The sequence below is a fragment of the Pseudomonas sp. JV414 genome (assembly GCF_032424305.1).
GTDB classification, from domain to species: domain Bacteria; phylum Pseudomonadota; class Gammaproteobacteria; order Pseudomonadales; family Pseudomonadaceae; genus Aquipseudomonas; species Aquipseudomonas lini.
Genome location: NZ_VYKC01000022.1, coordinates 114531 through 1037276, shown reverse-complemented (window position 1 = coordinate 1037276; position 922746 = coordinate 114531). Strand labels below are relative to the sequence as shown.

Genomic DNA, 922746 nt, shown 5'->3' with positions numbered 1-922746 from the left:
ATGCGAAACGACGCCCCGCCCCACGGCGAATCCGTCACTTCCACTTGCCCGCCATGGGATTGCGACACCCGTCGCACCAGCGCCAGCCCCAGGCCAAACCCACCGGTGCGGCGGTCGCGGCTGGCATCCAGGCGCGAGAATGGCTCGAAGATTTTCTCCCGCCCGTCCAGCGGCACGCCCGGCCCGTCGTCGTTGACCCGCACTTCGTAATGATCACCGGTGCGCACCAACGACACTTCCACCCGCTCATCGGCGTAGCGAATGGCATTGCGCAGTAAATTGATCACCGCGCGGGCCATGAAGCGCGGTTCGATGCGAACTTCGTCGACCTGACATTCAACAATCAACAACTGCACCCCGGCAGCCTCAGCCTCCAGCGCCACGCTGCCAACCACGCTGTCGAGCCAGTTGCTGGCCTGAATATTTTCCCGCGTGATCACCGTGGCGCCGCGCTCAAGGCTGGCGTACGTCAGCAGCTCGGAAACCATCTCTTCCAGCTCGCCGAGGTCGGCGTACATGTCGGCAATCAGTTCGAAATTCTGGGTCGCATCGGGTTGTTGCTTGAGCTGATCAAGTTCAAACGACAACCGCGCAATCGGCGTGCGCAGTTCATGGGACACCGCGTTGGTCAGCTCGCGCTGATTGGCGATCAGACCTTCGATGCGTGCCGCCATCAGGTTGAAGTGTTCGGCCAGATCGCGAATGTTCGAACGCTTGGACAACTGGATGCGCGACGACAGGTCGTTATCGCCGAATCGCTCGGCGGCCAGGCGCAGTTTTTCCAGATCGCGCCAGTGCGGGCGCACCCAGAATAACAACACGAAACCGATCATCACCGCGATCATCAGATAGGCCGCGGCAATGTAGAACGACATCAGGCTCGGCTCGGCCGGCAGTTTGATGCTGAGCAGCTGCGAGCCGTCGTCAATGCGCGAGATGAATTGCGTGTACGCGTCGCGAAACACCAGCAGGCCCTGGGCCAACTCGGCTTTTTCCTGATCGGTCAGGGACAGTTGATCGGTCTCGACCAGGGTCAGGCCCAAGCCGTAATGGGGGCGCACGGCTTCCAGTTGGCGCTCCCGGGCCGAACTGTCCAGGCCGCGCAACTGCTCGACCAGCGACCAGGCCTGGCCACGCCCCGCCTCTCGGTTGTAGCTCTGCATCTGACCGTCGAGAAGCGCATCGAACGTGCGCTCGACGGTTTGCAGGCCCAGTACCAGGCCAACCGTCATCACCAGAAACAGCCCCAAAAATAACCGCAGCATTTACAGCTCCCACGCAAACGGATTGAACAGGTAACCCTTGCCCCAGATGGTCTTGATGCACACCGGCTCGCGCGGATTGTCCTTGAGCTTGCCGCGCAATTTGCTGATGTAGACGTCGACGCTGCGGTTGAGGCCGTCGAAGGCGATACCGCGCATGCGGTTGAGGATGTCGTCGCGGGACAGAGTCTTGCCGGCGGCGCTGGCCAGCAACCACAGCAGTTCGAATTCCATGGTGGTGAGGTCAATGCCCTCACCCGCCAATCGTACTTCGCGGCAGCTGCGGTCGATGCTCAGATGGCCAAATTCCAGCGAGCTGCACACGCTGCTGTCTGGCACCTGACGGCGTTGCAAGGCGCGCAAACGGGCCAGCAGCACCGGTGGTTTGATCGGTTTGATCACGTAGTCGTCGGCACCGGATTCCAGGCCGAGGATGTGATCGAGGTCGTCTTCCTTGGCGGTGAGGATGACGATCGGCGTGTCGGATACGCTGCGGATTTCGCGACACACGTGCAGGCCGCTCTGGCCCGGCAGCATCAGGTCGAGCACCACGATTTTCGGTTTGAAGTCGAGGAAAGCGGCCAACGCGAGATCACCGCGGTGCACCTGTCGGACCTCGAAACCGTGTTGGGACAGGAAATGCGCGATCAGCCCGGCAAGCTTTTCGTCGTCTTCCACCAGCAGTACTTTGCCAAAACCCAGGTTATCCATAACGACCCGTTTGCCAACCCTTGAGTGAAGTGGCCGGCATTATGGCGCCAATCAAGGGCGGGACGGTTATCGCAGGCAGTAAAAACCGGCCACGGGGGCCGGTTTTTGGCGATGTTTCATTCTTTTAAGAGTTTTTAACATTTCAGACGCAAAAGATCGCAACGTGCGGGCGAAAGCGTCCTTGAGATCGCCTTCGCGGGCAAGCCTCGCTCCTACAAGGTTATGCAGCGGCTGGGACACCACTGTGAAAGCGAAACTCCACATCCGGCGACTCGATCAACGCCTGCTCGGCGTCACGAACCTTGTCGATCACCTGAGCAATGTCCTTGGCGTCACCGTACTGATAGGCCAGTTTCAGGTAACCCTGAAAGTGCCGGGCCTCGCTTTTCAGCAGTCCGAAGTAGAACTTGCCCAGTTCTTCATCCAGATGCGGCACCAACGCCTCGAAACGCTCGCAGCTGCGGGCTTCGATGAAGGCGCCAACCACCAGCGTATCCACCAGCTTCACCGGCTCGTGGCTGCGCACCACTTTGCGCAGTCCCGAGGCATAACGTCCGGCAGACAACTGACGCAGCTCGATCTTGCGCTTCTTCATCAGGCGCATGACCTGTTCGTGGTGCACCAGCTCTTCCCGGGCCAGACGCGACATCAGGTTGATCAGATCGACGTGGGAGTGGTATTTGGCAATCAGGCTCAGTGCCGTGCTGGCCGCCTTGAATTCGCAGTTTTTGTGGTCGATCAGCAAGGTTTCCTGATCGGCCAGCGCGGCCTGGACCCAGCCATCAGGCGTGCGGCAGCCGAGGAACTCGTGAATTTCGGGAAGGATCATGGGGCTCACGGATAAAAGGTACAGAACGAAGGGCGCCGATTATACCGGCCTGCCGACAGACCACCAGACGCCAACCGTTGATATGCATCAAGTCGCCGAATGCCGACCAGCAACTATAGTTGTCCAACGCAGTGTTTTTTACCTTCCAGGGAGATTCCGATCATGCAAGCCATTCGCAGCATTCTGGTGGTCATCGAACCCGAACATTCGGAGAGCCTGGCGCTCAAACGGGCCAAACTGATCGCTGGCGTGACCCAGGCCCATTTGCACCTGCTGGTCTGCGATAAAAAGCATGACCACGCCGGCATGCTGGGCGTGCTCAAGGCAGCGCTGTTGGAGGATGGTTACAGCGTCACCACCGAACAGGCCTGGAACGAAAGCCTGCAAGAAACCATCGTCGATGTGCAGCAAGCCGAAGGCTGCGGGCTGGTGATCAAGCAGCACTTCCCCGACAGTGCGTTGAAAAAGGCCCTGCTGACCCCGGCGGACTGGAAACTACTGCGCTCCTGCCCTACTCCAGTGTTACTGGTGAAAACCTCGAAACCCTGGACCGGCGGCGTGATCCTGGCGGCCATCGATGTCGGCAATATCGACGGCGAACACCGCACCTTGCATGCCAGCATCATCGATCATGGCTACGACATCGCCAGTCTGGCCAAGGCCCATTTACACGTGATCAGCGCTCACCCGTCGCCGATGCTGTCGGCGGCCGACCCGACGTTTCAACTAAAAGAAACCATCGAGGCCAGTTACCGCGAGCAGTGCAAGGCGTTCCAGGCCGAATTCGACATTGATGATGACCACTTGCATATCGAGGAAGGTCCGGCGGATGTGTTGATTCCGTACATGGCCCATAAATTGGGGGCATCGGTGACGGTGATCGGCACCGTGGCGCGGACCGGATTGTCCGGGGCGTTGATCGGTAATACGGCGGAAGTGGTGCTGGATGCGCTGGAAAGCGATGTGTTGGTGCTCAAGCCGGATACGGTCATGGATCATCTGGAGGAGATCGTGACCCAGCATTGAGATTTTCGGCGTCAGATAAATAGCCTTCGCGAGCAAGCCCGCTCCCACATGGGATCTCCATTGGTCATGAAATTTGTGAACGACACAGATCCAATGTGGGAGCGGGCTTGCTCGCGAAGCTTTTAAGATTTAACCGCCAAAGGCATCCTTGAGAAACCCCGGCGCAATGTAGCGCTGGTAATGCGCCTCAGACAGCAGGAAAAATTCCCGATCAATGGCATCGCGCAGTTCCGGCAGGTTCCAGTCGCGAAACTCCGGCAGCAGCACCATCCCGTAGGCTTCCAGATTGTTGATGACCCGCGCACCACGGGCGATCAGCTGGTATGCCCAGCAATACTCCGACTGATGCGGCACAAAACGGATCTTGCGCTGCTCCAGCTGCAGACGCAGCAACGCAGGATCGAAAATCTCTACCTTGCTGGCCATCACCTGCGACAACAGTTGCTCAAGACGCAGCCACACCGCGCGTTTTTCTTCCTCGTTGTAACCGTTCCAGTGAATCACTTCATGGTGGAAACGCTTGCAGCCACGGCACACCAAATCACCGTAAACAGTGGAGCAGAGGCCGACGCAAGGGGTCTTGATGGTCTGATTGGGCATAGGTAGGCAAAACACGGGAAAGCAGAACAGGTCGGCATGTTAGCCCTTTGTCTAAGAATCATCACCCCTCAAAGTTCAGGGGCTAACTTACGTTTATTTTTTTTTTGCCGTAGAATCAGCCAGCCTTTTAAGGCGCCAATGTCCGTTAGAAGCTGTTTTCAAAGCGTCACGAGCACAGTCGTTCCTTCAGAGCGGTGTTGGCGAAGGGTTTTTCAGCGGTGAAAAACCTGACGCCAACCCTCATCAGCTCCCCGTTCTGCAGGCGTAAAACTTTGAAAGCAGCTTCTGTAAGGAATTGCCGGTAATTCTGGCTAAGCGGCCCACAACGCCACGCAGCGCATGAGTACGGCCATTTCGGGATGAGCGTCCCGGACACCCATTTGGGACCACTGATGAGGGTAATAACTGTGCTTGAAGCCTACCGCAAACATATCGAAGAGCGTGCAGCACTGGGTATCGTTCCCCAGCCGCTTAACGCCGAACAAACTGCAGGCCTGGTCGAGCTGCTGAAGAATCCCCCGGCTGGCGAAGAAGCCTTCCTCGTTGACCTGATCACCAATCGCGTTCCGCCAGGCGTGGACGAAGCTGCCTATGTAAAGGCCGGTTTCCTCTCTGCCCTCGCCAAAGGCGAAGCCAAATCCCCTCTGATCGACAAGAAACGCGCTGTTGAACTGCTCGGCACCATGCAGGGCGGCTACAACATCGTGACGCTGGTCAATCTGCTGGACGACGCCGAACTGGCACCAGTAGCCGCCGAAGAACTCAAGCACACCCTGCTGATGTTCGACGCCTTCCACGACGTCGCTGAACGCGCCAAGAACGGCAACGTTCACGCTAAAGGCGTGCTGCAATCCTGGGCCGACGGCGAGTGGTTCAAGAACCGTCCTGTGCTGGCCGACAAGATCAGCCTGCGCGTGTTCAAGGTGACTGGCGAAACCAACACCGACGACCTGTCCCCTGCTCCTGATGCCTGGTCCCGCCCGGACATCCCGCTGCACGCCCTGGCCATGCTGAAAATGGCTCGCGACGGCATCGTGCCGGACGTGCAAGGCTCCATCGGTCCGATGAAGCAGATCGAAGAAATGCGCAACAGCGGCTTCCCGATCGCCTACGTCGGTGACGTGGTCGGTACCGGTTCGTCGCGTAAATCGGCGACCAACTCGGTGCTGTGGTTCTTCGGCGACGACGTTCCTTTCGTGCCGAACAAGCGCGCTGGCGGCTTCTGCTTCGGCAGCAAGATCGCTCCAATCTTCTACAACACCATGGAAGATGCCGGCGCTCTGCCAATCGAATTTGATGTGACCAACATCAACATGGGCGACGTGATCGACCTGTACCCGCACGCTGGCAAAGTCTGCAAGCACGGTACCGACGAAGTCATCACCACCTTCGAAATGAAGACCCCTGTGCTGTTGGACGAAGTCCGTGCCGGCGGTCGTATTCCGCTGATCATCGGCCGTGGCCTGACCGACAAGGCTCGCGCCGAACTGGGTCTGCCAGCGTTCGACCTGTTCAAGAAACCGGATGCCCCGATCGAAAGCACCAAGGGTTTCACCCTGGCGCAGAAAATGGTCGGCAAGGCATGCGGCGTAGCCGGTGTGCGTCCAGGCACCTACTGCGAACCGAAGATGACCACCGTGGGTTCTCAGGACACCACCGGTCCAATGACCCGTGACGAACTGAAAGACCTGGCGTGCCTGGGCTTCTCCGCTGATCTGGTGATGCAGTCGTTCTGCCACACCGCGGCTTATCCAAAGCCGATCGACGTGACCACCCACCACACCCTGCCTGACTTCATCATGACCCGCGGCGGCGTTTCCCTGCGTCCGGGCGACGGCATCATCCACAGCTGGCTGAACCGCATGCTGCTGCCGGACACCGTCGGTACCGGTGGTGACTCACACACCCGTTTCCCGATGGGCATTTCGTTCCCGGCCGGTTCCGGTCTGGTCGCATTCGCCGCTGCCACTGGCGTGATGCCGCTGGACATGCCGGAATCGATCCTGGTGCGCTTCAAAGGCAAAATGCAACCGGGCGTCACTCTGCGTGACCTGGTTCACGCCATTCCTTACTTCGCGATTCAGGCTGGCCTGCTGACCGTCGAGAAGAAAGGCAAGAAGAACGCCTTCTCCGGCCGCATCCTGGAAATCGAAGGCCTGGACAACCTGAGCATCGAACAGGCTTTCGAGCTGTCCGACGCCTCGGCCGAACGTTCGGCTGCCGGTTGCACCATCAAGCTGTCGAAAGAGTCGATCACCGAATACCTGAGCTCCAACATCACCCTGCTGCGCTGGATGATCGGTGAAGGCTACGGTGATGTGCGTACCCTGGAACGTCGTGCTCAAGCGATGGAAGCCTGGATCGCCAACCCTGAGTTGATGGTTGCCGATGCTGACGCCGAATACGCTGAAATCATCGAAATCGACCTGGCCGACATCAAAGAGCCTGTGCTCTGCGCGCCAAACGATCCGGACGACGCCCGTCTGCTGTCCAGCGTTGCTGGCGAGAAGATCGACGAAGTGTTCATCGGTTCGTGCATGACCAACATCGGTCACTTCCGCGCTGCCGGCAAGTTGCTGGAACAGGTCAAAGGTCAGCTGCCAACCCGTCTGTGGCTGTCGCCGCCGACCAAAATGGACGCTCACCAGCTGACCGAAGAAGGCTACTACGGCATCTACGGCAAGGCCGGCGCACGCATGGAAATGCCAGGCTGCTCGCTGTGCATGGGTAACCAGGCACGTGTAGAGCCGAACTCGACTGTTGTGTCGACATCGACCCGTAACTTCCCGAACCGTCTGGGTGACGGCGCGAACGTCTACCTGGCTTCGGCCGAGCTGGCGTCCGTTGCGTCCATCCTGGGTCGCCTGCCGACCGTCGAGGAGTACATGGAATACGCTGGCAAGATCGACAGCATGGCGGCCGATGTTTACCGCTACCTGTCCTTCGACCAGATCGCCGAGTTCCGTGAAGCTGCTGCGAACGCCAACATCCCGGTCGTTCAAGCCTAACGTTACAACGCAATAAAAAACGCCGCCCATCGAGAGATGAGCGGCGTTTTTTTTGCCTTCAGGAAGACCGCGTTATCGTTCATCGCGGGCAAGCCACGCTCCCACAGGATCTACACAAACCCTGTGGGAGCGGGCTTGCCCGCGAAGCGGACTAACAGCCCCCACAGAAACATCAGTTGGACAACGAATAGATCAACGCCGAAATCGCCACCAGGCCCACCGCCGTCACGAAGACGTTAGAGGCTTGACCACGAAAGCGCGCCATCGCCGGAACCTTGCGGATCGCGTACATCGGCATCAGGAACAGGATCGCCGCGATGATCGGGCCACCGAGGGTTTCGATCATGCCGAGAATGCTCGGGTTCAGCGTGGCAACGATCCAGCAGACCACCAGCATGAACGCCGCAGTCATGCGGTCCAGCGTCTTCGGTGCCGGGCGTTTGCCGCTCTTGACAATCAGGCCCTTCAAGCCTTCGCTGGCGCCGATGTAGTGGCCCAGGAACGACTTGGAAATGGCCACGAAAGCAATCAACGGCGCCGCGAAGGCGATGGTCGGGTTGCTGAAGTGGTTGGCCAGGTACGACAAGATCGACAGGTTCTGCGCCTTGGCTTCCGCCAGTTGTGCCGGCGACAGGGTCAGCACGCAGCTGAAGACGAAGAACAGCACCATCACCACCATCAAGATGTGGGCGCGGGACAGGATCTGCGAGCTGCGCTCTTCGGCATGCGTGCCGTAGCGACGCTTCTGATCCACCGCGAACGCCGAGATGATCGGCGAATGGTTGAACGAGAACACCATCACCGGAATCGCCAGCCACAGGGTGTGCAGCAGCGCCGACGACTCCGGCAATGTGGTTGCGGTGCTGAGGATGCCGCCATTCCAGTGCGGAACCAGGAACACCGCCAGGAACAGCAGCGCGACGATAAACGGATACACCATCAGGCTCATGGCCTTGACGATCGCCTGCTCACCGCAACGCACCACGGCCAGCAGGCCGAGAATCAATACGAACGACAGCACGGCGCGCGGTGGCGGCATGATGTGCAGTTGATGTTCGAGGAAACTGCCCACCGTGTTGGTCAGGGCCACGCTGTAGATCAGCAGGATCGGGAAGATCGCGAAGAAGTACAACAAAGTGATCAACGCGCCGGCCTTGATGCCGAAATGTTCTTCCACCACCTCAGTGATGTCGGCGCCTTCGCGGCCGGACAACACAAAACGGGTCAGGCCACGGTGGGCGTAAAACGTCATGGGGAATGCCAGCACTGCCAGGATCAGCAGCGGCCAGAAACCGCCCAGCCCCGCGTTGATCGGCAAAAACAGGGTACCGGCCCCGATTGCCGTGCCAAACAGGCCCAGCATCCAGGTGGTGTCATGGCGATTCCAGCTTTCTAGGCTCGCTGGTGTTGCCGCTACATAGCGTTCGTCGACGCTATTGGCCTGATCATTCATCGGGTCGGATCTCCGCTTTCCGGTCACTTGCCACCCGGTCAGGACGAGTCGGAAAACCCGACAGGCAGCGCCCTGGCCGAAACAGGGGCGCGATTGTCCGGGATTAATCAACAGAAGCAAAGGCTTAGCTGAGGAATGGTTATGCGGATCAGATGCAGCTGGTGCCTGCGTTCTCCTGTAGGAGCGAGGCTTGCCCGCGAACCAGTCGCCTCGGTCCATCAGGAATACCGCGTTATCGTTCTTCGCGGGCAAGCCTCGCTCCTACGGGATCGTGGACAAACTCCCACCATCTGCCTCGCACTGATCTAGTGTTGTCATTAGAAGGATCGCAGGCTTCGCCAGCTCCGACACCGGGAGCCAAAAACCCTGGCCATTGCCAAACCGCTCTGGAATCAGCAATCTGAAGCGACGTTCGAGCCCCCGACATTCCGCTGCCCCACAGGAGCCCAGCATGACCGCAACTGTTCTGGTACTGGTTGAAACCATCAATGAATACCTGCCGATCCTCGAACGCCAGGGGTTTCATCTGATTCTGGCCCCGACCCCGGCCGAACGCGCCGCTGCCATTGCCCGACAGGGCGGTCAGATCGATGCGGTGCTGACGCGCGGTCCATTGGGCCTGCACGCCAATGAAATTGCCGCCCTGCCCAATCTCAAAATCATCTGCGTGATCGGCGCCGGCTACGAGCACGTCGACCTGCAAGCCGCCGCCGACCACGGTATCACCGTCACCAACGGGGCCGGCGTCAATGCCTCTTCCGTCGCCGACCACGCCATGGCGTTGCTGCTGGCGCTGGTGCGCGATATTCCTCGGGCCGATGCTGCCGTGCGTCGGGGCGAGTGGCCGAAAATCATGCGCCCTTCCCTGGCGGGCAAACGCCTGGGCATCCTCGGCCTGGGTGCCGTCGGCATCGCTATCGCCAAACGTGCGGCCAACGGCTTCGACATGAGCGTGAGTTACCACAATCGTCAGCATCGCAGCGACGTGCCCTATAGCTTCTGCTCGACACCGACCGAACTGGCGCGCCACTCGGATTTCCTGATCGTTGCCGCACCCGGCGGGCTCGGCACCCAGCACTTGATCAACAGGCAGGTACTCGACGCCTTGGGCCCCCAAGGCTTCATCGTCAACATCGCACGGGCCAGTGTGATCGTCACGGCAGACTTGATCAGCGCGCTGGAACAGCGACGGATCGCCGGTGCCGCGCTGGATGTCTTCGATAACGAACCCCAGGTGCCGGACGCCTTCAAGGGACTGGCCAACGTGATTCTGACCCCGCATGTCGCCGGCTTGTCCCCGGAGGCCACCCAAGGCACCGTGGAACTGGTCGGCAAAAACCTGACGGCGTTTTTTTCCGGTCAACCGGTCCTGACCCCGATTGCTTTACCGCCGCCAACGGCAGCCACCCTGCACAATCACTAAAGGACGCCCAACAGCGTCCACAGTCGCCGGGATTCGGCATCGGCGCTGATTAGCTCCCCAAGCAGCTCGCTCAGAGGCTTGTTGCCCCACTCCACGCCCCGTTTGATCAAATAGGGAACCGGGCTGTGGGGTTCGGTGCGTGCCAGGTACTCGGCGATCAACAGCAATTGCCGGTACGCCTCCTCACGATTCGCCGGCTCACTGAACGTCTGGGGCGTCGGGGTGATGTCCGGCACGGCGGCCGGGCTCGATTCCGCTACCGCAGGCGTTTCGACAGGCGCCGGGGTTGGTTTTCGTGGATGCATGGCGATGAACTCCTGAACCAGCGTCAACAACGCTTCGATCACATCCTGCAGCGCTTTGAACCCTGGGGCCTGATTGCCGAGATAAGCGTCGCTCCATACCTCCAGGCGTTGCAGGTGCTGCTGGCTGAGCAGCAGCGTGCCCTGGCTGCGCAACCAGAATGACAACGGGGTGGCGCGAATCTGTTCGGTGAGTTTCTTCTGTTCGTTGCGCGCGTTCTCGGCCGAGGTCTTGGCCGTTTTACTGTCGCTGGCCTGTACCTGTTGCATCTGTAACCGACGCCAGGCATCCAGACAGAAACTATCGAATTCATTGTTGCGCGGCTCGAACAGCGGCACTCGGGTCAGCAGCACTTCAGCGTAGCGTCGAGCCAGCCATTCGAGCGGTATCACCCGCCATGACTGATCGCCGTCCTCAGCCTGGGGGTGCAGGTGCTCGGGATAGCGCTCGCATAACCCGGCCACCAGCGCCAGGCTGCCCGGCAACCCTTCGAGTCCGTCCTGATGCAGCCAGGCCTCACCCAGCCAGGCGCTGAGCATCAAATCCTTGCTGCGTTCGAGCAGCAGGCTGGTGGTCAGTTTTTCCAGTTCCGGCCATTGGGCGCGCTTGATCGACGACTGCCACACCCCCGTGGGCAAACTGGTGTCGTCCTCACGGCGCAGTTCGCGCAACCGGTCGAACTCAGGCTCATAACGCAGGTCCTGGCCACAGGGGGCCTCCACGCTGATCGGTTCGAGCAGTTGGGTAATCAGTTCCGGCAACGGCGTTGAAGGTTGATTCACAGGCCCTCCTTTTGGGATTCGATGTCATGGGTTTCAATGCCCGCGGTCGATCTCGTCACCATGAACGGTGAGCGTGGGGCCCGAGTTGGCAAGGGCTGAATGGACAGCGGCAATTTCGAGCCCTGGGTCATCAACGACAAGCGCACAAACATCAGGGTTTGCTCGGCGGTGGTGGTGCTGGCCTGCGTCGTCACGGGCAGGCGCAAGGTCAACGGAAAGTCCGTGTAGTCCATGTTCGGCTGGCGCTGCACCGACACGTGCGAGCGCATCAAGCGCAATAACGACCACGGACCGCTGTACTCCCAGCCGGCTTCCAGATCTCGCACCACCAGGCTCGGCTGTAACGGATCGTTGGCCGGACGCTGGTAGCCATTTCGAGCCCAACGCAAGGTCAGACGGACCGGTTGACCGACCATCCAGCGCAGGTTCGGCTGGGCCTCACCGGGGTAGCTGAGCTGTTGATTGCCGGCATTCAAGCCCCAGGCAATCACCTGATCGGCGCCGCGCTCTTCCTCTCGATCGGTACGCCAGCGCACGTCCATCTCCAGCCCCAACACACCGCTCTTGTCGCGTACAAACATCGGGCCCAGCCAGGTGCTGGCTTGCTTCAGACGATTGAGAAAGTCTTCGGCGGCCAGGCGTTCCGGGGTCTGGCTCAGCAGTAGTCCGGCCTGTGCCACCGGCAAACGCTTGTCGATCAGTTCCAGCAGATGCTGGACTCGAGCTGGATCGGCGTCGGCGGCTTGAAGGCCATTGGCAAACGGAAAGCGCTCCGCCAGGTACTGATTGAAATAATTGGCCAGGTCGTTCCACGCTGCCGCGGCCTGTTGCTGTTGCAGGAACTGGCAGCGTTGCATGGCGGTTTGTTGCAGATCCACCGCCCGCAACGCCAGTGTTCCGCGCCCGCCGGACAGGTTGGCGGTTTGCAGAATCTGGCCACAGGACGTGGCGTCCATTTCGATGAAGTCGCGGCTCACCAACTGCTCTATCTGCGCCGGCGAACTGGCGGGGTTCTGCTCCTTGTACTTGAGCAGTTCGTCGTTGAGCGCATTGAACTGCGTCACGCGTTCATAATCCAGCGCCGAGAGGTTCTGTTGCTGGACTTTCAGCCATTCCAGCGCCGATGTGCGGCGCTCGGTGATGCCGAGCATGGTGTTGAATTGCTGCTTGAGGCTCAGTTTCAAATCCTGCACGTCGTTGGCGCCATACAGGTGCAGGCCGAGGTTCTTCGAGCCGTCCCACTGGCTGATTTCGGTACGCCCGCTGAACAGCGGCTGGGCGACGATTTCGTCGAGGCCGCTGACGATTTCGGCCAAGGCGCGGCGGTTCAAGGCAGTTTGCAAACGCGTGGCCAGATCACTGCGACGCACCTCGATAAAGGCTTTCTGCAAGGCAATCGCCTGGGAGGCCTGCACATTGAAAACGCCGCTATGGACCTGAGCATTGTGCTCACGCAGGCTCGACAACATGGCCTTGACCACTGCGCCTTCGGCCGCTTGCAGCAAGGCACCGCGATACACCGGAGGAATGCGTGGCAACTCTTCGGCGGCGTAACTTTTGTAGCTGGCGAAATAGTTCAGCGCACTGTCGAGGTCGTCGCCATCAACGCCCTGCCCTTGCCCATTCGGGGCTTCGGAGCGATCCGCGTGTAAGGCGATGGCCACAAAGTCACGTTTGAACAACGCCTGTACCGCGTTGTTGAGCTGCACCACATGTTCCTGCAAGACCAATTGCCCGCTGCCTTGCTGAATCAATAAATTGTCCCGGGAGCCGGCCTGGACGATCCATTGATCACGAAAGCTCTGCTGCAGCTTGGCCGCCTGCATTTCCAACTGTTGTTCCAGTTGCGGTCCGAGCAAGGCGCTTTTACGCACGTTGTCCAGCAACTCGCGATAGCCAGGCACCAGGTCCTGCCCTTTGCCACGCCCCCACGCCGAATTGGTCAAGCCGATCACGGTTTGCAGATCATCGACCAGCGCTCGCAAATCTTCGAGCTCGGTGAGGGAGTTGCCACTGCCGGCTTCCAGCCGTTCCAGATGCAGCTTGAGATAACCGGCCTGGCGCACGAAATTGTCGGCCAGGAAATACTGGTCCAGCCAGCGCTCCATGAGGCCGAGGAAATTTTCCTCGATCACCGGGCGCTCGACGGTCAGATCCAGCGGTCGCAAGTCGCTGCCATCAGCATCGAACAACGCCCGGTTGTAAAAACCGGCGCGGTGCAACGTGCCAACGTTGAGGTTCAGCGACAACGCGTTGTTACTCAGCAACACCAGATCTTCGAGGGGAGCCTTGGGGTTGTTCAGCGCCTGATTGAACCACTGGTTCTGCTGTTCCAGATTCACCGCGCGCTCCACCAGATCCTTGGCCTTGACGTAGTTTTGCCATTGGGCTGGATCTTCGCTTTCGACGTTGCCCCGGCGTTCGGTGTTGCGAATGGTCTTGAGTTGCGCCAGTTCCGCGCTCAACAGATCACGCAACGGCAGCATCAAATGGCTGTGGGCAGTCAGGCGCAACTCGCTTGCCAGCTGCGCATCCAGCGAAGAGAACCAGGAAGTCGGAAATACCACTGAGGTGAAGCTCCAGCCCGGCGCCTTTTCCAGCACTCGCCAGAAGCTCTGGACGTTGCGCCGGGTCGACTCCAGCCGATGAGATTCATCGGTGACCGCCGCGTAGTTTTTCTGCGCCCCTTGCAGCAGCCGCGAGAGTTCATGGGCCTCCTTGACCGAATCCTGCCAGACCCACAGCATGCCCGCGCCCCAGACCACCGCGACCACCAGCGCCACCGCTCCGGTCACGCGCTGCCAGCGCTGACGCAGGCGTAACAGACGCGGCACCACCTGGGCCAGGCCGCGCTCGGCGACCACCCGCCGCTGCCACAATTGCCGGGCGAAGGCACTCTGCTGCAACCCGGTGTCGTAGGCCGAAAATCCGTCGGCGCTGTCTTCCGAGGGCTGATTGGCAGTGAAATAAATGCCGCGAAAGCGCGGCGCCTCGCCTTGCGCATTGCCCTGGAAAACCGGCTCCAGCAAGGATTGCAGATGGCGTCGCATGGCGTCGAAGCGTTCCGGCAAGCCATACAATTCACTGCTCAACTGCCCGGACAAGGCGCCGATTTCGATGATCGATTCCGCCAAGGCCCGAGTAACCTGATCCAGCGCTTGATCGCTCCATTGCGCCTGCCAGACCGCATCGGTCCCGTGGGGCGATGACCAACCCAGCGTGCGTTCACGGGCCTCGACCGGCAGCGCAGTGATCAATTCCTGAAAGCCCGGCAACTCTTCCATGCCGGTAATGACCACGTACACCGGCAGGCTCAGCCCGAACCGTTGCAACAGATCGATGAAGCGTCGGCGCGCAGCCAACCCGAGGGTCGTGGCTTGCTCGACGTTGCCCAGCCGGCTGACCGGCACCGTCCAGACCACCCCGTCCAGCGGACGTTGACTGCGCAAGCGCAGGATCAATCCCAGCAAGCGCCACCAACCGCCGCGTTGCAGGTGCATGCCTTCATCCGGCAAAAACAGCGCCTGAGGCACCACCAGCACCGCACCTTCAGGGTCCGACCACCAGCGACCGAACCAGGCCGGTTTGTCGGTGGGCTGCAAACGCCACTGAGTACACAACTGCGTGCCCTGGGTTTCGTTGCCGAGCATCAGCAGCCATGGAATCTGGTATCGGTCCTGGGCGCCCTGCTCCTGCTCCATGTGCCGCACCGCCAGGTAAAAACTGCGAATCGCCGCACCGCTTTGCGTGCGCAACCACCAGACCGCCACCCCGACAATCGCCAGCACCAACAGCACAGCGATGATGAGGCCGATAATCCCCAGCGTGCTCATGAGTCTTGCTCCGAGGCGGTCACGGAATCGGTCATCTGCAAGACCGGTTCGAGCTCCAGACGAATGTCACGCCAGAACAACTGCCCCAGCCCGGTCAGCAGCAGGACCATGGCGAGAATCCCCAGGCCCAGGCGAAAACCGTCCGGCAACGAAAGACGCACCGGCAATTGCATCGGCGGCACCGCCGAAGGTAGTTCGAGTCGGGCACTGACGTCGGCATAATCCGCCTCGTGCTGCCAGGCAAAGGTGAACAGCGCCAGGCGCCATTTTTCATGCTGGGTCTGATTCTGTTCGCCGCGCAGGCGTCCCTGAAACCCCAGCACCAGACACTGCAAATAGACATTGGCCAGATCGCGAGTGGTGGGGATTTGCTCGTCCAGCAATTCCTTGATCGCCAGCGGTATCCGCTCACCGGCCTGACGGCTGGCGTACAGCCGCGATTCCAAAGGTTTTTCCTGCCAGGCCGATTGGCCGGGCCACGGCGTAAACAGCAAGGTTTCATCGACCAGCGCGACAAAGGCATAGACCAGCGCTTTGACTTGCTCGGTGGCGGCGTCACCGACTTTGGCGAATGCGGTTCGCCACAGTCGTTGGGAGATTTGCGTGGACAGTTCGACCACCGCATCCACCAGCGCTTCGTCTTCGCTGTCCTTGGGCAACTGGTTCCAGTCCTGGGACCATTGCTGCCAGGCCTGACGAAAAGCACTGCTCAGCGGCGCTTCGTGGAGGCCTCGTGTACCTGTCCCGACATTGCCCTCAGACATATGACGTTCCTTCCTTGATCAAGCACTTTCACTCGCCTGGGCCACAAACAACACCACTTGCCATGGACTGCTGGCCAGCCTGGAAGCCGGTGCGGCAATCAGCAACGGCAACTGCCCGTCGAACCATTGGCCTTCGGCCGTCACCACAAACAACCGCGTATCGTCGCCAACGCTGTAGGCCACTTGTTCATTGCGACTCATGGCCTGATGGGACAAACCGCTCATGCGCTGGCGACTGAGCAGTGCGATGTGCGGCTGCGACGCAATGATCGCCCCGCGCAACCATTCGCTAGCGGCCTGCTCGCTGGCACCGTTGGGCATGCGCAAACCGATGACCAGCCGTTGGCTCGGCTGGTCATCGGGCAATTGAATCGAGAAGGTCTGTTCACTGCGTTCGAACGCCAGGCTGCGGTAACCGGCGCGGATCAGTTCCAGGGTCTTTTCAAGCCAGTCGAGCACCGCTTCATAGCCGCGCTGCAATTCAAGAAAATCCAAAGGAGCGAACGCCGGAACACCGGCCAATGGATCGAGCGCCGACCAGGCGCCGGCCAATCCGAGCAGCAATCCATACAGCGCCTGAGGTGTCGCCACCCGACTGTTCAGCAGGCCTTCGACTTCCGGCAGCCGCGCCCAGAGCGCCGTCAACTGACGGCGAATTTCCATCGCGTCGTCTTGATTGCCGGCCTGCTGCGCCTGGCGCAAACGACCGGCGAGGAACATGCATTTCTCCCGCGCGCGGGTACACAATCCCGCCACGCGCCGACCCACTACCGACTCGGGCAACAGGCACGGCGTCGGCGGTGTGTAAGGCAATTGAAGAAAGCCGCCACCCTCCTTGCGAATTCTCAGCAGCGGCAGGCAGACGGAATCCGCCTTGTTCAACTGCGTACACAAACGTGGGTTCGGACGCCAGACCGTGATCGATTCGGGGTACTCGCCGCTCGTGAGGTCCGGCAACGCATCGCCGACCACCGATTGCAATCGGCCCTTGAGCGGCAGCAACTGCCCGGCGCGCCACAGCGGACTGATCGCCAGGTAAACGGTGACGGTGGCGTTGTCCGTGGCATCGATCGCTTCACTGACGTCGAGCTCCAGCATCGGCCCGACACCGGCCTGCAGATTGACCGGCAAACCGTCCGGCAAGGTCGCCTGTAGATTGATCAGTCGTACCAGCCCGGCGCTCAATGCCGAGGGCTCGAACTCGACGCGAGTCACGCCCCAGAACCACGGATTACAGGCCTGGGCGAAATGCGCCACCAGCGCCTCGGCCCGCAGCCCTTGCAACTGAAAATGCTGGGGCAATAACTGCATGCCCTCATGCCAGCAAACCGCGTCAGGTAGCAGACTCATACGATTCCCTTCGACCTCTGGTGGCGCCTAACTCTGTCAGTTAAGCGAGTGAACCGCTTTTGTAGGAGCCAGGCTTGCCGGCGAAGGCGCTCTCAAGGACCCCTTCGCCGGCAAGCCTGGCTCCTACAGGTGTTCAGTTCGGGTGATCGCTGACCAGCGTCATCTCGCGACTGTCGAACTTGAGCCAGGCGTTGCTCTGATCGTCCAGCCGTAACCGGTGTGCTCCGGGAGTGTTATAGCTGGCGAAGACTAAAAGTCCAGCCGCCCGCTGGCCCCCCAGCGGGAAGGGTTGTTTGTCGATGAATTGACCGGGCACCAGCTCCAGTCCCCAGACCGTCATCAACTGTCGGTAGTCGCGCTGGAACTGCTCGCGTTCGGCGAACCATTGCCGGGCGGTGATGCCCGACAACTGCTTGAGCAGATCCGCGTCGTTCACCGCAATGAAGTCCACCGCGATCGGGGTGTCATCGTTGGCGCGAGGCGCGACGTCCAACGTCAGGTTATCGAGGTCGACACGAGGCCCGAACAACGAACACCCGGCGAGTGACAGGATTAGAACCAAAGAAAATAAACGTGCGTACAAAATGAATTTTCCTTTTCTCGACACGGTCCAAAATTGCTTTTTGTTTGCTTTTTTATAGACCTGTTCTAGCGTCTTGGGTAGTTCGGTCGGCACGACGAATGTGGAAGGTTCGTCAAAGGAATGACAGGTCCTCTGCCCTCCCTTTCTAACCTACGGTCCAGTAAGGGAATGCGATGAAACGGGCCTCCCGATGCATTGCGCCCGCCTCATGCATCGGAGTCAGCCACCATGGCAGAAAGTACTCAGCACAAGCTCGACAGGGTTCGCCCGCCCCGAGTGCAAATCACCTACGACGTCGAAATCGGCAATGCAATCGAGAAGAAAGAATTGCCGTTGGTCGTCGGCATTCTTGCCGACCTCTCCGGCAAACCTCTCGAGCCACTCCCGAAATTGAATGAACGGCGTTTCACCGAAATCGACCGCGACAACTTCAACGAAGTGCTCGCCTCGATCGGCCCGCGCGCCACCTTGCAGGTCACCAACACCCTCAGCGGCGACGACAGCAAACTCAACATCGAGCTCAACTTCAAACACATCGATGACTTCGACCCGGTCAAGGTGGTCGAGCAGGTCACTCCGCTGCGGCGCCTGTTCGAAGCCCGTCAGCGTCTGCGCGATCTGCTGACCAAGCTCGACGGCAACGATGATCTGGACAAGCTGTTGCGCGACGTCATCGCCAACACCGAGGGCCTGCAAGAGATCAAGTCGGCCCGCCCGGAAACCGCCGCCGCCCCCGCAGGCGATGCAGAAGTACCGGCCGAACCGCAGGCCTGATCGTCCATCCACTTAGGGAGAATTCGCCATGCCCGCCTCATCCGCCGCCCAGAGCCAAGCCAGCGACAGCACAGCCCAGACCTTGTCCCTGCTCGATGAAATAATCGCCAAAGGCCGCATGGCCCATGACGACAGCCAGCAAGATTACGCCCGCGACATGCTCGCGGAATTTGCTACCCAGGTACTTGACGAAGGCATGGCCATCGACAAGGACACCGTGGCGATGATCAACGACCGCATCAGTCAGATAGACGAACTGATCAGCGCTCAACTCAACGAAGTGTTGCACCACCCAGACCTGCAGAAACTCGAAGCCTCCTGGCGCGGCCTGCACATGCTGGTGCAGAACACCGAAACCAGCACCCGGTTGAAACTGCGTTTGCTCAATGTGACCCAGAAAGAGCTGCAGAACGATCTGGAAAAAGCTGTCGAGTTCGACCAGAGCGCGCTGTTCAAGAAGATCTACGAAGAGGAATACGGCACCTTCGGCGGCCACCCGTTCAGCCTGCTAGTGGGTGACTACACCTTCGGCCGGCACCCGCAGGACATCGGCCTGCTGGAGAAACTCTCGAACGTCGCCGCGGCTGCTCACGCGCCGTTCATTGCTGCCGCCAGCCCTCGGCTGTTCGACATGAACAGCTTCACCGAACTGGCGGTGCCACGTGACCTGTCGAAAGTCTTCGAAAGCCAGGAGCTGATCAAGTGGCGCTCGTTCCGCGAAAGCGAAGACTCGCGTTATGTGTCGCTGGTGCTGCCGCACTTCCTGCTGCGTCTGCCCTATGGTCCTGACACGTCGCCGGTGGAAGGCATCAACTACGTCGAAGACGTCAATGGCAGCGACCACGGAAAATACCTGTGGGGCAATGCCGCGTGGGCCTTGTCGCAACGAATCACCGAAGCCTTCGCCAAGTACGGCTGGTGCGCGGCGATTCGCGGTGCCGAAGGTGGTGGCGCGGTAGAAGGCCTGCCGGCCCATACCTTCCGTACTACCTCTGGTGATCTGTCGCTCAAATGCCCGACCGAAGTGGCGATCACCGACCGGCGTGAGAAAGAGCTCAACGACCTCGGTTTCATCGCCCTGTGCCACAAGAAAAACAGCGACGTGGCGGTGTTCTTCGGTGGCCAGACCACCAACAAATCCAAGCTCTACAACACCAATGAAGCGAACGCCAACGCGCGGATTTCGGCGATGTTGCCGTACGTGCTCGCAGCCTCGCGTTTTGCGCACTATCTGAAGGTAATCATGCGCGACAAGGTCGGCAGCTTCATGACCCGCGACAACGTGCAGACCTACCTCAACAACTGGATCGCCGACTACGTGCTGATCAACGACAACGCGCCGCAAGAGATCAAGGCGCAGTACCCGTTGCGTGAAGCCCGGGTGGACGTGACCGAGGTCGCCGGCAAACCGGGTGCCTACAAGGCCACGGTGTTCCTGCGGCCGCACTTCCAGCTCGAAGAGCTGACCGCGTCGATCCGCCTGGTCGCAACCCTGCCACCACCGGTAGCTGCCTGACCTGCCTCCCGCCGGCCAACCCGGCGGGATTCCCCCTGCTTATCTAGCACGATTACTTTCAGGAGTTTCATGCGATGGATGCAATCATTCTCGACCTCGGCGGCGACATCAAAGGCGATAGCCTGCTCGAGGGTTACAAGGACAAGATCGAAGTCATGTCCTACAGCCACAACGTGGCCATGCAGGTGACCAACGACGTCAGCAACTCGGAGCGGACCTCCGGCAAGCCGCACATCGGCGAGTTCACCCTGACCAAATTCGTCGACAGTTCGACGCCATCCCTCAACGAATATTGCTGCGCCGGCAAACCGATCCCCGAAGCCAAGATCACCATCGGTCGCAACGCCGCCGAAGGCAGCGGTCAGCTGATGCCATTCATCATCTACACCCTGACCAATGTCGTGCTGTCCAACGTCAGCGTCAGTGGCGGTACCGGTGGCAAACCGGTGGAAACCCTGTCGCTGAACTTCACCAAAATCAAATGGGAACTCACCGCACAGAAAGACGACGGCACCAAGGAAGGCACGGCCGCCTCGACCTGGGACATGGCCGCCAACAAACTCATCAAAGCCAAGTAAGCGGACGCGTCGGCCATGACAGGTACCGGCATGCTCCCACCGTTGTTCGAGCGCCTCGCCGCAAGCGAGGTCGACACCGTGCAGGTGTTCGATCGCCAGGGGCTGCTCGACTCGGTGCACACGGAGTTGCTGCGCCTATTCAACACCCGACGCGGCCAACGTCCACTGACCTCCCCACCGAGCATTCTCGACTACGGCATCGCTGACTGGACCGCCTTGCAACAGCAGCGCAGCGATGACCGTCGTCAGTTGACGCGGGAAGTCCGCGAGGCCATTACCCATTTCGAACCGCGCCTGCAACTGGGCGAGGTTCAGGTCAATCCGGTCCCCGGCCATCCGCAGCAATTGAGCATTCGGCTACTGGGCGAGTTGCGCAGCGGCCAGCAGCACTGGCCCGTGGCATTTGTCATCGAGAAGGCCAGCGATGGCCTTGAGGTGCGTCATGAGCGACTCGATTGACCCGCAACTGCTCGATTACTACCAGCGCGAACTGACCTGGCTGCGACACGCCGGGAGCATTTTTGCCGAGCGTTATCCCAAGGTTGCCAGGCGTCTGGAATTGTCCCCCGGTGAATGCCCCGACCCGCATGTCGAACGACTGCTCGAAGGTTTCGCCTTGCTCGCGGCACGCCTGCAACGGCGGCTCGACGACGACTACGCCGAATTCAGCGACGCCTTGCTCGAACAGCTTTACCCATTGGCGATGCGACCGTTACCGTCCTGTGCGATCGTGCAGTTCGAGCCGGACCCGAGCAAAGGCAACCTCGCCGGCGGATACCCGTTGCCCAGAGACACGCCGCTGTTCGTCACCACCAGCAAAGGCGAAAGCATCCACTTTCGCACCAGCGCCGCGGTTCGCTTGTGGCCGGTGGAAATCAATGAAGCGCTGCTACTGGGCAGCGACGAAGCCCAGGCGCTGACCGGCGTTGCGCAAGCGCGCTCGGCCCTGCGCCTGAGCCTGCGTTGCCTCGGTGAAAGCCAGTGGTCGGAGTTGGCGATCAAACAGTTGCGCATGCACCTGGCCGCCTCTCCGGTGATCAACGCCTGCCTGTATGACCTGCTCGGCGCCCACGCCGTGAAGGTGCTGGCCGGCCCCGTCGGCAGCGTGCCGAAAGTGCTGGCGGGGCTGCCAGATATCGTCGGTTTCGCCAGCGACGAAGTGCTGTTGCCGGACGAGGACGGCGTGCACCCGGGCATGCGCCTGCTCGCCGAGTATTTCGCCTTTCCGGACAAATTCAATTTCTTCGATATCCCGCTGGCTGGTGCCACCAGCGATAGCCAGACGCTGTACCTGTACATCGTCTTCGACCGCGCCCCGGCCAACCGTCTGCACCTTCAGGCCAGCGATTTCGCCTTGGGCTGTGCACCGGCGATCAATCTGTTTCCACGCACTTCGGAGCCCCTGCGCCCGGACGGCACCCGCAGCGAGTACCGCCTGGTCGCCGACAGCCACCGGGAAAACAGCGTCGAGATCCACAGCATCCGCGCGATGCGTGCCAGTTCCAGTCAGGGTGTGTTGCGCGTTCCTGCTTATTACGGCAGCCAACACATCGGCGGTGAAAAGCAATGCTACTGGCACGCGCGACGGGTCAGCGGCATGACCCCGAATCGTCTGGGCACTGACCTGATGGTGAGCTTGGTGGACACCCGACTCGATCCATTGTCCGAGGCCAGCGAATACAGCCTCACCGCCGAATTGCTGTGTACCAACCGACACTTGGCCCAGAGCCTGCCGGCCGGAACGCCACTGGGTTTCGAACGACCGGGACCAGTGGCTTGGGCCCGCCTGCGCAACCCACCCAGCCCGCAAAGCCTGCCGCGACTGGATGGCGAATCCCGTTGGCGGCTGGTGTCGCAACTGACCCTCAATCATTTGTCGCTGGTCGAGGGGCCGCAGGCGCTGGATGCCCTCAAGGAAATCCTCCAGTTACACAACCTGCGCGACGAGGCCAGCGCCCTGCGGCAAATCGAAGGCTTGCTCGGCCTTGGTTGTGAGCGGGTGATCGCCCATGTCGGCGAAGATGCGTGGCGTGGCTGGCGCAATGGGCTGGAAGTTCAGTTGCAACTCGATCCGCAGCATTTCGTCGGCAGCAGCGCCGTGTTGTTTTCAGCGGTGCTGGCGCAGTTCTTTTCCCTCTATGCCACGGCCAATCGCTTTGTGCGCACGGTCCTGGTCCAGTCAGACAAGGAGGTCAAGGCATGGCAACCCCAAGCCGGCATGCCGCTGTCCCTCTGAGCCTGAGTCAGAAGCTGCGGCGCGACCCGCAGGCGTTCGAATTATTGCAGGCGTTGCTGCTGCTGGAACGCGAACACCCGCAAGCCGAATCCCTGGGCAGCGGCACCGCGCCTCAAGCGGAAGCCCTGCGTCTGCGCGGGCCGTTGACGCCGCTTTTTTCCGCCAGCGAAATCGAAAGCCTGACCCAGGAAGCGGGCCAGCAACCGACACTCAGTACCCCGGTGTTTGGCCTCGGCGGGCCCGACGGCCCCCTGCCCTACGCCTATCAGGAATGGCTGCAGCAACGGGCCCGCGCCAAGGATCATGCACCGGCCGAGTTCCTCGATCTGTTCCAGCATCGCTTGCTCAGCCTGTTGTACAAAGTGATGCGCAAACACCGGATTGCCGTCGGCTTCACGGCCCCCGGCGCGTCCCCGGTGCAGGCGCAACTGCGGGCGCTGACCGGGTTGTTGCCCAAAGCCTTGCAGGAACGTCAGGCCGTTCCCGACTCCGCCGTACTGGCGTGCAGCGCGCTGTTTGCCGACGGGCGTCGCTCCCTCGCCGGCTTCGCCGCGATCGTGCGCGAGCACTTCGAACTGCCGGTCGCGCTCAGCGCCTATGAAGGTGCCTGGCGGGAAATCCCACCCGCCAGTCGCAGCCGCCTGCAACCGGGTGGGCGCAATCTGCAACTGGGCCGCAGCGCCGTGGCCGGCACCCGGGTCTGGGATGAACACGCAGGCTATCGCCTGACCCTCGGCCCGCTCAGCTCGGCGCAGGCGGCGCGATTTCTGCCGGACGGTGAATCCCATCCAGCACTGGCCAGCCTCAGCGCGCTGTATTTCGGCCCCGATCTGGATTGCACGCTGGTGCTGTTGGTACGCGGTGCCAGTCCGATAAAACTCGGTCGCCAAACACCGCCCTTGCTCAGTTGGAACGGCGGCCTGCAACGCCAGACCAGCCTCGCCGTGCAACAGATCGAAACCCGCCTTCGTCAGCTGGAGATCACCTGAACATGGAACTGGCCAGCCTGATCGGACGCCTCAACCCGGACAACCGCCGCGCCCTCGAACGGGCCGCGCAACGCTGCCTGCAACGGGGTCATCATTACGTCGAAATCGAGCACCTGCTGCTTGAGCTGCTGGACATCGAGGGCGGTGATTTCGCCTACCTGCTGCCGCGCTTTGGCCTGGAACGCGATGCCCTCACGGCGGAAATCAACAAGGCCCTGGAACTGTTCAAATCCGGCAGCACCCGCACCCCGGCGCTCTCGGCGCAAACCATCGGCCTGCTCGAAGACGCGGTGGTTCAGGCCAGTGTGCTCGGTCTCGACAGCATCCGTTCCGGCTTGCTGCTGCTGGCCTTGCTCGATCGCGATGAACGCCGCAGCCTGCTGCTCAACAGCGCCTCGTCGCTGTTGAAAATTCCCCGGGAAGCATTGCGCAGCAATCTGCTGGAGTGGACCGAAAACTCACGCGAACACGTCGGCGGCACACGACCTGTTAATGCCGGCAAACCGCAGCCGAAACAGGATACGGTGCTCGATCAGTTCACCCAAGACCTGACCGCCGACGCCCATGCCGGGCGCATCGACCCCATCGTCGGCCGCGACGGCGAGATTCGTCAGTGCATCGACATCCTGCTCAGGCGTCGACAGAACAACCCGATCCTGGTCGGCGCGCCGGGCGTGGGCAAGACAGCAGTGGTCGAAGGCCTGGCCCTGCGCATTGCCGCCGGCGATGTACCGCCGTCGCTGCAGGAAGTCAGCCTGCGGGTACTCGACCTCGGGTTGTTGCAGGCCGGTGCCGGGGTTAAAGGCGAGTTCGAGCAGCGGCTCAAAGGTGTGATCGACGCGGTACGCAGCGCCGACAAACCGATCATTCTATTCATCGACGAAGCCCACACCCTGATTGGCGCTGGCGGCGCGGAAGGCGGCAGCGACGCGGCCAACCTGCTCAAACCGGCGCTGGCCCGTGGCGAGTTGCGCACCCTCGCCGCCACCACGTGGCTTGAGTACAAAAAATACTTTGAGAAAGACCCGGCACTGGCGAGGCGTTTTCAACTGGTGCAAGTCGAGGAACCGGACGAAACCACTGCCGTGGAAATGCTCCGTGGCGTGGCCGCGAAACTGGAACAGCATCATGGTGTGCAGGTGCTGGACGCGGCGATCCACGAAGCAGTGAAGCTATCCCACCGCTACATCTCCGGGCGTCAGTTGCCGGACAAAGCTATCAGCGTGCTCGACACCGCTTGTGCCCGGGTCGCCCTCGGCCAGCACGACGTGCCGCCACCGCTGGAAAGCCTGCGTCATCGCCAACAAAGCCTCAAAGACGAAGTCGAACGCCTGCGTCGCGAACAAGCCACCGGGCTCGATCACCGTGAACGCATCACCCTGCTGGAAACCGAATCCGTCGGTAACGTGCAAGCCATTCGCGACCTGGAAATCCGCTGGAACGAAGAACGGATTGCCGTGCGCGAACTGCTGGAAACCCGCCGCGAGCTACTCACCTTGAGCGAGCGCGCCGACAACGACAAACCGGACGAAGCCACCGACAGCCGCATCGATCATCTAGCCGCCGAACTGGTACGACTCGAGGCCGGTCTGGACGCCATTCGCCAGGACGATCCGCTGGTGCCGGAACAGGTCGACGCCAAAACCGTGGCCGCCGTGATCGCCGGCTGGACCGGCATCCCGGTGGGCAAAATGCTCGCCGACGAAGCCCACGCCGTGCGCACCCTCGGCCAGCGCATGGGCCAGCGGGTCATGGGCCAAAGCACCGCGCTGAACACCATCGCCCAACGCCTGCAAGCCTACCGCGCCGGCCTCACCGACCCGCAAAAACCGGTCGGCGTATTCCTGCTGGTCGGCCCCACCGGCGTGGGCAAAACCGAGACTGCCTACGCCCTGGCCGACGCGCTCTACGGCGGCGAACGCAACCTGATCAGCATCAACCTCTCGGAATACCAGGAAGCCCACACCGTCAGCCAACTCAAAGGCGCCCCGCCCGGCTACGTCGGCTACGGCAGCGGTGGCGTGCTCACCGAAGCGGTGCGGCGCAAACCCTATTCGGTGGTGTTGCTGGATGAAATCGAAAAGGCCCACCCGGATGTGCTCGAAGCCTTTTACAACGTCTTCGACAAAGGCGTCATGGAAGACGGCACCGGGTTGGTGGTGGATTTCAAAAACACTGTGATGTTGGCCACCAGCAACGTCGGGGCTGAGTTGCTGCTCGACACACCGACCGCGCACCTGGGCACTGATGCGGTCAATGAAGCGCTGCATAAAGTGCTACTGAAAGCGTTTCGGCCAGCGTTTCTGGCGCGTATGACGGTGGTGGCGTATCGGCCGCTGGATGAGGTGACGCTGGAAGGGATTGTGTTGGCGAAGCTGGAGAAATTGCGCGGACGGTATAAGGCCGCGACCGGGAAGCAGTTTGAGTTCGATGCAGGGATTGTGCAGGCGGTGTTGGCCAAGTGCAGTGCTGCCGGGGCACGGGATGTTGAGAATGTGTTGATGACGCAGGTGACGGGGAAGTTGGCGGAGTGGGTGTTGGAATGAACTATTTCAGCAGTGACTGAAAAAGAGTTCAGGTGCGAATAAACGCTTGAACACTGTTTGAAGCAGGTAAAGGACTATGTCGGAAATAGATTTCTCTCCTAAGTTTGTAAAGGCCGTCAATCGCATGATTAGCCACAACTCACCAGGTGAGGTGGGATTACTGATGCGTTGGGATAATGATGACAGTATGCTTTGGACAATATGGTCAGAGCGCTTTTCGGACGGGCCGGGGATAGCCGGATACAACCGACGGCAAGTACAGCGATTGGAAATAAAAAAAGGCAATCTCGTTGCCTGCAAACCTACCGTGCTTGGCGGGCATGCAGAAGAAATCATGATTCGGAGTTGGGATGGTTACCGAAAAGAAGTAAACAAAACAGACGACCCCAGAATTGTGGATATTTTCCTTACACACAGTCCGTGCCTGGACTCTTCGAACATATTTTCCGATGAATTCGGAACATGGCCGAAAGGCTGCGCACCGAAACTCAGCAAGTTCATAAATGGCATCGGGAAAAACATCGAATGGCGAATCGCATTCTGGGACTACTACGGTTCGTTTTCTTCCCGCTCGAACGCCATCGCCGCGGTGGAGATAATAGGAAAAATCAGTAACGCCACCATCTACAAAATATTCAAGTAGCTAACCTACACCTAGCCATCTCAGCAGGATATTGGCATGACGGAAACACATAAAGTTGGTCGTTACTCAGGCGGCAATGTGGCAATGACAGGGGCAAACCCCATGTACGCCACCTGGCTAGCCGCTAACCAGGCTACTAATGGCGGCACCATTCCCGACTTGGCCAGTATTTGCCATGAATCCTCTTCAACTCGCCGCGCCTTGGCCGGTTCGGGGGCGTCCCATGGAACCTGTTTCGCGCTGATCGAACATTTCGATTCCGCACGTGGCTTACTAATGTACAAATTCGGCGACAGCGCACTGAAACTGGATCTCCTCGGAACCTACACCACCACAACCAAGAAAGTAGTCACGACCCTACGCGGACATGCGGAAATCAGTGCACTGGCTCAAGCGATCAACAGCGTTACACTTCCGGACGGCGATTACAGCAACTTCATCACCCGTATTTATATCGAACTAAGTCCCTGTCATCTTTGTGGACCGCAACTCGATCCCTATATCGGAAATTCGGTATTGATGTACAGCTACACCTATGGAAATGACACCGAGATGGGCGGCTGGGTCAGTGACAATCAAGCTTCCATACATGAGAAGGGCGGCAAGTTCAAGTGATAGCACAGAGGGAGCGAATTTATTGATAAAACCAATGCTCGCTTATTAGCCTGAGCAACGCTTTGCGCGCTCGCAACAAATAGGGATCGACCATGAAATACAGAGCCACCATTGAAGAAGCACTGAAAGCCTGGCACGCCATCCGCTTTCATTGGCTCAAGAGCGCTGAAAGCAAGGCCGCCGCCAACATTCTTCGTCAGCTTATCGATAGCAGTCCTTATGACAACGTACTCAAACAAGCCGTTGAATGGTTCACTGACCAGTGCAACGAGGCCTTCACCTATCAGAATGTTACCTATAGCCGACTCAAGACCACATCGGCACTCTATGTGCAACTCAACACCCACTTGAAATCCGCCGAGGGACCGGATCTGGCGCCAGTTGCCAGCAGTTCCTCTTCGAGCGTCCCGACAGCGATAAGGATGGGCAGCAGCGTTGCGCCTGTGTCCAGGCCTTCTTCCAGTGGTCTTGGCCTCGCCCCTGCTTCCGCCGCTGGCCTGAGTCTTTCTTCTTCCAGTGGTGTGCGGCCTGTTGAGTTGCAAATAAGAAAGTATGAAAAACTCTGGGCGAAGATCACGGTAACGGATATTCCCACCAAGAAACATGGCGTTTACAACTACACAAAAGATGACCCGATCACAACGCAACAAAAAGGCTCTGCTTCGGGCGTGGTAGAAATTACGCTGAGAATCGCAGGCAAACCGCTTGAGGCACCAGAGTTCTGGGTCCTGTTAGGAGGCATGGTCCTGGAGTCAACATTTGGAAGATGCTTCAGCTGTGCCGCCGCGGCTGTTCACACGTTGGTCCATGATGAATATTTCGACCGATGCGAAGTGGTCATTATGGGTACTAAAAAATATGATCATTACTTTGTTTGCGTCGCTAATACCCTAGGTGAAATCAAATCCGGCGAGGGCATTGCCATCGATATCTGGCAAGCAAATTTGTCTAAAAAACCCGATGCTTATGCCCACTCTCCAGCCAATACTTTCAGGTATTGGCCCAAAGCGGAAATCATCTGCGTTATTCCTCAAAGTAGACGCACAGAATTTCGCGAGCTAGTAAAAACCCGAAATAACATCGAACACCCGAAATAGCCATGTCTTAACCATCACCTGAGGTTGCTCGATGCCACGCACCACCGACAGCAACACCAGCCTTTCGCTGACTGCCTTATCGTTGGCGGCGCTGTATCCTGAGTCCATTTCCGGCGAGGACACCCTCAACAGCCTCGGCAAGCAGACCTTGATTGGCCTCAACGACGGCACCTCATTATCCCTGACCACCGCCATCGCCACCCACCTCACCACCACCCTGCACAACGACGCTCAAACTCGTGCTTTCGACGCCCTCGTCGCCGAAATCCAGCAACTTCCCGCCGACGCCACCGCCGAACGCTATCAAGTGGTTCTCAGGCCATGGCTCTGGTGGCTGACCCTGGCCAGTAACAACCGCGTATTCCAGAATCTCAGTACCTCAGACATCGTCACCACCATTTTCAAGGCCCACGCCTTCACCGACTTCAAACTCTCACTCAGCGGCAGCTACACTCCCCGCGAATACTGCGTGCAGTACGGCGAAACCGATTTCGCCTTCGTCTCGCGACTGCTGGAAGAAGAAGGCATTTTCTGGTTTTTCACTCACGAGGACGGCAAACACACGTTGGTGCTGGGAGACAGCAACGACGCGTTCGTGCCGATCCCCAATGGACCCAAGGTGAATTATCTCGGCCAGCAATTGGGCGAACGCGAACTTCACGGTATTCGCTCTGGACAAGTCTGCGTGCAAGCGGTGGCCGGGGTGTATCGGGCGACGGATTACGAGTTCACCACCCCGACCACTTCGCTCTACAGCCAGGCCGAAGCAGTCGCCGGGCCGCGGTCGATGTACGAGCACCCGGGCAGCTACAACGCCAAGGCCCGGGGCGATGCGTTGACCAAGCAGCGCGTTGACGGTTTGCGCAGTCAGGAGAAGCGCTTCGTCGGTGAGAGCGACTGTCGCTGGCTGGTGCCCGGGCACTGGTTCACTCTCGCAGGGCACGATGATTCGACGTTGAATATCGATTGGGTAGTGACGGCGGTGACTCACGAAGCCAGTCATGACAGTTATCGCAATCGCTTCGAAGCCATCCCCAAGGCCACACCTTTTCGCCCGGCAAGAACCACACCAAAGCCGCGAATGCACACCCAGACCGCCATCGTCGTCGGCAAGTCGGGCGAAGAAATCTGGACCGACGAATACGGCCGGATCAAGTTGCAGTTCCCGTGGGATCGCGATGGCAAGAACGACGAAGCCAGTTCCTGCTGGGTGCGGGTCGTGTTGCCCTGGAGCGGCAAGGGTTTCGGCATGCAGTTCGTGCCGCGTATCGGCCAGGAAGTGATCGTGACGTTCATCGATGGCGATCCGGATCGACCGCTCGTGACGGGTTGCGTCTACAACGGCGACAACGCCCTGCCTTATGCGCTGCCGGCGAATCAGACTCAGTCCGGGATCAAGACCCAATCGTCCAAGGGCGGCGGCGGTTTCAACGAATTGCGCTTCGAGGACAAGAAGGACGCCGAAGAGGTGTTTCTGCAGGCACAGAAGGATTTCAAGATCAATGTGCTCAACGACACCACTGCCACGGTCGGTCATGACGAAACCCTCACCGTACAGAACGCCCGCACTCGCACAGTGAAAGAAGGCGACGAGACCGTGACCCTGGAGAAAGGCAAACGCAGCGTGACCATCCAGACTGGCAGTGACAATCTCGATGTGAAGGACAGTCGCACGGTGACGGTGGGCGCGGACCAGACCCACAGCACCGGTGGCAACTACACGCACAAGGTCACGGGGGATTACATCCTGACGGTGGACGGCAACCTGACCATCAAGGTGACCGGTACCCTGACCCTGCAAAGCGGCGGCAGTTTCACGATCAAGAGTGGCGCTGATCTGGCAGCCGAGGCCAGCACCTCGATCAGCCAGAAGGCCGGTACGTCCCTGAGCAATCAGGCCGGTACCTCGTTGGAGAACAAGGCCGGCACGACAATGACCAACGATGCCGGGATCAGCCTGACCAACAAGGCCGCCGCTTCACAGACCGTGGATGGCGGCGGCATGCTGACCATCAAGGGTGGTCTGGTGCAGGTCAACTGACAAGGGGAACCCATGGCCATCACGCCGCTGGACTTGCAGCAGAACGATAAACAGCTCAAAGGTCGCTTGCTCGATGGCCAGCTTGACGGTGCGTTGCACATCAAGGATGACGGGCGCGCGCAGGCTGATTTGCACTACAGCCAGGGCGAGCTGCAAGGCACTACCCTGCTCTATCACCCTAACGGCAAGGTCTCGGCGCAGCTGCCGTTTGTTCATGACAAGCTGCAAGGGATCGCCAGTTTCTATGCGCCGCAAGGCTGGCTACAGCGCAAGGCGACTTACCGCCGAGGGCTGCTGCATGGCGAGGCGTTCAATTACTTTCCCGATGGGCAACTGGCGGAGGCCGAGTTCTACCGCGATGGCGTGCGCGAGGGCCGGTATCAGCGCTTTCATCCCAACGGCAAACCCGCCGTCGAGGCTCGATATCTCAATGGTCAGTTGCTGGAGCCGGAACAGGGTTTTGCTGCCGATGGTCGACCGCTGGATACCGAGGGCAAGCCGATTTCGAGGGTGCGCTGGTGGTTCAGGCGCTGGAGTGATCCCGAGCAGGCCTGAGATTGCTTTGTTCCCTGCGTCGGCATCGTGCCGAAAAAAACCGCGACGGATGCGATCCCCTGTAGGAGCTGCCGCAGGCTGCGATCTTTTGATTTTGTTTTTTAAGATCAAGATCAAAAGATCGCAGCCTGCGGCAGCTCCTACGGGGGTTGCGTACACCGCAAATCACGGGTGTACATGGACGGAGAGGATGTTCCGATCAGCCGTCAGGGAATCAGCATCTGCATTTGTCCAGGCATCACAATCTTGATCACTCCGGCCCAGTTGCACATAAGGGTGCTGTTGGCGTCGATGGCCGGCATACCGCCCAGCAGCAGGGTCGGCGCGCCGCCGGGAATCCACGGGGTGGCGGTGGCCGGGATGCATGGCATCGGCGTGAGCACGCCAAGCGCGGCGGCGGTGGCGGCCGCGACCATCGGGTTGGCCATGCTCATGCACGTGCCGAACGGCATGACGTTCACTAGCGGAATGTGGTCCATGATGTTCGCCGCCGGCATGCCCCCGGTCATTGTACGGTTCACCGGCAGCACGTTGAGTACCGCTGGCGCGGCACCGAAACTGCATTGCAGGGTCGCGGTGGCGCAAACTTGCGGACAGCCCATGTCGAATCTCCTTCCTGGGAGCGGCGCTCCCCTGAAACCATAGTCCGCCGAGCCTGTTCGTGCACATCAGGAACGCTGATTATCCGGCAACACGCTAACCTATAAGACCGTGCCGCGCTTGTGGCCACCCCGGCGCACCATTAGATTAGCCAATGATGTCTGGCCTCCAAAATAAGCAGAAGGGATAAGCATGGCGCTTACTGACCAGTCCACCCGTATCCGCTCCGGCGAAGAACTCGATGCCAGCCTGATCGATCCGTACCTCAAGGCGCACATTCCGGGCCTGAGCGGCTTACCGAAAATCAGCCAGTTTCCGGGCGGTGCGTCGAACCTGACATACCTGCTGGAATACCCCGAACAGGAATTCGTCCTGCGTCGACCACCGTTCGGCCACAAGGCCAAGTCTGCCCATGACATGGGCCGCGAATTTCGTATCCTCAATCAGCTGCGGGACGGCTTTCCCTATTGCCCCAAAGCCTATGTGCACTGCACCGACGAGTCAGTGATCGGCGCCGAGTTCTATGTGATGGAACGGGTCAAGGGGATCATCCTGCGCGCCGAGCTGCCGCCGGAACTGGGCCTTGATTCAGCGAAGACCGAAACCCTGTGCAAAAGCTTCATCGACAAGTTCGTGGAACTGCACCGGGTCGACTACAAGGCCTACGGCCTGGGCGACCTCGGCAAACCAGAAGGTTATGTTGCACGGCAAATCAAAGGCTGGAGCGAGCGCTACGAAAAAGCCCTGACCCCGGATGCGCCGAAGTGGGAAGCGGTGAACGCCTGGCTCAACGACAAGATGCCGGCCGATCACCCGACGTCAAGCATCGTCCATAACGATTACCGCTTCGACAACGTGATCCTCGACCCCGAGAATCCGATGCAGATCATCGGCGTGCTCGATTGGGAACTGACCACCCTCGGCGACCCGCTGATGGACTTGGGCAACACCCTAGCCTACTGGATCGAAGCCGACGACCCGGCGCCGGTGCAACTGATGCGCCGCCAGCCAAGCCACGCTCCCGGCATGCTGACCCGCCGTGAATTCGTCGATTACTACGCCGAGCGCGCCGGCATCCAGATCGACAACTTCGACTTCTACTACACCTACGGCCTGTTCCGTCTGGCCGGCATCGTGCAGCAGATCTACTACCGATTCTTCCATGGTCAGACCCAGGACAAACGCTTCGCGCAGTTCATTCACATGAACAAACTGCTGGAGCAGATGAGCCTGCAAGTCATCCAGAAATCCACCCTCTGATCGCGGCCCCCATAACTAGGAAAAATCATGTCCAAGACTCAGTTGTTCGACCTCGACGGCAAGATCGCTTTCGTCTCCGGCGCCAGCCGTGGCATCGGTGAAGCCATCGCCAAACTGCTGGCGCAGCAAGGTGCCCACGTCATCGTTTCGAGCCGCAAACTTGATGGCTGCCAGCACGTCGCCGACGCGATCATCGCCGCTGGCGGCAAGGCCACCGCCGTCGCCTGCCACATCGGTGAGATGGAGCAGATCACCCAAGTCTTCGCCGGCATCCGCGAACAGTTCGGGCGCCTGGACATTCTGGTCAATAACGCGGCGACCAACCCGCAGTTCTGCAACGTACTGGATACCGACCTCAGCGCCTTCCAGAAAACCGTCGACGTGAACATTCGCGGCTATTTCTTCATGTCGGTGGAAGCCGGCAAGCTGATGCGCGAACACGGTGGCGGCAGCATCATCAACGTCGCCTCGATCAATGGTATTTCGCCGGGGATTTTCCAGGGCATCTACTCGGTGACCAAGGCAGCGGTGATCAACATGACCAAAGTCTTCGCCAAGGAATGTGCGCAGTTTGGGATCCGCTGCAACGCCCTGCTGCCGGGCCTGACCGACACCAAGTTTGCTTCGGCGCTGGTGAAAAACGACGCTATCCTGAAAACCGCGCTGCAGCAGATTCCGCTCAAGCGTGTGGCGGATCCGAGCGAAATGGCCGGTGCGGTGTTGTATCTGGCGAGTGATGCGTCGAGCTACACGACTGGGGTTTCGTTGAATGTGGATGGTGGTTTTCTGTCCTGATTCGATTCACCAGAGACACAAAAGGCAGCCTCAGGGCTGCCTTTGGTAACGACACTATTCACTCCGCACAAACTCAACCGGCTTCCCGGTCAAATCCAGAACTCTGAAATAGCCCTTGATGCTCTTTACGTTACGGATCGCCAGCTGAACATGAGTTTCATGCATAAAGTCCGTACCTGGATAAAGTCGTTCGCCCTCCCAGAATGGTGAACGAACAGAATCATATGCAGGTGCGTCCGTAAATTCCCGGAAGGTATGCAAGGCATCAATGACTTGGCAATCCAAACGACGTAGGTACGGATTATTCGTCTTAAGAAGTTGACCGCCCTCTTCTTTTGAGGCGGCTTCAAGCCAGAGGTAGGTCTGACGGATTTCACGCAATGCACTCTCCGTTGTGAAATCCAGGCAACGACCCAAGTCAATCACGGCCCCAATCACAAATGGATTTTTGATAGAGCTCCGCTTTTGTGCATTAGTCGCAAAGCTCAGCGCGCGCTGTGGGTTGTTTTCCCAAAAATAGGCGCCACGACCCAGCCAATCATAGTCATTAGTGCTATCGAGGAGCGTTGCTTCGCCAGCCAGTACACGCTCGCCAATTTCTCGCTCGCCCCCATGGAAACCAAGAACAAACGAAGGAGAAATGCAATACATCAGCGAGCCTTGCCTTCCCCATTCACACGTTTGAAAAACTCCCGAACCTTGTTGGGATCCTTGAGCATTTCAGTGGCATATTCATCGATACGCACCGAAGCACAAGTGGCGGCTGATATCTTGGTGCCGTTAGAACCGACCATTACCCAGCCAGTCTCAGTCGATGTTTTGTTTCCTTCGCTATGCATACTGAGCATCACTCCTGATCCACTTTTTGCAACCGCTGCTGCGATAAGTCCGTATGTCTTCTCGGAATTTACAGTACTGGCACGACCACTAACGATTTTGCCGTTCGTTAGCCGGACGATGCCGCCGTGCTGGAATCCCGCAAAATCGCGCACAGCCTTAGCTTCGTGACGATCACCATCAACGAAAACATAGGTCGTTTTTTCGAAATCCTTCGACATAGCCACCTCTATTTGAGCTTTGTTGCATTGCTCAAATTTGATTAGTTAGTGGCCAATATAGTCTGCGGTGTACATCCCGTCATCAAAGCCCGCGATTTTTCGTTGATCTGCGCACATGGAAACGATAGAGACAGGGAGCAAGACGCGCAAGCCAGCGGATTCCGGCGTGGTTGTAGGTAATGTCGTAAGGCGTTGTAGCCATTCCCGCTGCTTCCTGACATCGCACCAAAAGAGAATATTTATTCCATACGATTGCAATTAGCGAATATATATTCCATAAGTAGCCCTCCTGAAAATAAAATCCAAAGGACCCCGGCTATGCGCGAACTCGGTATCGGACTCATCGGCACAGGTTTCATGGGCCGCGCCCATGCCTTGGCCTTTCGCAACGTCAGCGCCGTTTTTGAATTGCCGCTGAAGCTCAAACTCGCCGCCCTAGCCGACGCCGACCCGCAGCGCGCCCGACATTGCGCCGATGCCTGGGGTTTCGAAACAGCCCACAGTGACTGGCAACAGTTGATCAATGACCCCAAGGTCAACCTGATCGCCATCACCACCCCCAACCATTTGCACTACCCCATGGCCATGGCCGCCCTCGCCGCCGGTAAACCGGTGTACTGCGAAAAACCCCTGGCGGTGGATCTGGAACAGGCCAACGCCATGCGTATGGCGGCCAAAGCAGCAGGCGTGGTGACGCGGGTGGGTTACAACTATCAGCACAACCCGATCATCGGCCTGGCCCGTGAACTGATCGAAAATGGTGAGTTGGGGCACATCATCAGTTTCCAGGGTGAATTCAGCGAAGACTTCATGGCCGACTCCGCATCACCCTGGTCATGGCGTTGCGACGCCAATCATGCCGGCGGTGCGTTGGCGGATCTGGGCAGCCATCTGCTGGCCATGGCCCGTTATCTGCTGGGCGATATCGAGTCGGTGTGCGCCGACACCCAGACCGTCCACCGGCAGCGCCCCGCTACCGCTGGCAGTCAGGAGCAACGCACGATCGCGGTGGACGATCAGGTGCATGCACTGCTGCGCTTCGCCAACGGCGCCCGGGGAACGTTCAGCAGCAGTTGGCTCAAGCACGGTTACAAAAATCACCTGAGTTTTGAAATCAGCGGCACTCGCGGCACCCTGGCGTTCGATCAGGAGCGTTTAAATGAACTGCGGATATATCGTGCAGGGCAAGGCGGTTTCCAGCGCCTGCTGGCGGGGCCGGACTTGCCGGGTTATGCCGCTTTCAGCCCGGCACCGGGGCACCAGTTGGGTTACAACGAACTCAAGACGCTAGAAGTGCATGACCTGGTGATGGCACTGACCGGGATCAGTCAGGGGGGAACGGACTTCGAACAGGCGTGGGAAGTCGAACGGCTCGCGACCGCGATTCGCCTGGCGGCCAGGGAATCACGTTGGGTCGGGATCGAGGAAGTCTGAGCCGACCACACCCGCCAGTGGCACAGAGGGCCACTGGCGGTATACCGAAACGCCATTACGTTGCAGCCTTGTCAGGCCTACTGAGTCACGCAACGGGTCAGGGTCGTGGTCCGGGTCACCTGCCCTTCCGCCCTCATATCCCCCAGCACATCGGTATTTTCGGAGGTCTGACAGGTACGAACCGGCGGCGGTGGCGGCTCAGCAGGGGGCGGAGGCGGCGGACTGGCGCAACCACCGAGAATCGCTGCACAGAGTGCGAACGACAGTGGCGAAAAAACGCGCTTCCCAAGAGTGTTCATAGGCTGACCCGCGATAAGTGATCGACACCTATGTGTGACAACAAAACATCCGCACAAAATCCATGGACCGGTTGCGTACAGCGAAAATCACGGTGATGACCCATTGCTGGCAAGCCAGCGCCTACAAAGCATTGGACCGATTCAGACCAATGCTCTCAAGCTCATACCGCAACTCTTCAATCAACGCCGCCATTGCCTCTGGCGTCCTGAGCATCGCCACGCTCAACCCACTGACCACCAGATCCACCTGCCCCGTCGCCGGGTGATAAAGCTTCACCGTCAACGAATTATCCCCCGTGAGCGCACACTCACAGGCCAACGGCGAAAAACTCCGTTCCAGTTGCATACGCAATTGCGTCAGATGAATCATCCCGATTCACCTTGGCGACGACGCAAAATCGACCCCATGCTTGATCTGTTCGCACCCATGTGACTGTTCCTTCTAGCTGCATCGAAGTGGACGCGATACCGACCCGAAGCCACGTATCGCACCCTGACAGCCTAGAAAAACCAGCACCCGGGCAACACATCAAATTGCACCATCTCAACTAGTGCATTTGCATCTTAACGTTGCCCCTTGGGCCGCCTCTCGCTGGAGAACAGACCCCGCTCGCGAGCCCATACAATCGCCTCACTGCGGCTGTGCACGTCGAGCTTGGAATACACCGTCGAGACATGATTGCGCACCGTATTAGGCGCCAGTTTCAGGCGCGCGGCGATGTCCTTGTCGGCGAGGCCTTCACAAATCAGGCCAAGCACATCGCGCTCCCGGGCGGTCAGGTCGGTGAATGACACACTGGGCAATTGCGGCGAATTGACGTTCTTCACGTTGGCGAGTTTTTCGATCAGCGTGCGGCTAAACCAGGAAGCGTCTTTCATCACCTCTTCAATCGCCGACACCAGTTCCAGCTCGGTGCGTTTGCGCTCCGTGATGTCCATCAACACCAGCAGATAACAAGCGCCGTCCTGAATGTTCACAGTGTCCGCCGAGACGGCGCAATCGATCAGCCCGGCATCCTTCCTGCGCACCCGGACATCGATGCGATCCACGCGCCCGGTTTTCTCCAAGGCCGCAAACAGCTGCATGCGAGCGCCCGCGTCATCGATGAAACCCAGTTGCGCCACCGTCTTGCCGAGCACCTCTTCCGAACTGGGGCGCGCGAGAGTATCGAGAAAGGCTTCGTTGACGTCCATTACCACTTGATCGTCGGCGCTGCACACCAGGATCGGCACCGGGGTGAGGCGAAAGGCTTTGGCGAACCGTTCCTCGCTATGGCGCAGGGCGATTTCGGCCTTGTGCCGCAGCTCCATGTCGACGAAGGAAAACAGCATGCAATCTTCGTCGTTGAGCTCAAGCGGTTGCCCGGCAACGATCACCTGTTTGCTGCCACCGTCGGGCAATTGCAGTTCGGCCTGCATCTGCGGAATGGTTGCGCCGTCACGTAAACGCTGCTTGGCCAGGTCCTTGTTTTCCGCGTGCTCCAGCACATCCAGCTCATAGGTCGAAACGCCGATTACCTGATCACGGGCATAGCCGGTCATTTCCAGGAAGCCCTGATTGACTTTGATGTAGCGCAAATCACTGAGACGACAGATCACCGCCGGGGCCGGGTTGGCATTGAAGGTCTTTTCGAAACGCTGCTCGGCGCTGGCCCATTCGGTGACGTCGCTCATGATCAGCACCAACGACTCCGGCTCACCCGCGTGGTCGGCCAACACCATGCTACGCACGCTGTGAACCCAGGTGCGCTCGTCGTTTTCGACTGGCGTCAATTCAACCAGCACATCACTGAACATCTCGCCACGGGCAACGCGGCTGATTGGATAATTATCCGTCGCTACCGGATGATTGTTGCGATAGCGCAAGGCAAACCGCTTCGCATATTCCTTGGCATTGGCCCCCAGCTCACCGATCCGGTTGACACCGTGCATGGTCAGCGCGGCGTCATTGGCCCAGAGGATCGTCTGGTCGAGCTCCAGCAGAATCACCCCATCGGACAGCCCGGCGATGATCTGCTGCAACTGGCGGCGATTGGTTTCGGTGGTCAGGACGTCCTGGCTCATTGGATCTCCACGGTTGCGGCGGCGCCGTTACGCGCTGCCCTGTGAAGATTACGACCGCAGGGGTTTGCGATAGTGCGTACATCCACGCGATCACGGGTGTACTTGGTCGGTGTAGGAGCTGCCGAAGGCTGCGATCTTTTGATCTTCAGTGGTCCCCAAGAGATCAAGATCAAAGATCGCAGGCTTCGCCAGCTCCTACGGGGGTAGCGTACATCCGTGTGGTCTCCGGTGTACGCCGTCTTCGGGTGCATTCGACATATCCCGAAAACGCTTTCATCCACGCCGCTCGTACTAACGACTAACGTTCATCTGACAACCCACATCAAGGAGGCAAAGGAATGCCTGTCGCTGCAAATGGATGTCGCCTGCGCAAGACTCGATTTTCCGAAGCGGGTCGTATTTATCTGTTGACCGTCGTCGCTCATCAACGAGAGCCGGTGTTCGCAGATTGGCGGATGGGACGGCTTCTGGTCGACCAACTGCGCAGTGCTGATCAAATCTCGACGGTCAACTCCATGGCTTGGGTAGTGATGCCTGATCACCTGCACTGGTTGTTGGAATTGAAACACGGCACGTTGGCCGAGCTGATGTGCCGCATCAAATCCAGGAGCAGCCGTTCGATTAATCTTGTGCGTCGCAGCCAAGGCCGATTATGGCAACGAGGATATTACGATCGGGCTTTGCGGCGCGATGAAGACATCAAGGACGCAGCGCGTTACATCGTCATGAATCCGTTGCGTGCGGGATTGGTGAAACGGGTGGGTGATTATCCGTTGTGGGATGCTATTTGGATTTGAACAATCAAGATCAAAAGATCGCAGGCTTCGCCAGCTCCTACAGGGATTGCGTGCATCCGCATGATCACAGGTGTACTCGGTCAATGTAGGAGCTGCCGAAGGCTGCGATCTTTTCGCCTGACAAATCGGAAGATCAAAAGATCGCAGGCTTCGCCAGCTCCTACGGGGGTAGCGTGTATCTGCCTGATCGCGGGTGTACTCGGTCAATGTAGGAGCTGCCGAAGGCTGCGATCTTTTCGCCTGACAAATCGGAAGATCAAAAGATCGCAGGCTTCGCCAGCTCCTACGGGGGTAGCGTGCATCCGCATGATCACAGGTGTACTCGGTCAATGTAGGAGCTGCCGAAGGCTGCGATCTTTTCGGGTCGATGCATTACCGCACGTCCAACCCCGTCTCCAACCCCGCCAACTTGTCCGGATTACGCATGATGAAAATCCGGTTCACCCGCCCTGCCTTGTCAAAGTCGAAGGTCATCGATGCGGTGATGACGCCATCGGCCTTGATGATCACGCCTTGAGCGCCGTTGATTTGCGTGGGTAACCATTCGTACGTCTGCCAGTAGGCATGAAGCGACTGACCGATGAAATCCAGCACGCTGTTGATGCCGAACAGGGTTTCGCGGATGGCCGAGGCCTTGCCGCCGCCGTCGGCGCAGAGCTCGACGTCTTCGGCCAGCAGCGCAGTCAGGGACGCGGTTGAGCCGCTGGCGATGGCGCTGTGGAACGCGTTCAGCAACTGGTCCTGACGCGTGGGTTCCGGCTGATAGCGGATTTGCCCGCTACCCAGGCCGGCCTTGGCCCGGGATACCAATTTGCGGCAAGCCGCTTCCTGGACTCCGATCGCCTCGGCCACTTGCGCGTAATCCATGTCGAAGATTTCGTAGAGCAGGTACGCGGCGCGTTCCTTGGGGGGCAGCCGTTCCAGCAAGAGCAGGAACGCGGTGGACAATGACGAGGCCAGTTCATGCATGTGTTCGGGTGAATGCTGATGGGTGGTGTGAATCGGCTCCGGCAGCCAGGTGCCGATATAGTCGACCCGTGACGTGTGCGCCGAACGCAACAGGTCGATGCAGTGCCGGGTGCAGGCCGTGGTGAGCCAGGCGGCTGGCGTGGTGATGGAGGCCCGGTCGGCCTCCAGCCATTTGATGAACAGCTCTTGCACCACATCCTCGGCTTCGGTGCGCGAGCTGAGAATGCGATACGCCAGACCGAGCAAAAAGGGCCGGCGCTGTTCGAACACAGCGGCGGCGTTTTCAGCGGAGTTCATCGATCAGTGCCTCGACACCTGCAAACGGTTCCACAGGTTGATCATGCCGATCTCGGCCGTCAAGGCACCGATCTGAGCATCGTTGAAATGCTCGCGCAAGTCGCCGCGCAGGCTGGCGTAATCGGTCTTTTCGTCGAGGATGGTCAGGGCTTCGGTCCAGGCCAGGGCGGCGCGTTCCGAGGCACTGAAATCGCTGACATGGCGCCAGACGATCAGACGGTCCAGGCGCTCGTTGGTTTCATTGGCTTCGCGCGCCTCGCGGGTGTGCATCTTCACGCAGAAACCGCATTGGTTGATCTGCGAGGCACGCAGGTGCAGCAGGTGTTTGAGGGTCGGGTCCAGGTCATGACTGTCGAGGGTGACATGGACTTGGGTCAAACTCTCGAAAACCTGAGGGATGGATTGCAGCAGGTTGACCGGTTGGGTGTTGGACGACATCGTGTTGCTCCGCTAGTTGAGGGGTTCAACAGGATGACGATTGAGGATTCCGGTTTGTGACGTGGGGACGTTTTTAATAGGTAAAAAGCGAAAGATCGCAGCCTTCGGCGGCGCCCACAGGCGCGTAGGAGCTGCCGAAGGCTGCGATCTTTTGATCTTCAGGCAGCAAGTTCTCCGCTGGCAATCGCAGCCGAAGCCGCCAGCATCGCCCGCAACAACACCGCACACCCTGCGGCCAGGTCATCCGGCGCGGCGTTTTCGATTTCGTTGTGGCTGATGCCGCCTTCGCAGGGCACGAAGATCATCCCGGCCGGGCCGAGTTCGGCGAGGAAGATCGCGTCGTGCCCTGCCCCGCTGACGATGTCCATGTGCGACAAACCCAACCCTTGGGCGGCGCCGCGTACCGCTTCGACGCAGCCCTTGTCGAAGTACAGCGGCGGGAAGTCGGCGGTGGGGGTCAGTTCGAAGGTCAGGCCGTGTTCCTCGCAGGTGGTTTCGATGACTTCGCGAACTTCGGCGATCATCGAGTCCAGACGAGCCGGCTCCAGATGACGGAAATCCAGGGTCATGCGCACTTCGCCGGGAATCACGTTGCGCGAGCCGGGGTAGGCTTGCAAACAACCCACGGTGCCACAGGCATGGGGTTGATGGCCGAGGGCGGCGCGATTGACCGCGCCGACGATTACCGAAGCGCCGACCAGAGCATCCTTGCGCAGGTGCATCGGTGTCGGGCCGGCGTGGGCTTCGACGCCACGCAGTTTCAGGTCGAACCATTTCTGCCCGAGGGCGCCCATCACCACGCCGATGGTTTTGCGCTCGTCCTCAAGAATCGGGCCCTGCTCGATGTGGGCTTCGAAATAGGCGCCAACGGCGTGGCCACTGACTTTGCGTGGCCCGGCATAGCCTATGGCATTCAGGGCTTCGCCGACGGTCACGCCTTCAGCATCGACTTTGGCCAGGGTTTCTTCGAGGGTGAATTTTTCCGCGAACACGCCGGAGCCCATCATACAGGGGGCAAAGCGTGAGCCTTCTTCGTTGGTCCAGACCACCACTTCCAGCGGGGCTTCGGTTTCCACGCCCAGGTCATTGAGGGTGCGCAAGACTTCGACCCCGGCCAGCACGCCGAAGCAGCCGTCGAACTTGCCGCCGGTGGGCTGGGTATCGATGTGGCTGCCGGTCATCACCGGGGGCAGGTTCGGGTTGCGCCCCGGACGGCGAGCGAAGATGTTGCCGACAGCGTCGATGCTGACGGTGCAGCCGGCTTCCTCGCACCAGTTCACGAAAATGTCCCGGGCCTGGCGGTCGAGGTCGGTCAGGGCCAGCCGGCAGACGCCGCCCTTGACCGTGGCACCGAGTTTGGCCAGGTCCATGAGCGACTGCCACAGACGGTCGCGGTTGATGTGCTGATGGGTGGACTGCAGAACGTCTATGGCAGCGTTCATGGTGATCTCCTCAGGCAGTTTTCATAGGTTTCTTCAGGCGAATTTTTTGGTGTCTTTGAGGCCGTCTTCGCGAGCAAGCCCGCTCCCACACTGGATCTTCAGTGTTCACAAATCCCATGTGGGAGCGGGCTTGCTCGCGAAGGGGCCATCCCTCACACCGCCGACTTCACGGCAGTAGGACTCGGCCGCATCACACTCATCCCGTAATAAATCAGCCCACCAAGGACCGAGCCGGTGAACCAGCCGTAGCTGTAGAACCAGCTGAAAGCATCGCTGCCCAGCGACAGCAGTGTCAGTGCCACCGGCACGCCAAACGCGATAAAACCGAACCAATTCCACGCCGGGTAAACGTCATCGCGGTAGAGACCGGCCAAATCCAGTTGCTGTTTCTTGATCAGGAAATAGTCCACCACCATGATCCCGGCGATCGGACCCAACAGGCTCGAATAGCCCAGCAACCAGTTGGAATACACCGTCTCCAGGCTTAAATCCGAGACGATCAGCCCCAGCTTCTTCAACAATTCATGAGCCATTAGCGCCAACCCGACCAGCCCCGTGAGGATCACCGCTTTGGTGCGGTTGATGATCTTGGGCGCGACGTTCTGGAAGTCGTTGGTCGGCGAAACAATGTTGGCCGCGGTGTTGGTCGACAATGTGGCGATGATGATCAGTGCCATGGCCAGGGCGACCCAGACAGGGCTCTGGATATGACCAATCAACGTGACCGGATCGGAAACAGTGACGCCCACCAGTTTTACCGAAGCGGCCGTCATCACCACACCAAGGGAGGCGAACAGGAACATGGTCAGGGGCAAGCCGATAATCTGCCCGACGATCTGATCCTTCTGGCTTTTCGCGTAGCGGCTGAAGTCCGGAATGTTCAGCGATAACGTCGCCCAGAACCCGACCATGGCGGTCAGTCCGGCGGCAAAGTAACTGACCACACTGGCCCCTTCCGGACGCTTGGCCGGGATCGCCATCAATTCGCTCATCGATACGTTCGGCATCGCCCACACCAGCAGCCCCACGCCCACCAGCACCAACAACGGTGCCGAGAGGGTTTCCAGCCATTTGATCGAGTCCGCGCCGCGAATCACCACCCACAGGTTCAAGGCCCAGAACACCATGAAGCCGATCACTTCACCGGTGCCGCCGAGGGCTTTCCAGTCATCGAACACCGACCCGAGAAACAGGTGAATCGCCAACCCGCCGAACATGGTCTGGATGCCGAACCAGCCACACGCCACCAGGGCACGGATCAGGCACGGAATGTTCGAACCGAGGATGCCAAAGGATGAGCGCAGTAACACCGGAAATGGAATGCCGTACTTGGTGCCGGGAAAGGCGTTCAGGGTCAGCGGGATCAGTACGATGATGTTGGCGAACAGAATCGCCAGCAGCGCTTCGCCGACGCTCAGGCCGAAATAAGCGGTGAGCACGCCGCCGAGGGTGTAGGTCGGTACGCAGATCGCCATGCCGACCCACAGCGCGGTGATGTGCCATTTGTTCCAGGTTCGTTCGTGCACCTTGGTCGGTGCCATGTCGTGGTTGTAACGGGGGCTGTCGAGGACGTCGCTGCCGGCTTCTAGCTCAAACAAGCCGTCGCGCTCGGTCACTTGCGATCTGATCTGTTGCATGGCCGCTCCACTGTTCTTTTGATTATTTTTGCTCATCGGGGGCTGGCGCGAGTGCGCGAGCCGGACGATGGCCGGAGAAACTGACAACTTTTACGGACCGGCCAAGGTGTCAGCGGCGGCATCAATAAACGTGCCGGGTGCCCCGCTTACGCATCGGGCAGTGCCATAAAATTTCGCTAACCAACTGATGTTAATCAGCTTTATTTATCCAACTATTGAATCCGCGGTGAGTTGCCATGCCACTCAGGCCGAATGTCAGGCAAGTTGTCCGAACAGTCAGGACTCAATCTGGTGCGTCGATCTTTTTTGAAAGATTGCGCATCAACCATAGACCATCCACAAGCGGCTGATTTCACATAGAAAATCTCGTCTATTTTTGGAACCTGTCAAGTGCGTCAAAATGGTGAGAGGCCTCACCATTTTGGTGATTTTCATTTTTAATCGTTATTTATCAATCAGTTAAATCAGTAATAAGCTTATAAAAAATATTCTTGCTCAATCGACAAACTGCAGCTAGCGTCTATTCTTGACAGCGCTGACAGGAATACACCGATTGGCGTCTGCTTCATATAAAAACATCTAGAACCGGCATCAGTCGGTCAATGCCTGCGAGGAACTCGGAATGTCTCTGTTGATCCGTGGCGCCACCGTTATTACCCATGATGAAAGTTATCGCGCCGACGTCTATTGCGCCGAGGGCGTGATCAAAGCCATCGGTGAAAACCTCGATGTTCCCGCCGACGCCGAAGTGCTCGACGGCAGCGGCCAATACCTGATGCCCGGCGGCATCGATCCCCACACTCACATGCAACTGCCCTTTATGGGCACGGTGGCCAGCGAAGACTTCTTCAGCGGCACCGCAGCGGGGCTTGCCGGCGGCACCACCTCGATCATCGACTTCGTGATTCCCAACCCCCAGCAATCGTTGATGGAGGCATTTCATCAATGGCGCGGCTGGGCCGAGAAGTCGGCGTCGGACTACGGTTTCCACGTCGCCATCACTTGGTGGAGCGAGCAGGTCCGCGAAGAAATGGCCGAGCTGGTCAGCCATCACGGCGTCAACAGCTTCAAGCATTTCATGGCCTACAAGAACGCGATCATGGCCGCCGACGATACGCTGGTGGCAAGTTTCGAACGTTGCCTGGAATTGGGCGCAGTGCCAACCGTGCATGCGGAAAACGGCGAGCTGGTCTATCACCTGCAACGCAAGTTAATGGCCCAGGGCATGACCGGGCCGGAAGCGCACCCGCTGTCGCGGCCATCGCAGGTGGAAGGTGAAGCCGCGAGCCGGGCGATCCGTATTGCCGAAACCCTCGGCACGCCGCTGTACCTGGTCCACGTCTCGACCAAGGAAGCCCTCGACGAAATCACCTATGCCCGCAGCAAGGGCCAACAGGTCTACGGCGAAGTGCTGGCCGGGCATCTGCTGCTGGACGACAGCGTTTACCAACACCCGGACTGGCAAACCGCCGCCGGTTACGTGATGAGCCCGCCCTTCCGTCCTCGCGGCCATCAGGAAGCCCTTTGGCACGGCCTGCAATCAGGCAACCTGCACACCACCGCCACCGACCACTGCTGCTTCTGCGCCGAACAAAAAGCTGCCGGTCGTGACGACTTCAGCAAGATCCCCAACGGCACCGCCGGTATCGAAGACCGCATGGCAGTGCTTTGGGATGAAGGGGTGAACACCGGACGCTTGTCGATGCAGCACTTCGTTGCCCTCACCTCCACCAACACCGCGAAGATCTTCAACCTCTATCCGCGCAAGGGTGCGATTCGTGTGGGTGCCGATGCGGATCTGGTGCTGTGGGACCCGGAAGGCACGCGGACGATTTCAGCCAAGACCCATCACCAGCAAATCGACTTCAACATCTTTGAAGGCAAGACCGTGCGCGGCGTGCCGAGCCATACCGTCAGCCAGGGCCGAGTAGTGTGGGCCGATGGTGATTTGCGGGCCGAGCGTGGTGCCGGTCGGTATGTCGAACGGCCGGCGTATCCGGCGGTGTTTGATTTGCTGAGCAAGCGGGCTGAGCTGCATAGGCCGGTTGCTGTGAAACGCTGAAATCGAGGCCTTCGGCCTTCGCGAGCAAGCCCGCTCCCACAAGGGAACGCATTCCAAATGTGGGAGCGGGCTTGCTCGCGAAGGCGGCAGTCCTGACAACACAAAAACCAATGCCCACCAGAGGCAATACCTCAAATAACCGTGAGGCCAACACCGTGATCAAGACCCTGAACCACCTCCCGCATCCCCATGAGGACGCGGCCGCCCTCGCCGGCCATTTCACCGATCTGGCGCCACCACTCAACGATCGTCAGGCGCATCTGGAAGCCTCGCGCTGCCTGTATTGCTACGACGCGCCGTGCGTGAATGCCTGTCCGAGCGACATCGATATTCCGTCGTTCATCCGCAATATCCATCAGGAAAACGTTCAGGGAGCGGCACAGAAAATCCTTTCGGCGAACATCCTCGGCGGCAGTTGCGCCCGGGTCTGCCCGACGGAGATTCTTTGCCAGCAAGCCTGCGTGCGCAACAACGCCCAGGAATGCGCGCCGGTGCTGATCGGCCTGTTGCAACGCTACGCCGTGGACAACGCACACTTCAGCGAACACCCGTTCCAACGCGCCGCCGCAACCGGCAAGCGCATCGCCGTGGTGGGTGCCGGCCCGGCCGGTTTGTCCTGCGCGCACCGTAGCGCCATGCACGGCCATGACGTGGTGATTTTCGAGGCGCGGGAAAAGGCTGGCGGCCTCAACGAATACGGGATCGCCAAGTACAAACTGGTGGACGATTACGCGCAGAAGGAGCTTGAATTCCTGATGGGGATTGGCGGGATCGAGATTCGCCACGGGCAGAAGCTCGGCGACAACCTGACCCTCAGCGAACTGCATCAGCAATTCGACGCGGTGTTCCTCGGTCTCGGCCTGGCCGCCAGCAAACAGTTGGGACTGGCCCACGAGGATGCCCCCGGCCTGCTCGCCGCCACCGACTACATCCGCGAACTGCGCCAGGCCGATGACCTGACGCAACTACCACTGGCCGAGCACTGCATTGTGCTCGGTGCCGGCAACACCGCCATCGACATGGCCGTGCAAATGGCCCGCCTCGGTGCCCGCGACGTGAATCTGGTGTACCGCCGCGGCGTCGAGGACATGGGCGCCACCGGTCACGAACAGGACATCGCCAAGGCCAATCAGGTGCGGCTACTGACCTGGGCGCAACCGTTAGAGGTGCTGCTCGACGATAAGGGCAACGTGCGTGGCATGCGCTTCGCCCGCACCCGGTTGGAGGAAGGTCGCCTGCAAACCACTGGCGAAACCTTTGAATTGGCCGCCGACGCGATCTTCAAAGCCATTGGCCAGGCCTTCGACAACAGCGCCCTCGCCGATCCGCTGGCCCGTGAACTCAAGCGTCAGGGCGACCGCATCCTCGTCGACGAACAGCTGCGTACCAGCATCCCTGGAGTGTATGCCGGCGGCGACTGCACCAGCCTCGATCAGGACCTCACCGTGCAAGCCGTGCAGCACGGCAAGCTGGCCGCCGAGGCGATCAACGCTCAACTCATGCTCAACGTGGAGGCTGCGTAAATGGCCGATCTCTCGATTGTCTTCGCCGGCATCAAAGCCCCCAATCCGTTCTGGCTGGCTTCCGCGCCACCGACCGACAAAGCCTACAACGTAGTTCGCGCATTCGAGGCTGGCTGGGGCGGCGTGGTCTGGAAAACCCTGGGTGAGGACCCGGCGGCGGTCAACGTATCGTCGCGTTACTCGGCGCACTTCGGGGCTAATCGGGAGGTGCTTGGTTTTAACAACATCGAGCTGATCACCGACCGTTCACTGGAAATTAACCTGCGGGAAATCACCCAGGTCAAAAAGGACTGGCCGGACCGCGCGCTGATCGTGTCGCTGATGGTGCCTTGCGTCGAAGAGTCGTGGAAAAACATCCTGCCGCTGGTGGAAGCCACCGGGGCCGATGGCATTGAACTGAATTTCGGCTGCCCCCACGGCATGCCGGAACGAGGCATGGGCGCGGCGGTCGGCCAGGTGCCGGAATACGTCGAACAGGTCACTCGCTGGTGCAAGACGTTCTGCTCGCTGCCGGTGATCGTCAAGCTCACGCCGAACATCACCGACATCCGCGTCGCCGCCCGTGCCGCTTACCGGGGCGGGGCTGATGCGGTGTCGCTGATCAACACCATCAACTCGATCACCAGCGTCAATCTGGAGCGCATGGTCGCCAATCCCGCCGTCGGCAGCCAAAGCACCCATGGTGGTTATTGCGGTTCGGCGGTGAAGCCGATTGCGCTGAACATGGTCGCCGAAATCGCCCGCGATCCGCAGACCCAAGGCTTGCCGATCTGTGGCATTGGCGGCATCGGCAGCTGGCGCGATGCGGCGGAATTCATTGCCTTGGGCAGCGGCTCGGTGCAGGTGTGCACGGCGGCGATGCTGCATGGTTTCCGGATTGTCGAGGAGATGAAGGACGGTTTGTCACGCTGGATGGACAGTCAGGGCTACGCCAGTGTCTCGGAGTTTTCCGGACGTGCGGTGGGCAATACCACGGACTGGAAGTACCTGGACATCAACTATCAGGTGATTGCGAAGATTGATCAGGAGGCGTGCATCGGTTGCGGTCGTTGTCACATCGCTTGCGAAGATACCTCGCACCAGGCGATTGCGAGCCTCAAGCAGGCGGACGGGACGCATAAATATGAAGTGATCGATGATGAGTGCGTGGGGTGCAATCTGTGTCAGATCACGTGTCCGGTGCAGGATTGCATCGAGATGGTGCCGATGGAGACGGGCAAGCCGTTTCTGGATTGGAACCATGATCCTAGGAATCCGTACCATGTTGCCCTTTAAGCCCTGCGGCGTCTGAACGGACGCCATCGCGGGCAAGCCCGCTCCCACAGTGATCTATGTCGTACGCAAATTCCGTGTACACCGAGAACCCTGTGGGAGCGGGCTTGCCCGCGATGAGGCCAGCCGCAACAACGAAGACCTCAAGGCTCCAACCCAATCCCACGCAATATCACACTGGTCACCGTCTGCACCGCCCGCTCGAACTGCATGTCCGACAGTGGCTGGTGATCGTTAAGAATATTCACCTGGTGATCAAAGTCGGCGTAGTGCTGGGTCGAGGCCCAGATCATGTACAACAGGCTGGAAGGCTCCACCGGCAGGATGCGTTTGTCCTCCACCCACTGGCGAATTTTCGCTTCTTTCATCTTGGCCCAGTCGTACAGGCTCGCATCCAGTTTCTCACCCAGTGTCGGCGCACCGTGGATGATTTCGTTGGCCCAGACTTTCGAACCGTACGGCCGGCTGCGGGAATGGTTCATCTTGGCGCGAATGTAGCTGCTGAGCACCACTCGCGGGTCGTCGAACATCTCGAAGCACAGGGCGTCCTGCTTCCAGACTTCCAGCAAACCCAGCAGCACCGCGCTGTACAGTTCACTTTTGGTGCTGAAGTAGTAATGCAGGTTGGAACGCGGCAGTTGTACTTCGGCGGCGATGTCGGCCATGGCGGTGCTGCCGAAACCTTTTTCGGCGAAGACTTTTTCGGCCCCCAGCAGAATTTTTTCGACGTTACTGCGACGAATCTCGATCTTGTGATTGCCCATGAGGGCTCCCTGACAACAGCGTTGGTCAAGACTAGCATCCGCTCTGGATCGGGGCGACAAGGTAAAATACCGCCAACAATTTTCGCCCGAACACAAACCCCCTGTAGGAGCGAGGCTTGCCCGCGAAAGCGGTCTGTCATTCAACATTGATGTCGGCTGACAGTCCCTCTTCGCGGGCAAGCCTCGCTCCTACAGGGGATGAGGTGCTCGACAAGTCATCGTATAACTTGTGATTGACATTCCTGCAAAGCCTCGCAAATAATCGCCGCCAATGTTGTACGACGACGTATAACAAAAATAACAATAACAAAAACCAGGGAGCGTTACTGTGAGCAGACTCGCCCGCAATTCCTTCGCCAGCACCCCTCGCCCCACCTTCGTCCGTCGCCATAACCTCATCCTGATCGGTTGCAGCAGTCTGGCTTTCGCCCTGCCCATGACCAGCCAGGCCGAAGGTTTCGTCGATGACGCCAAGGCCACGCTGAACCTGCGTAACGCCTACATCAATCGCAACTTCACCAACCCGAACAACGCCCAGGGCAAGGCTGAAGAGTGGACGCAAAACTTCATCCTCGACGCTAAATCCGGCTTCACCCAAGGCCCCGTCGGTTTCGGCGTGGATGTGCTTGGTATGTACTCGCAGAAGCTCGACGGCGGTAAGGGCACGGGCGGCACGCAGTTGCTGCCGATCCATGATGACGGTCGCCCCGCGGACAATTTCGGTCGTCTGGGTGTGGCGCTGAAAGCCAAAGTGTCGAAAACCGAATTGAAGGTCGGGGAATGGATGCCGGTGCTGCCGATCCTGCGCTCCGATGATGGTCGCTCGCTGCCGCAAACCTTCCGCGGCGGCCAGGTCACCTCCACCGAACTCAGCGGCCTGACGCTCTACGGCGGGCAGTTCCGCGGCAACAGCCCGCGCAATGACGCGAGCATGGAAGACATGTCGATGAACGGCAGAGGCGCGTTCACCTCCGACCGCTTCAACTTCGGCGGCGGCGAGTATGCGTTCAATGAAAAGCGCACGCAGGTCGGCGTCTGGTACGCGGAACTCAGCGACATTTATCAGCAGCAGTATTTCAACCTGAGCCACAGCCAGCCCATGGGTGACTGGACCCTGGGTGCCAACCTCGGCTACTTCATCGGCAAGGAAGACGGCAGCGCGCTGGCCGGCGACCTCGACAACAAAACCGCGTTCGCCTTGCTCTCAGCGAAATACGGCGGCAACACCTTCTATGTCGGCCTGCAAAAACTCACAGGCGACAGCGCCTGGATGCGCGTCAACGGCACCAGCGGCGGCACGCTGGCCAACGACAGCTATAACGCCAGCTATGACAACGCCAAGGAACGCTCCTGGCAGGTGCGCCACGACTACAACTTCGTCGCCCTCGGCATCCCCGGCCTGACCCTGATGAACCGCTACATCAGCGGCGATAATGTGCACACCGGAGCGATCACCGACGGCAAGGAATGGGGCCGCGAATCGGAACTGGCCTACACCGTGCAAAGCGGCGCGCTGAAGAGCCTCAACGTCAAATGGCGCAACGCGACCATCCGCCGCGATTTCAGCACCAATGAATTTGATGAGAACAGGATCTTTATCAGCTACCCGATTTCGTTGTTGTAAGGCAGGGCCCCTTTGCAGGTTGGCATAAATCCCATGTGGGAGCGGGCTTGCTCGCGAAGACGGCGGCACAGTCATTATTGATATCGCCTGGCACACCGCCTTCGCGAGCAAGCCCGCTCCCACAGGTTCAGCGCACTCACGGGGGATGAACATGACCCTCCGTCAATTTCAACCAAAGTCGCGTTGACAAGCACCAGAAAGCCTAACAATACTTCGACCAAGTCATACGACAACCTACAACAAACCCAATAACTACAATTTTCTGTTCAGGGATTTACATGACGACCACATCCCCATTCAATCGCCTGCTCCTGACCGGCGCCGCCGGTGGCCTCGGTAAAGTCCTGCGCGAACGCCTGCGACCTTACGCCAACGTACTCCGTCTGTCGGACATCGCCGACATGGCACCGCCCATTGATGATCGCGAAGAAGTCGTGCCGTGCGACCTCGCCGATAAACAAGCGGTGCACCAACTGGTCGACGGCGTGGACGCGATCCTGCACTTCGGCGGCGTGTCGATTGAGCGTCCGTTCGAAGAGATCCTCGGCGCCAACATCTGCGGCGTGTTCCATATCTACGAAGCGGCCCGTCGCCATGGCGTGAAACGGGTGATTTTCGCCAGTTCCAACCACGTCATCGGCTTCTACAAGCAGGACGCAACCCTCGACGCCCACTCCCCTCGCCGCCCGGACGGTTACTACGGTTTGTCCAAGTCCTATGGCGAAGACATGGCCAGTTTTTACTTCGATCGCTATGGCATCGAGACCGTCAGCATCCGCATCGGCTCCTCGTTCCCGGAACCACAAAACCGTCGAATGATGAGCACCTGGCTGAGCTTCGACGACATGACCCGACTGCTCGAACGCGCGTTGTACACCCCGAATGTCGGCCACACCGTGGTGTACGGCATGTCCGACAACAAAAGCATCTGGTGGGACAACCGTTTCGCGACAAACCTGGGTTATGCGCCACAGGACACCTCCGAAGTGTTCCGCGAAAAAGTCGAAGCCCAACCAATGCCCGCCGAGGATGATCCGGCCCGGGTTTATCAGGGCGGTGCCTTTGTCGCGGCCGGGCCGTTCGGCGACTGAGCCCTCGCCAATCTCCACATAACAAAGCCAAGGGAATGCGCTGCCATGCAAGTCGAATTGATTGTCGATGCCCGCAATGCGGTCGGTGAAAGCCCGGTGTGGGTCCCCGAGGAAAACGCCCTGTACTGGGTCGATATCCCGACCGGTGGATTACAGCGCTGGAATGCCGACAGCGGGCACGTTCACGCCTGGAAAGCCCCACAAATGCTCGCCTGCATCGCCCGCCACAGCGCGGGTGGCTGGGTCGCTGGCATGGAAAGCGGGTTCTTTCACCTGCACCCGCACAACGATGGCAGCCTCGACAGCGAACTGCTGGCCCACGTCGATCACGCCCGCCCCGACATGCGCCTGAACGATGGCCGCTGTGATCGTCAGGGCCGCTTCTGGGCCGGCAGCATGGTGCTGAACATGGGCGCCAACGCCGCCAACGGCACGCTCTATCGCTACAGCGCCGGACAACGCGGGCCGCTCGACGCCCGGCTCAGCGGTTTCATCGTGCCCAACGGCCTGGGCTTCAGCCCGGACGGCAAGACGATGTACCTCTCGGACTCGCACCCGAACGTGCGTCAGATCTGGGCCTTCGATTACGACATCGACGGCGGCATACCGTCCAACCGCCGGCTGTTCGTCGACATGCATCACTTCCTTGGCCGCCCCGATGGCGCGGCGGTGGATGCCGAAGGTTGCTACTGGGTCTGCGCCAACGACGCCGGGCTGATTCACCGTTTCACTCCCAATGGCCGACTGGATCGTTCGCTCCCCGTGCCGGTGAAGAAACCGACCATGTGCGCCTTCGGTGGCAGCCAGTTCGACACGCTGTTTGTGACCTCGATCCGCCCCGCTGACGACCATGACGAACAGTCGCTGGCCGGCGGTGTGTTCGCCCTCAACCCCGGCGTCAAAGGCTTGCCGGAACCGGTGTTCAACGAATTGCTTTAACCCCTCTGCTGCATCGCTGTGCCTTGAATAAAAAAACAACAAGACTGGAGACACAACCCATGGACTTCAAACGCACCTTGCTCGCCGCCGCACTTCCCATCACCGCAGCACTCACCTTCACCCTCAGCAGCGCCGCCCAGGCGCTGGAAATCAAATTCGCCGACATTCACCCCGCCGGTTACCCGACCGTGGTCGCCGAGGAACAACTGGGCAAAACCCTGGTGGCTGACAGCAACGGCAAATTGACGTTCAAGATGTTCGCCGGCGGTGTGCTCGGTTCGGAAAAAGAAGTCATCGAACAGGCCCAGGTCGGCGCTATTCAGATGGCCCGGGTCAGCCTCGGCATCGTCGGGCCAGTGGTGCCGGACGTGAACGTGTTCAACATGCCGTTCGTGTTCCGCGACCAGGCGCACATGCGCAAAGTCATCGACGGTGAGGTCGGCGATGAGATCCTCGACAAGATCACCCACTCCGAATTCAACCTGGTCGCCCTGGCCTGGATGGACGGCGGCACGCGCAATATCTACACCAAGAAACCGGTACGCAGCCTCGCCGACCTCAAAGGCATGAAGATCCGCGTGCAAGGCAACCCGATGTTCATCGACACCATCAACGCCATGGGCGGCAACGGCATTGCCATGGACACTGGCGAGATCTTCAGTGCGTTGCAGACCGGGGTGATCGACGGCGCGGAAAACAACCCGCCAACCCTGCTCGAACACAACCACTACCAGAACGCCAAGTTCTACAGCCTGACCGGGCACCTGATCCTGCCCGAGCCGATCGTGATGTCGAAAATCACTTGGGAAAAACTCAGCCCCGACCAGCAAGTGCTGGTGAAAAAAGCCGCCAAAGCCGCACAGGCCCAGGAGCGCACGCTGTGGGATGCGAAGTCGGCCAGCAGTGAAGAAAAGCTCAAGGCTGCCGGCGTCGAGTTCATCACCGTCGACAAAAAACCTTTCTATGAAGCCACGGCTTCGGTCCGGGAAAAATACGGCGCGCCTTACGCCGACCTGATCAAGCGCATCGAAGCCGTTCAGTAACCCTCCCTGCATTCATGAAAGGCCCGGCACCGTTGACGAGTGGATCGTCAGCGGCGCCCGGTTACGGTGAAACCCGATGAAGAATCTGCTGCTGCGCATCAACGACAGGATTTACATGACCTGCATCTGGGTCGCCGGCCTGTCGGTCCTGACTATTTCCCTGATCATTCCCTGGGGCGTCTTCGCCCGATACGTCCTCGGCACCGGTTCAAGCTGGCCGGAGCCCACCGCGATTTTGCTGATGATGGTCTTCACCTTCATCGGCGCCGCCGCCAGTTATCGCGCCGGTGCGCACATGGCCGTGGCCATGCTCACCGACCGCATGCCCCCCGAACTGCGCAAGACCATGAGCATCGTTTCGCAGCTGCTGATGGCGACCATTTGCCTGTTCATGGCCATCTGGGGCACCAAGCTCTGTATGTCCACCTGGAACCAGTTCATGAGCGCCCTGCCCACCCTGCGTGTGGGCATCACTTACATGCCGATCCCTGTGGGCGGTGTGCTGACGCTGATTTTCGTGCTGGAAAAACTCTTGCTCGGTGACCAGAGCAACCGTCGGGTCGTGCGTTTCGATCTGGTTGAAGAAAGCGAAGGGGCGGCATGAATGGACGCATTGATCCTGTTGGGCAGTTTTATCGCGTTGATCCTGATCGGCATGCCGGTCGCCTACGCCCTGGGGCTTTCTGCCCTGATCGGTGCGTGGTGGATCGACATCCCGTTCCAGGCGCTGATGATTCAGGTCGCGGGCGGCGTGAACAAATTCTCGTTGCTGGCGATTCCGTTCTTCGTACTCGCTGGCGCGATCATGGCCGAGGGGGGCATGTCCCGGCGCCTGGTGGCTTTTGCCGGGGTGCTGGTGGGGTTCGTGCGCGGCGGGTTGTCGCTGGTGAACATCATGGCCTCGACTTTCTTCGGCGCGATTTCCGGCTCTTCGGTGGCGGACACGGCGTCGGTCGGTTCGGTGTTGATTCCGGAAATGGAGCGTCGCGGCTACCCGCGGGATTTCTCCACCGCAGTCACGGTCAGCGGTTCGGTGCAAGCCCTGCTGACGCCACCCAGCCATAACTCCGTGCTCTATTCGCTGGCCGCTGGCGGTACCGTTTCGATCGCTTCGCTGTTCATGGCCGGCGTGGTGCCGGGCCTGCTGATGAGCGCGTGCCTGATGGTGCTGTGCCTGATCTTCGCCAGAAAGCGCAACTACCCCAAGGGCGAAGTCATCCCCATGCGGCAAGCGCTGAAAATCTGCGGTGAAGCGATGTGGGGCCTGATGGCGATGGTCATCATTCTCGGCGGCATTCTCTCGGGCATCTTCACTGCCACGGAATCGGCGGCGATCGCGGTGCTGTGGTCGTTCTTCGTCACCATGTTCATCTACCGCGACTACAAGTGGCGTGAGCTGCCCAAGTTGATGCACCGCACGGTGCGCACCATCTCGATCGTGATGATCCTGATCGGCTTCGCCGCCAGCTTCGGCTACATCATGACGCTGATGCAGATCCCGGCCAAAATCACCACGATGTTCCTGACCCTGTCAGACAACCGTTACGTGATCCTGATGTGCATCAACGTGATGCTGCTGTTGCTCGGCACGGTGATGGACATGGCGCCGCTGATCCTGATCCTCACGCCGATTCTGATGCCGGTGATTCTGGGCATTGGGGTGGACCCGGTGCAGTTCGGCATGATCATGCTGGTGAACCTGGGGATCGGCTTGATCACACCGCCGGTGGGCGCGGTGCTGTTTGTCGGCTCCGCGGTGGGCAAGGTCAGCATCGAAAGCACCGTGAAAGCGCTGCTGCCGTTCTATGGCGTGCTGTTTCTGGTGCTGATGGCTGTGACTTACATTCCGGCACTGTCGCTGTGGTTGCCGCATTTGGTGTTGTGACCTCAAAAGATCGCAGCCTTCGGCAGCTCCTACAGGATTTGTGTTCGTCCGATATTTCACGGGTGTGCGCGATTCCAATGTAGGAGCTGCCGCAGGCTGCGATCTTTTCAACCATTCAACGCAGGGCGAAAATCATGACCCTCAACACCCTCGAACTCGAAGACGAACTCACCCGCCTCACCCTCGCCCCGGAACTCGGGGCGAGCATCGTCAACTGGACGGTACGCAGCACCGGCCAACCGCTGTTGCGCCACAGCGACCAACACACCTTGAACACCGGCCTGCCCGGCAAACTCGCCTGCTATCCCTTGGCGCCGTGGTCGAACCGCATCTCGGAGGGTGGTTTCGATTGCCCGGTTGGCTGGCTCGCGCTGGCGCCCAACAGTCTCACCGACCCGCTGCCGATTCATGGCAGTGCCTGGCAACAGCCGTGGCAGATCGTCTCGCACACCCGCGATGAAATCGTCCTGCAACTCGACAGCTCCACGCCCTTCGCTTATCGCGCAAGGCAACGTTTCCGTCTGAGCGAGGGCAAGCTGAGCATCGATTTGCAGGTCACCCATCTGGCCGAACACGCCGCCTGGCATGGGGTCGGTTTACACCCTTATTTCCCGCGCACTGCAGGCACTCGGTTGCAGGCGCAGGCGCGACAGGTCTGGTTGTGCGACAGCACAAAACTGCCAACACAACTCACTTCGATACCCAAGGATTGGGACTTCAGCCAGCCCCGGGCATTACCCGAAACGCTGGTGGACAACGGCTTTTGCGAATGGGATGGCCACTGCCTGATCCAGCAACCCGAGCTGGGTTATGAACTGGAATGCCAAGCCACCGGCAGCGACTACTACCTGCTCTACTGCCCCGTAGGCCTGGAATTTTTCTGCATCGAACCGGTGAGCCACCCGGTCAATGCCCATCACTTGCCGGGTCGGCCAGGCTTGCGTTTGCTGGAGCAAGGTCAATCCGCCGAGCTCGGTTTCAGTCTGCGCTATCGCTACGCCAACAGCTGAGTCAGCACCGCGCGCAACTTGCCGGGCTTCACGGGCTTGTTCAGCAGCGGCGCGTCGAGGCGCTGCAATGAGCGACGACACTGGTCGGTGCGGTCGGCGGTGATGATCACCGCCGGAATCGCCCGGCTGAAATGCTCGCGCAAATGCCGAACCACCTCACAACCCACCACCCCGTGATCCAAGTGATAGTCCGCCAGAATCAGTTCCGGCGCCTGTCCCTGCAAAGCCACCAGCGCGGTGGCCTCGTCGGTGGCGGTGACCACCTCACAACCCCACTGCCCGAGCAGCGCGCTCATGCTTTCAAGAATGCTGACTTCGTTGTCCAGCACCAACAGACGCCGGCCCGGCAATGGATTGCCGGTACTCGGTTGCGGCGCGACCTGACTGATCGGCAGTGGAATCTCATGGGAAATCGGTACTTCGATGCTGAACATCGAACCGCACCCCGGCTGCGAATGAACCTGAATCCTGTAGTCGAGGATCTTGGCGATGCGTTCGACAATCGCCAGTCCCAGGCCCACGCCCTTGCGATCGGCGGCGCGCCCGACGTCCAGTTGGTTGAATTCAAGGAAGATCGAGTCAAGACGATCCGTAGGAATCCCGCGCCCGGTGTCCCAGACTTCGATACGCAGCGCATCGCCCCGGCGTCTTGCCCCCAGCAGAATGCAGCCCTCGTCGGTGTAGCGGCAGGCATTGCTGAGGAAGTTGCGCAGGATTCGGGTCATCAGGCGCAAGTCGGTGTGAATGGCGTAATCACCCATGTGCACCCGCAGGTTCAACCCGGCTGCCGCAGCCACTGATTGAAACTCCGAGACCAGTGGCGCGAACAATTCGTCAAGGCGATACAGGGCGATATCCGGCTTCACCGCGGCCTGATCGAGCCGGGAAATATCCAGCAGATCGGTGAGCAAGTCTTCGGCCCCCTCCAGCGCCTGATGCGTGCGCTCCACCAGCACCTGCTCGACGTCGGGCAGTTTGCGTTCGCGCAAGGTCGAGATCAGCAAACGCGCGGCGTTGAGCGGTTGCAGCAAGTCGTGACTGGCGGCGGCAAGGTATTTGTCCTTGCTGCGATTGGCGGCTTCGGCAGCATCACGGGCATCGCGCAAGGCTTCTGCGATCTGTTTGCGCTGGGTGATCTGCTGTTGCAGATTGCGGTTGGCGTCCAGTAACTCGTTGGTGCGCGTGGTGACCCGCTGCTCCAGTTCGTCATTGAGTTGTTGCAGGCGCTGCTGAGCGAGTTTTCGTTCGGTGATATCGGCGACAAAGCCCTCCACCAAACCTGCCTGATCCGGTTTGAGCAGCAGGTTCATCAACACGTCGAGGACGCTGCCGTCCTTGCGCCGCAGCTGAGTTTCATAGCCCAGCAGGCTGCGCTCGCGCTGGAGGATTTCACCGATGCTTTCCAGCTCTTGCGCCCCGCCGACGAACAACGTGCCCGCCAGGTCCGTCAGGGAAAACAGCACCTCCTGCGGGCTTTGATAACCGAGCATCCGCGCCAGCGCCGGGTTGGCGGCGCGCATGCCTTCCAGCAGGCTGGCTTGGAAGATCCCGTGTACCGCGTTTTCGAACAGCCATTTGTAGCGGTTGCGTTCGGTTTCCAGTTCATCCAGGCGCGCGGCCAGTTCCGGGTAATGACTCTTGCGCGCCGAGTGGTTGCCTAAGCCGAGTAACCCGGCCAGCGCCCGTTGTTGCTCGTCAGAGGGCTTCGCCATAGACGACCTCGACGTCGCGCTGACTGGATTCGCGCGGGTTGGTAAGGATGCACGGGTCGTGCATGGCGTGTTGCGACAGGAACGGAATGTCCGCCGTACTCACCCCGTGCAGCCCCAGGGTTTCGTGGAAGCCGATGGCGTGTTTGAGGGCGATCAGGTGTTCGACCAGCCGCCCGCAAATCTGCCGGTGATTAAGACCACGGCAATCAATACCGAACGTCTCGGCAATCACCTTGAAGCGCTCCGGCGCCGAGCTGTAGTTGAACGCCACCACGTGTTCCACTAGCACCGCATTACAGAGGCCATGGGGCAGATCGAGGAAGCCGCCGAGGCTGTGGGACATGGCATGCACCGCGCCAAGGATCGCGTTGGAGAACGCCAGCCCGGCCTGCATGCTGCCGAGCATGATTTTTTCCCGCAGGGCGATGTCGCTGGGGTTGGCGATCATTTGCACCAGATTGCCGTTGATCAGCCGCATCGCTTCCAACGCATGGGGGTCGGTGAGCGGCCCGTGACCGGTGGAGACAAAGGCTTCGATGGCATGCACCAACGCGTCGATGCCGGTACAGGCCGACAGGAACGGGTCCATGCTCAGGGTGGTTTCCGGGTCGATCAGCGACACGTCCGGCACTGCGGCCTTGCTGACGATGGAGAATTTCATGCGTTCTTGCTGATTGGAGATGATCACGAACTGCGACACGTCGGCCGACGTGCCGGCGGTGGTCGGGATCAGGATCAGCGGCGGGCTGGGCATGCGCAACATGTCCACACCCTCGAATTCGAGGATGTTGCGCCCGTGGGCGACGACAATGCCGATGCCCTTGCCACAATCCATCGGGCTGCCGCCGCCGATCGCCACGATCACATCGCAGTGATTCTCCCGGTACAGCTCGGCGCCGAGCATGACCTCTTCGATCCGCGGGTTGGGCGAAACGTCGCTATATAGAAAGTAATCGATGCCCTGGGCTTGCAGGCTGACCTCGACATCGGCGACCCAACCGGCGGCAATCACACCGGGGTCGCTGACCACCAGCACCTTGCGGGCGCCGAAGGTCTTGGCGTAATTACCGACGTTGTGCCGACAGCCGGCACCGAAGATGATTTCAGGCGAAACGAATTTACGCAGCTGGCTGAGATTCTGGCTCATTGGAAAGCCTGTTTTTATTGTTTTGGAAGGTAAAGTCCACACTAAAGCATCCGGCTGCGAATGCAATCAGACCAATGGATAGCGAGCCGCCCGGGGGTGCACTCCGATTCTGTATTCACTGAAAATCCCTGTGGGAGCGGGCTTGCCCGCGATAGCTGTTTTACAGTCAACATCAATGTTGAATGTGCTGGCCTCGTCGCGGGCAAGCCCGCCCCCACAAGGGATTTGTGTTCACAACTCATCCGCGATAAATCAGCCGCGAAGCCTTTTCATTGCGCAAGGTCAGGTGCTCCATGCCCTGCCCCGGCGCATCGGCTTCGTCCCGGGCCTTGAGAATAACGTCATGGTGCGGCGACTTGCTGCATACCGGGTCGGTGTTGGCGGCATCGCCGGTGAGCATGAACGTCTGGCAGCGGCAGCCGCCGAGGTCCTGGTGCTTTTCATCGCAGGAACGGCACGGCTCTTTCATCCAGTCATCGCCGCGAAAACGGTTGAAACCGAAGGAGTCATTCCAGATGTGTTCGATGCTGTGCTCACGCACGTTGGGAAACTGCACCGGCAACTGGCGAGCGCTATGACAAGGCAACGCCGTGCCGTCCGGGGTGATGTCGAGAAACAGGTTGGCCCAGCCATTCATGCAGGTCTTGGGGCGTTCTTCGTAGTAATCCGGGGTGACGAAAATCAGCTTGCACGGATGGCCCTCGGCCTCAAGCCTCTGGCGATATTCATTGGTAATGCGCTCAGCGCGCTGCAACTGTTCGCGGGTCGGCAACAGGCCGACGCGGTTGAGTTCGGCCCAACCGTAGAACTGGCACGTCGCCAACTCGACGAAATCCGCCTCCAGCTCCAGGCACAGTTCGATGATCTGCGCGATCTGGTCGATGTTGTGCCGATGGGTGACGAAGTTCAGCACCATCGGGTAGCCCTGGGCTTTCACCGCCCGGGCCATGGCCAGTTTCTGGGCGAAGGCCTTGCGCGAGCCGGCGAGCAGATTGTTCACCTGTTCATCGGCGGCCTGAAAACTGATCTGGATATGATCCAGCCCGGCGATCTTGAAGTCGCGGACCTTCTGTTCGGTCAGACCAATCCCTGAGGTGATCAGGTTGGTGTAGTAACCCATGTCCCGCGCGGCCTTGATCAACTCGGCCAGGTCCTGGCGCACCAACGGCTCGCCACCGGAAAAACCCAGTTGCGCAGCGCCCATCTCCCGCGCCTCGCGGAACACCCGAATCCATTCTTCTGTGCTCAACTCCTCACCCTGTTGAGCGAAATCCAGCGGGTTGGAGCAATACGGGCATTGCAACGGGCAGCGATAGGTCAGCTCTGCCAGCAACCACAGCGGTGGGCCGGGTTGCTGTTCGATCAGGCTCACAGGGTGATCCCCCGGTGCCAGACACGCTCGGTGGTGACGGTGTGATACGGCGGGCGGTCCAGCTCGTAGGCCATGCTCATCGCGTCGAGCATGCTCCACAGCACATCGAGCTTGAACTGCAGAATCTCCAGCATGCGTTGCTGGCCTTCGACCGTGACGTAGTGCGCCAGGGTGATGCGCAAACCATGCTCGACATCGCGCCGCGCCTGGCTCAGACGCGTACGGAAATAGTCATAACCGGCCGGATCGATCCATGGGTAATGGGTGGGCCACGCATCGAGTCGAGACTGGTGGATTTGTGGCGCGAACAGTTCGGTCAGGGAACTGCTGGCCGCTTCTTGCCAGCGAGCGCGACGGGCGAAATTGACGTAGGCATCCACGGCAAAACGTACGCCCGGCAGCACCAACTCTTGCGAAAGGATTTGTTCGCGCTCCAGCCCCACGGCTTCGCCCAATCGTAGCCACGCTTCGATGCCGCCTTCACTGCCGGGGACGCCGTCATGGTCGAGGATCCGCTGCAGCCATTCCCGGCGCACGTCGCGATCCGGGCAATTGGCGAGGATGGCGGCATCCTTGAGCGGGATGTTCACCTGGTAATAGAAGCGATTGGCGACCCAGCCCTGGATCTGCTCGCGGGAGGCGCGCCCGGCGTACATGGCTTGGTGGAGTGGGTGGTGGATGTGGTAATAGGCGCCCTTGGCGCGCAGGGCTGCTTCGAATTCGGTGGGGGTCATGGGGGTGTCAGTCATTGCGGTTCTCCGGATTTCGCGGTGTTTGGTCTGACGCCTTCGCGGGCAAGCCCGCTCCCACAGTTGATCGGTGTGAACATAGATTTTGTGTACACCAACAATCCAATGTGGGAGCGGCGGTGCGGCGATCCGACTTGCCCGCGAAGAGGCCATCCGCTACAGCTCAATACTCATGCCGTCATAAGCCACTTCAATCCCGCGCCGCCCCAGCAATGCGCGCTCCGCCGAGTCTTCATCAAGGATCGGGTTGGTGTTGTTGATGTGGATCAGCACCTTGCGCTGGCGATTGAAGCCCTCCAGCACATCGAGCATGCCGCCGGGGCCACTTTGTGGCAGGTGGCCCATTTCGCTGCCCAGGTTCTGGCCGACTTCGCACACGCGCATTTCATCGTCGCGCCACAGCGTGCCGTCCAGCAGCAGGCAGTCGGCGCGCAGCATCCAGCTCACTACCTCGGCGTCGACTTGCCCCAGCCCCGGCGCATAGAAAACCGATGCACCGCTGCGCAGGTCTTCGATGAACAGGCCAATGGTGTCGCCCGGTTGCGGGTTGCCACGGTTGGGTGAATACGGCGGTGCATTGCTGACCAACGGAATCGCGCGAAATTGCAGGTGTGGGCAGGCAGCGATGTGGAATGGCTCACGATCCAGTTCGATGGGTTGCCACTGCAAACCACCGTTCCAGTGTTTGAGCATGGTGAACAAGGGAAAGCCGCTGCTCAGGTCTTCGTGAACCCGCTCGGTGCACCAGACCGAATGCGGGCAGCCTTCGCGCAGGCTCAACAGCCCGGTGCAATGGTCGATCTGACTGTCCAGCAGGACGACACCGGCAATCGCCGTGTCACGCAAGCGTCGGGCCGGTTGCATCGCCGGGAAGCTTTCGAGCTGCGCGCGAATATCCGGTGAAGCATTGCAAAGCACCCACTCCACACCGTCGTCGCTCAGGGCAATGGACGACTGCGTGCGGCGTTGTGCACGCAGGTTGCCGTTGCGCATAGCGGCGCATTGACGGCAGTTGCAGTTCCATTGCGGAAAACCGCCGCCAGCGGCGGAACCGAGAACGCGGATGTGCATGGAATGCCTCCAGAAGGCAGGCCCGGCCAACGCGACGGCTGACCGGGCGATCAATCAACGGTTGGCGAAATACATCGTCACTTCGAAGCCAATGCGCAGATCGGTAAACGCGGGTTTATTCCACATGGGTCAATCCTCTTCTTGTGCCGGACGATTCCGGTAAGACCATTAATGCACGGGGGATGAGATGACCGAATGCTACTTTCGAAGGAGGTTGTGGGGTGCGTTGGTAGGGGGGGGTGGCGCAGATCTTCAAATACACACAAGACCAATGTGGGAGCGGGCTTGCTCGCGAAAGCGGACTATCAGTCAACATATTTGTTGAATATCAAGCCGCCTTCGCGAGCAAGCCCTCTCCCACATTTTGTGGTTGTGGTGTTCTTGCGGGTTAGAAGAACCCCAACGGATTGATGTCGTAGCTCACCAGCAGGTTTTTGGTTTGCTGGTAATGGTCGAGCATCATCTTGTGGTTCTCACGGCCGACACCGGACTTCTTGTAGCCACCAAACGCGGCGTGGGCCGGGTACAGGTGGTAGCAGTTGGTCCAGACGCGCCCGGCCTTGATCGCCCGGCCCATGCGGTAGGCGCGGTTGATGTCGCGGGTCCAGAGGCCGGCGCCGAGGCCGAACTCGCTGTCGTTGGCAATCGCCAAGGCTTCTGCTTCGTCCTTGAAGGTGGTGATACCCACCACTGGGCCGAAGATTTCTTCCTGGAACACACGCATTTTGTTGTGGCCTTTGAGCAGGGTCGGCTGGATGTAATAGCCGCTCGACAAATCGCCTTCAAGGCGCTCGGCCGCGCCGCCGGTGAGCAGTTCGGCGCCCTCCTCCTGAGCGATTTTCAGGTACGAGAGGATCTTGTCGTATTGCTGCTCGGACGCTTGGGCACCGACCATGGTTTCGGTGTCCAGCGGGTTGCCGCGCTTGATCTTGACGATCTTCTTCATCACCACTTTCATGAAGTCGTCATAGATCGACTCCTGCACCAGCGCCCGGGACGGACAAGTGCAGACTTCGCCCTGGTTGAAGAACGCCAGCACCAGGCCTTCGGCGGCTTTCTCGATGAACTGCGGCTCGGCGTTCATGATGTCTTCGAAGAAAATGTTCGGCGACTTGCCGCCCAGCTCGACGGTGCTTGGAATGATGTTCTCGGCGGCGCAATGCATGATGTGCGCGCCGACCGGGGTGGAACCGGTGAAGGCGATTTTGGCGATACGCTTGCTGGTGGCCAGCGCCTCACCGGCTTCGCGACCGAAACCCTGGACGATGTTCAGCACGCCGGCCGGCAGCAAGTCGGCGATCAGCTCGGCGAACACCATGATCGACAGCGGCGTTTGTTCGGCGGGTTTGAGCACGATGCAGTTGCCGGCAGCCAGGGCCGGGGCGAGTTTCCAGGCGGCCATCAGCAGCGGGAAGTTCCACGGGATGATCTGCCCGACTACGCCCAATGGTTCGTGGAAATGATAGGCGGTGGTCAGTTCGTTGATCTCGGCGGCGCCGCCTTCCTGAGCGCGGATGCAACCCGCAAAATAACGGAAGTGGTCGGCAGCCAAAGGCACGTCGGCGTTGAGGGTTTCGCGCACGGCTTTGCCGTTGTCCCAGGTTTCGGTGACGGCGAGGATTTCCAGGTTCTGTTCGATGCGGTCGGCGATTTTCAGCAGCACCAGCGAGCGATCCTGCGCCGAGGTTTTGCCCCAGGCATCGGCGGCGGCATGGGCGGCATCGAGGGCTTTTTCGATGTCGGCGGCGCTGGAGCGCGGGAACTCGGCGATCACTTCACCGGTAACCGGTGAGGTGTTGGTGAAGTACTCGCCGTTGATTGGGGCAACGAACTCGCCGCCGATGAAATTGCCGTAGCGCGGTTTGAAGGAAACGACGGCGCCGGGTGTTCCGGGTTGTGCGTAGATCATGGTGGGCCTCTGTCTGGGTCGATGCCTGTCGAGCCAACAGGCGATGAACCGATAGTAGAGAGCCCCGCCTGCCAGACGAATGCGCCGTTGGCAGGGGGATTCTCGTTATTTGGTAGTAGGTTTGCCCATACGGAACAGGTGATCCTTGTGGCGAGGGGGCTTGCCCCCGTTCGGCTGCGCAGCAGTCGTAAATCCGACCAACGCAGTGAGACAGGAGAAATATCGGGGCCGCTTCGCGACCCAACGGGGGCAAGCCCCCTCGCCACAAAAGCCCGCTCCCACAGGGTTATGCGGTGGAATCAGGTTGATCAGTGTTTGGCAACGAGATCTTTAGGCAGCTTGAACGTCCAGAGCATGCCGCCCTGGTTGAAGTCCTTGACGCGCTTGGCCACTTCGCCGCCCCACAGCGGTACGGCGCCACCCCAGCCGGAGAGCACCGAGACGTACTGTTCGCCGTCCATTTCCCAGGTGATGGGCGAGCCGAGCACGCCGGAACCGGTCTGGAATTCCCAGACTTTCTCGCCAGTCTTGGCATTGAATGCTTGCAGGAAACCTTCCGGCGTACCGGTGAACACCAGGTTGCCCTTGGTGGTCAGCACCCCGCCCCACAGTGGTGCGAAGTTCTTGTGGCGCCAGACTTCCTTGCCGGTTTTCGGGTCGATGGCGCGCAGCACGCCGATGTAGTCTTCATTCAACGGTTTGATGGTGAAACCGGCGCCGAGGAACGCCGCGCCTTTCTTGTAGGCGATGCCTTCGTTCCAGATGTCCATGCCCCACTCGTTGGACGGCACATAGAACAGGCCGGTATCGCGGTTGTAGGCCATCGGCATCCAGTTTTTCGCCCCGAGGAACGCTGGCGCGACGAACACCGAACTGCCTTTGGCTTCGGAGCCCGGCGCACCTGGACGGCTGGCTTCGTTGTAGATCGGCCGACCGCTTTTATCCAGGCCGCTGGCCCAGGTGATTTTGTCCACGAACGGGAAGCCGCGAATGAATTTGCCGTTGGTGCGATCCAGCACGTAGAAGAAACCGTTACGGTCCGCCGTGGCTGCGGCTTTGATTTCTTTGCCGCCTTCGTTGTAGTTGAATGACACCAGTTCGTTTACGCCGTCATAGTCCCAACCGTCGTGGGGCGTGCTCTGGAAGTGCCATTTGATCGTGCCGTCATCCGGGTTCAGCGCCAGGCGCGAGGACGAGTAGAGGTTGTCGCCAGGGCGCAGGTGCGAATTCCACGGCGCCGGGTTACCGGTGCCGAACAGCAGCAGGTTGGTTTCCGGGTCGTAGTAGCCGCCCAGCCAAGGCGCGGCACCGCCGGTTTTCCACAGATCGCCCGGCCAGGTCTTGCCCGCTTCGCCGCCGGAGATGCCGTTTTCTACTGCCTTGCCGTCCTTGTAGACATAACCCATGTGGCCTTCAACGGTTGGTCGGCTCCACAGCAGGCTGCCGTTTTTCGGGTCGTAGGCTTCGATCTTGCCCACCACCCCGAACTCGCCACCGGCCACGCCGGTGATCAACTTGCCGTTGATGACCAACGGCGCGGCGCTGATGGAATAGCCTTCCTTGTGGTCGGCAACTTTCTTGCTCCAGACGACTTTGCCGGTGTCCTTGTTCAGCGCCACAAGCTTGGCGTCGAGGGTGCCGAAAATCACCAGATCGCCATACAGCGCGACACCACGGTTGATCACGTCGCAGCACGGGCGGATGTCATCGGGCAGGCGCGCGTCGTATTGCCAGAGCTTCCTGCCGGTGCGCGCATCCACCGCGAACACCCGCGAGTAGGAGCCGGTCATGTACATCACGCCGTCCTTGATCATCGGCTGCGCTTGCTGACCGCGCTGCTTTTCCCCGCCGAACGAAAAGGCCCAGACCGGGCGCAGATCCTTCACGTTGTCGACATTGAGGGTGTCCAGCGGGCTGTAGCGCTGACCCTGGACGCCCAGACCATTGGTGACGACCTGCTCCGGGTTCTTCGGGTCCTGGAGGATGTCTTGATCGGAGACTGCGGCCAATGCCTGGCCAGACAACAGCATGGCACTGAGCAGCATGCTCAAAACGAAAGGTTGGCGACGTGCGGGTTGGGTCATGACGGCTGCCTCTGCGGTTTTTGTTATACCCGGGAAATTTTCCCGGTCTGGTGCAGATTCTTGGGCGCCGCCGCCCTTGCAACAATTGCCCGCAGTGCGGAGATTGCTAGTTCCTTAGTACCGGGTCGGAGGAGATGGACACCTGTTTTGTGATCGACACCGGTCCCTGTGGGAGCGGGCTTGCTCGCGAAGGCAGTGTGTCAGGCAACATCAATACTGAATGTGAATGCCCCTTCGCGAGCAAGCCCGCTCCCACAGGGGATCTTCGGTGTACACAACATCTGCGTTCACACCGCTCAAATGTGGGAGCGGGCTTGCTCGCGAAGGCGGTGTGTCAGGCAATATCAGTGCTGGCCGGAATCCACCCGCCTCATCTGCCCCCGTTCATAACGCGGGTACAAATGACTGACGCTGCGGATCAGTTCATAACGGCTCAGGCTGATCCCGGCAAAACGTTCGGGAATGGGGCTGCGGATCATCTCGGCCATGTCGCTGCCATGGGCCGCGCCATCGCGCATCAGCTGGTCCAGCCAAGTGAGGTAATCGCGCATCTGCTCGAACGGTTTTGTGTCCGTGGCCACCGGCCCATGACCAGGGACGATCAGCGTCCATGGCAAACCCTGCAGGGTCGCGATGTCCGCCAGCCACACCGGCAGCCCCGGGCTGTTGGGCGTGGTCAGGGCGCGTTGACAAAACACCAGGTCCCCGGCAAACAACACGCCGGTTTTCTGGTCGAGAATAGCCAGATCCGCGCCGGTGTGCCCACCCAGACTCAGTAGGCGCAAATCGTGATTCCCAAAACTTTTCACGCCTGGCATCAGCGTCTGCGTCGGCAACACCACCTCGGTGCCGCGCATCCAGTCGCCCACCAGCCGATACATGTTCTCGGCCATGGCATCACCCTGTTGATGCAACAACTCGGTGGTACCGGCCAAAGCGCCGATCGGCACGTCGGTGAAAGCCTGGTTACCCAACACATGGTCGGGATGGTGATGGGTCAGCAACACCTGAATCACCGGTTTATCTGTGGTCGCCGCAATCGCTTTGCGCAGGGCTTCGCCATAGCGTTTCGACGGCCCGGTGTCGATTACTACCACGCCCTGTTCGGTGACGATGAACGCGGTGTTGACGATGTTGCCGCCGTTGCTCTTGGAGAAATTGTTGGTGCTGCCTTCCAGCAACCAGGTGTCTTCGGCGATCTGCCGGGGCTTGAGTGCGTAATCGGGATCGGCCAGGGCCGGCAGGCTCAGACTGATGAACAACAGCAGCATCCAGCGCATCACTCGCTCCTTGGGTCAGGGAATGGCCGCATCGAATTGATTGCCGCTGTTGTCGCGCAACACCAGGCGCGTCTGCCCTGCTCCTTCGATATCGAAGGCCAAATTGGGGTTTTCGCTGACCGCCGGGAACAACTCCAGTCGCGCCAGCAGTTGATCGTTTTGATCACGCAGCTCGGCGTGATTGATGAAGAATTCCGGGATGCCGCTGACCATGCCGTTGTCCATCGGATGCGCCACCTGCAAACGCACGCGGCTGAATTCACCACGGGGATAACGGCCACCTAGCACCTCGCCAATGTGTTCTTCCCAACCTGGCTGAGTGCGCACCACACTCGGCGCCGTGCAACCCCCGCCCGCCGCATCGATCAGGGTCGAGCCGACATGCCACAGCCCATCGCGGGTCAGCACCGCCGCACGTAATGGCGTGGCCTGTTCAACGCGGATACGGATCGACAGCCATGGCAGCACACCGGTCAAGGGTTCAAAATCGACGATTTTCGGCAACGGATTGAGTTCGGCCCAGGCGAGGATTCGCACCACTTCACCCTTGAACGCCCGGGCGTCGATTTCCAGCGGCACTTGCCGGGCATCCTCGGCAAACGGCGGCGCGAGCAACTTGACCCGCTCGTCGAACACGAACGGTGCATCGCCCAGCATCTGCTTGTGATAGAACCCCCACATCACCGACGGCACCGGGTCTTTACCCGGCTCGACGTCCACCGCATACGCGGCCAGGGGCAACCAGCAGGCCAACAGACAACTCGCTCGCCAGTTCACTATTGATACATCTCGGGTACGTCATACCGCAGGCCGTAATGGGCATAAATGGCTTTCACCGAGCCCTCGCGAATCAAGGTCTCCAACGCCTCTTCCACGGCGTAAGCCAGTTGCCGGTTGCTTTCATGCACCGCCATGCCGATCTCCCAGAGCTGCTTGCCCATGTTCGGGTAGGCGTTTTCCGCCAGGGCCACTTGCGGGTCGGCGGCCTGGTGGACTTGCCAGTCGATCTCGCCGCGCATGGCCATCACCGCGTCGACTTCACCGGCCTTCATTGCGGCAAACGCCTGGGGTACGCCCGGGTAATGGTGGGTCTTGGCGGCGAGCATGCCGTTGAACACCGAGGTCAGGTAAAACGACGGCACGCTGTCGACTTCGACGCCGATCGGGTGTTGCTGGAACACTGCGACGCTGGCCACCGAGTCCAGCCGACGACGGTCGTAAGCGACTTGCCATTGTTCGGTCTGGTACGGCCCGAACATCACCACATGGCCGTTTTCCAGCTCACCCAGTTCATTGCGTTTCTGTGAGTAATCGCGATCGTACGGCACGCGCATCATCAGGTCGGCCAGTTGCTGATTGTGCAGCTGACTGGCCCGCCAGATGTAATCGCGCAGGTCGTCGTCGAGCTTTTCCCCGGCGGGTGCCCAAATCAGTTTCAGGCGTACTCCCATGGCCTTGGCCAAGGCCTGGGCGAGTTCGACATCGACCCCGCGAGCCTCGCCAGCGTCTTCAAAGCTGTAGGGCGCGAAGTCCTTGTACACCGCGACTTTCAGCTCGGCGGCGGCGATCATTTCGTCATAGGTACGGACCTGCGCCTGCGCTGTCTGGCAACACAGCCACACAGCGCCGATCAACACCGCGAGCAAACGCATGGGTCACTCCTCGACGTGCACGCTGTCCAGGTAGGTGCGCACCGCCCACAAGGCTTCCTGGCTCAGGTAGTCGGCCATTTTCGGCATGTACACCCGGCCGTCACGCACGGCGCCATGGCGCACACGTTCGACGAACCATTCATCACCGGCCTCGCCGACGTCGAGCATGCGCAAGTCGGGGGCGATGCCGCCGGACTTGGCTTCCAGGCCATGACAGGCCGCGCAGTTCTGGTTGTAGGCCGAAGAGCCGATTTGCACGGCTTTTTCACGTTCCGGAGAGGAACGGTATGGGTTCGCCGCCGCCCAACCATCGGCATCGACCTGCACACCGGCATCCTTGATCGGGGTCAGTCCCTGGGTTTCGACGGCTTGGGGTACCACGTTGCCATGGGCCCAGACGGAACCTGCGTTGATGAAACCGGCCAGCAGTCCGGCAACGAGCAAGGCGTTGCGTTTTGTTGTCATTGTTCTGCCCTCAAGATTGCACGCAAAACCTCTTTGAAGAGGCTATGGCACCCATCTTAGGAACGGCTTTGCGCCAACCCCATGCTGCTTTGGTGGCCGCGGCCTACTCCCTTGGTAGTAGGGCTTGTGGCGCAGGCCCGACCAATACGGGTCGGGCGCCGTGAAGCTTGTCGACGCCGATCAGGGTCAGGATCAGCAAAAACGGCAGGAGCAGTGCTTTGAGAATTCGCATGGTCAATCTCCCCCCTTGAGTGATGGCCGTTGTAACCCATGCTAAAACCGCGCCGTCCGGGGTGAGTTACGACCTTGGTACTGGCCCATCGGTACTTTCTGCATATTTCCCCGCCCGCCCAGGGTTCCTATGCTGACGCTACCTGTGATGGAGTGCCTTTATGCGCCAGCTCGCCCCTTATGCCTTGATCTACTTGCTGGCGATTGCCTGCGCCGCCGGGGTGGCGACCCAGGTTCAGGCGGCGGACGCGCCGTTGCAGGTGCAGATCGGCTACCTCGGTTATCGCCCCGATCCTGGGCCATTGCTGTCGAATGTTATTCCCGAACCGACCGATGCCGGCCTGCGCGGCGCCGAACTGGCGATCACCGACAGCAACAGTACCGGGCGCTTTCTCAATCACAGCTACAGCCTGGTCAGCGCCAGCGTCGACAATCCGGATGCGCTGATTGAAGCGGCCAAAACCCAACATGAACAGGGCCTGCGCCTGTTTGTGGTGAATGCACCGGTGGAAACCCTGCGCCGACTCAGCGCCGTGCTACCCGACAGCCTGCTGTTCAATGCCGGCAGCCCCGATGACAGCCTGCGCAGCACCGATTGCTTGCCGAACGTGCTGCACAGCCTGCCAAGCCGCGCGATGCTGGCCGATGCGTTGGCGCAATTTCTGGTGCTGCGCAAATGGCAACGGGCGCTGCTGATCGTCGGCCCGACCGCGGACGATCAAGCCTATGCCGCTGCCCTGCGTCGGGCGGCCAAACGCTTCGGCTTGCAACTGGTGGCAGAAAAAGCCTGGAGTTTCGATAACGACCAGCGCCGCAGCGCCCAGGCCGACATGCCGCTGTTCACCCAGACCGCCGAGTACGACGTGGTGCTGGTGGCCGATGAACGCGGCGACTTCGGCGAGTACGTGCCCTACCAGACCTGGTATCCACGGCCGGTCGCCGGCACCCAGGGCCTGACGCCGGTGGGTTGGCACAAGACCGTGGAAACCTACGGCGCCGCGCAATTGCAGAAACGCTTCGAAGCCCTGGCCGGGCGCTGGATGAACGACCGGGATTTCGCCGCGTGGATGGCCGTACGCAGCATCGCCAGTGCGGTGGGCAAACTGCGCCAGGCCGATGCCATGGCGATTCGTACGCTTGCAATCGGCGATCAATTGCCGCTGGACGGCTTCAAGGGTCGCAAGCTCAGTTATCGGCCGTGGAACGGTCAGTTGCGCCAGCCGATCCCCATCGTGCAACCCCGAGCGCTGGTCAGCACCTCGCCGCAAGACGGCTTCCTGCACCCCGTCAACGAAATGGACAGCCTGGGTTACGACAAAGCCGAGGTCAGCTGCCGCTTTCTCTGATCCCTTTTTTCACGACAACGACAACAACAATAAGGAATCTGCCATGCGCCGCACCCTGCTTTCCTGCGCCCTGCTGCTCGCCGCCGGGCACGCCGCTGCCAGCACCGCCTGGATCTCCAACGAAAAGGACAACAGCCTGAGCCTGATCGATATGCAGACCCTGAAAGTCACCGAGACCCTGCCCGTCGGCCAGCGCCCGCGTGGCCTGTTGCTGTCCCACGACAACAAGCTGCTGTACATCTGCGCCAGCGATTCGGATCGGGTCCAGGTGATGGACGTCGCCACGCGCAAGATCATCAAGGAACTGCCCTCGGGCAAAGACCCTGAGCAATTCGCCCTGCACCCTAATAATCGCTGGTTGTACGTCTCCAACGAGGACGATGCGCTAGTGACGGTGATCGACACCGAAACTTCCAAAGTGCTTGGGCAGATCAGCGTCGGCGTCGAGCCCGAAGGCATGGCCGTCAGCCCCGACGGCAAGTGGGCGGTGAACACCAGTGAAACCACCAACATGCTGCACTGGATCGATACCAGCACCCAGACCCTGGCCGACAACACCCTGGTCGATCAGCGGCCGCGTTTCGTCGAATTCAATCCCGATGGCTCGCAGCTCTGGGCCTCGGCGGAAATCGGCGGCACGGTGACGATTCTCGACGTCGCCAGCCGCAAGACCCTCAAGACCCTGACCTTCCAGATCAAAGGCGTGCACCCGGACAAAGTCCAGCCGGTGGGGATCAAACTCAGCGCCGACGGCAAGTACGGTTTCGTCGCGCTCGGCCCGGCCAATCATGTGGCGGTGATCGACGCCAAGACCTTCAGGATTGTTGATTACCTGCTGGTGGGCCGGCGCGTCTGGCAGATGTCGTTCACCCCGGATCAACGGCAATTACTGGCCACTAATGGCGTCAGTGGCGATGTGTCGGTAATCGATGTCGACAGCCTCAAGGTCACTAAATCGGTGAAGGTCGGGCGCTATCCGTGGGGCGTGGTGGTAACGCCATGAACGCCCTTGAAGTCAGCGACCTGAGTTTCGCTTACGGCCAGCGGGAGGCCTTGCGTCAGGTGAGTTTCAGCCTGGCACCGGGACGTTTTGCGGCGCTGCTGGGACCGAACGGCGCGGGCAAGTCGACGCTGATCGCCCTGCTCACCCGCCTTTATGATGTGCAGCGCGGTGATATTCGGGTCGGTGGCTGTTCGTTGCGCAACGCGGCACGCCCGGCGTTGAAGCAGTTGGGTGTGGTGTTTCAGCAAAGCACTTTGGATCTGGACCTTAGCGTCGAGCAAAACCTGCGTTATCACGCCGCGCTGCATGGCTTGTCTCGGCGCCAGACTGGCCTTCGGGTCGACGCCGAACTGACGCGCCAGGCGCTGACCGAACGCCGTCGCGAACGGGTGCGTGAACTCAATGGAGGCCATCGTCGGCGGGTGGAAATCGCCCGTGCGTTGTTGCATGAGCCAAGCCTGCTGCTGCTTGACGAGGCCAGTGTCGGCCTTGATCCGGCCAGTCGCCTGGCGCTCAACCAACACATCCGCAGCCTGTGTCGCGAGCACACCATCAGCGTGCTCTGGACCACTCATTTGCTGGATGAAGTACAGCCCAGCGACGACTTGCTGATCCTGCATCAAGGCCGTTTGGTGGCCAGCGGACAGGCGGACGCGCTAAGCCTGGAACACGGCGGCGACCTCGGCTCGGCCTTCGCTCGCCTGACCACCTCGGTCTCTTCAGGAGCAGTCGTCCAATGAACGCTTACTGGCAATGTTTCAGCGGTATCGTACTGCGCGAATGGCTGCGCTTTGTGTTGCAGCGCACGCGGTTTCTTAGCGCATTGGTGCGACCATTGCTGTGGCTGCTGGTGTTCGCTGCCGGTTTTCGCGCGGCACTCGGCATCGCCATCATCGAGCCCTACGACACCTACATTCCCTATGAGGTGTACATCATCCCGGGCCTTGCCTGCATGATCCTGTTGTTCAACGGCATGCAAGGTTCGCTGTCGATGGTCTACGACCGGGAGATGGGCAGCATGCGCGTGCTGCTGACCAGCCCCCTGCCCCGGACCTTCCTGCTGTGCAGCAAACTGCTGGCGACGTCGCTGATTTCTCTGTTGCAGGTGTATGCCTTTTTGGCGATTGCCTGGCTGTACGGCGTGCAACCGCCGGCCATGGGTTTGTTGCTGGCGTTGCCGGCGTTGCTGCTGGTCGCGTTGATGCTCAGCGCGCTGGGCCTGTTGTTGTCCAACGCCATCCGCCAACTGGAGAACTTTGCCGGGGTGATGAACTTCGTGATTTTCCCGCTGTTTTTCCTGTCGTCAGCGCTGTATCCCCTGTGGAAAATGCGCGAGTCCAGCGAGTGGTTGTATTGGCTGTGCGCCTTGAACCCGTTCACCCATGCGGTGGAACTGGTGCGGTTTGCGCTGTATGAACGTTTCAACCCGGTCGCGCTGGTGGTGTGTGTGGGGCTGACGCTGGTATTCGCCCTGCTGGCGGTACTCACCTTCAACCCGCAGCATGCGGCCCTGCGCAAAACCAACTGACAACACATTCCCCCTGTGGGAGCGGGCTTGCTCGCGAAGAGGCCAGTACATTCAACAACTTTGTCGACTGACACACCGCTTTCGCGAGCAAGCCCGCTCCCACATTGGATCTTCATTGAGCACAGCATTGGCGTACGACGCAGGTCCCATAAAACAGCACAAATTACTACTTTAGTACTGGTTTACCTGTCTATCGTCGCATTCACAACGCACCGCTACTGGCATGTAATGGGTTCATAACTATAAGGACTGAACCCCCATGCCGCGTGCACGACGTGTTCTGCTGTGCCCTTCTCTCGCCGCGCTGTTGCTGAGCCTGTTGCTGGGCGCCGCGCAGGCTGAAACGGCGCTGTTCTCCGCCGAAGGTTATCGCATCGGTCTATACCGCAGCCCGACCCCGACTCAGCTCCAGGGGGCGAGTATCATCGACACGCCCGCCCTGCAAAACCTGCTCAAGCACACACCGCAGCCGCTGCTGATCGATGTCTACCGCCGGCAATGGCTGCAAGGCCGTTTCATCGAAGACGAGGCCCACGAAAACCTGCCCGGCAGCCATTGGCTGGCCAATACCGGTGACGGCGACCTGCCGCCCCCGTGGCAGGATTATTTCGCGCGCCACCTGCAGCAATTGACGGCGGGCGACCTGACGCGACCGTTGGTCTTTTACTGCCGCTCCGATTGCTGGTTGAGCTGGAACGCGGTAAAACGCGCCGCTTCCATGGGCTATAAGACACTGTATTGGTACCGCGACGGACTGGATGCGTGGCAAGCGGCAAATCTGCCCCTGACGCCGGCACGGCCCGAGCCCTTTCCCTGACTTGAGCGCTTGCGAGTTGTTGCCACACCCTGATCAAAAAAATAATGAGGTGAAAGGCCATGTACAAAATTCTGATTGCCGACGATCACCCGCTGTTTCGCGAAGCCATTCATAACGTCATCAGCGACGGTTTCCCCGGCAGTGAGGTCATGGAGACCGCCGACCTCGACAGCGCCCTGGCCCTGACCCAGGAACACGACGACCTGGACCTGATCCTGCTCGACCTGAACATGCCCGGCATGCACGGCCTCAATGGCCTGATCAACCTGCGCAACGAGGCGCCGACCATTCCGGTGGTGATCGTCTCGGCCGAACAGGACAAACAAATCGTGCTGCAAGCCATCACCTATGGCGCGGTGGGGTTCATCACCAAGTCATCGCCACGGGTGCAGATGACCGAGGCCATCCAGCAGATTCTCAATGGCAACGTCTACCTGCCGCCGGACATCATCCGCACGCAGAAAAGCGGCACTCATCGCCGGATGAATGACACCCCGAGCTTCCCACCCGAATTGCTCCAGGCGCTGACCCGCAAGCAGTTGCTGGTGCTTGAGCGCATGACCAAGGGCGAGTCGAACAAACAGATCGCCTACACCCTGGAAATCGCCGAAACCACGGTCAAGGCTCACGTCTCGGCGATATTGCGCAAACTCAATGTGCACAATCGGGTGCAGGCGATTTTGAGTGCCGGGGATATTGATTTCGGGTCGTATTTGCGGCGCTGATTCTGGGGGGGCAACAGTTAGACCGAATCGCCCCCATCGCGGGCAAGCCCGCTCCCACAGGTTTGTGGAGATCCTGTGGGAGCGGGCTTGCCCGCGATGGCGTCAGTGAACACACCAGAAAACTCAAGGCCGACCAAGCAAATGACTCATCGCCGTCTTGAGCTTCATCGGCCGCACCGGTTTGTGCATCAGGGTGTGGCCCAGTTCGCGGATCTGCTGTTTGAGTTCGTTGCTGTAGTTGGCGGTGATCATCATCGCCGGGATCGCTGAAGCGCGACGGGCGTTGATGCGGGCCACGGCGTCGACCCCATTCTTCTCATCATCCAGGTGATAGTCGGCGATCAGCAGATCGGCCTCGTCGTGATAATTATCCACTTGCCGCGCCAGGTCCTCCTCCGACAGCGCCGTGACCACCCGGCAGCCCCACCCCTCGAGCAAGGTGCGCATCCCCGCGCAAATGGCCGCGTCGTTGTCCAGCACCCACACCCGTGCACCGCGCAGGCGTTCGAGCATCGGTTCGCTCATCAGCAGGTTCGGCAATGCCTTGGGCGCCGTGGCACTCAAAGGCACTTCGACGGAAAACATCGAGCCTTTGCCCGGCCATGAACGCACGTGAATCCGATGGCCGAGAATGCGGGCGATTTTCTCGACGATCGCCAGGCCCAGCCCCAAGCCGCGATCCTGATCGGGACGCTGTACGTCACCGCGTTTGAACTCCTGAAAAATCTCCTCCAGACGGTTTTCAGCAATGCCCATGCCGCTGTCCCAGACTTCGATGGTCAGCCGCTGATGATGACGCCGGCAGCCGAGCACCACACGCCCGCTGTAGGTGTAGCGAATGGCATTGCTCAGCAGATTACGCAGGATCCGCGCGAGCAACTGGATGTCGCTGCGCACCAGCGCCGAACACGGGATGAAATGCAGCTCAAGCCCTTCACTGCGGGCCACTTGGGTGTATTCGGCGGCGAGGTTTTCCAGCAATTCGCTCAGGGCAAATGGCGCAATGTCGGCCTTGATCACCCCGGCATCGAGTTTGGAAATGTCCACCAGGGTGCCCAGCAGGTTCTCCACGTCTTCCAGAGAATTGCTGACGTTGCGCACCAGGATTTCGTTGGCCACCGGCTCCCGGCGTTCCAGCAAGGCGCTGGTAAACAGCCGCGCGGCATTCAGCGGTTGCAGCAGGTCGTGACTGACCGCCGCGAGAAATTTGGTCTTCGACAGGTTGGCCTGCTCGGCCTCGAGCTTGGCCTCGCGCAAGCGTGACTCCACCCGGCGGCGCTCGTCGATTTCGCGCAGCAATTGGTCATTGAGGGTGGTCAGTTCGGTGGTGCGTTCACGCACCCGCAATTCAAGGTTCTGATAGGCCTGATGCAGCGCCTCGGCGGTGCGGCGGCGCTCGGTGATGTCGCGGATCAACACGAAAATCCCCACCACTTCCCCGGTGGCCAAGCGATTGGGCACGTAGGAGCGCAGCATGTAGCGCTCCTGATTATTGATGTTGGTTTCGGCAAACTCGAACGTCACGCTCTCGCCGGCAAGGGCCCGGGCCACGTAGGCTTCCAGGCGTTGATAATGCTGTTCACTGTGAACTTCGCGCAGGCTCTGCCCGAGCATCACGCCCCGGGGCCAGCAGTACCATTCTTCGTAGACTTTGTTGGTGAATTCATAGACCAGATCGGCATTCAGGTAGGCGATCAGCGCCGGCACATGGTCCGTGATCAGACGAATCCAGCGCTCACTCTCGCTGAGCGCTTCGGCGTGCTGGTAGCGTTCGGTGATATCGGTGAAGGTGTTGACGAAACCGCCGGTGGGCAACGGATGGGTGCGGATTTCCAGCACCCGGCCATCGTAGAGGCGCTGCTCGCATTCTTGCACGTGCCGCCCGTTCGGGTCGCGACTGGCCGGGGTCAGCAGGTTCAGTTCGCTGTCGGCAATCACTTCGGCGAATGGCCGATGGGCCGCCACCGGGGCCAGGCCGCTGAGCTCCAGGAAACGCCGGTTCCACAGTTCCAGAATGCCCTCGGCGTTGACCATCGCCACCCCTTGGGACAGGTTGTCGACCGCCCGTTGCAACAAGTGCGACTTCTGCGCCACGGCCTGCTCGCGGCGCAGGGTTTCGCTGAGTTTGACGTCGGTAATATCAGTGAACAGGATCACCCGCCCACCTTCCTGAGTCGGCCGTTCGCTGACTTGCAGCCAGCGCCCGTTGTGCAGGCGATAGAGCAGGTTTTCGTCGGCATGCCCGCGGGGTTCTTCACTGAACAGTCCGGTCGAGGTCATCAACCGTTTGACCTCGCGCAGGCGCATGCCGGCGGTAATCCGCACTCGACTGTTACCCCAAAACGCCTTGAAGCGGCTGTTGAACAGCACGATCCGCTGCTCGGCATCGAACAATACAAAAGCGTCGGAAATGCTTTCGATGGCGTCGATCAGGTGTTGATGGGCAGTTTCGGCCCGCAGTCGTGCCTCGCTGAGCAAATGATTGCCGGCCTTGAGTTCGGCCATGGCCTGGTTCAGGGCGTCGGTGCGCTCACGCACCTGCTCGGCCAGCACCACCGAATGCTGGAACGCCGCATACGGATCGTTGCCCCGGGTGATGCCGGATTCGATGCGCTCGATCAGCGCGCCATTGATGCGCTGCAGTTTGTGGTTTTCGTGGCGCAGGCTGGCGATCTGCGCCTGAAGGTCAGCGCTGTCCAGGGGAGCGGCCTCGGGCAATGGCAACCCCGGTGAAGGTCTGGTTGATGTGCATGCCATTGAACTGTTCTCCGTAGGTGTTGAAACCCATCACCCGCTGGTCCCGCAGAAACGCGCCGATCTGCTCGAGATTGCCGCCGTCTTCCAGCTCCAGACGCCTGAGAAAACAGTCGCAGCCGATGGTCAGCAACAGGTCCCCGAGACGCTCCTGCAAACCGTCGAACAGGTTTTGCAGATTCGGCAGCATGGGGCCCGGGGTCATGACGGTGAGGACGATGCCGTTTTCCACCGCACAGTAGAAACTCAGGCTCATGTCCGGATGAACCTGCTGGATCGCCCGCACGTAATACTGGTCGTTGATCCGCACCGCCAACGGGTGCGCGGCAAAGATCCGATAATCGAGGTCAGCCACCGCCACGCCGATGTGCCGGGCGTACTCCTCGGCGGCTGGTTCGGCGTTGAGCTCGAATACCCGGCGCGAGGCGCTGTCGGCAGCGGTGACCACCAGTTTCTCGGCCCTGGGCAGGATGTGGTGGGTGGTGAAAACTTCGAAGTCCAGCCAGGTATTGACCAGCACCACCACCGCCGCGCCGCTGTGGAACTCGCCGCCGAAGTACACGTGGGTGTGGGTCAGGTAGTTGTCGTCGCCGGCCGAACCGCCGAAATGCGGAATGTCGCCCAACGCCGCACTCAAAGCCGCGAGCACCATTTCTTCACGACTGGACAGGCCATCGAGCAGGGTCAGGGCAAAGCTGTTGCCCTTGATCGGCGCCAGGGTGTTGCTGCGACAGCCACTGACCAGTCGCTCGACCATTTGCTGGGCATCGATCAGGCTGAAATGTTCCATTTCGTCGATCAGTTCGGTGGAGATGGAAAAGTGCCGATGATCGAAGCCCACAGCCGTCACGCAGCTGCGGCCATAACCTTGGGGGGTGATTTCTCCGGCACTGGTGCAGCCCACCAGGCGAATGCCGCCGAAGCTCTGTTGCAACGCCTGCCCCAGCGCCTGCAAGTCGTACTCGGCGGAACAGAAGAACAGCACGAAGCCCAAATGCGGGTGCAAGAGTTGTCGCGCCAGATCCTGAGCCGCTTGCTGGGCATCGGTGGCCTGGGACATGGCACTGACCACACCGTCATTCTGAACCTGCTGCATCCTCGCCCCTCGCCGGTGCGCCTGTATGAGGCACGAGTGTACGAAGCCTGCGGGCGGCGGCGAATGCTACTTGGGTAGTGGGTGGGTGGTTCGATGGGATGAGAGCCGGACGGCATCCTCAAACCACCGAATGTCCCTGTAGGAGCGAGGCTTGCCCGCGAAGAGGCCGTCACATTCAACATTAATGTCGACTGACACACCGCTTTCGCGGGCAAGCCTCGCTCCTACAGGGGATCTGCGTTACCAGGTCAACACCGCCCCCACCGCAAACGTATCGGTGTCTTCATTCTGGGCGCTGGTGTCGTGGCCGTTGATTTCGAACTGGTTGTACTCGGCCACCAGCTTCAGGTTGTCGTTGACGTCATGGAACAGCGCAATGCCGCGGGTCTCGTAATCGGCGCCGCTGCCGACCACGCCGTTACCGTCATCCTCGGTCTTGCCGTAAGACAGGGCCAGGCGGTTCTTGCCGAGTTTGTAGGAGCCCTGCAACAGGTAACCGTCGCTGTCGACATTGCGCAGGGTCGGTTCGCCGGCGTTGTTGGTGAAGAACGGATTGATGCCCTTGGCCTGGAAACCGGAGCCGGTCAGCGACAGCCCGCCCATCTTCGCCTGCACGCCGTAGCCGACGCCTTTGGAGGTGACGGACTCGACGCTGGAGTCGGTGTTGTCCGAAGTCTGGTAGCTGCCGTTGAGCCAGCTGTAAATCTTCGCCCCGCCGACGTCGAACTGATAGGTGATCTCGCTCTCGGTGCGCGGGTTCTCCTGATACGCCTTGCCCGTCGCGCTGCTGTCGTTGGTGTCGACCGGGTCCATGATCCCGACCGCCACCCGCAAACCGTCCATCACCGGGGTGCGATAGGTAATCTGTGACGTCGGGAACGGGTATGGGTAGCCGCTGCCGATGTTGCCGAACGACACCCCGCCGCCGTCCACCAGGCCCAACGTATCGCTGACCTGACCATAACCGGCGAGCAATTCGTCGAGCAGGATGTTGGAGCGGGCAAACAGGCCGAAGTCCTTGCCGATCAACACCTCACCCCACTCTGGATTGGCCACCGTGCCGTAGAACTGCCGCACGTCGATGGCGGTGTCGGTGCCGTTGGTTTCGCTGTCGTTGATGGTCACCCAGAACGAGGCGCGGGCGCCGAGCTTGAGGTCATCGACCTGCTTGCCCATGTTGAAGCCCAGGTAGTTGGGCAGAAACCCCATCTTCACCCGTGCCTGGCGCCGGTCGTACTGCTCGCCGGCCCGGTCCACGTCACTGTTCACATAGAAGGCGTTGATGTAGCCATCCGTGGAGAACGTGGTCTGGTCCTTGTCGTACAGCATGATCTCGGCCTCGGCCATCGAGCTCAGGCCAAGGGAGGACAGGCTGGCGATGAAGGCCGGCAAGAAACGATGCTTGAAATTCTTATTGTTGTGCATGACGCGCTCCGCAACGGGGGACTTGATGTCGGAGGCGATTATCGAAAGTGGACCGGCGGCGTCATACGCTGCCTTGGGGGCGGTTGTCAGGTGCTTTGGGGTGGCCGGTGTAGCGCGGCAAATTCGGTGTAAGACCGCCCGCCGGACAGGCCCGGAACTTAGGGTGTAAGCCTGTGGACCGGACTGGCGCCCACAGGAACCGGTATCCGCTAGACGAGCGCTCTAAACAGCATGTAAACGGCGATCACCCCGCAGACGCTGGCGAAGCCGATCTGCAGCCCTCGGGCCGGCACCCGCGCGCAGAGTTTTCGGCCAAGGATCATCCCGACGATGCTGGCGACAATGAACGACACGCCCAAACCATCGATCCGCACCCCGGCATGAAACGCGCCGATCACGCCAATCACCGAGATCAGGCTGATCACCATCAACGACGTGGCGACGATCCCGCGCATCTGCACATCGGTCAGTTGCTTGAACGCCGGCACAATCAGAAAACCGCCACCGACCCCGAGCAGCCCCGAGACCACACCGGTCACCGCGCCGAGTGCCGCCAGGGTCGCGGTGCATTTGGCGGTCCAGGAAAAACGCCCGGTCTGCTGATCGAGCATGCAGTTCTTCTGGCCCCAGTTGGCATGCCCGTGATCGCTCGGACCATCGTCGTGCTTTTCCCGGCGCAACATCCGCCAGGCCACCATGACCATCAGCAGACTGAACAGGACCATCAGGATCTTTTCCGGCAACTGATGGGCGAAATAGATACCTACCGGCGAAAACACCGCGCCGAGCAGTGCAATCAACAACGCCGCGCGATAGCGCACCAGGCCATGGCGCAAACCGTCAATTGCACCGATCGCCGCCGCACTGCCCACCGCGAACAAGGCGACGGGCGCCGCTTGGGTCATGGTCAAACCCAGCCCCAGCACCAGGGCCGGCACCGCAAGAATACCGCCACCGGCACCGGTCAAACCGAGCACCAGGCCCATGACCACACCGAAAAAACTGGCCAGCAACATAGGGTTCTCTCAGTCAACCTTGGACAGATGGGTCAGCCATTCACGGCCCTTGAGCAGGCCATTCCAGTAGAACCACGGCAGCAAGGTCGCCTTGAGAAACCAGGCCGAACGGCGCGGCACCGTCGGGTCGAGGGGAAAGGTCGGCAGCAACTTACCGGCGTAACCGAACTCGGCGAGAATCACCTTGCCCTTCTCCACCGTCAGCGGGCAGGAACCGTAGCCGTCGTACTTGAGTGGCAACGGTAGTTGCTTGCGCAGGGCCAGCAGGTTTTGCGCCACCACCACGATTTGCTTGCGCGCGGCGGCGGCAGTTTTCGCGTTGCTGGTGGAGCAGACATCGCCCAAGGCAAAGACGTCTGTATAGCGCACGTGTTGCAGGCTCTGTGGGTTCACTTCGCACCAGCCAGCGGCATCGGCCAACGGGCTGTGGCGGATGAAATCCGGCGAGACCTGAGGCGGCACGACGTGCAGCAGGTCGAAGGTTTTTTCTTCTATGGTTACGACACCTGCAGCGTCCTTGATCTCGAACCATGCGGTTTTCGACGGTCCGTCAACCTTGACCAGATTGGAATTGAAGGCCAGCCGGGCGTTGTACTTTTCGATGTACTTCATGAGCGGCGGCACGAATGTCGCCACGCCGAACAACGCAGCGCCGGCCAGATTGAACTCGACGTCGAATTTGTTCAGAACGCCGGTTTTGCGCCAGTGATCGCAGGACAAGTACAAGGCTTTCTGCGGTGCACCGGCGCATTTGATCGGCATCGCTGGCTGGGTGAAGATCGCTTTGCCGCCGCGCAATCCCCGGACCAGTTCCCAGGTGTAGGCCGCGTGCCGATAGCTGTAATTGGAGGTCACGCCGTTCTGGCCGAGGGTGTCCTGCAAGCCTTCGATTTTCTCCCAGGCCAGGCGCAAACCGGGGCAGACAACGAGGTTCTGGTAACTGACGGTGCGACCATCGTCGAGGGTCAGCTGTTTGCTGTCGGGGGCGATGTCAGTCACGGACGCCTGCAACCAGGTGGCCTGACGCGGCATCACCGAGGACATCGGGCGCGCGGTGTTTTTCACCGCGTAAGCACCACCGCCCACCAGCGTCCACGCCGGTTGGTAGTAATGCTGGCTGTCGGGTTCGATGACGGTGATGTTTAAACCCGGATCGCGTTTCAGCAGGCTGGCAACCAGGCCAATGCCGGCGGTCCCGCCGCCTATTACCACGATGTCGGCACTGATGGATGGGCCCCAGTGTTGATCGTTCATCATTCATTCCTTGTTATTGCACGCAGGGCGCCGGGTTCATTAAGTCACGGAACCTGTGGGAGCGGGCTTGCTCGCGAAAGCGGTGTGTCAGGCGACATCATTATTGACTGTGCCGCCGTCTTCGCGAGCAAGTCGAATCGTCGCACCGCCGCTCCCACATGGATTGCGCTTAACTGACCGGCATCAGGTTCAGCCCCAGCTTTTCAGCACCGCTCCGCAATACAGGCCGGACAGCGTCTTCATCACCTGAATCACTTCGTGACTGGCTAAACCATAGAATATGTACTTGCCTTCACGACGGGTGACGACCAATCCCTCGTCGCGCAGGATGCCCAGCTGTTGGGACAGTGTGGGCTGGCGCACGCCGGTCATTTTTTCCAGTTCGCCGACGTTGCGCTCGCCCTGAGTCAATTGACAGAGGATCAGCAAGCGGTCCTCGTTGGCCAAAGCCTTGAGCAGCGCGCAAGCTTTTGAGGCCGAGGCCCGGAGCTGGGCGACTTCACATTCGGTCAGACTGGATTGCATTTGCAGGATGCCTTCGACGTCACTTAAGCTGCGGACATTATGTTTAAACATAAAGTGTTGCAACCGGTTATTGCCCTCCCGCCCCTTTCCACAGGTTCGTACTCATGTCTGCGTTGATTGAAGCCTTCCTCGACCCCGCCTCGTCGACCTACAGCTACGTGATATACGAACACGATGGCGGGCACTGCGCGATTGTCGACCCGGTGCTGGATTACGACCCCGCCGCCGGGCGCACCGCGACCGTCCAGGCAGACAAAATCATCGCCTTCGTGCGCGAACATCAGTTGCAGGTGCAATGGCTGCTGGAAACCCACGCCCATGCCGATCACCTGTCGGCCGCGCCTTATCTGCGTCGGGAACTGGGCGGCAAGATTGCGATTGGTCAGTCGATCAGCAAGGTTCAGGGGGTATTCAAGACGCTGTTCAATCTCGAACCGGGATTTAGCGTCGATGGTTCACAGTTCGATCACCTGTTCGCGCCGGACGAGTCATTCCGGATCGGTAACCTCAAGGCCACGGCCCTGCATGTGCCCGGGCATACCCCGGCGGACATGGCGTATTTGATCGACGGCGATGTGATTCTGGTGGGCGATACGTTGTTTATGCCGGACGTCGGCACCGCGCGTTGCGATTTCCCCGGCGGCAACGCCAATCAGATGTTTGCCTCGATCCAGAAACTGTTGGCCTTCCCCGCCAGCGTGCGGCTTTACGTCTGCCACGATTACCCGCCCACCGGCCGCGCCCCGCAATGCCAGAGCACGGTTGGCGAGCAACGCAAAAGCAATATTCATATTCACGACGGCATTGATGAGGCCGCTTTCGTCGCCATGCGCACCCAGCGCGATGCCGGGTTGGGTATGCCGACGCTGTTGTTGCCGGCGATTCAAGTGAACGTGCGGGCGGGGAATTTGCCGCCGGCGGAAGAGAATGGCGTCACCTATTTAAAGATCCCCCTGAATCAACTCTGAGCTTCGATCGTTCCCACGCTCCGCGTGGGAACGCCGCCAGGGACGCTCCGCGTTCCGCTTGCGGATGTGACGCGGAGCGTCACGGGATGCATTCCCACGCGGAGCGTGGGAACGATCATCAAACGGGGTTTCTTCAATTGGCCAACGTCAACCCATTCGCCGGCAACGGCAGCGCCGTCTTATACCTCACCTGTTTGAGCGCAAAGCTGGAACGGATGTTCGCCACCCCCGGCACTTTGGTCAGAAAATCCATCATGAAGCGCTCCAGCGACTGAATGGTCGGCACCAGCACGCGGATCAGATAGTCAGGGTCGCCGGCCATCAAATAGCACTCCATCACTTCCGGGCGATCCGAGATCGCCTCTTCGAAATGCTGCAACGCCTCCTCCACCTGTTTCTCCAGGCTGACGTGAATGAACACATTCACATGCAGCCCCAACAGGTCGGCATCCAGCAGGGTCACTTGCTCACGAATCAGCCCTAATTCCTCCATCGCCTTGACCCGGTTGAAGCACGGCGTCGGCGACAGGTTCACCGAGCGCGCGAGGTCGGCGTTGGTGATGCGCGCGTTCTCCTGAAGGCTGTTGAGAATGCCGATATCGGTACGGTCCAGTTTGCGCATGAGACAAAACCACCTGCTTTTTATGTTTATGCAGATTTTTTATCCTCAAATGACCTCAAGCGCAACGAAACAGAGAGAAATATTCTTCTTGGGCCGGCCTATGATTGTTGTAGGACAAGAATTCTTTTACCGAAGAATGACTGCCAGCTCACTACAAGAAATTCACAAGATCGAGCGTAGAAGCCATGAACCAAGCGTACGAACCGCTGCGCCTGCACGTTCCCGAACCTTCGGGCCGCCCCGGCTGCAAAACCGACTTCTCCTACCTGCATCTGACTGACGCAGGCTTGGTGCGCAAACCCCCAATCGACGTTGAACCGGCCGACACGGCTGATCTGGCCAAAGGCCTGATTCGCGTGCTCGACGACCAGGGCAATGCCCTCGGTCCATGGGCCGAAGGCGTGCCCGTCGAGATCCTGCGTAAAGGCATGCGCGCCATGCTCAAGACGCGGATTTTCGACAACCGCATGGTGGTCGCCCAGCGTCAGAAAAAAATGTCGTTCTACATGCAAAGCCTTGGCGAAGAAGCCATCGGCAGCGCCCAGGCCCTGGCCTTGAACATCGACGACATGTGCTTCCCCACCTACCGTCAACAAAGCATCCTGATGGCCCGCGAAGTGCCGCTGGTGGACCTGATCTGCCAACTGCTGTCCAACGAGCGCGATCCGCTCAAAGGCCGTCAGCTGCCGATCATGTACTCGGTCAAGGACGCCGGTTTCTTCACCATTTCCGGCAACCTCGCCACTCAATTCGTTCAGGGCGTGGGCTGGGGCATGGCCTCGGCGATCAAGGGCGACACCAAAATCGCCTCGGCCTGGATCGGCGACGGCGCCACCGCTGAATCGGACTTCCACACCGCCCTCACCTTCGCCCACGTCTACCGTGCGCCGGTGATCCTCAACGTGGTCAACAACCAGTGGGCGATCTCGACGTTCCAGGCGATTGCCGGTGGTGAAGCCACCACCTTCGCCGGTCGTGGTGTCGGTTGCGGCATCGCCTCCCTGCGGGTCGATGGCAACGATTTTGTCGCGGTCTACGCCGCCTCTGCCTGGGCCGCCGAACGCGCGCGCCGTAATCTCGGCCCGACCATGATCGAATGGGTCACCTACCGTGCCGGCCCACACTCGACGTCCGATGACCCTTCCAAATACCGTCCTGCCGACGACTGGAGCCACTTCCCGTTGGGCGACCCGATTGCCCGCCTGAAGCAGCACCTGATCAAAATCGGTCAGTGGTCCGAAGAGGAACACGTCGCCGTCAGCGCCGAACTGGAAGCCGAAGTGATCGCCGCGCAGAAAGAAGCCGAGCAATACGGCACCCTCGCCGGCGGCCAGATTCCGAGCGCCGCGACCATGTTCGAAGACGTCTACAAAGAGATGCCGGAGCACTTGAAGCGCCAGCGTCAAGAGTTGGGGATCTGACATGAACGATCACAACAATAAAATCGAGTTGGAAACCGCCATGACCACGACCACCATGACCATGATCCAGGCCCTGCGCTCGGCCATGGATGTGATGCTTGAGCGTGACGACAACGTCGTGGTGTTCGGCCAGGACGTCGGCTACTTCGGCGGCGTGTTCCGTTGCACCGAAGGCCTGCAGAACAAGTACGGCACCTCCCGCGTATTCGACGCACCGATCTCCGAAAGCGGCATCGTCGGCGTCGCTGTGGGCATGGGCGCTTACGGTTTGCGGCCGGTGGCCGAGATCCAGTTCGCCGATTATGTTTACCCGGCGTCGGACCAGATCATTTCCGAAGCCGCCCGCCTGCGTTATCGCTCGGCCGGCGAGTTCACCGCACCGATGACCCTGCGCATGCCATGCGGCGGCGGCATCTACGGTGGCCAGACCCACAGCCAGAGCATCGAGGCGATGTTCACCCAGGTTTGCGGTTTACGCACGGTCATGCCGTCCAACCCTTACGACGCCAAAGGCCTGCTGATCGCCTCCATCGAAAACGATGACCCGGTGATCTTCCTCGAGCCAAAGCGCCTGTACAACGGCCCGTTCGATGGTCACCACGACCGTCCGGTAACCCCGTGGTCGAAACACCCTGCCGCGCAAGTGCCAGACGGTTACTACACCGTGCCGCTCGATGTCGCCGCCATCGCTCGTCCGGGCAAAGACGTGACCATCCTGACCTACGGCACCACGGTTTATGTGTCGCAAGTCGCGGCCGAAGAAACCGGAATCGACGCCGAAGTCATCGACCTGCGCAGCCTGTGGCCGCTGGACCTGGACACCATCGTCAAGTCGGTGAAGAAAACCGGCCGTTGCGTGATCGTTCACGAAGCGACCCGCACCTGCGGTTTCGGCGCCGAACTGGTCGCCCTGGTGCAAGAGCACTGCTTCCACTACCTGGAAGCGCCGATCGAGCGCGTCACCGGTTGGGACACCCCCTACCCGCACGCGCAAGAGTGGGCGTATTTCCCTGGTCCGTCCCGTGTGGGCGCGGCTTTGCATCGGGTTATGGAGGTCTGAATGGGCACGCACGTTATTAAAATGCCGGACATTGGCGAAGGCATTGCAGAAGTTGAATTGTCGGTGTGGCACGTCAAGGTCGGCGACATGGTCGTCGAAGATCAGGTGCTGGCCGATGTCATGACCGACAAGGCGATGGTCGATATTCCATCCCCGGTGCATGGCAAGGTGATTGCGCTGGGCGGACAGCCTGGCGAAGTCATGGCGGTTGGCAGTGTGCTGATCAGCATTGAAGTTGAAGGCGCGGGCAACGTTAAAGAGTCGGCTCAGCCAGTAGCGGTTAAAGAAGCACCCGTTGCAGCGCCGAAAGTTGCAGCCGTTGTTGAAAGCAAACCGGTTGCGGCACCTCGTCCGGCCGCTGCGTGCCAAGGCCCGATGGTTGCTCGTGAAGCCGATGAACGTCCGCTGGCCTCCCCGGCTGTGCGCAAACATGCGCTGGACCTCGGCATTCAATTGCGTCTGGTGCGTGGCAGCGGCCCTGCCGGTCGGGTGCTGCATGAAGACCTCGAAGCGTATCTGGCTCAGGGTCAGTCGAACGCATCGACCGCCACCGCCGCTTACGCCCAGCGCAACGACGAAGAGCAAATCCCGGTGATCGGCATGCGCCGCAAGATCGCCCAGCGCATGCAGGACGCCACCCAGCGTGCTGCTCACTTCAGTTATGTCGAAGAGATCGACGTCACTGCCGTGGAAGAACTGCGCGCTCATTTGAACGAAAAACACGGCGCGACCCGCGGCAAGCTGACCTTGCTGCCGTTCCTGGTCCGCGCGCTGGTCGTGGCTCTGCGCGACTTCCCGCAGATCAACGCCCGTTACGATGACGAAGCGCAAGTCATCACCCGCCTCGGGGCGGTGCATGTGGGCGTCGCCACCCAAGCCGACATCGGTTTGATGGTGCCGGTTGTGCGTCATGCCGAAACCCGCAGCCTGTGGGACAGCGCCACGGAGATCTCCCGTTTGGCGACTGCTGCGCGCACTGGCAAGGCCAGCCGTGACGAGCTGTCCGGCTCGACCATCACCCTGACCAGCCTCGGCGCCTTGGGCGGCATCGTCAGCACCCCGGTGTTGAACCTGCCGGAAGTGGCGATCGTCGGCGTGAACAAAATCGTCGAACGGCCGATGGTCATCAAAGGCCAGATCGTGATCCGCAAGATGATGAACCTCTCCAGCTCCTTCGATCACCGTGTGGTCGATGGCATGGACGCGGCGCAATTCATCCAGGCCATCCGTGGCTTGCTCGAACAACCCGCAACCTTGTTTGTGGACTGATTATTAGTGGAGCAGGCATGCAAACTCTGAACACCACGCTGCTGATTATCGGCGGCGGTCCTGGCGGTTATGTAACGGCGATCCGTGCCGGCCAACTGGGCATCTCGACCATTCTGGTGGAAGGCGAATCGTTGGGCGGCACCTGCCTGAACATCGGCTGCATTCCGTCGAAGGCGTTGATTCACGTCGCCGAACAGTTCCATCAGACGCAACACCACAGCCAACACTCGGCGCTGGGCATCAGCGTGTCGGCGCCCACCCTGGACATCGGCAAGAGTGTCGAGTGGAAGGACGGTATCGTTGATCGCCTGACCACCGGCGTCTCGGCGCTGTTGAAGAAACACAAGGTCCAGGTCATTCAAGGCTGGGCCAAAGTGATTGACGGCAAAACCGTCGAAGTCGGCGACACGCGCATTCAATGCGAGCACCTGGTGCTGGCCACCGGTTCGAAAAGCGTGAACCTGCCGATGCTGCCGATTGGCGGGCCGATCATCTCCTCCACCGAAGCGCTGGCGCCGAAAAGCGTGCCTGAACGGCTGGTCGTGGTCGGTGGCGGTTACATCGGTCTGGAGCTGGGGATTGCCTATCGCAAGCTCGGCGCCGAGGTCAGTGTGGTCGAGGCGCAGGATCGCATCCTGCCGGCCTACGACGCCGAACTGACCCACCCGGTGCATGAGGCACTCAAGCAACTCGGCGTGAAGCTTTACTTGAAGCACAGCGTCGAAGGCTTTGATTCACAAGGCAATACGCTGCAAGTTCGTGACCCGAATGGCGACACCTTGAACCTGGAAACCGATGAGGTACTGGTGGCCGTCGGTCGCAAACCCAACACTCAAGGCTGGAACCTCGAAGCCTTGAACCTGGACATGAACGGTTCGGCGATCAAGATCGACAACCGTTGCCAGACCAGCATGCGCAACGTCTACGCCATCGGCGACTTGAGCGGCGAACCGATGCTCGCTCACCGGGCCATGGCTCAAGGCGAGATGGTTGCCGAGCTGATCAGCGGTAAACACCGCGAATTCAACCCGACCGCCATCGCCGCCGTGTGCTTCACCGACCCGGAACTGGTGGTGGTCGGCAAGACCCCGGACGAGGCCAAGGCTGCGGGGCTGGACTGCATCGTTTCCAGCTTCCCGTTCGCCGCCAATGGCCGGGCGATGACGCTGGAGTCGAAAAGCGGTTTCGTGCGCGTTGTAGCGCGGCGTGACAATCATGTGATTGTGGGTTGGCAGGCGGTGGGTGTGGGCGTGTCGGAGTTGTCGACGGCGTTCGGGCAAAGCCTGGAAATGGGCGCTCGTCTGGAAGACATCGCCGGCACCATCCACGCGCATCCGACGCTCGGTGAGGCGGTACAGGAAGCGGCGTTGCGTGCCCTTGGTCACGCGCTGCATCTGTAACCCAGGGAGATTGATGGCGTAGGTGATGGCCTCTTCGCGAGCAAGCCCGCTCCCACATTGGAATTTGTGGTGTTTGTAGGTGCTGTGGCAACCACAGATCGAATGTGGGAGCGGGCTTGCTCGCGAATTCTCGAGGTCGACATCATTTATATGCCAATCACCCGATAGTCCGGGCTGCGAAATGGGCCCGGAATGAAGTATTGTTGTCCCCATCCAGAAAAATGTCAGAAGCCTTGAACCGTTTCGGCGGTTGTTAAGTGATAGAGGGTGTCATGGGTAACGAAAGCATCAATTGGGACAAGCTGGGTTTTGACTACATCAAGACAGACAAGCGCTATCTGTCGCACTGGCGTAATGGCGAGTGGGACAAAGGCACCCTGACCGAAGACAACGTGCTGCACATCAGCGAAGGCTCCACTGCCCTTCACTATGGCCAGCAGTGCTTCGAAGGCCTGAAGGCCTACCGTTGCAAGGACGGTTCGATCAACCTGTTCCGCCCGGACCAGAACGCCGCACGCATGCAACGCAGCTGCGGTCGCCTGCTGATGCCGCAGGTGTCCACCGAGCAGTTCGTCGAAGCGTGCAAGGAAGTGGTCCGCGCCAACGAGCGTTTCATTCCGCCTTACGGCACTGGCGGCGCGCTGTACCTGCGCCCGTTCGTGATCGGCGTGGGTGACAACATCGGCGTGCGTACCGCGCCCGAGTTCATCTTCTCGATCTTCTGCATCCCGGTCGGCGCCTACTTCAAAGGCGGTTTGACCCCGCACAACTTCCTGATCTCCAGCTACGACCGCGCTGCCCCACAAGGCACCGGTGCGGCCAAGGTCGGTGGTAACTACGCCGCCAGCCTGATGCCGGGCTCCCAGGCCAAGAAGGCGCATTTCGCAGACTGCATCTACCTGGATCCGCTGACCCACACCAAAATCGAAGAAGTCGGCTCGGCCAACTTCTTCGGGATCACCCACGACAACAAGTTCGTCACCCCGAATTCCCCTTCGGTGTTGCCGGGTATCACTCGTCTGTCGTTGATCGAGCTGGCCAAAACCCGTCTGGGCCTGGAAGTGGTCGAAGGTGACGTGTTCATCGACAAGCTGTCCGATTTCAAGGAAGCCGGTGCCTGCGGTACCGCTGCGGTGATCACGCCGATCGGCGGCATCAGCTACAACGACAAACTGCACGTGTTCCACAGCGAAACCGAAGTCGGCCCGGTCACCCAGAAGCTCTACAAAGAGCTGACCGGTGTACAGACCGGCGACGTCGAAGCTCCAGCCGGCTGGATCGTCAAGGTTTGATCTGACGGGGCCTGACCCCAAGCGGCACATAACCCATCCATCGCTTTGGCGTTGGGTGGGTTTTTTATTGCGTTAATTGCAGCTGCTGGAACCTTGCAGTTCTCGTATGCGTTTAAGCATGGTCTCTGGGCAATGTTTTTTCAGGGCTTCCACGTCAATCGGCTTTGAGGGTGAAGCTAAAAATCGAGAAATAGCCTCCTTGTCAAACTCTTCAAAAATATAGAAGCGACTAGGATCATAAAAATACAAATCCTTGACGGCCTTGTTAGTAGTAATTAGTTTTTTGTCAAAAAATGCAGCTTCCAAGGTTCGAAGAGTCAGGCCGGATTGCCCTGGCTGGTTGATCTCTATTAGCACGTCAGCATCAATGACTTGCTGGAGGTTTTCCTCATACGACAATACTGAATCAGTATGATATTTCGTTAGAGGAATGGATGACTCATCCTTCACGATTTGAAATTTAATATTACAACCCAAGCTTTCAAGATCATTAGCCATATTTTCTATCAGGTGAGCGCGACCTTTATCCCTGCCAAGAAAAAAACAAGTGATACGACGGGTAGGCTCCAGCCTTTTTGTATTCAGCTTGCTTGCTGCTTCTGCACTGAAAGGAAAGAACTGCTCGAGGTAGTCGATACCAAATAAACGGCATTGCTCCGGGTCGAAACTGTAGATTCTGTCGAAAATCTTTCTCATTTCATCTACAAAGGGCGCATCAACCAGATCTCTGATCAGAAGGACCTTGACACCTCTGAAGGTGCTAATAACACTAGGGTTCAATCCGCGTTTAACTTGCCCCTCATTACAAACCAATATGTCTTTAGCACTTATAGATTTCCCCGCATTGACCAACTCCCCAAGCCAGGACGTAGAAATATTTAGCGGGATTCTCTTTTGAAGTGTTCTTATAGTACGGTTGATTCTTTTGGCGTAAGCCGGGATGTGGAGTTTATGAACATCATGCTTTTCAGCAAGACCATCGATCATAATTTGCTCGTACCGAGCTTTCCAGCCTAAAAAAAACACTCTCATATCATATTTCCCAGGTGTTAAATTGCTGGTCATCTAACGAAGTCAGGATGTTTAAAAAATCAAACACGTAATGACCTACATAGAAAACCACAACCAAAAATAATCGCACCCAGAACAAAATAGTTAATTCCCGTTCGTTTTCACGAACGCGAAAATAGCATCATTCTACTGGCCGTCGCTATAAGAAAGCTGATCCCTGAGCTCCTGAAATTGGCTCACCGAGCCTGCATGGCACATGGCCACGCAGCAAGGAGTTTGACACAGCACCCTCCAATTGTTGAAGTCAGCCTTGCGAATTTGACAGTATATTCTGACACTGCACGCCAGTATTTCCCAAACCTTCAGCCTTCAAGGTAAGCGTTGGGGGCAAATAGTTGCATCGGATCAAATCAGCGTCCCGCTCGATTCGTCACTAAACTTGCCGCGTGCAACAGCCTCAACAGGTGCCTCAAAAGCATGAACAGACTCTGGCGAAAGTATCTGGCCTTACTCGACACCGACTTCACCACGCAAGTGTTCGACAACATCAAAAACCTGCTGGTGTGCGCCCTGCTGTTCGCGGCGGGCACCAACGTACTGGATCGCGAGCATCACCTGTTCATGGGGTTACTTGCTTCGAATCTGGCGGGTTGGGGGCTGATTCTGGTGTCAGCGGTGCTGATGTTGCTGAGTGTCAGTGACGGCCTGCGCCGGCTGTCCAAGTTGCCGTATCACACGGCGTTTCAGATTATTTTGTTTCTGATTTACCTGGTTTTGGCAGTGCGCGTGGTGGAGATTGTCTGGGTTTTCAGGGCGTAGCAGTCACAGCACGAGGTGTTTGCCAAAGTAGCTCATCCTGAGCAATGCGGGCAAACAACCACTCCACAAACACCCGTGTTTGCACCGTCGCGTCCGGCGCAACCCCGTAGTAATAACGCGGCAATGGCACGCGCAACTCGGACAATGGGCAGATCAGCTGCCCACTCAAAAGATGAGTGCCCAGCAAAGAGGTCGGGCACAAGGCAATGCCCTGCCCCTCCACGGCGGCCTGAAGCACCAGGTGCATGTGATCGAACTGCCGGGTGACCTGAGTGGCTGACAAACTTTGACCAAAGTGCATGGCCCAATGGTGCCAGTCTTCGCGACGTGCCTTGGCGGTCAGTAGCGCGTGGTTGCTCAGCGAAGTGAGGTCTTCAAGTGGCAAGCGTTCGATCAGCGATGGCGCCGCGACCAGCAAGAGTTCGTCTTCGAACAGCGCTCGCGCCTCAATCGCCGGCGCCCAGTCGTCACGACCACGACGAATGACGATATCGAACCCGTCGCGAGCCTGATCGGGTGCCTGGGTTTGCGTGATCACCTGCGGCTTGATGTCCGGGTGCAGCGCGATGAAATCCCCCAGCCTGGGCGTCAGCCAAAGCACGGCAAAGGACGGACGTACATTGATCTTCACGGTAGGCAGCGCGGCATGTTGCTTGAGCGCAGCGGCAGCGTCGGCGATCTGCGCCAGCCCGGCGCTGACCTGCTCATAAAAACGCTGGCCGGCCGGCGTCAGCACCGATTGGCGGATGCGCCGCTCGAACAGCAGCACGCCCAGGTATTCCTCAAGCAATTTGATGTGCCGGCTGACGGCACTGTGGCTGACATGCAGCTCTTCGGCCGCCAGCCTGAAGCTCTGATGACGAGCAGCAACGGCGAAGGCGCGAACAGCATTAAGAGGCGGTAGTTGATTTTTCATGCGTCTAATTTAGTCACCTATGCGCTTTAATTAAAGCGTTTGTCACGCCCCCGTCGTCACGCCAATCTGCCAGCACGCAGCCAGCGGCACTTGACGGAGCAAGACATGAACAACTACGGACTCTTTATACTTTTCGCCACCCTGACCATTTTGAGCCCGGGGCCTGGCGTGGTCCTGACCCTGTCCAACGCGGTGCGTCACGGCTGGACGGGAGCGGTGCCGGGCATTCTGGGGATTGCGTCGGGGGCGTTCGTCGTCGCCGCCATCAGCGCCACCAGTGTGGGCCTGATACTCAGCACCTCCGCGAACGCCTTTACCGCGCTGAAATACGCCGGGGCCGCCTATTTGTTGTACCTGGGCTACAAAAGCTGGCGCTCGGATCGTTTCAGTACGCTGCTTGAAACGCGCCCTTCAAGCCCTGGTTATCGCTTCCTCGAAGCGGCTTCGCTGCAGCTGTTGAACCCCAAGGCAGTGTTTTTCTTTCTGGCGGTGTTCCCGCAATTCATCGACACCTCGGCGCACTTCTACGCCCAGTTCTTCAAACTGGTCGCCTCCTATGCCGTACTGGTGATTCTGGTGCATGGCAGCTATGCCTTGCTCGCCAATGCCGCCAAAGGCTGGTTGTCGAGCCCGAAGGGTTCCTGGGTGGCGGCGAAAGTCTCGGGCGTGACCTTCGCCGGCTTTGGCGTGCTCATGGCCTCGGCCAGTCGCTAAGCCACAGGCCTTGCGATCGCGCGGCGCCTGTTCTCGGTGGACGCGGGTTGTGCTGTCGTCACCTGAACCGGCAGCTCAACGGCGAACCGGCTACTGAGTTCCCTGCGCCCCACCGCCGTCAACGCCAATGCCCGGCTGTCCAGGTCCTGCGTCACCCATTTGCGTTTGATCGCCGTTTGCAGCAACGCCGCGCCCAAGGCACCGCCCAGGTGCGGCCGTCGCATGCTCCAGTCCAGGCACGGGCAGGCGAAGCGGCGGCGTAAGGTGCCGAGGTCTTTGACATCAATCCCCAATGCTGCGAACAACGCTTCGCCGCTGTCGCTCAGTTGATAAGCCTGCTCATCGGTTTCCAGCAACCACCCCGCTTCGATCATCCGGTCATGCAGCAACACCGCCAACGTACCGGCCATGTGGTCGTAGCAGGTGCGGGCGAATTGCAGGCGGTCGGGGGTGCGCGGGTTGAACGTCGGCGCCGCGTTCTGGCCGATCACCATCAGCGCTTCCAGGGCCTGGGCCACGCGCTTGTCCGCGAGGCTGTAATAGCGGTGGCGGCCTTGAACGTGCAAACGCACCAGCGCCAGTTCCTTGAGCTTGGCCAGGTGAGCACTGGCGGTGGAGGCGCTGACTTCGGCAATCGCCGCCAGTTCGGTGCTGGTGCGGGCGTGGCCGTCCATCAACGAACAGAGAATTTTCGTCCGGGCAGGTTCCGCGATTGCGGCAGCTACTTGAGAGACGCCGATGTCGTGTTGTTCTGCGTTCATATTTCGCTCCCGGACGAATCGTCGTCTTTTCGAGTTGGAGATAGTAGCAACACTTTCCAACCACCGATAAGGCTGCGACCCATGGACCCGATCATCGCTGCGACTCATGCCGATCCATACCCCTACTACGCACAACTGCGCGCCGAGGGCGGACTGGTTTTTCATCAAGGACTGAAACTGTGGATGGCCAGTAGCGCCCGAGCCGTTGCCGCCGTGCTGGCGCATCCGGATTGCCATGTCCGGCCGTCCCATGAGCCGGTGCCCAAAGCGATTGCTCAAGGCTCGGCCGGCAAGGTGTTTGGTCAGCTGATGCGGATGAACGAGGGCGAACGGCAGCGTTGCCCGAGGGCGGCGATTGAGCCGGGGCTGGCGTTGATTGACGTGAACGAGGTCAATGCGTTGGTCGGCGCCCGGTTGATTACCCCGGGCGCCGATGGGTTGTACGCGGCGATGTTTCGCGGGCCGGTCTGCGTGGTGGCGGCATTGCTGGGGTTTTCCCCGGCTCAGGGCCGGGCCATCAGCGAACTGACCGCCGACTTCGTCGCCTGTTTGTCTCCTCTCAGCGATCAAGCGCAACTGAACGCCGCACATGCCGCGGCGGAACAGCTGAAGGGTTATGTCATCGAGCATCTGGACGACCCGAGCAACCGAAGCGCCCTGCTCGCCGGTATCCGGCAGCGTTTCGCGGCGACATCGACCGATTCTGAAATCTTGATCGCCAACCTGATTGGATTGTTCTCCCAGACCCATGAAGCCACTGCCGGGCTGATCGGTAATGCGCTATTGGCGTTGATCCGAAACCCACAGTTGGATTCGACTCATGTTGATGACCTGATCGCTGAAGTCCAACGCTTCGACCCGTCGGTACAAAACACCCGCCGCTTCATCGCCGCACCGTGTGAAATCGACGGCGTGAGCCTGAACCCCGGCGACGTTATCCTGGTGCTGCTGGCCTCGGCCAATCGCGATCCGCAGCTTAATGATGATCCCGATACGTTTTTGCTCGATCGCCCGAACCGTCGCAGCTTCACTTTCGGCGGCGGCCGTCATCAATGCCCGGGGCAGGTTCTGGCCCTTCATATCGCCAGTGCCACGCTGACTGAGATCCTGGCGATGAAACCTGCCTTGGACTGTTTGACCTGGCACTACAGCCCTTCCCTGAACGGGCGCATTCCGCTCTTTGCCTAGGGCACACCTCAAGCGTGGCGATGTTCGACCGTCAGATGGGACAACTCATGAACCGGTGCCAGACGCTCGCGAATGGCATCGGCACTGACACCCGCCGCGGCCACGACGCTGACAATCGCTGCCCGCGCTTGGGGGCCGACCTGCCAGACGTGAAGGTCATTGATGCGAACATCGTCCGTTGATTCGAGCAGCTCACGAATTTCGGCGGCGACGTGTTCGTCGGTGGTATCCAGCAACACCGCGGCGCTGTCGCGCATCAAGCCATAAGCCCATCTCGCGATCACGATGGCGCCGACGATCCCCATCACCGGGTCCAGCCAGACCCAGCCCAGGTAGCGCCCGGCCAACAATGCCACGATAGCCAGCACCGAGGTCAACGCATCGGCCAGTACATGCAAATATGCCGAACGCAGGTTGTTGTCGTGATGATGAGCGTGGGCATGACTGTGATCGTGATGATCATGGCCGTGATGCCCGTGGTTGCCCGCCAGTAGAAACGCACTGACGATGTTCACCCCCAGCCCCACCACCGCAATCACCGTCGCTTCGGTGAAGGCCACGGTGGTCGGTTGAAACAGCCGCACGATGGATTCGCCAGCGATGCCGATCGACACCAGGCCCAGCACTATGGCTGAAGCAAAACCCGCCAGGTCCCCGACTTTGCCGGTACCGAAACTGAAGCGTGAATTGTTGGCATGCCGCCGGGCAAAACCATAGGCCGCCGCAGCAATGCCCAAGGCCCCGGCGTGGGTCGCCATATGAAAACCGTCCGCCAGCAGGGCCATGGAACCGGTGATGTAACCGGCGGCAATTTCGCCAATCATCATAACGAAGGTCAGCGCCACCACCCACAACGTGCGGCGGGCATTGGCATCGTGGGCAGCGCCCAGAAACAGGTGGTCGTGGGTAAAACGCGAAGCTTGAGGTTGTAGTGTCATGAGTCTGACCTCTATTTCGAATAACGGCGGATGGCTTGCAGCAAGTCTTCAACGCCTTCGGCGCGTGCTTCATCGCTGAGTCCGGGACGCGCCACATGTTCACGGGCGTGGGCGTCGATGAACTGGTCCATCAGACCATTGACCGCACCGCGGATCGCCGCGACCAGGTGTAGGGTTTTGGCGCATTCGGCGTCAGACTCCAGTGCCCGTTCTACCGCCTGAACCTGTCCGGCAATGCGCCGGACACGGTTGAGCAAGTCTTCTTTGTGTTCGTGGATGTGTGACATACGTATACCCCCTACCCCTATATAGTGCATGGTTACCGATATAGCCGGGGTTAGCAAGTCAGGTTGACCCGCGTCATCGTTCTTCGCGAGCAAGCCCGCTCCCACACTTGATCATCGATGTTCACAAAATTTGTGACCGGCACAATCCCCTGTGGGAGCGGGCTTGCTCGCGAAGGCGGCATGACAAACGATGCATCATTTGCGGCATGCGCAACAGGCTACATCGCCTTGCGTCATTGCCTACAACTACGCCAGAATCCGCCGGCTTGTGCGCCTTGGGGCCCGTCGGTAACTTGAATCCCGTCACTGATCGTCAGTGATCGGGTTTAGTCGCTCGGTAGTTCTCAAAGCAGCACGCACTCCGTTCAGTCAGGTATTCACATGCCTGCGCTCAATGGCAGCTGTGCGCAGGGCACCTTCGGGTGCGCCGGTAAAGCTTTGGTACCCGGTCGACTAACCTGCCTACAGCTGCCACCCCCTTCGTTTAGTCGCGAGGAGGTTGCAGCATCAATTAAGGTACCTAAGCGATGTTCAAACACACTCCAAATCCCCCTGATTCAGAAGCCGAATCGGTTTCACCCAAGACCCCACGCAAACCCAGCACAATGTTCGTCGTCGCCCCCGACATGGATACCGAAAGCTTGCTGGCCAATGCCTGCGAATCACTGGCATCAGCCAGTGTCATGGTCAGTGACTTTGCAAACCTCCTGGAAGGCCCGAATCGGAACACAATGCTGGGGATTCAGCAGGTCATCATGCTGGGCGAACTGGCCGTGAACCGGGCGCTGGACAATATCGATCCGCGGGAATAGCCAATCTAGCCTTCAGCAAAAAAATGGTGTTGGAATGGGCATTTGTGGCAAGGGGGCTTGCCCCCTTTCGGCTGCGCAGCAGTCGAAAAAAATCGGCATGCGGTCAGTCTGAGAACCGCGATGATTGGATTTGGGGTCGCTGCGCAACCCAACGGGGGCAAGCCCCCTCGCCACGGATAACCAAAACCCCGCCATCTCTGCGTACATAGATGGCGGGTTTTTCCGTTTCAGTTCAGCACATAGCGACAAGCGCCATTTGTAACAACGGCCAGAGTTTCAGACCAGTCCTACATCTATCAAATGCCCTTTGATATAGCGTCCGCATCGTTTTCAAAAGATGAAACAAGGACGCTCATGGCTCGCAAAACAGACATACCTCGGGTTCAAAACCCACCATCGGGCGACGGGCACCACATCACCAGCCGCTACATGACCGCCACCGAACTGACAGAGCGCGACGCCAGACAAAAATCCTATGACGACATATTGGCCCGACAGCAGGCATATGAAGATCGTTTTGTCAGGCAGCCTCAACAGCTGGGTCAATCCAGCTCCGTGGGTTGCGTGTTCGCCAAAAGCTGCAACCTCCCCGAAGGCGTAATCAACCACGGCAGCCCAGCCGGGTTCGTCCCTGTCGAGAAACTGACCGACTACGGAAAATTCTCCCTGCTGGGTGGCCGCGAAAGGGATGCGGCGGGAAACATCCCACTCAAAAAAATCAGTGGCAGCGCGTTACCTGCTGCACTGGGAACGCTTCTTCTGGGCGGGGTTGGTGCTGCTGGTACTGGGACGGGTGCTGCTGGCGCAGGCATAGTGACGGCTGGTATTGCAGCTGGAGCCTTGGCCGGAATGGTTGCATTGCTGTGGCCGTCGAGCTTGGGCGACAGCGCCCTGTACACAGAAGAACAGCTCAAATCGCTCAAGGAAGGCCGTACACGGGTTCGACTGCATGTCGAGCAACAAGCTGATGGCACCTTGAAGGGTTATGGGTACAACACCCAGAAGCGCCGTGACTGGGAAATAATTCCTGTAGTCCGGTTCAAGAGTCAGGGTTCTCAGCAGGTGGCTGACTTTGGTAATGGGATAACCCTGATATGGACGCCAGCGGTTGACCCATCCAGCACCTCAGGGACTCCTCCGCTAGAGGCCGCCCCACAAGCACCTCAGATCTGGATTTATCCGCCCACCGAACAGGCAGATAACATCATCGTCAACCCGATCTACCCGCCTGAGTACAAGGATTTCATTCTTGTATTTCCGGCTGATTCCGGTGTGCAGCCGCTGTATGTTGTGGTTTCAAGATCTGCTGGCGGCGGTGATATAAAGTACCACCGGCCGCCGTTGACATTGTCTGCATTTCCAGATGCCCTTCCTGTTAAATCAAAAAGCAGTGTTCAAGGCGGGGGGAGTAAGCGCAGCCGATGGAAAGACCGAAAGGGGCGAATATATGAATGGGACAGTAAGACAGGCGCAATAGAGAAGTATGACAGTCAAGGTAAGCATCTTGGCGAGTTCAACCACGAAACAGGTGAACAGATAGATCCCGCCAAACCAGGCAGAACCACCCCGAAATAAATTAAGAGGCTATTTATGTTTTTATGGATTAGTGGTTTTTTAAAAGGTGATGACGAAGATGATTCCTTAAAATACGACCTCACAGTTCGACCTGAGTTTGAAGTCGCGGTAATGGGTGTTCTTGGGTGGAAAAATCTTGATGAAAGCGCGGATGGAGAATGGTTACTAACCGGCGAGCAAATCCAACAAATCGCCATAGCTCTCAATGAGCAGTTACCGACTGAACTGGACCTCTTCATAGGGGTGCGGGAGTAGGTGCAACTGAGATGGGAGTTAAAAAGTGAGCTTTCTCTACCAAGATCCATCAATGAGCCAGGAGGAAGCGACGAGGCTTCTAGCATGCGGCCAGTCTGGAAAACCGCAATGGCTGGATTTGGGTCGCTGAGCAACCCAACGGGGGCAAGCCCCCTCGCCACAGCAAGCTCCCTCGCCACAGATAGCAAAAAACCCGCTGTCTCCTCACAGAGACAGCGGGTTTCGTCATTTCAGCCCACACGCCAATCAATCATCCCGCGTCAGCACTTCCAGCAATTCGATCTCGAAAATCAAATTCGAATTCGGCGTGATCGCGCCCATCGTCCGCTCGCCATAAGCCAGATGCGCCGGCACCAGCAGCTTGCGTTTGCCACCAACCTGCATGCCCATGATTCCCTGATCCCAGCCCTTGATCACCCGCCCCGTGCCAATCACGCACTGAAAAGGTTTACCCCGACTGTAGGAAGAATCGAATTCAGTGCCGTCTTCCAGCCACCCGCGATATTGGGTAGTGATCAGCGCGCCTTTGACAGCGGCTTTGCCGTCGCCCACTTCAAGGTCGATGACCTGCAACTCATCATTCATCACATTCACTCTTTTGCGCGCTTGCCCGAACAGGGCTTCATGGGCGTCGTTTTCCCAGAAATACGGGCGATTGGCAACTTATTCAGTTAGACCCCGCTCGGCGCCCTTACCAGAGGGCAATATCGTAGGTGAAATAGATCCGGTTGCTGTCACGTCCGCGCGCGAAGTCCGCACGGTAGACGTAGTTGCGCAGCTTCACGCCAACGCCCTTGAACGTGCCACTCTGGACCACATAGGCCAGCTCCGTGTCGCGTTCGGACTCTTTGATGTTGGTATCAGAGTTGCCATCGTTGCCTTTGAGATAACGGGTCATGAACGTCAGCCCGGGCACGCCCAACGGCGCAAAGTCGTAAGCGTAACTGAGCATCCAGGTCTTCTCGTCCTCCTCGATGAACTTGCCGATGCCTGCGTTGCTGAACGAGTACACCGTCGCACCGCTGATGTACGGCAGCCCGGCGTCACCGCTGAGTTGTTGGTAACCGCCACCCAAGGTGTGCCCCGCCACCGCGTAGGACAACTGGCCGCTGAGCATGTCGTTATCGATTTTCGAGGCGTAGGCACGGCCCGCATCCTTGCTGTTGAAATAGCGCAGGTCACCGGTCAACACCCCGGGACCCAACGGCAGATCGTGCTGGATGCCGGCAAAATTCTGCCGATAGAAGTTTTCCAGCTCGCCGTAGAAGTAATTCAGACGCGTGTGCTTGCCGAGTTTGTAGTCACCACCGGCGTAGGTGAAATCGCCACCTTTGTCGCCTGAATAACCGTCAGGAACGATCGACACGCTGTCGGTGGAATCGCGCAGTTTGAATCGGTCCAGATGGCCGCCGGTCAGGGTCAGGTTCTCGATGTCGGTACTGGTGACTTGCCCCCCCTCGTAGGTTTGCGGCAGCAAGCGCGCATCGTTGTAGATCAGTACCGGATTTTTGGGCAGCAAAGTGCCGTACTTGAGGGTGGTCTTGGCCAGTTTGACCTTGGCCGCCGCCCCGGCACTGGCAAACTCATCGGCGGCACGGCCGTCATCGTGCACCGGCAGCAGACCGGTGCCACTGCGGCCACGCCCGGAATCGAGTTTGACACCCAGCAGGCCCAATGCGTCGACCCCGAAACCGATAGTGCCGGGGGTGAACCCCGACTGGAAATCCAGCAGGAAACCCTGGGCCCACTCGGTGCGCTCACTTTTGGCGGTTCTGGCTGAACGCGCACTCAAGCCATGCTCATCGCGAAAGTTTTCGTTGATATAGACGTTACGCAGTTGCAACTTCAACTTGCTGTCGTCGATGAAATCACTCGCACCGGCAGTGGCCATCGGCAACACACCCAGAAGAGGAAGAAGAGCCCCGCGAGTCAGAAAGTGGGTCATGTCGAACTACTCATATTATTGTTTTATGGATGCACGTGACCGCGCGTCCGTCATCGGGCGCGTGGAGTTCTATCAAGGCGAGTCGGGGGTGAATCAGGCGAACAGCGTCAAGGCCCCGGTCAGCAGGGCTAAAGCTGTGACCACCAGGGAAGTGAGCACCGCCCATTTGAAGGTGGCGCGCTGGAAGTCGCCAAGGTCGCGATCGACCATCCCCACCAGCAACAGGGTCGAGGCCACCAGCGGGCTCATCAAGTGCACCGGCTGGCCAAGAATCGACGCCCGGGCGATTTCCACCGGATCGATCCCGTAGGCCGCCGCCGCGTTGGCGAGGATCGGTACCACACCGAAGTAATAGGCATCGTTGGACAGTACGAAGGTCAACGGCATGCTGGTGATCGCCACCACCAGCGGGAACAGGTGCCCCCAGGACGGTGGAATCCAGTCCACCAGAGTTTGCGCCAGGGCGTCGACCATTTTGGTTCCGGAGAAAATCCCGGCGAAGATACCCGCCGCAAACACCAGCAGGACTACCGTCATGGCGTTGCCGGAGTGCGCGAGGATGCGCTCTTTTTGAATGTTCAGTTGCGGGTAGTTGATCATCAGCGCCAGCACGAAGCCAATCAGAAACAGGATTGCCGAGTGCATGAGTCCCATCACCAGCGCGACCATCACCGCCGTCACCAGCAACAGGTTGACGTAGGCCAGTTTCGGGCGTTTGTGCGGCGTGTCCTCAAGAATCGCCTTGATATAGCAATCACTCCCGCCGCTTTGCAGCTGGACGTTGCCAATGCGTTTACGCTCGGCGCGGCCCAGCAGGAACGCAGTGAATACCACCCACGCAGCGCCGCCGATCATGGTCGGCAACAACGGCACAAAGTACGCCCCGGCATCCAGCCCCAACGCGGCAATCGCCCGGGTCGCCGGGCCGCCCCAAGGGGTCATGCCGCTCATGATGCTCAACGACAGCATGGAAACGGTCGCCAAAATCATCGGGTTCATCCCAATGCGCTTGTACAACGGCAACATTGCCGCGCAGGTGATCATGTAAGTGGTAGTGCCGTCACCGTCCAGGGCGACAGTCAACGACAGCAGCGCGGTGCCGACCGCGATTTTCATCGGGTCGCCGTTGACCCGTTTGAGAATCTTGCGGATCAGTGGATCGAACAACCCCGAGTCGATCATCAAACCGAAAAACAGAATCGCGAACAGCAGCAGTGCCGCCGACGGTGCGACCATCTTCAGGCCGTCGAGCATCATTTTTCCGGTGGTCCCACCAAAGCCACCGATCACCGCAAAGACAATCGGAACAACGGTCAACGCAACGATGGGTGACAGACGCTTGGTCATGATCAGGAACGTGAACACAACCACCATGGCCAAGCCGAGTAAGGCGAGCATAGGGCAACTCTCTTGTTGTTATGGAATGCGTGGCCGACGCGCAGGCGAACGACCCCGAACTTTCTGATGCAAAACTGCGGTGACTACGCGGGAAAACTACCCGGCGAACCGTTGGGAAACCGGGGCATACACAAAGCCGGAAAACAGCCTTCGAGCGGTACGAACAACAGAGGCGCGGATAGTCTTACCGTTCTTACCGGTGTAGGACAATACGACATCGATGCCGCCGCTCGGATGCTCGATTCGCACCTGTTGCAGACGCGGCCCGCCGGTATTGCCGAGCATCTGCGCGACCACACTGCCTTCGCTGACACACGCCGTGGCAATACCGATGGAACCGGTGATGGCCAACGCACGGTGGCAGTTGTGTGGCATGAAATAGCGAACCTGCAACGTGCCACCGGCCACCGCCTTGGATACCAGCACAGGCTTGGGGATGACTTTGTCGCTGACGTCGCCCAGGCCCATGGCCATACCGGCCTGCAGCCGCAGGGCTTCGAGGCGCTGCAGAAAGTCTTTGTCGGCGTCCAGCTCGGTTGGCGTTTCGTCGCCACGTTTGCCCAGGTGACGCGCCTCGATGATCATCATCGGCATGGCCATGTCGATGCAGGTCACTGGAATGTCATCGAACCAGTCCTGGACGCTGCCTGTTGGAAACAGCTTGCCGGTCTTGCTGCCAGCGGCGTCGAGGAATGTCAGTTGAACCGGTGCCGCGCTGCCAGGCACGCCATCGATGGCGGTGTCGCCTTCATAGCTGACCTTACCGTCTGGCGTCTGTACGTCAGAGGTGACGAAGGTGCCGGTGTTGAGGTTGCGAATCCGCACGCGGGTCAGCTCGCCGGCCGCCTTGACCAGGCCTTGCTCGATGGCAAACGGTCCGACCGCGCAAAGCATATTGCCGCAATTGGGGGCGGTATCCACCCGACGCTGGGACACCATGACCTGGACGAACAAGTAATCAACATCGGCATCGGGATGTAACGAAGGGCTGACGATGGCGACCTTGCTGGTTTGCGGGCTGCCACCGCCGATGCCGTCGATCTCCAGTTCATGACCGGAGCCCATCACCGAGAGCAACAGCTCATCGCGTTCTTGAATCGATACCGGCAGATCCCAAGCAAGAAATACCGGCCCCTTTGAGGTACCACCGCGCATCAGCACACAAGGAATTCGTTGCATGACTACTAACTCTTGTTAATCAATCGAGGTAATTGATGTCTTGGAAACAAGAGTGACAGGGAAATAATTGTGTTTCCAATGCAAAGATCAGAGCAATTATTGCGTTTCACAAAAGAAAGTTTTACCGTGATTCAGCGCCCTCCTCGACGAGATAGAACATGGAATATGAACTTCAGGACATCCGATCTTTCGTGAAAATCGCCGAACTGGGGAGTTTTCATGAGGCTGCCGATGCCCTGCATCTGTCACAACCGGCGTTGAGTCGGCGGATAAAAAAACTTGAGGAGGGTTTGGGGACCATGTTGCTCGACCGAACCACGCGCAAGGTCAGCCTGACCAGTGTCGGCCGCGACTTCCTGCCCAAGGCTCGCCGATTGCTGGATGACTTCGACGATTCGATCCTGAACATCCGGGAGTTGGCCGAACGGCAAATCGGTCAGGTGACCCTTGCCTGCATTCCAACCGCTGCGTTTTACTTCCTGCCGTCGGTGATTCGTCTTTATAACGAACGCTACCCGAAAATCCGCATCCGTTTGCTCGACCTCAGCGCCAATGAAGGGCTCGAAGCGGTGTTGCGGGGGGAAGCCGATTTCGGCATCAACATGATGAGCGGCCAGCACCCGGACATCGAATTCGTTTCACTGGTCAACGAGCCCTTTGTCCTTGCCTGCCGCCGTGACCATGAACTGGCCGGGCGGACGTCTGTGACCTGGTCAGAATTGAGCGATTACCGGTTGATCGGGGTCGGGCGCCTGAGCGGCAACCGCATGATCCTGGACCACGCCTTGTCGGGCCTGAGTTGGCGTCCGCAGTGGTTCTATGAGGTGCAGCATTTGTCCACCTCGCTGGGCATGGTCGAAGCCGGTCTGGGAGTTTCCGCGATGCCGAGCCTCGCCATGCCAACGGCGGATCACCCGACGCTGGTGAGCATTCCGCTCACCGATCCTGTAGTGAACCGGACACTCGGCCTGGTGTACCGTCGGGGCGCATCGTTATCGCCGGCGGCGGAGAAGTTCGTTTCGATCCTGCTAGAACAATGGCCCCACTAAACCGTAAATTCTCAGCAACCTCCTTGCTGACTGAAAGGACGCCAGCCTTTATCCTGACGCCCCGCTGAAAATCGGGCGAGCGCCGCTCTCGCCTGCCACACCCTGGAGTTTCGCCATGCCCCACGAAGGCAACCTGTTGCAAGCCGCTGTCGTCTTTTTATTCGCGGCGGTGCTCACCGTCCCCTTGGCCAAGCGCCTGCAACTGGGGGCTGTATTGGGTTATCTGTTTGCCGGGGTGATCATCGGGCCGTCGGTGTTGGGCTTGATCGGTAATCCGCAAAGCGTCAGCCACATATCCGAGCTCGGGGTGGTGTTGTTGCTGTTCATCATCGGCCTTGAGCTGTCGCCGCGACGTTTGTGGGTGATGCGCAAATCGGTGTTTGGCGTTGGCCTGGCGCAAGTGCTGTTGACCGGTTCGGTGATTGGTGTGCTGGCGTTGTTCGTGTTCGGCCAATCCCTGAATAGCGCCATCGTGTTGGGCCTGGGCCTGGCGTTGTCGTCCACTGCATTTGGTTTGCAAAGCCTGGCCGAGCGCAAAGAACTGACCAGCCCTCACGGACGGTTGGCGTTCGCGATTTTGCTGTTCCAGGACATCGCCGCGATCCCGCTGATCGCGATGGTGCCGCTGCTGGCCGGCGGCGACCACACCAGCAGTGCCGCCGAAGATCTGAACCATGGCTTGCGGGTGCTAGGCAGTATTGCGGTGGTGGTGATTGGCGGGCGGTATTTGCTGCGACCGGTGTTTCGCGTGGTGGCCAAGACTGGCTTGCCGGAGGTGTCCACCGCCACCGCATTGCTGGTGGTGATCGGTACAGCGTGGCTGATGGACCTGGTTGGCGTGTCCATGGCACTCGGTGCATTCCTCGCTGGTTTGCTGCTGGCGGATTCCGAATATCGCCACGAACTGGAAGCGCAGATCGAGCCGTTCAAGGGGCTACTGCTGGGGCTGTTTTTCATCAGCGTCGGCATGGGCGCCAATTTGAGTTTGCTGCTCAGTGCGCCAATTGCGGTGCTGGGGCTGACCGTGCTGCTGATCGCCATCAAGCTGCCGTTGCTGTTTGTGGTCGGCCGACTGGCCGGGGGCCTGGGCAAGGTCAATGCGATTCGCTTGGGCATCGTGCTGGCGGCCGGTGGTGAGTTTGCCTTTGTGGTGTTCAAGATCGGCCGGGATCAGGGCTTGTTCGAGCCGCGTCTGTACGACTTGCTGGTGCTGACCATCACCCTGTCGATGGCGCTGACACCGCTGTTGTTGCTGGCCTGCGCACGACTGGTCAAACCCAAGGTTCAACCGGTGGAGGTGCCGGAGAAATTTCGTGAAATCGATACCGACACACCACGCGTGGTGATTGCCGGCATGGGCCGTATGGGGCAGATCGTAGCGCGGATTCTGCGGGCGCAGAACATCAAGTTCGTCGCCCTCGACACGTCGGTGGAAACCATCGAACTGTCGCGCAGCTTCGGCGGCGTTCCGGTGTTCTACGGCGACCCGATGCGCCCGGAAATCCTCAGCGCCGCCAAGGTCGAGCAAGCGGAGTTTTTCGTGATTGCCACCGATGATCCGGAGACCAATATCAAGACGGCCGAGGTGGTACACAAGCTCTATCCGCACATCAAAATCATCGCCCGCGCCCGAAACCGTCAGCATGTGCACCGGTTGGTGGACGTCGGGGCTCAGGCGGTGCGGGAAACCTATTACTCCAGCCTGGAAATGACCCGGCGGACCTTAGTCGGACTGGGTCTGACGCAGGCCCAGGCGGATGCGCGGATCAAGCGCTTTACCCATCACGATGAACAGGTGCTGGAGGCCCAGCATGCGGTGTATGACGATGCGGCCAAGGTGATGCAGACCGCACAGGAATCGCGGGCGGAATTGGCAAAATTGTTTGAGTCGGATCAGTTGGAAGAGGAAGCGGGTAAGATTTGAGGCGGTTGTGAGGGCCTCTTCGCGAGCAAGCCCGCTCCCACATTGACCGAGCCAGCCACAAGCTTTGCGGCCAACATAGATCCAATGTGGGAGCGGGCTTGCTCGCGAAGAACGATAACGCGGTAAACGGAATTTCCAAGGAACTCACCATGGCTGACCAGACCTCCCCCGCCCTGAAGGAAATCTTCAACGCCGAACGCCTCGCGCACATCGCCACCGAGATGACGGCGGTCTACCCCGGCTTCGATGCCAAGGCCTTCCTGAAACTGACCAAAACCGGCCTGGCGGATTTGTCAGTCATGCAACGCATGGCACGCGTCAGCGAATGCCTGCACGCGGTGTTGCTGCTCGGTTATGAAGAATCCCTCGACATTTTGCGCGCCCTCGCCCCGCGCCTGAACAGCGCCTTCGTCAGCATGTTTTTGCCGCACTACGTCGCGAAATATGGCGCTCACACGTTCGATCTGTCGATGGACGCGCTCAAATATTTCACGACCTTCGGCTCATCAGAATTCGCCATCCGGCATTTTTTGCGCAGCGATATCGAACGCTCGTTGGCGCTGATGCACGATTGGTCGCTGGATGAAAACGAACACGTCCGGCGCCTGGCCAGCGAAGGCAGCCGACCGCGCCTGCCCTGGTCGTTCCGCCTGGAACCGGTCCAGGCCAACCCGACACTGGCGGCTGCGATCCTCGACAACCTCAAGGCCGACGACAGCCTCTACGTGCGCAAATCCGTGGCCAACCACCTCAATGACATCACCAAGGATCATCCCGAGTGGGTGCTGGCGCTGATCGAGGGCTGGTCGCTGGAAAACAAGCACACAGCGTGGATCGCCAGACACGCCCTGCGCAGTTTGATCAAACAGGGTAACCAGCGGGCGCTGGCAATTATTGGCGCGGGGGGCAAGCCCGAGGTTGAAATCATTGATGTGAAGATCGAACCAGCGGTGATTCGTCTGGGGGAGAAAATCACCCTGTCCTTCACGGTGAAATCCACGGTCCCGGAGAGTCAGCGACTGGTGATTGACTATGCGATTGATTACGTCAAAGCCAATGGCAGCACATCGGCGAAGGTGTTCAAGCTCAAGGCGACGACGCTGCCCGGCAAAGCCACCGAATCCATTGCACGTAGCCAGCACATCAAAGAACTCACCACCCGAAAGCATTACCTGGGCTTGCACGCCGTGCACGTTCTGGTCAACGGCGAACGGCTGGCCAGCACGGCATTCGAAATCCTCGCCTGAGCGCCACAGCCTTCGCTTGAAATACGGTCCCTGTAGGAGCGAGGCTTGCCCGCGAAGGCGTTAGGTCTGGCATACCGCGTTATCGTTCTTCGCGGGCAAGCCTCGCTCCTACAATGGGAATGCAGCCCACACCTACTCAGGCGTATTAATGTGATCCAGAACCCGGTTCGCGGTGATCTCCGCCATCATGATGCTGTTTGAAATGCCCAGCAGCGCGTGCCGCGACTCACCTTCCAGATGATCCACCAACTGATGGACCATCACATCAACCGAGGCCAGCGTCTCGACCAAAAAAACCGCCAGGGTTTCGGTAGTCGCCTCTGGGTCCACGGCAAATAGCTTGCTGGGTTTACGCGCGGTGGCTTTGATGTCGGCATTCGACGGGAAGTGGAAGTCGAGGGCGCGTTTGGCGGCCTCATTGAGTTCTTTTGAATCGGGTTCATACGGGGATATCGGATCGGTGTCCGGCGGATTTGGCGTAGGTTTGATCATGAAGAAACTCCTGATTGTTCATTAGGAGCTACCCGCATCACTTGCAGATGATGGGTGGCAGCTATGTGCGGGTCTGCAAGACCGGGAAACCAGGAACCCGGCAGATCCGAAGATCTCCCGCACAAAGCCGCCATTTCGCGGACATAAACGAGCGTCCTTTGGCAGGGCTATGCGACTGGTATTCCGGCGGGCTTGCAGACCCGATCACTGATGAGCAGTGACAGGAATCAAGTTACCGAGCGACCCCTAGACGCACAAGCCGGCGGATTCTGTCTTACGTGTAGGGGGTGGCGCAAGGCGTTGTAGCCCTTAGGTGGTAACTGCAAGCTTCATTTAAACGATCGCGATTTTTCTTGTTTAAATGGGCTGTAGGCTAGGTTGGTCAACTCGCCAAATAATACGCAACCAAAGCATTGGCATGGCCATGTCCCATACCGTGTTCAGCCTTCAGCCAGGCCACCATTTCCATATGTTTCTTACCGCTCACTGTTCCAAGCAGATCCAGCCAGTGGCTGATGGGCTGGCCATATTTTTTCTCGATTGACGGGAAGTACGACGCCGGGCCTTTCACTTTTGTGTCGTCGGTCATGCGGCAAGCTCCTTTGTTCGCGGCGGAGTATCGGTGGACGCTCCTTGTCTTCATCCCACGAATTGAAGGCCAGGACGGCTGCGCTGTCCAGCGGGAACCATTTTGGAAATGAATCCGACACTCTCCCAAGATCAAAAGATCGCAGCCTTCGGCAGCTCCTACACCTATCCCTGTAGGAGCTGCCGAAGGCTGCGATCTTTTGATCTTTGTTATCCCAGCAACAACCCCTGCTCACGCTCACACAACTCCACCACGTAATCCCACAACACCCGCAGCCGCACGGACTTGTGCAGCTCGCGCCGCGTACTGATCCAGTAACTGCGCTGGATGCTTTCATCCGGCAGCAACGGCACCAAGTCCGGATCGGCGCTGGCCATGTAGCACGGCAGCACAGCAATCCCCAGGCCCGAGCGCGCGGCCTGTTGCTGGGCGATGACGCTGGTGCTGCGGAAGACCACCTGAGGGTTGCGGCAGAAGCTGTTGAGGAACATCAGTTCCTGGCTGAACAGCAAGTCGTCTACGTAGCCGATCCACGCATGACGGCCGAGGTCTTCGCGGCTGCGCAGCGGTGGCGAGCGGTCCAGATAAGCCTGGCTGGCGTAGAGCGCCAATCGGTAATCGGTGAGTTTGCGGGTGACCAGCATGTCGGCGGCCGGGCGTTCGAGGTGGATGCTGATCTCGGCTTCACGGTTGAGGATGCTGACGAAGCGCGGCACCGCCACCAGTTCCACTTCCAGTCCTGGATAGCGTTCGAACAGCCCGTTCATGCGGCTGGCGAGGAACATGATGCCCAGCCCTTCCGTCACCCCGACGCGGATCTTGCCCAGCGGCGCGGATGACTGGGTGATTTCTTCCTGAGCCAGCAGCGCGACGTTTTCCATGGCTTCGGCGTGTTTGAGCAGCGCTTCGCCGGCCGGGGTCAATTCGTAGCCTTGGGCATGCTGGACGAACAGCGCGGTGCCGAGGCTTTTTTCGATGGCTTCGATGTGCCGGGCCACGGTGGCGTGAGTGGTGTTCAAACGGCGAGCGGCGGTGAGCAAGCGGCCGCTGCGCTGCAATTCGAGAAAAAACCGCAGGTCATTCCAGTCGAACATGAACCCTCCTTGCCGTTATGCCGTGTGAATGACGCTGTTTGAAAACGCACAGCAGCTGCGTAAAAACTAACATTCTTTTAACGAAAGCTAACAACTAGGATGACCGACAACAAGAACAACAATACGAGGTCAGGGATGCAGACTTCCCTTGATGAATACGACTACATCGTGGTCGGTGCCGGGCCGGCCGGTTGTTTGCTGGCCAATCGACTGTCGGCCAACCCGCAACACCGGGTGTTGCTGCTCGAAGCCGGCGGCCGCGATAACTACCCGTGGATTCACATCCCGGTGGGTTACCTGTTCTGCATCGGCAATCCGCGCACCGACTGGTGCTTCAAGACCGAAACGCAACCGGGCCTGCAAGGCCGCGCCCTGAGCTATCCGCGCGGCAAGGTGCTCGGCGGCTGTTCCTCGATCAACGGCATGATCTACATGCGCGGCCAGGCTGGCGATTACGACGGTTGGGCGGCCGAGGGCAATACCGGTTGGGGCTGGCAAGACGTGCTGCCCCTGTTCAAACAAAGCGAAAACCATTTTGCCGGCGACTCGGAGTTTCATGGCGCTGCCGGCGAATGGCGGATCGAACGGCAGCGGCTGTCATGGCCGATCCTCGACGCCTTCCGCACGGCGGCCGAGCAAAGCGGCATCGCCAGCATCGATGACTTCAATCAGGGCGACAACGAAGGCTGCGGCTATTTCCAGGTCAACCAGAAAGCCGGGATCCGCTGGAACGCGGCCAAGGCGTTTCTCAAACCAATCCGCCACCGTGCCAATCTGACGGTGCTGACCGACGTCGAAGTCGACCGCGTGCTGCTGGAAAACGGCCGTGCCTCAGCGGTCAGCGCACGTTGTCAAGACCAGGCGAAAACCTTCAAGGCGCGTAAGGAAATCGTCCTGTGTGCCGGCTCCGTCGGCTCACCGGGCATTCTCCAGCGCTCCGGCATCGGCCCTCGCCCGCTCCTGCAAAAGCTGGGCATCGGCGTTGCCCATGAACTGCCTGGCGTGGGCGGCAACCTGCAGGACCATCTGCAACTGCGGCTGATCTACAAACTGGAAAACGCCCGCACCCTGAACCAGATTGCCGGCACGCTGTGGGGCAAGATGGGCATGGGCCTGCGTTATCTGTATGACCGCAGCGGCCCGCTGTCCATGGCGCCGAGCCAACTCGGCGCCTTCGCTCGTTCGGGACCGGAACAAACCTCGGCGAACCTCGAATACCACGTGCAACCGTTGTCGCTGGAGCGTTTCGGCGAGCCGCTGCACGCCTTCCCCGCGTTCACTGCATCGGTCTGCGATCTGCGCCCGCAAAGCCGTGGCCGGATAGACATTCGCTCCGCCGATCCGCGGGAAGCGCCGCTGATTCAGCCCAACTACCTGAGCCATCCCGAAGACTTGCGAGTGGCAGCCGATGCCATCCGACTCACCCGCCGCATCGTCTCCGCGCCCGCCTTGCAAGCGTTCAAACCGGTCGAGTACCTGCCCGGCGACAGCTTGCAGAGTGAAGAGCAATTGCACGAAGCCGCCGCCCGGATCGGCACGACGATTTTCCACCCGGTGGGCACCTGCCGGATGGGCAATGATGCGGACGCGGTGGTCGACGCCGAGTTGCGTGTCCACGGCATTCCCGGCCTGCGCATCGCCGACGCCTCGATCATGCCGCGCATCACCTCGGGCAATACCTGTTCGCCGACGTTGATGATCGCTGAGAAAGCTGCGCAATTGATCCTCAGCCCTGACACAAGGAGCGTGCCCCCCGAAAAACAACAGACCACACCGGTCTGAAGCAACACGCAATCAATGTAGGAGCTGGCGAAGCCTGCGATCTTTTGGCGTCCTTGCAGGCGCTGGAAGATCAAGATCAAAAGATCGCAGCCTTCGGCAGCTCCTACAGGGAAGGAGTACACCCGATACATCGACAGTAGCGGCACCTGCCCACAAGGTTGGCGCCGACAGTGGAACAACAAAAACAATCACTGTGAGGGATACCGATATGTCAGAACATGTTCAGCCCCTGGAAGCCGTCCGCAGCGCCGGCACCAGTCAGGAAACCCAAAAAGTCATCTTCGCCTCGTCCCTCGGGACGGTGTTCGAGTGGTACGACTTTTTCCTCTACGGCGCCCTCGCGGCGGTCATCAGCAAACAGTTTTTCGCCGGGGTCAACGACACCACGGCGTTCATCTTCGCGCTGATGGCCTTCGCCGCCGGCTTCATCGTGCGGCCGTTCGGTGCGTTGGTGTTCGGCCGCTTGGGGGACATGATCGGGCGCAAATACACGTTCCTCGCCACTATTGTCCTCATGGGCGTGGCGACCTTCTGCGTCGGCTTGCTGCCGACTTACGCCAGTATCGGCATCGCCGCGCCGATCATCCTTGTGGTGCTGCGCATGCTCCAGGGTCTGGCGCTGGGCGGTGAGTACGGCGGCGCTGCCACTTACGTCGCCGAACACGCACCGATGGGCAAACGCGGTTTCCACACCAGCTGGATTCAGTCCACCGCCACCCTCGGTTTGCTGCTGTCGCTGCTGGTGGTGCTCGGCTGCCGCTACTTCACCGGTGACCAGTTCGAAGTCTGGGGCTGGCGCATTCCGTTTCTGTTTTCAATCGTGCTGCTGGGCATCTCGACCTGGATTCGCTTGAGCCTGCATGAGTCGCCTGCGTTCGTGAAAATGAAAGAAGAAGGCAAACTCTGCAAGTCGCCGCTGCGCGACTCCTTCGGCAAATGGGACAACCTAAAAGTGGTGCTGATTGCGCTGTTCAGCATCAACGCCGGGCAAGCGGTGACCTTCTACGCGGCGCAGTTCTATGTGCTGTTCTTCCTCACCCAGTTCCTGAAAATGGACCCGGCCCTGGCCAACAGTCTGCTGATCGTCAGCGTGATCATCGGCGCACCGTTCTTCATCTTTTTTGGCTGGCTGTCGGACAAGGTCGGGCGCAAACCAGTGCTGATGATTGGCCTGTTGCTGGCCACCGCACTGTACTTCCCGATCTTCAAGACCCTGGCCCACTACGCTAACCCGGCCATCGACCAAGCCAGCCGCCAGGCACCGATCACCGTGCTGGCAGACCCGGCCACCTGCACCTTCCAGTTCGACCCGGTCGGCAAGGCTAAATTTGATAGCCCTTGCGACAAGGTCAAAACCTTCCTGGTCAAACAAGGCCTGCCCTACAACAGCGAAGCGGCTCCGGCCGGCAGCGGCGTGCAGGTCAGCATCGGCGAGGTGAAAATCGATGGTTACGACGAAGCGGCCCTGCGCGGTGCAGTGACGCTGGCCGGGTATCCGTCACAAGCCGACACCCAACAGATCAACAAACCGATGATCGTGGCGCTGATCGTCGCGCTGATCATCATCTCCGCCATGTGCTACGGCCCGCTGGCGGCGCTGATGGTCGAACTGTTCCCGACCCGTATCCGCTACACGTCCATGTCCCTGCCCTACCACATTGGTAACGGTTGGTTCGGTGGTTTTCTGCCGACGGTGTCGTTTGCCCTGGTGGTGTACACCGGGGATATTTTCTACGGGCTGTGGTACCCGGTGGTGATTACCGGGGTGAGCCTGGTGGTGGGGATGATCTGTTTGCGTGAGACCAAGAATGTGGATCTGGACAAGAACTGACGGCACGAACCTCTAGCCCAGGCTTACCTGTGGGAGCGGGCTTGCTCGCGAAAAGGGAGTGTCAGTCAACATTAATGTTGCCTGGCACACCGCCTTCGCGAGCAAGCCCGCTCCCACATGGATTGCGTTCAGGCAACAAGCCTTCTGGCCACAATGCTTTCTGCACCTCAGGTATCAAGTACCTCAAACGTCACTTCTTCAGGATAAAACGCCACATACCCGCCAATCTGCGCGACTGACACCTTCGGGTGCTCATAACTCCATACCGCATTGGCACCTTCATGCCCGGGGATTTGCAGGCTGAAATAGCTGGCATCGCCCTTGTACGGGCAATAGCTGGTGTGGTCGGTGCGGGCGAAATATTGTTCGGCGATGTCCTCGCGGGGGATGTAGTACACCGGAGGATAATTGGCCTCATGCATGACCAGCGCCCGAGTGGATGACGCCACTTGAATGCCATGGAACTTCACCACCACGCAGCCGGGTTGAGGGCTGATGGCAATGGGATTACCGGGTCCGGGGGCTTTCATAGAACAGGATCCTCTGTCGCTGCTGCGCTGTATCCGCGCTCCGACAGGTATACCTCATGTTTCGGCATCGCGACTGCTTCACAGCCGAACGGAGCTTGCCAGGGCTACAGTGAGGTCCCAAAACAGCATGCCCCAACCTGCTGTCATCAACCGCAACAGCTTAAGCTGTACATCCATACAGATAAAGATTGCTCCATCGCTCATCAAACGCCATTCTGTCAGCCTCTGAACACTGATCGATGATGGTGGTTATGCAGCTGTACCTCTGTGAAAAACCTTCCCAGGCCAAAGACATCGCGGCCGTGCTCGGCGCCAAGCGCCGAGGCGACGGCTGCTGGCTGGGAACGGGTGTCACGGTGACCTGGTGCATCGGCCATCTGCTGGAAACCGCACCGCCTGATGCCTATGACGCGCGTTACAAGCGTTGGGTGCTGGCGGATCTGCCGATCATTCCCGAAAAATGGAAGATGACCGTCAAACCGCGCACGGCCAGCCAGTACAAGGCGGTCAAACGCTTGCTCGGCGAGGCCAGTGAACTGGTGATTGCCACCGACGCCGACCGTGAGGGCGAGATGATCGCCCAAGAACTGGTGGAGCATTGCCGTTATCGCGGGCCGATCCGGCGGCTGTGGCTGTCGGCGCTGGACGATGCATCGATCCGCAAGGCCCTGGCGGCGCTCAAGCCCGGTGCCGAGACGTTCAGCCTTTATCATTCGGCGTTGGGGCGCTCCCGGGCCGACTGGTTGATCGGGATGAACATGAGTCGGCTGTTCACCCTGCTGGGGCGTCAGTCCGGCTATCAGGGTGTATTGCCGGTCGGTCGGGTGCAGACGCCGACCTTGCGCCTGGTGGTGGATCGCGACCGCAGCATTGCCGATTTCGTCCCGGTGGCTTACTGGGCCATCGATGTGCAACTGCTGCATGACGGCACCGCGTTCACCGCCCAGTGGCGTGCGGCCTCCGACGCTTGCGACGATCAGGACCGCTGCCTGAATCAGGGGCTGGCTCAGAAAGCCGCTACGGCCATTAACGGTGCGGCGAGCGCTCGGGTGATCAAACTGCGCACCGAGCGCATGCGCGAAGTCGCGCCTTTGCCGTTCGATCTGGGCACGCTGCAGGAAGTCTGCTCGAAGAAGCTCGGGCTCGGCGCTCAGGAAACCCTCGATATCGCCCAGGCGCTGTACGAAACCCACAAAGTCATTACCTACCCGCGTAGCGATTGCGGTTACCTGCCGCTGAGTCAGCACAGCGAAGCCCCAAGTATTCTTGCTGCGCTGAAGCAGGCCGATCCGGCATTGAACGCCTTGCACGATCACCTGGAGCCCCAGCGCCGCTCACGGGCCTGGAACGATGCCAAGGTCAGCGCTCACCACGGCATCATTCCCACTGCTGCGGCGAAAAACCTCGACCGACTGGTAGGCAAACAACGGGCGGTCTACACCCTGATTCGTGCGCGTTACCTGGCGCAGTTTCTGCCCAACCATGAGTACGACCGGACCCAGGCCGACTTCGACTGTGCCGGTGAAGCCTTGCGCGCCGTGGGCAAGCAGATTGTCGAGCCCGGCTGGAAACGCGCCTTGCCCGAGGCTCTCGCGCCAGCCAAGGGCCGCGAAGCACCGGCGCCGCAAACACTCCCGGCATTGGCCGAAGGGCGTGACTGCGCGGTGGCCGACGTGAAGCTCAAGGACCTCTGGACACAGCCGCCCAAGCCGTTTACCGAAGGCGATCTGATCAAGGCGATGAAGAACGTCGCCAAACTGGTGGAAGATCCACTGCTCAAGCAGAAGCTCAAGGACACCACCGGCATCGGCACCGAAGCCACCCGCGCCTCGATCATCCAGGGCCTGCTGGACCGCGGCTACCTGATCAAGAACGGCAAGGCCCTGGCCGCGACGCCGGCAGCGTTCAGCCTGATCGACGCCGTGCCGCGCGCCATTGCGGATCCCGGCACCACGGCAATCTGGGAACAGGCCCTGGACATGGTGCAGAGCGGTGAAATGAGCCTGGAAGAATTCGTCACCAAACAGGCTGCGTGGATGAGCAAGCAGGTGGCACGTTGCGCCGGCCTGAACCTGACCATCAGCGGGCCGGCAAGCCCGGCCGGGGGTGGTGCCACACCGTGGAAAAACAAACGCAAACCCGCCAAACGCAAACCCTCGACCGGCACCAAGCGCACGGCGAAACCGGTAAGCAAGGCTTGAGAGCACTTGCAACGAATCGAAATGGTCTAGTGTTCTTCAACGTCAGGTGCAGAACCTGTGGGAGCGTGGCTTGCCCGCGAAGAACGATGACGCGTAATACCTGAAAACCGCGGTGCATTCTTCGCGGGCAAGCCACGCTCCCACAGGTTCTGCGTCTTGACTTACCGGCATTAGGGTAAGCCCGCTCTCACATGGATCGCGCATCAGGCAACAGCCCTGCTTTCTGAAAGGTACAACCATGACGACAATCAGAAGCCAGCCCTCAATAGAACTGCACGCCGCTCAGCGCGACGAACTGGAAACCATCGAAAACCTGATGCAGTTCTACGTGTATGACTTCAGCGAATGGCTGCCGCTGAAACTCGGGGAGCATGGCCTCTTCAACATCCAGCCCAAGCTGGATTACTGGCGCAACCCGGCAACCAGGCCGTTTCTGATCAAGGTCGACGACGAGCTTGCCGGTTTCGTGACCGTGGATAACGAAACCCATATCGTCGGCGCGGAGCACAACATCGGCTACTTTTTTGTTAGTCGACGCTTTCGTGGCCAAGGTGTCGCGAAGTTTGTCGCCTCTGCCCTCTTGAGTCGGTTCCCCGGTCAATGGCAGATTTTCCACATCGATGCCAACCAGCCTGCGCGGCTGTTCTGGGCCAAGGTGATGCCTGATCTCACGGGTGGCGAATTCACCCTGCATCACCTGCCGATCGACGGTTATCCATGCACCGTTTACCGCTTTAAAAGATCGCAGCCCTCGGCAACTCCTACCCCGCCCCCGTAGGAGCGAGGCTTGCCCGCGAAAAACGATGACGCGGTCCAGCAGTTTGTCCGCGTGATGGCCTTCGCGGGCAAGCCTCGCTCCTACGAAAAGCTGCGATCTTGACGATGCCACAGCCAGCCACGCCTGACTTTCTAATTCCAAAACCACTTTGTCCGACAATATGTAGTGAACAAAAATAATCACTACAAAACCGTTGACGCCTCCGATTTGCCCTTGCATGATGCAGACATCTCCCCGATCGGGAGTACAGGCAACACGTTTGAGCAAGCTCGTCTGACCGCCGAGCTGTTTTCCCCGGATACACGCTGCCCACAAGGCAGATTGAAGAAACTGACCTGGCCTGAACGTCCAGTACAAAGGACGAGAAGCGCTGGCGATCAATCCTCATGAAGCTTGTGGCCGACCCTGAAAATGTCGGCAGTGGCCTCCAGGTTTTCGCTGCTTCTCTTCGTTGTGACGCTATTGCGTAGCAGTTATTCAACACGACTACATGCAGCAGACGCGGGCCCCCGTCATATTGACGGCCGACCGCTGACGTCCTGGTTTCGGTGCCAGGGATCAACTAACCGATGGGCTACTTGTATTAGCGAATCAACTTTGAAAGATCACCAAATGGTCAAGGGGCTTACAATGAATCTGAACAATCAACCTACTATCGATGAACTGGCTCGCTTGTTCGCTGCGCAAAAAGACAGCCAGGACAGCCATATTCTGTGGATCAGCAAATCGGGCCAGGTTCATATCGACTGCCTGTCGCCCCATGCCCACGAAGAAGCGTTCGACCAGAACAACCAGAACCTGCTCGCCCGACTGAAAATGTACCGTCGCGGCCAGGGTTATGTCGGCAAGAAAGCCGCGGCCGACAAGGACTTCATCGGTAATGTGCTGCAAACGCTGAAACAGGCGTGGGCATCGATGCAGAACCAGAACGAAGTTCGGGTGATTGATCGGTTGTATTGATATCCCCCCTCAGTAATGAAAGAAGGCCCCGCTCGGAATATCGAGCGGGGCCTTTTCGTTTGTCTCGTGCGCACCAAACAAAGCTATGGTTAACCGTATGCCCTGCTGGATCTCTGGAGGCTTGCGATGAACAAAATCCTGATATTCATAGTGTTGGCGATGGCGAATGTTGCCCATGCGAACACCCTCCCTGGCATTCCCTCATTCGATGTGGACTGCCCCGGTAAAGTTGTCGTCCATGCGGATCAGGACGGCCCGGTATTGATCAATAGTAAAGAAGCGGTAACCAAAGCCATCAACGATCGTCGCTTCGAAGCCAGGGGTTCGGGCATTACGATTACGATCATCCTCGCCGATGACGATTCGGTGACCGTGTCCTCCACCGGCAAGGCTCCCAATGGGCTGTGTCAATCAGTGGATGACTGACTTCGCCGACTCGACCGCAGTCGCGTCCAATACCAGCTCCATAAAGGCCTCCGACGCCGCACTGTGATAGTTATTTTTGCGCCGAAGCAGCGCGGCCCCTCGGTTGGGCGCCTCCCCCAGCAGCGGAATTTTGCGCAATGCCCGTTCCGCAGTGGCGATGGGTTCCGGAAGGATGGTGGCCATCGGCGCGTGGCGAATGACCTCCAGCAGCGTACTCACCGAGTTCACCTCGATCGCCACTTTGGGCGTGATGTTCTGTTGCCGAAAATACCCGTCGATGGAGGATCGGGTGATGAAGTCCGGCGTCAGCAACGCGAAATCCAGTTGCGCCACCTCCTTTGGCGATAGCGGGTTCTGGCGCTCGTACAACGGATGACTACGCCCGACCATCACGCCCAAGGTCTCGACAAATGCCGGCACGCACTCGATGTCGGGGCTCCTCACCGGGGTAAAGGCAATGGCAATGTCCAGCGAGTCATCGAGCAACCCGGCCTCGATGTGATCCATCGATAACTCGAAAATCTGCAGATGGATGTTCGGAAACTTCGTCACGTAGTCGCGCACCAATGGCCCCACCAGATACGCCATGAACGTTGGCGTCATGGCCAATCGCAAAGTGCCGCGAGACAAGTCCTTCACGTCATGCAGCGCGCGTTTCCCTGCTTCAAGTTCCACCAGTACCCGACGGGCACTTTCGATATAGGCCAGTCCCGCATCGGTCGGTTTGACTGTGCGCGAGGTGCGGTCGAACAAGCTCACGCCCAACGTTTCCTCCAGTTGCCGGATCTGCTGGGACAGCGTCGGCTGGGAGACATGCAACGCCTCGGCGGCGCGGGTGAAACCGCCGTGGTCGGCGACTGCCAGCAAGTAGCGCAAATGTCGGAGCAGCATGGGGCACACCATCTATAGGCAGGACTTATGCGACGCATTGTATATCGATCTTGGACGCTATGGATCAATCAACCGAAGATGGCTCCACTTTCCAGCCACAACCGATAGGAGTCACACCATGCAACAGTCCCACGCTTACCAGGACCCAAGTCTGGCCCTGACCACTTCGATCCTCGATGCCAAGGCGCGCAAGAATCTGTCCTGGCAGGATTTGACCGACGGCACCGGCCTGGGCCTGGCCTATGTCACCGCCGCCCTGCTCGGCCAGCATCCGTTGCCGGAAGCCGCCGCCAAGGTGATTGGCGAGAAACTCGAACTGGACGCCGAGGCCGTGGCTCGCCTGCAGATCATTCCGCTGCGCGGCAGCCTTTCGGGTGTCCCTACCGACCCGACCATCTACCGCTTCTACGAAATGATCCAGATCTACGGCACCACGCTTAAAGCCCTGGTTCACGAGCAATTCGGCGACGGCATCATCAGCGCGATCAACTTCAAGCTGGACATGAAGAAAGTTGAAGACCCGGAAGGCGGTTCTCGCGCAGTGATTACTCTGGACGGCAAGTTCCTGCCATTGCGTCCTTTCTAAAACAACCCAGTCAATTAAGACGCGGAACCTGTGGGAGCGTGGCTTGCCCGCGAAGAATGCGCCGCGGTTTTTCAGGTATTACGCGTCATCGTTCTTCGCGGGCAAGCCACGCTCCTACAGGTTATGCAGGCATTCCCCCCTCATTCATTGCAAGGAAATCAGCCATGAAAGCGCTCATCGAAGGTTTATTGAAGTTCCAGAACGAAGCCTTCATCCAACGTACCGACCTGTTCAAACACCTGGCCACCACCCAGCATCCCGGCACCTTGTTCATCACCTGTTCAGACAGCCGCGTAGTGCCGGAATTGCTGACCCAGCAAGAGCCCGGCGAACTGTTTGTGGTGCGCAATGCCGGCAATATCGTGCCCTCCTACAGTCCGCATCCCGGCGGTGTGTCGGCCACGGTCGAATATGCAGTCGCGGTATTGGGCGTGACGGACATCGTGATCTGCGGGCATTCGGACTGCGGCGCCATGACCGCCATCGCCCAGTGCAAATGCATGGATCACCTGCCCGCCGTCAGTGGCTGGTTGCAGCACGCCGAGTCGGCCAAGGTAATCAATGACTCCCGCCCTCACGCCAGCGACGCCGCCAAGGTGAGTTCGATGGTCCGGGAAAATGTCATCGCCCAACTGGCGAATATCCAGACTCACCCGAGCGTGCGCCTGGCCCAGGAAAAAGGCCTGCTGAATCTGCATGGTTGGGTTTATGACATCGAGACCGGCTCAGTCGATGCTCTGGATGCCAGCCGTCGCAACTTCGTGTCGCTGGCCGAGCACCCGGACACCTGTGCGGTGTATGGTCAAGTGGTCGAAGCCGCCTGAAAGCTTCACCCGCTCGAGCTGCGTCGGGCTTGGCGCAGCGTTACAACGTGGACACACGCACTACTTCCCAACCGGGAATGTGACACTCACAAGATCGCCCCTGTCATTTATCGTCAATCTTTGTAGACGATTTTGACCGACGCTCAGAGGACTCTTCGGCATTGGGCGCATCTGGAAAACTGCCCGGCGTGAACACATGAGTGAGCAACTCGCTGGCATCGATGTCGACGACACCCTGAACCGAACGGGCCAGAGCAACAGCCTGCTCACACTGCCTGTGAGTGTTGACGCGGCCGCTCAATGCCACCCTGCCCGCATGGGTTTTGACATGGACATGCAGGCCAAGGGTTGAGTCGGCCAATGCCAGGGCCGACTTCACTCTGGTGGTAATCCACGCGTCGTGAACGACCGTTTCCAGATCATGAGAGTAATGTTGAAAGGAATGAAGTTTCATGGCGCAAACCTCCCTCACGTAATCAGATGCGCCGCCCGCCCCACCGCAGACACGGACACACATTAAGTATAGTGCGTGCCGTTGCCTGCGGGCGGGGGGCTGTCCCTGATGCCGATAAGGTATAAGAACGACGAATATCCTGTGGGAGCGGGCTTGCTCGCGAAGACGGCGGCACAGTCAACATTGATGTCGCCTGACACACCGCTTTCGCGAGCAAGCCCGCTCCCACAGGTTTGCGTGGCTGTTCTGGAGCGCCGCCTCAGCGTTTGACCGACAGATCCGTCTGGGTCATGCGGCTACGGATGGTAAACACGCCATCCCCCGAGAGAATCGCGCTGCGCGCAAACAGGCGCCCACTCTCCCAGTTCGAAAGCCCCAGTTCCGGCTTGTTCAGCGCGTACTGCCCGTCGACCCAGCGGGTAATCCCGTTGCCGACAAAAGGTGCGTTGACCGCGTTGTAGAAACGCTCCTGCGCCGGGGCATCTTCACTGATCAGCGACACGGTGAATTGCGGGCTGTAGCGGTTGAACAAGGCGATGGCCTGGTCCAGGTCGTCAACGATCTTCAAGCTGACTTCCGGGGTCTCTTCCCATTCCCACTCGCGACCCAGTTGATCCTCGGGCAGCGGTTCGGCCAACGCTTCGGTCTGATAGCCTCCGGCGCGGTACACCTCGACGCTCGCGGTCTGCCAATCGGTTGGCAAATGCTGCTCGCTACCTTCGACGATATGTAACTTGCAGCCCTGGCCCCGAGCGGTGCCGGCCTGTTGCAGTGCGTCGAGAAACAACGGCACCAGTTCGGCGGCGCGGTCGCGGTGGATCAGGCAAACGTTGAGGGTGTTGCAGACTTTGCGGTCCAGCGAGTTGCGCACCACGGCGGCAAAGCGCCGGGCATCGGCGTCCTTGTCGGCGATCAGCCACGCGCCACCGGTGCCGTGCAAGCTGACCGCGGTACCGGCCTGTTGCGCGATGCTGCCCAACTGGCTGACCGCACGTCCCGACCCACGGGCCACAGCCAGCGACAAGCGCCGGTCGGCGAACATCGCCCAACCGGCGGCGTGATTGACGCTTTCCACCAGCGAAACTGCTCCGGTCGGCAATCCGGCGTCAGCCAATGCTGGATTCAATGCATGGGTGACAATGGCCTGGGCGGTGCCCAATGCATCGCTGCCAATGCGCAACACCGCGGTGTTACCGGTGCGCAAGACACCGGCGGCATCGGCGAAAACATTCGGCCGGCCTTCGAACACGAACGCGACGATGCCCAGCGGCGACACTACTTGCTCGACTTTCCAGCCATCATGCTCGACGCAGCTCACGACCTTGCCGCGCGTAGCCGGTGCATCGCGCCAAGCCCTGAGGCCGGCGATCATGTCGCGGCGCATGCGCTCATCGGCGAGCAACCGCGTGGTGGAACGCCCGCGCGCCTTGGCCCGCTCGATGTCGGCCAGGTTGGCAGCCGCAATCAAGGCCCAGCATTCAGGCGTTTCCAGGCGTTGGGCAAAGTGATCGAAGAACTCGCTGATGGCGTGATCCGAGACGCTGGACATCGCGGTGAACGCCGCTTCGGCGCGCTCGATGGCGACTGCCGCCGCTTGCTGGTCCGCTACCGGGATCAGCAGCAATTCGCCGCTGACCTGCTCCACCAGCAGATGGTCGCCGGGCTGAAAGCGCGCCGCCAGTTCGGAGCTGACGACAGTGACACGATTACCAGCAAAAGGGATCGGCGTGCCAGCGACTAGACGTTCGAGCGCAAGAGACATGAAACGGTTTCACCATGCAGGGGGGCGGTCGGAAAATGTATAGGAAAATCCGTGGAGCGTCATTCACCGGGGCGCGGTGGCGGTTACTTTTTCATAAGTCGAAATACATCCTGCTCCAGGCGATTGCCCCCCTGTTTGCGCCACCCGGCGTTCGCGTCATAGACCACCAGCAGCAACGGTTCCTCTACGCCCGCAGTGCTGACAAAGGTCATTCCTTCGGCATGATCGCGGCCTTTATCCTCTCCTTGCCCGTAAGGAACCTCCAGGACCGGCGTCAATTGTTCCCTGAAGATAAAACTTTCGTCTGTGGGCCTGGCGCCGTCGTGCCATCGAAATAAGCTGACAGGCCCATCGAGGTTCATCGTCGGCCCGGCCAGGATCAACATGTCGTCACCATCGATGCATAAGTCCCTGACGCCGAGTCCATCCAGCTGGAGAAAATGCTTACGATATTTGCGCCCCTTGGGCCCGATCTTTTTCAGTATCAGTGTGTGAGCGGCCTTGGGATGGTCCTCGGGTTCAATCTCCAGAACAATCGTCCAGCCCCGCAACACAGGCCCTCGCAACCCGATAAAAACACGTTTGCCGTTGATCTCAAGACCTTCGGTATCGAACCCGTTGTCCTTGCCGGGAATGTGCAGGAATGCCCCTACATGCTCGTCGTCCTTGAGCTCATCGAGCAATTCGTTACCCAGTTGATTACCGGCCAATTGGGCGGCGACTCGATCATCGCTGGCGGTGCTCTTCACCAAAGTGAACGTCCCGTTTTCTTCGACCACCGGAATCCGGGCCAGGAGAAAACGATTGCCATCGCTGCTGACAGTTGCCAGACGCTCGGCGTTTTTCTTCAGGGATTTGGTGCTATCAGGTTTTTTCCGTTTCAGGCTGTGAGACCCCACAATCCAGAGATACCCCGTGTCGCGGTCGTAGCTCATGCCTTCCAGGTCTGCTTCAACGAATTCTTCGCCAATCGTCGGGATGACCGGCAGCGTCAACAGGGACGCCAACGGGAATTGTTGGTGCTGATCAAACAGAAACTCGCCCGCACCGACGCGCTCACGCAAGGTGAAGCGCTCCAGGCTCAAGGATTCATCATTGGCGACCCACAGGGTGTCGCCTATCTGGACCACGGCAGACAACCCTTTGCGCATATGAGTGTCCGGGTCATTGAAGACTAGAAGCGCGGAACCGAAATTCACCATGAAGTCACCCGCCCCGTCACCCGTTCGGGTGAGTCAAAGAATGCCTGCTTCACGGTAGCGGTCATCGAGCGCTAGTCAAGAAATGCCATCAGAACACCGACCAGCCGATCCGCTGACTCAACAATTCCAGCGCGGCCATGCCAGCGAGGGAGTTGCCGGCAGTGTTCAATTCCGGGGACCACACGCACACCGTGAATTGCCCCGGCACCACCGCGACGATGCCCCCGCCCACGCCGCTCTTGCCCGGCAAACCGACGCGATAGGCAAAGTTGCCGGCTTCGTCGTACAACCCGCTGGTGGCCATGATCGAGTTGACTTGTTGGGTCTGACGGGCGCTGAGGATCTGGGCGCCGCTGTGTTTGCAGAAACCGTCGTTGGCCAGAAAGCAGAACGTGCGGGCCAGATCCACGCAACTCATGCGCAACGCGCAGTGGCTGAAGTAGCTGCGCAGCACGGCTTCGACGTCGTTATGAAAGTTGCCGAACGACTGCATCAGATAAGCCATGGCTGCGTTGCGCGCGCGGTGCTGGTATTCCGACTCGGCGACTTTGCCATCCACCATGACATTCGGGTTGCCGGACAAACGCCGGACAAAATCGCGCATCGATAACGCCGGCGCGGCAAAACGTGACTGGTTGATGTCGCAGATCACCAGCGCACCGGCGTTGATGAAAGGATTGCGCGGGCGCCCGCGCTCGAACTCCAGCTGCACCAGCGAGTTGAACGGCTGGCCGGACGGCTCGTGACCCAGGCGCTCCCAAATCGCTTCGCCGGAATGGTCGATGGCCTGCACCAGGCTGAATACCTTGGAGATACTCTGCACCGAGAACGGCGTGTCGGCGTCTCCCGCGCAAAACAACTCGCCGTCATTGCCATACACGGCAATGCCCAACTGATTGGACGGCACGGTGCCGAGGGCGGGAATGTAGTCAGCCACTTTGCCCTGACCGATCAACGGTCGGACTGCGTCAAGGATCTCGTTCAACAGCGCTTGCATGCCGGGTTCCGAAGTCTCGCCCCATGGGATTGCGGGGACACTGTCGCTAGACGCTGCTGGTCGGTGCTGAATCACAGTTTTGTATGGGAATGTATCTGTCGCGGCCCGGGATACATGAACTTGCACCGGGCGACCTTTCGGACATACCGCCCACACACCGGGTTGAAAAACTCCTGCTGTCCGCTGACCACCGGCAAAACCGGGTCGGCCCTTGCTCAGGAGTGTTGCCATGCTGACCCAAGTTCCCCGTTACCACGGCTGGTCGCTGTTTGGCCTGCTGTCCCTGCTGGTGTTGTTGATGACCGGCCTGATTCTGTTGCTGAACCCGGATCTGGTGGAAGCCACGCGCAGCGCCATTCGCGCCACTGCACGCACTTCGTTTGCACTGTTTCTCGCTGCGTTCACTGCGTCCGCTTTGGCTGTGCTGGTGCCCTCGCCATTCACCCGATCGCTGGTGCGCGAGCGACGCTTCATCGGTCTTGCCTTTGCATTTTCCCACCTGGTACACGCCATCCTGATCTACAGCTATGGCCAACTGAACCCTGAGTTCTGGCCCGGCCGCACTACGGTCGGCAATATCCCGGGCTCGGTTGGTTACCTGTTCATTCTGTTGATGGCGCTGACCTCGTTCAAAACCACGGCGCGGTTGATCGGCCCCAAAGCCTGGAAAGCCCTGCACGTCAGCGGCATGTGGGTGCTCGCGGCGGTGTTTACCTATTCCAACTTCAAGCGCATCCCCATGAGCGCCTGGTACGTCCTGCCGTTCGGCCTGATGTTTTCGGCAATCGTCATTCGGCTGCTGGGCAAGATTGCGTTGAAGTACAAACGGTCGGTCAGGAATGCGCTGTTGACTGAATGAAATCTCAACAACACCAACAATCCCCTGTGGGAGCGGGCTTGCTCGCGAAAGCGGTGTGTCAGGCGACATCAATGTTGAATGTGCCGCCGTCTTCGCGAGCAAGCCCGCTCCCACAATGAATCCCCGGAGCTCAAGCCCATGAACACCTCTCTCTTATCAGCCATCAAAGGCCTGCACCTGAACCTCGACCGTGTCGGTAGCTGGATCGCGCCCCTGACCTTGCGGGTGTTTCTGGCCTGGGAGTTTTTCGAATCAGGCCTGGAAAAATGGAACGGTCAGAACTGGTTCGCTGACATCCAGAACAGCTTCCCATTCCCCTTCAACCACGTGCCGGCCACGCTGAACTGGGAACTGGCGATGTGGGCCGAATTGATCTGTGCCCTCGCCCTGCTGGTGGGCCTGGGGACGCGGGTCTCGGCGATTATCCTGATCGTGGTCACGATCGTTGCGACCGCTGCCGTTCACTGGCCGGCCGATTGGTCTACATTGAGTGAACTTGCCCAGGGTTATGCCATCAGCAATAAAGGCCACGGCAACTTCAAACTGCCGCTGATCTACCTCGCAGCCCTCATGCCGTTATTGCTCTCGGGGGCCGGCAAACTCAGCATGGACGCGTTGTTGGCTCGACTCTTCTGGCGGCGCAGTCACCGCTGATACGCCAGCGTCTCGATAACCCACCCAACTTATGTAAAGGAGCCATCATGAGCGTAACCACCCAATGGATCGAGATCACCAGCGCCGACGGCACATTCGGCGCTTACCTGGCCATCCCCCACACCCGTAAAGGTCCGGGGATTGTGCTGATTCAGGAAATCTTCGGCGTCAACGAACACATCCGCTCGGTCGCCGAGCAGTACGCAGCCGACGGCTACCTGGTCATAACGCCGGATCTGTTCTGGCGTAACGGCCACCGTATCGAACTGGGCTACGACGAAGCTGGCTGGAAACGCGCCGTCGAATTGATGAATGCCACCGACACCACCAAGGCCCAGGCCGACATCAAACTGGCCATCGACGCCCTGAAGGCTCATCCGGGGCTGGACGGCAGAATCGCTTCCATCGGTTTCTGCTTCGGCGGCATGCTGTCGTACAACACCGCGGCCAACGGTTTCGTCGACGTGGCGATCGCCTACTACGGCGGCGGCATTCAGAACCAACTGGATCGGGCCGGTGAACTCAAGGTGCCGATGCTGATGCATTTCGGCGAACAGGACAGCCACATCCCCATCGACGCCGTGAAGCAAATCGCCGAGCGTTTCGAGTTCAACGACGACGTCGATATCGAGGTGTATCCGGGGGCCGAACATGGCTTCAACTGCTCACACCGTGACAGCTACAACCAGCGGGCGGCGGTGGAGGCGCACGGCAATACGTTGCTCTTTTTGAGTCAGAATCTTTAAGGCCTGATCGCCGGGGTTGGCGACATAAACAATCGGTGAGCATTCAATCCCGGAAACCCGCATGGACAACCTCTCAAAACCCAGACCGGCTTCAGTGCGTATCCCCTCCACGGTCTGGGCCTTGGGTTTTGTCAGCTTGTTCATGGACCTGTCTTCAGAACTGGTGCACAGCCTGTTGCCAATATTTCTGGTCACGACCCTGGGCGCGAGCGCGTTGACCGTCGGGGTGATCGAGGGCATCGCCGAAGCGACCGCGATGCTGACCAAAATCTTCTCCGGCGCCATCAGCGACTTTATCGGCCGGCGCAAAGGCCTGCTGTTGATGGGCTACGGTCTGGCCGCCTTGTCAAAACCGCTCTTTCCTCTCGCGCAATCGGTGGAGGTGGTGTTCACCGCGCGTTTTCTGGATCGCATCGGCAAAGGTATTCGTGGCGCGCCGCGAGATGCATTGGTCGCCGATGTCGCACCCGCCGAAATCCGTGGTGCTTGTTTTGGCATGCGCCAGTCGATGGACACCGTGGGCGCCATTCTGGGTCCGATCCTGGCTATCGTGCTGATGCTCTGGCTCGGGCAGATCCATCTGGTGTTGTGGTTTGCGGTGATCCCGGCGGTGATATCGGTGGCGCTGATTGTCGGCGGGGTAAAAGAACCGACCGCTGCCGCTGGCGAACGCACCTTTCGCTCACCTATCCACTGGAAGGTCCTGCGGGATTTTTCCCGTGGTTACTGGTGGGTGGTGATCGTCGGCGGGCTCTTCACGCTGGCCCGCTTCAGTGAAGCCTTTCTGGTGTTGAAGGCGCAACAAACAGGCCTGACAGCAACCTGGGTGCCGATGGTGATGGTGGTCATGTCGTTGCTTTATGCAGTGTCTGCCTACCCGGCCGGCTGGTTGTCCGACCGGATCAGCCGCACCAAAGTGCTGTGTGTCGGCATAGTCCTGCTGATCCTGGCGGACCTGTTATTGGCGCAAGCGGATTCGATCATGACCATGCTGGCGGGCGTAGCCCTGTGGGGCCTGCACATGGGTTTCAGCCAAGGGATTCTCGCAGCGCTGATCGCCGACACCGCGCCCGAACATCTCAGGGGCACGGCATTCGGCCTGTTCAATCTGATCAGCGGCGTGTGCCTGTTGATCGCCAGTGTGCTCGCCGGCGCGCTGTGGGAGACCTCGGGCTCGGCCAGCACCTTCATCGTCGGGGCGCTGCTGGCGGCTGCGGCGCTGCTGTTGCTTCTGCTGCGCAAGCCCTAAATTCCGGTCAGTTAAGCCGCGACGCACGCTTTATAGCAGACCCGCTCAGCTGCCCTCGCTACCGTGTGCTTCTTCAAAGAAGTAATCCTTCCAGCTGGCAGCCTTGTTTTTCAGCACACCGAGCTCCTGGAGTTTCTCGGCGTAGATGAAGGTGCGCTGGGGCACGACGGTGAAGTCGATTTCAGGGTCGGCGACGATTTTCTCAACCAGTGGCAGCGCCAGCTTCGATTGTTCCACCCGGAGATAGGTCTGGGCGGCTGCGGGCTTATCGGCCTTGATTATTTTCTCGGCCTCGGCGAGTGCCGCGTAAAACGCCTTGTAGGTTTTCGGGTTTTCGTCGTGGAATTTCTCGGTGGTGTACAGCACGTTAAACGTGGCCTGGCCACCCAATACGTCGTAGGAACTCAGCACCTTGTGCACGTTGGGACTCTGCAGTTCCTGGTACTGGAACGGCGGACTGGAGAAATGTGAGTTGATCTCCGAACCGCCGGCAATCAGCGCCGACGTTGCATCCGGGTGAGCGAGGCTGATCGAGATGTCGTCAAACTTCTTGAAGTTTTGTGCGCCAAACTGTTTCGCCGTTTCGATTTGTAAAGTGCGTGACTGGAAACCTACCCCTGCCGCCGGCACCGCGATGCGGTCCTTTTCGGTGAAATCCTTGAGGCTTTTTACGTTCGGGTTATTGGTCAGCAGGTAATTGGGCATCGACCCCAGCGAGGCGATGGCCTTGACGTTTTGTTTGCCCTTGGTCCGGTCCCAGATCGTCAGCATTGGCGGCACGCCTGCCGACACTACATCCAGCGCACCGGCCAAGAGAGTCTCGTTCATCGCCGTGGCACCCGAGATGCTGCTCCAGTCGACCTTGATGTCGAGGCCCTGCTCCTTGCCATGTTTCTCGATGAGCTGCTGATCGCGCACCACATCCAGGATCAGGTAACCGATACCAAATTGCTGGGCAATGCTGATTTTGCCTTCGGCCTGAGCGCCGGGGCTGAGTAATGCACTCACCGCCGCCACGGAGGCTGCCAACAGCGTCAATGCGGAGCGCTTGAAAGGAATCGCCATGAAAACCTCAACGTTATGGAAAGTGAGCACAATGCCGGCAAGTCAAGACGTAGAACCTGTGGGAGCGTGGCTTGCCCGCGAAGAACGATGACGCGTAATACCTGAAAAACCGCGGTGCATTCTTCGCGGGCAAGCCACGCTCCCACAGGATTCTCGTCGCTCAAATTTCAGTTTCAGAGCTTGGCGATCGACACCTCGGTGGATTTGACGAAGGCAATCACCTCGCTCCCCACTTTCAATTCAAGGTCGCGCACCGAACGGGTGGTAATCACCGAGGTGACGATTCCGGAAGCCGTTTGCACGTCGATTTCGGACACCACTTCGCCCTCTACTATTTCCTTGATGACACCCTTGAACTGATTTCGGACGTTGATCGCTTTGATGGTCATGATGAGGCTTCCTGTCTGGTGTCGGGCGCATCCGCATGGATGTGCAGGCCCTCAAAGTGCATCACCCGAACCAGCAACAAAAGGAATATATAATTATCTACTTATTCCTTAATAGAATATTAATTAAATAACCAAAACGAATTAACAAATACAAAATAAGTATTTATCGTTATAAAAATATCCACGTACTCTCAGCTCATCCCGTCATTCATCACCACAGTGAAGTGCCCCATGAATCCGACTGACAACCTCATCGACTTCGCCAGCTACCGCAAACGCAAACAGGCTCAGCAACGGGCACGGGCCATGTGGGAGATGTATGCACGTAACGCCGGCTTACAGGCTTATCAATGGGGCCAGGCCGCCCACTCGACCGAGACCCGTCACGCATGAACGCGCAGCAACCCTCGCGATTTCTGGCGAGCGCAGCGAGCGCAGACGAACCCGTGACGGACTTGAATAATCTGGAGCCACTGGAAGAAGAGCCGATCTGCGAGCGGGTCGCACAGAACCTGCAACGGCTGCGGGGCAAGCGTCACTTGTCCCTCGATGCGCTGGCCCGGCAATGCGGTGTGAGCCGGGCGATGCTGGCGCAGATCGAGTCCGGACGCAGCGTGCCGTCCATCAAAGTGCTGTGCAAAATTGCCAAAGGCCTGAAGGTCTCGGTGGCCGCCTTTCTTGAGCATCGGGCCTTCGAAGGTGTGGCCGTGCTGTCGGCACGTGAGAGCAAACGACTGGTCAGCGCCAGCGGAGCCTTCGTCAGCCGCGCCCTGTTCCCGTTTGATGTGGCACGCCAATCGGAATTTTACGAACTGCGCCTGAGCCCTTTGGGCGAAGATCACAGCGAGGGGCATGGCCCCGGTGTTCAGGAGAACCTGGTGGTGTCGCAGGGCGTGCTGGAAATCAGCGTCAACGATGAACGTTACCTGCTGTCTACCGGCGACTCGATCCTGTTCTACGCCGACCAGCCCCACCGCTACCGCAACCCCGCCGACAGTGAGGCAGTGGCGTATCTGGTGGTGACCTATCCGGAACGCCTGGATTAAACACCTGAAAGAGCAATGAACATCCAATGTGGGAGCGGGCTTGCTCGCGAAGAGGGAGTGTCAGTCGACATTAATGTTGCCTGGCACACCGCCTTCGCGAGCAAGCCCGCTCCCACAGTTTTATTACCGCTACCGACGAATACCGCGCTCAACCCAAATCCCTGTGGGAGCGGGCTTGCCCGCGATGAGGCCAGCACATTCAACATTGATATTGGCTGACACTCCGCCTTCGCGGGCAAGCCTCGCTCCTACGGGGGGATGTGGTGTCTGCCGGAATGAAAAAGCCCCCGTAACCGTAAGGTTGCGGGGGCTTTTTTTGTGTTGTCAGGGATCAGCAGGTGCAGCACATCAGCGGCATGCCATTGCAGCTCATCATCATCGGCATGCTGCAATCGTTCATCATTTTCATCATCAAGTCGCAGCAGCTTTTCATCATGTCCATGTTCATGCCGGCCATCGGCATGATTTTGCACATCATGCCGTCGGCCATCATGGTGCATTCCATCACGCACTTCATCGACGGCATCGGCATGCCCATCATCGGCATTGGCATCATCATGTTCATCATCGGCATGGCCATGCTCGCCTGGGACATGCACATCATGCTCATGTTGCCGCAGTGCATCATCATCGGCATGCCGCAGTTCATCATCATCTGCATCATTTCGGCGCTGTTCTTGAACATGGCCATGTCCATGCCTGCGGCCGGCATCATTTTGCACATCATGCCGTCGTCCACCATTTCGCAGCTCATGGTCGCCATCATCATCGGCATGCCCATCATTGGCATCATCGGCATGTTGGCGTTCATCATCGGCATTGGCATCTGCATGGCGTTCATCATGGTGTAACTCCCTAAGCGATTCGATAGTTGGACGAAGCTGATGGAGGCGGATTCTAAGGACTGGCGAAGGGACGACAAGATGATGGCCGAGCAGCAGGATTTGATGTAGAAACCGATTTAGTGGCGCGGTCGGGACGTCGCCGTCTGTTATAGCGGCGACAGCGTCTTCATCACAGACAGAATCAAAACGAAGACGTGGTTTTAGAAGTTACGGATATTCGACCCAGCGCTATATAAAGAACCGAAAGAAATAATCGATCTAAACAGTGCCGAATTTTTTATCCGGTAGCTCTGGAATCAATCAGTTAGCCGTATAGAACCATTTACGTCGACGTATTGAGCGCCACCGCCGCACGAATCAGCGTCTTCAACGCGTCTTCATCAATCCTGTCGCCCTCATGCAAATCAATCGCACGTCGGGTGTTGCCGTCGAGGCTGGCGTTGAACAGACCGGAAGGGTCCTCCAGCGAGGCCCCCTTGGCGAAGGTCATCTTCACGGCATTCTTGTACGTCTCGCCGGTGCAGATGATGCCGGCGTGCGACCACACTGGAACCCCTCTCCACTTCAACTCCTCGACCACGTCTGGGTCGGCCTGCTTGATCAGCGTTCGAACCCGAGCGAGCGTCTCACCCCGCCAGTCACTCAGCGCCTGGATTTTTGCCTCTATCAGTTCAGAGGCAGAACCTCCCTCCTCGTCTGCCTTTGCGTCGATCTTCTTCATGATGGTTGTCACTCCTCAGGGCGGTCATCAAGTTGCGTCGCTGGATAAAATCCAGCGACATAAACCATAGCAGGCACCCGCGATGATCAATGCAATCGAAACTGTGCTTTAGATCCATGGGCGCTTTTATACACGCTGGGCCATAAGCAATCCTTCGGCTTACAGTTACTGCTGAGCATTCACGGCTTTGCTCGAACGAAAAACCAGGCAGCTCGCCGCCACTAGCACCCATGCCGCAACACCGCCATACAGCATCACCCAGCCAAACCCATGGGCCAAAGCTGCGTTGGCGACATCGAGCGGAATCGTAGAGCCCTGGCCAGTCTGTGCCAGCACGGCGTTGTTGCCGGCTGAAATATTCTCCGCCAGCAACCTCAGTTGAACATCATCGGAGGAGCCAGATAACTGCTCGCGCAGGGAAGACAGGATGCCTTCCACCAAGATGAATCCCATCAGCGCGATATTGATTGCAAGGCTGATCATACGAGCGCTGATATCGATGCCCGATGCCATGCCTGCACGCTCACTGGGCACCGATCCGGTGGTGGTATTGGTGACAGGCGTATTGGTCAACCCCAGTCCAATCCCGGCGATCAGGCAGCCAGGAAGCATCGTCAGCCAGCTGGCATGCGTAACACTGCTGCCCCATTTCATCAGCAGGAACCCCAGACCTATGGTGAACAAGCCTGCGGGAATCACAGCCTCAGGTCGATAGCGCAGCGCCAGCCGTTCGCCCAATGGAGGGATAACCAGCGTCGGCAGTGTATAGGCCAGCAGTGCCAAACCGGTGCCGACACTGGCATAGCCCAGGCCATTTTGAAAGTACAGAGGCAGATAGATCATGAAGGGCCAGAAGCTGAAGTTCATGCCTGCCGACCCTAGCAAGGCACCCGAGAAGCGGCGGATGCGAAATACAGAGAAGTCGAACATGGGATCGACATAGCGTCGCTGCGCGACGACAAAGACGATGAAACTGACCATTGCCACAACCAGGCTGGCGATGGCCGAACCACTGGAGAAACCCACCCCCGCTCCCTGAGTGATGAACCAGGAAAGACCCAACACTGCCAGCGACAGCGAAATAATACCCAACACATCCAGCCTGCGACGCTGCGGGTCGCGTGACTCATCGACACCGGCGATCACCAGCACCAGCGCGAGCACTGCAATTGGCGCATGCACCAGAAACACCCATTCCCAACTCGACAACGCCACGATAACTGCGCCGATAATCGGACCGAACCCCAGACCGATGCCGAACACGATCCCCCAGGCACTGAACGCTTTGCCGCGCGCAGCTCCCGACTGGAATCGGTGAGACAACACTGCCACCTGACAAATCAGCATGGCACCACCGGACATACCTTGCAGGAATCGGTTTGCAATCAACACGCTGGCACTTTGCGCCCATCCACAGCCCAGAGAGGTAATGCCGAAAAGTACCAGGCTAATGACAAACACTCGCTTGCGCCCATACCGATCCGCCAGTGTGCCGGTGGCCATCAGTACCGTGGTGCAGGCGATGGTGTAGGCATTCATGATCCACTGCATATCGTTGAAATCGCTGTGCAGAACCGATTCAAGCGTGGGCAGGATTGCCGGCACGCTCGAGATTTCCAGGCCGAACATCAGCGAGGCCAAGCAAACGGCGGCTATTGTGAAAACATCTTTTTGCGAAGAAGAGAACGGCATCGTGATCTTCCAGATCAAGTTGATGGGCACTGGCAAGGCCGCCCCAAGGGGAGTTGGTGCGATCGCCTGACCAGCGTCACCAGACATAACTCCAAGTGACCGGCCGCATTCTGGAAGTAATTAAAAAATGACAGAAATGATTAAATTTCGTAAGTTTTATTAATATTCATCATGAGTGGACTAAATGGACTTCGACCCAGCTCTGTTACGTGCTTTTGTCGCGATCAAGGAGACCGATAGTTTCACTCGTGCCGCAGAACGGCTGCACTTAAGCCAGTCAGCGATCAGTCATCAGATCCGGCGCCTGGAAGAACAGGCCGGCACCACCCTACTGGTGCGTACCACCCGACGTTTGACGCTGACAGAAGATGGCGAAGATTTTCTGCGTCATGCCGAACATGTCCTCAGAGCGCAAGACGCCCTCTCCCGGCGTTTCGAAACGTCATCGGTATCCGGGACCGTGCGCTTCGGTGTGCCAGAAAACTTTATCGGCGACGGCTTGCCGCCGTTACTGACTCGGTTCGCCAGACAATTTCCCGCAGTACGTCTGGATGTAACCGTTGGCACCTACCTCGATCTGCGCGCGCAGGTCGATGCCGATGGGCTCGATCTGGCCGTGGTCATGACATTGCCGGGCAGTCAGGCCGGCGGTACCGTGCTGCGCGAAACCCGGTTTGTCTGGGCTGCGGCGCAGAGTTTCGACTTTACCGGCGAGGCCCCTTTACCGCTGGCGTTTGCACCAGCGCCCTGCATGCACCGGCAAGTGGCCGTAGAGGCATTAGCGAGTTCCACCGTGGATTGGCGGGTCGCCTTTACCTCTCCAAGTCAACAAGGACTGCGGGCGGCGGTATTGGCAGGGCTTGCCGTCACCGCGCTACCGTTGGGAGATCTAGAGCCCGGCATGGTGGTGATTGACGGGCAATATGGCCTGCCACCGCTGCTGGATGCTGATTTCAGACTGATATGGAGCATCACAGGAAAGACGCCTGCGGCCAATACATTTGGGCAACTGCTGGTGGAGATGTCTGAGTCGTCATCGATCTAGAACAAGCTGACTGCCATTGGCATTCCAGGGTAAGCGTCCTGTTGATTGCGAATGGCTGTTTGGGTTGTGGACGTTGGACACGGGATGGGCCCGCGCTCTTCGTTAGTAATTGGCTAAACGGCACGCGAGGCGGGTTGAAGTCATTAGCTCTCAATCACCCAATCACGCTCGCATACACCGACCGGTCAACATTCCCGCCGGACAGAATCACAGCCACCTTTTTACCCAGCATCATTTCACGCTCCTGAATCAGCGCTGCCAGCGCAGCCGCACCTGCCCCTTCAGCAAGGTTGTGGGTATCGGTGTAATACACGCGCATGGCCTCGGCAATCTCGCCCTCGCTGACAGAGACGATTCGCGCCGAAGCGGCCCCGTAAATGGCGAACGCATCGGGAACTGGCTTACGCACGGCCAAGCCATCCGCAAAGGTATTTGCCGAGGCGGTCTCGCAGATTGCCCCAGCTTCAAACGATAACTTCGCCGCCGCAGCCTCTTTGGAAACCACGCCCACCACTTGGGTCTTCATGCCGAGCGCATCGCGGGCGGCGATCACCCCGCAGATCCCCGATCCACAGCCAATCGGCACGTAGACGGTATCCAGATCCGGCGCAGCGATGAACAGCTCCAGCGCATACGTGGCCACACCTTTGACCAACTCGGTGTGGAACGGCGGCACCAGGTAGAGGTCATGCACCTGCGCCAGACGTGCGGCCTCTTCACGGGCCTCGTCGAAATCGCGACCACACTCAACCACTTCGCCGCCAAAGCCGCGCATGGCATTGTTCTTCTCTAGCGAATTACCTTCCGGCACGACAATCAAAGCCCTCAAACCCAGCGTGCTGGCCGCCAGCGCCAGGCTCTGACCATGGTTGCCGCGCGTAGCGGAGACAATGCCCTTCACGCCCGGATGTTCGCGCCGCAGCCAGTGCAAGAAGGTAATGCCACCCCGCACTTTGAAAGCGCCTGTAGGTGTGTGGTTTTCGTGTTTGACCCAGACAGTGCAACCTAACCGCTCAGCCAGCAATGGCCAAGGGTATTGGGCGGTGGCAGGCATGACTTGGTATACGTGGCGGGCAGCTTGTTCGAGATCGTCGCGAGTCAGTTTGTGCATGAGTTGTCTTCCTGAGGCTTTTCCCAGTCTAGGCATGGGCACGTCAAGCCGGCTTTCAAAAAACTGACCTGACTTTTACGCCCCCTCTTCACTACTATGGTGTTCATGAGCCTTCGAAACCGCCTGCAGCCCTCGCTCGTACCTGAACCGATTCGTCGTGTCGAGGCAGGGCCGTGGGCGATCGAATTGCTACCCGGCGCCGCCTACGCGACCCGATATGTTGCGACCCAGGCAGCGATCGGCTTTGCCTTCGACAGCCAACGAGGCTTGCACGCCATTGGCAGCGACCGAGTGCGCCCCTTCGATGCCATGCCCAATGGACTGGCGTTCGTCCCCGCTGGCTGTGATGTGTTGTCCGAGTCACCCTCGGGCGGTGAATACCTGCGGATCATGCGCACCGACGGTATTTCATTGCTGGGTGACCGGGCATTCAACAATCGCATTGATCAGCCAGCCGTTAACCTCGCCCTGCGAATGCGCCGCGCGCTGTTGCAGAACTCCGTGGAGGACGACTGTGAAGCCTGGGCACTCGCATTGGCTGAACGGGCGGAGGGCATCGACGCGTCGCCGGCGCCGCCCCAAGGCTCTATAACCGGCAGCCGGATGCGCCTGCTCGATGAATTCATAGATGCTGGCCTCGACGGCCCACTGGGTATACAGGCAATGGCGGGGTTGCTTGACTTGTCCGAAGGTTATTTCATGCGCGCATTCAAGAACGCGACGGGCAAGAGCCCCCATAGCTATCTAATCGACCGACGCCTGGCCAAAGCCCGAGCATCGATGCGCGATTCGACCGCCAGCCTGTCGGAGATCGCACTCACCTGCGGCTTTAACTCCCAAGCGCACATGACAACCGCTTTCAAGCAACGCCTTGGAGTCAGTCCAGCGCAATTGCGAAGGCGTTCGACGTAAGGGATTGCGTCTCGCTGCGCGTCGGCGTTCATCGCCAAGAAGGTAAGTCCCGCAATTGCCTCGCACACTGCAAGAACTCGCTTGTACTCATCCGGCCCATACCACACCCAAAGCGTAGTGGAAAATTCCACCAATTTCTGGATAATGGCCATATGCCGCCACTCTGCACAGCCCACTGATAAGGACATCACGTTCGATGAAGTTGCCGTCCCCTGCTCTGATCCTCGCTTGCGCTCTGCTCCTGCCCACCGTCGCCCAAGCCAGCGATGCCGCGTTGACCGAAACGCTCAAGGCTTTTACCCGCTGCGATGCCAGTTTCTTCGCCAGCCTGAACACCCACCGCGATGCCTGGGGGGCGTTTGCGCCGCTTAAGCAGGAAAAAGATGCGGCGTGGATAACCGTCAAAAACCGCGGCAACAGCCCGGAAAATTCGGTGCCTCTGCGCGGTACGCCGATCGTTGCCGGTATGAAACTGTTGTCCTATGTCGACGAGAGCAGCGACCTCGGCCAACTGGGTCACTACTATTTCTGGGGCTTCATTGTTGAAGGCGGCATAGACGAAGTGGCTAAGCGCCTCGCGCCGCTGATGGAGCAACCCGGGCAACTGCAGAATGTAGGCTCGTCCTATGTGCGCAGTGAACTCAAGATCGGTGACCAATGGCGAGTCATCCGGCCGCAGCCAGGCACGGCGCCGGGTAGCAAACGTGCGGAACGCATCTTGATCGTCGAGGCGGAAGGCAAACAGGGCACTCAGTCGCGGGTCAGTTGTTCCGTGCAAGGCGCCGTTGACGGTGCGATGCTCGCCCAACTGCGCCCGGACATCGCGCCGGCTGATTATCCTCAGCCACAACCAGAGACGAGCTTTGCTGATATCGCCGTACCGCAAGACGTGCTCAAGCGCCTCGACTCGCCTCTGCTCAAACCGAAATTCAAAACGTTGAGCTACACCTACGCCACCAGGACCGGCAATGCCATCAAGGATCGTCCGGTAACGGTTGAGTACACCGCAGACGGCGGTTTGCTGAAGAAGAATGAGATCTACAGCAAAGCCTTCCACGTCGAGCGTCTCACCCAGGCGGGCCTGATTCAGTTGAAGTCGAAAATGAACGGCGTAGGCGATGGACGCGTGTTGCTCACCCGCGAACTTGAGGTTAAGGCCCCGACGAGCTGGGGCCCCGGCCAGACGTTGAGCGCTCGCCTGGTCATGGAAGAAGTACCTGCCCGGCCAACCGACAAACCCATGAAGCTGTCGACGACTTGCACCGTGGGTCAGCGCTTCCCTGCCCGGCAAGTATTCGCCTCGCTGACCGGTGATGCCATCGCGCTTGAGTGCGAACAGGGCACCAGTAAAACCTCCAATGCCTTTATCGAGGACTTGGGGGTTTCCCTGACGCTGGAGTCGACGTGGGACAAATCGAATAGCGTGTACACGTTCACTGCAGTGGATGTTGTGCGTTAAGCAGTCATCGAGACTGAGGCCAAGACACGCTTCTAGATGCAGCGACTACATGGGTGGCCGCCAGCACCAAGAGTGCGGTATCGAGCGCTTCCGAATCAAATGTATGGCAGCGCTGTGCGGCTATTTTGCAGATGCGCGTCGTCCCGGGTTTAGCCGGGTGGGCAATCACGTCTGAACGGTCTGCCAAACCCGAACACGACAAATGCCGTTAACTTTTTTGGATGATAATAGGTTCTATTAATGAGAAAGATCTTCCTGCCGTTTGTCATCGCACTGTTGTGCCTGCACGGTTGTGCGGAAATGCCCGCGTACTCCAACATCGACCCCGTCACGGTGGGTGACGAGTCGCGTTATACCGTGGTCGAAACCGATACTTATGCGGGCAGGGTCCAGCGTCACTATGCCGATCTCCAGCCGGACTTGAACATCATAAAGATCAACGACAAAAAAGTCGGCAACATCCCGTTCTCCACGTACTACTACAAGAACGACTCCCCGCAGCGAGCGGTGCTGAAGCCGGGCACCTACACCATCCAACTGGAATACCGTCTACCCCGTCACTTCCTGTTCGTGGACCTGAAGTTCGACGGCAAACCCGGCCAGAAAATAATGGCACGCTCAAGGTACGTGGGCCTCAATCGGCTGGAAGTATGGCTGGAGGATGCAGCCACCGGTAAGGTAGTGAGCACCCGGGCGTACTAACACAACGTTAAATCAGCCCCCATCATTTGACCGTGCCCGGCAGTCATCCCAAACCTCACGCATCACATCCTTAAGCATCAGCGCCTCGGCCCAACGATCGGTGATATCGCGTCCGTCGGCACCCGTAATGGCATAAGGCGGTGGGCCGAGTTCACAAGTGAATGACAAGCTGTCAGGTGTGTTCGGCCGGGCCAGCCAATCCTCGATCCCATAGCGCCACCAGCCCAGGAAACGTTCTAGCCAGGGTCGATGCTGGGCAAAGCTCAGGGGCACCTGGACCTGTTCGCCGTTAGCGACACGACCATGAAAACCCCAACTGTGGCGCAGGATGGTGTGGATCTGTTCGTCGTCCTCGGCAGTGGCCAACTCTGGCAGTTCGCGACCCACGACATAGTGGGACAAGTCGGCCAACAGTTTGAGATCGGGCATTTCAGCGAGAATGTCGAGGGTGAACAACAGGTCATTGGTGAGGCGATAACGGTGGGTTTCCAGCAGAACAGGAAAGTCCACCTGCTCGGCCAGACGCTGCCAGCCTTCGATCAGTTCGATAGCTTGCTTCAGCGTGCGCGGCCGCACGTCTGCTTGCAGCGTGAGGTGGTGGCAGCCGTAGCGGGACGCGACATCGATCGCTGCCGCCAGATCATCCACGGTGCGGGGAAACACCTGCCCTTCGATTCGCAGGCCCTGCGCCTTGGCGGCGGCATGCAGGCGAGCGGCATGTGGCGCGACCCAGAAATGGTCGGTGATCCCGTCGAAGCCGGCGGCGGCGATTTTCTCCACTTGCGCTTCCAGGGGAAGGTCGCATTGGCCGCGGTGATCTTGCATGGCCCACTGGGACTGAAAGACCAGGAATTCACGCATGTCAGTTCCTCAGCAGTTGTTTGAGCGGTACATCGGCGTCGGCCAGAGCGTCAACCGAGAGAGGGTTATGGTGAGCGATCAGCCGTTCGCAAAGCTTGATGTCCTTGGCGATGCTATTCCCCTGCCCCCAGCCGCAAGCGCCTTGCAAACGTTGCTCGGAATCAAGGTAGAACAGCAGGAAACCGCCACCGGGGGTTGGCCGGCTCGCGGTGGGTTGTGTGTTTGCGATCACGCCCACGGTCTGCAATCCCCAGTCGTATTGATCGGACCAAAAACCGGGAATGACCTCGAAGGGCAGCTCGCCGCCCAACAGATTCAGAGCGGCGTGACGGCCCTGAGTCTCGGCGTTGCGCCAGGTTTCCTGACGCTGGAAAACGCCTTGCGGGTGCAGCCGAAACTCACAGACATCGCCCGCGGCAAAGATGTCTGGCGCACTGGTGCGCAGTTGGGCATCGACGCGGATGCCCTGGCCGACCTCGAGTCCTGCGGCCGCGGCCAGTTCAGTGTTGGGTTGCATGCCGATGCCCACCACCACCAAGTCGCAGGGCAACAACTCGCCGTTGACCAGTTGCACGGACTCAACATGAGTAGCGCCCTGCACCGCCTCAATGGCCACATTCAGCCGGACATCCACGCCCTGACTTCGATGCAGTTCCAGCAGGACACTGGACAGTTGCTCCGGCAACACCCGACCCGCCAAGCGCGGACCAGCCTCGAGCAAAGTCACGGTACAACCCAAGGCACGGGCGGTGGCGGCGACTTCGAGCCCGATAAAGCCGCCGCCGATGATCACCACCCGGGCCTCAGGCTGCAACGACGCGCGCAGTGCCAGGGCTTCGTCATGAGTACGCAAATAAAGCACATTGAGCAAATGCTCGGGCACCGAGGCGAGTCTGCGCGACCGCCCTCCCGTCGCCAATAACAGCCGGGCGTAATGTAGCCAGCTGCCGTCGGCCAACTCCAGACGATGCTGCTGCGGATCCAGGCATTTCACCGGGTTGCCGGCCAGGTGTTCGATGTCCAGATCGGCTAGCTGAGCGGTGTCGCACAGGCTGTAACCCGCCAGATCGACCGTGCCCTGCAACAGCCCCTTGGACAGCGGCGGACGTTCATAGGGCGGGTGGGACTCGTCGCCTATCAGAATCAGGCGACCGCTATAACCTTCGCCGCGCAAGGTCAGGGCTGCGCGGCCACCCGCATGCCCGGCGCCGACGATAACCAGTGGAGCATTGGCAGGATTCATGGCAAAGACTCCGCGCAGTTAAACCGTGATGGCGAGCAGCACACGCCCCGCCTCGACCCGGACTTCATAGGTCTTGAGGTTGACGCACACCGGGGCGCCAAGGGCTTTGCCGGAGCGGTAATCGAAACGCCCGTTGTGTTTGGGGCACTCGATGACATGCTCCATCACCAGGCCATCGGCCAAGTGGATGGACTCATGGGTGCACAGGCCCGCGGTGGCGAAAAACTCGCTGTCGGCGGAGCGGTAGACGGCATAGGTGTGCTGGCCATGGTCGAAACGAATGACATCTTCATCGTCGATATCGTCCACGGCACATACATCGATCCATTGATCGGTCATGGCGTTTTCTCTTGTAGTGGTACAGGCAGGAAGGTGTCATGTGGGAGCGGGCTTGCTCGCGAAAGCGGTGTATCAGGCGACATCGATGTTGACTGTGACGCCGTCTTCGCGAGCAAGCCCGCTCCCACAGGGGTTGTGCCTATTGGATGTCAGGCCGGCGTTACTTCAGGTTCTGCCTGGACGTTGGCGGCCGGCGCTGCGCGTTGTGGCAAAGGACGAGAGACGAAATAAGTCGGGTCTTTGCGCTGCTTCCAGATGGTCGGGAGGATCTCCTTGAAGGCCTCGAACAGACTGGTGTAAGGCGGCGGGCAGTCGTTGCGAATTTCCTCGTGAAGCTGCGCCAGCGCGTGAAAAGGCACCATTGGATACATGTGGTGCTCAAGGTGATAGTTCATGTTGAGGTACATGAAGCGCAGCACCGGGCCCATATAAATCGTGCGGCAGTTGCTGCGGTGATCGAGTACATCCTCAGCCAGGCCAACATGCTGCGACAGGCCGAACAGGTAGGACAGCCAACCGCCATAGAGCGTCGGCAGACCAATAAACATCAGCGGCAACCAGCTCTGCAGATAAAGCGCAGTGCCCACGGTAAGCGCATAAATCGTTAGCCAGACGCGTGCGTCCCTCACAACCTTAGGCCACTCGGACTCAGGGATGAACGTCTGTTCTTCTTCACCCATCCGCCCTACCGCATGCTTGCAGACTGACCCCATCGTCTTCAACGCGTAAGGCATTCTGAACAGGCTCAGCACCATATTTATCAGGCTTGGCGGACGCGGTTCGACGATCTCCGGATCGCGGCCGACGATGACGGTGTCGGTGTGGTGCCGTGCGTGGCTCCAGCGCCATACTTGGGGTTCGAACATGAACATGAAGCTCGACAGCTGATAGACCGCATCATTCATCCAGCGGGTTTTGAACGCTGTACCGTGACCCGCTTCGTGCCAACGGGCATTGGACGCCGTGCCGTAGAGCATCCCGTAGACGAAGAAGAACGGAACGCAGGCCCAGGAGCCCCAGAACCAGTAACCGCCGAAGCCGGTGACGACCATCGCCGACAGCCAGATCGCGGTATCAAGCAAGGCCGGGCCATCGCGGCGCTGCATCAGTTCCTTCATGCGTCTACGAGAAATGGGGGATTGGTACCAGCTTGCCGATACCAAGCCTTTTTGCGCCGCTCGGGCCGCTTCGGGACCGGTCAATCGATAATCCCGAGGCACGGGTTTACCGGTGTTTTCAAAGGCTGCGTTTTGTTCAGGCATTTTATTGTTCTCCGCAAGCTTGATTGTTTCAGGCACTTTTCGACGCGGGATCACATCGCTGGAGAAAATATAGAGAGCGCAGAAATCACCCTCAAGCCCTTGAATACATTCCCTATCAAGCTATCATCCAGGCCCATTGAAGCTTGATAGTTTTCTATCAAAGCGTTTGCAGGACCTGCCATGAACAACACCAAACGCCCCACCATCGCCACGGTCGCCGAGCACGCTGGCTTGAGTGTCGCTACGGTTGACCGGGTGCTCAACGCCAGGGCTCCGGTCAACCCGGACACCGCCGAGCAGGTATTCCAGGCCGCCGAAGCGGTCGGTTATTTCGCCGCCAGGCTGATCGGTCAGCGGATCCGCGAACGTCGTCCCACCTATCGTTTCGGCATCCTCTTGCTCGGCACCGCCCAGGCGTTTTATGGCAACGTTGCCGCCGCCATCACCGAGGCGGCGCAGCGTCAGGCTGGCGCCAACCTGAGCATTCAATTCGAGTACGTTTTCGATCGCACGCCCAGCTCGATCATTGCCCAGATCGAGCAACTGGCGGTGCAGTGCGATGGTCTGGCGGTGGTCAGTTTCGCGCATCCGCTGATCAATGCCGCCATCGCGCAGATCAGAGAGGCCGGCGTGCCGGTGATCGCAATGCTGTCGGACATTCATGAGGCGGCGGATGAGCCTTACGTCGGCCAGGATAATCACGAGGTCGGACGTACCATGGGTTGGCTGATGGCTCACACCTGTGGCGCCCGTAAAGGCAGTGTCGGGGTGTTGCTCGGTGGTCACCGTTTTCTTGGCCATCAGGCGCGGGTCGAGGGGCTGCGCAGCTACCTGGCGGAGCGCGCTCCGGGGTTGCGCCTGCTGGAAGCGGTGATCAATCTGGACAATTGCGACATCACCGAAGAGGCGACGCTGGACCTGCTGGCGCGGCATGACGACTTGCGCGGTTTGTGCGTGGTCGGCGGTGGCGGCGACGGGGTCATCAATGCCCTGTCGCAACTGCCGAAGCAGCCGTCGCTGTGCTGCATTCTGCAGGAGTCGACCGAGCTGTCGCGACAAGCGCTGGATCAGGGATTGATCAGCTTGGTGATCGACTCCCAGCCACGATTATTGGCAACCGCGCTGGTCGATTTGCTGGTCGAGCTGCAGACCACGCCGGACTTCGATCCGATACGGCATCGAATCCATATTCCGTTGCAGATCATCACCTCAGAAAACGCCCGAGCGTGATCGCCCTCAGAGGTTGGGTTCCGAACGAAAAGCATCGGCACTCAGCCCGAACCGATTCATCTTGTTGTACAACCCACCACGAGAAACATTCAGCTGCCTCGCGGCCAGGCGGATGTTGCCGCGGGTATCCCTGAGGGCCGCGATGATCGCATTCATTTCATGGGTGCCAAGGTCCAGGGCAGCTCGGGGTTCGGGCACACTTCCCGGCGTCGACTGACGTAGCCTTTGCTTGATTTCATGCGGTAGATCAGCTGGCTGGATCAGTTCGGTCATCGCCAGATTGGTCGCGCGTTCGATGGTGTTTTCCAACTCACGAACATTACCCGGCCAGCTGTAGGCCGAAAGAATATCCAGCGCCTCTGGCGAGATGCCCTGCACCGATTTTCGCAGCGACCGGGTGCAACGATTGAGAAAATGTCGCGCCAGCAATGGAACATCTTCCCGACGCATCCGCAGCGGCGGAACCGTCAGGTTCAGCACGTTGAGCCGGTAGTAAAGATCCTCACGGAAGGCGCCATCGGCAACCGCCTGGCTCAGGTTGCGGTGGGTGGCAGCGATGATGCGTACATCCACTTGCTGCGATTTTTTCGCGCCCACGCGAGTCACCTCACCTTCTTGCAGAACGCGCAGCAGGCTGACCTGGGCATCAAAAGACATGTCACCGATTTCGTCGAGGAAGATCGTTCCGCCATCGGCCAATTCGAACTTCCCGGCAGAGCCTCCACGGGCCGACCCGGTGAAGGCGCCCTCGACATGACCAAACAGTTCGCTCTGCACCAGATCTCGCGGAATGGCCCCGCAATTGACCGCCACAAAAGGACCGCTGCAACGGTCGCTGGCGTTATGGATTGCCTGGGCAAACAGCTCCTTGCCGGTACCGCTTTCACCCAGGATCAGCGTGGTCGAATCACTGCGACTGGCAATCCGCCCCAGGTGCAACGCGTCCTGTATGGCTCGCGAACTGCCTTGAATGGTCTCGAAGGTGTAGCTGGCTTGAGTGCCGATAATCCGCCGGGTAATTTCCCGGATGCGCCTGTTCTCGCGCAACGAAACAATGCGCCCACCCTGCTCCAGGGGGCACACCGACACCAGACACGCCAAGAGGCTGCGATCATGCAACTCAAACGTGCAATCCAGATCTCTTATCCCTTCTAACTGCTGCCCTTCCCCGCCGCGCAGCAGAATCTCATCGGTCAGTTCGCTCTGGCCCAGACGCTGGAACGGGCTGCCCAACAGGTCCCGGCCGACGCGGAACAATTGCCGGGCATAGCGGTTGAGCGCCTTGATGCAGCCCCGCTCATCCAGCACCACAAGACCCTCGTTGAGCACTTCGAGAACGGTTTGCTGTTCTTCCAGCAGGATCTGCAGCGCCATCTGCCGCGAGACCGCTTCGGCCGCTGCCTGGACGGTGCCCAGCGTATGGAAATGAAACCACCCCGGCTCGGCGGTCAAGGTCAGCATGGCCAGCGTCCTGCCCTGCGCATCCCTGATCGGCGCGGCAGCACAATGCATGCGCCGCCGACGCAGGCCGATCCCGAAGTTTTCCTCGGCCAGCACATACACCAAGCGATCTTCGGCAATCGCCAGCCCGGTGCAGTTGGTGCCCTGCACTGACTCCAGCAGCCGACTGCCCACAGGCGTGAGGTCCAGGCCACAGAAATACAGGGTCGTGCCTGCGGCATCGGTCAGATTGATATGGCCCCTGGGGTTGTAAGCCAGCAATCCCTTCATGACCTCCGCCGCCGCGGCGATCAAGGCGCGATTGGCCGCCAGCGTTGCGGCCAGAACGGCCGGGGCGACGAACCGGTATTCGCCATCCTCAGGATCGAGGCCGGTACTGACGCTGCGCAGCCAGGAATCCCAAATAACCTGCCGGACCCCGACAGGTCGATCGATGCGCCCTTTCAGGCAAGACAGCCATGCCTGGTCGAGCTCGGCGATCGGTCCTTCGTTCAACGATGCAGGCCCGAGCGCGGTGATGTAATCGAGGTCTTGCGCGCTGAAGGCTGTTAGCTGTGGGCTCATCATCATCGATCCGCTTATATGTTCACGTTTTAGACATGTCAGTGTAGACATGTCATGCGAATGAACACATTTTTCAATGATTATTAATTAACCCATTAAATATCAATGACTTAAATATTGGCACAGCCCTTGCTCCTTTGATTAACGCCAGCGAGAACATTCCTGCTGCGAGTCATTGAACAACAATAAAAGGGAGTCATTTCATGAGTACGTCCAAGATCATCCGCCTGGGTCTCATCGGTGCTGGCCGCATGGGCAGCTTTCACGGCCTGACTGCCGCCAGACACATTCCTGACGCCTGCCTGGCCGCCATCGCCGACCCTACACCCGGTCAAGCCGCGCGCCTGGCCGCAGAGTTGGGTGTACAACGGGTCTATACCGATCCACAGCAACTGCTCGATGACCCGGAAATCGACGCTGTCTTGATCGCCGCCCCCGCCCGCAGCCATGCCGAACTGGTGATCAGTGCAGCCCGCGCCGGCAAAGGCGTGTTTTGTGAAAAACCCATGGCCATCACCCTCGACGAGGCCGACCGCGCCATCGCCGCAGCCGCCGATGCGCGCGTGCCGCTACAGGTCGGCTTCAACCGCCGCTTTGCCAAAAGCTTCCGAACCGCCCATTTGGACGTGGTCGCCGGCCGTATCGGTACGCCGCAACTGCTGCGCTCGCTGACCCGCGACCCGGCGCTGAACAACCCGGTTGCCTCGCCGCAGTGGGTGATTTTCCTCGAAACCCTGATCCATGATTTCGATACCCTGCGCTACCTCAATCCCGGTGCCGAAGCGGTCGAAGTTTTTGTCATGGCCGATGCCCTGATTGCACCGGACTACAAGGCCAAGGGCTTCCTCGACACCGCCGTGGTCACGATCCGTTTCGACAACGGCGCCATCGCGACGGCCGAGGCCAATTTCCAGGCCGTTTATGGCTACGATGTTCGAGGGGAAGTGTTCGGCAGCGCTGGCATGCTGACCATGGGCAGCCTCAATGATTCTGACCTGGTGCGCTATCTGGCCAATGGCATCCAGGCCGACACCCAGCGCCTGGACACCGACCTGCTGCGTGATGCCTATGTGGCCGAACTCAATCACTTTGTCGACTGCCTGCGCACCGGCGAAAAACCACTCGCCAGCGGCGAAGATGCCCGTGCTGCACTGGCCATTGCCCGCGCGTGTATCGAGTCCTTCCAGCAGGGCAAACCTGTGCGCGTGCAAGGAGCCCATTCATGAGTTTCACACCGTTCAAACTGGCGATCAGTGCCGAGATGGTCTTCCTCGATCTGCCATTCACAGAGCGCGTCAAGCGCATTCACGCGCTGGGTTTCAGCGCTGAAATTTGGGACTGGACCAAGAAAGACATTGCGGCCCTTGTCGCCACGGGCGCTGACTTCACCTCCATGACCGGCTACATCTCGGGCAACCTGACCGATCCCGAAGACATCCAGCACCTGCTCGACAGCGCACGAGAATCGCTGGCCGTCGCCGCACAACTGAATTGCCCGAGCCTCAACCTGCATGGCACCGGTTTGGGCGACAAAGGCTTGCCGGTCAAACCCGTGGCCCACACCACCGGACGCATGTGGTTGAGCGCCTGCAAGACCCTGGAAAAAATCGCTCGCCTGGGCGAAGACGCAGGCCGGGTATTCTTGCTGGAAAACCTCAATACCGAGGTGGACCACCCCGGCACTCCCTTCGCTCGCGCCGACGATACCCTGGCGCTGATCGAGGCCGTGGGCAGCCCTCATCTGAAGATGAACCTGGACCTTTACCATGCCCAGATCGGTGAAGGAAACCTGATCGAACTGATCCAGCGCGCCGGCAGCGCCATCGGGGAAATCCAGGTCGCCGATGTTCCCGGCCGCATGGAACCCGGCACCGGTGAAATCCATTATCCGGCCATTGCCAAAGCCTTGTTCCGCATGGGATACACCGGCGTCGTCGGGCTCGAGGGCTGGGCCAGCGGCGACAGCGAGGCGGCCCTTGAACGCTTTCGGCGAGCCTTCACGCTGGATTGAGGACGCTGGCGCTCTCGGCGGGTTTGATTCAGAGAGCGCCAGAACCTCTCACGTTTGATCTTGATGAATTTCAACTCATAACAAAAAAGGAAAAACCATCATGCGTCGCTGCACACTTTTTTTTGCCACGCTGTTATTCCTCTTCAGCCAATGGGCCGCTGCCGACTATCGCATCGGCGTCAGCATTGCCAGGGTTGACGACAACTTCATGACCTATGTGCGCAGCGGCCTGGAAGATGCCGCCAGGAAGGAGAACGTCCAGATCCAGTTCGAGGATGCCCAGGGCGATGTGGTTCGCCAGCTCAATCAGATTCAGGGCTTTCTCGGCCAGAAGGTGGATGCGGTCATCGTCCTGCCCGTGGACACTGCCGCCACCGCCAACATGACGCGCGCCGCCGTCGAAGCAAAAATACCGCTGGTCTACGTCAACCGCCATCCAGACGAACGCGTCCTGCCCAAAGGCGTGGTGACGGTGGCGTCCAACGACGTTGAGGCCGGGCAACTGCAAATGCGCTACCTGGCTGACAAGATGGCGGGCAAAGGCAACATCGCGATCATCATGGGCGACCTCGCGCAAAACTCCACGCATGACCGTACCGAAGGCGTCAAACAGGTGCTCAAGGACTATCCCGGGATCAAGATCGTCGAACAACAAAGTGCCGAGTGGCAGCGCAACAAAGGGATGGACCTGACCAGCAACTGGCTGCTGGCCGGCACCGGTTTCGATGCCATCGTGGCCAACAACGACGAGATGGCCATCGGTGCCGCCATGGCCCTGCAGCAAGCCGGCAAAGCCAAGGGCGAGATTGCAATTGTCGGCATCGATGGCCTGCCTGACGGCTTGGCGGCCATCAAGCGCGGGATGCTCGTAGCCTCCGTGTTTCAAGACCCCAAAGCGCAAGCGACCAGCGCGCTGCAAGCGGCCATCAAAATGATCAAAGGAGAGCCGGTCGAGACGGATGTCTGGGTGCCCTTTCAGCTGATCACGCCGGAGCAGGTAGCGGTGTTTGAGCAGCATTATAAATAGCGTCAAACAACAGCGTGGTTAGTCGAGCTTGTTCATTGAGTCATGTCGCGACACAGACGTTCAAGCAGTTGATGGCTGCCCTTGGTGACTGTGAGCCCACCGCTGTGCCAAGTATGAATATGGAGCGCTCACCGTTATCCTTTGACTAGATCAGGTCAGGTTCTCCAGTAGCTCCAGGGCCTGGTCGAAATCGAAGCGTTCTGCATGCTGGACGACCCGACGCAGCTGCTCGGCCACCCGAGGGTCTGACGCCAGCCCCTGCAATTCGTGCAGGGCAGTGAGCACCTCGGTGTCACTCTCGGCCAGCAGGTCCCTGACTTGGGCCAACCGCGTCTGTAACTCAGCGCCGGAATGTGGCGCAGGCACCGGCTCGGTGGCTGACTCCGACTCGGCTAGCCCCGCCAGCCCTTCCAGCACCGGATCCAGGCAGCGCTCGACCGCCACCAGGCGATCAGCCAAGACCTCTTCCGTCGCACCGGTCAGGCAAGCCTGCTCCAGGGCGGTGGCAGCATTCGCGACGACCTTGGCACCGATGTTGCCCGCAGTTCCGCGCAGGGTATGGGCCAGGCGTGTCGCCGCCGAAGGATCTCCATCACCACGGGCGACCAGGAACTCGGCTCGGAAAGCACTCTGGCTGGAGCGGAACTTGCGCAGTAAGCGCAGGTAGAGCTCGACCTTGCCCATGCAAGTGGCCAGGCCAGCCGCCAGATCAATACCGGGAAGGTCAGAGGGCAGGCCCACGGGGGCAACCGTGGCGAGCGGCGAGACTTCGGTCACATGGACGGTACGACCGGGTCTGGGATGTATCCATTTGGCCAGGGTGACGAACATACCCTCGACATTTAGCGGTTTGGAGATGTGGTCGTTCATGCCGCAGGCCAGGGCCCGCTCGCGATCCCCCGCCATGGCGTCGGCAGTCATGGCGATCACCGGCAGTTCAGCCCAACGCGGCTGCTCGCGAATTCTGCGGGTGGCGGTATAGCCGTCCATCACCGGCATCTGGCAGTCCATCAACACACCGTCGATATCTGCGTCGCGCTCCAGCTGGTCGAGCGCCTCTTCGCCGTGGGTGGCTATGCGCAGCTCGATGCCGGCGCTCTCCAGCAGCTCGCAGGCCAGCTCGCGGTTCAGCTCATTATCTTCCACGAGCAGCAGGCGCGCTCCGCCCAGGCTAGTCATGGCGCTGACGCTCTGTCCAGATCGCTCGCTGGCCCGGGTGTCGGCCTGGGGGATCTTTCCGAGCACCGTGCCAATAGCCTCCAGCAGAGTGGACGGAGTCACCGGCTTGGTCAGCACCACCGGCAGCTGGACGCCGTGCCGGCTGGCCTCCTCCCGCACCTCCTCGCGACCGAAAGCGGTGACCATGATCACCGACGGCGTTTGCGCCAGATTGACGGCGTGCATCTGCCGCACCGTCTCCACGCCGTCCATGCCGGGCATGCGCCAGTCCATCAGCACCAGGTCATAGGGCAGCGCCTTGCGTTCGGCCTCCACTAGCATGCCCAGCGCGGCGCGACCACTCTGCGCCACGTCCACCTCCACACCAAAACTGCGAGCCATGCTGGAGAGAATCTCGCGCGCGCTGGCGTTGTCGTCGACCACCAGCACACGGATGCCCAACAGCTCGTCGGCGGTAAACATACGCCGCGGCTGGGCGTCACGCTGCACACCGAGGCTCACCTCGAAATGGAAGGTGGAACTGCGGCCGAGTTCACTCTCCACCCAGATGCGTCCGCCCATCAGCTCGACCAGGTGCTTGGAGATGGCCAGGCCCAAGCCAGTGCCACCATACTTGCGAGTGGTGGAGCTGTCGGCCTGACTGAAGGGTTGAAAGAGCCGCCTGCACTGCTCGGCGCTCATGCCGATGCCGCTGTCGCGCACCTGGAAATGCAACAGCGCCTGCTCCTCGCCACCGCCCAGTTGCTCCACGCCGACCACTATCTCGCCCTGCTCGGTGAACTTCGCCGCATTGTTGCCGAGGTTGATCAGCACCTGACCCAGGCGCAGCGGATCGCCGATCAACGCGGTCGGTAGCTTGGCTGGGGTGCTGAACAGCAGCTCCAGGCCTTTGTCCTCGGCCTTCAGGCCAATCATGCTGACGAAGCCGTCGAGTACGTCCTCCAGGTGGAAAGGAATGTATTCGAGGTGCATCTTGCCGGCCTCGATCTTGGAGAAGTCGAGGATGTCGTTGATGATCCCCAGCAGATTTTCCGCCGAGCGGTGCACCTTCTCGATGTAGTTGCGCTGCCGGTGGTCCAGTGCGGTCCGTAAGGCCAGGTGGCTCATTCCGATGATGGCGTTCATCGGCGTGCGGATCTCGTGGCTCATGTTGGCCAGGAAATCGCTCTTGGCCCGAGTCGCCTCCTCGGCAATCTCCCGCGCGAGCTGCACCTCGGCCTCGGCGGCTTTGCGATCGGTGATATCGAAGTACCAGTTGGCGCAGATGATCCGTTCGCCCAGCTCCAGCGTCACCGCCGAAACAAGCACCTCGAAGCGCTCACCCTCGGTACGCTGCAAGGTCGCCTCGAAGTTCAGCACTTCGCCTTCCGCCGCCGCCGCGACGAAGCATCGGTGTGCCTGCTGATCGACCCAGAAACGCCCCGAATCCACCCCATCGAGTTGAGCGAGACGGGTGCCGAACAGGCTTTCGAACTGCGGGTTACAGTAGGTCGGGCTGCCGTCGACATCCCTGATCAGCATGGCCACCGGGCTGCTGTCGAGTACCGCGCGCAGCTGCGCCTCGCTGACCTTGAGCGCCGCCTGCAACTGGCGACGTTCACTGACATCGCGCACCGAAGCGCACACGCATATCCCGCGCCCCTCCAGACTCGGCAGGCGCGACAGGCCGATCTCTACCGAGAACATGCTGCCGTCTTTGCGCACACCCTGCAGGTCGTCCAGATTGGCGCCCATCTGTCGAGTGTTGCCATGGGCCATGAAGCCGTTGCGCAGCTCTACATGACGCCCCCGACTCGCCACTGGAACCAAACGCTCGATGGCCTCGCCGACCAGTTCGCCGGCGGTATAGCCGAACAACTGGTCCAACTGCCGGTTGGTCCGCAGGATGTGCCCGTCAGCGTCTATCACCAGCATGCCGTCCGGTGCCGCCTCGATGATCCCACGGTACCAGGTCTCGGTAGAGCGCAGTGCGCATTGCTGGGCTTCGAGCTCCTGCGCCTGTCGCTCCAGCAACTGTGCCTGCCCCGCCATTTCATCGGCCTGACGACGGGTTTCCGCTAGTAGGGCCTGGACCGCCTGACTGCGCTCCAGGATGGCCATGGCCGCAGCCAAGCGAGGAGTGGCTTCCTGTAACAGCAGCGACTCGCGCTCCCCCAACGGCTGCAAACTGGCAAGCTCGAGCACGCCCAGCAGCCGCTCGCCACGCAGAATAGGCTGCAACAGCAGACAAGTGGCCGCAACCTCGCCGAGCTGCGAGCGCAGATGCCAGAACCGTTCCGGCAGTTCCTGCAGCTGGCGCGCATGACGATCGACGGCGCACTGCCCCAACAGGCCATCGCCGAACATGACCTGCTCCTCCGGTGGTCGCTCGGAATCGGTGGCATAGCTGCCCATCAGCAGCAGTCTGGTGGAGCCCTCCTGTACGCTATAAAGAACCCCTTGGCAGATGCCGAGCTGGTTCGCCATGTGATGCAGAAACACCCGCGCCAGTTCGGTGGGTGTCTCCGCCTGCTGCAGATCGACTTGCAACTGGGCTGTCTGTGCCTTGATCCAGCGCTGGCGCTCCAACTGCTGGGACTCGATCTGCAGTTTGGCAATCGCCCGCGCCAGGTCACCGGTCTCGTTGTGCAGGTCGGTATGCGGAATCGGTTGGTCGAGTCTTCCTGCGGCCAGTTGGTCCACGGCGACTCGCACCCGGTTGAGCGGGTTGCGGATCGATTGGCTGACCAGCCAGGACAGCAGCAGCGTCAGCGACAATCCACCGAGGAGCAGGATGTATGTGAGCGTGGTGCTGCGATCGGCAAAGTCGGCAATCTCCTTGGCTGTGTCGCGAATCGAGCCCTCCTTGATCTGGGCGACTGCGTACAACAGAGCATCTGCCTGCTGATCGAGGCGCTGGAACTCGCTGCTGTTGAGCAGCAGCAACGCCTGGCCCTGGCGGCCCTGGTCGATCAGTTGAAAGGCTCGCTCGCTATCGCTCTGCAGTTGTTGCAAAAGCACGTCGAACTCGGCGAGGCGCTCCAGATTCTCCTGGAGCCTGAGGGTTGGTTTGGCTTGGGCGAGAGCCTGCTGCAGACGGTGCTGAGTGTCACGCAGTTGCTGCAGTGATTCGATACGGATGTCGGCGCTGTTCGTACCCACGGCACGTTGCAGCGCCTGCACCAGATGTGGCAGCTGCACCCGCGCCTCGTGCAGGTGCTCCATGCCAACCAACTCCTGGAGATAGAGATTCTGCATGTCCTGCTTCAGTGATTGCTGGGTGCGCAAGCTCTGCACGCCGAGTACCAGCACCAGCACCAGTAAAGCGGCAAAGCCGAGGATCAGCTTGTGGCGAAGTGCAAGACGCTCAAGCAGGGTACGCAATCTGACCATGGCATATCCCCAGTGACCACAATGAAGAAGTTAGCGAAGACCGCCTGCAGCACTTTGCTCAAGGGTCTTGGGCGATACGCTCCAAGGCAGCCAATTGCCTGGCCATGTCCTGATCGCTGTCGGCGAAGCGTTCGGCAATGGCCTGGAACTGTCCGACATTGGCCAGGAAGGCATCGCAGACGTCCGGATCGAAGTGCGAGCCTCGCCCCTGGCGGATGATCTCGACGGCCTCCTCGTGGGGCATGCCCTGCTTGTACACCCGTCGACTGATCAGCGCGTCGTAGACATCCGCCACCGCCATCAGCCGGGCGCTGATGGGAATGTCGTCAGCGGCCAGCCCCTGCGGATACCCGCTGCCGTCCCATTTTTCCTGGTGGCTGTAGGCGATCTCCTTGGCCAGGCAGAGGAAGTCCACTCGAATGCCCAGTTGATCCTCGGCATGCTGGATGGCATCACGCCCTAGCGTGGTGTGGGTCTTCATGATCTCGAACTCCTCCTCGGTAAAGCGTCCCGGCTTGAGGAGGATGTGGTCAGGAATGCCGATCTTGCCGATGTCATGCAACGGTGCCGACTTGAACAACAGGCGAATCGTCTCGTCGTTGAGAAAGTGCCTGAAACGAGGATGGTCACGCAGCTGTTCGGCCAGCACCTTCACGTAATGCTGAGTGCGCCGGATATGGTTGCCAGTCTCGTTGTCGCGCGTTTCCGCCAGTGAGGCCATGGCCTGGATGGTTACGTCCTGGATGGCCATCACCTCGCGGGTACGGCGCTCCACCTCCTGTTCCAGGTAGTCGTTCTGATCGCGCAGGAAGTCCGCCGCGGCTTTGATCTTGAGCTGAGTATCCACCCGTGCCAGAACCAACGGCGGGCTGATCGGCTTGGTGATGTAGTCGACGGCGCCCAATTCCAGGCCATGGATCTCGTCCTCGATCGCCGCCAGGGCGGTGAGGAAGATGATTGGAATATCGCAGGTGCGCGGATCATGCTTGAGCAGGCTCGCCACCTCGTGACCGGACAGCCCCGGCATCATGACATCAAGCAGGATCAGGTCTGGTAGCGAGTCGCCCTGCAGCACTCGCAGGGCCTTCTCACCACTGTTGGCGGCTTTGATCCGGTAGCGATCCTTGAGCAGGTCAGTCATCAGCATCAAATTATCAGGCGTGTCGTCGACCACCAGGATGGTGGCCCGGTGGTAGTGACTCTGTTCGGCACTCATGGCGAGCGGCTCCCTTGCCAGATGTTGGCATCCCTAGGGTGACGTTTTCTCTGTCACCACATTGCAGGAGAGCTTAGCTGTACTTCTCTGGGGCTGCCGCACCGGTCTCAGCTGCCTCTACGACTTGAAGCGCCCCACCAGCCCGTTCAGTTTGGTGAGACCGAGCGCCGTGCATGCGACCTACTCCTCAAAGCGACCCGTGGCGTCACGATCGCGCTCGTATCGTCGCGTGAGCGGAAACGGCGGCAACCAGGATTCGCGGCGGATGATCCAGCTTTCGTAGGTTGGCTTCAGTTGGTCAGGGGCATCCAGGGATCCCAGGTTCACTTCGATTTCGTCGCCGGTGCGGGCGAAAACGGACGAGCCGCAGCGGGGACAGAAAAACCGCCCGGCGTAGTCGCGTGTTTCGCCATCGATCGTCACCGCATCCTGAGGGAACACCGCGGAGGCATGAAAAAGGGCCCCATGATGCTTGCGGCAGTCAAGACAATGACAAAGGCCGACCCGGTATGGGAGTCCCGACGCCTCAATTCGAACGTTGCCGCACAGGCAACCACCGGTGAATCGGTCCATGCTGCACCTCCTCTAAAATCAAGCGGCACGAAGGCGCCATTGCGCGACGCTTGAGCATTTCGTTGATGACGCCCGTTTTGTTTACGGTTGCCTGCTGCGGCTTTTGGTTGTTTGACCGAGTTCCTCAGTAAAACAGTGGTCTTCCCCATTACTTGCGACATTCCACAGAACTAACAGTATCTGTTCTCTGCCATCGCAGTTTCTGACGACGAACCCGGCTGATACACAGAGGTCAAAGCAGGTGATGACGTCGCCAATGATCAAAGGCCTCTGGCCTGCTTCACTCAAGGGCGAAGCCAGGAGTTCACACACTTTAGGGTGCGCGGGATAATTTCAGCAGGCTCGGATTTCTGCCGAGGGCAGGTGCTGGCTGCTGCTCACATCCAATGCTCCCGTATCGGAGTACTAAAATGACTCAGTCAATGCGGTTCTTCCTATCGATCGTCCTTGCGACAGCTTCACTGGCATCGGCGAGCTTCTTGAACACTGCTGGTGCGGCAACCGCCGAGGATCTGGATGTCGACTCTCGGCAAGCGTTGCAAACGCTCTACAAGTCCACGCCATTTGCTGAAAGCATTTCGCACAACGCCAAAGCGATTCTTGTCTTCCCGAAAATCATCAAGGCGGGCCTTGTGTTTGGCGGCAGCTATGGCGAAGGCGTGTTGTTGGAGGGCAAGAAAGTAGAGAATTATTACAACTCCGTAACCGGGTCCTGGGGGCTGCAGGCAGGTGCCCAGTCGTATGGCTATGCGGTTTTCCTGATGACCGACAAAGCCGTGGACTACATACGTAAATCCAAGGGTTGGGAAATCGGCGTAGGCCCCACCGTTGTAATGGTTGATGAAGGAGTGGCAAAGAATCTGTCCAGCACGACAGTGAAGGACGATGCCTACGCGTTCATTTTCGACCAGCAGGGGTTAATGGCCGGGATCAGCATCGAAGGAACCAAGATTTCCTTGATCAAGCGCTAAGACTTGTCGTTTGGCGCATGGATGCGCCCTCTTGCCAACCAGGTACCGGGCAGATACTGTCAGCTCTATGAATCAGCCACGCATTGCCTCGACCACCACTACCACGACCGCCCGAGGCGGGTCGTGAGAGGTGTCGTGAGCCAATAACGCACGAACTTCAAAAGGCCCGCCAGTGATGGATAGGGCCTTTTCTTTTGCCCTTGTGTCGCTGGTCCAAACGCAAGGAAAAGCACGATGTATGCACTGTTGATTCTCGATATGCAGGTTGGATTGTTTCATGGCCCGGATAAACCCTGGGCTGGCGAAGCGCTGTTAAACACTTTGAATAACCTGCTGAGCAAAGCCCGGAAAGCAGGCGCGCCAGTTTTTCTTGCTCGCCACGTAGGTCCGCCGGGCTCGCCTATCGAACCTGGAAGCCCGTTCACGCAACTGGTGCAGGAACTCCTGCTACAAGGCGACGAAGTGGTCTTCGAAAAAAGCCGCCCCAACGCTTTCGCCATGACTGACCTGGCCGATCGGCTAAAAGCTTGTGGATCTCAAGGCGTGGTTATTGCTGGAATGAAGACCCAGTATTGTGTCGACAGCACCTGCCGCGCCGCACGAGATCTTGGGTTCGATGCAGTGCTGATCGCCGATGGTCATACCTGCACCGACACCCCTGCGTTGAAAGCCGAAAATATCGTCGCTCATCACAATGCAACCCTGGCGGGCCCATTCTGTCGTGTCGTTCACGCTGAGAACTGGCACTTCTAACCGGCATTGATAGATCGGCTCAAGACTGGGTCGATCTGTCCTTCTGTCGGCGTCGTTTCCGGGTGAGCCGCGTGTCAGGCCCGACCGTGCGTCACGTGTATCACAGTGTGTCTGGTTAGCAACTTGATACACATTCGATAACGCCACTTTCGACCGCAGCGCCAAGGCTCTGGAAAACCCGTTTTCTAATTTTTGCACTCCGCCAACACCACTTCGCAGGTATCCGGCGTGCCACCGGATCGGCCGGCATAGCGTATGCAGTTAGCCAGGGATTTTGCGCGAGCCATGTTCAAGGTGGAGCCCCAAGCCAGGCCACCCTCGCCAGCAGTGGGTAGCGCTTTTGCATAGCAGTTTGAGCCTATGTTTGAGGCCGAATAGCGAGCCGTGGCAGCTTTGCCTGAACATCCACTCAGCACCAGGTTGATGGCTAGCAGGGAGAGTAGGACCCATGACGAGCATTGGCACGCTGTTGTTCCGGTCATCCCGTTTCCCCTGTAGCAAGAGGCGTGAGGCATGTTTGTGCTCGCGTACTACTCAGATTAGACGGTGCTGCGCCTGCCCTTGGCTCCGTTTAGCGGACTGATTCGGGCTGGCCGGATGCCCGTTAGTTTTCGGCCATTAGCGGGCCCCCGGGAACGTCCGCTTCGTGTTGCAACCGAACTCAAGAGAACCAGCATTGATTTCATTCAATGCGTGCAGTCAGGGAATAAATCAGATTGGTCGCTGGGCTGGCGCATGTACTCACCCATGCGCCTGCGTGATGGTGGGAATGTCAGGTAGATAGGTCACTTCTTCCTTGGGTCATCCGCGGGATTGAGAAAATTGATACCCCACGGGCCGGTCCCATGGATCTGCACGACAGTTTCTTCTTGGGTGAATACATACATCGGCATACCAACAGGCATGATCGTGATGCCGCCCGGCGTGTAGGCCCTGGCTTTGGCGGGGTCAAATTTGTCGCCGACTCCCAAGTGAAAAGTGCCGGAAATTACGGTGACACGTTCCACTACCGGGTGAGTGTGGACACCTATTTTAGAGTTTGCAGGTAGCTTGAGCCGAAAGGTAAACGGATCTGCAGTTTTCAGGTCGCCTTCAATGACTACGATTTGGGCGCCAGGCGCGACCGATGGCGCATCAGACCATTTGAGATCGGAGGGTAGAACTGATATGTGGCCCGCCATCGGTTGCTCAGCGCCCGACACAGGTAACGTCATGAATGCAGCGAGTGTGAACGCGCTTGACGCCACAAAGACTCTTAATTTGTACATTTTCTGCTCCTTTCGAACGGAACAAATGTTGCTAAGGGCGATCACCATTTATTAAAGCTACCCTGGGGCCATAAGCAAGGTGGCCTGTTGTTAAAGCCGCTGCCGTTAGGGACGTCGGCGTACGCATCCGGTCATCTACGTGCGCGCCCTCCTCAAGGTACGCAAGTTGCCAAAATTGTCCGGTTACCTACGCTACTAGAACGCACGCATCAGTCCCCATTTTGGAGAACCAAGATGATCAGCAAAAACACGATTTGTCTCTGGTACGACGGCACCGCGCTGGACGCTGCGAAGTTCTATGCCGAGACGTTTCCGGACAGCACTGTGGGCGCTGTCCTTCGCGCGCCTGGCGACTATCCGGCGGGCAAACAGGGCGATGTCTTGACGGTCGAGTTCACGGTGATGGGCATCCCTTGTCTCGGGCTGAACGGGGGTTCGGCGTTCAAGCACAACGAGGCTTTCTCGTTCCAGGTTGCGACCGACGACCAAGCCGAAACGGACCGCTTGTGGAACGCGATTGTCGGAAATGGCGGCCAGGAAAGTGCCTGCGGCTGGTGCAAGGACAAGTGGGGACTGTCGTGGCAGATCACACCACGCGTTCTGACAGCTGCGATAACCGATCCTGATCGAGCGGCGGCCAAGCGCGCGTTCGACGCCATGATGGGGATGAGAAAGATCGACATCGCGGCGATCGAAGCGGCTCTGAAGCGTTAACCAGCGCTGAGACCCGTCGAATGTGGCCAGTGCTGAAGCCAGGCGCTGGACTAGAAAACTCATGAGCGGCCGTTTTTGCCGGGAACGGATGACTAGTCAGTTGCTTTCATTCGCGGCTTCAAAGGACGAAGTGCCTGGAGGACTAATCCAAATCCTGTTTCGCTCGACATTTGGGGTAGGCGCTGCAGCCCCAGAATCGCTCGCCTGCTCTATCGCCTGTCTTACGGATACGAATTTCGAAAGCGCTTCCACAACGCGGGCAACTGCGTTTCGCGAAAGGGTCGTTTCGCTGTTTCAGGCGTTGTACATGCTCGTAGTGGGTAGTGAACGTACTGTCCCTCTTCCCGCTCTCCAGCGCCTTCACCATTACACTCACCTGCGCGTCGTTAAATACAGGCTGCTGAAAGGACTTGATATAGCGGATGCAGCTGACGCCTTGGGTGACATTGTCCGGCATGACGGTCTTGAAGCTGCTGCCGCCGACGAAGGCGATTACAGAATGGATGTGCTCGGGCGGAACGCTGAGCAGCGCTTCTAGTGCCTTCAAGTGTTTGTAATTCTGCCGCAGCGGGTTCTGGAACCTGAAGCGATGCCGGAAGATCTGCTGTGTCCACTGGGCCTGGCGCTCACCTCCAAAGATCCAGCCGCCCATGTTTTTGGTCTCCAGCACGAAAATGCCAAAAGGCGACAAAAACACATGATCGATCTGGGTAGTGCCATCGGGCGTATCCAGTGTGACGTTGTGCAACCGGCGGTAGACCTGGCCATCCAGCCCATAGTGGGCAAATGCCCGCACCAGCAACTCACCGAACCAGCCCTTGAACCAGGGCGTCTTGATGATGATGGCCAGGACCAACAATGGCAGCAGCCACATCAGCATGTCGAACAGCGGCTGGAGCATCACAAAAATATTCATCGCTTCCTTTGCGTGGCGAACGTGTGTCAGTAAGCCGGATGTGGCTACGCCTTCACCCTTTTGTTCCTTCCTAGCGTAGGCGAGGTAACGGGCGTCTGCTTTCGGCCCTGGCTGTGTAAAAACGCTTTAAAGCAGGTTTGACAGGCAAAACCGGAACGAAAATCGCACTTCTACACAATTTTGCGTCTGCTGAATTAACCAAGCGCTGTCAGATTTTTGGAAATAATCGCATTGGCCAACCCAAAACGTGCCTTGAGCAAACGCGGCTAGGCGCGTTCACGCCGCTATAGTCGACTCTATTGACGACCGTACTTCCAGGAGCCTTTTCCCAGTGTCTGACATGCCGACCCACTTCGCTTACACAAAACGCTTCAACGCCGTACTCGCCTACATTGATGCCCATCTCGAAGGTGATCTGTCGGTGAAGACGTTGAGCCATGTGGCGAACTTTTCGGCGTTTCACTTCCATCGACAATTCACCGCGTTCGTAGGAGTGCCTGTCTCACGTTATGTGCAACTGATGCGGCTACGACGCGCGGCACATCGCCTGGCCGCCCTCGCTGATCACTCGGTACTGAACGCCGCACTCGGTGCCGGCTTTGAAAGTCCCGAGGCATTTTGCAGGGCGTTCAGGCGGGCGTTCGGTATGACGCCGAGTGCATTCAGGAAGGAACCGAACTGGCAGGTCTGGAATGCGGTATTCGCAATCCCTCATTTTTCCAGGACTATCATCATGCAAGTACGAATTGTGGAATTCCCTGAAGTCAGGGTAGCAACGCTTGAGCACTGCGGGCCCGCCGGGCTCGTCAATGAGAGCGTGCGCAAGTTCATCGAGTGGCGTATGCAGAGCGGACAGTCGCCGGTGGGATCGAGTCGCACCTTTGGCATTCCCTATGGCAACCCCGATACGACACCTCCACACGCATTGCGCTTCGCCATTTGCGGCGAGATTCACGAGGCCGTGGCGCCGAATGAGTTCGGCGTGCACGAGATCGTCATTCCTGGCGGTCGCTGCGTCGTGGTGCGACACGCAGGGTCACCGGATCACATCGGCGAATCGATCTATCCGATTTACCGCGATTGGCTTCCTGCCAGTGGAGAGGAACTTCGTGACCAGCCACTGTTCTTTCATTACCTGAGCGTCTATCCCGAAACACCGCAGGATCAATGGCAAACTGATGTGTATGTTCCGCTGCGATAGTGGAGCAAGCAGCTTTTGACCCTGAGCGGACACTCATGCATGTCGTCCAACGACGAAATGAAAGCGCGTCAGCACGCTTTGTGCGACATCCATCTATCCCCTCTACGACTGAATCTACGATTGAATAGATAAAGATGCGGTCATTTGCGCGTGACACACCGCCAGTATTTCATCGGCCAGCGCCGAGTCGTCAGGACAGGCGCGCGATAACATGATCGCGCCGACCGCTCGCGCCAGCAGGTCGATCATTTTCACCCTCGCCTCACCCGGCGCCGCATCCGGTCCGGTCGGGTATTTTTCGCCGAGCGTTTGCAACGTGCGCTCGATGCCTTCAGCGAATGCCGACTTCAAATCGCCCGACTGACGCGCCGCGTCACCGCACAACGCCGCCATGGTGCAACCCGTGGCGCGCCCGTCGCGATGATCCCTGGACACATACACATCGATGAAATCCTTCACGCTCAATGCTTCGGCGCTGGCCAGTGACTGCGCAAGACTATTGGCCGAGGCTTCGGCCATCAGGTCAGCCTTCGAACCGAAATGTTTGTAGAAACCGCCATGGGTGAAACCGGCGGCGGCCATCAGGTCGGCCACGCCGACACCGTCAAAACCGCGCTCGCGAAACACGACTGAGGCCGTTTCGACGATGTGCTCCCGATTTGCCTGGGCCTGGGCCTTGGACACTCGCATGTTCGATACCTCGCTACCGCTGAAATTCATCGGTTGATGATACATAGATGTTGAACATAATCAAAACCGTTGACAGTTTAGATTTCGATCATCATCCTAATCGCAAGCAATATGACCTTTTACCAACGGGCACGGAACAAACACCCATGAGCGACCTGAATCTGTTTACCCCTTACACGTTTGGCGCCCTGACGCTGTCGAACCGCGTGGTTCTCGCCCCACTGACGCGCAATCGCGCCGGCAAAGGCTTTGTGCCGAGTGAGTTTGCTGCTGCCTATTACAGCCAGCGAGCCAGCGCGGGCTTGCTGATTTCCGAAGCCTCGCAGATCTCGCAGCAGGGACAGGGCTATCAGGATACCCCGGGCATTTACACGCAGCCGCAGATAGAGGGATGGCGCAAGGTGACCGATGCCGTGCACGCCAAGGGCGGGAGAATTTTCCTGCAGCTGTGGCATGTGGGCCGTGTTTCCCACGTCGATCTGCAACAGCAAGGCGCGGCGCCGGTAGCCCCTTCCGCGCTTCGTCCCGCGACCAAGGTGTTCGTCAACAATCGCTTCGACGACGTTTCCGAGCCGCGAGCGCTGGAGACTGACGAACTGCCGGGCATCGTCAACGATTTCCGCCAAGCGGCGGCAAACGCCATTGCGGCAGGCTTCGACGGCGTGGAAATCCACGGTGCAAACGGCTATTTGCTGGATCAGTTCATCAAAGACGGCGCCAACCTGCGTACTGATGCCTACGGCGGCTCGATCGCAAACCGTGCGCGCCTGCTGCTGGAAGTGACGGCCGCGGTGGCCGCCGAGATTGGTGCTGATCGCACGGGCATTCGCCTTTCGCCTGTCTCGCCGGCCAATGGTGTATCGAGCAGTGATCCACAGGCTCAGTTCGATTACATCGTCGACCAACTCAATGCTCTGGACATCGTTTATCTACACGTCGTCGAAGGCGCGACCGGTGGACCTCGCGACGTGGCGCCCTTTGATTTCGACGCCTTGCGCCAGCGCTTCAAGAACACCTACATCGCCAACAACGGCTATGACCTGGACCTGGCCACGGCACGCCTTGCGCATGACAAGGCCGACCTGATCGCCTTTGGCCGCCCTTTTATTGGCAACCCTGATCTGGTGGAGCGGCTCAAGACCGGTGCGCCACTGTCCGCCTTCGACCCCTCCACACTCTACGGCGGCGGTGCGGCGGGATACATCGACTACCCGACGCTTGCCGAATCAAGCGTTGCCGCGAACCAGGCGCTGGCTGATCGAGCCTGATTTTGATCGCGCATCCATCCCCATTATGTTCCCGAAAAAAGAGCTGACATCATGACTACTCGCCCTACCGTTCTCATCACTGGCGCTTCCACTGGCATCGGCGCGGTTTACGCCGAGCGTTTCGCCCAACGCGGGCATGATCTGGTGTTGGTCGCCCGCGACCACTCGCGCCTGGAAACGCTCGCCGCAAAGTTGCGCGGCGAACACAACGTCACCATTGAAGTGCTTCAGGCCGACCTGACTCAACTCAGCGACCTGCACACTGTCGAAGCGCGCCTGCGGGATGACGCGCGCATCGGCATCCTCCTCAACAATGCCGGCGCCGCACAGTCCGGCAACTTTATCGAGCAAAGCACTGACAGCGTTGCGCAACTGGTGGCCCTCAACACCACCGCGCTGGTGCGGCTCGCCAGCGCCATCGCACCACGCCTGGCCAAAGCAGGTGAAGGCGCGATCATCAACATCGGTTCGGTGGTGGGTCTGGCGCCTGAGTTCGGCATGTCGGTCTATGGGGCGACCAAGGCGTTTGTGCTGTTCCTTTCCCAAGGCCTGAGCCTGGAACTTTCGCCTCAGGGTGTTTATGTGCAAGCCGTACTGCCCGCCGCCACCCGCACGGAAATTTGGGATCGCGCCGGTATCGACATCAACACCTTGAGCGACATCATGGAAGTGGGTGACCTGGTTGATGCCGCACTGGTTGGTTTCGACCGTCGCGAACCGGTGACCATTCCTCCGCTGCATGAAGGCGAGCGCTGGGATGCCTTGCAAACCGCGCGTCAGGGTCTTTTGTCGCAGATCAGGCAGTCCGCCGTGGCGCAACGCTATTTGACTCAAGTCTGAACCCTGTCGAGCAGCTCGGCCTCGCCCCGCAATCGGACGGAGTAAACATGACCCTTATGGCTACAAGCAATCACCCGGGTTCGCAGTCGTCATTTATCAACGCGGCGAACCAGTCGGTTCTGATTGGCGGGATACCCTTCGCCTATCGTGACCTGGGACCCAGGACGGAGGTCCCGCTGGTCATGTTCAACCATTGGGGGGCAGTGTTGGATAACTTTGACCCCAGGATCATCGACGGTCTGGCAAAAACCCGGCGTGTCATCACGACTGATTACCGCGGTATTGGTGGCTCGGGCGGCGCCGCGCCATTGACCGTCGGTGAGATGGCTGACGATGCAATCGGCCTGATCCGTGCGCTGGGTTTTGACAAGGTTGACCTGCTCGGCTTTTCACTCGGCGGCTTCGTCGCTCAAGACATCGCCCTGAAAGCACCCGAACGCGTGCGCAGATTGATCCTCACCGGAACCGGACCGGCCGGCGGCACAGGCATCGACAACGTCGGCTCGGTGACCTGGCCGTTAATGATCAAGGGTCTGCTGACGCTACGAGATCCCAAGTTCTACCTGTTCTTTACCACCACGGCCAACGGACAACGCGCTGCGTCCGAGTATTTGCAACGATTGAAAGAGCGCAGGCAAGACCGGGACAAAGGCCCGACACCCCGCGCGTTTTTACGGCAATTGAAAGCCATTACTGCGTGGGGCAAGCAGGCGCCGCAAGAACTCGGTCGCCTGCGTATGCCGACGCTGATAGCCAACGGGGACAACGACATCATGGTGCCCACTGTCAACTCGCGTGAGCTGGCGAAGCGAATCCCCAACGCGCAACTGATCATTTACCAGGACGCCGGGCACGGCAGCATTTTCCAGCACCCTACCGATTTCGTAGCCAAGGCTTTGGCGTTCCTCGACGCCTGACAGCCTGAACGTCTAATCGCATCAACGTTGCCAGGGCCCCGCCCCATTCTCCTTCCACTGACAAGAGCAGCTGCAACATGAAGGCATTTTTTATCGACCGCTACGGCAAGCAGAACGGAATGATTGGCGAAGTGCCCGACCCTGCGGTCGGTGTGCATGACGTTCTGATCCAGGTGCATGCAACGAGCGTGAACCCGTTGGACTCGAAGATCAAAACGGGGGAGTTCAAACTGATCCTGCCCTATACATTTCCATTGATATTGGGCAATGACCTGGCCGGAGTGGTCGTTCGCACGGGTTCGGCGGTGAAGCGATTCAAGCCAGGAGATGAAGTCTATGCACGTCCTCCCGAGGCACGGATCGGGACGTTTGCTGAACTGATCGCCGTGAGCGAAAACGCGCTCGCGTTGAAACCCTCGAATCTCGAAATGGCCGAAGCGGCTTCCATCCCCTTGGCCGCCTTGACAGCCTGGCAGGCGCTGGTTGAGACCGCCCAGGTGAAAAAAGGCCAGAAGGTGTTGATTCATGCCGGATCCGGCGGTGTCGGCACGCTTGCCATCCAGCTCGCCAAACACCTCGGCGCCTTCGTTGCGACCACCACCAGTACGGCGAATGTCGAATGGGTGAAAGCGCTCGGGGCGGATGTGGTCATCGATTACAGACAGCAGGATTTTGCAAACGAGTTGCGCGATTTCGACGTGGTATTGAACAGCCTCGGCACCGATGTACTGGAGAAATCGGTCAAGGTTCTCAAGCCTGGCGGACAGCTCATTTCCCTCTCCGGACCACCGACAGCAGAATTTGCCCAAGAGCAAGGCTTGTCCTGGATGCTACGGCAAGTCATGCGCTTGCTGAGCAGCGGTATTCGTAGAAAAGCCCGCAAGCATGGGGTGAGCTATGCATTTTTGTTTATGCGTGCCGACGGGGTACAACTGCAAAAAATCACCTCGCTTATCGAAGCTGGCGTCATCAAACCGGTCATCGATCGTTCCTTCCCTTTTGAATCGACTGCAGAGGCGTTGCGGTACGTCGAGCAGGGCAGATCAAAAGGCAAAGTCACCATAACAATCAAGTAAGCGCACTACAAAAAATGACCGTAGATAACGTGCATGCCGCCAAGTATCACATTCCAGCGCCTGAACCAGAGGAGCCGCCACCGCACAACCGGCACACGCAGGAGCAGTTGCAACCGGAAGTCGCACCTGTAGAAAAGCCGATGATAATTTGGCGTAGCTTGATGCTTGAGCAGTAACGAGAAATGGTTCCTTCAATTGAAACAATGCTTACTTCGCCACAAGCTCGTAGCGAATGGCAAGTTTGCATCGAAAGCGGATGTAGGCCGAACGTCCGCTAATGGCCGAGGCTGTGTAAAAACGTTTCCGAGCGCGACAGGTACTCAAAACCGGACTGGAAATCGCGCTTCTGCGCGAAATCCACATCTGCTGACGTGCCGATAAATTTCGGATTTAACGTAGACGTGCGTACTTCAATTTTGACGAAGCGTTTTTACACACTCTGGACCAGAAGCGGCCCTTCACTTTAAAGTCTGAAGCGCATGAAAGAAGCCTTTCTTTAACTGGCCTCCACAAATGTGAGAAAGCCACCTTGCGGCCCAGCCGCAAGGTGTGCTCTTGCTGTTTAGTGGCAGTGGTAGTCGTTCGTTTTATGGTTGCGATGGCAACCTTTTGAATCAGTACCGCCACTGTGCGCGAAGACAGCAACGGACGTAATCGAAAGTAAAGCGGCGATCAAAATGGCGGACAGTTTCATCAGGGCTTGCTCCATGCTCATGTTTTTTTATCCGTGAGATATCTCACGCTTCCCAGCGTATGGCTAATTGCCTTCATTGGGCAAGCGACTTCCTAACTGTCTTCCCAACATTAGATGAACACTTCTTGAGCTACCACTGGCTCTGGTTTAGGAGGGCCCCACATCCCCCTAGGGGGGATATAAAATCCCCTACAAACGGGAAACTCGTCGCTTTCATGCGGCGGTGGCGAAAAAGGCACAACCCCCGAGAGTGCCGAGCACGGCCATTCGCACGAGTAACACTCCGAAATAAACAAGGCTGCGATTGCGGCCTTGTTTATTTCTACGTGACGACACTGTCCTCTGAGCCAGCGATTGAGCGACTCAAAATGAATGTCGGCTTTGGGGTCGATTGCGGCCCTTCGCTGCCGGCAGAAATCGGCCACAAGTTGAGGTTCCATGGGGGCAAAGAGGGGACGACATCTTGCTCTCATCCGCAAATAGCGCAGTAGACAACAAAAAATTCAGTTCTGTAGTTCGGTCGCCCCACCCATCAGCCTTTAGCTGATCATCCAAAACCTGCACAATTGCCGGCTTTTTTCGCGACAGGAAGGCCCCATGCAACGGATTGTTATTCTGGGCAATGCCGGTAGCGGCAAATCTACCCTCGCCCGCGCCCTCGGCAAGCGCCTTGGCCTGCCCGTGGTGCACTTGGACACACTGTTCTGGGAGCCCGGCTGGGTCGAACCTGACGCTGAGCAGTTTCGCGCACGGGTCAGCGAAGCGATCGCACCGGCTGCCTGGATTTGTGAAGGCAACTATGCTCGGCGTACATTCGATCTTCGCCTACCCCGTGCCGACCTGATCATCTGGCTTGATACCCCGCGGCTCACTTGTTTCACCCGGGTGATAATGCGCAGCGTAATGAATCGTCCTCGGTCTGACCTTGCAGCAGGCTGTACAGAAAAGCTCGACCGGGCTTTCCTGACCTTCCTGAACTTCGTGTTGAATTTCGATCGCAGCTACCGCCCAGGCATCGAGGCGGTGCGCCTGGCTATAGGCCCGCAAATTCCTACGGTGTACTTGCGGCGTAGCCGGCAGATTGGAGCATTTCTCGATAGCTTGCCCGCAACGCCTGAAACCTGTCTTGAATAGATGAACGGCGGCAAGCGCCACCCAAGGTTATGCTGAGACGAACCATGTAGTTACCTCCGGCTGATCAGGGCGGCACTCCACATTTCAAAATTTCAGGGAAAGTCAAATGCGTGAGCGAAAGGCCGCACGATTACTAGTTATAAGCCCCTCTCGGGATGTCCTTCTTTTCAAATTTATCCATAAAGATGGGGCTTTAGCCGGTAGAAATTATTGGGCCACCCCTGGCGGTGGTCTTGAAGGCGGAGAAACATTCCACGCCGCTGCAATACGTGAACTACGTGAGGAGACCGGTATTCAGGTCAACACAGTTGTAGGGCCTGTGGCAGATCGGAGGTTTTCAATGCTCCTGCCCAACGGCGAAACAGTGTTCGCTGTTGAGCAGTACTTCGTTGTGCATGCGCAAAGCCAGACCCTTTCTAGCTCCGAATGGACCTTACACGAGACTCAGGTCATGGCAGATCATCACTGGTGGTCCGCTCACGAGCTGAGATTTACTGGAGAAACGGTATGGCCAGAGGCATTAGTTGAAATGCTCGTGGATGCAGGTGTCTTCGAACCGGCTGCGTAACCGTCACCGCGAATCCATATGCGTTTTTACACACACTGGACCAGAAGCAGACGCTCCGAGTAACCGCGCCGCTGGAGACCATCAAGTCGGGGATAATCGGCTCAGGTGCTGATCTTTAGCCATCAGGTAACCACCCTTCGACAACGCGGTTTTCACATACAGCAACGCTCGATGAAAGACCGGATGACAATGTGCAAATGGCAAATCATCGAGGGGAGCCCAAAAAAAACTAAAGGCGTGACCATGGTCGTCGAACGTGTAGTGAGTCCATTGTTCTGGCAAGGGTATTTGCGCTTCACAAAGTTGAAACGACCAAACCTGATCCAGATGCCCTGCAATCCAATAGCCCATATCGCAGACGGCCGTGGCGGCGTCGATACCGGACTCTTCTCTCAACTCACGTAGCGCGGTCTGGGCTGGTGTTTCACCGGCCTCGATCGTACCTTTGACCAGTTGCACGCCTGCGAGTGGATGACGGAATAACAGGATGCGTGGGACAGACGTATTCGAAAGAATAACGGGGCAGGCTTTGTTGGGTGACATAGCGATTTCCTTATCAACACTGAAGTAGATGATACAGCCTTGGCCCGATCTCACGACTGGTCTTAGAATGTCCGTTATGGGTTGTGGGTTCAACCGGTCGACTTCGTCTACGCTGGCTGTTTAAATTGGCTGCCTCCTCGTCTGAAGGTGCTCCCCTATATGAATGCCCCCTTCTCGGGCAGCTGCCTTTGCGGCGCCGTCAAATACCAAATCTCTTCACGACCTAAAGCACTTTCTCACTGCCATTGCAGCCAATGCCGCAAAAGCCATGGGGCCGCATTCGCCAGCTATGGCAGTGTGTTGCGCAGCAATCTGCAGCTTATTCACGGTGCCGATTGCATTAAGTCGTTCCAGTCTTCTGAGTCAGTCCTGCGTCAGTTTTGCGACCAGTGCGGTTCGTCGCTGTTCTGGTCAAAAAGCCAAGGTGAATATTCTGGCTGGATCTCGATCGCCTTGGGCACCTTGGATACAACATTCACCTCTGATAAACAAAAGCACGTTCAGGTCCCATCCAAGGCCTCGTGGTATGAAATCACGGATCATTGGCCGCAACACCAGTGACAGCAGTGGGTCGATTTCTGCCTGTCACGAAGGGCTGAAAACGGCCAGACAACTGGAAGCTGCCGGAACGTTGATGGAGAAGCTGAGCGCCTATAGAGAGTTAAGTGATTAGTACAAAATGAGCCACGACGAAAGGCCGCTATGGATCGATTTCTGCCTATCACCACTGTCAGCTTTGAGTTGTGATTCACCCGGTGGACGCAACAGGTTGGCTAAATCGTTCAGCAGGCTGGCCCCTCGCGTTAGGTCTAGCCGAGTGATACACAACAGGTCTGGTCGTTAACGCTTCCGTTGCAAAGCTACCTACGGGGGAGATGCTTGCCTTACCAAGACCATTCAAGGAATGTCATTTCAGTAGCGAAACCAGGCGCGGCTCAATCGATAACGTAAGCACCTCAAGTAGAGCCAGCGTCACCGGTAGTTTGAAGCGCCGCCAGCCAGCGCTGCCCGGGTTGAGGTATAGCCGTTCGCCGCGCCATTCCATGCGTGGCTTATGCGAATGGCCGGTGATCACCAGCCTTATGTCTGCATCAAGCACGGCAGGGACATCGGCAATGTCATGTCGAAACATAGTCGGTCGGCGATATTTTCTCAGCCTGGGCCAAAAGCGACCTCCCAAAGCCAAGAGTTACATTCAGTCTCCTCGCCCCCTATTGATCGCGTTCTGTCATCGGCTAGTTATATTGGCGCCAAAAAAAAGAAGTCGCGCGATTACAGCTGAGGAGTTGGACGTGCAATATAGGCCTATGATTTATATGAACTTTTAAAAAAAGTCGGAATGGGTAACGCAGAATTATCTAGAGACCTCTATTATTTCTTTATCGCCGAATTCGGTCTAATCACTGTTATGCGTCAGCGACAAAGCAAGCAAACCCTTAATCAATAATTATAGGAGAGTAACATGTCGATGAAAAAAAGAACGGCCTTACTCGTGCTGGCTTTTAGCTTTTTCGTAATGACGAGTTGTGCCGACATAAAAAATTACTCAGAAATCTCAAGCGAAAGAAACAAGAGCATTGTTCCTGACATTGACTATTATGACTTTGCATACAATGTAGATACTATTGTGCTTCCTGCAGAAATAAAAACCAAAGGAAATGTAGGTATAGACAATACATTTTCAGGCGAATTGCAAGTTTCGAACTGGGGAAGCGCCATCAAGAATGCGACCCAGAAAGAAATCCATGACAGCGATCGCTTTATCGAATTTGGAAATTACAGTGGCCGCATTGAAATAAGCACAGAAGTATCTTCAGTGTCGATAAGCAACGCTTGGAGTGGAACTCGATCGAAGTGCAATGTTGTTTACACCTATAAAGATTTAGTGGCAGGAAAAATACTCTCCATGCATGAGAGCGCCATTGAAATAATGGCACTGTCCCCTACCATACCAAAATCCAGTAATAGTTCTTTTTACAGCTTTGATCAACTCACCTATGCTATTGCTCGCGAGGCGATTGTTGGCCTCATTCGATTGCCGGCCATTGCTAATATTCAGCTAACACAGAGACAAGTGAAGTTTTATAATTCAAATATTAGAAAAAGACCCAACCAACTTATTAGCTACGTTCCGATTGACAATCTTATTCACAAGAATAAAAAAGAACTAAACTCTGCTTTTTCAACGACTAAGAAAATGCAAAAAAACAGTAATAAATCGGGAAAGAAAAATAAATCCAAAGTTAGAGTAGACACCGTCTCTGCTCCCGCCACCCCTCCCCTGAAGTCTAACACGGCCAGTGATACACCCATCGCAAACACCGTTAATTCTAGTGAAAACTCTGTCAGTCAGAACTCAAGCCAGGCTGCGACTGAAACTAAAAAAGACGATAGAAATTCAAGAGAAATTGCTAGTTCAACGGAGCATTTGAAGGATGGCACCGTTAAAAACTACGAGCCCAGTTATGACGGCAGTGGACCTATAGCCACCCAAGGACCCTATCAACCTCAAAACAAGGTATCAGCAGAGCAAGAAAGAGCAATGGACGAACGGTTAAAAGCGGAAAAGGCAAAATTACAGGGATCGACTGACAATACCGCTTCACGTACCGGGTATACAGCCGCGCCAGGACTCTATCAAATTCAAAATAAGGTATCAGAGCAAGAAAGAGCAATGGACGAATGGTTAAAAGCCGAAAATGCAAAGTTACAGGGAGCGACTGGCAATGCCGCGTCACGTACCGGATATACAGGCGCGCCAGGACTCTATCAACCTAAAAACAAGGTAGAGGCAGAGCAAGAAGGAGCAATGGATGAATGAAGGTCTCCGATATCCATAGAAGAACTGAATCCGCATGCCTTACCAAGACCATCCAAGGAATGTCATTCCAGTAGCGAAACCAGGCGCGGCTCAATCGAGCACGTAAGCACCTCAAGTAGAGCCAGCGTCACCGGTAGTTTGAAGCGCCGCCGGCCAGCGCTGCCCGGGTTGAGGTATAGCCGTTCGCCGCGCCATTCCATGCGTGGCTTATGCGAATGGCCGGTGATCACCAGCCTTATGTCTGCATCAAGCACGGCAGGGACATCGGCAATGTCATGAACCAGTAAGGTCTGCCATCCATTCAGGTCGAAACATAGTCGGTCGGCGATATTTTCTGCCCAAGGGGCGTCCAGATCATTGTTCCCGCGTACTACGTGCAGCGGGGCAATGGACGCCAGTTGATCAAGGATTTCGAGCTTGCCGATGTCGCCGGCGTGAATGATCCGTTCACAACCCTCCAGGGCAGCAAGGGCTTCGGCGCGCAGTAAGCCATGGGTATCGGAGATCACGCCAACTTTCATGCAAAGCTCCAGACCGGGCTCAAGTATGGGAACTCAGGTTATTTTTGTGGGCTGCAGTGTTGAGTACGGCCAGATCACTCTGGCCCGCCCTTCTTATTTTTGGCCACCCGACAAGGGTGGGGTTCGAGGCGGAATCAATCGCTTCGTCTCCGTCGACTCAAACGCCGAAGCCAAGCGAAGCAGCGTCGAATCGTCATAGGCACGACCGGCGAAGGTCAACCCGACGGGCATGCCGATGTCCGGCATGACGCCCATCGGCACCGTGACCGTAGGGACACCCAAGTGGCGGATGGCGAGATTGCCGTTGGCGACCCAGACACCGTTACTCCACGCGATGTCCGCAGACTTCGGATCGACATCGGCATTCGCCGGCCCGACGTCGGCCACCGTCGGGAAGATCACCGCGTCGAGCCCCAACCGATCCATCCAGTCCTCAAGATCGAGTCGGCGCGTCTGCTCAAGGCCGCGTAGTCCGTCCGGCACTGTGGTGATCTGATCCCAAGGGGTGATGCCGCGCTCGGCCATCCGCACGTACTCGTCCATGCCCGCGGCAAGGTCGTCCTCACGGTTGGGCAGCGTTCCTGGGTCGTGCGGAAAAATCAGCGGCCCATTCACGTCGACCAGGCGATTGAGTGTTGGATCGCCATTGGCCTGCAGAAAATCGTCGAGCGCCCAAGCCGTCAGGTCCCACAACTCATGGTGAAGGAACTCTTTGGAAACCAGGCCGCGGTTGAACACCGTCGGTGCACCAGGACGATCGCCCTCGCAATTGGAGACCAGCGGGAAATCGACTTCGATCACTTCGGCACCAAAGGCTTCAAGTGCTTTGCGAGCCTCCTCCCAAAGGCCGATCACGGAGGCACGGGTGTTGATTCGCTGGCCTGTCGGACCGCCGATGCCAGGCGCGTCACTCGTGCCCGCCTCGGGATCCGCGTTGATGTACATACGAGGAACGCCGAAGCGCTTTCCGGCGAGGGCATCGGTATTCGCGGCAAGCGACCGATACGAAGCGGGACGCACCGAGGCGACACTCGGAATGGGCACCCAAGGTTGCATCCGCCACAGATCGCCCCGTGTGTCGGGATCATCCGCCACCACCACGTCGAGCACTTCGAGCAGGTCTGCCATTGTCCTGGCAAACGGCACGACTACGTCCATGGTCGGCGTCAACGGCCAGTTCCCGCGCACCGAGATCACCCCGCGCGAAGGCGTGTAGGCACACAAACCATTGTTCGAGGCAGGCCCCCGGCCGCTCGACCAGGTTTCTTCGGCGAGGCCGAATGCCGCGAAACTGGCGGCGGTTGCGGTACCGGCGCCATTCGATGAGCCCGATGCGAAGGGCGCGGTGAGATAGTCAGCGTTGTACGGGCTTTCGGCACGGCCATAGACCCCACGCTGCATACCGCCGTTGGCCATGGGCGGCATGTTGGTTTTGCCCAGGCAAATCGCGCCAGCGGCACGAAGCCGTTCGATGGTGAACGCATCGCGATAAGCAATCAGGTTGGCGAAGGCGGGACTTCCAGAGGCTGCGGTGAGCCCCTTCACCAGATAACTGTCCTTGGCCGTATAGGGAATGCCATCGAGCGGACCCAGCGTCTCGCCCTTGGCCCGACGGGCATCGGACGCCTGCGCTTCCTTGAGCGCATCGGGGTTGCGAACCACCACCGCGTTGAGCGCGGTGGGCGTGTCGGGGCCGTCGTAGGCATCGATCCTGGCGAGATAGGCCTGGACCAATTCAACCGCCGTCGTCTGGCCCGACTCAAGCGCAGCACGCAGTTGGGCTATGGAAACCTCGGTGACCTCAATCATGCTATTACCGCCGGCGGCTGATGGGTGACTTGATGTTGGGCTCAAAGACATCACTTATCTCAAAATGGTTTTTAATAGCGGTTGCTCGTTGACTGCATAGAGTAGAGAAAGAGCCCACTCCATGAACACCCCTGGAAGACTAGGCATCCTCAAGCCGTTCACGCAGAAACTCGATAAACCGCTGGGTTTTAGCCGGCAACAGCCGTGTCTCGGTGAGGGCGTAAACCGAAACGGGTGAAGCCTGCCACTGCGGCAAGACTCTGCGCAGTGTGCCATCGGCGACGTCTTGCGCAACGATACCCTCCCCCAATAATGCAATCCCCACATCCAGCGTCGCCAGTCGTCGAATCATTCCCACGCTGTTGAGTTCGAATCGACCGCCAACCTCAACCTCCACCTCCGCTTCACTGCCGGAGAGTATCCAGCGGTCGGCGCGCGTGCCGCGCATACGCAGGCATTCGTGGTTGGTCAGGTCCGAGGGATGAATCGGATCACCGTGCAGTTCAAGATAACGGGGTGAGGCATACAGGCAGCGGCGCAAACTGGCGAGCTTGCGGGCAATCAGGTTCGAACTCGCGGGCTCGCCCATGCGAATGACCACATCAACCGGCTCACTCACCAGATCGACCTGACGTGGGGTCAGATCCAACTCGAAGCTGATACCGGGATACAGCTGGGCAAACTCCGCAATCAGTGGTGCCAGGTAGATATTGGCGAAATCCACCGGGAGTGAAGCCCGCAGTACACCGCTGGGCCGGGCCAGCATTTCGCCGAGCTGCTCGTGCGCGAGCCGGGCTTCGTCGACGATGCGTTTGCAGCGATCGAAGTACAACTGCCCCGCCTCGGTCAGCTCGATTTTTCGCGTGGTGCGATGCAAAAGCCTTAGCCCGATTTCCTTCTCGAGGCCACTTATCCGGCGCGACAGCGTCGAATTCGGCATCCCCATCGCCTCCGCCGCCCGACGGAAACTGCGCGCCTTCACGACTTCGACGAACAACGCCATGTCGTTGAGAAACTCCAATGTCATTGCTCCATCAGTGGATCAGTCAATTCAGTTTTACCCGGTTTATCCCGGATTCGGATTGATCAATGATAGCCACATCGTTTACTGAGGAGTACCGCAATGCATTCGCTTTTTTCTCAAGTCCAGATCGGTCGCCATACATTGTCCAACCGCATGGTCATGGCACCGATGACCCGTTCGCGCTCCGATGATTTCGGGGTGCCAAGCGAGCTGGTGCCGACCTACTACGCGCAGCGCGCCGGTGCCGGGTTGATCATCTCTGAAGGGGTGTTCCCTGCGGCTCTGGGCAAGGGTTATGTGCGCACTCCCGGTATCGAAACCGCCGAGCAAGTGACCGCCTGGAAGCAAGTGACCGAAGCCGTACATGCTCGCGGTGGGCGGATCTTCATGCAGCTGATGCACTGCGGACGCATATCGCACCCTTCGCTGTTGCCTGACGGCGCCCTGCCACAGGCCCCCTCCGCGATCAAACCCGCCGGTCAGACCTGGACAGCCACAGGCCTTCAGGACTTTGTCACCCCACAGGCGCTGAGCGTGGTCGAGATTGCCGCGGTCATCGAAGGCTACCGTCAGGCCGCACGCCTGGCCATCGAGGCCGGTTTCGACGGTGTCGAGCTGCATGCCGCTTCGGGGTATCTGCCTGAACAGTTTCTCTCGACGGGCAGCAATCAGCGCACGGATGAGTACGGTGGATCGGCTGAAAACCGTGCTCGCTTTGTACTGGAGGTGTTGAACGCCATGGCGACGGAAATTGGCAGCGATCGCGTTGGCATCAAGCTCTCCCCTGAAATGAACTTCAACGACATCGTCGATGCCAATCCGCAAGAAACCTACACGTATCTGGTCGAGCAATTGCGTGGGCTGAATCTCGCCTATTTGCACGTTGCCCTCTTCGGCGCCAGCGTCGACTACCACGCCTTGTTGCGTCCCCTGTTCGATGGCAGCTACCTGATCGGTGGCGGGCTCGACCAAAACGCCGCCCAATCCCTGCTCGCTAAGGGCCAGGCCGACGCGGTGGTGTTTGGCAACGCATTCCTCGCCAACCCAGACCTGCCCGAGCGTTTTCGCACAGGCGCCGAGCTTAATGTGCCGGACAAAGACACGTTCTACGCACCGGGCGCTCAGGGGTATATCGATTACCCGGCCATGAGCCCGGCTCAAAGCGCCTGAGTGGCGCTGCAAGGCTAAAAATCTGGTGCAAAACCTGTGGGAGCGGGCTTGCCCGCGATAGCGGTGTATCAGGCAACATTGATGTCGACTGACACTCCCTCTTCGCGGGCAAGCCCGCTCCCACAGGGATGTGCGTTTGACTGACTGTTGCCGTCTACATCTCAACCTGCGTGCCCAGCTCTATCACACGATTGAGCGGCAACTTGAAGTATTTGAGGTTGCTGTTGGCGTTCTTCAGCAAAAACGCGAACAGGCTTTCGCGCCAACGAGCCATGCCGATTCGTTTGGTCGGGATGACAGTCTCCCGGCTGAGGAAATACGTGGTGCGCATTGGGCTGAAATCCAACTCTTTCAAATGGCAAAGGCTCAACGCCAGAGGTACGTCAGGCTCCTCTATAAAACCAAAGTGCAGACTCACTCGAAAGAACCCTTCACCATAAGCCTCGACCTCGAACCGCCGATCCGCAGCCACACGCGGGCTGTCTTCAGACACCACAGTGAGCAACACCACCTGCTCGTGCAGAACCTGGTTGTGCAACAGGTTATGCAAGAGGGCATGCGGAACCGCATCAGCCCTGGCCGTCAGAAATACCGCGGTACCCTGCACACGATGGGGTGGCTGCGAGCCGATGCTGCTGATGAACAACGGCAGAGGCAGCGAGGTTTCGTCCAGTCGCTCGACAATGATCTTTCGGCCCCGTTTCCAGGTGGTCATCAAAATGAACAGGGCAATACCGGCGATCACCGGGAACGCACCGCCCTGGAAGATCTTCGGAGCGTTGGCGGCGAAGTACAGGCTGTCCACTACGAGAAAACCCAATAACATCGGAATCGCCAACCAACGAGGCGTTTTCCACAGCAGCAATACAACGGCCGAGGACAGTATGGTGGTAATCAGCATGGTTCCCGTCACCGCCACACCATAAGCCGCCGCCAGTGCACTGGACGATTCAAAGCCGATGACCAGCAACACGACGCCGACCATCAGCGCCCAGTTCACCATGCCGATGTAAATCTGCCCCTGCTCCTGACTGGAGGTGTGCTGGATAAACATACGAGGCACGTAACCCAGCTGAATGGCCTGGCGAGTCAGTGAGAACGCACCAGAAATCACGGCTTGGGAGGCGATGATGGTGGCCAGTGTCGAGAGCGCGACCATCGGCAGCAGCGCCCAGTCAGGTGCCAATAGATAGAACGGATTACGTACCGCTTCAGGGTTCCCGAGAATCAGCGCGCCCTGGCCAAAGTAGTTGAGTACCAGGCCGGGGAGCACCAGGATGAACCAGGCACGAGCAATGGGTTTGCGACCAAAATGGCCCATATCGGCATACAGTGCTTCAGCGCCGGTCAATGCCAACACGACGGCGCCCAGGATGGCGACGCCGATGCCCGGATGAACCACGAAAAACTGCACCGCCCACGCAGGATTCAGCGCTTGCAGAACTTCCGGCCGTTGCAAGATGCCGTAAATGCCGAGTGCGCCCAACACCACAAACCACAGCACCATGACCGGGCCGAACAGAATCCCGATACGCGCCGTGCCATGTTTCTGGATCAGGAACAGTGCCACCAGGACGACAACGGACAACGGCACCACCCAATGCTCGATGTCATCGAACGCAAGTTGTAGCCCTTCAACCGCGGAGAGCACCGAGATGGCCGGGGTGATCATGCTGTCGCCGTAAAAAAGCGCCGCGCCAAACAAGCCAAGCAATACCAGGACCCTGCTCATTTTGGGAAAGGGCGCGGCGGCCCGACGCGCCAGCGCCGTCAAGGCCATGACCCCACCCTCACCCTGGTTGTCGGCGCGCAGGATAAACAACACGTACTTGATCGAGACGACCCAGATCAGTGACCAGAAGATCAACGACAGAACGCCCAGTACACCGTCGTGATTGGCCTGGACTCCGTAGTGACCGGCGAACACTTCTTTGAGGGTGTAAAGCGGGCTGGTGCCGATATCCCCATAAACCACGCCTACCGCGGCGACGAGCAAACCCACGCCTGATGTTTTGGAGTGGGACTCTTCATGGGCAGGGATCGCTGTTTCGCTCACGGGTAGCTTCTCGATAAGGAGGAAGGATTGCAATGTCAGTCAGTTAAGCAAAATCCATGTGGGAGCGGGCTTGCTCGCGAAAGCGGTGTGTCAGGCGACATCAATGTTGACTGTGCCACCGTCTTCGCGAGCAAGCCCGCTCCCACAGGTTTCGCACCTTAACTGACTGGCATCAGGAAGAATTGCAGGCATATCGATGATCAAAAAACGCGGCAAGTATCGTTGCGGGGAAGAACATCCACCGTAAAAAAACCGTAAAATTCTACCGGCAGCGCCCTCCTCCAATGCTCATCGAGCGATTCGTACCTACTGCGCCTTCCCGCCACCAGGCTTATAGAAAAGAAACTTCCGGGTCTCGGCCGTCCTGGTGTATTTCTTTGCCCAGGCGGGCTTTACCGTTCTGTCGTGGAAATACAAAGCACCATGAGTGCGGTCCTTGAGTTGCTTGTTGAGCGCCTTGCGCGCGATTTCCTTGGAGAGGGCATATTCGTCGTCTTCCTTTACCTGATCCGCACGTCCGTCGCACCACCACGAAAACTGGCAGGAGCCCGTTTCAGAACCTTGCTTGACCACGGCGCACACCGTATCGGGAAACCCACCATGGCCGAGCCGGTTCATGACCACGCTGGCGACGGCTTCCATGTTGGCAGGTGCCACACCTTTGGCTTCCCAATAGATGCTGCGTGCAAGGCAGGTGATTGCATCGTCCAGAGGGGCTGCGCCTGCCGGATCGACCGCCTGCGCTTCGGACGGGGTGATGACCGCGGACTTGGGCACCGGAAGTTCGCCGTCCTTCTCGGCGGCTTTCTCCTCCAGGACGTGCGCCTTGTCTTCGGCCACTTCCTGTTTTTTCTCTTGGTCAGCGGCCAATACCTGACCGCACAGAAGGATGATTGCGAAGCAGGTGAGTACCCATTTTAATCGCATGAACGATCCTTCCGATGACACTGGCTTGAGCAATGAAACCGCGATGTTGTAGCGCTGACTTGCTGTGATTGTAGTCGTCGCAAGTCATTCCAGCCGCCTGACAATAATCTGCATATCGAGGCGAAAGGCATTGCATTCACAGGGGTGAAATCGCGCATCATGGACGCAGTCCGTTCAAGGGAGATTTTCATGCGCAGCCTGTCATCCGTTTTGCATCTTGCCGTGTTGTCATTCGGGCTGGTGTTCAGCGTCGCCGCCTCGGCAGCCGATGAAACGCAGCTGGTTGAGTCGATCAACGTTTACCGTAGTCAGGCGCAGCGCTGCGGCGGCCAGGCGTCTTCGGAATTGCCGCCGCTGGCGAGCGATCCGCGCCTGGTCCTGTCCGCCAACAGCATCGGCGACTTGCAGCAGGCACTGGCCCGCGCGGCTTATCCGATGGTCAATGTGCAGGCGATCAGTTTGTCCGGCCCGCGTGATGCGCCGGCCGCCATGAAGGCGATTCAAGAGAGCTTCTGCCAAGTGGTGCTGGACCCGCAATTCGTCGACATCGGCGTCAGCCGCGATGGCCGTGAATGGCGCATCGTGCTGGCGCGTCCGCTATTGACCGGGCGTCTGGGCGACTGGCAGGCGGAGGGACAGAAACTGCTCGAAGCGATGAACAGCGCCCGCGCTCAGACGCGCCAGTGCGGCACCCAAGCCTTTGCCGCCACGACGCCGCTGGCCTGGAACGCCACACTGGGTTCCGCGGCCGAGACCCACAGCCGGGCCATGGCCAACAATAATTATTTCGATCACAAGGACCGCGACGGGCGCACGCCGGGCGATCGGGCTGAACTGGCGGGTTACGCCGGTCAGCAGGTCGGAGAGAACATCTCCGCCGGACAGGACACCGCACGCAAGGTGGTCGATGGCTGGCTGGCAAGCCCGGGCCATTGCGCCAACCTGATGAACCCGCAATTTCGCGAGCTGGGGGCGGCCTATGCGGTGGACCCGAAGAGCGATGCGGGCATTTACTGGACGGCGATGTTTGGTGCGCCGTGAAGGCTTGACTCGACAGTTGAAAAAGGAATCGTGATTTGAATAAAGCCCCCTCTTCGACCGTCGAGCAGGACCTGTCGAAGCCTGCGGCCATCAGCCTGCGGGAAGCGTTTCTGTTCTGGCTGAAGCTCGGCTTCATCAGTTTCGGCGGGCCGGCCGGACAGATCTCGATCATGCACCAAGAGTTGGTGGAGCGCCGACGCTGGATCTCGGAACGGCGTTTTCTGCACGCCCTCAACTACTGCATGTTGCTGCCTGGGCCGGAGGCTCAGCAGCTGGCGACCTACATCGGCTGGCTGATGCACCGGACGTGGGGCGGCGTGATTGCCGGCGCGCTGTTTGTGCTGCCTTCGCTGTTCATCCTGATCGTGTTGTCCTGGGTGTACATCGCTTTTGGCGAAGTGCCGGTGGTGGCCGGGATTTTTTATGGGATCAAGCCTGCCGTGACCGCGATTGTGGTGCAGGCAGCCCACCGAATCGGCTCGCGAGCGTTGAAGAACAACTGGCTGTGGGGAATCGCCGCAGCGTCATTCACAGCGATCTTCGCGTTCAATGTGCCCTTCCCGTTGATTGTGTTGGGCGCTGCGATCATCGGTTATGTCGGCGGACGTCTGGCGCCTGAAAGGTTCCGCACCGGGGGCCACAGTGCGACGAAAAAATCCTTCGGCCCGGCCTTGATCGACGACGACACCCCGCCTCCCGAACACGCCCGTTTCAGAAGTTTTAAATTGCTGCGTTTATTGCTGGTGGGCGCGGCGTTGTGGGTGTTGCCTATGGGGATTCTCACCGCCCTGTTCGGCTGGGAAGGCACCCTGACCCAGATGGCCTGGTTCTTTACCAAAGCAGCGTTGCTGACATTCGGCGGCGCGTATGCCGTGCTGCCTTATGTGTATCAGGGCGCTGTCGGCCACTATGGCTGGCTGACACCCACGCAGATGATCGATGGCCTGGCGCTCGGCGAAACGACTCCCGGGCCGCTGATCATGGTGGTGGCTTTCGTTGGTTTTGTCGGCGCCTATGTTCAGCAGGTGTTCGGCCCCGAACACATGTTCCTGGCCGGCGCCCTCGCCGCTACGCTGGTGACCTGGTTCACCTTCCTGCCTTCGTTCCTGTTCATTCTCGCCGGCGGCCCGTTGGTGGAATCGACGCACAACGAACTCAGGCTCACCGCGCCGCTGACCGCGATAACTGCGGCGGTGGTCGGCGTGATCCTTAATCTGGCGTGTTTCTTCGGCTACCACGTGCTGTGGCCCAACGGCTTCGGCGGTCAACTCGACTGGCCATCAGCGCTGATCGCCATTGCCGCGGCCATTGCCTTGTTCCGCTTCAAGCGGGGTGTGATCGAAGTACTGATGGGGTGCGGGCTGATCGGGCTGGCGGTGCATCTGCTGCGCTAGCCCATCAAAAGGGATTAATGACTTTGCCGTTGCCGCTGTAGTTCAGTCTTCAGCCAGAGGCTGGCGGGTTGTACGCCTGCCGGACAGCGCACTTCATAGGCACGGCCACTCATACTGCTTTGGGTGGCCGCCAGCTCGATGAAGTCTTCGGCGCTGTTTACCTTGTTCCGGTCTTCGAGGTACGTCAGCTTCTTCTGCAGATGTACCCGGGCCTCAGGGCCAGGGTATTCGCTTCCATTACGCACAAACCGGCACTCACTGTGCTCGACAAAGTCCAGCAAGCTGTTTATTTCCTGAGTGGCTTGAGGTGGGGTTTGCGCCAGTGCATCGAGCGTTATGGCGGTCAGGCCGATACCCGCCGCGATCAGCCATTGACTGAGGGGTCGAGCGAAACGTCCAGTCAGAATTTCCATGGTGACACCTCGCATGACTAACGGCAGATCAGAGCGGCAGTGCCCTGCGCTCTGAAGGCTGAGGGGCAAATATCAATCGTCGTCCCGGTCGTCGCGGTCTCGATCGCGGTAACGACGGCGGTCATCACGACGGTCGTAATCGCGGTCATACCCTCGACCATCACGTTGGTCATAGCCTCGGTCATGGTCGCGACGGTATTCACGACGGTGATCCCGATCGTACCTGTCGTCATCTTCCCAGTGAGGAAAGCAGCCTCCCAACAGGAGGGTACTTGCAATGGCCAGGGTCATTATCGCGGTGCGCTTCATTTGAACATCCTAAAAGCAAAGGTCAGAGCTGCGGGGATGAGTTGACGCTATCCACGAATTCATTCGAAGTGCGTGCAAACCGCAGATACGACCTTCCAGATGCTTAATGATTCCGCGACGCACTCCTTAACTGGCAAAGCCTGCTACGGATTTCAATGACGGCGTTAGCCTTACAGCGTTCTTTGGCTGTTACCGATGGTCTTGGCTTTTTCGATGGCCCAGTCCAGCGCGGCTTCCATGTCCAGCAGATGCGGCGACGGGTGGTTGTCCTCAACGATGGTCGAGCCGTCCGGCCAGTAAACTCCGATGAACATCCCCAGCGAACCGTCTCTCAATATCTCGGCCTTAACCTTGATCGTGCATCCGTTCGATAGCGTTTCCGAGTGGATCATATGGCGCTCAGTCATGACTGCATTCCTCCCGTCGTAGCTATCAGCGTAACTCATACACCGCTGACGGCGATGACGCTCAAGCGTCTATCTGCACCACCTCGATCCCCAGTTTTTGATAATCCTCGACATTGCCCGAGGCCACGTGACGTTCGGTGATCAGGGTATGCACACGGTTGCAAGGCGCAACAACGAAGGGCTCCACCGCCCCCAGTTTGTCCGCGGTGGTGACGGCGATCACGTGGGAAGCGCTGGAGAGCATCGCCTGCTTCACCGGCACCTCATCGAAATGCAGCGAGCTGATGCCGACTTCCGGATGAATGGCGCAGACCCCGGTGAACACCAGGTCGGCTTTGATGCCCTCGATCAGCCGCAGGGTTTCATGTCCGCTGGAAGACATAGTCACGGGGTTGAGCTGACCACCGGCGACGATCACCGTGATGCCTTTGTATTCGGCGAGGGTGATCGCGATCATCGGCGACGCGGTGATGGCCGTAATGGAGATGTCAGCAGGCAGCGAACGCGCGATCTGCAGCGTGGTGCTGCCGGAATCGAAAATCACGATCTGGCCGTTTTTGACCCGGCGTGCGGCGAGTTGGGCCAGTCGGGTTTTCACTTCATCGGTTTCGCCGACCCGGGTGAAGTAATCCTTGCCCGTGTCCTTGGGCCGCGGCAGCGCCCCGCCATGTACCCGCTGCACCAGCCCGGCGCTGGCCAGCTCCGACAGATCCCGGCGAATGGTGTCTTCAGACACGGCGAAATGCTGGCTCAGTTCGGAGGCCATGACCTTGCCGTCGCGTTCGAGAATCAAGAGGATTTTCTGACGGCGCAGCTGCGGGAGTTCGGCGGTGGAATGCTCGGCTTGCATGGTTATGCCTGTTTTTGCGTGTTTATGCGAGATTAGCCAAACAGCTGAATGAACACAACCGGCATGGCAGCGCAGAATCTGTGGGAGCGGGCTTGCTCGCGAAGGCGGTGTGTCAGACGACATCAATGCTGGATGTGCAACCGCCATCGCGGGCAAGCCCGCTCCCACAGGATTGTGGTCAATTGATGCCCCTCACAAGGCACTCACAATGAACTCACGCAACCATTGATGCGCAGGATCGCGATGAACACGCTCGGGCCAGAGCATCGACATCTCGTAACCCGGAACTTCAAGCGGTGGCTCGACCACCTCCAGCGTATGCATATCGCCAACCAGCCGCGACGGCAGCATCGCCACCATGTCTGTGCTCTCCACCACCGACCGCACAAACAGGAAATGCGGGACTGAAAGCACCACTCGGCGCGTCATGCCCACCGCCGAAAGCACCTGGTCGGTGGCACCCTGAAACGCCCCACCATCCCGTGACACGATCACGTGGTCGAGCTCGCAGAACTGCTCAAGTGTCGGTCGCTTTTTCAACTGCGGATGGCCGGCACGACCCACCAAAACATACTGCTCGGTAAACAACGCGCGACGCCGCAAGCCGAGGGGAGCGCCCTCGCTGGTATGAAATGCCAGATCGATTGCCCCCTGCTCCGCTTGTCTGGCTATCTGTGACGGAACCAGGTCAAACACCGCCAGGCGCGTATCAGGGGCTGACGAACGCAGCCCGGCTAACGCAGGCAAAACGATAGTCGTCTCACCATAGTCGGACGCCATGACATTCCACGTCTGCCGTGCCTCGGCCGGGTTGAAAGGGCTGGCGGGCGACACGGCGCGTTCCAGAGCTTCCAGTGCCTGGCGCAACGGCTCGCGCAACTCATCGGCCCTGGCCGTGGGCCGCATGCCTCGTGGCCCTGGCAATAACAACGGATCACCGAAAATGTCCCTCAATTTGGCGAGATGAACACTCACCGACGGTTGAGACAAATTCAGGCGTTGCGCCGCACGGGTCACGTTGTGTTCCGAGAGCAAGACATCAAGGGTCAGCAACAGGTTGATGTCCAGGCGTCGCAGATTATTCATGGTAATACCTGGCATATTGGTTATTCATTTCCAATATACCGGGCAAAGCCCGACTCTGCAGCCTCCTGACACTGGAGACTCAGCCATGAAAGTTCTGCTCGTTTATGCCCATCCCGAACCCAAATCATTGAATGGTTCGCTCAAAGACTTTGCCGTCAAACGCCTGGAGGCTGCCGGCCATCAGGTGCGGGTATCCGATCTATACGCGATGGACTGGAAAGCTTCGCTGGATGCCGATGACAGTCCCGGCCGGCCAGCCGACTCACGGTTCAATCCTTCGCTGGACTCCAAGCGTGCGTTTGAAGAAGGCCGGCAAAGCCAGGACATCGCCCTCGAACAGGAAAAACTGCTCTGGGCCGATGCCGTCATTCTGCAGTTTCCGCTGTGGTGGTTCTCGATGCCGGCGATCCTCAAAGGCTGGGTGGAACGCGTCTATGCCTATGGTTTTGCCTATGGCGTGGGGGAACACTCCGATGCGCGCTGGGGCAATCGTTATGGAGAAGGCACGCTTGCGGAAAAACGGGCGATGCTGATCGTCACCGCGGGCGGATGGGAGTCGCATTACAGTCCGCGGGGCATCAATGGGCCCATCGATGATGTGTTATTCCCGATTCAGCATGGCGTACTGTTTTACCCCGGCTTCGACGTGCTGCCACCGTTCGTGATCTATCGGACCAGCCGCATGGATGAGGATAGATTTTCAACGACCTGTGATGCGCTTGGCCAACGGCTTGATGACCTCTGGAAAACCGCGCCGATTCCTTTCCGACCGCAAAATGCCGGGGCGTACGACATCCCGCAACTCACGTTGCGCGCCGAGATTGCTTCGGATCAGTCTGGATTTGCGGCTCACGTCAGATGGTCGGAACGCGATGCCCCATCCGAGGCGTCAAAGTCGTACGCCAATCCGTAGGAGCTGCCGCAGGCTGCGATCTTTTGATCTTTAGCGATTCAACTGACGCCGAACGTCAAAAGATCGCAGGCTTCGCCAGCTCCTACACCGCCCGTGTACATCCGTGACTCTGTGGCGTACCCACGAAAAAGCCCGCACAAGGCGGGCTTATGGAATCGATGTAGGTGGCCAGTGCTGGTCTCTGGCTTACAAGGTTTATCGGGCCTCTCACAGAACAGTAATTGTTGCTATGGGCTGTTCTGCCTCACACGGCATAAGGGCTGGATCTCAGCGCGGAGATCTTTCTAACCGTGTACCCTTGGGAGCGCGCCCCACGCTTCCTCGCTATCCCTTTGCGCATCAGTCTGCGTCTTCACCTACAACCTCAGAATAGCAAATCGATCGCAGTCCGGGTCGGGCTTTTTAGACCGATTCTTTTCTAAGAGGATGACCGCAGAATGGAAAAATACTAACGCGACCAGGTGACGAGCTAACTCACGGACAGGCTGCCAGTGAGGTTCTGCTGCATGTAAGCCCGGAAACGACGCTGAAACAGCATGGTGTGTTCATGCGCGACCTGCTCGGACTCATCGGGATAACGCCGCCAGCCTTGTGACGGCACGCTGAATCAGGTCCAGTGCGGAGATGTAATCAGGGAATTCTTCGATCTCGAACGGTGTCACCAACGTGGTGCTATTGGGCATAATCGAGACCAGCCCTTCGCTGATTAGTCGCGCAATTTGCATTGAACAAATCCGGTGACTGGAACATTACCTCTGCACCGTTAATTCAGTAAGCATCAGGTTCAGCAAGTCTGTGCCGGGCCAACTCTGCGAAAGCAAACCATGTTACCTACGATGTAAGTTGACACCACTTCCAACATTACAACTGTTCTGCGGAAAAATTACTACACTGTGCGAATATCCGAAAAAACCAAGACCACGGAGTATTATGTTTTAGCAGGTTGTAGTTATGCATGCAGAGTGGCATATTTGCCATATTTCGCGGGTGATTGCTCACAAAATAAAAATAGGATATTATGTAACTTATATTTTCCGTTTGGTTTTCGATCTAACTAATGAATGTAAAGGGTCCAGTCGGTGGATATAGAATTTGTTAATCACGCCTCATTGCTCCTGGAAGAGAAAGGTAGTTTTTTTCTTACTGATCCCTGGTACATTTCACCTGCGTTTGGCGGCTGGATTCAAAACCCCTCACCCAAGACAAAAGTAATTGAAAAATTACTCGCTCTTCCAGCAAGCAAGCTTAATGTCATTATTTCGCATGGTCACGACGACCACCTGGATGAGTTCTTTATTCAGAAGCATTTGGCTGACGCCACGTTCTTCGTTCCGAAATTCAAGACAAATGGATTGGCCAAGCGCATTGAGCGTCTCACAGGTCGTTATCCAGTTGAACTGACGGATGAGGCTTACTTCGTCGAAGGGGTGGAGTTGAGATGCTTCATCAATCCGGAATTTACAGAATATGATTCGATTGTCACGATCATTTCTGAAACGGACGCTGTTATTCATGCCAATGATAATTGGCACGAATATCCGACGGCCCTGACTGAAGCACTCAATCAGTGCTTAAGCGCGGTCCCTGTTGAAAATCGTTACTTCTTTATCCAGTTTGGCATCGCCGATAGCTTTCCGGTTAATTACCCATCCTTTGACAATCAAAGCACGAACGAGATGATTGAATCTCGTTTCAAGTCTTATCAAGATGCAACCACTGCAAACCTTAAGCATCTAGGACTTGATAAAGGATATTACTACGCGAATCAATCGCTGTATCAATACCCTACCTCTTGGGATAAAGCATCGCTCTATGAGCTTGCGCAAGACTTTTTGTGCAGAAACCCGGGCCCGTTTATTCAGTGCGCCTCAGGGATCGACATAAAAACAAGCCAGTTTCACGATACGCCAAGTGATGAGCTCTTTGATTTTCTGCTTAGGAGACTTGAGACCTTTATAAACAATAAAATAGACAGCCCCACGCTAGTCAAGTTGATGACTTCTTCAAATGAGTATGAAACAGGTACCGTTGGCTATGAAGCTTCGCGACAGGTATGGTCAAGGATATTGAATGCCGAGCTGACACTAGAAGCCATTATCATCGGAGGCATGGGGCTCATACACAGGCCAGATCAGAATATATCCAACATTCACAGCAAGGTCTCTAAGCTGGCCTATCTGATTCAAAGCAAAATAATTTCGAGCGGCCTTAACTTTTTAATGGAAAGCAAATGAGAACTCAAGACGGTCAGCTGTTTTTCACCCCTCCCAATCAGGCAGATGCATACAAAGAGTTGCGGGATATTCACGGCCAGATTCATACCATCGCAGGTGAATATTGGAATTGGCCTTCGGTCGCTACACTGACAAGACCGACACTGGCGCGAATATTAAATCTTAATTTTCTATACGATGAAATGCTCCCCGTCGCAGGATCGATCTGCGAGTTTGGCGTTCATTATGGCAGCAGTTTGGCAACGCTACTGAATCTTAGAGCGATCAAGGAACCCTACAACTACTCCAGGCATATTTTTGGGTTTGATACCTTTAGCGGGTTCGCCGCGGTTGACGAAAAAGATGGCGCGCTAGTAAAGTCGGGGGACTTTCATATCGACGACGGGTATGAAAATCTATTAGACCGGCTTCTTCAGGCTCAAGAATCGCTAAGCCCTAATAATCACTTGAAGAAATACTCCCTTATCAAGGGAGATGCTTCAGTGACCTCGAAAAAATGGCTTGAAGAGAATCCTCACTCACTCATATCGATGGCCATTTTTGATATGGATGTTTACAAGCCGACCAAGGATGTTCTGGAAGCGATCAAACCAAGATTGTCTAAAGGTTCGATTATAGTATTTGATGAATTAAATTGCCCTCACTTCCCTGGCGAAACACAAGCCTTGCTTGAGGTGTTTGATATGAACAGCATTGAAGTCAAGAGGTCGCCTTTCCTGCCTTATACTTCATATTTTCGTTTGTAATCCACAACGATGTACCGTATGAATTCTAAAATAGACTTCTAGTTGGTGAAATACCCTCCTACACGTTTATAACGGTTAGCCTCGGTGCCGATGAAGCAGATGCCCTTCACCGACACCGAGTCTGCCGACAAACATAAAGCAGTCCCGCAGCGAGCAAACAGATTCTCAAGTGGCAAACAGCGCACGGATTGACGAGCTCCTCACCCACTCGCTACGAACGCAACACCCCCATCGCCCGCCGATACTTCTCAACGCGCTCCAGATCCTCCCAGGACGGCTGGGCAATCCGCGACAAGTCGCTGTTCTCTTCCAGATCCGCCAGTTTCACCACCCGCCCGATCGGGTTCTGCGCGGCGCGCTCGACAAACTCCTCGTAGGACTCGTCCGGCACCTTGGTCACCGACGCAATTGCCATCAGCACCGTTTCGCTGAAGCCTTCGTTACGCAGATCGTCGAAGCTGATGCCACAGTCCTCGACCACGTCATGCAGCACCGCGACGATGCGCTCTTCCAGCGTGTTCACCCGCAGCATGACTTTCAGCGGATGCAGGATGTAAGGCGCACCGCCCTTATCCACCTGCCCTTCATGCGCCGCCGCGGCGATGGCAATGGCGCGTTCCAGTGTCTGACTCATGGGATTCTCCTCGGGTTAAACGCCGTAACGGCCGGTGAAATGAATGTTGCGCTTGAACCAACCTGCAATCGCTTTCCACCGCCCCACAGGCTTGGCGCCCTCGGCGTGGCGTTCGAGAATCATCGACGCCAGCGTCGCCTGATCGACGCCCGGATGGCCATCCATCAGTTCAGCGACCCAGCCACAACCGGACTTCTGCAAATGCAGACGCCACTCACCCGGCCAAGCCTCAAGCTCCGACACCGCCAACCACACCGCCCCACCCTGCTCGCAATGACCGCCACCGATGGACTGCTCGAAACAAAACGGCGTGTCAGGCCGGGAAAGGTCGATGTGGAAGAGGTAAACGTCCCGGGTTTTGTGCTGCGGCGTGGGGGCGTTGTTGCGACTGCCGATTTCGATCATGGGTGCGTTCCATCCTTGGTTTTCCGTTGGCTGTCAGTCTACGACGGTGGCGGCGCTGAACGGAAGCAAGCGTCCTCTCCACCGAAACCCGCGCCTGATCGTTCGATGAACGCGCGGCCAGGATTTTGAAGTCTGAGAATCTCGTAGGAAATAACCTATTGTGGCGAGGGGGCTTGCCCCCGTTGGGCTGCGAAGCAGCCCCAAACCCTGCTAGCCCGTTTCCTCAGACACATCGCAACGCCCGGTTTTGCGGCGGCTGCGCCAACGAACGGGGGCAAGCCCCCTCGCCACAGTGACCGCGTGTGGTCCTACAGCCCGGTTGCGGCTATCAAAATCGCTGCCTAGAGTGGGTCTGTCGCTGAGCGCAGTTAGCGATAGGGTTTCGCAGCCCCAAGAACAGATGGCCTTCACCGTCGAATGAAAACTCTGGCAAAATTCGCCCGCGTTTCATTTCATGGCGGTTGTGCGTGGGAGACTTTCGAGTCTGCCGGGTTTAGGTCATCTCTCGGTCTGCGAACCCGCGTACAGCTGCCACCCAATTGTTTCGCAGCGAAAAGGTGGCACCTCTATTTACTTTCTTAGAGAACTACCAATGACCATGAATACCCCGCTCCGCCACTACACCCCCATGTCCCACTTCGCCACCGACCACCCCGTCCTCCTCATCGACGCCGACGCCCCATTGCGCGAACTCCACAACTGCCTCAGCGAACGCCTCAGCGCCGTCCTCAAATACCTCAACCTCATGGCCTGCACCAGCCTGCCGGACTACGCCGAGCACGACATCAACACCGTCACCAATATTGCTAGGATCATGGTCCAGGATGTGAGTGATGTGTTTCGGGTGATTGAGCAGCGTGGGTTTGATACGCCTAAGGGGTAATCCTTTTTTAACCACAGCCGTGCTCATTACTCAACATTCTATCTAGCGGCTTTATTTTTTATCGCGACTTCATCTAAATGATTGTTATTTATGACAGTTGATTTGCGAGCGAAAATCATTAAGTATCTGTTGGGCAGCAACTCTTCATGCTGCACATGGATTCGATAGCTCAGGAGAGCATGAAATGGCAAATCTTAATGGATCATATGACGGCGGCCCAAAGAATGAATACCGCCTGAACGTTATAGAAAACAGCGAACCAGCGGGTACCTTTAGTGGAAAATTCCATAACGCTTTAACTAACAATTGGGAAAGCATAACCGGGTATTTTAATTTCTTTACTGACCGTAACGAGACAGTACTCACCTTCTCAACCTCAGGATTTAATTGGAAATGGGAGGCTGACTATGTGAACGGCTCTCGTTCCTTTAACGAATGGGTCGCCAGGCGCACCTCAGATACGAACACTAACGATATTGCAACAATGAAATTTTATAAAGAAACCTGAGCACACGCCAACTCGGACACTTGCCGAAGCCAAAATAACAATGATTAAATTACACGCACACAAACAATTACTCAAACAAACCAAATAGGCTAATTAGAATTAAGCGTCTCAAGCAGATACATTCTGCTTCTCCACAAAAAAACCGCCATTTTTATTTGGGGCGGTTTTTTTGTGGATACAGCATATATAAAAAATCGCCGGATGGGGATTTCTCGCAAGGCCCTGTCTCCAGGGCCCGCAAGACAACACCAATCAGTAAACCTGCACCCGCCACAACTCCCGCGACGAAGAACCCGCCGACATCGGCAGCCTTCCATGCAACGTCCGATAGTTATCAATCAGCACCAAATCCCCCTCACTCCATTGATGGGCAATCATGCACTCCGGGTCATAAACCAGCGCGTTGACCTGTTCCAACAACGCCTGCTGAGCCTCCTCATCATGATCCTGCACAGCCTGACTCAGGGTCTGCAGTGTCGAATCAGTGCCCTCTTGATAACGCAGGATGAGTTCGCCGCTGCGGGGGTGATGATCCACCAGGCTGTACATGCGCGGCGAGCCGCCGAAGTAGGTCATTTTGGTGTAGTAAGTGATGTTCACGTCCTGCCATTGTCGGGCGACTTGCTGCCCGACTTTACGCAGTACGTTTCGGCTATCGACGACGGTGGTCTGGCCCTCGCCCGGCTGCGGCGCGGTCTTGCAATACAGCATGAATTTGCTGGCGCAGAATTTCGGATTGCGCTGAACCTGTGCGTCGCTGTCGGGCAGCATGTTCAGGTCCCAGTGCAAAGGGGTTTTCTCCAGCGAGTGCACCACGCCTTGGGGTTTGTCCGCGGGTTTGACCACGTGCACGGCGCCGAAGGCCCATTCGTACAGCGTGCCGAAGCGTTCGCAGCTGCGAGCAAAACTGTCCTGGTCGTCGAAGCGACAGTCCTTGAGGCAGACGAAACCGAAGGTTTCCACCAGTGCCTCCAGCAGGCCCGTGGACAGTCGTTCGAAACCCAGCCCCAACGGGTCCCGCACCACCAGGCCAAACAGCGGAAGTTTTTGCAGTTCGTATTCGAAGCCTTTGGCCTGCGGGTTTTCTGTTTGGTGGTAGAGCCACGGCCGCCCTTCATAAGTGACCAGCACATGGTGGTCAAGGTCGACCTGGGCGCGGGTGCGAAGGATTTGGCTACCATCGAGGTTGCACACCGGCACGGCATGCCAAGGGCTGTAAACACGGGTCAACCCCTCGGCCAAGCCGAAGGTGAATTTGGGTCCGGCATTGCTGTACTGGTGAACCGACAATCGAATGTCATCACCGAAGAAACGATCCACTGCCGCATTCAATGCCTGCCCGCGATACATCATTTGGTAGGCTTTGAAGTTGATTTGCTGCAGGTACTCGTCCTCGCTCTGCCCGTCTTCACGGCACAGACGCAGGTCGTTGTAGAGGTGACTGCAGAGGTGGTCATGGGCCTGGCTGAGGGAGTCATCTTCGCGGCTCTGCTCGATCAGATCCCCAAGGTTTTTCCAGGGCAGACGGGCCTGCTTGACCAGGCTGGCGCGAACCGAATCGGCACTTTGGGCCTGTGGGAACAGGTCTTCCATACTGACCCATTGAATCGTATGGGTGGTGCACAGTTCACGCAACGCCCGGTTGTAGGTCTCACGAACGTCGTCGGCGACTCCAACAATGTCATTGAACGTCGTGCCGTCACTGAGGATCGACACCACACAACCCGGTGCGTGCAGCGCGGCGATGGCCTGGCCGAGCTGGTCGAGGCGCTCGATGGCGATGACCTCGCCGTAGTCCGGCAGCACGCCGAGTGTCTGGTCAATGGCGTTTGGTGACTTGCAGGGAAAACCTGGCAGTACCAGACGCACCGGCAGGCTCTGATCGAAGCAATGCCCCAGGCGTAGCGCGAGATGCGCTCTGCCTTGTGTGTCGAAACAATCATCGGTGCCTTTGAGCAGATAACCCGCGAGCAAATCGCTGACGGCAGCGATCCATGCGTCTCTATGTTCCATAGAACAACTTCCTTGAGAGTGTGTGTATCAATAGGATTTAACGGTGTCGCCATGCTCGGTGAATGCATGCGCTGTAGCGCAGACTTGCTGCAGAATGCGCAGCAATCCGGCCGGCTGTTCGCAGCAAAAGTTCGGGGCCTGGGCCTGCAATGCAGGGGGTAGGCCATATCCCCAGGTGACCGCCGCCGAGTACATGCCTGCAACACGGGCGGTCTTCAGATCGATCTCGGTGTCACCGACGAACAAACAGCGTTGCGGATCAACCGACAATCGCCGGGCGGCTTCCCATGCCACATCCGGCTGAGGCTTGAGCGCCCTGCCCGCGCGATGCCCCAGAATCGTCCCGAAGGTATTCTGTGGAAGCAGCGCATCGGCTACTTGCCGGGCCATTTCCTCAGTCTTGTTGGTCACGATTGCCAGCGGCACGTGCAACTGGCGACAGCCTTCGAGCAAGGCAAGCACACCGCTGAATGGCCGGGAAAATTGAACAAGGTTGTTTTGATACAGCGCCACATAGCGCTGGTGCAGCGCGACCGCATCTGCAATGCCAAACCGCGTGGCAATCTGCTCGATCATCGCCGCGACCCCGCCGCCGATATAACCCCGCACTGTTTGCGCTGTCTGCGCCGGGCAACCGTGTTCGAGCAACACCTGGTTCAGGCACCAAGTGATGTCAGGCAAGGTGTCGACCAAGGTCCCATCCAAATCGAAGAGTACGGCTTCGACCCGCAACCGAGACGCCCTCATTGAGCACTGGCGTAGTGACAAGGACGCCCCTTGCGGAACACCAAGCGGTGGTAGCGCTCATCGACATTGCTGCGTTTTTCGAGGGTAACCACACCCCGCCGCTTGATGGCCACCGAATGCCAGGGCGTACGCCACAGGTCACTGGTTGGCACCAGTCGAATACCGATCTTCGTCGACACCGCCAGTTGCGGGTGAATCGACAGCCGCAGGCAATGCGGGTAGCGCGCCTGTAACAGAGCACTCCAGGCTTCACTGCGCTGGATCACCCGCTGCGAGGCTGGTTTGGCGACTTTCTTCACCGCATTAAGGCTCATGCCGGCGAATACTTTGAGTCCCGAGTAATCCTCGGAAAGGAAGCGATGGATGCCGCAGTACATCAACATCATGTGCGGATCATCCTTGAAGCGCTGCTGCAACAAGACCAATGACTGACCGTGCTCGATCATCATCTCCTCACGCATGGCGTCCAGACAATCAAGCGGAGGATAGGCATCCCTGAGATCGAAATGGGCGAACGTGCCGGGATAGTGCTGTTCGGCATAGTCCTGAATAGCGTCGGTGTAGGCTTTGACGTCCGCATCGGGAACATGCACCAGGTCAGAGAACACATAGCCATCGGAACAGATATGAATCAGCGCCCCCGGTGCGTAGATCTCCTGGATCTCCTTGCACAGGCGGTGTAACTCGTCGATTGCATGATGTTCAGCAAGATCGGGTAAATGGCTGAGGGTTTTCTTGCGACTCGGCGACTTGCCGGGAAAGGCTGGCAAGACCATTTCGATCTGGCGACCGCTCTCGATCGCCTGCACTACTTTCGCCAGATGGGGTTGCAGCACCTGCAACGAAAGTTCGTGATCCTGCCCCGGGGCAAGGCTACGACGTCGAAACAGGCATTCGAGGATTTGCCGGGCAATGTTCATGTGCGCGATGTTCTGATGCTCGTGCACCAGCTGACCGCACACCTGTTGAGCAACGGTGTTTGAACCCTGCATAGACAATCCCTTGTGTGGTGAATAACGGCCATTTTTTGGCCGTCAGCAGATATTCCTTACCTGAGGGCGGCTAAATTCCTACAAGTCGTTAGGGCTGTCAATCGTGGCAATCAGGAATATTGCGGTCTGCACGAGCTCCTCCGGGTCTGCCGTCGGTGAAGCTATCAATCCTGTCTAACGCTTTCACCATCGGTACACAAGCCAGCTGCAGCCCGGAGGGCGAATGGTAAATAGAAGGTTCGTCACCAACGAAACCGCAGCGCCGGTAAAAGTCAGCGGCGTTCAACGTGGCGTCCAGATTGACCTCCTTCAGCCCCAGATCTCGTGCCAGGCATTCAAGGTGGTCCAGGATTTTCAAGCCAAAGCCTCGTTGCATAAAGCTCGGGAGCACAAAGATCGCGCCGATTTCGCTCCTATCTAGGTCAAGCATTCCTGTCGCCACCGGCTCACCCTGAATACAGCCCAGATAAAAGTGCTTATCCATCAGGTCGCTATACCCGTCCTTGGCTGCTCCTGCCGTCCAGGCCAGCATTTGCTCCGTGGTATAGGCACCGATGCATTGATGCCGTATCGCTTGAAGGCGAATGTCGAACGCAGTTTGGGCATCGCTGTGCGTGGCGCGTCTAATCTCGAACATTTCGTTCTCCGTTAGCCATCGGTAGACGGAGAACTAAAAAGCCCCGTCCATTTCTGGCGAGGCCTTGGGTTTTTACGTCAAATCCTATGAACGCATGACCTCATGGCCCGCCAGCGGCGGTCATGGAGGAGCACATCATGTTCATGCGGCGTGTGTAGGTCATGGGTCGATAGTGTTTGGGATGATTCGGGTTGTCAATCGTGGAGCGGAAGGACCAGGAGAAGTCCCCTCAAGTCACTCCTTTGCTGCTTCAGATATCAATCCAGCAATGCGACTTTCTTCAGAAGCTCATAAAGTCCATCTGGAACCAAAGGTGACCCATTAGTGAAGCTTGCGACGCCATGCCATTTCGCTATGAAGGCCGTGCCGTCACTCTCACACGCCTTCAACTGCGGCAATTCGTAGACGTTCGCATCCACAAATTTTGCATCGTACACCTGAACAATTTCATGCCCTGGAGTGCCGGCATAAGTGAAGATGCTCTCAAGCGTACCGAGTAAGCGAACATCAGAGATGGGTAACCCGAGTTCCTCTTGTACCTCTCGCACAACTGCCTGGACACTGGTTTCGCCGAATTCGATGCCTCCACCGAGCGGGCGGAAAAACGTCTGTTTTTTTATTGAGTCGTAAGCTTCGTTGACCAGAATTTTTCCGTTGTGATGGAAGACGCAGAGTGCGAGGGGGCGGATGCGTTGTGTGGTCATGAGGTGAAGTCCATTTACTTTGAAAAAGCCCGTAGCAGCTACCGATGGCTGCTACAGGTTTGATGTTCGCTATCGGTATCAGAAGTTAGCCGGGGTGTTGGCGCTGATGATTTCAGCCTCATCCGCCCCAATATTGCGAAATCGATGCGGCAACGTCGTCGGAAAGTAATACCCATCCCCGGCATTCAGCACACTAATCTGACCATCCACCGTCAACTCAACCGTCCCCCGAGTCACCAGCCCACACTCCTCCCCCTCAGCATGCACGATGGGCTCTTCACCAGAGCTGGCCCCAGGCGCGTATTGCTCGCGCAAAAGTCGCATCTGCCGGCTCGGCACCGAAGCCCCGATCAGCAATAACCGCAGCCCATGACGCCCGAGGTCCGGCTGTTCATTGGCACGGAACACGTATTGATGCTCACGCGGCGGCTGGTCGAAGGTGAAGAAGTCCGCCAAAGACATGGGGATGCCTTCGAGCAGTTTTTTCAGGGAGCTGACGGAGGGACTGACGCGATTCTGTTCGATCAGGGAGATGGTGGCATTGGTGACGCCGCTACGCCGGGCCAGCTCGCGCTGGGACAGTTTGTAGCTTTCGCGTACTAATTTGAGTCGTGAGCCCGTGTCCATGACAGCCTTATGCGAAGAATACTTAAGGGGTAATGGGGGTGGGTGGCGGGCGACTGGTGGCCGCGGATTTCGCCGTTTCCCGTCCCGGAACCGTGGAAGGCGGGTATTAAATCACGTTTGTTGGTGTTGCTCAGCAGGTTCGATAAACGGCTATGCAAAAAGCTGCCGGCCTCTGATGCCAGTCAGTTTTTGAGCGGGAACTGTGGCGAGGGGGCTTGCCCCCGTTGGGTCGCGAAGCGGCCCCAAAACCTGCAACCGTGGTGCATCAGGTACACCGAATGTGCTGGTTTTACGACTGCTTCGCAGCCGAACGGGGGCAAGCCCCCTCGCCACGAAAGCCCGCGCCCGCAGAGATTGGGTCTGGGTTAGATACCGAACCGGTCGCGCAGTGCGTAATACGCGGCGCCCATGGCGGTGAGTGGGGCCTGGAAGGTGCGGCCGCCGAGCATGGGCATGTGTGGCAGGGAGGCGAAGGCGTCGAAGCGTTCGGCGTCGCCGCGGATCATTTCCGAGATGAGTTTGCCGGCCAGGTGCGAGCAGGTGACGCCGTGGCCGCTGTAGCCTTGCATGTAGTAGGCGTTTTTTTCGATGCGACCGAATTGCGGCATGCGCGACATGGTCAGCAGGAAGTTGCCGGTCCAGCGGTAGTCGATTTTTACGTCTTTCAATTGCGGGAAGGTCTTGAGGATTTTTGGTTTGATCAGTTGTTCGATGTCGTCCGGTTCGCGGGCGCCGTAGACCACGCCGCCGCCGTACAGCAGGCGGTTGTCGGCGGTGAGGCGGTAGTAGTCGAGCAGGTAGTTGCAGTCTTCAACGCAGTAATTGTTGGTGATCAGGCTGCGGGCGACTTTCTCGGACAGCGGCTCGGTGACGACGATTTGCGAGCCGCAGGGCATGCTTTTGCGCGTGACGCGGTTGTCGAGGTCTTGCGGCAGGTAGGCGTTGCCGGCGATCAGCAGGTACTTGGCCCGAACCACGCCTTTGGTGGTGCGCACGGTGATCGGCTCGCCGTAGGTGATTTCCACAGCGGCGGATTGCTCGTAGATTTTGCCGCCCAGGCTGATGATCGCAGCGGCTTCACCGAGGGCCAGGTTCAGCGGATGAACGTGGCCACCCTGCATATCGAGCAGGCCGCCGACGTAGTTGTCGCAACCGACTTCGCGCTTGATGTCAGCCGCGTCGAGCATTCTCAGGTTTTTGTTGCCGTAGCGCTCCCAACTGCTCTTCTGCTCGGCCAGGCCGTTGAGTTGCTTTTTGTTCAGCGCAGCGAAGATGCCGCCGGGGCGGTAGTCGCATTTGATGTCGTACTCTTTGATGCGCGAACGGATGATGTCGGCGCCTTCGAAGATCATGCTGCCGAGCACTTCGGCGGTTTTGTCGCCGTAGCGTTCTTCGATCACATCGACGTCGCGGCTGTAGGAATTGACCAGTTGGCCACCGTTGCGACCGCTGGCGCCGAAACCGACTTTGGCGGCTTCCAGTACGGTGACGCTGTAGCCCGCTTCGCTGAGGAACAGCGCCGAGGACAAGCCGGTGTAGCCGGCGCCGATGATGCAGACGTCGCAGTCCACCGCTTGTTCCAGCACCGGGAAGTCACCGGTGAAATTACGGGTGGCGGCGTAGTAGCTGTTTACATGGGTTTGTTTCATACGTTTCTCCGAGGGCCGCCAACATGTGCCGGCGACCGCCGCTGTAAAAGTGTTAGAGCTTGATCCAGGTCGCTTTGAGTTCGGTGTATTTGTCGAACGCGTGCAGCGATTTGTCCCGACCGTTACCCGACTGCTTGAACCCACCGAACGGCGCGGTCATGTCGCCGCCGTCGTACTGGTTGACCCAGACGCTGCCGGCGCGCAAACCGCGAGCGAAGGTGTGGGCCTTGCTGAGGTTGCTGGTCCACACGCCGGCCGCCAGACCGAAGATGCTGTCGTTGGCGATCTGCAGGGCTTCTTCAGCGGTGTCGAAGGTGATCAGCGACAGCACCGGGCCGAAGATTTCTTCCCTGGCGATGGTCATGGCGTTGGTCACGCCATCGAAAATCGCCGGTTCCACGTATAGGCCACCGGTGTCTGCGAGGGTACGATTGCCGCCAGCGATCAGTTGCGCGCCCTGGTCTTTGCCGATCTGGATGTAGCGCAGCACGTTCTCCAGTTGGCGCTGATCGACGACGGCGCCAACGGTGGTTTCCGGATCCAGGGCGTGGCCCGGTTTCCAGGCTTGCAGCGCTTCCAGCAGCAGTGGAATGAATGGCTCGCGAATCGAGCGCTCCACCAGCAGGCGTGAGCCAGCGGTGCAGACTTCGCCCTGATTGAAGGCAATCGCGCTGACCGCGGCCTGAGCTGCTGCGCGCAAGTCTGGTGCATCAGCGAACACCACGTTCGGGCTCTTGCCGCCCGCCTCCAGCCAGACGCGTTTCATGTTGCTTTGCCCGGCGTAGATCAGCAGTTGCTTGGCAATCGCGGTGGAGCCGGTGAAGGCCAGCACGTCGACGTCCATGTGCAACGCCAGCGCCTTGCCGACGGTGTGACCGAAGCCAGGCAGGACGTTGAACACGCCTTTGGGGATGCCGGCGTCGAGGGCCAATTGCGCGATGCGAATGGCCGTCAGTGGTGACTTTTCCGAAGGCTTGAGGATGAACGAGTTGCCTGCCGCCAAGGCCGGAGCGAATTTCCAGCTGGCCATGATCAGCGGGAAATTCCACGGCACGATGGCAGCGACCACGCCTGTCGGTTCACGGGTGATGAGGCCGAGTTGGTCGTGCGGTGTGGCGGCGACTTCGTCGTAGATTTTGTCGATGGCCTCGGCGCTCCAACGAATCGCGTTGGCGGTCGCCGGGATGTCGATGCTCATGGAGTCGCTGATCGGTTTGCCCATGTCCAGGGTTTCGAGCAGCGCCAGTTCTTCCTGGTTTTGCAGAATCAGATCAGCGAAACGAATCAGGATGCGCTTGCGCTCGGCCGGGGGCAGTTTGGCCCAGATGCCGGATTCGAATGTGCGGCGTGCAACCTGTACGGCGGCATTGGCGTCGGCTTCGTCGGTGCTGGCGATGTTCGCCAGGAATCGGCCGTCGACGGGGCTGATGCATTCGAAGGTATCGCCGCTGAGTGCCGCGCGGTATTGGCCATCGATGAATGCGCGGCCTTCTAGTGTGAGGGACTGGAAGCGTTGCTCCCAGTCGCTGCGAGTGTTTGTCATGGTTGTGACTCTACGCAGAGGAATAGTTGATCGTTGGATTGATGCCAACCAGTTAAGTATCAGAACACCGCAATCCACTGTGGGAGCGGGCTTGCTCGCGAAGAGGCCATCACATTCAACATTGATGGCGACTGACCCACCGCTTTCGCGAGCAAGCCCGCTCCCACATTTGATTGGCGGCGCATGCAGAGAATGCATACACCGCTAGGCCAATCAAACCGTATGCAAGTACCAGTTGTACTCAAGGTCGGAGATGGAGTTTTCGAACTCGGCCAGCTCGCTTTCCTTGCACGCCACGAACACGTCGATGTACAGCGGGTCGATGTAGCGCGCCATGACTTCGCTGTCGTCCAGCTCGCGCAGTGCATCGCGCAGGTTGTTCGGCAGGCTTTGCTCGTTCTGCTCGTAGCTGTTGCCTTCGACCGGGGCGCCCGGTTCGATTTCGTTGGTCAAGCCGTGGTGAATACCGGCCAGCACCGACGCCATCAGCAGGTACGGGTTGGCGTCGGCGCCGGCTACACGATGTTCGATGCGCACGGCATCTGCCGAACCGGTTGGCACACGTACCGCAACGGTGCGGTTGTCGATGCCCCAGCTTGGCGAGTTCGGCACGTAGAACTGCGCGCCGAAGCGGCGGTACGAGTTAACGTTCGGACAGAGGAACGCCATCTGCGCCGGCAGGGTCTCGAGCACACCGCCGATCGCGTGACGCAGTGCGGCGTTCTGCTCGGGATCCTCGCTGGCAAAGATGTTGTTGCCTTCTTTGTCGAGAATCGAAATGTGCACGTGCAAACCATTGCCCGCCTGGCCCGGATACGGCTTGGCCATGAAGGTGGTGTCCATCTCGTGGTCGTAGGCGATGTTCTTCACCAGACGCTTGAGCAACACCGCGTAGTCGCAGGCCTTTATAGGGTCGGAGACGTGATGCAGATTCACTTCGAATTGCGCCGGGGCGCTCTCCTTGACGATGGCGTCGGCAGGGATGCCCTGCTCTTTCGCGCCTTCGAGGATGTCTTGCAGGCAGTCGACGTATTCGTCCAGGTCGTCGATCAGGTACACCTGAGTCGAGTGCGGACGTTTGCCGGACACCGGCGAGCGTGGCGATTGCGGACGACCGTTCACGTTGTCCTGGTCGATCAGATAGAACTCGAGTTCGAACGCTGCGCAAATGGTCAGGCCCATGTCATCGAACTTGCTCACCACCTGACGCAACACTTCACGCGGGTCAGCGAAAAACGGCTGGCCTTCGAGTTCGTGCATGGTCATTAACAGCTGCGCGGTCGGGCGCTTCTGCCAGGGTTCGATGCTGAGCGTATTGGGGATGGGGAAGCAGATGCGATCCGAGTCGCCGATGTCCAGACCCAGGCCAGTGCTTTCCACCGTGGAGCCGTTGATGTCCAGGGCAAACAGTGACGCCGGGAGGTTAATGCCTTTTTCGTAAACCTTATGAAGACTGGTGCGTTCGATGCGCTTGCCGCGCACCACACCGTTCATATCCGCAATCAGAAGGTCGACGTACAAAACCTCAGGATATTTCTTAAGGAATGCGTTTGCTTCGTTGAGTTGAACGGCACGCAGAGGGACCGACATGATGCACCTATTAGCTGTTAATTATTATGTTCACTTCACGTTCACGAGCCCAGTCAACCCGAACGGCAAAGTGAAGTCAATAGCGAACACCCGGCCTCTCACCCTTTATTTTCTGGGCTTTTTTGGGCACAAGAGTGCCAAACAAGTCTTGCACACCGCGTAAATCCTGAAGATCGGACGCCCGGCGTTTAGAATTTTTACATGAGAGTTGTTAATTAAAATCAACAAGGCTAAGCTCCGGAAAAGCTCGTTCAAGTGTGAAACTTCGAGGTGATAAAAATGGCATTCAAGCCATTGATCGGCGTTACTGCGTGCGTCAAACAGATTGGCCTGCACCCCTACCACGTCAGCGGCGACAAGTATTTGCGTGCTGTCAGCGTCGCGGCTTTGGGGTTGCCAGTGGTCATTCCTTCCTTAGGCGATCTGACCGAAATCGATGACCTGCTCGCGCAGCTCGACGGTCTGTTGCTGACCGGCTCGCCATCAAATGTGGAACCCTTCCACTATCAAGGCCCGGCCAGTGCCCCCGGTACGGATCACGATCCGCAACGGGACGCCACCACCCTGCCCTTATTGCGCGCAGCCATTGCCGCCGGTGTTCCGGTGCTCGGCATCTGCCGGGGCTTTCAGGAAATGAACGTGGCGTTCGGCGGCAGCCTGCATCAGAAGGTGCATGAGCTGCCCGGCTATCTCGATCACCGCGAAGCGGATCACCCGGACCTGGCTGTGCAATACGCGCCTGCTCATCTTGTAAATGTGCAACCGGGCGGTGTGTTCGAAGCGCTGGATTTGCCGCAGGTGTTCCAGGTGAATTCGATTCACAGCCAGGGCATCGACCGACTCGCTCCCGGCCTGCGCACCGAGGCAATCGCGCCGGATGGTTTGATCGAGGCGATTTCCGTCGAGCACAGCAAGGCCTTCGCTGTCGGCGTGCAATGGCACCCGGAATGGCAGGTGCTTTCGAATCCTCCCTACTTGAGTATTTTCCAGGCGTTTGGCGAAGCGTGCCGGCAACGGGCGGCGCTGCATAATTCGCGCTGACGTCAAAAAGCATTCAACGATTTAACTGCCCCCGTGAGTCTGGCGGGCGTGCCTTTGCGCGCCGGTCGCTCACGTAATAGATGAACCGCAATAACAACAAGTACGACCAGGCAGCCAGGACGGCGGTGCCGAATAAGCCCTCCGGTACGGGTAAGCGCAAATCCCTGTAGGAGCGAGGCTTGCCCGCGAAGGCGGTGTGTCAGGCAACGATGATGTCGACTGATACACCGTCTTCGCGGGCAAGCCTCGCTCCTACAGGGGTCGCGTTGGCACCGTACGGCTTGGGCTTGCAATCAACTACTAAGTCAGGCCGCGTTGGCCCGACGACTGAAACCTGTTGGGAGTTTCATATGGCAAACGCCTCCAGCATCTACAGGAAGGCTCTTGAAGGTCACCAGGCACCGAAAAAGGTGTTGGTGAAAGTCGACCGCGTCACCAAGAAATTCGACGAAACCACCGCCGTGGACGATGTGTCCCTGGAGATCCATCAAGGGGAAATCTTCGCCCTGCTCGGCGGTTCCGGCTCGGGCAAATCGACGCTGCTGCGCATGCTCGCCGGCTTCGAGCGCCCGACCGAAGGGCGGATTCTGCTCGACGGTGTCGACATCACCGACATGCCGCCGTACGAACGGCCGATCAACATGATGTTCCAGTCCTACGCGCTGTTCCCGCACATGACGGTGGCGCAGAACATCGCCTTCGGCCTCAAGCAGGACCGTTTGCCCGCCAGCGAAATCGACGCCCGTGTCGAAGAAATGCTGCGGCTGGTGCACATGACCCAGTACGCCAAACGCAAACCCCATCAGTTGTCCGGCGGCCAGCGTCAGCGTGTCGCCCTCGCCCGTTCTTTGGCCAAGCGGCCGAAGTTGTTGCTGCTCGACGAACCGATGGGCGCACTGGATAAAAAGCTGCGCTCGCAGATGCAACTGGAGTTGGTGCAAATCATCGAGCGGGTCGGCGTGACCTGCGTGATGGTGACCCACGATCAGGAAGAAGCCATGACCATGGCCGAGCGCATCGCGATCATGCACTTGGGCTGGATCGCCCAGATCGGCAGCCCGGTCGACATCTATGAAGCGCCGGTCAGCCGCATGGTCTGTGAGTTCATCGGCAACGTGAACGCTTTCGATGGCACCGTGGTCGAGGATCTGGAAGGTCACGCGATCATTCACAGCCCGGATCTACAACAGAAGATCTACGTCGGTCACGGCGTAAGTACCTCGGTGCAGGACAAGTCGATCACCTACGCCATCCGCCCGGAAAAAATGCTGGTCAGCACCCTCAAGCCCGAGACTCGCTACAACTGGTCCGAGGGCAAGGTGCATGACATCGCCTACCTCGGCGGCCACTCTGTGTTTTACGTGGAATTGCCTGGCGGCAAGATCGTCCAGTCGTTCATGGCCAACGCCGAACGCCGTGGCGCGCGCCCGACCTGGGACGATCAGGTCTACGTATGGTGGGAAGACGACAGCGGCGTGGTACTGCGCTCATGAGAACCTTCAATCAGCAGTTCCTGCGCCTGGTGCCCAGTGGGCGCAAACTGGTCATCGGCATTCCGTTCCTGTGGTTGTGCCTGTTTTTCCTGTTGCCGTTCTTCCTGGTGATGAAGATCAGCTTCTCGGAAGCGGCGCTGGCCATTCCTCCCTACTCCGAGATTTACACCTTCGCCGAACAGAAATTTCAGCTGCTGCTGAACATCGGCAACTACTCGCTGCTGACCGAAGATGAGTTGTACGTCTCGGCCTACTTTGGTTCATTGAAGGTCGCGTTTTTAAGCACGCTGATGTGCCTGGTGATCGGTTTCCCGATGGCCTATGCGATCACCAAGGCCAACAAGGAAACGCAGAACGTTTTGCTGCTGTTGATCATGATGCCGACCTGGACCGCGATCCTGATCCGCGTCTATGCGTGGATGGGCATTCTCAGCAACAACGGTTTGCTCAATGCATTCCTGATGTGGACCGGGCTCACGTCGCAGCCGATCGAGATCCTCAATACCAACACCGCGGTCTATATCGGGGTGGTTTACGCGTACCTGCCGTTCATGGTGTTGCCGCTGTACGCCAACCTGGTCAAGCACGATCAGAGCTTGCTGGAAGCCGCGTCGGACCTGGGCTCGAGCAACTTCAACAACTTCTGGAAAATCACTGTGCCGCTGGCCAAAAACGGGATCATCGCCGGTTGCATGCTGGTGTTCATTCCGGTGGTGGGTGAGTTCGTGATTCCGGAACTGTTGGGCGGCCCGGAAACCCTGATGATCGGTAAAGTGCTCTGGCAAGAGTTCTTCAACAACCGCGACTGGCCGGTGGCATCCGCCTTGGCAGTGGTGATGCTGGCGATCCTGATTGTGCCGATTCTGCTGTTCAACCGCAGCCAGGCCAAAGAGATGGAGGGACGGGGATGAAACGCTTCGGATTTTCAAAGTTCATGCTGATTTTCGGCCTGTCGTTTATCTACCTGCCGATGCTGATTCTGGTGATCTACTCGTTCAACGCCTCGAAACTGGTGACGGTGTGGGGCGGTTGGTCGGTGAAGTGGTACGTCGGCCTGCTCGACAACTCGCAACTGATGGGCTCGGTGGTGCGCTCCCTGGAAATCGCCTGCTACACAGCGATTGCCGCCGTGGCGTTGGGCACCCTCGCCGCTTTCGTGCTCACCCGTGTGACGCGCTTCAAGGGTCGCACGCTGTTTGGTGGTCTGGTGACGGCGCCGTTGGTGATGCCGGAAGTGATCACTGGTCTGTCGCTGTTGCTGCTGTTCGTGGCCATGGCGCAGTTGATTGGCTGGCCGCAGGAACGTGGTTTGGTGACGATCTGGATTGCGCACACCACGTTCTGCGCAGCGTATGTGGCGGTTGTTGTTTCAGCGCGTTTGCGTGAGCTGGACCTGTCGATTGAAGAAGCGGCCATGGACTTGGGTGCGCGTCCGTTCAAGGTGTTCTTTTTGATCACCATCCCGATGATCGCGCCTTCGCTGGCGGCGGGCGGCATGATGTCGTTTGCCCTGTCGCTGGATGATCTGGTGTTGGCGAGTTTCGTCTCTGGCCCAGGCTCGACGACCTTGCCGATGGAAGTGTTCTCGGCGGTGCGTCTGGGTGTGAAGCCTGAGATCAATGCCGTGGCGAGTCTGATTCTGTTGGCGGTGTCGCTGGTGACTTTCCTCGTCTGGTACTTCAGCCGCAAGGCCGAAGCCACGCGCAAACGGGCGATCCAGGAAGCGATGGACCAGACTGCTAGCGAGTCTTGGCAGCAACCGAAAAACCAGCGAGTTGAAGCAACGGCCTAGACGAAGAACCTGTAGGAGCGAGGCTTGCCCGCGAAGAACGATGACGCGTAATACCTGAAAAACCGCGGTGCATTCTTCGCGGGCAAGCCTCGCTCCTACAATTGGTTTTGTGTTCTACAAAAAGAAAATGGAGTTGTACCGATGAAAATGTTTGGCAGGACTCTGCTGACACTGTCCTTATTGGGCGCGATGGCTACCGGTGCCCAGGCCAATGACAAGGTATTGCGCGTCTACAACTGGTCGGATTACATCGCCCCGGACACGGTCAAGAAGTTCGAAGACGAGACCGGCATCCGCGTGACCTACGATGTGTTCGACAGTAACGAAACCCTTGAGGCACGCTTGCTGGCCGGTAAATCCGGCTACGACATCGTGGTGCCGTCCAACAGTTTCCTGGCCAAGCAGATCAAGGCTGGCGTCTATCAGCCGCTGGATAAATCGAAGCTGCCGAACTGGAAAAACCTCAACCCGGTACTGCTGAAAAACGCCTCTGCCAGCGATCCTGACAACGGCCATGCGTTCCCGTATATGTGGGGTTCGATCGGTATCGGTTACAACCCGGCCAAGGTCAAGGAAGTGCTGGGCACTGATGCGCCGGTGAACTCCTGGGACCTATTGTTCAAACCGGAAAACGCCGCGAAGCTCAAAGCCTGTGGCATCAGCTTTCTTGATTCGCCGACGGAGATGCTCCCGGCCGCCCTGCACTATCTGGGCTACCCGGTGAACTCCCAGGACAAGGCGCAGATCGCCGAAGCCGAAGCGCTGTTCATGAAAATTCGGCCGTCGGTGGCTTACTTCCATTCGTCGAAGTACATCTCCGACCTGGCCAACGGCAACATCTGCGTCGCCGTCGGTTACTCCGGCGACGTGCTGCAAGCCAAGGCCCGTGCCAAGGAAGCCGGCGACAAAGTGAAGATCGAATACAGCATCCCGAAAGAAGGCGCCGGCAGCTTTTACGACATGGTCGCCATCCCACGGGACGCGGCCAACGTCGACAACGCCTACCTGTTCATGAACTTCCTGATGCGCCCGGACATCATTGCCGAAGTCACCAACAGCGTCGGCTACAGCAACGCCAACGCAGCGGCCACGCCACTGGTGGATGAAGCGATTCGCGACGACCCGGGTTCGTATCCGCCGCTAGCGGTGATGGCGACGCTGTATGCGATTCCAGATATGCCGATCGGTATTCAGCGGGTGATGACCCGGGGCTGGACGCGGGTGAAGCTCGGTAAGTGATGCAAATCGAACACAAAATATCTGACTACCACGGAGCAAAATGTGGGAGCGGGCTTGCTCGCGAAGGGACCATCACATTCAACATCATTAGTGACTGACCCACCGCTTTCGCGAGCAAGCCCGCTCCCACAGGAGTCCGTGGTGGAGCGCAGATGATCGTTCCCACGCGCAGCAAAGGAATGCCTCCACGGACGCTCCGCGTTCGGCTCTGGAAGGGACGCGGAGCGTCCCGGGCTGCATTCCCACGCAGAGCGTGGGAACGATCAGTGGCAAGGTTTCAACCATTTTCCGTTCACGCAGCGCCTTACCACCGCTGCACTCCTCTCAGAAGAACGGCTTCACCTGGCTTCCTCGGTTAAGGTGAATTTCAGGCGCTCTCGGGCGCCTTTTTTTATGAAGAAACCAACGGCCATTCGGCCAGCGCCCGATACCGGCCTTTATGGGATTCGAACAAGGTGAAGCGGTCAGCACGCAGGAAAAACTCTGGCGGCGTAGCGGATTCAGGGACTGGCGCGCGGTAGTCGCGCATCAGAGTCAAATGCGGGCGAAATTCCCGACGGGTGTCTTCAAAGCCAAACGGCAACATGGCCTGTTCCAGCGCATACACCAACCGCAGCAACTGCGGTTCTGCCTGCTCGGGCGCCAGCAACAAAACCCCGGAACGACGCCAGACTTCCAGACGATCAAGCACAACCACCAACGGCACGCCAGGCATCCGGACATTGGCAGCGGCCTCGCAGACGCCCGCTATCTGCGCCATCCCCACCGTGCCGAGAAACAGCAGCGTCAGATGAAAGTTTTCCGCCGGCACCGGGCGCCCGATGTTGAGCCCCAGCGCGTTGCGCCATTGGGCGATGGCCCGGCGTTGTTCGGGGGCGCAGTTCAGGGCGAAGAACAGCCGCTTGAACGGCTCACGGGATTCATCGCTCATGTCTGCCACCTCAAGGCTTCGGGGACCCTTTGATTTTACAAAGGGATACCACGCCAGCAAGTGCATTTCTGGCACCTGCCGACATGCGCGTTATAGTTGAAGCAACCGAATCGACGGGAGGACGCCATGCGTCAGATCATCAGCAAAGAGCCATGGTGGGCCGTGCCACCGAAACCCGGCCAGGATGAGTCCGAGCTGGAATGGGGCCGGCTGGTTCACTACAACGAAGGCGAGCCGCGCTTCGAGTTCATCAAGGAGCGACCCTCGGATAGCGAGATTCGTAACCGCAAGAGTTGCAGGACCGCCCCGAAGCCGGAGTGATCCTGCGGCTCCCGTCAGGCTTTCACAATCATATCGAAACCGCCAAAAATCATGCGTTGACCGTCAAACGGCATTGGATTGACGTCGGGTTGCATCCGCGGATCGCTCATGAGTTTCGCCATCCCGGCGTCACGAGTGGCCTTGTCGGGCCAGACGATCCAGGAAAACACCACAGTTTCGTCTTCCTTGAGTTTTACCGCCATGGGAAACGAGGTCACTTTGCCATCGGGCACGTCGTCCCCCCAGCATTCGGCGAGACTTAGTGCCCCGCTTTCCTTGAAGATTTCGGCAGCGGATAGCGCATGTTGCTTGAATTTTTCGCGGTTGGCGGTGGGTACTGCAGCGACGAAGCCATCGACATAAGCCATGATCGTTCTCCTCGGGTTATGGGGTGATCCGCTGGGTAGTCGAATCAGCGTGGCTCCAATCGACAGTTCCCGCGCTCTGATCGACCGACGGCTCGACTCGCTGTTCAACTGACTGCTCGACTGGCTGCTCGATGGTGGCGGCCAGGCTGCCTTCGATCTGCCTCGCCATGTACAGCGTTCCGGCCATGACGCCGGTGGCGGGGTTATTCACCAGCTTCACCCATGCCTTGTCGAACGAATTGCCCAGACTACTGCGAATCAGTGCCTCGCTATCAGGCCGGTCGTTGGCCTGAATAATCGCGCGCACCCCCGCCACCCCCACGGAAATCAACGCCCCGGCCGCCTTCCCCGCCACGGCCGCCACCGCACTGGCCGCCCCTCGGGGGGCCATTTCGGCTTGTATTCGCTTGCTGGCACGCTTGGCCACCGGCGCCATGCCGGCGTCCGTCGAAGCAATGCCCTTCTCGCCGCCCGCCTTGTGGATCGTGTCGATCAGCGCCAGGTAGGCCGGCAATTTGCTCAGTTCGGCATGCACCACCTGATACAGCGAAGCGTCACGGGCGGACGGCGGGCCCAGGGAAATAGCGGGGATTTTCTGGATGCGACCGTTGAGCTGCGCCATGGGCACGCCATGACGTTTGGAAATAACTTCGAGCTGCTGACCCATCAGTTGCACATAAAACTCTGTCGCCTGGCCGAGGATCGCGTCGGGATCGATCTCCACCGCCACCGGTTCCAGCACCCGCCGGTGATATTGCTCCAGCAGGTAGGCCGCCAGACGTTTGGCCGTCGCATCCTGCTCGTCTCCGGCATTGATGGCGTACCAGCTGACTTTCATCGACAGCCATTCCTGGGTCCAGTAGCTGCTGAACCACGGAATGAAGACTTCTTCGGTTTGCTGATAAACCCGCGTGCGCCAGTGCTCCATGGACCCGCGGGCGTAGACCCTGGCCTGTTCGGTGGCCTGTTGCGAAGCGGCGACAATCTCCCGGTCTACCTGCTGCCAAGTGCTCTGGGACACCACCACCGGCACCACGACTACCGGGGCAGGCGTAGGCGTGGCGCATCCCGCCAAGATCACCAACACAGCGACGATCAGCGAACGCAGGTTCAAGATCGCGGTGTCCTACAGACTTCGTCGAACGGAGTGTCCGACGCTAAAGAACGTGCTGATTTGAGTATAGGTCGGGGGCGGGCTCCGTCCGTCAGTTGAATGGGTGGCGCCCTCAAGGACGCCTTCGCGAGCAAGCCCGCTCCCACACTTGATCACCGCCGGACACAAGATTCCCATACGCAGGAGATCCAATGTGGGAGCGGGCTTGCTCGCGAATAGGCCCTCAAGACCACCGAAGATCACTACCATCATTCACATCAATATTCACCATCGCCACGAACGCTTTCCGCAAAAAAACCGTCAGGTGCAGGATTAACCTCATCCCCATTTTCAACCCCGCACCGGAGGGGCAAACCATGTTGATCCATCTCCTGACCTGCCTGGCCCTGACGGCCGTCACCCTGACCCTGTTTTCCCGCTTGGTGCTGGACATCGGTCAAACCGAGGAGCCGAAGTCATGATTTATGCCATCAGCCTTGCCGTGAGCTTTTCGGTGTTCGGCAGCAACTACTATTCGCAAAAAGTCGTGTCTCGCAAAGCAGTCGCCCTGGTGTTCGACGAGCACTTCGAGGCCTTGCTGATGCCGGCAGCGGCCAACCACTTCAGTAACGAAGTGGTCGGGCTCAACGATCAGTTCCGCTTTTTGAATGACGTGCTGGTTGAGCATCTGCTGGAGACCGAAATGACTCAGCATCCTTCGGCACAAGCGTTCACCTTCTGACACGCTCGCGCCCCTCTTGCTAACTGGTACTCAGGATCCGCACCGGGCCTTGGCGATTGATAACTTCGATCATGACGTTTTCTCCCGAGCGCCGGAGCATCAAATCCACACATTCAGCCCCCACTGCCAAACGCCGCAAGGCGATGGTGTCCAGAAACGCCGGGAGCACCGGTTCGTCGAACAGGATGTTGAGTTTCCTCGGCCGGAAGCTCAGCCCCAGGCACGACTGAATCATCGACAACGGCGCAGCGGCGGCCCAGGCCTGGGGCATGCAGGCGACTGGATAGAACGTCGGCCCTTGGGTGCGTTGCCGGGCAAAGCCGCAAAACAGTTCGGGCAAGCGCCGCAGATCGATGTAGGTCGACGCGGCGAACAGGCCTTCGAAAATCCGCGCCGCGTCCCGACGGTAACCGTAGCGGGCGAAACCAGCGGCGATCAGCGCATTGTCGTGGGGCCAGACGGAGCCGTTGTGATAGCTCATCGGGTTATAGCGAGCCTGGGAAGACGCCACGGTGCGCACGCCCCAGCCGGAAAAGGATGAGCGGTCCATCAGCGCGCTGACGACCGATGCCGCGCGCTCCGGGTAAGCGATGCCGGCGAACAGGGCATGGCCGGCATTGGAGGTACGGATTCGACAGGGTTTCTTGTTGCCGTCCAAGGCCAATACATAAGTGCCCAGCTCTTCGTCGAAGAAGCGTGAATCGAATTCTTCACGCAAGCGTTGAGCCTTGTATTTAAGGCGTTGAGCCCGGTCCGGATCACCCAGCCGACGGGCAATTTTGGCGGCACCGGTCCAGGCGCCGTATACATAGGCCTGAACTTCGACAATCGCAATCGGGCCCACGGCCAGTTGCCCATCGGCATGGAAAACCGAATCGTGGCTGTCCTTCCAGCCCTGGTTAATCAGCCCCTCGGCGGACTGCCGGCCATACTCGACAAAACCATCGCCATCGCGGTCGCCGTACTCCTCGATCCAGGTCAGCGCCGCTTCGATATTGGGCCAGAGCTGCCGCAGTGTGCCCAAGTCATTGGTGCGTTCCAGGTACGCGGCGGCCAGCATGACGAACAACGGTGTGGAATCGATACTGCCGTAGTAGCGTCGGAACGGCACCTCGCCCAATTCGGCCATTTCTCCCAGTCTTATTTCGTGCAGGATTTTACCGGGCTCGGAATCGGCGTGGGCGTCAACGATGGTTGCCTGGTTGGCGGCCAGATGCCCGAGCACGCCTTTGGCGATACCGGGATCGAACCACAGCATCTCCCATGCAGTGATCAGCGCATCTCGTCCGAAAACGGTGCTGAACCATGGAATGCCAGCGTAGGGATATAGCCCCTCGCGGGTTTTGGTCATGAGCATGTAGAGGTCGGAAACGCTGCGGCTGACCGCCTCGTTGAACACATCGTGGGAGCTCACCACAGAGGCCGCCCGCGAAGAGAACGTGCGTAACTCGCGTCGGGAATCGCGCAATGAAATGAAGAACCCGTGGCGCACCGTAAACGGTGGGTTCTGCACACCGCAGTTGATGTCCATGAACAACGACTGGCTTTCCCCAGGCGCCAGCTGAACCTCGAACAACGCCGAATCGCAGGTCAGGCTGGCCGGCACCGGGGCAAAACGCAGGCGGGTCATGCGCCGTTTGTGGTCCAGACCGGTGTAGGAAAGCACCACCTCTTCATCGGTGATCTCTGCCCGGTGCCCTTCGCCGCGTTGCGGACGCCGGGCGCCGCGAACTTCGAACAGGTCTTTGAAGTCGGCCGCGAACTGAATTCTCAATTGCAGATGCTGGGGCGAATCGTCGAAATTGCGCAGGGTCAGCCGTTCATAACAGGAGCCATTCCACAAGAATCGTGAGCGGCGCAGATGGATCAAATCGTGGTGCAGGATTTTTTCACCATGAGCGTCGAACAGATCCGGGTTGGTCAGGTCGCACGTGAGCATCGCGTTATCGTCACGCAGCGTCGAACTGAGCAACAGCGGCCGCGCGCCGTTAAGCGTCAGGTAGAGCCCGGAAAGGTGTCGGGTGTCGGTATGGAAAATCCCTTGCGGGCTGTCGTCCGCAAACAGCACGTCGCCATTGGGATCGAACACCGCGAAGGTGTCGTTGTTTTTCAGGTTGCGCAAGCGCAGCTCTTGCAGCGACGCGGTGGCTGGAATATCGAAGGGCGTGGAGGGATGGCCATAGGTGTTGCCCGCCGTCAGATGGCGATATAACTCCAGATAGTGATTGGTCATGCGCTCGACCGTGAACCGTTCGTCGAACCTGGCCCGCACCCTGCGCCGATCCAGCTCTGCCAACCGCTGCACCGCCGCTACCGCCCCTGCGACGCCATCGACGATGTAACCGGACACGCCCTCGTCGATCACTTCCGGCACCGAGCCCTGACCAAACGCAATCACCGGCGTGCCGCAGGCCATGGCTTCGATCATGACCAGGCCGAACGGCTCGGGCCAGTCGATAGGAAAGATCATGGCGCGGGCATTGCCCAGCAAGTCTGCCTTTTGCGATTCATCGATCTCGCCGAGAAATTCGACATTCGGATGGGTCGCGATCATCGGTGCGATGACTTCTTCCCAATACACCTGATCAGCCTTGTCGACCTTGGCCGCGATCTTCAATGACAGCCCGGCCTTCGAGGCAATCTCGATGGCGCGGTCCGGGCGTTTTTCGGGAGAGATGCGCCCCAGAAACACCAGATAGTCGCCGCTCGGTTCCGGGTTGAAAGTCAGCAGATCGCTCGGAATGCCGTGATAGACATTACCCACCCAATTGACGTCGCCCTTCACCGGGGTGCGTTGCGCCTTGGACACCGAAACCAGCGGCACCTCGGGAAAGTGAGGGTAAAAGGATTGGTAGTCGGCAATGTCCAGACGCCCGTGAAGCGTGGTCACGCTGCGCCCGGCCAAATGTCGAATCAACGGAAAATGAAAGATATCGACATGAAAATGCATCACGTCGAATTGATCCGCCTGCCGCAGGACTTGATCGAGCATCAAAATGTGATGAGGCGCCCCGTCCTTGATCCGTGGATCGAACCGCAGAGCCTGGTGCGCGCCTGACTCCAGGCGGGCCGAGGTTTGCGAATCACCGCTGGCGAAGAGCGTGACATCGTGTCCCTGTCGCACCAGCTCTTCGGTCAGGTAAGACACAATCCGCTCAGTGCCACCGTACAAACGGGGCGGACAACGTTCGGTAAGCGGCGCGATCTGAGCGATCCTCATGGAGAGGCCCTCCGTCATGGGGTCGAAGGATAAAGGCCTCCTGCGCCTCGGCGTTTCTGTTCGCTGAGGTCTGGCGGTCTTATCCTCGATTGACGGTGCGCCTGTGACAACAGTTCCATCCGGTTATACGCCCCGGAGCTCACCGGTCACCGCTCTCCAGACTTCTGAGTAACTGGCCCAAACCATCGGCGAAACAGATCGGCTCGGCGCACCGAAAACGTTCAAGCAAACGCTGGTTATCGGCCCGGGAATGGCGGATATCCCCGGAACGCGGGGCAGCGTAATTCAACGCCAGAGGCCGGCCCAGCAGAGTGCTCAACGTGGCCGCCAGCTCGTTGATGCTGGTTGAGCGGTTGAAACCGACGTTGACCGGTTCGCCGCTCGGCGCCGACTCTTTCACTGCCTGTACCAGGACCTTTACAAGATCCTCCACATAAACAAAATCCCGGGTCTGTTCACCGTCCCCGTACACCGTGACGGGCAGGTGTTTCTGGGCTCTTTCGCTGAAGATACTGATGACCCCGGAGTAAGGCGATGATGGGTCTTGGCGCGGTCCGTAAATGTTGAAGAAGCGCAGAATCACTGGCTCCAGACCATGCTGGCGGCGGTAAAAATCGAAGAAATGCTCACTGGCCAGTTTGTCTGCGGCATAGGGCGTCAACGGGGCTTTGGGCGTGTCTTCGGTGATGGCCGTGCCCTCGCCGTTGTTGCCATAAATGGCGGCGCTGGAAGCGAACACCACCCGTCTCAGGCCGGCCTGGCGCATGGCTTCGCAGATGTTCAGCGTGCCGATGAAGTTGCTTTGATGGGTGGCGACCGGATCTTCGACCGACGCCTGAACCGAGGCGACCGCGGCCAGATGCACCACCGCGCTGCAATCTTTCAGGGCGCGCTCCACTGTCGGCGCGTCCGCGACATCCCCGACTATCAGGCTCAAATGCGCCCTATCCACCGGCAGATTCGCCAGTTTGCCGGTTGAAAGATCATCCAGCACCCGCACGCCATAGCCGTTTTCAAGCAAGGCTTCGACCAGGTGCGAACCGATGAAGCCCGCGCCACCCGTCACAAGAATTCGATCAGCAGACATGGCAAATTCACTCTGGAGTAGTGGTTGTAGGTCGATCCATCGCGACGAACTCCTCGACTCTTTCCATGAGCGCCCGGCCGGCACTGAACATCTCTTGCCAGTCCGTGGGGAAGCGAACATTCAACGGCAGTTGATCGATTCGCCAGCGCGACGGCAGAGGGTCATCGAACCGGGCGGCGACCTGCAAGCCCATTTCACTGGCGGCAAACGGCCCGCGCAGCACCGTCGGCGTGCGCCCGGCGCTGTCCACCGCCTGTACGACGTGAGCCGCCAGCCATTGGCCGTCCGGCATGCGTACGCGCAGCGGCTGACCGATAGCGGCGTAACTAATATTGAGCGGTTCCAGATAAATCCACAGCAACGGGTCCTCCAACCGTTCCAGGCGCATCAACAACGTCCCGGCGCCGACGTTTTCGCCCGGAGTCACCAGCACTTCCGCTATGCGACCGCTCTGTCCCGCCTTGATCGACAACGCGGCGAGACGCGTCTTTAACCACTGCTGCTCGGCGTTCTGCTGAATGATCTCGCGCTCAAGCCCTTGCGGGGGTTGTCGCGCCAGTTGCTCGCGGCGCTCGAAGGCCAACAGATCCGCCCGAAACCCGTCGAGTTCCGACTGCGCCATCAGCACTTCGCCGCGAGCGGCCGCGCCGCGGTCAGCCAGATACTCCAATTCTTTGATCTTTTCTTCTGCCCTGCCGATTCGGGTCTTGAGCAACTGACGCTCGCGGCCGCCCAATTGGGCAGTGCCTTTGCCGGTGCCCGTCGCCTTGGTCGGCATGGCAGCCAGTTGCGCCAGCCGGGCCCGCCATTCCGGGTTGTCCAGACTGACCAGCATTTGATCGGCCTGGACTTGCTCACCGGCCTTTGCAAACAACTGATCGACCCGACCGGCATCGCGCGCGCGCACCTCGTAAATCGGCAGGCGCAATTGGGCCGGTGCGTCGATCATCAGCATGCTGTACGCCAGCTTTCCTCCCAGCCAGATCAAGGGGCTGGCGACCAGCAACAGAATCAAATACCAGCGCGCACGAAAGGCCATGCGCTTGCTCGGTGCGTACAGCACGCTCAAGCCCTGTTCCTGGGTGGGGTTCAATTCTTTGCGACTATCGAAACGAATTTTCATGACGGCTCACCGTTTGGGGAAGTCTCGCCAGGCCTGCCAGTCGATACCGGCAACCCCCCGCGGTTGCAATTGTTCGCGCCAGGCGCTGGCCTGATGTTTCAACTGTTCAGTCGATGCGCCAGCCCAACTTTCCGTGGCGGGCAATTCGGGTTCTGTGCTTTGGGCCAAACGAAACTGCAGCGCCGGCCAGCGCTTGGCGATCTGCTCCGTCATGCGTGCGCTGTTTTTCGGGTTGCGGGTGTAAATCATCAGGCTGACCTGACGCACACCGGCGTCGGGAAGCGCACATGGCACACAGGTTTGCCCAGGCTTCGGTTCAGCGAACCAGCGATGATGGCTGGATATTTCCACGGGCCATGGGCTCTCGTTTGACGCCATGCGCAGGGTATCGAGCCAGTTTTTCAGGCGCTGATCGGGGACGGGCATGCCCAGTTGTTCGACCTCGAGGTCCAGATGCAAGCTGCTGAATGCAAGCCCCTTTAACTTCTTCAATAAATCGCTGAGCTGGTGACGGTCCGTCGGCTCGATCCAGCTCGAATCGCCGAGCAACAGACTCACTTGTAGATCCTCGCGGGCCGCGTCCTGAAGCAGTTGCTCCAGCCGTTGGCGGGTGGTGGCCAGATCATTGACCTGTGCGCCTTTGAGGCCGAGGTAAATCTTGTTCATCCCGGCCTTGCGCAACGCCTGAAGCTCCGCCTCGCGCCGATCAGGATCAAGCAATGCTTCGCTGTCCCAGACATAACTGGCCTGGGACCATTGGCCCGCGCCTGTCCCCGGCCCCGACTTCGGCGCCGCCGTGGACGCCAACAAGAAACGCGGCTGCACGAATTCAGTTGATGCAAAGGCAGGCGCGGCCAGGGGCAGCGACAGCGTCAAGGCTAAAAGTACCGATCGCATATCAAAACCTCGTGGCTCGTTTAAGAACCCACCACGGCGCCATCGAGGTTTCTTCATGGCCACGACGAAACACTTCGTTGAGCATGGCCACTGCGCTCCAGCACCGAATGAGTAGCATGAACAGAGGGAAGACAGGCACCAACAAACCCAGGGTCACGTCCTGTCGAGGTCGGTCGGACACCATCGACAACATGGCGCCGAACAGCAGCAGGGTGATCAACAGGTACAGCAGGTAGATCAGCGCAAACAGAAACAACAGCGTCTTGCCCGGCAGAATGAACAGCGCCAGCAAGGTGTAGATGAAGATGATGAACGGCAGCACCAACTGAAAAAAGAAGCCACTGACCAGGATCATCAGGAAGGTTGGCCAACCCAGTAAATCCGGGTTGATGTTGTGGTTATGCTTTCTGACATACAGAAAAAACAGGTCGCCGTCCCAGCGCAGACGCTGCATCAGAAACTGCCTGAGCGTCGCGGGTGCATCGGTGTGCCCGATCGCTTCCGGCTCGAAGGGAATCCTCAAGTCATGCCGTTTGAAGTAACTTTTGATCCGCAGCGTCAGGTCCAGGTCCTCCGCGGTATGGGTGTTCCAGCCCCCGATTTTCACCAGGAAACTGCGGCGGAAAGCGCCGAAGGCACCCGAAACGTTATTCACCAGGTTCCATTCGGCCAGGCCGATTTTCGACATGTGAATCGACAACACGTATTCCAGCGCCTGCATCGCTGTGACCCAGGAGCCCCAGACATTGCGCACCCGCAGGCTGCCAGCGACCGCAGGCACCGAGGGGTCTTCGAAATTGCGCACGATGGCGCTGACCATGTTGTTGTCGAAGGACGTATCACCATCGAGCGCCATGACGATGTCGCCGCTGGCATGGGACAAACCGGCGTTCAATGACGACACCCGTCCGCCCCTCTGCCATTTGGCGATCGGGCGCAAATGGCGCCGGGGATACAACAGCGGGTCCACGTAAAAGCTGCGAACGGCGCTGAGCGTCGGTTGATTGATCGTGGCGCCGTCCACCACCGGAATCATCTCGATATGGCCGGGGTACGTCTGCTCGCACAGGCTCAACAGCGTGGCCTGGACATCCATCCCTTCGCTGTAGCAGGTGATGATGCAAGAGACCTTGGGCCGATAGAGACTGGTCTTGGGCACGCTGCTGCGCCGGCGGGCAAACCAGCGCAATACGCCGAGTAGCACCATGATCGTCAGCGGCAGCTCAAACACCAGAAACAACGGAAAGAGCATGTAGAACAATCGGCTCAAACCGTCCGTCCCCATGATCGCACTGAGCATGCTATAGAGTTGCTCCATCAGCGGGCTCATGGCTCAGATCAACTCACTGGCAAGACGGGCCAGCAGCAGCTCACCGTCTTCTTTCTCGAGCAAATCCCCGGGGGCCGTGAAACTGACGACGCGCAGGGAAATGTCACTGACCTCCGGCGCGGAAAACAATTCGGCGACCCGGCTCAAGCGCTGGGCGACGAACTCCAGCCCTTTGCCATCCGTGTGCGGCAGCATGATCCAGAAGAACTCTTCGGTGCTTCGCGAGCAGCGATCGGTTTCCCTGACGGATTCCTTCAGCCGATCCGTCAGGCTATCGATGAAGGCATGCCCGCGGTGCTCGCCAAGACGCGCCAGCGTACCGGTCAGATTGACGAAGCGCAGGCCGATCAATGAGAACGCCGGCTGCTTGTAACGACGCACCACCTGAAGCTGCCAGGTCAAAAGCTCGAAGAAATCCTTGCCGCCCAACAAATTGAGGCGACCGAAATGGTCGATCGATCGATCGTTGAAATCCTGACGACAACGAAACCGCCCCGCTTCCGTCAGATGAAAGTCTCGAACTTCGCGTATCCGCAACTTGTCGGGCGCGTGTGACAAGCCGCAATCCAGGCAGCGCGCCTGCACATCGGCGTCGACAAAAAACGCCTGGCATGAGCGGCAGCGGTAGTTTTCCAAAGGGCGATCATAGTCACTGCCGATGTGCCGCAAACGGTTCAGACAGTTGGGGCAGAGCAACACACCATCCTTGAGAAACGACTCCTGATGACCCACGTGACCACAGGTGAAACAGTGCAATGAAGGTTGCCGTGAAATGTCCATCGCCTGGCATTCGGCGCACACATCAATGTAATTGAGGCGCCCCGAGCCACAGTCCGAACACAGACGTACCCGATCGACCAGCACGCCCTCTTCCAGCCAGTCGTGCTGCACCATCAAACTGAGCCAGACAAACGGGTTGACCTGCTCGGCATCCGCCAGTGCTTCGAGCAGCGGATAGCGATAATGCTGGGGGACTTCGGGGTCGCGCAGGGCATAGACATGGGCGTCGGCACGCAACCACAGCCACGACAGCACCCGACTTTCAAACCGCTCGGGCGCAGAACCCTGCCGGAACAGGTTGAAGCGTTCTCGCCAGATCTCCCAGAGCATTTTAATTTCGCTTGTTTCGGCGGGGCATGCGCCATCGCCCAACGCTTCACACCAGCTGTCCTGGTCTCGACAGCAATAGACGAGCTGGTAGCGATACGCCGGAGTCGAGCGCAATTTGCGCAGCACTCGCCCGGCATAAGCCGCTGGCATATCAAGCAATAGAACATCGAATATGGGTGCAGCCAACAAACTGCTTAGATCCGAAAAGTGTTCAATCTCTGGAATATTAGAACTGGAAACCTTATGACCGAAAACTGCAATACGAGGATTTGGAGTCGACATGATGCACTCCCCCTGAGAAGCAACCAAGTGTGATCCAACACAAGACTACCAACACTAGCACTCCGTCAGAAAAATGCCCGACTAATTGCAGAGTTATTTTTTGACACTACCATCGCCAAAATATCGCCACCAAACATCATGAGCCCGCTATTATTAATAACATTAAATATTAAGCCAACAACCAAAATAAAACCCTTGCAATTCAATACATTATTATTGTAGCAAGCTAAACAACAAGGTGATTTGTATGAATATACAGCACCATTCAATCTTGCCTTAATGCGTCATGTTTCCAGATAAAAACACCTGCCAATTTGCAGGCACCCTGCAATGACAGTGATACTATCCAGGATCAAATAAGTTCAATGCTATTCGTCGGCAAAACAACTACTTCGAGCCTACTCCAAGTGTTACATCAACTTTACATTAGCGGCTTATCGACATCATTCAATTAAAACACTCTATAAATTTTATGAATTCTTTTCGAGGGCATTTAATTGAGCGTTTCGATGAAACAACCAGCGTCGGCACCAGACAACCCATAACGTGAAGAACGCACCGGCCACTGCCAGCGCCATATCGGCCTGAGAGTCCCATGGGTCATTTTGTGCAGCGACAAAAGCCTTCGCCGTGTCTTTCCCCAGGAACTGCCCACCTATCCATTCCACGATTTCATAGACAGCCGAGGTCGACAGCACGATATTCAGCGCGACAAACCCGACCCAGAAACCCCGTAACGGCATGATTCGCACCAGCACTTCCCGAATCGGATACACCATCAAGAGTCCATACGTCAGATGGACCAGACGATCGTAATGATTGCGTTCAAACCCAAAGGTTTTGTTGAGGCTGACCCCGGTCAAGGCTGAGCACCAGCGGTCGTAGGGCACCAGCGCGTAGGTGTAGTGCGAACCCAGTTCATGGATACACAGAAAAACGAATACCAGACTGATGGAAACGGCAGACAGACGGTACCGTCGGGAGACGCCCACCAAGACCATCACCAGCAGCAGGGCCAGCAGATTTTCCAGGACCCAATCCACTCGGCTATGGGGGGAAATTCCCAGCGCTGCGACGATAAGAAGAAATGCAATCAACAGCGCCAGGTCGTATCGCGGATGTTTCTTGGGCGTCAGGACCGGCAGCGGTCTGCTGTGAGTACTCAGGTCTTTTGCGCCTATCGACTTGCTCATTGGGCGCCTTCTTCTCAAGTCTTTTAAATTCGAGACGCGGCCGTTTCGCAAGTTCGTTTTTTCTGGGCGGGTATTGCGGCCAGATACCCGCCCCCAACGCTTATTAAGGCCGACGCACCGCCCTCACCTTCCCGCTGTTGCCGCCGCCACAGAAAAACCGGTCGTGGCCATCGAACTCAAGTCCCGAGACCCCGACGCCAGCCGGCATCTGGACGCTTTCCAACACCTCGCCCGTTGCCGGATCGACTCGCCGCAACTCGCTCTCTTCCCCTTCCCAGGTGCCGTGCCACAGATCGCCCTCGACCCAGGTCACCCCGGTGACGAAGCGGTTGGATTCGAGGGTGCGCAGCACTGCCCCGGTCTGGGGATCGACCTGATGAATCTTGCGCTCGCGATATTCACCGACCCAGAGCGTCCCTTCGGCCCACGCAAGCCCCGAGTCGCCACCGCCGCCGGGCGCGGGGATGGTGGAGAGCACGCGGCCGGTCTGCGGGTCGATTTTCTGGATGCGATCCTCTGCGATCTGAAACAGGTGCTGGCCATCGAAGGCTGTACCGGCATGGGCGGCGACATCGATCGAGCGCAGCGTCTTGCCGCTTGCAGGGTCGAGGGCGTTGAGTTTGTCGCCGGAGGCAAACCAGACCTGCTGGCCGTCATGGGTGACGCCGTGCACGCTGTCGACGCCTGGAAAAGGCCCATATTCGCGGATGATTTCGGCTGTTGAATGTTTCATGTCTTGCTCCTCTTTCACTGGGTGGGTGAAGTGGATGCTAGTCATTGGGCAGCAACCCTGTGAGTAACAATACCGTCGCGAATCCCGGAACCTGCGGGGTCATCCAGCGACGGGCGCGGCCGTGACCGAATGACTGCACTTTGCCGGCAGCCGCCAGCGTGTCGAGGGCTCGTTGCACGGTGCGCTGACTGGCGCCAAGCGCCAGCGACAGGGCCGAACTCGACCACGATTCGCCGTCAGCGAGGAAGGCGAGCAGTGTCGCATGCTGCTCTTCGACAGGCCGCGCCAGCACCACGACGTCACGCGCATCGTGCGGCACCAGCGCAAACCCTCGCGGGGTCGCGACGACATCGGCGATCAGGTGCAGCGCCGCGCGCAGCCGCCCGAGTTCGACGCGCAACCGCGCGCGATGGGAGTCATCCGCGACTTTCATGCGAAAGGCTCGCGCAATCAGTGTTTCCCTCGGCACGTCGGCGGGCCACGCTTCGCCCAGCGCCCGGGCGAGCGCGAACAGCACCGGCCGCCGGGCGAGTGAAACCGACGAGCCTGAATCGCGCACGACATACCGGCACGCGTCGACGACGAGCGTGGGGGATACCAATAACGCTTCAATTTCATCGAGCAGCAGCGGCCGTTCCTGGCCACCGACAATCAGTCGCGCCGCCGGCGTGTCGAGGATGCAGGCGGCGCTTTCGACCTCTGCCGTCAACGCGGGGATAGCGGCGTGTTGTGCGGCACGCTCGGCCCGTTCGAGTGCGGCGCGCGCCGCTTTTGTTTGCAGGCGGCGCATCGCGATGCCCGCCACGACCAGCTCGTAGGCCGCCCTCGATGCGGGTGGTAACGGCGTTGGATCGAGTTCGGCGAGACGGTGTTCGGCCTCGTCGAGGTGCCCGATCAACAGTAAGCGGCGGATTTCGAGGTACCGCGCATGGGCGGCGTTGACCCAATCGCCGTGCGCCTGAAGCGTTGTCCGCGCGGCGTCGAGTGCCTTGGTTGGCCAGTTCAGGTCCCGCGAGGCGAGCGCGATCTCGGCCTCGGCGACAACACACCGCGCCCGGGCCAACGCCTCTTTCGGCCCAAAAGCTCGTGTGGCGCTGCGCACCAGCGCCTTCGCGCGCACAAGATCGCCCAACTGCGCCATCGCGATGCCGCGAAGCGCGAGCGCAGGTGCATCGTCGCGCAAGGCGATGCGGTTCAGCGCACCAAGGGGATCACCCGCCGCGAGCGCACGGGCCGCCGCCGTGATCAGCGAATCCATCTGAAGCGCGCCACCTGTCACCCCCACCGTCCGATGCCCGCTGATCAGTCTATCTCACGACCGCCCGGCCGCACGCCGATCCGCTAGGGGGAGGAGCTTGTGTTCGGCCTGTAGGAGCTGTCGAGCCTGCGAGGCTGCGATCGGCTGCGCAGCAGTCGTAAAACCAGAACTCGCGGTGAGTCAGACATACCGCGTCAGCCGGATTCACGACTGCTTCGCAGCCGATCGCAGGCTCGACAGCTCCTACAGGTCGACGTAGCTTCGAAATGACGCTCAAGCCCTTCGCGTGGAGCAATGTTCCACAATGAGCTGAGTGAGCGCTGCCACAATCGCCCGATCCGCTTCAGCAGAGGTAAACAGCCGAAACTGCGCATCCGGCAAATCCGGCAACCCTTGTTCCGCCCCCAGAGCCGCCAGTCCCTGCCCCAATTGACTGACCGTCATGGGCGCCACCGCGAAACCAGCCAGCGCCGCCGCCCGCAACCCGGCGGTGCTGGTGCATGACATCGCCGTACGTTGGGCGATCCCTGCCTGAGCCAGCCGCCTCAGCGCTATCTCACGATAAGGACAGGGCTCAGGGAACAGCGCCAGCGGCAACGGTGTCGGTAACTGGGTGACGGGTTGCGCCGACCAGGCCCACACCAACGGTTCTTGCCACAGTAGCAACCCCGCTTCGCTGGTTTCGCATAGGGAACCGATGACCAGCTCAAGATCGCCTTGCTTCATCAGGTTCAGCAACGTGCCAGGAATGCCCACCTGCACGTCGATTTCCATGCCTGGGTACTGCGCCGCGAAATCCTGAAAAGCCCGCAGTAACCGCGGTTCGACAAAATCCTCCGACACCCCGATCCGCACCCGCCCGTGAAACGGCGTGCGCGTCAGTTGCGCCCAGGCATCACGGTTCAGCGCGAGAATCGTCCGCGCATAAGCGATCAGGCGCTCGCCATCGGGCGTCAATTGCTGGGAACGGGTCGTACGTTTCAACAGCGGTTTACCGACCTGTTCTTCCAGTCGTCGCAAGTGACCGCTGACCGCAGATTGGGTCAGGTGCAGCTTTTCGGCTGCGCGACTGAAACCCTCTTCATCGACGACGGTGACGAATGTTTTTAACAGCAGAACATCAAACATAGTTCTATTCGTGATTAATGAATTATTTATTCACGATTTATATTCCAAATAAAACTATGTTGCAATGATCCAACTTCCCCGCTCGAGACACGCCATGACCACCCTTCTGCATATCGAATGCTCCCCGCGCAAACAGCGCTCGGCCTCCCTTGAAGTCGCCCGCAGCTTCATTGCGCGCTATCAGGAAAACACCCCGGACACCGAAATCCTCACCCTCGATCTTTGGAACAGGGTGTTGCCGGAATTCGACGAGCTGGCAATGGACGCCAAATACGCCGGGCTCAATGGCACGCCCTTGACCCCGGCGCAGCAAGACGCCTGGAACACCTTGAAAGATCTGGCCGCGTTCCTGCACCGCGCAGACGTCCTGGTGATATCCGTACCGCTGTGGAATTTCAGCATTCCGTACAAACTCAAACACTTCATCGACCTGGTGTCGCAGAAAGACATTCTGTTCAGCTCCGACCCGGAACGCGGTCTGGAAGGCATGCTGCACAACAAAACCGCCGTGGTGATGTACGCCCGCGGCCTGGATTTTTCGGCGCAGTCGATCACGCCAGCGGAGCGCTTCGACTTTCAGAAGCCCTACGTGGAAGCCTGGCTGCAATTTATCGGTGTGAGCGATGTGCACTCGGTGATTGTCGAGAAAACCATTCTGGGGGAAGACGTTGACCTGAGTGCGCGCAAGGCCGCGACTCAGCAGGCCATGAGGCTGGCAGATAGTCTCGTGCTGTAAACTGACCTACCCCCCTCAAACAAGAGATCCCCCATGGCAAACCACGACATCACCTTTCTCCCCGACCCAGACCCGGAATCCATCTCCTCCGACGTCGCCGGTTTCGGTGGCCTGTTGGTCTCCACTCAAATCCCCACCCGCGCCGACGGCAGTCTGGAGCTGGGTGGCATCGCCGAGCAGAGTGAATGCACCCTGCAAGCGCTCAAGGTGGCGTTGGAGCTTGCCGGCAGTTCGATGGACCGGGTGCTGCATCTGACCATCTACCTGACGGACATGGCCGACCGCGCCGCTTTCAACGAAGTCTACAAGCGCTTCTTCGCCAAGCCCTGGCCGGTTCGCGCCGCCGTTGGCGTGGCCTCATTGGCGGTCGAAGGTATGCGCGTGGAAGTCACCGCGATGGCGGCCAAGGGCTGAGTCTGCGGACTTGTCCGGTGGCGCTGCTCCAGTAAGCGGCTACCACCGGAACATTCCCGACGGCAGATTTCGCGCCGTTGGGAGATCTTCGCCGGGACTCAAAAAGCGGCTATTTGACCAGTCGTTTTTCCTTGGAAGGCCTGTAGCCGAAGTACGAGCTATAGCACTTGCTGAAATGACTGGGCGACACAAAGCCACAGGCAACCAACACGTCTACCTGTGACAGCTCTGTGTGCTGAAGCAGTCGACGCGCTTCGGTGATGCGCAGCTCCATGTAATATCGCTGCGGCGTTGTCCCGAGTTGCTCCTTGAACAAGCGTTCGAGTTGTCGCCGGGAACGGCCGGCGTAGACCGCCAGTTGCTCCAGTTCCAGAGGTTCTTCGAGGTTGGCGTCCATCAGCTTGACCACCTCTCGCAACGGCGCGCTCACACAGATATTTTCAGCCGGCTTGATACGCCGGTAGCGAGACTCCTCGAAAGCAAGAATGTCCTCGATACCCTCGACCAGAGCTTTATCGTGCAGTTCCTTGATCCAGTCCAACGCCATATGAAATGCGCCAGAAGGACTGGACGCGGTGAGCCGGTCTCGATCGATCACATAGGGCTCACTGGTGACATGCGTCGCCTTGGAGATTTCCGCGAGTGCGGGACGATGTTCGGGGTGAATGGCGCAACGGTATCCATCGAGCAAGCCTGCGCCGCCCAGGAACCATGCACCGTTCCACAACCCGGCCAGAATGACACCTTGGTCTGCCGCCGCTCGCAACAGGCTGATGAACTCATCAGTCGCCTTCAGTTCTGTCCTGTAGCCGCCGCAAATAACCAGCAGGTCCAAGTGGTGAATGGCTGAAGAATCGATGCGCGCATCCGGCCGAATGACCAGGCCCAGGTCGCTGATGACCTCCCCTTCGTTCAAGCCGAACGTTCGGGAAGAAAACAACCCGGGGCGCAGAAGATTCGCGGTGACAATCGTGTCCAGCGCTTGCGTGAACGCGGGCAGCGAGAAATGCTCGAGCAGCAAAAAGCCTGTCCGAGTCATTCGAGCAGGCTCACCAGGGTTTTCATTCAGATAGCGGAGGTTTTTCCCCTTCATGCCTCCGCTGAATTGACGTCGTTCGATCAATGTTCGACCCACTCGGTTACGTTAACCAACCTGTCATTTGGTGCGTTTATAAAGCGTCATGCTACCTGCAGAAGCTGAAAAAGCCCTAGCGCCATTATGCGACCGATCAGGCTAGTTGAAAGCCTTGACGAAGCGGGTCTTTATCATCGAACTCCCTCCATACCGCTGAATCCAATATGTAGGCCAATGGAGGTGAGCGAAATGAACAATGATGACCGTGTTAATGACGACGAATCAGAAACGACCTCGAACGTCCCGCCTACCGATACGTCTGGCAAACCCGTCGATGTGGTCGAAGGAGAACTTGAGGACAGCGACAGTGACGCCGAAAGCTTAGATGAAGCGCGAAACCAGGAGCAGGAGGCTGAAGAGCTCCGTCGAAAAATAGCGGAGATAGAACGCAAGGTGGCGGATGGTAATTAGCAAAATACCGGAGGGGCCTGGCCCAAGGGAGCGAGAAATCATGATGCAGATGCTGGCCGAGGATGATCCCACAAACGGCGTGGCGCGCTCCGACAAATTGCCTTGGGTCCAGGCTGTGTAAAAACGACTAAAGGTAAGTCAACGGTTGGTGACTGGTCACACAGTGGATACCGCCACCCCCAACTCTTTGGCCAAAGCCTGATCGAGGTTGTGTTGCAAGTCCCAGGTGCAGGGCATCTGGGTGGTGGCAATCGTTAACAAGGTCATGGCATCAATCCTCCAATGACCAGGCGGGTTGTTGCTGGGTGATGCAATGCACCCCGCCGCCGCCATGGGCCAGATGATTGATTCGAACCGGGACTACCTCGCGTCCGGGGAACGCCTGCCCCAGTACTTCAGCCGCCACGTTGTCGGCATCGATGCCGTAGGCCGGCATGATGATGGCGCCGTTGGCGATGTAGAAATTGGTGTACGAGGCGCAGAACACTTCAGCTTCGGTGTCCACTGCATCGCTCGCTTCATACAACTCGATCAGCTCGAATTTTCGGCCCTGGGCATCGGTGGCCAGTTCCAGCGCGCGACGGTTCTCTCTTACAACCTCGGCATACACCGAATGCTTGTCGTGGGTGGCATCCACCAGCAACACGCCAGGGCGCGCGAAGGCGCATACGCCATCGACATGGCCGTCAGTCATGTCGCCGGTGACGTAGTCCGGATCGCCCGGCAGCCAGATGGTTTTTTTCACACCCAGCAGGCGGGTGAAGATGTCTTCCATCGCGGTGGAGGCAGGTATAGATGTAGGCCAGCAAGATCAGGGGCTGAACTTCTCCGACCCCGGCCTGTTGCTGGACGCCGCTTGTGCAGGGCGCCCTGAGGGATCGGACGATTAGTCGCACAGATGGCATAATCGCAAACTGTTTATAACAGGGGCGAATCAATGACCACTGAGCGTTATGACCAACTCGCGATCTTCTCGGCCGTGGCGCAGGAGCGCAGCTTCACTCGCGCCGCTGCCAAACTCGGCATGTCACAACCTGCCTTGAGCCGGGCGATGCGTCAGTTGGAGGATCGCCTGGGCGTCAGGTTACTGTCTCGCACCACTCGCAGCGTATCTGCGACGCAAGCAGGTGAGCATTTGCTCAGGGTCATCGCCCCGAGATTTGAAGAGATCGATAACGAACTGGCATTGCTCAGCGAATTTCGCGACAAGCCAGCAGGTAAATTGCGCGTCACGGCTGGTGAGCACTGCGCAATCACGATCCTGCAACCCGTTCTCTCCAGGCTGCTGCCTGACAATCCCGATCTCAATATCGAAATCATCGTCGACTACGGTTTTACCGATATCGTGGCGCAGGGATTCGACGCCGGTGTACGACTGGGTCAGCAAGTGGCCAAGGACATGATCGCCATGCGTATCGGCTCTGACATGCGCATGGCGGTGGTTGGATCCCCGGCGTATTTCGCCCGATATCCGAAGCCGGTCATCCCCAGTGACCTCATGGCGCACAACTGCATCACCCTGCGCATGCCGACTTACGGCGGCCTCTACCTCTGGGAGTTCGAGAAAGACGGGCAAGAACTGAAAGTCCGGGTCGAAGGCCAACTGGTGTTCAACAACATCGCCATGCGCCTGGAGTCCGCCCTTCAAGGGTTGGGATTGGCCTATATGCCGGAGGACCTGGTGCAGGAACAGGTGGCGCAAGGTCGGTTGATTCGCGTGCTCGAAGATTGGTGCGAACCGTTCTCTGGCTACCACCTCTACTATCCGAGCCGGCGCCAGAGTTCACCGGCCTTCACGTTGCTGCGCGAAGCCTTGCGCTATTTGGGTTGATTGGCCTGGACGGTGTCTAACGCTTCGCTGGCACGCTTGGCCGCAGCGGCATCCCCTTGGTCGGCCAGCAACTGGATCAGTTGACGCAACTGCGAAGCGGTCAAACCGACCCGCACGCTGGCAGCCATGTGCGAGCGCAGTTGTGACTCCACGCCGGGGGTGACAGCCAGCGCCGCAACTGTCGCCAGCTCACGACTTTGCCAGTCCAGGTTGTCACGCTCGAAGATGTCGCCGAACAGATGCGTCTGCAAGTACTGATTGATGACAGGGACGAAGTCGAACAACGGACCCTGGACGGGAGCACCGGCAATGCGCGTCTGATTGGCCTTGCCCACCGCCAGCAGTTCGTCGCCGGTGGGAACGATGCGACCGGGCTCGCGCCCCGGATTGTCCTGAATACCGCGTTGCTTGCGTGCCTCCACCACTTTCATCAGCTCGCCGAGCGCGTTGAGACTGCGTGGAAAACCGCTGTAGGCGTAGAGCTGAACCAGAATTTCCTTCGCCTCGCTGACGGTCAGGCCCGCATCCAGTCCCCGGTTCAAGGCAGCATTGAGCCCGGGCATATTGCTCGTGGCCATGGCGGCTGCAATCAACGGGATGGCCTGCTGCTTGGCGGACAGCGTTTGCGAAACCGCTGGTGCGTCGGGTTTGGCGGGTGGCGTCACCGTTCCCTGGGCGCTGTATTGCTCTTCGGTCACTTTCTCCAGCCACTGCACACTCTTGCCATCCACTGCGCCGGTCACGGCCAGGTGGATCATGGCGCTCGCCGGAGCGGCACCATGCCAATGCTTGACACCTGGCGGACAGACGATCACGTCTCCCGGGCGGATTTCCTGTACAGGCTTGCCCCACTCCTGCGTCAGGCCCACACCGGAAACCACCACTAATCGCTGTCCTGCGGGATGGGTATGCCAGGCCGACCGCGCACCCGGTTCGAAGCTGACGTAAGCGCCGGAGGCATTGATCTTGTCAGTGGCGGGAAACAAAGGATCGACGCGTACCCGCCCGGTGAAATAATCCGCCGGCCCCGCCACCGAAGCCTGGCTGCCCGCCCGGCTGATCTGCTGCGCGGTCCGGGACTCACTGGCATTTTCTGCACCCGCGGCGCCGGCAAAAGGAGCAGCGGCGCACACCGCGATGCCTATCAGGGTGTTTTTCATGATGACGGATTCCTTCAAGTCAGAGCGTTCTGGCGTAAAACGCGGTCAACTGATCCATGGCGATGTCCACATAAGCAGGCACCCAATAGGTGTCGATATGGGTCGCGCCATCGATGGTGAACAGTTTTTTGTCCTGGGTACCGGTGGCCTTGGCAAAGGCTTGCTGCGACATGTACAGGCTGTCGGCCTTGCTGCCCGCAATCATCAGCAACGGCTTGTCGATCAGTTCGATCTGATCCGTGGCATCGAAGCTCATCAGGTCCAGCAGGCTGCTCTGGGTGTAGCGGAATGTCGAGTTGGGGTGGGCGTGGGTCTTGCCGTAATACTCAAAACCCTGTCGATACAGATCAAACGGCAGTTTGGCGATCTGTTCATCCGTAAGCCTGGCATCTCCAATGTAGCGAATTTCCCCACCTGCCGCTTCCTGGGCACGGGCAGCCGATGCCTGCTGCAAGCGGTCCTGGATCGTGGCCACTTGCGAATCCTGATAGCCGTTGCGGCGAACCAGACCTGAGTTGAACATGCTCAACGTCGCAATCGACTGGAAGCGTTTGTCGGTTTGTGCCGCCGCCAGTGAATAACCGCCACCGCCGCAGATGCCGAGCAAACCCAGACGTGTGTTGTCGGCGCCTGGATAGCGAGCGATGAAGTCCGCCATGCCATGGATGTCCTCAATGCGGTGAGCCGGCTTGTCGACGTTGCGCGGCTCACCGCCACTGGCCCCTTGATACGCCGCATCCGCCGTGATCGTGATGTAGCCCTGATCCGCCAAACGCTGGGCATACAGACCCGCGACCTGCTCCTTCACCCCACCATTGGGGTGTGCCACGACGACGGCCGGGTATTTCTTCGCGGCGTCATAGTTTGCCGGGGTGTAAACGTTGGCGGAAATGTCCAGGCCGTTGAGTTTGTAGCTCACCGGGTGGATGTTGACCTTGCCCGGCTCGTTCTTCGTCAGCGCGCCACCGTAGGTCAATGTGAATGGGTTCTGCTTGTAGTCCGCAGCCTCGGCTTCGGCGCCCGACATTCCGATCATGGCGGCCATGAAAGTGGCCTTCAACGTGGTTCGCATCCTATGAATACTCCTGACAATTCAAGCATGTGAGTGGCGTGGCTGATATTGCCGCGCACTGACTCAATCCAGATTTTTTTCAGCGAGAAACTTCGAAACCAGATCCGCGATCTCGACGTTGTTCATGTCCGAAAAAGGGAAATGGCTATTGCCCTTGATCCCGATCTCCGGCAAGTGAACGAGCCTGACGTCACCACCGTGACGGTTCACGGTATCGCGCCACAGGCGCGCCATCTCAAGCCGCGCGCGCCAACTGTCCTGGGCAGGTAACCGGACCGGTTGGCCGGGGATGTTGTCGCCGTAGAAAATAACGATGGGGATGCGGGTCAGCGCTTTGAACTGTTCCTTCGATACGGCTTGGCCCGAGAGCGTGTCGAATGCACTGGGAATCGGCGCGGGCACCTCCCCCTCTGGAAACACGAAACTGCTGCCCGGTTCGAACGCCACGATGGCTCGCACATTGCGGCTCTTGATCGCCGTCAGCCAACCGGGGCCGCCGCCCTGGGAATGGGTGAACAAAATGGCCGGCCCCGTCTTTTCCAGCAGAGCGGAAACGCCGTTGGATACGACTTCAATGTCGTAAGGCCCGGTGTTGGGCGTTATCGAGCGGAAGAACTGCTCCTGCGCCGTATGACCACGTGGAAACTGACTGCCCTCGAAGGTCTCCGGCCACAGGCCAATGCGGAATTGGTTGAACCACAGTTGCTCATCCGGCACAGGCTTGATCGTCGTTTCAACGAGGCTGCGTCCCGCGTCGCCACGGCGCGGCTGATCAATCAAGTACGTAGAGAATCCGCGACGCAGGAAAATGTTCTGGAACCCTTCGCGGCCGTCGGCCGTTGTCTCCCAGGACTTCGCGGATTGCCCCGCGCCATGCAGCATGAGAATCGGGAGCGGACGAGGATCGACCGGAACCTGATAGAACGCATACACGTGATCGCCGTGATAGGTCTGGCCATCGGGCATCATCGGTTTGTAGGGATCAAAGACACCCGGCTGAGTGATCAGCCCACCGCCGGCAATCAGACTTCCCTGATCCCTTATGACCAGAGGCGGGCGATCAGTGCCATTGACGACCGTAGCGGCGCACAAAGCGAAACAAAGAGTGCCAGCTTTCACAGCAGCGGGCACACATTGGCGGATGAAGCACTGAGTCATGGCTTGCTCTCGATTTGATATCGCAGAGAAGCAAATTACCTTTCAACCATTAATCGATAAACCGTGCCAATCACATAGCACTGATACCAAAATCACATAAATTTGGCATACCGGAGAAAATCTCCGGACAGGACTCGCTCATCCTGTAGCCCTGCCATACTGTTCAGCCTGGCGCACGCGCCTGCCTCCAAGTACTTCTCGGGACCGCGCTCCGCGGCCTCTTAATCAAACGTTTGAGGCTGCACATCCACATGAATCGCCTACTTCTTTCTACTTCTCTTCTTGCCGCATTCACTGCAGTAATACATATCTTCGTCGGTACGCCGGAAATTGAAGGACCATTGCTTCAATCTACGCTACCGCAAGAGGTGAGCCTTCTTCTCTATGCGTGCTGGCATCTAGTCTCTGTGACATTAACGCTGTCTGCCGTAGCCTTCTTTATCTCAGCCCGCACAATTGATACATCCTCCCATTACATGACAAAACTGCTTTCCTGTATGTGGCTTTGTTTTGGCTTGGTATTTATCGCAGTGGCGTTGCTGTACTCCGATTTTTCAATGCTTATCAAGTTACCTCAATGGACGTTACTGTTACCCGTCGGTGCTCTTGGTCTCTGGGGTTCCTCTAGCAAAGGGTTCAAATCGCTTCGCTCACCCACCACGGTCAGTTAGACATTGATGGTGCATTTGAGAGATTGCAGTGGCCATCATTCCACAGGTAGCATTGAGAACGATTCACACTAACATCTGGAAAACCGACCGGTGCACTCTCTCCCGACCAGCAAGCTGGGCTTCTTTTTCAGCGACCACCATCGTTGGCTGCTGCACCATATTCAGCAGCGTCTACGCAATCACGCGGATGCCGAGGACACCGTCGGCGATACGTTCTACCAGATGCTGGTGGCCCGCGTTGATCCCGACAGCATCGAACAACCCCGTGCGTACCTTTCAACGATCGCTCGACGGCTGATTTACGATCGTCATCGCCGGCGCAAGTTGGAGTCAGCTTACCTGGAACGCCTGTCCACGCTTCCCGAAGCGCTAGCGCCCTCCCCCGAAGAACAGTTGCAGTTGATCCAGGCGTTAGTCGCGATCGACCGGGCGCTCGACGGTTTGCCTGTTGTGGTCAAGGCTACCTTTCTCTATAGCCAACTGGATGGTCTGAGTTATGTGGCTATTTCGCACAAGCTGGGGCTGTCGGAACGCACGGTCAGCCGCTACATGAAACAGGCGTTGCGGCAGTGCTACCTGAGCGAATTATCGCCATGAGCAAGCTGCGCCTGGATCCTGTCAGCGAGCAGGCCATTGACTGGATGGTGAGGCTGCGCGCCGGTACGCCCGATGCCACCCTGCAAGAGCGTTTCAACGCGTGGCTGGCGATGGATCCTGCGCACGCTCAGGCCTGGGCAACATTGCAGGAGCGTCTCGCGGGTTCCTTCCAAACGGTTCGCGACCTGGATCGACGGGTGCCCGGTCAAGCCGGCGAAGCCCGCCAACTGTTGCTGCAGCCCCATGGTTCGCGACGCGACGCACTCCGGGTGATCGCCGGCTTGGGTTTGCTCGGTGGCGGTTTGTGGCTGGGTGCTCGCAGCCCACTGGGCGACTCGATACTGGCCGATCTGCACACCGGGCGCGGCCAGCGTCAGGACTTCAAGCTGGTTGACGGCAGTCGCCTGAGCCTGAACGCCGACAGTACGGTGGACCTGTACTTCGATGACAAGCAAAGGCTGGTGATTCTGCGCCACGGCGAACTGGTGATTCAGGTGGCCGCCGATCCCCAACGTCCGCTGCGCGTGCGTACTGCACAGGGTGAAATACGTGCACTGGGCACGCGTTTCCTGGTTGCCAAGGAGCAGGACGCCAGTCGAGTGGTGGTGCTGCAACATTCGGTCGAAGCTCGGCTGTTCGACGGCACAACGCTGAATCTGCAAGAAGGTCAGTCAGCCTTGTTGTATGACCGGCAGATAATCCCCGTTACCGGCGACCAGCGCCATCGCTCCGACTGGCTCAGCGGGCGGCTGAACGTGCTGGACGATCCACTGCATCAGGTCGTCAACGCTCTACGTCCTTACAGTCGAGGCTTTGTAAGGGTCGCACCCGAGGTTCGCAACTTGCGCGTCCAAGGTGTTTTCCCGCTCAACGACCCCGATCGGGCCTTCACCGCCCTGGCCGAAACCCTGCCAATACGCGTGGATCGCTACAGCCCCTGGGTGACGCTGATTCGTGCCAGATAATTTTTTTTGAAAATCACTCTCATTCGTGTCCGGTTTTCATTTCTCATCCCACCTATCTCCTGACACTTCCATACGATCAGGAGAATGCTGTGCTCAACCCGTGGTCCCACACCCTTTCCGTCGCCGTTGCCCTGGCAACCCTGACCAGCCCCACTCTGGCCCAGACGCAAAGCCTGACCTTCAATCTGCCGGCCGGCCCACTGGCCAGCACACTGAATGCCATCGCCAGCCAAAGCGGGCAAATCATTTCACTGGAGCCTTCGCTGGTGCAGGGCAAACAGGCGCCGGCGGTGATCGGCCAGATGCTTGCTGAACAGGCGATGCACATGGCACTGACGGGCAGCGACCTGCAGTTGCGGGTGACCGAGCAAGGCAACTTCAGCGTCGAGCCGGTCACCGACAGCAACGCAACGCTGCAACTGGATGTGACCAGTATCGTCGAGCACAGCGCCGATGCCACCACCGAAGGCTCGGGCTCCTATGCCGCGCGGTCGGTGACTATCGGCAAGGGTACGCACACGCTCAAGGAAATTCCGCAGTCGGTCACGGTGATGACCCGCAAACAAATGGATGACCAGGGCCTGACCGACCTCAAAGACGCAGCCAACCAGACCACCGGGCTGGTGGGCGTTCAGGGCGTGGGTAAAGGCATGATCCTGACTTCGCGCGGTTTCCAGATCGATGACTGGCAGTACGACGGCGTACCCATCCCACGCAACACCTACACGTTGGGCAACTGGGCCACGCAGGACCTGATTTTCTTCGATCGCATGGAAGTGCTGCGCGGCGCATCCGGATTGCTTCAGGGCACAGGCAGCCCTGGTGGTGCGATCAACCTGGTGCGCAAACGCGGCCAGAACGCACCGACCGTGACCCTCACCGGCAAGGCCGGCTCCTGGGATCACTACGGCCTGCAACTGGACGCGGGCGGGCCGCTGAACCAGACCGGCACCGTGCGTGGGCGCTTCGTTGCCGACGAGGACCAGAGCGGTTCATTCATCGACTATGAATGGAGCAAGACCCACTCCCTGTATGGCGCTCTGGACATTGATCTGCGCGACGACACCACCCTGGGCCTGGCCGTCAGCCGCTCCGACGCCGAATCGCGCCCGATGCTGCGTGGTCTGCCGCGCTACGCTAACGGCGACCCTGTCGACGTGTCACGTTCAACCTACTCCGGCGCTCGCTGGAACCATTCGGACATCGACGTCACCACCGTCTATGCCGATCTGGAGCATCGTTTCAACGATGACTGGGCCTTCAAGGTCGGCGCAGTGCGCATGAGTGAAGAGAACAAATCCACCCACCAGCGGGTGCAAACCTCCGGGGCCGGCCTCAACGCCGACGGCAGTGGCATGCAATACGCCGATTGGGTCACGGACTTCGACTCCACCAAGATCGGTCTGGACATGAACCTGACCGGGCACTTTGAAGCCTTGTCCATGCAGCAAGAAATCACGCTGGGCGGCAATTACGCCAAGATGACCACGGATGACCGTTACGCGCGAACCTTCAATAACACCAGCGACAGCATTTTCGAGATCGACCACGACCGCCCCGAAATCAGCTACGAAGGTTTGCTCAATACCGTTGGCGGCCGTTCGACCACCAGCAAGTACGACATCCGTCAAAAAGGCCTGTACGGCAGCTGGCGAATCAAGCCATTCGAGCCGTTGACCCTGGTGCTCGGCTCTCGGGTCAGCTGGTATGACTACAGCTACACGTCTGCGAACCAGGCGGCTTTTACCAATCTCTCTATCGCCAATGCTCCAAGCACCATGCACGAAACCGGGGAAGTCACGCCCTACGCCGGCATCGTCTACGACCTGAGCCGCGAATGGGCGGTCTATGCCAGCTACACCGACGTATTCGAACCACAGACCGCACGCACCGCGAGCGGCTCGGTGCTCAAACCGGTGATCGGCACCAACTACGAAGTCGGCCTCAAGGGCGAGCTGATGGATGGCCGGGTCAATACCTCCCTGGCTATGTTCCGCTACGACCAGGAAAACCGTGCGGTCACCGACGTCGCCTCGGGTTTCGCCTGCGACGGTTGGTATTGCTCGACGGCCGCGGGGAAAGTTCGCAGCCAGGGGATCGAGGCAGAAATCAGCGGTGAAGTGCTCAGCGGTTTGCAATTGTTCGCCGGGTACACCTACAACACCACTAAATACCTTGAAGATCCGGTCGACGAAGGCAAAGTCTTCAGCCAATGGACGCCAAAACACATGCTGCGGGTCTGGAGCGACTACCAGTTCAGTGGCGACTGGAACCGGGTCAGCACCGGTCTGGGCTTCACCACCCAAAGTCACACCCTGGGTTATGAACGCACTTACCAGGTGCCAGGTTACACCGTGTGGAACGCCCGCCTCGGGTACCAACTCACCCCCGAGATCGGTCTGGCACTCAACGCCAATAACCTGTTTGACAAGTCCTACTACATGGCGGGATACAACCAACTGAATGGCAACAACAACTTTGGTGAGCCGCGAAACGTCATGTTCAGCGTGAAATACACCCCCTCGTTCTAGCAACGAAGATGTGGCACTGACACTATGGAGCTTCGGGTTGATTGTCACCCTTCGCGATTGCAATTGAGCCAAAAGCGGTCAATATCGCCACTGCCAGTCAGTTAAAGCGCGAACCTGTGGGAGCGGGCTTGCTCGCGAAAGCGGTGTATCAGACGACATCAATGTTGACTGTGCCGCCGTCTTCGCGAGCAAGCCCGCTCCCACATGGATTGCGCTTAACTAACCGGCATTGGTCAATATCGCTCCATTTCGTCTACCCTCTCAAAGCGCCATGCACCAATCAGTTTGTGCTTGGCGCCTCGACATTCTTTCGTTAATACACCGGAGATTTTCCATGCTCAAGCGTACCCTGGCATTGGCCGTCGGCTTGACCCTGTCAATTTGCACCTTGTTGGCCCAGGCCGCCGATACCCTGAAAGTCAGCGCGATTCCCGATGAAGCCCCTACCGAACTGCTGCGCAAGTTCAAGCCGCTTGGCGCCTATCTGGAACAACAGTTGGGCATGAAAGTCGAGTTTGTGCCGGTGAGTGACTATCCAGCCGTGGTCGAAGCGCTGGCCACCGACCGCATCGACCTGGCCTGGCTGGGCGGCTTCACGTTCGTGCAGGCACGCCTGAAAACCGGCAATGCCATTCCGCTGGTACAGCGTGAACAGGACGCTCAATTCACCAGCAAATTCATCACCGCCGACCCTGCCGTCAAGTCCCTCGCCGATCTCAAGGGCAAGACCTTTGCATTCGGCTCGGTGTCCTCCACGTCGGGCAGTCTTATGCCGCGCTACTTTATGCTCAAGGACGGCATCAAGCCGGAAACCTACTTCAGTCGCGTCGGCTACTCCGGCGCCCATGACGCCACCGTCGCCTGGGTCCAGGCCGGTAAGGTAGACGCCGGCGTACTGAACGCCAGCGTGTGGGAAAAACTGGTCGCTGCCGGCAAGGTCGACACCACCAAAGTCAAAGTGTTTGCGACCACCCCGGCCTACTTCGACTACAACTGGACGGTGCGCGGGACCCTCGACCCAGCGTTGGCGGCCAAGATAAAGGCAGCCTTCCTGGCTCTCGATCCGGCGAAGCCTGCGGACAAGGAGATTCTGGATCTGCAAGCCGCCAGCCGTTTCATCGAAACCAAGCCTGAAAACTACAAGGGCATCGAGGAAGCAGCACTCGCCGCCGAACTGCTCAAATGACATTGCGTCTGACCCAGGTCAGCCTTACCCACGCCAACGGCGTCCAGGCGCTGCGTGGCGTGGACCTGCATATCGGTGCCAGCGAACAGGTCGCCATCATCGGCCCGTCCGGCGCGGGCAAGTCGAGCCTGCTCAACTTGCTGGCCACCGCCCTGCGTCCGGGCAACGGCGAGCTGCAGGTGCTCGGCGAGCGAGCCTGGCAGCTTTCTGCCCGTCAGCGTCAGCGTCTGCGCGCGCGCATCGGCCTGATCCATCAGTCGCCTCCCCTGCCACCGCGCCAGCGCGTGGTCACCGCGGTTCTGGCCGGAAAGCTGGGTCAGTGGGGTTTGGGCAAGAGCCTGTTGAACCTGGTGCATCCACTGGATATTCCGGGCGCACGCGCGGCATTGGCCAGGCTGGACCTGAGTGACAAGTTGTTCGCGCAATGCCAGCAACTGTCCGGTGGACAGTTGCAGCGCGTGGGCATTGCCCGCGTGTTGTACCAAGCGCCCGAGGTGTTGCTGGCCGATGAGCCGGTATCGGCCATGGATCCCGTGTTGGCTCAGCACACGCTTTCGGTGCTCTGTCGCCATGCCCGGCAGCACAACGTCACCCTGGTCGCCAGCCTGCATGCGGTGGAGCTGGCCCTGGCGCACTTTTCGCGCATCATCGGCTTGCGTGATGGACAGATCCTGTTCGACCTTCAGGCCAGCGAAGTCGACCGAGAGTTGCTCGACAAGCTCTACGCCAACGAACAACTGCTATCCCCACCGATTGCTCCGGCGCCCTTGAGTGTGCAGATTCCCCGATGCTGAGCCGTGATACCCGAGATCCCGCCACCCGCCCCCGCCTGCTGCTCACCTTGCTGGCCCTTGCCTTGCTGTGGCCGGGCATCCACTTTAGCGAGTTGGACCTCAGCGTATTGGTGGCGAGTGACAGTCAGAGCGAGATGGGCCGGTTTGTGTCCGCCTTCTGGCCACCGGCCCATGGCGAAGATTTCATTGAGCTGTTGCTGCAAGCCACCCTGCAGACCCTGGCCATCGCCACGGCGGGCATGGCCCTGGCGTTGCTGTTGGCAGTCCCCGCCAGCCTCTTGGCCAGTCGTGCTCTGTCGCTGTCTGCTGCTTCCCGTGCCGGCCACCCGAGTTATTGGGGCCAACTGCTGCGTTGGCCCATACGCGGTTTACTGATTTTCCTGCGCAGCGTGCCGGAAATCGTCTGGGCCCTGCTGTTCGTGCGCGCTGTCGGCCTCGGCCCGACGGCCGGGGTGCTGGCGATTGCCATTACCTACAGCGGCATGTTGGGCAAGGTCTATGCGGAAATTTTCGAGTCGGTCGACCAGCGCCCGGCCCACGCACTACTGCAATCGGGCAGCGGTCGGCTCGCAGCCTTTTTCTACGGGATCCTGCCCAATGTCGCTGCGGAACTGCTCTCGTACACGGTGTACCGCTGGGAATGCGCCATCCGCGCCTCGGTGGTGATGGGCTTTGTCGGTGCCGGCGGTCTGGGCCAGCAAATGGATCTATCGTTGCGCATGTTCGCCGGTGGTGAAGTGGCCAGTTTGTTACTGACGTTCCTCGTGCTGGTGCTGCTCGCCGATCAACTCAGCCGCCTGTTGCGCTGGAGGCTGGCATGAATCGCCTGATCAACCTGGCACTGCTGCTCTGCATCGGCGCAGCGGTGGTCGCCTCGTTCATCTACCTGGGCATCGACCTCAGTGAGCTGGGCGGCACCGGCAACCTGAAGCAGATGGGCGCTTATGCGCAGCGTTTTCTCAGCCCGGACCTGAGCCCAGGCCATATGCAAGCCATCGGCCACGGTGCTCTGGAAACCATTGCCATGTCTGCCCTGGGCACCCTGCTCGCGGCGGTATTCGGTCTGCTATTGGCATTGCCTGCGGCCGGGCGCTTCGGCTGGCCATTGCAGAGCGCGTCGCGCCTGGTGCTCAACGCCTTGCGCGCGGTTCCGGAACTGGTGTGGGCCGCGCTGATGGTCCTTGCCGCCGGTCTCGGCCCCAATGCCGGTACCCTGGCATTGGCCCTGCACACCACCGGCGTACTCGGCCGGCTGTTCGCCGAAGCGCTGGAAAACACCCCACCGGAACCCGCCGAAGCCATCCGCCTGCAAGGCGGCAACGCCGTATGGGCTTTCTGTTACGGCACACTGCCCAACCTGTTGCCACAGCTACTGGCCTACGTCCTGTACCGCTGGGAAAACAATATCCGCATGGCCAGTGTGCTCGGCTTCGTCGGCGCCGGTGGTTTGGGGCAAATGCTCTACGTCAGCCTCAGCCTGTTCCAGGAAGCTCAAGCCAGCACGGTTATTCTGGCCATGCTGTTACTGGTATTGGCCGTCGATACATTGAGCAGCTGGAGCCGTCAACGCTGGGTCAAAGCTTGACTGCTTTCGGTGCCGGGCAATCGTTCAGTGGGTCTTAGAAGCTATGCAAACCCGAGGAACGACAGGATAACCACGACGATCACAACGACCCCGACGATGTAGATGATGTTGTTCATGAAGGCCACCTCTCAACCAGGACAGGACTGCGACACGAGAGTGCTACAAATACAAGGTACTGCACCTTTGCGCGCAATTCCATTCGGAACACTCATGGGGTCTGCTCTCGCCGAAAACCTTGGTTTGACGCTGGGGTAAAGGGGGACGGATTCGTTTTCCCTGAACGTCCGCCTGGGGGGGATTCCGGCCAGTTGTGACAGGCAGAAATCGGTCAGAAGCGTTACTCAACGTCATAAACAGGGGAATCGATCTGTCAGCTTTCACTACGTAATTCCTCTGCAAGCCACTCAACCAGCGCGCGCACCTCAATCCGGTCTTCCCCACCCTGCCGTCTGAAAACTGATATCGCATCAGGTAAAGGGACACTTTCTGCGCAAGGTCTCACCAGCGCACCATTTTCAATAAGCCTCCCGGCGGTTCGGCGCCACCCCATTGCAATTCCATGCCCTTCAACGGCGGCCTGAAGCATCAAGGGGTAACTATCAAACAAAGAGCCCTTAGGACAACCCTCCAATGTCTGCCCAAATGCCTGCAGCCAGCTATCCCATTCCATCAAGTGCGGTGGCGTGGCGCGATGGTGTAAAAGCGTGTGGAGGCGAAGATCGTTAATCCCGAGTGACTGTCGGGCAGTCAGGTAATGAGGACTGCACACTGGAAACACTTCATCAGCGGCGGTAAACGCCAGAACATGCAAGCCGCTGGCGCGTCCGGTGCTTTGTAAGGCCACGTCAAAATGGTCATTGAATTCAGTCAACGGTCTGGTGGATGTCGCGACCTGGATCTCGATTTCCGGGTGTTTCTGGTGGAACGTCGAAAGGCGCGGCATCAACCAATAGAACGCTTCGCACAACTGACACAGTAAAACGACACGGTTTTTGCGAGGTGATTCACGAAGGGTGACGGCTCTGTCGCTGATACTTTGCAATGCGGTGCTCACCACGCGCCCTAGCTCACGCCCCTCCTGCGTCAGGAAGACTGCTCGGTTGCGGCGGCAAAAAAGCTTCAATCCAAGATTATCTTCAAGCCCACGAATCTGGCGGCTAATCGCCGCTTGCGTGATGTGCAATTCATCGGCGGCCTTTGAAAAGCTTTCCAGTCGAGCAGCCGCTTCGAAGGGCAGCAAACTGGCAAGCGGTGGCAATGACTTCCCAAGCGTATTCATAATCAGACGTTATGCATCCAAGACCGAGAACTCGTTTGTAGCATACCCCTGGCGCTGTGCAACATGAGCTGAATACCTCGCGGATATGCCTGATGACCATTGCTCACTCAAACATCATCGCCGGAGTGACCCTTGCCGTGGTCGCGACCCTGAGCTGGGCTCTGAATTTCGTGGCGCCCTACGTCACCGGCGCCTACAGCATCTATGACTTGATGGTTACCCGGTTTCTGATCGCTGGTGCGCTGGGTGTGGGTGTCGTGGTGCTCTGTCGCGCACAGTTACGGTTTCTGCGTCGCAATCAGCAGCTTCTCGCCGCAAGTCTGGGAGTTATCGGATACCTCGGATACAGCACCTGTATTGCCGCAGGTGTCATTTTTGGCGGGCCAGTGCTGACTCCAGCGTTTATTGGCATGGTGCCGGTCTTGCTGGCGCTGCTAAGCAACGCCACGAAAAAAACGCTTCCATGGCGCAGACTGACGATACCGCTGACGTTTTTGACAGGTGGGCTTTTGCTGTCGAGCATCAGCAGTATCAATCAACCTATAGTAGGCAACGGGTCGTGGCTGATGGGGTTGTTTTTTTCAATCAGCGCCGTTGTCTTGTGGCTCGTATTCAGCTTGCTGAATCAGAGTGCCCTAGGGAAACTCCCGGCCAATGCGACGGGTATCTGGACAGGTCTCATGATGGCGGGCGCCGGAATGGGCACAGTGTGCGTGTTACCGGTTGTGCAGGCGCTCGACCTTCTCAAGCTGCCAACCCTTGGTTTCAGTGTTTCCCTGGCAGGACATCTGTACGTCTGGGGCCTCGTTATTGCGGTGATGTCGTCACTCGTCGGTGCCTGGGCTTGGAACGCAGCATCCCGTCGCCTTCCGATGGTGCTTTCTGGACAACTGATCTCCCTTGAATCGCTATTCGCTACATTACTCGGCTTGTTGTTTCATAGCCGGTTGCCAACACCTTTAGAAGCGTCAGGTCTTGCTGCTGTTCTAGTAGGTGTGATTATGGCTGTTCGTATCATCCTGACTTCAATCGATAACCCATCCTGCACGACAAGAAAAATCAACTCCGTTTACTCCTAACAGTCGCTATCCGGTACTGGAAGCGGTCTGAAGAAGATAACCATATTGGATTTAGCTGACCGTTTTGGATCGATTTCGGTCGGTCGCGACAGACAGATATCGGCCAAATACGGACGATCGTGTTCAGCCGTTTATCTTAGTTGTCTGCGAGGCGGTACAGTGCTTGGGCATGAGATGTCGTCAACCCGGCACGTTGCAGATTTCGGCGACTTTGGGAGCTGGCCAGCGCGGTCGCGGCGATCAAGTGGCAGCCATGCTTCTTCGCTTGCTCAATTCGATGAGATATCAGTGCTCCATGGTAGCCAAGGCCCCGGGCATCCTTTCGGGTGGCAGCCGTTCCAAGGTAAGCAATCCCATTACTGGCCAAATACATTGAGGCTCCTGCCACGACTTTCCCATCAGCTTTCAGGACGCAGATTTTCAGACGTCCGCTCGACGTCTGCTCTGCGAAGGATGCTTGATTCAGCAATCGGTACTCTGGTTTGGTATGAAAACCGCCCGCATGCACATCTGCAAACTGAGCAAGAGTTTTTGACGTGACTTCCTCGATTTCGAATGAGTGGCGACTCAAGACCACCTTCTCGATGGCACACGCGAATTGCAAGTGAGTCCAGCCCCTCAAACGCTCGAGCTGCGCTTCGCCCACAAGTGAGTACTGCCCCAACGCGGAAGGTTTCCCGATAAGGGGAGTTACGGCCGAATGTTCCGCTGAATCTTTGAGCAACTTCAACACTGCCTGGGGATCACGGGCGCTGTCGCCGTAGATGCGGTTGAACATTGGACTAGGTGATGCGCTCACCTGAAAACAGGGAAAGTCTCCGTTGGAAAAAACACGTGCGCCATAAGGATTTCCGCTTACCTCTGCCAAGTTCTGAACACGCGAACGCAAATACTCGCTTTCTGCGGCCTCAATCTGATGTGCCAGTTCAACATCCATGTAAGTCGTCCTTTTTTAAAGACTTCCAAGGGAAGCCAAGCGCATCGAACAATACGCTTGCGTCCAAGTACGTACCAGTAGGTGGCTCTGCTTCACTCAGGTCAGCTGATTAACAAAACGCCGACATATTTTACGTAGCAACGCAGACTACAAAACGGTGCATGCGTTTTCACACAGCCTGGGCCGATAGCATTCGATCATGTAGTGCAACTAACGATCGTAGTTTGGGGCCTGCCGGAGAAGATGTCCGGACCAGACTCGCTCATCCTGCAGCCCTGCCATACTGTTCAACATGACCCGTGCAACCTTCCGCTTCTACGAGGAGCTCAACGATTTCCTGCCGGCCGAACGGCGGCGGCAGTCCTTCACCTGCGAGTGCGCACGAGGGGCGACGGTCAAGCACATGATCGAGGCGCTCGGGATACCGCACACCGAGGTCGAGCTGGTGCTGCTCAACGGCGAGTCGGTGGGCTTCGAGCGGGTGATCTTCGACGGTGACCGGCTGGCGGTGTATCCCAAGTTCGAAGCGCTGGACATCAGCCCGCTGCTCAAGATTCGTGCGCAACCATTACGGCTGCTGCGCTTCGTCGCTGATGCGCACCTTGGCGGGCTGGCCAATCTGCTGCGCATGAGCGGCTTCGACACCCTCTACGACAATGGCTTCGAGGATAGCGAGATCGCCGAGATCGCTGCGCACCAAGGACGCATCGTGCTAACCCGCGACCGCGAACTGCTCAAGCGGCGGATCATCAGCCACGGCTGTTATGTGCATGCCCTGAAACCGTCGCTGCAGCTGCGCGAGTTGTACGAGCGCCTCGACCTGGCGCGTAGCGCGCGGCCATTCAGCCTGTGCCTTCATTGCAACCTGCCGCTGCACGAAATCAGCCCGGAACTGGCCCGGTCGCAGGTGCCGCCACGCGTCGGCACCCTCTATTCGCACTTCCTGCGCTGCGACGCCTGCCAACGAGTTTACTGGGAGGGTTCGCACTGGCGCAGCATGTGTGCATTGCTGGCACCTCTGCTGGATCGATAGCCGAACGCATCGGGCCGGCTGCGTTGCCAGGGATAACTGGCTTTGTATCAGGTAGATAATGGCGCCATCGGGGCAAAAAACAGTCTGATGCTTAATCTCAGGGCAATCACCAGGCAGAGATAGATCTGTTTTCTCAGGTTTGAAAGCGGTTGCTGCTGATATCGGGAACTCAACAACCTAGCCACTGCCCCCGATTCACGCTTACCATACTCCCAACTCGTATTACCGCGGCTGCTGAACCCGGTACTCACGAGGAAATGACCATGGAAAGAACCCGCGCCTGGAGACGCACACAGGCCCGTAAACGCGGCAATGACAAAGCGGTTCGTCCGCTGAAATTCAAGCCGGAAAAGAACTGGAAGCTGATGTACACCCGTGCCGACAAGCTTGTCAGGGCACGCCAACTCGGCATGAGCTATCCCATCCACACCACCCGCCAACTGTTGGATCAAGAGTGACAAACCTCCTGTTCGTCTGCAGTCGTAACCAATGGCGTAGTCCCACGGCGGAAGCGATCTGGCACCGCCGCCCCGGCTTCAATGCCCGCTCGGCGGGCACAAGCCCGAACGCACGCAGGCCCATCGGCCCAGCGGATATTCGCTGGGCCGATGTCATCTTTGTCATGGAACGCAAACACCTGAATCGCCTGCAGGCCGAGTATGCCCGTCTGCTTGAACACAAACGGATTCACTCTCTGGATATTCCTGACGACTTTCGCTACATGGATCCTGAGCTGATGGACATGCTCGAAGACGCCGTGAAGCCCTATCTCACGACCTAGGCTTCGTGCGCAAACCTCTGCCATCATTCAAGAACTTACACGCCGAGTAGAAAACATGAATCGTCGTAAAAAAATAAAGCAGTTATTAAAGGCTCACGCTAAAAAGGCCAGTGCCAAACTGGCACCGCCCAGTAAGTCTAAATACATTAGTAAAGCTGACCGATTGAAACTGGCTGCCGAACCCACTCTAGACTCAATCATTCCCCCTGAGAGCTGATCCAAGCATCTTAAACACCAGCGGAATTGATCATCCCCTCCTCCATGAAAACCACCCGGTCTGCCACACGCCGTGCAAAGCCCATCTCATGGGTGACAAGCTCCCTACTCCGCGCGCGCATGCTCCAACAGCACTTCCAGTGGGTGGCGCAGTTGCCTGTTGGCACGACGCTTTACCTGACTGCGGCAGGAGTAACCGGTTGCCAGTGCTTCACCCGCCTTGTCCAGCTTGCCGGCCCATGACTGCTCGAAAATGATCCGCGAGGTGTCCTGGTTGCGCGCTTCATGGCCGTAAGTACCGGACATGCCACAACAGCCAGTCGCCTCCGTCACCAACTTGAGTCCAATTCGGGCAAACACGGCTTCCCATTGCGAAGTACTGGCCGGCACATTGGTTTTCTCGGTGCAGTGCGCCAACAAACGGAATGTCTGAGTTGCGGGATGCGGGTTTTCAGGCAACACATCGAAAAGCCACTCCTGGGGGAGCAAGACCTTCGGGCAATCATTGAGCCCCGGCACTTTCTGATATTCCTGACGGTAGACCAGCGTCATCGCTGGATCCAGGCCCACCAGCGGTACTTCGCAGTCGGCCAGAGCCTTGAGTTGACTGGCGTTACGGATCGCCGCTTTGGCGAATGCGCCGAGGAAGCCCTGTACATGCAAAGGCTTGCCGTTGGCACTATAGGGCGCCAGAAACACGCGATAGCCCAACTGATGCGCCAACTGGATAAAGCTCGCCAGCAACGGGGTTTCGAAGTAACGGGTGAACGCGTCCTGCACCAACACCACGCTGCGCTGACGTTGCGCGACGGTGAGCTCGCGAAGGGCTGGCACGCTGGCGACAACGACCTTGCAGCGGGTCAACGTGGCCTGCAAGTCGTAACGGTTGATCAGCGGGCTGTCGAGCATGCCGACGTGTCGCTCAAGCAAGCGGCTCATCCATTTCGAGCCCATTACCGCGTTGTACAGGCCCGGCGCATAGGCCATGTAAGGAATGGTGAACTCCAGCGAGCCGATCAGGTAATCGCGAAGCGGACGTTGATAGCGACCGTGATAGAGCTCCAGAAAACGCGATCGAAATTCCGGAACATTGACCTTGACCGGGCATTGTCCGGCACAGGATTTACAGGCCAGACAGCCCGCCATCGCGTCGTAGACTTCGTGGGAGAAATCCGCCTCGCCGCGCGATCGCGCCAGGTTATTGCGCACCCTCGTTGGCAACCCGCTCAACCACGACAATTTGCCCCGCGCCGCTTCCAATACATCAATATTGGCCGCGCCTTGCAGACGCAACCACTCGCGAATCAATGACGCCCTGCCCTTCGGCGAATGCTGGCGTTCACGGGTGGCTTTCCACGACGGGCACATCGCATCGTCGGGGTCGTAGTTGTAGCAAGCGCCGTTACCGTTGCAGTGCACGGCGGTGCCGAAACTTTGCCAGACGCGCTCGTCGATTTGCCGATCCAGCTCACCGCGCATCGTCACTTCGTTAACCTTGAGCAAGCCTTGGGCGGCATCCGGCGGAGTGCAGATCTTGCCGGGGTTGAGCTGATTGTGTGGGTCGAACGCGCCCTTGAGCGATTGCAGCGCCGGGTACAGCTCGCCAAAAAACTCAGGAACATATTCCGAACGCAAACCCTTGCCGTGCTCCCCCCACAGCAAACCACCATAACGCCGGGTCAGCTCGGCCACGGCATCGGAAATCGGCTTGACCAGCGCGGCTTGTGCCGGGTCTTTCATGTCCAGCGCCGGGCGCACATGCAACACACCCGCGTCGACGTGACCGAACATGCCATAGGCCAGGCCATGGCTGTCGAGCAAGGCGCGGAACTCAGCAATGTAGTCGGCCAGTTTCTCTGGCGGCACGGCGGTATCTTCCACAAACGGTTGCGGACGAATCTCGCCTTCAACGTTGCCCAGTAGCCCGACCGAACGTTTGCGCATGGCGTATACGCGGGTCACTGCTTCGGCACCTTCGGCCAAGGTATGGCCCAGCCGCTCGATCGTCGTGTCGGCCTGCAGATGCGCCACGAATAACGCCACGCGAGCGTTCACTTGCGTCAGGTCTTCGCCACTGAACTCCACCAGATTGATACCCAGCGTCGCGCGCTCGGCGTCCGTCGGGAAATATTCGGCGACGCTGTGCCAGACAATGTCTTTCATCGCCAGCATCAACACTTTGGAGTCCACGGTTTCGATGGACAGCGGCTTGTGCGCCAACAACGCGTTGGCATCGCGCAGCGCATCCATGAAGCTGCCGTAGCGTACGTTCACCAACACCGAATACTTGGGAATCGGCAGCACGTTGAGCTTGGCTTCGACGATGTAGCCCAACGATCCTTCCGCACCGCACAGCACGCTACTGAGGTTGAAGCGTCCGTGCTCGTCACGCAGGTGCGCCAAGTCGTAACCCGTCAGGCAGCGATTGAGCTTGGGGAACACCGACTCGATCAGGTCGGCCTGGGTTTCCTGAATGTGCCGCGCAGTGCGGTACACCTCGCCGATCCGGCCGGGCTGCGTACACACCGCCTCCAGCTCCGCATCGGACAGAGGCTGGCTGTGCAGACGCTCACCACCGAGCAGTACGCTGTGCAGTTCCAGCACATGATCACGGGTCTTGCCATAGGTGCAGCTGCCCTGGCCGCTGGCGTCCGTGTTAATCATGCCGCCAACGGTGGCGCGGTTGGAGGTCGACAGCTCCGGCGCGAAGAAAAGCCCATGAGGCTTGAGCGCGGCATTCAGCTGGTCCTTGACCACGCCCGCCTGCACCCGCACCCAACGCTCGACGACGTTGATTTCGAGGACAGCGTTCATGTGCCGCGACAGGTCGACCACGATGCCATCGGTCAATGACTGGCCGTTGGTTCCGGTGCCACCGCCCCGTGGGGTCAGCTTGATCTGGCGAAAGCGGGGTTCGGCCATCAATGTCGCGATGCGCACGATGTCGTCCGCGTCGAGGGGGAACACCGCCGCTTGTGGCAGACGCTGGTAGATCGAGTTGTCGGTCGCCAGCACGGTCCGAGTGGCATAGTCGGCGCTGAGCTGACCGCGGAAACCGCTGGCGTGCAGGGCTTGCAGAAATTCCGGGTACTGGGCCGCGGGTTCAACGGTCGTCAACTGGGCGATCATCGCAGGATGGTCTCTTGTAGGTCTAATCACGGAAAAATCAAAATACTTGTCGCCTGAGCATTAATAGGTCAGCCTCAGGTCGTCGGCTGCGCCAATGATCCTGCAGGTTATGGTGCCGGACAAACGGATAATCCTGCCGCTATCGATGACTTTTACGAATGAATTACCGCCACCTCACCCCCTCGATGTCGTTGCTGTTGGCCTTTGAAGCCGCCGCCCGACATGAAAGCTACACCCGCGCCGCGATGGAACTCTCGCTGACCCAAAGTGCAGTCAGCCGCCAAGTCCAGGCGCTGGAGCAACAACTGGGCCTGACGCTGTTTCGCCGTGAAGGTCGGCAGGTGCAGTTGACCGATGTCGGTCGTCTTTATCAGCGGGAAATGAGCGAAGCACTCGGACGCATCCGCAGCGCCACGTTGCAGGCCATGGCTTATCAATCAGGCAGCGGCACGTTGCGCCTGGCCACATTGCCGACCTTCGGCTCGAAGTGGTTATTGCCGCGCCTTCATGACTTTTACAAAAGCCATCCTGGCATGCTGGTGCACATTAATTCGCGGATCGACGCCATCGACTTCGAAACCAGCGGCATTGATGCCGCGATCGTCGTTGGCAATGCTGATTTACCGGGCCTGATCAGCCATCGCCTGCACGCAGAAGAAATGATGGTCGTCATTTCGCCGCAGGCGGCCCAGGCCCATGACGCCTGGACACCGGAGCGCATTGGTGGACAGATACTGCTCAATGTCGCGAACAATCCCAACGTCTGGGGCGAGTGGTTCAGCCATCACCGCTTGCCCCACCGAATGATGCGCCTGGGGCCGAGTTTCGAACTCACCTCACACTTGATCCAGGCCGTCAGAGCTGGCATCGGAATAGGTCTGGTGCCGCGTATTCTGGTGGCCGACGAATTGGCCAGCTCAGAGCTGATCAGCCTGGACCTGCCCTTCGCCAGTCAGCGCAGTTACTACCTGACCTACCCGCCGCGCAACGAAATGCTGCCGTCACTCATGGCGTTCCGTACCTGGCTGCTGGAACAGATATGAACGCCCGGCAGAATGATTACCGCCCGAGGAAGGCGTAGCCGAGGCCAGCAAGCCCAGGATGCAGACGTCGCGCTCAACGGTACAACAACCCCATGGGCAAACCCGATCATAGCGCTCTATGATTGAACCCCATGACGACCTCTCTTCCGATCCGCCAACCCTGCCCGCCCGGAGCCTGCATCTGCGAGCGTGAGCCGTTGCTGGAAACCCCCGGCGCGGATTTGCGCATCCTGAGCCTGACCCGGTCGGAGGAAAAGCGCCTGGTCGAGCGCCTGGAAAATCTCCAGAGCCTGAGCGACCTGGAGCGTCTGCAACGCCGGATGTACGAGCAGTTGGGTCTGCGCGTGGAGATCGTCCCGGGCTTCAATGAAGTGCGCACCATGCGCGGCATCAATATCACCCTCGGCGAGCTGCCGGGTCTGTGTCGCAAAACCCGTCAGTCGATTCCGGCGGCGATTCGCCGCGGGTTGGAGAAGCGCCCGGAGATTGCCTACGAGCTGCTCAATGCCAACGACTTGTTGCGTGATGCCTGATGGTTTGCACCGTTATCCCGATATGTTCATTTCAAATGCCTGAAAGAGGATCAGCGGTCGTACGCAAAACGCGGGCCGCTGCTATGCCTTCTCATGGGAGAAAGGGTTCAGGCCAGCCAGGATGGAGCTGGAAACACGCGTGACCGTGGCCCCGGCGCCAGCCAGGTGCGCGAAGATAAAGGTGCCAATCCGTAGCAGGAGGTGGCAGATGTTATTCATGGTCAGTTGGTCCATCAGTCCGCAGCATCGTAACAGCGCAATCGAACGTTTTCTCAAGACCGGTGGCGCGCCACCCGCAGGCGTCAATATGCTGGGGCGCTGGCATGCCGTCGGTGGCTCGAGTGGTTTTGGCATTGCAGAAGCCGATGATCCGGTGTCGATTCAGAAGTGGGTGCTGGAATGGAGCGACCTCATGAGCATGGAAGTCCACGCCGCATTGACCGATGAACAGGCGGCACCGCTGCTGGCTGCCGCGCTCGGCAAGCAATAGTCGTCGAGTGCCCCAATGTCAGTCAGTTAAGAGAATGAACCGCTTTTCGTAGGAGCCAGGCTTGCCGGCGAAGGCGCTCTTAAGTGCGCCTTCGCCGGCAAGCCTGGCTCCTACAGGTCCGATTTACCCGCCACTTTCCTGCTTGATTCACTACTTTTTCATCCCGACCCGCCGCCGCATTTCGGCAGTAATCGTCTGTCGGGTTTTCTTCAGGTCGGCCCAGGGTTCGTCACCGATTTCGGCCAGACGCTCATGCACGTTGTGCACGTTCCATTGATTGCCGCCCTTGAGCTCGGCAACCTCCTCCCGAAAGATCGGCACCGACACCGGCAGCCCTTCGCGGGTGCGCACGGCGTAGGCGCAAATAGTGGTGGCGCCCAGACCGTTGCGCAGGTAGTCGATGAAGATACGCCCTACACGGTTTTTCGGTCCGGACACCGCAGAAAAGCGATCCGGCAGTAATTTGGCCATGTGGCTGACGATCGCGTGGCTGAAGTCCTTGACCTCATCCCAACCCTGTTTGCGGGTCAGCGGTACCACCAGGTGAATTCCCTTGCCGCCGCTGGTTTTGAGAAACGCCTTGAGTCCCAGTTCATCCAGCACAGTGAGGGTTAGCTGGGTGGCTTCGATCATGCTTTTCCAAGGCAGCGCCGGATCCGGGTCGAGATCGAGGACAAAGCGATCAGGTTTATCAAGATCGACTGAAGTGGCATTCCAGGTGTGCAGTTCCACCGTGCTCATCTGCACCGCGCCGATCAGCGCTTTGGCGTTGTTGATGATCATCACCGGTTGGCCCGTCAGTGCCTTGTCCAGGGTAACAATCCCCGGAATGGCCAGGCGCTCGGCGTTCTTCTGAAAGAACAATTCGCCGGCGATGCCGTCCGGCGCACGCACCAGCGCCACCGGCCGGTCCTTGAGTTGCGGCAAAATCCATTCGGCGACGCTGGCGTAGTACTCCGCGAGTTGCATCTTGGTGGTGCCGCTGCTGGCGTCGATCACCCGGTCCGGGTGCGTGATGCGCACCTTGCCGCTGGCCAGGCCGATTTGCGACGGCGCGACAGTCGACTGGGTGGTTTTTGGCTCGGCGGCGTCAGGTTTCTCGGCGGCGGGCTTCTTCTTCGCTGTGGATTTTGCGGCGGCGGTTTTCGAGGCTGAAGTGTTCACGGTTTTCGGCAACTCCTCGGTGATTTCTTTGGCAGGCTTGTCATCGCGCAAACCATGGAACACGGCGTGACGCACCGAGCCGTCCTTGGTCATTTCGGCGAAGGCCACTTCTGCCAGCAGTGTGGGTTTGAGCCAATGCACACCCTTGGCTTCAAAACCGCTCGGCGGATTGACCACCGACGGCTTTTTCGTCTGCAACGGTTTCAATTGTTCGTAAATGCGCTTGAGCGTCGCCTCGTTGAACCCGGTCCCAACCTTGCCGGCATAGCGCAATTCACCGCTGTCGCGGTCGTGCAACCCCAGCAACAACGCGCCAAAAGCACTGCGTGCGCCTTTGGGGTCGGTGAAGCCGACCACGACGAATTCCTGCCGGTGCTTGCACTTGAGTTTGATCCAGTCACTGGTGCGCCGAGACACATAAGGTGACCCCAGGCGCTTGCCGATCAGCCCTTCCATCTTCATTTCGCAGGCGCTGTTGAGCAACGCCTCCGGAGATTCACCAAAGGCGTCGGAGAATCGCAACAACGGGTTGTCGTTGGGCTTGAGCACGGTCGCCAGCGCCGCCCTGCGCTCCTCGACAGGCACTTCGCGCAGGTCCACGCCGTTGAGGTAGGGCAAGTCGAACAGGTAGTAAACGATGCTGCCACTTCGGCCGGAATCGAACGCGTTTTGCAGCGCCTGAAAATCCGGAACGCCCTGCTCGTTGACCACCACCATTTCGCCGTCGAGCCAGGCCGATTCCAGGCCCAGCGCTGCCAATGCCTCGGCTTGCCCAGGCAATTTGTGGGTCCAGTCGTGACCATTGCGGGTGAAGAGTTTGACCTCATCGTGGTCGAGGCGCGCCATGACCCGGTAGCCGTCGAACTTGATCTCATAGCTCCAATCGCCGTTCGGTGCGGATTCGACCAGCGTTGCCAGTTCGGGTTTGAGCAACTCCGGCAGCTTGGCTTTGCGCGCCCCCGTCAGTTGTGTCGACTTTTCCTTACGCGCCTTGGCCGGGGCTTTTTTGATCGGATTGGGCTTTTCCGCGCCGTGTTTTTTTTCCACGATGGTGCGGTCGCTGAGCACGCTGTCCGGCTCAGCGGCGACCACATCGTATTCGCTGTCGGGTCTGGCTGCGCTGTCCTGATGCTTGATCAGAAACCACTGCTCCTGCTTGCCCGGCATGTGCGTGCGCACGAGGTTCCACAGGCCGCCAAGCTTCTCTCCTTTCAGCTCGAATTTCAGCCGGCCCTTGGTGTACGCCTTGGCCGGATCGTCCTGGGGAATCCACACCCCACGGTCCCAGACGATCACATCGCCGGCGCCGTAGTGCCCTTCGGGAATGGTGCCCTCGAACGTGGCGTAATCCAGCGGATGGTCTTCGACGTGGATGGCCAGGCGCTTGACCTTGGGGTCCAGCGACGGGCCTTTGGGCACGGCCCAACTTTTCAGCGCGCCATCGAGTTCCAGGCGAAAGTCATAGTGCAGATGCGAGGCGTCATGCTTCTGAATGCAGAATTGCAATGCATGATCCTTCGCCGTTTTTTTGCCCGAACGTTTGGCGGCGGCAGGTTCCGAGGTCGCCGAGAAATCGCGCATTCGGTTGTAATCGTCCAGGTTCTTGTTCATGGCTCACCTACCGCTCGTTGCGGGGCCGGGCTGGCGCAAGGTTGCTCGCCGGTTTCCATCAGCAGTTGATCGACAGCTAGCGCCAACGCCTCGTGCATCGAGCGTCCATCGCGTAATGCCTGCTCCACCGCGTACCGTTGCCGATCCGCGCTGGTGCCTTCGATCAGCATGCGCCGGGCCTGTTTGAAGACGTCTTGCGCGCCCAGTTGCTGCGCGGTCTCGGCAAACGTCACTTGCGCCAGGGCCAGCCATTGCTCGACCGAGATCGTCGGTTCGTGGTCCTTGCAAATGAAGGTGCCGTGAATGCCGTAACGCTTGGCGCGCCAGCGATTTTCCTTGAGGATCCAGTAAGCCGTCCGGTTGAAGTTCGCCCCGGGCAGCGGCTGCGCGATAGCGTCAGCAACCATCAAGCGAAACAGTGAAGCGATGCACAGCGCGTCGTCCAGCCGTGGGCAGGCGTCGGTGATGCGCAGCTCCAGCGTGGGAAACCGCGCGGCCGGGCGCACGCTCCACCAACAGTCGCTGGGCTGCCGGATCGAGCCGGTCCGGGTCATCAGCGCGACATAGTCATCGAACGCATCCTGATCCTCGAAAAACTCCGGAATGCCCATGCGCGGCCACTCGTCGCAGGCGACTTGGCGATAGCTCATGAAACCGCTGTCCGCCCCCTCCCAAAACGGCGACGAGGTGCTCAGCGCCAACAACAGCGGCATCCACGGCAAGACTTCGTTCATGACCCGAATACGATCCAGATGACCGGGCACTTCGACGTGCACGTGCAGCCCGGACAACAGGCTGCGCCGGGCGACTCGCTGGTAGTCGTCGAACAGCTGATGGAAATGCGCCTGGTCGGTCGGTTGCTGAATTCGCCAATCCGCCAAGGGGTGACTGCCGGCGCTGAGCAGACCCAGGCCGAACGGCTCCAGCGCACGCCTCAGGGCACTGCGGGTGGTGGCCAGGTAATCGGCGGCCTCCGGTAAGCTGCTGAACACCGGTGAGGCGACTTCAATCTGCCCCTGGAACATCTCATAGGCGAACGACTGGCCCAGCGCCGCCCTGCACGCCTCGATCGCTTGGGCCGAGGGCTGCCCCGGCATGCGCCGGGTGACGAGGTCGGTGAGGAAGTATTCTTCTTCAATGCCGAAGTTCAGGCGCCTGCTCATCAACGTTTTCCCCAATGCCTGGGCCGAGACGCGTCACGGTCAGCGCGACGACGGCGATCCGTTCCACCCGTTGATAACCGGGTGACGACAACTCTTCACCGAACACATCGGGATCGAGTTCGCGATACGTCCAGCCGAACCCCGGGGCCTCCAGATGCGGAGCAAGGGCCTCCAGCAATGGGTCGCGGCCATCGACCATCGCCGCGCCGGTGTACAGCAGCAACGAGCCGCCGGGTGCCAGCCGACCGAGTGCCTGTTCGACAATCCGCAGTGACAGCTCCGCGCCCAACGCGCCACCGCCATGTCGGTAGGCACGCTCGGCCGGGTCGGCCATGTAAGGTGGATTGGCGACGATCAGGTCGAAATATCCGTCGACATCCTGCAGCAAATCGCTCGCCTCGACGCTGACGTTAGCCACTTCGGCGAGCGCTGCGTTGATGGCCGTCATGCGCAGCGCCGCCGGATTGATATCCAGCGCCAACACCTCGGCTTCGCGACGGGCGCGGGCAATCAAAATGGCACCGACACCGGCACCGCAGCCGATGTCCACGGCGCGCCTGATTGGGGCGAAGTTCTGCTGCAGATGGGCGTGAATCAGTTGGGCGAACCGATACGTGTCGGGACCGAAGAACACCGAATCGGCGGCCTCCGTCGGAAAGGCCGAATGCACGAACAGCAAGTCGTCGAGGCTGGACCAACGCACCCGACTTTTCAGCCGTCCGTTGCACTCCTCCAGCACCTGCGCCTGTTGCAACTGGCGTTGTTCATCCGCCGACAACAGCCCTGGCTCAAACGGCCGCGACCAGCCAAAAACATCGCGCAAGGTCTCGGCCCGCCGGGCTTCGGCGCGGGTATTGACGCGTTGATGGGTCAGCGGCGTCGGCGTGATGAATCGGTAACCGTCAGCCTGCAAGCGCCGTCCCAGTTGCACCAGCGCCAGGTCGGCGGCAGACAGTTGTTCTTCCTGACTCATAAACCGCTCCCGTTGATAAAAAGGCGTTTTAGAGAAGGCTGGATTTGAGCTCGATAAACCGGCGTGTCGCCAACAGACCGGCAGGATGGGCATGCCGATGGGGCGAGAGCCACGGCATCAACACCGGCATCTGCTCGTGCCCGCTCAGACCGTTCAGCGCGGTTTGCAGGTGCTGGATATCCGGATCGGTGTCCGGCACCGGCGTCTGCGCCGTAACGCTGCTGCCGCGCCTTACCGCTGCGACTGGACGCCCCGACTTCCAGTCGCCAGCAATCCAGTCATGCAGCAACTGTTTTTCGTAAGGGCTGAATACGCCGAACATTGCCGCGCCAGCGCCGTCGATCAATTGCCAGAAATGACTGGCCTTCGGGTTTTGGTGGCGCTTGATCCAGCCCTTGTTTTCCAGGGCCGTCAGTAATCCTGGCAACTGCTCAGGTGAAGACAGCCATTGATTGACGGTCTTGCCTTCAAAACGGCTGTAATCGGAATGCATGTGCTGGCCGAACGGGCGTTTGCGTTCAAGCATGCTCAGTACTTCGCTGTCGAGGTCGAACGACTCGATGATTGCCCGGCTGCCCAGCCCTAGGTCATTGAGCTGATAACCCAGCGCCACCCGCCGCAAAAAATCATCGCGGTCGCCTTCCACCGGGAGCAATTGCAGCACCGATTGCACCGCCTTGTGGGCATGCCCGGTGCTGGCATTGTCGATGGTCACGTGGAGCGTGAAGTAAAGCGGATCGATGCCCAGTTCGCTGAGTTCATAAGCACTGATCAACAAGTGCAGCGGCAGCTGTTCATAGCCGAGGTTGTAGCCGATCACTTCCGGCAAATACTCGTCGGCGCAATAGCCTAGCGCCAGTTGAATCGCGCCTTGCAGGTAGCGCTCATCGGCAAGCGCGGCAGTGTCTTGCAGGCCATGTTCGGCCAGCAGCTTGCGGTAGATCACCACATGATTCTGCGCCGGATTGCCCTCTCCCAACTCTTCCAGATAGGTGCACAACAGACCATCGAAACGCGGGTCGCGCCAGTGCCGCAACAGGCCATAAAGCCAGGCGCCATCCACCAGTTTGGTCGGGGTAACCGCCTGCAGGAAAAACAGCGCATGCGCCTTATTGCTGAAGAACTGTCGCGCCCCACCCGCCTTGCGTTGCTTAAGGTAGTCGGCGTATTGCCGGGCCACGTCGACGCTGTGCTGTTCGACCCAGTTTTGCAACGTCGAGAGATCCCGTGGCATCTGTTCAGGCAGGTGCGCCGCTTGCTGCAATTGCTCTTGCAGAAAGCATCCGGCTAGCGCGTGTTTTTGCGCGTCATTGTTATCGCTCAGCAACAACTGTTCATAGAGCGACTTGACGCCGCCAGCGACAGTTATCGCGTGTTCGTGGGCAGGCCGGGATTCAAGTCGTGACAGGGCAGTCATGGAATAATTATCTCGCTCTGCGGCCAGTGGCAGGACGCTGGATCAGCACGTCTCTATCAGCAGAGCGGCGGTGCCTGAAAAAAATTCCATTTGCGTTGAAATTGGCCGGACAGACGGGCCAGCGCCGGGGCACTTGCTCGCGGCGCAGTGAATATACTCAGCGCAGGGGGATTTATGCCTCGGAGAGCAAATCATGCGAACGGTTCACGTCATCGAAGCCGGGAAAACGCCCGCGCCGGTCAAAGTTGTTGGAGAGACAATCACTATTCTTGCCGGCGACGATCTGACCAAACCCTTTGAAATGCACATCCAGGAAGGTGTGCAGGGTGGCGGGCCACCGCTGCACTTTCACCCTTGGGACGAGGCGTTTTATGTCATCGACGGGCAGATCGAAGTGACCGTCGCGGGTCAATCCACCATCGTCTCGACCGGGGGTTACGTACACATCCCCGCTGGGTCGATCCATGCTTACAAGAACATCAGCCCCACCGCGAAAATCATTGGCGTGGTTTCCGATCCGCGTGGCGGTCAGTTTTTTGCGGCGTTGGATCAGCTCAAAGTGCCTGAAGACCTGCCTCGGATACTGGAGATATCTGAAGGCTTCGGCGTTACGTTTCTGCTACCGAAATCACCGGCCGCATCCCCTCTTGATTAACGGATGTACATAATTTCCGTAGGAGCTGCCGCAGGCTGCGATCTTTTGATCTTTGGCATTCTCAAAACCGCTGAAAATCAACAGATCGCAGGCTTCGCCAGCTCCTACGCCGACCGCATGCACCCCTGAGGTACGCCATCTCCGTAGGAACCAGGGAACGCTCAGGCAGCGCCGCCCTTGGCCTGCTGCTCCAGATGTACCTGCAACTCGGGCTCGATCTTCAACGCCGCAGCCAATTCATCCAGATAGTTGCGTTCGGCGTCCTGTTGATCGTCCACCAACATCACGCTGGCCAGGTACATTTCGGCGGCCATGCCCGGGTCTTGGGCGGACTGCGCCACATCGGCGGCATCCAGCGGCCGGGCGACTTCGTCATCGAGCCATTGCTGCAGTTGCGGATCGTCGGTGTGGCGGCCGATTTCGGTGCTGATCATGTGTTTCTCGGCATCATCGATGCGGCCATCGGCCTTGGCGGCGGCGATCAAGGCACGAAGGATAGCGTGGCTGTGGTCTTCGATTTCCGGGCCTGACAACAGGTCCACGGTGCGCGGCGCCTGCTGTGGTGCCGAAGCCTGGCTGCGTTGCCAGGCCTGATACGCCTGGAACGCCATCATCCCCAAAGAAGCCAATGCCGCGTAGTTGGTGCCACCTGAGCGCGTTTGCGTCGAACCGCCCATGGGTGATCCGCCGCCCAGCAAACCACCGAGCAAACCACCCAAGCCTCCGCCGCCCGCACCGACACCCGCGCCACGCCCTAACAGACCACCAAGCAACCCGCCAAGATCGCCCAAACCTCCTTGAGCTGACGCCGCATCGCCCCTTTGTTGCGACTGCGAGCCTTGGCTAGCCCGCAGTAATTGCTCAAGCAAATCGCTGGTGTTCATGACGACGTCCTCATCAATGGGCAGAAACTCAGTCAGGCAACGATAGTCCTCGCCAGACATTCCGCCAACTCCGTCTGGCTGACGTCATGGGTGTTGCCCCTGCCCTTCACACTCCTGACAGAAACTGACACCGCCTCCTTTTATGCTGCGCCCACCTTGAATGGAGCAGCCCCTATGATCACTCCCCGTTATATTTTGCTTTTCGTGGAAAACCCCGCCGTCAGTGCACGGTTCTATGAGTTTCTGCTGGAGCGCAAGCCCGTGGAAGAGTCGCCGACCTTCGCGCTATTTGTCCTGGAGGGCGGCTACAAACTGGGGCTCTGGTCACGGCATACCGCCGAACCAACAGCGCAAGCGACGGGCGGCGGGACCGAGCTGGCGTTCCCGGTGGAATCCGCCGAGCAGGTCGATGCGCTGTTTGCCGATTGGAGCGCGCTCGGGCTGACCATGGTGCAAGCGCCGACAGAGCTGGACTTCGGTCGTACCTTCGTCGCGCTTGACCCGGATAACCATCGGCTGCGCGTGTTCCACCCCTCGCTGAGCTGACGCCCGTCCCGGCATCGGTCGGGCGCAGGCGTACAGCACTTTAATTCTTGCCCCGGATATTTCCGGGGTATTTTTTTGTGCGGCGGCTAAGATTCATAGGTGGTGAACCTTATTCCCGAAAATCCGGTCGATACCTGCAACCCGACCCGGTTTGCCGACGCCCTCAACAGAGGGTGATAACTGGCTTGCTTCACTTTCTGGAGAACGCCCCCGTGATATCCACTGTACACATTGCCAGGCTCAAAGCATGGGGCGCCCATGGTTTTACCGCCACTGGCGTGGTCACTGCCTTCCTCGCGACCCTCGCCTTGTTGGAAAACCAACCCACCAATTGCCTGCTGTGGCTGGGCGTGGCGCTGATCGTCGACGGTCTGGACGGCGCGCTGGCACGCAAGGTCAATGTGCAATCGGTGCTGCCAAGTTTCGACGGTTCGATCCTCGACCTGGTGATCGACTACCTGACCTACGTGTTTATCCCGGCACTGTTCATCTACCGTTACATCCCGTTGCCGGACTACACCCTGCTGCTGACCGTGTCGCTGATTCTGGTGTCGTCGCTGTTTTGCTTCTGCAACGTCAACATGAAGAGCAAAGACAACTACTTCCAGGGCTTTCCCGCCGCATGGAACGTGGTCGCGTTGTGCCTGTACATCATCGACCCATCGCCATGGATTACCTTTCTCACCGTCATCGGCCTGGCGCTGTTGACCGTGACCCGAATGAAGTTCCTGCACCCGTTCCGTGTGCGCCAGTTCATGCCGATCAACATTGCCGTGACGGCCATCTGGCTGCTGTGCAGCTTGTCGCTGGTGGTCAACCACCCGGTTATCAACCCGCTGGTGATGGGCTTGTGGCTGCTGATGTCGGCGTATTTCCTGGGGATCTGCTTCTGGCGCACGGCGCTGGAGTGGTTCGACAGCTCGCGGCTCAAATAGGCACTGCGATCATGCCCATCCACATCGTCCAGCTCGGCTCACCCCGCACCGCGAATGAAGGACTGCGCCTGGGCACGGTACGCCGCCCGCCTCGGGGTGTGCCGAAAGCCGAATTTGCCAGTCGGGATTTTTACGACCTGTGGCAACCGCTGCTGTCCCCCAGCCCCGAGTTGGTCGCTGAAGCCAAAGCGGCTGAAGACGCCAAAGCCTGGGGAGCCTTCAAGCGCAAATTCAAGGCCGAGATGAACGAACCCACGCCCAGCCAGATGCTCGACCTGCTGGCCGCCCTCTCCCATCAAACGTCGCTGGCTTTGGGGTGTTATTGCGAGGAAGAGGCGCACTGCCACCGTTCCGTATTACGGGAATTGCTGGAGGCACGGGGCGCGAAGGTTGTTTAGATAAAGAAAACACCACAAATCCCCTGTAGGAGCGAGCGGTGCGGCGATCCGACTTGCCCGCGAAGAAGCCAACCCATTCAGCATCATGATGACTGACACACCGCCATCGCGAGCAAGCTCGCTCCCACAGTAGAACTCCGGCGCGACGCCCATCGCATGAACACCGCTGATCCCTTGTGGGGGCGAGCCTGCTCGCGGTTGCCATCAGTGATTCACAGGCGTGGTTGTGCTCGGCTTGCGGGTTTGGTTGCTTCTTTGGGGATGGATGGATTGGGGTAATGATCAAGCCCCCGGTCAGCTACCAACCTCAACCAAAAGCCTTGTCAGCCACACAATTTCGGACGATTCTGATTAGCCATCACGGAAGACATGCTTAGGCATATCAGGAGAATGACCATGCCAGTGCGATTCAGGAAATCCATCAAGCTTGCTCCAGGAATCCGCATGAATCTGAGTGGCTCAGGAGTGGGATGGACACTTGGCCCACGGGGTTCCTCCATTGGAATCAGTAAGAGAGGTACACGCTTAAACAGTAGTTTCATGGGGTTTTCTTCCAGTCAAAAACTCACTGGCCCCAAAAAGTCGTCCAGACCTGCAATCGATTCCAAGTCCCAAACGCTGATCTCCCTGACGTGCGAAGTGGACGACGAGGGAAATTTGTCTTTTCGTGATGCCAATGGTGATGAGCTCCCTGAACACGTCATTGACGCTGCGAAAAAGCAAAATCGGGAAGTCATCCTTTCCTTCATTCAACGCAAATGCGATGACATCAATAACGGCATTGAACTGCTCAGTAACATTCACCTCGACACCCCTAATTGTCTTTCCCGTCCAACCTTTACCCCTATGGCTTTCGACGAACCAGAGCCAACACAGCGAAGCCCTAAAAAACCATCACTGTGGGATCGACTGTTCAAAAAGCGGATGCAGCGGATTACGGACCAGAATGCCCATCTTCATGCCGCTTATCAGGTCGAGTTATATGATTGGCAGCAGCGCAAGGATCTCTTTTATCAACAGGCAGAAATCCATAAGCACATCATTGAGAAAGGAATCTATAACAACACGGCAGACATGGAAGTATGGCTGGAGGACGTTCTACAAGGCATTACCTGGCCTCGTGAAACCTTGGCTTCATTCGAGATTACTGAGTCAGGTGATAGCGTTTTGTTTGATGTGGATTTTCCGGAACTGGAGCACATGCCGGGAAACACAGCTACTGTGCCGGTCAGAGGCCTGAAGCTTGCCGTTAAACCGATGTCCCCAACAGCAATTCAGAAGCTCTACATGGCACACATCCACGGTGTGGCATTCAGAATCATCGGTGAGACCTTCGCCGCCCTGCCTTTGGCTAACACAGTAGTTCTGTCGGGCTACTCGCAACGACCGAATAAAGCCACAGGACGGGTGGGTGATGAATACCTATTGTCGGTGCGCGTAACAAGGAACGAATGGATGAAAATTGCTTTCGATCAATTGGCTCATATTGATGTAGTAGCGTCACTTGAACAATTTGAGCTACGCCGTCAGATGTCCAAGACCGGGATTTTCAAGCCCATTGAGCCTTTTAGTAACTGACACTTCACCCAGAATCCCGGTGCCTGACAATGGGTGCCAAAGACACAAGGAATGAGGTCTTCAAGTGAACACTCAGATTCGAACCGCAACCCCCGAGGATGCGCCAGCCATAAGCCGGGTTATCGTTCAGTCGCTGCGCCGCTCCAATGCCCAGGATTACCCAGCCGAAGTGATTACTCAGGTAGAGAAAAGCTTTTCAACCGAGGCCATTCTCTCCTTACTCACTCAACGCCAGGTCTTTGTCGCAACCATCGATCAATGTGTAATCGCCACCGCCAGCCTTGATCGCGACGTTGTGCGCAGCGTCTTCGTCGAGCCACAGCATCAAGGCAATGGTATTGGCGGGCAATTGATGGCAATGATTCGAACCGTCGCCATCAATAACAAAATCGAGATGTTACGTGTCCCATCCTCGATTACCGCAGAAGGTTTTTACTTCAAGTTGGGCTTTCGAAAAGTTCGCGATGAACTCCATGGTACCGAGCGCACGATTGTCATGGAGCAGGCCATTAATTACTCGTAAGGGCTGTATCTGCTTGAGGTGTGTCAGACCAGACCTTTATCGACTGGAAGGCCGTCATCGCGAGCAGGCTCGCTCCCACAATAAAACGTCGGCGTAACACCCATCGCATCAACACCACAAATCCCTGTAGGAGCGAGGCTTGCCCGCGAAGAGGACAGCCCATTCAGCATCCATATCGACTGCCCCACCGCTATCGCGGGCAAGCCCGTCCCACATTAGAACTCCGGCGTACCCCCATCGCATGAACACCGCCGATTCCGTTACTTGCATTGGAGCATTGCACTGCCTTGTACGGCCCGTTCGAGCGGCCAAGCCCCCCAGAGACGGATCATGGTCAATAATCAAGGGATTGAGATGTATTAAACGACCACCGTCTGCTCGTTTACCCACGGGAGGTTTGTCATGTCTGGTCAAGCACGTTTCATGCTGGTCGCCTCGCCCCTGATGGAACACAGCCCCGCCTTCGACCGGGCCGCTGCACTGGCCAAGGCTGAGGATGCGGCCTTGCACATCGTGGCTTTCGATTATCTGGAAGGCCTGGCGACCGCCGGCTTGGTCAATGAAAAGGCTCTGGAGCAGATGCGTCTGGGGTACGTCGAGCGCCACCGCCAGTGGCTTGAGGAACAGGCCCGCCCCCTGCGCAAGATCGGTGTGCATGTCACCACTGAGGTGGCCTGGGTCGAACGCCCGCTGGAAGAAATCCTGACCCACCTCAAAGAGCAGCCGATGGATGTGCTGATCAAGGCGCTGGAACATCAATCGCGGCTGTCGCGGCTGGTATTTACCCCTCTCGACGTGCATTTACTGCGCGAATGCCCGGTGCCGCTGCACTTCGTCAGCCATGCCATTCATGCGTTGCCTCGCAAGATCGTTGCGGCGGTCGACCCCTTCCATAGCGATGATCAATACAAAAGCTTCAACGACCGGATTCTGCACGAAGCGTCAAAACTGGCGAGCGCCTGTAATGCCGAGCTCGACGTGGTGTACGCCTATGACCTTTCGTCTATCAGCTCGGACGAATTCAGCTTCGAAAACGGTTCGGCGTTTTTCGCTTCGGACAAACCCAAGACCCTGTTCAACTTCCAGGAGGATGCCTTCAACGAATTGGCCGCGCGCAATGGCATCGCCCCGGAGCAACGGCACATGCTCATGGGCAGCCCGACCAAGGTGCTGACTCGCTACGCCGATACCAATAATGTCGACGTGATTGTCATGGGCCGAGTCGGCCATCGCGGCATGGGCCGGTTGATCGGCAGCACGGTGGAACATCTGCTGTACAAAATGCCGTGCAGTGTGTGGGTGGTGTACACCGAGCGACTGGATGAGTGATTGCGCCGCACGCGGTCCCCTGTAGGAGCAGCCGAAGGCTGCGATCTTTTGATCTTCAAGACCAAAATCAAAAGATCGCAGCCTTCGGCAGCTCCTACAGGGACCGCGTCAGAGGCTCAACGCCGTGTAATCACTACCTCCAGGTATTCACTGGGCACCACCAGCGACCGTTCCCCCGCCCTGTTCAGGCGATTCAGCAGTTCGGTCAGGTCGTTTTCCAGGGCCGCACCCTCTTCGGGTGGCAGGGTCGCAAAGGCTTTGTGAACCGGGCCGTACCAGGTACGGAAGGTGTCGATCCAGTGCGCGGCCGAGCGATAGCGGAAGTTGAACAGCCGCCGTGTCACTTGGAGCTGGAAGTCGCGCTGGTCGAAGTGCGAGTTTAACCAGGCTTCGGTGCCCCAGTTCGAAGGTGGTTGCGCTCCCGGCGGTGGCGGCATGTGGCGGCCCAGGGTCTTGAACACCTGGCCGATGTAGCCTTCAGGCGTCCAGTTGGCAAGGCCGATCCGCCCGCCAGGACGGCACACCCGCGCCAGTTCCGCTGCAGCCTTGGGCTGATCGGGCGTAAACATCACGCCAAAGGTTGAAAGCACGGCATCGAAACTGGCGTCCTCGAACGGCAAGTCCTCGGCATCGGCCACCTGAAAGGTCACGTCCAGGTGTTCCGCCCGTGCGCGGTCTTCGCCGCGTTCAAGCAGCTTGGCCACGTAGTCGGTGGACGTGACCTTGCAGCCCCGGCGCGCGGCAGCGAGCGTTGCGTTACCGTTGCCGGCGGCGACGTCCAGCACCTGCTCATCACAGAGCAAATCGCAGGCTTCGGCCAGTTGTTCGCCGACGATCTGTAAGGTGGTGCCGATCACGGCGTAGTCGCCGCTGGCCCACGAGGCCATCTGACGGTTTTTCAGGGCAGTGAGGTCAATGGGGGTACTCATGGAGTCTGCTCCGTTGCGGGTTGGAACACGTCCCGGCTCACTCCGCCGTGGTGGGATCGATGATGTTCATGACCCGGGAAACGCTGTTGATGGGAAATTCACCTTTTTGGGCGTGCTCCCTGATCAGTCCCTCGTTCGGCGCGATGTACACGCAGTAAATCTTGTCGCCAGTGATGTAACTCTCCAGCCACTGCACCTCTGGCCCCATCTCACGTAACACATCGCAGGATTTTTGCGAGATCGCTTTGAGCTCCTGTTGCGGCAGTCCGCCGGCACCCGGAAGCTCGCGTTCAATAATGTATTTAGGCATGGCAACTTCCTTTTCTTGGTGGTGATGAGGGGAGTCGACAGTGACCCCGTCCACAAACTATCGCTCCCGGATACGTCGGCGTCCTGCCGATCGTCCGGAGAATTCACGAAATATGGCATTCTCCGATGCATGGTCAGCTATCTGTAACGCGGCATTAACAGATCGCCTTGCTTCGCCGAAACGGGTTACGCGGCAGGCGCTTTGGCCTCTTCCAGCAGTTGCCGAATCATCTGTTCCTGAGTCTCGTACCGTCCCTCGCCAAAGTGGATGTAACGCACCTGCCCCTTGGTATCGATCAGGTAGTGAGCGGGCCAGTACTGGTTGTCGAAGGCGCGCCAGATCGCATAGTTGTTGTCGATCGCCACCGGGTAGGTGATGCCGAGTTTTTTCACCTGATCGCGGACGTTGTCGATGATGCGTTCGTAACCGTATTCAGGGGTGTGCACGCCGATCACCACCAGGCCGTCCTTCTCATATTTCTTCGCCCAGTCTTTCACGTAGGGCAAGGTGTGCTGGCAGTTGATGCAGTCGTAGGTCCAGAAGTCCACCAGCACCACTTTACCGCGCAGGGAATCATTGCTCAGCGCTGGCGAGTTGAGCCATTCGACCGCGCCGGAAAGTGACGGCATCGGGCCTTTGGCCGTGTCCATGGTCGAGTCGGCCTTGACCTTGCTGATGAAGTAATCGACCACTTTCGGAACGGTTTCAAGCACCCGCTGTTCAACCGTGGTGATGCCTTCGGACGAGGTGCTGGCGAGCAACGTGTTGTCGGCGCCAGTGGAGATGACCGCTGCTGCGACCAACACCGCAGCCCCCGTGCCGCGGCGCAGCCAACCGGTGAGCGGAATCGACGGTTTCAAGCGATTGACCAGGCCGCGACCGGCGAAGATCAAAGTGCCCAGGGACAACGCGCTGCCCAGGCCGTACGCCACCAGCAGCAGACTGGTGTGAGCGTTGGCGCCTTGCAGCATTGCGCCGGTGAGGATCACCCCGAGGATCGGCCCGGCACACGGCGCCCAGAGCAGACCCGTGGCGACGCCGATCATGAGCGAACCAAACGGACCGGAGACTTTGCGAGTGTTGGGATCGATGCGATTGCCCAGCAGCACGAACGGGCGCGCCAGCCAGCCACCGATGCGGGCGGAGATCAGCGACAGGGCGAACAGCACCATCACGATCAGCGCCACATGGCGGCCGGTGTTGCTGGCTTGCACCACCCAATCGCTGCTGACCACGGCCAGGCTGGAGATCAGGGCGAAGGTCAGGGCCATCCCGCCAAGTGTGAGCAGGATCGAAGAACGCGTGCGTTTAACACCGGCAAACAGAAACGGCACGACCGGGAGGATGCAGGGGCTGAGGACGGTCAAAATGCCGCCCAGGAATGCGATGAGAAACATGGGGATCACCTCGAGAATGTGAAGGGCGAAATCACCGCAGTGCCCATGTGGGAGCGGGCTTGCTCGCGAAGGCGGAGTGTCAGTCGACATCAATGTTGAATGTACTGGCCTCTTCGCGAGCAAGCCCGCTCCCACACTGGAACGGCGGGAATTGACAGAACTGTGCCAGGCTTCAGGCCTCCAGTTGCTGGCCCTGTGGCGTCCGGCTGTAGCCATCCTCTGCAACCAGTTGCCCTTGCGGCGTGCGGCTTGAACCATCCTCAGTCAGCAGCGGAGTCAGTTGGAAGCAGGTGCTATTGCCAAAGGTATTTTGTTCAACCGCAGCGTTGGCATGGGCGGCGACGCCCGCTACGGAGAAAACGATGGCGGTCAAAAATCGGGTGACGTTGTTCATGATGTTCTTCCTGTTTCAAAGGGGATGGGCAATGGGTAGTCGGACTCAGTTGCCTTCGTTGCAGCCGTCAGCGAATTTGCTGTAATCCAGAACCTGGGTTTTGCCTTGGGAATCCAGGTAGGTCATCCGGGCATTCACAATCCCGCAGGTAGGGCTGGCGTCCTGTTTCATCGACAGCACTTTCTGGATGTCCAGATGTGTGCCGTAGGTGTAGGTTTGAGGGGTGACATCGGCTTCGGCGCGGGCCGACAAGGTGCAGATGTTCAGGGCGGCAAACAGGCAGGCGGCGTAGACGGCTTTGGTGTTCATGGTGATTTCCTCAGGGCTTCAATAGGTCAATCGTTGATTGAGCGAGGCGGTTTGGGTTTGCCTCGATGGAACCTATTTGAAACCCGCGAGGTATCTCGTCTATGTCCAAAACAGGCGCGGGTAAATCGCTGTGTATCCGCGCAGGCTGGAGATACACAGCGATACAAAACACCCGAAATCAGCCATTTTTACGTCCCCGTGTATCTTTCGGCACGCCAGATACACTGCAATACAATCGGCGGCAGGCGAGCGGACCGAGGCTCGATAGACTGCGCTATATCCCCCACTTAGAGGCTTGGCTCATGGAACACGTCGATCACATTCTCATCGTGGACGATGACCGCGAGATCCGGGAACTGGTAGGCAACTACCTGAAGAAGAACGGCCTGCGCACCACCGTGGTGGCGGATGGACGGCAGATGCGCTCGTTTCTGGAGTCCACGCCGGTGGACCTGATCGTGCTCGACATCATGATGCCGGGCGACGATGGCCTGGTGCTCTGCCGCGAGTTGCGCGCGGGCAAACACAAGGCCACGCCGGTGCTGATGCTCACTGCTCGCAATGATGAAACCGACCGCATCATCGGCCTGGAGATGGGTGCCGACGATTACCTGGTCAAACCGTTCGCCGCCCGTGAACTGCTCGCCCGCATCAACGCCGTGCTACGACGCACGCGGATGCTGCCGCCGAACCTGGTGATCACCGAAAGCGGTCGCCTGCTGGCGTTCGGTCGCTGGCGCCTGGACACCTCGGCCAGACATCTGCTGGATGAGGACGGCACCATGGTCGCCCTCAGCGGCGCGGAATATCGCCTGCTGCGGGTGTTCCTCGATCATCCTCAGCGGGTACTCAATCGCGACCAATTGCTCAACCTGACTCAAGGCCGTGATGCCGATCTGTTCGACCGCTCCATCGATTTGCTGGTGAGCCGCTTGCGTCAGCGCCTGCTCGACGATGCCCGGGAACCGGCCTACATCAAAACCGTGCGCAGTGAAGGCTATGTGTTTTCCCTGCCGGTGGAAGTGCTCGGTGCGCCGTCATGAATCTTGCGCTGCACTGGCCTCGCACACTGGCCTCGCGGCTGTCGCTGATTTTCCTGATCGGCCTGATCCTTGCCCAGGCGCTGTCCTTTGGCGCTCAGTATTATGAACGTTACGAAAGTGCGAAAAACACCATGCTGGGCAATCTGGAAACCGACGTCTCGACCTCCCTCGCCATCCTCGACCGTTTGCCCGCCGACGAGCGCGCGAACTGGCTGCAGCGTCTGGAGCGTGCCAACTATGGCTATCTGTTGAATGAAGGCTCGCCGGGCACGCCGATGGCAGCCAGCGATGTGCCTATTGCAGTGACCTCGATTCAGGACGCCATCGGCCATGATTACCCGCTGACCTTTACCGACATCCCCGGCCCGAAAAAACACTTCCAGGCCCACCTGAAATTGAAGGACGGCAGCCCTGTCACTATCGACGTGCGACCTTCGATGGTGCCCTTGTCGCCGTGGTTGCCGGCGGTATTGCTAGGGCAATTGGCGCTGATGATTGCCTGCACCTGGCTGGCCGTGAGGATCGCCATCCGCCCGCTCACTCGCCTCGCCCAAGCGGTGGAAACCCTCGACCCCAACACCCACGCCATACACCTGGACGAAAAAGGCCCGACTGAAGTCGCCTACGCAGCCCGGGCCTTTAATGCGATGCAGGCGCGCATTGCGGCTTATCTCAAGGAACGCATGCAACTGTTGGCGGCGATTTCCCACGACCTGCAAACCCCGATCACCCGCATGAAACTGCGTGCCGAATTCATGGATGACTCCAGCGAAAAAGACAAACTGTGGAACGACCTCGGCGAGATGGAACACTTGGTGCGCGAAGGCGTGGCCTATGCCCGCAGCATTCATGGTGCCACCGAGGACAGTCGCCGCACCGATCTGGATTCATTCCTCGACAGCCTGGTGTTCGACTATCAGGACATGGGCAAAGACGTGCAACTCGACGGCAAAAGCGCAGCCGTGATCAACACCCGACCGCATGCCTTGCGACGGGTACTGGTTAACCTGATAGACAACGCGCTGAAATTCGCCGGCGCGGCAGAGTTGTGGGTGGAAACGAAGGCTGATGGCAGCTTGTCGGTGAAGGTAATGGACCGTGGGCCGGGGATTGCCGAAGAGGAATTGGCGCAGGTAATGGAGCCGTTCTACCGCGTGGAGAATTCACGTAATCGCAGTACGGGAGGGACCGGTTTGGGGTTGGCGATTGCGCAGCAATTGGCGTTGGCGATTGGCGGATCGCTGACTTTGAGCAATCGCCAAGGTGGTGGATTGTGTGCGGAGCTCAGGTTGCCGACAACCCAATAAACACCACCAATCCCTGTGGGAGCGGGCTTGCCCGCGATGAGGCCTGCACATCCAACATTGATGTTGACTGACACTCCGCCATCGCGGGTAAGCCCGCTCCCACAGGGATATTCGGTGTTTTGTAGATTCGCGCTCGGTCAGGTAGCTATGCCCACCACCCCTTCCCCGTGCATCTGCCGCAATAACGCCAACCCACTGTCGATAAACTCCGTGGACCCAACCATCCCCGCCTCCACTGCCAGCCCTTCCAGCTGCGCTCGGCCATCAAGCCGAGGAAATTCCCCGATCCGCTGCAACAACCGCCACGCCAACGGACTCAGTTCGGAGAAGCGCACACTCCAGTCCTCGGCCCGACGAACCAACAGCAACGTCGGCTGAGCCGGCGGCGAGTCCGGCCGGTAATCCGGCCCCACTAATTGCACCGGCCAGCCATACGCCAATGGCCAGGCCAGCGGCGAAACCTGCAACGGTCGATCCAGCAGCAACCCGGCATCGCTGGCCGGCAATGGCTCGGCTTCGGATTGTTGCAGTGCCATTTCGACCCACTCGTAATGCGCCAGCTCAACCATGAATGGCGGCCACGTTCCATCGCTCAACGCCAACGGCTCAGAGGCGAGAAACTCGACAAACTCTTGGGCGATCTCGCCGAATTTCGGCGTTTGAGCGCGGTAGTCCCGGAGGAAAATCCGCACCAATGCGAGCCAATGATCATCGCCGAGAATCTTCACCAGCACCGGAAAAGTCCCGCTGAGCAACGACGACAGATTCGAAAACACCAGGTCGCGATAAACCTGCGCCCGTGCCACGTCCATCCCGGCGGGCGGCGCGTTGTGGTCGGGGTCGCGCAGGTAGCGAGTCAATGTGTTTTGCTGTTGATACAAGCTCGGCTTATCCATGGTGGTCACCTTGCAACTGGCGAATGGTCTGCAATTCACTCACCAATTCAGAGAACACAGGAAAGTTGAAATCCCGTTCCAGCAGCGTCGATTGCACACCAAACCGTGCATACGCCTCGGCCAGCAACGACCAGACCACCGGTTTGACCGAAGCGCCATGGGTGTCGATCTTCAGCGTGTCGGATTCATCAAAGTGCCCCGCCACATGCATGGCAACCACCCTCCCCGCGTCGATGCCCACCAGAAACGTCTGCGGATCGAAGCCGTGATTGATCGAGTTGACGTAGACATTGTTGACGTCCAGCAACAGGTCGCAATCAGCTTCGCGCAGCACTGCGTTGGTGAACGTCAGTTCGTCCATGTCCTGCCGGGGCGCGGCGTAGTAGGAGACGTTTTCCACCGCCAGGCGTCGACCGAGAATGTCCTGTGCCTGGCGAATTCGGGCGGCAACGTGATGCACCGCTTCTTCGGTAAACGGCAACGGCAGCAGATCGTAAAGATGCCCGTCATCGCTGCAATAGCTCAGGTGTTCGCTGTACAGCGGCACTTTGTAGTGATCGAGGAAGACCCGCACTTCCTGCAGGAACCCGACGTCCAGCGGCGCCGGCCCGCCCAAAGACAAAGACAAGCCGTGACAGGACAACGGATAGCGCTCGGCCAAAGCGCGAAACGCCACGCCGTGAGCGCCGCCGATACCGATCCAGTTTTCCGGCGCGACTTCCAGGAAGTCGAAAGCACCCACCGGGGCCGCTTGAAGGTCCTTCATTAAACCGCGGCGCAAGCCTAGCCCGACGCTCGTCTTCGCTGATGTGAGGGGAGTCTGCATGGTGTCGATCTCATCCTGGGATCCGGTCTCCAGCGTCTGAAAACTCAGTGCCGGCCGGCAAGCTCAGTCAAGCGCCGTGGTGTGTCGGGTCTGTGTTCACAAACGCCGCTCTTCTCAGGCCACTGTATCGGACAGGCAGTCAGATACAGTGGGATACACGAACTAGACTTGTTGATTACCCCCGTAGGGGAGCCAGGACGCGGTTATCGTCCTGTTCATTCCCACGATCACCGCCCAAAGGTGCATGCCTCGACAAACAATGCCTCTGGACCGTGATCCTGCTGAAGGAGCACACATGATGGACGAGGCCAAACTCAATGATTTCATGGGCAAACTGGTAAACGACATGGGCGGCGCGGCGATGCTCGCCAACGTCATCCTCGGCGAAGAACTCGGCCTCTACCGGGCGATGGCCGACAGTCAGCCAGTCACCCCCGAAGCCCTCGCCGAAAAGACCGGCTGCAATACCCGCCTGCTGCGTGAATGGCTCAGCGCCCATGCCGCCTCCGGTTACATGGAACACCGCGACGGCCAGTTCCGCCTGCCCGAAGAGCAAGCCCTGGCGCTGGGAATCGAAGATTCACCGGTCTATGTAGCCGGCGGTATCGGGGTGGTCGCGTCGTTTTTCCATGACAAGGACAAACTGGTCAATGCCATGCGCGGTAACGGCGCCCTGCCCTGGGGCGATCACCATCCGTGCATGTTCAGCGGTACGGAACGGTTCTTCCGCCCAGGGTACAAGGCGCACCTGGTCAGCGAATGGCTGCCAGCCCTCGACGGGGTGGTCGCCAAACTGGAAACCGGCGCCAAGGTAGCGGACATCGGCTGTGGCCACGGCGCCTCGACCGTGATCATGGCCCAGGCGTTTCCGAATTCACGGTTCGTCGGTTTCGATTACCACGCGCCTTCGGTCACCGTCGCCACCCAGCGCGCAGAAGAAGGTGGTGTGGAAGGCCGGGCACGGTTCTTCCAGGGCACCGCCAAAAGCTATCCGGGCGACGACTATGACTTGGTCTGCTACTTCGACTGCCTGCACGATATGGGTGACCCGGTCGGTGCCGCAAAGCATGCCTATGAATCGCTCAAACCCGACGGCTCGGTGCTGCTGGTAGAGCCCTTCGCCAACGATACGCTCGATGCCAACACCACTCCGGTCGGACGACTGTTCTATGCCGCCTCGACCTTTATCTGCACGCCCAACTCGCTGTCCCAGGAAGTCGGCCTCGGGCTCGGCGCACAGGCGGGTGAGGCACGGTTGCGCAAGGTCTTCACCGAAGCGGGCTTCACCCAGTTCCGGCGGGCCACGGAAACGCCGTTCAACCTGATACTGGAGGCGCGTAAATAAACACCGCTGACTGCTAATTGTAGGAGCTGCCGAAGGCTGCGATCTTTTGATCTTCAGCGATTTCAATATCGCCAAATCAAGATCAAAAGATCGCAGCCTTCGGCAGCTCCTACGGGACCGTGTTGGATTTCAGAGGGAAAGTTGTTGGCCGAGATTTTCGGCCTTGAGAATATCGAACAACGCCTGCGCCGCCGCCGACAGTTCATGCCCCGTCGTCAGCACCCCGATCGCCCGTTCCACCACCGGGTCGCGCAGGGTAATGCAACGCGCGCCCAACTCGCGCATCTGCCCGGCGCACAACGCCGGCACCGCGCTTACGCCCAATCCGCTGGCCACCATCCGCCCGACTGTCGCCAATTGATGGCTTTCAAATTCCACCGGCAATTTCATGCCGCGCGTCTGTAAATGTTCTTCGAGCATCACCCGCACCGTCGACGGTCGCTGCAAGGTAATGAACGGTTCCTTGAGCAAGGTCTGCCAATCAATGTCGTCCAGCTCCGCCAGCGGTGAATCGAGGGGCACCACCGCCACAAACCGGTCGATGTACAACGGGGTAAATTCCAGCGATGAACTCTGGGTCGGTTCGAACGCCACGCCCAATTCCACCTGACGGTCGCGAACCATTTCCAGCACCTGCTCGTTGATCACGTCGTTCACCGTGACGTTGACCTTGGGGTAGCGGGCACGAAAGGTCTTGAGGATCGGCGGCAGCAAGTTGCCGGCAAACGACGGCATCGCCGCCAGGGTCACGCGGCCGCGCTGGAGGGTGAAGCGTTGGCGCAATTCATCCTCTGCGTTGTCCCAGTCCGCGATCAACCGACGAGCCAGTGGCAGCAGCGATTCACCTTCGGCGGTCAGTGCAACATTGCGGGTATTGCGCGTGAACAAGCGCCCGCCCAAGCCCTCCTCCAGCGCCTTGATGGTCAGGCTCAACGCCGACTGGGACAGGTGCAGCCGCTCGCACGCCACGGCAAAACTCAAACTCTGGGCCACGGCCAGGAATGCGCGGATCTGTTTGACGGTCATGACCGGTGTCTCCCACGTAATTTCAATGTCTGCGCGCGTTCGGCGAACCACCGCCGCTCAATGTAGGAGCTGCCGAAGGCTGCGATCTTTTGATCTTGATCTTTTGCGATCTAGGTCGTCGAGAATCAAAATCAAAAGATCGCAGCCTTCGGCAGCTCCTACGCATTAGTGAGTTTTATCTATCAATCAACCTTAAAAATCAACTTAACAAATAAATCCTCCAGCGAGACACTCCCTCCCCATCCGGCTAGCCAGCCGCCCACAAAGAATAAAAGAGGTGCATATGGCAGGGTTCGACAAGCGCGTGTATTCCTATGAGGAAGCGATGGCAGGTCTTGAAGACGGCATGACCGTGATCTCCGGCGGCTTCGGCCTGTGCGGGATTCCGGAAAACCTTATCGCCGAGATCCAGCACCGCGGCACGCGTGATCTCACCGTGGTCTCCAACAACTGCGGTGTCGACGGTTTTGGCCTCGGTGTGCTGCTGGTAGACCGGCAGATCCGCAAGGTGGTGGCCTCCTACGTCGGCGAAAACGCGCTGTTCGAGAAGCAACTGCTGAGCGGCGAAATCGAAGTCGTCCTGACCCCTCAAGGCACCCTCGCCGAAAAAATGCGTGCTGGCGGTGCCGGCATCCCGGCGTTTTTCACCGCCACTGGCGTCGGCACTCCGGTGGCCGACGGCAAGGAAGTCCGCGAATTCAAGGGCCGCCAGTACCTGATGGAAGAATCCATCACCGGTGACTTCGCCATCGTCAAAGGCTGGAAAGCCGACCACTTCGGTAACGTGGTCTATCGCCACACCGCCCAGAATTTCAACCCGCTGGCCGCCACTGCCGGCAAGATCACCGTGGTCGAAGTCGAAGAAATCGTCGAACCCGGCGAGCTGGACCCGTCGCAGATCCATACCCCTGGCATCTACGTCGACCGGGTCATTTGCGGCACGTTCGAGAAGCGCATCGAACAGCGCACCGTGCGTAAGTGATCCCCTGCCCCCGGACCGAATGAAGGAATAACAACAATGGCACTTTCCCGCGAACAAATGGCTCAGCGCGTCGCCCGCGAAATGCAGGACGGCTACTACGTGAACCTCGGCATCGGCATTCCGACCCTGGTCGCCAACTACATCCCGGAAGGCATGGAAGTCATGCTGCAATCGGAAAACGGCCTGCTCGGCATGGGCGCTTTTCCGACCGACGCCGAAGTCGACGCCGACATGATCAACGCCGGCAAGCAAACCGTGACCGCGCGTATTGGCGCCTCGATTTTCTCGTCCGCCGAATCGTTCGCGATGATTCGCGGCGGCCACATCGACCTGACCGTGCTGGGCGCGTTTGAAGTGGACGTCGAAGGCAACATCGCCTCCTGGATGATCCCTGGCAAACTGGTCAAGGGCATGGGCGGCGCGATGGACCTGGTGGCCGGTGCGGACAACATCATTGTCACCATGACCCACGCCTCCAAGGACGGCGAGTCGAAACTGCTGTCGCGTTGCAGCCTGCCGCTGACCGGTGCCGGTTGCATCAAACGTGTGCTGACCGACCTGGCCTACCTGGAAATCCAGGACGGCGCGTTCATTCTCAAGGAGCGCGCGCCGGGCGTCAGCGTCGAAGAAATCGTCGCCAAGACCGCTGGTAAACTGATCGTGCCTGACCACGTCCCGGAAATGCAGTTCGCTGCCCAGTGAGGAATTCTTCCATGCAAGAAGTTGTGATTGTTGCCGCCACTCGTACTGCCATCGGCAGCTTCCAGGGGGCGCTGGCCAATGTGTCCGCGGTTGACCTCGGTGCTGCGGTGATCCGCCAACTGCTGGCGCAGACCGGGCTGGACCCGGCGCAGGTCGATGAAGTGATCATGGGCCAGGTGCTGACCGCTGGCGCCGGACAAAACCCGGCGCGTCAGGCCGCAATCAAGGCCGGCCTGCCCTTCGCCGTGCCGGCCATGACCCTGAACAAGGTCTGCGGCTCGGGCCTGAAAGCGCTGCATCTGGCGGCTCAGGCGATTCGCTGTGGCGATGCCGAAGTGATCATCGCCGGCGGCCAGGAAAACATGAGCCTGGCCAATTACGTCATGCCCGGTGCCCGCACGGGCTTGCGCATGGGTCACGCACAGATCGTCGACACGATGATCAGCGACGGTTTGTGGGATGCGTTCAACGATTACCACATGGGCATCACCGCTGAGAATCTGGCCGAGAAATACAGCCTGACCCGTGAGCAACAGGACGCCTTCGCGGCCGCCTCGCAGCAGAAAGCCGTGGCCGCCATCGAAGCCGGGCGGTTTGCCGACGAGATCACGCCAATCCTGATCCCGCAGCGCAAGGGCGATCCGCTGTCCTTCGCCACCGATGAACAGCCTCGCGCCGGCACCACCGCCGACTCCCTGGGCAAACTGAAAGCGGCTTTCAAGAAAGACGGTTCGGTGACTGCTGGCAACGCTTCTTCGCTGAACGACGGCGCCGCTGCGGTGATTCTGATGAGTGCGCAGAAAGCCAAGGCGCTGGGGCTGCCAGTGCTGGCGAAAATCGCCGCATATGCCAACGCAGGCGTCGACCCGGCGATCATGGGCATCGGCCCGGTGTCGGCCACTCGTCGTTGCCTGGACAAGGCCGGTTGGTCCATCGATCAACTGGACCTGATCGAAGCCAACGAAGCCTTCGCCGCGCAATCTCTGGCCGTAGCCAAGGATCTTGAATGGGACTTGAACAAGGTCAACGTCAACGGCGGCGCCATTGCCTTGGGCCATCCGATCGGTGCCTCGGGTTGCCGGGTGCTAGTGACCTTGCTGCATGAAATGATCAAGCGTGATGCAAAAAAAGGTCTGGCCACCCTGTGCATCGGTGGCGGTCAGGGCGTGGCACTGGCTATCGAACGAGTGTAAGCCTTAGCCCCCTTTGACGAAGGGGCGACTCCCGAAGATCAAAAGATCGCAGCCTTCGGCAGCTCCTACAGGAGCACGCATCCCCATGTAGGAGCTGCCGAAGGCTGCGATCTTTTGATTTTGAACAATCCATCGTCCGCAATGCTAACGTGGCCGGCTCACACCGAATGGAGACGCGTGCGTGCTGATGCTCAAACTGCTGGTGATTCCGGGATTTCTGTTGCTGATTTCCCTGGCCGGTAAACGCTGGGGTCCTAGCGTGGCCGGTTGGCTGTCCGGGTTGCCGGTGGTGGTCGGGCCGATTCTGTTTTTTCTCGCCATCGAGCAAGGCGTGATGTTCGCCGCTCAGGCGGCGACGGCAGCGTTATCGGCAATGTTCGCGATGATTGCCTTTTGCGTGACCTACGCCCAGGTTGCACAACGTTTGAGCTGGCCGTGGGCGCTGACGATTTCGCTGCTGGTCTGGGCCCTGGTGGCAATTGTGCTTTCCCTGATTCCGCCGTCGCTGGTGTTCTCGGTGATCGCGGCCGCCATCGCATTGCTGGCCGCGCCGTACCTGTTTCCCGCGGTGCAGCCCATCGTTTCTGGCCCGGCACCGAAGTCCGACAAGCTGCTGCTGCGCATGATGGCCGGCGCCCTGCTCACATTGGCTGTGACGCTGCTGGCCGGCACCGTCGGCGAACGCTGGAGCGGGCTGCTCGCGGTATTCCCGGTGTTGGGCAGTGTGATGGCAGTGTTTTCCCAGCAGACTCGCGGGCCGGCTTTTACTGCTGCCTTGCTCAGGGCGACGGCGACCGGGATGTATTCGTTTGCGGCGTTTTGTCTGGTGCTGGCGTTGGCGCTGCCAAGATGGGGATGGCTGGGGTTTGTCTTGGGCATAGGCGTGTCGTTGGCGATGCTGGTGATCACTAAACGGCTGGCATTGCGTCCAAGGTGAGAACGTAGCAGGCTGCGGCAGCTGCTACCGATCGCGATCCATGGGATGATCGCCATCAAAGCGCGGATCATCCCCAGGAGAGTTTGAATGTCATTGTTGAGTAAAAAAGCCGTTGTTCTGCTGCTGACGGCGGCTACCAGCCTGGGTGCCTTGAATGCGCAGGCGGCCAAGGCCACTGCCAGCGACAAAGCGCCAGCCCAGAAGGTCTCGATGCTCGGCGGCAAGTTCACCTTCACCCTGCCCAAGGGTTTCATCGCCAACCCGCTGCCAGCCGGCGACGCGGCCACCGGCACTGCCGGGGCGACGGGCACGATGTACACCAACCAGACCACCAAAACCGTCGTTATCGCGGCCGAAAACACCATCCCCGGCGGCGCCAACGTCAAGGACAACGACGGTGAGTTCCTTGACGCCACCGTGTCCGCGTTCGCCACTGAGCAACGCAACGCCTTGCCGGTTTTCAACAAAACCAGCGAAAAAAGCCTGACTCAGAAAGGCACGGGCCTGGGCCTTCGGCAGATCGACAGCACCGCCACCCAGGGCGGTGGTATGACGCTGGACAGCACGTTGATGGCCGCTTCCGGCACGCGCATGGCCATCGTTCAGATCATCTCCCGTCCCAACGACAAAACCGGCCACGAAACGCTGGTGAAACAAATCGTCAGCGGCAAATAAACCCGACCGATTCAGGGATTGAGGCGCTGCAACCAGGCACTCAAATTCTGCATCTCGGGGGCGCTGATGCTGTGACCGACACCCGGATAGGCATGAAACTCGGGCTTGAGTGACAGGCGCTGCAACAGGCTGTCGGCCTCAGTACCGTCGTTGTAGGGCAGGAGTGTGTCGGCGGTGCCATGACCGATGAAAATCGCCAGCTGCTGGCGTTTTTCATCCGGTTTGAGCTCGGACCTGAGCACCGGCAGGATGCGCCCGCTCAACGCCGCAATCCCGCCTACCGCCTCGGGATGACGCAACGCGACCTCGTAGGACATCATCGCGCCCTGGCTGAAACCCACCAGGAATACCTTGTCCGCTTCGGTGTGATATTTCTTCGCCGCTTGTGCGACAAAATCCCTCAGCACCTGGCCGCTGGCCTTCAAGTCGTCCGTCTCACCGTCATAGGCGCCCTCACCCTTTTGGCGAAACCACTGGTAACTGCCCTCCTCCAACGTCATCGGCGCCCGCACCGACAGGTAGTTGTACTGCGGCGGCAATTCATCCTTGATGTCGAACAGATCCTGCTCATTACTGCCGTAACCGTGCAGGAAAATCACCAAAGGTTGGTTGCGGGATTCAGCGTCGGCCTGCTCCAGGTACTTGAGCGGCAGATCAGTGTGCAGTGGGGTTTGAGCGTGGACGGCGGCGGACGCCAGGAGCGTGAGCAGAGCGAGTAACTTCAACATAAACCTTCCTTCACAGAGCGCAGGATTCGGGGCAAAGCCTAACATCTCTTTCCGCCGACGCACTGTCTCCCGCCGATACACCGTCCCACCGTAGGAGCTGCCGCAGGCTGCGATCTTTTGATCCTGCTTTTAAAACAAGATCAAAAGATCGCAGCCTGCGGCAGCTCCTACGAGAAATGTGTTTCTCAGGGTAATAAAAAAAGTGGCCACCGCGTCAACAGTGGCCACTTTTTTCTACAGCCTATTAATGGCCGTAAACGTCAAAAGCGAAGTACTTGTCCTGCACTTGCTTGTACTTGCCGTTGGCGCGGATTTCAGTGATGGCGGTGTTGAATTTGTCCGCCAGCGCTTTATCACCCTTGCGTACAGCGATGCCGGCACCGCCGCCGAAATACTTGGCGTCTTCATAGGTCGGGCCTACGAAGGCGAAGCCTTTGCCGGCGTCGGTTTTCAGGAAACCGTCGTCCAGGTTGACCGAGTCGGCCAGCATCGCGTCGAGGCGACCGGCGACCATGTCCAGGTTGGCTTCCTGCTGGGAACCGTAACGCACCAGGTTGATGCCGGCCGGCACCAGCACTTCAGTGGCGAAGCGGTCGTGGGTGCTGGCGCGCAGCACACCGACTTTCTTGCCTTTGAGCTCGGTCAGCGGGTCCTTGACGTCGGTGCCTTCCTTCATCACGAAGCGCGCCGGGGTGTGGTAGTACTTGATGGTGAAATCGACGTTCTTCTTGCGATCATCGGTGATGGTCATGGACGACAGGATCGCGTCGATTTTCTTGACCTTCAGGGCCGGGATCAGGCCATCGAACTCTTGCTCGACCCAGGTGCACTTCACCTTCATCTGCTCACACAGCGCATCACCGATGTCCACGTCAAAACCGGTGAGTTTGCCGTCCGGGGTTTTCATCGAAAATGGCGGGTAACCGGCTTCGATACCGAGGCGAATCGGCTTGGCGTCATCGGCCACAGCCGTCAGGGACAACATCGACAGTGCCAGGGCACCGAACATCACTCGCTTCTTCATTTATAACTCCTGTGTGCGGAGGCTTTTATTGGCAGCTTTCGATTGGCAACTTTCGGTTAGTGAAGACCGAAGTGGCCGGCAGTCTAGAGTGGCTTCAGGAGGGCCAATTATGTTTAAGCGACAAATATTTATAGAAAAACAGCCGAGGGATTCAAGGCACTTGAAGCGTGCGCCACGGTGGTGCAAGGGCTGTAGGACAATCCTTTGTTTCAGACAAAACCTACAAGGTTTCGGGCGTGATCCGATTGAACAGTCGCACTGGCGATGAACAATTTTTTGCGGCACATTGACCCCGCCAACCCATTCCCGGAAGAGAAGCGTGATGCCCATGTTGAATCTGATCCAGCATCATCCTGCCGAAGGTCCTGGCGCCATTGCCGAATGGGCCCGGGCCCGTGGCATTACGCTGAATGTGTTTCGCGCCGACCTCGGCCAGTTACCGCCGGTGAGTGCGGCACCCGCGATCCTGTTGGGCGGGCCTTATGAGTCCAATGCCGGGCCGACATGGCTGGAAGCGGAGCGTCAATGGCTGGCGGGCAGTCTGAATCAGGACGCGCCGGTGTTTGCGATTTGTCTGGGCGCGCAATTGCTGGCGCTGAGCCTGGGAGGGAATGTGCGGCGCATGGCTCGCCCCGAAACTGGCTGGACCACCGTGACCTTTGCGGATGGCCAGACGCTGAAGGTGCTGGAATGGCACGAAGACGCGATCGATCTACCGACAGAGGCGCAATTGCTGGCCAGCAGTGACGTGTGTGAGCAGCAGATGTACCGCGTCGGGGCGACGCGGGTGGGGTTGCAGTTCCATCCGGAGTGGAATGCTGAATCGGTGGCAATGCTCAATGAGCACTTTGCCGAGGAATCGCCGTTGCCTCGGGGGTCAGAGGACAGCGCTGCCTATGCAACCGTGTTTGGCTGGTTGCAGGAGACGCTCGACCAATGGTGGGCGGCGCGGACGGCAGTTTGAATCAAGATCAAAAGATCGCAGCCTTCGCCAGCTCCTACAGGGGAGGTACAGCCGTAATTTCACCGGTGTACACGGTCAATGTAGGAGCTGGCGAAGCCTGCGATCTTTTCGGCTATATCAACATTCGCAGCCGATCACGGTACTGACCGGCTGTTGCACCGCAACACTCAATTCAAACCCCTCATCCAGCCACCCGGTCACCCCGCCGATCATCTCCTTGACCGGGTAACCCAGCGCCGCCAGTTTCACCGCGGCCTTGTTGGCGCCGTTGCAGTGGGGCCCTGCGCAATAAACCACAAACAACGTGGCCTTCGAATAAGCCGCCAGGCCATCAGCCGTGATCAGTCGACCCGGGATGTTGATCGCGCCCGGCACATGTCCGCGTTCGAACGCCAACGGTCCGCGCACGTCCACCAGGACAAAATCCACTTCGCCGGCCTGTTGGCTGCCATGGACGTCGGAACAATCGGTCTCGAAGGTCAGACGGTTACTGAAATGCATCAGGGCAATGGCTGACGGGGCGGCGGGAATTTCGCGAACCAGGCTGGGCATGGGTTGTACTCCAACGTCTCGGTGGGTGTGGGAAGACTTTATCTGCCCCGCGCTTGCCGCTACAGTGGCGCACAAGACACTCACCGGGAATTTTCCGCCAAATGCAGCCCACCCCTGGATTGGTCGCGATTCTGGCCTACGACGGCCTCTGCACCTTCGAATTCGGCATCGCCGTGGAGATCTTCGGCCTGGCGCGACCGGAGTTCGATTTCCCTTGGTATGCGCATCGTATCGTCGCTGTCGACCAAGGGCCGATGCGTGCCATGGGTGGCATTCAGGTGCTGGCCGACGGCGGGATGGAACTGCTTGAAGAGGCCCGGACCATCATCATCCCCGGCTGGCGCGACCGCAGCGCGGCGGTGCCTGAACCTTTACTCGCCGCCCTGCGCCAGGCCCATGCCCGGGGCGCGCGATTGCTGTCGATCTGTTCCGGGGTATTCGTACTGGCGGCCACCGGTTTGCTCGACGGTCACGGTGCCACGACGCATTGGCGCTACACCGCTGAACTGGCCGAGCGTTTTCCGGACATTCAGGTGGACCCGGACGTGCTCTATGTCGATTCGGGCCAATTGATCACCTCGGCCGGCAGTGCCGCCGGCATCGATGCCTGCCTGCACCTGGTCGCGCGGGATTTCGGCACTCAGGTGGCCAACTCGGTGGCGCGGCGGTTGGTGATGTCGCCGCAACGCACCGGCGGCCAGGCGCAGTTCATTCCGTCACCGGTCAGCCCGACGTCGCGCAGCGATCTGTCGCGGGTCATGCAATGGGCGCGGGAACGTCTGCACGAACCGCTGGAGGTTCGTGACCTTGCCAGCGAGGCGGCCATGAGTGAGCGCACCTTCCTGCGGCGGTTCACTGAAGCCAGCGGCCTGCCGCCCAAGGCATGGTTGCAACATGAGCGCTTGGCCCGGGCTCGCGAATTGTTGGAGAGCACTCGCCAGAACACCGAGCAGATTGCCCAGCACTGTGGTTATCGATCGGTGGAGAGTTTTCGGGTGGCGTTTCGCAGTGTGGTCGGTGTGCCGCCGTCGGTGTATCGGGAGCGGTTTGGGCGCGAGGTAAAGGTGGTTTTTTGAGTGTGTTTGAGGGCCTCATCGCGGGCAAGCCCGCTCCCACAGGGATTGTGTTGTTCACAGATAGTGTGTTCAACACACAAATCCTGTGGGAGCGGGCTTGCCCGCGATGGCGCCACCCCAAACACCCATTATCTCAAGACTTGCGCAACAGATAAGTATCCATAATCCACCCATGCTCCAGCCGCGCCGCCTTGCGCACTCGCTCAATCTCATCCGCGACATCCTTGAGCTTGCCGCTAATCAAAATTTCATCCGGCGTCCCCAAATAAGCCCCCCAGTAAATCTCCGTCTCCTGATCGGCCACGTGATGGTAGGCATCTTGCGCATCCAGCATCACCACCAGGCTGTCGGCGTCACTCACCTGCCCCGCCGCCAACCGCCGTCCGGTGGTGATTTCAATCGAGCGACCGATGCGATTCAACGGCACCTTATGTTGCGCCGCCAATGCCTGCACGCTGGTGATCCCGGGAATCACCTCGAACTCGAACACACACCGGCCTGACGCCAGAATCGCCTGCAGAATCCGAATGGTGCTGTCGTACAACGCCGGGTCGCCCCACACCAGAAAACCGCCACACTGGTCGTCAGTCATTTCCTCGTTGATCAGCCGTTCGAAGGTCTGCTGCTTGGCGCGGTTCAGGTCTTCGACGCTGGCCTTGTAGTCCACATCCCCGCGTTCCCGCTCCGGGCTGTGGGCTTCGACGAAGCGGTAGTCGTGATCGGTGATGTAGCGCTCACAGAGCTCGCGGCGCAGGTCGATCAGCTTGTCTTTGCTCTGGCCCTTGTCCATGAGGAAAAACACATCGACGCAATTCAGCGCCTTCACCGCCTGCATGGTGATGTAGTCGGGGTTGCCGGCACCGACACCGATGACCAGAAGTTTTTTCATCAATGTGCTCCCTCGGGGTCCGTGCCCATCAAGCGTAGCCGCCAGCGACCGTTGAACCGCAACTCGATGGCCGACAACGGTTCGACATCGATCTGGTTGAACGCCGCGCCCTGCAGCACCTGCATCAGTGCTGCGCGAATGACAAACGGATGGGTGATGGCAACGATATGCCCCGGCGTCGCCTCAAGGGTGCTCAACCACGCAGCCACCCGCTCACCGAGTTGTGCCACCGACTCTCCACCGTGAGGCGCCGAGGTCGGGTCATTGAGCCAGGCCTGGAGCGTTTCGGGTTCGGCTGTTTGCAGGTCGTCAATCGACGTGCCTTTCCAGCGTCCGAAATCGCAATCTGCCAGTGCCGCGACAATCTCCACGTCGTGGCCAAACAGCTCAGCGGTTTGGCGGGTCCGCAGTTCCGGGCCACAGAGCAAACGGGGTGTGCCCTTGAACTGACGGCAACGCGAACCCTGCGCCGATTGCCAATCCATTTCCAACGGCTCATTCGTAGGAAAACACGCCAATTTTTGTGCGACGGTTCGAGCGTGGCACATCAGGGTCAAGCGGGTCGCCTGCACGGAAGATCACTCTGTCGATGGGGTGGATGACGGCACGATGCCGAGAACAATCGGCCCATTGTGCCGCAAGAAGCCCGATCCAGGGCGCTTCGTTTCAAGCAGTCGATCGGGTTGGCGGCCCCATTTTATCCCTGAAAAGTAGCGATCTCTGACACCACTATCGGCGATGTCCTACAAAGCCAGTCGACATACGCGTAGCCCCCGGCGCACGGGGTTTTCGCCCCATTTTTGGACTTTTAAAATCCTCGGAAAAATTCACTAGACATGTAGCACACGTTACATAAATACTATTTTAGCAATTTATGAAACGAAACCGACACACCCATCCAGCAGGAGCCCGGATGCCCTCTCTCAGAGACCTGATCACCGATCCCGGCGTGGAACTCACACCGTCGGAACGCAAAGTCATACGTGCCTTGCTGGATCAATACCCGCGTAACGGGTTGGGCCCGATGTCGCGTCTGGCCGAACATGCCGGTGTCAGCGATCCGACCATCGTGCGGCTGGTAAAGAAGCTTGGTTTCAGCGGTTATGCCGACTTTCAGGAAGCCTTGCTGAGCGACATGGATGACCGCTTGCGCTCCCCCAGTACCCTGCTGCAACCCCGCGCCCATCTCAAAAAAGATGATCCCTGGGGCCACTATCTGGCGAACAGCCATCGGGCATTGGTCGACACCCAGGCGCTGACCCAACCCGAAGATGTACGAATTTTGGTGGAATGGCTGCTCGACACCCGCCATCAGGTCCATTGCTTTGGCGGCCGCTTCAGCAGTTTCCTCGCCAACTATTTGCTCAACCACCTACGCCTGTTGCGGCCCGGTTGTTTTGCCCTGGAAGACAACGCGCAATTGCCCGACCGCTTGTTCGACGTGCAGCGTCAGGACGTGGTGCTGGTGTTCGACTATCGCCGCTACCAGTCCCAGGCCTTGCGGGTCGCCAATGCCGCAAAGAGCCGACATGCGCGGGTCGTGCTGTTCACCGATATCTACGCCTCACCGCTGCGAGAAATGGCCGACCTGATCATCAGTGCACCGGTGGAATCGGCGTCGGCTTTCGACTCGATGGTTCCGGCGCTGGCCCAGGTTGAAGCACTGGTTGCCTGCCTGTCCCTGCGCAGTCCCGATCTGGCCGATCGCCTGGAAGGCATCGATGCCCTGCGGACCGACTTCGACACCCACTTGCTGGAGGAAAAATAAGGATGTTCACGCTCCCCCACCACTCGCCCCGGGACTTGCCATTTGCCGCCGACCACACCGCGCTGTTGCTGGTGGACATGCAACGTGCCTGGCTTGAGCCGCAGTTCGATCCGCACCTCAACGGGCCGGATGCCGAATACTTTCTGACCCGCGCCCACATGCAAGTGGTGCCCAATCAACGCCGGTTGCTCAGTGCCTTTCGTAATGCACGACAAAACGTGCTGCACACGCTCATCGAAAGCCTCACCGCCGATGGTCGCGATCGTTCGCTGGATCACAAACTCTCGGACATGCACCTGCCCAAGGGCAGCTCGCAAGCTCGAATCATCGATGACCTGACACCGATCGAAAACGAAATCGTGCTGCCCAAGACCTCTTCCGGGGTCTTCAACTCCACCAACATCGACTACGTGCTGCGCAACCTTGAAACCCGACACCTGATCATCGCCGGCATCGTCACCGACCAATGCGTCGACATGGCCGTGCGCGACGCCGCCGACCGCGGTTACCTGGTGACGCTGGTCGAAGATGCCTGCGCCACCTACACCGAACAACGGCATCACGCCTGCCTGAACGCCATCAAGGGCTACTGCTGGATCACCGATACCCAAACCGTGCTCCGCCGGTTACAGGAGATGCAGCCATGAGCGCACGCCTGTCGCCACTGCCGATGACCACGATCGTCACCACCGACCTGATTGGCGTGACGCGCGGCCGTTCCTTTCCCACCGACGAACTCGATGCCTATCACGTGGTGGGCTGCGGCTGGGTGCCGGCCAACAGCGCCCTGACTCCGCAAGACATCATCGCCTCCAGCAATCCATGGGGTGCTTATGGAGACTTGCGGCTGATCCCGGATTTGAGCAGTCGCGTGACCGTCAACAACGGCCCGGACGCCAATGCCCCGGCGCTGGACTTCATTCACGGCGACATTCGCGAAACCGATGGCCGCCCATGGGGCGCCTGCCCGCGCACGCTGTTGCGCAACGAAGTGGAGCGTTATCGCGACGAACTGGGACTGCAGATCAACGCCGCGTTCGAACATGAATTCAACCTCGGCAGCGGCGCGGTTGAGCGTCTGGCGTTCTCTCTTGAGGCGCAGCGCCAGGGCGCCGAGTTCGGCGGCTGGTTGCTCAGCGCACTGCGTGCCGGCGGTGTGGAACCAGAGATGTTCCTGCCGGAATACGGCAAGCACCAATACGAAATCACCTGCCGCCCGGCCCTTGGCGTCGCCGCCGCCGACCGTGCGGTGAACGTGCGCGAGATCACCCGTGAGATCGCCCGGCAAATGGGCCTGGACCTGAGTTTCGCGCCCAAGACCTCCGGGCAGGCGGTGTGCAATGGCGTGCATCTGCACGTGAGTCTGCAGGATCTGGCCGGCCACCCGGTGATGTATGACGCCGGCACCACCAACGGCCTGTCGACCCTCGGCCAGCATTGGGCCGCCGGCGTTCTGCACTATTTGCCGGCGCTCTGCGCCTTTACCGCGCCGACGCCGGTTTCCTACGAGCGTTTGCAGCCCCATCACTGGAGCGCTTCCTACGCCTGCCTCGGCCAACGCAACCGCGAAGCGGCGCTGCGGATTTGCCCGACTGTAAGCCTGGGCGGCAAAGCCCTGGCGGCGCAGTACAACCTGGAATTTCGCGCCATGGACGCCACCGCCTCGCCGCATCTGGCCATGGCTGCGTTGCTGATCGCCGGGCGCCTGGGCATCGAACAGCGCCTGACCCTGAACGCGATCACCGATGAAGTGCCCGATGCCCTGAGCGAAGAACAACGCCAGGCCCGCGGCATCGTCGCCCTGCCCGCGTCCCTGTCCCAGGCCCTGGAATGCCTGCGCAATAGTGAGGCGCTGATCGAAGCCCTGCCGAGCGCTTTGCTGGACACCTGGTTCGCCCTTAAAACCGAGGAACTGAGGCTGACGGAACAGCTCTCGCCCGCCGATCTTTGTGAGCACTATGCGCGCCTGTACTGAGTCCGCCGAACTGGGGTTCTACACCGAGCCTGCGTACACCCTGAGCCGGGAAGCCTCCGGGCACCCGCTGATTCTGGTGTGTGAACACGCCAGTCGTTTCATCCCGGCCAAGCTAAATGACCTGGGCTTGAGCCATGAAGCCGCCCGCGAACACATCGCCTGGGACATCGGCGCCCTGGCGCTGGCCGAGGGTTTGTCCGAAGCACTGGGCGCGACCCTGTTGGCGGCCAACTATTCACGGCTGTTGATCGACCTCAATCGCCCACGCCATGCGCCGGACAGCATTCCATTGCAGAGCGAGATTTATCAGGTGCCGGGCAATCGGGATCTGGACGAGGCCACCCGCGAATACCGCCGGCACTGCCTGTTCAAGCCGTTTCATACACGCCTGCAAACCTTGATCGACGCCCGCGTGGCGCAAGGTCGACCAGTTCGCGTGGTGGGGATTCACAGTTTTACGCCGATCTATTACGGCCAGCCACGCGCGCTGGAAGCCGGCGTGTTGTACGGACAGGCCGGGGAATACGCGCAGCGAGTGATCGACGGGTTGAGTCGGCATCCCTTGAAAGTCGCGGGTAATCAGCCGTACAAAGTCGATCCGCTGGGTGACATGACCGTGCCGGTTCACGGCGATGCACGAGGGCTTGAGTCGGTATTGATCGAGGTACGCAACGATCTGCTGCGCACGCCCGAAGACATCGGTCGCTGGACCGACTATCTGGCGCCACTGCTGTAGAGCAATAGCTTCAAACTCGCAGCCTGCAGCTGCTTTCATATCAAGGAGAAGGGCTTCATGGAAATAGAAGAATTCGGCTACAAGCAGGAGTTGAAACGTAGCCTGTCGCTGACGGACCTGGTGGTGTACGGGATGATCTTCATGATCCCCATCGCCCCGTTCGGCGTTTATGGTTACGTCAACGCCGAAGCCCCGGGGATGGTGCCGCTGGCCTACATCATCGGCATGGTGGCGATGCTGTTCACCGCCCTCAGTTACGGCAGCATGGCCCGGGCCTTTCCGATTGCGGGCTCCGTGTATTCCTACGCTCAACGCGGCCTCAACCCGCATGTCGGGTTTATCGCCGGTTGGCTGATGCTGCTCGATTATTTGCTGATTCCGCCGCTGCTCTACGTCTACGCGGCGATGGCGCTGAATCATTTGTACCCGGACATCCCGAAAGTCGGCTTCATCCTGGCCTTTCTGGTCAGCGCCACCTTCGTCAACCTGCGGGGCATTACCTTCACCGCGCGGATGAACATCGTCTTTCTACTGGCGCAGCTGGTGGTGCTGGGGATCTTCCTGTTCTATGCCTGGAATGCCCTGCACAACGGCGGCGGTAACGGTCAACTGACCTTGGCGCCGCTGTACAACCCCGAGACATTCAACTTCGCCCTGCTGATGCAAGCGGTGTCGATTGCGGTGCTGTCGTTTCTCGGTTTCGATGCGATTTCCACCCTCGCCGAAGAGATCAAGGGCGACCCGGGCCGCAGTGTCGGCAAGGCTGCGCTGATCACATTGCTGGTGATGGGCGTGATCTTCGTCGTGCAGACCTGGATTGCCACGGATCTGGCCGCCGGCCTGGGCTTCAAGTCCGCCGACACTGCGTTCTATGAAATCGCCGAAATCGCCGCCGGCAGCTGGCTGGCAACCTTGACCGCCGTGGCCACCGCCCTGGCCTGGGGCGTCGCGGTTGCGATCACCTCGCAAGCGGCGGTTTCACGCCTGCTGTTCGGGATGGCCCGGGACGGCAAACTGCCGAAAGTGCTGGCCAAGGTGCACCCGAAACACAACACACCGTATGTGAGTATCTATCTGGTGGCGGCGCTGTCGCTGGTGATCTGCTACCTGTTTATCAACTCGGTGGACACCCTCACCTCCCTGGTGAACTTCGGCGCCCTGAGCGGCTTTATGTTGCTGCACCTGACCGTAATCAACTATTACTGGCGTCGGCAGAAGTCCGGCCAGGTGGTCCGTCACCTGATCTGCCCGGTGATCGGCTTCATCATCGTCGCGGCCATCATGTACAACATGGGCGTCGATGCACAGAAACTCGGCCTGATCTGGATTGCCCTGGGGCTGGTCTATCTATTCTTCCTCAACAAACTGGGTGCCAGCACGGTCCTACCCGACCCAAGCAATGGCTGACAAGAAAAAGAGCAGCGTCTGACATGAATTCAGGCGACAGCCGATTTAACGCGTGGAAACCGACAGTGATAGTCAGGTTCGGTGCAAATCGCCGAACCCTTTGATACAGGAGTACATCCATGCTGGTCTTACGCCCGGTGGAGTTAACCGACCTGCCCCAGTTGCAGCAACTGGCGCGCGAGAGTCTGGTGGGGGTCACGTCCTTGCCGGACGACACCGAACGCCTGCGCGAGAAGATTCTCGACTCCTGCGCTTCGTTCGAGAAAGACGTCCAGGGTCCTGGCCCGGAGAACTACTTCTTCGTGCTGGAAAATCTTACGACCCGCCGTCTGGCAGGCTGCTCGGAAATTCTCGCCACTGCCGGGTTCAGTGAACCGTTCTACAGTTTGCGCAACCGTCATTTCACTAGCGCTTCACGGGAGTTGAACATCGAGCACGGGGTGCCGGCGTTGTCGTTGTGCCACGACCTCAGTGGTCATACGTTGCTGCGCGGTTTCCATATCGACGCAGCTCTGGAGCGCACGCGGTTTTCCGAATTGCTGTCCCGGGCGCGGCTGCTGTTCATCGCCGCACACGAGGCGCGCTTTGCCGAAGCGGTGATCACCGAAATCGTTGGCTACAGCGACGAACAGGGCCAGTCACCGTTCTGGGATGCGCTGGGCAAGCATTTCTTCGACCTGCCGTACGTCGAGGCCGAGCGGCTTTGCGGTCTGCAGAGCCGGACATTTCTCGCCGAACTGATGCCGCAATACCCGATCTACGTGCCGATGCTGCCCCCGGCGGCACAGGCATGTATCGGCCGGATTCATCCCGACGGTCAGGAGGCCTTCGACATTCTTGAACGCGAAGGCTTCGAGACCAACAGCTACATCGACCTGTTCGACGGTGGCCCGACGTTGTATGCACGCACCTCGAACATTCGCTCCATCGCCCAGAGCCAGACCGGCACGGTGCACCCTGGCTCGGCCATCGATGCGCGCGGCAGCTACCTGGTGAGCAACGATTCGTTGAAGGACTACCGCGCCATTGTCGCCGAACTGGACTATCGCGCCGGGCAACCCGTGGCCTTGAGCGCCGAGATGTGCGCGGCCCTGAATGTGACCGACGCCGGTGCGATCCGGTTGATCGCCCTGTGAGCCGCCACCGGCCCCGTGCCCAACGACAGCGCCCGAACAAGCGCGAAGAAGGAGTTGCATCATGATTGTCCGCCCGGTTCAAGTCACCGACCTGCCCGCCCTGCTGGATCTGGTGCAACGGGCCGGCCCCGGGTTCACCACCCTGCCGGCCAGTGAGGAACGCCTGACCCACCGAGTGCGCTGGTCTCAGCGCACCTTTGCCGAACAGGTCGAGCGTGCGGACGCCGATTACCTGTTCGTGCTCGAAGACGACGATCAACAAGTGGTCGGCGTCAGTGCCCTGGCGGGAGCCGTCGGCCTGCGGGAGCCCTGGTACAACTACCGGGTCGGACTGACGGTCAGCTCGTCGCCGGACCTGGGTATTCAGCGCCAGATCCCTACGTTGTTCCTGAACAACGAAATGACCGGCCAATCGGAAATCTGTTCGCTGTTTCTGCGACACGATCAACGTCACGGCAATAATGGTCGACTGCTGTCGCTGGGTCGTCTGCTGTTCGTTGCCGAATTCCCCCACCTGTTCGGCGACAAGCTCATTGCCGAATTGCGCGGCAGTGCCGACGAACAAGGCTGCTCACCGTTCTGGGACAGCCTGGGCCGGCACTTCTTCAAGATGGATTTCAGCCATGCCGATCACTTGTCGGGGCTGGGCAGCAAAGCGTTCATCGCCGAACTGATGCCGCGCCAGCCGCTCTACACCTGCCTGCTCACCGAACAGGCCCAAGCGGTGATCGGCAAGCCGCACCCGAACACTGAGCCTGCCCTGAAGATTCTCACTGCCGAAGGGTTTACTCATAAGGGTTACATCGACATCTTCGACGCCGGCCCGGTGATCGAAGCCCCGGTGTCGAAAATCCGCACAGTGCGCGACAGCCAGTCGCTGGTGTTGGCCATCGGCACACCCGACGACCAGGCGCCAGTGTGGCTGATCCACAACCGCCGCCTGGAAAACTGCCGCATCACCACTGCCCAGGCGCGAATGGTCGGTAATAGCCTGATCGTCGACCGGCTCACCGCCAAACGCCTGCAACTGCAACCCGGCAACTCGGTCCGCGCCGTGCCGCTGCGTAACCAACAGCGGCAGGCGGTGGCGGCGTGATCGGAAATGATCGCAGCCTGCGGCAGCTCCTACATCATTCTTTACCCGCTCGCATCGATCGTTGAACATCCTGTAGGAGCTGCCGCAGGCTGCGATCTTTTGATCTTGCATCCCTAGGCCGGCAAATTCGTCATCATTCTTTACCCTTCCCCGTGATAGCCTTTTGTTCCTTCGGCGTTGACACTTTTGCTCAAGCCCTTCCATTCCTTTGTATTGGTGGAACTCATATGTCCAGGCTGTCACATCAAGATTTGCGCCGTAATTTCCGCCAACTGTTCGCTTCCAACGCCTGCTATCACACCGCATCGGTCTTCGACCCCATGTCGGCACGTATCGCCGCTGACCTGGGTTTTGAAGTGGGGATCCTCGGTGGTTCGGTTGCGTCGTTGCAGGTGCTGGGTGCCCCGGACTTTGCGTTGATCACCCTGAGCGAGTTCGCCGAGCAAGCTACCCGCATCGGCCGCGTGGCCCAATTGCCGGTGATCGCCGACGCCGACCACGGCTATGGCAACGCGCTCAACGTCATGCGCACCATCGTCGAACTCGAACGCGCCGGCATCGCCGCCCTGACCATTGAAGACACCTTGCTGCCCGCGCAATTCGGCCGCAAATCCACTGACCTGATCGGGGTCGCGGAAGGCGTCGGCAAGATCCGCGCGGCTCTGGAAGCCCGGGTCGACTCGGAAATGGCGATCATTGCGCGGACCAATGCCGGGATCCTGCCAGTTCAGGAAATCATCAGCCGCACCCAGCAATACCAACAGGCCGGGGCGGACGGAATTTGCATGGTGGGCGTGCGGGACTTCGACCACCTCGAACAAATCGCCGAGCACCTGAGCGTGCCGCTGATGCTGGTCACCTACGGCAACCCACTGCTGCGCGACGACAAACGCCTCGCCGAACTGGGCGTGCGCGTCACCATCGACGGCCATGGTGCGTACTTTGCCGCGATCAAGGCGACTTACGACAGCCTGCGCGAACAACGACAGATCTTTACTCAGGCGTCGGACCTGAGCGCCACTGAACTGACTCATACCTATACGCAGCCTGAGGATTACATTCGTTGGGCGGAGGAATACATGAGCGTCAAGGAGTGAGGGTTCGGCTGAAATGATGGTGTGGCATCTTCCCCTGATGCCGGTAAGTTAAGGCGCAGAACCTGTGGGAGCGTGGCTTGCCCGCGAAGAACGATGACGCGTAATACCTGAAAAACCGCGGCGCATTCTTCGCGGGCAAGCCACGCTCCCACAGGATTTTCGTCGCTCAAATTTCTTAGCTTACCTGCACCTGCATGGGAGGGTGATCCAGCCGATTACTTCTTGGTCAACTCCATAATCATCCGCGACAACAGATAAATCCTCGGTGCCACGCTCTCGACCTCGGCGTATTCCTCGGGCGTATGGATATTCCCGCCGACAATCCCGAACCCGTCCAGCGTCGGTGTACCCACCCCGGCCGAGAGGCTGGCATCCGCCGCCCCGCCGCTGCCTTCTTCCGTCAACTTGCGGCCAATTTCGCCGTAAATCCCTTGGGCTATGGCCATCAAGCGATCCGACTCCGCCGTTTGCGGCATCGGCGGCAAGCCGCGTTTAAGGGTGGTAGTCACTTCAGTCTCGGAAATCAGTTTGTCTTTCGAGACCCGCGCCAGATCCTTTTCGATCCGGTCGAACTCTTCCGGCACCGCTGCCCGCACGTCAGCCTTGGCGGTGGCCTGATCCGGAATCACGTTGGTGCGGTCGCCAGCGTTAAGCACGGTGAAGTTGATGGTGGTTTTCTTTTCTGCATCGCCCAGTTTGCCGAGTTGCAGAATCTGGTGCGCGGCTTCCATGGCCGCGTTACGCCCCAGTTCCGGCGCGACGCCAGCGTGAGATGCCTTGCCTTTGACCTCGACCAAGGCGGTGGCGCTGCCTTTGCGCCATACCACCAGGCCATCGGCCGGGCGACCCGGTTCGAGGTTGAGGGTCACGTCGTGGGCCTTGGCGGTTTTCTTGATCAGGTCGGTGGCGACGTCCGAGCCGGTTTCTTCGCTGGCGTCGAGCAGGAAGGTGATTTGCGCATAGTCCTTGAAATCGAGGTTTTTCAGGACTTTCAGCGCATAGATCCCGGCGACGATGCCGCCCTTGTCGTCCATCACGCCCGGCCCGTAAGCGCGACCTTCCTTGATCTGGAACGGGCGCGCGGCGGCCGAGCCTTCCTTGAACACGGTGTCCATGTGCGCCATCAGCAGGATTTTCGCCGTACCAGTACCTTTGATAGTGGCCAGCACATGGTTGCTCTTGTCCGGGGTGTTGGGCACGAGTTCGATGGTGGCGCCGAGTTTCTTCAACTCTTCAATGGCGATGTCACTCACCTGGGTCAGGCCCGGTTCATAGCCGGAGCCGGAGTCGATATTCACCAAGCGTTCCAGCAGTTTCAGGGCTTCACCCTTGTACTGTTCGGCATCGGCGAGGACTTGTTTATGGGGTTCGGCGAAGGCTGAGGGGGTGAAGGCGCCGAGGGCGAGGGTCAGGCCGAGGCTGGTGGCCAGGAGGGAGCGAGAGCGTTTGAACGTCATGAATCGATCCTTGTTTCGTGTCGGGGTCGAAAATACCCTACCTGACTACGACACAAGGCTCTACACCGGATGCGACACATACAAACCTGAATGACCACGAATCCCCTGTGGGAGCGGGCTTATGTGGCGAGGGGGCTTGCCCCCGTTGGGGAGCGAAGCGCCCCTAAAACCAGTCACCGCAATCTTGAATTAGACAGCGGTGACTGGTTTTACGACTGCTTCGCAGTCGAACGGGGGCAAGCCCCCTCGCCACATAAGCCCGCTCCCACAGGGATTCGTGGTGATTGGGTTACACCGAATCGAGCAACGCTTTATGCGGCTTACCATCGCCGTGGCAAATGACGCGGTTGCGGCCGGTGGTCTTGGCTTCGTAGAGCGCCTGGTCGGCGTCGTTGAGCCACAGGGTCGCGTCGTCGTGGGCCGGGTTGAAGGCTGCCAGGCCGATGCTCAAACTGACTTTCAACGCCGGGTTCTGCTCGTAACCCAACGTGGCGAAACGATCACGCAGCGCATCCATCGCCACGGCCGCGCGGTCCAGCGGCAGGTCTGGCAGCAGCACGCAGAATTCGTCGCCGCCATAGCGCCCGGCGACATCCGCGGCACGCAGGTTCTGCTTGAGCATTTTGCTCAGCCGACGCAGAACGATGTCCCCAGCGACATGGCCGTAGGTATCGTTGATGGTTTTGAAATGGTCGATGTCGATCAGCGCAATGGCCCCGCCCTGCTGCTGGCGTTGGCAACGCTGAAACTCGATTTCCAGTTGATCTTTCCAGGCACCGTGATTCAGCAGGCCGGTCAGGCTGTCGGTGCGGCTGAGCGCCAACAGTTCACGCTTGTGTCGGCCAAGGGTATGGGCCTGACGAAAGCAGATCCAGCCCAGCGCCATCGGATAAATCGACAGTAAAGGCAAACAGGCGTACAGCTGCATCGGACTGGTTTGCGGGACAAAAGCCGGCATGAACACCAGCAGCCCGAGGCCAATCCCGAGCAGTTGCGCGACGGCGCCCTTCAACAGAAAACGCAAACCGCCGATGGCTACGTTGTTCATCGCCATCATCGACAGGGTCGCCGCGCTGGGCAGCGGATTGAACTGCATGGCGGCCACCCAGAAACCGCCGAGAAACGCGTCCACCAGGATGTTGCGGTGTTCGGCACGAAAAGGAATTTCCGCCCGACGCGCCCACTGATAGGCCACATGCGGCCAGAGCAGCCCGTTGAGCAGCATCACCCCCCAGACCCAAGGCGCCGGGTTGAGTGGGTACATCCCTGCGCCGACACACAACAACCCAAGGGCCAGACCCAAGGTTCGCGACGCATACAGCCTCCTGGCCAGTGAAAGTCCCTTTCCTCCTTTTTTTTCCATAGAGGCCTCTAGCGGAGCCTGACAACACACGGGTTGAAAGTGTGTTAGGAAGTCTATCAGGGCAGCGGCAAATAGCCATCACCGGTTGGCGGTCTGAATAGCATGACCTCCCCATGAGCTGAATGCCCACTGTTTGGTCTATACATGAAGGGAAGGATCGATAAACAACCTGCCCTGATCACTGCAAAGGAATAGCCTGATGCTTTTGTTGGTTGTCACTATCGCCGTCTTCGTGGCCTGGAGCTGGTTGAGCTACCCGGCCATCGGTTACTGGCTCTATGACTTGAACATGGCGCTGGAGGCCCGGCTGTACCGGTTGCACAAGATCGTCGTGCCAATCCCTGAAATGACCGTTTCGACCTGGCAAGGCGGGCCTTACGAAGCCTCCAGCAGCGTGCTGATGCTGCACGGCTTCAGCGCCGACAAGAACATCTGGCTGCGCTTCGCCCGACATTTTGTCGACGACTACCGGGTGATTATTCCTGACCTCGCCGGCCATGGCGAAACCGGCTTCAAGGCCGGCGGTGGCTATGACATTCCGGTCCAGGCCAAACGATTGATCCAGTTGCTCGATATCTGTGGGGTCGAAAAGGTGCATGTGATCGGCAACTCCATGGGCGGCTACATCGCGGCGTGGCTGGCGGTCACTTACCCGGAGCGCATTATCTCGCTGGCGCTGCTCGACCCGGCCGGCGTCACCGCCCCGGAGCTCAGCGACATGGAGCGACACCTGGCCCGCGGCCACAACCCGTTCTTGATTCATTCCCGGGAGGAATTCCAGTATTTCTACGCCATGACCATGGCCTCACCGCCATGGGTGCCGGGGATCGTGCTGGACGCCGTCGCCCAACGCTATGAACAGCAGCGCGACGAGTTGGAAGAAATCTTCAGGGACTTTCACGCCAGCCCGCCGATGGAGCCGAAACTGCCCGACATCAAATGCCCGGCGCTGCTCCTGTGGGGGCGCAAGGACCGCTTGATCGACGTCAGCAGCGTACCGGTCTGGAGCAAGGGCATCGCCGATCTGCAGGTGGAAATCTGGGACGGTGTCGGCCATATGCCGATGGTTGAACAACCGACCAATACGGCGCAGTTGTACCGGGAGTTTTTGGAAAGGAAAAACTGATGAGATCCCCTGTGGTAAAGGGGTCTCCCCCCTGTAGGAGCTGCCGCAGGCTGCGATCTTTTGACTTTGCTTTATAAAGGCAAGATCAAAAGATCGCAGCCTGCGGCAGCTCCTACAGGGGGATTTCGCGCTGGGTGGTGAACGATGAACATTCTTTACGACGAACGCATCGACGGTGTTCTGCCCAATGTCGACAAGGCTGCGTTACTCAAGGCCTTGCAGCAGGAGGTGCCGGACCTGGACATCCTCTGGCGCGAAGAAGAACTCAAACCCTACGAATGCGACGGTCTGTCGGCCTATCGCACCACGCCGATGCTGGTCGCCCTGCCCCGGCAGCTGGAGCAAGTGCAGGCGCTGCTCAGGCTCTGTCATGCCCGTAACGTGCCGGTGGTGGCGCGCGGGGCCGGCACCGGGTTATCCGGCGGTGCACTGCCGTTGGACAAAGGCGTGCTGCTGGTGATGGTGCGGTTCAACAACATTCTGCAGATCGACCCCGCCGCCCGTACCGCACGGGTTCAGCCGGGTGTACGTAACCTGGCGATTTCCCAGGCAGCGGCGCCCTTCGGCCTGTATTACGCGCCGGACCCGTCCTCGCAAATCGCCTGCTCCATCGGCGGCAACGTCGCGGAAAACGCTGGTGGCGTACATTGCCTCAAGTACGGCCTGACCGTGCACAACCTGCTGAAACTCGAAGTATTGACCCTTGAAGGCGAACACCTGACCCTCGGCGCCGATTCGCTGGACGCGCCGGGCTTCGACTTGTTGGCGTTGTTCACCGGGTCCGAAGGCTTGCTGGGGATCATCACTGAAGTCACGGTCAAACTGCTGCCCAAACCCCAAGTCGCCAAAGTCCTGCTGGCGAGCTTCGACTCAGTGGAAAAGGCCGGTCGCGCGGTGGCCGAGATCATCGCCGCAGGGATCATTCCCGGTGGCCTGGAGATGATGGACAACCTGGCAATCCGTGCCGCCGAGGATTTCATCCATGCCGGTTACCCGGTGGACGCCGAAGCGATTCTGCTGTGCGAACTGGACGGTGTCGAAGCTGATGTCCACGACGACTGCGAACGAGTCCGCGAGGTGTTGCAAACGGCCGGCGCCAGCGAGGTGCGCCAGGCCCGGGACGAAGCCGAACGCGTGCGGTTCTGGGCCGGGCGCAAGAACGCCTTCCCGGCAATTGGCCGCCTCTCGCCGGATTACTACTGCATGGACGGCACCATCCCCCGCCGCGAATTGCCTGGTGTGCTCAAGGGCATCGCCAGCCTGGCGCACGAGTACGGCTTGCGCGTGGCCAACGTTTTCCATGCCGGCGACGGCAATATGCACCCGCTGATCCTGTTCGACGCCAACCAGCCCGGTGAACTGGAACGGGCCGAAGCCCTCGGCGGCAAGATCCTCGAACTGTGCGTGAAAGTCGGCGGCAGCATCACCGGCGAGCACGGCGTCGGCCGCGAGAAAATCAATCAGATGTGTGCGCAGTTCAACAGTGACGAATTAACCCTGTTTCATGCAGTGAAAGCCGCGTTCGACCCAAAGGGCCTGCTCAATCCCGGCAAGAACATCCCCACCCTGCACCGCTGCGCGGAATTCGGTGCGATGCACATCCACGCCGGGCAACTGCCGTTCCCTGAGCTGGAGCGCTTCTGATGCCGGATTTCGATGCCAGTGAAGCCCTGCTGGAGCAGGTCAAGCAGGCGCGGGAAAACGCCACGCCGCTGCGCATTCAGGGCGGTAACACCAAGGCGTTTCTTGGCCGTGAAGTGGCCGGAGAAATACTCGACACCCGCGCCCATCGCGGCATCGTCAGCTACGACCCGACGGAACTGGTGATCAGCGTTCGCGCCGGCACGCCGCTGAGCGAACTGTTTGCCGCACTGGACGCAGCGGGGCAAATGCTGCCCTGCGAGCCACCGTCGTTCGGCGAAGGCGCCACTGTTGGCGGGATGATCGCCGCGGGGCTGTCCGGGCCGCGGCGTCCGTGGTCCGGTTCGGTACGGGATTTTGTCCTCGGTACCCGGGTGATCAGCGGCCTCGGCACCCATCTGCGCTTCGGCGGTGAAGTGATGAAAAACGTCGCCGGCTACGACCTCTCGCGCCTGATGGTGGGCAGTTATGGCTGCCTCGGGGTGCTGACCGAAGTCTCGCTCAAAGTGCTGCCCAAACCCCGGCAATGCTTGAGCATCAGCCTGGACATCGACTGCGCCCGCGCCTTGGCCAATCTGGCGCAATGGGGCCAGCAACCACTGCCCATCAGCGCCGCCAGCCACGACGGTCAGCGTTTGTATCTGCGACTGGAAGGCGGCGAAGGTTCGGTGACGGCCGCCCATCAACGGCTCGGCGGCGAACCGTTGGATTCCGGTTATTGGGCCGACCTGAACGAACAACGACTAGACTTTTTTAATGAGGGCTTGGCGCTGTGGCGCTTGTCATTGCCCAACAACCTCGGGCCTCTGGACTTGCCCGGCGAGCAACTGATCGACTGGGGCGGCGCGCAACGCTGGTTGAAATCCGCGGCTGACAACATTCAGTCGCGGACCCTTGAACTCGGCGGCCACGCCACCTGTTTCAGCCATGGCGTCAGCGAAACGCCCTTCCAGCCGCTGGCCCCGGCACTGCTGCGCTATCACCGGCAACTCAAGGCGCAACTGGACCCGCAAGGGCTGTTCAACCCTGGGCGGATGTACGCGGACCTTTAGCATGCAAACCAACCTGAGCGAACAGTCCAAACTACTGCCCCGCGCCGAAGAAGCGGACAAGATTCTGCGTACCTGCGTGCATTGCGGGTTCTGCAACGCGACGTGCCCAACCTATCAACTGCTGGGCGACGAACTGGACGGGCCGCGCGGGCGCATCTACCTGATCAAGCAAGTGCTCGAAGGCGCCCCCGCCACGGCCAAAGCCCAGTTGCACCTGGATCGCTGCCTGACCTGCCGCAACTGCGAAACCACCTGCCCGTCCGGGGTGGATTATCACAACTTGCTGGACATTGGCCGCGCCGTGATCGATAAAGCGGTGCCGCGCCCGGCCAGTCAGCGACTGTTGCGCCAAGGGTTGCGGGCATTGGCGCCGAATCCGAATCTGTTCAGGACTTTGCTGCAAATCGGCGCCACATTCCGGCCGTTGCTGCCAGGGGGCGTTGCGGCGAAGTTGCCCCACGACCTCCCCGCCACGGGCGAGCGCCCTGTCCCTCGGCATGCTCGCCGGGTGCTGATGCTCGAAGGCTGCGTGCAACCTGGTCTGTCGCCGAACACCAATGCCGCGACCGCGCGGGTGCTGGATCGGCTGGGGATCAGCGTGATCCCGGCGTCAGACGCTGGCTGTTGCGGCGCGTTGGACTATCACCTCGACGCCCAAGCCATGGGCCTGGACCGCGCCCGACGCAACATCGACGCTTGGTGGCCGCACCTGGAAAACGGCGCCGAAGCCATCGTGCAAACCGCCAGCGGCTGCGGCGCCTTCATCAAGGATTACGGGCATCTGCTGGAGCGCGACCCGGTCTATGCGGCCAAAGCCCAGCGGGTCAGCGAATTGGCGCTGGACCTGGTGCAAGTGCTGGCCGATGAACCTTTGGAACGGGTTTGCGCAGCCACCGACCAGCGGATCGCCTTCCATTGCCCCTGCACCTTGCAGCACGCCCAAAAACTCGGCGGCGCGGTAGAAGCCGTGCTGACGCGGTTGGGCTTCAATCTCACGGCGGTACCCGACAGTCATTTGTGTTGTGGCTCGGCCGGTACCTACTCGATCACCCAACCGGAACTGGCGCGGCAACTGCGCGACAACAAACTCAACGCCCTGGAAAGCGGCCACCCCGAGATCATCGCCACCGCCAACATCGGCTGTCAGAGCCACCTCAACAGCGCCGGACGAACGCCAGTCAGGCACTGGATCGAATTGGTGGACCACGTGCTGCGCTGACTGAGCACTCCTGCGTTGCAAGAACAGTCCTTGGCAGAATGAAGTTCGTCAGAAACTTCGTTTGTCGGCGCCGCCGAAGGCTGCGATCTTTTCCGGCATCCGTTACGTCACTGCGCCAGGAACTTTTCATGAGCCATCCGAACTTCGTCAGCCCTGACCTGATCCGCCAACGCTTCTCCAAAGCGATGTCCGACATGTACCGCGAAGAAGTGCCGCTGTACGGCGCGCTGATGGAACTGGTGGAACAGACCAACCGCCACGTGCTGAACAGCGATCCGCAAATCGCCCGACAGCTGCACAGCACCGGCGAAATCCAGCGGCTGGACCTGGAACGCCATGGCGCGATCCGCGTCGGCACCGCCGCTGAACTGGCGACCCTCGCCCGCCTGTTTGCGGTGATGGGCATGCAGCCGGTGGGCTATTACGACCTGACCCCGGCCGGCGTGCCGGTGCATTCCACCGCGTTCCGTGCCGTGCATGAGGCGGCATTGCAGGTCAGCCCGTTCCGGGTGTTCACCTCGCTGCTGCGCCTGGAACTGATCGAAGACGCCGAATTGCGGGCCTTTGCCCAGTCGGTGCTGGACACGCGCTCGATCTTCACCCCGGCGGCATTGGCCCTCATTGAGCGCGCTGAAACCCAGGGTGGCCTGACTGAATACGAGACGCAGGACTTTGTCGCACAAGCCCTGGAAACCTTCCGCTGGCACCACAGCGCCACCGTCACCGCCGCGCAATATCAACAACTCAGCGCCCAGCATCGACTGATCGCCGACGTGGTTGCGTTCAAAGGCCCGCACATCAACCACCTGACACCACGCACCCTGGACATCGACATTGTGCAGGCGCAAATGCCCGCCCATGGCATCACCCCCAAAGCGGTGATCGAAGGCCCGCCCCGCCGCCAATGCCCGATCCTGCTGCGCCAAACCAGCTTCAAGGCGCTGGACGAGCCGATTGCTTTTACCGATCAGGCCGAAACCCGTGGCAGCCATAGCGCCCGTTTCGGTGAAATCGAGCAACGCGGCGCGGCGCTCAGCCCCAAAGGCCGGGCGCTTTACGACCGCTTGCTCAACGCCGCACGGGATGAACTGAAGGATTTCCCCAACGAAGCCAATGCCGCACGCTACAACGCGCTAATGACGCAGCACTTTGGCGAATTCCCTGACACCGTCGAGGAAATGCGCCAACAGGAACTGGCGTATTTTCGCTACTTCGTGACGGAAAAAGGCCTGGCGGCAGATGGGCTGAAAGGCGCGTCGCTGGAGGATTTGCTCAAAGGCGGCTATGTGCGGGTTGAACCGCTGGTGTACGAAGACTTTTTGCCAGTCAGCGCGGCTGGGATTTTTCAGTCGAATTTGGGGGATGCGGCGCAAACCCACTATGGCGTGCACTCGAACCAACAGGCGTTCGAAAAGGCCTTGGGAAGGTCGACGATTGATGAACTGGGGTTGTATGCCGAGACGCAGCGGCGGTCGATCGAGGAGTGTATTGCAGCACTGGGTTTGAACGTTTCCGAATAGACGTGATGGCCGCAAAAAAGATCGCAGGCTCCGCCAGCTCCTACGGGGGCTGGGTACACCCGTTGCATCGCGGTTGCACAAAGGGATTGGGGCACCCGTTGCATCGCGGTTGCACACGCTCGAGGTAGGAGCTGCCGCAGGCTGCGATCTTTTGATCTTATTCCAGCTTCGCCAACAAAGCCTTGGCGACCGCTTCCGACGAGGCCGGGTTCTGACCGGTCAGCAACAGACCATCCGCGATCACGTAACTCGCCCAGTCATCCGCCTTGGAGTAAAGGCCACCATTGGCCTTGAGCATGTCCTCCACCAAAAACGGCACAACATCCGTCAACTGCACAGCAGCTTCCTCGGAATTGGTGAAGCCTGTCACCCGCTTGCCTTTGACCAACGGCTGGCCGTCCGCATCCTTGACGTGGCGCAACACCCCCGGCGCATGACAGACAGCCGCAACCGGTTTGCCCGCGTTGTAGAGCGCCTCGATCAGCGCAATTGAAAAGGTGTCTTCAGCCAGATCCCACAACGGGCCATGCCCGCCTGGATAGAAAACAGCGTCATAGTCCTCGGCCCTCACGGTGTTCAGCACCCCGGTAGATGCCAATGCGGACTGGGCAGCGGAATCCTTGTGAAAGCGATCGGTGGCCGCGGTTTGCGCGTCGGGCTCATCGCTCTTGGGGTCCAGCGGTGGCTGGCCGCCCTTGGGTGAGACCAGGGTCAGCTGCGCGCCAGCGTCCTTGAAGGTGTAATACGGTGCGGCGAATTCTTCGAGCCAGAAGCCGGTTTTCTTACCGGTGTCACCCAATTGATCGTGGGACGTTAAAACCATCAGGATTTTCATGTCGTTCTCCAGTCGATGTCAGGGTTATTCAGTGATCTCGGCGCTGGGTTTGACCATCGGACAGCGCTGTTCGTTGCGCCCATTGTCGGGGGTGACGGCTCATGGCCTTGATGCGCAAGAAGTTGCGCAACTGTGTTGGGGAAAAGTCCCCCAGCGACGCTGGACGCCAGGTTTATCAAGCCCTCCAGCCAAGTGCGCAAGAAGTTGCGCACCACTGCGCAACTTCTTGCGCACTTTTTCAGCTGATCTTTGCCAAAAACCTCTCCGGCGTTTGAAAAATTACCTCAACCATCTGATTTATATAGCGTTAATCATTTCTGGCACGGTCCTTGATAACAGTCAGGCACCCACCGGGCGATACCGCCTCCCGGGCACCCTAACTTTTAGCAAGGAGCACATCCATGGCTACACCAGCGTACATGTCCGTTACTGGCGAGAAACAAGGCCTGATCACTGCCGGCGCGTTCACCGCCGACTCGGTTGGCAACACCTACCAGGAAGGTCACGAAGACCAGGTCATGGTTCAGGCTTTCAGCCATGACGTGATCATCCCGCGTGACCCACAGTCCGGCCAACCGACCGGTCAGCGTGTACACAAGCCAGTCGTGATCACCAAGGTCTACGACAAGTCCTCGCCACTGCTGCAAGCGGCGCTGACCTCCGGCGAGCGCATGAGCGAAATCGTTATCCAGTGGTACCGCACTTCGGCTCAAGGCACCCAAGAGCATTACTACACCACCAAACTGGAAGACGCGATCATCGTCGCCATCAACAACAAAATGCACAACTGCCAGGATCCGTCGAACTCGCACTTCACGCACCTGGAAGAAGTGCAATTCACCTACCGCAAAATCACCTGGACCCACGAAGTATCCGGTACTTCGGGTTCCGATGACTGGCGTGTTCCAGTCGCTTAATCGCGGCTGACGGTTCCAAACATCGGCCAGCTCTGCTGGTCGATGTCATTTGCGTCTTCCAAGAATTTTCGCGTCCGCAAGCGCCCGTTTGGGTGTCGGCGTGCGCCGCAGCACTGCACGAGGAACAAGGGATGTTCGCGCCGGCCAATCAGACTCACTTTGCCCTGACTGTCGAAGGTCTGGAAAACGATCTCCAGGTCCTTGGCCTGCAAGGTCGGGAAGCCATCAGCCAGCCTTTTGTATTTGAGGTGGAGCTGGTCAGTGAACAGCCGTCCCTGGACCTCGAGACCCTGCTGCACAAACCGGCCTTTTTGCAGCTCTCGCCGGATGGCAGCGGCATCCATGGCCAGATCTACCGCGCCGCCCAAGGCGATTCCGGCAAACGCCTGACCCGCTACGCCGTGACCCTGCGCCCGCAGCTGTCCTACCTGGCGCACCGCATCAACCAACGCATCTTCCAGAACCTCAGCGTGCCGAAAATCGTTGGCATGGTCCTCGAAGAGCACGGCATCCAGAGCAATGCCTACGAATTCAAAGTCGGGACGATTTATCCCGAGCGCATTTACTGCGTTCAGTACGATGAATCGGACCTGCAGTTCATCCAGCGCCTGTGCGAGGAAGAAGGTATCCACTACCACTTCCAGCACAGCGCCACGGCCCACAAGCTGGTGTTCGGCGATGACCAGACGGTGTTCCCGAAACTCGCCCCCGTGGCCTACCAGCAAGACTCCGGCATGGTCGCCAACGACCCGGCGATCAAGCGCTTCGACCTGCGCCTGGAAACCCGCACCAGCCGCACCACCCGCCGCGACTACGACTTCGAAAAACCGCGCCTGACGCTGGAAAGCGAAAACCGTGGCGACGCCCTGCCCGACCTCGAAGACTACGACTACCCCGGCCGCTTCATCGACCGCGAACGCGGCAAGCACTTGGCCAAACGCGCCCTAGAGCGTCACCGTAGCGACTTCCAGCTCGCCGAAGGCAAAAGCGATCAACCGTTGCTGGTCAGCGGCCACTTCCTGGCGCTGACCCAACACCCGAAAGCCAAATGGAACGACCTGTGGCTGCTCACCGAAATCCTCCACGAAGGCAAACAGCCGCAAGTGCTGGAAGAGTCGGTCACCAGCAACACGACCCAGCTCAAGGACGATTTCCACCAGGGCTACCGCAACCGCTTCCAGGCCACTCCCTGGGACGTGCCCAACCGCCCGCCGCTCAACCACCCCAAACCTCGGATCCTCGGCAGCCAGAGCGCCGTGGTCACCGGGCCCAAAGGTGAAGAAATCCACTGCGACCAGTACGGCCGCGTCAAAGTGCAATTCCACTGGGACCGCGAAGGCCAGGCCGACGACAAGACCAGCTGCTGGCTGCGCGTCTCCTCCGCCTGGGCCGGCGCCCATTACGGCGGCATCGCCATCCCACGGATCGGCATGGAAGTGCTGGTCAGCTTCCTCGAAGGCGACCCCGACCAACCGCTGATCAGCGGCTGCCTGTACCACAAGGAAAACGTCGTCCCGTACGCCCTGCCGGCGAACAAAACCCGCAGCACCTTCAAAACCCTGAGCTCTCCGGGTGGCGGCGGTTACAACGAACTGCGCATCGAAGACAAAAAAGGCCAGGAACAGATCTTCCTGCACGCCCAGCGCGACTGGGACGAAAACGTCGAACACGACCAGAAAATCCGCGTCGGCAACGAACGCCACGACACCGTCGAGAAAAACAGCTACAGCGAATTCAAGGCCGAAGAACACCACACTGTCTACGCCGACCGGAAAGTCGAAACCCGCGCCAACGACCACCTGACCGTGGGCGTCAACCAGCACATCAAGATCGGCACCGGCCAGTTCATCGAAGCCGGCCAGGAAATCCACCTGAGCAGCGGCATGAAAGTCGTGCTCGAAGCCGGCAGCGAACTGACCCTCAAGGGCGGCGGCAGCTTCATCAAGATCGACGCCAGCGGTGTGACGCTGAGCGGGCCGGTGATCAACATGAACTCCGGGGGGAGTCCGGGCAGCGGCACCGGGGCGGCACCGTTGATGCCGGGGGCGTTGAAACAGGCGGATGCGGACAAGGCGGGGGCGGTTCTGACGCCGGCGCAAGTCAACACCCTCAAACGCAACGCGCCATTCTGTGAAGAGTGCGAAAAATGCAAGGCAGGTGCTTGTGCGATCTGATCCTTCGACTCCGCAAGCGTGGTTGGCTGAACGACCGTTGCAGACGGGTGAGCGGTTGTACTTGATCGTCAGCGCGGCCAGCGATGCCGAGCCGCTCAAGGCCTTCTACCAGCAAGAGATGGCGCCGGAATTGATCCCAATCTGGAATGGCACGCCCTATGCCGATTGGCAGCCCGTCATGCCCTACCTCGCCGAACTGAAACCCAATGCCGGTTTTCTGCAATGGATCGCCGACACTGATGCTCAGGACTGGGGTTGGCTGGCAGTATCCACCAGCACGCCGGACATGGTGTTCGAACACCTTCGTAGCCTGACTCAAGTGCGCATGCCCGACGGGGCTGAAGTGTTTTTCCGGTTCTGGGACGGGCGGCATATCTACCCGATTCTTGAGGGATTGGGTGCCGGCGCGGGTGAGGTTTTGCCGGTGTTTGATCGGTACCTGATTAACGGGAAGAGCTTGGAAGTGGGGCCGAGGGCCGTGCCTCCAGCGAAGGCGTGGCCATGGTGGGAGGTGCCGCAGAAGTTGCTCGACACACTGGCGGAAAAAGACCACACCACCGTCGTCGACAACCTGATGCAATGGCTGGGAGAGGACTGCCCGGAACTGTTCTTCGCCTTCCCCGAAAGTAACTTGCGCCATAAGGTCGAGCGCTTCGTCCGCCAACAACCCAATACAGAAGATTTGGCAGAGCGTCTTGCTGCTCAGCTGACAAAGGAAGTCACGTCATGAATACCCCGATTGGTACCTTGGTCCTGCGCGTACTGGACGCCAAAACCCCTGACGTGAACCTGATTCTCAAAGACTTCAAAAATTGCCTGAGCGATTACAAGGAGTGGGCGGACGGTTTTCTGACTGGTTGGGCACTGGATGTCGACCAGACCTTCAAAGTCGGAAATGAAGTCAGCGTGACCAAACGCAAGACCAAAACCGGCAAGGTCGAGACTTACGCGACCTGCCCTCTGGCGGGCGACTTCACGCTGATCCACATGTTCGAGTCCGCGCGATTCGTGCCGATCGGCAACACGCCCGTGAAACTGGAACCGGTCACCAAAGGTACTTTCTACGACGACGTCACCGGCCCCGTTATTGAAACAACGATCGGCCCGAGCGGCATCAAGGTGATCGATGGCTGCAAGAAAGGCCAGATGTACCGCATCACCTTTTTCCCGAACGTATCCCAAAGCAATGTCAAAGCGCTCTACGACTCCTACCAGGGTGTGATCGGCAATCTAAATGGCTGGTTGCAAAGTGAATGGTCGAGCAAGTTCCAGCCACAGTGGGCCAGCTACTCGGCTGCTGACCGCGCGGGTCGGTCTGTCATTCTGTTGAAACGAGCGATGGATGGTCTGGAGAAGGCGTTACTCAGGCTGTGGGATGACATCAAAAGCCTGTTCGAACTGCTTGCACATCCAAAGGAAAACCTCGAAAAGCTCCGCAAGTACCTGTCGGATCTCGAGATCGACAAGCTCTATGCTGCGTCCAAGGAATCCATTGCGTCGGGTCTGTTGATCCTCAGTGACGAACCATTGATGTTCATTTACGTCTCGGCGATCGTGGCGTGGGTCGGCATGCTGCCACCGCAAGTCATCGTCGACGTGGTGACGGCCATTGCGTCGGAATTCCTGATCAACGTGGTGCTGGGTATTTGCCTTACTGGCGGTGCCGGAATCGCGGTGCGGGTGGGGACCAAAACCCTGTCCACGGTCAAATCCGGTACGGCGCTCAAGTACCTTGAAGAGCTGGCCGCGAAACTGATGTCCTTGAGCGGCAAGCACAGCCTGCCAGCACACGCAGAGGTTTCCAAGCCACTGATTGCCAGTGCCAAGAGCGTGCCGATGAAACCGGCCAAAACAGCGGCGATCAAAATCGACGAGGCTGCCGCCAACGGTTCTAAAAGTCAGGTGCCGAAAACCACGGATACGCCGAAGCAGGAAGTGAAAGACGCTTCTTCGTTTCCACGTGGAAAGAAAGAAAAACAGACCACCCTCGCCCCCAAGGAAAAGGTCGACGATGCTTCCACTCAGTCGAAAACGCCTGACGACAAAAGCGCCGCCTGCGCCAAGAAAACCTGCACCAATGGTTGCCCGGTATCGATGGTCACTGGCGAAGAGCTGCTGACCCTGACCGACGGCGAACTCGGCGGTCTGCTACCTTTCAGCTGGACGCGCCTCTATCGCACCAGCGCCGCAGAAATCGATTGCGGTCTCGGCTACGGCTGGAGTCACGCCCTCGCGCAACGTGTCGACATCAACGGCGACGAAGTCATCTGGACCGACCACGAAAACCGCGTCACCACGTTCCCGCTGCCCAGTGTGCAGCGCCCCGCGATCACCAACAGCCTGTCGGAAGCGGCAATCTTCATCGGAGACGATCCGTCCGAACTGATCCTCACCCAAGCTGGCGAACGCAAGCAGTTCTACCACTTCCGCTACAACAGCAAAGGCGCGACGCTGATCGCCATCAGCGACAATTACGACAACCGCCTGCACATCACCCGCGACATTCACGGACGAATCAAACGTGTCGATAACGGTGCCGGTCGCGCCCTCCTCTTGAGGTACGACCGCAAACACATCGTCGCCATCGACTATCAGCAGTTCAGCCCGGCGGACAACCTGGAAGATGCCTGGAGCACTGTTCAGAACCTGGTCACCTACGGCTACGATGCCCAGCACCGCCTGATCGAAGCCAAAAACGCCGCCGGTGAAGCCGAGCATTACGCCTACAACGAACAAAACGTCATCCTCGAACGCAAACTGGCCGGTGGCGCCAGTTTCTACTGGGAATGGGAAAAAGAAGGCAAGTCGGCACGCTGCACCCATCACTGGGCAAGCTTCTCGCAGATGGACGCCCACTACGCCTGGGATGACAAGGGCAGCGTCACGGTTACCAACGCTGATGGCAGCGAAGAGGTCTACACCCATGACGATCAGGCTCGACTGGTCGCCAAAGTCGATCCGGACGGTGCCGAACACCTGAAGGCCTATGACGACAAGGGTCGCCTGATCGCCGAAAAAGATCCACTCGGCGCGGTCACCGAATACCAGTACAACGAAGCCGGCCGAATGGTCGCGGTGATTCCGCCGGAAGATGCTCCCACCACTTACGAGTACTACCGTGGTTTTGTCCGTGTGGTGAACCGTGGCCCGGCAAAGTGGACATACTGGCGTAACGATCAAGGCGACATCACCGAACAAGTCGACCCGGACGGCAACTCGACCCACTACAGCTACAACCGCCAGGGCCGTCTGCTGGAAATCCGTCATCCCGACGGCAGCCGCCATCAACTGGGCTGGAACAACCTTGGCCAACTGCTCGAGGAACAGCTACCGGACGGTGGCCAACGCAAATATCGCTACGACGCCTTGGGACGGCAGATCACCCGTCAGGACGAAAGCGGCGCGATCACCCACTACCAATGGGACACTGCCAACCGCCTCGCGCAAATCACCCTGCCCGGCGGCGCTACGCGTGCCTTCACCTACAACGCCTACGGTAAAGTCACTGCCGAACGCGATGAACTGGGCCGCGTCACCCGCTACGAATACGCCGATAACCTGCACTTGGTCAGTCGTCGCATCAACCCGGACGGCAGCCAACTGCGTTATCGCTACGACAACTCGCGGTTGCTGCTCAGCGAGATCGAAAACGAACGTGGCGAACACTACCACCTCGATTACTACCCGAACGGCCTGATCCAGCAGGAAACCGGCTTCGACGGTCGCCGGACTGCCTACGAATACGACCTCAACGGCCAACTGCTGAAGAAAACCGAATTCGGTGACGACGGTAGCGAGTTGGTGACCGAGTACCAACGTGATGCGGCTGGCCGGCTGCTGGTGAAAACCCTGGCTGATGGCGAAGAAATTCACTACAGCTACGACGCCCTCGGCCGCCTCGTAGACGTCGACGACGGCCATTGGCCCCTCGCCTACGAATATGACCTGCAAGACCGCCTGATCACCGAACACCAGGGTTGGGGCACCTTGCGTTACGAGTACGACAACCTCGGCCAACTCAGCCACTGCCGCCTCCCCGACGGCAGCAAACTCGACTACCGCCACCAACCCGGCGGCCGTCTGAGCAGCATCGACCTCAATGGCTCGCGTCTGACCACGCACCAGTTCAACGCCGGTCGCGAACAGCAGCGCCAGCAAGGCATGCTGCTCAGCCAATATCAGTACGACGAACAAGGCCGACTGCAAGCCCACACCGTCAGCCAGCAGGACCGCAACCTGTTCCGTCGCCACTACGCCTACGATGCCAACGGCAACCTTGCCGGCATCGACGACAGCCGCAAAGGCAACCGCGGCTATCACTACGATCCGCTCGATCGCCTGATCAACGTCCGTGGCACTACCCCGGAAAGCTTCGCCCACGACCCGGCGGGCAACCTCCTCGGCCAAGGCGACCAACCGACCGCGAACCTGGCCAACGTCAAAGGTAATCGCCTGCTGATGCAGGGCGACCGCCACTATGACTACGACGCCCACGGCAACCTGATCCGCGAACGTCGCGGCACCGGGCAGAAACTCGTCACCGAGTTCCGCTACGACTGCCAACACCGCCTGATCGGCGTCAGCCTGCCCGGCGGCAGCATCGCAAGCTACAAGTACGACGCCTTCGGCCGCCGCATCGCCAAAACCGTCGATGGCCACACCACTGAATTCCTGTGGCAAGGCGAACGCCTGATCGCCGAAAGCGCGGACAACCGCTATCGCAGCTATATCTATGAACCCGGCAGCTTCCGCCCGCTAGCCATGCTCGATGGCGAAGGCCCAATCAAAGCCGAACCGTTCTACTACCAACTCGACCACCTCGGCACGCCGCAAGAACTCACTGACTACAGCGGCGAGATTATGTGGTCAGCCAAGTACCGCGCCTACGGCAACCTCGCAACCCTCGACGTTGCAGAAATCGACAACCCACTGCGCTTCCAGGGTCAGTATTTCGATGCGGAAACGGGCTTACATTACAACCGGCATCGCTACTACAATCCGAGCACTGGGCGCTATCTGACACCGGACCCGATCAAGCTTGCGGGTGGGTTGAACAACTACCAGTACGTGCCTAACCCTACGGGGTGGGTGGATCCGTTGGGGTTGAGCTGCGTTCCGAGTAACTGCCCAGATGAAAGACGAGCTGAGCTGAATCAAAAATACGGCCGGACAGGGGATATCAATAACGATATCAATGCCCGCGGAAGAAAAGAGACCGCTACGGAATTTTACCGAACACAAGGCTTTGAAGAGACAAGCATTCCAGGGCATTTAAACGGCATAGATTTTAATCAACCGGTAAATGTAGAAACGTTAAACCGAGGAAAAACCGTATATCAATTCCAATCACCGGGTGCTCCACAAGGCAACTACTACTCTCTGAACCCTGCTACAACCCCATCAGAGCTAGGCATTGGTCCACTCGGAGATAATCGCGCAGCAGGCACGGTAGAACTAAAACTGCAAGGTATTTATCGAACAACCGAAAAAACACCCGTATTGAAATCGACAGCCAAACCGATAGATGATACCTGGTCTGTAAAAGGTGTAACGCAGCCGTCGTCAGGGGGTGGTACTCAAGTCTTTAGCAGCGCTAAAGGAAACTTCGAAAAAATCCCGTAACTTTAATAACATCTAGGAGTCCATAAATGAAACAATCCGATCTATATGACATGGCAAGTCGTTGTGGCTTTACGGTAACAGTATTTTCGGATCACCCCGATTTTTTTTCATCTTGGTCTTTAAGCATCAAAAAAAACGAACAAAAATACATGATCGAACATGACGGCAGAGACAGCTGGCTAATATTTTACAAAGAAAATGAACCCAATAAGTTCAAAGAAATAGATAAAAAAATCTCACACACAATGAACGACAATGCAAAACTGACGCAGTGTGAGTCTTGGCTTTTAAGTGTTTGACAAAAAAAGTTAGCCACGAGACAAAAAGAGACAGATTTATTTTCTATGCACCCAAAATAAATTTGCCCCCTTTTGCTAATGGAGGTGCGGCAAAGTATTCACTTGGGACAGACATCGAAGCACTCGAACGGCATGCATTTAAAAATGGCCAAGAGGTCAACAATGGAAAGCCTTGGAAAGTTATTGATATTGGCAAGACTATTGGCGCCAACGATGGTGAAGAAACACGCTTCATGAGGGTTGAACTAAGCGCAAACACTATCCACGGCCACCCTATTTCCGAAGAAGCATTCAAAAAGCTCACGAAGGCGAAGAAAAACTGAATGCATACTAAAAAAATCATTGAGCTTGACGGAATAATCACACTTGATAACATATCCCATCTCAATCAGCTTATTGATACTTCGATGATCATCGATGATTTAAAGGAGGACCTATTTCAAGCCGTCTTCCCTCATGATCAACTTATCGACATAGGCTGGTACCCTGAGTTCTGTGAAAATGGTACATTCAGAATTTCTTTAATTAAAGCCTATGACTGGGAATATCCAGCTTTCAGCGAAAAAGCAAAAAGCTGGTCAGAATTAAACAAGGCAATTTCCAATGCTTTAAATAAACTAGAAAAATGACTACCCGAGAAAACAAGTGGACAGGCTTATTTTCTGTGTGCCCGCGAAAATAAATTCGACTTTTTTGGTTCATCACAATAAAAATGTTAGATACAAACAAAAAAATCATTATACCCGGAGAATCTGCACTCGAAGCACTATCAGAGATAGAGTTTATATTAATATCTCTACATAAAATGGGTAGCTATTATAGCGACAAACCTATTACAGACTACCAACGCGCGACAACTGAGTTTATAGACAACGAAAAAGTCACACAAAAACTCGCCAAGGTACGACGAATACTAAGCGACAGTTTTGATAACACGCTCGGTGAAGACGACATGGATGACATAGAAAGACACATGGAAAATATTAAATTCTGGAAGCCTTTAAAATAAAAGGCGACAGATTTATTATCTACGCATAATGAAAATAAATCTATCCCCTTTTATTTTTCAAATCATCAAATAACGACTGGCGAGTGCTCAGTGATGAGCTGAATCTGGGGTCGGAGGCCGATACAGCCGTTTATCTCGTCCGTATAAAACCCGGAGACGTCGATTCAATACGAAGTGCCGAACGGGAAAGAAAATGGTGCCGATCCAAAAGAGTGGGTTCCCGGCGGAGCAACGAAAAGCGGCACCAAAGAGGCGGCCCTAATAGGCTCTGAGAAAATACAATATAACAAAGTGTCGATGAATTATTAAGTCAATTTGAAGACTGGGAAAAACCTCAATGAAAACCAAATTTCAAATCGCACTAGAAAACAATGAGCCCTCGAAGTTTTTTAAAGGTCAAGGACAATATTCTTCCCGAGACCCTGATTGGGGAGATCACCTCTATATCAACAACTGGCAAGGTCTCTGCGGATATCTAAAATCTAAAGAAAGCCCAAACAAAATACTACTTGACGTATTCAGCAAGTATTTAACATCGCTGCAGAGTTGCTACCAAGATGCAGACTCCTTGCTGTTAAATATAAGCTGTTACTATCTAATGCGAAATGATACATCGTTCATGTCCGAAGACAGCTTTGACTTAATAGCGAACCTTAGCGAAAGAAACAAAAAAACAATCAACGAACTGTTCAAACTTCTACGTAGAGAGTACGCCAACCAAAATGCTGGCAAGCCTGTAATTAGGCTTGACCAATTTCTGTCTGAAATAAAGACAAATGGTTGCAATTTTGATCTAGAAAAACTGTAGCTAAATCAAGGAAAATGGCGAAGAAAAACTACAAAAAAGGGACAGGTTATTTTCTACGCACTCATAAAAACAAATCTATCTCCTTTGGCTCGCCACTACCAATGCACTGGGTGTATCTACCATGACAGAAGTTCTAGTTAAATGAATACAGTCCAAGCCTATGTGACAAAATCCGATAGCGACTTTGTCAGGGTAAAGATTCTTGATGCAAAAATAAAAGAAAGCCTAATAGACATCGGCTTCACAAACGACATTGATCTTAACGAATACAAAATCATCACACCAAACGATGAAATATTAGCTGGAGTATTTAAACAACTCAGGGATCTTGAAGTCTATTTTTCCGATGGAAGAGAGTGGTGCCCTGCCGAGGTATTTGAGTACCTAAGAGACAAGGGGCTTTTAACCGGAAAATTTACAATGATCAGTTGGACGAGCCCTGACAAGTATTTTATTAGCCCCAACAAATGACAGGGACAAAATGGGACGGACAACATGGGACAGATCTATTTTCCCAGACAAAGACAAAGGAGACAGATTAATTTTCTAAGCTCTAATGAAAATAAATCTGCCCCATTCTGCCTCCATTTGCGCCAAACCTTCAGGATAAAACATGAACAAACATCGAATCACTCTTTCAAACGGCTGGATCGCCGAATTCGAAAACCAAGGTGAGTTTCGAATGTCCGCCGAAGGCTGGAATCTGATTTTGAAAGGACCAAATCAGAAAAGCATCCAATACTTCAAAGACAAGATCGTCGTAGTGAACGATGACGATGGTACTCAGGCAAGATCATGTATTCGCCTTTCAAGCGACGGTGTTTACGGCTATTTGAGTACTGGACTGGATCATGGTTGGGTGATTGATTTTGCGCGGAGCATGATCGCGCCACATCGGGTAAGTATCTTTCACCGTCACGACGGTTACGATGAAAGCATCTCAATGTACGAACAGCCCGCTTTCAAACGTACGCGTGAATATATAAGCGTGACAGGCAAACATATTTATCTGACCTTCCCATTTACGAAGGATGAGGACTTCCCCAAGGTTTGGGAGGAATACCTGCTGATACGTAGACGTCAACTGGATGAACTTTACTTCAGGAACTGATTTGCCTGCATGACTCTGAAAAATCAAAAAAACCTCAATGCAAACCAAATTTCAGATCGCATTAAAAATTACATCTATATTAACTGACAAGCATTGTCGCTTTGCCCCCGCTGTGATGGACTTTTCCCAAAACCGCAAAACCCCAAAAAACTGGCTATTCGGTCAGTAATTCCTAACCATCCTCACCTGAAAACAGAGAAAACAAAACAATGGTTTTCAACCAACCTTCAAACTATACTTCCGCGCGCAGTATGGAGGCTGTGATTTATGTTCAAATTCAGACGGAAAACATGGGCTTTACTCTTGGTCTACATCGTGGGTGTCAGTGGCTATATCTACTACCTCTACGTCGAGACTCAAGGAAATCTCACTGAAAACATTAATAACAAGCTGCTGCATGCAGCGCTGGGCACTTCAGCCATCCTCGGCGACCGTTACCATGACAATCTGACCGACAAACAGTCCAAATCGGAAGCGCAAGACTGGGATGCCATTCAGCGGCTCTCCAGGTTCAACGAGTCCATGGGAACCGCCTTTGTCTACAGCGTGGTCAAACGCGCGGGGAAGGCTTATCTGGTCAGCTCCAGCGCATCGAAAAAAGAAATTCAAGAGAAGAATTTCGTACGATTCTTCGATCCCTATCCAGATGCCAGTCAGGCTCTGCTCGACAGTTTTGAACGTACCGAACCCACATGGATCGACTACTCGGATCACTGGGGAGACTTTCGCGCCGTCTTCGTCCCAATGAAATCGCAGGACGGTACGATTTATGTCGCGGGCGCGGAGATGACGTTGGCGGACTACCACCGCCAACTTAATCAGGACTCCCTGAACCATATCATCCTGGCCATTCTGGTATTTCTCGCCTTCATCCTTTTACGCATGCGTGCTCATCTTCAGCAACTGCAAGTAAACGAACAGGTATTGAATCGAGCAAAAAATGCCGCCGAGGACGCTGATCGTTCAAAAACCAGATTTTTGGCCACCATGAGTCATGAAATCCGCACGCCCATGTACGGTGTTATCGGCGCGACCGAGTTGCTGGCGAGGTCGGCCCTGAACGCCGAGCAAAGCAGTCTGCTAAGAACGATTAATACAAGTGGACGAGCCCTGCTGTCTCTTATCGACAACATTCTCGACCTTGCAAAAATCGAAGCAGGCAAGCTTGAATTGAAGCCTCGTGTCTTCGAAATAAGAGCGCTGGTTTCATCCAGTATTGAAATGATCCGGCAAAACATTCAGGACAAGCCAATAGTACTTGAGGCCCAGGTATCACCAGACGTACCTCCCTTGGTCAAAACCGATACCAATTGCCTTCGCCAGATATTGATCAACTTGCTGGGCAATGCGGTTAAATTCACCGAAGCCGGAAAAATATCGCTCATGGTCACGACTAGCGGTTACGGCACTCGAGCCCGACTCGAATTCTCCATACGCGATACCGGCATAGGTATTCCCATGGAACGGCAAAACAGCCTGTTCAAGCCCTTTACTCAGTTTAAAGGACTGGCCAGTCAACGCTTTACCGGGAGTGGGCTCGGTCTTTCCATCTGCAAAAATCTGGTCGAGGCGCAGCAGGGGACTTTATCCTTTACCAGTCAGGCCGGGGTCGGATCGACGTTCTCCTTCTCACTCCCCATGGAGCTTTTTTCAGTCTCGGAACTACCCATCCGGGACGACCATGCATGGGTTGGTTTCGACTCATCTTTTGCCGAGGATTACCCGCTCGATATCCTGCTGGTAGAAAACCATCCCGTGAGTCAGAAAGTTGCCATGGCGATGTTACAAGAGCTGGGTTATGCACCCGACCTTGCGTCAGATGGCTTGGAGGCGGTCAATCAGTGCATGACTTCGACTCCAGATATCATTTTTATGGATATCAACATGCCTGTCATGGATGGGCTGGAGGCCATCCGTAAAATCCGCGAACTACCAATGGGCGATATTTGCTACATCGTTGCTTTCACCGCGAGTGCTTTTTCGAGCGAGATAGAGCGTTTCAGGGCCGCCGGTGCCAATGATATTTTGACCAAACCGGCAAATTTTCAAGCCTTGAGCCGAGTGCTTCAGCGTGCAGTCAACTACCGGCAGCAGCTCCAGGCCAGCACTCCGGTAATGGATACAATTTCGGGTTGAAATGGACTCAGGCTACAAACGCCATTACAACTCCCTGGTGGGGTGTCCAACGCCCCCTTTAACCCAGCCAATAAAAATGGGCGACTCCAAGGTCGCCCATTTTTTATATCCAAAACTTTTAAACACCGCCTCCCAAAGAAGGTGTTCGCCCAGTGTAATGGCCTGGCAATCCATGCACCGGTAAAGAGCCCTGACACCGGGCGAACGGGAAGGATTTTAATAGAATTTGGCCGATATGTCCTAGGTATAAACATGAAATTTATGCACGTAATATTTCGTAAGTCTTTGCTAAAAAAACGGATACAAACTTCCAAAACTCACCAGTTCGACCATTAAAACTGATTGTTCTTATACAACTATCCGCACAAGAACAATCAATCCGTACAAGTAATGATCAGCTTGGGTGCTGAGTGGTCACTTTCAGCACGTCGGTATAGGTCACCACAACGCTCTGCCCTACTTTCAGATCTTTCAATTTCGCCTGGACTTCAGGCTTTTCGACGTTGACGGTTTTGGATTGGCCGGCCGGGTTCTGGAAGGTCACCTGGTTTTTCTTCAGGTCGATGTGGGTGATTTTCAGCTGCACCTGCACCTGACGGTAGGCTTCGCCGCCGGGGTTGGGGTTGTCTTTGGTGGCGCGGATTTCGCCGGTGCGTTCGATGGAACCTGGCAGGCCTTTGTCAATGTCGGTATCGAGGTAGGCCGCGACCGAGCGGACGACTTCGATGTTGACCTGATCCCCGACTTTCAGTTTGCCGAGGTTTTTGGCCTTGTCGCTGAGTTGTACATGGACCTGCCGACCTTCGGCGCCTTCAAGGACGACCTGGTGGTTGGCGGCGTCGACCGCCAGGACTTTGGTGACGACCTGATCGGCCTCCACGGCGGCGGCCAGTGGGATGTCGGCGGCGACGGCGCTGAGGCTGGCGGTGGACAGGAGGGTGGCGAGGGTGATGGCTTTGGTCAGTGCGTTGAGCTTCATAAGCGGTACGTTCCCTGTGATGGATGGCAGCAGACGGCTCTTAATCCAGGTTCGGGGCCGTCCGTGCCGATGAGCATAGACGCTGATCAGGGAGTGTCCGCAGTTTCTTGCGCGGTGGATTCGCCGAGCTCCTCAGGCTTCGGGATCGTCGACTTCGTGGGCGACGTTCACGGCGGGCGAGTCTTTGTGGGATTGATCGGCCTTGGTTTTGAGGATCTGCCATTGATCAAGGTCGATGGCGCCCTGCCCCAGCAGATCGTCGGCGATGCGCAACAATTCGCTGTAATGCACGTCGGGAGATTGCTGCCAATAGGCCTTGTCGTCGAACAGCCGCTGCCAAGTGGCAAGGGTGGGCGGTTTGAGGTCGTCGCTCATGGCGGGTTCCTGCCGATATTATTACGGTAGAGAGATGGAGGTCTCTCGGAGTTCCTGTGGGTTCGGCGCATTAAGAGCAGGATCAAAAGATCGCAGCCTTCGGCAGCTCCTACACCGACCGAGTACACCTGCGACATTGCGGCGTACGCATAACCGTAGGAGCTGCCGAAGGCTGCGATCTTTTGATCTTAATACCCGGTCATCTCCAGATACCCCTGCCCGCCATGGCTGCCGCTGAGTTGCACCGGCCCTTCCCAATAAGGAATGCGCAAGTCCATCCAGGCTTTGGGGTTGAGGGCGCCGATGGTGATATCGAGGTGCTTGCCGGGAATCTTGATCGACCAGCTCACGGGCATTGCTCGCCCAGCCACGTTGGCGGTGTCTTGGGGTGTGAGGCTGATGTCGTCAGCCTGTAATAACTGCGTCTGCCCATGGGCATCGATCCAGGTGCCGGTGAGGTATGGCGCGCCGTCCTTTTGCCGCATGCGATAGAGCATGACTTGGTCGCCGCTGTCCAGGTGCAGGGCGAACCAGTCCCAACCGGTCTGGTTGGCGGTCAGGGGTTGGCTGCTCCATTCGCGGTCAAGCCAGGCCGGGCCGCTGACGGTGTAGGTTTTGCCGTCGATTTCCAACGTGCCGCTGGCTTGGAAAAACGGCTGGCTGTAGTAGTACGACGCCTGGCCTTGTTCGGATTTCTGGCTGAAGCCTTTGTCGCCCTGAAGTACCAGCGGCCGTGTGGAAGTCAGTCGCAATTGGTAGTTGAAGGCCTTGTCGCGGGCGCTGAGTTGCAGGTCCGCCAGAGGATCTTCATCGGTGGCCTGACTGCTGAAATGCCAATCGTCGATCCATGCCTTGAACGGCGCCAGGCTCACGCCGGCCTGGCCGACGCCGCCTCGGGCGTAGCGTTCGGCGGCATGGTGCACCGTGGCGGAAGTCACGGCCGCATGGCCCAGCCAGATGGTTTGATTGCTCCAGCCAGATTGTTCGGGAGTCGCTTTCAAGGCGCTGCGGAACAGCGTCCATTGCGCGCCGAATTCCTGGCCCTGATCGTCCTTGAGGTTGGCGGTGACGTACCACCATTCGATGCGAAAGCCATCGTGTGGGCCGTGGTCTAGCGGAAAATTGAAGACTCGCCCGGGCACCACCGGGATAAATGCCTCGGCCTGATGGCCGAGGCCGGCGAAACCTTTTTCCGGCTCAGGCGAGTTGTCGCATCCGCTCAGCAGCGCCAGCAGCAACACGCCGACCTTAATCTTCATGAGCAAAGGTCCTCAGCAAATCCGCCGGTTGCGTGCGATACAGCGAGTACAACGGCCACGCCGACGCGAGCAATGTCGCAAGCAACGCCAGGCCCATCAACTGCAACAGTTGCAGCGGAAACACCCGTAACGGCAAGCGCCAGCCGAAGGCCTGAACGTTGATCACCGTGTCCAGGCACCACGCCAACGCGATGCCCAAGGGCAGCGCCAGCACCAGCGTCAGTACCGCCAGCAACCAGGTTTGCCCGAGGTTCAGCAGCATCAATTGGCGACGGGTTACGCCCAAAGCCCACAGGGGCGCAAGTTGCCCGAGGCGGCTCTGGCTTTGGGTCAGCAGGCTGATGAACAGCGCCACGCCCGCGACGCAAAGCGTCAGGCTGTTGAGCGCGGCGGTGGCGGCGAAGGTGCGTTCGAACACTTGCGTGGACCAGCCTTTAAGCCGGGCCTGATCGACGATGCGGCCTTCGTCCAGGGTGAAGCGGGCTTGCAGCGTGGTCAGGAACCCAGGGATCGATGCCGGTTCGATGCGCAGATTGAAACGGTTGGGCGTCAACTGCGGCCAGCCGCGCAGCAGGTGATTGATGTTGACCAGCAGGTGGCCCTTGGGATTGCCGTAGTCGGCGTAGATTCCGACGATCCGTGGCGACCATGGGCCATTCGGCGTCGGGATTGTCAGGTGATCACCGAGCCGTACCTTCAACCGCCGGGCCAGTTGCTCGCTGAGCATCAGCGCATCGTCCTTGGCCAGTCGCTCCCAAGGGTTGTCGCCCAAGGCTTCCAGCAGCGGCCAGTGCTGACGATAAGTCGGGTGATCGATCACGCCAAAGACCTCCGCCGGCCAGCCCTGCAACTGGATCGACACTTGCCAGTTCGGTAGCACCGCGGTGACTTGAGGTTGTTGTTTGAGCCAGGTGTGCAGCTCTCGAGCCTGGGCGGGATTTTGCGGATTAAGGTACAGCTCGGCGGTCAGCCGTTGTTCGAGCCAGTTGCTGAACGTCTGGCGGAAACCGGCGGTCATGCTGCCGGCGCCGATGTTTGCCGCCAGCGCCAACAGCAGCGCCATCAAGGCCAGGCTCAGGGCCGGCAGTTGCTGACGGCAGTCGGCGAGAAACCATTGGCCGAGCACCGAACGACTGCGCCCAAGCACCCAGTCGAGCACCCTATTCAACACCACCGGCAAGGCCAGTGCGGCGCCGATCAACAACGCGCCCATCAACACGAAGCCACTGCTCAGGCTGTCGCCGAAGCTTAAGGCCAATAACGCGATCACCGCAGCCATCGAGGCGACCCAACCCTGGCGTCGCAACCAGCGCGCGTGGGCCTGATGCCAGGCTTGCGGATTGGCCAGCGCCAGCAACGGCAACCGCGCCGCCCGCAGCAAACTGTTGGCGCCGGCCAGCAAGGCGCCGAACAGGCTCAGGCCGATACCGCTGAACCACCACAGCACACTGAGGTTCAACTGCCCCGGCACTTCGGCGCCGTACAAGCCGCGCAGGCTGGCGGCGACGTCCGGTAACAGCACGCCGGCCAGCAGGTAGCCGCTGACGACGCCGGCGATACCACCGATCAGCGCCAGAGCACCCAGCTCGACGGCAAGGCAGGTAATCAACATGCGCGCACTGACTCCACAGGCGCGCAGGGTTCTGAGCAAGCTTCGGCGTTGCTCCAGCGCCAGGCCGATCGCCGCGTGAACGATGAACAGGCCGACCACGAACGACAAAAAGCCCAAGGCATCGAGGTTCAGGTGGAAGCTCTCGGTCAGTCGCGCGAGATTGTTTTCTTCGCCGCTGCTTTTGAGCTGGAGTTGGCTCTTGAACTCATCCGGCAGGGTCGCGGTGAAATCCTTGGGCAGCAGCAGGCGCGACAATTGATCCGGCATTTGCAGAATCTGCTGGGCGAAGCCGATGTCCACCAGCAACACACCGGGCGCCATGTCGGTCTGGGCTCGTAGCGGCGGCAAGGTGATGCCGCTCTGGGCCACCGGGGTTTGACCTTCGTGCAAGCCCAACGCCTGCAAGGTCTGCGGCGAGATCCAGGTGCTGCCCGGCGCGGTGAAAAACTCGACAACCTGCTCAATCGCCAACGACCGCCCGGCCACTGCGGAGCCGCTGGGCAATGACACCGGCTCAATGCCCATCAACTGTAAGCTCTGGTCTTCATGACCCTTGAGCGTCACTCGGCCTCGCAACACGGGTGAAACCGGCCAACCCGCACGACGCAGGTCAACAAACAGTTGCTGAGCGAACACCCCACCGCTTGGCGCACGCAGGCTGGCTTGTGGTTCACCGCCGATCAACTGACTGGCCCGGGCGTAGCTTTCTCGCGCCTGGCTGTTCAGCGCTTGCACGCCGGTCAGCAGGCTGGTGGCGAGCCAGAGCCCGGTCAGCACACTGAAAAATTGCACCGGGTGCTGCCGCCAATGACTGAGCAGCGCCCGCAGCGTCTCGCGAAAAACCCGCACCTCAGCGCTCGTCCGCGCCAGCCAGACGGCCACCGTGCAGTACCACTTTGTCCGCCAACCGCGCGGCGACCCGTGGGCTGTGAGTGACCATCAACAAAGTCGTCGGGCTATCGTCGAGCAGTTCCAGCAACAACTTCAACACCTCATCGCTGGTGGCTTCATCGAGGCTGCCGGTGGGCTCGTCGGCCAACAGCAGTTTCGGTTGCGATGCCAGGGCGCGACCCAACGCAACCCGTTGCTGTTGCCCGCCGGACAGTTGCTCCGGATAGCGCCGCAGTAAATCTCCCAACCCCAGACGTTGCACCAGATGCGCCTGCCAACGCGGATCGTGGCGCCCGGCCAGACGCGCCTGAAACGCCAGATTGTCTTCAACGCGCAAACTGCCAATCAGGTTGAACTGCTGGAACACCAGACCGATTTCGGTCCGCCGCCAGTTCGCCAATTGGCTTTCGTTCATCTGCTCCAGCCGATGTTCACCGCTACGGATGCTGCCGCGATCGACCTTGTCCAGCCCGGCGATCAGGTGCAGCAAGGTGCTCTTGCCACTGCCCGACTCCCCCATCAGCGCCAGGCTGCTACCGGGCTTCAACGTGAGGTCGACGCCTTGCAGCACGGGCAACGGGCCTTGGGGGGTGGCGTAGCTTTTGAAGACGCCCTGGACGTGAAGCATGAAGGGGAAACTCTTTTGATGAGTGGGGGCAAGGGTAGAGAGTACACCCGATAATCTTTGGTTGAACGGTCTAATGCCATCGCGGGCAAGCCCGCTCCCACAGTGTCTGTGTCGTACACAAAACCTGTGAACATCACCGAAACTGTGGGAACGAGGCTTGCCCGCGATGAGGCCATATCAGCCCATCAAAATCTCACTGCCCCACCGCCACACTCGGCACCACCTGCCCCGGCGTCACAATGCTGTTCAGGTCAATATGCTTCCACTCAGGCTTGGCCCCCAACCGCGCATTGAAGCGATAGTTAAAGGTGAAATCGTCCCCCGTCGGCACACTTAACGGTTTGCCATACACCGCCTCGATCCCCGCCAGGTCATAACCCATCACCTGCAGCAACGTCGGGAAGATGTTGTAGTGACTGGAGCGATCCTTGTTGGCCGGCAACTGCGACAGCCAGTCCAAGGTCTTCAAACCGCTGCCCGAAATTACCACCAGGGGCACCAAGCCTTCTTCCTCCACCGGATCACCACCGCAGTGAGTATTGAGCCCCGGGTTACCGCGCTCGTGCAGATCCTGCCCGTGATCCGAGGTGTAGATCAGCAGCGCATGACTCAAATCCGCCTGAGCGAAAACCCGTGCAAAGAACTCGCCGACATTCCACAACACAGTATTTTTGTAGGCATTGCGGTACAGCAACCAATCATCTGGCTGACCGTTGAAACCATCGCGTGTGCCCGTGTCCACCACTTCGACAAACTGCCCACGGGGCAATGTCGGGCGGTAAGCCATGAACGCGTCCGGGTATTTGTCGTGCACCGGAAAGTGCGCACCGACCTTGTTGATCACTACCAGCTGCGGCTCACCATCGTTGAGCAGTTCAATCAGCTTGGCCGCCGCGGCCATGTCGCGGTCGCGCACGCTGGTCCGATCGAACTGCACGAACTCGTCGATGTCCTTTTTCTCGGCAGCGTTCATCAGGTTCTGCAAGTTGCCACCGGTGCGTTGGGAGTCGATGTAGACAGTGCGCAACCCGGCCTTTTTTGCGTACTGCCAGATCGACGGCAGCGTGCTGTTGATCCGCATGTAGTCGGCGCGGGTGCCACCGTAGCGCAAGGTGACATTGGTGTCGGCGCTGCAATTGGCGATGGATGCCGCGTAGCCGTAATTGAAAATGTCCACGCCTGGGCGCGGTTCCTTGAGGTTGCTGTGCACACCGAACGGCGTGTTGATGTCCAGATAGTTGCCGGAAATGCTCTCGTCGATGATCAGCACGATGTCGTGCCCCACCGGCTGATCGATGCGCGTCAGGCTCACCGGCTCTCGCGGGCCGACGGTGTTGTGCAGCGCTTCATAAGTGAACAGATTCAAATAGGCCAGCGGCGTGTACATGATCGGCAAGCCACGGGCTCCCTCACCGGCCCGCACGAACAGTACTACGCTGAGCATCAGCACCCCGAGCACGGGCGCCGCCACCAACAGTGCACCCGGTAACGGCGCCCGTCGACGCGGTTTCAGCCCGATACCGAACAGCAGCAACAAACCACTGGCTGTCCCGCTGACGATTGCATCGCGGTACTGGTACGCCGCTTCTTGAATGAACCCACCGGAATACACCAGCGACACAAAACTGCTGTAGGTCATGTAACCGGCAGTCACTTGCGTATAGACGTCGAAGAACACCGCCGAGCCAAACATCGCCAACGCGAACAGATGACGGATCAGCGCCTGGCGGATGTACGCGGTCATGAACAGCGCCACCGTCAGTACGACGAACATTGCGCCATACAGCAACACCGGGTAACCGATGCCCAGAGCAGTGAGGCGATCAAGGTAGTCGTCGTAGTTTTTGAGTAAATACAGAACCAGCAACAGTTCCTTGAGGTATCGGATCATGGTGATTACAGCGTCTCCGTGGCCAAGGGATGATTGGCCATTTTCTGACACTAGCACCGAGCCTTCGAAGCGCAAGAAATGCCGGTTTTTTTCCTAAAGCGTCAAAAAAACGTTGCCTCAAATCTGACACACCCACCGGGCCGTAACCCTTGTATTACAGGGCTTACGACCGTTTATCGCATTCTTCGAATCCTCATAAACCCCTCAAAACCGCGGCAAATCCAGCAGCGGCAAGGACTTGATGGCAAATAGCCCGTGAAATCGGGGTTTTCCCGGTCGAGCTATCCGTCATTTTGCTGACTCGCTTTCCCATGGCTGGGCTATACCCCTTTTGACAGTCTCATTTCAGTTACATCCACCGTTTTACGAGGCACGCCAATATGGACGTGAGCGTATTTGGTACGGGTTACGTCGGTCTGATACAAGCTGCAGCATTGGCCGATGTCGGACATCGCGTGCTGTGCGTCGATATCGACCCCAACAAGATCAAGCAACTGCAACAAGCCGTGCCCCCGATCAGCGAACCGGGACTGTCCAGCACACTGGAAGACAACATCAAGGCCGGTCGCCTGCTCTTCTCCACTCAAGCCAGTGACGCGGTCGAACACGCCGAGCTGATTTTCATCGCGGTGGGTACACCCGCCGATGAAGACGGTTCCGCCGACCTCAGCCATGTGCTGAATGTCGCTCGGCAGATCGCCAGTTTCATGGAGTCCGATCGCACCCTGATCATCAAGTCCACCGTGCCGGTGGGCACCGCGGACCAGGTGGCGAGCGCCGCCAATGAAGAACTGCAACGCCGTGGCAAAGAGGCGTTGAACGTGCGGGTGGTGTCCAACCCGGAGTTTCTCAAGGAAGGCAGCGCCCTGGCCGATTGCATGCGCCCGGACCGGATCATCGTCGGCACCAATGACGATGAGGCGCGCAACCAATTGAGCGAACTCTATGCACCGTTCTGCCGCAACCGCGAAAAGCTCATGTTCATGGACAACCGCAGCGCCGAGCTGACCAAGTACGCGGCCAACGCAATGCTCGCCACCCGTATCAGTTTCATGAACGAACTGGCCAACCTCACCGAGTTGCTGGGGGCCGACATCGAAGCGGTGCGCAAAGGCATCGGCTCGGACCCTCGCATCGGCTACCACTTCATCTACCCCGGCTGCGGCTTCGGTGGTTCGTGCTTTCCCAAAGACCTGCGTGCCCTGCTGCACACCGCCGAACACAACGGCATGCCATTGCGTCTGCTGCGCAGCGTCACCGAAGTGAACGACAGCCAGCGGCACATTCTGTTCAGCAAACTGCAGGCGCTATTTCCCGAGGGACTGGTTGGCAAATCCATCGCGATTTGGGGCCTGGCCTTCAAGCCCAATACCGATGACATGCGCGAAGCCCCCAGCCGTTATCTGATGGAGGCGCTGTGGGCCGAAGGCGCGAGCGTGCAGGCTTACGATCCGGAAGCCATGTCCGAATGCCGGCGCATTTACGGCTACCGCGATGATCTGCACCTGTGCGCCACCCGCGACGACACCCTGGAAGATGCCGACGCGCTGGTGATTTGTACCGAGTGGAAGAATTTCCGTGTGGTCGATTTCGACCTGCTGGCGAGCAAATTGCGCGCGCGGGTGATCGTCGACGGGCGCAACCTCTATAACCCGGAACACGTGGCGGCGGCCGGTTTGCACTACAGCGGCATCGGGCTTCGGCACATCGCTCCCGAGGCGCCACAGCCATGAAACTACTCGTCACCGGAGCGGCCGGTTTCATTGGCGCCCATTGCGTGTTGCGGCTGTTGCGCGACGGGCATGAGGTATGCGGCCTGGATAATTTCAACGACTTCTACGACCCGCAACTCAAACACGACCGCGTGGATTGGGTGCGCAAGCAAGTCGGCGATTTCCAGCTCGCGAAAGTCGATGTGGCCGACGCCACGGCCCTCGACGCGCTGTTCGTTCGTGAGCAACCGGAGGTGGTGATTCATCTCGCGGCCCAGGCCGGGGTGCGTTACTCCCTGGAAAATCCCCGGGCCTACGTCGACAGCAATCTGAGCGGGTTCCTGAACATCCTCGAAAGCTGCCGCCACCACCCGGTCAAGCACTTGATCTATGCCTCGTCCAGTTCGGTGTACGGCGCCAACCAGCACACGCCTTACTCGGTCAAGGACTGCGTCGACCATCCGTTGTCGCTGTACGCCGCGACCAAAAAAGCCAATGAGCTGATGGCCCACAGCTACAGCCATCTGTTCGGCATTCCCTGCACCGGTTTACGTTTTTTCACGGTGTACGGGCCTTGGGGCCGGCCAGACATGTCGCCGATCCAGTTCGCCCGGGCGATTGCCGAAGGTCAGCCGCTGAAGCTGTTCAACTACGGCCAGCACCAGCGTGATTTCACCTACATCGACGACATCATCGAGAGCATCGCCCGTCTGATCGAGCGCCCCCCCCAAGCAGCACCGGACTGGAACCGTGAACAACCGGACCCGGCCAGCAGCATGGCGCCGTGGCGCATTTACAACATTGGCGGACAACAGCCGGTGGAGCTCAAGGACTACCTGGCGCTGCTGGAAAAACACCTCGGACAAAAAGCCCTCGTCGAGTTGCTGCCCCTGCAACCGGGCGATGTGCTCAACACCTGCGCCGATGCCAGTGATCTGGCCCAGGCCACCGGTTTCCAGCCACGGATCGAGCTGGATGAAGGACTCGGACGATTCATCGCCTGGTTCCGTGACTACTACCCACTGCGCAACGCCCACTCGCCTCTCGCGAAAGGGCTTCAGCGGAGGACTCTATGACTGGACATGAAAAAGGCGTGTTGCTCAATCACATGCAGCGTGACAAACGCCTGGACCCCGAACACCGAATGCGCCTGGACACGGCGATCCACATGCAGGGGCGCGGCTGGATGACCGGTCGCGATGGCGGTCGGCCCTGGACCCTGTCGCGAACCAACCGGGTGGTTGCATGCCTCGGCGCGCTGGTGATTCTGCTGCTGATCTCCCCTGTGCTGCTGGGCCTGGCGCTGGTAATCAAGTTCAGCAGCCCGGGGCCAGTGATGTTCGTGCAGAAGCGCACCGGCTACCGCGGCCGCCTGTTCGGCATGTACAAGTTCCGCACCATGGTGGCCAACGCCGAGGAACTCAAGGAGTCCCTGCGCCACCTGAACAAGCACGGTGCCGACGCCATCGATTTCAAGATCGATGACGACCCGCGGATTACCCCCATCGGTAGCTTCCTGCGGCGCAGCAGCCTCGATGAGTTGCCCAACCTGATCAATGTAGTCAGCGGCGATATGCGTTTAGTCGGTCCGCGACCGACCTCGTTCAACGCCTATCGCTACAAAGACAGCCACCTTGCACGTCTGAGCATCTACCCCGGCATGACCGGCCTGTGGCAGATATCCGGGCGCAGCAATATCGACTTCGACCAGCGCGTTGAGTTGGACCTCAGCTATATCGCCGAGCAGAGCCTGTTGCTTGATCTGAAGATCCTGTTGAAAACCCCCTTCAAAGTATTCAGCGGCCACGGAGCGAGTTAAATGGACGGTTCATCGAACAAAAGCCTGACCATCGCCAGCCCGAGCGAGTCCAACCTGACCTCGACCGTGCTCGACCTGGATCTGCGGATCCTCTTTCTGACCGCCGCCAATGCAGGCGCCGGCACCACCACCAGTGCCCTGGCGCTGGCCAGCCAACTGGCGTCGATGAGCAGCGGCCAAGTGCTGCTGGTGGACGCCAGCCACTCGGAGAGCAACCTCACGCAACAACTGGGGCTGACCAAAGAGCGAGGCTTTCGCGACCTGCTGTTCAACGCCTCCCCGCCGCTGTTGCAGGACTGCCTGGTGAACGTCTCCAGCCTGCCCTTCCACATCCTGCCGAACGGGCGGCATATCCGCGGCGCCGAGCACCTGACGACTGAACAGCTGGCCCCGTTGCTCAATCAACTGGGCGATCGCTATCGCTTCGTGGTGATCGACGGCGACGCGGTGTATTCGGCCGCCGACACCTTGGTCATCAGCACCTTGGTGGACGGCGTGATCATGGTGGTGCGCGCCGAAGACACGCGCTGGGAAGTGGCCCAGGCCGCGGTCCAGCGCCTGACTCAGGCTGGCGCAAAGCTGGTGGGCAGCGTCTTCAACCGGCGCAAGTACTACATGCCCAAATGGCTCTACAAAAACCTGTAAGCAACCGCAGAAAAGGATGACGCCATGAACGCCAAAATGCTTCTCCTGCTGTTGCTGCCGCTTGCAGGTTGCTCCAGCACCGAAACCCAGCATATGCCGGTGCAGATTCTCACGGCCGAGCCTGCCAATGCCCAGGCCACCGACATGCCCAGGGTCGAACAGACCTTGCGGCCCAAGGACGTGCTGGATGTGATTTATCACATCAGCACCAGTAGCTCGGGGGCTTACCGCATTCAGGCCGGTGACCAGGTCGCCCTGAACTTCACCGCGGCCAGCCAGCTCAACGGCACTCAACTGGTGCTGCCCGACGGCACCATCGAACTGCCGGGGGCCAATACCGCGGTGAAAATCGCCGGGCTGACGGCTGTCGAAGCGCGACAGGAGATCCAGCGCGCTTATGAGCGCAAATCCCTGTTTCAGCCCAATCGCAATCAGGTGACTGTGCTAGTCACCAGCCCGCTGAGCAACGAGCAAAATCTCAAAACCACCCTGAGCCAACCCGGTGCGGGCATGACCCGGGAGATCACCGTGGGCAACGACGGCTATGCGAGTTTCCCGGAAATCGGCTCCGTACCGCTGCAAGGCATGACGGTCAACCAACTGGAAACTTTCCTCAATCAACGTTATGCGCAATTGCCGGGACGGATGAAGGTCAACGTCATGCTCAAGTCCACGTCGGGTAATGAAATCTATGTGCTGGGTGAAGTCGCGCAACCGGGCTCCTACCCGATTCGCCGGCCGGTTTCGGTGCTCGAAGCGTTGACCCTGGCCCGTGGCACCAACGTCAAGGCGCGGCTCGATTCGGTGGTGATCATGCGCCGCACCGGCAACCATGTGCAGGCCGTGCACTACGACGTTGAAAAAGCCTTGTCCGGTGACGCCTCGCAGATTGCTTACCTGCAACCGGACGACATGCTCTACGTGCCCAAGACCAAACTGGCCAGCGCCGGTGAGCTCGCGCGGCAACTGGCGGACGTGGTGTTGTTCCAGGGGGTGGGCTTCGGATTCGCCTACCGCGTCGACAACAAAGACAGCGACAACTAACGCTCAGGTGACCGACCATGAACCCAAAGGAAAACTACCTGCATGAGTTCTTCAGGATTTTCTTCGCCAACAAAAAGTTGGTGAAGCGGGTCTTCCTGATCTTTGCAGTGATCGCCCTGATCTTGCCGCTGATGCTCAAACAGAGCTTCGATATCACCGCGCAGGTGATCGTGCAATCCAAAAAACTCTCCCAGGGAGACGCCACCACGTCCCTGACCCAAGGTGATGCCTCTTTCATTCCACCCTCACTGGCGGACATGGAAACCGAGAGCAATATCCTGCGCTCACCGGCCCTGATCCGTCAGACCATCAGCGACCTTATGGCCAAAGGCGAGTATGCGCCCAACACCGGGGTCCTCAGTAAACTGGTGACCGAACCGATCAAACGCTTTGTGACCACCCCCTTGCGTGAATACGTGGTCAATCCGGTGCGCGATGCGTTCGGGCTTGAGACCGATCCAGTGCGCAATACCGACCTGGATGTCTTCACCCAGCAGGCCACCGAAAACCTGAAAATCGAGACCTTGCCGGGCTCCAACGTAATCTCCATTGTCTACAGCTTTGGCGATCCGGCCCAAGGCACCCGGTTTGTCGCGGCGCTGCTGCAAAACTACCTGGTCAACCGTCAGGAACTGCAATCGATCGAACTGCCGCAGAGCTTCTACGAAACCAAGAAGAAGCAATATCAGGTGCGTCTCGATGGCCTGGAAGGCAATCGACTGACGTTGCTCGAAGGGGTGGGTTCTTCCGATCCGAAGGAAGAAATCACCTTCCGCCTCAACGCCATCAACACCGAGGAGCAGGCCCTGAACCTGTATCAGGATCGCCTGTTGCAAAGCCAACGCTGGCTCGACTACCTGAAAACTGCCCTGACGGCCGCCACCAATACGTCCCGGCTCAGCGAGTACACCTTCCCCTACACCTTCACCACCACGGTGGACAACATTGCCTTCGAAGACCGGGAGATCAGACAGCTCGGTGAACAACTGACGACTCAGGTCAGCCGCTACATGAACGACCTGGCGATCTTCAAGCCGGGCAGTGAACCGATGCTGTTGACCCGCGAGCAAATTTCCCGCACCCGCCAGCAGTTCCTGAAAATCGTCAGCAACCGGATTCAGGAGCGGACCAACGACCTGGCGGTTGTCACCTCGGTGATCAACCAGAAAACCGCGCGCATCGCCGAGTTCAAGGACCGCATCCATCAGTTGCAAGTGGCTCAAAGCAAACTGGCGCAAATGGACACCGAGATCAATGCCCTGCACGCAGCGTTCTCCACCTATGCCCAGCGCTTTGCCGAAAGCAGCTCCGCCAGTTTGCTGAACAACGATATGTCCAACGCCCGGGTACTCAGCCCGCCGTACGAGCCGACCGATGCGGCGTTTCCCAAACCGATCCTGATCATTCCGTTCGGGATGCTGACCGGTCTGCTGCTGGCGATTGCCTTCGTCTACGTGCGTGAGTTCTTCGATCACCGCTTCAAACACCCAGCGCAAATCACCCATGAACTGGGCTTGCCGGTGCTGTTGGTGATCAACGAGCAAGACGTCATGCCGAACAACCCGCACAAAAACTGGACCGTTGATAGCTTCGTGCATTGGGTGCGCCATTGAACGGGCCGCTCAGCGCCAGCGCTCTGCCGATCATGCATTTGATCAGCAGCGGCGGCTTCTATGGGGCTGAGCGGATGCTGCTGGACCATTGCCTGGCGACGCCGGGGCAGCACCAAGTGCTGTTTCTCGATGCGCCGCCAGCGCTGATCGCGCGATTTCGCGAGGCTGGGGTCGACTGCCGCAGCTTCACGGGTTTGAGGCAATTGCTGCGTCATTTACGTCAGCGGCGGGCTGAACAACCGCTGATCAACACGCACAATTTCAAGGGTCTGTTATTTGGCTGGCTGGGCGCGACGCTGCTGGACTTGCCGTTGGTGATTACCCAGCACGGCTTCACCCCGCGCAGTCGCAAGCAACGCATTTATGGCTGGCTGAGTTTGCAATTATGTCGCACAGCGTCGGTGCATCGCGTGGTTTGCGTGGCCGAAAGCATCGCCGTGCTGCACCGCAAGGCCTGTATCCGGACGGAGAAACTGCAAGTGATTCCCAATGGTCTGCCAAAGGCCAGCGGCCTGCTCCCTCACAATGCCACACACCCGCGCTGGCTGGCGGGTTACGTCGGTCGGCTGAGTAACGAAAAAGGCCCGGACCTGTTTCTCGATGCCCTGATTCCGCTCTGTCAGCAATACCCGCAACTGGACGCCGTGATGCTCGGCGACGGCCCGGAACAGCAAACCATGCTGGCGCGGATCGCCGCTGCGGGCTTGCACGAACGCATCACCCTGCCGGGCTACCAGACCGACATGAACCGGTGGTGGCAGCAACTCGACGCGCTGGTGATCAGTTCGCGCACCGAGGGCACGCCGATGATTTTGCTGGAAGCGATGCAGGCCGGGGTGCCAGTGGTGGCGTTCAGCGTCGGCGGGATTCCCGATGTGCTGGAGGACCGGCACAACGGCCTGCTGGCGACACCCACCGACAGCGCCGCCCTCGCACGGCAGATCGATACGCTGCTGAATGAACCGGCACTGGCTCGCGAATTGATCGACAACGCAAGACGTACGCAATTGGACCGTTACGACCTGAAGGCTTTGGCCGAACGCTGGTCGCAGCTTTATATCCGTACTGCACGGGAGGCACGCGCGTGATCTTTCCGCTCTCGATCGTCAGTTTGCTCGCCCTGGTCTGCCTCGGTTTGCTGGCCAGTCCTTATCCGTATCTGGCGCCGGGCGCGGTGCTCGGGCTGGTGGCTGTCGCGGTGCTGTACCGAAAACCCGCCTGGGGTTTGTTGGGCATCGCGGCGCTGGTCCCGTTCGAAGGTTTCTTCAAGGGCAGCGCACTGTCGGGCACCAAGTTCATCGGGGCGTCACTGGCACTGATCCTGATGTTGCAACTGGCCATCCACCAGATTCCGTCCGAGCGCCTGCGCAGCAACATCTGGCGCTACCTGATCGGGTTCATGGCGTTGTACCTGTTGAGCATGATCATTACCGACAACCTGGACATGTCCCAGAGCCATCTGCGGGAACTGTCTGTCGGCCTGATTCTGTTTGTGATTACCTTGCTGATCGGCCGTGAGCTGAACCTCGATCTGTTCGCCCGGCTGGTGACCCTCAGCGTCAGCGCGACCTGCGCGCTGGCCATGCTCTCCGCCAAGTATCAGGACCAAGGCCGCGCCTCCGGGCTGCTGGAAGACCCGAACTCGTTTGCCCTGCTGATCGCCTTCGCCGTGCCATTGGCTCTGCTGCTGGTGATCCGCGGCCCGAACCTGCTACACCGATTGTTCTGGGGCGCCTGCTGCATTTTGCTGCTGGGCGGCATGACCAAAACCGATTCCCGTTCCGGGCTGGTGGTGCTGTTCCTCAGTTTGATGATCGGCGCCTGGCACTACCGCGCTCAGTTGCCACGCATCCGTCCGCGCCATCTGGGCTTTGCCATGCTTGGCCTGGTGCTCGTGATTCCGCTGGCCATTTACTCGATGCCGGCCGGTTATATCGCGCGCATCCAGTCCTTGAGCATCTTGAAGGCCGGTGCCAAGAGCCAGGACGAATCCCTTGGCCGCCGCGCGTCATACCTTGTGGTCGGCAGCCAGGTCATTCGTGAACATCCGTTACTCGGTTCCGGCCCCGGCACCTTCCCGCTGCAGTACGCCACTACCGGTTATGCCAAGGCGTTTTCCGCCAACCGCAAGCCGGGCGACCTGTATCGCCGCGCTCACAACACCTACCTGGAAATTTTCAGCGAAGTGGGGATTCCCGCCGGGCTGTTGTTCGTCAGCATGCTGGGTGCCGGGATGTACAACCTGGTCCGCGCCCGACACGCCTGGTTACTGCGACGCAACTGGGAACAGGCCGACCTGATCACGCACCTGGGCATGAGCTATCTGTCGCTGTTGCTGTTCTTGATGTTCCTCAGCGCACCGAATCACAAATACCTGTGGATCATTCTCGCCCTGACTTGCGTGTTGCGCCTCAAGGCTGAAGAACGTCCGCCGACGGAGGCCAGGGCATGAGCCGCATCAGCCTCGTCATCCCGATGTACAACGAAGCCCGACATATCGGTCGTACGTTGCTCGCTGCGCAACGCGCCGCCAATGCCGCGGGGCTGGAATGCGAGTTGATCGTGGCCGACAACGGTTCCAAGGATCAAGGGCCGCACATTGCGCGGCAAATGGGCGCGCAGGTGCTGGTTCTGCCGGGCCTGCTGATCGGCGCGCTGCGCAATCGCGGCGCCGCCGTTGCCACAGGCGAATGGCTGGCCTTCATCGATGCCGACATCGAAATGCCCGAGGACTGGCTCACGCTGTTGTTGAGCATCCAGCCCGCCGTTCAGGTCGACGTCCTGGGACTGGACCTGCACACCCCGGCCGAAGCCCCGTGGTATGCCAATGCCTGGCAACGCCGCACGTTGCGCCCGAACGATGAAACGGTGAAAACAGTGCGATGGCTGCCCAGTTCCAACCTGTTGATGCGTCGTCCATGGTTCGACAAGGTCGGCGGCTTCAACGAAAACCTGCGCACCGGCGAAGACAAAGATTTCACCATGCGCCTTTCCCACTCTGGCGCACGCCTGCTGTCCGTCAACCAGAGCGTTGCCCTGCATTGGGGTTACGAGAGCAGTTGGCGCGAATGGATGGGCAAGGAGTTCTGGCGTCAGGGAAGTCACCTGCAATTACTGCGCAGCCACGGCATGAATCTGCGTTTACTGCGTTTCCCGATGCTGTCGATCATCGCCTGGGTGCTGGATTTCATGGCGCTATCCGCCCTGCTCAACGGTTCCCCTTCACTGGCGCTATTCATGCTGTTCATCACCAGCCTGCCAGCGCTCGCCCAGAGCCTGCGCCAGAGCCTGATACACCACGACCCTCGCCTGATGCTGCAACTCTGGGGCCTGCATTGGGTGCGTCTGCACCTGGCCGGTGCCGCGCTCATTCTGAGCCTGTGTCATTGGAATGCCAGGAGGCCGGCCCGTGGCTGAATTCATTTTCTGGTTGTGCCTGCTCTTGCCGGTGTATGCCTGGCTCGGCTACCCGCTGCTGCTGTCGCTGATCGCGCCGTTGTTCCGTGCGCGGCGTCATGCGCCAGCCCCCCCCATGAATGTCAGCATCATCATCGCCGCGCACAACGAGGCCCGGCATATCGAAGAGAAGTTGCGCACCCTGCTCGCCCAGGATTATCAGGCGCGTTCGCTACAGATCATTCTGGCCAGCGACGGCTCCACCGACGACACCGTGACCTGCGCCCACAAGGTCATCGACCCGCGCATCAGCGTGCTCGACCTGCCCCGTCAGGGCAAGGCAGCCACCTTGAATGCCGGCGTCGCCCTGAGCACGGGCGAGATTCTGGTGTTCACCGATGCCGACAACCAATGGTCGACCGACACCCTCGGCCAGTTGCTCGCGCCCCTGGCCGATCCAGAGGTCGGGGCCTGCGCCGGGCACATGCTGATCCCGGTGCCGGGCAAGGGCCTGAGCCTGGGCGACAGCCTTTATCGGCATTACGAAGGCTGGTTGCGCAAGGTGGAAAATCGCACCGGCTGCATGGTCTCCGCCGACGGTGCCCTGCTCGCCCTGCGCCGCGAGTTGTTCCAGCACGTGCCGGCGGAGGTCAACGATGACTTCTTTATCAGCACCTGCGCGCCGGTGGCGTTCAAACGCATCGTTTATGTGCCCCAAGCACAAGTGAGCGACCAGGGTGTCGACGAGATCGCCAAGCAATGGCGTCGTCGCCAGCGCGTCACCGTCGGCGGCCTGCAAAGCCTGGCCCAGCGTCGGGAGCTGCTGAACCCTTGGAGGTATGGCCTGTATGCGATTGCACTGATCAGCCACAAGCTGATTCGACGCCTGGCACCGATCCTGTTGCTGCCGTTGCTGCTGAGCAATTTCTGGCTGTGGAATGTACATGGCTTCTATCGCCTGAGCCTGATCGCGCAACTGCTCGGTTACGCGATGGCCATCGTCGGCCTGTTGGATGTGCAACACCGTTTGCCCAAACCTTTTCGCCTCGCCGCGTTTGTTCTGGTGACCCTTGCCGGGATGAGTATCGGTCTGTGGCAGTTCTTGCGCGGCCAGCGGTACGCGCAATGGAACCCCGAGCAAAATCGTTGAAAGGACCGCGCCATGGCGATCAAACAATTATTAAAACGCACCAGTGGCTGGCTTTATCTCAACTCGCCCGTAGGCCGTCACCAATTGCACGGCGCCGGAGTGATCCTGATGCTGCACCGGGTGCTGGCCAATGACCGCGCCGCCGACCTGCCCCATCGCAATGAATTGTGCGTCGGGCCGAAGGCCTTTGCACACTTGCTGGCCTGGCTGAAAAAACACTTCGATTGCGTGCCGCTGATGGAGATCTTGCAACCCGGCTCCGTCAGATCCGAACGGCCAAAAGTCGCGCTGACCTTCGACGACGGCTGGCGCGACAACGCGCTGAATGCCTTCCCCTTGCTAAAGAAGTATCAGGTGCCGGCGAGCATTTTTCTCTCCACCGATTTCATTGGCAGCCGGCAACGCTTCTGGTGGGAAAGCCTGGGAGAAACCCTGTGGCACAGCCACGGCGAAAAAGCCCGGGCGCATTTGATTGAATGCCTGCAACAGCTTGGGCGACCGTTGCCGGTGCTGCTTGATGATCTGGATGTGCAGCGCCGCAGCCTGGCGCTTTTGCATTTTCTGCAAAGCCTGAAATCCTTGGCCCCGGGCGAACTGAACCGGCTCACTGATCAATGCCCGGAGGAGTCGTTGCCCCAGGCTCTGGACTGGCATCAAGTACGCGCGCTGGAAGCCAGCGGGTTGATCCGCTTCGGCCCCCACGGCGCCAGCCACGCGATCTTCATCGGCCTTGACGATCAACGTCTGGACGAGGAAATCAGTCGCAGCCGCAACGCCCTGCACAACGGTTGCAACCGACCGCTGCCGGTCTACTGCTACCCCAATGGCGACCATGATGCGCGGATCCGCGAACACGTCGCCGATCATGATTTCCCGTTTGCCCTGGGTACCGCTCCCGGAATCTACCGTGGCATCAGCGATCCATTGGCCTTGCCGCGTATCGGCATCAGCCAGCGTACGGCGCGCAATCCGGAGTTGCTGTCCTGGCGCATCTACCGCGGAGCCCGGCCATGAGTCGCAATCGCTATCTCAAACACCTGGCCCTGAGCATGGGCACCAAACTGGCGATGATCGCCCTGCGGCTGCTGCGCAACGTATTGCTGGCGCGGATTTTGGGGCCTAGCGAGCGCGGTCTGTTTGCCTTGCTCAGTACCCTGCCCGATTTGATCAGCGCCGCCACCAGCGGCGGGCTGAATTCGGCGGTGGGGTATCAGGCGGCCAAGCAACGGCCCATGGGATTGTTGCTGAGCCAGGTGTTGGTGTTCGGCTGCCTGCTGGCGGGTTTGCTGACGTTGCTGGTGGTGGCGCTGGTGCGCGAGTTCGGTGGTGAGCTCGACATCACCACGCAACTGGGATTGCTCGCCTGGCTGTTATTGCTGGCGGTGCCGCTGACCGTGCTCAAGAGCGGTCTGCTGACCTTGCACAATGCGTCGGGCGGTGTGGTGGCATTCAATGCCTTGCGGCTGCTGGAATCCCTGGCACCACTGCTGCTGTTTCTGGCTTTGTTCTGGATGTGGAAAGACGCTGCGCTAGAAGCCGCGCTGATCAGTTGGCTGGCCGGCATCAGCCTTGTGGTGCTGGCCGGTTGGTACTGGCTCAAACGCGCTCAGCCCTTGGCGTTGCAATGGGACCGCGCCAGTCAGAATGAACTGCTGCGCTACAGCGCTCGCAGCCATCCGGACCTGCTGTTCCAGCAAGTGATTCTGCGCTCCGATTTCCTGTTCATCGGCGCCCTGCTCGGCAGCACCGCATTGGGTCATTACGCCATGGCCAGCGCCGCCGCCGAGTTGCTGCTGATCGTCCCGGAAGCGGTGACCACGCCGCTGATGAAACGCCTGCTGCAACAGGATGAAGGCATGGATCGCCTGACGCCGTTGGCCCTGCGCCTGACCGCCACGGTGATGCTCGGCGCGTGCCTGACCATGGCGGTGATCGGTGAATGGCTGATCGTCACGCTGTTTGGCGTTGCCTATCAGCCGGCTTACCCGGCGTTACTGGCGCTGCTGCCGGGGCTGTTCGGTCTTTGCTATGCGAGCATCCTGCGCCTGGACTTGCTGGGCAAAAATCGCCCCGGCACGATTTCACTATTGATGGGCCTCGGCGCGTTGCTGAACCTGGCCCTGAACCTGTTGCTGATCCCGATCTACGGCATCGTCGGCGCCGCAACGGCATCGTCCATCGCCTACCTGGCGGTAACCCTCGCGTTGCTGGTGATGTATTGCCGGTTGAGTGGCGTACCGGTCTGGCAAACCCTGATCATCCTGCCCAGCGATGTGGCTCCGATGCTGCAGATGCTGCAAAGGAAATCGGCATGAAACGCCTCATGCTGCTGTTGAGCCTGGGCCTCGGTTTGAGCGCCCAGGCGGCGCCCATGCGCTGGGCTGATATTCGCGACGGCAGCCTGTACCTGCAAACGGATCGCCCCGACACGCTGACTATTCGCTGGGTTCCGGCGTGGCAGGCCGATGCCAACGAAGAACGCCTGTACCTGCTCGACGGCAACGGCAACCTGAAGGGCGAGCGCCTGATCGCTGCCAGTGAAACCCGAGGCAAGCAGAGCTGGCCACTGGCGCCGAGTGCCGCCAGTTATCGACTGGAAATTCCGGGCTACAGTTTCCGCCGCTACACGATCGAACATGACGAGAGCACCGTGGCGTTGTTCGCCCCGGCCAAGGTGCATTTCAGTGCCGAAACCCGCGGTGGCGATGAGCTGTTTTTCAAGGTCGCGCCGGGGGAACACGCCGTACTGGGCGGTAAGTTTCACGGTGGGATCAACGCCCTGCAGGCCCAGCGCGTGAGCGACAACAAACAGCTGTCCCTGGCACTGAAACCTCATCGCGCCTATTGGCAGTTCGATCAGTTGGCATTGCCCGTCACTCAGGACGAACAGGTCTGGCGCCTGCGCCTGCAAGGCAGCGGCAAGGTCGCATTCTGGCTCGATGGCACGGCGAACTTGTTTGCCCAGAAACCGCAGCAACTCAAACCGCTGCGCGAGGACGATGGCCAGACCCGCCTGACCCTGCACAAAGAGATGCTCGGCCCCACCCCGAACCTGGGCATTTATTTGCCTTACGTGCTGCCCCCTCAATCCAGTTTCGCAGCGCTCGACGCCCTCAAGCCTCAGGCGGGCACCTATTACAGTTTCGTTGACGTCACCGCGCAAAATCCGCACCACGAAGATGCGTTCCGCCAGCTCTATCAGAACCGCTTCGGCATCACCCAAGACCTCACGCTATTGGCCGGCAGCAAGCGTCAGGCGGATTTGCGCGCCGACACTCAAAGCAACGCCGGTCTCGATGCCTGGCTCGCCGCCACTCGCGCCCTCGGCGGCACCGGTACGCATTACATCGCGTTCGCCGACGAGCCGAACCTCAACTATCCGAGCTATGCCGACTACCAGGCGATCTTCAACAGCATGGCTCGGCAAGTGCGCAGCGATCCGGCCAATGCCAAGGCGGGTGTGCGCATCGCCATGCCCGCCACTTCGCGCTTCATCAACGGCCCGTTCGCCGACAACGCCGTCGACAAGCGCGGTATCGATTGGGCACGGCGTCTGCTGGCCGAATCCGGTGAGCAGATCGACGCCCTCGCCTGGCACGAATGGATGATTCGCGACCTGCTGGCGACGCGGGTCTACCGCGACAGCGTGCGCCGTGCCGCCGACCTGGTGGGCCTCGATGCCAAGGGCCGGCCACGCAAGGCCTTGCTGCTGGATCAGACCAACCTGTCCAGCGGCTCGAGCCTGAGCCCCTATGATCAGGAAACCCATTTTGCCTCGATGTGGTGGACCTCGGTGGTCATCAACTCGGCGCAGGACGGGTTGCTGGACATGCTCAACTGGTTTCAGGCCGCCGACGAACCGACCTACCCCAAAGGCATGGTGCGGGTGCTGGGCGGCGATCGTTTCGAACTCAAGCCGGTGGGCCTGGCCCAGCAATTCATCCAGCAGCACTGGCTGAAAAACGTCATGCGCCTGGACAACGACGCCTTCGAAGTCGATGTGCTGGCCATGGCCACCGAACGTCAGCGAAGTTTACTGGGGGTCAACAAGGGGGTGCGCTTGCAGCGTATCGATCTGGCCGGGGCGACGTGCCCGCTGGCCAAGGGCGCGCTGGTGTACTTCGGTGCCGACAGCCGCAGCCGTAGCGCTCAATTCAACTGTCACGACGGTCGCGTCAGCTTCGACCTGCCGGGCGAAACCCTGTTCGCCTTGAGCTGGAGCGCCTCATGACTTCCGCTCGATTCGAATGGCGCACGACGTTGTGCGCCCCGGACTTTCCGGCAGCTGCCTATGAGGGGTTGCGCAGGCGCGTGACGGACCATACGCCGTTCAACACCCTCGCCTGGCTGTGCGCATCCGAACAGGCACTGACCGCCGGGGAACGCTTGCACGTTCTGCTTGGCTGGCAAGGTGATGAGTTGGCCTTGTGCCTGCCGCTGGTAGCGTCCGTGGAGCGCTTTGGACAGCTGCCATTTCGGGTCTTGCATCACCTCGGTTATCCCCTCGCCGATCGCCTGGCCCTACTCACCTGCCTCGATACCGACAGCATGCGCAAGGCGCTGGTGATCATCCGCCGCCACTTGCCCCATGCGATGCTGCAACTCAACGAATTGTCCGAACCCATCGGCGAAGAAAGCGCGCTGACCGCATGGATGGCCCACAGCTCGACCGGCGAGCGCCGCCTCAGTTGCCGGGTGCCGGTGCATTTGATCAGCGAGACCGACCGCCAGGAAGTGTCCGGCGACCCACGCTACAAACTGCGTAGGGCGCGTAAACGCATCTTGGCTTATGGCGCCCAGGTCCGACGCATAACCCCTGACGCAGCCACCATCGGGCCTTTATTGCAGGCCCTCAGCGAAGTCGAAGCGCAGAGCTGGAAAGGCGTCGAAGGCGTAGGGATCTTCACCAGCAGCCGTAGACAATGGACCAACCTGGCCTTCACCGCCCTCGCCGAACAGGGGCTGCTGCGGGTGGTGGTGCTGGAACTGGACGGGCGCTGCATCAGCTACCGGCTCGGCTTGCTGGAACAGGGCCGGCTGTTCGACTACAACCTGGCGTTCCTGCCCAAATACGCCGATCTGGGCAGCGGTCGTGTGCTGCTTGAAGAGTGGATTCGCTGGGGCCTGGACGACAACTGGCACTGGATCGACGCTTCGCGGGTCAGCCTGGAAAACTCCAGCCATCAACTTCAGGAACGCATGACCGGGCAACTGGAACACTGGCGCTGGAGCTTCTACTCCTGGCGTCCCAGCGGCCTCGCCTTGGGGCTGACCATGCGGCTCTGGCACCAGCTCAAGCCCTGGTTGAAAAAGTGGCAGGCCTGGCGTGCGGCGGCGCAGGTTGTTCCTGCTTCCACTCCTACACCCGCGCCCACCAAAAAAACCATGGAGGATGAACATGCCTCGCCAAGTCATAGTCAACGCTGACGATTTCGGCCTCAGCCTGAGCGAAAACGCGGTGATTCTCGGTGCCTTCCAGGCCGGGGTTATCAGCTCCGCCACCGCCATGGCCAACATGCCGGCCTTCGAGGAGGCCTGCGTCCTGGCCCGGCAGCCGTTGCTCCAGGGGAGAGTCGGGTTGCACTTCAACCTCACCTATGGCCGGCCGTTGAGCCCGTCGATTCTCACGCGTTCGACATTCTGCGACAGCCAGGGCGTGTTCAATCTCAACCTGCCCCGCCACAGTCTCTGGCTCAACCGCCATGATCGCGACGCGGTGCTGGAGGAACTCCAAGCCCAATGGCAACGCTGCCTGGATAACGGCCTTCTCCCAAGCCACATCGATTCCCATCAGCACGTGCACAACATCTGGCCCATCGGCGAAATCGTCGCGCGTTTCGCCGCCCACCAAGGGGTGCCCGTGCGACTGGCGCGCCATTTGGGAAAGAACCTGAGTGTGCCCAAGCGGGTATTCAAGACGCTGTTCAATCATCGATTGAACCGCTTGGCCGGCGCGACCGCCCAGTACGTATGCACCCCGGTAGACCTGCGCAACGTGGCGATGCCGATCGACGGCCTGTTGGAAATAGTTGTCCACCCGACCCATATCGGGGCCGATTTTGGCGATATCTATTTAAACCCCGAAGAGTCTCTGGCTCGCATGCTGGAGCTGCGTCTTCCGGGCATTCCGAGAGTGTCCTATGCCGTTGTGCCAAAGGCGTTCAAAGAGGGACCGCAGTACTCGACTGATCTACACACGGTGCAACCTTGATTTATCGCCATTGAAAACATTACCCACCCAACCCTGGCTTCAGCCTCGGAGGACTTCATGAGCGCCATCGACAAGCTTCACGAACGCATCAAACAAAAGGGCCTGCTCCACACGCTCCAGACGCTCTGGAAGCGCTATGTGTTCTTCCACCGAGAGCTGTTGTGGTTGGGGCGCGATCTGGTTACCCCGGTGGCACCGCACAATCTGCGACCCTACACAGGCTTGCGCCTGGTCATCATCACCCCGGAAAACGCCACGGCTTTCACCAAGTATTACGGTAACCGCGTCAAGGCCATGGCCGAAATCGCCGCCGAGGGTCATACCGGGCACATGTACGTGGACGAGGAAGGTGATGCCATCGGATTTATCTGGGGCAGCGCCAGGGACTACTTTGACCGGCACTATTACGGCTGCTGGTTCCGGGTCAATCCCGGTGAATTTTTCGAGTTCGGCGGTGAAATGATCCCTCAATACTTTGGCACCAGTCTGTCGGTGGACGCCCAGTTCAATCTCTGGAATGCGATGCGGGCCAAAGGGTGCAACAAGATCGTGGATGTTTGCGATACCCGCAACATCCAGGCCATGAAAATGCACATCCGCATGGACTACCAGGAACAGGGGCGCATCACCCACGTCTACGACCTGTTCGGCCGCTTTCGCTTCTTCCGCGAAACCTATTACAGCGGTTCGCGGCTGACTGAGTTGCGCAAACCTGCGCAGCCGACGACGACTGCGGCGCAGGCGTGATTTTGGCTGGTGGGAGCGATGGTTGTTGCTTGACTGCGGACCGTGTCGCCGCCATCGCGGGCAAGCCCGCTCCCACAGGTATCTGCTTTGACCAAAGGATTTGTGAACGACAGCGATCACTGTGGGAGCGGGCTTGCCCGCGATAGCGTCAGTCAGTGCAACTCATTTTTCAGATCCGAAACTCAGCGCTTCACCGCCACCAACGTGTAACACAACGGCAACTGCGCCTTTTGCTGCTGATACCGATCGTAGAGTTCTTCGCGGTTGGAATGCGGGTATTCCTTGAAGTGGCTGATCTGCAACCCCGCCTCAACGGCACCGGTGAAGATGGCGCCCAGGGTGTGGACGAACCAGTAAGACGCTGAGGCCGGCTGTTCGACTTTGCCTTCGTAGACGATCGGCTGGCTCTGGACGAAAGGTTCGCTGCGAAAATACGAGCTGTCCGGGCGATAGGGATCCGCTGATTCGGGGTCGAACATTTCCAGGAACGGGTGGGTTTCGTACACCACAAGCGCACCGCCGGGCTTGAGGGTTTGCGCGGCATGGCGCAAGAATTCGGAGATGTCCGGCATCCAGTTCAATACACCGATGGTGATCAGTGCCACGTCGAAGCGCTGGTGCAGTTCAGTCGGCAGGTGATGGATGTCAGCCTCGATGAATTCGGGCTCATGGGGCGAACGAGATGCCAGTTCCCGGGCCTGATCGAGAAAGGCCTGCGACTGGTCGACGCCCACGACACGACGGGCACCCAGCGCAAACAGCGAAAGACTTTCGCGTCCATTGTTGCAGCCCAGTTGCACCACATCCTTGCCATCGACGCCGACCTGTTGAAGCAACCCGCTGAGGGTGTCATCCAGGCAGGAAAAATCGCCTTGGCTCACAGCACTCAAACAGGCCTGCCACTCAGGGGTGTCTTTGTGGTGTGGGGCGGAGTCATTCCACGCATCGCGATTGCTGGCGATGGCTTTTTCTTTTGTCGGCATTTCCATTGCACGCTCCAGAATTCGGGCCTTTGATTAGCCGGCACGAGTCTAGATCAGCATCAGGAAAAACCACATCAGGGGTTTGTTGTGATCTTGTAATCACCGGTGGTGCGAACCCTCTTCGCGTTGATTCAACCGCTCACGCAAGAACTCGATCAACGCCTGCACCGGTCGCGAACTCTGGCGATGTTGCGGGTAGACGGCCGACAAGGTCAGCGGCCCGGGGCGCCAATCATCCAGCACCGGCACGAGTCGGCCGTCCTCCAGGGCCGAACCGACGATGAAGGTCGGCAGGTACGTGATTCCCATGCCGGCGATGGCCGCATCCTTGAGCAACTCACCATTGTTGACCCGCATCCGCCCAGTGACGTTAACGCTCAGCGGCTTGCCCCGTCCCTCGAAACGCCATTGCACCTGACGACCGTGGCCGTAAGGAAGGCAATCGTGGGTATGCACATCCTCGGGTTTAAGGGGCATGCCGCGCTCGGCCAGATACGCCGGACTGGCGCAGTACACCCGCTCGATGGAGGCGAGGCGTCGGGCGATCAGTGTCGAGTCTTCCAGCACGCCGATGCGCAATGCCAGATCGTAGCTCTCGCCGAGCAAGTCCACTGGCCGATCGCTCAGGTCGACTTCCACGGTGACCTCGCGATAACGCTGCAAAAATACCGGCAGCAGACTGCCCAGATGTGCGACCGCAAATGACAGCGGCGCGCTCAAGCGAATGGTGCCACGAGGCTCGGTGGTCTGGCCGGCGATGCCCTGCTCCACTTGCTCGACTTCGCTGAGCAGGCGCAGGGCCGATTCGTAATAACTCTGCCCCAGTGGCGTGACGTCCAACCGCCGGGTCGAACGGTTGAGCAGGCGCACGCCGAGGCGCTCTTCCAGTTGCATCAGGCGGCGGCTGACGAACTGCTTGGACAACCCTAATTGATCGGCCGCCGCAGTGAAGCTGCCAGAGTCCATGACCTGGCAAAAAATACGCATATCCTCGAACGGGTTCATTGTCGCGCTCTGGTGGACAGTAAAACGCTTTATAACTGCTTTTTGCGTTTCCGGCGCCCCAAATTCTAAAGATCAAAAGATCGCAGGCTTCGCCAGCTCCTACGGGGGAATTGTGTACCGCCCGGTCGATGGCGGTGCATACCATCATGTAGGAGCTGGCGAAGCCTGCGATCTTTTAAAGCTGCCGACCGAAACCGGCAGCCGTACCCCTTACTTCGCTGTGAACGTCGTGTAGCTGTTGATCAGGTTGCGGTAGTTCGGAATGCGCTGCGATAGCAGGTTGGCCAGGCCTTCCATGTCGTTGCGCCAGTCGCCCTGCAACTCGCACGCCACCGAGAACCAGTTCATCAGTTGTGCACCGGCCGCCGCCATGCGCGCCCAGGAAGCTTGTTGCACGGTGGTGTTGAAGGTGCCGGAAGCGTCGGTCACCACGAACACCTCAAAACCTTCAGCCAGCGCCGACAGGGTCGGGAATGCCACACACACGTCAGTCACTACACCGGCAATGATCAGTTGCTTGCGGCCAGTGGCCTTCACGGCTTTGACGAAGTCTTCATTGTCCCAGGCGTTGATCTGGCCCGGGCGCGCAATAAACGGAGCGTGCGGGAACTGCTCCTTGAGTTCCGGCACGATCGGGCCGTTCGGACCGCTGTCGAAACTGGTGGTGAGGATGGTTGGCAGGTCGAAGAACTTGGCGATGTCGCCCAAGGCCAACACGTTGTTCTTGAATTCGTTGGGCGAGAAATCCTGCACCAACGAGATCAGGCCGGTCTGGTGATCGACCAGCAGCACAACGGCGTCGTCTTTGTTCAGTCGTTTGTAAGGAACGTTGCTCATGTGAAACTCCTCGGATGGTGATGAGGTGAAGCGTCGACCACGATGGCCGACGTCTTGTTGCAAAACTCAGAACGCGAAGCAGGAACAGCCGAAGGCGCCCCAGAAACCGGCGAAGTCACTCACCGGCACGTTCGACATACGGGCCTTCTCATGGCTGTGGGTATGCACGGCGCACGGGCCGCTGCACTGGTGAACTTGCGCCTGCATCGGCGCGTTCGGCCGCCAGTGCCCCGGAACCTTCGCCACCGGTGACCAGTCCGGCAGCACCGGCACGCTGGGAGGCCCCAGTTTTTCGAAGTCGCCGGCGGCGTACACCACCTTGCCGCCGACTACGGTCAACACCGACTCGATCCACTTGATGGCCTCTTCCTCGACACTGAAAAAGTCCGCGCTCAATGCCGCCACGTCAGCCAGTTGACCGACCTTGATCTGGCCTTTCTTGCCCTGTTCGGACGAAAACCAGGCACTGCCATGGGTGAACAGTTCCAGCGCGGTCTGGCGCGTCAAGCCTTCCTCGTATAGCGCCAGGCCACCCACCGTGCGCCCGCTGACCATCCAGTACAGCGAGGTCCACGGGTTATAGCTGGACACCCGCGTGGCGTCAGTGCCGGCGCCAACCGGTACACCTTCTGCCAACATGCGCTTAATCGGCGGCGTGGCTTCGGCGGCCTTGGCGCCGTAACGCTCGACGAAGTACTCGCCCTGGAACGCCATGCGATCCTGAATCGCGATACCACCGCCCAGCGCCCTCACCCGCTCGATGTTCTGCGGGGTGATGGTTTCGGCGTGGTCGAAGAACCATGGCAAACCATTGAAGGGAATGTCGCGGTTGACCTTCTCGAATACGTCGAGCATGCGGCTGATGGATTCGTTGTAGGTCGCATGCAAACGGAATGGCCAGCGCTGCTCGACGAGGTGGCGGACTACCGGTTCCAGTTCGTCTTCCATGGTTTGCGGCAAGTCCGGACGCGGTTCGAGGAAGTCTTCGAAATCCGCCGCCGAGAACACCAGCATTTCCCCGGCGCCGTTGTGCCGCAGGAAGTCGTCGCCCTGATGCAGCTTGACGCTGCCGGTCCAGTTCTTGAAATCGGTGAGTTCTTCCTTGGGCTTCTGGGTGAACAGGTTGTAGGCGATGCGGATGGTCAGTTGCTGGTCCTTGGCCAACTGCTCGATCACCGCGTAGTCGTCCGGGTAATTCTGGAAACCACCGCCGGCATCGATGGCACTGGTCAGGCCGAGGCGGTTGAGTTCGCGCATGAACTGGCGGGTCGAGTTGACTTGATATTCCAGCGGCAACTTCGGCCCTTTGGCCAGGGTCGAGTACAGAATCATCGCGTTCGGCCGCGCCACCAGCATGCCGGTCGGCTCACCGTTGGCATCGCGCACAATCTCACCGCCCGGCGGGTTCGGTGTGTTGCGGGTGTAACCGGCGACGCGCAATGCGGCGCGGTTGAGCAAGGCGCGGTCGTACAAATGCAGCACGAACACCGGCGTATCGGGGGCGGCCTGGTTGAGTTCTTCCAGGGTCGGCATGCGTTTTTCGGCAAACTGAAATTCGTTCCAGCCACCTACCACCCGAACCCACTGCGGCGTCGGCGTGCGGTCGGCCTGATCCTTGAGCATGCGCAAGGCATCAGCCAGGGACGGCACACCTTCCCAGCGCAATTCGAGGTTGTAGTTCAAACCACCGCGGATCAGGTGCAGGTGCGAGTCGTTGAGGCCGGGGATGACGCAACGGCCCTTGAGGTCGATGACTTGGGTGCCCGAACCGCGCAGGGCCATGGCTTCGGCATCGGTGCCGACCGCGACGAAACGGCCGTCGCTGATCGCCACGGCACTGGCGAGGGGTTTTTCCCGGTCAACGGTATGAAACTGGCCATTGAACAGAATCAGATCGGCGTTCATCGCGTTTCCTTAAGGCTGTGTGGAATGGGACCGGCCGGCTTCCAGCCACGGCGCGAACAGGCGCGTGGCCAGCGGCATAAAGACGTACACCACCGACAGCACAATGGTCAGGGTGATCAGGAAAGTGGCGACCACGTAGTTGGACAGGAAGGCATTGAGCTGCAACAGCGGCCCCCAGAGCAGCGGCACCAGCAAGGTGTGCGGCAGGATCACCAACAACGTCACCACGGCCTGCTTCCAGCGCGGCGGTGGCAAACCAGCCTCAGCCAGCGGTGAGAACCAGAATTCATTGACCGGGTTGACCTCGGTCTGGTCGCCGTCGGCCAGCATCGGCGCGGCTTCGTCGACCAGTGCCTGGCGTTGCGGCGAGTCGAGCCAGCGCTGCATTGCCTCGGTCGAGCAAAAACGCAGCACGCAGGTGAACATGTGAAGGCCACCGTTCTTGCCGCGAATCACATCCACGCCCAAATGCCCGTCGCTCTGCCCCGCGACACTGACGATGTTGCGCAGCCAGGCCTCATAAGGGACTTCAAAACCGGCCTTGATCCGGTGCTTGACGATCAGGGTCACGACTTCTTCGAATCGATTGGAATCAGGCATAACGGAAGGCTCCGGCGAAACGGATATTGAGCGCCAGCCGACCGGGCCCGGCGATGAAGATGCTGGTGAAAAGGATCAACAGCAGCCAGCCAAACTGCCCTTCGGCCACACTCCATTGCGGATGCACAATCAACAGCGCCACCAGCAGCACAAACAGAATAGGCAAGCACGCCAGCCGCGCCAGCACACCGGCGACAATCAGCAACGGGCACAGTACTTCGGCGAAAATCGCCAAGCTCAGGGTGAGGTGGGCACCAAGGTGGAAAGGATCTTCGATCAGTTGCAGCTGCGCACTGAAGTCCAGCAGCTTGGGCAAGCCGTGAACCCACAGCAGAAACAGACCGCCACTGACCCGCAAAAACAGCAGCCCGACATCCCGCGCCTGTTCATCCCGTTGCGAAGCGTTCATGGCTCACCCTTGTTCAATCACTGGCCTGAATAGTGCCGCCAAGGGGTGGGGAAAAATTGAATGTACGTGCTCTCTTTGCGAGTGCATTGAACGCCCAAACGACACAAAACCCTGTGGGAGCGGGCTTGCTCGCGAAAGCGGTGGGTCAGGCAACATCAATGTTTACTGTGCCGCCGTCTTCGCGAGCAAGCCCGCTCCCACAGGGTTTTGTGCGTGTTCACTACTGCTCAGGCACAAAAAACGGCCCGAAGGCCGTTTCGTATTGAATCCGGTCAGACGGCCGGGGCTGCCTTCAATTCCAGACTATCCAGCGCCCGACTCACAGCCAGTTCACCCAGCATGATGAGCTGCGCGACGCCCAGTATCGTATTGCGCTGCGGCCCCTCCAGAAACCCGGCACAGTCACTGGCGATCACCTTGGCCGAGGCAAAGGATTCGCTGGCATTGGCCAGTAGCTCTTCGATGTCGATGCCTGGGGCAACGGTATAAATCGTGCTCGGTTTGCGCGCAGTCTTGGAGGCGGACGGTTTGAGGTAGTGATCGAGAGCACGCTCAGCGGCTTCGTTGAGTTTTTTGGGATCGAGGGGATCGTAGGGGGATGTTGGATCGGTTTGCGGCGGGTTCGGTGTTGGTTTGAACATAGTGAAACTCCTGTAGGAAATGGAGCCACCGTGACCTGTCGCTAAACAAGTAAGGGTGGCGGCTGCACGCAGGTTAGCGAACCGGTCACAGGCACCCGGTAGACCCGAGGGTCTCCCACATACAGCCGCCATAACGTTATTGCAGGTGTATGAAAACCTGCAACAAAGCTTGGAACGCTGATGCACCTGGAATGATCCGGGTCGCTAAACCCGATCGCTGATTCGTCAGCGACCGACAAACGATAGAGCCCGCCCCCAAAGCGCACAAGCCGGCGGATTCTGGCGCAGTCGTAGGCAACGGCGCAAGGATCTGTAGCTTTCAGGAAGTAACGCTAAACACCATTAAACACAGCCCTCGAATCAACACACATTCCCCTGTGGGAGCGGGCTTGCTCGCGAAGGTGGTGGACCAGTCGACATCACCGTTGAATGACACACCGCCTTCGCGAGCAAGCCCGCTCCCACAGTTGGACTGTGTGGGTATACAAGATTGGTCGGCTGTCAGGCCATCAGGATCAAAAGATCGCAGCCTGCGGCAGCTCCTACGGGGCCGGTATTTTCAGGGGTTCAGACATGAACTGACTGATCCGCGACCTTAACCAGCGCTCCGCAGGATCGTTGTCATGCACCCCGCTCCAGGCCATCGACAATTGCGCAGCATCGATGGGAAACGGTGGATCTTCGGCGCGCAAGGCGCATCCCTCAACCAACGCGCAGGCCGCGTAATCGGGGACAGTGGCGATCATCTCGGTGCCGGCGAGCAACGCGCGTAACCCACTGAATTGCGGCACCCCAAGTACAACGCGTCGCGTGCGCCCGACCTTGGCCAAATCCACATCGATGTTGCCGCTCAGGTCACCGGAAAACGACACCATCGCATGGGGCCTCGCACAGTAATCATCCAGGGTCAGCGGTTCTGGCCGGTTGTCGCCGCGCAGTACTTTGCAGGGGATGTCGCGCAGCTTCTTGCGTTTGGCGTTGGCCGGCAGGTCGGTGGTGTAGCTGACGCCCACCGAAATTTCCCCGGAGGCCAGCAATGCCGGCATCAGCAGGTAATTGGCGCGGCGCACGACCACCACGATCCCCGGCGCCTCTTCTTGCAGTTGCCGGAGCAACGGAGGAAACAGACCAAACTCGGCATCGTCCGACAGCCCGATGCGAAACACGTCGCAGCTGGTGGTTGGATCGAACTCCTTGGCACGGCTGACCGCCCCCGAGATGGTGTCCATCGCCGGTTGCAGCTCCTTGAGAATCGCCAACGCCCGTGCCGTCGGCTCCATCCCGCGACCGTTGCGCAGCAACAACGAATCGTCGAACAAATCACGCAACCGCCCCAGTGCGGCGCTCACCGCGGGTTGGCCCATGAAGAGTTTTTCGGCGACACGGGTCAGGTTCTTTTCGAACATCAGGGCTTCGAAAATCACCAGCAAGTTCATGTCGACGCGGCGCAGATCGTTACGGTTCATGGGCAGGGTTCCTTTGGTGTTCAGCCAGGCGCGAGTCTGTCGGACTTTACTCGATCATCGGCACTTTCGCCGCTCGTTTGTAAGGCCCGTACTCGATGGGTACCCACTGGAAATGCTTGTCCACTGCGGTGATATGGCCGACACCCGGAAACGGCAAATGCGCCGCCGTGACCCAGATCTTGCTGGCCGCCGCATCGCTGAAAACTTTGGCGCGACTCTTGATCGCTTGTTGGCTGTCGACGTCGAAACGAATCGATACCTCGGGATGCTCGAACTGCACCGCCAGGTTATGCACCAGATCGCCCATGAACAGAATACTCTGGCCTTGGGAGTTGAACCGATACGTGGTACTGCCCGGTGTGTGCCCCGCCTCCAGCTCGGCATCGACAACGCCCGGCACTGGCGACTGCCCGGCAGCAAAGGTCTTGAAACGGCCGGCCGCGATATACGGCGCGGTGGAGTCCTGAGCGATCTTGAAAAATCCCTTGGCACCGGCCGGCGCCTTGACCATCGCCTGAGGGTCAAGCCAGTAATCGGCTTCGGCCTTGGCCGCATAGACCGTTGCATTGGCGAACACCGGTTTTTGCTGCCCGTCCACCAACCCGCACACATGATCCAGATGCAAGTGCGTGAGCAGGATGGTATCGACCTGTTCTGGCTGATAACCGGCGGCTTTGATGTTCGCCGACAGCTGACCCGCCGTGGCACCGATGCACTGCCCCGCCCCGGTATCCACCAGGATCAATTGTTTGCCGGTGTTCACCAGAAACGCATTGAAGGCGGTTTGCACCCCCGGTGTTTCAATCGAACGACGAGCCAGTAACGCGCGGATCTGGTTTTGAGTCAGACCGTCGAGCAGTTTGGGCGACAGGTCGTTGTAGCCATCAAACAACGCCGTCACCTCGTAGTCGCCCACCGCGAGCCGGTAATAACCGGGTACCTGAGTGTTCACTTGCGCCGGTGCCTGGGCCAGGCAGGTGCTGGACATCAGCGCCAATGCCAAGCCAAGTCCGCCAAGCATGCAAACGTGGGAATGCTTCATGAGATCACCCTTGATCGAGCCAGAAAAAGCGGCCCTGCCCAGGCCGCTACACGTCGTCAATCTTGCACGGCCCGGCGTTGGCGCGATTGCAGCGATGTGCTCAGTTGAGGCTTTTTCACGCTTGGCCTGACCGCGGAATTAACAACGTTTAACTCGCAAGCCAAAGCTCCCGCGACAAAGAATGAAGCCCTCTGCGCAGACCTTTTTTTTTCGAGGGAACGTGCTGACTTACCGTGCAGCGCACCCGCGCGCGCCCTCCGACACGGACATTGGCCATGGCTCACTTTCAGCAAAACGCGATCAGCGCGTCCTCCACTGAAACGCAAAAAAAAACCACTGGCAGGCTCAGCCCCTGGCGTGAAAATCTGGCCAAGCAGTTGATCCTCGATCACCTCGGTGAAACCCTGGAAGTGACTGAACTGGCACGGGCGTGCGCCCTGTCACGCAGTCATTTTTCCCGTGCGTTCAAGTGCAGCACCGGCCTCTCGCCGCAAGACTGGATTCGCCGGCAACGCATCGCCCGGGCCAAGCAGTTGATCCAGAACACCGACCTGACCCTGACGCAAATCAGCCTGGAATGCGGCTTCTGCGATCAGGCACATTTTTCCCATATTTTCACCCGCAGCGAAGGCGTTTCACCGTTTGCCTGGCGCTGTCGGGCCGTGCGTTCCCTTCCCTCTCTCACAATCAAAAGATCGCAGTCTTCGCCAGCGCCTACAGGGATTCACATAACCGTGTAGGCGCTGGCGCAGCCGGCGATCTTTTGATCTTGATCAGCCCTTGATGAACGCCAGCAGATCTTCGTTGAGTTGATCCTTGTGGGTGTCGGTCAGGCCGTGGGGTGCTCCCGGGTAGACCTTCAATGTAGAACCCTTGACCAGTTTCGCCGCGGCGATGCCGGCGGCTTCGATCGGCACGACCTGGTCGTCGTCGCCATGCACCACCAGGGTCGGCACGTCGAACTTCTTCAGGTCTTCGGTAAAGTCGGTTTCGGAGAACGCCTTGATGCAGTCATACGCGTTCTTGTGGCCGGACATCATGCCCTGCAGCCAGAACCAGTCGATCATGCCTTGGGACGGCTTGGCACCTGGGCGATTGAAGCCAAAGAACGGACCGCTGGCCAGATCCTTGTACAGCTGCGAACGGTCGACCAGGGACGCCTGACGAATACCATCGAACACTTCCAGCGGCAAGCCGCCGGGGTTGGCCTCGGTCTTGAGCATCAACGGCGGCACCGAGGAAATCAGCCCGGCCTTGGCCACCCGACCGGTGCCGTGGCGACCGATGTAGCGCGCCACTTCGCCACCGCCGGTGGAGAAGCCGAACAGCACGGCGTTTTGCAGATCCAGATGCTCGATCAGTTGCGCCAGGTCATCGGCGTAAGTGTCCATTTCATTGCCGAACCATGGCTGGCTCGAACGACCGTGACCACGGCGATCATGGGCAATGACCCGGTAGCCTTTGGAAGCCAGGAAGAACATCTGCGACTCCCAGCTGTCGGCGTTCAATGGCCAACCGTGGCTGAAGACGATCGGCTGACCGGTGCCCCAGTCCTTGTAGTAAATCTCGGTACCGTCTCGAGTGGTAAAGGTACTCATGGTGATGTCTCCTCATGCATGGATTTTGCGGCGGTTAATAAGAGGTGCGGGCCATTCGTTCGGCCAGGCGTGCCACCCGCTCGCCCAGATGCGCGGCGGTGCGGCGGTCTTCGGGCGGCGGTGCAAGGTCGGGAGATTGTTCGACGTTCGACTGCGCCATGGCTCCCAGCGAACTGCCGAGCCGATTCAACTGCCCATCGAATAGGCCCATGCTGCTGCGCGCCGGCAGCAGGTCGAGGCCGACCCAGATCATCGAGTGCTGGGCGGCGAACACGGTCATCTGCAGCAAGGTGTTGAGCTTGTCGCCGCACAGGCAGCCGGAATTGGTAAACCCGGCGGCGAGTTTGTCGCGCCAGGGCTGGGCCAGGTAAAACGATGCGGTAGCTTCCATGAAACCCTTGAAGGCCGACGAGGCACTGCCCATGTAAGTCGGGGCGCCAAAGATGATTGCATCAGCACGGTGCAAACGTTCCCAGTGCTCATCCACTTCCTCGACCGGAATCAGCCGACAGGTGCTGCCCAGGTGCCGTTCCACACCCTGGCCCACGGCTTCGGCCATGACCCGGGTGTGCCCGTAGCCACTGTGATAGACCACCACCACGTTGCTCATTCCGGTTCCTCCAGAAGTGTTCATCCTTTTTTCGGCACGCTTTTTGTTGCAAGAAGGTCAGTGCCTTCGGTTGAACTTGAAGGGATGGATTTTTGAGCGTAGACCGGATGCAGGACGAGTTAAACGTTGTTAATTTTCAATGGTGCGCCAATGGATTTCGCTGCGCCTTCAGCGGCATCGCGCCCAATAAATACGGGACCGGCCGGCACTGGCCTGAATGCAGCGACCGATACGCGCTGCCACCAGGTGCTCGACGCTGCGTTGCGCTGCCGAAAAAACCTGAGGAATATGCCCGGATACCGCGTGATAGACGGCTGCAAGCAGGAGTGACCCGTTGACCCTTTCTCCCGAACAGGCCATCCATTTCGGCCCTTACCGGATCTACCCCGGACAACGCCTGGTGATGGAGGCCGACCAGCCCTTGCGCCTGGGTCGGCGCGCCATGGACATTCTGTTGATCCTGCTGGAACACGCCGGGCAGGTGGTGAGCAAGCAGCAACTGATCGCTCGGGTCTGGCCCAAAAGCGTGGTGGAAGACATCAACCTGAGGGTGCACATGGCGGCGCTGCGCAAAGCCCTCGGTGACGGTCAGGCCGGCCAGCGCTACATCGTCACCGTTGCCCAGCGCGGGTACAGTTTTGTCGCGCCGTTCTCTGTGGAGCACGTCGAGCAAAGCCCGAAAAGCGCCGCAAATGGACCGAGCCGGCATAACCTGCCGATCCGTCGGACCCGCATGATCGGCCGCCAGGCTCTGGTCGACAGCCTGATGGCGCAACTGGCGCGGCAGCGTTTCATCACCCTCGTGGGCCCCGGCGGAATCGGCAAGACCACGGTGGCACTGCGCGTTGCCGAACAATTGATCGGCCGCTACCGAGACGGCATTCGCCTGCTGGACCTGGCACCGATCAACGACCCTTTGATGATCACCGCGCACCTGGCAGCGCTGCTAAATTTGTCCTTGCACGACGCCGAACCCATGAACGGTCTCGCCAGGCTCCTGCGCGAACGGCAGATGCTGCTGGTCATCGACAACTGCGAACACTTGATCGACGCCATTGCGTTGCTCAGTGAAAGCATCCTGCGCGCGGCGCCCCAGGTGCATATTCTGGCCACCAGCCGCGAGAGCCTGCGGGCCGAAGGTGAGTTCGTGCAGCGCCTGGAATCACTGGACTGCCCGCCGCCCATCGCCGTGCTCGACCGCGCCCAGGCCCTGACGTTTTCGGCGCTGCAGTTATTTGTCGAGCGGGCGATGGCCAGCCACGACTGCTTCGAACTGAGCGAAGCCGAACTGCCGCTGGCGATTGAAATCTGCCGGCGGCTGGACGGCATACCGCTGGCCATCGAACTGGCGGCAGCGCAAGTGGGCAGCCTGGGATTGAGTGGATTGCTGTCGCAACTGCAAGGCAGCTTTCGCCTGCTCACCCAAGGCTGCCAAACGAATTTTGGCCGCCATCAAACCCTGCGCGCGACACTGGATTGGAGCTTTGAACTGCTCAGCGCCTGCGAGCAAACCTGCCTGCGTCGATTGAGCCTGTTCCGGGGCGGTTTCACGCTGGAATCTGCCGCCGCCGTGATTGTCGGCCAGCACATCGAGCCCGGGATGGTGTTTTCCTCGATCACCCAATTGGTCGCAAAGTCATTGCTGAACGTGGAAGTCGGCGACGAAGAAGTGTTCTACCGTCTGCTCGACACCACACGTGGCTATGCACTGGAAAAACTCGCCCAGGCCCAAGAACTGCCGGATACCCGCCAGCGCCATGCCGAACGCTGCCTCGTGTTGATGCAGCAAGCCCAGAACGACTGGGAGCAGATCTCGAGCGAGCGCTGGACCGAGCGTTACGCCCGCAGCCTGGGAGATATTCGTTCTGCACTCGATTGGGGCTTGAACGCTCAAGGACCACAGCCCTTGGCGATCCGTCTCGCCGCGACCTCGACGCCGCTCTGGCAGGAACTGTCGCTGCTCAAGGAGCACGGCGTGTATGTGCGCAAAGCGTTGGCCTTGCTCGAAGCGACGCATCAGCCCTGCCCGCGTGTGACCATAACCCTCAAGCTTGCCCTCGGCAGCTCCTGCTACCACACCCTGGGCAGTAGCGCCGAAGCGGTCGAAGCGTTCGTCAGCGCCAAACACCTGGCTGAACGCTGCAATGATGTGGCCGGTCAGCTCAAAGCGATTTCCGGGCACTTGGCGGTTGATCTCAGTTGCGGCCACTACCAACAGGCCCTGGAGCAGAGCCGACAATTCGAGCGGTTGGGGTTGCACGGTGACGCGGTGTTGGCCCTCAGCACCCAACGCTTGCGGGTTCTGGCCCTGCACTTTGCCGGGGATCAGCCTCTGGCGCGGGAGAATGTCGAACAGGTCATTCAATGCCTGGCCCAGAGCGGTCACCTCAACCGCTTCAGCTACTGCTTTGGTGTGCATTACGATCAGAGCGTCGCAGCCCTGACGATTCTGGCGCGCATTCTCTGGTTGCAAGGGCACCCGGAAAAAGCCTGGCGCACCGCACGACAGGCGCTCGATATCGCGATGCAGATCAATCATGGCACGTCTATCTGCTACACCCTGGCGCTGGCCGGTTGCCTGATCGCTCATTACAACGGCGACACTCCGGTCGCCCGCGAGCTCCTGAACCTGCTGCTTGAGCAGGCGAAGAAACACTCGGTGCTGCTGTTCTACACGTGGGCCAAACATTACGCGCAGGTGATCGACGTTGCCGAGATGCCCGCGTCCCCGCGACCAGACACCGGGTTGATCAAGGAAATCATGGTCACACTGGACAGCCGTTTCATCGATGATGCGTTGCTGGAACGGGCCGAAAATGGCGCGGCGGGCTGGAGCACGGCGGAGATTCTGCGGGCCCGGGCCGACGCGTTACTGGCAGAAGATTGCCCGAGCAGCATCGGCGCGGCCGAGGCGGTGCTGCTCAAGGCTTTAGCCGTGGCAAAAACCCAGGGAGCGCTGGCCTGGGAACTGCGCAGCGCGACATCACTGGCCCAGTTGTGGCAGCGTCAGGGCCATTTCCGGCAAGCCCATAAGCTGCTGGCGCCGATTTACCAGCGTTTCACCGAAGGCTTCGCCACACCGGACCTGACAAAAGTCCGGCGGTTACTCGACGAGTTGCAGCGCGACCTGCCCGATTGATGCCCAGTGGGCCCGGCTGATGTAGCGTTCATAACGCAGTTCGAAGGCGCGCAAGTAACCGCTGTGTTCGAGCTTCTCCAGGGCGTAGGCGCGCGTGGTATTGAGGAAACGGTAGCGGGTCACGCCGTTACCCTGCTCCACCGACAGCAGCGATTTATTCGCCAGACTCTCCACCACGTTGACCAGGCTTGCGGGCAGCAGCATCGCGCCACTGATCACGCCAATCGCCGCATCCAGGGTGAACGCCATCTTGAACACCGCCAGCCGCTGCAACACGATCTGCTCCAACGGGCTCAGCTGTTCATAGCTCCAGTCCAAGGCAGCTTTCAGACTCTGATGCCGTGGCAGAGCGGTGCGTCGGCCTTGAGTCAACAACTGCAAACAGTTGCCAAGTTGCGCTTGCAGCCCCACCAGCGCCAACGCATCGATCTGCGCCGCCGCCAGTTCAATGGCCAAGGGCAAGCCGTCGAGCCGCCGACAGATTTCGCGCACGGCCTTGAGATCCTGTTGGCGCAGGGTAAACCCTTGCTGACGGGCTCGGGCGCGGCTGACCAACAGTTGCACCGCCGAATAATCCATGGCCTCGGCCACGCTGTATATCGCTGAGGCTGGCGGCACCGCCAGGGCCGGTAAACGCATCAGCGTTTCCCCCGCCGCTTGCAGTGGTTCGCGACTGGTGGCCAGGATCGATAGCCGTGGCGCCGAGGCCAGCAGATTGTCCACCACTGCCCGACAGCATTCGAGCAGGTGATCGCAATTGTCGAGCACCACCAAGGCATGCCGTTGCGCCAGCGGTGTCCCGCCGACATCCAGTTCCAGCGTGCGCGACAGATGCTCGACGAGTTGCGCCGGGTCATCGATGGCCGCCAGATCAACCCTCCAGACACCATCCTGATAGTGCTGCAACAGCAACTCGGCCACGCGCAACGCCACGGTAGTTTTGCCAATGCCGGCGGGACCCATCAGGGTCATGAGACGTCGAACCGGCAACTGCCGGACCACACTGCCGACGATGGAGTCGCGACCGGTCACCGGGGTGAGCCGCGCAGGCAGATTGTGTTGAGGCTTGTGCTCCGTCTCGACGGGTACCAGCGTGCCTGTCCGGTCGCGTTGTACCGGGGCGATGAAGCTGTAGCCGCGCTGGGGAATATTGACGATGTAGCGCTGCCCGTTCTGGCCATCGCCAAGTGCCCGACGCAGCGCGGCAATGTGCACGCGCAGGTTGATTTCCTCCACCACCGAGGTCGGCCAGACGTGAGCAATCAGGGACTCCTTGCTCACCACTGAGCCGGCGCGTTCGACCAACACCTGCAAAATATCCAGGGCTCGTCCGCCCATGCGCAGTGAGCGATCACCCTCCAGGATCAATCGCTGACGCAGGTGAAACGCGTAGGGCCCGAACCGCAGCACCGCATCGCTATTTATACTTCTGAGGCTGTTCATGCACGTTCATGCGCTGAAAACCTGGCCCGGCTCAAGGTACCGCAAAACCCATCGCGCCCATCCATCCAGGTTCCCGCACCTCCATGGCAAAGAGTTCACGGGTATCTTGGCAGGCATGGGTGTCGGTACAACGGCCACGGGAGGAGCGTCACGGCCATCACGGTGCGCGTGACGGACAACGCCCCTCTAACTGAACTGTTCGCGGTATTGAGTGGGGGTCAGGCCGAGCTTTTCACTGAACAGAAAACGCATATGCCGCACGCTGCCAAAGCCACTTTTATAGGCCACGGTCTTGAGCGGCAGGTCGCTGGTTTCCAGCAGATTCCTCGCGCAGTCGATGCGCGCGCTTTGCAGAAATTCCATCGGCGTCATGTTCACTTCCCGGGCGAAAACCCGGGCGAAGTGCCGCGCACTCATGTTCACCAGACTGGCCATGCGTTCGATGCTGAACGCTTCATCGAGGTGTTCGAGCACATGGTTCTGCACCCGGGTGATCGGCGTTTCATGGGGCGCGACCGCCGCCATCAAGGGGCTGAACTGCGCCTGCCCGCCCTGGCGTTTCATCACCACCAGCAACACCTTGGCGACATCCTGAGCGACTTTTTTGCCATGGTCTTCGGCAACCACCGCGAGCGCCAGATCAATGCCAGCCGTGACACCGCCGGAGGTGATGAGATTGCGGTCCTGCACGAAAATCTGATCGGTCTCGACAGTGGCCTTGGGAAAGCCTTTGATCAGGCGTTCGGTGTAATGCCAGTGAGTGGTCACGCGATAACCGTCCAGCAACCCGGCATGCCCGAGCACGAACGCGCCGGTGCAGATCGACCCATAACAGTTTGCGCGGTTGACGGCGCCCTGAAGCCAGTCGAGCAGCGGTGGATGTTTTTCGTTGTAGGCTCCCGGCCCACCTGGCACCAGTAACAAGTCATAGCGCTCGTTCGCCTGATCGATGTGCAAATCGGCCTGAACCTTGACGCCGTTTGAGGCTCGCAGCGCACCCGGCTCGGTGCCGATGGTCGACAGCTCGTAACGGTCCGCCGAATCCAGATAACGATTGGCGATCGAAAACACCTCCATGGGACCGGCCATGTCGAGCAGAAGAAAGTCGGGGAACAGCACCATTGCCACGGTTTTCATGGATTGGACATCACTGATATCAGAGAAGAAGGAACATAGCGTCAGCAGCGCTGAGCATTATGGCCAAATGTAACAACAAGAATACGTGAACTCGCGCCAAAAACTGTCAACTTGAAAGAGACAGTATTTCAATTTCCATCTACTTATTGCACCAAACGGTAAACATTAACCTTCTCCTCACTCGGACGAATTCATGTCCTGACAGGAGATTTCATCATGCTGACCCTTCGTAAAGCTTCGGATCGCGGCGCGGCCAATCACGGTTGGCTGAAGTCATTCCATACCTTCTCCTTCGCCAATTACCGCAACCCGCGGGAGCAGGGTTTTTCCGACCTGCTGGTGATCAACGACGACCGCGTGGCGGCCGGCAAAGGCTTTGGCCAGCACCCGCACCGCGACATGGAGATTTTTTCCTATGTGCTCGAAGGGGCTCTGGAACACAAGGACACCCTGGGCACCGGTTCGGTGATCCGTCCCGGCGATGTGCAATTGATGAGCGCCGGCAGCGGCGTTGCACACAGTGAATACAATCACTCCACAACACGCCCGGTGCACTTCCTGCAAATCTGGATCGTGCCGGAGGTCAGCGGCGCCAAACCGCGTTACCAGCAAGAGCACTTCAGCACGCAGAAAAAACGCGGACGCTTGCAACTGATCATCTCCCCTGACGGGGCCAACGGTTCGCTGAAAGTTCGGCAGGATGCGCGAGTGTATGCCGGCCTGATCGATGGCAAGGAAAGCGCCACGCTGGAACTGGCCAGCAATCGCTACGCCTATGTGCATGTGGCGCGTGGCAGTGTCGAGTTGAACGGCGTGCAGTTGCGGGAAGGTGATGGTGTGCGGGTGCGTGAGGAGCAAGTGCTGACCTTGAGCAATGGCGTGGATGCCGAGGTTTTGGTGTTTGATTTACGGCCGCAGGAATTGCCGGAAATGCCATGACCTCTAAATCCTGTGGGAGCGGGCTTGCTCGCGAAAGCGGTGTGTCATTCAACATTAATATTGGCTGACCTGACGCCTTCGCGAGCAAGCCCGCTCCCACAGGGGATTGAGGCGCTACCGATAACCACGAGCCTGCACGTTGAACAACTGCGCATAGCGCCCGCCCGCAGCGACCAGGCTGTCGTGATCGCCTCGCTCAAGAATCGCCCCCTGGTCCAGCACGATGATGTGGTCGGCATTGCGCACGCTGGAGAAGCGGTGAGAAATCAGCAACGTCATGCGGCCTTCGGTGTGTTGACTGAAATGCTCGAACACCGCCGCTTCCGCCGCCGGGTCCAGGGCTGAGGTCGGCTCATCCAGAATCAGGATATCGGCGTCGCGGCGCATGTAGGCACGAGACAAGGCGATCTTTTGCCATTGCCCACCGGACAGCTCCTGCCCACCGGCAAACCACCGGCCCAACTGCGTCGCGTAACCGCGATCCAGACGCTCGATGAAGGGCGCAGCCATGCCCTCGGCGGCCGCTTGCTGCCAACGTGCTTGATCGTTGAACGCCAACGTATCGCCCACACCGATGTTCTCGCCCACGGAGAACTGATAGCGAATGTAGTCCTGGAAGATCACGCCGATGCGCCGTCTCAGCGCCTCTTCGTCCCAGGACTGCAAATCGCTGCCGTCCAGCAAAATACGGCCCTGATCGGGGCGATACAGCCGAGTCAGCAACTTGATCAGCGTGGTTTTCCCCGAACCGTTTTCCCCTACCAGGGCGACGCTGCGGCCCGGCAGCAGGTGCAGATCGATGCCCTGCAAAGCGGCGTGGCTCGCCCCCGGATAACGGAAACCAACGTTCTCGAAACGCAAACCATCGCCGGGCATCGCGCCCACGGTAAGACTTCCGCTATCGGCAATAACCGGTTCGGCCAAATACTCGTAGAGGCTCGACAGGTAAAGGCCATCCTCGTAGAGACCACTGATCGCGCTCAAGCTGCTGCTCACGGCCGCCTGCCCCTGCTTGAACAGCACCAGGTACATGGTCATTTGCCCAAGGCTGATGTTGCCGTGAACGGTATCGACCACGACCCAGGCATAGGCCAGATAAAACGCAGCGGTGCCCAGCAGCCCCAGTACAAAACCCCAGCCATCGCGACGCAGCGTCAGGCGCCGGTCTTCGGCATAGAGACGAGCAAACGTGTCCCGATAACGCTTCAACAGCAGCGGCGCGAAGCCGAACAGCTTTACCTCTTTGATATAGCCCTCATGGGAGAGCAGCGTCTCGATGTAATTCTGCTGCCGACTCTCCGGCGCCCGGCGCGTGAACAGGCGAAAGGCATCCCCGGAAAAGTGCGCCTCGGCAAAGAACACCGGCAACGCCCCAACTACCAGCAGCACCAGCGCCCACGGCGAAAAATGCACCAGCAAGACACCGAAGCTGATCAACACGATCAGGTTCTGGATCAGCCCCAGCGACTTCATCACCAGCGCCAGCGGCCGGGTCGATGCCTCGCGCCGCACCCGTACCAGCTTGTCGTAGAACTCCGAATTCTCGAACTGAACCAACGATAACGTCTGGGCCTTCTCCAGTATCATCGTATTGACCTTCTGCCCCAACTGCACCCGCAACAGCGACTGCTGAACCGACAGAGCGCGCTGCGTCCCGGACAGCAACGCAAGTACGCCCGCTTCAAACAGCACATACCGCACAACCGGCCATAACGGAGCACTCCCTTGCTGGGTGTGCAACTGCATGGCGTTGACTACGGCGTCGACAATCCGCTGCCCCAACCAAGCCGCCAGCGCCGGCAACACACCGGCAATCAGGGTCGCCAGCACCAACCCCAGAAACAGCCCACGGGATGTTCCCCAGACCAGCAACAAGGCACGTCTCGCCTGGTCGAGCAAAGAGGCAAAACGGGTCAGGACAGGCATAGGGCGATGGACTCGGTGGCGGACGTCAGAGGAGCGCGGCAGGTTCTACAGTACGTGGAATGAGCCATCCACTCTACGGGGACAGGACGCGATAAAGCTGGCCACGCCCATCGTAAAAACATCTAAAAAAACACCCTCACTCGCTACGTTTTAGCGCTTTGATATGGGGAGTCAATGCCCATCGGGATTCGAGGACGAACCTGAACGTCCAGCCGATGTGCCCTCTCCATAATCGGGAGCAAAACATGAAAATCAATCCCTACTTGATCTTCAACGGTGAATGCAAGGCCGCCTTCACGTTCTACGCCAAAAGCCTGCCAGGCCAGATAGAAGTAATGATGACCTTCGGCGAAACTCCGGCTCGCGACCATGTTCCAACGGACTGCCATGACCTGATCATTCATACGCGCCTGCTGGTCGCAGACCAGGCAATCATGGGGTCGGACACCACACCTGATCGCCCCACCACTGGCATGAGCGGTTGTTCGGTTTCGTTGAATGTCGACAGTGTGGCGGAGGCAGAGCGGGTGTTTGCTGCATTGGCGGAAGGCGGCAGTATTCAAATGCCGCTGGAGGCGACATTCTGGGCGGCTCGTTTCGGGATGCTGGTCGATCGGTTTGGTGTGGCGTGGATGATTAATTGCGAAAAGGATCAGTGACAGGGCTCCCCCCGGTTAGTACATAAATTTACTGGCGCTTTAATATCAACTTTGGGAATTTTTTTTCAATAGCCAAACAGAATTACTACACATCACGAATCCCCCCAGACACAAATATTACGAATATAATGCCAAAACACTCAATTAATATAGTCCTCCTCTCATTCGCCCTAAAAAGAGGCAGTCGCTGTACTGATCGCCTCCCCAACGTGCACCTACATCACCCTAGAACACAGTGGAATATCCTTATAAATCAACTCAAATTTTCAAAAATGCGGGCATCCGCACAGTTCATACGCAAGACTTCCTCAGTTGTGCTTCGTTCTGCAGCCAGATGGGCAATTAGCCATCGCGTCTGTATTGCTTATAGAAAAGTCAACCTAAAGAGCCTAGTCCGACTGAAAGGGGCGTACCAACTAAGCCCGATATCACAAAACAAATGGGCCTAAGCCTCGGCATTTGCCTATGTCATTGAATCAGCTAAAACTACCGAGGATGGAGTGACGTGTGTTCACGACGGGAAATGTTATAAAAAGTCAGATAACGTCAGTATTTTGTGTATTAAGATTGCAACGCCAGCACATATGAGTAATTCACATGATGAGTACTGAGAGCAAAATCGAAAATAGCCAGAGGGGTATTCTCGCTATTGGGCGCACTTGGCGCTCGACAGAGAAACTTCGACAATTATTTGTACCCAATCTCACACATGTTTATACATTAGATTATCCAAACCCGCCAAGCCTGGATATCGAAACACAAACACTCGATACCGTACTGATCGATATTGAAAGCCCCTCGATACTTAATGACTGCCTGGCGCTGATCAAGAAGTTACGCACGAATCCGACAGAACTGGCCATTATTGTTGCAATCAACTATCGCTCTCCGCACGCTAAAATTGAATGCTACCTGGCCGGAGCCGACCACTGCATCAATGTACCTAACGATCAGGATGAAAAAGCCAGGTTACTCTCAGAGTTGCTCGAAACTCCTGAATGGCAACCCAGCGTCAAGTTGACCCTGGACCAAACATGCCTGCACTTATATAACGATGAATACAAACTGGATCTGGCCTATCAGGAAATGAAAGCCCTGGATGCACTTATTAACGCAGAAGGCAATATCCTGCACCATGATAGTATGGCCGAATCCATGGGTTTGAATATAAAACTCTACGACTCACGCGTCTTGGAGAAATCCATAAGCCGGCTTCGAAATAAAATCAAAAAACACTTTGGCATTAACATCATTCACAGTGTTCGTGGTTATGGCTATCGACTGCTTCGAGGAGTCGTATCAGTCAATCAAACAAACTTTCACTCTTAAAGGACTAGGTCATGGAGCCCAGCAGGCAAGCTATCGTGCACGAAAACTTCGCATTGGTATTCTTCAGGCAATCGATTCTGAAACGAAACGATGAACTGTTCGGCAGCGAAATCTATGCCAAGGCGACCAAACAGGAAGCACCGCTGAACAAGGGGTATCAACAACTGCATTCCGATCATCCACTGGCGACTTATTACGAAGTCCTGACTCGGATCCAATTGAGTGCCCTCTCACAGATTGAGGCCGCGCCTTCCCATTCCGCACCGGCGCCAAACAAACTGTTCGTGACCATGAATCAATCTGCCTTATTGGATAAAGCGCTAATCAAGGAAATGAACGATGCTCAAGCGGTACTCAAAAAGCATGAGCAACAGCTAATCCCCAGCATTAACAGCAGTTCGTTCCTGTCGTTCAACCTGAAAGAAAAAAGAACTATTATCAATCACATTCACCTATTAAAAGACAATGGGATCGAGATCGCTTTCGATGGCTTTGATTTGAGCGACGACAGCACCGAAAAACTGATCAGCCTGGCGCTGTTCGATTACATAAAAGTGGACCTGACCAAATCCAATTTCGACATCATGGTCGAAAACAGCCAGGACTTTTTCAACAGATCTTACGACTGCCTGAGCGGGATGATCCACGACAGCAAGATCAAATTCGTGGCGGACCGCGTGGAGCACAAAGCACTACACACACTGGCCCGCAGCATGCCCTTCGACTTTTTTCAGGGGAGGTATTACTCACCGACCGAGCTTATTTAAGTCTTGAAAATTTCACCAGACTAGGAAGGAACCTTATTGTGAATACGCCGAATAACAGCTTTCTGATTTTCACCCGAGACCAACTGGCACGACAAGCAATCGAATCGCTTCTCGCACAACGCCTGTATTTATCTTTTGAAATCGAGTCAGGTAAACTCAGCAGCGAACGTATCCGAAAGAGTCGATTCACGCACATCCTGCTCGACCAGGCGGACATATCGCTAAGCGATGTCAGTTTCATCCGTAAAAATCAAAAAGATGCGGAAATCATCCTCATAACGCCCAACTCTGAACCTTCAGAACTCCATCACTTTTCGCACTTCGGTGTTGATGGCTTTCTCAAGAAGCCGGTAGCCGACGAAGAGTTCATCTCCGCAGTCAGTCGGGTTAAAGAGTCTCAGGGCAATCCTGATATCTGGTGGTTTAATGCTGACGATCGAACATTGGTCAAAGAAGATATCACTATTCCATTGACCGGTACCGAGTCGTTAATGCTCACCCAACTGGTCCTCAGTGATCGGCGGGTACTCAGCAAAAACGATCTTATTCTACGCATCGATAAAGACCCGGAACAATATAGCGGCCTTGAAATGTGCCTGAGCCGGTTGCAGAAAAAGTTCAAGACGGCAGCCAATGGAGAACGGCTGGTCCGCTCGGTTAGAAACCGAGGCTACTGCCTGGCACAAAGGATAAGAGTCGCTTACTGAGCGAGGTCGCAATAACAATAACAATAAATGCGATTTCCCTCCTCACCTGATACACCCACATCCATAACCTGCCTCCTTGCACTGCATATCGCCATAAACTCTCCCTTGGCGCCCAATCCGTTTCATCCCTCGCCTACCCGACAAACGTTTATCGAATGCTGCAATTATATAGACGATTGAGCGATATCCTCCTAACAAAAGAGCACGACCTTTTATAACAAGGCCTCTGAAAGTATGGCCGTTATAATTCGTCAGACACACACAAAGATTTAGGTACTAGTATAAAAACCTGACACTGAGACAACCGTATCAGCTGACTTGAAAACAACGCCAGGACGGCCAGCCATAAGCCCGCGTTATCCCCTTCTAATAATAAAAATAACTTCTGACTGAACCGCGTTCGCTCAGCCTTTGTGCGTGGCTGCCATTTATTAACCGTCGACTGATACACAACGTGGCGCAGGCCCGAGGGACACCGCGATGGTACATAATCGTATTAATCGAAACAGCATATCCAAAGGACTGACTTTCTGGGGGCAATGGATAGTTGCCATCACGTCGGTCAATGCGTTGTTATTTGCTCTGGCGCTCTATCAGACAGGAGAAATAGAGGCCCATTACCGTGTGCTGGCAGTGCTTACTTTCCTGGGTTCGGTCCCTTCCTACTCCCTGCTGCTGGTTTATCACAAACAGCATGGTTACCTTTCCGGCCTGGGTCGACTGCTGCTGGGGTGGCTGCTGACGCTGACCGGCCTGACCAGCATCGGCTTTATCAGCAAAACCAGCGAATTGTTCTCCCGGGAGATCATCCTGGTCTGGGCTATGGCCGGTTATTGCGTACAGGCCTTGCTGTACCTGCCTTTGCACAGTTTTTCCAGGCACTACCATCGGCAATTGCACAGCCAAAACAACACCCTGATTATCGGCACCGACCAACTGGCGGTGAATCTGGCAGACAAACTGGCCAAAACCGAGTTTCCCCCGCTGGTCGGTCTGATCAGCTCAAAACCCAACGAACTGTCTACCAACGTCAATGCCCACAGAATCGTGGGTCAGTTGCAGGAACTGCGCGAGCTGATCCGGGTGCACGATGTCCGGCGGTTGTACATCGCACTGCCCTTGAGCGAAGCCAAACAGGTCGAAGCGCTGTACATCGACCTTCTCGACTCGAATGTCGATGTGGTCTGGGTTCCCGACCTGGGCAGCATGACGTTGCTCAATCACTCGGTCAGCGAACTGGATGGCCAGCCCGCCATCCACCTCAATGAAAGCCCGCTGACCAGTTACCCGACAGCGGCGCTGAGCAAAACGCTGCTGGACCGAAGTCTCGCCGCCCTGGCGCTGATCGGCTTCAGTCCGCTGCTTCTGATAATCGCTGTCGCGGTGAAGATCTCCTCCCCAGGCCCGATTATCTTCAAACAGGAGCGCCATGGCTGGAACGGCAAGATCATCAAGGTCTGGAAGTTCCGCTCCATGCGCCTGCACGACGATCATCAAGTCCGCCAGGCCGGTCGTGAAGACCCGCGCATTACTCCGGTCGGCCGCTTCATACGACGCACGTCCATCGATGAACTACCGCAGTTCTTCAACGTGCTGCAAGGCCATATGGCGCTGGTCGGGCCGCGGCCCCATGCGATCGCCCATAACGACTACTACACCGGAAAGATTCAGGCTTACATGGCCCGCCATCGAATCAAACCGGGCATCACCGGGCTCGCCCAGATCAGCGGCTGCCGTGGCGAAACCGAGACCCTCGACAAGATGCAAAAGCGTGTGGAGATCGACCTCAACTACATCAACAATTGGTCGTTGTGGCTCGACATCAAGATCCTGATCAAGACCCCCTTCACGCTCTTTTCCAAGGACATCTATTAACCGCTGCGACGTTCATCCCTTCTATTCTTCAGCGTATTGCTGACAAGGTTGTAGTCTGGGGTAGTCAGGTTTCTGACTGCCCCAAACACCCCGCCCCCACCGCCTCATATCCCATTCCACATTGATCCCGATTCAATGCCAGTCAGTTACGCAATTTCAGCCATGACGCACTCTTTGTAGCCGCTGCCAAAGGCTGCGTTCGATTGCGAAGCAGGCGTGAGTCCGGCCGACGTGATCTGCCTGACGTACCGCAAGTTCTGAATTTACGACAGCTACGCAGCCGAACGCAGCCTTCGGCAGCTGCTACAGATTTGCGACTTGGTTGACTGGCATGAATGCGGATGGATGCTCAATGTGTCGAGCAGGTCGAGCAGGTCGACCGTGCTCGCGCCATTGGCAAGAGAGGTGTTGCAGGAGGGGGATATAGCGAGGATCAACGGTTACAACATGCCGACAGACTGCTTGGTACTTCGCGCCTTTTCAGCGCACCCAGTACCTTGAAATCAATAACCCCATCAACACGCCGACAGTATTTGCCAGCATGTCGTAGGGCGAAGCCGTGCGCAGCGGCATCAAACCTTGCATGGCCTCGATGAGCACGCCAGTGAGCAAACACCCCACGGCGATCCAGCGAAATTTCACATGGGGAAAGGCCAGGCGGCAACTGCACGCAAATACCAGAAAGCCGATCCAGTGATGGAGCTTGTCCTCTTCGACGAACAGCTCCGGGATCGGCTGAGAGCGCAAACCCGCGAACAGCAGAATCACGGTCACCGAGGCAAAGACCAGGCCCCGGAGCCAGAACGGCAACTCGACCAAGCCTTTGAGCCACGTGATCATTCGGTAATTTTCTCGAAGTTGTTGTAGAACAGGTCGCTGTCACGTCCGTCGGTCATGGTCTGCAGGGAGTAGGCGCGGGTCAGGCGCGCACCGCCATCGCGGGTCAGTGGCGCCCAGACGATGTTGGCCCGACGCATGGTGGAGGTACTCATCAACTCGTCGAACGGGATGGAAACATAGATCCCTTTGTCGAAGCTGCCCTCGCCATACTCCTCCTTCGACGCGCTGGTCAGAGTGACCCAGGCGCCAAACTTCACGCCGTTCTTGAACACCCGCGACAAGTCGACGGTGGTGCCCCAGTCCCGCGCCAGATAACGCCCCACGCTGACCGCCGCAAGCATGTCATTGGGCAGTTCAGTATAGCTGGTGACATGGCCCGTCACAGTCTTGTAGTCACGCAGGCCGAAGCCCTGATCATAGTCCCGCTGACGCACGAAGTTCAGGTCTGCGCCCACCGACCAGCGCTTCCCCGTAGGTCGATACAGCACTTCACTGCCGACACCGGCATACATGGACTCCAGATAACCGCCGTAGACCATGCCGTACCAATCCCGATCCATCTGCGCCGCATGGTTGAACTGGAACGTCGGCATCATCACATCGGAGGTGGTCATGTATTGGCGCAGATCAGTACGCACTCGCGGCAGCCCGCTCGGCGCATCGTAGGTGAACTTGTCGTAGTTGTTCAGCAGGTTGACGCTGAGCAAGCCGCTCCACCAGGTATTGCGGGTGAAACGGTACTCCGCGTCGGCATCGGCGGTGAACTGATAGAGCAGTCCGTCGGGTCCGCCGATATTCTGTTTGTAGCCTAGGCCGAGGCCGTAACTGAACGGATCCAGCGCCTGGGTGTAGAGCGTGGTTTCCCGGTGCGCAGTCGCCGGATTGACCTCGGTCGTACGGTGCAGATCCTTCAGCGGCTGGTCATTGTTCACGACCGCGCGGAACGTTTCCCGCGGCACGCTGGTTTCCTCGATGGACATGTCATAACGCTGATTCACCAGGGTGAACCAGTCGATGTCCTGATTGACGCTGTTATCGAGAATCCGGCTGGCTCGCCCGACGGCTTTGGACGGATAAAAATAGCGAGACTGCTCGCCATATACCACCAGCTCGGAGCCACGCTGGGTGATGCGTTTCACCTTGTAGCCGGCATTTTGCTGCAACCGGTTGGAGACATTGGCCCAGTCGACCTGGTCAGCCGGGGTCGACGGCTCCTGCGCCGGCAACGGCTCGGCAGGAGGGTCGTACGTCTTGACCGGCGCCTTGCGGCTGACAAAGTTGGTGTGCAGGGTGATACCGAACATCGCCGTATTGCCACGCTCCCAACCAGCACTCAGATCGACACTGTCCGCGAGCTTGTAGACCACGCCGATGTTGATCGGCAGGTCTTGCTTGATCGAGTTGTCCAGCGGCTCATTCTTGTAATCGTTGCCCTCGTACTCGATCTTCACGCTCAGCGGTGCCCACGGCGTTTGGTAGGCAACCCCGCCAAACAACGAAGGGTGGCCTCTGAAATACGCGTTGGTGTTCACGTCCCCTGCCCTGGCGACAACCGCGGAGCTCTCTGGCCGGTCGTTGAACTTGCTGCCGAAGACCGCCAGCGGGTTGCTGAAATCCCCTCGATTACCCAGATAACCCCAGGCAATGCCGAGGCTGAAATCCAGGTCGCCATAACGCTTGTTGGCGACGAAATACTCGCTGGAAAACAGCCCGGTACCGCCAATGTCCCGGGCACCGATGGCGACCTGCGGTGCCCAGTGACTTTCTTCCCAAAGCCGCGCCTTGACGTCGATGGCCTTGTCTTTGAAGCTCTGATCACCGCTCAACTCTTCGGTGCCGTACCTGCGGTTGGTGATCGCGGTGTAACGAAACGAGCCTTCTAGCCAATCGAATGGCTGCAGGGAAAAACTATAGCGGGTGTAAGGATCGGTACGACTGGCCGTGGCGCTCAACTCCCCCGCGGGGGCCATGCGCGCGGTGGGGGTCTGTAACAGACCGACGCCACCAAAATCACTTTGTGTATAACGCGGTTCACCGTGAACCACTGCGCTGGGCAGGAGCAATACAGCAGCAAAACGTAACGTCAACGGGCACTTCAAGGGGCCACCTCAGCCAAGGGTTGAGTGGCGAGAAACTCGGCCAGTTGTTGATTGAGTTCTGGGGTCGGCGTCTCGAGGTCGTCGTTCCTGATCGGCACCAGGATCCTGCTACCAGGAGCAGCCACGATGCCATCCTCGCGATTCCATGCCGCCACACCCACGCGCCTGACCTGGCCGTCGGGCTGGATCAGCCACAGGTAATCGCGCTCGGCGTCATCGAGGATGGAGCAGTCCCGCACGTAGGCACGGACTTCTTGCAGGGCGCGGTAAGGCACATGACAGGGCTGCGCGACTGCCCCGAGGACTTCCACGGTGGACGGCCGCGCGGGATAAACAAGACGGTCACCATCATCCAGCAACGCATTGCGGGCGAAGCCCACTTCCACGGCGATCGGGTCGAGCACGGCAACCTGGCGCCCAGTGACTGGCAGTCGCTCGATCTGCTCATACAGGCGCGCACTCAAATCTGCTCGCGTGCCCTTGCCATCCAGCAAGGCACCCCGTTGCAGCAGTTTCAGATCGAACAGGACGCCTGCCCTCAAACGCGCCTGCTGATCCTCCAATGAGCGATGCAGCCACGCCGCACCCAGCCAGTAACTTTCGGGGTTAGGTTGGGCGTCGCGAATGACGTCCAGCAACCGTGCACCGGGTTTGACGTCGAGGGGGCCGGGGCTGCGCACATCACCGCTGACTGTCACGGCTGCCTGGCTCACGCCCGGCCCCATCAAGAACACGCCCAGCAACACAAGGCTCGAACACTTCACCGGGCAGCCCCCCGATCAGGGCGTACCTGAACGATTTTCAGGAATAGCTGCGGCGTCAGGTGCTGCTCGCTGCGCAGGATGAAACCGTCCTGGGGGTCGACCCAATAGCGGTTGGTGGCGCGAAAATTCAGGGTGGGTACATCCACCTGCTCGTCAATGCGCAGCAAGGCGTAATCCTTGTCCAGAATGCGGATGGTCTCGATGTCGTGGGTGCTGAAACGGCTGTTGACGGCGATACCGATACGGTTGCCGTCATAGATGTCGATCCAGCGCGTGCTGGTATAGCCGTTGGGTAAATGCTGAAGGCCGCGTTTGAACGGCGATTCATCATTGAAGCGAGTGCCATCCAGAGAAACGCCCAGCCCGACCGTGCGTACCACCAGGCCGTCGCGCATCATCAGCACTTGCTTGCCAGAAGCGACCCAGAACTGCAGGTCGCCCCGCCGGCGAGCCATGGCCATCACCCCCTCGCTGGAGGTGGTGGTGACCAGGATTTGCGGATACGGCACGGCGTCGACCTGAGCGCGGGTCAAGTTGATGGAGGCAGGGCCTGTGACCGAGGATTCGAGGGTGTCCCAGGAGGCCCTCATCAACGGGTTACACCCGCACAGCAAGAGCGCCATCGTCAGACAGGCACAGGTAGGCAAAATTTTCACGGCGGGATAGAGCCTTATCTGCTGTTGGCTTCGCTGAGGTCGTTAACCGAGCTGGCACCGGTCCCGAGGACGCTGGCGGTAGGCAGGAGCTGGGTAATCAGACGGTTCCAGCGCGTCACGCCGGCCGGGCCGACATAGACGATATCTTGCGGTTGCAAGTCGAAACGGGTGGCCAGCACCAAAGCGGAAGGCGATTCTGCATCGAGCTGGAATACCTTGGCCGGTTCGGTTTCCAGATTGCCCGCACCGCGAATCACGTACACCGCGTTGCCATTGGAGGTGGTCTGGTTCAAGCCACCCACAGTGCCCAAGGCATCGGTCAGGTTGATCGATTTGCTCTTGAAGCTCAGCGCGCGGGGCTGATTGACCTCACCCATGACATAGATCCGCTTGAGATCGTTATAAGGCAAGTACAGCCGATCGCCGCCCTTGAGGTAGACACCCTGCAGCTGTGAGTCCTGGCGATTGAGGGTGTCCAGATCCAGCCTGTACTCGCGCCCGTCGCGGGTCAGCGTCAGGCCTGACAGGTCTGCATTCGTCGGGTCCACACCGGCCGCGCCAATGGCCTCCACCACACTCAACGGAGTGGTGGTGATCGGCTGCTGGCCGGCTTTGATCACCGCACCGGAAACCACCACGGTCTGGCTGGCGAAGCGCAATACGCTGACGTCGACCTGTGGGCTTTCGACAAATTGCGACAAGCGCTCGGCGATAAAGGCTCGCAACTCTTCAATGGTTTTACCGGCGGCTGGAATATTACCGATATAGGGATAAAACAGCGTGCCGTCCGGACGAACCAGGCGACCGTTGGCATCGATTTGCTGTTGCGGCCCGGAAGGCGCTGTCAATTCCGGGTGATCCCAGACGGTAATAAACAGCAGGTCGTTGGCACCCACACGATAACCACCCGAAGTATAAGACAACAACTCTGCGGGGACCGATTCGCGTACGCGTGTGGCGGCATCCATGGCAATCAATTTAGGAGTGATCGGAATAAGTTCCACCCGGCTACTCTCCGGAGAACCGTCACTGACCATTTGACTGGTGTCCATGTGTTGACCAGGCGAAAACATACAGCCGTGCAAGCTGATACTTGCCAGCATAACAACAGATAATCTACGGATCATAATGGCACTACGCTAGTCGAGGGCAAATCTAAAACAAGATCACCCAGAAAGTTCTGAGTGATCTTGTACAACACACTTCGCGGGGTATTAGTTGGTACCGGTAGTACCACCCGTACCGGTGGTGCCGCCTGTTCCAGAGGTACCGCCATTGGAACTGCCCCCAGAGTTTGAAGCGGCCACTGCAGCGCCGACAACAGCAGCGCCGATCACCACGGTTTCGGCGACCGTCACACCCCCGACCAGCGGGGTGTTCAACGACAGTGGCTCGCTTGTGCTCACCGTATCGCTCACCGGTTCATCCGCTGCCAACGCCGCGGTACTCATGACAGCCAGCAAGCTGGCTAAAAGTAATTTCTTCATATCAGACTCCTTCTCGATATTAAACCCTTGTAGAACTCTTTAATAAGGGAGCAGGGATGGAACGGAGATGAAGAGGCAATGACAACTGCAGAAAAGATCTTGTCGGATCACGCACGTAGCCTCCTCAGAATCATCTCACTCGTCGATAACTTAAACCAGTGGCCAACATTCTCCAAAGAGCCTGCGCAGACCACCCGCGAACCAAGGCAAGGCGGCGATTTTGGCGGATTTTCCAGGAAGTTAGCTGGACGTTAGCGGTTTTTCAGCGCTCATCGTAGAGCGCGAACCTTCCGGCGTGCCGATGCATTGTTAATAATGGTCAGCATAATCCGGCGTTTTGGCCACTGGACTTGTTCATTCCAGGACACGGACAAGTATGGAAGAGGGACTATAGCGTTTTCAGTGGCCTGGACAGCTTTAAATGACTGGCCTTACCGATAGCCCACGACCAATACCATAATAGTCGAATCCATTAGCTTTCATGCGGTGAGGATCGAATATGTTACGGCCGTCAAATATGACAGGCGTACTCAGTTTTTCCTTTATCAAGTCCAGGTCAGGGGCTTTGAATTCGCGCCATTCTGTCACAATGATTAAAGCATCAGCGCCTTGAAGCGCGGCTTCTTTGGTCCCCATTAAAAGCAAATCTTCTTTCATCCCATAAATTCGTTGTGTTTCGGCCATCGCTTCGGGGTCGAAGGCTTGCATTCTGGCGCCAACGCTACGCAGCTGTTCAATCAAGACGCGGCTGGATGCTTCTCGCATATCATCTGTATTGGGTTTGAAAGCCAAGCCCCAAATCGCAAATGTTTTTCCCTCCAACTGCCCATCGAAGTGATGCTGGATGTGCTCGAATAGATGTTCCTTTTGCCGTCTATTGACTTCCTCGACAGCTGACAAAAGCGTTGCTTTATAGCCGATCGACGACGCTGTGCGCTCCAGGGCCTGTACATCTTTCGGGAAGCAGGAGCCGCCATAGCCGCAGCCAGGGTAGATAAAATCGTAGCCAATTCTTGGATCAGAGCCAATGCCCTTACGAACGGCCTCAATGTCGGCGCCCAATCGCTCGGCGAAATTAGCCATTTCATTCATGAATGAAATTTTTGTTGCCAATAGACAGTTAGCCGCATACTTCGTCAGCTCGGCACTTCTGATGTCCATTGTGATTATTTTTTCATGGTTTCTGTTGAACGGCTCATAGAGCTCCCTCATCCGGTCCACGGCGTAACTACTATCACTTCCTATGATAATTCTATCGGGACGAGTACAGTCTGCTACCGCAGAACCTTCCTTCAGAAACTCGGGGTTCGAGATAACGTGAAACTCCACCTCAAGGTCCCGAGACTTCAATACGTCGGAAACTTTCATTCTTACTTTATCTGCGGTACCGACAGGCACCGTAGACTTATTAACAATAATTTTAGTCTCCGTCATGTTGAGGGCGATGGTCGCTGCAACGGATAACACGTATTTTATATCAGCACTGCCATCATCGTCTGGCGGCGTGCCCACTGCAATAAACTGGATGTCACCATGATGCACACCGCGTGCTGCATCGGTGGTGAAATGTAAACGCCCTGCTTCATGGCATTTTTCTACGAGGGCACTTAATCCAGGCTCATAGATAGGAATAATTCCGCTCTTCAAGTTCTCGACTTTAATAGCGTCGACGTCAACGCAACATACGTCATGCCCTGCGTCAGCAAGTACAGCCGCCTGCACCAGGCCCACATAGCCTATCCCAAAAACAGTAACATTCATTTTAATACTCCTTTAAACGAGCTCGAGGCGGCCATAACGATCTTCAAAACGAACGATGTCATCTTCGCCGAGGTAAGAACCTGATTGAACTTCTATCAACTCAAGGGGGATTCGCCCCGGATTTTCAAGGGAGTGCACAACCCCAATGGGTATGTAGGTGGATTGGTTCTCGCTCAGTAACACTTGCTTGTCACCGATTTGCACATTTGCGGTGCCTGATACTACGATCCAGTGTTCTGCCCGATGATGGTGAAGTTGAACAGAAAGTTTGTGCCCGGGTTTGACGGTAATTCGCTTGACTTGGTATCTATGACCTTGGTCCACTGAGTCATATTTCCCCCAGGGTCTATAGACTTCGCGATGACTAGCGCTCTCGACTCGATTGTTTTTAGTGAGTTCAGACACTATTTTTTTAACGTCTTGAGAGTTCTCCTTGGTCGTCACCAATATCGCGTCCGAAGTCTCGACGACAACGACATCACTTATACCTAGAACAGTGACTAGACGATGGCTGGAGTGGACATAACTGTTGGTAACGCCTTGCAGCAGTACATCCCCTTGTATGCAGTTCTCATTTTCATCCTTCAGGCCTGCTTCCCAGACCGAATCCCATGCACCAAGATCGCTCCAACTGGAGTTGAGGATAACGACTGACGCAATGTTGGTTTTCTCCATGACCGCATAATCAATTGACACATTGGGTGCGTTCACGAAGTCCACCTGATTGAGCCTTGTGAAGTCGTGGTCATGCGCCGCGTTAGAGAGAGAAAGTTCGGCGGCGACAATAATGTCAGGGCTCAAGCGTTCCAGTTCGGACTTCATGACAGAGGCGCGGAACATAAACATTCCGCTATTCCAGAAATAGTTTCCTTGGGCAAGGTAGCTTTGTGCTGTTTCCAGGTCGGGCTTTTCTACAAAGGCTTCGACGTGCGCAACGCCTTCGGCAGTGTGCATTTGCGTACGGATATAGCCGTAACCGGTCTCTGGCTTAGTGGGTACAACCCCGAAGGTAACAATTCGACCCTTGTTGACCTCAACCCTGGCCAACGCGAGGGAGGCTTTAAAAGCGTTAATGTCGCTTATGACATGGTCTGCGGCTAAAACCAAAAGGATAGGATCATCCCCGTCCTCAAGGGCTGCCAGTGTCGCGGCCGCAATGGCGGGAGCGGTATTTCGTGCAGTGGGTTCCAATAGTATTTTTTGTGGCTTTATATCCAGCGATCTGCTTTGCTCAGCCACGATGAAACGATGATCTTCATTACAAACTATTATCGGAGGACTTAAACTCTCCCCTTCTGTAGAGAGATTTTTGATTCGATCCAAAGTGGCTTGGAACAAGCTCAAATCACCGTGTATCGATATAAATTGTTTTGGCTTGAGAGCTCTTGAAAGCGGCCACAGGCGCGTGCCTGAGCCGCCAGATAAAATAACTGGGATCATAGCGATTACTCAATGATTAAAGGTGATGAGACGGTGTCGACAAACAGCGAAGACTTAAGACGTGAACGACTTTATATAATCGATTAAACGATCTCTTTCCGTGAAGTCTAACGAGCTCTCTGCGTTACTGTAATTGAGCGCTGAATCGATAGCCGAAAAAAAATCATCTTTATCATAAGCAATGAACACAGACGGAAAGCTCGAAAAATTCTCGACAGTGTCGTACTGATGGTTATTAATGTGTTCACCACGGCTGCTATCCCGAGGCACGATAACTATTGGTTTTCCCAGCTCAAGCGAGCGAATGATATTACCCATGCCCGCATGAGAGACGACGACTGCCGAGGTGTTGAAGTTTTTGGAAAAAAGAGGTTCGGCTATTGTCTTGAATGCGGTAATGCGGCCCAAGTCCCTTTCGTTATCGCCGACCTGGGCAACAATAGGGATGTGAGGGTTTGCATGACTCCATTCACTTAAATAGCTGAGCATTCTCTCAAACGGTGCTTGAGTGCCAACGCTGCAGAATATCATTTATACAATCCTCCCTTTATATTGAGCCCTGCTGTTTTCCGAAAGAGTGGGCCATTGCGTGAGCAATTCATCTACAAAGTAAGAAGCGATTCTGCCGGACAGAGAGATTTTTTTTGGGTTCGCGATGCTATCAATCCAGAGCGTTTTCTTTCCCATGATTTTTGCTGTGATCAAACCCAGCAGACCCGGTGCAGCCCCCGTAGAGATGACGTATTTTGCTTTGCTGTGGTAAACAATGTTGAAGATCTGATAGAAGCCCTTAATAATCTTCAAGGGTTCATTTCTATTAAAGTCTGGGACTTTGACAAAATCGTGAAGTGGATACTGGGAGTGAACGCTGATATCGACGGTGGCAATGTTAACCTTCCGGCCGTCAAAAGCAGGAAGCAGTTTGCTCATCTGTACCCAGTGCCCACCTCCGGAACAAATCAGTAAAACATCATACGATTGACTCATGACGATTTCCTTCCTGTCAGGATTAATAGACATCATCAGATGATAACGGCCGTTCTTAACAACTCCGCCTGGCCGTTCCAACGAGTTATTCGCTTGGCTTTTAACAGGGCTGATTTTTCTTTATAGAGTTCTTCATTTTCGATGAGTTGGGACACCCCAAATTTTATTGACAGGGGGTCTAATGTCTCAACAAATACGGCCGCGTCCGAAAACAACGATCGCAGTACCGTCGTGTTCGAGAGTGCCATCGGCCTGCCGGCACTAACCGCTTCGTTTGCCACACTCAATTGGACATTGTCGCGCGTTGTCAGCCCGAGAACGACATTCGCGTTGCACAGCAGTTGTTCGAAAATCAATTTACTCAGGAAACCCGTAAGCTTGATATTCGCTGGCATTGACGCTATGAGTGCCTCGGATAACTTGCCCTCATGCTTACCTGTGATTAGAAAATCTATATGTGGCATTTCTTTGGCTGCATTAATAACGACTTCTATCGGCTCGTCGATATCAAAAGAACAAGGAAAAAGCACATAGGGTGTCTGATGATCACTGGCGGGCGGGACTTTAAAATCACACGGCAAATCTTCCAGAATGAAAATATTCTCTGCCTTGACGCCTGCGTTAGATAATTCTTCTTTGACTTTGAAGTTGTGAACTACAACAGCATCAATTTTGTTGAGTAAGGACACCGTCCCCGGGAAAGTTATCCACTGTTTGCGCAGCAAACTGTTGTGTGCGTCAGCGATAATCTTGAGGCGCCGGTTCACCAAAAATTTGTAGGCCAGTGCTATGTGCAGCACAGGGCTCGGTGGTAGCTGGACCCAAACAACCTCAGGCGCACCGACGAAAAGCGCTTTGATCGTCTTAAAAGACTTAATCAAATAGTCCAAGGGTCGTGCATATTTTTTTTTGAATCTATTAGGCAGGTGCAGAATGTCATACGCCCAATATTGTTTCATTGTGTCGGCGCGTCGTTGATAGCCAACCCATGCGATCATTAGTGATTTCACTTCAGAGCCCTGCATAAAGGATAGTCGGGAAAATAGAGTGCATTACAATGCAAACCAAATAGGGAAGTCGGCGCGGTACAGAATGTTTTGATTTCTGAACCGAATATGTTTAGCCGGGTTTCCTCCCGCGATCGAATACTCTTCAACATTGCGCGTGACAACGCTGCCGGGATAAATAACCGCACCTTTTCCTATTGTGACTCCTGGCATTATCATGACATTGGGAAAGATCCACGCGTTATCTCCAATGACAACTGGTTTTCCGACTGTATTACTCATGGGGTCATCGATATCGTGCCCCAGTGTATAAATTTTTGTGTTGTGGGAAATATTGACGTTGTCACCGATACTGATTCCAGCCCTATTGTCCATGTAGCAGTTGTAATTTACCGTGCAGTTCTTTCCTATTGAGAATTTACCAAATGAAAAAAAAATCACCCTTCTATGGACAGTAGTTTGGGTGCCAATGCGGCATCCCGTTGCCCTTAGCAGTGAACGTCTCAAACTGAAAAAGAAAGCTAGGCTAAGCGCCGTATTAAATAACGCAACGACTACCTTCTTGGTATTAAGCTTCAAGTTTTTCATCTAGTTACCTGCGCCCTGCCCTGATGTATTAGCGATGCGACGTGAACTCATCACGAAATTCCTGAACTGAATATTGGTACTGGCAGGTGTAGCGAAGGACGCATTATTTCCACCGAAGAAAGTAGAGAACAGTAACCCATCGATCGTTAAGTCTTTTGTGTCTCTAAATATCAGTCCGGTTTCAGAGTGCACCAGTTTTTTATCGTACCAAATAGAAATCACGCCATCGGCTCGACCCGGCGTATTTAATTTTACGAGTTGCTCTAATACGTGCCATCGCCCGACATTAAAGGTCCAGGAGCCCAAACCTATTGCTGTCCCCCATGTTTTGCTGGTGGGTAAATAGGCATAGATTGCGCCAACGCCATTTTCTTTCCATATGTAGCGAGTGGAAAAACCATCATGGCCGTTAGGTATTTTCCCTCCTGTATTGCCTGTGCCGCCGTAGAGACCCGGAAGTTTTCCGCCTTTTACAAAGTTAAAATTTTTATCGAACTTCAATTCATACGTCAGAATCAGGCATTCCCTACCCGGTTGCTTGAGCCTGGATTTGAACTCAATTCCCCCGTAGGGTAAACCCAACCGGACCATCGAGCCTGGATCGTACGACCCGGCGGGATAATGTACCGTGATGTCTTTGATTTCGTTGCTGTAGGCTTTGTTGGTTAAATTGGCGCTGCCTTTTATACTGTCCTGTACTTGGGCTTTGCCCTGACGACTGGTAAACGTCTGTGAAACATCTGGAAGTGACGGATAGATGTTTTCAATGTTTTGCTCGCAGCTGTCGTTTACGTCTGACGCACCGCTCGTAGCCACATGCAGAGAAAAAGCTAAAGTGAGTAGCGCCGAGCCTTTTTTTTTCACGTCAGTTGCCCCTCGAATCTTATTTGTTATCGACCCATTTCAAAAAATCATCGACAGCATTTTGTGCGATGGATGATCTCTGTGAAATCTCTTGCTTGAGGTGCTCTGCCATTTGCTCTTTGGACTGTCTGAATTCGCTAATAGTCGCCATGATCAGGTTATGGTCAGGAGCGCTGACCAATTTGGTGCCACGCGGAAGCATTTCATGGACTTTTTTCAGTTTGTTTTCGATTTCAACTGCGATGGTTGGATAACCTAAAGAGGCAGGCAGAAGCACGCCGTGCGCCCTGGCGCTGATAATGACATCGGATTCAACTATCAATTTCGCCATGAACGTCTCTGGCGTGTCGACTGCGGCATCCCAGCACAACCATTCAAACGTGTGGTGCTTATCAATAAGATGCTGGTCACGTTCTTTATAAAGTGATACCAGACGAACCTTCTCTCCACGTTTGGACATTTCATGAGCGGCCTGAACCATTGCCGCGATGAACTTTTGTCCATTCACGTCATGCGGCCAATCGCGCAGGATAAAGGATAGGTATTTGTTTTTATTTACGCTGTTTATGTTCAGATCTTTGGTGGAAATCCACAGATCGGAAAGTAGGGTCGGGTCCGTGTACACATCCACATCTGATTTTCCAAACGTATTGCAATGCTTTTGGCTTGTACCATCCCTGACGGAAATATAGTCACAACGATTAATGACATTGACTGCGCGAGTCAGCTGCTTGCCACCACCATCAAATGGGCCTAAACCAATACAGAATGCAGCAAGACGACGATGGAAAAAAATCTTGTCGATGCCACCGCGCATCCCTACATACAAACGTAGAAGGGTGGATTTTAAATCGGTTTGCGCTTTTATACTCTTATAAAGCTTTGACGCTTTAAGCGTAAGAGTGGAGGCTTTCTTGGACGGAGGGATGAACGAGAAAAACTGACCACCGCCGCCCAAAACAACCAGATCAGCTTTGACAGGTTCCTTGATATGTAACCATTTTATGCGCGGGTTAAAATTCTTGGCGATAGCCGGATGGTCGACACCGACTGCAATGTCCGACTCTTTGAATCTCTTTTTCAGAATATTGATGACGCATAACATTAGTATGTCATCACCTAAATTACCAGGACCGTAAGCACCACGGATATAAACTTTACTGGAATTCATGCTGGGTTTCCAATTTCTACGGGTTCATTGAACATAGTATTCAAGGTAAACGTTGTTGCAGCAATGTATACAAATATCATGACCACTATCATCAATCGATACAGAGTGCTTTCAATGTATGAACTTGATACGAAACTGACAAAAGGCAATGCCCACAAGATCAGTATTCTGGGGGAGATGAGTAATTCCAAAGGCAGTATTTTTTTGTATATGAAATAGGGCAGACCAAACAGGAAGTGTATTAATTGCGAGCCAATGAATGCTTTTGCAATGCCGACGGCGCCCTCCTCCCTCAGAAGCAGAGCTCCGGATATGAATAATATGCCCCATAGAATATTACTCATGACGCTGTACCACGCCAAATCCATCACGATCATCTTTCTTGAGATACCGGATTTAAATGCACTTAGCAGCGAACCCAGAATGACCAGAATCAACGTTATTTCAAAGTCCCGACCCAGAAAGCTATCCCCATAGAGTTTTGCCAGTAGTTCGGGAAACATGATGACCGGCTGTATAACAATCAACACGACTAACCAGCCGGATAGAAAGTTCAAGGCGTCTAACTTCCGGCTTTTACCTCCCAGGGTTGCGGCTAGCATCGGGACAAGCACGGAACCTAATACCACGGAGACATGTGAGAATATTGCATTCCATTGCATGGCGGCTGCGTACATTCCTAACGCGGCGAGTCCGTTACTTGTTTCTGCCAGCAATTTATTCGCGAGCCAATTCATCGGGGCGACCATCAAGCCTGTCAGCAAGACCGGGAGTCCGACCGAAAGAACGGTATGCTTTTCAGTCATTACACCTTTGAAACTGAGCGTAGTGTTCTTTTCCTTTAGTGTTTTCCAGCACGCGAGGGCGCTAAAAAACACGATTAACAGTTGAGAGCACGCCAGTCCCAGCAAGGCGCCATTGAGTCTGAATTTTGTCGTCAGGAAGTAAGTCCCCGGGATCGCGACGATGGCGATAATTCCATTGATTGTTGCAATAGACCGATATTGCCCCCAACCGGTTAAACACCCTTGGGTCCATCCAGACAAAATGATGAAGGTGATGGTACTCACTACAATCAGTGATACATATTTCAGATTGTCGGAGCCAAGAATGATGTTAGAGAAGAAAAGCGGAAAAAATAGAGCGACACCAATGATCATGACACTAAAAGACACGGCAAATATCAGCGTTAGAGCGATACCCTTGCCCGTTTTTTCGGGGGAAACCTCTTTAAATTGACCAATATGTTTAGCCGTCGCCGTCGTTGTGGCTTGGGCTGCAACATTGGCGAGCATGACAATGGCGCTTTGTATCAGGCCATATTCTCCAAATGATTGTGCACCCAGCACTCTGGCGACCAGGATGCCGGTAATGACAACCGAAACTTTTGTGGCCACTGCCGATATGAAACTCCATGCAGTACTGGACACGAATTTTTTCAACAGTGCGTTGTTCATCTGGCTTTAACCTGAAAGGATGGGGCTATCAGCGGTTGATGAAATGTCAGTGTTTTTTTACGTTGCCTGACGGCATGCTCCGCGACGACGCGTAAAATGATCGCGCTATAAGCGATTCCGATAGCGTACGGCTGATAAGGCGTGGCCGATACAATGAACATCAGCGCCAGAAAGGTGGCTATTGATACCGCAACCCGGGTTTTTAAGTGATGGGTCATGGACGTAGTAAATACGAATAGCAAGTACAAGCCGATGACCCCATATTTAACAAAGTACGTTAAGTAAGCACTGTCGATATTCGAGTTTTTGTCATCGAGGCCACGGTATTCAAACCAGGGTATTTCAAAAGGAGTTCCGGCCCCTAGACCAACGAAGTAGTGCATGGGATTCATATTACGTATCAAGTCCAGCGCAGGGCTGAAGCGAGTGGTTAACTGAACCGCCAGGCCTTCAGACGATAAAGCATCATTGATTCGATCAGCACCGATCATGTTGCTGATCCCAATGAAGGCCATCAGCACGACTGAGCCTAATAGCACGATGCCTATCATTCGGGCAGGCTTTGTATATTGGTGAATGATGATGGCTGCAAAAACAGAAACAAAAATGAATCTTGAGTTGGCGATGAATAAACAGATGAATGAGGTCATCAAACAGATTCTCGCCAGCTTCTTTTTGTTCTCAAATAGCCCAGGATCTATGAAGTAGTATATTAAATATGCAACGGCTGCGTACGTGCCACCATCGAGGTACCTGTAAGCGTTTTCTTCATAGTAGACGTCTTGAAAACTGTACAGCCCCAATCGTAACCAAGCAATATCCAATACATTGAAAGCGGTCATCGCAATCAATATTTTCAGTACCGTTTGTAGCGTCAAGGTTTTCGCGGCAAGGGTGGCGATGTTCGTGAGCACTATAAATGACAGGATCATTATAAAAGGTCGGATATCTTTCAATAAGTACTTATTCGGGGACCCTATCAGGCCGCACGCGAGTAGTACCACATAGAGCCCACAGCCGAAAAGAAGGCCGGCGGGTACTGTCAATTGACGTTTTTGTGTCACGACCTGTCTTGTCAGTAATGCACTCAATGCACCTGCTATATAGAAATCAAAAAAATAGAGGCCTTTTAACGATATTATTTCGCTGTAGGAGTTTCCGGTAGGGATGACAGATAGCATGACGCCCAAAAATACAATTGAGTATTTTGGGGTTTTTATTGCAAGCAAACCCGCTGACAGGGCGATAAGCGATAACAGGTAGAACATGGTTTGGTATTCTTTATGCTGATGTTGTCATTTGACACGCTACCGCCCCAGGATTTTTCGTCATCTTCCTCAGGACGTAGTGTTTCCATGAAATATCGGTTTGATCATGCCTATTGGCATGATCCCGCGTAGCAATAACGACAAGCACTCAAGAACAACAGCAACGCCGTCAAAGATCTGAACTTATGACGCGACCCGTTCAACACTCATCAATTTTTGTCGGAGGCGTAGGCATAGTGGTAATAACCATAATCACTGTAGCCATATTTATTGGAGGCCTTTTTCTCCACGCCGTTAAAAATCGCACCTTTAATGGCAACGCCATTCTGGGAGAACCGACGGACCGTCAACTCGATTTCTTTCGCCGGGTTCAGTCCGTAGCGCGTCACAATCAGGTTGGTCCCGGACAAGCGCCCGACGATCGCCGCGTCTGTCACTGCCAATATTGGCGGCGTATCGAGAATCACCAGATCGTATAGCTCGCTCGCCTGCTCCAATAGCGCGCTGAAATTGGCGTGCATCAGTAACTCGGAAGGATTGGGCGGGATTTGACCTCGACTGACAAAATCGAAGTTGTCAATTTCGGTCTTATGGATAGCAGTGGCTACATCGCAGCGCCGGGCCAGGATATCGGAGAGCCCATTGTCAGAATTAACACCTAACACTTTGTGCAGATAACCTTTGCGCATGTCGACGTCGATCAACAAAACCCGCAACCCGGTTTGTGCTATCACCACCGCGAGGTTAACCGACACGAAGGTTTTACCCACCTGAGGGCTAGGCCCGGAAATCATCAGACGGTTATTGCCGGCCTCATGCATGGCGAAGTGCAGACTGGTACGCAAACTGCGCAACGCCTCGACTGCCAGATCGGTGGGATGAGTGACGGCCAGCAATGTAGAACCGGCACCGGAACGCCCTCGTCCGCGAGAGACTTTGTCTTCTTCACTTTTCTGCAGAATGCTGTAAGGAATCGATGCATAGACCGGCAACCCAAGTTGCTCGATGGCTTCCGGACTTTCCAGCCCCCGGTTCAGTGCCTTGCGTACCAGTACCAGGACCACCGCCAGGAAACCGCCAAGAATCGTGGCGATCAATACAATCAAGACTTTTTTCGGCTTGACCGGTTTGAAAAAATTGACGTCCGCGGTGTCGATCAGACGCACGTTACCGACCGTCCCCGCTCGCATCACATCCAGCTCCTGAGACTTGTTCAGCAACTGGGTATAAATGGCGGTACCGACCTCTACATCCCGGGTAAGGCTCAGCAGTTCTTGCTGGGTGGAAGGAAGGCCCTCCACCTTGGACGCCAAACTTTTCTGCTTGCTGCTCAACTCACCAATCTGGGTCAACAATGCGCGATAGGCGGGATGTTGGCGGGTGAATTTTCGGTCCATCTCGGCTTGCTGCAACTTCAACCCTGAGATGCTGGTATCAAGCCCGACAATCTGATCGAGAATGGCTTTGGTTTCGAGCGTGATGTCCACGGACTTGCTGCGCGTTTGGTATTCATTCAAGGCATTCCCGGCTTTTTCCAGGTCCTTCTTGACCACCGGAAGTTGCTCTTTGAGAAACGCCAGGCTCTGCGCTGCTTCAGCTGAAGTGCGCTCTACGTTTTGCCGCACATAAATAGCGGCAATTTCATTGAGGGTTTTAATGGCCTGATTCGGATCTGTGCTTTCCAGCGCCAGCCCGATCATGCCCGACTCTTTTCCGCGCTCGGTTACATCCAGATCCTCTTGGTAGTCGAGGATGCTGGTCAGGCGAGAATTGCGGATGATTCTGAAGCGGGTTCCAGGATTGGCGTGCATTTCTTCTATCTGAAACTCAACGCCATTTTGTTCGAAAAGTTGTCCCGCCTGGCTGGCGACCAACAGATTGTCGTCTTCGTCCACCAGGGTGTAATGACCACTTTCACCTGCGGTCAGGGTCAACTTCTTGCCCAGTTGCGAGTCGGGAAGATCCAGTTTGAATATCTTCAGCGACTCCCCTCCCCAGGCGAAACTGTTCAACCCCAACAAGGGGTCGGCTATTTCACCGGGATTTTTACTCTGGAATCGACGAGCCAGGAACTCACCAACCACCGGGAAGTACATCGGTTGTATGACAATATCAAGTTTCAGGTTATCGACCGTTTTGCCAATCACCGCACGAGATTTGATCAGTTCGATCTCGGTCGCCGAAGGCGACTCTTTTCCCAACATGCTGCTGACATCGGAGAAGCCCAACAGATCATTCTTTTTCGCTTCGACCTGCAACAGCGCATTCGCTTGGTATACCGGGGTCGCAAGCACCGCGTACGCGACCCCAGCCACCATGAACGCACCGGTAACCGCGGCAATCAGCCATTTATGGTCGATGAGTGTTCCAAACAGGCCGAGAAGATCAATCTCGTCATTGTCGTCGTCCCGCACGTTAACTACCGGTGCTTGCTGCATAAGTCGGATTCTTTGCCTGTATTACGATTCAAAAAGGAGTGGCCATCAGCGCGCCAGGCGCTGTGCCCATGCGAGTACGGCTTCTTCGATCAACGCATAAGCGTGCACAAAAGCAGGTTTGCCTTGACGGTAGGGGTCGCTGATTTCGCGTTCGTCTTGCCATTTGCCCAGTAGCAACACTTTGCCTCGCGCTTCAGGGGCAATGTTGAGTACCCCGCTGACATGCCGTCGCTCCATCACCAGAATCAAGTCCGCCTCGCTGACGGCTTGAGGCGTGAGTTGAACGGCCTCATGCCCATCGGGCTGATGACCATGCTCTTTGAGTACGGCGTGTGCCGTCGCCTCGATGGGTTTGCCCGCCAAGGCAGCGAGGCCAGCCGAGCTGACCTCGATATCGGAATGAACGAGCGCCCCGCGCAGCAGATACTCCGCGGTGGGACTGCGGCAAATGTTGCCGACGCAGACAATCAAAACCCTTTTAAGCAAGATAACATTCCCCGTCTTGTTAACATTGGCGGTGACATAGCACTTGCCGAACATAAGAGCTTTAAACTACGAATGAATCCGGGTATTTATAACCCCAGTAACTGCAGCTGAAACTTTCAAACCATCAGTGCGTATTTATTACCATGACGTTTGAACAGCCCCCAACTTTTTCTTCAGACAAAAAATAACATTTCACTCTTCGAGCGCGAAAATAACAGTTCGAGAATTTATCCAGACAATTTCTAACAATTGCCGTTTTCCCGCGACCGTTCAATCTAAATTACACCGAAATAGCGGGTGGCTAATATATAGCCGCTCCGTTAGTGCATTGCCAGGGCGTCAGACATTCGGTTAGAAGTTGGGTAAGAGATGCCTTGGGCAATAACTTTGTTTACAGCGGGTTGCGTCAGGAATATGCCGTGGAACAACCAGGCATGCTCGCCGGCCAACCGACCGCCCGATTTTCTTTGCCCCCGCCTTGCGCGAAACATGGCGTACAGGCCTTTCGCTGCCCATGCAGCGTTGCCAACATTTTTTCTCGAGTGATCGAGCCATTTAGAGCCCGCACTCTCTAGCGTTACCGGTTCCGACAAGCAGTCGAACCTTTCCTACTGCCATTAGCCATTCCATCTGTCTACTTTCAAGGACGCTTCCATGATTCGTAAATGCCTATTCCCCGCTGCCGGCTATGGGACCCGCTTTTTGCCCGCCACCAAGGCCATGCCGAAGGAGATGCTGCCGATCGTCAATAAGCCGCTGATCCAGTACGCCGTCGAGGAAGCGCGCGACGCCGGCCTGCAACATATGGCCATCGTCACTGGCCGGGGCAAGCGAGCGCTGGAGGATCATTTCGATGTCAGCTTCGAGTTGGAACACCAGATTCGCGGCACTGATAAGGAGCGATTCCTGGAAGGCACTCGTGAGCTGATCGACACCTGTACTTTTTCCTACACCCGCCAGGTGGAGATGAAGGGCCTGGGGCACGCTATTCTCAGCGGTCGTTCGCTGATCGGTGATGAGCCATTCGCCGTGGTGCTGGCCGACGACTTGTGTCTGAACCTGGAAGGCGACGGCGTACTGGCGCAAATGCTCAAGCTCTATGAGCAGTTCCGCTGCTCGATTGTGGCGATTCAGGAAGTACCTCGTGAGCAGACTCAGAAGTATGGCGTGATTGCCGGCGAGCTGATTCGCGAGGGTATTTACCGGGTCAACAGCATGGTCGAAAAGCCTCGCCCGGAAGACGCCCCGTCCAACCTGGCCATTATCGGTCGGTACATTCTGACCCCCGATATCTTCGACCTGATCGCTGATACCGAGCCTGGCAAGGGCGGTGAAATCCAGATCACCGACGCATTGATGAAGCAAGCCCAGAACGGCTGCGTGCTGGCCTATCAATTCAAGGGACGGCGCTTCGATTGCGGCGGTGCCGAAGGTTACATCGAAGCCACCAACTTCTGTTTCGAGAACCTGCATCAGAACACCTTGTGACGGCGCTGAACCCTGACAAACGTGTGCGTTATCGAATTGATTTTTCGGTCTTTATTACCCTATGGACGAAGCCTCTATGAAGACATTGAGCGGTTTCAAGGCAGATGACAGTCGCCGCCCGTATGGCGCTGACCTTAAAAACAACCTCGCGTACCTCATCGTGCGCGCCTATGCGTCGGAGCTGATCTTTCCCCGCGTGCAGAAACCGCCGGTGCTGCTGGTGGAGCGCATCGGTGCCTTCCCCTCCTCCGGGGAAATCCGCCGTCACGTCAAGGATGGTCCGGCGTTGCTGGCGAGCATCAGGCAGCGTTACGCCGCCGACGCCCTCGACATCGACGAGAGCGATGGGCTGAGCCTGGTCTTTACCGACTGGCGTCTCAGCTTGCGTCTTTTGGACGAGGGTTGCGTGACTTGTCTGACTGTGGAAAGTCGCGGCGACAGTTCGCTCATGCAGCACAAAACCGCCGAACTGCTGAGGCAAATCGATGCAGGGAGGGAATTCGAATGAACGCGATTGCACAACACGCCGCCAAAGCCTGGTATCTGCTTCAGTGCAAACCCAAACAGGATGAGCGCGCCGAAGAACATTTACAGCGCCAGGGCTATGCCTGTTTTCGCTCGACCTACCGGCGTGAGCGCGTTTTGCGCGGGCAGCGTCGAGTGATCAGCGAGTCGTTGTTTCCGGGCTATCTGTTTATTCAACTGAGCCTTCAGGACAGTTGGGGCCCGCTGCGTTCAACCCGCGGTGTTTCGCGAGTCGTCGGGTTCGGCGGTCAGCCACTGCCGATCCGCGATGCGCTGATCGACGAACTCCAGGAGCGAGACAGCCAGGCGATCGTGACAACATTGTTGAGGCACGGAGATACGGTGCGCATCACTGAAGGCCCGTTCTCCGATCTTGAGGCGGTGTTCCTGGCCATGGACGGCGAGGAACGGGTGCTGTTGATGATGAATTTCCTGCAGCGTGAACAGCACATCAGCTTGCCACTGGCCGGCGTTAACAAGATTTAAATTTTGTAGGAGTGAACGGCCCTAATGTAACCGCTTTTCGTAGGAGCCAGGCTTGCCGGCGAAGGCGATCTCAAGGACGCCTTCGCCGGCAAGCCTGGCTCCTACAAAACCTATGCCCCCTCCGAGAGATGATTCCAGTCGATCCAACCCAAAAACCATGTCGCCAGAATCAGCAAACCGAACGCGATCCGGTACCAGGCAAACACCGCATAACTATGGTTGGCGATGAACTTGAGCAAACCACGCACGGCAATCATCGCAAAGAGGAATGCGGCCACAAACCCCAAGGCAAACACCGGCAAGTCTGCGGACTGGAACAGGTCGCGGTACTTATAGCCCGAGTACACCGCGGCCCCCACCATCGTCGGCATCGCCAGGAAGAATGAAAACTCGGTAGCCGTCTTGCGTGACAGGCCAAACAGCAACCCGCCGATAATCGTCGAACCCGAGCGCGAAGTGCCGGGGATCATCGCCAGGCATTGTGCGCAACCGACTTTCAAGGCATCGGTCCAGCGCATCTCGTCAACGTGATCGATAACCACCACATGCTCACGTTGTTCCGCCCATAACATGATGACTCCACCTATCACCAACGCCACGGCGACGGTGATCGGGTTGAAAAGATATTCATGGATTTTGTCGGCGAACATCACCCCCAGAACAACCGCCGGTAAGAAACCGATCAATAAATTCAGAGTGAAACGTTGCGCATTACGCTGGGTTGGCAAACCGGTAGTGATCTCCAGAATCTTGCGACGAAACTCCCAGACGACCGCCAGAATAGCCCCCAACTGAATGATGATATTGAACGCCATGGCTCGCTCACCGCCGAAGTCGAGCAAGTCCGCGGCAATAATCTGGTGTCCCGTACTGGAGATGGGCAAAAACTCTGTGAGCCCTTCAACCAATCCTAGAATCGATACCTGCGTGGTGGTCCAGAAGTCCATTAATCCCCCGTTAAACCCTCTCGACTGAAAGGTCTGTTGATGATGCCGAGCATTTAAATCCTGATCGCGATTAAACCTGTCGGACCCGCGGAGGATTAAAGCGCACTCTCTGCCTGCTTGAGCTAAACGTTATAAAACGTCCATGTCGGAGCGCCGGGCTGGCCTCTTGCAAATGGCCTGCGCCTGCGAATGAAATTGTTTTGCAGGACCGGTACTTGTGCATCGCGAATCTATGGATGCCACTCATCGTCGGATCATTGACGTTTTGACTTTGGGCGCGCGCAATGCTCTACCCGAAAATGATCGCCCAAGAGAAAACTCCAGATGGCAAAGATCACAGTACTCGCCGGTGACTTCCCGCAGTGCGACGGGGAATATCACCTGGGAACCATCACCCTCAAAACGTCACTCAAACCCCGGCTTGGAGCAAGCTTCCCGGTCTCGGAATTTAAAGATCTGACCATTCAGAACACTGATTCAAACAAGAATATAAAGAGCGCTATAGGCCTGGGTCTCGCGGGCGCCATGCTACTCGGCCCCGTAGGAGCCATCGCCGGCTATCTGCTCGCCGGCAAAAACACCGAGGTGACCTTTATGGCCACACTGAAGGACGGCGGAAAGCTGCTCGCGGCGACCGATAGTGACACCTACCGGGATATCTCGGCACGCGCCCAGAATAAATCCCGAGCCGGCCGCCGAGGCCCCCTTTCCAACTCACTTAACAACGGACCCAGTCATTGATCCGTTTGCCCGGTGACAGCGAAAATGTTGCAGGGCACCCGATACAGAACATGCTCCGTGGTACTGCCCACCCACTTGTCCAGCCCCTTGCGATGCGCATTACCCATGACGATCACATCGGCCCGGTGATGCGCAGCAAAGTCGACCAGCGCTTTACCGGGCGGCCCTGCAACGAAGTGTTGCCGTTCGGTGGGCACGCCGTAATGATCGGCCAATGCGATGAATGACTTATGCAAAGACTTGCGCACGTCGCTGTTGAAGCCAGGCATCGTCACTGCACCCGCGCCTGCATCAGACATGTGCGTCTGCGATAGGTCGTAGGCATACAGCAGATGCATTTCTGCATCGCATTGCATTGCCAATTCGTTCGCAGCCTGGATGATCAGGTCGTTGATTCCAGTGATCTGAGTCTCTGGGTGCGACGGATCGACTGCCGCCACGATCACCCGCGGAAGTGGGCAACTGACTTCGCTGACCAGATGGACAGGCACCGGACATTCGCGCAGCAGATGCCAATCCAGAGGCGTGATGAAAACGCGTTTGAGCGCCGACTCATGCTGCACGTCCTTGATAACCAGATCCGCCTGCGTTGCTGTCACGTGCTGAAGGATCTCTTGCAGCGCGTCGCGAGTGAAAAGCACCTCGGTACTTAGCTGGATCCCGCGTCCACGGATCAGATCGGCCTCATCCTTGAGCCATTTTTCGTTCTCTTGCTGACAAGCTTCACGAAACCGCGCACTGGAGTGGATCAAACCCAGGAGGTTGAAGTCTTCGATAAACACCGTGATATGCAGCGCTGCGCCCGTGGCTTCGGCAAGGGCGACGGCCCGCTGCAGTGCCGGCGTGTGACGCATGGTGGGGCCGGCTATTAGAAAGAGTCGTTGATATTGGCTCATGTCACACCTCCAAACGTTCTGGGAAATCTGCTAGCCCCCCAGCCTCTCGTCTGTCGCACCGCCAGCGATCTGCTATCGCCTCAATGACCTGGATCGACACAATCAATATACGCCTGGATTCAACTAACCCGCCAAGATGTGGCTCATCGTACCCACTACGATGAACCCCATCCCGACGGCCAATTGATTGACGACGCGAAGTTACTTCTTCGCATACTTCGCGCCGTGCGGATCGTTAAGCTTCACCTGCATCAGTTCCCATTCACGCTGAATGATCGAGTAAGGGATAAAGATGCTGACTCTCTCAGCCCCCTTTAACCCAGGGTGAAAACTCACATCATTAAGGGTGGTGGAGAAAAAGCCGACATTGATACCGACAATGCTGCCGTCATTGCCGATGACGGGACCACCCGACATCCCCTTGATCATCGGGGCATCATGGATGGCATAGCGTTCGCCGCTGCCTTCATCACTATTGATGAAAGGTGCCGGGTACACTTTGCCTTTGCCGGTGACGGTCGTCATGTAGGGGCTCGCCCCCACGGCCGTGATGTGTTCACCCACACGCGGTGCGCGCCATGACGGGTAGCGGCCGTCGGCCTTGTGCTGGATGAAAACAAGGTCGCAGCCGGTGCTGCAGCTGTATTCCACGTTGCGGATAAGGGGGGTGTGACGGGTGGTGACGGCGTAGTCCTCGTTCCATTGCACGGCCGAGGCCATGTACAGATAGGGCAAGGGAAAGCCTGAGAAGACAGAAAAATATGAATCGTTGGCAGGCCCCGACAAGTCGGGTTTTACCATACCGTTGCATCCTGCAAGAACAGCTCCTGTTAAAAAGTAGGCCATGATTTTAATCATGATTATCACCGACTTATAAGGAGGATTTGATTTTTGTTGTGACGTTTCTCTTCGTTGTCAGTTTCTTGTAGTTTTCCTCACAGCGTGGCGGGGTGCGTTTATTTATGGCTGAGGTTTTAATAAATGCGTATGAATGAATTGTGCTAAGACTAATTGCTTTTCGATCCATATAACAAATTGCAGATATTTGACGCCTGAAAAATGGCAGAAGACCGAATAAAAGAATAGAAGTGGAAGTTGCTATATTGCGAACAAAACTAGTGAATCGCCGCCTTCAGAGCAGCTTAAGTCACTTCGGCATGCCTCGGTAACACCACAGAAATCAGCGCTGCGAAAATAACAAATGCGCTGGATATCCATAAACACGCCCCCAGCCCGAAAGCCTGATAAACCCAGCCAGAGAGCACGGTGCCGATCAGCCGTCCCATGGCGTTGGACATGTAGTAAAAACCCACGTCCAGCGACACGCCGTCTTCCTTGGCATAGGACACGATCAGGTAGCTGTGCAGCGAGGAGTTCACCGCAAACAGCGCGCCAAAGACCATCAATCCACCTAACAGCACCCCTTGTTGCGACAACCCGGTGTTCAGCCCCAGAGCGATTGCCGCGGGCAGGCCTGCCAGAGCAAGCGCCCATAGAAACGCAGCGCGACCATCAGGAACATGCCCCCGTTTCTTGCCGGTGATTCGCGGTGCGAACGATTGCACGATGCCGTAGCCGATCACCCAAGCCGCGAGGAATCCACCGACCTTCCAGAAGTCCCAGCCAAAGACGCTGCTCAAGTACACCGGCAACGCCACGACAAACCAGACATCGCGGGCACCGAACAGAAACATCCGGGCCGCTGACAGAATGTTGATCGCCCGGCTCTTGGACAGGATGTCGCGAAACCTGGGCTTGGCTTTCGCCTTGCCCAAATCCTTCTTCAACAGGATCAAGCTGCTGACCCAGATCAGCGCCAGAACACCCGCCATGGCCAGCAGCGCGCCTTTGAACCCGATCAGGGCGAGCAATGCCCCGCCGAGAAAGAAACCGACACCCTTGAGTGCGTTCTTCGAGCCGGTGAGGATGGCTATCCATTGGTAAAGCTTGCCCTGCTGTCCATCGGGCACCAGAAGCTTGATCGAGCTTTTGGCGCTCATCTTGTTCAGGTCTTTGGCAATCCCCGACAACGCCTGCGCGCCCATCACCCAAGGAATCGTCAGCCAGGCCACTGGCACCGTCAGCATCAACAGTGCCACAACCTGCATCCCCAGCCCGATGTTCATGGTCCGGTTCAGTCCCAGTCGGGCGCCGAGATAGCCGCCCACCAGGTTGGTGATCACACCAAAGAGTTCGTAGAACAGAAACAGCGCCGCGATTTGCAGCGGGCTGTAGCCCAACGCGTGAAAGTGCAGCACCACCAACATGCGCAAAGCGCCGTCGGTGAGGGTGAAGGCCCAGTAATTGCCCGTCACGAGCAGGTACTGCCGCACTTCAGGAGCGAGGGCTGACAACGCTTTCATCACCGCTCCTTAAACGGCCAGGCCGACCATTCTGGCCAGTTCGACGGTGCGGTTCGCATAACCCCATTCATTGTCATACCAGGCATAGAGTTTGACCTGGGTGCCGTTGATGACCATGGTCGACAGCGCATCGATGATCGAAGAGCGAGGGTCGGTGCGGTAGTCAATGGACACCAGCGGACGCTCCTCGAAACCGAGGATGTTTTTCAGTTCGTTTTCGGACGCGTCCTTGAGGAACTGATTCACTTCTTCAACCGTAGTGACGCGCTCGACTTCAAAGACACAGTCCGTCAGCGAAGCGTTGGCCAATGGTACGCGTACGGCGTGGCCATTCAGACGCCCGCGCAATTCCGGGAAAATTTCGGCAATCGCGGTGGCCGAGCCGGTGCTGGTCGGGATCAGACTCATGCCCGAAGCCCGCGCTCGGCGCAGATCCTTGTGGGGTTGGTCGAGGATGCTTTGAGTGTTGGTCAGGTCGTGGATGGTGGTGATCGAACCGTGGCGAATGCCCAGCTTTTCATGAATCACTTTGACCACTGGCGCGAGGCAATTGGTGGTGCACGATGCGGCGGTGACAATACGATGTTCCGCCGGGTTGAACAGTTGATGGTTGACGCCCATGACGATGTTCAGCGCGCCCTTTTCTTTCACCGGAGCACTGACCACCACGCGTTTCACGCCTTGTTCGAGGTAAGCCTGAAGCACCGCGACGGTCTTCATTTTGCCGCTGGCTTCAATCACCAGATCGCAGCCCGACCAATCGGTGTCGGCAATCGCCTTGTTGGCGGTAACTTTGATTCGTTTGCCGTCGATGACGATGCTGTCGCCTTCGGAGTCGGCCTGGTCATTCCAACGGCCATGCACCGAGTCGAAGTTCAGCAGGTGCGCATGCGTTGCCGCGTCGCCTGCCGGATCGTTGATCTGTACGAACTCAAATTCTGGCCAGCGCCAGGCTGCTCGCAGAGCGAGGCGACCGATGCGGCCAAAACCATTGATGCCCACTTTGATAGTCATGTTGGTGTGCTCTGTTTCTGTTGTCAGGGGTGGCGCTTTTGGAATCATCAAGCCGGGCAGCAAGCCGCTGCCCGTTCAGGACGGTCACCCATTTCTTCAAGGCGTTTGGCATCCGGGCTCAGCCAGTGCTTGTTGGCTTCGAGCACCACGGTCAACACCTGATGCACCCAGCCCGGCAGATCCGGGTGCAGTCGGTAGTAAACCCATTGACCCTGCCGACGGTCCGAGAGCAATCCGCCTGTGCGCAATTGCGCCAGGTGCCTGGAGACTTTGGGCTGGCTCTCATTCAACGCACAGGTCAGCTCGCAGACGCACAGCTCTCCCTCACGGGCGATGAGCAGCATCATGCGGACCCGGTTGTCGTCAGCCAGGCATTTGAAAACAGCGGTCGGCGTCAGTTGGTCAGCCATTGGGTTTCTCTGCGTTGGGTGTTCACGCATCAAAGGTGAATACAGGTATATGCGTTTTTTCGAATATACGTTTTCCCGCATGTATGGGTCAACGGCGAATGTGTCGACTCTGTATGTAAATGATATTTATTTACTTACAAAAGATAATCGTTATCATTAGCACCAATAACTAAAAAAGGAGCTCATGGTGGCTTTACCGCGCATTTACCCAGCCTCTCTCTCACTGCTGGGGCTTTTTGCAGTACCTGATTTGCAAGCACAAACCCAGTCGCCATTGGCCCTGCCTGCAACCGCCGTGACCAGCGATTACAGCGAGCAGAGCTACAAGCCGACCGACAGCCGCAGTGCTCTGAAGATCGACGCCCCGCTGCGGGATATCCCGCAAACGGTGAACGTGATCCCCCAGAGCGTGATCAAGGATCAGGGCGCGCAGTCGATGGAGGACGTGTTGAAGAACGTCCCCGGCATCGGCCTTTCCAATGGCGATGGCCAGCGCGACCAAGTCACCATTCGCGGCTTCAGTGCTATCGGCGACATGTACGTCGACGGCGTTCGTGACGACGCGCTGTACTTCCGCGATCTGTCCAACGTCGAGCGCGTGGAAGTGATCAAGGGGCCGGCAGCGGTGCTCTATGGGCGTGGCTCATCCGGTGGCCTGATCAACAGCATCAGCAAGAAACCCAACTTCACCCCCAAACAGGAAGTGGGTGTCAGCTTCGACAGCGAGGGTAAAAAGCGCACGCAGTTCGACGCCGGTTGGGCCGATCAGCAGCAAAACGACAAGGCATTCCGGGTGACGGGTGCCCTGGAGAACAGCGACACCTTCCGCGATGACGGCTATATCGATCGCAAGGCCATTGCGCCTTCGGCCTACTTCAAACTCTCCGACGATCTTGAGCTGAACCTGGGGGCGACGTACCTCTACGACAAACGCTTGATCGACTTCGGCATTCCCGCGCGGGGCGATCGCCCGGTTGATGTCGATCGGGACAAGCGCTTCGGTTCCGCCGACCCGGATGACGATTACACCCGCAGCGAAGTGTTTTCGTTCACGGCCGGCGTCGACTACCGCATCAACGACGACTTCACCCTGAGCAACACCAGCCGTTACTACCACTACGATCTGGATCGCAACAACACACTCGCCGACTCCAGCCCGACACGTTTCGTCACCGCCCCCAACGGCGAGCTGCTGGTAAAGCTCAATCGCGGCAACGTGCAGCGTAAAGAAGATGGCTGGTTCAACCAGACCGAACTGAAGCAACAGGCCACGCTCGCCGGGATGAACCACAACCTGCTCTATGGTGTGGAGCTGGGGCGTCAGGTCAAGGATCAATCGGTCTTCAGCCAAAGCAACGTAGCGCGCGTACCGGTGTACCGCGATGGCTTGGTCGACGTGCCGTTCCAGGCCAACCGACAAACCGCCAGGGGCACCACTACCCAGGACACGGCCGGTTTCTACGTCCAGGATCTGATTGAACTGACCCCGCAATGGAAAGCACTGCTGGGTGTGCGCTATGACGTGTTCGACCAGGAATATTCGGATGACCTGACGCGTGCCACCATGTCCCGAACCGACAACACCTGGAGCCCGCGCGCAGGCCTGGTCTATCAGCCTGATCAGGTTCAGTCCTACTACATTTCGGTGAGTCGTTCTTACCAACCCTCCTCCGAAGTCTTCGCCCTGAGCACCACCAACCAGGACCTTGAGCCGGAGCAAACCACCAACTTCGAGATCGGTGGCAAGTGGGACCTGCTCGACAATCGCCTGGCGTTGACGGCGGCGCTGTTCCGGCTGGAACGCACCAACATGAAAACGACTGATCCGGCGAACCCGACCAAACTGGTCCTGTCGGGTGAGCAGCGCACCGACGGTCTTGAACTGACCGCCAGCGGGCAGTTGAGTGACAAGTGGCAGGTCTATGCCGGCTATGCCTATCTGGATGCCGAGATCACCAAGTCCAACAGCCGAACCAACGGCGTTGCCAACGAAGGCCAGACACCCACCCTGACCCCGCGTCACAGTGCCAACCTCTGGCTGGTGCGCTCGCTGACCAACACCTGGCGCGTAGGCATGGGGGCGAACTATGTCGATGACCGTTACACCGCCCTGGATAACCAGGTGGTCATGCCCGCTTACACCACCGTGGACGCGGCATTGCTCTATAACTTGCCGAAATGGGATATGGCGCTGCGCTTGCGTAACGTCTTCGACAAGGACTATTACGCCTCGGCCCATGGCTCGGTGGACCTGATCACCCCCGGAGCACCACGGACTCTGGAGCTGAGCACCAACTACCGGTTCTGAGTGAAAACCTGAAATCAAATGCCCTTGCCGGTCAGATAAGCACAAATCCCTGTGGGAGCGGGCTTGCCCGCGAAAGCGGTGTGTCAGACAACATCAATATTGACTGTGCCACCGTCTTCGCGGGCAAGCCCGCTCCCACAAGTTTTGCGCCCTGCATTTCAGGGCGTTTTTTGCAGCCCGAAACCCAGTGACAACGATTCAAAGCTCAACTAACCTTCAGCGCGCCGAGAGTGATTGAGAATCTCTCGCGTTGTCAGACAACAACAATATTCGAGGAAAACCCATGCGCAAACTTCTGTTGCTCTCCCTGCTTGCCGCCTCTCCCCTGGCCTTCGCCGGCCCTCAATGCACCACAACCGACAAGGCTCAATGGCAAGACCAGGCCAAATTTCAGGAAGAGCTCAAGGCCAAGGGCTACAACATCAAGAAGTTCAAAGTCACGAGCGGCAATTGCTACGAGATCTACGGCTGGGACAAAGACAAGCGCAAAGTCGAAATCTACTTTGACCCGGTCACCGGAAAAGTTGTGAAAGAAGAGATCGAATAGGTCCCCAGTGAAAGCTGAAACCCTGCGCCTCTGGGACCCTCTCGTACGCGTTTGTCATTGGTCCCTGGTGGTTGTCTTCATCAGCGACTACTTCCTCAATGAGGAAGGCGACGGCTGGCATCGCTGGCTCGGCTATTACGCCGTGGCTGTCGTGCTGGTGCGCGTGGTGTGGGGATTCGTCGGTCCGCCATCGGCGCGTTGGTCAGACTTCTGGCCGACCCCGACGCGGCTCGCTCAGCATGGTCGGGCGCTGTTTTCCGGCAAGGGCTATCACCGCATGGGGCACTCGCCCATCGGAGCATTGGTGATGGTCCTCATGCTGCTGTTGATGACCGGCCTGGGTATCAGCGGTTTTTTGATGGAAGAAGTGGACTATTTCTGGGGCGAAGACTGGCTACGTGATGTCCACGAGATTATGGCCAATGCGCTGCTCGCACTGGTTTGCGTGCACGTCCTCGCGGCGTTGGTGGAAAGCCTGCGCTTGCGTGAAAACCTGCCCCTGTCGATGATCACGGGCCACCGTCGTAAGCGCTAGCTCTCAAAGCTTCCTGATACCGCACATTGCCCTCCCCCTTGCGGGAGAGGGCGAGTGCCAACCTTATGTGTGATGAATTTCCCGATCCTTGGTTTCCGGCAGGAAGAACGTGCCAAGAATAGCCGTCATCACGGCGATGACGATGGGGTACCACAGCCCGTAGTAAATATCCCCCGTGGCCGCGACCATGGCGAACGCCACCGTGGGCAGAAAGCCGCCGAACCAGCCATTGCCGATGTGATACGGCAGCGACATCGAGGTATAGCGAATGCGCGCCGGGAAGAGTTCCACCAGCCAGGCGGCGATCGGGCCGTAGACCATGGTGACGTAGATCACCAAGATGGTCAGGAGCAGCAGCACCATCGGATAGTTAGTCTTGGCCGGGTCGGCCTTCTCGGGGTAACCGGCGTCCTTGAGGGCGGTGCCGAGGGTAGCGACGAAGGCATCGTTGCGGGCCTTGAAGTCGGCGGCCGGCATGCCGGTGCCCTCGAAGCTCTGGATCACCTTGTCGCCGATGCGCACCTGCGCCACAGCGCCCGGTTCGGCCTTTTCGTTTTTGTAGGGAATAGCCTTCTTCGCCAGCAGGGTCTTGGCAAGGTCGCAGGAGCTGGTGAATTTGGCCTTGCCCACCGGGTCGAACTGGAACGAGCACTTACTCTGATCGGCGATCACCGTGACCGGGTTCTTCTCCTGCGCAGCGAACACGTCGGGGTTACCGTATTGGGTCAACGCATGGAAGATCGGGAAGTAGGTCAGCGCCGCGATAATGCAGCCGGCCATGATGATCCCTTTGCGGCCGATGCGGTCGGACAGGCTGCCGAATACGATGAAGAACGGCGTGCCGATCAGCAGCGAGCCGGCAATCAGATAGTTGGCGGTCTGCGGATCGATCTTCAGCGTCTGCAGCAAGAAAAACAGCGCATAGAACTGTCCGGTGTACCAGACCACCGCCTGGCCGGCGGTACCGCCGAGCAGCGCCATGATCACTATCTTGAGGTTATCCCAGCGGGCGAAGGATTCGGTCAGCGGCGCCTTGGACGACTTGCCTTCTTCCTTCATCTTCAAGAACACCGGCGACTCGCTGAGTTGCAAGCGGATGTACACCGAAACGATCAGCAGCAGGATCGACAGCAGGAAGGGAATCCGCCAGCCCCAGGCCTCGAAGGCTTCGTTGCCGAGAAGGGTTCGGCAGGCAAGGATCACCAGCAGCGAAAGGAACAGGCCGAGGGTCGCGGTGGTCTGGATCCACGAGGTGAAGTAGCCGCGTTTGCCTTTCGGCGCATGTTCGGCCACATAGGTCGCCGCCCCGCCGTACTCACCGCCCAGGGCCAGGCCTTGCAACAGGCGCAGGGTGATCAGGATGATCGGTGCTGCCACGCCGATGGTCGCATAGCCGGGCAGAAAGCCCACTATGGCGGTGGAGACACCCATGATGACAATGGTGATGAGGAACGTGTGCTTGCGCCCGATCATGTCGCCCAGTCGGCCGAACACAATGGCGCCGAAGGGACGCACAGCGAAGCCGGCGGCGAACGCGAGCAGCGCGAAGATGAAGGACGTTGTTTCGTTGACGCCGGCGAAGAAGTGCTTCGCTATAATCGCGGCGAGGGAGCCGTAAAGGTAGAAGTCGTACCATTCGAACACGGTGCCCAGGGACGAGGCGAAAATAACCTTGCGCTCCTCTCTGGTTATCCCGTGGTGGGGCGCGCTGCCCGTGGATGCGTTGTCGATTGCGGCCATGAGTCTTCTCCGTCTTGCTCTTGTTGTAGGCCGGAGTACCTTTTTACCTTTCTACCGCACCCAGGCCCCAGGGCTGATGTCATCGGATCAAGGATTGCGCAAAGCATGCAAACAGGCTGACGGCCTCGCATCGCTGCAAGGTTTCTTGAAGCATAATCGGCTTCGCGCAGATATCCACTCGGCCATCCCGCTCAGACCCGGGCCGACGCGCTGTCGAATGACTATTCAGAGCCGGTAAGATCCGACGCGAAGCGTCTGGGTGGCGCCCGCTGATGCCTATTCTGCGGGGTGGCCATCGCCTGGAACTTCGCAGCGAAAGAATTTCGTATACCCTATCGCCATCTCACTCCAAACGACCGCTGCCGTGAACCTACCCAAACTCAACGCTCCCGACCTTGGCAATACACCTTCGACCTCGGAAATCATCACCCGTCATTTGCGGGACGCGATCGTCGCCGGGCATTTCGCCGAAGATGAGCCGATTCGTCAGGACGACATTGCCCGCCAGTTCAACGTCAGCAAGATCCCGGTGCGCGAGGCCCTCAAGCGGCTGGAGGCCGAAGGGCTGGTGATGTTCCAGCGCAATCGCGGGGCGATGGTCACGCGGGTGTCCGATGCAGAACTGGCGCAGATGTTCGAAGTGCGGATGTTGCTCGAGGACAAAATACTGCGTCTGGCCATTCCCAACATGACCGAAGAAACCTTCGCCCGTGCCGAGCGTATCTGTCAGGAGTTCATCGGCGAGGATGATGTGGGCCGCTGGGCCGAGCTCAATTGGGAACTGCACGCCTGCCTTTACGAGCCGGCGCAACGGCCGTTTCTGGTCAGCCTGATTCGTTCGGTCAACGACAAGCTGGAGCGCTACCTGCGCATGCAGATGAGCCTGTCGGCCGGCAAGGAACGGGCTGATCACGAACACCGTGAGATTCTCGCAGCCTGTCGTGCCGGGGACGTGGACCTGGCGGTGAAACTGTTGGACGAGCACATTGCCGGCGTCTGCAAAACCCTGTTTGAGCACCTGCCCCACGCGCACTAGGATGCTGTGCTGATTTCGTCATCAGCACAGGATAAATCCATCAAGCCGACACCCCGCTGCACAGGCCACTCTTTCGTTCACTCAACCGAACGGACGTGGCCCTCCCATGAAACGCATCACCGTGATCGACTCCCACACTGGCGGCGAACCGACCCGCCTGGTGACCGCCGGCTTTCCTGACCTGGGCACCGGCAGTATGGCCGAACGCCGCAAGCTGCTCGCCGAACATCACGATCAATGGCGCGCCGCTTGTGTGCTGGAACCCCGTGGCAGCGACGTGCTGGTGGGCGCCCTGCTCTGCGAACCTGTGGACCCGAGCGCCTGTGCCGGGGTGATTTTCTTCAACAACACCGGTTACCTGGGCATGTGCGGCCACGGCACCATCGGCCTGGTGGCGTCGTTGGCGCATCTGGGCAAGATCAGCCCCGGCGTGCATCGCATCGAGACGCCGGTGGGTACGGTGCAGGCGACCCTGCACGAAGATCATTCAGTGAGCGTGCGCAATGTGCCGGCCTACCGTTACCGCAAGGCGCTGGTGTTGCAGGTGCCAGATGTCGGTCAGGTGGTGGGCGATATCGCTTGGGGCGGCAACTGGTTTTTCCTGATCGCCGAGCATGGCCTGCGGATAGCCGGCGATAACCTCGACGCGCTGACTGCTTATACCTACGCCGTGCAACAGGCGCTGGAGGCCCAGGGTATTCGTGGCGAAGACGGCGGGCTGATCGACCATGTCGAGCTGTTCAGCGATGACGATCACGCCGACAGCCGCAACTTCGTGCTCTGTCCCGGCAAGGCTTATGACCGCTCACCGTGCGGCACCGGCACCAGTGCCAAACTGGCGTGCCTGGCCGCGGACGACAAACTGCAACCGGGGCAGATCTGGCGCCAGGCCAGTGTCATCGGCAGCGAATTCGAAGGCTCTTACGAATGGCAGGGCGAGCGCGTTATACCGACCATTCGCGGCCGTGCCTTTATCAGCGCCGAAGCCAGTTTGATCATCGAACAGCATGACCCGTTCGCCTGGGGCATTCGCCCATGAACGAGGGCCTTGTGGCCGATGTGATCGTGATCGGCGCCGGCATCATCGGCGCCGCCTGTGCCCAGGCGCTGGCTCGTCGTGGCTTGCAGGTGCTGGTGCTCGATGCCGGCCTGCACGGTGCGACGGCGGCGGGCATGGGCCACTTGCTGGTGCTTGACGACAACCCGGCCGAGCTGGCCCTGAGTCAATATTCCCTGCAACGCTGGCGCGAACTGGCGCCGGACCTGCCCGACAGCTGCGCTTATCGCAACAACGGCACGCTATGGCTCGCGGCCAATGCCGAGGAAATGGCGGTCGCCCATGGCAAATACCTGAACCTGCAAGCCCAGGGCGTGGCTTGCGAATTGGTCAGCGCCAGTGCTTTGCGCCAGCGTGAACCGGAATTGCGCGAGGGTCTGGAAGGTGGATTGCTGATCAATGGCGACGGCATTCTGTATGCGCCGGCGACAGCCAGCTGGATGCTCGACACGCCGAACATTCGTCAACGCCGGACGCGGGTCAGCGCGGTCGATGGTAACCGCATCTGCCTCGATGACGGCCACTGGTTGAGTGCCGAAGCGGTGGTGTTGGCCAACGGTATTCAGGCCAACGAACTGTGCCCGGAGTTGCCCATCGAGCCGAAAAAAGGTCACCTGCTGATTACCGACCGCTACCCCCGCACCGTCACCCACACCTTGGTGGAATTGGGTTACGTCACCAGCGCCCACAACGCCACGGGGCCGTCGACCGCCTGCAATATCCAGCCGCGCCCCACCGGGCAATTGTTCATCGGTGCCTCGCGCCAATTCGGCACCAACGACCCGCAGGTCGAAGGCTGGATGCTGGCGAAAATGCTCAAGCGCGCCGCCGAGTACATGCCAGGGCTGGCCCGACTCAACGGCATCCGCGCCTGGACCGGCTTTCGCGCCGCCAGCCCCGACGGTCTGCCGCTGGTGGGCCAACACCCGCAGCGACAAGGCTTGTGGCTGGCCGTCGGGCACGAAGGGTTGGGCGTCACCACGGCCCCCGGCACGGCCGATTTGCTGGTGGCGCAACTGTTCAACGAAACCCCGCCTCTGGCCGCACAACCCTATCTGCCCCAGCGTTTCCTCGGAGAACCTGCCTATGCCTGAATTGCTGCTGGACGGCCGCGCCTTGAAGGTGGCCGAGGGCACCAGCGTCGCCGCTGCCTTGGCGTTGGGCAGCGACGGCTGCACACGCACGTCGATCAGTGGTCAGCGCCGCGCTCCACTGTGCGGCATGGGCATCTGCCAGGAATGCCGGGTGTCCATCGACGGCCGGCGAAGCCTGGCCTGTCAGACTTTGTGCCGAGACGGCATGCAGGTGGAGACACGCCCATGAATGAATACGCCGATCTGCTGATCATCGGTGCCGGCCCCGCTGGGATGGCCGCCGCCCTTGCCGCCGCACCCAGTGGCGCACGCATCGTCATGCTCGATGACAATCCGCTGCCGGGCGGACAAATCTGGCGTGATGGCCCTCAAGCCAACGTGCCCGATCAGGCCCGTCGCCTACGTGAGCGTTTGCAATCTTGCAGCAACATCCGCCATCACGCCGGCACCCGCGTGATCGCCAGTCCCGGTCCGAAACAACTGTTGGTCGAAGATGATGAGGACGGCTGGTTGATCAGTTACGACAAACTGATTCTGTGCACCGGTGCCCGCGAGCTGCTGCTGCCCTTCCCCGGCTGGACGTTGCCTGGCGTGACCGGGGCCGGTGGCTTGCAAGCGCTGATCAAGGCGGGTGTGCCGGTGCAAGGTGAGCGCGTGGTGATCGCCGGCAGCGGCCCGCTATTGCTGGCGAGTGCCGCCACCGCGAAAAAATATGGCGCTCAGGTACAACGCATCGCCGAGCAAGCCTCGCGCACCGCCGTCGCCGGTTTCGCCGCGCAACTGCCCCGCTGGCCCGCCAAATGGTTGCAATCGTTCAGCTTGTTCGACCGCCATTACCGCACCGCAACCCACGTGCTGGCCGCCCTTGGCACTGACCGACTGGAAGGTGTGCGCCTGCAACAGCAAGGCAAAATCGTCGAACTGGAATGTGATCGGCTGGCCTGTGGTTTCGGCTTGATCCCGAACATTCAATTGGGCCAGGCACTGGGTTACGCCATCGAAGGTCAGGCGTTGGCGGTGGATGCCTGGCAGGCCAGCAACCGTGCCGATCATTATGCGGCGGGTGAATGCACCGGGTTTGGTGGCAGTGAACTGGCGTTGGTCGAAGGTGCCATTGCTGGCCACGCGGCGGTCGGTGACCTTGAAGCGGCACGCCAGTTGTGGCCACACCGGGCACGCTGGCAGGGTTTCGCCAAGGCACTGAATCAGGCATTCGCCCTCGACCCGCAACTCAAGTCTCTGGTCCGATTCGACACTCTGGTTTGCCGCTGCGAAGACGTGCCTTACGCCGCATTGGCCGGGCACACGGACTGGCGCGAAGCCAAGCTGGCCAGTCGCTGCGGCATGGGTGCCTGTCAGGGTCGAGTGTGTGGTGGTGCGGTGCAGCACCTGTTCGGCTGGCAACCTTCGGCACCCCGCCCACCCTTCAGCCCGGCGCGGATCGAGACCTTGATGTGCCTGGACGACACCCCGCCGGCCTGATTCCCCCTCGGGGGTTTCGGCCACGCTGCCGAGCCTCTATGATCCCGGGGTCGCCATCAGACCCCAGCGCTATGTATCCCTCGCTCAGCACCTTCAAACCCTGCGACTTGCCAACGCTGCTGAACAGTCTGCAGCCGATTGCGCCGCTGCTCGATACCCTGGCGGACGTGGTGTTTTTCATCAAGGACCGCGAAGCCCGCTACGCCTTCGTCAACCAGACCCTGGCCCGACGTTGCGGTTTCAAACATCGCGAGGAACTGCTGGGGCTCACCGCCGAAATGGTCTTCCCGGAACGCTTTGGCCCGCTGTACACCGAACAGGATCGACGGGTCCTGTCCAGCGGACGTGAGCTGTCCGACCAGCTGGAATTGCACCTGTATTACGGCAATCAGCCAATCTGGTGCCTGACCCACAAGCTCGCCTTGCAAGATGAACAGGGTCAGATCGTTGGCCTGGCCGGAATCTCCCGCGACCTGCAATCACCCCAGTCCAACCACCCCGCGTTCCAGAAACTCGCCGCCGTTGATGCGCATATCCGCAGCCACTTCGCCCGCGCCATCAGCCTCGCCGAACTGACCGCCATCACCGGTTATTCCGTGGCGCAACTGGAGCGTCACTGCAAACGGGTTTTCCAGCTCACCCCACGGCAGATGATTCACAAGGCGCGCCTGGAAGAAGGTTCGCGGCTGTTACTGCACACCGACCTGCCGATCACCGAAATCGCCTTGCGCTGCGGCTATACCGACCATAGTGCGTTTAGCCGGCAGTTTCGTGCGTTGACCAGCTTGTCACCGAGCCAGTTTCGGGATAATCAGCGTTAGGTGGATGTGCGCGATTTGATCCTGGTTTTGAGGGTGTTCTTTCGGGCCTCATCGCGGGCAAACCCGCTCCCACAGGTATCTGCTTTGATCACAGGAATTTTGAACGACACCGATCACTGTGGGAGCGGGCTTGCCCGCGATGAGGCCCTGAAGACCACCACATAACTCAACATCAATATGACTGCCGCGCACAGCTGGTGAAAAAAGGGTATGGCTGTGCCTTGAGCACCAAGGTCCATTCCATGCCATTCAGAGGCGTACCCTTATTCTTCTTTCTGCACGAGATTGCCATCGGCGTCATAGACCAGAGACTCGTCAGGGTTGCTCGGATCCTCCACGTAGTAACGGGCTTCGTTGCCGTTATCAGGGACTTTCAGGCTGCTGTAGGAACCGAGTTTCTTGACCTGTTGGTTGTTTCGACTGATCAACACCAGCCCACTACTACTGCCGACCGGGACGGCGGCTGCGTAGCGGGTTTGAAATGAGTTGATCTGATTGTATTCCAGCGGAATCTGCAACCTGCCGGCCAGGTCGATGGCACCATAGCTGCGATCACGCCCGACCACCGCCATACCGTTGGAAAACGGCTCCACCTCGTCATACGGTAACTTGATGGGCAGCAGCGTCCCCTGGCGGTTGATAAAAGCAAATTTCCTGCTTTTAGCGTCCTGCACCAGCAGCGGCTGCTCGCCAAAAAACCGACCTATCACGTTGTAACCCTGGAGGTTGATCCGTTTACCTTCCAGGTCGAAAACGTCCTGACGACTCCGATCGGCTGAGCGGGTATAGAGGTAACCACCGTTTTGCTCGATCTCGGAAAACTGCGGCGGTAGAACCTCCTTGCCGGCCAGGGTATAGGCGCCGTAGTGGCCCTCCGTGGCGTACGTTTTGGTGCCGAGACGAGCGATGAACAGGTTGCCGCTCACGGTGGGGTTGACGAACTTCATCGGCAGCGTGAAACGGTGATTCCTGGAGTCGTAGAGCCCATAGGGGCCGTTGGTTTCACGCTCCACCAGCAGCAGGCCATCGTCCATTGTCTGCGTTATGTATTCGAACGGCAGGTCTACGAGTTTGTTGCTGCCAGCGGGGAAATAGGCGAGTTGGTCGCGCATTTCCTGCATGTCCGATTGAGGGTCGCTGGACTTTTTCAGCGTAAACAACGTGTAGATATCCGCCACCACGCTATCTTGCACCTGTACCCAACGTGGTTTGATCAACCACTGTCCGGCCGGATCGATGAAGCCGTAGCGATCGGATTTCCGGTCAAGGGCGATGTAACGCGTTTGCTCCCCAAGGACGTTGTGTACCTCGGTGATAACGGCGGTGTTGTCTTCCATCGGATCAAGCACATGAATGACGATACGTTGCGGGGTAGCCTCGAAGCGGTAGTCGGCCTCGGTGTTTTTCAACAGCCCTCCCCGGGTGGCAAGATCCTTGGTCAAATGCTCCAGCTGTTGTTGTACAGCCTGACTGGTCTTGAACTGCTCGAGATCATCCTTGGTCTGCAGCAGGGCTTTGTGAAAGTCACGCAACGCTGCAATATCGCCCTCCGAGGGGAAGGAACGGGTGTTGTTACCGTTGCTGTATAACGCCTTGCCCGCATCGGTCAAACCCTGCACCACGAAGGTCGATTTTTTGGGCGTACTCAGCCGCAGTGAGGCGCTTGAGTCACCAAGGGCCGTGAGCTGAAAATATTGGCCGTCGTCCAGGGTCACCTTCGGGTGGTCCTTGTCCAGGACCACTTTTTTGAACGCCGGATAGCTTCGGTAAGCGATCGTCAGGCCGAGACTCGCCAAGGGTTTGTTGACCGATAGTGCGATGGCTTCAGGGGACGGCACACTATCGTCCGGCTCGACCTTGGACTGCACGCTGACATCGGCGAAATTTTTCTCGCTGCCATCTCGAAAACGCAAGTGCTCCGGACGGTACTGGTGGGCCACCGACTCATCCGGCATGGCGGCGCGCTTCCAGAGAAGATCAAGGCTGCTGGTGTCAAAGCTCAATTCGGAACCATCGGCAAACAGCTTCTGAGCAAAACGCAGGTCCTGGATCGACGCCAGCGCAGTTTTCACCTGCGCACTGGTGAAGGGGACAAACAGCTCCTCGTATTGCAGCTCCTGCTCGCTGGCAGGCTTGGCTCCGTCAACGGTCAGGCTAAATTCCGATTCAATGACCAGCTCCAAAGCGCTGAGGGTTTCACCGGTGTCATGGATCAAGTAATTCAGACGCTTTTCCACGTCAGGCCGTGCCAGCGTGCCGATGTCCTCTACGCCGCCTTCGTTCATATCCTCGGCGGGGAAGTTGTCACTTACCGACGCACTGCTCTGGCGAAACAGGTAGTAGGACGTACAGCCCACCACTAACAGGGTCACGGCCAGTATCGACAGCAATCTCAAACGAGGCTGGGTAAAGTTCATTATGGCTTCGGTAGTCAAAGGGCTGGGAAGTGCCGGCAGCTAACCACACGGCATTGCGGACTGCAAATCGCCTGGACGGCTCTATGCCGGGGCGTGGAAGGGCTGAAGACGTTCGGCGTCTGTGAGTCAGTCTTCGCGGGCAAGCCTCGCTCCTACGGGTGGGTATCGATCACATGCCTCGTATGCGACACCAATACCTGTGGGAGCAGGCTTGCCCGCGATGGGGCCGGTGCAGCCACCACAAGACTCGGTGTCAGACCGTTAAACAAGCACTGTTTAAATGACACTTCCAGACACTCACCCAGGCTACACATCCTTGCGCCGTTGCCTACGACTACGCCAGAATCCGCCGGCTTGTACGCCTTGAGGCCGGGCTCTATCGTTTCCGGGTCGTTGACGAATCAGCGATCGGATTTGACCGTCCGAATCAATCAAGGCGCGCCAGCGTCCAAGACCTGTTTCAGGCATTGTCTGAAATCTCGTGTCGCGGTGGCTGTGCGTGGGACACCTTCGGGTGTGCCGGATTCCTTGATGTCCGGTCGGTCAACCCGCGTACAGCTGCCACCTTGTTCGTTTGACCGCGAACGGCGGTAGCTCCAGTCATCAAGGAGCTTCACCATGTTCAAAGCAACACCCAACCCACCGGAAACCGATCCAACCTCCCCCTACGAATCCCTCGATTCCAAAAAGCTCAACGAAGCCGCCGACCGCGCCCTCGACCACTACCTCAAACCACCCATCCCCAAAGACACCTAGCGCAAACCCAGCACCATTTACCACGTAGGCCCCAAGGTCGATAACGAAACCCTGCTGGTCAACGCCTGCGAATCCCTGGCGTCGGCGAGCATGATGCTCACTGAGTTCGCCGGGTTGATGGACATGCCACATCGCAACATGATGTTGGGGATTCAATCGGTGGTGATGCTTGGGGAGTTGGCGGCGAATCGAGTGCTGGATAACCTCGATCCGCGAGGTTAGCGAGGATGATCGTTCCCACGCGCAGCAAAGGAATGCCTCAACGGACGCTCTGCGTTCGGCTTTAGAGGGTGGGACGCGGAGCGTCCCGGGCTGCATTCCCACGCAGAGCGTGGGAACGATCAATATCACAGGAATTGTGAACGACACCGATCACTGTGGGAGCGGGCTTGCTCGCGAAGAGGCCGGTACAGCCACCACAAGGCTCGGTGTCAGACCGCTAAACAAGCACTGTTTAAATGACACTTCCAGACACTCACCCAGGCTACACATCCTTGCGCCGTTGCCTACGACTACGCCAGAATCCGCCGGCTTGTACGCCTTGAGGCCGGGCTCTATCGTTTCCGGGTCGCTGAAAAACAGCGATCGGGTTTCGCAGCCCGGGTCAATCAAGGCGCACAGCGCCACCGTTCCTTTTCAGATGACGTTTTTCGTTCGCTGAATTGCGTTATGGCGGCTGTGCGCGGGAGATCTTCGGGTCTGCCGGGTTCCTTGATTCCCGGTCTGCGAACCTGCGTACAGCTGCCACCTATCTTCGTTTCGCAGCGAACCGTGGCGGCTCCACTAATCAAGGAGCATTACTATGTTTAAAGCCACACCCAATCCCCCGGAAACCGATCCAACCTCCCCCTACGAATCCCTCGATTCCAAAAAACTCAACGAAGCCGCCGACCGCGCCCTCGATCACTACCTCAAGCCGCCCATCCCCAAAGACACCAAGCGCAAACCCAGCACCATTTACCATGTCGGCACCGAGGTCGATAACGAAACCCTGCTGGTTAACGCCTGCGAATCCCTGGCGTCCGCGAGCATGATGCTCAGTGAGTTCGCCGGATTGATGGACATGCCACATCGCAACATGATGTTGGGGATTCAATCGGTGGTGATGCTTGGGGAATTGGCGGTGAATCGGGTGTTGGATAACCTCGATCCGCGAGGTTAGCGAGGATGATCGTTCCCACGCTCTGCGTGGGAACGATCAGCAGAGCCCGGTGTTCCTTAAAGGGGCGCCCCGCACAACAATTGCTCCCATCTGTAACACCCGCCGTTGGGGGCCCAAACCTTCACGGCATCCCTCATCTCCAGTGGCGCCACCACAACACCTCTACCTCAAGCCCTGACGATTAATTCGCTCTTCTGCCTGGAAATAGGCACGTTGATTGCTATCGTTAATATCGTATACGAAATCCCCAATACGATATCCAACAGTACTTCACATCAACGAGGCCTCTATGAAAAACCCCGCATTTGCCGTAGCCCTCAGCGCTGTTCTCAGTACCTCCTTTATTGCCACCGCCCAGGCCGACAAGCTCGACGACATTATCGGTTCGGGCAAACTGCGCTGCGCCGTGACCCTGGACTTCCCGCCCATGGGTTTCCGTGATGAAGGCAACAACCCGGCCGGTTTCGACGTGGACTACTGCCGCGATCTGGCAAAAATCCTCGGAGTGGAGGCCGAAGTCGTAGAGACGCCATTCCCGGACCGCATTCCGGCGCTGGTCTCCGGCCGGGCCGACGTGATCGTCGCCTCCACCTCCGACACTCTCGAACGGGCAAAAACCGTCGGCCTCACCGTGCCTTACTTTGCCTTCCAGATGGTGGTGCTGACCCGCGACAACACTGGCATCAACAACTTCGCCGATATCAAAGGCAAAGCGCTGGGCAACACCAGCGGTACCTATGAAGCCATCGCCCTGGAGAAAGACGTGAAAAGCTGGGGCACCGGCACCTTCCGCGCCTATCAGTCACAGAACGACACTCTGCTGGCAGTCGCCCAGGGTCACATCGACGCCACCGTGGTCACCAACACTGTGGCCGCCGCCACGCTCAAATCGGGCAAATACAAGAACCTGAAAATCGCCGGTAACGCCCCGTACGTGATCGACTACGTCTCCCTCGGTGCCAAGCGCAACGAGTACGGTCTGCTCCGGTATCTCGACCTGTTCGTGAACCAGCAAGTGCGAACAGGCCGTTACAACGAGCTGTTCACCAAATGGGTCGGCACCGAGATTTCACCCACCGACCTGACCGTGCCAAAGGTCTATTACTGAGATGTCCGGCATGCCTGGGTCAATTTCTCTGACCGGTCGCAGCCTGGTCGCGGGCGCCGCCGAGGGCGCCCTGCTGTTCGCCGATGTGGGCTTGAGTTTCTGGGGCGGGGTCGATCCGTATAGCGGCGAGATCATTGACCGTCACCACCCGCTCAGCGGCGAGTACCTGGCCGGCCGCGTGCTGGCCATCCCCAGCGGTCGAGGCTCGTGCACCGGCAGTAGCGTGTTGATGGAGCTGATCAGCAACGGTCACGCACCGGCCGCACTGGTGCTGGCCGAGCCCGATGAGATCCTGACCCTGGGCGTGCTCGTGGCACAGACCATTTTCGAGCGTTCCCTGCCGGTGCTGTGCATCGGTCGGGAGGCCTTCGCCGCTCTGCGCGGCAAGGCCTTCGCTCGGGTCGAGGACACAACGCTGAGCCTGTTCGAGCACCTGCCGGGCGATGCCTGGCAGGCACTCGACAGCCCTTTGCCGAGCACCGATATCGGCACCGCGATCGCACTCACCGAACACGACCGGGCGCTGCTCGACGGCCAGCATGGCAAGGCCGCGCAGGTAGCGATGCAGATCGTCCTGCGCATGGCCGAACTGCAAGGTGCCCGACATTTGGTGGACGTCACCCAGGCGCACATCGATGGCTGCATCTACACGGGACCTGCGAGCCTGCGTTTTGCCCAACAGTTGGTGCAATGGGGAGCAACAGTGCGGGTGCCCACCACCCTCAATTCGATTTCCGTGGACCAGCGCCGCTGGCGGGAGCTGGGCATCGATCCGGCCCTCGGTGAACCGGCCAGTGCCTTGGGCGATGCTTATATGGCGATGGGCGCACAGCTGAGTTTCACCTGCGCGCCCTACCTGCTCGACAGCGCGCCGAAGGTTGGCGAGCAGATCGTCTGGGCCGAATCCAACGCGGTGGTCTACGCCAACAGCGTGCTCGGCGCACGCACCCTGAAATACCCGGACTACCTGGACATCTGCATCGCGCTGACCGGCCGCGCGCCCTTGATCGGCTGCCATCTGGACGCACAACGCAAGGCCCGACTGCAGATCGAGTTGCCCGCCCTGGGTGAACTGGACGACGCGTTCTACCCGTTGCTCGGTTACCACATCGGCGCGCTGGCGGGCAGCCGGATTCCACTGGTGCACGGGTTGGAAAACCGCCAGCCAAGCCTGGACGACCTCAAAGCGTTCGGCGCGGCATTTGCCACCACGTCCGCTGCACCACTGTTCCATATCGCCGGAGTAACTCCGGAAGCACTCGACCCAACACAGGTGCTGGAAGTGGATGAATCCATACCCGTGAAAAAAATCCGCCTGATCGATCTATTGGTCAGCTGGCGCGAACTCAACAGTGCCCGCGACAACCGGGTGGATGTGGTGTCGTTGGGCAATCCGCATTTCTCCCTCAGCGAGTTCGCCCACCTCGCGCGGCTGTGCCTCGGTCGGCACAAACACCCAGACGTGGTCCTCGCCATTACCTGCGGCCGTGCCGTGCTGGAGCAGGCTCGCGAAGCCGGGCATATCGCCGTGATCGAAGCTTTCGGCGCCACCCTGGTCACCGATACCTGCTGGTGCATGCTCGGCGAACCGGTGATCCCGCTGGCCGCAAAAACCTTGATGACCAACTCCGGCAAATACGCCCATTACGCACCCGGCCTGGTGGGCCGCAAAGTGCATTTCGCCAGCCTCAAAGAATGCGTCGATGCCGCCTGCAATGCCACCGCCAGCGGGCGCCTGCCGACGTGGTTACAACCTGCCGCCCTACTGGAGAGCCCTGCGCATGTTTGACTACAGTTTCCAATGGCGCTCAGCGCTGCGCGCCCTGCCGGACATGCTCGCCGGTGCCCTGGTCACCTTCGAGACCGCGGCGTTGTCGATGATCTTCGGTGTGCTGATCGCCCTCGGCCTGACGGTGATGCGTGAAGCCAAACACCCGTTGCTGCGTGGCTTTGGCAACGGCTGGGTATCGATCGCGCGCAACACCCCGTCGCTGTTCCAGATCTACGTCCTCTACTTCGGCCTCGGCTCTCTGGGCATGCACGTCAGTTCATGGCTCGCCCTGCTGGCCGGGATCACCTTCAACAATGCCGGGTATCTGGCGGAGAACTTTCGCGGTGGCCTCAAGGCCGTACCGGACACACAAGTGCGCGCCGCACGTTCGCTGGGCATGAGTGCCTTTCAGGCCTACCGCATGATCATCGTCCCGCAGTTGCTGCGGATCGTCTTCTACCCGCTGACCAATCAAATGGTCTGGGCGGTGCTGATGACGTCACTGGGGGTGATCGTCGGGCTGAACAATGACCTGACCGGCGTGACCCAGGACTACAACGTCAAAACGTTCCGCACCTTCGAGTTCTTCGCCATCGCAGCGGTGCTGTATTACCTGATTGCCAAGGCGATCGTCGCGGCAGCCCGGCTGATGGCCTGGCGGTTGTTCCGTTACTGAGGAGCTGTGCATGTTTTCCACCGGTTTTTCCTCCAATGACCTGTTGTTCCTGCTCAATGGCGCCTGGGTCACGCTGCAACTGACGTTCTGGTCGATCATGCTCGGCTCCCTCGCCGGCTTGCTCTTCGGACTGCTGCGGGCCTTGTTGCCGCGGGCCAGTTTGCCCCTGGCCTGGGTGCTGGACGTGTTTCGCAGCGTGCCGTTGCTGATCCAGTTCGTGCTGTTCAACTCACTCAAAAGCATCGTCGGCTTGAACATCAGCGCCTTCAGCGTCGGCTGCATTGTGCTGGGGGTTTACGCCGCCGCGTACTTCACCGAGATCGTGCGTGCAGGCGTGTTGTCGGTGCCGTTCACCGTGCGCCGGGCCAGTCGTTCACTGGGGCTGAGTTTCTTGCAGGACCTGCGCTGGATCGTCCTGCCGATGGCCACCCGGGTGGCTTTTCCGGGCTGGCTGAATCTGGTGCTCGGCGTGATGAAAGACACCGCGCTGGTGATGTGGATCGGCATCGTCGAACTGCTGCGCGCTTCGCAAACCATCGTCACCCGCATCCAGGAACCGTTGCTGGTGCTGTGCATCGCGGGCCTTATTTACTACGTCATGAGCCTGGTGGTCGCACGCCTGGGCGCTCGTCTGGAAAGAAGGTGGCAAGAAAATGATTGAGATCGACAACGTACATAAATCCTTCGGCGACCTCGCCGTGGTCAAGGGTGTCAGCCTGACGGTAAACAAGGGCGAGGTGGTGTCGATCATCGGCGGTTCGGGCTCCGGCAAATCGACCCTGCTGATGTGCATCAACGGCCTGGAACCGATCCAGAAAGGCAACATCCGCGTCGACGGCGTCGAGGTCCATCACAGCGCCACCGACCTCAACCGCCTGCGGCAGAAAATCGGCATTGTGTTCCAGCAATGGAATGCCTTCCCGCATCTGACGGTGCTCGAAAACGTGATGCTGGCGCCGCGCAAAGTCTTGGGTAAAAGCAAGGCCGAAGCCGAGGAACTGGCGGTGCGACAACTGACCCACGTGGGCCTTGCCGACAAGCTCAAGACTTTCCCTGGCAAGTTGTCCGGAGGCCAGCAACAACGCATGGCCATCGCTCGCGCCTTGGCCATGTCGCCGGATTACATGCTGTTCGACGAGGCCACGTCGGCCCTCGATCCGCAATTGGTCGGTGAGGTGCTGGACACCATGCGCATGCTCGCCGAAGACGGCATGACCATGGTGCTGGTGACCCACGAAATCCGCTTTGCCCGCGATGTCTCCGACCGCGTGGCGTTCTTTCGCAATGGCCTGGTGCACGAGATCGGCTCGCCGGATCAGGTGATCGGTAATCCGGTGCATGCGGAAACGGCGGCATTTCTGAAATCGGTGAAGTAACGGATGGCCCCATCGCGGGCAAGCCCGCTCCCACAAGGGTTGTTGGTGTACGCAAAATCGGTGGCCAACCCAAATCACTGTGAGAGGTGATTAGTAACCCGGTGCATATGGAGACTGCGGCATTTCTGAAATCGGTGAAGTAACGGATGGCCCCATCGCGGGCAAGCCCGCTCCCACAGGTATCTGTGTTGGCCACCAACTTTGTGTACACCAATAACCCTGTGGGAGCGGGCTTGCCCGCGATGAGGCCCTGACAGACGCAACAAGGAGAAGGCAATGCGCTCATCGAAAGTGATTCATGTAGTCAGCTGTCACGCCGAAGGCGAAGTCGGCGATGTGATCGTCGGCGGCGTCGCCCCGCCACCGGGCGCCACCGTGTGGGAGCAATCGCGCTGGATCGCCAAGGATCAGACACTGCGCAACTTCGTGCTCAACGAGCCTCGCGGCGGCGTATTCCGTCACGTCAACCTGCTGGTGCCGGCCAAGGATCCTCGGGCGCAAATGGCCTGGATCATCATGGAACCGGCGGACACGCCACCGATGTCCGGCTCCAACTCGCTGTGCGTCGCCACGGTGCTGCTCGACAGCGGCATTCTACCGATGACCGAACCGCAAACCCGATTGGTGCTCGAAGCGCCCGGCGGCCTGATCGAGGCCGTGGCCGATTGCCGTGATGGCAAGGTCGAGCGGGTAGAAATCAAGAACGTGCCCTCCTTCGCTGACCGCCTCGACGCCTGGATCGAAGTCGAAGGCCTCGGCTCGTTGCAGGTCGACACTGCGTATGGCGGCGACAGCTTTGTGATCGCCGACGCCGAACGCCTGGGCTTTTCCATTCGTCCTGATGAGGCTGCCGACCTGGTGGCGGTCGGGTTGAAAATCACTCGCGCGGCCAATGAACAATTGGGCTTCGTCCATCCGCTGAACCCCGAGTGGTCACATATTTCTTTCTGCCAGATTGCCGCGCCCATCGTCGTTGAAAACGGCATCGCCACCGGCGCCAACGCGGTGGTGATTCAACCCGGCAAGATCGACCGCTCACCCACCGGCACCGGCTGCTCGGCGCGCATGGCGGTGCTGCAGGCCAAGGGCTTGATGCAGGTGGGCGAGCGCTTTATTGGCCGTTCGATCATCGGTTCCGAATTCCACTGCCGCATCGACTCCCTGACCGAAGTGGCCGGACGCCCGGCGATCTACCCATGCATTTCCGGCCGGGCCTGGATCACCGGCACTCATCAATTGCTGCTCGATCCGAGCGATCCGTGGCCACAGGGCTATCGCCTGTCTGACACCTGGCCGGGTGCCTGACGCCGAACCGAAGAGCTTTTGTGGCGAGGGGGTTGCTGTGGTGAGAGAACTACCTGTGGCGAGGGGGCTTGCCCCCGTTGGGCTGCGAAGCGGCCCTGAAATCAGCCGCCGCTACCTTCTAGAAAGACCACGTGTGCTGATTTTACGACTGCTTCGCAGCCGAACGGGGGCAAGCCCCCTCGCCACAAAAGCTCCCTAGCCACAGGGATTTCACCCACAGAAAAAACCTGATTGATTGAAAAAAACACTAGCCGAATATTGCCACTTAAAATATCGTATACGAAATACAATTAACGAACCGGAGGCAACAATGAGCAAGCGTATTAACTGGAGTGGCGTCTTCCCCGCGGTGACCACTCAATTCAACGATGACTTCACCATCAACCTGGAAAAAACCCATCAGGTGATTTCCAACGTGATCCGTGATGGCGTATCAGGCCTGGTGGTGTGCGGTTCGGTGGGGGAAAACACCTCATTGAGCGCCGAAGAAAAAATCGCCGTGACCGAAGTCGCGGTCGACGCCTCCCGGGGTCGCGTGCCAGTGATCTGCGGTGTAGCCGAGTTCACCAGCGTGCAAGCGGCCAAGGTCGCCAATGCCGTGCGCCGGGTCGGTGTCGACGGCGTGATGCTGATGCCGGCGCTGGTCTACGGTTCCAAGCCGTTCGAAACTGCCGAGCACTACCGCTACGTGGCGAAAAACGCCGACGTACCGTTGATGGTCTACAACAACCCGCCGATCTACAAAAACGACGTCACCCCGGACATCCTGATTTCCCTGGCCGACTGCGACAACGTGGTGTGCTTCAAGGATTCCTCCGGCGATACCCGCCGCTTCATCGACGTGCGCAATGAAGTCGGCGACCGCTTCGTGCTGTTCGCCGGTCTCGACGACGTGGTGCTGGAAAGCATCGCGGTGGGTGCCGAAGGCTGGGTCTCGGGCATGTCCAACGTGTTCCCGAAAGAAGGCGAAACTATCTTCCGCCTGGCCAAGGCCGGTCGCTTCGCCGAAGCCATGCCGATCTACGAATGGCTGATGCCGATCCTGCACCTCGATGCCCGTGCCGACTTGGTGCAGTGCATCAAGCTCTGCGAAGCCATCGCCGGTCGCGGCAGCGCGCTGACCCGTCCGCCACGCCTGGCACTGCCAGAAGCCGATCGGGTGTTCGTCGAGCAGATCATGGCCAAGGCCTTGGCTAACCGTCCGGAGTTGCCCGACGTCGGTCTCTGAGTGATTGCCGGGCGGGTCTTTGCGGACCCGGCCCGGCTGCCTGTTTTTGCGCCTCTACAGGAAACGCCAGCATGTCCAATCCTCTACACACGCAAAGCGCAACCACCTCCTCGGGACTCAAACGCGTAGTGGCCGCCGCCATGGCCGGCACCGTCGCCGAGTGGTATGAATTCTTTCTCTACGGCACCGCCTCCGCACTGGTCTTCGGCCAGTTGTTCTTCCGCCAGACTGACAGCCCCATCGACGGCATCATCGCCGCTTTCGCCCTGTACGCCGTCGGCTTTCTCGCTCGACCGTTGGGCGGTCTGGTGTTCGGTCACTACGGTGACAAGTTCGGCCGCAAACGCCTGCTGCAACTGAGCCTGGTGGTGGTCGGCATTACCACCTTCCTGATGGGATGCCTGCCTGGCTTCGACAGCATCGGCTATGCCGCGCCGGTATTATTGGTGCTGCTGCGGCTGATCCAGGGCTTTGCCTTTGGCGGTGAATGGGGCGGTGCGATTCTGCTGGTGTCTGAACACTGCCCCGACAACCGTCGCGGCTTCTGGGCCAGTTGGCCGCAAGCCGGGGTGCCGGCCGGCAACCTGGTGGCCACGGTCGCGCTGTTGCTGTTGTCGTCGAACCTGTCGGAGGAACAATTCCTCGCCTGGGGTTGGCGCGTGGCGTTCTGGTTCTCGGCGGTGGTGGTGCTGATCGGCTACTGGATTCGCACCAGCGTCGATGACGCGCCGATCTTCAAAGAAGCCCAGGCCCGTCAGGCACAGACCAAGCAGCAACAGATGGGTGTGGTCGAAGTGCTGCGTCATCACTGGCGCGCCGTGCTGGTGGGGATTGGCGCACGCTTTGCCGAGAACATTCTCTATTACACCGTGGTCACCTTTTCGATCACCTACCTGAAACTGGTGGTGCACAAGGACACCTCGGAAATACTGCTGCTGATGTTCGGCGCGCACTTGGTGCACTTTTTCCTGATTCCGTTGATGGGATATTTGTCGGATATCGTCGGGCGCAAACCGATCTACCTGACCGGCGCGGTGCTCACTGCGTTCTGGGGCTTTATCGGTTTCCCGATGATGGACACCGGCAATAACTGGCTGATCATGGCGGCGATCATTCTGGGCCTGGGCATCGAGTCGATGACCTATGCGCCCTACTCGGCGCTGATGGCCGAAATGTTCCCGACCCATGTGCGCTATACCGCCCTTTCGCTGTGCTACCAAGTGGCGCCGATCTTCGCCGGTTCCCTGGCACCGCTGATCGCCATCACTTTGCTCAACAAATATCAAAGCTCGACACCGATCGCCTGGTACCTGGTGGGTGCTGCGCTGATCTCCATCGTCGCCGTCGGCCTGACCCGGGAAACCCGTGGCAAGTCGTTGCACCAAGTGGATGCGGAATCTGCTGCGCGTATTGCTGCGCTAGATAGCGCCGTGCCGGCCACACGCCAGGGTGATTCACTGGCCTGAGCCCAATACCTGTAGGAGCGAGGCTTGCCCGCGAAGGCGCCATCACATTCAACATTGATGTCGACTGACACGCCGTCTTCGCGGGCAAGCCTCGCTCCTACAGGGGACCTACCTTTCCCGACAGGAGTTTTCCATGCCCGAAATCATCGGCCACAACTACATCGGCGGTGCCCGTAGCGCCGCTGGCAGCATCACCCTGCACAGCCACGATGCCAGCACCGGCGAAGCGCTACCCTTCTCTTTCACGCAAGCCACCGCCGAGGAAGTGGACGCCGCCGCCCAGGCCGCTGCGGCTGCTTATCCGTTCTTCCGCAATCTGCCGGCAACTCGCCGTGCAGAATTTCTTGAGGCCATCGCCGCACAACTGGATGCGTTGGATGACGAATTCGTCGCCCTTGTCACCCGCGAAACCGCCTTGCCGACCGGACGCATTCAAGGTGAGCGCAGCCGTACCAGCAACCAAATGCGCCTGTTCGCTCAGGTGCTGCGCCGGGGCGATTTCTATGGTGCGCGCATCGACCGCGCCTTGCCCGAACGTCAGCCACTGCCACGGGTCGACCTGCGCCAATACCGGATCGGCGTCGGTCCGGTGGCCGTGTTCGGCGCCAGTAATTTCCCGCTGGCCTTTTCCACCGCCGGCGGTGACACCGCTGCCGCCTTGGCCGCCGGTTGCCCGGTGGTGTTCAAGGCCCACAGCGGACACATGGCGACCGCCGAACGCGTGGCCAATGCAATCATCCGCGCCGCCGAACAAACCGACATGCCCAAAGGTGTGTTCAACATGATCTACGGCGCAGGCGTCGGTGAGGCGCTGGTCAAGCATCCGGCGATCCAGGCCGTCGGTTTCACCGGCTCGCTAAAGGGCGGTCGCGCCCTCTGTGACATGGCCGCCGCACGGCCACAACCGATCCCGGTGTTCGCCGAAATGAGCAGCATCAACCCGGTACTGGTATTGCCGGAAGCCCTGCTCGTGCGTGGCGAGAAAATCGCCGGTGAACTGGTGGCGTCGGTGGTCCAGGGTTGCGGTCAGTTCTGTACCAATCCGGGGTTGGTGATCGGTATGCGCTCACCCCACTTCAGCGCTTTCACCGCGCGGCTCAGTACCTTGATGGCCGAACAACCGGCGCAAACCATGCTCAACGCCGGCACCCTTGGCAGCTACGAAAAAGGTGTGCAGGCCCTGCTCGACCATCCGGGAATAATCCGCTTGGCGGGCCAGGATCAGCACGGCAATCAGGCGCGGCCGCAACTGTTCAAGGCCGACGTCAGTCTGCTGCTCAAGGGTGATCCGCTGTTGCAGGAGGAAGTGTTCGGCCCGACCACCCTCGTCGTCGAAGTAGCCGACAAGGCCGAGTTGCGACAAGCGCTGAACAGTTTGCACGGTCAACTCACCGCCACGTTGATTGGCGAAACGCAGGACCTGAAGGAACACGCCGATCTGCTGGTGCAGCTGGAACAAAAGGTCGGCCGGGTGCTGTTCAACGGCTACCCCACTGGCGTCGAAGTCTGCGATGCCATGGTGCATGGCGGGCCTTATCCAGCGACCTCCGACGCCCGTGGCACTTCGGTCGGCAGCCTGGCCATCGAGCGCTTCCTGCGCCCGGTGTGCTACCAGAACTGCCCGGACGCCCTGTTGCCCGACGCCCTGAAAAACGCCAACCCGTTGGGCATTGCGCGACTGGTTGATGGCAATATCCACCGCGAACCGGTTTAACAAACACGACCTCCTGTAGGAGCGAGGCTTGCCCGCGAAGAATGCACCGCGATTTTTCAGGTATTACGCGTCATCGTTCTTCGCGGGCAAGCCTCGCTCCTACAGGATTTTCATCGCATTCAAGCCAGCAGTGCTTTCAGGTCGTTGTACAGCGCCTCGGGAATCTGCACCCCCTCCACCATACTGCGTGCCCGCGCCGCATAACGCCGTTGCGACGGCAAGCGTGCGCCCTGCCCTTCAATGCCCTGGAACAACACTTCGGCCCGAGACAAATGTTCCTCAGTGGCCGCCCCCAGAAAACGTCGCGGATCCAGCGCGATGATCAACTCGCCATGGTACGGCGACGACTTGCTGCCCGCGTCATAGGCCAGCGATTCGGCACTGGTCAAATCACCGATCAAAGGCCCGGCGATCAACTCCACCATTGCCGCCAGCGCCGAGCCCTTATGCCCGCCGAACGTCAGCATCGCGCCGCTGTCGAGCACCACATTGGCATCGGTGCTCGGCCGGCCCTCAGCGTCCACGCCCCAACCCTCGGGAATCGCCTTGCCGGCACGCCGATGCAACTCGATATCGCCACGGGCAATCGCACTGGTGGCGAAGTCGAACACAAACGGATCCTGCCCCGCACGCGGCCAGCCAAAGGCAATAGGATTGGTGCCGAACACCGGCACACGTCCCCCGGTCGGTGCCACCCAGGCATGGCTCGGATTACACGCCAGCGCCACCAAACTAACGGCGGTCAACTGCTCGATCTCCACCCACAGCGCCGAGAAATGCACACAGCGATTGATCGCCAACGCGGCAATCCCGTTGGCCCGGGTTTTCTCCGCCAGCAACCCAAGCCCGGCCTGAAACGCCAACTGCGAGAAACCACCACCGGCATCCACCCGCACGATCGACGGCGCCTGGTCGATCACCTGCGGTTCGGCATCGGCCGACACCTTGCCGGCCCGCAGGGAATTCACGCAGCCCAGAATCCGGTACAAACCGTGGGAGGCACAACCATCGCGCTCGCCGGCAATCACCGTCGCCGCCACCGCTTGCGCGTGGGCCAGATTAAAACCGTTGTGCAACAGGATCGATTCGGCCAGCTCGCGGGCTTCGATCAGGGTCAGTCGAATCATGGTCATCTCCTTGGACAGACCGGTCAGAGTGGTCTATCCGCAGAGATGTGGCTTGATGGGTTTGGGCGCGAGGGATGACGAAATTGGCACAGGGTTGGCGAGAGCGCGCCGCGCCTTTCAGCTCAATCCGCTTTCCCGAATCAGCTTCTTATTTATCTTCCCCACACTGGTTTTAGGAATCTGGGCGACGAACTTGAACTGCTTGGGGATCGCCCATTTGTTGATGCGGCCACGCTCGACAAACCCTTGCAGGTGCGCCTCCAGGATCTTGCTGTCGAGATACTGCCCCGGTTCGCACACCACCAGCGCCATCGGCCGTTCGCCCCATTGCTCATCGGCAATGCCCACGACCGCGACCGACATCACCGCAGCGTGTTCGCTGATCAGGCTTTCCAGTTCCAGAGAGCTGATCCACTCCCCGCCCGTCTTGATGACATCCTTGATTCGATCTTTGATTTCCACCCCTCCCAAGGCGTCGATGGAGGCCAAGTCGCCGGTGTGCATCCAACCGTTGTGCCACAACTCGGCACCCTTTTCGGGTTCCTTCAAATAGCCTTGGGTCAGCCAGGGTGCGCGCACCACGATCTCGCCCAGAGACTCGCCGTCATGGGCAACGTCATTGCCATTGGCATCGATGATTTTCAGGTCGACCATCGGCACCGGCGTGCCCGTCTTGATGCGAGTGGGCAACTGGGCTTGCGTGGATTGTTCGAGGTCTTCATCACGCAGGTACGTCAGACACAGCAACGGGCAGGTTTCCGACATGCCGTAACCGCTGTGCACCTGAATACCTTGGGCGCTCGCTTCGCTGGCAATGCCCAGCGTCAGTGCGCTGCCACCCAAGAGCATTTTCCAGCCATCGAAACGGGTCTGTCCCGCATCCTCGCAGCTCAAGATCATCTGCAGAATGGTCGGCACGCAGTGGGAAAAAGTGACCTTTTCCTCACGATACAGCCTGACCAGGCTGTTGGGTTCGTAGCGGCCGGGGTACACCTGCTTGAGCCCCATCAGGGTGGCGACATAAGGCACACCCCAGGCATGCACGTGAAACATCGGGGTGATGGGCATGTACACATCATCGGAACGCAGCAACGGCAGGCCTTGATAGACGCCCAAAGTGCCCACGGCATTCAAGGTGTGCAGGACCAATTGGCGGTGGGTGAAATACACGCCTTTAGGGTCGCCAGTGGTGCCCGTGGTGTAGAAAAGGGTCGCCACCGAGTTTTCATCGAAATCGGGAAAGTCGTACTGGTCTGCGGCCCTGGACAATACGTTTTCATATTCCCCCAGCACCGGTAACCACGTATCGATTGCTGTGTCGTCCGTGAGCTGCAGGTAACCTTTGACGGTTTCAAGCCGGCCCTGAATCTGTTCAACCAGCGGCAGGAAATCATCATGCACCAGCACCAGGTCGTCCTCGGCATGGTTCATGGTGAAGAGCACCTGATCCGGCGAAAGACGAATGTTCACGGTATGCAGCACCGCGCCGATCATCGGTACCGCAAAGAAGCATTCCAAGTAGCGATGGCTGTCCCAGTCGAGCAAGGCCACGGTATCACCGGCCTTGACGCCGGCAGCGGTCAAGGCGTTGGCCAGCCTGCGGATCCGCTGGTTGAGGGTCTGGTAGCTGTAGCGCAGTTTGTCGGCGTAAACGATTTCCCGGCCCGGTTCGTAGCGCACGCCGGACAGCAACAATTGCTTGATCAGCAAGGGATAGGCATAGGCGCCATCGGCGGGCGGAATTATTTTTGTCGCCATCATGGTTGAGTTCCTTGTCCTTCGATCAGAAGTGCGCTGCGTCAAGCTTGTAGAGGCATTCGCTGCCAGCCTTGGCCGATGCGCTCAACGAGTGGATACGTGGCAGCAGACGGGCGAAATAGAAGCGCGCGGTGGCCAGTTTGCTGGCATAGAAATCATCTTTGGAATGCGTGCTCATGGCAGCCTTGGCCATTCGCGCCCACATGTAGGCGTAGGCGGTGTAGCCGAACACGTGCAGGTACTCGACCGAAGCCGCGCCGATTTCATTCGGGTTGCTCTGGGCTCGGTCAAGCAGCCATGCGGTCAGTTCGTCGAGGGTGTCGACGGCGGCGTTCAACGGTTTGGTGAACTCACCGAGGTCAGCGCAGGCTTTGGCGGTAAAGTTGCGGATTTCCGAAGCGAACAGCCGGTAGAGCGCCCCGCCGCTGCCAACGATCTTGCGCCCGGCCAGGTCCAGCGACTGGATACCGTTGGTGCCTTCGTAAATCTGCGTGATGCGCACATCGCGAATCAATTGCTCCTGGCCCCATTCGCGGATGTAGCCGTGGCCGCCGAAGATCTGCTGGCCATGCACCGTGGTCTCCAGCCCCATGTCGGTGAGGAATGCCTTGGCCACCGGAGTCAGCAGCGACACCAGTTCCTGGGCGCGGGTGCGGGTTGCCGCGTCATCGCTGTACTTGGCGGTATCCAGTTGCAGCGCCACGTAGCTGGAGAACGCACGCCCGCCCTCGTTCAAGGCTTTCATGGTCAACAGCATGCGTCGTACATCCGGGTGCACGATGATCGGGTCGGCGGCCTTGTCCTTGTTCTGCGCGCCAATCGGTGAACGGCTTTGCAGGCGGTCACGGGCGTATTCGACCGCGTTCTGGTACGAGCGCTCACCCAACGCCAGGCCCTGGATGCCCACGCCAAGGCGCTCGTAATTCATCATGGTGAACATTGCCGCCAGGCCCTTGTTCGGCGCGTCGACAATCCAGCCAGTCGCCCCGTCAAAATTCATCACACAGGTGGCGGAGGCCTTGATGCCCATCTTGTGCTCGATGGAACCGCAGGACAGCGCGTTGCGCTCGCCCAGCGAGCCATCGTCATTGACCAGCACCTTGGGCACCAGAAACAGCGAAATTCCCTTGGGACCGGCCGGTGCATCCGGTAACCGCGCCAGCACCAAATGAATAATGTTTTCAGTGAGGTCGTGCTCACCGCCGGTGATGAAAATCTTGCTGCCGCTGATCTTGAAACTGCCGTCGGCCTGAGGTTCGGCTCGGGTGCGAATCAGGCCCAAGTCTGTGCCGGCATGCGCCTCGGTCAGGCACATTGAACCGGTCCAGGTGCCGGCATACATGTTCGGCAAATAGCGTTCCTTGAGTTCCTGACTGGCATGGGCATTGATCGACAGGCACGCACCGGCGGTCAGCATCGGGTACAAGCCGAACGACAGACTCGCCGAGTTGACCATCTCCTCGACCTGAGCCGAAATCGCCTTGGGCATGCCCATGCCACCGAACTGCGGATCGCCACCAACACCCACCCAACCGCCTTCGGCGAATGCCTGGTAGGCCGCAACGAAACCGTCCGGAGCCTGGACCGCGCCCTTGCTCCAGGTGCAGCCCTGCTCGTCGCTGGCGCGGTTCAGTGGCGCGATCACTTCACCGCTGATCTTGCCGGCCTCTTCGAGGATCGCGGCGGCGGTTTCTTCATCGATCACCTCGGCCAGGCCAGGCAGTTGGGCCCATAGCCGGGACACCTGGAAAACCTCGTTGAGTACGAAGCGCATGTCGCGCAAAGGAGCTTTGTAATCAGACATTGTTGGCTTACTCGGAAGTGGTCAGGGCATGCGACATGTCCTGACGTTGGGATGTACCGGTTTCACCGGTTTGCGCCACATCGGCTTGCGGAACGGGGTGACGCAGCAAGAAGTACGACAGGGCTGGAATCAGGATCAGCGCACCGAGCATGTTCCACAGGAACATGAAGGTCAGCAGGATGCCCATGTCGGCCTGGAACTTGATCGGCGACCAGACCCAGCACACCACGCCCGCCGCCAGGGTGATGCCCACCAGGCCCACCACCCGACCGGTAAACGACACGGCGTTGCGGTAAGCCTGAGACAGCGGCAGGCCCTGGCGCTGGTAATGCAACTGCACGCTGAGCAGGTACAAGGCGTAGTCCACGCCGATGCCCACACCCAATGCGATCACCGGCAGAGTCGCGACCTTCACGCCAATGCCCATGGCCACCATCAACGCTTCGCAAAGGATCGAGGTCAACACCAGCGGCAACAGGGCCACCAGCGTGGCGCGCCAGCTGCGGAAGGTGATCAGGCAGAACAGCGTCACCGCCGCATAGACATAAAGCAGCATGGTGCGGTTGGCCTCGCGCACCACAATGTTGGTCGCCGCCTCAATCCCGGCCGACCCGGCCGCCAGCAGGAACTGGCGATCTTCGCTGTTATTTTCCCGGGCGAATTTTTCGGCGATGCCCACCACGGCATCCAGGGTCTCGGCCTTGTGGTCCTTGAGGAAGGTGATCACCGGCATCAACGAACAATCGGTGTTGAACAACTCCGGGGAGTTGACCGAGGCTTGCTGCGCGGCGTAGTTCAGCACGTCCTGATTGCGCTGGATGCTGTTGAGCTTGGGGTTGCCTTCATAAGTACCGGCGGTGATTTGGCGCACCGCATTGACCAACGAAGCCGTCGCCTGTACGCCCGGATACTGCTGCAGCTCCCAGGCTAGACGGTCGGCGAGGACCAGCGTCTTGTAGTTCAAGCAGCCTTCCGGCGCAGTCTTGATCATCACTGCAAACAGGTCGCTGGACAGCGCGTAGTGGCTGGTGATGTAGGCGTTGTCACGGTTATAACGAGAGTCGGCACGCAACTCCGGTGCGCCACTTTCCAGATCGCCGATCTTCAACTGCAAGCTGACCATGAAGCCGCCGATGCCCATCAGTACCGCGACCAATACCGCCCCCGTGGCCCACTTGCGCGTGGTGAAACGGTCGAGCAAGTCCCACAGTTTGCCGAAGCCTTTATGCCCTTCTGCGCGCGTATCGATTTTCAGCGCACGCTCGGCAGCCTTGGCGCCGACGCCGACATAAGACAGCGCCACCGGCATCAGCAACAGCGAGGTAAAAATCAGCACCGCCACACCAATACTGGCAGTGATCGCCAGGTCGCGGATCACCGGAATGTCGATCAGCATCAGCACCGCGAACCCGACAGCGTCCGCCAGCAGCGCGGTGACGCCGGCAATGAACAGACGGCGGAAGGTGTAGCGTGCGGCGATCAGTCTGTGGGTGCCACGGGCGATATCTTGCATGATGCCGTTCATCTTCTGCGCCGCGTGGGACACACCGATGGCGAAGATCAGGAAAGGTACCAGCACTGAGTACGGGTCGATGGCATAGCCCAGCCAGGCGACGATGCCGAGTTGCCAGACCACTGCGATCAGCGAGCAGCCGACCACCAGCAAGGTGCTGCGCACGCAACGGGTGTAGGCGTAAATGATGATCAGCGACGTGACGACGGCCAGGCCGAAGAACATCATCACCTGGATCAGGCCGTCGATCAGGTCGCCCATCAATTTGGCGAAACCGATCACCCGGACTTTGTACTGGCCCTTGCCCTCCTCGCCGGCCTTGCGCGCAGCGCTGTCACCTGCGAACTCGATTTTGTCGCGCAACTGCTCCTCGAGCATTTGCGAAAAGGCGTGGTAGTCGATGCGCTGACCGCTGGCCGTGGCTTTGTCCAGCAACGGAACAATGAGCATGCTCGATTTGTAGTCGCTGGCCACCAGACTGCCGACGATTCCGGCACGGGAAATGTTCTGGCGCAACTGTTCTATTTCTTCAGGCTTGCCCTGGTAGGTATCGGGCATCACCGGGCCACCCTGAAAACCTTCCTCGGTGACTTCGGTCCAGCGCACCGCCGGGCTCCACAACGACTTCATCCAGGGACGGTCGACGCCTTCGGTGACGAACAGCTGATCGTTGACCTGTTTGAGCACGTCAAGATAAGCGGGGTCGAAAATATCGCCCTGGGTGTTCTCCACCACCACCCGTACCGAGTTACCCAAACCGCGCAGCGACTGACGGTTTTCCAGGAAATTCTGAATGTACGGCTGGCTCTGCGGAATCATCTTTTCAAAGCTGGGGCGCAGCTCCAGGCGAGTTGCGGCCATGTAGCCCAACACTACGGTGGCCAGCGCCATCAGCAGCATGAACAGCGGGCGATAGTTGAACACCAACCGCTCCAGCCGATTGCCGGAGTGGCGGTCGAAATCCCGCAGATCGCGGATCACCGGCATGGTTTCTTGTTTGGTATGGCCCATGTCTGGGTTCTCGCTCTAAGGGTTCGAGGGCTTATTCAACGGACAGCGTCCGGGCACCACGGCTGCCAACCACCACCAGCGCACCGTCGGCGGACTGAGTGGCGCCGGTCACCGGTGTCGGTGCCCGTTGCTGAACCAAATGCAATTGCGCACCTGCGCCCTGGCTGACCAGCATCTGCCCGCCCTGGGTGAACAAGCGGTAATTACCATGGGCATCGACGATGCCGGCGGTGATGCTGACGTGCAGGCCATTCTTCAGCGGGGTCCAGCTGTGACCGCCATCGGTGCTGCGCAGCACATTGCCGCGCAAGCCGTAGACGAGCGCTTCGCCGGGCTTGCCGAGCACACCGAAAAAACTGCCCTGATAGGGTGTCTGCACGGCGGCGAACCGCTGTCGGGTGTCATCCCACTTGAGCAACAGGCCCTGCTCTCCGGCGATGTACAGCGCGTCGCCGGTGGAGGCGATGGCGTTGAGGTGAAAGCCCTGCGGGTTGTCAGTGCGGTCCTGAAACGGCGTCCAGCTCTGGCCGCCATCCTCGGTGCGCAGGATCAGGTTGAACACCCCGACCACATAGCCGAGGCGGTCGTTGGCGAACCAGACATCGAGCAACGGTTTGTCGGCGCCCTGCGCCATCAGGCGCTCACCTTCGGCGGCCAGCAGTGGCCATTGTTCGTTGCCGGGTTCTGCACTGGCCAACGCGCTGTAATGCTTGACCAGCAAGGCACCGATCTCGCGGCCGTCCAGTTGCTTGCGCCAGGTCGCGCCAGCGTCGCTGCTGTGCAACACCACGCCGTCGCCGCCCACTGCCCAGCCTTGGGTGGCGGAAGGAAAACTCACGGCATTGAGGTCGGCACTGACCGGCACCGCGGCCTGCTGCCAATCTTTGCCGGCATCATCGGAATACAGAATGTGGCCACGCTGCCCGACTGCGACCAAGCGCTCGCCGGCGCGGGCCATACCGGATAACGGGCTGTTGACGGCCAAGGCGCTGACCCTGGCCGGCAGATCCAGCACGTCGACATAAGCGGACGCCTGGCTCAGGCCCTGCAACGTTGCAAGCAGAGCGCCGAGCGCCAGCTGCAGGTAATTTTTATACGAACACATACCGCGTCCTCTTCGGATAACCGCGTCGGGACACACGTCCGTGTGCCTGACGTTCCAACCTGACGCCCGAAACGATCGGCATGCGCCGACCGTCGTGCGGTCCCCTGCCTTGCAGGCGGCGGACCGAACGGACGCTTTGTCACGACGTGCTTAGCGAATCCCGCTACCGGCCAGAGACTCAGGCGACCACTGCGCCTTGGAGAGCGGATCGATGTACTTGATGCCGCCGTAAGGCCCGACCACACCGTTGATGTTGTAGGAGCCACCCACCAGGTCGTAGATCATGAAGGGCGTGGAGTCCGGGATCTGCTTGTCGTAGCTCTGGCTAAGAAACGCGAACGAGCCACGGTACAGCTGGCCACGGGCGTCGTATTGGTCAGAGGCCAGAGCGGTCCAGCTGTCTTCATCGAGGTAGAAGCGACGCTTCTGATAGATGTGCCGGGCACCGGACTTGAGGTTGCCCTCCACCACCCAGACCCGGTGTTTTTCCCAACGCACATAATCCGGTGCCAGGTGATTGGCGGTGGTCAGCGATTTTGGGTCCTGGGCGTAAGTCAGCTTGTAGGTGTTGTAGGGCACGATCATTTCCTGCTTGCCCACCAGCTTCCAGTCGTAGCGGTCCAGCGCACCGTTGAACACGAAAACATCGTCGTAGGTGCCCGCGCCGGCGGTGCCGGGGTTAGGCGTGTCGTAAGCCAGGTTCGGTGCCAGCTTGACCCGGCGCTGACCAGGCAAGTATTGCCAGGCGCGGCGCGGTTGCTGCAGCGGGTTGGCGGCGTCCTTGAGCATCACCGCTTCACCCGCCCGGCGCGCAGGGCCTGTGTAAGACAGCTTCATCTGGTAGTACACGTCGGCACTGCTGATCGGCTGCGCCAGGTTCTCGTAGATCGGATAGGAAATGAACGCCTGCCCGGTGGTCGCCAGGGTCGGCACGCCAGCGGAATCGACGTTCCAGGAGTCGTACTTGGAGTTGATGTTGACTCCCTGATAACGCAACAGGAAGTTCCACATCGCCTCGTTCCCCGTCTGCGGAATCGGGAACGGCACACCGGGCAGTACGTTATCGATGGCCAATCCGCCTTCCAGAGACTTGGCGTCGGTAGCGTTTTTCACGCCATTGTCCAGCACAGCCTTGGGCAACGAGACGGTACGGTGAGTCGGGTAGACATTGACGTGGAAGCTTGGGAAACGCTTGGCCAGTTCCGCCGTGGTTGCACTGAGCAAGCCCTTGTACTGATCGACGTTTTTGCCGTCGATCACCAGCAACGGTTTTTCGTTGACGAAGGGATCCGGACGCATGCTGTCACCGGATTTGAAACTGGCCGGCGGCGTGGTCAGGCCACCGTCATAGGCTGGGATGGAACCATCAGCGTTCCCGGCCTTTTCGGCGCCCACCAGGGTCAGGCTGCTGCCCAATTTGGCAGCGTCCTGAGTTGAAACAGCGGCCTGTGCCTGGGCGGCAAGGACCATGGCCAGCGAAGCGGCCAACACGGTTTTTGCGAATTTCATCTTGTTATTCTCCTGCTTGCATTGAGCAAATCAGTGGTGAATCAAAAAGTGGTTTTCATCGTCAGGTAAACGGCGCCACGGTCCTCAGTCGTGGCTCCACCACCGGAGAAGGCCGAGTAGCCGCCGCCGTAACACGCGTAGTTTTCATTGCCGCTAAAGGCATTGGGTGTAGAGCCGTCGCCGCTGCCGGCATTGGCCGCACCGGTGCTCAAACCGCTGGTATCGCACTTGTCGGTCTTGCCGAAGGAGTCCACGTACTTCAGGTCGATGAAGTATTTGTTGTACACAACGGCACCCACGCCCACGGCATAGTTGCCGGTGTCTTTGGCACCGCCGCCAGACACCGGTGACACGCCGTCAAGGCCGACGTTGATGGACATCGGTGCGTTGAGGTCGACGCCGGGAAACACCTGGTACCAGGTCGGCGTGAAGTTGACCGCGATACCCCAGTTGTCCCGGGTAGGCTGGTCGATGCCGCGATAGGTGTCCTTGCCCTTGTAGAGCGCTTCGTTCTTGCTATCGAGCTTGAGCAAGTTGCTGTAGTACAACTCGGCGAGCAGGCTGGCCGAATCGAACACTGGTGTTTTCGGGAAGGTCATCAGGCCGTTGAGCGTCCAGTGCAAGGTGTCACCGGTGGCCCCCATGCTGTCGCCCTTTTGCGGGGTGTCATAGATCACCCCGGTGGCCGCCGTGCGGGCCGGTAACAGCCCAAGACCGGCGCCCAAACCCCGCGGCCCTGTCGAGCTGACAACCGCGGGAATACTGGCCAGCGGCATGTTGTGCCGAATGTTCAAGTCTGAACCGACGCTGATACCGCCCACATCCTTGGACAAACTCAGGCCGACGATCTTGATGTTGTCGGCATAGGCCAATTGATAGGTGCTGGTGCTCAATGAATTGAGGGTGTTGACCACCGCCGGCACCATGCCCGCAGGCGGGGTGCCGTTAGGATTGGCCGAGGTCAGCCCGGTGGCGTTCAACCAGGCTTGCGGCAGAATTTCCGAGGTTTCGCGGTAGTAGACACCGAGGGTGCCATCCAGCCAGGCCGGCGACCATTTGGCCATCACGCCCCAATCTCCGCGCTTGTCCGGCGTCAGGTCGTGACCGCGACGCACATTGGTCAGCCCGTTGCAGGGCGCCAGACCACAACCCAATGGACTGCCCGGCACCACGCCATTGGTGTTGCCCAACAGGAACGACTGCGCACCGAAGCCGACCAGATCGGAACCGCCGTAGTAAGTACCGGCTTCAGGCAGGCGGGCGGCATCCCAATCGAGGAAATACTGAGCGCCCACGGTCAACTCGGGATTGACCGTGAATGACATCGACAACTGGTTACGCGGAACGAACAGTTCCTTGGCTTCGGTACCCGGCGAGGCGGCCAGTTTGGCCAGGTCCAGACCGGACTGGCCGTAGCTGATCGAGTGCACCGGGTTGAGGATGGTTTCCCCCCAGAACACGTTGTGCTGACCGGCCTTGACGCTCAACAGCGATTCCTCGCCCACTTCGGTGCTGTAGAACACGAAGGCATCGAGGATTTCGCCGGACGGACCGGTGTAGTAACGCTGGGCGTAGTTGCTCAGGTGCGGGCTGCCATTGCCGACATTGTCGCCGGTGACCCCGGCCAGGCGCGGATCGTTGGCGACCAGACCCGACCGTGCGTCATTGCCGTTGACGAACGGGTTGGAATTGGAACCGGTATTCTCGTAGGCCTTGTCGTACCAACTGGCGGCACTGACGCGAAAGCCCATGTGGTTCTGGTAGACCACATCCATTTCGGTCAACAGGTCAACACGGTTGGTGATGTTGGTCCCGGCCTTGCGGAAGTTGTAGTCGCCATCGTTGTTGTTCGGTGTCGCCAACATGCGCTTGTCGGCGCTTTCGGTGCGTACGCCGTAGTTGTACTTCACGGTGTTATCAAAACGCACGGTCCAGTCCGGGTTACCTGTGTCGAGTTCGACCGCCTGCGCGACCGGCACGGCGGCGGCCAGAATGGCCGAGGCCAACAAGGTGTAACGCGAGGGTGCGAACCCGTGACTCTTATTGTTGTGCATTGCGTTGTCTCCGCCTTTTTGTATTTGTTTTAAGCGCAGCCGCCCTCGCGCACCCTCTTGTTCCAGGGGTTTGCGTTCTTCAGGAGTGAGGGCAAATGCCGGATGGCTGGGGCCAGCCGGCGCCTGAATTAGCGATCCAGCTGCAGGATCAATGCTTCGGCTTGCGGCCAGTGGCCAAAACCTGCAGCCGGATTGAGATGACCCACCTCGCCCACGTTGAGCAGTTCGCTGCCCCAGCCTTCAGCCAGGCGAGTGACGGCGTCCAGGCTGGCGAGGTGGTCGTTGGTACTGGCGGCCACCAGACTGCGGAACGGCAGTGGCCCTTTTGGTAGAGGATTCCAACCCTGGGTGCGCAGGGTTTCAACAGATGGGTAGCCTTGTGGCCATTGAGCATCGAGGTCCGGAGGCGTGGCCAGCAGCGCGCCCTTGATCGGACGACTGTGCTGCGCAGCCCAGTGCGCGACCATCAGCACACCGGCACTGTGAGCAACCAGAATCACCGGCCCGTCGATCTGCTCCAGCTCGCGCTGGATCGCTTCGACCCGCTTGGCGCAATCGAGCTTGTCGGTTTCCAGCGGCTGCACACTGCGCACTTTGCAGAGCCTCGCCTCAAGCAGCGTTTGCCAATGCTCGGCAACGTGCTCACGCAGGCCCGGTACGATCAGAACGGTTGCGGCAGTTTGCAGTTTGTCCACTTCAACACCTTCGCTTTCTCGATGACTCGACTGGCTCTATCGCCAGGGGCTTTTTGTAGGACTGACATTAAAGAGCGCCCACCCCAGGCGCTTTTCATTGGACGTCAGGCACTTTTCTTTTCATGACAGATTTCAAGGTGTTTGGTGTGCCGCGACCATTGGTCGAAAAACCCCGCAGCTTCTCTGCGGGTCACTGTAATCAAGGGGTGAGCGTCGATTGCCCCATGGCAATGGTCGAGATTCTGGACAAGATTGGCCGAGCGCCATCGACGACACCACAACTGTTCAACCGCTGATGTGCTGGATATAGTCGCCACGCTCATCCGAATCGCAATCGGCCCAGGAAAGACCTTCGCATGCCCAAGCTCGTTCGCGCCGCCGTCTTGACCAACTACCTGGAGGTCACCCAGTACCTGGGGTTCAATCCGCGCGATGTGCTGGCCGGCGTCGGCCTGAGCAAAGCGCTGCTGCAAGCGCCCGAACACCGCATCCCCATTGATGCCGCCGTACGCCTGCTGGAAGATTCAGCCGCCGCCAGTGGCTGCCAGAGCTTCGGCCTGAGCATGGCCGAGTCGCGTCAGCTCTCGGACTTCGGTGTAGTCAGCCTGCTGCTCAGCCACCAGCGAACGCTGCGAGATGCGTTGCAAGTGTTGGTGCATTACCGTCATCTGATGAACGATTCACTGGCCCTCTTCATTGAGGAAGCCGGCAAGATGGTGATCATTCGCGAAGAGGTGGTTACTGAATCGCCGATGCCCTGCCGGCAAGCCAATGAACTGGCCATCGGGGTGATGTTCCGCCTGTGCGCCGCCCTGCTCGGCACCCACTGGCACCCTTACAGCGTCAACTTCACGCACCAGCCTCCCGACAACCTGCAACTGCATCGCCGTCTGTTCGGCTGCAATCTGGAGTTCGGCAGCGAGTTCAATGGCATTGTCTGTTCCGACGCCAGCCTCGACGCGACCAACCCCAATGCCGACCCGGCGATGGCGCGCTACGCCCAGAGTTACCTCGACTCACTGCTGAGTCATGAAGGTCCCTCGATGCTGTTCGAGGTGCGCAAAGCCATCTACCTGTTGCTGCCGATGGGACGCGCCACCATCGAGCAAATCGCCCAGACCCAGGGCATGAACGTTCGAACCCTGCAACGTCGCCTGAAAGACGACGGCTGCGCCTTCAACGACCTGATCAACGACGTGCGCCGCGACCTGGTGTTGCGCTACCTGGACAACCCGAATTACTCGTTGGGACGGATCGCTGACATGCTCGGCTATTCGATGGCGAGTTCCTTCACACGCTGGTTCATCACCCAGTTCGGCATGCCGCCCGCCGCGTGGCGCAGCGCACAAAAACAGACCACCTCAAAATCTCTCTCTGGTTCCAAAGAGTCCTGAGCCAGCCGAACCTCCGAGTAATCTGTGGCCGGCACGGGCAAAAGTCCGCAGCGGATTAGCGGATGCGCCTCCCCGTTGCCCCCCTTCTCCCCCCGCATTCATTGCCTGAAGGCTTTTCTGACAGCCTCAGGCTTCAAGCATCCCATCCCGATCCTACAAGCGATTAAGTCGCGACTGGCAGCGTCACCTATCCCCCAACGCGCACTGTTGTCCCCAGAAACCGATCACTGATGTGGCGCCCAGGGACGGGCTTTGCGCAAAAGGGATGCATTCATGGAAAAGGACTTTGGGGGTCACCACTGCGCCGTCTGCCGCGACCGCGCCCTGGCAGAACGGACCCGAAAACCCGGGCTTCGACCAGACCCGGCGGAAGAACAACGCAAATACGACGAAATGATGGCCCGGCAACGGACACAGGCAGAGCAACTCAACGAAGTGTGGGAAGCCAAGGAAGCGCGCGAGGAAGCCGCCATTGTGAAGGTCACTCTGCGTATCGGGGTGTTTTTTGATGGCTCAGGCAATAACCCGTTCAACGTGGAGATGGGGCGCAAGTGCGCGGCTCATCATCCGGTATCAGCGCAGGATATGGATGGTAATTGCAAGCCGTACATGCAAGACCCTGACAGCAGTTATGGGGGTGAAGTGACGAATGTTAAGCAGTTGCATGATTTGTATATGGCATCTATCGACCAGGGAAAAATCATCCAGCAAAAAAAGGCATTCGATAAGGTCTATGTCGAAGGTATTGGTACGACCGCAGGTGGGCAGGATAGTCTGCTGGGCATGGCTTTGGGTCGGGGTGAGACCGGTATCGAAGCTCGGGTATTGGATGCATTCGGCCAGATAAAACGGCGGTTACGCAACTTTCATGAGGTCTTCCCGGACATCCAAATCAGCTCCTTGACCTTCGACGTGTTCGGCTTCAGCCGTGGTGCGGCCGCCGCCCGACATTTCGCCTGTTTGTGCCTGTCAGGAACCAACAGCCCGCTCAGGGAAACGCTGTACCTGCCAAATAGTCTGTTCGACCGGGGCTTCAGCAAGGTCTTTGGTGAAGGGGTCAATGTCGGGTTTATCGGCCTGTTCGACACCGTCGCTTCCTTGGGTGGCCTGAGTAACCTGGGTAATGTGCGCAGCCCGGCAACCCCCGGGGTCAAGTTGTATTTGATGCCGCACTTCTTTCCCAATGTTTTGCAACTGGTGGCACGGGACGAATACCGCGCTAATTTCGCCCTCAACAGCGTCAGTCCGGATCATCTGGAAATCAGCCTGCCGGGGGTTCACTCGGATATCGGCGGTGGTTACCGCGAAGACATCGAAGAGTGCGTGTTACTCAGCCCCATGCAAGCTCTGGAGGTCGGTGAGTTCACCGACGTAAAAACCACCTCGATCTACCGAGAGACACAACAGGAACGGGCGAAATGGCACGCCAAGGGCTGGCCAATGGAGATGCTGGAACTGATCACCCCAGATCCGGTAACGCTGCTGCCTGAGCCAAGAGAGCAGAGCGCGCCGAAACAAAAGCGGGTATTTGTCGGGTTGCAGCTCCGACGTAAGATCGGTGCCGGGCTATCACGGGTATACCTGCGGGTGATGTATGAGGCGGCCAAAAAACATGGGGTTGAGTTTTACGATATTCAGCAACGCGCCGCTTTGGCACCACCTGCCGAGATTCAGCTAATGTGCGAACGGTTTGTCGCAGGTGATTACCGCATTACCGCCGCCGAGGAGCACCTGTTGAAGCTGCGCTACATCCATCAGTCGGCGCACTGGAGCCCGACGTTTCTCTCAGGCCCCCGCACCACCCGATTCGAACTGGCCTATGCCCATATCCCAACGGCAGATGCCGTACGGGTGCACCACCCTCATGTACCGGAATGGACGCTGTAACCATGAAAATGCTGATCGTGTTATTGGCGCTTGTATCGATAAGTGCCTGCCAACCCGTCGATCCACTGTCGGCCAAAAACGACTACAGGACATCTTGGTGGTATATCGGCTTCACCGAGCCCGCTCATATGACGGTATGGGTCGAGACCTCCGCTGTCGAGGACATAAAGGGGCGGATTATTTACGATATCGCTGCGGGGGTAGCGGGTAGCAGTGACCACGAGAATGGAACTGAAAATGCGCGGGGCTGGGTGGGTATTGGCGGCGCCGGCATGCCCGTCACAGGCGCCGACCTGCCGAAACGCCTCTTTGTGCGTTGGCAATCGATTGTCGAGCGCAAGACCTACGCGGGCTGGATCGATATCTCCGAATCCACCCGCGATATCATGCGCAACTCGACAGCCCAGCGTTGCCACGAAACCCCTGAGTTTACTGCCAATCCGAGTGCAGCCCTGAATCTGGGGCTCGCGCCGGGCGGCATCATTCAAGTCTGGGTCTGGGACGACTGTTTCCGCGCCCACAAGGTCGATCGCGGGCAAGTCGGCATCGAGCCGTTAGGCCCCGATCAAGGCAAGTACAACGGCTTCTACGGCAAGATCAAAGACTCTTCAAAACGCTACATCGAACACTTTGGCATTCCCTATGGCAGTTGGTGACGATGCATCTTCGAGCTAATAAAAAAGCGGCGACTGCTGGTACAGTCGCCGCAAAGAACCGGTATCTGTGACACCGGCCGAGGAGTCCTGTGGCGAGGGAGCTTGCTCCCTCGCCACAGTTTTGTGTGCTTACATTCCCCACCGCAGCAACAGCAGCACCAACACAACAAGGAACACTGTCTCCCCCACCATCAACAAAATGGGTTTGATGCCGACAGCCGCCAGCTCCTTGAGTTGGGTCTTCATGCCCAGGGCGCTGATGGAAACCACCAGGCACCAGCGCGACAATTCATTGACCGATCCCTGCACCACCGGGGCTATCCAGCCGGTGCTGTTGATACAGGCCAGAATCAGAAACCCGACGGCGAACCACGGCAGCAGCGGCGGTCGTTTGCCCGCCGGGTCGGCGCCCTGCAGGCGGGTAATCATCGCGGCGCAGACGATCACCGGCAGCAGCATGGCAACCCGCATCAGCTTGATCACCGTGGCCGTATCGCCGGTCTCGGTCGACATGCTGTAACCGGCACCGACCACCTGGGCGACATCATGGATAGTCGCCCCCAAGAACACGCCCGCCACTTGCGGCGACAACGACAGCCAGTTGGCAATCATCGGGTACACGATCATCGCCAGGGTCGACAGCGCCGACACCCCGATCACCGTGAATAACGTTGCGCGTTCTTTCTGCGGATGGTTCGGCAATGCCGCCGCCAGCGCCAACGCCGCCGACGCACCACAAATCGCGGTGGCCCCACCGGTGAGCATGCCGAACAAACGCTGAAACCCCAGCGCCTTTGCCGCGATCACCGAAACGCCGATCGTCACCACCACCACAATCACCACCAGCGCCACAGGCTTCCAGCCCAGCGCGGCAATCTGTTCGAGCGTGATGCGCATGCCCAGCAACGCCACGCCAATGCGCAACACCGTGCGCGCCGTGAACTCGATGCCAGCCTTGCAGGCGCCGTCACCGGCCAGGAAGTTCAGCGCCATGCCCAACAGCAAGGCAAACAGCATCACCGGCGCGCCGTAGTGCTCGGACAAAAAGGACGCGGCCGCCGCCACGATCAGACTGACGACAAAACCCGGCGCCAGTTCGCGCGTTCGGCTATGGATACGGGTAAGAGCGATGGCGCTCATGGCGCGGACTCCTCGGGAACGATGACGATGAATGCCTGGCCGTCGATGATCTCGACCGGGTAGTTGGCGACTTTGAGCTGGGTTGAATTGAGCAAGTAACCGCTGCGCAGATCGAAGCGCAGGCCATGGGCGCAGCACTGAATCACCCTACCCTCAAGGCGCCCGCCACACAGCGAGGCACCCTGGTGCGGGCAACTGTCGTCGATGGCGAACAGGTCACCTTCGACGTTGAATAACGCCAGGCTTTTGCCATCGAATTCGAACAGCGCACGACCACCCACCTGCGGGAGTTTTCCGGCAGGTACAGGGACACGAAGACTCATATCGATTGCCGCTCACGAGCACTTTCTTTCAGGGCTTCGCTCATGGCCCCGAGTAGCGCTTCGGCAGGCTGCGCGCCCACCATCGTCATCCGACGGTCGAACTGAAAGCTCGGCACGCCGCTGGCGCCGCCGGGGAATCCGTCAAAGGGACTGGCGTCGCCCTTCAGGCAGTCGGCCACAGCTTCTGCCTCAATGCCGCAGGACCGGGCAATGGCGAGCAAGGTCTCACGGCAACCAAGGTCTTCGCCCTTCTGGAAATAAGCAGCGAACAGACGCTCGAACAAGGCGTCACGCCGGGCAGGATTGCCCAGTACGCTGACACGCTCCAACAGCCGATGGGCGTCTGCGGTATTGGGCATGGTGGCTATGCGACTGAAGTCGATGGACACCCCCACTGCCTTGGCGGCCTGCTGCACCTGGGCCTGCCGCATGGCCACAGCGTCGGCATTGCCCAGACGCTTGCGATAGAAATCGGCGAAAGGTTCACCTTCTACCGGCAATTGCGGCAGCAACTGCACGCCATGCCACACCGTGGTGATCTGCACATCCGGTTGGCGACTGCGAAACTGTACCTGCGCATGCTCCAATTGGCGTTTGCCGATCAGGCACCAGGGGCAGATGAAATCGAAAAACACATCAATACGTAAACGACGACTCACAACTTCACCTCTACTACGGATTCGCCCACCGGATCGTTGATCCGCTCGCCCTTAAGCCGGGCAATGTCCTTGTGGTAATGACACTTGGCATAAAAGAACACGGCCGCAGCCGCGATGCTGACCAGTGGCACCAATTGAAAAGCAGCCTGCAAGCCGATGAGGTCGGAAACCCTGCCGGTGATAAACGGCCCAGGCGCCAGCCCCAACATGTTGTTGGCCAGGGTCAGCGTGGCGAAGGCCGTGCCGTGGACCGAGTAATGGGTCAGGTTGGCAACCATGGCGCCGCAAGGGCCGGTCGTGCCGGCGGCAATCAACATGCCCAGGCAGATCAGCACCAATTGCACAGGCCCTGCCGGCAGGGCGAACGCCGCCGACAACAGCAGACAACTGCCCAGGCAATAGGCGATAGCCAAAGCGACTTTGCGCTCCGGCGAATGGCGACACAGTCGATCGCTGAGCATGCCGCACAGGATCATCCCCGCACCGCTGCACAGCACGATGATCGCCGCGACTCCGCCTGCCTTGTCGGTGGCCATGTCGTAATAACGATTGAGGTAACTGGGCATCCACACAATGACGGTGCCGCCAACGAAAAGTTGCAAGCCACTGCCGATGTAGGCAGCGATCACCGAGCGGCTGGAAAACAGCGTACGCAACGGCCGCTTGACCGCGGTAGCCGCCTTGTTCGCCACCTGAGCGGCACGTTGCGGCGCAATGCGTGCTTCCTTGACGATGATCGGATAAAGCACCGCCAGCAGCAGACCGAACAGCGCCATGCCGGCAAACGACCAGCGCCAGCCAAGCTTGGCGGCGATTGCACCGCCCAGCGCCATCCCCAACACCGACCCGAACATGCCACCCGCCATGAACGCACTGGTCAGGGTTGCACGCATGTGTTTGGGAAATACCGAAATCACCACCGCGATGCCGACGCTGCCGTACGCCGCTTCGCCGACGCCGACCATGAACCGTGCAATGAACATCTGCTGGTAGTCTTGCGCCAACGCACAGCCCAGCGTCGCCAGACTCCACAGCAAAGCCATCAGCGCCAGGCTCTTGACCCGGCCGAAGCGATCCGCCAGCAATGACAGGGGAATGGTCAGCAGCCCCACCATCAGAGCGACAATGCCACTGAGCAGGCCGAGCTGACCGTCGCTCAGGGCCCATTCGCCCTTGAGCATCGGGAACACCGCGTTCAGCACCTGGCGCGACATGTAATCGGAAATCAACAGCCCGAACGTCAGTGCGAAGACGATCCAGGCATACGGACGCGCAACACCGACAGCACAGTCGTCATCGTCTGCGGCGATTGGGTGAAAGGCCATGCAGCCTCCTCAAAGCTTTGTTTTATTGTTGTTATCAAGCGTGTTGCAGTGCAGCGAGCGGGAAGCCATTGACCTCCCGCTTCGTCTGCCGATCAGCCGCGTTGCGGCACACCTTTCTGCCCGGCCTTGCGGTTGGGGGCCATGCCATTGGCCAACAGGGTTTCTTCGATGCTTTGGTACTGCACACCGATGCGGTAGATCTCGCGGGCTTCTTTGCCCGTGGCGATTTCGCGACCCAGTTCATGGGCGATGCGTACGGTCTGCTTGATCTGCGCAACTGAGCCGAAACGATCGCCCTTGTGATCAATGATAGTGTCTTCATTGCCCACACGCGGGTGCATACCCATGGCCATCGACATGGTGTTGAACGGCATGACGTTCTTGAGCAGCGACTCGGAGGTCAAGGTGCAACCGTCTGGCGCGCGGTGGATGAAGTTGAAGAAGTTGAACGGATTAGGGCCATCGAAACCGCCGCCGATACCGATCCAGGTCAGGTTCAACGGACCTTTGTAGACGCCCTTGCGCACCAGGCGCTCGAGGGTTTCCATGGCGTGCATGCCGGTCAGCTGGAAATGCGGCTGGATGCCGTTGTCCATCAGACGCTTGAGATGCTCGGCAACCCAGGCCGGGCCGGCCGGTACGGTCATTTCGCTGTAGGCCGCCTGATAGGCAGGATTGGCCAGGGAAGTGCCTTCCAGATACTCCGGATACAACAGCTCCATGATGTTCATCTGGGTGGTGTTGATGGCCACCGTGACCTGATCCGGTTTTGGCGTCAGCTCGGCCAGCATGTGGCGCGTATCGTCAGACAGCCACTTGGCGGCTTCGCCATCGCTTTCCGGTGCGAAGGAAATCGAACCACCGACCTGGATGATCATGTCCGGCACGGCTTCACGCACACCGGCGATCAACTCGTTGAACTTGGACAGACGCTTGGAACCCTTGCCGTCCAATTCACGCACGTGCAGGTGCAATACCGTTGCACCCGCCTCATAACAATCAACCGCCTTCTGCACCTGCTCATCCATGGTCAGCGGGATGTCTTCAGGGAAGTCTTCCGGCATCCACTCAGGGCCATACGGGGCCACGGTGATCACCACCTTTTCCATGTTTTCCGGGTGCAGGGAATCGTCGAAGAATTGCATGAGTTACTCCTGTTTTTATGATTGTCGCGCCCACCCGGGATCGTGCCGGGCAGACGTCTTTACGAGTGCGAATGCAGAAGGGGTCGATCAGTAAGTCTTGTCGCCGATGATCCCGGCGCGATCCATCTTGCGATGGCACGGCGGGTAATCCATGACGGCGTAGTGCTGGGTGCTGCGGTTGTCCCAGATGGCAATGCTGTTGGGTTTCCAGCGCCAGCGCACCTGATACTCGGGGATGTAGGCCTGGCTGATCAGGTAACGCAGCAACTCGCTCGCGCCCGGGTTGGCGTCCTGGCCGAAACGCACCCGCTCGGGGGTGTGGTAGTTGCTCAAGTGCGTCGTGAAGGCGTTGACGAACAGCACCTTCTCCAAGGTTTCCGGGTGGGTGCGCACCACCGGGTGCTCGGCATCCGGGTACATCGCCCTCAGTGCCAGACGCTTCTCGATCGGCATGGCGGCACCGAAACTCGCTTCGATGCTGTGGCGCGCGCGCAGGTCGGCGATCTTCACCTTCACGTCTTCCGGCAAGCGCGCATAGGCCTCGACCATGTTGGCCCACATAGTGTCGCCACCCACCGGCGGGCACTCCACGCAACGCAGCACGCAGCCCATCGGCGGGGCCTCACGCCAGGTGGCATCGCTGTGCCAGGAGTTTTCATAGCGGTCCGCCGGCTGGTCCGGGTTCTTGTAGATGCGCACCAGCCCCGGATGATCCGGGTCGCTGCCCGCCACCGGGTGATCTTCCAGCTCGCCGAAGCGACGGGCGAAGGCCACGTGCTCGGCGCGTGTGATCTCCTGATCACGCAGGAACACCACCCGATGCTTGAGCAACTGAGCACGAATCTCGGCAAACAGGCCATCGTCATGCACCGCGTCGGCAAGGTTGACGCCAATCAGTTCGGCGCCAATGCTGCAGGTCAATTGTTCGACTTTCATGGCAGGCGACTCCCTTAAATGACGAAAATCGATGAGCCCGTGGTCTTGCGTGATTCCAGGTCGCGATGGGCCTGCACGGCATCCTGCAAAGCATAGTGCTGGTTGATCTCGATCTTGATCCGACCGCTGCCGACATGGTCGAACAACTCACCCGCCAACGCGGCTTTTTCCGCCGGGTCGGCGATGTAGTCGGCCAGGGCCGGACGGGTCAGGAACAACGAGCCTTTCATCGCCAGCAGTACCGGATCGAAAGCCGGGATCGGACCGGACGCCGTGCCGACGCACACCATCAGGCCGCGACGCTTGAGCGAATCCAGCGAGCCCATGAAGGTGTTCTTGCCGACACTGTCGAACACCACGTTGACCCCCACGCCGTCCGTCAGCTCGCGAACGCGCTGGGCGACGTCTTCATGGCTGTAGTTAATGACATGCTCACAGCCATGGGCCAAGGCGATTTCACCCTTGGCCTCGGTGGACACGGTGCCAATGACGTTCAGACCGAGCAGCTTGGCCCACTGCGAAACGATCAGGCCGACACCACCGGCAGCGGCGTGCAGCAGAATGCTGTCGCCGGGCTTGAAGTCGTAAATGCGCCGCATCAGGTACGACGAGGTCAGACCGCGCATGGTCATGGCCGCTGCGGTCTCGAAACTAATGGTTTCCGGCAGCTTGATCAGCGGCGCGGCCGGAATCAGACGCTCGGTGCTGTAGGCACCCAAGGTATTGAGAAAACCGGTGTAAGTGACGCGATCGCCGACTTGAACATTGGTCACCCCTGCGCCAATGGCCTGGACCACACCGGACGCTTCAACCCCCATGCCGTTGGGCATCGGGATCGGGTAAGTGCCATTGCGAAAGTAGGTGTCGGCATAGTTCAGGCCCACCGCCACATGGCGAAGACGAACCTGGCCTGGACCGGGATCGCCGACGTCGACCTCTTCATAACGAAGGACTTCGGGACCACCGGTTTCGTAGAAGCGTACGGCTTTGGCCATTTTTTCTTATTCTCCAGTCTCAGTTGGGCGTGCTGCGTCGAATTGCGCTGATTGGACTGTAGGACGCCGTCTGGCGAGTCGCTTCTCATCAGACGACAATGGCTTTTCATTTCATGACAATGCGCGTTGCATCAACGCCTGCGGTGGATGACTTATCCAATGCCTCTCGATACCCTGCGAATGTCGGTACCTGATGGTTTCCAGGTCTAACCACCCTCCTCCAGACGAGCATGTGATGAAATCCCCTGCAGGTTTGCTGCTGTCGGCTATCGAGCTGGACCGTGCCAGCGCCATCCCCCTGTACCGCCAACTCTATTTGCAGATTCGCAAACAGATTCTCGGCGGAAAAATGCAAGGGGGCGTGCGCCTGCCGTCAACGCGAACCCTCAGCAAAGAATTGGCGCTGTCGCGGATCACCATTCTCAATGCCTTCGATCAGCTGATTGCCGAAGGCTTTTTGGCGTCGCGCACCGGTGCCGGCACCTATGTCGGCGATGAGTGGGAGAGCCGAGGGATTGCCGACGAAGAGCAGCGCCAGCCACCGCGCCTGTCCGACCTGAGCCAGTCCATGCTGTCATTGCGCAGCAGTCACTTTCGCGGGGTTTCCTATACCGATTGGGACCCCGCGACCCCCACCTCATTCCTGCCCAGCCACAGTACCTACGACGCATTCCCGCTCGCAGTGTGGCGGCGCTTGATGAACCGCCACCTGCTCAAGCCGACCAAGGCCATGCTTGGCTATGGCGAACTGCAAGGGTTACAGGCCTTGCGCACGGCGATTGCCGAGTACGTCTTTGATGCCCGTGGCATCGATTGCAGTGCCGAGCAGGTGGTGATCGTTTCCGGCGCCCAGCAAGCCTTCAACCTGTTGGGCATGTTGTTGCTCAATCCGCAGGACAGCGTATGGATGGAAGACCCAGGACACATCGCGGCGCGCATTGCGTTGCAAGCCCAGGGGGCTCAGGTGGTCCCGTTACGGATCGATGAACACGGGATTGATATTCAGCAAGGCCTGGCCGAGTGCCCTGATGCCCGCCTGGTGTTTACCACGCCATCTCGCCAGCATCCCTTGGGCGTGACCATGAGTTATGCGCGGCGCCAGGCACTCATCGATTGGGCCGCGCAGTATCAGAGCTGGATCATCGAGGACGATTGCGACAGTGAATTTCGCTACAGCGGCCGCCTCCTTCCCGCCCTCTACGCCATGGACCGGATGGCTCGAGTGATCTACGTCGGCACCTTCAGCAAAGTCCTCTTTCCCTCGCTAAGACTGGGCTACGTGATATTGCCGCAAGCCCTGATCGAACCCTTCTGCACCCTGCGCGCGGTGATGGATCGCAGCCCGCCCACGCTTCTCCAGGCGACGACAGCGGACTTCATGCGCGAAGGCCACTTCCTCGGCCATATTCGCCGCATGCGGGCGCTGTACCAGGCTCGCCAGCTAGCGCTGCTCGAGCAACTTCAGCAACAGCTGGGCGGCTTCTTCAACATCACCCCGGTGGAAGCCGGCATGCACCTGATCGCCTGGCTGCCACCCACGCTTGATGACGACGTCATCGCCAGGGAACTGGCCCGGCACAACATCCACACCTATGCCTTGAGCGATTACTGCCTCGAGCATGTCCTGCCACCTGCCCTGCTCATCGGATTTGCCGGCACACCTGAAGACCAGGCCAAGGAGCGTGTCGAAGCGCTGGCCCGGGCCTTGAGCAAAATGGGGTACTTGCAGGCCACTTGAAGCAAGGCAAGTGGTCTTATGATTTAACTGATAATGGATCTATCGAGAGTTCCTGACTGGCGCGATAAAGGCTGCACCGGTAGACCCGGCGTCTGACCAGGAACGACTCGAATGAACAATAAGATCCAAGAGCGATTCAATGCCTTGCTCAGCCACAAGGCTGCCGAGGCAGGAATACCTCCCCTACTGACTGAAGCACTGGCCCGCCAACTGCTCGACCGCCTTGGGCAGATGCGCTTGTTTGCGCATGCCTATCCATTGCTGACCAACCTCACCCATGGCCGTGTCACGCCGGCCGACCTGTTGGATTTCGCCTATCGCCACGAGCTGCAGGGTCTGAGCCTGCATTTGCTCGACGGCGAGGAAAACAGCCTGAGTCAAATGACACCCGCGCAGTTGCAAGTGTTTGCCGACAAGGCCAATGCGCTCGGACTGGATGTGCACCTGGAAATCAGCAGCACGCTGAAAAAAAATGTCGATCAGGTGATCGCCATTGCCAAGGCGCTTGGGGTCCGCAACATCCGCGTTTACTCACGCTACGAGGGCGCGTTGTCGCGGGTCATGGACGTCATCGAATCCGATCTGCATTACCTTGCGCAGCAGGCCGACAAGCACGATCTGTACTTCGACTTCGAGCAGCATGAAGAACTCAAGAGCGGCGAGATCGCGCAACTGCTGAACCGGCTGAACCACCCACGGCTGCATGCCTTGTTCGACTTCGGCAACATGATCAACGCCTGCGAACAGCCACTACCGGCGCTGCGGACCCTGGCGCCGCACATACGCCAGACCCACCTCAAGGGTGTGCGCATCGTTCCCGAGCACAACGGCTTCGGCCATTACGGTGTGCTGCAGGGCAGCGCCGATGACGACTTGCCAAGCGCCCGCATGTTGTTCGAACTGTTGATGCTCGGCGACTCAACCCCGCAAGTGATCGCGTTCATTCTTGAGCAGGAAAACCACTACGTCGCCCCGGCGTTCCGCCAGACCTCTGAGGCTGCCGATCCGTTCATTGCGTACCGGGAAATGAGTGACACACCACTCCCGGACGGCTACTCGCTCGAACGAATGCTCGCCGACGAACATCGTTGGGCAAACAACCAGGTCGCCTATGTGCGAGGCCTGCTGGCCGAGTTCCGAACCCTGGCCGAGTTGACCCTGGCCAACCCCGCTAATCCCTGAACCTGACACGACAACCAGCACTGCTTACCTGAACACGCCTGGAGAACAATAATGACAACTCGTGACAAGGCCAAATGGCTCAGATTCCTGATTCTCATCCTCGGTGGCGGCACCATCTACAAGCTGGCGAACCTCAAAGACGCCTTCTACATCCCCATGCAAGAATTCATGGGCTTGAGCCACACTGAGATCGGCATGCTGCTGAGCGCCAACGCCATCATCGCCACCGCGCTGTTTGTCGTCGGCGGCATGCTCGCCGACCGCTACGACACGCGCAAACTGATCCCCATCGGCCTGATCGGTACCGGTGGCCTGGGGCTGTATCTGGCGACCTTTCCGCCGTTCAGTAATCTGCTGATCGTGTTCAGCCTGTTGGCCGTCTGCGCCGATTGCATCTTCTGGCCCTCGCTGCTCAAAGCCATCCGCAATCTGGGTGACGATCAGGAACAGGGTCGGTTGTTTGGACTGCTGGAAGGTGGGCGTGGCGTCATTGATACCCTGGTTGCCTTTTCTGCACTGGGCGTTTTCGTCGCCATGGGCTCTGGTGAAACCGGACTGAAGTCAGCAATCCTGTTCTACTCGGTCATCGACATTCTTGCCGGAACCCTGACCTGGTTCCTGCTCAAGGGCGGCAGCGCGCAGACGATTGCCAAGCCGAAGAACGGTTTGTCGAACCTGCTCGAAGCCATCAAGGTGCCGGGTATCTGGCTGGTCAGCCTCAACGTGTTCATGGTCTACATCGTCTACTGTGGCCTGACCTATTTCATTCCCTACCTCAAGGAAATGTACGGGCTGCCCGTGGCATTGGTTGGCGCCTACGGCATCATCAATCAGTACTTCCTCAAGATCCTGGGTGGCCCCGCCGGTGGTTTCATTGCCGACAAGCAATTCAAGAGCACCAGCCGCTATTTGAAGTGGGCATTCCTGGCCTTGCTGCCGCTGATGGGCGTGATCATGCTGATCCCGAAAAGCCCGAGCTTTATCTATGCGGGCATGGCGGCCACGCTGTCGTTCGCGCTGATTGTGTTTTCCATGCGCGGCGTGTTCTGGGGCCCCATGGGTGAAGTCGGCATCCCTTCGCACATCACCGGTTCAGCCTTCGGTATCGGCTGCCTGATCGGCTACGCACCGGGCATGTTCGCTTACGTCATCTACGGCGCAATCCTCGATCATTTCCCGGGTCAGCAAGGCTACAACTACGTCTTCAGCTTGATGAGTCTGTTGGCCATTATTGGATTCATGGTGTCCAGCCTGCTGTACAAGAGCGTTCGGAATAAATCCACGGCAATCGGTGCGGTTAGTGCGGCGCAAAGCTGATCGGGTAATCGTCGCCTTCACTGAACAGGCCAAGGCCTTTCGGTGGAGCTCTCACCTTGGACTTGAAATCGTTGAGGGTTGCGACTATCAGTGAGGTTCAATCCTTCGAGGGCAATAACATGCCAACGACTGAAGAATCGATCATTGCAGCAGCCAGGCTGCGCGCCGCCTACCGGGGAGAAAACGAGGCGCTGGCTGCGGCTTCAGCGCTCGAAGCCCTGGCCGTGCTGAAAAAAACGTTAAAGGGAGACAAATACCAAGAGGCGCTCGAAAGGCTGTATCTCGAATACTCAACCTCTTGATTCACCCGTGCCGTCTTAGCGGCGGCACATTTTTCGCCCATTGAGAACGACTAAACTCCCTTCACCTCTGAATGCAGTTTCAGCAATGCCCTGGCTTCGGCGGTAAAGCTGTAGCTCTTGTCCTGAAAATGAATGACACCCTCTTCGCAAAGACGCTTGAGCACTTCACGCACACTGATGAACGACAATTCGGCTGCCAAGGTACCCAGGTAAGCATGCACCCCGTGCACACCGACGGAACGCTCCTCTTTGGTGGCGACCAATAAGGCATCGATCACTTTCAAGCGGATAAGGCTGGTGCGCAGCCCATAAAAGCGCAGCAATTCACGGATACGCGTATTCGTGTTGCGATCGCATTGGAAATTTTGCCGAGTGGTCGCTGGCTGCGGCTGCATTGGTGTAATGAGAGACGACGAGACCGAGTGGTCGTACATGGAAAAAATCCTTTTAAGAAACGCACCGATGTAAAAATTGGCGATTATTGTTTTGACATTTTTTAACCAATCTCTCCCGACTCGGTGTTGGCGACATGGCGACGACGCAAGCGATCCGCCAAGGACAGGACCCATACAAAGAACAGCGGTACGCACAAGACCCCAAGTACTGTCGCCGCCAGCATGCCGCCGATCACGCCGGTGCCAATTGCTCGCTGGCTGGCGGCACCCGCACCACTGGCGAGAGCCAGGGGTAGCACACCGAGAATGAAAGCCAGGGACGTCATGACGATCGGGCGAAAACGCAAGCGCGCCGCTTCAGCAGCCGCTTGCGCAAGGCTTGCACCCTGAGCGTGAAGCGACTTGGCAAACTCGACGATGAGGATGGCGTTCTTGGCGGAAAGGCCGATGATCGTGATCAATCCCACCTTGAAGTAGACGTCATTGGGCATGCCCAACACCGTCACCGCCAATACCGAACCGAGCATGCCCACCGGCACGATCAGCAGCACGGCAAAGGGAATCGCCCAGCTTTCATACAGTGCGACCAGCACCAACAACACCATGGTCAACGACAAGCCCACCAACATAGGCACCTGATCGCTGGCCTGTTGTTCCTGCAATGACAGGCCGGACCATTCCAGGCTGAAACCGGTCGGTAACTGACGGGCAATTTTCTGCATTTCCTCCATGGCTTGACCGGTGCTGTAACCCGGCGCGGCATCACCGGAAAAACGCAATGACGCCGAGCCGTTGTAGCGAGCGATCTGCAACGGCCCGACCTGCCACTCGAAACGGCTGAACGCTTCCAGTGGCACCAGACGGTTCTGCCGGTTGGGCACTTGCAGGCGCAACAGCGCTTCGGGCGTCTGCCGGCTGATGCCATCCGCCTGAACGATCACCCGTTGCATCCGCCCCTGATTGGCGAACTCGTTGATCTGCTCCGAACCCAGCGCCGAGGACAGTGCCGCACTGATTACATCCAAACTCACGCCCAGGGCCTCGGCCTTTTCGCGGTCGATGCTGACATTGATTTGCGGTGCATCGGCCAAGCCATCCTCCATCAGGTGGCCGATCACCGGCGATGCCTTGGCGGCTTCGAGCAACTGGCTTCGCGCCTTCAATAGCGCGTCGTGCCCCTGACCCGCCAGATCCTGCAAGCGCAGATCGAAACCGCTGGAGGTGCCAAGGCCGTCCACCGGGGGCGGCACCACGCTGTACAGCGTGCCATCGGCGACATTTTCAAAGGCCTCATTCGCATGCCGGGCCAGCTCATCGCTGGACTGCCCGCTGCCACGAAGCGACCAGTCTTTGAGGGTGACATACGACATTGCCGCGTTGGCACCTTCCCCGGAGAAACTGAAGCCCATGATCGCCAGCACGTGATCCGTGGCAGGTTGCGCCAGGGCATAGTGTTCCCACGCCTGGACCGTCACATCGGTGCGCGAGGCTGACGCCGCGGGCGGCAACTGGATATCGGTGACGATGTAGCCCTGATCCTCGGACGGCAAGAACGAGGACGGCAACCGCTGATAGGCAAAGACGAGTACCAGCAGCAACATCAGGTACAGACACATGCTGCGCGAGCTGCGTCGAACCCAGCTCGCACCCAGCCGTTCGTAGCGCCGGGCCAGGGCATCGAAGCGTCGATTGAAAGCGTTTGCCCAGCGATTCGGCCGGGCTTGATGCGTGGGGTCAAAGGGTTTGAGCACGGTGGCGCACAGGGCCGGCGTCAGGGTCAGCGCCAAAAAGCCGGAGAACAGGATCGACACCGACAGTGCCATGGCAAATTGCTGGTAGATCACCCCCACCGAACCGCCCATGAACGTCAGTGGCAGGAACACCGCCGACAGCACCAGGGTGATGCCGACGATCGCTCCGCTGATCTGCTGCATGGCCTTGCGGGTCGCGGCCTTGGGCGACAGATGCTCCTGAGTGATCAGCCGTTCGACGTTTTCCACCACCACGATGGCGTCGTCCACCAGAATCCCGATGGCCAGCACCATGCCGAACAGGGTCATCATATTGATCGAGAACCCCAGCGGGGCCATGACCGCGATCGTCCCCAGCAGGCAGACCGGCACCACCACTGCCGGAATCAGTGTGTAGCGCAGGTTCTGCAAAAACAGCAGCATCACCAGGAACACCAGGACCATGGCTTCGATCAGGGTGTAGATGACTTGTTTGATCGCCATCTCGACAAAGTACGAGGTGTCGTAAGGCACGTTCAAAGTCATGTTTGCCGGCAGCGTGCTCGATAGCTGTCCAAGCCGCGCCTTGATCGCTTCCGCTGTTTGCAGCGCGTTGGCGCCGGGCGCCAACTGCACCGACATGGCTGCTGCCGGTTTACCATTCAGACGCGCATCGAACCGGTAGTCCTGTCGCCCCAGTTCGACCCGTGCCACATCGTGGATTCGCACACTGGAACCGTCGTCATTGGCCCGCAACACAATGTTGCCAAATGCCTCCATCGATTCGAGCTGGCCTTGCACCATCACCGTAGCGGTAATGTGCTGGTCGGCGGGCCCCGGCCGTTCACCCATACTGCCCGCAGGCACTTGCACGTTTTGCCCGGCGATGGCCTTGCCGACATCAGCCATCGACAGGTTGTAACCCACCAATCGCGCAGGATCGACCCAGATGCGCATGGCCCGTTCGGCAGCGTACATCTGCACCCGACCAACCCCGGCCACCCGGCGAATTTCATTATTGATGGCCCGGGCCGCGTAGTCCGCCAGCCCGATGGAATCCTGCTGGTCGTCGGTGTAGGACAAGGCATACACCAACAGGAAATTGGAACGCGCCTGCTCCACTTTCAGGCCTTGCTCGATCACCGCCTGAGGCAAGCGACCGACCACCCGTTGCAAACGGTTCTGCACATCGACCTGTGCCATGTCGGCATCGGTGCCCGGGTTGAAGGTGATGGTGATATCGGCACCGCCGTTGGCGCTGTTGGACTCGTAATAGATCAGGCCTTTCAGACCGTTGAGCTCTTCTTCGAGCAGACTGGTGACATTCTGGCTAACGATCTGTGCCGACGCGCCAGGGTAGTTGGCGCTGACTGTGATTTGCGTCGGCGCCACGTCCGGGTACTGGTTGACCGGCAAGGTGCCGAGGGTCAGCGCTCCCGCGAGCGAGATGAACAACGCGATGACCCAGGCGAAATTCGGACGGTTGATGAAAAAATCCGGCATCGTTGTTTCCCAAGGCCTCTGGCCGTCAGTTGCGAGCCTGCTGCTCGGCCAAGGTGATGACGTTGACTTGAGTCCCGGCGCTGAGCTTGTCCACTCGTTCGACCACCACGTGGTCACCGGCGGACAGCCCCTGAGTGATCTGCCAGTCGGAACCGACCATCACGCCTGTACTGACCACCCGTTCGCGCACCACGCCGCCGGCATCCACCAGCATCAACCTGGCCTGCCCATCGGTGCCGCGCTGCACCGCTTGCTGCGGCACGAACAACGCTTGCGGATCGACCCCGGCCGGCGCCACCACGCGCACGTACATGCCCGGCAGCAACACGTTGTCCGGGTTGGGGAATTCGCCGCGCAAGGTCACTTGCCCAGTACTTCGATCCACAGAGATATCGGAGAACATCAACGTGCCGCGGCGGGTCTGGGGGGGATTGCCCACTTGCACCGTCACCTGCGCCGAACCGCTGCCGTCAAGGGTCAGGCGCCCGCTGGCCAAGGCTTGCTGCAAAGCCACGACGTGATCGGCGGATTGGGTGAAGTCAGCGTAGATCGGGTCCAGTTGCTGAACTCGCGCCATCAGTGTCGCCTCGTCCTGCCCTACCAGCGATCCTTCGCTGACCAGCGCTCGCCCGATGCGGCCGCCGATCGGTGCACGCAGCTGACAATAACCGAGGTTGAGCCGTGCGGTCGTCAGGTCGGCCTGGGCAGCCAGACGATTGGCCTGGGCGCTCTTGAGGTCGGACATGGCGTCGTCGAACGCTTGCGGGCTGACGGCGTTGATTTCGACCAACTGTTTGAAACGCTGCACCTGAGCGTTGGCGCGATAGACATCGGCCTCGACCTTGGCCAATGCGCCTTCAGCTCGCATCAGCGCCGCCTTGAGCGGCGCCGGGTCGATGCTGAAAAGCAACTGGCCCGCCTTGACGTCGCTGCCCTCCTGAAAATGTCGGGTCAATACGACACCCGCCACCCGTGCGCGCACCTCGGCGATGCGCACCGGTTCAATTCGCCCCGGCAAATCCGTGGTCATGGCAAACGCCCGTGGCTGTACCGTCAGCGTCTTCACTTGCGGTACCGACGCACTGGGCTCGGCGGGTGGTTTCTGATCACCGCAAGCGCTTAATCCAAGCACCGTCAGCAACAGCCAGGCAGGCTTCATCGAGGCAAAAACTGTGTGCATTGTCACTCCCTGTCCAATGAAAAAAGGCCTGCCGATTGCGGTCGGCAGGCCCCTGCAGCGGCTACTCAGCGAAGTGGACGCTCGCTGATCGCACAGGCCGCGCGGAACAGGATTTGCGCGACGAAATCGATCTCCTGTTCGGTGATGATCAGCGGCGGCAGGAAGCGCACGGTAGCACTGTGGCGGCCGCCCAGCTCGACAATCAGACCGTGTTGCAGGCACGCCTGCTGGAAGGCCTTGGCCCGGGCGGTGTCCACCGGCGGATGGCCTTGAGCGTCAAGGGCCCCCTGCGGGTCGACGATTTCCATGCCGAGCATCAGGCCACGGCCACGCACATCGCCGATCCAGTTGAATTCGCTTTGCAGCGTCAGCAACTGTTTGCGCAAATGCGCACCAGCGCTCTCGGCGTGGGCCACCAGACCTTCGTCGCGGATGAAACGCAAGGTCGCGGTGCCGGCCGCCATCGCCAACTGATTGCCACGGAAAGTGCCGGCGTGGGCGCCCGGCTGCCACACGTCCAGGGAATCGTTGTAGACCATCACCGACAACGGCAGGCCGCCGCCGATGGCCTTGGACAAAGTAATGACGTCCGGCGTAATGCCCGAGTGCTCGAAACCGAACATCCGGCCGCTGCGGGCGATGCCGCATTGAATTTCATCGACGATCAACGGAATGCCGTGGGCCTGGGTCAGCCGACGCAGTTCCTGCATCCAGCGATCGGGGGCGGTAATCACTCCGCCTTCGCCCTGGATCGGTTCAAGGATCATCGCCGCAGGGGCGGTGACGCCGCTTTCAGGGTCGTTGAGCAAATGTTCGAGGTAATGCACGTTCAAGGTCACGCCCTGTTCGCCGGCCACCCCGAACGGGCAACGGTAATCATGGGGAAACGGCAGGCGTTGCACGCCGGCCATCAAGCTGCCCAAAGCATTTTTCGGCGACAGGTTGCCGCTGATCGCCAGCGTCCCCAGGGTCATGCCGTGGTAGGCCCCTTCAAAGGCCAGTACCGAATGCCGGCCAGTAGCGGTGCGGGTCAGCTTCAGTGCTGCTTCCACCGCATCGGCGCCACTGGGGCCACAAAACTGGATGCGCGCGTTTCGCGCAAAGTCGGCTGGCAGGCAGCCGAAGATTTCCTGTACGAATGCGTCCTTCACCGGAGTCATGAGGTCCAGGGTATGCATCGGCACACCTGAGGCCATGACCTGAGTGATGGCTTCGATAATCACCGGATGGTTATGTCCCAGCGCCAGGGTGCCGGCGCCGGCCAGGCAATCGACGAACACTTGTCCGCGACTGTCCTGCACGTAGATACCGTGGGCTCGTTCCAGCACCAGCGGAATGCGTCGAGGGTAACTGCGGGCGTTGGACTCCTGCTGTTGCTGGCGTTCCAGCATCGGCGTCGAATCAAGGCAGTACGGGCTCGACAGACCGGTGTGCAACAGGCGTAGCTGTTGCGCGCCACCCGATGTGACATTCGAAAAAGCACTCATGATTTCCTCCAGGGAGGCTGGGTTTGGAAGGGAACGGGGCAGCCTGAAACGAATGCTTCAGGTCACGACAGCCGTGAAACCGGACGCGGGAAATCCTTCCCCCGCTTCCATCTCGTCGTAGATTTACATGTCGTAGCGCAGAACCAGACCCACCGTGCGCGGTGCGCCGACATCGACAATGTCACCGCTGCGGTTGTTGGTGACGTATTCCTTGTCGAAGGCGTTTTTCACGTAGCCGGATACCGCCACGTTTTTGGTGAGCTTGTACTCGGCGTTGAAGTTGGCCAGCCAGTAGTTGTCGCTCCGGCGCTCACCCGTGACCTGGCCAGCAGCATCGAACTCGTACTCCGACGGCGCGGAGCTCTGATAGATGACGTCGGTGTTGAGGGTCAGACGATCATTCCAGCGATAGGTACCGCCCAGCGACATCTTGTACTTGGGCGAAAAGAGGAAGTCCTCGCCGCTCATGTCGCGGCCGTCGCTCGTGACGAAGTCCTTGTATTTGCCATCGGTGACGGAGGCACCGGCGTTCAGGGTCAACTGTTCGCCGAAGTCTTTTTCAACAGAGACTTCCAGACCCTTGATGTCACTGCTGCCGGCGTTGAACACGTCAAGGAACTCGGTGTCCGGGTTCAGCACACTGACCTGCTGGTCTTTCCAGTCGGTGTAGTACACGTTGGCGCGGGTACGCAGGGTCTTGTCCATGAACGAACCACGGTAAGACAGCTCGTAGTTGGTGGTGTATTCCGGATCGTAGGCTTCGTGACCGCTACCGGCACGGACGTTGACGCCGCCGCCGCGATAGCCTCTCTGCACCATGAAGCCCAGGTACTGATTCTCGGCCAGCTCGTAGTCGATACCGAGTTTCGGCAACACGGCATCAGACGTCTGTTTTTCTTTAGCGGGCTGGGAGAAGTCATCTTGCTTGACGTCGGTGTCGTTGGTCTCGTGGTCGTAGCGCAGGCCGGTGATCAAGGTCCAGCGTGGAGCGAAGGTCCAGTTCACTTCACCGAACACTGCCTTGTTTTCGATCGTGGTATCGCCCTTGACGGTACCGAACAGCTCATCGTCGAAGAACAACCGGTCGTGAAAGTTGTTGGTGTTGTGACCGTAGTAGACGCCGGCGAAACTCTTCACCGTGTCGCCGCTGTAGTTCAGGCGCAACTCCTGACTGAACAGGTCGCCATACTGCTTGCGCAGAACGGTCTGGTTGGCGTCAGCTGACTGGTCGAAGTCCAGGCGGGCGTCGTAGTCCGAATCGGTATTGGCGGTGAGGCTGGTGAGGGACCAATTGTCATCCAGGCGATAGTCGACCTTGGCGCTGACTGTGTCCTGCTTGAGTTTGTCGTACGCGTCGGTGTTGGACGCCACCTTGTAATAACGGATCTTGTCGTTCTGACGCATGACCGAGTTGTCGCCCTTGCGACTTTCACCATGGGCGTAGGTCAGCAGTACATCGAGATCGTCATTGGGCAGAATCAGCAGCTTGCCACGGGCATTGCCGGTACGGGTCTGGTTAGCGTCATCGTCGGTGAAGACGTTGTCGATGTAACCGTCGCCTTCCTGGTAATCCACCGCGATACGGCCGGCGATCTTGCCATCGACGATCGCGCCCCCACCGGCAACCGCCCCGCCGCGCTCGTTGTAGTTCCCTACGTTGGTTTGCGCGGAAAAGCTCGGTTCAAAGGTTGGATTCTTGGTCTGGATGACCACCGCACCGGCCAGGGAGTTACGGCCTTGGGTAGTGGATTGCGGGCCGAGGAACACTTCGACTTGCTCGACGTCCCACAGGGGCATAGGGCTAAGGGTCAGTGCACGGTTCGGCTGCGCGGCACCGTCGACGAACACCGAAACCGCGCCGTTGAGAGCGGCCGGGCCCTGGTCCTCGAAACCGGATACCGGTACGCCGCGGATACCCCAGTTTTCATTACCGGACTGGTTGTAGACACCCGGCGTTCGGGCGAACACGTCGACGAGGTCGTGGTCCTCCTTCTCGCGCAGTTGCTTGTCGGTCACCACGACGACGCTCGACTGGGTTTGCTCCAGGGTGCGGTTGATTTTTTCACCCGTCACGGTGATCGGAGCGATCTCCATTGTCTTCGACTGTTCGGCCGCCCATGCGCTGTTAATCAGGCACACCGCCGACCCCACAGCCAACGCAATTGTGTTCTTTTTGAAATTCACGCCCCGCTCCCCTGCGACAGATATTTGTTGTTTTTTGCGCTAGCAAAATGCTGTTTCGAGCCAGCGGGGCGGAGTCTAATCGAAAAAAAAATTTAAAGAAATAAGATTGATAATCTATCTCATTTGTACCTAATATGCTGTCGTGTATCAGAGCGAATACATTTCAGTCGAGCACTGCATCGGCGACCTCTGCCCTGTTTTCAAGGTCTGCCCAAGCCGTTCCGACTGGTCGAAAAAAGATAAAAAGGATGTGCAAAGGATGACCTCCATCGAACACCTGAACGGGCGTTCCGAGCCTTTTTCCATTGCTCCAGCGGGTGGCAGCGAACTGTCATTACCCATGCTGGTACAGGCAACGCCGGGACAGTCGATTCATGATCTGGACGCGTCGATCCGCGACAGTCTGCCCCATGCGCTGACCACCATTGGTGGGGTGCTGTTTCGTGGTTTTACCGTCGCCACGCCCATCGACTTCAAGCGCTTCGCCGCCAGTTCCGGCGCACCGCTGGCCAGCTACGAATTCGGTTCCACGCCACGCAGCAAAGTCTTCGCCGGGGTCTATAGCTCCACCGAATACCCGGCTCATCAATTCATCCCCTTGCATAACGAGCAGGCCTACACCCGGCCATGGCCTTCGCGCATCTGGTTCCACTGCATCAAGGCCAGCGAAACCGGTGGCGAAACGCCGATTGCCGACAGCCGCCTGATCTACCAGCGCATGCCCGCCGAGATCCGCGAGCTGTTTGCCAGCCGCGAGCTTCTCTATGTGCGCAATTACAGCGGCGCACTGGATCTGCCCTGGCAGAAAGTCTTCAATACCGAAGACCGCGCGCAGGTTGAACGCTACTGCCAGGACAACGACATCGAGTGGGAATGGAAAGCCGATGGCGACCTGCGCACCCGTCAGCGTTGCGCTGCCGTGCTGCAGCATCCCGATAGCGGTGAGTGGGTCTGGTTCAATCAGGCGCACCTGTTTCATGTTTCGGCCATCGAGCCGGGCGTGCGCGCCAGCCTGCTCGCCGCGGTGGGCGAAGAAAACCTGCCCCGCCATGTTTACTTCGGCGACGGCTCGGCGATTCCCGATGAGGTGCTCGACACCGTGCGCGAGGTCTATCGCCAGACCGCCATCAGTTTCCCCTGGCAGCCCGGCGACATCCTGATGCTCGACAATCGACTGGTCGCTCACGGCCGCAATCCTTACACCGGTGACCGCAAAGTCATCGTTGCCATGGCGTGAATACCACCATGTTCTCATTCAATCACTGGATCGAAGTACTGGAAGCCAATGCCCAGCACTTCCCGCAGCGTGCTGCCCTGCACTTCTTGCCGGACGGCGTCGAGATCGGCGAAACCCTGACCTTTGCCCAATTGCACGAGCAGTCCCGATCTCTGGCGGCGGCGTTGCAATCGCGCTATGCGCCGGGCGATCGCGTGTTGTTGATGCTGCCCAGCAGCCTCGACTATGCCCGCGCGTTCTGCGCTTGTTTATATGCCGACCTGATCGCCGTGCCGTTGTTCCCGCCACCGTCGCGCAAACCGCGCCACCTGGACCGGGTACGCAAAGTGGTGGTGGATGCTGAACCAGCGCTTATCCTCGCGCCTGCGGATCATTGCCAGGGTTTGCTGGAATTGGTGGAAAACCAGGTCGATGTACTGACGGTCCAGGACCTGGGCATGCCGCCGGCCAGCCAGTGGACACGCCCGAACGTCGACGGCGCGACCGTGGCATTCCTGCAATACACCTCGGGTTCCACCGGCACGCCCAAAGGCGTTGAAGTACGCCAGCGCAACCTGATCGCCAACGTCGAACTGATGCGCCAGGCCTACGGTTTCGATGAGCATGGCGGCATGGTCAACTGGCTGCCGCTGTACCACGACATGGGTCTGATCGGCGGTATGCTGGCCCCGCTTTACAGCGGCATGCCTTGCTACTTGATGGCTTCACAGACCTTCGTCAACGCGCCGTCGACCTGGCTGCAGGCGTTGAGCCGCTACCGCGCCACCGCCAGTTTCGCCCCCAATTTCGCCTATGCCCTGTGCAACCGGGTGGTCAGCGACAACCTCATCGCACAGCTCGACTTGAGCGCCTGGCAACACGCAATCAACGGTGCCGAACCGATCCACCCTGGCACCCTCGAAGCCTTCGCCCAGCGCTTTGCCGCTTGCGGTCTCAACCCTCTGGCAATCAGCCCCGGTTACGGTCAGGCCGAAGCGACGCTGTGTGTCAGTGCCACGCCGGCCGACGCTTTGCCAGTAGTGTTGCGCCTGGACAAAGCCGTGCTGGAAACCGGTCGCGTGGCGTTGGCGGCCACCGATGCCGCCGCCGTGGAGTTCGTCGCCTGCGGTTATCCCCAAGCGCTGCACAACATTGCCATCGCCGACCCGCAGAGCCATGAGCGCTGTGCCGCCGATCGCATCGGCGAAGTCTGGCTGAGAGGCCCGAGCAACGCCGAAGCCTATTGGAAAAACCCCGAAGCCAGCCGCGAAGCCTTTGAGGCGCGCATTGTCGGCGAACCCGGCAATTACCTGCGCTCCGGCGACCTGGGTTTCATGCACGAAGGTCAGGTGGTGATCTGCGGGCGGCTCAAGGACTTGCTGATTCTCAATGGGCGCAACCTGTACCCCCACGACATCGAATTCGCCATTACCGATGCCGAGCCGGGCATTCGCACCGGACGTATCGCCGCGTTCTCGGAGATGGACCCCAAACTTGGCCGCGAGAAACTGGTGATCGTCGCCGAGCCGCAACGCAAGTTCGTCGACCCGGCGCATCACCCCGCGCTGTTTGCGTCGATGCAAAACGCCGTGCGCGAAGCCGCCGACTGCGGTATCGATCAGATCGTACTGGTGGAAGCCGGCACCATCCCGATGACCACCAGCGGCAAGATCGCCCGTCAGGGCGCGCGCAAACAACTGGCTGCGGGCACCTTGAGCATCATCGCCCAGAGCGGTGGGCAGATCACCTCAAACAGCGAAACCATTGACCTCGTTCAACTGAAGCATTGCGTGGAGAATACGCCGCAACTCGCACAGCCCGCGTGCCGCCAATGGCTTGAGCAAACCCTGCACGAGGTCAATCCGTACCTCGCGGCAGACTTCGAACTCAGCCTGATCGGCCTCGGCCTGGACTCCATCAGCGTGGCCGATTTTGCCGTTCGCCTGCACAAGGATCTGGGCTGGAGCCTTGACACCCAATGCCTGTTCGGCGAACAAACCCTGGCGCAATGGGCGCTGGCCTTGCAGGTTTTCCTGAGCGAACCATCGCCAGCGACCAGCACATCGACCGCGCGTGCGAGCGTCAGCCAAAGTCGTCAATCATTCGCGCAAAGTCGCCTGTGGTTCTTGCGCCAACTGAACCCGGACGATACCCGGCACAACCTGGTGTTGCACCTGCGCCTGCAAGGTCCGCTCGACACCGAAACCCTGGCGCTACGCCTGAACACCCTCGTCAACCGCCATAGCGTGTTGCGCACGGTGTATCGCGATGGTGTCGATGGCCCGCAGCAACAGGTCTTGCCGGCCACCGCCGTGCCGCTGACCTGGCACGATTGGCGTGATCAGAGCGAGGCACAGCAACAGCAAAACCTCAGCGACTGCCTGGCCAACGAACACACCACGCCGGTTGAACTCGAGACCGGACCGCTGCTGCGCGCGCAACTGCTCAGCCGTCACGATGACCAGCATGACCTGCTCCTGACCCTGCACCACATCGCTTTTGACGGACGCTCGGCGCAAGTGTTGCTGGCGGAACTGGCAGGCACCACCGACGCCGAATTGCCGGTGCAGTACCTGGATTTCGCCCAATGGGAAGCCACGCACTGGAGCGAACAGCGGATCGCCACGGAGCAAGGCTTCTGGCGTGAGCATCTGGCAAACAGGCCGCAAACCCTCGAACTGGGTGGCCGTGGTCAGACTCACGGTGAGCACAGTCTGAACTTCACGGTGCCCCAGACAACCTGCGAACACCTTGCAGCAATGGCACGCGAGCAAGGCATGACCCTGTTCATGCTGCTTTTGGCCAGCTATCAGTTGGTACTCAAGCAACTCGGCGGGCAGCAACAGTTTCTGTTGGGCACCGATGTCAGCGGCCGTCCGCTGGCGGAACACAACGACGTCATCGGCTTCTTCGTCAACCAGCTGACCCTGCGCTGTGACCTGAACGGCGAACCGACACTGGCCGGTTTCCTTGAACGGGTGCGCGATGAGGCGCGACTGGCTTACGCCCACCAAGGCCTGCCTTTCGATCTGGTGGTGTCGGCGCTGGCGCCGGAGCGCCGCCCGGGTCACTCGCCACTGTTCCAGGTCAAGCTCAACTATCAACCGTCCCGGGTAACCCCAACCGATATCGCCGGTGCGCACATGACCGCGCTGGACGTGGCGCAGGCGCCGGGGGATTTCCACCTGGTGCTCGATCTGGTGCACGGCGCCGAAGGCATCGACGCGACCCTCAAGTACCGCGGCGAATACTTCGATCAGGATCGCGCCCTGCGCCTGCAACACCTGTGGACCTACCTGCTGGGCGAGATCCAGAACGTGCTGGCCGAACCGCTTTCAGCACTGGCCGAACGGCTGGGCACCCGGGATCAGGCTTTCCAGCGTGAACGCCAACAGTCCCAAGCCCTGGCCGGTCGCAGCCAGATGAAGCAAACCAAACGTCGCTCATTGTCCCTTTAACCCAGATCCATTAACCCAGTTGGATGCCTTTATGTCTATCGTGCCCCCATCGTCTCGTGCCCTTGGCGCCGTACGCCGCAAAGCCATGAACGTCTCGGAACAGCAACTGGTCAGCGAGCGTCTGCTAAGCCCGGACCACGCCTTGCCGCTGGTGATCGAGCCGGCGGTCAGCGGCGTCGATCTGGTCGCCTGGGCAACTGGTGAACGCGAGTCTCTGGAGAAAAAACTGCTGCAATACGGCGCCCTGCTGTTTCGCGGGTTCTCGGTGCTGTCCGTGGAGCAATTCGACCAGGTCATCGCCGCCCTCTCCCCCGGCGCGCTGGAATACATGTTCCGCGCCTCGCCGCGCACTCGGGTCGGCGGCAACATCTACACCTCGACCGACTACCCGGCCGACCAGATGATTTTCCCGCACAACGAACATTCCTATTCACCGCGCTTCCCGCTGCGGCTGTTCTTCTACTGCCACATCCCATCCGAGACCGGCGGCGAAACTCCCATCGGCTCGACCCGTGCCGTAAAGGCGAACATCAGCCCCGAAATCGAAGCACGGTTCCGCGAAAAAGGCGTGCTGTACGTGCGCAATTACGGCGACGGTTTTGGCCTGTCGTGGCAGGCCGTGTTCCAGTCCGAAGACCGTAGCGAAGTGGAAGCCTACTGCGCCAGCGTCGGCATCGAAGTGGAATGGAAAGAAAACAACCGCCTGCGTACCCGCCAGCGCGGGCCGGCGGTGGTGCGGCATCCGCGTACCGGTGAAGAAGTCTGGTTCAACCACGCGACCTTCTTCCACATCAGCACCTTGCCCCCGGCGATCCGCGATTCGCTGCAAAGCAACTTCAACGACCTCGACCTGCCTACCAACACTTTTTATGGCGACGGCGAACCGATCGAACCGCAAGTACTGGAGTCGCTGCGAGCGGCCTACCTCGACTCGCTGGTGCGGTTCAGCTGGCAGCAGGGCGACGTGTTGTTCATCGACAACATGCTCGCGGTACACGGTCGCGAGCCCTTCACCGGCAAGCGCGCAATCATGACCGGCATGGCCGAAGCCCTGCTGCAAAGCGACGTCGCCGTCTGACTTTCAAAGGGCATATCAGCTGTTCGCAAGGGGCTCACCTGACAACCGGTCAGCGAGACTCGGTGCTTCTGCCGTGGCCCAGATTCAAGCCCATTTTTAGTCGAGTTGAACATGAGCGGACTTCAAGGTTTTCGTATATCGCCGCAACAGGCATCTGTGTACCCCCACATCAACGGCGCGGTCGAACACCCGTTCAGTTGCCATTTGCAATGGTCGCTGTCCCGGCCGGTGGATCTTGATGCGCTGAACAGTCGTCTGCTGGCGCTGATGGCCGACAGTGAAATCCTGCGCACGCGCCTGATGCCGGTGCCAGGTTTGCGCCACCCGGTACAGGTGATTGACGAAACCTGCGCCCTGCCGATGACCGTGCAGGATTTGCGTCAGCATAGCCCCGCTGAGCAGGACATCCTGCTGAGCGATATTGCTGCACAGGCCCGCGACTGGACCCACCCGCTCGCCGTGACGTTGGTGCGACTGTCGGACGAACAGTCGGTGCTGGATCTGGCCGCTGTCAGCAGCCACTTCGACCTCGCCAGCCTGAAACTGCTGGCCGCTGCGCTGCTGCAAGACGCCACCCCGGATCTGTCCGAAGCGCTGCAATATGCCGACTACGCCGAGTGGCGCTGGAGCCTGACAGAAGACGAGCCGGACCATCCCGGCGTGAACTTCTGGAAACCACTGAGCGAAACCGAACAGCCGGCCTTGCAGCTGTCGCTTGAATCCAGCAGCGGCAATGTGTTTGCGCCGGCACGGGTGGATCTGGCATTGCCCGCCGATCTCGCCCGCCACCCGGCCCTGACCTCGAACCTGATGCTGACAGCCTGGGCCGCCGTACTCGGACGCTTGGCCGGCCAGCAGCAAGTCCCGATCACCCTGATCCACGAAAGCCGCGGCCCGGAACTGGAAAGTGCGTTGGGCTTGTTCGAGCAATGCCTGCCGGTGCGCATCGATCTGGATGCCCAGGCGACGTTGCTGGAGCAAAGCCAACACGTCGGCGCTTTGATCGAGCGAACCGTCGGCTGGCAGGACTATTACACCCAGGACCTGAATGGCGGTTACGCCTTTGCCTGGCGTTCGGGTGATGCCCGGGAACGTTATGCCAGCGCTGTAATGAACCCGGTGAAGGCCTGTCTGAACGTACGCCAATTGCCCGACAGCCTGCACGCGCAGGTGGTTTACGACCGCCATACATTAAGCGCCGAAGCGGCGGCCTGCCTCGCCGAGCAATGGCTGCAACTGCTGCTGGGCGCGCTGGCCGATCCGCAGCAAGCCTGGGCTCAGTTGCCGCTGAGCGGACCGCTTCAAACGCAGGTTATCGACGCCCGACCGAGCCTGCCGCTGATCGAACCCGTGAGTCTGGTCGAGCTGATCGCCCGTCAAGTTCAACGACAGCCTAACGCCATCGCCCTCAGCGACAAGGACGGCGACCTGAGTTACGCCCGCCTCGATGCCTGCGCGACTCATCTGGCCCATCAATTGGTGGCGGCCGGCATCGGCCCAGGCGTGCCCGTGGGCATTCTGTTCACCCGCAGCAATGCCGCCATCGTCGCCATGCTCGCGGTGTTGAAGGCCGGTGGCGCTTACGTGCCGGTTGATCCGACCTACCCGGCGGATCGCCGCGCCTACATGCTCGCCGACAGCGCCATTGCGCACATCGTGGTCAGCGCCGAACTCGCCGACAGCGTGCCCGACACTCTGCAACGCTTCGTGCTCGATGACCTGAAGGTGACGAACGCCAGCGACCTGCCGCCACTGCCGATGCCCGACGCGGACGACCTGGCGTATCTGATTTACACCTCCGGTTCCACTGGCGCACCGAAAGCCGTGGAAATCAGCCACGGCGCGTTGAGCTTCTCGACCCAAGTGCGCATGGCCTCCTATGAGACGCCGGTGCGCGCCTACCTGCTGTTGTCGTCGTTTGCCTTCGACAGTTCGGTCGCCGGGATTTTCTGGACGCTGGCCCAAGGCGGACGCCTGGTATTGCCGGCTACAGGCGAAGAACTGGAAATGGCCCGTCTGGCGCAGTTGATTGCCCAGCATCGGGTCAGCCACGGTCTGTCGCTGCCCTCGCTCTATCAAGCCCTGCTCGACCAACTGCAACGCGCCGAAAGTGCCGACAGCCTCGAGTGCTGGATTGTTGCCGGTGAAGCCTGCCCGCCTTCGTTGATCGCCCAGCACAGCAAGACCTTGCCGCGCGCCCGACTGGTGAACGAATACGGCCCCACCGAAGCCACGGTCTGGGCCACCTATGAAGTGCTGGACCCGAGCCGGGCGCTAAGCATCGGACGCCCGATTGCCGGCATGGACCTGCGCGTACTGAACGAACACGGCATCGCCAGCGGCATCGGTGAGCCGGGGGAAATTGTTCTCGCCGGCCCGACCCTGGCCCGCGGTTATCGCAACAAACCCGAAGAAACCGCCAAAGCCTTCGTCACTCTCGCCGATGGCACCCGCGCCTACCGCACCGGCGACCTGGCCTGCTGGCTGGCGGACGGACGCCTGGCATTCCTCGGTCGCAAGGACCACCAGGTCAAGTTACGCGGCTACCGCATCGAACTCGGCGAAATCGAACGTCAACTGTGCAGCCACAGCGACGTGCGCGAAGCCGCGGTGATCGTGCAAGAACACGCCGCCGGCAAGCGTCTGCTGGCTTACATCGTGGCGGCTCATGGTTATGCGCCGGACTCGGAAGCGATCAAGCGTTTCCTCGGCGAACGCCTGCCCTCGTACATGGTGCCGGCCCGGGTGCTGACCCTGGCGACTTTCCCGCGCACCCCCAATGGCAAGCTCGACACCCGTCAGTTGCCCGACCCGGACCAGTTCGACGAAGGCGCCCACGTGGCACCGCGCAACGCGATGGAAACCACCCTGCAAGCGATCATCGCCAAGGTCTTGAAGCTGTCGACCGTGAGCGTCACCGAGAACTTTTTCGCCATTGGCGGCGACTCGATCCTGAGCCTGCAAGTGGTGGCCCAGGCCCACGAGCAAGGCATTGCGCTCTCGGCCAAACACGTGTTCGAGCGCCAGACCATCGCTGCCATGGCCGAAGTCGCTCAGCCGCTGGCCGCCGACAGCGCGCAACCGCAAGCCCAGAGCACCGAGTTCAGCGCCTCGGGTCTGTCCGATGACGAGATGCAGGCGCTGATGGCCGAACTCGACGAGAACGAATTTTGATCGGCCGCCCACTTCGCCGCGCCGTTGCCCCTTTTTTTGCAGGACGTTTTCAATGACCACCGAAAAAACCACCAGCAATCCGATTGAAGACATCTACCCGCTGTCGCCGTTGCAACAGGGGATGCTGTTCCACTCCCTGCTGCACGAAGATTCCGGCGTGTACCTGATGCAGGATCGCTACCGCATCGGCGGGGCCATCGATGAAGTGGCGTTCCTTGAATCCTGGCGCCAGGTGGTGGCGCTGCACCCTTCCCTGCGCGCCAGTTTTCAGTGGAAAACCCAGAAGCAACCGGTGCAGGTGATCCATCGCGAGGTCAAGGTGCCGTTGGATACCCTAGACCTGCGCGGGCTCGCCCCGCACGAACAGGAAGCGCGGATCCGCACGTTGCTGGAAGACGAGCAGAAAGTCGGTTTCAACCTGTCGAAGCCGCCGCTGATTCGCTTCCGGCTGGTGCGGCTGGCCGATGAATCCTACGAATTCATTCGCAGCTTTCACCATATCCTGATGGACGCCTGGTGCATTTCCCTGGTGACCGTGGACTTCCTCAAAGTCTACGAAGCGCTGTGCAACGACCGCACGCCTGAGCTCAAGAGCCCACGGCCGTTTCGCGATTACATCCAATGGCTGCAACGCCAGGATGCGGGCAAGGCCGAGCAGTTCTGGCGCGGCCAGTTGCAAGGGCTCAATGCACCCACGCCACTGACCGTGGACAACGGCGTAGCCCGTGACCGCTACACCGATGCGGTGCTGGTGGACGATCAGCTGATTCACCTGAACGAGCAGGAAACCCAGGCGCTGGCTGCATTCTGCCGTAGCCGCCGGATCACCCCGAACACGTTTTTCCAGGGGGTCTGGTCGTTGCTGCTGTCGCGCTATAGCGGTCAACGGGACGTGCTGTTCGGCGTCACCGTGGCCGGTCGTCCGGCGGAGCTGACCGGAGTGGCGGAGATGATCGGCCTGTTCATCAACACCCTGCCGCTGCGGGTGTCGGTGGATCCCGAAGCATCGCTTGGTCAGTGGCTGAGCACGCTGCAAGGGCTGAACGTTGACATGCGTGATTTTGAACACACGCCGCTGACCGACATCCAGGGCTGGAGCGATTTTCCCCGGGGCGAAACCCTGTTCGACAGTATCCTTGTGTTCGAAAACGCCCCGATCGACGAACAGATTCTGGAAGGCGGTTTCCAGTTCAGCCTCGAAGGCATGGATCACAGCGTGCACACCCACTACGGTTTGACTGTGGTGATCTTGCCCGGTGAACAGCTGGGCATTCGTGTGTCCTACGACCGCGAGCGTTTCGAGGCGTCGACCGTGCAGCGCTTGCTCGGTCACATTGCCAGCCTGGTGCGCGGCATGCTCGCCGCACCGGACGCGCTGCTGGGCAGTTTCGAGCTGCTGGCCGTTGATGAGCGTCAGCAACTGCTCGGCGAGTGGGCGGTCAACCCGCACGACTTCCCGCTGGATCAAAGTTACGCCGAACTGTTTGCCGCGCAGGTCGCCCAACGTGGCGAACAGGTTGCCGCGATCTGCGACGGTGAATCCCTGACCTACGCCGAACTGGATCAGCGATCCACGCGCCTGGCCCACGCCTTGCGCGACGCCGGTGCCGGTGAAGATCAATTGGTCGCGCTGGTTGCCCCCCGTGGCCTGGCGCTGTTGACCATGATGATTGCCGTGCTCAAGACTGGCGCAGCGATGCTGCCGCTTGAAGTCAATCATCCGCCGGAGCGCCTGCGAGAAATCCTCAGCCTGTCCCGTGCACCGTTGCTGGTGGCCAGCGAAGGTTGCAGTGCCCTGCTCGATCAGTTGCTCAGCGGTCTCGATCAGGCGCCCAAAGCCTTGTTTGCCGAAGCCTGCTGGACGTGCGGCAATGATGCGCCGCTGCCATTGCTCGGCGGCCCGGACAGCTTGGCCTACGTGCTGTTCACCTCGGGTTCGACCGGTACGCCCAAAGGCGTGATGATCGAACAACGAGGCATGCTCAATAACATCTTCGGCAAAGTGCCGGCCCTGGGGCTGAACGCCGAAGACCGAATTCCACAGACCGCGTCGGTGGCCTTCGACATTTCCGTGTGGCAGTTCCTCGCCGCGCCAGTACTCGGCGCCACGGTGCACATCCTGCCGGACGACGTGGCGCACGACCCGCAACGTCTGCTGCAAGTGCTCGCCAGCGAACGCCTCAGCGTGCTGGAAATTGTCCCGAGCCTGATGCGCACGCTGCTTGCGCTGTGCCCTTGCGACCTGCAATTGCCCGACCTGCGCTGGGTGCTGCCCACCGGTGAAGCCCTGCCGCCGACCGTGGCCCGGGACTGGTTTGCACGTTTCCCCGACATCGCCTTGATGAACGCCTACGGTCCGGCCGAGTGCGCCGACGACGTGGCCTTCCAGCCGATCTTCGAAGCGCCGGACGCCAACGTCAGCCACATGCCCATCGGCCAACCAACCGCCAACAACTGTCTGTACGTGCTGGACGAATCCCTGCGGCCGGTACCCGTTGGCGTTGCCGGGGAAATCTGTGTCGGTGGCGTCGGTGTCGGTCGTGGCTACCTGCACGATCCGCAGCGCACCGCTGACGCGTTCATCGATCACCCGCAACTCGACGGGCGTATTTACCGCACCGGCGACCTGGGACGCTGGCGCGCCGATGGCGTGATCGAATACCTCGGCCGCCGCGACCAGCAGGTGAAACTGCGCGGCCACCGCATCGAACTGACCGAAATCGAACACCGTCTGGCGCAGCACCCGAATGTGCGCGAAGCCGCCGTATTGCTGCGCGAAAACAGCGTCGGCGAAGCCTGGCTGGTGGCCTACTGGTCGGCCCACGACGACACCTTGGGCAGCGACGGACTCAACGAACACCTGCGCGCGCAATTGCCTCCGTACATGGTGCCGGCCGCGTTCGTGTGCCTTGAGCGCTTGCCCCTCAACAACAACGGCAAGGTCGATCGCAAGGCCCTGGCCGCCCAGGAGCTGAACTGGCAGGCCGACACCCAAGAAAGCATCGCGCCGCGCAATGAGCTGGAAACCGCCGTGGCGAAAATCTGGGCCGACGTCCTGGGTCGCGACACTGTGGGCGTGGAAGATAACTTCTTCACTCTCGGCGGGCACTCGCTGCTGGCCACCCAGATCGTTGCGCGCCTGCGCACCCATTTCAAACTCGACTTGCCGTTGCGCGTGCTGTTCGAACAACCGACAGTGGCGCTGCTGGCCGTCGCCATCGCTGCCCGCCAGGCCGATGCCGCCGCACCGCAAGCCGCCGTGATCAGCGCGCCGAAAGCCCAGCCGCGACCATCGCTGTTGCCGCTGTCGTTCTCGCAACAACGCCTGTGGTTCATCGAGCAACTGACACCGGGCACGACGCTGTTCAACATCCCGTTCGCCCTGCATCTGAAAGGTGAACTCAACGTCGAAGCGCTGCATGCCAGCCTGAATGACTTACTGGTGCGTCATGAAATCCTGCGCACCGGAATCCGCAGCACCGATGGCGTACCCAGCCAGCACATCAGTGAATCGCTGAACATTGCACTGCCGTTCGATGATTTGTCGGGTTTGGCCGCCACGGCTCGCGAAGGTGCGCAGTTCAATGCGCTGCAAGAAACCTTTGAGCAACCGTTCGACCTGACCTCGCCGCCGTTGCTACGTGCGCGATTGCTACGTGTTGCACCGGGTGAACATGTGCTGGGCATCGCCTTGCATCACATGGTCTCGGACGCCTGGTCGGCGACCATCGCCCTGCGCGAGCTGGCCCTGGGTTACGAAGCCCGTTGCAACGGCGCCCCCGCCGAACTGCCAGCCCTGCCGGTGCAATACGCCGACTTCGCCCTGTGGCAACGCGAACACCTGCAAGGCGCCGAACTCAAGCGCCAACTCGATTACTGGACCACCACGCTGGATCGTCGCAACAGCGAAGGCAGTCCATTGCTGGCCTTGCCCACCGACAATCCACGGCCGTCGGTGCAAAGCTACCGCGCCGGGATCGTGCAGCGTGAACTGAGCGCCGACCTGAGTGGCCGGGTGCAATCCTTCGCCAGTCGCTTGGGCACCACACCGTTCACCGTGTTGTTCGCCGGTTTCGCCGTGCTGATGCACCGTTTGAGTGGCGATGCCACGGTACTGATCGGCACCCCGGTCACCCACCGTGAACAACCGGGCACCGAAGGCCTGCTCGGCATACTGCTGAACAACCTGGCGATCCGTGCCGACTTTGAGCCGCAAGCGGATTTCACTGCGCTGGTGAGCCAGGTGGCCAAACGTCTGCGCGAGGGCTTGCAGCATCAAGACCTGCCGTTCGAGCAACTGGTGGACAGCCTGCAACTGCCGCGCAGCCTCAGTCATGCGCCGCTGTATCAAGTGATGGTCGCGCAGCAGTTGGCCATGGAATCGCGGCTGCGTTTCCCGGGGCTGGATTTCGAAGCGTTGGACACCCCGCTCAAACACTCCGAATGCGATCTGGACCTGCACGTGCTGTGCCCGGCCAATGCGCCAATCCAGTTGGAGCTGATGTTCGCTCTGGACCTGTTCGCCGCCGACAGCGCCCGTCAGACCCTCGCTCGCCTGGAGCACTTGCTCGAACAAATGCTCGCCGAGCCGCAACGCCCGGTGGCCGCCCTGCCGCTGCTGATGGCGGCGGAATGGCAGCGCACCGTGGTCGAGTGGAACCGCACCGAGATGGAAGTACCACAGCACCTGACCTTCGCCCAGCTGTTTGAACAGCAGGCCGAACGCAGCCCGGATCGCGATGCGTTGTGCTTCGAAGGCCGCAGCCTGAGCTACGCCGAACTGAATCGCCGAGCCAACCAAGTGGCGCATTACCTGCGCAGTCGCGGCGTGGTCGCCAATAGCCCGGTGGCATTGTGTGTCGAGCGTTCGCTGGAACTGTTGGTCGGCCTGCTGGGCATTCTCAAATCCGGTGGCGCCTATGTGCCGCTGGACCCGACCTACCCGGTGGATCGTCTGGCGTACATGCTTGAAGACGCCCAGCCGGCGTTGTTCCTTGGCCAGCAGGGCTTGCTGGAGCAGCTGGGTGCCGAACTGCCGCGCCTGCGCCTGGACAGCGACGCCGCCCTGTTCGCCGATCAGCCGGACAACAACCTCGCGCCACTGGCCGGTCCCGATGACCTGGCCTACATCATGTACACCTCCGGTTCGACCGGTAAGCCCAAGGGCACGCTGGTCACCAACGGCTCGGTGGTCAATCTGGCGTGGGCACGCATCCATGGCCTGTATCGCCGCTATACCGATCAGCCGATGCGCACCAGTTTCAACTATTCGTTTGCCTTCGACAGTTCGGTGGCCGAGCTCATCCTGCTGCTCGACGGCCACAGCCTGTACCTGACCCCGGAAGAGGTGCGCTACGACCCCGAGGCCCTGGCGCAATTTTTCCGCGAAACCCGTCTGCAAGCCTTCGAGTGCACCCCGGCGCAGCTCAAGGCCTTGCTCGAAAGTGACGGCGTACGCCGTGGCGAAGTGTATCTGCCACGCTTTGTGCTGTTTGGTGGTGACGCGGTGGATGCACAACTTTGGCAGCGTCTGCCATCGATTGTCGGCAGCCGCTTCTTCAACACCTACGGCCCGACCGAATGCACCGTCGATGCGACCGGTTGTGCGGTGGACGACTTCCCGGCACGCCCGATCATCGGACGGCCGATCGCCAACGTGCGCACTTACGTGCTCGATGCTTTTCTCAATCCGATGCCGGTGGGTGTTCCGGGCGAATTGCACATCGGCGGAGCCGGCGTGACCCTTGGCTACCTCAACCGCGCCGAACAGACCGCGAAGGTGTTCATCGACGACCCGTTCTCGCCGCTGGCGGATGCGCGCATGTACAAGTCCGGCGACTTGGTGCGCTGGCTACCCGACGGTCAGCTCGAATACCTGGGGCGCATGGACCATCAGGTGAAAATCCGTGGTTTCCGCGTCGAACTGGGCGAAATCGAAGCCTTGATCGGCGCCCAACCGGGCGTGCGTCAGGCGGTGGTGCTGGCCCGTGAAGACGTGCCCGGCGATAAGCGTCTGGTGGCATACGTCACCTGCGACCAGCAGGCCGATATCAATGCCTGGCGCAAAACCATCGGCGCCGCCCTGCCCGACTACATGGTGCCGTCGGCGTTTGTGCTGCTCGATGAGTTGCCGCTGACCGACAACGGCAAACTCAATCGCAAGGCCCTGCCAGCGCCGGACATTCAAGCGGCGCCAGACGCTCAGGATCCACCGCGCACCGTCGCCGAACAGCAACTCGCCGCCCTGTGGGCCGAGCTGTTGAACGTGCCGCTGACGCAGATCGGTCGCGACAGCCACTTCTTCTATCTCGGTGGCCACTCGCTGCTGGCGGCGGTGCTGTTTGCCCGTCTGCGCCAACAGTTCGCCACGGTTCCACCGCTGCGGGCAGTGTTCGAACACCCGAGCCTTGAGGCTTTGGCCGCGTTGCTGGGTGATTCGCTGCAAACCCCGGCGGCGACCTTCGTCCCGGCGGCACGCCCGGTGCGCTTGCCATTGTCATTCGAGCAACAACGCTTGTGGTTCCTCGAACAACTTAGCGCTGGCGGTGGCGAATACAACGTGGTCAGCGCCGTACAGTTCGATGGTGAGCTGAACCCTCAGGCCTTGCAGTCCGCCCTGAATGGTGTGGTTCAACGCCACGAAATCCTGCGCAGCCGGATCGTGCGCGATACCGACGGCGAGTTGGCGCTGGTCATCGAACCGCAGGTCAACATCACCTTGCGCGTGGCAACACTGGAAGCGGCCACCGACGACACTTGGCAACTGCTGACCGATGAGGCCATTCACGCCGAAACCGGGCACCGTTTCGACCTGGCTACCCAAGTGCCGATTCGTGCCACGCTGGTGCAACGCAGCGGTCGCGACCAGGCGTTGCTGTTGCTGACCGTGCACCATTGCGCCACCGACGATGCGTCCAGCCAGAACCTGTTGAATGAACTGGCGCAGCTCTACACCGCCCAAAGCCAAGGCACCGTCGCCGTACTGCCGGACCTGGCCCTGCAATACCCGGATTACGCCCTCTGGCAGCGCGAGTCCGGTCAACAAACAGTGTTCCGCAACCAGCTCGAATACTGGCGCACCCAGCTGGAAGACGGCAATTACCTGTTGGACCTGCCCACCGAACAGGGTCGTCCAAACCTGCTCGACCCTGCCGCCGGCGCAGTGCAGCTGCAACTGCCGCAAGAACTGGCGGGACGCCTGCGTCAGTTCGCCCAACAACGCGGTGCCACCCTGTACATGCTGATGCTCAGCGCGGCGCAATTGTTGTTGGGGCGCTACGCCAACCAGCGCGACGTGCGGGTCGGCAGCCCGGTGGCCCAGCGTCCGCTGGCCGAATTGCAGCCGCTGATCGGTTGCTTCGTCAACACTTTGGTGATGCGCGCCGACCTCGATCCGACGCTGGATTTCGAAGGCTTGCTGAGCCAGGTGCGCAACCGCGTGCTGGACGCGCAGCACCATCAGGACGTGCCGTTCGATCAGGTCGTTGATCACCTGGCGCCAGAGCGCAGCCTCGGCCAGACGCCACTGTTCCAGGTGTTGTTCGTGATGCAGAACGCCGACTCCTCGGCCAGTCACTGGCCGCAGTTGCAGGTGCGTGAACGGGCAGTGACCGCCCAAGCCACCAAGTACGACCTGAACTGGGAAGTGCATGACGGTGAGGTGCTGTCGGTGTTGCTGGAATATCGCGCCGCGCTGTTCAGCGAAACCACGGCCCGGAGTTGGCTGGCGCAATGGCAAGAGCTGCTCGAAACCATGCTCGACGCGCCACAGACTCGCCTCGGCGACTGGTCACCGTTGGCGGCGTCTGAGCGTCAACGCCAGCTGGTCGAGTGGAATGCTACCGAACGCAACTACACCGGCCCGACCAACCTGCACACCGCGCTGACCCAACAGGCGGCCCTCAGCCCCAACGCGGCGGCGCTGGTGTTCGAAGGCGAGCGCCTGAGTTATGCCGAACTGGACCAGCGTGCGCAAACCGTCGCCCGCGCCTTGCGTGCCGCCGGTATCGGCAGCGGCGCCATCGTCCCGGTGTGCATGGAACGCTCCGTGGAGATGGTCGTGGCCCTGCTCGGCATTGTGCATGCCGGCGCCGCGTGGTTGCCGCTCGATCCGGAATTGCCCGCCGCACGTCTGGCATTTTTAATCGCAGATGCCGATGCCCAAGTCACCTTGACTCAAGCGCAGTGGCTGGCGCGTCTGCCGGTCGGGCACACCGCCTGGACCCTCGACGCCCTGCCACCATCGCCGGCCGCTGAACCGATCAGTGTTGGTTCAAGCGATCTGGCTTACGTGCTCTACACCTCCGGTTCCACCGGCCAACCAAAAGGCGTGATGAACGAACACGGCGCCTTGATGAACCGTTTGTACTGGATGCAGGACGCCTTCCCGATTGGCCCGAACGACCGCGTCTTGCAGAAAACCCCATACAGCTTCGACGTGTCGGTATGGGAGTTTTTCTGGCCGCTGATCACCGGCGCCACGCTGGTGGTCGCCCGTCCGGACGGTCATCGCGATCCGGCGTATCTCAGCCAGTTGATCCAGCAAGAGCAGGTCACCACCCTGCACTTCGTGCCCTCGATGCTGCGCGCCTTTGTTGAAGAACCGAGCCTGGTCAACTGCCACAGCCTGCGTCAGGTGTTCGCCAGCGGCGAGGCGCTGCCGGTGGATCTGGTACGGCGCTTCATGAGCCAACACCCAGCGGCGCTGGTCAACCTCTATGGCCCGACCGAAGCCGCTATCGACGTCTCGGTATGGCGTTGCTCGGTGGACGATGTGATCGTGCCGATCGGCAAACCGATCGCCAACCTGCGCCTGTACATCCTCGACGAGGCCATGCAACCACTGCCAATCGGCAGCATCGGCGAGCTGTACATCGGCGGTGTCGGCGTCGCTCGCGGTTACCTGAAACGCCCGGACCTGACCGAAGAACGTTTCCTCGTCAGCCCGTTCATCGACGGTGATCGCCTGTACCGCACCGGCGACCGTTGCCGCTTCCTCATCGATGGCAACATCGAGTACCTGGGGCGCCTCGACCATCAGGTGAAACTGCGCGGGCAGCGGATCGAACTGGGGGAGATCGACGCTGAATTGCTCATGCAACCGGGCGTTCGCGACGCGGCCACTTTGTTACTCGACCAGCGTCTGGTGAGCTTCTGGTGTGGTGATGCCGATGAGTCCGCACTGCGCGCGGCATTGAGCGACAGCCTGCCCTCGCACATGCTGCCAAGCCTTCTGGTGCAACTCGACAGCCTGCCGCTCAACAGCAACGGTAAGCTCGACCGCAAGGCGTTGGCTGCCACGGCATTGCCTGAAACCAAAAGCGACCAGCCGCACACCGCGCCGCGCAACGCCACCGAAACGGTGCTCTGCGAGTTGTTCAGCGAAGTGCTGGAATGCCCGTCGGTGGGGATCGAAGATCACTTCTTCCATCTCGGCGGCCACTCTTTGCTGGCCACCCGTCTGGTCGCTCGGGTCCGTGAACGCCTGGGCGCCACCTTGCCATTGGCGCTGGTATTCGCCCAACCGACGGTGGCGGCTTTGGCCGGTCATCTGCGAGCGGCGATGCCGGGTGAGCTGATCACCGCACAACCGCGTCCGGCACAATTGCCGCTGGGTCTGGCTCAGCAGCGTTTCTGGATGCTCAGCCGTCTGGTGCCGGATTCGCGCGAATATCACATGCCATTCGCCCTGACCTTGCGCGGCGACCTTCAGGTCCAGGCCTTGCGTGAGGCATTCGAGCAGATCAGCGAGCGCCATCTGGTGCTGCGCAGCCGTATTGTCGAAGTCCAGGGCGAGCCGCAGTTGTTGATCGACAATCACGGCCCGGCACTCGTGGTCACCTCGGTCGCCACACAGGACTGGACGGCGGCATGCGCCAACGCGCAGAACGAGCTGATGGCGCCGTTCAATCTGGCCACCGCCGCACCTTGGCGGGCGCACCTGTTGCAACGTCAGGACAGCGACGAAAGCCTGTTGCTGGTTTGCCTGCACCACAGCGCCACCGACGGTTGGGCGATGCAATTGCTGATCGACGAACTGGCCCAGGCCTACACCGCCAGCCTTAAAGGGCAGTCGCCCACCTGGACGGCGCTGGAGGTCGACTATGTCGATTTCGTCGTGTGGCAACAGCACCCGGACACCCAGGCTCGACGTAATGACAGCCTGGATTACTGGAAAAACCACCTCGGCCAGGACGACTACCAACTCGACCTGCCCCTCGACCATCCACGCGGTGCCGAAGCGGATCGTCGCGCCCGGCAACTGACCGTCAGCCTCGGCGCCTCGCGTGCCGAAGCCATCCGCCAGTTCGCCCGCCAACGCGGCACCACCAGCTACGTGGTACTTGCGACAGCACTGAGTGCCTTGCTGGCACGCTACAGCGGTCAGCGCGACATCCGCCTCGGCACTCCGGCGGACCAGCGCGACCAACCGCAAACCCAGGCGTTGCTGGCGTGCCTGGTGAACACGCTGGTGATCCGCAGCGAAGTCGCTCAACAGGCTCCGGCCGAGCAGTTGCTCGCCAGCCTCGAGGCAGATCTGCGCGCGGCCCAGGCCCACGCCGACCTGCCGTTCGCAACACTGGTCGGCGCCGTGGCCCAGCGCCGCGACCTGAACCGCACACCGCTGTTCCAGGTGATGTTCTCCCTCAACCATGGCCGCATGGACAGCAGCCAATGGCCGGGCCTGAACATCGAAGAGCAGACGCTGCCGGTGATCGACGCCAAGTTCGAACAGAGCTGGGAAGTCCAGGATGACGGCGTCGACATGACCCTCGCCCTTGAATACCAGGCGGCGCTGTTTGACGAGTCGACGATGCGGCGCTGGAGCGCGCAATGGTGTGCCCTGCTGGACGCGCTGGTGACAACGCCGGAGCTAGCGCTGGTCGAATTGTTCCCGCAACAACAGGATCAGCAGCAACTGGATCGCTGGAACGCCACCGAACGTCATTACACCGGCCCGACCAATCTGCACACGGCGCTGACCCAACAGGCGGCCCTCAGCCCCAACGCTCCGGCGCTGGTGTTCGAAGGCCAGCGCCTGAGCTACGCCGAACTGGATCAACGCGCGCAAACCGTTGCCCGCGCCTTGCGTGCCGCCGGTATCGGCAGCGGCGCCATCGTCCCGGTGTGCATGGAACGTTCCTTGGACCTGGTGGTGGCCCTGCTCGGCATCGTGCATGCCGGCGCCGCGTGGTTGCCACTGGACCCGGAATTGCCCGCCGCGCGTTTGGCGTTCCTGATCGACGACGCCGATGCCCGAATCACCTTGACTCAAGCGCAGTGGCTGGCGCGTCTGCCGGTCGGGCACACCGCCTGGACCCTCGACGCCCTGCCACCATCGCCGGTCGCTGAACCGATCAGTGTTGGTTCAAGCGATCTGGCTTACGTGCTCTACACCTCCGGTTCCACCGGCCAACCAAAAGGCGTGATGAACGAACACGGCGCCTTGATGAACCGTTTGTACTGGATGCAGGACGCCTTCCCGATTGGCCCGAACGACCGCGTTTTGCAGAAAACCCCATACAGCTTCGACGTGTCGGTATGGGAGTTCTTCTGGCCGTTGATCACCGGCGCGACCCTGGTGGTCGCCCGTCCGGACGGTCATCGCGATCCGGCGTATCTCAGCCAGTTGATCCAGCAAGAGCAGGTCACCACCCTGCACTTCGTGCCCTCGATGCTGCGCGCCTTTGTCGAAGAACCGAGCCTGGTCACCTGCCACAGCCTGCGTCAGGTGTTCGCCAGCGGCGAGGCGCTGCCGGTGGATCTGGTACGGCGCTTCATGAGCCAACACCCAGCGGCGCTGGTCAACCTCTATGGCCCGACCGAAGCCGCTATCGACGTCTCGGTCTGGCGTTGCTCGGTGGACGACGTGATCGTGCCGATCGGCAAACCGATCGCCAACCTGCGTTTGTACATCCTCGACGAAGCTCAAAAGCCCCTGCCAATCGGCAGCATCGGCGAGCTGTACATCGGCGGGGTCGGCGTCGCTCGCGGTTACCTGAAACGTGCGGACCTGACCGAGGAACGCTTCCTCGCCAGCCCGTTCATCGACGGTGATCGCCTGTACCGCACCGGTGACCGCTGCCGCTTCCTCGCCGATGGCAACATCGAATACCTCGGCCGTCTCGACCATCAGGTGAAACTGCGCGGGCAGCGGATCGAACTGGGAGAAATTGATGCAGCGCTGCTTAACCAGCCTGCAATCACCGGTGCCTGCACCTTGGTGATCGACAACCGGTTGGTAGCGTTCTACAGCAGCAGCGCGGCGCAATCGGGCCTCGATATGCTGCTTGCCGCCCAACTCAAAAACCAGCTGCCGGCGTACATGGTGCCGGCGGTATGGGTTGAAGTGCCGACCTTGCCCCTGACCACCAACGGCAAGATCGACCGCAAGGCCTTGGCTGCCCTGCCATTGCCGCAGACTCAAGAAGACCGTGTCGCACCGCGCAACGAACTGGAAGCCCTGCTCTGCCAGCTGTTCGGCGAGTTGCTGGGCGAGATGATGACCGGCGGCCGCGAGGTCGGAACCATGGACAGTTTCTTCGCCCTGGGTGGTGACTCGATCCTCGGCCTGAAGCTGATTTCGCGCATGCGGGAACAGGGTTACTCGCTCACGCCGAAAGACCTGTTCCGCTCACCGACCCCGGCAGCGTTGGCGCAGATTGCCAGTCCATTGTTGACACTGGCCGAACAGGGTGACGTCACCGGCGCCATGCCGTTGATGCCGCTGCATCAGTGGTTCTTCGATCAACAGCAACCTCAAGCCGCGTACTGGAATCAGTCGGTGCTGGCCGACAGCGATCGACGCCTGGACGCGACCCTCGTGCAGGCCACACTGGATCGACTGGTCGCCCACCACGACGCCTTGCGCCTGCGCTTCAACGAGGTCGAAGGCCAATGGCAGGCGCACATCGCACCGGTATCGCCCGCTCAATTGACCTGCTGCGAACACCCTGAGCAACTGCAACAAGTCGCGCAAAGCCTGGACCTGCAACACGGCCCACTGTTCGCGGCGGCATTACTGGAGGGCAAACCGCAACGCCTGTATCTGGTCGCGCATCACCTGGTCGTGGACGCAGTGTCGTGGACGCCGCTGCTGGAAGATTTCCAGCAGCTGTATCAAGGGCTGGAACGTGGCGAGAACCCGAGTCTGCCGGCGAAAACCACATCCTACCGTCAATGGGCCGAGCACCTGCACGCCCATGCCGGCAAGGTCAGCGCCGAACAGCGCTACTGGAACACCCAGATCGCAGTGAACACCGCGCCGGTGGCGACAGTCGCCGAGCGCCAGACCCTGTCGGCTCGTTGGGATGCGGCTCGCACTCATCAATGGCTGACCGAGTCCCACGCCGCGTATCGCACGCAACCGGAAGAACTGCTGATTGCCGCCCTCGCCGCCACCCTGGCGGAAGTCGAAAGCCGCGCCGACATCGTGGTGGATCTGGAGCGCCATGGCCGCGATGCGCCGTTCGAGGGCCTGGATGTCAGCCGCACCGTCGGCTGGTTCACCACCCTGTACCCGCTGCGCGTGAATTCCAGCGGTGCCCCCGGCGACCGGGTGCGCAACGCCAAGGAGGCCTTGCGCGCCGTACCGGGCAATGGCCTCGGTCACGGGCTGCTACGCCAGCGTGGCGCGTTGCCGCCAAGCCGTGGCGATGTGCTGTTCAACTACTTGGGGCATGAGCAAACGCCACAGGGCTGGTTGCGCGCCAGCAGCCTGACCCCGCCGCCAGAAGTGGCACTGGCCAACCGGGTGACCCATGGCCGTGAGGTGGTGGCGTGGCTGGAAGACGGCGTGTTGCATGTCGAATGGCACAGCGTCACGCCGAGCGCCGACAGCCGCTTGCCTGCTCGCCTGCTGGAGCACCTGCAAGCGCTGGTCGGGCATTGCCTCGACCCACAGGCGGGGACGCTGATGCCATCGGATTTCCCGCTGGCCAAAGGCATGAACCAGGCGACCCTCGACACCCTGCTCAAACGCTTGGGGCCGAAGAAGTGAACCCCGGCATCGACCTGTATTTGACTTCGGAGTGCGCCGTTCGCGGCGCACGTGCCTCCTCGTTTTTCTGGATTGAACACTGCTGCCATGCATGACCAAATCGAAAACATCTATTCGCTGACGCCCCTGCAAAAAGGCCTGCTGTACCACGAGGCCTATGCGCCCGAGTCCCGGGTTTACTACCAGCAAATGAGCATCGGACTGGCCGGGGACCTCGACCTCGATGCGTTCCGTCAGGCCTGGCTGGCCTTGATGCAACGCCATGCAGTGTTGCGCACAGCGTTTCTCTGGGAAGAGCTGGACGACGCCTACCAGGTGATCCTCAAGGAAGTCGATCTGCCGCTGCGGGAAGTCGATTTGCGCGGTAACCCGCAAGGGCTGACGGCATTGGCGGCGGAAGATCACGCACAGGCTTTCGAGCTGGGCGCGGCACCGTTGATGCGTTTGACCCTGGCGCGACTGGACGATCAAAACGCTCAAGCGCACTGGTCGCTGGTGTGGACCCACCATCACCTGTTGCTCGACGGCTGGAGCGTCGGTTCGCTGCTGGCGGACTGGCGTGATCTGTACCGCGCGGCACGACGCGGGCAAAGCGCGGCGCTGGAAACGGTACGTCCTTTTCAGGATTACGTGGCTTATCTCAGCGAGCGCCCCTCGGCCGATGAATTCTGGCGCAGTCGTCTGGCGGACTTCGCCAACACTACCCGCGTACCCGAGTCGGACCCCCGCGGCCTGCTCGCCGACCCGGTGGAGGCACACCTGCCCTGCACCGAGCATCAACTGATGCTGGATGCCGCAACAACCGCTCGCCTGACCGGCTTCGCCCGGGACAACAACCTGACCGTCAACACCTTGCTGCAAGCGGCTTACGCTTATCTGCTGGGCCGCCATAATGGCAGCGACGAAGCCCTGATCGGCGTCACCGTGGCCGGGCGTCCGCAGCGCCTGAGCGGCGTCGAGCGCATGGTCGGTCTGTTCATCAACACCTTGCCGTTGCGGATACGCTGGGACGATGCGCCGACCGTTGGCCAATGGCTCGCGGGCATCCAGGACTGGAACGCCGAAATGCGCGAGCACGAACACACACCACTGGCCAGTCTGCGGGCATTGACCGCGCTGCCGCCTGGTGGTGAGTTGTTCGAAGCGATCATGGTATTCGAAAACTTCCCGTTCCCCCGGGAGCTTGATCAGATCGACGACGGTCTCGTCGGGTTGCCGGATGCCGAACACTCCGCGCCTTTGCGCCACACCGGTGGACGCAACAACTATCCGATGTCGCTGATCGCCTCGATGGAAAGCGAACGCTTGCAGCTGCATCTGGTGCATCAGCGCAAACGCTTGTCCGATGCCGCGGGTGCGCGCCTGCTGCAGCAATTGGTGGCGCTGCTCGAGGAACTGGGCCGCGACGCCAATCGGCCACTGGCCGACGTGCCGCTGTGCCCGGAGCAGGAACTGAGCCTGACCCGCACCTGGGGCAATGGTGCAACCCTCGAACTGCCTGACGCTCCGCTGCATGACCTGATCGCCGACCAGGCCCGACGCCATCCCGAGCGTGAAGCCGTGCGTGACGCCAACGGCGTGCTGAGCTATGGCGAACTACTTGAAGCCTCGACTGGACTGGCCAGTGTCTTGCGCCAACGCGGTCTGCAACAAGGTGACCGCGTCGCGCTGGCCTTGCCCCGTTGCAACGACGCAGTGGTCTCGCTGCTGGCGGTGATGCAGGCCGGCGGTTGCTTCCTGCCGCTGGACCTGGGCCAACCGGCCTCGCGCCTGAGTGCGCTGATGATCAGTGCCGACGTGGACTTCATCATTGGTGTGCCGACGTTCGATACCGCTTCCGCTCAGGTCGTCGACGCATCAGCCCGCGCCACCGGCATCGACCTGCCAGCGGTGAATCAACAGGCCTGCGCCTATGTGATTTATACGTCCGGCTCCACCGGTACGCCGAAAGGCGTGCGCCTGTCCCATCGCGCCATCGTCGCGTATGTCAGTGGCATACTCGCCGAGCTGGGTTGCGCCCAGGCTGAACAACCCTGGCGCCATGCATTGCTGTCGACCCTGGCGGCGGACCTCGGTTACACCCAGTTGTTCGGTGCGCTGGTCAGCGGTGGCAGCCTGCTGCTAGTGGACGACGACACCCGTGCCGACCCGAACGCCTTGGCGCAGTGTTTTGCCGAATTCATCCCCGATCTGGTAAAGCTCACCCCCAACCATCTGCACGGCTTGCTCGCCGCTCACCCCGACGCCAGCCTGCTGCCACGCCATGCTTTGTTGCTCGGTGGCGAAGCACTGCAAGGTGCGTTGCTGGACACCATCCGAGCGCTGCGTCCGGAACTCGCGGTTTACAACCACTACGGCCCGACCGAAAGTGCCGTGGGCATTTGCCTGTCACGTATCGATCAACCACTGGCCGGTGTGCAACCGCTGGGCCATCCGCAGTCGAACCGGCAACTACGGGTTCTCGATAGCCACGGTCACGCTGTGCCTGTCGGGATGCCGGGTGAGCTGTGGGTCGGCGGTGAAGGCCTGGCCATCGACTACCTCGGCGATCCGGCGCAAACCGGCGCGCGTTTCATGGCCGTTGCCGACCTGCCCCGCGCCTACCGCACCGGCGATCGCGTGCGCTGGCTGGAATCCGGCGAACTGGCGTTCCTGGGACGCGTCGACAACCAGATCAAACTGCGCGGCTATCGCATTGAGCTGGGCGAAGTCGAAGCCCAGATCAAACGCCTCTCGAACAACATCGAGCAAGTGCTGGCTCGCGTGGTACAGCCAGCCAACGAAACACCGCGCCTGATTGCCTGGCTGGTCGCCAGCACGTCTCTCTCCACCGACAAACTGCGCTCCGACCTGGCCCTTCGGGTTCCGGATTACATGGTGCCGGCAGACTTCATTGCCCTCGACGCGATCCCGCTCAATGCCAACGGCAAGCCGGACATCGCAAGCCTGCCATTGCCCGATGCCCCGACCAGTCAAGACAACTACGAGGCCCCGCGAGATGCGGTGGAAATCGCCTTCGCCGAGATCTGGCAGGATGTGTTGCGGGTCGAACGCGTCGGTATTCACGACAACTTCTTCGCCCTGGGCGGCGATTCGATTCTCAACCTGCAGATCATCGCTCGCGCCCACCAACGCGGCATGAAGCTGACGCCCAAGCAGTTGTTCGAAAACCGCACCATCGCCGAAATTTCTGCGGTGATCAGCCAAGGGGCGAACTACAGCCGTGATACGTCCAGCGCCGTGCGCCATGTGCCGCTGACACCGGGTCAGCACGCTCGGCTCGAAGCCGGCCCACTGACGGCGGACTGGCGCTGCGTGGCCATGAATGCACCGATCAGCGTCGAGGTGTTGAACCGCGCCGTGTTAGCCCTGCAACAGCAACACCGTGCGCTGCAACTGGGTCTGGTCCGACAGGCTGACGGCACTTGGGCACAGACCCTGCCCGCCACACCTAAACCGGTCAGCGCCAGCCGTCAGCCACTGAAGCTCGACGACTCGAACGCATTGGCCGAACTGGCCGAAACCACCCTGGCCACGCTGGATCACGCGGCAGGCGAAGGCTGGCACGCGTGCCTCTCGGAACACGGCGACGCCGTGCTGTTGGTCACCCATGCACTGCGTCTGGATGCGGTCTCCTGGGCCTTACTGATGACTGACCTGGCGCTGGCTGTGGCTCAAGCGCAATACGATCGTGCGATCGAATTGCCGCGTCACGGCGGCAATCTGGATGAATGGGCCGAGCATCAGAACAACTACGCCGCCGATGAAGACGGGTTGGAATCGGCCTGGGAATACTGGCTGCAATACGCCGGTGAAACCCTGCCGTCCGCCCCGCAACCGGGTGACATAGCCACTGAAAGCCGCGTGCAAATTCCGGCACCACTCAGTGCTCGCCTGAGCCTGCTGCAACGACGTAGTCATGCGCCCTGGGCGTCGCTGGTGGCCACGGCAGTCGCCGCGGAACTGGCACATCAAAGTGCTGAGCAAGGCGTCTGGCTGACACTGGATCGCGGCCGCTGCGAGCGCGCACGCTTGCCGCTCACCAGTCCCCTGAGCCATACCGACTTCAACCCGGCCACGGTAGTCGGTGCGCTGAGCCACGCCGTTCCTCTGCGCCTGACCGTGACACCGACCGCCAGCGCCGCACAGTTGCTCGCACAGATCGACGCGCAACTGGCCGCTGCACCGCACGCGGGTGACGACTACGGCGTGCTGCGTTACCTGACCAACAACGACTACTTGCACGAACCACTGCTGAGCCTGCCGCAGCCGACCGTGCGTATCGTCATGGCTGGCGAATGGCTGGCCCACGAGGGCCCTTTGGGCGAAGTCATCGCCCGCAGCTCGCAGATCGATTCCACCGGACTGACCCTGACCGTCAGCCTGCAACATGGCCATCTGCAGATCGATTGCCGTGGCCCGGGAGCCGAGCGCTGGGCCGAGGCGCTGGAACAACGTCTGAACCTGCTGGCTGCCGATGCCGAGCAAGCCGTTCCAGGAGCCCATGCATTCGCGCTGTGCCGCGCCGCCGGACACGACCTCACGGCCCTGGGTGCGAACTTCGACTGGGCCGGTATCGATGACTTGCTGCCCCTGTCGCCAATGCAGGAAGGCATGCTGCTGCACACCTTGCTGCGTCCGAACAGCGGCATTTATTTGATGCAGCAACGTTATCGCTGGGACGGCGAACTGGACCGCAGCGCCATCGAATACGCCTGGGCGCAACAACTGGCCCGACACCCGATGCTGCGCACCGGCTTCTGGTGGCAGGACGGCAAGGCCGCGCTGCAATGCGTCTACCACGAGACCGACCCGGCGTTCGCCTGGTACGACTGGCGTGGCCTCGACGAAGCGGCTCGCCAGCGCCAACTGGACGCGGTGCTGGACGCCGAATGTCGTCAGGGTTTCGACATGCGCCGCCCGCCCCTGACGTTCCTTCGGGTGTTCCAGGTGGCCGATCAGGAATTCCTGATCGTGCGCAGCTTCCATCACATTCTGACCGATGCCTGGTGCTTCGGTCTGTTGATGGCCGACCTGTTCGCCCACTACCAGGCACGGGTACTCGGTCAGCCCGTGGCCCGCCCGTTACTGCCATCGTTCAGCAACTACATCCATTGGCTGCAATGCCAGGACAGCTCCATCACCGAGCAATTCTGGACTCGCGAACTGGCCGGTTTCAGCGCGCCGACGCCGCTGGTGGTCGATCGCCCGGCAGTCACCGAGCAAGCGGTCGAAGCGGTGGCCAACCTTGACGTCACTCTGTCGATTGCCGACACCCGCGCACTGACCGCCTTGTGCCAACAGCACTCACTCACGCCCAACACCTGGATTCAGGGTGCCTGGGCGTTGCTGTTGTCGCGCTACAGCGGCAGCGATGACGTACTGTTCGGCGTCACGGTGTCGGGACGTCCGACCGATCTGCCAGGTGTGGAAGACATCGTCGGGCTGTTCATCAACAGCCTGCCGCTGCGGGTCAAGGTTGACGACTCACAATGCGTGGTGCCATGGCTGCAAGCCCTGTTCGCGCACAACTTCGAATTGCGTGCCTACGAACATGCGCCGCTGGTGGACATTCAGCGCTGGAGTGAGATCGAGCATGGCCGGTCGCTGTTCGACAGTCTGGTGGTGTTCGAAAACGCCCCTTTCGACGCAGGTCTGTCGGACCGTCAGGTGGACTTCAACGTCGACATCTATGAAGACCGCGTCCACACCAACTACCCGATGACCGTGGTGCTTTACCCGGGTGATCGTCTGGGCATTCGCCTGACCTACGATGCCGCGCGTTTCGACACCGACACTGTGCAGCGCATGCTCGGCCACCTGCGTCAGTTGCTGACGCAAATGGTCGCTCAACCTGATGCACAACTGGCCTCGCTGTCGCTGTTGACGCCGGACGAACGCCAGACCCTGCTGGTGGACTGGAACCGCAGTGAACTCGACTTCCCGCTGGATCAAACCTACGCCGAGCTGTTCGCCCGGCAAGTGGCAGCACATCCGCAACGCATCGCTGCCGTGTGTGGCGCCGACAGCCTGAGCTACGCCGAGCTGGATCAGCGCTCGAACCGCCTGGCCCGCGCCCTGATCGAAACCGGCGCGGGTCGTGACACCCTGGTGGCCCTGGCCGGCGAACGCGGCCTGCCGCTGCTGAGCATGATGGTCGGGGTACTCAAGGCTGGCGCAGCCTACTTGCCGTTGGACATCAAGCATCCGCCACAGCGCCTGAGCGAGATTCTCGAACTGTCCGGAGCGAAGATTCTGTTGACCAGCGACAGCGCTGATTCGGTCATCGACCCGGCATTGGCCGCCTGCACCGCGACACCCCGACGCCTGCGCACCGAAGTCCTGTGGCTGGCGGGCGACGCAGCACCATTGGACGTCGCGGGCAGCCCTGACGACTTGGCCTACGTGATCTTCACCTCGGGTTCCACCGGCACGCCCAAAGGCGCGATGGTCGAGCAACGGGGCATGCTCAACAATATCTTCGGCAAGGTACCGACGCTGGGTCTGTCAAGCGCGGACCGGATTGCCCAGACCGCCTCTCCGGCGTTCGACATTTCGGTCTGGCAATTTCTCGCCGCACCCATCCTTGGCGCCACCGTGCATATCCTGCCGGACGTGATTGCCCATGATCCCGAGCGCCTGCTGGAAGCGCTGGAGAACGAACAACTGTCGGTGCTCGAAGCCGTGCCGACGATGATCCGCGCCCTGCTCGACCTCGCCCGCACCGACACGCAACTGTCGGCACTGCGCTGGTTGCTGCCGACCGGCGAAGCCCTGCCACCGGCGCTGGCCCAGGCCTGGTTGAGCCGCTTTGCCCATGTGCCGTTGATGAATGCCTATGGCCCAGCGGAGTGCTCGGACGACGTGGCTTTCCATCCGCTGACCCGTGTGACGAGCGAAGGTGGCAATGCGATGCCGATTGGCCGGCCCACCGCCAACAACCATCTGTATCTGGTAGACGCGGCACTGCGTCCGGTGCCGGTGGGCGTACCGGGGGAAATTTGCGTCGGTGGCGTCGGCGTCGGTCGTGGTTACCTGAACGATCTGGAAAAAACCCGGGCCGCGTTCGTCCCGCACCCGTTCGAACCCGGTGCCCGTTTCTACCGCACCGGTGACCTGGGGCGCTGGCGTGCAGACGGGGTGATCGAGTTCCTCGGTCGCCGCGACCAGCAGGTGAAAATTCGTGGTCACCGCATCGAACTGGGAGAAATCGAAGATCACCTCGGTCGTCATCCCGCCGTGCAAGCAGTGGCCGTGATCGTCAACGCCGACCAGCGTGGCGACCTGCAACTGGTTGTGTACTGGACCGGTGACGACACGCCGGTGGCCGTGCTGCGCGAATGGCTTGCCCAACGCCTGCCGTCGTACATGGTGCCGGCCCATTGGCAACCGCTGGAGGCACTGCCGCTGAACGCCAACGGCAAGGTCGATCGCAAGCTGCTGACCGCTCGCCCACTGGACAACAGCGATCCGAGTCTTCAACGACCGCTGAGTACCGACATCGAACTGCAATTGGGCGCGATCTGGGCACAGATTCTCAACGTGGCCGCCATTGGCGCCGACGACAACTTCTTTGCCCTTGGCGGACACTCGTTGCTGGCAACACTGGTGGTCTCGCGGATTCGCAGCCAGCTCGCGGTGGACCTGCCGCTGCGGGCGGTATTCGATCACCCGGTACTGGAAAACCTGGCACGCGCCATCGACAGAGCTCGCTTGCAGACGGCCCCACTGGCGCTCCCTGCCATTACCCGGGTAGAACGTTCGCTACCGCTGCCGCTGTCGTTTGCCCAACAACGTCTATGGTTCCTGGAACAACTGAACCCTGGCTCCAGCGGTTTCAACATTCCCTTCGCCCTGACCCTGAGCGGGGCACTGAATGTCGAAGCCCTGCGCCTGGCATTCGAACAATTGATCGCGCGCCATGAAGTGCTGCGCAGCACCGTGCACAGCGATCATGGTGAGCCCTGGCAGCGAATCGAGCCGGCGCAGACGTTTGCCTTGCCGATCAGCGATCTGCAACAGGTTTCGGCGCAGGAACAGGAGCCGGCCATCCAGTTGCAATTGGACGAGGTTTTCGGCCAACCGTTCGACCTGACCCAAGCGCCGTTGATTCGTGCACGATTGCTGCAACTGGACGCGCAGACCCACGTGCTGGCCATCGCCATGCACCACATTGCCGTGGACGCCTGGTCCATTGCGCAACTGGTGGATCAACTGGCCACGGACTACGTCGGCTTTGGCACGGCGACTGCCCGCATCGAAACCCCGGCCCTGCAATACGCCGATTTCGCCGTGTGGCAACGCACCCACCTGCCGGGCCCGGTCTGGCAGCAACAACTGGCCTATTGGCGCCAGCAGTTGCAAGCCAGCCCGGCTCCGCTGTTATTACCGGGCGCCCAGACCCGCGAGCATGGCGGTTGTGCACGTCATCGCAGTCGCCTGCCCGCATCGCTGGCCCGGGCCATCGGCGAGCTGGCGACGGCCCGCGAGGCTTCGCCGTTCATGCTGCTGCACAGTGCACTGAACGTATTGCTGCATCAGCAGACCGGGCGCGAAGACCTGCTGGTGGGCACCGACATCGCCAACCGTCATCAACAACAGACCGAAGACATGGTCGGCTTCTTCGTCAATCAGTTGGTGCTGCGTTGCCGCGTGACGCCCGAGCAGACATTTAATGAGCTGCTGAGCGATGCCCGACGTGTGGCGCTGGATGCCTTCGCCCATCAGGACTTGCCGTTCGACGCCCTGGTGGCCGACCTGCTGCCGCAGCGGGACGCACGCTACACGCCGTTCTTCCAGGTCAAATTGGTGGTGCAGAACACCCGTCAACAGGACCTGCATTTGCCAGGCCTGGCGATCAGCGAGCGAGAACTGGAGCCTCAGGCTTCGGATGTGGACCTGCTGATCAACATCGTGGATGACGGCGAAGGTCTGCTGGTGGTGTACGACTACAACACCGGGCGTTACGCCAGTGCCTACATCGAACTGCTCGACAGCTTGTTCATCTGTCTGCTGGAACAGCTAGTGCTGGACGCTGACACCCGCGTCGCCCAGTTGCTGCAACCACTCAATCAACTGCAACAGACCCGTCGCGAACAGGCTCAAGCCACGCTGCGTGACGCCGGCAACGCGCGTCAGAGCACCTTGGGCCAGGCCCGTCGCCGTAGCGTCGTGAAGGATGCCGAACAATGATTGTCATCGGCCAATCGACGCTCATGTCCCACTTTTCTGTACAGGTCTCAGCATGACTCAGACTCACGAAAACACGCCATTGGAAGGCTTTGAACTGTCGCCGCAGCAAGCTCACCTGTGGCGCCTGCAACAAACTCGCCTGGCCCCGACAGCGCAGCGGGCCACGCTGCGCATTCGCAGCGAACAGCCCCTCGACGGCGCACGGTTGAACCATAGTTTACGGGCGCTGATGCAACGCCACGAGATTCTGCGCACCCGTTACCAGCAACTGCCGGGGCTGTCGTTGCCGATGCAGGTGATCGACGATTCGATCGCTGATTTGCAGGCATTGGGGATCGAGCTACAACTGGACGTCGATGGCAGATCAGCAACGCTTCATTTGCCAGCGCTGCATCTGGACAGCACCAGCCTGGGTTACCTCGGCGAAGAGTGGGCCCAGGGCTACTTGCAAGCGGCGTCTGAGGAACCGCCGCTGCAGTACGCCGACTACGCCGCCTGGCGTCTGGAGTCGGTGGACGACGAACAGAGCCGGCGGTTCTGGGATGAGCAGTTCAGTGCGGTGGTCGTGGATCTGCCGTTGCCCTGGCAGCACCAGAACACGGCGCCATCCGGGCCTATCGAAACGGACCGGGTGCAACTGCCACTCGACGATGCAACCCTGCAACGCCTCGATCAGCAAGCGGCCAACCTCGGCGTCACCAGCGGCATTCTTATCCTCGCCACCTGGGTAACCCTGTGGCAACGCTACAGTGAAGCCGAACGACTGACACTGGCCTACGAACACCAGGCACGTCCGGACGTATTGGGCGATGCCCTCGGGCTGTTCTCCGAACCGTTGCCACTGAGCCTCGACACCGCGCCCGAGCTGTCGTTTGCCGCACTGTGCCAGCAACTGACCGAGCGCGTTGGCCTGCTCAACGATGCCCGGGACAGCTATCCAAGCCACTTGAGCAACGTGCCATCGTTATCGGGCGTGGGCTTTCGCGAACTCTCGGTGGCGCCGCACAGTGCCCTGAACGATGCCGGTTGGCAGATCGAACAGGCTGACAGTGTCAGTGCAGGCTGCGCCTTGCTGTTGCAGTATCAACCGCGCTCGGCCAGCACTTTGTCGCTGCATTTTGACGCCACGCTCTACACGCCAGGCCATGTTGAAATTCTCACGGGGCAACTGCTGAGCCTGATCGAACACAGCCTGCGTGAACCCTCCACCAGCCTGAACCGACTGGCGACCTGCAGCGCCGCCGAGCAACAATGGGTGACCGGCACATTGGCCACTTCGCCAATTCTGAGCCCCGCGCAAGAACAGCTTTATGCGGCCACGTTCGCACTGCCCAACCTGGCCGCCTGCTTCTCCAAGGGATCGGCCACCAACGCCGGACGCCCGGCGGTAACCGGCCCGAGCGGCACCTTGAGCCATGCCGAGCTGGATCTACGTGTCAGTGCCCTGACCCGGCAACTGCTCGCCCAAGGCCTGGAACCCGGTGCGCGGATCGCGCATTTCCTGCCGCGGGACATCGATGCGGTGGTGGCGCTGGTCGCAATTCTGCGCGCCGGTGCCTGCTACGTACCGATCGATCCGGCCTACCCCACCGAGCGCATCGAACATATTCTTCGCGATAGCCAGGCACGGCTGGTGCTGACCCACCGCGCTCGCGTGCAAGACCTGCCGGCGGACTGGCAACCGAGTGCGCTGGCGATTGATCAAACCATGCCGGCGGTGCCGCTACGGGATGAGCCTGAGGTCTCACGGGATCAGCCGGCCTACCTGATTTACACCTCGGGCAGTACCGGGCAGCCCAAGGGTGTGGTCATCAGCCATGCCAACGCCCTGCATTCCCTGGCGGCGCGGCTGGCGGGATATCCACAACCGGTGGAACGCTTCCTGTTGCTGTCGTCGTTCGCCTTCGACAGCTCCATCGCCGGGCTGTTCTGGAGCCTGGCCCAAGGCGGTTGCCTGCACCTGGCCAGCGAAACCGAACAGAAAGATCCGCTGCAACTGGCGCGGTTGATCCGCAGCCACGGCGTGTCGCACCTGTTGGCGCTGCCTTCGCTTTACGCATTGTTGCTGGACGAACTGGGCGACAGCCCGAGCCCGCTGAACACCGCGATTGTCGCCGGCGAAAGCTGCCCGCCCGCCCTGGTGGACAACCACTATCGCCGCCAGCCCGGCGCGCAGCTATACAACGAATACGGTCCGACGGAAGCCTCGGTATGGAGCACCGTCGCCCTTTGCCAGCCTGATCAGGACGCGGGTTCCGTACCCATCGGTCGCGCCATCGCCCACACCCGGGTGTACCTGCTCGACAGTGACGGTGCACCCGTGGCCCGAGGACTCAAAGGTGAAATTCACCTTGCCGGACCAGGATTGTCCGAAGGTTATCTGGGCCTGCCGCAGATGACCGCCGAAAAATTCGTCCGGGCCAGTCATCCCTCTCTCGACGGCCAACGGCTGTACCGCACCGGCGATTTCGCCTGGCAGGATCTGGACGGGCAACTGGTGTTCCTCGGACGTACTGACTCGCAGATAAAACTGCGCGGTTACCGCATCGAGCTGGGAGAAATCGAAACCGCGCTGTGCAGCGTCAGCGGCGCCAAACTGGCGGTGGTCTTGCTGGACACCACCCAAGCCGAACCGAGCTTGCGTGCTTTCGTTGAGTCGTCCACTCAGCTTCAGTCCAGTGCCGTGCGCGAATCTTTGGCGGCGCTGTTGCCGGCGCACATGATCCCTGCCGACATCCAGTGGCTGGCGCAACTACCACGCACCGCCAACGGCAAGGTCGATCATCGCGCCTTGCTGGCCCGAGTGCCGAACCGCAGCCTCGCGGCTTACGCGACGCCCGAAGGTCATGTCGAACAGGTGCTCGCAGCGGTATGGCAGGAGCTGCTGGAAGCCGAAGTGATCGGTCGCCACGACGACTTTTTCGCCCTCGGTGGCCATTCGTTGCTGGTGGTGCGCATGACCGCAAGGCTGCGTGCCATGCTCGGTATTGAAGTGCCGGTCAACGTCATCTTCCAGCACCCGACGCTGATCCAGCTCGCCGAGCAGATCACCGAGCCGCACAATCGCTCAGCCGTCATTACCTTGCAGGCCGGCGAAGCGGGACAGACGCCGTTGTTCTGTTTGCATCAGCCTGCGGGCGGGGTGCATCACTATGTGCCAATGGTCGCCGGGCTGGCGAAGGAGATGCCGGTGTATGGCATTCCGCTGCCCGAGTCGTTGCGCAGCCAAGACCTGATGGCGCTGGCCAGCGAGTACCTGCCACAGATCCGGCAGATTCAGGCTCAAGGCCCGTATCACCTGGGCGGTTGGTCCATGGGCGGATTGCTCGCGCTGGAGCTGACCCGGCAACTGGAAGCGCAAGGGCAAAGGGTCGAATGGCTGGGGTTGTTTGACAGCACCTTCCACGCCGAAGACGAGACGCTGGCGTGGGATGCACTTTACTCCTTCGTGCAGCAAGAGCTGAGCAGCGACAGTCGCCAGCGACTGGCCGCGCTCGCCCCGGAATGTCTGACGGAACTGCGCACGACCACCGCCGGGCTGGGTCAAGTGGAGCAATTGCGTTTCGCCTTGCTGCAATGGTCGACTGCCAACGGCCTGAGCCTCAACGCACCGCACGCCTACGTCGAGCAGACCTTGAATGTGATGGCCGACGCGCGTCGTTGGGTCAACGGCTACTCAGTGCCCGCCGTGCGTGCCACCCTGCACCTGTGGTGGGCCGAACAGACCCTCGTCGAGCGCCCGACCTTACCTGCGCAGTGGGACGCGATCAGCCAGCGAACCTGTCATTATCAGGTCGCCGCCGATCACGAGACGATTCTCGGACAGTCCGCCTTCCATGAACAACTCAACAAGTCGCTGGCCGTGGCCTCGACGGAAACCGTCGCATGAACCTGATTCTCTATCTCTACCGCCAATCGGCACGCCTGCTGGCGCTGGCCTCCATCACCGGTGCACTGGGCGGTCTGGCCAGTGCGGGGCTGGTGATTCTGATCAATCGCGGGCTGGCCAACCCCCAGCAACTGCCAGAACTGGCCCTGGGGTTTTTCGGGCTGTGCGTCGGCATGCTGCTGAGCAAACTCTGCTCGGAACTGTCGCTGCTGCACCTGACTCAAAGCGCAATTTTCCAGATGCGCATCGACCTGTCGCGCAAGCTGCTCGCCACCCCACTCAAACGCCTGCAAGGCATGGGCAAACACCGTTTGCTGGTGATCCTCACCGAAGACGTGCACACCTTTACCGCTGCGTTCGAGTGGGTGCCGCTGCTGTTCGTCAACGCTGTGGTGACCTTGGCGTGCTTTGCCTATCTGGCCTGGCTGTCGTGGTCGTTGCTGGCGATTCTGGCGTTGTTTTTGTTGGTCGGGTTGGTGGCGTTTCACCTGGCCGAACGCGGGCCATTGAGCCATCTGGAACGGGTGCGGCAGCAAAAGGACGTGCTCTATCAGCACTTTCGCAGCCTGATCGAAGGCAGCAAGGAACTGCAGCTGAACAACGCCCGTGGTGAAGCCTTCGTCGAGCGGGTCATCCGTCCGGGGGCCGACGAGTTTCGCGTGCGTTTTCTGCGCGGCATGGCCGGATATTCGGTGGTGGCCAACCTCGGCACCCTGCTGTTTTACCTCAACCTGGGCGTGCTGTTGTTCATCGTGCCGTTCTGGCTGCCGCAGCCGATCACGGTGCTGACCAGTTTCACCATCACCCTGCTGTACCTGGTGCGGCCGATTTCCGATCTGATGATTGCCCTGCCGTCGCTGCGTCAGGCCAGTATCGCCCTGAACCGTATTCGCCAACTGGACGCCGAACTGAGCACCGAAGCCCAGGCCGCCGCGCCGGTCGGTAACCTGTTCGCCAGTGAGGGCCCGATGCGCCTGTTGCTCAACGGGGTGTGCCACCGCTATCCCGGTGAACACGAGGATCATCCCTTCATGCTCGGCCCGGTGGACCTGACGTTGGAACAGGGCGAACTGGTGTTCGTGGTGGGAGGCAACGGCAGTGGCAAAACCACGCTGTCGATGCTGCTGCTCGGACTGTATGCGCCGGAAACTGGCTGCGTCGTGCTCAACGGCGTGGAGGTGGACGACGACAATCGCGAGCAATACCGCCAGCACTTCGCCGCCGTATTCGCCGACTTCCACCTGTTCGAGCATTTGCTGGGTGACGAGGGACCGGACGCCGAGCACCGCACCGCCGAAGCGACGCGTTATGTAAAGGCCTTGGGGCTGGGGCATAAAGTCAACATCGTCGACGACCGCTTTTCCACCGTGGATCTGTCCACGGGTCAACGCAAGCGACTGGCGCTGGTGTCGGCGTACCTGGACGACAAGCCGTTTTATCTGTTCGACGAGTGGGCCGCCGACCAGGATCCGACCTTCAAGCGGGTGTTCTACATGGAGCTGTTGCCGGAGTTGAAAGCCCGGGGCAAGACCGTGATCGTGATCACTCACGACGACGCTTACTTCCAACAGGCCGACCGGGTATTGAAAGTCGAGAACGGCCGCCTGACTCAGGTCCAGGCCGACGCAGCTTATGCCTGATCGGAGGCCGTGATGTCAGCGCCCGGCACCCGCGGACAGTTGTCGCGGTATGGGCGCGCATCACCCAGTTGATGGTGCAGGCAGCACACCTTGCGCATAGGACGGTGCCGTCGCTCAACCGTCCTGATAGATGTAGTGCAGGTAGCTCACCTGTTCTTCCACAGGCAGGCGATGCAGCTTGGGGCATGACTCGCAGAGCACTGGCGGCTCGCCTTCGACCGGTTCATGCAACTGGTAATGCAGGCAGCAATGTCGGCGCAACGCAAGGCGGGGACAAACCTGCGGCGCAGGTGACTCGACCATGCGTTGCAGGCCCCGCAACCTCAGGCGCCCGTCGTTCACTGTGACCTGCTCCAGCCACTGGTGCGCCTCGGCGAATCCGTCCCTGGACAAGTCGGCATCCATTCTCGCGAAGGCGCCATCCCAGAAGGCTACCAGGTTGCCCCACAATATTTTCGGCGCCAGGCCACCGGCGGCGGCCAAGGTGGTGAAAAGCGGTGCCAGGTGCTCGTGGATCAATCGGGACCAGTAAGCTGCACGTTGTTCGTGTGTCAGCGCCGGTAATTGAGCGGGCAACCCCAGCGCCTCGGGTTGACCCTGAGCATGCAACAGCACAGCCTCCTCGCCCCAGAAGTCGACCGCGCCATGACGCGTAAGGACGCAGGCCAGGGTGGCCGGCAGAAGGATACCCAGATAGTTCATCGACCACTGCGAGACCACAGCCGCACGATTCACCCCCGGATACTGCAGGGCGAACCGGGTCAGCAGCGGTTGCAGCACGGCGGGGTCGGCAAGCTGGCTCAAGGCGGTGGAAGGCTGATCACCAGGTTCATGCCGGATCAGCCGCTGTATCGACGGCCATGCCTGGTTCAGCCATTCTGGAAATTCGATAATGCCCCCGTGGCTTTCCCTAATTAATGCAAACGATTAGCATTGGCCGATCCTATCCTCCCTCCCCTGCAAACTCAACGTCGCTAGCGACCGGGCTCATCAAGACCACATGCACACACTCCGCAATTTCTGGCGTCTCGCGCGGCCTTTCTGGGCATCCGAGGAGAAGTACCCGGCTCTGTTGCTGCTTTTGGCCACCGTGCTCATGACCCTGTGCCTGGTGGGGATCAACATCCTCACCAACTTCTGGAACCTGCATTTCTATAACGCATTGCAGGCCTTGGATTACGCAGGCTTTCTGCTCGGCAGCCTGCAGTTCATCCTGCTGCAGATCGGTATGGCCGCCTTCACCGTGGGCGCGTTCCATTTTCAGCAGAAGCTGACGATACGCTGGCGTCGCTGGGCCACCCGGAACATGCTCGATCAATGGCTGGCCAGCCAGCGTTACCAGAAGCTGAAACTGACCGAGACGGAGGTCGATAACCCCGATCAGCGGATCGCCGAGGACATCGACCTCTTTATCATCAAGTCGCTCAAGTTGAGTCTGGGGCTGTTGACATCGGTGGTGTCGCTGTTTTCCTTCCTGCATATCCTCTGGCAGGCCTCCAGCCTCGTCAGCGTGCCATTCAACGATCAGTCGCTGGTCATCCCGGGGTTGCTGGTGTGGGTGGCTCTGGTGTACGCGATATTAGGCACCGGCGTCGCGTTTTGGCTGGGGCGTGCGCTGCCAAGTCTCAACTTCATGCAACAGCGGCGCGAAGCAGATTTCCGTTTCTCGCTCATCCGCCTGCGGGAAAACGCCGACTCGGTCGCCCAGTACCGGGGAGAAGCCCTGGAAAACGCACGTTTCAATCAGCGCCTGGAAGCGGCACTGGAGAACTTCTGGGCGCTGGTAAAAAAACAGAAGCTGATCATGGGCTACTCGACCTTCTATTTGAACAGCGCCACGGTCATTCCAATGTTCATCATGGCGCCTAAGTTCTTCGCGGGCGCATTTCCCCTTGGCCGCCTGACCCAGATAAGCGCAGCCTTCGGCGAGGTGCACGCGGCCATCGCCTACCTGGTGAGCGTGTTTCCAGAGCTGTCCGAGTGGAAATCAGTGATCGACCGGTTGATCGGTTTCCAGGAGCGACTGGATAACGTTGAGGTCCAGTCGAAGGTCAGACTCGGACAACAGACCAGCGGCCTCGATATCAAGGATCTGGACATCTGGCTGCCGAACGGCCGGCAATTGTTCAAAGGTTTCAACCTTTCACTTGAGCCCGGCGACAGTCTTTTGATCAGCGCGCCGTCCGGCTACGGCAAATCGACACTGATTCGCACGATCACGGGGCTTTGGCATCATGCTTCTGGTTCCACCTGTTATGACCGTGAGCGTGCTCTGACACTTTCGCAAAAACCTTACCTGCCGCTGGGCAGCCTGCGCGAGGCGCTCTGGTATCCCAACCCTCCCCAACGCGAAGAAGATGCCGCTCTGAGCCTGGCCATGCAGCAAGTCGGACTGCACCACTTGAGCGATCAATTGGATGAGGAACGAGACTGGTCGCAGACCCTCAGCGTCGGCGAACTGCAACGCTGTGCGTTCGTCCGGGCACTGCTGGCCCGCCCCACGGTCCTGTTTCTCGACGAGAGCAGTTCGGCACTGGACTCGGCGAACGAGGCGCGCTGCTATCAATTGCTCAAACAGACGCTACCGGAAACGATCCTGATCAGCGTCGGACACAATGCGTCGCTGGAGCGCTTCCATTGGCAAGTCCTGGAACTGCAAAGCGAGGCTCAGTGGGTGCATCGAAAGGTGAAGCAACCTGTATGAGTTCGCGCGGACTTCGGGTGCCGGGTTCAGGTCGAGCTGACGTATCATCGTTCGCCCCGCGTCCCTCCATGGCTATGCTGCCCACCGATTCGAGCTTTCTCGGCCTTGTCAGTTGCCACGTTGGCATTTGATTCCCCTTTGCGTCCGGCCTCTTTAACTTTTTGAGGGTCGTCGGAAAATCCGTGACGCGGATTCTGTCGTTTGGTCATGGCTAATCTCCTTCAAAGTAAAAACTTGTCACCTTCGTTGGATCAGCACGGCTAACTCTCGTCTCCGTTGGTACGACCAACGGGGTTTAATGGGGGTAACCGGGCATACCGCGGGCATCTTCCGGTGTCTGGATATTGCCCGCAGAGTCACTTTTCTGATGCCTGGCTGTCGTCCCTTCGGGCTCTTCGTCGCGACCGGCAGTGGCCTGAATGCAGCCATCATCAGTCGGATTGCCCGGATCGTTCACGGGCAGATTTTCAATGCTGGTTGGATGGGACCTCATGGGAGTCTCCAATTCAGGGAGATTGGTCTACTTTGGAATGGCCCGTGGCATCCAAGTGCAGGGTAAAAGACGAATGGCGCCACCCCATGCAACAACCAGCGGACAACACTCTTCAACAACGTTGTGGTACACGCTCAGTACCGGCTAAGCGCTAGATCGAATATCACGCAGCTAAGAAAAGGTTTGTGGGGGTAAATGTGGGATGTTTTTCAGACATGAAAAAGCCCAACCTGGGAGTACCCGGTCACCTTGACCACCACCATGTCAAGGTGACCACGATCAACATTTAATTTACCCTCGAGGCGGCCGTGATGGAGCTTTCCAACTGGGTCGAACAACGCGGCTCGCGTCGAGTGTCCTGCTCACGGTTATCAAGGGCAGGCTTTACATCCTCCAGCGCCGCCCATGGTTGGACGTTTGCACCGAACATCGTGCACGTTGGGGAATGGAAATTGCGTTGATCTATCTACCTCTTGCTGCATCCCGCCGCAGCGCTTGCACCACACGGCTCCATTCAAAATGGACCAGCTCTGATGCCAGGCAAGGATCTTATCCAGAGTCGTCACTCTGCTGATACCTGTACAAAACATGTACAAAATATACTAGACCATGGGTTCTTGCCTTCAAGACCAGCCGGAAGAGAATGGCGGGTGGGGTCTGAAGCAAATGAGTAGGGTTATACAACCAACAAGCTCGGTTGCTCATAAGCGCATCGCACCGCTTATATCCGCTACCCGTTGCTTGACTTTTAAAGATCGCCGTCCTAGCCTCTCTTAGGATTAAACAAAACCATAACAAATGTGGTTAATTTAGCTTTAAGGGATAGATTCAGTCGTCACTCCTAATGGAATAAGGAGTTCATCAAATTGCCCATCAACGCCAAGAATTTAACCGTATATTCATCAAAAACATACGATGACTTTCTAACTGCGCGCGATCAACTGATCATGCGTAAGTACATTTTTAATCAGCACAAGCTGAAATCAAGAACAAGTACCTCAACTGAAAACAGGACACCACGCCCCTTCCTGGCAACAAATCACAGTCAAACAAGACCACTAAGTAGTTCGACACACTTACTGGCGAATATTTAAAATATCATGCCTGAACAGGGCATCAACAACAAACAAAATCTATAACAAAGGAGTAATCGCATACAACCAGACATATAAAACAGCTGGAGCAAAACCCAAACTAACTACTGCAGACGCAATGTTAATTTAATAAAAGGAATTATACCAATGGCTAAAAGAAGCGTTGATGTTTATTTTGAAAACTACCTCGACTCCACCTTGAGTCTAACTCAAAATTCTCTGAAGTTAGATCATGGGGAATGGGATACTTATCCTCCGCAGAAGATATTGAAGCCGAGCTCTAATGTGTCCGGCAAAGGCTATTGGAAGACAGAGTCGGACGGGTTCGCTACGGGCACGGAGGCACTTTGCTCCTACGCTTTTTATGATTTTGTCACTGAGGAAATTTGCAATATAAATATCCACTGGGACGACCCATACGTGGGGTCTAATTCGTATGAAATCACGACCGATAGCGATAACGTTAAAGTTTCATATAGTGGTGGAGACGGCGATAACGCTACTGTGACCTTCAGGGCAGAAAAAAGATAACATAACGGAGCGGGGCCTTAGTTGATCAGATAGCCGCCGAGAAAATCTCGAGCGGCTATTTCAAAACTAAATTTTAGAAAGTCGATCTCGTGATACTGCTCGCTGTAACTCATGGACCTGGAGCCGCCACCTCCTGCACGTACACCTGGCACGCCGCCGGCCTGATCAGCCCCCGGTCACCGTCGTCGGTGATACCGACAATTCGTTGAGCATGCGCTGGGTCAAGGTGACCCCAAAACCAGCAATTGATATATAAAGAAAAACAGGTCATTTAAAGGAGGTACAAAACCGCCACATCACCCTATAAGAATAAATAACTTAGCGTTGGATATTCTTACAGTAGTTCACCCTTTCTCCGGCGTTCTGCCAACCGAACACAATCCCCCCGCACCACCGCAGGTGAACTTGCGTCTGAAAGGATCATCCACACCATGTAATCGATGGTCATTGACCGGTTGCCAACCTGAATGCTGTAAAGATTGTTGAACGCGACTTCTGCCTGGGGCATTCTTCGCGACGCAAATTTACATGGACGGTAACATTTGATGCGCCCTGCACCTATGGATGTGCCTATCCCCTGCGCCTGCACGCTCGATACCTCGCTTCATCCCAGCGGCCTGAAAACCTCATTACGCCTTTATGGGCTCGTTCGCATCGTCGGTTTCTGCGACACATTTGCGAGCACACCGGTTGAAATTCTTTGCGCGACGTCCGGCAAAGGCAAGGCGATTCGGGCCTTCGTTTCAAGGCTGGACGCTGAGTTGGTTGCCAGGTCGATGCCTGACTCAGGCTATCGTGTCGTACCGCTGGCACAATTCGACCCTACTGGATTTATCCAGCAACACCAGGGTTGGCTGACCGTCCACATCACCTGCGGTTTTGCCTCACAGTGCGGCACGTTACGACTTGCAAATGGCGACTTGCCACAAGCTTGGGCTGGTTTATCCATGCCCAGACGGGCCCCTGGAGCCCGGGGCGTTTCATCCACTGGGGCGAAGAAGTCGCCGAGATATTGCTCAGTACCTACCGCAGCGTCGGCATGCCCAATTACAACGCCTGGCTCAACCAGCTTGATGGCTATTCCATTCAGGCCATGGACAGCTGCGTCGAAATCGCCTGGCAGGCGTTATTGGCTTGCCGTCCCATGCGCGAAAACCACCGAGCACTGTTCAACCCTAGGGATGAGTGCTGGCGCTTTTCCGACTCGCCCATCGACCATTATTACCCCACTTGAAACCTTGAAAAGGAACTTCCCATGAGTGGCAAACCTGCTGCCCGAGTTACAGATCCCACCAATTGTCCGCTTCCGGGACATGGCACGAATCCGATTGCCAGTGGCTCCCCCAATGTGAATTTCGACGGCCTTGCCGCCGCTCGCATGACCGATAAATCCGCAGCCCGATCACCGGTGCCGTCAGCTCTACGGTTCTCATCAATGGGCTGAATGCCGCTACTCAAGGCAGTTCAGGTGGCCACGGAAACGTGGTTATAGGTGGATCCGGCACGGTCATTATTGGCGACACCTTCGTACCAGCCCCCTTCAGCGGCCTTCTGCCGATGCCAGTGCATTTCAGCGACAAGTTCAGACTAGTTGACCAAGACTCGTGCGAGCCTCTACCCAATCTTAATTACGCCATCCAGCGCGCTGACGGCAGCATGGAACACGGTGTAAGTGATCCGATGGGGTATACGCATGTAGTGAGTTCGCACCTGTCCGAAACAATCAAACTGTTTCTGGAGGACTAAGGCATGGCAGCAGATGCCCTTCATACAACCGACTGCACACAATCTTCCCCAGACCAAAGAACAAGTTTCATTATTTCTGTTTGCCCAGAGGGGCAGACAGTGAGCGTCAAAATCTATATTGGTGACTTTCATCATGGCTGAAGTGGTTAGCAAGAATGGCAGGAAAATGTCTCCCGTAGCCACAAGAGCGGTGACGCCCGTCAAAGACTCCACCCCAAAAACTGTATCGCTGGACGCAAAGAAACAGGTAAGACGGGCCGAGAATGAGGAGTATTTGAAGAATAAGAACGTGAAGGCATTTTTGGTTGCCATTGCCGAATCTGAAGGCGGTAGCTACCACGCGAAATATGGTTATGGCTGGGCACCGGGTTTTAAAACTGGAAAATGGACTTTCACTGATGAGTCCACCCATCCGGGGGCAGGTCACGGCGGAAAAACTACGGCATCGGGCATGTATCAAATTACCATTGCCACTTGGCGCGAGTATGCCGAAAAGATGGGACTCACCGACTTTACGCCTAATACGCAAGACCTTATCGCGGTCGACATTCTGCGCACCCTCGGTGTGATCGACAAGATCAAGGCCGGCGACATCCCGGGAGCAATGCCGAGGCGGCAACGAGGTGGGCAGCACTCCCCGAAGGGCCTGGTAAGAAAAATCATTATCCGCCGCAACCGTATGCCGAGTATCCAAAGTTTTTGGAGAGCTACAAATCGGCTGGAGGGACTGTCAAATGAAGTTTTCAATCCTCGCGCTCGTCGCACTTTATTGCATTGGCACCAGCACAGCGTTTGCCGATGGCTCACAGGCGACAAGCGACAGGCGCGGGCCGGCAGGCATCGCCGTCGGTGAGCCCTTGGTCGCGGCCAGGGCCAAGCTGATCAAACAAGGATGGAAGCCGACGCGGATGCATACCTCCGACGGCTATGAATATAGTGGCGTGGAGCGGGAGCTGGCTGCACACAAGTTCTTCGAGGTCGATGTCTGCTCTTTTGATAGTTCGCGTTGCATCTTGTTCTACTCAAAGAGCGGCACCTGCCTGCGCGTCGACACCATTGGGGAACAACTCAATGACATGACGGTTACGCGATGGACCGATGAGTGTCCTGACGCGCCTCCAAAAACCAAGTAAGCGCGGCGCGGGATAGCAACCGACGAAGTCCTGACCGATCAGATGCTCGATGTGATCAGCCTCCAAGACCTAATGGAAGCTTTCGTCGAGCAGAACAAGGAAAGCACCGCAGAGGAGCGCTGGGAGCATCCGGATATACGCTTCAAAGAGTTCGATTACGGCGGCCTCCACATCTACTTCGACAAGAAGCCGAAGGATGACTCTTCGCTCTACAGCAATCGCGCGCGAGACGAGTACAGCCTATATAACGCTATCCACATCTCGTTCGATAAGCGCGGAAAGGATCGTGACGAAAAGGGTCGCGAAGTTGGCATCGTCTACGCTGCCAATATCGACAACGAGAAGGTTGGCCAAACCCTGCGGTTCAGGACCAAGTTCGAGAAGCTGCTGGCTGCACTCTACTTTGGGTCCGCCAAGATCGTCGTGGACTGCGAAGAAGACGAGTTCGGCTACGGCATTTACGATTGAACAACCAGCGCCACGTCAACCTGACGATAACTGCCGGATCCTCTCTATGAGCGCGCATAGGGGTGTGATCTGGCGTGTGACTGGTTTGCACACTTGGCTAAAAAGAACGTTGCGCGTGGGTGCGAGCAGCGCTTCCGACTGGAAGATAGCCAGCCCCTCTCGCCAGATCACACCCCGATGCGGACGAATCCAAGTAGTTTTAAAGGTTGCAGCTGTATTGATATTCGAAGGGAAAAAATACTGTATCGACCACCAGCGAAAACGGCGCGTCGATCAGTAAAAAGGGGATTAACTTTCCGTGGGATTGGCCCACCAGCCACCAGTCGAACCGCACTCCGATGTAGGGGCATCGATGTTTGTCGTAATCCATCCGCATAGCGGTTGCCGCACACCCACTTAAACTGGCGATCAAAACCAGCAAAATCATTTTCCGAAACACGTAACGTCCTTATTACTTCTTTGCGCAGATCTGCGTAGACGCAGTTGCGAATAGTTAGTCACGCCCTTCCCCTTCGGCACCACCCGCATGCACTCCCCTCCGCGCCAACGGCAACCAGCGGAACGCCGAAGAAAAACTTAACGTGTGTCCGGGATTAGTTGACCACTACAATCATGCGGCGTTAAAAACAGGCTCGGAATGCTCATTTACAACCCGTAAACTCCGCTTCCTCGCCTGTTTTTTCCTTGCCTGATCGCCACTCGGCGACTTTTCGTACAGACCCTAGCAAGCAGGTGGTTGGTCAGTGCACCACTGACGGTTGGGTAGCGACCGAGACGGTGAAGGTCACGACAAACAGCACGACGAGTACCCAGAACATCCCCATGACTGTCAGCATGACGACCTTCAGGCTTTGATAAAGCCAGCGCAACCAATGGCCTTCGGGTTTTGCTTCTGAGCGGGTTCTGAGTACGCCTTTCAAATAGAAGCCGAGGAGGGCCAGCAGTGCGCCATCAATCAACAGCGCAGGCAGGCCGGCTTCGGGGAAAATGCTTCCCCACCGATAGAATGACGACCGGCTCAGGAACACCACATAACAAATGAGGCTGCCGTAGGGGATGGCTCTCCACCATTTACCGGCCAGCGCTCCGACCATCAGGCACATAATCACCATGAACGGGTTGAGGAGAATATTGATCATCCACTCCAGAACGTTGGGGAAGTAGCCCGGGGAATGGATGCTGCGCCAGATGTGTTCAAACATTGTCCAGGTTCCTGACTTCTATGGAGTAAGTGCTGCTTCGGTGCTTCCGCGCCGCGGCACGGTATCGGCGTATTGTCGGGTTACATAAGTCCTGTTGTGTAAATTAGGGTCTGTACGAAAAGTCGCCGAGTGTCGATCAGGCAGAGGGTGTCCTGAAGTTTGTGTAAACGGTCATTAGGCGCACACTGCCTTTCCCAAGGAGTCTCAATGACCGAGCCCAAGCGCACTAAACGAGTCAAACCCGAACTGGTGAAGCTGGCCGACAGCCTGTTGGCCAATTACCGGAAGCCCGAGGACCTGATCGGCGAAAACGGTCTGCTCAAACAGCTCACCAAGATGCTCGTCGAACGAGCCCTGGAAGCTGAAATGATCGAGCACCTGGGTCATGACAAAAGCGCCGCGGTTACCAATGCCGAAGGAAATGCTCGCAACGGCCATAGCGGTAAGACGTTCAAGGGCGACTTTGGCGAGCTACCGTTGGAAATCCCCCGTGATCGTCAGGGCATGTTCGAACCGCAACTGGTCTCTAAACACCAGACACGCTGGACCGGCTTCGATGACAAGGTCATTTCGCTGTACGCCCGAGGGATGACCGTTCGGGAAATTCAGGGGCACCTGCAGGAGATGCACGGCACAGAGGTCTCTCCCAGCCTCATCTCGGCGATTACCGACGCCGTTAGCGAAGAGGTCAAGGTACTCACGGGGGTACCTATTCTTCCTTACCGCGCCAGACAATCTGGGCTAACCGAAAATAATGCCACTATGATATCAGCGGAGAAAATTCTACGCTGCGCGCATTACACCCACGCCTATCGATCGAACGACTAGATCCGGCTTGAGAATCGAGGGAGTATTAATTTTTTGTGGGGGTAAATGTGGGGGTATTTTTCAGACATGAAAAAGCCCAACCTTTTCAGATTGGGCCAAGTCATTGAAAAATATGGTCGGGACGGAGTGATTCGAACACTCGACCCCTAGCACCCCATGCTAGTGCGCTACCGGACTGCGCTACGCCCCGACTAGGCGTTAAATCTGTTCCTCATCTCGAGGAACGCTCAAGAATATATCGCAAGCTTTTGAAAACTGGAAGTATTTAAAAGCAGGAATTTATTTCTTGAGAACCACCAGAACATCTTCCAACTCGGCGATCATCTGGCGGATCATTTGTTTGTATTGGGTGGTGTCGTCTTTGGCTTCATCGCCGGACAAACGCAAGCGTGCGCCGCCGATGGTAAACCCCTGATCGTAAAGAAGCGCGCGGATCTGCCGGATCATCAGCACGTCCTGGCGCTGATAATACCGGCGGTTTCCGCGGCGTTTGACGGGGTTGAGTTGAGGAAACTCCTGCTCCCAGTAGCGCAGCACGTGCGGTTTTACGGCACATAGCTCGCTGACTTCACCAATGGTGAAGTAGCGTTTGCCCGGGATGACGGGTAGTTCGTCGTTATGACTTGGTTCCAGCATAAGCCTCAACTCGGGCCTTCAACTTCTGCCCTGGACGAAAGGTGACCACACGGCGAGCCGTGATCGGGATTTCTTCTCCCGTTTTCGGATTGCGGCCAGGCCGCTGGCGTTTGTCCCGAAGGTCGAAATTGCCGAAACCGGACAATTTGACTTGTTCGTTGTCTTCAAGAGCGTGCCTGATTTCTTCAAAAAACAGTTCGACCAATTCCTTGGCCTCCCGCTTGTTCAGGCCCAGCTCTTCATACAGACGTTCCGCCATCTCAGCTTTCGTCAAAGCCCCCATACGTCACTTCCTTAACGTGGCGTTCAACCTTTGTTCGAGCGAGGTGAGGATGTTTTGCGTCGTGGTATTCACCTCATCGTCATTAAGAGTGCGCGATGGATGCTGCCAGGTCAAGCCAACTGCAAGGCTTTTTCTATGCGGATCAATGCCTTTACCCTGATACACGTCAAATAGCCTGAGGTCTGTCAGCCATTCACCTGCATTTTCACGGATTACGTCCAGTACGGCAGTGGCCGCAACGTCTTTGTCCGCCAGCAGTGCAAGGTCACGACGCACTTCAGGAAAGCGCGATAACTCCTGGAATTTAGGCATTTTGCCCAATGCCACTTCGGCCAGAACCAGCTCGAATACGAAGACCGGACGGTCGAGACCGAGGGTTTTCGACAATTCAGGGTGAATCGCGCCAACGAAACCTACCAAACGGCCTTCACGTTCGATACACGCGGTTTGACCCGGGTGCAATGCTGGGTGTTTGCCCGGCACGAAAGTGAACGAATCCAGTGCACCAGCGAAGCCCAGTACCGCTTCCACATCGGCTTTGACGTCGAAGAAGTCCACGACATCGCGACCTTGTGCCCAGCCTTCCGGCAGACGGCTACCGCACACCACACCCGCCAGCATCGGCTCTTGCTTCAGGCCTTCCAGCTGACCGACGAAGCGCAGGCCGCTTTCGAACAGGCGGACGCGATCTTGTTGACGGTTCAGGTTGTGCTGAAGCGCCTTGACCAGACCAGGCCACAGGGACGAACGCATGGCAGCCATGTCGTTGGAAATCGGGTTGGCCAGCAGCAGCGGCTCGACACCCGGATTAAACAACTCGAATTGTTTCGGATCGATGAAGCTGTAAGTGATCGCTTCCTGATAACCACGAGCCACCAGCAGACGACGCAGTTCAGGCAGATCGCTGCGCGCTTCAGCCTTGGCTTGCGGTGCCAGACGGGCTTGCGGGTAACGAACCGGCAGACGGTTGTAACCGTACAGACGGGCCAGCTCTTCGATCAGGTCGACTTCCAGGCTGATATCGAAACGGAAGCTTGGCACTTCAACGCGCCACTGCCCTGCCCCATCAGCAGAAATGGTCAGGCCCAAGGCGCTGAGCAGACGCTCGACTTCGGCCGAATCCATTTCCATACCCAGCATCTGGGTAATGCGCTGGGCTCGCAGGGTGATCGGCGCGATCGACGGCAGGTGTTGCTCGCTGACGGTTTCGATGATCGGACCCGCTTCGCCACCGGTGATGTCCAGCAGCAGGCCAGTAGCCCGCTCCATGGCTTCACGGGCCAGTTGCCAATCCACGCCACGCTCGTAGCGGTGCGAAGCATCGGTGTGCAGGCCGTAGGAACGAGCCTTGCCAGCGACGGCAATCTGGTCGAAGAACGCGCTTTCCAGGAAAATATCGCGAGTGGTCGCGGTGTTGACGCCGCTGTGCTCGCCACCCATGACGCCGGCGATAGCCAAGGCACGGGTGTGGTCGGCGATCACCAGCGTATCGCTACGCAGGCTGACTTCCTGACCATCAAGCAGCACCAGCTTCTCGCCTTCTTCGGCCATGCGTACGCGGATGCCGCCATTGATTTCGGCGAGATCGAATGCGTGCAGCGGTTGACCCAGTTCCAGCATCACGTAGTTGGTGATGTCGACGGCAGCGTCGATGCTGCGCACGTCTGCACGACGCAGACGCTCGACCATCCACAACGGCGTAGGCTTGGACAGGTCAACGTTACGGATCACACGACCCAGGTAACGCGGGCACGCGGCTGGCGCGAGGACTTCAACCGAACGCACTTCGTCGTGCACAGCGGGAACGCTGGCAACGACCGGACGCGTGACTTGGGCGGCGTACAGCGCACCGACTTCGCGGGCCAGACCGGCCAGGGACAGGCAATCACCGCGGTTCGGGGTCAGGTCGACCTCGATGCTGGCGTCGTCCAGGCTCAGGTACTCACGAATGTCCTGACCGACTGGCGCATCGGCCGGCAATTCCATCAGGCCATCGTTGCCTTCGCCGATTTGCAGCTCGGCCTGGGAGCACAGCATGCCGTTGGATTCAACGCCACGCAGCTTGGCTTTCTTGATTTTGAAGTCGCCCGGCAGTTCGGCACCGATCATGGCAAACGGGATCTTCAGGCCCGGACGCACGTTTGGCGCGCCGCACACTACCTGGAAAGTCTCCGAGCCACTGCTGACTTGGCAAACGCGCAACTTATCGGCGTCCGGGTGTTGCTCGGTGCTTAGCACCTCGCCCACCACCACACCACTGAATTCACCGGCGGCCGGCGTAACGCTATCGACCTCAAGACCGGCCATCGACAGACGAGCAACCAGCTCGTCGCGACTTACCTGCGGGCTTACCCAGCCACGCAGCCATTGTTCACTGAATTTCATCCTGCTCTCCTAAGAATTCGTTACGACTAGCGAAATTGCGCGAGGAACCGCAAGTCGTTGTCGAAGAACAGACGCAAGTCGTTCACGCCGTAACGCAGCATGGCCAGACGCTCAACGCCCATGCCGAAGGCAAAGCCCGAAAACTCTTCCGGGTCGATCCCGGACATACGCAGCACATTCGGGTGAACCATGCCGCAGCCCATCACTTCCAGCCAGCCAGTCTGCTTGCAGACGCGGCAGCCTTTACCGCTGCACATCACGCATTCCATGTCGACTTCAGCGGATGGCTCAGTGAACGGGAAGTACGAAGGACGGAAACGCACGGCCAGTTCTTTTTCGAAGAACACGCGCAGGAACTCTTCGATGGTGCCTTTCAGGTCGGCGAAATTGATATCGCGGTCGACCAGCAGGCCTTCGACCTGGTGGAACATCGGGGAGTGAGTGATATCGGAGTCGCTACGGTACACACGGCCTGGGCAGACGATGCGGATCGGCGGCTGTTTCGATTCCATGGTGCGGACCTGTACCGGCGAGGTATGGGTGCGCAGCAACATGTTGGCATTGAAATAGAAGGTGTCATGCATCGACCGGGCCGGGTGATGGCCTGGGATGTTGAGCGCTTCAAAGTTGTGGTAATCGTCTTCGACCTCAGGGCCTTCGGCGATGCCGTAGCCGATGTGGGTGAAGAATTGTTCGATACGTTCCAGAGTGCGAGTAACCGGATGCAGACCACCGGAGGTCTGGCCACGGCCAGGCAGGGTCACGTCAATGGACTCGGCAGACAGTTTGGCGGCCAGGTCGGCCTCTTCAAACAGTGCCTTGCGGGCATTGAGAACCTCTGTGACACGCTCCTTGGCAACGTTGATCAGCGCGCCGACTTGCGGGCGCTCTTCTGCCGGCAAATTCCCCAGGGTCTTCATCACCTGAGTCAATTCGCCCTTTTTGCCAAGGTAGTGAACCCGGATTTGCTCCAGGGCATTGATATCTTCAGCGCTTTGCACAGCCTCTAGTGCTTGAGAGACGAGCGCATCCAGGTTTTCCATGTACAGACTCCAGATACAAAATAGGGGAAGAGCTTGAAGGCTCTTCCCCTATTTATGACGTTTAACACCTGGCCCCACAGAGGTGAGGCCGGGTGACTGTCGGGGGTACTTAAGCCAAAGTGGCTTTAGCTTTCTCGACAATCGCAGCAAACGCCGCTTTTTCGTTCACTGCCAGATCAGCCAGAACCTTACGGTCGATCTCGATGGACGCTTTTTTCAGGCCGGCGATGAAACGGCTGTAGGACAGACCGTTGATACGTGCACCAGCGTTGATACGAGCGATCCACAGAGCGCGGAACTGACGTTTTTTCTGACGACGGTCACGGTAGGCGTATTGGCCTGCCTTGATTACCGCTTGCTTGGCAACACGGAATACGCGCGAGCGAGCGCCGTAGTAGCCTTTAGCAAGTTTCAGAATTTTTTTGTGACGTTTACGGGCAATGACGCCACGCTTTACACGAGCCATGAGTTACTTCCTCTATTCTTGACTAAAATTAACGAAGGCGCAGCATGCGCTCGACTTTTGCCACGTCAGACGGATGCAGCAAGCTGCTACCGCGCAGTTGACGCTTACGCTTGGTCGACATTTTAGTCAGGATGTGGCTCTTGAAAGCGTGCTTGTGCTTGATACCGTTAGCAGTTTTCAAAAACCGCTTAGCAGCACCACTTTTAGTTTTCATTTTTGGCATGTTCGGATACTCCGCATTCAGTTGATAAACATAATCAGAAGGCCTGCCGTGCCCTATTGATTACTTCTTCTTTTTCGGGGCGATGACCATGATCAGCTGGCGTCCTTCCATCTTAGGATGCTGTTCGACCGAACCGTACTCGAGCAAGTCACCTTCAACTCGCTTGAGGAGTTCCATCCCCAGCTCCTGGTGGGCCATCTCACGGCCGCGGAATCGCAAGGATACCTTGGCCCTGTCCCCATCACTCAGGAAACGTACCAGGTTGCGCAGTTTTACCTGGTAATCCCCTTCCTCCGTCCCTGGACGAAACTTGATTTCTTTAACCTGAATCTGCTTCTGGTTTTTCTTGGCCGCGGCAATCTGCTTCTTCTTCTCGAAGATCGATTTGCCGTAGTCCATCAGTTTGCAAACAGGGGGTACTGCATCGGCGGAAATTTCCACCAAATCCAGTTTGGCCTCTTCAGCCTTAAGAAGCGCGTCTTCAATTGACACAATCCCAAGCTGTTCACCTTCAGCTCCAATTAACCGAACCTCGCGTGCCGAGATATTCTCGTTGATCGGGGCTTTCGGTGCAGCTCGTTTATCTTGTCTCATTTCACGCTTAATAATAATTACTCCGAATCTGGGCGACCACGCCGGGAAACCGCTTGCGCGAGAAACTCAGCGAACTGGGCGACGGGCATCGAGCCCAGGTCAGCACCTTCACGAGTACGCACAGCGACAGTCTGCATCTCGACTTCCCGATCTCCGATAACCAAGAGATAGGGAACCTTGAGCAAAGTATGCTCGCGGATTTTAAAGCCGATCTTTTCATTTCTCAAGTCAGACTTGGCACGAAATCCGCTTTCATTGAGGGTTTTTTCAACCTCAGCGGCAAAATCAGCCTGTTTATCAGTGATATTCATGATCACTGCCTGGGTCGGAGCCAGCCACGCGGGGAATGCACCCTCGTAGTGCTCGATCAGGATTCCGACGAAACGTTCGAACGAACCCAGGATCGCCCGGTGCAACATAACCGGGTGCTTGCGACTGTTGTCTTCGGAGACGTATTCGGCTCCCAGACGGACAGGCAGGTTAAAATCGAGCTGAAGGGTACCACATTGCCAGACGCGGCCGAGGCAATCTTTCAGTGAGAATTCGATCTTCGGACCGTAGAACGCACCCTCGCCCGGCTGCAGATCGTACGGCAAGCCAGCGCTATCAAGGGCTGCAGCCAGTGCAGCTTCGGCGCGATCCCACAGCTCGTCGGAACCAACGCGTTTTTCCGGACGAGTGGACAGCTTCATCTCGACGTCTTTGAAGCCGAAGTCGGCATAAACGTCCATGGTCAGCTTGATGAATGCAGCGGATTCGGCCTGCATCTGCTCTTCAGTACAGAAGATGTGAGCATCGTCCTGAGTGAAGGCGCGAACGCGCATGATGCCGTGCAACGCACCCGACGGCTCGTTACGGTGGCAGGCACCGAACTCGGCCAGACGCATCGGCAGCTCGCGGTAGCTTTTCAGACCCTGATTGAACACCTGCACGTGGCACGGGCAGTTCATCGGCTTGATGGCGTAATCGCGGTTTTCCGACTGCGTGGTGAACATGTTGTCGGCGTAGTTGGCCCAGTGCCCGGATTTCTCCCACAGGCTGCGGTCAACGACTTGTGGAGTTTTGATCTCCAGGTAGCCGTTGTCGCGCTGAACCTTACGCATGTACTGCTCGAGCACCTGGTACAGAGTCCAGCCGTTCGGGTGCCAGAACACCATGCCCGGCGACTCTTCCTGGGTGTGGAACAGGCCCAGACGCTTGCCGATCTTGCGGTGATCGCGCTTCTCGGCTTCTTCGATGCGCTGGATGTAAGCCGCCAGCTGCTTTTTGTCCGCCCATGCGGTGCCGTAAACGCGCTGCAATTGCTCGTTCTTGGCATCGCCACGCCAGTAGGCGCCGGACAGCTTGGTCAGCTTGAAGGATTTCAGGAAGCGCGTGTTCGGCACGTGCGGACCGCGGCACATGTCGACGTATTCTTCGTGATAGTACAGGCCCATGGCCTGCTCGTTCGGCATGTCTTCGACCAGGCGCAGCTTGTAGTCTTCGCCGCGGGCCTTGAACACTTCGATCACTTCGGCGCGCGGAGTGACTTTCTTGATGACGTCGTAATCTTTCTCGATCAGCTGTTGCATGCGCTGTTCGATGGCGGCCAGGTCGTCAGGCGTGAAAGGACGCTCGAAGGCGATGTCGTAATAGAAGCCTTCGTCGATGACCGGACCGATGACCATCTTGGCCGTCGGGTACAGCTGCTTGACCGCGTGGCCAACCAGGTGGGCGCAAGAGTGGCGAATGATCTCCAGCCCCTCTTCATCCTTTGGCGTAATGATTTGCAGCGAGGAATCGCTGTCGATGATGTCGCTGGCGTCGACCAGCTTGCCATTGACCTTGCCGGCCACGGTGGCCTTGGCCAGACCAGCACCGATGGATGCGGCGACCTCGGCTACGGAAACCGGGTGATCGAATGAACGTTGACTGCCGTCGGGAAGAGTAATAGTTGGCATGGCGCCTCCTCTCCTAGTGGTGACCCCTACCAAAGGTCACGTGGGTTGGGATGAGCCAGTACAAGATCCGATCCAGGCCATTCAATAACGAACGCCTGCCTTACAGCGGCAGGAGCCTTGCGGCCAACCGGAAAACCGAACCAGAGTGACTGGGATTCAAATCAGGGTTATTCGAGCATCTGCCGCTACCGGGACTGAAGGTCATCCGGAGCCTGCAAACGCCCGAGCGAAGCATGCTAGCACAGATGAACGGTCATCGCGGCGGCAAGGTTTTCTGCGGGGGCAAATCACGCATTTTTATGCCAGAGTGCTGAACTTGAACCCCGCTTTACCCCTCAGATAACAAGACATTGACCCAAAAGGAGCATCCCAGCATGCGTCTGAATCGTTTATTCGCCATCGTCGCACCCGTCGTCCTGTTGCTGCCGCTGGCTGCCCATGCCGATTGGCCAAAGGGCGAGCGCGAGAAATACATGGCTCAGTGCACTCAAGCGGCCACCCCGCAGATCGGCGCTGCAGCTGCAAAGTCTCACTGTGCTTGCGGTGCCGACGCGATCAAATCGTACCCGGCTGGCGACATTCAGGCCCTGATGGATAACAAGGCCAGCCCGGAGCTGCAACAGAAAGCGCTGGGTCAAATAGCCAAATGCAAGGCCAATGCACCGGCGAAAAAGTGAGAAAAAAGTCCTTTTAACCCGGCTCACTGCCGATAAAAAGTGATGAAATTTAGCTTTTTCGTACAAATTTTTAAGGTTTTTCAGCTTTTTTTATTGTCTTTACTTTCAGCTGAAAGCCTTTTAAACCGGGGCTTTCAGCCACACGAAGCAACAAAGAAAACGTGACTGCAGGGCAAACAGCACACCCAGGGGGCTCCCAAAGCGAACATTTCGACTATGATAGTCCGGTGTGCCCAGTTGGCCTGAGCAGCACAGTACTACTGAAAATATATGTTTCTTGGAGATACACCATGTCTAATCGCCAAACCGGCACCGTTAAATGGTTCAACGATGAAAAAGGCTTCGGCTTCATCACTCCTCAAGGTGGCGGTGACGACCTGTTCGTACACTTCAAAGCTATCGAAAGCGACGGTTTCAAAAGCCTGAAAGAAGGCCAGACCGTTTCCTTCGTGGCTGAGAAAGGCCAAAAGGGTATGCAAGCTGCACAAGTCCGCGCAGAGTAATTTTCTGCCGCACTAAAAAAACCCCGTCCATGTGACGGGGTTTTTTATGGGCGAAACAAAAGCCTGAAGCAATCAGCCGCAGTTGACGCGGGTGACCACCAGGTTGTTGTCGGTGTTCAGGTTCAGGCGATCGGAGCGGTACTCCAGGGTCACCATGTCATCAGGCTTGAGGAACCGGGCATTCTGCGCGCCTGCGCGGGTACGTGCCTGCTCCAGCAATTGGGGCGAAGCCTTTTTGCCAATGGTGAATTCGGCAGCCTTTGCTTCACAACGGCTGTGGCCGGTGTCGGTCGCCACAGGGTCCTTTGCCGACTCGGTGGACGTACTGCTGCAACCGGCCAATAGAGTGGCGGCCAACAAAGTACCCAATGACGCGAGCTTCCAAGGCATGAAGCCTCCTTTTTTCAATAGTTAAGCTGAGATCGTGCGACCGCCATTTTGGCGTTTGGTTTCAAGGCGGGCTTTCGCCTCGCCCTCGATCCGGATAGCGGCGAGTGTGCCTGAGCATCGGTACGCCGTTCATCCCTCAATCGTGACTGAATATGAACGACGCTCAATAGACGTCGATGTAGTCAAAAGGCGGTTTCGGCCAATTCTGCTTGAGCGCATTGAAAATCTGCATGACCCAGACCTCGTCGCTGGCCGCGACCAATCCGACATAACCGGAACCCTTGGCCCAGGTCTCCAGACGAAACAGCAACCCGTCGATGTCCGTGCCGCCCACAGTGCCCGACGAAATATAGGCGATACCGCCCTTGGTAACCCGCAACTGAGTGTGTTCATCATCGCTGGCAGAAGCCAGCAGCTGACGCACGGCTTCGAGGGTCAAGCCGTCAGGAGTGTTCAAATCGATCTGCACAGCACGGTCCTTGAAAATTCATCAAAGACCAAGTGTCGCATAGCCCTCCCCTCATGCCTAAGTCGGAGTGCCAAACGTTCCGCAAAATGGTTAACTCGACACTCAGACATCCTGATTTCACGAGCGCCATCATGACCACCGTAAGCATCGACGCCGACATCAAAGCCAAGTGGCCACAAGGCCATAGCTCTTACAGCCCGGGCAGCCCGGAAGAGTTGGCAATCATTGGTATCGATTTGCTAGTCAAGGAACTGGGGACACAAGCCGCACAGACATTCATCGCCCAGATACTCGAGAGATACCCCGCCGATTTTATGGGCCTGACAGATAGCGAGTGATTGTAAAAACCCGCAGGCTGGCACCTGCGGGTATACAGCTTACTTCAGGCGAGCCAAACGCTGGGTCAGCAGGTCGAAGAAGCCCTGAGCGTCGCCATTTTCGACCCAGAAGGCATTTTTCGGTGCTTTCAGGCCGTCATACCAGTCGACAATGGTCTGACCGAAGGTCGGCCCTTCGCGACTATCAACCACAACGTTGACTGAACGGCCAGTGAACAGCTCCGGCTTGAGCAGATAAGCGATGACTGTGGCGTCATGCACCGGGCCACCCGACATGCCGTAGTGCTCCATGTCGCCTTTGACGTACTCGTTGAGAATATCGCCCACCAGCTTGCTGGCATTGTTGTTCAGGGCGGCGATCTGCTTCAGGCGCGCTTCACTGGTCAGGATCTTGTGGGTCACGTCCAGCGGCAGGTAGGTCAGTTTGACGCCACTTTTCAGCACCACTTCCGCAGCCTGAGGGTCGGCGAACAGGTTGAATTCGGCCACCGGGGTGATGTTGCCGCCGTTGAAGTGCGCCCCGCCCATGATCACCACTTCCTTGATGCCCTGAACAATTTCAGGCTCCTGGATCAGCGCCAGCGCCAGGTTGGTCTGTGGACCGAGCATGGCGATGGTGATGCTGTGGGGTTTGGCTGCTTTCAGGGTATCGATCAGATAGTTGACCGCATTGCCTTCGGCCAGACCTTTCTTCGGTTCGTGCACCGTGACGCCCGACAAGCCTTCCTTGCCGTGAATGTTCTCGGCATAGATCGGCGTGCGCATCATTGGCTTCGGCGCGCCCGCGTAAACAGGCACCTCTTCGCGCCCTGCCCACTCGCGGGCCAGACGCGCATTACGCGAAGTCTTGTCCAGACGTACGTTGCCAGCAACGGTGGTCAGCGCACGAATGTTCAGTTCTTCCGGCGATGCCAGGGCAAACAGCAAGGCGACCACATCATCGGCCCCCGGATCGGTGTCGATGATCAAGTCGATCTTTTCCGCCGCTTGGGCGCTTGTTGCGGTAATCAGGGACAAAAGCAGCAGACTCCGGAGCAGGTGGTGCAGTTTCTGAGCATAGCGGTGCATAGCGCACTCCTTGTGCGTGGGAAGAACGGAAAGTTAGAACGTTACGCCAGCCACCAAGACGATGTTGCAGTACGGCTGACATTCGCCTGTACGAATAATCGCCCGTGCTTGTCGGCTGAGTACTTTGAATTGGTCATGACTGAGCAGTTCACGCCGGCCCAACGCACCTTCGGCATTCAGTTCATCCAGGGTGCTCAAGGCCGACGGTTTCTTGTCGAGAATCTCATGGGCCAGCACATGGCTTTCGACCTGCATTTCGCTGAGCACGACCTTCAAGGTACTGACGAAATCCGGAATCCCGTGGGTCAAGGCCAGGTCGATCAATTCGACGCCGGGCGGAACCGGCAGGCCGGCATCGCCGATCACCACCGTGTCGCCATGGCCCAGGGAAGCGATCAGCCGCGACAGCGCGACGTTGAGCAAAGGAGTCTTTTTCATGGTGCTTTAAAGGCCTGTACGTCGGGCAAGGTGGGAATCGAAGGTTGCGCACCAGCCCGGGTGACCGACAGCGCTGCGGCGACCTGGCCGAAACGGATCGCATCGGCCTCGCTTTTGCCGGCCGCCAAGGCTGCTGCGAAACCACCGACGAACGTGTCGCCGGCCGCGGTGGTGTCGACCGCCTTCACTTTCGGTGCCGGGAAATGCTCGAAGCGTTTGCCATCGGCGAACAGTGATCCTTGAGAACCCAGGGTGATGATCACTTTGCCGGCGCCCATGGCGATCAAGCGGGCCGCGGCGGTTTCGGCGGTGCTCAGGGTATCCACCGGCAAACCGCTCAAGGCCGAGGCTTCGCTTTCGTTGGGTATCAGGTAATCGATGGCCGCATACCAATCCGCGGGCAGCGGGCGACTGGCCGGCGCCGGATTGAGAATCACGGTTTTACCCAGCTCTCGACCGCGCTTCAGAGCATGGCCGACCGTGGCATCCGGCACTTCCAGCTGACAGATAATGACATCCGCCGCTTGTAACACCGCGTCGAAACGGTCGATCACTTCGGGCGTGAGCGCGCCGTTGGCACCGGCAACAATCACGATCGCATTCTGGCTATTGTCATCGACCACGATCAACGCCACGCCACTGGAGTCTTCGACCGTACTGACCGCCTGGCAATCGATCTGCTCGGCCAACAATGCCCCGCGCAGCGCTTCGCCATAGGCGTCGCTGCCGACACAACCGACCATCGACACCTGCGCCCCCAACCGCGCCGCGGCCACGGCCTGGTTCGCGCCCTTGCCGCCGGAAACCGTGGCAAACGATTGGCCAATCAGCGTTTCACCACCACGGGGCAGCCGTGGCGCCCGGGTTACCAGGTCCATGTTCAGGCTGCCTATTACCACTACTTTTGCTGGCATACATCACTCGTCAATTCTGTTTCTGCGGTGCTTTTGGTTTCAGCGACTTTCTGTTTTCAACGGAAGTGGGCGAACACACCGGCCAGCGGCGCAGTCGATTCTCGCAGGACAATGCTGGGCGTCACGATGCGCTGATCGGTCACCAGACCCGGCGTGGCAATCCTGCGCAACAGCACTTCGGCCGCCATCTCGCCAAGCTGCAGGATCGACTGGCCCACGGTAGTCAGCGCCGGATAGACGTAACGGCTCATCTGGATATCGTCGAAGCCGATCACCGACAACTCGGTGGGCACACGAATATTACGCTCGGCGGCGGCGCGCAACACACCGATGCCAATCATGTCGTTGCCAGCGAAGATTGCGCTGGGCGGGTTCTTTTCCAGCAGGATCGCGGCGGCGTTGTAACCGCCGGTACTGGTGAAGTCGCTTTCCAGCATGCGCTCGCGCGGCACTTCGACACCCGCCTCTTTCAAGGCGCGGCAATAACCGGCCAGACGCATCTGCGCTACGCTGGTACTCGCCGGCCCACCAATCGTGGCGATGTCCCGATGCCCCAGATCCAACAAATGCCGGGTCGCCAGATAAGCGCCATATTCGTGATCGATGCGCACCAGATCGGCATCGAGATCTTCGAGCCCACGGTCGACGATCACCATTGGCGTACGCACACCCGCCAGACCTTCGGCCAGGCCGCTGTCACCACCGGCAGAGGCAACGATCAAGCCGTCAATGCGTTTTTCCAGCAACACGCGAAGGTAGCTGCGTTGCTTGTCCGGGTTGTCGTCGGAGTTGCAGAGGATGACGCAATAACCGTTGCGCTCGCAGTAATCCTCGATGCCACGGGCCAACTCGGCGAAATACGGGTTGAGGCTGTTGGGCACCAGCAGGCCGATGGTCGCGGTGGTTTTCGCTTTCAATGACCGAGCCACGGCGCTGGGCACGTAGTCGAGGCTTTTGATCGCCGCCTCGACCTTGATCCGTACTTCCTCACTGACCGGCCGCGTCTTGTTCACCACGTGGGAAACCGTGGTGTAGGAAATACCCGCGAGTGCCGCTACATCCTTGATTGTTGCCATGACTCAGGTCCGCCGGCTTGCGCGCTGACTGCGATAAGTATCAAGCACCACCGCCACCACGATCACCGCACCGGTGATGATGCGTTTGGTCGGTTCGGTCGCGCCGATCTGCGCCAGACCGGCCGCCAGTACGGAGATGATCAGGACGCCGAAGAATGTGCTGATGACCGAGCCGCGCCCGCCCATCAGGCTGGTGCCGCCGATCACGACCGCGGCGATCACCTGCAGCTCCAGACCGGAGCCAGCATTCGGGTCCGCCGCTTCCAGGCGCGAAATCTGAAACAACGCAGCGATACCGGCCAGCAGCCCCATCAGGCTGAACACCAGGATTTTGTAGGGCTTCGGATTGATCCCCGCCAGACGCACCGCCTCTTCGTTGGTGCCGATGCCGATCAGGTAACGACCGAACACGGTACGCGTCAGCACGGCCTGGGCGATGAAGATAATCAGCAAGGCAATGATGAATGACGGCGAGATGCCGAATGCGATCGGGTTGGACAGCCAAGCGAAGGCATCACCGATGTAGGCAGTGCGCGAACCGGTCATCTGATACGCCAGACCCCGCGCCATCTCCAGCACGCCGAGGGACACGATGAACGACGGAATCCGCCATGCCACGGTGATCGAGCCGGTGATAGTCCCGGCCAATGCCGCTACCGCCATGCCGAGCAAGGCCGCAGGCAAGACGCTCCAGCCCCAACCGAGAATCGCCACGCTGACTGCCGAGGCCGCAAGCGCCAGCACCGACCCCACCGACAAGTCGATACCGCCGATGATCAATACGAAGGTCATGCCGACCGCCAGCACCATCAAATCGGGAATCTGGTTGGCCAGGGTGCTGAAGGTGTCGTAAGACAGGAAGTGGCTGCTCAGGACCGAGAACAGCGCGACCATTGCCAGCAAGGCACCGGCCAGGCCCAGATAAGTGCCGAGGCCGTAAAAGTTGCCACTACGTTTGCCGGCCAAAGATGCAGTATTCATGGAAGATCCCTAGGCGCTGCTTCGTTGAGCAACGCATCACGTTTTTGGTAGCCGGCGAAAGCCGCGGCAAGCAAATCATCCTGGGTCCAGCTGTCACGCTCAAAAGTGTCGATCAGACGCCCTGCCGACAACACACCGATGCGATCGCAGATCAGCATCAGTTCGCGCAGGTCGCTGGACACCACTACCAGCGCTTTGCCCTGACGGGTCAACTCACCGAGTAATGCGTAAATATCGAACTTGGCGCCGACGTCGATGCCACGGGTCGGCTCGTCGAACAGCATCACCGTGCAGTCGCGCTCGAGCCAGCGGCCGATCACGACTTTCTGCTGATTGCCGCCCGACAATTCCGAGACCAATTGCGTCGGGCTGGAACTGCGAATGCGCATGGCGTTGATCTGACGCTGGGCCAGAGACATCTCGTCACCGTTATTGACGAAGCCACCGCTGGAAATCACCGGCATATTGCCCAAGGCAATGTTGGCGCTGATCGATTGCGTCAGCAGCAGGCCTTCGCCCTTGCGATCTTCGGTGATCAGGGCGATGCCGTGACCGACCGCATCCGCCGGCGAACGAATACTCACCACCTGAGCCGACGCCCCCAGCGCGACGGTGCCGCTGTCGGCTGTATCGGCACCGAAGATCAGGCGCAGCAACTCGGTGCGCCCTGCCCCGATCAAACCGGAAATCCCGTAAATTTCACCGGCGCGCACCTGGAAGGACACGTCGCGAACCTTATCGGAACGGGTCAGCCCTTTGACCGTCAAGGCCGGCGCGCCAATCTTGCGCGGCCCCATGTCGATGTGCTCGCCCAATTCACGGCCGACCATCAGGGTGACCAGTTGCTCGCTGTTGTAATTGGCCATCGGCTCGACACAGACCAGGTTGCCGTCGCGCAATACCGCAATGCGCTGGGCCACCCTTGCCAGTTCTTCGAGGCGGTGGGAAATGTAGATGATCGACACGCCGCGAGCCTGCAGACGAGTGATCTGCTCGAACAGCATTTCGACTTCACGGGCCGTGAGCATTGCTGTCGGCTCGTCGAGGATCAGCACGTGGCAATCGCCGATCAGGTTGCGGGCGATCTCGACCATTTGCTGATGGCCGATTCCCAGTTCGCCAACCAACGTATCTGGATCGATGGCGTCCAAGCCGACCTGGGCCATGGCCTCGATCGCCGCCTTGCGCAGCTGCTTGCGGCTGATCCAGCCGCCGTGGCTAGGCAGGTTGTCGAGAAACAGGTTTTCCGCCACCGACAACGTCGGCAACAGATTGAGTTCTTGCATGACCATGCGGATGCCCAGCTCTTCGGCCTGGCTCCGGCTGCCGGGACGGTAGTCCTGCCCCTGGAACTGCATCTGGCCGGTGGTCGGCGTGACCAGTCCGCCAATGATTTTCGACAGCGTGCTTTTGCCGGCACCATTCTCGCCGGTCAGCGCCAGCACTTCACCGCGCATCAGCGTCAGGTCGATACCGGTGAGGACGGGTTGGGCATAGGTTTTACCGATACCGCTGACCGAGAGGACAGCGTTCGGGGCGCAAAAGGACATAAAAACTCTCCATGTGCTCGCCCCAAGAGGCGAGCACCGTTGTGTCGCCAGAAGGACTACTTGGTAACCAGCACTACCGGAGTTTCGATGACGCCATTGACGCCGCTATCGACTGTCTCGCCCTTGATGATTTTCAGCGCAGTCTCGATGCCGAACACCGCTTGCCGGGCAGCAAACTGGTCGGCGGTGGCCAGGACGCGGCCATCCTTGAGCATTGGCTTGATGGCGTTGATGTTGTCGTAACCGACCACTTGCACCTTGCCGGCCTTGCCCGCCGCGCGCACGGCAGATACTGCGCCGACGGCCATGCTGTCGTTGCCGGCCAACAGGGCCTTGATGTTCGGGTATTCGCTGAGCATCGACGAGGCAACCTTGCCGCCCTTGTCGATTTCCCAATCGCCGGACTGCAGGGACACGACTTTGATCTGCGCCGCCTCCATCGCATCCTTGAAGCCCGCCGTGCGCTGCTGGGCATTGGTGGTGGTGGAAACGCCTTCGATGATGCCGACTTCGTCACCGGCCTTCAGTTGCTTGGCCAGGTACTCACCCACCAGACGCGCGCCTTTGCGGTTGTCCGGGCCTACGAACGGAACGGTGATGTTTTTGCTTTTGACCACGGTCGGGTCCAGCTGGTTATCGATGTTGATCACGGTGATGCCGGCATCGACTGCTTTCTTGATGACCGGAACCATGGCCTTGGAATCTGCCGGTGCGATGACCAATGCGTTGACCTTGGACAAAATCATTTGCTCGACGATGCGCGTTTGGCCGGCCGTGTCCGTTTCGTCCTTGATGCCGTTGGAGATCAGCTCGAAGTCGCCGGAGTGGTCTTTCTGGTAGGCCTTGGCGCCGTCTTCCATGGTCAGGAAGAATTCGTTGGCCAGGGATTTCATGACCAGTGCGACTTTAGGTTTTTCAGGGGTTTCGGCGAAAGCCGAAGAGACGGGCAATGCGGCGGATGCGGCAGCCAGCATTGCGACAGCGAGAAGACGTCCAGCGAATGGCAGCTTCATGGGTTCACTCCGATCTTATGATTATTCTGAGCAACGCTTGCGCTGGACCTGCCCTTACGGGATCAAGCCATCAAAGGCGACCGCGCAAACGTTTGCGTAGACCGAACTATGCGAACCCTATGGAGATTTGTCAACGACCCGTTTTGTGTCTCGATTGGCAAAAGCCAACCTTTTTTCTCACGCCGTGGTGCTTACCAGATTGCCACTGCTGGAACCCTTGGCCAGCTCTTTCACCAGATTGCCCGTCACTTGAGCGAGCGCACCACTGGTATCGGCGATTTGCCCCTGAATCGACATGACAGCGATGGCTTTGGCTTCCGGGGTCGGATAATTCGCTGCCTGAGCGGCCGCCAGTTGCTGCTGCTGTTCGCGCAGTTGCTGCTGAAGTTCCTGCATGCGTTTGAGCAGTACCTGCACCGCAATACTTTGATTGCTGCTTTTTTCGGATTTGCTTTCGCCCTGAGTCTGCGCGCCGCCACCGGTTCTGACCTGGTTGTCACTACCCGCCTCTTCACCCAGCGCTTGGGCCGAGGCGTCGGACGTCGCTTCACTCAAGGCATTGATGGTCGCCGGGGACTTGCCCGCGATAGTGATGGCGCCTGTATTTGGAAAACCGACAGTAAACGACATGTGAACTCCTGGAGAAAGATTCCTTTAAAGGAGCATCGACCTGCGCGGGAGTTTCTTTAGCACTGATTTCCGATTTGGCAAGGCGATTTTCTCAATGGAGGTCGGAGAGCCGAACAAAAAAATCACACATGTTCGGAAACCCGGACGAGAAAGCGCGAAGATCATTCCGTGCTTTTCAATAATTCCTATAAAAATTAGAAGGTTAAAAGATCTTCACCTCCAATGTTGGACTGGTACAGATCCTGCTCTTCTCCTACACCCCTGGCGTTCAGATCTGCTTGGGGCCGTGTCTAGATGAACCTGCATCCGCACCGTTTCACTACGAGAGAAAACAATAATGAAATCTGCCTTCAACACTTTGATTCCGGGCGCTTTGGCCCTGCTATTGCTTCTGCCCTCCGCCCTTCAGGCAAAAGAAGTCGAAACCCAACAGAAACTGGCGAACGTGGTGATCCTGGCCACCGGCGGCACCATTGCTGGCGCGGGAGCCAGCGCTGCAAATAGCGCCACCTATCAAGCGGCGAAAGTCGGTATCGAACAGTTGATCGCAGGGGTTCCGGAACTGAGCCAATTGGCCAACGTTCGCGGCGAACAGGTCATGCAGATCGCCTCCGAAAGCATCACCAACGACAACCTGCTGCAACTGGGCCGTCGGGTGGCCGAACTGGCCGACAGCAATGACGTCGATGGCATTGTCATCACCCACGGCACCGACACCCTGGAAGAAACCGCTTACTTCCTCAACCTGGTGGAAAAAACCGACAAGCCGATCATCGTCGTCGGCTCCATGCGCCCTGGTACCGCCATGTCGGCCGACGGCATGCTGAACCTGTACAACGCCGTCGCCGTGGCCAGCAGCAAAGACGCGCGCGGCAAAGGCGTACTGGTGACCATGAACGATGAAATCCAGTCGGGTCGCGACGTCAGCAAAATGATCAACATCAAGACCGAGGCGTTCAAAAGTGCCTGGGGCCCACTGGGCATGGTGGTCGAAGGCAAATCCTACTGGTTCCGCTTGCCAGCCAAGCGCCACACCATGGATTCGGAATTCGACATCAAAACCATCAAGAGCCTGCCTGACGTCGAAATTGCCTACTCCTACGGCAACGTCAGCGACACCGCCTACAAAGCCCTGGCTCAATCGGGCGCCAAAGCTATCATCCATGCCGGCACCGGCAATGGCTCGGTCTCGTCTCGAGTGGTTCCCTCCCTGCAAGCCCTGCGCAAGGACGGCGTACACATCATTCGTTCTTCCCACGTCAATGCCGGTGGTTTCGTACTGCGTAACGCCGAACAGCCTGACGACAAGTACGACTGGGTTGTGGCGCACGACCTGAACCCGCAAAAAGCCCGCATCCTGGCCATGGTCGCGCTGACCAAGACCAACGACAGCAAAGAGCTGCAACGGATGTTCTGGGAATACTGATTCGCCCTCGCCCGACCTGTTCCGGGTCGGGCACCGTTGTCACCACTCGCCAACCTTGGTGAGTGGTTCACGACTTTTCCGATAAAAAAAATCCCACCGTCCTACACCAAACGGAAAAAACTACTGTCAGAGGATTTTCTTGAATTTTAAGCAGTTGCGAAAATGCTTACAGTTAAATACTGTATGCACGTACAGCTTAATAAGGATAATTCCGTGGCCACTACCTCTGTCTCTCCTGACACCTATGAACGCCTGGGTATGCGCGTTCAGAAAATCATCAATTCCCCCACCGCCCAGAAAGCCAAAGCAGCACTGATCTTTCGTCTTCCGGATGAACCCGTGGATGAGTGGGAACGCTTGCTCGAAGAAATCGACGAGAACGACAACGTCACCCTCGCCCATCGCGACGATGGCGGTGTGCAGATTTTCTGGGTTGTACCGAAGGAAGATTGAGTCAATGAGTGTCCGATGGTTTGCTTTACTGCTTCTGTTCATCGCCCTCGGCGCCCAGGCTGGCGCCCCACGCACCTTCAACGAAGCCAAGAAAGTCGCGTGGAAGTTATATGCACCGCAATCCACCGAGTTTTATTGCGGCTGCAAATACACTGGCAACCGTATCGACCTCGCTGCCTGCGGTTATGTGCCGCGTAAAAATGCCAAACGCGCCTCGCGCATCGAGTGGGAGCACATTGTCCCGGCCTGGCAGATCGGCCATCAGCGCGAATGCTGGCAACAAGGTGGTCGCAAGAACTGCACGCGGTATGACCCGACCTATCAGAAAGCCGAGGCCGATCTGCACAATCTGGTGCCGAGCATCGGCGAGGTGAATGGCGATCGCAGCAACTTCAGCTTCGGTTGGTTGCCGGTGCAAACCGGTCAATACGGTTCGTGCCTGACACAGGTCGACTTCAAGGCGAAGAAGGTCATGCCCCGCCCTTCCATTCGCGGCATGATCGCCCGGACTTACTTCTACATGAGCAAGCAGTACGGCTTGCGCCTGTCAAAACAGGATCGGCAATTGTATGAAGCCTGGAACAAGACCTATCCGGTACAGGCATGGGAACGTCAGCGCAACCAGAGCGTGGCGTGCGTGATGGGGCGGGGCAACGAGTTTGTCGGCCCGGTAGACATGAAAACCTGCGGCTGACCGGCCGCTGAAGACACAAAGGCCTGGGGCATTACACCCCAGGCTTTTTTCGTTTCTAACCGCCGCTTTTGGTTACTGAGCCGTCGGGTGCTCAACGACCAGCGACTCGATGTTCCTTTTTTTCGCCCGAGTGAGCGCTGCCGTCACTTCGGCTTGTTTGGCTTCTGCCTCGGTTTTCGAATTAAACGGTCCTATCAGGATACGAACCTTTCCGTTCTCCCTGATGACGCTGGAAACGAAGCTATGCTCAATCAACCAGCCGCTCAGGTCGCTGACCGCCTGGGGGGTTTCGCCGCGTACCTCGACGTCCCATTGCGGACCGGTTGTCGCCGCGGGTGCGGAAGCGACTGTCGGTTGCGGCTTTTGCGCGCTAACCCCCTTACCCTCATCGCACCCGACCAACGTCAATACTGCGATTACCAAGGCCATTTTGCGCACAACGCTTCCCTCTGAATGCTGAAAGCGGCGATTTTAACACTCATGGATCCTGTTCGAGCGCCGCAAAATGGGCGCAAAACAACGAGAATGATGGTTGCGGCCTCTGTATAGTTACGCCTTGGGAATTAATGCAGCATCTGCGCGTCAGAAAGAGGCACCCAAACTGCGAGACTTCGCACTAATCTATACCTATACCGACCTCTGCACTGTCCGAATCAGGTGCCCTACAAGCAATCAAGGAGAAAACCATGCTGATACTCACCCGCAAAGTCGGTGAAAGCATAAACATCGGTGACAACATAACGATCACCATTCTGGGCGTTAGCGGCCAGCAAGTCAGGATTGGCATCAACGCCCCGAAAGACGTTGCGGTGCATCGCGAAGAAATTTATCAACGTATTCAGGCTGGCCTGACCGCCCCAGACAAGCCGCAAACACCCTGAATCCTGCTGTGGTCAGTAGCCAGCCCATTCAGCCTCGAATAACGGCTGGCTAAAGATTCAAGCACCGCATCGCTCTCCGCCCAGCCTCTCTTTGCTATGCCTTCACAATGTGGAGCCGATACTACCGCCCTCGCCCCATACCTGACTGTCAGACGTTTCGGATTTGCTGCGAGAAAGGTCGTCTTCCTTCCCGGCTAACCAAACGTTACCCCACGCGCCATGCCCGCGGCAGCCACGACCATCAGCACCAGCAGTAGCGCTTCGATATGACTGATACGGGCAAACAGCGTTGCGCGCCCAGTATCGATAGCCGCCCCACGCCCCAGCGCAATCCGCCATTTGATCAGCGTCACCATCGGCGCAATTTCAAGCAACAGGATAAGGACGAAGAGCGTCATCTTGAGATGAAACAGCGGTTGGTGGAGATAGTAATCAGTACCTTTTTCGTACCCGCCAAAGGCTCGTATTCCACCCGTGACCAAAAGAATGACTGCAGAGATCCCCCACAGATTATCCGCAACCAAAACGCTGCGCGCCTCCCCCACCCCGGCAGTCAGACGACGTAAAGCCGTACCACGAGTCAGTACCGCCCAGAAGCCCAGCGCAAAGGCCAAGAGATGAATCGCCGCCAGAAACCAGTGAGCCAGCATCGACATACTCCTTATAGACGAAGTTGAAACAGCCCTACAGTAGTAGTTCATCGGATGATGATTTGCCCACGCACCTGGCTCTGCTGATTACCCGCACATCAGGGCGACCCATCGCCGGTTGTTTTAACGTCAGACTCTATTGGCAAATAGCGGGCGCAAAAAAGCCGGGCTCCTGATGGGATACCCGGCTTTTGAGAACGTTGGACTTAATCCGTTCTTTTTGAAGTCGAAGTGCGAGCCTTACTCAACCCCTTCGTGTTGTGATCACCAGGCGTAGAGGCCGAAATGGCAGAGGCTTTCGTCACTCCTCGCGTATCCCGGGAATTCGCAATGCCCGAAGTCACGGAACCATGGCCGCTATCGCCATTACGATCGCTACCGTAGTGATTGCCACTGATACCACGGTCGCGGACAGCTTTACCTGCGTGATCACTGCTCAAGCCATTGCCGTGGCCATTGCTGACGCCGCCGGAATGCCCGGAACCACCGTGGCCACCGCCGTTACCACCGCCATTGCCACCACCGTTACCACCACCATTTCCGCCGCCGTTACCACCACCACCACCACCACCACCACCACCACCACCACCACCTTTCGCGTAGGCGGAACTCATGATGGACAGGTCAGCGGGCAATAATGGGGCGGCTGCAAGCATCATCACGCATGACATGACAGCGGCAAAACTCTTGTTTTTTAATAACATGGGTGGGTTCCGTGAGGTTGATATTGCACGGAGTAATTGACCCTTTCGGCCCCACACAGTTCAAAGGTCAACGACCAACGGGCAGGCAATGTGCAGTTATCGAACAATGCACATTGCTTCCCATAGTTTTACTGGTCGTTATGCAGCGAGGGCGCGATTGGACTTTGTCATTTTCACTTCAATCGAATGCGCCATTGAGAACCTCGTAGATGATCCCGGTAGCAATGGCCACCAATATCAAGTCAGTTCCCGCCTGCCGCCACTCGTAGCCATCGTAGTGTGGAAGCCTGCCGAGCAATCGGCCATCAAGTTTCTTGGCGATCCCCGGCGGTAGCGGTTTTCCGCGTGCGAGATTTTTTTGAATACCGGGTGGCAAGGCGGGCCCGGGGCTCCAGTAGTCGCGATAACCACCCACGATTCCAATAACACTTCCGTGATTGATGCTCGGGCCGTGACTCCAATCGTCACCCCCTGAACCTTTGCCTTTGTTTCCTTGGCTGGGGTTGCCATGGCCCTGAGTGTTTTGTGGATTTCCCTTGCCGCTTCCCTGGCCCTTCCCGTTTCCCGGGTCGGCCAATGCAGTCATTGAAGCGGACGCCAAGGCAAGACACGTCATAGCGGCAATCAACGAGCGAGATCTAAACATATCCGTTCTCTCAGAAAGGGGATGCCCCCTGCAATGTAGACGGTTATGGGTGTGTTAGTTCAGAAACTATCCTTGCAGAGTTTTGCAAATCGCAGACAACAAAAAAGGGCCCACCTTTCGGTGAGCCCTTCTAGACCGCCCAGCAGAGCGGATTTTGTTTGGTAGGCGCGATTGGACTCGAACCAACGACCCCCACCATGTCAATGTCTGCTTGCGCAAGCTGCAAGCCTTGCTGCTCTTGGATTTCACAGAACGCCCATTCACATCATGAGGCGTCAAAAATGGCCACTTTCCGCTTACTTCCGTCCGGCAACTGGAATGCTCAGGTACGGATTCAAGGCAAATCTCCCCAGTCGAAAACCTTCAGCACCAAGGCAGAAGCTGAGTCATGGGCGAACCATCTCGAAGCCGTGACGGTGGAACGCAAGCATCACACTATATATACGCTGGGTATGACCTACTGCGAAACCATGCTCAAAGGGAAAGGCAGCTACGACCACGCACTTAAAATCGTGGAGCATCTGGGCAGGCATTTCACGCAGCCCATTCACGAAATCACGCCGCAGATGATCAATGACTTCAAGATTATGCGATTGAAGAAGGTGAAACCGTCCACGTGCAGGACGCAACTCGCATTCATGTCCCGCTTCTACAGGTTCGCTAAACGCGGCCTACTGATTGACATTCACAACCCTGTCAGTGATATCGCGCTTCCAAAGCCTGATCGGTCTTCCGACAAAGTGATTAGTGCAAGCGAGCTTGAGCGGTTACTGGCGAAGCTGTCACCCATCATGAAACCCATTGTCGAACTGGCATATGAGACTGCCATGCGGCGATCCGAAATTCTGAAGCTGACCAAAGACTGTCTGCACCTCAAAGAACGCATTGCCGATGTGATCGATGGGAAGAACGGCACACGGTCAGTTCCCCTCACCCACCGTGCAGTGGAAATTCTTGCACTCGCGCAACTGTACGCCACTGTAGAGCGTCACCCGAACAACCTGATCTTCCCGGTCACTCCACATGCCGTTTCTCAGGCAGTCCGATTGGCACGAGTCAAGGCAGGCTTAGACAGTAGCGTCCGATTGCATCAGCTCAGACACACCAGAATTACCAATGTCGCAAAGAAGGGTTTCAACAACGCCCAAATAATGATTGTCTCAGGACATAGAGATACACGATCCGTAGCGCGCTACTCTCACCTGAACGTCAGAGACGTGTTGCACTTAATCGATTGATTAGACCGGACGGGCAGCCATGATGAATTAGGAGTTGGCTGCCTTGCCTCATCCAAATGGATTGGCATGTACAAGACGAAATGGGTATTACCGATCCCAAGAAAACTTTTCAAAGCTTCCGGCACACAATGATCGATGACCTTAGAGACGCCGGGATGCAAGACTCCCTGATCAAGCGTATCGCTGGGCATGAAGACTCTGCCGTAACCTTCGGTGTATACGGCAGTCGTATTCCTATCAAAGCGAAGGTCCAAGCACTGGGACATCTTTCGTTGCTAAGCAACATCACCTCAACTTTGACTTTGAAAGAAAGTTGAAGAAAACGGTTGACAAATAAGCTCAACCTATTGACAAATGATAATCATTCGCGTATTATTGTTCATATTAGGAGGGAGATAACCAACACCTCATCACCACTCTTCATGGTACGCCTGTTAGGTTCTTAGCCGATTCTCGACGGCTATGTTGATAGCTCTCTCCTCTAAATTCTAGAACCACAATCATCACAGATTGTGGTTTTTTATTGCCCGCACCACAACATATTCAACTCTTTATAACCAACTCTCAAATGGAGGTATCACCATGCCTGTCGTAAAACTCTGTCTAGCTTGCAACAAACCAATGATTGGCTTTCGTAGCCACGCGGTCACTTGCTCATCTACCTGTCGCGGAATTCGCTGGAGGGCAAACAAAACACCAACGGTGCCTGTGAAGCTAATTTTCAGTGCCACTCACTTCGCTGCAATCGGGAATGCTGCTGAATTTCATGGTGTGTCGATCAATCAGTTTGTCCATGATCGTGTAGTCCATAGTATGGAGCATGCATGAGATGCGAGTGCAATTGAACGAACGAGCTGTGTTCCAACTTGAAGAACTCATGCGTCGTGCTGGCCATAAAAGTTACCAACATTGCTTGCAGGTTTTAATTACCACGACCAGCAACAACATCCGGCGTACTGACGCGAAGAAAAAAGCAACAAACATCTAAACCCCCATCAATCCAAAATACTTTCAACCTGCCCAGTAGAGGATAGAACGTATCGCATAAAAGGAAAAACCAATGAGTAATTTCATAGTCGTACACAAACCTTCACAACTCATTCAGAAGGTGATAACCAGTCCAACACCACCAGCACTAGACACTGACCATAGCTTTCATGAAGCCTCTATCATTATACTAAACCACTTCTACAAGCTTCACAAGAAGGCACTACTCAAAGGAGTACAGGTTAGTGTTGGTGAGCTTATGGGTAGTTGTACAAGTTTCAGGGAACAAATCAGTGGCAACAAACAGAATAAAATCCAGCTAGTCACTACTCGAACTCGTAAAGAGTTAACAGCTACACCAGTTGATCGGGAAGCAACCATTCGCGATTGGATTACCAGCAATCCAAACGCTGGTGTACATGATCTATCTGACCAGTTTCTCACTGGCACAGTCGTTGCTAAAGCGTACCTAAACAAGTATCGGCAACACCTTCTATAGTGCGTCACAGTATCAAATAAACGCCATCCTGGGCTATGCCCTAGGTTGCCACTTTCGCACGTCTACACACCATGGCTTATATAGGTTGAAATAGCGTTTTTAACCATATGCCAGGTGTATTTCTATAAAAATAAACAAAGGATAAACAACGCATGAATATAGAGAATAGCATTGATATGGACCGGCACCTTGCAACCAAGCAGATCGTTCACTTTCTGCATTTGAAACAATGCGCACTTGAGACAGGTGACAAGGTTGAAGCTCGAAGAGCTACTGACATTATTGATCGTCTTACCACAGAGCATGGAATGTCAGCACTTCATGAAGCTCAGGAGCGATACAAATGAGTACCGGCTTGGATCACTTTAGTCGTGGGCTAGAACGAGCATTCGCACGAAAAGCCAAAGAGCAACAGGCAAAGAAAAATATAGTACATGCACAGGAGGTTGCCCCTAGCATTGCAAATACAATAACTACTACCATTACCAATCAACCTGTAAAGCTTACTAACGAACTATACCAAACAACCTTACTAACCAAGATGCGTAGTCGTCTTGCACAACTCCAAGAGGAATCAAAATGAGCAATCCGAAAATCAGCATCAAGGGTGTGCCTAGGAAGTATGACGCCAACGAACTGCTGCAACGCCAGCAGGGTTTTCACTCTATGTATCGGTCAACTGACCAAAATTGTGAGATGGTACGGGAAGAGCTTCCATATCTCTTTCTTACCAAGGTGATTGAGAAGGTTGGTGAGGGCTATATCTTGACCGATCGGTATCCTATGACTATGGGTAACATGAACTATCACTGTCACATGACCAAACCACAGCACTTGCAAACTGCCGACTTGGCGATCATTGATGAGAAAGTAAAGCAAGACTACATTATTGAGCTGGAAACAGAGCTTACAGAATACCGTAAACTCCTTACCCAACAATTGTTGGAGAAAGCAGAACTGGCAGAGCAGAAGAAGATTTCAGACAAACGAGCAAAACTGCTGGCTGAAGTGGAACGGGAAGTCAGTGATGTTTTCGGTGAGCAACTCGTAGTGCCTGACTAACATAGCGACACCAGACAGAACCTCGTATAACGCGATACAGGTGGTTTCCCAATGCAACCCTACCCATCCATAGCCCCGACAGCTTAGCAAGTCTGTGCGGGGCTTTTGTTTGTTGAGATTTACCACTACGGCTCCACCGTAAGTCCATTTTCCGCTCATCCATGACGCACCGAAGGTAAATTCTTTAGAGAAGTCAGATTGTCAAGCTTTTCTTGACGAGCGGCGTGTATTCCTGTACAAGTCTCCGCTCAATCAGACACCTTCAAAACCTCGATGCGATCATTGGTCGATCCCGACTCAGTGCATCATGCGGAGTTTTTATGTCTGTGATTTACCACAACATCCGGCAGCTACCGAGAGGAATTGCCTATGACTTGAACTTGAAAAAAGGAGAACAATCCATGTCGTACAACTGCGCTTTAAATTTGATTCCCACCACTAACGATTTTGCACCGACCAATCCGAAGGGAGCCGGTCGCAAATCCGTGTCTACTACCAATCCAATAGCCCACATTGCCATTGAAGTCCTGACAAATGAGCCGGGCGAACCAACCCCCCTATGGCTCGACAATATTATCTTTGGGAGCTGCCTCACAGCTGCTGGGCAGTCTCAGAACGTCTGTAACGTAGCTATGAATGAAGTTGTAGGTGCATTGTATTTGCGTGAGTTCAAGGTGGATACATTGGTGGCTCATGGTACACAGCTTCGAAAGGCTCAACGTGTTATCAAAGCTGCGCGACACGCTGCCCATGGAATCCATTGTTACCTACTGCGACGACCTGAACTGTTACGGTACTATGAGGACGCATATAAGGTTGAATCCAAGCTCGCCTATTCCCATGTGACTCTCGTGTCTTACAAACAGTTACTGGATGTGCCAGAGCACATTGTTGCTCTACGCTCAGCTGGTGATTACCTAGCGTATGGTGAGGCACTGAGGGCATTCCGTCAGCAGCATTAATTAGCATCGAAAAAGAAAAACAACTTCTGAACCATCCACCCAAATCATGACCAGAATCGCAAATGCAGTCACGATTGATCATTTTTTAATTAACGACGGAAAGAGAGAGAGCGAAAGCGAACGACTGTTAAAGCGAAAGCTTTGAATAGTATATTCTGTGGTTGTAACCACAGTGGTGTATTGGAAATAGGAAGGAGAAAGACGAACGAAGTGAAAAAAAAAGTATAACACTTACTGTGTGCAACACAGAATAGCTGCTCAAAATTATTTATTTTCTGTGTTACACACAGGAATAAGATCAAGAACTGAGAGGGCTTCGCTCATCCTCTCTTCTGAAAAGCATTCGCTTGCGCTCACTTGCTGACACTGATTGTATTGGAGAGTTGAAACTCAAGAAGCGACTTCTGATTGATAATCAGATATGTCAGCAATCTCCTGTGTGACAACACACAGAAATAAATTTGAACAATCACCAGGGAAACAGGATGGTTATTAGAACCAGAATCAGGAGTTACAACAGTCACCAACCAACTTTAATTTATACACCAATACGTCTGGACACCTGATTACACATAGGCTCACATTAATTTCTGTTAAGCACGACCGCCACTTTCTCCTTGATTCAATTACATACGAACGCTATCCGATTGAAATCGGCAAGAAAACCGGGAAGAACCCAGCGATGGATGTTGACCCATCACAATCCCCGCCAGCATATGCACCGACTCAACAGAGTGCCCCCACCGGATAGCGACTTTTTAGTTTGGATCACTATAAGTTTCACGATATTCATCAAGAGCTGACTGAGACAGTCTTACTCCAGTTTCGATATTCACCCAGTCCTTCACCTTCTTCGCCACACCATGATAGCCGGGAAAAAGTGTAGAACCATCAACCCCAAGTTTAGAGCAAAGGTCCAACAACTCTGGGGCTTCACTGACTGGCAATGTCATTTTCATGAGTGCCCTAGAGCTTTCGACGTATATTTCACCCACCTCTTCAAGTGCTTCAACTTTGTACACATCCCGAATATCGTAGGTAGTGATGTTGTGTGTAGTGAACAGCCCAGACTGAGCCGCTTGGTTTTTACTGGTGCCACCCGGAGTCTTAATTACTTGGACCGTTTTCCACTTGGCCGAATGAGTCGTATCTAACGCCCAAACCGCTAGCTTTGCATCTCCTCTCTCAAGCTTGAAGTTTGCTGAGGAGGCTGCAAAATAGCAGGCCACAAAGCTTCGCTCTGTCCAGTCCAGAAGGCGCGTTGGTACATCATAGTGCTGTGCGACAGCCATGATCTCATGAAGCATTGCAGGCGGCCAAGGTTTGCCAGTCTCGAAGTAATTGTCGTAGTAGAACGAATCAGATAACGCGCTCATAAATTGTGCGCTATAGCCGGGCAATGTTAACCCGGCCCGGTCACAGCCGAGCAGGAACTCTTTGAGAACTTCATACTCGAACGAAACCTGACCTGAACTTGTTTCGTCAAATACTCTTCTTGGGGAGTCATGAGCAAAAGAACCTGCACCACGTCGGCAAACAGAGGGCGTGAGTGAGTATTCGTCACTTGGCTGACCTCTAAAGATGTACCCGCTCTCCCTCCAGTCAGGGTTCAACGGAGAAACGTAATTCAGCAGATCAAGTGCCTTGGTGAAAGGTATTTCAATCGGACTACCCATCGCTCTCCCCTCTTCATTCAATAGATATTCCCAGTGTACCGCCGTTATCCACCAGCGAGATGCCACTACACCGGGTTCCAATGTCGTCACAGGGTGTTGGGTTAAACCTTGTTAGGGCGAAACCCTCGATACACCCAGCGAAGTATTAAGCCAGCTCCGTACACCGCTAGACAGCAGCCCGACCAAATCGCAAATAAAAGCACAACCTGCTTAGCCTGTTTCCACGGTAAGTTCGCCAACTCATTTTTGTAGTCATCCTCAGCGTGTCGAATGGCAGACTTCACCTCATCCACCGTGCGAAGGTGGTCTGTTCGTGCTGAATAAAGTATTCCTGGAACGGCATCATTGTTGGGGTGTTGTAAATCTTTGATCTTGGCCTGATAGCTCACCATCAATTGATCATGGTAGTCCTGAACATCATCTGCCCTACTGATCCTGTCCACGCCGAACGCGATGGCAGCGACTGCCAGAATCCCGCTACCCAGCACCCACAACCGTTGCCAACCATTCATCCTGTTTCCCTTGTCCGTGTAGTTGAAACCCTTATCCATGATTGCACACGGTTGACCTGGAGCGCACAAACCGCTGTGTCATTAGGGGTGTACATCAGGCACCACAGCATAGCTGTACATAAAGTATCCAAAACAACCCCTAAAAGAGGGTGAATACATTTGTTGACACACCCTGCGTGACACAGCAAAATATGATACATCCTAAATGATACACAGAGGCTACAACATGTTTATCCGTGCATACCTTCGGGCATCTTGCTCTGAGCAAGATGCCAGCCGCGCCAAGCAAGCCCTTGTAGCATTCGCTGCTGACAACGGTCATAAGATCGCAGCCTTCTACATCGAGAACGAATCCGGCACAAAGCTGGAACGACCTGAGTTGTTCCGACTGTTGGAAGACAGTCATGAAGGCGACGTGCTGCTGATTGAACAAGTTGACAGACTGTCCCGGTTGTCTCCTGATGATTGGGCAACACTGAAAGCCAAGATCGCAGCGAAGAAAGTAACAGTGGTATCCCTCGACCTGTCCACCAGTCACGCAGTGTTGCAACCAACCAAAGGTATGGACGAATTCACCAAGGGAATGATTTCAGCGGTCAATGGGATGTTGCTCGACATGCTGGCAGTGGTTGCCCGTAAGGACTATGACGACCGTCGTCGGCGTCAGGCTGAAGGGATCGAGAAGGCGAAGCAGGAAGGTGCATACAAAGGTCGTCAGGTGGATACAGAACTTCGCAAACGCATCACAACACTGCTGAATGATGGTAAGAGCATTCGTACAGTTGCTGGAATACTGGAATGCAGCACGACCACAGTCCAAAAGGTAAAGGCTTCTCTCAATCCAGAGTTATAAGCAAAGCTCACAGGAACAACGACAAAGCCGAGTGAGGTCATGATATTCCCACTCGGTTAAACCTTCCCACACGCGCCCCCACGCAGTCTCAGACCACTCCCAGTCCATCACCCTACGGATTTCATTTTTACAGCCGACCACCGGTTTTTTCCAGAAGTCCGGGGCGTTGAACATAGTCGATCAATCTCCAGCATCCACCACCGGATTCGGTCAGGTCAACATTCTGACTCGACTTGAAAACCCGATTCCGAAAATACAGATTTTAGAAATTGAGGGGAAAAGTGCCTGTACGTGAAATGTATTGAGTATTGACACACACCGCTTCTCACATTTCACGTAGGAACGCGTAGCAGTACCTGGTGGTTGAATAGCGGGCCGGATTCCCACTCACACGGCTTCATGAGATCAGTGCCCATGCCGATCAGAGGCTGATCACTTACCTAATAACGAGAAAAGGATAATACCCACGAAAATTGTAAGCAGACTGCCGCGAGCTACCCACAACTTAATCGTCTCCCTGTCCATAGGCTCTACTATCGGACGGACATCACCACCATTTCCATTGCTGATGCTTGCCACTTCTGAGCCGCAGTGTTTGCACTTCACAGCCGCACATTTAATAGTCTCAGCACAAATCGGACAGGCTCGACCATCGTTGGAGCTATCGACGACTTCCTTCTGGCGCTTTCCGGCAATAGCCATAATTACACCAACCAGCAGCATCAACCCGCCGATAAGAATGAAACTCTGTCGTTCGGCCATCAAACCAATATTGTTGACCCGCCCTGCTCCCGACGATACCGAGACATCCATAGCCAACGCACAAATTAAGCAAGCCACTCCCAACACAAGCACGAAAAATCCAAAATTTCGCATATAAATTCCTTATTAAACACTAGTAGACCTCAGCGTTAAATCTCTCACCAGTCAGAGTGATAATAGCTCTGATTGATAAAGCGTCTTGTTGCCGCTTCGCCCCCCCCCAGCCTGACTCATCTTCAATCGGTGCGTAATTTGCGCTGTCTGACCTGCACACATTATCCCAAATTCAGATATCTGAAAACCAGATATAGCGTGCAAGGCTAACTACGCAGCCACTCAGCCATGCCAAAAACGATCTATAGACCCGAACACGCAGTGCTTTTGTCACTGCTAAAGAAGTACAGAAAAACGACTGGCTTGACTCAAGTCCAGTGCTCACAGGCTCTAGGCCGCCCTCAGTCATTCATGAGTGACGTTGAAAGCGGAACGCGCCGCTTGGACATCGTACAGCTTCGCGATCTGTGCAAAGTCCTGGGAATTGGCCTGCCAGAACTAATCTTAGAGTTTGAAAAGGCACTGAATAACAGTGTTTTAAGCGGGCTTACAAGCTAGCTGGAAACTGGCAGGGAGACGGATGTTTCTAGTCTCGTTGCCCATGCAAGCCCCAGTTATCAGGTCAGAGGTCGGGGGAGTGAATTTTGGAGTGAGCTCTCCGCATGCGCAAAGCAACGTCATGTGCAAGCCCACCAAATACGCCCTAACCAAGCTTCGATATAATTGCCCTTCGCAAGGCATTAAATTCCTGCGGAAAATTCTGGCAAACCACACCGCAAAGCAAGCTTAGACACCTATCTTTATCAAGACCGACATGCTGAGCGATTTCAAAAAACTCATTGTGCTTTCCAGCTTGAAGCGCGTATTCAAGTACTTCTGGGCACTGATCAACATCAACCCCTAGCGCAGCAGCGACGGCTTCAGGAGCCTCTTTACTCTTCTGTACTAGCCAAGCTTCTGGCCATGTATCTCCAGGAAGATAGAAAACCTTCTCGTTAAACCACTCTTTAAAAGCCTCACCCGGCCTTTCTGACATCCTTGTCGCTAGATTCAAATTATCAGCTTTTAATGCCTTTTGATCACCATCAAAAACCGCCAAGGTCATCTTCTCCTCACCCCGAACATATAACGCGGCAAGCTGCTTTGATATTGCAGACGCCGAGCCTATTATTCTTATCGTTACTCTTGAACGTATAGAAGCACTTAACGAAGTTTCAATAATGGTTCGCGCAACCTGATCCTCCACAAAAATATCCAACTCTTTTTGATCCAGAGCACCAAGCTTGGAAAATGCAAATTCGGAAGATATCCCTGCGGTAACCTTTGTTTTTCCACCGATTGTCTCTATGAAAAATCTTGCATCATCTGGCAGACACTGAAATATATCCTTTGAGTGCGTAGTGCATATGACCTGAGTATGCGTCTGCATGCATACCTCCTTCAATTTCTCAATGAAAAGTCTTTGAGCCTTTGAGTGGAGCCCCAACTCTATCTCATCCAATACCAATAAAGAATTTTGCCCACAAGAGTATATTGTTGAGAAAATGTCGAATAGAGCATTTTCACCTGCACCCATATTAAATCCAGAATACGTAACCCCGCCAACACTCACGATAGGCAAACTATATTTCGTATGTTCCAAATGTCGATAGTCGTCATATTTTTTACCGAGTATGTAACCTACTACCTCTCTTACCTTATCCTCCCACCCCTTAATTTTTACATCTTTAAAGGAACGAGAATATGAACGTGACTGACTCCGCTCTGCATGAGGAACTATTCTTTCTATGCCTAAAAACACTACTGTTTTTTTAACTCTCACATCGTAATCATTCCATTTACCCCCATGTTTTTTTATTCGATTTTGATAACCAACACCCGCAGGAAGAGTTCTCCAGTTATCGTGAGCTATCCCATAAGAAATAACGACACCTTGCGGAGGTATCTCTTCGGTATGCTGAATGAAAAAATCAGAGAATGTATAATAACTAATCTTACGCCTTGGAAGTTTAAAAGCCTTTGTATCATTGTGATAAGCGCAACATGCCAGAGCCAGAAGGGTAGACTTCCCCGAGCCATTGACTCCCGCAAATGCAGTGATAGGGTATTCTAAATCAACATTAAATGGCGTTAGCCCCCGCATCCCCCCTGAGACAAGCCGAACATGCCGCAATAACCCTTTCGAATTATCGTTCGAAAACCACTGCCGCAGACTTTTATCCAGTTGACTTTCTCGATATTTCATTGACTAAGCGCCCTGACAGATAGCGTTCTTATCCTGTTTTGCTTACCCTAGCACCTCTTGCAGAGGCCATCTAGAAGATGCTCAGGAGCAACCGGAGCGTTTCGTCAATATTTTCAATCTCACGGAAAATTATCATTTCCAGCCCACTGCTGATCGCCTCAACTCCAAAGGATTGCGTTCGCCTCGGGGTAGCGAGTTCACACCAACGGCAGTACGTAGTCTCATGCTGGCTTTCAACGTCTCGTTCTGAGGCTGCAAGAGCTTCAGAGCCGACCAACTTATTTTGAAAAAGCACAGCTTTCTGATTGAGCCACTCGTGCAATGCTAAGTACTTGGGCCACGCCGACCGTTTTCAGAATGTAGGGAGCGCCTTCCAAACTCGGGGCCATTATTTTTGGCGGGATTTTGGGAAATCACACCAGAAGTGCTATCGCGATTTTCGCCGGGACTGGGAAATCAAGCTTGAACCGAGCTACGATCTTCACTCAACTCAATCAAGGATGACGCCCGATGAACGACAGCAATGAAACGCTAGCCGATGCATTGGAACTGCTTCTGTTCAACCAACAGGCTATCGTCGCCGGACTTGAGGAAGTGGCGTTGTGGATCGAGGCACGCGGCTCCGTGGATACCCACGACAACATCACCACCGCACTGGGAACATTAGATTTGAACGCAGACGCCATAACCACAGCTATAGAGAAGCTCCGTCAAAATCATCAGTAACCCATAGCGAGCCAGAAGGGATCGGCACGGATCGCGATCCACCTCAAATCAGAAATGCTCGCACCAACCGAGAAATGCCTCGTCGTTTTGCAGGAAGATGAAAGCCTTTCGGTCGCTCTCGTCGTACTCGTTGATTGTTAGTGCATAAATACTTGAACCGACCCCCGCCCCCTGATCCTTCCGCATGGTCGCTACGGCCTTGTAGCTATTCTCAGTCGATCCATAGTCAATGACTTGCGGATCGGTGACGTAAGAGTTTTTCAGGGCGCCCGCCATCAATCCAGTCCGCCTTTCTACGGTGAACTGTTTGCCGATGTAGATTCGGTTTATCGGCTTTTCTTTAGCGGCGACGGTGCTTTCGATCGTGCAACGGTAGTCTTCCGCCGCCCATGCATTTGTAGTCGCTGCCAGAGTCAGAAGCGCAATCGCGTTTGCCCCAGCCCTCATACCGATCATTGCTTCTGCATATCCTCTATCAGCATCTCCGTGATGATGACCTGCTCAATCCAGCCCACAGTCAGCTTGATCAGGAGCTTCAAGTCTCTTACGTCCTTTTCAATCCACGTCCTGACGTAGTGCGTCTCATCGTTCCCCAGCCAAACAGCTCTTTTTGCACACTGCTTGATATTTTCGTTATCGACATACACGTCGACAACCTGCCCCAGCGGCCGCTTCTTCACATCATCTTCTTTGTCTGGAAATTTAGTGACGCAATAATCTTTGACAAGATACTCAAGCGCCTTCCGATACCCAACACCTGCGACCTCTTCCAAACCGAAAGCCTCAGCTTTGCTCGCCTGTGTGAATATTTCTACAAATTGGGGGGATACCTTCGCAACCTCATCTGGGACAGAAGGGGCTACCGGATTAGCAGGGAAGGTCACTCGAAGGGTGTAATAGTCGGCAAAGCTTACCGAGGATATCTGCAACTTTTTAAATACAGCCACGAACAGCCTTGAGCAATCGTGCTTGGGACACCTGTACGCTGCATCGATCCCCCTACCACTATCGACAAAAATTGAAGCCACAAATATTGCGCTAATCGCATGGTGGCAGTAAGGGCACTCATCGGGATGACGATTAACACTATGTATACCCGCATCCACCTTCAGTATTTGCATGCTCACACCCTCCATGTCGCCATCACTGAAATTGAGTGCCCGCCAATCTTGTGGCAGCACGAGTGGTCGAAGCTTACCGACCACACCAACCTGAAGCCATCCCGATTAACCCCAGATACAGGGGAAGAATTGCACCCAAGAAAAGGACTTTAGCGGCGTTCACATTGCCCAGTGTGAACGAACCCGATATTTTGTGAACGTTCTGCATGAAATCCAAGACAACAAAAAAGGGCCCACCTTTCGGTGAGCCCTTCTAGACCGCCCAGCAGAGCGGATTTTGTTTGGTAGGCGCGATTGGACTCGAACCAACGACCCCCACCATGTCAAGGTGGTGCTCTAACCAACTGAGCTACGTGCCTGCTGTGAGGCGGCATTCTACGGAATTCCGGAGGGGTGTCAACACCTTTTTTTCACCTAACCCTATGAATATGCAAAATATTTAATTTTGCTGCGGCAAAGAAGATTTTCCGCTGGCTGGCGGTCGTTTTTTAACTCGGGTAGGATCGATGCACTCGTAAAATATATTAAACAGAGGCTGCAGGATGGCGAACACTCCCTACCCAGAGTCCTATTACGCCGCATCGGCTAATACAGCGCCGCCGCGCCCGGCCTTGCAGGATGATGTAGAGACTGATGTCTGTGTCATCGGTGCTGGTTATACCGGCCTGTCCTCTGCCCTGTTTCTGCTGGAGAACGGTTTTCGGGTAACGGTCCTGGAAGCGGCCAAAGTGGGTTTTGGCGCATCGGGGCGCAACGGTGGCCAGATCGTTAACAGCTACAGCCGTGATATCGATGTGATCGAGCGCAGTGTCGGCCCCAAGCAAGCTCAGCTGCTGGGGCAAATGGCGTTTGAGGGTGGACGGATCATTCGTGAGCGGGTGGCCAAATACAACATCCAGTGCGACTTGAAGGACGGCGGTGTATTCGCCGCCATTACCGCCAAGCAGATGGGCCATCTGGAATCCCAGAAGCGCCTGTGGGAACGCTTCGGTCACACGCAACTTGAGCTATTGGATCAGCGACGCATCCGTGAAGTGGTGGCTTGCGATCAATACGTCGGCGGCATGCTCGATATGAGCGGCGGGCATATTCATCCGCTCAACCTTGTCTTGGGCGAGGCAGCCGCCGTGGAGTCGCTGGGCGGCACTATTTACGAGCAGTCGCCAGCGGTGCGCATCGAGCGCGGCGCCAATCCGGTGGTGCATACGCCTCAGGGAAAGGTCAGGGCCAAATTCATTATCGTCGCCGGCAACGCTTACATCGGCAATCTGGTGCCGGAGTTGGCGGCGAAGTCGATGCCCTGCGGGACTCAAGTGATCGCCACCGAACCCTTGGGCGATGAATTGGCCAAGCGCCTGTTGCCTCAGGACTACTGCGTCGAAGACTGTAACTACCTGCTCGACTACTACCGCCTGAGCGCTGACAAACGCCTGATTTTCGGCGGCGGTGTGGTCTATGGCGCCCGAGATCCGGCGAACATCGAGGCGATCATTCGACCGAAGATGCTCAAGGCCTTCCCACAGCTCAAAGACGTGAAAATCGATTACGCCTGGACCGGCAATTTTCTGCTGACGCTATCGCGCCTTCCCCAAGTCGGACGACTGGGCGACAACATCTACTATTCCCAGGGTTGCAGCGGCCATGGCGTAACGTATACGCACTTGGCGGGCAAGGTACTGGCCGAAGCATTGCGCGGTCAGGCCGAGCGCTTCGACGCCTTTGCCGACCTGCCCCACTACCCGTTCCCCGGCGGACAATTGCTGCGTACACCGTTCGCTGCATTGGGCGCCTGGTATTACGGATTGCGGGACAAGTTCGGATACTGACCGAGAGAGGTGAAAAGGTGCCAGCGAAGGCGTCATCAAGCGCGCCTTCGCCGGCAAGCCTGGCTCCTACGCAAAGCGGTTCACTCAGAAGTCGACTGTTGCCGAAAGCAAGTAGGTGCGCGGGGTCGACAACGTCAAGCCAGGCTCGCTGTCATCCGAGGCCCCAGCCGAACTCCAATAGCGTTTGTCCGCCACGTTCTCGACATTGGCACGCAGGGTGATGTTCTTTTCGTCGACCTTGAATGCGTAGCGTGCACCCACATCGAAACGCTCCCAGGAGTCGATTTCCTTGTTGTTGGACTGGTCCAAATACTGCGAGCTGGAGTAGAGGCCGCGACTGGTCAGGGTCAGGCCCTGTACGGTCGGCACGTCCCACTCGGCGCCCAGGTTGACGTTGTATTTCGGCGTGGCCGGTGCCCGGTTGCCGTCATAGGTGCCATTGGTGGTGTTGCTCAACTCACTGTCGATGTACATGACACCGCCGAGCAGGCGGAAACCATCGAGCGGTTCACCGAACACACTCAGCTCCACGCCCGTATTCTCGCGCTTGCCGTTCGGGCCGAAAACCCGCGTCGTGGCGTTGGTCTCATAGGCCGGCTGCTTGATCCGGAACACCGCGGCAGTCACGGCGAACGCACCCGCGTCATACTTGGCGCCGACCTCGACCTGCCGGCTGATGAATGGCGGGAATATCTCGTCCTCGTTCACAGAGGTCGACGGCGCGATCTTGCCCTGGCTCAGGCCTTCCATGTAGTTGGCATACAGCGACAGCTTATCGGTTGCCTTAAACAGGATGCCGCCCGACGGCGAAACCTTTTCCTCATCGTAGGCCGTGGCGCCTTTGACATCATCCGTCCAGTCGTCAACCTTCACGCGCTGCCAGCGGGCGCCGAGGGTCAGCAACAGCCGGTCATCGAAGAAGCCCAGAGTATCGGACAACGCCACGCCGCTGAAGCGGTTCTCGGTGTAGACCTTCGAATCGAGTCGAGTGGGTCTTACAGGTGTTGGTGTTTCCACGGGATCGTAGAGGTTGCTGCGGGCCGCCGCATAACGGGCGCCGCCATTTTCGAAGTCCATGTAGAAATAGCTGGCGGCCAGATTGACCTCATGGCTTACCGGGCCGGTATGAAACCAGTTGCGCACCCCCGCCGTTGCCGTCCGGACATTTTCGTCACGGGTGAAGTCACGCGGCTGAACGCTGAAATCGCCAGCATCATTGGTGACCGCAACGGCATGCCGGAGGAAGTCATGATTGCTTTTACGCGCGCCCACGCCGCCGTACAGCATGACCGAATCGCTGACATCGAATTCGCCGTTCACCGCTCCGAAAGTGTCGTTGGTGCTCGCCTTGCTCCAGGGTTGCGCATAGTTGTCGCGCACATCGTTCGCATTCGGCACCTTGGCATTGGCGCCGACCTGCACGCGCTCCTGCGGGGCATCGGTATCACGCTCGGTGCGCCCGATGTCCGTCGAGAGTCGCAGGCGCTCACCGCGAAAATCCAGGCCCAGCACAGCCATCTCGCGGTCGACACTCTGGTGATCCCATTCTGTGTCGCCGGACTGCTTCACGCCGTTAAAACGAATACCGAACTTGTTGTCTTCACCAAAGCGCCGACCGACATCCACCGCACCGCCGACCTGACTGTCGGAAGCGTAGCTACCGGTAAACGAAGTGATGGGCTTGTCGGTCGCGCGCTTGGGCACCACGTTGATCCCGCCACCCACACTGCCCCGCGGCGAGATGCCGTTGATGAGCTGGCTCGGGCCTTTGATGATGTCGACGCGGTCGGCCATCTCCATGTCGATCGTATAGGTCGGCAGGACGCCGTAGAGACCGTTGTAGGCGACATCACTGTTGAACAGGCTGAGCCCGCGAATGGTGAACTGCTCATAACGCCCACCCGCCGGATTGGTGGCGCGAACCGAGGGATCACTGGCGATCAAGTCGCCCAAGGTACGAGCCTGCAGGTTTTTGACCGCCTCGCCGGTGTAGGTGGTCATGCTGAACGGCGTTTCCATGAAGTCTTTCGAGCCTAGCAAGCCTTGCGAACCGCGGCGCGCGACTTGGCCGCCGGCATATACCTCGCCGTCCGCCCCGCCCGTGGCACCGAGAATCGAGGTGGGGGCCAGTTGCAGGCTGCTGCCTTCTGGCGCCGGAGTCAGGATGTAGGCCTGCTCGCCCACCGGTTGCAGTTGCAGACCGGAACCCTGCAACAGCCGGGCAAAGCCCTCCTCGACCGCGAACTCGCCGGAAAGACCAGAACTGGTGCGACTGCCCACCAGCGCCGGGTCGACCGAGAGATTGACGCCAGACAGACCGGCGAAGCGGGTCAGCGCATCGCTCAGGCTGCCGGCAGGCACCTGATAATTGCGCCGGGCACTGTCTTCGGCCCAACTGGCAGTGATGAATAACGGACTGGCACTCAGGCCCAGCATCAGGCTCAAGCGCAACAACGGACGCAGGCGGGAAGAAGCCGGGCGCGGACAGCAAGGTATTACTGCGGGCATTGATAGTGTTCTCTTGATTCGTTCACATGCCTTGAATGACAAGCGAGTCGAAAAAAGGGGACAGGCTTCACACACTATTTTTGCGCGGCAGCAACGTCACCCAGTAACGGGTACGTGAATGCACCTCCAGCGGCAGGCTGGCCGCGAGCAACGCGAGGACGCGATCGGTGTCGTCCAGACGGAAACTGCCGGTGACACGCAACGCTTCAAGCTCCGGCTCCCAACGCAGCACACCCGGTCGATAAGTGCTGAGTTCGCGCAGGAAATCTCCCAGCGGCTGGTTTTTCGCCATCAGCACGCCCTCTCGCCAACCCGGCGCAAGCACATCGAATGGGCTGATCGGCCCGACACCGGTTGCTTGAAGACTGACTTGTTGACCACTGCGCAAAGCCAACGCCGCCCCCTGCAAGGGCTGCAATTGCACGGTACCGTTGTACACCGACACGCGGCAACCGCGCACCTCCTGACGAACACAGACTTCGCTTTGGCTGACGATGATTTGTCCAAACATCGTTTGGATCGTCAGCGGTGATGTGATTGGCACCTTCAGCGACAGTTCGCCTTCAATTAGCCTCAAGCGACGGCTCTGCAAATCCACATCGACGGCACTGGCCGTGTTGAGTTGCAAGGAACTGCCATCAGCGAGCTGCACCTGTTTGCGCTCCCCGGTGGCCGTATGCAGATCGGCTCGCCAGACATCCAGGGGCAACTGTCGGCTGATCAGCCAAGCCGCCGGCACCAACGCCACCGCACCCAATGCACGCTTGAGCACCACACGACGACCCGGCTCGGGGCGATCCAGACTTTTGAGCGCCAACGCTGAAGGCAGATCGGCAAACCGCTGACGCAAGGCTTGAGCCTTCTGCCAAGCCTGCTCGTGACTGACGCAACTGTCGCGCCAACGCTGCAGATTCGAACGATCCTGCTCATTGGCACTTCCAGATTCCAGCAAGGCGAGCCACTGCGCGGCAGCTCGCACGGCCTGACGAGCATCGGGCGCTGAACTGCTCACAGCTCCACCAACAGACAATGCTCATAGGCTTGCGCCATGTAGCGTTTGATCGTGCGCTCCGATACCCGCAGGCGCTCGGCGATTTGCTGATAGTTCAAGCCTTCCAGCTGACTCCAGAGAAACGCCTTACGCACTGCCGCCGGCAATCCATCGAGCAGTTCATCCAGGGCTTGCAGGGTTTCGAGCAACAACCAGCGCTGCTCGGGCGACGGCACACAGTCTTCCGGCAACGCCGCCAGCGCCGTCAAATATGCCTGCTCGAGGCTTCGTCGTTTATAGAAATTACTCAGCAGGCGTTTGCCCACGGTCAGCAGATAGGCACGGGGCTCTTGCAGATCAGCAATTCGTTGAGAGCTGGCGAGTAAACGCAGGAACGTATCCTGACTGAGGTCCGCCGCATCACAGCCATTGCCCATGCGTCTTCTCAACCAGCCTTCAAGCCAGCCACGGTGATCGCGGTACAAGTCGTGGAAGGTTTGCTCCTTCGGCATCGCCACATCACTCATATCAAGAAGCCCTGCGCCAAGGAGTTATCGTAAATGAGAGTGATTCTAATTAATGTCAGAGCTGTGAACCAAGTCCTTTATGCAATTGGGGCGCAGAAAGGTTGGGCGGGAAGGACATGAGAGAGGAAAAGCCAAATCGCAGACACAAAAAACCCCGGTCTTTCGACCAGGGTCTTTGCTATCGACTCGAAACAGACACTGGCTTTACCAGCAGCTTGCTTCGTAGCTCCAAGGCGTTCAGTGGGCCTTGAGGCAGATATGGCGCAGCGGACGGGACTCGAACCCGCGACCCCCGGCGTGACAGGCCGGTATTCTAACCGACTGAACTACCGCTGCGTATCGCTTTGGACTTTCGCCCAAGTAACTCGTCTGACTGGAAAGCTTCGAGGCTTTTCAATCTCGAGGCAGGTAAACCTGACTCGGAAAATATGGCGCAGCGGACGGGACTCGAACCCGCGACCCCCGGCGTGACAGGCCGGTATTCTAACCGACTGAACTACCGCTGCGCGTCGGTGGAGGCTTTTAAAAGCTTCCATCTTGCTTTCGCAAGACTCTCGGAAGTGGTGGGTGATGACGGGATCGAACCGCCGACATTCTGCTTGTAAGGCAGACGCTCTCCCAGCTGAGCTAATCACCCGTTTGCATCTCCGAGGCCGCGAAATTTACGCAGATACCGAAGCTAAGTCAATACCCCGCTTGAAGTTTTTCTGAAAAAGACAAAATTGTGTCTTAACAGTCAAACCGCTTTCGCGAGCAAGCCCGCTCCCACACTGGATCTGCGGCGGACCACAGGTTTGTGATCGACATAAATTCAGTGTGGGAGCGGGCTTGCTCGCGAAGACAGCGGCACATTCACATCAATGCTGGCTACATCCATCGCAGCCACGCTTGGATTTACTCGCTGTAAATCATCTTCTTGGTCATGCCACCATCGACCACGAACTCCTGGCCCGTAACGAACCCGGCATTCTTCGACAGCAACCACGCCACCATCGCCGCCACGTCCTCGACCGTCCCTACCCTGCCCGCCGGATGCTGCGCATGATCAGCGTCGGTCAGCGGTTCGGCACGCCGCACCGCAGGGTCTCGCGTGTCGATCCAGCCTGGACTGACTGCGTTAACGCGAATCTCCGGCCCTAAGCTGATAGCCAAGGCGTGAGTCAGGGCCAACAGACCGCCCTTGCTCGCCGCATAAGCCTCTGTGTCGGGTTCTGACTGGCCGGCACGGGTCGAGGCCAGATTGACGATGGCGCCGCTGTGAGCACGCAAGTACGGCGCACAGTGCTTGGCCAACAGCATCGGCCCGCTGAGGTTCACCGCCAGCACCCGGTTCCAGTAGGCCAGATCGAGGCTTTCCAGGGTGATGTTGTGCGGGTCGGCCACTGCTGCATTGCACACCAGCGCATCCAAACGACCGAACTGTCCCAGCACCTCAGCCACGCCCAGTGCCACCTGTGCTTCATTCGCGACATCCATGGCGATGAACCAGGCGTTTTCGCCAAGCACCTTCGCCACTTTCGAACCGCGCTCACGATCCAGATCAGTCAGCACCACCTGCCAGCCTTCGCTGATCAGCCAGGCCGCGATCCCCAGACCGATGCCGCGCGCAGCACCGGTGACCAGCGCGACGCGGCCATGGGTGCCCGTGGTCGGCGTCGACAACTCGATCACAAGGCAGCCAACCCGCGCGCCAGATCGGCCTGCAGATCTGCCACGTCTTCCAGACCGACCGCAACGCGGATCAGACTGTCACGAATCCCCGCCGCTTCACGCTCTTGCGGCGCGAGACGGCCGTGAGAGGTGGTGCTCGGGTGCGTGATGGTAGTTTTGCTGTCGCCCAGGTTGGCAGTGATGGAGATCAGGCGAGTCGCATCGATAAAGCGCCAGGCGCCCTCTTTGCCGCCCTTGACCTCGAAACTCACGACCGCACCGAAACCCTTCTGCTGACGCTGGGCCAGTTCGTGCTGCGGATGGCTCTTGAGGCCAGCGTAATGGACCTTTTCGATGCCGTCCTGCTGCTCCAGCCATTCGGCCAGTTGCTGGGCATTGGCGCAGTGCGCCTTCATGCGCAGGCTCAGCGTTTCCAGACCCTTGAGGAAGATCCAGGCGTTGAACGGGCTCAGGGTCGGCCCGGCGGTACGCAGAAAACCGACGACTTCTTTCATTTGCTCGCTACGACCGGCCACAACGCCGCCCATGCAGCGGCCCTGGCCGTCGATGAACTTAGTCGCCGAGTGCACAACGATGTCCGCGCCCAACTTCAGCGGCTGCTGCAACGCAGGCGTGCAGAAGCAGTTGTCGACCACCAACATCGTGCCCTTGGCGTGAGCAATTTCCGACAGCGCCTTGATGTCTACCAGCTCAGCCAGCGGGTTGGACGGCGATTCGACGAACAGCAACTTGGTGTTGGCCTTGATCGCCGCATCCCAGCCGGACAAGTCCGCCAGGGGCACGTAATCGACTTCGATGCCGAAGCGCTTGAAGTACTTTTCGAACAGACTGATGGTCGAGCCGAACACGCTGCGCGAGACCAGAACATGGTCGCCGGCGCTGCACAGGCTCATGACCACTGCCATGATCGCAGCCATGCCAGTGGCAGTAGCCACGGCTTGCTCGGCGCTTTCCAGCGCGGCAATACGCTCTTCGAACGCGCGCACTGTCGGGTTGGTGTAGCGCGAGTAGACGTTGCCCGGTACTTCGCCAGCAAAGCGCGCGGCCGCGTCGGCGGCGGTACGGAATACGTAGCTGGAAGTGAAGAACATCGGATCACCGTGTTCGCCTTCCGGCGTGCGGTGCTGACCGGCGCGTACGGCCAGGGTATCGAACGCTACGCCTTCGAGGTCGCTGTCCAGCCGACCGGCATCCCAATCCTGACTCATGCTGTCACTCCTTGCCCTGCTCTTGATATAGAGAATTAATCAGTAGATACAAAACCGGCCCCTCAGGGCCGGTAGTTACTCAGTTGTTATACAGATCAATGATCGCACTGACTGCCTGGGTCTTGACCTTGGAGGCATCGTTGCGTGCCTGCTCGATCTTGTTCAGGTAAGCCTCGTCGACGTCGCCGGTGACGTACTGGCCGTCGAACACCGCGCAATCGAACTTCTCGATCTTGATCTTGCCGCCACCGACCGCTTCGATCAAGTCAGGCAGGTCCTGATAGATCAACCAGTCGGCGCCAATCAGGTCGGCAACGTCCTGGGTCGAACGGTTGTGGGCGATCAGCTCGTGAGCGCTCGGCATGTCGATGCCGTAGACGTTCGGGTAACGCACGGCCGGTGCCGCGGAGCAGAAGTAGACGTTTTTGGCGCCGGCTTCGCGAGCCATCTGGATGATCTGCTTGCAGGTGGTGCCGCGAACGATGGAGTCGTCTACCAGCATCACGTTCTTGCCGCGGAATTCCAACTCGATGGCGTTGAGCTTCTGGCGTACGGATTTTTTCCGTGCAGCCTGCCCCGGCATGATGAAGGTCCGGCCGATGTAGCGGTTCTTCACGAAGCCTTCGCGAAACTTGACGCCCAAGTGGTTCGCCAGCTCCAGGGCCGCGGTGCGGCTGGTGTCCGGAATCGGGATGACCACGTCGATGTCGTGATCCGGACGCTCACGCAGGATCTTCTCGGCAAGCTTCTCGCCCATGCGCAGGCGGGCCTTGTAGACCGAGACGCCGTCGATGATCGAGTCCGGACGCGCCAGGTAGACGTGTTCGAAAATGCACGGAGTCAGCGACGGGTTGGTCGCGCACTGACGGGTGTGCAGCTTGCCGTCTTCAGTGATGTAGACCGCTTCGCCCGGTGCCAGGTCGCGAATCAGGGTGAAACCGAGTACGTCCAGCGAAACGCTTTCGGAGGCGATCATGTACTCAACGCCTTCGTCAGTATGACGCTGACCGAAGACGATCGGACGGATGCCGTGCGGATCGCGGAAACCGACGATGCCGTAGCCGGTCACCATCGCCACGACCGCGTAACCACCGACGCAACGGTTGTGCACGTCGGTGACGGCAGCGAACACGTCTTCTTCGGTCGGCTGCAACTTGCCGCGCTGGGCCAGCTCGTGTGCGAACACGTTGAGCAGCACTTCCGAATCGGAGTTGGTGTTGACGTGGCGCAGGTCAGATTCGTAAATCTCCTTGGCCAGCTGTTCAACGTTGGTCAGGTTACCGTTGTGCGCCAGAGTGATGCCATACGGCGAGTTGACGTAAAACGGTTGGGCTTCGGCCGAAGTCGAGCTGCCCGCGGTCGGGTAACGCACATGACCAATGCCCATGTGGCCGACCAGGCGCTGCATGTGACGTTGATGGAACACGTCACGCACCAGCCCATTGTCCTTGCGCAGGAATAACCGGCCATCATGGCTGGTCACGATACCGGCAGCGTCCTGGCCGCGGTGCTGGAGGACGGTTAGCGCGTCATACAGCGCCTGATTGACGTTCGACTTACCGACGATACCGACGATGCCACACATGCGACGCAACCCCTACTTAATGGATCTGAACTGAACACAACTCACTGAGGCGTTTTGGCCGTCGGCAAGAGGTGCTCCTTGAACGGTATATCAGCGGGTACGCTGATTCCGCTGGCAAGCCACTGACTACTCCAACCCAGGATCAGGTTTTTGGACCAGTCTGCAACCAATAGAAATTTTGGCACGAGCTGTGATTCTTTCCACCACCCGTCCTGCTGTACCGGCCCCAGGCTCAACAGCCCGACCGCCACAACCACCAGCAACACGCCACGCGCTGCGCCGAAGGCCATGCCGAGAAATCGATCGGTCCCGGATAGCCCGGTAACGCGAACCAATTCGCCGATAAGATAATTGATCATTGCGCCTACGATTAAAGTGGCGACAAACATGATGGCACAGCCCGCGATCACGCGAGCCGACGGCGTTTCGATGTATCCGCCGAGGTACTCGGACAATGAGCCACCAAACATCCAGGCAACGCCTCCTGCGATGATCCAGGTCAGCAGCGAGAGTGCTTCTTTGACGAAGCCGCGGCTAAGACTGATCAAAGCGGAGATGGCGACGATTGCAACGATCGCCCAATCAACCCAGGTAAATGGCACAGTGCAGCCTACAGACAGATAAGGCGGCGCATTTTAGCAGAGCCCATGGCTATCGGTAAGCTGAGATTGTCAGTGCTTTTCAAATCGGGGCGATAGTTTTAACCGCGCTCAGGCTGGAAACGCACCACAAAACCTTTGAGATTCTGCTGGCGACTCAACAAGTCACGCAGACGATCGGCTTCAGCGCGCTCGATCAGCGGCCCGACGAATACCCGATTCTTGCCATCGGCGGAGCGGATATAGGCGTTATAGCCTTGGCTGCGCAGGGTTTTCTGCAGGCTTTCAGCGCTTTCTCGACTCGTCAGGCTGGCCAGTTGCACCGACCAGCTAACCGACAGGCCATTGGCATCGACGCGGCTTGGCGTTGTAGCGGGCTTGCTCGGTGCGGCGGCAATTGGCTGGGCAGGTGCCGGCACTGGCTTGGCGACTGGCGCCGGAGGTGGCGTGACCGGTTTGACAACCGGTGGCGCTGGAGCCACAGGAGCACTTGGCGCAATCGGTGTCGACGGCGCTTGCTGCGCGGCAATTTCCTCATCGCTTGGCACAGGTTCCTGCGGCAATGCCTGCGGTTCAGGCACTATCACTGGCTCGACCTGCACTTGCGGCACAGCCGGCGCTTGCGGTGCAGCCGGTGTGTCGACTCTCACCTGGCGCTGTTCGTCCTGACGGGAAAACAGCATTGGCAGGAAAATCACCGCCAGCGCTACCAGCACCAGGGCACCAACCATGCGCTGCTTGTACGCCTTATCCAGCAAAGCCATTTGCCGCTTCCTCCGTGGAGTGCCGGGCCAGCCATTCAAGGGCCTCGGCGACACAATAAAATGATCCGAACAACAGAATTTCGTCGTCGCTCGTCGCCTGCGCGCACTGCCCTTCCAGGGCGGCGGCCACGCTGTCATAAGACGTTACCGAGGCGCCAAGGTTCTGCAACGCCGCGTGCAACTGCTCAACAGGCCGCGCCCGCGGCGAATCCAGCGGGGCAACAGCCCAATGCTGGACACTAGCATTCAATTCACCGACAACACCATCCAGATCCTTGTCCGCCAACAACCCGAACACCGCCAGACGCTTGCCTGCCGGTGGCCGACTGGCCAGGCGACGGGCCAGGTATTCTGCCGCATGGGGGTTGTGCCCCACGTCCAGCAACACATTCAGACACTTGCCCTGCCAGTCGAACTGACGGCGATCGAGACGACCGACCACGCGTGTCGCTTTCAGGGCTTCAATAATCTGTGCATCTACCCAAGGCAAACCAAGCAGCAGGTAAGCCTGCAATGCCAGTGCGGCGTTTTCCATCGGCAGATCGAGCAATGGCAGATCGTGCAACTCGACTGCACGCCCTTGAGCATCAAGGCCGCGCCATTGCCAGTTGTGATCGGTGATACCCAGGTCGAAATCGCGCCCACGCAGGAAAAACGGGCAATTGAGCTCGCGCGCTTTATCCAGCAGAGGTTGAGGGGGATTCAGATCGCCACAGAGCGCAGGCGCGCCCTGGCGGAAAATGCCGGCTTTTTCGTAAGCCACGGACTCACGGGTATCACCCAGGTAGTCCGCATGATCGACGCCGATGCTGGTGACCAGCGCCAGATCCGCATCGACCACGTTGACCGTGTCCAGACGCCCGCCCAGCCCCACTTCCAGCACCACCGCATCAAGCCCTGCCTGTTGAAACAGCCAGAACGCCGCCAAGGTGCCCATTTCGAAGTACGTCAGGGAAGTGTCGCCACGACCGGCCTCGACCGCAGCGAAGGCTTCGCACAGCTCGGCGTCAGTAGCTTCGACACCATTGACCTGCACCCGCTCGTTGTAACGCAGCAGGTGCGGAGAATTGTAGACACCGACGTTAAGGCCCTGCGCCCGCAGCAACGAAGCCACGAACGCGCAGGTAGAACCCTTGCCGTTGGTGCCGGTGACCGTAATCACCCGAGGCGCCGGCTTGCCCAGTCCCATGCGGGACGCTACCTGTTGCGAACGCTCCAGCCCCATGTCGATGGCCGAAGGATGCAACTGTTCAAGGTAGGCGAGCCACTCGCCAAGGGTGCGTTGGGTCATAGGTTGGCAGGCACCGGCGGAACCACGATCGGCTCGATCGGCGCGGCGACGAATTTTGGCGTCGGCAGGCCCATCATTTGTGCCAGCAGGTTACCCAGACGCGGACGCAGTTCCTGACGGTGAATGATCATGTCGATCGCGCCGTGCTCCAGCAGGAACTCACTGCGCTGGAAGCCTTCCGGCAGTTTTTCGCGAACGGTTTGTTCGATAACGCGCGGGCCGGCGAAACCGATCAGGGCTTTCGGCTCACCGACGATCACGTCGCCGAGCATTGCCAGACTGGCGGAAACACCGCCGTAGACCGGGTCGGTCAGTACCGAGATGAACGGAATGCCTTCTTCACGCAGACGCGCCAGCACCGCGGAGGTCTTGGCCATTTGCATCAAGGAGATCAGCGCTTCCTGCATCCGCGCACCACCGGAAGCGGCGAAGCAGATCATCGGGCAACGGTTTTCCAGGGCGTAGTTGGCGGCGCGCACGAAGCGCTCACCAACGATGGCGCCCATCGAGCCACCCATGAAGGAGAATTCGAAAGCCGACACCACGACAGGCATGCCCAGCAAGGTGCCGCTCATGGAGATCAGTGCATCTTTTTCGCCGGTCTGCTTTTGCGCAGCGGTCAGGCGATCCTTGTACTTCTTGCCGTCGCGGAATTTCAGACGGTCAACCGGCTCCAGGTCCGCGCCCAGTTCGGCACGGCCGTCAGCGTCGAGGAAGATGTCGATGCGCGCGCGCGCACCGATACGCATGTGGTGGTTGCACTTGGGGCAAACGTCCAGGGTCTTTTCCAGCTCCGGACGATACAGCACCGCCTCGCAAGACGGGCATTTGTGCCACAGACCTTCAGGCACCGAGCTCTTCTTGACCTCGGAACGCATGATCGAAGGGATCAGTTTGTCTACTAACCAGTTGCTCATGCTTTCTTTCTCCAGTACCGGCGGCCCGAACGCTCTGGTTCGCAGCCCCGCGTATGCCCTTGAGCTAAATTCATATGTGTGGCGATGATTGATCGGGTGGCCGGGTCAGCGAGACGTGACCTGCGTACAACCCCAAATATCCTCAGCCATGCCTGTGGACGGCGGCAGTGTGCCAGCCGTCACATCAACGTAGGAGTTCCTACAACCGCTTTGATGAATGCCCGAATCTTTGCGTGATCCTTGATGCCCTTGCTCGCCTCTACTCCACCGCTGACGTCCACCGCATAAGGCCGAACCCGGGCAATCGCCTCGGCGACGTTGTCCGGTGTCAAACCGCCAGCCAGGATGATCGGCTTGCTCAGGCCTTGCGGTATCAGAGACCAGTCGAACGCTTCACCGGTTCCGCCGGGAACGCCTTCGACGTAAGTGTCGAGCAGGATCCCGCTGGCACTGGCGTAGGCATCGCAAGCTACTGCGATGTCATCACCGGCCTTGACCCGCAACGCTTTGATGTATGGCCGGTGCCAGCCTTCACAGTCGGCCGCGGTCTCATCACCATGGAACTGCAACAGGTCCAGCGGCACGGCGTCGAGGATTTCCCCCAACTCGCAGCGGCTGGCATTGACGAACAAACCCACGGTGGTCACGAACGGCGGCAAGGCCTTGATGATCGCCCTCGCCTGCTGGAACGTTACGGCCCGCGGGCTTTTGGCGTAGAACACAAATCCGAGAGCATCGGCCCCGGCCTCGACCGCCGCCAACGCATCCTCTATGCGGGTAATCCCACAAATTTTGCTGCGAACGGCTGACATGTCGATAGAACCTCAGGACAAATCCGGGAAAGTCCCGGATGGTAACAAAAGCGTTCGAGGGCGTCAGCCGTCAAGTTCCGAGAAACCGGTGAGGAAGTGTGGGCCGATGTAACGCTCGGGCAATTCGAACTCATCGCGATACTCGACCTGCACCAGATACAGGCCAAATGGATGGGCCGTCACCCCGCCGGAACGACGTACACGGCTTTCCAGGACTTCCTTCATCCACTCCATGGGACGCTCGCCGGCACCAATGGTCATCAGCACGCCTGCGATGTTGCGCACCATGTGGTGCAGGAACGCGCTGGCGCGGATATCCAGCACGATCATTTTGCCATGGCGCGTGACGCGCAGGTGATGCAGCTCCTTGATCGGCGACTTGGCCTGACACTGACCGGCGCGGAATGCGCTGAAGTCGTGGGTACCCACCAGATACTGAGCAGCCTCGGACATGCGCTCGACGTCCAGCGGACGGTGGTTCCAGGTGATTTCATCGTTCAGGTGCGCCGGGCGGATCTGATCGTTGTAGATCACGTAACGATAACGACGGGCGATGGCCTTGAACCGCGCATGAAAATCCGCCGGCATGACTTTGGCCCAACTGACGCTGACGTCATGCGGCAAATTGATGTTGGCACCCATGACCCAGGCCTTCATCGAACGTTCGACCTGGGTATCAAAATGCACCACCTGCCCGCAAGCATGCACACCGGCGTCGGTGCGCCCGGCGCAATGCAGCGACACGGGTGAGTCGGCAACTTTGGACAAGGCCTTTTCGAGGGTTTCCTGCACCGTGGCCACGCCGGAGGCCTGACGCTGCCAGCCGCGATAACGCGAGCCTTTGTATTCCACGCCCAGCGCGATCCGGAAAAAGCCGTCGGCCGCCATTTCGGCGGCCGGATTATCTATATTTGCCAAGGGGGTGCCAGCCTGCTGATCTACGCAAAGGCAGGCATTATAAGGCCGCCGGACCGGGATGCCAGAGCCGCGTGTTTTCTGCGACCTACCCGACCGGTGCAATGCCGGTTTGGATGTTGAACGGGATGGCCTCATCGCGGGCAAGCCTCGCTCCCACAGGTTTTGCGTCGTACACAAGATATACAGCCAGCAAACATCCCTGTGGGAGCGAGGCTTGCCCGCGAAGACGATCCAACAGGCGCCATCGCATCACCGCCCAAACAAAAACGGCAGCCTCAATGGGCTGCCGTTTTGTTTACGCCTTACCGATGACTCACGCCAGACGCGACAGCATTTCCTTGGCTTCGCTCTTCTGACCGGGATCGCCCTCGGTCACCACCTCATTGAGGATGTCCCGAGCGCCGTCGTTGTCGCCCATGTCGATGTAGGCCTGGGCCAGGTCGAGTTTGGTGGCGACTTCGTCGGTGCCGGAGAGGAAATCGAAGTCCGGCTCATCAGCCGCGGAGGCCAAAGCGTCTTCGGCGGTGAAGCTCGGCTCACCGAGACTCTGGGACAGACGATCCAGCTCCGCATTGACGTCGTTGAGTTCACTTTCAAAGGCGTCAGGCTGATCGCTTTCGAAGGCATCAGGCTGATCCGGGGCGGCAGCGTCCATTTCATCGGCCAATGACAGGTCGAAATCCGCAGGCAACTCCAGGTCGTCGAGCGTCGGCTCGGTCACGGGTGGCGCTTCGGCGGCAGGCAAGTCCTTGAGGTCTTCATCCAGACTCAGCAGGAAGTCGTCTTCGGCCAACGTTGCCGGCGAGGCATTGCCACCCAGATCCATGTCCAGGTCGAAGTCCGACAGATCGTCGAGGTTTTCCTTGATTTCAGTCTGTTGCTGCAACACCGACTCAAAGCTCAGATCGTCGTCCAGCGGGAATTCGTCCAGCTCAGCCAGAGCTTCTGGCGCTGGTGTTGGCTCCGGCTCCGGTGCTGGCTCTGGCACCGCCGCAACGGCAGGCGAGATTGGAGTAGCCACCTCCAGATCGTCCAGGCTCAGATCGAATGCGCTGTCAAAGTCGGACAATGCCGGTTCCGGGGCTTGCGGTTCGTCCAGCAGCAAGTCCTTGACGTACTGCGCGTCCAGCTCGGCGGCGATCGCAGCGGCAGCCAGACCGCTGGCCGCCACAACAGCCATGGCCGGGAAGCGACTTTTCAACTCTTCGACCCGAGCGAAGTTATCGCCGTTGGCTACCAGTTGACGCTCTTGGGCGACGAACGCATCGCGGTCACCCTGCTGACCGTAGACCTCCATCAGCTTCAAGCGCAGGTCACTGCGTTGCGGCTCTTGCTTGATAGCGTCTTCCAGCAATGCAGCAGCCTGATTCAGACGACCGCCCGCAATGTGCGACTGCGCCTGAGCCAGTACGTCGTCGGAACGCTCGGAACGCTCGGCGGCAGGCGATACCAGTGGCGCAGCGATCGGCGGCGTTACCACAACCGGGGCAATCACCGGGGCCGGAGCGGGTGCAGGCGTTGGTGCGGTCGCAAGTTTCACGCTCGGCGGCGGAACTTCCAGGCCTTCGAAGCTGCTTTCCGGCAGGTCCTGGTCGACGGAGAACTCTTGTTCCTCCTCCAAGGCACGGGCCATGCGCAGATGCTTCTCGGCCTCTTGCTGGGCTTTGCGGCGACGGGCCAGCAACAGCAGCAAGAGCAGCAGAACCACCGCACCGCCACCCACCAGCCCCAGCAGGATCGGGTTGGTCAGCAGCTCGTTGAATTTCTGATCATCGGATGTCGCAGGCGTTGGCTCGGTGGCTGGTGCCGGAGCGGCCTCTGGTGCGGCGGCTTCTGGTGCAGCAGCCTCTGGCGCAGGAGCCGGAGCCGCGTCCGCAGGCGTTGCCGCAGGGGTGGCCGCCAGCTCAGCAGACATCGCCGGAGCGCCCGAAGCTGGTGCATCCGCGCCGGCTTCGGCCTGCAACTTGGCCAATTGATTGTTCTTCAGTTCGATCAGGCGTTGCAGCTTGTCCAGCTGACTTTGCAGATCGTTCATGCGGCTTTTTTGTTCAGCGTTGTCACGACGAGCCGCGTCGAGGCTTTCCTCGGTGACAGCCAGTTTGTCGCTCAAGGCTTTCGCATCACCGGCGGCACCTTTGCCACCCTTGCCGGTGTCGGCAGAGACCAGGCTCAGTTTGTCTGTTGCGGCTTGCGACGAAGCACCTTCACCGCGAGCGCGTTTGGTGGCGTCGAGTTGCTGCTGACCGGTTCCCGGTTTCGCCACGTAGCGACGGCCCTGACGCCACGCGGTGTTCTGCGCGGCGACCTCAGCGATGGCCTTGGGTTGTGGCAGGTTAGTGCTCTGCACCTGATCAGGCAGGCGCAGCACCTGACCGGTTTTCAGTCGGTTGATGTTGCCGTCGATGAACGCATCCGGGTTCAGCGCCTGGATGGCCAGCATGGTCTGCTGGATCGAACCGCCATTGCGCACCTTCGCGGCGATTTCCCACAGGGTATCGCGCGGAGTGGTGGTGTGTTGCGACGGCTTGGCGGCGCTAGTGACCGGCGCGGTCACTGTTTCGGATGGCGCCGGTTGTGCGGCGGCATCGGCGGTCTGCGGCGAGAATTTGGACGGATCGAGCAGCACGCTGTAATCGCGTAGCAGACGACCGTTGGGCCACATCACCTGAACCAGGAATTTCACCATCGGTTCGGAGAGCGGTTTGCTGGACGTGACGCGCAGGATGCTTTTGCCGCTGGCGTTGAGCACCGGGGTGAAGGTCAGGTCATTGAGAAACGCCTGACGATCGACACCGGCCTTGGCGAAATCTTCGGGCGAGGCCAGGCTCGGCACCACTTCGGCAGCCGTGAGGTCCTTGACGTCGAGCAACTCGATTTCTGCTACCAGAGGCTGGTTCAGCGTCGATTTCAGGGTCAATTCCCCGAGCCCGAGGGCATGCGCCATACCGGAGGACAGCGCCGAGGCGGCCGCTATTGCTAACACCAGTTTGCGAACTTGAACCATAACCTCTTCCTTTGTTTGAACATTCCTCGGCCAGCGAGAAGGTGTTGATTGCCGCTGCCGTAAGGCATTGCGCGCGGCGGCGAAAGGTCGTCGCGCGCGATCATTTCATTCATGCAATGGGAAGCCCTGCGGGGTGGCTCACCTTAAGCATTCCGGCCAAGCATGACGCTCGACGGGAATCATTCGATAAATTGTCGCCAAGTATCTTTTACAGCAGGTCTTTTATCAACAATTCAGCCACCTGCACAGCATTGAGCGCGGCACCTTTGCGTACGTTATCTGACGTCAACCACACATTAAGTTCCGCCGGGTCGTCGATCCCGCTGCGAACCCGACCAACGTAAACCACGTCCTGCCCTACCGCATCGCCTACCGGGGTCGGATAATCGCCCGCCTCGACCAGTTCGATACCGGGCGCCGCTTCCAGGGCTGCGTTGACTTTCGCCAGATCGACAGCGCTCGAAGACTGCAAGGTCACGCTAAAGCTATCGCCGAAAAACACCGGAGCTTGAATACAAGTGACGGAAATCTTTAATAAAGGCAGCGCCATGACCTGACGCAGTTCGCGTACCAGGCGTTTTTCCAGCAACGTATGGCCCTGATCATCAGGTTTGCCGACTTGCGCCAGCAGGTTGAAAGCCATCTGCCGATCGAAGAACGCTGGCTCCAGCGGACGCACATTAAGCAGCTCGGCGGTTTGCCGGGCCAGCTCGGTGACCGCTTCGCGGCCTTGGGCAGAGACCGCCAGACACGCCGTCAGGCTGATGCGTTGCAGGTCGAGCAAACCGAGCAACGGAGCCAGCACCACCGCCAGCGTCGCGGCCGAAGGGCTTGGACTGCTGACCTGGAAGGGCTTTTTCAGGCCGGCCAGAATTTCAGCGTTGGCCTCAGGCACCACTTGCGGCGCCTGATCGGCGGGCAAGGCGCCGGACAGGTCGATCAGCGAGCAACCGGCGGCCGTGGCACGCGGAGCGAAACTGAGGGTCACCGCCGGGCCGGCGGCAAAGAACACCAACTGGACTTTGCTGAAATCGAATTCATCGACTTCCCGCACCCGCACGTTCTTGCCGCGAAACGGCACCGAATGCCCGGCCGATTCACTGCTGGCCAGCAGGTGCAGGTTACCGACCGGAAAGTCCCGCTCTTCGAGAATCTGGACGAGTGTTTCGCCGACAGTACCGGTGGCGCCGATCACGGCAATATCAAAGGACTGGCTCATGGTTCTACCTCTGGCGAAACGGGGGGAGCGGCACTTTACCGGGTGGTTGGCAGTGAGGCAATTCGGCGGAGACCTGCGGCGCCAGTTCCGGCCTCATCGCGGGCAAGCCCGCTCCCACAGGTTTTGTGTTGCTCCCATATTTTGCATACGACCCCAACCTTGTGGGAGCGGGCTTGCCCGCGATGACGGTATAGCTGACAACCGAGTACCCTCAGACTGTCGCGCATAAAAAAACCCGCACCTCTTTCAAGGCGCGGGCTCTTCATTACTTCAACAGATCAACGCTCAAGCAGGATCCGCAGCATGCGACGCAGCGGTTCGGCCGCGCCCCATAGCAGTTGGTCGCCGACGGTGAAGGCACCGACGAACTGCGAACCCATGTTCAGCTTGCGCAGACGGCCAACCGGCACGTTCAGGGTACCGGTAACCTTTGTAGGGCTCAGCTCCTGCATGCTGATTTCACGGTTGTTCGGCACCAGTTTGACCCAAGGGTTGTGCTGGCTGATCAGCCCTTCGATGTCGGCGATCGGCACGTCTTTGTTCAGCTTGATGGTCAGCGCCTGGCTGTGGCAACGCATGGCGCCGACGCGCACGCAGATACCGTCGACCGGGATCGGGCTCTTGAAGCGACCGAGGATCTTGTTGGTCTCGGCCTGGGCCTTCCACTCTTCGCGGCTCTGACCGTTTGGCAGTTCCTTGTCGATCCACGGGATCAGGCTGCCGGCCAGCGGTACGCCGAAGTTTTCGGTCGGGTACGCGTCGCTGCGCATGGCTTCGGCGACACGGCGGTCGATGTCGAGGATGGCGCTGGCCGGATCGGCCAGTTGATCGGCGACAGCGCCGTGGGTCACACCCATTTGCTTGATCAGTTCACGCATGTGCTGCGCGCCGCCACCGGAGGCCGCCTGATAGGTCATGGCGCTCATCCACTCGACCAGACCGGCTTCAAACAGGCCGCCCAGGCCCATCAGCATCAGGCTGACGGTGCAGTTGCCGCCGATGTAGTTCTTGGTGCCCGCGTCGAGCTGCTGGTCGATGACCTTGCGGTTCACCGGGTCCAGCACGATCACCGCGTCATCCTGCATGCGCAGGCTGGAAGCGGCGTCGATCCAGTAACCCTGCCAGCCGGCTTCGCGCAGTTTCGGGAAGACTTCGCTGGTGTAGTCGCCACCCTGGCAGGTCAGAATCACGTCGAGGGTTTTCAGCTCTTCAATGCTGTAAGCGTCCTTGAGCGGAGCAATGTCCTTGCCCACGGACGGGCCTTGGCCACCGACATTGGAAGTGGTGAAAAACACCGGCTCAATAAGATCGAAATCCTGCTCTTCCAGCATCCGCTGCATGAGCACGGAACCGACCATACCGCGCCAACCGATCAGACCTACACGTTTCATCGCAACTACACCTTCTTAAAAGTGGGCCGCTGCTTTCATGGTTGAAAGTTGCAGCGGGCCAAAGAGATTACAGATTCCGCAGCGCGGCGACTACTGCGTCGCCCATTTCCTGCGTACCAACCTTGGTGCAACCGGCCGACCAGATGTCACCTGTGCGCAGGCCCTGATCCAAAACCAGGCTCACGGCCTTCTCGATGGCATCGGCCGCGTCCTGCAGATTGAAGCTGTAACGCAGCATCATCGACACCGACAAAATGGTCGCCAACGGGTTGGCAATGCCCTTGCCAGCGATGTCCGGTGCCGAACCGTGGCATGGCTCGTACATGCCTTTGTTGTTGGCATCCAGCGACGCCGACGGCAGCATGCCGATGGAGCCGGTGAGCATCGACGCTTCGTCGGAAAGAATATCGCCGAACAGGTTGTCGGTGACGATCACGTCGAACTGCTTCGGTGCACGCACCAGTTGCATGGCGGCGTTGTCGACGTACATGTGGCTCAGTTCGACGTCCGGGTAGTCCTTGGCCACTTGCTCGACGACTTCACGCCACAGTTGGCTGGACGCCAGCACGTTGGCCTTGTCCACCGAGCACAGCTTCTTGCCGCGCACACGCGCCATGTCGAAACCGACACGGGCGATGCGGCGGATTTCAGTTTCGCTGTACGGCAAGGTGTCGTAGGCCTGACGCTCGCCGTTTTCCAGTTCACGCACACCGCGTGGCGCACCGAAGTAGATGCCGCCGGTCAGTTCACGGACGATCAGGATGTCCAGCCCCGCCACGATTTCCGCCTTCAGGCTGGAAGCCTCGGCCAGTTGCGGGTACAGGATTGCCGGACGCAAGTTGCCGAAAAGGCCCAGTTGCGCACGGATTTTCAGCAGACCGCGCTCAGGGCGGATATCACGTTCAATGGTGTCCCATTTCGGACCGCCCACGGCACCCAGCAATACCGCATCGGCGGCACGGGCACGGGCCAGGGTTTCGTCGGCCAGCGGCACGCCGTGCTTGTCGATGGCGGCGCCACCGATCACGTCGTGACTCAGTTCGAAGCCCAGGCTGTACTTGTCGTTCGCCAGCTCCAGCACCTTGACTGCTTCGGCCATGATTTCCGGGCCAATACCGTCACCCGGGAGAATCAGAATCTGCTTGCTCATGCTTTCCTCATGTCATCAGTCGGCACGCCCTTGGGCATGCCCGGAAAAAGTCTTGGCGCTTATCGTTCAGCCATCAGCACCAGCACATCTGTACTGAACGAACCATCGGCCTCAATCTCAAAATATTCGCGAACTTCATTGCCCATCGATTGCTGTAACTCGAGGATCGCCGCGCGCATTACTTGCGGCGTGCGCATGCGCTCGACCCAGGACGTGTATTCAAGGCGCAGCCGTTGGCGCGTGGTGCTGCGGGTATGCAACCCCGCTTCGCTAACCTGACGCAACCACTCACCGGCAGAATAATCGCGCACGTGGCTGGTGTCGCGCAGCACTTCGACGCTTTGCAGGTAAGTGTCGAACAACGGGCTGCCCGGCGACAATACATCGATGAACGCCGCCACCCCGCCCGGCTTCAGTACCCGGCGAACTTCGCGCAGCGCCAACCCGAGATCGCTCCAATGGTGCGCCGAATAACGGCTGAAAACGAAATCGAACTCGCCGTCAGCGAACGGCAAGCGCTCGGCGGCACCTAGTACGGTGGACACGTTGCTCAAGCCGCGATCGATGGCAGCAGCGGTCACCATGTCGAGCATCTGTTGGGACAGGTCATAGGCCACTACTTCCTTGACCAGCGAAGCCACGTGAAAACTCACATGACCGGCGCCGCAACCGAGGTCGAGCACGCGGGCATCACCCTGCCCCGCCAGTTCAGCCTGTAGCAGCGCGAATTCAGTGCCTTGAGCGTGTACGGCGCTACTCAGATAGGCCGAGGCCTGTTCACCAAATTGCTTTTGTACTACCTGACTGTGCTGGGCGGTGCTGGTCATGGGGACTTCCTTTTTAGGGTTAGCCTTGCGTTGTCTGGGCTGCCGTCATCGCGGGCAAGCCCGCTCCCACAGGTTTTGTGAACGGCGCAAATCACTGTGGGAGCGGGCTTGCCCGCGATGAGGCCGGCACTGCCTGCATCAATTCCGGATCAATCACGCATCACGAAACAACCAAGGCTGGCTCGCGCGATGCTTGGCTTCAAACGTGGCAATCGCCTCGTGGTCCTGCAAGGTCAGGCCGATATCGTCCAGGCCATTGAGCAGGCAGTGTTTGCGGAAAGCGTCGATTTCGAAATTCAACACCTTGCCATCTGGACGAGTCACGGTCTGGGCTTGCAGATCAACCTGCAACTGATAGCCCGGAGTCGCCTCAACCTGCTGGAACAGTTCATCGACTTCAGCGTCGCTCAGGATGATCGGCAGCAAGCCGTTCTTGAAGCTGTTGTTGAAGAAGATGTCGGCATAGCTCGGCGCGATGATGCTGCGAAAACCGTACTCTTCCAGCGCCCACGGCGCGTGTTCGCGGCTGGAGCCGCAACCGAAGTTCTCGCGGGCCAGCAACACGCTGGCGCCCTGATAACGCTCGGCGTTGAGGACGAAGTCCTTGTTCAACGGACGCTTGGAGTTGTCCTGATACGGCTGCCCGACATCCAGGTAACGCCACTCATCGAACAGGTTCGGACCGAAACCGGTGCGCTTGATCGACTTCAAGAACTGCTTCGGAATGATCTGGTCGGTGTCGACGTTGGCACGATCCAAAGGCGCGACAAGACCAGTGTGCTGGGTAAAAGCTTTCATGCTGCGCTCCTTTAGATCAATTCACGGACGTCGACGAAACGACCGTTTACCGCGGCGGCGGCGGCCATGGCCGGGCTGACGAGGTGCGTACGACCACCGGCGCCCTGACGGCCTTCGAAGTTACGGTTGGAGGTCGACGCGCAATGCTCGCCCGACTCCAAACGGTCCGGGTTCATCGCCAGGCACATCGAGCAACCCGGCTCGCGCCATTCGAAACCGGCCTCGAGGAAAATCTTGTCCAGACCTTCGGATTCGGCCTGAGCCTTCACCAGCCCCGAACCCGGCACCACGATGGCCTGTTTGATGGTCGACGCCACTTTGCGGCCCTTGGCGATCACGGCAGCGGCGCGCAGGTCTTCGATCCGCGAGTTGGTGCAGGAGCCAATGAATACGCGGTCCAGCTGAATGTCGGTGATCGCCTGATTGGCGGTCAAACCCATGTACTTCAACGCGCGTTCGATGGAGCCACGCTTGACCAGGTCCATTTCCTTCGCAGGATCGGGAACGTTCTGATCGACAGCCAAGACCATCTCGGGCGAGGTGCCCCAGCTGACTTGCGGCTTGATCTGAGTGGCATCGAGTTCGACGATGGTGTCGAACTTGGCATCCGCGTCGGAGACCAGGTCTTTCCAAGCCTCGACAGCCAAGTCCCACTCCGCGCCTTTCGGAGCAAATGGACGGCCCTTGACGTAAGCCACGGTTTTTTCGTCGGCGGCCACCAGACCTACGCGAGCGCCCGCCTCGATCGCCATGTTGCAAATGGTCATGCGACCTTCAACGGACAAGTCGCGAATCGCGCTACCGGCGAATTCGATGGCATGGCCGTTACCGCCGGCGGTGCCGATCTTGCCGATCACCGCGAGGACGATGTCCTTGGCGGTCACGCCGAACGGCAATTGGCCTTCGACGGACACCAGCATGTTCTTCATCTTTTTCGCGACCAGGCACTGAGTGGCGAGCACGTGCTCGACCTCGGAAGTGCCGATACCGTGAGCCAGGGCACCGAACGCGCCGTGGGTCGAGGTATGGGAGTCGCCGCAAACCACGGTCATGCCCGGCAATGTTGCGCCCTGCTCCGGGCCGATGACGTGGACGATGCCTTGGCGGACGTCATTCATCTTGAATTCGACGATGCCGTATTCGTCACAGTTATCGTCGAGGGTCTGAACCTGCAAACGCGAGACCTGGTCGACAATCGCTTCGATGCCGCCCTTGCGCTCCGGAGTAGTCGGAACGTTGTGGTCCGGGGTCGCGATGTTGGCATCGATGCGCCAAGGCTTGCGCCCGGCCAGACGCAGGCCTTCGAAGGCTTGCGGCGAGGTCACTTCGTGGATGATGTGACGATCGATATAGATCAGCGCCGAGCCATCGTCGCGCTGCTTGACCAAATGCGAATCCCAGAGCTTGTCGTAGAGCGTTTTGCCGGCCATCAGACGGTTCCTCATCAGCTTGTTTCTATGCCCCGGATCTTGAAAGTTTCAATAACCCTTTGGCTTGTGAGGTCGATCCTAGGGGGTTACATTAAATAACTCAAATTCATATTTTTCATGCTTTGCATAACCATCTGGAATACAACTGAGACATCATCATGGACCTCGCCAACCTCAATGCTTTTATCGCGATTGCCGAGACCGGAAGCTTCTCCGGCGCCGGCGAACGGCTGCATCTGACGCAACCCGCCATCAGCAAACGCATCGCCGGCCTGGAACAACAATTGAAGGTGCGGCTGTTCGATCGACTGGGCCGGGAAGTCAGCTTGACCGAAGCCGGTCGCGCCCTGCTGCCACGGGCCTATCAGATCCTCAATGTACTGGATGACACCCGCCGCGCCCTGACCAACCTGACCGGCGAAGTCTCCGGTCGTCTGACATTGGCCACCAGTCATCACATTGGCCTGCACCGTTTGCCGCCCTTATTAAGGGAGTTCACCCGACGCTACCCACAAGTGGCGCTGGATATTCAGTTCCTCGATTCGGAAGTGGCTTACGAAGAAATCCTCCATGGCCGCGCCGAACTGGCGGTAATTACTCTTGCACCGGAGCCCCATGCACTGGTCAAGGCCACGCCCGTGTGGGACGACCCGCTGGATTTCGTGGTCGCCCCGGAGCATTCGCTGATCGCTAACGGGCCGGTCAGCCTGGCGGATATCGCCTTGCACCCTGCGGTTTTCCCCGGTGGCAACACCTTTACCCACCACATCGTGCAGCGCCTGTTCGAGGCCCAGGGCCTGACGCCGAACATCGCCATGAGCACGAACTATCTGGAAACCATAAAGATGATGGTCTCGATCGGTCTCGCCTGGAGCGTTTTGCCGCGCACCATGCTGGACGATCAAGTGGCGCGCATACCTTTGCCGGGCATACAGCTCACTCGCCAGCTAGGCTATATCCTGCACACCGAACGGACGCTGTCGAACGCGGCACGGGCCTTCATGGCTCTGCTGGATGCACAAATCGATCAGCCAGGGACTCGCGGCTAAGCTGTGCTTCTTCTTTTTGTGCTACGCCTATAGAGCCCCAAAACCCTGTGCCTAACGCCCAATTCAGCCCAAGGCCTGTCATCCATGCCCAAATCTGTTGAACGTATGCCGCCGATGCCGCGAATTCAGGCACTTGACCCCAAACGGTCCGAGCAGAGCTGGGAAAGCGCCCCGCAGTTGCTGGCGGCCCTCAACGGCGCTCGGCTCGGCGCCTGGTATTGGGACATCGAGCGGGGGCAGATCAGCTGGTCTCGGGGTACTCAGGCATTGTTCGGCTTCGATCCCAGGCAACCGTTGCCCGAGGACCTGGAATACCTTGATCTGCTGCCTCAGGAGGATCGGGCGAAAGCCATCCGTGCATTCAATGCAGTGATCGCCGGCGCCCCGCTGGAACAGGCGATGCACCACCGCATCCGCTGGCCCGACGGCAGCCTGCATTGGCTGGAAATCAACGGCAGCCTGCTGCCGGACAAAAACGGTCGGCCGCGAATGATTGGGGTCATTCGTGAAATCACCCATCAGCGCCAGCGCGAACAGGCGCTGAGCAGCTCGGAAAAACGCTTCGCCACGCTGTTTCACCTGTGCCCGAACATGGTCCTGCTGACCCGTCAGGAAGACGGCCTGATCAGCGAAGCCAACCAGTATTTCGAAAGCCTGTTCGGCTGGCCGGTACAAGACGCTATCGGCCGAACCACGCTGGAACTGGGCCTTTGGGTCAACCCGGAGCAACGGGTGCAACTGGTCAAAGCCACCAAGGCCAAAGGCGAGCTGATCAACATGGAGGTGCAATTTCGTGCCAGCAATGGGCAAGTTCACGACGGCATCCTCAGTGCGCAAAAGGTCGAACTCGAAGGCCAGCCTTATCTGCTGAGCACGTTCCTCGATACCACCGAACGCAAAATTGCCGAGCACGCCCTCAAAGACAGCCAGGAACGCCTCGACCTGGCTCTGGATTCGGCGCAACTCGGCACCTGGGACTGGCACATTCCCAGCGGCATGCTTTACGGCTCGGCACGGGCCGCCCAGTTGCATGGGCTGGACCCCAAGCCCTTCCATGAATCCTTCGATGCGTTTTTCGAAGGCGTGCCCGGCGAAGAGCGCGACACCATGCGTGACGCCTACCGCAGCTTGCGCGAGGGCCCGGCTGGTAATTATCAACTGACGTACCGGGTGCAGCTGCAGGACGGCAGTTCGCGCTACCTGGAAAGCCGCGCCAGACTTTATCGAGACGACCACGGGAACCCGCTGCGCATGGCCGGCACACTGTTGGACATCACTGATCAGGTGGAGCGCGAACAGCAACTGGTGGCGTCGGAAGAGAAATTCGCCACCTTGTTCCAGGTCAGCCCGGACCCGATTTGCGTCACACGCCAGGACACCGGCCAATTCATCGAGATCAACTCCAGTTTCACTCAGACATTCGGCTGGAACACCACCGACGTGATTGGCCGCAGCGCCGACGAAATCGGCCTGTGGGACGCTTCGGCGAAAAGCCTGCAAAGGATCGAGCGGGTCATCCGCGAACAGGGCCTGAACAATGTGGCAATCATCGTTCAGCACAAGGCCGGGCAGTCCCTGACCTGCGTGATATCGAGCCGGCAGATCAGCGTCGGCGACCAGCCGTGCATCGTCACCACCCTGCGCGACATCACCCAGCAGCAACGCTCGGAAGCGGCGCTCAAGGCCAGCGAGGAGAAGTTCGCCAAGGCTTTCCACTCAAGCCCCGACGCCATCACCATTACCGAGCGCGACACCGGACGCTACCTGGAGGTTAACGATGGTTTCTGTCGCCTGACCGGCTACCGCGCCGATGAAGTGGTCGGCCGCACGGTGTATCAAGTCGGTATCTGGGCCGAAGAGAAACAACGCTCAGCGTTGCTGGCGGAACTACAGATCAAGGGCCGGGTTCACCATCAGGAAATGCTCGGGCGCAACAAACGCGGCGAGTTGCTGACCGTCGAAGTCTCGGTGGAGCCGATCACCCTCAACGAAACCGCGTGCCTGCTGCTGACCGCGCGGGACGTCAGCTTACTGAAAAACGCCGAAGCGCAGATCCGTCACCTGGCCTACCACGACCCGCTGACCAACCTGCCCAACCGCGCACTATTGATGGATCGTCTGAGCCAGCAGATCGCCCTGCTCAAACGCCACAACCTGCGTGGCGCGCTGATGTTCCTCGACCTCGACCACTTCAAGCACATCAACGACTCCCTCGGCCACCCGGTGGGCGATACGGTGCTGAAGATCATCACCGCGCGCCTTGAAGCCAGCGTGCGCATGGAGGACACCGTCGCGCGCCTGGGCGGTGACGAATTCGTGGTGTTGCTCAGCGGCCTGGAAGGCTCGCGCAGCGACGTCAGCGCTCAGGTCCGGGAGTTGGCGGACACCTTGCGCGAACTGCTGTCCGAACCGATGTTCCTCGACGGACAGCGCCTGCAAGTGACGCCGAGCATCGGCATCGCGCTGATCCCCGACCACGGCTCGACCCCGACCGACTTGCTCAAACGTGCCGATATCGCCCTTTACCGCGCCAAGGACTCGGGCCGCAACACCACGCAGATGTATCACAACACCATGCAAAAGGCCGCCAGCGAACGCCTGCGCATGGAAACCGACCTGCGCCTGGCCCTTTCCCGGGGTGAGTTCAGCGTGCAATACCAACCTCAGGTGGATGCTCGAGACAACCGCATAACCGGCGCCGAGGCTTTGGTGCGCTGGCACCATCCACAACTGGGCGCGCAATCGCCCACCGAGTTCATCAAGGTGCTGGAAGACAGCGGGCTGATTCTGGAAGTCGGCACGTGGATCCTCGACGAAGCCTGCAAGGCCTTCAAACAACTGACCGCCAAAGGTCTGATCGACCCGCTCGATTTCAGCCTGTGTGTGAACATCAGCCCCCGGCAATTCCGTCAGACCGATTTCGTCGAACGCATCGAACACAGTCTCGGCAGCTACGGCCTGCCCTGCTCATTGCTAAAGCTGGAAATCACCGAAGGCATCGTCATCCAGAACCTGGACGACACCATCAGCAAAATGCGGCGCCTGAAAAAACTCGGCGTGAGCTTTGCCATGGACGATTTCGGTACCGGTTATTCCTCGCTGACCTACCTCAAGCGCCTGCCGGTAGACACTCTGAAAATCGACCAGTCGTTCATCCGCGACGCCACCACCGACCCCAACGATGCCGAAATCATTCGCGCCATCGTCGCCATGGCCCGCAGCCTGGAGTTGGAAGTCATCGCCGAAGGGGTGGAAAACCTGGAGCAACTGGAGTTTTTGCAGGGGCTGGGCTGCCATTTGTATCAGGGGTATTTGCACAGTCGGCCGTTGCCGGTGGAGGAGTTTCAGAAACTGCTCAAATAATCAGGGTCACTGATGCACGGCACGGGAGACGTTCCGTAACAGGCACTCCAATTACCAGTTTTTACGTAATTTCTTGATCGACTCTCTGCAACCAACCCTGAAATGGCTCTTGGATTTCTGTGCCTGCCTCTCATCTCAATATCATCGCTTTTTCGAAATCACGCCACTCATGTATTGATGTAGATCACGCAGATCATTAACACTCCAAGCGTGCGGCGGTATCTTTACACCGTTCTCTCGCAACGTTTTAGGAATCAAGTTTCCACTTGGGCGAAGTATTATCGATGACACAATAACGCCCGGGTAATCATTTAATCGTTTCTTGAAAGCGGGGGTTGCAAGATCAGGTGTAGGAGGAATGCTTTTATTAGCCAATGGTCCTGTTCCTTTGATATCTATTCCGTGGCACATGACACATCTCTGTAAATAGAGATTTTTCCCATTGACATTATCCGCCAAGGATAGTGATGTTTGAATTAGCGATAAAACCCCTAGCAAAGCAATGAATAGTATTTTCATTTTCATGTGGCCTTGTTGTAAAACAGATCTGAATTGAGGGCAAACCCCAAGGGTCGAGCGTGCAGGAAAGGGTGATTAATGCCTGTTAATAATGCGTGAGTTAGTCGATGTGTCGATGTCTATTTATTTTGGTCAATACAGTTCTTCGTGCGCTTCAGAGGTAGAAACGAACGGCATAAAGGTACGCACACAACTAAAAGTCATGCCGTAGATTTTTTCTTTATATCGAGTGATCGTCAGTCGACGAGGAACTGGCTCGTGCCGAGGACGTAATGATTCTATCGCTGGAACGGCGTCGGGCGGAAACTGATAAGGCGCGGAGTGTTTTAGAGGAAAAGGCAGCGGAAGAGTAGAATTTATAGCTGCGGCATGAAACATGCTAATCCCTTGAGCATTTACAATCTTATTGGTTGCAAGGAGTAGTCCTTACTCGTGGACGGTATTTTCATAGTTGTTACAGGAAATGTCAACGCCGGAAACTAAATTGACAAAGTTGTTCCTAAGAGGGGATGCAGAATCAAAACTCCGGGCCGATCTGGCAGGATGGGGGTCGGCAAAACTGGCGCGGGTTGTAAAGAAACCGTCGTAAGGCGGCAAAGCTTGCAATGCTGTTTTTTGCCTGGAAACAAAAAGGCCCCGACAAGTCGGGGCCTTCGTTCAGCGGGTTACAGCCTGTTCAAACGAATGTATTTCTTCGAATGACTCAGTGTTGCAGAGCCGGTTTTTCCGTCCCGTTGATCGGGATGCGCTTGGCTTTCGCTTCTTCCGGAATCACCCGCAGCAGGTCGATACTCAACAAACCGTTGCGCAGTTCGGCGGCCTTGATTTCAATATGGTCCGCCAGACGGAACGACAGTTTGAAAGCGCGCTGCGCGATGCCTTGGTACAGGTAAGTGACGTTTTCGTCCGCGTCACGTTTGCCGCCACTGATGGTCAACACACCTTTCTCCACTTGCAGGTCCAGGTCTTCTTCCTGGAAACCGGCGGCCGCTACGACAATGCGGTATTGATCATCACCGTATTTTTCAACGTTGTAGGGTGGATAGGTGCTGCCTGGCTCATTGCGCAGGGCGGTTTCGAACAGGTCGTTGAAACGGTCGAAACCTACCGAGGAACGGAACAGTGGGGCCAGGGAAAATGCAGTACTCATGATTCAAATCTCCTGAACATAATCAGCAAGTTTTTTTGTCTCCGCGACCCGAATTCGGCATCGCGTAATCCTTAAATAAGGATCGCTGATTGCTTTTCAAGAGATTTTTTTCAGATTTTTTTTGAGTAGATTCAGGCCGCTTCAGACACCTGCAAACCCAGTAAACGCGAGACATTATCCAGTTCGGTCTCACGACGCAGGACGGTAAACAGCTCTACCGCTTCGGGATAATTGCGGGTCAGCATCGCCAGCCATTGCTTCAAGCGACCCGGCGATTGACGTGGCGTCATCTGCGCCTTGGCTTGCAGCCAGAAGTCCTGAATCAGCGGCAGCAGCTCGGCCCAGGTCATCTCGACGACGTCTTCACCGGCGCGGGCCGCGGCGATTTGCCGGGCCAGATCCGGGCGCGATACCAGTCCACGACCGAGCATGATGTCTTCGACGCCGCTGATCTCGCGGCAACGACGCCAGTCCTCGACGCTCCAGATGTCGCCGTTGGCAAACACCGGCACCTTGACCACATCCTGCACCCGAGGGATCCATTCCCAGTGAGCTGGCGGCTTGTAGCCATCAGTCTTGGTCCGCGCATGAACCACGATGTGCGCTGCGCCGCCTTCAGCCAGGGCCGTGGCGCAGACCAGCGCACCGTCCGGGCTGTCGAAGCCGAGACGCATCTTGGCGGTCACTGGAATGTGCGCGGGTACGGCACGACGGACGTGTTCGACTATTTGGTTGAGCAGTTCAGGTTCTTTGAGTAGCACCGCGCCGCCACGGGATTTGTTGACGGTCTTGGCCGGGCAGCCAAAGTTCAAGTCGATGACTTCGGAACCCAACTCGCAGGCCAGTGCGGCGTTTTCCGCCAGGCACACCGGATCGGAACCCAGCAGCTGCACCCGCAGCGGCACACCAGACGCGGTTCGGGCGCCAGTCAGCAGTTCCGGGCCGAACTTGTGGTAATAGGCAGGCGTAAGCAGCTGATCGTTGATCCGAATGAACTCGGTCACGCACCAATCAATACCGCCCACACGGGTCAGCACGTCCCGCAGGATGTTGTCGACCAACCCCTCCATGGGCGCCAAAGCAATTTGCATGAAAAACACACTCAACGAAAAACGTGCGGCAGTTTACTGGATTGCGCGATCGAAAAGGTAACCCCTGTAGGAGCTGCCGAAGGCTGCGATCTTTTGATCTTGATTTTCAGCAAGCCCGGAAAGAGCAAGATCAAAAGATCGCAGCCTTCGGCAGCTCCTACAGGGGATCGTGTCAAGTGGCAGGCTGCAACGCCGTGCCGTAGCCCTCGATAAACTCCGTAGGCATGCGCTTGGGCTTGCCGGTCGACAGTTCGATGCACACGAAAGTGGTCTGCGCCCGCAGCAACGTCGTGTTGTCGCTGGGGCGCTTCAACTGGAAGTGCCGGGTCATTTTCAGGCGCTGGTCCCAATCGACGATCCAGGTCGCCAACTGCAACTCATCGCCCTCATAGGCCGCTGCCAGGTAATCGATCTCGTGCCGTACCACCGCCATCGCCCGATCCAGCCGCCGGTACTCGACCAGATCCAGCCCAAGCCGTTGCGAGTGGCGCCAGGCGCAGCGCTCGAGCCAGGTCACGTACACCGCGTTGTTCGCGTGGCCCAGCCCGTCGATATCCTCGGCGCCCACTTCCAGATCAATGATAAACGGCGTTGTCCGATCCCAGCCCATGCCCCACTCCTGGTCAGATTATTTCGACCGGGGCAGTGTAACGGAAGCTCAGGCCGATTGGCGCGATTGCAGGCTGCGACCGGCCAGCAGCGAGAGAACGCCGTCGATCACCCGCGGATCGGCGAGCACCCGCTGATGACCGCCCTCCTCCAGGCGCAACAGACGGCTGTCGAACCAGGCTTCGTGGATCAATTGGGATTCCTTGACCGGAACAAAGTTGTCGTCCTCGGCATGGACGATCAGCCCCGGCATGTCGAGCTGATAGCGCGCAACATCCAGCGCAGCGGCGCGCATGCCGACGTCTTTCTCGACTTGGCGAATAAACGCCGAACGCGCTTTGGGCGGCAGGCGCACATAGCGTGCGAACCCACGCAGTACCCCGAGAATTCGCGCCGGGGCGGCGATCGAGACCAGGGTTTCGGTGCGCAAGCCCAACTGAACCGCGAGCATGGCACTGGCGCCGCCCATGGAGTGACCGATCACCGCTTGCAGCGGCGGCAATTCTGCGGCCGCTTCGAGCATGGCCCGCGCGAACAGCACCACATTGGCCTCGCGGCCAGGCGAACGACCGTGTGCCGGGCCGTCCAGGGCAACCACGGTGTAACCGGCATCGACCAGCGCCGTGATCAGCGCAGCAAACTGCGTTGGTCGGCCTTCCCAGCCGTGCATCAACAACACTGCCGGCCCCTGGCCCCAGCGCAGCGCCGAGAGGCCGAAACGCAAAGTGATTCGTTCAGATTTCGCCAGCAGCGGCAATTCCCAATCACGCGGCGGTAACTCGCGCGGGGTCATGAATGCCAGACGCATCTTGCTCGCGACCAGCTTCGGCGCGAACCAGCCCAAGGTGCCATTAACGCCACGAACCCAGCTCAACGTGTTCATCGCCCATCTCCTCAGGCTGACGCCTTTAGGTCATAACACCGCCGACTTGGCGGCGCGCAGCAAACGATCGGACAACTCTCCTGGCCCCAGCGCCCGCGCCAGAGCCAAACCACCGACCATCAAGGCGATGTCGGCCAAGACCTTGTCGGTGTCTTCCGGGCTGGCCGCTAACTGCGCGACCATCAATTCAACATGCTCATTCAACGCCACACGAAATTCGTCCGGCAGACGGCCCAGCTCACCGACCGACGCCGGAATCGGACATGCATGCTCGGTGGAATCACGGTGTTTGCGCGACAGATAGAACGCCGCGACCAACGCGCGACGCTCTTCGCCAGTCAACTCGGCGTCCATGTCGGCGATCAAGCCACGACGATGGCTGAGTAGCTGCTTGAACGCTTCCAGCATCAGTGCGTCCTTGCTTTCGAAGTGCGCGTAGAAGCCGCCGACTGTCAGGCCGGCCGCGCCCATCACTTCACCCACGCTCGGCTCGGCCGGGCCGCGCTGGATCAGCGCTGCACTGGCAGCCTTGAGGATGCGCTCGCGGGTTTGAGCTTTTTTATCGTTCATCGTTGCCTCCGAATATTACGACTAGAATATTATTCTCATAATAATTTTCCGCAAGTCGTGAATGTGACCGCTGGTCTGAAGAACAGTTTTGAGGAAAAAGGAGAGTTGGCCAAACGCCAGACAAACAAAAGGGCCATTCAATAATTGAATGACCCTTAAAAATCCCGCAGAGCGGGTAATCGTGGCGTCCCCTAGGGGACTCGAACCCCTGTTACCGCCGTGAAAGGGCGGTGTCCTAGGCCACTAGACGAAGGGGACACAAACCCTTCTATACAACTGATCAGTGCTGAGAGCTGATCGATTCAAGGCCGGTGTGGCCAGACCTTGAACTGTAAAATTGGTGGAGCTTAGCGGGATCGAACCGCTGACCTCCTGCATGCCATGCAGGCGCTCTCCCAGCTGAGCTAAAGCCCCGGATTTTTCGCCTCGCGGCGGAGCGACATCTTGCAACATCGCTTCTGTAAAACTGGCGTCCCCTAGGGGACTCGAACCCCTGTTACCGCCGTGAAAGGGCGGTGTCCTAGGCCACTAGACGAAGGGGACGCAAACCCTTCTATACACTTGATCAACGCTGAGTGTTGATCGCTTCAAGGCCGGTGTGGCCAGACCTTGAAGTGTAAATTGGTGGAGCTAGACGGGATCGAACCGTCGACCTCTTGCATGCCATGCAAGCGCTCTCCCAGCTGAGCTATAGCCCCTCATCGCTGAGGACGGGGCGAATCTTAATGGCGCATCGGAAGGCTGTCAAACTTATTTTTAACAATTTCCAAAATTTTTTGTCGCCATAACAATCACTTACCGCCCTCCCCCCGAAAAACGGGGGTGGCGCCGAAGAGCAGGATCAAAAGATCGCAGCCTTCGGCAGCTCCTACGCAGGATCAAACGACCTTAGGCGATATTGCCCAACAGTTTTTCCCACTCCTTGTTTTCCTTCTTCGACACGCCGCCCAGCAGGTCGATAGCCTGGCGCAGACGGAAACGGGTCAGGTCCGGACCGAGGATTTCCATCGCGTCGAGCACCGATACCGAGCTAGCCTGGCCTGTGATCGCGGCGAACATCAGCGGCATCGCATCACGCAGCTTCAACTCCAGGGATTCGACCACCGCCTGGATGGTTGCAGTGATGCTGTCCTTCTCCCACTGACGCAGGCTTTCCAGCTTCCACAAAATCAACTGCATCAACTGACGAACCTGATCGCCCGAGAGCTTCTTGGATTCGAACAGTTTGGCGTCCGGGTTCACACCACCGGCGAAGAAGAAGCCGGCCAGCGGTGCGACCTGGCTGAAAGTTTCAACCCGGCCCTGCACGTGCGGTGCGATCTTCATCATGTATTCAGGATTCAGTGCCCATTTTTGCAGGCGAGCGGCGAACTCTTCCACTGGCAGGTCACGCAGCCATTGGCCGTTGAGCCACGACAGCTTCTCGATGTCGAAAATCGGCCCACCGAGGGAAACGCGCTGCAGGTCGAAGTTGTCGACCATTTCCTGCAGTGAGAACTTCTCGCGCTCATCCGGCATCGACCAGCCCATGCGCCCCAGGTAGTTGAGCATTGCTTCCGGCATGAAGCCCATGCGCTCGTAGAAGGTCACCGAGGTCGGGTTCTTGCGCTTGGACAGCTTGCTCTTGTCCGGGTTACGCAGCAGCGGCATGTAGCACAGCTGCGGTTGCTCCCAGCCGAAGTATTCGTACAAGAGGATCAGTTTCGGTGCCGAAGGCAGCCATTCTTCACCGCGCAGAACATGGGTGATGCCCATCAAGTGGTCATCGACCACGTTGGCCAGGAAGTACGTTGGAAGACCGTCGGTCTTCATCAACACTTGCATGTCCATGCGATCCCACGGGATCTCGACATCGCCACGCAACATATCAGGCACCACGCACACGCCTTCGGTCGGCACTTTCATGCGGATGACGTGCGGCTCGCCGGCAGCCAGGCGACGCGCGACCTCTTCCTTGGAGAGCAACAGCGCACGGCCGTCGTAACGTGGGGTTTCGCCACGCGCCATTTGCTCGGCGCGCATCTGGTCCAGCTCCTCGCTGGTGCAGAAGCACGGGAAAGCATGGCCCATGTCGACCAGTTGCTGGCAGTACTTCTGATAGATATCGCCGCGCTCGCTTTGACGGTAAGGACCGTGCGGGCCGCCGACGTCCGGGCCTTCGCTCCAGTCGATACCCAACCAGCGCAGGGCGTCGTAAATCTGCTGTTCGGACTCGCGGGTCGAACGCAGTTGGTCGGTATCTTCGATCCGCAGGATGAACTCACCGCCATGCTGCTTGGCAAAGCAGTAGTTGAACAAAGCGATGTAAGCGGTACCTACGTGGGGGTCCCCGGTAGGCGATGGCGCGATGCGAGTGCGGACGGTGGTCATGGCATGTCTCGAAAAGAATAAAAAGCGAAGATCAAAGCGAACTTCCAACAAGAGCCGAATGGTAACAGGCGATAGCTGCCCGGCTCCAGTGAGTGGGGTATATAAGCCAATATTGCAAGGGGATCTACCAGGAGGTTGCAGGCAGGGCTGAAGGCTTGGGACGTGCGCAATTGATATTTGTAGTGTTCCGGCGGGCCTCATCGCGGGCAAGCCTGCTCCCACAGGATCCGTAGGTGGCCACATATTGTGTGAATACCCTCAATCCTTGTGGGAGCGGGCTTGCCCGCGATGAGGCCCGCCCATTCACTGCACATCTCAAACCGCGATCAACCGCTCCCGCAGTTTGCCGATTTCGTCGCGCAACTGCGCCGCAGCTTCGAATTCCAGGTCGCGGGCGAGCTGGTACATCTTTTCTTCAAGCTGACGAATGCGTTTGCTGATCTCGCTCGGCGAGCGCAGTTCGGCCTCGTATTTGGCACTTTCCTCGGCGGCCTTGGCCATGCCTTTGCGCTTCTTGCTGCGCGAACCCGGCACGACTGCGCCTTCCATGATGTCCGCGACGTCCTTGAACACCCCTTTCGGCGTGATGCCATTGGCCAGGTTGAAGGCGATCTGCTTGTCGCGACGACGCTCGGTCTCGCCGATCGCCCGCTCCATGGAACCGGTGATGCGATCCGCATACAGAATCGCCCGTCCATTGAGGTTACGCGCCGCCCGGCCGATGGTCTGGATCAGCGAGCGCTCGGAACGCAGGAAGCCTTCCTTGTCGGCGTCGAGAATCGCTACCAGCGAGACTTCCGGCATGTCCAGACCTTCACGCAGCAGGTTGATCCCCACCAGCACATCGAAGACGCCGAGACGCAAGTCACGGATGATCTCGACCCGTTCCACGGTGTCGATGTCCGAGTGCAGATAACGCACGCGCACGCCGTGGTCGGCCAGGTAATCGGTCAAGTCTTCGGACATACGTTTGGTCAGTGTGGTAACCAGCACCCGTTCTTCCAGGGCGACTCGCTTGGTGATTTCCGAAAGCAAGTCGTCGACCTGAGTCAATGCCGGACGGATTTCGATTTGCGGGTCCACCAGGCCGGTCGGGCGCACCAGTTGTTCGACCACTCGGCCGGCATGCTCCGCCTCGTAATTGCCCGGCGTGGCCGAGACAAAAATCGTCTGGGGACTGATGCTTTCGAACTCGTCGAAGCGCATCGGCCGGTTATCCAACGCCGAGGGCAGACGAAAACCGTACTCCACCAGCGTTTCTTTACGTGAACGGTCGCCCTTATACATGGCGCCGACTTGCGGCACGCTGACGTGGGATTCGTCGATCACCAACAAGGCATCGGCCGGCAGATAATCGAACAAAGTAGGCGGCGCCTGGCCGGACTCACGACCCGACAGATAGCGCGAGTAGTTTTCGATGCCGTTGCAGTAGCCCAGCTCGAGGATCATCTCCAGGTCGAAACGGGTGCGCTGTTCCAGTCGCTGGGCTTCCACCAGTTTGTTGTTGGAGCGCAGGTATTCCAGGCGCTCCTGCAATTCGATCTTGATCCCTTCGGTGGCCTCGAGCAGGGTTTCCCGCGGCGTCACGTAGTGGCTCTTCGGATAGAAGGTGAAACGCGGCAGTTTGCGAATGACTTCACCGGTCAGCGGGTCGAAGGCGGACAGGCTCTCCACCTCGTCATCGAACAGCTCGATGCGGATCGCTTCGAAATCGGATTCCGCCGGGTGGATATCAATCACATCGCCGCGCACCCGGAAAGTCGCCCGGGCGAAGTCCATGTCGTTGCGGGTGTATTGCAGGTCGGCCAGACGACGCAGCAGCGCGCGCTGGTCGAGCTTGTCGCCGCGATCGACGTGCAACACCATCTTCAAATAGGTTTCCGGACTGCCCAGACCGTAGATGCAGGACACCGTGGTGACGATGATCGCGTCCTTGCGCTCCAGCAACGCTTTGGTCGCGGACAGGCGCATCTGCTCAATGTGGTCGTTGATCGAGGCATCCTTCTCGATGAAGGTGTCGGATGATGGCACGTAGGCTTCGGGCTGGTAGTAGTCGTAATAGGAGACGAAGTATTCAACCGCGTTGTTCGGGAAGAACGCCTTGAATTCGCCATACAACTGCGCGGCCAGAGTCTTGTTGGGCGCCAGCACCAGTGTCGGGCGCTGTATCTGGGCGATCACGTTGGCAATGCTGAAGGTCTTGCCCGAGCCGGTCACACCGAGCAACGTCTGGTGCGCCAGCCCGGCCTCAATGCCCTCGACCATCAGGCGGATGGCTTCCGGCTGATCGCCGGCGGGCTCGAAGCGGGTGACTAGCTGGAATTCAGACATAAATACCTCTCGGTTCTCGGTGCGGGGATTCGCGCCTGTCCGATCAAACCGGACAGCAACGAAAAAGACCGCAAACGACCGATGTCGCCCGAGGAAAAAACTGGATTGTGCTCAATGTGGAGCCGATTGCCATCGCTTTCAAGGCAAACGTCCTACATCGGGTAGAACCTTTGACGACATCACTCGGTCAACGATCGAAAAATAATTCGAAAAACTTACCGTAAAAGCCGAATCGCCTGTCGCCATCAATCGCTGATGGCCTCTATACTAGCTCCCCGTTTGTGCACCGCTCTAGTGCATTCGGCTGGAGCGCGACACGTCCCTCCACACTCCATTCAGAGCCGCCGCAATAATGAGCCTGTTCTCCGCTGTCGAAATGGCACCACGCGATCCAATCCTGGGCCTCAACGAAGCATTTAATGCCGATACCCGTACCAACAAGGTCAACCTGGGGGTCGGTGTTTACTGCGACGAGGAGGGGCGAATTCCACTCCTGCGCGCCGTTGTCGAAGCCGAGACGATTCGCGCCGCTCAACACGTTTCCCGTGGCTACTTGCCGATCGACGGCATCGCCGCCTACGACCAGGCCGTGCAGAAACTGCTGTTCGGCAATGATTCGCCGCTGATCGCCGCTGGCCGGGTTATCACCACCCAAGCTGTCGGCGGTACCGGCGCGCTGAAAATTGGTGCCGACTTCCTCAAGCAACTGCTGCCGAACGCCGTCGTGGCAATCAGCGACCCGAGCTGGGAAAACCACCGAGCGCTGTTCGAAACCGCCGGCTTCCCGGTGCAGAACTATCGCTACTACGACGCCGCCACCCACGACGTTAACCGCGCCGGCCTGCTGGAAGACCTGAACGCCCTGCCGTCCGGCTCGATCGTTGTGCTGCACGCTTGCTGCCACAACCCGACCGGCGTGGACCTGAGCCCGGCGGACTGGAAAAACGTGCTGGAGGTGGTCAAGGCCAAAGGTCACGTGCCATTCCTCGACATGGCCTACCAGGGCTTTGGCGACGGCATCGATGAAGACGCCGCGGCCGTGCGCCTGTTCGCCGAATCGGACCTGACCTTCTTCGTTTCCAGCTCGTTCTCCAAATCCTTCTCGCTGTACGGCGAGCGCGTTGGCGCCCTGTCGATCGTCAGCGAATCGAAAGAAGAAGGCGCACGCGTGCTGTCGCAAGTCAAACGCGTGATCCGCACCAACTACTCCAACCCGCCGACCCACGGTGCAAGCATCGTCGCCGCCGTGCTGAACAGCCCGGTACTGCGCGCCCAGTGGGAAGAAGAACTGGCAGAAATGCGCCTGCGGATTCGCGGCATGCGCACCCAGATGGTCGACCTGCTGGCGAAAAAAGCTCCACAGCGTGATTTCAGCTTCGTCGGTCGCCAGCGCGGCATGTTCTCCTACTCCGGCCTGACGGTTGAGCAGGTAACCCGTCTGCGCAACGAGTTCGGCATCTACGCCCTGGACACCGGCCGCATCTGCGTTGCCGCGCTGAACCAGAGCAACATCGACGCCGTGACCAAGGCCATCGTTCAGGTGATCTGAGTCTTTGCGTGATATGAAAACGGGAAGCCATAGGGCTTCCCGTTTTTTATTTGTCTTTGATAATTCCCAGTTCGGCGACTGGTCACTCTAGACTGCACACAGATCAAAAATGTGGGAGCGGGCTTGCTCGCGAAAGCGGTCTATCTGTCACATTGATGCTGGATGTCCCGCCGCCTTCGCGAGCAAGCCCGCTCCCACAGGTTATGAGTACACCCGAGAATTCTTGAGAACCCACATGAAAAACGATGACCTACGCGCCGACCGCGACGAGCTGGACCACTTCGTGCCCCGCTCCTCGGCCAAACGCGGTAATAACCTGGTGCTGCAAGTGGCTGCGGGCGTGTTCCTTGGCGGCCTGGCGTTGTGGCTGGTGCAACTGACCGCCACGATGCTGTACGCCAAACTGATGCTGGGCACCATTACCTTCGGCGGTTAAGCCAATTCGGTCGCACGTTGGCTGGCCGCGTCGTCATAGGCCACATAAAGCGACTCGGCCACCTGGCTTTTGATCGCCTTGGTGCTTTCCAGGCCCAGTACAAAACCTTCGGCCTTGCCGCCCGCACGGTTCAATTCGTCAGCGGTGCTGGCCTGAGTGATGGCGTCGAACAGTTTCTCGGCGTGCGGGCCAACGCCTTTGGGCAGGCTGATCTGAGCGATGCTCATGCGAACACCTCGCTGTTTTGAGGTGTGAGGGTTAGGTGATTCATGGCGCATACCTTTTCGGCTGAGGGCCGGCAGCGCGTGTCACCACTTCCGGGCGACCATGGTAGACCTCTACCGCGATTCTGGTAACCGCCAATGGCCGATAACCCCCTCTGATCCGATGAAAACATCAAACTGCCAACAGAGGCTTGACTTCTCTTTTTGAATCAGTAACATAGACGCCATTCCGCGATAGCTCAGTTGGTAGAGCAAGTGACTGTTAATCACTGGGTCCCTGGTTCGAGTCCAGGTCGTGGAGCCAGACAGCAAAATCGAAAAGCCCCTGAATCGAAAGATTCAGGGGCTTTTTTGTGCTCGCTATAAAGTCAAAAGATCGCAGCCTGCGGCAACTCCGGGGATCGCATCGCACACGAATCCCCGCAGGCTGCGATCTTTTGATCTACCTGCCTTTTTATCGGGTACCGCCGTCAGACATGCTCACTGCTTTTCGCATGCACCGCTCGCGGCTCTGCATGCCCATGCTCTGCCTCCACCACCGGAATCTCATTCCCGTCGCAGTCACGCAGCTTGCCTTCGCTGAAGTAATCCCCTTCCCGCAATGCCGCCAGATCCTGATAACGCAAGACCCGCTCGGTACCGGCCGCAAACACCGATTGTTGATCCGAGTTGCCGGCGGTGAGGTGGTTGAAGGCCAGGTTCAGAACGATGGCCATGATCGCCGAAGAGCTGATGCCCGAGTGGAAGATCGTCGCGAACCAGCTAGGGAAGTGGTCGTAGAAGTTCGGTGCAGCGATGGGGATCATGCCGAAACCGATGGAGGTGGCGACGATGATCAGGTTGACGTTGTTGCGGTAGTCGACCTTGGACAGCGTCCGAATGCCGCTGGCCGCCACGGTGCCGAACAGCACGATGCCGGCGCCACCGAGCACGGAGGTTGGTACGGCGGCGATGACCCGACCCATGAATGGCAGCAATCCGAGTACCACCAGGAACACACCGCCAGTGGCCACCACGAAACGGCTCTTGATCCCGGTTACCGCCACCAGCCCGACGTTCTGGGCGAAGGCGCTCTGGGTGAAGGAGCCGAAGATCGGCGCGATCATGCTCGACAGCATGTCGGCGCGCAGGCCGTTGCCCAGGCGTTTGGAGTCGACTTTGGTGTCAATGATTTCACCGACGGCCAGAATGTCGGCGGAGGTTTCCACCAGGGTCACCATGATCACAATGCACATCGACAGGATCGCGGCGAAGTGGAAGGTCGGCATGCCGAAATGGAACGGTGCCGGGAAGCCGAACATCGGGCCTTGGGTGACGGACGAGAAATCCGCCATGCCGAGGAACACGGCGATAACTGTGCCGATGACCATGGCCAAGAGGATCGACAAACGGGAGATAGTTGCACTGCCGATCTTGCTGAGTAGCAGCACCAGCACCAACGTCACCGCCGCCAGGCCGATGTTCGCCATGCTGCCGAAGTCCGGAGCATGGCTGTTGCCGCCCATGGCCCAGCGTGCGGCCACCGGCATCAGCGTCAGGCCGATAGTGGTGATCACAATGCCCGTCACCAGCGGCGGAAAGAACTTGGTGATTCGCGAGAACACCGGCGTGATCAGCAAGCCGATCAGCGACGCGGCAATCACCGCCCCGAGAATTGACTGAAAGCCGCCCTCCCCACCACTGCTGACAATCGCCACCATGGTCGCAACGCCGGAGAAAGACACACCCTGCACCAGCGGCAACTGACAACCGAAAAACGGTAAACCCAGGGTCTGCAGCAATGTCGCCAGCCCCCCTGCGAACAATGAAGCAGCAATCAACAAACCGATGTCCGCCGGCGAAAGCCCGGCAGCCTGACCGATGATCAAAGGCACCGCGACGATACCGCCGTACATGGTCAGAACGTGTTGCAGGCCATAAGCCATATTCGCGCCGATCCCGAGATTCTCATCCTCGGGCCGTTGTTGTGAAACATGGGGCGTTTTCATGGTTGGGGGGTTCCCTGGTTTTTGTTGTGCGCACACTGTATTCAATAGTCGGGACAAATGTCTATAGAGTTGTATACAACTAACCGGTCAGATTATGGACAGATGTTCACACCGCCCTTTAGCCGCAGAGCCCCCAGCCTAAAAACTCTTGAAATACATCCTTCCTCCCCTTTCCCTCCCCACCGCTAATCTTTTGCTTTCCAAGCGACCGCCGGCACGGCCGCCTCTCGCTTATACATATAAAGTATGCATAATGAAGTCATTCGAAATTCAGTACCACAAGGCAAAGAACGCGGCCAACAAACTAAAGCATCAAGGCATCAGCCTCGCCGACACAGAACCGGTGTTTTATGACGAACGAGCCCTGACGCTTCAGGACAACCACCATGATGAGCCGCGATGGATCATCGTCGGGCTGGATGCCAAAGGTCGACTGCTGGTCGTTGCATACACCTACCGCGACCCGAATTTCGTGCGAATCATTTCCGCGCGCATCGCCACCAAAAACGAGCGTCGCCACTATATGGAGGCTTGACCGATGAAAGATGAATACGACTTCAGCAACGCCAAGCGTGGAGCGGTTGCCTCCAGCAAAGGCAAGACCCGAATCACCATCATGCTCGATGATGTCGTCATAGAGGCCGCGCGTGCGTCGGCAGAAAGCGAGGGGTATGGCTATCAGACGGTAATCAACAATACCCTGCGCCAGGCATTGCTCAGCGATAAAGGCAAAACGGCGAAGCCCGATCAGAACCCTGCCGTTGCAAATGTCGGGCATCTCAAAAAAGGAATAACGGCCTCCGAGCTGAAAAGCCTGGAGAAAAAATTGTCAGAGGCCCTCAGCGAAATCCATCACGTGATGGAGCTTGAAGTTCGTTCCTAGACACAACACCGACCAAAAGAAAAAGGGGCGAATTGATTAAATCCGCCCCATTGCATGACGCTCAACTTACCTGCGACACAGGCTCAATCAACCGCTCCAGCACCCGTTTCAACACTTCCGGCGCTGGCACTCGAATCCCGAATTCACTTTCCAGTAACCCGATCAACTCATCCACATCCGCCACCTGCCGCCGTTCGCTGTCACTGCCCATGCAATGAATGGCAAAACTGCCGTTATTCAATGTGCGTCGCCATCCCTCCCCCGTCCGCGCCACCATCAGTTGTTTCACGAAGGACGATTCGGGATAGGTCGATACGTACCAGTTGCCGAGGGTGTAATCGATGTCTTCCTGACGCTGCAGATCGAAGATGTACATCGCCCGCCATTCACCGCCGACGTTGGCGCGCAGGGTGTAGCCGTCGGCATGCGGTTCAATGCGATAGGGTTCGTGGGGCGTGAACTGCTCGACTTCGGTATCCAGCATCAGCGGTGCGGTGGGCACCATGCCGCCGAAGCCGACGTCGGTGATGTAGCGCACGCCATCCAGGGTCACCAGGCTCAAGCGGTGCGTCCGTGCGGTCCACGCGCTTTCGGGCTGGCCCATGACCACGCGACCGGTGATACCACGTGCGTCGAAGCCCAATGTCTGAAGCAAGGCCAGGAACAGGTTGTTGAGTTCGTAGCAGTAGCCACCACGACCGTCGTGGAGGACTTTCTGCTCTATGGACGGCAGATCGATGAGCACCGGTTCGCCTAATAACGTGGTGAGGTTTTCGAACGGAAAGGCACCCGTGTGGCGCAGTTGCAGTTGTCGCAGGGTTTCCAGGGTCGGTGCCGGGGGCGTATCGAAGCCCAGGCGCTGCAGGTACAGCGCAAGATTTTTCAGTCGTGTCTCGCTCATCGCTCAATCCTTTATGCAGAGGTCCGCGGATCGCTCCGCCGATGGGCGCCATGTATAAGGGAAAACACGGTCGGACTGACAATTGATTTAGCCAATCGCCGCACACGCCAAGACTATCGACGCTTGCGCGAACCCAATCGAATCCATGTCGGTGCATGATCGCTGGCATGAGGTTCGTTGCGAACCCAGGCATCGACGCCGGCCTCTTGCAGGTAAGGACTCAGTGCCGGATTGAGCAGCAGATGATCGATGCGCAACCCCGAGTTTTTCTGCCAGTGCTGACGGAAATAATCCCAGAAGGTGTAGATCCGCTCCTCTGGATACAGATGACGCAGGGAGTCGGTCCAACCCTGATCCAGCAACCGCTGATAACACGCGCGACTCTCGGGTTGCAGCAGCGCGTCCTTGAGCCAGGAGCGCGGGTTGTAGATGTCCAGATCGGTGGGCACCACGTTGTAATCGCCGGCCAGCACCACCGGATGGTCGCTGCACTGCAAGTCCTTGGCGTGCGAGATCAGGCGTTCGAACCACGCCAGTTTGTAATCGAACTTTGGTCCCGGCTGCGGATTGCCATTGGGCAGGTACAGACAACCCACTAGAACCCCGTGCACGGCAGCTTCCACGTAGCGGCTATGGGTATCGCTGTCATCACCCGGCAAACCGCGTCGGCTCTCCAATGGTTGCGCACCGCGCGCCAGAATCGCCACCCCGTTCCACGACACCTGGCCGTGCCAGACGGCGCCATACCCGGCCGCCTCCAGCTCGGCGACGGGGAATGCGCCGTCAACCGATTTGAGTTCTTGCAAACAGGCGATGTCTGGCTGCTCCCGCGCAAGCCAAGCCAGTAGATTCGGCAAGCGGGCGCGCATGCCGTTGACGTTGAAGGTGGCGATTTTCAGGTTCTTCATGATCCGACGCTCGCAACGGATTGGGCGGTATCCAGTTGTGACCGGGGTGCGCCACGGCAGTTGCCGTGGCGCACGAAACAGGCGACTAAAGGTGCGTGCCCTGCGGCGGAAAATCATCCCTTGATGCCTTGAGCAACGGCAGCAGAGCATACTTGTCCACCGGCCGACTGAGGTAGAACCCCTGCACTTCATGGCACTGGTCCGAGATCAGGAAGTCCAGTTGCTCCAGTGTCTCGACGCCCTCTGCGGTGACGGTCAGGCCCATGGCCTTGCCCAGGTTGATGATCGCCTGCACCACGGCGCGATCGTTGCTGCCATTGCTCATGGACGCAATGAAGCGCTTGTCGATCTTGATCCCGTCGAACGGGTACGTGCGCAGGTAACCCAGCGAAGAATAACCGGTGCCGAAGTCGTCCATGTTCAGTCGTACGCCCAACTCCTTGAGCGCATTCATGGTCGCCAAGGCGCCATCGACGTCGATGAGCATCACGTTTTCCGTGATCTCCAGTTCCAGTCGACTGGCGGGCAATCGGCTCTGGATCAACGCCTCCCGGACATCCTCAATCACATCGCTACGGGCAAACTGCACCGGCGACAAGTTGACCGACACCATCATCGCGCCCGGCCAGGTCAGGGCCGTCTCGCACGCCTCGCGCAACACCCAGCGCCCTAATGGCACGATCAGATCGGTCTGCTCGGCCAATGGAATAAACGCGTCGGGGTTCAACAAGCCTTGCACCGGATGCTGCCAGCGCAGCAGCGCTTCGACCGAGACGATCTGCTTGCCATCGACGTGATAACGCGGCTGGTAATGCATCACGAATTCGTTGTTCTTGATCGCCTGACGCAGGTCGCTTTCCAGTTGTCGGCGGTGCTGGATCTGATCGTTCATGTGCGCCGCAAAGTAGCACCAGGTCTTCTTGCCATTGGACTTGGCCTGATACAACGCGATATCGGCACAGCGAATCAGCTCCTCCGGAAGATGCCCCTGGCGCCGACTCAGGGCGATACCGATGCTCGCACCGATGTGCAGCGTGTGATGATCGTAATTAATCGGTTGATGCAGGCTGTCGAGCAAGCGCTCGCAGAACCGGTCGATTTCTGCGTGGCTGTCCATGCCGTGGAGCACCAGCACGAACTCGTCGCCACCCAATCGGGCAACCAGATCGATGTCCCGCGTACACTCGCGCAAACGGATCGCCACTTCCAGCAATACCGCATCGCCGGCCGGGTGGCCGAGGGAATCGTTGATCGGCTTGAAGTTATCCAGGTCGATCATCAACAACGTCAACGCCGCCGATTGCTCTTTCAGTGCCAGCGCGTCTTCAAGGTAGCGTGCCAGCTTGTTGCGGTTCGGCAAGCCAGTCAGTGCGTCGTGCAGCGACAGATGCTGGATCTGCGCATGGGCGGCGACTTCATCGGTGATGTCGCTGGCCGTCCCGCGAAAACCCAGTACCGCGCCCTTGCGCTGGATCGGTCGCGCCGACACCCGGCACACCCGTTGTTGCCCCGACTGATCGCGGTAAGAGCAGCGCAAGTGGCTGACGGCTTGCTCTTCATCAAGTTTGTTCAGCCATAGCGACAAGGGCGTTGTGTCGCAGTTGAGCAGTTGCCCGATGTTCTGCCCCAACCATTGCTGATCGGAAAATCCGGTGACGGTGCTGAAGCGCCCCGACAGATAGGTGATGCAATGTTGGTCGTCGATTTCCCAGATCCAGTCGGACGCGGCCTCGGCCACTGCACGAAAACGCTCTTCACTGGCCTCCAGCGCCTGGTTCGACAAGTCGAGACTGGTGTAACTGGCGTCCACATGCCCGGACGTGCGCAGGACATATCGAAAAAAGTACGCCGTCAACAACGCCAGAATCAACAGCGCTCCACCCAGGGGCGGCAGCAGCGACCAGAGCAATTGGTGACCCGGCCGCTCAAGTCGGGAGACCAGGCTGTAACCGGTGCCGGTCAGAGCCACAGCTGGCTGACCAGGAACAATGCCGTCGTCGGCCGTCAGGCTCAAATCATTCAACCCGTAATCGGCACTCAAGGTATTGAGCTTTTCAGGGTTCAATTGATCGACATATATCAGCACTGAGGTGCTCTTGGGATCGACCGCCGGGCGTTCGTCATTGGGCACGATCGCGGCCGCCGTCAACAACGCCGGTTTGCCTTCGAACAAGGTGTACCGGCTGACAGGCTCGATGAGGCTCTCCTGGCTCTGAACCTCCTCTATGAGGCTCGCCATCGACGTCGACAGATAGGCCGTCGCTTCGCCCTGCACCTGAAGCCCGCGCACTATGGCGTATTTGGTTCGCTGACGATCGATCACGAAAACGCCATCGTAATGATCGATAGTGAACAGGGTTTTACCCACGTTCTGATCGACGTAGGCCCACTGCACATCGACCTTGTCGTTCAGATGGTCGTAGGCGGTCGTCCAGTTGGCGTAACTGGCAATGTAGTTTTTCGAGGCGGTGATGCGGTTCTCAAGTGCGCGTTGCGTGTAGAACGTGGTTTTGCTCAGATCCTGAGCATCGAGCCGTGCGGCAATGCTGAACAGGGCCATCAGCGCGATCAACACCCCAACTACAAACAGCAGGCCGATGACGAACATCAGGTTGCGGGTAATCGGTGTATGACGCGCAGGTGCAGCGGTGGTAATGGCGGTCAAATCCATGCACTTGTTTCCTGTCAATCGATCGCCTTATCGGGTGAGGCCGGCGGGGTCTGGTCTGTCGTCATGACAGCCAGGCTCTCCACTGACCATAGCAGCCATGCTCGGTCATCGCCCCTGAATAACGCAAGTCATTGCCGCACTTGAAGAACCCAGGCTCCGTGCCATCCCGCCCCACCACTTGTCATCCAACCGGCACCAACCGCCTCGCCACCGCACCAATATCAGATAACGGCTCATTTTGTGGATACGTACCCTGATGAACATCAGAATCACCTCACTGTTATTGGCCGGGCTGTTGGCCGGGGCATCTGCCAACATTTTTGCGGCGTCCGGAGATGGCGCGGACGCCACCGGCACCACGTCCGGCGGCATCAGCAGCTCGACGATGCCACCCGACACCCTCCCCGGCTCGCCTGCGGGCGGGACAAGTTCGGACACCCATGGAAGCAGCGGCACGGGCACCGATGGCGGGGCCAGCGGCTCCGGTTCGGGTGCTGGAGGCGGAACGGGGTCTGCCGGAGGTGGCACTGGCGGTGCTGGCGGTGGGACGGGTAGTTCGACGCATAAAAGCAATCCATGACACCAATATCGGACCTGTAGGAGCCAGGCTTGCCGGCGAAGGTACTCTCAAGGACGCCTTCGCCGGCAAGCCTGGCTCCTACAGGTTGCCCCCCATGGAGGAAAGTTTCAGCGGTCCGAGCGCATCAGTGCCTCGACGCCCCCCTCCATGGACAGCACCGCCGAACGATTTCGCCCCGAATGCTTGGCCTGGTACAACGCCGCATCCGCGCGCTTGATCAACATTTCGGTGCTGTCGTGCCCTGTCGGCACAAACGAATAACAGCCAAGGCTGACCGTCACGTAGCCCGTGGGTGAGCCGCTGTGGATGATGTTCTTGTCCATGACGCTGCGGCGGATCTGCTCGGCGATCGTCAGCGCACCATGAACGTCGGTGTCCGGCAGCAACACCGCGAACTCTTCACCGCCGTAGCGCACCGCCAGATCGGCATTGCGGTGACAGCAACTCTTCAATGCCCGCGCCACTTCGGCCAGGCAATGGTCCCCCGCCACATGACCGTAGGCGTCGTTATAGCGCTTGAAATAATCGATATCGAGCATGATCAGGCTCAGCGGACTCGACCGCCGGGCACCGCGCCCGAACTCGATCTCCAGCGCCCGCTCGAACAATCGACGGTTGGCCAACCCGGTCAGGCTGTCGTGGGTGGCGATCAATTCCAGGGTTTTCTGCGCCTCGCGCAAATCCGCCTCAATGCGCTCGCCCGCGCGCACCTGATGAATGAACATCCAACCGAACAACCCCACGCCAAGGACGACCAGAGCGACGATCACACTGGATCGAATCGCCGTGTCGTACCAGTCCTTGAAGATCGCGTCTTCGGAAGATGCCGCCGCGACCACCACGGGATAGGCATCGAGCTGACGGTAGCCATACAACCGGACGATGCCATCCACCACCGAGCCGATCATGGCGTTGCCCGATGTCGCACTGGGCAAGAGTGTTTGAAAAATCTCGCCCTGAGCCAATGACGTGCCGATCTGCGATTCCACAAACGGCCGTCGCGCCAGCAGTGTTCCATCGGCCAACGCCAAAAACATCGTGCCATTGTTATCGAGGCTGAAGCTTTTGAAGAACTGATCGAAGTACGACATCTTGATCCCGGCCAGCAACACGCCCTGGAAATTGCCGTCCTGATCGTTTACCCGCCTGGAAACCGGAATGATCCATTCGCCATTCTCCCGACTGCGAATCGCCGGGCCGATGTGTGCCTGGGACGATACGTTCTGCTGGTGAAACCTGAAATATTCGCGGTCCGCTACACCTGGGCCACGGGGCAGATTTTCGAACGACGTCACGACCCATTGCCCCCGCTTGTCGAACAGAAATATCCCGTGCAATTGATGCAACGCCTGCACCCGCCGCGCGAAGGTTTTCTGCAAGCGTGGCGTCTGGGCAACGTCGAAACCCTCAGCCTCAATCCAGTCCACCAGACTGGTCAGCACCAGATCGGCTTTCATGAACGTGTCTTCGGCCTGCTGCGCCATGGCCCGAGTCAGGTTCGATGATGACACCTCGGCCAACGCCAGGTCATGCCGACGCGACTGCTCCAGTTGCAGGTAAAGCAGCCCACAGAGGCAGAGGCACACCGCCGCAATAAACAGCACCGCGGCTTTGAGCAGGGGCAGCCGCTTCAAGGCACCCTCGGGCGCGTGGTGCGGATCGGGAATGGGGATAGGCAAAAGCGAGTCCTGAAAGGGTAAGGCATGGGCAAAGGCCCAAAACCCTTATTCTTTTTGAGCTTACTCTACGGGGTTGTGCGGGGCAATTGCGCCAGTTTTACAGAGACCAAGTACCCGCGCGAGTGAAATACAAAAACCGTCTCTGCTAGGATGAAAAACCTCAGGAGCCTATCGAACGCTTCGATATCGGCTGTCGCGCCTACCCCGGCCCGTTTACCCAAGGAGGAAAAACATGAGCGCTGCGCACCACTCTGCCCCCATTGACACCGTTGTGTTCGATCTCGGTAATGTCCTTATTCGCTGGAACCCCAGAAACCTTTACCGAAAGCTGTTCGGTGAAGACCTGGAGGCCATGGAAACTTTCCTGTCAGAGGTCTGCCATACCGCCTGGAACGAACAACAGGACCAAGGCAGAACCTGGCAGGAGGCGATTGAGGAAGCCATCGCCCGACATCCGTCCCAGGAGGCCTTGATTCGCGCCTACCGCGAGCGCTGGGTAGAAATGCTCGATGGCGCCATAGAAGAGACGGTGCACATCCTCGATGAACTGCATGCCAAAGGCGTGCGGTTATTGGCACTGACCAACTGGTCCGCCGAAACCTTTCCGATTGCCCTTGAACGCTTTGAGTTCTTGCAGCGATTCGAAGGCATTCTGGTATCGGGTGCCGAGGGGATTATCAAACCTTCGCCGGAGATTTTTCAGTTACTGCTATCGCGGTTTGACGTTGATAGCCGCCGCGCGGTGTTCATCGATGATCATGCGCCGAATATTGCGGGAGCACGCCGGACGGGATTTCATGCGGTTCAGTTCTTCAGCCCGGAACAATTGCGCGAGGAACTGGTGGCGCTTGGGCTGCCTGTAGAACAAAGTCAATCAGCGAAATAATGCCAGTTAAGATGTGGAACCTGTGGGAGCGGGCTTGCTCGCGAAAGCGGTGTCTCAGGCGACTTCAATGTTGACTGTGCCGCCGTCTTCGCGAGCAAGCCCGCTCCCGCAGGTTTACGCACCTTGACTGACTGGAATCGGCCCCTAAGGACGCCCCATTTTTTTCAGGACCGTACCGACAGCCAACCCATCACCGCGAAGGCGGAACCCGAATATCCCCCGCCCGGCATTGCGTCTTCACGCCCTTCCCGCACGCGCCGAACCCCAGGTCCTTGCCCATGCACACCCGTACTTCCGACAACTCCGGGCCATTGCAAATCACGGCAATGCCATTGGCTGGGATCCCGGGGTTGCTTTGGCGAAACATCTGCGCGATTTCCTGGGCTTCAAAGTAATACGAGCTGCTGAACGGTTGCAGCTTCTGCGGGATCTTGACCGCACCAAGCGCCTTGTCGGACGCGTCCAGGTAACCCATGGCACCGAGGCCGCTGCACGTGCCGTGCTTGGCCCATTCGTGATTGAGCAGCTTCTGGGTCGGGAACAAGGTCAGGCCCTTGGCGTTTTCCGCCGGCGACAAGGTCACCCTCGGTGGGCAAGACTCCGGCCAGCCACCCTTGGCGTATTGCGGCCAGAGACCGTGAAGCACGAAGCCGTAGCCTTTACCGGAGCATTGCGCATCGTCTTTGTGAGTCAGGCAGAAGGTCGGCGACCAAGAGAGCGTCAACAGGTAGTAATCGAACACCCCTGCAACCGATTCCGCCTGGACTTTACTGCTCTGGGTTTCGCGGGCGCTGCTCAGGCCGATGTTGCCGAAGGTCAGCGCGATCAACGCGACGATTGCGTAAAATTTCTTCATTACCCACTCCTTGGGATGATTGATTTGGCCGTAAAGGGCCGAAGAATGGTTTTGTCACGCGGGTGTTTCAATCGCATGACGCAAGGCAAAACCGCATGACCTTGAAGGAGCTACGATTAACTGACATCACGACAGGAAATCGAAATGAGTAAAGCAGACGAGCTCGCCGAGAAGCTGAAACAATCCCGGCAAACCAGTGCCGACGCGACCATCGCCGATCAGGCCATCGACAGCTGGCCTGCCCAGGTCTATGAGCTGTATCACCAGATCGAAACCTGGCTGCAGCCACTGATCGAAGTGGGCCTGAAGCTGCGACGCAATTCCACTCACGTTTTCGAGAGGGCTCCGGACGGGGCGAGTTACGATTACGCCATCGACCAACTGCTGATCGAAGGCAACCATCACAGCATCACCTTCGATCCTGTCGCTCGCTTCACCGCCGACGGTGCCGGACGAGTCGAAATACGCTCGGCAGACAAAGAACTCGCCCACCTATTGCGAACCGTGACCGAACACGGCGAAACGCAGTGGTGGCTGCGGGCGATCGAGCAATCCATACAACAACCGGATGCGGTAGCGCTGACGGAGCACAATCTGCTCTCAGTAGTACAAGAGGGGTTGGAACTCTAAGGGTCTACAACTTGCTCTGCCCTACCGCCATTGAGGGAGGCGCCGCTCGCCTCCCGTCCAGCGTTGGCCGCTCCGAAGGCAGATTCAGCGCCCGCAACACCGGCTTATCGTACCCATACACATCGGGCTTGAACGTCACTCGCCCATCAAGGCTCAGGTCCACCGTCCAATAAGCCAACAGCACCGGCACTTTCACCGGGAGCCTGATGTTCTGCGTCTTGCCGTTGGCTAACTGCTTTTGAATCCCTGCGCTGTCCCAGCGAACCGGGTCGTTGAACAACAGCTCCACCAACTGCAGCGGGTTTTCTACCCGAATACAGCCGGAACTGGTCGCGCGATTGGATTGCGCAAACAACTCGCGATGCGGTGTGTCGTGCAGGTAAATCGCATAGTCATTGGGAAAGCGAATGACCACCTGCCCCAACGAGTTATCCGACCCTGCATCCTGACGCAGCGTAAGGCCGCGCGGGTTGTCCCAATCCACGGTCAACGGGTCGAGCACGTTGCCTTCTCGATCGATCACACGAATCCGGTTTGCATCAAGATAGCCAGGGTTGTTGCGAATCTTCGGCAGCATATCCTTGACCAGAATGGTCGGCGGCACGGTCCAGGTCGGGTTGAACGTGACGTAGGTGATCTCCGATTGAAAAATTGGCGTGCTGCGATACGGTTTGCCCACCTGCACCCGGGAGCGCCATGTCAACTTGCCATCGCGATAGAACGAAACCTTGTACCCGGCGATGTCGACGATGACAAAGGTGCCCTGAAGTTTGTACAACAGCCACCGCGCCCGCTCCATGTTCACGCGGACCTGATCGATTCGTGCCTCGACCGGCACATTCAGCGCCGCGAGTGTCGCCGGACCCGCCACACCATCCGCCCCGAGGTATTGCTCGGTCTGATACTTCTTCACCGCCGCCATGACGGTGTCGTCGTAGTCGGAGCGCGCGTTCATTTTCGCGGTCAGATAACCACCCGCCACCAAACGGGCTCGCAACTGCGCGACCGAAGCGTCGTCCATGCCCGGCCTGAGCGTCTGCCCTCCTGGAATCTTTGGCCAGCCGCCACTGTCGCGAACCCTGCGCAATTGCGCCAGGCCCTGTCGCAACGTGCCATAAATCGCTTCTTGTGGCGGCGCCTGGGCGAACGCGCGCGCGACGTCATGGCTGTCGAGGGCGGCGAAGAAAAGATTGACGTCCTCCCGAGGGTCAATGCCGAGCGGGTCGAAATTCCAATGGATGTCCAGCCGCGAAGGGTCAACCTTGCCGCGCCGCAGTTGCAGCAGCGCTGTGATGAACGTCTGGGTCGCCGAGATATCAAAAGCTGCCTGCTGCCCGGGAGTTGGCGCAGTTGTCTGCATCGAGTTTCTGGCCGTGACCAGTTCGGCAATTCGAAAATCCTCGGGGTCCAGGCCATCAACCCCGGTCTCGCTCAGACTTTTCAACAACTGGACGACATCGTCATCGTCCGTCCAGGCAGCGCGATAGCCACGATGGCTATAAAAATCCAGCACTGCTCGGTTAACGTCGACCCGTTGATGACGCGGCGAGGTGAGCAATGGTGGAAAGGCCGAACTCAATGGTGCCAATGCCGCTTGAATCGCCTGACCAACGTAATCGCCAGGCGCTGCTTCCGCGACCACGCTAACGGGAGATGGCGGCTCAATCGGCGAAGTTTCCGCAATTGCCATGCCGCTTATCAGAAAGCCCATAAAAAATATGCGGCTTATGACGAATAACCTTGTTAACTGCCCCATGGATAATCCTTAATCTCCCGTTTTCAACCGGCTAGCGTCGTGCGCGCTGCTAGACTCGAAACAATCAGATGAGACTTGCGTATGGCCCTAGACCGCTTCGGCTTTTTAATGACGGCCCTGTTGCTGACCGCGTTTACCTTACCGGCAGCCTACGCCGATTCGCTTGAAGCCGCGCTGATCAAAGCGGCCCCCAATGCCAACGCCAAGGTAATTGCCCTGGCCGTACGCGCTTCCCAATGCAGCCGGGCCAAAAGTGCGGCTCCGGCTCAAAGACTAGCAGTGATCGATTATTCCCTGCCCTCGACCGCGCAGCGTCTTTGGGTGTTCGACCTTAAACAACGCAAATTGTTGTTCCATGAACTGGTCGCCCACGGTCGCAACAGCGGCGAAAACATGGCCCGTCAGTTCTCCAACCGTAATGCCAGCTTCGCCACCAGTCTGGGTTTGTACCGAACCCAGTCCAGCTATGTCGGGCAGAACGGCTATTCGTTGCGCATGGAAGGTCTGGAGCCGGGTTTCAACGACAACGCTTTCGAGCGGGCGATCGTTATTCATGGCGCGCCGTACGTCAGTCCTGACTTGGCGCGGGCGAATGGCCGGATCGGTAGAAGCCTGGGTTGCCCGGCGGTGAGGCCTGCGATTGCGCATCAGTTGATCGACTCGATGAAAGATGGGCAACTGTTGTTTTCTTACTATCCGGATCAACGCTGGTTGAAGTCTTCTTCGTATATCAATTGCGGTAACGCGACCGTGGCGGACTCGTCCAAGCCGAATAAAAGTCATTGAATACCGTGTGAAACTGTCAAAACTGTAATGTTGGCCTCAGCCTGCTGAAAGGCGCCGCCCGTTAGCCTCCTCTTATAGAAGTTCTCTTCCTCCGCTCAGGATGGACCTGAGGGCTTCACCAGATTGACGGACGGAAAAAACGGCATGCATTCCAACACCTCAAGACGCACCTTCGTGAAGGGCCTCGCCGCTGGCGGAGTCCTCGCTGGCCTCGGGCTGTGGCGCACGCCGGTCTGGGCGGTCACCAGCCCTGGCGAACCGAATGTGCTGGCCGGTACCGAGTTCGACCTGTTCATCGGCGAAACCCCGGTCAACATCACCGGCAACCCTCGAACGGCGATGACCATCAACGGTGGCATTCCCGGCCCCCTGCTGCGCTGGCGTGAAGGCGACACCGTCACGCTGCGGGTGAAGAACAAACTCAAGGACAGCACCTCGATTCACTGGCACGGCATCTTGCTGCCCGCCAACATGGACGGCGTGCCAGGCCTGAGCTTTCACGGCATCGAGCCGGACGGGATGTACGTCTACCAGTTCAAGGTCCGGCAGAACGGCACTTACTGGTACCACAGCCATTCCGGCTTTCAGGAACAGTCCGGGGTTTACGGGCCGTTGGTGATCGACGCCAAGGAACCGGAGCCGTTCCAGTACGACCGCGACTATGTAGTGATGCTCACCGACTGGACCGACGAAGACGCCGTCGGCCTGATGAAGACGCTGAAAAAGCAGTCCGATTACTACAACTACCACAAGCGCACCGTGGGCGATTTCATCCACGACGTCAGCGAGAAAGGCTGGGGCTCGACAGTCGCCGATCGCAAGATGTGGGCCGAGATGAAGATGAACCCCACCGATCTGGCGGACGTCAGCGGCACCACTTACACCTACTTGATGAACGGCCAGGCGCCGAACATGAACTGGACAGGCGTATTCCGCCCCGGAGAAAAACTGCGACTGCGTTTCATCAACGGCTCGTCGATGACCTACTTCGACGTGCGCATCCCCGGCCTGAAAATGACCGTGGTCGCGGCGGATGGCCAACACGTCAAACCGGTGAGCGTCGACGAATTCCGCATCGCGGTGGCGGAAACGTTCGATGTGATCGTCGAGCCGACCCAGGACGCCTACACCCTGTTCGCCCAGTCGATGGATCGAACGGGATTTGCCCGCGGCACCCTTGCGGCGAAGGCTGGGTTGTCGGCGCCGGTGCCACCGCTGGATCCGCGACCTCTGGTGACCATGGATGACATGGGCATGGGCGGGATGGATCACGGTGATATGGCGGGGATGGATCACAGCGCCATGGCCGGCATGCAGTCCCATCCCGACACGGAAAAAGACAACCCGCTGGTGGACATGCAAGCCATGACCACCTCGCCGAAACTCGACGACCCAGGCCTTGGCCTGCGCGACAACGGTCGCCGCGTGCTGACCTACTCAGACCTGCGCAGCACCTTCGAAGACCCTGACGGCCGCGAGCCCGGTCGCACCATCGAGTTGCACCTGACCGGCCACATGGAGAAGTTCGCCTGGTCGTTCGACGGCGTGAAATTCTCCGATGCCGAACCGCTGCGCCTCAAGTACGGCGAGCGAATCCGCATCGTCCTGGTCAACGATACGATGATGACTCACCCCATTCACCTGCACGGCATGTGGAGCGACCTCGAAGACGAGAACGGCCAGTTCATGGTGCGCAAACACACCATCGACATGCCGCCGGGATCGCGGCGCAGCTACCGGGTCACCGCCGATGCGCTCGGCCGCTGGGCCTATCACTGCCATCTCCTGTACCACATGGAAATGGGCATGTTCCGTGAAGTTCGCGTGGAAGAATGAGGCGCTACCCATGACCAGACTGATTCGCTCTACCCGCCTCGCTTTGGCGCTCGCTGGCTTTACGGTTTCTTCAGCCATGGCCGCTACCGATGACATGCAGGGCATGGACCATAGCCAGATGCCGGGCATGGATCACAGCCAAATGCAGAGCATGGACCACAGTCAAATGCAGAGCATGGACGACGGGCAGATGCAGCCCGCCGCGCCGACCCAAAGCCGCACGCCGATCCCGGCATTGACCGATGCCGACCGCGCCGCCGTCTACGTCAGCCCCTCCGGCCACGCCGTGCATGACACCGCGCTCAACCATTACTTCCTCGCCGACAAACTCGAATGGCAGGACGCCGACGACGGCAGCGCTCTGGCGTGGGATCTGTCCGGCTGGATCGGCGGCGACATCGATCGCCTGTGGCTGCGCTCCGAAGGCGAACGCGTCAATGGCAAAACCGAAGACGCGGAAGTTCAGGCCCTGTGGGGTCACGCCATCTCCCCGTGGTGGGACGTGGTGACCGGTGTTCGCCAGGATTTCAAACCCGGCGATCCGCAAACCTGGGCCGCGTTCGGCGTGCAAGGCATGGCGCTGTACAACTTCGAAGCCGAAGCCACGGCCTTCATCGGCGAAGGTGGCCAGACCGCCGCACGACTGGAAGGTGACTACGACATCCTGCTCACCAACCGGCTGATTTTGCAGCCGACCGCCGAGCTCAACGTCTACGGCAAAAACGACCCGCAACGGGGCATCGGCTCCGGGCTCTCCAACACCGAAGCCGGCCTGCGATTGCGCTATGAAATCCGCCGGGAATTCGCGCCCTACATCGGCGTGACCTGGAACCGCACCTACGGCAAAACCGCCGACTACGCCAGGGACGAAGGCGAGGACCGCAGCGAAGCCCGCCTCGTCGTCGGCGTTCGGTTGTGGTTCTAAACGCTTCAACTCAAAAACCTAAAAACCAACCGCTTAAAGCGGAAAGAGGCCTTGCATGCGCATGATTAAAACTACCGCTGTTGCCATTGGGCTGCTCATGAGCGCACTGGCTCAAGCCCACCCGAAGCTGCTCTCCTCCACCCCGGCGGAAGGCGCGGATGGCGCGGCGCCAAGCAAGATCGAACTGCACTTCTCCGAAAACCTCGTGACCCAATTCTCCGGCGCCAAACTGGTCATGACCGCAATGCCCGGCATGGCCCACTCGCCCATGCCGATGAAAGCCAAAGTCTCCGGCGGCAGTGACCCGAAAACCATGGTCATCACCCCGCTTTCGCCATTGCCCACCGGCAGCTACAAAGTCGAATGGCGCGCCGTGTCTTCGGACACTCACCCGATCACCGGCAACGTTACGTTCAAAGTGAAGTGATGGATGAGCGACTCGGTCAGCATTGCCCTGCGCTTTGCGTTGTATGTGGATTTGATGCTGTTGTTCGGGGTGGCGCTTTTTGGCTTGTACAGCCTTAAAGGGCAGGAACGGATGTCGGGCGCAGTGTTGCCGTTCCGGTCGATGTTGGCGGGGACGGCAGTGCTGGGTGCGCTGCTGTCCGTCGCGAGCATGGTGATGATGGTGAGCGCCATGAGCGGGGAATCGGACTTCGCTGCGCTGCGTCCGCATATCGAAATGATGGTGCTTGAAACGGACGTGGGGTTGGCGTGTGTGGTTCGCATCGTTGCGCTACTGACTGCCGGTTTGGCGGTGATGCTCCGTGCGCCTGGCTTCAGCTTGTGGGTCGTTGCTTTTGCCGGCGGTCTCGCCCTCTCCAGCCTGGCCTGGAACGGACATGGGGCGATGGATGAAGGCAGTCGTCGTTATTGGCATTTCGTGGTGGATATTCTGCACCTGCTGGCGGCTGGAGCCTGGCTTGGAGCGTTAGTAGCGTTTGCGTTGATGTCGAAAATTAATGCTCTGCAGACCGAAGCGCGCATCCGGTTGTTGGCCCGCGCGGTTAATCGATTTGAGGTGATTGGCGCGGTCATCGTGGTGCTCATCACGGTGACGGGAGTTGTGAATTATCTGTTCATCGTCGGGCCGAAGCTGGATGAAGTTTTTCTCAGCACTTATGGGGTTTTGCTGTTCATCAAAGTGGTGCTGTTTGCCGGCATGCTCGTGCTCGCCGCGTTGAACCGGTTTCACCTTGGGCCGTTTTTGGAGCGGTCGTTGCAGGACGGGCAATACACCACCGCCGCCAATGCGTTGCGGCGCAGTGTGGTGGTGGAATTGGTGGCGGCTGTGGTCATTATCGGGCTTGTGGCCTGGCTAGGAACGCTGAGCCCGGAAATGGGTGCGCTGTAGGGAATGAAAGCATCCGATGACCGGCCATAGCAGTCAGTGGACAGGATGAGGGGCCTTTACTAGCGTCTAACCACACCAGATTTCAAGCCAGAGGGTTCAACACCCAAGCGCCAAGGTGAAAAAGCGGCGCACTTATCGAAAAGGAGATCGAAAATGGCTGAAGTAATGAAGGTAGTGGATGTCGACTTAAAAATACTTAAATCAAGCCCACCGCAGCTACATATATCGGCAATTGGCCTTGTGAGTTCTGCTGGATGGACAAACCCGAGACTGGAGCCACGGGTTTATATTCAGTTCCCGCCTGACGGCATTCAAGACTTCGATTTTGTTGCTGATCCGCCCCAAGGAACTGTTATTCAGGTCGTCCTTCCCATCGACGCATCAAAACTTTGGAAAGAGCCGCCACTCGATAAACTCAAGGGAGTAAGAGTCCACTCTGCCAGCAACTCGATTGAAGCGCATCTTAAGAGTTCGAGGTCCTTGGCTTGTGGATAAACAACTAATGTGAAGGGATACGTGTTGGGCCTTGCCTGACACGTATCATGCGCTGATGTGAATGGGATATCGGGACAGTGGATGACAGTCGAGAAGCGCTTTCACTACACTGACTCCCGCTTGAACCCCACTCCATCACAAAAGCCCGATAACAATGAAAACCATAAAAAGCACAATGATGCTCTGTGGCCTGCTCGCGTTAGCCAGCGGCGTTCAGGCAGAGCAAAGCCCTTCCCATCTCGACACCGTCCTGCAACAAGGCCAACTGCGGGTTTGCACGACCGGCGACTACAAACCCTATACCTTCAAAGGTGAAGACGGCGAATACTCGGGGATCGACATCGCCATGGCCCGCTCGCTGGCCGACAGCCTGGGCGTGAAGGTTGAGTGGGTCCAGACCACCTGGAAAACCCTGATGCCCGACATGCTCGCGGGCAAATGCGACATCGGCGTCGGCGGCATCTCCGTCACGCTGGAACGCCAGAAAAAAGCCTTCTTCAGCACCACGCTGGACGTCGACGGCAAAATCCCGTTGGTGCGCTGCGAAAATCAGGCGCAATACCAGACCATCGAACAAATCAACCAACCTTCGGTTCGCCTGGTCGAACCGGCCGGCGGCACTAACGAAGCCTTCGTTCACGCCCTCTTGCCCAAGGCGCAATTGAAGCTTCACGACAACGTGACCATCTTCCAGGAACTGCTGGATAAGAAGGCTGACGTGATGATTACCGATGCTTCGGAAGCGCTGTATCAGCAGAAACTCAAACCGGGTTTGTGTGCGGTCAATCCGACCCAGTTCATGCAATACGGCGAGAAGGCTTATCTGTTGCCGCGTGATGACATTAGTTGGAAGTTGTATGTCGATCAGTGGTTGCACCTGGCCAAGGTGACGGGGAATTATCAGAAAGTTCTGGGTCAGTGGATAGCGGTGCCAGAGGCGAAATAACCCGCTGCTACTCATTCCATGTAGCAGCTGGCGAAGCCTGCGTCCGGCTGCGCAGCAGTCGCCAAAATCAGAACACGCGATGCATCAGGCAATTCACGCAACGGCGGAAACACCCCAGCCGTTGCGTCACCTTTAATCGTGCAGCAACCCTGAGCTGTATTCATTAAAGCTGTTTCCGATGGCACTCCCACCAAGGTTCAACTTGTTGGAGCTATGGCCATCAAACTGTTGGCAGGCTTCTGAAAAACAGGTGCTGGTGTTCACGCCCGAACAGGCGCTCAAGAGCAAAACACTGGAGATCATCACGACTTTGAAGAGGTTCAAGATCATTTTCAGTTCCCTGTGGGCTGGAAGCGTGGCGACACGATCTTAGGTCATCATCCTAGACCGAAAGCCCGTCAAACTTGATGAAGCATTGCTGAGCGACAGCGTTGATTCAGCTGCCATCATCGTTACGGCTACTCACTGTCAATCACGGTGCAGGGTCAATCCTTTTTGGGTCGTGGCAGGTTGTCCTGACGATAGGTATGCAGGGGATTGATGACCAATTGTTTGACCTGGCTGTCCAACTCTTTGCTGTGATACAGGTCCAGGCATTTGAGCAGCTCAAAGCGAACACCTTGACGCTCTGATTCGACCAGTGGATTGCGATAATCACGAGCCAGAAACTGGTCAACCAGAGGTCTACCGGCTTGAGGTGCTTGCTCCAGATCGAAATAGGTCCAGTCCATAAGCGCACTGGCACTGCTTCCGGCGTCCTGGGCGGCTTCAGGTTCGCTCTTGTAGGCTGTAGCGATGCAGTCTGCCAGCACCATATCCTTGTAATTTTGCGCGTAGGTGCGCCCGCCTGCCTGTGGCGAGTTGGTCGGATCATCCTTGGACCAACTGTTGGAAGGTGCGGCTGCCCAAGCCAGTACCAAGACCGCAATCAAATACTTCATCAAGACAAACTCCAGAAGTTTGCGCGGTCGGTTTGATAGTTCATACCCGGCTCATTGAAATAGCAGTGGTCATAACACATTCTGCCGTCAAACAAAGTGGCATGCCCCTGAGCGTCCGACCAGCCAGAAACTTCAAACAAAATAAGACCCTTCCTACCCGCCAGTGTGCCGCCATTTGCGGCCGGGTATCTGACCGTCTCGGCACTTCCCCATTGCTGTTCCAGATAGGCAATCAGGCTTTTGACGCGATAAAAGTACCAGCGCTTGTCAGCGCCAGACACGGTTTCGCCAACTATTCGCGGTATGAGTGAACCGGAGTAATTGAGGATATAACTCATACGCACCGCGCACGTGTTGACCCATCTTAAGGCCGGATCACGGCTGTTAATGTTCATTGCAACATTGCCGCCAATGACTGTCGCAACTTTTTCAGATGGATTGATGGTGTCGTAAATCCGTTGAGAAGCCGCCCACGCGCTAGAAAATGAGGGTCGAATCATGTTTCATCCTTGAGTTTAGGAAGCAGAAAATCTGCAGCAGTTTAATCCTTCATGCTTGAGGTGACATAGACCTGAATGATGGGTCATGAAGGTGTGTTGCCCAGAAGGCTCCAGAAGATGACGCAAATGGGCGATCTCTTCAGGTCGCCCATCTTCATTGCGGCGACTACACCTGCGCCTGCAGCGCCGCCCTATCACATCCATCAAATCGCAGCCGTCGCGCAGCGGAATCGCCAACACCCGCGCGAAGTCCTGCAACAGCAACGCATCACGACTGATGCCCTCGCCCACAGAAAGGGTGTCTAGCAGCTCCGTCACGGTGCTGATGCGATAACGTCCTACAGCTTATTCGGTACATGAACGCCACACTCACGACGGCTAACCATAAAAAAGACGTCAGACATTTCCTTGTTTTCTTCGAAGAAACTCGCTCGTTTAAATGGGTGTTTAAAGACACTCGCGGTTACTTCACAAAGGCTACAACGCCTTGCGTCGTTGCCTACGAGTGCGCCAGAATCCGCCGGCTTGTGCACCTTGGAGCTCATAGGTAACTTGATTCGCGTCACTGCTCATCAGTGATCGGGTTTAGTAGCCTGTGGCAATATTGGCTGCACGTGCATCTATCAGACAGGTATTTCCATATCTGGATTTGATGGTGGCTGTACGTAGGGCGCCCTCGGGCGCGCCGGCTTTGCTGATATTCCCCGGTCTACTAACCTGCGTACAGCTGCCACCCCTTTTCGTTTAGTAGCAAAAGGGTTGGCACTCAACTTAGGAATACAGCATATGTTCAAATTGACACCCAATCCGCCGGTCATAGACCCGGCATCCCCATACGAATCACTCGATTCAAAAAAGCTCCACGACGCCGCCGAACGCGCCCTCGATCACTACCTCAAGCCGGCCGCTCAGATCATGAAAACCCCGTATAAACCCAACACGATGTATCTCGTCAATCCAGAGTCCGACACCGAATCGCTGCTGGCCAACGCCAGCGAGACGCTGGGATCGGCCACGGTTATGCTCGGTGATTTTGCTGCGCTGCTGGAAGGGACACACCGCAAAACCCTGCTGGGCATCGCGCAAGTGGTCATGCTGGGTGAGCTGGCGGTGAACCAGGCGCTGGATAACGTCGAGCCATCTGAGTAATCAATGTTGCACATCGGCGTGGGGGAGGCGTGAGCCCTCCCGCGCCACGCCGCCTCTCCGTCGCCCCCATGATGGATTGGACCGACCTAATTAAAATTTACTTATATTTCAGCGTAATAAAAACTAAATTGTCCTTGCTGTAGCAAAAATCAAGCAGAAAAAAAAGCAGGAATATTCCCGAAAAGCTATTCTTTACACGAAAGTCGGTCCAATCCATGACATACCGAACTGGCATCCAAGACATGGCGCTAGAAGTTTCTCAAACTAGCCAACCCCCATGACCGCTGCGTTGAAGATAAAACTGAGTAAGGGATTTGAACCCCTTTCGTCTTCATCGCATACCGCTGTAGCTCGAGCCGCCACCAACGTACGCCCCGGCTAGTCATCTTCATCTTCTAGAGCTTCCTTATACTTTCGTTGACGCGCCATCGCCGCCCTTGAGTAGTTCGTCATACAGGTCAAATGCGGACTCTGATCTTCGCATTGTCGGCTGGTGCTCAATTCGACTTCCTGCATCCGCCGTTGCATCCTGGCGCTGGTGAAATTGCGGTCGAGAATGTCACTGCTATGCTTGGGCTTTCTCGAAAGGAATCGACACCATGCCAAGCGATTATTCACTGTCGGATGTACTGGAAAGGCTGTTCGAAAACCAGCAGGCTCTGGAGGCGGCCATTATGGAGTTGACCCTGCTGATCGAGGAGCAAGGGGCACAGGAAGTGGGCGGAAATGTCCGTGGCGCATTGTGGAGCATTGGTGAAAACGCCGGTCATATCAAACAAGGCCTAGCTCGATTGAAGAAATTGGACATCGGTTAACCGACTACACACCAAGGGCCCGTCGACAGGTCATGTCGAGGTGAATTCGGTTAACCAGTCCGGTTCACCTCATAGGCAACTATCGGCCGATTCTGTTGAAAAAGTCGGTCTGCCCAAACTGCCTGATCATTGACTGGTGAAAACGCCTTTTTTGCACGCTACTACGTGAAATCCGAGTCCGGAAGCCTCTGCCAAAAGTAAAGATTTTAATCTCGGGCGCGTACTTTTCTGATGCGCAAACCATGGCCGACTTTTTCAACAGAATCGGCCAATAGCGGACGTTCCACTTGCTCCGGTTCGACCCGTAGCTCCTACTCCACCCTGTGATTGCTTAGGCGTCTAAGTGACCTGAGCCCAGAGATCACGTAATACCTACTGTGATCCGACTTTGATTGAACACTGACTGTTGCGGTCAATGATAATGTCACTGTCCTCAAATGGGCTTTGATTTGTGAGCATCGCCGCGCCAGCTCGTCCCCATGTCGCTCCATTGAGCAAACCACACTGGGAAAATTAAACCTTTGCTACCAGCGCACCCTCCCCCGTACAACGAAGCTGTGGTCGTGCTACTTGGGAGTGAGAGAGGTACCCACAATTACTCAAGTAAATGGCTTGTCTATTGCCCTCGGCTTGGCGTCAGTGCATGCGCTGGGCTAGAAGACACACCATCTTGAGTGCAGTAGGGAAGCGGTTGCTCCCTAGGTTCGATCAGCACTGACCGTGTATTAGCTCGCAGCGTCTTTGCAACCTGATGAGCCCCGCAGTTCGGCCTCTGCGGGCTTGGAGCGACGGCTGCCAGTGCCACTCGTGCTGACTGGTGTACTCAATCGCCCATACAGCAGGACGTCCGGGGCGAAGACGTCACAAGAGCTGTGAGCAACTGCATGAATAGCTCATGCAGCGACCACATTGCATGCCTGCTTATATCTACCTCTCGTGTCTACAATTAGCGAAGCATGCCTCGCTATAAAATCATAGTCGAACAAATCATGATCCGTAGCCAAAACAACACAATCATAGCCTCTGATATTCTCACAACTTAATTCAACCGAGCAAAGATCAAAACTATAATTTCTTTTCTTCGGGAAATCAGGCACATATGGATCCGAGTAGTGAACTATGGCATGGCTTTTTGCCAGGATTGACAAAATTTCAATCGAAGGCGACTCACGAGTATCATCAACATTTTTCTTATAGGCAACGCCCAACACAAGTATTCTGCTGCCGTTTATTGGCTTATGTCGCTCGTTTAGAGAACTAATGACTTTCTGCACCACCCACTGAGGCATATAACGATTCACCTCACCTGCTAGTTCGATGAAGCGAGTTCTAACACCATACGCTCGGGCCTTCCAAGTAAGGTAAAAAGGGTCAACTGGGATACAGTGCCCCCCTACCCCCGGGCCCGGCATATAAGATACAAAACCAAAGGGTTTGGTGCCAGCTGCATGGATGACTTCCTGAATATTTATACCCATTTTGTCAGTAACAATTTTCATCTCATTCACCAATCCTATATTCACAGCTCGATGAATATTCTCCAATAATTTACTCATCTCTGCCGTGCGAGTACTACTTACAGGAATCATCTCCGTGAATGCACATCCATATAGAGCTTTACCTAAGCTTAAACAGATTGGTGTGATGCCACCTATAACCTTCGGAATGTTATGTAATTCAAAAGTGAGGTTACCCGGATCTTCCCGCTCGGGCGAAAAAACCAAAGCACAATTTTGTCCAGGTTGAAATCCAGCCGCTTGAAGCCGTACGGCGAGAATTTCATCGGTTGTACCAGGCCATGTCGTACTCTCGAGACTAAGCAATTGACCCTCACGAAAGTAGGGCATGATAGCTTCGACAGTATTTACAATATAACTTATATCGGGCTCATGGTATTGGTTCAGCGGGGTTGGCACACAAATAATTATGGCATCTACTTCACGAGTCCTAGTAAAATCACAAGTAGCTTCAAAGGTTTTCCCTAGCGCGCTAGCAACCTTAGCCGAAGGGATCCGACCGATGTAGCTCTCGCCTGAGTTGAGACAACTAACTTTGTATTCATCGTTGTCAAAGCCGATGACTTTTATCCCAGCCTCAGAAAAGCAGAAAGCTAACGGAAGCCCTGCGTATCCTAGCCCGTAAACTCCGACAACTACAGCGCCACCTTTAATTTTCTCCTCTAAAGCCCGTAAATTATTCATAACCTACTCCTGACCACTGTAAATTAGGCCTGCGACCCGCAGCAGTATCTTAGTAATAGTGCGCTATAAATGATTACCACTAGAGCCTGGTGATCCTGTTAGCTCAGACCAGACCAATTCCCGAATACACGCCAGTCCATTCAGCCTCAGAGGAAAAACTGCTCTACCCCTCGTTTCAAAATTGTACAAAGCTCTTTTCAAGACCCCCTCAAGTTCAGCAACATCATCAATTCGCGTCAAGGGATAGTGAGAAGCTATAGCATCAGCAAATCGAATTTGCTCATCATCATCACCTGATTGATTCGGGCACACTATTAAATGCCCCCCGCCTCGAACTGCTTCCATAACCGAGTTGTACCCACCAGTCGTCACCGTTATGGCTGACGAGCTGTGAAAATCTGGCAATTCCTCACACACATCATAAACTTCGCAGTTATCAGAAACCTCCAGTCGAGTGCTCACAATACGCGACCGTGGCCCCAAAATAATTTTAAAACTCGTATTTGGCAACCTAGCTGCGACTTCAATGCAAGCAAGCATCAACCTCTCGGCTCCGAAGCCACCACCACCGGAGCAAACAACTACCGGTTCACCTATAAAGCGCTTAGGCACAACATCCGGAGCAATAAATCCCACATATCTAATTTTTTGCGAAGCAAGTTCGCAATAATTATCTTCTAATGCGAGATCGACTAGCCGTTCGTCCGAAGCAACAATTATCTTATCGTAAGTCGCACCAAACTTTAGTGTCGCCCCTCCTCGCAGAATAGCCGCATCAGATGAATCAGACATCCCCCTATGCAGAAAAAATTTCTTACCTACATAAGAGGACAACATCTGGCTTAATTCCCGGTGCTGACCAAAGGGTAAATAATCCACGATTACCAAGTCCGGGGAAAAAATATCTACAGTTTGGGAAATAAACTTACTCCTAAACTGTTCGGCATCGCACCTTGACATTTCTATCCAACACTTGCCACCCGCGCGTTCCGCACGAGCAGCGTCGATACCAGACCAGGATGGAATAACTACTAAGCCACATTCAATTGGTGAAATCCAGGTCGCCTCCCGCATCCCCGTCAGAATAAGAACAGAGAAATCTTTTTGCAACTCTGCGCCCAACCGTGAAATTCGACGAAGGTGTCCAAGACTGGATCCATCATGACAAAACAGCAGTATGCGCTTTTTAATATTCACTACTCAACTCCTCGATAAGGGCCATCCAGCTATTCTTCTCCCTTTCAGCCGAGAATCTTTCTCTAAACTTTTTTACAGAAGCATTATCTATATCAAAGCCTGCCTGTAAAATTTCCAACGCTAGCTTTTTCAACTCCATCGAAACACCTTGCGCATCTCCAACACTCACAACTCTAACGTGCTCTGCCCCGGCACCACCTGCAAGCTCACCACAAGCTGTAGTGACCATTGGGATTCCGATGCAAAGTGCTGTTGCACGCGCGGCTGATGATCCTTCACCTAGGGTTGCCGAACAGTAAATATCAGAGCTATATAGTCTTTCCTTTATTTGCACATGATTCAAATACCCAAGAAAATCCACATCTGAACCGAAAGCATCTCTGAGCAGTTGGCAGCGACCCTGCCAGTATTCAAGTTGGCTCGATTCAGTTATACCGCAAATCGTTAAGGACGAATCAATGCCACTTTTACGCAATTCTACAAACGCGTCGATCAATACCCCCGTCCCTTTTTTGTAGCAAAACCCTGCATCTGAAAATACTAGTATTTTTTTCCTTAAGTGATGGCGCCACATTTCACACGGGATATCTATTGATGTCTCAATCACCGAACTTGGCAAATCCGGAAGTATTTTTTTTATTGCCAAAATTTGCTCAGAACTTTTACCAACGACAAAAACAGCAGCAGAGCAGACCTCATAGAAAATAGCGCGCTCTTTCGGATTTCTAAATCCTCGCGAATAATCCGTACCAACAACAGTCACTATATGCGGCAAGCATAAATCTTGAGCAACGAGGTGCGCCGTGAATCCGACCCCCACAACAAAATTAGATAAAATAAAATTTGACGTCGCCTTTTCAGCCCTTTTTGCTACCTGTTCTCTGAGACAAATGAAATTTAGTCTTGCACGCTCATTTGCCAGTCTATCGCCCTGCCACCCGGAGGATACAAGAGGCTCTTCCCAAGGAGTACGATGCGTTACTATATCCACAACTTCGAATGGCGAGTTTCCATGATAGCTTGCGAGAGGGGCGTCCCCACAAGTATAAATAACAACTTTAAGTCCACTTAAAGAAAGCATCATCGCAAGATCAAACGTCCACTTTTCGAGCCCACCCCTTTGGGGAAATAATTCACTTGTCACAATATGGAAAACCCTCATTTCGCGACTCCCTGAAGCTCGGATGTCAGATCACAACGATTCCAATGCCCAGCATAAACCTCGCCTAATGGAAGGTTCGGATTTGCAAGGAGGATTTTTCCTGGAATTTGCGATGCAATATTTCTTGGAACAAATGACATACCATATGGTACGGCGTAGTGAGTGGATTCAATAGAGAGCTCTGACTTCAACCACTCACTGGTTTCATACAAATCATTTTTAAGCTCATCATCACTGCAACTTGCAATCTCTCGATGCCCCCATCCATGACTTTCTATCTTCACACCACTCTCACTAAGTGACTTAAGGCGCTCCAACGTAAGGACTCGACCATGAATTGGAACATCTGCAGAATCGCTTTTCAGCTTTAATCTCAACTCACCTATAATTTCATCCGTATTCTCTTCACAGAGTGTTACCATGAACTTCTTTATCTCAAGGCGAAAATGACGAATACTCATTTTCGAAGAGAGCCAATATGTTACTCCACGAAACACAATGCTATCAGCACCAATAGAATCCAGAATCGAATCAAATTGCGTAAACCAATATTGGCGCCCGCTTATAATTTGTGCAGCATTTACAAATAGTGTTACTTCGTGCCCAGCCTCTCGCGCCAACTCGCAAGCGCGCGCCGCTCCTTCTGTTGAATCATCTATAGTTAGTATATCCCTATCATGATCCAACCCCAGACAACCGTACTTCTCGGATCGAAACTTTAGGTGCCGAATTAGCGTGCTTTCCGATACGAAATTTCGTGAGCTTTGCGCGTCAGGCTGCCAATTATCAGAACACCCATGCAACATATAGACCCTACTCATTCCACCCCCCTTTCTCAGGATCTAATTGACTGAATAGCGCCATCTTCCTGTCGTGTGGAAAAATAATTCTCTAACGCCTCGCGAAGTTCTAACGAGACGTTAGAGTTCCACTGCCAAGCGCCGCCCGGACTCACAACTAGATCTCTCTCTGGCTCAAAGTTCAGTGAAGCCAACATCTCGTGCCTTTCAAGATATCGACGGTTAGCTATACTTCCGTGCCACAGATGGAATAGACGACCGGACCGTACTCCAACCGCCCTATCAATTTCCTTCTGCAGAGGTATTGCCCATCGCAAATAGTGCTCGACCCTGGCGGGACTCATACGAGCAGTCATAATTGCATCGTCGGGTCGACCTACCGCAGCACAAGCGAGCGCTCGATCTCCGCTTCCGACAATCATCGCGTCATAGAATCTATGGCGCTCAAGCAAGCTCCGGCGTGCTGCCCACGCAAGGCCGCACAATCCCTGACGAAATCTTCTGGTAGTCGATGGAACAAAATCTTCTTCTACCCACTCACCGCTCTTTTCAAGGCTAGCGATAGACCTCCCGGTTATCTCCCATCCCCCGACAGGCGCAGCAGCTATATCATCAATGCCCTCTGGAAGATCGACAAGCTCTGTGAAACACTGAACTAAATGAAATAACTTCAGTTCCCTAACTACTTCGACAGCCCAATTACGATCTTCAAAAATTACATCACAGTCTACCCAGCAAACATTTTTAACCTCTGGAGGCAGGTGATCAAGCGCTACATTAAGAAGCCTTTCTTTTTGCCAAAGGCACGCTCCTCCCGAAACTTTAACTAAAATCTCCGCATCCTCCGAAGTCAACTCAAAACAACACCCAGTCGACATCTCAACTGTTAGCAGTGGGATACCAAGGTTCTTTCGAAATAACTCGTAATTACGTCTTCTGGCTTTGTAGGACGCCGGATTATAGTAGGTTGTAATTGCCCAAATAGCATCCATCACACCACCCTATAAATATTAAGCCCGAGTTAACCTTCTACACAACAACAGCTCACCACTAAAAAATCGCGCACCAAGCCTTCTGGACTACAGCAAAAATATATATTGTCCCAAAAAAAACACTCTAAAGACGTACACCATCAACTCAAAGCAAAAGCTAAATGCCCTACAACCGAGAGATAACGCCTACTGGAAATCTCAAGGAGAATACATCCAAACCGAATCAGCATTCGGCTCTAGCAAAAGGCTTGGAGCCGAAGATGTATGCCAGTTAGGTTCCGCCCCCCACGACAAAGGTATTGCTGGAATATAATCCGGCGTAGAATACTGCAGCAAAATACTTCGCCGCATGTGAGAACTCTTGTTGTGTGAACCATGCCAGAGCGCTCCATCAAGGATACAAAACTCGCCATCTTTGAATGGCAACGGAACTCCTCCTACTCCATCCTTACGAGCCAGTCTTCTCTGTGAAACCTTGCTCATTGGTTTCAAGTGAGATCCTGGGAGAATATTCAGTGAGGAATCAGATGTAACACCAGAAAGCGCAATATGCACTGACACCCCTGGTGACTTCGAGTGCTCTATATCCACGTGCCAAGGGTGAACCGATCTAGCTTCACGTTCTATAACCGTCGCCCCCCAAGCTAATATTTTTGGACCTAGAATTCCCCGCACCCGTTCTACAATTTCAGGCCTTTGCACGAGAGCATTAAATGATTCAACACTCCAGTGGAAACTCTTGTACCATATACTGACTGACGCCTCCGAAGAAAACGTGTTCCAGTTTTTCCTTGGAAAGGCAAATCTTGCGGCAACAGCATCAAAGTCGGAACTTAGCTTTTCCCGTTCGCATTGAGTCAAAAGAGGGAAAGGCCCTATCCATCCCTCTTGATGGTAGACAGCTGCTAACTCACTCATTTCTGCTCCATGCATAAAATCTCGCCTATCGAAAACCTTGCCTGTAATAAACGTAGCACCTCGCGAAAGAGAGGGAGAGTTTTTTTGCTCACGGGCGGCTACCAATCGCGAAAGCCCACCCTCAGACACCGTCTAGCTTCATTCTCTAAGCAATCCCGTCACAGCGTAGCCAATGCACCAGAAGGACCGGAAATGGAAATTTTCTATGATGCCCCTGACGATCCATCGTTGGCTTTTAATAATGGCGCTGCCGCAAGACATTCGGACCAAAGCTTTCCTAAGATTAATTCAGCAAATGGGGTAAAAAGGTCAATGCTCTTGCCAGCAAATGGTGTATGTGTGAACTCCCCAAAAATCACTTTGTCAGATGTCAAATAAAAATCCAAGCGAACAAATGGATATTGATAAGCTTCGCTCAGCCGTCTGGAGGCAAACAGTAAATCTTCAAGAAGAACAGGTCGTGCTATAGATAGATCCGGCTCAAAACATCGCTGCATTCGGTCAGGTATGCGAGCCCAATCAATTGAATACCAAGCGTCACGCTTTACGGCTCGATTTATCACTTCGATGTAGTGAGGCTGTCCACCAAAGCAGTATACTTTGTAGTCACGCGGCAGTACTTCTCCCCTCGAAGGTTCTATAAACTCTTCTACAAGGATAGGCGTACCTCGAAATTCAGAAGAGCTGAGCAATTCCGAATAGAACGTTCTGACGAGCTCTGAACTAGCTGATTGATTGCGTAAAACATCCCACCCGCGCCTAACTGGAACAACCTCCCGTGAAGCGGTCCCATTTGAAGTCTTGATAACGTAAGTATCAGGAAAATTTGCAAATGGGATATCGCTGGCATTACCCCCCTCCCAATACAACTTCGCGACTCTGACACCAAATTTTGAAGCGAATTCCTTGGCATTCAGCTTATTGCTTAGTTTTCGCTGCCAAAAATTACAGCATTGCCATTGATCATCGGAGTCAGTACTTTTTAATCGCTCGCTTTCACAAATTGATGGCGGATGCAAAGCATCGGAGATAGTCCACAATTGAGATTTTCGAGAAAGAATCATGCTCGAGAACGATGGAATCCCTGCCATATCTACGTAACCTCAGTCGAGGATTTCTAGCATCAGCATAGCAGCTTAATAGCAGCTTACTGTCCAACTTAAAGTACTGTTACAGGTCGATCACCCAGAGAGCCGGCTAATCCAACTCATATCTTAAGACAAATTTTACCAAAGAAATCAAGGCACTGGAGCGTAGCGTTGGACAGTTGCCTCCACCCAAACCGCCCATCGCGCGCTGTCCAAAAGATAAAGGCTAGCACATGACTCATCGTATAATTAATACGTATCAAGTAAGGTGCGAACCTCAAAAATCCCCTCGACTCCGAATAATGGGAACTTTAATTATTTCAATCGGGCCTCAGTAATTTCAACAGCTAGTGAGTTTTGTCAGTAGCACCAGCGACTCAGATCGTCCCAGCTGCGAGCCTATTGCAACCGTCTCTATTTAAGGTGGCACTCATCAGCCAATTTTCAAAGCATCCACGTCTCATAAAACGAAACAGAAGGTTACACAAGCTGACTATTCTGCACCACAGAGTGGAAACCGATACCGCACCCCGATAGCAATGCTGCCAGAACCCAGCAGTGCTTATGCTCCTGTAGGTGCAGAACATGTCCGCTCGAACCCTTGCCCTCACTGTTTTTCTCGTTTAGGTAATCCTCGCGCCGATGGCATTCGCCGATTCGCAGCCATGTGATGACACCACCGCCACCGTCCCAGTCACCCAGATGCGCTACTAATAGAATGATGAAGGCCTGGTGATCGCCAATGGCTGGAGTGATCCTACGACGGGCGCACACAGCAACCTCATCAAGATGGCAGGCAATACCGCCAGGCCCCTGCATCCGCACAGCTGCACTACTGCGGCGTCGTGATCAACGGTGTCGTGGCCAACGAGCCCACCACCACCTCGCCCGATCATCCGAAGCGTCGACTTGATGTTCGCAAGCGGTCTTCGAACGATGGTTTTGGCCGTTAACAACCATTTACGAAAGTCCGCTTTGGGTCGATTCTGTTGAAAAAGTCGGTCTGCCCAAACTGCCTGATCATTGACTGGTGAAAACGCCTTTTTTGCACGCTGCTACGTGAAATCCGAGTCCGGAAGCCTCTGCCAAAAGTAAAGATTTCAATCTCGGACGCGTACTTTTCTGATGCGCAAACCATGGCCGACTTTTTCAACACAATCGGTCGATTGCGGCGCTTCGTGACGGGCAGCAATCGACCCAAAGTAGACCTCCGCGGCCAGTAACAGAATGAGCCAATTAACTTGTCACTGGGTATCCTGGCTCCGAATGCAGGCACTCTTGTTGTCTAGCCCCAACCGCTCTACGATCAAGTCGCATCATGGGGGCAGCAACACTCCACACGGGTCGACCTGGATAGTCGTCTAACCGGGCACATGGGGCCGTCCAATCGAAGTTCACGAGGACAGCTTCCTAGACGGGCTTCCTCGAGTGGTCACAGGTAACTAACATGTCATTCTCGTTCACTATTCCCATTGAGGAGCCGACAGGCACTCTACAGCTGACAGTAAACACTGGGCAGATGCTATTTATCCTTGGTGCAAATGGCACTGGAAAATCGAGTCTTATGCAGTTGTTTACATCGGCTGGCAGCGAAAAGACGCGGCGCATCACCGCCCACCGCCAGACATGGTTTCGATCTGGATCACCTGAGTTCACTGGCACACAGCGCGCTGAGTATGGGCAGAACATGTTCCATCATGATCAGCAGGTAAACTCGCGTTGGAAGGATGACTACTCGGGGCAACGTGCTCAGGTGGCGATCTACGATTTAATCAATTCTGAGAACATGCGTGCACGTGAGATCACTCGGGCCGTCGATGCCAAAAAGATAGGCGAAGTCGACAGGCTCTCCACCAAAGAGGGTGCGTTCTTGATCTTGAACCGCCTACTGCGGCTCGCCAATCTCGACATCATCGTATCCGTCGAAGCAAACGACGAAATTATGGCATCCCGGAGCGGCAGCAAGCGCTACAGTATCGCCAGACTTTCCGACGGAGAGCGCAATGCGATTCTAATTGCCGCCAATGTGCTCACTGTGCCCGCAAAAACGCTTCTCCTTATAGATGAGCCGGAACGGCACCTACACCGTTCAATTGTGTCCCCGCTTCTCTCGCTTCTGCTCAAAGAAAGACCAGACTGCGCTTTCAATCGTATCCACGCATGAGCCATTACTTCCAGTGGACAACCCGGGCTCAAAGGTTTTGCTGACACGTGCCTGCATATACCAGGGCGACGAGGTAAAATCTTACGATATCGATTTGCTGGAGGGCAGCACAGAGATTGATGATGACCTGAAACAAACCATTCTGGGCGAGCGTCGTAAAATCGTGTTTGTCGAGGGCGCTGAGCATAGTCTTGATAAGCCGCTTTACAGCCTTCTGTTCCCGAATGCTTCGATTGTGGCGAAAGCCAGCTGTCGCGAGGTCGAAAATGCAGTCGTTGGTATCAAAGGAGCAACTGAACTTCACTGGGTGAAGCCATTCGGTCTGGTGGACAACGATACTTCCGAACCTGAGCGGATTGCAGACTTAAAAAGCAAAGGCGTAATTGCACTGAACGTCTATTCGGTTGAATCAATCTACTATCATCCCGAAGTGCAGAAGCTGGCAGGTGAGAGACTTGTGGCGGTAGTCGGCGGGGATTTGGCGGAAAAGCTCGCGAAAGCAAATATCGATGCCATCAAGGCGATTCGCGATAGCGCCAAACATCTCAGTGCCCGGATTGCGGAGAAATCGGCGCGCGCTGAAGTCTTCTCACTTCTACCCAAGAACGGTGAGGTAGCCGCAGGAGGTAAGCGTACCGCTGAAATCGACTTCGGTAAGTGTGGTCAAGATGAGGCAAAACGGATTGAGGCATTGATCGATGCGTTAGATTTTGTCGGTGTTTTGCAACGGTATCCAATTCGAGAGTCCGCCGCACTCGATGCTATTGCTAAAGCGCTAAACTTCACGAATCGTACCCAGTATGAGGCAGCTGTCCGTAACCTCTTGGTGCGCGATTTGGAAGCGGTAAATCGTGTCCGAACCTTGCTTGGGGCTTTCCCAGCCGATCTTATTGCATAGCCGCCTGCGGCGGTCGCCGAGTTTGCATTCACCTGTAATCCTGCCTTGGTAGCTTCGCTTCTGGTGGGATTGCGGGTCAGCGTAGGCGTTCCCTTCGATGTCCGCTACTGGGCCGAATGCGGTCATTGGGCATGGCATTCAAGTAAAGAAGTGCGGATAGGGATTCGAACCCCTCCTTGCGTCCCTGTAGACCGCTTCAGGCCAGTAAATACGGCATTTTCGCCCTTTACTCATGGCGTCCTGCGGTCCATGGCGGCCCTGAATCTGCCCTAATTTTGCCCTAAACCTCTTCACGACTACCGCTGCTATGCTTAGGTCTTCCTCGGAAGGAGTCGACCCCCATGCCAGGTGATTACTCACTACCCGATGTACTGGAAAGGATCTACCACAATCAGCTCGCTCTGGAGGCGGCGGTAATGGAGCTGACGCTGTGGGTGGAACAGCAGGACTCGACTGAGGTAGGTAGCAATGTCCGTGGAGCTCTGGAAGCTGTTGGGGAAAACGCGGGCCACATCAAACAGGGCTTGGCCAAGATCAGGGGCACGAATCTAGGCTAGGCATCAGCCTTCCCGAGACGATTAAGCCTAACGATTCCCAATATGATGTTTCTCGTTAGACCGCTTTCGCAAAAATGCTGACGCTCGACACACACAACAGTGGGCTGCATCTGTGCGTTCAATGACTAACGGTAACGCCGTGGGCTGCCGTGCTCCTCAAAGGTTAGGTCACAGAAAAGTTTATGACTCTCGATCAACATATCCAAATTTTGAACGCCATCAGCACTTGGGTTGCCGGGGTGGCCACACTGGCCGCAGTTGTCGTCTCGCTACACCTTGCACGTCGAGCCGATCGAGTCCGCGTACGTATCTCTGTGGGCCTGAGGCTCGTATTCGCAGGTGATGGAACTCCTGCGGAAGAACACGTTGGTTTCACCATCGTCAATCTTGGAGATCGGTCAGTTACCGTAAATGCAATTGGGTGGCACGTAGGGCCCGCCAAAGCATTCAGCCTCTCTATGGGCAGTACACGCAGCATTATCCAAAGCAGCTCACGCATGGCGAGCAAGCAAACTTTATGGTTTCACTTCTGGCTCTACCATCCTGGCCGAAAGAGTTCGCCACAGGCTTCGTACAAAATCTATCCCCGAAAAACCTCCGAACGCTACGAGCCCAGATTCACACGTCTTTGGGTCAAACGATTCAAGTCAAACCAGAAGAAAACTTACTACAGCGGCTTCGCGACGCTGGGACCAAACACTTAATGTCGCGCCAACGCGCTCTGGCAAGCCCATTCCCACTGATCGTGCTTTTCTTGGTGGCCAGCGCTTGGGATCCACGCCAGACTGCTTCACGCCCTGAGAAAGTCAGTCGCGAAAGGCATGAATGAGTCGTTTGCGGCCCATAGCGACAGACAGAAATCGGCCAGAAGCAGTCAGACGTGAGGGGCCCTACAAATCACAACTAGGGTGGAGTGGCTTACCGCACTCCTCGATCGAAGGTGCGGATCCACTCAATAAAACGGCCCGCTAGAGCTGGCTCAGGAGGGAGGTTCAACTATCTCGAAGACGTGCTTGAGTCCTGCTCCGCAATAGAGAGGATGCTTATCCCCGATGCTTGCCTTGAGAGACAAAAGCTCGCGATAGAACGGATCGTTTGAGGGAAAAATATCTCTTGTCTCTGCTGGCGCTACGCCGAAGCTTGGTGCAAGCACGAAAACTGCGATGAGATCGTCTGCAACGATATTGCCATGGACACCCCAGCTCCCATGTGCCAGCACAGCGGCCTGCCGGCGCGGCCGTTCAGCTGCAAGTTCGAGATTATGGATGGGATCCCAATCGCTAGATCTGAAGACGTAAATCACTGGCCAGTTCTCAGATGGCTGCTCATGCCATTCGTGACGCGTATACCAAGCGGTGTCATCGCGCTCGTGAAATTTGTGCGTCGCGAACCACCAGGCCGTGTCCAGCGATGTGGTGACGTCGAGGCCAAAGGTAGGCAAGCCGTAGTGCTGTGAGATCGACATCGTACTAAGACGGTGCCATCTTGCAATGTGCCCACCGGTGGTTAGATAGACGTGCTCGATGTCGTCCTCAACCCACCAACGGTTGTCGGCGAAGCCGGATAGCCGATAGTCGATGTCCGCCACAATAGCCTTCCAGTGGCGCTCTGCCGCGAGGTAGTTGAATTGCCTTCTGTACGCAGTCGAGGGCAGGCTGGGCTCCTGGGCAGAACAGCTGCCGTACAGGAATTCCTTCACCCGCGGTCGTCTATTCACAAAGTACTGATTCGTTTGTCCGCGAAAGAAGATAGAGCTGCGCGGGGTGTTAACTTTCCGAAACAATTCAAGTTCTTGATCGAGTTGCTGTCGCGACGTTACGGCACGCACAGGGATGCGGTTGAAGCGACTTCGAAGAGCCTGCAGTTGCTCAGATTCGGACCATATAGGTCCTGGATGCGGTTCGAGGCCTCTCTGGCCAAATACGGCGAGCGGACCCAACTTCATTGGTTTCAGCCTAGCACCGGTGTAGTAGTCCACCAGAACAACGTCCCCTGACGCTTTGAGTGGCTTGAAGTGGTTCAAGTCCATATGCGGCGAAAGTAGACTCTCCGGGTCCGAACCGAGCAACTCCAACCTGTCCTCAAGGGGAAGCGCGCCCACGTCCATAGCCAGCATCCCACTGCCGTGTAGGTCTTCAATGTCGGCGCTGGAATAGCCGATGGCCTGCATCAACGCGGCAGATTTCTCCGGTCGGAGCACGTCCGACAAGGATGAGGGCGGTCTCAATTTATGTCCCCTCTAATGAGCAACATCACAGATTCGCCTCTTGATTGGAGCTGACGTCCCAGAGCTGTCGCGGTGGCTACTGCATCGGAATCACGTTCGGGATCGCACCAAAGCCAGAGGTTCTTCATATCAAGATCCTCTTGCTTGGTCATCACTATTTCCATTCGCGTGGCGAACATTGCCCAGAGCGGGTGGTTTTCCCGCTCAGATCGCCCAATTTGGCGCACGCCGCCTCTGAAGTGCCGACGAGTGAGCATCTTTGAGTAGGCCAAACAGAAGTCAAGGATGGTTCCCATCGCCTCGGAGATCAACGCAACATGGGCGGCTGAACCTGTCACTTGCATCAATGGAAACGGCACTGTTTCTGAGTCGGACTCTCGCTGGACCGCTTCGCTTACTTTGATCGGTTTATCACCGACACGGGTTCCCTCAGGTAGCGCACTGATTGTGCAACTCAAAAAGGGTAGCCCCTTGAGGTAATCCCAGAAGGCCTGAGGGAGCGCCGAGAGCGACGGCAAGGCCCGAAGTGCCGAAAGGTCGGTTTCGGTCAAACACCAGTCCCGAAGAAAGTCCATACAATGCTGAACGCCGAAGAAAACGAATGGCTGAATCTTCTGGCAATCTGGAAGTGAGAAGAACCGGTGGACCTTCCAGTCGTGGCGCCCGTTGGCCCAGAGGTCGTGTACGTGCAGGATCAGGTCGGGGCGCAAAAATGAGCTGGAATGGAGCCCCCCATCAGAGAGTCGGAGATGGGCCCATGGATCGTTTTCGGTTTGCATGTCTGGAGGCGGCAAAAAATTGGAACGCCACTATTGCACGTTTCTGCGAGCGAGCAAAACCTGTCCAATGTATTCCTACCCTCTCGCGTAGATCCTGCTGCATGGCGCTTTGAACGTCAGCAATGGGTCCAGGCTGTGTGAAAACGTTTTGGAGCAGGTTTGACAGTCAGGACTGCAACGAAAATCGCGTTCCTACGCAAATTTACGGCCTGCTGATTAACCAAACACTGGCAGATTTTACGTAGCAACGCAGACTTCAAAACGAGGCATACGTTTTCACACAGCCTGGGTCGGTTTCTGCCCGTCACGGTAGGCAGAAACCGGCCAGGAGCGGCCGGGTGATACAGACATGGCTGATGGCTAGCGCCACTTATACCGCTTTCGATTCTAGGGAGGCTCGCCGCCACCTGAAAAAATCAATTGTCGACTCAGAACTTTTCGGTAGGCCTCTCTACGATTGCATCCATAATTTCGGCCTGTAGCAAATACTGGGGTGATTCATTCAGCTGAGGAGTCGCACCAGATCCGAGCGGACACCTTGCCAAGGCTGGCCTAGGTTAACGGTACAAACTGCGACATCGAAGCCTTGAATCTGGTAGACCTCGTTTACCACCTTATCGACCTGAGGGTATATCAGCATACCTGAGAGTTTTTCGCCCTCACGACCTATAGAGTTAGTCAGGTAACTCATCAACTGATAGAGGTTCTCGCTGTGAACCTTCTCCGCGCCCCAATACTCAGTCATCGTCCGCTGATAGTACTTCGCATCAATAATCTTTCGCTCCGAACCTCGCCTCAGCGAAATGTCCGTCGTCATCCGGGGTAAGAAAATCAAGTTCGGGTCAGTCACGCTCACCGCTTTCCAAGCAATGTGTTCGCGTTTGACATCCCAAGCCGGGATCTCAAGTCTGATGAAATTGAAGAGGAAGTCTTCGAATACCCGCGCCATCGCACGTTCGTCGCGGATAAAATCCCGAAACTGGTATGTCCCTGACGCGGGGTCGACTAAGGCTGACTCTTGGATGAGTTTGCAGACACTCATTAGAAATCGGTAAAAACGGTTGTTCGAATGTAATTGAACTTGCCTGAAGGTTTGGCTCGTCAGACGTATTTCCCCGATATCTGGCAACGATTGGCTCAGCAACTTTACGTGTTTCTTCAGATCACCGTGAAGGTCCGGAACCTGGCTGAGTAGCCTCAGGGTGCTCTTTAGAATCCTGTTCGGTAACGTATCCGGACTTAATTCATCAAAGGAGCAAGCGGCGCGACCATGCGCTAACAAGAAGCGGCGCCCTGATCTCAACACGTCTATGCGCCCCCGCACACCCGCGAGATCGTCCTCGCGTCCTATGTAACTTTGTTCAAGGCCACGTCTCGCAAGATGCTCGACGCCCTGGCATAAAACGACCGCGAATAGGTCCACCAATTCAGTGCTAGGAACGTTCGATACATCTACGATTTCTCCCTGTTTGAGGTGGTTCCAGGCATAACAAAGCAGGTAGTAAAGATTCTGAACAGGGATACGAGGCATATCCATTACTCAGGCTCCGAGTAACCGCTGCGCCCAATCCTCAAGTTTTGACGGATCGTCGAACCAGTACTCACGCAGTAACGGAATAATCTCCGAATGGATAACCTCGTGATACCACTCAATTTCAAGCGGGCCGCTCTGTGATGCGTCCGGACAAAAGTAGCTATGCCCAATACAGAAACCCTCGCCAAGGTTTGCCTTGTCTAGGCGGATATCTTCATTTAGGGTGCAGATGTCCTGAGAAAGTCTGTCGATGGTACTTTCCACGACTCCGCGTTTCCGGAGAAACTCCTTAAATTGTACGGTCTCGAAGCCAGGGCTAATGTCCATGAACGCAAACCGCCGCCGCAGCGCGTAGTCAACCATGGAGAGTGAGCGATCTGCTGTATTCATTAGCCCGACGAGGTAGACATTCGATGGCACGAAGAATTTTTCGTCGGGATACTTAGAATAGGTCAACGGGACTGCCCATTCCGGCCCACGCTTGTCTCCCTCCATCAGCATCATCACCTCGCCCAGTACTTTGCTTAGGTTGGCGCGGTTGATTTCGTCGATGACGAAAACATAGTCGTTTTCAGAATCACGCTCTGCACGCGTGCAGAACTCGTGGAAAACACCATTTTTACGATGAAAGCCTGTCCCGCTCGGGCGATAGCCCTGGATGAAATCCTCGTACGAATAGGCCTGATGAAACTGCACCATGCCCATTCGATGCGGAGCTTTCATACCCATCAAAGCATTAGCCAGGCGTTTTGCCACAAACGTCTTACCCACACCAGGCGGCCCTTGGAGGATGAGGTTCTTCTTGCGGCGAAGGCGGCCTACCATATTCCTAAACACCGACTCCGGAATGAAAAGCTCAGCCAGGGCGTCTTGAATGGAGTAATGCGAGACGTCAACCGAGTACTTGCTATCTAAATGCTCCTCACCCGACTCCTCGAACAAAAGACGATAGCGGTCGATCATCTCGTCGAGAGCTTGGGTCAACGAATCGAAGTCGATCCCGCCCTGAACATCAAATGACGTGGCCACCCGAGACTGGCCATAGTTTCCCGCTGGGTGCCCATAGAGCTCCAGAAAATACTCATTGACCGTCTTCGCCGACTCTACATCCTCCCAATGCTTGTTCGGCTCCTCGGTCTCGCTGATTCCATATGCGAGAATCAGTACGCCTGATTGCTTGAAGAGCAGTAGAACAGGATATATCCCATTTGATGTCTTCTGGTTCCGCCCCAAAAAAGACACCCAAGGTACACGTGATAGCCCCCCCTGCCCGAAGCTGACTTTTGTGTCGAGCTCACGATATTTCTTCGGGTAATCCGCGGTTGTCAGCCTGGTTCCCTCCCGCGCTTGCGCGAGAAATTTCCCCACCAACTCGCGAACAAAATTCTTCTCTACGATTTCGAAGCCAAGTTGACGAAGCAATTTGAATGCGGGTGAGTTTTCGCCACCGGAGAAGTCGTCTCTATCGTAAGTCTTGCCAGATGCGTTCTTCACAGCAAGTGACAAAACTAATTTTGGTGGATAACGACGAGCCTTATGCAAAAGATCGTAAGTAGTCGATTTTGAGCGCTCCGGAATATTATGTTGTTCAATCTCTACCAAAGCGTCCAGCACATGCTCGACCTTGACGTCCTTGGTAACAGCTTCGAAGTCGGGCTGGCCCCACCGATCAGACAGCGGGGCACAATAAAAATCCAGGTCGCGAGTGTCATACGCCAGTTCGAGTTCTTCCCGAATACTGAGCAAGGCCTTATCGATCGCCAGAGGAGACATACGAGCAAGCGCTGCCTTGGTCCCCCCTCCAAACGCGAGCACAACACTATCCCTTTCGCCACCACTAAAGATGCGCTCGAAAGTGTCTGGAAAAAGCAGATAGACGAGCATGTGACGCAACTGCCTGGAATCGCTCTCTGCAATAGCCTGGAGCCACTCGCCAAACCGCCAACCATCTTGGAGAATCTCGGCACGGTCCTCTAGGGAAAGCCGTTTGAAAGCAAGGCAGAAGTTGATGCAGTACCTAAGCTCACGCCACCGGTAGTTGTTATATCCTGCGCCAGCACTACCAATGCCAGTCAGTATCGAGTCGTCGAGCCACTGGTTTGCCGTATCCGGAAGCTGCTCGTTTGACCATTCCCACGTGTCACGAATTGTCTGCCGTTTCGAGTCCGCTTTAATGTTGCTGGGGCACAAGAGCATCAGCCAATTCATCTCTGCAGCAAGCTGTCTCACCTCGGACGGTGTCGCCTGCAACTGATCGCGTAGTTTTTCCCAATATGTCCCTTGCCCCTCATCAAGATTATTGATGAAGTGGGTTTCGAGGGACTCCATCCCATCCAGCGTCCAGAGTTGCCGTTCCGAAAATACCGACCCATCGCGCAAGAGAGCCGCTTCCCGCCAGCGCTCGGCAGCAGCAAAAATTGGGGCAACATCCTTACCACCACAGTAGCGGCTCATGCGAATTCCTTTTGAGTCTCGGATTTTTGAAAGGAGAGCATAAACGAACAACCCACCGATAACGCGAGCCTGACTCCGCAAATCGCTCCTAATGGCGTGATTCAGTTACTCCCTTAAGGCTTTGCGTCCACCGAAAAATGAATCGCTCCTAGCGTCACAGCCACGTTGACTGTCCGCAAAGGGTAGCTGCCCTTCGTGAAAGGCAGTTATCGGCCAATCGATGACAGACATATCGGCTCCTGGAGATGTATTCAGATTTGAGTGTATCTCTGCAAGCTAGTCAAAAAACCCTGCGAAATCGCGCTCCCATAGTGAAATATCGCGCAATGTGAGGTTTTGGTCTCAGTAAGACAGTTCGGTCTACTGGGCATCAGTGATCCCTGCTCCGAGACATGAACAACCAAGTGTGGCTAGTGAACCTTAGTAGTCATAAAAATTAGGTATCCCAAGGATCGTCATGCCATGGATAATGGTAAGGTGATATCACCATTTTTGAGGGAACAGAATTGATAATTCCGATGGATGTGACGATTGGAACAGGTGAGGCAAATTTTACTGATCTCGACTTCTATTATGGCGCTAAGGCATTAGAGGGAACTTCAGAGGTCGTTGCTCTAGTAGCACATACCATTCTAAATAGAACACTTGCAAAGCAAGTCCCCTCGATAGAAGGAATAAGAGCCAACTTTAAAAGATCCTTCATCGGCTCTTTCGGGCAAAAATTTGAGCTAGCAATCACTGGCGCCGAACAAGTTCGAGTGCTGGAGTGGATTGGAGAAGATGGATTCTTCCAAATAATGAAACACTATATAGGCCAAGCCGTAGGTATCGACCATCAAATAATAAAGCCTATCGCAATAAGTTGGGCCAGAACTTACATTGAAGACGAAGTTGACTTAATTCAGAGAATTCGTGAACCTTTGCTGAGAATACATAAACCTATAGAAAACCAAGGCTACCGAATAGTTTTAAATAAAAGACGCTCGCCAATTTCAGTATTCAATAACGACACGTTTCAGTATATATCGCACGAGTTCACAGAAGATCAACGCATTCAAATAACTGCTGTAATTACCAGATTTAACAAACTAACAGGAACTGGCCGTCTAATTTTATCAGAGGACGAAAAATCTGTAAGTTTTGCTCCTGCGAGAACCTGGCAAATGTTTCCTGCAGATCAAAGAAAAGTCTTTTCAAGAAACCTGCACCAGAACAATGGAGCTGATGATTTTTCGCCTTTAACATTGGAAGTTACCCGAGTTATGGGGCGAGATGACATAGTCAAGCATTACAAGGTCCATAGCGTCATTCTTGACTAAACAGGTATAGGACCATGAGAAAAGAAATAGTGATTGGCGCTCTGACGATAGCCGGAGCACTTCTAATATACTCTCTAAACTTCAATGAAGGCCTTGGATTATCTTCTGACAAGGGTGACTGGGGTACATTTGGTGACTTTATAGGCGGATTTTCTAATCCAATTATAACTTTTATCACGATGTGCATGTTAATCAAGTCTATCGACCTGCAAAAAGATGCCAATGAAAGCATTATTGAACAAAACAATCATATAAAAAACTCTGAGGAAAGACAAAAGGAACTCGAAGACTTGAGATCTTTTGAGTCTACTTTCTACAGCCTTGCGGAAGTTTCCAGGCAAGAGTACGGCCGCCTTACCATAAAGGATTCATCCGGCAAAGAGCACTGTGAATCCTACGCTGTTAGCTATATCGAAGAAGAGATTATCAGATTATATAAAGACAACATCGAAATGGATGTACAGTCTGACTTCGAAGCGATGTTCGACAAACTAGACGAGCAATCATCGATGGGCCTCTTCTCTTCGGTGAGGAGCTTTTACATACTATTTAAAATAACAACCGAAGTATGCCCTCCCCGCCACCAGGAAAAATATATAGAAATCTGTAACTATACGATGCCCGTTAGATTCCTAAACTTAGTATGCATAGCACAAGCATATTCCGGTTGGGGCATACTAAAACTGCTAGAGGATCGCGCCTTTTTCGAAAAGGAAGGGCTCAAAGAATATCTCAAAGCATGGCACGATTTGAAACAACAGCTCAACGATTAATCTGCGAGCTCACATTTGAAAATTTTTTTGAAGAGTGCGCCTGACCAAGAAATTCAAATATCGAACCTAACTCACGGTGAAAAATGTCTAAGATACAAAATACGGGCAGGAATTTTGAGAGTTACGTCCAGTACGTCTACAGCACGCTACTCAATCTCCGCGGCGAAAAAACACAAGTATCTCGCCGAACCACCTTCCAACTACCCACCGGCGATAGTTATGAAGTTGATGTATACTATGAATTTACGAGGGTCGGCGTTCGACATAGGGTAGCTATCGAGTGTAAAGATTGGAAGCGCCCCATTGACCAAGGAAAAATCCTCGAATTTCACCAGAAGATTAAAAATATCGGACATGATGTTATTGGAATAGTTGTGTCTCGATCTGGCTATCAAGCAGGTGTTGAGATGGTAGCAGCTAGACACAATATATCACTGCTCACCGCGGACGACCTGCCATCACTTCCAGAGTTAGTAGGTCGGCAGCTCATCAGTTCTGGACTGCATGAACCTGATTTACTAGGCGAGCCTTTCTGGATTATCGCTGAGCGGAGTAATAGTCCAACCCAGTACAGTACTGGAAGCTACCATGCTCCAGTGGCCGACGGCCGACCCACAGTCCCTTTATTTTTATCGAAAAGGTATGCAGAACTTTACTTAGCAAAGCTTAAGGATCGGGAGCTATGGTCGGTTTACGGCATGCCGCAATACAAGTTGAAGGTATTCCTTGCGCTCGCGAAACTTCATGATTTGAATACTGCGATCGTTTATGCCCCCCCAGAATCAAACGGCACCATTTCTGCAGTAAAAGCTTCGGTGAGCGAACTAGAGCGCGACTTTATCGTTTGATCCCCCTGACAGCAGGTTGGTACAGGCGCGTTACCGCGTGTACCGAGACGGTAAGGGGTTCGGTCAGCGCCGCGATGTACGCCGGCAGATCGCCCGGCACGGGCCTCAACATCTGCTCGACCAAGACCATTTGCTCGCCGTAACCACCTGGGCGGTTGGAAAAACCGATGTGGTGGAAATGTTGCGGAGTGATCACGAACGACAGTAAACACACTCGCGCACCCTATCCATCGAAGACCAAGCTGAGGAGCGAGCTCTCTGGAACATTTGCTGCGTGTTTGAAAAACACTTGAGTCTTCCTATGGAAGGAAGCTACGCCGACATTCTGAAGATGGCGCGGAAAAGGCTCAGGGATGAATGACTGCAATGGGTTGTGGCCCTCACGACAGGCAGAAAACGGCCAGGAGCAGTCACTCAGCGCGCTTACAAAAGGAAGGACGATTCAGTTTTCCAATCAACTGACCTTGCTGCGATACCAGACGGCCGTACACCCATTATCAGCTTGGGATTTTCGTATTTCGAACTGCCGTGATTCGTGCAGGACATGCCTCCAGCTGCTGCAACCGTAGCGCTTGGGCGTCTGCTCTGGATAGGTACTACCGATCCAGCGGATGGCTGCTTCCAGTCGAGTCCAGCCAGCGTCGGCAAGCTTGGTTTCTGCTTCACGTAAACAGCTACATATTCCACTGCCAGACCAATTGACAGAGCCATCCACCAAGATACCGTCGATCAAATCTTCAAATGCTTGGCTCTGTACAAACGAAGCCATTTCAGATCGTGCCTCATCCATGGCTGTGGCCCAGCGTTGCAGATTCAGGTAATGCCGATTGATGGTTTCGTAGCGCTCCTCCAGGAATCCATCCGCCGCCTGACAGCCTGTTTCAGACCAGAGATCGAAACGCTCAAGGAAGTGGTGAACCAGCTCATTGCGCAGGTCGACCAACTCCTTCAGGGCGACCTTTGTTGCCTCATTGTGTTCGGCTGGCATTTCCAGCTGGTGTCGATAGCTGAACCAGATTTGGTCACAAGCATCGGTTTCCGTCGGTGATTCTTCTTCATTTGGGGACAGCGGCGTCAGAAAGTTTTCGGTCAGCATCCCCATCAACGTGCCCATGGTCTTGTTCTGGGCACATACGATCTTCTGCTCACGGATGATAGGCAGCTGATCCGCGGGACCGCTCAGCTCGCCATACGCGACAATGGCTTTCAGCTGCCGTTCGCATTGTTGCAAGCGCAACAGACACCGTCCGAGCTTGCGCTGCACTATATGTTGAATAGCAGGTACATCATCCGAGGGCATGGTAGTGACTTCATCCATGATTAACGACTCAGGCATAAGTGGTAGGGCTGGAGCGATTCACTGCAATACGCTTGCCCTGCCGGGAGGGCTTGCAACTCGTAAATCGGACGCTTTTCAAGCTCAGTATAGGTTGAGTCAATCCGCTCGGACTTTTTCAACAGAATCGGTCGACAGCTGCCGCTGGCGAGTGACAGCTATGGGTTGTGGATTGCGGCCCGTCGTGACAGGCCGAAATCGGCCAAAAGCAGTCGGTGAACAGATTAGTGGCAATTCGGTAGCGTCGACCTGCTACGCTGAATCTTTGTCGCAGTTGAGCTTGCCGTCATCCATGTCACTTTTCTCTTTGGGTTATGCCTCGCTTGCTGCGACGCCCCTCCCAACTAAACAAGGGCTTACAGGACGACAAGGAACGTTATATAAAAAAGGAAAGTATCATGAACCCCATTCTCAAAATAATTACTTGTATGCTCGCCATAAGCATCATAAGCGGCTGTTCCTCTACGATACTGGAGAGTAAGCCATATAAAACATACTCAATTGGGAGCACCGTCACTGCGAGTGTTGGAATGCCATTCATCGAGGCTCAAACAGGAACGATTACAAAAGTCAAGCGCTGGGTCGGCGTGCTAAATTCGCCAGACGGATGGAAAGTTGATGACGTCTACTCATCCGACTTCATAAAAAAAGAGCTTGTTTATTCTGGTAAATCCGGAAGTACAATTGAGATTGATTACCGTGAGTACAGAAGCGGGCTTGCTGCGCCAGCATTTTTTCAGTCAGTAAAATACGACTTGAATGAGTCCAAAGTGATCGGATTTCAAAATTTTCAATTTAAGGTTGATTCGGCGGACAATTCATCAATAAGTGTTGTAATTATCCGGGATTGAGGCATTGCGCTCTTACAAAGGGTTCGTGCCGTTCGCTTTCCTCACTTGGGACGGGCTAAATCCTCCCCTTGACCTGAACGTTATGAATGTCTGCAAAGGGTTGGATAGCGACGGTCTAGCGTCGACCGTCGCGATGGGTGGTCAGACTTCCGTCTGTTCTGCCATTTCCAGGGCATCATCGACCTCGATTCCCAGGTATCTGACGGTACTTTCAAGCTTCGTATGCCCAAGCAAGAGTTGAACTGCTCTCAAGTTCTTTGTTCTGCGATAGATCAGCGATGCCTTGGTTCTCCGTAGCGTGTGAGTACCGTACATGGTTGGGTCAAGGCAATGGCTGCCACCCACGCTTTGACTATTCGAGCGTATTGTCTGGTGGAGAGATGATCTGAGTCGTGCAATCGGGTTGGAAACAAGAAGTCCTCGCTGCGGAGGCGAGCCTGACGCATCCAAGCTTCCAGGACCGTTCGGGTTTGCTCAGTAATTTCAGATTGCACCGGGTGCTGGGTTTTCTGCTGCATCACGATGGCCCGTGACGACACATGTTCCCCATGGGCTATGTCTCGTACTCGCAGCTTGGTTAAGTCACAAGCACGCAGTTTGCTGTCGATGGCCAAGTTGAAGAGCGCCAAATCTCGTGTCTTCTCAGCAAGCTGAAGTCTTACCCGGATGGCCTAGATATCTCTGACTCGGAGCGGGGCTTTCTGCCCGACAAGCTTTCCTTTGTTCCAAGGCTGATGGCTGTATGTAGCGATAGTGTTCATGGCTTGTCCTCCACATTGAGGGAGGACAAGGGTGGATCAGTCATAATGAGTGGCGGTCGCTGTCCGGCCAGAAGCGGTCTCTCATTGTCTCTGCTAAACCAAGGTCAATTCATGAGTTACAAGCCCAGATAGTCCATCAAATGGGGAATACTCATCTCGTAATGCACAAAGGTACCGTCGATAAAGGTCTCTGGCGCCTCCCAAAGATCTACAGTCGCATCGGTTGCCTGCATCTTTAAATTCAGCGATTCCACTTGGCTATTGAAGCTGGGTATCAGGGCGAAGAACGCTTCAACGTCCCTTTTGGCAAGGGCGTTAATCACATCTCTAGAAACTCCGGAGATGTAGTATCCCCTTGGATTAAAGCAGGGGGTGCGCCGAGGTGGTGGAATCACTGCACGATCACTGTCATTGGTGAAAATACGGTAGTAGGCCACGCCAGATTCCTCGAACACATTATGGGAAAAAGCGGCGTCGGGATTGTCCCAAACATCACCGATGTATCCCAAAAAACCCAATGCTCTGATTACGTCTTCGTAGTAGTTGCGTAAAAATTGCGCCGTGTTGAACCGGCGGCCGTCATCTGGGAATTCGGGATCGACGTAACACAGTCGAGTCTGATTGCTAGATTTTTGGTCGCGAAATGATACGAGTGTTGTGAACGATTTTTGCGGAGTGGTTAATCCCGATTTTATCAGGTGCGCGGCGCCAAGTTCGCACTGTCCGACGCCCTTCCTGAGCTCTGTTTTTATTGATGTGGACTCCAGATTACCCTTGGCTTCGATGAGCCAATATCCGCGAGAGTTTTGACAGCCGACAAAGTCTGGTTTTGACAAGTTAGAGGTAATCCGCGGAACACCGGTGGTATCGCAAAAGTGATCGAAGTCGACCAATGCCGGCACTTTTAGGCAGTCCTGTGCGAACAGAAAGGACAGGCCTTGAGCGTATTCTCCTATGGTTGAAGTCTTGGAAAAGTCTCGCAGTCCATATTTCCCAAAAAATCTCTCATTGAGTCTTAAATTACGTTCAGCTCCCGTGCCGTGTGAAACCATATGACGCTGTAGCGCTGAAATTTGTTCGAGAACGACGAACGGTAATACGAACCGCTTGAGCGGCTGGCAATGCTGCGTTTTAGCGATCGCGGTGGCCAAGCGAACCAAGCTAACTCTTAGTCCTCTGGGCTGGCTTCTGATAGGATTTATTTTCGATTTGCTCAGGGCTAAAACGTCAGAGTTGGCATATTCATAGGTATCTAAAAAACAGTTCAACAGCAGCATGTATTGATGACCCTCTGTTGTTAATGAATCGCCCCGGGTTTCGTAGGCACATCAAAATGACCGCTGCTGGCCGAGGCTGTGTAAAAACGTTTTTGAGCGCGACAGGTACTCAAAACCGGACTGAAAATCGCGCTTCTACGCAAAATCCACATCTGCTGACGTGCCGATAAATTTCAGATTTAACGTAGACGCGGGCACTTTAATTTTGGTGAAGCGTTTTTACACACTCTGGGCCGAAAGCAGATCTACTCCAAGCAAAGAAACTGCCTCCCTCTCCCATTGACTCTCTACCAACTGAATCAGGCTGACATTACTGCACTGGGGTATCGAGCGTCAGAAGCAACCTCCAACGCCCTACTACCGAATCCATTGCCCCCCCTAAACATCAGGCAAAGCACCTCGAAGCATTCCCCTCAACTCAGGATCAACCACATAAATAAAAACCCCTTTCTTGGCTCGGGTCATTAACACGTAGTAAATATTGCGAATTATCCGAGCAAATGTAGCTTTCTTCTCTTCCTGGGAACCGCTGTGGGTGTTCATGTATCGCTGAAGGCCCGGGTCTTGTTGGGCTGATCTGCGAGCGCATACGCGACCGTTTCTGTAGACGAGGTCTTCTCCGATCACTACGCCCACGTAGTCGTATTCGAAGCCTTGGACTGTGTAAATTGCGCCTACTTCTTTGTGCAGGCCAGGGATGCGGTTCCAGGTGGCGTAGGATGCTCGAGCATTCCAACGGGCTGTCCAGTCTCCAATTTCTATGTCGTGCCCGATTCCCGGTTTGTGTTCGGTAGCCCAGTACCAGCAGTAGCCTGCAACGATGCGGCAACTGGTGTTGTCTTGTGCTCGCACCGTCAGGAGTTCTGTCATTTGGTGTGGAGTGTCGACGACTTTGACTTCAAAGCTTTCTGTCGAGTCAAACCGGGTGATTTTGCCTGCGTTCAGGAAGTTGTCGACCCACTCAATGTAGGCGCCTGCATCCTGGCAACGCAGTTGTTTGACGAGTGATACCTCAAGAATATGCTGGCCAGCCTCTTCTGCTGCCTGCTGAATGTCGTGGCTGCGGCAATTTTCTTGCGGTTGAAGCCATTGGTTGTCATCTATAAAAAAGACGGTGAGCCTTTTATCTCTGACGATCTGAGGCAGCTCTCTTTTATTTAAGCGGTGCGCCTCGTCGACCATGTAGTACTCGGTCCTTCCGTGACCTCTGGCGTAGAAATCAAGTTGTCTGATGCACGCACCGATCGCCGCTGAGCGCGCGTAGTACAACGGTTGTTTGCCTCGCTCCATAAGGTGCCTGATCAGCAACATGGCCAGTACTGTTTTGCCTGTTCCAACGATGCCCTTGACGATGACGCAGGTGGGTTGTTCGACTTGGTCCAGTGTGGCTGCGATGTTTTTGAATGCCTGAATCTGCTCGGCCGTTGGCTTGAACAAGGCGCTGCAATTTAGTTTGTCGCTGAAGTTGGAGATGAAGGATCGAGAATATTTGATCTTTGGTGATACCAGGCGCTCAACGATTGGGCTTTCCGTCTGAAGCTGGCTCAATAGTAGGCTGGCGTCCTGGATGCCCTGGTTGCGTGTCAGTAAGTACGTTTCGCGCAGGCATCCGTCAAAGTGAGGTAGCCGAAGCAATTCGTCATCGCTCTCGGTGTATTCGTGCAAATAGGCCAGTGAGTGGAAGGTGGGAGTTTCGCCTCCGAAGTCCAGTTGATGCTCGAGCGCCGCGCGATAGACGTGAGCCTGTTCGCAAGGATGGTCAGTGGGGTACGGGGGGGTGGCGTCGACCGTCAGCCAACCCATATCGAAAGTTTCGTTGAGGCGAATTCTTCCCTGGGACCATTGTTTTAGCTCAATCACAATGATGTGCATTTTACCCGAAGCGTCCGCCCCAACCAGTACGCAATCAGCGCGTTTCTCGCCGAGAGGCATGAGGTATTCGATCAGAATATGCCCTGCGATTGGCAGTGTCTGAAGTAATGTCGCCAATTTAGGCAGCGAGTTGGCCCACGATGCTTTTTCCTGTGGGGAGACGCTTCCTTTGCCGTACGCCTCAAAGAAACGTAATTCCAGGTGGCAAGCGAAATCAGGGTGTGTGGCCTTCTCGCAAAATTCCTTGATGGTTAATTTTTCCAGTACTGCCCTGTCCATAGGCTAAAGAACCAACTCATATTTAAGTGCAAGGGCCTCCACGCTGGGCGCATTGGCTTGGGTGGCGGGCTGTTTGATACGTTGCCCCTGATATTGCTCATAAACAGTGCCAAACAACGTCTCGTGAAGCTCGATTCGGCCATCAGGGGTGATTTTCAATTGGCCAAGGTCAAAGAGTGTATGAATGTCAGCCCGCAGTAAAAGACCGTTTTGAACCGTGTTAGATTCTGTCCCCAGGTAAGGCGCGATGTGAGCGGCTTCGAGCACACTTTCCACATCACAATCAGTGATCACGCATTTGCTGTTATAGGCCGCCAACAACACTTTGCGGAACTTGGGTTGCCCCTGACGTCGCACAATTTCCTGGAGTACTTTTTTCCGGCCATCGACCATATCTCTGGGCGCAAAAGCGGCTGAGACGTCGGCCTCTTTCTCGGCCAGGCCAATCTCGCGTGCGATATGGCCCTGTGGGATATGCGCTTGGAAAACCTGCTCCACAAACGTTTCCAGGTTGCCAAAGTGCTTAACAATGGCTTGGGTCTTGTCGTCCGAGATGCGAGTGAAACCTCGATAACCCTTGTTCAGATAATCGACTGCGGGAGCACTCAGTACGTCGACTGCAATGTTCTGCGGCGGGCTGAGCAGGTACATGTACTCCCAGGTTTTACCCTCGTCGTCATTGCCCCAGATGCGACTGGCTAGCGGCTGATTGTGGAGTTTGCCAATGACCGTGGACAGAAAGTGATACTGGTTGGCGTAAACTGTGAGTACCAAATCTCCGACCTGCATGGTCGTCCAGGTGCGCTGGTTAACAGGCCCTGGCACTGCGCCCCAGGCATAAAAACCTGTTTGATCCAGCATCAGCGATCGGTAGTACCCAGTTTGCTCCTGGCCCAACGCCTCCAGCATCCAGTCGAAAGACACTGGGTTCAGTATGGAGTCCGTCAAATGAACGCGCGCTTTCTTATCACCAGCAGTGAAGATAAATATTTGGCGCATCGGTCAGTAATCTGAGTACTTGTCGGACTTGCCTTTCACCACACCAGCCGGGTACTTGGCATCGTTCAGCTTGAGTTTTTCTTGGGCCGCTTTAAGTGGGTCAATACCCGTGACTGAACAGAATCGCATCAAGTAGATAAATACGTCGGCCACTTCATGGGCGACAGCTTCTTTTTTGCTCTCCGACAGTGAGGCGTAGTCTTCATTGCCCACTTGCCACTGGAAGATCTCCATCAGTTCAGACGCTTCCACACTCATGGCCATGCTGAGATTTTTGGGGGTATGAAACTGGCCCCAGTCTCTGACTTCGGAAAATCGATCAATCTCAAGACGTAGCGATGCCAGTTGATCGGTCGGGGGGATGGAGCTACTCATGGGCGGGTCCTATGACTCAAACCTGCTGCGCTGCTCATCACAACCAACAGGCTTGAAGCGGGAATGGGGCAAGCTAGAGCTATCACAGACGGATTGAATACCAGCTCGATGGATGGTCAAACGATATCTCGTTGCCATCACCCCGTCCATCGTGTGCCGTTGAGATTGGCCGTCGGGGTTCCTATTAGGGTACGCGCCAGAGTGAATCGCCCCTGATTGAGAAGAATCCTCTGACTGACTGAAAACGCCCAGTTTCAGCCGATGCTACCTTTCGATTGCAGGTGATCATAACTGACTGCATTTGGCCGATTTCTGCCTGTCACGGGGGGTAGAAAACGACCCAGGCTGTGTGAAGACGCCAGCAATTGTCTAATCTTCTGATCGTCGAGATCGTGGCGGGGACGATCATGAAGCGATTCATTGAAGGTGAGGCTCGGACTCAAAGCGCTGGGAACATGAAGCCGTAGCCGGTCAACCCACACCGCAATGGCGGCTAGTGCGAGAAACATGAGACAACAGAACATAGGTATCGACTACGCGACCGAATACCTAGTTTTGAAATATTACGTTTTCGTACTGAGTACTTATCGGCTACCCGACTGATTATTCACTTGCTATTTATTAGTTTGCTTAAACGAGTAGATATAGTAGCACTGATAGCAATGAACTCTCTCAAAAGCGATAATCGAATAAAATCACCAACACATTGATTCAATTACAAATTACCTAAAAGCACGCGAACAGATCCGCGAAGATCTTGCTTGACAAACAAGTCACCAAGTCACCAAAGAACACTTAGCGACTTAATTTTTTATGACTTTCGATACAAGCTATTTTCACTTAGAGTGATTTTCGCTTTTTTAGCCTTCTTTTCCAATATATATAAATAATTATTAATTATTTATATATAGATAAGAAAGAGTAGCCAGAAGTAGCGGCACAAGATTCAGCCCTGCGAATGCAACTGAGTCCTTCTTGCCGGTCCCCTGCAGGCAATCGGAGCCTTGGGAGGTTGTTGGCGCGGGGAAAAACGGCCGTTTCACCCTGAATCGCCCAGCGATCAGAGTGGTGTCACGTCGAAGATGTGGTGATCCCTGACAGTCACGAGTTCCAATCGACAGCATGTACCAATCGGCCCAAAGAATTTGTTCGCATTGATACCATCAAGCTTGCTTCCATCGGAATATACGAAGTCTTGAACAACCTGGTTCCAAATCAGATCCTCAAATACCTGCTTGTTCTCCTTCAGCCACTTCATGAACTGAATGGTCATCGGGGAGTTTCTTGTGGGGCGACTCGTGCCATTAGAGCTTGGCCGGTGAGCAATAGGCTTGAACGCCCTTATTGAGCTCACGTCAAACTCCATGGGGACCGTGCACATTTTTCTATCGCCATCCCATAACTGAACTGCCAGGTTGGCGCTCGCCGTCGGCAATTCTTCAAGGACTCGTGGGACAGCTGAGAGTGCAACCTTGAGAGAAGGAAACGCCGGAAGCACGTGATTGCCTAAGTTGACAGCTCTGCCGATTTTCGTGATGCGAGTCTTTGCAACTCGCGCCCAGCCAAACACGCCTGTCGGCAGCACGCAAAGATAACGCCGCCCAGGGCGAACACCCTTAATTCTTTTCTGATAGACGAACAGTTCTGTACCTTCTACATTGACAAGCGTATCCCCCAAGTCCCACTGGTCAAGACCACCCCCTTTGTTGATTTTCAGGGTTGGGCTGAGGTTGATGTCATCTTGCCAAACCTTCCCATGCTTCACTGTTGCTGACCTGGGGGCGTTTCCGACTGAACTCCTCACTCGGATTCCAATTTTGCGCAGCGCACTCTGACGTTTCGCTTCTGCTTTCTGCTGGGCTTTCAGCGGGCGCTCAAGCTCGTTGGCCTCAATTTCGTGCTGGCGATGGTCACAGGCGTCACTGAAATCACGATAGGCTTTTCTGAGGTCAGGCAGCGCCTTGATCATGTCCTTGACCATTTCGGGCGAGATCTTCTTGGCCTCGCTGAGCCAGGGCTCAACGAGGGCTCGCACCGTTTCCTGGTCTTTTTCACCCAAGATGCACCCGCTTAACTCTCGGTTCAGCTTGCTGCCTCGATTGGTCAGGTTCTGACTGCCAAGCGTGGCGAAACTGTCTCCATCCATTACGACCTTGGCATGAAGGTTCCTCAGGTGGAACACCTGATATCCTTCTCGAACTAATTTGGCGATTGATTCAATTTCCGATGACCCCGAGGCGAAAACGCTGGCGTCAAACAACGTGTATATCCGCGAATCTAGCCTTCCCTTAACAAAGGAAAATGCTTTATCCCCTGTGATGTAGGGGGAGAGGATGATGAGTGGAGTCTTTGACTTCCGGCAATTGCTCCGCCACAGAGGGGCGATGTCGGTCCTAAACTGCATGCATTCGTACCTTCGAGGGCTCCCGAACATACGACTAGACTGGCTGGTTTTGGAGAAGAGCGCCAGTGTGATCAGTGGCTATGCAGTACGCACACTGGAGGTTCCGTCACTGACTGCAAACCAGCCCCTAGACCCCAGCAATACCTGAAAACGACTGCCATCCCATTTTCCGTGAACACAACACCGGGCCTGCTGGTATGCTTCCTAAGAGGCCCGAAACGCCTCGAGCGATTACCGGCTTCGCTCAATGTCCTGTTCCGAGGTGGCGGCCCGCAAATACGCTCGGACCAGTGTAGTGCGGGTGGGCACAAGGCCTCCAATAGTATGGGGAGACGCTTGTGCATGACGGAAAAACCCGATTTGACACCTTCATAGTTCTAGCGTGAATGGTTCGCCTGCCCGGGCCTGGGATGCGGTTCGGTAAAGGGCCAGTTCACGGTAAACCGTGGCCTGCCCGACGCCAAGCTGCTTGGCAATCTCTACCTTAGTCACGCCCTCGCTCGCCAGGCGTAGTATGGCCGCGCGCTTGTCCTCGTGGATTGGTTTACGCCCCTTGTACTTGCCAGCCTTCTGCGCCTTATCAATCCCCTCGCGCTGCCGTTCCAGCATCATCTCCCGCTCAAATTGGGCAATCCCCCCCAGCACGGTCAGGATCAGCTTGCCGGTGGGCGTGCTAGTGTCCAATCCCAAATTTAGGATCTTGACCTCAATCTTCTTCAGCTCCAATCGGTGCAGCGTCTGCAGCAGGTCGGTGATCGAGCGGGCCAGCCGGTCGAGCTTAGTGACCACAAAAGTATCCCCAACGCGGGCAAACTCAATAGCCGCTTCCAGCTGGACGCGTTGGGCCACGGACGATACCTGCTCTTTAAATATTTTTTCACAGCCACATCGTTCTAATTCGCGCAACTGGGCTTCAAAGCCAGCCTCTTGTTCGATCGTTGAGGTACGTGCATAGCCTATATCCATGGGTTTTCTCCCACATATGTTTAAGAGTCTGTGATAGAGCACCTCTCAAAGAAATTAACCCACTTATATGAGAGGTTTAGGTCGGGTTCCGTCTGCTATCACAGAGGCCGGCTCTATTTGGAGATTGCATAACGTTTTTTACACTGATGGACTCTCACCAATGCATAGACGATCGGCTCGCCCAGGCTGACGCATTTCTTTGCGGCCGTGTTCATCAGTGACCGCACCTCGATGGACGCAATATACGAACTGGTCGTATTTGCCACTACCTGAACGCGGCTCTGTTAATTTTTTGTGGACGGACCAATTAAGTCAGCCATCTCCTGGGCAACTCGGATTGCTGTTCTAGGCATAAAAAAATAATCCTCCGATGTAGTGCTGCGCTCTTTTATAAAATTGCAACCTCCAGTTATTTAAGCATAACCAATAGCAGCAATAAATACATACAACACCATGAACCAGATTAGTTTGAAATATACCAAAACACCAACCACATCATATGTTATAGAAATAACTCAACGTACCATCAGATACCCCACCCACGACTTTTTTACGATTACTTCTTCTAGCCCGACTGCTCAGACCCACTCAACATTTTCAACCAATCCAAAATCCCAGATGTACTCAGTACAGGTTTTAAAAAAATATCACGCAAAATCTAAAAATACACACTCTGTCACAATGGGTACCAAGCAGCACATGATTCTTTATAAAAATCAATCGATTACAAACACAAACCATCACCCAACCTCTCTATTGATGAATGACTCGCCCACCCAAAAGTGACGACCTTTACGCAGAAATGCGAGATCATCGACTATTCTAAAATAGTGTTAACCAACACACTACACAACAACAAAATTGGGGGACACCAATATGACTACCAATAAGAAAATTACTACTAAACCCAGCTGGGATGCTAATGACATGGTGATTAAAGCAATAAAACCCGGCTGCTTGGCATTCGAGAATTTGATACAAGATCCTGCAACGCGGGGCACCCAATGCCAGGAATCTACCCTGATCTACGATTCTTTGGCATTGCGTTACAACAAGGCCGAACCGGGCGAACTGCTAATGGTAGAGCTGCCGAACAAGCCGAGTACCAGCAACTTACGCAAAACCTTCGAGAATCGCGGGATGAAGGAAGGCGACTACCGCTTGTTCCGTCCGATGCGCGACGAACGCGGTAAACCCTTCCCAAAAAACATGCGCCCTTTGGTTTTGCAGCGCCTCACCGACAAAATGATGCGGATGATTCAGCCTTCCCAGGCCATCGCTGCGCGGTTTGCCGAAGAAGCCGAAGAACGAGGGGCCTCATACAACTTCGCGCAAGGTGAAAACCCAGTAAAACCGGGGCCTGCAGAGGAGATTTCGGCAGGAAATCAAGACCTGGTTAATACTTGAAAACGTAAGGATCGATTGCGGGTGACCGCCCCAGTTGAAAGGGCGGCATTCAAGTTTAATGCCCGGCTTGTCCGGCAATTTTGCCTCTTCACTTCGGTACTAGAGACGGAGCCCCTTGGTTTTCAAGGGTGCGACCTGGAAACCAAAATGACAAAAAAACCTGCCAGAACCACCGGGGAAAGGATGACTGCTGACAAACGCTTGGCGTTTATCCGCCGCATCGCCAAAACCCACGGTTTGTCCCACCAAGACCTCACAAAATACACCGGGTATCTGCTTGACACCGTGTCTGGCTGGTTTACCTCATGCGACTCTCTCCGCCACCGACACGTCTCAGCCAGGGCGGTCGACCGCCTGCTGCTGGAGTTGGCTTTGGGTCATGTCAAAAGTAGCAAGTCAGCGGGGGGACATCAGCATGTACCACTACTACCAACGCTCTGAACATGACGCCTGGTTTATTCTTTCCTGCCAGGGCGAAGAGAATCCGGCGGAGCTGGCCAAGGCGCAGGGCGCGAAGAAGCTGACCATCCTCGCGCTGAACCAGCCGGTCAATGACGGCACCGAGGACGAGCTGCCGCGCAACCGCGACAAGATTGGCTACCGTGGTCCGCTGTATTTTGACATCGACTGCAAGGACGACCTCGGCCAGGCCATCAGCAGCGGGCAGGAACTGATCGGCAAGCTGACCCGCATGGGCGTGCCGAAAGGCTGCATCGAAATCTTTCTCTCGGGTAGCAAGGGCCTGCACATTCTGGTCAATGAGACATTTTTCACGAGCAAACGCTTCATCCTGCGCCTGCCGGAAATCTACAAGGAAATGGCCCGCAGCCTGTTCGTCATCGGCCTCGACTACTCGGTGTATTGCAGCGGCCGGGGCAACAGTTTCCGCATCGTCAACCTGCAGCGGCACGACGGCAAATACCGGGTGCCGGTGACCGCCGATGAACTGGCCGAGCTGACTGTCGAGCGTTACCGCGAGCTGGTGCAGGCGCCGCGAGTGGTGGAGGTCGACGACGCCCAAGGGCGGGTGGTGCACGAACTCAAGGCCCTGTTTGAAGGGGCCAAAAAGCGCGTCAACGCCAAGCCGAAGTTGGTGATCATCGCCTCCTCCGCCGACATGGAAGCGATCCGCGAGCCGGTGCCGGCGTGTATCCAGATGCTGAGCGACAGCGACTCGCTGAAGGCGGATGCGACCTACAACCAGGTCGCAACCCAACTGGCCACCTACATCGTCCGCGCTGGCGTGTCGCAGACGGTGGCCGAAAGCCTGGCGGCGCGGCTGGCCAGCAGTGCCAAGTCGAGCACGTACAGCACCGCCAAGTTGCGCCGCGATCACATCGAGGCGCAGATCCGCTACGTCGAACACACCCCGACGTTCGGCTTTGGTTGCAACGCGATCCGCGCCCTACTCAGCAAGCGTCCGTGTGAAGGCTGCGCGATCGAGGCTGGGGCCAATCGCGGTGGTGATCAGGACGCCGGCCTGTGCGCCGTGGTCGAACCCGATGGCTATTACATCCGGCAAGGCGACGGCAAGCGGCGGATCTGCAACTTCACCCTACAGCCGATCGACGCGTTTATAGACGTGCCGCAAAACGGTACCCGGCCGCGCCGTATCGGCACCAGCATGTCGGTCCTGCAAAACGGCAACGACCTAGGCAAGATTATTTTCAAAGAGTCGGCTTTCAGCAGTCGCTCCGCGTTCCTGAAGGAACTAGAGGGCATCGAAAACCTGACGTTTCAGGGCACCGACCTCGACGTACAGAAAATCAAAATCGCTGTCTTTGGGGAGGCTCAGGACGTGGGAGAAATTATTCAAGTCTACGCCGCGGGGGTCCACCTGGACTTCGTCGATGACATGCCCCTGTTCACATATGTTGAACCTGATATGTCGGTGAACACGGTCAAGGTACGCGGCACCCACCAGTTCCTCGGCAACCTGCTGGCCCGCCCTTATTTTGCCAACACCAGCATATGCGAGAAGGAGGATCAGGACGTTGATCAAGCATTGTTCCACCTGCTCAAGATCAACCAGAAATACGAAGTTGGCCTTCTCATCGGCTGGTGTGTCGCGGCGCACTTCAAGACCCACTTAATGCACCTGTTTAGCCAGTTCCCGACTCTCTCGCTGTGGGGTAGTGCTGGCGCCGGCAAGTCGAAGACCGCTGGTCTGATCACATGGCTCAACGGCACCGACTACATGCAGAAAGACGCTGGGGTCAGCGCACCGTCGACCTCGCCCTACGGCATGCTGGATTACCTGTCGAACACCACGACGGTGCCTCGCATCATCGAAGAGTTCAATAAAAGCAAGATGACCAGTAAGGCATACAAGGATGTGGGCGAACGCATCAAGCAGGCATGGAACGGCGAGGCAACCCTGAAAGGTCGGTTGGGAGGGCCAGTCATGGGCCGCACCAATACAGAAGCCTTCGCCATCCCGTTGTCGGCACCGTTGATTGTCATTTCAGAGCAAGAGATTGAGATGCCGGCGTTGCAGGAACGCAGCATTCGCGTTCATCTAACCAAACTCAAACGGAAGTACTGCCGGGAACACTTCCGGCGCGCGACCGATGGCTGCGAACACCTGCGCAGACTAGGTAAAGCGATCATGGCCACCAGCTTGACCATGTCACTTGAAGAGATCAAGCAACTGATGGAAAAAGCCTCGCTGCAACTTCCAGAAGACATGGACGACCGGCCGCGCTACTCGTATCAGGTGGTCTTGTTGGGTCTGTGGATACTCTCTGAGATTTGTGGGCAACTTCACCTGTTCAAATCGATGCCTGAGTTGGATGCAGTGATTAAGTCGATAATCGAGCGGTATGGCGAGGATGGCGATGGCTATGTACAGAGTGAGATTGACTTGGTGCTGCAGAAGATCGCAATCATCGTGGCGATTTCGCGCAGCGCCCAGGAGCGCGGCGCCGGCCACGTGCATCTGACCGAGGGCCAACACTACTCAGTAACTCCCGAGTACCTGATTCTCGACCCGGTCCTGTCCCATGCCATTTACACGCGGTATTGCAATGTGGATGACCGCAGCGCGCCGGTGATCAGCAGCGGCGTACAGTTCGCCAAGCTGATCGTCGAAGAACCCTATTTTGTGAAGTGCGAACCGTATGCCGATATGGGGGGTGGCCGTGAAATGTTGTTCCTATCGTTGAAAATGCTGCAGGAAAAGAACATCGACATCAGCCTGCTCGGCTGGGGAGGTAACCATGGAGGCAATAACTTTAACTGAGCATTTCCAGCCGGCCCGAATCAAGCGCTCCCCAGTGCTCACCTGCTTCATGCAGTTGGATAAGAAATTGTTCAAATCCAAAGTGCCAAAGATAATCCTCTGCACTCATAACCATTGGTACAAAACGCCCTACGAACCGGACAGTGAGAAATCAGTACAGGCGGTGGGGCCCGCCCCGCATTACATCTACATGAACATCCTTAAGCTGCTTCGCGTCACCAGCAAAAACTGGAACAACACTAGCAGTGAGGGCGGCGAACACCCCAATCTCAACTTGATGCAGCGGGTCTTTGCTCTTGACCACGAACTGGCCATGGCCAGGAAGTCGATAACAGGTGCGGTATGAATACGGCCTTCCTGCTAATGGCCCAGTACAATGGCCAGGCAATCATCCCGCTTGAGCGAGTCTGCGCTGACTATTTCAGCCATCTGACGCCGGAGAAAATGAAGCTCAAGGTCGCGGCTGGCCAGATAGATCTAACACTGGTGCCAATGGAGAGCAGCCAGAAATCCGCGCGAGGTGTCCACCTGTCTGACCTGGCTGACTACCTCGACGCTCAGCGCAGCAAGGCCAAGGCCGAGCACGAAAAACTGATGGGTCGAGGTATACACCGAGCATCTTAATGGGACATGGCCCCAATCACGGGGCCAGTTAAAACTCTCTCCAACCACGACCAATCCTTGTACGGGTCGCCATTCCCCCGCAGGTGCGTATAGCGTCGCATCGAGTTCCAATCTCGGTGGCCCGACACGCTGGCTACTTTCGGAATATCCCACCCCATTTCAAACAGCCGACTCACGCCATCATGGCGCAGGTCGTGAAAATGCAAGTCTTCGATTTCGAGGAAATGACAGGCCCGGGTAAAGGACGCGGATACGGATCTGGCATTATATGGAAACACCTCGTCGGCGATCTTCGGCATGGACCTCAATATCTTCCAAGCCTCGTCCGGAACATAACACCAAACATCGTTGCCATATTTCTGCCCAGGGTTCTTCATGTCGGTGATCAGCACCGACTGGCGAGCCTCGTCCATGGCGTCCCAACGAATCCGGGTGATCTCTTCCTGTCGACGCGTTGAGAACAGTGCGAAAGCAGTCACCCTGACCATGTCGATCTCTTGCTTACGACGCGCCCGCATATCGACAAAGTAGGTCAGGATTTTATCAAGCTCTTCCAGTGTGGGCCTACGGCCTCGCTCCTTGCTCTTTGATACGGCACCCATCTTGCGCAACACGCGGCGTGCGTCCGGCATGGCCATGGGGTCGATATCATATCCCCAGGCGGGTCGAGCAATATATAACACTGCGCCAAAGTGTGCCAGGTCGTTACCCACGGTTTGCGGTTGAATGCCGTCGCTCTGCATCCGGTCGTTGGCGTACTCCACCAGCTTCTGGCTGGTGATGTCCTTATCTTCGAGCTTACCCAGCCAGGTTTCGCTGATAGCCTTGAGGGTGGCGCGCTTGGTCTTGCCCAGTGGCCGGAGTTTTTCATACTCCCCGAGGTAGCGCTCGATCATTTCCTTGACCGTCACGCCCTTACGGTTGGCCTTGGCAATCGCGCCAGGTTCGGCCATTTCCGTCTCGCGCCGCTTGATCCAGGCCTGAGCCGTGGTCTTACGGTCGAACGTCTGGCTTTCCTGATAAACTGTCACACCCTTTTGCATGATGCGGATCTGCGCGGTGTACGCTGCAGAGCCATCCTTGCGCTTGCGAACGGTGATTGATCCCATGGATTTTGCTACACGGCTGGTTTTAGTTGCTACATTGTAGCAATGACCATCCCAAAATAAGCAAAAACCGTAGCAAACAGTGGCAAATGAGAAGTAGCTAAATGCTGACTAAACCCGCAGAAAACCTAGAAATTCCAGCACATTCGGTATCCAGGAGGTTTTCTGTTGCGCCCATGATGGATTGGACAGACCGCCACTGCCGTTTCTTCCTGCGCCTACTCTCCAAACACGCCCTCCTCTACACCGAAATGGTCACCACCGGCGCGCTCCTTAACGGCGATCACGACCGCTTCCTCCGTCACAACGAAGCCGAACACCCGCTAGCCCTGCAGCTCGGCGGCAGTGTCCCGCTAGACCTGGCCGCCTGCGCACGCATGGCCCAGGAACACGGCTACGACGAGGTAAACCTAAATGTCGGCTGCCCGAGTGATCGGGTGCAGAACAATATGATCGGGGCGTGCCTGATGGGGCATCCGCAGTTGGTGGCGGATTGTGTGAAGGCGATGCGCGATGCGGTGTCGATTCCGGTGACGGTGAAGCATCGGATCGGGATTAACGGGCGGGACAGTTACGAGCAGTTGTGCGATTTCGTCGGCACGGTTCGGGATGCCGGTTGCACGAGTTTTACGGTGCATGCGCGGATTGCGATTCTGGAGGGGTTGTCGCCGAAGGAGAATCGTGACATTCCGCCTCTGCGCTATGACGTGGCGGCGCGGTTGAAGACGGATTTTCCGGAGTTGGAGATTATTCTCAACGGCGGGATCAAGACGCTGGAGGCTTGTCACGAGCATTTGCAGACGTTCGACGGCGTGATGCTGGGCCGTGAGGCGTATCACAATCCCTATGTGATGGCTGAAGTGGATCAGCAGCTGTTCGGCAGCAAGGCACCGGTGATCAGCCGGGCCGAGGCGCTGGCGCAATTGCGGCCTTATATCGCTGAGCATTTGCTGGCGGGTGGGGCGATGCACCATATCACCCGGCATGTGCTGGGGCTGGGTACCGGGTTTCCGGGGGCGCGGAAGTTTCGGCAGTTGTTGTCGGTGGATATTCATAAGGCCAAAGAGCCTTTGGCGTTGCTGGATCAGGCGGCGGAGTTGCTTGAGGGGCGTTAACGGTCACCTGTGTTGAACCTGTCCCCCATTTCAGCATCGTATCTACCGATACCCCGCCCCGCCTTTCAAACATCCGTTTTCAGGTTGTTGCCGCTGGGGCCATCGATACACGTACGCGCCCTTGAGTGGCTGCAAGCGCTCGGGTAATGTCATTGGACCCATAGGACAGAGCACGCTCATGACTTCCAAGCTGGAACAACTCAAACAAATGACCACCGTGGTTGCCGACACCGGCGACTTCGAAGCAATCGCTCGCGTTAAACCCGTGGACGCTACCACCAACCCTTCCCTGCTGCTTAAAGCGGCGGCCATTCCCGCTTATGCCGAGTTGCTGAACGCTTGCGTTCACGACTGCAAGGGCGATGTGGGCCTGGCCAGCGACCGTTTTGGCGTTGCGGTAGGGCAAGAAATTCTGAAGGTTGTACCGGGCCGTATTTCCACTGAAGTGGATGCGCGCCTGTCGTTCGACACTGACGCCGTATTGAAGCGTGCGCACCGTCTGATCGACCTGTACGACAAGGCTGGCGTTGGCCGTGACCGTGTGCTGATCAAGATCGCTTCGACCTGGGAAGGCATTCGCGCTGCCGAGAAGCTGGAAAAGGAAGGCATTCAGACCAACCTGACCTTGCTGTTCTCGTTCGCTCAGGCGGCGGCTTGTGCTGACGCTGGGGTTTTCCTGATTTCGCCGTTCGTGGGTCGTATCTATGACTGGTACAAGAAGGCCACCGGCAACGACTACACCGGCGCGGATGATCCGGGCGTGCAGTCGGTGACGCGTATCTACAACTACTACAAGGCCAATGACTACAAGACTGTGGTGATGGGCGCGAGCTTCCGTAACCTGAATCAGATTGAGCAGTTGGCCGGTTGTGATCGTCTGACCATTAGCCCGGATCTGTTGGAGAAGCTGGCGGTGGACACTGGTAAGCTGGAGCGCAAATTGGCGCCTGGGCATGCCGGTGAAGCGCGTCTTAGCTTGAATGAAGCGCAGTTCCGTTGGTTGTCCAACGAGGATGCGATGGCGACTGAGAAGCTGGCTGAGGGGATTCGTCAGTTTGCTCGGGATCAGGAGAAGCTTGAGGCGTTGTTGCAGGCCAAGCTGTGATCTAGCTCGCAGCAATGCAAAAAGGGCGAACCTTGGTGGGTTCGCCCTTTTTTTGCGTTGAATTTGGGTATTGGATGGCTGCGTGCGGAGGGATGTGGCGTTTGTGATGACGCCATCGCGGGCAAGCCCGGCTCCCACAGGGGTTCTGTGGTGGGTCGCGATAGTGTTTACGACTGAGGCTTATGTGGGAGCTGGCTTGCCTGCGATGGGGCCCATAAGACCCACATCACTTCAGGGAATCAGTGCCGCTCCAGCGCATTCACCAGGTCATGGAACGCCTCACGATTGGAGTCGTTCAGGCCCATGAGAATTTTGTGCGCTTCGAGGACTTTGACGCGTACCACTTCTTCGGACTGGTCCTGGTCTGGCAGGTCGGTCAGGCATTCTGGGCATGGGATCGGGCGGTCAACGATGTTGAACACTTGCTCGAAGCCCATGGACTGCAGCAGACGGGTGATGTCTTCGTGGGTGGTGACGACGGTCGGCAGCAGGCCGACCTTTTGCCGCGACAGGATCGACAGTTTGGCCAGCAGGCCCAGGGTGGTGCTGTCGATGCTGCGGGTTTCGGTCAGGTCGATCACGATGGCGTTGAAATTCAACGCGGTGAAGATCCGCTCAATAGTCGCATCCAACGCCGAACACAGGGTCAGGCGAACTTCACCGACGAACTTCAGGACGAAGGTGCCGTCCTGCTCGGCGAACTGGATTCTACCGGTACTCATTAAAGATTCCTGCTCAACACCAACAGGGCGATATCATCCGGCATCTCCCCTAGCGTGGCCAATCCAAAAACCTGGCGCAGACCATCCAGGCTGCCGCCCGCTGCCTTCACCCGTTGAGGTAAAGCAGCTTCTTTATCTTTGAGTGTGGGTTCTGGCAAAAGGTCCAAAATGCCATCAGACATCAGCGTCAAGCTGAACACTGGCGGCAATTCCAGTACGTGGTCTTCGTAAGTGGCTTCATTGAAGAGGCCCACCGGCAGACCGCGCCCTTCCAGGTAACGAACACTGTCTGGCGTGTACAACACAGGCAACGGCAGATGACCGCCGATGCTATAGGTCAACAAACCGGTCTCCTCGTCGATGACTCCACCGACCATTGTGACGTGTTTACCCAGCTTACAACTGATCAGGCCCCGGTTGATATGACCAAGAACCTCTGAAGGCTTGAACTCCGGCAATGTGCCGTTGCGCTTGGACTCGAACAGCAAGCGCGTGGTCATGAATTTCAGCAGCACGGTAACGAAGGCTGAAGAGGCGCCATGACCGGAAACGTCCGCCAGGTAGAACGCTACCCGACGCTCGTCGACCCGAAAGTAATCAACGAAATCACCCGAAAGGTACAGCGATGGAATGATCTGGTGCGCAAACTGGAACTCGTCGATGCTCCAGGGACTGACCGGCAGCATGTTCATCTGCACCTGGCGACCAGCGTTCTGGTCTTCCTGGAGCAGGTTCAGGCTGGCTTCGAGCTCGCGGTTGGCCTTTTCCAGCTTCTCGCGATAGCGCTGGTTTTCCAGCAGCAGGCGCGCACGATCCAGGGCCCGGCGCACGGAGTGCTCGAGCACGGCCAGATCTTCGAGAGGCTTGATCAGGTAGTCCGCCGCGCCAAGGCGCAGGGCCTCGACCGCGTCGTTCATCACGCCGGCGCCCGACACCACGATCACCGGGGTTTGCGGCGACAGCTCGGTGACCTGGCGAATGAGTTCGAGTCCGCCCATCTGCGGCATGCGCAGATCGCAGATGACCAAATCGGGCTTGTCTTGCTCGAATACCTGAAGACCCTGCTGGCCATTGCTGGCCTGCAGGACACTGAAACCACTGTCTTCCAAGTAGGCCGCGAGGCTCGCGCGCACTACTTCGTCATCATCGATTATCAGCAGCGTGGCACTGGTTTTTGGCATGTGGGCAAACGGCGCCAGAATTAGGTTGGCGTAGCAGGCTGGGCATTTGGCCCTGCTCACACTACTGGATTCGCTTTCTAGCCTCTCTGACTGCACTGTTTTCGAGCGTTTGCCCTACTCACAAGTCCACCAAAGGTGCCCTTCTAAGGCGCAGACGGTACTCCCATCCGCGAGGCGTTTCAAGCTCACGCCGATGGTCGCTTGACGTCTTTACTTGTCAAATCACCGAGAGTTATAAGAACAGGCAAAACCGTAACCCAAAGGAAGGATCGAGCCCATGAGCCAAACTGATCGGGACTACAGCGAAAAGCGCGATTTCATCCGCATGCGGGTCGATGCCGATGTGGCGCTGATTCATGAGGGCGACGAGGTGCAAGCCGTCTGCATCGACCTTTCCAGCAGCGGCATGCAAGTTGAGGCGCCCCGCTTATTCAAGGTCGGTGACCAGCTTAGCGTGCGGATCGATTCCGATCATGCGGCGCTAAAAGGCCTTGAGGCCGATACCGAAGTGGTGTGGGTGAAAGCACAGGACGGTGGCAGTCAGAAACTCGGGCTTACAATCCTGAAGATGAAATAACCCCGATTAACCCTTAAGCCAAACGAAAGAAGGCGGCCAAATGGCCGCCTTCTTCGTTTTACCGGTCGAGATTAAAAATCGTCTTCGACCTGGCCGTCCTTGACCTTGAATTCGCGATTTTGCAGGTACGCATTGCGAATAAAGGTGTATTTGTCGCCGCTGACCAGTTTCTCGGCCGACAGCAGGTTGGCGCGGGTGTCGACGATGTTCAGGCCGAAGATCGAATTACGCACCGGCACGTCGTGGATGTAGCGGTATGGACCGGTATAGCCGTCGACATACTTGGAAGGCGCATCACGCAAGGTACTTGGACCCAGCAGCGGCAGCATCAAGTATGGGCCGCTGCCCACGCCCCAGTAACCGAGGGTCTGGCCGAAGTCTTCATCATTGCGATGCAGGCCCATCTGGGTGCCCACGTCGAAGAAGCCCAGCAGGCCGAAGGTGGTGTTGAAGATCAAACGCGCGGTGTCGACGCCTGCCGCGGCGGGTTTGACCTGCAACACGTCGTTGGCGAGGTTGGTCACGTCGCCGACGTTGCGGAACATGTTGTGGATGCCATCTTCCAGAAACTGCGGCGTGACGAATTGATAGCCCTGAGCCAATGGCTTCAGTGCGTAGGTGTCGACAAAATCGTTGAACTTGTAGATCGGGCGGTTAATGCTTTCCCAAGGATCTTCTTCCGTGGCAGCCTGAGCCGCAAACGGAACCAGCAATACACTGGCACACATACAAAGCTGAGCGAGTCGATTGCTCCAGCGCATAGAGAAACTCCTTGGATTCATACTGGCGCGAGGGGCTTGGCCCAGGCGCAAAGGCCGCTAGTATATGACGGAAAACCCGGTTTAGGCAGCATCGCGCGCCATAGCCTGCGGCTGACTCTTCTGGCTGTGAGCGATTCACATCAGTGTCACTCAACTGTCACCGTCCACGAATAGCCTTGTTACTATTTCAAGGATGTTGATATGCCACGCGCCGAAACCTCGCCTCTCATCGCCCCCAGCCTGACCGCTGTACTGTTCGGCCTCAGTGGATGCCTGGTGGATTTCGGCGCACGCACTCGCCAACCCGGCACACTGACTGCCGAGCACGCCGAAGTCACGCTTGGCGCTCTGGATAGTCTATCCAGCTTGCAGCGCCAACAGATTCCTTGCGCCTGGCTCGATGAACTGCCCCCCGCCCTCAGCCACTCTCTGGCCGTAGCACTCCCGGACTGGATCAAACCTTCGCAACACCCGGCAACAATCAATCCATGGCCGGCCCCGAACGCCTGCTGGCAAGCCTTGATGGCGTTGAATGTCGAGCGTCTGGACGGTTGCGTGCTGGTCAGCGGCGAACCGCGGCTTCTGCAATCAGGCCTGAATGCCGGGTTGTGGACCATTGGCCTGGCGTCCTGCGGCTCGCTGTGCGGGCTGGCACCAAGTGAATGGCAGGCCTTGAGTCAAAAGGAACGGGAACACTTGCGCGGCAAGGCGACAATGCAGTTGTTCGGCTTGGGCGTGCATTCGGTGATCGATCATTTGGGCGAACTCGACACCTGCCTTGCCGATATCAGCCTGCGCCGACTCAAGGGCGAGAAGCCCTGATCGAGATCATGCAGGTTGTTCGAGAGTGGATTAATCTAAAGGTCAGCCATAGACCTTTGGCGCGCCGCTGCGGTCTATGCCAGTGCCTATCGATAAAAGGAAGAACGCCATGCCTGCCCGCGAACTGCAAGAACAACTCAACAAACTGCGCGAGCAATTGGAACAGAATCCACCGCTTTCCGAAGTCGAGCGTGCTGACCTGCACGCGCTGATGCAACAGATCGAACTGGAACTTGAACTCGAAACCAAAACCCAGGACACCAACCTCGCCGACAATGTGAACCTGGCCGTCGAGCGCTTCGAACTTGAACACCCCACCCTTGCTGGCACCTTGCGCAACATCGTTCAAGCCTTGGGCAATATGGGGATCTGAACCCGCCAAATGCAAAAAAGCCCCGCTATCGATAGCGGGGCTTTTTGATTTCCAGCCGTTGAGTTATTGGGCGATTGGAATTGCGCCAAGATCGCAGCCTGCGGCAGCTCCTACATTGGGACGGCGTACACCCTGTAGGAGCTGCCGAAGGCTGCGATCTTTTGATCTTGATCTTACTGACGGACCAGGCGATGGTTCGGCAGTTGCACTTCTTCGGTGCTGCGATACGGGTTGATGTCCAACCCGCCGCGACGCACATACCGCGCATACACCGTCAGTTTCTCTGGCTTCAGCAACCGTTGCAGGTCGAGGAAAATCCGCTCCACGCACTGCTCATGGAAGTCCGAGTGCTGTCGGAAGCTCACGATGTATTCCAGCAAACTCGCGTGATCCAGCGCCGCGCCGCGATACTCCACCGCCACGCTGCCCCAATCCGGCTGACTGGTAACCGGGCAGTTGGACTTGAGCAAATGGCTGTGCACGCACTCTTCAATAATGAGCGACTCATCGCACCGCAGCAGTTCCGGGCGCGGATGCTCATAGTTGCTGACGCTGATGTCCAGGTCATCGATGCACACGCCCGGCAACGCCACGACGCCTTCTGCCTCAACATCTTTCAAGCTGCGAATCCGCACGCCCACCGGTTTACCGGCAGCGGCCGAGAGGTCTTTCGCCAGTGTCGCTTCAAGGCTTGCGGTATCGGCAAACGCTGTTTGGTTCAGCGAGTTGAGGTACAGCTTGAACGACTTCGATTCGATGATGTTTGGCGAATCCGCCGGAATGCTGAATTCGCCAATCGCCACCACAGGCTTGCCGGATGGCAACAGCCACGACAGTTCGAAGCAGTTCCAGAAGTCCACGCCCTTGTACGGCAGGGTTTCAGCCGTCAGGCCCAGCTCGGCCCATTTCGCGGTGCGCGGGATCGGGAACAGCAAGGACGGCGTATAGGTGGCGATGTATTCGCTGGATTTGCCCAGCGGCGAATGTTCGGCTGCGGGATGCATGGCGGAAACCTGACTGAAGAATCAGCGGATTCTACCAGCCTTTGCTCCCGCCTTTGAGTGCTTACTGACTGACTGTCAGTTTGCCGACCATGCCGGCCTGATAGTGGCCGGGAATATTGCAGGCAAATTCCAGATTAGTGGCTTTGGTGAAGGTCCAGGTCAGCTCGGCGGTTTTGCCCGGTTCCACCAGCACACTGTTCGGATCATCGTGTTTCATACCATGCCCTTTTGCGGCCATGGAGCCGTGGTCCATGGTCTTCATGCCTGTAGGCATCAGCATGCCGCTTTGCTGCATCTGGAGCATTTCCTGCTGGTGCCGGGCATGCATCGCCGCGTCGCCGAGGTTGAATTCGTGCAGCAACTGGCCTTTATTCACCAGTACAAAGCGAACGGTCTCACCGGCCTTGATCTCGATGGCTTTCGGATCGAACGACATATCGCCCATTACCACTTCAATGCTGCGGGTAGTCTTGGTCGCCGTCGCCGGTTGACCGAAGTCGTAGGAATGCGCCGGCGAAGCCTCCAGCCCTAAGCTCAGAGTCAGCAAACAAGCGGCCAGTACCAGACGATTTTGCAAAAACATAGTCGTACTCCAACAAGATGAGGTTCAGCTTGTGGGAAACTCTAATCCGCGGGCTCTGCCAGCCACCTGACAGGCAGATTACAACTTTGTCAGGTTGGCCTTTATCGCCGCCGCCCACGGTATAACGCACCTGTTCCAATTGCCCGAGCCGCCCATGAAACTGCTGATTGTTGAAGACCAACCGAAAACCGGCCATTACCTGCGCCAAGGCCTGACCGAGGCCGGCTTCAACACCGAACTGGTAGCTGATGGCAGCACCGGCCAGCAACTGGCGCTGAGCGGCGATTACGCCTTGTTGATCCTCGATGTGATGCTGCCCGGTCGCGATGGCTGGCAGATTCTGCAAGCGGTGCGCGGTGCTGGCCTGGACACACCGGTACTGTTTCTTACAGCCCGAGACGCGGTGGAGGACAGGGTTCACGGTCTGGAGTTGGGTGCCGACGACTATCTGGTCAAACCGTTCGCCTTCTCCGAACTGCTGGCGCGGGTTCGCAGCCTGCTGCGGCGCGGCAGCGTCACGCCTCAGGAAACCAGCTTGCAACTGGCCGACTTGCGCCTGGACCTGATCCGTCGCCGGGTCGAGCGCAACGGCCAGCGCATCGACCTGACCGCCAAGGAATTCGCCCTGCTGGAAATGCTCCTACGGCGCCAAGGCGAAGTGCTGCCCAAATCGCTGATCGCTTCCCAGGTGTGGGACATGAATTTCGACAGCGACACCAACGTTATCGAAGTGGCGATCCGCCGTTTGCGCCTGAAGATCGACGACGACTTCCCGAACAAGTTGATCCACACCGTGCGCGGCATGGGCTACGTCCTTGAAGAGCGCCCTGCCTGATGCGCCGGCTCTCACTAAGCAATCGTCTGGCGCTGCTGTTCGCAGCATGCACCGCGGTGGTGTCGTTGTTCGCCGGGGTGTTGTTCAGCCGCGCCAGCGAGGCGCACTTTGTTGAACTGGACCAGCAATTGCTCGACGGCAAACTGATTGGCTTGCGCCGGGCGCTGGATGACATTCAGTCAAGCGAAACCGAAGCCAGGCTAGCCGATGAATTGAGCCGACAAGCCGATCTTTCACTGCGCATCATCGGCAGCGACGGACAACGTTTGTACGACAGCTCAGCCGGTTTACCCAAAGACTTGCCGCGCCAGTTGGGCCTGTCGACGGTGAGCGACGACGGCACCGACTACCGTGTCCTGAATGCGCCGCTATTTCTCGACAAGCCCGACTCACCGCAACTGACCCTGCTGCTGGACATCACCCATCACCAACACTTTCTGCAACGCATGCAGCATTTGATCTGGCTGACGGTCGGTTTGTCGGCGCTGGCCACCGCCCTGCTCGGAGCCTGGGCTGCACGCAGTGGGTTGCGCCCGCTGCGACGCATGAGTGCGGTCGCCAGCGGCGTTTCGGCGCAATCGCTCAACGCGCGCCTGCCGGAAGCAGACATGCCGCCAGAGCTCGCGGAAATGGCCCACAGCTTCAACGCCATGCTCGGACGCCTCGACGACTCTTTTCAGCGGCTCTCGGCGTTTTCCGCCGACATCGCCCATGAACTGCGTACGCCGCTGTCGAACCTGCTGACCCACACCCAGGTCACCCTGACCCGCCCACGGCCCATTGAGGATTACCGTGAAGCGCTGCACAGCAACCTCGAAGAACTGCAATGGATGGCGCAACTGGTCAACGACATGTTGTACTTGGCCAAGGCTGACCACGGCTTGCTGATGCCCAAGCGCGAACCGCTGGAACTGGCAGAAGAAGCCGATGCGCTGCTGGAGTTTTTTGCGCCGCTGGCCGAGGACGCTCAGGTGAAGTTGAGTCGTGACGGCAGCGCGAGCATGCAGGGCGACCGCAGCATGTTGCGTCGGGCGCTGTCCAATTTGCTGGACAATGCACTGCGGTTTACCCCGGTCGGTGGCGAGGTGCGGGTGCGGATTATCGAGCAGCCGAATGGCTTGAGCCTGACGGTTGAAAACAGTGGTGAAGGGATTTCTGAAGACTTGTTGCCGCGTTTGTTTGACCGCTTCTACCGGGCAGACCCGGCGCGTCGTGAAGGCAGCAGTGAGCATGCGGGGTTGGGATTGGCGATCACCCAATCGATAATCCGTGCCCATGGCGGGCAGATTCGTTGCGAATCGGATAACGGATGGACGCGGTTTGTGATTGAGTTGCCGAAGGGGGATTGAAGCCAGCAGGGCCGACCCCTTCGCGGGCAAGCCCGCTCCCACAGTGACCGAGTTGAAACACAATGATGTGAACGACTCGAAACCCTGTGGGAGCGGGCTTGCCCGCGATAGCGGTCTACAGGCTTACGAATACCGCAACGCAGTAGCCGGCTCGACTTTCGCCGCCCGCCACGCCGGATACACCGTCGCCAAAAAGCTCATGATGAAACCGGCGGAACAGATCAACAACACATCCGCCCCCTGCAGTTCCGACGGCAAGTTACTGACAAAGTACACATCGGAACTGAAGATGTGCTGCCCGCTGACCCGCTCCATCCAACCCACCAGTTCACTGACGTTCAGCGCTGCGATCACGCCCAGCACGCCGCCAATCAAGGTACCGACAACCCCGATCACCGTGCCCTGCACCATGAAGATCGCCATGATCTGCCGAGGCGTCGCGCCGATGGTGCGCAGGATCGCGATGTCCGCGCCCTTGTCGTTCACCACCATGATCAGGGTCGCGATGATATTGAACGCCGCCACCGCGACGATCATCAGCAATAGCAAGCCGATCATGGTTTTTTCCATTTTCATCGCGCTGAACAGACTGCCTTGGGTGTGGGTCCAGTCGTCAGCCTTGTAAGCGGCGCCCAGGCCTGTCGCGATGTCGCTCGACACTTGCGGCGCGGCGTACAAATCCTTCACCGCCAGGCGCACGCTCTGCACCTGATTCGGCTGCCAGTGCTGCATCTGCGCCGCATCGGCGAGGTGGATCAGCGCCATGGAGCCGTCCAGCTCGGCGCCAACCTTGAACACGCCCACCACGTTCAGCCGCTGCATGCGCGGGGTAATCCCGCCCGGTGCGGTGCTGATTTCCGGCACGATCAGGGTGATTTTGTCGCCGACATTCAAGCGAAAGCGTCGCGCAGTGATCTCACCGACCACCACGCCAAACTCGCCCGGCTTCAAGGCATCGAGACGCCCCTGAACAATGTGCTTGGCAACGATCGAGACTTTGCCTTCCAGTGCCGGGTCGACACCGCTGACCTGGATCGGCTGCATCGTGCCCTTGTAGGACAGCATGCCCTCCATTTCGGTAAACGGCACCGCCGCCGTTACTGCAGGATTCTTCATCGCCGCGGCGGCCACCGGCTGCCAATCGTCGATAGGGTTCACGCCGACGATGGTCGCGTGGGGCACCATGCCGAGGATGCGCGAGCTCATTTCGCGCTGGAAGCCATTCATCACCGACAGCACCACGATCATCGCCAGCACGCCCAGGGCGAGGCCGATCATCGAGGTCATCGAGATGAAGGAAACAAAGCGATTGCGGCGCTTGGCGCGGGTATAGCGCGTGCCGATAAAGATCGATAACGGTCTGAACATTCGCTGGGGCACCGTATAAAAATAAAAGACCCGACGCACTGTTCAGTACGCCGGGTTTCGGTCAATCAGATAGGCGTCAGGTAACCTTCCTGCAAATGCAGGACGCGATCCATCTGGCGAGCCAGGTTCATGTCGTGAGTCACCACCAGGAACGCGGTGCGCATCGAGGTGCTGAGTTCCAGCATCAAATCCTGAATGCCCTGTGCGGTGTGGGAGTCGAGGTTGCCGGTCGGCTCGTCGAGCATCACCAGGCCTGGCTTGTTCACCAAGGCACGGGCAATGGCCACACGCTGGCGTTCGCCACCGGACAATTCCGCCGGTTTGTGCTCCAGACGGTGGCCCAGTCCTACACGCTCCAGCAACGCTGTCGCACGCTGGCGCGCTTCCGGGATCGCGGTTTTACCAATCAGCAACGGCATGCAGACGTTTTCCAGCGCGGTGAACTCAGGCAGCAAGTGGTGGAACTGGTAAACGAAACCCAGCGACCGATTGCGCAGCAGGCCACGGGCCTTTTCGTTCAGTGCCGAGAGCTCTTCACCGGCCAGCCAGACGCTGCCCTTGGTCGGCGTATCGAGGCCGCCCAGCAGGTTGAGCAAGGTACTTTTGCCCGAACCCGAGGTACCGACGATCGCCACGCGCTCACCAGGGTGCAGCTCCAGTTGCAGACCCGCCAGAACCTCTACCGATTCCGGGCCTTCCACGTAGGATTTGCCCAGGTTGCGGCAGCTCAAGATTGCTTTATCACTCATGCCCGACTCACTCATAACGTAGCGCCTCCGCAGGCTGGGTGCGCGCGGCACGCCAGGCTGGATACAGGGTGGCGAGGAAACTCAGAACCAACGCGGCGGCGCAGACCATCAACACGTCCTGGCTCTGCACTTGCGACGGCAGGTAATCGATGAAATACACGTCGGCGTTCAGGAATTTATGGCCGATCAGCCCTTCAAGGGCCGAAATCGCGGCGCTGACGTTCAGCGCGGCGAAGATCCCGACCACGGCGCCGATCAGCGTACCGACCACACCAATGACCGTGCCCTGAACCATGAACGTCGCCATGATCGAACCCGGCGTGGCGCCGAGGGTGCGCAGAATCGCGATGTCGCCCTTCTTGTCGTTTACCACCATCACCAGCGTGGAAATGATGTTGAACGCCGCAACGGCGACGATCAGCAGCAACAGCAGGCCGATCATGGCTTTTTCCATGCGGATCGCCTGATACAGATTGCCGTGGGTGCGGGTCCAGTCACGGGCGTAATACTTGTCTTCGCCGAGTTGCTGGGCGATGGTCCATGCCATGCGTGGTGCCTGGAACAGATCGTCGAACTTCAAGCGAATGCCCTGGACCTGATCCGGCTTCCAGCGGTGCAGCTTCGCCAGATCCTGCAAATTGGTAATGCCCAGATACCCGTCGATCTCACCGGCACCGACGTGGAAGATGCCGACCACGGTAAAGCGTTTCATGCGCGGGAACATCCCGGCCGGGGTCACGGTGACTTCCGGCGCGACAAACGTCAGTTTGTCACCGACCGCCACGCCGAGCTTGGCTGCGGCCTTGTCGCCGATGACGATGCCGAAACTGCCCGGCGCCAGGTCGTCGAGCTTGCCCTGCTGCATGAAGTTATCAATGATCGACACCTGCCGCTCCTGCACCGGGTCGATGGCATTGAGCAGCACTTTGGAGACCTTGCCGTTGTTGGTCAGCAGGCCCTGCATCTGGACGAAGGGCGCAACCGCCGCCACCTGCTGGTTCTGCTTAACCTTGGCGGCCAGGCTTTGCCAGTCGCTGATCGGCTCACCGGACTCGATGGTCGCGTGGGGCACCATGCCCAGCACGCGGGTGCGCATCTCATGATCGAAGCCGTTCATGACCGACAGCACGACGATCATCACGACCACGCCAAGGGCAAGTCCGATCATCGAGGTCAGGGAAATGAACGACACAAAATGATTGCGACGCTTTGCACGGGTATAACGCGTGCCAATAAATACGAAGAGAGGTCTGAACATGTCGGGGCTTGTTCGGAGGGAAAAGGAACGTCCTTGTGGCGGGGGTCGATAACCAGCTTTACACTCAGACCACCGCCGCTACCATGGGTTCGCCATGTCGACATTAGATGAAGAAGATCGCCGCGAATACTACCGTATCGAGGACACGATCGCACTGGAAATTCGGCCCCTGTCTGCTCCCGAAGCCGCAGGCCAGGAAGTGTTGCAGGATGCTTCCCCTCTATTCAACCTGCTCAGCGAACTGCACCTGAGCGAATTCGAGTCGCAACACCTGCTGCGACAGATCAGCGAACGTGACCGGACCATCGCCGCGTTCCTGAAATCCCAGAACAAACGCATCGACCTGCTGAGTCAGGTGGTCGCCCTGACCGTGCTCGGACAGATCGGCGAACCGCAGCCGGTGATCCTCTCCGAAGGGGGCATCGACTTTCAGCATCCGACGCCCATCACCACCGGCACACACCTGTCGGTCAAACTGGTGCTGATGCCGCAAGCCCTGGGCCTGTTGCTGCGAGCCCGCGTCACCCATTGCGACCGCAAGGGCGACGGCTACGACGTCGGCACCGAGTTCGAACATCTGTCCGATGCCCAGCGGCAATTGCTGGCCCGTTACATCTTGCAGCGACAGGCACAAGAACGACGCCTGGCCCGCGAACAAAACGAATCAGGCATTTAATTTAAGGAAGAACCGTGACTCTCATCTACGGCCATCGCGGCGCCAAGGGCGAAGCACCGGAAAACACCCTGACCAGCTTTCAGGAATGCCTCAAGCACGGCGTTCGCCGTTGCGAACTGGACTTGCACCTGTCCATGGACGGCGAGTTGATGGTGATCCACGACCCGACGCTCAAACGCACCACCGAGCGTCGCGGCAAAGTAGTCGAACATACCGCTGCGGAGCTGGTGACCTACGACGCGCGCAAGGGTGGCCCGGGCTGGATCAAACCCTGCCCGATTCCAACGCTGGAAGAACTGTTCGAGAAATGCGATTTCGAGCACTGGCAGCTGGAGGTCAAAAGCGCTTCACGCACCCGTGCCGCGACCACCGTGCTGGCGATTCGCGAAATGGCTCAGCGTTTCGGCATGCGGGACAAGATCACGATTACGTCGAGTTCACGCGAAGTATTGAAAGCCGCGCTGGACCTGGTGCCGGACGTGTCTCGCGGATTGGTGGCCGAGTACGCCTGGCTCGACCCGCTGAAGGTCGCGCAAAACTATGGCTGTGAGATGCTGGCGCTGAACTGGACCCTGTGTACGCCGGAACGCCTGCAGAAGGCGCAACGTCAGGGGCTGCATGTGTCGGTGTGGACAGTCAACGAGCCCGCGCTGATGCGCAGACTCGCCGACTTCGGCGTTGACAGCCTGATTACAGACTTTCCCGGTTTGGCCACTGCCACGCTCGAGAATTGCTGAAATCGGTCTCCCCGGCCGGCTCAGGCCACCGGCCGGAGCCGCTCAAAAAAGCCGGTTGAGGCCATCGTACGCCGCTACCCGATAGGCTTCGGCCATGGTCGGGTAGTTGAACGTCGTGTTGACGAAGTACTTCAGGGTGTTCAGCTCGCCCGGCTGGCTCATGATCGCCTGACCGATGTGCACGATCTCCGACGCCTGATAACCGAAGCAGTGAACGCCCAGCACTTCCAGCGTCTCGCGGTGGAACAGGATCTTCAGCATGCCTTGCGGCTCGCCGGCGATCTGCGCACGCGCCATGCTCTTGAAGAATGCCTTGCCGACTTCGTACGGCACCTTGGCCTGAGTCAGCTCTTGCTCGTTCTTGCCGATCGAGCTGATCTCCGGAATGGTGTAGATGCCGGTTGGCACGTCGTTGACGAAGCGCCAGCTATTGTTATCGACGATGCTGCCAGCGGCCGAACGGCCCTGGTCGTGCGCTGCGCTGGCCAGGCTCGGCCAGCCGATCACGTCACCGGCACCGTAAATGTTCGGTACGCAGGTGCGGTAGGCTTCGTCGACTTCGATCTGGCCACGGCTGTTGACCTTCACGCCGATGTTTTCCAGACCCAGCTGATCGGTGTTGCCGGTACGACCGTTGCACCAGAGCAAGGCATCGGCCTTGATCTTCTTGCCGGACTTCAGGTGCAGGATCACACCGTTGTCAACGCCCTCGACGCGGTCGTAATCTTCGTTGTGGCGAACCGTGATGTTGTTGTTGCTGAAGTGATAGCTCAGGGCCTGGGAAATTTCCGAGTCGAGGAAGCTCAGCAACTGACCGCGGTTATCCACCAGCTCAACCAGCACACCCAGACCACTGAAGATCGAGGCATATTCGCAACCGATCACGCCAGCACCGTAAACGATGAGTTTGCGCGGGGTATGGCCGAGGCTGAGGATGGTGTCGCTATCGTAGATACGCGGGTGATGGAAATCGATGTCCGCCGGGCGATAAGGACGCGAGCCGGTGGCGATGATGATGTGCTTGGCCACCAGTTTTTCGACCACGCCGTTGGCGCAGACCACTTCGATGGTTTGCTCGTCAGCGAAGCTGCCGGTGCCGAAGAACACGTCGACACGGTTACGGGCGTAGTAGCCGGTGCGCGAGGCGACTTGTTTGGAGATGACTTTTTCGGCGCTTTTCAAAACGTCCGGGAACGAGAACCAGCGCGGCTCACCAATCGCCCGGAACATCGGGTTGGTGTTGAACTGCATGATCTGCCGGACCGAGTGACGCAAGGCCTTGGACGGGATGGTGCCCAGGTGGGTGCAGTTGCCGCCGACCTGGCGACGACTATCGACCATCGCCACCTTGCGTCCTGCCTTGGCGGCATTCATTGCCGCGCCTTCTCCCGCCGGGCCGGAACCCAACACCACCACGTCGTAGTTGTAGACAGCCATGCATACTCCTCAGAACAGGCCGCGGCGCCCTCGGCACCTGCGGCTAAATCACGCCGATCTGCGGCGTGAAGGAACAATTTGGGGCCAGTGCAGAACCCGGACACAGTCTATAGAAGCGTCAACGCCGGGCACATTAACCCTTGGTCGCGTCGTAGGCTAGTTTTGCCTGCACTACAACGCCATCAATAATGCTTTTGATGCCGCAATCACTTGGTTTTCTCACCCGCCAGGCGCTCAAAAGCCTGATTGGTGCGTGTGACGAAACCTGTATCGGCACGAATCACAAAGAATGCACCAATGTCATGGGTTTCGGCATAGTCCCAACCCCGTTCAGGACCGAGAATCAGCAACAGCGTCGATAGGCCATCGGCCATTAACGCTGAAGGATGAATCACTGTGACTGACGCCAGGGTGTGTAGGACCGGCGCGCCGGTGCGGGCGTCGAAGGTGTGGGAATAGCGCTGGCCATTCTGCTGAAAATAATTGCGGTAGTCGCCGGAGGTGGACACAGCGTAGCCGTCGACGGCGATGATTTTTTGCGCAACTAGCTGGTCGTCCCGAGGTTCTTCTAACGCGATGCGCCAAGGTGAACCGTCGAGCTTTTTACCGGCAGCCTTGAGTTCGCCAGTGACTTCCGCCAAGTAATTCTGGATGCCCTGCCCTTCAAGCTTTGCGGCAATCGTGTCGACCGCGTAACCGGCCGCGATGCTGTTGAAGTCGACCTCGACCGCGGCGTCCTTGCACAACTGATCACCGTCGATGCGCAAGTGGCTGTGGCCGACGCGTTGCTGAATCTCGGCAAGCGCTTCGGCGCTCGGGACTTTTTCCTCACGCGCCTGCGGACCGAATCCCCAAAGGTTGAGCAGCGGCTCCACCGTCAAGTCGAAGGAGCCGTCGCTTTGGGATGACAACTGCTCGCCCACACGGATCAATTCGAGCACAGGGCCAGGCATGACCTGACAGCGACCGGCCGGCAGTGCGTTGAAGCGTACGGTGTCCGAGTCGCTGCGATAGGTCGAGAATTGTCGATCCACTTCGGCGAGGATATTTTCTACTTCGGCCTGTACCGCTTTCGGCCCGGGCGTGGAGGAATGTCTTACGTACTGGATGGAATAACGACTGCCCATGGTCGGACCGTCGAAGCGTTCCAGGCTGTCGCCATTGCCGCAACCGGACAAAACGCCGGCCAGCACCACAAGTCCACCCCACCGTCCAGTTAACAAATCTTCATCTCCCCTCAAAACCGCGCCCGCCATTATGGGCCTCAGAGCGCATTAGAGCGAGGTTTGCCAGCGCCCGTCAGCCAGACGCAAAACCTGTGGGAGCGAGCCTGTGTGGCGAGGGGGCTTGCCCCCGTCCGATTGCGAAGCAATCGTAAACCCGATCACCCCACAGGCGCAGCGTTTTCAAACAAGATTTACCAGCGTGAGTACCTACAAATGTCTTCCAATACGAGCAACGGCAAAGCAATTTTTCGCGTCGTCAGCGGAAACTTCCTGGAGATGTTCGACTTCATGGTTTACGGCTTTTACGCCACGGCCATTGCTAAAACCTTCTTCCCTGCCGACAGCGCTTTCGCGTCCCTGATGCTGTCTTTGGCCACTTTCGGGGCCGGCTTCCTGATGCGTCCGCTGGGGGCGATTTTCCTCGGGGCTTACATCGATCGTCACGGCCGCCGCAAAGGCTTGATCATCACACTGGCAATGATGGCCGCCGGCACACTATTGATTGCCTGCGTGCCGGGTTACGCGACGCTGGGTGTCGCGGCGCCGCTGATTGTATTGTTCGGTCGCTTGCTGCAAGGCTTCTCGGCGGGCGTGGAACTGGGCGGTGTGTCGGTGTACCTCGCCGAGATCTCCACACCAGGCCGCAAAGGCTTCTTCGTCAGTTGGCAGTCCGCCAGCCAGCAAGCCGCGGTGGTATTCGCCGGCCTGCTCGGCGTGGGCTTGAACCATTGGCTCAGCCCGGAAGAAATGGGCGAATGGGGCTGGCGCGTGCCGTTCCTGATCGGCTGCATGATCGTACCGGTGATCTTCGTGATCCGCCGCTCTCTGGAAGAAACCCCGGAATTCCAGGCGCGCAAGCACCGCCCTACCCTGCAAGACATTGTCCGCTCGATTGGTCAGAACTTCGGCATCGTCCTCGCCGGCATGGCGCTGGTGGTGATGACTACTGTGTCGTTCTACCTGATCACCGCCTACACCCCGACCTTCGGCAAAGCCGAACTGCATCTGTCGGATCTGGATACGTTGCTGGTGACCGTGTGCATTGGCCTGTCGAACTTCTTCTGGCTGCCGGTGATGGGTTCTGTGTCTGACAGGATCGGGCGCAAACCCCTGCTGTTGGCGGCGACGATTCTGGCGATCCTCACGGCTTATCCAGCGCTGTCATGGCTAGTTGCGAACCCGAGCTTCAGCCATCTGCTGATCGTCGAGTTGTGGCTGTCGTTCCTGTATGGCTCGTACAACGGCGCCATGGTGGTGGCCCTGACCGAGATCATGCCGGTGGAAGTTCGCACGACTGGTTTCTCCCTTGCCTACAGCCTGGCGACCGCGACCTTTGGTGGTTTCACACCGGCGGCCTGTACGTATCTGATCCATGTGCTGGACAACAAGGCGGCGCCGGGGATCTGGCTCAGTGGCGCGGCGGTGCTGGGGTTGATTGCGACGCTGGTGCTGTTCCGGGGCAATCGTCATGAATTGCGGACTGCGCAAGCGGCAGTAGTTGGCGGCGCCTGATCCATCGCCTTCGCGAGCAAGCCCGCTCCCACATTTGACCGCGTCCGCCGGGACAACTCGATCAAATGTGGGAGCGGGCTTGCTCGCGAAGAGGCCAACACCGACAACACACCTGCAACTGACCAAACCGCACAACAAAAACGCCCCGACCTAGGTCGGGGCGTTTTCATTTACAACCAAAAGCGCTTAGCGCGGGAACGCTGGCGGGTTTACACCGGCCATGTCTTCCATCACGCGAACCACCTGGCAGCTGTAACCGAACTCGTTGTCGTACCAGACGTACAGAACAACGCGGTTGTCCTGAACGATGGTCGCTTCAGCGTCCACAACGCCTGCGTGGCGCGAGCCAACGAAGTCGGTGGAAACCACTTCCTGCGAATTGACGTAGTCGATTTGCTTGTGCAGATCGGAGTGCAGCGCCATGTAGCGCAGGTACTCGTTCATCTCTTCACGGGTGGCGGCTTTCTCAAGGTTCAGGTTGAGAATGGCCATCGACACGTTTGGCGTCGGAACACGGATCGCGTTACCGGTCAGCTTGCCGGCCAGCTCAGGCAGCGCCTTGGCGGCAGCGGTGGCAGCACCAGTCTCGGTGATCACCATGTTCAACGCGGCGCTACGGCCACGACGATCACCCTTGTGGAAGTTGTCGATCAGGTTCTGGTCGTTGGTGTACGAGTGAACGGTTTCGACGTGACCGTTGATGATGCCGAACTTGTCATTCACAGCCTTCAGCACCGGCACGATGGCGTTGGTGGTGCAGGAAGCGGCGGACACGATCTTGTCGTCAGCAGTGATTTCGCCGTGGTTGATGCCGTGAACGATGTTCTTCAGCTTGCCTTTGCCAGGCGCGGTCAGAACAACGCGGTCGATACCCGGGCATGCCAGGTGCTGGCCCAGGCCATCGGCGTCACGCCATACACCGGTGTTGTCCACCAGCAGCGCATTTTTGATGCCGTACTGGGTGTAGTCCACTTCAGTCGGGTTCTTCGCGTAGATAACCTGGATCAGGTTGCCGTTGGCGGTGATGGTGTTGTTGGCTTCATCGATGGTGATGGTGCCATTGAACGAACCGTGCACCGAGTCGCGACGCAGCAGGCTGGCACGTTTGACCAGATCGTTCTCGGCGCCCTTGCGGACAACGATGGCGCGCAGACGCAGGCCGTCGCCACCACCGGTTTTCTCGATCAGGATGCGCGCCAGCAGACGGCCGATACGACCGAAGCCATACAGGACAACGTCGGTGCCGGTACGACCGGAACCATTCTGCTTGCCGACCACATCGACCAGTTCGTCACGGACGAACTCTTCGGCGGTACGGCCATTGCCTTCGGCTTTGAATTTGACAGCCAGCTTGCCCAGGTCTACCGAAGCAGCGCCGAGCTTGAGCTCACTCATTGCCTTGAGCAGAGGGAATGTTTCGTGGACGGACAATTCACTGTCATCGGACTGGCGATGGCGAGCAAAGCGGTGAGCTTTGAGAATCGCGATGACAGACTGGTTGATCAGACTGCGGCCATAGATCGAGCTCACCACGTTGTTATTGCGGTAGAGCTGACCGATAAGCGGAATCATCGCTTCTGCGAGTGCTTCACGGTCGATCCATTCACCAAGACACTGGTCGGGCTTCTGAGTCACGGGAACCTTCCACATGTAGGGGCAGAAAAAAGGGGCTACATTATGCCGCCGACTGCCTCCCGTAGCAATGCGCGCCTGTCGCACGGGCAGTAACAGAATCCCGTTCAAAAAAATTACGCCCCGCTCCAGCCCAGTAAAACCGGGGCCTCCAGCATCGTCAATTTTTTGGAGATATCGCCACCTTGTCCGTAACCATCCGTAACACACGTTCGTTTTGCCACTACATAATCAGTAGTTTTCACTAAAAAACCGCTCGATTTTGTCATTACCACTACATTTTGCCCAACCCGCGTAATAGACATATCTGCAACTGACAGCCGGCACCTGAGGCCGTTACAATTGTCGACTTTGTCGCAACGCTTGGAGCTCAACCTTCCGTGCCCGTTCTGCGTCTACCGCTTCTCCCTGCCGCGGCAGGTAAACAGCACTGGGGCAACTTGCCCGGTGCCGCCCTGAGCCTGGCCATTGCCGAGGCCGCCAGCGCTGCCAAGCGCTTTACCCTGCTACTGACCGCCGACAGCCAGAGTGCCGAACGGCTGGAACAGGAGCTGAGTTTCTTCGCCCCGGATTTGCCTGTCCTGCATTTCCCCGACTGGGAAACCCTGCCCTACGACCTGTTCTCGCCACACCAGGACATCATCTCCCAGCGCATCGCCAGCCTGTATCGGTTGCCGGAGCTGGAGCATGGGGTTCTGGTGGTGCCGATCACTACGGCCCTGCACCGCCTGGCGCCGACCAAATTCCTGCTCGGCAGCAGCCTGGTACTGGATGTCGGCCAGAAGCTCGATGTCGAGCAAATGCGCAGCCGGCTTGAGGCCAGCGGCTATCGTTACGTCGATACAGTCTATGAGCACGGCGAATTCACCGTGCGCGGCTCGCTGATCGACCTGTTCCCGATGGGCAGCAAACTGCCCTTCCGCATCGATCTGTTCGACGACGAAATCGAAACCCTGCGTACCTTCGATCCGGAAAACCAGCGCTCCATCGACAAGGTGGACACCGTTCGCCTGCTTCCGGCGCGGGAATTCCCGCTGCAAAAGGACGCGGTCACCCGTTTCAAGGCGCGCTTTCGCGAGCGTTTCGATGTCGACTTCCGTCGCTGCCCGATCTTTCAGGATTTGAGCAGCGGGATTACACCGGCGGGTATCGAGTACTACTTGCCGCTGTTCTTCGATGAAACCTCCACCCTGTTCGATTACCTGCCCCAGGACACGCAAGTGTTCTCTTTGCCGGGCATCGAACAGGCGGCAGAAAATTTCTGGAACGACGTGCGCAATCGTTACGAAGAGCGCCGCGTCGATCCATCCCGTCCTTTATTGCCACCGGCCGAGCTGTTCTTGCCCGTGGAAGACTGCTTTGCCCGCCTGAAGAGCTGGCCCCGTGTGGTTGCCAGTCAACAGGATGTGGAAACCGGTGTCGGTCGCGAGCGCTTCCCCGCTCAGCTGCTGCCGAACCTGGCCATCGAAGCCAAGGCCACTCAGCCGTTGGCGGCGCTGGCCGGTTTCCTCGACGAATTCCCTGGCCGCGTGCTGTTTACCGCCGAGTCCGCGGGCCGTCGTGAAGTGCTGCTGGAATTGCTGGAACGCTTGAAGCTGCGACCGAAAACCGTCGACAGCTGGCCAGACTTTGTTGCGAGCAAGGAGCGCTTGGCGATCACCATCGCGCCGCTCGACGAAGGTCTGTTGCTGGACGATCCAGCCCTGGCTCTGGTCGCTGAAAGCCCGTTGTTCGGGCAGCGCGTGATGCAGCGCCGTCGTCGCGAGAAACGCGCCGATGCCAACAACGATGCAGTGATCAAAAACCTCACCGAGCTGCGCGAAAACGCACCGGTGGTGCACATCGATCATGGTGTCGGCCGCTATCTGGGGCTGACGATCCTGGAAATCGACAATCAAGCCGCTGAATTCCTGACCCTTGAATATGCCGAGAACGCCAAGCTGTACGTCCCGGTAGCCAACCTGCACTTGATCGCTCGTTACACCGGCAGCGACGATGCCCTGGCGCCGCTGCATCGCCTCGGCTCCGAGACCTGGCAGAAAGCCAAGCGCAAAGCCGCCGAACAGGTGCGCGACGTGGCCGCCGAGTTGCTCGACATCTATGCCCGCCGCGCCGCTCGCGAGGGTTATGCCTTCGCCGACCCGAAAGCCGATTACGCGACCTTCAGCGCCGGTTTCCCGTTCGAAGAAACCCCGGACCAGCAAACCACCATCGAAGCGGTGCGCGCCGACATGCTCGCGCCGAAACCAATGGATCGACTGGTCTGCGGCGACGTCGGTTTCGGCAAGACCGAAGTGGCGATGCGCGCGGCGTTCATCGCAGTGCATGGCGGTCGTCAGGTGGCGATTCTGGTGCCGACCACCCTGCTCGCCCAGCAACATTACAACAGCTTCCGCGACCGCTTCGCCGACTGGCCGGTGAGCGTGGAGGTGATGAGCCGCTTCAAGTCGACCAAGGAAGTCAACGCCGCGGTCGCGGACCTGGCCGAAGGCAAGATCGACATCGTCATCGGCACACACAAGCTGCTGCAAGACGACGTCAAAATCAAAAACCTCGGGCTGGTGATCATCGACGAAGAGCACCGTTTCGGTGTCCGTCAGAAAGAACAGCTCAAAGCACTGCGCAGTGAGGTCGACATCCTGACGCTGACCGCTACGCCAATTCCGCGCACGCTGAACATGGCGGTGTCGGGCATGCGTGACCTGTCGATCATCGCCACGCCACCGGCCCGTCGCCTGTCGGTGCGCACGTTCGTCATGGAGCAGAACAAGAGCACGGTCAAAGAAGCCCTGCTGCGTGAGTTGCTGCGTGGCGGTCAGGTCTACTACCTGCACAACGACGTGAAGACCATCGAGAAATGCGCCGCCGACCTCGCCGAACTGGTGCCGGAAGCACGGATCGGCATCGGCCACGGGCAGATGCGTGAACGCGATCTCGAACAAGTGATGAGCGACTTCTACCACAAGCGCTTCAACGTGCTGATCGCCTCGACCATCATCGAGACCGGCATCGACGTGCCGAGCGCCAACACCATCATCATCGAGCGCGCCGACAAGTTCGGCCTGGCGCAGCTACACCAGTTGCGTGGCCGCGTCGGTCGCAGCCACCACCAGGCGTATGCTTACCTGCTGACACCGCCGCGCCAACAAATCACTCCCGACGCAGAAAAGCGCCTGGAAGCGATCGCCAATACCCAGGACCTCGGCGCGGGCTTCGTGCTCGCCACCAACGATCTGGAAATCCGTGGCGCTGGCGAACTGCTGGGCGACGGTCAGAGCGGGCAGATCCAGGCCGTCGGTTTCACCCTGTACATGGAAATGCTAGAGCGCGCGGTGAAGTCTATCCGCAAGGGTGAACAGCCGAACCTCGACCAACCGCTGGGTGGCGGCCCCGAAGTCAATCTGCGTGTACCGGCATTGATTCCCGAGGACTATCTGCCGGATGTTCATGCTCGATTGATTCTCTACAAACGCATTGCCTCGGCCACCGATGAGGAAGGCCTCAAGGACCTGCAAGTGGAGATGATCGACCGTTTCGGTTTGCTGCCGGAGCCGACCAAGAACCTGGTGCGGATCACGGCGCTGAAATTGCAGGCCGAACAACTGGGCATCAAGAAAGTCGACGGTGGCCCGCAAGGCGGTCGTATCGAGTTCGCGGCGCAGACACCGGTCGACCCGCTGACACTGATCAAACTGATCCAGAGCCAGCCCAAACGCTACAAATTCGAAGGCGCCACGATGTTCAAATTCCAGGTACCAATGGAAAGCCCGCAAGAGCGTTTTAATACTGTAGAGGCGCTGTTCGAGCGCCTCATTCCGACCACTGCTTAAGGACGCCGCATGCGCCTGTTTCGCTCACTGACCTTGTTGACGATGTTAATCACGACGCTGGTCGCCCCCACGGCGTTTGCCGATGATCTGTATCAGGTTGAAATGATTCTGGTGCGGCAAAACACCGTGCCCGCCATCGTCAGCCGCGCCGCGCCGGAAGACTGGGATGCCGGTGCTCAACGCATCAGCCCCGACAGCTTTCGCACGCCGAGCCTTAATCCCGAGGTGGAAAAGCTCACCGCCAGCAACGAATACACCGTGTTGCTGCACAAGGCCTGGCAACAGAACCTCGGCGAAGAGGCCAGCAAAGTCGCGATCAGCGAAGGCACCGAACAGTTCGGGCAGTTCCCGATCGAAGGCACGCTGAGCCTGAAATTGGGACGCTTCACCGACGTCGACGCCGACTTCTGGGTCAATCAGATCGATGCCAACGGCTTGGTCACCGCCAGCGAACGCCTGAAACAGGAAAGCCATACCAAGAACGGTCAGCTGAACTTCCTCGACAACGGCCATCTGGGCCTACTTATCAAGATCACCTCGTTGACCGCCCCTGCGCCTCGGCCAGCCCCCGATGTAATTCCGGACTGATTGAAGCCCTTATGTCCTCCGCGACCCTGAGCAAACCCCTGGCAACATCCTGGGTCAGCCGATTCAAGGAACAGAGCCTGGAGCGTGGCCGTCGCTACGCTCTGGAGAACCGCGTCAGGATCGTCGAAGTCGGCGATGCCACCATCACCGCCAGTTGCGAAGGCTCTGGCGGTAACGTTTACCGTCAGACCATTCGCCTGCGCGAGTCGGCCAAAGGCACCTTGCTGATGATCGACGCCACGTGCACCTGCCCGGTTCATACCAACTGCAAACATTGCGCGGCAGTGTTGCTGCAAGTGCAGGAAACCCTCGCGTATCCGGCCGCTGCCAAAGACGCTGAACTGCTGGAAAAACTTCAGGCCGTACTGGAAAACCGTAGCCCGAAAGCGCCGCCGCAAGTGTTGGTGGACAACGTGCAACCGGTGCCGCGCCTGTGGCTGGCGAGCATCGAGTTCAGCGCCTTCGAACCGCGCAACGGCAAGATGCAGCGGTACATCCAGCATCGCGCGGCGCTGTCCTTCAGCTATCTGGATGAATACGTCAGTGGACAGAAAAACACTGACATCCTGATTCGCCAAGAGACACAGACACTGCGGATAAAACGCCACCCGGAAGTCGAACAAGCCTACAGGGAACAGCTGCGAATCCTCGGTTTCAAGATCGCCACCCGACAAAGCAAGGCCCTGCCGGAAAGTGCCGGCGAACTCTACGAGATGGTCAACGACAGCGCCTGGCTGACCTTCACCCTCAACGAGCTGCCGAAGCTGCGCACCCAAGGGTGGGAGTTGCAGATCGACGAGGATTTCGGCTTCGACCTGACCGCCGTTGATGACTGGTATGCCACCGTCGAGCAGGCACCCGAGCGCGACTGGTTCGACCTGGAATTGGGGATCATCGTCAACGGCGAACGGCTGAGCCTGTTGCCGATCCTGTTGAACCTGATGCGCTCTCACACCGAGATCCTCAACCCGGAACGGCTCGCCCGACGTCGCGACGACGAACTGATTCTGGTGAACATTCCGCAGCGCCGCAGCACCGACCAAGGCCCGTTGCAGGTCGCCCTGCCCTTCGGTCGCTTGAAACCGGTGCTGGCGACCCTCGGCGAGTTTTATCTGCAAGAGCCCGGCGAAACCACGCTGCGCCTGAGCAAGGCCGACGCCACGCGACTGAATCCGCTGGAAGGCCTGCCGTTGCTCTGGGAAGGTGGCGAGCAGATCCGCACCTTTGCCCAGCGGCTGCGCGACATCAAGGACCACACCGCGGTGGCTCCCGAAGGGTTGAATGCCACCTTGCGCCCGTATCAGCTGGAAGGCCTGAGCTGGATGCAGTCGTTGCGGCAACTGGAAGTCGGCGGGATTCTCGCGGACGACATGGGTCTGGGCAAAACCCTACAGACCCTGGCGCATATTCTCAGCGAGAAGAACGCCGGGCGCCTCGATCGACCGTGCATGGTGGTCATGCCCACCAGCCTGATCCCCAACTGGCTCGACGAAGCGGCGCATTTCACGCCGCAGCTCAAAGTGCTGGCGCTGTACGGTGCCAGTCGCAAAAAGCATTTCGACAACCTGGCCGATTACGACCTGATTCTGACCACCTATGCGCTGCTGCCCAAAGACGTCGAGCGCCTGGCCGCGCAACCGCTTCATGTACTGGTGCTGGATGAAGCGCAGTACATCAAGAACCCCAACAGCAAGGCCGCCCATGCAGCACGTGAGCTGAATGCTCGCCAGCGTCTGTGCCTGAGCGGCACGCCACTGGAAAACCATCTGGGCGAGCTGTGGTCGCTGTTCCACTTCCTGCTGCCCGGCTGGCTCGGCGACGTGAAAAGCTTCAACCGCGATTACCGCGTACCGATAGAAAAGCGCGCCAGCGAAGTAAGACTTCAACACCTCAACGGTCGGATCAAACCGTTCCTCCTGCGCAGGACCAAGGAACAGGTGGCCACCGAACTGCCGCCGAAAACCGAGATCATCCATTGGGTCGAACTCAACGAAGCCCAGCGCGACGTATACGAAACCATGCGACTGGCCATGGACAAAAAAGTCCGCGACGAAATCACCCGCAAGGGCGTGGCGCGCAGCCAGATCATCATTCTCGAGGCCCTGCTGAAGCTGCGTCAGGTGTGCTGCGATTTACGCCTGGTCAACGATGCCGCCCTGCCCGCGCGCGGTAGCACTTCCGGCAAGCTCGATAGCCTGATGGAAATGCTGGAAGAGTTGTTCGAAGAAGGTCGACGGATTCTGCTGTTCTCTCAGTTCACCTCAATGCTGTCGTTGATCGAGGACGAGCTGAAAAAGCGTAGCGTGGCGTATGCGATCCTGACCGGACAAACCCGCGACCGACGCACGCCGGTGAAGGAATTCCAGAGCGGCCAGCGTCAGATCTTTCTGATCAGCCTGAAGGCTGGTGGCGTAGGACTGAACCTGACCGAAGCGGATACGGTGATTCACTACGATCCCTGGTGGAACCCTGCGACGGAGAATCAGGCGACTGATCGTGCGTATCGCATTGGTCAGGAGAAGCCGGTATTCGTCTACAAGATGATTGCCAGGGGCACGGTGGAAGAGAAGATTCAGCATCTGCAGAAAGAAAAGTCCGATCTTGCCGCTGGCGTGCTGGATGGGCGCAAGACCGGGGACTGGAAATTGCAGAGCGATGATATCGAGGCGTTGTTTGCGCCACTGCCGGAAAAAATTGATAGGTAGCGGCGATAGGTAGATCGTCTTCGCGGGCAAGCCACGCTCCCACAGGAAATCACTGTACCTGTGGGAGCGTGGCTTGCCCGCGAAGGCATCACTGCGGACTCACTGAAGAGGCAAACTATCAAGACTTGGGATCAGACAATGGCGCGAACAGCGCTTCAATATCACTCTGTTCGAGCTTCCACCCCCCACTCGCCCCACCTTCAAGCACCGCCCCGGTCAACGCTGCCTTTTCCTGTTGAAGCGCTTGTATTTTTTCTTCGACCGTACCGCGGGCAATCATCTTGTAGACGAATACCGGTTTGTCTTGACCAATTCTGTAGGCTCGGTCGGTCGCCTGGTTTTCCACCGCCGGGTTCCACCAAGGATCGAAGTGAATCACCGTATCCGCCGCCGTCAGGTTGAGACCGGTTCCCCCAGCCTTCAGGCTAATCAGGAACAACGGCACCTTGCCACTCTGAAAATCTTTTACCGGTGTGCGCCGATCCGTCGTGTCGCCAGTCAACAACGAGTAGTCGATACCGCGCTGCTGCAGTTCCTGCTCAATCAACGCAAGCATCGAGGTGAACTGCGAGAACAGCAAAATCTTTCGATCTTCACTGAGCAACTCTTCGAGCATCTCCATCAAGCTGACCAGTTTTCCGCTGCCCGAGCGAAGGACCTTTGCCGTCAGAGGCGTTTTGATCAATCGCAGATCGCAGCACACCTGACGTAACTTGAGCAAAGCGTCGAGGATGATGATCTGACTGCGCCCGACGCCGCTGCGGGCAATTTCATCACGCACCTTCTTGTCCATCGCCACACGCACGGTTTCATACACATCCCGTTGCCCATCGCTAAGGTCGACCCAATGCACGATCTCGGTCTTGGGAGGCAGTTCGGTAGCGACCTGTTCTTTCTTGCGACGTAGCAGAAAGGGTTTTATACGGGCCGTCAGGTGTTGCATCCGCTCGCTGTTACCGTGTTTCTCGATCGGGGTGCGATAGTCGCGATTGAAGGTTTTACTGTCGCCGAGCCAACCGGGGAGCAAAAAGTGAAACAGCGACCACAACTCGCCCAAGTGGTTTTCCAGTGGTGTGCCAGACAAGCACAAACGCTGCCGAGCCTCTAATTGTCGGGCTGCCTGAGCAGCTTTGCTGACCGGGTTCTTGATGTTCTGCGCTTCATCGAGAATCAGCACACTCCAGAGCTGAGGTTGCAAAACCTCCAGATCGCGCGGCAACAACGCGTAAGTCGTCAATACCAGGTCGTAGTCGGCAAGGCTGGCAAAATCGTTTTGCCGAGCGGCGCCATGGAGCGCCAGTACTTTCAGTTGCGGGGTGAAGCGTGCCGCCTCATCGAGCCAGTTGGGGATGAGGCTGGTAGGCATCACGGCAAGCGCTGGACGATCGAGACGCCCCGCCTGTTTCTCCAGCAGTAAATGAGTCAGGGTTTGCAGCGTTTTGCCCAAGCCCATGTCGTCGCCGAGGATACCGCCAACTTCCAGTTCGCGAAGGGTCTGCATCCAGTTCAGGCCTTCGAGCTGATACGGCCGCAGCACCGCGTTGAGGTCTTCTGGAGCAGCAACGTGTGCATGAGTCGATTCACGCAAGCGTTTCGCAAAACTGCGCAAACGCTCACCGCCCTGCCATACCAGTGGCAGCCCTTCCAGCTCACTCAACCGCGCCGCATCAGGGGTATTCAGCCGAAGCGAATTACCGTTGCTCACCCTCAAATACAACTCACCCAGCGTAGCCATCAATGGCTTGACCCGCCCGAGAGGCAGGGCGACTTTCGTACCTGGTTTCGCTCCGAACTGCCCACTATTGAGATCGATCAATACCTGATCGTTATCGTCGCGGCGGACTAGCTCAGCCGGGTTCATCAGCTGTGGCTGATTGCGTAACAAATGCAGCAGAATCGGTAGCAAGCTATGGCGCTCGCCATTGACCACGATCCCCAATTGCAGATCGAACCATTCGCGGCCCGGCGATTCCTCGATATCGGCATACCATTCTTCTACGGGCTGCAAATTAAAATGAAAGCCGTCAGTGATACTGATCTGCCAGTTGGCCTCTCTGAGCGCTGGCACTCCGGATTGCACAAAAGCAAGCCATGCCGATTCATCCGGCAAATCGAACATTTCGCCTGCGCTGTCGGGTAACGCATCACTTTTACGGGTGGCCTTTTTGAAGCCTTGTTTTTGCAAGGCCTGGCGCAGGGCTTTTTCGGCAGTCGGTTTACGCTGAATGCGCTGTGTTTCGGTGCCGATGAGCACCGATACTTCCGTGGATTTTTTGTCCGCGGCCATATGGCCGTTGTAAGTGAACGCCAGCGCTGCGCGGTGCTCCGGCTCGTGTTTCCAGTTTGTATAACGCTTGGTTGTTGCGAGGGTCAGGAAGGCCTGAGGCTCAATATCATCGACGATCCGCTCAGTCAACGTATGCGGCGGGGGGGCTAATCGAGTCGCAGCACTCATCCGATGGCTGAACTGCATGGCCTGACGTGCCGGGATGTCTGGGGCCAACGACAGGTGACAAGCAAGCTTGTGGTCAAACCCGCTCGCCAGCAGCCCGACTTCCAGACGTTCGCGATCCACGTAATACAAAGGCTCAAGCGCGAGAAAAGTCTCCAGCGGCGCTTCATTGATTCGCCATTTTGGACGAAAACTGCCATTGGCCTGCTCGGCCCAGACAAATTGAGCAGGCTTTTCGAGTCCAGCGGCCAAAGGTTGCCGTTGCTCAAAATCGAGAAACAGGCGCGAAGTCTTTAGTGCCAGCTCAAGGACTTCTGCCCCGCTGCTGCCCTGTAAGGGGTAGTCGCTGTAAAACCCATGATGTGAGTGAACGGCAATCACCAACCGGATGAGTCGCAGATCCACTTCAGTCAGATAGGCAGGTTGGCGCATCAGCGTCTCTTCCAGCGAAAACACTGGCTTGATGTCCTGTAACTGGCCATCCTTGAGCTGACGCGCCCGGAAAACTTCCAACGACCACTTGCCGGCAGTAGACGCCGGTTTGAGTTTGTACACCAGTCGTGTGCTTGCCCCTGGCACTGCCTCCTCGAAATGACTTCCCTCGCGAGGAACATCATTGAGCCAGCGCTCCAAATCGCGATTTAGCTGGACCGGGGCAGTGCTTTTGAACGAGTCCACGGGAAGCTCTTGCAAGTTATAAAGCACGGTTGCGCAGTGCTTGCAATTGACCACCACAGGACATGAACAACAGCAAACCAGTTCAAACTCACCATTAAAGTCTTCGATGAGCTCAATGGTTTGTTCATAGATATAGCCTTGGGAACCCTTGCAGGTCGCGAGAACGATAGCGTCCTCTATTTCGCGGATCTGTACCCGATTTTCTACAGCGTATTTGCGAGCCTTGTCCAGAGCACGATGACTGAACTCCTCCGCCCACGGCAGCTCATGAAGTTGTTCAATTATTGTCAGCATAAAATCAACGCTTCTGAAAATTTCTGGAGTCTGGGACGACAAGCTCAGCCTTTCAACACCCGCGCCAACGTCGACTTCACCTTGCCCATCCCGTCATGCAATGCCTGCTCGATCTCGGCCATGGTGATCACTGCTGTCGACTTGCCCGCCGCCGGGTTCACCACCAGCGCCAGACAGGCGTAATCCAGTTCCAGCTCGCGCGCCAATGCTGCTTCAGGCATGCCGGTCATGCCGACGATGTCACAACCGTCACGTTCCAGCCGCGCAATTTCAGCGACGGTTTCCAGACGTGGGCCCTGGGTGCAGGCGTACACGCCTTGGCTGCTGTAGCCAACGCCTTCAGCCGCCAACGCCGCGATCAATTGCTGACGCAGGGGTTCGCTGTAGGGATAGCTGAAGTCGATGTGTGTGACCTGTTCCAGGTCATCGGCGAAATAGGTGTGTTCGCGGCCGCTGGTGTAGTCGATCAATTGATGTGGCACACAGAAATGCCCGGTGCCCATCGCAGTGTGAATCCCGCCCACGGCGTTGACCGCGAGAATCGCTTCGGCACCGGCCTGCTTCAAGGCCCACAGGTTGGCGCGGTAGTTCACCTGATGCGGCGGGAAACGGTGTGGGTGCCCATGACGCGCGAGAAACAGCACTTCCTTGCCAGCATATTCACCGATCTGCACTTCGGCCGAAGGCGTGCCGTAAGGCGTGTCCACCGCCAATGACTGACGAATGCTCAGACCTTCGAGTTGAGTCAGGCCGGTGCCACCGATAATCGCGTAAACCGTCATAACGAAGAGTCCTTAATCGATCAATTGAGCCTCTCTGAGCGCGCCGACGGCCGCCAGCCAGCGTGGGTCTTGACGGTATTCGGTGCTGGCGTACGCCTGCCCGCGCATCCGCGCAATACGCGCCGAAGGTTTGACCTTCAAACGCTGGGCGGCGCTCAAGGCCAGCTCGGCAGCCGCGCGATCGTTGCACACCAGGCCCATGTCACAACCGGCGGTCAATGCCGCTTCGATACGACTGGCGGCATCGCCGACCACGTGGGCACCCGCCATGGACAGGTCGTCGCTGAAAATCACGCCATCGAACTGCAACTCACCGCGCAGGATGTCCTGCAGCCAGCGACGGGAGAAACCTGCAGGCTGGGAATCGACTTGTGGATAAATAACGTGGGCTGGCATGACGGCGGCCAGTTGTTTGCTCAATCGCGCGAACGGCACCAGGTCGTTGGCGCGGATTTCGTCGAGGCTGCGCTCGTCGTTGGGAATCGCGACATGGGAGTCAGCTTCAGCCCAGCCATGACCCGGGAAATGCTTACCGGTGGCGGCCATTCCGGCACTGTTCATGCCGCGGATGAATGCACCGGCGAGCAAGGCGGCGCGCTCGGGATCACCTTCGAACGAACGGGTGCCGACCACCGCGCTGCGCTGGTAATCCAGGTCCAGCACCGGAGCGAAGCTCAAGTCGAGACCGACCGCGAGCACTTCGGTCGCCATGATCCAGCCACACTGCTCGGCCAAGTCTTCGGCATTCGGGTTATCGGCGATGGCACGCATCGCTGGCAGTCGAACGAAGCCCTGACGCAGCCGCTGAACCCGACCGCCCTCTTGATCCACCGCCAGCAGAAGATCGGGACGAATGGCACGGATCGAAGCGCTCAATTCGCGCACTTGACGCGGATGCTCGATGTTGCGGGCAAAAATGATCAGGCCGCCCACTTCGGGCTGGCGCAACAATTGGCGATCTTCAGCCGTCAACCAGGTACCGGCGACGTCCACCATCAACGAGCCTTGCAGGCCAGCAGTCATAGAGATTCCTTGATTACGATAAACCCGGCTCGCACGAATTCGCCGCCATGGGCTGGGCCCGGCAGGTCGGCGATATCAATGAGGAGCGGGTTCAGAACGAGAGTCGGCATGGGCGGCTAGCTTAGCGGATGTCAGCTGCCGCGCCCACCCGTGTGCGGTTAAACCTTGGCGGCGACCGGGGCCGATTTGCTGCGCGGACGCAACTGCGCGGTGGCCATGGCAGTGTCGGTGACGCCGGTTTCGGCCCGCATGCCAGCGGCCAGAAATGGCACCATCAGACGCATTACTTGTTCGATGGAGGTGTTGACGCCGAAATCAGTCTCGGCAATCGCACGCAAGGCCTTGATCCCCGACATGCTGAACGCCGCGGCACCGAGCATGAAATGCACACGCCAGAACAGTTCGATCGGGGGAATGCGCGGAGCGGCCTCGTTGACCAGCATCATGTAGCGGCGGAACACCTTGCCGTACATATCTTCCAGATAACGACGCAAGTGCCCTTGGCTCTGACTGAACGCCAGCCCCAGCAAACGCATGAAAATGGACAGATCATTGCCGCTGCGTGGCTGCACCACCAGAGCTTGCTCGACGAGGATCTCCAGCAGCTCTTCAAGGGTCGGCTTGTTCTCAGGCTTGGCCTGACGGCGCTCCAGTTCTTTATCGAGACTGAGACAGAACGGCCCGAGAAAACGCGAGAAGACCGCCTGAATCAGCGCCTTCTTCGACCCGAAGTGATAATTCACCGCCGCCAGATTGACACCGGCCTTGCTGGTGATCAGACGCAATGAGGTTTCAGCAAAACCTTTTTCCGCGAACAACTGCTCGGCAGCATCGAGAATGCGTTCAACGGTTTCCGACTGGGCCATGGCTACTCCGCCTGACAAACACTTGTTTGAAACATACGTTTCAGCCTTGGCCTTGTCAAGTCTGGCGGTTCGTTTTGGGAATGGTCGGTCAGGTATTTAACCATACAACAGTGCCGCTTCAATCAGCGAGCGAAATGACCGTCCAGCGGCCGACAAAAAAAGGGGCATTGCCAAGACCAGTTCACTGTATATAATCCCAGTCACTGTATAAAAAGACAGAGCGATCAATATGCTAAAGCTGACGCCACGCCAAGCAGAGATTCTGGCCTTCATCAAACGTTGCCTCGAAGACAACGGCTACCCGCCAACCCGCGCGGAAATCGCTCAGGAACTGGGTTTCAAGTCGCCCAATGCGGCGGAAGAACACCTCAAGGCACTGGCTCGCAAGGGGGCGATCGAGATGACCCCGGGCGCCTCCCGCGGCATCCGCATCCCTGGCTTCGAAGCCAAGGCCGACGAGTCCAGCTTGCCGATCATTGGCCGGGTGGCTGCCGGTGCACCGATCCTCGCCCAGCAGCACATCGAGGAATCCTGCAACATCAACCCTTCCTTCTTCCATCCTCGCGCCGACTATCTGCTGCGGGTCCATGGCATGAGCATGAAGGACGTCGGCATTTTCGACGGTGACCTGCTGGCCGTCCATACCACCCGCGAAGCCCGTAACGGCCAAATCGTGGTGGCGCGGATCGGCGACGAAGTGACCGTCAAGCGCTTCAAGCGCGACGGTAGCAAAGTTTGGTTGATTGCCGAAAACCCTGAATTCGCCCCTATCGAAGTCAACCTGAAAGATCAGGAACTGGTTATCGAAGGCTTGAGTGTCGGCGTGATTCGCCGCTAAAGGAGGCTTTATGCAGTTCCCACATACCTCACAGCAAGCCCAACTGCCGTTGTTCGAGGCGTTCATGGCACAGCCATTGGCGCCGATCCTGAAAGATGTGGTCGAATCGCCCTGGAGCGCCGAGCCTGAAGTCTTCAGCGAGCTATCACTGCGCGGCGCGGCCGGGAACTGCCTGAACCTTCTGGCACCGATTCTCAGGGAACTGAGTCAGGATCAGGATGCACGCTGGCTGACACTGATCGCACCGCCCGCCAGCCTGACACAAGCCTGGTTACGGGACGCCGGTCTGAACCGTGAGCGCATTCTGCTCCTGCAACCACGCGGCACGCAGAGCGCTCAGCAGTTGACCTGCGAAGCCTTGCGACTTGGCCGCAGCCATACGGTCGTCAGCTGGCTTAACCCGCTGAGCACAACGTCGCGGCAACAGTTGATCAGCGCCGCCCGTATCGGGGATGCGCAAAGTCTGAATATTCGACTGGGTTAACTGACAAACACTGTGCGCGCTGAACAGCGCGGGGCTTCTCCAGGGATAGAGAAGCCAATCTGTAAAGGTATCCGAAGAATCCGACGGGCGGGATCAATGAAGAACCCGAGGCCCCTCTTCCTTATCAAATTCGCCTTCAACCAGGCGTCCTGCCATCTGAACACCGACGCTCAACATCGCCTTGGCGACTTCCACATGCTGGCCTTGCAGGAAAACCTTGGCATCCTCGGAGAAATCCAAAGTAACCAGAGAACCCTCGTCCTCGGCCCTGCGCAGCTCGATTCGGCCGTCTGGTAACTCGACAATTTCTAGAAAGGACGTTGGCATAAAGGTCTGTTCTCCACGAAAGGCGGGGATTATATAGGCATCAGCCAAGCTTCGCTCGGGATCTTGACCAAATGCCATCACGAAGAGAAATTTCTGACATCGCTCTTCCTTGAGCGGACCCGCCCCTAAACACTCAATCTTTCAGCACTCGTTCAACCCTTCGCGAAACCGAATCGCCAGGCCTTTAAGGTTCTGACGCCAGCTCTCCAGCTCTTCCCGACTCAGCTCTTCCGGCGCCTCTTCTTCATCCAGATTAACGGCCAGAATAAGCGGCTGCGTCACATCGCCCTTGGGCTTGTGCGGAGCGCGAGGCGGCTGAAACAGTGCGGCATGTGCCGACAGCAGCTTGGCTAGCCAGGTTTCAGGGTTTTGCGCCAGTTCGACCATCTCGGCCATTTCCGGAATAGCGATGGTTTCGAGCACTTCGCGGGTCAACAGCATCTCTGCCCGCGGCGCATTGGCCTGAGGCAGGCGATAGAAACCGGCGATTTCATGGCACAGCCCCAACAGCGCACCGTACAGGTGAAACAACGCCGATTCGCGCCCGGCCTGAATCAGCGCCAGGGAGTTCATCGCCCGCCCCTCTTCGGCTTTGGCCAGCGCTTCCAGCGACAGGCCGGCGAAATAAATCTTCTGATTGGTACGGGTATAGAGTTCGTGGGCCATGACGGCAGCCTCCACAACGAAATAATTGCTTCACGCAGGTCAGACAGTGTCGTGGATCACCCGAGCTTCCCGCAAGCCCAAAACAAAAGGCCGCATGAAAACCCGAGGGTTGTCATGCGGCCTTTTGTGTACAGCCTTTTAAGCCTTGGCTGATGGACGCTTGTCTTCAACCGTCCACTTGCCGCCGTCGTAATACGCCTTCCAGCCAGTCGGCTTACCGTCGACCTCTGTCTGCACGTACTGCTCTTTGGTCTTGCGGCTGTAACGAATTACCGAAGGGAGGCCATCCGGGTCTTTCTTCGGCGCTTCGCAGAGGAAGTGGTACTTCGGATCGATCTCATCCTTGTGCGGCACGATCTCCATGACCAATGGAGCACGAGTCTCGCGGTTTTTCGGAAACTGACTGGCCGCCAGGAACAGACCGGAAGCACCGTCGCGCAGGATGTAGGTGTCGTTAACCTTTTCGCATTTGAGCTCAGGCATCTTCACCGGGTCCATCTTCGGCGGCGCCGCGTCACCGCTTTTCAGCAGCTTGCGGGTGTTCTTGCAGGTGGCGTTGGTGCAACCGAAGAACTTGCCGAAACGACCGGTCTTGAGCTGCATCTCGCTACCGCACTTGTCGCATTCCAGGCTCGGACCTTCGTAGCCTTTGATGCGATAGGTGCCTTCTTCGATTTCGTAGCCAGAGCAATCCGGGTTGTTACCGCAGATGTGCAGCTTGCGCTTCTCATCGAGCAGGTAAGCGTCCATCGCGGTGCTGCAGATCGGGCAGCGATGCTTGCCACGAAGGACCAGCGACTCGGATTCACCCTCGTCGTCCGCGGCGATTTCATCGCCTGGCACCAGGTTGACGGTGGCTTTGCAGCGCTCTTTCGGCGGCAGGCTATAGCCCGAGCAACCGAGGAATACGCCCGTCGAGGCAGTACGAATCTGCATTGGACGACCGCACAACACGCACGGAATGTCAGTCATTACCGGCTGGTTGGCGCGCATGCCGCCTTCGGCGCTTTCAGCCACTTCGAGTTTTTTCTTGAAGTCGCCATAGAACTCGTCGAGCACGTTTTTCCAGTCGCGTTCGCCCTGAGCCACGTCATCGAGGTTCTCTTCCATGCCGGCGGTGAAGCCGTAGTCCATGAGATTGGAGAAGCTCTCGGCCAGACGCTCGGTGACGATGTCGCCCATCTTTTCCGAATAGAAACGACGGTTGTGCAGCGCCACGTAACCGCGGTCCTGGATGGTAGAGATGATCGCCGCGTAGGTCGAAGGACGACCGATGCCGCGTTTTTCCATTTCTTTAACCAGGCTCGCTTCCGAGTAACGCGCTGGCGGCTTGGTGAAGTGCTGGGTCGGATCAAGCTTGATCAGCTTCATCGCGTCGCCCTGGGCCATATCCGGCAGCACGTCGTCATCGCCAGGCTTGGCAATTTGCGGCATGACGCGGGTGTAGCCGTCGAACTTCAGGATGCGGCCCTTGGCACGCAGCTCGAAGTCGCCGGCACCGACGGTGACCGTGGTCGACAGGTATTGCGCCGGCAGCATCTGGCAGGCCAGGAACTGGCGCCAGATCAGCTCGTAGAGCCGCTCGGCATCACGCTCCATGCCCGACAGCTTGCTTGGCTCGGTATTGGCGTCGGACGGACGAATCGCTTCGTGAGCCTCTTGTGCGCCTTCCTTGCTGCTGTAGACGTTCGGGTTTTCCGGCAGGTACTTCTTGCCGAACTCGCCTTCAATATAGGTACGCGCCATCGTCACGGCATCGGCCGAGAGGTTGGTGGAGTCGGTACGCATATAAGTGATGTAGCCGGCTTCGTACAAACGTTGGGCCATCATCATGGTTTTCTTCACACCGAAGCCCAGGCGGTTACTCGCGGCCTGTTGCAGGGTGGAAGTGATGAACGGTGCCGACGGCTTGCTGCTGGTCGGTTTGTCTTCGCGCTTGACGATGCTGTAGCTGGAAGCCTTGAGCTTTTCCAGCGCGGCCATGGCCTGGGCTTCGTTCAGCGGCTTGAAGGCTTCGCCTTTCTCGCGGGCTACGTCAAAGCGCACGGTCGCGCCCTTGGCGGTACCGAGATCGGCGTGGACTTCCCAGTACTCTTCCGGGTTGAACGCGCGGATTTCACGCTCACGCTCGACCACCAGCTTCACGGCAACCGATTGCACGCGACCGGCGGACAGGCCACGGGCGACCTTGGCCCATAGCAGCGGCGAAACCATGTAACCCACTACGCGATCGAGGAAGCGACGCGCCTGCTGGGCGTTTACTCGATCGATGTCCAGCTCGCCCGGTTTGGAGAAGGCTTCCTGGATCGCTTTCTTGGTGATTTCGTTGAACACCACACGCTTGTAGCGGCTGTCGTCACCACCGATGGCTTCGCGCAGGTGCCAGGCAATGGCTTCCCCCTCGCGATCCAAGTCGGTTGCGAGATAGATGGTGTCAGCATCTTTGGCGAGCCGGCGCAGCTCTTCGATGACCTTTTCCTTGCCCGGGAGGATCTCGTACTTGGCTTTCCAGCCATGATCGGGATCGACACCCATGCGCGAGACCAGCTGCTTGCGCGCTTTCTCTTTCGGCGTGAGCACCGGACCTTCACCTGCGGCGGCCTTGCCGCGCTTGGCGGCAGGCTCTTTGCTGGCGCTAGCCGAACCGCTGGTGGGCAGGTCTCGGATATGGCCGATACTCGACTTCACCACGTATTGGTTACCCAGATACTTGTTGATGGTCTTGGCCTTAGCCGGGGATTCCACAATGACCAGCGATTTGCCCATGGATCAGAAAATTCCTGAATTCTAGAAGTGAAAGGCGGTTGGCGCCTGACGCGGCACCGCTATATATAGTGGCTACAAGGTGAGGTCAAGCGCAGGGTTCTGCACGCACTCCCCTTATGGCTGCGGAAAAACGCTCGGTTCGGCTTGCACCAAAGCAAAGCGTGGCACCTGTTCGCCGTCAACCTCGACCGACTCCAGGAACATGCTCAAGGGGCGCACCCAAAAGCCGTAATCGCCATACAGGGCTTGGTAAAAGACTACTTCCTCTTCGGTTTCCGAATGTCGCGCAACCGCGAATACGCGGTACTGCGGACCTTTGTAATGTTCGTAGAGCCCAGGTTGTATCGGCATGCTTTGGCCCTCACTCAAATTTTTTCAAAATAAAAACAAAATAAATCCGCAAAAACAAAAACCGGGGCACTTGGCCCCGGCTTCCATCAGCGAAACGCTTAAACGCGTTCGAAGACGGTGGAGATGCCTTGGCCGAGACCAATGCACATGGTAGCCACCCCAAAGGTGCCGCCATTCTGCTTCATCACGTTCAGCAAAGTGCCAGAGATACGGGCACCGGAGCAACCGAACGGATGACCCAGGGCGATCGCGCCGCCGTGCAGGTTAACCTTCTCGTTCATCTTGTCGAGCACTTTCAAATCTTTCAGCACTGGCAGCGCCTGTGCGGCGAAAGCTTCGTTGAGCTCGAAGAAGTCGATATCGTTGATGCCAAGGCCCGCGCGCTTCAGTGCTTTTTGTGTTGCCGGTACTGGACCATAGCCCATGATCGCCGGGTCCACACCTGCCACTGCCATCGAACGAATCACCGCCATCGGCTGGATGCCCAGATCCTGGGCACGCTGCGCCGACATCACGATCATGCACGAAGCACCGTCGGTGATCTGCGACGAAGTACCGGCTGTCACGGTGCCGCCCTTCGGGTTAAACGCTGGCTTCAGGGCCGCCAGGCTTTCCAGGGTGGTTTCCGGACGAATGGTTTCGTCGTAGTCGAACAGTTTCAGGAAACCGTTCTCGTCGTAGCCCTGCATCGGGATGATTTCGTCTTTGAACTTGCCTTCCAGAGTCGCCTTGTGGGCGAGCTGGTGGGAGCGCACGCCAAAAGCGTCCTGTTGTTCGCGAGTAATGCCGTGCATTTTGCCGAGCATTTCCGCGGTCAGGCCCATCATGCCCGAAGCTTTCGCCGCGTACAGGGACATGTGCGGGTTCGGATCGACACCGTGCATCATGCTCACGTGACCCATATGCTCGACGCCACCAACCACGAATACGTCACCGTTACCGGTCATGATCGCTTGCGCAGCGGTGTGCAGAGCACTCATCGACGAGCCACACAGACGGCTGACGGTCTGGCCGGCCGCGGTGTGCGGGATCTGCGTCATCAGGGACGCCATGCGGGCGATGTTCCAGCCCTGCTCCAGGGTCTGGTTCACACAGCCCCAGATCACGTCTTCGACTTCGCTCGGGTCGACCTTGACGTTGCGTTCCAGCAATTTGCTGATCAGGTGCGCCGACATGTCTTCAGCGCGGGTGTTGCGGTGCATGCCGCCCTTGGAGCGGCCCATCGGCGTACGACCGAAGTCGACAATCACGACGTCTCTAGGATTCAAGCTCATATACTTTCACTCTCGCTCTAGTGTGGGCGCTTAACCGAAGAAGCTCTGGCCGTTTTTGGCCATTTCACGCAGCTTCGCGGTCGGGTGGTACAGCGCGCCCAAATCAGCGTACTGGTCAGCCAGGGCAACGAACGCTGCAACACCGATCGAGTCGATGTAGCGCAGCGCACCGCCACGGAATGGAGGGAAACCAATACCGTAGACCAGGCCCATGTCGGCTTCGGCGGCGGTTTCGACGATGCCGTCTTCCAGGCAACGCACGGTTTCCAGGCACAGCGGGATCATCATCCAGTTGATGATGTCTTCGTCAGTGACTTCGCGCTGTTCGAACACGATTGGCTTGAGCACTTCCAGTACCGAAGGATCGGCGACTTTCTTCTGCTTGCCGCGCTTGTCGGTCTCGTAGGCGTAGAAGCCCTTGCCATTCTTCTGGCCCAGGCGCTTGGCTTCGTAGAGCACGTCAACGGCCGAACGGCGATCGTCCTTCATGCGATCAGGGAAGCCTTCAGCCATTACATCGCGACCGTGGTGACCGGTGTCGATGCCGACCACGTCCATCAGGTACGCCGGGCCCATCGGCCAGCCGAATTTTTCCATGACCTTGTCGATGCGGACGAAGTCCACGCCGGCGCTGACCAGTTTGGCGAAACCGCCGAAGTACGGGAACAGCACGCGGTTGACCAGGAAGCCCGGGCAGTCGTTGACGACGATCGGGTTCTTGCCCATTTTCTTGGCGTAGGCAACGGTGGTGGCAACGGCCACTTCGCTGGACTTCTCGCCACGGATCACTTCAACCAGCGGCATCATGTGCACCGGGTTGAAGAAGTGCATGCCGACGAAGTTTTCCGGACGCTTGAGGGCTTTGGCCAGCAAGGTGATGGAAATGGTCGAGGTGTTGGACGCGAGGATGGTGTCCTCTTTGACCTTGCCTTCAACTTCGGCCAGAACGGCTTGCTTGACCTTCGGGTTCTCGACAACGGCTTCGACAACCAGGTCGACGTGGCCGAAATCACCGTAGGACAGGGTTGGACGAATGCCATTGAGCACTTCAGCCATTTTCGCCGGAGTCATGCGACCTTTATCAACGCGGCCCACCAGCAGCTTGGCGGCTTCGGCCAGACCTTGCTCGATGCCGTGCTCGTTGATGTCTTTCATCAGGATCGGCGTACCTTTGGAGGCCGACTGATAAGCGATACCGCCACCCATAATGCCAGCGCCCAATACGGCGGCCTGCTTCACGTCTCTGGCGATTTCGTCGTAGGCCTTGGCCTTTTTCTTCAGCTCCTGATCGTTCAGGAACAGACCGATCAAGCTCTGCGCGGCAGAGGTCTTGGCCAGTTTGACGAAACCGGTGGCTTCGACTTCCAGCGCCTTGTCGCGACCGAAGTTCGCGGCTTTCTGGATAGTCTTGATCGCTTCAACCGGTGCAGGGTAGTTCGGGCCCGCTTGACCGGCCACGAAACCTTTGGCGGTTTCGAACGACATCATTTGTTCGATGGCGTTGAGCTTGAGCTTTTCGAGCTTCGGCTGACGCTTGGCCTTGTAGTCAAACTCGCCGGAGATGGCGCCTTTGACCAGGTTCAGAGCCGCTTCCTGCAATTTCTCTGGAGCGACCACGGCGTCGACGGCACCGACTTTCAGCGCGTCTTCAGCGCGGTTTTCCTTACCGGCAGCAATCCACTCGATGGCGTTGTCGGCACCGATGATGCGCGGCAAACGCACAGTACCGCCGAAGCCCGGGTAGATGCCCAGCTTGACTTCCGGCAGACCGATTTTGGCGGTATTGGCCATGACGCGGAAATCTGCCGCCAGGCACATTTCCAGACCGCCACCCAGTGCGATGCCATTGATCGCGGCGACAGTCGGGACGTTGAGGTCTTCGAAATCGCTGAAAATCTTGTTGGCTTCGAGGTTACCAGCAACAAGCTCTGCATCCGGCAGCTTGAAGTTGTCGACGAATTCGGTGATGTCGGCGCCGACGATGAATACGTCCTTGCCACTGCTGACGATCACACCCTTGATCGAAGCATCTGCCTTGATGGTGTCTACGGCCTGACGCAGTTCGTTCAGGGTAAGACGGTTGAACTTGTTGACGGACTCACCCTTGAGGTCGAATTTCAATTCGACGATGCCACTTTCAAGAGCCTTAACCGTGATGGCTTTACCTTCGTAAATCATCAACTGATCTCCACGATATGGAAGCTGAACAGTACACGTCGGACGCAGGCGACTGGCTCGGCAAGGACGTTTATCGTCGATGCTACGCCAATTCACCCGGCACACCCGCCAACGCGATAGTCGGGATTCTGTAGGAGCGCTCTGTAATACAAACGCTCAATTCATACGCCCGTTTGATTTGGGTGTGTCACCTTCACGGAATTTCCGGCAATTGTCAATCGCCCAAAATACTGGTTGAAACGCGACTTTCCGGTCACTTCCGTACCACGAAGCCCTGCAACACGCTGATGCATTTGAGGCCATTCATAGAATCAATAGTTAGAAAAGTCGCCCTAATTAGCGGCAGCCTGTGTTTAACAAGCTACGCTGGCGGGACCCTGAAGAAAAAATTTGAACGCTTTGACGAATGCCCAGCGTAAGATCAGCGCACAAAGAATTACCGGCCTGCCTGGCCAACCTCAGCCCGATGATGATGTCGGGCTTTTTATTGCCTGTCTGCCAGGCGACGACGCGCCAATGCGTAGGAGCTGCCGCAGGCTGCGATCTTTTGATGTTGCGCTTAAAAACAAAATCAAAAGATCGCAGCCTGCGGCAGCTCCTACGGGGGATCAGGTTTCAGGCCAGCGCTTTCAGCAGCGCATCAATGTCCTGCAAAACATTCGATTCGCCCTTCTCGCCCCAATACAGAGCAATCATTTGCTTGTCTGCCTCAACCTTGTAGACGTTGGCAGGCAATTTTTCGAAATGATTCAGCAGTATTCCATCCTCACAGACCTCCTGCCACTGATTGACCCACACACCCGGTGCCTTCTGCCAGTAACTCCAGCACGCCGGTCGCGTGCCACGGCGCGGCCGATGATACTGGGCGCAAGGGCTTGGCGGCTCCTGGCTCAGCCAATGTGGCCATTCCTGGGGCGCCAGCTGCATGGCAAGGCCAATGCGCCGCGCCTCCATGCGCAGGGCTATGCGCCCGCTCTGAGCACGGGAGGGTCGCAACCAGGCCAGCGGACTCAAGACCACCAGCAGGATTGACACCACTATCCAGACCGTCATATGTGTACTCCCGATTCTTGATGAGCCCATTGAGTCACTTTGAAACCAATGCGCTTGAAACCAGCCATACTTACCAATATTGCAATCCTCAGGAGGAGCACCTCATGCCCTACCACCATATTCTGGTCGCTGTAGATCTAACCGAAGAGTGCGATCCTGTAATCCACCGAGCTCGCGAACTCTCGGTGAGCAATGGCGCGAAGCTATCCCTGGTGCATATCGTCGAACCGATGGCCATGGCCTTTGGCGGCGACGTGCCGATGGACCTTTCCCAGTTGCAACAGCAACAATTCGATCAAGCCAAAGAGCGCCTTGAGCGATTGATCGTGAAATACCCGGAACTCTCCAAGGAATACAGTCACTTGACCTACGGCCAGCCGCGTCAGGAGATTCACCACCTCGCCAAGGAGCAAACGTGCGACCTGATCGTGGTGGGCAGTCATGGCCGACATGGCCTGGCATTGCTGCTCGGCTCCACCGCCAATGACGTACTGCACGGCGCGCCTTGCGATGTGCTGGCGGTGCGCCTGATCAAAAGCTGACAACACAAAACCCTGTAGGAAAAAAGCCCGACACTCGAGTTACCGAAGTCGGGCTTTTTTATCGCCGGATCAATCAGGCATCCAGCTCGGCCCAGCGCTCGACCATCACGTCGAGTTCAGCCTGCAACTGCTCCAACTGAGCAATCACCGCCGCTGTCTCGGCAGCAGGACGCTGATAGAAAGCGGCATCCGCCATCTGCGCTTCAACCACCACGATCTGCTGCTCCATGGCTTCGATCTGACCTGGCAACATTTCCAGCTCACGCTGCAACTTGTAGCTGAGCTTCTTCTTTGCCACCGGCGCCTCTACTGCCGCAGCGACTGGCACGGGTTCAGCAGTGACGACAGCCGAGTTCAGGTCGGCCTTGCCGGACTTGCTCTCGGTCACGCCCAACAGGCGCGGCGAGCCGCCCTGACGCAGCCAGTCCTGATAACCACCGACGTATTCGCGAACCTTGCCTTCGCCTTCGAAGACCAGGGTGCTGGTGACCACGTTGTCGAGGAATGCCCGGTCGTGGCTGACCATCAGCACGGTGCCGTTGAAGGTCAGCAAGACCTCTTCCAGCAACTCGAGGGTTTCCACGTCCAGGTCGTTGGTCGGTTCATCGAGTACCAGCAGGTTCGCCGGTTTGCTGAACAGTTTGGCCAGCAACAGACGGGCACGCTCACCACCGGACAGCGCCTTGACCGGCGTGCGGGCACGCTGCGGGCTGAACAGGAAGTCGCCGAGGTAGCTCAGCACGTGGCGACTCTGACCATCGATATCGATGAAATCGCGACCTTCGGCCACGTTGTCGATCACGGTCTTTTCCAGGTCCAGTTGATGGCGCAACTGGTCGAAGTAGGCCACGTCGATGCGCGTCCCCTCTTCCACTGTGCCGCTGGTCGGTTGCAGACCGCTGAGCATCAGTTTCAGCAGCGTGGTCTTGCCGGTACCGTTGGCGCCAAGCAAACCGATACGGTCGCCGCGCGTCAGGACCATCGAGAAATCCTTGATCAGGAACGGGCCACCCGGGTGAGCGAAGCTCACGTTCTCGAGGACCATCACCTGCTTGCCGGACTTGTCGGCGGTATCCAACTGAATGTTGGCCTTGCCGGTGCGCTCACGACGCTCGCTACGCTCAACGCGCAAGGCTTTCAATGCGCGAACACGGCCTTCGTTACGGGTGCGACGCGCCTTGATGCCTTGGCGGATCCAGACTTCTTCCTGGGCCAGTTTCTTGTCGAACAGCGCGTTGGCGGTTTCTTCAGCAGCCAGAGTCGCCTCTTTGTGCACGAGGAAACTGGCGTAGTCGCCGTTCCAGTCGATCAGGCCGCCACGATCCAGTTCCAGGATGCGGGTCGCGAGGTTCTGCAGGAATGAACGGTCGTGCGTGATGAACAGCACAGCGCCCTGGAAATCCTTCAGCGCTTCTTCGAGCCAGGCAATGGCGCCGATGTCCAAGTGGTTGGTCGGTTCGTCGAGCAGCAGCAGATCCGGTTCGGAAACCAGGGCCTGAGCCAGCAGGACGCGGCGACGCCAGCCGCCGGACAATTCGGCGAGGGTCTTGTCCGCCGGCAGTTGCAAGCGGCTCAAGGTGCTGTCGACCAGTTGCTGCAAACGCCAGCCGTCGCGGGCTTCGAGGTCGTGCTGGACGTGCATCAGTTTGTCCAGATCGGCGTCGGTGACGATGTTCTGGCTCAGGTGGTGATACTGCGCGAGCAGCTCGCCGACACCGTCCAGACCTTCGGCAACCACGTCGAACACGGTCCGCTCGTCGGCTACCGGCAATTCTTGCGGCAATTCGCCAATCTTTAGACCAGGTGCGCGCCAAACAGAGCCCTCATCAGGCTTCTGGTCGCCTTTGACGAGCTTCATCATGCTGGACTTGCCAGTGCCATTGCGGCCGATGATGCACACCCGCTCACCACGGGCGATCTGCCAGGACACCTTGTCCAACAACGGCATAGCGCCGAAAGCAAGGGACACATCGCTGAATTTGAGCAGGGTCATGAGCTTCTCCAAAAACCGGGCGCGCATTCTACCTGACTTGAGGCTTCAGAAGGCCGGCAATTTCAATGTCGAAGCACTCTGCACAACAATTGTTGCGAACTTGTGCCGGCAGCTCGGCAAAGCTTTCACCCGCTGCTGGCAAAAGGCTAAGCTACGGATAATTCAGTGCCGCGCTTGCCGGCACTTGTCATGATTTCTCTGCCCGGACGTCTCATGCGCAGTCGCCTTTTCAATCTTTTTTCATGTTTGCTTCTTACAGCCGCTGTCGCTCAATCCGCCCAGGCGGTGGACCTGTCCACCCAACGCCAGTACTACGATGAAGCCAAGCGTGCCTTGGCCAAAGGCGATTCCGGCCCTTATTTCCGTTACAGCCAGGCTCTGAGCGATTATCCGCTGGAGCCCTATCTGGCTTATGACGAACTGACCGCGCGCCTGAAAACCGCGAGCAACGCCGAAATAGAGAAATTCCTCGCCGAACACGGTGACCTGCCCCAAGCCAACTGGATGAAGTTGCGCTGGCTGCGTTGGCTGGCCGAACGCGGCGATTGGGCGACCTTCGTCAAATATTATGACCCCAAACTCAACTTCACCGAGCTGGACTGCCTGAACGCGCAGTATCAGATCAGCCATAACCGCAAGGCTGAAGGCTACGCCAACGCCGATAAACTCTGGCTGACCGGCAAAACCCAACCCGACGCTTGCGATGGTGTGTTCGGCATGTGGGCCGCCGAGGGTCAACTGACTGAACAGAAGCGCTGGGAACGCACCAAGCTCGCCGCCCAGGCACGCAACTATCCGCTGGCCAACAGCCTGATCAATGGCCTGACTACACTCGCACCGCGCGGTCGCCTGCTGGTGGAGGTGGCGCAAAAACCCGAGCTGCTCAATCAGCCGTCGCGCTTCATCCCGGCCGATGAACCGATGTCCGACATCGTCAGTCTCGGCCTGCGCCGTCTGGCCCGTCAGGATCCGGACAAGGCCATGGCCCTGCTCGACGGTTACGCCAGCAGCATGCACTTCTCCCGCGACGAAAAAGTCGCGATTGCCCGGGAAATCGGGCTGACCCTCGCGCGTCGTTTCGACAGTCGCGCGCTGGATGTAATGACCAAATACGACCCGGAACTGCGGGACAACACCGTTTCCGAATGGCGTTTGCGCCTGCTGTTGCGCCTGGCCCGTTGGGACGATGCCTATCAGCTGACCCGCCGCCTGCCTCAGGATCTGGCCACCACCAACCGCTGGCGTTACTGGCAGGCTCGTAGCCTGGAGCTGGCGCAGCCGCAGAATCCGGAAGCACAGACGCTTTACAAGGGCCTGGCTCGCGAGCGCGACTTCTACGGTTTCCTGGCGGCCGATCGCTCGCAATCCCCCTATTCGCTGAACAACAAACCGCTGGTGCTCAGTCAAGCGCTGATCAACAAGGTGCGTAATACCCCCGGCATACGACGCGCCCTGGAATTCCATGCACGCGGGCAGATCGTCGACGGTCGTCGCGAGTGGTACCACGTCAGCCGGCACTTCAGCCGTGACGAAATGGTCGCCCAGGCGAAACTGGCTTACGACCTGAAATGGTATTTCCCGGCGATCCGCACCATCAGTCAGGCGAAGTACTGGGACGACCTGGATATTCGCTTCCCGATGGCCCACCGCGAAACCCTGGTCCGTGAAGCCAAGGTCCGTGGCCTGCACTCGAGTTGGGTATTCGCCATCACTCGTCAGGAAAGCGCCTTCATGGCCGATGCACGCTCCGGCGTCGGTGCCAGCGGCTTGATGCAACTGATGCCCGGTACCGCCAAGGAAACCGCGCGCAAGTTCAGCATTCCCCTCGCGTCACCGCAGCAAGTGTTCGATCCGGACAAGAACATTCAGCTCGGTGCCGCTTACCTGAGCCAGGTCCACAGCCAGTTCAACGGCAACCGCGTCCTCGCCTCTGCCGCCTACAACGCCGGCCCCGGCCGCGTCCGTCAATGGCTGCGCGGCGCCGATCACCTGAGCTTCGATGTGTGGGTGGAAAGCATCCCGTTCGACGAAACCCGCCAGTACGTGCAGAACGTGCTGTCGTACTCGGTGATCTACGGACAGAAGCTCAATTCACCGCAGCCGCTGGTGGATTGGCATGAGCGGTATTTCGACGATCAATGACCGGCAATGCCGGATATGTAGGAGCTGTCGAGTGAAACGAGGCTGCGATCTTTTGATCTTTTGATCTTTTTCGGTTCAGCTAAAAATCAAGATCAAAAGATCGCAGCCTGCGGCAGCTCCTACACCTGCACACAGCCGCCACCCCAATTTGCAGCCGAGCGGGTGGAGATGGCCGTGAGAGTGTAGGCGCTATCCCAGATACCCGGCGCCAGAATTAACGTTTCACTTGTCCTGCCGGTAAATCCGATTGGGGTGGATAACCAGACGCTTGACCTGTGCATCCAACTCGTTGCTGTGATACAGGTCCAGGCATTTCAGCAAATCGAAACGCACGCCCTGGACTTCCGACTCGACCAGCGGGTTGTGATAGTCACGTGCCAAGTAACGATCCACCTGGGTCTTGATCGCGTCGGGGGCCTTTTCCAGGTCGTATTCGGTCCAGTCGCGCAATGCGCTGACGCTGCTTCCTGCGTCAATGGCTGCTGACTTGTCCTCCTTGTAGGCGTTCGCAATGCAGGTCGCGAGCACCATGTCTTTGTAATTCTGCCCGTAGGTACGTGCACTGGCCTCCGGGGATACACCCCCAGTGTCTTTCGCATAACCAGCAGAGGCCAGCAACATGAGTGGCAGGATGCCCAATAGAACCTTCTTCACAGCAAGCTCCAGAAGTTCGCACGGTCGGTGCGATAGTTCACGCCGGGTTCGTTGAAATAGCAGTGGTCGTAGCAAGTACTGCCGTTGAACAGCGTGGCATGCCCCTGGGCATCCCACCAACCCTGCACTTCAAACAGGATCACCCCCTTCTTGCCTCTCAGGGTTCCGCCACCCGAGGGTGGATACTGCACGACTTCAGCTTTGCCCCAGCGTTGCTCCAGAAAGGCAATAAGGTTTTTGACGCGGAAGAAGTACTGGGACTTGTCGGCACCGGACACGGTTTGCCCCGGCACACTTGGAATTTTCAGGCCTGCCTGGTTCAGGATATAGCTCATCCGTACCGCGCAGGTGTTGCTCCAGCGCTGTGTCGGGTCAGGGTTGTTGATATTCTTTTCAACATATCCCCCAATGACTTCGGCGACCTTGACTCCCGAGTTGGAGGGATCATAAATTTGCTGCGAAGCCGTCCAGGCAGCAATGAAAGGAATTCTTTTCATCGGTACGTCCTTGTTTTGAATATTCAGCAAAATCGTCGTGAGGCCCTGCTCATGATTGCTAAGGCCCCAGCAGTCCGGCGCAGGGGCACGGATAAAGCCTAGGTCATCGTACTGATGACGGAAGGAGCCAAATGACTGCCCTATTGACCCGCTTTCAGTCAGAAAAGTGCATCAAAAGGTGGGTTTTTTTTCCTGGTTGAACGCTGTGGAGGGCTGGTTCGCGCAACTGGAAAGACGAGCGCTGTACCGGGGCGCCAGCAGAGCCTACGCTCGCAGATCGGTTTCGGCCTTGCCGTCATTGAACTGCAACGCTGCCAGCCGTGCATACAGCGCATTACTCGCAATCAACTCCTGATGCGTCCCCACCGCCACCAGTTTCCCTTGGTCCATCACCGCGATCCTGTCAGCGTTTTTTACCGTGGCCAGTCGGTGGGCGATGACCAGCGTGGTGCGATTTTTCATCAGGCTGGGCAGGGCTTGCTGAATCAGGTGCTCGCTTTGGGCGTCGAGGGCGCTGGTGGCTTCGTCCAGCAGCAGGATCGGCGCGTCCACCAGCAGCGCCCGGGCGATCGCCAGGCGTTGGCGTTGCCCGCCGGATAAACCGAGGCCTGCGTCGCCGAGGTGTGTCTGGTAGCCGCTGGGCATTTGCTCGATGAAGTCGTGGGCATAGGCGATTTTCGCGGCTTCCTGGACTTGGGCCAAAGTTGCCGTCGGATGGCCGTAGCGAATGTTCTCTTCGATGCTGCCGAAGAACAGCGCCGGGGATTGCGAGACGAGGGCGAAGCAGCGACGCAGGTCCAGAGGATCGAGTTGAGTCAGCGGCACACCGTCCAGCAGGATGCGTCCTTCGGCGGGGTCGTAAAAGCGCAACAGCAAGTCATACACCGTTGATTTTCCCGCACCAGACGGCCCAACCAATGCAAGGGTTTCGCCAGCGTTGATCGTAAGATTCAGACCATCGACGGCATAGCTTTGCGGACGCGACGGGTAGGAAAAACGCACATCTTGTAGCACCAGATCGCCTTTCACCCGTTCAGGCAAGGTCACCAGACCTTGGGTCGGCGGCTGGATGATGTTTTCCGAACGCAATAACTCGGCAATCCGCTCCGCCGCCCCCGCTGCTCGCTGCAGTTCGCCGATCACTTCACTCAACGTGCCGAAGGCACCGCCGACGATCAGGCTGTAAAAGACAAACGCTGCCAGCTCACCCGCGGAAATCCGTCCGGCGATGACATCCATGCCGCCGACCCAAAGCATCACCCCGACGGCGCCCAACACCAGCAGGATCACCAGGGTAATCAACCAGGCGCGCTGGAAAATACGCTTGCGGGCAGTGTTGAAAGCCTCTTCCACGGTCGTGGCAAAACGCTGCTCATCCTGAACCTGATGGTTGTAGGCCTGCACGGTTTTGATTTGACTCAGGGTTTCGGAGACATAGCTGCCGATATCGGCAATCCGGTCCTGGCTCAAACGCGACAGGGTGCGCACCCGGCGACCAAAAATCAGGATCGGCGCGACCACCAGCGGCAACGCGACTACCACGATGCTGGTGAGTTTGGGGTTGGTGATAAACAGCAAGACAATCCCGCCGATCACCATCAGCCCATTACGCAGGAACAGCGACAGCGAAGAGCCGATCACCGATTGCAGCAGCGTGGTATCGGCGGTCAGCCGCGACTGGATCTCGGAGCTGCGGTTGTCTTCATAGAACCCCGGATGCAGGTAGACCAGATGGTTGAACACCCGACGGCGGATGTCGGCGACAACACGCTCGCCGATCCACGACACCAGATAAAACCGTGCAAAGGTGCCAATTGCCAGACCGACCACCAGCAGCATGAACACACCGATGGATCGGTTGAGCAAATGCGGCGACTGGGTCATGAAACCCTGATCCACCAGCAGGCGAATCCCCTGCCCCATGGACAAGGTGATACCGGCAGTGACGATCAACGCCAGCAAGGCACCCAAGGCCGGCCAGCGATAAGGCGCGAGGAAACGGCTGGCCAGACGAATGGCGCGGCGGTGACGGGAAGAGAGCATGAAGATCATCCGATGGCGCAACCAATGGTTTTAACTCGACCAAGCCTACACCGGTCAATGGGATTGAACGCTGTAAATCATAATGAGTCAGGTTAATTATGACCGCCAAGACTAGTGGCTAGATATTATTGGTCTAAAGTCCGGGTGGAAACATCCAGGTATTTCTGGTGGACTGAAGATGCCGACCTGAAGATCGCAGGGAGTTGTCACAGCCCGGTCACCTGGCGGTTTTACAGTAAGCACACAACCTGATGAGGAGACAGGCCATGTCCTTGCAAAACAGCAGCGATGACAAGATTCCAGTGATCCGCACGCAGCCAGACCAGTCTCTGGGTTGCTCGATTATTGATAAGGATGGGCACGAAGTACCGATCACTGAAAACATGATCCAGGACGCTTGCCGCGAACTGGAAAAGCGATTGGTCAAGCCTGCCGAACAAGAGTGATGTAGCCACCGTCTTCTTGGCCCGGCTCTTTTAGCCGGGTTTTTTATGGGTGCCTTTTGAGGGTGCTGCGCGCCCTATCGCGGGCAAGTCGAATCGTCGCACCGCCGCTCCCACAGGATTACCGCGATTTCAAAATTGACGCATGACCTGTGGGAGCGTGGCTTGCCCGCGATAAGGCCAACGCGGTACTCAGACAGCCGAAGCACCCAACGCCGCCACGATCCGCTGCAACGCCGGCGAATCCCCCTCGATCCGCACCTTCAACCCATCGATCTCACGCCGCAGCGGGTAATGCTTGCGCAAAGCATCGAACGCCGCGCGCTGCTCGCTCACATTACCTACAAGGCTGCGACGGAAATCCGCGTCGTCACGGCGCGGGTCGTACACGCCACGGCACAACATCGCCAGTGCCCAGGCCGGATCACTGTCGGCGTTCAACGTCACTCCCGACAACCAAGGCGCTGGCAGCAAGTCGCTCAGGTGAACCTGTTCCGGTTGCCCGAGGAACTCGCAAAACGCCTGATAGATCTGCGCCGTCCCGCGCTGTTTGCCGTCCAGGCTATAACCGGCAATGTGCGGCGTCGCCAGCACACACAACTCGGCCAGTGCAACATCGACCTCGGGCTCAGCCTCCCAGACATCCAGCACCGCTTGCAGATCTTCACGCTGCAACAGCACCTGGCGCAGGGCGGCATTGTCGATGACCGGGCCACGACTGGCGTTGATCAGCCATGTGCCTGGCTTGAGTTGGTTCAACCGGTTTTTATCGAACAGATGCCAGGTCGACTGAGACCCCTGCTTGTCCAGCGGAGTGTGCAGACTGATGACGTCGCATTGCTCGATGATCTGCTCGAGGCTAACGTAATCGCCCCCTTCAGCGGCTTGCCGTGGGGGATCGCAGACCAGCACGTTCCAGCCCAGGCCTTGCAGAACCTTGACCAGCCGCCCGCCCACTTCGCCGGCGCCGACCACGCCGTAGGTTCGTTGAGTCAGGTCGGCACCTTCGATTTCGGCCAGTGTCAGCAGGCTGCCCAGCACGTAATCGACCACACCCCGGGCATTGCAACCTGGCGCGCTGGACCAGGTGATGCCGGCCTGTTGAAAGTAATCCAGGTCCAGGTGATCGGTGCCGATGGTGCAGGTGCCGACGAAGCGCACCTTGCTGCCTTCGAGCAATTGGCGGTTGACGTTGGTCACCGAGCGCACCAACAGAACATCGGCCTGCTCGACAGTGGCGCGGTCGATGACACGTCCCGGTACCCGGCGGATTTCACCGAAACCTGCGAAGAAGGCATCGAGCAGCGGGATATTTTCGTCGGCAACAATCAGCATGGCAGGCTCCTTTGGCGGATCGGCAGTTTAGGCGCAGATGACACCAAACGACTAGCACCGATCCCCCGTAGGAGCTGCCGAAGGCTGCGATCTTTTGATCTTCGCTTTTGGCTTGAAAGGTTTGTTGACCGGTTATTGAAAAACAAGATCAAAAGATCGCAGCCTTCGGCAGCTCCTACACAGGGTGTGCGCTGGATTGAGAGATTACAAATCCCTAACACAGGACTTTTCCTGACCACTGCGTCAAGGCGTAGAATGCGCCGCCTGCGCATCAAAACCCTTTGGACGTTTCGCCTTGAATTCCGTGACTGACCGCCCCTCCGCTATTTCCCTCAATCGCCCGGCCCGGGTTCGCCTGGAGCTTAAAAACCTGCTCGGCCTGGCGTTGCCGATCATGATCGCGCAACTGGCGACCACCGCCATGGGCTTCGTCGATGCGGTAATGGCCGGTCGTGTCGGGCCTCGAGATCTGGCGGCCGTGGCGCTGGGCAACTCGATCTGGGTCCCGGTGTTTCTGCTGATGACCGGCACACTGCTGGCCACCACCCCGAAAGTCGCCCAGCGCTTCGGTGCTGGCACTCACAGTGAGATCGGCCCGATCGTGCGTCAGGCCTTGTGGCTGGCGCTGGTGGTGGGTTTGATGGCAACTGGCATGCTGTTCAGCGCCGAACCGATCCTGCACATCATGAAGGTTGACCCCGAGCTGATCGGCCCGTGCATGCAATATCTGCATGGCATCGCCAGCGGCTTGCCTGCCGTCGCGTTCTATCACGTGCTGCGCTGCTTCAGTGATGGCCTGGGTCGTACCCGTCCGGCCATGGTCCTTGGCCTGTGTGGGCTGGCGCTGAATATTCCACTGAACTACATCTTCATCTATGGCCACTTTGGTGTGCCGGCCATGGGCGGTGTCGGCTGCGGCTGGGCCACGGCGATTGTGATGTGGGTGATGGCGTTGGGCATGGCTGGCTGGGAACGCTGGGCGCCGGCCTATCAGTCGAGTGAATTGTTCAGCCGTTTCGACTGGCCACAGTGGTCGGTGATCAAGCGTCTGCTGGGCATCGGCCTGCCAATCGGCATCGCAGTGTTCGCCGAGTCGAGCATCTTCGCCGTGATCGCCCTGCTGATCGGCAGCCTCGGTGCCACCGTGGTCGCCGGGCACCAGATCGCGCTGAACTTCAGCTCGCTGGTGTTCATGATCCCCTACTCCCTGGGCATGGCCGTGACCGTGCGTGTCGGCCAGGCACTCGGCCGTGAGGAACCGCGCGAAGCCCGCTTCGCCGCCGGTGTCGGCATGGGCACCGCCCTGGCTTATGCGTGCCTGTCGGCGAGCATGATGCTGTTGCTACGTGAACCCATCGCTGCGATTTACACCGCCGACCCGACGGTGATTCAGGTGGCCGCGATGCTGATCGTGTATTCGGCGCTGTTCCAGTTTTCCGACGCTATCCAGGTGACCGCGGCGGGCGCACTGCGTGGCTATCAGGACACGCGGGTGACGATGATCCTGACACTGTTCGCGTACTGGGGGATTGGTTTGCCGGTGGGTTACGCCCTGGGCCTGACCGACTGGCTCGGCGCGCCGAGCGGCCCGAGCGGGCTGTGGCAGGGTTTGATCGTCGGCTTGAGTTGCGCGGCACTGATGCTGTCGATCCGCCTGACGCGCAGTGCACGCAAGCGGATCCGCATCAGTCGTTCGGCGGGTTAGTAGGAGCCAGGCTTGCCGGCGAAAGCGCTCTCAAGGACGCCTTCGCCGGCAAGTCGGATCGCTATGCAGGCCCTTTTTTTGTGCCTGATTAAGCAAGTTTCTTGCGGATCCAGTACAGGTAAGTGCCTGCCTCTTCGTGCTGCGCGACCAGTTCGTGGTCGAGAAACACGCAAAACTTGGGGATGTCGCGACGGGTCGACGGGTCGGTGGCGATCACCTTCAGCAGGCCGCCGGGCACCAGGTCACGGATGTGCTGGTGCAGCATCATCACCGGTTCCGGGCAATTGAGGCCGGTGGCGTCGAGGGTACCGTCTACCGGCGTATCGATCATTTCACTCATGATTTACTCCTGAAACTTGCCGGCATTGTCGCGCATTGCCGGGTGTTCGGTCACCTGTGGGAGCGGGCTTGCTCGCGAATGCGGACTGACATTCAACATTGATGTCGACTGAGCCACCGCTTTCGCGAGCAAGCCCGCTCCCACATGGGTCCGTGTGAATCAGCGGGACTTGGGTTTTTTCACGTCCAATCGGCGCAAATGGCAGGTCACTTCCTCACGGTCGTGATACAGCTGCTTGCAGCCGATCTCGACCCGAATGCCCCGCGCCTTGAACCCTTCGGCAATACGTTCCAGCAGGCGTTTCACTTCGGCATAACGCTGTTTCATCGGCAGCTTGAGGTTGACCACCGCTTCGCGGCAATGCCCCTCGCCAATCCATTCTTCCAGCATCGCCGCGTTGCGCGCCGGTTTCTCGACGATGTCGCAGACCATCCAGTCCACTGGTTGCTTGGGCTTGAAGGTGAAACCGTCGGCCATCAAGTGCTGCACCAGACCGGTGTCCATCAGGCTTTCGGCCATCGGACCGTTGTCGATGGCGGTCACCAGCATGCCGCGGTTGACCAGTTGCCAGGTCCAGCCGCCGGGTGCGGCGCCGAGGTCGACGCCAGTCATGTCGCTGTGCAGGCGCTCGTCCCACTGATCGCGCGGGATGAAATGGTGCCAGGCCTCTTCCAGCTTGAGGGTCGAACGGCTCGGCGCTTCACGCGGGAACTTCAGGCGTGGAATGCCCATCGGCCACATCGCCGAATTGTTCGATTCCGCCAGGCCCATGAACACTTCGCGACCACTCTTGAAGGTCAGCAGCAACCGTGGCTTGTGGGCGTCTTCCACTAGTTTGCCGGCCGCCATCAGCGCCTTGCGCAGGTGGCCTTCGAACTTTTTGCAGAAGTTCGACAGCTCTTTGCCATCGTTGGTGTCGACCATTTCCAGCCACAGGCTGCCGCACAGCGGGAAGTCCGCCATGTGCGCGAGGATCACGCTGATGCGGTCGGTTTCCGGCAGATCAATGAAGATCCCACGGGCCCACTGACGCGGGAAGATCAGGTCAGCGAAACGCTGACCACGCATCAAGCGCTCGGCGCCGTCTTCTTCGGTGCAGATAAATTCGGCGCAGGCGCTGGCGGTTTTGGCCTTGGCATAACCGGCCACGTTCAGCCGCGCGGCATGTTCGGAAATCTCGGAACAGACTTCGCTTTCGAAGCCCGGCCGGCAATGCATAAAGAGGGTGTTCATTCTTACTCCTGGGCAGTTGGCGAAGAATTCAGCCACTGCGCGATGCCCAGACTTGCGTTGAAGCAAAGCCTGTCACGAAAACCGGCGCATGATAGCCGAGATCGGAACCTTGGACTTGTCCTTAGGGTCCAGTTATTAGCCTTAATGTCTAAACGGGGCTAGGTTAAAAGCTCTGCCCGCCCCTCAGTCCGTAGCCGTGCGGATTTAAAGGAGTCATTTCAATGCCGTCCCTCGATAGCCTGAAAACCCTTAAAACCTTACAAGTCGACGACAAGACCTATCACTATTTCAGCCTGCCCGAAGCCGCCAAAAGCCTGGGCGATCTCGACAAGCTGCCGATGTCGTTGAAAGTGCTGCTGGAAAACCTGCTGCGCTGGGAGGACGAGAAAACCGTTACCGGCGCCGACCTCAAGGCGATTGCCGCCTGGCTCAAGGAGCGTCGCTCCGATCGCGAAATCCAGTACCGCCCGGCGCGGGTATTGATGCAGGACTTTACCGGTGTCCCCGCCGTGGTCGACCTGGCCGCCATGCGCGCCGCCATGGCCAAGGCCGGCGGCGACCCGCAACGGATCAATCCGCTGTCGCCGGTGGACCTGGTGATCGACCACTCGGTGATGGTCGACAAGTTCGCCAGCTCAAGCGCCTTCGAACAGAACGTCGACATCGAAATGCAGCGCAACCATGAGCGTTACGCCTTCCTGCGCTGGGGCCAGAGCGCCTTCGACAACTTCAGCGTAGTGCCACCGGGCACCGGCATCTGCCACCAGGTCAACCTTGAGTACCTGGGCCGCACGGTCTGGACCAAGGACGAGGACGGTCGCACCTATGCCTTCCCCGACACCCTGGTTGGCACTGACTCCCACACCACCATGATCAACGGCCTCGGCGTGCTCGGCTGGGGCGTGGGCGGGATCGAAGCGGAAGCGGCGATGCTCGGCCAACCGGTGTCGATGCTGATTCCGGAAGTGATCGGCTTCAAACTCACCGGCAAGCTCAAGGAAGGCATCACCGCCACCGACCTGGTGCTGACGGTGACCCAGATGCTGCGCAAAAAAGGCGTGGTCGGGAAATTCGTCGAGTTCTACGGCGACGGCCTCGCCGACTTGCCGCTGGCTGACCGCGCGACCATCGCCAACATGGCCCCGGAATACGGCGCCACTTGCGGCTTCTTCCCGGTGGACGAGGTGACACTGGAGTACTTGCGCCTGTCTGGCCGCACACCGGAAACCGTGAAACTGGTGGAGGCCTATAGCAAGATCCAGGGTCTGTGGCGCCTGCCCGGCAAAGAGCCGGTGTTCACCGACAGCCTGGCCTTGGACATGGGCAGCGTCGAGGCCAGCCTTGCCGGGCCGAAACGCCCGCAGGACCGCGTCTCGTTGCCGAATGTCGCGCAAGCGTTCACTGACTTTCTCGGGCTGCAATTCAAACCCTCCAGCAAGGAAGAAGGTCGCCTCGAAAGTGAGGGTGGCGGTGGCGTCGCGGTGGGCAACGCCGATCTGATCGGCGAAACGGACTACGACCACGAAGGCCGCACGTATCGGCTGAAAAACGGCGCGGTGGTGATCGCCGCGATCACCTCTTGCACCAACACCTCCAACCCCAGCGTGATGATGGCGGCCGGGCTGGTGGCGAAGAAAGCCGTGGAGAAAGGCCTGAAGCGCAAGCCGTGGGTCAAAAGTTCGCTGGCCCCTGGCTCGAAAGTGGTCACCGACTACTACAAGGCAGCGGGCCTGACCCAATACCTTGATGAACTTGGTTTTGCGCTAGTCGGTTATGGCTGCACCACCTGCATCGGCAACTCCGGACCGTTGCCGGAGCCGATCGAAAAAGCCATTCAGAAAGCCGACCTGACGGTTGCCTCGGTGCTCTCGGGCAACCGCAACTTCGAAGGTCGCGTGCATCCGCTGGTGAAAACCAACTGGCTGGCCTCCCCGCCTCTGGTCGTCGCCTATGCGTTGGCCGGCACGGTGCGCATCGACATCAGCAGCGAACCCCTGGGCAACGACAAGGACGGCCAGCCGGTTTATCTGCGAGACATTTGGCCGAGCACTAAAGAAATCGCCGACGCGGTGACTCAGGTGAACACTGCGATGTTCCACAAGGAGTACGCCGAAGTGTTTGCCGGCGACGAGCAGTGGCAGGCCATCGAAGTGCCGCAGGCGGCGACTTATGTCTGGAACAACGATTCGACGTATATCCAGCATCCGCCATTCTTCGATGACATCGGTGGCCCTGCGCCGGTGGTCAAGGACGTCGAAGGGGCGAAAGTCCTCGCGCTGCTTGGTGATTCAGTGACCACCGACCACATCTCCCCGGCCGGCAACATCAAGGCTGACAGCCCTGCCGGCCATTACTTGCGCGAGCAAGGGGTGGAACCGCGGGACTTCAACTCCTACGGCTCCCGTCGCGGCAACCATCAAGTGATGATGCGCGGCACCTTCGCCAACATCCGGATTCGCAACGAGATGCTCGGCGGCGAAGAAGGCGGCAACACGATTTATATTCCGACCGGGGAGAAGCTGCCGATCTACGACGCGGCCATGCGTTACCAGGCGTCGGGTACGCCGCTGGTGGTGATCGCCGGGCAAGAATATGGCACCGGCTCGAGCCGCGACTGGGCGGCCAAGGGCACCAATCTGCTGGGGGTCAAAGCCGTGATCGCGGAAAGCTTCGAGCGGATTCACCGTTCCAATCTGGTGGGCATGGGCGTGTTGCCGTTGCAGTTCAAGCTGGATCAGAACCGCAAGAGCCTGAACCTCACCGGCAAGGAAACCCTGGACATCCTTGGCCTGACGGGCGTCGAACTGACTCCGCGGATGAACCTGACGCTGGTCGTCACCCGTGAAGACAGCAGCAAGGAAAAAATTGAGGTGTTGTGCCGGATCGATACCCTCAATGAGGTGGAGTACTTCAAGGCCGGAGGGATTTTGCATTACGTGTTGCGGCAATTGATTGCCTCGTAACAACCTGCTGACAACGACACCGCCTTCGGGCGGTGTTTTTGTTTACGCGGTGTACGTCTCTATAATCGCGCGCCCCCCAAAAAGATCGCAGCCTTCGGCAGCTCCTACATTGGATTGCATTTCCCCTGTGGGAGCTGCCGAAGGCTGCGATCTTGGGGCCCGAATAGGCTCCTCCGCTCAAAAGGACTCCACATGATTGCTCTGCCATGGACTTATCTGGCACTTCTCTCCATGGGCTATGGCCTGGCTTTGATCTACGGCCAACTCGGCTGGCTGGCCGCTATCTCTTTCGCGTTGCTGCTGTTTGCCGGTTTCGCCGTTCGCCAACAACAGATTCCCATCGGCCGCTTCCTCGGCCACGGCTTGTTTATCTTCCTGGCAGTGGCGCTGGCAATGCACTGGCTTCCCGGTTTCTACAACGGTCGCGCCATTGATCCCCAGCGTTTCACCGACGATGCCGTGCCGTTTGCGATGTACCTGAATCAGGACAAACCGCTGATCGGCTTCTGGCTGTTGCTGGTTTGTCCATGGATTGTCGGCCGGCGCTCGCTGAAGCTGTCCGTTTATGCCACCGCCCTCGCCCTGACCGTAAGCGCCGTGCTGGCCTTGGGTGGCGCGCTGTTGCTGGGCGTGATCAGTTGGGCCCCGAAATGGCCGGATCAAGCCTGGTTGTGGGTGCTGAACAATCTGTTGCTGGTGACGCTGGTGGAAGAAGCGTTGTTTCGCGGCTACATCCAGGGCGGCCTGAGTCGGCAGTTCAAACACCTGCCTTATGGCGAAAATCTTGCCTTGTTGCTCGCCTCAATGCTGTTCGGCCTCGTTCATCTGGGCGCTGGCTGGCAATGGATGTTGTTGGCGAGCCTGGCCGGTGTCGGTTATGGCCTCGCCTACCGTTTCGGCGGATTGGGCGCGGCCATCGCCACGCATTTTGGTTTGAATTTGTTGCATTTCGGGCTGTTCACTTATCCGATGCTCGCTGGCTGACGCAACGGTCGTTTTGCGACGCGTTACTGATAAATGAAAAAAACATTTCAATAAATACCTGACGATGCCGACAACCTCTCAAAGCCTTGCGGATCGAAAAAGCCATGCGTAACAACCAGCCCATTACACAACGCGAACGGACCTTCCCGGCTCAGCAACGGTTGATTTCCACCACCGATGCCAAGGGCGTGATCACCTACTGCAACGACGCTTTCGTCGAAATCAGCGGGTTTTCTCGTGAGGAACTGATCCGCGCGCCGCATAACCTGGTCCGTCACCCCGACGTCCCGGCTGCGGTGTTCGCGCACATGTGGGGCACACTGAAACAAGGCTTGCCATGGATGGGCATTGTCAAGAATCGCTGCAAGACCGGTGACCACTACTGGGTTAACGCCTATGTCACACCGGTGTTCGACGGCAATCAGGTGATCGGTTACGAGTCGGTGCGGATCAAACCCACCGCCGAACAGATCCGCCGCGCCGAAGCGCTCTACCAACGCATCAACCAGGGAAAGTCTGCGGTTCCCTCTACAGACAAATGGCTGCCGGTGCTTCAGGACTGGCTACCGTTCATTCTTGTCAGCCAACTGAGCTTCATGATCGGCGCTACCCTGACATCTCAATGGGGCTTCGCCCTCGCCGCCGGCCTTTCGGTGCCGTTGGGCTTGATGGGTTTGAGCTGGCAACAGCGCGGTATCAAGCGTTTGCTGCGTCTGGCCGAACAGACCACGTCCGACCCGCTGATCGCACAGATGTACACCGACAGCCGCGGTGCCCAGGCACGCCTGGAGATGTCGATCCTCAGTCAGGAAGCACGCCTGAAAACCTGTTTGACCCGTTTGCAGGACACTGCCGAACACCTGACCGAACAAGCGAAACAGTCCGACGCCCTGGCCCACAACAGCTCAAGCGGCCTGGAACGTCAACGCGTCGAAACCGAGCAAGTGGCGACCGCTGTGAATCAGATGGCTGCCACCACTCAGGAAGTCGCCAGCCACGTGCAGCGCACTGCTGACGCCACTCAGGAAGCCAATCGCCTGACCGGTCGCGGTCGTGACATCGCCGGGGAAACCCGCGAAGCCATTCAGCGTCTGTCGGTGGTGGTCGGTGAAACCGGCCTGACGGTGACGCAACTGGCCAAGGACAGCGACGAAATTGGCGGCGTGGTCGATGTGATCAAAGGCATCGCCGACCAGACCAACCTGCTGGCCTTGAACGCTGCGATTGAAGCCGCGCGTGCCGGCGAGATGGGCCGTGGTTTTGCGGTGGTGGCCGACGAAGTACGCCAATTGGCGCAACGCACCAGCGAATCCACCGGGCAGATTCACGCCCTGATCGCCAAACTGCAGCAAACAGCCAGCACCGCGGTGCAAACCATGGAAACCGGGCATCGTCAGGCCGAAGAAGGTGTGGCCCGGGTGTTGGAAGCGGACCAGGCTCTGGTAGGTATCAGCGAAGCGGTGGCCAACATCACCGACATGACCACCCAGATCGCTGCCGCCACCGAAGAGCAAAGCGCCGTCGCCGAAGAAATCAGCCGCAACATCAGCAACATCTCACAACTGGCTGACCAGACCTCGGAACAGGCACAGCACTCGGCGCTGCTGAGTGAAGAACTGACCAAGACGGCGAATACCCAGTATTCGTTGGTGGAGCGGTTTAACCGCTGACAACAACGTCAAAAGATCGCAGGCTGCGCCAGCTCCTACATTTGAACGGCGTACACCCTGTAGGAGCTGCCGAAGGCTGCGATCTTTTGATCTTGCTTCTCACAAAAACTCAGCAACCTTCCTGGCTGTCGCATCCAGATGCTGCTCATGCGTAAACCCCGAAGCCTTCAACGGCTTCAAATCATGATCCCCTGCCGCCAGCCAGAACACCTCGATGCTCGGCGCCAACGTGTAAGCCTCAACCGCCGCCCGATTACCCAACGCATCCCGCTCACCCTGCACAATCAACGTGCGAGTCTTCAACCCCGCCAGATGCTCGACCCGCGGCTTCTCCGGTTTACCCACCGCATAAAACGGATATCCCAGACACACCAGCGCATCCGCGCCCAACTCATCAGCCAACAAACTCGCCATTCGCCCGCCCATGGACTTGCCGCCAATGGCCAGGTGCCCAGCGACATGGCGTCGCACCACGGCATACACCTCACGCCAGCATTCCTGCAGTTTGGGTGCAGGGTTCGGGGGGCGTTTACCGCCATCGATACGTCGCTGCGCCATATAGGGAAACTCGAAACGCAACACGTTGACCCCATGCGTGGCAAGGCGCGCAGCCATGTCGCTCATCCAGCCGCTGTCCATCGGCGCACCGGCTCCGTGAGCGAGAATCAGTGTCGCCGAGGCCGGCACTGAGGCGGCATTCCACAACCATCCATGATCCCGCACGCACTGCGCCCATTGATCCCCGTCAATACTGGCCTTGTGCTCTTTGTCCATGCTTGCCTCGCTTTTAGTCTGCCTATAACTCCAGGCGAAGGGAGCGTTGCCTTGCGCAAACGTTCTCACTTCGGCTGAACCGTGGATGGGGAACCATGAACACTTCTATCAGTACCGCCTACAACTACAAGGTGGTCCGCCAATTCGCCATTATGACGGTGGTGTGGGGCATCGTCGGCATGGGGCTCGGGGTTTTTCTCGCCGCCCAATTGGTCTGGCCTGAACTCAACTTCAACCTGCCGTGGACCAGCTTCGGCCGTTTGCGCCCGCTGCACACTAACGCGGTGATCTTCGCTTTCGGCGGTTGCGCCCTGTTCGCCAGTTCGTTCTACTCGGTACAACGCACCTGCCAGACCCGATTGTTCGCACCGAAAATCGCCGCGTTCTGCTTCTGGGGCTGGCAGCTTGTGATTCTCTTGGCGGCCATCAGCCTGCCACTGGGTTACACAAGTTCCAAGGAATACGCCGAACTGGAATGGCCGATCGACATCCTGATCACCGTCGTCTGGGTGGCCTATGCCGTCGTGTTTTTCGGCACGATCATGCAGCGCAAGACCAAACACATCTATGTCGGTAACTGGTTCTTCGGTGGATTCATCATCACCGTGGCGATCCTGCACATCGTCAACAACCTTGAGCTGCCGGTGAGTTTCACCAAGTCCTACTCGGTGTACGCCGGTGCGACCGATGCCATGGTGCAGTGGTGGTATGGACACAACGCCGTAGGTTTTTTCCTCACCGCCGGTTTCCTCGGGATGATGTACTACTTCGTGCCGAAACAGGCCGAGCGCCCGGTGTATTCCTATCGCCTGTCCATCGTGCACTTCTGGGCGCTGATCACCCTGTACATCTGGGCCGGCCCGCACCACTTGCACTACACCGCGCTGCCGGACTGGGCGCAGTCGTTGGGCATGGTGATGTCGCTGATCCTGCTGGCGCCGAGCTGGGGCGGGATGATCAACGGCATGATGACGCTCTCGGGCGCCTGGCATAAGTTGCGCAGCGACCCGATCCTGCGCTTCCTCGTGGTGTCGCTGGCGTTCTACGGCATGTCGACCTTCGAAGGGCCGATGATGGCGATCAAGACGGTCAACGCCCTCTCTCACTACACCGACTGGACCATTGGCCACGTTCACGCTGGCGCGCTCGGCTGGGTGGCGATGATTTCCATCGGTGCGCTGTACCACATGATTCCGAAAATCTTCGGTCGCACACAGATGCACAGCATCGGCCTGATCAACGCGCACTTCTGGCTCGCGACCATCGGCACCGTGCTGTACATCGCCTCGATGTGGGTTAACGGCATCGCCCAAGGCCTGATGTGGCGCGCCGTCAACGAGGACGGCACGCTGACCTATTCCTTCGTCGAAACCCTGGTGGCCAGCCACCCAGGCTTCGTCGTGCGACTGGTGGGCGGCGCGATCTTCCTCAGTGGCATGTTCCTGATGGCCTACAACACTTGGCGCACCGTGCGGGCCTCGCAGCCTGCCGAAGTCGCCGCTGCTGCGCAGATCGCCTGAGGAGGCCGCCATGAAACACGAAACGATCGAGAAAAACGTCGGCCTGCTGATGCTGCTGATGGTGCTGGCCGTGAGCATCGGCGGCCTGACCCAGATCGTCCCGCTGTTCTTCCAGGACGTGACCAATAAACCGGTGGAAGGCATGAAGCCCTACACCGCGTTGCAACTGGAAGGTCGCGACATCTATATCCGCGAAGGCTGCGTCGGCTGTCATTCGCAGATGATCCGGCCGTTCCGCGCCGAAACCGAGCGCTATGGCCACTACTCCGTGGCCGGGGAAAGTGTCTGGGATCACCCGTTCCTTTGGGGCTCCAAGCGTACCGGGCCGGACCTGGCGCGCGTCGGCGGTCGCTACTCCGAAGACTGGCACCGCGCGCACTTGTACAACCCGCGCAACGTGGTGCCGGAATCGAAGATGCCGGCCTACCCGTGGCTGGTCGACAACAAGGTCGATAGCAGCCACACCCAAACCAAAATCCGCGCCATGCGCACCCTCGGCGTGCCGTACACCGACGACGACATCGCAGGCTCAGTCGCCTCGCTCCAGGGCAAAACCGAAATGGACGCGCTGGTCGCCTACCTGCAAGTGCTCGGCACTGCCATCAAGAGCAAGAGGTGAGCCATGTCCATGCCCTTTGAAATAGTAAGCGAAATGAGCAGTGGAATGATCCGCGGCCTGGGCACGGTCGTGGTGTTCGTGGCCTTCGTCGGCCTGACGCTGTGGGTGTTCAACAGCAAGCGCAATCCGGAATTCGCCGAAGCGCGCCTGCTGCCGTTCGCCGACGAGCCGCAATCGGAAAACAGCACCCAACAAGAATCTGCCGCAAGGAGTACCCGGCCATGACCACCTTCTGGAGTACGTGGATCTGCGTACTGACCATCGGCAGCCTGATCGGCCTGACCTGGTTGCTGATCGGTACACGCCGAGGGGAAACCAAGGGCAGCACTGACCAGACCATGGGCCACAGTTTCGACGGCATCGAGGAGTACGACAACCCGCTGCCGCAGTGGTGGTTCATGCTGTTCGCCGCAACCTTGGTATTTGCCGTCGGTTATCTGGTGCTTTACCCGGGCCTGGGCAACTGGAAAGGCATATTGCCCGGTTATGAGGACGGCTGGACCGGTGTCCACGAATGGGAAAAGGAGATGAACAAGGCTGACGCGAAGTTCGGGCCGATCTTCGCCAAATTTGCTGCCATGCCCATCGAAGAAGTAGCCAAGGACCCGCTAGCACTGAAAATGGGCGGTCGCCTGTTTGCGTCCAATTGCTCGGTGTGCCACGGCTCGGATGCCAAGGGCGCGTTTGGTTTCCCGAACCTGGCCGACAGCAACTGGCGCTGGGGCGGCGATGCCGAAATGATCAAAACCACAATCATGGGGGGTCGCATGGCCGCGATGCCGGCCTGGGGAGAAATCCTCGGCGACGCCGGCGTGAAGAACGTCGCAGCTTATGTGCGTCATGAACTGGCCGGCCTCCCCTTGCCTGCCGACAACGGTGCCGACCTGCATGCCGGACAGCAAGCGTTCAGCACTATGTGCGTAGCCTGTCATGGGGCAAACGGCCAGGGCACTGAAGCCATGGGAGCGCCGAATCTGACGCAACCGGCCGGATTTATCTACGGTACAAGCCTGGCGCAACTGCAACAAACGATTCGTCATGGCCGCCAGGGCCATATGCCGGCGCAGAACGAACTGCTCGGCAACGACAAGGTGCAATTGCTGGCCGCTTACGTGTACAGCCTGTCTCAGGGGCTGAGCACCGAGCGTTTGCAGGCTGAAGGCAAAAGCGAATAAATCTCGTCCGCTCTGCTGCCGCATTCACCCGGATGCGGCAGTTCCCTGCCCCTTTGCGACGCATTGTCGCACCCTCCCTTGGTCTTCCTTTCGGTTCGCCGGATTCAGGTCTAAGCTTCCCAGCGATGCGGACTGGCCAGCGCCGGTTCCAGGTCGATTCAACCCGATGTGTTCGACGAATTTGCTCGATGACAGGCCGCAAAGGCTGGTAGACACCGGCTATCGTCCCCGTTGCCCTCTGTTACCCGATCGTCGTGTTTGAACATACCCCGTTACAACTGACCTGAACCCCTCGCCTCTTTCATCCGTTGCGACATTTTGTCCGAGGGCAATTTTGTCCTTACGCGGCGCATGGAAAGGCCGCAGAATCAGCTTTTGAAAGCATTGACCCACGTCATGGCGCGTTGCAATGACCCCCCGCTTTCTACATACTTGCGGCCGATTTTTACTCCTAATAAAACACCCAAACCGTGGAACCTTAGAATGAGCACAGCAATCAGTCCGACTGCTTATAACTATAAGGTAGTCCGCCAGTTCGCCATCATGACGGTGGTCTGGGGGATCCTTGGCATGGGGCTCGGTGTCTTCATCGCCTCGCAACTGGTCTGGCCGGAGTTGAACTTCGGTCTGGCATGGACGAGCTTTGGACGCCTGCGCCCGCTGCACACCAACCTGGTGATTTTCGCCTTCGGTGGTTGTGCGCTGTTTGCCACTTCCTATTACGTCGTGCAGCGAACCTGCCAAACGCGACTGATTTCCGACAGCCTCGCGGCCTTCACCTTCTGGGGTTGGCAAGCGGTGATCGTCGGCGCGATCGTTACCTTGCCGATGGGTTTCACTACCACCAAGGAATACGCGGAACTGGAATGGCCTCTGGCTATTCTGCTGGCCATTGTCTGGGTCACCTACGGTCTGGTGTTCTTCGGCACCATCGTCAAGCGCAAGACCAAGCACATTTATGTCGGTAACTGGTTCTACGGTGCCTTCATCGTCGTGACCGCGATGCTGCACATCGTCAACCACGCGTCCCTGCCGGTCAGTTTCTTCAAGTCCTACTCGGCTTACTCGGGTGCGACTGATGCGATGATCCAGTGGTGGTACGGCCACAACGCCGTGGGCTTCTTCCTGACCACCGGCTTCCTGGGGATGATGTACTACTTCGTTCCGAAGCAGGCCGAGCGTCCGATCTACTCTTATCGTCTGTCGATCGTGCACTTCTGGGCGCTGATCACCCTGTACATCTGGGCCGGTCCGCACCACCTGCACTACACCGCGCTGCCGGACTGGGCTCAGTCCCTGGGCATGGCGATGTCGATTATCCTGCTGGCACCCAGCTGGGGCGGCATGATCAACGGCATGATGACCCTGTCGGGCGCCTGGCATAAGCTGCGCACCGACCCGATCCTGCGTTTCCTCGTGGTATCGCTGGCGTTCTACGGCATGTCGACCTTCGAAGGCCCGATGATGGCCATCAAGACCGTCAACTCGCTGTCGCACTACACCGACTGGACTATCGGCCACGTACACGCCGGTGCCTTGGGCTGGGTAGCGATGATTTCGATCGGCGCGATCTACCACATGATCCCGAAACTGTTCGGTCGTGCGCAGATGCACAGCATCGCCCTGATCAACACGCACTTCTGGCTCGCGACCATCGGTACCGTTCTGTACATCGCTTCGATGTGGGTCAACGGCATCACCCAGGGCCTGATGTGGCGTGCAATCAACGACGACGGCACCCTCACCTACTCGTTCGTTGAAGCGCTGCAAGCCAGCCACCCTGGCTTCATCGTTCGCGCCCTGGGCGGTGCGTTCTTCGCCAGCGGCATGCTGTTCATGGCCTACAACGTATGGCGTACCGTACGTGCCTCGAACCCGGCTGAAGCCAAAGCTGCTGAACAGATTGCTGTAGTTGGAGCTCACTGATGAAGCATGAAGCAGTCGAGAAGAATATTGGCCTGCTGGCCTTCTTCATGGTTATCGCCGTCAGCGTCGGCGGCCTGACTCAAATCGTTCCGCTGTTTTTCCAGGACGTCACCAACAAGCCGGTCGAGGGCATGAAGCCACGCACCGCCCTTGAACTGGAAGGCCGCGACGTTTACATCGCCAACGGTTGTGTCGGCTGCCACTCGCAGATGATCCGCCCGTTCCGTGCTGAAACCGAACGTTACGGCCACTACTCGGTCGCCGGTGAAAGCGTTTGGGACCACCCGTTCCTGTGGGGTTCCAAGCGTACCGGTCCGGACCTGGCCCGTGTCGGCGGTCGTTACTCCGATGACTGGCAGCGTGCGCACTTGTACAACCCGCGCAACGTAGTGCCTGAGTCGAAAATGCCGGCTTACCCGTTCCTCGTGGAAAACAAGCTCGACGGCAAAGACACCGCCAAGAAAATGGAAGTCTTGCGCACGCTCGGCGTCCCTTACACCGACGAAGACATCGCCGGTGCCAAGGATGCTGTGAAGGGCAAAACCGAAATGGACGCGCTGGTGGCCTATCTGCAAGGCCTGGGCACCATCATCAAAAGCAAACGGTGATTTAGATGGATATCGGGATGATTCGTGGCCTGGGCACCGTTGTTGTGATGGTGGCCTTCATCGGTCTGGCGCTGTGGGTGTTCAGCCCCAAGCGCAAGTCGGAGTTTGAAGACGCGACCTTGCTGCCTTTCGCGGATGATCCCGAAGCCATCAAGCACGTCGAGCAAGCTTCTAGGAGTAACAAAGAATGACTACGTTCTGGAGTCTGTACGTCACAGTCCTCAGTCTCGGCACCATCTTCGCCCTGACCTGGCTGCTGCTGTCCACCCGCAAGGGCCAGCGCAGCGAATCCACCGATGAAACGGTCGGCCACTCCTTCGACGGGATCGAGGAGTATGACAACCCGCTGCCGAAATGGTGGTTCATGCTGTTCGTGGGCACCATTATCTTCGCCCTCGGCTATCTGGTGCTGTACCCGGGCCTGGGTAACTGGAAAGGCTTGTTGCCGGGTTACAACTACCTCGATAACGAGAAGCAGACCGCGTTCGCCAACGGCCAGACTGGCTGGACCGGCGTTCACGAGTGGGAGAAGGAAATGCTCAGGTCGGACGCCAAGTTCGGCCCGATCTTCGCCAAGTTTGCCTCCATGCCGATCGAAGAAGTCGCCAAAGACCCGCAAGCCCTGAAGATGGGTGGCCGCTTGTTCGCCTCCAACTGCTCGGTCTGCCACGGTTCCGACGCCAAAGGTGCCTATGGCTTCCCTAACCTGACCGACGCTGACTGGCGCTGGGGCGGTGATGCGGCAACCATCAAGACCACCATCATGGGCGGTCGTCATGCCGTGATGCCGGCCTGGGCTGCAGTGATCGGCGAACAAGGTGTTGCTGACGTTGCCGCGTTCGTGCTGACCAACCTGGATGGTCGCAAGCTGCCGGAAGGCACCAAGGCCGATCCGGTTGCTGGCCAGAAACTGTTCGCCGCCAACTGCGTGGCGTGCCACGGTCCAGCAGGCAAAGGCACCCCAGCCATGGGCGCCCCTGACCTGACCCACCCAGCCGGGTTCATTTACGGTTCGAGCTTCGCTCAACTGCAGCAGACCATCCGTTACGGTCGTCAGGGTCAGATGCCTGCGCAAGAACAGCTGCAAGGCAACGACAAGGTTCACCTGCTGGCCGCTTACGTCTACAGCCTCTCTCACGGTGAGAAGGCAGCGGACGCAGATGCCAAGTAAGGCAAACGCCTGACAAAAAACGGCCCCGTCAGATGACGGGGCCGTTTTCGTTTCAACTGGATAATCGCAGGTTATCGAACCTCAACCGTCTGGATCTCTTTGCGGCTTGGCCAGTTGTTCTGGTTGACCTGAAACACCTTCAACGTTTTGCGATCCGTGGACATATCGGCGATCAGGTAGGTCTGGTTCGACGCTCCACCGCTCAAGAATACCGGCACATCCCCGAAGTAATCCCGTTTGTTCCATCCGTAGTAACTCCCGGATTCGGTATGCAAATGCCCGGCAAACACCGCCGTTACCTTGTATCGCTCGATTATGGCCTTGAACCGGGCAATCTGTTCGGTACTGCCCTTCCAGCGATCCGGCTTGTGCATATTCAGAAGAATGATCTTTGCGCTCTCACGTGCGCGTTTCAGATCTTCCTCCAGCCAATCCAGAGACTCGGAAATCTGGTAACCCGTGGGCACTCCCCAATCCCAGGCGGTAAACCCGGCGGTATAGGTGGGCTCATTATGTAATTGAACAATGTGTACATCACCAAAGTCCTTGGAATAAGCAAGGCTACCGAAAATACCTTTTTTGACAGCACCTTCATCCGATACTCGCATATCCAACGCCGCCAACTTACCCAAGTAACGATTCTTGAAATCAACAATACTGCCGGCCGCACAATTATTCAAAAAACAATCATCGACATTGTTTTCATAATCATGATTCCCCAGGCCATAGTCATAAACACCCCCCAGCTGCTTATCCAGTATCGACCGGGTCATGTCACGCTGGTAGCCGTGCCCGAAAGCGGTCATGTCGCCGTTTACCATGACCGGAATGTGTGCCGGGTCAACAGAATGATTACGCCTGAAGCTGGCGACATCGGAATATTGGGTCTCAATCAGCCACTTTGAACGCTGTTCCTTCTCCGCGGTTGTTTCATCCCACCCATGGTCGGAACTTTCAGTCCATGGATACTGAGGATCCGAGGTAAACACTAAATGCCGGGGCAGGTTATTATCTGCCGAATGCGCACCAAACGTAGCGACACATAACAAAGCGCCTAATAGCGCATTGACTTTCTTATCAAGAAGCATAAAAATCCATCTCTATTGAAGTTAGATACAAGACACACCGTCTTGCCCGAGCAAGTTATGACAACTTAGAAATCAAAACAAATGTCTATCGCTTCAATATCAATAGTTGATGTTTCCCGCGAGCTCATTAGTGCGCTATCGGAGATAGCCAGATGCACCGCTGCGACCGACGGTCCCCCAACAAGGTTGCGAGCCCCTCAGTCAAGTAGTAACGTTCCTACATCGATGCTTTTGCAGGAGCCTACGCATGATGGCCATCACCACCATTTCCAGTCGTGAATTCAACCAGGACACAAGTAGTGCCAAAAAAGCCACCCGTCATGGGCCGGTTATCATCACCGACCGTGGCAAGCCTGCTCACGTACTGCTAAGCATTGAGGAGTACCAAAAACTGACCGGCATAAACGCCAACATCGTCGACCTGTTGGTGATGCCAGAAGCGGCAGACATCGAATTTGAAACCGAGCGTGCCGTCATCACTCATCGACCCGTGGATCTGTCCTGATGTTTCTACTCGACACCAACGTGATTTCTGAACTGCGCAAACCTCAGGCTGACGCGAATGTCGTCGCCTGGGCCAAAAGTGTTATTGCACCACGCCTGTTTATTTCGGCCATTACTTTGAAGGAACTGGAGACAGGGGTTCTTCGAATGGAGCGTCGTGACCCCGTTCAGGGAAAGGTATTGCGCACCTGGCTGAAGCGCCATGTGATACCGGCCTTCGATGCCAGAATCTTGCCGGTCGATGCCGCCGTGGCACTGCGCTGTGCCAGCTTGCATGTTCCGGATCGTGCCAATGAAAGCGACGCCCTGATCGCAGCAACTGCACTGGTTCATGGCCTTACGGTGGTCACCCGAAACATCAGCGATTTTCAATCCAGCGGTGTGGCACTGATCAATCCATGGGACGAATGAGTTCGCTGCCCCTGCAAAACCGTCCATAATTCACAAGTCAATTGATTCAAGTCATTACACCATCAATTGATTTCCCCCAACGCGACCAAAGGTCGCACCCTTGTGCTAGAGCTACAGGCGTATCATTGCGCCACTGCAACACCTCTTTTTGACCGCGGTTGGCACGTACTGACCGGGGCATTTTTCCACTGCCGTGGGATGCAATGATGAGCAATCAGATTCCGGTACACGACGTCACTCCGCCTGCCAAGAACGCGAACAACAGCGTCGACCTCTACGCCTCTCGAGAAAAGATCTACACCCGCGCCTTCACCGGCCTGTTCCGCAACCTGCGGATGATTGGCGGTGCCGGGCTGTTTCTGTTGTATTTCGGCACGGTGTGGCTGAACTGGGGCGGCCATCAGGCCGTCTGGTGGAACCTGCCGGAACGTAAATTCTTCATTTTCGGCGCGACCTTCTGGCCTCAGGATTTCATCCTGCTTTCAGGGATTTTGATTATCAGTGCCTTCGGCCTGTTCTTCATTACCGTGTACGCCGGTCGTGTCTGGTGCGGCTACACCTGCCCGCAAAGCGTCTGGACCTGGATTTTCATGTGGTGCGAAAAAGTCACCGAAGGCGATCGCAACCAACGCATCAAGCTCGACAAGGCACCGATGAGTGCCAACAAATTCCTGCGCAAGTTCAGCAAGCACACAATGTGGCTGCTGATCGGCTTCGTGACCGGCATGACCTTCGTCGGTTACTTCTCACCGATTCGCGAACTGGTGATCGAGTTCTTCACCGGCCAGGCTGATGGCTGGTCGTATTTCTGGGTCGGGTTCTTCACCCTGGCCACCTACGGCAACGCCGGCTGGTTGCGCGAGCAGGTGTGTATTTACATGTGCCCGTACGCACGCTTCCAGAGCGTGATGTTCGACAAGGACACGCTGATCGTCTCCTACGACCCGCGTCGTGGCGAAAGCCGTGGGCCGCGCAAGAAAGGCATTGATTACAAGGCGCAGGGCCTGGGTGACTGCATCGACTGCACCATGTGCGTCCAGGTCTGCCCCACCGGTATCGACATCCGCGACGGCCTGCAAGTCGAATGCATCGGCTGCGCGGCGTGCATCGACGCCTGCGACAGCATCATGGACAAGATGGATTACCCGCGCGGCCTGATCAGCTACACCACCGAGCACAACCTGTCGGGGCAAAAAACCAATAAACTGCGTCCACGCCTGATTGGCTATGCCACGGTGCTATTGGCGATGATCGCGTTGCTGGTGACTGCATTCTTCATGCGCTCGCTAGTCGGCTTCGATGTCAGTAAAGACCGGGTGTTGTACCGCGAGAACGCCGAAGGCCGGATCGAAAACGTCTACAGCCTGAAGATCATGAACAAGGACCAGCACGACCACACATATGTGCTGGAAGCCAAAGGCCTGCCGGACCTCAAGCTGCAAGGCAAGCGCGAGATCAAGGTCGCCGCCGGGGAGATTTTCAGTCAGCCGGTCGAACTGTCCAGCGCACCGGAACAACTGCCGTCGAGCACCAACGAGGTGACATTCATCCTCAAGGACGCTGACGACGCCAACGTCCACGTTGAAGCCAAGAGCCGATTCATCGGCCCACAAATTCGTTGAGAGAAGTGATCATGCCCGCAGCAACTGCCGCAAGTCCCTGGTACAAGCACCTTTGGCCGTGGATCATCATCGCCATCCTGGCCTGCTCAGTGACCTTGACCCTGTCGATGGTGACCATCGCGGTGAACAACCCGGACAACCTGGTCAACGACAACTATTACGAGGCCGGCAAGGGCATCAACCGCTCCCTCGACCGTGAGCTGCTGGCGCAGACCCTGTTGCTGCGCGCCAGCGTTCATCTGGACGACGTGACCGGCGAAGTCGACCTGCGCCTGAGCGGTAACAGCCAGCCGAAAACCCTTGAGTTGAACCTGATCTCGCCGACTCAGCCGGAGAAGGATCGCAAGATCACCCTGGCACGCAGCGAAACCGAACAGGGCCGCTACATTGGCCAGTTGAACGACAAGGTCGACGGTCGCCGCTTTGTAGAACTGCTGGGCGTTCAGGACGACAAGACCTGGCGCATGTTCGAAGAAGAACAGGTCAGCCATGACAAGGATCTGCTGCTGGGTGATGAGCCATTGCAGGGTGCGGAAGACCTGAAAAAATAAGCCTTACCCTGATCGTTCCCACGCTCTGCGTGGGAACGCAGCCAGGGACGCTCCGCGTCCCAGCCGAAGCGGACGCGGAGCGTCCGGGGAGGCATTCCCACGCAGAGCGTGGGAACGATCATCGGAACACGCCCCATGACCAGTCCAACCCCCTGCTACCACTGCGCCCTGCCCGTCCCGGCCGGCAGCCGCTTCACCGCTGCCGTCCTCGGTGAAACCCGCGAGTTCTGCTGCCCGGGTTGTCAGGCCGTGGCCGAAGCCATCGTGGCCGGCGGACTGGAAACCTATTACCAGCATCGCAGCGAGTCATCGGCCAACCCCGAAGCGCTGCCAGTGCAGTTGGTGGATGAACTGGCGCTGTACGACCGCGCCGATGTGCAACAACCCTTTGTCCGCCACGAAGGCGAACTCGCCGAAACCACCCTGTTGATGGAAGGCATCAGTTGCGCCGCCTGCGGCTGGTTGATCGAGAAACACCTGCGTGCCTTGCCAGCGGTGGCCGAAGCACGCTTGAACCTGTCCAACCATCGCCTGCACGTGCGCTGGGCCGACGCGCAATTACCATTGAGTCAGGTGCTCAGCGAATTGCGTCACATCGGTTACGCCGCCCACCCTTATCAGGCCGACCGCGCCAGTGAACAACTGGCCAGCGAAAACCGCCTGGCCTTGCGCCAACTCGGGGTCGCCGGGCTGCTGTGGTTCCAGGCGATGATGGCAACCATGGCCACCTGGCCGGAATTCAACATTGACCTCAGCCCCGAACTGCACACCATCCTGCGCTGGGTCGCGCTGTTTCTGACCACCCCGATCGTGTTCTACAGCTGCGCACCATTCTTCAAAGGCGCGATGCGCGACTTGCGCACCCGTCACCTGACCATGGACGTTTCGGTGTCGCTGGCGATCGGCAGTGCCTATATCGCCGGGATCTGGACCTCGATCACCGGGGTCGGCGAGCTGTATTTCGATGCGGTAGGGATGTTTGCGCTATTCCTGCTGGCCGGGCGTTATCTGGAACGTCGCGCCCGGGAACGCACCGCTGCCGCGACCGCACAGCTGGTCAATCTGTTGCCCGCTTCCTGCCTGCGGCTGGGTGCCGATGGCCAGAGCGAGCGGATTCTGCTCAGCGAGTTGCGCGTGGGCGATCAGGTGCTGGTACATCCCGGTTCGATTCTGCCGGCCGACGGCAAGATCCTCGACGGTCAATCGAGCATCGACGAATCCCTGCTCACCGGCGAATACTTGCCACAACCACGGACCCCGGGCGATGCCGTCACCGCCGGCACCTTGAACGTCGAAGGTGCGCTGACCGTGGAAGTCCTGGCGCTGGGGCAGGACACGCGACTGTCGGCCATCGTCCGCCTGCTGGATCGCGCCCAGGCCGAAAAGCCAAGACTGGCGGAAATCGCCGACCGCGCCGCCCAATGGTTTTTGCTGTTGTCACTTATCGCGGTGGCCGCCATTGGCCTGCTGTGGTGGGAACTGGACTCTTCGCGAGCCTTCTGGATTGTCCTGGCGATGCTCGTTGCCACGTGCCCATGCGCCTTGTCACTGGCCACTCCAACCGCCCTCACCGCCGCCACCGGCACGCTGCACAAGCTCGGTCTGTTGTTGACGCGCGGCCATGTGCTGGAAGGCCTGAACCAGATCGACACGGTGATTTTCGACAAGACCGGCACCCTCACCGAAGGTCGCCTGGCCTTGCGTTCGATCCGGCCGCTTGGGGCCCTGACCAGCGATCAATGCCTGAGCCTCGCCGCCGCCCTGGAAAACCGTTCCGAGCACCCGATCGCCCGAGCCTTTGGCCGCGCACCGCTGGCCGCCGAAGAAGTTCACAGCACGCCGGGCCTGGGTCTGGAGGGGTTGGTCGGCGCACAACGCCTGCGCATTGGCCAGCCAGGGTTTGTCTGCGAACTCAGCGGCGCTCAGACGCCAGTAATGCTCGATGAACCCGGCCAATGGCTGTTGCTCGGCGACAGCCAAGGGCCGCTGGCATGGTTCGTACTCGATGACCGTTTACGCGCCGACGCACCCGCCCTGCTGGCGGCCTGCAAGGCTCGCGGCTGGCGCACGTTGCTGCTGTCCGGCGACAGCTCGCCGATGGTCGCCAGCGTCGCTGCCGAATTGGGCATCGACGAGGCCCGTGGCGGTTTGCGTCCGGACGATAAACTGCAGGTGCTGCAACAGCTGCACAAGGAAGGCCGCAAGGTGTTGATGCTCGGTGACGGGGTCAACGATGTGCCGGTGCTGGCCGCCGCCGACATCAGCGTGGCGATGGGGTCGGCCACCGATCTGGCGAAAACCAGTGCCGACGCGGTGCTGCTGTCGAACCGACTCGACGCGCTGGTGCAAGCCTTCAGCCTGGCTCGTCGTACCCGTCGGGTCATCATCGAGAACTTGCTGTGGGCAGCGCTGTACAATGGCCTCATGCTGCCGTTCGCTGCCCTTGGCTGGATCACTCCGGTATGGGCCGCGGTCGGCATGTCGATCAGTTCGTTGACCGTGGTGCTGAATGCCCTGCGCCTGACTCGCCTGCCGAGCGCGCCGGCTGCCGGCACCACGCCAGAAACCCGCCCGCTGCCGGCCTGAGCCGCGCGGGCATGGAGTCCAGATGCCAGCTCTCTACGTGATGATCCCGGCCGCGCTGCTGATCGTGGCCATCGCTATCTATATCTTCTTCTGGGCGGTCGACAGCGGTCAGTACGACGACCTCGACGGCCCGGCCCACAGCATTCTGTTCGACGATCAGGACCCGAACCACAAGGCAGCGGTCGACGAGGCCAGCGGCCATCCGGCCAAACCGGACGACAAGGCGCCGCCCCATGCTTGAGTTGGCGCCACTGTTGGTGTCTGCGCTGATCCTCGGCCTGCTCGGTGGCGGGCATTGCCTGGGCATGTGCGGCGGCTTGATGGGCGCGTTGACCCTGGCGATCCCCAAGGAACAACGCAGCCGACGCTTTCGACTATTGCTGGCCTACAACCTGGGGCGAATTCTCAGCTACGCTGCCGCCGGTCTTCTGATCGGCCTGGCCGGCTGGGCCGTGGCCAATAGCCCGGCGGCGATGTTCATGCGCATCCTCGCCGGACTGCTGCTGATCGCCATGGGTCTGTACCTGGCCGGTTGGTGGAGCGGCCTGACCCGCATCGAAAGCCTCGGCCGTGGCCTGTGGCGGCATATCCAGCCGGTGGCCAACACACTATTGCCCGTGTCGAACCTGCCCCGCGCCCTGCTACTGGGCGCACTGTGGGGCTGGCTGCCATGTGGGCTGGTTTACAGCACATTGCTGTGGTCGGCGAGCCAGGGCAATGCACTGGACAGTGCGTTGCTGATGCTGGCATTCGGGCTGGGTACCTGGCCGGTGCTGCTCGCCACAGGGCTGGCTGCCGAGCGTGTCACGGCGTTGTTGCGCAAACGCAGCGTCCGCATGACCGGTGGCTTGCTGGTGATGGTGTTCGGCATCTGGACCTTACCGGGGCCGCATCAACATTGGCTCATGGGGCATTAGATCGGCAGTGGCCCCATCGCGGGCAAGACTCGCTCCTACAGGAGTTCGCGATCCCTTGTAGGAGCGAGGCTTGCCCGCGAAGAGGCCCTCACTGACACCACAAATCCCGACCCTTGATGCAAATCAAGATGCCCCAACGCCGCCCCCCCTAGACTCGCCGACACTGCCAGCCTATCCGGGGGAATGCCCGCATGCTCGACGCCATTCGTTGGGACACAGATCTGATCCGCCGTTATGACTTGGCGGGACCGCGCTATACCTCGTACCCGACCGCCGTGCAATTCGACAGCCAGGTCGGCACCTTCGACCTGTTTCATGCCCTTCGCGACAGCCGCAAGGCCCTGCGGCCGCTGTCGCTGTATGTGCATGTGCCGTTCTGCGCGAACATTTGCTACTACTGCGCCTGCAACAAAGTCATCACCAAGGACCGTGGCCGCGCCCTGCCCTATTTGCAGCGCCTGGAACAGGAAATCCAGCTGATTGCCTGCCACCTCGACCCCTCGCAAAAAGTCGAGCAACTGCATTTCGGCGGCGGCACACCGACCTTTCTCAGCCACGACGAACTGCGCCAGTTGATGGCGAAGCTGCGCAAGCATTTCAATTTGCTGGACGACGATTCCGGCGACTACGGCATTGAGATCGATCCTCGCGAAGCTGATTGGTCGACCATGGGCCTGCTCCGGGAACTGGGCTTCAACCGAGTCAGCATAGGCGTTCAAGACCTCGACCCGGCGGTACAACGGGCGGTCAATCGCTTGCAAAGCCTGGAAGAAACCCGTGCGGTGATCGACGCTGCCCGAACCCTGCAATTTCGCTCGATCAACATCGATCTGATCTACGGCCTGCCGAAACAGACACCCGAAAGCTTCGCCCGCACCGTCGACGAAGTCATCAGCCTGCAACCGGATCGGCTCTCGGTGTTCAACTACGCCCATCTGCCGGAACGCTTCATGCCGCAACGGCGGATCAACGGCAATGATCTACCGGCGCCGACACAGAAGCTGGAAATGCTCCAGCGCACCATCGAACAACTGACGGCCGCCGGTTACCGCTACATCGGGATGGACCATTTCGCCCTGCCCGATGATGAATTGGCGATTGCTCAGGAAGAATCGACCCTGCAACGTAACTTCCAGGGCTATACCACCCACGGTCATTGCGATTTGATCGGCCTGGGGGTATCGGCCATCAGCCAGATCGGCGATTTGTACTGCCAGAACAGCAGTGATCTGAACCAGTACCAGAATGCGTTGGCCAGCGCACAGCTGGCCACCAGCCGTGGTCTGCTGTGCAACGCCGATGACCGCCTGCGACGTGCGGTCATCCAACAACTGATCTGCACTTTCGGCCTGGAATTCGCCCAGATCGAACAAGCCTTCAACATCGACTTTCAGGGTTACTTCGGCGAACTCTGGCCACAGTTGCAGGAAATGGCCGACGACGGACTGATCGAACTTGATAACGAACGGATTACCGTACTGCCCGCCGGACGATTGCTGGTGCGTTCGGTGTGCATGGTGTTCGACGCGTACCTGGAACAGCAAAATCGCCAGCGGTTTTCACGGGTTATCTAGCCATCAGCTCACTGGCCGGTCTGCGAAACGCTGATTTTACGACCCTGCGACAAAATCGCCGCGTGCCTGAATGTCCTCCTGTGGGTTACCCTTACAGCTTATGTGTGTTTTCCCACAAGGATCAAAGAAAATGTCCGAGCCAGTAAAGCTGCGCGCTCATAGTCAGGCCCATTGCAAGGATTGCAGCCTGGCTCCGCTCTGCCTGCCACTTTCTCTGAATCTGGAAGACATGGAAGCGCTGGACGATATCGTCAAACGTGGTCGCCCGCTGAAAAAAGGCGAGTTCCTGTTTCGCCAGGGCGACACGTTCGATTCCGTTTATGCAGTACGCTCCGGCGCCCTGAAGACTTTCAGCCTGAGCGATGGCGGTGAAGAGCAGATCACTGGCTTCCATTTGCCGAGTGAACTGGTCGGCCTGTCGGGCATGGACACTGAAAAGCACCCGGTCTCGGCGCAAGCCCTGGAAACCACCTCGGTGTGCGAAATCCCTTTCGATCGCCTCGACGAACTGGCCCTGCAACTGCCACAACTGCGCCGTCAGTTGATGCGGGTGATGAGCCGCGAGATTCGCGACGATCAGCAAATGATGTTGCTGCTGTCGAAGAAAACCGCCGACGAGCGCATCGCCACTTTCCTGGTCAACCTGTCGGCACGTTTCCGCGCCCGGGGCTTCTCGGCCAACCAGTTCCGGTTGAGCATGTCGCGCAACGAAATCGGCAATTACCTCGGCCTGGCGGTGGAAACCGTGTCCCGGGTATTCACCCGCTTCCAGCAAAACGAACTGATTGCGGCCGAGGGCAAGGAAATCCACATCCTCGATCCGATCCAGCTCTGCGCCCTGGCCGGCGGTTCGCTCGAAGGCTGATAGCAACGATTGCGGCTGAGCGAAACGGTTCAGCCGCCGCTATACTGCGACGTTTGCAGCCCGCCAGGACACTTCGACGATGGTCTTCGACTCCTTCGACATCAAATCCCTGATCCGCCCCGTGATCGACTTCCCCAAGCCGGGCGTGATCTTTCGCGACATCACTCCGTTGTTCCAGTCACCCACGGCCCTGCGCCTGGTGATGGACAGCTTTGCCCATCGTTACGTCGAAGCCGACTTCACCCACATCGGTGCCATGGATGCCCGTGGCTTTCTGATCGGATCGATCCTGGCCTATCAGCTGAACAAACCGCTGGTGCTGTTCCGCAAACAGGGCAAACTGCCGGCCGACGTGCTGGCCGAGGGTTATCAGACCGAGTACGGCGAAGCCTTTCTCGAAGTCCATGCCGACAGCCTGTGTGAGGGTGATGCGGTGGTGATGTTCGATGACCTGATCGCCACTGGCGGCACGCTGATCGCGGCGGCGAACCTGATTCGGCGCATGGGCGCGCGGGTGCATGAAGCGGCGGCGATCATTGACTTGCCGGAGCTGGGTGGTTCGCAGCGGCTGGAAGACATGGGGATTCCTACGTTTTGCCTGACGCAGTTTGCCCTTACCGATAAATAAGCAGCGTCTGTACTGACGCCATCGCGGGCAAGCCCGCTCCCACAGTTACTCTCTGTCGTGCACAAAACTTGTGTACACAGAAAATCCCCTGTGGGAGCGGGCTTGCTCGCGAAAGCGTCAGCCGCAACACCGCAAAAACTCAAAGCCCCATCTGCTTACTGATGATCTCGTTCATCACTTCCCGCGTCCCCCCGCCGATCGACAGAATCCGGTTATCCCGGTACAGCCGCTCCACCAGACTGTCACGCATGTAACCCAGACCGCCCAGAATCTGCACCGCATCGGTCGTAATGCGATCAGCCGTGTCAGTGGCAAAATTCTTGGCCATGGAAATCTCCTTGATCACGCTCTGCCCGGCTGCCATTTTCGCTGCCTGACGGTAGGTGAATTCCCGTGACACCTCCAGCGCCGTGGCCATTTCCGCGAGTCGGTGCTTGAGCACCTGGAACTTGCCGATGGGTTTGCCGAAGGCTTCACGCTGACGAGCCCATTTCAGGCTCTCCTCCAGCGCCAACTGCGCGGTCATGTTGGCCATCAGGGCCAGGGCCAGACGCTCGCTCTGGAAGTTGCCCATGATGCAGGCGAAGCCCATGTTCTCGGCCCCGATCAGATGGCCCACCGGCACCCGGCAATCATCAAAAAACAATTCGGCGGTGTCCGACGCCCACCAGCCCATTTTCTTCAACTGGCGACCGACGGTGAAACCGGGTGTGCCCTTCTCGATCAGCAGCAAGCTGATGCCGCCAAACCCAGGCTCGCCGGTGCGCACCGCGACGGTGTAGAAATCCGCGCGAACGCCGCTGGTAATGAAGGTTTTGCTGCCGCTGACCCGGTAAAAGTCGCCGTCACGTACAGCGCGGGTTTGCAGGTTGGCCACATCGGAGCCGCCGCTGGGCTCGGTGACGGCCAGGGCGCTGATCTTCTCGCCCGCCAGCACCTGAGGCACAACGCGATCGCGGACTTCGGGCCTGGCCCACTTGAGGATCGGCGGCAGACCAATGTCCAGCGAGCCCAACCCCGCGACCAGACCACCGGAACCGCAGCGCATCAGCTCTTCACTGGCGGCGATCTTGGCGAACACATCACCTTCGTGGCTGCCGCCCAAGGCTTCGGGATAACCAATGCCCAAAATCCCCGCCGCGCCGGCCTTGAGGTAGAGCTCACGGGGGAAGCTTTCGGCTTCTTCCCACTGGTCGATGTCCGGAAGAATCTCGCGCTCGACGAAACGTCTGACGCTGTCACGGACCAATTGGTGGCTGGGGTCGAAGTATTCCTGAAAGGCAGGCATCGGCGAACTCCATTGAAGGTTCAGCGAAGTTAACCGAGCGCTTGCTTGGTTTTCAATAGAGTTGTGTGAATCAGATGGACCGAGGTGCTTTCTTCGCGGGCAAGCCTCGCTCCTACAGGTTTTGTGTTGTGCCATATATTGTGGACACACCACCAATTCCTGTAGGAGCGAGGCTTGCCCGCGAAGAGGCCTTCAGACACTACAAGGTAATCGGCTTACGTCCGGCAAACGAATGCGCCAACGTCCCGCCGTCCACCAGTTCCAGCTCGCCACCCAACGGCACGCCATGGGCGATGCGCGAGGCGATCAGGCCTTTGTTGCTGAGCAACTGGGCAATGTAATGCGCGGTGGCCTCGCCTTCTACCGTCGGGTTGGTGGCGAGGATGACTTCGGCAAACGTGCCCGCCTCTTCGATCCGCGCCAGCAGTTGTGGAATACCGATGGCGTCCGGCCCTAGCCCGTCGAGCGGCGACAGGTGGCCTTTGAGTACGAAGTAGCGACCGCGGAAACCGGTCTGCTCCACCGCGTAAACATCCATCGGACCTTCCACCACACACAGCAAGGTGTCGTCGCGGCGTGGATCGGCGCATTGCGGGCACAGATCGTCTTCAGTCAGCGTACGGCACAAGCGGCAGTGGCCCACTCCTTCCATGGCCTGGCTCAGCGCCTGGGCCAGTCGCGAACCACCGCTGCGATCACGCTCAAGCAGTTGCAACGCCATGCGCTGGGCAGTTTTCTGACCCACACCCGGCAAAATTCGCAGGGCATCGATCAGTTGGCGAATCAAAGGGCTGAAGCTCATGGGGAAAAGTCCGACATAACAACGAGACGCGGTTTATACCCGCGCCTCTGTTTAGCGTCAAATAGCAGCGTGTCCTTAATCGATGAATCCGGCCGTATAGGGAGCAGACCTTTGTGGTGGTGTCCGGTTCGAAGTTTCGTCAGTTGTACCGAGGTGACTTCATCGCGGGCAAGCCACGCTCCCACAGGATTCAGGTGATCCCTGTGGGAGCGGGCTTGCCCGCGAAGGCTGCCTCACAGGCACCACACTTCCAACAGACAGAAACAAAAATGCCAGGCGCGATGCCTGGCATTTTTTTGTAACCCATCCGACGCGCGTTGGCGAATCAGAATGGCAGTTTCATACCCGGAGGCAATTGCATGCCAGCGGTCACGCCGGACATTTTGTCCTGGCTGTTGGCTTCGATCTTGCGCACGGCGTCGTTAACGGCCGCGGCGAATACCGCCTCCAGCATTTCCTTGTCGTCTTCGCTCAGGCCTTCGACCAGGCTTGGGTCGATGGTCACGCGCTTGACGTCGTGACGACCGGTCATCACCACGGTGACCATGTCGCCGCCGGCTTTACCGGTGACTTCGGCGTTGGCCAGTTCTTCCTGCATCTTGGCCATTTTTTCCTGCATCTGCTGCGCCTGCTTCATCAGGCCGGCCATGCCACCTTTCATCATGGGAATCACCTCAAAAGTACTTGGATAAAAACAGCGCCCGGCGAATGCGGCCAAGCGCCTTCAGTTATTAGTCCTGACTGACCAGGGCCTCGACAGGTTCAATAGTATCGTGACGGACCACCGCCCCGAACTGCTGCATCATTTGCTGGATGAACGGATCGCCGTGGATCGATTCCTCGGCCTCGCGCTGACGGTTGGCACGACGGCGGGATGAGGCCTGAGCCGGGGTTTCCTGCTCGGGCTTGATCAGCTCCATGCTCAGGGTCAGCGTGCGCCCGTGGAACTGGTTCAGTGCATCGTTGAGGCGACGTTGTTGTGTCGCGTTGAACAAGGCGCTGTGGGCCGGGTCCAGGTGCAACAACCAATTGTCGCCATCGACGGCGATCAGCGTGCAGTTGGCGCCGATGCTGGCGGTCATGCCGGACACCGGCAGTTTCGGGAACAACTCCAGCCATTGCAGGGCCAGGCCGGTGGCCGGCATCGCGGCCGGTTCAGGCTCGGGTTCCGGCGCAGGTTCGGCGGTGTGCTCACTGGCCAGTTCGTCGAGATAGCTATAAGCCGAATCCATGTCCGGCTCGATGTAGTCCTCGTCCAGCGGCGGCTCGTCGTCCTGATCCATGCCTGGCGTGGCGGCATCGACTTCGGCCATGGACGGTTCCGGGATCGGCGCAGCGGCCCATTCCGGCGCGTCCGGCACTACGCTGTCCGGCGTCGGCATGGGCATCGGTGGCAATTCGGGTTGTTCGCCAGCCGTTTCCAGCACCGGCTCGACGGCGGGCTGCTGGACAACTTCGGGCTCTACCGGGTCGTTCCACGGCAGATCAACGACTTCTTCGACCGCTACGGGCTCGACAACAGGCTCGGGCTCAGGCGCGACAACGGGCACAGGCACGGAAGCGACCGGCTCAGGCGCAGCCACCGGGACAGGGGCCGGAGCCACCACTGGCGCAATCAGAGCCGGTGTAACGGCCGTAGCAACTACCGGCGCAACGATCGGCGCGGCAGCCACTGAATTTGCGGAATCAACTGTGGCCTGGCTGATCCCCACTGGCTTTAGCGGTTGCCTCGGGGCGTCCTCAGTGTCTGCCGGCCGGAATGCGAGCATTCGCAGCAGGACCATTTCGAAGCCGCCGCGCGGGTCCGGCGCCAGCGGCAAGTCCCGGCGACCGATCAGGCCCATCTGGTAATAGAACTGCACGTCTTCGGCCGGCAATGCCTGGGCCAGAGCCAATACGCGATCACGGTCGCCATGGCCGTTGTCGACGCCTTCAGGCAGGGCCTGGGCGATGGCGACACGGTGCAGCACATTGAGAATTTCCGAGAGCACGCCGTTCCAGTCCGGGCCTTGTTCGGCCAGATGGCGCACCGCTTCGAGCAACGCCTTGGCATCGCCTTCGATCAGCGAATGCAAAACGTCGTAGACCTGGCCGTGATCGAGAGTACCGAGCATGGCCCGCACATCAGCGGCCAGAACCTTGCCTTCACCGAAAGCAATGGCCTGATCGGTCAGGCTCATGGCGTCGCGCATCGAACCGTCGGCGGCGCGGCCCAGCAGCCACAGCGCGTCGTCTTCGAACGGTACGTTCTCGACGCTCAGCACGTGGGTCAAATGCTCGACCACCCGTTCCGGGGTCATGTTCTTCAGGGAGAACTGCAGGCAACGCGAAAGAATCGTTGCAGGAAGTTTCTGCGGATCGGTGGTCGCCAGGATGAACTTGACGTAGGGCGGCGGCTCTTCGAGGGTTTTCAACAGCGCATTAAAGGAATGGCTGGAGAGCATGTGCACTTCGTCGATCAGGTAGACCTTGAAGCGCCCGCGGCTCGGCGCGTACTGCACGTTGTCGAGCAGTTCGCGGGTGTCTTCGACCTTGGTCCGGCTGGCGGCGTCGATCTCGATCAGGTCGACGAAGCGGCCTTCATCGATTTCGCGGCACACCGAGCACTCGCCACAGGGGGTCGAAGTGATACCTGTTTCACAGTTCAGGCATTTGGCGATGATCCGCGCGATGGTGGTCTTGCCGACCCCGCGGGTGCCGGTAAAAAGGTACGCGTGGTGCAGCCGCTGGCTGTCCAAGGCATTGATCAGAGCCTTGAGCACATGGGTCTGGCCGACCATTTCGCCGAACGAGCGCGGACGCCATTTACGTGCAAGAACCTGATAACTCATCGAAAACCGTCGCAACGAAGGAACAGAAGCGGCTAATGCTAGCGGAGCAAGGCCAAAATTGCATCCGGCGCGCTCGTCTATTCTGGCTAAGCTGCACTTTAAGGGCTTTTATTGGCTCAGGTTTGAGCCGTACCGGAGCGTTTATGCGTTTTGCCTTGGGGGCACTGCTGTTGGTCAGCGTGAGCGTCGCGGCCGCCGAGGTGCCGTTGCGCTTTGTCGTGTCCGACAGCTGGGCCATGCCCATGGTGCAGATGGAGCGCGGCCGGCCGACCCAGGGCATCTTGCACGACATGATGATCAGCCTGGCGACTCAGGTCGGCGTGCCGGCTGAGTTTCACATTTTGCCTCGGGCACGGGTGCAGAACGCCATGGAGCACGGCGAAGTCGATGTGCGTTGTTATATCTCAAAATCCTGGCTGCCGAATCAGTCTGGCGACTATATCTGGAGCGTTCCGCTGCTGGTTCAGCGCGACTTGCTGATTGGTCGGCGAGGCTCACCTTCGATCAATCCGGCAGACCTGCTGCAACAGTCAATCGGCACCGTGCGTGGCTATAACTACCCGACCTTGCAACCGCTGTTCGACGCCGACCGGCTGCACCGCGATGACGCGCGCAATCAGGAACAAGTGCTGGAAAAACTGCTGGCCGGACGCTACCGCTACGCGGTGAGCAACCAATGGACCCTGGACTGGTTCAATCAGCGCCTGCTGCCCGATCAGCAGCTGAAAAGCGTAGCGCTGGTGCATGAACAAGCCGTCAGTTGCTACGTGCGCAACGACCCCAAGGTGCCTGTGCAACGCATTCTGGACACGTTGTTGCAAATGAAAATGTCCGGGGAGATCGATGACATCATCCGGCTCTATACCGGTAACCCTGCTGCCAACCAGTAGCAACTGCATGATGGCTCAGGCAATCTGGCCGAGCGTCTGCCATTGCGATGGGGCGACAAACCCCGCCACCCAGCCCGGCACCTCACCGGGCGGCATCGGGCGAGCGATGAAATAGCCTTGAGCGACTTCGCATCCCAGCCGCAACAGCAATTCACCATGCTCAACGCTTTCCAGCCCCTCGGCAATCACCTGCCGGCCGAACGCACGGGCCAGGCCAATCACCGCCGTGGTCAGGGCCAGGTCATCACGATCATTCAGAATGTCGCGCACGAACGACTTATCGATCTTGATGGTTTGGGTGCGTAAACGCTTGAGGTAACTCAGGGACGAGTAACCCGTGCCGAAGTCACCCAGCGAAAACTGCACCCCCAACGCCTGACAGGCCTGCAAACAGGCACTGACATGCTGGATATTCTCGATCGCCACCGACTCGACGATTTCCAGATCGAGCATTTGCGGGGCGACCTGGGCATGCCGAGCGAGTACCTGCCTGAGCCGGTCGACGAAATCGGCGCGCTGAAAATGTCGCGCCGCGATATTGATACTGACCGGCCAGCCCTGCCCCGCTTGCTGCCAACGGTGCAACTGCGAAAGAACCTGGTCCATTACCCATTCACCGATATCGATGATCAGGTCGGTGTCCTCTACCAGTGGCAAAAACTCCCGGGGTGGCACCATGCCGTTTTGCGGGTGCTCCCAACGCAACAACGCCTCGAAACCAACGACCACGCCACGGCGCATGTTCACTTTGGGCTGAAAATGCAAACGTAACTCACCGGCGAGCAGCGCCTGACGCACCCGCTCGACGGTCTGGTGAGTGGCCTTGACCTCCTGATCCCGAGAGACATCGAATAGATGAAAGCGGTTTCGCCCGCTCTGCTTGGCCACGTACATCGCCTGATCGGCATGACGCAGCAGGGTTTCGGCATCTTCGTTGTCGTGGGGAAACAGGGTGACGCCGATACTGGCAAACACATTGATATCTTTGCCGTGCAGTGTGTAAGGCGCCGATATCGCCCCCAACACACGATTCAGCGCCGCGCGCAATTCCGGCAGATCACGCACATAACGCAACACCAGCACGAACTCGTCACCGGCCAGTCTCGCCACCACGTCTTCGCCGCGCACAATGTCGCGCAAACGCTTGGCCACCTCCACCAGCAACATATCGCCACTGGCGTGACCATAACCGTCGTTGACCGCCTTGAACCCGTCGAGGTCAAGCATGCATACCGCCAACGGAATATTTTCATGCCGGGAGAATTCCAGCGCCTGATCCAGCAAATCCGACAGGAACGCGCGATTGGGCAGTCCGGTCAGCACGTCATGCCCGACCCGCCATTGCAAGGATTGCAGGAGTTGGCGTTTTTCGCTGATATCGAAACGAATCGACAGGTATCGATCAATGCGCCCCGTGGCGTCGTCAAGCACCGGCACCATGGTGCTGTCGACCCAATACAGGCTGCCATCCTTGGCGCGATTACAGATCTCGCCCTTCCAGATATTGCCCAAGGCGATGGTGCGCCACATGGCGGCGAAGAAATCGGCGCAATGCAGGCCGGAATTCAGCAGGCGATGGTTCTGCCCCAGCAGTTCCTCACGACTGTAGCCGGACACGGCGCAGAATTGATCGTTGACATAGGTAATCCGGCCGTTCAGATCGGTCTCGGAAAAAATCGCGGCGGCATCCACGGCCCTGCGGTATTTCTCATCCATGAGTCAGGCTCACTGTCGCTAGCGGTGGTACCGCTCGACCAGCGCAGGATGCCCGGAAGAGATGTTTTGAGACGTACTGCGCAGAGACACGTTATCACTCCATGAACAGCATTTGATGGCCCCCGGACCGCCGAAGATCCAGGGCAAAGTAACGACTCCGACTCTGGTAATATTTCGCCAGGCTTCAGACCGCCAGCGGCCTCTGCGCATACCCGACAGGGAACGCAATGCTGGCTGTTTCATATCGCCTAAACTTCAGAAAGCAGATCACCCAAAACCCTTCGAAGCGGCGATTCTACGAAATGCATCACATTTTGCAAAGCAAGGTGATGGATCATGCAGTTGCCTAATGCAAAAATCTATCGTTAAGTTCTTGATTCTAAATGGGAATTGAGCGATGCAAATTTCAAGTTTGGGTCCGGCCATCCGACGCTACCGTAAGGTCGCAGGGCTTACTCAGGCTGAACTCGGCGAAAAAACCGGTTTTGACCCCAAAACCATCAGTCGCTTCGAAACCGGCACCTATACCCCCAGCGTGGAAGCATTGTTCTTGCTTGCCGACGTGCTGGGCGTGAAGCTGAAAGCCTTTTTCGCAGATCTGGAAGACGAAGATGAACAGCGGGCATACCTGTTCAGCGTCATACACAAAGCCACCCCGAAGGATCTGGGAAAGCTGATCGCAGCGGTTGACCAGGCCTTGTCCAAGCCTTAGTGCCAGTAAATGAAAAAAGGAGGCCGACCTGTCGAATGCGACAGATCAGCCTCCTTTTTATATCCCGTTCTTTAATTCGGAAACGACGAAACACCGCCCTGGATGAGCTCCATGGCAGAACAAAACAGTATTTTTAAATAGAAAACACGAAAGAGGGTTCGTGTTGCGTTATGGAGGCAACCCCACCAGCCACACCCCGGCACACAATGTTCCCGCTGTGGCTGCTCCCTTCCGGGTCTGACCAGGTTCACGGGTAATCGTTGCGGGGGGACCGATGGGGTCACCATAACGACGCTCACCTGACGGCGAGCCGCGCCATTGTACCTATCTGAGACGAAGTTACAACCGTTCGTGCGGATTAAAAAATATGAGCCGCTTCAAGGACCTGCGGTGATCCTGAAAAGATCGCAGCCTGCGGCAGCTCCTACATTGGGTCGGCGTACACCTGTAGGAGCTGCCGCAGGCTGTGATCTTTTGATCCTATTGCGCCAACACCTCATCCGCCCTGCCACCCTCTTGCTGGATCACCAGGTGAATGAAGTGCAGCTTGGTAATCACCGTCGGCGGCAGGACGAACGGATAGAAATCCGGCTGGCCCATGCTGCGTGACAACTCGTTGAGCATGCCGGCCAGTTCGATCCACGCATTGACGAACGACAGGAACGCCGGGCCGCCGGGGTGCTGCGGGTCGAATAGTGTGCTCGGCGGAAACGGCTGGTAATCGAAATCCATTTCCCGGGCACTCATGCCAAACCCCAGGGCGGTGTCCACTGCATCCATCATGTGCAGGTAGTGAGCCCAGGTTTCGGCCCAGTCTTCCCAAGGGTGCATGGTCGCGTAGGCGCTGACGTAATGTTGCTGCCAGTCCAGCGGCGCGCCTTGCTGATAATGCCGTTCAAGGGCCTCGGCGTAGCTTGCTTGCTCGTCACCGAACAGATCGCGAAACGGTTCCAGCCAATGACTGTTGGCGACCAAGCGGTCCCAGTAGTAATGCCCTACCTCGTGACGAAAGTGCCCGAGCAGCGTGCGATAAGGTTCGTGCATCTGCACGCGCACCTGCTCGCGATGGGCGTCGTCGGCTTCCTTTATATCGAGGGTGATCAGACCGTTGGCATGCCCGGTGGTCGGCGGTTTGCCTTCGAGGTCGATACCGATGAAGTCGAAGGCCAGACCAATGTCTTCGTCCATGGATTTCGGAATGACTGACAAGCCCAGGCTGATCAACTGCGCTACCAGACGACGCTTGGCGATTTCCACTTTGCGCCAGCGCTCGTGGTTCTCGGGGATCGACAGGTCGGGGATGGTGCGATTCAGGCTACAGGCAATGCATAACGCATCGTGATCATTGGCCGCCAGCAGCCAGTTGCATGCGGCCGGAGAGTCGAGATTGGCGCAGCGGCGGAACACCCCTGCGTCAGGATCGGCGTCGAGCAACCAGGTATCCACTTGCGGGCCGGCTTGCAGCGAAGACAAGCGACTCTGCTGGGACTGATAGCCCAGCGCTGCCGAACAGGCCAGGCACTGACTGTTGCGAAAGAACAGCGACTGCCCGCAGCGGCAATGCCAGACCTTGCTGTTGCGCGAACGCTCACCCATGAAGGGCGCGGCGATGCGTGAACTGAGCTGTTCGAAGAAGCGGTACATGGCGATCTCTCCCTGGGGCCTGCGAAGACTAGATCATTCTTGTACCGTGATCGTTCCCACAAATGAACACACCTGTGTGGGGCCGAGCTTTTGTGGCGAGAGGGCTTGCCCCCGTTGAGCTGCGCAGCGGCCCCAAAACCGCCAACCGCATTTTTCAGGCATACCGTGCAAGCAGGTCTTGCGACGGCTTCGCCGCCGAACGGGGGCAAGCCCCCTCGCCACAGGTCTCTGTTAGATCGAGATGTTGTATTCCTTCAGACGCGCCACAAACGCCTCTTCATCCAGCACCTTCAACCCCAGCTCATTGGCCTTGGCCAGCTTCGATCCCGCACCCGGGCCGGCGACCACGCAATGGGTCTTGGCCGACACGGAACCGGCCACCTTGGCGCCGAGGCTTTCAAGCTTGTCCTTGGCCACATCGCGACTCATCAGCTCCAGCGAACCGGTCAGCACCCAGGTCTGCCCGGCCAGCGGCAACCCTTCGACAACCTTTTTCTCGCTCTGCCAATGCATGCCGAAATCACGCAGCTGCTTTTCAGCCGCCTCGGCGACCTGACGATTTTCCGTGCCCGCAAAGAACTCGCGAACCGAAGTCGCCTGTTTCTCCGGCAGCGCCTGACGCATGCCCAGCCAATCAGCACTCATAACCGCTTCGAGCGAGCCGAACTTGTCGGCAAGCTTCTGCGCCCCGCCCGGCCCGACCGAAGGAATGTGCAATTTGTCGAGGAAACCGCCCAACGTGGTACTGGCGGCAAATTCGGCACCCAGCTCGCCCTGATCCTGAATCTGCAGGCCGTGCTTGAGCAGATCCTTGATCACCTGCCGGTTATGCGCGTCTTCAAAGAAGCTGTGAATCTCGTGAGCCACTTCCAGCCCGACATCCGGCAAGTACGTGAGTACTTGCGGCAACGCCTGCTGAACCCGCTCCAGCGAGCCGAGAGAGCGCGCGAGGACCTTGGCCGTCTCTTCGCCGACATCGGGAATGCCCAAGGCGTAGATAAATCGCGCCAGACTCGGCTGCTTGCTGTCTTCGATAGCACCGAGCAGGTTCTTGCTCGACAGCTCGGCAAAGCCTTCCAGGTCGACGATCTGCTCGAACGTCAGGGCATAGAGGTCAGCCGGCGAACTCACCAAGCCTTCGTCCACCAGTTGCTCGACGCTCTTCTCGCCCAGCCCTTCAATGTCCATGGCGCGGCGCGAGACAAAGTGAATGATCGCTTGCTTGAGTTGCGCACCGCAGGCCAGACGCCCGACGCAGCGATACACCGCACCTTCGCTGATGGTTTCGCGACCCTTGCTGCGCTTGACCAGTTGCGTGCGCTCGACATGGGAACCGCAGACCGGGCACTGCTCGGGAATCTGCACCGGCCGGGCATTCTCTGGGCGGCGTTCGGTGACCACTTGCACCACTTGCGGAATCACATCACCGGCGCGACGGATGATCACCGTATCGCCGATCATCAGGCCCAACCGCGCAACTTCATCCATGTTATGCAAAGTCGCATTGGCCACGGTGACGCCCGCGACCCTGACCGGTTTCAAGCGCGCCACCGGCGTCACGGCACCGGTGCGACCCACCTGGAATTCCACATCAAGCAGTTCGGTGAGCTCTTCCATGGCCGGGAATTTGTGGGCAATCGCCCAGCGCGGTTCGCGAGCGCGGAAACCCAGTTCACGCTGGGAAGCAATGCTGTTGACCTTGAACACCACGCCGTCGATTTCATACTGGAGCGCATTGCGGCGCTCACCGATGTCGCGGTAGTAATCCAGGCATTCTTCAATGCCATGCGCCAATTTCAGCTCATGACTGATCGGCATCCCCCAGGCTTTGAGTTGCTGCAGATTGCCAATGTGCGTGTCGGCAATATCGGCCGAAATCTGGCCGATGCCGTAGCAGCAGAATTCCAGCGGACGGTTGGCGGTGATCTTCGAATCCAGCTGGCGCAAACTGCCCGCCGCCGCGTTACGCGGGTTGGCGAAGGTCTTGCCGCCGACTTCCAGTTGCGTGGCGTTGAGTCGCTCGAAACCGGCCTTGGACATGAAGACTTCGCCGCGCACTTCCAGGGTCGCCGGCCAGCCGGCGCCATGCAGCTTGAGCGGGATATTGCGCACGGTGCGCACGTTGACGCTGATGTCTTCACCGGTGGTGCCGTCGCCGCGGGTGGCGCCGCGCACCAGCACACCGTCCTGATACAGCAGACTGACCGCCAGGCCATCGAGCTTGGGTTCGCAGCTGTACTCCACCGCCGCGCCACCGCCGAACAAGTCGCCGACCGGCAGGTCCAGCCCTTCCGTCACCCGGCGATCGAATTCGCGCATGTCGGTTTCTTCGAAGGCGTTGCCCAGGCTGAGCATCGGCACTTCATGACGCACCTGAGTGAACGCCGACAACGCCGCGCTGCCGACACGCTGGGTCGGCGAGTCGCTGGTGATCAATTCGGGATGGGCCGCTTCGAGGGCCTTGAGCTCATGGAACAAGCGATCGTATTCGGCGTCCGGAATGCTGGGTTCGTCCAGCACGTGGTAGCGATAGTTGTGCTGATCGAGCTCGGCGCGCAGCTCTAGAATGCGGTTTTTGGCGGCGGTCATGGGTGTTCTCTCATAAAGCAAAAGAGCAGCCGAGGCTGCTCCTATCTCATCTCATCAAGCTCAAGAGATCGCAGCCTCGTTTCACTCGACAGCTCCTACAGTAAATCGCGAACCCTGTAGGAGCTGTCGAGTGAAACGAGGCTGCGATCTTTTGACTTTAACGCTTCTGGGTCAATGCGCGACGCTCGAATTCAACGATGCGCTGACGGTAGTGCTCAATCGTTTGGGCGGTCAACACGCTGCGCTGGTCGTCTTTCAGTTCGCCGTTCAGCTCCTGGGACAGTTTGCGTGCCGCAGCCACCATCACGTCGAAGGCTTGCTTCGGATGACGCGGGCCTGGCAGGCCGAGGAAGAAGCTCACTGCCGGGGTGCTGAAATGATCGATGTCATCCAGATCGAAGACGCCCGGTTTGACCGCATTGGCCATGGAGAACAGGACTTCGCCGTTACCGGCCATGCTTTCGTGACGGTGGAAAATGTCCATCTCGCCGAAACGCAGACCGCTTTCCAGAATGTTCTGCAACAGTGCCGGGCCCTTGAAACCGGCCGGGTCACGGCAGATCACGCTGATCACCAGCACTTCTTCGGCTTGCGGCTGTTCTTTCTCGGCCGAGCTGGCGGGCTTGGTGTCATCCGGGAAATCGTCGTCACGGCTGTTGAAGCTAGGGCCGCCGTCCAGATCCAGGCTGAGATTCATGTCGCCCTGAGAAGGCTCGCCATGACCACGTTTGCCGCGCTTGGAACCCGACTCGCGAGGTTCACGGGCAGGCATGCTCACCGACGGCAGATCATGCTCGTCCAGTTGCGGTTCTTTATGGTTATCCAGCACACGAGGCGGGCCCAACAGCTCGGCGCTGGTGTCCTCGTCCGGCAGATTGGACAAACTTCGGTCAAGACGGAATTTCAGTTTTCCCTTGCCGCCGCGCATGCGACGCCAGCCATCGAAAAGAATACCGGCAATGACAATAATGCCGATGACGATCAGCCACTCGCGCAGACCGATTTCCATGTAATCCCGTGCCTCTATAAAAAATGCTGAAAAATAAGGGGTTTACATTGTGTAAACCGCTTTAAAACGTGGCGCCAACTCTATGTTCTGACAGGCGTTTTGCCCACGTATACGAAAAATTGACATTAAACTAGCACGACCAAAGGCAACTTTACACCGTCTGTCACAGTGGCTTGCGCGAATTATGTCGATTGGCCAGCAAGTCAAGGCAGGTAAAAAGCCCTACAGCTCAAAAATACCTGCCCTACAAGCAACGACTCAGGCGTCCACCATGGCCATCGCCTCCTCCACATCCACTGCCACCAGACGCGAGCAACCGGGTTCGTGCATCGTTACCCCCATCAATTGATCGGCCATTTCCATGGCGATCTTGTTGTGGGTGATATAGATGAACTGCACCGTCTGCGACATCTCTTTGACCAGCCGTGCGTAGCGTCCAACGTTAGCGTCATCCAATGGCGCGTCAACCTCATCGAGCATGCAGAACGGCGCCGGATTCAACTTGAAGATGGCAAAAACCAGGGCCAATGCAGTCAGGGCTTTTTCACCACCGGAGAGCAAATGGATGGTGCTGTTCTTCTTTCCTGGCGGCTGCGCCATGATCGTCACCCCTGTATCGAGTAGATCTTCGCCCGTCAGTTCCAAATACGCGCGTCCTCCACCGAAAACTTTTGGGAAAAGGGCCTGTAAACCGCCATTGATCTGATCAAAGGTATCTTTGAAGCGGTTTCGGGTTTCCTTGTCGATCTTGCGAATCACGTTCTCGAGCGTGTCCAGCGCTTCCACCAAATCGTCGTTCTGAGCATCCAGATAACGTTTACGCTCGGATTGTTGCTGGTATTCATCGATAGCCGCGAGGTTGATCGCGCCGAGGCGCTGAATTCGCGCGGCAATGCGCTCGAGTTCTTCTTCGGCGTCTTTCTCGTTGGCTTCAGCCACCAGCGTGGCGAGCACGCCATGAAGGTCGTAACCGTCTTCCAGCAGTTGATCTTCAAGAGCCTTGCGACGCACGGTCAGGGCTTGCCATTCCATGCGCTGCGTTTCCATCTGGCCGCGTATCAATTGCGATTGTTGTTCAGCCTGATTGCGGCGTTTTTCGGCGTCACGCAGTTCGCGATCGGCATCTTCCAAGGCCATTTGCGCGGTCTTGAGTTCTTCGTCAACCGTCATGCGCTTGTCGAGTAACTCTTCGAGCTTCAGACGCAGTTCTTCCAGTGGCGCCTCGCCCTCTTCCAAATTGAGACTGAGCTGTTCGCGCTTCTCGGTCAGGCGCTCGGACTGCATTTCCAGCCGTTCGAGGGCCTGACGAGTGGAGTCGTGTTGCGCCTTCAGCGAACCGAGGCGCACCGCCAATTGATGCGCATGATCCTTGTGCTGCCGAGCCTCCTGACGCACCCGATCAAGTCGCTCGCGCAAGCTGTCCCGCTGAGCCAGCAGCAACTCGCGCTGCTCGGTGTCCAGCGCCATGCTGTCGAGGGCTTCCTGCAACTGCAGGCGCGCTTCGCCGATGTTTTCGTGTTCCAGGGCGCGCTGTTCGCTCAACTCGGTAAGTTCTTCATCGAGACGGGTGCGGCGCAAGGTCAACTGCTCGACCTTGGCTTTGCCGGCGGACAACTGGGCTTTCAATTCGCCTTGCTGACGGGCTTCGTCTTGCAGCAAACGACGCAAATGTTCGCGACCGTTTTCCTGCTGACGCTGTTGCGCCCGCAGGTTTTGCAATTGAGTTTCGAGGGTTTCGACCGTGGCTTCGCGCTCTTCGCGTTCAAGGCCCAAGCGCTGGATTTCCTGGCCACGGGCGAGCACGCCGCTTTCCGCTTCGCTAGCCCGGCGCACACGCAAAAAGTGTCGGCCGACCCAGTAACCGTCGCGGCTGATCAGGCTTAGCCCGGCGGCCAATTGCCCGCGCAACGCCAAGGCTTGCTCAAGGCTGTCGACCGGTTTGACCTGCCCCAGCCATGGCGACAAATCAATCTGCGCCTCGACCTTGTCGAGCAAACTGCCGGGCATGCGCACGCCATCGGTAGCCGGGCTGAGCAGGCGCAAATCGCCTTGGGCAAACCCGGCCAGATCGAAGTCACCGAAGTCATCCACCAGCACCGCTTGCAGGTCGGCGCCGAGCACGGTTTCCACCGCCAGCTCCCAACCGGCCTCGACCTTCAGGCCTTCGGCCAGACGCGGACGATCCGCCAGGTGCTGTTCGCGCAGCCATTCGGCGGTGCCGGTACCCGGATCGAGCGCGGCTTGCTGCAAGGCTTCCAACGACGCCAGTCGACCGTTGAGCCGCTGCAAATCACCTTGGGCTTGCTGCTGCGCCGAGAGCGCTTGCTGCAGTTCCTGACGCAGTTGCTCGAGGCGCTCGACCTGAGCCTCTTCGCTGGCCTGCAAGTCTTCGAGCGTGGCCTCGGACGCAGCCAATTGCTCGCTGAGTTCCATGATCGCCGCGTCTTCCGGGTCCGCCGACAGCAACGCACGCTCTTCGCCAAGACGTTTCTGACGATCGGCCAAACGTTCCATGCTGGTTTCCAGCTGCTGGATTCGCGACTGCTGAACTTCAGACTGACGGCGTGGCTCGGCGGCAGTGAGGTTGAACGTGTCCCACTGCTCCTGCCAACCGTGCATGGTGGTTTCGGATTCTTCGAGCGCCGCAGCAGCTTCTTCGGCGGCGGCGCTGGTGACTTCCTGTTCCGGCGTGAGCATGTCCAGCTCTTCGCCCAAGGTCAGCAGCAAGGTGCGGTCGTGGCCCAAGTGAGACTCGGTTTCCAGCCGCGCGCGCTCGGCTTCCTTCAAGTCGTCCTGCAACTGACGCAAGCGCTGCTGACCGTGTTGAATGCTCTGCTCGACCCGGGCGATGTCACCACCGACCGAATAAAAACGCCCCTGCACCAGATTGAAGCGCTCGGACAGATCGTGATGACCGTCACGCAGGCGTTCGATGGCCGCGTCGGCATTGCGTTGCTCGGCCACCAGCGCTTCGAAGGTGACTTCCTGAGTGCCGATGATCGACTCGCGCTGGCCGACCTGTTCGTTCAACGCCTGCCAGCGCAGGGCCGACAGCTGGGCCTTGAGCTGGCGCTCTTCGCCTTTGTATTCCTGATACTTCTTGGCGGCCTCGGCCTGGCGGTGCAAGCGTTCAAGCTGACGCTCGAGCTCTTCGCGCAGGTCGGTCAGGCGGGCAAGGTTTTCATGGGTGCGACGAATACGGTTTTCAGTCTCGCGCCGACGTTCCTTGTACTTGGAAATACCGGCGGCTTCTTCGATGAAATTGCGCAGGTCTTCGGGCTTGGACTCGATCAGCTTGGAGATCATCCCCTGCTCGATAATCGAATAGCTGCGCGGGCCGAGGCCGGTCCCCAGAAAGATGTCGGTGATATCGCGGCGACGGCATTTGGTGCCGTTGAGGTAGTAGGTGGTCTGGCTGTCGCGGGTTACTTTGCGGCGAATGGAAATTTCCGCATAGGCGGCCCATTCGCCGAGCAGGGTGCCGTCGGAGTTATCGAACACCAGCTCAATGCTGGCCTGGCTCACCGGTTTACGGCTGGTCGAGCCGTTGAAGATGACGTCGGTCATCGACTCGCCGCGCAAGTTCTTGGCCGAGCTCTCGCCCATCACCCAACGCACGGCGTCGATGATGTTCGACTTGCCGCAGCCATTGGGGCCGACCACGGCCGCCATGTTACTGGGGAAGTTCACCGTGGTCGGGTCGACGAAGGATTTGAACCCCGCCAGTTTGATGCACTTGAGCCGCACGCTTAAGCGACCGTCAGGGCAGAGACCACCAGATCGCAACTGCGCTGGGCATACGCCGTCAGCACCACGCGGATCTGCGGTAAGTCACGAGCCAGCACGGCGGCGAGCAAACGTTCAAACAACTCGAGGAATTCGCTCATCGAGGCCTTGCGCTGATCCAGCGCGAGGAAATACGCGCGGCTCATGGCCGGTTGCAGATTCTCGACGGTTTCCTGCAAATACGGGTTGTTGGCGAACGGATACGCCGCGCGCATCACGCTGAAGCTGTCGTCGACGAACGTGCGGATGTCCTGGCGTTCGTAGCTGTCGGTCAGGCGCTGCTGGATCTCCACGAACGGCGCCATGTCGGCCTGGACTTGCCAGCCGCTGGCCACCGCGTTGCCGAGCAGAATGTACAACTCGCTCATCAACGTGCACAGGCTCTGCACCTTGTGCGCCGTGAGTTCGGTCACGTGGGCACCACGTCGCGGCAAAATCGCGATCAAGTGGCGGCGCTCGAGAATCAGCAAGGCCTCACGGACTGAACCGCGGCTGACATTGAGCGCCAGCGTGACCTTCTGTTCCTGAATGCGCTCCCCCGGCTTCATTTCGCCGCGAATGATACGTTCGGCGAGGTGGTGAGCGATTTGCTCGGCGAGGCTGTCCGGCGCCTTGAACGTCATGGTTGTCCTTCAAACTCTTCGATCTGCACAAGCGGCGCAGTGTAGCGCAATTGATGGGTCATGGCGGAGTGCCCACCCAGCGGTTTTTGGCACGATTCAAGCAAAAGGCAAGCTATCCCGTGAGGGTCAATAATGAAGGAACGAGTCGTTGATCGACAAAATGCTATTTCCTGACCTTTAAGTCAGAAAATCATTGACCGTAAAGTCAGACCTGATAAATTCAGCTCATGTCGGTTAACAACAATAATGAGTTTGCGAGGCCTTCCGTGATCCAGTTTTTACTAAACCAGGAACTCCGTAGCGAGCACGCCCTGGACCCGAACCTGACCGTGCTCAATTACCTGCGCGAACATGTGGGCAAACCCGGCACCAAAGAAGGCTGCGCCAGCGGCGACTGTGGCGCCTGCACCGTGGTGGTCGGCGAGCTACAAACGGACGACGACGGCCGCGAACACATTCGCTATCGCAGCCTCAACTCGTGCCTGACGTTCGTCTCCTCCTTGCACGGCAAGCAACTGATCAGCGTCGAAGACCTCAAGTACCAAGGCGAACTGCACAGCGTGCAAAAAGCCATGGTCGAGTGCCACGGCTCGCAATGCGGTTTCTGCACACCCGGCTTCGTGATGTCGCTGTTCGCGCTGCAAAAGAACAGCGATCAACCGGATTCTCACAAGGCTCACGAAGCGCTGGCCGGCAACCTCTGCCGCTGCACCGGCTATCGGCCGATCCTCGCCGCTGCCGAACAATCCTGCTGCGGCAAACAACCCGACCAATTCGATGCCCGCGAAGCGGACACCATCGCTCGTCTGAAAGCCATCGCTCCCACCGACATCGGCGAACTCAATAGTGGCGACAAACGCTGCCTGGTGCCGCTGACCGTGGCCGATCTGGCTGACCTCTATGACGCTTATCCACAGGCCCGCTTGTTGGCCGGTGGCACCGATCTGGCACTGGAAGTCACGCAGTTCCACCGCACCTTGCCGGTGATGATCTACGTCGGCAACGTCGCTGAAATGAAACGCATCGAACGCTTCGACGATCGTCTGGAAATCGGCGCCGCCACCGCCCTCTCCGACTGCTACGACGCCTTGAAGGCCGAGTACCCGGACTTCGGCGAATTGCTGCAACGCTTCGCGTCCTTGCAGATCCGCAACCAGGGCACCCTCGGCGGCAACATCGGCAACGCCTCGCCGATCGGTGACTCGCCACCACTACTGATCGCCCTCGGCGCGCAGATCGTCCTGTGCAAAGGCGAAGCCCGCCGCACCATGGCACTGGAAGATTACTTCATTGATTACCGGGTCACCGCACGCCAGGAAAGCGAGTTCATCGAAAAGATCATCGTGCCGCGCGCCAGCGTTGAACAGCTGTTCCGCGCCTACAAGGTGTCCAAGCGTCTGGACGACGACATTTCCGCGGTTTGTGCCGCGTTCAACCTGCGCATCGACACCGGCGTGATCGCCGACGCCCGCGTTGCTTTCGGCGGCATGGCGGCCATTCCAAAACGCGCCAAACACTGCGAAGTCGCCCTGCTGGGTGCGCCGTTCAACAACGCCACCCTCGAACGCGCCTGCGCTGCATTGGCCGAAGACTTCACGCCACTCTCAGACTTCCGCGCCAGCAAGGAATACCGCCTGCTCAGTGCGCAGAATCTGCTGCGTAAATACTTCATCGAACTGCAAACACCGCACATCGAGACTCGGGTGACCGCTTATGTCTAATCATCACGCTGTAGAGAAGACCCAAGCCGAACTGGCTGAATTGTTCGCCAAGGACCTGACCACCGGCGTCGGCCGCAGCGTCAAGCACGACAGCGCCGACAAGCATGTGTCCGGTGAAGCGCAGTACATCGACGATCGGCTGGAATTCCCCAATCAGTTGCACGTTTACGCACGGCTGTCGGACCGCGCCCACGCGAAAATCATCAGCATCGATACCAAGCCCTGCTACGCCTTCGAAGGCGTGCGCATCGCCATCACCCACGAAGATGTGCCAGGCCTGAAAGACATCGGCCCACTGTTGCCGGGCGATCCGTTGCTGGCCATCGATGACGTGCAATTCGTCGGTCAACCGGTACTCGCCGTGGCGGCGAAAGACCTGGAAACCGCGCGCAAAGCGGCCATGGCCGCGATCATCGAATACGAAGACCTCGAACCGGTTCTGGACGTGGTCGAAGCTCTGCGCAAACGCCATTTCGTGCTCGACAGTCATACGCATCAGCGCGGCGATTCGGCCACCGCGCTTTCTACTGCAGAGCATCGCATCCAAGGCACGCTGCACATCGGCGGCCAGGAGCACTTTTATCTGGAAACCCAGATATCTTCGGTGATGCCGACTGAAGACGGCGGCATGATCGTTTACTGCTCGACCCAGAACCCCACCGAAGTGCAGAAGCTGGTGGCGGAAGTGCTGGACGTGTCGATGAACAAAATCGTCGTCGACATGCGCCGCATGGGCGGTGGTTTCGGCGGCAAGGAAACCCAGGCTGCGAGCCCTGCATGCCTGTGCGCAGTGATTGCGCACCTGACCGGCCAGCCGACCAAAATGCGCCTGCCGCGGGTCGAAGACATGCTGATGACCGGCAAGCGCCATCCGTTCTACGTCGAGTACGACGTGGGCTTCGACAGCACTGGCCGCCTGCACGGCATTGCGCTGGAACTGGCCGGCAACTGCGGTTGCTCGCCGGATTTGTCGGCGTCAATTGTCGACCGCGCGATGTTCCATGCCGACAACTCGTACTACCTGGGCGACGCGACCATCAACGGTCACCGCTGCAAGACCAACACCGCGTCAAACACCGCTTACCGTGGTTTCGGCGGCCCGCAAGGCATGGTCGCCATCGAAGAAGTGATGGACGCGATTGCCCGCCACTTGGGCCTCGATCCGCTGGCGGTGCGCAAGGCCAACTACTACGGCAAGACCGAGCGCAACATCACCCATTACTACCAGACCGTCGAGCACAACATGCTCGAGGAAATGACCGCGGAACTTGAAGAAAGCAGCCAGTACGCCGAACGCCGCGAAGCGATCCGTCGCTACAACGCCAACAGCCCGATCCTGAAAAAAGGCCTGGCGCTGACGCCGGTGAAATTCGGTATTTCCTTCACCGCCAGCTTCCTCAATCAGGCCGGTGCGCTGATCCACATCTACACCGACGGCAGCATCCACCTGAACCACGGCGGCACCGAAATGGGCCAGGGTTTGAACACCAAGGTTGCGCAAGTCGTGGCTGAAGTGTTCCAGGTGGAAATGGACCGCGTGCAGATCACCGCGACCAACACCGACAAGGTGCCAAACACTTCGCCAACCGCTGCTTCAAGCGGCGCCGACCTCAATGGTAAAGCGGCGCAAAACGCGGCGGAAATCATCAAGAAACGCCTGGTGGAATTCGCCGCACGGCAATACAAGGTCAGCGAAGAAGACGTGGAATTCCACAACGGTCACGTGCGGGTTCGCGATCACATCCTGACGTTTGAATCGCTGATCCAGCAGGCGTATTTCGCTCAGGTTTCGCTGTCGAGCACCGGCTTCTACAAGACCCCGAAAATCTACTACGACCGCAGCCAGGCGCGGGGTCGGCCGTTCTACTACTACGCCTTCGGTGCAGCCTGTGCCGAGGTGATCGTCGACACCCTGACCGGCGAGTACAAGATGCTGCGCACCGACATCCTTCACGATGTCGGCGACTCGCTGAACCCGGCGATCGACATCGGTCAGGTCGAGGGTGGTTTCATCCAGGGCATGGGTTGGCTGACCATGGAAGAACTGGTGTGGAACAACAAAGGCAAACTGATGACCAACGGCCCGGCCAGCTACAAGATCCCGGCGGTGGCAGACATGCCATTGGACCTGCGGGTGAAGCTGGTGGAAAACCGCAAGAACCCGGAAGACACGGTATTCCATTCCAAGGCCGTGGGTGAGCCGCCGTTCATGCTCGGCATCGCTGCGTGGTGCGCGATCAAGGACGCCGTGGCGAGCCTGGGCGACTACCAGCATCAACCGAAAATCGACGCACCGGCGACCCCGGAGCGGGTGTTGTGGGGCTGTGAGCAGATGCGGCAGTTGAAGGTGGCCAAGGCCGCCGAAGCTGAGCCGGAGTTGGCTTCGCTTTAAGACCGCGTTGCGGCCATCGCAGGCAAGCCAGCTCCCACAGGTACGATGCAATCCTTGTGGGAGCGTGGCTTGCCCGCGATGAGGCCCGAACAGACAACAATGTTGTAGGGGTGAAAACATGTACAACTGGATCGACGCCCTCGCCGACCTGCAAACCCGGGGTGAACCCTGTGTGTTGGTGACTATCATCGAAGAGCTCGGCTCGACGCCGCGTAATGCCGGCTCGAAGATGGTCATCAGCGCCACGCAAACGTTCGACACCATCGGTGGCGGGCATCTGGAATACAAGGCCATGCAGATCGGCCGCGAGATGCTGGCCAGCGGCCGGCAGGACACCCATCTGGAGCGTTTCAGCCTCGGCGCCAGCCTGGGTCAGTGCTGCGGTGGCGTGACGGTGTTGCTGTTCGAACCGATGGGCCAGGTCCAGGCGCAAATCGCCGTGTTCGGTGCCGGTCACGTCGGTCGGGCGCTGGTGCCGCTGCTCGCCAGCCTGCCCTGCCGGGTGCGCTGGATCGACTCGCGGGAAGCTGAATTCCCTGAACAGATTCCCCACGGCGTGCGCAAAATCGTCACCGAAGAACCGCTGGATGAAGTCGATGACCTGCCCGCCAGCAGCTACTGCATCGTCATGACCCACAACCACCAGCTCGACCTCGAACTCACCGCCGCGATCCTCAAGCGCAACGACTTCGCCTACTTCGGCCTGATCGGTTCAAAGACCAAACGGGTGAAGTTCGAACACCGCCTGCGCGACCGTGGTTTCGACAACACCGTGCTGCAACGCATGCGCTGCCCGATGGGCATCGGCGAAGTCAAAGGCAAGTTGCCTGTGGAAATCGCCATCTCCATCGCCGGCGAAATCATCGCCACCTATAACGCGAATTTCGGCCAGCACACCGCCAGCGCCGGATCATCGATCGCCAAACTGCTGCCTGCTTCACGCCGCAGCCAAGCCACGAATTGAGAACCCCCATGCCTCTGACTCGCAAAGCCTACCGCGCCGCCCTCCTGCACAGCATCGCCGATCCCGCTGAAGTGGGTATCGAAGCCTCGTACGAGTATTTCGAAGACGGCCTGCTGGTGGTCGAAAACGGCCAGATCAGCGCCATCGGCCACGCCAGCGAATTACTGCCGACCCTGCCGGCCGACATCGAGATCACCCATTATCAGGACGCACTGATTACCCCGGGCTTCATCGACACCCACATCCACCTGCCGCAAACCGGCATGGTCGGCGCCTATGGCGAACAGCTTCTGGACTGGCTGAATACCTACACCTTCCCGTGCGAAAGCCAGTTCGCCAACAAGGCCCACGCCGATGAGGTCGCGGATATTTTCATCAAGGAGCTGCTGCGCAACGGCACCACCACTGCACTGGTGTTCGGCAGCGTGCATCCGCAATCGGTGAACTCGTTCTTCGAGGCTGCCGAACAGCTAGACCTGCGGATGATCGCCGGCAAGGTGATGATGGACCGCAACGCGCCGGACTACCTGACCGACACCGCCGAATCGAGCTACGTCGAAAGCAAGGCGCTGATCGAGCGCTGGCATGGCAAGGGTCGCCTGCACTACGCAGTCACCCCGCGCTTCGCCCCGACCAGCACCCCGGAACAACTGACCCTCGCCGGCCAGTTGCTCAGCGAATACCCGGATCTGTACATGCAGACCCACATCAGCGAAAACCTCAAGGAAGTCGAGTGGGTCAAGGCGCTGTTCCCGGAGCGCAAGGGCTACCTGGACGTCTACGATCACTACCAACTGCTCGGTGAGCGCTCGGTGTTCGCCCACGGCGTGCACCTGTGCGACGACGAATGTGCGCGACTGGCGCAGACAGGTTCAGCGATTGCGTTCTGCCCGACCTCGAACCTGTTCCTTGGTAGCGGTTTGTTCAATCTGCCGATGGCCGAGAAACACAAACTCAATGTCGGCCTCGGTACCGACGTCGGCGGCGGCACCAGTTTTTCGCTGCTACAAACCCTGAACGAAGCCTACAAAGTCATGCAACTGCAAGGCGCGCGACTGAGCCCGTTCAAGTCGCTGTACCTGGCCACCCTCGGCGGCGCCCGTGCCCTGCGCCTGGAAGACAAGATCGGTACCTTGCAACCGGGCACCGACGCGGACTTCCTGGTGCTGGACTACAACGCCACGCCACTGCTCAGCTATCGCCTGAAGCAGGCCAATAACATTGCCGAGACGTTGTTTGTATTGATGACGCTGGGGGATGATCGGACGGTGTTGCAGACGTATGCAGCGGGGAGTCTGGTGCATCAGCGCTAAGATTTTCCGGGCTGATCGTTCCCATGCTCCGCGTGGGAACGATCTGATACTCAAAAAAATCCCCCGCAACCGGAAGGCTGCGGGGGATTTTTTATCATCGGTACTTCAGAGCTTCGCCACCGGCCGCCCAGGTTTTTTGGTCTGCAACAAATGCGAAAACACCGCATGCAAATCATCCGACGCGCTTTCTTCGTCGAGGTTGAGTTTGCTGTCGATGTGGTCCATGTGATGCATCATCAGGTCCACCGCCAACGTCGCGTCCCGCGCTTCGATGGCGTTGATCAACTGGGTGTGTTCATCGTAGGAACAGTGGGAACGGTTGCCGCTCTCGTACTGGGCGATGATCAACGAAGTCTGGGACACCAGGCTGCGCTGGAAGCTGATCAGCGGCGCGTTTTTCGCCGCTTCGGCCAGTTTCAAGTGGAACTCGCCCGACAGACGGATTCCGGCACCACGATCGCCACGGGAGAAACTGTCGCGCTCGTCATTGACCATCTGCCGCAAGTCGGCAATCTCCTCGGCAGTGGCATGCTGAACCGCCAGTTCAGTGATCGCCCGCTCCACCAGACGTCGCGCCAGAAACACCTGACGAGCCTCTTCGACACTCGGGCTGGCGACGACAGCGCCGCGATTCGGTCGCAGCAACACCACGCCTTCATGGGCCAGACGCGACAGCGCGCGGCGAATGATGGTGCGGCTGACCCCGAAAATTTCCCCCAGCGCTTCTTCGCTCAACTTGGTGCCGGGCGCCAGACGCTGTTCGAGGATGGCCTCGAAGATATGCGCGTAGACAATATCGTCCTGGGTACCGCTACGGCCGGCTTTGCCTGCTCGCGGTTGTTTCTTGAGGGGTTGCAACTGTTCGTTCATGGGCACTCGAGTCGGGAGAACTGCGGCGAATTGACCGTGACTGTAATACGGCACAGTGGGTCGCTGGCAAGTATCGCGTAAAAAACACCGTAATTGTACACAATGGTAGGTGGCAACACGACTGTACGGCTGTTTGTCGCCTTCGCTGTATTGCAACGACCGGTTACGTTTCAGTTTAGGCTTGAACGCAGAATCCGTGGCTCAAACGCGATCCCCCGTAGGAGCTGCCGAAGGCTGCGATCTTTTGATCTTGTTTTTGAAAGCAAAGTCAAAAGATCGCAGCCTTCGGCAGCTCCTACAGGGGGGAGGTAGCGTCGCTTCGGACATCTTCAGCCGAACAAGGAACACCGCTGCCATGACCGACGCCACGCACACGCAGCTTCGCCCCCTGACTGATACATCCCCCTCGGCCATCGTCGCCGGGTTCATCGCCATGATGACCGGCTACACCAGCTCACTGGTGCTGATGTTCCAGGCCGGGCAAGCAGCGGGCCTGACTAGCGGGCAGATTTCGTCGTGGATCTGGGCGATCTCCATTGGCATGGCGGTGTGCTCGATCGGCTTGTCCTTGCGCTACCGCACCCCTATCACCATTGCCTGGTCGACCCCCGGCGCGGCGTTGCTGATCACCAGCCTGGGCGGTGTCAGCTACGGCGAGGCCATCGGCGCCTACATCACTTGCGCGGTGCTGGTGACCATTTGCGGCCTGACCGGCAGTTTCGAACGACTGGTGAAAAAGATTCCGGCCTCATTGGCGGCGGCGTTGCTGGCGGGGATTCTATTCAAGATCGGCAGCGAGATTTTCGTCGCCGCCCAGCACCGCACCGCGCTGGTTCTGGGTATGTTCTTTACGTATCTGCTGGTCAAGCGCCTGTCACCGCGCTACGCCGTGCTTGCCGCGCTATTGATCGGCACCGCGCTGTCGGGGTTTATGGGACTGCTGGACTTCAGTGGCTTCCATCTGGAAATCGCGACACCGGTCTGGACCACGCCGCATTTCTCCCTGGCTGCGACCATCAGCATCGGCATTCCGCTGTTCGTGGTGGCGATGACGTCGCAGAACATGCCGGGCATCGCCGTATTGCGCGCCGACGGCTACAACGTGCCGGCCTCGCCGCTAATCACCACCACCGGCATCGCCTCGTTGCTGCTGGCACCGTTCGGCTCCCATGGGATCAACCTGGCCGCCATCAGCGCGGCGATCTGCACCGGGCCGCATGCCCATGAAGATCGCAACAAGCGCTACACCGCAGCCTTCTGGTGCGGGATTTTCTACGGGATTGCCGGGGTGTTCGGCGCGACGCTGGCGGCGTTGTTTGCCGCATTGCCTAAAGAGCTGGTGCTGTCGATTGCCGCGCTGGCGCTGTTCGGCTCGATCATCAATGGGTTGAGCATTGCCATGGCGCAAGTGCAGGAACGGGAAGCAGCGCTGATTACCTTTATGGTGACGGCGTCGGGGCTGACGCTGTTTTCCATCGGTTCGGCGTTCTGGGGGATTGTGGCGGGAGTGTTGACATTGGTGATTCTGAACTGGCGCAAGGCCTGAGGGCCCCTTCGCGGGCAAGCCTCGCTCCTACAGGTTTTGCGTAACCCTTGTAGGAGCGAGGCTTGCCCGCGAAGGCATCCCCGAGATCGACATCGCAAGCCAAGCCATGCGCCTACAAAAAGCAGGCATAAAAAAACGGCGACCCTTGGGTCGCCGTTTTTTAGAACATCAAGCTACCGGATTGATCGGCTTTTCCGGGTACCAGACGTCGATCAGCGGGCTGACGGTTGCTTCGGTCAGTTCGCTGCGGCCTTTGAGCCAGGCTTCAACAGCGGCACGCTGCTCTTCGGAAACAGAGCCACGCTTCTGCAGGCAAACCAGACCGAAGTCGTCGCCGCCAACATAGCCCAGACCGTTGGCTTCCATGGCTTCTTTCAGGAAAGCGTCGAGGAAAGCATCAATGGCTTCATCAGCCAAATCTTCTTTGAAATCCAGGTTCAGTTCGAAACCCAGCTCTTGAAATTCATCGACGCACAGTTTTTTGCGCAGACGCTGGGAACGGTTAGTCGCCATTGGAACAATCCTCATAAGTAATAACGGGCCGCACTTTAGCAGTTTAAGGCGCCGATTGCCCGCCTCGGAACGGCACTACACCTACCGCCGGTAAAAAAATAGCGGATTAGCAGACCGGAGTACGGCACAAGCCGTTACACCTTGGGGCATAATGCCGACACTTTCATGACCGCTGAGGGAATTTATCTCCATGCCCTCGTCTTTTTCCCCTCGGCTGTAGGGTTTTATTTCAGATGATCAAATCTTTGCGTCCATTGCTGCTGGCCAGTCTTCTTCTGCCCCTGGCCCTCCCCATTTCCGCCGCTTCGATCAACACCGCGCTGTCGCCCAACGTCGAAAAGGCCCTCAAGGCCAGCAAACTGCAGGACAGTGCCCTGTCGCTAGTAATGATCCCGCTCAACGGTCCGGGCACCCCTACCATTCATAACGCTGACGTTTCGGTTAACCCGGCCTCGACCATGAAGCTGGTGACCACGTACGCCGCGCTGGAAATGCTTGGCCCGAACCACCAGTGGAAAACCGAGTTCTACACCGACGGCACCCTCAGCGGAGGCATCCTCAACGGCAACCTCTACCTCAAGGGTGGCGGCGACCCGAAGCTGAACATGGAAAAACTCTGGCTGCTGATGCGCGATTTGCGCGCCAACGGCGTGACCCAGGTCACCGGCGACCTGGTGCTGGACCGCGGCTTCTTCGTACAACCGCAACTGCCTGAATTCAACGACGACGGCAACGACGAGAACAAACCGTTCCTGGTCAAACCCGACGCGCTGCTGGTTAACCTCAAGGCCCTGCGCTTCGTGGCCCGCAACGACTCGGGCAAGGTCCTGGTGTCGGTCGAGCCGCCGATTGCCAGCATCCGCATCGACAATCAAGTCAAGGCGCTCAACTCCAAGCAATGCACCGGTGGCGTGCGCTACAACCCGGTGCCCCAGGCTGATGGCAGCGTCACCGTGACCGTTGGCGGCCAGTTGGGCGAAGGTTGCAGCTCCCAGACCTATCTGTCGCTGCTCGACCACGCGACCTACACCGCCGGCGCTGTGCGGGCGATCTGGAAAGAATTGGGTGGCAGCATCCAGGGCCAGGATCGTCTGGCACCGACACCGAGCAACGCCAAGGTGCTGGCCCGGGCCTATTCGCCAGACTTGGCGGAAATCATTCGCGACATCAACAAATACAGTAACAACACCATGGCTCAGCAGTTGTTCCTGAGCCTGGGCCAGAAGTTCCGCACTGATGCCGACGGTGACGACGCCAAGGCCGCCCAGCGCGTGGTGCGTCAGTGGCTGGCAAGAAAAGGCATCACCGCGCCGCACCTGGTGATGGAGAACGGCTCTGGCCTGTCCCGTGCCGAGCGAGTGAGTGCCCGTGAAATGGCCGCGATGCTGCAAGCCGCCTGGCGCAGCCCGTATTCCGCCGAGTTCATCAGCTCGATGCCAATCGCCGGCACCGACGGCACCATGCGCAAACGCCTAAAGACTACCGCGATGCGCGGTGAAGCCCACGTCAAGACCGGCACCCTGAACACCGTACGTGCCATTTCCGGCTACAGCCGCGACATCAATGGCAATACCTGGGCGGTGGTGGCGATCCTCAACGACAAGGCACCGTTTGGCGCCTCCTCGGTGCTGGATCAGGTGCTGCTGGATCTGTATCGCCAGCCGAAACTGCCGGAAACGGCTTCGGTGTTGTAACCCGATCGTCCAGACACTGGAGATCAAATGTGGGAGCGGGCTTGCTCGCGAAGAGGGCGTGTCAGTCGACATTAATGTTGCCTGACACACCGCCTTCGCGAGCAAGCCCGCTCCCACATTGATTTGGGTCAAAGCACAGCATTGCGATCAGTCCACAGGGTTTGCATGCAGCCTGGGTTAACTCATCTGCCCCTCAACCCGATCCCTTCCCGCCTGCTTCGCCGCATACACCCCTGAATCAGCCCGCAACAGCAGCGCATCCGCGCCCTCTCCGGCCCGCCAGCTGGCAATCCCGAAACTCGCGGTGACGATCCCTACCTCGTCGATCGGCGCACTGCGCAACCCTTGCCACAACTCCACGGCCAGCACATGAGCCTGTTCGCCGTCGATATCCGGACAGAGCACCATGAACTCTTCGCCTCCCAGGCGACAAAACACATCGGTGCGCCGCAGGCGACCGCCAATGCGCTCGCACACGGCCTGCAAAACCCGATCACCCACGGCATGACCGTGCTGATCGTTGATGCGCTTGAAATGATCGATGTCGAGCATGATCACCGATAACTCGCCACCGCCGCGCTCGACCCGGGCCATTTCGGTGGTCAGGCGCTCCTGGAAGTAACGACGGTTATGGATCCCGGTCAGGGAGTCGGTCACCGACAGTGCGCGCAATTCCTCTTCCACACGCTTGAGGTCGGAAATGTCCGAAATGTAGCCATGCCACAGCACACCGCCACCGGGCAATTCCTCCGGCGTCGCTTCTCCGCGGACCCAACGCAGACCACGCTCGGGCAATTGCACGCGGTACTCTTCACGCCAAGGGCTGAGGGTGTCAGCCGAGGCCAGGATCGACGCGCGGACCCGGCGCGTGTCCTGAGGATGAATCCGCGCGAACACCGCTTCGGCGTTGAGCAACAGCACGTCCGGCTCGAGTTCGTAGATATCGCGCATACCGTCGCTGGCGTAGATCACGCTGAAGCGCCCATCGAATTCCATCTTGAACTGGTAGATCCCACCGGGCACATGGGCGCTGAGTTTCTTCAACAACAGGTCGCGGGCCGCCAGGGCTTCGTGGACGCGCTTGCGCTCGGTGATGTCGATACAAATTGCCAGGTGCCCGACCCACAAGCCTTGCTCGTCGAGGACCGGGGTCGCCAGCATGTTCACCGTCAAGTGACTGCCGTCGTGGCGGACCAGCGTCCACTCCCGCGCTTCGTGACCGCCCTCTTCCCCACCTTCGACCAGCATCGCCTGACACGTCGGGATCGGCTTGCCATAGCGCGCGCTCAACTCCGCCGAGCGCGCTTCGAGTTCCCGGGGCAGGTGCAGATTTTCCAGGGTCATGTGGCCCACGACTTGCGCACTGAAGTAACCGAGCATCTGCTCTGCGCCGGCGTTGAAGGTGCTGATGATTCCGCGCAGGTCGGTGGCGATGATCGCCACCTGAGTCGCGGCATCCAGTACACCGCGCAACTGGCCATGCGTACCGCGCAACTCTTGCTCACGGTCGTGAAGTTCCTGGGTCCGCTGCTCCACCATTTTCAGTGCCCGCTGGCGCTGGCTGACCAGCACATAGAGAAACACACTGAGCAGCAGGCTGAGCAAACCGCCGAGCACCACCAGGCTGGCCACCGAGGAATGGTTGGCTTTCAGGAACGCGGCGCTGGGGCGCATATCCACTTGATAATCATGGTCGGCCAGACGGAGCAAACGCGTGGAAGACAAGTCACTGGCCCCCGCCGTGTTGGTCGACTCGTACAACACTTCGTGTTGATCATCGGTGGACAAGTCGAGGATACGCACCGAGAGAGAGTCATGATTCTCTTCCGGCAACCCGTCCGCCAACAGCTGGCGCATGCTGATCACCGCCATGACATACCCGGCGGGCGCGGCACTCGCAAGGTTCTGACGGATAACCGGAGCCACCAGCAACACGCCCCGCGAATAGGCAGGCTCGATGCCTACCAGATGCAACGGTTGCGACACGACCATACGGCCATTGCGATCGGCCCGTTCCAAGGTCGAACGACGCAGCGCTTGGGCCAGCAGGTCGTAACCCAGCGGCGTGGGCAATCGGCTTTGGGTTTGGGTGTAGAGCACCGGTACGTACTCATCCCGTTCCGTGGCCGGTTGCAACTGGCCGTCGGCGGTGAGTTCGCGAAAGGTGAAACCGCTCAAGCCTTCTTCTCGCACCACGCGTTCAAGCAGGGGACGTTCGGTGTGAGAAACCCGGGGAGCCCAGGAGTAAGCTTGGGTGCGATGCAAAAGAGGTTTGGCGTAACCGTCGAATTCCTCGCGAGACACCGATTCGGAATTGACGAAGAACCGGCGCAGGCCGTCGAGGCGCTGCTCCTGATCTTCGAAACGTTCTTCGATACGGCTGTAACGCTCACTGGCGAGCAGTTGAAAACGTTGCCGCAATTGCTGATGAAATTGATTGAACGTCGCCCAGGCCAGCAATCCCGTGAGAATCCCGCCGACGAGCAACGCCAGCAGCGCGACCAGCCAGGCCGAAACATCTTCGCGGATAAAACCCAGGATCTTGGGGCGCACGGCGTGCAACGACATAGATACAACTCAAAACGCCAGGTGCCGGAAAAGCCCATTGGCCATGAGTTGAGTTATAGCTATTAGCCACTAATTTGACCAGCACTGAAAGAACCCAAGAGCCTTTAAAAATCAAGGCTCTGTGGATCCAATCAGGCTCAAGTGTCAGCGAGCAGTGATCTTCCAGGCACGGTGGATCTTGCCATTACGGGCGAAATCCGGATCGATGGTCTGGGCGGTGATTTCTTCAACGGCATAACGCTCGGTGAGGTTTTCCTCAAGCGTGAACTTGCGGAAGTTGTTGGAGAAGTACAACACCCCGCCCGGCGCCAGACGCGCCATGGCCAAGTCGATCAACTGCACCTGATCACGCTGCACATCGAAGATCCCTTCCATGCGCTTGGAGTTGGAGAAGGTCGGCGGGTCGATGAAGATCAAGTCATACTCGTCACGGCAGGCATCGAGCCAGGCCATCACATCGCTTTGCTCCAGACGGTTCTTGTCGGAGAAACCGTTCAGCGACAGGTTGCGACGCGCCCAATCCAGATAGGTTTTCGACAGGTCGACGCTGGTGGTGCTGCGTGCACCGCCCTTGGCCGCATGAACGCTGGCGGTTGCGGTGTAGCAATACAGGTTGAGGAAGCGCTTGCCGGCCGCCTCTTTCTGAATCCGCATGCGCATCGGCCGGTGGTCGAGGAACAACCCGGTGTCAAGGTAGTCGGTGAGGTTCACCAGCAGCTGGATGCCGCCTTCGTTGACCTCGACGAACTTGCCCTGTGCTGCCTGACGCTCGTACTGCTTGGTGCCGCTCTGACGCTCGCGACGTTTGACCACTACGCGGTTCTTGTCGATGTTCAACGCTTGCGGGATCGCCGCCAAGGCATCGAACATCCGCGCCGAGGCTTTTTCCGGATCGATGGATTTCGGTGCGGCGTATTCCTGAACGTGGACCCAGTCGTGATACAGGTCGATGGCCATGGAATATTCCGGCATGTCGGCATCGTAGACGCGGTAGCAATCGATGCCCTCACGCTTGACCCACTTGCCCAGCGCCTTGAGGTTCTTTTGCAGACGGTTGGCAAACATCTGCCCGCCTTCGCTCAAGCGCGGTTGCTCGATCACCACCGGGGCCGGTTTGATCGGGTTGCCGTTCTTGTTGTACTTCTCGTACTTGCCCGGCGCTTCGATGTTCGACGGCACATCGGACTCGGCCTGTTCGCGCTCGATCTGGCGCTGCTCCGGAGTACGACGCTCGCCGGTGACAAACTGGTCTGGCGTGACCTTGATCAGCAGCAACTTGCACGGCAAGGCGCCGTTCCAGAACGAGTACTGCTTGTGGCTGCGAATACCCATGCGCTTGCCCAGGTCCGGGGCGCCAGTGAACACCGCCGCTTCCCAGTTCAAGCAGGCCTGACGCAGACGTTCGCCGAGGTTCTGGTAGAGGTAGAGCAGGCTCGCCTCATCGCCCAGACGCTCGCCGTAGGGAGGGTTGCAGATTACCAGGCCTTTCTGGTTCTGGTCCGGGCGCGGCTCGAACGTCGCGACTTCGCCCTGATAGATCTTGATCCACTCGCTCAGGCCGGCACGTTCGACGTTATTGCGGCCCGGTTGAATCAGGCGTGGGTCAGCTTCATAACCGCGTATCCACAGCGGTGGCTTGGCCAGGCCGGCTGCGGCACGTTCGGTGGCTTCTTCGTGGAGCTTTTTCCACAGCGCCGGCACGTGACCGAGCCAGGCGGTGAAGCCCCATTGCTCGCGACGCAGGTTCGGCGCCATGTCGGCGGCGATCATCGCGGCTTCGACGAGGAACGTACCGACACCGCACATCGGGTCAGCCAGTGCGCCGCCATCGGCGGCAATCCGTGGCCAGCCGGAACGGATCAGAATCGCCGCCGCGAGGTTTTCCTTCAGCGGCGCCGCGCCCTGCTGCAAGCGGTAACCACGCTGGTGCAGGCTGTGACCGGAAAGGTCGAGGGACAGAATCGCTTCGCCACGGTCCAGGCGCAGGTGAATACGCAGGTCCGGGTTGAGTTTGTCGATCGACGGACGATCGCCTTGCGGAGTACGCAGTTTGTCGACGATGGCGTCTTTAACTTTCAAGGCGCCGAAGTGGGTGTTGTCGATGCCCGAGCCGTGACCGCTGAATTCGACGGCCAGGGTGCCATCGTTGAGCATGTGGTCTTGCCACTCGATATCCAGCACGCCGTGATAGAGGTCTTCGGCGTCCTTCATCGGGAAGCGCTTGAGCACCAGCAGCACACGGTTCGCCAGACGCGACCACAGGCACAGGCGATAGGCGGTTTCCATGGTGGCCATGCCGCGCACAGCCGAGGTGTGTTCACGTGCTTCCTCAAGGCCAAGCCCGACGGCTTCCTCGATGAGCAGGCCTTCAAGGCCTTTGGGGCAAGTGAGGAAGAGTTCGAAACGATCGGACATGGTAATTCCAGAGCCTTTAGCTAAGTGAACCGGCAACGCATTGCCGATCCGGTTTTCAATCAGGCGCTTTTCTAACAGAACGCCCGCGTGGCACGAAGGTGTGCCGTCCCCACCCTGACTGCTCGGGTTAAAAGAGCTTAGATGCCAGGGCAGATAAAAAAGTTGATGCAACAAAATGTCATAAGTCGACCCTTCGTCGAATAGTCCCCAAGTGAACGGGTGTCATTCTCGTTAAAGGCCTCAACCCTCTCATCCCGCGCAGGGCCGATCATACCGGGCTTTGGCCAATAAACACGGGACAAATATCGTGTTACTTATGGCCATAGCATCTTTATGGTTACGTTCTTATGACAAAACGATCATTCCCTCGATGTGACGCATTGGTTAGAACTCAACTCAGGTTGACGTCGCAACGGCGTCAACACCTTGGCTCGCGACGCCGGCAGCGAGCCGCCAACGGCAGGATTTTTCTGCCTGACCTCGATTGAGGTCGACGCGATAAATACAGTCAACAAGTGAGGGCAACACCCTATGAGAAGACTTAAGCGTGATCCGTTGGAAAGAGCATTTTTGCGCGGATATCAATATGGCGTTGGTGGTAAATCCCGTGAGCTTTGCCCTTTTACTCTACCGTCGGTACGCCAAGCCTGGATCAATGGCTGGCGAGAAGGACGCGGCGACAACTGGGACGGTATGACCGGCACTGCGGGAATCCACAGACTCAACGAACTTCACGCCGTCGGCTAATACAGGGCACACACTCCGACACGACAATCTGATTACGCAACGACTTAACCACGCACGTCCCATCCGGACGGCGGGCTTCGGCCCAGGGGCTCCTTCGAGGAGCCCTTTTTTATGTCTGATATCTGGCTAAGCACGCCTGCGGAACTGGCTAAACACAATCCCCCTGTAGGCGCTGCCGAAGGCTGCGATCTTTTGATCTTGCCCTTGATTGTAAAAAGCAAAATCAAAAGATCGCAGCCTTCGGCAGCTCCTACATTGACCGTGTACACCGCACCCCAGATGTCAGCTAGCGCAGCGCGGCGATGGCATCCACCGACTCACGAATCAACGCCGGACCTTTATAGATGAAGCCGGAGTAGAGCTGCACCAAACTCGCACCCGCGGCGATTTTCTCAGCCGCGTGCTTGCCTTCGGTGATGCCGCCCACGGCGATGATCGGCAAGCGACCGGCCAGTTCCGCTGCCAGCACCTTCACCGTGTGAGTGCTCTTGTCGCGAACCGGTGCGCCGGACAACCCGCCCGCCTCGTCACCATGTTCCATGCCTTCGACGCCAACGCGACTCAGGGTGGTGTTGGTGGCAATCACCGCGTCCATCCCGGTTTCGATCAGCGCTTGGGCGACTTGAGCGGTTTCTTCGTCGGTCATGTCCGGCGCGATCTTGATCGCCAGCGGTACATGTTTGCCATGACGCAGGGCCAGTTCCGCCCGGCGGGTGGCCAGGTCGGCGAGCAATTGCTTGAGCGAATCGCCGAATTGCAGGCTGCGCAGGCCTGGAGTGTTCGGCGAACTGACGTTGACCGTCACATAGCTGGCGTGGGCATAGACCTTGTCCAGGCAGATCAGGTAGTCATCGACCGCACGCTCAACCGGCGTATCGAAGTTCTTGCCGATGTTGATGCCCAGCACGCCCTTGTACTTGGCCGCTGCCACGCGAGCGAGCAAGTGATCGACGCCGAGGTTATTGAAACCCATGCGGTTGATGATCGCCTCGGCGTCCGGCAAGCGGAAAATCCGTGGTTTCGGGTTGCCCGGTTGCGGACGCGGCGTGATGGTGCCGATTTCGACGAAACCGAAACCCAATTGGGCAAACCCGTCGATCGCTGCGCCGTTTTTGTCCAGACCCGCCGCCAAACCCACCGGGTTCGGGAACTCCAGGCCCATGACTGTCACCGGCATTTTCGCTGGCGCCTTGCACAGCAAGCCGTTAAGGCCCAAACGTCCGCCCGCGCCGATCAGGTCCAGGGACAGATCGTGGGAGGTTTCCGGGGAAAGTTTGAACAGCAGCTGACGGGCCAGGGTGTACATGGGCAGGCTTGACTCGGTTGGCGATGAGAGGCGGCGATTATAGCCGCGCATCAGGGCTTCACGCGAGGCGCGCAACAAAATCAGCCAGCGATGGCATATGCCTTGCACCGTCACAGGCATCAGCACTCATGCCAACGGCGGGATGAGTGGAAGGACAATGGCGTCGTCACCCGGCTTTGCCCACGCAAAGGCCTTGGGACGACGCTTTTTTTTGGAAGGTGCGAAATCGATGAACGAACCATCAGCCGGCCCACTGGCCTGGGTCAATGGCAGCGATGCCCCGGAAAAAACCGCAATCAACCTCGGCTTCATGGCCCTGAGCGACTGCGCCTCAGTGGTGGTCGCGGCCACTCAGGGCTTCGCCCAACCGTACGGTCTGACCCTGAACCTCAAGCGCCAATCATCCTGGGCCAACCTGCGGGACAAACTGGTCAGCGGCGAACTCGACGCCGCCCACAGCCTGTACGGCCTGATTTACGCCGTGCACCTGGGCATCGGCGGCGTAGCCTCCACCGATATGGCCGTGCTCATGGGCCTGAATCAGAACGGCCAGAGCATCAACCTCTCCCACGGCTTGCAGGCCCTGGGCGTGACCAGTCCTGAAGCACTGGACCGGCATGTGCACCAAAGTCGCCCAAAACTGACCTTCGCCCAGACATTTCCTACGGGCACCCACGCCATGTGGCTGTATTACTGGCTCGCGAGCCAGGGTATTCATCCGTTGCAGGATGTCGACAGCGTGGTGGTCCCGCCGCCGCAAATGGTCGCGCACCTGCAAGCCGGGCGCATCGACGGCTTCTGCGTCGGCGAGCCATGGGCGGCCAGTGCGGTGCAGCAAAATCTCGGGTTTACCATGGCCACCAGCCAGACCCTCTGGCCCGATCACCCGGAAAAAGTCCTCGGCTGCACCCGCGCCTTCGTTGAGCAATACCCCAATACCGCACGGGCATTGGTGATGGCGATCCTCGAGGCCAGCCGATTCATCGAAGCCAGCCACGAAAATCGCCGCAGCACCGCGCAACTGTTGAGTGCACCCGAGTATCTGGATGCACCGCTCGATTGCATCGAACCGCGCTTGCTCGGTGACTACGCCGACGGCTTGGGTAATCGCTGGCAAGACCCGCACGCCATGCGTTTCCACGGTGGTGGTGAGGTCAATCTGCCGTATTTGTCCGACGGTATGTGGTTCATGACCCAGTTCCGGCGCTGGGGTTTGTTGCGTGATGACCCGGATTACCTCGGCGTGGCCCGTCAGGTCCAGCAACTAGACTTATACCGTGAGGCCGCCACTGCTGTCGGTGTGCCCGCCCGGAGTCAGGAAATGCGCAGCAGTCAATTGATCGACGGCAAAGTCTGGGACGGTTCGGACCCGGCCGGCTATGCCCGCAGCTTCACGCTGCACGCCATGAGCGACAGCGCTCCCCTTCTCGCCAGCCGCTGACAGGAGCCTGCGAATATGTTGCGTATCCTGCTGATCAATGACACTGCGAAAAAAGTCGGGCGTCTGAAGGCGGCCCTGACCGAAGCCGGGTTCGAGGTCATCGACGAGTCCGGTCTGACCATTGACCTGCCCGCGCGCGTCGAAACGGTGCGTCCGGACGTGATCCTGATCGATACCGAGTCACCGAGCCGCGATGTGATGGAGCAAGTGGTGCTGGTGACCCGCGACCAACCACGGCCGATTGTGATGTTCACCGACGAGCACGACCCCGACGTAATGCGCCGCGCAATCAAGTCCGGCGTCAGTGCCTACATCGTCGAAGGCATTCACGCACAACGCTTGCAGCCGATTCTCGACGTGGCCATGGCACGCTTTGAAAGCGACCAGGCCCTGCGCGCGCAACTGCACGCCCGCGACCAGCAACTGGCCGAGCGCAAGCGCATCGAGCTGGCCAAGGGGCTGCTGATGAAGATGAAGGACTGCAATGAAGAAGAGGCCTACACCCTGATGCGCCGCCAGGCCATGAGCCGCCAGCAGAAGCTGATACAGGTGGCGGAGCAGATCATTGCCATGAGTGAGTTGCTTGGCTGAAGTCTTGCGGAGCCTGTGCTGACGCCTTCGCGGGCAAGCCTCGCTCCTACAGGTGTTGTGTCGTTTACAACATCTGGATTCACCACAAAACCTGTAGGAGCGAGGCTTGCCCGCGAATGGCCACAACGCAATCTCACGTGTTGGCACAAATCTCGCTAAGTAAATCCCTGCAAGGTAACCAACGGCGGTTGCCCCACCTACGACAAAGACGTCGCTCACCTCATTCGCCCCCCTTGGCGGATCGGGTAGCGGCGTTTTTCCGTTTTGGCCCCAGAGACCGGGGCCGGTGGTGCGGCCATAGCGGCGCCCACCTGCAAGCTCATGACTCCTTCTTGATACGCCTGACAGCTGAGGTGCGCGATGAATTCAAGCTTCTGGAAATCCGGCCATACCCCGACCCTGTTCGCAGCCTTTCTCTATTTCGATCTGAGCTTCATGGTCTGGTACCTGCTCGGCCCAATGGCGGTGCAGATCGCCGCTGACCTGCAGCTGACCACCCAACAACGCGGGCTGATGGTGGCCACGCCGATTCTGGCTGGCGCTGTGTTGCGCTTTGCGATGGGCCTGCTGGCTGATCGCCTGTCGCCAAAAACCGCCGGGATAATCGGCCAGGTGATCGTCATCTGCGCCCTGTTCGTCGCCTGGAAAGTCGGCATCCACAGTTACGAGCAAGCGCTGTTGCTGGGCCTGTTCCTCGGCATGGCCGGTGCGTCCTTCGCCGTCGCCCTGCCGTTGGCCTCGCAATGGTATCCGCCCCAGCACCAAGGCAAAGCCATGGGCATTGCCGGTGCCGGTAACTCGGGCACCGTGCTCGCTGCCTTGATCGCCCCGGTATTGGCCGCTGCATTTGGCTGGAGCAACGTGTTCGGCTTCGCCCTGATCCCGCTGATCCTGACCTTGATCGTCTTCGCCTGGCTGGCCAAAAATGCACCCGAGCGCCCGAAACCCAAGTCCGTGTCTGATTATTTCAAGGCCCTGGGTGATCGCGACAGCTGGTGGTTCATGTTTTTCTACAGCGTGACCTTCGGCGGTTTCATCGGTCTGGCCAGCGCCCTGCCCGGCTACTTCAACGACCAATACGGCCTGAGCCCGGTGACCGCCGGCTACTACACTGCTGCTTGTGTGTTCGGAGGCAGCCTGATGCGTCCGTTGGGCGGCGCGCTGGCGGATCGCTTCGGCGGGATTCGCACCCTGCTGGCGATGTACACCGTGGCAGCGATCTGCATTGCGACAGTGGGCTTCAATCTGCCGAGTTCCTACGCCGCGTTGGCGCTTTTCGTCTGCACCATGCTCGGTTTGGGTGCAGGCAACGGTGCGGTATTCCAGTTGGTCCCGCAGCGTTTTCGTCGGGAGATTGGTGTAATGACCGGGCTGATCGGCATGGCCGGCGGCATCGGTGGCTTCGCACTGGCAGCCGGCATGGGCGCGATCAAGCAAAGCACCGGCAGCTATCAGCTGGCGTTGTGGTTGTTCGCAAGCCTCGGTGTACTTGCCTGGTTCGGTCTGCATGGTGTGAAACGTCGCTGGAGAACCACTTGGGGTTCGGCAGCCGTCACCGCAGCACGGGTGTGAGGACTGAATGAGCCTGCAACTGAGCTTCGCCGAACACAGCGCCATCGGCCCCCGCGAAGAGAACCAGGACGCTCTGCGCCTGGTCACTCCGGCCCCGGCGCTGGCGGCGAGCAAGGGTTACCTGTTCGCCATCGCCGACGGCGTCAGCCAATGTGCCGATGGTGGTCTCGCGGCCCGTTCAACCTTGCAGGCCTTGGCGCTGGACTACTACGCCACCCCGGAAACCTGGGGTGTCGCCCAGGCATTGGACCGTCTGCTACTGGCGCAAAATCGCTGGTTGCAGGCTAATGGCGGCGGGCAACCGCTGCTGACCACGGTCAGTGCCTTGGTGCTGCGCGGCCGGCGTTTCACCCTGGCGCATGTCGGCGATTGCCGGGTTTATCGCTGGCACGCCGACACGCTGCAACGGGTGAGTGAGGATCACGTCTGGGACCAGCCGGGCATGCAACATGTGCTTAAGCGGGCCCTTGGGCTGGATCAACACTTGGTGCTGGACTTTCTCGATGGAGAACTGCGCCTGAACGAGAGTTTCGTGTTGCTCAGCGACGGCATTTGGGCCGTGCTGGGTGACACCGCCATTGCGGGCATTTTGCGCGATCAACCTGACCTGAACAGTGCCGCGCAGACCTTGGTCAGCGCTGCGCACCTGGCCGGCAGTCAGGACAATGCCAGCGCCCTGCTGGTGCGGGTCGATGCCCTCGGTGAAACCAGCATTGGCGATGCACTGATTCATCTGCAGCAATGGCCACTCCCGCCTGCGCTGAAGCCGGGCCAGACTTTCGAAGGCTGGCAGGTCGAAGGGATCCTCGGCCAGAGCCAGCAATCGCTGCTCTACCGGGTGCGCGACGCACAACAACAGCCCTGGCTGCTGAAAACCTTGCCCGGTGCGCTGCGTGACGATCATCAGGCCGGGCAGGCGTTGTTGTCGGAGGAATGGTTTCTCAAGCGTGTGGCCGGGCGGCATTTTCCTGAAGTCCATGCCGCCAGTCAGCGTCAGCATTTGTACTACGTGATGCGTGAATATTCCGGGTCGACCTTGGCGGAACTGCATGAGCGTGTCGCAACGCTGCCATTGGCTCAATGGCTGGACCTGGCCGAACGCTTGCTGCGGGCCATCGGCATATTGCATCGACGGCAGATTCTGCATCGCGATATCAAACCGGAGAACCTGCTGCTAGGGGACGACGGTGAGCTGCGCCTGCTGGACTTCGGCCTCGCCTACTGCCCCGGGCTGTCCGAAGATCAAGCTTGCGCCCTGCCCGGAACGCCCAGCTATATCGCGCCGGAAGCCTTTCGAGGTGATCCTCCTACACCACAACAGGATTTGTATGCGGTCGGCGTGACCTTGTATTACCTGCTGACCGGGCATTATCCCTACGGCGAAATCGAAGCGTTCCAGCGCCCCCGGTTTGGTGTGCCTGTCAGCGCCAGTCGCTACCGGCCCGACCTGCCGGAATGGATTGCGCAAAGTCTGGAGCGCGCGGTGGCGGCGGCTCCGGATCAGCGTTTTGAAACGGCGGAAGAATGGTTGTTGCTACTGGAACAGGGAGAACGACGCAGTTTGAGCGTACGCCCCAGACCGTTGCTGGAGCGCGAACCGCTGAAAGTCTGGCGGACGTTGGCGCTGGTGTCGTTGCTGGTGAATCTGGTGCTGCTGTTTTTACTCTTTCATAACTGACCAGAAGATCAAAAGATCGCAGGCTGCGCCAGCTCCTACGGGTGCCCACGATCTCCTGTAGGAGCTGGCGCAGCCTGCGATCTTTTGATCTTTCTGCTTCAAAACCGGGCGTCGCGCCTTTAACCGGTGCACGCAAACACCCTTCTCCCATGATGAGAACCCATAAATTCGGCATTTGTGCGACTTGGCACAACCACTGCATTACCTTTCCCAACATACATAAAGCCCAACCTTCAACGTAGAAGGCTGCGCTGCCCGAGAGAACGGGACAAGGACAAAGGCGTCCTCGCTAGTTAACTAGCGGGACGCCTTTTTTTGTTTGCGCAAAATTTTGTCGAGCAAGGCCTGAATGCCCTGATGAGGCAGGCCCGAGCTCCCCGGAGAACCTGATGAAAAAACTAAAACTAGTGATGATCGGCAACGGCATGGCCGGGGTTCGCACCCTGGAAGAACTGCTCAAGCTGAGTAATGAGCTGTACGACATCACGGTCTTCGGCGCCGAACCCCATACCAACTACAACCGCATCCTGCTGTCGCCCGTACTGGCCGGCGAACAGACGTTCGAAGAGATCGTGCTCAACGATCTGGACTGGTACCTGGAAAACAACATCAAGCTGCTGCTCAACCGCAAAGTGGTGGAGATCGACCGGGTCAAACGTCGGGTCATCGCCGAGGACGGCACCGAGGCCGAATACGACCGTCTGCTGATTGCCACCGGTTCGACCCCGTTCATCCTGCCGATCCCCGGCAACACCTTGCAGGGCGTGATCGGCTATCGCGACATTGCCGACACGCAAGCGATGATCGACACCGCCAAGACCCACAAACATGCCGTGGTTATCGGCGGTGGCCTGCTGGGCCTTGAAGCCGCCAACGGCCTGATGCTGCGCGGCATGCACGTCACCGTGGTGCACATCGGCGAATGGCTGCTGGAACGGCAACTGGACAAAACCAGCGGTCAACTCCTGCAAACCGCCCTGGAAGCTCGTGGCCTGCACTTTCGCCTGTGCGAACAGACCCAGGCTCTGCACGATGCCGGCAACGGCCGGGTCGGCTCGGTGCAGTTCAAGAACGGCGACATCATCCCCGCCGATCTGGTGGTGATGGCCGCCGGTATTCGCCCCAATACCGAACTCGCGGAAAAATCCGGTATCCCGTGCAACCGCGGGATTCTGGTCAACGACACGATGCAAACCTACGACCCTCGGGTCTACGCCATCGGCGAATGCGCCAGCCACCGTGGTATCGCCTACGGTCTGGTCGCGCCGCTGTTCGAACAGGCCAAGGTATGCGCCAACCACCTCGCCCAACTGGGTTTCGCCACCTACAAGGGTTCGGTGACTTCGACCAAATTGAAAGTCACCGGCATCGACCTGTTTTCTGCCGGCGACTTCATGGGCGGCGAAGGCACCGAAACCATCACCCTCTCCGACCCGATCGGCGGGGTCTACAAAAAACTGGTGATCAAGGATGACGTGCTGGTCGGCGCCTGTCTGTACGGCGATACGGCAGATGGTGGTTGGTATTTCCGACAGATCCGTGAGAACCATGGCATCGGCGAGATCCGCGATCACCTGATGTTCGGCGAAAACGCCCTCGGTGACGTAGGACATCAAGGCCAGGACAAAGCCATGAGCATGGCCGACACCGCCGAAGTCTGCGGCTGCAACGGCGTGTGCAAAGGCACCATCGTCAAGGCCATCCAGGAACACGGTCTGTTCAGCGTTGATGACGTAAAAAAACACACCAAGGCCGCCAGTTCTTGCGGTTCCTGCGCCGGCCTCGTCGAGCAGATCCTGATCAATACCGTGGGCGGTGCGGCGGACGTCAAACCGAAAAGCGAAAAAGCCATCTGCGGTTGCAGCGACCTGAACCACGGGCAAATCCGCCAAGCCATCCGAGACCAGCACTTGCTGACCATCGCTGGCACCATGAGCTACCTGAACTGGCGTACCCCGAACGGTTGCGCCACGTGCCGTCCGGCCCTCAACTACTACCTGATTTCCACCTGGCCGGGCGAGGCCAAGGACGACCCGCAATCGCGCCTGATCAACGAACGCGCCCACGCCAACATTCAGAAAGACGGCACTTACTCTGTAGTCCCGCGGATGTGGGGCGGTGTGACCAATCCTTCAGAGCTGCGGCGCATTGCCGACGTGGCCGACAAGTACAACGTGCCGATGGTCAAGGTCACTGGCGGCCAGCGCATCGACTTGCTGGGGATCAAAAAACAGGACCTGCCAGGCGTCTGGAAAGACCTGGACATGGCGTCCGGTCACGCCTACGGCAAATCCATCCGCACGGTAAAAACCTGCGTCGGCAGCGAGTTCTGCCGCTTCGGCACCCAGAATTCCACGCAACTGGGCATCGAGCTTGAGCACGACCTGTTCAACATGTGGTCGCCGCACAAAGTGAAACTGGCCGTCTCCGGTTGCCCACGCAATTGCTCGGAAGCGGGAATCAAGGACGTCGGAATTATCGGCGTGGACTCCGGCTGGGAGATGTACATCGGTGGCAATGGCGGGATCAAAACCGAAGTCGCGGAGTTCTTCGTCAAACTGAAAACCGCCGAAGAAGTGCGCGAATACAACGGCGCGTTCCTGCAGCTGTATCGCGAAGAAGCCTTCTACCTCGAGCGCACCGTGCATTACCTGCAACGGGTCGGCATGGAGCACATCAAGAAAGCCGTGCTGGAAGACCCGGAGCGGCGCAAGGCCTTGAACGATCGCCTGCAATTTTCCCTGTCGTTCGAACAGGACCCCTGGAAGGAACGCCTCGAACAGCCACTGCTGAAAAAAGAATTCGAGGTCATTCCCGTGAAGAACCTGGAGGTGTCGGTATGAACTGGCTGGATATCTGCGCACTGGAAGAGATCAACACCCTTGGCTCGCGGATCATCGCCGGCCCGAAAGGCGACATCGCGATTTTTCGTACGAGCGACGATGAGGTTTTCGCCCTCGACGACCGCTGCCCGCATAAGGGCGGGCCGCTGTCCCAGGGTTTGATCTACGGCAAACGAGTGGCCTGCCCGCTGCACAACTGGCAGATCGACCTGGAAACCGGCGAGGCTCAGGCCCCGGATGTCGGCTGCGCCCACCATCATTCGGCACGAGTCGAGAACGGCCGCGTGCTGCTGGCCCTACGGGAAGCACGCTGATGGACCGTCAAATCACCGCCTCCACCTGCTGCTACTGCGGGGTCGGCTGCGGCGTGCTGATCGAACACGACGGCGAGCGCATCCTCGGCGTCAGCGGCGATCCTGCGCACCCGGCCAACTTCGGCAAATTGTGCAGTAAAGGTTCGACCCTGCACCTGACCGGCGACTTGGCAGCACGGGCGTTGTACCCGGAATTGCGCCTGGGCAAAGGCCTGGCCCGCAGCCGCACCGACTGGGACACGGCTCTCGATCACGCCGCCAGCGTCTTCGCCGAGACCATCGCCGAGCACGGCCCGGACAGCGTTGCGTTCTATATCTCCGGGCAATTGCTGACCGAGGATTACTACGCCTTCAACAAACTGGCGCGGGCGCTGGTGGGCACCAACAACATCGACAGCAATTCGCGGCTGTGCATGTCTTCTGCGGTAGTCGGCTACAAGCGCAGCCTCGGTGCCGATGCGCCGCCCTGCAGCTATGAAGACCTGGAATTGAGCGAATGCGTGATGATCGTCGGCAGCAACATGGCCTACGCTCACCCGGTACTGTTTCGTCGCCTGGAAGAAGCCAAATCCCGCCGCCCACAGATGAAAGTCATCGTCATCGACCCACGGCGCACCGACACCTGCGATTTGGCCGATATGCATTTGGCGATTCTGCCCGGCACCGATGTCGCCTTGTTCCATGGGATTTTGCACCTGTTGCTGTGGGAAGACTGGGTCGACCGCGACTTCATCAAGGCCCACACCGAAGGCCTGGCCGAGCTGAAAAAACTGGTGCGCGATTACACCCCGACAATGGTTTCGCAACTCTGCGGCATCAGCGTCGAACAACTGCATCAATGCGCGGAATGGGTCGGCACTTCACCGAGCTTTCTGTCGCTGTGGTGCATGGGGCTGAATCAGTCCACCGCCGGCAGCGCAAAAAACAGCGCGTTGATCAACCTGCACCTGGCCACCGGACAAATCGGCCGCCCCGGCGCAGGACCTTTCTCCCTAACCGGTCAGCCGAATGCCATGGGCGGCCGGGAAACCGGCAGTTTGTCGAACCTGCTGCCAGGCCATCGCGAAGCGGCCAATGCCGACCACCGCGCACAAGTGGCCGACTACTGGGGCGTTGATCAACTGCCCGCGAACACCGGGCTAACCGCCATCGAACTGTTCGAGCAGATGCGCAGCGGCAAGATCAAAGCCCTGTGGATCGCCTGCACCAACCCTGCACAGTCGCTGCCGGATCAGACCGCTGTGCGCGCGGCGCTGCAAGACTGCCCGTTCGTGGTGTTGCAGGAAGCCTTTCGCACCACCGAAACCGCTGCGTTCGCCGACCTGCTGTTGCCCGCCGCCAGTTGGGGTGAAAAGGACGGCACGGTCACCAACTCCGAACGGCGCATTTCCCACGTCCGTCAGGCCATCGGCGCACCCGGTGAAGCACGGCCCGACTGGGCGATCACAGTGGATTTCGCACAGCGCCTGGAAAAATATCTGCGCCCTGGAGCAACCAGCCTGTTTGCCTTTGAAACCCCGGCGCAGGTCTTCGACGAATACAAACACCTGACGCGCGACCGCGACCTCGACCTCTCCGGGATCAGCCATGAATTGATCGACCAACTCGGTCCGCAGCAATGGCCCTTCCCCGCCGGAGCGCGCGAAGGCACGGCGCGGCTGTATCTCGACGGAGTTTTCCCGACCGCCAGTGGGCGCGCTCAATTCGTGACCGACCCGTATCGCGCCGCCAAGGAACAACGCGATGCGCGTTTTCCGCTGACCCTGATCACCGGCCGCCTGCGCGATCAATGGCACGGCATGAGCCGCACCGGTACCGCCGCGCAGCTATTCGGCCATGTCAGCGAAGCCGTGTTGAGCCTGCACCCGGATGAACTGCGTCGGCATCGCCTGCAACCTGGCGACCTGATCAATCTGAAAAGTCGCCGGGGCTCGGTGATCGTGCCGGTCAGCAGCGATGACAGCGTACGTCCGGGCCAGGCGTTTCTGCCGATGCATTGGGGCGACCGCTTTCTCAAGGGCGGCGTGAATACCCTCACCCTTCCCGCCTTCGACCCATTGTCGAAACAACCGGAACTCAAACACAGCGGTGTACGACTCGAGCCTGTGCAATTGCCTTGGCAGCTTTTCGCCCTGATTGAGGGTGATGTTCAGCAGCACTTGGAGACGCTACGACCGCTCTGCGAGGCGTTTTCCTACGCAAGCCTCAGCCTTACCGGCCGCGAGCGCCCTGCACTGCTGATACGCGCCGCCAGCGCCACCGCGCCAGAGCCGCAGCTGTTGCGTGATATCGATCAATATCTGGGGCTCAACGACGGTCCGGTATTGGCCTACGACGATCCTCGGCGCTCGATCGGCAAGCGGGTACGGATCGAGAACGGTCGGATCACCGCGATTCGCCTGGCCGGTGAAACCCTCGCCCAGCACTGGCTGCAAAGCCTGTGGCTCGAAGGTCGCGCCGACGAACAACTACGCCGTTGGCTGCTGGCACCTTTGAGTGCGCCACCGGGCAGCGCTGGCGGTCCGGCATCGGGCACCAAAACCCTGTGCAACTGCATGAACGTCAGCCAGAACGCCGTGTGTGCTGGCATCAGCCGTGGTCTGGACTTGCAGGGCTTGAAACAAGAATTGGGCTGTGGCACGCAATGCGGCTCCTGCGTCCCGGAAATCAAGCGTTTGCTGGCCGCCACTGCGCAGCCAGTCGCCGTCATCTCGTGAGGAAAACACTATGAGCGCAAAAGTCTGGCTGGTGGGTGCGGGTCCTGGCGATCCTGAATTGCTGACCCTCAAGGCGGTTCGAGCGTTGCGCGAAGCGGACGTCGTGTTGATCGACGATCTGGTCAATGACGCGGTGCTGGAGCATTGCCCGAACGCGCGCATTATTCCTGTGGGTAAGCGCGGTGGCTGTCGCTCCACGCCTCAAGCTTTCATTCATCGCCTGATGCTGCGTTATACCCGTCACGGCAAATGCGTGGTGCGGCTCAAGGGTGGCGATCCGTGCATCTTCGGGCGCGGCGGTGAAGAAGCGCAGTGGCTGCGTGAGCGTGGCGTCGAGGTTGAGCTGGTCAATGGCATCACCGCTGGTCTTGCCGGCGCGACCCAATGCGATATTCCGCTGACGCTAAGGGGCGTCGCGCGTGGAGTGACACTGGTCACGGCGCACACTCAGGATGACAGCAGCCTGAATTGGCAGGCCCTGGCTCAAGGGGGCACTACGCTGGTGATCTATATGGGCGTAGCGAAGCTCAGTGAGATTCGCGAACAGCTGTTGGCCGGCGGAATGGCTACCGATACACCTGTGGCGATGATCGAAAATGCTTCCCTGCCGCATCAACGGGAATGTCGGAGCGACTTGGCAGCCATGGAACTCGATGCCCGCGCCTTTGAATTGAAAAGCCCAGCCATTTTGGTGATTGGAGCAGTGGCAGCCTGTGCAACGTCATCTCAGTGGGAGCGTGGCTTGCCCGCGATGGCGGCCGATCAATCAGCTTGAATCTACCTGCCAACCCCTCATCACCAAATCGCAGACAAAGAAAAGCCCGGCCTAAGCCGGGCTTTTCCAGAGCTGCGAGCTAATTACTTAGCGCTAGCTTCAACCTGCGCTTCTACGCGACGGTTTACAGCGCGACCAGCGTCAGTTTTGTTGTCAGCAACTGGGCGGGATTCGCCGTAGCCAACAGACTGAACGCGGGACGATTCAACACCGTACTGGTTGGTCAGAACTTGCTTAACGGCGTTTGCACGACGCTCGGACAGTTTCTGGTTGTAAGCGTCAGGACCGACGGAGTCAGTGTGACCTTCAACAGTAGTAGTGGTGGATGGGTACTGCTTCATGAAGTCAGCCAGGTTTTTGATGTCGCCGTAGCTGTTAGGCTTGACTACCGACTTGTCGAAGTCGAATTTCACGTCCAGCTCAACACGAACAACTTCAGCAACTGCCGGGCAGCCATCAGCGTCAACAGTTACGTTGGCTGGGGTGTCTGGGCACTTGTCAACGTTGTCGCAAACGCCATCGTTGTCGCTGTCGGCGCAGACTTCAGCTGGTGCTGGAACTGGAGCAGCAGCAGGCTTGGAGCCGCCACCGAAGTTCACACCGATACCAACGCTAGGAGCCCACTCGGTGTCGCCCTGGTCGATGTTGTACTGAGCTTCAACGCCGGCACGGGCGTAGAAGTTGTCAGTGAAGTACAACTTGGCACCGCCGCCAACGTTGGCGAAGGTGGAACCGTTACGACCGCTTTTGCCGTTCTGACCGATGCTCTGATCGGAGAAGCCAGCCGATACGTACGGACGCAGCATGTCGCCCGGGTTGTTGAAGTGGTACAGAGCATCCAGAGCGGTGTTGGAGCCCTTGATGTTACGGCCGTCTTCGGCACGTGCGTTGTGCACTTCGTCGTAGGCCAGACGCAGTTCAACGTCGTCGGTCAGGAAGTAACCAACAGAACCGCCGAACAGGTTGCCGTTGTTCTTGAAGTCACGAGCGCTATCGAACATTTCTTTCTTAGCGAAGCCTTCGATTTCAACTGCGCCTTGGCCTTGTGCCAGAGCGCCGAACGAAGTGGCAGCAATAAGAGAACCAATGGCCAAGCCCAAGGTGTTTTTCAGTTTCATCCGTTAAATCCCCATCTGGTGATTGTGAAGCAGTCCCGCAAACCGGGGGACAACTCGGCGGCAAGTCTATCAGAACTTGCCTACACGTAAGAGATATTTGCGCCGAACTAAGTTTCAGCAATGCCTGCAAATTTCTCACGCAATTTGTCTAGAGCGCGTTTGTAACGCATTTTTGTCGCACTCAAACCCATGTGCATTATGTCTGCGATCTCCTGAAATTCCAGCTCTGCGACAAATCGTAGCACCAGAATTTCACGGTCGATCGGGTTCACATACACCAGCCAGCGATCAAGTCCGCCCTTCTCCTCGGGTTTCGGCATCTTTTCTTCAGACGCTTCCTCAAGGGGGTCCAGACTCAAAGCGTCCATCAAGCGACGCTTTCGCCGTTCTTTCCGATACTGCGTGATGCACTCGTTGTACGTGATGCTATATAGCCACGTCTTGAACTTCGATTTGCCCTCGAAGTTCTTCAGGCCGTACAGCACCTTCAACATCACTTCCTGACAGACATCATCTGCGTCACGATCGTTCCCGAGATACCGTGCACAAACGTTAAATAATGTTCGCTGGTAACGCCGCATCAGTTCTTCATAAGCGCGCGTTACGTGAAACAGCTCGTTATGCGAGCGCGCGACCAACTCCTCATCAGAGAGCTCGCGGGGGTCGTAGCGCGTGGAGAGCAATTGAGCTTTATTCAAAACAAGTCTGGCCGACAGTCAGGTCAATGTCCGCCGCAGCCCTTCAGGGCATTTTGCGGCGGCATACATTAGCAGGATTTGCCGGGTTAGCGGCTACTCACATGCTGCTCCAAGAGAATCCGATTCGAGAGAGAGACTAGCTCACCCTCATCGGTCAGCACGGTGGTTTTAACCGTGCCGATCTCTTCGATCTGACCTTCGACCTCGCCAACACGCACTTGTTGCCCAACCTGATACAACTCACGCACATAGATTCCCGCAAGAATCTGACCGGCAATTTCCCGGCTTCCCAAACCCATGGCCAGCGCAACCGCCAGACCAACGGTAATCAAGACGATCACGATCACATGGTTGAGCAGGTCTGTTTTGACCTCCAACTGACTGATCGCAACCGAAATACTGATGATGATCACCAGGCCCTGGGCAATTCGCCCCAGGCCCGCTGCGTAATCAAGACCTACGCCTTCTGCCGCGCCACGCACCAGCCCATTGGCCAGTTGCGCCAGCAAGACACCCACCAGCAGCACCAGCGCCGCGCCAAATACTTTCGGCAAATACAGCGCCAACATGTCCAGCGTAGCCGAAACTCGCTCAAGTCCAAGTGATTCTGCGGCAGAAACCAGAAAAATCAGCAGAACGAACCAATAAACGATCTTGCCGATCAATGTCGAGATAGGCACCTGAAGGCCGGCGCGGGACAGCAATTTGGTCAGCCCGGTACCGCCCATCAGGCGATCGAGGCCCAGTTTGGCAAGCAATTTGGAGAGCAGCGTGTCCAGCAGTTTGGCCACGACAAAACCCAGCAGCAGCACAACCAGTGCGCCAAACAGGTTCGGAATGAAGTTCGCAACTTTGGTCCATAACGCAGTCATTGCAGTGACGAGGCTCTGAGTCCAGAGATCAAGTTCCATATTCAATCAGCCTTATCAGCAGTGCGAGCGGAAGGTTTACGAAGACGGGAGACCGGCGCGACATGGGCCGATCCGTTATTCAGGGCGATCATCAGCGCGGGCAGCCAACGGCCCAGCAGGCTGAACAGATCGCCGGCACCGACCTGGCGGTTGGCGGTTTTCAGCACGCGACCCAGGCAGGCATCGTCGTCACGGCTGGACGGCGAAGCTTTGAGCATGTCACGCAAAGACTGTTCAAACGGATCGTGCATACGCACCTCTCGTGATATCTGTGAAAGACGCGGTCAAATTTGGTCGGGTCACATGACTCATCATCAGAACCAGCGCAAACGTCGGAATAGCCACCACTGCCCCAGCGCTACCGAGCCTGCCAGCAAGCAGGCGATCAGGAAGCCATAAGGGCTGGTGGAGAACGGAATACCGCCGACGTTAATTCCCAGAAGACCGGTCAGAAAACTCATCGGCAAAAAAATTCCGGTGATGATCCCGAAGCGGTACATCGTGCGGTTCATCCGCACGCTCAGACGCCGGTCTTCGGCCTCCAGGACCAGCCCCACGCGCTCCCGGGTCAACTCCAGCTCCTCGAGATAACGGGTCAGGCTGTTGTTCAATTCGTTCCAGTAATCGCCATCGTCTTCAACGAACCACGGCAGTTTTATCCGCGTCAGCTGACCGAAAATATCCCGCTGCGGTGCCAGAAAACGCTTCAGTGCGGCCGCTCTGCGACGGATCTGCAAAACGGCCCCATGCTCCGGTGTATACCGTTCGTCGGTATCCAGCTTTTCTTCTTCCTCATCGACGATTTCCGAGAGGCAACTGACCAGATCCTGCACTTTGTTGGTGAGGTATTGCGCCATATAAAGGATCAGTTCGGAAGCGGTTCTCGGCCCTTTGCCTTCGGCCAGCTGCACCAGCAACTCATCGGTGGCGCGCAACGGCCGCAGACGCAGGGAGATAACCCGCTGGGCCGAACCGAAGATCCGCACCGAGACCATGTCTTCCGGCTCGGCACCTGGATTGAGGTTGATCCCGCGCAGAAACAGCAACAGCTCGGAGTCCGGCAGCGGCAAAAGGCGCGGCCGGGTGTTCTCTTCCAGCAACAAGTCGCAACTAAATTCACTCAGACCGCTGTACTTACGCAGCCAGGTCTGGGTTTGCGGGTGACTACGATCCCAGTGCAGCCACAGGCTTTCATGGGCCTGCAACTGCAAGTCATCGAGTTCAGTCCGGGCTATCGAACGCGCACCGCCTTTACCGTCCAGCACCAGGGCATGCACCAGCCCCCACTGCGCGTTTTCTTCCTCGAACATCCTCACCCCTTTAATGAAACGCGCTTTATTCAGGCATCTTCAGCGGGCTTGGCGAAATGATCACGCCGTTGTTGTCCGCATAAACATAGTGCCCCGGGTGGAAGGTCACACCCGCGAAGGTCACGGCAATATTGAGTTCACCAACACCGCGCCGGTCGGTTTTCATCGGGTGACTGGCCAGGGCCTGAACCCCCAGATCGGTTTGCGCGATGACGTCGACGTCACGGATGCAACCGTAGATCACCAGCCCTTCCCAACCGTTACTGGCGGCTTTCTCGGCCAGCAGGTCGCCCAACAGCGCGCGGCGCAGGGAGCCGCCACCGTCGACCACCAGCACTTTACCGTTACCCTTGAGCGCGACTTGCTCCTTGACCAGCGAATTATCTTCGAAACATTTGATGGTCACGATTTCGCCACCGAAAGAATCACGGCCACCGAAATTGCTGAACATCGGTTCCAGCACCTGTACCAGCTCCGGGTAGGCGTCGCACAGATCAGGCGTGAGGTAATGGTTCATCGAGAAACTCCTGTAAGAAGGAAGACAATCGAATAGGCAGCATACGCGGGCCAAGGCTGAACGGCTGCAAACGCGCCGATCGAGTCAATCACCAAAAGTGACCAGAACCGCTTAATGCGTCATATCTTAGCCGCAAGCCGTTCAGAGCGAAATGCCCTTGTTAGAGCATCAGGCTCAAACGGCCGCGGCCAAATCCGGCTTTCCACCCAGCAAAGGCGTCTGTTGATCCGCCAGCCAACGCGCCACCAATGGCCAGACTTCAGTCTGTGCAGACTTGCTGACAAGCATTTCCACATGACCGAAATTATCGCCAAAGCCTTGCTCGCGGCCAAGGGTGATGAATTGCTTGTGCTCGGAGCCGACCTGATCGAACAGCTTGCGGCAGGCCCATGTCGGGTCTTGATGATCGCCCGCGGCGCTCACGGCCAGCACTGGCAACTGAACCTTGGCCAAACCCGCCCACCAGTCCTTGTCGGCATCGCCAAAACGGCCGAACAGCCCGTACCAGCGCATGCTTTCCAGGGCCAGGCCAATCGGCTCGTCCTCCGGGCCGCGCTTGAGCCGTGAACCTGACAGTTGGGTAAATCGCTTGAGAATGAAGCGCCCGCTCCACTCCACCGGCGGGAACTTCAACGGCCAGTAGGTGCGGCTGACTTGAGTGCCAAAAAACGCCGCGGACGCGACGACAGGCTCGCCGATGTACTCCCCACCCAGCGCCGCCGCCAGCGTGATGCCTCCCAGCGAATGACCGATCCAGTGTGGGACCTGGCCGCTTTGCTCGCGCACGAACGCGCCAATGGCCGGCAAATCGTAACGCGCGTAGTCGGCGACGCGGTTCTTGCGATAGTCCTGGTTGCGCTGAGACAGGCCATGACCGCGCATTTCCGGGATCCACACATCGAATCCCAGACGCGTCAGATAAGCCCCCAACCCCAAACCTTTGGGAGAAAACCAGAACCGTCGATTGGAAAAGCTGCCGTGCAACAGAATCACCGGCACGCCACGCACCGCCGGTTCATCGGCCAGGCCCAGGCGTGTCACAGCCAGTTCGACGGTGCCGTCGGGGCTGTTGCCGGGTTTCAAACGATAGACGTCTTCGCTCAGATCACCGCGCCGCTCGGCGCTGATCAGGGCGACAGGAAATAGGTTGCTGCTGCTTTGCATAATGCTCTTGCACAAAAAAGGGCGGCATCCAGAGGAGCCCGCCCTACTTGAATCTTAAAACCCCGGCCCACCGAAGCGGACCAGGGCTTCACTCACCGATCAGACCGAAGCCTGACCTTCAGCCAGGAAGAACCAGGTTTCCAGCACGGAATCGGGGTTCAGCGAAACGCTTTCGATGCCCTGCTCCATCAGCCACTTGGCCAGATCAGGGTGGTCCGAAGGACCCTGACCGCAGATGCCGATGTACTTGCCGGCCTTGTTGCAGGCCTGAATAGCATTGGCCAGCAGCTTCTTGACCGCAGGATTACGCTCGTCGAACAGGTGCGCGATGATCCCGGAGTCACGGTCCAGGCCCAGTGTCAGCTGAGTCAGGTCGTTGGAGCCGATGGAGAAGCCGTCGAAGAACTCGAGGAACTCTTCAGCCAGGATCGCGTTGGACGGCAGTTCGCACATCATGATCACGCGCAGACCGTTTTCGCCACGGGCCAGACCGTTTTCGGCCAGCAGATCGACCACCTGGCTCGCTTCGCCCAGGGTGCGAACGAACGGCACCATGATTTCGACGTTGGTCAGGCCCATCTCGTTGCGCACGCGCTTGAGGGCGCGGCACTCGAGCTCGAAGCAGTCACGGAACGATTCGCTGATGTAACGCGAAGCACCACGGAAGCCCAGCATCGGGTTCTCTTCTTCCGGCTCGTAGAGTTTGCCGCCGATCAGGTTCGCGTATTCGTTGGACTTGAAGTCCGACAGACGCACGATGACCTTTTTCGGCCAGAACGCTGCAGCCAGGGTACTGATGCCCTCGACCAGTTTCTCGACATAGAAGCCGACCGGGTCGTTGTAACCGGCGATGCGCTTGTCGACGCTGTCCTTGATTTCTTGCGGCAAGCCGTCGTAGTTCAACAGCGCTTTCGGGTGCACACCGATCATGCGGTTGATGATGAATTCCAGACGGGCCAGGCCCACACCGGCGTTCGGCAGTTGCGCGAAGTCGAAGGCGCGGTCCGGGTTGCCGACGTTCATCATGATCTTGAACGGCAGATCCGGCATGGCATCCACGGAGTTTTTCTTGATGTCGAAGCCCAGTTCGCCTTCGAAGATGTAACCGGTGTCGCCTTCAGCGCAAGAAACGGTCACACCCTGGCCGTCTTTCAACAGCTGAGTGGCGTTGCCGCAACCGACCACGGCCGGGATACCCAGCTCGCGAGCGATGATCGCCGCGTGGCAGGTACGGCCGCCGCGATTGGTGACGATGGCGCTGGCGCGCTTCATGACCGGTTCCCAGTCCGGGTCGGTCATGTCGGAAACCAGAACGTCGCCCGGCTGGACTTTGTCCATCTCGGACACGTCTTTGATGATCCGCACCTTGCCGGCGCCGATGCGCTGGCCGATGGCGCGACCTTCCACCAGCACGGTGCCGGTTTCTTTCAACAGGTAACGTTCCATGACGTTGGCCGAAGTGCGGCTCTTCACGGTTTCAGGACGGGCCTGCACGATGTAGAGCTTGCCGTCGTCGCCGTCTTTGGCCCATTCGATGTCCATCGGGCACTTGTAGTGCTTTTCGATGATCATCGCTTGTTTGGCCAACTCGCTGACTTCGGCGTCGCTCAGGCAGAAACGTGCGCGATCGGCCTTGTCCACGTCGATGGTCTTGACCGATTTACCGGCCGTGGCCACTTCGCCGTAGATCATCTTGATGGCTTTGCTGCCCAGATTGCGACGCAGGATGGCCGGACGACCGGCTTCCAGCGTGCCTTTGTGGACATAGAATTCATCCGGGTTCACCGCGCCTTGTACGACGGTTTCACCCAGGCCGTAAGCGCCGGTGATGAACACCACGTCACGGAAGCCCGATTCGGTATCGAGGGTGAACATCACGCCGGCGGTGCCGGTTTCGGAGCGGACCATGCGCTGCACGCCGGCCGACAGGGCAACCAGCTTGTGGTCGAAGCCCTGGTGGACGCGGTAGGAAATCGCACGGTCGTTGAACAGGGAAGCGAACACCTCTTTGGCGGCGCGAATAACGTTTTCGACACCACGGATGTTCAGGAAGGTTTCCTGCTGGCCGGCGAAGGAAGCGTCCGGCAAGTCTTCGGCGGTAGCGGAAGAGCGCACGGCCACGGCCATGTCAGGGTTGCCGGCCGACAGCGTGGCGAACGCGGTGCGGATCTCGGCGTTGAGCTTCTCGGGGAATTCGGCTTCCATGATCCATTGACGGATCTGGGCGCCGGTTTTGGCCAGGGCGTTGACATCGTCGACATCCAGCGCGTCGAGGGCGGCGTGGATCTGATCGTTCAGGCCGCTCAGTTCCAGGAAATCACGATAAGCCTGAGCTGTCGTGGCGAAGCCACCGGGCACCGATACACCGGCACCTGCAAGGTTACTGATCATCTCGCCCAGGGATGCGTTCTTGCCCCCCACATGCTCTACATCATGGACGCCGAGCTTATCGAGGGAAACTACGTACTCTACCAAGGTGATCTCTCCACTAACTGTGTTGGAAAAGCTCAGAAGCCGGCGACTCGGGGGAGCATTTGCCGGCTGTATGGCCTGGACCTGGAAAATAAGTGAGAATGCGGACCATGGGTGGCCGGCAAATCGCGCCTACTATATCCAAGAATCGTCACTAGCTTAAGGCCCAAGGTGCAAATGAAACGATCTGCTTTCTTTATCTCCGATGGCACCGGCATTACGGCCGAAACGCTCGGTCAAAGCCTGTTGGCGCAGTTCGAAAACATTACCTTCAGCAAAATCACGCGGCCCTACATCGACAACGCGGATAAAGCGCGGGCCATGGTACAACAAATCAACAAAGCCGCCGAAAACGATGGTTTTCGTCCGATTATTTTCGACACCATTGTCAATCAGGACATTCGTGAGATCCTCGCAACCTCGAATGGTTTCATGATCGACATTTTCTCGACCTTCCTGGCCCCGCTGGAACAGGAACTGACCGAGCATTCTTCCTACACCGTCGGCAAATCCCACTCCATCGGTGGCAACTCCAATTACATGGAGCGCATCGAGGCGGTGAACTTCGCTCTCGACAATGACGACGGCGCCCGCACGCATTATTACGACAAGGCCGATCTGATCCTAGTGGGCGTGTCGCGTTGTGGTAAGACGCCGACGTGTCTGTACATGGCCATGCAGTTCGGCATCCGTGCGGCCAATTACCCGCTGACCGAAGACGACATGGAGCGCCTGCAATTGCCAACCGCGCTTCGCGCCCATCATCACAAGCTGTTCGGCCTGACCATCGACCCGGACCGGCTTACAGCCATCCGCAATGAGCGCAAGCCCAACAGCCGCTATTCGAGCTACGCGCAGTGCGAATTCGAAGTGCGCGAGGTGGAGAATCTGTTTCGCCGCGAGAACATTGCCCACATCAATTCCACGCACTTCTCCGTGGAAGAGATCTCTGCGAAGATTTTAGTAGAGAAAGGCGTGGAGCGACGGTTCAAGTAATTTCCGGCGTCTGCTCCACCGCCATCGCGGGCAAGCCCGCTCCCACAGGGATCTGTGTTGAATGCAAAATCTGCAAACAATCGAGAACCTGTGGGAGCGGGCTTGCCCGCGATTGAACGATGACGCGGTGTAACTAGATCACAAACAAATCCACAAACCGGTTCACCGCCGTCGCTTCAAGCGCAACCTGATCCTTGCACAACGCAAAGATCTCGGCACTCCGCTGCGCCGTAAATCGCGTCGCCAGGTTGGCCTTGAACTTCTCTTCCAGCAGCGGAATGCCATCGGTGCGGCGACGGCGATGGCCGATCGGGTACTCCACCACCACGTTCTCGGTGCTGGAGCCGTCCTTGAAGAACACCTGCAGCGCATTGGCGATGGAGCGTTTATCCGGCTCCAGGTATTCGCGGGTGAAGCGCGGGTCTTCGACGATGACCATTTTGTCGCGCAGCACATCGATAATCGGATGCACGGCGTGGAAGTCGTCTTCGTACTGCTCGGCCACCAGATTACCGAACACCAGGGGCACGGCGGTCATGTACTGGATGCAGTGGTCGCGGTCCGCAGCGTTGGCCAGCGGGCCGACCTTGGAGATGATGCGGATCGCCGATTCGTGGGTGGTGATGACGATCTTGTCGATTTCGTGCAGGCGGTTCCTGACCAATGGATGCAGGGTGACGGCAGCCTCGCAGGCAGTTTGCGCGTGAAACTCGGCGGGAAAGCTGATCTTGAACAGCACGTTTTCCATCACGTAGCTGCCGAACACCCGAGAGAATCTGAAGGCTCGTTTGTCTTCAGGCTTAAGCGCCAGATCATTGTTGGTGTGGCTGAACAACACGTCGTAGAACCCCCATTGTTTGGCGGTCAGTACACCGGGAATGCCCATCTCCCCGCGCATCGCAATGTCCGCCAGACGCACGCCACGACTGGATGCATCCCCTGCCGCCCAGGATTTACGCGACCCGGCATTGGGTGCATGCCGGTAAGTGCGCAGGGCCTGGCCGTCGGCAAAGGCATGGGACAACGCCGACAGCAGTTGCTCGCGATTGGCGCCCATGAGCTTGGCGGTGACGGCGGTCGAGGCGACTTTCACCAGGATGACGTGATCGATACCGACGCGATTGAAAGAGTTTTCCAGCGCAATCACGCCTTGAATCTCATGGGCCATGATCATGGCTTCCAACACCACGCGAAGGGTCAGCGGTGCGTCGCCATTGGCCAGGCGCTTTTGCGACAGGTGGTCGGCCACCGCGAGTATGGCGCCGAGGTTATCGGACGGATGACCCCATTCGGCGGCGAGCCAGGTGTCGTTGTAATCGAGCCAGCGGACGATGCAACCGATGTCCCAAGCGGCTTTGACCGGATCGAGACGATAACTGGTGCCCGGCACGCGAGCACCGAAGGGAACGACTGTGCCTTCGACGATGGGTCCCAGGTGTTTGGTGCATTCGGGAAAACGCAGGGCCAGCAGACCGCAGCCGAGGGTGTCCATCAGGCAATTGCGGGCGGTATCCAGCGCCTCGGTAGATTCGATTTTGAAGTTGAGGACGTAATCGGCGATGTCCTGCAGGACCGTGTCGTAGTCGGGGCGGTTGTTCAGGTCGACGTTGGCGCTCATGTTCGATTCACTCGGTCAGTGGTTCGCTGATGGGACCTCGGTTCAGGATCAATCTCTGGCTGCACTGCTTTCTTATTGTAGGAACGGGATTAAATGTAGGAGCTGCCGAAGGCTGCGATCTTTTGATTTTGCTTTTAAAAGGCAAGATCAAAAGATCGCAGCCTTCGGCAGCTCCTACAGGGGGATGTGTTTAGAAACAATCCCCCGGCACGCGGACGTAACCTTCCATCAACACTCGCGCACTGCGGCTCATGATGGCTTTGTTCACGGTCCATTCACCGTTGACCTGGCTGGCCTCGGCGCCCACGCGCAAGGTGCCGGAGGGATGGCCGAAGCGCACGGCGTTGCGTTCGATGCCGCCCGCCGCCAGGTTGACCAGCGTGCCGGAAATCGCCGCCGCCGTGCCGATGGCCACCGCCGCCGTGCCCATCATTGCGTGATGCAGTTTGCCCATGGACAGCGCGCGCACCAGCAAGTCAATGTCGGTAGCGGCGATCGCCTTGCCACTGGACGCAATGTAATCCGCCGGTTTGGCGACGAACGCCACCTTCGGCGTGTGCTGACGCTTGGTTGCTTCGTCCAGGTGCTGAATCAGCCCCATGCGCAGCGCGCCGTAAGCGCGGATGGTTTCGAACATCGCCAGGGCTTTCAGGTCGCCGTTGATCGCGCCCTGCAATTCGGTACCGGTGTAGCCGATGTCTTCGGCATTGATGAAAATGGTCGGAATGCCGGCATTGATCAGGGTCGCCTTGAGCGTACCGACGCCCGGCACTTCGAGGTCATCCACCAGATTGCCGGTGGGGAACATCGAACCACCGCCACCCTCTTCTTCCGCCGCCGGGTCCATGAATTCGAGCTGCACTTCGGCCGCCGGAAAGGTCACGCCATCGAGTTCGAAATCGCCGGTTTCCTGGACCTCACCATTGGTGATCGGCACATGGGCGATGATGGTCTTGCCGATGTTGGCCTGCCATACGCGCACCACCGCCACACCGTTAAATGGAATGCGGCTGGCGTCCACCAGGCCATTGCTGACAGCGAACGAACCGACCGCCGCCGACAGGTTGCCGCAGTTGCCGCTCCAGTCGACGAAAGGCTTGTCGATGGAGACCTGACCGAACAGGTAATCGACGTCATGGTCGGCCTTGAGGCTTTTCGACAGGATCACGGTTTTGCTGGTGCTGGACGTCGCACCGCCCATGCCGTCGATTTGCTTGTCGTAAGGGTCGGGGCTGCCGATCACTCGCAGCAATAACGCATCGCGAGCCGGGCCGGGAATCTGTGCCGCTTCGGGCAGGTCTTTCAGGCTGAAGAACACGCCTTTGCTGGTGCCGCCGCGCATGTAGGTGGCAGGGATTTTAATTTGAGGTGCGTGAGCCATATTGATCCTTGTCGGCCAGCGCGGGACTTGAAATCCCGCGCTGGCTCGTCGTGTTAAACGGCAACCGCCGATTCTTCGAGGAAGTCCTGAGCGAAACGCTGCAACACGCCGCCGGCCTCGTAGATCGACACTTCTTCGGCGGTGTCGAGGCGGCAGGTCACCGGCACTTCGACGCGTTCGCCGTTCTTGCGATTGATCACCAGCGTCAGCGTCGCACGCGGGGTGCGGTCGCCGATCACGTCGTAGGTTTCGCTGCCGTCGATGGCCAGGGTGTGACGATCGGTACCCGGCTGGAACTCCAGCGGCAACACGCCCATGCCCACCAGGTTGGTGCGGTGGATGCGCTCGAAGCCTTCAGCGGCGATCGCTTCCACACCCGCCAGACGCACACCTTTGGCTGCCCAGTCGCGGGACGAACCCTGACCGTAGTCTTGGCCTGCGATGATGATCAGCGGCTGCTTGCGTTCCATGTAGGTTTCGATGGCTTCCCACATGCGCATGACCTGGCCTTCCGGCTCGACTCGCGCCAGGGAACCCTGCTTGACCTTGCCGTTTTCCTGAACCATTTCGTTGAACAGTTTCGGGTTGGCGAACGTCGCGCGCTGCGCGGTCAAATGGTCGCCGCGGTGGGTGGCGTAGGAGTTGAAGTCCTCTTCCGGCAGGCCCATTTTCGCCAGGTATTCGCCGGCGGCGCTGTCGAGCATGATTGCATTCGATGGCGACAGGTGATCGGTGGTGATGTTGTCCGGCAGCACCGCCAGCGGGCGCATGCCCTTGAGCGGACGAGCGCCGGCCAGTGCGCCTTCCCAATACGGCGGACGACGGATGTAGGTGCTCATTTCGCGCCAGTCATACAGCGGCGTGACCTTCGGACCGGTGTCTTCGTGGATGGCGAACATCGGGATGTACACCTGACGGAACTGCTCCGGTTTGACCGCAGCTTTCACCACCGAGTCGATTTCTTCGTCGCTCGGCCAGATGTCTTTCAGGCGGATTTCCTTGCCGCTCGCGTCCAGGCCCAGCACATCTTTTTCGATGTCAAAACGGATGGTCCCGGCGATGGCGTAAGCCACCACCAATGGCGGCGAAGCCAGGAACGCGTTTTTGGCGTACGGGTGAATCCGCCCGTCGAAGTTGCGGTTGCCGGAGAGCACCGCGGTGGCGTACAGATCGCGGTCGATGATCTCTTGCTGGATCACCGGGTCCAATGCGCCGGACATACCGTTGCACGTGGTGCAGGCGAAGGCCACGACGCCGAAGCCGAGTTGCTCCAGTTCTTTAGTCAGGCCGGCTTCATCCAGATACAGCGCCACGGTTTTCGAACCCGGCGCCAGCGAGGATTTGACCCAAGGCTTGCGGCTCAGCCCGAGCTTGTTGGCATTGCGTGCCAGCAGGCCGGCGGCAATCACGTTGCGTGGGTTGCTGGTGTTGGTGCAACTGGTGATGGCGGCGATGATCACCGCGCCGTCCGGCATCTGGCCGGGCACGTCGTCCCACTGGCCGGAGATGCCTTGTGCCGCGAGATCGGACGTGGCGACACGGGCGTGCGGGTTGCTGGGACCTGCCATGTTGCGCACCACCGAGGACAGGTCGAAGCTCAACCCGCGCTCATATTGCGCGCCTTTCAGGCTGTCGGCCCAGAGACCGGTCTGCTTGGCGTAATTCTCCACAAGCTGCACTTGCTCGTCTTCACGGCCGGTGAGTTTCAGGTAGTCGATAGTCTGCTGGTCGATGTAGAACATTGCCGCCGTGGCGCCGTATTCCGGGGCCATGTTGGAAATGGTCGCACGGTCGCCCAAGGTCAGCGCCGAAGCCCCTTCACCGAAGAACTCCAGCCACGCGCCGACGACTTTTTGTTTGCGCAGGTATTCGGTCAGCGCCAGCACCATGTCGGTGGCGGTGATGCCCGGTTGCAGCTTGCCAGTGAGTTCGACACCGACGCTTTCCGGCAAACGCATCCACGATGCGCGACCAAGCATGACGCTTTCCGCTTCCAGACCACCAACACCAATGGCGATCACGCCCAGCGCATCAACGTGCGGGGTGTGACTGTCGGTGCCGACGCAGGTATCGGGGAAGGCCACGCCGTCGCGGACCTGAATCACCGGCGACATTTTCTCCAGGTTGATCTGGTGCATGATCCCGTTGCCCGGTGGAATCACGTCGACGTTCTTGAAGGCTTTTTTGGTCCAGTTGATGAAGTGGAAACGGTCTTCGTTACGACGGTCTTCAATGGCGCGGTTTTTCTCGAACGCCTCGGGATCGAAGCCACCGCGCTCAACGGCCAGGGAGTGGTCGACGATCAACTGAGTCGGCACCACCGGGTTCACTTGCGCCGGGTCACCACCTTGCAGGGCGATAGCGTCGCGCAGGCCGGCGAGGTCGACCAGGGCGGTCTGACCAAGAATGTCGTGGCACACCACGCGGGCTGGAAACCACGGGAAGTCGAGATCGCGTTTGCGCTCGATGAATTGCTTCAGGGATACGGTGAGCGTGGCCGGGTCGCAGCGACGCACGAGGTTTTCCGCCAGCACGCGGGAGGTGTACGGCAGGGTGTCGTAGGCGCCGGGCGCAATGGCATCGACCGCCGCGCGGACGTCGAAATAATCCAGATGGCTGCCGGGCAGCGGTTTGCGGAATTCAGTGTTCATCGTCAGGACTCGGACTCGGTCACGGTGGTTTCAAAGGGTGGGCGCCTGGCGCAGCTCCTGTAGGAGCGAAGCTTGCTCGCGAAAGCGGTCTGTCAGCCGACACTGATGTTGAATGTCAATCCGTCTTCGCGAGCAAGCTTCGCTCCTACAGGGGGCTCGGTTCACTCAGCCAATGCGCCTCCCCCATTCAGCGTTGTTCGATTGGCACGAACTTGCGCTGTTCGACGCCGACGTATTCGGCGCTCGGGCGGATGATGCGGTTGTTGGCACGTTGTTCGAACACATGCGCCGCCCAGCCGGTCAGGCGCGAGCAGACGAAGATCGGCGTGAACAACTTGGTCGGAATGCCCATGAAGTGGTACGTCGACGCATGGTAGAAGTCGGCGTTCGGGAACAGTTTCTTCTGTTCCCACATGGTCTTGTCGATGGCTTCGGACACCGGGAACAGCACCGTGTCGCCCACTTCGTCAGCCAGCTTTTTCGACCAGGCCTTGATTACCTCGTTGCGCGGATCGTTATCCTTATAGATCGCGTGGCCGAAGCCCATGATCTTGTCCTTGCGCTCGAGCATGCCAAGGGTGCCTTTGATCGCCTCTTCCGGCGACGAAAAGCGCTCGATCATTTCCATCGCCGCTTCGTTGGCGCCGCCGTGCAGCGGGCCGCGCAGGGAGCCGATGGCCGCCGTGATGCAGGAATACAGATCCGACAGGGTCGAGGCACACACCCGGGCGGTGAAGGTCGAGGCGTTGAACTCGTGTTCCGCGTAGAGGATCAGCGAAACGTTCATCACCTTGACGTGCAACTCGCTCGGTTTTTTGTCGTGCAACAGGTGCAGGAAATGGCCGCCGATGCAGGCTTCATCGGTCACGCAATTGATGCGTTTGCCGTCGTGGCTGAAGCGATACCAGTAGCACATGATCGCCGGGAACGCGGCCAGCAGGCGGTCGGTTTTGTCGTGCTGCTCGGAGAAGTCTTGCTCCGGCTCGATGTTGCCCAGAAACGAACAACCGGTGCGCATCACGTCCATCGGATGAGCGTCGGCGGGGATGCGTTCCAGCACTTCTTTCAGCGCTTGCGGCAGGTCGCGCAGCTTGCTCAGTTTCTCGGTGTAGGCAGCGAGTTGCGCTTTGGTTGGCAGCTCGCCGTATAGCAGCAAGTAAGCCACTTCTTCGAATTGTGCGTCAGCCGCCAGTTCGCGAACGTCGTAGCCGCGATAGGTCAGGCCTGCGCCCGACTGGCCCACGGTGGACAGTGCGGTTTGCCCGGCAACCTGGCCACGGAGCCCGGCGCCACTGAGTACTTTTGCTTCGGCCATTGCTGTCTCCAGTTTTCTTGAATTTGTTAGGGAATCGGCAAATTGTGTTTCATCAGGTTCTTTGCGTGTTGCCGAAAAGATCGCAGCCTCGTTTCACTCGACAGCTCCTACACAGCGCCTACATTGACTACGTTCGACAACAACCCTGTAGGAGCTGTCGAGCGCAGCGAGGCTGCGATCTCTTGATCTTTATTTCTTCGCAGCAAACAACGCATCAAGCTTCTGCTCGAAGGTGTGGTAATCGATGCGATCGTAAAGCTCCATGCGCGTCTGCATGGTGTCGATGACGTTCTGCTGCGTGCCGTCGCGGCGGATCGCGGTGTAGACGTTTTCCGCGGCTTTGTTCATCGCGCGGAACGCCGACAGCGGGTACAGCACCAGCGACACGTCGGCAGCGGCGAGCTGCTCGGTGGTGTACAGCGGCGTCGCGCCGAACTCGGTGATGTTGGCCAGGATCGGCGCTTTCACGCGGCTGGCGAACAGCTTGTACATCTCAAGCTCGGTGATCGCTTCCGGGAACACCATGTCGGCGCCGGCCTCGATGCATGCGGCCGCGCGCTCCAGCGCAGATTCAAGACCTTCCACCGCCAGGGCGTCGGTGCGGGCCATGATCACGAAGCTGTCATCGGTGCGGGCATCGACAGCCGCTTTGATGCGGTCGACCATTTCCTGCAGCGAGACGATTTCTTTATTAGGACGATGACCGCAGCGCTTGGCACCGACCTGGTCTTCGATGTGAATCGCCGCCGCGCCGAACTTGATCATCGACTTCACGGTACGGGCGACGTTGAACGCCGAGGAACCGAAACCGGTGTCCACGTCCACCAACAGGGGCAAGTCGCAGACATCAGTGATGCGACGCACGTCGGTCAGCACGTCATCCAGACCGGTAATCCCCAGGTCCGGCACGCCGAGGGAGCCGGCAGCCACCCCGCCACCCGACAGGTAAATAGCCTTGAAACCGGCGCGCTTGGCCAGCAGTGCGTGGTTGGCGTTAATCGTGCCGACCACTTGCAGCGGATGTTCGCTGGCGACCGCATCGCGGAAACGCTGGCCTGGAGTGCTCTTGTTGGAACTCATGACTCACCTCGTTCAGTGGCTGTCGGGTTAGCGCCGTCCTGGTAGTGACGGGCGATATTGCGTTTGGAGGCGCCGATGTGACGGCGCATCAACAACTCGGCCAATTCACCGTCACGGTCGGCGATGGCATCGAGAATTCGGTGGTGTTCGGCAAACGCCTGGCGCGGCCGATTGGGCGTGGTGGAAAACTGGATGCGGTACATGCGCACCAGCTGATAGAGCTCACCGCACAGCATCTGGGTCAGGGTGCGGTTGCCGCTGCCCTGGATGATCCGGTAATGAAAGTCGAAATCGCCTTCCTGTTGGTAGTAACCGACGCCTGCCTGAAACGCCGCATCGCGCTCATGGGTTTCCAGCACCCGACGCAGTTCGTCGATTTCTTCGACCGTCATGCGTTCAGCCGCCAGACGGCAGGCCATGCCTTCCAGGGATTCGCGAATTTCATAGAGTTCCAGCAATTCGGCGTGGCTCAGCGACACCACCCGCGCCCCGACGTGCGGCACGCGAACCAGCAGGCGCTGGCCTTCCAGACGGTGAATGGCCTCACGCAACGGCCCGCGGCTGATGCCGTAGGTGCGCGCCAACTCTGGCTCGGAGATCTTGCTGCCCGGGGCAATCTCGCCTTTGACGATGGCCGCCTGAATGCGTCGGAAGACGTTTTCGGAAAGTGTTTCCGAGTCGTCCTGAACTGTGACCGGGGGATCGAGTTGATCCAGCATATTGTCGACACCTTGGAAACCAATGCCGCAAAAACTAGCGAATATGGCCGCTTACGTCAAAGGATAAATCGATATTGTCGACAATCGTCTAATAACCACGTTGCACCATAAGGAAGCGACCCCTCAGTTATAGCCGTCGGCCAACGCTGGCGCCATAAACCCACCGTGCTAGAATGCCGCCCGCATTTGCTTGTCATCTGCATTGCCTGTCATAAAAAGCGGATAGGCATACGAGGGAGCTTGTGCAGCAATGCCAGGGCCTTGAATTGAAGAACGGACCGCTGCGCACCAGGATTTATGAGACTCAAGCCCTTCACCACATTCCTTTGTCTTCTTGGCCTGCCAGGTTTCGCCGCGGCAGGGGAGAAGACTGTGTACGGCCTCAATGAGTACGCTTCGCTGGATGGCATCAATCTGGAAGTCGCCGCCAAACTCGACACCGGGGCGAAAACCGCTTCGTTGAGTGCCCGCGACATCAAACGTTTCAAACGCAATGGCGAATCCTGGGTGCGCTTCTATCTGGCTATCGACGCCGCGCATTCGCACCCGATCGAACGACCGCTGGCCCGTGTCAGCAAGATCAAGCGCCGGGCCGGTGACTACGACCCGGAAGAAGGCAAGAAGTACACCGCCCGTCCGGTCATTGAGCTGGATATCTGCATGGGTTCGGCTTTACGCAGCATCGAAGTGAACTTGACCGACCGCAGTGCCTTCCAATACCCGCTCTTGATCGGCTCCGAAGCGCTCAAACGTTTCGATGCGCTGGTCGACCCCAGTCTTAAATACGCTGCTGGCAAACCCGCCTGCGCCACCGACGCACATACCGCAGAGTAATTCCAATGCGCTCTCTTACCCTCCATCTGAAACTGCTAATCGCCATCCTGGTGGTGCTGGGCATTTCAGTTACGGCCTATCAGATTTTCGTGCTCGGAATTCCGGTGACCGAAGACGCTACCGACGACTTGTGGAACATCGACGCCAAGGTCGAGTTCGTCGCCAATGCCAAAGACCCGATCAAGATCCAGATGTTCGTGCCGCCGCTGAGCCGTGACTACGTGAGCCTCAATGAGAGTTTCATTTCCAATAATTACGGCGTGGCGGTGAACCGTGTCGACGGCAACCGCAAGGTCACCTGGTCGGCGCGCCGGGCCAAGGGCAACCAGACCCTTTATTACCGACTGGTGCTGACCAAGCGCTACAGCGGCGAAAAATCCAAGGTCAAAGGCCCGACCTTCCGCGACAGCATCGCCGTCGAAGGCCCGGAAAAAATCGCCGCCGACGCCCTGCTCGCGCCGATCCGCCAACACTCGGCCGACGTCGAAACCTTCATCGGCGAAGCCATCAAGCGTGTCAACAACCTCAACGACGACAACGTGAAATTGCTGCTGGCCGGCGATCCGTCCACCGTGAACAAAGCCAAAATCGTCGAGCTGGTACTGTCCATCGCCCATGTGCCGGTGGAAAAGGTCCACACCATCCGCCTTGTGGCCGATCAGCCACAAATGCCTGAACTCTGGTTGCGCAGCTTCAACGGCACCGACTGGCTGTACTTCAACCCGGAAACCGGCGAACAGGGCCTGCCTACCGACCGCTTGCTGTGGTGGACCGGCGACGAAAACCTGATCACCGTCGATGGCGGCAAAAAAGCCAACGTCACCTTCAGCCTGAACAACAGCGAAATGAACGCCATTCGCCTGGCCAAGCTGACCGACGAAAACTCCGACGCCAACTTCCTCGACTACTCGTTGTACGGCCTGCCGCTGCAAACCCAGCAGACTTTCATGATCATGGTGATGATCCCGATCGGCGTGCTAGTGATCCTGATCCTGCGCAACTTGATCGGCATTCAGACACTCGGCACCTTTACCCCGGTGCTGATCGCCCTCGCCTTCCGGGAAACCCAGCTCGGTTTCGGCATCGTGCTATTTACGATCATCACGACGTTGGGGCTGTCGCTGCGCTCCTACCTTGAACACTTGAAACTGCAAATGCTGCCGAGGCTGTCGGTGGTGCTGACCTTCGTGGTGGTGCTGATCGCGGCGATCAGCCTGTTCAGTCACAAACTCGGCCTGGAACGCGGGTTGTCGGTGGCGCTGTTCCCGATGGTGATTCTGACCATGACCATCGAACGCCTGTCGATCACCTGGGAAGAGCGCGGTGGCGGTCATGCCATGAAAGTGGCGATCGGCACACTGTTCGCCGCCTCTTTGGCGCACCTGATCATGAGCGTGCCTGAGCTGGTGTACTTCGTGTTCACCTTCCCGGCGATTCTGCTGATTCTGGTGGGCTTCATGCTGGCCATGGGTCGCTATCGTGGTTACCGCCTGACCGAACTGGTGCGCTTCAAGGCTTTCCTGAAGAAGGCTGACGCCTGATGTTCGGTCTCTGGAAGACCTGGAAAGCCCTGGAGGCCCGGGGCATCATGGGGATCAATCGGCGTAACGCAGACTACGTGCTCAAGTACAACAAACGCAGCCTGTACCCGATCGTCGATGACAAGATCATCACCAAGGAGCGCGCCATCGCCGCCGGCATTCATGTGCCGGAGCTGTATGGCGTGATCTCCACCGAGAAGGAGATCGACAACCTCGGCGAGATCATTGGCGGGCGTACCGATTTCGTGGTCAAACCGGCCCAAGGCGCCGGCGGTGACGGCATCATTGTGATTGCCGACCGCTTTGAGGGCCGCTATCGCACGGTCTCCGGCAAGATCATCAGCCATGAGGAAATCGAGCATCATATCTCCAGCATCCTCACCGGCCTGTACTCGCTCGGCGGTCACCGTGACCGCGCGCTGATCGAATACCGAGTGACCCCGGACCAGATCTTCAAAAGCATCAGCTATGAAGGCGTGCCGGACATTCGCATCATCGTGCTGATGGGCTATCCGGTGATGGCCATGTTGCGCCTGCCGACCCGCCAGTCCGGCGGCAAGGCCAACCTGCACCAGGGCGCAATCGGCGTCGGTGTCGATCTGGCTACAGGCCTGACATTGCGTGGCACCTGGCTGAACAACATCATCACCAAACACCCGGACACCACCAACGCAGTGGACGGCGTGCAACTGCCCTACTGGGACGGTTTCATGAAGCTCGCTGCTGGCTGCTATGAACTGTGCGGGCTGGGTTACATCGGTGTCGACATGGTGCTCGACCAGGAAAAAGGGCCGCTGATTCTTGAGCTCAACGCCCGGCCCGGGTTGAACATTCAAATCGCCAACGATTGCGGGTTGACGTTACGTACCCACGCGGTCGAAGCGCGGCTGGAAGAATTACAGGCCCGCGGGATAATCGAAACAGCGCAGGAACGCGTGGAGTTCGTTCAGGAAATGTTTGGGCATATTCCTGCGGTTGAGGGCTGACCTGTGGCGAGGGGGCTTGCCCCCGTTGGGTTGCGCAGCAACCCCAAGTCATTCTCTCCCGTGCATCAGATAGCCCGCACCAGCCGGTTTTACGACTGCTGCGCAGCCGAACGGGGGCAAGCCCCCTCGCCACAGGTCTTGCGCAGCCGCTTTCAACCTTCCAATCCCCGACATCCCTCTAGGAGCAAATCCTGCAGAGGACTACAATCGCTCCCCCGCCTCGATGGCTGATCTGCCCCGCCCATGTTGACCTGTTCCGTACACCCGCTGCCCTATCGCGCCAACCCCGCCGAATACTTCGCGGCGATTCGTCATGCCCCCGGTGCCGTGCTGCTCGACAGCGGCCGACCAAGCGCCGAGCGCGGACGTTTCGACCTGCTCAGCGCCTGGCCGCTGGAGCAACTGGCCGTGTTACCGGATGAAAGCGGTAGCCATTTCCTGCAACGCCTTCGCGACACTCTGACGCGACTCGGCGAAGCCACTGTTCCTTTCGACCTGCCTTTCGCCGGCGGGCTGATCGGTTATCTGAGCTACGACTTCGGCCGGCATCTGGAAAACCTGCCGAGCCAGGCGCGGGACGATCTGCAATTGCCCGACGCACGATTTGGGCTATACGACTGGGCCCTGATCAGCGATCACCATTTGGCCACCAGCCAACTGGTATTCCACCCGACGCTGATCGACAGTGAACGACAGCGGCTGATCGAACTGTTCACTCAGCCTGCACCTCAGAAGATCGAGCCTTTCAAACTGGACGGCCCGATGAGTGCCGACCTGAGTGCCGAAGACTATCGACAAGCCTTCGACCGCATTCAGAAGTACATCCAGGCCGGCGACTGCTATCAGGTCAACTTCGCCCAGCGCTTTCGCGCACAATGCCAGGGCGATCCATGGGCCGCGTACTGCGCGCTGCGGGCGGCGTGCCCGACGCCGTTTTCCGGCTTCCAGAGCCTGCCCGACGGCGACGCCGTGCTGAGCCTGTCGCCGGAGCGTTTCGTCAAAGTCAGCGAGCGCCACGTCGAAACCCGCCCGATCAAAGGCACCCGCCCCCGCGGCCTGACTGCCGTTGAAGATGCGGCGAACGCCGCCGAACTGCTGGCCAGCCCCAAGGACCGCGCGGAAAACCTGATGATCGTCGATTTGCTGCGCAACGACCTCGGCCGTACCTGCCGCATCGGCTCGGTGCGGGTGCCGGAGTTGTTCAGTCTGGAAAGCTATCCGAACGTGCATCACTTGGTGAGCAGCGTTACCGGCGAGCTGGCGGATGACAAGGATGCGCTGGATTTGATCGCCGGCAGCTTCCCCGGCGGTTCGATTACCGGCGCGCCGAAGATTCGCGCGATGCAGATCATCGACGAACTGGAACCGACCCGTCGTGGGTTGTATTGCGGTTCATTGCTGTACCTGGACGTGCGCGGCGAGATGGACAGCTCCATCGCCATCCGCAGTTTGCTGGTCAAGGATGGGCAGGTGTGCTGCTGGGGTGGCGGCGGGATCGTCGCGGATTCGGACTGGCAGGCGGAATATCAGGAATCGATAACCAAGGTGAAGGTGTTGCTCGATACTTTGCAAGGCCTTTAAAAGCTTCGCGGGCAAGCCTCGCTCCTACAGGGACCCGTGATCACCCGTAGGAGCGAGGCTTGCCCGCGAAGGCGCCCTCGCAGACGACTACAAACTTAACGCCCGATTCGAAGCCTTGATGAACTCTTGCTTCAACTCCGCAAAGCTGTGCACCGCCGGGAATTGTGGAAACTCACGAATCACATTGTCCGGTGCATGGAACAGGATCCCGGCATCGGCCTCGCCCAGCATCGTCGTGTCGTTGTACGAATCCCCCGCCGCGATCACCCGGTAGTAGAGGCTCTTGAACGCCAACACTGACTGACGCTTGGGATCTTTCTGACGCAACTGATAGCCCGTGACCCGACCGGCATCGTCGGTAATCAGACGATGGCAAAGCAAGGTCGGGAAGCCCAGTTGACGCATCAGCGGCTGGGAGAATTCGTAAAAGGTGTCCGACAGAATCACCACCTGAAAGCGCTCACGCAGCCAGTCGACGAATTCGCTGGCGCCTTCCAGAGGCTTGAGCGTGGCGATCACTTCCTGGATGTCGGAAAGCTTCAGGCCGTGCTCGTCGAGAATCCGCAACCGCTGCTTCATCAACACGTCGTAGTCGGGAATGTCCCGAGTGGTGGCCCTGAGGGATTCAATCCCGGTTTTTTCGGCGAAGGCGATCCAGATTTCCGGGACCAGCACACCTTCAAGATCCAGACAGGCAATTTCCACAAGACACTCCCATTTTGTACTGTTTATTGAGTCGAGCGAGCAAAAGGACTGCCGAACTCTAGCGACTCGCCCTCCTCTGTGCAACGCAGAGGGCGCACCAGCCGCCGCAGGATTTTGTTACCATCAGGCACATATAGAGCGCCCAGCGCCACCGACCTGTAGGAAGCCGCCCTGATGAGCCCATCGTTCGATGTTGTGGAACTCGCCACGACCTATGCCAACAAATCCGCTCAGGACATCCTGAAACTCGCATTCGCCGAGTTCGGCGATGACCTGTGGATATCTTTCAGCGGCGCCGAAGATGTGGTGCTGGTGGACATGGCCTGGAAGCTGAACAAGAACGTCAAAGTGTTCAGTCTCGACACCGGCCGCTTGCACCCCGAGACCTACCGCTTTATCGAACAGGTGCGCGAGCACTACAAGATCGATATCGAAGTGGTATCGCCGGACTACACCAAGCTCGAACCTTTCGTGAAGGAAAAGGGCCTGTTCAGTTTCTACAAGGACGGCCATGGCGAATGCTGCGGCATCCGCAAGATCGAGCCGCTACGTCGCAAGCTCTCGGGTGTGACGGCCTGGGCCACCGGTCAGCGTCGGGATCAGAGCCCGGGTACTCGCAGCGCGGTCGCGGTGCTGGAAATCGATACTGCGTTCTCCACCCCTGAACGCACTCTGTACAAATTCAACCCGCTGGCACAAATGACCAGCGAAGAGATCTGGGGCTACATCCGCATGCTGGAGCTGCCGTATAACAGCCTGCATGAGCGCGGCTTCATCAGCATCGGCTGCGAGCCTTGCACCCGTCCGGTGTTGCCAAACCAGCATGAGCGCGAAGGTCGTTGGTGGTGGGAAGAAGCCACGCAGAAAGAATGCGGGCTGCATGCCGGGAACATCATCAGCAAATCCAAAGCTTAAAAAATCTCATCCCGCAACAGCTCCTGTAGGAGCTGGCGAAGCCTGCGATCTTTTGATCTTAGAAAAAAGTGCACACAGATATCTGTGTGCACTTTTTATTTTTGCGCCCAAAAAAATTACATTTTTCTGTCTTGACTCCCTCATTCGATCATTCCCAGCCCCCCTCGTCGAAATAAATAGCTGTTCAATCGGCCCGTCCTGGCCCTGGTGCCAGGTTTCGACAGCATTTCACCGTTCTCCTGGCTGATTGGCGCCGGGATTGCAGGGATGCTCTACCTGATCATCGCCAAACGGCAACCTTACTACGCAGATGTCAGCGGTGAAGCCATCGCGGTCGATAACGTCAGCCATTGATCCCCGGGCGGCCCGGCAACGTCGGGCCGTAGAACCACTTCGCTATAAAAGGACCTCCCATGCGAATTCTCGTGGTCAACGTCAACACCACCGAATCCATTACCCAGGCCATCGCCCGCCAAGCCCAATCCGTGGCCTCGCCCGGCACGGAAATCATCGGCCTGACCCCGTATTTTGGTGCCGACTCCATCGAAGGCAATTTCGAAAGTTATCTGGCTGCTATTGCGGTGATGGATCGGGTCATGTCCTACGATCAGCCCTTCGATGCGGTCATCCAGGCCGGTTATGGCGAGCACGGCCGCGAAGGTTTGCAGGAGTTGCTTAACGTGCCGGTGGTGGACATCACCGATGCCGGCGCCAGCACTGCAATGTTCCTCGGGCATGCCTATTCTGTGGTCACCACCTTGGACCGCACCGTGCCGCTGATCGAGGATCGCCTCAAACTGTCCGGTCTCTGGGACCGTTGTGCGTCGGTGCGCGCCAGCGGGTTGGCAGTGCTGGAGCTGGAGTCCGATCCAGAACGTGCGCTGGAGGCGATTGTTCGGCAGGCAGAACTGGCGGTGCTTGAGGATAAGGCCGAGGTGATCTGCCTGGGCTGCGGCGGCATGGCCGGGCTGGACGAGCAGATTCGTCAGCGCACCGGCGTGCCAGTGGTGGATGGCGTGACCGCGGCGGTGACCATTGCTGAATCGCTGGTGCGGTTGGGGTTGTCGACCTCGAAAGTGCGGACGTATGCGACGCCTCGGCCGAAGACCATTATTGGTTGGCCGGGGCGGTTTGGCAGGTAGACCGCGTTATCGTTCTTCGCGGTCAAGCCACGCTCCCACAGGTTTTGTGTCGTTTACATCATTACGATACGACTCAAAACCCTGTGGGAGCGTGGCTTGCCCGCGATGGCCACACCTCGGTCTCAAGCCAGGTTCAAAGCGCACTAAATCGCTGCCCCAACCCCTGCTCCGCAAACTGCTCAATAATGAAATCGACAAACGCTCGGGTCTTGCCCGGCAGCAATTTGTGTTCGGCGTAATAGATAGAGATGTTGCCGTCGTCGACGTACCAGTCTGGCAACACCCGCTGCAATGTTCCGGTATCCAGATAGCCCACGGCGAACGGCATGCTCACCAACGCAATGCCCAACCCCTGAGCCGCCGTGGCGCAGGCGGCTTCCGAATCGCTCATGGTCATTCGCGCCGTGAGCGTCAGCGGGCTGTGTTGCCGGGCGCGACTGGTCAACTGCCAGGAACGCACGCGTCCCGTCTGCGGCGAGCGTATCAAGATGCCATCGTGGTGTTTGAGGTCGTCGGGCTCGACGATCGCCTCGTGCTTCGCCAAGTACTCGGCTGAAGCCACCAACACCCGATGGGCAGGCGTCAGCTTGCGCGCCACCACGCCCTGAGGCAGTTCGAATCCGCCACCAATCGCCGCATCGAAGCCCTGGCCGATAAGGTCCACCTGGCGGTTATCGAAATGCCAGTCCGGGTTGATCGCCGGAAAGCGCTGCAGAAACTCGCCCAGCAACGGCACTATGTACAAACGTCCGAACACCGTCCCCATACTAACTTTGAGCGTGCCTGCCGGACGTCCTTCGGCGCTGGCCAGGTTGGCCACGGCATTCTGGATCGTGTGCAGACTGGCACTGACTTCGCCGAGAAATAGCTGGCCGGCCTCGGTGAGCGTCAAGCTGCGCGTGCTGCGCTGGAACAGCCGCACACCCAGTCGCGCCTCCAGCTTGGCGACGCTCTTGCCCACCGCCGCCGGCGTCAGACTCAAGCGCCGCGCAGCTTCGGCGAAGCTGCCAACCTCGGCGCTACGCACGAAGCATTCGATACTGCTGAAGGTTTCCATAAGCGCCACTATAAACTTTTGGTTTACACAGACTATAGCAATGACGGTCTACCCGCAGGATAGTGCGAGGCCGATACTCGACTCCAACAACAAGGCAGCCCGCCTTGAATTTCTGGAGATCGACATGACCACTCAATACCTCAGCGGTAAAGTAGCTCTGATTCAAGGCGGTTCACGCGGCATCGGTGCTGCCATCGTCAAACGCCTGGCTGCCGAAGGCGCTACCGTCGCCTTCACTTACGTCAGCTCCACCGCCAAAGCAGAAGAGTTGCAAAACAGCATCACCAGCGCCGGCGGCAAAGCCCTGGCCATCAAGGCCGACAGCGCCGATGCCGTAGCGATTCGCAATGCCGTTAATGCCACCGTCGAAGCCTTTGGGCGCCTGGACATCCTGGTCAACAACGCAGGCGTTTTGGCCGTCGCACCGCTGGAAGACTTCAAACTCGAAGACTTCGACCAGACCCTGGCCATCAACGTACGCAGCGTGTTCATCGCCACCCAGGAAGCGGCCAAACATATGACCGAAGGCGGTCGCATCATCAACATCGGCAGCACCAATGCCGAACGCATGCCCTTCGCCGGTGGTGGCCCGTACGCCATGAGCAAATCGGCGCTGGTCGGCCTGACCAAAGGTTTGGCTCGCGACCTCGGCCCACGGGGTATCACCATCAACAACGTACAACCAGGCCCGGTCGACACCGACATGAACCCCGCCAGCGGTGACTTCGCTGAAAGCCTGATCCCGCTGATGGCCGTGGGTCGTTACGGCAGAGTGGAAGAAATCGCCAGCTTCGTCGCCTACCTTGTCGGCCCCGAAGCCGGCTACATCACCGGTGCCAGCCTGACCATCGACGGTGGTTTCGGCGCCTGATACAGGTCACTTGTGGGAGCGGGCTTGTGTGGCGAGGGGGCTTGCCCCCGTTCGACTGCGAAGCAGTCGTAAAACCAGTCACCGCTGTCTAACTCAAGATCGCGGTGACTGGTTTCAGGGGTGCTTCGCGCCCCAACGGGGGCAAGCCCCCTCGCCACATAAGCCTGCTCCCACATTTACCGGCATTAAGCCCACTCGAGTGCCGGCAGGCCACATGCGCTGGGCTTGAACGCCTTCAACGTACGAAGAATGCCATCGGCGTGTGCGTACTTTTCGTCGGCCATCGCCGCATCCGGAATCGCAATCGCCGTCATCCCCGCCGCTTTCGCTGCGGTGACGCCGAACGGTGAATCCTCGAACACCAGGCAATCCTCAGGCGCGACACCCAGGCGTCGCGCCGCCGTCAGGAAGATATCCGGCGCTGGTTTGGCCGCGCCCACTTCCGGGTCATCAGCGGTGACGATGAAGTCGAACAGCGCAAACCAGTCGCGGTGCAAGGTGGTTTTCTGGCCGAACGACTGACGTGAAGAACTGGTGCCCACTGCAATGGGAATGTTATTGGCCTTCAAGTGCCGAACCAGCTCCTCTGCGCCAGGCATCGCCAGCGCCGTCGGAAAACGCTCGCGCATAAGCGGTTCACGGATCACCAGGAACTCTTCGGCTGTAATCGGCAGGTCCAGCGCCTCGACCACATAGCGCGCCAGATCACCCGCGCCACGACCGATGATGTTCTGTTTGACGCTCCAGTCGAAGGTTCGGCCATAACGCCCGGCAATGATGGACGTGACCTCGGTGTAAATGCCCTCGGTGTCCAGCAACAAGCCGTCCATGTCGAAAATCACGGCCTTGATCGGGCCGAACTCATCCAAGGGTGCATTCATCGCATCTGATCCGTTTTCTCATGACATCCCAGGAGCGGCTAAGGCACGACCGGGTCCGTGATGGATTAAAGGGTTCAGCAGCATAGCGAGCGCGGTTGGCAGAGAGCAACGGGCAATGCCCGGCGGATACAAAAAACTGTGTCGAGACGCCCGCGATGATTTAGCGATTTCCCCTACACCAAACACCTCCTTTCCCGACTTCTTTCCTTGTTGATCCCCCGCAAAGTCTTGCGCTCCAGATTAATCAGCGCGAGGGACTGCGAATGTTCGAACCTGACAAGGTCCTGGCCTTGAACAATGCCATCGGCTTGCTGGTGGTCGCCGCCATGAACCCCGAGCAGCCGGACGTCGAAGCGCTGCTCGGTGATTTTCGACTTTGCCTCAACAACTACGAAGCCTGGGCGGAAAACTTCTGGACCGGTGGGGCGCTGAATGTCGAGCAGGTATTCAAGGTCGGTAACGAAGTCCGGCTCAGCGCGCCGAAGGACTCCACCGCCCCTGTCAGTTCGACGCTCGCCATGTGCCCAGCCAGCGGTCCGTTGACCCTGGTGCATCTGTTCGAGACCGCGCGTTTCGTGCCGATCGGCAATACGCCGGTGACGCTCGAACCGGTTATCTCGCAGCGTAATGGTGAACTGACGTTCGGTGAGCCCGTCCACAAAACCATTGGCCCCAGCGGCATCCTCGAAATCCCCGAATGCTGGCGCGGCCAACGTTATCGCATCACCTTCTTTCCCAATGTTTGCGCCGATCACGTCAAAGCGCTCTACGCCTCCTATCAAGGCGTGATCGGCGAGCTGGAAGGCTGGCTGCGCAATGAATGGACGAGCGAATTCGAGCCTTTATGGGCAGGCTTTTCCGAGGCCGCGCTCACCCAGCGCTACGGCATGCTGCAACAGGCCGACTGGCGCGGCTTCGAGCGTTCGCTGCACGGTTTGTGGGATGACGTGAAGCAGGTCTACGCCCTGCTGGCAGACCTGCAAACCAACAGCGAAAAACTCCTCGAATACCTGACCCAAGGCGAGCTAGAGACGCTGCTGAATACTTCGGCTGAAGCCATCGCCAATGTGTTGCTGATGTTGAGCGATGAGCCGTTGATGTTCATCCATCTCGCGGCCTTCACCAGTTGGCTGAGGATGCTGCCGCCGCAGTACATCGCCGAAGTAGTAGCGCAAATTCGCACAGAACTATTGATCAGTTTCCTTCTGGTGCGCCTCACCGGACCTACGGGCCTGAAGCTCGGCATGAGCGCCAAAGTATTGGACAAGATCAAGTCCCAGCAGGCTCGGCAGTGGTTGGCGGCGGCCAGTTTGCGGCTGGCCGAACTGACGGCCAAATCTGACCTGACAGCCCACGCTGGCGCGCTCAAACCGCTCGTGGTCAGCGCGCGGAATGCACCGCTGAAACCGGCACCGACGATTCCGTTACAGATCCGTGCTGGCGACTCTCCCGTTGTACAGGTGAACAATCCGGTTGCGATTGCTCGCGACAAGTCCAACGCCATGACCCGGCTGGGGCGTCACGAACCTCACGACGATGCATCGAGTCAGGCGAAAAACCCCAACGGCGACAGTGCCGATTGCGCGGCACTGACCTGCACCCACAACTGTCCGGTGTCGATGGTCACCGGCGAAGAACTGCTGACCCTGACCGACGGTTCGCTGGATGGGATTCTGCCGTTCGACTTCACCCGGTTGTACCGCACCAGCGCGGTGGAGATTGATTGCGGACTGGGCTGGGGTTGGAGCCATTCGCTGTCGCAGCGATTGGAGCTGGACGATGAACAGGTCGTCTGGGTCGACCATGAAAACCGCCGCACCACGTTTCCGCTGCCGAGTGTCGAGCGCCCGGTGATCCACAACAGCCTGTCGCGGGCAGCGATTTACCTCGGAGATGATTCGGAGGAGTTGATTCTCGCGCTAGCCGGAGAAACGAGCCGGTTCTACCACTTTCATAACGGTCGGCTAACGGCGATCAGTGATGCCTACGATAACCGTCTCCTCATCACTCGCGACCGTCAGGATCGCATTCAACGTCTCGATAACGGCGCCGGTCGTTCGCTGCTGTTGTGCTACGAGCGCAGACACCTCGTCGCCATTGAATATCAGTCGTTTCATCCCTCCGATGCCGTGGGTGAATCCTGGCGTACAGAGCAGACGCTGGTTTTCTATCGCTACGACGCCCGCCAACGCTTGATCGAAGCGACCAACGCCGCTGGGGAAAGCGAGCGTTACGACTACGACGACCAGCATGTGATTTTGCAGCGGCAACTGGCCGGTGGCGCGAGTTTCTTCTGGGAGTGGGAAAGGTCCGGCAAGGCGGCGCGCTGCGTCCGGCATTGGGCATCGTTTGCACAGATGGAGGCGCGCTATGTCTGGGATGACCAAGGCAGTGTCACCGTCCAGAACATCGATGGCAGCGAAGAGGTTTACGTCCACGATGATCGGGCGCGGCTGGTGCGCCGGGTCGAGCTGGGTGGCGGCGAACAGCTCAAGGCCTACGACGATCAAGGTCGACTAATTGCCGAGCAGGATCCGCTCGGGGCCATCACCGAATACCGCTATGACGACGTCGGAAGGTTGGTGGCGCTGGTTCCGCCGGAAGACGAGCCAACATCCTACGAATATCACAATGGTTTCCTGCATGCGCGCTATCACGGCAAAGCGGTGTGGAAATATCAGCGCAATGCTCAGGGGGATATCACCGAAGCCACCGATCCGGATGGGCATGTCACTCACTATCACCACGACGCTCAGGGGCGTTTGCTGTCGATCCGCTTCCCGGACAACAGCCGGCATGTCTTCATTCGGAACGGGCTGGGACAACTGCTCGAAGAGACCTTGCCGGACGGTGGTCAGAGACGCTTTTCCTACGATGCGCTAGGCCGGCAGACGACCCGTCAGGACGAACACGGTGCGCTCACCCAGTACCAATGGGATGCCGTCGGCCGACTGATCCAGACGACTTTGCATACCGGTGCCACTCGCGCCTTCAGCTACAACGCCAACAGCAAGATCACCGCCGAACGCGATGAACTCGGCCGCATCACCCGTTACGAATACGCCGACGATCTGCACCTGGTCAGCCGCCGCATCAACCCAGACGGCACCCAGCTCCAGTACCGCTACGACAACGCGCAGCTACGGCTCACGGAAATCGAAAACGAATCCGGCGAAAAATATCGTCTGGACTACTCGCCCAACGGCCTGATCCGACAGGAAACCGGCTTCGACGGCCGCCGCGCCGCTTACGCCTACGACCTCAATGGCCACCTGCAGGAGAAAACCGAGTTTGGTGATGACAACTCGCAGCTGATCACCGGCTATCAGCGGGACCCGGCTGGACGTCTGTTGGTCAAGACCCTGCCCGATGACGTCAAGGTCAAGTACCGCTACGACCGCCTCGGCCGACTGGTCAGTGTCGACGACGGCCACGACCATCCGCTGGAATTCGAATACGACGCCCAAGACAGGCTGATCACCGAGCACCAAAGTTGGGGCACCTTGCGTTACCGCTACGACGCGTGCGGCCGACTCAACCACCTACGCCTGCCGGACAACAGCAAACTCGACTACCACCACGCCAAGGGCGGCGCGCTGACGGCCATTGATCTCAACGGCACACGCCTCACCACCCACCAGTTTGCCTTCGGTCGCGAACAAAACCGCCAACAGGGTCTGTTGCTCAGCGAATACGCCTACGACGACCAAAGCCGGCTGAAGGCCCATGCCGTCAGCCAACATCAACATCCGCTTTACCGTCGCGACTATGCCTACAGCGCCAACGGCAATCTCGACCATATCGCCGACACCCGCCACGGCCAGCGCAGCTACCAATATGATTCGCTCGACCGCCTGATCCGCGTCCGCCATTCCCGTGATCAATCGCCGGAAAGCTTCGCCCACGACCCGGCGGGCAACCTGTTGATGCAGGACCGCCCCGGCGTTGCGAAGGTGCTGGGTAATCGCCTGCTGATGCAGGGCGACCGCCACTACGACTACGACGCCTTCGGCAACCTGATCCGCGAGCGTCGCGGCACCGCACAGAAACTGGTCACCGAATACCGCTATGACTGCCAGCACCGGTTGATCGGCGCCACCCTGCCCAATGGTAGCCAAGCCACTTACCGTTACGACGCCTTCGGCCGCCGTATCAGCAAATCCGTCGATGGCAAGACCACCGAGTTCTTCTGGCAAGGCGACCATCTCGTCGCTGAACACAGCCAGGATCACCATCGCAGCTACATCTACGAACCCGGCACCTTCCGTCCACTGGCCATGCTCGACGGCAAAGGCCCGCGCCAAGCGTGCCCGTTCTACTACCAACTCGACCACCTCGGCACACCGCAAGAACTCACCGACTACAGCGGCGACATCATCTGGGCCGCCCGATACACCGCCTATGGCCGCCTCACCCGCCTCAACCGCGACACTCACCAGGTCCTCGATCAACCGCTGCGCTTTCAAGGGCAGTATTTCGACGCGGAAACCGGCCTGCACTACAACCGGCATCGCTACTACAATCCGGATGTCGGGCGGTACCTGACGCCGGATCCGAGCAAGCTGGCGGGTGGGTTAAACGGCTATCAGTACACGCGCAATCCGACGGGTTGGGTTGATCCGTTGGGGTTGAGTGATTGTCCAGGGGGCGATGGATGTAAGAAGCCGTCGTTTGGGGATGAGAATCCGGCGGGTAAGGTGGGGGTTGATGAGGGGGAGCCCGGCCCCCCAAATCCAAAACAAGAGAACTATTATTTATACCGTGGTGACGACCGAGAACCATGGGAAATTTTTGAGGCAGGATTTGAACCCTTGGGAGACAGTACAGATCTGTTTTTGCATGCATCAGATAACAGAAGCCCTCCCAGTTACTTTGTCAGCACTACGACAAACGAAAAAGAGGCAAAAAAGTTTGCCACAGGGTACGGTCTTGCCGACGGCTATATATATGTGCTGAAAAACATTCGCGGCATCGATGTAAATAAAGAATTGGGCATGATGTCACCACATCGGCGTGAGGCTGAGATAGCGTTCCCAGGAGGAATAAAAAATCACGACATCGTGGGCGTCACCCCCGTCTACGATGATGGTAGCTATAAGGGCTACTCAATACCCAACCCTTTCAGGAAGTAACCATGAAAACAATAGAAATTTTAATAAACAATCATGGGGTCATAGAAAGGGCCACAATCGAATGCGACAGAAAAAAACCGACACTCACATTCACGATGCAAAATGGTTTAAAAAAAGTTTATACAGCCTATGACCTTTTCGTATGCTTTGGCATGTTAAGAGCCCACTATCCTGAGATAAAATTTCTGTGCAAAGGAGCCAAATTAAATGTTCATCCTTCACGAATGTCGTCCCAAATGTCTAGTGGCTTAGTCGCATACGAACTTAAACTTGGAAAACCTAGCGAAGAAGAGGACATAGTACGAATTTTCGACTACGAAGACGAAAATATTACTAGCAACATTGAAGAGCAAAAAACCTTCTATAAAAACTGGATCGAGTCATTAATTATTACAACGCAAAAAAAAACCTGAAGATAATACTCAATAAAACAACCAACAACATAGAATCATGAACTCACGCAACACGTTCATCGAGCAAATGCGTCAAGCATAAGTGACGCCTGTGAAAAACATCTAAAGCCCAGCTCGACGCTGGGCTCAGTTCTACATGAAACACTGACTTAGCCGCCAGAACCACCGGTTTTACCTCCACTTCCTACTCCACCACCGCTCTCATCAATTTCAAAATCACCTGATTCTCCAGACCCACCTCCAGAACCACTCCCCATCGAACCTCCCTCGCTCATCGACCCACTTCCCTTCCCCGGGCTGGTGCTACTTCCATTGGCATCGTCGCCATTCCCACCACCAATGGTGTCCGGTGGCGGCGCCTTCCCGTCCGAGGTACCCGCATTCATTTCCGAGTAAGGTGGCATCCCGCCCTTGTCGACCGGCGCATCGCGGCCGGAAGATTGAGCTAACGCCGACAATGAACTGATCGACAATAAGCCGACCACCGTCAGGGTTGTCAGTTTTGACCTGATCATGGCGCACCTCCTTTTAAAGAGTGCTTTACCTGATGTCTGGCAGCGGTCGCTTTTTAAAGATGCCGCGCAATCGACGAGCGGCGATGGATCGCTGCGCAGGCTTCAGCTCGGTTCTCCCGATAGATCGTCACCGGCAATGTCCGGGTCATCGGGATTGGCTTCCACATCCCCGCGCTCCACATCATCGGTATCGGTGGGCACCTGCTCCACGCCGGTGTCGTCATCGTCGGGCGGGCGCTGATCACGACTCAGGGAGTCGGTGGGTGAAGGTAGCGGATACTCGGGGGTATCGTCGTCGATATCAGAGTCTTTTGGATCAGCGTTCATAACGCACCTCTCAATGGACCTGAAAAGCAGATCCTGACATTTCGAGGACAACACGATAGACGCGGTTCGATCAGAGGGACGATCGGTCGGCCCGACCACACCCCCTGTCACTCGTCGTCTTCCTCGTCGTATTCGTCGTACTCGATATTGCCCACATCGCCTGCGTCATCGGCATCGTTGAGCGGCACCGTGGCGTCGTCCATCAGAGACCCCGGATCTTCGTTGCCCGGATCGTTGATCGGACCTTCATCTTCCATGCCTTCGGTTTCCGGAGTCATGACATGCCTCAAAACGTTCAGGGGTGTATGAAGTTCGAGGCGTCCTACGGGCAAACGTTCCAGAGTCCTACTGACAGAAACGAAAAACCCGGCACTGGGCCGGGTTTCTACTGTCACTCGATGCCGAGTTAGCGATGCTTGTACTTATTTTTATGCTTGTGTTTGTGTTTGCCGCCACCGGAATGCGAGCTGCCGCTGTCATTACCCAAGTTGCTGCCCACCGCGCCACCGGCTGCACCGCCCACACCGGCGCCAATGGTCGAACCGGTGGAGCCGCCCAAGCTATTGCCGATCACTGAGCCGCCCGCCGCGCCGATACCGCCGCCAACGGCCGCTTCTGTTCGACTGCCCTTGCGCGCACCGACCGCGCTGCCTGCCGCACCGCCGACGCCAGCGCCAACCGCTGCTCCCGTGCTGCCGCCTAGTTGACCGCCGACCACGTTACCCAACGCGCCGCCAAGACCACCGCCCACTGCAGCAGTGCCGTCACCGGCAGCCATTGCACCCTGAGCGACCAAAAGTCCTAAAACCACCGTGGACAATGTCAAACGCATGATATGAACCTCTAATTTCCGCATCGGGGGAAGAACGTGCCGCGGATAGGCCTCAGCCTGGCATCTGCGTCTGTTGAACAGCAAATCAGATACCGACTGTAAGAGATTTGAGCCATATACGGGAGAATCGTTCCAAAACGAAAAAGCCCGGCATCGAGCCGGGCTTTTTCAGCGGATCATTCAGGATCAGTGGCGCTTTTTGGACAGATTGCTGCCCACGCCGCCGCCCAATGCACCACCCAGGCCGGCGCCGATGGTGGAACCTGTCTTGCCGCCCAGGCTATTGCCGATCACCGAACCGCCCGCCGCACCCACACCGCCGCCAATGGCCGCTTTGGTGCGGCTGCCTTTGCGTGCTGCAACAGCACTGCCGGCTGCGCCCGCTACGCCAGCACCAATCGCTGCACCTGTGCTACCGCCCATTTTCTGACCGACCACATTACCCAGTGCGCCACCCAGACCACCACCGAGCGCGGCAGTGCCATCACCGGCAGCCATCGCACCTTGAGCAACCAAAAGGCCCAGAACCAGAGCAGGCAGTGTCAAACGCATAACGAGAACCTCAAAAAAGGGGGAAACCGAAAGGCCGGAGATTGAATGCTTTAGAGGAGGCAAAGTCCAGACACAAACACGGAACAACCTCGTCATTGGCGACGGTTGGACAGCATTTATGGAAAAGGTTTTATGACAGGCAAAAAAAAGCCCGCTGGGGAGACGGGCCAGGGTACTGCTTTCTAACGGATGAGCTGAGACTACGTAGGCTGGTGTGAAAAGTTTGTGAAAAACCTACGCAGCTGTAGGACATTTCTCTACATGGCCACCGAGCCATACTTTCTACCCATCCAAAACAAGAAACCCCGCTCAATGGCGGGGCTCGTACGAGTCACTGTTTACTTCCTGGAAGGCGCACCCAGCTTGGGCATGAATTTCGATTTCGGCCCTCGAGTTCGAGGCACTGTAGATTTGATTTTGTTGATTTTGATACGGTCTTCACCGAAGCTCGGCACGTAGTCCGTCTGACCACACTGCACGCAATTATTGATTGGAAACTCCGCCCCGTCGTCTTCGATATACGGCTCAGTCATATCTTCGCTCCTCACAACGGGTCGATACCGGCAAGCCCTATTTGCCTGGAAAATATCGACCACCCAGGATTCTGAGACTAGTCGGTCATTCCCAGACCTGTGATTCAGATTGTTACGTGCCGACGAATGGCCAGCGCTTGCTTCCTACAAAACCAAATGACGAATAAACAAAACGAGCACGCCCCGGGGCGGCGCCCTCATGATTTTTTCACACTGACTTACCGCAGTTTGACCGCCGTCCCGGTCACAAACACCACCACCATTCCACCCTTGCCGGCCGGCATGCTGATCTCATAATCGAGCCCTACTACTGCATCCGCCTGAAGCGCCCGCGCCCGCTCCTTGATCTCGTCGGTCGCCTGAATCCGCGCATCCTTCAATGCCCGCTCCAACGTTTGAGAGCGCCCACCGAAAAAATCCCGCATGCCAGCGAACAGATCGCGGATCACGTTAACGCCCTGCACCGACTCGGCGCTGACGATGTCCAGGTAAGCGGTGATTTGCCGACCTTCGATGGTGTGGGTTGTAGTGGTGATCATGAAATGTCCTTGTTCAGAGTGTCGTCGATAGGGTGAAACGACGGGAAAAACGGCGCGAGAATTGAGTATAGAGATCGATTACCGTCGAGGGGTTTAGCAGTCTAACAGGGGGCGAAACTCACCTGAAATGGGGCTTTGAGGGCGACTTGAAAAGGTCGTACCCGAAAAGGAGACAAGTCCTACATATCGTTCGGAAGCCGCGCGCCGTTCGCGCATTGCTCTGGCTGAGGTGGGGCTCATATAGTCTGAGCGTCGCCTAACACGCGAGAGTAAATCCTTGTACGCCGACTTTCTTATCTAAAACCATCTACTGATCGCATACCTCTTTGCGGATCGAACGCTTAGCGGCAAATTTGCCTCATGCACCTATTTAGGTACACTATATTTATGACTGATCTTGCACCTGTGCTCAATGTCCGTTTCTTTCGCACGGACGCTGAAAATGAACCGGTGCGTGACTGGCTTGCTGATCTTCCCCGCGACCATAGAAGGATGGTCGGTACAGACATCAAAACCGTTCAGCTTGGTTGGCCCATCGGCATGCCGGTGGTAAGAAAGCTGGATGCCGGGCTCTGGGAAATCAGGATTGATCTTGGCGACACCATCGCACGCATTATTTTTACAGTTGTTGGATCCGACATGGTGCTACTCCATGGCTTTATCAAAAAAAGCCAAAAAACACCCGCGTCGGACATGGCTACCGCCAAACAGCGCAAAGCACGACTATGAGGCACAAAAGATGAACAAGCATATCGGATCTGACTTCGATGACTTCCTTGCGGAGCAAGGTCTTGCCGAAGAGGTTTCTGCCGCAGCTCTCAAGCGCGTCATTTCCTGGCAAATTGCTGAGGCTATGAAGCTGCAGCGTGTCAGCAAGAAAACCCTTGCCGAGCGGATGCATACAAGCCGCACTGCAGTGGATCGGGCACTCGATCAAAATGACTCAGGCATGACATTGGCCACGCTCGCCAGCGCTGCTCGCGCACTCGGCCAGCGAGTAGAGGTTCGTCTGATTCCTGAGAGCGACGAATCTCACGCATAAATCCAGTTTCTTATCTGCATGCCCAAAGTCTGGCATTACGCCAGTTTCGGCGTGGATGGAAAACCAAGTCCCTAATCTCGAGTCCTGTAGGAATTAGAGAAGTTTGATCAACACCGCGGTAATAGTTGCCACCGTCACGATCAGGCCAGTCGCAACGCCCACCGGATACCAAAAAATTTCACAGGTCATCTTGCCAGCTTCGGCGTTCAGCTTGCGCTGTTCAGCCATCAGCTTGACGATTTCTACGTGAACCTTTTTCAGCTCAGCCTGTTTAATAGTGAATTCCTGCATAACGTGTGCGCCGTTACAGATAATGGGGCGCTTATTGTGTGCTGCCCTTTGAGTCATTTTGCACCCTGAAGGCGTAAAACCAATACCCTCCCAGCGCGACTTATGTGAGCTGCCAAATCCGATGAAAGCCCCCAACCATCTGGCTTTTCAGCATGCTTCCCACCCGCCTATCAATCGTCTTACATCAGTTTCAGAAAGCGCCTTCGCTGATACCGCCACGCATGAAATCCAGACACCAGAAACCACAAAACCCCTGACTTCTCTCGAAATCAGGGGTTTTGCTTACATCGAATTTGGCGGTGAAGGAGAGATTCGAACTCTCGATACAATTTCTTGTATACACACTTTCCAGGCGTGCTCCTTAAGCCACTCGGACACTTCACCGTATCTCTTCAAACATGTTCTGTCTGTCGAGGCGCGCTAATGTAGTCGAAAGCTTTTCTGATGGCAAACATTTTTTTCAGAATTTTCATGCGGTTAACGCCGTTATCCCTTTCGTGCCGTTCAAGGGCATGGCAAACCTGCCAATCTCCGGCTTCGTCTTCCCTTCTATATAGAAGCCAATGCGCGGCGGACATGGCTGACTACGCCTGGCGGGCCGAGAAAGGGTGACTGGCGAGTCAGTCACAGCGCTTTACCTGGCCTACGGCGGTGGGTAACGTCTGCCCTACTTTATTAGAAGGATTGGCGTCATGAGTGAGTTGATTTCCTACCATCTCGAAGACGGTATCGCGACCCTGACCTTGAGCAATGGCAAGGTCAATGCCATCTCGCCGGATGTGATTGTCGCGTTTAACGCTGCGCTGGATCGGGCGGTGGCGGATCGGGCGGTGGTGATCATTACCAGTCAGCCGGGTATTTTTTCGGGTGGTTACGACTTGAAGGTGATGACGGCTGGCCCTAAAGAGGCCACTGCACTGGTGGCTGCCGGTTCGACGCTGGCTCGTCGCCTGCTGTCGCACCCGTTCCCGGTGGTCGTGGCGTGTCCTGGGCATGCGGTGGCCAAGGGTGCGTTTATTCTGTTGTCGGCTGACTACCGCATTGGTGTCGATGGCCCGTTCAGCATTGGCCTGAACGAAGTGCAGATCGGTATGACCATGCACCATGCCGGTATCGAGCTGGCGCGTGATCGTCTGCGCAAGTCGGCGTTTCATCGTGCGGTGATCAATGCCGAGATGTTCAATCCGCAGAGTGCTGTGGATGCCGGTTTCCTTGATGTGGTGGTGTCGGCCGAAGAGCTGCAAGGCGCGGCGCTGGCGGCAGCTCGTCAGTTGAAGAAGCTCAACATGATCGCCCACAAGAACACCAAGCTGAAAGTGCGCAAGGCGCTGCTGGAGACGCTGGACAACGCGATCATCCTGGATCAGGAGCATATGGGTTAAGCCCGAACGCGTTGCACCGAAAAGCCCGACCGTCGTGTCGGGCTTTTTCTTGCGTGTCTGGTTCAAAACCTTACAACCGCTCTAGGCCGCATCTGACCCATAAGTCGGAAACATGTGCTCAAACATCGGTCATCTCCCACCTCTATAGCGGCAATTGCCGAAAACAGTGCACATCCGTACACTGCGCCACCTTTTGTTCCGGTGGGCCCTTTAAATGCTGTTTGTGTTTCGTATGTTATTGATGGGCTTGCACTTTATTCTGGCCGGTATGCTTGGAGTGATCCTCGGTCTATGCCGGCCGTTTAATCCGGACAACAGCCGTTTATGCGCACGTCTGTATGCGTGGCCGGCGATGTGCATTTTGCGTTTGCGGGTGAAGGCTGACGTCGGGCCGTTGGTGGATAAGCCTGACAGTTGCGTGATCATTGCCAACCACCAGTCCAACTACGATCTGTTTGTGTTCGGCAACGTGGTGCCCCGCCGCACCGTGTGCATCGGCAAGAAGAGCCTGAAATGGGTGCCGCTGTTCGGGCAGTTGTTCTGGCTGGCCGGCAATGTGTTGATTGACCGCGGCAATGCGCACAAGGCACGCCAGTCGATGCTGACCACTACTCGCACCTTGCAGCATGAAGACACCTCGATCTGGGTCTTCCCGGAAGGCACACGCAACCTCGGCGAAGAGCTGCTGCCATTCAAGAAAGGCGCGTTCCAGATGGCGATTGCCGCGGGCGTGCCCATCGTGCCGGTGTGTGTCAGCAGTTACGTCAAACACATGCGATTGAACCGCTGGCGCAGTGGGAAGATTCTGATCCGTTCGCTGCCGGCGATTCCTACGGCTGGATTGAGTCTGGATGACATGCCCATGCTAATCGCCCAGTGCCGCGAGCAGATGCGCGAGTGTATCGACTCGATGGATCGGCAACTGCAAGCCGCCTGAATGAAACCCGCCCTGTGCGGGTTTTCTTTTGCCTGCGAACTCTAACGATTTTGCTGACTCTCAAGCAGCAGACAAGGTTAAGCTGAATCCTGCCTGGCACCGCCAGTCTTTACCAATAGAAAGCGGCTAATAAGAAGTGAATCACCATCATGGGTAGAGTCGTTGCTGCTGCGGTTTACAGCGCCGGTAAGAAAGTCACCAATATCACCCTCGACGAAGGCGCTGCCTGGGCTGCGAAGCCTGGCCACTTTGTGTGGATTGGTTTGGAAGAGCCGAACGCCGAAGAGCTGTTCAACCTGCAACGTCAGTTCAACCTGCATGAACTGGCCATCGAAGACGCCTTGGAAAAACACAGCCGACCGAAGCTGGAAACATTCGGCGACGCACTGTTTATCGTCACATATTCGCCTATCCGCAATGAAGGCAAACTGCAGTTCATCGAGACGCATATCTTTGCCGGCAAAGGGTACGTCATTACCGCGCGCAATGGTCATTCGGCGTCCTACGCGTACGTCCGACAACGTTGTGAGGCGCGGCCATTGTTGTTGGAGCATGGGGAAGATTTCGTACTCTATGCCATCCTCGACTTCGTGATTGAGAACTACCAGCCGATGGGCGAAGCGATCCATGCCGAGATCGATGAGCTGGAGAGCAGCGTAATGTGCAGCTCCCTGAATGAGCGCGACATTCAGAAACTCCACAGTCTGCGCCGTGATGTATTGCGCTTGCGCCGGTTTGCGGCGCCGATGGTGGAGATCAGTGAGGAATTGCAGAACCTGACCTTTCCATTTATCGACAAGAACATGCGCCCGTACTTCCGCGATGTGCAGATTCACGTCAGGCGACAGATGGAAGACCTGACGACCCTGGCAGACATCGCCAGCCAGACCATCGAGATCGGAGTGTTGCTGGAGGCGTCACGCCAGAGTGTGGTGCAGCGCAAATTTGCGGCATGGGCGGCGATTCTGGCGTTTCCGACGGCGGTGGCCGGAGTTTACGGGATGAATTTCGAGAACATGCCGGAATTGACTTGGCATTACGGGTATTTCGGGGTGTTGGGGTTTATTGCCGTTGGGTGCGTTGGTTTGTGGGCGAGTTTCAAGCGGTCGGGGTGGTTGTAGTCAAGACCGAGGCGTCTGCGAAATTCGCGGGCTAGCCTCGCTCCTACAAGTACACCGAAATCCTGTAGGAGCGAGGCTGGCCCGCGAAGCTTTTAAGGCTTAACCGACTCAGCCTCACCCTCAGGCTTATGCGCCACAAACCGCATCATCCACTCTGCGACGGTAGTGCCGTGATGCTCGTGTTCAAGACTCGCCATACCTTTCGAATAAATCTGCTCGCCCAGCGCTTCCTGACGAATATCCAGCAACGCCCGTGAGTAATCGTGAATGAACTCCGGATGCCCCTGGAAGCACAGCACTTGATCGTTGATGTGGTACGCGGCGAACGGGCAGAAATCGCTCGAGGCGATGACCGTAGCGTTTTCCGGTAGCGCGGTGACCTGATCCTGGTGGCTGATCAGCAGAGTCAGCTCTTCCCTTAGCGGGCTCATCCATGGTGCCTTGGCCGCGAGTTTGTAGTTGTGGGTGCCGACACCCCAACCCTGGGTCGCCCGCTCGCTTTTGCCGCCCAATAGCAGCGCCAGCAATTGATGGCCGAAGCACACGCCCAGCAGTTTGTCGCCGCGTTCGTAGCGTTTCAGCAGATACGTCTTGAGAGTTTGAATCCACGGGTCGGTGCCGAAGGAATCGGCCTTGCTGCCGGTGACCAGATACGCATCAAAGGTCAGGTCATCGCTGGGATAATCGCCTTGCATCACGTTGTACACGGTGAACTCGGCAGCGATGGGCTGCTGCGAAAACAGACGCTGGAACATCTGCCCGTAACCCTGATATTGATCGACCAGTTCTGGACGCAGGATGTCGGTTTCCAGAATGCAGATGCGTAACGACATAAAAAATACCTGACACATGAAGGGAATAATGCACACCCCAGAGCCTGCCTTGAAACACAGTGGCAAGGCAAGCCCTGGAGCGCGTCATCGGTCCCTTAGAACAGCGCGTTTTTGGCCGCCTTCTCCAACAGCAACGCAGGCGGTGTGAAGCGTTCGCCGTACTGCTCGGCCAGGTACTGGGCGCGGGCGACGAAGTCTTTCACGCCGTACTGGTTGACGAATTGCAGCGCACCGCCGGTCCAGGCCGCGAAGCCGATGCCGAAGATCGAGCCAACGTTGGCGTCCGCCGTCGAGGTCAGCACGCCCTCCTCCATACAGCGCACGGTTTCGATGGCTTGCACGAACAGCAGTCGATCGCGTATGTCCTTCGGCGAAATCTGCCCATCGGCTTTCTCGAAATGGGTTTTCAGCTCGGGCCACAAATGCTTCTGCCCTGTCGCCGGGTAATCGTAGAAACCACCTCCAGCGGCCTTGCCCGGACGCTTGTATTCCTTGAGCAGCAAGTCAATCACGGCGAACGCCGGGTGCTCAATCAGCGCTTTCCCCTCTGCTCGCAGGTCTTTGGCGGTTTGTTCGCGGATATGGCTCATGAGGCTGAGGGAAACTTCGTCGGAGATCGCCAGAGGCCCGACAGGCATGCCGGCCTTGCGCGCTTCGGTCTCGATCATGGGAGCACTCACGCCTTCGCCGAGCATGGCGATGCCTTCGTTGGTGAAGGTGCCGAACACCCGCGAGGTAAAGAAGCCACGACTGTCGTTAACCACAATCGGCGTCTTCTTGATTTGCAGGACGAAATCGAAACCGCGCGCCAGGGTTTCGTCGCTGGTATGGACGCCCTTGATGATTTCCACCAGCGGCATTTTCTCCACGGGACTGAAGAAATGCAGGCCGATGAATTTCGTCTGGTCCGGCACGGCATTGGCCAAGCCACTGATCGGCAAGGTCGAGGTGTTGGAGGCGATGACCGCGTCCGGGCCGACGACTGTTTGCGCGGCCGATGAGACCTTGGCCTTCAGTTCGCGATCCTCAAACACCGCTTCAATAATCAGATCGCAACCCGCCAGGTCCGCATCGTTTTCGGTGGCATGGATTCGCGCCAAAATCTCTTCACGCTGCTCCCGGGTTAACTGACCACGCGCAACTTTCTTGTCCAGCAACGCCGCCGAGTGAGCCTTGCCCTTCTCTGCCGCGGCGAGGTTGATGTCTTTGAGCACCACGTCGATGCCAGCCGATGCGCTGACAAACGCGATGCCCGCGCCCATCATCCCGGCGCCGAGCACGCCGACTTTCTTCGTCACGCAAGGCGCTATGCCTTGGGGTCGCGAGCCGCCGGCATTGATCTCATTGAGCTGAAACCAGAACGTGCCAATGAGGTTTTTCGACACTTGGCCGGTGGTCAGCTCGGTGAAGTAGCGGGTTTCGATCAGGTGCGCCGTGTCGAAATCCACCTGGGCGCCTTCCACCGCAGCGCAGAGGATTTTCTCCGGCGCGGGCAGACAGCCCTGGGTTTTGCTGCGCAGAATCGATGGCGTGATAGCAAGCATCGGCGCGAGCTTCGGATCCGACGGCGTGCCGCCAGGGATCTGATAACCCTTCACGTCCCAGCGCTGCACAGCGACCGGGTGAGCGACAATCCACGCCCGCGCCTTGGTCATCAGTTCATCGCGATCGGCAGCCAACTCGTCAATCAATCGCGCCTGTAACGCCTGTTGCGGCCGGATTTTCTTGCCTTCAAGCAGATACGGCAGAGCTTTTTCGATGCCCAGCATGCGGACCATGCGCACCACCCCGCCGCCGCCCGGCAACAGGCCAAGAGTGACTTCCGGCAGGCCCAGCAGCACCGATGGATTGTCCAGCGCCACACGGTGATGACATGCCAGACAGATTTCCCAACCGCCACCGAGCGCCGCGCCGTTAATGGCGGCGACCACCGGTTTGCCAAGGGTTTCCAGGGTGCGCAGTTGGCCCTTGAGTGTCAGCACCATGTCGTAAAAGGCTTTGGCTTCGGGTTTACCAACCTTGATCAGTTCATTGAGGTCGCCGCCGGCGAAGAAGGTCTTCTTGGCCGAGGTGATGATCACGCCGGCAATGGCGTCCTTGTCGGCGACCAGTCGGGCGACGCAGCTGGCCATGGCGTCGCGGTAGACCGCGTTCATGGTGTTGGCACTCTGGCCCGGCATGTCGATGGTCAGGACGACGATCTGGTCCTGACCTTTTTCGTAACGGATGGCTTCGGTCATGGCTATTTCCTTGAAATCGGGGCTCAGAGGCGTTCGATGATGGTGGCAATGCCCATGCCGCCGCCGACACACAATGTCGCCAGGCCATAGCGCAGGCGCCGGGCTTCCAGTTCATCGAGCAGCGTGCCGAGAATTGCGCAGCCGGTGGCGCCGAGCGGATGGCCCATGGCGATGGAGCCGCCGTTGACGTTGACCTTGTCGGGGTCGATGGCCATGTCCTTGATGAACTTGAGCACCACCGAGGCGAACGCTTCATTGACTTCGAACAGGTCGATGTCTTCGACCCGCAGCCCGGCCTTGGCCAGCGCCTTGCGAGTGGCCGGCGCCGGGCCGGTGAGCATGATGGTCGGGTCGGTGCTGGTAACCGCCGTGGCGACGATTCGCGCCCGTGGCTGCAAGCCCAGCGCCCGGCCTTTCGCTTCGGAGCCGATCAGCATCAGCGCCGCGCCGTCGACAATCCCGGAACTGTTGCCCGGCGTGTGCACGTGGTTGATCCGCTCGATCTGGCTGTAAACCCGCAATGCCGTGGCGTCGAAGCCCATTTGCCCGATCATTTCGAAACTTGACTTGAGCTTGCCCAAGCCGTCCATCGTCGATTCAGCGCGAATGAACTCATCGTGATCGAGCAGGATGATGCAGTTCTGGTCCTGCACCGGCACCAGCGACTTGTTGAACGAACCGTTCGCCCGCGCCCGCGCCGCCTTCTGTTGGGAGTGCAACGCGAAGGCATCGACGTCCTGACGGCTGAAGCCTTCGATCGTGGCGATCAGGTCGGCACCCACGCCCTGGGGCGTGAAGTGGTTGTGCAAATTGGTTTCCGGGTCCAGCGCCCACGCGCCGCCATCGCTGCCCATGGGCACGCGGGACATCGATTCGACGCCACCGACCACCACCAGGTCTTCGAAACCGGAACGCACTTTCATCGCACCGAGGTTCACCGCTTCCAGCCCCGACGCGCAAAAGCGATTGAGCTGCATGCCAGCCACGCTGACGTCCCAATCGGCCACCTGCGTGGCAGTCTTGGCGATGTCAGAACCCTGATCGCCGATGGGAGTGACGCAGCCGAGCACCACATCATCGACCTGACTGGTGTCCAGGGACGTGCGCTGCTGCAGCGCCGTCAGCAGCCCGGCCACCAGATTCACTGGCTTGACGCTGTGCAAGGCGCCATTGGCCTTGCCTTTGCCACGGGGCGTGCGTAACGCGTCGAATATCAAAGCTTGGGTCATGACGTCCTCGAACCTGATGGTGAATGAAGATCAAAAAATCGCAGCCTTCGGCAGCGCCCACAGGCGCGTAGGAGCTGCCGAAGGCTGCGATCTTTTGATCTTGATCTTTATGCACTCACCTTATGCCCCACAGCCATGGATTCAATGACCACAGTGCTCATTGGCGTTGACGGTCACGCTCAGACGAACGGTAGTCTGCTATCGGATAAACCGATTCAAGTCACCAAGCTGTCTAGCAAACGGGCGCCCAAGAAGCTGGCCATAAGCCTCATACCTTTTTAAAAGCGATGAGTGCTCAGCACATACGAAATGGATCTAAGCCAATCGTGACGCGGGCCCTAAGGTAAACCTGTACGAAGCTGTCGTCGGGTTTTGCCGAGACACTCGTCCTACAAGGAAGTGCAGCGCTCTGCCGTCATGGAGATAGGCAGGCAGGCATCAGGAAATAACAAAAAAGGCGGTCAAGCCATGTTCAAGCATTCGAAAGTTCGTCAAGCCGGGCTCATTCTTTTCGCCACTACACTGTTGTTGATTTTGCCGAACCTGACCAAGGTGATTGGCTGATCGGGCATCAGGGTTTTCATTTCGCCTGATAAAAATGTGATTGGCTCGCTACCCGGGTCAGCGTGGCTGTGCCAACCTTTGCGGCACTTCCACGACATGGACGGCGATCACTTGAAAGCGCTCACTCTATTTGGGGCCTTGCTGCTCAGCATGCCTCTGTCTGCCGCACAGCTGAATCTGGAGCTGGGCGCGAGTTCTCGCACCTGGCAGACCGAGCAATTGCTCAAGCATCCTCAGGTTCAGACCATCACGATCACTAACGACATTTCCTACAAACGGGACATGAGCTATCGCGCCGTACCGTTGGCGGCGTTGTTGACGGGCATCAAGCCTGACGATCATCTGCAAGCCGTTGCCCTGGACGGTTTTGCCGCCGAACTGGCTGCCGCGCCGTTGCTCGATACCCAAGGGGCGCGGGCCTGGTTGGCAATTGAAGACCCGGCCAAGCCATGGCCACCGTTGTCAGAGGGCAAGCACAGTGCGGGGCCGTTTTATCTGGTCTGGACTGATCCACAAGCGGGCAATATCAGCCCCGAGCAATGGCCGTTCGAAGTAGCGAGCATCAAGCGCATGGCCCCAGTGGCCGAGCGCTTCCCTGCCCTGCTGCCCGATCCTGCGCTGAAGGCGGACAATCCGGTGAACAAGGGCTTTGCGCTGTTTCAGAAGAACTGCCTGGCCTGTCATCGACTCAATGGCGCGGGGGATGCGCAGTTCGGGCCGGACCTGAATATTCCATTCAGCCCGACCGAGTACTTCGGCGCGGATTTCCTCAAGCGCTACATTCGTGATCCGCAGAGCTTGCGCCAGTGGCCGCAGGCGAAGATGCCGGCGTTCGCGACGACAGTGTTGCCGGAGGGGGATCTGGAGTTGTTGGTGGGGTATTTGAAGCATATGGCGGGGCGGAAGGTGAAGCCCTGACACATCCACCCTGTGGGAGCGGGCTTGCCCGCGATGGCGGTCTTCCAGTCACTGCATCAGAGTCTGAAGTATCGCTATCGCGGGCAAGCCCGCTCCCACAGGGTTCTGCGGTGTCCTGACTTATTGCTGTTGCACCGAGATCACCGGCGTCGGCGAGACAAACACCTTCGCATGCATCTGCTCGCACCCACCACCACGGCGCATGCCGCGCACCGGGCAGGCGTCGAGGTAATCCAGGCCCACGGCCAGTTTCAGGTGACGCTCCGGGCGGGCCAGTTCGTTGGTTACGTCGAAGCTATACCAGGCGTCATCCAGCCAGGCTTCAGCCCAGGCGTGACTGGCCAGGTGTTCGCTGTTCTCGCTGTACAAATACCCCGACACATAACGCGAAGGAATGCCCAGGCTGCGGGCGCAGGCGAGGAACGCATGGGTGTGGTCCTGGCAGACCCCGGAACGCCCGGCAAAGGCCTGAGCGGCGCTGGTGTCTACTTCGGTAGAACCCGGCGTGTAGGTCATGTGCTGGTTCAGGCCATGCATCAAATCGATTAGCGCCGTACGATCCCGGCGCTGCTTGCACGCTTTCTCGGCAAACGCGCGCAGCGCTTCGTCGGCTTCGGTCAGGCGCGTGAAGCGCAGGAACGGCAGCGCCGACTGGCTTTCATGCTCGGCTTCGCGCAGTTCGTCGATGTCCACCTGCCCTCGGGCGCCGATGATGATCGCTTCGTGAGGTTCGTCCAGGGTCAGCACATGCAGAATGTTGCCGAACGGATCGAGTTGCGCGCGCACCGGACGTGGCAGGTCGAGCTGCCAGCTGAGCACGTGTTGGCGCTCGCTGTCGTGAGGGGTCAGTCGCAGGTACTGGATGCTCGCCCGCACCTGATCTTCGTAGTGATAGGTGGTCTCGTGGCTAATGGAAAGTCTCATGCAGCCTCCAGGTAGGAACTGTGTATGGCGTTGCCCAACTGGCGCACCAGCGGGATGAACTCGGTCAGCCAGGCGTGCAGGCCTTCGTCGAGAATTTCGTTGATACCGGTGTAGCGCAGGCGTGCGTCCATTTCTGCCGCCAATCGCTGGGCAGGACGGCCGTTGGCCCCCGGCAATTGGGCGAGGATCTGGTCGATTTCTTCGGTGCAGGCGCGCAGGGATCGTGGCACGTCGGCGCGCAGCAGCAACAACTCGGCCACATGCCGGGCGCCAGGGGCGTCGCGATAGATCTCGGTATAGGCCTCGAACGATGACAGGGCCCGCAGCAAGGCGCTCCACTGGTAATAGGCGTGAGCCGTGCCGTCGCTGACCGCTTCGGCCTGATCGCCGGCCATTTCGTAACGGGCGTCGAGCAGGCGCAAGGTGTTGTCAGCCCTTTCGATAAAGGTGCCCAGACGAATGAAACGGAACGCGTCGTTACGCATGATGGTGCCGTAGGACGCACCGCGAAACAGGTGGGAACGTTCCTTGATCCACTCACAGAAACGGCTCATGCCGTAGCGACTCAAGCCCTGTTCGGCGATCCCGCGAATTTCCAGCCAGGTAGCGTTGATGTTTTCCCACATGTCGGCGGTGATTCGCCCACGCACCGCGTGGGCACTGGCTCGCGCGGCACCGAGGCAGCTGTAGATGCTCGCCGGGTTGGCCGCATCCAAGGCGAAAAAATGCAGCAGCCGTTCGGCATGCAGATCGCCGTGACGCTCCAGATAATCGTCCAGCGTGCCGGTGATCAGCAACGGCATGGCGAGTTCGTGCAAGCCATCGCCACGACCGTCCTGAGGCATCAGTGACAGCGAATAACTGATGTCGAGCATCCGTGCGAGGTTTTCGGCCCGCTCCAGGTAACGCGACATCCAATACAGATCCGAGGCAGTTCTACTTAACATGGCAGGCTTCCTTCAATCCTCGACCACCCAGGTGTCCTTGGTTCCGCCGCCCTGGGATGAATTCACCACCAGGGAGCCTTCGCGCAAGGCGACACGGGTCAAACCGCCGGGCACAACCCGGGTTTCGCGGCCAGACAATACAAACGGACGCAGGTCGATATGGCGTGGAGCGATGCCGTTTTCGACAAAGGTCGGACAGGTCGATAAAGACAACGTCGGCTGGGCGATGTACGCGTGGGGCTTGGCTTTGATCCGCTCACGGAAAGATTCGATTTCCGCTGCCGTCGCCGCCGGCCCCACCAGCATTCCGTAACCGCCGGAGCCCTGGGTTTCCTTGACTACCAGCTCTGGAAGATTGGCCAGCACGTGGGACAGTTCCGAGGGATTACGACACTGCCATGTAGGCACGTTCTTCAGGATCGGCTCTTCATCCAGGTAGAAACGAATCATGTCCGTGACGAAGGGATATACCGATTTGTCGTCCGCGACCCCGGTGCCGATGGCATTCGCCAGCACCACATTGCCAGAGCGGTAGGACGACAGCAGACCTGGAACACCAAGCATCGAATCCGGGTTGAACGCCAACGGATCGAGGAAGGCATCGTCGAGGCGCCGGTAGATCACATCGACGGCTTTCGGCCCGTCCGTGGTGCGCATGAACACCTTGTCATCGCGCACGAACAGGTCCGCGCCCTCCACCAGTTCAACGCCCATTTCCCGGGCCAGAAATGCATGCTCGAAAAACGCGCTGTTGAAGCGCCCCGGCGTCAGCACTACCACGCTCGGGTTGTCGATCGGGCTGGAACTTTTCAGGGTGTCGAGCAACAGGTTCGGATAGTGGTCGATCGGTGCGATGCGCTGGGCCGCGAACAACTCGGGGAACAATCGCATCATCATCTTGCGGTCTTCGAGCATGTAGCTCACGCCGCTGGGTGTACGAAGATTGTCTTCGAGCACGTAGTACGTGCCGTCGCCATCGCGCACAAGGTCGACGCCGGAAATGTGCGAATAGATATCGCGGTGCAGATCCAGCCCTTGCATCGCCAACTGGTATTGCTCGTTGGCCAATACTTGCTCGGCCGGGATGATGCCGGCCTTGATGATGCGCTGCTCGTGATAGAGGTCGGCAAGGAACATGTTCAATGCCTTGACCCGCTGAATGCAGCCGCGCTCGACGATCCGCCATTCACTGGCGGGGATACTGCGGGGAATGGTGTCGAAGGGAATCAGGCGTTCTGTCCCCTGCTCATCACCATAGAGCGTGAATGTAATCCCGGCACGATGAAATAACAGATCGGCCTCGCGTCGCCGTTGTGCCAAAAGCTCGTCAGGCGTTTCGGCCAGCCAACGGGCAAACTCCCGATAATGCGGGCGGACCTGGCCGCCGGCGTCGTACATCTCATCAAAATAGGTGCGGATCATGCCGTACTCCTTGTCACTCCGGACATCCAGACCTTCGCAAGGCCCGTGCCATCGGCATAAACGCTTTGATATCAATCAGTTGGATAATGGCGCTGCACGCACCGCACCAATCCTGTGCGGTAAATGCCCCAACCTGATCGCCCCCGCTTCATGGCGAAGCAATGCTGTCGCCTATCTGCAGCATAGTCAGAGTTGATTTCACTGCCCGGGAGGCGATGGGGATAATCCGGGCATTCGCTGGAAAACTTATCGTTCTTCCCTTCTAGCCGCTTGTTCAGGTGGCTTTTTTTTGCGTTTTTGAAACGTTATGAATCAAAAACACGATCAAGAGATCGCAGCCTCGTTTCACTCGACAGCTCCTACAGGAGAACGCATTCCAATGTAGGAGCTGTCGAGTGAAACGAGGCTGCGATCTTTGGCTTATTCAAACCGCGAAAACGAAAACGGCCGACCCAAAGGTCAGCCGTTGCTGAGTGTTGTCACTGTTCATAAGCTTATGCGAGTAGCCCTCGTACCTCCTGCTTGACGCCCCATCCTTCGATGATACCGCCCAGAGGCTCGACCACCGCCTCGAAGTCCTGCTCAAAGTCGCCGATCCCGTCATAGGTGGCGTACATCACTTTGCTCAGTTCCAGATGCCACGCGCCGTCGTCGCGCACGCTGATCTGGGCATTCAAGGATTCACCACAGAAATGACCTGCCGCCCTGCGTGCCCGCTCCTCGTCCGGAAAAATGGCGTAGAACTCGATGGGATGGAATCGTGAAAAGTCGAAACCGCCTTCTTTCATGCGGCGCAGCACGTTGCTGCTGATGTCTTCTTGATAGGCTGTGCTCATGAAACGTCCCCCTCAGACTGATGGATAGACTTTCCGTATTCCCTGCACTTTCAACCGATTGGTGAGAGCGATACGGCAACAGAGGTTGCCGACGGGAAACAAGCATGTAGCTGACAAGACCAGACCTTAGCGAGTCATTCGCTGATCTCGCTTGCAGAGTAGCCCCAAGACAGAGCTGCTGCCAAGGTCTGGTTGTGAATGTGACAAGAGGTGTATCAGATCGGGGTAATACTGATGATTTCAATGCTGTTCTGGGATTTCAGGCTTTTGACGGTCGGATCATCGGTACGACCCTCCAGATCATTGAGATCCAGTTCGGCAGCGACCGGCAGGCACCGGGCGCGAATGAGTTTGGCGGCTTGCTCGCTATTCGGGCATTCCTCGCACTCGAAGAGTTCGTCCACTGTTTCACCGTGATCATCCACGAAAGTGATTTTCCACTTTTGCATCGGTGCCTCCTCGATAAAACCCATGGATGGGCTTACTTCTATCTGGACTTTTACCCTGAGTGATCGTTCAAACGGATTACCGCGTGCTGGCATGAAAAAAAACACAGAAACCTGTGTAGGAGCGAAGCTTGCTCGCGAAGGCGGTGTATCAGTTGATAGGTGTATTGGCTGATGCACCGCGTTCGCGAGCAAGCTTCGCTCCTACAGGGTTATGTATTCATTTTAGTCGTTGCTGGGTTTGTTCACCGCTTGCAGTACGTATTGCGGCAAGGCGAAGGCATTCTATGTCGCGGAATATGACAGGTCGAACGTCACTGATGGTTCGACACAATCCTCTGTGGGAGCTGGCTTGCCTGCGATAGGAGCGCTGCGGTGAATCTGACTGACCGCAGCGCCTGCATCGCGGGCAAGCCACGCTCCCACAGGTTCAGTGTTGCTTGCGGGAAACCGATCAGATCCGCACATCGCCTCGCGGCCCGGCGATGGCCCAGATGATCAGGCCCAAAACCGGCAGCAGGAGGATCAATAGCACCCAGATGATTTTCATCCCGGTCTCGGCGCCACTTTTAAGCACGTTGATGATGGCCCAGATATCCAGGGCAAGAATAATCAGGCCAACCAGGCTGTTGAACGTGGAACCCATGGTGACGCTCCCGAAGAGTGATATGCACTCTTAGGATAGTCGGGCCTTGCGAGGGTTCCGTTTTATTACCTTTCTAGACAGCTTCAGACGTGGATCGCCACTTTCAGGGCTTCCAGCGATGGCGCGGCGACGATGCCGACTTCGGCGCACAATTCCAGTACCCGTGGTACGTCGTTACCGTAGACCAGCACCACTTGCAGTTCGTCGTCGAGCAACTGGCTGAAGTTCATCAGCGTGTACCCGCCGTTTTCCTTGTTCATGCTGCTCATCTGCACCTGAATGCGATTGAGCGCCGTCAGGGCTTCGGTCTTGGCCAGTTGCTTGGGTTTGATGTTGAAATCGACGCCGGGGCCGAACGAAGCGACGATCTGCGCAAACAGGTCCATGTAGGTGTCAGCCTGGAACAGCACGGTTTCCGGCAGGCTGCCGACGACTACCCACTCACCCAACGGGATCGGGAAGGTTTCGTCGTAGTTGATGTCCGGATTGGCCGCCAGAAAAGCCTCGGGATCGGCGTAGGCCTGAGCCGCTTCGTCTGCGACTTTCAGAATTTCGTCATCGCTCATGCACCCGGAGCTGATTTTGCTGATGAGTTCGACGAGTGCGGCTTTCATGAAGTGGATCCTGTAGCGAGGGAGATTTGAGGGCGCGAAGGATAACGCATTCGGAAACGGATTGCGGGACCAGGCATGACCTGTGGCGAGGGGGCTTGCCCCCGTTCGGCTGCGTAGCAGTCGTAAAACCAAAGAACTCGGTCGCCAAATGGGGGCCGCTTCGCGCCCCAACGGGGGCAAGCCCCCTCGCCACAAAAGCCCCCGCTGCCACAGAGGGAATCAGCCAACCAGCTTCTGCAGCTGTGCGGTGGTATCCACCGCGCCCATGGTTTTGGCCGCGTCCAGCGCGGACACACCGTTGGCATCCTTGGCTTTCGGATCGGCGCCTTTGCTGATCAGGTAGTCGACGATTTCAACGCGGTTGAACATCGCCGCCATCATCAGCGCAGTGCGACCGTCGAAGGACGAACCTTCCACTTGCGCGCCACCTTCCACCAACGCCTTGACCACCCCCAGATCACCTTTGAATGCCGCGCCGGCAATCGGGCTTTGGCCGTTGTCATTGCGGATTTCAGGATCGGCCTTGTGCTCGAGCAGGACTTTTACCGTCTCGACATGGCCGTGGTACGCCGCGAGCATCAGCAAGGTATCGCCCTTGTGGTTGCGCAGGTTCGGCGGCAAGCCCTTGGTCAGCAGCGCAGCCATCATGGCTGCATCGCCCTCGCGCGCTTTGTTGAACACCTGTTCGGCAAATTCAGCAGCCTCTTCGGGCGTCATCTGGCGGCTTTTGTCTGACATTGGGGACTCCACATTCGGTCAATCGGAAAAGCCGATAGTTTCCCGAGCGCTCCGGAACCTGTCACTTCTTTTTTCTCATGGATGGCTATAGCCACATTCAATAGCGGTACCTGCCGCCGCAAATATCCGCCAGCACCTCCTCGGTGACTTGCACATAAGTCTGGGTACCCGGCAACCAGGCGTAGATCGGGTCATCGCCGGTTTTGTTCGGGTCGAAGGCTTCGTCCTTGAGTCGGGTCTTCTGGTATTTGAAGGTCCCGGTGGTTTCCATTTTCACTTTCACCCGTAGGAAAAGTGGCACCGCATAGGCAGGCATTTGCTGCTTGGCGAAAGCCAGCAACTCGCTGAAATCCAGGGTCGCCAGGGATTCAGCCGGCGTGATTGCCGCCATCCCGGCACGTCCGTTGGTGTTGTGGATTTCCACGCCATAGGCCACGGCTTCGGCGATCTGCGGGTGTTGCAGGAGGATATTCTCGACCTCGGTGGTCGAGACGTTTTCGCCTTTCCAACGGTAGGTGTCGCCCAAGCGATCGACAAACTGCGCGTGGCCAAAACCGATGTTGCGCAGCAAGTCACCAGTATTGAAGTAACGGTCGCCCTTCTTGAACACGTCGTGGAGCACGACTTTTGCGGTCTTCTGCGGATCGGTGTAGCCGTCCAGCGGCGCCTTATCGTCGATCCTCGCCAGCAGCAAACCCTGCTCGCCCTTGGCCACTTTACGCATGAAACCCTTGGCATCTCGCGTGGGTGCGCCGCTGTCGTGGTCGTACGCCACCAGTTCCCAGGACATCAGGGAAAAACCGATGGTGTTGTCGAAGTTGAGGATATTGGTGAAGCCGATATTGCCGTCGCTGGCGGCGTACAGCTCGCAGATATGGTCAACGGCAAAACGCGTCTTGAACTCGCTCCACGCGCCGGGGCGCAGACCATTGCCGATCATCTTCGTCACGCTGTGCCGACTGTCATCGACGCTGCGCGGTTGATCCACCAGGTAGCGGCACAATTCGCCGACGTAACCGAGGGTGGTCGCCCGGTATTTGCGCACGTCACTCCAGAACTGGCTGGCGCTGAACTTGCGGCGGATGGCAAACCCCGACGCCCCGCTGATTGCCGAACCCCAGCACACGCAGAGCCCGGTGGCGTGGTACAGCGGCAAGGTGCAATAGACGATGTCCTGCGGCTGCATATCCAGAGCAATCAGCCCGAAGCTGGCGGAGCTGCGCATCCAGCGGCCGTGTTTGAACACCCCAGCCTTGGGCAACCCGGTGGTGCCCGAGGTGTAAATGTAGAAACAAGGATCGTCGAGAAAAACCTGCTGGCTGCTGACGGGGTTATCGCTGCACGCTTCGGCGCTGGCCGTCATCAGGTTGATGAAGCCATCGGGCGAATTGCCCGGATGGCGATAAGTGTCTTGATCGGCGACAAACCAGGTGCGCGCCGTATCGATAGACACCCGCTCGCGGACCGCATTGAAGGCCGAAACCAACTCGTCGCCGACCACGATCGCCACCGGCGCCACCAGGTTCAGGCTATGGGCCAGGGTTTCGCGGGTCTGGGAGGTATTGAGCAACGCACTAATCGCACCGACCTTGGCCACCGCCAATATCGTCACCAGCAGTTCCGGACGGTTTTCGATAAAGATCGCCACCACATCGCCCTTGCCGATGCCTTGGCCTATCAAGTGATGGGCGATGCGATTGGCCCACTGATTGACCTGTGCATAAGTGAGTCTCACCTCACCCTGCAGCAAGGCCGGGCCATCGGGGTTGCGTAATGTCGCCTGCTCGAAGCTCCAGCCGAGACCACACGGTTGGGTCGGGTCCTTGACGTTGGCGGCTTTCATGCCCTTCACCACGCGGGGAATGGCTTTGGCAATGGAAGGCAGCTTGCGGAGCATCATGCCCCAGGTGATCGTGTCGTTCAGCGTGCGGCTCATGATGCTCCCGTTCGATCTTCTTATTGTCGGGTGGCGTTGATTGAGGCCGAAAATACGTCAGCGGTTCTTGAGCTGTACACGCAGTTTTTGAAATGTTTTGTATCCGCGACTGCAGCGTTCGGACCAGAGATCGAAAAGCGGAACCCTGGCGTTGTGATTGGTTCAATCGAATCGACCGACCACGCAAAATGCAGGATGCACGATGGCCATTCGTGCAGATTGCACGAGAGCCAAAAACCCATCAAAATATAAGCCATTGATTTATATGTATTTTTAAAAAAAATGGCACTGGCACAATCACTGCAACTACCTCTCCATGTAGCCCTTCAAGCACTCATGGAGCTGATAGACATGAACCTGATCCAGGAAAAGTTTTCGTCGCTATTCTCCAACTTCGAAGTGACCACCCAGCCACGGCCTGACGGCGGCATTCTGCTGACCCTGCGCAGTACCGACGGCAAAGTCTTCAAACGTTCGATTTCCTACCAGCAATTGCATGCCGGCGATCAGCTGTCGTGGGTGATCAGCGCGATACGTCGTGACGTCGCCGAACAGGCCAGCGAACTGCCGCAGATCTCCATGCTGCAAAGCCAGCAACGGTTCGCCTTGCCGACCTATCACTCGGTTTAAACCCTGCGGTTGTATAAATAAACACGCTACAAACAAACAGGCCGTGAGCGCTTTCGCTTCACGGCCTGAATTGTTTCTGAAACTGCGCAAGACCCTGTAGGAGCAGAGCTTGCTCGCGAAAGTGGTGTGTCAGTCAACATTAATATCGCCTGATACACCGCCTTCGCGAGCAAGCTCAGCTCCTACAGGTTATGTGGTGGTTTACAGGGCGGAAGGATTGATCCGCGCAAAGCTGTCGACGGTCACATGCCCTGCCAGTTCCCCGCCCTCACGGGGCCAGTCCGCAAGTTGCCATAACAGCACGTCGAACACAAAACTCACCGCACTGGTGGTGCCTTCGATGTCGGTGAGAATCGCTCTGATCGGCATCGACTCAGTCCTCGAGACGCGGGAAGCGGCTGGCGATGTCATCGCCGGTGAAACTGGCCACCCAGCCTTCGGGGTTGTTGAACAGTCGGATGGCGACGAAATGCGGATGCTCGCCCATGTCAAACCAATGCGGCGTACCGGCCGGCACCGAGATCAGGTCGTTTTTCTCGCAGAGCACGGCGTAGACGTAATCGCCGATGTGCAGGCTGAACAAGCCACGGCCGGTGACGAAAAATCGTACTTCATCTTCAGCAAGGCAGTGTTCATCGAGGAACTTGGCGCGCAACTCGGCTTTTTGCGGATGATCGCTGTTCATGCTGATCACGTCGACAGTGAGATAACCGCGCTCGGTCATCAGCTTGTCGATTTGCTCCTGGTAGGCGGCGATTACTTCTTCCTGGCTGGCGCCTGGCTGGATTTTCGCCGTGGCTTGCCAACGGTCGAAGCGCACGCCCTGCTCGGCCAGGGTCGTGGCAATGTCTTCGAGGTGGGTCAATACTTTGTTCGGCAGGTCGGGGCTGCTGACGTGGTAAACGGACAGGCTGCTCATCGGGGCAACTCCTTAACGGTTCAGCTTCTTATGGTTCAAGAGTGAGCGCATATTCAATTCGCACTCGAACAAAAATTCAAAGGCCTCGATCTGCCGCAGCGCGTCGCTCATGCGCGCGCCCCACCATACAAAAAAGTCCGGTGTCGATGAATTTCCTGGGCGAGGTGTTCACAGGTAAGGCTCATGGCCTGTCCTCTTGCATACGCGTGGCAATGATAACGGCAGCGGCGAAGGCTGCGAGACTGGCGATACTAAAGGTCAATGTGGCGCCGAGGGCATTCCAGCTGTAGCCGGAATACAGCGCGCCCAGTGCGCCGCCGGTGCCAGCCAGCGCGGCATACAACGCCTGGCCCTGCCCTTGCTGACGCGCGCCGAAGCTACGTTGCACGAACTGGATGGCAGCCGCGTGAAAGCTGCCGAAGGTGGCGGCGTGCAGCACTTGGGCAAACAGCAGCACCCAGAGGAATTCGGCAAACGAACCGAGCAACAACCAACGCAGGGCCGCCAGCAGGAAACTCGCCAGCAGCACCCGGCGCACCGAGAAGCGCGCCAGAATCTTGCTCATGGCCAGGAACATTAATACTTCAGCGACCACGCCCAAGGCCCAGAGCATACCAATCAAGCCACGGGTGTAACCCAGTCGCTCAAGGTGCAGGGTCAGAAAGGTGTAATACGGCCCATGACTCATCTGCATCAGCGCCACGCAACCATAGAACGCCAACACCCCGGGGTTGCGCAATTGCTGGAGGAACCCCTCTCCCGCCAACCGTTCACTCTGTACCGGTTGCGCGTTGGGCACCCACAAACTACTGACGACGATCCCGGCCATGATCAGCACCAGCGCCACCGGATAGATGTCCAGGCTAAGCCATTCGAACAACCGGCCGAGGGCGACCACGGTGATGATGAAACCGATGGAGCCCCACAGGCGAATCTGACTGTAGCGAGATGTCTGGCCGTTCAAATGCGCCAGGGTGATGACTTCGAACTGCGGCAGTACCGCGTGCCAGAAGAACGCGTGCAAGGCCATGACCATCGCCAGCCACGCGTAGCTTTTGCTGACGAAAATCAGTGAGAAGGTCAGCAGCGTACAGACCGCGCCGAACCGCACGATGGCCAGACGTCGCCCGGTGTAGTCACCGAGCCAGCCCCAGATGTTCGGCGCCACGCAGCGCATCAGCATCGGGATCGCCACCAGTTCGCCGATGCGCGCACTGGAAAAGCCCAGGTGATCGAAGTACAGCGCCAGGAATGGCGCTGTCGAACCGAGCAAGGCGAAATAGAACAGATAGAAACTGGAAAGCCGCCAGTACGGGAGCGCCGCCACGTTGTCAGACCGCAGCGGCTATAAGGTCAGCCATTAAAGCTGACCCAGCACCGGAGTGCTCACGCGCACATCGGCATTCTGCCCGCGATGACGCAGCAGATGATCCATCAATACGATGGCCATCATCGCCTCGGCGATCGGCGTGGCGCGGATGCCGACGCACGGGTCGTGACGGCCTTTGGTGACAACCTCAACCGGATTGCCATGGATGTCGATGGAGCGGCCCGGCGTGGTGATGCTCGATGTTGGCTTGAGCGCCAGATGCGCAACAATCGGCTGACCGGACGAGATGCCACCGAGAATGCCGCCTGAGTTATTGCTGAGGAAACCTTCCGGGGTCATTTCATCACGGTGTTCAGTACCGCGCTGGGCGACGCTGGCAAACCCGGCGCCGATTTCCACGCCTTTAACCGCGTTGATGCTCATCAGCGCGTGGGCCAGTTCGGCGTCGAGACGGTCGAAGATCGGCTCACCAAGGCCAGGCATCACGCCTTCGGCGACCACGGTGATCTTCGCGCCGACCGAATCCTGGTCGCGACGCAACTGGTCCATGTAGGCTTCCAGCTCCGGCACTTTGTCCGGGTCGGGGCTGAAGAAAGCGTTTTCTTCCACCGAATCCCAGGTCTTGAACGGAATTTCGATCGGGCCGAGCTGGCTCATGTAGCCACGAATGACGATGCCCTGGGTGGCCAGGTACTTTTTCGCAATCGCCCCTGCCGCCACGCGCATGGCGGTTTCACGGGCCGAACTGCGACCGCCGCCGCGGTAATCGCGCTCGCCGTATTTGTGGTGGTAGGTGTAGTCGGCGTGGGCCGGGCGGAACAGATCCTTGATCGCCGAATAGTCCTTGGACTTCTGGTCGGTGTTGCGGATCAACAGGCCGATGGCGCAACCGGTGGTGCGGCCTTCGAACACGCCGCTGAGGATTTCGACTTCGTCGGCTTCCTGGCGCTGGGTGGTGTGGCGGCTGGTGCCGGGCTTGCGGCGATCCAGGTCGCGCTGCAGATCCTCAAGGGAAATCTCCAGGCCCGGCGGGCAGCCATCGACAATGGCGACCAACGCCGGACCATGGCTTTCGCCCGCGGTGGTGACAGTGAACAGCTTGCCGTAGGTATTGCCGGACATGCGGGACGCTCCGTGAAATCGAAACTAAAATACGTAATGCGCGCCAGTATACGCAGGCTACCCGACTAGTTCATCCTCGAACCTTATGGGTGCCTGCGAGTCCAACCGGCACCGAGTGGATGATGGCGTGATGATGCTGCGAGTTCTAGCCTTGAGCCTTACCTTGTTTACCGGCTTTACACAGGCCACTGTCCTGCAACGCCCGATCACATTGGACACGGGGAGCGGCGAGCTTTTCGGCTCGCTGTTACTGCCCAAGTCCGACACGCCGGTGCCGGTTGTCCTGATCATTTCCGGCTCCGGCCCTACGGATCGTGACGGAAACAACCCCGACGGCGGACGCAACGACAGTCTCAAACGACTGGCGTGGGTGCTGGCCAAACACAACATCGCCAGCGTGCGCTACGACAAGCGCGGCGTGGCGGCGAGCCTGGCTGCGACTCCAGACGAACGCAATCTGTCGGTGGAGGCTTATGTGGCCGACGCCGAAGCCTGGGGCCAGAAGCTCAAAGCCGATCCACGCTTTGGCAAACTGATTTTGCTGGGCCACAGCGAAGGTGCGTTGATCGCCAGCCTGGCGGCGCCAAACGTCGATGCCGCGGCGGTGATTTCCATGTCCGGCAGCGCCCGACCAATCGATCAGGTCCTGCGCCAGCAATTGAGCAATCGCCTGCCACCGCCGTTGATGCTGCGCAGCAATGAGCTGCTCGACAGCCTCAAGGCCGGCCACACCGACGATAACGTGCCACCGCAATTGCAGGTGATTTTCCGCCCCAGCGTGCAGCCGTATCTGATTTCGCTGTTCCGCCAAGATCCGGCGGCGGCCTTCGCCAAACTGAAAATGCCGGCGCTGATCATCCAGGGCAGCAACGACATTCAGGTCGGCGTGGGTGACGCCAAGACACTCAAGGCCGCCAAACCGGACGCTGAACTGGCGCTGATCGAAGGCATGAACCACGTGATGCGCATCGTGCCCAACGACGTGAAGCGGCAATTGGCCTCCTATAAAGATCCGCAATTACCACTGGCAGCCGAACTCGGCGCGCGAATCCTTGGGTTTATTGACGGACTTCGCTCCAGTTAACCGAGGTTTACCCTCCAGTCCTGAAAAAAACGGCCGATAAGCCTTTGTCGCCAGCGCACTGGCTGGCGGCAAGCAGGGCTTGGACAGGATCTCGCCGTTATGACTGATACCCAGACTTCACCCGACACCACCGCTGAAAAAGACGCACCGCCAGCGGTCGAGCTGCCGTGGGCGGACGTCCACGTCGAGCACCACAAGATGCTCCGCCTGGCGCCGCTGCAAACCGACCGCAACACCGGTGGACGGCCATTGCGCTTTGTCGAATTCGGTTACGCCGAACGCAATAGCAAGGAACACAGCCTGATGCGCATGGCTATCAAGCTGCCGGGCCAGCGCGTGCGCAAAGAACAGAACCATCTGGACGTGTGGGTCGATCACACTGCCAAACGCGTGCATTTCGTGCCGGAAAGTGGCTTGCAAATCGAGCCGATGAACCGTGGCATCGGGCGTTATATGGCCGCTCAGGGCATTACGTGGGTGAAGAAGAGATGGCCCGCCTACACCGTCGACGGCACTGACCTGAACAACAAGGATGCGCTGAACGAAGACACTCGTCTGCGCCGCGATCACTTTCTGCGGGTGCACGGTTTTGACGTGGTCTACGCCGACGCCCAGCATTTGAAGGGCAGCGTTAAAGAGGTGTCGGTCGGTGATTTGCTCGGCGACTGGAACAGCGAAAAGCTGCAGCAGGTAGAAATCCTCGAAGCCGCGCAGATGCTCCAGCAAGCCGAGCAGAACCTGGCGGAACAGGAAGTCAAACTGAAGAAGCACGAAGAAAAAGTCAGCAAGTACAAACGCGAAGACGCCGGGCTGCGTTTTACCATTACGTGTCTGGTGGCGTTTGCGGTGTTTCAGGCGGGGTTGTTGATCTGGATTGCTACGCATCGGTAGAGATTTGAGACCGAGGCGCGGCCATCGCGGGCAAGCCTCGCTCCCACAGGTTTTGTATCGTGTCCAAATGATGTGGCACACACAAAACCTGTAGGAGCGTGGCTTGCCCGCGATAGCTTTCTCAGGTCAGACGCGAGAAGCGAACAACGCCTGATGATCGCGGCACTGCTCCGCTGTCAGCATGAACACCCCATGCCCACCACGCTCGAACTCCAGCCAGGCGAAGTCGACTTCCGGGTACAGCGCTTCGACGTGAACCTGGCTGTTACCCACTTCGACAATCAGCAAACCTTTCTCGGTCAGATGTTCCGCCGCTTCGGCGAGCATGCGGCGCACCAGGTTCAAACCGTCGTCGCCACAAGCCAGGCCCAGCTCCGGTTCGTGCTGATACTCGTCCGGCATGTCGGCGAAATCTTCCGCATCAACGTAAGGCGGGTTCGACACGATCAGGTCGAAACGCTGGCCCGGCAAACCATCGAAGCCATCGCCCTGAACCGTGTACACCCGCTCATCGACGCCATGACGCTCGATGTTCTGGTTGGCCACTTCCAACGCTTCGAACGACAGATCGGCCAGTACCACTTCGGCGTTCTGGAACTCGTAAGCACAGGCGATACCGATGCAACCGGAACCGGTGCACAAGTCGAGGATGCGCGCTGGTTCGGCGCCGAGCCACGGTTCGAAACGCTTTTCGATCAACTCGCCAATTGGCGAACGCGGGATCAGCACGCGTTCGTCGACAATGAACGACATACCGCAGAACCAGGCTTCGCCCAGCAGGTAAGCGGTCGGAATGCGCTCTTCGATGCGGCGCTTGAGCAAGCGTTGCAGATTGACCAACTCGTCTTCTTCCAGATTGCAGTCGAGGTAGCTATCGGCGATTTCCCACGGCAAGTGCAGCGCACCCAACACCAGTTGACGGGCTTCGTCCCAGGCGTTGTCGGTCCCATGGCCGAAAAACAGATCCTCCCCATGGAAGCGGCTGACGGCCCAACGGATATGGTCACGCAGGGTACGAAGTCGGGAAGTGATCACGGGGCAAACTCCAGAAAAAACGACTGACGATTCTAACAGCCAAAAGGCGCCGCGACGACGCAGGAAAAACACCGGATCAGATGTAGGACTCTTCTATTTTTTCAGCAGTCTATTGAACAGAACGAGTATCTTGACGAGGCTGCGACCCAACAACGGCGGTGCCTACGATGGTAGCGATTCACAGAAGCGCTCAGCCAGAGGACAATGTCGCAAAAGCCCCACCCGAAGGAGCCCCAGAATGTCCGTTCCAAAAACGATGTTTCAACTCAGCGGCCGTGGTTATGCAGCGGCCAATCTGGGTCATGCGACCCTTGTCATCATCGATGCCCAGAAAGAATACCTCAGCGGCCCCTTGGCACTGAGCGGCATGGATGCTGCCGTCGCGAACATCAAGCAACTGGTAGCCGCTGCCCGTGCAGCCGGTCGGCCGATCGTACACGTGCGCCACCTCGGCACCGTCGGAGGGCTGTTCGACCCGCAAGGCGAGCGCGGTGAGTTCATTCCGGGCCTGGAGCCACAGGGCGACGAAACCATCATCGGCAAATTGCTGCCGAGTGCGTTTCATGGCACCGAACTGCTGGAGCGCTTGCAGAATCTCGGCTCGCTGGACCTTATCGTCTGCGGCTTCATGAGCCACTCCAGCGTCAGCACTACCGTGCGTGCCGCGAAAAACCTGGGCTTTCGTTGCACATTGGTTGAAGACGCCTGCGCGACTCGCGACCTGCCCTACAAGGGTGGCGTCCTGAGCGCCGAGCACGTTCAGCACACCGAAATGGCGATCATGGCGGACAATTTCGCCACCCTCGCCCTGACGCACGAACTGATCTGATCGACCGTCGATGAGCGGTCCATGCCGCCGCTCATCCGCAAAAGCCTCTCATTTGCTGTAATTGCCCTAGCCTCAGGAACATCCCGGTCAACTCCCGGTCGAAGGGCCGATACCCATTGAGGAAGGTCGGAATGAAGTTATCCGATGGTTTTGATGCACGCCGCTTGCGGCCCAAAGGCCAAAGCAACTGGCGTTTTCGCTTCGGCGCAGCGTTCGCTGCCTTACTGGCGACGTGCGGTGTGTTGCTGGCGATGGCCGGCGCGGCCAGCCTGCTGGGCCGGCCACCGGCGCTGGGCGAATTGAATGCCAGCCCGCTGGGCTCGGCGATCATTCTGGCCGTGGGCCTGTTCGTGCTGTACATCGGCGTGTGGCTCTGGCGCCGCTGCCGTCGCCGTTCGCGCCAGTCGCGAGAGCTGAACATGTCTCCACACCTGATGAAAAAACACGACTAAGCCCAAAGCCGGACGTTTTGTCGCGCCCGATTCGTCCCGACTTGGGTAAACTGGCCGCCCTTCGCGGAGGCTGACATGCAAGACGACGATTTTTCCCTGTTCAAAAGCGCGATCCAAGGCGTCAAGCCGATCAAGCACGATCGCGCCGAAACCGGCAAACCCAAGGCCGATCGCGCGCAAATCGCCAAGCTGCGCCAGGCCGCCACTGTGCGCACCGATGCCACCACCGTTGACGGGCTGTCCGATCAGTTCGTCATTGATGTCGGCCCCGAAGATGAGCTGATGTGGGCCCGCGACGGTGTCCAGGAAAGCCAGATGCGCAAGCTGAAGATCGGACAGATTCCGTTCGAAGGCAGCCTCGACCTGCATGGCATGAACGTGGAAAAGGCCCGTGAAACCCTGTGGGCCTTTCTGGCCGAAGCGACCAAATTCGAAATCCGCTGCGTACGTGTCACCCACGGTAAAGCGGTGCGTCTGGACGGCAAGCGGCCGATGATCAAGAGCCATGTCAACACGTGGCTGCGTCAGCATTCACAGGTGCTCGGCTTCACCTCGTGCCAACCGAAACACGGCGGCGCCGGAGCGGTTTATGTGATGCTCAAACGCACCATGATGGAAGGTCGCGACGAGTGATGCTGTCGCTTCACGCTTGCAGCGCCGTGTCCGTCACCGTACCCTTGCCCTTTGCGTAAAATCCCACAGGTAGTTTCATGTCCCTGGAACAGAATTACACCGAGATTCTCGGCCAATTGGGCGAGGACGCCTCCCGCGAGGGCCTGCTCGACACGCCAAAACGTGCCGCCAAAGCCATGCAGTACCTCTGCCGCGGTTATGAACAGACACTGGAAGAGGTCACCAACGGTGCCTTGTTCAGCTCCGACAACAGCGAGATGGTGCTGGTCAAGGACATCGAGCTCTACTCGTTGTGCGAGCACCACATGCTGCCGTTCATCGGCAAGGCCCACGTTGCCTACATCCCGAGCGGCAAGGTTCTGGGGCTGTCGAAAGTCGCGCGTATCGTCGATATGTACGCCCGCCGCCTGCAGATCCAGGAAAACCTCAGCCGCCAGATCGCCGATGCGGTCCAGCAAGTCACCGGTGCGCTGGGCGTTGCGGTGGTGATCGAGGCCAAGCACATGTGCATGATGATGCGCGGTGTGGAGAAACAGAATTCGACGATGATCACCTCGGTGATGCTCGGCGAGTTCCGCGAAAACGCGGCCACCCGCAGCGAGTTTCTCAGCCTGATCAAGTAATTCGCAGCACGAAGAAAACCGGCACTGATCGCCGGTTTTTTTTCGTCTGCGAAAAATCAGGTAAGCTGCGCGCCTTCTGTTTGCCCTGTGAGGCTTATCCCGTGTTCGTTAAAGCGCTTCGTATCGGCCTCGGCCAACTAATCATCTTCATCGACTTCATCACTCGTCCAGGCAAGAAGCAGCGCCCCGCCGCCGCTCAGGCTCAGGTCGAAACGGCCGCCAAAGACCTGACCCTGTATCAGTTCCACGCCTGCCCGTTCTGCGTGAAAACCCGCCGCACCCTGCGTCGCTTGAACGTTCCGGTGGCGTTGCGCGATGCGAAGAACAACGAACAGGATCGCCAGGCTCTGCTGGAGCAAGGCGGCAAGATCAAGGTGCCGTGCCTGCGCATCGAAGAGAATGGCCAGACCACCTGGATGTATGAGTCCAAAGTGATCATTGATTATCTGGATAAGCGGTTTGCTGCTGCCTGATAGTTTTGTGGTGTTCCGACCGGCGCCATCGCGGGCAAGCCCGCTCCCACAAGGATTTGTAGAGTAAATGGGATCTGTGTTTAAAACAGATCCACTGTGGGAGCGGGCTTGCCCGCGATGAAGCCAGACCAGCCACCACAAACTTCAGACAAAAATAAACCGGCCGATTGGCCGGTTTATTTGTTCACACCCTCCCCTCAGGCTGCTTCTGCCGCCTGTGCCTGACGCACCAACGTCGCCAATTGCTCGAGCTGCCCACCCTGCGGCACGTTCCACTGCGCCAGATCGGAAAAGGTTGGTGGTGAATCTGGCCTTGGGGAAAAGTCAGGTGGCAGCTGAGTGAACGCTCTACCCGCGACATGTGTATCGACTGATCTAAAGCTATCGCGGGCAAGCCACGCTCCCACAGGGGAATGCGCTCACCTGTAGGAGCGAGGCTTGCCCGCGAAGGCGTCCTTCCTGGCGATATATCCCTATTGCCAAACTTTTCGTCTACAAAATCAAAAACATTATTTGCTTTATTTGTATACAAAAGCATAATTCGCTTCGTGCGAGTTCCTGACCATCAGGTCAACAAATTCGCAAATGCCTCAAAGGGTCGCTGCCACCCTCATGGGTCCGGCCCTGGAAATAACAATAAAACTCTTGAGGAGTATTCGCTGTGGAAAGCCGCAAATCCGAAGCCCCGACGCTGGAACTCTCACCGCCATTACGCAATGGCTGGCTGGAGCGCATCTTCAAACTCAGCTTGCACGGCACCACGGTGAAGACCGAGCTGATCGCCGGTCTGACAACCTTCATCACCATGGCCTACATCATCTTCGTCAACCCGAACATCATGGCCGATGCCGGCATCAATCACGGTGCGGCGTTCGTCGCCACCTGCATCGCTGCCGCGCTGGGTTGCCTGCTGATGGGGCTATACGCCAACTGGCCGGTCGGCCTGGCGCCGGGTATGGGCCTGAACGCGTTCTTCACCTACACCGTGGTCGGCACCATGGGCTACAACTGGGAAACCGCCCTCGGTGCGGTGTTCGTTTCCGGTGTGTTGTTCATGTTCCTGACCTTTTCCCGGATTCGCGAATGGCTGCTCAATAGCATTCCAGTGAGTTTGCGCTTTGCCATGGGCGCCGGTGTGGGCCTGTTTCTGGGGCTGATCGGCTTGAAAACCGCGGGCATCGTTGTCGATAGCCCGGCCACCCTGATCAAACTCGGCTCCCTGCGCGAGCCTGGCCCGTTGCTGGCGGCCATCTGCTTCCTGATGATTGCCGTGCTCAGCTACCACAAAGTGTTCGGCGCAATCCTCATCAGCATCATCACCGTGACCCTGGCTGGTTGGGGCTTGGGCCTGGTGCATTACGAAGGAATCATGTCTGCCCCGCCGAGCCTGGCACCGACCTGGATGGCCATGGACGTCGCCGGGGTATTCAATGTCAGCATGATCAGCGTGGTACTGGCCTTCCTCTTTGTGCACATGTTTGACACCGCTGGCACCTTGATGGGCGTTGCCCAGCGCGCCGGCCTGGTGAACGCCGACGGCAAGATCGAAAACCTTTCCCGCGCCCTCAAGGCCGACAGTGCTTCCAGTGTGTTCGGTGCGGTGGTCGGTGTTCCGCCAGTCACCAGCTACGTGGAAAGTGCCGCGGGTGTAGCAGCGGGTGGTCGGACTGGTCTTACCGCAGTGACCGTAGGTGTGCTATTTATTGCCGCAATGTTTTTCGCACCGTTGGCTGGCATGATCCCCGCTTATGCAACCGCTGGTGCGCTGATTTATGTGGCAATGCTGATGATGGGCGGCATGGCGCACATCGAATGGGACGAAGCGACCGACAGCATTCCGGCGATCGTTACCGCGATCATGATGCCGCTGACCTTCTCGGTCGCCGACGGCATTGCGCTGGGCTTTATCACTTACGTGACGCTGAAGGCCGGCACCGGTAAGTACAAGGAAATTTCCGTCAGTCTGTGGGTGCTCTGCGCGATCTTCATCGCCAAGTTCATTTTCTTGTAAGCCGTTTACGATTCAAAAGCAGTGTTTCAAAACAGCCTCACCCCGTCGGGTGAGGCTTTTGTGCAAATGGAGGAAAGTGATGAGTCTGGAAACCTGGCTGCTGTTCAGCGGCGCTGCGCTGGTGGTGATCCTGATCCCGGGGCCACTGTCTTTGCTGATGATCAGCAACAGTCTGAATTACGGTTTGCGCCGTTCTTACCCGGCGTTTCTGGGGGGCGTGATTGCGTCGATCTGCCTGCTCAGTGCTTCGGCTTTGGGTCTGGGCGCCTTGTTGCTGGCGTCGGAACAGCTGTTCAGCGCCCTGAAAATCGTCGGTGCGCTGTACCTGTTCTACCTCGCCTGGCAGAGCTGGCAGCAATCGCGTCAGCCATCCCAAGGCGCCGAAGTGCCCCAAGCTGCGCCGGTGCCGCACTTTCGCGCACTGTTCGGGCGCGCGTTCATGCTCGGCGCGAGTAATCCGAAAGACATTTTGTTCTTTGCCGCTTTCCTGCCGCAGTTTTTGAGCGCCGAACAGCCGTTCCTGCCGCAGTTGCTGGTGATGATTGCCACCTGGACCGTGCTGGATTTGCTGTGCAAATTGGCTTATGGCCTCGGAGCCCATGGTGCTGCGCGGTATTTGCGTAGCGGCAATGGGCAGAGCTGGTTTAACCGGGTGAGTGCGGGGTTGTTTAGTGGTGCGGGTGCTGCGTCGTTGTTGAGCCGTTGAGGTAAAGCAAGATCAAAAGATCGCAGCCTTCGGCAGCTCCTAAAGACGCAAAACCCTGTAGGAGCTGCCGAAGCTGCGATCTTTTGACTTTCTATCAGGCAAAAAAAAGCCCGCAGTGTGAGCGGGCGAAAGACCAAAGAAGCTATATGCGCAGCTTTTTTTGAGAAGAAGGGGCTTGGGGCAAAAGTCCTAGCTTCCTCTGTAGGTCGAATAGCTGTACGGCGAAATCAACAACGGCACGTGGTAGTGATCCTGCTCCGCAGAGATGCCGAAACGCAGCACCACCACATCCAGGAACGCAGGCTCAGGCAGCTGAACCCCACGGGCACGGTAGTAATCACCCGCATGAAACTGAAGCTGATAAACCCCGGACCGATAGTCATCGCCTTGCAGCAGCGGCGAATCGACACGGCCATCGCTGTTGGTGAGCGCAGTGGCGACCAATTCCAGCTGCGAACCTTCAACGCGGTACAACTCGACCTTGATCGAGCCGCCCGGGCAACCGTGTGCAGCGTCCAAAACGTGTGTAGTCAAACGTCCCATTGATTCTGCGCGCCTGCCTGCGTGGAGCAGTCAGACCTCGCGCCTCCCGAAGTCAGTTGAAAAGGAGACCGCACCGTTTCGGAGCACGAAAAGCTGCGGCGAGCGACTGATTAAGACACTTTTCATAAAAATTGTACACAATAAAAACGACATTTTTACCGCTACCGCCGTCATTCAACCTTTGGCAGCGAATCTAACGCCGAACCATACGATCAGCGGACCTTCTATCCATTAGCTGACCAGTCAGGCAGGTTTCTTGCAGTACCCTTCAAAGTGGGCAGTCAGTGAAAAATGCAAAAAATCAGGCTTACAAAGTGAATATAAAGTTGTATACAATCACTCCATCGCTGTGACGCCAGCCTGCCCTCTCATCGCCAGGCCGCCACACACACCCTGACTTTGAATAAGTCGACACGAACAAGAAGGAAGACTGCAGTGAGCGCTGACTATCCACGCGACCTGATCGGTTACGGCAGTAACCCTCCTCACCCACACTGGCCGGGCAATGCCCGCATCGCGCTGTCCTTCGTGCTCAACTACGAGGAAGGTGGCGAGCGCAATATCCTGCACGGCGATAAAGAGTCCGAAGCCTTCCTCTCGGAAATGGTCTCGGCGCAGCCGCTGCAAGGCGAGCGCAACATGAGCATGGAATCCCTTTACGAGTATGGCAGCCGTGCCGGCGTCTGGCGGATTCTGAAACTGTTCAAGGAATTCGACATTCCGCTGACCATCTTCGCCGTGGCCATGGCCGCCCAGCGCCACCCGGACGTGATCCGCGCGATGGTCGAGGCCGGCCATGAAATCTGCAGCCACGGCTACCGTTGGATCGACTACCAGTACATGGACGAAGCGCAGGAACGCGAGCACATGCTCGAAGCGATCCGCATCCTCACCGAAATCACCGGCGAGCGCCCACTGGGCTGGTACACCGGCCGCACCGGTCCGAACACCCGTCGACTGGTGATGGAAGAAGGCGGTTTCCTTTACGACTGCGACACCTACGACGACGACCTGCCCTACTGGGAACCGAACAACCCGACTAGCAAGCCGCATTTGGTGATTCCGTACACGCTGGACACCAACGACATGCGCTTCACCCAGGTCCAGGGCTTCAACAAGGGCGACGATTTCTTTGAATACCTGAAAGACGCGTTCGATGTGCTGTACGCCGAAGGTGCCGAAGCACCGAAGATGTTGTCGATCGGCCTGCACTGCCGGCTGATCGGCCGGCCGGCGCGTCTGGCTTCGCTCAAGCGCTTTATCGAATACGCTAAAAGTCATGAACAGGTGTGGTTCAGCCGTCGCGTCGACATCGCCCGTCACTGGCAAGAAACCCACCCGTACACAGGGGCTGCCAAATGAGCACCTTTCAAACCGTCAAACCTTCGACCCTGAGCCGCGACGCTTTCGTCGCTGCTTTCGCCGACATCTACGAACATTCGCCATGGGTGGCCGAAAAGGCCTTCGACCTGGGCCAGGACGCTTCGATCGACGAGATCGAAACCCTGCACCAGCGCATGAGCGACATTTTGTTGAGCGCTGATCACACAAGCCAACTGGCCCTGATCAACGCTCACCCGGACCTGGCCGGCAAAGCAGCCGTCCAGGGCCAACTGACCGCAGCCAGCACTGAAGAACAGTCTGGCGCGGGTATTCACCAATGCTCGAGCGATGAGTTCCAGCGCTTCACCGAGCTGAACGACGCCTACAAAGCCAAGTTCAAGTTTCCCTTCATCATGGCGGTAAAAGGCAGCAACCGGCATCAGATCCTCGCGGCGTTCGAAACGCGCATTCACAACTCGGTCGACACCGAATTCAAATGCGCGCTGGCGGAGATCAACAAGATCGCGTTGTTCCGATTACTGACCCTATAGCAAGCCTGGCCCGAGTGCTCTTAAACGCGAAAAGTACCCAGGGCCTCGCAAGCATCCCAAGCCAACTTATTAAAGGCAGACAAGAAGAATGAAAGCTTACGCCGTACCTTTCGAGAAGTTCGTCAACCTGGCCGACGCCCGCCTGGGCACCAAAATCATCTCGGTCACCGATGACTGGTTCGCAGACGCCAACCGTCTGTTCCAACCGACCCCGGCCGTGTGGAAGGAGGGCGTGTTCGATGACAACGGCAAGTGGATGGACGGCTGGGAGTCGCGCCGCAAGCGCTTCGAAGGCTACGACAGCGCCGTGATCCGCCTGGGCGTACCGGGCTCGATCAAAGGCGTGGACATCGACACTTCATTCTTCACCGGCAACTTCCCGCCGTCGGCGTCCCTGGAAGCCTGCTTCCTGGCCTCGGGCGAGCCCGACGAAAACACCCAGTGGACTGAAGTGCTGTCGGCCGTCGAGCTGCAAGGCAACAGCCACCACTACCACGAAATCAACAACGACCAGGCCTTCAGCCATCTGCGCTTCAACATCTACCCGGATGGCGGCGTGGCCCGTCTGCGTGTGTACGGCATTCCGTTCCGCGACTGGTCGGCCGTCGGCGACAACGAACAAGTCGATCTGGCTGCGGCTCTGAACGGTGGTCGTGCGCTGGCCTGCTCCGACGAACACTTCGGCCGCATGAGCAACATCCTCAACCCGGGCCGTGGCATCAACATGGGCGACGGCTGGGAAACCGCACGTCGTCGTACGCCGGGCAATGACTGGGTGATCGTCGCGCTGGGTCATGCGGGCGAGATCGAGAAAGTCATCGTCGACACGCTGCACTTCAAAGGCAACTACCCGGACACCTGTTCGATCCAGGGTGCATTCGTGAAGGGCGGCACCGACAGCCAGATCGAAACCCAATCGCTGTTCTGGCGCGAATTGCTGCCAAGCCAGAAGCTGGAAATGCACGCTGAACATACCTTTGCCGAGCAGATCAAGGCACTGGGCCCGATCACCCACATCCGCCTGAACGTGTTCCCGGATGGGGGCGTGAGCCGCCTGCGGGTCCTCGGCAAGGTAGCAAAATAAGCGTCGTCCCCAATCGCGGGCAAGCCCGCTCCCACAAGGAATTGTGGCGTTCACAAAACCTGTGGGAGCGGCGGTGCGACGATTCGACTTGCCCGCGATGGCGATAGAACAAACAACACAGAATTCGGAAAAGAAGACCAGCATGCGCACATTGACGATTGAACCGCTGACCAAAGAAGCCTTCGCCCCTTTCGGTGACGTGATTGAAACCGACGGCAGCGATCACTTCATGATCAACAACGGTTCGACCATGCGCTTTCACAAACTGGCGACGGTGGAAACCGCCACGCCAGAGGACAACGCGATCATCAGCATCTTCCGCGCCGACGCGCAGGACATGCCGCTGACCGTCTGCATGCTGGAGCGTCACCCGCTGGGCAGCCAGGCTTTCATTCCGCTGCTCGGCAACCCCTTTCTGATCGTGGTCGCGCCACTTGGCGATGAACCTGTATCAGGCTTGGTCCGCGCCTTCGTCACCAACGGCAGGCAGGGCATTAATTACCATCGCGGCGTTTGGCACCATCCGGTGCTGACGATCGAAAAGCGGGATGACTTCCTGGTGGTTGATCGCAGTGGCACAGGCAATAACTGCGATGAGCATTTTTTCAAAGAGGATGAGCGTTTGATCCTCGCCCCCCACCAATAAGAGAAGGTCTGATCACTCGACAACAGAGTGACAGGCGAGAGGTAAAGACTGTGGAAGCACATCTGTTGGAATGGCTGAACCTGAGCGTGCGCTGGGTTCACATGATTACTGGCGTGGCCTGGATCGGCGCATCGTTCTATTTCGTCTGGCTGGAGAACAACCTCAATCGGGTCAACCCGAAAAGTGGCTTGGCTGGCGATTTGTGGGCGATCCACGGCGGCGGTATCTATCACCTGGAAAAATACAAACTGGCTCCACCGACCATGCCGGACAACCTGCACTGGTTCAAATGGGAGGCCTACTTCACCTGGCTGTCGGGGGTCGCGCTGCTCTGCGTGGTGTTCTACTCCAACCCGACGCTGTACCTGCTCGCACCGGGCAGCAGCCTGACCGGCCCTGAAGGGGTCGCACTGGGCATTGCCTCGTTGTTCGTCGGCTGGTTCGTCTACTCCTTCCTCTGCGACTCGGCCCTGGGCAAACGCCCTGCCCTGCTAGGCTTCATCCTGTTCGTGCTGATCATTGGCGCCGCTTACGGCTTCAGCAAAGTGTTCAGCGGTCGTGGTGCGTACCTGCACGTCGGCGCGATCATCGGCACCATCATGGTCGGCAACGTGTTCCGCATCATCATGCCGGCGCAACGCGCACTGGTTGCCGCGATTGCCGAAAACCGCACGCCGGATCCGGCGCTGCCGGCCAAAGGCTTGCTGCGTTCGCGGCACAACAACTACTTCACCTTGCCGGTGCTGTTCATCATGATCAGCAACCACTTCCCGAGCACTTACGGCAGTCAATACAACTGGCTGATCCTGGCCGGGATCGCGGTGCTGGCGGTGTTGGTGCGTCACTACTTCAACACCCGTCACGACAGCCACAAGTTTGCCTGGACCCTGCCCGCCGCGGCGGTCGGCATGATCTGCCTGGCCTACGTGACCGGGCCGGCGCCGATGTCCAGCGCACCTGAAGTGGCCAAGGCGCCTGGGACCATCGAGTACCAGCCGCTGCCGGAAACCGCCCTTGGCGGTGGTAAGAAACCGGCTGAAGCCGCACCGGCGGCAGCCCCTGAAACGGCACCCGCTCAAGCGTCAAATGCCGGCCCGGACTTTGACAAGGTGCACAACGTGATCCAGGAGCGTTGCACGGTCTGCCATTCGGCCAAACCCACCAGCCCGCTGTTCAGCGCGGCACCGGCCGGCGTGATGTTCGATACCCCCGAGCAGATCAAGCTCCAGGCCCCGCGCATCCAGGCCCAGGCTGTTGCCAGCCAGATCATGCCACTGGGCAACATCACCCAGATGACCCAGCAGGAGCGTGACCTGATCGGTGCGTGGATTGTTCAGGGAGCCCAAACCCAATAAGCAACACAAAAGCCCGTGACAAACGGGCTTTTGTGGCGAGGGGGCTTGCCCCCGTTGGGTCGCGAAGCGGCCCCCGCATTCCTTCAGTCAAACTCTGGTAACCGATTTTACGACTGCTTCGCAGCCGAACGGGGGCAAGCCCCCTCGCCACATTGCGCCTCAAACAATAAAAAAAAGAGGGAGCAACAGATGATTCGTACCCAGACAAGACTGTGGTTCAGCGACGCCAGGCTGACCACCGACAACCGTGCCCCAAACCTGTCCCCGACGCTCTGTTGCGGGGCACTTGAGCCATGGCGCGGGAGTGAGTATTCTCCGCGCCCGCCCGAGTCCGGTCTAAAAAAAAGCGCGAATTTAATTCCTGACCAGAAAGCCAACTTACCCCGGCTCTGGACCGTACCAAGGCATCCCGAAATGACGCTCAATCGACTGTTTTCGAACAGCCGAACGGGCGTTTTTTTCTTTTCGAAAGCCTTGGCTCAGCTCTTGCTAACAGCACTAAAGCTGACCGACTGGATGATTTTTTACAGCAGCAAGAAAAGGCGCCACACCAGAGCGCCGACCTTAGAAAAATAACGTGGAACCACCTACTTTTTGGGAGCAACCGAATGAAACGTACGTGCACCAGCCTGATGCTCGCGGGATCCTTGTTGGCCGGGGGCCAGGCAATGGCCGGCGACTTGCTGCAATGGCAGAACAACAGCCTGACCTACCTTTATGGCAAGGACTTCCAGGTCAACCCGCGCATTCAGCAAACCGTCACCTTCGAGCACGCCGATGCCTGGAAATACGGGGATAACTTCTTCTTCGTCGACAAGATCTTCTACAACGGCGAGAAGGACTTCAACGCCGGCCCGAACACCTACTATGGTGAGTTCCAGCCGCGTATTTCCTTGGGCAAAGTGCTCGACCAGAAGATCGAATTCGGCCCGATCAAAGACGTGCTGCTGGCCATGACGTACGAGTTCGGTGAGGGCGATACCGAGTCCTACCTGATCGGTCCGGGTTTCGACCTGGCGATTCCCGGGTTCGACTACTTCCAGTTGAACTTCTACCAGCGTCACACCGAGGGCAGCCGCCCGGGTGACAACGTCTGGCAGATCACCCCGGTCTGGTCCTACACCATTCCCGTGGGCGATTCGAACATCCTGATCGATGGTTTCATGGACTGGGTGGTCGATAACGACAAGAACAGCAAAGGCACCTACCACGCCAATCTGCACTTCAACCCACAGGTCAAATACGACTTGGGTAAAGCCCTGAACATCGGCGAGAAGCAGTTGTACGTCGGCGTCGAGTACGACTACTGGTCAGACAAGTACGGGATCAAGGACAGCCAGGCCTTCAAGACCGATCAAAGCAACACGAGCTTCCTGGTGAAGTTCCACTTCTAATCGTAAAAGCTTCGCGGGCAAGCCACGCTCCCACAGGTTTTGTGTTGTTCACATCATTGGCGAACGACACAAAACCTGTGGGAGCGTGGCTTGCCCGCGATGGCCGCACCGCAAATCTCAAGCCGGAACCGCAGGCTCCACCAACCCCAGAAACCGGCACAGCTCATCGCGCTTGGCCAACGCATCGCGCCGCCCCAGATCGATCAATTCGCCGCAATACCCCGCCTCGAACAGCAGATAACTCAACACCCCCGCCCCACTGGTCTTGGTCGCCCCCGGTCCGCGCAAAAACAGGCGCAAGGCCGCCGGCAATTCCTGCCGGTGCCGCGCTGCAATTTCATCAATCGGCTGACTCGGCGAAATCACCAGCACCTCCACCGGCGCTGCTCCCAATGCACGACTCGGTGTGCCGTCGGGCAGCAGATGGCTGAACTGATTCAGACGCTGCAGCAACTCGATGTCGCTTTCCAGGCTATCAATGAACGTACTGTTGAGCATGTGCCCGCCGATTTGCGCCAAGGTCGGCTGCTGACCGGTGTAGGCGCGTTGCAGTGGCTGTTGCGGATCGACCCCGCGCGGGTTGCCGCTGACGCCCACCACCAGCACGCGACTGGCGCCCAGGTGCAGGGCCGGGCTGATCGGTGCCGATTGGCGTACCGCGCCGTCGCCGAAATATTCTTCGCCGATTTTCACTGGCGCAAACAGCAACGGAATCGCCGAACTGGCCAGCAAGTGTTCGACGCTCAATTGGGTCGGCACGCCGATTCGCCGATGACGCAACCAGGACTCGATGGTGCCGCCACCCTGATAGAACGTGACGGCCTGACCGGACTCATAGCCAAACGCCGTGACCGCCACCGCCTTCAATTGCTTTTGCGCGATGGCCTCGGCAATCCCGGGCATGTGCAGTTTGTCGTGGAGTAAACCGCGCAGCGGCGAGCTGTTGAGCAGGGCCACTGGCACCTGAGCGCCAATCCCCAGCAAACTGTGACTGACAAACCGGGTGGCTTGATGGATCACCCCCGGCCAGTCGCTGCGCAATACCAGATGGCTGCGAAAACCTTGCCAGAAAGCGGTCAGGCGCTGAATCGCGTCGCGAAAGTCCATTGCCCCACTGGCAAGACTGACCGCGTTGATCGCGCCGGCCGAGGTGCCGACAATCACCGGAAACGGATTCGCCGCCCCCACCGGCAGCAGCTCGGCAATCGCCGCCAGCACGCCCACCTGATAAGCCGCTCGAGCCCCGCCGCCGGAAAGTATCAACCCTGTAACCGGTTCAGCAGAACTCATCGCAACACTCCATGGTGCTTAAAGGGATCGGTGACTCAACCGCGTTTGGCGTACAGCTTCGGTTCGCCCGGTGGACGACTCTTGAAGCGGCGATGTGCCCAGAGGTATTGCTCCGGACATTCACGCAACGCGCTTTCGACCCACTGGTTGATCCGAATACAGTCAGCCTCTTCCGTCTCGCCGGGAAAGCCCTCGAGCGGCGCATGAATCACCAACCGATAACCACTGCCGTCAGCCAGGCGTTGCTGAGTGAACGGCACCACCAGCGCCTTGCCCAGCCGCGCGAACTTGCTGGTGGCAGTGACGGTCGCCGCCTGAATCCCGAACAACGGCACGAAGATACTTTGCTTGGCGCCATAGTCCTGATCCGGTGCGTACCAGATCGCCCGGCCTGCCCGCAGCAGTTTGAGCATGCCACGCACGTCGTCGCGCTCCACCGCCAGCGAGTCGAGGTTGTGCCGCTCACGGCCACGACGCTGGATGTAGTCGAACAGCGGATTCTTGTGTTCGCGGTACATGCCATCGATGGTGTGCTGCTGACCGAGCAGCGCCGCGCCGATCTCAAGCGTAGTGAAATGCACGGCCATCAGAATCACGCCCTTGCCGTCGCGTTGGGCCTGCTTCAAATGCTCCAGGCCTTCGACATGGGCCAGTTTCGCCAGACGCTTGCGCGACCACCACCAGCTCATGGCCATCTCGAAGAAGGCGATGCCGGTGGAGGCGAAGTTTTCCTTGAGCAGGCGCTTGCGTTCGGCAGCGGACTTTTCAGGGAAACACAGCTCAAGATTGCGCTTGGCAATGCGCCGTCGGTCGCCGGCCACCCGATACATTAATGCGCCCAAGACGCGACCGACCGACAGCAATGCCGGATATGGCAACTGCACAATCAGCCACAACAGCCCCAAGCCACACCACAGCGGCCAGAAACGTGGAGAAAGAAATGCTGTTCGAAAACGCGGGCGATCCATTAAAGGTTCCGTCAAGACAGTGGCCGCGCATTCTACATCGTTCGACCCGGCTTGCGGCCCGCGGGCGTTATCGTTATAAGTCTCGGCACTTTTAGTGACAAGTCGTTGTATGCCGACCATGAGCCAAACCGAACCGCTAGACCAAGATCCCGTGTTCCAGTTGAAGGGCAGCATGCTCGCCATTACGGTGCTGGAACTGGCCCGTAACGACCTTGAGAATCTTGATCGACAACTGGCCGCCAAAGTCGCCCAGGCGCCCAACTTCTTCAGCAACGCGCCGTTGGTACTGGCCCTGGACAAACTTCCGGCCAGCGAAGGCTCGGTCGATCTGCCGGGGTTGATGCGCATCTGCCGCCAGCATGGCCTGCGCACCCTGGCGATCCGTGCCAGCCGCATTGAAGACATTGCCGCTGCCATCGCGGTCGATCTGCCGGTGCTGCCGCCGTCCGGCGCCCGTGAGCGACCGCTCGACCCGCACGAAGGCACTGTTGCAAAAAAACCGGAAAAACCACCGGAACCGACCATCAAACCGACCAAAATCATCACTTCGCCAGTACGCGGTGGCCAGCAGATTTATGCCCAGGGTTGCGACTTGGTGGTGATTTCGTCGGTAAGCCCGGGGGCGGAACTTCTCGCCGATGGGAACATCCATGTATACGGCGCGATGCGCGGTCGTGTCTTGGCCGGCGTAAAAGGTGACACGAAAGCCAGGATTTTCTGTCAGCAAATGACCGCTGAACTGGTCTCCATCGCCGGCCACTACAAGGTTTCCGAGGATCTGCGTCGTGATCCATTGTGGGGCGCGGGCGTACAAGTCAGCCTGTCGGGCGACGTGTTGAACATCATTCGGCTTTAACGGATACTGCCGCATTTTCCAAGCATCTCTAAAACGTAGCGAAAACGGCTCAAACGAAGTAGGAAAAAGGCTAAAAGCAGTGTTTACCGGGGGTAAGCGCCGCTCAGAACCGGATTCCAGCCAAGGCTGTCCGACTGCAGTAGTTTTTCAAGAGATGTTTTTCAGGGGCTAAACGTCCTTTTTCCTTAGGGGTAAAACACCTTGGCCAAGATTCTCGTGGTTACATCCGGCAAGGGTGGTGTGGGTAAGACCACCACCAGCGCCGCTATCGGTACCGGCCTCGCTCTGCGTGGTCACAAAACAGTTATCGTCGACTTCGACGTCGGCTTGCGTAACCTCGACCTGATCATGGGTTGCGAGCGCCGCGTGGTGTATGACTTCGTCAACGTGGTAAACGGCGAAGCCAACCTGCAACAGGCGCTGATCAAAGACAAGCGTCTGGAAAACCTCTACGTACTGGCCGCCAGTCAGACCCGCGACAAAGACGCGCTGACTGTCGAAGGCGTCGAAAAGGTCCTGATGCAGCTCAAGGAAGACTTCGAATTCGTGGTCTGCGACTCCCCGGCGGGTATCGAGAAAGGCGCCCACCTGGCCATGTACTTCGCTGACGAAGCGATTGTAGTGACCAACCCGGAAGTCTCCTCCGTACGTGACTCGGACCGCATGCTGGGCCTGCTGGCCAGCAAATCCCGTCGCGCCGAAAACGGCGAAGACCCGATCAAGGAACACTTGCTGCTGACTCGCTACAACCCAACACGCGTGAGCAACGGCGAAATGCTCGGCGTCGAAGACGTCAAGGACATCCTCGCAGTAACCCTGCTAGGCGTGATTCCAGAATCGCAAGCCGTCCTCAAAGCCTCCAACCAGGGCGTGCCGGTAATTCTCGACGACCAGAGCGACGCCGGTCAGGCGTACAGCGATGCGGTTGATCGTCTGCTGGGTAAAACCGTGGACCATCGTTTCCTCGATGTCGAGAAGAAGGGATTCTTCGAGCGACTTTTTGGAGGTAGGTAATGAACCTTTTTGACTTCTTTCGTGCCAGTAAAAAGGTCAGTACCGCGTCGGTAGCGAAAGAGCGTCTACAGATCATCGTGGCGCATGAACGCGGCCAGCGCAGTACGCCGGACTACCTGCCAGCCTTGCAGAAGGAACTGGTGGAAGTGATCCGCAAGTACGTCAATATCGGGTCCGATGACGTGCACGTCGCTCTGGAAAACCAGGGCAGTTGCTCGATCCTGGAACTCAATATCACCCTGCCAGATCGCTGAGTCGATCCGGCGGGAGCCACGGCGGCTCAGGCCCTTACACACTCCGTAGGAGCGAAGCTTGCTCGCGAACACAGGCAACTCGGTCTATCTGATAGACCGAGGTGACGCATTCGCGAGCAAGCTTCGCTCCTACAGGGGCGGGGCCTGAGCCGCCGTTGGCGTTTGTTACGAGGCTGTTTTAATGCCGTTGTCCAACATCCGCATCATCCATCAGGACGCCGCCGTACTCGTGGTGGACAAGCCGACCCTGTTGCTCTCCGTCCCTGGCCGGGCTGATGACAACAAGGACTGCCTGATTACGCGCCTGCAAGAAAACGGCTACCCGGAAGCACGAATTGTTCATCGGCTGGACTGGGAAACTTCCGGCATCATTCTGTTGGCCCGTGACCCGGACACTCATCGCGAGCTGTCTCGGCAATTTCACGACCGCGAAACCGAAAAGGCCTACACCGCCCTGTGCTGGGGACAACCGGAACTGGACAGCGGCAGCATCGATCTGCCCCTGCGCTACGACCCGCCGACCAAGCCACGCCACGTGGTGGACCACGAGTTCGGCAAGCATGCCTTGACCTTCTGGCGTGTGCTGGAGCGTTGTGGCGACTGGTGCCGCGTCGAGCTGACGCCGATCACCGGCCGCTCTCACCAGTTGCGCGTGCACATGCTGTCGATAGGTCACCCGCTGTTGGGTGACGGGCTTTACGCCCATGAGCAAGCACTCGCTGCCTGGCCACGTCTGTGCCTGCACGCGAGCATGCTGAGTTTTACTCACCCGCAAAGCGGCGAACGCTTGCGATTCGAGTGCCCTGCGCCCTTCTGAGTAACACGCCGGACAAACATAACGCCCTTCCGTCGAAGGGCGTTTTTATTTGCTATTTGCTAACACAAAACGCCGTTAAGATAACGTGAAGAAATTGTTATGGTTTTGTAAAAAATCGTGAAATGACAGCACTTAGATATCAGGCAGGACGCCCTTGTGTTCAGCAGTAAGACACTTCAACGCGACTACCCCTTCACTTTCAGCCTGTTCAACACCACGCTGCACTTGAGCGAGCCGCCTTGCGTCGAAACACAACGTGCGCTTGAACAGCTGATTAACAAACGCCGCGCTCGCAAACTCTCACGGGCAAGCGCACCACTGGTATCCGGCGATACACCGCTGTTTGCCAAGGTCCAGCCGCTGGACTCCTTCAAGGCCAAAGTCCGGGTAACCCTGGGCAAGCCGCAGCGCAATGGCCGATTCGACTGGCCACTGGAAGAGCTGATCAATACCCATGAAGCGCAACGCCGTGGGGTGCAAATGCCCCCGCTGCAAGGCTTCGGTTATACCCGTGATCGAATGGGCCTGACCCTGGAGTATTTCTTACTCACGCGTCTGCTCGACGACCATGTCAACGGCGTGCAGTGGCTCAGCCAACACCCGGAACACGTCGAAGCCTTCATTCTCGATGCGTTCGAATTGCTGCATTCCTTGGCCCTGAAGAACATCACGCACATGGACTTCTGGGCCGGCAACATCATGATTCCCGAAGCACGCAAACCTCTCAAAGCCATCGATTTTGAAAACTGCTTTTCCGGCATGACTGCTCATTCCAGCGAAACCCTGGGTTTCCAGTTGGGATTCTTTTATCGCCGGGATATCTACAAGTTCATCACCGAAGCCGACTATGACCGCCTGGTGGATGAATACGTCAGACAGCAACCCGACTTCTCGCGGGAAAAATTCAACCCGGTATACCTCGCGAGCAAACATGAACACGTTGGCCGCAAACAGCGTCGCGAAGTGTTCCTCTGCGGCGAACTGATCACCGGCTGACTTTCCAGTAGTCGTTACACACCGGATGGCATTGTGTCTGCAATGCCGTGGGCCAATACGCTAAACTGGCGCCACTGCTGTCTGGAGCTTCTTATGCGCGAAGAGTTGAACCAAGGCCTGATCGACTTCCTCAAGGCCTCCCCTACCCCTTTCCATGCCACCGCCAGCCTTGTTCAGCGTCTGGAAGCGGCCGGCTTTATGCGCCTCGATGAGCGCGAGCCATGGACCACCGAAGCCAATGGTCGTTACTACGTCACCCGTAACGACTCTTCGATCGTCGCGTTCAAAATGGGCCGTCATTCGCCCCTGCACGGTGGCATCCGCCTGGTCGGTGCGCACACCGATAGCCCGTGCCTGCGGGTCAAACCCCAACCGGAACTGCAACGCCAGGGCTTCTGGCAACTGGGCGTCGAAGTGTATGGCGGTGCGCTGCTGGCGCCGTGGTTCGACCGCGATCTGTCTCTGGCCGGCCGCGTGACGTTCCGCCGTGATGGCAAGGTCGAGAGCCAGTTGATCGACTTCAAGGCACCGATTGCGATCATTCCGAACCTGGCCATTCACCTCAACCGCGAAGCCAACATGGGCTGGGCGATCAATGCCCAGACCGAACTGCCGCCGATCCTCGCGCAATTCGCCGGTGACGAACGCGTGGACTTCCGCGCCGTGCTCACCGATCAACTCGCCCGCGAACATGGCCTGAACGCCGACGTGGTGCTCGATTACGAGTTGAGCTTCTACGACACCCAAAGCGCTGCGGTCATTGGCCTGCATGGTGATTTCATTGCGGGTGCGCGCCTCGATAACTTGCTGTCGTGCTACGCCGGCCTGCAAGCTTTGCTGACGACCGAAACCGACGAAACCTGCGTGCTGGTCTGCAACGATCATGAAGAAGTCGGCTCCTGCTCGGCCTGTGGCGCCGACGGTCCAATGCTTGAGCAAACCCTGCGCCGTCTGTTGCCCGAAGGGGATGAATTCGTACGGACCATTCAGAAATCCCTGCTGGTCTCGGCCGATAACGCCCACGGCGTGCACCCGAACTATGCGGACAAGCACGACGCCAACCACGGCCCGAAACTCAACGCCGGCCCGGTGATCAAGGTCAACAGCAACCAGCGCTACGCCACCAACAGCGAAACCGCCGGCTTCTTCCGCCATTTGTGCATGGCCGAAGAAGTACCGGTGCAGAGCTTCGTGGTGCGCAGCGACATGGGCTGCGGTTCGACCATCGGCCCGATCACCGCCAGCCACCTGGGCGTGCGCACCGTGGACATCGGTTTGCCGACGTTCGCGATGCACTCGATCCGCGAGCTGTGCGGCAGCCATGACCTGGCGCACCTGGTCAAAGTGCTGAGCGCGTTCTACGCCTGCCGCGAATTGCCGTAGCCCTCAAAGATCAACTCCTACAGGGTGAACGCGATCCCCTGTAGGAGCTGCCGCAGGCTGCGATCTTTTGATCTTGATTTTCAGCACATTTGAAGCAGCCAAGATCAAAAGATCGCAGCCTGCGGCAGCTCCTACACACATCACCTCCGCTCGTCCGAAAGCCGCCTAGACTTGCAATACCCCTCTCCGACAAGGCTGTCACCATGATCTCGATGTCTTCGTTCCACTCCATGCTGATCCCGATTCTTTCCGGGATGATCATGCTGGCCATCGGCTTCAACTTTCGCGACAAGAACGTTGGTGTGTTCGCGATGTGGGTCGGCATGCTGATGATCCTCGCCACCGTGATCTACAAGATCCTCGCCAAACTCAACGAATAAATCCTCGCGCCTGGCTCGCATTGATTTTGACGGGCTCGTACACTCGGCCGATTCGTTCATCCGAGGTTGACCGTGTTCGCTCGTCTTTTTGCCCTGCCGTGTTTGTTCCTTGTCTGCCTGATGACACTGCTGCCGATGGCACCTGCCCAGGCGGTCAGTTTGCCGGGGCTGCTCAATGGCTCGGCAAAAACCCAGCCGCAAGCACAAGAGCCGCTGGGGCAATCGCTGGACGAAGTCATTAAATCCCTGGAAAACGATCAGCAGCGCACCCAGCTACTGACGGACCTGAAAAAACTTCGCGACGTCACCCAAAAGGCTCAGCCAACCACTGAAGAAGGCGTGCTTGGGCTGATCGGCGGCACTCTGGCCGGTTTCGAAAAGCAATTTTCCGGCGCCGACAGCCCCCTCAATCGCTGGTCCGAAGAAGTCGATCTGGCCAAAGATGAACTGGCGGCGCTGATGCTGCCGGCCAATGAATGGCTGCCGATCATCTTCGCTTTCGCTGTGATCCTGATGGTCTGGAGCCTGCTGGCCGCCGCCCTGATCTGGCTCGGCCACCGGGTGCGCATGCGCTTTGGCCTGACCGAAGAATTACCGCAACACCCCAAGGCGCTGGACATGCTGCGCTTCGCCTTGCGCAAACTCGGGCCGTGGTTGATTGCCTTGGTCATGACGGTTTACATGACCTACGCCCTGCCTTCGTCATTGGGCAAAAGCCTGGCCATGGTGCTGGCCTATGCGCTGGTGGTCGGCACCTGTTTCTCGGCGATCTGCGTGATCGCGTTTTCCGTGCTGGATGGCCCGCATCGCCACCGCGCCTTGTTCATTCTGCGGCATCAGGCTTTCCGCCCGTTGTGGCTGATCGGCAGTTTCGCCGCCTTCGGTGAAGCCCTGAGCGACCCCCGTCTGGTTGAAAGTCTCGGCAGTCACTTGGCCCATACAGCAGCGACGTTCGCCAATGTGCTCGCGGCGATCGCCACTGGTTATTTCGTTCTGCGTTTCCGTCGGCCCATCGCGCACTTGATCCGCAACCAACCGCTGTCCCGGCGCCTGACTCGCCGGGCCTTGAGCGACACGATCGAAATCCTCGGCACCTTTTGGTATCTGCCAGCGCTGGTGCTGGTGGGCATCTCGCTGTTCGCCACCTTCGTCTCTGCCGGTGACACCAGCACGGCCTTGCGTCAATCACTGATCTGCACCGTGCTGCTGGTGTTGTGCATGGTCATCAATGGGTTGGTGCGCCGCCATTCACTGAAACCGCAACGCAGCGTGAAACGCCACGCGCTGTATTCGGATCGCCTGAAAAGCTTTTTCTACACCCTCGCCCATCTGCTGGTGTGGCTGGCATTCATCGAGCTCGGCCTGCGGGTCTGGGGCATGTCGCTGATCCGCTTCACCGAAGGCGAAGGCCATGAAGTCAGCGTCAAACTGTTCAGCCTCGGTGGCACGCTGATTTTTGCCTGGCTGATCTGGATCCTCAGCGACACCGCCGTGCATCACGCCCTCACCCGCTCGCGCAAAGGCCAGGCCAATGCCCGCGCGCAGACGATGATGCCGCTGATCCGCAACGTACTGTTCGTGGCGATTTTCATCATTGCGCTGATCGTCGCCCTGGCGAACATGGGCATGAACGTCACGCCGTTGCTGGCCGGTGCCGGCGTAATCGGTCTGGCCATCGGTTTCGGCGCGCAGTCACTGGTGGCTGACCTGATCACCGGGCTGTTCATCATCATCGAAGACTCCCTGGCCATCGACGACTACGTGGACGTCGGCGGCCACCTGGGCACGGTCGAAGGCCTGACCATCCGCACCGTACGCCTGCGGGACATCGACGGCATCGTCCACACCATTCCGTTCAGCGAAATCAAAAGTATCAAGAACTACTCCCGGGAATTCGGCTACGCGATCTTCCGGGTGGCGGTGCCCTCCAACATGGACATCGACGAGGCGATCAAACTGATGCGCGAAGTCGGCCAGAAAATGCGCACCGACCCGCTGCAACGGCGAAACATCTGGTCGCCGCTGGAGATTCAGGGGGTAGAAAGTTTCGAGTCCGGCAACGCGATTCTTCGCGCACGCTTCAAGACTGCGCCGATCAAACAGTGGGAAGTTTCCCGGGCGTTCAACCTGTCGCTCAAGCGGCATCTGGATGAAGCCGGGCTGGATCTGGCGACGCCGCGCATGAGTGTGCACGTCGCCAAGGAATAGAACTCAAACCACATCCACCCCGACATGAATCGCATCATGTCGCCAAAATTCCAGGTCACAATCGATCAACCGCTGGTGGTGATCGTAATTGACCCGGGCAATCCGCAACCCCGGGCTGCCCACCGACACGCGCAAAGCCGCCGCTGCGTCCACCGACAACGCCGTCGGCACAATCTCGAAGCGCACCCGCCCGTAATGCAAGTCGTAATGCCGGGCATAGAGTTCGGTCATCGACTGATTCAGATCGAAGTCCAGAATCCCCGGGAAATACTGCGGGTTCAGGTAGTGCTCCACATACAACACCAATCTCCCGTCAATCCGTCGCGAGCGGCAGATCTGGATCACGCTCGACAGCGCCGGCAACTGCAACCAGGCACACACCGCCGCCGACGCAGGCTGCAAGCGCGCCGAAATTACCTCGGTGGACGGCACCCGCCCTTGGGCACTGACCATCGCGTGAAAGTGGCTGCGCTGCATCAGGTTATAAGCCAGTCGCGGTGGTGACACGAACCAGCCGCGTCGCTCCTCGCGATAAATCTGGCCCTGGGCCTCCAGCTGCAATAAAGCCTCACGCACGGTGATCCGCGTGGTACCGAACAACTCACTGAGCTTGCGCTCTGCCGGCAACTTGCTCCCGGGCGCCAACAGGCCGTGGTCGAGCTGTTCCTGCAGAACCTGCCCGATGGCTGTCACCGCTTTGGTGGTCTCGATGCGCATCAACGTTACCTATCTGGACTAGACCAGCACTGATTCAGGGCGGAACCGTGATTCAAATCGGTTCCTTCAACTGCCTGCAAGCCTAGGCACTGCACATGACTGACAGATGACAAAGCCGCCGAACGGTTGCGCCAGACACCTGCAATTTTATGGCCAAGTCCCTTTCATATCAGCTCTTTAGCGATGGTCTACGCTTATCTCGCACCCCGCGTATCCGAGCGCAGAAAATTCAGGCCGACCGGTCGTCGACATCAAAATGTCATCCAACCCGCCTAAATTGGCTCAGGTATTGCTGACCTAGACCAACACAACCGCAATCGCAGCGTTGAAAACGCCCAAAGGAGCTTCGGATGAAACAGTTTTTCCTGGCATCACTGTTAGGCTCGACCATTGCCCTGTGCACCTCCGCCATGGCGGCGGATGATCTGAAAACCCTGGAAGCCGCTGCGAAAGCGGAAGGCGCAGTCAACAGCGTCGGCATGCCCGATGACTGGGCCAACTGGAAAGGCACCTGGGAAGACCTGGCCAAGAAATATGGCCTGAAACACATCGACACCGACATGAGCTCGGCCCAGGAAATCGCCAAGTTCGCCGCCGAAAAAGACAACGCCAGCGCCGATATCGGTGACGTCGGTGCCGCCTTCGGTCCGATCGCGGTCAAGCAGGGCGTGGTGCAACCTTATAAGCCAACTACTTGGGAACAGATTCCGGATTGGGCCAAGGACAAGGACGGTAACTGGGCGCTGGCCTACACCGGCACCATCGCGTTTATCGTCAACAAAAAACTGCTGCACGGTTCTGAAGCACCGACCAAATGGGCCGACCTCAAGACTGGCAAGTACAAAGTTTCCATCGGTGATGTAAGCACCGCCGCACAAGCTGCCAACGGCGTACTGGCCGCCGCCCTCGCCAACGGTGGTGACGAGAAAAACATTCAGCCAGCCCTGTTGCTGTTCGCTGACATCGCCAAGCAAGGCCGCCTGTCCATGGCCAACCCGACGATTGCCACGATGGAAAAGGGTGAAATCGAAGTCGGCGTGGTCTGGGACTTCAACGGTCTGAGTTACAAGGCCAAGATGGCGAATCCGGATGACTACGTCGTGCTGATTCCATCCGACGGCTCGGTGATTTCCGGTTACACCACCATCATCAACAAATACGCGAAGAACCCGAACGCCGCCAAGCTGACCCGCGAATACATCTTCAGCGATGCCGGCCAAATCAACCTGGCGAAAGGCAACGCCCGCCCGATCCGCGCCGAGCACATCAAACTGCCGGAAGACGTGAAGGCCAAACTGCTGCCAAATGAGCAGTACAAAAAGGTCACGCCAATCAAAGACGCCGATGCATGGGAAAAGACCTCCAAGTCGCTGCCGCAGAAGTGGCAGGAAGAAGTCATCATCAACATGCCGTAACACCGTAGATCCCCATTCGGGGATCTGATGGAGATTCATTGTAGGAGCGAGGCTTGCCCGCGAAGAGGGACTGACATTCAACATTGATGTTGGCTGACAGTCCGCCTTCGCGAGCAAGCTTCGCTCCTACAGGCTTGACGATATTCACTGTTTTTGCGGAGTCCCAGCCCTATGAAGCACAACGTCATCCTTGTCGTGCTCGACGGCCTCAATTACGAAGTCGCGCGCCACGCCATGGGGCATCTGCAGGCTTACGTTGGCGCAGGACGCGCGGCACTCTACAAGTTGGAGTGCGAACTGCCGGCCCTGTCCCGACCACTTTACGAATGCATCCTGACCGGCGTTACGCCGATCGTCAGCGGTATCGTTCACAACAACGTCTCGCGCCTGTCCAACCAGCGCAGCATCTACCATTACGCCACCGACGCAGGCCTGAAAACCGCGGCCGCGGCCTATCACTGGGTCAGCGAGTTGTATAACCGTTCGCCATTCGTGGCCGCCCGGGATCGTCACACCGACGACCCCAAACTGCCGATCCAGCACGGTCACTTCTACTGGAACGACCACTACCCGGACTCGCACCTGTTCGCCGATGCGGAAAACTTGCGCCTGCGCCACGCGCCGAACTTTTTATTGGTCCACCCCATGAACATCGACGACGCCGGGCACAAGCACGGCCTCGACACCTCGCAGTACCGCAACAGCGCTCGCTCAGCCGACATCATCCTTGCCGATTACCTGCAAGGCTGGCTCGACGCCGATTACCAGGTGCTGGTGACGGCCGACCACGGCATGAACAACGACCGCTCGCACAACGGCCTCCTGCCCGAAGAACGCGAAGTGCCACTGTTCGTCCTCGGCGATGCCTTCAGCTTCAACCAAAACGCCGCACCGAAACAAACCGAAATCTGCGGCACCGTCTGCGAACTGTTGGGCGTGCCCCACGACAAACCTGTGTGCCGGGAGCTGCTCAAGTGAACGCCATGACCCGCGGTAAATGGCTCGCCGTTCTGTGCCTGGTGCCCTTTGCGATTTTCTTCTTCGTGTTCCAGATCGCCCCGCTGCTCTGGATAATGATCAACAGCCTGGAATCGGAAGAGTTCGGCTGGGGCCTTGCCAACTTCAGCAAAATCTTCAACTCAAAGTTCTATTTGCAGGCGATCCAGTACAGCCTCGAGATCAGTTTCTGGTCCAGCGTGTTCGGCATCATCATCGCCATACTCGGCGCCTACTCCCTGCGCCGGGTCGACTCGAAACTGCGCAACTTCGTCAACGCCTTCGCCAACATGACCAGCAACTTCTCCGGCGTACCCCTGGCCTTCGCGTTCATCATTTTGCTGGGGTTCAACGGCAGCATTACCATCATGCTCAAACAAGCCGGGATCATTCAGGACTTCAACCTGTACTCGAAAACCGGGCTGATCATTCTCTACACCTACTTCCAGATTCCCCTGGGCGTGCTGCTGCTCTACCCGGCCTTCGACGCCTTGCGCGAAGACTGGCGTGAATCCGCCGAATTGCTCGGCGCCAATGGCTGGCAGTTCTGGCGGCATATCGGTTTGCCGGTGTTGACCCCGGCGCTGCTCGGCACCTTTGTAATCCTGCTGGCCAACGCCCTCGGCGCGTATGCCACGGTCTACGCCCTGACCACCGGCAACTTCAACGTGTTGCCGATCCGCATCGCGGCGATGGTCTCCGGTGACATTTCCCTCGACCCGAACCTGGCCAGCGCCTTGGCCGTGGTGCTGGTGGCGTTGATGACCGTTGTGACCATCGTGCATCAGTTGCTGTTGAAGAGGAGCTACCATGTCTCGCGCTGAATTGGGGCCTGTCGGTGTCTATCACCGCGTCGTGGTGTATTTGCTGTTTGCCATTCTGTTGTTGCCGCTGATCGGAACGCTGATCTACTCGATCTCCAGCAGTTGGTCCGCGACGATCATGCCCAGCGGTTTTACCTTCAAGTGGTACATCCAGCTGTGGAGTGATCCGCGCTTTCTCAACGCATTCGGTCAATCGTTACTGGTCTGCGTCGGCTCGCTGATTCTGTCGGTGGTGCTGATTCTGCCGCTGCTGTTCGTGGTGCATTACCACTTCCCGAAACTCGACGCATTGATGAACATTCTGATCCTGCTGCCCTTCGCGGTGCCGCCGGTGGTGTCGTCGGTGGGGTTGCTGCAGCTCTACGGTTCGGGGCCGTTCGCGATGGTCGGTACGCCGTGGATTCTGATCGGCTGCTATTTCACCGTGGCGCTGCCGTTCATGTACCGGGCGATTACCAATAACCTGCAAGCGATCAACCTGCGCGACCTGATGGACGCCGCGCAACTGCTCGGCGCCAGCACTTGGCAAGCGGCATTCCTGGTGGTGCTGCCGAACCTGCGCAAAGGTCTGATGGTGGCGTTGCTGCTGTCGTTCTCGTTCCTGTTCGGTGAGTTCGTGTTCGCCAACATCCTCGTCGGCACCCGCTACGAAACTCTGCAGGTCTACCTCAACAATATGCGTAACAGCAGCGGCCACTTCACCAGTGCAGTGGTGATCTCCTACTTCTTCTTTGTGCTGGTTCTGACCTGGGCTGCCAATATCTTGAACAAGGACAAAAGCGAATGAGCTATGTGAGCGTCCAACACCTGCAAAAAAGCTACTCTCAAATAGGGCAGTCTGGCACCACGGTATTCAGCGACATCAACTGCGAAATCAAGAAAGGCGAATTCGTCACCCTTCTCGGCCCGTCCGGTTGCGGCAAGTCCACCCTGCTGCGTTGCATCGCCGGCCTGACCTCGGTGGATGGCGGCAAGATCCTGCTGGAAGGTCAGGACCTCGTTCCGCTGAGCCCGCAAAAACGCGGGATCGGCATGGTGTTCCAGAGTTATGCGCTGTTCCCGAACATGACCGTGGAGCAGAACGTCGCCTTCGGCTTGCGCATGCAGAAGGTCAACGCCGACGACAGCCACAAGCGCGTCGACGAAGTGCTGGCACTGGTGGAGCTCAAGGACTTCGCCGCCCGCTACCCACATCAATTGTCCGGTGGCCAATGCCAGCGTGTCGCCCTGGCCCGCTCGCTGGTGACCCGGCCTCGGTTGTTGTTGCTGGATGAACCGCTATCGGCGTTGGACGCGCGGATTCGCAAGCACCTGCGCGAACAGATCCGTCAGATCCAGCGCGAACTGGGCCTGACCACGATCTTCGTCACCCACGATCAGGAAGAAGCCCTGACCATGTCTGACCGAATCTTCCTGATGAACGAGGGAAAGATCGTACAGAGTGGCGATGCCGAAACCCTTTACACCGCGCCAGTCGATGTTTTTGCCGCAGGCTTCATCGGCAACTACAACCTGCTGGACGCCGACAGCGCGACGAAACTGTTGCAACGACCGATCACCCATCGCCTCGCCATTCGCCCGGAAGCCATCGAGCTAAGCCTCAACGGCGAGCTCGACGCGCAGATTCGCAGCCACAGCCTGTTGGGCAACGTGATTCGCTATCGGGTCGAAGCCCGGGGCGTGGAATTGGTGGTGGATGTGCTCAACCGTTCGGCGGCCGACCTGCATCCCGATGGTCAGCGCCTGGCGCTTTCCATCGATCCGACGGCCCTGTGTGAGGTAGCCTGATGACTTTGCTGATGTTGAAGAGAGAACTGCACTGATGGCCCTGGCAATTTTTGATCTGGACGAAACCCTGATCCACGGCGACTGCGCCACCCTCTGGAGCGAGCAAATGGGCCGCCTGGGCTGGGTCGATCCCGAGTCGTTCATGCGTCAGAACAACGAACTGATGGACGCTTACAGCCACGGCAAGTTGCGCATGGAAGAGTACATGGACTTCAGCCTGGAACCGATGATCGGTCGCACACCGGAGGAGGTCGAGCACTTGGTGGGGCCTTGGGTGGAAGATTTTATCGAGCCGATCATCTTCAGCGACGCCACCAAAGCCATCGCCGCCCATCGCAAGGCCGGCGACCGGATTCTGGTGATCTCGGCCTCGGGAACGCATTTGGTCAAGCCGATTGCCGACCGTTTGGGCATCGATGAGATTCTCGGGATCGAGCTGGAAGTGGCGCACGGGGTGTACAGCGGCAATACCCTTGGCACGTTGACCTATCGCGAGGGCAAGATCACCCGGTTGCTGGAATGGCTGGATGCCGAAGAGGAAAATCTGGAAGGCGCGAGTTTTTATTCCGACTCTCGCAACGATTTGCCGCTGCTGCTGAAGGTGGATTTCCCGCATGTGGTGAACCCCGATCCGGTCCTGCTTGAGCATGCCGAAAAGGCCGGTTGGCCAATCCATATCTGGAAGTAAAAGCAAAAGATCGCAGCCTCGCTTCGCTCGACAGCTCCTACAAATGGATCGCTTACACCTGTAGGAGCCTGTCGAGCGAAGCGAGGCTGCGATCTTTTGGCAGCCAACCTGATTTCAGCTCAGGCTTTCGTCGATCACCAATACCAACTTCCCCGACACCTTATTAGTCGCCAGTTCCGCAAACGCCGCTTCGGCATCCTTGATCGCAAATGTCCTGGCCAGTTGCGGGCTCAAACGCCCTTCGGCAAACAGCGGCCAGACGTGCTGGCCGAGATCACTGAACAAATCGGCCTTGAACTGCTCGTCGCGACTGCGCAGGGTCGACCCCAGCAGTTGCACACGCTTGGCCAATACCTGCGCCAGATCCAGCTGCGCCTCACGACCGCCCATCAAGCCAATCAGCACCCATCGACCATCGCGAGCCAACAGCTTGAGGTTCAACGCCGCATAGTTGCCACCCACCGGGTCGAGGATCACGTCGAACGGCGCAAGATCATTCAAGCTGTCCAGATCGCCATTGCGCACTACGCCACCCTGTGCGCCCAACGCTTCGCTGTACGCCAGACGCTCGGCGGAACCGACGCTGACCCAGCACGGGTTACCAAACGCCTTGCACAGCTGAATGGCAGCTGAACCGATTCCACTCGCTCCGGCGTGCAGGAGAACTTTCTCACCCGGTTTGAGCGCAGCCAGTTGAAACAAATTCAGCCAAACGGTCGCATACACTTCCGGCAATGCTGCCGCCTCGGCCAGGGACAAACCTTCGGGAACTGGCAACACATGCCGTCCGTCGACAACTACCTCTTCGGCCATCCCGCCCCCGGCCAGCAAGGCGCAAACCCGATCGCCGACCTGCCAGGAAGAGCCCGGGCCGACCTCGCTGATCACCCCCGAACACTCAAGACCCAGTACTTGACTGGCCCCCGGCGGTGGCGGATATAGCCCCGCCTTCTGTAACAAATCGGCGCGATTGAGTCCTGCTGCCGCCACCCGGATGCGAACTTGTCCTACATCGCACGTAGGACTCGGCTCTTCAACCCACTCCACTCGCCCCTCAACGCCTTGCAATGCTTTCACAGTGCCTCCATAGTGAGTCTGGACTGAGCCCGAAGCTGTAGCGCCGGGCTTTTTGCATTATGCGACCGGTCCTTGTGGATCCGGCGACTTCAAAGACGGCCTAATATGCGTTATCAATTGTCACCGCGTCGAATCAGCATGAAGCATCTGCTCCCCAGCACCGCCCTCGCTCTTGTCCTTGGTCTCGGTCTTTTGCCGATGTCGAGCAATTCGTTCGCAGCCAACAGCTGGGACAAGCTTCAGCCCGATCGTGACGAAGTAATCGCCAGTCTGAACGTCGTCGAATTGCTCAAGCGTCACCATTACAGCAAACCACCGCTTGACGATGCACGCTCCGTGATCATCTACGACAGCTATATCAAGCTGCTGGATCCATCGCGCAGCTACTTCATGGCCAGCGATATTGCCGAATTCGACAAATGGAAAACCCAGTTTGACGACTTCCTCAAAAGCGGCGACCTGAACGCCGGGTTCACCATCTACAAGCGCTACCTGGACCGCGTCAAGGCGCGTCTGGACTTTGCCCTTGCCGAGCTGAACAAAGGCGTCGACAAGATCGACTTCACCGCCAAGGAAACCTTGCTGGTCGATCGCAAGGATGCCCCTTGGCTCAAGACCACCGCCGAGCTGGACGACCTGTGGCGCAAACGCGTCAAGGACGAAGTGCTGCGGATGAAGATCTCCGGCAAAGAGTCGAAGCAGATTCAGGAAACCCTGACCAAGCGTTACAAGAATCAGTTGTCGCGTCTGGACCAGACCCGCCCGGAAGACATCTTCCAGGCGTACATCAACACCTTCGCCATGTCCTACGACCCGCACACCAACTATCTGTCGCCGGATAACGCGGAAAACTTCGACATCAACATGAGCCTGTCCCTCGAGGGTATCGGTGCCGTGTTGCAGAGCGACAACGATCAAGTGAAAGTCGTGCGCCTGGTGCCTGCCGGCCCAGCCGACAAGACCAAGCAGGTTGCACCGGCCGACAAGATCATCGGCGTGGCCCAGGGCAACAAAGAGATGGTCGACGTGGTCGGCTGGCGCCTGGACGAAGTGGTCAAACTGATTCGTGGTCCGAAAGGCACCGTGGTGCGCCTGGAAGTGATTCCGGCCAGCAATGCGCCGAACGACCAGACCACCAAGATCGTGCCAATCACCCGCGAAGCGGTGAAGCTCGAAGACCAGGCGGTGAAGAAGTCGGTCCTCAACCTCAAGCAGGATGGCAAGGACTACAAGCTCGGCGTCATCGAGATCCCGGCCTTCTACCTGGACTTCAAGGCCTTCCGTGCCGGCGATCCGGACTACAAGAGCACCACACGCGACGTCAAGAAGCTGCTGACCGAGCTGCAGAAAGACAAGGTCGACGGCGTGGTCATCGACCTGCGCAACAACGGCGGCGGTTCCTTGCAGGAAGCCACCGAGCTGACCAGTCTGTTCATCGACAAAGGTCCGACCGTACTGGTGCGTAACGCCGACGGCCGGGTCGATGTGCTGGAAGATGAAAACCCGGGGGCGTTCTACAAAGGCCCGATGGCGTTGCTGGTCAACCGTTTGTCCGCCTCGGCTTCGGAGATTTTCGCCGGCGCCATGCAGGACTACCACCGCGCACTGATCATTGGTGGCCAGACCTTCGGCAAAGGCACCGTACAGACCATTCAGCCGCTCAACCATGGCGAACTGAAACTGACCCTGGCCAAGTTCTACCGGGTTTCCGGTCAGAGCACCCAGCATCAAGGCGTGCTGCCGGACATCGATTACCCGTCGATCATCGACACCAAGGAAATCGGCGAAAGCGCCCTGCCGGAAGCCATGCCGTGGGACACCATTCGTGCGGCCATCAAGCCTGCGCTTGACCCGTTCAAACCGTACATCACGCAGCTCAAGTCCGAGCATGACGTGCGCACGGCCAAAGACGCGGAGTTTGTGTTCATCCGCGACAAACTGGCCCTGGCGCAGAAGTTGATGAGCGAAAAAACCGTCAGCCTCAATGAAGCTGACCGTCGTGCACAACACGCCGATATCGAAGCCAAGCAACTGGCCATGGAAAACATCCGTCGCAAGGCCAAGGGCGAAGAGCCGCTCAAAGAACTGAAGAAAGAAGACGAAGATGCCCTCGCGGCCGAGCCGGACAAGACCAAGCCAGAAGACGATGCTTATCTGAGCGAGACCGGGCGGATTCTGCTGGATTACTTGAAACTCAACACCGCGGTTGCCAAGCACTAAGTTGTTACAAGCAAGATGATGGCAATTTAATGCCGACGCTCCCCGGAGCGTCATCAAACAGTCATCATTCTGTCGTGAAATACAGGACTGGGCGTGCTCTTTAACGAGAGCACGCCCAGTCCTTTTTTTATCGCCAGAGAACGCCATGACCACGACCGAACAGCTGAGTGCCTTGAGCTCGATACTGACTCAAAGCGGTTTGCACAGCCTGTTCCAGCCAATCATTTCTCTCTCCGAACGACGTATCATCGGTTACGAAGCCCTCAGCCGTGGCCCCTCCAACAGTCCGTTGCACTCCCCCATCGCCCTGTTCTCGGTAGCCCGCCAGGCCGGTCGCCTCAGCGAACTGGAGATCGCTTGCCGTCAAAGTGCTTGCCGCCGTTTCAATGAACAGCAACTGCCCGGCAAACTCTTCCTCAATGTGTCCCCGGAATCCCTGCTCGAAGCCGCCCACCAGCCCGGACGCACTTTGCAACTGCTGCAGGATTTCGGCATACCACCGAGCCAGGTGGTGATCGAACTCACCGAACAGACCCCGACCGACGATTTCCAGTTGCTGCAAACCGCCCTGCATCACTATCGGGCGATGGGATTTTCCATTGCACTGGATGATCTGGGTGCGGGTTATTCGAGCTTGCGCCTCTGGTCTGAATTGCGCCCGGATTACGTCAAGATCGATCGGCACTTTATCGATGGCATTCACCAGGACGCGCTCAAGCGTGAATTCGTCGGCTCGATCCTGCAGATCGCCAAGGCTTCACGGGCAAAAGTGATCGCCGAAGGCATCGAATTGCCGGAAGAACTCGCCGTGCTGACCGAAATGGGCGTCGATCTGCTGCAAGGCTATCTGCTCTGCCGGCCCCAGGAGCATCCGCCCCGCGATGCCCGAACCTTGATGCCCAAACCAAACAGCGTCGCCGCGATACTGAACGAGGAAGTCAGTGACCTCAGCGCCCTGCTCAACGACCAGCCGGCGGTGGCCAGCGACACCCCGACCGCCACCGTACTGGAAGCCTTCCGCCGCCAGGCCAACCTGAACTCCCTGGCGGTGCTCGACGAACAGGGTCAGCCCTGCGGCATCGTCCACCGTCATTCGCTCTCGGACGCCCTGCTCAAACCCTTTGCCACCGACCTGTTCGCCCGCAAGCCCATCAGCCGCTTGATGAGCGACGACTTCCTCGCCGTGGAGCTGAGCCAGTCGCTGCAACAGGTCAGCCGCCTCATCACCAGCCGCGCCCGTCAGCGCATCGAAGAAGACTTCATCATCACCCTCAACGGCGGCTATCTGGGGCTGGGCCGAGTGATCGACGTGCTCAAATTGATTACGGAACTGAAAATCCAGCAAGCCCGCTACGCCAACCCGCTGACCCTGCTACCGGGCAACGTACCGATCCAGCAATGCCTGACACGGCTGCTGCAACAGAAACGGGAATCGGTGATCTGCTACGTGGACATCGACAGCTTCAAACCCTTCAACGACATCTACGGCTACGGTCGCGGGGATGAAGTCCTACTGTGCCTGGCGCAATGCCTGAACGACCGCGTCGACCCGTCCCGCGACTTCGTCGGCCATATCGGCGGCGATGACTTCCTGCTGGTCCTCGGCCCGGAAGACTGGCGCAAACGCCTGAATCAACTGCTGGACGACTTCCACAGCCAATGCCGACGCTTTTACCGCAGCGAACACCTGGAAGCCGGCTGCTTCATCGCCCCCAACCGGCAAGGCGTAAGACAGGAATTTCCGTTGTTGTCCCTGTCCATCGGTGTGGTGCATTTGCATCCACAGGCTTGCGGACAACTCGATGCGAGTCAGTTGGCGGAGATGGCCTCGCAGGCCAAACACCACGCGAAGAATGTGCCGGGGTATAGCGTGCATGTGATTGATAGCCTGACGGTGCCCGGGATTACTTGACCAGATCAGCCTCGCTCCCACAGGTTTTGTGTCGTACGCAATATTCACAAACGACACAAAACCTGTGGGAGCGAGGCTTGCCCGCGAAGAGGCCCGCTCAGGCACCACAAATTTCCAGGACTAATCCGTCACTAGACAATGCGGTGGCGGCTGTACGCAGGTGTGGAAGACCAGGACGTTAGGCACCCGCGCACTCGAAAGCGCCCCGCGCACAGCCACCATAAAACACAGACGATAAAACACGCCGAGCTGGTGGCGCTTGCTGCGCCTAACGATAGAAGGGCTTCCACGCCCTGTCACTGAATTTGCAGTGACAACCCCAAGACTATCGATGGAGCGCATCGCGCACCAGTTCATGAAAACCGCTACAACTTGAAGGAAATCTCCAATGGATCTGCCCGGCAATAAACACGCGAAACTTTGCGGGGGATCAATCAGGAAAAAAGTCAGGAAAGGATGATGTGGATGTAGGTCGATTCGCTAATGATCACTCCATTAATCAACAAGCAGGCAAAAACGCAAACGTGGCGGGAGGTTTCCCTCACGCCACGTTCGTTTATCAGACACACAATTGTTTAATCTGCAGAACCGCGAGACGCCAATTCTTTCAATTTGAGTTCGGCCAGCGGATGCCCGGCCTTCGCCGCCATTTCCCACCAGCGAGCCGCTTCAGCCGGATCAGGCGCCTTGCTCGGCGTTCCGGTCAGGCTGATCACGCCAACCTGATAGGCCGCCTTGCCATCCCCCGCCAACGCGGCCAGGCGCAGTAATCGCACACCTTCCTCGCGAGCCCCAAGACCGACGCCGCGAAAGGCCAGAATGTGGCCGTAGAAGCTCTGGGCGCCGACATCACCCAGGTTCGCCATGCGGGCGAACTGGCCCTCGAGCCAGCTCCAGCCTCGCGGCTGGCGCACGAACCACGACCAGTGAAACAACCGGCGGGCCAGCCAGTAACTGGCCCGCGCCTTGAGTCGTAGAAACACTCAGGCTTCCGCCGACTCGGGGTACTCGTATTCAAACACTCGCACCACTTCCGAGGCATGCCAGGACGCGGCAGCCACGCCATCGGACGGGCCGGAAAAGCGCCCGAGACGCTCGACACATTCGAAGAAGCCGGTGCGCGGCAAGCGGCTGGCGCCCTGGCTGATCACCAACGAGCTACGCAACGGCTGCTCGGCTCTGGCATCCAGCGCCGCCAGGTGCTCAAGAGCTGCGGTCAAGGTTTGCATGGCCGGCGTGGGTAGCTGCAAACGCTCCAGCAACGCCCGATAAGTCAAAAGATGGCGCTGACGACGCGCCTGATCCAGCTCCCCCAACAATCCATCCCAATGTTGACGACTGATGCGTACGCTCACGATTCATCCCTCCATCCTGGCACCGTCAATTCCCAGGCGAGGCTGCGGCGAATAGCAGCGTCAGGTTGACGCTCACCGCTTTCGATCAAGGCGAGATATGACGGGCTGATGCCTACCGTGCGGGCCAGCGCCTCAATGGCGATGCCCTTCCCTTCGCGCAAATTGCGTAGTTGATCCAGACCCGGAAGAATCTGGTCTGGTGCCGCCGCGGGAGGCACTGTGGCGTCACGCGGTGGTTGTTGCTTGATGCCTGCTGCTTTCAGTAGAGCCTGATACTGAGCCCATGGCAGAACCGCATATTCGGGTTCGCCTTCGCGTGTAATTATCTGAATATCCATGACTACCCCGTAGGACAACGACACTGAGCGAGTCGGCGCTTTTCCTTAGAAGTGTAATCCTAACAGCGGCCAAGGTCGCGGGGGGGTATGAATATCTGGAGGATTCTGAATTGGCTCAGTTTTTTTTCGGGCCCTGCAGCTGTAATTGTTCGGGGGTATCAGGCAAGCGTTCGACTACCGCGAGCTTCTCCGGCAGCTGACGCTTGCGCCAGGCGCGGAAGGCGTTGAGCTCGTCATCGAGGACTTTCATCAACCAGGCCAGCACGGCGATGTCGTCGAGCATGCCGAACATCGGGATGAAATCCGGGATTGCATCTACGGGGCTCAGGAAATACATCAGGCCGGCCACCACCGAAAGCAGTGCTTTCGGGCTGATGGCCCGGTATTCGCCACGCCAGTAAGCCAGGCAGAGTGCCTGCAACAGGCGCAGATCGTCTTTGAGCTTACCCAGACGATTACCCTGGCTGGCCCCTTTGCTGGCAACCGCGAACAGCAGGGTCGGCAAACGACCACGGGCGAGCAGGCGTCCGGCCAGAGGCAGGAAACGAGCAAAATTCCAGGGCGTTTTCATTTGTTCCTCCCGCTGAAATGTTATCCACACAAATTGTGGATAACCTTGTGAACAGAGCTGCATTTCACCGCTGAAAGCCCCGTTTTATAAGGGCCTGACTCAGATCGGGCGTTTTTTACTCACATAAAAAAACCCCAAGATTTCATTGACTTGGCGTTCTGGCCCGTCTAGCTCGGGCGCCCTCACTGGCTATGACTTCAGCGTACCGTATCCGTTCGCTTTGTTTACCTCCACTGAACGCCAGATGCAACAACGCCCCGCATAAGCGAGGCGTTGTTTTTAGAGCAGACGCGAATTACTTGGCGGCGTCTTGTTTTGCTGGATCCTTGATGGCCAGCAGCTCCAGGTCGAATACCAGCACCGAGTTGGCTGGAATCGCAGGGCTTGGGCTTTGGGCGCCGTAAGCCAGTTCGCTAGGGATGTACAGTTTGTACTTCTCGCCAACGTGCATCAGTTGCAGGCCTTCAACCCAACCCGGAATCACACCGCTGACCGGCAGATCGATCGGGCTGCCGCGCTCGACGGAGCTGTCGAAAACGGTGCCGTTGGTCAATTTACCAGTGTAGTGAACAGTCACTACGTCGGTCGGCTTAGGCTGAGCGCCGTCGGCCTTCTGGACCACTTCATATTGCAGGCCGGAAGCCGTGGTGGTGACACCGGCTTTCTTGCCGTTCTCTTCGAGGAATTTCTTGCCGGCGGCTGCCGACTCTTCGCTCATTTTGGCCAAACGCTCTTCAGCACGCTTTTGCAGTGCTGCGAAGGCTTCAACCAGTTCTTCATCCTTCAGTTTCTGTTCTTTCTTGCCGACGGCATCTTCGATGCCTTGGGCTACAGCTTTGGAATCCAGGTCATCCATGCCTTCCTGAGCCAGGCTTTTGCCCATGTTCAGGCCGATACCGTAGGAAGCTTTTTGCGCCGGGGTTTTCAGCTCTACGCTGGTCTGCGAATCACAACCCGCAAGTACCAGGCCAACCAGGGCCACCGCCGCCGCCAACCGATGCTGTTTCATGCTATTTCCTTGTTCATGCGCCTAAAGGGCAATCGAGTAAAGCCGCGAGCTTATCAGGCCGCCACGACCAATGGCTACCGGCATGAGAGCAGGAAACGTCTGATAAGTTCAGGTGTTTAAACGCATTTCGGCTATAGAACGATGAAGCTTCTGTCATTTGGCTCTTACAGACTCAAGGGCCGGTTCCCACAGCCTCTGGCGTAATGGCCTCTTGCCGCACTTCGTCAGCTGAGGCATAAGAGAAGCTACAAATTGACAAGGATGTTTATCTTGCGCCTCATATTCCGTTTGCTGATGCTGATCGCAGTACTGCTGGGGCTTGGCCTCGCCGTGGTGCTGTACTATGTCGCCAACCCGAAATTGCCAGCCTGGTCACCGGCGCAACAGGTGAATTACCTGGAGCAATGGAGCGCCGCCGACCGCCAGGCTTACTACTTCACGCCTCAGGGTACCCAGGTCAAAGGCTTGCGTTATGACTGGTTCAACGCCCTGGAATTGCCCTTCTCGCAAAAACGATTCGCCGCTCCTGAATACCTCGCACGCTTTGGTTTTCTGATCGACCCAAGCCAGAAAGCCACGCCGAACAACCCTGGTAACCTGCCCGTCGGTTTTGCCCGTCATCAAAACCCCGGCAGCCAGGACGAGTTTCTGGACATCACCTGCGCCGCCTGCCACACCGGCGAATTGCGCTTCAATGGCGAGGCCGTGCGCATCGATGGCGGCTCAGCCCAGCATGTATTGCCGTCCAGCGTTCCTACGCTGCGAGGTGGCAGTTTCGGACAAGCATTGGTCGCCAGTCTGACCTCGACTTACTACAACCCCTGGAAATTCGAACGTTTCGCACGCAACGTTCTGGGGCAGGACTACGAGGCACGGCATCAACAGCTGCGCCAGGATTTCAAAGTATCCCTCGATACCTTCCTGAAGGTGGCCTGGAACGACACCCATCGCGGCCTCTACCCCACCGAAGAAGGTCCCGGCCGCACCGATGCCTTCGGGCGTATTGCCAACGCCAGCTTCGGCGACGCGATTTCACCCGCCAACTACCGCGTGGCCAACGCGCCGGTGGACTACCCGCAACTGTGGGATATGTGGACCTTCGACTGGGTGCAGTGGAACGGTTCGGCGCAGCAACCGATGGCCCGTAATATCGGTGAAGCCTTGGGTGTGGGCGCCACGCTGAATTTCTTCGACAGCAGCGGGCAGCCGCTCAAGGGCGACGACCGCTACCCGTCCAGCGTCCGGGTACGTGATCTGCACCGGATCGAAGAAACCCTGCAACGACTCAAACCGCCCGCCTGGCCGGAAGCCCTGCTGGGCAATATCGACAAGCCCTTGGCTGCAAAAGGCCGCGAACTGTTCGCTGAAAACTGCGCCGGGTGTCATGTCCCCCGCGTCACCCAAAGCGACGGCAGACCCGTGCAACATCTGAAATTGCTGCCTGTGGGGGTGATTGGCACAGACCCCGGCGCCGCCAACAATATTGCTGATCACCGCTTCGACCTGACGGCCTTGCAGTGGGATCCGGCAGAGCTTGCGCAACTGGACGTACAACTGCACCCAACACCCACAGAACCCTTGGATATGAGCCAGTTGTCCGTGGCTAAGGGACTGGCTTACGTCACTGCTTTCATGGGCAATCAGGCCTACCGCGAAGCCAATGTGACACCCGCAGAGCGCCCGAACCTGGACGGATTCGGCCTGCCGATCGGCGTTCAAGAGTTGCGTAGCTATAAAGCCCGACCACTGGCGGGCGTCTGGGCGACGCCGCCGTTTTTGCATAACGGTTCGGTACCGAGCATTTATCAACTGCTCTCGCCACAAAGTGAACGCGCGCCCACGTTCTACAAGGGCACCTTTGAATACGACCCCAAACATTTGGGCTATCGCACCGAAGCCTTCACCAATGGTTTTGTGTTCGACACGCGCATCACCGGTAATCACAACAGCGGCCACGAGTTCCGCGCAGGTGAGCGCGGTAACGGCGTCATTGGTCGTCTGCTGCAACCGGAGGAACGCTGGGCGCTGCTGGAATACCTGAAAGTGTTGGGCGGCCCGATGGAGTCGCAATTGCCAGACCGCCGTCTCAGTCAAAAGGATTGACCCATGCTGATTACTCTCTGGCTGCGCCTGGGCGCCTTCCTCGGCAAAACCCTGCTGTGGTTGCTGGGTCTGGGTCTGCTCGGCTGGGCGCTGCTCATGGCCTGGTCCACCTGGCAACATCGCGGCCCGGTATCGGCTGAAGAATTGATTCCGGACGGCGAAGCGGCAATGACCCAGGACATCATCCAGACGGCCGTGCGTATCGTCGATCAACACCGTGAAAGCACCCGCTACCTGCGCGATGCCCATGCCAAGGCCCATGGCTGCGTGAAGGCCGAGGTTCAGGTGCTGCCGGATCTGGCAACGGAGTTACGTCAAGGCGTGTTCAGCGAACCGGGCAAAACCTGGCAAGCAATGATGCGGCTGTCCAACGGCAATGCGTATCCGCAGTTCGACAGCATCCGCGATGCCCGGGGCATGGCGATCAAACTGTTCGATGTGCCTGGTAAACAGCTGCTGAGTGACCGACAAGGACACAGCGAACAGGATTTCGTGATGTTCAACCATCCGAACTTCTTTGTCAGCGATGTCGCCGAGTATCGTCAGAATGTGGCCGCCCAGGCTGACGGCAAAAAAGCGATGGCGTTCTTCCCAGGCTGGGACCCGCGCACCTGGCAGGTTCGCCATCTGTTTATTGCGCTGGCGACGCTCTCCCCTGCCCCAGCAAGCCCGACGCAGACCACTTACTTTTCGGTTTCGCCATACAAGTTCAGTGACGCCAACGCCAAATTCCGGGTGATGCCAGATCCTGATAGCTGCCCGGTCTACGCGCTGCCCACGCAAAATCAAAACCTGCCGAACTTCCTGCGCAGTGCGCTGAACCAGCAGCTGTCGACTGATCGGGTGCCGGCGTGTTTCGTCTTGCAGATTCAGCGCCAGGATGCGGGCAAGTACATGCCGATCGAAGACACCAGTATCGAGTGGAGCGAAAGTGACGCGCCCTTCGAAACCGTGGCCCGGATCAAACTGCCTGCCCAGGATTTCGACACCCCGGCGCTGAACCTGCAATGCGACAACCTGTCGTTCAACCCATGGTTCGGCCTTGAAGCCCATAGGCCGATTGGCGGGATCAACCGGTTGCGCAAAGCGGTGTACGAGGCCATCAGCGACTACCGACACAGTCGTAACGCCGAACAATAGGCAAGGCAGAAACGAAAAACGAGATCCGAACAGGTCAACGCCTGTCAGTTACGCGCGGAACCTGTGGGAGCGGGCTTGCCCGCGATAGCGACCTCTCTGACACATCAATGGTGAATGTGCTGCAGTCATCGCGGGCAAGCCCGCTCCCACAGGGATTTCGCGTAACTGACTAGTATTACCCGAACAGGTCGATCTTTCAGTGGAAGGCCAGCACAAAGCCAAATCCCAGACAGCAAAAAGCCCGCATTAAGCGGGCTTTCTGTGGTGATCTGGCGTTCAGCGTTCCAGATACCGAATATGGCGCAGCGGACGGGACTCGAACCCGCGACCCCCGGCGTGACAGGCCGGTATTCTAACCGACTGAACTACCGCTGCGCGTAGCGTTGAAAGTAAGTGGTGGGTGATGACGGGATCGAACCGCCGACATTCTGCTTGTAAGGCAGACGCTCTCCCAGCTGAGCTAATCACCCTTTACCTTCGTTGCGGGGCGCATTGTGCCACAGATTTTCATAAAGTGTTGATTTAATTGATAAAAAATCAAAAAAAATCTGAAAACCAGTAAAACGACACACCCTGCAGGAACTACAGTCAAACAACAGACAGAAAAAAACCCGCGTTAGCGGGCTTTTCCGTGGTGACCTGGCGTTCAGCGTTCCAGGTTACCGAATATGGCGCAGCGGACGGGACTCGAACCCGCGACCCCCGGCGTGACAGGCCGGTATTCTAACCGACTGAACTACCGCTGCGCGTAACACTAAAACGAATGGTGGGTGATGACGGGATCGAACCGCCGACATTCTGCTTGTAAGGCAGACGCTCTCCCAGCTGAGCTAATCACCCTTCACTTTCGGTGTGGCGCGCATTCTACGGAGCGACCCAACCTCTGGCAAGCACTTTTTTAATTAATTTTCTCAGGCCTTCCAAAGGCTTAGAGAAGGGTTGGCCTATGGCACCACGAAGACAATAATGCCCCCCTTTGTATAAAGGAGAGACTCACCCCATGTGGTTCAAAAACCTGCTTATCTATCGCCTGACCCAAGATCTGCCTTTTGATGCCGAGGCGTTGGAAACTGCACTGGCCACCAAACTGGCGCGTCCATGTGCAAGCCAGGAGTTGACCACCTACGGTTTCGTCGCGCCATTCGGTAAGGGCGAAGACGCGCCGCTGGTGCACATCAGCGGCGACTTCTTGCTGATCGCTGCTCGTAAGGAAGAACGCATTCTGCCGGGCAGCGTCGTACGTGACGCGGTGAAGGAAAAGGTCGAAGAGATCGAAGCCGAACAAATGCGCAAGGTCTATAAAAAGGAACGCGACCAGATCAAGGATGAAATCATCCAGGCTTTCCTGCCCCGCGCCTTTATCCGTCGCTCGTCGACCTTCGCCGCCATCGCGCCGAAACAGGGCCTGATCCTGGTTAACTCGGCTAGCCCGAAACGTGCCGAAGACCTGCTGTCTACCCTGCGCGAAGTGATCGGCTCGCTGCCAGTACGTCCGCTGACGGTGAAGATGTCGCCAACCGCCACCATGACCGAATGGGTCACCACCCAGAAAGCCGCGGATGATTTCTTCGTGTTGGACGAGTGCGAACTGCGCGACACACACGAAGACGGCGGCATCGTGCGCTGCAAGCGTCAGGACCTGACCAGCGAAGAAATCCAGTTGCACCTGAGCACCGGCAAAGTGGTCACTCAACTGTCGCTGGCCTGGCAGGACAAACTGTCGTTCGTGCTTGACGACAAAATGGTGGTCAAGCGCCTGAAGTTCGAAGACCTGCTGCAGGATCAGGCGGAACAGGACGGTGGCGACGAAGCCCTCGGCCAACTGGATGCCAGCTTTACCCTGATGATGCTGACCTTCGGCGACTTCCTGCCGTCGATGGTTGAAGCGTTGGGTGGTGAAGAGACGCCACAGGGTATCTAACAACAACCGGTTCCCCTTGAAGGAACCGGATCAAATGTGGGAGCTGGCTTGCCTGCGATGGCAGTGTGTCAGACGGCTTAAATGTAGTCTGACACACCGCCATCGCAGGCAAGCCAGCTCCCACATTGATTGGATTTCCAAACAGGGAATCTCACTTATTCAGCAAGGATCAGGCCATGCGCGCACTGGCTGCATTGAGTCGTTTTGTCGGCAACACCTTCGCTTACTGGGTACTGATTTTCGCCGTTGTGGCGTTTCTGCAACCGGCCTGGTTCATCGGTTTGAAAGGCGCCATCGTCCCGCTGCTGGGGCTGGTGATGTTCGGCATGGGTCTGACCCTCAAGCTCGAAGACTTCGCCGAAGTCGCTCGTCATCCATGGCGCGTGGCCCTGGGCGTGGTCGCCCATTTCGTGATCATGCCCGGCGTGGCGTGGTTGCTCTGCCAGGTTTTCCACCTGCCACCGGAAATCGCCGTCGGGGTGATTCTGGTCGGCTGCTGTCCAAGCGGCACCTCGTCGAATGTGATGACCTGGCTGGCGCGCGGGGATCTGGCGTTGTCGGTGGCCATTGCCGCCGTCACCACCCTCCTCGCTCCGCTGCTGACGCCGGCGCTGATCTGGTTGCTGGCCTCGGCCTGGTTGCCGGTGTCATTCATGGAGCTGTTCTGGTCGATCCTGCAAGTCGTGCTGCTGCCGATCGTGCTCGGTGTAGTTGCCCAGCGCTTGCTTGGTGATCGGGTACGTCACGCGGTAGACGTGTTGCCACTGGTGTCGGTGGTGAGCATCGTGATCATCGTCACTGCCGTGGTGGCTGCCAGCCAGGCGAAGATTGCCGAATCCGGCCTGCTGATCATGGCCGTGGTGATGTTGCACAACAGCTTCGGCTACTTGCTGGGTTACTTCACCGGGCGCCTGTTCAACCTGCCACTGGCCCAGCGCAAATCCCTGGCACTGGAAGTCGGCATGCAGAACTCCGGCCTGGGCGCGGCCTTGGCCAGTGCGCACTTCTCGCCGCTGGCGGCGGTGCCAAGCGCGTTGTTCAGCGTCTGGCACAACATTTCCGGGGCGCTGCTCTCGACGTATTTCCGTCGTATGAGCGAGAAAGAAGACCGGCAACTCGCTGCTCAGCAGACAGCGGATTAAGCCGCAAACTTGATCCTCGGATTAATGATGGGCACTCTATTGCACAATGCGGGGACGACCTCGCGGCTCGATCGAGTGATTAATCCGGGGACGACCCCATCCATTGATGGAGGTCTTTGATGTCCTGGATCATTCTGTTTTTCGCTGGCCTGTTCGAAGTCGGCTGGGCCGTCGGCCTGAAATACACCGACGGTTTCAGCCGCCCTCTTCCTACCGCACTGACCATTGCCGCCATGGCGATCAGCCTTGGCCTGCTGGGCCTTGCCATGAAGGAATTGCCGCTGGGCACGGCCTATGCGGTATGGACTGGCGTGGGTGCGGTGGGCACGGTGATCGCCGGGATCATTTTGTTTGGTGAATCCATGGCGTTGTTTAGGCTGGCGAGTGTGGCGTTGATCATTGCCGGGTTGGTTGGGCTCAAGGTTAGCGCTTAGGCCTCTACCGCTTTCGCGAGCAAGCCCGCTCCCACATTTGACCGCATTCCAATGTGGGAGCGGGCTTGCTCGCGAAGAGGTCCGCAAAGTCACCGACTATCTAACGGCCCCACGCAACTCCCCCACCAAACCTTGCAATGTCGCCGGTTCAGCCGCTTCAACGGCCACCGCCGGCCCCGCCACCAAAGTCACCCGCGACCACAGCCGACGAAACACGCCCTTGTCCGGATCACGGCTGAAGAAACTCCCCCACAACCCCTGCAATGCCAGCGGAATCACCGGCACCGGCGTTTCTTCGAGAATCCGCGTCAGCCCGCCCTTGAATTCATTGATCTCGCCATCGGCGGTCAACTTGCCTTCAGGGAAAATGCACACCAGCTCGCCGTCCTTCAGATACTGGGCGATGCGGGTGAAGGCTTTTTCGTAGATCTGAATGTCTTCCTGACGCCCGGCAATCGGAATCGTCCCCGCCGTGCGGAAGATGAAGTTCAGGACCGGCAGGTTGTAGATTTTGTAATACATCACAAAGCGAATCGGCCGACGCACTGCGCCGCCAATCAGCAACGCGTCGACGAACGACACATGGTTGCAAACCAGCAATGCCGCGCCTTCATCGGGAATCAGCTCCAGATTGCGATGCTCGACGCGGTACATGGAATGGCCAAGCAGCCAGATCATGAAGCGCATGCTGAACTCGGGGACGATTTTGAAGATGTAGGTGTTGACGCCGATGTTCAACAGCGACACCACCAGGAACAGCTGCGGGATCGACAACTTGGCGAGGCTCAGCAAGACGATCGACACAATGGCCGAGACCACCATGAACAGGGCGTTAAGGATGTTGTTGGCGGCGATCACCCGGGCACGCTCATTCTCGACGGTGCGCGACTGGATCAGCGCATACAGCGGCACGATGTAGAAACCGCCGAAGATTCCGAGCCCGAGTATGTCGATCAACACCAGCCAGGCGTGACCAAACCCCAGGACTTCGATCCAGCCATGACCGGCAACGCTGTCTGGAATCCCGCCTGAATGCCACCACAGCAGCAAGCCAAACACCGTCAGACCGAATGAGCCAAACGGCACCAGACCGATCTCGACTTTGCGCCCGGAGAGTTTCTCGCAGAGCATCGAACCCAGTGCGATACCGACCGAGAACACCGTAAGAATCAGCGTCACCACGGTCTCGTCACCGTGCATCCATTCCTTGGCATACGCCGGGATTTGCGTCAGATAAATAGCCCCGACAAACCAGAACCATGAGTTACCGACGATCGAGCGCGATACCGCAGGGGTTTGCCCCAGGCCCAGCTTCAAGGTGGCCCAGGATTGGCTGAAGATGTTCCAGTTCAAACGCATTTCCGGCGATGCCGCCGCGGCCCGGGGAATGCTGCGGCTGGCCAGGTAACCGAGTACCGCGATCCCGATGATTGCCGTGGACACGACCGGCGCGTAGTTGCTGGTGGACATCATGATCCCGGCACCAATCGTCCCGGCGAGAATCGCCAGGAAAGTGCCCATTTCCACCAGACCGTTGCCGCCCACCAATTCTTCTTCGCGCAAGGCCTGCGGCAGGATTGAGTACTTCACCGGCCCGAATAGCGCCGAGTGGGTGCCCATGGCAAACAGCGCCACCAGCATCAACGACAGGTGATCGAACATGAAACCGACCGCCCCTACCGCCATGATGACGATTTCCCCGAGCTTGATCAGACGGATCAGTGCGTCCTTGGCGAACTTTTCCCCGAATTGCCCGGCCAAAGCCGAGAACAGGAAAAACGGCAAGATAAACAGCAACGCACACAAGTTGACCCAGATCGAACGGTCACCCTCGATGGTCAACCTGTACAAAATGGCGAGGATCAGCGACTGCTTGAAGATGTTGTCATTGAAGGCCCCGAGGGACTGCGTGACAAAAAACGGCAAGAAGCGGCGAGTTCGAAGCAAGGTGAATTGTGAGGGGTGACTCATCTTCCATGTGTCCCTGATTTTGGCTGGAGAGTGGCGCGGATACTGTTATTGGATGCCGGACATCGATCCAGGCCACAGATTACCTAATCTTTGCCGGTTATTTCTTTAATCCTGCAATGCACGGCGAGACAAACAGCTCACCTCGCCACGCACCCTGCACCGTACGCTTGGCGACTATCAGCCACATCACTGCCAGCATTGCCACCAACAGGCAACCAAAGACACTGAAAAACGTCAGGCTCAAGGTGCTGGCCAGTTTCAGCGTAGCCAGTGAATAGACCCCCAGCGGGAAAGTGAAGCCCCACCAGCCGAGGTTGAACGGGATACCGGCGCGCAAGTAACGCACGGTGATCAACAGCGCAATCAACATCCACCAGAGCCCGAAGCCCCACAGCGTGATGCCGGCCACCAAGCCAAGCCCCGCGGCGATCTCTCCGATGCCCGGCAGACCGTTGGCGGCAAAGATCGCTGGCGCGTCGGCGCCCAACAGCAACATGCCCAGCGCACCGGTGCCAATCGGCCCAAGGGCCAGCCAGCTAGAGGCGGCCATGTTTTCGTGGGGCAATTTATGCAACGCCATGCGCAGCAACAGGATGGTCAGAATGCTGAACGCTACCGGTAGGGAAAAGGCCCAGAGCACGTAGCTGGTCACCAACACCACCAGTTGTGAATGAGCATCGGCCAAGTACGGCGCCAGCAAGCCACCGCTGGCAGCCGCCACTTCCGCTGCCACCACCGGCAACAGCCAGACGGCGGTCATCTGGTCGATGCTGTGCTCTTGACGGGTGAACATCATGTAGGGAATCAGTACGCCGCAAGCCAGCGACATCGCCACGTCGAGCCACCAGAGCACTTCGGCGAGATGAATCACACCATCACCCCAGCGCGGCAAACCGAACAGCAGAAAGCCATTGATGATGGTCGCAAGACCCATGGGAATGGTGCCGAAAAACATCGAAACCGTGGAATGGCCGAAAATCCGCCGCGCCTCGTCGAAGAACATGACCCAACGGGCGGCATACATGGCTGTGAACAAGACAAACAGGACAATATTGAACAGCCACAGGCCTTCGGCAAACGCATGCAGACCGGGATTCGACACCGGCAATTGCGCAAGCGCCAGCGCCAACACACCCGTGCCCATGGTCGCCGCGAACCAGTTGGGAGTGAATTGTCGGATGGCCTCTCGAGGGTGATGCAAGTGACTGAACGGTTTGATACCGGGTTTAACGCTATGGGTGCAGGTCATGGTGAACTCCTGTCCTCTCGTGAGGTGGAGTTCATGGTAGATCCGAATCGAATATCGATATAACGGGTAATATCTCTAACTGTTATCTGTTTTGCAGATAAGTATCAGACGCTACCTTTCCTCTCGATCACTAATATCCTCGCCACACCCAGCGGATGAGCCACATGCTCGGTGCCCACCGAGGCATAAAAGATATCGCCGACTTCGAGTAGCGTTTCCTTTTCCAGGCCTTCTTCGCGATAACGCATCTGCACCCGCCCATCGAGCACCACGAACACTTCCTGGCCATCGTTGATGTGCCATTTATAGGGCTGATCGGTCCAGTGCAAACGGGTGGTGATGCCATTCATGTTGGCGATGTCCAGCGCCGCCCAGGCGCGGTCACCGATGAAGGATTTGCTGCGGATGATCTTCATGGGTCGGTCCGTCGAAATGAATGGCAGTTCAAAGGCTAACGGTCATCGAACATCGACGCCACTGACTTTGACAGTCGGCACACGCATCAACCCGACCAGCGCACCAAGCGACAGAATGATCAGCACCGCGCCATAACCATCGGTGGTTGCCACGAGGCCAAAGGTCCGCGTCAGACCGCCGGCCAGCAACGACGGCAAGCAGAACGCCAGGTAACTGAGCACATAAAACGCCGACATCAAACCCGCCCGCTCATGAGGCAAGGCCAGCGGCACGATGCTTCGCAAGGCCCCCAGGAAACCCGCTCCAAAACCGCCGCCCGCCACCAGGGTACCGAAGAAGAACAACGGCAGGCTGGCGCTATGTACCGCCAGCAGAATCAGCGCAACGCCCGCAGGCAGCAGGCTCGCGCCCAACAGCAAGACTTTGTCGGCCGGCCGATTACGCAAGGTGTAGATCATCAATGCACCGGTCACTGTCAACACGGCCACCGTAGCCCCGCCAATCAGATTCGAGGTGGACCCGGTGGCGGTCCGCACCAGAGACGGTGCCAAAGAAGCGAAAAAACCACCGAGCGCCCACACCGCTAGATCTATCGGCAGCACCCGCCACAGCATACGCCGCGCCTGAATCGGCACATGCAAGGTCGGGTGCAGCGAGGCCCAGGCACCCGATTGCCGTGTGACGCTTTCCGGCAGGCGCCAGACGTACAGCGCTTGCATCACAAACAGCGCGAACAGCACCCAATAGGTCAATTGCAGCGGCAGCGGTGCAAACTCGGCCAACACGCCGCAGCCCATGGCACCCAGCGCCATGCCCAGCAACGGCGCGACGCTGTTGACCATCGGCCCTTGCTGACGGTCGGTGTCCAGCAGCGCCGCACTTAAAACGGCGGTGGCCATGCCCGTGGCAAAACCCTGCAGGACCCGCGCACTGATCAGCCAGGCAACGCTGTCGGCGCTGATAAACAGCAACATCGCCAGCATGTTCAGCAATATGGCGGTAAAAATCACCGGTTTGCGCCCCAGATAATCCGAAAGCGAACCGACCGTGAGCAACGCCGCCAGCAAGCTGAGGGCGTAGACCCCGAAAATCAGGGTCAGGGTCGCTGCCGAGAACTGCAGGTGTTCTTGATACAAGTGATACAACGGCGTTGGCGCGGTGGAAGCGGCGAGAAAACTGAGTAAGGTGATCGCCAGAAACCACAGGCTGGAACGGTTTGACGTTAGACGGGACATAAGCACACTCCGCAAAAGCTAACTTTTTGCTTTTGCGGAGTGTGCTACTGGCAAACGCTTAAAGCAAATTCTTTGTGTTAAGGTCCGCCATATGGCTATTAAAGAAGGTTTACGTCCTGGTGGCCGCAGCGCCAGGGTGCAAGAGTCGATTCATGCGGCAGTTCGCGCGCTCCTCGAAGAACAGGATCGCGCGAGCGTGACCGTGCCGCAAATCGCTGTCCGGGCCGGGGTGACGCCGTCGACCATTTACCGGCGCTGGGGTGATCTGTCGGTGCTACTGGCCGACGTCGCCCTCGCCCGCATGCGCCCCGACGGCGAACCGGCCAACACCGGCAGCCTGCGCGGAGACGTGCGGGCCTGGGCGGAGCAATATCTGGACGAAATGAGTTCCGAGCCCGGGCGCAACATGATGCGTGACGTGCAATCCAGCGCCACGCCGGGCTATTGCGTGACGATCATTGGCGGGCAGTTGCAGACGATTCTGGATCGCTATCCCGAGCAGCCGAAGCCGAGTGTCGATCGACTGATCAATATGGTGGTGGCGCCGACGGTGTTTCGCATCCTGTTTGCGACGCAGGCGCTGGAGGTTGAAGAGTTGCATCGGTTGATTGATATTGCGTTGAGTCAGTGAGACCGCCTTCGCGGGCAAGCCTCGCTCCTACAGGTATTGCGTAACCTTTGCGGGAGCGAGGCTTGCCCGCGAAGAGGCCCGAAAGCACACCAAAAATCCAACTGACTCCCAACCTGCGACACCCCACCACGCCACGACCTTGGTCGACACTGACTAACTCCGGCGGTCATGCGAGACTGTCCTGACCGGGCGGAGTCCCGGATGTCTTTTGTCTGGAGTTCCCATGTCGCTGTCCATCGGGCTGATCGCCACCGTCGCCCTGGCCTATATGGCCATCCTGTTCGCTATCGCCTTTTACGGTGACCGGCGCAGCGCGCCGTTGCCGCCACGGGTGCGTGCCTGGGTGTACAGCCTGTCGCTGGCCGTTTATTGCACCAGTTGGACATTCTTTGGCGCCGTGGGCCAAGCGGCCGAACAACTCTGGTCATTCCTGCCGATCTACCTCGGGCCGATCCTGCTGCTGGTGTGCGCGCCGTGGGTCCTGCAAAAAATGGTGATGATCAGCAAACAAGAGAACATCACCTCCATCGCCGACTTCATCGCCGCCCGCTACGGCAAATCCCAGTCGCTGGCGGTGGTGGTGGCGCTGATCTGCCTGGTCGGCGTGTTGCCCTATATCGCCCTGCAACTCAAGGGCATCGTGCTGGGCGTGAACCTGCTGATCGGCGCCGGCGCTGACGCCATGGGCACACGCGCGCAAGACACGGCGCTGATCGTGTCGCTGGTACTGGCGCTGTTCACCATCGTTTTCGGTACCCGCAACCTCGATGCCACGGAACACCACCGCGGCATGGTGTTGGCGATCGCCTTTGAATCACTGGTCAAACTGTTCGCTTTTCTCGCGGTCGGCGCGTTCGTGACCTACGGCCTGTACGACGGTTTCGACGACCTGTTCGACCAGGCCATGCTCGCCCCGCGCCTCGAAGAGTACTGGAAAGAAACCATCAACTGGCCGTCCATGGTGGTGCAAACCGGCGTGGCGATGATGGCGATCATCTGCCTGCCCCGGCAGTTCCACGTGACCGTGGTGGAAAACATCGACCCTCAGGATCTGCGCCTGGCCAAGTGGGTGTTCCCGGCCTATCTGGCGCTGGCGGCGTTGTTTGTCGTGCCTATCGCGCTGGCCGGTCAGATGTTGCTGCCCAGCTCAGTGCTGCCGGACTCATTCGTCATCAGCCTGCCTCTGGCCGAATCTCACCCTGCCTTGGCGATGCTGGCGTTTATCGGCGGTGCTTCGGCGGCGACCGGTATGGTGATCGTGGCCAGCGTGGCGCTGTCGACCATGCTTTCCAATGACCTGCTGCTGCCATGGTTGCTGCGGCGCAACAACGCCGAGCGGCCGTTCGAAGTGTTCCGCCAGTGGATGCTTTCGGTGCGGCGGGTGAGCATCGTGGTCATTCTGCTGCTGGCCTACGTCAGTTATCGACTGCTGGGCTCCACCGCGAGCCTGGCGACCATCGGCCAGATCGCCTTCGCCGCCGTGACCCAACTGGCCCCGGCCATGCTCGGCGCGCTGTATTGGAAACAGGCTAACCGTCGAGGGGTGTTCGCCGGGCTGGCCGCTGGGACCTTCCTCTGGTTCTACACCCTGGTGTTGCCGATCGCCGCCAAAAGTCTCGGTTTGCCCCTGAGCAGTTTTCCGGGACTGGCCTGGCTGCAAGGCAACCCGTTGAACCTGCCGATCACGCCACTGACTCAAGGCGTGGTGCTGTCCCTGGCGGGCAACTTCACCTTGTTCACCTGGGTCTCGCTATTGTCACGCACACGGGTTTCGGAGCACTGGCAGGCCGGCCGCTTCATCGGCCAGGAGATCAGCGCCCGACCCAACGCCCGCTCGATGCTGGCGGTACAGATCAACGACTTGCAGCAACTGGCCGCCCGTTTTGTCGGCGAGGAGCGGGCTCGTCAGAGTTTCCTCCGTTTCGCCTACCGTCAGGGCAAAGGCTTCAACCCGACCCAGAACGCCGACGGTGAATGGATCGCCCATACCGAACGCTTGCTGGCCGGTGTACTCGGCGCATCTTCGACCCGGGCGGTGGTAAAAGCCGCCATTGAAGGTCGGGAAATGCAACTCGAGGATGTCGTGCGGATCGCCGACGAAACCTCGGAAGTGCTGCAGTTCAACCGTGCCCTGCTGCAAGGCGCCATCGAGAACATCACCCAGGGCATCAGCGTGGTCGACCAGTCGCTGAAACTGGTGGCCTGGAACCGGCGCTACCTTGAATTATTCAACTACCCCGACGGTTTGATCAGCGTTGGCCGGCCGATTGCCGACATCATTCGCTACAACGCCGAGCGCGGTCTGTGCGGGCCCGGCGAAGCGGAAGTGCATGTCGCCCGCCGCTTGCACTGGATGCGCCAGGGCCGCGCCCATACCTCCGAGCGATTGTTCCCCAATGGTCGAGTGATCGAGCTGATCGGTAACCCGATGCCCGGTGGCGGTTTCGTCATGAGCTTCACCGACATCACCGCGTTCCGCGAGGCCGAGCAGGCGCTGACCGAAGCGAACGAGGGCCTTGAGCAACGGGTCACCGAACGGACCCACGAGCTGTCGCAACTCAACGTCGCCCTGACCGAAGCCAAGGGCACCGCCGAATCGGCCAACCAGTCGAAAACCCGTTTCCTGACCGCCGTCAGCCATGACTTGATGCAACCGCTGAATGCTGCGCGGCTGTTCTCTGCTGCCCTCACCCATCAGGAAGACAGTTTATCCAGTGAAGCCCGGAAACTGGTTCATCACCTGGACAGTTCACTGCGCTCGGCCGAGGACCTGATCAGCGACCTGCTGGACATTTCCCGTCTGGAAAACGGCAAGATCAACCCTGACCGCAAGCCCTTCGAACTCAATGATTTATTCCATACGCTGGGCGCCGAATTCAAGGCACTGGCGCAGGAACAGGGGCTGAAATTCCGTGTTCGGGGCAGCGCGTTACGGGTCGACAGTGACATCAAACTGCTGCGACGGATTTTGCAGAACTTCCTGACCAATGCCTTCCGCTACGCCAAAGGCCCGGTGCTGCTCGGCGTTCGGCGGCGCAATGGTGAGCTGTGTCTGGAGGTCTGGGACCGTGGACCGGGCATTCCGGAAGACAAACTGCAGGTGATTTTCGAAGAGTTCAAACGCCTCGACAGCCACCAGACCCGAGCCGAGAAAGGTCTGGGCTTGGGTCTGGCGATTGCAGATGGGCTGTGTCGCGTGTTGGGTCACACCTTGCGCGTGCGTTCCTGGCCGGGTCGCGGCAGCGTGTTCAGTGTCAGCGTGCCGCTGGCTCGGGTACAAACCGCGACGCCGGCCAACGTTGCCGAACTCAATGGCCATATGCTCAGCGGCGCGCAGGTCCTGTGTATTGATAACGAAGACAGCATCCTGATCGGCATGAACAGTTTGCTCACGCGCTGGGGTTGCCAGGTCTGGACCGCGCGCAACCGTGAGGAATGCGCGACGCTGCTCGGTGACGGGATGCGTCCGCAATTGGCGCTGGTGGATTATCACTTGGACGATGGCGAGACCGGGACCGAATTGATGGCGTGGTTGCGCACGCAACTGGGCGAGCCGGTGCCGGGGGTGGTGATCAGTGCAGATGGACGGCCGGAGACGGTGGCCCAAGTGCATGCAGCAGGCCTGGATTACCTGGCCAAACCAGTGAAACCTGCGGCGTTGCGGGCGTTGTTGAGTCGGCATTTGCCGTTGTAGGGTGATGATTGAGGTCTGTGTTGCCTTCGAAAAGATCGCAGCCTTCGGCAGCTCCTACAGGATCGGGTTTCCACACGGTCAATGTAGGAGCTGCCGAAGGCTGCGATCTTTTGCTCTTTATTCGGGGAGCTCGGCCAAGCCATCGACATCCGTCATCGCCCGCTCCAGCAGATCCGCCGGCAAGCTCTTGCTGGCCCGCGCCCCGAGCAACTTGAGCTGCTCGCTGCGACTGACCAGGTTGCCGCGGCCTTCTGTCAGCTTATTGCGTGCAGAGCTGTAGGCCTTATCCAGTTGCTGCAAGCGATTGCCGACCTCGTCCAGATCCTGAATAAACAACACGAACTTGTCGTACAGCCAACCGGCGCGCTCGGCGATTTCCCGGGCGTTCTGGCTCTGGCGCTCCTGCTTCCACAGGCTGTCGATGACCCGCAAAGTGGCCAGCAACGTGGTTGGGCTGACGATCACGATATTGCGGTCGAATGCCTCCTGAAACAGCGTCGGCTCAGCCTGCAACGCCGCAGAAAACGCCGCTTCGATCGGGACGAAAAGCAGAACGAAATCCAGACTGTGCAAGCCGTCGAGCCGTTTGTAATCCTTGCCGGCCAAGCCTTTGACGTGACTGCGCAGGGACAGTACGTGCTGCTTGATGGCGATCTGGCCGATGGCATCGTCCTCGGCCGCCACATATTGCTGATAGGCCGTGAGGCTGACCTTCGAATCGACCACGACCTGCTTGTCGCCGGGCAGGTAAATAATCACATCCGGCTGAAAACGCTCGCCGTCCGGCCCCTTGAGATTGACCTGGGTCTGGTACTCACGCCCCTTCTCCAGCCCCGCGTGCTCAAGCACCCGCTCGAGAATCAGTTCGCCCCAGTTGCCTTGGGTTTTCTGTCCTTTCAAGGCGCGCGTCAGGTTGGTGGCTTCGTCGCTCAGGCGCAGGTTCAGTTGTTGCAGCCGTTCCAGTTCCTTGGCCAGGGAAAAGCGCTCGCGGGCTTCAGCCTGATAGCTTTCCTCGACGCGTTTTTCGAACGACTGGATACGTTCCTTCAACGGATCGAGCAACTGCCCCAAACGTTGCTGGCTGGTTTCGGCAAAACGCTGCTCACGCTCGTCGAAGATCTTGCCCGCCAGCTCGGCGAATTGCGCGCGCAGTTCGTCCCGCGAGCCTTGAAGGTCGTTGAGGCGCTGCTGATGGCTTTCCTGCTGCTCACGCAGCTCGGCATTGAGGGAGGCCGCCTGCGCGTCGAGGCGGCGCAACTCAGCCTCTTTGCCGGCGCGTTCGATGTTCCAGGCGTGGGCCGCGTCGCGGGCATCGTCGCGTTCGATCTGGAGCAGTTCGACTTCACGGCGCACGGCAGCCAAGTCGGCCTGTTTGGCGGAATTGGCCTGGCTCAGGTCAGCGATTTCATCACGGCAGGTGTCAAGCTGAGCATTCAAGCCGTCCTGCGTCAGCTGGGCAATGGCAAGGCGCTCTTCCAGCAGCGCCAGCTCGGCCTGCCCCGCACTCGCCCGACGCTGAAGTTGCCAGGCCAATACCAGTAACGGCAGCCCAGCGCCCGCCAGACCCAGCAATGCGCTGGTCAAGTCCATCGCCATAGCCACTCCTGCCCATTCGATAAAGCGTGAAGGTTAACCAAGGCGTCAGGTCTTGGACAGCTCAGTCTTCGCTCAGGCCGAGTTCCTGTTGCGCGCGTCGGTCGCCCGCACGCGCGGCCTGACGCAACAGCTCCTGGCCAATGCGGCGATCCCGGGCGTTACCGCATTCGCGGCACATCAGCTGACCGAGACGGCTTTGCGCGGCCACGACGCCTTCACGGGCAGGCTGCTTGAGCAAGCGTCCGGCGAAGTGTTTGACGTTGGAGTTTTCGCCCAGGCGCGGGCTGTCGAGTAACCACTCAGCCACGCGCATCGAAAAGCGCTTGGGTGGGGTAACACTGGGGGTTGTTGAGGTAGCAGGGACTGATACTGAGCGAAACTTCATAAAGCACTGTGGGGCAGATCGGAAGGCGCGCCACTCTACTCTTTTTTTCGTACAGGTAAAGTCGAAAAAAGCCTGCACGCCCGTCCTAGAGCAAGCGCTTGGGACAATCCACAGAAGCTGTGGATAACTCAGTGGACAACCGCCTTTGAACTCGCGCAAAGCCGTGTGGGGTGGGGCTCGCAGTCAAACTGACGATTTTTTCACCAGTAAAAAAAAGCGATGTTTTTCATTGACTTAAATTTTCATTACAGGCACCCACTCCCATTGAGGCGAGGATGACAGTGGGATGACAGTTCGCGCAACTTATGTGCACAAGTACCTGCGAGGCGGTTATATCGATGCGCTTTTTTGGCGCGGTTTTTAGGTAAGGCCTGGGGATAAACCCGGGCAACCCGTGCCGCAGGTCGATCCTGACTCGATCGTTCTCTCGGATCAACGGTCGGGTTCTGGGCTATTGCGGGGCACTGGTCTGCTCTTTCGACAGCTCAGTCGAGACTTGCCGACAGGCATTCAGCGCCTTTTTACAAACAGGCTTCCCTTCGGCAGTTCAATCCGTTAGTATCCGCGGCGTTAGTACCAAGCTGAAAGTCAATTCTGGTCGAACAAATCCCCCGGTCAGCCTTCCCTAAGAGAAGCCTCCACCGATAAAACGGGATCGACCACCTCGATGGTTTCCAGGTAAATCTTGCACCAACACAGCCTTTGAATCGAAAGCAAAGGGTGTTGCCAAGCTCACTTACTCTGACCGAACCAGCCTGCAAATTGATCAGGATCTTCACCCCGGGCCCAGAACCTTTGCCCTTGATGTGTTGCCTGCCCTCCTAAGTACCTACCTGCCAGCCCAAGCGCGCCAACTTATCAGCGCTTCAAACTGGCTGCTTTGTTCCAGTCGGGTTCTTCGTTCGACCAATGGTGGTCGTCGTCACTGGAACGTTTTAACTTTGCACGGTTCTTATCCGTGTCGCTTGTAGGAACACCAATTATGTCTACTCAAATCCACACTCAGGATGCCATTCGCACCCTAACCAACGCTTTTGCTCCAATGAACTGCCTGATCATGGCCGCTCGCAAAGGCTGCTTCAGCTTCACTCTGGTCAACGAACACGGCATCGCTCGTCACAGCGAACGCCTGTACCCGGATCAATACTCCAGCGCAGAACCGCTGCAGGCTGTGATCGAGCGTACTCGCCAGGCACTGATTGCCTGAGACGCCAGAAAGGCTGAAAACCTCAGAAGCCCTGCTGAAAAGCGGGGCTTTTTATTGCCCGATATTTCTCATTTCGTGGCCTACGGCTAAGCACCAACCGATATAACGGTTATAACTCGAAGCCAGAAATATTTTAAAAACAGTCCTTTACAGCGAAATAATGACACTACACTTCAACTCAAGCGGCTTGATCCGCTTCCGGCGAGCCTGATTCGATCCATAGCTGCCAAGGCCCTTCAGGTATCGCCGACCACTTCATGTTTCGAGGGCTTTATGGGTATCGCTGCCAGCGAACTGTGTCGTTATGTGATCCGTCCGACATTGATCTACCTCGGACGCCATAGCGCAACTGCCGAATCCCTGCTGCTGGGCATTGCCGCCAGTCAGTCAGCCCTTGGGTCAGCCTTGCATGACCGCCGTGGACACGGCCTGTACCGAATCGCCGAGCCTCGCCACCAAGCCCTATGGGATCACTATTTGGCCCTGGACCCGGATCGGGCGAGCCTGGTCCGCGGCTTGGCCAGCCAACATGCTTTTCTTAGCGGGCCGCACCTGGAATTGACCGTCAACCTGCGTTACGCCACAGCCATCGCCTGGCTGCTGGTAGAAGAACAGAACACTCCCCTCCCCGCCTCCGACGACCTGTTGGGAATGGCCCGAATCTGGCGCCAGACTTTCCAGCCCCAAGGTCGTTTGCGAGATTTCACCTACGCCTGGCAAACCTGTGTTTCATCGTTGAATCAGGTCGCCTGCTGAACCACCCGTTTCCGAAGATCGCACAACTTGTCGCGATTTTGGTCGGATTGTCCTACAAAACCGCTCTAAATCAAGCGTTACAGGCTATAGCGCCCGGACGAAAATGTTGGTAATTTTCGCCCCGGTGATCACCAGGAGTTCTAATAATGAAAAAAGTAATGCTCAAAACCACCCTTAGCCTCGCCGCTGCCTTGGCATCCACCCAGATCTTCGCAAGTGGCTTTGCCCTTAACGAACAAAGCATCAGCGGGATGGGAACTGGTTTTGCCGGGCGATCTTCTTCTGCCGACGACGCATCCACCGTTTTTGGTAACCCTGCCGGCATGTCTCGCCTCAAGCGCGAACAAGTGACCGGTGGTGTTGCATTTATCGACGCGCACGCTGATATCAGTGATGCGAGCTCCAGCCCGAATAGTGGCACCAACAAAGGTGACATGGTCCCTTTCATGGGCGTGCCCATGGGCTACTACGTAAAGCCAATCGATGACCACTGGGCGTTCGGTTTCGGCGTCTACGCTCCATTCGGCCTGGTGACCGACTACGAGAACGGCTTCGCCGGCAAATACTTCGGCAGCAAGAGCGAAGTAAAAATCGTAACCCTGCAGCCAACCGTCAGCTATGCCTTCAACGACAAGGTGTCGATCGGTTTCGGTCCGACCATCAACCGCATTGACGGCACCTTGGAATCGAATCTGTCGCTGAACCCTCGCGCAGCGGACGGCAACGTCAAGATCAAGGGTGACGACACCGCGCTGGGTTACAACATCGGCATCATGGTTCAAGCCACCGACAGCACTCGCGTCGGCCTGACCTACCACTCGAAAGTGAAGTACAAGCTCGAGGGCGACACCAAGGTCAACTACAACCTCCTGGGGGCCCTTGGCCAGAACCCGAGCCAGAAGTACGACGCTTCGCTGGACATCACCACGCCTGAGTCGGTCGACTTCTCGGTTACTCACCAGCTGGACGACAAATGGACTCTCTACGCAGGCAGCACCTGGACTCGCTGGAGCCGCCTGAAAGAAATCTCCGTTGAGAACAGTGGCGTCCCTGCTGCTCTGAACAGTCGGTTTGGCACCATCACTGAAGAACAGAACTGGCATGACACCTGGGCTCACGCCATCGGCGCTTCGTACCAGTTGAACAAACAATGGGTCCTGCGTACCGGTCTGTCCGTCGACCAGGCACCAACCAACAACGAAGACCGTTCCCCACGCATTCCGACTGGCGATCGCAAGATTTTCAGCCTTGGCGCTGGCTGGAGCCCGACCGACGACCTGACCATCGACGTGGCGTACTCGTACCTGCGCGAAGAGTCGGTCAAGGTCAACAACAGCAACGGACGCCAGACCTACAACGCCAAGTATGAAAACTGGGCGAACGGTTTCGGTGTTGGCGCAACCTACCGTTTCTGATGATTCACGGCGAGCTTGACTACCTCGCCACCTGAATTGAAAAAGCCCCGCACTCTTATCCAGAGGCGGGGCTTTTTAGTGCGCGTCGATCAGGGTTTCGAAGCCAGGGCTTTCTCCACCGCCTCGATGAACTCGGGATTATCCGGCTTGGTCAGGCTGGAAAAATTGGCGATCACCTTGCCCTGGCGATCGACCACGTACTTGTAGAAATTCCACTTCGGCGAACTGCTTTGTTCAGCGAGAACCTTGAACAAATGCGTTGCGTCATCGCCGCGGACTTTCTGTGGCTCGGTCATGGTGAAGGTCACGCCGTAGTTCACGTAACAGACCTTGGCAGTCTCTGCGCCATCTTTAGACTCTTGTTTGAAATCATTGGACGGAACACCAACCACCTCAAGCCCTTGATCCTTGTAACGCTGATACAGCGCCTCAAGGCCTTTGAACTGCGGGGCGAAGCCACAGAAGCTCGCGGTATTGACCACCACCAGCGGCTTGCCGACGAATCGCTGGCACAGATCGATGGATTCCTTGGCACGCAGCTTGGGCAATGAGCCTTGTAACAATTCCGGGCATTCTGCCGCCTGGGCCAATCCGGTAAAAACCATCAACAACGCGGGAACTGCAAGCCAGCGCATCAGCATGTCAGTGCATCCTTGAACAATCGTCAGGAAACGAAATTACTCGCCTTCGGCGCTCGCTAGCAAGCACCCATGCCCAACTGCATCAATGCCAGGCCACCCTGACGCCAGCCCCACCACGCCAGAGCCAGCAGCAGTAAGCCGATGGCGATTACAGCCATCCGCGGCCAGAGACTGTTCATGCTGCACTCATCCGGGTTTGCAGACGCGCCACCGGCTGCTCGCGCACCGGCCAGTTCAGGGCTGCGGCCACCAGACTCAAGAGAATCGCCACCTGCCAGATCAAGTCGTAACTCCCGGTTCGGTCATACACCACCCCACCCAACCAGCCGCCGAGGAACGAGCCGAGCTGGTGGAAGAGGAAAACGATCCCACCGAGCATGGACAAATTTCGTACACCGAACAAGGTCGCCACCGTGCCGTTGGTCAAGGGCACCGTCGACAACCAGAGAAAACCCATGGCCATGCCGAACAAATAAGCCGTGACCTGAGTGACCGGTGCCCAGAGGAACAGCACAATCACCACCGCCCGCAACAGATACAGACCGGTGAGCAAACGCGGCTTGGACATCCGCCCGCCAAGCCAGCCAGCCGTATAAGTACCGAAGATATTGAACAACCCGATCAGCGCCAGCACCGTGGTGCCGACAGAGGCTGGCAAGTGTTGGTCCACCAGATAGGCCGGCAAGTGCACGCCGATGAACACCACCTGAAAACCGCAGACAAAAAAGCCGAACGCCAACAGCCAGAATCCTGAATGGGAACAGGCCTCGTGTAATGCTTCAGAGAGGGTTTGCTCGTGCCCGAGGACCGGCAGCGGTTTGTCCTTGAGCATGCTCACCAGTGGCACGATCAGCGCCACCACCAGGCCCAACACCAACAATGCCGCAGACCAGCCAAGCCAGCCGATCAGCCCCAGCGTGCCGGGCAACATGGCGAATTGACCGAAAGAACCGGCGGCGCTGGCGATCCCCATGCCCATGCTGCGTTTTTCCGGCGGCACGGCCCGGCCGACCACGCCGAGGATCACCGAGAACGAGGTGCCGGACAGGCCGATGCCGATCAACAGCCCGGCGCTCAAGGACAAGGTCACCGCAGAATCGGACAATCCCATGAACACCAGACCCAAGGCGTACAGAACACCACCAATCAACACCACCTTCGCGGCGCCAAAGCGGTCGGCAAGGGCACCGGTGAACGGCTGCGCCAGGCCCCAGATCAGGTTCTGCAAAGCGATGGCGAAGGCAAACACTTCGCGGCCCCAGCCGAACTCGGCACTCATGGGCGCCAGAAACAGCCCGAAGCCGTGTCGCACACCCAGGGACAACGCCAGAATCAGCGCACTCCCCAACAGAACCCAACCGCATGTACGCCACATTGATGTCATTCTTGTTCTCCGGTAGCGGGTATATACCCGCTTAAGATCGAACAAACGGGCCTCAAGCCAGTTCGTCCAGCAGTTTCAGCAAGGTTTCACGCTTCTCGGCACCCAGACGGTCGATTAACCGCTGCTGCGCCGCTTCCCAGGCCGGCAACGCCGCTGCCAGACGTTCGCGCCCTGTCTCGGTGAGCAGGACGATGCGATTGCGCATGTCCTCACCCTCAACCAGCGTCACCAGACCTTCGCCTTCCAGCACTCGCAGATTGCGCCCGAGGGTGCTGCGATCCAGGCCCATGGCTTCGGCCAGCGACGAGATGCTCGGCTGATCCAGACGCTGCAGATTGCACAGCAGAGAATACTGGGCAACGTTGATCCCGAAGCCGTCGAGGGCGCCGTCGTAATGCCTGCTGACGCCACGAGCGGCGCGACGCAGGTTGGTACACAAACATTGAGAAGGAAGCATAGTGCGTGTATATACCCGCGGTTAAATGAAAGCAAATTTTTCGACACATATACCCTGTAGGAGCGAGGCTTGCCCGCGAAGGCGGTGTGTCAGTCGATATCAATGTTGACTGTGCCGCCGCCTTCGCGGGCAAGCCTCGCTCCTACAAGATCAATGCAAGCCCCACCAGCACCGCCACCTCCAGCAATTCCAGCAACGCCCCCGCCGTATCGCCCGTTGTCCCGCCCAATCGTCGCACCATCACTTGCCGCAACCAGACAAATAACACCGCCGCCAACACAAGCGCCCATACGCCGCTGAGGCCAGCCATCAGCACACAGGCCACGGCACTGATCGCCAACACCTGCTTTCCGGCCAAACGCGGCAGATGATCGGCCAGCGCCTGCCCCAACCCACCCGGACGCACGTAAGACGTGGTGAGGAATAACCCCAGTAACGCGCTACGACTAATCAGTGGAACGATGATCAGGACCACGCTGTGCTGCTGCTCGATCAACGCCAGCAACGCAGCGAACTTGAGCAGCAACACCAGCACCAGCGTCACCACGGCAATCGGCCCGCTGCGCGGGTCTTTCATGATGGTCAGGGTGCGCTCACGGTCGCCGTAACCCCCGAGCCACGCATCGGCGCTATCGGCCAAGCCATCCAGGTGCAACGCGCCGCTGAGTACGACCCAAACACTCAGCAGCAGCGCGGCATGAAGCAATAATGGCGTGCCCAGCAATAGCCAGTTCAGCCCCCACAGAATCGCGCCGAACAGCAAACCGACCAGCGGATAAAACAGCAATGACCGGCCCAGCTCCTCAGGCGTCGGCATGCCTGGCAGGCGAATCGGCAGGCTGCTCAAAAATTGCAGGGCGATCCAGAACGGCAACATGGTCAGATCGCTTCCCTTAACAAGACGCCGGACTCAACCGACAACGAGAACAGCGCGCCATGGCCAACTTCAACGTTGAGCAACTGTTCACGCGGCAATCCACGCGCTTGAGCCAGCAACAAACGCATGACACCGCCATGGCTGATCAGCAAGATTCGCTCACCCGCATGGACCGCGTGCAGCCGTTCGATGGCCGCCAACACTCGCGCAGAGAAGTCCACCACCGGCTCACCGTCTGGCGGCGTGAACGAATAGGGATCGGCCCAGAACAAACCCAACGCCTCGGCGCTGGTTTCCATCAGCGCCGCCGCGCTCTGCCCTTCCCAGGCGCCGAAGTGCAGCTCTTGCAGATCCTTATCCAGCTGCACCGGCAAACCCAGTTGCGCCCCAAGCTCTTCAGCAAAACGCGCGCAACGCTGCAACGGCGAACTGACCAGTCGATCCCAGGGTCCCTGTTCGATCACCGCGGCGCGCATCTGCTCCCAGCCCTTGCCGGTCAGTGCATCGTCGAGGCTGCCGCGCAAACCGCCGCCGAGCTCGGTTTCGCCATGGCGCAACAGGTCCAGGCGCAAGGTCATGCCGGACGATCCGCCACCGCGGCTTCGGCGAACGTCGCCATTTGCCCGTGCAGGTCGCAGGCCAGACGCAACAATGGCACGGCCAATGCCGCACCACTGCCCTCGCCCAACCGCAGACCGAGGTCCAGCAACGGTTCGGCGTGCAGGGTTTCGAGCACATGGCGATGACCCGGCTCGGCGCCGCGATGACCGAACAGCAACCACTCACGGCAGGCCGGATTCAAACGCACCGCCACCAACGCAGCAACACTGCAAATAAACCCGTCGACCAACACCGCGACACCTTCCTGAGCACAGGCCAGGTACGCGCCGACCAGCGCAGCAATTTCGAAACCGCCGAGGTTGAACAAGGTCTGCAGTGCATCGCCACGCTGAGCGCCGTGCAACGCCAAGGCACGCTCGATGACCTGGGCTTTATGGCTGACACCTGCCGCGTTCAATCCGGTGCCCGGTCCGGCCAGATGCACCACCGGGCAATCGAGCAACGCACACGCCAACGCGCTGGCCGCGGTGGTGTTGCCGATGCCCATTTCGCCACCGATGAACAACTGCGCGCCGGCCGCGATGGCGCGCAGCACACTGTCGCGACCGGCCTGCAAGGCGAGTTCGCCCTGGGCCTGAGTCATTGCCGGCCCCTGGACAAAATTCGCCGTGCCCGGACCGATGTTCAGGTGACGCACACCCGGCAGATTCAACGACGGCGTGACGGTGCCGAGGTCGACCACTTCCAGGGAAGCCCCCAACTGCCGTGCCAACACGCTGATCGCCGCGCCGCCGCTGACAAAGTTGTGCAGCATCTGCCCGGTGACTTCCTGCGGAAACGCCGACACTCCTTCAGCAACCACACCATGGTCACCGGCAAAAATCGCAATCCACAGCTGATCGAGCGTCGGCTTGACCTGCCCCTGCAACCCGGCCAGTTGCACCGCCACCGACTCGAGCTGGCCGAGAGAGCCGGCAGGCTTGGTCAGTTGCTGTTGACGCGCCTGCGCCTGTTCGACCGCTTGCGCGTCGATTGGCTTGCACGGGTTCAGCCACCAGGAGTGAGTCATAACGCAGTTCCTTTCAAAGTCAGGGGCAGGCCGGCGACGGTCAGGACGACTCGCTGACAGCGCTCGGCCAAGGCTTGATGCAGCCAACCGGCTTCATCGACATAGCGGCGAGTCAATTCGCCCAGCGGTACGACACCCATCCCGGTCTCGTTGCTGACAAAAATGATTTCACCCGGCAACGATGCCAGGCAGTCCAGCAGCGCTTCGCGTTCGGCCGACAGGCGCTCGGCGTTGTCGAGCATCAGTAGATTGGTCAACCACAGCGTCAGGCAATCCACCAGCAAGCAACGATCTGCACTGGCGTTTTCGCGCAGCACGCGGGCCAGCTCCAGCGGCTCTTCGATCAACGCCCACTCGGCTGGACGACGGGCGCGGTGATGGGCGACCCGTTCGTTCATTTCACCGTCCAGGGGTTGGCTGGTGGCGATGTAGGTGACCTGGAGTTGACTGTCTGTCGCCAGTTTTTCAGCCAGGCGACTTTTGCCTGAGCGGGCGCCGCCGAGGATCAGTTGCAGCATGGTTTATTCCTTAAAATCTTCGGTGTCGGGACGGCCCTCATCGCGGGCAAGCCCGCTCCCACAAGGATCGAGGCTGTTCACAGATTTTTGGTCCACCCACGAAACCTGTGGGAGCGGGCTTGCCCGCGATGGGGCCTGTGCAGCCACCTCAAAACCCACAGAGCTCACGCAGCAACGAAGTATCCAGATGCTTCTCCACCAGATCCGCCAGCCGTTCGATATCGCGCTCACGCAAGGCGTGGTAATCCACTTCCTGCACATCCTGCAAACCAGCCCAGCGCAACAGCGCACTGCACGCTGTCGGCGACTCGAACAGGCCATGCAGGTACGTGCCGAAAATCTGCCCATCGACACTTTGCGCGCCATCGCAGCGACCATCGTCGAGCTGCACCGCGGCGTTTTCCAGCGCCGGCCCGGTGGTCACGCCGGCATGAATTTCATAGCCGCTGACCTCCGCATCTTCCAGCACCAGATGCCCACGCACATTGCGCAACTGCTTCTCTTCTTCGAGCTGCGTTTCGAACGCCAGCAAGCCCAAACCGGCACTGGAACCCGGCGCGCCTTCAAGGCCCAGCGGGTCGTGCACGTGCTCGCCGAGCATTTGCAGACCGCCGCAGATCCCGAGCACTTTTCCGCCATAGCGCAAGTGCCGCGAGATAGCCGTGTCCCAACCGTTGGCCCGCAAGTACGCGAGGTCACTGCGCACGCTTTTCGAACCGGGAAGAATGATCAGGTCAGCCGGCGGAATCGCCTGACCGGGGCCGATGAATTGCAGGTCCACTTGCGGATGCAGGCGCAGCGGATCGAAATCGGTGTGGTTGCTGATGCGCGGCAGCACCGGCACCACCACGTTGAGCACTTGATCGGTCTTGTCGGTCTGACGCTGATCGAGACCGTCCTCGGCCTCAAGATGCAGGTCCATCACATACGGTAAAACGCCGATCACCGGTTTGCCGGTGCGCGCCTCCAGCCAATCCAGCCCCGGTTGCAGCAAGGCGATGTCGCCGCGAAAACGGTTGATGATGAAGCCTTTGACCCGTGCCTGCTCGCTGGGCGACAGCAGTTCCAGCGTACCGACCAAATGCGCGAAAACTCCGCCGCGATTGATGTCGGCAATCAGCACGACCGGGCAGTCCACCGCCTCGGCAAACCCCATGTTGGCGATGTCGCCGGCGCGCAGGTTGATCTCTGCCGGCGAACCCGCACCTTCGACCATCACCACCGGATACGCCGCGCTCAAACGTTCATGAGAGGCCAGCACCGCCTGCATGGCGATGGCCTTGTAGTCGTGATAAGCGACGGCATTCATGGTGGTGACCGCTCGCCCATGAATGATCACTTGGGCGCCGGTATCGCTATTGGGTTTGAGCAGCACAGGGTTCATGTCGGTGTGCGGTTCGAGATTGGCGGCTTGGGCCTGCACCGCTTGAGCACGGCCAATCTCGCCACCGTCGGCGGTTACCGCGCTATTGAGGGCCATGTTCTGCGGTTTGAACGGCACGACGCTGACGCCCTGGCGCGTGACCCAGCGACACAGCGCCGTCACCAGTGTGCTTTTACCGGCGTCCGATGTCGTGCCTTGCACCATCAACGTAGTCATTGCACTTCCTTAACACAGGCTTCAAGCGCTTGCTCGAGACGCAGCCAATCCGCTTCATCGGCGGGCAAGCCAAACCGTACGCTGCTGGTGTGGGTGAACAACCGCAGCAGAATGCCGCGTCGGGCCATGAATTCATGCAGCGCTTCGGCACGCTCGGTGATCAGCCATTGGAACAATGCGCAGCCGCCCTGAGGCTTGAAACCGTACTGTTCAAGCAGCAACGCCAGACGTTCGCCGGCCTCGTCAGTACGAATGCGCTGTCGCGTATGCCCCTCGGTATCCGTCAAGCACGCCTGACCCAGCACTCGGGTCGGACCGCTGACCGCCCAAGGCCCGACCTGTTCGGCCAGCAGCTTGAGCAACTTGCGCTCGGCCAATACAAAACCCAACCGCACACCGGCCAGACCGAAAAATTTGCCGAAGGAACGCAGCACGATCAAGCCAATCTGATTGGCGAACGGCGCCAGACTCAAATGCGGGGTGTTGTCCATGAACGCCTCGTCCACGACTAGCCAGCCACCGCGCTGGGCCAGCCGCGAATGCCAGTCCAGCAGGCGAGCCGGGGTCAGGCTCAACCCCGTGGGATTGTTCGGATTGACCACCACCAGCACATCGAGGCTGTCGAGAAAGAAATCGACTTCCGACTCAAGCACTTCACGCACGATGTAACCATTGCGACGCCAGGCTTCGGCGTGTTCGGCGTAACACGGCGACAGCACGCCGACTTTGCCGGCCCGGCGCAAACGCGGCAGCAACTGGATCGCCATTTGCGAACCGGCCACCGGCAACACTTGGGCCGCACCGTAATAGTCGCAGGCAGCCTGCTCCAGACCGTCATCAGTTTCCGGCAACCGCGCCCAGGCCCGCAGCGGGATGTCCGGGACCGGGAATGGCCAGGGCGCGAGACCACTGGACAGGTCGAGCCAATCGGCTTCGGCAATGCCGTATTCAAGCGCCGCCTTGCGCAAGCGGCCACCGTGCTCAAGCATAGAATTCAGCCCCTACGCAGAGAATCAGCAGCCATAACCATACCCCGCGCTGGACCAATTGCCAGCCACGGTCGATGGAATCGGCATCCGCCGGCACACCTTCGCCCAATGGCGGACGCTGATGCAGTTCACCGTGATAGATCGCCGCCCCGCCCAACTCGACGCCCAGCGCGCCGGCACCGGCCGCCATCACCGGCCCGGCATTCGGGCTATCCCAGGTCGGGCCCTGGGTACGCCAGCACTTCAACGCCAGTCGGGTTTTGCCCAGCAGCGCGTAGGTCAACGCCACCAAGCGTGCGGGAATGTAGTTCAGAACATCATCGATCTTCGCCGCCGCCCAACCGAAACGTTCGAAGCGTTCGTTGCGATAACCCCACATCGCATCGAGAGTGTTGCTCAGGCGATAAAGCACCACGCCGGGCGCACCCGCCACGGCAAACCAGAACAGCGCGGCGAACACCGCATCGCTGCCGTTCTCCAGCACCGACTCGGTGGCGGCGCGGGCGACTTCGGTTTCATCCAGTTCACTGGTCTGACGGCTGACCAGATAACCAACGCGTTTGCGCGCCTCGATCAGATCATCACTACGCAGGGCCTTGGCCACCGGCTCAACGTGCTCACCAAGGCTGCGCATACCAAGGGCGCAATAGAGCACGAGAATCTCGACGATCCAGCCAACGTAAGGCGCCCAGGAAAGTGCGGTGGCCAGCAAGGTTAGCGGCACGACCGCCATCACCCAGGCCGTAACCCCGTGACTGCGCCAACCGCGGCCGCCGGAGTTGAAACGTTGCTCGATGCGATCGGCAAAACGACCGAACGCCACCAGCGGATGCCAGCGTTTGGGTTCACCCAGCAGCGCATCCAGCGCGACCGCGGCGACACTCAACAACGCCACACTCATTGACTCACTCCCCAATAATTTTCATACAGCAACTCGCTGAGTGGACGCGCCTGCGCCCAGCCTTCGAGTACCAACATCGGCGCCGGATAGAATTCCTTGACCGGCCCCAGGCAAAGAACAGCCAAAGGCTTGGCCCCGGTCGGTAAACCCAGCAAGTCCGCCAGCGCTTGCGGCTCGAACAGCGACACCCAGCCCATGCCCAGGCCTTCGGCGCGGGACGCGAGCCAAAGATTCTGGATGGCGCAGGACAGCGAGGCCATGTCCATTTCCGGCAATGTACGACGGCCGAAGATATGCCGCTCACGATCGTCCATCAGCGCGGCGACCAGCACCTCGGCGCAGTCGTTGATGCCTTCGACCTTGAGCTTCATGAATTCGTCGGAGCGCTCGCCGAGGGCTTCGGCGGTACGGATGCGCTCGTCTTCCACCAGTTGCTGAATCTTGCCGCGCAGTGCCCGGTCGCTGATGCGAATGAAACGCCAGGGCTGCATCAGGCCAACACTCGGGGCCTGATGCGCGGCTTCGAGCAGACGCCTCAGTAACTCGGGTTCGACGGTGCCGCCGCTGAAGTGCCGCATGTCACGGCGTTCGGCGATGGCTCGGTAGACGGCTGCGCGTTCGGCCTGGCTGAATGCGTTGTCCGTCATGGCCTCTTCGCGGGCAAGCCCGCTCCCACAGGGTTTTGGTGATCCAATGTGGGAGCGGCGGTGCGGCGATCCGACTTGCTCGCAAAGGCGGCCTCAAGGTCAGGCACAAACAGCGCCGCAATCGCCGATGGATTGGACGGAAAATAAAAATGCACATAGGACGCCGTCATCCGCCCCTCACGATAAACCGCCTCCGCCCCTCGCCCACCATTCGGGCTCAAACCTCTAGCAATCGGCTCAAGCTCGGTGCTGGTCAACGAGTGGTGATACGTGTGCCCGCGCAGTAAACCTTCCGGCAATTCGACCGCCTGCAAGGCCAACGCGGCAAGGCGCTTCTGCATCACCGCATCACCGGCCAGCAGGCCAACCAGTTCAGCGCGAGTGCCCTCGACATCGGTCAAGGAATCCAGCAGGTACAGCATGCCGCCACACTCGGCCAGCAACGGTTTGCCCGCTGCGTGGTGAGCGCGGATCGCGGTCAGCATCGGCGTGTTTTGTGATAACGCCACATGGTGCAATTCGGGGTAACCGCCCGGCAGATACAGGCTATCTGCTTCTGGCAATTCGGTGTCGCGGATCGGCGAGAAGAAAAACAATTCGGCGCCCATCGCCCGCAGCAGATCCAGGCTCGCGCCGTAGGTAAACGCGAAAGCTTCGTCCCGAGCCACGGCAATCCGCACACCGGCCAGCAACGGTTCGGCGGCGATCATTTCAGGCGCGGCGAATTCCACGGCCGGCGGTAGAGCCACATCGCAACTGCTGGCCAAGGAGTCGGCCGCCGCATCGAGACGCAGGTCGAGATCATTCAGCTCGCTGGCCTGAACCAGGCCCAGATGCCGACTCGGCAATTCGATCCCGGTCTCCCGGGACAACGCGCCGTACCAGCGCAAGCCTTCAGTCAGGCTGCCTTCGAGCAACTGCGCATGGCGCACAGTGCCGACCCGGTTGGCCAGCACACCGGCAAACGGCAAGTCCGGTTGATAACGCGCAAGACCCAGGGCCAGCGCGCCAAACGTCTGCGCCATGGCGGTGCCGTCGATCACGCCGAGCACCGGCACACCGAAGTGCCGCGCCAGGTCGGCGCTGGACGGCGTACCGTCGAATAGCCCCATGACGCCTTCGATGAGGATCAGATCGGCTTCGCCAGCGGCCTCCCACAATAGACGTCGACTTTCCTGCTCGCCGACCATCCACATGTCGAGTTGGTAAACCGGTGCGCCGCTGGCGCGCTCGAGAATCATCGGGTCGAGAAAGTCCGGGCCGCATTTGAACACGCGAACCTTGCGCCCCTGATTGCGATGCAAACGGGCAAGCGCGGCGGTGACGGTGGTCTTGCCCTGACCGGAGGCCGGCGCGGCGATCAGTACCGCCGGGCAATGACGGGGTTGAGTCACAGTTCGACGCCTTTTTGCGCTTTGATTCCAGCCTGGAAGGCGTGCTTGATCATGCCCATTTCAGTGACGGTGTCGGCCAGCTCGATCATCTCTGGTTTGGCGCCACGACCCGTGACCACCACGTGCTGCATCGGTGGACGGGCCTGCAAGTCGCTGAGCACCTGATCGAGATCGAGGTAGCCGTGCTTGAGGGCGATGTTCAGCTCATCGAGCACCACGAGGCCAATGGCCGGATCACGCAGCAATTCGCGGGACACCGCCCACGCGGCTTCAGCGGCGGCGATGTCGCGCTGGCGGTCCTGGGTTTCCCAAGTGAAGCCCTCGCCCATCACATGAAAACGCACCTGCTCCGGGAAGCGCCGGAAGAACAGCTCCTCGCCGGTGCTGGTGCGCCCCTTGATGAACTGCACCACGCCGCACTGCATGCCGTGGCCCATTGACCGCGCAAGCATGCCGAACGCCGAACTGCTCTTGCCTTTACCGTTGCCGGACAGCACCAGCAGCAAACCGCATTCATTCGGGGAGTTGGCGATGCGTTCGTCGATCACCGCTTTTTTGCGCAGCATGCGCGCGAGATGGCGTTCGTCACGATCGGGAGTATCAGTCATGGGGGAGCTCTCCGTTGAGGCTGGATAACGGCGGGCAGGCACAAGAATAGACGGCAAGAAGCCTGGCATCGCCCACCGTGATGCCGTTGGATGAATCAGGCCGGTCTCCGGGCTCATGAGCGGCGTGTTGCCTGACTGCGCGCCTTCCCATGTTGACATCAACACAGTGGCTCAAAGCGCAGTCTTCACTCATTTACCGTTGCGGGGGCAGCGCCGGGATCATGACGCTTCGTCGCTTGACGATAGCCACTCACCGGCTTCCCTGTTTCACTCTGTCGGCCATCGCCACAGAGCACCTGAAACAAGCCGCGAAGGTTAGAGGGTTGGGGGTGGAGCGTCAATTGAAGACAAAGCGTGGGCACTCGATATACTGCCGCCCATCAATTACCTGACACCAATCTTGCACCACACTGTCAGCAGTGATATCAAAGCGCCATAGAACCCAACAACACAATTACAAGGGTAAGCAACATGCAAGGCATGATCATCAGCAATCCGAAGCTGGAATTCCTGCGACCGGTGCTGGAACGCTGGTTTGACTGTATCGACCGCTACAACGCTGTGCGCGGCGATAACGACACACCTTATTGGTACGACGAAAAAGCCAACCTCGGCCTGCTCTCCGCCGCGGCCTGGATGGCAGAAATGGTCACCTTGCAACAAACGACGACGCGCAAGCAGAACGAAGAAGGCGAACGCAACGGCCGCGCCGACCTGTTTATCGCCACTCCCGAAGCCACCGCCGAACAACGCGCCTACCTTCAAGCCACTCAACGCTGGCCGCGGGTCAACAGCCTGAACCTGACTCAGGCACTACAGGACATCACCAGCGAGGCCAAGCGAATCAGCTACGCCAGCGACCTGAAACTCGGTTGCCTGTTCGTTGCGCCGCAAAAAGCTCAGCAGAGCGCTACACCGGAAGAACTGCAGGACATGCTCGACGACTTGCAGAAGGAACCCAGCTGCGCCGTGGCCTGGTATTTCCCTTACGCCTATCGCAAGTTGCGCAATGAAGCCGGCAACTACCATCCAGGGATCGCCGTATTACTCAAGGAAGCCCGCGGCTGACGGGTTGAACCATCAAGCGTCTACGCTTCTCTATGATTACGTCAATGCATTCATAGGGAAGATCAGTAATGCGCAAACCCCAGCTCGTTTTCATCATCGCGCTCGCCGGAGGGCTCGCCGCCTGTGGTGAAACCTCCAGCCTGCAAGTCTCGGATGGCACAGGCCCCTCGCCCAAGCTGCCAGAACCGAATAAAACCCTGATCCCGACGGTGAACATCGCCCCGGCGATCGGCTGGCCTGAAGGTAAGAAACCCGTCGCCGCGGCAGGGACTCAAGTGGCGGCGTTTGCCGAAGGCCTCGATCATCCGCGCTGGCTCTATGTGTTGCCTAACGGCGATGTGTTGGTGGCCGAAACCAACGCGCCGCCCAAACCCGATGATGGACAAGGCATTCGTGGCTGGGTCATGGGCAAAGTCATGGGCCGCGCCGGTGCTGGCGTCCCCAGCCCGAACCGCATCACTCTGCTGCGGGACAAGGACCACGACGGCGTCGCCGAAACCCGCACGGTGTTCCTGGAAAACCTCAATTCGCCCTTCGGCATGACCCTGGTCGGCAATGACCTGTACGTCGCCGACACTGATCGCCTGCTGCGCTTCCACTATGAAAACGGTGAGACCGCGATCAAGTCGCAGCCGATCAAGATAGTCGATTTGCCGGGCGGCACGCTGAATCATCACTGGACCAAAAACGTCATCGCCAGTAAGGATGGCAGCAAGCTGTACGTCACCGTGGGCTCGAACAGCAACGTCGGTGAAAACGGCATGGATCAGGAGGAAGGCCGCGCGGCAATCTGGGAAGTGGATCGCGCCACCGGCAATCACCGGATCTTCGCCTCGGGCATCCGTAATCCAAACGGTCTGGCCTGGGAGCCTCAGAGCGGCGCATTGTGGACCGCCGTCAACGAGCGTGACGAAATCGGCAGCGACCTGGTGCCGGACTACATCACGTCAGTGAAAGACGGCGGGTTCTACGGCTGGCCTTACAGCTATTACGGCCAACACGTCGACATTCGCGTCGAACCGCAAAAACCCGATCTGGTGGCCAAGGCCATTGCGCCAGACTACGCAGTGGGGCCACATACCGCGTCACTGGGCCTGACGTTCGCCGAAGGCGGCAAACTGCCTGCACCGTTCACTCAAGGTGCATTCATCGGCCAGCACGGCTCGTGGAACCGCAAGCCACACAGTGGCTACAAAGTGATTTTCGTGCCGTTCAGCGCCGGCAAACCGACCGGGCAGCCAGTGGATGTGCTCACTGGTTTCCTCAATGATGAGGAAAAAGCCATGGGCCGGCCGGTGGGTGTGGTGATCGATCAGCAGGGAGGTCTGCTGGTGGCGGATGACGTAGGGAACAAGGTGTGGCGCGTGTCCGCGGCCAGGTAAACGTCAAAAGATCGCAGCCTTCGGCAGCTCTTACAGGGTGTACGTCATCCAACGTAGGAGCTGCCGCAGGCTGCGATCTTTTCCGGCAGACGCCTACATCCGCTACGGATTATGTGCCAGGTGCTCGGGCTGCAAGACGCGCTTGGCGCTCAGATAGGCTTTCTGCCAGTAAGCCTTGGACAAGCTGTCCAGCTTGACCGTGCCGCCCGTGGCTGGCGCGTGGACGAAGCGGCCTTCGCCGACGTAGATCCCGGCGTGGCTGACCTGGGAGCCGCCATTGGTGGCGAAGAAAATCAGGTCACCGGTTTGCAGGCCTTCCTTGCCGATATTGGGGGCCTGCATGCCGATCATCTCGCGGGTGGAGCGCGGCAAGGAAATGCCTGCGACATCGCGATACACATAACCGATCAGACCGCTGCAATCGAACCCGGAATCCGGCGTGTTGCCGCCCCAGCGATAAGGCGTTCCCACCAGACCCAGCGCACGAAACAGCACGTCTTCTGCCGCAGGGGAAAAGGCTTGGGAAGGACCAAAAACAATCGGAGCGCGAACCACCGGCGCAGGTGGCGGTGTGCGGCTGGCGCAGGCGCTGAGCAGTGCTGCGAAGAACATGAGTGCGAGGCGGGCCGACATCGTCATAAACAGAACATCCTGATCTGGCTGCGGCTTTTTTCTGCCACAAAGACAGAAAAGAAAACCGCCTGCGCAGAACGCAGGCGGTTTGCCATCAATAATAGATCAGGATTCTAGCGGCTACGCGGCAAACTTCAAGTAAGACTTTAACTTCGCCTTACAAACTGTCCGCTTACTTGCGCGCCGTGACGATAGCCGGGGCCGCAGCAGGCGCCATCGCGAGTGCGCGCTTGGCTTCGATGAAGGTCTTGCTCCAGTAGCTGTCGCCCAGACTATCGATCCGGACACCACCGCTTTTGCGGCTGCTGGAATGGATGAACTGGTTGTCCCCCAAGTAGATCCCGGCGTGACTGACACGACCGCGACGGCCATTGGTGGCGAAGAACAGCAGGTCACCCGGTTTGAGGGCGCTGCGAGCAACCAGAGGAGCATCAACGTTGATCATTTCGCGAGTGGAGCGCGGCAGGTTCATGCCGGCCTCTTCACGAAACAGATAACCGATGAAGCCGCTGCAGTCGAAACCAGCCTCGGAGGTGCCGCCGAAACGGTAACGGGTACCGATCAGGGACATGCCACGTTCGAGGATGCTGTCGGCCAGAACCGGAAGCTGGTACGACTTGCCGCCGGCGAAGTCTGCCAGTTCTTTATCATTGACCAGCTCTTCCTGGAAAAGAACGGAAGAAGATTGCGCGGTAACTGAATTTGAAACCTGCTGTTTTGGCTCTTGCTGGGGCACTGGAGAGTGAGCAGCGCAACCGAACAACAGGGTGACGAGTGCGAGAGGCACGAGGGGTGCGAAGCGCTTTAGCATGGGCACGACCGTGGCTGATAGTTATAAAAGAAGCCGCGACTATGCCCGCTATCAACCTCATTTGCAAATTCAATCGATCTTTATGTGACTTCTCGGTTTCTCGTTTACATCTAAGCGCTTAAGCCCATTTTGAACCTTTGCGCAGCCTGCCCTCTTGCAGGAAAGCGGATTTGTTGACGCCTGGAATATGCCGAAACCCGTGTAAAACCTGGGCTTGATCAGGTTTTTCACCAACCAAGGGTTTCTTTCAAAAACGGGATTGTCAGCTTGCGCTGAGCTTGAAGGGAGGCCTGATCGAGGCGCTCAAGCAACTCGAAAAGCGCACTCATGCTGCGGGTGCCACGGGTCAGAATAAAATGCCCGACCTCGTCGGTCAGGTGCAGGCCACGACGGGATGCGCGCAACTGCAAGGCACGCAATTTGTCTTCGTCAGAGAGTGGGCGCATCTGGAAGATGAGTGCCAGCGTCAGCCGCGACTTGAGATCCGCCAGTTTCACCGGCAGTTCACGCGGAGACGTCGAGGCGGCGATCAACAGACGCCGACCGCTGTCACGCAAGCGATTGAATAGATGGAACAGCGCCTCTTCCCAATCTGCCTTGCCGGCGACTGCCTGCAAATCGTCCAGGCAGACCAGTTCGTATTGTTCGAGGTTATCGAGGATTTCGATGCCGCGGTCCAGCAACTCGGCCAACGGCAAGTACACCGCACGCTCCCCCAGTTGCTCGAAACGCAAACATGCCGCCTGCAACAAATGCGTGCGCCCTACCCCGTCCTTGCCCCAGAGGTAAATCAGGCTTTCCGTCCAGCCGGCGTCGGCTTCGCAGAGCCGCTCGACATAGCCGAGTGCAGCGGCATTGGCGCCTGGGTAGTAATTGATAAAGGTAGCGTCATCACGCAGACGCACACCTAGGGGCAGCTGAATCGGTTTCATGCTGACTGAACAGTTCCAAAGGAACCGTTAGTGGCCTCTGTGTAAAGTTTGCGAAGTTTATACCCGTGAGGCTGACCGCACAATGCGACAGACCACAAGCAAAATCAAAGGTTTGCGTTAACACACTGGTTTTATGACAGATTCTTTGGCGGCGCATGTGACAGCCACGCGAGCGATACGGGCAAACCTGGCACGAAACCAGGCTGCCCGCCATGAGCGATCAAAAACCCTTACAGCGTGGATTCGTCGACACCGCCGTAGATATCCGAATCCTTATACAAATCATGTATATGACGCACCAGGACCATAATCACCGCCGCCACTGGCAACGCCAGCAGCACGCCGGTAAAACCAAACAGCTCGCCGCCAGCCAGGATGGCGAAGATAACCGCCACCGGATGCAGGCCGATCCGGTCGCCCACCAGCAACGGCGTCAGCACCATACCTTCCAGCGCCTGGCCGACCATGAACACCGCGACAATACCGATCATGGGATACAGATCGCCACCGAACTGGAACAGACCGGCAATCAATGCCGCACCAATCCCGATGACGAATCCCATGTACGGCACGATCGCCGCCAGACCAGCAATCAGACCGATCAACAGCCCCAGCTCCAGCCCGACGATCATCAAACCTGCGGCGTAGATCACGCCGAGCGCCAGCATCACCAGCAACTGACCGCGCACGAACGCGCCAAGCACTTCGTGGCATTCTCCCGCCAGAGACATGACGCGCTCTTCACGATCACGTGGCAGCAGGCTACGGATCTTGGCCATCATCAGATCCCAGTCGCGCAGCAGATAAAAACTCACCACCGGAATCAGCACCAGATTAGCCAGCCAGCCGATCAACGCAAGGCCTGAAGCCGTCGCCTGACTCAGCACCACGCCGACCACATCGGTGGTCTGGCCCATGTGCTCGCTGAACGCCGCCTTGAGCTTGTCGAACTTCCAGAAGCCGTCCGACAACCCCATCTTCGATTGCGCCCACGGCACCGCGGTGTGCTGCAACCAGTCGAGCATTTGCGGCGCCAGTTCATATAAACGAAACAGTTGCTTGGCGAGCATCGGCACCAACACCAACAGCAACGCGGTGACGATCAACGTGAACAAGGCGAACACCGCCACCACGCCCCAGGTCCGTGACAGACCGTACTTCTCCAGCCGATCCACCAGCGGGTCGAACAGATAAGCCAGTAACAGTGCCACCAGGAACGGCGTCAGGATCGGGTGCAACAGGTAAACAAACGCGCAAAGCAGGACCACCCCACCGAGCCAGAACCAACGCCGTGTATCGGCCATGTACAACTCCTGCTTCTATATAAAGAAAAACTACCAGCGAAAACGTAACTGCGGCGTCGGTGCCGGGGCCGGCGCTGCGACCGGTGTCGAGCCAGCCGCCACGGGTTGAACAGGCGCAGTGGGGGTCGGCGCCTCACCGGCCGGAATTTCTTGCAACCTGGCCAAAGACAACTGCGCCCGCAGCTGATCGGCGCTGCCGTTGACCCGATAAAGCACGCGGTCGCCGTCGACACTTTGCAGGCGTGCACCCAAAGGCTCCAGCAAACGCCCGAGCGTCGCATAACGCTCCAGACTCATCCCCTGCACTTCCAGCAATTGCTCGCTCGACGCGCCCGGTTTGGCGGCAAAACGCGGCGCCAGGCGTTGACTGACCGCCAGCATCACCGCATCGGCCAGCGCGGCGGTATCCGCGCCCTGCACGCTACCCGCTTCTTTCTGATCGCCCAGCCACAAACGCCACTTGGCTTGCCATTGGCCACCCTCTTCACGGGCATGCACCGCCAGCAAGGCGTCGGCATTGTAGCGGTCGGATGCGCCCCGCAGTGGTGCCGGGTCCGCACTTTCCAGATTCGGCGCTGTGGCGACAATTTGCTCGTTCAGGTCTGCCAGCGGCAAACGCAGCGGCAGCCCACGATGTTGCGCCGCTCGAAGCAGTGGCGTGGCACTGGCCTGGCCATCACCGACCAGGCTCGAACCTTCAGTGGAATCGCTCAACCACCAACCGAGAATCGACGGCCGGTTGCTGCCCCACATGGCCAACCCGGCACGCCGCAACGCCTGTTCGGTGGTGGCCGGATCGAAATCGACTTTCAGCACTTGCGGCGGCCCGGCCTCATAACCGAACTGACTGATGATTTGCTGAGGGTCTTTGCGCACGGTCGCCAGACCCGGGCTCTGCGCCGCCTTGGGGTCGCCGGTCAGGCGCAACACCAACGTATCCAGCGCTCGCTGAGTCGCCTGATCGCGCTCCTCCGGCGTCTGGCTGCTGACGGGTTCGCGCACTTGATAGAGGCCTTTGACGGTTTCGGCATGGCCGGTCAGGCTGACCATGGATAAACAGCCCACGAACAAGAATTTAAGAAAACGCATAAAAAGATTCCTGACGACAAGAGCGGCTGGAACAGACCGCGTGAAGATGATTGAACCAAGGGTCTGTTGACCACACGTTCAAGCAAAACATTCACCCGATCCCGGTAAGTTTTCGCACTGTCATAACGATAGACGGTTAACGTCGATACCTTATACAGCCATCCGGGACGCCACCAACACGGGCAATATCGGTTTTTTTAACGCGATATGCCTCTGCCCGTCGGCACGAGGATGGCCGCTGCCCCTCAAGCCTGATAAAATCGCGCGCCTTCGCAGACCGGCAACAGCCGGGCACCCTGAAATTCGCGGATGGCACTCGCCTTCGTTTGTTTCGGCGGTCCCACTGGACTCGGTCGTTACCCCTGAATCCCCCCTAAAGGCCTGGATCATGAGCAAGCAACCCTCCCTGAGCTACAAGGACGCCGGTGTAGACATCGACGCCGGTGAAGCATTGGTCGAACGCATCAAGAGCGTCGCCAAGCGCACTGCGCGCCCGGAAGTCATGGGCGGCCTGGGCGGTTTCGGCGCCCTCTGCGAGATCCCGGCCGGTTACAAACAACCGGTGCTGGTATCGGGCACTGACGGCGTCGGCACCAAGCTGCGCCTGGCGCTGAACCTGAACAAGCACGACAGCATCGGCATCGACCTGGTGGCCATGTGCGTGAACGACCTGGTGGTCTGCGGCGCCGAGCCGCTGTTCTTCCTCGACTACTACGCCACCGGCAAACTGAACGTCGAAACCGCGACCCAGGTCGTGACCGGCATTGGCGCTGGCTGTGAACTGTCCGGCTGCTCCCTGGTCGGCGGCGAAACCGCTGAAATGCCTGGCATGTACGAAGGCGAAGACTACGACCTGGCCGGCTTCTGCGTCGGTGTCGTGGAAAAGTCCGAAATCATCGACGGTTCCAAAGTCGCTGCCGGCGATGCCCTGCTCGCCCTGCCGTCTTCCGGCCCGCACTCCAACGGCTACTCGCTGATCCGCAAGATCATCGAAGTGTCCGGTGCAGACATCGAAAACATCCAGCTCGACGGCAAACCGCTGACCGACCTGCTGATGGCCCCGACCCGCATCTACGTGAAGCCGCTGCTCAAGCTGATCAAGGACACCGGCGCCGTCAAAGCCATGGCCCACATCACCGGTGGCGGCCTGCTGGACAACATCCCGCGCGTTCTGCCAAAAGGCGCACAAGCGGTGGTTGACGTTGCAAGCTGGACTCGCCCTGCCGTGTTCGACTGGCTGCAAGAGAAAGGCAACGTCGACGAAAACGAAATGCACCGCGTACTGAACTGCGGCGTCGGCATGGTCATCTGCGTTGCTCAAGAGCACGTTGAAACCGCGCTGAACGTACTGCGTGAAGCCGGCGAGCAGCCTTGGGTCATCGGTCAGATCGCCACCGCTGCCGAAGGCGCGGCTCAGGTTGAACTGAAGAACCTCAAGGCTCATTGATGTCCCAGACCTGTGATGTGGTGGTGCTGTTGTCCGGCACCGGCAGTAACTTGCAGGCCTTGATCGACAGCACGCGGACCGGCGACAGCCCGGCCCGCATCGCTGCGGTGATCTCCAACCGCGCCGACGCCTACGGCCTGCAACGCGCCAGGGACGCGGGTATCGACACCCGCACCCTGGATCACAAGGCTTTCGAAGGTCGCGAGGCCTTCGATGCCGCGCTGATCGAACTGATCGACGCCTTCAACCCCAAACTCGTGGTACTGGCCGGTTTCATGCGCATTCTCAGCGCTGACTTCGTGCGCCACTATCAGGGTCGCCTGCTCAATATCCATCCTTCGCTGCTGCCCAAATACAAAGGGTTACACACTCATCAGCGCGCGCTGGAAGCCGGCGACACTGAACACGGCTGTTCCGTGCACTTCGTCACCGAGGAACTCGATGGCGGACCACTGGTCGTACAGGCAGTAATACCGGTAGAGTTGCACGATTCGCCGCAGAGTCTGGCGCAGCGAGTCCATACCCAGGAACACCTGATCTACCCGATGGCCGTACGCTGGTTTGCCGAAGGTCGTTTATCACTCGGTGAACAAGGTGCTTTACTGGACGGACAGTTACTCGCGGCCAGCGGCCACTTGATTCGAACCTAGGAGATTTTATGCGTCGCGCCCTGCTCTTCGCTTGCGCTCTGCTCGCCCTGCCGTTTGCGCAGGCCGCAGACCTTCAACCCTTCTCCGCCAGCTACACCGCCGACTGGAAGCAGCTGCCCATGAGCGGCACCGCCGAACGCAGCCTGACCAAGGGAGCCAACGGCGTCTGGAAACTCAGCTTCAAGGCGTCGATGATGATCGCCAGCCTGACTGAAGAAAGCACCCTGACCCTGGACAAGGACACGCTGCTGCCACAGTCCTACCACTTCGAACGTGGTGGCCTGGGCAAAGCCAAGAAGGCCGATCTGGACTTCGACTGGACCAACAAGATGGTCACCGGCACCGATCGCGGTGACGCCGTCAAGCTTCCGCTCAACCGCGGCATGGTCGACAAGTCCACCTATCAACTGGCGCTGCAGCATGACGTGGCCGCCGGCAAGAAAAGCATGAGCTATCAGGTCGTCGATGACGGCGAAGTCGATACCTATGACTTCCGCGTGCTGGGTTCGGAGAAAGTCGACACCAAGGCTGGCCAGATCGATGCGATCAAGGTCGAGCGCGTGC

814 protein-coding genes, 15 tRNA genes, 1 other RNA gene, 14 pseudogenes and 1 riboswitch (2 of these 845 running past the window's edge) are annotated in these 922746 nt (G+C 58.4%); of the genes and pseudogenes, 402 read left to right on the top strand and 442 right to left on the bottom strand.

All coding sequences use genetic code 11. The annotated features are described in order from the left end of the window. From F6R97_RS28710 to F6R97_RS28700, 3 genes are all read right to left on the bottom strand, one after another. Positions 1-1265, bottom strand: partial view of an ATP-binding protein gene (locus F6R97_RS28710; protein WP_315867503.1) — the 5' portion only. 22 nt of this gene lie to the left of the window's left edge; the window shows 1265 of its 1287 coding nt (coding positions 1-1265); it begins with the start codon at positions 1263-1265; its stop codon lies off the left edge, out of view. Continuing rightward, positions 1266-1973: a winged helix-turn-helix domain-containing protein gene (locus tag F6R97_RS28705; protein WP_038984134.1), complete on the bottom strand. Its 708-nt coding sequence runs from the start codon at positions 1971-1973 to the stop codon at positions 1266-1268. Between the two features lie 220 nt (positions 1974-2193). Next, positions 2194-2802 (bottom strand): tRNA-(ms[2]io[6]A)-hydroxylase, encoded by a 609-nt coding sequence (locus F6R97_RS28700; protein ID WP_007906324.1) that lies wholly within the window; start codon positions 2800-2802, stop codon positions 2194-2196. A gap of 162 nt (positions 2803-2964) precedes the next feature. On the opposite strand from F6R97_RS28700, the gene F6R97_RS28695 reads away from it, so the two are divergent. Next, on the top strand, positions 2965-3828 hold the full coding sequence (locus tag F6R97_RS28695) for a universal stress protein (protein ID WP_048394587.1): 864 nt from the start codon (positions 2965-2967) through the stop codon (positions 3826-3828). 129 nt (positions 3829-3957) lie between these two features. Here F6R97_RS28695 and F6R97_RS28690 read toward each other — a convergent pair whose 3' ends face one another. After that, complete coding sequence (locus F6R97_RS28690; RefSeq protein WP_048394589.1) at positions 3958-4428, bottom strand: DUF1289 domain-containing protein; 471 nt, start codon at positions 4426-4428, stop codon at positions 3958-3960. Between the two features lie 407 nt (positions 4429-4835). Here F6R97_RS28690 and acnB point away from each other — a divergent pair, with 407 nt between their 5' ends. After that, on the top strand, positions 4836-7436 hold the full coding sequence (gene acnB, locus F6R97_RS28685) for a bifunctional aconitate hydratase 2/2-methylisocitrate dehydratase (protein WP_048394592.1): 2601 nt from the start codon (positions 4836-4838) through the stop codon (positions 7434-7436). Positions 7437-7608: 172 nt separating this feature from the next. On the opposite strand, the gene F6R97_RS28680 is transcribed toward acnB, so the two are convergent. Then, positions 7609-8889: a serine/threonine transporter gene (locus tag F6R97_RS28680; RefSeq protein ID WP_315867502.1), complete on the bottom strand. Its 1281-nt coding sequence runs from the start codon at positions 8887-8889 to the stop codon at positions 7609-7611. Positions 8890-9340: 451 nt separating this feature from the next. Between F6R97_RS28680 and F6R97_RS28675 the strand changes: the two genes are divergently transcribed. After that, positions 9341-10312: a 2-hydroxyacid dehydrogenase gene (locus F6R97_RS28675; protein ID WP_038984139.1), complete on the top strand. Its 972-nt coding sequence runs from the start codon at positions 9341-9343 to the stop codon at positions 10310-10312. Here F6R97_RS28675 and tssA read toward each other — a convergent pair. The 5 genes from tssA to F6R97_RS28650 form a co-directional block, all read right to left on the bottom strand. Next, positions 10309-11397, bottom strand: coding sequence for a type VI secretion system protein TssA (tssA, locus tag F6R97_RS28670; RefSeq protein WP_315867501.1), 1089 nt, complete (start codon positions 11395-11397; stop codon positions 10309-10311). The two genes, F6R97_RS28675 and tssA, sit on opposite strands and share 4 nt — an antisense overlap. Continuing rightward, positions 11394-15230: a type VI secretion system protein gene (locus tag F6R97_RS28665; RefSeq protein WP_315867500.1), complete on the bottom strand. Its 3837-nt coding sequence runs from the start codon at positions 15228-15230 to the stop codon at positions 11394-11396. The genes tssA and F6R97_RS28665 overlap by 4 nt, the downstream gene beginning before the upstream one ends. Next, positions 15227-15994: a DotU family type IV/VI secretion system protein gene (locus F6R97_RS28660; protein WP_315867499.1), complete on the bottom strand. Its 768-nt coding sequence runs from the start codon at positions 15992-15994 to the stop codon at positions 15227-15229. Before F6R97_RS28660 ends, F6R97_RS28665 begins: the two co-directional genes overlap by 4 nt. Before the next feature lie 18 nt (positions 15995-16012). Continuing rightward, the gene (gene tssK / locus F6R97_RS28655) at positions 16013-17344 is read right to left on the bottom strand and encodes a type VI secretion system baseplate subunit TssK (protein ID WP_315867498.1); all 1332 of its coding nucleotides are present in this window, start codon (positions 17342-17344) and stop codon (positions 16013-16015) included. 133 nt (positions 17345-17477) lie between these two features. Then, the gene (locus F6R97_RS28650) at positions 17478-17927 is read right to left on the bottom strand and encodes a hypothetical protein (RefSeq protein WP_038984144.1); all 450 of its coding nucleotides are present in this window, start codon (positions 17925-17927) and stop codon (positions 17478-17480) included. A 228-nt stretch (positions 17928-18155) separates the two neighbouring features. Here F6R97_RS28650 and tssB point away from each other — a divergent pair, with 228 nt between their 5' ends. The 12 genes from tssB (at position 18156) to F6R97_RS28590 (ending at position 31517) form a co-directional block, all read left to right on the top strand. Beyond that, positions 18156-18701, top strand: coding sequence for a type VI secretion system contractile sheath small subunit (gene tssB / locus F6R97_RS28645; protein WP_048394603.1), 546 nt, complete (start codon positions 18156-18158; stop codon positions 18699-18701). A 28-nt stretch (positions 18702-18729) separates the two neighbouring features. Continuing rightward, a complete protein-coding gene (gene tssC, locus F6R97_RS28640; RefSeq protein ID WP_038984146.1) occupies positions 18730-20217 on the top strand; it encodes a type VI secretion system contractile sheath large subunit in 1488 nt (495 codons plus the stop codon). Positions 20218-20291: 74 nt separating this feature from the next. Further along, positions 20292-20795: an Hcp family type VI secretion system effector gene (locus F6R97_RS28635; protein WP_038984147.1), complete on the top strand. Its 504-nt coding sequence runs from the start codon at positions 20292-20294 to the stop codon at positions 20793-20795. 15 nt (positions 20796-20810) lie between these two features. Next, positions 20811-21254, top strand: a complete 444-nt coding sequence (tssE, locus tag F6R97_RS28630; RefSeq protein WP_315867497.1) for a type VI secretion system baseplate subunit TssE — start codon at positions 20811-20813, stop codon at positions 21252-21254. Continuing rightward, positions 21238-23031: a type VI secretion system baseplate subunit TssF gene (gene tssF, locus F6R97_RS28625; protein ID WP_050682575.1), complete on the top strand. Its 1794-nt coding sequence runs from the start codon at positions 21238-21240 to the stop codon at positions 23029-23031. Before tssE ends, tssF begins: the two co-directional genes overlap by 17 nt. Continuing rightward, positions 22995-24020, top strand: coding sequence for a type VI secretion system baseplate subunit TssG (gene tssG, locus F6R97_RS28620; RefSeq protein WP_315867496.1), 1026 nt, complete (start codon positions 22995-22997; stop codon positions 24018-24020). The genes tssF and tssG overlap by 37 nt, the downstream gene beginning before the upstream one ends. Before the next feature lie 2 nt (positions 24021-24022). After that, complete coding sequence (gene tssH / locus F6R97_RS28615; RefSeq protein ID WP_048394609.1) at positions 24023-26566, top strand: type VI secretion system ATPase TssH; 2544 nt, start codon at positions 24023-24025, stop codon at positions 26564-26566. Positions 26567-26642: 76 nt separating this feature from the next. Continuing rightward, the gene (locus tag F6R97_RS28610; RefSeq protein ID WP_315867495.1) at positions 26643-27209 is read left to right on the top strand and encodes a hypothetical protein; all 567 of its coding nucleotides are present in this window, start codon (positions 26643-26645) and stop codon (positions 27207-27209) included. Positions 27210-27245: 36 nt separating this feature from the next. Continuing rightward, positions 27246-27824: a hypothetical protein gene (locus F6R97_RS28605; protein ID WP_315867494.1), complete on the top strand. Its 579-nt coding sequence runs from the start codon at positions 27246-27248 to the stop codon at positions 27822-27824. Between the two features lie 92 nt (positions 27825-27916). Beyond that, a complete protein-coding gene (locus F6R97_RS28600; protein ID WP_315867493.1) occupies positions 27917-28921 on the top strand; it encodes a hypothetical protein in 1005 nt (334 codons plus the stop codon). A gap of 31 nt (positions 28922-28952) precedes the next feature. Next, on the top strand, positions 28953-30962 hold the full coding sequence (gene tssI / locus F6R97_RS28595; protein WP_315867492.1) for a type VI secretion system tip protein VgrG: 2010 nt from the start codon (positions 28953-28955) through the stop codon (positions 30960-30962). A gap of 12 nt (positions 30963-30974) precedes the next feature. Next, on the top strand, positions 30975-31517 hold the full coding sequence (locus F6R97_RS28590) for a toxin-antitoxin system YwqK family antitoxin (protein ID WP_038984155.1): 543 nt from the start codon (positions 30975-30977) through the stop codon (positions 31515-31517). A 206-nt stretch (positions 31518-31723) separates the two neighbouring features. Here the strand turns inward: F6R97_RS28590 and F6R97_RS28585 are convergent, their stop codons facing one another. After that, positions 31724-32119: a DUF4280 domain-containing protein gene (locus F6R97_RS28585; RefSeq protein WP_018929674.1), complete on the bottom strand. Its 396-nt coding sequence runs from the start codon at positions 32117-32119 to the stop codon at positions 31724-31726. A 190-nt stretch (positions 32120-32309) separates the two neighbouring features. Here F6R97_RS28585 and F6R97_RS28580 point away from each other — a divergent pair, with 190 nt between their 5' ends. After that, positions 32310-33377: a phosphotransferase family protein gene (locus F6R97_RS28580; RefSeq protein ID WP_315867491.1), complete on the top strand. Its 1068-nt coding sequence runs from the start codon at positions 32310-32312 to the stop codon at positions 33375-33377. Positions 33378-33404: 27 nt separating this feature from the next. Then, positions 33405-34172 (top strand): SDR family oxidoreductase, encoded by a 768-nt coding sequence (locus tag F6R97_RS28575; RefSeq protein ID WP_008009686.1) that lies wholly within the window; start codon positions 33405-33407, stop codon positions 34170-34172. Between the two features lie 54 nt (positions 34173-34226). Here F6R97_RS28575 and F6R97_RS28570 read toward each other — a convergent pair whose 3' ends face one another. Then, positions 34227-34823: a hypothetical protein gene (locus F6R97_RS28570; RefSeq protein WP_315867490.1), complete on the bottom strand. Its 597-nt coding sequence runs from the start codon at positions 34821-34823 to the stop codon at positions 34227-34229. After that, the gene (locus tag F6R97_RS28565; RefSeq protein ID WP_038984158.1) at positions 34823-35230 is read right to left on the bottom strand and encodes a hypothetical protein; all 408 of its coding nucleotides are present in this window, start codon (positions 35228-35230) and stop codon (positions 34823-34825) included. Before F6R97_RS28565 ends, F6R97_RS28570 begins: the two co-directional genes overlap by 1 nt. 318 nt (positions 35231-35548) lie before the next feature. Between F6R97_RS28565 and F6R97_RS28560 the strand changes: the two genes are divergently transcribed. Next, on the top strand, positions 35549-36664 hold the full coding sequence (locus F6R97_RS28560; RefSeq protein WP_038984159.1) for a Gfo/Idh/MocA family protein: 1116 nt from the start codon (positions 35549-35551) through the stop codon (positions 36662-36664). Positions 36665-37084: 420 nt separating this feature from the next. Here F6R97_RS28560 and F6R97_RS28555 read toward each other — a convergent pair whose 3' ends face one another. Both F6R97_RS28555 and F6R97_RS28550 read right to left on the bottom strand, forming a co-directional pair. Beyond that, a complete protein-coding gene (locus F6R97_RS28555; protein WP_038984160.1) occupies positions 37085-37333 on the bottom strand; it encodes a DUF1652 domain-containing protein in 249 nt (82 codons plus the stop codon). 194 nt (positions 37334-37527) lie between these two features. Then, positions 37528-39027: a helix-turn-helix transcriptional regulator gene (locus F6R97_RS28550; protein ID WP_048394622.1), complete on the bottom strand. Its 1500-nt coding sequence runs from the start codon at positions 39025-39027 to the stop codon at positions 37528-37530. 338 nt (positions 39028-39365) lie between these two features. Here F6R97_RS28550 and F6R97_RS28545 point away from each other — a divergent pair, with 338 nt between their 5' ends. Next, entirely contained in the window at positions 39366-39824 is a 459-nt protein-coding gene (locus F6R97_RS28545) for an REP-associated tyrosine transposase (RefSeq protein WP_038984162.1), read from the top strand. A 372-nt stretch (positions 39825-40196) separates the two neighbouring features. Here F6R97_RS28545 and sigJ read toward each other — a convergent pair whose 3' ends face one another. The 4 genes from sigJ to F6R97_RS28525 form a co-directional block, all read right to left on the bottom strand. Continuing rightward, entirely contained in the window at positions 40197-41090 is an 894-nt protein-coding gene (gene sigJ, locus F6R97_RS28540; RefSeq protein WP_315867489.1) for an RNA polymerase sigma factor SigJ, read from the bottom strand. 3 nt (positions 41091-41093) lie between these two features. Continuing rightward, the gene (locus F6R97_RS28535) at positions 41094-41528 is read right to left on the bottom strand and encodes a carboxymuconolactone decarboxylase family protein (RefSeq protein ID WP_038984164.1); all 435 of its coding nucleotides are present in this window, start codon (positions 41526-41528) and stop codon (positions 41094-41096) included. Between the two features lie 158 nt (positions 41529-41686). Further along, entirely contained in the window at positions 41687-42970 is a 1284-nt protein-coding gene (locus F6R97_RS28530; protein WP_315867488.1) for a Zn-dependent hydrolase, read from the bottom strand. Between the two features lie 152 nt (positions 42971-43122). After that, positions 43123-44607, bottom strand: a complete 1485-nt coding sequence (locus F6R97_RS28525; protein WP_315867487.1) for an NCS1 family nucleobase:cation symporter-1 — start codon at positions 44605-44607, stop codon at positions 43123-43125. A gap of 622 nt (positions 44608-45229) precedes the next feature. Between F6R97_RS28525 and hydA the strand changes: the two genes are divergently transcribed. The 3 genes from hydA to preA all read left to right on the top strand — a co-directional run bounded on the left by hydA (position 45230) and on the right by preA (position 49467). Beyond that, positions 45230-46669: a dihydropyrimidinase gene (hydA, locus tag F6R97_RS28520; RefSeq protein WP_315867486.1), complete on the top strand. Its 1440-nt coding sequence runs from the start codon at positions 45230-45232 to the stop codon at positions 46667-46669. Between the two features lie 155 nt (positions 46670-46824). Further along, complete coding sequence (locus tag F6R97_RS28515) at positions 46825-48192, top strand: NAD(P)-dependent oxidoreductase (RefSeq protein ID WP_315867571.1); 1368 nt, start codon at positions 46825-46827, stop codon at positions 48190-48192. After that, entirely contained in the window at positions 48193-49467 is a 1275-nt protein-coding gene (gene preA, locus F6R97_RS28510) for an NAD-dependent dihydropyrimidine dehydrogenase subunit PreA (RefSeq protein WP_315867485.1), read from the top strand. It abuts the gene before it with no gap. Between the two features lie 140 nt (positions 49468-49607). Here the strand turns inward: preA and F6R97_RS28505 are convergent, their stop codons facing one another. Next, positions 49608-50228, bottom strand: a complete 621-nt coding sequence (locus F6R97_RS28505) for a TetR/AcrR family transcriptional regulator (RefSeq protein ID WP_007899508.1) — start codon at positions 50226-50228, stop codon at positions 49608-49610. A 328-nt stretch (positions 50229-50556) separates the two neighbouring features. Between F6R97_RS28505 and F6R97_RS28500 the strand changes: the two genes are divergently transcribed. The 7 genes from F6R97_RS28500 (at position 50557) to F6R97_RS28470 (ending at position 57820) form a co-directional block, all read left to right on the top strand. Then, positions 50557-51852, top strand: a complete 1296-nt coding sequence (locus tag F6R97_RS28500) for an OprD family porin (RefSeq protein ID WP_315867484.1) — start codon at positions 50557-50559, stop codon at positions 51850-51852. Between the two features lie 278 nt (positions 51853-52130). Further along, positions 52131-52943: an NAD(P)-dependent oxidoreductase gene (locus F6R97_RS28495; RefSeq protein WP_315867483.1), complete on the top strand. Its 813-nt coding sequence runs from the start codon at positions 52131-52133 to the stop codon at positions 52941-52943. 45 nt (positions 52944-52988) lie between these two features. Further along, positions 52989-53882, top strand: coding sequence for an SMP-30/gluconolactonase/LRE family protein (locus F6R97_RS28490; protein WP_315867482.1), 894 nt, complete (start codon positions 52989-52991; stop codon positions 53880-53882). A 59-nt stretch (positions 53883-53941) separates the two neighbouring features. Further along, positions 53942-54925, top strand: coding sequence for a TRAP transporter substrate-binding protein (locus F6R97_RS28485; protein WP_007899503.1), 984 nt, complete (start codon positions 53942-53944; stop codon positions 54923-54925). A 76-nt stretch (positions 54926-55001) separates the two neighbouring features. Further along, a complete protein-coding gene (locus tag F6R97_RS28480; protein WP_048394637.1) occupies positions 55002-55529 on the top strand; it encodes a TRAP transporter small permease in 528 nt (175 codons plus the stop codon). Then, positions 55530-56810 carry a TRAP transporter large permease gene (locus tag F6R97_RS28475; protein ID WP_048394639.1) on the top strand — a complete coding sequence of 427 codons (1281 nt, stop codon included), beginning with the start codon at positions 55530-55532 and terminating at the stop codon, positions 56808-56810. It begins immediately after the preceding gene. A gap of 134 nt (positions 56811-56944) precedes the next feature. Further along, positions 56945-57820, top strand: coding sequence for an aldose 1-epimerase (locus tag F6R97_RS28470; RefSeq protein ID WP_048394641.1), 876 nt, complete (start codon positions 56945-56947; stop codon positions 57818-57820). Here the strand turns inward: F6R97_RS28470 and F6R97_RS28465 are convergent. The 13 genes from F6R97_RS28465 to F6R97_RS28405 form a co-directional block, all read right to left on the bottom strand. Beyond that, on the bottom strand, positions 57805-59532 hold the full coding sequence (locus F6R97_RS28465) for a NahK/ErcS family hybrid sensor histidine kinase/response regulator (RefSeq protein ID WP_048394643.1): 1728 nt from the start codon (positions 59530-59532) through the stop codon (positions 57805-57807). The genes F6R97_RS28470 and F6R97_RS28465 overlap by 16 nt on opposite strands. Continuing rightward, positions 59516-60679 carry an alcohol dehydrogenase-like regulatory protein ErcA gene (gene ercA, locus F6R97_RS28460; RefSeq protein WP_048394645.1) on the bottom strand — a complete coding sequence of 388 codons (1164 nt, stop codon included), beginning with the start codon at positions 60677-60679 and terminating at the stop codon, positions 59516-59518. Before ercA ends, F6R97_RS28465 begins: the two co-directional genes overlap by 17 nt. A gap of 238 nt (positions 60680-60917) precedes the next feature. Continuing rightward, positions 60918-62051 carry a pyrroloquinoline quinone biosynthesis protein PqqE gene (pqqE, locus tag F6R97_RS28455; RefSeq protein ID WP_315867481.1) on the bottom strand — a complete coding sequence of 378 codons (1134 nt, stop codon included), beginning with the start codon at positions 62049-62051 and terminating at the stop codon, positions 60918-60920. Beyond that, entirely contained in the window at positions 62048-62800 is a 753-nt protein-coding gene (pqqC, locus tag F6R97_RS28450; protein ID WP_315867480.1) for a pyrroloquinoline-quinone synthase PqqC, read from the bottom strand. Before pqqC ends, pqqE begins: the two co-directional genes overlap by 4 nt. Positions 62801-62956: 156 nt before the next feature. After that, the gene (gene pqqB / locus F6R97_RS28445) at positions 62957-63871 is read right to left on the bottom strand and encodes a pyrroloquinoline quinone biosynthesis protein PqqB (protein WP_315867479.1); all 915 of its coding nucleotides are present in this window, start codon (positions 63869-63871) and stop codon (positions 62957-62959) included. Positions 63872-63925: 54 nt separating this feature from the next. Beyond that, positions 63926-63997 (bottom strand): pyrroloquinoline quinone precursor peptide PqqA, encoded by a 72-nt coding sequence (gene pqqA / locus F6R97_RS28440; RefSeq protein ID WP_010455123.1) that lies wholly within the window; start codon positions 63995-63997, stop codon positions 63926-63928. A 262-nt stretch (positions 63998-64259) separates the two neighbouring features. Continuing rightward, the gene (locus F6R97_RS28435; protein ID WP_305506382.1) at positions 64260-65780 is read right to left on the bottom strand and encodes an aldehyde dehydrogenase family protein; all 1521 of its coding nucleotides are present in this window, start codon (positions 65778-65780) and stop codon (positions 64260-64262) included. Positions 65781-66088: 308 nt separating this feature from the next. Continuing rightward, complete coding sequence (locus tag F6R97_RS28430; RefSeq protein WP_217854666.1) at positions 66089-67864, bottom strand: PQQ-dependent methanol/ethanol family dehydrogenase; 1776 nt, start codon at positions 67862-67864, stop codon at positions 66089-66091. Between the two features lie 344 nt (positions 67865-68208). Then, positions 68209-69144 (bottom strand): quinoprotein relay system zinc metallohydrolase 1, encoded by a 936-nt coding sequence (locus F6R97_RS28425; protein WP_315867478.1) that lies wholly within the window; start codon positions 69142-69144, stop codon positions 68209-68211. 15 nt (positions 69145-69159) lie between these two features. Further along, entirely contained in the window at positions 69160-69921 is a 762-nt protein-coding gene (locus F6R97_RS28420) for a quinoprotein dehydrogenase-associated SoxYZ-like carrier (RefSeq protein WP_315867477.1), read from the bottom strand. Further along, entirely contained in the window at positions 69921-70796 is an 876-nt protein-coding gene (locus F6R97_RS28415; RefSeq protein WP_048394658.1) for a substrate-binding periplasmic protein, read from the bottom strand. Before F6R97_RS28415 ends, F6R97_RS28420 begins: the two co-directional genes overlap by 1 nt. Positions 70797-70799: 3 nt before the next feature. Next, a complete protein-coding gene (gene pedF, locus F6R97_RS28410) occupies positions 70800-71261 on the bottom strand; it encodes a cytochrome c-550 PedF (RefSeq protein ID WP_038984185.1) in 462 nt (153 codons plus the stop codon). A 103-nt stretch (positions 71262-71364) separates the two neighbouring features. Then, a complete protein-coding gene (locus tag F6R97_RS28405) occupies positions 71365-71493 on the bottom strand; it encodes a hypothetical protein (RefSeq protein WP_007907038.1) in 129 nt (42 codons plus the stop codon). 160 nt (positions 71494-71653) lie between these two features. Here F6R97_RS28405 and F6R97_RS28400 point away from each other — a divergent pair, with 160 nt between their 5' ends. The 6 genes from F6R97_RS28400 to F6R97_RS28375 all read left to right on the top strand — a co-directional run bounded on the left by F6R97_RS28400 (position 71654) and on the right by F6R97_RS28375 (position 76911). Continuing rightward, a complete protein-coding gene (locus F6R97_RS28400; protein WP_038984186.1) occupies positions 71654-72838 on the top strand; it encodes an ABC transporter substrate-binding protein in 1185 nt (394 codons plus the stop codon). A gap of 43 nt (positions 72839-72881) precedes the next feature. Beyond that, a complete protein-coding gene (locus F6R97_RS28395) occupies positions 72882-73841 on the top strand; it encodes a YVTN family beta-propeller repeat protein (RefSeq protein ID WP_315867476.1) in 960 nt (319 codons plus the stop codon). Beyond that, a complete protein-coding gene (locus F6R97_RS28390) occupies positions 73838-74581 on the top strand; it encodes an ABC transporter ATP-binding protein (protein ID WP_050682597.1) in 744 nt (247 codons plus the stop codon). Before F6R97_RS28395 ends, F6R97_RS28390 begins: the two co-directional genes overlap by 4 nt. Next, positions 74578-75369, top strand: coding sequence for an ABC transporter permease (locus F6R97_RS28385; protein ID WP_315867475.1), 792 nt, complete (start codon positions 74578-74580; stop codon positions 75367-75369). The genes F6R97_RS28390 and F6R97_RS28385 overlap by 4 nt, the downstream gene beginning before the upstream one ends. A 259-nt stretch (positions 75370-75628) precedes the next feature. Beyond that, positions 75629-76186 (top strand): PQQ-dependent catabolism-associated CXXCW motif protein, encoded by a 558-nt coding sequence (locus F6R97_RS28380; protein ID WP_315867474.1) that lies wholly within the window; start codon positions 75629-75631, stop codon positions 76184-76186. 59 nt (positions 76187-76245) lie between these two features. Continuing rightward, on the top strand, positions 76246-76911 hold the full coding sequence (locus F6R97_RS28375) for a response regulator transcription factor (RefSeq protein WP_008005351.1): 666 nt from the start codon (positions 76246-76248) through the stop codon (positions 76909-76911). Positions 76912-77034: 123 nt separating this feature from the next. Here F6R97_RS28375 and nahK read toward each other — a convergent pair whose 3' ends face one another. The 6 genes from nahK to F6R97_RS28345 form a co-directional block, all read right to left on the bottom strand. Continuing rightward, positions 77035-79668, bottom strand: a complete 2634-nt coding sequence (nahK, locus tag F6R97_RS28370; protein ID WP_390176082.1) for a hybrid sensor histidine kinase/response regulator NahK/ErcS' — start codon at positions 79666-79668, stop codon at positions 77035-77037. After that, on the bottom strand, positions 79598-80761 hold the full coding sequence (gene nosP, locus F6R97_RS28365) for a nitric oxide-sensing protein NosP (RefSeq protein WP_038984192.1): 1164 nt from the start codon (positions 80759-80761) through the stop codon (positions 79598-79600). Before nosP ends, nahK begins: the two co-directional genes overlap by 71 nt. A 240-nt stretch (positions 80762-81001) precedes the next feature. Further along, complete coding sequence (locus F6R97_RS28360) at positions 81002-82186, bottom strand: porin (RefSeq protein WP_008005357.1); 1185 nt, start codon at positions 82184-82186, stop codon at positions 81002-81004. A gap of 209 nt (positions 82187-82395) precedes the next feature. After that, the gene (locus tag F6R97_RS28355) at positions 82396-83202 is read right to left on the bottom strand and encodes a sulfite exporter TauE/SafE family protein (RefSeq protein ID WP_050682599.1); all 807 of its coding nucleotides are present in this window, start codon (positions 83200-83202) and stop codon (positions 82396-82398) included. Between the two features lie 9 nt (positions 83203-83211). Next, the gene (locus F6R97_RS28350) at positions 83212-84456 is read right to left on the bottom strand and encodes an FAD/NAD(P)-binding oxidoreductase (RefSeq protein WP_315867473.1); all 1245 of its coding nucleotides are present in this window, start codon (positions 84454-84456) and stop codon (positions 83212-83214) included. Between the two features lie 189 nt (positions 84457-84645). Further along, a complete protein-coding gene (locus tag F6R97_RS28345; protein ID WP_032830345.1) occupies positions 84646-84981 on the bottom strand; it encodes an ArsR/SmtB family transcription factor in 336 nt (111 codons plus the stop codon). A gap of 104 nt (positions 84982-85085) precedes the next feature. On the opposite strand from F6R97_RS28345, the gene F6R97_RS28340 reads away from it, so the two are divergent. Continuing rightward, a complete protein-coding gene (locus F6R97_RS28340) occupies positions 85086-85949 on the top strand; it encodes an MBL fold metallo-hydrolase (protein WP_038984196.1) in 864 nt (287 codons plus the stop codon). Between the two features lie 133 nt (positions 85950-86082). Here F6R97_RS28340 and bkdR read toward each other — a convergent pair whose 3' ends face one another. Next, complete coding sequence (gene bkdR / locus F6R97_RS28335; RefSeq protein ID WP_017339472.1) at positions 86083-86571, bottom strand: Bkd operon transcriptional regulator BkdR; 489 nt, start codon at positions 86569-86571, stop codon at positions 86083-86085. 185 nt (positions 86572-86756) lie between these two features. On the opposite strand from bkdR, the gene F6R97_RS28330 reads away from it, so the two are divergent. The 5 genes from F6R97_RS28330 to F6R97_RS28310 all read left to right on the top strand — a co-directional run bounded on the left by F6R97_RS28330 (position 86757) and on the right by F6R97_RS28310 (position 93013). Continuing rightward, positions 86757-87992 carry a 3-methyl-2-oxobutanoate dehydrogenase (2-methylpropanoyl-transferring) subunit alpha gene (locus tag F6R97_RS28330; protein WP_008005369.1) on the top strand — a complete coding sequence of 412 codons (1236 nt, stop codon included), beginning with the start codon at positions 86757-86759 and terminating at the stop codon, positions 87990-87992. 1 nt (position 87993) lies between these two features. Then, entirely contained in the window at positions 87994-89052 is a 1059-nt protein-coding gene (locus tag F6R97_RS28325; RefSeq protein WP_007895121.1) for an alpha-ketoacid dehydrogenase subunit beta, read from the top strand. Beyond that, positions 89053-90321 carry a dihydrolipoamide acetyltransferase family protein gene (locus F6R97_RS28320; RefSeq protein WP_038984197.1) on the top strand — a complete coding sequence of 423 codons (1269 nt, stop codon included), beginning with the start codon at positions 89053-89055 and terminating at the stop codon, positions 90319-90321. It abuts the gene before it with no gap. Positions 90322-90338: 17 nt separating this feature from the next. Then, entirely contained in the window at positions 90339-91721 is a 1383-nt protein-coding gene (gene lpdA, locus F6R97_RS28315; RefSeq protein WP_315867472.1) for a dihydrolipoyl dehydrogenase, read from the top strand. A 272-nt stretch (positions 91722-91993) separates the two neighbouring features. Then, entirely contained in the window at positions 91994-93013 is a 1020-nt protein-coding gene (locus F6R97_RS28310) for a branched-chain amino acid aminotransferase (RefSeq protein WP_038984199.1), read from the top strand. A gap of 72 nt (positions 93014-93085) precedes the next feature. Here F6R97_RS28310 and F6R97_RS28305 read toward each other — a convergent pair whose 3' ends face one another. Beyond that, positions 93086-94078 (bottom strand): hypothetical protein, encoded by a 993-nt coding sequence (locus tag F6R97_RS28305; RefSeq protein WP_315867471.1) that lies wholly within the window; start codon positions 94076-94078, stop codon positions 93086-93088. Between the two features lie 423 nt (positions 94079-94501). On the opposite strand from F6R97_RS28305, the gene F6R97_RS28300 reads away from it, so the two are divergent. Beyond that, positions 94502-94843 carry a hypothetical protein gene (locus F6R97_RS28300; RefSeq protein ID WP_038984201.1) on the top strand — a complete coding sequence of 114 codons (342 nt, stop codon included), beginning with the start codon at positions 94502-94504 and terminating at the stop codon, positions 94841-94843. Here the strand turns inward: F6R97_RS28300 and F6R97_RS28295 are convergent. Beyond that, positions 94833-95759, bottom strand: a complete 927-nt coding sequence (locus F6R97_RS28295) for a LysR substrate-binding domain-containing protein (protein WP_315867470.1) — start codon at positions 95757-95759, stop codon at positions 94833-94835. The two genes, F6R97_RS28300 and F6R97_RS28295, sit on opposite strands and share 11 nt — an antisense overlap. Positions 95760-95864: 105 nt before the next feature. Here F6R97_RS28295 and F6R97_RS28290 point away from each other — a divergent pair, with 105 nt between their 5' ends. Continuing rightward, complete coding sequence (locus tag F6R97_RS28290) at positions 95865-96473, top strand: LysE family translocator (protein ID WP_038984203.1); 609 nt, start codon at positions 95865-95867, stop codon at positions 96471-96473. Here F6R97_RS28290 and F6R97_RS28285 read toward each other — a convergent pair. After that, on the bottom strand, positions 96470-97234 hold the full coding sequence (locus F6R97_RS28285) for a helix-turn-helix domain-containing protein (RefSeq protein WP_315867469.1): 765 nt from the start codon (positions 97232-97234) through the stop codon (positions 96470-96472). The two genes, F6R97_RS28290 and F6R97_RS28285, sit on opposite strands and share 4 nt — an antisense overlap. Positions 97235-97315: 81 nt before the next feature. On the opposite strand from F6R97_RS28285, the gene F6R97_RS28280 reads away from it, so the two are divergent. Next, complete coding sequence (locus F6R97_RS28280; protein WP_315867468.1) at positions 97316-98422, top strand: cytochrome P450; 1107 nt, start codon at positions 97316-97318, stop codon at positions 98420-98422. 8 nt (positions 98423-98430) lie between these two features. Here F6R97_RS28280 and dmeF read toward each other — a convergent pair whose 3' ends face one another. Both dmeF and F6R97_RS28270 read right to left on the bottom strand, forming a co-directional pair. Continuing rightward, positions 98431-99360, bottom strand: a complete 930-nt coding sequence (gene dmeF / locus F6R97_RS28275) for a CDF family Co(II)/Ni(II) efflux transporter DmeF (protein ID WP_315867467.1) — start codon at positions 99358-99360, stop codon at positions 98431-98433. An 11-nt stretch (positions 99361-99371) separates the two neighbouring features. Then, complete coding sequence (locus tag F6R97_RS28270; protein WP_038984207.1) at positions 99372-99647, bottom strand: metal/formaldehyde-sensitive transcriptional repressor; 276 nt, start codon at positions 99645-99647, stop codon at positions 99372-99374. 527 nt (positions 99648-100174) lie between these two features. Here F6R97_RS28270 and F6R97_RS28265 point away from each other — a divergent pair. The 3 genes from F6R97_RS28265 to F6R97_RS28255 all read left to right on the top strand — a co-directional run bounded on the left by F6R97_RS28265 (position 100175) and on the right by F6R97_RS28255 (position 102289). Next, positions 100175-100459 (top strand): DUF6124 family protein, encoded by a 285-nt coding sequence (locus tag F6R97_RS28265; protein ID WP_038984208.1) that lies wholly within the window; start codon positions 100175-100177, stop codon positions 100457-100459. Positions 100460-100813: 354 nt separating this feature from the next. Next, a complete protein-coding gene (locus F6R97_RS28260; RefSeq protein ID WP_050681638.1) occupies positions 100814-102034 on the top strand; it encodes a colicin E3/pyocin S6 family cytotoxin in 1221 nt (406 codons plus the stop codon). A gap of 15 nt (positions 102035-102049) precedes the next feature. After that, positions 102050-102289: a pyocin S6 family toxin immunity protein gene (locus tag F6R97_RS28255; protein WP_038984209.1), complete on the top strand. Its 240-nt coding sequence runs from the start codon at positions 102050-102052 to the stop codon at positions 102287-102289. A 246-nt stretch (positions 102290-102535) separates the two neighbouring features. On the opposite strand, the gene F6R97_RS28250 is transcribed toward F6R97_RS28255, so the two are convergent. From F6R97_RS28250 to F6R97_RS28235, 4 genes are all read right to left on the bottom strand, one after another. Beyond that, positions 102536-102874: an FKBP-type peptidyl-prolyl cis-trans isomerase gene (locus F6R97_RS28250; protein WP_007895103.1), complete on the bottom strand. Its 339-nt coding sequence runs from the start codon at positions 102872-102874 to the stop codon at positions 102536-102538. Between the two features lie 106 nt (positions 102875-102980). Next, complete coding sequence (locus F6R97_RS28245) at positions 102981-104234, bottom strand: OprD family porin (protein WP_315867466.1); 1254 nt, start codon at positions 104232-104234, stop codon at positions 102981-102983. 93 nt (positions 104235-104327) lie between these two features. Beyond that, on the bottom strand, positions 104328-105632 hold the full coding sequence (locus F6R97_RS28240) for a CitMHS family transporter (protein ID WP_038984211.1): 1305 nt from the start codon (positions 105630-105632) through the stop codon (positions 104328-104330). Positions 105633-105728: 96 nt separating this feature from the next. Next, on the bottom strand, positions 105729-106811 hold the full coding sequence (locus tag F6R97_RS28235; protein ID WP_048394706.1) for a 4-oxalomesaconate tautomerase: 1083 nt from the start codon (positions 106809-106811) through the stop codon (positions 105729-105731). 158 nt (positions 106812-106969) lie between these two features. Here F6R97_RS28235 and F6R97_RS28230 point away from each other — a divergent pair, with 158 nt between their 5' ends. The 3 genes from F6R97_RS28230 to F6R97_RS28220 all read left to right on the top strand — a co-directional run bounded on the left by F6R97_RS28230 (position 106970) and on the right by F6R97_RS28220 (position 111031). Beyond that, entirely contained in the window at positions 106970-107860 is an 891-nt protein-coding gene (locus F6R97_RS28230; protein ID WP_048394708.1) for a LysR family transcriptional regulator, read from the top strand. A 115-nt stretch (positions 107861-107975) separates the two neighbouring features. Beyond that, entirely contained in the window at positions 107976-109784 is a 1809-nt protein-coding gene (locus F6R97_RS28225; protein WP_315867465.1) for a monovalent cation:proton antiporter-2 (CPA2) family protein, read from the top strand. 149 nt (positions 109785-109933) lie between these two features. Next, entirely contained in the window at positions 109934-111031 is a 1098-nt protein-coding gene (locus F6R97_RS28220; RefSeq protein WP_315867464.1) for a DNA alkylation repair protein, read from the top strand. A gap of 132 nt (positions 111032-111163) precedes the next feature. Here F6R97_RS28220 and F6R97_RS28215 read toward each other — a convergent pair whose 3' ends face one another. The 3 genes from F6R97_RS28215 to F6R97_RS28205 all read right to left on the bottom strand — a co-directional run bounded on the left by F6R97_RS28215 (position 111164) and on the right by F6R97_RS28205 (position 113206). Then, positions 111164-111523 (bottom strand): DUF6124 family protein, encoded by a 360-nt coding sequence (locus tag F6R97_RS28215; RefSeq protein WP_038984216.1) that lies wholly within the window; start codon positions 111521-111523, stop codon positions 111164-111166. Between the two features lie 382 nt (positions 111524-111905). Beyond that, positions 111906-112112, bottom strand: coding sequence for a DUF4287 domain-containing protein (locus F6R97_RS28210; RefSeq protein ID WP_050681634.1), 207 nt, complete (start codon positions 112110-112112; stop codon positions 111906-111908). Between the two features lie 209 nt (positions 112113-112321). Next, positions 112322-113206: a LysR family transcriptional regulator gene (locus F6R97_RS28205; protein WP_050681633.1), complete on the bottom strand. Its 885-nt coding sequence runs from the start codon at positions 113204-113206 to the stop codon at positions 112322-112324. A 135-nt stretch (positions 113207-113341) separates the two neighbouring features. Here F6R97_RS28205 and F6R97_RS28200 point away from each other — a divergent pair, with 135 nt between their 5' ends. Next, complete coding sequence (locus tag F6R97_RS28200) at positions 113342-114988, top strand: GMC family oxidoreductase (protein WP_315867463.1); 1647 nt, start codon at positions 113342-113344, stop codon at positions 114986-114988. Positions 114989-115196: 208 nt separating this feature from the next. Continuing rightward, positions 115197-116819 carry an MFS transporter gene (locus tag F6R97_RS28195; protein ID WP_315867462.1) on the top strand — a complete coding sequence of 541 codons (1623 nt, stop codon included), beginning with the start codon at positions 115197-115199 and terminating at the stop codon, positions 116817-116819. Between the two features lie 167 nt (positions 116820-116986). On the opposite strand, the gene F6R97_RS28190 is transcribed toward F6R97_RS28195, so the two are convergent. Further along, positions 116987-117349: a DUF427 domain-containing protein gene (locus tag F6R97_RS28190; protein ID WP_007907061.1), complete on the bottom strand. Its 363-nt coding sequence runs from the start codon at positions 117347-117349 to the stop codon at positions 116987-116989. 251 nt (positions 117350-117600) lie between these two features. Between F6R97_RS28190 and F6R97_RS28185 the strand changes: the two genes are divergently transcribed. The 4 genes from F6R97_RS28185 (at position 117601) to F6R97_RS28170 (ending at position 121714) form a co-directional block, all read left to right on the top strand. After that, entirely contained in the window at positions 117601-119550 is a 1950-nt protein-coding gene (locus F6R97_RS28185) for a DNA topoisomerase III (RefSeq protein ID WP_315867461.1), read from the top strand. A 238-nt stretch (positions 119551-119788) separates the two neighbouring features. Beyond that, positions 119789-120328, top strand: a complete 540-nt coding sequence (locus F6R97_RS28180) for a GNAT family N-acetyltransferase (protein ID WP_048394720.1) — start codon at positions 119789-119791, stop codon at positions 120326-120328. Positions 120329-120958: 630 nt separating this feature from the next. Beyond that, on the top strand, positions 120959-121288 hold the full coding sequence (locus F6R97_RS28175) for a hypothetical protein (RefSeq protein ID WP_038984224.1): 330 nt from the start codon (positions 120959-120961) through the stop codon (positions 121286-121288). A gap of 126 nt (positions 121289-121414) precedes the next feature. Continuing rightward, the gene (locus tag F6R97_RS28170) at positions 121415-121714 is read left to right on the top strand and encodes a hypothetical protein (RefSeq protein WP_038984225.1); all 300 of its coding nucleotides are present in this window, start codon (positions 121415-121417) and stop codon (positions 121712-121714) included. On the opposite strand, the gene cynR is transcribed toward F6R97_RS28170, so the two are convergent. Further along, positions 121700-122605 carry a transcriptional regulator CynR gene (gene cynR, locus F6R97_RS28165; RefSeq protein WP_038984226.1) on the bottom strand — a complete coding sequence of 302 codons (906 nt, stop codon included), beginning with the start codon at positions 122603-122605 and terminating at the stop codon, positions 121700-121702. The genes F6R97_RS28170 and cynR overlap by 15 nt on opposite strands. Positions 122606-122723: 118 nt before the next feature. On the opposite strand from cynR, the gene cynS reads away from it, so the two are divergent. Next, positions 122724-123191, top strand: a complete 468-nt coding sequence (gene cynS / locus F6R97_RS28160; protein ID WP_038984227.1) for a cyanase — start codon at positions 122724-122726, stop codon at positions 123189-123191. Positions 123192-123355: 164 nt separating this feature from the next. Then, on the top strand, positions 123356-124015 hold the full coding sequence (locus F6R97_RS28155) for a carbonic anhydrase (protein ID WP_048394722.1): 660 nt from the start codon (positions 123356-123358) through the stop codon (positions 124013-124015). 103 nt (positions 124016-124118) lie between these two features. Here F6R97_RS28155 and F6R97_RS28150 read toward each other — a convergent pair whose 3' ends face one another. From F6R97_RS28150 to glsB, 4 genes are all read right to left on the bottom strand, one after another. After that, positions 124119-124469: a BON domain-containing protein gene (locus tag F6R97_RS28150; RefSeq protein ID WP_050683426.1), complete on the bottom strand. Its 351-nt coding sequence runs from the start codon at positions 124467-124469 to the stop codon at positions 124119-124121. 259 nt (positions 124470-124728) lie between these two features. Next, positions 124729-126231: an aldehyde dehydrogenase family protein gene (locus F6R97_RS28140; protein WP_048394724.1), complete on the bottom strand. Its 1503-nt coding sequence runs from the start codon at positions 126229-126231 to the stop codon at positions 124729-124731. Between the two features lie 83 nt (positions 126232-126314). Then, positions 126315-127433 (bottom strand): DUF3616 domain-containing protein, encoded by a 1119-nt coding sequence (locus F6R97_RS28135; RefSeq protein WP_048394726.1) that lies wholly within the window; start codon positions 127431-127433, stop codon positions 126315-126317. Positions 127434-127521: 88 nt separating this feature from the next. Further along, positions 127522-128430, bottom strand: coding sequence for a glutaminase B (gene glsB, locus F6R97_RS28130; RefSeq protein ID WP_007904438.1), 909 nt, complete (start codon positions 128428-128430; stop codon positions 127522-127524). Positions 128431-128659: 229 nt separating this feature from the next. Here glsB and F6R97_RS28125 point away from each other — a divergent pair, with 229 nt between their 5' ends. The 4 genes from F6R97_RS28125 (at position 128660) to F6R97_RS28110 (ending at position 131938) form a co-directional block, all read left to right on the top strand. After that, positions 128660-129289, top strand: a complete 630-nt coding sequence (locus tag F6R97_RS28125; RefSeq protein WP_223570759.1) for a ferric reductase-like transmembrane domain-containing protein — start codon at positions 128660-128662, stop codon at positions 129287-129289. 138 nt (positions 129290-129427) lie between these two features. Continuing rightward, positions 129428-129943 (top strand): DoxX family protein, encoded by a 516-nt coding sequence (locus F6R97_RS28120; protein WP_315867460.1) that lies wholly within the window; start codon positions 129428-129430, stop codon positions 129941-129943. 47 nt (positions 129944-129990) lie between these two features. Next, positions 129991-130689 (top strand): dienelactone hydrolase family protein, encoded by a 699-nt coding sequence (locus F6R97_RS28115; RefSeq protein ID WP_048394732.1) that lies wholly within the window; start codon positions 129991-129993, stop codon positions 130687-130689. Positions 130690-130750: 61 nt separating this feature from the next. After that, positions 130751-131938 carry an MFS transporter gene (locus tag F6R97_RS28110; protein ID WP_048394734.1) on the top strand — a complete coding sequence of 396 codons (1188 nt, stop codon included), beginning with the start codon at positions 130751-130753 and terminating at the stop codon, positions 131936-131938. Positions 131939-131983: 45 nt separating this feature from the next. On the opposite strand, the gene F6R97_RS28105 is transcribed toward F6R97_RS28110, so the two are convergent. Beyond that, complete coding sequence (locus tag F6R97_RS28105; RefSeq protein WP_315867459.1) at positions 131984-133003, bottom strand: ABC transporter substrate-binding protein; 1020 nt, start codon at positions 133001-133003, stop codon at positions 131984-131986. Positions 133004-133176: 173 nt separating this feature from the next. After that, positions 133177-133392, bottom strand: coding sequence for a molybdopterin-binding protein (locus F6R97_RS28100; RefSeq protein WP_038983759.1), 216 nt, complete (start codon positions 133390-133392; stop codon positions 133177-133179). Positions 133393-133623: 231 nt separating this feature from the next. Between F6R97_RS28100 and F6R97_RS28095 the strand changes: the two genes are divergently transcribed. After that, positions 133624-133785 (top strand): hypothetical protein, encoded by a 162-nt coding sequence (locus F6R97_RS28095; RefSeq protein ID WP_167344815.1) that lies wholly within the window; start codon positions 133624-133626, stop codon positions 133783-133785. Next, positions 133782-134438: an XRE family transcriptional regulator gene (locus F6R97_RS28090; protein ID WP_315867458.1), complete on the top strand. Its 657-nt coding sequence runs from the start codon at positions 133782-133784 to the stop codon at positions 134436-134438. The genes F6R97_RS28095 and F6R97_RS28090 overlap by 4 nt, the downstream gene beginning before the upstream one ends. 331 nt (positions 134439-134769) lie before the next feature. Here F6R97_RS28090 and F6R97_RS28085 read toward each other — a convergent pair whose 3' ends face one another. The 3 genes from F6R97_RS28085 to F6R97_RS28075 all read right to left on the bottom strand — a co-directional run bounded on the left by F6R97_RS28085 (position 134770) and on the right by F6R97_RS28075 (position 137696). Continuing rightward, a complete protein-coding gene (locus F6R97_RS28085; protein WP_315867457.1) occupies positions 134770-135282 on the bottom strand; it encodes a hypothetical protein in 513 nt (170 codons plus the stop codon). Positions 135283-135605: 323 nt separating this feature from the next. Further along, positions 135606-136004 carry a DUF1801 domain-containing protein gene (locus F6R97_RS28080; protein ID WP_038983762.1) on the bottom strand — a complete coding sequence of 133 codons (399 nt, stop codon included), beginning with the start codon at positions 136002-136004 and terminating at the stop codon, positions 135606-135608. 165 nt (positions 136005-136169) lie between these two features. Beyond that, positions 136170-137696: an MFS transporter gene (locus F6R97_RS28075; protein ID WP_048394739.1), complete on the bottom strand. Its 1527-nt coding sequence runs from the start codon at positions 137694-137696 to the stop codon at positions 136170-136172. A gap of 184 nt (positions 137697-137880) precedes the next feature. Here F6R97_RS28075 and F6R97_RS28070 point away from each other — a divergent pair, with 184 nt between their 5' ends. After that, entirely contained in the window at positions 137881-138741 is an 861-nt protein-coding gene (locus F6R97_RS28070; protein ID WP_048394741.1) for a LysR family transcriptional regulator, read from the top strand. Positions 138742-138895: 154 nt separating this feature from the next. Here F6R97_RS28070 and F6R97_RS28065 read toward each other — a convergent pair whose 3' ends face one another. Next, the gene (locus F6R97_RS28065) at positions 138896-139852 is read right to left on the bottom strand and encodes a threonine dehydratase (protein ID WP_048394743.1); all 957 of its coding nucleotides are present in this window, start codon (positions 139850-139852) and stop codon (positions 138896-138898) included. A 96-nt stretch (positions 139853-139948) separates the two neighbouring features. Between F6R97_RS28065 and F6R97_RS28060 the strand changes: the two genes are divergently transcribed. The 3 genes from F6R97_RS28060 to F6R97_RS28050 all read left to right on the top strand — a co-directional run bounded on the left by F6R97_RS28060 (position 139949) and on the right by F6R97_RS28050 (position 142925). Next, on the top strand, positions 139949-140764 hold the full coding sequence (locus F6R97_RS28060; RefSeq protein WP_315867456.1) for an AraC family transcriptional regulator: 816 nt from the start codon (positions 139949-139951) through the stop codon (positions 140762-140764). Positions 140765-140960: 196 nt separating this feature from the next. After that, the gene (locus F6R97_RS28055; RefSeq protein WP_038983766.1) at positions 140961-142223 is read left to right on the top strand and encodes a hypothetical protein; all 1263 of its coding nucleotides are present in this window, start codon (positions 140961-140963) and stop codon (positions 142221-142223) included. 240 nt (positions 142224-142463) lie between these two features. Beyond that, complete coding sequence (locus tag F6R97_RS28050) at positions 142464-142925, top strand: hypothetical protein (RefSeq protein ID WP_038983767.1); 462 nt, start codon at positions 142464-142466, stop codon at positions 142923-142925. A 12-nt stretch (positions 142926-142937) separates the two neighbouring features. On the opposite strand, the gene F6R97_RS28045 is transcribed toward F6R97_RS28050, so the two are convergent. From F6R97_RS28045 to F6R97_RS28025, 4 genes are all read right to left on the bottom strand, one after another. Further along, complete coding sequence (locus tag F6R97_RS28045; RefSeq protein ID WP_038983768.1) at positions 142938-143786, bottom strand: sugar phosphate isomerase/epimerase family protein; 849 nt, start codon at positions 143784-143786, stop codon at positions 142938-142940. A gap of 1 nt (position 143787) precedes the next feature. Beyond that, a complete protein-coding gene (locus F6R97_RS28040; protein WP_315867455.1) occupies positions 143788-145029 on the bottom strand; it encodes an NAD(P)/FAD-dependent oxidoreductase in 1242 nt (413 codons plus the stop codon). 18 nt (positions 145030-145047) lie between these two features. Next, entirely contained in the window at positions 145048-145368 is a 321-nt protein-coding gene (locus F6R97_RS28035; protein WP_038983770.1) for a MocE family 2Fe-2S type ferredoxin, read from the bottom strand. A gap of 149 nt (positions 145369-145517) precedes the next feature. Beyond that, positions 145518-146630 (bottom strand): fatty acid desaturase family protein, encoded by a 1113-nt coding sequence (locus F6R97_RS28025; protein ID WP_315867454.1) that lies wholly within the window; start codon positions 146628-146630, stop codon positions 145518-145520. A gap of 180 nt (positions 146631-146810) precedes the next feature. Here F6R97_RS28025 and F6R97_RS28020 point away from each other — a divergent pair, with 180 nt between their 5' ends. Then, a complete protein-coding gene (locus F6R97_RS28020; RefSeq protein ID WP_038983772.1) occupies positions 146811-147860 on the top strand; it encodes a LacI family DNA-binding transcriptional regulator in 1050 nt (349 codons plus the stop codon). Between the two features lie 6 nt (positions 147861-147866). Here F6R97_RS28020 and F6R97_RS28015 read toward each other — a convergent pair whose 3' ends face one another. Next, positions 147867-149885 (bottom strand): sigma-54 interaction domain-containing protein, encoded by a 2019-nt coding sequence (locus F6R97_RS28015; RefSeq protein WP_315867453.1) that lies wholly within the window; start codon positions 149883-149885, stop codon positions 147867-147869. A 203-nt stretch (positions 149886-150088) separates the two neighbouring features. Between F6R97_RS28015 and F6R97_RS28010 the strand changes: the two genes are divergently transcribed. The 3 genes from F6R97_RS28010 to F6R97_RS28000 all read left to right on the top strand — a co-directional run bounded on the left by F6R97_RS28010 (position 150089) and on the right by F6R97_RS28000 (position 152923). After that, on the top strand, positions 150089-151111 hold the full coding sequence (locus F6R97_RS28010) for a Gfo/Idh/MocA family oxidoreductase (RefSeq protein WP_315867452.1): 1023 nt from the start codon (positions 150089-150091) through the stop codon (positions 151109-151111). Beyond that, positions 151108-151896, top strand: coding sequence for a TIM barrel protein (locus F6R97_RS28005; protein ID WP_315867451.1), 789 nt, complete (start codon positions 151108-151110; stop codon positions 151894-151896). The genes F6R97_RS28010 and F6R97_RS28005 overlap by 4 nt, the downstream gene beginning before the upstream one ends. A 100-nt stretch (positions 151897-151996) precedes the next feature. Continuing rightward, positions 151997-152923: a sugar ABC transporter substrate-binding protein gene (locus F6R97_RS28000; RefSeq protein ID WP_038983776.1), complete on the top strand. Its 927-nt coding sequence runs from the start codon at positions 151997-151999 to the stop codon at positions 152921-152923. 150 nt (positions 152924-153073) lie between these two features. Here F6R97_RS28000 and F6R97_RS27995 read toward each other — a convergent pair whose 3' ends face one another. The 3 genes from F6R97_RS27995 to F6R97_RS27985 all read right to left on the bottom strand — a co-directional run bounded on the left by F6R97_RS27995 (position 153074) and on the right by F6R97_RS27985 (position 159263). Next, positions 153074-157474, bottom strand: a complete 4401-nt coding sequence (locus tag F6R97_RS27995; RefSeq protein ID WP_315867450.1) for a response regulator — start codon at positions 157472-157474, stop codon at positions 153074-153076. Between the two features lie 58 nt (positions 157475-157532). Next, positions 157533-158690, bottom strand: coding sequence for an HD-GYP domain-containing protein (locus tag F6R97_RS27990; RefSeq protein ID WP_038983778.1), 1158 nt, complete (start codon positions 158688-158690; stop codon positions 157533-157535). A 180-nt stretch (positions 158691-158870) separates the two neighbouring features. Continuing rightward, on the bottom strand, positions 158871-159263 hold the full coding sequence (locus F6R97_RS27985) for a GFA family protein (protein WP_038983779.1): 393 nt from the start codon (positions 159261-159263) through the stop codon (positions 158871-158873). A gap of 410 nt (positions 159264-159673) precedes the next feature. On the opposite strand from F6R97_RS27985, the gene F6R97_RS27980 reads away from it, so the two are divergent. After that, on the top strand, positions 159674-160234 hold the full coding sequence (locus F6R97_RS27980) for a YSC84-related protein (RefSeq protein WP_038983780.1): 561 nt from the start codon (positions 159674-159676) through the stop codon (positions 160232-160234). A 234-nt stretch (positions 160235-160468) separates the two neighbouring features. Next, positions 160469-160987, top strand: coding sequence for a cysteine hydrolase family protein (locus tag F6R97_RS27975; protein WP_038983781.1), 519 nt, complete (start codon positions 160469-160471; stop codon positions 160985-160987). 185 nt (positions 160988-161172) lie between these two features. On the opposite strand, the gene F6R97_RS27970 is transcribed toward F6R97_RS27975, so the two are convergent. Both F6R97_RS27970 and F6R97_RS27965 read right to left on the bottom strand, forming a co-directional pair. After that, positions 161173-161469, bottom strand: coding sequence for a hypothetical protein (locus F6R97_RS27970; protein WP_080772174.1), 297 nt, complete (start codon positions 161467-161469; stop codon positions 161173-161175). A 303-nt stretch (positions 161470-161772) separates the two neighbouring features. Beyond that, positions 161773-162255, bottom strand: coding sequence for a cupin domain-containing protein (locus F6R97_RS27965; protein ID WP_038983782.1), 483 nt, complete (start codon positions 162253-162255; stop codon positions 161773-161775). A gap of 234 nt (positions 162256-162489) precedes the next feature. Here F6R97_RS27965 and F6R97_RS27960 point away from each other — a divergent pair, with 234 nt between their 5' ends. Further along, positions 162490-162969, top strand: coding sequence for a VOC family protein (locus tag F6R97_RS27960; RefSeq protein ID WP_038983783.1), 480 nt, complete (start codon positions 162490-162492; stop codon positions 162967-162969). 142 nt (positions 162970-163111) lie between these two features. Here the strand turns inward: F6R97_RS27960 and F6R97_RS27955 are convergent, their stop codons facing one another. Next, positions 163112-163885, bottom strand: coding sequence for a nuclease-related domain-containing protein (locus F6R97_RS27955; protein ID WP_038983784.1), 774 nt, complete (start codon positions 163883-163885; stop codon positions 163112-163114). Between the two features lie 331 nt (positions 163886-164216). Here F6R97_RS27955 and F6R97_RS27950 point away from each other — a divergent pair, with 331 nt between their 5' ends. Next, on the top strand, positions 164217-165086 hold the full coding sequence (locus F6R97_RS27950; protein WP_038983785.1) for a GyrI-like domain-containing protein: 870 nt from the start codon (positions 164217-164219) through the stop codon (positions 165084-165086). A gap of 114 nt (positions 165087-165200) precedes the next feature. Here F6R97_RS27950 and F6R97_RS27945 read toward each other — a convergent pair whose 3' ends face one another. After that, a complete protein-coding gene (locus F6R97_RS27945; RefSeq protein WP_038984235.1) occupies positions 165201-165776 on the bottom strand; it encodes a TetR/AcrR family transcriptional regulator in 576 nt (191 codons plus the stop codon). Between the two features lie 146 nt (positions 165777-165922). On the opposite strand from F6R97_RS27945, the gene F6R97_RS27940 reads away from it, so the two are divergent. From F6R97_RS27940 to F6R97_RS27925, 4 genes are all read left to right on the top strand, one after another. Beyond that, on the top strand, positions 165923-167044 hold the full coding sequence (locus tag F6R97_RS27940; RefSeq protein WP_315867449.1) for an alkene reductase: 1122 nt from the start codon (positions 165923-165925) through the stop codon (positions 167042-167044). A 51-nt stretch (positions 167045-167095) separates the two neighbouring features. Beyond that, positions 167096-167884, top strand: coding sequence for an SDR family NAD(P)-dependent oxidoreductase (locus F6R97_RS27935; RefSeq protein ID WP_038983787.1), 789 nt, complete (start codon positions 167096-167098; stop codon positions 167882-167884). Between the two features lie 47 nt (positions 167885-167931). Beyond that, positions 167932-168801, top strand: a complete 870-nt coding sequence (locus F6R97_RS27930) for an alpha/beta hydrolase (RefSeq protein ID WP_315867448.1) — start codon at positions 167932-167934, stop codon at positions 168799-168801. Between the two features lie 77 nt (positions 168802-168878). Then, entirely contained in the window at positions 168879-169877 is a 999-nt protein-coding gene (locus F6R97_RS27925) for an NADP-dependent oxidoreductase (protein ID WP_315867447.1), read from the top strand. Between the two features lie 562 nt (positions 169878-170439). On the opposite strand, the gene F6R97_RS27920 is transcribed toward F6R97_RS27925, so the two are convergent. After that, the gene (locus tag F6R97_RS27920; protein WP_409999815.1) at positions 170440-170586 is read right to left on the bottom strand and encodes a YHYH domain-containing protein; all 147 of its coding nucleotides are present in this window, start codon (positions 170584-170586) and stop codon (positions 170440-170442) included. Between the two features lie 582 nt (positions 170587-171168). Between F6R97_RS27920 and F6R97_RS27915 the strand changes: the two genes are divergently transcribed. Together F6R97_RS27915 and F6R97_RS27910 are read left to right on the top strand one after the other, a co-directional pair. Beyond that, positions 171169-171705, top strand: coding sequence for an AAA family ATPase (locus F6R97_RS27915; RefSeq protein ID WP_315867446.1), 537 nt, complete (start codon positions 171169-171171; stop codon positions 171703-171705). Positions 171706-171811: 106 nt separating this feature from the next. After that, positions 171812-172273 carry an NUDIX hydrolase gene (locus F6R97_RS27910; protein WP_050682653.1) on the top strand — a complete coding sequence of 154 codons (462 nt, stop codon included), beginning with the start codon at positions 171812-171814 and terminating at the stop codon, positions 172271-172273. An 81-nt stretch (positions 172274-172354) separates the two neighbouring features. Here the strand turns inward: F6R97_RS27910 and F6R97_RS27905 are convergent, their stop codons facing one another. Further along, positions 172355-172816 carry an NUDIX hydrolase gene (locus tag F6R97_RS27905; protein ID WP_050682652.1) on the bottom strand — a complete coding sequence of 154 codons (462 nt, stop codon included), beginning with the start codon at positions 172814-172816 and terminating at the stop codon, positions 172355-172357. Positions 172817-172975: 159 nt separating this feature from the next. On the opposite strand from F6R97_RS27905, the gene F6R97_RS27900 reads away from it, so the two are divergent. Then, positions 172976-173377, top strand: a complete 402-nt coding sequence (locus F6R97_RS27900) for a GFA family protein (RefSeq protein WP_082239612.1) — start codon at positions 172976-172978, stop codon at positions 173375-173377. Positions 173378-173723: 346 nt separating this feature from the next. Here F6R97_RS27900 and F6R97_RS27895 read toward each other — a convergent pair. Next, positions 173724-173951, bottom strand: a pseudogene (locus F6R97_RS27895) (metallophosphoesterase family protein); the annotation flags it as partial. Positions 173952-174278: 327 nt separating this feature from the next. Between F6R97_RS27895 and F6R97_RS27890 the strand changes: the two are divergent. Further along, the gene (locus tag F6R97_RS27890; protein ID WP_315867445.1) at positions 174279-175637 is read left to right on the top strand and encodes a hypothetical protein; all 1359 of its coding nucleotides are present in this window, start codon (positions 174279-174281) and stop codon (positions 175635-175637) included. 62 nt (positions 175638-175699) lie between these two features. On the opposite strand, the gene F6R97_RS27885 is transcribed toward F6R97_RS27890, so the two are convergent. The 3 genes from F6R97_RS27885 to F6R97_RS27875 form a co-directional block, all read right to left on the bottom strand. Then, complete coding sequence (locus F6R97_RS27885) at positions 175700-176158, bottom strand: metallophosphoesterase family protein (RefSeq protein ID WP_048394776.1); 459 nt, start codon at positions 176156-176158, stop codon at positions 175700-175702. 93 nt (positions 176159-176251) lie between these two features. Beyond that, complete coding sequence (locus F6R97_RS27880; protein ID WP_038983805.1) at positions 176252-177967, bottom strand: amidase; 1716 nt, start codon at positions 177965-177967, stop codon at positions 176252-176254. A gap of 139 nt (positions 177968-178106) precedes the next feature. Continuing rightward, positions 178107-178988 (bottom strand): LysR family transcriptional regulator, encoded by an 882-nt coding sequence (locus tag F6R97_RS27875; protein ID WP_048395309.1) that lies wholly within the window; start codon positions 178986-178988, stop codon positions 178107-178109. A gap of 102 nt (positions 178989-179090) precedes the next feature. On the opposite strand from F6R97_RS27875, the gene F6R97_RS27870 reads away from it, so the two are divergent. Continuing rightward, positions 179091-180161, top strand: a complete 1071-nt coding sequence (locus F6R97_RS27870; protein ID WP_315867444.1) for an alkene reductase — start codon at positions 179091-179093, stop codon at positions 180159-180161. A 154-nt stretch (positions 180162-180315) separates the two neighbouring features. On the opposite strand, the gene F6R97_RS27865 is transcribed toward F6R97_RS27870, so the two are convergent. Together F6R97_RS27865 and F6R97_RS27860 are read right to left on the bottom strand one after the other, a co-directional pair. Next, a complete protein-coding gene (locus F6R97_RS27865) occupies positions 180316-182217 on the bottom strand; it encodes a potassium transporter Kup (RefSeq protein WP_315867443.1) in 1902 nt (633 codons plus the stop codon). Between the two features lie 306 nt (positions 182218-182523). After that, positions 182524-183144 carry a cell wall hydrolase gene (locus F6R97_RS27860; RefSeq protein ID WP_038983808.1) on the bottom strand — a complete coding sequence of 207 codons (621 nt, stop codon included), beginning with the start codon at positions 183142-183144 and terminating at the stop codon, positions 182524-182526. Positions 183145-183333: 189 nt separating this feature from the next. On the opposite strand from F6R97_RS27860, the gene F6R97_RS27855 reads away from it, so the two are divergent. Both F6R97_RS27855 and chrA read left to right on the top strand, forming a co-directional pair. Beyond that, complete coding sequence (locus tag F6R97_RS27855) at positions 183334-184185, top strand: CAP domain-containing protein (protein WP_048394784.1); 852 nt, start codon at positions 183334-183336, stop codon at positions 184183-184185. A 35-nt stretch (positions 184186-184220) separates the two neighbouring features. Then, positions 184221-185579: a chromate efflux transporter gene (chrA, locus tag F6R97_RS27850; RefSeq protein ID WP_048394786.1), complete on the top strand. Its 1359-nt coding sequence runs from the start codon at positions 184221-184223 to the stop codon at positions 185577-185579. A gap of 14 nt (positions 185580-185593) precedes the next feature. Here the strand turns inward: chrA and F6R97_RS27845 are convergent, their stop codons facing one another. The 5 genes from F6R97_RS27845 to F6R97_RS27825 form a co-directional block, all read right to left on the bottom strand. Then, on the bottom strand, positions 185594-185992 hold the full coding sequence (locus tag F6R97_RS27845; RefSeq protein WP_048394788.1) for a DUF5329 domain-containing protein: 399 nt from the start codon (positions 185990-185992) through the stop codon (positions 185594-185596). 72 nt (positions 185993-186064) lie between these two features. Next, positions 186065-186301, bottom strand: a complete 237-nt coding sequence (locus F6R97_RS27840) for a hypothetical protein (RefSeq protein WP_080772176.1) — start codon at positions 186299-186301, stop codon at positions 186065-186067. A gap of 170 nt (positions 186302-186471) precedes the next feature. Beyond that, positions 186472-186708: a hypothetical protein gene (locus tag F6R97_RS27835; protein ID WP_050681367.1), complete on the bottom strand. Its 237-nt coding sequence runs from the start codon at positions 186706-186708 to the stop codon at positions 186472-186474. 61 nt (positions 186709-186769) lie between these two features. After that, positions 186770-187558, bottom strand: a complete 789-nt coding sequence (locus tag F6R97_RS27830; protein ID WP_048394792.1) for a DeoR/GlpR family DNA-binding transcription regulator — start codon at positions 187556-187558, stop codon at positions 186770-186772. 192 nt (positions 187559-187750) lie between these two features. Continuing rightward, positions 187751-188644, bottom strand: coding sequence for a LysR family transcriptional regulator (locus F6R97_RS27825; RefSeq protein ID WP_038984237.1), 894 nt, complete (start codon positions 188642-188644; stop codon positions 187751-187753). 85 nt (positions 188645-188729) lie between these two features. Between F6R97_RS27825 and F6R97_RS27820 the strand changes: the two genes are divergently transcribed. Further along, the gene (locus F6R97_RS27820; protein WP_315867442.1) at positions 188730-189557 is read left to right on the top strand and encodes an NAD(P)H-dependent oxidoreductase; all 828 of its coding nucleotides are present in this window, start codon (positions 188730-188732) and stop codon (positions 189555-189557) included. A 566-nt stretch (positions 189558-190123) separates the two neighbouring features. On the opposite strand, the gene F6R97_RS27815 is transcribed toward F6R97_RS27820, so the two are convergent. Next, positions 190124-190282 (bottom strand): hypothetical protein, encoded by a 159-nt coding sequence (locus F6R97_RS27815; RefSeq protein WP_231669681.1) that lies wholly within the window; start codon positions 190280-190282, stop codon positions 190124-190126. A 354-nt stretch (positions 190283-190636) separates the two neighbouring features. Here F6R97_RS27815 and F6R97_RS27810 point away from each other — a divergent pair, with 354 nt between their 5' ends. Together F6R97_RS27810 and F6R97_RS27805 are read left to right on the top strand one after the other, a co-directional pair. Continuing rightward, positions 190637-191791 (top strand): MBL fold metallo-hydrolase, encoded by a 1155-nt coding sequence (locus F6R97_RS27810; RefSeq protein WP_038983818.1) that lies wholly within the window; start codon positions 190637-190639, stop codon positions 191789-191791. Beyond that, positions 191788-192537 carry a crotonobetainyl-CoA--carnitine CoA-transferase gene (locus F6R97_RS27805; protein ID WP_038983819.1) on the top strand — a complete coding sequence of 250 codons (750 nt, stop codon included), beginning with the start codon at positions 191788-191790 and terminating at the stop codon, positions 192535-192537. Before F6R97_RS27810 ends, F6R97_RS27805 begins: the two co-directional genes overlap by 4 nt. Before the next feature lie 211 nt (positions 192538-192748). Here F6R97_RS27805 and F6R97_RS27800 read toward each other — a convergent pair whose 3' ends face one another. Next, on the bottom strand, positions 192749-193171 hold the full coding sequence (locus tag F6R97_RS27800; RefSeq protein ID WP_038983820.1) for an HD domain-containing protein: 423 nt from the start codon (positions 193169-193171) through the stop codon (positions 192749-192751). Positions 193172-193186: 15 nt separating this feature from the next. Beyond that, positions 193187-193576, bottom strand: a complete 390-nt coding sequence (locus tag F6R97_RS27795) for a hypothetical protein (protein WP_315867441.1) — start codon at positions 193574-193576, stop codon at positions 193187-193189. A 592-nt stretch (positions 193577-194168) separates the two neighbouring features. On the opposite strand from F6R97_RS27795, the gene F6R97_RS27790 reads away from it, so the two are divergent. Both F6R97_RS27790 and F6R97_RS27785 read left to right on the top strand, forming a co-directional pair. After that, positions 194169-194459 (top strand): fructose-bisphosphate aldolase, encoded by a 291-nt coding sequence (locus tag F6R97_RS27790; RefSeq protein WP_315867440.1) that lies wholly within the window; start codon positions 194169-194171, stop codon positions 194457-194459. A 184-nt stretch (positions 194460-194643) separates the two neighbouring features. Continuing rightward, positions 194644-194967: a hypothetical protein gene (locus tag F6R97_RS27785; protein ID WP_038983825.1), complete on the top strand. Its 324-nt coding sequence runs from the start codon at positions 194644-194646 to the stop codon at positions 194965-194967. Between the two features lie 252 nt (positions 194968-195219). On the opposite strand, the gene F6R97_RS27780 is transcribed toward F6R97_RS27785, so the two are convergent. The 9 genes and pseudogenes from F6R97_RS27780 to F6R97_RS27740 form a co-directional block, all read right to left on the bottom strand. Beyond that, a complete protein-coding gene (locus F6R97_RS27780; protein WP_315867439.1) occupies positions 195220-196980 on the bottom strand; it encodes an isocyanide synthase family protein in 1761 nt (586 codons plus the stop codon). Positions 196981-197007: 27 nt separating this feature from the next. Then, positions 197008-197727, bottom strand: a complete 720-nt coding sequence (locus tag F6R97_RS27775) for an HAD-IA family hydrolase (RefSeq protein WP_315867438.1) — start codon at positions 197725-197727, stop codon at positions 197008-197010. Further along, positions 197724-198719: an isocyanide synthase family protein gene (locus F6R97_RS27770; protein ID WP_038983830.1), complete on the bottom strand. Its 996-nt coding sequence runs from the start codon at positions 198717-198719 to the stop codon at positions 197724-197726. The genes F6R97_RS27775 and F6R97_RS27770 overlap by 4 nt, the downstream gene beginning before the upstream one ends. 175 nt (positions 198720-198894) lie before the next feature. Then, a pseudogene (locus F6R97_RS27765) lies at positions 198895-199356 on the bottom strand (GNAT family N-acetyltransferase); the annotation flags it as partial. Positions 199357-199613: 257 nt separating this feature from the next. Then, the gene (locus F6R97_RS27760) at positions 199614-200060 is read right to left on the bottom strand and encodes an NUDIX hydrolase (RefSeq protein ID WP_315867437.1); all 447 of its coding nucleotides are present in this window, start codon (positions 200058-200060) and stop codon (positions 199614-199616) included. A 78-nt stretch (positions 200061-200138) separates the two neighbouring features. Next, on the bottom strand, positions 200139-200687 hold the full coding sequence (locus F6R97_RS27755) for a cupin domain-containing protein (protein WP_008011722.1): 549 nt from the start codon (positions 200685-200687) through the stop codon (positions 200139-200141). 365 nt (positions 200688-201052) lie between these two features. Further along, entirely contained in the window at positions 201053-202336 is a 1284-nt protein-coding gene (locus F6R97_RS27750) for an FAD-binding oxidoreductase (protein WP_315867436.1), read from the bottom strand. 52 nt (positions 202337-202388) lie between these two features. After that, on the bottom strand, positions 202389-203879 hold the full coding sequence (locus tag F6R97_RS27745; protein WP_038983835.1) for an aldehyde dehydrogenase: 1491 nt from the start codon (positions 203877-203879) through the stop codon (positions 202389-202391). A gap of 213 nt (positions 203880-204092) precedes the next feature. Further along, on the bottom strand, positions 204093-205469 hold the full coding sequence (locus F6R97_RS27740) for a glutamine synthetase family protein (protein ID WP_050681361.1): 1377 nt from the start codon (positions 205467-205469) through the stop codon (positions 204093-204095). Positions 205470-205748: 279 nt separating this feature from the next. Between F6R97_RS27740 and F6R97_RS27735 the strand changes: the two genes are divergently transcribed. From F6R97_RS27735 to F6R97_RS27715, 5 genes are all read left to right on the top strand, one after another. Then, positions 205749-206510 (top strand): gamma-glutamyl-gamma-aminobutyrate hydrolase family protein, encoded by a 762-nt coding sequence (locus tag F6R97_RS27735; RefSeq protein ID WP_315867435.1) that lies wholly within the window; start codon positions 205749-205751, stop codon positions 206508-206510. Between the two features lie 350 nt (positions 206511-206860). After that, entirely contained in the window at positions 206861-208003 is a 1143-nt protein-coding gene (gene potA / locus F6R97_RS27730) for a polyamine ABC transporter ATP-binding protein (protein ID WP_050681360.1), read from the top strand. A 29-nt stretch (positions 208004-208032) separates the two neighbouring features. Further along, positions 208033-208914 (top strand): ABC transporter permease subunit, encoded by an 882-nt coding sequence (locus F6R97_RS27725; RefSeq protein WP_174160179.1) that lies wholly within the window; start codon positions 208033-208035, stop codon positions 208912-208914. Beyond that, complete coding sequence (locus F6R97_RS27720) at positions 208911-209795, top strand: ABC transporter permease subunit (protein WP_038983843.1); 885 nt, start codon at positions 208911-208913, stop codon at positions 209793-209795. Before F6R97_RS27725 ends, F6R97_RS27720 begins: the two co-directional genes overlap by 4 nt. Positions 209796-209936: 141 nt before the next feature. After that, positions 209937-211034 (top strand): polyamine ABC transporter substrate-binding protein, encoded by a 1098-nt coding sequence (locus F6R97_RS27715; protein WP_315867434.1) that lies wholly within the window; start codon positions 209937-209939, stop codon positions 211032-211034. A 391-nt stretch (positions 211035-211425) separates the two neighbouring features. Here the strand turns inward: F6R97_RS27715 and thpR are convergent, their stop codons facing one another. Further along, positions 211426-211965, bottom strand: coding sequence for an RNA 2',3'-cyclic phosphodiesterase (gene thpR, locus F6R97_RS27710; RefSeq protein WP_038983847.1), 540 nt, complete (start codon positions 211963-211965; stop codon positions 211426-211428). A gap of 126 nt (positions 211966-212091) precedes the next feature. On the opposite strand from thpR, the gene F6R97_RS27705 reads away from it, so the two are divergent. Further along, positions 212092-212286, top strand: a complete 195-nt coding sequence (locus tag F6R97_RS27705; RefSeq protein WP_315867433.1) for a hypothetical protein — start codon at positions 212092-212094, stop codon at positions 212284-212286. Positions 212287-212300: 14 nt separating this feature from the next. On the opposite strand, the gene F6R97_RS27700 is transcribed toward F6R97_RS27705, so the two are convergent. Together F6R97_RS27700 and F6R97_RS27695 are read right to left on the bottom strand one after the other, a co-directional pair. Then, positions 212301-212654 carry a DUF1428 domain-containing protein gene (locus F6R97_RS27700; protein WP_038983851.1) on the bottom strand — a complete coding sequence of 118 codons (354 nt, stop codon included), beginning with the start codon at positions 212652-212654 and terminating at the stop codon, positions 212301-212303. 16 nt (positions 212655-212670) lie between these two features. Beyond that, positions 212671-213768: a hypothetical protein gene (locus F6R97_RS27695; RefSeq protein ID WP_315867432.1), complete on the bottom strand. Its 1098-nt coding sequence runs from the start codon at positions 213766-213768 to the stop codon at positions 212671-212673. A gap of 457 nt (positions 213769-214225) precedes the next feature. On the opposite strand from F6R97_RS27695, the gene F6R97_RS27690 reads away from it, so the two are divergent. Then, entirely contained in the window at positions 214226-214489 is a 264-nt protein-coding gene (locus F6R97_RS27690; RefSeq protein WP_315867431.1) for a hypothetical protein, read from the top strand. Between the two features lie 19 nt (positions 214490-214508). Here F6R97_RS27690 and F6R97_RS27685 read toward each other — a convergent pair whose 3' ends face one another. The 10 genes from F6R97_RS27685 to F6R97_RS27640 form a co-directional block, all read right to left on the bottom strand. Continuing rightward, positions 214509-217709: a glycogen debranching N-terminal domain-containing protein gene (locus F6R97_RS27685; RefSeq protein ID WP_315867430.1), complete on the bottom strand. Its 3201-nt coding sequence runs from the start codon at positions 217707-217709 to the stop codon at positions 214509-214511. A gap of 139 nt (positions 217710-217848) precedes the next feature. Further along, on the bottom strand, positions 217849-218796 hold the full coding sequence (locus F6R97_RS27680; protein WP_048394831.1) for an NAD-dependent epimerase/dehydratase family protein: 948 nt from the start codon (positions 218794-218796) through the stop codon (positions 217849-217851). A 7-nt stretch (positions 218797-218803) separates the two neighbouring features. Then, positions 218804-219919, bottom strand: coding sequence for an HlyD family secretion protein (locus F6R97_RS27675; protein WP_038983857.1), 1116 nt, complete (start codon positions 219917-219919; stop codon positions 218804-218806). 6 nt (positions 219920-219925) lie between these two features. Continuing rightward, positions 219926-220816 (bottom strand): hypothetical protein, encoded by an 891-nt coding sequence (locus F6R97_RS27670; protein ID WP_038983859.1) that lies wholly within the window; start codon positions 220814-220816, stop codon positions 219926-219928. A gap of 1 nt (position 220817) precedes the next feature. Further along, on the bottom strand, positions 220818-222134 hold the full coding sequence (locus tag F6R97_RS27665; RefSeq protein WP_231669755.1) for a glycosyltransferase family 2 protein: 1317 nt from the start codon (positions 222132-222134) through the stop codon (positions 220818-220820). Positions 222135-222149: 15 nt separating this feature from the next. Beyond that, positions 222150-223256 (bottom strand): diguanylate cyclase domain-containing protein, encoded by a 1107-nt coding sequence (locus F6R97_RS27660; protein WP_315867429.1) that lies wholly within the window; start codon positions 223254-223256, stop codon positions 222150-222152. Between the two features lie 752 nt (positions 223257-224008). Then, complete coding sequence (locus tag F6R97_RS27655; RefSeq protein WP_315867428.1) at positions 224009-224731, bottom strand: DUF2238 domain-containing protein; 723 nt, start codon at positions 224729-224731, stop codon at positions 224009-224011. A gap of 103 nt (positions 224732-224834) precedes the next feature. Continuing rightward, on the bottom strand, positions 224835-225464 hold the full coding sequence (locus F6R97_RS27650; RefSeq protein ID WP_038983865.1) for a PQQ-binding-like beta-propeller repeat protein: 630 nt from the start codon (positions 225462-225464) through the stop codon (positions 224835-224837). A 37-nt stretch (positions 225465-225501) separates the two neighbouring features. Next, positions 225502-226722: a helix-turn-helix domain-containing protein gene (locus F6R97_RS27645; RefSeq protein WP_315867427.1), complete on the bottom strand. Its 1221-nt coding sequence runs from the start codon at positions 226720-226722 to the stop codon at positions 225502-225504. 273 nt (positions 226723-226995) lie between these two features. Continuing rightward, positions 226996-227850 carry a LysR substrate-binding domain-containing protein gene (locus F6R97_RS27640; protein WP_315867426.1) on the bottom strand — a complete coding sequence of 285 codons (855 nt, stop codon included), beginning with the start codon at positions 227848-227850 and terminating at the stop codon, positions 226996-226998. Between the two features lie 94 nt (positions 227851-227944). Here F6R97_RS27640 and F6R97_RS27635 point away from each other — a divergent pair, with 94 nt between their 5' ends. Continuing rightward, entirely contained in the window at positions 227945-228586 is a 642-nt protein-coding gene (locus F6R97_RS27635; RefSeq protein ID WP_315867425.1) for an FMN-dependent NADH-azoreductase, read from the top strand. 33 nt (positions 228587-228619) lie between these two features. Beyond that, positions 228620-229000 carry a RidA family protein gene (locus F6R97_RS27630; protein WP_038983873.1) on the top strand — a complete coding sequence of 127 codons (381 nt, stop codon included), beginning with the start codon at positions 228620-228622 and terminating at the stop codon, positions 228998-229000. A 109-nt stretch (positions 229001-229109) separates the two neighbouring features. On the opposite strand, the gene F6R97_RS27625 is transcribed toward F6R97_RS27630, so the two are convergent. Beyond that, a complete protein-coding gene (locus F6R97_RS27625) occupies positions 229110-230123 on the bottom strand; it encodes a GlxA family transcriptional regulator (protein WP_197282333.1) in 1014 nt (337 codons plus the stop codon). A gap of 201 nt (positions 230124-230324) precedes the next feature. Between F6R97_RS27625 and F6R97_RS27620 the strand changes: the two genes are divergently transcribed. Further along, on the top strand, positions 230325-230546 hold the full coding sequence (locus F6R97_RS27620) for a hypothetical protein (protein ID WP_315867424.1): 222 nt from the start codon (positions 230325-230327) through the stop codon (positions 230544-230546). Between the two features lie 271 nt (positions 230547-230817). On the opposite strand, the pseudogene F6R97_RS27615 reads toward F6R97_RS27620, so the two are convergent. Continuing rightward, positions 230818-231321: pseudogene (locus F6R97_RS27615) on the bottom strand (agmatine/peptidylarginine deiminase); the annotation flags it as partial. Here F6R97_RS27615 and F6R97_RS27610 point away from each other — a divergent pair. Further along, positions 231314-231412, top strand: a pseudogene (locus F6R97_RS27610) (LysR family transcriptional regulator); the annotation flags it as partial. The pseudogenes F6R97_RS27615 and F6R97_RS27610 sit on opposite strands and share 8 nt — an antisense overlap. Before the next feature lie 71 nt (positions 231413-231483). Then, positions 231484-232377, top strand: a complete 894-nt coding sequence (locus F6R97_RS27605) for a LysR family transcriptional regulator (protein ID WP_048394849.1) — start codon at positions 231484-231486, stop codon at positions 232375-232377. On the opposite strand, the gene F6R97_RS27600 is transcribed toward F6R97_RS27605, so the two are convergent. The 3 genes from F6R97_RS27600 to F6R97_RS27590 all read right to left on the bottom strand — a co-directional run bounded on the left by F6R97_RS27600 (position 232365) and on the right by F6R97_RS27590 (position 235767). After that, complete coding sequence (locus F6R97_RS27600; protein WP_038983880.1) at positions 232365-233537, bottom strand: cupin domain-containing carboxymuconolactone decarboxylase family protein; 1173 nt, start codon at positions 233535-233537, stop codon at positions 232365-232367. The two genes, F6R97_RS27605 and F6R97_RS27600, sit on opposite strands and share 13 nt — an antisense overlap. A 19-nt stretch (positions 233538-233556) precedes the next feature. Beyond that, positions 233557-234609, bottom strand: coding sequence for an alpha/beta hydrolase (locus F6R97_RS27595; protein ID WP_038983882.1), 1053 nt, complete (start codon positions 234607-234609; stop codon positions 233557-233559). 63 nt (positions 234610-234672) lie between these two features. Continuing rightward, positions 234673-235767: an alpha/beta hydrolase gene (locus F6R97_RS27590; protein WP_038983883.1), complete on the bottom strand. Its 1095-nt coding sequence runs from the start codon at positions 235765-235767 to the stop codon at positions 234673-234675. Positions 235768-236528: 761 nt separating this feature from the next. Between F6R97_RS27590 and F6R97_RS27585 the strand changes: the two genes are divergently transcribed. From F6R97_RS27585 to phnE, 7 genes are all read left to right on the top strand, one after another. Next, positions 236529-237035: a sigma-70 family RNA polymerase sigma factor gene (locus F6R97_RS27585; RefSeq protein WP_038983885.1), complete on the top strand. Its 507-nt coding sequence runs from the start codon at positions 236529-236531 to the stop codon at positions 237033-237035. Next, positions 237032-238000, top strand: a complete 969-nt coding sequence (locus tag F6R97_RS27580) for a FecR domain-containing protein (RefSeq protein WP_048394855.1) — start codon at positions 237032-237034, stop codon at positions 237998-238000. Before F6R97_RS27585 ends, F6R97_RS27580 begins: the two co-directional genes overlap by 4 nt. 89 nt (positions 238001-238089) lie before the next feature. Next, positions 238090-240531, top strand: coding sequence for a TonB-dependent siderophore receptor (locus F6R97_RS27575; protein ID WP_048394856.1), 2442 nt, complete (start codon positions 238090-238092; stop codon positions 240529-240531). 334 nt (positions 240532-240865) lie between these two features. Further along, positions 240866-241717, top strand: coding sequence for a putative selenate ABC transporter substrate-binding protein (locus F6R97_RS27570; protein WP_038983890.1), 852 nt, complete (start codon positions 240866-240868; stop codon positions 241715-241717). Next, entirely contained in the window at positions 241714-242511 is a 798-nt protein-coding gene (locus F6R97_RS27565) for a phosphonate ABC transporter ATP-binding protein (RefSeq protein ID WP_048394858.1), read from the top strand. Before F6R97_RS27570 ends, F6R97_RS27565 begins: the two co-directional genes overlap by 4 nt. Then, positions 242505-243332 carry an ABC transporter permease gene (locus F6R97_RS27560; protein WP_315867423.1) on the top strand — a complete coding sequence of 276 codons (828 nt, stop codon included), beginning with the start codon at positions 242505-242507 and terminating at the stop codon, positions 243330-243332. Before F6R97_RS27565 ends, F6R97_RS27560 begins: the two co-directional genes overlap by 7 nt. After that, on the top strand, positions 243329-244096 hold the full coding sequence (gene phnE / locus F6R97_RS27555; protein WP_315867422.1) for a phosphonate ABC transporter, permease protein PhnE: 768 nt from the start codon (positions 243329-243331) through the stop codon (positions 244094-244096). The genes F6R97_RS27560 and phnE overlap by 4 nt, the downstream gene beginning before the upstream one ends. Positions 244097-244466: 370 nt before the next feature. On the opposite strand, the gene F6R97_RS27550 is transcribed toward phnE, so the two are convergent. After that, positions 244467-245375, bottom strand: a complete 909-nt coding sequence (locus tag F6R97_RS27550; protein ID WP_315867421.1) for a LysR substrate-binding domain-containing protein — start codon at positions 245373-245375, stop codon at positions 244467-244469. Positions 245376-245467: 92 nt separating this feature from the next. Between F6R97_RS27550 and F6R97_RS27545 the strand changes: the two genes are divergently transcribed. Beyond that, positions 245468-246454: a DMT family transporter gene (locus tag F6R97_RS27545; protein WP_038983898.1), complete on the top strand. Its 987-nt coding sequence runs from the start codon at positions 245468-245470 to the stop codon at positions 246452-246454. A gap of 136 nt (positions 246455-246590) precedes the next feature. Here F6R97_RS27545 and F6R97_RS27540 read toward each other — a convergent pair whose 3' ends face one another. Then, the gene (locus tag F6R97_RS27540; protein ID WP_315867420.1) at positions 246591-247391 is read right to left on the bottom strand and encodes a GNAT family N-acetyltransferase; all 801 of its coding nucleotides are present in this window, start codon (positions 247389-247391) and stop codon (positions 246591-246593) included. 292 nt (positions 247392-247683) lie between these two features. Between F6R97_RS27540 and F6R97_RS27535 the strand changes: the two genes are divergently transcribed. The 4 genes from F6R97_RS27535 to F6R97_RS27520 all read left to right on the top strand — a co-directional run bounded on the left by F6R97_RS27535 (position 247684) and on the right by F6R97_RS27520 (position 249422). Next, positions 247684-248424 carry a Mut7-C RNAse domain-containing protein gene (locus tag F6R97_RS27535; RefSeq protein ID WP_048394870.1) on the top strand — a complete coding sequence of 247 codons (741 nt, stop codon included), beginning with the start codon at positions 247684-247686 and terminating at the stop codon, positions 248422-248424. A 263-nt stretch (positions 248425-248687) separates the two neighbouring features. Next, entirely contained in the window at positions 248688-248882 is a 195-nt protein-coding gene (locus tag F6R97_RS27530) for a hypothetical protein (protein WP_080772181.1), read from the top strand. Next, positions 248879-249205 carry a phosphotyrosine protein phosphatase gene (locus tag F6R97_RS27525; RefSeq protein WP_315867419.1) on the top strand — a complete coding sequence of 109 codons (327 nt, stop codon included), beginning with the start codon at positions 248879-248881 and terminating at the stop codon, positions 249203-249205. Before F6R97_RS27530 ends, F6R97_RS27525 begins: the two co-directional genes overlap by 4 nt. A 55-nt stretch (positions 249206-249260) precedes the next feature. Then, positions 249261-249422 carry a DUF2986 domain-containing protein gene (locus tag F6R97_RS27520; RefSeq protein ID WP_082157830.1) on the top strand — a complete coding sequence of 54 codons (162 nt, stop codon included), beginning with the start codon at positions 249261-249263 and terminating at the stop codon, positions 249420-249422. A 104-nt stretch (positions 249423-249526) separates the two neighbouring features. On the opposite strand, the gene F6R97_RS27515 is transcribed toward F6R97_RS27520, so the two are convergent. Continuing rightward, positions 249527-252550: an FAD-binding and (Fe-S)-binding domain-containing protein gene (locus F6R97_RS27515; RefSeq protein ID WP_315867418.1), complete on the bottom strand. Its 3024-nt coding sequence runs from the start codon at positions 252548-252550 to the stop codon at positions 249527-249529. A 158-nt stretch (positions 252551-252708) separates the two neighbouring features. On the opposite strand from F6R97_RS27515, the gene F6R97_RS27510 reads away from it, so the two are divergent. The 3 genes from F6R97_RS27510 (at position 252709) to F6R97_RS27500 (ending at position 254616) form a co-directional block, all read left to right on the top strand. Continuing rightward, on the top strand, positions 252709-253593 hold the full coding sequence (locus tag F6R97_RS27510; RefSeq protein ID WP_038983908.1) for a LysR substrate-binding domain-containing protein: 885 nt from the start codon (positions 252709-252711) through the stop codon (positions 253591-253593). A 131-nt stretch (positions 253594-253724) separates the two neighbouring features. After that, positions 253725-254126, top strand: coding sequence for a hypothetical protein (locus F6R97_RS27505; RefSeq protein WP_007895980.1), 402 nt, complete (start codon positions 253725-253727; stop codon positions 254124-254126). A 208-nt stretch (positions 254127-254334) separates the two neighbouring features. Beyond that, complete coding sequence (locus F6R97_RS27500; protein WP_048394878.1) at positions 254335-254616, top strand: DUF3303 domain-containing protein; 282 nt, start codon at positions 254335-254337, stop codon at positions 254614-254616. Positions 254617-254766: 150 nt separating this feature from the next. Here F6R97_RS27500 and ligD read toward each other — a convergent pair whose 3' ends face one another. From ligD to F6R97_RS27480, 4 genes are read right to left on the bottom strand one after another with little or no spacing between them, the layout of a single operon-like run. Beyond that, positions 254767-257391: a DNA ligase D gene (gene ligD, locus F6R97_RS27495; protein WP_315867417.1), complete on the bottom strand. Its 2625-nt coding sequence runs from the start codon at positions 257389-257391 to the stop codon at positions 254767-254769. Further along, on the bottom strand, positions 257388-258554 hold the full coding sequence (locus F6R97_RS27490) for a carboxylate-amine ligase (protein WP_038983913.1): 1167 nt from the start codon (positions 258552-258554) through the stop codon (positions 257388-257390). The genes ligD and F6R97_RS27490 overlap by 4 nt, the downstream gene beginning before the upstream one ends. Next, positions 258526-259527 carry a methyltransferase gene (locus tag F6R97_RS27485; protein WP_038983915.1) on the bottom strand — a complete coding sequence of 334 codons (1002 nt, stop codon included), beginning with the start codon at positions 259525-259527 and terminating at the stop codon, positions 258526-258528. Before F6R97_RS27485 ends, F6R97_RS27490 begins: the two co-directional genes overlap by 29 nt. A gap of 28 nt (positions 259528-259555) precedes the next feature. Next, positions 259556-260944: an iron-containing redox enzyme family protein gene (locus F6R97_RS27480; RefSeq protein WP_315867416.1), complete on the bottom strand. Its 1389-nt coding sequence runs from the start codon at positions 260942-260944 to the stop codon at positions 259556-259558. A gap of 193 nt (positions 260945-261137) precedes the next feature. On the opposite strand from F6R97_RS27480, the gene F6R97_RS27475 reads away from it, so the two are divergent. Further along, positions 261138-261599, top strand: coding sequence for a cupin domain-containing protein (locus F6R97_RS27475; RefSeq protein ID WP_048394888.1), 462 nt, complete (start codon positions 261138-261140; stop codon positions 261597-261599). Positions 261600-261760: 161 nt separating this feature from the next. On the opposite strand, the gene F6R97_RS27470 is transcribed toward F6R97_RS27475, so the two are convergent. Next, a complete protein-coding gene (locus F6R97_RS27470) occupies positions 261761-262543 on the bottom strand; it encodes a tellurite resistance TerB family protein (protein ID WP_315867415.1) in 783 nt (260 codons plus the stop codon). A 114-nt stretch (positions 262544-262657) separates the two neighbouring features. Here F6R97_RS27470 and F6R97_RS27465 point away from each other — a divergent pair, with 114 nt between their 5' ends. The 6 genes from F6R97_RS27465 to F6R97_RS27440 all read left to right on the top strand — a co-directional run bounded on the left by F6R97_RS27465 (position 262658) and on the right by F6R97_RS27440 (position 267792). Next, the gene (locus F6R97_RS27465; protein ID WP_315867414.1) at positions 262658-263029 is read left to right on the top strand and encodes a VOC family protein; all 372 of its coding nucleotides are present in this window, start codon (positions 262658-262660) and stop codon (positions 263027-263029) included. A 212-nt stretch (positions 263030-263241) separates the two neighbouring features. Continuing rightward, positions 263242-263964, top strand: a complete 723-nt coding sequence (gene pcsA, locus F6R97_RS27460) for a phosphatidylcholine synthase (RefSeq protein WP_315867413.1) — start codon at positions 263242-263244, stop codon at positions 263962-263964. Positions 263965-263975: 11 nt separating this feature from the next. Continuing rightward, entirely contained in the window at positions 263976-264362 is a 387-nt protein-coding gene (locus F6R97_RS27455) for a DUF488 domain-containing protein (protein ID WP_315867412.1), read from the top strand. Positions 264363-264758: 396 nt separating this feature from the next. Continuing rightward, positions 264759-265940 (top strand): DUF4236 domain-containing protein, encoded by a 1182-nt coding sequence (locus F6R97_RS27450; RefSeq protein WP_197282285.1) that lies wholly within the window; start codon positions 264759-264761, stop codon positions 265938-265940. A 64-nt stretch (positions 265941-266004) separates the two neighbouring features. Beyond that, entirely contained in the window at positions 266005-266463 is a 459-nt protein-coding gene (locus F6R97_RS27445; protein WP_048394897.1) for a GNAT family N-acetyltransferase, read from the top strand. 402 nt (positions 266464-266865) lie between these two features. Beyond that, entirely contained in the window at positions 266866-267792 is a 927-nt protein-coding gene (locus F6R97_RS27440) for a universal stress protein (protein ID WP_048394898.1), read from the top strand. Between the two features lie 116 nt (positions 267793-267908). Here the strand turns inward: F6R97_RS27440 and F6R97_RS27435 are convergent, their stop codons facing one another. From F6R97_RS27435 to F6R97_RS27415, 5 genes are all read right to left on the bottom strand, one after another. After that, complete coding sequence (locus F6R97_RS27435) at positions 267909-268721, bottom strand: class I SAM-dependent methyltransferase (RefSeq protein ID WP_315867411.1); 813 nt, start codon at positions 268719-268721, stop codon at positions 267909-267911. Positions 268722-268758: 37 nt separating this feature from the next. Then, positions 268759-269031: a DUF4242 domain-containing protein gene (locus tag F6R97_RS27430; protein ID WP_048394902.1), complete on the bottom strand. Its 273-nt coding sequence runs from the start codon at positions 269029-269031 to the stop codon at positions 268759-268761. Positions 269032-269216: 185 nt separating this feature from the next. Next, positions 269217-270428, bottom strand: coding sequence for a cytochrome c biogenesis protein DipZ (locus tag F6R97_RS27425; RefSeq protein ID WP_315867410.1), 1212 nt, complete (start codon positions 270426-270428; stop codon positions 269217-269219). A gap of 172 nt (positions 270429-270600) precedes the next feature. Continuing rightward, the gene (locus tag F6R97_RS27420; RefSeq protein ID WP_050681464.1) at positions 270601-270822 is read right to left on the bottom strand and encodes a hypothetical protein; all 222 of its coding nucleotides are present in this window, start codon (positions 270820-270822) and stop codon (positions 270601-270603) included. 45 nt (positions 270823-270867) lie between these two features. Continuing rightward, positions 270868-271131, bottom strand: coding sequence for a DUF2790 domain-containing protein (locus F6R97_RS27415; RefSeq protein ID WP_050681463.1), 264 nt, complete (start codon positions 271129-271131; stop codon positions 270868-270870). Positions 271132-271433: 302 nt separating this feature from the next. Here F6R97_RS27415 and F6R97_RS27410 point away from each other — a divergent pair, with 302 nt between their 5' ends. Together F6R97_RS27410 and F6R97_RS27405 are read left to right on the top strand one after the other, a co-directional pair. Beyond that, positions 271434-272174 carry a response regulator gene (locus tag F6R97_RS27410; protein ID WP_007896007.1) on the top strand — a complete coding sequence of 247 codons (741 nt, stop codon included), beginning with the start codon at positions 271434-271436 and terminating at the stop codon, positions 272172-272174. After that, entirely contained in the window at positions 272171-273481 is a 1311-nt protein-coding gene (locus F6R97_RS27405) for an ATP-binding protein (protein ID WP_315867409.1), read from the top strand. The genes F6R97_RS27410 and F6R97_RS27405 overlap by 4 nt, the downstream gene beginning before the upstream one ends. A gap of 137 nt (positions 273482-273618) precedes the next feature. Here F6R97_RS27405 and F6R97_RS27400 read toward each other — a convergent pair whose 3' ends face one another. Beyond that, a complete protein-coding gene (locus F6R97_RS27400) occupies positions 273619-274377 on the bottom strand; it encodes a DUF2063 domain-containing protein (RefSeq protein ID WP_315867408.1) in 759 nt (252 codons plus the stop codon). Continuing rightward, entirely contained in the window at positions 274370-275203 is an 834-nt protein-coding gene (locus tag F6R97_RS27395; protein WP_050681461.1) for a DUF692 domain-containing protein, read from the bottom strand. The genes F6R97_RS27400 and F6R97_RS27395 overlap by 8 nt, the downstream gene beginning before the upstream one ends. A gap of 298 nt (positions 275204-275501) precedes the next feature. Here F6R97_RS27395 and F6R97_RS27390 point away from each other — a divergent pair, with 298 nt between their 5' ends. Further along, a complete protein-coding gene (locus tag F6R97_RS27390) occupies positions 275502-276548 on the top strand; it encodes a class I SAM-dependent methyltransferase (protein WP_038984244.1) in 1047 nt (348 codons plus the stop codon). A gap of 129 nt (positions 276549-276677) precedes the next feature. Here F6R97_RS27390 and F6R97_RS27385 read toward each other — a convergent pair whose 3' ends face one another. Continuing rightward, positions 276678-277574, bottom strand: a complete 897-nt coding sequence (locus F6R97_RS27385; protein ID WP_038983949.1) for a LysR family transcriptional regulator — start codon at positions 277572-277574, stop codon at positions 276678-276680. 283 nt (positions 277575-277857) lie between these two features. Between F6R97_RS27385 and F6R97_RS27380 the strand changes: the two genes are divergently transcribed. The 5 genes from F6R97_RS27380 to F6R97_RS27360 all read left to right on the top strand — a co-directional run bounded on the left by F6R97_RS27380 (position 277858) and on the right by F6R97_RS27360 (position 282063). Further along, positions 277858-278556 (top strand): CoA transferase subunit A, encoded by a 699-nt coding sequence (locus F6R97_RS27380; RefSeq protein WP_007896014.1) that lies wholly within the window; start codon positions 277858-277860, stop codon positions 278554-278556. Positions 278557-278592: 36 nt separating this feature from the next. Beyond that, positions 278593-279258: a CoA transferase subunit B gene (locus tag F6R97_RS27375; protein ID WP_038983951.1), complete on the top strand. Its 666-nt coding sequence runs from the start codon at positions 278593-278595 to the stop codon at positions 279256-279258. Positions 279259-279269: 11 nt separating this feature from the next. Continuing rightward, a complete protein-coding gene (locus F6R97_RS27370; RefSeq protein WP_048394915.1) occupies positions 279270-280451 on the top strand; it encodes an acetyl-CoA C-acetyltransferase in 1182 nt (393 codons plus the stop codon). Positions 280452-280632: 181 nt separating this feature from the next. Continuing rightward, complete coding sequence (locus F6R97_RS27365; RefSeq protein WP_315867407.1) at positions 280633-281388, top strand: hypothetical protein; 756 nt, start codon at positions 280633-280635, stop codon at positions 281386-281388. 87 nt (positions 281389-281475) lie between these two features. After that, a complete protein-coding gene (locus F6R97_RS27360; protein ID WP_315867406.1) occupies positions 281476-282063 on the top strand; it encodes a hypothetical protein in 588 nt (195 codons plus the stop codon). An 11-nt stretch (positions 282064-282074) separates the two neighbouring features. Here F6R97_RS27360 and F6R97_RS27355 read toward each other — a convergent pair whose 3' ends face one another. Continuing rightward, positions 282075-282791 (bottom strand): alpha/beta hydrolase, encoded by a 717-nt coding sequence (locus tag F6R97_RS27355; protein ID WP_315867405.1) that lies wholly within the window; start codon positions 282789-282791, stop codon positions 282075-282077. Between the two features lie 244 nt (positions 282792-283035). Continuing rightward, positions 283036-283815: an ABC transporter substrate-binding protein gene (locus tag F6R97_RS27350; RefSeq protein ID WP_315867404.1), complete on the bottom strand. Its 780-nt coding sequence runs from the start codon at positions 283813-283815 to the stop codon at positions 283036-283038. A gap of 322 nt (positions 283816-284137) precedes the next feature. Between F6R97_RS27350 and F6R97_RS27345 the strand changes: the two genes are divergently transcribed. After that, on the top strand, positions 284138-284779 hold the full coding sequence (locus F6R97_RS27345; protein ID WP_048394923.1) for a type 1 glutamine amidotransferase: 642 nt from the start codon (positions 284138-284140) through the stop codon (positions 284777-284779). A 117-nt stretch (positions 284780-284896) separates the two neighbouring features. On the opposite strand, the gene F6R97_RS27340 is transcribed toward F6R97_RS27345, so the two are convergent. Next, positions 284897-285331 carry a rhodanese-like domain-containing protein gene (locus F6R97_RS27340; RefSeq protein WP_038983962.1) on the bottom strand — a complete coding sequence of 145 codons (435 nt, stop codon included), beginning with the start codon at positions 285329-285331 and terminating at the stop codon, positions 284897-284899. Between the two features lie 101 nt (positions 285332-285432). Here F6R97_RS27340 and ftrA point away from each other — a divergent pair, with 101 nt between their 5' ends. Continuing rightward, positions 285433-286407, top strand: a complete 975-nt coding sequence (ftrA, locus tag F6R97_RS27335) for a transcriptional regulator FtrA (RefSeq protein WP_315867403.1) — start codon at positions 285433-285435, stop codon at positions 286405-286407. A gap of 133 nt (positions 286408-286540) precedes the next feature. Here the strand turns inward: ftrA and cobF are convergent, their stop codons facing one another. Together cobF and F6R97_RS27325 are read right to left on the bottom strand one after the other, a co-directional pair. Further along, complete coding sequence (cobF, locus tag F6R97_RS27330) at positions 286541-287296, bottom strand: precorrin-6A synthase (deacetylating) (RefSeq protein WP_315867402.1); 756 nt, start codon at positions 287294-287296, stop codon at positions 286541-286543. Continuing rightward, positions 287296-287868 (bottom strand): histidine phosphatase family protein, encoded by a 573-nt coding sequence (locus F6R97_RS27325; RefSeq protein ID WP_315867401.1) that lies wholly within the window; start codon positions 287866-287868, stop codon positions 287296-287298. The genes cobF and F6R97_RS27325 overlap by 1 nt, the downstream gene beginning before the upstream one ends. Before the next feature lie 341 nt (positions 287869-288209). On the opposite strand from F6R97_RS27325, the gene F6R97_RS27320 reads away from it, so the two are divergent. The 8 genes from F6R97_RS27320 (at position 288210) to F6R97_RS27285 (ending at position 296511) form a co-directional block, all read left to right on the top strand. Continuing rightward, positions 288210-289064 (top strand): MurR/RpiR family transcriptional regulator, encoded by an 855-nt coding sequence (locus F6R97_RS27320; RefSeq protein ID WP_038983970.1) that lies wholly within the window; start codon positions 288210-288212, stop codon positions 289062-289064. Between the two features lie 2 nt (positions 289065-289066). Continuing rightward, on the top strand, positions 289067-289711 hold the full coding sequence (locus F6R97_RS27315; protein ID WP_038983971.1) for an isochorismatase family cysteine hydrolase: 645 nt from the start codon (positions 289067-289069) through the stop codon (positions 289709-289711). Continuing rightward, a complete protein-coding gene (locus tag F6R97_RS27310) occupies positions 289708-291039 on the top strand; it encodes a glutamine synthetase family protein (protein WP_048394929.1) in 1332 nt (443 codons plus the stop codon). The genes F6R97_RS27315 and F6R97_RS27310 overlap by 4 nt, the downstream gene beginning before the upstream one ends. After that, positions 291023-291775 (top strand): N-formylglutamate amidohydrolase, encoded by a 753-nt coding sequence (locus F6R97_RS27305; protein ID WP_048394932.1) that lies wholly within the window; start codon positions 291023-291025, stop codon positions 291773-291775. The genes F6R97_RS27310 and F6R97_RS27305 overlap by 17 nt, the downstream gene beginning before the upstream one ends. A gap of 57 nt (positions 291776-291832) precedes the next feature. Continuing rightward, a complete protein-coding gene (locus tag F6R97_RS27300; protein ID WP_038983976.1) occupies positions 291833-293182 on the top strand; it encodes an APC family permease in 1350 nt (449 codons plus the stop codon). 119 nt (positions 293183-293301) lie between these two features. After that, positions 293302-294318 (top strand): arginine N-succinyltransferase, encoded by a 1017-nt coding sequence (locus F6R97_RS27295; protein WP_315867400.1) that lies wholly within the window; start codon positions 293302-293304, stop codon positions 294316-294318. Positions 294319-294379: 61 nt separating this feature from the next. Further along, the gene (gene astA, locus F6R97_RS27290; protein ID WP_038983980.1) at positions 294380-295414 is read left to right on the top strand and encodes an arginine N-succinyltransferase; all 1035 of its coding nucleotides are present in this window, start codon (positions 294380-294382) and stop codon (positions 295412-295414) included. Positions 295415-295641: 227 nt separating this feature from the next. Continuing rightward, on the top strand, positions 295642-296511 hold the full coding sequence (locus F6R97_RS27285; protein ID WP_048394936.1) for an oxaloacetate decarboxylase: 870 nt from the start codon (positions 295642-295644) through the stop codon (positions 296509-296511). A gap of 215 nt (positions 296512-296726) precedes the next feature. Here the strand turns inward: F6R97_RS27285 and F6R97_RS27280 are convergent, their stop codons facing one another. Beyond that, positions 296727-297968, bottom strand: coding sequence for a M20/M25/M40 family metallo-hydrolase (locus F6R97_RS27280; protein WP_048394938.1), 1242 nt, complete (start codon positions 297966-297968; stop codon positions 296727-296729). 289 nt (positions 297969-298257) lie between these two features. Beyond that, positions 298258-299331: a diguanylate cyclase gene (locus tag F6R97_RS27275; RefSeq protein WP_038983984.1), complete on the bottom strand. Its 1074-nt coding sequence runs from the start codon at positions 299329-299331 to the stop codon at positions 298258-298260. 199 nt (positions 299332-299530) lie between these two features. On the opposite strand from F6R97_RS27275, the gene F6R97_RS27270 reads away from it, so the two are divergent. The 5 genes from F6R97_RS27270 (at position 299531) to F6R97_RS27250 (ending at position 305889) form a co-directional block, all read left to right on the top strand. Next, complete coding sequence (locus tag F6R97_RS27270) at positions 299531-300457, top strand: alpha/beta fold hydrolase (protein WP_038983986.1); 927 nt, start codon at positions 299531-299533, stop codon at positions 300455-300457. Between the two features lie 144 nt (positions 300458-300601). Then, positions 300602-302101 (top strand): glycolate oxidase subunit GlcD, encoded by a 1500-nt coding sequence (glcD, locus tag F6R97_RS27265; RefSeq protein ID WP_038983988.1) that lies wholly within the window; start codon positions 300602-300604, stop codon positions 302099-302101. Then, positions 302101-303150 carry a glycolate oxidase subunit GlcE gene (glcE, locus tag F6R97_RS27260; protein ID WP_315867399.1) on the top strand — a complete coding sequence of 350 codons (1050 nt, stop codon included), beginning with the start codon at positions 302101-302103 and terminating at the stop codon, positions 303148-303150. Before glcD ends, glcE begins: the two co-directional genes overlap by 1 nt. A 1-nt stretch (position 303151) precedes the next feature. Beyond that, the gene (gene glcF, locus F6R97_RS27255; RefSeq protein WP_315867398.1) at positions 303152-304369 is read left to right on the top strand and encodes a glycolate oxidase subunit GlcF; all 1218 of its coding nucleotides are present in this window, start codon (positions 303152-303154) and stop codon (positions 304367-304369) included. A 128-nt stretch (positions 304370-304497) separates the two neighbouring features. Continuing rightward, entirely contained in the window at positions 304498-305889 is a 1392-nt protein-coding gene (locus tag F6R97_RS27250) for a VOC family protein (protein ID WP_315867397.1), read from the top strand. A gap of 157 nt (positions 305890-306046) precedes the next feature. Here the strand turns inward: F6R97_RS27250 and F6R97_RS27245 are convergent, their stop codons facing one another. Next, positions 306047-306724 carry a type 1 glutamine amidotransferase domain-containing protein gene (locus tag F6R97_RS27245; protein WP_038983994.1) on the bottom strand — a complete coding sequence of 226 codons (678 nt, stop codon included), beginning with the start codon at positions 306722-306724 and terminating at the stop codon, positions 306047-306049. A 401-nt stretch (positions 306725-307125) separates the two neighbouring features. Here F6R97_RS27245 and F6R97_RS27240 point away from each other — a divergent pair, with 401 nt between their 5' ends. The 10 genes from F6R97_RS27240 to F6R97_RS27195 all read left to right on the top strand — a co-directional run bounded on the left by F6R97_RS27240 (position 307126) and on the right by F6R97_RS27195 (position 320800). Then, on the top strand, positions 307126-307641 hold the full coding sequence (locus F6R97_RS27240) for an Hcp family type VI secretion system effector (RefSeq protein ID WP_007900657.1): 516 nt from the start codon (positions 307126-307128) through the stop codon (positions 307639-307641). A 131-nt stretch (positions 307642-307772) separates the two neighbouring features. Continuing rightward, a complete protein-coding gene (tssI, locus tag F6R97_RS27235) occupies positions 307773-309815 on the top strand; it encodes a type VI secretion system tip protein TssI/VgrG (protein WP_315867396.1) in 2043 nt (680 codons plus the stop codon). Then, entirely contained in the window at positions 309805-310545 is a 741-nt protein-coding gene (locus tag F6R97_RS27230) for a DUF4123 domain-containing protein (protein WP_038983997.1), read from the top strand. The genes tssI (F6R97_RS27235) and F6R97_RS27230 overlap by 11 nt, the downstream gene beginning before the upstream one ends. Beyond that, positions 310542-315437: a polymorphic toxin type 46 domain-containing protein gene (locus tag F6R97_RS27225; protein WP_315867395.1), complete on the top strand. Its 4896-nt coding sequence runs from the start codon at positions 310542-310544 to the stop codon at positions 315435-315437. The genes F6R97_RS27230 and F6R97_RS27225 overlap by 4 nt, the downstream gene beginning before the upstream one ends. A 26-nt stretch (positions 315438-315463) precedes the next feature. Beyond that, on the top strand, positions 315464-315736 hold the full coding sequence (locus F6R97_RS27220) for a hypothetical protein (protein ID WP_315867394.1): 273 nt from the start codon (positions 315464-315466) through the stop codon (positions 315734-315736). Continuing rightward, positions 315733-316059: a hypothetical protein gene (locus F6R97_RS27215; protein ID WP_315867393.1), complete on the top strand. Its 327-nt coding sequence runs from the start codon at positions 315733-315735 to the stop codon at positions 316057-316059. Before F6R97_RS27220 ends, F6R97_RS27215 begins: the two co-directional genes overlap by 4 nt. Continuing rightward, positions 316060-316365, top strand: a complete 306-nt coding sequence (locus F6R97_RS27210) for a hypothetical protein (protein ID WP_315867392.1) — start codon at positions 316060-316062, stop codon at positions 316363-316365. Positions 316366-317694: 1329 nt separating this feature from the next. Further along, positions 317695-318024: a hypothetical protein gene (locus F6R97_RS27205; protein ID WP_315867391.1), complete on the top strand. Its 330-nt coding sequence runs from the start codon at positions 317695-317697 to the stop codon at positions 318022-318024. A 142-nt stretch (positions 318025-318166) separates the two neighbouring features. After that, on the top strand, positions 318167-318664 hold the full coding sequence (locus F6R97_RS27200) for a hypothetical protein (RefSeq protein ID WP_315867390.1): 498 nt from the start codon (positions 318167-318169) through the stop codon (positions 318662-318664). A 267-nt stretch (positions 318665-318931) separates the two neighbouring features. After that, a complete protein-coding gene (locus F6R97_RS27195) occupies positions 318932-320800 on the top strand; it encodes an ATP-binding protein (RefSeq protein WP_315867389.1) in 1869 nt (622 codons plus the stop codon). 394 nt (positions 320801-321194) lie between these two features. Here F6R97_RS27195 and F6R97_RS27190 read toward each other — a convergent pair whose 3' ends face one another. The 6 genes from F6R97_RS27190 to F6R97_RS27165 form a co-directional block, all read right to left on the bottom strand. After that, positions 321195-321779: a hypothetical protein gene (locus F6R97_RS27190; protein ID WP_038984011.1), complete on the bottom strand. Its 585-nt coding sequence runs from the start codon at positions 321777-321779 to the stop codon at positions 321195-321197. Between the two features lie 132 nt (positions 321780-321911). After that, the gene (locus F6R97_RS27185) at positions 321912-322154 is read right to left on the bottom strand and encodes a hypothetical protein (RefSeq protein ID WP_038984012.1); all 243 of its coding nucleotides are present in this window, start codon (positions 322152-322154) and stop codon (positions 321912-321914) included. A gap of 188 nt (positions 322155-322342) precedes the next feature. Beyond that, a complete protein-coding gene (locus F6R97_RS27180; RefSeq protein ID WP_048394987.1) occupies positions 322343-323413 on the bottom strand; it encodes a lipocalin-like domain-containing protein in 1071 nt (356 codons plus the stop codon). Beyond that, positions 323403-325874, bottom strand: coding sequence for an ABC transporter permease (locus tag F6R97_RS27175; protein WP_315867388.1), 2472 nt, complete (start codon positions 325872-325874; stop codon positions 323403-323405). Before F6R97_RS27175 ends, F6R97_RS27180 begins: the two co-directional genes overlap by 11 nt. 1 nt (position 325875) lies before the next feature. Beyond that, positions 325876-326544, bottom strand: coding sequence for an ABC transporter ATP-binding protein (locus F6R97_RS27170; RefSeq protein ID WP_048394989.1), 669 nt, complete (start codon positions 326542-326544; stop codon positions 325876-325878). A 193-nt stretch (positions 326545-326737) separates the two neighbouring features. After that, positions 326738-328435: a sulfatase-like hydrolase/transferase gene (locus tag F6R97_RS27165; protein ID WP_038984016.1), complete on the bottom strand. Its 1698-nt coding sequence runs from the start codon at positions 328433-328435 to the stop codon at positions 326738-326740. A gap of 380 nt (positions 328436-328815) precedes the next feature. On the opposite strand from F6R97_RS27165, the gene F6R97_RS27160 reads away from it, so the two are divergent. Genes F6R97_RS27160 through F6R97_RS27085 form a run of 16 tightly spaced genes read left to right on the top strand, consistent with a single transcriptional unit; the run spans position 328816 to position 346772 of the window. Beyond that, the gene (locus F6R97_RS27160; protein WP_038984018.1) at positions 328816-330168 is read left to right on the top strand and encodes a UDP-glucose dehydrogenase family protein; all 1353 of its coding nucleotides are present in this window, start codon (positions 328816-328818) and stop codon (positions 330166-330168) included. Further along, positions 330165-331223 (top strand): NAD-dependent epimerase, encoded by a 1059-nt coding sequence (locus tag F6R97_RS27155; protein ID WP_038984019.1) that lies wholly within the window; start codon positions 330165-330167, stop codon positions 331221-331223. Before F6R97_RS27160 ends, F6R97_RS27155 begins: the two co-directional genes overlap by 4 nt. After that, complete coding sequence (locus tag F6R97_RS27150; protein WP_038984021.1) at positions 331220-331966, top strand: sugar transferase; 747 nt, start codon at positions 331220-331222, stop codon at positions 331964-331966. Before F6R97_RS27155 ends, F6R97_RS27150 begins: the two co-directional genes overlap by 4 nt. After that, positions 331967-332611, top strand: a complete 645-nt coding sequence (locus F6R97_RS27145) for a CpsD/CapB family tyrosine-protein kinase (protein ID WP_038984023.1) — start codon at positions 331967-331969, stop codon at positions 332609-332611. A gap of 24 nt (positions 332612-332635) precedes the next feature. After that, entirely contained in the window at positions 332636-333655 is a 1020-nt protein-coding gene (locus F6R97_RS27140; protein WP_038984025.1) for a polysaccharide biosynthesis/export family protein, read from the top strand. A gap of 17 nt (positions 333656-333672) precedes the next feature. Beyond that, complete coding sequence (locus F6R97_RS27135) at positions 333673-335268, top strand: GumC family protein (RefSeq protein ID WP_038984027.1); 1596 nt, start codon at positions 333673-333675, stop codon at positions 335266-335268. A gap of 32 nt (positions 335269-335300) precedes the next feature. Continuing rightward, positions 335301-336356: a glycosyltransferase family 4 protein gene (locus tag F6R97_RS27130; RefSeq protein WP_390176085.1), complete on the top strand. Its 1056-nt coding sequence runs from the start codon at positions 335301-335303 to the stop codon at positions 336354-336356. Next, positions 336353-337720: an O-antigen ligase family protein gene (locus F6R97_RS27125; RefSeq protein ID WP_315867387.1), complete on the top strand. Its 1368-nt coding sequence runs from the start codon at positions 336353-336355 to the stop codon at positions 337718-337720. Before F6R97_RS27130 ends, F6R97_RS27125 begins: the two co-directional genes overlap by 4 nt. Continuing rightward, positions 337717-338685, top strand: coding sequence for a glycosyltransferase (locus F6R97_RS27120; protein WP_038984032.1), 969 nt, complete (start codon positions 337717-337719; stop codon positions 338683-338685). The genes F6R97_RS27125 and F6R97_RS27120 overlap by 4 nt, the downstream gene beginning before the upstream one ends. Then, the gene (locus F6R97_RS27115) at positions 338678-339814 is read left to right on the top strand and encodes a glycosyltransferase (protein ID WP_315867386.1); all 1137 of its coding nucleotides are present in this window, start codon (positions 338678-338680) and stop codon (positions 339812-339814) included. Before F6R97_RS27120 ends, F6R97_RS27115 begins: the two co-directional genes overlap by 8 nt. 12 nt (positions 339815-339826) lie before the next feature. After that, positions 339827-340828 carry a polysaccharide deacetylase family protein gene (locus F6R97_RS27110; protein WP_048394993.1) on the top strand — a complete coding sequence of 334 codons (1002 nt, stop codon included), beginning with the start codon at positions 339827-339829 and terminating at the stop codon, positions 340826-340828. Next, positions 340825-342129 carry a lipopolysaccharide biosynthesis protein gene (locus F6R97_RS27105; RefSeq protein ID WP_050682428.1) on the top strand — a complete coding sequence of 435 codons (1305 nt, stop codon included), beginning with the start codon at positions 340825-340827 and terminating at the stop codon, positions 342127-342129. Before F6R97_RS27110 ends, F6R97_RS27105 begins: the two co-directional genes overlap by 4 nt. Beyond that, positions 342126-344045, top strand: a complete 1920-nt coding sequence (locus F6R97_RS27100) for a hypothetical protein (protein WP_048394996.1) — start codon at positions 342126-342128, stop codon at positions 344043-344045. The genes F6R97_RS27105 and F6R97_RS27100 overlap by 4 nt, the downstream gene beginning before the upstream one ends. Then, positions 344042-345241 (top strand): GNAT family N-acetyltransferase, encoded by a 1200-nt coding sequence (locus tag F6R97_RS27095; RefSeq protein ID WP_048394998.1) that lies wholly within the window; start codon positions 344042-344044, stop codon positions 345239-345241. The genes F6R97_RS27100 and F6R97_RS27095 overlap by 4 nt, the downstream gene beginning before the upstream one ends. After that, the gene (locus F6R97_RS27090; protein ID WP_048394999.1) at positions 345213-346025 is read left to right on the top strand and encodes a ChbG/HpnK family deacetylase; all 813 of its coding nucleotides are present in this window, start codon (positions 345213-345215) and stop codon (positions 346023-346025) included. The genes F6R97_RS27095 and F6R97_RS27090 overlap by 29 nt, the downstream gene beginning before the upstream one ends. A gap of 57 nt (positions 346026-346082) precedes the next feature. After that, a complete protein-coding gene (locus F6R97_RS27085) occupies positions 346083-346772 on the top strand; it encodes a hypothetical protein (RefSeq protein ID WP_038984042.1) in 690 nt (229 codons plus the stop codon). A 182-nt stretch (positions 346773-346954) separates the two neighbouring features. Here F6R97_RS27085 and F6R97_RS27080 read toward each other — a convergent pair whose 3' ends face one another. From F6R97_RS27080 to F6R97_RS27040, 9 genes are all read right to left on the bottom strand, one after another. Then, positions 346955-347761, bottom strand: coding sequence for a class I SAM-dependent methyltransferase (locus F6R97_RS27080; RefSeq protein ID WP_048395001.1), 807 nt, complete (start codon positions 347759-347761; stop codon positions 346955-346957). A 93-nt stretch (positions 347762-347854) separates the two neighbouring features. Beyond that, the gene (locus F6R97_RS27075; protein WP_048395003.1) at positions 347855-348760 is read right to left on the bottom strand and encodes a LysR family transcriptional regulator; all 906 of its coding nucleotides are present in this window, start codon (positions 348758-348760) and stop codon (positions 347855-347857) included. A gap of 210 nt (positions 348761-348970) precedes the next feature. Then, positions 348971-349597 (bottom strand): isochorismate family cysteine hydrolase YcaC, encoded by a 627-nt coding sequence (gene ycaC / locus F6R97_RS27070; protein WP_038984047.1) that lies wholly within the window; start codon positions 349595-349597, stop codon positions 348971-348973. Between the two features lie 66 nt (positions 349598-349663). Further along, complete coding sequence (locus F6R97_RS27065; RefSeq protein ID WP_048395005.1) at positions 349664-351502, bottom strand: amidohydrolase; 1839 nt, start codon at positions 351500-351502, stop codon at positions 349664-349666. Positions 351503-351511: 9 nt separating this feature from the next. Further along, entirely contained in the window at positions 351512-352102 is a 591-nt protein-coding gene (locus F6R97_RS27060; RefSeq protein ID WP_048395006.1) for an antibiotic biosynthesis monooxygenase, read from the bottom strand. After that, the gene (locus F6R97_RS27055) at positions 352095-352511 is read right to left on the bottom strand and encodes a DoxX family protein (protein WP_048395008.1); all 417 of its coding nucleotides are present in this window, start codon (positions 352509-352511) and stop codon (positions 352095-352097) included. Before F6R97_RS27055 ends, F6R97_RS27060 begins: the two co-directional genes overlap by 8 nt. 272 nt (positions 352512-352783) lie before the next feature. Then, positions 352784-353152 carry a DUF6124 family protein gene (locus F6R97_RS27050; protein WP_048395009.1) on the bottom strand — a complete coding sequence of 123 codons (369 nt, stop codon included), beginning with the start codon at positions 353150-353152 and terminating at the stop codon, positions 352784-352786. Between the two features lie 542 nt (positions 353153-353694). Continuing rightward, positions 353695-354618: a LysR family transcriptional regulator gene (locus tag F6R97_RS27045; protein WP_315867385.1), complete on the bottom strand. Its 924-nt coding sequence runs from the start codon at positions 354616-354618 to the stop codon at positions 353695-353697. 46 nt (positions 354619-354664) lie between these two features. After that, positions 354665-355660 (bottom strand): MBL fold metallo-hydrolase, encoded by a 996-nt coding sequence (locus F6R97_RS27040; RefSeq protein WP_038978366.1) that lies wholly within the window; start codon positions 355658-355660, stop codon positions 354665-354667. Between the two features lie 275 nt (positions 355661-355935). On the opposite strand from F6R97_RS27040, the gene F6R97_RS27035 reads away from it, so the two are divergent. Beyond that, a complete protein-coding gene (locus F6R97_RS27035) occupies positions 355936-356400 on the top strand; it encodes an AraC family transcriptional regulator (RefSeq protein WP_315867384.1) in 465 nt (154 codons plus the stop codon). Positions 356401-356433: 33 nt separating this feature from the next. Here the strand turns inward: F6R97_RS27035 and F6R97_RS27030 are convergent, their stop codons facing one another. Next, positions 356434-357258: an alpha/beta fold hydrolase gene (locus tag F6R97_RS27030; protein WP_038978364.1), complete on the bottom strand. Its 825-nt coding sequence runs from the start codon at positions 357256-357258 to the stop codon at positions 356434-356436. A 34-nt stretch (positions 357259-357292) separates the two neighbouring features. Continuing rightward, positions 357293-357868, bottom strand: coding sequence for a flavodoxin family protein (locus F6R97_RS27025; RefSeq protein WP_038978363.1), 576 nt, complete (start codon positions 357866-357868; stop codon positions 357293-357295). 334 nt (positions 357869-358202) lie between these two features. Here F6R97_RS27025 and F6R97_RS27020 point away from each other — a divergent pair, with 334 nt between their 5' ends. Beyond that, entirely contained in the window at positions 358203-361007 is a 2805-nt protein-coding gene (locus F6R97_RS27020; protein ID WP_050681850.1) for an ATP-binding protein, read from the top strand. Here the strand turns inward: F6R97_RS27020 and F6R97_RS27015 are convergent. Beyond that, a complete protein-coding gene (locus tag F6R97_RS27015; protein WP_050681851.1) occupies positions 360972-362450 on the bottom strand; it encodes an ATP-binding protein in 1479 nt (492 codons plus the stop codon). The genes F6R97_RS27020 and F6R97_RS27015 overlap by 36 nt on opposite strands. Before the next feature lie 186 nt (positions 362451-362636). Further along, positions 362637-363587, bottom strand: coding sequence for a GlxA family transcriptional regulator (locus tag F6R97_RS27010; RefSeq protein WP_038978360.1), 951 nt, complete (start codon positions 363585-363587; stop codon positions 362637-362639). 216 nt (positions 363588-363803) lie between these two features. Here F6R97_RS27010 and F6R97_RS27005 point away from each other — a divergent pair, with 216 nt between their 5' ends. After that, a complete protein-coding gene (locus F6R97_RS27005) occupies positions 363804-364526 on the top strand; it encodes a pirin family protein (protein WP_315867383.1) in 723 nt (240 codons plus the stop codon). A gap of 114 nt (positions 364527-364640) precedes the next feature. Here the strand turns inward: F6R97_RS27005 and F6R97_RS26995 are convergent, their stop codons facing one another. Beyond that, positions 364641-366452, bottom strand: coding sequence for an ABC transporter ATP-binding protein (locus F6R97_RS26995; RefSeq protein ID WP_048395019.1), 1812 nt, complete (start codon positions 366450-366452; stop codon positions 364641-364643). A 245-nt stretch (positions 366453-366697) separates the two neighbouring features. Here F6R97_RS26995 and F6R97_RS26990 point away from each other — a divergent pair, with 245 nt between their 5' ends. The 5 genes from F6R97_RS26990 (at position 366698) to F6R97_RS26970 (ending at position 371789) form a co-directional block, all read left to right on the top strand. After that, the gene (locus F6R97_RS26990) at positions 366698-367111 is read left to right on the top strand and encodes a VOC family protein (RefSeq protein ID WP_038978357.1); all 414 of its coding nucleotides are present in this window, start codon (positions 366698-366700) and stop codon (positions 367109-367111) included. Positions 367112-367708: 597 nt separating this feature from the next. Then, positions 367709-368440 carry a winged helix-turn-helix domain-containing protein gene (locus F6R97_RS26985; RefSeq protein WP_038978356.1) on the top strand — a complete coding sequence of 244 codons (732 nt, stop codon included), beginning with the start codon at positions 367709-367711 and terminating at the stop codon, positions 368438-368440. A gap of 11 nt (positions 368441-368451) precedes the next feature. After that, positions 368452-369207: an EAL domain-containing protein gene (locus F6R97_RS26980; RefSeq protein ID WP_048395022.1), complete on the top strand. Its 756-nt coding sequence runs from the start codon at positions 368452-368454 to the stop codon at positions 369205-369207. 38 nt (positions 369208-369245) lie between these two features. After that, the gene (locus F6R97_RS26975; protein ID WP_007900813.1) at positions 369246-369914 is read left to right on the top strand and encodes a winged helix-turn-helix domain-containing protein; all 669 of its coding nucleotides are present in this window, start codon (positions 369246-369248) and stop codon (positions 369912-369914) included. Positions 369915-370394: 480 nt separating this feature from the next. Next, entirely contained in the window at positions 370395-371789 is a 1395-nt protein-coding gene (locus F6R97_RS26970) for an undecaprenyl-phosphate glucose phosphotransferase (protein WP_038978354.1), read from the top strand. Positions 371790-372269: 480 nt separating this feature from the next. On the opposite strand, the gene F6R97_RS26965 is transcribed toward F6R97_RS26970, so the two are convergent. The 18 genes from F6R97_RS26965 to F6R97_RS26880 all read right to left on the bottom strand — a co-directional run bounded on the left by F6R97_RS26965 (position 372270) and on the right by F6R97_RS26880 (position 391156). Continuing rightward, complete coding sequence (locus F6R97_RS26965; RefSeq protein ID WP_038978353.1) at positions 372270-372629, bottom strand: VanZ family protein; 360 nt, start codon at positions 372627-372629, stop codon at positions 372270-372272. Further along, on the bottom strand, positions 372626-374716 hold the full coding sequence (locus F6R97_RS26960) for a YjbH domain-containing protein (RefSeq protein WP_315867570.1): 2091 nt from the start codon (positions 374714-374716) through the stop codon (positions 372626-372628). Before F6R97_RS26960 ends, F6R97_RS26965 begins: the two co-directional genes overlap by 4 nt. Positions 374717-374724: 8 nt before the next feature. After that, positions 374725-375492, bottom strand: a complete 768-nt coding sequence (locus F6R97_RS26955) for a capsule biosynthesis GfcC family protein (RefSeq protein WP_315867382.1) — start codon at positions 375490-375492, stop codon at positions 374725-374727. Further along, complete coding sequence (locus F6R97_RS26950; RefSeq protein WP_038978350.1) at positions 375489-376148, bottom strand: YjbF family lipoprotein; 660 nt, start codon at positions 376146-376148, stop codon at positions 375489-375491. The genes F6R97_RS26955 and F6R97_RS26950 overlap by 4 nt, the downstream gene beginning before the upstream one ends. A gap of 14 nt (positions 376149-376162) precedes the next feature. Beyond that, the gene (locus F6R97_RS26945) at positions 376163-377275 is read right to left on the bottom strand and encodes a polysaccharide biosynthesis/export family protein (RefSeq protein WP_167344816.1); all 1113 of its coding nucleotides are present in this window, start codon (positions 377273-377275) and stop codon (positions 376163-376165) included. An 87-nt stretch (positions 377276-377362) separates the two neighbouring features. Next, on the bottom strand, positions 377363-377635 hold the full coding sequence (locus F6R97_RS26940) for a hypothetical protein (RefSeq protein WP_038978349.1): 273 nt from the start codon (positions 377633-377635) through the stop codon (positions 377363-377365). A 417-nt stretch (positions 377636-378052) separates the two neighbouring features. Then, complete coding sequence (locus F6R97_RS26935) at positions 378053-379396, bottom strand: UDP-glucose/GDP-mannose dehydrogenase family protein (protein WP_315867381.1); 1344 nt, start codon at positions 379394-379396, stop codon at positions 378053-378055. Between the two features lie 12 nt (positions 379397-379408). Continuing rightward, entirely contained in the window at positions 379409-380836 is a 1428-nt protein-coding gene (locus F6R97_RS26930; protein ID WP_048395028.1) for a mannose-1-phosphate guanylyltransferase/mannose-6-phosphate isomerase, read from the bottom strand. Between the two features lie 54 nt (positions 380837-380890). Next, positions 380891-381367: a glycosyltransferase gene (locus F6R97_RS26925; RefSeq protein ID WP_038978346.1), complete on the bottom strand. Its 477-nt coding sequence runs from the start codon at positions 381365-381367 to the stop codon at positions 380891-380893. Continuing rightward, positions 381368-381823 carry a polysaccharide biosynthesis protein gene (locus F6R97_RS26920; protein WP_038978345.1) on the bottom strand — a complete coding sequence of 152 codons (456 nt, stop codon included), beginning with the start codon at positions 381821-381823 and terminating at the stop codon, positions 381368-381370. It abuts the gene before it with no gap. Between the two features lie 35 nt (positions 381824-381858). Next, positions 381859-382821 carry a glycosyltransferase gene (locus tag F6R97_RS26915; RefSeq protein ID WP_050681853.1) on the bottom strand — a complete coding sequence of 321 codons (963 nt, stop codon included), beginning with the start codon at positions 382819-382821 and terminating at the stop codon, positions 381859-381861. A gap of 54 nt (positions 382822-382875) precedes the next feature. Continuing rightward, positions 382876-383418, bottom strand: a complete 543-nt coding sequence (locus F6R97_RS26910; protein WP_050681854.1) for an acyltransferase — start codon at positions 383416-383418, stop codon at positions 382876-382878. Further along, positions 383419-384282, bottom strand: coding sequence for a polysaccharide lyase (locus tag F6R97_RS26905; protein WP_050681855.1), 864 nt, complete (start codon positions 384280-384282; stop codon positions 383419-383421). It abuts the gene before it with no gap. 19 nt (positions 384283-384301) lie between these two features. Next, positions 384302-385453, bottom strand: coding sequence for a polysaccharide pyruvyl transferase family protein (locus F6R97_RS26900; protein WP_038978342.1), 1152 nt, complete (start codon positions 385451-385453; stop codon positions 384302-384304). Beyond that, complete coding sequence (locus F6R97_RS26895; RefSeq protein ID WP_038978341.1) at positions 385450-386910, bottom strand: oligosaccharide flippase family protein; 1461 nt, start codon at positions 386908-386910, stop codon at positions 385450-385452. The genes F6R97_RS26900 and F6R97_RS26895 overlap by 4 nt, the downstream gene beginning before the upstream one ends. Then, a complete protein-coding gene (locus tag F6R97_RS26890; RefSeq protein WP_038978340.1) occupies positions 386907-388178 on the bottom strand; it encodes a DUF6369 family protein in 1272 nt (423 codons plus the stop codon). The genes F6R97_RS26895 and F6R97_RS26890 overlap by 4 nt, the downstream gene beginning before the upstream one ends. Before the next feature lie 209 nt (positions 388179-388387). Further along, entirely contained in the window at positions 388388-390616 is a 2229-nt protein-coding gene (locus tag F6R97_RS26885) for a polysaccharide biosynthesis tyrosine autokinase (protein WP_038978339.1), read from the bottom strand. A 45-nt stretch (positions 390617-390661) separates the two neighbouring features. Continuing rightward, entirely contained in the window at positions 390662-391156 is a 495-nt protein-coding gene (locus F6R97_RS26880; protein WP_315867380.1) for a low molecular weight protein-tyrosine-phosphatase, read from the bottom strand. Positions 391157-391756: 600 nt separating this feature from the next. On the opposite strand from F6R97_RS26880, the gene galU reads away from it, so the two are divergent. The 3 genes from galU to rfaH all read left to right on the top strand — a co-directional run bounded on the left by galU (position 391757) and on the right by rfaH (position 393601). Further along, complete coding sequence (galU, locus tag F6R97_RS26875) at positions 391757-392590, top strand: UTP--glucose-1-phosphate uridylyltransferase GalU (protein ID WP_007900875.1); 834 nt, start codon at positions 391757-391759, stop codon at positions 392588-392590. 76 nt (positions 392591-392666) lie between these two features. After that, complete coding sequence (locus tag F6R97_RS26870) at positions 392667-393098, top strand: phosphomannomutase (RefSeq protein WP_038978337.1); 432 nt, start codon at positions 392667-392669, stop codon at positions 393096-393098. Then, positions 393095-393601, top strand: coding sequence for a transcription/translation regulatory transformer protein RfaH (gene rfaH, locus F6R97_RS26865; protein ID WP_038978336.1), 507 nt, complete (start codon positions 393095-393097; stop codon positions 393599-393601). Before F6R97_RS26870 ends, rfaH begins: the two co-directional genes overlap by 4 nt. A gap of 110 nt (positions 393602-393711) precedes the next feature. On the opposite strand, the gene F6R97_RS26860 is transcribed toward rfaH, so the two are convergent. Further along, a complete protein-coding gene (locus F6R97_RS26860; protein WP_038980185.1) occupies positions 393712-394548 on the bottom strand; it encodes an undecaprenyl-diphosphate phosphatase in 837 nt (278 codons plus the stop codon). 324 nt (positions 394549-394872) lie between these two features. On the opposite strand from F6R97_RS26860, the gene F6R97_RS26855 reads away from it, so the two are divergent. Further along, positions 394873-395289, top strand: coding sequence for a hypothetical protein (locus F6R97_RS26855; protein WP_038980184.1), 417 nt, complete (start codon positions 394873-394875; stop codon positions 395287-395289). Here F6R97_RS26855 and F6R97_RS26850 read toward each other — a convergent pair. From F6R97_RS26850 to F6R97_RS26830, 5 genes are all read right to left on the bottom strand, one after another. Further along, positions 395283-396185, bottom strand: a complete 903-nt coding sequence (locus F6R97_RS26850; protein WP_038980183.1) for a universal stress protein — start codon at positions 396183-396185, stop codon at positions 395283-395285. The genes F6R97_RS26855 and F6R97_RS26850 overlap by 7 nt on opposite strands. 201 nt (positions 396186-396386) lie before the next feature. Continuing rightward, positions 396387-396986: a serine protease gene (locus tag F6R97_RS26845; RefSeq protein WP_038980182.1), complete on the bottom strand. Its 600-nt coding sequence runs from the start codon at positions 396984-396986 to the stop codon at positions 396387-396389. Between the two features lie 341 nt (positions 396987-397327). Next, positions 397328-398548, bottom strand: a complete 1221-nt coding sequence (gene arsJ / locus F6R97_RS26840) for an organoarsenical effux MFS transporter ArsJ (RefSeq protein WP_315867379.1) — start codon at positions 398546-398548, stop codon at positions 397328-397330. Between the two features lie 9 nt (positions 398549-398557). Then, positions 398558-399562 carry an ArsJ-associated glyceraldehyde-3-phosphate dehydrogenase gene (locus F6R97_RS26835; RefSeq protein WP_038980180.1) on the bottom strand — a complete coding sequence of 335 codons (1005 nt, stop codon included), beginning with the start codon at positions 399560-399562 and terminating at the stop codon, positions 398558-398560. A gap of 47 nt (positions 399563-399609) precedes the next feature. Further along, positions 399610-399972 (bottom strand): metalloregulator ArsR/SmtB family transcription factor, encoded by a 363-nt coding sequence (locus tag F6R97_RS26830; protein ID WP_048395038.1) that lies wholly within the window; start codon positions 399970-399972, stop codon positions 399610-399612. Positions 399973-400156: 184 nt separating this feature from the next. Between F6R97_RS26830 and F6R97_RS26825 the strand changes: the two genes are divergently transcribed. The 3 genes from F6R97_RS26825 to F6R97_RS26815 all read left to right on the top strand — a co-directional run bounded on the left by F6R97_RS26825 (position 400157) and on the right by F6R97_RS26815 (position 403362). Further along, positions 400157-402280, top strand: coding sequence for a TonB-dependent receptor (locus F6R97_RS26825; protein ID WP_048395039.1), 2124 nt, complete (start codon positions 400157-400159; stop codon positions 402278-402280). 283 nt (positions 402281-402563) lie between these two features. Next, on the top strand, positions 402564-402827 hold the full coding sequence (locus F6R97_RS26820; protein ID WP_038980177.1) for a PepSY domain-containing protein: 264 nt from the start codon (positions 402564-402566) through the stop codon (positions 402825-402827). Between the two features lie 7 nt (positions 402828-402834). Beyond that, complete coding sequence (locus tag F6R97_RS26815; RefSeq protein WP_315867378.1) at positions 402835-403362, top strand: cytochrome b/b6 domain-containing protein; 528 nt, start codon at positions 402835-402837, stop codon at positions 403360-403362. Between the two features lie 63 nt (positions 403363-403425). Here the strand turns inward: F6R97_RS26815 and F6R97_RS26810 are convergent, their stop codons facing one another. After that, positions 403426-405102 (bottom strand): MFS transporter, encoded by a 1677-nt coding sequence (locus F6R97_RS26810; protein ID WP_050682769.1) that lies wholly within the window; start codon positions 405100-405102, stop codon positions 403426-403428. Positions 405103-405466: 364 nt separating this feature from the next. Between F6R97_RS26810 and F6R97_RS26805 the strand changes: the two genes are divergently transcribed. The 6 genes from F6R97_RS26805 (at position 405467) to F6R97_RS26780 (ending at position 410592) form a co-directional block, all read left to right on the top strand. Beyond that, a complete protein-coding gene (locus F6R97_RS26805; RefSeq protein WP_038980174.1) occupies positions 405467-406138 on the top strand; it encodes a GntR family transcriptional regulator in 672 nt (223 codons plus the stop codon). 106 nt (positions 406139-406244) lie between these two features. After that, the gene (locus tag F6R97_RS26800; protein ID WP_038980173.1) at positions 406245-407177 is read left to right on the top strand and encodes a 4-hydroxyproline epimerase; all 933 of its coding nucleotides are present in this window, start codon (positions 406245-406247) and stop codon (positions 407175-407177) included. Continuing rightward, positions 407174-408289, top strand: a complete 1116-nt coding sequence (locus F6R97_RS26795) for an FAD-dependent oxidoreductase (protein WP_315867377.1) — start codon at positions 407174-407176, stop codon at positions 408287-408289. The genes F6R97_RS26800 and F6R97_RS26795 overlap by 4 nt, the downstream gene beginning before the upstream one ends. Beyond that, positions 408282-408518, top strand: coding sequence for a (2Fe-2S)-binding protein (locus tag F6R97_RS26790; RefSeq protein WP_038980171.1), 237 nt, complete (start codon positions 408282-408284; stop codon positions 408516-408518). The genes F6R97_RS26795 and F6R97_RS26790 overlap by 8 nt, the downstream gene beginning before the upstream one ends. Continuing rightward, the gene (locus F6R97_RS26785; protein WP_315867376.1) at positions 408515-409771 is read left to right on the top strand and encodes an FAD/NAD(P)-binding oxidoreductase; all 1257 of its coding nucleotides are present in this window, start codon (positions 408515-408517) and stop codon (positions 409769-409771) included. The genes F6R97_RS26790 and F6R97_RS26785 overlap by 4 nt, the downstream gene beginning before the upstream one ends. Before the next feature lie 71 nt (positions 409772-409842). Continuing rightward, on the top strand, positions 409843-410592 hold the full coding sequence (locus tag F6R97_RS26780) for an AraC family transcriptional regulator (protein WP_315867375.1): 750 nt from the start codon (positions 409843-409845) through the stop codon (positions 410590-410592). Positions 410593-410855: 263 nt separating this feature from the next. Here F6R97_RS26780 and F6R97_RS26775 read toward each other — a convergent pair whose 3' ends face one another. Further along, positions 410856-413009, bottom strand: coding sequence for a WG repeat-containing protein (locus F6R97_RS26775; RefSeq protein ID WP_038980168.1), 2154 nt, complete (start codon positions 413007-413009; stop codon positions 410856-410858). Positions 413010-413627: 618 nt separating this feature from the next. Here F6R97_RS26775 and F6R97_RS26770 point away from each other — a divergent pair. The 11 genes and pseudogenes from F6R97_RS26770 (at position 413628) to F6R97_RS26720 (ending at position 425571) form a co-directional block, all read left to right on the top strand. Continuing rightward, positions 413628-413987 (top strand): annotated as a pseudogene (locus tag F6R97_RS26770) (DUF6124 family protein). 580 nt (positions 413988-414567) lie between these two features. Continuing rightward, entirely contained in the window at positions 414568-414927 is a 360-nt protein-coding gene (locus F6R97_RS26765; RefSeq protein ID WP_048395046.1) for a DUF6124 family protein, read from the top strand. Between the two features lie 289 nt (positions 414928-415216). Further along, entirely contained in the window at positions 415217-416035 is an 819-nt protein-coding gene (locus tag F6R97_RS26760) for a transporter substrate-binding domain-containing protein (RefSeq protein ID WP_038980166.1), read from the top strand. Between the two features lie 10 nt (positions 416036-416045). After that, complete coding sequence (locus tag F6R97_RS26755; protein WP_038980275.1) at positions 416046-417824, top strand: aconitase X; 1779 nt, start codon at positions 416046-416048, stop codon at positions 417822-417824. After that, complete coding sequence (locus F6R97_RS26750; RefSeq protein ID WP_038980165.1) at positions 417817-418482, top strand: amino acid ABC transporter permease; 666 nt, start codon at positions 417817-417819, stop codon at positions 418480-418482. Before F6R97_RS26755 ends, F6R97_RS26750 begins: the two co-directional genes overlap by 8 nt. Positions 418483-418492: 10 nt before the next feature. Beyond that, on the top strand, positions 418493-419143 hold the full coding sequence (locus tag F6R97_RS26745) for an amino acid ABC transporter permease (RefSeq protein WP_038980164.1): 651 nt from the start codon (positions 418493-418495) through the stop codon (positions 419141-419143). Then, positions 419136-419858, top strand: coding sequence for an amino acid ABC transporter ATP-binding protein (locus F6R97_RS26740; protein WP_038980163.1), 723 nt, complete (start codon positions 419136-419138; stop codon positions 419856-419858). The genes F6R97_RS26745 and F6R97_RS26740 overlap by 8 nt, the downstream gene beginning before the upstream one ends. A 276-nt stretch (positions 419859-420134) precedes the next feature. Then, positions 420135-421163 (top strand): trans-3-hydroxy-L-proline dehydratase, encoded by a 1029-nt coding sequence (locus tag F6R97_RS26735; RefSeq protein ID WP_048395047.1) that lies wholly within the window; start codon positions 420135-420137, stop codon positions 421161-421163. A gap of 310 nt (positions 421164-421473) precedes the next feature. Beyond that, positions 421474-422391 carry a dihydrodipicolinate synthase family protein gene (locus tag F6R97_RS26730; RefSeq protein ID WP_038980161.1) on the top strand — a complete coding sequence of 306 codons (918 nt, stop codon included), beginning with the start codon at positions 421474-421476 and terminating at the stop codon, positions 422389-422391. A 71-nt stretch (positions 422392-422462) separates the two neighbouring features. Then, positions 422463-423857, top strand: a complete 1395-nt coding sequence (gene abaF / locus F6R97_RS26725) for a fosfomycin efflux MFS transporter AbaF (RefSeq protein WP_315867374.1) — start codon at positions 422463-422465, stop codon at positions 423855-423857. Positions 423858-423990: 133 nt separating this feature from the next. Next, positions 423991-425571, top strand: coding sequence for an aldehyde dehydrogenase (NADP(+)) (locus F6R97_RS26720; protein WP_315867373.1), 1581 nt, complete (start codon positions 423991-423993; stop codon positions 425569-425571). A gap of 119 nt (positions 425572-425690) precedes the next feature. Here the strand turns inward: F6R97_RS26720 and F6R97_RS26715 are convergent, their stop codons facing one another. The 8 genes from F6R97_RS26715 to F6R97_RS26680 all read right to left on the bottom strand — a co-directional run bounded on the left by F6R97_RS26715 (position 425691) and on the right by F6R97_RS26680 (position 438147). Beyond that, positions 425691-426698: an Ldh family oxidoreductase gene (locus F6R97_RS26715; RefSeq protein ID WP_315867372.1), complete on the bottom strand. Its 1008-nt coding sequence runs from the start codon at positions 426696-426698 to the stop codon at positions 425691-425693. A 117-nt stretch (positions 426699-426815) separates the two neighbouring features. Further along, on the bottom strand, positions 426816-428459 hold the full coding sequence (locus tag F6R97_RS26710) for a fatty acid--CoA ligase (RefSeq protein WP_315867371.1): 1644 nt from the start codon (positions 428457-428459) through the stop codon (positions 426816-426818). 22 nt (positions 428460-428481) lie between these two features. Beyond that, positions 428482-430260, bottom strand: coding sequence for an acyl-CoA dehydrogenase C-terminal domain-containing protein (locus tag F6R97_RS26705; RefSeq protein ID WP_315867370.1), 1779 nt, complete (start codon positions 430258-430260; stop codon positions 428482-428484). 7 nt (positions 430261-430267) lie between these two features. Continuing rightward, entirely contained in the window at positions 430268-432784 is a 2517-nt protein-coding gene (locus F6R97_RS26700; RefSeq protein WP_315867369.1) for an efflux RND transporter permease subunit, read from the bottom strand. A 31-nt stretch (positions 432785-432815) separates the two neighbouring features. After that, positions 432816-433889 carry a WD40/YVTN/BNR-like repeat-containing protein gene (locus F6R97_RS26695; protein WP_315867368.1) on the bottom strand — a complete coding sequence of 358 codons (1074 nt, stop codon included), beginning with the start codon at positions 433887-433889 and terminating at the stop codon, positions 432816-432818. Between the two features lie 150 nt (positions 433890-434039). Next, entirely contained in the window at positions 434040-435398 is a 1359-nt protein-coding gene (locus F6R97_RS26690; RefSeq protein WP_315867367.1) for a DUF1329 domain-containing protein, read from the bottom strand. Positions 435399-435439: 41 nt separating this feature from the next. Beyond that, the gene (locus tag F6R97_RS26685) at positions 435440-437452 is read right to left on the bottom strand and encodes a DUF1302 domain-containing protein (protein ID WP_315867366.1); all 2013 of its coding nucleotides are present in this window, start codon (positions 437450-437452) and stop codon (positions 435440-435442) included. Between the two features lie 128 nt (positions 437453-437580). Further along, a complete protein-coding gene (locus F6R97_RS26680; protein WP_315867365.1) occupies positions 437581-438147 on the bottom strand; it encodes an RBBP9/YdeN family alpha/beta hydrolase in 567 nt (188 codons plus the stop codon). Between the two features lie 122 nt (positions 438148-438269). Here F6R97_RS26680 and F6R97_RS26675 point away from each other — a divergent pair, with 122 nt between their 5' ends. From F6R97_RS26675 to F6R97_RS26660, 4 genes are all read left to right on the top strand, one after another. Continuing rightward, positions 438270-438443 (top strand): hypothetical protein, encoded by a 174-nt coding sequence (locus F6R97_RS26675; protein ID WP_315867364.1) that lies wholly within the window; start codon positions 438270-438272, stop codon positions 438441-438443. 60 nt (positions 438444-438503) lie between these two features. Then, a complete protein-coding gene (locus F6R97_RS26670; RefSeq protein WP_315867363.1) occupies positions 438504-439541 on the top strand; it encodes an AraC family transcriptional regulator in 1038 nt (345 codons plus the stop codon). 273 nt (positions 439542-439814) lie between these two features. Then, positions 439815-441428, top strand: coding sequence for a T6SS phospholipase effector Tle1-like catalytic domain-containing protein (locus F6R97_RS26665; protein WP_038980149.1), 1614 nt, complete (start codon positions 439815-439817; stop codon positions 441426-441428). 2 nt (positions 441429-441430) lie between these two features. Further along, a complete protein-coding gene (locus F6R97_RS26660; protein WP_038980148.1) occupies positions 441431-442084 on the top strand; it encodes a DUF2931 family protein in 654 nt (217 codons plus the stop codon). 129 nt (positions 442085-442213) lie between these two features. Here the strand turns inward: F6R97_RS26660 and F6R97_RS26655 are convergent, their stop codons facing one another. The 7 genes from F6R97_RS26655 to F6R97_RS26625 all read right to left on the bottom strand — a co-directional run bounded on the left by F6R97_RS26655 (position 442214) and on the right by F6R97_RS26625 (position 448607). Further along, positions 442214-443224, bottom strand: a complete 1011-nt coding sequence (locus F6R97_RS26655) for a YeiH family protein (protein ID WP_038980147.1) — start codon at positions 443222-443224, stop codon at positions 442214-442216. Further along, positions 443221-443547: a Rieske (2Fe-2S) protein gene (locus F6R97_RS26650; protein WP_038980146.1), complete on the bottom strand. Its 327-nt coding sequence runs from the start codon at positions 443545-443547 to the stop codon at positions 443221-443223. The genes F6R97_RS26655 and F6R97_RS26650 overlap by 4 nt, the downstream gene beginning before the upstream one ends. Next, complete coding sequence (locus tag F6R97_RS26645) at positions 443544-444206, bottom strand: DsbA family oxidoreductase (RefSeq protein ID WP_315867362.1); 663 nt, start codon at positions 444204-444206, stop codon at positions 443544-443546. Before F6R97_RS26645 ends, F6R97_RS26650 begins: the two co-directional genes overlap by 4 nt. Further along, entirely contained in the window at positions 444203-445531 is a 1329-nt protein-coding gene (locus F6R97_RS26640) for an MFS transporter (RefSeq protein WP_315867361.1), read from the bottom strand. Before F6R97_RS26640 ends, F6R97_RS26645 begins: the two co-directional genes overlap by 4 nt. A 92-nt stretch (positions 445532-445623) precedes the next feature. After that, positions 445624-446676 (bottom strand): 3-keto-5-aminohexanoate cleavage protein, encoded by a 1053-nt coding sequence (locus F6R97_RS26635; RefSeq protein WP_038980143.1) that lies wholly within the window; start codon positions 446674-446676, stop codon positions 445624-445626. A gap of 87 nt (positions 446677-446763) precedes the next feature. Then, entirely contained in the window at positions 446764-447612 is an 849-nt protein-coding gene (locus F6R97_RS26630) for a TauD/TfdA dioxygenase family protein (RefSeq protein ID WP_315867360.1), read from the bottom strand. Positions 447613-447626: 14 nt separating this feature from the next. Further along, positions 447627-448607, bottom strand: coding sequence for a quinone oxidoreductase (locus F6R97_RS26625; protein WP_315867359.1), 981 nt, complete (start codon positions 448605-448607; stop codon positions 447627-447629). A 235-nt stretch (positions 448608-448842) separates the two neighbouring features. On the opposite strand from F6R97_RS26625, the gene F6R97_RS26620 reads away from it, so the two are divergent. The 4 genes from F6R97_RS26620 to F6R97_RS26605 all read left to right on the top strand — a co-directional run bounded on the left by F6R97_RS26620 (position 448843) and on the right by F6R97_RS26605 (position 453146). Beyond that, positions 448843-450345, top strand: a complete 1503-nt coding sequence (locus F6R97_RS26620) for a PLP-dependent aminotransferase family protein (RefSeq protein WP_315867358.1) — start codon at positions 448843-448845, stop codon at positions 450343-450345. Positions 450346-450456: 111 nt separating this feature from the next. Continuing rightward, positions 450457-451527: a sugar phosphate isomerase/epimerase family protein gene (locus F6R97_RS26615; RefSeq protein ID WP_315867357.1), complete on the top strand. Its 1071-nt coding sequence runs from the start codon at positions 450457-450459 to the stop codon at positions 451525-451527. A 51-nt stretch (positions 451528-451578) separates the two neighbouring features. Further along, a complete protein-coding gene (locus tag F6R97_RS26610; protein WP_038980138.1) occupies positions 451579-452844 on the top strand; it encodes an MFS transporter in 1266 nt (421 codons plus the stop codon). A 56-nt stretch (positions 452845-452900) separates the two neighbouring features. Beyond that, on the top strand, positions 452901-453146 hold the full coding sequence (locus tag F6R97_RS26605) for a hypothetical protein (protein WP_008072387.1): 246 nt from the start codon (positions 452901-452903) through the stop codon (positions 453144-453146). 50 nt (positions 453147-453196) lie between these two features. On the opposite strand, the gene F6R97_RS26600 is transcribed toward F6R97_RS26605, so the two are convergent. The 5 genes from F6R97_RS26600 to F6R97_RS26580 form a co-directional block, all read right to left on the bottom strand. Continuing rightward, positions 453197-453580, bottom strand: coding sequence for a hypothetical protein (locus F6R97_RS26600; protein WP_038980137.1), 384 nt, complete (start codon positions 453578-453580; stop codon positions 453197-453199). A gap of 62 nt (positions 453581-453642) precedes the next feature. Next, positions 453643-456774: a multidrug efflux RND transporter permease subunit gene (locus F6R97_RS26595; protein WP_315867356.1), complete on the bottom strand. Its 3132-nt coding sequence runs from the start codon at positions 456772-456774 to the stop codon at positions 453643-453645. A 25-nt stretch (positions 456775-456799) separates the two neighbouring features. Beyond that, positions 456800-457954: an efflux RND transporter periplasmic adaptor subunit gene (locus tag F6R97_RS26590; RefSeq protein ID WP_048395080.1), complete on the bottom strand. Its 1155-nt coding sequence runs from the start codon at positions 457952-457954 to the stop codon at positions 456800-456802. Positions 457955-458019: 65 nt separating this feature from the next. Beyond that, positions 458020-459441 (bottom strand): diaminobutyrate--2-oxoglutarate transaminase, encoded by a 1422-nt coding sequence (locus F6R97_RS26585; RefSeq protein WP_080772059.1) that lies wholly within the window; start codon positions 459439-459441, stop codon positions 458020-458022. Positions 459442-459564: 123 nt separating this feature from the next. Next, positions 459565-461625 carry a TonB-dependent receptor gene (locus F6R97_RS26580; RefSeq protein ID WP_038980135.1) on the bottom strand — a complete coding sequence of 687 codons (2061 nt, stop codon included), beginning with the start codon at positions 461623-461625 and terminating at the stop codon, positions 459565-459567. A 259-nt stretch (positions 461626-461884) separates the two neighbouring features. On the opposite strand from F6R97_RS26580, the gene F6R97_RS26575 reads away from it, so the two are divergent. From F6R97_RS26575 to F6R97_RS26540, 8 genes are all read left to right on the top strand, one after another. Next, positions 461885-462862: a TauD/TfdA family dioxygenase gene (locus tag F6R97_RS26575; protein WP_315867355.1), complete on the top strand. Its 978-nt coding sequence runs from the start codon at positions 461885-461887 to the stop codon at positions 462860-462862. 8 nt (positions 462863-462870) lie between these two features. After that, a complete protein-coding gene (locus tag F6R97_RS26570; protein ID WP_315867354.1) occupies positions 462871-466299 on the top strand; it encodes a condensation domain-containing protein in 3429 nt (1142 codons plus the stop codon). A gap of 31 nt (positions 466300-466330) precedes the next feature. Then, a complete protein-coding gene (locus F6R97_RS26565) occupies positions 466331-467377 on the top strand; it encodes a TauD/TfdA family dioxygenase (protein WP_048395086.1) in 1047 nt (348 codons plus the stop codon). A gap of 111 nt (positions 467378-467488) precedes the next feature. Beyond that, complete coding sequence (locus tag F6R97_RS26560) at positions 467489-470551, top strand: amino acid adenylation domain-containing protein (protein ID WP_315867353.1); 3063 nt, start codon at positions 467489-467491, stop codon at positions 470549-470551. Between the two features lie 52 nt (positions 470552-470603). After that, a complete protein-coding gene (locus F6R97_RS26555) occupies positions 470604-484550 on the top strand; it encodes a non-ribosomal peptide synthase/polyketide synthase (protein WP_315867352.1) in 13947 nt (4648 codons plus the stop codon). Positions 484551-484637: 87 nt separating this feature from the next. Next, complete coding sequence (locus F6R97_RS26550; protein WP_315867351.1) at positions 484638-493742, top strand: non-ribosomal peptide synthetase; 9105 nt, start codon at positions 484638-484640, stop codon at positions 493740-493742. Between the two features lie 52 nt (positions 493743-493794). After that, entirely contained in the window at positions 493795-497631 is a 3837-nt protein-coding gene (locus F6R97_RS26545) for an amino acid adenylation domain-containing protein (RefSeq protein WP_315867350.1), read from the top strand. Beyond that, a complete protein-coding gene (locus F6R97_RS26540) occupies positions 497628-499271 on the top strand; it encodes a cyclic peptide export ABC transporter (RefSeq protein ID WP_038980128.1) in 1644 nt (547 codons plus the stop codon). The genes F6R97_RS26545 and F6R97_RS26540 overlap by 4 nt, the downstream gene beginning before the upstream one ends. A 114-nt stretch (positions 499272-499385) precedes the next feature. Here F6R97_RS26540 and fhuF read toward each other — a convergent pair whose 3' ends face one another. Continuing rightward, a complete protein-coding gene (gene fhuF / locus F6R97_RS26535; protein ID WP_315867349.1) occupies positions 499386-500075 on the bottom strand; it encodes a siderophore-iron reductase FhuF in 690 nt (229 codons plus the stop codon). A gap of 196 nt (positions 500076-500271) precedes the next feature. Between fhuF and F6R97_RS26530 the strand changes: the two genes are divergently transcribed. Continuing rightward, positions 500272-501975, top strand: coding sequence for an ABC transporter ATP-binding protein/permease (locus F6R97_RS26530; RefSeq protein ID WP_315867348.1), 1704 nt, complete (start codon positions 500272-500274; stop codon positions 501973-501975). Between the two features lie 44 nt (positions 501976-502019). Here F6R97_RS26530 and F6R97_RS26525 read toward each other — a convergent pair whose 3' ends face one another. Together F6R97_RS26525 and F6R97_RS26520 are read right to left on the bottom strand one after the other, a co-directional pair. Beyond that, positions 502020-502184, bottom strand: a complete 165-nt coding sequence (locus F6R97_RS26525; protein ID WP_082157835.1) for a KGG domain-containing protein — start codon at positions 502182-502184, stop codon at positions 502020-502022. Between the two features lie 86 nt (positions 502185-502270). Beyond that, the gene (locus F6R97_RS26520; protein ID WP_053078284.1) at positions 502271-502468 is read right to left on the bottom strand and encodes a hypothetical protein; all 198 of its coding nucleotides are present in this window, start codon (positions 502466-502468) and stop codon (positions 502271-502273) included. A gap of 1241 nt (positions 502469-503709) precedes the next feature. Between F6R97_RS26520 and F6R97_RS26515 the strand changes: the two genes are divergently transcribed. Then, a complete protein-coding gene (locus F6R97_RS26515) occupies positions 503710-504093 on the top strand; it encodes an aegerolysin family protein (RefSeq protein WP_048395098.1) in 384 nt (127 codons plus the stop codon). 109 nt (positions 504094-504202) lie between these two features. Here F6R97_RS26515 and F6R97_RS26510 read toward each other — a convergent pair. Continuing rightward, a pseudogene (locus tag F6R97_RS26510) lies at positions 504203-504319 on the bottom strand (lysis protein); the annotation flags it as partial. 705 nt (positions 504320-505024) lie between these two features. Between F6R97_RS26510 and F6R97_RS26505 the strand changes: the two are divergent. The 5 genes and pseudogenes from F6R97_RS26505 (at position 505025) to F6R97_RS26485 (ending at position 507440) form a co-directional block, all read left to right on the top strand. Then, on the top strand, positions 505025-505327 hold the full coding sequence (locus F6R97_RS26505) for a hypothetical protein (RefSeq protein ID WP_082157836.1): 303 nt from the start codon (positions 505025-505027) through the stop codon (positions 505325-505327). 21 nt (positions 505328-505348) lie between these two features. Further along, a pseudogene (locus tag F6R97_RS26500) lies at positions 505349-505839 on the top strand (PAAR domain-containing protein). A gap of 133 nt (positions 505840-505972) precedes the next feature. Next, entirely contained in the window at positions 505973-506692 is a 720-nt protein-coding gene (locus tag F6R97_RS26495) for a hypothetical protein (RefSeq protein ID WP_197679455.1), read from the top strand. A gap of 55 nt (positions 506693-506747) precedes the next feature. Next, positions 506748-506972, top strand: a complete 225-nt coding sequence (locus tag F6R97_RS26490; protein ID WP_231983800.1) for a hypothetical protein — start codon at positions 506748-506750, stop codon at positions 506970-506972. A 42-nt stretch (positions 506973-507014) separates the two neighbouring features. Continuing rightward, positions 507015-507440: a hypothetical protein gene (locus F6R97_RS26485; protein ID WP_175581797.1), complete on the top strand. Its 426-nt coding sequence runs from the start codon at positions 507015-507017 to the stop codon at positions 507438-507440. A gap of 199 nt (positions 507441-507639) precedes the next feature. Here F6R97_RS26485 and F6R97_RS26480 read toward each other — a convergent pair whose 3' ends face one another. Further along, positions 507640-507879, bottom strand: a complete 240-nt coding sequence (locus tag F6R97_RS26480; RefSeq protein ID WP_048395102.1) for a YceK/YidQ family lipoprotein — start codon at positions 507877-507879, stop codon at positions 507640-507642. 301 nt (positions 507880-508180) lie between these two features. After that, complete coding sequence (locus F6R97_RS26475) at positions 508181-508642, bottom strand: hypothetical protein (protein ID WP_048395105.1); 462 nt, start codon at positions 508640-508642, stop codon at positions 508181-508183. Between the two features lie 207 nt (positions 508643-508849). On the opposite strand from F6R97_RS26475, the pseudogene F6R97_RS26470 reads away from it, so the two are divergent. Then, positions 508850-509356 (top strand): annotated as a pseudogene (locus F6R97_RS26470) (transposase); the annotation flags it as partial. A gap of 227 nt (positions 509357-509583) precedes the next feature. Here the strand turns inward: F6R97_RS26470 and F6R97_RS26465 are convergent. From F6R97_RS26465 to thrS, 9 genes are all read right to left on the bottom strand, one after another. Further along, positions 509584-509660, bottom strand: a tRNA-Pro gene (locus tag F6R97_RS26465). An 89-nt stretch (positions 509661-509749) separates the two neighbouring features. After that, positions 509750-510106, bottom strand: coding sequence for a MerR family transcriptional regulator (locus tag F6R97_RS26460; protein ID WP_003179985.1), 357 nt, complete (start codon positions 510104-510106; stop codon positions 509750-509752). Beyond that, the gene (gene ihfA / locus F6R97_RS26455) at positions 510087-510389 is read right to left on the bottom strand and encodes an integration host factor subunit alpha (RefSeq protein WP_002553164.1); all 303 of its coding nucleotides are present in this window, start codon (positions 510387-510389) and stop codon (positions 510087-510089) included. The genes F6R97_RS26460 and ihfA overlap by 20 nt, the downstream gene beginning before the upstream one ends. A gap of 3 nt (positions 510390-510392) precedes the next feature. Then, the gene (pheT, locus tag F6R97_RS26450) at positions 510393-512774 is read right to left on the bottom strand and encodes a phenylalanine--tRNA ligase subunit beta (RefSeq protein ID WP_315867347.1); all 2382 of its coding nucleotides are present in this window, start codon (positions 512772-512774) and stop codon (positions 510393-510395) included. A gap of 26 nt (positions 512775-512800) precedes the next feature. Continuing rightward, positions 512801-513817: a phenylalanine--tRNA ligase subunit alpha gene (pheS, locus tag F6R97_RS26445; protein ID WP_007905876.1), complete on the bottom strand. Its 1017-nt coding sequence runs from the start codon at positions 513815-513817 to the stop codon at positions 512801-512803. A gap of 109 nt (positions 513818-513926) precedes the next feature. Next, a complete protein-coding gene (gene rplT, locus F6R97_RS26440) occupies positions 513927-514283 on the bottom strand; it encodes a 50S ribosomal protein L20 (RefSeq protein WP_007905879.1) in 357 nt (118 codons plus the stop codon). Positions 514284-514311: 28 nt separating this feature from the next. Further along, positions 514312-514506, bottom strand: a complete 195-nt coding sequence (gene rpmI / locus F6R97_RS26435) for a 50S ribosomal protein L35 (protein ID WP_002553160.1) — start codon at positions 514504-514506, stop codon at positions 514312-514314. Between the two features lie 60 nt (positions 514507-514566). Next, positions 514567-515118 carry a translation initiation factor IF-3 gene (gene infC / locus F6R97_RS26430; RefSeq protein ID WP_172435341.1) on the bottom strand — a complete coding sequence of 184 codons (552 nt, stop codon included), beginning with the start codon at positions 515116-515118 and terminating at the stop codon, positions 514567-514569. Continuing rightward, complete coding sequence (thrS, locus tag F6R97_RS26425) at positions 515118-517040, bottom strand: threonine--tRNA ligase (RefSeq protein ID WP_008007259.1); 1923 nt, start codon at positions 517038-517040, stop codon at positions 515118-515120. Before thrS ends, infC begins: the two co-directional genes overlap by 1 nt. 374 nt (positions 517041-517414) lie before the next feature. Between thrS and F6R97_RS26420 the strand changes: the two genes are divergently transcribed. Further along, positions 517415-517717: a hypothetical protein gene (locus F6R97_RS26420; RefSeq protein WP_038980108.1), complete on the top strand. Its 303-nt coding sequence runs from the start codon at positions 517415-517417 to the stop codon at positions 517715-517717. Between the two features lie 290 nt (positions 517718-518007). Next, positions 518008-518220 (top strand): cold-shock protein, encoded by a 213-nt coding sequence (locus F6R97_RS26415; protein ID WP_007905882.1) that lies wholly within the window; start codon positions 518008-518010, stop codon positions 518218-518220. A gap of 72 nt (positions 518221-518292) precedes the next feature. Here F6R97_RS26415 and F6R97_RS26410 read toward each other — a convergent pair whose 3' ends face one another. After that, positions 518293-518610: an I78 family peptidase inhibitor gene (locus F6R97_RS26410; protein WP_038980107.1), complete on the bottom strand. Its 318-nt coding sequence runs from the start codon at positions 518608-518610 to the stop codon at positions 518293-518295. A gap of 163 nt (positions 518611-518773) precedes the next feature. After that, positions 518774-519079, bottom strand: a complete 306-nt coding sequence (locus F6R97_RS26405) for a hypothetical protein (RefSeq protein ID WP_048395113.1) — start codon at positions 519077-519079, stop codon at positions 518774-518776. A 131-nt stretch (positions 519080-519210) separates the two neighbouring features. On the opposite strand from F6R97_RS26405, the gene F6R97_RS26400 reads away from it, so the two are divergent. Continuing rightward, positions 519211-519417, top strand: a complete 207-nt coding sequence (locus F6R97_RS26400; protein WP_038980105.1) for a hypothetical protein — start codon at positions 519211-519213, stop codon at positions 519415-519417. A 39-nt stretch (positions 519418-519456) separates the two neighbouring features. Here the strand turns inward: F6R97_RS26400 and F6R97_RS26395 are convergent, their stop codons facing one another. The 8 genes from F6R97_RS26395 to F6R97_RS26360 all read right to left on the bottom strand — a co-directional run bounded on the left by F6R97_RS26395 (position 519457) and on the right by F6R97_RS26360 (position 527087). Next, positions 519457-520485 carry a nucleoside hydrolase gene (locus F6R97_RS26395; protein WP_038980104.1) on the bottom strand — a complete coding sequence of 343 codons (1029 nt, stop codon included), beginning with the start codon at positions 520483-520485 and terminating at the stop codon, positions 519457-519459. Between the two features lie 33 nt (positions 520486-520518). Next, positions 520519-520923 (bottom strand): D-ribose pyranase, encoded by a 405-nt coding sequence (rbsD, locus tag F6R97_RS26390; protein ID WP_030132353.1) that lies wholly within the window; start codon positions 520921-520923, stop codon positions 520519-520521. After that, the gene (gene rbsK / locus F6R97_RS26385; RefSeq protein WP_048395115.1) at positions 520920-521837 is read right to left on the bottom strand and encodes a ribokinase; all 918 of its coding nucleotides are present in this window, start codon (positions 521835-521837) and stop codon (positions 520920-520922) included. Before rbsK ends, rbsD begins: the two co-directional genes overlap by 4 nt. A 56-nt stretch (positions 521838-521893) precedes the next feature. Beyond that, a complete protein-coding gene (locus F6R97_RS26380; protein WP_050682887.1) occupies positions 521894-522913 on the bottom strand; it encodes a LacI family DNA-binding transcriptional regulator in 1020 nt (339 codons plus the stop codon). 3 nt (positions 522914-522916) lie between these two features. Further along, positions 522917-523894, bottom strand: a complete 978-nt coding sequence (locus F6R97_RS26375) for an ABC transporter permease (RefSeq protein WP_007905898.1) — start codon at positions 523892-523894, stop codon at positions 522917-522919. Further along, a complete protein-coding gene (locus F6R97_RS26370) occupies positions 523891-525444 on the bottom strand; it encodes a sugar ABC transporter ATP-binding protein (RefSeq protein WP_315867346.1) in 1554 nt (517 codons plus the stop codon). Before F6R97_RS26370 ends, F6R97_RS26375 begins: the two co-directional genes overlap by 4 nt. A gap of 56 nt (positions 525445-525500) precedes the next feature. Continuing rightward, entirely contained in the window at positions 525501-526457 is a 957-nt protein-coding gene (locus tag F6R97_RS26365; protein WP_048395120.1) for a sugar ABC transporter substrate-binding protein, read from the bottom strand. Between the two features lie 177 nt (positions 526458-526634). After that, entirely contained in the window at positions 526635-527087 is a 453-nt protein-coding gene (locus F6R97_RS26360) for a hypothetical protein (protein WP_038980097.1), read from the bottom strand. A gap of 337 nt (positions 527088-527424) precedes the next feature. Here F6R97_RS26360 and F6R97_RS26355 point away from each other — a divergent pair, with 337 nt between their 5' ends. The 3 genes from F6R97_RS26355 (at position 527425) to F6R97_RS26345 (ending at position 529660) form a co-directional block, all read left to right on the top strand. Beyond that, a complete protein-coding gene (locus F6R97_RS26355) occupies positions 527425-528513 on the top strand; it encodes an asparaginase (protein ID WP_315867345.1) in 1089 nt (362 codons plus the stop codon). A gap of 162 nt (positions 528514-528675) precedes the next feature. Next, entirely contained in the window at positions 528676-528966 is a 291-nt protein-coding gene (locus F6R97_RS26350) for a DUF1654 domain-containing protein (protein WP_038980095.1), read from the top strand. 4 nt (positions 528967-528970) lie between these two features. Continuing rightward, positions 528971-529660 carry an endonuclease gene (locus F6R97_RS26345; RefSeq protein ID WP_038980094.1) on the top strand — a complete coding sequence of 230 codons (690 nt, stop codon included), beginning with the start codon at positions 528971-528973 and terminating at the stop codon, positions 529658-529660. Positions 529661-529732: 72 nt separating this feature from the next. On the opposite strand, the gene F6R97_RS26340 is transcribed toward F6R97_RS26345, so the two are convergent. Continuing rightward, positions 529733-530098 (bottom strand): sporulation protein, encoded by a 366-nt coding sequence (locus F6R97_RS26340; protein WP_048395122.1) that lies wholly within the window; start codon positions 530096-530098, stop codon positions 529733-529735. A gap of 248 nt (positions 530099-530346) precedes the next feature. Between F6R97_RS26340 and csrA the strand changes: the two genes are divergently transcribed. Next, positions 530347-530541, top strand: coding sequence for a carbon storage regulator CsrA (gene csrA / locus F6R97_RS26335; RefSeq protein ID WP_007905913.1), 195 nt, complete (start codon positions 530347-530349; stop codon positions 530539-530541). Positions 530542-530735: 194 nt separating this feature from the next. Here the strand turns inward: csrA and F6R97_RS26330 are convergent, their stop codons facing one another. The 3 genes from F6R97_RS26330 to F6R97_RS26320 form a co-directional block, all read right to left on the bottom strand. Beyond that, complete coding sequence (locus tag F6R97_RS26330) at positions 530736-531191, bottom strand: DUF2214 family protein (protein WP_315867344.1); 456 nt, start codon at positions 531189-531191, stop codon at positions 530736-530738. Between the two features lie 206 nt (positions 531192-531397). Then, a complete protein-coding gene (locus tag F6R97_RS26325) occupies positions 531398-531895 on the bottom strand; it encodes a hypothetical protein (protein WP_315867343.1) in 498 nt (165 codons plus the stop codon). Positions 531896-532073: 178 nt separating this feature from the next. After that, positions 532074-532541: an anti-virulence regulator CigR family protein gene (locus F6R97_RS26320; RefSeq protein ID WP_038980091.1), complete on the bottom strand. Its 468-nt coding sequence runs from the start codon at positions 532539-532541 to the stop codon at positions 532074-532076. Between the two features lie 281 nt (positions 532542-532822). Between F6R97_RS26320 and F6R97_RS26315 the strand changes: the two genes are divergently transcribed. The 7 genes and pseudogenes from F6R97_RS26315 to F6R97_RS26285 all read left to right on the top strand — a co-directional run bounded on the left by F6R97_RS26315 (position 532823) and on the right by F6R97_RS26285 (position 537289). Beyond that, positions 532823-533779: a site-specific integrase gene (locus tag F6R97_RS26315; protein ID WP_315867342.1), complete on the top strand. Its 957-nt coding sequence runs from the start codon at positions 532823-532825 to the stop codon at positions 533777-533779. Between the two features lie 45 nt (positions 533780-533824). Further along, a pseudogene (locus tag F6R97_RS26310) lies at positions 533825-534096 on the top strand (integrase); the annotation flags it as partial. A gap of 743 nt (positions 534097-534839) precedes the next feature. Beyond that, the gene (locus tag F6R97_RS26305) at positions 534840-535265 is read left to right on the top strand and encodes a hypothetical protein (RefSeq protein ID WP_315867341.1); all 426 of its coding nucleotides are present in this window, start codon (positions 534840-534842) and stop codon (positions 535263-535265) included. Between the two features lie 152 nt (positions 535266-535417). Further along, complete coding sequence (locus F6R97_RS26300) at positions 535418-535612, top strand: hypothetical protein (RefSeq protein ID WP_315867340.1); 195 nt, start codon at positions 535418-535420, stop codon at positions 535610-535612. Further along, on the top strand, positions 535609-535848 hold the full coding sequence (locus tag F6R97_RS26295; protein WP_315867339.1) for a hypothetical protein: 240 nt from the start codon (positions 535609-535611) through the stop codon (positions 535846-535848). Before F6R97_RS26300 ends, F6R97_RS26295 begins: the two co-directional genes overlap by 4 nt. Then, complete coding sequence (locus F6R97_RS26290; protein WP_315867338.1) at positions 535845-536327, top strand: hypothetical protein; 483 nt, start codon at positions 535845-535847, stop codon at positions 536325-536327. The genes F6R97_RS26295 and F6R97_RS26290 overlap by 4 nt, the downstream gene beginning before the upstream one ends. Before the next feature lie 320 nt (positions 536328-536647). Further along, complete coding sequence (locus F6R97_RS26285; RefSeq protein WP_315867337.1) at positions 536648-537289, top strand: hypothetical protein; 642 nt, start codon at positions 536648-536650, stop codon at positions 537287-537289. Positions 537290-538047: 758 nt separating this feature from the next. Here F6R97_RS26285 and F6R97_RS26280 read toward each other — a convergent pair. Both F6R97_RS26280 and F6R97_RS26275 read right to left on the bottom strand, forming a co-directional pair. Further along, positions 538048-538965 (bottom strand): FRG domain-containing protein, encoded by a 918-nt coding sequence (locus tag F6R97_RS26280; RefSeq protein ID WP_315867336.1) that lies wholly within the window; start codon positions 538963-538965, stop codon positions 538048-538050. A 101-nt stretch (positions 538966-539066) separates the two neighbouring features. Next, positions 539067-539516, bottom strand: a complete 450-nt coding sequence (locus F6R97_RS26275) for a hypothetical protein (protein WP_315867335.1) — start codon at positions 539514-539516, stop codon at positions 539067-539069. A 187-nt stretch (positions 539517-539703) separates the two neighbouring features. On the opposite strand from F6R97_RS26275, the gene F6R97_RS26270 reads away from it, so the two are divergent. Beyond that, positions 539704-540330 (top strand): recombinase family protein, encoded by a 627-nt coding sequence (locus tag F6R97_RS26270; protein WP_315867334.1) that lies wholly within the window; start codon positions 539704-539706, stop codon positions 540328-540330. 432 nt (positions 540331-540762) lie between these two features. Here F6R97_RS26270 and F6R97_RS26265 read toward each other — a convergent pair whose 3' ends face one another. Continuing rightward, positions 540763-541206, bottom strand: a complete 444-nt coding sequence (locus F6R97_RS26265) for a zinc ribbon domain-containing protein (RefSeq protein ID WP_315867333.1) — start codon at positions 541204-541206, stop codon at positions 540763-540765. A gap of 228 nt (positions 541207-541434) precedes the next feature. On the opposite strand from F6R97_RS26265, the gene F6R97_RS26260 reads away from it, so the two are divergent. Beyond that, complete coding sequence (locus F6R97_RS26260; RefSeq protein WP_315867332.1) at positions 541435-541704, top strand: helix-turn-helix transcriptional regulator; 270 nt, start codon at positions 541435-541437, stop codon at positions 541702-541704. Between the two features lie 145 nt (positions 541705-541849). Here F6R97_RS26260 and F6R97_RS26255 read toward each other — a convergent pair whose 3' ends face one another. Beyond that, on the bottom strand, positions 541850-543391 hold the full coding sequence (locus F6R97_RS26255; protein ID WP_315867331.1) for an AAA family ATPase: 1542 nt from the start codon (positions 543389-543391) through the stop codon (positions 541850-541852). Positions 543392-543901: 510 nt separating this feature from the next. On the opposite strand from F6R97_RS26255, the gene F6R97_RS26245 reads away from it, so the two are divergent. Next, positions 543902-544117 carry a hypothetical protein gene (locus F6R97_RS26245; protein ID WP_315867330.1) on the top strand — a complete coding sequence of 72 codons (216 nt, stop codon included), beginning with the start codon at positions 543902-543904 and terminating at the stop codon, positions 544115-544117. A gap of 48 nt (positions 544118-544165) precedes the next feature. On the opposite strand, the gene F6R97_RS26240 is transcribed toward F6R97_RS26245, so the two are convergent. The 3 genes from F6R97_RS26240 to F6R97_RS26230 all read right to left on the bottom strand — a co-directional run bounded on the left by F6R97_RS26240 (position 544166) and on the right by F6R97_RS26230 (position 545597). After that, positions 544166-544573 carry a hypothetical protein gene (locus F6R97_RS26240; RefSeq protein ID WP_315867329.1) on the bottom strand — a complete coding sequence of 136 codons (408 nt, stop codon included), beginning with the start codon at positions 544571-544573 and terminating at the stop codon, positions 544166-544168. Then, positions 544570-545238, bottom strand: a complete 669-nt coding sequence (locus F6R97_RS26235) for a hypothetical protein (RefSeq protein WP_315867328.1) — start codon at positions 545236-545238, stop codon at positions 544570-544572. The genes F6R97_RS26240 and F6R97_RS26235 overlap by 4 nt, the downstream gene beginning before the upstream one ends. 282 nt (positions 545239-545520) lie before the next feature. After that, positions 545521-545597: transfer RNA gene (locus F6R97_RS26230), tRNA-Val, on the bottom strand. Between the two features lie 183 nt (positions 545598-545780). On the opposite strand from F6R97_RS26230, the gene F6R97_RS26225 reads away from it, so the two are divergent. Further along, complete coding sequence (locus tag F6R97_RS26225) at positions 545781-547064, top strand: NAD(P)/FAD-dependent oxidoreductase (RefSeq protein ID WP_050681731.1); 1284 nt, start codon at positions 545781-545783, stop codon at positions 547062-547064. 84 nt (positions 547065-547148) lie between these two features. On the opposite strand, the gene F6R97_RS26220 is transcribed toward F6R97_RS26225, so the two are convergent. From F6R97_RS26220 to leuC, 22 genes are all read right to left on the bottom strand, one after another. After that, positions 547149-549572 carry a TonB-dependent receptor gene (locus tag F6R97_RS26220; protein WP_315867327.1) on the bottom strand — a complete coding sequence of 808 codons (2424 nt, stop codon included), beginning with the start codon at positions 549570-549572 and terminating at the stop codon, positions 547149-547151. Between the two features lie 67 nt (positions 549573-549639). Further along, a complete protein-coding gene (locus F6R97_RS26215; protein WP_048395130.1) occupies positions 549640-550584 on the bottom strand; it encodes a FecR domain-containing protein in 945 nt (314 codons plus the stop codon). Beyond that, entirely contained in the window at positions 550581-551090 is a 510-nt protein-coding gene (locus F6R97_RS26210) for a sigma-70 family RNA polymerase sigma factor (protein WP_123720984.1), read from the bottom strand. The genes F6R97_RS26215 and F6R97_RS26210 overlap by 4 nt, the downstream gene beginning before the upstream one ends. Before the next feature lie 259 nt (positions 551091-551349). Further along, positions 551350-551426 (bottom strand) — tRNA-Asp (locus F6R97_RS26205). A gap of 93 nt (positions 551427-551519) precedes the next feature. Beyond that, positions 551520-551596 (bottom strand) — tRNA-Asp (locus F6R97_RS26200). A 55-nt stretch (positions 551597-551651) separates the two neighbouring features. Further along, positions 551652-551727: transfer RNA gene (locus tag F6R97_RS26195), tRNA-Val, on the bottom strand. Between the two features lie 257 nt (positions 551728-551984). Further along, positions 551985-552761, bottom strand: coding sequence for an SDR family oxidoreductase (locus F6R97_RS26190; RefSeq protein ID WP_038980086.1), 777 nt, complete (start codon positions 552759-552761; stop codon positions 551985-551987). Continuing rightward, entirely contained in the window at positions 552758-553969 is a 1212-nt protein-coding gene (locus F6R97_RS26185; protein WP_048395135.1) for an O-succinylhomoserine sulfhydrylase, read from the bottom strand. The genes F6R97_RS26190 and F6R97_RS26185 overlap by 4 nt, the downstream gene beginning before the upstream one ends. Positions 553970-554048: 79 nt before the next feature. Further along, positions 554049-555554 carry an amidophosphoribosyltransferase gene (gene purF / locus F6R97_RS26180; protein ID WP_007905939.1) on the bottom strand — a complete coding sequence of 502 codons (1506 nt, stop codon included), beginning with the start codon at positions 555552-555554 and terminating at the stop codon, positions 554049-554051. A 41-nt stretch (positions 555555-555595) separates the two neighbouring features. Next, a complete protein-coding gene (locus F6R97_RS26175; RefSeq protein ID WP_038980084.1) occupies positions 555596-556156 on the bottom strand; it encodes a CvpA family protein in 561 nt (186 codons plus the stop codon). Positions 556157-556254: 98 nt separating this feature from the next. Further along, the gene (locus tag F6R97_RS26170) at positions 556255-556917 is read right to left on the bottom strand and encodes an SPOR domain-containing protein (RefSeq protein ID WP_038980083.1); all 663 of its coding nucleotides are present in this window, start codon (positions 556915-556917) and stop codon (positions 556255-556257) included. Beyond that, on the bottom strand, positions 556901-558208 hold the full coding sequence (folC, locus tag F6R97_RS26165) for a bifunctional tetrahydrofolate synthase/dihydrofolate synthase (protein WP_315867326.1): 1308 nt from the start codon (positions 558206-558208) through the stop codon (positions 556901-556903). The genes F6R97_RS26170 and folC overlap by 17 nt, the downstream gene beginning before the upstream one ends. Then, positions 558205-559125 (bottom strand): acetyl-CoA carboxylase, carboxyltransferase subunit beta, encoded by a 921-nt coding sequence (accD, locus tag F6R97_RS26160; protein WP_038980081.1) that lies wholly within the window; start codon positions 559123-559125, stop codon positions 558205-558207. Before accD ends, folC begins: the two co-directional genes overlap by 4 nt. A gap of 179 nt (positions 559126-559304) precedes the next feature. Continuing rightward, entirely contained in the window at positions 559305-559937 is a 633-nt protein-coding gene (locus F6R97_RS26155) for a phosphoribosylanthranilate isomerase (protein WP_315867325.1), read from the bottom strand. 63 nt (positions 559938-560000) lie between these two features. Continuing rightward, a complete protein-coding gene (truA, locus tag F6R97_RS26150; protein WP_038980079.1) occupies positions 560001-560825 on the bottom strand; it encodes a tRNA pseudouridine(38-40) synthase TruA in 825 nt (274 codons plus the stop codon). Between the two features lie 343 nt (positions 560826-561168). Beyond that, the gene (locus tag F6R97_RS26145) at positions 561169-563859 is read right to left on the bottom strand and encodes a FimV/HubP family polar landmark protein (RefSeq protein ID WP_315867324.1); all 2691 of its coding nucleotides are present in this window, start codon (positions 563857-563859) and stop codon (positions 561169-561171) included. A gap of 208 nt (positions 563860-564067) precedes the next feature. Further along, the gene (locus F6R97_RS26140; RefSeq protein ID WP_048395145.1) at positions 564068-565078 is read right to left on the bottom strand and encodes an aspartate-semialdehyde dehydrogenase; all 1011 of its coding nucleotides are present in this window, start codon (positions 565076-565078) and stop codon (positions 564068-564070) included. Positions 565079-565356: 278 nt separating this feature from the next. Beyond that, positions 565357-566469, bottom strand: coding sequence for an aspartate-semialdehyde dehydrogenase (asd, locus tag F6R97_RS26135; RefSeq protein WP_038980075.1), 1113 nt, complete (start codon positions 566467-566469; stop codon positions 565357-565359). 67 nt (positions 566470-566536) lie between these two features. Continuing rightward, positions 566537-567619 carry a 3-isopropylmalate dehydrogenase gene (leuB, locus tag F6R97_RS26130; protein WP_008007203.1) on the bottom strand — a complete coding sequence of 361 codons (1083 nt, stop codon included), beginning with the start codon at positions 567617-567619 and terminating at the stop codon, positions 566537-566539. Between the two features lie 59 nt (positions 567620-567678). Continuing rightward, complete coding sequence (locus F6R97_RS26125) at positions 567679-568446, bottom strand: class I SAM-dependent methyltransferase (protein WP_315867323.1); 768 nt, start codon at positions 568444-568446, stop codon at positions 567679-567681. A gap of 153 nt (positions 568447-568599) precedes the next feature. Then, positions 568600-569244 (bottom strand): 3-isopropylmalate dehydratase small subunit, encoded by a 645-nt coding sequence (gene leuD / locus F6R97_RS26120; RefSeq protein WP_030132381.1) that lies wholly within the window; start codon positions 569242-569244, stop codon positions 568600-568602. 11 nt (positions 569245-569255) lie between these two features. After that, positions 569256-570674: a 3-isopropylmalate dehydratase large subunit gene (gene leuC, locus F6R97_RS26115; RefSeq protein WP_052965520.1), complete on the bottom strand. Its 1419-nt coding sequence runs from the start codon at positions 570672-570674 to the stop codon at positions 569256-569258. A 158-nt stretch (positions 570675-570832) separates the two neighbouring features. On the opposite strand from leuC, the gene F6R97_RS26110 reads away from it, so the two are divergent. Both F6R97_RS26110 and F6R97_RS26105 read left to right on the top strand, forming a co-directional pair. Beyond that, on the top strand, positions 570833-571723 hold the full coding sequence (locus tag F6R97_RS26110; RefSeq protein WP_007905966.1) for a LysR family transcriptional regulator: 891 nt from the start codon (positions 570833-570835) through the stop codon (positions 571721-571723). Between the two features lie 84 nt (positions 571724-571807). After that, a complete protein-coding gene (locus F6R97_RS26105) occupies positions 571808-575086 on the top strand; it encodes an EAL domain-containing protein (RefSeq protein WP_315867322.1) in 3279 nt (1092 codons plus the stop codon). Between the two features lie 141 nt (positions 575087-575227). Here the strand turns inward: F6R97_RS26105 and F6R97_RS26100 are convergent, their stop codons facing one another. The 12 genes from F6R97_RS26100 to uvrB all read right to left on the bottom strand — a co-directional run bounded on the left by F6R97_RS26100 (position 575228) and on the right by uvrB (position 584609). Beyond that, a complete protein-coding gene (locus F6R97_RS26100; protein ID WP_315867321.1) occupies positions 575228-575605 on the bottom strand; it encodes a c-type cytochrome in 378 nt (125 codons plus the stop codon). A 703-nt stretch (positions 575606-576308) separates the two neighbouring features. Beyond that, complete coding sequence (locus F6R97_RS26095; RefSeq protein WP_038980071.1) at positions 576309-576755, bottom strand: Hsp20 family protein; 447 nt, start codon at positions 576753-576755, stop codon at positions 576309-576311. 131 nt (positions 576756-576886) lie between these two features. Next, positions 576887-577846, bottom strand: coding sequence for a tRNA dihydrouridine synthase (locus F6R97_RS26090; RefSeq protein WP_038980070.1), 960 nt, complete (start codon positions 577844-577846; stop codon positions 576887-576889). 172 nt (positions 577847-578018) lie between these two features. Continuing rightward, positions 578019-578456, bottom strand: coding sequence for a thioesterase family protein (locus tag F6R97_RS26085; RefSeq protein WP_315867320.1), 438 nt, complete (start codon positions 578454-578456; stop codon positions 578019-578021). A gap of 48 nt (positions 578457-578504) precedes the next feature. Further along, positions 578505-579338, bottom strand: coding sequence for an alpha/beta fold hydrolase (locus F6R97_RS26080; RefSeq protein WP_007905981.1), 834 nt, complete (start codon positions 579336-579338; stop codon positions 578505-578507). 30 nt (positions 579339-579368) lie between these two features. Next, complete coding sequence (locus tag F6R97_RS26075; RefSeq protein ID WP_038980068.1) at positions 579369-579908, bottom strand: TetR/AcrR family transcriptional regulator; 540 nt, start codon at positions 579906-579908, stop codon at positions 579369-579371. Positions 579909-580090: 182 nt separating this feature from the next. Continuing rightward, positions 580091-580166, bottom strand: a tRNA-Glu gene (locus F6R97_RS26070). Positions 580167-580246: 80 nt separating this feature from the next. After that, a tRNA-Ala gene (locus F6R97_RS26065) sits at positions 580247-580322 on the bottom strand. 53 nt (positions 580323-580375) lie between these two features. Beyond that, positions 580376-580451: transfer RNA gene (locus F6R97_RS26060), tRNA-Glu, on the bottom strand. Positions 580452-580530: 79 nt separating this feature from the next. Beyond that, positions 580531-580606, bottom strand: a tRNA-Ala gene (locus tag F6R97_RS26055). A gap of 190 nt (positions 580607-580796) precedes the next feature. Next, positions 580797-582278, bottom strand: a complete 1482-nt coding sequence (gene gltX / locus F6R97_RS26050; RefSeq protein WP_038980067.1) for a glutamate--tRNA ligase — start codon at positions 582276-582278, stop codon at positions 580797-580799. Positions 582279-582593: 315 nt separating this feature from the next. Further along, positions 582594-584609 (bottom strand): excinuclease ABC subunit UvrB, encoded by a 2016-nt coding sequence (gene uvrB / locus F6R97_RS26045; protein ID WP_052965513.1) that lies wholly within the window; start codon positions 584607-584609, stop codon positions 582594-582596. 352 nt (positions 584610-584961) lie between these two features. On the opposite strand from uvrB, the gene F6R97_RS26040 reads away from it, so the two are divergent. Both F6R97_RS26040 and F6R97_RS26035 read left to right on the top strand, forming a co-directional pair. Then, entirely contained in the window at positions 584962-586158 is a 1197-nt protein-coding gene (locus tag F6R97_RS26040) for an amino acid aminotransferase (protein ID WP_315867319.1), read from the top strand. 235 nt (positions 586159-586393) lie between these two features. Further along, entirely contained in the window at positions 586394-586594 is a 201-nt protein-coding gene (locus F6R97_RS26035; protein ID WP_007905992.1) for a hypothetical protein, read from the top strand. Here the strand turns inward: F6R97_RS26035 and F6R97_RS26030 are convergent. After that, complete coding sequence (locus F6R97_RS26030; RefSeq protein ID WP_008007186.1) at positions 586591-586821, bottom strand: hypothetical protein; 231 nt, start codon at positions 586819-586821, stop codon at positions 586591-586593. The genes F6R97_RS26035 and F6R97_RS26030 overlap by 4 nt on opposite strands. A gap of 225 nt (positions 586822-587046) precedes the next feature. Here F6R97_RS26030 and F6R97_RS26025 point away from each other — a divergent pair. Beyond that, a tRNA-Asn gene (locus F6R97_RS26025) sits at positions 587047-587122 on the top strand. A 166-nt stretch (positions 587123-587288) separates the two neighbouring features. Here F6R97_RS26025 and F6R97_RS26020 read toward each other — a convergent pair. After that, positions 587289-588806: a nucleobase:cation symporter-2 family protein gene (locus F6R97_RS26020; protein ID WP_048395157.1), complete on the bottom strand. Its 1518-nt coding sequence runs from the start codon at positions 588804-588806 to the stop codon at positions 587289-587291. Between the two features lie 253 nt (positions 588807-589059). Between F6R97_RS26020 and F6R97_RS26015 the strand changes: the two genes are divergently transcribed. After that, on the top strand, positions 589060-589341 hold the full coding sequence (locus F6R97_RS26015) for a BrnT family toxin (RefSeq protein ID WP_048395159.1): 282 nt from the start codon (positions 589060-589062) through the stop codon (positions 589339-589341). 3 nt (positions 589342-589344) lie between these two features. Then, a complete protein-coding gene (locus F6R97_RS26010) occupies positions 589345-589689 on the top strand; it encodes a BrnA antitoxin family protein (protein ID WP_038980063.1) in 345 nt (114 codons plus the stop codon). Between the two features lie 61 nt (positions 589690-589750). On the opposite strand, the gene F6R97_RS26005 is transcribed toward F6R97_RS26010, so the two are convergent. The 3 genes from F6R97_RS26005 to F6R97_RS25995 form a co-directional block, all read right to left on the bottom strand. After that, positions 589751-590590, bottom strand: coding sequence for an arylamine N-acetyltransferase (locus F6R97_RS26005; protein WP_315867318.1), 840 nt, complete (start codon positions 590588-590590; stop codon positions 589751-589753). Between the two features lie 113 nt (positions 590591-590703). Then, entirely contained in the window at positions 590704-591498 is a 795-nt protein-coding gene (xth, locus tag F6R97_RS26000) for an exodeoxyribonuclease III (protein ID WP_038980061.1), read from the bottom strand. Between the two features lie 85 nt (positions 591499-591583). Further along, on the bottom strand, positions 591584-594169 hold the full coding sequence (locus F6R97_RS25995) for an EAL domain-containing protein (RefSeq protein ID WP_315867317.1): 2586 nt from the start codon (positions 594167-594169) through the stop codon (positions 591584-591586). A 256-nt stretch (positions 594170-594425) separates the two neighbouring features. Between F6R97_RS25995 and F6R97_RS25990 the strand changes: the two genes are divergently transcribed. Beyond that, positions 594426-594749: a hypothetical protein gene (locus F6R97_RS25990; protein ID WP_409999810.1), complete on the top strand. Its 324-nt coding sequence runs from the start codon at positions 594426-594428 to the stop codon at positions 594747-594749. A 107-nt stretch (positions 594750-594856) separates the two neighbouring features. On the opposite strand, the gene F6R97_RS25985 is transcribed toward F6R97_RS25990, so the two are convergent. Continuing rightward, positions 594857-596428, bottom strand: a complete 1572-nt coding sequence (locus F6R97_RS25985) for a sensor domain-containing diguanylate cyclase (RefSeq protein WP_038980058.1) — start codon at positions 596426-596428, stop codon at positions 594857-594859. A 232-nt stretch (positions 596429-596660) separates the two neighbouring features. On the opposite strand from F6R97_RS25985, the gene F6R97_RS25980 reads away from it, so the two are divergent. After that, a complete protein-coding gene (locus tag F6R97_RS25980; RefSeq protein WP_038980057.1) occupies positions 596661-597314 on the top strand; it encodes an HAD family hydrolase in 654 nt (217 codons plus the stop codon). Between the two features lie 190 nt (positions 597315-597504). On the opposite strand, the gene F6R97_RS25975 is transcribed toward F6R97_RS25980, so the two are convergent. After that, positions 597505-598170 (bottom strand): ribonuclease T2, encoded by a 666-nt coding sequence (locus tag F6R97_RS25975; protein WP_038980056.1) that lies wholly within the window; start codon positions 598168-598170, stop codon positions 597505-597507. A gap of 144 nt (positions 598171-598314) precedes the next feature. Between F6R97_RS25975 and F6R97_RS25970 the strand changes: the two genes are divergently transcribed. Beyond that, entirely contained in the window at positions 598315-598800 is a 486-nt protein-coding gene (locus tag F6R97_RS25970) for a hypothetical protein (protein WP_038980055.1), read from the top strand. A 4-nt stretch (positions 598801-598804) separates the two neighbouring features. Here F6R97_RS25970 and F6R97_RS25965 read toward each other — a convergent pair whose 3' ends face one another. Next, on the bottom strand, positions 598805-600556 hold the full coding sequence (locus F6R97_RS25965) for a murein L,D-transpeptidase (protein ID WP_038980054.1): 1752 nt from the start codon (positions 600554-600556) through the stop codon (positions 598805-598807). 81 nt (positions 600557-600637) lie between these two features. Between F6R97_RS25965 and F6R97_RS25960 the strand changes: the two genes are divergently transcribed. The 7 genes from F6R97_RS25960 to F6R97_RS25930 all read left to right on the top strand — a co-directional run bounded on the left by F6R97_RS25960 (position 600638) and on the right by F6R97_RS25930 (position 606898). Beyond that, positions 600638-601342 carry a murein L,D-transpeptidase catalytic domain family protein gene (locus tag F6R97_RS25960; protein ID WP_038980053.1) on the top strand — a complete coding sequence of 235 codons (705 nt, stop codon included), beginning with the start codon at positions 600638-600640 and terminating at the stop codon, positions 601340-601342. Positions 601343-601486: 144 nt separating this feature from the next. Then, on the top strand, positions 601487-603178 hold the full coding sequence (locus tag F6R97_RS25955; protein WP_050682449.1) for a copper resistance system multicopper oxidase: 1692 nt from the start codon (positions 601487-601489) through the stop codon (positions 603176-603178). 10 nt (positions 603179-603188) lie between these two features. Continuing rightward, complete coding sequence (locus F6R97_RS25950; RefSeq protein WP_315867316.1) at positions 603189-604103, top strand: copper resistance protein B; 915 nt, start codon at positions 603189-603191, stop codon at positions 604101-604103. Between the two features lie 55 nt (positions 604104-604158). Continuing rightward, positions 604159-604530, top strand: coding sequence for a copper homeostasis periplasmic binding protein CopC (gene copC / locus F6R97_RS25945; RefSeq protein WP_038980050.1), 372 nt, complete (start codon positions 604159-604161; stop codon positions 604528-604530). A 3-nt stretch (positions 604531-604533) separates the two neighbouring features. Then, the gene (gene copD, locus F6R97_RS25940; protein WP_315867315.1) at positions 604534-605457 is read left to right on the top strand and encodes a copper homeostasis membrane protein CopD; all 924 of its coding nucleotides are present in this window, start codon (positions 604534-604536) and stop codon (positions 605455-605457) included. Positions 605458-605610: 153 nt separating this feature from the next. Next, entirely contained in the window at positions 605611-605952 is a 342-nt protein-coding gene (locus F6R97_RS25935) for a hypothetical protein (protein WP_315867314.1), read from the top strand. Between the two features lie 154 nt (positions 605953-606106). Next, positions 606107-606898, top strand: a complete 792-nt coding sequence (locus tag F6R97_RS25930; RefSeq protein ID WP_315867313.1) for a transporter substrate-binding domain-containing protein — start codon at positions 606107-606109, stop codon at positions 606896-606898. A 132-nt stretch (positions 606899-607030) separates the two neighbouring features. On the opposite strand, the gene F6R97_RS25925 is transcribed toward F6R97_RS25930, so the two are convergent. From F6R97_RS25925 to F6R97_RS25915, 3 genes are all read right to left on the bottom strand, one after another. Next, positions 607031-607228: a hypothetical protein gene (locus F6R97_RS25925; protein WP_038980046.1), complete on the bottom strand. Its 198-nt coding sequence runs from the start codon at positions 607226-607228 to the stop codon at positions 607031-607033. 155 nt (positions 607229-607383) lie between these two features. Continuing rightward, a complete protein-coding gene (locus F6R97_RS25920) occupies positions 607384-607839 on the bottom strand; it encodes a type VI secretion system amidase immunity protein Tai4 (protein WP_315867312.1) in 456 nt (151 codons plus the stop codon). Further along, a complete protein-coding gene (locus F6R97_RS25915) occupies positions 607839-608339 on the bottom strand; it encodes a type VI secretion system amidase effector protein Tae4 (RefSeq protein ID WP_258621202.1) in 501 nt (166 codons plus the stop codon). Before F6R97_RS25915 ends, F6R97_RS25920 begins: the two co-directional genes overlap by 1 nt. A gap of 786 nt (positions 608340-609125) precedes the next feature. Here F6R97_RS25915 and F6R97_RS25910 point away from each other — a divergent pair. Beyond that, positions 609126-609488, top strand: a complete 363-nt coding sequence (locus F6R97_RS25910) for a DUF6124 family protein (protein ID WP_315867311.1) — start codon at positions 609126-609128, stop codon at positions 609486-609488. Between the two features lie 599 nt (positions 609489-610087). Beyond that, a complete protein-coding gene (locus F6R97_RS25905) occupies positions 610088-610303 on the top strand; it encodes a hypothetical protein (protein ID WP_315867310.1) in 216 nt (71 codons plus the stop codon). An 893-nt stretch (positions 610304-611196) separates the two neighbouring features. On the opposite strand, the gene F6R97_RS25900 is transcribed toward F6R97_RS25905, so the two are convergent. The 7 genes from F6R97_RS25900 to F6R97_RS25870 form a co-directional block, all read right to left on the bottom strand. After that, positions 611197-612504 carry a nucleotide sugar dehydrogenase gene (locus F6R97_RS25900; RefSeq protein WP_315867309.1) on the bottom strand — a complete coding sequence of 436 codons (1308 nt, stop codon included), beginning with the start codon at positions 612502-612504 and terminating at the stop codon, positions 611197-611199. Between the two features lie 63 nt (positions 612505-612567). Next, complete coding sequence (locus F6R97_RS25895) at positions 612568-613701, bottom strand: glycosyltransferase (RefSeq protein ID WP_315867308.1); 1134 nt, start codon at positions 613699-613701, stop codon at positions 612568-612570. Further along, a complete protein-coding gene (locus tag F6R97_RS25890; protein WP_315867307.1) occupies positions 613691-614863 on the bottom strand; it encodes a glycosyltransferase in 1173 nt (390 codons plus the stop codon). The genes F6R97_RS25895 and F6R97_RS25890 overlap by 11 nt, the downstream gene beginning before the upstream one ends. After that, positions 614860-615684: a polysaccharide deacetylase family protein gene (locus tag F6R97_RS25885; protein WP_315867306.1), complete on the bottom strand. Its 825-nt coding sequence runs from the start codon at positions 615682-615684 to the stop codon at positions 614860-614862. The genes F6R97_RS25890 and F6R97_RS25885 overlap by 4 nt, the downstream gene beginning before the upstream one ends. Positions 615685-615698: 14 nt before the next feature. Continuing rightward, positions 615699-616655 carry a hypothetical protein gene (locus F6R97_RS25880; RefSeq protein ID WP_315867305.1) on the bottom strand — a complete coding sequence of 319 codons (957 nt, stop codon included), beginning with the start codon at positions 616653-616655 and terminating at the stop codon, positions 615699-615701. Between the two features lie 198 nt (positions 616656-616853). Next, positions 616854-617573 (bottom strand): phytanoyl-CoA dioxygenase family protein, encoded by a 720-nt coding sequence (locus F6R97_RS25875; protein WP_315867304.1) that lies wholly within the window; start codon positions 617571-617573, stop codon positions 616854-616856. Positions 617574-617776: 203 nt separating this feature from the next. Continuing rightward, on the bottom strand, positions 617777-618637 hold the full coding sequence (locus tag F6R97_RS25870; RefSeq protein ID WP_315867303.1) for an ATP-grasp fold amidoligase family protein: 861 nt from the start codon (positions 618635-618637) through the stop codon (positions 617777-617779). A 1471-nt stretch (positions 618638-620108) separates the two neighbouring features. Here F6R97_RS25870 and F6R97_RS25865 point away from each other — a divergent pair. From F6R97_RS25865 to F6R97_RS25850, 4 genes are all read left to right on the top strand, one after another. After that, positions 620109-620825, top strand: a complete 717-nt coding sequence (locus F6R97_RS25865) for an ATP-binding cassette domain-containing protein (protein ID WP_315867302.1) — start codon at positions 620109-620111, stop codon at positions 620823-620825. A gap of 13 nt (positions 620826-620838) precedes the next feature. Beyond that, positions 620839-621723 carry a hypothetical protein gene (locus tag F6R97_RS25860; RefSeq protein WP_315867301.1) on the top strand — a complete coding sequence of 295 codons (885 nt, stop codon included), beginning with the start codon at positions 620839-620841 and terminating at the stop codon, positions 621721-621723. 341 nt (positions 621724-622064) lie between these two features. Continuing rightward, a complete protein-coding gene (locus F6R97_RS25855; protein WP_315867300.1) occupies positions 622065-622280 on the top strand; it encodes a hypothetical protein in 216 nt (71 codons plus the stop codon). 182 nt (positions 622281-622462) lie between these two features. After that, a complete protein-coding gene (locus tag F6R97_RS25850; protein ID WP_315867299.1) occupies positions 622463-622984 on the top strand; it encodes a hypothetical protein in 522 nt (173 codons plus the stop codon). A 275-nt stretch (positions 622985-623259) separates the two neighbouring features. On the opposite strand, the gene F6R97_RS25845 is transcribed toward F6R97_RS25850, so the two are convergent. From F6R97_RS25845 to F6R97_RS25830, 4 genes are all read right to left on the bottom strand, one after another. Continuing rightward, the gene (locus tag F6R97_RS25845; protein ID WP_409999814.1) at positions 623260-624450 is read right to left on the bottom strand and encodes an FRG domain-containing protein; all 1191 of its coding nucleotides are present in this window, start codon (positions 624448-624450) and stop codon (positions 623260-623262) included. A gap of 53 nt (positions 624451-624503) precedes the next feature. Further along, positions 624504-625286 (bottom strand): hypothetical protein, encoded by a 783-nt coding sequence (locus F6R97_RS25840; protein WP_315867297.1) that lies wholly within the window; start codon positions 625284-625286, stop codon positions 624504-624506. Between the two features lie 502 nt (positions 625287-625788). After that, positions 625789-626823 carry a 5-methylcytosine-specific restriction endonuclease system specificity protein McrC gene (mcrC, locus tag F6R97_RS25835; protein WP_315867296.1) on the bottom strand — a complete coding sequence of 345 codons (1035 nt, stop codon included), beginning with the start codon at positions 626821-626823 and terminating at the stop codon, positions 625789-625791. A gap of 3 nt (positions 626824-626826) precedes the next feature. Beyond that, a complete protein-coding gene (locus F6R97_RS25830) occupies positions 626827-629274 on the bottom strand; it encodes an AAA family ATPase (protein ID WP_315867295.1) in 2448 nt (815 codons plus the stop codon). A gap of 518 nt (positions 629275-629792) precedes the next feature. On the opposite strand from F6R97_RS25830, the gene F6R97_RS25825 reads away from it, so the two are divergent. The 3 genes from F6R97_RS25825 to F6R97_RS25815 all read left to right on the top strand — a co-directional run bounded on the left by F6R97_RS25825 (position 629793) and on the right by F6R97_RS25815 (position 632214). Beyond that, a complete protein-coding gene (locus F6R97_RS25825; RefSeq protein ID WP_150752423.1) occupies positions 629793-630593 on the top strand; it encodes a hypothetical protein in 801 nt (266 codons plus the stop codon). 14 nt (positions 630594-630607) lie between these two features. Continuing rightward, on the top strand, positions 630608-631366 hold the full coding sequence (locus F6R97_RS25820) for a hypothetical protein (RefSeq protein WP_315867294.1): 759 nt from the start codon (positions 630608-630610) through the stop codon (positions 631364-631366). A gap of 83 nt (positions 631367-631449) precedes the next feature. After that, positions 631450-632214, top strand: a complete 765-nt coding sequence (locus F6R97_RS25815; protein WP_315867293.1) for a restriction endonuclease — start codon at positions 631450-631452, stop codon at positions 632212-632214. Here F6R97_RS25815 and F6R97_RS25810 read toward each other — a convergent pair. After that, positions 632204-632428 carry a hypothetical protein gene (locus F6R97_RS25810; protein ID WP_315867292.1) on the bottom strand — a complete coding sequence of 75 codons (225 nt, stop codon included), beginning with the start codon at positions 632426-632428 and terminating at the stop codon, positions 632204-632206. The two genes, F6R97_RS25815 and F6R97_RS25810, sit on opposite strands and share 11 nt — an antisense overlap. A 240-nt stretch (positions 632429-632668) precedes the next feature. Continuing rightward, a complete protein-coding gene (locus F6R97_RS25805) occupies positions 632669-633532 on the bottom strand; it encodes an OST-HTH/LOTUS domain-containing protein (protein ID WP_315867291.1) in 864 nt (287 codons plus the stop codon). Positions 633533-633948: 416 nt separating this feature from the next. Between F6R97_RS25805 and F6R97_RS25800 the strand changes: the two genes are divergently transcribed. Continuing rightward, on the top strand, positions 633949-634401 hold the full coding sequence (locus tag F6R97_RS25800) for a hypothetical protein (protein WP_315867290.1): 453 nt from the start codon (positions 633949-633951) through the stop codon (positions 634399-634401). Positions 634402-634542: 141 nt separating this feature from the next. Here the strand turns inward: F6R97_RS25800 and F6R97_RS25795 are convergent. From F6R97_RS25795 to F6R97_RS25765, 7 genes and pseudogenes are all read right to left on the bottom strand, one after another. Next, positions 634543-635069 (bottom strand): annotated as a pseudogene (locus tag F6R97_RS25795) (tyrosine-type recombinase/integrase). Positions 635070-635278: 209 nt separating this feature from the next. Beyond that, the gene (locus tag F6R97_RS25790) at positions 635279-636439 is read right to left on the bottom strand and encodes a hypothetical protein (RefSeq protein WP_315867289.1); all 1161 of its coding nucleotides are present in this window, start codon (positions 636437-636439) and stop codon (positions 635279-635281) included. A 378-nt stretch (positions 636440-636817) separates the two neighbouring features. Next, positions 636818-638590 (bottom strand): DNA/RNA helicase domain-containing protein, encoded by a 1773-nt coding sequence (locus tag F6R97_RS25785; protein ID WP_315867288.1) that lies wholly within the window; start codon positions 638588-638590, stop codon positions 636818-636820. Positions 638591-638593: 3 nt separating this feature from the next. After that, positions 638594-639589, bottom strand: coding sequence for an HNH endonuclease (locus F6R97_RS25780; protein WP_315867287.1), 996 nt, complete (start codon positions 639587-639589; stop codon positions 638594-638596). 3 nt (positions 639590-639592) lie between these two features. Further along, positions 639593-639964 carry a nucleotide pyrophosphohydrolase gene (locus F6R97_RS25775; protein WP_315867286.1) on the bottom strand — a complete coding sequence of 124 codons (372 nt, stop codon included), beginning with the start codon at positions 639962-639964 and terminating at the stop codon, positions 639593-639595. A 1060-nt stretch (positions 639965-641024) separates the two neighbouring features. Beyond that, positions 641025-642368 carry a hypothetical protein gene (locus F6R97_RS25770; protein WP_315867285.1) on the bottom strand — a complete coding sequence of 448 codons (1344 nt, stop codon included), beginning with the start codon at positions 642366-642368 and terminating at the stop codon, positions 641025-641027. Between the two features lie 369 nt (positions 642369-642737). Continuing rightward, positions 642738-643334 carry a recombinase family protein gene (locus F6R97_RS25765; RefSeq protein ID WP_315867284.1) on the bottom strand — a complete coding sequence of 199 codons (597 nt, stop codon included), beginning with the start codon at positions 643332-643334 and terminating at the stop codon, positions 642738-642740. Between the two features lie 876 nt (positions 643335-644210). On the opposite strand from F6R97_RS25765, the gene F6R97_RS25760 reads away from it, so the two are divergent. From F6R97_RS25760 to F6R97_RS25745, 4 genes are all read left to right on the top strand, one after another. Then, positions 644211-644741 (top strand): hypothetical protein, encoded by a 531-nt coding sequence (locus F6R97_RS25760; RefSeq protein ID WP_315867283.1) that lies wholly within the window; start codon positions 644211-644213, stop codon positions 644739-644741. Between the two features lie 277 nt (positions 644742-645018). Next, complete coding sequence (locus F6R97_RS25755) at positions 645019-647982, top strand: hypothetical protein (RefSeq protein WP_315867282.1); 2964 nt, start codon at positions 645019-645021, stop codon at positions 647980-647982. Next, positions 647960-648328, top strand: coding sequence for a hypothetical protein (locus F6R97_RS25750; RefSeq protein WP_315867281.1), 369 nt, complete (start codon positions 647960-647962; stop codon positions 648326-648328). Before F6R97_RS25755 ends, F6R97_RS25750 begins: the two co-directional genes overlap by 23 nt. After that, positions 648325-648606, top strand: coding sequence for a pyocin activator PrtN family protein (locus F6R97_RS25745; protein ID WP_218496613.1), 282 nt, complete (start codon positions 648325-648327; stop codon positions 648604-648606). Before F6R97_RS25750 ends, F6R97_RS25745 begins: the two co-directional genes overlap by 4 nt. Here the strand turns inward: F6R97_RS25745 and F6R97_RS25740 are convergent. Next, entirely contained in the window at positions 648603-649715 is a 1113-nt protein-coding gene (locus tag F6R97_RS25740) for a tyrosine-type recombinase/integrase (RefSeq protein ID WP_315867280.1), read from the bottom strand. The genes F6R97_RS25745 and F6R97_RS25740 overlap by 4 nt on opposite strands. A gap of 101 nt (positions 649716-649816) precedes the next feature. Here F6R97_RS25740 and dusA point away from each other — a divergent pair, with 101 nt between their 5' ends. After that, complete coding sequence (gene dusA, locus F6R97_RS25735) at positions 649817-650827, top strand: tRNA dihydrouridine(20/20a) synthase DusA (RefSeq protein WP_315867279.1); 1011 nt, start codon at positions 649817-649819, stop codon at positions 650825-650827. A 178-nt stretch (positions 650828-651005) separates the two neighbouring features. Continuing rightward, positions 651006-651932, top strand: coding sequence for a transaldolase (tal, locus tag F6R97_RS25730; protein ID WP_315867278.1), 927 nt, complete (start codon positions 651006-651008; stop codon positions 651930-651932). Between the two features lie 239 nt (positions 651933-652171). Here tal and rssC read toward each other — a convergent pair whose 3' ends face one another. Together rssC and rssB are read right to left on the bottom strand one after the other, a co-directional pair. Further along, the gene (rssC, locus tag F6R97_RS25725; RefSeq protein WP_007897104.1) at positions 652172-652654 is read right to left on the bottom strand and encodes an anti-sigma factor antagonist RssC; all 483 of its coding nucleotides are present in this window, start codon (positions 652652-652654) and stop codon (positions 652172-652174) included. Beyond that, positions 652654-653835: a two-component system response regulator RssB gene (rssB, locus tag F6R97_RS25720; protein ID WP_038979995.1), complete on the bottom strand. Its 1182-nt coding sequence runs from the start codon at positions 653833-653835 to the stop codon at positions 652654-652656. The genes rssC and rssB overlap by 1 nt, the downstream gene beginning before the upstream one ends. A gap of 277 nt (positions 653836-654112) precedes the next feature. Between rssB and F6R97_RS25715 the strand changes: the two genes are divergently transcribed. Continuing rightward, a complete protein-coding gene (locus F6R97_RS25715; RefSeq protein ID WP_048395250.1) occupies positions 654113-654412 on the top strand; it encodes a PilZ domain-containing protein in 300 nt (99 codons plus the stop codon). Positions 654413-654483: 71 nt separating this feature from the next. Here F6R97_RS25715 and F6R97_RS25710 read toward each other — a convergent pair whose 3' ends face one another. Then, a complete protein-coding gene (locus F6R97_RS25710; RefSeq protein WP_048395251.1) occupies positions 654484-655173 on the bottom strand; it encodes a VacJ family lipoprotein in 690 nt (229 codons plus the stop codon). A 201-nt stretch (positions 655174-655374) separates the two neighbouring features. On the opposite strand from F6R97_RS25710, the gene F6R97_RS25705 reads away from it, so the two are divergent. Together F6R97_RS25705 and F6R97_RS25700 are read left to right on the top strand one after the other, a co-directional pair. Beyond that, positions 655375-655995: a hypothetical protein gene (locus tag F6R97_RS25705; RefSeq protein ID WP_038979992.1), complete on the top strand. Its 621-nt coding sequence runs from the start codon at positions 655375-655377 to the stop codon at positions 655993-655995. Positions 655996-656104: 109 nt separating this feature from the next. After that, positions 656105-656368, top strand: coding sequence for a DUF4404 family protein (locus F6R97_RS25700; protein WP_038979991.1), 264 nt, complete (start codon positions 656105-656107; stop codon positions 656366-656368). A 173-nt stretch (positions 656369-656541) separates the two neighbouring features. On the opposite strand, the gene queF is transcribed toward F6R97_RS25700, so the two are convergent. Together queF and F6R97_RS25690 are read right to left on the bottom strand one after the other, a co-directional pair. After that, on the bottom strand, positions 656542-657372 hold the full coding sequence (gene queF, locus F6R97_RS25695) for an NADPH-dependent 7-cyano-7-deazaguanine reductase QueF (RefSeq protein WP_038979990.1): 831 nt from the start codon (positions 657370-657372) through the stop codon (positions 656542-656544). A gap of 61 nt (positions 657373-657433) precedes the next feature. Then, positions 657434-657955, bottom strand: coding sequence for a cupredoxin family protein (locus tag F6R97_RS25690; protein WP_315867277.1), 522 nt, complete (start codon positions 657953-657955; stop codon positions 657434-657436). A gap of 154 nt (positions 657956-658109) precedes the next feature. Here F6R97_RS25690 and F6R97_RS25685 point away from each other — a divergent pair, with 154 nt between their 5' ends. Continuing rightward, on the top strand, positions 658110-658790 hold the full coding sequence (locus F6R97_RS25685; protein ID WP_315867276.1) for a heavy metal response regulator transcription factor: 681 nt from the start codon (positions 658110-658112) through the stop codon (positions 658788-658790). Then, complete coding sequence (locus tag F6R97_RS25680) at positions 658790-660139, top strand: heavy metal sensor histidine kinase (RefSeq protein WP_315867275.1); 1350 nt, start codon at positions 658790-658792, stop codon at positions 660137-660139. The genes F6R97_RS25685 and F6R97_RS25680 overlap by 1 nt, the downstream gene beginning before the upstream one ends. Before the next feature lie 123 nt (positions 660140-660262). On the opposite strand, the gene F6R97_RS25675 is transcribed toward F6R97_RS25680, so the two are convergent. The 3 genes from F6R97_RS25675 to F6R97_RS25665 all read right to left on the bottom strand — a co-directional run bounded on the left by F6R97_RS25675 (position 660263) and on the right by F6R97_RS25665 (position 663514). Further along, a complete protein-coding gene (locus F6R97_RS25675) occupies positions 660263-661507 on the bottom strand; it encodes a lipoprotein-releasing ABC transporter permease subunit (protein WP_038979986.1) in 1245 nt (414 codons plus the stop codon). Positions 661508-661572: 65 nt separating this feature from the next. Then, positions 661573-662256, bottom strand: coding sequence for a lipoprotein-releasing ABC transporter ATP-binding protein LolD (gene lolD / locus F6R97_RS25670; protein ID WP_020700644.1), 684 nt, complete (start codon positions 662254-662256; stop codon positions 661573-661575). 7 nt (positions 662257-662263) lie between these two features. Then, on the bottom strand, positions 662264-663514 hold the full coding sequence (locus tag F6R97_RS25665) for a lipoprotein-releasing ABC transporter permease subunit (RefSeq protein WP_050682461.1): 1251 nt from the start codon (positions 663512-663514) through the stop codon (positions 662264-662266). A 94-nt stretch (positions 663515-663608) separates the two neighbouring features. Between F6R97_RS25665 and F6R97_RS25660 the strand changes: the two genes are divergently transcribed. Continuing rightward, positions 663609-664190, top strand: coding sequence for a PilZ domain-containing protein (locus tag F6R97_RS25660; protein WP_038979984.1), 582 nt, complete (start codon positions 663609-663611; stop codon positions 664188-664190). Between the two features lie 14 nt (positions 664191-664204). Next, on the top strand, positions 664205-664927 hold the full coding sequence (locus F6R97_RS25655) for a glycerophosphodiester phosphodiesterase (RefSeq protein ID WP_038979983.1): 723 nt from the start codon (positions 664205-664207) through the stop codon (positions 664925-664927). Between the two features lie 42 nt (positions 664928-664969). On the opposite strand, the gene sthA is transcribed toward F6R97_RS25655, so the two are convergent. Further along, complete coding sequence (gene sthA / locus F6R97_RS25650) at positions 664970-666364, bottom strand: Si-specific NAD(P)(+) transhydrogenase (protein ID WP_007907752.1); 1395 nt, start codon at positions 666362-666364, stop codon at positions 664970-664972. A 206-nt stretch (positions 666365-666570) separates the two neighbouring features. Beyond that, positions 666571-667620: an FAD:protein FMN transferase gene (locus F6R97_RS25645; protein ID WP_315867274.1), complete on the bottom strand. Its 1050-nt coding sequence runs from the start codon at positions 667618-667620 to the stop codon at positions 666571-666573. 183 nt (positions 667621-667803) lie between these two features. Between F6R97_RS25645 and F6R97_RS25640 the strand changes: the two genes are divergently transcribed. Beyond that, entirely contained in the window at positions 667804-669102 is a 1299-nt protein-coding gene (locus F6R97_RS25640) for an MFS transporter (RefSeq protein WP_315867273.1), read from the top strand. 186 nt (positions 669103-669288) lie between these two features. Here F6R97_RS25640 and F6R97_RS25635 read toward each other — a convergent pair whose 3' ends face one another. After that, the gene (locus F6R97_RS25635) at positions 669289-670752 is read right to left on the bottom strand and encodes a glyceraldehyde-3-phosphate dehydrogenase (RefSeq protein WP_038979981.1); all 1464 of its coding nucleotides are present in this window, start codon (positions 670750-670752) and stop codon (positions 669289-669291) included. A gap of 362 nt (positions 670753-671114) precedes the next feature. Here F6R97_RS25635 and mfd point away from each other — a divergent pair, with 362 nt between their 5' ends. Genes mfd through F6R97_RS25620 form a run of 3 tightly spaced genes read left to right on the top strand, consistent with a single transcriptional unit; the run spans position 671115 to position 677857 of the window. Beyond that, complete coding sequence (mfd, locus tag F6R97_RS25630) at positions 671115-674564, top strand: transcription-repair coupling factor (protein ID WP_038979980.1); 3450 nt, start codon at positions 671115-671117, stop codon at positions 674562-674564. Positions 674565-674573: 9 nt separating this feature from the next. Further along, positions 674574-675152 carry a CsiV family protein gene (locus tag F6R97_RS25625; protein ID WP_038979979.1) on the top strand — a complete coding sequence of 193 codons (579 nt, stop codon included), beginning with the start codon at positions 674574-674576 and terminating at the stop codon, positions 675150-675152. Between the two features lie 11 nt (positions 675153-675163). Then, positions 675164-677857: a DEAD/DEAH box helicase gene (locus F6R97_RS25620; protein WP_315867272.1), complete on the top strand. Its 2694-nt coding sequence runs from the start codon at positions 675164-675166 to the stop codon at positions 677855-677857. Positions 677858-677975: 118 nt separating this feature from the next. On the opposite strand, the gene F6R97_RS25615 is transcribed toward F6R97_RS25620, so the two are convergent. The 4 genes from F6R97_RS25615 to F6R97_RS25600 all read right to left on the bottom strand — a co-directional run bounded on the left by F6R97_RS25615 (position 677976) and on the right by F6R97_RS25600 (position 683952). Continuing rightward, positions 677976-681281, bottom strand: coding sequence for a DEAD/DEAH box helicase (locus F6R97_RS25615; protein ID WP_050682463.1), 3306 nt, complete (start codon positions 681279-681281; stop codon positions 677976-677978). A 44-nt stretch (positions 681282-681325) separates the two neighbouring features. Further along, complete coding sequence (locus F6R97_RS25610; protein ID WP_038979977.1) at positions 681326-682063, bottom strand: S-methyl-5'-thioinosine phosphorylase; 738 nt, start codon at positions 682061-682063, stop codon at positions 681326-681328. A 12-nt stretch (positions 682064-682075) separates the two neighbouring features. After that, the gene (gene nagZ, locus F6R97_RS25605) at positions 682076-683086 is read right to left on the bottom strand and encodes a beta-N-acetylhexosaminidase (protein WP_038979976.1); all 1011 of its coding nucleotides are present in this window, start codon (positions 683084-683086) and stop codon (positions 682076-682078) included. 158 nt (positions 683087-683244) lie between these two features. Next, positions 683245-683952: a TetR/AcrR family transcriptional regulator gene (locus F6R97_RS25600; protein ID WP_007907768.1), complete on the bottom strand. Its 708-nt coding sequence runs from the start codon at positions 683950-683952 to the stop codon at positions 683245-683247. A 229-nt stretch (positions 683953-684181) separates the two neighbouring features. Between F6R97_RS25600 and lexA the strand changes: the two genes are divergently transcribed. Together lexA and sulA are read left to right on the top strand one after the other, a co-directional pair. After that, a complete protein-coding gene (gene lexA, locus F6R97_RS25595; RefSeq protein WP_007907770.1) occupies positions 684182-684790 on the top strand; it encodes a transcriptional repressor LexA in 609 nt (202 codons plus the stop codon). 10 nt (positions 684791-684800) lie between these two features. Beyond that, on the top strand, positions 684801-685274 hold the full coding sequence (sulA, locus tag F6R97_RS25590; RefSeq protein ID WP_008073066.1) for an SOS-induced cell division inhibitor SulA: 474 nt from the start codon (positions 684801-684803) through the stop codon (positions 685272-685274). 93 nt (positions 685275-685367) lie between these two features. Here sulA and F6R97_RS25585 read toward each other — a convergent pair whose 3' ends face one another. The 7 genes from F6R97_RS25585 to F6R97_RS25555 all read right to left on the bottom strand — a co-directional run bounded on the left by F6R97_RS25585 (position 685368) and on the right by F6R97_RS25555 (position 693889). Then, positions 685368-685601 carry a hypothetical protein gene (locus F6R97_RS25585; RefSeq protein ID WP_007907774.1) on the bottom strand — a complete coding sequence of 78 codons (234 nt, stop codon included), beginning with the start codon at positions 685599-685601 and terminating at the stop codon, positions 685368-685370. Positions 685602-685742: 141 nt separating this feature from the next. After that, positions 685743-686267, bottom strand: coding sequence for a DUF6586 family protein (locus F6R97_RS25580; protein WP_038979974.1), 525 nt, complete (start codon positions 686265-686267; stop codon positions 685743-685745). Between the two features lie 138 nt (positions 686268-686405). Then, on the bottom strand, positions 686406-689033 hold the full coding sequence (gene topA, locus F6R97_RS25575) for a type I DNA topoisomerase (protein ID WP_038979973.1): 2628 nt from the start codon (positions 689031-689033) through the stop codon (positions 686406-686408). Positions 689034-689147: 114 nt separating this feature from the next. Continuing rightward, positions 689148-689384, bottom strand: coding sequence for a DUF1653 domain-containing protein (locus F6R97_RS25570; RefSeq protein WP_007907781.1), 237 nt, complete (start codon positions 689382-689384; stop codon positions 689148-689150). 98 nt (positions 689385-689482) lie between these two features. Then, positions 689483-690658: an acetyl-CoA C-acyltransferase FadA gene (gene fadA, locus F6R97_RS25565; RefSeq protein ID WP_008007076.1), complete on the bottom strand. Its 1176-nt coding sequence runs from the start codon at positions 690656-690658 to the stop codon at positions 689483-689485. Positions 690659-690688: 30 nt separating this feature from the next. Further along, complete coding sequence (gene fadB, locus F6R97_RS25560) at positions 690689-692836, bottom strand: fatty acid oxidation complex subunit alpha FadB (protein ID WP_315867271.1); 2148 nt, start codon at positions 692834-692836, stop codon at positions 690689-690691. A gap of 615 nt (positions 692837-693451) precedes the next feature. Beyond that, positions 693452-693889, bottom strand: coding sequence for a hypothetical protein (locus tag F6R97_RS25555; RefSeq protein WP_038979971.1), 438 nt, complete (start codon positions 693887-693889; stop codon positions 693452-693454). Positions 693890-693993: 104 nt separating this feature from the next. Between F6R97_RS25555 and F6R97_RS25550 the strand changes: the two genes are divergently transcribed. Then, positions 693994-694431 (top strand): universal stress protein, encoded by a 438-nt coding sequence (locus tag F6R97_RS25550; protein ID WP_030128421.1) that lies wholly within the window; start codon positions 693994-693996, stop codon positions 694429-694431. 73 nt (positions 694432-694504) lie between these two features. On the opposite strand, the gene F6R97_RS25545 is transcribed toward F6R97_RS25550, so the two are convergent. Beyond that, the gene (locus F6R97_RS25545) at positions 694505-696424 is read right to left on the bottom strand and encodes an ATP-binding cassette domain-containing protein (RefSeq protein ID WP_038979970.1); all 1920 of its coding nucleotides are present in this window, start codon (positions 696422-696424) and stop codon (positions 694505-694507) included. Between the two features lie 213 nt (positions 696425-696637). On the opposite strand from F6R97_RS25545, the gene F6R97_RS25540 reads away from it, so the two are divergent. Further along, positions 696638-698566 carry a transglycosylase SLT domain-containing protein gene (locus F6R97_RS25540; protein ID WP_038979969.1) on the top strand — a complete coding sequence of 643 codons (1929 nt, stop codon included), beginning with the start codon at positions 696638-696640 and terminating at the stop codon, positions 698564-698566. A gap of 222 nt (positions 698567-698788) precedes the next feature. On the opposite strand, the gene F6R97_RS25535 is transcribed toward F6R97_RS25540, so the two are convergent. The 3 genes from F6R97_RS25535 to F6R97_RS25525 form a co-directional block, all read right to left on the bottom strand. After that, positions 698789-699187, bottom strand: a complete 399-nt coding sequence (locus F6R97_RS25535) for a type VI secretion system amidase immunity protein Tai4 (RefSeq protein ID WP_048395363.1) — start codon at positions 699185-699187, stop codon at positions 698789-698791. Positions 699188-699216: 29 nt separating this feature from the next. Next, entirely contained in the window at positions 699217-699717 is a 501-nt protein-coding gene (locus tag F6R97_RS25530) for a type VI secretion system amidase effector protein Tae4 (protein WP_038979968.1), read from the bottom strand. A 264-nt stretch (positions 699718-699981) separates the two neighbouring features. After that, on the bottom strand, positions 699982-701760 hold the full coding sequence (locus F6R97_RS25525) for an ABC transporter transmembrane domain-containing protein (protein ID WP_409999809.1): 1779 nt from the start codon (positions 701758-701760) through the stop codon (positions 699982-699984). A 266-nt stretch (positions 701761-702026) separates the two neighbouring features. Here F6R97_RS25525 and F6R97_RS25520 point away from each other — a divergent pair, with 266 nt between their 5' ends. Then, on the top strand, positions 702027-702206 hold the full coding sequence (locus tag F6R97_RS25520) for a PA1571 family protein (RefSeq protein WP_007907798.1): 180 nt from the start codon (positions 702027-702029) through the stop codon (positions 702204-702206). 189 nt (positions 702207-702395) lie between these two features. On the opposite strand, the gene pdxB is transcribed toward F6R97_RS25520, so the two are convergent. After that, positions 702396-703538 carry a 4-phosphoerythronate dehydrogenase PdxB gene (pdxB, locus tag F6R97_RS25515; RefSeq protein WP_038979967.1) on the bottom strand — a complete coding sequence of 381 codons (1143 nt, stop codon included), beginning with the start codon at positions 703536-703538 and terminating at the stop codon, positions 702396-702398. A gap of 295 nt (positions 703539-703833) precedes the next feature. Here pdxB and F6R97_RS25510 point away from each other — a divergent pair, with 295 nt between their 5' ends. Next, positions 703834-705243: an MATE family efflux transporter gene (locus tag F6R97_RS25510; RefSeq protein ID WP_038979966.1), complete on the top strand. Its 1410-nt coding sequence runs from the start codon at positions 703834-703836 to the stop codon at positions 705241-705243. 88 nt (positions 705244-705331) lie between these two features. Here the strand turns inward: F6R97_RS25510 and tusA are convergent, their stop codons facing one another. After that, positions 705332-705583: a sulfurtransferase TusA gene (gene tusA / locus F6R97_RS25505; RefSeq protein ID WP_007907805.1), complete on the bottom strand. Its 252-nt coding sequence runs from the start codon at positions 705581-705583 to the stop codon at positions 705332-705334. Positions 705584-705742: 159 nt separating this feature from the next. Further along, positions 705743-706816, bottom strand: coding sequence for a 23S rRNA (cytidine(2498)-2'-O)-methyltransferase RlmM (gene rlmM / locus F6R97_RS25500; protein WP_315867269.1), 1074 nt, complete (start codon positions 706814-706816; stop codon positions 705743-705745). Positions 706817-707037: 221 nt separating this feature from the next. Between rlmM and acnA the strand changes: the two genes are divergently transcribed. The 3 genes from acnA to F6R97_RS25485 all read left to right on the top strand — a co-directional run bounded on the left by acnA (position 707038) and on the right by F6R97_RS25485 (position 712433). After that, the gene (gene acnA, locus F6R97_RS25495; protein ID WP_315867268.1) at positions 707038-709779 is read left to right on the top strand and encodes an aconitate hydratase AcnA; all 2742 of its coding nucleotides are present in this window, start codon (positions 707038-707040) and stop codon (positions 709777-709779) included. A gap of 192 nt (positions 709780-709971) precedes the next feature. Further along, entirely contained in the window at positions 709972-710763 is a 792-nt protein-coding gene (locus tag F6R97_RS25490; protein WP_315867267.1) for a CPBP family intramembrane glutamic endopeptidase, read from the top strand. A 104-nt stretch (positions 710764-710867) separates the two neighbouring features. After that, on the top strand, positions 710868-712433 hold the full coding sequence (locus F6R97_RS25485; RefSeq protein WP_038979962.1) for a methyl-accepting chemotaxis protein: 1566 nt from the start codon (positions 710868-710870) through the stop codon (positions 712431-712433). Positions 712434-712532: 99 nt separating this feature from the next. On the opposite strand, the gene F6R97_RS25480 is transcribed toward F6R97_RS25485, so the two are convergent. Continuing rightward, positions 712533-713207, bottom strand: a complete 675-nt coding sequence (locus tag F6R97_RS25480) for an alpha/beta family hydrolase (protein ID WP_315867266.1) — start codon at positions 713205-713207, stop codon at positions 712533-712535. Positions 713208-713302: 95 nt separating this feature from the next. Between F6R97_RS25480 and ccoN (F6R97_RS25475) the strand changes: the two genes are divergently transcribed. The 8 genes from ccoN (F6R97_RS25475) (at position 713303) to ccoP (F6R97_RS25440) (ending at position 720226) form a co-directional block, all read left to right on the top strand. After that, positions 713303-714727 carry a cytochrome-c oxidase, cbb3-type subunit I gene (gene ccoN, locus F6R97_RS25475; protein WP_048395285.1) on the top strand — a complete coding sequence of 475 codons (1425 nt, stop codon included), beginning with the start codon at positions 713303-713305 and terminating at the stop codon, positions 714725-714727. Positions 714728-714737: 10 nt separating this feature from the next. Next, positions 714738-715346 carry a cytochrome-c oxidase, cbb3-type subunit II gene (ccoO, locus tag F6R97_RS25470; RefSeq protein ID WP_038979959.1) on the top strand — a complete coding sequence of 203 codons (609 nt, stop codon included), beginning with the start codon at positions 714738-714740 and terminating at the stop codon, positions 715344-715346. Positions 715347-715367: 21 nt separating this feature from the next. Next, positions 715368-715571: a cbb3-type cytochrome oxidase subunit 3 gene (locus tag F6R97_RS25465; RefSeq protein WP_048395367.1), complete on the top strand. Its 204-nt coding sequence runs from the start codon at positions 715368-715370 to the stop codon at positions 715569-715571. Further along, the gene (ccoP, locus tag F6R97_RS25460) at positions 715568-716521 is read left to right on the top strand and encodes a cytochrome-c oxidase, cbb3-type subunit III (RefSeq protein ID WP_315867265.1); all 954 of its coding nucleotides are present in this window, start codon (positions 715568-715570) and stop codon (positions 716519-716521) included. Before F6R97_RS25465 ends, ccoP (F6R97_RS25460) begins: the two co-directional genes overlap by 4 nt. Positions 716522-717004: 483 nt before the next feature. Next, positions 717005-718447 carry a cytochrome-c oxidase, cbb3-type subunit I gene (ccoN, locus tag F6R97_RS25455; RefSeq protein WP_038979957.1) on the top strand — a complete coding sequence of 481 codons (1443 nt, stop codon included), beginning with the start codon at positions 717005-717007 and terminating at the stop codon, positions 718445-718447. After that, positions 718447-719055: a cytochrome-c oxidase, cbb3-type subunit II gene (gene ccoO / locus F6R97_RS25450; RefSeq protein WP_007905434.1), complete on the top strand. Its 609-nt coding sequence runs from the start codon at positions 718447-718449 to the stop codon at positions 719053-719055. Before ccoN (F6R97_RS25455) ends, ccoO (F6R97_RS25450) begins: the two co-directional genes overlap by 1 nt. A gap of 5 nt (positions 719056-719060) precedes the next feature. After that, positions 719061-719246 (top strand): CcoQ/FixQ family Cbb3-type cytochrome c oxidase assembly chaperone, encoded by a 186-nt coding sequence (locus F6R97_RS25445; RefSeq protein ID WP_003175465.1) that lies wholly within the window; start codon positions 719061-719063, stop codon positions 719244-719246. After that, entirely contained in the window at positions 719243-720226 is a 984-nt protein-coding gene (gene ccoP, locus F6R97_RS25440) for a cytochrome-c oxidase, cbb3-type subunit III (protein ID WP_048395290.1), read from the top strand. Before F6R97_RS25445 ends, ccoP (F6R97_RS25440) begins: the two co-directional genes overlap by 4 nt. 71 nt (positions 720227-720297) lie before the next feature. On the opposite strand, the gene F6R97_RS25435 is transcribed toward ccoP (F6R97_RS25440), so the two are convergent. Further along, positions 720298-721314, bottom strand: coding sequence for a metallophosphoesterase family protein (locus F6R97_RS25435; protein WP_315867264.1), 1017 nt, complete (start codon positions 721312-721314; stop codon positions 720298-720300). 250 nt (positions 721315-721564) lie between these two features. Between F6R97_RS25435 and F6R97_RS25430 the strand changes: the two genes are divergently transcribed. From F6R97_RS25430 to F6R97_RS25385, 10 genes are all read left to right on the top strand, one after another. Next, a complete protein-coding gene (locus F6R97_RS25430; protein WP_038980251.1) occupies positions 721565-721819 on the top strand; it encodes a type II toxin-antitoxin system Phd/YefM family antitoxin in 255 nt (84 codons plus the stop codon). Continuing rightward, positions 721819-722229 (top strand): type II toxin-antitoxin system VapC family toxin, encoded by a 411-nt coding sequence (locus F6R97_RS25425; RefSeq protein WP_048395292.1) that lies wholly within the window; start codon positions 721819-721821, stop codon positions 722227-722229. The genes F6R97_RS25430 and F6R97_RS25425 overlap by 1 nt, the downstream gene beginning before the upstream one ends. A gap of 206 nt (positions 722230-722435) precedes the next feature. Further along, positions 722436-723851 (top strand): cytochrome c oxidase accessory protein CcoG, encoded by a 1416-nt coding sequence (gene ccoG / locus F6R97_RS25420; RefSeq protein WP_038979953.1) that lies wholly within the window; start codon positions 722436-722438, stop codon positions 723849-723851. A gap of 11 nt (positions 723852-723862) precedes the next feature. Then, on the top strand, positions 723863-724402 hold the full coding sequence (locus F6R97_RS25415; RefSeq protein WP_038979952.1) for a FixH family protein: 540 nt from the start codon (positions 723863-723865) through the stop codon (positions 724400-724402). A 135-nt stretch (positions 724403-724537) separates the two neighbouring features. Then, complete coding sequence (locus F6R97_RS25410; protein WP_315867263.1) at positions 724538-726988, top strand: heavy metal translocating P-type ATPase; 2451 nt, start codon at positions 724538-724540, stop codon at positions 726986-726988. A 22-nt stretch (positions 726989-727010) separates the two neighbouring features. Further along, positions 727011-727229 carry a cbb3-type cytochrome oxidase assembly protein CcoS gene (gene ccoS, locus F6R97_RS25405; protein WP_007905420.1) on the top strand — a complete coding sequence of 73 codons (219 nt, stop codon included), beginning with the start codon at positions 727011-727013 and terminating at the stop codon, positions 727227-727229. Continuing rightward, entirely contained in the window at positions 727222-727905 is a 684-nt protein-coding gene (locus F6R97_RS25400; RefSeq protein WP_007933361.1) for a sulfite exporter TauE/SafE family protein, read from the top strand. Before ccoS ends, F6R97_RS25400 begins: the two co-directional genes overlap by 8 nt. Before the next feature lie 191 nt (positions 727906-728096). Further along, complete coding sequence (gene hemN / locus F6R97_RS25395) at positions 728097-729479, top strand: oxygen-independent coproporphyrinogen III oxidase (RefSeq protein WP_048394474.1); 1383 nt, start codon at positions 728097-728099, stop codon at positions 729477-729479. 130 nt (positions 729480-729609) lie between these two features. After that, a complete protein-coding gene (gene fnr, locus F6R97_RS25390) occupies positions 729610-730344 on the top strand; it encodes a fumarate/nitrate reduction transcriptional regulator Fnr (RefSeq protein WP_038979949.1) in 735 nt (244 codons plus the stop codon). A 79-nt stretch (positions 730345-730423) separates the two neighbouring features. Next, positions 730424-730972, top strand: coding sequence for an adenine phosphoribosyltransferase (locus F6R97_RS25385; protein WP_007905416.1), 549 nt, complete (start codon positions 730424-730426; stop codon positions 730970-730972). A 139-nt stretch (positions 730973-731111) separates the two neighbouring features. On the opposite strand, the gene F6R97_RS25380 is transcribed toward F6R97_RS25385, so the two are convergent. The 4 genes from F6R97_RS25380 to dnaX all read right to left on the bottom strand — a co-directional run bounded on the left by F6R97_RS25380 (position 731112) and on the right by dnaX (position 735893). Further along, positions 731112-732260, bottom strand: coding sequence for an acyl-CoA dehydrogenase family protein (locus F6R97_RS25380; RefSeq protein ID WP_315867262.1), 1149 nt, complete (start codon positions 732258-732260; stop codon positions 731112-731114). 199 nt (positions 732261-732459) lie between these two features. Next, the gene (recR, locus tag F6R97_RS25375) at positions 732460-733062 is read right to left on the bottom strand and encodes a recombination mediator RecR (RefSeq protein WP_038979946.1); all 603 of its coding nucleotides are present in this window, start codon (positions 733060-733062) and stop codon (positions 732460-732462) included. Positions 733063-733387: 325 nt separating this feature from the next. Next, the gene (locus tag F6R97_RS25370) at positions 733388-733726 is read right to left on the bottom strand and encodes a YbaB/EbfC family nucleoid-associated protein (protein WP_007905413.1); all 339 of its coding nucleotides are present in this window, start codon (positions 733724-733726) and stop codon (positions 733388-733390) included. 67 nt (positions 733727-733793) lie between these two features. Next, a complete protein-coding gene (dnaX, locus tag F6R97_RS25365; RefSeq protein WP_050682466.1) occupies positions 733794-735893 on the bottom strand; it encodes a DNA polymerase III subunit gamma/tau in 2100 nt (699 codons plus the stop codon). A gap of 143 nt (positions 735894-736036) precedes the next feature. Between dnaX and F6R97_RS25360 the strand changes: the two genes are divergently transcribed. Continuing rightward, positions 736037-736783: a transporter substrate-binding domain-containing protein gene (locus F6R97_RS25360; protein ID WP_315867261.1), complete on the top strand. Its 747-nt coding sequence runs from the start codon at positions 736037-736039 to the stop codon at positions 736781-736783. A gap of 15 nt (positions 736784-736798) precedes the next feature. Here the strand turns inward: F6R97_RS25360 and F6R97_RS25355 are convergent, their stop codons facing one another. Continuing rightward, positions 736799-738499, bottom strand: a complete 1701-nt coding sequence (locus F6R97_RS25355) for a putative bifunctional diguanylate cyclase/phosphodiesterase (protein WP_038979943.1) — start codon at positions 738497-738499, stop codon at positions 736799-736801. Positions 738500-738896: 397 nt separating this feature from the next. On the opposite strand from F6R97_RS25355, the gene F6R97_RS25350 reads away from it, so the two are divergent. Further along, entirely contained in the window at positions 738897-739211 is a 315-nt protein-coding gene (locus F6R97_RS25350; protein ID WP_038979942.1) for a helix-turn-helix domain-containing protein, read from the top strand. Positions 739212-739391: 180 nt separating this feature from the next. Here F6R97_RS25350 and ffs read toward each other — a convergent pair. The 6 genes from ffs to F6R97_RS25320 form a co-directional block, all read right to left on the bottom strand. After that, positions 739392-739488, bottom strand: an RNA gene (ffs, locus tag F6R97_RS25345) — signal recognition particle sRNA small type. A gap of 203 nt (positions 739489-739691) precedes the next feature. Then, the gene (locus F6R97_RS25340; RefSeq protein ID WP_048394468.1) at positions 739692-740855 is read right to left on the bottom strand and encodes a putative zinc-binding metallopeptidase; all 1164 of its coding nucleotides are present in this window, start codon (positions 740853-740855) and stop codon (positions 739692-739694) included. Between the two features lie 231 nt (positions 740856-741086). Continuing rightward, entirely contained in the window at positions 741087-743444 is a 2358-nt protein-coding gene (gene ligA, locus F6R97_RS25335; RefSeq protein WP_315867260.1) for an NAD-dependent DNA ligase LigA, read from the bottom strand. 157 nt (positions 743445-743601) lie between these two features. Then, positions 743602-744453 (bottom strand): cell division protein ZipA, encoded by an 852-nt coding sequence (gene zipA, locus F6R97_RS25330; protein WP_038979939.1) that lies wholly within the window; start codon positions 744451-744453, stop codon positions 743602-743604. Between the two features lie 258 nt (positions 744454-744711). After that, positions 744712-748200, bottom strand: coding sequence for a chromosome segregation protein SMC (gene smc / locus F6R97_RS25325; RefSeq protein WP_315867259.1), 3489 nt, complete (start codon positions 748198-748200; stop codon positions 744712-744714). Between the two features lie 2 nt (positions 748201-748202). Continuing rightward, entirely contained in the window at positions 748203-748862 is a 660-nt protein-coding gene (locus tag F6R97_RS25320) for a GntR family transcriptional regulator (protein ID WP_038979937.1), read from the bottom strand. Positions 748863-749128: 266 nt separating this feature from the next. Between F6R97_RS25320 and xdhA the strand changes: the two genes are divergently transcribed. The 4 genes from xdhA to guaD all read left to right on the top strand — a co-directional run bounded on the left by xdhA (position 749129) and on the right by guaD (position 755252). Beyond that, positions 749129-750583: a xanthine dehydrogenase small subunit gene (gene xdhA, locus F6R97_RS25315; protein WP_315867258.1), complete on the top strand. Its 1455-nt coding sequence runs from the start codon at positions 749129-749131 to the stop codon at positions 750581-750583. Then, positions 750576-752975, top strand: a complete 2400-nt coding sequence (gene xdhB / locus F6R97_RS25310; protein ID WP_038979935.1) for a xanthine dehydrogenase molybdopterin binding subunit — start codon at positions 750576-750578, stop codon at positions 752973-752975. The genes xdhA and xdhB overlap by 8 nt, the downstream gene beginning before the upstream one ends. 118 nt (positions 752976-753093) lie before the next feature. Further along, the gene (xdhC, locus tag F6R97_RS25305) at positions 753094-753939 is read left to right on the top strand and encodes a xanthine dehydrogenase accessory protein XdhC (RefSeq protein WP_048394460.1); all 846 of its coding nucleotides are present in this window, start codon (positions 753094-753096) and stop codon (positions 753937-753939) included. An 8-nt stretch (positions 753940-753947) separates the two neighbouring features. After that, complete coding sequence (gene guaD / locus F6R97_RS25300; protein WP_038979933.1) at positions 753948-755252, top strand: guanine deaminase; 1305 nt, start codon at positions 753948-753950, stop codon at positions 755250-755252. Positions 755253-755357: 105 nt separating this feature from the next. Here the strand turns inward: guaD and F6R97_RS25295 are convergent, their stop codons facing one another. Beyond that, positions 755358-756122, bottom strand: coding sequence for a GntR family transcriptional regulator (locus F6R97_RS25295; RefSeq protein WP_038979932.1), 765 nt, complete (start codon positions 756120-756122; stop codon positions 755358-755360). A 355-nt stretch (positions 756123-756477) separates the two neighbouring features. Between F6R97_RS25295 and F6R97_RS25290 the strand changes: the two genes are divergently transcribed. Next, positions 756478-757668: a benzoate/H(+) symporter BenE family transporter gene (locus F6R97_RS25290; RefSeq protein ID WP_315867257.1), complete on the top strand. Its 1191-nt coding sequence runs from the start codon at positions 756478-756480 to the stop codon at positions 757666-757668. 168 nt (positions 757669-757836) lie between these two features. Here F6R97_RS25290 and F6R97_RS25285 read toward each other — a convergent pair whose 3' ends face one another. Further along, complete coding sequence (locus F6R97_RS25285; RefSeq protein WP_007896965.1) at positions 757837-758181, bottom strand: YggL family protein; 345 nt, start codon at positions 758179-758181, stop codon at positions 757837-757839. Between the two features lie 233 nt (positions 758182-758414). Here F6R97_RS25285 and dacB point away from each other — a divergent pair, with 233 nt between their 5' ends. Continuing rightward, entirely contained in the window at positions 758415-759875 is a 1461-nt protein-coding gene (gene dacB / locus F6R97_RS25280) for a D-alanyl-D-alanine carboxypeptidase/D-alanyl-D-alanine-endopeptidase (RefSeq protein WP_315867256.1), read from the top strand. 177 nt (positions 759876-760052) lie between these two features. Here the strand turns inward: dacB and F6R97_RS25275 are convergent, their stop codons facing one another. Continuing rightward, entirely contained in the window at positions 760053-762443 is a 2391-nt protein-coding gene (locus F6R97_RS25275) for a GGDEF domain-containing protein (protein ID WP_048394456.1), read from the bottom strand. Between the two features lie 144 nt (positions 762444-762587). Next, on the bottom strand, positions 762588-764858 hold the full coding sequence (rlmKL, locus tag F6R97_RS25270) for a bifunctional 23S rRNA (guanine(2069)-N(7))-methyltransferase RlmK/23S rRNA (guanine(2445)-N(2))-methyltransferase RlmL (protein ID WP_315867255.1): 2271 nt from the start codon (positions 764856-764858) through the stop codon (positions 762588-762590). 531 nt (positions 764859-765389) lie between these two features. On the opposite strand from rlmKL, the gene rmf reads away from it, so the two are divergent. After that, positions 765390-765605: a ribosome modulation factor gene (gene rmf, locus F6R97_RS25265; RefSeq protein ID WP_003223300.1), complete on the top strand. Its 216-nt coding sequence runs from the start codon at positions 765390-765392 to the stop codon at positions 765603-765605. A gap of 286 nt (positions 765606-765891) precedes the next feature. Here the strand turns inward: rmf and F6R97_RS25260 are convergent, their stop codons facing one another. Then, complete coding sequence (locus F6R97_RS25260; protein ID WP_315867567.1) at positions 765892-766911, bottom strand: quinone-dependent dihydroorotate dehydrogenase; 1020 nt, start codon at positions 766909-766911, stop codon at positions 765892-765894. Positions 766912-767140: 229 nt separating this feature from the next. Here F6R97_RS25260 and F6R97_RS25255 point away from each other — a divergent pair, with 229 nt between their 5' ends. The 8 genes from F6R97_RS25255 to cobA all read left to right on the top strand — a co-directional run bounded on the left by F6R97_RS25255 (position 767141) and on the right by cobA (position 778842). Then, positions 767141-768352 carry a CmpA/NrtA family ABC transporter substrate-binding protein gene (locus tag F6R97_RS25255; protein ID WP_315867254.1) on the top strand — a complete coding sequence of 404 codons (1212 nt, stop codon included), beginning with the start codon at positions 767141-767143 and terminating at the stop codon, positions 768350-768352. Between the two features lie 15 nt (positions 768353-768367). Beyond that, positions 768368-768943 (top strand): ANTAR domain-containing response regulator, encoded by a 576-nt coding sequence (locus F6R97_RS25250; protein WP_008006986.1) that lies wholly within the window; start codon positions 768368-768370, stop codon positions 768941-768943. Between the two features lie 360 nt (positions 768944-769303). Then, complete coding sequence (locus tag F6R97_RS25245) at positions 769304-770515, top strand: nitrate/nitrite transporter (protein WP_038979926.1); 1212 nt, start codon at positions 769304-769306, stop codon at positions 770513-770515. Between the two features lie 7 nt (positions 770516-770522). Beyond that, the gene (locus tag F6R97_RS25240; RefSeq protein ID WP_315867253.1) at positions 770523-772193 is read left to right on the top strand and encodes a bifunctional protein-serine/threonine kinase/phosphatase; all 1671 of its coding nucleotides are present in this window, start codon (positions 770523-770525) and stop codon (positions 772191-772193) included. Positions 772194-772582: 389 nt separating this feature from the next. Then, positions 772583-775036, top strand: a complete 2454-nt coding sequence (gene nirB, locus F6R97_RS25235) for a nitrite reductase large subunit NirB (protein WP_038979924.1) — start codon at positions 772583-772585, stop codon at positions 775034-775036. Beyond that, complete coding sequence (nirD, locus tag F6R97_RS25230; protein ID WP_315867252.1) at positions 775033-775350, top strand: nitrite reductase small subunit NirD; 318 nt, start codon at positions 775033-775035, stop codon at positions 775348-775350. The genes nirB and nirD overlap by 4 nt, the downstream gene beginning before the upstream one ends. Further along, positions 775350-778067, top strand: a complete 2718-nt coding sequence (locus F6R97_RS25225) for a molybdopterin-dependent oxidoreductase (protein ID WP_315867251.1) — start codon at positions 775350-775352, stop codon at positions 778065-778067. Before nirD ends, F6R97_RS25225 begins: the two co-directional genes overlap by 1 nt. Positions 778068-778077: 10 nt before the next feature. Continuing rightward, positions 778078-778842 (top strand): uroporphyrinogen-III C-methyltransferase, encoded by a 765-nt coding sequence (gene cobA / locus F6R97_RS25220; protein ID WP_038979919.1) that lies wholly within the window; start codon positions 778078-778080, stop codon positions 778840-778842. An 83-nt stretch (positions 778843-778925) separates the two neighbouring features. Here cobA and F6R97_RS25215 read toward each other — a convergent pair whose 3' ends face one another. The 8 genes from F6R97_RS25215 to ppsA all read right to left on the bottom strand — a co-directional run bounded on the left by F6R97_RS25215 (position 778926) and on the right by ppsA (position 787035). After that, the gene (locus F6R97_RS25215) at positions 778926-779960 is read right to left on the bottom strand and encodes an OmpA family protein (protein WP_038979917.1); all 1035 of its coding nucleotides are present in this window, start codon (positions 779958-779960) and stop codon (positions 778926-778928) included. Between the two features lie 107 nt (positions 779961-780067). After that, on the bottom strand, positions 780068-780658 hold the full coding sequence (sigX, locus tag F6R97_RS25210; RefSeq protein WP_038979916.1) for an RNA polymerase sigma factor SigX: 591 nt from the start codon (positions 780656-780658) through the stop codon (positions 780068-780070). Between the two features lie 86 nt (positions 780659-780744). After that, on the bottom strand, positions 780745-781569 hold the full coding sequence (locus F6R97_RS25205) for a mechanosensitive ion channel family protein (protein ID WP_007902078.1): 825 nt from the start codon (positions 781567-781569) through the stop codon (positions 780745-780747). A gap of 2 nt (positions 781570-781571) precedes the next feature. Next, positions 781572-781820, bottom strand: a complete 249-nt coding sequence (locus F6R97_RS25200) for a hypothetical protein (protein ID WP_038979914.1) — start codon at positions 781818-781820, stop codon at positions 781572-781574. A gap of 63 nt (positions 781821-781883) precedes the next feature. Continuing rightward, positions 781884-782879 carry a zinc transporter ZntB gene (locus F6R97_RS25195; protein WP_038979912.1) on the bottom strand — a complete coding sequence of 332 codons (996 nt, stop codon included), beginning with the start codon at positions 782877-782879 and terminating at the stop codon, positions 781884-781886. 25 nt (positions 782880-782904) lie between these two features. After that, positions 782905-783396 (bottom strand): ribonuclease E activity regulator RraA, encoded by a 492-nt coding sequence (gene rraA / locus F6R97_RS25190; RefSeq protein WP_007902085.1) that lies wholly within the window; start codon positions 783394-783396, stop codon positions 782905-782907. 174 nt (positions 783397-783570) lie between these two features. After that, entirely contained in the window at positions 783571-784560 is a 990-nt protein-coding gene (locus tag F6R97_RS25185) for an alpha/beta fold hydrolase (protein ID WP_315867250.1), read from the bottom strand. A gap of 99 nt (positions 784561-784659) precedes the next feature. Then, positions 784660-787035 (bottom strand): phosphoenolpyruvate synthase, encoded by a 2376-nt coding sequence (ppsA, locus tag F6R97_RS25180; protein ID WP_038979908.1) that lies wholly within the window; start codon positions 787033-787035, stop codon positions 784660-784662. Positions 787036-787209: 174 nt separating this feature from the next. Between ppsA and F6R97_RS25175 the strand changes: the two genes are divergently transcribed. After that, positions 787210-788028 (top strand): pyruvate, water dikinase regulatory protein, encoded by an 819-nt coding sequence (locus F6R97_RS25175; RefSeq protein ID WP_007902088.1) that lies wholly within the window; start codon positions 787210-787212, stop codon positions 788026-788028. A gap of 133 nt (positions 788029-788161) precedes the next feature. On the opposite strand, the gene prpD is transcribed toward F6R97_RS25175, so the two are convergent. From prpD to F6R97_RS25145, 6 genes are all read right to left on the bottom strand, one after another. Next, a complete protein-coding gene (gene prpD / locus F6R97_RS25170; protein ID WP_315867249.1) occupies positions 788162-789646 on the bottom strand; it encodes a 2-methylcitrate dehydratase in 1485 nt (494 codons plus the stop codon). Between the two features lie 190 nt (positions 789647-789836). After that, the gene (gene prpF, locus F6R97_RS25165; protein ID WP_315867248.1) at positions 789837-791027 is read right to left on the bottom strand and encodes a 2-methylaconitate cis-trans isomerase PrpF; all 1191 of its coding nucleotides are present in this window, start codon (positions 791025-791027) and stop codon (positions 789837-789839) included. A 53-nt stretch (positions 791028-791080) separates the two neighbouring features. After that, positions 791081-793678, bottom strand: a complete 2598-nt coding sequence (gene acnD / locus F6R97_RS25160; protein WP_038979902.1) for a Fe/S-dependent 2-methylisocitrate dehydratase AcnD — start codon at positions 793676-793678, stop codon at positions 791081-791083. A 187-nt stretch (positions 793679-793865) separates the two neighbouring features. Next, positions 793866-794993 (bottom strand): 2-methylcitrate synthase, encoded by a 1128-nt coding sequence (prpC, locus tag F6R97_RS25155; protein ID WP_038979900.1) that lies wholly within the window; start codon positions 794991-794993, stop codon positions 793866-793868. A gap of 189 nt (positions 794994-795182) precedes the next feature. Beyond that, positions 795183-796073 (bottom strand): methylisocitrate lyase, encoded by an 891-nt coding sequence (prpB, locus tag F6R97_RS25150; protein ID WP_038979899.1) that lies wholly within the window; start codon positions 796071-796073, stop codon positions 795183-795185. After that, on the bottom strand, positions 796070-796792 hold the full coding sequence (locus tag F6R97_RS25145) for a GntR family transcriptional regulator (RefSeq protein ID WP_007902102.1): 723 nt from the start codon (positions 796790-796792) through the stop codon (positions 796070-796072). The genes prpB and F6R97_RS25145 overlap by 4 nt, the downstream gene beginning before the upstream one ends. A 297-nt stretch (positions 796793-797089) precedes the next feature. On the opposite strand from F6R97_RS25145, the gene F6R97_RS25140 reads away from it, so the two are divergent. The 4 genes from F6R97_RS25140 (at position 797090) to pabB (ending at position 801734) form a co-directional block, all read left to right on the top strand. Further along, positions 797090-797626: an ATP-dependent zinc protease gene (locus F6R97_RS25140; protein WP_038979897.1), complete on the top strand. Its 537-nt coding sequence runs from the start codon at positions 797090-797092 to the stop codon at positions 797624-797626. Between the two features lie 5 nt (positions 797627-797631). After that, on the top strand, positions 797632-799167 hold the full coding sequence (locus tag F6R97_RS25135; protein ID WP_038979895.1) for an inactive transglutaminase family protein: 1536 nt from the start codon (positions 797632-797634) through the stop codon (positions 799165-799167). Further along, a complete protein-coding gene (locus tag F6R97_RS25130) occupies positions 799167-800153 on the top strand; it encodes an alpha-L-glutamate ligase-like protein (protein WP_038979893.1) in 987 nt (328 codons plus the stop codon). The genes F6R97_RS25135 and F6R97_RS25130 overlap by 1 nt, the downstream gene beginning before the upstream one ends. A gap of 243 nt (positions 800154-800396) precedes the next feature. Further along, a complete protein-coding gene (gene pabB / locus F6R97_RS25125; protein ID WP_315867247.1) occupies positions 800397-801734 on the top strand; it encodes an aminodeoxychorismate synthase component I in 1338 nt (445 codons plus the stop codon). 87 nt (positions 801735-801821) lie between these two features. Here pabB and thrH read toward each other — a convergent pair whose 3' ends face one another. Further along, positions 801822-802439: a bifunctional phosphoserine phosphatase/homoserine phosphotransferase ThrH gene (gene thrH, locus F6R97_RS25120; RefSeq protein ID WP_038979889.1), complete on the bottom strand. Its 618-nt coding sequence runs from the start codon at positions 802437-802439 to the stop codon at positions 801822-801824. A gap of 174 nt (positions 802440-802613) precedes the next feature. Here thrH and F6R97_RS25115 point away from each other — a divergent pair, with 174 nt between their 5' ends. From F6R97_RS25115 to F6R97_RS25105, 3 genes and pseudogenes are all read left to right on the top strand, one after another. Next, on the top strand, positions 802614-803354 hold the full coding sequence (locus tag F6R97_RS25115) for a phosphoadenylyl-sulfate reductase (RefSeq protein ID WP_008074131.1): 741 nt from the start codon (positions 802614-802616) through the stop codon (positions 803352-803354). 195 nt (positions 803355-803549) lie between these two features. Continuing rightward, a pseudogene (locus F6R97_RS25110) lies at positions 803550-803708 on the top strand (NCS1 family nucleobase:cation symporter-1); the annotation flags it as partial. Positions 803709-803767: 59 nt separating this feature from the next. Beyond that, positions 803768-804496 carry an aspartate/glutamate racemase family protein gene (locus F6R97_RS25105; RefSeq protein WP_050683071.1) on the top strand — a complete coding sequence of 243 codons (729 nt, stop codon included), beginning with the start codon at positions 803768-803770 and terminating at the stop codon, positions 804494-804496. Positions 804497-804629: 133 nt separating this feature from the next. Here F6R97_RS25105 and F6R97_RS25100 read toward each other — a convergent pair whose 3' ends face one another. Next, on the bottom strand, positions 804630-805553 hold the full coding sequence (locus tag F6R97_RS25100; protein WP_038979883.1) for a LysR family transcriptional regulator: 924 nt from the start codon (positions 805551-805553) through the stop codon (positions 804630-804632). A 124-nt stretch (positions 805554-805677) separates the two neighbouring features. Here F6R97_RS25100 and F6R97_RS25095 point away from each other — a divergent pair, with 124 nt between their 5' ends. Then, the gene (locus F6R97_RS25095) at positions 805678-806424 is read left to right on the top strand and encodes a 3-oxoacyl-ACP reductase family protein (RefSeq protein WP_038979881.1); all 747 of its coding nucleotides are present in this window, start codon (positions 805678-805680) and stop codon (positions 806422-806424) included. A gap of 185 nt (positions 806425-806609) precedes the next feature. On the opposite strand, the gene F6R97_RS25090 is transcribed toward F6R97_RS25095, so the two are convergent. Further along, positions 806610-807305 carry an HAD-IA family hydrolase gene (locus F6R97_RS25090; protein ID WP_007902125.1) on the bottom strand — a complete coding sequence of 232 codons (696 nt, stop codon included), beginning with the start codon at positions 807303-807305 and terminating at the stop codon, positions 806610-806612. A 263-nt stretch (positions 807306-807568) separates the two neighbouring features. Here F6R97_RS25090 and F6R97_RS25085 point away from each other — a divergent pair, with 263 nt between their 5' ends. Further along, positions 807569-812437 carry an RHS repeat-associated core domain-containing protein gene (locus F6R97_RS25085; RefSeq protein ID WP_315867246.1) on the top strand — a complete coding sequence of 1623 codons (4869 nt, stop codon included), beginning with the start codon at positions 807569-807571 and terminating at the stop codon, positions 812435-812437. 2 nt (positions 812438-812439) lie between these two features. Continuing rightward, on the top strand, positions 812440-812850 hold the full coding sequence (locus tag F6R97_RS25080; RefSeq protein WP_315867245.1) for a hypothetical protein: 411 nt from the start codon (positions 812440-812442) through the stop codon (positions 812848-812850). A 149-nt stretch (positions 812851-812999) separates the two neighbouring features. Here the strand turns inward: F6R97_RS25080 and F6R97_RS25075 are convergent, their stop codons facing one another. The 7 genes from F6R97_RS25075 to F6R97_RS25045 all read right to left on the bottom strand — a co-directional run bounded on the left by F6R97_RS25075 (position 813000) and on the right by F6R97_RS25045 (position 816148). After that, on the bottom strand, positions 813000-813365 hold the full coding sequence (locus F6R97_RS25075; RefSeq protein ID WP_315867244.1) for a hypothetical protein: 366 nt from the start codon (positions 813363-813365) through the stop codon (positions 813000-813002). Between the two features lie 102 nt (positions 813366-813467). Beyond that, positions 813468-813692, bottom strand: a complete 225-nt coding sequence (locus F6R97_RS25070) for a hypothetical protein (protein WP_038979875.1) — start codon at positions 813690-813692, stop codon at positions 813468-813470. Between the two features lie 107 nt (positions 813693-813799). Continuing rightward, positions 813800-813970, bottom strand: a complete 171-nt coding sequence (locus tag F6R97_RS25065) for a hypothetical protein (RefSeq protein ID WP_167344811.1) — start codon at positions 813968-813970, stop codon at positions 813800-813802. A gap of 128 nt (positions 813971-814098) precedes the next feature. Then, entirely contained in the window at positions 814099-814524 is a 426-nt protein-coding gene (locus tag F6R97_RS25060) for a glycine zipper domain-containing protein (protein ID WP_030127952.1), read from the bottom strand. 186 nt (positions 814525-814710) lie between these two features. Next, positions 814711-815076 (bottom strand): glycine zipper domain-containing protein, encoded by a 366-nt coding sequence (locus F6R97_RS25055; protein WP_038979874.1) that lies wholly within the window; start codon positions 815074-815076, stop codon positions 814711-814713. A 338-nt stretch (positions 815077-815414) separates the two neighbouring features. After that, positions 815415-815609 carry a hypothetical protein gene (locus tag F6R97_RS25050; RefSeq protein ID WP_008072999.1) on the bottom strand — a complete coding sequence of 65 codons (195 nt, stop codon included), beginning with the start codon at positions 815607-815609 and terminating at the stop codon, positions 815415-815417. Between the two features lie 218 nt (positions 815610-815827). Continuing rightward, on the bottom strand, positions 815828-816148 hold the full coding sequence (locus F6R97_RS25045) for a YbjQ family protein (RefSeq protein WP_007902143.1): 321 nt from the start codon (positions 816146-816148) through the stop codon (positions 815828-815830). A gap of 387 nt (positions 816149-816535) precedes the next feature. Here F6R97_RS25045 and F6R97_RS25040 point away from each other — a divergent pair, with 387 nt between their 5' ends. Together F6R97_RS25040 and F6R97_RS25035 are read left to right on the top strand one after the other, a co-directional pair. After that, on the top strand, positions 816536-816877 hold the full coding sequence (locus tag F6R97_RS25040) for a type II toxin-antitoxin system RelE/ParE family toxin (protein WP_038980249.1): 342 nt from the start codon (positions 816536-816538) through the stop codon (positions 816875-816877). A gap of 10 nt (positions 816878-816887) precedes the next feature. Further along, a complete protein-coding gene (locus tag F6R97_RS25035; protein ID WP_038979871.1) occupies positions 816888-817190 on the top strand; it encodes an XRE family transcriptional regulator in 303 nt (100 codons plus the stop codon). Between the two features lie 93 nt (positions 817191-817283). Here F6R97_RS25035 and F6R97_RS25030 read toward each other — a convergent pair whose 3' ends face one another. After that, positions 817284-817481 carry a hypothetical protein gene (locus tag F6R97_RS25030; protein ID WP_038979870.1) on the bottom strand — a complete coding sequence of 66 codons (198 nt, stop codon included), beginning with the start codon at positions 817479-817481 and terminating at the stop codon, positions 817284-817286. 294 nt (positions 817482-817775) lie between these two features. Further along, positions 817776-817865 (bottom strand) — tRNA-Ser (locus tag F6R97_RS25025). A 308-nt stretch (positions 817866-818173) separates the two neighbouring features. On the opposite strand from F6R97_RS25025, the gene F6R97_RS25020 reads away from it, so the two are divergent. The 3 genes from F6R97_RS25020 (at position 818174) to F6R97_RS25010 (ending at position 820921) form a co-directional block, all read left to right on the top strand. Beyond that, a complete protein-coding gene (locus F6R97_RS25020; protein ID WP_030131619.1) occupies positions 818174-818863 on the top strand; it encodes a crotonase/enoyl-CoA hydratase family protein in 690 nt (229 codons plus the stop codon). Between the two features lie 214 nt (positions 818864-819077). Then, positions 819078-819800: a 1-acylglycerol-3-phosphate O-acyltransferase gene (locus F6R97_RS25015; protein WP_315867243.1), complete on the top strand. Its 723-nt coding sequence runs from the start codon at positions 819078-819080 to the stop codon at positions 819798-819800. A gap of 149 nt (positions 819801-819949) precedes the next feature. After that, entirely contained in the window at positions 819950-820921 is a 972-nt protein-coding gene (locus F6R97_RS25010; RefSeq protein ID WP_038979795.1) for a magnesium and cobalt transport protein CorA, read from the top strand. Between the two features lie 92 nt (positions 820922-821013). Here F6R97_RS25010 and F6R97_RS25005 read toward each other — a convergent pair whose 3' ends face one another. The 3 genes from F6R97_RS25005 to F6R97_RS24995 form a co-directional block, all read right to left on the bottom strand. Then, positions 821014-821754 (bottom strand): amidotransferase, encoded by a 741-nt coding sequence (locus F6R97_RS25005; RefSeq protein WP_048394420.1) that lies wholly within the window; start codon positions 821752-821754, stop codon positions 821014-821016. A gap of 95 nt (positions 821755-821849) precedes the next feature. Further along, on the bottom strand, positions 821850-823994 hold the full coding sequence (locus F6R97_RS25000) for a 3-hydroxyacyl-CoA dehydrogenase NAD-binding domain-containing protein (RefSeq protein ID WP_315867242.1): 2145 nt from the start codon (positions 823992-823994) through the stop codon (positions 821850-821852). A 23-nt stretch (positions 823995-824017) separates the two neighbouring features. Beyond that, positions 824018-825223: an acetyl-CoA C-acetyltransferase gene (locus tag F6R97_RS24995; RefSeq protein WP_315867241.1), complete on the bottom strand. Its 1206-nt coding sequence runs from the start codon at positions 825221-825223 to the stop codon at positions 824018-824020. Between the two features lie 660 nt (positions 825224-825883). On the opposite strand from F6R97_RS24995, the gene F6R97_RS24990 reads away from it, so the two are divergent. Beyond that, positions 825884-826705, top strand: coding sequence for a cytochrome c (locus tag F6R97_RS24990; protein ID WP_315867240.1), 822 nt, complete (start codon positions 825884-825886; stop codon positions 826703-826705). A 120-nt stretch (positions 826706-826825) separates the two neighbouring features. Here F6R97_RS24990 and F6R97_RS24985 read toward each other — a convergent pair whose 3' ends face one another. The 9 genes from F6R97_RS24985 to F6R97_RS24945 form a co-directional block, all read right to left on the bottom strand. After that, positions 826826-827629 (bottom strand): transglutaminase domain-containing protein, encoded by an 804-nt coding sequence (locus tag F6R97_RS24985; RefSeq protein WP_038979790.1) that lies wholly within the window; start codon positions 827627-827629, stop codon positions 826826-826828. Continuing rightward, a complete protein-coding gene (locus F6R97_RS24980) occupies positions 827626-828576 on the bottom strand; it encodes an alpha-E domain-containing protein (protein ID WP_010456611.1) in 951 nt (316 codons plus the stop codon). The genes F6R97_RS24985 and F6R97_RS24980 overlap by 4 nt, the downstream gene beginning before the upstream one ends. Positions 828577-828588: 12 nt before the next feature. Next, positions 828589-829998 (bottom strand): circularly permuted type 2 ATP-grasp protein, encoded by a 1410-nt coding sequence (locus F6R97_RS24975; protein ID WP_038979788.1) that lies wholly within the window; start codon positions 829996-829998, stop codon positions 828589-828591. A gap of 494 nt (positions 829999-830492) precedes the next feature. Beyond that, positions 830493-830834 (bottom strand): ribonuclease E inhibitor RraB, encoded by a 342-nt coding sequence (locus F6R97_RS24970; protein WP_315867239.1) that lies wholly within the window; start codon positions 830832-830834, stop codon positions 830493-830495. Positions 830835-831049: 215 nt separating this feature from the next. Continuing rightward, a complete protein-coding gene (locus F6R97_RS24965) occupies positions 831050-831283 on the bottom strand; it encodes a hypothetical protein (protein WP_038979787.1) in 234 nt (77 codons plus the stop codon). A gap of 451 nt (positions 831284-831734) precedes the next feature. Beyond that, complete coding sequence (locus F6R97_RS24960; protein ID WP_038979785.1) at positions 831735-831926, bottom strand: PLDc N-terminal domain-containing protein; 192 nt, start codon at positions 831924-831926, stop codon at positions 831735-831737. Between the two features lie 83 nt (positions 831927-832009). Beyond that, the gene (locus F6R97_RS24955) at positions 832010-832540 is read right to left on the bottom strand and encodes a hypothetical protein (protein ID WP_038979784.1); all 531 of its coding nucleotides are present in this window, start codon (positions 832538-832540) and stop codon (positions 832010-832012) included. Between the two features lie 219 nt (positions 832541-832759). Next, positions 832760-833278 carry an ankyrin repeat domain-containing protein gene (locus F6R97_RS24950; protein WP_315867238.1) on the bottom strand — a complete coding sequence of 173 codons (519 nt, stop codon included), beginning with the start codon at positions 833276-833278 and terminating at the stop codon, positions 832760-832762. Between the two features lie 97 nt (positions 833279-833375). After that, complete coding sequence (locus F6R97_RS24945; RefSeq protein ID WP_315867237.1) at positions 833376-835214, bottom strand: long-chain-acyl-CoA synthetase; 1839 nt, start codon at positions 835212-835214, stop codon at positions 833376-833378. A gap of 351 nt (positions 835215-835565) precedes the next feature. Between F6R97_RS24945 and F6R97_RS24940 the strand changes: the two genes are divergently transcribed. Further along, a complete protein-coding gene (locus F6R97_RS24940; RefSeq protein ID WP_038979780.1) occupies positions 835566-835844 on the top strand; it encodes a DUF3509 domain-containing protein in 279 nt (92 codons plus the stop codon). Positions 835845-836045: 201 nt separating this feature from the next. Here F6R97_RS24940 and F6R97_RS24935 read toward each other — a convergent pair. The 6 genes and pseudogenes from F6R97_RS24935 to aroC form a co-directional block, all read right to left on the bottom strand. Further along, positions 836046-836151 (bottom strand): annotated as a pseudogene (locus F6R97_RS24935) (acireductone synthase); the annotation flags it as partial. Beyond that, positions 836142-836213: pseudogene (locus F6R97_RS24930) on the bottom strand (acireductone synthase); the annotation flags it as partial. The pseudogenes F6R97_RS24935 and F6R97_RS24930, both read right to left, overlap by 10 nt. A gap of 4 nt (positions 836214-836217) precedes the next feature. Next, complete coding sequence (locus F6R97_RS24925; RefSeq protein WP_048394412.1) at positions 836218-836763, bottom strand: 1,2-dihydroxy-3-keto-5-methylthiopentene dioxygenase; 546 nt, start codon at positions 836761-836763, stop codon at positions 836218-836220. Between the two features lie 12 nt (positions 836764-836775). After that, a pseudogene (locus F6R97_RS24920) lies at positions 836776-836886 on the bottom strand (hypothetical protein); the annotation flags it as partial. A gap of 58 nt (positions 836887-836944) precedes the next feature. Next, positions 836945-838090, bottom strand: a complete 1146-nt coding sequence (locus F6R97_RS24915; RefSeq protein WP_038979777.1) for an MFS transporter — start codon at positions 838088-838090, stop codon at positions 836945-836947. Positions 838091-838123: 33 nt separating this feature from the next. After that, positions 838124-839215 (bottom strand): chorismate synthase, encoded by a 1092-nt coding sequence (gene aroC, locus F6R97_RS24910; RefSeq protein ID WP_038979776.1) that lies wholly within the window; start codon positions 839213-839215, stop codon positions 838124-838126. Between the two features lie 85 nt (positions 839216-839300). On the opposite strand from aroC, the gene F6R97_RS24905 reads away from it, so the two are divergent. Together F6R97_RS24905 and F6R97_RS24900 are read left to right on the top strand one after the other, a co-directional pair. Further along, a complete protein-coding gene (locus tag F6R97_RS24905) occupies positions 839301-840299 on the top strand; it encodes an alpha/beta hydrolase (protein WP_315867236.1) in 999 nt (332 codons plus the stop codon). A 99-nt stretch (positions 840300-840398) separates the two neighbouring features. Then, the gene (locus tag F6R97_RS24900) at positions 840399-841190 is read left to right on the top strand and encodes a hypothetical protein (RefSeq protein ID WP_048394409.1); all 792 of its coding nucleotides are present in this window, start codon (positions 840399-840401) and stop codon (positions 841188-841190) included. 126 nt (positions 841191-841316) lie between these two features. Here the strand turns inward: F6R97_RS24900 and prmB are convergent, their stop codons facing one another. Next, entirely contained in the window at positions 841317-842225 is a 909-nt protein-coding gene (gene prmB / locus F6R97_RS24895) for a 50S ribosomal protein L3 N(5)-glutamine methyltransferase (RefSeq protein WP_038979773.1), read from the bottom strand. Positions 842226-842463: 238 nt separating this feature from the next. Here prmB and F6R97_RS24890 point away from each other — a divergent pair, with 238 nt between their 5' ends. The 7 genes from F6R97_RS24890 to F6R97_RS24860 all read left to right on the top strand — a co-directional run bounded on the left by F6R97_RS24890 (position 842464) and on the right by F6R97_RS24860 (position 847952). Beyond that, on the top strand, positions 842464-843054 hold the full coding sequence (locus tag F6R97_RS24890) for a cysteine hydrolase family protein (protein WP_038979772.1): 591 nt from the start codon (positions 842464-842466) through the stop codon (positions 843052-843054). A 131-nt stretch (positions 843055-843185) separates the two neighbouring features. Then, positions 843186-843506 carry a hypothetical protein gene (locus F6R97_RS24885; RefSeq protein ID WP_030131642.1) on the top strand — a complete coding sequence of 107 codons (321 nt, stop codon included), beginning with the start codon at positions 843186-843188 and terminating at the stop codon, positions 843504-843506. A gap of 75 nt (positions 843507-843581) precedes the next feature. Next, on the top strand, positions 843582-844139 hold the full coding sequence (locus F6R97_RS24880) for a Smr/MutS family protein (RefSeq protein WP_007898817.1): 558 nt from the start codon (positions 843582-843584) through the stop codon (positions 844137-844139). A 77-nt stretch (positions 844140-844216) separates the two neighbouring features. Continuing rightward, a complete protein-coding gene (gene folE / locus F6R97_RS24875; protein ID WP_007898818.1) occupies positions 844217-844762 on the top strand; it encodes a GTP cyclohydrolase I FolE in 546 nt (181 codons plus the stop codon). Between the two features lie 101 nt (positions 844763-844863). Further along, positions 844864-845235, top strand: a complete 372-nt coding sequence (locus tag F6R97_RS24870) for a glutathione S-transferase N-terminal domain-containing protein (protein WP_048394407.1) — start codon at positions 844864-844866, stop codon at positions 845233-845235. Positions 845236-845896: 661 nt separating this feature from the next. Then, positions 845897-847246, top strand: coding sequence for an NCS2 family permease (locus F6R97_RS24865; protein ID WP_038979770.1), 1350 nt, complete (start codon positions 845897-845899; stop codon positions 847244-847246). Positions 847247-847325: 79 nt separating this feature from the next. Further along, a complete protein-coding gene (locus F6R97_RS24860; RefSeq protein WP_038979769.1) occupies positions 847326-847952 on the top strand; it encodes a LysE family translocator in 627 nt (208 codons plus the stop codon). Positions 847953-848141: 189 nt separating this feature from the next. On the opposite strand, the gene uraH is transcribed toward F6R97_RS24860, so the two are convergent. Further along, a complete protein-coding gene (uraH, locus tag F6R97_RS24855) occupies positions 848142-848495 on the bottom strand; it encodes a hydroxyisourate hydrolase (RefSeq protein WP_038979768.1) in 354 nt (117 codons plus the stop codon). 435 nt (positions 848496-848930) lie between these two features. On the opposite strand from uraH, the gene puuE reads away from it, so the two are divergent. The 7 genes from puuE (at position 848931) to F6R97_RS24820 (ending at position 854848) form a co-directional block, all read left to right on the top strand. Continuing rightward, on the top strand, positions 848931-849857 hold the full coding sequence (puuE, locus tag F6R97_RS24850; RefSeq protein WP_315867235.1) for an allantoinase PuuE: 927 nt from the start codon (positions 848931-848933) through the stop codon (positions 849855-849857). Then, a complete protein-coding gene (uraD, locus tag F6R97_RS24845; RefSeq protein WP_315867234.1) occupies positions 849854-850369 on the top strand; it encodes a 2-oxo-4-hydroxy-4-carboxy-5-ureidoimidazoline decarboxylase in 516 nt (171 codons plus the stop codon). The genes puuE and uraD overlap by 4 nt, the downstream gene beginning before the upstream one ends. Positions 850370-850457: 88 nt before the next feature. Beyond that, the gene (gene alc, locus F6R97_RS24840; protein WP_030131652.1) at positions 850458-851453 is read left to right on the top strand and encodes an allantoicase; all 996 of its coding nucleotides are present in this window, start codon (positions 850458-850460) and stop codon (positions 851451-851453) included. A 142-nt stretch (positions 851454-851595) separates the two neighbouring features. Next, positions 851596-852099 (top strand): ureidoglycolate lyase, encoded by a 504-nt coding sequence (locus F6R97_RS24835; RefSeq protein ID WP_008005655.1) that lies wholly within the window; start codon positions 851596-851598, stop codon positions 852097-852099. A 50-nt stretch (positions 852100-852149) separates the two neighbouring features. After that, positions 852150-853454 carry a urate hydroxylase PuuD gene (locus tag F6R97_RS24830; protein ID WP_315867233.1) on the top strand — a complete coding sequence of 435 codons (1305 nt, stop codon included), beginning with the start codon at positions 852150-852152 and terminating at the stop codon, positions 853452-853454. Between the two features lie 189 nt (positions 853455-853643). Next, complete coding sequence (locus F6R97_RS24825; RefSeq protein ID WP_315867232.1) at positions 853644-854030, top strand: hypothetical protein; 387 nt, start codon at positions 853644-853646, stop codon at positions 854028-854030. Between the two features lie 32 nt (positions 854031-854062). Then, positions 854063-854848 carry an outer membrane protein OmpK gene (locus F6R97_RS24820; protein ID WP_038979764.1) on the top strand — a complete coding sequence of 262 codons (786 nt, stop codon included), beginning with the start codon at positions 854063-854065 and terminating at the stop codon, positions 854846-854848. 117 nt (positions 854849-854965) lie between these two features. On the opposite strand, the gene F6R97_RS24815 is transcribed toward F6R97_RS24820, so the two are convergent. Both F6R97_RS24815 and F6R97_RS24810 read right to left on the bottom strand, forming a co-directional pair. Beyond that, complete coding sequence (locus F6R97_RS24815; protein ID WP_038979763.1) at positions 854966-856138, bottom strand: patatin-like phospholipase family protein; 1173 nt, start codon at positions 856136-856138, stop codon at positions 854966-854968. A gap of 35 nt (positions 856139-856173) precedes the next feature. After that, positions 856174-857106 carry a lipid A biosynthesis lauroyl acyltransferase gene (locus F6R97_RS24810; protein WP_038979762.1) on the bottom strand — a complete coding sequence of 311 codons (933 nt, stop codon included), beginning with the start codon at positions 857104-857106 and terminating at the stop codon, positions 856174-856176. Positions 857107-857224: 118 nt separating this feature from the next. Here F6R97_RS24810 and minC point away from each other — a divergent pair, with 118 nt between their 5' ends. From minC to F6R97_RS24770, 8 genes are all read left to right on the top strand, one after another. Beyond that, positions 857225-857962, top strand: coding sequence for a septum site-determining protein MinC (minC, locus tag F6R97_RS24805; RefSeq protein ID WP_038980241.1), 738 nt, complete (start codon positions 857225-857227; stop codon positions 857960-857962). A gap of 201 nt (positions 857963-858163) precedes the next feature. Then, complete coding sequence (minD, locus tag F6R97_RS24800; RefSeq protein ID WP_038979761.1) at positions 858164-858976, top strand: septum site-determining protein MinD; 813 nt, start codon at positions 858164-858166, stop codon at positions 858974-858976. Continuing rightward, the gene (gene minE, locus F6R97_RS24795) at positions 858976-859230 is read left to right on the top strand and encodes a cell division topological specificity factor MinE (RefSeq protein WP_007898843.1); all 255 of its coding nucleotides are present in this window, start codon (positions 858976-858978) and stop codon (positions 859228-859230) included. Before minD ends, minE begins: the two co-directional genes overlap by 1 nt. Positions 859231-859411: 181 nt before the next feature. Beyond that, entirely contained in the window at positions 859412-860047 is a 636-nt protein-coding gene (locus F6R97_RS24790) for an RluA family pseudouridine synthase (protein WP_028941050.1), read from the top strand. A gap of 156 nt (positions 860048-860203) precedes the next feature. Continuing rightward, positions 860204-861043, top strand: coding sequence for a hypothetical protein (locus tag F6R97_RS24785; RefSeq protein ID WP_315867231.1), 840 nt, complete (start codon positions 860204-860206; stop codon positions 861041-861043). A gap of 93 nt (positions 861044-861136) precedes the next feature. Further along, positions 861137-862426 (top strand): M18 family aminopeptidase, encoded by a 1290-nt coding sequence (locus F6R97_RS24780; RefSeq protein WP_007898846.1) that lies wholly within the window; start codon positions 861137-861139, stop codon positions 862424-862426. Between the two features lie 203 nt (positions 862427-862629). Then, complete coding sequence (locus F6R97_RS24775) at positions 862630-862806, top strand: hypothetical protein (protein ID WP_167344810.1); 177 nt, start codon at positions 862630-862632, stop codon at positions 862804-862806. Positions 862807-862878: 72 nt separating this feature from the next. After that, positions 862879-865014 carry a mechanosensitive ion channel family protein gene (locus tag F6R97_RS24770; RefSeq protein ID WP_048394393.1) on the top strand — a complete coding sequence of 712 codons (2136 nt, stop codon included), beginning with the start codon at positions 862879-862881 and terminating at the stop codon, positions 865012-865014. A gap of 3 nt (positions 865015-865017) precedes the next feature. On the opposite strand, the gene F6R97_RS24765 is transcribed toward F6R97_RS24770, so the two are convergent. After that, complete coding sequence (locus tag F6R97_RS24765) at positions 865018-865731, bottom strand: UTRA domain-containing protein (protein WP_048394391.1); 714 nt, start codon at positions 865729-865731, stop codon at positions 865018-865020. Positions 865732-866081: 350 nt separating this feature from the next. Here F6R97_RS24765 and F6R97_RS24760 point away from each other — a divergent pair, with 350 nt between their 5' ends. The 6 genes from F6R97_RS24760 (at position 866082) to F6R97_RS24735 (ending at position 871442) form a co-directional block, all read left to right on the top strand. Then, positions 866082-867146: an ABC transporter substrate-binding protein gene (locus tag F6R97_RS24760; RefSeq protein ID WP_038979758.1), complete on the top strand. Its 1065-nt coding sequence runs from the start codon at positions 866082-866084 to the stop codon at positions 867144-867146. Between the two features lie 171 nt (positions 867147-867317). Beyond that, positions 867318-868124 carry an alkaline phosphatase family protein gene (locus F6R97_RS24755; protein WP_048394389.1) on the top strand — a complete coding sequence of 269 codons (807 nt, stop codon included), beginning with the start codon at positions 867318-867320 and terminating at the stop codon, positions 868122-868124. A gap of 5 nt (positions 868125-868129) precedes the next feature. Further along, a complete protein-coding gene (locus F6R97_RS24750; RefSeq protein ID WP_161794728.1) occupies positions 868130-868966 on the top strand; it encodes an ABC transporter permease in 837 nt (278 codons plus the stop codon). After that, positions 868953-869753, top strand: coding sequence for an ABC transporter permease (locus F6R97_RS24745; protein WP_030131666.1), 801 nt, complete (start codon positions 868953-868955; stop codon positions 869751-869753). Before F6R97_RS24750 ends, F6R97_RS24745 begins: the two co-directional genes overlap by 14 nt. After that, entirely contained in the window at positions 869750-870754 is a 1005-nt protein-coding gene (locus tag F6R97_RS24740) for an ABC transporter ATP-binding protein (protein ID WP_048394386.1), read from the top strand. Before F6R97_RS24745 ends, F6R97_RS24740 begins: the two co-directional genes overlap by 4 nt. A gap of 34 nt (positions 870755-870788) precedes the next feature. Then, positions 870789-871442, top strand: coding sequence for an HAD family hydrolase (locus F6R97_RS24735; protein WP_048394384.1), 654 nt, complete (start codon positions 870789-870791; stop codon positions 871440-871442). Positions 871443-871556: 114 nt separating this feature from the next. On the opposite strand, the gene F6R97_RS24730 is transcribed toward F6R97_RS24735, so the two are convergent. Further along, a complete protein-coding gene (locus tag F6R97_RS24730) occupies positions 871557-872519 on the bottom strand; it encodes a zinc-binding dehydrogenase (RefSeq protein ID WP_315867230.1) in 963 nt (320 codons plus the stop codon). A gap of 138 nt (positions 872520-872657) precedes the next feature. Between F6R97_RS24730 and F6R97_RS24725 the strand changes: the two genes are divergently transcribed. Beyond that, complete coding sequence (locus F6R97_RS24725) at positions 872658-874739, top strand: carboxy terminal-processing peptidase (RefSeq protein WP_197282282.1); 2082 nt, start codon at positions 872658-872660, stop codon at positions 874737-874739. A gap of 145 nt (positions 874740-874884) precedes the next feature. Further along, positions 874885-876651 carry a bifunctional diguanylate cyclase/phosphodiesterase gene (locus F6R97_RS24720; protein ID WP_315867229.1) on the top strand — a complete coding sequence of 589 codons (1767 nt, stop codon included), beginning with the start codon at positions 874885-874887 and terminating at the stop codon, positions 876649-876651. A 575-nt stretch (positions 876652-877226) separates the two neighbouring features. Here F6R97_RS24720 and F6R97_RS24715 read toward each other — a convergent pair. From F6R97_RS24715 to F6R97_RS24695, 5 genes are all read right to left on the bottom strand, one after another. Further along, entirely contained in the window at positions 877227-877634 is a 408-nt protein-coding gene (locus tag F6R97_RS24715; RefSeq protein WP_038979751.1) for an SEL1-like repeat protein, read from the bottom strand. Beyond that, a complete protein-coding gene (locus tag F6R97_RS24710; RefSeq protein WP_007898892.1) occupies positions 877635-878006 on the bottom strand; it encodes a hypothetical protein in 372 nt (123 codons plus the stop codon). It lies immediately after the preceding gene. Continuing rightward, positions 878003-878344 (bottom strand): helix-turn-helix domain-containing protein, encoded by a 342-nt coding sequence (locus F6R97_RS24705; RefSeq protein ID WP_030131674.1) that lies wholly within the window; start codon positions 878342-878344, stop codon positions 878003-878005. Before F6R97_RS24705 ends, F6R97_RS24710 begins: the two co-directional genes overlap by 4 nt. 115 nt (positions 878345-878459) lie before the next feature. Continuing rightward, complete coding sequence (locus F6R97_RS24700) at positions 878460-878915, bottom strand: YkvA family protein (RefSeq protein WP_048394375.1); 456 nt, start codon at positions 878913-878915, stop codon at positions 878460-878462. 295 nt (positions 878916-879210) lie between these two features. Further along, positions 879211-879924 carry an FKBP-type peptidyl-prolyl cis-trans isomerase gene (locus F6R97_RS24695; RefSeq protein WP_038979749.1) on the bottom strand — a complete coding sequence of 238 codons (714 nt, stop codon included), beginning with the start codon at positions 879922-879924 and terminating at the stop codon, positions 879211-879213. 270 nt (positions 879925-880194) lie between these two features. Between F6R97_RS24695 and F6R97_RS24690 the strand changes: the two genes are divergently transcribed. Next, positions 880195-882027 (top strand): di-heme-cytochrome C peroxidase, encoded by a 1833-nt coding sequence (locus tag F6R97_RS24690; protein ID WP_315867228.1) that lies wholly within the window; start codon positions 880195-880197, stop codon positions 882025-882027. A 3-nt stretch (positions 882028-882030) separates the two neighbouring features. Beyond that, entirely contained in the window at positions 882031-883167 is a 1137-nt protein-coding gene (locus F6R97_RS24685) for a catalase family protein (protein ID WP_315867227.1), read from the top strand. 298 nt (positions 883168-883465) lie between these two features. On the opposite strand, the gene F6R97_RS24680 is transcribed toward F6R97_RS24685, so the two are convergent. The 4 genes from F6R97_RS24680 to F6R97_RS24665 form a co-directional block, all read right to left on the bottom strand. Further along, positions 883466-883542, bottom strand: a tRNA-Asp gene (locus tag F6R97_RS24680). Positions 883543-883561: 19 nt separating this feature from the next. Beyond that, positions 883562-883637 (bottom strand) — tRNA-Val (locus F6R97_RS24675). Positions 883638-883836: 199 nt separating this feature from the next. Then, positions 883837-883913, bottom strand: a tRNA-Asp gene (locus F6R97_RS24670). 18 nt (positions 883914-883931) lie between these two features. Then, a tRNA-Val gene (locus F6R97_RS24665) sits at positions 883932-884007 on the bottom strand. A gap of 160 nt (positions 884008-884167) precedes the next feature. Between F6R97_RS24665 and rdgC the strand changes: the two genes are divergently transcribed. The 3 genes from rdgC (at position 884168) to sugE (ending at position 886664) form a co-directional block, all read left to right on the top strand. Beyond that, on the top strand, positions 884168-885088 hold the full coding sequence (rdgC, locus tag F6R97_RS24660; protein ID WP_038979747.1) for a recombination-associated protein RdgC: 921 nt from the start codon (positions 884168-884170) through the stop codon (positions 885086-885088). Between the two features lie 176 nt (positions 885089-885264). After that, a complete protein-coding gene (locus F6R97_RS24655) occupies positions 885265-886230 on the top strand; it encodes a bile acid:sodium symporter family protein (protein WP_315867226.1) in 966 nt (321 codons plus the stop codon). A gap of 119 nt (positions 886231-886349) precedes the next feature. After that, on the top strand, positions 886350-886664 hold the full coding sequence (gene sugE, locus F6R97_RS24650) for a quaternary ammonium compound efflux SMR transporter SugE (RefSeq protein ID WP_038979745.1): 315 nt from the start codon (positions 886350-886352) through the stop codon (positions 886662-886664). A gap of 96 nt (positions 886665-886760) precedes the next feature. Here sugE and F6R97_RS24645 read toward each other — a convergent pair whose 3' ends face one another. The 4 genes from F6R97_RS24645 to F6R97_RS24630 form a co-directional block, all read right to left on the bottom strand. Continuing rightward, a complete protein-coding gene (locus F6R97_RS24645; RefSeq protein WP_315867225.1) occupies positions 886761-888635 on the bottom strand; it encodes an MFS transporter in 1875 nt (624 codons plus the stop codon). Positions 888636-888732: 97 nt separating this feature from the next. Continuing rightward, on the bottom strand, positions 888733-889884 hold the full coding sequence (locus F6R97_RS24640; RefSeq protein ID WP_050681345.1) for a TDT family transporter: 1152 nt from the start codon (positions 889882-889884) through the stop codon (positions 888733-888735). Between the two features lie 104 nt (positions 889885-889988). Beyond that, positions 889989-890300, bottom strand: a complete 312-nt coding sequence (locus F6R97_RS24635) for a cupin (RefSeq protein ID WP_315867224.1) — start codon at positions 890298-890300, stop codon at positions 889989-889991. 42 nt (positions 890301-890342) lie between these two features. Continuing rightward, positions 890343-891536, bottom strand: a complete 1194-nt coding sequence (locus F6R97_RS24630; RefSeq protein WP_315867223.1) for an MFS transporter — start codon at positions 891534-891536, stop codon at positions 890343-890345. 91 nt (positions 891537-891627) lie between these two features. Here F6R97_RS24630 and F6R97_RS24625 point away from each other — a divergent pair, with 91 nt between their 5' ends. Both F6R97_RS24625 and F6R97_RS24620 read left to right on the top strand, forming a co-directional pair. Then, complete coding sequence (locus F6R97_RS24625; protein WP_315867222.1) at positions 891628-892167, top strand: TetR/AcrR family transcriptional regulator; 540 nt, start codon at positions 891628-891630, stop codon at positions 892165-892167. Positions 892168-892390: 223 nt separating this feature from the next. Then, positions 892391-895861: a PAS domain-containing hybrid sensor histidine kinase/response regulator gene (locus F6R97_RS24620; protein ID WP_038979736.1), complete on the top strand. Its 3471-nt coding sequence runs from the start codon at positions 892391-892393 to the stop codon at positions 895859-895861. A gap of 117 nt (positions 895862-895978) precedes the next feature. Here the strand turns inward: F6R97_RS24620 and rmuC are convergent, their stop codons facing one another. After that, positions 895979-897343, bottom strand: coding sequence for a DNA recombination protein RmuC (gene rmuC / locus F6R97_RS24615; RefSeq protein ID WP_167344813.1), 1365 nt, complete (start codon positions 897341-897343; stop codon positions 895979-895981). 175 nt (positions 897344-897518) lie between these two features. Beyond that, positions 897519-897842: a sel1 repeat family protein gene (locus tag F6R97_RS24610; RefSeq protein WP_080772046.1), complete on the bottom strand. Its 324-nt coding sequence runs from the start codon at positions 897840-897842 to the stop codon at positions 897519-897521. A 982-nt stretch (positions 897843-898824) separates the two neighbouring features. On the opposite strand from F6R97_RS24610, the gene F6R97_RS24605 reads away from it, so the two are divergent. From F6R97_RS24605 to F6R97_RS24595, 3 genes are all read left to right on the top strand, one after another. Further along, a complete protein-coding gene (locus F6R97_RS24605) occupies positions 898825-899049 on the top strand; it encodes a hypothetical protein (RefSeq protein ID WP_019407963.1) in 225 nt (74 codons plus the stop codon). Between the two features lie 273 nt (positions 899050-899322). Then, positions 899323-899805, top strand: coding sequence for a hypothetical protein (locus F6R97_RS24600; protein ID WP_038979731.1), 483 nt, complete (start codon positions 899323-899325; stop codon positions 899803-899805). A 146-nt stretch (positions 899806-899951) separates the two neighbouring features. Then, on the top strand, positions 899952-901220 hold the full coding sequence (locus F6R97_RS24595; protein ID WP_038979729.1) for an OmpP1/FadL family transporter: 1269 nt from the start codon (positions 899952-899954) through the stop codon (positions 901218-901220). A gap of 89 nt (positions 901221-901309) precedes the next feature. Here the strand turns inward: F6R97_RS24595 and F6R97_RS24590 are convergent, their stop codons facing one another. The 14 genes from F6R97_RS24590 to cobO all read right to left on the bottom strand — a co-directional run bounded on the left by F6R97_RS24590 (position 901310) and on the right by cobO (position 912866). Beyond that, positions 901310-901861, bottom strand: coding sequence for a glutathione peroxidase (locus F6R97_RS24590; protein WP_315867221.1), 552 nt, complete (start codon positions 901859-901861; stop codon positions 901310-901312). 56 nt (positions 901862-901917) lie between these two features. Further along, positions 901918-902040, bottom strand: a complete 123-nt coding sequence (locus F6R97_RS24585) for a hypothetical protein (RefSeq protein ID WP_267885916.1) — start codon at positions 902038-902040, stop codon at positions 901918-901920. After that, positions 902037-903245 (bottom strand): MFS transporter, encoded by a 1209-nt coding sequence (locus tag F6R97_RS24580; RefSeq protein ID WP_038979727.1) that lies wholly within the window; start codon positions 903243-903245, stop codon positions 902037-902039. Before F6R97_RS24580 ends, F6R97_RS24585 begins: the two co-directional genes overlap by 4 nt. Before the next feature lie 52 nt (positions 903246-903297). Continuing rightward, positions 903298-903702 carry a MarR family winged helix-turn-helix transcriptional regulator gene (locus tag F6R97_RS24575; RefSeq protein WP_048394362.1) on the bottom strand — a complete coding sequence of 135 codons (405 nt, stop codon included), beginning with the start codon at positions 903700-903702 and terminating at the stop codon, positions 903298-903300. A gap of 142 nt (positions 903703-903844) precedes the next feature. Next, complete coding sequence (locus tag F6R97_RS24570; RefSeq protein ID WP_048394360.1) at positions 903845-904579, bottom strand: adenosylcobinamide-GDP ribazoletransferase; 735 nt, start codon at positions 904577-904579, stop codon at positions 903845-903847. A gap of 2 nt (positions 904580-904581) precedes the next feature. Then, entirely contained in the window at positions 904582-905157 is a 576-nt protein-coding gene (gene cobC, locus F6R97_RS24565; RefSeq protein WP_048394358.1) for an alpha-ribazole phosphatase family protein, read from the bottom strand. Next, a complete protein-coding gene (gene cobT, locus F6R97_RS24560) occupies positions 905154-906209 on the bottom strand; it encodes a nicotinate-nucleotide--dimethylbenzimidazole phosphoribosyltransferase (protein ID WP_050681347.1) in 1056 nt (351 codons plus the stop codon). The genes cobC and cobT overlap by 4 nt, the downstream gene beginning before the upstream one ends. Continuing rightward, positions 906206-906727, bottom strand: a complete 522-nt coding sequence (gene cobU, locus F6R97_RS24555) for a bifunctional adenosylcobinamide kinase/adenosylcobinamide-phosphate guanylyltransferase (protein ID WP_048394354.1) — start codon at positions 906725-906727, stop codon at positions 906206-906208. Before cobU ends, cobT begins: the two co-directional genes overlap by 4 nt. 148 nt (positions 906728-906875) lie before the next feature. Continuing rightward, the gene (locus F6R97_RS24550) at positions 906876-908327 is read right to left on the bottom strand and encodes a cobyric acid synthase (protein ID WP_315867220.1); all 1452 of its coding nucleotides are present in this window, start codon (positions 908325-908327) and stop codon (positions 906876-906878) included. Continuing rightward, positions 908324-909316: a threonine-phosphate decarboxylase CobD gene (gene cobD / locus F6R97_RS24545; protein WP_315867219.1), complete on the bottom strand. Its 993-nt coding sequence runs from the start codon at positions 909314-909316 to the stop codon at positions 908324-908326. Before cobD ends, F6R97_RS24550 begins: the two co-directional genes overlap by 4 nt. Continuing rightward, the gene (gene cbiB, locus F6R97_RS24540) at positions 909309-910217 is read right to left on the bottom strand and encodes an adenosylcobinamide-phosphate synthase CbiB (protein ID WP_038979718.1); all 909 of its coding nucleotides are present in this window, start codon (positions 910215-910217) and stop codon (positions 909309-909311) included. The genes cobD and cbiB overlap by 8 nt, the downstream gene beginning before the upstream one ends. Continuing rightward, positions 910214-910864, bottom strand: coding sequence for a 5,6-dimethylbenzimidazole synthase (gene bluB, locus F6R97_RS24535; RefSeq protein ID WP_038979716.1), 651 nt, complete (start codon positions 910862-910864; stop codon positions 910214-910216). Before bluB ends, cbiB begins: the two co-directional genes overlap by 4 nt. Next, on the bottom strand, positions 910861-912258 hold the full coding sequence (locus tag F6R97_RS24530; RefSeq protein WP_038979715.1) for a cobyrinate a,c-diamide synthase: 1398 nt from the start codon (positions 912256-912258) through the stop codon (positions 910861-910863). Before F6R97_RS24530 ends, bluB begins: the two co-directional genes overlap by 4 nt. Further along, complete coding sequence (cobO, locus tag F6R97_RS24525) at positions 912255-912866, bottom strand: cob(I)yrinic acid a,c-diamide adenosyltransferase (protein WP_008071512.1); 612 nt, start codon at positions 912864-912866, stop codon at positions 912255-912257. The genes F6R97_RS24530 and cobO overlap by 4 nt, the downstream gene beginning before the upstream one ends. 80 nt (positions 912867-912946) lie before the next feature. Next, positions 912947-913181, bottom strand: a riboswitch (cobalamin riboswitch). Positions 913182-913337: 156 nt separating this feature from the next. Here cobO and F6R97_RS24520 point away from each other — a divergent pair. Both F6R97_RS24520 and F6R97_RS24515 read left to right on the top strand, forming a co-directional pair. Then, a complete protein-coding gene (locus tag F6R97_RS24520) occupies positions 913338-913934 on the top strand; it encodes a hypothetical protein (protein WP_038979714.1) in 597 nt (198 codons plus the stop codon). A gap of 68 nt (positions 913935-914002) precedes the next feature. Next, the gene (locus F6R97_RS24515) at positions 914003-915316 is read left to right on the top strand and encodes a PQQ-dependent sugar dehydrogenase (protein WP_048394347.1); all 1314 of its coding nucleotides are present in this window, start codon (positions 914003-914005) and stop codon (positions 915314-915316) included. Between the two features lie 102 nt (positions 915317-915418). Here the strand turns inward: F6R97_RS24515 and F6R97_RS24510 are convergent, their stop codons facing one another. From F6R97_RS24510 to F6R97_RS24490, 5 genes are all read right to left on the bottom strand, one after another. Further along, positions 915419-915955, bottom strand: a complete 537-nt coding sequence (locus F6R97_RS24510) for a C40 family peptidase (protein WP_038979712.1) — start codon at positions 915953-915955, stop codon at positions 915419-915421. Positions 915956-916121: 166 nt separating this feature from the next. Continuing rightward, the gene (locus F6R97_RS24505) at positions 916122-916760 is read right to left on the bottom strand and encodes a C40 family peptidase (RefSeq protein WP_038979710.1); all 639 of its coding nucleotides are present in this window, start codon (positions 916758-916760) and stop codon (positions 916122-916124) included. A gap of 227 nt (positions 916761-916987) precedes the next feature. Then, positions 916988-917692, bottom strand: a complete 705-nt coding sequence (hda, locus tag F6R97_RS24500; protein ID WP_038979708.1) for a DnaA regulatory inactivator Hda — start codon at positions 917690-917692, stop codon at positions 916988-916990. 230 nt (positions 917693-917922) lie between these two features. Continuing rightward, a complete protein-coding gene (locus F6R97_RS24495; protein ID WP_038979706.1) occupies positions 917923-918996 on the bottom strand; it encodes an AI-2E family transporter in 1074 nt (357 codons plus the stop codon). 30 nt (positions 918997-919026) lie between these two features. Continuing rightward, positions 919027-920085 carry a DUF2066 domain-containing protein gene (locus tag F6R97_RS24490; protein WP_315867218.1) on the bottom strand — a complete coding sequence of 353 codons (1059 nt, stop codon included), beginning with the start codon at positions 920083-920085 and terminating at the stop codon, positions 919027-919029. Between the two features lie 388 nt (positions 920086-920473). Between F6R97_RS24490 and purM the strand changes: the two genes are divergently transcribed. The 3 genes in view from purM to F6R97_RS24475 are tightly spaced (at most 8 nt apart) and all read left to right on the top strand, a layout consistent with a single transcriptional unit that may run on beyond the window. Then, on the top strand, positions 920474-921532 hold the full coding sequence (purM, locus tag F6R97_RS24485; protein WP_010456810.1) for a phosphoribosylformylglycinamidine cyclo-ligase: 1059 nt from the start codon (positions 920474-920476) through the stop codon (positions 921530-921532). Further along, positions 921532-922182: a phosphoribosylglycinamide formyltransferase gene (purN, locus tag F6R97_RS24480; RefSeq protein WP_018925121.1), complete on the top strand. Its 651-nt coding sequence runs from the start codon at positions 921532-921534 to the stop codon at positions 922180-922182. The genes purM and purN overlap by 1 nt, the downstream gene beginning before the upstream one ends. A gap of 8 nt (positions 922183-922190) precedes the next feature. After that, positions 922191-922746, top strand: partial view of a DUF3108 domain-containing protein gene (locus tag F6R97_RS24475; protein WP_038979701.1) — the 5' portion only. Its footprint extends 158 nt past the window's final position; 556 of the gene's 714 nt are visible here — the first part of the coding sequence; the start codon lies at positions 922191-922193; its stop codon lies off the right edge, out of view.

What these genes read in the sequence shown, in the direction of transcription:
- F6R97_RS28705 (WP_038984134.1), bottom strand. Translation starts at nt 1,973, where the DNA reads ATGGATAACCTGGGTTTTGGCAAAGTACTGCTGGTGGAAGACGACGAA.
- F6R97_RS28700 (WP_007906324.1), bottom strand. Translation starts at nt 2,802, where the DNA reads ATGATCCTTCCCGAAATTCACGAGTTCCTCGGCTGCCGCACGCCTGAT.
- F6R97_RS28695 (WP_048394587.1), top strand. Translation starts at nt 2,965, where the DNA reads ATGCAAGCCATTCGCAGCATTCTGGTGGTCATCGAACCCGAACATTCG.
- F6R97_RS28690 (WP_048394589.1), bottom strand. Translation starts at nt 4,428, where the DNA reads ATGCCCAATCAGACCATCAAGACCCCTTGCGTCGGCCTCTGCTCCACT.
- F6R97_RS28680 (WP_315867502.1), bottom strand. Translation starts at nt 8,889, where the DNA reads ATGAATGATCAGGCCAATAGCGTCGACGAACGCTATGTAGCGGCAACA.
- F6R97_RS28675 (WP_038984139.1), top strand. Translation starts at nt 9,341, where the DNA reads ATGACCGCAACTGTTCTGGTACTGGTTGAAACCATCAATGAATACCTG.
- F6R97_RS28665 (WP_315867500.1), bottom strand. Translation starts at nt 15,230, where the DNA reads ATGAGCACGCTGGGGATTATCGGCCTCATCATCGCTGTGCTGTTGGTG.
- F6R97_RS28660 (WP_315867499.1), bottom strand. Translation starts at nt 15,994, where the DNA reads ATGTCTGAGGGCAATGTCGGGACAGGTACACGAGGCCTCCACGAAGCG.
- tssK (WP_315867498.1), bottom strand. Translation starts at nt 17,344, where the DNA reads ATGAGTCTGCTACCTGACGCGGTTTGCTGGCATGAGGGCATGCAGTTA.
- tssB (WP_048394603.1), top strand. Translation starts at nt 18,156, where the DNA reads ATGGCAGAAAGTACTCAGCACAAGCTCGACAGGGTTCGCCCGCCCCGA.
- tssC (WP_038984146.1), top strand. Translation starts at nt 18,730, where the DNA reads ATGCCCGCCTCATCCGCCGCCCAGAGCCAAGCCAGCGACAGCACAGCC.
- F6R97_RS28635 (WP_038984147.1), top strand. Translation starts at nt 20,292, where the DNA reads ATGGATGCAATCATTCTCGACCTCGGCGGCGACATCAAAGGCGATAGC.
- tssE (WP_315867497.1), top strand. Translation starts at nt 20,811, where the DNA reads ATGACAGGTACCGGCATGCTCCCACCGTTGTTCGAGCGCCTCGCCGCA.
- tssF (WP_050682575.1), top strand. Translation starts at nt 21,238, where the DNA reads ATGAGCGACTCGATTGACCCGCAACTGCTCGATTACTACCAGCGCGAA.
- tssG (WP_315867496.1), top strand. Translation starts at nt 22,995, where the DNA reads ATGGCAACCCCAAGCCGGCATGCCGCTGTCCCTCTGAGCCTGAGTCAG.
- tssH (WP_048394609.1), top strand. Translation starts at nt 24,023, where the DNA reads ATGGAACTGGCCAGCCTGATCGGACGCCTCAACCCGGACAACCGCCGC.
- F6R97_RS28610 (WP_315867495.1), top strand. Translation starts at nt 26,643, where the DNA reads ATGTCGGAAATAGATTTCTCTCCTAAGTTTGTAAAGGCCGTCAATCGC.
- F6R97_RS28605 (WP_315867494.1), top strand. Translation starts at nt 27,246, where the DNA reads ATGACGGAAACACATAAAGTTGGTCGTTACTCAGGCGGCAATGTGGCA.
- F6R97_RS28600 (WP_315867493.1), top strand. Translation starts at nt 27,917, where the DNA reads ATGAAATACAGAGCCACCATTGAAGAAGCACTGAAAGCCTGGCACGCC.
- tssI (WP_315867492.1), top strand. Translation starts at nt 28,953, where the DNA reads ATGCCACGCACCACCGACAGCAACACCAGCCTTTCGCTGACTGCCTTA.
- F6R97_RS28590 (WP_038984155.1), top strand. Translation starts at nt 30,975, where the DNA reads ATGGCCATCACGCCGCTGGACTTGCAGCAGAACGATAAACAGCTCAAA.
- F6R97_RS28585 (WP_018929674.1), bottom strand. Translation starts at nt 32,119, where the DNA reads ATGGGCTGTCCGCAAGTTTGCGCCACCGCGACCCTGCAATGCAGTTTC.
- F6R97_RS28580 (WP_315867491.1), top strand. Translation starts at nt 32,310, where the DNA reads ATGGCGCTTACTGACCAGTCCACCCGTATCCGCTCCGGCGAAGAACTC.
- F6R97_RS28575 (WP_008009686.1), top strand. Translation starts at nt 33,405, where the DNA reads ATGTCCAAGACTCAGTTGTTCGACCTCGACGGCAAGATCGCTTTCGTC.
- F6R97_RS28570 (WP_315867490.1), bottom strand. Translation starts at nt 34,823, where the DNA reads ATGTATTGCATTTCTCCTTCGTTTGTTCTTGGTTTCCATGGGGGCGAG.
- F6R97_RS28565 (WP_038984158.1), bottom strand. Translation starts at nt 35,230, where the DNA reads ATGTCGAAGGATTTCGAAAAAACGACCTATGTTTTCGTTGATGGTGAT.
- F6R97_RS28560 (WP_038984159.1), top strand. Translation starts at nt 35,549, where the DNA reads ATGCGCGAACTCGGTATCGGACTCATCGGCACAGGTTTCATGGGCCGC.
- F6R97_RS28555 (WP_038984160.1), bottom strand. Translation starts at nt 37,333, where the DNA reads ATGATTCATCTGACGCAATTGCGTATGCAACTGGAACGGAGTTTTTCG.
- F6R97_RS28550 (WP_048394622.1), bottom strand. Translation starts at nt 39,027, where the DNA reads ATGAGCCAGGACGTCCTGACCACCGAAACCAATCGCCGCCAGTTGCAG.
- F6R97_RS28545 (WP_038984162.1), top strand. Translation starts at nt 39,366, where the DNA reads ATGCCTGTCGCTGCAAATGGATGTCGCCTGCGCAAGACTCGATTTTCC.
- sigJ (WP_315867489.1), bottom strand. Translation starts at nt 41,090, where the DNA reads ATGAACTCCGCTGAAAACGCCGCCGCTGTGTTCGAACAGCGCCGGCCC.
- F6R97_RS28535 (WP_038984164.1), bottom strand. Translation starts at nt 41,528, where the DNA reads ATGTCGTCCAACACCCAACCGGTCAACCTGCTGCAATCCATCCCTCAG.
- F6R97_RS28530 (WP_315867488.1), bottom strand. Translation starts at nt 42,970, where the DNA reads ATGAACGCTGCCATAGACGTTCTGCAGTCCACCCATCAGCACATCAAC.
- F6R97_RS28525 (WP_315867487.1), bottom strand. Translation starts at nt 44,607, where the DNA reads ATGCAACAGATCAGATCGCAAGTGACCGAGCGCGACGGCTTGTTTGAG.
- hydA (WP_315867486.1), top strand. Translation starts at nt 45,230, where the DNA reads ATGTCTCTGTTGATCCGTGGCGCCACCGTTATTACCCATGATGAAAGT.
- preA (WP_315867485.1), top strand. Translation starts at nt 48,193, where the DNA reads ATGGCCGATCTCTCGATTGTCTTCGCCGGCATCAAAGCCCCCAATCCG.
- F6R97_RS28505 (WP_007899508.1), bottom strand. Translation starts at nt 50,228, where the DNA reads ATGGGCAATCACAAGATCGAGATTCGTCGCAGTAACGTCGAAAAAATT.
- F6R97_RS28495 (WP_315867483.1), top strand. Translation starts at nt 52,131, where the DNA reads ATGACGACCACATCCCCATTCAATCGCCTGCTCCTGACCGGCGCCGCC.
- F6R97_RS28490 (WP_315867482.1), top strand. Translation starts at nt 52,989, where the DNA reads ATGCAAGTCGAATTGATTGTCGATGCCCGCAATGCGGTCGGTGAAAGC.
- F6R97_RS28485 (WP_007899503.1), top strand. Translation starts at nt 53,942, where the DNA reads ATGGACTTCAAACGCACCTTGCTCGCCGCCGCACTTCCCATCACCGCA.
- F6R97_RS28480 (WP_048394637.1), top strand. Translation starts at nt 55,002, where the DNA reads ATGAAGAATCTGCTGCTGCGCATCAACGACAGGATTTACATGACCTGC.
- F6R97_RS28475 (WP_048394639.1), top strand. Translation starts at nt 55,530, where the DNA reads ATGGACGCATTGATCCTGTTGGGCAGTTTTATCGCGTTGATCCTGATC.
- F6R97_RS28470 (WP_048394641.1), top strand. Translation starts at nt 56,945, where the DNA reads ATGACCCTCAACACCCTCGAACTCGAAGACGAACTCACCCGCCTCACC.
- F6R97_RS28465 (WP_048394643.1), bottom strand. Translation starts at nt 59,532, where the DNA reads ATGGCGAAGCCCTCTGACGAGCAACAACGGGCGCTGGCCGGGTTACTC.
- ercA (WP_048394645.1), bottom strand. Translation starts at nt 60,679, where the DNA reads ATGAGCCAGAATCTCAGCCAGCTGCGTAAATTCGTTTCGCCTGAAATC.
- pqqC (WP_315867480.1), bottom strand. Translation starts at nt 62,800, where the DNA reads ATGACTGACACCCCCATGACCCCCACCGAATTCGAAGCAGCCCTGCGC.
- pqqB (WP_315867479.1), bottom strand. Translation starts at nt 63,871, where the DNA reads ATGCACATCCGCGTTCTCGGTTCCGCCGCTGGCGGCGGTTTTCCGCAA.
- F6R97_RS28435 (WP_305506382.1), bottom strand. Translation starts at nt 65,780, where the DNA reads ATGATCTACGCACAACCCGGAACACCCGGCGCCGTCGTTTCCTTCAAA.
- F6R97_RS28430 (WP_217854666.1), bottom strand. Translation starts at nt 67,864, where the DNA reads ATGACCCAACCCGCACGTCGCCAACCTTTCGTTTTGAGCATGCTGCTC.
- F6R97_RS28425 (WP_315867478.1), bottom strand. Translation starts at nt 69,144, where the DNA reads ATGCGCTGGATGCTGCTGTTGTTCATCAGTCTGAGCCTGCCGGCCCTG.
- F6R97_RS28415 (WP_048394658.1), bottom strand. Translation starts at nt 70,796, where the DNA reads ATGCGTTTGCTCGCGGTGTTGATCGGCGCTGTGTGGCTGTGTTGCCAG.
- pedF (WP_038984185.1), bottom strand. Translation starts at nt 71,261, where the DNA reads ATGACAACAAAACGCAACGCCTTGCTCGTTGCCGGACTGCTGGCCGGT.
- F6R97_RS28405 (WP_007907038.1), bottom strand. Translation starts at nt 71,493, where the DNA reads ATGCGAATTCTCAAAGCACTGCTCCTGCCGTTTTTGCTGATCCTGACC.
- F6R97_RS28400 (WP_038984186.1), top strand. Translation starts at nt 71,654, where the DNA reads ATGCGCCAGCTCGCCCCTTATGCCTTGATCTACTTGCTGGCGATTGCC.
- F6R97_RS28395 (WP_315867476.1), top strand. Translation starts at nt 72,882, where the DNA reads ATGCGCCGCACCCTGCTTTCCTGCGCCCTGCTGCTCGCCGCCGGGCAC.
- F6R97_RS28390 (WP_050682597.1), top strand. Translation starts at nt 73,838, where the DNA reads ATGAACGCCCTTGAAGTCAGCGACCTGAGTTTCGCTTACGGCCAGCGG.
- F6R97_RS28385 (WP_315867475.1), top strand. Translation starts at nt 74,578, where the DNA reads ATGAACGCTTACTGGCAATGTTTCAGCGGTATCGTACTGCGCGAATGG.
- F6R97_RS28380 (WP_315867474.1), top strand. Translation starts at nt 75,629, where the DNA reads ATGCCGCGTGCACGACGTGTTCTGCTGTGCCCTTCTCTCGCCGCGCTG.
- F6R97_RS28375 (WP_008005351.1), top strand. Translation starts at nt 76,246, where the DNA reads ATGTACAAAATTCTGATTGCCGACGATCACCCGCTGTTTCGCGAAGCC.
- nahK (WP_390176082.1), bottom strand. Translation starts at nt 79,668, where the DNA reads ATGGCATGCACATCAACCAGACCTTCACCGGGGTTGCCATTGCCCGAG.
- nosP (WP_038984192.1), bottom strand. Translation starts at nt 80,761, where the DNA reads ATGCAGCAGGTTCAGAATGACGGTGTGGTCAGTGCCATGTCCCAGGCC.
- F6R97_RS28360 (WP_008005357.1), bottom strand. Translation starts at nt 82,186, where the DNA reads ATGCACAACAATAAGAATTTCAAGCATCGTTTCTTGCCGGCCTTCATC.
- F6R97_RS28355 (WP_050682599.1), bottom strand. Translation starts at nt 83,202, where the DNA reads ATGTTGCTGGCCAGTTTTTTCGGTGTGGTCATGGGCCTGGTGCTCGGT.
- F6R97_RS28350 (WP_315867473.1), bottom strand. Translation starts at nt 84,456, where the DNA reads ATGAACGATCAACACTGGGGCCCATCCATCAGTGCCGACATCGTGGTA.
- F6R97_RS28345 (WP_032830345.1), bottom strand. Translation starts at nt 84,981, where the DNA reads ATGCAATCCAGTCTGACCGAATGTGAAGTCGCCCAGCTCCGGGCCTCG.
- F6R97_RS28340 (WP_038984196.1), top strand. Translation starts at nt 85,086, where the DNA reads ATGTCTGCGTTGATTGAAGCCTTCCTCGACCCCGCCTCGTCGACCTAC.
- bkdR (WP_017339472.1), bottom strand. Translation starts at nt 86,571, where the DNA reads ATGCGCAAACTGGACCGTACCGATATCGGCATTCTCAACAGCCTTCAG.
- F6R97_RS28330 (WP_008005369.1), top strand. Translation starts at nt 86,757, where the DNA reads ATGAACCAAGCGTACGAACCGCTGCGCCTGCACGTTCCCGAACCTTCG.
- F6R97_RS28325 (WP_007895121.1), top strand. Translation starts at nt 87,994, where the DNA reads ATGAACGATCACAACAATAAAATCGAGTTGGAAACCGCCATGACCACG.
- F6R97_RS28320 (WP_038984197.1), top strand. Translation starts at nt 89,053, where the DNA reads ATGGGCACGCACGTTATTAAAATGCCGGACATTGGCGAAGGCATTGCA.
- lpdA (WP_315867472.1), top strand. Translation starts at nt 90,339, where the DNA reads ATGCAAACTCTGAACACCACGCTGCTGATTATCGGCGGCGGTCCTGGC.
- F6R97_RS28310 (WP_038984199.1), top strand. Translation starts at nt 91,994, where the DNA reads ATGGGTAACGAAAGCATCAATTGGGACAAGCTGGGTTTTGACTACATC.
- F6R97_RS28305 (WP_315867471.1), bottom strand. Translation starts at nt 94,078, where the DNA reads ATGACCAGCAATTTAACACCTGGGAAATATGATATGAGAGTGTTTTTT.
- F6R97_RS28300 (WP_038984201.1), top strand. Translation starts at nt 94,502, where the DNA reads ATGAACAGACTCTGGCGAAAGTATCTGGCCTTACTCGACACCGACTTC.
- F6R97_RS28295 (WP_315867470.1), bottom strand. Translation starts at nt 95,759, where the DNA reads ATGAAAAATCAACTACCGCCTCTTAATGCTGTTCGCGCCTTCGCCGTT.
- F6R97_RS28290 (WP_038984203.1), top strand. Translation starts at nt 95,865, where the DNA reads ATGAACAACTACGGACTCTTTATACTTTTCGCCACCCTGACCATTTTG.
- F6R97_RS28285 (WP_315867469.1), bottom strand. Translation starts at nt 97,234, where the DNA reads ATGAACGCAGAACAACACGACATCGGCGTCTCTCAAGTAGCTGCCGCA.
- F6R97_RS28280 (WP_315867468.1), top strand. Translation starts at nt 97,316, where the DNA reads ATGGACCCGATCATCGCTGCGACTCATGCCGATCCATACCCCTACTAC.
- dmeF (WP_315867467.1), bottom strand. Translation starts at nt 99,360, where the DNA reads ATGACACTACAACCTCAAGCTTCGCGTTTTACCCACGACCACCTGTTT.
- F6R97_RS28270 (WP_038984207.1), bottom strand. Translation starts at nt 99,647, where the DNA reads ATGTCACACATCCACGAACACAAAGAAGACTTGCTCAACCGTGTCCGG.
- F6R97_RS28265 (WP_038984208.1), top strand. Translation starts at nt 100,175, where the DNA reads ATGTTCAAACACACTCCAAATCCCCCTGATTCAGAAGCCGAATCGGTT.
- F6R97_RS28260 (WP_050681638.1), top strand. Translation starts at nt 100,814, where the DNA reads ATGGCTCGCAAAACAGACATACCTCGGGTTCAAAACCCACCATCGGGC.
- F6R97_RS28255 (WP_038984209.1), top strand. Translation starts at nt 102,050, where the DNA reads ATGTTTTTATGGATTAGTGGTTTTTTAAAAGGTGATGACGAAGATGAT.
- F6R97_RS28250 (WP_007895103.1), bottom strand. Translation starts at nt 102,874, where the DNA reads ATGAATGATGAGTTGCAGGTCATCGACCTTGAAGTGGGCGACGGCAAA.
- F6R97_RS28245 (WP_315867466.1), bottom strand. Translation starts at nt 104,234, where the DNA reads ATGACCCACTTTCTGACTCGCGGGGCTCTTCTTCCTCTTCTGGGTGTG.
- F6R97_RS28240 (WP_038984211.1), bottom strand. Translation starts at nt 105,632, where the DNA reads ATGCTCGCCTTACTCGGCTTGGCCATGGTGGTTGTGTTCACGTTCCTG.
- F6R97_RS28235 (WP_048394706.1), bottom strand. Translation starts at nt 106,811, where the DNA reads ATGCAACGAATTCCTTGTGTGCTGATGCGCGGTGGTACCTCAAAGGGG.
- F6R97_RS28230 (WP_048394708.1), top strand. Translation starts at nt 106,970, where the DNA reads ATGGAATATGAACTTCAGGACATCCGATCTTTCGTGAAAATCGCCGAA.
- F6R97_RS28225 (WP_315867465.1), top strand. Translation starts at nt 107,976, where the DNA reads ATGCCCCACGAAGGCAACCTGTTGCAAGCCGCTGTCGTCTTTTTATTC.
- F6R97_RS28220 (WP_315867464.1), top strand. Translation starts at nt 109,934, where the DNA reads ATGGCTGACCAGACCTCCCCCGCCCTGAAGGAAATCTTCAACGCCGAA.
- F6R97_RS28215 (WP_038984216.1), bottom strand. Translation starts at nt 111,523, where the DNA reads ATGATCAAACCTACGCCAAATCCGCCGGACACCGATCCGATATCCCCG.
- F6R97_RS28210 (WP_050681634.1), bottom strand. Translation starts at nt 112,112, where the DNA reads ATGACCGACGACACAAAAGTGAAAGGCCCGGCGTCGTACTTCCCGTCA.
- F6R97_RS28205 (WP_050681633.1), bottom strand. Translation starts at nt 113,206, where the DNA reads ATGTTCGACTGGAATGACCTGCGGTTTTTTCTCGAATTGCAGCGCAGC.
- F6R97_RS28200 (WP_315867463.1), top strand. Translation starts at nt 113,342, where the DNA reads ATGCAGACTTCCCTTGATGAATACGACTACATCGTGGTCGGTGCCGGG.
- F6R97_RS28195 (WP_315867462.1), top strand. Translation starts at nt 115,197, where the DNA reads ATGTCAGAACATGTTCAGCCCCTGGAAGCCGTCCGCAGCGCCGGCACC.
- F6R97_RS28190 (WP_007907061.1), bottom strand. Translation starts at nt 117,349, where the DNA reads ATGAAAGCCCCCGGACCCGGTAATCCCATTGCCATCAGCCCTCAACCC.
- F6R97_RS28185 (WP_315867461.1), top strand. Translation starts at nt 117,601, where the DNA reads ATGCAGCTGTACCTCTGTGAAAAACCTTCCCAGGCCAAAGACATCGCG.
- F6R97_RS28180 (WP_048394720.1), top strand. Translation starts at nt 119,789, where the DNA reads ATGACGACAATCAGAAGCCAGCCCTCAATAGAACTGCACGCCGCTCAG.
- F6R97_RS28175 (WP_038984224.1), top strand. Translation starts at nt 120,959, where the DNA reads ATGAATCTGAACAATCAACCTACTATCGATGAACTGGCTCGCTTGTTC.
- F6R97_RS28170 (WP_038984225.1), top strand. Translation starts at nt 121,415, where the DNA reads ATGAACAAAATCCTGATATTCATAGTGTTGGCGATGGCGAATGTTGCC.
- cynR (WP_038984226.1), bottom strand. Translation starts at nt 122,605, where the DNA reads ATGCTGCTCCGACATTTGCGCTACTTGCTGGCAGTCGCCGACCACGGC.
- cynS (WP_038984227.1), top strand. Translation starts at nt 122,724, where the DNA reads ATGCAACAGTCCCACGCTTACCAGGACCCAAGTCTGGCCCTGACCACT.
- F6R97_RS28155 (WP_048394722.1), top strand. Translation starts at nt 123,356, where the DNA reads ATGAAAGCGCTCATCGAAGGTTTATTGAAGTTCCAGAACGAAGCCTTC.
- F6R97_RS28150 (WP_050683426.1), bottom strand. Translation starts at nt 124,469, where the DNA reads ATGAAACTTCATTCCTTTCAACATTACTCTCATGATCTGGAAACGGTC.
- F6R97_RS28140 (WP_048394724.1), bottom strand. Translation starts at nt 126,231, where the DNA reads ATGTCTCTTGCGCTCGAACGTCTAGTCGCTGGCACGCCGATCCCTTTT.
- F6R97_RS28135 (WP_048394726.1), bottom strand. Translation starts at nt 127,433, where the DNA reads ATGGTGAATTTCGGTTCCGCGCTTCTAGTCTTCAATGACCCGGACACT.
- glsB (WP_007904438.1), bottom strand. Translation starts at nt 128,430, where the DNA reads ATGCAAGCGCTGTTGAACGAGATCCTTGACGCAGTCCGACCGTTGATC.
- F6R97_RS28125 (WP_223570759.1), top strand. Translation starts at nt 128,660, where the DNA reads ATGCTGACCCAAGTTCCCCGTTACCACGGCTGGTCGCTGTTTGGCCTG.
- F6R97_RS28120 (WP_315867460.1), top strand. Translation starts at nt 129,428, where the DNA reads ATGAACACCTCTCTCTTATCAGCCATCAAAGGCCTGCACCTGAACCTC.
- F6R97_RS28115 (WP_048394732.1), top strand. Translation starts at nt 129,991, where the DNA reads ATGAGCGTAACCACCCAATGGATCGAGATCACCAGCGCCGACGGCACA.
- F6R97_RS28110 (WP_048394734.1), top strand. Translation starts at nt 130,751, where the DNA reads ATGGACAACCTCTCAAAACCCAGACCGGCTTCAGTGCGTATCCCCTCC.
- F6R97_RS28105 (WP_315867459.1), bottom strand. Translation starts at nt 133,003, where the DNA reads ATGGCGATTCCTTTCAAGCGCTCCGCATTGACGCTGTTGGCAGCCTCC.
- F6R97_RS28100 (WP_038983759.1), bottom strand. Translation starts at nt 133,392, where the DNA reads ATGACCATCAAAGCGATCAACGTCCGAAATCAGTTCAAGGGTGTCATC.
- F6R97_RS28095 (WP_167344815.1), top strand. Translation starts at nt 133,624, where the DNA reads ATGAATCCGACTGACAACCTCATCGACTTCGCCAGCTACCGCAAACGC.
- F6R97_RS28090 (WP_315867458.1), top strand. Translation starts at nt 133,782, where the DNA reads ATGAACGCGCAGCAACCCTCGCGATTTCTGGCGAGCGCAGCGAGCGCA.
- F6R97_RS28085 (WP_315867457.1), bottom strand. Translation starts at nt 135,282, where the DNA reads ATGATGAACGCCATGCAGATGCCAATGCCGATGATGAACGCCAACATG.
- F6R97_RS28080 (WP_038983762.1), bottom strand. Translation starts at nt 136,004, where the DNA reads ATGAAGAAGATCGACGCAAAGGCAGACGAGGAGGGAGGTTCTGCCTCT.
- F6R97_RS28075 (WP_048394739.1), bottom strand. Translation starts at nt 137,696, where the DNA reads ATGCCGTTCTCTTCTTCGCAAAAAGATGTTTTCACAATAGCCGCCGTT.
- F6R97_RS28070 (WP_048394741.1), top strand. Translation starts at nt 137,881, where the DNA reads ATGGACTTCGACCCAGCTCTGTTACGTGCTTTTGTCGCGATCAAGGAG.
- F6R97_RS28065 (WP_048394743.1), bottom strand. Translation starts at nt 139,852, where the DNA reads ATGCACAAACTGACTCGCGACGATCTCGAACAAGCTGCCCGCCACGTA.
- F6R97_RS28060 (WP_315867456.1), top strand. Translation starts at nt 139,949, where the DNA reads ATGGTGTTCATGAGCCTTCGAAACCGCCTGCAGCCCTCGCTCGTACCT.
- F6R97_RS28055 (WP_038983766.1), top strand. Translation starts at nt 140,961, where the DNA reads ATGAAGTTGCCGTCCCCTGCTCTGATCCTCGCTTGCGCTCTGCTCCTG.
- F6R97_RS28050 (WP_038983767.1), top strand. Translation starts at nt 142,464, where the DNA reads ATGAGAAAGATCTTCCTGCCGTTTGTCATCGCACTGTTGTGCCTGCAC.
- F6R97_RS28045 (WP_038983768.1), bottom strand. Translation starts at nt 143,786, where the DNA reads ATGCGTGAATTCCTGGTCTTTCAGTCCCAGTGGGCCATGCAAGATCAC.
- F6R97_RS28040 (WP_315867455.1), bottom strand. Translation starts at nt 145,029, where the DNA reads ATGAATCCTGCCAATGCTCCACTGGTTATCGTCGGCGCCGGGCATGCG.
- F6R97_RS28035 (WP_038983770.1), bottom strand. Translation starts at nt 145,368, where the DNA reads ATGACCGATCAATGGATCGATGTATGTGCCGTGGACGATATCGACGAT.
- F6R97_RS28025 (WP_315867454.1), bottom strand. Translation starts at nt 146,630, where the DNA reads ATGCCTGAACAAAACGCAGCCTTTGAAAACACCGGTAAACCCGTGCCT.
- F6R97_RS28020 (WP_038983772.1), top strand. Translation starts at nt 146,811, where the DNA reads ATGAACAACACCAAACGCCCCACCATCGCCACGGTCGCCGAGCACGCT.
- F6R97_RS28015 (WP_315867453.1), bottom strand. Translation starts at nt 149,885, where the DNA reads ATGAGCCCACAGCTAACAGCCTTCAGCGCGCAAGACCTCGATTACATC.
- F6R97_RS28010 (WP_315867452.1), top strand. Translation starts at nt 150,089, where the DNA reads ATGAGTACGTCCAAGATCATCCGCCTGGGTCTCATCGGTGCTGGCCGC.
- F6R97_RS28005 (WP_315867451.1), top strand. Translation starts at nt 151,108, where the DNA reads ATGAGTTTCACACCGTTCAAACTGGCGATCAGTGCCGAGATGGTCTTC.
- F6R97_RS28000 (WP_038983776.1), top strand. Translation starts at nt 151,997, where the DNA reads ATGCGTCGCTGCACACTTTTTTTTGCCACGCTGTTATTCCTCTTCAGC.
- F6R97_RS27995 (WP_315867450.1), bottom strand. Translation starts at nt 157,474, where the DNA reads ATGGTCAGATTGCGTACCCTGCTTGAGCGTCTTGCACTTCGCCACAAG.
- F6R97_RS27990 (WP_038983778.1), bottom strand. Translation starts at nt 158,690, where the DNA reads ATGAGTGCCGAACAGAGTCACTACCACCGGGCCACCATCCTGGTGGTC.
- F6R97_RS27985 (WP_038983779.1), bottom strand. Translation starts at nt 159,263, where the DNA reads ATGGACCGATTCACCGGTGGTTGCCTGTGCGGCAACGTTCGAATTGAG.
- F6R97_RS27980 (WP_038983780.1), top strand. Translation starts at nt 159,674, where the DNA reads ATGACTCAGTCAATGCGGTTCTTCCTATCGATCGTCCTTGCGACAGCT.
- F6R97_RS27975 (WP_038983781.1), top strand. Translation starts at nt 160,469, where the DNA reads ATGTATGCACTGTTGATTCTCGATATGCAGGTTGGATTGTTTCATGGC.
- F6R97_RS27970 (WP_080772174.1), bottom strand. Translation starts at nt 161,469, where the DNA reads ATGACCGGAACAACAGCGTGCCAATGCTCGTCATGGGTCCTACTCTCC.
- F6R97_RS27965 (WP_038983782.1), bottom strand. Translation starts at nt 162,255, where the DNA reads ATGTACAAATTAAGAGTCTTTGTGGCGTCAAGCGCGTTCACACTCGCT.
- F6R97_RS27960 (WP_038983783.1), top strand. Translation starts at nt 162,490, where the DNA reads ATGATCAGCAAAAACACGATTTGTCTCTGGTACGACGGCACCGCGCTG.
- F6R97_RS27955 (WP_038983784.1), bottom strand. Translation starts at nt 163,885, where the DNA reads ATGAATATTTTTGTGATGCTCCAGCCGCTGTTCGACATGCTGATGTGG.
- F6R97_RS27945 (WP_038984235.1), bottom strand. Translation starts at nt 165,776, where the DNA reads ATGCGAGTGTCCAAGGCCCAGGCCCAGGCAAATCGGGAGCACATCGTC.
- F6R97_RS27940 (WP_315867449.1), top strand. Translation starts at nt 165,923, where the DNA reads ATGAGCGACCTGAATCTGTTTACCCCTTACACGTTTGGCGCCCTGACG.
- F6R97_RS27935 (WP_038983787.1), top strand. Translation starts at nt 167,096, where the DNA reads ATGACTACTCGCCCTACCGTTCTCATCACTGGCGCTTCCACTGGCATC.
- F6R97_RS27930 (WP_315867448.1), top strand. Translation starts at nt 167,932, where the DNA reads ATGACCCTTATGGCTACAAGCAATCACCCGGGTTCGCAGTCGTCATTT.
- F6R97_RS27925 (WP_315867447.1), top strand. Translation starts at nt 168,879, where the DNA reads ATGAAGGCATTTTTTATCGACCGCTACGGCAAGCAGAACGGAATGATT.
- F6R97_RS27920 (WP_409999815.1), bottom strand. Translation starts at nt 170,586, where the DNA reads ATGGAGCAAGCCCTGATGAAACTGTCCGCCATTTTGATCGCCGCTTTA.
- F6R97_RS27915 (WP_315867446.1), top strand. Translation starts at nt 171,169, where the DNA reads ATGCAACGGATTGTTATTCTGGGCAATGCCGGTAGCGGCAAATCTACC.
- F6R97_RS27910 (WP_050682653.1), top strand. Translation starts at nt 171,812, where the DNA reads ATGCGTGAGCGAAAGGCCGCACGATTACTAGTTATAAGCCCCTCTCGG.
- F6R97_RS27905 (WP_050682652.1), bottom strand. Translation starts at nt 172,816, where the DNA reads ATGTCACCCAACAAAGCCTGCCCCGTTATTCTTTCGAATACGTCTGTC.
- F6R97_RS27900 (WP_082239612.1), top strand. Translation starts at nt 172,976, where the DNA reads ATGAATGCCCCCTTCTCGGGCAGCTGCCTTTGCGGCGCCGTCAAATAC.
- F6R97_RS27890 (WP_315867445.1), top strand. Translation starts at nt 174,279, where the DNA reads ATGTCGATGAAAAAAAGAACGGCCTTACTCGTGCTGGCTTTTAGCTTT.
- F6R97_RS27885 (WP_048394776.1), bottom strand. Translation starts at nt 176,158, where the DNA reads ATGAAAGTTGGCGTGATCTCCGATACCCATGGCTTACTGCGCGCCGAA.
- F6R97_RS27880 (WP_038983805.1), bottom strand. Translation starts at nt 177,967, where the DNA reads ATGATTGAGGTCACCGAGGTTTCCATAGCCCAACTGCGTGCTGCGCTT.
- F6R97_RS27870 (WP_315867444.1), top strand. Translation starts at nt 179,091, where the DNA reads ATGCATTCGCTTTTTTCTCAAGTCCAGATCGGTCGCCATACATTGTCC.
- F6R97_RS27860 (WP_038983808.1), bottom strand. Translation starts at nt 183,144, where the DNA reads ATGCGATTAAAATGGGTACTCACCTGCTTCGCAATCATCCTTCTGTGC.
- F6R97_RS27855 (WP_048394784.1), top strand. Translation starts at nt 183,334, where the DNA reads ATGCGCAGCCTGTCATCCGTTTTGCATCTTGCCGTGTTGTCATTCGGG.
- F6R97_RS27845 (WP_048394788.1), bottom strand. Translation starts at nt 185,992, where the DNA reads ATGGAAATTCTGACTGGACGTTTCGCTCGACCCCTCAGTCAATGGCTG.
- F6R97_RS27840 (WP_080772176.1), bottom strand. Translation starts at nt 186,301, where the DNA reads ATGAAGCGCACCGCGATAATGACCCTGGCCATTGCAAGTACCCTCCTG.
- F6R97_RS27835 (WP_050681367.1), bottom strand. Translation starts at nt 186,708, where the DNA reads ATGACTGAGCGCCATATGATCCACTCGGAAACGCTATCGAACGGATGC.
- F6R97_RS27830 (WP_048394792.1), bottom strand. Translation starts at nt 187,558, where the DNA reads ATGCAAGCCGAGCATTCCACCGCCGAACTCCCGCAGCTGCGCCGTCAG.
- F6R97_RS27825 (WP_038984237.1), bottom strand. Translation starts at nt 188,644, where the DNA reads ATGAATAATCTGCGACGCCTGGACATCAACCTGTTGCTGACCCTTGAT.
- F6R97_RS27820 (WP_315867442.1), top strand. Translation starts at nt 188,730, where the DNA reads ATGAAAGTTCTGCTCGTTTATGCCCATCCCGAACCCAAATCATTGAAT.
- F6R97_RS27815 (WP_231669681.1), bottom strand. Translation starts at nt 190,282, where the DNA reads ATGCAAATTGCGCGACTAATCAGCGAAGGGCTGGTCTCGATTATGCCC.
- F6R97_RS27805 (WP_038983819.1), top strand. Translation starts at nt 191,788, where the DNA reads ATGAGAACTCAAGACGGTCAGCTGTTTTTCACCCCTCCCAATCAGGCA.
- F6R97_RS27800 (WP_038983820.1), bottom strand. Translation starts at nt 193,171, where the DNA reads ATGAGTCAGACACTGGAACGCGCCATTGCCATCGCCGCGGCGGCGCAT.
- F6R97_RS27795 (WP_315867441.1), bottom strand. Translation starts at nt 193,576, where the DNA reads ATGATCGAAATCGGCAGTCGCAACAACGCCCCCACGCCGCAGCACAAA.
- F6R97_RS27790 (WP_315867440.1), top strand. Translation starts at nt 194,169, where the DNA reads ATGACCATGAATACCCCGCTCCGCCACTACACCCCCATGTCCCACTTC.
- F6R97_RS27785 (WP_038983825.1), top strand. Translation starts at nt 194,644, where the DNA reads ATGGCAAATCTTAATGGATCATATGACGGCGGCCCAAAGAATGAATAC.
- F6R97_RS27780 (WP_315867439.1), bottom strand. Translation starts at nt 196,980, where the DNA reads ATGGAACATAGAGACGCATGGATCGCTGCCGTCAGCGATTTGCTCGCG.
- F6R97_RS27775 (WP_315867438.1), bottom strand. Translation starts at nt 197,727, where the DNA reads ATGAGGGCGTCTCGGTTGCGGGTCGAAGCCGTACTCTTCGATTTGGAT.
- F6R97_RS27770 (WP_038983830.1), bottom strand. Translation starts at nt 198,719, where the DNA reads ATGCAGGGTTCAAACACCGTTGCTCAACAGGTGTGCGGTCAGCTGGTG.
- F6R97_RS27760 (WP_315867437.1), bottom strand. Translation starts at nt 200,060, where the DNA reads ATGACCACACAACGCATCCGCCCCCTCGCACTCTGCGTCTTCCATCAC.
- F6R97_RS27755 (WP_008011722.1), bottom strand. Translation starts at nt 200,687, where the DNA reads ATGGACACGGGCTCACGACTCAAATTAGTACGCGAAAGCTACAAACTG.
- F6R97_RS27750 (WP_315867436.1), bottom strand. Translation starts at nt 202,336, where the DNA reads ATGAAACAAACCCATGTAAACAGCTACTACGCCGCCACCCGTAATTTC.
- F6R97_RS27745 (WP_038983835.1), bottom strand. Translation starts at nt 203,879, where the DNA reads ATGACAAACACTCGCAGCGACTGGGAGCAACGCTTCCAGTCCCTCACA.
- F6R97_RS27740 (WP_050681361.1), bottom strand. Translation starts at nt 205,469, where the DNA reads ATGTCGGTCCCTCTGCGTGCCGTTCAACTCAACGAAGCAAACGCATTC.
- F6R97_RS27735 (WP_315867435.1), top strand. Translation starts at nt 205,749, where the DNA reads ATGGCATTCAAGCCATTGATCGGCGTTACTGCGTGCGTCAAACAGATT.
- potA (WP_050681360.1), top strand. Translation starts at nt 206,861, where the DNA reads ATGGCAAACGCCTCCAGCATCTACAGGAAGGCTCTTGAAGGTCACCAG.
- F6R97_RS27720 (WP_038983843.1), top strand. Translation starts at nt 208,911, where the DNA reads ATGAAACGCTTCGGATTTTCAAAGTTCATGCTGATTTTCGGCCTGTCG.
- F6R97_RS27715 (WP_315867434.1), top strand. Translation starts at nt 209,937, where the DNA reads ATGAAAATGTTTGGCAGGACTCTGCTGACACTGTCCTTATTGGGCGCG.
- thpR (WP_038983847.1), bottom strand. Translation starts at nt 211,965, where the DNA reads ATGAGCGATGAATCCCGTGAGCCGTTCAAGCGGCTGTTCTTCGCCCTG.
- F6R97_RS27705 (WP_315867433.1), top strand. Translation starts at nt 212,092, where the DNA reads ATGCGTCAGATCATCAGCAAAGAGCCATGGTGGGCCGTGCCACCGAAA.
- F6R97_RS27700 (WP_038983851.1), bottom strand. Translation starts at nt 212,654, where the DNA reads ATGGCTTATGTCGATGGCTTCGTCGCTGCAGTACCCACCGCCAACCGC.
- F6R97_RS27690 (WP_315867431.1), top strand. Translation starts at nt 214,226, where the DNA reads ATGATTTATGCCATCAGCCTTGCCGTGAGCTTTTCGGTGTTCGGCAGC.
- F6R97_RS27685 (WP_315867430.1), bottom strand. Translation starts at nt 217,709, where the DNA reads ATGAGGATCGCTCAGATCGCGCCGCTTACCGAACGTTGTCCGCCCCGT.
- F6R97_RS27680 (WP_048394831.1), bottom strand. Translation starts at nt 218,796, where the DNA reads ATGTCTGCTGATCGAATTCTTGTGACGGGTGGCGCGGGCTTCATCGGT.
- F6R97_RS27675 (WP_038983857.1), bottom strand. Translation starts at nt 219,919, where the DNA reads ATGAAAATTCGTTTCGATAGTCGCAAAGAATTGAACCCCACCCAGGAA.
- F6R97_RS27670 (WP_038983859.1), bottom strand. Translation starts at nt 220,816, where the DNA reads ATGCGATCGGTACTTTTAGCCTTGACGCTGTCGCTGCCCCTGGCCGCG.
- F6R97_RS27665 (WP_231669755.1), bottom strand. Translation starts at nt 222,134, where the DNA reads ATGGAGCAACTCTATAGCATGCTCAGTGCGATCATGGGGACGGACGGT.
- F6R97_RS27660 (WP_315867429.1), bottom strand. Translation starts at nt 223,256, where the DNA reads ATGCTCTGGGAGATCTGGCGAGAACGCTTCAACCTGTTCCGGCAGGGT.
- F6R97_RS27655 (WP_315867428.1), bottom strand. Translation starts at nt 224,731, where the DNA reads ATGAGCAAGTCGATAGGCGCAAAAGACCTGAGTACTCACAGCAGACCG.
- F6R97_RS27650 (WP_038983865.1), bottom strand. Translation starts at nt 225,464, where the DNA reads ATGAAACATTCAACAGCCGAAATCATCCGCGAATATGGGCCTTTTCCA.
- F6R97_RS27645 (WP_315867427.1), bottom strand. Translation starts at nt 226,722, where the DNA reads ATGGATTCGCTGATCACGGCGGCGGCCCGTGCGCTCGCGGCGGGTGAT.
- F6R97_RS27640 (WP_315867426.1), bottom strand. Translation starts at nt 227,850, where the DNA reads ATGTTTGATGTTCTGCTGTTAAAAACATTCGTCACCGTCGTCGATGAA.
- F6R97_RS27635 (WP_315867425.1), top strand. Translation starts at nt 227,945, where the DNA reads ATGACCACCCTTCTGCATATCGAATGCTCCCCGCGCAAACAGCGCTCG.
- F6R97_RS27630 (WP_038983873.1), top strand. Translation starts at nt 228,620, where the DNA reads ATGGCAAACCACGACATCACCTTTCTCCCCGACCCAGACCCGGAATCC.
- F6R97_RS27620 (WP_315867424.1), top strand. Translation starts at nt 230,325, where the DNA reads ATGAACAATGATGACCGTGTTAATGACGACGAATCAGAAACGACCTCG.
- F6R97_RS27605 (WP_048394849.1), top strand. Translation starts at nt 231,484, where the DNA reads ATGACCACTGAGCGTTATGACCAACTCGCGATCTTCTCGGCCGTGGCG.
- F6R97_RS27600 (WP_038983880.1), bottom strand. Translation starts at nt 233,537, where the DNA reads ATGAAAAACACCCTGATAGGCATCGCGGTGTGCGCCGCTGCTCCTTTT.
- F6R97_RS27595 (WP_038983882.1), bottom strand. Translation starts at nt 234,609, where the DNA reads ATGCGAACCACGTTGAAGGCCACTTTCATGGCCGCCATGATCGGAATG.
- F6R97_RS27590 (WP_038983883.1), bottom strand. Translation starts at nt 235,767, where the DNA reads ATGACTCAGTGCTTCATCCGCCAATGTGTGCCCGCTGCTGTGAAAGCT.
- F6R97_RS27580 (WP_048394855.1), top strand. Translation starts at nt 237,032, where the DNA reads ATGAGCAAGCTGCGCCTGGATCCTGTCAGCGAGCAGGCCATTGACTGG.
- F6R97_RS27570 (WP_038983890.1), top strand. Translation starts at nt 240,866, where the DNA reads ATGCTCAAGCGTACCCTGGCATTGGCCGTCGGCTTGACCCTGTCAATT.
- F6R97_RS27565 (WP_048394858.1), top strand. Translation starts at nt 241,714, where the DNA reads ATGACATTGCGTCTGACCCAGGTCAGCCTTACCCACGCCAACGGCGTC.
- F6R97_RS27560 (WP_315867423.1), top strand. Translation starts at nt 242,505, where the DNA reads ATGCTGAGCCGTGATACCCGAGATCCCGCCACCCGCCCCCGCCTGCTG.
- phnE (WP_315867422.1), top strand. Translation starts at nt 243,329, where the DNA reads ATGAATCGCCTGATCAACCTGGCACTGCTGCTCTGCATCGGCGCAGCG.
- F6R97_RS27550 (WP_315867421.1), bottom strand. Translation starts at nt 245,375, where the DNA reads ATGAATACGCTTGGGAAGTCATTGCCACCGCTTGCCAGTTTGCTGCCC.
- F6R97_RS27545 (WP_038983898.1), top strand. Translation starts at nt 245,468, where the DNA reads ATGACCATTGCTCACTCAAACATCATCGCCGGAGTGACCCTTGCCGTG.
- F6R97_RS27540 (WP_315867420.1), bottom strand. Translation starts at nt 247,391, where the DNA reads ATGGATGTTGAACTGGCACATCAGATTGAGGCCGCAGAAAGCGAGTAT.
- F6R97_RS27535 (WP_048394870.1), top strand. Translation starts at nt 247,684, where the DNA reads ATGACCCGTGCAACCTTCCGCTTCTACGAGGAGCTCAACGATTTCCTG.
- F6R97_RS27530 (WP_080772181.1), top strand. Translation starts at nt 248,688, where the DNA reads ATGGAAAGAACCCGCGCCTGGAGACGCACACAGGCCCGTAAACGCGGC.
- F6R97_RS27520 (WP_082157830.1), top strand. Translation starts at nt 249,261, where the DNA reads ATGAATCGTCGTAAAAAAATAAAGCAGTTATTAAAGGCTCACGCTAAA.
- F6R97_RS27515 (WP_315867418.1), bottom strand. Translation starts at nt 252,550, where the DNA reads ATGATCGCCCAGTTGACGACCGTTGAACCCGCGGCCCAGTACCCGGAA.
- F6R97_RS27510 (WP_038983908.1), top strand. Translation starts at nt 252,709, where the DNA reads ATGAATTACCGCCACCTCACCCCCTCGATGTCGTTGCTGTTGGCCTTT.
- F6R97_RS27505 (WP_007895980.1), top strand. Translation starts at nt 253,725, where the DNA reads ATGACGACCTCTCTTCCGATCCGCCAACCCTGCCCGCCCGGAGCCTGC.
- F6R97_RS27500 (WP_048394878.1), top strand. Translation starts at nt 254,335, where the DNA reads ATGTTATTCATGGTCAGTTGGTCCATCAGTCCGCAGCATCGTAACAGC.
- ligD (WP_315867417.1), bottom strand. Translation starts at nt 257,391, where the DNA reads ATGAACAAGAACCTGGACGATTACAACCGAATGCGCGATTTCTCGGCG.
- F6R97_RS27490 (WP_038983913.1), bottom strand. Translation starts at nt 258,554, where the DNA reads ATGAGCAGGCGCCTGAACTTCGGCATTGAAGAAGAATACTTCCTCACC.
- F6R97_RS27485 (WP_038983915.1), bottom strand. Translation starts at nt 259,527, where the DNA reads ATGAGTCAGGAAGAACAACTGTCTGCCGCCGACCTGGCGCTGGTGCAA.
- F6R97_RS27480 (WP_315867416.1), bottom strand. Translation starts at nt 260,944, where the DNA reads ATGACTGCCCTGTCACGACTTGAATCCCGGCCTGCCCACGAACACGCG.
- F6R97_RS27475 (WP_048394888.1), top strand. Translation starts at nt 261,138, where the DNA reads ATGCGAACGGTTCACGTCATCGAAGCCGGGAAAACGCCCGCGCCGGTC.
- F6R97_RS27470 (WP_315867415.1), bottom strand. Translation starts at nt 262,543, where the DNA reads ATGTCTGGCGAGGACTATCGTTGCCTGACTGAGTTTCTGCCCATTGAT.
- F6R97_RS27465 (WP_315867414.1), top strand. Translation starts at nt 262,658, where the DNA reads ATGATCACTCCCCGTTATATTTTGCTTTTCGTGGAAAACCCCGCCGTC.
- F6R97_RS27455 (WP_315867412.1), top strand. Translation starts at nt 263,976, where the DNA reads ATGCCCATCCACATCGTCCAGCTCGGCTCACCCCGCACCGCGAATGAA.
- F6R97_RS27450 (WP_197282285.1), top strand. Translation starts at nt 264,759, where the DNA reads ATGCCAGTGCGATTCAGGAAATCCATCAAGCTTGCTCCAGGAATCCGC.
- F6R97_RS27440 (WP_048394898.1), top strand. Translation starts at nt 266,866, where the DNA reads ATGTCTGGTCAAGCACGTTTCATGCTGGTCGCCTCGCCCCTGATGGAA.
- F6R97_RS27435 (WP_315867411.1), bottom strand. Translation starts at nt 268,721, where the DNA reads ATGAGTACCCCCATTGACCTCACTGCCCTGAAAAACCGTCAGATGGCC.
- F6R97_RS27430 (WP_048394902.1), bottom strand. Translation starts at nt 269,031, where the DNA reads ATGCCTAAATACATTATTGAACGCGAGCTTCCGGGTGCCGGCGGACTG.
- F6R97_RS27425 (WP_315867410.1), bottom strand. Translation starts at nt 270,428, where the DNA reads ATGTTTCTCATCGCATTCCTGGGCGGCATTTTGACCGTCCTCAGCCCC.
- F6R97_RS27420 (WP_050681464.1), bottom strand. Translation starts at nt 270,822, where the DNA reads ATGAACAACGTCACCCGATTTTTGACCGCCATCGTTTTCTCCGTAGCG.
- F6R97_RS27415 (WP_050681463.1), bottom strand. Translation starts at nt 271,131, where the DNA reads ATGAACACCAAAGCCGTCTACGCCGCCTGCCTGTTTGCCGCCCTGAAC.
- F6R97_RS27410 (WP_007896007.1), top strand. Translation starts at nt 271,434, where the DNA reads ATGGAACACGTCGATCACATTCTCATCGTGGACGATGACCGCGAGATC.
- F6R97_RS27405 (WP_315867409.1), top strand. Translation starts at nt 272,171, where the DNA reads ATGAATCTTGCGCTGCACTGGCCTCGCACACTGGCCTCGCGGCTGTCG.
- F6R97_RS27400 (WP_315867408.1), bottom strand. Translation starts at nt 274,377, where the DNA reads ATGGATAAGCCGAGCTTGTATCAACAGCAAAACACATTGACTCGCTAC.
- F6R97_RS27395 (WP_050681461.1), bottom strand. Translation starts at nt 275,203, where the DNA reads ATGCAGACTCCCCTCACATCAGCGAAGACGAGCGTCGGGCTAGGCTTG.
- F6R97_RS27390 (WP_038984244.1), top strand. Translation starts at nt 275,502, where the DNA reads ATGGACGAGGCCAAACTCAATGATTTCATGGGCAAACTGGTAAACGAC.
- F6R97_RS27385 (WP_038983949.1), bottom strand. Translation starts at nt 277,574, where the DNA reads ATGACCGTCAAACAGATCCGCGCATTCCTGGCCGTGGCCCAGAGTTTG.
- F6R97_RS27380 (WP_007896014.1), top strand. Translation starts at nt 277,858, where the DNA reads ATGGCAGGGTTCGACAAGCGCGTGTATTCCTATGAGGAAGCGATGGCA.
- F6R97_RS27375 (WP_038983951.1), top strand. Translation starts at nt 278,593, where the DNA reads ATGGCACTTTCCCGCGAACAAATGGCTCAGCGCGTCGCCCGCGAAATG.
- F6R97_RS27370 (WP_048394915.1), top strand. Translation starts at nt 279,270, where the DNA reads ATGCAAGAAGTTGTGATTGTTGCCGCCACTCGTACTGCCATCGGCAGC.
- F6R97_RS27360 (WP_315867406.1), top strand. Translation starts at nt 281,476, where the DNA reads ATGTCATTGTTGAGTAAAAAAGCCGTTGTTCTGCTGCTGACGGCGGCT.
- F6R97_RS27355 (WP_315867405.1), bottom strand. Translation starts at nt 282,791, where the DNA reads ATGTTGAAGTTACTCGCTCTGCTCACGCTCCTGGCGTCCGCCGCCGTC.
- F6R97_RS27350 (WP_315867404.1), bottom strand. Translation starts at nt 283,815, where the DNA reads ATGAAGAAGCGAGTGATGTTCGGTGCCCTGGCACTGTCGATGTTGTCC.
- F6R97_RS27345 (WP_048394923.1), top strand. Translation starts at nt 284,138, where the DNA reads ATGCCCATGTTGAATCTGATCCAGCATCATCCTGCCGAAGGTCCTGGC.
- F6R97_RS27340 (WP_038983962.1), bottom strand. Translation starts at nt 285,331, where the DNA reads ATGCCCAGCCTGGTTCGCGAAATTCCCGCCGCCCCGTCAGCCATTGCC.
- ftrA (WP_315867403.1), top strand. Translation starts at nt 285,433, where the DNA reads ATGCAGCCCACCCCTGGATTGGTCGCGATTCTGGCCTACGACGGCCTC.
- cobF (WP_315867402.1), bottom strand. Translation starts at nt 287,296, where the DNA reads ATGAAAAAACTTCTGGTCATCGGTGTCGGTGCCGGCAACCCCGACTAC.
- F6R97_RS27320 (WP_038983970.1), top strand. Translation starts at nt 288,210, where the DNA reads ATGCCCTCTCTCAGAGACCTGATCACCGATCCCGGCGTGGAACTCACA.
- F6R97_RS27315 (WP_038983971.1), top strand. Translation starts at nt 289,067, where the DNA reads ATGTTCACGCTCCCCCACCACTCGCCCCGGGACTTGCCATTTGCCGCC.
- F6R97_RS27310 (WP_048394929.1), top strand. Translation starts at nt 289,708, where the DNA reads ATGAGCGCACGCCTGTCGCCACTGCCGATGACCACGATCGTCACCACC.
- F6R97_RS27305 (WP_048394932.1), top strand. Translation starts at nt 291,023, where the DNA reads ATGCGCGCCTGTACTGAGTCCGCCGAACTGGGGTTCTACACCGAGCCT.
- F6R97_RS27300 (WP_038983976.1), top strand. Translation starts at nt 291,833, where the DNA reads ATGGAAATAGAAGAATTCGGCTACAAGCAGGAGTTGAAACGTAGCCTG.
- F6R97_RS27295 (WP_315867400.1), top strand. Translation starts at nt 293,302, where the DNA reads ATGCTGGTCTTACGCCCGGTGGAGTTAACCGACCTGCCCCAGTTGCAG.
- astA (WP_038983980.1), top strand. Translation starts at nt 294,380, where the DNA reads ATGATTGTCCGCCCGGTTCAAGTCACCGACCTGCCCGCCCTGCTGGAT.
- F6R97_RS27285 (WP_048394936.1), top strand. Translation starts at nt 295,642, where the DNA reads ATGTCCAGGCTGTCACATCAAGATTTGCGCCGTAATTTCCGCCAACTG.
- F6R97_RS27280 (WP_048394938.1), bottom strand. Translation starts at nt 297,968, where the DNA reads ATGACGTTCAAACGCTCTCGCTCCCTCCTGGCCACCAGCCTCGGCCTG.
- F6R97_RS27275 (WP_038983984.1), bottom strand. Translation starts at nt 299,331, where the DNA reads ATGGAAAAAAAAGGAGGAAAGGGACTTTCACTGGCCAGGAGGCTGTAT.
- F6R97_RS27270 (WP_038983986.1), top strand. Translation starts at nt 299,531, where the DNA reads ATGCTTTTGTTGGTTGTCACTATCGCCGTCTTCGTGGCCTGGAGCTGG.
- glcD (WP_038983988.1), top strand. Translation starts at nt 300,602, where the DNA reads ATGAACATTCTTTACGACGAACGCATCGACGGTGTTCTGCCCAATGTC.
- glcE (WP_315867399.1), top strand. Translation starts at nt 302,101, where the DNA reads ATGCCGGATTTCGATGCCAGTGAAGCCCTGCTGGAGCAGGTCAAGCAG.
- glcF (WP_315867398.1), top strand. Translation starts at nt 303,152, where the DNA reads ATGCAAACCAACCTGAGCGAACAGTCCAAACTACTGCCCCGCGCCGAA.
- F6R97_RS27250 (WP_315867397.1), top strand. Translation starts at nt 304,498, where the DNA reads ATGAGCCATCCGAACTTCGTCAGCCCTGACCTGATCCGCCAACGCTTC.
- F6R97_RS27245 (WP_038983994.1), bottom strand. Translation starts at nt 306,724, where the DNA reads ATGAAAATCCTGATGGTTTTAACGTCCCACGATCAATTGGGTGACACC.
- F6R97_RS27240 (WP_007900657.1), top strand. Translation starts at nt 307,126, where the DNA reads ATGGCTACACCAGCGTACATGTCCGTTACTGGCGAGAAACAAGGCCTG.
- tssI (WP_315867396.1), top strand. Translation starts at nt 307,773, where the DNA reads ATGTTCGCGCCGGCCAATCAGACTCACTTTGCCCTGACTGTCGAAGGT.
- F6R97_RS27225 (WP_315867395.1), top strand. Translation starts at nt 310,542, where the DNA reads ATGAATACCCCGATTGGTACCTTGGTCCTGCGCGTACTGGACGCCAAA.
- F6R97_RS27220 (WP_315867394.1), top strand. Translation starts at nt 315,464, where the DNA reads ATGAAACAATCCGATCTATATGACATGGCAAGTCGTTGTGGCTTTACG.
- F6R97_RS27210 (WP_315867392.1), top strand. Translation starts at nt 316,060, where the DNA reads ATGCATACTAAAAAAATCATTGAGCTTGACGGAATAATCACACTTGAT.
- F6R97_RS27205 (WP_315867391.1), top strand. Translation starts at nt 317,695, where the DNA reads ATGAATACAGTCCAAGCCTATGTGACAAAATCCGATAGCGACTTTGTC.
- F6R97_RS27200 (WP_315867390.1), top strand. Translation starts at nt 318,167, where the DNA reads ATGAACAAACATCGAATCACTCTTTCAAACGGCTGGATCGCCGAATTC.
- F6R97_RS27195 (WP_315867389.1), top strand. Translation starts at nt 318,932, where the DNA reads ATGTTCAAATTCAGACGGAAAACATGGGCTTTACTCTTGGTCTACATC.
- F6R97_RS27190 (WP_038984011.1), bottom strand. Translation starts at nt 321,779, where the DNA reads ATGAAGCTCAACGCACTGACCAAAGCCATCACCCTCGCCACCCTCCTG.
- F6R97_RS27185 (WP_038984012.1), bottom strand. Translation starts at nt 322,154, where the DNA reads ATGAGCGACGACCTCAAACCGCCCACCCTTGCCACTTGGCAGCGGCTG.
- F6R97_RS27180 (WP_048394987.1), bottom strand. Translation starts at nt 323,413, where the DNA reads ATGAAGATTAAGGTCGGCGTGTTGCTGCTGGCGCTGCTGAGCGGATGC.
- F6R97_RS27170 (WP_048394989.1), bottom strand. Translation starts at nt 326,544, where the DNA reads ATGCTTCACGTCCAGGGCGTCTTCAAAAGCTACGCCACCCCCCAAGGC.
- F6R97_RS27165 (WP_038984016.1), bottom strand. Translation starts at nt 328,435, where the DNA reads ATGATCCGATACCTCAAGGAACTGTTGCTGGTTCTGTATTTACTCAAA.
- F6R97_RS27160 (WP_038984018.1), top strand. Translation starts at nt 328,816, where the DNA reads ATGGACGTGAGCGTATTTGGTACGGGTTACGTCGGTCTGATACAAGCT.
- F6R97_RS27155 (WP_038984019.1), top strand. Translation starts at nt 330,165, where the DNA reads ATGAAACTACTCGTCACCGGAGCGGCCGGTTTCATTGGCGCCCATTGC.
- F6R97_RS27150 (WP_038984021.1), top strand. Translation starts at nt 331,220, where the DNA reads ATGACTGGACATGAAAAAGGCGTGTTGCTCAATCACATGCAGCGTGAC.
- F6R97_RS27145 (WP_038984023.1), top strand. Translation starts at nt 331,967, where the DNA reads ATGGACGGTTCATCGAACAAAAGCCTGACCATCGCCAGCCCGAGCGAG.
- F6R97_RS27140 (WP_038984025.1), top strand. Translation starts at nt 332,636, where the DNA reads ATGAACGCCAAAATGCTTCTCCTGCTGTTGCTGCCGCTTGCAGGTTGC.
- F6R97_RS27135 (WP_038984027.1), top strand. Translation starts at nt 333,673, where the DNA reads ATGAACCCAAAGGAAAACTACCTGCATGAGTTCTTCAGGATTTTCTTC.
- F6R97_RS27130 (WP_390176085.1), top strand. Translation starts at nt 335,301, where the DNA reads ATGCATTTGATCAGCAGCGGCGGCTTCTATGGGGCTGAGCGGATGCTG.
- F6R97_RS27120 (WP_038984032.1), top strand. Translation starts at nt 337,717, where the DNA reads ATGAGCCGCATCAGCCTCGTCATCCCGATGTACAACGAAGCCCGACAT.
- F6R97_RS27110 (WP_048394993.1), top strand. Translation starts at nt 339,827, where the DNA reads ATGGCGATCAAACAATTATTAAAACGCACCAGTGGCTGGCTTTATCTC.
- F6R97_RS27105 (WP_050682428.1), top strand. Translation starts at nt 340,825, where the DNA reads ATGAGTCGCAATCGCTATCTCAAACACCTGGCCCTGAGCATGGGCACC.
- F6R97_RS27100 (WP_048394996.1), top strand. Translation starts at nt 342,126, where the DNA reads ATGAAACGCCTCATGCTGCTGTTGAGCCTGGGCCTCGGTTTGAGCGCC.
- F6R97_RS27095 (WP_048394998.1), top strand. Translation starts at nt 344,042, where the DNA reads ATGACTTCCGCTCGATTCGAATGGCGCACGACGTTGTGCGCCCCGGAC.
- F6R97_RS27090 (WP_048394999.1), top strand. Translation starts at nt 345,213, where the DNA reads ATGCCTCGCCAAGTCATAGTCAACGCTGACGATTTCGGCCTCAGCCTG.
- F6R97_RS27085 (WP_038984042.1), top strand. Translation starts at nt 346,083, where the DNA reads ATGAGCGCCATCGACAAGCTTCACGAACGCATCAAACAAAAGGGCCTG.
- F6R97_RS27080 (WP_048395001.1), bottom strand. Translation starts at nt 347,761, where the DNA reads ATGGAAATGCCGACAAAAGAAAAAGCCATCGCCAGCAATCGCGATGCG.
- F6R97_RS27075 (WP_048395003.1), bottom strand. Translation starts at nt 348,760, where the DNA reads ATGAACCCGTTCGAGGATATGCGTATTTTTTGCCAGGTCATGGACTCT.
- ycaC (WP_038984047.1), bottom strand. Translation starts at nt 349,597, where the DNA reads ATGAGCAACGTTCCTTACAAACGACTGAACAAAGACGACGCCGTTGTG.
- F6R97_RS27065 (WP_048395005.1), bottom strand. Translation starts at nt 351,502, where the DNA reads ATGAACGCCGATCTGATTCTGTTCAATGGCCAGTTTCATACCGTTGAC.
- F6R97_RS27060 (WP_048395006.1), bottom strand. Translation starts at nt 352,102, where the DNA reads ATGCCTGATTCCAATCGATTCGAAGAAGTCGTGACCCTGATCGTCAAG.
- F6R97_RS27055 (WP_048395008.1), bottom strand. Translation starts at nt 352,511, where the DNA reads ATGAACGCTTCGCAACGGGATGAACAGGCGCGGGATGTCGGGCTGCTG.
- F6R97_RS27050 (WP_048395009.1), bottom strand. Translation starts at nt 353,152, where the DNA reads ATGTTCAAACCAACACCGAACCCGCCGCAAACCGATCCAACATCCCCC.
- F6R97_RS27045 (WP_315867385.1), bottom strand. Translation starts at nt 354,618, where the DNA reads ATGAACCGTAACGATCTGCGCCGCGTCGACATGAACTTGCTGGTGATT.
- F6R97_RS27040 (WP_038978366.1), bottom strand. Translation starts at nt 355,660, where the DNA reads ATGAAGCATTCCCACGTTTGCATGCTTGGCGGACTTGGCTTGGCATTG.
- F6R97_RS27035 (WP_315867384.1), top strand. Translation starts at nt 355,936, where the DNA reads ATGGCTCACTTTCAGCAAAACGCGATCAGCGCGTCCTCCACTGAAACG.
- F6R97_RS27030 (WP_038978364.1), bottom strand. Translation starts at nt 357,258, where the DNA reads ATGAGTACCTTTACCACTCGAGACGGTACCGAGATTTACTACAAGGAC.
- F6R97_RS27025 (WP_038978363.1), bottom strand. Translation starts at nt 357,868, where the DNA reads ATGAGCAACGTGGTGGTGGTCTATCACAGTGGCTACGGGCACACCCGG.
- F6R97_RS27015 (WP_050681851.1), bottom strand. Translation starts at nt 362,450, where the DNA reads ATGAACAGCCTCAGAAGTATAAATAGCGATGCGGTGCTGCGGTTCGGG.
- F6R97_RS27010 (WP_038978360.1), bottom strand. Translation starts at nt 363,587, where the DNA reads ATGAAAACCGTGGCAATGGTGCTGTTCCCCGACTTTCTTCTGCTCGAC.
- F6R97_RS27005 (WP_315867383.1), top strand. Translation starts at nt 363,804, where the DNA reads ATGCTGACCCTTCGTAAAGCTTCGGATCGCGGCGCGGCCAATCACGGT.
- F6R97_RS26995 (WP_048395019.1), bottom strand. Translation starts at nt 366,452, where the DNA reads ATGCCTGTCCTGACCCGTTTTGCCTCTTTGCTCGACCAGGCGAGACGT.
- F6R97_RS26990 (WP_038978357.1), top strand. Translation starts at nt 366,698, where the DNA reads ATGAAAATCAATCCCTACTTGATCTTCAACGGTGAATGCAAGGCCGCC.
- F6R97_RS26985 (WP_038978356.1), top strand. Translation starts at nt 367,709, where the DNA reads ATGATGAGTACTGAGAGCAAAATCGAAAATAGCCAGAGGGGTATTCTC.
- F6R97_RS26980 (WP_048395022.1), top strand. Translation starts at nt 368,452, where the DNA reads ATGGAGCCCAGCAGGCAAGCTATCGTGCACGAAAACTTCGCATTGGTA.
- F6R97_RS26970 (WP_038978354.1), top strand. Translation starts at nt 370,395, where the DNA reads ATGGTACATAATCGTATTAATCGAAACAGCATATCCAAAGGACTGACT.
- F6R97_RS26965 (WP_038978353.1), bottom strand. Translation starts at nt 372,629, where the DNA reads ATGATCACGTGGCTCAAAGGCTTGGTCGAGTTGCCGTTCTGGCTCCGG.
- F6R97_RS26945 (WP_167344816.1), bottom strand. Translation starts at nt 377,275, where the DNA reads ATGATCCGTAGATTATCTGTTGTTATGCTGGCAAGTATCAGCTTGCAC.
- F6R97_RS26940 (WP_038978349.1), bottom strand. Translation starts at nt 377,635, where the DNA reads ATGAAGAAATTACTTTTAGCCAGCTTGCTGGCTGTCATGAGTACCGCG.
- F6R97_RS26935 (WP_315867381.1), bottom strand. Translation starts at nt 379,396, where the DNA reads ATGAATGTTACTGTTTTTGGGATAGGCTATGTGGGCCTGGTGCAGGCG.
- F6R97_RS26930 (WP_048395028.1), bottom strand. Translation starts at nt 380,836, where the DNA reads ATGATCCCAGTTATTTTATCTGGCGGCTCAGGCACGCGCCTGTGGCCG.
- F6R97_RS26925 (WP_038978346.1), bottom strand. Translation starts at nt 381,367, where the DNA reads ATGATATTCTGCAGCGTTGGCACTCAAGCACCGTTTGAGAGAATGCTC.
- F6R97_RS26920 (WP_038978345.1), bottom strand. Translation starts at nt 381,823, where the DNA reads ATGAGTCAATCGTATGATGTTTTACTGATTTGTTCCGGAGGTGGGCAC.
- F6R97_RS26915 (WP_050681853.1), bottom strand. Translation starts at nt 382,821, where the DNA reads ATGATCGCATGGGTTGGCTATCAACGACGCGCCGACACAATGAAACAA.
- F6R97_RS26910 (WP_050681854.1), bottom strand. Translation starts at nt 383,418, where the DNA reads ATGAAAAACTTGAAGCTTAATACCAAGAAGGTAGTCGTTGCGTTATTT.
- F6R97_RS26900 (WP_038978342.1), bottom strand. Translation starts at nt 385,453, where the DNA reads ATGAATTCCAGTAAAGTTTATATCCGTGGTGCTTACGGTCCTGGTAAT.
- F6R97_RS26895 (WP_038978341.1), bottom strand. Translation starts at nt 386,910, where the DNA reads ATGAACAACGCACTGTTGAAAAAATTCGTGTCCAGTACTGCATGGAGT.
- F6R97_RS26890 (WP_038978340.1), bottom strand. Translation starts at nt 388,178, where the DNA reads ATGTTCTACCTGTTATCGCTTATCGCCCTGTCAGCGGGTTTGCTTGCA.
- F6R97_RS26885 (WP_038978339.1), bottom strand. Translation starts at nt 390,616, where the DNA reads ATGCAGCAAGCACCGGTAGTTAACGTGCGGGACGACGACAATGACGAG.
- F6R97_RS26880 (WP_315867380.1), bottom strand. Translation starts at nt 391,156, where the DNA reads ATGTTCGGCAAGTGCTATGTCACCGCCAATGTTAACAAGACGGGGAAT.
- galU (WP_007900875.1), top strand. Translation starts at nt 391,757, where the DNA reads ATGATTCGTAAATGCCTATTCCCCGCTGCCGGCTATGGGACCCGCTTT.
- F6R97_RS26870 (WP_038978337.1), top strand. Translation starts at nt 392,667, where the DNA reads ATGAAGACATTGAGCGGTTTCAAGGCAGATGACAGTCGCCGCCCGTAT.
- rfaH (WP_038978336.1), top strand. Translation starts at nt 393,095, where the DNA reads ATGAACGCGATTGCACAACACGCCGCCAAAGCCTGGTATCTGCTTCAG.
- F6R97_RS26860 (WP_038980185.1), bottom strand. Translation starts at nt 394,548, where the DNA reads ATGGACTTCTGGACCACCACGCAGGTATCGATTCTAGGATTGGTTGAA.
- F6R97_RS26855 (WP_038980184.1), top strand. Translation starts at nt 394,873, where the DNA reads ATGGCAAAGATCACAGTACTCGCCGGTGACTTCCCGCAGTGCGACGGG.
- F6R97_RS26850 (WP_038980183.1), bottom strand. Translation starts at nt 396,185, where the DNA reads ATGAGCCAATATCAACGACTCTTTCTAATAGCCGGCCCCACCATGCGT.
- F6R97_RS26845 (WP_038980182.1), bottom strand. Translation starts at nt 396,986, where the DNA reads ATGGTAAAACCCGACTTGTCGGGGCCTGCCAACGATTCATATTTTTCT.
- arsJ (WP_315867379.1), bottom strand. Translation starts at nt 398,548, where the DNA reads ATGAAAGCGTTGTCAGCCCTCGCTCCTGAAGTGCGGCAGTACCTGCTC.
- F6R97_RS26835 (WP_038980180.1), bottom strand. Translation starts at nt 399,562, where the DNA reads ATGACTATCAAAGTGGGCATCAATGGTTTTGGCCGCATCGGTCGCCTC.
- F6R97_RS26830 (WP_048395038.1), bottom strand. Translation starts at nt 399,972, where the DNA reads ATGGCTGACCAACTGACGCCGACCGCTGTTTTCAAATGCCTGGCTGAC.
- F6R97_RS26825 (WP_048395039.1), top strand. Translation starts at nt 400,157, where the DNA reads ATGGTGGCTTTACCGCGCATTTACCCAGCCTCTCTCTCACTGCTGGGG.
- F6R97_RS26820 (WP_038980177.1), top strand. Translation starts at nt 402,564, where the DNA reads ATGCGCAAACTTCTGTTGCTCTCCCTGCTTGCCGCCTCTCCCCTGGCC.
- F6R97_RS26810 (WP_050682769.1), bottom strand. Translation starts at nt 405,102, where the DNA reads ATGGCCGCAATCGACAACGCATCCACGGGCAGCGCGCCCCACCACGGG.
- F6R97_RS26800 (WP_038980173.1), top strand. Translation starts at nt 406,245, where the DNA reads ATGAAACGCATCACCGTGATCGACTCCCACACTGGCGGCGAACCGACC.
- F6R97_RS26795 (WP_315867377.1), top strand. Translation starts at nt 407,174, where the DNA reads ATGAACGAGGGCCTTGTGGCCGATGTGATCGTGATCGGCGCCGGCATC.
- F6R97_RS26790 (WP_038980171.1), top strand. Translation starts at nt 408,282, where the DNA reads ATGCCTGAATTGCTGCTGGACGGCCGCGCCTTGAAGGTGGCCGAGGGC.
- F6R97_RS26785 (WP_315867376.1), top strand. Translation starts at nt 408,515, where the DNA reads ATGAATGAATACGCCGATCTGCTGATCATCGGTGCCGGCCCCGCTGGG.
- F6R97_RS26780 (WP_315867375.1), top strand. Translation starts at nt 409,843, where the DNA reads ATGTATCCCTCGCTCAGCACCTTCAAACCCTGCGACTTGCCAACGCTG.
- F6R97_RS26775 (WP_038980168.1), bottom strand. Translation starts at nt 413,009, where the DNA reads ATGAACTTTACCCAGCCTCGTTTGAGATTGCTGTCGATACTGGCCGTG.
- F6R97_RS26765 (WP_048395046.1), top strand. Translation starts at nt 414,568, where the DNA reads ATGTTTAAAGCCACACCCAATCCCCCGGAAACCGATCCAACCTCCCCC.
- F6R97_RS26760 (WP_038980166.1), top strand. Translation starts at nt 415,217, where the DNA reads ATGAAAAACCCCGCATTTGCCGTAGCCCTCAGCGCTGTTCTCAGTACC.
- F6R97_RS26755 (WP_038980275.1), top strand. Translation starts at nt 416,046, where the DNA reads ATGCCTGGGTCAATTTCTCTGACCGGTCGCAGCCTGGTCGCGGGCGCC.
- F6R97_RS26750 (WP_038980165.1), top strand. Translation starts at nt 417,817, where the DNA reads ATGTTTGACTACAGTTTCCAATGGCGCTCAGCGCTGCGCGCCCTGCCG.
- F6R97_RS26745 (WP_038980164.1), top strand. Translation starts at nt 418,493, where the DNA reads ATGTTTTCCACCGGTTTTTCCTCCAATGACCTGTTGTTCCTGCTCAAT.
- F6R97_RS26740 (WP_038980163.1), top strand. Translation starts at nt 419,136, where the DNA reads ATGATTGAGATCGACAACGTACATAAATCCTTCGGCGACCTCGCCGTG.
- F6R97_RS26735 (WP_048395047.1), top strand. Translation starts at nt 420,135, where the DNA reads ATGCGCTCATCGAAAGTGATTCATGTAGTCAGCTGTCACGCCGAAGGC.
- F6R97_RS26730 (WP_038980161.1), top strand. Translation starts at nt 421,474, where the DNA reads ATGAGCAAGCGTATTAACTGGAGTGGCGTCTTCCCCGCGGTGACCACT.
- abaF (WP_315867374.1), top strand. Translation starts at nt 422,463, where the DNA reads ATGTCCAATCCTCTACACACGCAAAGCGCAACCACCTCCTCGGGACTC.
- F6R97_RS26720 (WP_315867373.1), top strand. Translation starts at nt 423,991, where the DNA reads ATGCCCGAAATCATCGGCCACAACTACATCGGCGGTGCCCGTAGCGCC.
- F6R97_RS26715 (WP_315867372.1), bottom strand. Translation starts at nt 426,698, where the DNA reads ATGATTCGACTGACCCTGATCGAAGCCCGCGAGCTGGCCGAATCGATC.
- F6R97_RS26710 (WP_315867371.1), bottom strand. Translation starts at nt 428,459, where the DNA reads ATGATGGCGACAAAAATAATTCCGCCCGCCGATGGCGCCTATGCCTAT.
- F6R97_RS26705 (WP_315867370.1), bottom strand. Translation starts at nt 430,260, where the DNA reads ATGTCTGATTACAAAGCTCCTTTGCGCGACATGCGCTTCGTACTCAAC.
- F6R97_RS26700 (WP_315867369.1), bottom strand. Translation starts at nt 432,784, where the DNA reads ATGGGCCATACCAAACAAGAAACCATGCCGGTGATCCGCGATCTGCGG.
- F6R97_RS26695 (WP_315867368.1), bottom strand. Translation starts at nt 433,889, where the DNA reads ATGTGTTCGTATAAAAATTACCTGCAGCTGGCGCTCGGCGCTCTGCTT.
- F6R97_RS26690 (WP_315867367.1), bottom strand. Translation starts at nt 435,398, where the DNA reads ATGAAATTCGCAAAAACCGTGTTGGCCGCTTCGCTGGCCATGGTCCTT.
- F6R97_RS26685 (WP_315867366.1), bottom strand. Translation starts at nt 437,452, where the DNA reads ATGCACAACAATAAGAGTCACGGGTTCGCACCCTCGCGTTACACCTTG.
- F6R97_RS26675 (WP_315867364.1), top strand. Translation starts at nt 438,270, where the DNA reads ATGACAGATTTCAAGGTGTTTGGTGTGCCGCGACCATTGGTCGAAAAA.
- F6R97_RS26670 (WP_315867363.1), top strand. Translation starts at nt 438,504, where the DNA reads ATGCCCAAGCTCGTTCGCGCCGCCGTCTTGACCAACTACCTGGAGGTC.
- F6R97_RS26665 (WP_038980149.1), top strand. Translation starts at nt 439,815, where the DNA reads ATGGAAAAGGACTTTGGGGGTCACCACTGCGCCGTCTGCCGCGACCGC.
- F6R97_RS26660 (WP_038980148.1), top strand. Translation starts at nt 441,431, where the DNA reads ATGAAAATGCTGATCGTGTTATTGGCGCTTGTATCGATAAGTGCCTGC.
- F6R97_RS26655 (WP_038980147.1), bottom strand. Translation starts at nt 443,224, where the DNA reads ATGAGCGCCATCGCTCTTACCCGTATCCATAGCCGAACGCGCGAACTG.
- F6R97_RS26650 (WP_038980146.1), bottom strand. Translation starts at nt 443,547, where the DNA reads ATGAGTCTTCGTGTCCCTGTACCTGCCGGAAAACTCCCGCAGGTGGGT.
- F6R97_RS26640 (WP_315867361.1), bottom strand. Translation starts at nt 445,531, where the DNA reads ATGGCCTTTCACCCAATCGCCGCAGACGATGACGACTGTGCTGTCGGT.
- F6R97_RS26635 (WP_038980143.1), bottom strand. Translation starts at nt 446,676, where the DNA reads ATGCAATTCTTCGACGATTCCCTGCACCCGGAAAACATGGAAAAGGTG.
- F6R97_RS26630 (WP_315867360.1), bottom strand. Translation starts at nt 447,612, where the DNA reads ATGAAAGTCGAACAATTGACCTGCAGCATTGGCGCCGAACTGATTGGC.
- F6R97_RS26625 (WP_315867359.1), bottom strand. Translation starts at nt 448,607, where the DNA reads ATGGCCAAAGCCGTACGCTTCTACGAAACCGGTGGTCCCGAAGTCCTT.
- F6R97_RS26620 (WP_315867358.1), top strand. Translation starts at nt 448,843, where the DNA reads ATGAAATCCCCTGCAGGTTTGCTGCTGTCGGCTATCGAGCTGGACCGT.
- F6R97_RS26615 (WP_315867357.1), top strand. Translation starts at nt 450,457, where the DNA reads ATGAACAATAAGATCCAAGAGCGATTCAATGCCTTGCTCAGCCACAAG.
- F6R97_RS26610 (WP_038980138.1), top strand. Translation starts at nt 451,579, where the DNA reads ATGACAACTCGTGACAAGGCCAAATGGCTCAGATTCCTGATTCTCATC.
- F6R97_RS26600 (WP_038980137.1), bottom strand. Translation starts at nt 453,580, where the DNA reads ATGTACGACCACTCGGTCTCGTCGTCTCTCATTACACCAATGCAGCCG.
- F6R97_RS26595 (WP_315867356.1), bottom strand. Translation starts at nt 456,774, where the DNA reads ATGCCGGATTTTTTCATCAACCGTCCGAATTTCGCCTGGGTCATCGCG.
- F6R97_RS26590 (WP_048395080.1), bottom strand. Translation starts at nt 457,954, where the DNA reads ATGCACACAGTTTTTGCCTCGATGAAGCCTGCCTGGCTGTTGCTGACG.
- F6R97_RS26585 (WP_080772059.1), bottom strand. Translation starts at nt 459,441, where the DNA reads ATGAGTGCTTTTTCGAATGTCACATCGGGTGGCGCGCAACAGCTACGC.
- F6R97_RS26575 (WP_315867355.1), top strand. Translation starts at nt 461,885, where the DNA reads ATGACCTCCATCGAACACCTGAACGGGCGTTCCGAGCCTTTTTCCATT.
- F6R97_RS26570 (WP_315867354.1), top strand. Translation starts at nt 462,871, where the DNA reads ATGTTCTCATTCAATCACTGGATCGAAGTACTGGAAGCCAATGCCCAG.
- F6R97_RS26565 (WP_048395086.1), top strand. Translation starts at nt 466,331, where the DNA reads ATGTCTATCGTGCCCCCATCGTCTCGTGCCCTTGGCGCCGTACGCCGC.
- F6R97_RS26560 (WP_315867353.1), top strand. Translation starts at nt 467,489, where the DNA reads ATGAGCGGACTTCAAGGTTTTCGTATATCGCCGCAACAGGCATCTGTG.
- F6R97_RS26555 (WP_315867352.1), top strand. Translation starts at nt 470,604, where the DNA reads ATGACCACCGAAAAAACCACCAGCAATCCGATTGAAGACATCTACCCG.
- F6R97_RS26550 (WP_315867351.1), top strand. Translation starts at nt 484,638, where the DNA reads ATGCATGACCAAATCGAAAACATCTATTCGCTGACGCCCCTGCAAAAA.
- F6R97_RS26545 (WP_315867350.1), top strand. Translation starts at nt 493,795, where the DNA reads ATGACTCAGACTCACGAAAACACGCCATTGGAAGGCTTTGAACTGTCG.
- F6R97_RS26540 (WP_038980128.1), top strand. Translation starts at nt 497,628, where the DNA reads ATGAACCTGATTCTCTATCTCTACCGCCAATCGGCACGCCTGCTGGCG.
- F6R97_RS26530 (WP_315867348.1), top strand. Translation starts at nt 500,272, where the DNA reads ATGCACACACTCCGCAATTTCTGGCGTCTCGCGCGGCCTTTCTGGGCA.
- F6R97_RS26525 (WP_082157835.1), bottom strand. Translation starts at nt 502,184, where the DNA reads ATGACCAAACGACAGAATCCGCGTCACGGATTTTCCGACGACCCTCAA.
- F6R97_RS26520 (WP_053078284.1), bottom strand. Translation starts at nt 502,468, where the DNA reads ATGAGGTCCCATCCAACCAGCATTGAAAATCTGCCCGTGAACGATCCG.
- F6R97_RS26515 (WP_048395098.1), top strand. Translation starts at nt 503,710, where the DNA reads ATGGCTAAAAGAAGCGTTGATGTTTATTTTGAAAACTACCTCGACTCC.
- F6R97_RS26495 (WP_197679455.1), top strand. Translation starts at nt 505,973, where the DNA reads ATGGCTGAAGTGGTTAGCAAGAATGGCAGGAAAATGTCTCCCGTAGCC.
- F6R97_RS26490 (WP_231983800.1), top strand. Translation starts at nt 506,748, where the DNA reads ATGCATACCTCCGACGGCTATGAATATAGTGGCGTGGAGCGGGAGCTG.
- F6R97_RS26485 (WP_175581797.1), top strand. Translation starts at nt 507,015, where the DNA reads ATGCTCGATGTGATCAGCCTCCAAGACCTAATGGAAGCTTTCGTCGAG.
- F6R97_RS26475 (WP_048395105.1), bottom strand. Translation starts at nt 508,642, where the DNA reads ATGTTTGAACACATCTGGCGCAGCATCCATTCCCCGGGCTACTTCCCC.
- F6R97_RS26460 (WP_003179985.1), bottom strand. Translation starts at nt 510,106, where the DNA reads ATGCTGGAACCAAGTCATAACGACGAACTACCCGTCATCCCGGGCAAA.
- ihfA (WP_002553164.1), bottom strand. Translation starts at nt 510,389, where the DNA reads ATGGGGGCTTTGACGAAAGCTGAGATGGCGGAACGTCTGTATGAAGAG.
- pheT (WP_315867347.1), bottom strand. Translation starts at nt 512,774, where the DNA reads ATGAAATTCAGTGAACAATGGCTGCGTGGCTGGGTAAGCCCGCAGGTA.
- pheS (WP_007905876.1), bottom strand. Translation starts at nt 513,817, where the DNA reads ATGGAAAACCTGGATGCGCTCGTCTCTCAAGCACTAGAGGCTGTGCAA.
- rplT (WP_007905879.1), bottom strand. Translation starts at nt 514,283, where the DNA reads ATGGCTCGTGTAAAGCGTGGCGTCATTGCCCGTAAACGTCACAAAAAA.
- rpmI (WP_002553160.1), bottom strand. Translation starts at nt 514,506, where the DNA reads ATGCCAAAAATGAAAACTAAAAGTGGTGCTGCTAAGCGGTTTTTGAAA.
- thrS (WP_008007259.1), bottom strand. Translation starts at nt 517,040, where the DNA reads ATGCCAACTATTACTCTTCCCGACGGCAGTCAACGTTCATTCGATCAC.
- F6R97_RS26420 (WP_038980108.1), top strand. Translation starts at nt 517,415, where the DNA reads ATGCGTCTGAATCGTTTATTCGCCATCGTCGCACCCGTCGTCCTGTTG.
- F6R97_RS26415 (WP_007905882.1), top strand. Translation starts at nt 518,008, where the DNA reads ATGTCTAATCGCCAAACCGGCACCGTTAAATGGTTCAACGATGAAAAA.
- F6R97_RS26410 (WP_038980107.1), bottom strand. Translation starts at nt 518,610, where the DNA reads ATGCCTTGGAAGCTCGCGTCATTGGGTACTTTGTTGGCCGCCACTCTA.
- F6R97_RS26400 (WP_038980105.1), top strand. Translation starts at nt 519,211, where the DNA reads ATGACCACCGTAAGCATCGACGCCGACATCAAAGCCAAGTGGCCACAA.
- F6R97_RS26395 (WP_038980104.1), bottom strand. Translation starts at nt 520,485, where the DNA reads ATGCACCGCTATGCTCAGAAACTGCACCACCTGCTCCGGAGTCTGCTG.
- rbsD (WP_030132353.1), bottom strand. Translation starts at nt 520,923, where the DNA reads ATGAAAAAGACTCCTTTGCTCAACGTCGCGCTGTCGCGGCTGATCGCT.
- rbsK (WP_048395115.1), bottom strand. Translation starts at nt 521,837, where the DNA reads ATGCCAGCAAAAGTAGTGGTAATAGGCAGCCTGAACATGGACCTGGTA.
- F6R97_RS26380 (WP_050682887.1), bottom strand. Translation starts at nt 522,913, where the DNA reads ATGGCAACAATCAAGGATGTAGCGGCACTCGCGGGTATTTCCTACACC.
- F6R97_RS26375 (WP_007905898.1), bottom strand. Translation starts at nt 523,894, where the DNA reads ATGAATACTGCATCTTTGGCCGGCAAACGTAGTGGCAACTTTTACGGC.
- F6R97_RS26370 (WP_315867346.1), bottom strand. Translation starts at nt 525,444, where the DNA reads ATGTCCTTTTGCGCCCCGAACGCTGTCCTCTCGGTCAGCGGTATCGGT.
- F6R97_RS26365 (WP_048395120.1), bottom strand. Translation starts at nt 526,457, where the DNA reads ATGAAGCTGCCATTCGCTGGACGTCTTCTCGCTGTCGCAATGCTGGCT.
- F6R97_RS26360 (WP_038980097.1), bottom strand. Translation starts at nt 527,087, where the DNA reads ATGTCGTTTACTGTCGGTTTTCCAAATACAGGCGCCATCACTATCGCG.
- F6R97_RS26355 (WP_315867345.1), top strand. Translation starts at nt 527,425, where the DNA reads ATGAAATCTGCCTTCAACACTTTGATTCCGGGCGCTTTGGCCCTGCTA.
- F6R97_RS26350 (WP_038980095.1), top strand. Translation starts at nt 528,676, where the DNA reads ATGCTTACAGTTAAATACTGTATGCACGTACAGCTTAATAAGGATAAT.
- F6R97_RS26345 (WP_038980094.1), top strand. Translation starts at nt 528,971, where the DNA reads ATGAGTGTCCGATGGTTTGCTTTACTGCTTCTGTTCATCGCCCTCGGC.
- csrA (WP_007905913.1), top strand. Translation starts at nt 530,347, where the DNA reads ATGCTGATACTCACCCGCAAAGTCGGTGAAAGCATAAACATCGGTGAC.
- F6R97_RS26330 (WP_315867344.1), bottom strand. Translation starts at nt 531,191, where the DNA reads ATGCTGGCTCACTGGTTTCTGGCGGCGATTCATCTCTTGGCCTTTGCG.
- F6R97_RS26325 (WP_315867343.1), bottom strand. Translation starts at nt 531,895, where the DNA reads ATGTTATTAAAAAACAAGAGTTTTGCCGCTGTCATGTCATGCGTGATG.
- F6R97_RS26320 (WP_038980091.1), bottom strand. Translation starts at nt 532,541, where the DNA reads ATGTTTAGATCTCGCTCGTTGATTGCCGCTATGACGTGTCTTGCCTTG.
- F6R97_RS26315 (WP_315867342.1), top strand. Translation starts at nt 532,823, where the DNA reads ATGGCCACTTTCCGCTTACTTCCGTCCGGCAACTGGAATGCTCAGGTA.
- F6R97_RS26305 (WP_315867341.1), top strand. Translation starts at nt 534,840, where the DNA reads ATGAGTAATTTCATAGTCGTACACAAACCTTCACAACTCATTCAGAAG.
- F6R97_RS26300 (WP_315867340.1), top strand. Translation starts at nt 535,418, where the DNA reads ATGAATATAGAGAATAGCATTGATATGGACCGGCACCTTGCAACCAAG.
- F6R97_RS26295 (WP_315867339.1), top strand. Translation starts at nt 535,609, where the DNA reads ATGAGTACCGGCTTGGATCACTTTAGTCGTGGGCTAGAACGAGCATTC.
- F6R97_RS26290 (WP_315867338.1), top strand. Translation starts at nt 535,845, where the DNA reads ATGAGCAATCCGAAAATCAGCATCAAGGGTGTGCCTAGGAAGTATGAC.
- F6R97_RS26285 (WP_315867337.1), top strand. Translation starts at nt 536,648, where the DNA reads ATGTCTGTGATTTACCACAACATCCGGCAGCTACCGAGAGGAATTGCC.
- F6R97_RS26280 (WP_315867336.1), bottom strand. Translation starts at nt 538,965, where the DNA reads ATGGGTAGTCCGATTGAAATACCTTTCACCAAGGCACTTGATCTGCTG.
- F6R97_RS26275 (WP_315867335.1), bottom strand. Translation starts at nt 539,516, where the DNA reads ATGGATAAGGGTTTCAACTACACGGACAAGGGAAACAGGATGAATGGT.
- F6R97_RS26270 (WP_315867334.1), top strand. Translation starts at nt 539,704, where the DNA reads ATGTTTATCCGTGCATACCTTCGGGCATCTTGCTCTGAGCAAGATGCC.
- F6R97_RS26265 (WP_315867333.1), bottom strand. Translation starts at nt 541,206, where the DNA reads ATGCGAAATTTTGGATTTTTCGTGCTTGTGTTGGGAGTGGCTTGCTTA.
- F6R97_RS26260 (WP_315867332.1), top strand. Translation starts at nt 541,435, where the DNA reads ATGCCAAAAACGATCTATAGACCCGAACACGCAGTGCTTTTGTCACTG.
- F6R97_RS26255 (WP_315867331.1), bottom strand. Translation starts at nt 543,391, where the DNA reads ATGAAATATCGAGAAAGTCAACTGGATAAAAGTCTGCGGCAGTGGTTT.
- F6R97_RS26245 (WP_315867330.1), top strand. Translation starts at nt 543,902, where the DNA reads ATGAACGACAGCAATGAAACGCTAGCCGATGCATTGGAACTGCTTCTG.
- F6R97_RS26240 (WP_315867329.1), bottom strand. Translation starts at nt 544,573, where the DNA reads ATGATCGGTATGAGGGCTGGGGCAAACGCGATTGCGCTTCTGACTCTG.
- F6R97_RS26235 (WP_315867328.1), bottom strand. Translation starts at nt 545,238, where the DNA reads ATGCAAATACTGAAGGTGGATGCGGGTATACATAGTGTTAATCGTCAT.
- F6R97_RS26225 (WP_050681731.1), top strand. Translation starts at nt 545,781, where the DNA reads ATGGCGAACACTCCCTACCCAGAGTCCTATTACGCCGCATCGGCTAAT.
- F6R97_RS26220 (WP_315867327.1), bottom strand. Translation starts at nt 549,572, where the DNA reads ATGCCCGCAGTAATACCTTGCTGTCCGCGCCCGGCTTCTTCCCGCCTG.
- F6R97_RS26210 (WP_123720984.1), bottom strand. Translation starts at nt 551,090, where the DNA reads ATGAGTGATGTGGCGATGCCGAAGGAGCAAACCTTCCACGACTTGTAC.
- F6R97_RS26185 (WP_048395135.1), bottom strand. Translation starts at nt 553,969, where the DNA reads ATGAGTCAGGATTGGGATGCCGGTCGGCTGGACAGCGACCTCGAAGGC.
- purF (WP_007905939.1), bottom strand. Translation starts at nt 555,554, where the DNA reads ATGTGTGGCATCGTCGGTATCGTCGGTAAGTCGAACGTCAATCAGGCG.
- F6R97_RS26170 (WP_038980083.1), bottom strand. Translation starts at nt 556,917, where the DNA reads ATGGCTTTGCTGGATAAGGCGTACAAGCAGCGCATGGTTGGTGCCCTG.
- folC (WP_315867326.1), bottom strand. Translation starts at nt 558,208, where the DNA reads ATGACCCAACGCACCCTTGGCGAGTGGCTCGCCTACCTTGAACAGTTG.
- accD (WP_038980081.1), bottom strand. Translation starts at nt 559,125, where the DNA reads ATGAGCAACTGGTTAGTAGACAAACTGATCCCTTCGATCATGCGTTCC.
- F6R97_RS26155 (WP_315867325.1), bottom strand. Translation starts at nt 559,937, where the DNA reads ATGTCAGCCGTTCGCAGCAAAATTTGTGGGATTACCCGCATAGAGGAT.
- truA (WP_038980079.1), bottom strand. Translation starts at nt 560,825, where the DNA reads ATGGCGGCCGACGGCTTTTTCCGGATCGCGCTGGGCGTGGAATACAAA.
- F6R97_RS26145 (WP_315867324.1), bottom strand. Translation starts at nt 563,859, where the DNA reads ATGGTTCAAGTTCGCAAACTGGTGTTAGCAATAGCGGCCGCCTCGGCG.
- F6R97_RS26140 (WP_048395145.1), bottom strand. Translation starts at nt 565,078, where the DNA reads ATGAGCCAGTCCTTTGATATTGCCGTGATCGGCGCCACCGGTACTGTC.
- asd (WP_038980075.1), bottom strand. Translation starts at nt 566,469, where the DNA reads ATGAAACGTGTAGGTCTGATCGGTTGGCGCGGTATGGTCGGTTCCGTG.
- leuB (WP_008007203.1), bottom strand. Translation starts at nt 567,619, where the DNA reads ATGAGCAAGCAGATTCTGATTCTCCCGGGTGACGGTATTGGCCCGGAA.
- F6R97_RS26125 (WP_315867323.1), bottom strand. Translation starts at nt 568,446, where the DNA reads ATGACCAGCACCGCCCAGCACAGTCAGGTAGTACAAAAGCAATTTGGT.
- leuD (WP_030132381.1), bottom strand. Translation starts at nt 569,244, where the DNA reads ATGAAAGCTTTTACCCAGCACACTGGTCTTGTCGCGCCTTTGGATCGT.
- leuC (WP_052965520.1), bottom strand. Translation starts at nt 570,674, where the DNA reads ATGGCCGGCAAAACGCTCTACGACAAGCTCTGGGATTCGCATTTGGTC.
- F6R97_RS26110 (WP_007905966.1), top strand. Translation starts at nt 570,833, where the DNA reads ATGGACCTCGCCAACCTCAATGCTTTTATCGCGATTGCCGAGACCGGA.
- F6R97_RS26105 (WP_315867322.1), top strand. Translation starts at nt 571,808, where the DNA reads ATGCCCAAATCTGTTGAACGTATGCCGCCGATGCCGCGAATTCAGGCA.
- F6R97_RS26100 (WP_315867321.1), bottom strand. Translation starts at nt 575,605, where the DNA reads ATGAAAATACTATTCATTGCTTTGCTAGGGGTTTTATCGCTAATTCAA.
- F6R97_RS26095 (WP_038980071.1), bottom strand. Translation starts at nt 576,755, where the DNA reads ATGAGTACTGCATTTTCCCTGGCCCCACTGTTCCGTTCCTCGGTAGGT.
- F6R97_RS26090 (WP_038980070.1), bottom strand. Translation starts at nt 577,846, where the DNA reads ATGCAAATTGCTTTGGCGCCCATGGAGGGGTTGGTCGACAACATCCTG.
- F6R97_RS26085 (WP_315867320.1), bottom strand. Translation starts at nt 578,456, where the DNA reads ATGGGCTGGGATCGGACAACGCCGTTTATCATTGATCTGGAAGTGGGC.
- F6R97_RS26080 (WP_007905981.1), bottom strand. Translation starts at nt 579,338, where the DNA reads ATGAACACGTTGAGCTGGGTTCGTGGCGTTAATGGCACCTTGGGCTGG.
- F6R97_RS26075 (WP_038980068.1), bottom strand. Translation starts at nt 579,908, where the DNA reads ATGAACGATAAAAAAGCTCAAACCCGCGAGCGCATCCTCAAGGCTGCC.
- gltX (WP_038980067.1), bottom strand. Translation starts at nt 582,278, where the DNA reads ATGACCACCGTCCGCACTCGCATCGCGCCATCGCCTACCGGGGACCCC.
- uvrB (WP_052965513.1), bottom strand. Translation starts at nt 584,609, where the DNA reads ATGTCTGAATTCCAGCTAGTCACCCGCTTCGAGCCCGCCGGCGATCAG.
- F6R97_RS26040 (WP_315867319.1), top strand. Translation starts at nt 584,962, where the DNA reads ATGAGCCTGTTCTCCGCTGTCGAAATGGCACCACGCGATCCAATCCTG.
- F6R97_RS26035 (WP_007905992.1), top strand. Translation starts at nt 586,394, where the DNA reads ATGAAAAACGATGACCTACGCGCCGACCGCGACGAGCTGGACCACTTC.
- F6R97_RS26030 (WP_008007186.1), bottom strand. Translation starts at nt 586,821, where the DNA reads ATGAGCATCGCTCAGATCAGCCTGCCCAAAGGCGTTGGCCCGCACGCC.
- F6R97_RS26020 (WP_048395157.1), bottom strand. Translation starts at nt 588,806, where the DNA reads ATGAAAACGCCCCATGTTTCACAACAACGGCCCGAGGATGAGAATCTC.
- F6R97_RS26015 (WP_048395159.1), top strand. Translation starts at nt 589,060, where the DNA reads ATGAAGTCATTCGAAATTCAGTACCACAAGGCAAAGAACGCGGCCAAC.
- F6R97_RS26010 (WP_038980063.1), top strand. Translation starts at nt 589,345, where the DNA reads ATGAAAGATGAATACGACTTCAGCAACGCCAAGCGTGGAGCGGTTGCC.
- F6R97_RS26005 (WP_315867318.1), bottom strand. Translation starts at nt 590,590, where the DNA reads ATGAGCGAGACACGACTGAAAAATCTTGCGCTGTACCTGCAGCGCCTG.
- xth (WP_038980061.1), bottom strand. Translation starts at nt 591,498, where the DNA reads ATGAAGAACCTGAAAATCGCCACCTTCAACGTCAACGGCATGCGCGCC.
- F6R97_RS25995 (WP_315867317.1), bottom strand. Translation starts at nt 594,169, where the DNA reads ATGGATTTGACCGCCATTACCACCGCTGCACCTGCGCGTCATACACCG.
- F6R97_RS25990 (WP_409999810.1), top strand. Translation starts at nt 594,426, where the DNA reads ATGAACATCAGAATCACCTCACTGTTATTGGCCGGGCTGTTGGCCGGG.
- F6R97_RS25980 (WP_038980057.1), top strand. Translation starts at nt 596,661, where the DNA reads ATGAGCGCTGCGCACCACTCTGCCCCCATTGACACCGTTGTGTTCGAT.
- F6R97_RS25975 (WP_038980056.1), bottom strand. Translation starts at nt 598,170, where the DNA reads ATGAAGAAATTTTACGCAATCGTCGCGTTGATCGCGCTGACCTTCGGC.
- F6R97_RS25970 (WP_038980055.1), top strand. Translation starts at nt 598,315, where the DNA reads ATGAGTAAAGCAGACGAGCTCGCCGAGAAGCTGAAACAATCCCGGCAA.
- F6R97_RS25965 (WP_038980054.1), bottom strand. Translation starts at nt 600,556, where the DNA reads ATGGGGCAGTTAACAAGGTTATTCGTCATAAGCCGCATATTTTTTATG.
- F6R97_RS25960 (WP_038980053.1), top strand. Translation starts at nt 600,638, where the DNA reads ATGGCCCTAGACCGCTTCGGCTTTTTAATGACGGCCCTGTTGCTGACC.
- F6R97_RS25955 (WP_050682449.1), top strand. Translation starts at nt 601,487, where the DNA reads ATGCATTCCAACACCTCAAGACGCACCTTCGTGAAGGGCCTCGCCGCT.
- F6R97_RS25950 (WP_315867316.1), top strand. Translation starts at nt 603,189, where the DNA reads ATGACCAGACTGATTCGCTCTACCCGCCTCGCTTTGGCGCTCGCTGGC.
- copC (WP_038980050.1), top strand. Translation starts at nt 604,159, where the DNA reads ATGCGCATGATTAAAACTACCGCTGTTGCCATTGGGCTGCTCATGAGC.
- copD (WP_315867315.1), top strand. Translation starts at nt 604,534, where the DNA reads ATGAGCGACTCGGTCAGCATTGCCCTGCGCTTTGCGTTGTATGTGGAT.
- F6R97_RS25935 (WP_315867314.1), top strand. Translation starts at nt 605,611, where the DNA reads ATGGCTGAAGTAATGAAGGTAGTGGATGTCGACTTAAAAATACTTAAA.
- F6R97_RS25930 (WP_315867313.1), top strand. Translation starts at nt 606,107, where the DNA reads ATGAAAACCATAAAAAGCACAATGATGCTCTGTGGCCTGCTCGCGTTA.
- F6R97_RS25925 (WP_038980046.1), bottom strand. Translation starts at nt 607,228, where the DNA reads ATGATCTTGAACCTCTTCAAAGTCGTGATGATCTCCAGTGTTTTGCTC.
- F6R97_RS25920 (WP_315867312.1), bottom strand. Translation starts at nt 607,839, where the DNA reads ATGAAGTATTTGATTGCGGTCTTGGTACTGGCTTGGGCAGCCGCACCT.
- F6R97_RS25915 (WP_258621202.1), bottom strand. Translation starts at nt 608,339, where the DNA reads ATGATTCGACCCTCATTTTCTAGCGCGTGGGCGGCTTCTCAACGGATT.
- F6R97_RS25910 (WP_315867311.1), top strand. Translation starts at nt 609,126, where the DNA reads ATGTTCAAATTGACACCCAATCCGCCGGTCATAGACCCGGCATCCCCA.
- F6R97_RS25905 (WP_315867310.1), top strand. Translation starts at nt 610,088, where the DNA reads ATGCCAAGCGATTATTCACTGTCGGATGTACTGGAAAGGCTGTTCGAA.
- F6R97_RS25900 (WP_315867309.1), bottom strand. Translation starts at nt 612,504, where the DNA reads ATGAATAATTTACGGGCTTTAGAGGAGAAAATTAAAGGTGGCGCTGTA.
- F6R97_RS25890 (WP_315867307.1), bottom strand. Translation starts at nt 614,863, where the DNA reads ATGAGGGTTTTCCATATTGTGACAAGTGAATTATTTCCCCAAAGGGGT.
- F6R97_RS25885 (WP_315867306.1), bottom strand. Translation starts at nt 615,684, where the DNA reads ATGAGTAGGGTCTATATGTTGCATGGGTGTTCTGATAATTGGCAGCCT.
- F6R97_RS25880 (WP_315867305.1), bottom strand. Translation starts at nt 616,655, where the DNA reads ATGGATGCTATTTGGGCAATTACAACCTACTATAATCCGGCGTCCTAC.
- F6R97_RS25875 (WP_315867304.1), bottom strand. Translation starts at nt 617,573, where the DNA reads ATGAGTGAGTTAGCAGCTGTCTACCATCAAGAGGGATGGATAGGGCCT.
- F6R97_RS25870 (WP_315867303.1), bottom strand. Translation starts at nt 618,637, where the DNA reads ATGATTCTTTCTCGAAAATCTCAATTGTGGACTATCTCCGATGCTTTG.
- F6R97_RS25865 (WP_315867302.1), top strand. Translation starts at nt 620,109, where the DNA reads ATGTCATTCTCGTTCACTATTCCCATTGAGGAGCCGACAGGCACTCTA.
- F6R97_RS25855 (WP_315867300.1), top strand. Translation starts at nt 622,065, where the DNA reads ATGCCAGGTGATTACTCACTACCCGATGTACTGGAAAGGATCTACCAC.
- F6R97_RS25850 (WP_315867299.1), top strand. Translation starts at nt 622,463, where the DNA reads ATGACTCTCGATCAACATATCCAAATTTTGAACGCCATCAGCACTTGG.
- F6R97_RS25845 (WP_409999814.1), bottom strand. Translation starts at nt 624,450, where the DNA reads ATGCAGGCCATCGGCTATTCCAGCGCCGACATTGAAGACCTACACGGC.
- F6R97_RS25840 (WP_315867297.1), bottom strand. Translation starts at nt 625,286, where the DNA reads ATGCAAACCGAAAACGATCCATGGGCCCATCTCCGACTCTCTGATGGG.
- mcrC (WP_315867296.1), bottom strand. Translation starts at nt 626,823, where the DNA reads ATGGATATGCCTCGTATCCCTGTTCAGAATCTTTACTACCTGCTTTGT.
- F6R97_RS25830 (WP_315867295.1), bottom strand. Translation starts at nt 629,274, where the DNA reads ATGAGCCGCTACTGTGGTGGTAAGGATGTTGCCCCAATTTTTGCTGCT.
- F6R97_RS25825 (WP_150752423.1), top strand. Translation starts at nt 629,793, where the DNA reads ATGGATGTGACGATTGGAACAGGTGAGGCAAATTTTACTGATCTCGAC.
- F6R97_RS25820 (WP_315867294.1), top strand. Translation starts at nt 630,608, where the DNA reads ATGAGAAAAGAAATAGTGATTGGCGCTCTGACGATAGCCGGAGCACTT.
- F6R97_RS25815 (WP_315867293.1), top strand. Translation starts at nt 631,450, where the DNA reads ATGTCTAAGATACAAAATACGGGCAGGAATTTTGAGAGTTACGTCCAG.
- F6R97_RS25805 (WP_315867291.1), bottom strand. Translation starts at nt 633,532, where the DNA reads ATGGATGAAGTCACTACCATGCCCTCGGATGATGTACCTGCTATTCAA.
- F6R97_RS25800 (WP_315867290.1), top strand. Translation starts at nt 633,949, where the DNA reads ATGAACCCCATTCTCAAAATAATTACTTGTATGCTCGCCATAAGCATC.
- F6R97_RS25790 (WP_315867289.1), bottom strand. Translation starts at nt 636,439, where the DNA reads ATGCTGCTGTTGAACTGTTTTTTAGATACCTATGAATATGCCAACTCT.
- F6R97_RS25785 (WP_315867288.1), bottom strand. Translation starts at nt 638,590, where the DNA reads ATGGACAGGGCAGTACTGGAAAAATTAACCATCAAGGAATTTTGCGAG.
- F6R97_RS25780 (WP_315867287.1), bottom strand. Translation starts at nt 639,589, where the DNA reads ATGCGCCAAATATTTATCTTCACTGCTGGTGATAAGAAAGCGCGCGTT.
- F6R97_RS25775 (WP_315867286.1), bottom strand. Translation starts at nt 639,964, where the DNA reads ATGAGTAGCTCCATCCCCCCGACCGATCAACTGGCATCGCTACGTCTT.
- F6R97_RS25770 (WP_315867285.1), bottom strand. Translation starts at nt 642,368, where the DNA reads ATGCAGTTTAGGACCGACATCGCCCCTCTGTGGCGGAGCAATTGCCGG.
- F6R97_RS25765 (WP_315867284.1), bottom strand. Translation starts at nt 643,334, where the DNA reads ATGGATATAGGCTATGCACGTACCTCAACGATCGAACAAGAGGCTGGC.
- F6R97_RS25760 (WP_315867283.1), top strand. Translation starts at nt 644,211, where the DNA reads ATGACTACCAATAAGAAAATTACTACTAAACCCAGCTGGGATGCTAAT.
- F6R97_RS25750 (WP_315867281.1), top strand. Translation starts at nt 647,960, where the DNA reads ATGGAGGCAATAACTTTAACTGAGCATTTCCAGCCGGCCCGAATCAAG.
- F6R97_RS25745 (WP_218496613.1), top strand. Translation starts at nt 648,325, where the DNA reads ATGAATACGGCCTTCCTGCTAATGGCCCAGTACAATGGCCAGGCAATC.
- F6R97_RS25740 (WP_315867280.1), bottom strand. Translation starts at nt 649,715, where the DNA reads ATGGGATCAATCACCGTTCGCAAGCGCAAGGATGGCTCTGCAGCGTAC.
- dusA (WP_315867279.1), top strand. Translation starts at nt 649,817, where the DNA reads ATGCTGACTAAACCCGCAGAAAACCTAGAAATTCCAGCACATTCGGTA.
- tal (WP_315867278.1), top strand. Translation starts at nt 651,006, where the DNA reads ATGACTTCCAAGCTGGAACAACTCAAACAAATGACCACCGTGGTTGCC.
- rssC (WP_007897104.1), bottom strand. Translation starts at nt 652,654, where the DNA reads ATGAGTACCGGTAGAATCCAGTTCGCCGAGCAGGACGGCACCTTCGTC.
- rssB (WP_038979995.1), bottom strand. Translation starts at nt 653,835, where the DNA reads ATGCCAAAAACCAGTGCCACGCTGCTGATAATCGATGATGACGAAGTA.
- F6R97_RS25715 (WP_048395250.1), top strand. Translation starts at nt 654,113, where the DNA reads ATGAGCCAAACTGATCGGGACTACAGCGAAAAGCGCGATTTCATCCGC.
- F6R97_RS25710 (WP_048395251.1), bottom strand. Translation starts at nt 655,173, where the DNA reads ATGCGCTGGAGCAATCGACTCGCTCAGCTTTGTATGTGTGCCAGTGTA.
- F6R97_RS25705 (WP_038979992.1), top strand. Translation starts at nt 655,375, where the DNA reads ATGCCACGCGCCGAAACCTCGCCTCTCATCGCCCCCAGCCTGACCGCT.
- F6R97_RS25700 (WP_038979991.1), top strand. Translation starts at nt 656,105, where the DNA reads ATGCCTGCCCGCGAACTGCAAGAACAACTCAACAAACTGCGCGAGCAA.
- queF (WP_038979990.1), bottom strand. Translation starts at nt 657,372, where the DNA reads ATGCATCCCGCAGCCGAACATTCGCCGCTGGGCAAATCCAGCGAATAC.
- F6R97_RS25690 (WP_315867277.1), bottom strand. Translation starts at nt 657,955, where the DNA reads ATGTTTTTGCAAAATCGTCTGGTACTGGCCGCTTGTTTGCTGACTCTG.
- F6R97_RS25685 (WP_315867276.1), top strand. Translation starts at nt 658,110, where the DNA reads ATGAAACTGCTGATTGTTGAAGACCAACCGAAAACCGGCCATTACCTG.
- F6R97_RS25680 (WP_315867275.1), top strand. Translation starts at nt 658,790, where the DNA reads ATGCGCCGGCTCTCACTAAGCAATCGTCTGGCGCTGCTGTTCGCAGCA.
- F6R97_RS25675 (WP_038979986.1), bottom strand. Translation starts at nt 661,507, where the DNA reads ATGTTCAGACCGTTATCGATCTTTATCGGCACGCGCTATACCCGCGCC.
- lolD (WP_020700644.1), bottom strand. Translation starts at nt 662,256, where the DNA reads ATGAGTGATAAAGCAATCTTGAGCTGCCGCAACCTGGGCAAATCCTAC.
- F6R97_RS25665 (WP_050682461.1), bottom strand. Translation starts at nt 663,514, where the DNA reads ATGTTCAGACCTCTCTTCGTATTTATTGGCACGCGTTATACCCGTGCA.
- F6R97_RS25660 (WP_038979984.1), top strand. Translation starts at nt 663,609, where the DNA reads ATGTCGACATTAGATGAAGAAGATCGCCGCGAATACTACCGTATCGAG.
- sthA (WP_007907752.1), bottom strand. Translation starts at nt 666,364, where the DNA reads ATGGCTGTCTACAACTACGACGTGGTGGTGTTGGGTTCCGGCCCGGCG.
- F6R97_RS25645 (WP_315867274.1), bottom strand. Translation starts at nt 667,620, where the DNA reads ATGGCGGGCGCGGTTTTGAGGGGAGATGAAGATTTGTTAACTGGACGG.
- F6R97_RS25640 (WP_315867273.1), top strand. Translation starts at nt 667,804, where the DNA reads ATGTCTTCCAATACGAGCAACGGCAAAGCAATTTTTCGCGTCGTCAGC.
- F6R97_RS25635 (WP_038979981.1), bottom strand. Translation starts at nt 670,752, where the DNA reads ATGTGGAAGGTTCCCGTGACTCAGAAGCCCGACCAGTGTCTTGGTGAA.
- F6R97_RS25625 (WP_038979979.1), top strand. Translation starts at nt 674,574, where the DNA reads ATGCGCCTGTTTCGCTCACTGACCTTGTTGACGATGTTAATCACGACG.
- F6R97_RS25620 (WP_315867272.1), top strand. Translation starts at nt 675,164, where the DNA reads ATGTCCTCCGCGACCCTGAGCAAACCCCTGGCAACATCCTGGGTCAGC.
- F6R97_RS25615 (WP_050682463.1), bottom strand. Translation starts at nt 681,281, where the DNA reads ATGCTGACAATAATTGAACAACTTCATGAGCTGCCGTGGGCGGAGGAG.
- F6R97_RS25610 (WP_038979977.1), bottom strand. Translation starts at nt 682,063, where the DNA reads ATGACGGTTTACGCGATTATCGGTGGCACCGGCCTGACTCAACTCGAA.
- nagZ (WP_038979976.1), bottom strand. Translation starts at nt 683,086, where the DNA reads ATGACTGCTGGCCTGCAAGGCTCGTTGATGGTGGACGTCGCCGGTACC.
- F6R97_RS25600 (WP_007907768.1), bottom strand. Translation starts at nt 683,952, where the DNA reads ATGGCCCAGTCGGAAACCGTTGAACGCATTCTCGATGCTGCCGAGCAG.
- lexA (WP_007907770.1), top strand. Translation starts at nt 684,182, where the DNA reads ATGCTAAAGCTGACGCCACGCCAAGCAGAGATTCTGGCCTTCATCAAA.
- sulA (WP_008073066.1), top strand. Translation starts at nt 684,801, where the DNA reads ATGCAGTTCCCACATACCTCACAGCAAGCCCAACTGCCGTTGTTCGAG.
- F6R97_RS25585 (WP_007907774.1), bottom strand. Translation starts at nt 685,601, where the DNA reads ATGCCAACGTCCTTTCTAGAAATTGTCGAGTTACCAGACGGCCGAATC.
- F6R97_RS25580 (WP_038979974.1), bottom strand. Translation starts at nt 686,267, where the DNA reads ATGGCCCACGAACTCTATACCCGTACCAATCAGAAGATTTATTTCGCC.
- topA (WP_038979973.1), bottom strand. Translation starts at nt 689,033, where the DNA reads ATGGGCAAATCGCTGGTCATTGTGGAATCCCCGGCTAAGGCCAAGACC.
- F6R97_RS25570 (WP_007907781.1), bottom strand. Translation starts at nt 689,384, where the DNA reads ATGCCGATACAACCTGGGCTCTACGAACATTACAAAGGTCCGCAGTAC.
- fadA (WP_008007076.1), bottom strand. Translation starts at nt 690,658, where the DNA reads ATGAGCTTGAATCCTAGAGACGTCGTGATTGTCGACTTCGGTCGTACG.
- fadB (WP_315867271.1), bottom strand. Translation starts at nt 692,836, where the DNA reads ATGATTTACGAAGGTAAAGCCATCACGGTTAAGGCTCTTGAAAGTGGC.
- F6R97_RS25555 (WP_038979971.1), bottom strand. Translation starts at nt 693,889, where the DNA reads ATGACGGTCTGGATAGTGGTGTCAATCCTGCTGGTGGTCTTGAGTCCG.
- F6R97_RS25550 (WP_030128421.1), top strand. Translation starts at nt 693,994, where the DNA reads ATGCCCTACCACCATATTCTGGTCGCTGTAGATCTAACCGAAGAGTGC.
- F6R97_RS25545 (WP_038979970.1), bottom strand. Translation starts at nt 696,424, where the DNA reads ATGACCCTGCTCAAATTCAGCGATGTGTCCCTTGCTTTCGGCGCTATG.
- F6R97_RS25540 (WP_038979969.1), top strand. Translation starts at nt 696,638, where the DNA reads ATGCGCAGTCGCCTTTTCAATCTTTTTTCATGTTTGCTTCTTACAGCC.
- F6R97_RS25535 (WP_048395363.1), bottom strand. Translation starts at nt 699,187, where the DNA reads ATGTTGCTGGCCTCTGCTGGTTATGCGAAAGACACTGGGGGTGTATCC.
- F6R97_RS25530 (WP_038979968.1), bottom strand. Translation starts at nt 699,717, where the DNA reads ATGAAAAGAATTCCTTTCATTGCTGCCTGGACGGCTTCGCAGCAAATT.
- F6R97_RS25525 (WP_409999809.1), bottom strand. Translation starts at nt 701,760, where the DNA reads ATGCTCTCTTCCCGTCACCGCCGCGCCATTCGTCTGGCCAGCCGTTTC.
- F6R97_RS25520 (WP_007907798.1), top strand. Translation starts at nt 702,027, where the DNA reads ATGTCCTTGCAAAACAGCAGCGATGACAAGATTCCAGTGATCCGCACG.
- pdxB (WP_038979967.1), bottom strand. Translation starts at nt 703,538, where the DNA reads ATGCTGATTGTTGCCGACGAAAATATCCCGCTGCTCGATGCCTTCTTC.
- tusA (WP_007907805.1), bottom strand. Translation starts at nt 705,583, where the DNA reads ATGAGTGAAATGATCGATACGCCGGTAGACGGTACCCTCGACGCCACC.
- rlmM (WP_315867269.1), bottom strand. Translation starts at nt 706,816, where the DNA reads ATGAACACCCTCTTTATGCATTGCCGGCCGGGCTTCGAAAGCGAAGTC.
- acnA (WP_315867268.1), top strand. Translation starts at nt 707,038, where the DNA reads ATGCCGTCCCTCGATAGCCTGAAAACCCTTAAAACCTTACAAGTCGAC.
- F6R97_RS25490 (WP_315867267.1), top strand. Translation starts at nt 709,972, where the DNA reads ATGATTGCTCTGCCATGGACTTATCTGGCACTTCTCTCCATGGGCTAT.
- F6R97_RS25485 (WP_038979962.1), top strand. Translation starts at nt 710,868, where the DNA reads ATGCGTAACAACCAGCCCATTACACAACGCGAACGGACCTTCCCGGCT.
- F6R97_RS25480 (WP_315867266.1), bottom strand. Translation starts at nt 713,207, where the DNA reads ATGGACAAAGAGCACAAGGCCAGTATTGACGGGGATCAATGGGCGCAG.
- ccoN (WP_048395285.1), top strand. Translation starts at nt 713,303, where the DNA reads ATGAACACTTCTATCAGTACCGCCTACAACTACAAGGTGGTCCGCCAA.
- ccoO (WP_038979959.1), top strand. Translation starts at nt 714,738, where the DNA reads ATGAAACACGAAACGATCGAGAAAAACGTCGGCCTGCTGATGCTGCTG.
- ccoP (WP_315867265.1), top strand. Translation starts at nt 715,568, where the DNA reads ATGACCACCTTCTGGAGTACGTGGATCTGCGTACTGACCATCGGCAGC.
- ccoN (WP_038979957.1), top strand. Translation starts at nt 717,005, where the DNA reads ATGAGCACAGCAATCAGTCCGACTGCTTATAACTATAAGGTAGTCCGC.
- ccoO (WP_007905434.1), top strand. Translation starts at nt 718,447, where the DNA reads ATGAAGCATGAAGCAGTCGAGAAGAATATTGGCCTGCTGGCCTTCTTC.
- F6R97_RS25445 (WP_003175465.1), top strand. Translation starts at nt 719,061, where the DNA reads ATGGATATCGGGATGATTCGTGGCCTGGGCACCGTTGTTGTGATGGTG.
- ccoP (WP_048395290.1), top strand. Translation starts at nt 719,243, where the DNA reads ATGACTACGTTCTGGAGTCTGTACGTCACAGTCCTCAGTCTCGGCACC.
- F6R97_RS25435 (WP_315867264.1), bottom strand. Translation starts at nt 721,314, where the DNA reads ATGCTTCTTGATAAGAAAGTCAATGCGCTATTAGGCGCTTTGTTATGT.
- F6R97_RS25430 (WP_038980251.1), top strand. Translation starts at nt 721,565, where the DNA reads ATGGCCATCACCACCATTTCCAGTCGTGAATTCAACCAGGACACAAGT.
- F6R97_RS25425 (WP_048395292.1), top strand. Translation starts at nt 721,819, where the DNA reads ATGTTTCTACTCGACACCAACGTGATTTCTGAACTGCGCAAACCTCAG.
- ccoG (WP_038979953.1), top strand. Translation starts at nt 722,436, where the DNA reads ATGAGCAATCAGATTCCGGTACACGACGTCACTCCGCCTGCCAAGAAC.
- F6R97_RS25415 (WP_038979952.1), top strand. Translation starts at nt 723,863, where the DNA reads ATGCCCGCAGCAACTGCCGCAAGTCCCTGGTACAAGCACCTTTGGCCG.
- F6R97_RS25410 (WP_315867263.1), top strand. Translation starts at nt 724,538, where the DNA reads ATGACCAGTCCAACCCCCTGCTACCACTGCGCCCTGCCCGTCCCGGCC.
- ccoS (WP_007905420.1), top strand. Translation starts at nt 727,011, where the DNA reads ATGCCAGCTCTCTACGTGATGATCCCGGCCGCGCTGCTGATCGTGGCC.
- F6R97_RS25400 (WP_007933361.1), top strand. Translation starts at nt 727,222, where the DNA reads ATGCTTGAGTTGGCGCCACTGTTGGTGTCTGCGCTGATCCTCGGCCTG.
- hemN (WP_048394474.1), top strand. Translation starts at nt 728,097, where the DNA reads ATGCTCGACGCCATTCGTTGGGACACAGATCTGATCCGCCGTTATGAC.
- fnr (WP_038979949.1), top strand. Translation starts at nt 729,610, where the DNA reads ATGTCCGAGCCAGTAAAGCTGCGCGCTCATAGTCAGGCCCATTGCAAG.
- F6R97_RS25385 (WP_007905416.1), top strand. Translation starts at nt 730,424, where the DNA reads ATGGTCTTCGACTCCTTCGACATCAAATCCCTGATCCGCCCCGTGATC.
- F6R97_RS25380 (WP_315867262.1), bottom strand. Translation starts at nt 732,260, where the DNA reads ATGCCTGCCTTTCAGGAATACTTCGACCCCAGCCACCAATTGGTCCGT.
- recR (WP_038979946.1), bottom strand. Translation starts at nt 733,062, where the DNA reads ATGAGCTTCAGCCCTTTGATTCGCCAACTGATCGATGCCCTGCGAATT.
- F6R97_RS25370 (WP_007905413.1), bottom strand. Translation starts at nt 733,726, where the DNA reads ATGATGAAAGGTGGCATGGCCGGCCTGATGAAGCAGGCGCAGCAGATG.
- dnaX (WP_050682466.1), bottom strand. Translation starts at nt 735,893, where the DNA reads ATGAGTTATCAGGTTCTTGCACGTAAATGGCGTCCGCGCTCGTTCGGC.
- F6R97_RS25360 (WP_315867261.1), top strand. Translation starts at nt 736,037, where the DNA reads ATGCGTTTTGCCTTGGGGGCACTGCTGTTGGTCAGCGTGAGCGTCGCG.
- F6R97_RS25355 (WP_038979943.1), bottom strand. Translation starts at nt 738,499, where the DNA reads ATGGATGAGAAATACCGCAGGGCCGTGGATGCCGCCGCGATTTTTTCC.
- F6R97_RS25350 (WP_038979942.1), top strand. Translation starts at nt 738,897, where the DNA reads ATGCAAATTTCAAGTTTGGGTCCGGCCATCCGACGCTACCGTAAGGTC.
- F6R97_RS25340 (WP_048394468.1), bottom strand. Translation starts at nt 740,855, where the DNA reads ATGTACCGCTTCTTCGAACAGCTCAGTTCACGCATCGCCGCGCCCTTC.
- ligA (WP_315867260.1), bottom strand. Translation starts at nt 743,444, where the DNA reads ATGACCGCCGCCAAAAACCGCATTCTAGAGCTGCGCGCCGAGCTCGAT.
- zipA (WP_038979939.1), bottom strand. Translation starts at nt 744,453, where the DNA reads ATGGAAATCGGTCTGCGCGAGTGGCTGATCGTCATCGGCATTATTGTC.
- F6R97_RS25320 (WP_038979937.1), bottom strand. Translation starts at nt 748,862, where the DNA reads ATGACGTTCAAGGCGCCGGACAGCCTCGCCGAGCAAATCGCTCACCAC.
- xdhB (WP_038979935.1), top strand. Translation starts at nt 750,576, where the DNA reads ATGTCTAATCATCACGCTGTAGAGAAGACCCAAGCCGAACTGGCTGAA.
- xdhC (WP_048394460.1), top strand. Translation starts at nt 753,094, where the DNA reads ATGTACAACTGGATCGACGCCCTCGCCGACCTGCAAACCCGGGGTGAA.
- guaD (WP_038979933.1), top strand. Translation starts at nt 753,948, where the DNA reads ATGCCTCTGACTCGCAAAGCCTACCGCGCCGCCCTCCTGCACAGCATC.
- F6R97_RS25295 (WP_038979932.1), bottom strand. Translation starts at nt 756,122, where the DNA reads ATGAACGAACAGTTGCAACCCCTCAAGAAACAACCGCGAGCAGGCAAA.
- F6R97_RS25290 (WP_315867257.1), top strand. Translation starts at nt 756,478, where the DNA reads ATGACCGACGCCACGCACACGCAGCTTCGCCCCCTGACTGATACATCC.
- F6R97_RS25285 (WP_007896965.1), bottom strand. Translation starts at nt 758,181, where the DNA reads ATGGCGACTAACCGTTCCCAGCGTCTGCGCAAAAAACTGTGCGTCGAT.
- dacB (WP_315867256.1), top strand. Translation starts at nt 758,415, where the DNA reads ATGATCAAATCTTTGCGTCCATTGCTGCTGGCCAGTCTTCTTCTGCCC.
- F6R97_RS25275 (WP_048394456.1), bottom strand. Translation starts at nt 762,443, where the DNA reads ATGTCGTTGCACGCCGTGCGCCCCAAGATCCTGGGTTTTATCCGCGAA.
- rlmKL (WP_315867255.1), bottom strand. Translation starts at nt 764,858, where the DNA reads ATGTCCGATCGTTTCGAACTCTTCCTCACTTGCCCCAAAGGCCTTGAA.
- rmf (WP_003223300.1), top strand. Translation starts at nt 765,390, where the DNA reads ATGAGAAGACTTAAGCGTGATCCGTTGGAAAGAGCATTTTTGCGCGGA.
- F6R97_RS25260 (WP_315867567.1), bottom strand. Translation starts at nt 766,911, where the DNA reads ATGTACACCCTGGCCCGTCAGCTGCTGTTCAAACTTTCCCCGGAAACC.
- F6R97_RS25255 (WP_315867254.1), top strand. Translation starts at nt 767,141, where the DNA reads ATGAACGAACCATCAGCCGGCCCACTGGCCTGGGTCAATGGCAGCGAT.
- F6R97_RS25250 (WP_008006986.1), top strand. Translation starts at nt 768,368, where the DNA reads ATGTTGCGTATCCTGCTGATCAATGACACTGCGAAAAAAGTCGGGCGT.
- F6R97_RS25245 (WP_038979926.1), top strand. Translation starts at nt 769,304, where the DNA reads ATGAATTCAAGCTTCTGGAAATCCGGCCATACCCCGACCCTGTTCGCA.
- F6R97_RS25240 (WP_315867253.1), top strand. Translation starts at nt 770,523, where the DNA reads ATGAGCCTGCAACTGAGCTTCGCCGAACACAGCGCCATCGGCCCCCGC.
- nirB (WP_038979924.1), top strand. Translation starts at nt 772,583, where the DNA reads ATGAAAAAACTAAAACTAGTGATGATCGGCAACGGCATGGCCGGGGTT.
- nirD (WP_315867252.1), top strand. Translation starts at nt 775,033, where the DNA reads ATGAACTGGCTGGATATCTGCGCACTGGAAGAGATCAACACCCTTGGC.
- F6R97_RS25225 (WP_315867251.1), top strand. Translation starts at nt 775,350, where the DNA reads ATGGACCGTCAAATCACCGCCTCCACCTGCTGCTACTGCGGGGTCGGC.
- cobA (WP_038979919.1), top strand. Translation starts at nt 778,078, where the DNA reads ATGAGCGCAAAAGTCTGGCTGGTGGGTGCGGGTCCTGGCGATCCTGAA.
- F6R97_RS25215 (WP_038979917.1), bottom strand. Translation starts at nt 779,960, where the DNA reads ATGAAACTGAAAAACACCTTGGGCTTGGCCATTGGTTCTCTTATTGCT.
- F6R97_RS25205 (WP_007902078.1), bottom strand. Translation starts at nt 781,569, where the DNA reads ATGGAACTTGATCTCTGGACTCAGAGCCTCGTCACTGCAATGACTGCG.
- F6R97_RS25200 (WP_038979914.1), bottom strand. Translation starts at nt 781,820, where the DNA reads ATGCACGATCCGTTTGAACAGTCTTTGCGTGACATGCTCAAAGCTTCG.
- F6R97_RS25195 (WP_038979912.1), bottom strand. Translation starts at nt 782,879, where the DNA reads ATGTTCGAGGAAGAAAACGCGCAGTGGGGGCTGGTGCATGCCCTGGTG.
- rraA (WP_007902085.1), bottom strand. Translation starts at nt 783,396, where the DNA reads ATGAACCATTACCTCACGCCTGATCTGTGCGACGCCTACCCGGAGCTG.
- F6R97_RS25185 (WP_315867250.1), bottom strand. Translation starts at nt 784,560, where the DNA reads ATGCAAAGCAGCAGCAACCTATTTCCTGTCGCCCTGATCAGCGCCGAG.
- F6R97_RS25175 (WP_007902088.1), top strand. Translation starts at nt 787,210, where the DNA reads ATGAAACGATCTGCTTTCTTTATCTCCGATGGCACCGGCATTACGGCC.
- prpD (WP_315867249.1), bottom strand. Translation starts at nt 789,646, where the DNA reads ATGAGCGCCAACGTCGACCTGAACAACCGCCCCGACTACGACACGGTC.
- prpF (WP_315867248.1), bottom strand. Translation starts at nt 791,027, where the DNA reads ATGGCTCACGCACCTCAAATTAAAATCCCTGCCACCTACATGCGCGGC.
- acnD (WP_038979902.1), bottom strand. Translation starts at nt 793,678, where the DNA reads ATGAACACTGAATTCCGCAAACCGCTGCCCGGCAGCCATCTGGATTAT.
- prpC (WP_038979900.1), bottom strand. Translation starts at nt 794,993, where the DNA reads ATGGCCGAAGCAAAAGTACTCAGTGGCGCCGGGCTCCGTGGCCAGGTT.
- prpB (WP_038979899.1), bottom strand. Translation starts at nt 796,073, where the DNA reads ATGAGTTCCAACAAGAGCACTCCAGGCCAGCGTTTCCGCGATGCGGTC.
- F6R97_RS25145 (WP_007902102.1), bottom strand. Translation starts at nt 796,792, where the DNA reads ATGCTGGATCAACTCGATCCCCCGGTCACAGTTCAGGACGACTCGGAA.
- F6R97_RS25140 (WP_038979897.1), top strand. Translation starts at nt 797,090, where the DNA reads ATGAGACTCAAGCCCTTCACCACATTCCTTTGTCTTCTTGGCCTGCCA.
- F6R97_RS25135 (WP_038979895.1), top strand. Translation starts at nt 797,632, where the DNA reads ATGCGCTCTCTTACCCTCCATCTGAAACTGCTAATCGCCATCCTGGTG.
- F6R97_RS25130 (WP_038979893.1), top strand. Translation starts at nt 799,167, where the DNA reads ATGTTCGGTCTCTGGAAGACCTGGAAAGCCCTGGAGGCCCGGGGCATC.
- pabB (WP_315867247.1), top strand. Translation starts at nt 800,397, where the DNA reads ATGTTGACCTGTTCCGTACACCCGCTGCCCTATCGCGCCAACCCCGCC.
- F6R97_RS25115 (WP_008074131.1), top strand. Translation starts at nt 802,614, where the DNA reads ATGAGCCCATCGTTCGATGTTGTGGAACTCGCCACGACCTATGCCAAC.
- F6R97_RS25105 (WP_050683071.1), top strand. Translation starts at nt 803,768, where the DNA reads ATGCGAATTCTCGTGGTCAACGTCAACACCACCGAATCCATTACCCAG.
- F6R97_RS25100 (WP_038979883.1), bottom strand. Translation starts at nt 805,553, where the DNA reads ATGGAAACCTTCAGCAGTATCGAATGCTTCGTGCGTAGCGCCGAGGTT.
- F6R97_RS25095 (WP_038979881.1), top strand. Translation starts at nt 805,678, where the DNA reads ATGACCACTCAATACCTCAGCGGTAAAGTAGCTCTGATTCAAGGCGGT.
- F6R97_RS25090 (WP_007902125.1), bottom strand. Translation starts at nt 807,305, where the DNA reads ATGAATGCACCCTTGGATGAGTTCGGCCCGATCAAGGCCGTGATTTTC.
- F6R97_RS25085 (WP_315867246.1), top strand. Translation starts at nt 807,569, where the DNA reads ATGTTCGAACCTGACAAGGTCCTGGCCTTGAACAATGCCATCGGCTTG.
- F6R97_RS25080 (WP_315867245.1), top strand. Translation starts at nt 812,440, where the DNA reads ATGAAAACAATAGAAATTTTAATAAACAATCATGGGGTCATAGAAAGG.
- F6R97_RS25075 (WP_315867244.1), bottom strand. Translation starts at nt 813,365, where the DNA reads ATGATCAGGTCAAAACTGACAACCCTGACGGTGGTCGGCTTATTGTCG.
- F6R97_RS25070 (WP_038979875.1), bottom strand. Translation starts at nt 813,692, where the DNA reads ATGAACGCTGATCCAAAAGACTCTGATATCGACGACGATACCCCCGAG.
- F6R97_RS25065 (WP_167344811.1), bottom strand. Translation starts at nt 813,970, where the DNA reads ATGACTCCGGAAACCGAAGGCATGGAAGATGAAGGTCCGATCAACGAT.
- F6R97_RS25060 (WP_030127952.1), bottom strand. Translation starts at nt 814,524, where the DNA reads ATGCGTTTGACATTGTCCACGGTGGTTTTAGGACTTTTGGTCGCTCAG.
- F6R97_RS25055 (WP_038979874.1), bottom strand. Translation starts at nt 815,076, where the DNA reads ATGCGTTTGACACTGCCTGCTCTGGTTCTGGGCCTTTTGGTTGCTCAA.
- F6R97_RS25050 (WP_008072999.1), bottom strand. Translation starts at nt 815,609, where the DNA reads ATGACTGAGCCGTATATCGAAGACGACGGGGCGGAGTTTCCAATCAAT.
- F6R97_RS25045 (WP_007902143.1), bottom strand. Translation starts at nt 816,148, where the DNA reads ATGATCACCACTACAACCCACACCATCGAAGGTCGGCAAATCACCGCT.
- F6R97_RS25040 (WP_038980249.1), top strand. Translation starts at nt 816,536, where the DNA reads ATGACTGATCTTGCACCTGTGCTCAATGTCCGTTTCTTTCGCACGGAC.
- F6R97_RS25035 (WP_038979871.1), top strand. Translation starts at nt 816,888, where the DNA reads ATGAACAAGCATATCGGATCTGACTTCGATGACTTCCTTGCGGAGCAA.
- F6R97_RS25030 (WP_038979870.1), bottom strand. Translation starts at nt 817,481, where the DNA reads ATGCAGGAATTCACTATTAAACAGGCTGAGCTGAAAAAGGTTCACGTA.
- F6R97_RS25020 (WP_030131619.1), top strand. Translation starts at nt 818,174, where the DNA reads ATGAGTGAGTTGATTTCCTACCATCTCGAAGACGGTATCGCGACCCTG.
- F6R97_RS25015 (WP_315867243.1), top strand. Translation starts at nt 819,078, where the DNA reads ATGCTGTTTGTGTTTCGTATGTTATTGATGGGCTTGCACTTTATTCTG.
- F6R97_RS25010 (WP_038979795.1), top strand. Translation starts at nt 819,950, where the DNA reads ATGGGTAGAGTCGTTGCTGCTGCGGTTTACAGCGCCGGTAAGAAAGTC.
- F6R97_RS25005 (WP_048394420.1), bottom strand. Translation starts at nt 821,754, where the DNA reads ATGTCGTTACGCATCTGCATTCTGGAAACCGACATCCTGCGTCCAGAA.
- F6R97_RS25000 (WP_315867242.1), bottom strand. Translation starts at nt 823,994, where the DNA reads ATGACCGAAGCCATCCGTTACGAAAAAGGTCAGGACCAGATCGTCGTC.
- F6R97_RS24995 (WP_315867241.1), bottom strand. Translation starts at nt 825,223, where the DNA reads ATGACCCAAGCTTTGATATTCGACGCGTTACGCACGCCCCGTGGCAAA.
- F6R97_RS24990 (WP_315867240.1), top strand. Translation starts at nt 825,884, where the DNA reads ATGGACGGCGATCACTTGAAAGCGCTCACTCTATTTGGGGCCTTGCTG.
- F6R97_RS24985 (WP_038979790.1), bottom strand. Translation starts at nt 827,629, where the DNA reads ATGAGACTTTCCATTAGCCACGAGACCACCTATCACTACGAAGATCAG.
- F6R97_RS24980 (WP_010456611.1), bottom strand. Translation starts at nt 828,576, where the DNA reads ATGTTAAGTAGAACTGCCTCGGATCTGTATTGGATGTCGCGTTACCTG.
- F6R97_RS24975 (WP_038979788.1), bottom strand. Translation starts at nt 829,998, where the DNA reads ATGATCCGCACCTATTTTGATGAGATGTACGACGCCGGCGGCCAGGTC.
- F6R97_RS24970 (WP_315867239.1), bottom strand. Translation starts at nt 830,834, where the DNA reads ATGAGCACAGCCTATCAAGAAGACATCAGCAGCAACGTGCTGCGCCGC.
- F6R97_RS24965 (WP_038979787.1), bottom strand. Translation starts at nt 831,283, where the DNA reads ATGCAAAAGTGGAAAATCACTTTCGTGGATGATCACGGTGAAACAGTG.
- F6R97_RS24960 (WP_038979785.1), bottom strand. Translation starts at nt 831,926, where the DNA reads ATGGGTTCCACGTTCAACAGCCTGGTTGGCCTGATTATTCTTGCCCTG.
- F6R97_RS24955 (WP_038979784.1), bottom strand. Translation starts at nt 832,540, where the DNA reads ATGAAAGCCGCACTCGTCGAACTCATCAGCAAAATCAGCTCCGGGTGC.
- F6R97_RS24950 (WP_315867238.1), bottom strand. Translation starts at nt 833,278, where the DNA reads ATGTCAGACAAAAGCCGCCAGATGACGCCCGAAGAGGCTGCTGAATTT.
- F6R97_RS24945 (WP_315867237.1), bottom strand. Translation starts at nt 835,214, where the DNA reads ATGAGCCGCACGCTGAACGACACGATCACCTGGGGCATGATGCTCCGC.
- F6R97_RS24940 (WP_038979780.1), top strand. Translation starts at nt 835,566, where the DNA reads ATGAACCTGATCCAGGAAAAGTTTTCGTCGCTATTCTCCAACTTCGAA.
- F6R97_RS24925 (WP_048394412.1), bottom strand. Translation starts at nt 836,763, where the DNA reads ATGAGCAGCCTGTCCGTTTACCACGTCAGCAGCCCCGACCTGCCGAAC.
- aroC (WP_038979776.1), bottom strand. Translation starts at nt 839,215, where the DNA reads ATGTCCGGCAATACCTACGGCAAGCTGTTCACTGTCACCACCGCGGGC.
- F6R97_RS24905 (WP_315867236.1), top strand. Translation starts at nt 839,301, where the DNA reads ATGGGTGCCTGCGAGTCCAACCGGCACCGAGTGGATGATGGCGTGATG.
- F6R97_RS24900 (WP_048394409.1), top strand. Translation starts at nt 840,399, where the DNA reads ATGACTGATACCCAGACTTCACCCGACACCACCGCTGAAAAAGACGCA.
- F6R97_RS24890 (WP_038979772.1), top strand. Translation starts at nt 842,464, where the DNA reads ATGTCCGTTCCAAAAACGATGTTTCAACTCAGCGGCCGTGGTTATGCA.
- F6R97_RS24885 (WP_030131642.1), top strand. Translation starts at nt 843,186, where the DNA reads ATGAAGTTATCCGATGGTTTTGATGCACGCCGCTTGCGGCCCAAAGGC.
- F6R97_RS24880 (WP_007898817.1), top strand. Translation starts at nt 843,582, where the DNA reads ATGCAAGACGACGATTTTTCCCTGTTCAAAAGCGCGATCCAAGGCGTC.
- folE (WP_007898818.1), top strand. Translation starts at nt 844,217, where the DNA reads ATGTCCCTGGAACAGAATTACACCGAGATTCTCGGCCAATTGGGCGAG.
- F6R97_RS24860 (WP_038979769.1), top strand. Translation starts at nt 847,326, where the DNA reads ATGAGTCTGGAAACCTGGCTGCTGTTCAGCGGCGCTGCGCTGGTGGTG.
- uraH (WP_038979768.1), bottom strand. Translation starts at nt 848,495, where the DNA reads ATGGGACGTTTGACTACACACGTTTTGGACGCTGCACACGGTTGCCCG.
- uraD (WP_315867234.1), top strand. Translation starts at nt 849,854, where the DNA reads ATGAGCACCTTTCAAACCGTCAAACCTTCGACCCTGAGCCGCGACGCT.
- alc (WP_030131652.1), top strand. Translation starts at nt 850,458, where the DNA reads ATGAAAGCTTACGCCGTACCTTTCGAGAAGTTCGTCAACCTGGCCGAC.
- F6R97_RS24835 (WP_008005655.1), top strand. Translation starts at nt 851,596, where the DNA reads ATGCGCACATTGACGATTGAACCGCTGACCAAAGAAGCCTTCGCCCCT.
- F6R97_RS24825 (WP_315867232.1), top strand. Translation starts at nt 853,644, where the DNA reads ATGATTCGTACCCAGACAAGACTGTGGTTCAGCGACGCCAGGCTGACC.
- F6R97_RS24820 (WP_038979764.1), top strand. Translation starts at nt 854,063, where the DNA reads ATGAAACGTACGTGCACCAGCCTGATGCTCGCGGGATCCTTGTTGGCC.
- F6R97_RS24815 (WP_038979763.1), bottom strand. Translation starts at nt 856,138, where the DNA reads ATGAGTTCTGCTGAACCGGTTACAGGGTTGATACTTTCCGGCGGCGGG.
- F6R97_RS24810 (WP_038979762.1), bottom strand. Translation starts at nt 857,106, where the DNA reads ATGGATCGCCCGCGTTTTCGAACAGCATTTCTTTCTCCACGTTTCTGG.
- minC (WP_038980241.1), top strand. Translation starts at nt 857,225, where the DNA reads ATGAGCCAAACCGAACCGCTAGACCAAGATCCCGTGTTCCAGTTGAAG.
- minE (WP_007898843.1), top strand. Translation starts at nt 858,976, where the DNA reads ATGAACCTTTTTGACTTCTTTCGTGCCAGTAAAAAGGTCAGTACCGCG.
- F6R97_RS24790 (WP_028941050.1), top strand. Translation starts at nt 859,412, where the DNA reads ATGCCGTTGTCCAACATCCGCATCATCCATCAGGACGCCGCCGTACTC.
- F6R97_RS24780 (WP_007898846.1), top strand. Translation starts at nt 861,137, where the DNA reads ATGCGCGAAGAGTTGAACCAAGGCCTGATCGACTTCCTCAAGGCCTCC.
- F6R97_RS24775 (WP_167344810.1), top strand. Translation starts at nt 862,630, where the DNA reads ATGATCTCGATGTCTTCGTTCCACTCCATGCTGATCCCGATTCTTTCC.
- F6R97_RS24765 (WP_048394391.1), bottom strand. Translation starts at nt 865,731, where the DNA reads ATGCGCATCGAGACCACCAAAGCGGTGACAGCCATCGGGCAGGTTCTG.
- F6R97_RS24760 (WP_038979758.1), top strand. Translation starts at nt 866,082, where the DNA reads ATGAAACAGTTTTTCCTGGCATCACTGTTAGGCTCGACCATTGCCCTG.
- F6R97_RS24755 (WP_048394389.1), top strand. Translation starts at nt 867,318, where the DNA reads ATGAAGCACAACGTCATCCTTGTCGTGCTCGACGGCCTCAATTACGAA.
- F6R97_RS24750 (WP_161794728.1), top strand. Translation starts at nt 868,130, where the DNA reads ATGACCCGCGGTAAATGGCTCGCCGTTCTGTGCCTGGTGCCCTTTGCG.
- F6R97_RS24745 (WP_030131666.1), top strand. Translation starts at nt 868,953, where the DNA reads ATGTCTCGCGCTGAATTGGGGCCTGTCGGTGTCTATCACCGCGTCGTG.
- F6R97_RS24740 (WP_048394386.1), top strand. Translation starts at nt 869,750, where the DNA reads ATGAGCTATGTGAGCGTCCAACACCTGCAAAAAAGCTACTCTCAAATA.
- F6R97_RS24735 (WP_048394384.1), top strand. Translation starts at nt 870,789, where the DNA reads ATGGCCCTGGCAATTTTTGATCTGGACGAAACCCTGATCCACGGCGAC.
- F6R97_RS24725 (WP_197282282.1), top strand. Translation starts at nt 872,658, where the DNA reads ATGAAGCATCTGCTCCCCAGCACCGCCCTCGCTCTTGTCCTTGGTCTC.
- F6R97_RS24720 (WP_315867229.1), top strand. Translation starts at nt 874,885, where the DNA reads ATGACCACGACCGAACAGCTGAGTGCCTTGAGCTCGATACTGACTCAA.
- F6R97_RS24705 (WP_030131674.1), bottom strand. Translation starts at nt 878,344, where the DNA reads ATGGATATTCAGATAATTACACGCGAAGGCGAACCCGAATATGCGGTT.
- F6R97_RS24700 (WP_048394375.1), bottom strand. Translation starts at nt 878,915, where the DNA reads ATGAAAACGCCCTGGAATTTTGCTCGTTTCCTGCCTCTGGCCGGACGC.
- F6R97_RS24695 (WP_038979749.1), bottom strand. Translation starts at nt 879,924, where the DNA reads ATGAAACAGCATCGGTTGGCGGCGGCGGTGGCCCTGGTTGGCCTGGTA.
- F6R97_RS24685 (WP_315867227.1), top strand. Translation starts at nt 882,031, where the DNA reads ATGCTGATTACTCTCTGGCTGCGCCTGGGCGCCTTCCTCGGCAAAACC.
- rdgC (WP_038979747.1), top strand. Translation starts at nt 884,168, where the DNA reads ATGTGGTTCAAAAACCTGCTTATCTATCGCCTGACCCAAGATCTGCCT.
- F6R97_RS24655 (WP_315867226.1), top strand. Translation starts at nt 885,265, where the DNA reads ATGCGCGCACTGGCTGCATTGAGTCGTTTTGTCGGCAACACCTTCGCT.
- sugE (WP_038979745.1), top strand. Translation starts at nt 886,350, where the DNA reads ATGTCCTGGATCATTCTGTTTTTCGCTGGCCTGTTCGAAGTCGGCTGG.
- F6R97_RS24645 (WP_315867225.1), bottom strand. Translation starts at nt 888,635, where the DNA reads ATGAGTCACCCCTCACAATTCACCTTGCTTCGAACTCGCCGCTTCTTG.
- F6R97_RS24640 (WP_050681345.1), bottom strand. Translation starts at nt 889,884, where the DNA reads ATGACCTGCACCCATAGCGTTAAACCCGGTATCAAACCGTTCAGTCAC.
- F6R97_RS24635 (WP_315867224.1), bottom strand. Translation starts at nt 890,300, where the DNA reads ATGAAGATCATCCGCAGCAAATCCTTCATCGGTGACCGCGCCTGGGCG.
- F6R97_RS24630 (WP_315867223.1), bottom strand. Translation starts at nt 891,536, where the DNA reads ATGTCCCGTCTAACGTCAAACCGTTCCAGCCTGTGGTTTCTGGCGATC.
- F6R97_RS24625 (WP_315867222.1), top strand. Translation starts at nt 891,628, where the DNA reads ATGGCTATTAAAGAAGGTTTACGTCCTGGTGGCCGCAGCGCCAGGGTG.
- F6R97_RS24620 (WP_038979736.1), top strand. Translation starts at nt 892,391, where the DNA reads ATGTCGCTGTCCATCGGGCTGATCGCCACCGTCGCCCTGGCCTATATG.
- F6R97_RS24610 (WP_080772046.1), bottom strand. Translation starts at nt 897,842, where the DNA reads ATGAAGTTTCGCTCAGTATCAGTCCCTGCTACCTCAACAACCCCCAGT.
- F6R97_RS24605 (WP_019407963.1), top strand. Translation starts at nt 898,825, where the DNA reads ATGTCTACTCAAATCCACACTCAGGATGCCATTCGCACCCTAACCAAC.
- F6R97_RS24600 (WP_038979731.1), top strand. Translation starts at nt 899,323, where the DNA reads ATGGGTATCGCTGCCAGCGAACTGTGTCGTTATGTGATCCGTCCGACA.
- F6R97_RS24595 (WP_038979729.1), top strand. Translation starts at nt 899,952, where the DNA reads ATGAAAAAAGTAATGCTCAAAACCACCCTTAGCCTCGCCGCTGCCTTG.
- F6R97_RS24590 (WP_315867221.1), bottom strand. Translation starts at nt 901,861, where the DNA reads ATGCTGATGCGCTGGCTTGCAGTTCCCGCGTTGTTGATGGTTTTTACC.
- F6R97_RS24585 (WP_267885916.1), bottom strand. Translation starts at nt 902,040, where the DNA reads ATGAACAGTCTCTGGCCGCGGATGGCTGTAATCGCCATCGGCTTACTG.
- F6R97_RS24580 (WP_038979727.1), bottom strand. Translation starts at nt 903,245, where the DNA reads ATGACATCAATGTGGCGTACATGCGGTTGGGTTCTGTTGGGGAGTGCG.
- F6R97_RS24575 (WP_048394362.1), bottom strand. Translation starts at nt 903,702, where the DNA reads ATGCTTCCTTCTCAATGTTTGTGTACCAACCTGCGTCGCGCCGCTCGT.
- F6R97_RS24570 (WP_048394360.1), bottom strand. Translation starts at nt 904,579, where the DNA reads ATGTTGCCGTTCTGGATCGCCCTGCAATTTTTGAGCAGCCTGCCGATT.
- cobC (WP_048394358.1), bottom strand. Translation starts at nt 905,157, where the DNA reads ATGACCTTGCGCCTGGACCTGTTGCGCCATGGCGAAACCGAGCTCGGC.
- cobT (WP_050681347.1), bottom strand. Translation starts at nt 906,209, where the DNA reads ATGACTCACTCCTGGTGGCTGAACCCGTGCAAGCCAATCGACGCGCAA.
- cobU (WP_048394354.1), bottom strand. Translation starts at nt 906,727, where the DNA reads ATGCTGCAACTGATCCTCGGCGGCGCCCGCTCAGGCAAAAGTCGCCTG.
- F6R97_RS24550 (WP_315867220.1), bottom strand. Translation starts at nt 908,327, where the DNA reads ATGACTACGTTGATGGTGCAAGGCACGACATCGGACGCCGGTAAAAGC.
- cobD (WP_315867219.1), bottom strand. Translation starts at nt 909,316, where the DNA reads ATGCTTGAGCACGGTGGCCGCTTGCGCAAGGCGGCGCTTGAATACGGC.
- cbiB (WP_038979718.1), bottom strand. Translation starts at nt 910,217, where the DNA reads ATGAGTGTGGCGTTGTTGAGTGTCGCCGCGGTCGCGCTGGATGCGCTG.
- bluB (WP_038979716.1), bottom strand. Translation starts at nt 910,864, where the DNA reads ATGACGGACAACGCATTCAGCCAGGCCGAACGCGCAGCCGTCTACCGA.
- cobO (WP_008071512.1), bottom strand. Translation starts at nt 912,866, where the DNA reads ATGACTGATACTCCCGATCGTGACGAACGCCATCTCGCGCGCATGCTG.
- F6R97_RS24520 (WP_038979714.1), top strand. Translation starts at nt 913,338, where the DNA reads ATGCAAGGCATGATCATCAGCAATCCGAAGCTGGAATTCCTGCGACCG.
- F6R97_RS24515 (WP_048394347.1), top strand. Translation starts at nt 914,003, where the DNA reads ATGCGCAAACCCCAGCTCGTTTTCATCATCGCGCTCGCCGGAGGGCTC.
- F6R97_RS24510 (WP_038979712.1), bottom strand. Translation starts at nt 915,955, where the DNA reads ATGACGATGTCGGCCCGCCTCGCACTCATGTTCTTCGCAGCACTGCTC.
- F6R97_RS24505 (WP_038979710.1), bottom strand. Translation starts at nt 916,760, where the DNA reads ATGCTAAAGCGCTTCGCACCCCTCGTGCCTCTCGCACTCGTCACCCTG.
- hda (WP_038979708.1), bottom strand. Translation starts at nt 917,692, where the DNA reads ATGAAACCGATTCAGCTGCCCCTAGGTGTGCGTCTGCGTGATGACGCT.
- F6R97_RS24495 (WP_038979706.1), bottom strand. Translation starts at nt 918,996, where the DNA reads ATGGCCGATACACGGCGTTGGTTCTGGCTCGGTGGGGTGGTCCTGCTT.
- F6R97_RS24490 (WP_315867218.1), bottom strand. Translation starts at nt 920,085, where the DNA reads ATGCGTTTTCTTAAATTCTTGTTCGTGGGCTGTTTATCCATGGTCAGC.
- purM (WP_010456810.1), top strand. Translation starts at nt 920,474, where the DNA reads ATGAGCAAGCAACCCTCCCTGAGCTACAAGGACGCCGGTGTAGACATC.
- purN (WP_018925121.1), top strand. Translation starts at nt 921,532, where the DNA reads ATGTCCCAGACCTGTGATGTGGTGGTGCTGTTGTCCGGCACCGGCAGT.